Here is a 922,746-nt window from a genome sequence, read left to right on the forward strand (position 1 = left end):
CACATTACTGCTTATGGTAGCTGTTGTTGCTATAGTTGGTAACTTGGTGAGTACTGCGGGTCCGTCGCCATTTACAAAACCCTGGTACGTAAAGGTAAGCGGCGGGTTTGGCGAACCGTATGGCCGGGTTTTATTATCAGCAATAATCCACAGGTCAGGTGCGATCTGTACCTCTATCGGTTCGGATATGGCTGAAGGGCAACCTTCTTTACTATAAGCTATTACCGTATAAACACCGGCATTACCGGTCCTGAAATCTTTAATGTTGGAGTTGGTTATAGGTTTACCGTTTAGGTACCATTGGTAAAATGCGGCACCGCTGGTAGTGGCGTGCAAAGTTATCGAATCGCCTTTTTTTATAATTACACTGGCAATGGGCCCGCCATATTTGTGCACAGTAAAACCTGCCGCTGTAAAAAACAGCAGCAGGTTAACAAGCAATATCAAATAGCGTTGCTTCATCAGGTGTCAGTGTATACTACACAGTAATTACGGACCAGTGATAATAACAGGTTTGGTTGGTACAGGTACAACAGTAATGCTTGTAGTTGTAGTTGAGAAGCAATTGCTGTTTAACGTGTATGCCACAGTTACGCCGAATGTTAGGGTAGCCGCTGTTGATTCGTTTACGGTATATGTGCTTGATGTTGCACCCGGAATATCGGTACCGTTGCGGGTCCACTGGTAGGTGTAGGTATAACCCGAACCATTAACCGGTGTTGCACTTAATGTAGCACTGGTTTGGCCGCTGGCGCAAACGTTTGAACTGCTTGCATTAATAGCTGCGGTTATTGGCGGCAATACAAAGATGTTAAACGGATCGGACGAAGCGGAGGTACAACCCGTAGAGTTGATCTGCACCAATTGATAGGTGTAGTAACCGGCACCGCTTGGTGTTTCGGTATAGGTGGCGCTAGGGCCGTCTTGCACCAGCTGCATCGTACCATCGGGTTTCTTTTTATACCATTGGTAGGTATAGCCTGCTGTTGGAGTTGTTTTTAGCTGGATCTGGCCGGCGTTACAAATAACCTGTTGTACTGCGGCGGCGCTGGCAGGCGGCGCGGTTACGGCATCAGTTGGGCCGCTGAAAGGCGTTTGCGCGAAGGCCGAACTGATGATAATAGTTAAAAGCAGGGCGAGGGTTGCTTTTAAGATCGTAAATTTGTTTTTCATAGCGTGTTAATTTTTGTTGTTTTTTAATTTGTGATTATCGGTTTAGCCGGATTGGGATATAAATTAGCTGTAATGTTTTTGCGGCAAACGGGTGCGAAGGAGATATCATCCAAAGCGAAATCGTTGCCGGTTGCTGCTGTATTTTGATTGACGATACCAATATTGGCGGTGGTATTGCTGCCCGAATTCCACCGTACGGTAAAGTTTTGCCAGTTACCCAGGGTTGAACTCAGCGTAATGTTACCCAGTTGGGTGCCATTGATAGAAAAGTTAAGTATCCCCGGGCTTTGCGAGGTTACCGAAGCACCCCATACCGAAAACACATAAGTAGTATTGGCTTGTACGGTAATAGCTTCGGACCATACCGTAACGTTGGCCGTTGGTGCACCGTTAACCACCATCATACGGCCGTTACCGTTATTCAGGGTATGATCGTTAAAAGTGGCAAAGCTTCCGTGTTCGCTGTGCGGGTCTTTTAACACAGCATAGGTGGCTTCGGCTACCAGGCTTGAGGTATTTTTGGTATAGCTGCTGGTAAAGCCAGCATAATGGTTTCCTGCTGTTTCAAAATCTCCGTTTACAACCGCATCCTCATCGTATCTTACGGTTTCCCACCAATAAGTGCCCGAGGTAGTTACGGTAATTGAGGTACCCGTAGAGCCATTACTCCAGAGATAGTTGGAATAAGTAGGGGTAGGATCTACTGATAACGTCATGCTCGAGGTGCATTGCGATATGGTTGCATCAGTTAAGCTACAGGCCGTAACCGGTGCTGGTTGTGCTAAGGGGCTTACATTGATATGCGTGTTGCTACTATATGACGGCCTTAAAGTGAGGTGATGGAAAATAAAAAGTACAGGGATTGCGAAGGTAAGCGCGAAGGCAAAACAGAGATGAATAAGACGCCTAAAGTAAAAATTTACCATGCTCAAACTGTATCGTAATACTGTAGGGTTTTTTACGGATACATGGCCGGCAAGGTTTTACATTTTGGAAAGTTTTAGAATTGTTTTTGCAAATTATTCTTATCCAAGTTAAATAATGCGTTTGCGTTTTAAATAATATGGTTTTAACAGCGTTATAAAGTTGATACCCTATGAAATAGAAAAAATTATATTATATTTTAACAGGGCGGGAGTAATTTTATAGAGGGTAATATGATTATAATGCTATTGTTGATTGACGCATTTTTGTATGCAATATAATGTGAGATTATTCTATTTTTGCAGTCCCCAAAAACGGAGAGGTGTCTGAGTGGTCGAAAGAGCACGCCTGGAAAGTGTGTATACGCCAAAAGTGTATCGAGGGTTCGAATCCCTCTCTCTCCGCCTTGTGATACAATAGCCTGCTAAAGCATTGATTTTTAGCAGGCTGTTTCTTTTAGAGTCATCTCTCTCATTAATAATTTTAATCACAATGATTATAATTGACTGAAAATGAGTTGTTTTTGATGTTTTCTTGTTCTGATTCTCTCATATAGCTTCCCTTTATCCCCAACAAAAAAGTTCAAATATATTTGCGCAACCAAAAAGTTGCATATATATTTGCAACCATCGAGTTGCGCAATTGATAATCCAAAATGAAACAAGCGTTTACTTTTTACAGATGCGTACCTCGTCGTATTTCAATTTGAACAACAATTAACTAATAAAAACAAAATGAGAAAGATCAGAATTTTCGAACATATCTCGCTGGATGGTGTGATCGAGCACGACAAAAACTATGCGTACGGCGGATGGACAGCACCTTACCGCACCCCTGCGGGAATGGCGATGCTTCTTGAAGCATACGGTAAAGGCTTTGACCTGCTGCTTGGCCGCAAAACCTACGATGAGTTTTTAGGTTACTGGCCAAATGCCGGAGATTTTCCGATGGCCAATGCTATAAACGCCGCAACAAAATACATAGTTACCCATAGGCCTGAGAGCCTTGAATGGGGGCCGGTAAAGGACTTGGGCGGGGATGTTATAGCAGAACTACGAAAGCTCAGGTTGACAGATGGCCCTGACCTGGTACTTTCCGGAAGTATGTCGCTAACGTCGGTGCTGCTCAACGCGGGCTTGATAGATGAGGTTATCCTCATCGTGTATCCTGTATTACTGGGCCGTGGCAAACGCCTTTTATCGGAAAGCTTTGATGCGCGCGAACTCGAATTCGTCAGCACATTAACCACACCAACAGGTGTACTCATCAACACTTATAAGCACCTTGGAGAGCTGAAAAAATGATCTCTCTGCAAATGAGATGCTGAAAAACAGCATCTCATTTTTTTGCCCTAAGTGGATTATTGAACTCGTATACTGATTTTTAACAGAAGATAGCAGAACGCCAAAATTGCTATTAGATTTTTGCAGTATACGCACCAAATACACGTAGAGTTAAGAGATTAGCTCCAGCTTAGGTTTTACCCATCCAACAAACCTTGATATGGAATCATCTGATTCGGGTGCCCGTCCTGCAGCCATTTGAAAAGAATGCTGCATACCAGGAAAAATATCAATACTCACATCGACGCCTGCTTTCCTGGCGCGCTCCGCTAACCTAAGGCTGTCATCTAAAAGTATTTCATCACCACCGACGTGCATATAAACAGGAGGTAGACCTGTAAGGTCGGCATAGAGCGGGTTTGCGAAGGGATCCTTCGGATTCCCATTTTCCCCAAGGAACATCCCTGCCATTCCTTTTACCCAATCCTGATTAAGAAGAAGATCATTCAGATGATTGGATTTCATGGACGCTCCTGTTGCCTCCATATCAAACCAAGCGGAAAAAGGCATAATCGCAGCAGGCAGAGGCAGACCTTTTTCACGTGCAAGCAATGCAGTGGTTATTGAAAGCCCCCCACCTGCCGAATCTCCGATAAGGGCAATATGATTTGCCTGTATTCCCTGGGCAAGCAGCCATTGATAGGCGGCTAAGGCATCGTTTACCTGCGCCGGATGCACATGCTCAGGGGAACGCCTGTAATGCAAAATTAACGCCCTGCAGCCAATGCTCTTAGCAAAATGACCGTAAAGCTTTCTGTGTGTATACATCGAGCCGCTGAAAAATCCGCCGCCGTGAAAACACAGGATCACGCGATCTTCTGTACATCCTTTCGGAACCGCCCACATTGCAGGTACGCCACCGGCATCGGTTTCAATGTAGTCTACCCCACCCGGCTCAGCGGTAAGGCTCGCCCAGTTTTCACCAAAATCACGAGCCTCATCCATAGATTGATGTTTAGTGGATTCGGCAACCATCTTAAGCCACCAGTTGCCTACCTCTTCCACTTGTTTGCTTGGTCTGTCAAGCACTTGTTGATCATTTTTAGTTGTCATAATTGTTGCTTTTTATTTTTTATTTGATAGTTTGTTTTTAGAGACTGACACAAAGGTGTGCCGCTAATAATAAAAATAGAACTATCATTTATGCCTTCTTAAGGGGGTATTTATGACATGGAAAAGCATTAATTTTGAATAATATACTTCGTAAAACACCATGAAAAAAATATCATTGTTAATTCACGAAAATGTTTATTCTTCGTCTGTTGCCGGGGTGATAGATTTACTCGCAGGTGCAAACTGGTGCCTTGAACAATTGGGAAAACCACCTGCTTTTAAGCTGGAACTGGTGAGTGAAAAAGTAAAAAACATACAATTAAACGTTCATGCCCAGTTTATATGTTATGCTACTTTGGAGGAAGTAACCCAAACTGACCTTGTCATTATTCCGGGCTTTGATGGTAATCATATGGCTATACTTAAAAAAAACACGGCCATTATTAAATGGATAAAGGACATGAAAGACTCTGGGGCAGAAATTGCCAGTTTATGTGTTGGTGCGTTTTTTTTGGCGGAAGCAGGTTTGCTAAATGATAAGATGGCTACATCTCATTGGGCAGCAACGGATGAAATGCAGTTGCGATACCCTTTAATTAAGGTCAGATCAGATAAGGTTATCACTGATCAGGATGGAATTTATACCAGCGGGGGCGCTTTTTCATCGATAAAACTGGTGCTGTACCTCATTGAAAAATTTTGCGGAAGAGAAACTGCGATTTGGATCAGTAAGCGATTTTCTATTGATATGGATCATATCAGCCAAGCTCACTATGCTGTATTTACCGGGCAACATCAGCATAATGACAATGAAATTCTGAAGGCACAAAATTATATTGAACAGAATTATTCCACTATCACATCTACTGATGAAGTGGCAGCATTAGTAAACATGGGGAAAAGAAACTTTATCCGGCGCTTTAAAGCAGCAACCAATAATACCCCAATAGAATATATCCAGCGCGTAAAGATTGAAGCGGCAAAAAAAACCTTGGAAGATAAGAACTGGCAATTGAATGAAGTGATGAATATAACAGGTTACAAGGATATAAAAACGTTTAGAACGATTTTTAAAAGAGTGACCGGCCTTTCGCCTCATGATTACAGGAAAAAATATTCGAGAGATATTAATGTTTAAAAATAGATTATGGACCAATTTATAAAAATACTATTGTGCTTAGCACATCCAAAAAAGTAAAAAACGGTATCAGGCGTTCGATTGGAATCCCTCTCTCCGCAACCGTACACGCAAAAATCATAAAAAGCCACTAAAACCGTCTTTTAGTGGCTTTTCTTGTGTATGTTGATCCTGTTTCTGTCAGGACTACTAACTTTCGGTTCACTTCGTATATTGCTTTAACAACCATTATGGGATGATGTTAACATGAGTATAAATGCGCTTATTGGATGTCGCTATTTGCTACCTTAAATTCCCGGGTTATTTTTGTAATTTCACAAAACGTATTGATAAGCTACCTATAGATACTAACTGGGTTTTGAATACTATAGCCCGTAGGCAATTTTGATAACCAAGCATAATGGATACACACGCCGACAAAACGCAGGAAAATAAAAGCCGCGCTGCTGCTCATAGTTTATCTAAACTGCAAAGCACCGGTGAATCCGCGTTTGAGCCTGAGGTTAACCAGCCCGAAACCACCGCACAACTAAAACTACACCAGGAGATAAATAACAGCGCCAGGGTAAAACAGTTGAAAGCATACCAGGCCATGGCCGATCGGTATTTATCTAAACCGGTGCAGCGAAATATAAAACCGGAAGAAGAAACTATGCAGGGTAAGTTTGCTGTAGCGCCGACCGGTAAGCTTAAAGAAAGCTCTGGTGATATCGGCATTAATCGTCCGCAAGTGGCATACCAGCCGGCAACATCGGGGCAACCCATCCAAAGGGTTTTGAAAACCGGAAAATATACGGTTACTAAAGATAGTACGATGAGGAGTGAGGATCATGCCGAAGTTATAAAACTGAAAGAGGGCGATGAAGTGAACGTTGATGGAAGCAAAACGAAAGGCAGTTTATTTACAACAGGACTTTATTTCGGGAAAAAGGAGCATTCGTGGAGTACCCTTGATCTTTACACTGAAGGATGGGTAGTGGATGAGGCATTGAGATTTGTACCTGCACCTGTTGTGGTTAAGGCGGCGCCAAAACGAGAGGCACCGGCACCTAAAGCAAAGGCCACTGTTGTGCCAGACCAACCGGTGGTGATTAGCAGCGGCCCTAAAAAGTCCGCCGAGCAGGCGCCGGCTAAAAAAACTACTGTCAGCGCTCCGGTATCTGCCACACCTGTGGTTATTGTGGCGCCACCGGTAGTGCCAAAATCATATGAACAGCAAGTTACCGAATGGCTGGCGACGCTGAACCCGTTAAATGTGGACAATATCAAAACGGTAAAGGACTATTTTATTGCTAACAAAGCTACGCTGAAAGGTACACCGCTACAGCTGATTAATAATTTTTTGCGGGTACACGGGCTCAACACGGCTGGTACCGCTACCAATTTTATAGCCGGTATTGAAGATCAGTTTCAAGGCCAGGATGTTACTGATAAAATGTTGATATTCAGTAAAATGATGGTGGCTGTTAATGCCTCTATGCGTGCGTTGGGTTATCCTGAAATGACGATCAAAGAATCTTCGGCTGTATCCGGGGGAGCTGTATTTGCTTACCAGACCTGGGAAATGCTGGTAAACCCGGCATCTGTGGGGATGCGCACCAGTGTAATAACTCTGCTGTATCATGAGTCGCGCCACTCGGAGCAGTGGTTTAAAATGATCATAGGGCAACTGAAGAAAGGAAAAAAGAAAACACAAATTGTTTCGGAAATGGGTGTTCCCGGAAACATTGTTGATCAAGCCGTTTTAAAAGCAGACCTGATCGCTCCCCAGGAGATCGCGGCCGCTAATGTTTACCATCAAAGCGTATATGGCACGGGCGCTGCTAAAAGAAACGAAACGTTAAACAGCGGAAAGATCCACGATAAATCAACGAAGGAGCATAGGGATTACAGGAACCTGCCGGAGGAAGTAGATGCCTATGATACCCAGGAAAGAGTAGGTGACGCAGTTACCGAAAGAATAAAAGAACTGATCGACTTAATAGCCATTTCGGATGAAGAAGGTATTCTTTATCCGCTGATGCAAAAACTCGAGTTTCTGTGTAAAATGGATGGGAAGATCGGAAAGCTAAAACCTGTAGCTGAAACTAAGATCGCAAAATTGGGCCCGGTTAAAATGGCCAACCTTAAATCGTATGTCAGGGCCCTCTTAACAAGACTCGCAGCCTGATCAGCAAAAAAGCCGCATTTAAATACGTTTTTCAACAGCTCAAAAAAGCGCTGGATATGCGATAATCACCTTTCGCTCCGCCCGAAAAATTGTCGGCAACCTTTTCAGGATAAGCCGAGTATATCGTGATACAACTTTATCGCATTTTTTATGAAAGTACCTTTTTTAAGCCTGCTTTTATTGGCGGTTGTTTATGGTTTTGGTGCCAATGCACAGGACCTGAAAATACCACAGCCCAGCACACTGCAAAAAATAGAACAGGACTTTGGCCTCGGCACCATTTCAATTACTTACTCAAGGCCAAATGCATTGGGCCGTAAAGTGTTTGATGGTATGGAGCCTTACGGGATAGTTTGGCGCACCGGTGCAAACTTTGCCACGGTACTTAAATTAACCGACACGGTTACCATGGCGGGCCACCAGGTATTACCCGGCGAGTATGGTTTTTTCACCATCCCCGGTAAGGATGAATGGACCGTTATCCTCAATAAAACAGCCAAACAATGGGGCGCTTATAGCTACGATGCCAAACAGGATGTAATGCGCTTTACCGTTAAACCCAAAAAACTGGATAAGCCTGTTGAAACCTTTACTATACAATTTAGCAATACATTGCCAGAGCACGCCGAATTGCATTTGCTTTGGGAGTATACCGATGTATCCATCCCGCTGGTTACCGATGTTGACGCGCGTGTGATGGGTAATATCGCGAAAGCAATGCAGGGCGTAAAAAAGCCGTATTACTTTGCCGCCATTTACTATCATAACCACAACAAAGATATGGATGTGGCCTTAGGCTGGATAAACGAAGCCGACAAAGCCAGTAAGGATGCTTACAATATAAAATACTGGAAAGCCCGTATCCAGTTAAAAAAAGGTGATAAAGCCGGGGCCATTGCCACTGCCAACGACGGTTTAAAACTGGCCGAAAAAGAGGCAAACCCCGAATATATCCGCCTGAATAAAGAAGTACTTGCCGAAGCTGACAAAAAATAAAACCAACACAACGACCCTACCTATCTATCAAAAACATGCGTATTATTTTTTTATCAGCAATTGTATTGTTGTGCGTTAGCTGCCCGTCGTGCAGCAAGCACAGCGATACCGCACCGGCAAGTCAGGATCCGTGGGTAACTCCTGCATTGCAAATAACATCGTTTGCACCGGCAGGAGGGCCCAACGGTACTACAGTGGTGATCATAGGTACAGGTTTTAGTGCCAATATTGCCGAAAATGAAGTGCTTTTTAACGGCATACCCGCCAATATTGTATCTGCTACAGCTACCGGCCTTACTGTTAAGGTACCCGCGGGTGCAGGCACAGGCAAAATAGAGGTAAGGCGCAACACAACTACCATTAGCTCGACCAATGATTTTGGTTTTGTATACACCGTTAGCACCCTTGCGGGGAATGGTACCCCCGGCGCTGCCAATGGCCCTGGCGCAACAGCACAATTTAAACAAGCCTGGGGCGTAGCGGCAGATGGTGCGGGTAATGTGTACGTAGCCGACAGCGATAATAACCTGATTCGCAAAATTACACCCGGTGGCATGGTAAGTACCCTTGCCGGGGATGGCACTATGGGAGCGAGAAACGGCGACGGTGCACATGCACAATTTAATTATCCGCACGGCCTTGTGGTTGATGCCGCCGGTAATGTATTTGTAGCTGATGCCGGGAATAACCTGATCCGCAAGGTTACCCCTGCTGGTATAGTGAGCACCGTTGCCGGGGATGGCAACGCAGGCCTTGTTAACAAAACAGGTGCCGAGGCGGAGTTTAACTTTCCGGCTGATATTACACTGGATATAAACGGTAATTTGTATATAGGCGACACGAATAACGCCTGTATACGTAAAGTAACCCAGGCCGGCGAGGTGATCACCTTTGCTGTTGGCTTTAGGGCACCAGAGGGTATTACTATAGATGCCGCGGGGAATTTATTTGTAGCCGATGCGGGTGGCTTTGTGATCCGTAAGGTAAGCCAGGCCGGCGTGGTGAGTATAGTGGCCGGCAGTACTACCGAAGTAGGATATGTTGACGGGCCGGGTACGGTTGCCCGTTTTCATAACCCTGAGGGCATAGCGATAGACAAAAAAGGCAATTTATATGTTGGCGATCTGAATGCCGCGATACGCCGGATAACACCCGATGGTGTGGTAAGTACCATTGCCGGGAACGGGCAGACCGGCTTTGTGGATGCGGCAGGGCCCGATGCGCGCTTCCGCGAACCAAGCGGTATAGCTACAGATGCTTTTGGAACTATTTATGTGTGCGATGTTTCAAATTTACGGATCCGCAAGTTGCAATAAATTTTAATACCGGGTATCTGGAAGAGAGATACGCGCTGCCCCAAAGAAAATAGCTCCCCTGCTTTTACTTTAAAAACCAGTATGATATGTCAACCACAACAATGGGCAACGTTATAGCCATGCCTGAGCAGCCGGCTGTAGTTAAGGGGAAGCGCCTTGAATCGATAGATGTTTTACGCGGCACCGTAATGATCATTATGGCCATTGACCATGTACGCGATTATTTTCATGCTGATGCGTTTTTGTACAGTCCAACCGATCTTTCGCGTACAACAACAACTTTATTTTTAACCCGGTTTATTACGCACTATTGCGCCCCGGTTTTTATTTTCCTGGCGGGAGTATCCGCTTATTTATATGGTATTAAACGCAGTAAAAGAGAATTAAGCCTTTTCCTTTTTTCGCGCGGGGTATGGCTGATACTCGCGGAGCTTTTTGTGGTAACCCTGCTGCAAACGTTTAATCCGCATTATCCTTTTTTTAATTTACAGGTAATATGGGCCACGGGTATCTGCATGGTGGTGCTATCGGTAATGATCTACCTTGATCAGCGCCTTATCCTGGCCTTATCCCTGTTACTTATTGCAGGCCATAACCTGCTTGATGCAGTACATGTACCGGGCACTGGCGTGCCATCCTTTGCCTGGTCGGTATTGCATGAACCCGGCGATTTTCGTTTTGGTGAGTTTTTATTCAGCGTTAAATACCCGGTATTGCCGTGGATAGGCGTTATGGCATTAGGCTATTGTTTAGGTAGCCTGTATGCCCCGGTTTATGATGCCGAACGGCGGAAAAACATGCTGCTTTTTTTAGGCGTGATCGCTATTATATTGTTTATGCTGCTGCGCCTCAGTAATGTTTATGGCGATGCCGCGCACTGGGCGATGCAAAAAACTTTGCCGCTTGGTTTGCTGTCTTTTTTAAATGTAACCAAATACCCGCCATCGTTTTTGTATATATTGATCACGCTGGGGCCGGCGTTGATATTTCTTTCTGTTGCCGAAAAGCCTTTGAACCTGATCACCGCACGGATAGCGATTTTTGGAAGGGTGCCCCTGTTTTATTACCTGCTTCACTTTTTTTTGATCCACCTGATGGCTATTGTAGGGGCCGGGTTTTTAGGTTACGCCTGGCAGGATATGATCTTATCAGTGCGGATAAATGCCAGTGCGGCGCTAAAAGGCTATGGCTTTACCCTCGCAACAGTATACCTGGTATGGGCAATACTGCTGATTATACTTTATCCTTTATGTAAATGGTTTGACAGCTATAAACGGGCCAACCTTGCCAAACACCGGTGGTTAAGTTATTTATGATGATGAAGCTTTTCTACTCATCTTACAATATCAAATCATTTTTTTAAAGCGATTTCCCTGAGTAAACTTACCGCGGTTTAAAATGCCTGGCAAATTAGTTAAGTTTGTTTTTTACACTTCGCATCATGAAACATTTAAAACACGCTTTAATTGTAGTAGCTGTATTCGCGGTAAGCAAAAGCTACGCACAGCAGGCTCCGGTAACGGCCGCAACCACCATGGATATTAATGGTAAGCTTTGGACAAGCCTGTGGCAGCAAAAGGCTGCTGAGTACCGGGCGCTATGTTTCCAGGCGTATAATATTGCACATTTACGTGCTGCACAGGCCGTTTTAAAACATACAAAAAAGCCAAAAGCTATTGTTACCGATGTTGACGAAACGCTGCTGGATAATAGTCCGAATGCAGTTTCGCAGGCATTGCAGGGTAAAGGGTACGAGAAACAGGCCTGGCTAAACTGGACCAGCAAAGCCGCTGCCGATACCGTGCCCGGCGCGCCATCATTTTTAAAATACGCTGCTAAAAAAGGCATTACAGTTTACTACATTACCAACCGCAGTGAAGCAGAGCGTGCAAGCACCTTAAAAAACCTGCAAAAATATGGTTTCCCTAATGCCGATGATGCACATTTACTGTTAAAAACCACAAGCTCATCAAGCAAGGAAGACCGCCGTAAACAGGTTTTAAAAACGCACGAAATAGTTATGCTTTTGGGCGACAACTTAGGCGATTTTTCGGCTTTGTTTGATGATAAAACGGTTGATGAGCGCCTGCAAAACACCAATACCGAAGTGAATAAATTTGGCAACAAGTTTATTGTATTACCCAATGCCAACTATGGCGACTGGGAAAATAGCCTGTATAATTACAGCCACAGCCTTACCCCAGAGCAAAAGGAAGCGATATTGCGGAAGGCTTTGAAGGGGGAGTGATCTTTTGATTTCGGATTTTCGATTTCGGATGTGATTTCGAATTTCGAATTTTCAATTTCGGATGTTCGATTTCGGATTTGGTTAATGCAAACTGCAGGCAGATCTGAAGCTGGAAAGGCTGATCTTTTTAAAGTCATAATTTGTAATTGCTTAGCGCGATGTGGATTTAACGTTGCAACTTAGTATAAACAAAAACCAAGTTATGGAAGATCAAACCGCCTTATTTGTAAAAATGGCCCTGGATGCCTGGAACGTGCAAAACAAACGCTTTAACGACCTGGTAAATAAGCTAAGCGATGAGCAACTGTTAGCCGAAACCGCAGCCGGGCGCAACACCGGCATTTACCTGTTAGGGCATTTAATTGCCGTAAATGATGCTTTACTGCCTACGCTGGGATTTGGCCAAAGGTTCTATCCGGAGTTTGAAGCGGTGTTTTTAAGAAATCCCGACAAATCGGGTTTACCCAAACCAGGCATTGCCGAACTTAAAGCTGCTTCGGCTAAAATAGATGCCGAACTGAATGCGCATATTGCCAAAATGCAACCGGCGGATTGGTTTGCCAAACATACCGCAGTATCGGCCGAGGATTTTGCCAAAGAACCCCACCGAAATAAGCTGAACGTACTGCTTAACAGAACTACCCACATGGGTTATCACCTGGGGCAGATGGCCTATCTGGCAGCCCACACTGCGTCGTAAATGGGGAGTAAGGATACGATCTTAATATCGAATAATGAATATTGAATTACGAAATTTACTTCATTATTTAGTGTTCGACATTCGTTGTTCGGTATTACTATTCTTAACTTAACAGCGTTACCCTATTTACCCCCTGCTTATTAAATATGAAAAAAGGTATCCTTGTTATCGCCCTTGTTATATCATTTTACAATTTATCGGCCCACCCGTTTAAGGCGGCCGATACATTAAGCACCCAAACGGAGATCATTAAGCGGGGTAAACTTACGCTGACGTTTATCAATACGGCATCGTGGTTTAGCCCGGTAACCAAACAACGCCTGATCGATGCTTTTTTTAAAGTGTACCCCGAAGAAATGAAGGAGTATAACAAAAAATCGCTGCGCGAGGTGACCTTTATGATCGATACCAGTTATAAAGGCGTAGCTGCAACCGGCCATGGCGTGGTGCACTTTAACCCCGAATGGTTTGTAAAGCACCCCGAAGATATTGATGTGGTTACCCACGAGGTGATGCATATTGTACAAAACTATGGCAATAATGACGGTCCGGGGTGGCTTACCGAAGGCATTGCCGATTATGCCCGCAACCAGTTTGGCATCAATAACGCGCAGGCGGGGTGGAGCTTACCTGCCTTTAAGGCTACTCAAAACTATAACAATGCTTACCGGGTAACGGCCCGTTTTTTAGTATGGCTCGAAAACAACAAAAAAAAGGGAATAGTTAAAAAGCTGGATAAAATTATGCGTGAGGGCACCTACACCACCAAGGTATGGACCCGGCTTACCGGCAGCACGGTTGATGCGCTTTGGCTTCAATACAGTAAAAACCCGGTGATATAAACTAACCCAATTTGTTTGCAATTAAGTATATTTGATCGATGAACAAGTTATTAATCAGTTATTTGCCGCTGTTGTTGGCGTTGCTTTTGATCAGTATTTGCGCAAAGGCCCAGTTAACTGTGCACGATGATTTTGAAGGACGGGAGCTAAGCAAGCTGTGGGACACCAGCCGGTTTGAAAAAGGTGCCGTTGTTATACAATCGCAAATTGTAAGGAACGGACACGGCGCCGCTAAAATAACCGTACGGACGGGTCAAAAGTATGAGGCGGGTAACGACTCGAGTAAAGTGTCTGAACGTTCGGAACTATTGGAAGCACGTAAACTGGTAGGTCGCGAAAACAACACTTATGAATATGCTTTCAGTATGTTTATCCCCACCGATTTTCCGATAGTACCTACCCGGCTGGTTATTGCACAGTGGAAACAAAAATGCGATAAAGAGGAGCAATGTGGCGACGACTCGCCGGTACTGGCTTTACGGTATACCAAAGGTGTTTTACAGATCACGATACAAATTGGCCCTGAGCGCACGGTAATGTATCAAACCAGCGGCGATATTCGCGGTAAATGGATAGACTTTAAATTTCAAACCAACTTTACCCGGGGCAATACAGGCTTTGTAAAAGCATGGATAAATGAACAACAGGTTTTAAACTATGCAGGCCGGACCAGCTATGGCGAAGAACGGGGTTATAATCCTAACAGCTACTTTTATTTTAAAATGGGGCTTTACCGCGACACTATGACCGAACCGATGACCATTTATATTGACGATTACAGCAAAAAGCAGTTGTAAATACTACTTAGTCTTTCCGTGGGGGATAACGAATAACGTAACCGCGAACACGGTACACAACAAAACCAGCAGCACAAACAGCACTTTCACAGCGGGTAAAAGCGGTGGCCAGCTTGAAAACAACAGACCGATCAATGCGACAATTAAGGCTATAGCCGATAACGCTATAATAACTCCGAGCACAGTAAAAAAGATTCTCATAAAGCGGTTATACTGCTACTACGAAAACCGTTATCAGAACGCGGGGTACTACAGAAAATTTTTAAACAAAACAGGCCCGGTAAAAACCAGGCCCGTCCCCGGAAAAATCACAATTAAAGAGCTTGCAACATTTGGCTTACCGATGCCCTTTTGGTATAATCCGGGTCAAACTGTGCAAATACAATTTTACCGGACTTGTTGATAATAAACGTTGCCGGAACAGGTAGCACATGGTCGGTATTGCCATTGCCTTTTTCCAGGTCGATGCCATAGGTTTTTAATTTGCCATATAGCTGGTCATCAACTTTATAGTTCACGTCGTAAGCTTGCATAATTTTATAGCCCTCATCGTGCACCAGCGAAAAAGATGCATGAGTTTTCTCTTTTGTTTTGCTGATATTCTCGGCAGTTTCGGGAGTTACGCCAACAACATAAGCGCCTTTGCCGGTCAATAACTGCAACGAATCCTGCAGATGCTGCATTTGTTTATTGCAATAAGGGCACCACTGGCCGCGATAAAAAAACAACACTACTGCTTTATGCGATTTAAGAATAGTTTTCAAATCGATGGTTTTGCCCGAATTATCTTTAGCAGCAAATAATGGTGCGTCGGCGCCTTTTTTCAATCCGCTTTGCGCGAAGATACCTGCCGAAAAAAAGATAGCAAGCATTAATAATAAGTACTTTTTGGTGTTCATGATTTTGGTATTTAGTTTAACATATACCCGGTTAGTCGGCATACAGGCGGTAACCTTACAACACCCAGCCAGGCGCAGCTGTAAATATTTCGCAGATAGGGGTTTAATTTTCAAAAAATCTTTTTTACTTTGATCAACTATATAACTGACCTTATGCTAATCAACAAACCGCGCGCCCTGTTTTGTGGCGCACTATTGCTTTTATGTACGGCTCAAATCGCGGCAAACGCGCAACAACCCAAAGCCGACGATCCGTTGTTAAAGATCTATCGCGCTACAGCGACTAAGATAAACGACCTGGTACATACCAAACTTGCCGTGAGTTTTGACTACAAAAAACGCTACATGTATGGCAAGGAGTGGGTAACCTTAAAGCCCCATGCTTACGCTACCGACTCGCTGCGGCTTGATGCCAAAGGGATGGATATCCATAACATCTCGATAGTAAAAGCCGGAAAGAACTACCCGCTAAAGTTTAGTTATGACAGCCTTAGCCTGGCTATTACCCTCGATAAAAAATACGCCCCTAACGAAAGCTATACCATCTACATCGACTATACCTCGAAACCAGATGAACTGAAGGTGCAGGGCAGCGCTGCCATAAATGATGCCAAAGGCTTGTACTTTATTAACCCCGACGGTACCGATAAAGCCAAACCGATCCAGATATGGACGCAGGGCGAAACCGAAAGTTCGTCGGCATGGTTCCCTACTATCGATAAGCCTAACCAAAAGACCACCGAAGAAATAGCGATGACGGTACCATCAAAGTATGTTACGCTATCAAACGGTAAGCTGGTATCGCAAAAACCAAATGGCAATGGCACCCGTACCGATACCTGGAAGATGGACCTGCCGCACTCGCCATACCTGTTTATGATGGCTGTTGGCGATTTTAGGATCTACAAGGATAAATGGCACAACAAAGAGGTAAGTTATTACCTGGAGCCTAAATATGCGCCTTATGCCAAAGATATTTTTGGCTTTACGCCGGAAGTAATGGAGTTTTACTCGAAAATATTAGGCGTTGAATACCCCTGGAACAAATACGCACAAATTGTAGTGCGCGATTATGTAAGCGGTGCCATGGAAAACACCACGGCTACCCTGCACGGCGTGCAGGTACAAGCTACCCGCCACGAGCTGGTTGACGGCAAGCCCGAAAGCGAAACTGATATTGTGCACGAGCTTTTTCACCAATGGTTTGGTGATTATGTAACTACCGAAAGCTGGAGCAACACTACCGTAAACGAATCGTTTGCTGATTTGAGCGAAACCCTGTGGGCCGAATACAAGCATGGTAAAGATGCCGGCGACGAAACCAATTACCAGGCCATGCAGAAATACCTGCGCCCGCCGGCCAACAAAACAAAGAACCTGGTACGTTTTTACTATCACGACAAGGAGGATGTGTTTGATGCTGTTACCTACGAAAAAGGCGGCCGTATTTTAAACATGCTGCGCAACTACCTGGGTAATGAGGTGTTTTACAAAGGTTTGCACATTTACCTTACACAAAATGCTTTTGGCAACGGCGAAGCCCAGCAACTGCGTTTGGCCCTTGAGCAGGCCAGCGGACAAGACCTGAACTGGTACTTTAACCAGTGGTATTACGGTCCGGGGCATCCGGAGTTAAAGATAGATTACAAATGGGATGATGCGAGCCATACGCAAACGGTATATGTGCAGCAAACCCAGCAGGCCAATCCGTTTATTTTGCCTGTAGCTGTTGATATTTACGCGGGGGGCAAAAAAACGCGCCACCACGTTTGGCTGCGCAACCGGGCCGACACGCTTACCTTTACCGCATCCACCAAACCCGACCTGGTTAATGTGGATGGCGACAAGATCTTGCTTTGCCAAAAAACCGATAGCAAAATACTGGACGAATACGTGTTCCAGTATTTTAACGCGCCGCTGTACCTTGATCGTTTTGAGGCCATTACTGTAGCCGCAGCTAAACAGGATAACGATGGTGCGCAAAGGGTGATGCTGGCGGCGCTGAAGGATAAATATTTTAACCTGCGCATTAAGGCTATCAATGCCATTAACCTGAGCAATGCTGATGTACGGAGCGCGGCGGTGCCTGTATTAACAGAGATCATAAAAAGCGACCCGAAAACATTGGTAAGGGCCGCCGCTATCAATGCATTGGTTAAATTGAATGATGCTAATAACGTGCCACTGTTTAAAGAGGCCGTTAATAGCCCATCGTACGCGGTACAAGGTGCTGCCTTGAACGGGATAGCTGCCTTTGAACCCCAAAACGCTCTCAAAATAGCCAAAAACCTGGAAGCCGATAACGGTGGTGCTTTAACAACTGCTATTACCAAACTATACATGACCAATGGCGGCGAGGCTGAGTTTCCGTTTATTGACAATTCGTTTAAAACCGCGGGCGTTCAGCAAAAATTTAACATGATACCCGATTATGTTAAACTGCTGGGTAAAATGAATAACACCAAAGTGGTAACCGATGGCGTTACCGACCTGAAAGGCATGGCCATTCGCTATAAGGCCTTTGGCGTTGGTCCGTATATTACCGGTATGTTAGAAAACCTGCGCACACAGAAAGAAGAACAGGTCAAAAATGCAACGGGAGCGCAGCAACAGCAATTGCAACAACTGATACAATATATTAATACTTGTATTGATGAGATAGGGAAGAAATGATTTCGGAATTCGGATTAACTTCGTTGAGCGCTTCGCAGTTTTCGATTTCGGATTTGGTTGAATAGTTTATGATTTTTTGATTTTCCTTTTTACCGGTCCCGGGGTTTTAAAACCCGGGGCCGGTTTTTTTTGGAATGGAGATATGCAGATGTGCGCAAGATCTTAAAGCGTCATTGCGAGGTACGAAACAATCCCCGACTTACAGAGCCGTCTCAAAGGTCGTGGACTAACAATATAGGCCAAAACGACTATGGTCTATCGTCCACAAAAACAAGAAAATAATGAATTTAAAACCGAATAAATTATTAGAAATCCGCGGACATCGCCGCACTTGATTGTGAGGGTCGGCGTATATTTTAGTAGTTCTCGGATTTTTAAGTATAGTCGATTCGAATTATCTTTATGATATTAATGTTTAAAGATATAAGTTATGAAAAAACTCATTCCTTTTCTCTGCGCGGCGCTGCTAATGGTATCAGGCACTAATTTAGCTTTCGGACAATCGGTAACAGGGTTTAAAAATATGATTCACGTAACCTTCGGGAAGGTCAGCTTTGATCTTTATTGTAAAATCGGGTCGTGGGGCTTTGGCCAGCAATTTTACGCGGCAAATTTTTACAATCAAACCTTCTACAAGGTACACGTCAAAGGCGAGTATGTAGCTACATTGATTTGCGGCAATGAATCAGTGTCGAAATTAGATTTCACCTGCGATAAGTACGCATCGGTCATCACAGTAGCCGAGACCGACCAAAACTATCCCTATTCCTTCCCACATCGTTACGGAACAGATTTTAGCGGCCTTATTGGCACTGCCGATGAAGAACAATGTGCCGGCAATAGCATCACTGCGAAAATAGGGTCAGATGGAAAAACAATGAAAACAAAAGATAGGATTACTGCCTTACAAATACGAAAACTGACACTTTTCGCCATACAGAGCGATGGATCGGAAGTACCAATAACAACCGAAGGTGTTATGATAAGCGAGCCCGTAAAAAGCAACGCCGCAAGCATACCAAAACCACAGCCTGAAGTTGGAAGTAAATCGCAAAACGCCCAGGCAACGAAGAGTGTTGCTGCTCCGTCGACATCAGGGTCCGGAATAAGTCCCGGTAATACCACACAAGTTGCTACACAACAGCAAGCTTACCAACAGCAGGCAAATAACGCCTTAAATGCAGCCGGCCAGTCGGGTGATGCCATACAACAGTCGCTCAATATGAATAACGCCAGGCTTTATGCGGGTGCAGCCGGAAACACAACGCAGGTGCAACAGATACAACAAATGCAGCAGCAGCAACAACAGGCAAACACCGAGGCGCTGGCTACCGAAACTGGCAACGCGATAGTAGCAATGGCAAATTTGTTTGGAAAAAAATCAAACAGTAGCCATGTGGAGGACCGCTTGACAACCTTAAGTAATTCCTCAAACTCCGATGATCTGGTTTCGGCCGGAACAGAATATAGCTTAAAAAATAAATACACAAAAGCCAATGAGTTTTTTGAAAGGGCCGCTAATATGGGTAATGTAGAAGGTATGCGCAAAATGGCACAGGCTTACGAGTTTGGCGACGGCGTTAAAAAAAGCGACTCGATCTCGAATACCTGGCTGGTAAAAGCATTTGAAACAGCCTACAAACGCGGAATGAAGGAGAAAATCGAAACCATAAATAACCTGGGACGAGATTTGGCTACTCACTCATCACTTATTTTAACCAAACACCATAAAAAACGCGACGATCCATTTACTGATCTGGATTTAAAGTTATCCCTAATGTCTCTGTCTTGTTCCGATGCACTCGATAAATCATATTCGGCTAATTATTTAAACCTGACAGCAAACGAAATAGAAGACTTAAACTTTTCAAGGCTAACTGTGGCAGAACTGCTTACCTGTTTTTCTGAGAAAAATATCACAGAGCTGTTTAAAATCAAGGTTGATTCGGGAGCAACACAGACCGGATTTTTGAAATTGGCTTTAAAGTGGTACAATAAAATAAAAGATTCTGCCGATGGGTATATTGCAACAGGAAAAGAAAAGGATAGCTATAATCGGTACTATTATAAATTGAATGTTGATTTCAGCAAAAAAGGCATCGAAACAGTGACACAGAAATTAAAGGAACTTGGCGTGGCAGAGGTTTCGAATTAGCGCTACCATGGCCTGTCAAAATGTACGGTATAAGATAGGTAATACCCCCGTGCTGGCGCACGCGTGCCGCGTGTGCAATGGCGTACCGATACTTGTACCTAAACGGTTCAAACCACCCGCTCCATAAACTCTATCCTGTTAAAAAACGGATCAATAACGGTGACAGAGATCGTTTCCTTGTCCCAATCGAGTTGCTCCAGGCCAGGTTTCATGTAGGTGTAGTTCTTTTCGAGCAGGGCTTTATGGTAGGTTGCCAGGTCCTCAAAATCGGCGATCAGTATTTTGGCGCCGGGGGCGCTATCTCCGTGATGTTCGGAAAGGTCGATAACTACCCCGCGCAGACTTAACCGCACATAAAAAGGTACACCGGGCGGCGCGTGTTCAAACTCAATTTTAAAGCCGAGCCAGTTCACATAAAATTCTATCAGTTTTTTCCGGTCGAACGCGCGAAGGACGGGGATTATTTTTGTCATGATGCGTGAGTTGTTTTGACCAAGTTGGCAATTTGGCAGCGGAAAATATTTAACAAAAGTTAAAAAAGTAAAGTCTTCGGCAATGATCACTGCCTTTTCCTGATCCTGCTCAACGATACCTGTGTTATGCCCAAATAGGTAGCGATATATTGTAAAGGCACGCGGCGAATGATCTCGGGCTTATTGCGCAGGAGGTTTTCGTACCGATGGCGCGGACTATCCTTGAGATACGAAAAGAAGTGTTGCATAAACTCGGCCTGCTTGTCGGCAGCGCGCTCAATCATCCAATCGTATAGGGCCAAATCCTGTTTAAGTAGTAACATGTCGTTACGGTCGAGCCAGCGCAGTACTACGGGTTCCATCGTCTCAATAGCGTAGGGACTGGGCGTATTTTTGCGAAAACTATCGGGGGATGATACCACATCGCCTTCGAAAAAGAATTGGAAACTGATCTCTTTACCATCGTGGTTAAACCACTGGCGTATGCTACCGTGCTCAATCACAAATATGCGGCGACTGATATCTCCTTCATTTAACAGCACCGTGCGTGCAGGAGCTTCCATTTGCTTCCATAAATGGCGGTACTTTAGCCAGGCCTGTTTTACCTGAGGCTCTAAGTTGGTGGCATCGGACATTTAACAAAGCTAAAAAAAGATCACAATTTGTGCTTCACTCTCCCGGCGGTGGCCCGTTTACAAGGGACCAACATAGTTGCAAACTCCGACTAACTCGGACCTATGCGTCTTGAACTGTATTCTTCTTCCGCTCATAGCCGCGGAGGCCTAGTTACTTTTCCTTGATGAAAAGTAACCAAAAATCAAGACAGAACGATCCTTCCACCCGCTCTGCCGGTTTTTAGCTTTCCCATTCCGCTGCGCTTCACTCAGAAAAGCTAAACCGGCATTCACCCCTGCGCTGGCCCGGCGTTCTGTCTGCCCGGCGCGCCATTAAATAATATTGATGTAATGCAACGAGAGCTGGGTTTTTACTGGCGCAAGTTTAAGGGTGGTAGTCTTAAAACTGTGAGATAACTTTACCGTATTTCTCAATAAAAATCCTTATTGAGCAGTTTTTCCAGTTCGGCGAAGCTGATGTTCATTTTTACGCGGCCGTGGCGGGCGTAGGATATTTCGCCGGTCTCTTCGGAGATGATCAGGGCCGTAGCATCATTAGCTTCGGATACGCCGATACCTGCACGGTGGCGCAAACCAAATTGCGGTGGCAGGTCGGTATTATCGGTCAAAGGCAAAATACAGCTTGCCGATTTGATCTTGTTTTCGGCAATTACCACGGCGCCGTCATGCAGCGGACTGTTCTTCTGAAAAATGCTTTCCAACAGGCGTTTGGATATTTTGGCATCCAAAACCTCGCAGCTGTTCTGGTAAAATTGCTCATCGTAATATTTGGCAAAAACTATGAGCGCGCCGGTACGGCTTTGTTTCATGCTTTTGCAGGCATCAATAATGGGTTTTATACGCACAAGGTTGTTGCGCTCGGCATCGGTTTTACCAAAAAAATAGCGCCACCAGGCTTTGTTTCGCTGCAGCGACGCGTTTTTACCTACCAGCAGCAAAAAACGCCGTATCTCTTGCTGAAAGACGACAATGAGGGCCAGGATACCCACATTCATAAAGTTTTCGAGGATGCGGGTGAGCAGGGGCATTTCGAGTGCGCGAACCACGAAGTACAGTACGCAGATAAGCGCGAGGCCAATGAAAATATTGGCGGCAATGGTGCCCCGGATCAAATTGTATAACTGATAGATGATAATGGCGACGATAACGATATCTACCACATCGAAGAAACGGAATTTGAACAGGTGCAGATCTATCAACAGCATTGTTACGAAGTTAGGTATTTGATTTCGGATTCCGGATGTTCGATTTCGGATTTTTGGCTGTTGACTGTTTAGGAGGGGCTTCGCCGTTTCGAATAGCTGATCTGTTATTTTTTGGTAGCCAGGGTTTGTTTTTGGGGAAAGATAAGCGAGGCGGCGATACTGATAGCGAGGATAAGCAGGATGACGATCAGCGAACGGGTAGTGGTCAAACCGATAGCTTCGGCATAATGCCCGGCCAGCATTTTAGCGCCGATGAAGGCAAGCAGTGCCGCAAGGCCGATTTTGAGGTAGTGAAATTTATCGATGATGTTAACCAGCAAAAAGAACATGGAACGCAGCCCCAGTATGGCAAATATATTGGAGAAGAAAACGATGTACGGATCTTTGGTGACCGAGAACACCGCCGGGATAGAATCGACAGCGAAAACGAGGTCGGTAAACTCGATGATGAGCAGTACTAAAAACAGCGGCGTGATCATCTTTTTGGCATTGATGTTTACAAAAAACAGGTCGCCCTCAAATTTGGGGTGCACCGCGAAGAACCGGGACGCCAGTTTGACTATGGGGTGCTTTTCGGTATCAATGTCTTCGTGCTTGTTGCGGTTTACAAACATGCGGATGCCGGTAAAAACCAAAAACGCGCCAAAAAGGTATAGCACCCATTCGGCACGGGCAATGGCCGCCGCGCCTATGAACACGAAGATGAATCGCATGATAACCGCGCCGGCAATGCCCCAAAACAGTACTTTGTGGTAATGTTTTTGGTCGACCTTAAATGCAGTAAAAATGAGCACGATCACAAAGATATTATCTACCGAAAGGGCATACTCCACCACGTATCCGGTAATAAACTCGAGCGACAGGTTGCGGCGGTATAGGTCGAGGCTGCCCGGAAAGTCGGCAGGGTTGAGTGTAAGGTTATGGAAGTTGTGGGCGTTTGCAGCCTGCAGGTCGGCAAAGGTTTTGATGCCGTGCAGTTGATCTCCAAAGGCCAGTATCAGGCCATAAAAGCCAAGCGCCAGGGCTATCCACACGGCGCTCATGATCAGGGCGTGTTTGGTGGTTACCGGCTTATCGGGTTTTGAAAACAGGCCGAGGTCGATAGCCAGCATGGCTACAATGAAGATCAGAAAACCGATGATGAATATTGTTTCGCCCGCCATGTTTACTTGTTCCTTTCGGTTGTGTAACGTACCAGTTGCTCTAACGACCGGCGCGATTCACTATCGGGAAAAGTATTCAAAATTTCGAAGGCTTCGTCCTGGTAAAGTTTCATCTGGCTTTCGGCATATTGCAGCCCGCCGGTGTTATTTACAAAGCTAATGATCTCGGCAATTTTATCAGGTTCTTCGTTGTGATTTTTTACCAGGTTAACAATCCGCCGTTTTTCGGCCGATGTGGTATGGTTGAGGGCGTAAATCAATGGCAGGGTGATCTTTTTTTCTTTGATATCGATACCCAGGGGTTTACCCACGTCATCAGTACCAAAGTCGAACATGTCGTCTTTGATCTGGAAAGCGATGCCTATCTTTTCGCCGAAAAGGCGCATTTTTTCAACAGTAGCATCGTCAGCACCTGATGATGCCGCCCCGCAGGCACAGCAAGAGGCGATAAGCGAAGCCGTTTTTTGCCTGATGACATCGTAGTAAACAGGCTCGTCAATATCCATGCGGCGCACCTTTTCTATCTGCAGCAGTTCGCCTTCGCTCATCTGGCGCACCGCTTCGGATACGATTTTGAGCAGGCTGAAATCGCCGTTTTCGATAGAAAGCAGCAGGCCCTTGGAAAGCAAAAAATCGCCAACCAACACGGCTATTTTGTTTTTCCATAAGGCGTTGATAGAGAAAAAGCCACGGCGCTGGTACGAATTGTCTACCACGTCATCATGCACCAGGGTGGCCGTATGCAAAAGTTCAACCAAAGCCGCGCCACGGTGGGTGGCCTCGTTGATGCCGCCGCATACGCTGGCCGACAGAAACACGAACATGGGCCTGATCTGCTTGCCCTTACGCTTTACAATGTAATGGGTAATGCGGTCGAGCAGCGGCACCTTGCTTTGCATTGAGGACTTAAATTTTTCCTCAAACATATCAATTTCGGCGGCTATAGGTTTTTTTATTTCGTCGATGCCCGGCATTAAAACAATTTATACTTTATGGCCCTTAACGGGGATTATACAGGCGCAAACATAAGTTAAAAAAATAAGAGTAATGGCATTTGCTTTTGCGGATAATAGCTTTTATCAAACCGTGTACAGCTCGCTCCTGAACCGTTTGGCCAGTAAACCTGTTGCCAGGCTCAGGTCAATATCAGCTACGATCACACCGGTTTGGCCGTAAGGCTGATATGCTAAACAAGTGCCATCGGGCGCTATGATCGAGCTTGCTGATTCGGGATACCGGGAACCATAATTGGAGCTTGCAAAATAGATGGTGTTTTCCATGGCGCGCATCATCATGGCCTTTTCGTAATAGGGGTTGTTTTTGTTACCCCATTCGGTTAGCTGTACGCCGGCGGTATTGCTGCCTGTAAAATGCGGGTGAAACACCATAGCAGCACCGTTACGCGCCGCCCACCGCACCGATTCGGGATACCTGAAACCCTCGTGGCAAATGGTGATGCCGAATTTGAGGCCTTCCACCTCAAACATTTGGCGTTCTGTTCCTGCCGTCCACATGGTATCTTCGGTAGGGTCCAGCTGGTTTTTGGTTTGATGCCCCAGTATTTGGCCGGTGGCGGATATCACAAAAGCTACGTTAAGTACATTGTCGCCGTCGTACCAATCCATCGGTACAATAACAGCGATATTGTTTTGAGCAGCTATGGTACAAACGCGGCTCAATGCCGACTGTAGTTTTTCAGGAGTACGATCTGCGGTAGCATAACCCATCCCCGGGTAACCGGGCAAATACGATTCGGGGAAGCAAATGATCCTGGCTTCCTTTTCGGCGGCTTGTTTCACCAGCTTTTCAAGCCAGTACAAACCATCATTGATGGAGGCCGGGAATGGCGGCGAAGCGATGGCTATTTTCATGATAGGCTAAAATAACTAAAAAATAAACTCGGTGCAGTATGCGAAAAACAAAAAGAGGGTTCGGTTTCTATTCAAAATATCTTAATTTTAGATACCACAAGCATGCGTAACACAACTGTTCAAAACATCTTTGTAAAATACAGGCAAACCATTATTTACGGTATTGCAATGGCCGTATTGCTTTTTTTGCTGAAACTAATGGAGTACCGGTTCATCATTGTTGATTACGCGCTCGAAACTTATATCAGTGCTATTGCTATATTTTTTACCGCATTGGGTATCTGGCTGGCGGTAAAACTCACCAAGCCAAAAGTACAAACCCTGGTGGTAGAAAAGCCGGTTTATGTAAACACCACCGATTTTTCCATCAACCAGCACGAGCTGGACCGGCTTAACCTAAGCCGCCGCGAGTTGGAAGTATTGCAGTTGATGGCTGAGGGACTGAGTAACCAGGAAATTTCGGAGCGGTTATTTGTATCGTTAAATACCATCAAAACGCATTCGCAAAAATTATTCGAAAAAATGGAGGTAAAGCGCCGCACACAGGCAGTAGAAATGGCGAAAAGGTTATGCCTTATACCATAGTGTTTAGTCGGGACTACCCTCATACTTTAGGGTTAAATAATACCTGTTTATTCAAAATCACCCGAAAGTATGACCGGAAAACAGTTTGTACCAGGCAACTTTGTATTATCAAATCATCAAACTAAATGTCATGAAAAAAATCGTACTTGTTTTCGGATCAATATCAGCCTTAATTCTGATCTTATGGATAGCAATACTTGCCACGCTTTGCTATAAGAACCATAATTTTGAAGGTAACATGTGGATGGGCTACGGCTCCATGCTCGTGGCTTTCTCGTTCATCTTTGTCGGGATAAAAAATTATCGGGATAATTACAGCAATGGTTTTGTAACTTTCGGCAAAGCTTTCCAGATCGGCCTGTATATCGCGCTTATAGCCTCAACCGGGTATGTGCTGGCCTGGCTGGTTGATTTTTACGCTTTTATGCCCGATTTTATGGATAAATATGTAGCCCACCAACTCGCGTATGCTAAAAGCCACGGCGCCACCGCTGCTGAGATCGCTGCCAAAAAAGAGCAAATGGCCGGCTATGCCAATTTATATAAAACCCCCATCGGTGTGATCGCGTTAACTTATTTGGAAGTTTTACCCGTAGGTTTGATCATCGCACTGATAGCCGCATTGATACTAAAACGCAAACCACAACAAATAATGACTGCGTGAAGAGTAAAAACAATTGAAATTAGAAACTTAATTATATTGACTAACATGAAAAAAGTAACTGGTATAGGCGGCATTTTTTTTAAATGCGACGATCCTAAAAAAATGAATGAGTGGTATGCCAAAAATCTTGGCCTGCCGGTTGCGCAATATGGTACTATGTTTACCTGGCGCGACTCGGACAACCCGGAAAAGGAGGGTAGCACGGTGTGGAGCCCGTTTGCCAAAGACACCAAATATTTCGAGCCCTCACAAAAGGATTTTATGATCAATTACCGGGTTGAAAATATCGAAGAACTTGTGGAGCAGTTAAAAAACGATGGTGTTACCATTATCGGCGAAATAAAAGCCTACGAATACGGCAAGTTCGCCCATATCATCGATCCGGAAGGTAACAAAATTGAATTGTGGGAGGAATAATGTACACTGATATTCAGTAAATTAACAGGTGTTTCATCCGTATAACTACCGGGCGAAACACCTGTTTTATATCAACTTTAAACCTGCTTTTATGAAAGCCAACCTTACTGTGATCTGTTTTGCGCTCCTGTTATCAGCTTGCAGCCATCGCGAAACAAACCCCACCGTTATATCGCTTACCTATACGGGGAACGATATTCAGAAACAGTTTGATACTTTATACAATTACCAGCAGGTTAAGCCGGGGGTATACAGCGGCCTCATTGAGCAGGCGTTGGCCGGATGTCATCGCGATACAACAAGCACAGATACTATTGTTCAGGACGTATTTTCGAGTATGTACCTTAACAAAAAAGCCGGAGTGTACGATTGTATTACCAATACTACGTTCAGGTTTCATGATGGAACGATCACCGCAGCCGGGGTATTTAATTTAACCCCTGGCGATACCATTGCGCCCAATCACAATTTTCCTATTATTGGTGGCAGCGCCGCTTACCGCGATATTTATGGCACTTACACCCGCCAATACAAAAATGGCGTGTATCATGTGGAGTTGAAGTATTATAAGCTTAAGTGAGGTATGTGTTTATTCTGATATCGCAATTTGCGACATCAAAACAGGTAGATTCGAAATCGAAAATTCGAAATATAGTTACTCCGCTTCCGCCTCCTGCAAATACATCTCCTCAATAGCGTCGGCGTATTTTTTCTCAATCACCTTACGCTTGGCTTTCAGGGTTGGGGTAATCTCGCCCTCATCCATGCTGAACGGGTTGCGCTTTACCTTAAAGTTTTTGATGCGCTCAAACTTGGCCAGCTCGTTCGAGTATTTGCGGATATCCTGGCCTATCCAGTCCACAATCTCCGGGTCGTTGATAAACAGGTCGGGGTGTTCAAAAAATTGATCGTCCAAACCAAAAGTTTCCTGCAGGGTTTCCCTTGCGGGGATCACAATGGCGGTAATGTATTCGCGTTTATCGCCAACCAAAAACATGGCCTCAATTTTCGGGCTTTTCAGGTAAGTGTTTTCAACCGGTGTTGGATATACATTTTTGCCGTATGCGTTAACCAGCATATTTTTCAGGCGGTCGGTTATCTGCAGGTTGCCCTTAAAAAAGCGGCCGATATCGCCGGTATGGAACCAGCCATCGGTATCAATAGCTACCGCGGTTTCCTGCGGTTTGTTCCAGTAACCTTTCATTACGCAATGCCCGCGAACGATGATCTCGCCCTCTTCGGATTGGAAGCCTTCTTTGAACGATTCATAGGTTTGTATGGTATGGATATGACCGGTTTCAACATTTTGTATACCCACCTCAATGCCCGGTATTATCCGGCCAACGGTACCGTAAACCTGGCGGTGGTACTCGGTTACCGACATTACCGGCGATGTTTCGGTTAGCCCGAAACCTTCCAGTATCTTGATACCCAGATCGCCAAAAAACTCACCGATGTTTTTAGGCAGCGCGCCGCCGCCCGATATCATAAACTTTAACCTGCCGCCGGTGCGCTCTTTGATCTTGCTGAACACCAGTTTTTCGGCCAGTTTATATTGCTGTTGCAGGATGATGTTTGGTTTTTTACCTGCCTCGTTCACCAAACGGTATTTGCGGCCAATACGTAGCGCCCATAAAAATATTTTAGCTTTTGCACCGCCGGCGGATGTGCCGTTCTTCATAGCCTTGTCGTGTATGCGCTCAAGCAAACGCGGTACGCAGTTCATTACGGTTGGCCTTACTTCGCCCATGTTTTTAGCTAAAAGGTCAAGGCTTTGCGCGAAGGCGATTTTACAACCCTTAGCCAAACAAACGTGGTAGGTAGCCGTGCGCTCAAACACGTGCGATAGTGGTAAAAACGACAAAAAGGTTTCCTTTTCGTCAATAACCGGTATCTGGTCCAAACAAACGCGTACATTTTCCACCAGATTGGAGTGTGTGAGCATTACACCTTTAGGTGTTCCGGTAGTACCCGATGTATAGATCAGGCATGATAGGTCGCCCGGTATAATAGCCTCGCGTGCGGCATCAATGGCCTGTGCGTATTTCCCCGTAAGGGTAAGGCCTTCGTCAATAACCTGTTTTAAGGCAACAATGCCGGCGTTAAGGTTTACCTTTTCGGTATGTTTTTCAAACTCATCAAAAGCAGGTATAATGCGGATCAGTTCGGCACAGTTGTTGGCTATCTTAACTATTTTTTTTAACAGGAACGGACTACCAACCAAGATGGTTTTCGCACCGCTGTCGTTCAGTATATATTCAATATCAGCTTCGCTCAGGGTAGGGTATATCGAGGTGTTAATAGCGCCTATTTGCTGCAGAGCCTGATCGTAATACACGTAATCAGGGCCGTTTTCAATGATCAGCGCCAGCCTGTCGCCCTTTTTGATGCCGATATTTAAAAACCATGCGGATATCGCGTCAATTTTTGTTAACGCTTCGCGGTAGCTTATCTCAACCCAGGTATCCTTTACCTTATGGATCAAAAAGGTATCGGTATCGGGGTGTATTTTGGCTACTGTATTGCGGATGAGGGTTGGAACGGTTGATTGCAATGTTACCGGGTTCATCAAATTTCGGGGCTTGGTTTAGTTAATTGTAAAACCAAATTTAGTGTATTTGTAACTAATACATAAAAATATGTTTACCCTTTTTTATACCTTTAGTGTATTAAGCGTCACCAATTTGTTTAATCTGCCCTACCGGTTTAACCTGCTGATCAATGTATTTAATGCGCCCAACCAATAAACCTTAACTTTTTACAAAGCAATGCCGCAACGCAACGTCAAATCAGCATACATTAATTTTATACTGATATTTGTTCTTTTTCGTATTGTATTGAACGTTTTTGCCTTGCCGCATTATGGCTTTCAGCGCGACGAAATGCTGCACCTTGCCCTGGGCGATCACCTGGCATGGGGCTTTAAAGAGGTGCCGCCGTTTATTGCCTGGATCGCTGCGGCATCAACCTGGCTGTTCGGCTCATCAGTTGCGGCGGCGCGTATTTTTACCACCCTTTGCGCCGGCTTAATTGTTTTACTTACCGGTTTAACAACCGTTGAGTTTGGCGGACGCCGGTTTGCCATAACCGTAGCCTGCCTTTCCATCACGCTTTCGCCGGCATTTTTAGCTTCCGATTATTTACTGCAACCCGTTGTGTTCGATCAACTTTGGTGGCTGCTTTCGGGGTACCTGCTGGTTAAATACTATAATACCCGGCAGGATAAATACCTGTATTTTTTGGGTGTTGTAATTGGTATGGGCTTGCTCACCAAATACACCATGGCCTTTTATACGCTTGCGCTCATTATCGGTATCGGGTTAACCAAACACCGTAAAATGTTATGGAGCAAAGGCGTTTTGGTGGCCGTTATTATCGCGATACTCATTTTTTTACCCAATATCATCTGGCAGCTAACTCACCATTTACCCCTGGTTACGCACATGCGCAAACTGCGCAGCGGCCAGCTCGATTATATTAAACCGGCCGATTTCTTAATACAGCAAGTGCTGGTTAACGGCTCCGGTTTGTGGGTGTGGCTGGTGGGTATTATTTTCCTGCTGTTCTCGTATAAATTACGCACTTATCGTTTTTTGGCCTGGGCTTATTTGGCTACGCTGGCCTTGTTTTTATTGCTCAATGGTAAAATTTATTACCTGTTTGGTGCGTACCCGGTATTGTTTGCAGCCGGTGGCTTTGGCCTTGAGCGATTGTTGAAAGCCCGCAGCTATATCTGGCGCGCGGTAGTGCTGCTGTTTGTTACGGCACCCAACCTGTTGTTTTTTCCATTATCGCTGCCGGTTGTGCCTATCAAATCGGCACTGCCGCTTTTTGCTTTTATCCGCGATAAAATGGGGGTTGATTTTCCATTTAAATGGGAGGGCGGTAAAATTCATCCTACCACGCAGGATTATGGCGATATGTTCGGTTGGGACGAGCTTACCGAAAAGGTTGCCAAAGCCTATTACAGCCTCACGCCCGAACAGCAAAAACAAACCATTATTTTTGCCAATAACTATGGCGAGGCGGGCGCCATTCATCATTATGGCAAGCTGTATCACTTGCCCGATGTACATAGCCTGAGCAGCAGCTTCGCGCTATGGGAACCTGATAGCCTCGATTGTAAATATTTGATCTATGTGGACGATAAGAACGGCGGCAACACCCAGGGCCTGCTGGATGACAAACGCATAGGTGCAGCCAAAAAAATGGGCGAAATTGATAATCCGCTTGCGCGCGAGATCGGCACGGCCATATTTATCCTAAGCGATTTGAAACCCGGATTAAATGCCGGTTATCGTAAAGAGTTATTACAAACACGTTCAGAGTAAATGCCCACTATCCATCTCGAAACCCTCATCAATGCCGATATCCAAACCTGTTTCGACTTGTCGCGCAGTATCGATCTGCATATGGAGTCGACCAAACATACCCGCGAAACGGCGATAGCCGGACGTACCGGCGGCTTGATCGAATTGGGCGAAACCGTAACCTGGCGGGCCAAACATTTCGGCATCTGGCAAACACTTACTTCAAAGATCACGATAATGCAAAAACCCGTTTTGTTTGTTGACGAAATGCAGCACGGCGCTTTCAAATCATTCAGGCACGAACATCATTTTATCAGCAAGGGCAGTGCAACTTTAATGACCGATATTTTTGTTTTTGAAAGTCCCTTAGGGGTGCTTGGCGCGATAGCCAATAAATTGTTCCTCACAAAATATATGCGCAATTTGCTTATTAGCCGCAATGAAGTGATTAAATTGCACGCCGAATTAATAAAGTAAAGTGTAGTCATGCCGAACTTGCTTCGGCATCTTATCACGCTCGTTAAGATGTCCGGAGGGACTCAGAAACAAGTTCAGGATGACATCAATTTTAAACAATAAACCATGCGCGGATTAAAAACCATTATCTTCCTCATCATTTCCAATACCTTCATGACATTTGCCTGGTACGGGCACCTCAAGTTTAAAGAGTTTAGCTGGGGCAAAAATCTGGGCTTGTTTTCGCTGATCGTTATCAGCTGGGGGCTGGCATTTTTCGAGTATATGTTCCAGGTACCGGCTAACCGTGCAGGTTACGAAGGCGATGGCGGACCGTTTAGTTTGGTGCAACTCAAAACCATACAGGAAGCAGTAACTTTAATTGTATTTATGGTATTTACCACCCTGTTTTTTAAAGACGAAAAACTGGGCTGGAATCACTTGGTTGGCTTCGGATTGATCGTTTTGGCCGTGTTTGTGATCTTTAAAAAGTGGTGAACTAAAAGTTTAGTGTTAAAGAGTGTTAAATAATATTGAGTTAACATTACAACCAGTACTTTTATGGCACTAAATCATTTATCGTTCAACCACACCACGTTCTTTAGGGTAAATAATTAAGGTCAGTTAATAGAAATTGAAAAAGAGAAAGCCGGTTTGACTTTCTCTTTTTTTTGCCCCGGTTTTTGGTTATTGAGTTATTGTGTGTATTGAGTTATTAAGTAATCATCTCAGTAACTAATAACTCAATACACCTAATAACCATCTATTTCTCCAATTCAAATCCCCATTCTTTTCCTTTATCAACTGCCGGTACACCTTTGCTCATCCAAACAGGCATTGGCGCGCCTTTTAAAAAGTGGTCAAAAAATTGCTGTTCGCGTATTTGTATATCCTTACGGTTTTGGCGCTGTACCAGGTTATGTGCCTCGCCGTTGTATTGCAGCAACCAAACTGGTTTGTTTAAACGGCGCATGGCGCTAAACAGCTCAATGCCCTGGTACCATGGTACTGCTCCATCGGCATCGTTACTCATGATCATTAATGGCGTATGCACATTAGGCAGGTGGAACAATGGCGAATTCAAAATGTAGAGTTCAGGTTTTTCCCATAAGGTAGCGCCAATACGGCTTTGTGTATGTTCGTACTGAAACTCGCGGCTCACGCCGCTTTCCCAACGGATACCGCCGTAGGCCGAGGTCATGTTGGCAACCGGTGCTCCTGCCCAGGCGGCAGCATACATATTGTTAACGGTTACTAAATAGGCAACCTGGTAACCGCCCCAGCTTTGGCCCTGTATGCCGATATGAGCCCCATCAACCCAGGGGGTTTTCTTTAATTCTTCAACGCCCGAGTTAATATATTCAACCGCCGATGGGCCGGGATAGCCATTTTCATAGCTGATATCGGGTGCAAACACCAAATATCCGTTACTTACAAAAAACGAAATATTTAGCCTTGATGGTGTAGGCGATGGCGGCAGATAGCCATATAAACCTTCAGACAGTTTTTCATAAAAATAAACGATCATCGGGTATTTTTTAGCCGGGTCAAAGTTCTCGGGTTTGTATAAGATCCCTTTCGAAGTGTGGCCCTTCGGCGTGGTCCAGTTCACCAGTTCGGCAGTGCCCCAGTTGTAGTTGGCCTGCTGCGGGTTGGTAGCGCTCAGCTTCACTTCCTTTTTAAAGTTTGTAGTGGTATACAGATCGGGCGAAAGCTCATAGCTGGCCCTGGTATAAATATAGGCATCAACGTTTTTGGCTTTGCCGATAGCGCTGTATTCATACGGACCCATTACCAATTTTTGCGGCTCTTTATCGGTACCTACTACTTTGGTATAATAACCCCATTGCTTGGTTTCTTCATCCTGTACACGCATCCAAAAAGTTTGCTTTGGCACTACATATCTTTTCTCCGGGTCGGTAGATACATAACGCATAATCAGTTTGTTTTTGCGGCCAATACCATTGGTAAAATTGGTAGCCGCACCGGTAGCCGGGTCAATGCTCCAAATGTCGTAACGATCGTAAACAAACAACTGCTTGTCGCCCTCGGTCCAGGTAACCGATCCGTATTGTGCCGGGTCATCGGGCTGGTCGTTCAGCTCGTCGCCAAATTTTACCGGTATGTTTTTGGTGATGTTGGTTGTGGCTTGTGTAGCGATGTTGTAGGTATACCAGTTCTGCCCCCTGAAATCAAACCAGAAAATGTATTTATCGCCGGGCGAAACGCTGTAATTAGCTCTTGCTTTACTGCTGATGAGCTTACGTTCTCCGGTGTTGATATCAATTAAAAAAGCCTGCTTAACGGTCGGGCCGCCTTCCCACTGGGTTTGCACGCGCGCTCCGGTATCCGAAAGGCCCAGGCCGTAACGTGCGTTTTCAGGCAATACAATATCAGGCATGTTCTGGTCGGCTATCTGGATCATATCGCTGCCTTTTGCCGGGCGGATAACCGCCAGGTAACTGCGGCGCAGATCGCGCTGTAAGGTGTTTAACTGTTGCGGCTGCAGGTAATCGTCCTTATAGTTCCATATATCCAGTTTGGCCACCTCAAAGTCAACAATGGTAGTATCAACAGGTTTAGGTATCGGCGCGGTAGCAAAAAACAGATCGTTGCCATTTTTGCTGAAATATACGCGTCCGTCGCCGCTAACGGCCCATTTTTTGGGCATGGCGCCCATGCTGGCCGCGGCTACTACATTGGCGCTGTCTTTAACAAAATCGTAGTAGTAAAGCTTATAAGGTTTTACCTGTGCCTTTTCGGGATTTTTTTCGGCCGTAAAGGCTGCCTGCTTACCGGCATCATCAAACGTTAAACTGCGGTAAGTACCCTTACCGGTGCTAATGGGTTTTGATTCGTCCTTATCCACATCGTACACATAAACACCCGATGTTACCTCTTTATTTTTTGCGGGCGCAGTAATCACAAATAATACAAATTTGCCGTTTTTGCTGATGGCATAATCCGTTACAAAGTTGTAGGTATGCTGTTTGCCGTCAATTAGGTTTCTAACGGTCATGTCGCCGCCATCTTTATTGGCAGGTGCTGCCGCGCCACCTGTAGCTCCACCTCGCCGGCCAGCTCCACCACCACGCGGTGCAGCTCCTGCCGGAGGCGTTGTTCCGGGTGCAGGCGCCGGTGTTGTTTTTTTAGTGCTATCAACCGGTGCCGGTGACAGGTAAGCGATTACCGATGCCTTTTCGGCAATTTTAAACGACTTTACCGATGGTATTTTAATGACATCATGACTGCCCAGCGTTACCAACCCCAGGGTATCTTTCGGCATATCGTCGGCGCTTTTCTTTTTAATTTTCGCCATACGGATATCCTTATAAAACGGGCGGATCAAAAACACCGCATACTTTGAATCGCTGGTGAGGCGCACGGTATCGGCACGCGGTACCTCCATTTTATTGCTGTTTTTAGCGTCGGTAATTACCAGGTTAGCATCCCAGGCCTGGGGTTTAACCACGTAAACAACCCATTTGCCATCATCGCTGATGTGATCGTTACTTAAACTTTGCCAGGTATCATAAACCGAATGATCAAGTGGCTTTTTAGAGGGTTTTTGTGCAAAGGCAAGTGTTGAACAAAGTACTAAAACCGGGAGGAACAGGGTTTTGCGCATGATGAGGTCAGGATATGGATTTAAAGTACTAAATATGGTAAAATTTGGTTAACCAACTAAATTAGCAATAAAAAAGTTACAATTGAATACGGAATGGTGAATAGTGAGAGGGCGCTTTGGTATTTGACAGCGGAACGATGCAATCAATTATTGCCACATCGCGTTATCTGGATATGGTAAAAGTCCGTATTTAAAACTGTTTGAATACTATTCAGACTTGTACAATTGAGGGATTTTGAGTATATTTATAGTTGGGATTAAGGAACAAAGAGCAAAGAATAAGGATTGGATTTCTTGAAAAAAATCTTACAATATCCCCCCCCTGCGTTAGATTGCAGCGGATACCGGCCCTTCGACGGGCTCAGGGCAGGCCGTGGCTAAGGCCTCCCGATGGGTATCGGGACAGGTTGTGTAGTATGAGCGGAAAGCGCGGCCCGGAGGAAACGCCCGTTTAATAAGGATTGAAGGATTGATGGACTGAATGATTGAATAAACAATTGGAAAATACCCATAAATACCCCCCCCCCCTGTTAAAAAAGTCCATAGTCTGGAAAAAGTGCTCCTGCAGCCTTTCAATTTTCAAACGTTGATACAATACTGAAAACACCCACTTTTACCCACCACCGATTTCTCAGTAAAATTCATCAGATTTGCAAGCAACTAACCGCCATTATGAACCTGGATTTTAACAAGAACGAAGACGTTAATAAACAGCTTGTTTATGAGCTGAAAACCAAACTAAAAAAAGTATTTGCGGGAGGGGGCGAAAAAGCGGCTGCCAAACAAAAAGAAAAAGGCAAAATGCTGGCCCGCGAACGTGTGGCCTACCTCATCGATAAAGATAAACCCTGGCTGGAAATAGGAGCTTTTACTGCCGAAGGCATGTATGCCGAATATGGCGGCTGCCCGTCGGGCGGAGTGGTGTGCGGCATTGGTTATATAAGCGGCAGACAGTGCGTTATTGTAGCTAACGATGCCACGGTTAAAGCCGGCGCATGGTTCCCGATAACGGCTAAAAAAAACCTGCGCGCGCAGGAAATAGCGATGGAAAACCGTTTACCCATCATTTACCTGGTGGATTCGGCCGGTGTGTTTTTGCCTTTACAGGATGAGATCTTCCCGGATAAGGAACACTTTGGCAGGATATTTCGCAACAACGCGCAAATGAGCAGCATGGGCATTATCCAGATCTCGGCCATCATGGGCTCATGCGTGGCTGGCGGTGCTTACCTGCCCATCATGAGTGATGAGGCCATGATCGTCGACGGCACAGGTTCGGTTTTCCTTGCGGGATCGTACCTGGTTAAATCGGCCATTGGCGAAGATGTGGATAACGAAACTTTAGGCGGTGCTACTACGCATTGCGAGATATCGGGCGTTACCGATTATAAAATGGCAAACGATGCCGCGGCGCTGGATGCTATCCGTAATATTATGGATAAGGTTGGCGATTATAACAAGGCGGGTTTCGATCGCGTTAAACCGGCAAAACCCACTTTAAAAGAAGAAGATATTTACGGCATCATGCCCGAAGGCCGCGACAAGCCTTACGACATGAAAGAGGTGATCCTGCGGCTGCTGGATAACTCCGAATTGGAAGAATACAAGGAAGGTTATGGGCAATCCATCATCTGCGGACTGGGCCGGGTAGACGGCTGGGCCGTAGGCATTGTAGCCAACCAGCGTACTGTGATCAAAAATAAAAAAGGCGAGATGCAGTTTGGCGGAGTGATCTATTCCGACTCGGCCGATAAGGCTACCCGCTTTATCATGAACTGTAATCAAAAGAAAATACCGTTGGTTTTCCTCCAGGATGTTACCGGTTTTATGGTAGGCAGCCGCAGCGAACAGGGTGGCATTATAAAAGACGGCGCCAAAATGGTAAATGCTGTTGCCAACAGTGTAGTACCTAAATTTACCATTGTGGTAGGTAACAGCTATGGCGCAGGCAACTATGCCATGTGCGGTAAAGCTTATGATCCGCGGTTGATCTACGCCTGGCCATCGGCTAAGATAGCTGTAATGGGTGGTTCGCAGGCGGCTAAAACCTTGTTGCAAATGCGCACCTCGGGATTGGTAGCTAAAGGCGAAGTGATCACCAAAGAACAGGAAGACGCTTTACTGAAAGAGATAACCGACCGTTACGATAACCAAACCACTCCTTATTATGCCGCCGCGCGCTTATGGGTTGATGGCATTATCGATCCGCTCGAAACCCGCAAAGTGATATCGATGGGTATTGAAGCCGCTAACCACGCGCCGATAGAAAAGCCGTTTAATGTGGGAGTTATTCAAACCTGATCGTCCGGATTATTTTATTGCTAAATCTTACCTTTCAGGATTTTTATTAGTATATTAGACATTAAATTTATTCAGTAGCCTGTCGGTTAGTTCAACATTTTCAATGGGTTATACGTGTAAAAAGTGAGGTAACAGTGATAAGAAAATTAGTGGTTGGAGTTTGGTTGATTATCCTTTTTTCGGGCATAGGGGTATTGTTTTGGTATAACGAGTTAATTTATCATTTGCCCACGCCGGTACCCGAACATTACAAATCCGTCAATAATGGTACTGTTATTAAATTAGGCAGCGAGTTCAATGCTGACCTTGGCAAGCCGGTTTTTTTACATTTTTTCAACCCCGATTGCCCATGCTCGCGCTTCAATATCACTAACTTTAAAGCATTAGTGAGGCAGTTTGGGGGGGAGGTAAATTTTATTGTGGTAGTGATCAATAATAAAAGATATACTGCTGAAGCGATACGCGATAAATTTGATTTAAACATCCCTGTTACTTTTGATGCCTCCCTGGCCCCTGCCTGCGGAGTATATTCTACACCACAAGCTGTATTATTAGATGCCCAACATACACTGTATTACAGGGGCAACTATAACCAGAGCCGTTATTGTACCGACGAAAAAACCAGCTATGCGAAAATAGCGCTTAACGGATTGCTGCATGATCATGCCCGGCTGGTATTTAACTCATTGGCCCTAAGGGCCTATGGCTGCAGCTTGCCCGATTGTAAAAGATAAAAAAGATAAAAAGGAGGGGATGCCTGATGAATGACGAGCCCACTATGTTTAAGATGCAGACAAATATGTTCCAATTAGAAGTGAAAAAGCGGTCGGATGGACTGATGAATTACTTTTTGATCGGCTATTTTGCGTTAGGGCTGATATTAGCTTCGTCTTATGGCACCTGGCTTATCGCAATCGGAGTTGGCGGTCTGAGTCTGGCAGCTTATTATTCGGCCAAAATAGCCCTGCCCGATTCATCTTTATATCAGTACGTTTTAAGTATGATATTGGGTGTTTTTATGGCGCAATATATTTACCAGATGCATGGCTTGTTCGAGATGCATTTTTTTGCTTTTATAGGCAGCGCTATATTGATCACTTACCAAAAATGGGAGTTGCAGGTACCCATGTTGGTTGTTGTTGTGATCCATCATGCTGCTTTTAGCTATTTACAGGATATCGGCATCAGCAACATTTATTTTACCCAGTTAAATTATTTCACGTTCCAAACATTTGTTATCCATATCCTTCTGTCTGCAGTGATATTTTTTATCTGCGGATTATGGTCGTACCAACTCAAAAAATATAACGAATTGCACGTGTTTCAAGCCCTGCAAATGGCCGATCTGCAAAAAGAGGCCCAACTTTCGTTAGAGCGAAAAGAAAATGAAGCAGTGCTTGAAACGGCAAACCAGGAGCTGCGAAAATCCAATCTTGAGTTAGAAAAAGCCCGTATGGAAGCCGACCAGGCCAACCAGGCCAAAAGCATATTCCTGGCAACAATGAGCCACGAAATACGTACGCCTATGAACGGGGTGATCGGTATGGCCGCTTTATTGAATGAAACTAATTTGACAGATGAACAGCGGATGTTTAACGAAACCATTACTACCTGCGGCGAAACGCTGATCAATGTAATCAATGATATCCTGGATTTCTCAAAGATCGAATCGGGTAGCCTTGAGTTGGAAAATGAGGATTTTAACCTGCGGCAATGCATTGAAGATGTATTGGATATTTTTGCTACAAAAGCCGCGCAAACAGGCCTGGAGTTGGTTTACAAGATCGATGAAAATGTGCCCCTTCAGATCGTAGGCGATCAGCTGCGCCTGCGCCAAATACTTATAAACCTGGTGGGTAATGCCATTAAATTTACCGAAGAGGGTGAGATATGTATCTGCGTTAACCTGCATAAACCGGCCGATAGCAAAGAAATGGAGTTGAGGTTTGATGTGCGAGATACTGGCATTGGTATCCCCGAAGATAAACTGCACCGGCTGTTTAAGGCATTTTCGCAGGTGGACTCTTCTACCACCCGTAAATATGGCGGCACAGGCCTGGGTTTAGCTATTTCCGAAAAACTGGTAAGTTTAATGGGTGGACAGATCAGTGTTAAGAGCAAGCCCGATATCGGTTCAACATTTTCATTTACCGTAAACACCAGTCCCGGTACCAAAACATTGGCGCCTTATACCCATTACAATATGGACGATCAGGAAGGTAAACGTATCCTGGTGGTTGATGATAACGCAACCAACCTATCTATATTAAAACGCCAGTTTGATTACTGGAAACTAAAGCCAATATTGGCCGTTTCGGGCGAAGAGGCGTTGAAGATCCTGGCAAACGATCCGGCGATAGACCTTGTGCTTACCGATATGCAAATGCCCGGTATGGATGGTATCATGTTGGCCAAACGTATCCGTGAACAATACACTAACATTCCCATTATTCTGCTAAGCTCTATCGGCGATGACCTCAAAAACGAGTCGAAAGGGTTGTTTGCTTCTATCATGACCAAGCCCATCAAACAACACCTGTTAAGTAAGCATATCCTCAGCGCTTTGCAGCAGCAACCTGCCGTTCCGCAGGAGCAGGCGTCCAGGAAAAAGCTATCTGCCGATTTTGCCCTCAAATACCCGTACGATATGCTGGTGGCCGAAGATAACCAGATGAACCAGCACGTAATAGCACACATTTTATATAAACTGGGCTATCAGCCCGATCTGGTAAAGAACGGGCAGGAAGCTATTGAGGCAGCCAACAAAAAAGATTACGGACTTATTTTAATGGATATGCAAATGCCCGTTATGGATGGAATGGAGGCAACCCGCATCATTCGCAGCACGGTAGTAAAACAGCCGGTCATTATCGCGCTTACCGCCAATACCATGCCTGGTGATGAAGAGGAATGTTTAGCCGCCGGAATGAACGACTATATTGCTAAGCCCATCAAAATTGAAGACCTGACGAGTAAGTTTGAAAAGTGGTTTTTAACTAAAGTTTGAACGACAGGCAACAATACATCTTCCATCTTACACCTTCCATCAAAATCAGCTCGCTACCGAAAACGCCACCTTAAACGGTTTCACATCTACCGTTTCCCAAACGCCGGCGGTGATGTAAATTTCGCGTTGCTTCCAGGCGTCCAGTTCTTCTTCGGTTTCAAACTGCAGTACCATTACCGATCCTATCATTTTGCCTTCATCATCTAAAATAGCGCCACCCATTATATAATTTCCGTTATCGCGCAGTTCTTTTGCACCGTCCAGATGGTGCTGGCGCACATCCATACGGCGTTTTAAAGCGCCCTCGTCGGTATGGTCGTACCCGGTTATCAAATATTGGTTCATCTTTGTGTTTTTGTAATAAAGGTAAATAAGAGTTTTTTGTTTGCTAATTACGCTGAGCAATTAGTAAGTGTACTTTTTACAATATTAAATTTTTTTAGTCATATTTGGCGTATCAAAATCACCCTGCTGGTGTATCACAATCAGGGTAAATATCAGCGCATACATGAAAGAAGAACTACAGCAACAGTTTCAAAAAAAATATAATAAAGCGGCAACGCATACTTTTTTTTCGCCGGGCAGGGTAAACCTTATTGGCGAACATATTGATTATAATGGCGGCCTGGTAATGCCTTGCGCCATCACATTAGGGTCGTATATGCTTATAGCGCCAAATAACGATAACGTTTTTCGCTTTAAGAGTGTAAATTTTGAAGACGCGCTTGAGATACCCATCCAGCCATCTTACCAAAAAAGCGGCGAGCAATGGTACAACTACCCCCTTGGCGTGATCAATTATTTTTTTGAAGGTGGTAAACAGTTAAAAGGGTTAGATATGTTGTATTATGGCGATATCCCTATTGGTTCGGGCTTATCGTCGTCAGCATCTATCGAGGTGGTAACCGCCTTTGCGTTAAATGAGCTTTTTAACTGTGGTTATACCAAACTGGAACTGGTGCTGATATCAAAACGCGTTGAAAATGATTTTATCGGTGTAAACAGCGGGATTATGGATCAGTTTGCAGTAGCTTTTGGCGAAACCGATAAAGCCCTGGTTTTAAACTGCGATACGCTGGAATACCAGGCCGTGAGCAGCAACCTGGGCGACCATGTTCTGGCCATCATCAATACCAATAAACTGCGTAAACTGGCCGAAAGTAAATATAACGAACGCGTGCACGAATGCCAAACGGCCCTGAAGCAGTTGCAGCAGGAATTGGATATTGCCAACCTGTGCGATATCGATACGGCTACGTTCGACCAGCATAAACACCTGATTACCGACGCCACAGTTTTAAAACGCGCCACACACGTGGTTGCCGAAAACGAACGCGTTAAGCTTGCCGCAAAGGCTTTGGCCGCTAATAATTTGGTTGAATTTGGCCAGCTGATGTACGCCAGTCATGATTCATTGAAAAACCTGTACGAAGTAAGCGGCAAAGAGCTGGATGCTATTGCCGAGTACGGCCTGACAGATAAAAACGTTATAGGCGCCCGGATGACCGGCGCCGGCTTTGGCGGCTGCGGAATTGCTATTGTTAAAAAAGATGCGTTAGGTAGCTTTATTACCGGCTTTACCGAATATTACGACCAAAAGATAGGCTACGCACCATCGGTTTACCCGTCGCTGATAGGTAACGGCGTGCACGAAATTATTGCTTAATTATGCGTAAACTTAAGTTAGACGAGCTTAATCGCGCCACCGTAGATGAGTTTAAGGCACAGCAAAAACTGCCCGTTGCCGTAGTGCTCGATAACGTACGCAGCTTGCATAACGTAGGCTCCATTTTTCGCACATCCGATGCTTTTGCTGTTGAACAGATATGCCTTTGCGGGATAACCGGTTTACCGCCAAACCGCGAGATCGAGAAGACCGCGCTTGGCGCTACCGCTTCTGTTCAATGGAACCATTTTGAAACCACCCTTGCAGCAGTTGAACGTTTGCGCACCGATGGCTATATCATCCTTGCTATTGAACAAGCCGAAAGCAGCACCATGCTAAACCAGTTTGAACCCTTGCCGGGCGATAAATACGCGCTGGTTTTTGGTAACGAGGTTAACGGTGTGGACGATGAGGTAATGACCCGGGTTGACGGCTGTATCGAGATACCACAGTTTGGCACCAAGCATTCTTTTAATATTGTTGTATCGGCAGGTATTGTTTTATGGGATTTTTTTTCGAAATTGAACCTCAGATCATAAATCAAGCATAAGCGCGGCCTGTGCGATTCCCCTCTTGAGAGGGGCGGAGGGGTGTGTTTATGCGCCAATCGCAAATTACAATGAACGCTCTCGCCAAAAAACTCCTCATCAAATCCAACACCACCTGGCTGTTTTACAACGCGCCCGAAGGTTATATCAACTTACTCGATCCACTGCCCGATAACGTAAAAGTTGCTTTTGAGCCTGCCGGCGAAGCAGATGGCGTACACGTCTTTATCAAAAGCATGGCCGATTTAGTTGATGGCATTAAAGCTATTAAAGCTGTGGCTAAAGCCGATACCGTGATCTGGCTAAGTTATCCTAAAAAAAGCTCAGGCGTAAAAACCGATCTTAATCTCGATATGATGAACAACTGGCCCGAAGTAACCGAGGCCGGTCTGGAAACCGTATCGCTGGTCGCTATCGACAGCACCTGGTCGGCATTACGCATCAAACCCATTGGCGAGCGCAAAGCATCAGGTTTAGGCAATGCCGAAGTAAAGCAAAGCGACCACTCGGCCTATATTGATGTTGACAAGAAAACAGTAACCGTGCCGCCTGATGTACAGCAAGCCCTGGAGGCCGAACCTGCCGCATTGGCCACCTACAACAAATTAGCCTACTCGCATCGTAAAGAATATGTGCTGTGGATACTCACCGCCAAGCAACAAAAAACCCGCGACGACCGCATGGTTAAAATGGTGGATATGCTGTTGAATGGCAAGAAAAACCCGGCGGATAAGTAGGAAATAAGAAAAGATTGTCATTTCGAGCGAGCGCAGCGACGAGAAATCTTCTGCTACCTGCGAGTCTACGAGCGTAAAGTAGAAGATTTCTTGCAAATAGGTTTTTCTCAATTCTTGAATCTTGCTTCTTGTCTCTATTCCCCAAACAACTCCAATTGCCCCGGCATCCCATCACTTTTATGCCTGACCGGCAACTCACCAAAGTTGGAAGTAGATACACCAAGCAACCGTATCTTTTGCTCATCCACAAAAGTAGCGGCCATTAATTTTTTGGCTGTAGCCGATATCTTTTCCAGGTCATCAGTAGGAGTGTTGAACGACTGGCTCCGGGTGATCTGTTTAAAATCGCTGTATTTAACTTTTAGCGTTACGGTCCGTGCTTTCAGGTTGTTTTTGGTTAAACGGTTATGCACCACAACGGATAGTTTATCCAGTTCAGGTTCCATTTCCTCGAGCGTGGTCAGATCATACGGAAAGGTATCTTCGGCGCCTACCGATTTGGTTTCCTGGTCAGGTTCTACCGGCCGTTCATCTATCCCACGTACTATCCGGTAAAAAAACCTGCCCGATTTACCAAAGCTTTTCACCAGGTCGTCTTCCGTTAGGTTTTTGAGGTCGAGGCCGGTAAAAAGGCCCATCTTTTTCATCTTTTCGGCGGTAACCTTACCCACACCGTGAAACTTTTCAACCGGCAGGGTTTCCATAAAAGCTTCAATAGCCGATGGCCCGATGAACTTTAACCCGTCGGGCTTATTCATATCCGATGCAATTTTGGCCACAAATTTATTTACCGATACCCCGGCCGAGGCAGTCAGGTTCAGCTCATCCTTAATAGCTTGTTTTATTTCCCGCGCAATGTCTATTGCCGAACCGATACCCAATTTATCATTGGTTACATCCAGGTAAGCTTCATCCAGCGAAAGCGGCTCGATCAGGTCGGTATAGCGGCTAAATATTTCGCGGATGTGGTTAGATACCTCTTTATATGCCGCAAACCGCGGACGAACAAATATGGCATGCGGGCAGAGGCGCAAAGCCGTTTTTGAAGGCATTGCCGATCGTACCCCGAACTTACGCGCCTCATAACTGGCTGTGGCCACTACACCGCCCCGTCCTTCGGGCGAGCCGCCAACCACCAAAGCCTTACCTCGTAATTCGGGGTTATCGCGCTGCTCAACCGACGCGTAAAAGGCATCCATATCAATATGGATGATCTTGCGTAGCTGGCTTTTATTTTCGGTATCCATAACTGGCTACACAAATATAAACTACTTCCGGTAAGCCTTCAACAACTTCTCAATACGTTCATCAGGCACCAAATCGCTAACCTGGATAATTTTAACACGTTTAAAATCCGGGTGCAGGGTATTGATCACGTAGTTATTCGATTCCGGTATCACCGCTGAGGGCACTTTTAAAACACAGGTGGCTTGCGCTTCAAACCATTTATTGCCTATGGCCTGGCAGATGGTATAATCCCTAAAGTCGCGCCAACCCGGTTTTAGTCTTTCGGTTTTGATGGTTTCTATCGTGATGTCATCGGGTACTTCGATCACCACAATTTTAAAATCGCTGTTAAAGCCAACGCCCTGCCGGCGCACCATGTTTTCCAGTAAAGCCAGGGGTATCGATTCGGCCGCGTAGATCACCTTTTTACCTGCCGATGCCCAGCGACCAGCCACACCCGATGCGGTTAATTTAGTGGCGTAGTTGATATGCCCTATCCTGAAGATCAGCATACTTATACCGCGTCGCCGTAGGCCAGTTTGGTAATTTCGTCGGTCACCAGGTCAATCCCACCCGAGGTATTCAGCCAGTCAAATGGGGTTTCTTTGGCATTCCAAAAGGGTTTGCGCAGCCAGTAGTTAAACTCGGCCGTACTGCCAAAAATCTCCTCGCCTTTGTTAAACAGGGCTATTAGCTTCAACAGGTGTTCGCTGTAAGCCGGTTCAAGGCTTTTTTTCTTATCGTGATAATTACTGATGGTACGCGAGCTGATGTTCAACAACCCCGAAAGCTCTTTGTATGGCATATTAATTGCCTGCGCAAAATCAAAAAACAATTGGGTACCCACACCCATACGGGCGCTTTTAACAATGGCGAAGTTATCGCCAATATTAAGCTTGCTCAATTTTTGCCTTAAAGCCGGCGCGTGATGTTGTATTGCTGCGGTTGCCATAAAGTTTCCTTTTTTCAAAACAAAGATATAGGAATTATTTCAATTTTAAAAGAGAAAATATTCCACAATTGTTTTTAAGAAAAGTTTTATTTCATCCCCGCAACCAGCCATTGATAAAACGCCGGGAAAGCGCCGCGCCATTGTGCCTCGTTATGTTTGGCGCCTTTAATTACTGTTGTTGGAGTGTTCTTTAACGATAAGCCACTATTACGCGAGATATCAGCCATTTTAAGCATATCTGTATCCATAGTATCACCTTCCTGGTCGCCGCACACAAAATAAAAACGTTTAGCCTGGGCCGCATGCGCTTTAGCATATTCGTATATCGGTGGGTTTATCCAGAAAGCAGGCGAGAATACCCCCGCGCTACCAAACACCCTGGGGTATTTCAATTCGGCATACATACTGATCAATCCACCCATCGAGCTGCCGGCAACCGCAGTATGGCGGGCGTCGGTAAGGGTACGGTAATGGCTGTCGATATAAGGTTTCAGCGTTTCTACTAAAAAATCTACGTATTTGTCGCCCAATGGTTGGCCATATTTTGAAGCGTACGGGCTGTACTCTACAACCCGCGCATCGCCGCCATGATCAACGCCTACCACAATAAACTGTTGTTGCCCGGCTTTCAGGCTGTCCATAAATTCATCCACACCCCACTCGCCAAAGCCGCTGGTATACCCATCGAACAGGTTTTGCCCGTCGTGCATATAAATAACCGGGTATTTTTGTTTGCCGGTTTGGTAGCCTTTGGGCAGATAGATCCAAACCCGGCGCTGCTTGCCCAATTGTGGCATATCAAACTTCTCGGTAATGATGTGTACGTTAGCGCTGGCGGTATGTGTACGCTGGATAGGAGGGTGCAGGTCCTGCCAGTCGGCAACAGTTAAGTAGACAGTAGTATCATGCACCAGGTGCAAACTGCGGTTACCAAAACCGGCGCCGTTAGGGCCGCATTCAACCTTATCCCAGCTGCCGCGAACCAGTTTATATTCGTAATTACCCGGAGCAAGGTTTTGCTGCAGAGAGTTATTGGTGAACTGCCACGCTGCTTTCGCCGGACTCCAATCATTAAAATTACCCGCCATGTAAATACTTTTAGGCTCAGGCATTTGCACGGGCAGGTTTTTAATTACAAAATTGACTTTTACCTGCGCAAACAGAATATGCGCGCTTAATAAAAAAGCGAAGAATAGCAGCAAACGTTTCATAAAAGTAGGCTTGGTTAGTTACTTACAAATGTACGTAAGTTTTGCGTTAGCGATTGCAGCGGATACCGGCCAAGTGGCTAAGGCCTTGTGTAGTATGAGCGTAAAGCGCGGGCCGCAGGTAACGCCCCAATTATAAAGAAGCTGTCTGCAAATATTATTTACCAATCGATGCAAATTATTCAGCTCTGTGTGCTTTGTGTTTTCTCTTTGTGCTCTCTGTGGTAAAATTAACCACAAAGTTCACAGAGGTATTACACAGAGGCCACAGAGATTAGATTAATTTTTTAATTCAGTTATACTTTTGAGACAGCCTCTTTTACTCTTGCTATATCTTCCCTAACTCTTCCATATCCTCAACACTCAATTCAATATCGGCGGCTTTCATATTCTCTTCCAGGTGAGCCACGTTTGACGTACCCGGTATCAGCAAAATATTTTCGGCATGGTGCAGCAGCCAGCTTAGCGCCAGTTGATGCGTGGTGGCATGGTGTTTTTTAGCAATACCCTCGATCTTTTCCAGCCCTTCTTTATTGCCGCCACCCAGCGGGAACCAAGGGATAAAAGCGATGTTGTTGGCCTTGGCATATTCCAGCTCAGTTTCCCATTTGCGGTTATCAATACTGTACATGTTTTGTATCGATACGATCTTTACAAATTCCTGCGCTTTTTTGATCTCGGCAACGCTTACCTCTGATAGACCGATATGTTTGATCTTGCCTTCCTGTTGCGCCTTCTGTAAAAATTCTAAAGTTTTTTCAAACGGAACATTCGGGTCGACACGGTGCAATTGGTACAGGTCTATCTGCTCGAGCTTTAAGCGTTTAAGGCTGCCCTCCAAAGCTTCCTTTAAATGTTCAGGGCTCGAGTTGATCGGCCACTGGTTGGGGCCCGTGCGTGTTAAACCGCCTTTGGTAGCGATAACCAATCCGGGTTTGTATGGATGCAGTGCTTCGGCTATCAATTCTTCGGATACGTAAGGGCCGTAGCTATCTGCCGTGTCGATAAAATCAACACTCAATTCAACGGCGCGTTTTAAAACTTTAATTGCTTCGTCGTGATCTTTTGGCGGCCCCCAGATACCTTCGCCGGTAATGCGCATAGCGCCGTATCCAAGGCGGTTAACGGTCAAATCGCCACCAATGGTAAACTTTTGATTAATGCTCATAGCTGATGTTTGTTTATTAAAGGTAACAGGCGCGCAGGCTTATTGTTGGTATAAAATGGCTTCGCCCAATATTTTGACCTGCAGATTATGTTTATACAAATTTTGTATATTAATGTGTACAGCCCGGATAATATAACAGTAGCTGTTTACGCTGCTATAACACAATTTTAACACTGGCAGGGCTTTTGCATAACCGTTAGCATAACAACCAAATTAAAATATCATGAAAAAGTATATCAAAATACTCGTTTTGTTTTTAACCGTCATTATTATGGGCAGCAGTGTTACCGATGCCCAAACAACCTATCACCGTAAACACCGTAAATGGAGCAACAGAGCCAAAGGCGCAGCTATTGGCGGCGTAGGCGGCGCAGTTGCCGGCGGCATAATTGGCCATGGCGTAGGCGGGGCGCTTATTGGCGGCGCTATTGGCGCAGGCGGCGGTTATATTATTGGCGATGCCAAGGACCGTAAAAAACAACGTGAGCGTGAAGCATATCGCCGGGCACACCCACTGCATCATCCAAAATCAGTTACTACTACTACAACTGTGCGTACAGCACATTACTAATAGTTAATACGTTTATACCCAAACGGCTCTGTGGCTTGCACAGGGCCGTTTTTTTGCGCTGTGTTTGCATTGCACATATCGCAAATAATTATTTACATTTAGCTGTAACTCAAAAGCATTGGGTACGTCTAAAAGGGAGTATGATATTTTTTAAGCTTTTTCGTGAGAGTATTATTTTTGCCTTAGATGCCCTACGGCAAAATAAGCTGCGCACAATACTATCTTTATTAGGTATCACCATTGGTATTTTTACCATTATCGCGGTGTTTTCGGCAGTTGATACCTTGCGCGATAACCTGCAAAAAAGCGTAAACAAGCTGGGCAGCAACAGCATCTTTATCCAAAAATGGCCCTGGGCCTTTGGCAGTGATTACCCCTGGTGGAAATACATACAACGCCCGATGCCCAAATTGCACGATTATGATGAACTGGGCAAACGCATCCAAACAGCTAAAGGGATATCCTACGAGATCAGTCTGGATAGCCGTACCATTAAATACCTGAGCAATAGCGTTGATAATGCCGAGATAAGCGCTGTATCAGCCGATTATGATAAGACCTGGAACCTCGAGTTTCAGGACGGGCACTATTTTACCGATATCGAATCGCGCACGGGCGCCCCGGTGGCGCTTATTGGTAATGATGTGGCCGAGGGCCTTTTTAATGACCCGTTACAGGCAACCGGCAAGCAGATCAAAGTTTTGGGCCGTAACGTTACCGTGATAGGTGTATTTGCCAAAGAAGGTGAGGATATGCTGGGCATATCGCAGGATAAGGCTATTGTATTGCCTTTAAACTTTGCGCATAATATCATTGACGTACAAAACGAAAAATACAATCCGCAAATAACCGTAAAAGGTAAAGACGGCATAAGCAGCCCCGAAGTGGAAAGCGAACTGGAAGGCCTGATGCGTTCCATACGCCGCCTTCGCCCTAACGAGGATGATAACTTTGCTTTAAATAAATCTACCATATTATCTAACCAGCTGGATACCTTGTTCAGCACCATTAACGTGGCTGGTTTATTTATTGGTATATTCTCCATCCTGGTAGGTGGTTTCGGTATAGCCAATATCATGTTCGTATCGGTAAAAGAGCGCACCAACATCATTGGTATCCAAAAATCGCTGGGGGCCAAAAATTACTTCATTATGCTCCAGTTTTTGATCGAGGCTATCCTGCTTTGCATTATGGGTGGGGCAATAGGTATCGGTATAGTTTATGGAGGTACTTTTGCTGTTAAAGCCCTGATCGATATTCAGATCGTACTTTATCTCAAAAATATTGTTCTGGGCGTAAGCATATCGATAGCTATTGGTATTATAGCAGGTATTGTGCCTGCCTGGTTTGCCTCAAAACTTGATCCTGTTGAAGCGATCAGGACGAATTAATTGGGTTGCCTGTTTCGGGTTGTGTGTTGCGAGTTGAAAGACCATTTTTTCAATAATCAGTACGTAGTTAATCGTGGGTCTTATTTTAAATAAAGCCCACAACAGGCAACGCATAACTCACAACAAAATTACTGTTCCACTTTTACTTTGCCGTAAAACCTGGCCAGTTTTTCAAAAAGCACTTCGGGTACAAAAGGTTTGGTTAAGTAGTCGTCCATACCGTAACGGGCAGCTTTGGCGCTGGTTTCGGGCATGGCATCGGCGCTTAGCGCGATGATCGGTATATCGGGCTGGCTTTGTTTGATCAGGGCCGCAGCTTCAAAACCATCCATTAGCGGCATTTGCAGGTCCATCAGTATCAGGTCGAAATTATGCGCCATGGCCATTTCAACCGCCATCCTGCCATCCGAAGCCTGCTGAACCTTGCAGTTCCAGTTCTTTAAAAACTTGTTGGCTATCAGCAGGTTCATTTTGTTATCATCAACAAGCAAAATGCTCATGCCTTTTATACTTACCTCTTCAGGTCTTTGATGCTCAGTTACAGCAGGCGTGCCTGTTATGGGTTCGGCCGGTTCATCAACCTCTGCCTTTTCAAACATAATGGTAAAACTAAACTCGGTGCCTTCACCAGGCTTGCTGCTCAGGTTAATGGCGCTGCCGTGCAGCTCAACCAAACGTTTGGTAATGGCCAGGCCAAGACCCGTGCCGCCGTAATCGCTGGCGGTTGAACTGTATTCCTGTGTAAACGGATCAAATATCTTATCCAGGTTTTCGGGCGCTATGCCAATACCGGTATCCGCAACGGCGAACCTGATCGATATCCTGTCCTGCTTAATCTGTTGCGATTCAAGGCGCAAGTACACTGTGCCATTGGTGGTAAACTTAACCGCGTTGCTTAACAGGTTATTCAATATCTGTCCAAGACGTAGCTGATCGCCGATGAGGTTTGCCGGTATGTTTTTATCAAAGGCCAGTTCCAGTTTCGAGCCGTTATCTTCGGCTTTGGTAGCAAATGCCTGTAGTATGTTTTGCGCCAGTTTTTGAATGTTAAACTGCTGCTTGTATAGTTCGAGCTTACCGGCTTCAATTTTGTTGTAATCCAAAATATCGTTGATCAGTTCCAATAAGTTATTGCTCGAAAATTGTAGTGTGTGCAGATACTCCAGTTGGCGTGGGGCAGGGTTATCCTGCAGCAGCAGGTTGGTAGTACCAATAACGGCGTTCATCGGCGTGCGTATCTCATGACTCATGATCGACAAAAATTCCGATTTAAACCTCGACGATTTTTCGGCGTTCTCTTTAGCGATGATCAATGCTTCGCGCGCCTTTTTAATATCGGTAATATCCTCGCCAATGCTGGTGGTTTCGGCCATGTTGCCAAATTCATCATGTGTAACCGTATTTTTCCAGTTAATAACACGCTGCTTGCCGTTTTTGCAAATAACAGGGCTGGTATGCTGGGTGTAAAAGCTGTTACTATCCAACCATGCTTTAAATTGCGATTTTAAATTATCGGGCACAAAACTATCTATCCAGTTCATGCCTAATAGCTCGCTCTTGTCATAACCTACAATATCAGCCAGGTGTTTATTGCAAAATATAATGTCGCCTTGTTTGTTTAAAGTAACTGCGGCCAGGTTAATGGTTTCGAGTACGTTTTTGTATTTGTTTTCGGCGCGCTCAAAGTCGATCTCAATTTTACGACGCTCGGTCAGATCCTGTATGGTGCCTATTATTTTACGGATAACGCCATCCTTTTTGAGCGTTTTACCAATAATAATGCTGATGTATTTCAAATTACCCTTGCCGGTGATGATGCGGTACTCTAAAAACAAACGGTTAAGCTTGGTATGATCCTTAAACAGGGAGGATACCATTGCCTTATCATCCGGATGAACAAAGGCCAGCAGCAGTTTAAAATGATTTTCGTTTTTAACTTCCTCTTTTTCCAGGTCGTAAATACGGTATATCTCATCGCTCCATTCCAGGTCGTTAACCTTAACGTCCCATTTCCAGCCGCCCACTTTGGCAATGGCCTGTACTTCCATCAGTTCAGCCTGGCTTGAGCGGATGGTACGGTTGGCCTGCTTGCTTTCGGTAATGTCCTGCACAATGCCAGCAACTTTGATCACCGCACCTTTATCGTCTTTAACAGGATAACCACTTACCACCTTAATATATTTAAGGTGGCCTTTTGGCGTGATCAGCCTATGCTCAAACTCGGTTAAGGGGTTGCTGGCCAGCGATGCGAAGTATTGCTGTGCCTGTGGCCGGTCGTCATCATGTATCAGGCTGATGTAATAGCTCAGTTTGGTTTTATCGGGTGGGATATCCGACACTTCCAGAATAGAGAACAGGTTGTTGGACCAGAAGATATCTTTATAGGTGCTATCTGTCCACCAACTGCCTAATTTGGCAACCACCTGCTCATTATACAGTATCAGTTCGTTCTCTTTTAAAGCGGCGGCAGTTACCTTCAGTTCAGTAATATCGGTAATGGTTACCGTTACCCGGTGGGTAAAGTGCCTTTCCTCATCAAAAACAGGGTTTATTACAGCCCTGTACCATTGCTCGTTACCAAACAGCGAGTAAAATTCGAACGATGCCTGCTGATGTGTTTTTTGTACGTGTTTAAAATAATTGGTTAGTACGGGTATTTGCAGGGTGTTGATATTGGTGCCTATCAGCGTTTCGGGCTGGTTCAATAAAATATCTTCGGTTTGGTACCATTCGCCAACACAGGTTTTACCGGCATCATACTCAAATACCAGGGCAGTATTAGCTGCAGATAAGCCACGCAGGTTTGTTTTAAGCATTTCCAGTTCGGTGCTGGTTGCATTAAGTGTGGCACTACGCTCCTTTACATCATTGTTTATCTTTATACTGCGCAGTATGTACGATCGCCTGAACAGGAACAGCGTGGCTGCAAACCCGGTAAACAAAATGAGGGCTATCCCCATCAGATTTAGCTCTACAATGATCGTGGAAAAAAATAAACCGCAGCCAAAGGCTATAAAGTTAAATAGCGTTAAACCTACAAACTCGTATGACCGCCGGCAAAAAAAGCTGAGCACCATGAGCGACACCAGCGAACCTAAAAAGTATTCGCCTATAAAATTGTTTTCGCCTAAAAGGTAACAGTTGTTGATACCCAAAAACACAAGCAGGGTAACATAAGCCGAGGTATAGTAAATTTTTTTTTGATCGAAGAAGGATATGACTGCCGTAATGAGGCACAACAGGCTGCTGCCAACACGCACCATCGCAGGGTCGTATGATTGCGGGGCGTAATCGAGATACAGAAAATGGAAAGCAAGATTAATAAAACACAAAATGACAAAAAACAGACGATAAAAGTCCTTATCATTACTTGCGTTTGATAGTCTAAATATGCTGAGAGCCATTACTTAATTAGGGTATTACTCGAAATTTTAGTTATAATTGCCGATGATACACCGGAAACTAAATTTTTACAATTCTAAACAATTCTAAACCATAAAAGTACACAGATTTATTTACATTTGCGTATTACAACACAATTTCTATGTCAGAAACAATACAGTTAAAAATTGGTGATAAAACTTACGATCTGCCTGTAATACAAGGTACCGAGGATGAAAAAGCGATAGATATTTCAAAACTGCGCGACCTTACCGGATATGTTACCTTAGACATTGGATACAAAAATACAGGCGCTACCAAAAGTGCTATCACGTTTCTGGACGGCGAAGCTGGAATACTAAAATACCGCGGTTATCCTATTGAGCAACTGGCCGAAAAATCGAGTTTTTTAGAAGTTGCTTATTTACTGATCTATGGCGAACTACCAACTGCTGATGAGTTGAAAACTTTTCAGGCCAAGATCAACAAACATACGCTGGTGCATGAGGACCTGAAAAAGTTTTTCGACGGTTATCCATCGCACTCGCACCCAATGGGGCAGTTAACAGGTTTGATCAGCTCGCTGTCGGCTTTTTACCCTGAATCACTCGCTACTCAAACTCCTGAGATCATTGACGAAACCATCATCAAGCTTTTGGCTAAGATGAGTACCATCGTATCGTGGATCTACAAAAAATCATTGGGTCACCCGGTTATTTATCCGCAAAATAAGTTTGATTACGTAACCAACTACCTGTACATGACCTTTGGCCAGCGTACCGAAGAGGTTACCATTGATCCGGTTGTTGTTGATGCCATGAACGTGTTGCTGATACTGCATGCCGACCATGAGCAAAACTGCTCAACATCAACGGTACGTATCGTAGGCTCGTCCGACTCTAACTTATATTCGTCCATCTCTGCCGGTATTTCGGCACTTTGGGGCCCGCTGCATGGCGGCGCTAACCAGGCTGTTATAGAGATGCTGGAGAAAATTAAAGCCGATGGCGGCGATACTGACAAATGGATCGCGAAAGCGAAAGATAAAAACGATCCGTTCCGTTTGATGGGCTTTGGCCACCGCGTGTACAAAAACTTCGACCCGCGCGCCAAGATCATCAAAAAAGCCTGCGATGATATCCTTGAGAAATTAGGCATCGACGATGAGGTATTGGATATTGCCAAACGTTTAGAAGAAGTAGCCCTGAAAGACCCTTACTTTGTTGAGCGTAAATTGTACCCTAATGTTGATTTTTACTCGGGTATTATTTACCGCGCCTTAGGCTTCCCTACCGAAATGTTTACCGTGCTGTTTGCACTGGGCCGTTTACCAGGATGGATTGCGCAATGGAAAGAGTTAAAAGAAAACAAAGAGCCTATCGGTCGCCCGCGCCAGATCTATACCGGTGCTACCACCCGCGACTATGTAGATATCAAAAAACGATAAATTAGTTATTGGTTATTAGGTTATTGAGTTATTTGAGCTTGGTAAACTAATTAATAATACCAACTAAAAACCAAAAGCCTTTCGACACCGGAAGGCTTTTTGTTTTTGGCACCCTTGCTAACTTCGCAACTCTGCCGTTCCCCGGAGGATTTTAACGAAACATTTTTTCGTTACAGGCAACCTTTTTTATAGTTGTTGCGTGATGGTAGTAACAAACACATACTACTATGAAAAAGAACATTTTAAATTTGCTTTTGCTTATTGTAACAGTAGCAATAGTAATTTACAGCTGCAGCAAATCATCTAACCAACCATCAACAGATACAACTGGCGGCAGTACCGCTACCGGTGCATCGGTAGCTATTCAAAACTTTGCCTTTGTGCCCGATACCATCCGTATCAAAGTTGGCCAAAGCGTTACCTGGAAAAACATGGATACTGCTCCGCATACCGCTACAGCATTAAATGGTGCATTCGGCAGTGCCGACCTATCAACCAACCAAACTTTTCAGTTTATATTTAATACGGCGGGTACTTTTTCGTACCACTGCACGGTGCATCCTATGATGGCTACTGCCTATGTCATTGTAACTAATTAATAGCCGAGCCCTACGCATTTATATTCCGGATAATTTTTGCGAAATTGGCCTGCCCCCTACGGCGGGCTAATTTATTTTATGATAACTTATAATCGCCTCGATCACGTTTACATTTCCGTGCCACCCGGCCGCGAACATGATGCACATCTGTTTTATACCAATGTAATGGGCTTTACACCAACTTACCGACCATCTGTTTTCGATGCATCAAAAGGCTATTGGTACCAGTTGCCTGGGATGGAATTACACATCGGTACCGAAGACGGAACACCGCTATCCAAACAGCATTTTGCCATGGAGGTTGCCGATATCAAAGCTGCAAGGAAACACCTGGTAGCTAATGGTGTGGAGATATGCGAAGAGATAGCCATCCCCGGCCGCGAACGTTTTACGTTTAAGGATCCGTTTGGGAATAGGATTGAGTTGCTGGAGTATAGCCCCCTGCCCCCTAAAGGGGGAGTTAGAGTCTAAAAGTCCAGAGTCAAAAAAAAGACTGAGGACTAAGTACTCCTGGCTTAGAACTGAACCCGCGTTAGCGATTGCAGCGGATACCGGCCCTGTGGCTAAGGCCAAGTGCAGTATAAGCGTAAAGCGCGGGCCGAAGGTAACGCCTAAAATAACCTGTATATTTTTAATAATTATTCCTTCCTGCACTTTATCAATCAATATCCAGTCGCATAACCCTGCCAAACCTTACAAAATCTGTGTAATCTTATCATCAATAAATAAGTACAGTATACTGACTATGCCCTATTGGCTAAACCGCCCATAAAGCATAACTTTGTGGCATAATTTCTCCAAGAAAATGTCACAAGAACAAGAACACGTAACATGTTTAATTATAGGCTCAGGGCCCGCCGGATATACCGCAGCAATATACGCTGCCCGCGCCGATCTGAAGCCCGTTTTATATACCGGGATGCTGGCCGGCGGCCAGTTAACCCAAACTACCGATGTAGATAACTTTCCGGGGTATCCAAACGGAATTATGGGCCCCGAAATGATGGAAGACCTGCGTAAGCAGGCCGAGCGCTTTGGTACCGATATCCGTTTTGGCTATGTGAGCTCGGTTGATTTTTCATCGATGCCGCACAAAGTTGTGATCGACGAAGAGAAAACCATTACTGCCGATACCGTGATCATTTCAACCGGGGCATCGGCCAAATGGCTGGGACTGGAATCAGAAGAAAAATATAATGGCTTTGGTGTTTCGGCATGTGCCGTTTGCGATGGTTTCTTTTTCCGCGGACAGGACGTAGCCATAGTTGGCGCCGGTGATACTGCTGCCGAAGAAGCTACTTACTTAGCCAAGCTTTGCCGCAAGGTGTATATGATCGTTCGCCGCGATGAGTTCCGCGCTTCAAAAGCGATGGTTCACCGCGTGCAGCATACCAAAAATATCGAGATCATTTACAACAGTGAAACACAGGAAATTGTGGGCGATGGCCAGGTAGTTACCGGTGTACGTATTAAAAACAATAAAACACAGCAGGAGCGTTTGCTGGATGTTACCGGCTTTTTTGTAGCTATCGGTCATCACCCTAACACCGATATTTTTAAGGGCCAGATCCATATGGATGAAACCGGGTACATTATTACCCATCCGGATAGCACCCAAACCAACGTAGAAGGTGTTTTTGCCTGCGGCGATGCGCAAGACCGTATTTACCGCCAGGCAGTAACCGCTGCAGGTACAGGCTGTATGGCAGCTTTAGAGGCCGAGCGTTACCTTGCCGCTAAAGAGCATGTGGTTACCGCCGAGTAAAGCAAAATCAGATTGAAAGATAAAAAGCCACCCGGATGGGTGGCTTTTGTGTTTATATTCAATAAACATGTTGTTGATTTAATGAACCAGTTCCGGCGGCAGGCAATTGTTTACCGCCCTTACCAGGTCGGCAACATCAAAAGGTTTTTGCACATATCCATCGGCGTTGCAGGTTTCGGCTATTTCTGCTATCTGGGACGAGGTTGATAAAATAATTACCGGGATGTGCCTGGCCTCATGGATGGCCTTGATCTCTTTACAAACCATATGCCCTTCCTTTTTATTCAGCCACTCATCTAATAAGATCAGGTCGGCGCGCTCTATAAATATCCGCTCTATCGACCTGGGATTTGTGGCTATTACTTCGTAGCCTTCATTTTCAAGAATATAACTTACAACGTCCCTTATGTCGTTGTCATCTTCTGCAATCAGCACTCTTCTTTTCACTAAAATTTGTTTGGAGGTATAAGGCAAATATAGAGAATTAATTGAAACGAAATTTTTTACTTTGTTTTAAATCAGTAAGCCCTTCTCCAACTTTTTTACCCGGCAATAAACACTTTTATTTCAAAATCTGTTAACTTCACAACTTGCTTAACCCAGTATAATGCTAAAACACTTTTTAATTGTCCTCACAGTCTTTGGTTTTTCGGCGGTTTACGCCCAGGATGCTGCTCCAAATCTTCATATTATTCCCGCACCGGTATCGTTAAAAAAAACAGAGGGTACTTTTACGCTTACACAGGAAACCCTTATACAGGCCGATACGCCTTCAAACCGTTCGGTTGGTGTATTTACATCGGCCTTGTTAGGTAGCTGGGGGCTGCGCAAACAAGTTACTCAAACCAATAACACGGTTACGGGTAATGTTATCAGGTTTACTTCGGCTGGTGCCGATGCATTGCCTGCCGAAGGCTACCACATCAGCATTACACCACAACAAATTACCGTAAGCGGTAAAGGCGCGGGTTTGTTTTATGGTGTACAAACCCTCATCCAACTGCTGCCATCGCCTAAAGGCAACATGGCAAAAATACCTTGCGTGGAGATTGACGATTATCCCCGCTTTGGTTACCGGGGTTTGCATCTGGATGTATCACGTCATTTTTTCGGTGTGGATTTTGTTAAAAAATACATCGACCTGATGGCTGAGTACAAGCTCAATACTTTTCACTGGCATTTAACCGACGACCAGGGCTGGCGTATCGAGATCAAAAAATATCCTAAACTTACATCGGTAGGCAGCATGCGCGATCAAACCATGATCGGTAACTACCACGATTTTACTCCACAACAGTTTGATAATACGCCTTATGGCGGATACTATACGCAGGATCAGGTTCGCGAAGTGGTTAAATACGCTGCCGAGCGTTATATCACCATAGTACCCGAAATTGAAATGCCGGGGCACTCGGTAGCAGCCATTGCCGCATACCCTGAGCTGGGCTGCTACCAGGGCAGGCAGGTTAAGGTTGCCGGTACCTGGGGCGGTTTTGATGATATTTATTGCCCTACCGACTACACCTTTAATTTTATGAATGATGTGCTGACCGAGGTGATGGATCTTTTCCCGAGCAAATACATCCACATCGGCGGCGACGAGGTTTCAAAAACTGCGTGGAAAGAATCGGATTTTTGTCAAAAGCTCATTAAAAAATTAAAGCTGAAGGACGAAGAAGGTTTGCAAAGCTATTTTATCCAGCGGATTGAAAAATTTGTGAACAGCAAAGGTCGCAGTATTATTGGCTGGGATGAGATATTACAGGGCGGCCTGGCGCCAAACGCCACCGTGATGAGCTGGCGCGGCGAAGCCGGTGGTATTGCCGCAGCGCAGCAGCACCACAACGTGATCATGTCGCCAAGCAGTGCCGGTTTGTATTTTGACCATGCGCAAGGCAAAACCAGTCAGGAGCCATTGGGTATAGGCGGTAACTCGCCTTTAAAAACAACTTATGCCTACAACCCGGCTTCAACAACGTTAACCGCCGATCAGCAAAAATATATTTTAGGTATACAGGCCAATATGTGGGCAGAGTATATTACTACCGATTACAAGGTAGAATATATGTTGCTGCCACGCTTAATGGCCCTGTCGGAAATTGCATGGACACCCTTAGCTAACAAAAACTATAAAGACTTTAGCGAAACCCGGCTGCCCGTGCACCTGGGCAAAATTGATGCAGCTGGTTTAAACTACCGCGTATCAACCGCTATTGGTGCACCCGATACCATTATGACGGCTAACAAATACACTTTTAGCCTGAAAAGCCCCGTTGCTGATGCGAAGATCTATTATACAATTGACGGCTATACCCCGCGCGAAACCGACCAGGAGTATCGGGAGCCGGTAACGGTGCAGGTGCCCAATAACTCAAGCAGGGTGTTCCAAACTATCGTGATCTCCAATTCGGGTAAACGCAGTGCGGTAACACGCGCCATTATCAACAACAAACCGGCCCTTGCCCCGGTAACTTACAACGGCGCTGCCGAAGGTTTGAAATATCGCCTGTTTAATGGTACTTTCGAGAATACCGACAAAATTGACGGCGGTACAGAGATCGATACCGGCGTTGCTAAAAATTTTAATACCAGTGGCTTCCGTAAAAACGGAGTTCATGATTTTGGTGTAATATATACCGGTTTTATACGTATTGATAATAATGGCAAGTATTCGTTCTCAACTTCGTCGGCCGATGGATCGGTGCTGATGATAGACGATCAGCTGGTGGTGGATAACGATGGCAAACACAGCGCGTTTGAACAGGGTGGCGATGTGCTGCTGCAAAAAGGCTATCACAAGTTTACATTGAAATACTTTTATGCAAGCGCGGGTAACTCATTACATGTTTATATGACCATCCCCGACAGACCAAAAGGCGAAATGCCACCCGATATTCTATTTAATTGAGTATATTTAAACCGATGGTAAAGAAGATCGACCCCTATCTGTTTTACGTAACTGTTCTGGCCTGCTGCATGGGCCTGGTAAGCGCATGTAAACAACCCGCGCCGCAACAGCCGGAAATACCGCCTCTGGCCGGCAGCAGCCCAGCTAAAGCTGTATTGCCACAACCTTTCAGATATCATAAACTGATAGAAAGCTCACCGGGTAAGTATTTTGATGTATATGCCTGGGGCAGGGGTAAAGATTCATCCGGGGCGTATCTTATCTTACATTCCGACTCTGCCGGCAGCCATTACACCACCACTTATGGCGACCTGGAAGGATCAGTAATTGATGTTTACAATACCGATATGAATATGGACGGTAACCCGGAGATACTCATCGAATCGAAGGCAAAGGATACCACCAGCCACATTAACATTTATGCCTATGAGTTTAGAGGTGGTAAGGGCCAGAAGATCGACTTCCCGAAACTAAGCTCCAATACCAAAAAGGTTTACCGTGGCGGCGATGTTTTTTCGATAAAAGAAGGTAACCTGGTGCGCCAGTTTCCGGTTTATGATGGTAATGGCGCCGATGCCAAACCAACCGGTAAAACCAAAATACTGCAATACGGTATCAGCGATAATACTTTTACGGTGAAGGATATCAGTGCGGTGGATAGTACCCAAACAACTGCAACCAAACCGGTTGAGACCGCAGTTGTAAAAACCAAAACCACCGGTAAACCTGCTAAAGAAAAGCATACCGAAAGCAAAAAGAAGAAAAAGAAAACCGAGGAGCATCACACTAAGAAGAAGAAAAAGCATCATCGGAGTGAGCGGTAGTTAAATTTCGGATGTCGAATTTTCGATTTCGGATTTATTATTCTGATAATTTCTCTCCACGCATCATTGCGAGGAACGAAGACAACCGAGCTCATGGATACCATTGAAAAACAAATCATCAATCTATAATCTCTATGTTATTCAGGTCCGAATGACAACGTCGATTTGCTTATGTAGAGATTGCCACGCTATCGCTCGCAATGACACGCGGAGTAAGTTGCGTCTTAAAACTGCCACTGCCATATGCCCTCAACTCGCAACCCCAAACTCCACTTTCCTATCGGGATTATTAAATGCGTAATTGGCTACCAGGGTTTTAATATAACCATTACCGGGATAGGGTGTTAGCTGGGTTTTAATTAACGCCAGTTCGTTGCCGGTAAAGCTTTCGTTAATATAGCCCATGCCGTAAAACTCGCCGTTCTCGATCAAAATATAACTGTGCTCATCATCGGTGCGGCCCTTATCGCGTATGGCAAAGGTTGATAGGGCAGCTTTTAAATGGTCGGTTGCTTTGGCAACCCGTTTGTTATAACGCAAAACAGTTTCGGTGATCTGGCAGGCGCAGGGTTTGGTTTTGGTACGCGGGCAGGGCTGGTTGTTACGCTGTACAAAACACAACTTAGGGCAAAGGTCAAATTCGGCTATTAAGCCATTAAGCAAATTATAACCCTCGGTTATGCTGTTAAAGGTATACAAAGGCTGCGAGTACTTGGTCCATTTGTCGACAGCCAGGCGGGTGTAACCGCGCTGATCTTCAAACTGATACAGGCCGTAAGTATATTCGTGGTGCTTTTGCGCGCGGTTATATTTTGGCCACAGGCGTTTAATTTCTACGGCTTCTAAAATAAAGGCCAAAAGCTCCGTACCGCAGGTTTGGTGCGTTATGGTATGGATGCTGCGCAAAAACTCCTGTTTCTGCTGGTCGGCGCGGTTATTGGTAAAATGACTTTTTACACGTTTTTTTAAACTTTTAGCTTTGCCAACGTAAATTATCTTACCCTTCTGGTCGTGAAAATAATAAACGCCGGGAGCATCCGGTAAACCGTTAACCTGCAATTGCGGTACATGCGGCGGTAGCGAGTGCTCTTTCGACCTTTGTTTAAGCGACGCGCCGATATGCCCATCCTTGTCGTTTTGCAGCATCAGGCTAAAAAGCCGGGTGGTAGCATCAGCATCGCCCATGGCACGGTGGCGGCTGTTATTTTCTATACCCATTTGGCGGCAAAACTTACCCAGGCTATATGAGGGTAGTCCCGGGAATATTTTACGCCCCAGCCGAACGGTGCATAACTTAGCGCATTGCAGATCAAAACCGGCGATCTGCAAATGGTGACGCATAAACGAGTAATCAAAATTGACATTATGCGCTACAAAGGTTTTGTCCTTCAATAATTCAAATATCTTAGGAGCAACATCGGCAAACAAAGGTGCGTTTTGCACCATCTGGTTATTGATCCCCGTAAGGGCCTGTATGTAAATAGGTATGGGCGCACAGGGGTTGATAAGCGTTTCGAAACGGTTAACAACCTGCTCTCCATCGTGTATCACAATGGCTACTTCGGTAATGCCGTGCGCGCTGGCGTGACCCCCTGTCGTTTCAATATCTACAATGGCATACATTACTCTAATCGCTTACCATACAAATATATAAACAGTTTGCTAATTTTTTTAGTTCTAATTGATTATTGTTTTGTAAACTATTTTAAACTATTAGATAATTTGTAACTATTTTTTTTAAATTTATACCGTCGCAATTTTAATCAACCCTCTAAGATACTGTCCGTTACCGGCAACTATATGAATAACCTTGATAATCAAGCAGCTGAAACAAAATTCAATATGCTTGATATTAAGGAGACCGCTAAGCGGATGCGGCAATTGTGCTATATTGCTATTACCGTAGCATCTATAGTAATGCTCGTGGCGCTTTTTCATCAAAACTATATCAGTTCGGCCGTAACTTTTGGTAAAATATTATCGAGCTTATTGGTGCTGCTTTTATTGCGGCTGGGGTATTACAAATTTGCCAAGTACTTTATACTTTTCCAGATCAATGCTTTCTTAGTATTCATTTCGTTTACGGTTGGGCATAAAGCGGGCGGTTTTCTATACTTTTTTCCGTTGGTGTTTGCATTGCCCATGCTCATCAATAACCACAAAAAGCAATTGCTCGAAATATTGCTGTTCCTGGCCCTTACCGGCATTTGTTGTTATGTAAGCATATTTTGGGGAAAAGAAAGCAGCACGCTCGAGCATATCTCTGATGCCACTTACGATATCCTGTTTCATGTTAACTTCGCTTTGTCGGTTTTGCTTTCGGGAGTGTTTGCTTTTGCAAGCGTGAGGTTTGAGCGGCGATACGTTATGGCCATTGTTGCCGAAAAAGAAAAGGTTGAAGAGGCTATGCAGGCGCGTACCCGCTTTTTATCAACTATGGGGCACGAACTGCGCACCCCATTGAACGGTATTATCGGGGTATCGGGCCTGTTGCAAAAAGATACCATGCTGCCTGAGCAAAAGGAGTACTTTGACGTGCTGAAATACTGCTCCGACCATATGCTTGGCCTCGTGAACGATATACTCGACTTTAATAAAATTGAGGCCGGTAAGTTTGAGCTGCACCCTATTAACATTAACCTTCGCGATTTTCTGATCAATTCGGCATTACCGTTTTATAACCGTTTTGAAGAAAAAGGGATCGATCTGATGGTTGACGTTGATGACAAACTGAACCTGAATGTGATGGCCGATGATATGCGGTTGGTACAGGTGATCAATAACCTGATAGGGAACGCCTTAAAATTTACCGTTAAGGGCAGGGTAGTATTACGCGCTACCTGTTTTGGTAACGATAACGGTAAAGTTACCGTGCAGTTTGAAATTGAGGATACCGGCATTGGTATGCATAAAGAAGATGCTGCTAAAATATTTGCCGGTTTTTGGCAAATCTATCACGAAAGCTCGCGCAAGTATGCCGGTACCGGCTTGGGGCTCACCATTACCCAGCGTTTGTTGAATTTAATGGGCACCGAACTGGAAGTTAACAGTGAATACGGTGTTGGTACCACGTTTTATTTTACCATTACCTTCCCTCAGGTTGAGGCTGTTGCCGATGCCATTGCCGATGATGAGGTAACCGGCGACCTATCCGAATACCGCATTTTGATTGCCGATGATAACCCGATCAATATGCTGATAGCGAAAAAGATACTGCAGGGTTGGAACGTAAACTTAACTACCTGCAAAAACGGACGCGAGGTGCTTAACGCGATGGCGCAGGATCACGCCTATGATATGGTACTGCTTGACCTGGAAATGCCCGAGGTTGACGGTTACACCGCTGCCGCCAAAATTAAAGAATTGTACCCGGGCATACCTATGCTGGCCTTTACAGCCGCCCTGGTTGATAAAGAACTGTTTGACCGATTATTAACTATTGGTTTTTCCGATTGTATATTAAAGCCCTTTCAGCCAAAGGTGTTGTATGATAAAATAATGCAGTTTGTAAAATAATTACTTAATAACTAACGCCCGTTTGTTTTATAGTTAATAAAAGATACCTTTATCGGTACAGGTTATCTTTTTACCCACATGATTTCTAAAACTATCCTGATCACCGGTGCAACATCGGGTATCGGTACACAAACAGCATCGGCATTAGCCAAACAAGGGCACACCCTGTACTTATTGGTTCGCGATACTGTTAAAGGTAAACAGGTTAAAAATGATATCATAGCCGAAACCGGGAATCAGCGTATAGAGATAGTAGAATGCAACCTGGCCGATTTGCACAATGTAAGCAAAGCCGGGGCACAGATCAGGGCAAGTTTGGATGCTATTGATGTGCTGATCAACAACGCAGGCGGCATTTTTCAGGAGCGCGAGTTAAGTAAGGACGGTTTTGAAATGACCTTTGCCAGTAACCACCTGGGCCATTTTTTGTTGACCATGAACCTGATGCCGCTGTTGCAAAAAGGCAAGGCACGTGTTATTAATGTAAGCTCGGATGCGCATAAAACGGCTAAAGTTAATTTTGATGACCTGCAATTTGAAAAAGATTATTCGAGCATGAGGGCCTATGGCAATGCCAAACTGTTTAATATTTACTTTACACGTTCACTTGCCGAGCGCTTTGCCGTTAAAAATGTTACTGCTTACAGTTTGCATCCCGGCGTGGTAAACACCGGCTTCGGCAGCAGGTCTACAGGCTTTGTAAAGTTTTTATTGAGCATTGCCCGGCCGTTTATGATATCGCCCGAAAAAGGTGCTCAAACATCGGTTTACCTGGCTACCGAACCCGGGATCGAACAGCTTTCGGGCCAGTATTTTAAAAATAAAAAGCCTGCCGCACCTTCTAAAGCGGCCAATGATAATGTTGCCCGGCAAAGCCTTTGGTTAAAAAGCGAAGAACTGGTAAAAAATAATTTGTTATAACACGTTTTTTACAAATAGCAGCTATAGCTTTTTGTGATTATTTTTTTACTTTAGCATGATAATCTAATTACGTTCCCTTATGCTACAACACAAAAAGACCCTCATAGTAACATGTTTATCGGCTGCGATCATATTTGTTGCTACTACCGCAATGCGGCAAGCCCCGCAGCAAGAAGAGCAAGGCTTTAAAAACCTGAAAGTATTACCAAAAAACATCACCCACGATGAAATGGAAAAGGTAATGCACGAATGGTCGAGCGCTGTAGGGCAGCGTTGTGGTTTTTGCCACGCCCGCGATGCGCAAACTAACAAAACCGATTTTGCGAGCGATGCCAAACCCGAAAAGTTAATGGCCCGCAAAATGATGCAGATGACCGAAAAGATCAACAAAAAATACTTTAAAGAAGATAAGGACGAAAAGGACAAAGGCGCCATGACCGCTGCTATTGGCTGCTATACCTGCCACAATGGTAAGCCTCATCCGGATGCTGTTGCACCAGCCAGAAATGGCGGCGGCCCAAGGCCGGGAGCACCTGCTGCAGGTGGCAACCCAACGCCTCCGCCAACCGCACCGCCTTCTCAAAAATAATTTGAAGCTACAATATTGTAAAAGCGCACTATTTTCAGTGCGCTTTTTTTGTTTTATCGGGATATTTTGAGTATATTGTAGGGGAGAGTCAAGAGTCAAGAGTCAAGAGTCAAGAGTCAAGAGTCAAGAGTCAAGAGTCAAGAGTATTGCGGTTTAACTACATTAGTTCGTTGATAAGATTTGAAGGAAGAGTCGGAAAATTTCTTACAATTACCCCCCCCCCATGTTTTTAGTGCTGTTGGTGACAACACCAACAACGGCGAGGGAGATTTGAAGGAAGAGTCGGAAAATTTCTTACAATTTCCCCCCTGCTGTTTTAAAGGATTGAATGATTGAGTTTTGAATGATTGAATAGAAATGCGCTTGAAAATACCCATATTTACCTATGTGTTTAAAGTATCAGGTAGTTAGTATCATGTATCAAGACATTGAAAAAACATACCTGATACCTGCGACTTGACACTATTACTCAAAATACCGAAGAATACCTATGTGTTCAAACTTGCACATTCGCATGTTTACCAATTTGCATATTGTCAGTTAATCCTTTTGCAAAAAATCTGTCTAACAAAAATAATACGTGCAGATTTTTGGCATTATTAGTGCTAATTTTTAATTTTTGTAACTAAAACATTTACATTTTTTTGAAAAACTTTTACGTCGCTTTTATTTTATTGTTGTTGTGCAGTGTAAACACGGTTTTTGGTCAGTCGGCCAATAATGGTGTGGTGACCGGGAAACTGATCGATGCCGTTAACGGCGAACAGATCGACTTTGCCGGAGTGGCCATTATCGCAACTGAAAGCGAAAGCATTGTAAAAAACACCACCAGCAACAATGGCGGCGAATTTAAAATGAACAATGTGCCTTATGGCAAATACAATATCCGGATCTCCTATGTGGGGTATGAAAAAATGCTCATTGCTGATATTGAGATCAACGCTTCGCAGCCCGAACATAACTTGGGTGTCATTCGTTTAAAACGATCAGGCAATGACCTTAACGAGGTGAAAATAGTGGAGAAAAAGCCGGTAGTTACTTACACGCCTGATCAGATCAATTACGATGTTACTGCCAGTTTGCAAAGCGAAGGCGCCACCGCTACCGATGTGTTGAAGAACGTACCGATGGTAAACGTAGATATTGATGGTAATGCCACCATTGCCGGCAAACGCAATAGCCGGGTGTTTTTAGATGGCAAGCCATCGGATTATATGACATCAAACATTACCGACCTGCTCAACATCCTGCCATCAGACGCGATAGAAAAGATCGAGGTAATGACCAACCCGCCGGTTAAATACGCTGCCGAAGGTGATGGCATTATCAATATCATCCTGAAAAAGGGCTACAGGGTTGGTTTAAACGGCACACTATCGGCCAATACGGGTACGCTGGGTAACTATAATTTTAACAGTTATATATCTTATCATGGCAAAAAAGTAACCATTAATGGCAGCTATGCTTACGGCGGCGGGCATAGCACGGGCGTAAGTTCGTCGTTAAGTCAGAACTTTTTTTTAGATACTACTTTTTACCATAACGCATACGCTAACCGCGAGGGAAGTAATAACGGGCAAAACCTGCGCGGCAGTATCAATTACGAGATCGACACTACGCAGAATATCAGGTTCACTACAAATTTTAACCTTAACCACTCGCAAGGCGATTCGTACAGCGACACCTATTACCTGGATAGCAGCTACGTAACCAGTAACCTCAACACCCAGGGTAATGACACCCGTAACCGCTCGTTCAATTATGCTTTAGATGCCAGTTATACCTGGAAGATCAACAAGCGCGGCGAGCAGTTAGATGCCAGCGTTACTTATAGCGGAAATACTGCGTCGGGATACCGGCTTTCGGAAGTGAGCTACCTGGATGGGAACAATTTACCCGTTAGCACCCGGTTGCCTGTAAACCAGATCAATCAAACCAATACCGGCAATAATGGCTTTTTAGCTAAGATAGATTACGATAAGCCGCTGGATAGTTTGCATTACACCTTCAACACTGGTTTATCGGCAAACATCCATAACAATGCCAACAACCAGGATGTACAAAATTTTGACCAGGCTACGCAGCAATACCTGCAAAACCTGGGGCTTACCAACTTGTTTAACTACACGCAGGATATCTATTCGGGATATGCCAGCTTCAGTATCAAAACGGATAACAAATGGTCGTTCAGGATAGGCAGCCGCGCCGAGGTTACCGACGTTAACTTTAACTTATCGACCATTGCGCAGCAATACAACATCAGGCCATATCTTAACTTTTTCCCCAATATCTCTATCGGGAAGCAGTTTAAAGAGAAGTACAATATTGGTGTAAGCTACAGCCAGCGTATAGGCAGGCCAAACCAGGGCACACTTAACCCGCAGGTTTATGTAAGCACCGATGGCAAAACCATCAGCTACGGCAACCCGGATCTTAACCCGTCGTTCACCCAGCAATTTGATATCAGCTTTGGCGCTTACGGCGATAACTGGGGTATTTACCCGCGGTTAAGCCTACAAAACACTAACCACATTGTAGAGCGTATCAGCACTGTTGATACCACGGGCATTACCCGCAACAGCTATTACAATTTAGGCTCGAGCAGTTACAACAGCTTTAGCCTGTACGGCAATTACCGCCCGGCGCGCAAAATGCAGTTTACCGGCGGTACTACTATTGGTCGTATCATTTACCAATCGAGCGGCAATACCCGCCTTAATCACAATGGCATCACCTTCCAGGCAAAAGCCGGTGTATCAATGGATATCATAGCCCATTATGCTTTTGAAGGTAATTTTAACTATTACACCAATACATCTGCGCAAAGCAGTAATCATGGCTCGGTAACGTCGAGCTTTGCGGTGCGCAAATCGTTCTACAAAAATAAATACCGCGTGCGCATTATGGCCACCAACCCATTGGGGCAAAGCAGCTATACTACTTACCTTTACGGCGATAACTTTAACCAGCAAAATTTTTCAACCTCGCGTAACCGTAACTTCAGCGCATCAATCAGCTATAATTTTAGCAAGGTTACGCATCCGGTGCCTGGCAAATAGGTCCAGAGTCTTGAGTCGTTAGTTTGGAGTCCATTCCTGACTGTAGCGGGTAGCCCTAACGGGATAAAAGCCAACCCCGTGTTGCATTTCCCGTTCTGTTGATGTTTTATTATCATTTTCACAATAAAATGCACTAATGGTACAAATAATTTAAGATATTGATAAAAACATTTTACCTTAGCCCAATAAACCTGTAATACCCGTCTTCATGAAACGATTTGTACCAATGGCTGTATTTGCCATTTGTTGCGTTGTGCTTTTGTTTAAAACCGGTAATGTGCATGCCCAAAAGCATAATCAGTTAACCGCAAACGAAAAAAAACAAGGATGGAAACTGTTATTTGATGGCAAAACAAGTACCGGCTGGCGCAGCGCCAAAGGCGATGCCTTCCCTGCAAAGGGCTGGGAGATCAAAGATGGCGAACTGACCGTTTTAGCATCCGAAGGCAAAGAATCGCAGAACGGGGGTGATATTGTAACCGAAAAGCAATACAGCGCTTTCGATCTTACTTTCGAATTTAAGCTCACGCCAGGCGCCAACAGTGGCGTTAAATATTTTGTTACCCTTAACGAACAAACCACAGGCTCGGCCATAGGGCTGGAATATCAACTGCTTGATGACGAGTTGCACCCCGATGCCAAACTGGGCCGTGATGGCGACCGTAAACTGGCTTCGTTATATGATCTCATCCCATCAAACAAACCTGTAAGCTGTATTAAACCCATTGGCGAGTGGAACGTGGGCCGCGTAGTGGTTTACCCCAATAACCGGGTGGTACATTACTTAAACGGCGTTAAGGTGTTAGAATATGTGCGTGGCTCCAAACAGTTTCGCGATTGGGTAGCCATCAGCAAATTCAAGGTGTTCCCAAATTTCGGCGAGGCCCAAGAGGGGCATATCCTTTTGCAGGATCATGGTAACCGGGTATCATTTCGCAGCATTAAGATCAAACAATTCAAGAAATCAGCATAAACCATGAACAATTCGCGACGTAAATTTATACAGCAATCGGCATTGGTGGGCGCCGGTTTAATGGCCTCGAAAGTTAGCTGGAGCGCTGCCAGTTACAAACGTATTATTGGCGCTAACGACAGGGTTAGGGTAGGTGTGGTTGGTTTTTCCGACAGGCACCGCAGCTCGCACATGCCCAGCTTTATGAACCATTACAAAGAGTTGAACTTTGAGGTGGTGGCTGTATCCGATATCTGGAACCGCCGCCGCGAACAAGGTGCTGTTGCATGGAAAGAAAAAATGGGTCGCGATGTTACTGCCTGCCGCAATAACGAAGAGATGTACGATAAAAAGCTGGTTGACGCGGTATTTGTAAGCACCGCCGATTTTCAGCATGCGCTGCACGCCATGGAAGCTGTAAAGGCAGGCTGTGATGTGTATTGCGAAAAACCTTTTGCCGAAACGATGGCCGATAACCGTGCCGCGTTTAAGGCTATTAAAGAGAGCGGTAAAATAGTGCAGATAGGCTCGCAGCGCCGTAGTGGTGCCAATTACCAGGCCGCTAACGAGTTTATCCGTTCGGGTAAGTTCGGACCGATAACCATGGTGGAACTTACCTGGAACGTAAACCAGCCCGGCCGCTGGCGCAGGCCCGATGTGGTGCCTTTGCTCAAAGAAAGCGATACCGACTGGAAACGTTTTTTACTGAACCGCCCCGCCGATACTTTCGATCCGCGTAAATATCTTGAATTCCGTTTATTCTGGCCTTATTCATCGGGTTTACCCGGCCAATGGATGAGCCACCAGATCGATACCGTACACTGGTTTAGCGGCCTGCAGCATCCGCGCAGCGTAGTTGCGAACGGCGGTATTTATATGTGGAAGGATGGCCGTAAAAACTGGGATACCATAACAGCTGTGTTTGATTACGGTCCGCAAAATGATCCGTCAAGTGGTTTCCAGGTAACATTTGCATCGCGCATGCATAACGGCGAAGACCATCCTACAGAGATCTATCGTAGCAATGGCGGTATGCTTAACCTGGATACCAACGAGGTATCGCCCAAAGGCGGCTTAACACAAAAAATGGCGGCCGCAATGGGGATGCAAGCTAATTTACTGACTGAAATGAGTTTGCCGAGCACAGAAAAAGTAGTATCGAGCGCTAATACCGGCGGCGATGTTTTAACATCTAACCACGTGCGCAACTGGATGGAATGTGTGCGCAGTCGTAAAACGCCGCATGCACCTGTGGAAGCAGGATACAGCCACTCCATAGCTACCATTATGGCCAATGCCGCGGTACATACCGGCCAAAAAGTAACTTTTGACGAAGCAACACAAGAAGTAATGGCAGGCGGAAAGGTATTTAAATATTAACGCCGCCCAACCAATATAAATGATAACACGTATAACACAAATTATGACAGAATTACAAACACTCGAGAAGAAGATCGCACAATTACCTAATGAATTTAAAACAAAATTAGAAGGCTATGTTGATACCCTGCTCGAAGAAGCATGGGTGCTGAAAGATGAAAACCCACAATTCGGCGATGGTGTTGAGTTAGGGTCGAATGAAATTAACGGACCTTTAGACGAATTTAAAGCCTATAGTTACTGATGAAAAATACCGTTAAAGCCGCATTGTTTTTACCGCTTATCGCGATGGCTGCAACTGCCGTTGCACAAAAGCCCCAAATGGTTAAAGTGGAAAAAGTTGCGGGTAAAAATAAGGTTGATATTACCATCGGCAATAAACTATTCACCAGTTTTTTGTATCCCGATAGTTTGGAGAAACCTGTTTTATACCCGGTACATGCAGCTAACGGTACCATAGTAACGCGCGGGTTCCCGCTCGATCCTAAACCTGGCGACCCTATCGATCATCCTCATCATATCGGTATCTGGTTCAATTTTGAGAACCTTAACGGGCTGGATTTCTGGAATAACTCGTACGCTATAAAAAAAGAAAAAAAGAGCTTATACGGTTGGGTAAAAACCGACCGTATACTACAAACTACCAGCGGTGCAAAAGGGGTACTGGCTTACCACGCTAATTGGACCAATCAAAAAAACGATGTGCTGCTCGAAGAAACTACCCGTTTTGAGTTTAGCGGCGATGCCTATCAACGCATTGTGGATAGGGTAACCACCTTAAAAGCTGTTACCGATTGTGTTTTTAATGATGCCAAAGATGGTTTGCTGGGCCTGCGCCTGGCACACGAGCTGCAAATACCCAGCACCGTTGACCAGAAGTTTACCGATAACAAAGGCAACGTAACCATTGTAAAGGGTGGCGACGATAAAGTGCCCACCGGTAATTACTTAACCAGCGAAGGTAAAACCGGCGATGCCGCCTGGAGTACCCGTGGTAAATGGTGCAAAGTTTTTGGTAAAATGGGTGCCGATTCTATCAGTATCACTATTATAGATAACCCGCAAAACCCTAATTATCCAACCTTTTGGCATGCCCGTGGTTACGGTTTGTTTGCAGCTAACCCCTTGGGCGAAAAGCAATTCACCAATGGTCAAAGTGCTAAAAACTTAACCCTTAAACCAGGCGAATCGGTTACCTTTCGCTACCGCATTATGGTTACCAATGGTACACAAACACCAGGTGTCAGGCAGCTAAATGTTATGGCCGATGCTTACGCGGTGAAGAAGTAGGCAGAACGTAAAATTGCGATAATCATATGCTATGCAAATACTATTGTATGCGCATGTTTTTTACCCTTTAAATTAACTTATAATTTAACTCTGTCGGGTAAGTTTATTGTCATACCTTTACTGCTCACTCATGGAAGAAAGAAAATATTTAACAACCTGGAAAAGGTACATCCCGGTTATCCGCCTGCATTTAAAAAGGAGTTTTAACGAAGAACAAAGCTTTAAACTCAATATCACCGATTTCGAATCGGCCGGCGACCGCGGTAAATCAGGTTATACATTTAGCTTAACCATGGAGAATGGCAAGGTGACCAATAATATCAGTGGTTCGGCAGTAGCACGCGATCTGTACGAGGCCCTTAAAACCGACGATGCTACTAATGCTCTTTTACAAAATAAAAACATCAAAATAAGCGTAGGTAAATCATTTGTGCTGAGTATTAAAACCACGCACATCTCTTCTTACAAAACCGTAGCCGAAGAACCTGCTATATAATTAACGATACGTAAACGTTATTAAAGCCGCAAGCCCACACGCTTATGGCTTTACTTGTTTAAACGTTGTTAGCTTATGCTGAAGAAACGACCTGCTATTGCCTGGTATACATAAATAAATAGCAAGATAGTTATGGGCGAAGCTATAATTAGGAAAGATAGACTGATAAGCTTGTTTTGCAATATTAAAGCCCTTGTCAAAAACCACATCACAGTTATCGATAGTGTTAGCACCATCGATAAGATAATAGCAAATATTATTGCGCCAAAATTTTCATCGTAATCCAGTTGATGTGCTAACCATACATAATACCAGATAGCCAAAGCTCCTGCTAATAATGCAATGCGGTAAATAGTATTGGCCAATGCCGTATTCATTGTAACTACAACGAATAATAAAACAAAGTATAGCTTCCCGGCGCTTCAGTAATGATCAGGATATCTTCGCGCGCTATGTGGTTTTCGTTAATAAAATTGGTGATTCCCCTCAGCGGATGAAATCCGTTGAACACTTCCGATTTTAGTGTTTTCATAGTGTTGATTTTATAGGTGCCAGTTTGGCTCCTTAGATATTGATCTAATTATCAAACTTGATATCACAAATTGTGACATCAAGTTTTTGGCTATATGTTCTTAAAGCAACTGCTGCTTGCCACTGCAGCTGCTGCTTATATTTTTCTATTCCTAACCCAATTACTTTCCTCACCTGCAACTGCTGCTGCAACTGCCACTTTACCTCCCTCGCTCAAAAGCTTAGTCATCACCAGCGCCGCTATCTCCGCCTCATCGGCGTTTTGGGTATTCAATACTTCCGGAGTAAAATACTTTTTCACAAAATGCGTATCAAACTTGCCCGATGTAAAAGCCTCGTGTTGCAGCACAAATTTACCAAAGCCAAGCGTTGTAGTAATGCCGGTTATCTGGTATTCGTCAATAGCCCGTATCATCCGGTCAATAGCTTCGGTGCGGTCGGCACCGTAAGTGATTAGCTTAGCTATCATAGGGTCGTAATATATCGGTATTTCCATACCTTGCTCAAAGCCGTCATCAACCCTTACACCCGGGCCCTTTGGCGTGGTGTAAGTTTGTAAAGTGCCTATATCAGGTAAAAAATCGTTGGCCGGATCTTCTGCATATACGCGCAATTCAATAGCGTGCCCACTTATCTCCAGGTCTTCCTGCTTAAAGCTGATGGCCTCACCCCGTGCAACATTGATCTGCTCTTTCACCAGGTCTATCCCGGTAATCATTTCGGTAACCGGATGTTCCACCTGTAAGCGGGTGTTCATTTCCAAAAAGTAAAAGTTCAGATCGCTATCCATAATAAACTCCACCGTACCTGCGCCGGTATAGTTTACCGATCGGCCAACATCAACGGCGCATTTGCCCATTTGCCGGCGTATTTCGGGAGTAAGTACAGATGATGGCGCCTCTTCAATTACTTTTTGGTGGCGGCGCTGTACAGAGCATTCGCGCTCAAACAGGTGTACAATGTTGCCATGCGTATCACCTAATATCTGTATCTCAATATGCCGTGGCGATGATACGTAACGCTCAATAAACACCGATCCATCGCCAAACGCCGAGGTAGCCTCGCTTACGGCCAAAGCCATTTGTTCTTCAAAATCTTCAACACGCTCAACAATACGCATGCCTTTACCGCCGCCACCGGCTGCTGCTTTGATCAGTATCGGGAAACCTACTTCGCTTGCGCGGATCTTAGCTACGGCAACATCTGTTATCGCTTCTTCGGTGCCGGGCACCATAGGTATGTTATATTTTAATGCTGCGGCTTTCGCCGATAGTTTGTTGCCCATAACCTCCATCGCTTCGGGCGACGGGCCAACCAGGATCAAACCTGCTTCGCGCACCTGGCGTGCAAAGCCGGCATTCTCCGAAAGAAAACCATAGCCCGGATGAATAGCCTCGGCACCAGTTTCACGGCAGGCAGCAATAATTTTATCGGCCACCAGGTACGATTGGTTTGATGGCGCAGCTCCAATATAAACTGCCTCATCGGCATAGCGTACGTGTAAAGCCTGCCGGTCGGCCTCACTGTAAACGGCAACAGTTTTTATACCCATTTCGCGTGCCGAACGCATTATTCTTAAAGCTATTTCGCCGCGGTTGGCTACTAATAATTTTTTCATGCTAAGCAAAGTTAAAAGTTTAACCCGAATTGCCTAAAGCGTTCAAAACCGATCAGAAAGGGTTTATTTTTTTAATCGTTTTGTATAGCAATCAATACACGGCAATTAATTGTAATGATTTAGCCACGCAAATTATGAAGTAAAATAACTATTTGGCATAACCTTTGGCATACGCAGTGTATGAAAAGCATTACACACTACTTTTTTAGCCTTTACATATCTGTTATTACACTTTTAGTAATATTTTCACCGGCGCCGGCCTATAGCCAGATCGATTTTTTTTATGGCAAAAACACCCATGGCTTACGCATTGGCGGTGGTGTAGGTGCAACATGGTTGGCTACCCATTATAATACTAATCCTGCACAGCTAACTTATGTAGGTAACCTTGATTACAATTTTAACCCATATTTTTCTATTGGTATAGAAGGGCAGTATGGTACATTAAAGGGGGTCGATACTCATGAACCGCCTCATTTATATTATACCAGCAGTACCAATAAATTTGCTTCTGTTAATATAAACATTAAGGCCGGAGTTGGCTTAATCGATGATTTTTATCCTAATAACGCCTTTCAGGATGCGGTAAAACGGATTTATATTGGCGTTGGTTATGGCACAATGAAAAATAAGATTGCTCTTACTACCGAACCTACTTTAGAGGCATACGCCTATGGAACACCACAACCATACGCTTATGTGCCCACGGTTCCTTTTAATTTAGGTACCTATATTGATCTGCCAAATGTGTTTGGATACGACAGGCTGGAGATCAATCCTAATTATCAGCTTACTTATATACCTTCTATGTATTCTGATGGTTTTATATCAAACCAGTACAGCCACTTAAAGGGTTTTTATAATATGGTGTCACTTAGTTTAAAATATAAATTTTAATTTACAGTTTATTAAGGGGTTGTGTGTAATTATTACAGCTTTTTTTTAGTTTTGGGTTAAACTATTGCTATGCTTCCCCTTTCTCACAATTCCCGCCTTAGCGTAATGCGTAAAATTGCGTCGCGCATTTCTAAACTCAAAGCTTTTAATTATGCTACCCGGCAGGTACTAACTTCTATAATTTTAATACTTATCGGCATATCAGGCACTAAGTCTGCTTATTGTCAGATCGATAATTCATATGGTAAAAATTCCTCTGGTCTGCGTATTGGTGCAGGCGGTGGCATTACCCAGCTTGCAACACATTACAATGAAAATACGCTGATAGGCTGCTTCATCGGCACGCTCGATTATGAGTTTAATCCTTATTTTTCGGCCGGTATTGAGGGCCAGATAGGCACGCTGCAAGGGATCGATAACAATATACCAGGACACCTGTATTTTCACAGCAGTACTAACGATTTCAAATCCATTAATTTTAACCTCAAGTTCGGACTTGGATTAATAAACGATTTTTCTCCCGAAAACAAGTTTCAGGACGCCATTAAACGTTTGTACATAGGTATAGGCGGCGGTGTTATGAAAAGCAATATCGCTTTCTCACGAGACACAAGCATTACAAATTCCTATTATGATGTTAAGCCTTATGGCTACGTGCCCATAATACCACTTAATATCGGAACGTTTATTGATATAAATAATATATTCGGGTATGATAGGGTGGAGATCAATCCCAATTATCAGCTTACTTATATAGCATCGCCATATCCCGATGGGTTTAAGTCAAGTGCCGATAGTCAGTTGAAAGGCTTTTACAGCTTGCTGTCGATTACCATAAAACTTAAGTTTTAATTTACCATTTGCTAACAGTATGTACTGTAATTATATACAGGCATTTGTTTAAATTTGTGTTTAAAGTGTTTTTATGCTGCAATCCTCCTTTCAGTATTTTGATGATATTGCCACATGCGAAATTGCCCCCGGCTTTTTTTCAAAACTTATCCATACCTCAAATAATACCATCAATTTTATTACCGTTAAAGCAGGTTGTTCGGTACCTCTGCATCAGCATATCCACAGGCAAAGTTCATTTGTAATCGAAGGACAGTTTGAGATGACTGTTAATGGCGAAACACAGGTATTAACCCCATCATCGTTTGTAATTATTGAACCGAATGCCGTGCACGGAGGCACAGCGGTAACCGATTGTAAACTGATCGATATTTTTGATCCTGTGAGGGAAGACTACAAAAAGCTGACCGACGCTAAATAACCCCATGAACAGATTAGCCTGCCTTACACTTTTTATTTTTTTTGCCAGTCAATTATTCGCTCAGGATGGTGTTAAATTTCCTGCAAATCCATATCCCAAAAGCTATACTGCACAACTTAATGTAGTTTATACCAAGGTATTTAATTACGAGTGTAAAATGGATCTTTACCTGGCTCCAAAAACAGGTAAACCATCGCCGGTGGTTATTGTCATACACGGCGGCGGCTGGACCAGCGGCACCAAAGAATCGCAATACGGTTTCGGGTTGTTTTATAAGCTTGGTTATTCGGTTGCCAATGTTGAGTACCGTATGCTGCCCATTGCACCTGCTCCCGCAGCTATTGAAGATGTACGCTGCGCACTGATCTACCTGGTATCAAATGCGCACGAGTTAAATATCGATGTCAATAAGATCGTTATCATTGGCTCCTCGGCAGGCGCACATTTAGGCCTAATGGCTGGGTTTTTAGGCAACAACACCATTTTTGATGATGACTGCCCACACCAGCATCAAGTAAAGGTTGCCGCCATTATTGACCAATACGGACCTACCGACCTGGTAAGTATGGCTACGATGTTTAACGGTTACAATGCCGTTACCAACTGGCTTGGCCCACATAAAGGCGACATCAACTTTATCAAATTTATATCTCCTGTTACTTTTATTAATAAGTATTGCCCGCCGGTATTGATATTACATGGCACTGCCGATCCATTAGTACCTTATCAACAATCTGTAGATCTGAATAATAAGTTGCAGGCCGTTGGGGTGAAAACTCGTTTTATTACCGTGCAGGGCGGCGGGCATGGCGGCTTTCCGGATGCAAAAAACAGGGAGTTTAACGTTATAGTTGAAAACTTTTTAGTGGAGCTTGGTATTTACGACGCGCAACATTCTTATTAAACTAAAAACCGGGCAAACACAATTCTGATGTAGGTTGTTATACTTTTTATAAACCGCACCATCATGAAGTACGCATTTATTTTAGGAAGCAACGCCTATATTGCCAGTCAGGGGGTTATTACTTTTTTTGAGGACACCCGCGAAAAGGAATTTTTGCGGATCAACTCCACTTTTCAATCCGTAAAATCGGGCAACACCGAGCTATCCGTCGATCTGCATATCAAAAACGCCGAGGGCTATAATATAGACCTGCTTGCCAATAAAGCCCTCAATGTTTCGCGTATCGACGAATCGCCCGAAAGGCTCAGGATACTCAACTCAGATGGTACTACCATGATCGATGTACACCAATTAGAAAAACATGATTACATGGCCCTCTCGCACCATATCAGCGCCGAGTTAGAACGTTACGAGCATATTGTTGTTATCCGAGTGTTTGGCCATTTTATGGTGGGTAATCATCGCATTAGCATTGATAACGAAAAGCTGCATATTGATAACGAAAGCTTCGCCGAATCAGTTTTAATAGGCCAGGGTGGTGTGCAGTTTCGTACCGATGGTGTGCTGCTGTAATATTAGATACTCCCTTCGAACTACGTTTACACTTCAATCATTTCTACGATGCATCGGGCTTGTTTTTCGTTAAAGTCGCTAATGCAATTCAGCTGTGCTATAGTACATTATAAATAAAATTGTGCGCTCTCGGATATAACGAATGGAAGGTCTCCTCATCGCCCTTTCAATCTATTCAACCACCTGTCAAACAATAATTTCTATTGTTATATTTGATAAGCCATTACCTTATCCAATCAAAATCTGATGAAAAACCTCCTTATCGCGCTGCTGCTTGCACCATTATTTACACTTGCGCAAACTGCTGCTGAAAAATATCCGGTCGATTCCGCTTCTGTTGAGCATAAAGGCGTACCCAAAGGCGAGATACTTAAATTCACTTTCCAAAACTCCAAAATATTTCCCGGTACCTGGCGCGAGTACTTTGTTTACGTACCTGCACAATACGATCCGTCAAGGCCCGCCTGTGTATTTGTTGATCAGGATGGTATCCAATTTAAGTCGCCAACTGTATTCGATAACCTGATTAATAGCAAAGAAATGCCTATCACTATCGGTATATACATCACACCCGGGCGCGTACTTGCTAAAGATACCACCGCTTTAGATCGCTATAACCGCAGCCTCGAGTTTGATGGGCTGGGCGATGCTTATGCCCGCTTTGTGCTCGATGAGTTACTGCCAGATGTGGAGAAACACAAAACTACCAACGGCAGGGCTATTGTGTTATCGCACAACAGTAATGATCGTATGATCGGCGGAACAAGCAGTGGCGCTGTATGCGCCTTTACGGCCGCCTGGGAACGACCGGATGCCTTTAGTCGGGTAATGAGTGGTATTGGCACTTATGTAAGCTTGCGTGGCGCTGATCGGTATCCGGGACTGATCCGCAAGTACGAGCCAAAACCTATCCGCATCTTTTTGCAGGATGGCTCACACGATTTAAATATTTATGGTGGTGATTGGTTTTACGCTAACCAAATGATGGAACGTGCGTTAACCTTTGCGGGATATGAAGTAAATCATGCCTGGGGCGAAGGTGCTCATAGCGGTGCCCAAAGCACAGCCCTGTTTGCAGATGCCATGCGCTGGCTTTGGAAAGATTACCCTGAGCCGGTTAAAGCAGGCAAAAGTAAAAATGCAATGTTGAATGATATTTTGATTGATGGTGAAGGGTGGAAATTACTCAACCCGGATACAAAAGATAAAGATGTTTTTTTATCAGATATTACGTCCGACAAAAACGGCCTGATCCGGTTTGGTGACCACCATAACAGAGTTCTGTTTTCTTTGACGCATCATGATGGGGGAGAGGAGTTTGTGTATGGATATCCAGCCCCCTTAACAACCATACATACTATTGCAGAAGCTAAAAAATTACACATTCATAACCCCGCTTTTAAACCGCGGATCGCTTCCGCAAATAAAACATGGGATTTAAGTGATTATGCAAATAACGGAAAGGAATTGAAACAACACCTTTTTCAAGGCAATGATATAATTGGAGATGATACCCATAAGATAACTTTTTATTTGTCTGGTGCTAACGGAACAACAGATGCCGGTAAAGTTTTTTTAGTTAAAAAGGATTATAGGAAAATAATTATCGATAAAGGCCTCAACAATCCTTTCGGTTTGACCTTTACACCCGATCATTCCCAACTCTATGTAACCGAATCAAATACCCACTGGGTGTGGATCTATAATGTAAATACCGATGGCACTTTAAGCAATAAACAGCGTTACGGCTGGTTGCACTCGCCCGATACTACCGATAATGCACAACCGCGTGGCATTAAAGTGGATCGTGATGGCCGCGTATATGTTGCAACTGCCCTTGGTGTTCAGGTGTTAGATCAGGTTGGCCGCGTTAATGCGATACTGCCTTTGCCTCCAGGTTCGGGCCCGGCTACCGACTTATGTTTCGGCGGCAAAGATTTCAACGAATTATATGTAATTACCCGCAATAAGATCTATCGGCGTAAGCTTAAAGTACACGGTATGAACGATTTTGACGCACCTGTAAAACCCGCCAAACCGCACCTGTAAATTTACGCTTCTATAACCGATATAAAATTACCCGCAGGATCTTTAAACCAGGCAATCACTGGTCCGCCGCTACGAAATATGCCTTTTTCATCAGTTTGCATTTGCCCGGTATACTGCTCAAACTTTACGCCTTTAGCGGTTAACTCGTCAACAGTTTTTTCAATATCGCTTACCTTAAAATTGAGAATGGTAAAAGTTGCTGGCTCGTGGTTGGGCTTAGGATAAATAAATACATGCGTATCAGGGCCAATGCCAAGGTCCAAACCCTCTTTTTGCTCGGTAATTTTAAGCCCGAGTATGTCGCTGTAAAAGGATTTTGCTTTGTGCAGGTCGTTAACCGAAAAGCTGCTAAAGGCTTGGTTATAGTTAAACATAATGCTGCGTTTTATTCAATAAGAACTGCCGCACCTTTTTTGTTTTACAAAGCTGAAAAAAATGGAAGAATTAGCTAAGCAGTTTTTCTATTTTGGTAAGCAGTTCGCGCATTTCAAAGGGTTTGGCAATAAAATTATCAGCTTTGGCCTCGGCTGCAGCTTTGGCCACGTTTAAACTGGCCGATATCAGTATTACAGGGATCTGTGCTGTTTGGGGGTTGTTTTTTAATGCTTTGCAAATTTCTATTCCGCTTAAACCCGGCATCCAAATATCTAATAAAAACAGATCAGGCAAAGTATCGGCGTTTTCAAGCACGTTATCACCATCTGATGTGGTTATCACATCATAACCTTTAAAGCTTAACATAGCCTCAATGGCGTCCAGTATACCCGGATCGTCATCGGCAATTAAAATTTTTTTGCCCATTTATTGCAAACAAAAATATAACAACAATAATATAATTTTTAATTGTAACATTAATGTCACCATTCCGCATAATTGATATCCTGACAAACAAAGCTATCTTTGCACCTGTATAATAGGCTATTGATATACCAATATTATTCAGTTATGTTTATTAACTATTTAGAAAATAAAATACTTATTGATTAAGTATAGGTGATGTAATGAATAAAACTGAAGAGCAAAGGGTAAAAGCGGTAACACGTTTTCTTAACTTAAAGATTAGCCGCGAGAACGAATTGCAGGGGATAGTGGAAATGGCGGCCGAAATTTGCCAAACCCCGGTTGCGATGATCACTTTTACTGATAGTAAAACCCAGTTTGTTAAATATAAAGTTGGTGTTAATACCGACATTATAAAGAAATCTGATACCTTTTGTGACGAAATTCTTCAAATGGGCAAACCACTCGTTATACCCGATCTGCAAAAAAGTGAGTTTGCCAATAATCCTTATGTAAGTATTGAAAACGGTGTGCGGTTTTATGCGGGTGCGCCAATTACCACTTTTGATGATTTAACCGTTGGCACTCTATGTGTTTTAGATGTTGAGCCTAAAACATTAACCGAAAAACAGGTTGAAATGCTTAACTTGCTTTCGCACCAGATCATCACCATCATGGAGTTCGATCTCAGTATAGAAGTACTGAAAGCGCAATACCGGCAGGTTAAGGAATCGGAAAATAAATTACGTTCGTTTTTTGATAGTTCGGTATCGTGTCATTTTTTGCTTGACCGCGAGATGCGCATAACTGCTTTTAATAAAACTGCGGCAAGGTTTGTAAAAACGGCGCTTAACATCAAGCTTAAAGCCGGTATTTTAATGAGCGACCACGTTGAAAACGTAAGCCGTTTTAGCCGTACTTTTAACAAGGCATTGTCGGGCAAAGTTGTTAAAGCCGAAATTGAGGTGCATTATAAAGACGGGCCTGTTTGGTGGGGGATTGTTTGTGAGCCTGCCTTTGATAGCGATGGTGAGATCATAGGTGTGTCTTACAATGCTACTGATATTACAGAAGCGAAAAACAATCAAAAAAAGATATCCGATCAAAACGAGTTATTACGCAATATTGCCTTTGTGCAATCGCACGAGTTGCGTAAGCCGGTGGCAAGTATATTGGGCTTAATGTATTTGATAAAACTAAATAACTACAATGCCGATCAGGAGGATTTTAATATGCTGGAAAACGCTACCGCTGAACTTGATGAAAAGATAACCTCAATTGTAAACCAAGTTGAAATAAGTTAGGCAGCTTGATCCTCAAATATTTCTTTAAAGGCCTTTACGCATTCCTTGCGAATGTTTTCCGGCAATTCAGAATACTTCCAAAATATAAAACTGAACGTATTGCCGTACTGCTCACTAAAAATGTGATACATGAGCGAGTCGTGTTTATTTTGGTCATACATGGCCGGCCGTTTTTTAAACCAGTCGATGTGCATTAGTTCAATTTGCCGAAGCCTTACAGTAAATTGCTCCTTTAGTGTAGGGCTGGTGTTTCTTGTTATCAAAAGTCTGCTTTCCATAACTTTCTCTATAAGGGTGTTTCACAATTATATACTTTAGATGTGTTTAGCATGTTAAAGCATAATGAATAAATTAATTAGGACTGATTTATACGGCGCTATATTATACAAGGTTTGTATTATTTGTAAAAAACAAACGAATATTTTGCGATATTTACAATATTGATATTTAGTTTCATTTTAGTAAAGTATCTTAATATAAAACCTAAAAATTTTGTTGTTATGACTAAACGCGAAGTCTCCCTGATAGGCATTACCATATTGATAATGTGTATCCCTATGGCTATCATAGCTCATCGCGGTCAAAAGCCTGAGTTACCTTCAACCGCTTTCGATCGTGCTGCAATTGCCATGATAAAAACCAAAGTTGGCGAAAAACGACAGTTTTGCGATGCGCCAACCAAAACGCTCGAACAGTTGGAGATACATGAGAGCACCCTTAATCCAGGCGAAATGGCCCATCCTCCGCACCAGCACCCTGAAGAAGAATTGACAGTTGTAAGGCAGGGTACAGTAGAGGTTTTAGTAAATGGTGAAACAAAACGCGTTGGGCCGGGCTCGGTAATTTTTCAGGCGGCCAATACTTTGCACAGCATTAAAAATGTAGGTACTGATATTGCAATTTACCATGCAATTAAATGGCGTACAGATAAAACAGCTGCGATTGCTAAATAAGGTGCATAAGTAAATTGTAAACTTATGCACCTGAAATCGGCAGGGGCGATAATTATAGCTATTTTTGTGGCCTATGTTTACAGGTATAATAGAAACTTTAGGTACGGTAACCAACCTACAACACGACGGCGGTAATCTGCATATTACAGTATTGTCATCAATTGCTCATGAGCTAAAGATCGATCAGTCGGTTGCGCATAATGGGGTTTGTTTAACTGTTATCGCTGTAGCAGATGATTTGCACACTGTAACAGCCATTACCGAAACCTTAAATAAAACTAATTTGAGTGATTTACAGGTTGGCCATTTGGTAAACCTGGAACGCTGCATGCAAATGAACGCGCGGCTTGACGGACATATTGTACAAGGCCACGTAGACCAAACGGCTATTTGTACAGCATTTAACACGCTCGATGGTAGTTGGGAATATACTTTTGAGTATGATGCCGCAGCGGGTAATGTAACAGTAGAAAAGGGCTCGATATGTGTTAACGGTATTAGTTTAACCGTAGTAAACTCAGGGCCAGATTACTTTTCGGTTGCTATAATCCCTTACACATTTGAGCATACTAATTTGCAAGCGGTAGTAAAGGGATCAACCGTAAACCTTGAGTTTGACATTATAGGCAAATATGTAGCGCGTTTAATGCAGCGTTAAGATAATTTCAAACAGTTAATTTTCTCGGGAAGGTAAAGATCAATAATCGCTGTAAAGTATTTTGGTTACTTTACCGTTCTCGCCCATATCATATTCGAGGTATTGATCAGTAGTCGCATCGTCGCTTTTTACATCTAAAAATGCCGCGTTATCCTGTATTTTTAAATGAGGAAGATCACTGGTAGTATTGCCAATACTGGTGGTGTAACGATTGCCTGCCAGACCAACTTTAAACTTATGCGAAGTGATTTCGAAGTTGGTTAATTTGTTGTGTACAAAATAAAACTTAGCGCCATTATAATTTAATACAGTGCCTTGTTTATAGCTTGCCTGCGATGAGTATGGAGCTATCTGTTTAGGCTGGCCCAATGCACTGATCACTGCGGTTTGAGTCGCGCCGATTTTTACTGCGGTTTTACTTGCCGGAAGCTTGATCTCTACATCGGCCACATTAATAGACTCTTTAGCGCCAAAGTAACTTTTAGCACCAATAAAAACTACAGCCAAAACAATTATTACAGCAAGCGCCCATATCCCTAATTTTTTTGTAATGTGTTTTTTCATAATCGTAGTTTTTAAGCTTTAATCTGTAAAGCATTAGTAATTAAACACTAATTTACGTATAAGGTTTAAAAAAAGTATCCATCTAACGGATTTGTGACCTAAAACAGACTTGTTGGTCGGTGGTTTTGGTTAACATGACAATTAAATGAAAAGTTAATTTCGGGTGCTATATGGTCACATCGTTAATTATCTCATAGAGCTTTCGTCAAGATTATTGATACTTTTATTGCGAATTGAACTTTACAGAAACTTCTTTACTCCCAGCCAACCTAAAACAGCCAACACCATTAAACCAACGCTCCAATAAATCCAGCTACTTAAACCTTTGGCGGTTATTTGTTTGGTTTTATTTTGAGTTTGTATGTTGTTTTTTTGAGTAGTACTATCCCTTAGCGTACTTAAGGTTGTTGAGCCTTCCTGCTGTTGTAAGAGGTGGTCTGTTGCTTGCGACGAAGATGAAATACCTTTAATGACTATATTACGCGCTTTACCTATGTAATTGCCATTCGTGATTTGAATAATCCCCGTATCGGGGACTATTTCAATTTGTACACTATCATGTTGAAAGTTTTGACTGATTATATGCGTGGTGCTTTTGCCGGTATCAAGGTGTAGAGCGCTTCCTTGCAATACTTCAGTTTTTACTGATCTATCGGTGGTGTTTGTTTTATCAATACTTACTTGCCTTGTTTTGCAGGCAACAAGGCATAGTATTGATATTGTTAAAATGTATTTTTTCATGAAAGTTTTGTTAATTAAATGTTATTGCTCTTTTATTTGAGTAACCCGAGGAAGATAGTCAGCATGGTGTAATTCAATATTGTCCAAACGATGATCAAGCTGCCTAATTTGTATTTTAAGTACTTCTATCTGCGTACTGAGCAATTGATTGTCGTTTTTTAGACTGAAGTAGCTTGTCATAATCCCCGCTGTGGCAGTGATTGAAAATGCGACCAGCAGATACAATACTTTTAAGGTTATTCCGCGTATTTCGCGGCATTTTGTTGTTGCAGATACAAATACTTTTGTATTCTGAAAAAGGCTTTTTGATAACAGTTGCCACAACCTTTTTGTATAGTTTGGTTAAATAACTGCAGGTAAACCTGGTTTAACAGCGCAATAGCTTCGGGTTGTTTTTGGGCTATTTGCGATGAGAGGGAAAGCAAGAGCCCGGCCCCCTCTAAGCTGCCCCCGGAAGGGGAGACTTGTTTGTTGTTTGCAGAGTGGGTTACTGTTGTCATGTTAATTTTATTGGTTATACTGAGAGTGTAACGAAACGGGCTTGAACTAATATTCCATTTGCCGCTTGTGGTTCCCGTCCTGATGGGACACGATATGATTTTTATGGGGATATGCCCTGTTCCACAAACAGGAGGGGAAAACCTATAGCGGCGGAGCCTCTCTAAATCTCACCCGGAAAAGGAGACTTATTCTCCATCCGGTGGAGTGAAGCTTATGGTGTTATTAATGCAAGCAGTGCGGCTTTTGTGCTGGCGTAATCGGTATCGAAAAACGTTGCCGGCATGTGTGGCTCTTTAAAGTTGGCAGGTGATGTTAAGTTTACTACGTAAGCGCCTTCGGAGTTGGCATCGTTAGGATCGGCGGTTACTGTGGTTAACTCCAGTCCCAGGTCTGTACCGAAGATCTCGAAAGCAGAATCGCCAGATTTGTGGATGTTTTCGATAACGGCTACTACGCGATTAGTGCCTAATTTTTCTACTTCGGCTTTTACTGCTGAGCCTTTGGCGAAGATGACAAAATCGACAGCGTGATCAAAACGCGCACTGTAATCCTTTTTAACAAAGGTTGATTTTGGTTTTACCGATGTGTTGTAACCTTCGTAACGGAAACCTTTGGTGCCGGTTGCCAGGGTAATATCGGTTATAATTTGTGGGTTGGTAACATCCCTAACGTAGGCGGTAATGTCGCTTCGGTTAAAGAGGTATACTACTGCTTCAACGCCGCCTATAACAGGGTTGGTGCAATCGTAAAGCATGTTTTGGATTAATTTTCCGCAAATGGCCATAGTTTTTATTTATTGAATGATTGATGGAGTGATTGATTGAATTTAGTTGCAGTGGCAGCAGCAGGATGTTTTATTTGATTAGACAGTATTACTGCTACCGCCACTAAACACTGCTGTTTTTTTTAGTACGCTACCATGGTGAGGTAGTCTTCGGCTATTTTGGCATCGAGGTTGAAGCCGTAATCGACACAATATTTTTTCGATTTTTTATCGTAAAACGGTTCGAGCTCGCTCAGATTGCTGGTTTCTTCGGTGCCAATTTGCAGGTTGCCTTTGGTGGTAAAGATGATGCGGTGCGGCTGGTTCCATTTGGTGCCGTTGCTTTCGTAAGCTTTAATATGGCGATCTAAAAACTGGAATGGTATTACATCGATACCGTCAATTTTAAAAGTATCGATACCGCTTTCGGTACGCTCGTAAGCCAACTCGATATTGCTTATTGCCTTGCGTTCGCGGGCGTATTGATCAACAACTGATTGTGTGGCGATGATCACTTTATCCTTTGCTCCGCGCAAGCGCAGATCGGCACCATAGATCATGTTTTCGAAGATGTTGGTTACCAGGTTGTTTGTGGTGTCGGCAGTGGTAAAGGCTTGTGTTGCAAAGCTTGAGCCTGCATTGTTAGGTATAGCTACTTTTTGAGCAGGCGCTGTTATGGATATCTGTTTTGCCTGTGTCCAAAAACCGTTAAGAACGTTAAAGTAACCCGGGTCGACGCTGTTAGAGAGGTAACCGCCGTTTGTGGCAATATCGGCAGCAGTATCGCCTAACCATGCAAAGCGCAGAGCGGTTTCGTAAGCGGCTAATGAGAAGCGTTCTTCAAGAAATAGGGCAAAATCGGTGTTGGTGAGGTCGGGTTTTTGAACACCGTTTTTTAATCCCCATACAAAAAATGTTTGTAACAGATCGGTAAAGCATTCTTCAATACGATCGCCGATGTATTTGGGATCCCAGAATTTTTCGACGGAGGGTACCGTTGCGGATGTGGCTGTGAAATCGCAGCTGGTTTGCGCTTTACCGGTTAAACCAAACTGACCTAAGAATATCATTTGCTGTTTGGCTTTGATGCCGTTTACAACAGTGTGAAACTGATCGATAGTAGGGTTTTGAAAAACTGCCTGGTAGAACGCATCGCGCAAACTCATTACTTCTTTACCGTTGAAGCTAACGGTTGATAAATTGATGTTTGATGGCATGTGGTTGTTATTGAGTTATTGGGTTAATTAGTTATTGATTTCGGATTTCGGAATTTCGATTTCGGATTTGTTTTTCCGGGATTATCGCAATAACGAGATGTGGTAAAGGAGGTTGTCTTTTAAGCTTTAGGCTTTCGCCTTTTTAGCTTTGAGTTCCTGGCGGCGGGCCTCCATTTTGTCGGCGAGTTCGGGAACTGAATTGCGGTTGGTGCCTGATGCGCGGTTAAATTTGTTTTCGCGTTTATCCGGGCGGTAGCTTGATCTGGCTAACTGTAATGCTTTTGATGCGCTGTTCATTACTGTTTCGCTTTCGGCGAGTGCGTTTTCTAGTTCCAGTTTTTCGGCTTGTAATAGGGCCAGTTTTTTGCGTAATGATGCCAATACTGCTTTGCCCGATGGATCGTCGTTTGTGGTGGTAGTATCGCTTGGCTGGGTGATATCGGTAGCCTGGCCGCTGGCTACGGTAATGGTTGTACCGTCTTCAAATTCGTAATCGCCGTCGGGGGCGGGGATGGTCATGGCTTCGTCGCTGAAAACGGGAGTTCCTTCGGCCAGGCCGCCCTCAAAGTACAGGTCGCCTGCATCCCCGGCAAGGGTTTTATTGGCTGCCTGGGGTTCGGAGGCATCGTTAGTAAAATCTTTCACCAGGTTTTTAAGTCCGGAGATGAGCTGATTGAAGCGTGTTTTTTTTGTTTTGTCCATATGTTTATTGTTTTGTTGTGTGGCTTGGTAGGGGTTGTGCAAATGGTTGCGGTACATGGCCATAGCTTTGGCAGTATCGATAATACCGGTGGCGAATTTGAGATCGAGTGCGAGTTGGGGGCTCATTAGCTTTTCGGCATTCATATAGCTTTGGAGTAGTTGTGTGCTGGCGCCGGTATGTTGTTTGTAAAAGTTGAGCAGGCGGGCTTGTTCGTCCTGCAATTCATTAGCATATTGCAAAAAGTAAGCTGCATCACCTTCGCCGTTACCCCAGGGGTTGTGTATTAAAAAGCGGCTGTTTTCGGTGAGTTGGCGGCGGGTGCCGGCTAAAAATATAACCGTGGCGATGGAGCAGCACAACCCCTCAACAACGGTGGTTATGGGTTTTCGGGTGGCGACTAAAAAATCGTGGATGGCGAAGCCTTCGAAAACGGAACCACCGTTGGAGTGGATGTGTACTACGATGTCGTCGCAGGTGCTGTTAGAGGTGTACGCATCCTTTACTGAGGTTAAGGACACAGCGCCTGACTTACCCGGGTTGGGTGCCTGCAGGTTGACAATATCGCCGTAGATGTATATGTGACAGGTGTTGGGCATGTTGTTAGTTATTGGGTTAGTATGTTGTTTGATTTCGGATTTCGGATTTTCGATTTCGGATTTAGTTTTTGTCCGAATTTAATTATTACTTCTATTGCTATTGTGATACAAATGTACGTGGTTGGTTTGGTAAAGTTGTCTCACAGTTTTAAGACTAATGTTTTGATGTAATATGGATGAGGTATGATGGAAGATGTCTATTTTTCTTTCCTGATTGCCTCGTTTTGGTTAGTTTTATTGTTTATTACTTTTATTGCTATTGTGATACAAATGTAAGCTGCCTGACTGAAAAAGTTGTCTCACAGTTTTAAGATTCGTCCTGCTGCATTTCTTTGATGATTTTTACAGAACGCCAAACCGTGGCCCTCGAGACCTGGAAGGCTATCTCGGCCTCTTGTACCAGGGTAGCTACATTTTTGCCGGTTGTTTTAACGCGGGCATCGATGTACATATATATTTCGAGGTACATTAATACTTTTGAGGACATGAGACCATTGCGCACCATGTGATTAAGTGTGCCGTTGTTTTTAAGCTGGATGAGCAGATCGAACATAGCGATTAATAGATATGTGTTGTTTTACTGGTGTTAATTGGCTTTCGACCGCTAAGCTGTGCCGGATGGCAGTTTCGTTTTTTGTGGATCGGCTATCTTATGCCTTTCCTGAGAGATCCTGAAACAAATTCAGGAGGCTATTTTGTTTATTACTTATATCACAAATGTAATAAAAAGGAATGATTTATACAAGGTTTTTTTTGAAAAAGATCAAGGAATAATGAGCAAAGAATAAAGACAAGAATCGTTGATCCTTACTCTTTGTTCGTTACTCACAAAAGGTTCTATTTTAAGCCTGCAATGCAATTGGCGTAGGCCTGGAACTGGGTGGCAGTATCGTCGTTTACTTCGACATCGATACTGGCGATCTGGAAGACGGCGATCTTTTTGGTTTTAAAGTATTCGAGTTTTTCGGGCGATACGGTTAGCGTGGTTTGGTAGTTATAACCGGTTACAGAGTTTTCGAATTTGTACTCGATCTTTTGGCCAAAAAAACGGAGCGATTTGCCGTCGGTAAATTTAACGTACAGGCCGGCTTCGTCGGAGAAGGCCATTTCGTGCGTATTGAAATTGATGGTGATGGTTTGCCCGGCAGATGTTACCACGCTTTTGATGATCATTTTATCGAAAGGGCTTTCGTAGGTATGTTTACCGGCGGTGGCATCCGTATCGCGGCTTATTTGCTTGCAGTAATCGGGCTGCTGGTCATCGGCAACCTGGGCCTTAGCCAGAGTTGCCAGGCAGAATAGTAAAGCAGCAAGCAGGTAACCTTTCTTCATGTATCAGCAATCAAATTAATTGGGCTTAAAGATAATTATTTTGGTGAAATAATTGTAAAGGGTATCATAGTTACGCAACAGGATACCCATGAGGCACTCCTGCTGTCAACTATGTTGATACTTGATAAAACAGGAGCGAACAAACATAGCGGTTGAGCGGGCATTGATGATGTACTCGCCATTGCTTGGCTTACACTACTTTTTTATATCATCAATACATTTTACGTAAGCCATAAATTTGGTGGCATATTCATCGCTTATGGCTAACTCAAGCGTGCCTACCTTAATGCTTTTAATTTTCTTTGTCTCAAATAGTTTATATTCATCTTCAGTTTTTATTTGATCCACTGCACCAAAACGATATCCGCGGTCAATATCAAAATAAGAACAGTCAATGTCTGCGCTTTCGTCTTTCCAAATTGTACCGTCTGTGAAGATGACATATAATCCGGATGACTCATAGTTGGCAGTTTTATTAAAAACAAGGAACGATAGAAGAGTTGATTTATGAGCATTATCCCGGCCTATATTTGCACCGACAGCTATTGGATCGAGTATAGGGCTAAAATATCCTATAAAACTCATGGTTTTATCATCAGTAATTTTTATGTCTTTGCAATAATTAACCTGAGCTTTGGCAAATGTTAATGAGCTAAGTATTAAAGATGTTATAATTAATATTTTTTTCATAGGAGCGATTTTTTGATAAAAGTAAAAAACATTCTAATAAAAACAATATAAAAATACTAAAATAATTAGTTTTAAAAATTGCTCATATTTTGCAGCATAGCCTTGTTTTGTAAAGATGCTTGCACATCCTCGACCACCAAGATCTGCCTTGGCATGTTAGCTGCGATGGTTTTGACCATATCGTTAGTGGCACGAGCGGTCGCCAGATCATTTGAGCCATCGTTTAGCGTATTGCTGCCGTTAAATAATCCGCCTAAGGCATAACCATTACCGTTTACTGTTGCCACCATCGGCCATATTAATAGCCGATAAAATAAGGGCAAACATTGCGGATAAGCCGGCATCGATGATAGACTCGTCGCTGCTTAGCATACACTACTTTTTTATATCATGTATACATTTTACATAAGCCATAAATTTGGTAGCAAATTCATCGCTTATGGCTAACTCAAGCGTACCTACCTTAATGCTTTTAATCTTTTTTGTTTCAAAAAGTTTGTATTCATCTTCAGTTTTTATGCCATCCACTGCACCAAAACGATATCCCCGATCAATATCAAAATAGGAACAATGTATATCTGCACCTTCATCTTTCCAAATAGTGCCATCCGCGAAGATTACATACAATCCAGCTGACTCGTAATTGGCAGTTTTATTAAAAACAAGAAATGATAAAAGAGTTGATTTATGAGAATCATCCCGACCTAAGCGAGCACCGATAGCTATTGGATCGAATAATGGACTGCGATATGCTACATAACTCATAGTTTTATCGTCGGTAATTGCTATATCTTTGCAATAATCGATTTGTGCTTTGGCGAAATCCCAAAAAACAAGTATTAAAAAGGTTGTAAATAATATTTTTTTCATAGGAGCGAATTTTTGATAAAAATATAAAACATTTTTAAATTGCAATACAAAATACTAAAATAATTAGTTAAAAATTACTCATGTTTTGCAGCATTGCTTTGTTTTGTAAACTGGCTTGCACATCTTCAACAACTAAAATTTGCCGTGGCATATTTGCCGTGATGGTTTTAACCATATCGTTGGTGGCGCGGGCAGTAGCCAGATCATTTGAACCATCGTTTAATGTATTGCTGCCGTTAAATAATCCGCCTAAGGCGTAACCATTACCGTTTACTGTTGCCACCATCGGCCATATTAATAGCCGATAAAATAGGGTCAAACATAGCGGTTGAGCGGGCATTGATGATGTACTCGCCATTGCTTAGTTTGACATTAATACTATCGCTGGTGCCTGTACCAGGCCCGGTTAAATAAGCGCCATAACCATCGGATAAATACATACCGCCGCGGGTAAAACCCGGCGGGTTGGTGCTGTTAATAGTTGTTGCCTGTTTTACGACGTTGGCTATAATACCGAAACCTCTGCGTCAACCCATAGCTACTTCAAATCAACTATGCAGTTTACCCATGCTATAAATTTAGTAGCAAAAGCATCATCTACCGGTATCTCTGTGTTACTAATACGTACTTTAATTATTTTTTTGTTTTAAACAATTCAAGCTGCTCCTCATGTAACAGTTTTGACGCTCCAAAACGATAACCAATGTCTGTATTCATATAGCTACAGTCAATATGTGCACCATCCTCTTTCCAAAGTGTCCCGTCTGCGAAAGTTACATATAATCCATAAGCTTCATAATCTGCTGAGTGATTATAGCATACGAAATGTAAGGAAATTGGGCCAAAATGTCCTTCGTCATCCACTCTGTTTTTGCCTATAGTCAAAAATGTACCAGGACTCTCATATGATGTCATGCTCAATTCTTTATCGACTCTTTTTGTAATGTCTTTGCAGTAATCGGTTTGCGCATTGGCAAAGCCTATGGAGCCAAGTATTAAAAAAAGTATAATTAGTATTTTTTTCATTGCAGAAATTTTTAGATAAAAATATAAAATTATTTGAATATGCAATAAGGTTTACTAAAAAAATTAGCTTTTTTAAAAATTACTCATATTTTGTAGCATTGCTTTGTTTTGCAAGGACGCCTGTACATCTTCAACCACCAAGATCTGCCTTGGCATGTTAGCTGCGATGGTTTTAACCATATCGTTAGTGGCGCGGGTTACTGCAAAATCATTTGAGCCGTCGTTTAATGTATTGCTGCCGTTAAACAATCCACCTAAAGCGTAACCGTTGCCTTGTGTCGTGGTGCCAAAGGCCCGACCTCCGCCTGCCATATTTATAGCAGAAAGGATAGGGGCAAACATTTCGGTAGAACGTGCATTGATAATGGATTCGCCGTTGCTTAGTTTGGCGTTAATGCTATCGCTGGTGCCTGTGCCAGGCCCGGTTAAATAAGCGCCATAACCATCTGATAAATACATACCCCCGCGGGCAAAACCCGGCGGGTTGGTGCCATTAATTGAGGCTACCTGCTTAGCCCCGTTTGCAATGGTGCTGGCAACATCTATAGCGCCGAGCACGATATCTTTAACGACCAAAATAGTGCCGAGCGGGAAACTTAATTTTGAGTCTTCGGCGATCTGATTCTTTGTAGCCGATATACTTGCCGATACTTGTTTTTCGGTATTGATAGCAATCTCGGCGGTAGCTATGGCTTTTTGTGCTGCAAAGGCGGCTTTGCTGACCTGCGTATTTTTTGCAAACAAGCCTGATAACTTTGAAAAGTGCTGCTGGTAATGCTGTGCTTTTTGATCGATCAGTTTTAACTCGCCCTGAAATGTTTTTTTTGTAACTTTCAGATATGCTTCATTTAACTGTTGTTTATCGGCAAGATATTGCTCGTCGATCTTATTTTTTAATTTTGCATCGGTCCCGGCGTTAGCTATATCAATATTGTGCTTGTCATTTAAGTACTTAAGTTGTGCCTGCAGTTTTAATTTGTCGTTTTTTTCATTTTTTGCAATATCGGCCAGGTTGCATTCTACTATCTCTATACCATGATTCCCGGTTTCATCGCTGGTATCTTTACTGGTTACGGCAGGGTCGACAGCTATTACAATGCGTTTCAGTTCTACGGGCAAAGTACCATCGGGCAGACGGCGCAGGCGCGTGGCGTTAATGAGGTCGTCTGTCCACAAGGCGCATTCGCTGTCATCGGCAAACTCGCCATCAAGAAAGCGCTTTCGTTTGCGCAACGGTAACGAGTTTAGTGTTTCGAGGTATTCGGCGTTAATGTTCTTTTTATTGTGGATAGGGTTCATTTGCAGGTATGCATAGCGCGATTCGACAAGGGTGGTATTGGTTTCGGGCTCGTTATTGTTATAAAACACCTGGTACATCCAATGCTTTTTGCTGGGCGGGTTGGCATCAACAAAAAGCCGGGGTCTGGCCCTGCCTATCTTTTGCGCCAAACGGGTTTTAAGGATGGTGTAGGCTTCGTACGAGATCTGGCTGGCTTCGTTTAAAAATACGGTTAAGAACTCCATACCTAATATTTTTTCAGTGCGATCCTTATCATCCAGGCCGGCGAGCCAGATCTGTGAGCCGTTTTCGAGTTCGAGGTAATAATCGGTATTGCGCCAGGTTACTTTAACACCGGGATAAGCCAGTTTAAGCACTTTTTTTAATGTATCGAGCCAGATCGAGTTTTTGGCGTGGTTAAACCTAAAGCGGGCAATGAGGTGGCGCGAGCCATCGTATTTAATAGCCATAGCCAGTTGCTGGTACACAATAATGAACGATTTGCCCGACCGGCTGCCGCCAACCAATAAAAACTCGCGAGCCGTTTTTTTAAATATTTTTAGCGCCCGGTTTTGAATACCAGTTTTTCGGAAGGATGATCCCTTTTTCTTTTTGGAAGCGTTACTGGTTATTGAATCATCAGCTGCCGATTTTTTTGGCTCTTTTTTCTTTTGGGTTTTTTGGGTAGATTTTGCTTTGGTGGTTGGCATGGTGGGAGTGGTTGGAGCTTTGGAATGTTTTGAAGTTGAAATGTTGCCAGGCGGGATGGGTTGCCACGGTGAACGTATTGGACTATAGCCTGTGAGCCTTTACTTTTCAATAAACTCACAAAATGGCTAAGCCGGAATTTACTCAATGCTTATCGCAGTGATAGGTGCCAGGCAGCATAACGATAACCTGACTTGTTTAGGTAATAAAGATCAACTGTTGATAAAAGCAAGGCGTATTATTGTATGATCCTGAACTTTTGTTTTCTCTTGATATATTATTACATCAATTACAAATGTAAAGATACTAAACATTTTTAAACTTGCAAAAAATATGTTGATTAAGCTGATCATCCCGGTGTGTTTAATTTATTGTAAATTAAATAGTATAGCTTCGGCGAAAATTTAATCCAATGTATAATCAAACAATAATCGCCAATAATCAGGTAATAATTAAAAAGCAATGGCAAAGACCCGAGTTGGTTTTTATTGATGGTGCCGATATCCAACTTCGGCCGAAAGCAGGTAAGGCGGCTAAAGAAATGTATACACCAACACATGCACTTTCTTACCATTCGTAAGCATACAAAATTACCGGTTGCGTTTAATCCTTAAAAATATACGCAGCAACCTTACTACAATATTTTTAAACACCTAAATTTTTGATTACGGCAGCTACGGCGGCATAACAATTATTTAGCTTTTGGCTTGCAGCTTATTTACGTTAACCCAAACCTTTGGCGAGCGTTTGTTAAGGTAAGCAAACTGTATGGTAAATTTTTTACCGTATTGCCGTATCAGCTGGGTACGGTTTGATCTTAGCCAATCGCAGTAAAATGTTTGCGACTCGCCGGTTTGGATGAGCTTGTCGGTATCGGCAGGTTCTTCACTTTCGTCAAACAATGCCTTTGGGGTTTTTAGTTTTCCGTTGATATACAGCTTTACAAATTTTGACCCTTTGTAAGCGCCCGGATCGGGTACGTCAACATCGCTGTTGTTGGTAATTTTAAGCGTAAACTTTACAACTTCGGCATAAGTGGTTTTGTTATCCTTAAAATCAACAACTGCCTTATCCAGGTTGGCTGATGCCTCGAGTACAATGGAATCTTTATAGGTAAGCGGCTTTTTATGCGTTGCAGCTTTTTTATGCGTATGCGATTTGCTTTGCGCGTGACTATAATTAACTGTGGTTAGGATGCATAAACCAAGGGTTAATAAACTATAGCAAAAGTGTTTAAGGGTTTTCATGGGCGGAATATTTACAATATAAATGCTAAAATATACTTTATGTTTTAATTATTGTATGTGACTTTAGTTTTGCGCGAGGGTTTATTTTTGAAGGGTAATTGTACAGGTGCAAACTTAACAGAAAGCCGGCAAGATTTAGTTTCTGAACGTTCTAATCAAATTAGTATATTTAACTGATGAAGTACCTTACTATCCGTTGTATACCATTACTTGCTTTTGCATTACTGTTGATATTATCATCCTGCCAAAGCAAAGGAACTGTAGAAACCTTTACGCCCGTTACTGATGCCGAAATTTACGATGTAGTTAACGCGCTGGTAAAGCAGGAGAGATTGGATACCATTAATTTTAACAAGCAATGGCCTTTGAGAGTAATAGACACACTGGGCAAAGTAAAAGTATATTTCACGAAGCCGGGAAAGAAAAATGAAATAGTATTACCACCTCCGAGAGGTGATGTGAGTTACACCCAACTGATCTCTATGCCCGATTTTTTTATGAGTCGCGATTCATCATTTTTGGTTTATCAAAATCAGAACAATGGCTCAATCGTATTGAAAAAGAGTAAATTTAACCAGATAAAAATAATCACGAGGAAAGAATATGACAGGGAAATAGAGAAAGACAGGATTTACTCTTTATTAACTCTATCAGTGCCGATTTTCTCGCATGATCATATGAAGGCCTATATGCAGATGGGGTTTCATTGCGGAGGTTTATGCGGTTATGGGAAAGATTATTATCTAATTAAAATCAAAAGCAAATGGGTTGTGAAATATAAACGTAACACATGGATAAGTTAGTGGTTTTTCGTTCCTGCAATACCAACGGCCTATCCCGCCTTGTAATCGCCGTAAACGCTATCATGAGCAATGTTGGGTTCGAGCTTAAAGGCAAGTACCCCTACCACTATAAACATAGCGTGTATAAGCGGCTGCATCAGATCGATAATATTAAAGCCCAAAAAATAACTGATGTTGTAAAACAGCCAAAATATAACCGGCGCAAAAGCCAGGAACGAACCGGTTACACCCAAAATAAATTTTTTACCGCTAAAAAACTGCGGACTGGCATTTACATAACGCGTGATGAGGTAAAAACAGAACCAAATGGGTAGGGTGAGAGCCAGGCTTATCAGCATGTCGGCTTGCAGTGATTGCCAAACATCACGATAACGGGCATTAAGCAACACGGTATCAACAATAATAATAACGCCTGGTGATAATATAGCGCTTGTTAAACAAACTTTTACGGAGTATGATAAGTTATTGGCCGCCATTTTATTTGATGTTTAAAATTAAAACGGCACACTGTTTGTTTAACCAAATAGTTGTAGCAGCGTATAGCAATACGCTGTTATTGGTATGATAATTAGGGGCGATCATATTAAATTAATTGGTACAAGGTAATAGTATTTTTTTAAATTAAAAATACCCCTAATAAGTATTAGTTACACCGCCTAAAATTGTGTAATTTAGGTGCTTTTGATAACCCAATATTTAACTGTTTATGGTGCGTGCCTTTCGTATCGGTGTTTTAAATTTTTTACGTGAGCATAATGCTACCACTGCTGTTATTGATATTAAGACCCCGTTTTTAAACGAACTTGATACTACTGATAAACGTAAGGCCTTTAAGCAGGCTTTGGATACCTTAGCGAACGAAAAGCTAATCGTGGTGAACGGTTCGTATGATTTTTTGAACTGGAAGCTGATAAACGGCCTGTACCCAATTGATGATAAAATAATTGAAGCTAAAATTACGCCCCAGGGACTGACTTACGAACAGCCTGACGTGGTGGCCGATGATGTTGCCGACCCCGAACCGCCGCTTGATTTACCACTACCACCCGCGGTAAAGGCCATAAGTACTTTGTTTACCGGTACAAAAAAAATAAACGAGCACCGGCTAAAAGTAAAAATGAAAAAAATGGGTGCCAAAGCCAGTCACCTCAATTTTGAAGAACCGGTTATTGACGAGCCTGTGCACCGCACCAAACACGTACCCGTGGTGGTTAATCCATTTATTGATGATACGTTGAATGCCAATTCCCCTGATGATGATACAGGCGACACAGATACCTTTAGCCGCACATTATTACAAGATAAAACAGCCGCAAATAATCAAAAAAACAACACGATCAATAAAGTGTTAAAATGGGTGCTTATTATTGTAAGCATTATATTGGTGGTTTTAATAGCCATGATATTTAAAGCAAACAGTTAAGCAATGGCAGCCATACCACCGCATGTTGAAATGATAGCCGGGCAACTACTGCCGCAGTTTATCCCTAAAGATGAAACCGAAACATCCCTGAGCTTTCAGTTCACTATTGCACCCAGCAGTACTTACCGGGTTAACTATGTTAAAAAGCAAGTTAAGGGCAACGCTGTTTGGGAATTAACAGGGTATGAGGAGATAAGCCCCCAACCCCCTAAAGGGGAGTAATGATTAAAAGGATCTAAAAGCCTGAATGATAAAATATGAATAAGTTTTTACTTTCGGACTTCCGACCTTCGGACTTTAAATACCAACTCATGTCAAGGCCTTTCATTTTACTGCTTTGCATTTGCTTTGTCGCCTGTACGGGTAACGGGCGTGGGCCGCTTGTAAAGCCATCAAAAAGCATAACCGATAGCGTTGATAAAGCCTTTGCACCGGTAGATACTGTGCGCAATCAAACCGGGCCGTCGCCGGCGCAGATACTGAAAGATTGTTTAAGTAACTATAAAACCGTTACCACGGTTGACACTACCCTGCTTACCGATAGCGGCGCCCTGCACATCCATGTAAGGCATTACTGCGCCTACGATGCAGGCATTATGCTGCCCGAAAAGTATAGCAAACTCATCGGCCTTAAAGCGTTTGCTACCAACAATTTTATTACCGATATTTTGCTGAGCCGCAACTTAAAACCTATTTATGCAGGCCGGGTTACCCGCGATGATTTTTTGCCTTTGCTGGGAGATGAATTGAAAAATTATGGGTCGCTGTTGTTTATAGACAGGCGGATACAAAGATCACGATCGGGCAGGGGCTTTGTGATCAATTATAGTATAGGTATACCGCTTACCGACGTTGGCCAACAGGTTACTATGGCCATTGAGGCGGATGGTACCAAACAAGCATTTGTAAATTATGGCTTTAAAGCCGAAAAAGCCTATCCGGATACCGCTAACGCCGGCGCAAAGAAAAAGGAGATAGCTAAAAGATAATTCTAAGGTCCTGAGTTGTGTTTGTTACGCTTAAATCAAAATGGCTGTTGTATATTTAACCTGTAATGAAGGCTAAACCCTATTTGCAGCAAATAGTACTTAAACGCGAAATGGTTCCGTCGTTTAAACAGTATCCTTTTAATGTGCCTGCGATAAAAAACCTGCATTCGTTGCCGTTTCATGCCGATGTTACGTTTATAATTGGAGAGAACGGAGCGGGGAAATCAACCTTGCTTGAAGCTATAGCACTAAACCTTGGCTTTGGTATTGAAGGAGGTACAAAAAACGTTCAGTTTAAAACACACGATAACGCCTCGCCGCTTTTTAAATATTTAACCGGTGTAAAAAGCTTTAGCAAACCTACTGATTATTACTTTTTACGTGCCGAAAGTTTTTATAATGTAGCCACGTATATGGAAGAGCTAGGCTATACCGACGATGATGATAAATTTCTGCATCAGTATTCGCATGGCGAGGCCTTTATGAGTACTTTAACCGGCAAGTTAAAAGGGAAAGGGCTTTACCTGCTGGATGAGCCCGAGGCGGCATTATCGCCAAACAGACAAATGGCGGCCCTTGCTGTTATTAATAAACTGGTAAAGGCTGAATCGCAGTTTATTATTGCTACACATTCGCCCATTTTATTAGCATACCCTAATGCGCTTATTTACCAGCTTGATGACACCGGCATCCACAAAGTAAACTACGAGGATACCGAGCATTTTAAAGTTACGCAATACTTTTTAAACAATTATAAACGAATGACAGGTTTGCTTTTTAGCGATGAAGGCATTTGACGGATCAATAAAGTGCTATGCTTGTTTTTCGTTTTCCCAAAACGTAGCCAGGTAATATTTTAGCTGGTAGGCGGTGTCTTTTTCAGGATGAGGTATAAAAAAACAATTGTTGTTTTGATGCTCAACTGTTACGTTAACAGCCTTTTGCAGTGCTGCGGTAAAATCGTCAAATACAGGCATAATTATGGGTCGGCGTTGCTTGTTTAATGGTGGCATGGCGCTAAAGGCAACATATATACTTCCATTGGCCATTATCCGTATTTTGGGTTCGCCATTGGAGTCAAAGCCTTTTAGACTTAAAATTTGCATAATAGTGGTAGCCCCACCGGTAGGGTACTGAGGCTTATTAGCCAAAGCGGCGGTAGTATTGTAAAGTAAATTGTGCGGGTAGCTGTCATCGGGTTCCATTTGTTGTAACCTTTGATAAAATAACCATAATGCCAGTGCTGTACAACATATTGATAGTATACTGTACGATGTGTTTGTGGCATGGTGCGAAAAAATGCCTGTGTTAGTTATAATAGTAATTAATGCTATTAAGCCAAGCAAAACATAACCTATCTGTTTTTTAGAATTATGTGCCACGCTCATGCCAAAAACAATAGCAAATACAGGGCTTAAAAAGCCGCTGATGCAGGCGCTTAAAAAATCGGTTAAGCCTTTTGGCCAATCCCAGGTGGGGCTAACCAACTGCCAAATATAACCTAAAAGATGTAGGGCAAGGGTTGGTACTAAATAACCAAAAGCAAAAAGAAGAAGTAAAATTCTCCTTCGAAAAAATGAGCGCAGGATTGTAGTTGGGTTCATGTTGACAGATGATTTAGGTGTGACTAAAATATAAATAAATATGAGCATAGCATATTTAGGTAGTTTGTGTGGCCCGATGGTTGTTTAAGTTCAAACCCAATACGATATATCAAAACTACCTCCGACAAAATAATTTACTTTTTAGCCAAGCCATGTCATCGTATCTTTCAGTAATATTATCGAAATTAGCTTTCGCGATGGCCCTGCCTTTGCCCTAACCAATTATTTATTTACTGCGTTACCCCTTTTTGAGTTATGAAAAAATTAACCCTGCTTGCCGCCATTATGTTGCTTATTAAAACAACCTGGGCGCAAACGCCCGAAACCGAGGCACACCGCCAGCAGCGTATGCAATGGTGGAACGAGGCCCGTTTTGGCATGTTTATCCACTGGGGTATTTACTCGGTACCGGCCGGTACTTATGATGGTAAGCAAATACCTGGTATTGGCGAATGGATAATGAACAAGGGTAAAATACCTATGGTTGTATATCAGAAATATGCCGCGCAGTTTAACCCAACAAAGTTTGATGCCGAAACTATAGTGCAACTGGCCAAGGCTGCCGGCATGCGGTATATTGTGATAACCAGCAAGCACCATGATGGCTTTGCCATGTTTAAAAGCGATGCCAGCAATTTTAATATTGTTGATGCCACTCCGTTTAAACGGGATGTGATTGCCGAAATGGCTGCGGCGTGTAAAAAGTATGGTGTAAAGTTCGGGCTGTATTATTCACAGGATCAGGATTGGAACCACCCCGGCGGCGGGGCTTACGGTGGATATTGGGATAAGACGCAAGAGGGAAGCTTTGATAAATACATTGATCATATAGCCGTACCGCAAATGAAAGAGATCCTCACCAAATACGGCCCTATATCGGTTTTATGGTTTGATACCCCGGCGCAAATGAATCACGATAATGCCGCCAAAATATATGATCTGCTTAAGCTGCAACCCAATATTATTTATAATAACCGTTTAGGCGGCGGCTTTAGCGGCGATCTGGAAACGCCCGAGCAATATATCCCGGCAACGGGGCTGCCCGGTAAAAACTGGGAAAGCTGCATGACCATGAACGATACCTGGGGATATAAAAGCTATGATCATAACTGGAAAAGTACCCGCACGCTGATTCAAAACCTGGTTGATATTGCCAGCAAGGGCGGTAACTACCTGCTAAACGTTGGCCCCACCAGCGAGGGTTTAATACCCGATGCTTCGATTGAGCGGTTGCAGCAAATTGGCCATTGGATGGATGTTAACGGCGAAAGTATACACGGCACTACTAACGGTCCGTTTAGTTATTTAAGCTGGGGCCGCAGCACGCGTAAAAAACAAACGCTTTACCTGCATGTGTTTAACTGGCCAAAAAACGGCGTGCTAAATGTTCCGTTTAAAAACCAAATTACCAAAGCTACTTTACTTGCAGGCGGTAAACCGGTTAAATATAAAACTACCGATGCCGGCCTGACTTTAACACTACCAACTGTAGCTCCGGATAGTATCGCCAGCGTTATAGCCCTTACCTTTGTGGGCGAGCCTGCAGTGCCTGTTATACCAACCATTGGTAAAACGGCAAGCGCATCAAGCGAACTTAATGCAGATGACCTACCGGCCAAAGCTGTTGATGGACTTGCCGAGACCGCCTGGCATGCTGCTGCTGCCGATACTACTGCCTGGTTGCAGATAGATCTGGGGAAAGCTCATAAAATTAGCGCTGCTGCTTTGCAGGAAGATAAAATGACTGTTAAAGATTTTAAACTCGAATATCAGGATGGGGGCCAGTGGAAAACAGTTTTAACCGGCAGCAAAATAGGAAAGGGAATACTCAAACCTTTCGCGCCGGTAACCGCAAGGGTGTTTAGGCTAAACATTGATAAAGCTGCACCGGGTATTGGTATTAGAGAAATAACATTGTTTACTGAAGAGTTTTAGCAATGTGTAAATGATATATAACAGAATTTAAAACTTCTATCGCTACCCAATATTTCTGCCATTGCTCAGAGCAGTAGCTTTAATGTTTATTTTGCCTTTACGCGGACCCATATTTCGTCTTGGGATGTCAAGTTTTCGCCTTTATATTTTGCATCCATATAATCCTATATGCTGTTGATATGTTAATCAGCATGTTAAGGCTTTCTGTATCTGATTTTAACTTAAAGAAAAAAATAACGTAACACCAGGAAACTGTTTTGCGACAAACCTCGTATACATTAATACACCTGTCGCATTAAATGATTAACATTTTAACGTTTCCCTATGTCTGATTATATCGTTTTTTTCGCTATTATGGCCCTGCTGGGTATTTTTTATGTAATGTATTATAAAAAGTATGTTTTTGCACCTAAAATGCAAAGGCTAAGCTTAGCTAACGAGTTTAGGTACGCGCGCAATTTGAATGCCGAACTGATCAGCCTTTTATGGCTCAATGCCCCGATGCTCGAAAATACCGGACTGGTTTTTAACGGAGCAACATTTGAAGATACTTTGGATGCCCTGCAAAATCTGCGCGATAATGTTTACACCACTGCTACTTTTAAACAGATAGTAGGTAAGCAAAAAACAAAACACCATGATATAGAACAACTGCAGGCTGATATTGCCGGCCAGATTAAAATGCAGCAACAGGTTAAGGATGGCTTTAATAAACTGATCGCCAGAAATAACCGCTTTGCCGCATAATAGCTATCATAAAAAAGTTTTTAAAAAGCCCCTTTTGCAGGGGCTTTTTTTATGCAGGTGCAAATAGTAAATAACGCGTTTAAATAGGTTTTAAAGGTGTTTTTAACCTGAAAATAAAAATAATTCAACAAAGTAAACTTTTTTTCAAACGCAATCGTATACAGTTCATATTTAACAGATTGAGTAACCTATAACCTTTTCCCATGTCTGCTAACCTGCTTTATTTTATTGCTATGCTGCTACTCAGCGCCGGCTATGTGTACAATCATTTTGTGCTTGTTCCTAAAATAAAATCGTTAAACAATGCGCATCATTTCAGGCAGGCCCGTAACCTCAATACCGAACTGATAAACCTGCTGAGCCATTATGGCCAGGACCTACAGGATTGCCTGTTTGATGGCGACAATTATGAAACTACGATGGCTAATCTGCAAATATTGCAAAGCAACGTTTACACTACCGATACCTTTAAACAATTGGTTGGCAGGCAAAAAGTAAAACGCAGACATATTGAAGCCATAAAGGCCAGTATAGACCAGCAGATAAGCATGCAACTGAAAATTAAGGTTAGCTTTAATGTTGCCATGAGTCGTTATAAAAAATCAATAGCCGCTTAACGCGGATTGAGAGCAACCTCACATCTACCCCCACCCTATATCTACCTATGGCCCCTTAACGGGGCTTTTTTGTTTACCGGCGGAGGCCTGACCCGCATGCGGATTGGTGTTAATTATGGCAACCGAAGGGAATGCCCAAAACTTATATGATCAGCATCTTTTGTTGGTGAGCAGACTCGCCGTAAGCCGCTAAAACTTTAGTTCTAACAAAAAAGGTATTTTTCGCACATCGAAATGGCAATGAATCAGGATATTAAGAAGATGTTTGCTATCCGGGAAAGGGTTAGTATTATTGTTTAGAGTTGTATTGATTAATTGGTGGGTTAAATAATCAACTTAAATTAAACATGAGGGCTGTAATTAAACTTTTGGTAAACACAGGGGTGATTTAAGTTACAAAACGTTTGATGTTTTGGGTATTGCCCTTATATTGCGCGGCATTTTTACCTAACATCAATGAAAAAGAATACTGAACCTACACCGCAAACGGATAGTAACGCCTTGCCCAAAAAAGCATGGAAAAGCCCCGAACTGGTAGTGATCAACCAAAGTGAGATCAATTTAGACGCCGATACCTGGCCAGGCAGCGGTCAGGAGAACCAGTCGCCAGAGTTTTATAAACGGATTAAAAAATCACTACGTGTTAAGAACGCGGAATGAGCCCAAAAGCGACATCAAGTTTGCAAGTATCCAAGTATGAGTAATCCGGCACAAACCTTACTCACTAACGGTTGTTATATATTTGTATAAAAATGAAATATCATGTCAGCATTTAACGATCTGTTACAATCGGGCAAACCTGTACTGGTTGATTTTAGCGCCGAGTGGTGCGGCCCCTGCCAGGCTATGCCGCCAATATTAAAACAGGTTAAAGAAATGCTTGGCGATGGTATTACTATCCTTAAGGTTGATATTGACAAAAACCCCGCTACCGCCAATGCCTACAATGTGCAAAGCGTACCTACGCTGATTTTGTTTAAAGACGGTAAAACTAAATGGCGCCAAAGTGGGGTGATGCAGGCATCTGCTTTAAAAAAGGTGATAGAGCAGCATGGGTAGCTTTTTAAGTCAAAAGTCAAAACATAAGTTGTTATATCCGTGTACCGATGCAAGCAGCCATTGTTAGACGAGTATCAGGGTATTTGAGTAGTTGGTGATAACACCAACTAAGGCTTGCAACATTAACCACATCGGGAAATTTGGTTTTCTTTTAGACTTATCAGCTCGAAGGAGTTTAAATAAAAATTAAAATTATTTTTAAATAATTAAGTGTTGAACCATTTAATTGTTGTATCATGCGGTGCAAAAAAAAATACCCTATGCAAAGCAATATTACAACAAACAATAACAATGGCCAGCCAATAAAAAAACTATGGGCCACGCCCGTGCTAACTTTGATAGGCTCAAATACGGTTAACGGCGGACCGCAGTCCGGCTTACACGAAAAATCTATTACCGCCAGCAGTCCAACAGTTAATGGCTTTGGCTTGAAGGGCCCATTTGGTACTGGTACTCTTCCCGCTGCACATACCAAGCATCATTACTATTCGTGATGGTTTTTAGGTGGTTGAAGGATTGGGTTGTTGGCGATAACATCAATAACGACAGGAGAAACATATTGCGGTAATGGGTGTTATCTGTATAAAACAACAACCGTATGAAAACCTTAACAGCCCCCGGCGACCCGCACACCATCCGTGCCATTATGGTACCCTATACCGAAGAGTTTCACGACCATGAAGTTGTACTGATCACATCGACCGACAGCGACCGCACGGCCGAAAAAAGGATTTTCCGAGTGGTAGACGGAGGGGACGGCAAATGGGAACTGCAGTTTGAGTAAACCGTGCCTGTAAGGGTGCGCTTAGGTAATTTATTGATCCGACTTTTTAAGCGCCCCCCTACCGGCAGGGTTGGGCGGGGCTTGTTGTTTGTTAATTATATTTTGTAATTTGCGTAGCATTTATACGCTACCAACAACGACATGGATAATCCTAATAAGCTCCCCCTGGAATATCTATACAATTGCCCCAAGTGTGGTGTTCCGTTCCATGCCCGTATACATCGTAATGTTTTAATTAAACACTTTTTTCCTAAATGGCCCATCCGTAGGTTTTTTTGTGGCAAATGCCTGCGTAAATATTATGTGCGGGTTGATGCCAGTCACCTAAGCAAGTAAGGTTTTTAACCTTTACTTAAAGTATGCCGTGTTTTTATTGGGGGTGTACAGCCGGCACGCCAATTTATTTGTTTTTTTAATGGTTGTTTTTAGGGCAACGATAATTTTGTTATTATTGTGTAACACCAAACTCAAAAACACTTGACAGAAAAGGTATACAGGCCCCGTGCATCAGCATATTATTGCCCGCGTTGTAACATCAAGTTTCATGCGGTAATACATCGCAGTTGGTACGTAAAGCTGTTTTTTCCTAACAGGCCTATACGCCGTTTTTTTTGCGGCCAATGTTTGCAAAAATATTATGTGAGGGTGAATATCCCATCAAATGAAGAGTACGATGATGAGAGCGCCCCGGCTAATACTACCAAATTGCAAAAAAGCGAGTAGCCTTTTTGGTGATCATTGCGTGATCGGTTTTCAATCTTTCCGCTAATAGCAAGATATTACATTTGTTACATATGTGATAATAGATACCGGAAACAAGTTGCTGTTGTTGCGGCATCACTTTACCAATACTACCGGCATTGATGTTAGTGCGGCATCCGGATCGTTACAACGTATCGTAACCTGAATTAACAGGAAATTAAATATTTCAAAGAACGTAGTGTGATTTGATCAATTTGTTAAGTTGATTGGATGAATGGTTGTTAATTATTCACCTGTATTGCTCAATGATCAATCGTTGAAAATTACAAATAGAAGCCACCTTTGGTACAGTTGGCGGTATAATGCTCGCCGCGCGGGTCGATCATCCGCGTAAGCTTATCTTGCCGGGTAAGTTTGTTTAAGCCACGTTTAATTTTTACCAGTAAAATATTTTGGCCCTTTATGGCATTTACAATGGCTTGTATGCGCCTGGCGGTTAACCACTCGCCCTGGTGGTTTTTGCAGATCATTAATATCAGTTCGTTGGTTTCCATATGTTTTGTTTTAGTTGCGTGTTGCGTGTTGTGAGTTGAAAAGTTGGTTTAAGTTTACAGGTTTAAAGTTTGCGATTGTTTAACGCACAACTGGCAACCCGTAACTGGCAACTCAAAAACTCCTTCACCACATCCGGGTAATTTTCATCCAAAAAGGTATCAATATCGTGCGTGCAGTTGGTAAAGGGTTGTACGCTGCCAGTTGCGTCATCGTACCTAAAGGCCTCCCAATAATTGAGGCGATTGGCTATAATAAAATCAATTAGCTGTGTGCGGGTAGCGGTGGTATCGTGCCATTGGGGGTTATTATTTTTTAAAGTAAAATCCAAACACCACGATACTTCGTAACTGTCATCGGTATTAACAATAATATCATCGATATACACTGCTTTTTTATCGGCAAAAAGGTAAACTAACAAATTATCGATAGTTTTAATTTCTGCTTCCATTGTTTTTTATTAAATTAAAAGTTGTATTATTGTTGTGCTAATTAAAATTTTAAGGGATTGGAATTTTAATGGGCCCTGGTACCTTTAGGTATCGGGGCCTTGTTTTATAACCCTTTCAATTGCCAGTATTGCCATCCCCATTAACCCGTATCAAAATACCCGTTGTGCTTGTAATTGTGCATGGTTGCTTTCGTTTTGTATAGTTTTACTTTACTAAAAATGGATATGTATACAGTTTTTCAACTATTTAAATTGCATAATTGAAAAGTATTTTGTTGCTTTGATTATTAGTACAAAACAAAGGTAAATCAATACTTTCATATTTGAAAGTAAAAATGAAAAAATATTTTCAATTTTGAATTATGCATCAAGGCGAACACACTCGTAATTTGTTAAAAGGTAGCGGCATACCTATGGGCGATATTGCCGATAAACTGGGTTTAACACGGCAGGGCCTTAATTATCACTTACGCAAAAGTAAGTTGGATGCTAACTTTAAAACCTTACTTTCAGAAAAACTACCGGATATTTTCAGTAATGAAAAAAAAGCGACGGTTTCTATCTCCAAACAAAGCAATGCCTATGGCGTGGGTGATATACAGCATAACGAAACTGACAGCCCCTTTGTTGACCTGGGTAACGGGCAGTTTATTATGATAGTGCCGCTGGTGCAGGATTACGCTTATGCGGGATACCTGGCCGGTTACCAGGATGAGGAATATATTGACGAACTGCCCAAACATAGTTTTGTGGTTAATAAGCAGCATAAGGGCAAGTATATGGCCTTCCAGGTTATTGGAGACAGCATGAGCAATGGCACCGAAGAAAGCATTACCGAGGGCAGTACGGTTACCGGCCGCGAAATACAGCGGCACCTGTGGAGCAGCAGGTTCCATATCCATCGTTTTAAAGATTACGTGATTGTGCACAAAGAGGGCATCCTGATCAAACGCATTATTAAACACGATGTAGAAGAAGGGGTGATCACCTGCCAATCGCTAAATCCCGACAAGGATGCCTACCCTGATTTTGAACTGAACCTTGACGACTGCAGCCAGATTTTCAATATTGTAAATGTAACGCAGATACGTTGAGGTTTAAAGTCAAAATTCAAAAACGAGCATTAGGGCAACGATGAAAGCTATTAGCTATGGTGATACCACTAGCAACTACCGCAGTTATTACGAATAATAAAAGTTTTTGGTATGGTGAGCAAGATGGCCGCCATAGCTGGGTACAGCCGGGTTTGTAAACGTAACGAGCGAGAAACGTGTTCCGGTAGGTTGTGATCTGATAACCTGGCCTTCGTGAACGCCGGGCTGTGCGGCGCCTGTAATGTTGTTTTGCGAAATGAGGGTAAGTTGAGGTTGCGCCCAGGTTTTTTTTGCAACGGTGGTGGTAACTTTTAACATTCGGGTGTTTTTTAGGGGTATATAAATGTATCTTGTTTGATCAAAAAGATGCCCTGCTTATCAGCGGGAGCATATTTGTGTGCGGAGCTATTTAATGCAGTTGTTCTACAGCGGCATCATCGCGTTCATGCTTGTTGAGTTTAATACAGTCCTGCCCGTCGAGCAAAAAAAACGGTAGCATCAGGGTAGAGATGAGGGTGTATTTAGCTAAACGTATCATAACAAAATGTTTTTAAGGTTTTTGCCATTGGTTTGTTTAGCTATAGTTTTGCCCGTTTTAGTGTGCAGGACAATGAACATGAAAAGTAAACCGTTTGTTTTTGGGTTCATTCCAGTATTAATTAATTAGGTGTCGCAAGGTAATAGATATGTTACGAAATTGCAATTATGTTGGTTGATTATCAATAAATTAACCTTTTGTGCTTGTTGTGGCCTGTTTTAGTTAAGTTTTATGCGCAGCAGCATAGCGGTATTTCTTGAGTGGCAAATTAATTGTTTGTAACACAAAAAAAAGCAAAACTGAGTTGTTGCGACAGTTTTCGGGCAAACAAAAAAACTGTAAATAGTATTGAGTGATGTAAACCCTGGCGCGATGCAATAAAAAACCCCCTTTGCCGGTTATGCAAAAGGGGCAGGGGGGTAAAAAATCAATAGTTGTTTAATATTAATGAGATGAGCGTTTAGCATCAAGCAAAAACAGGGGGAGCATTACTATCAGCAACAGGCAATAAGCGGCAAAGCGTAAAATACCGATCCTGGGTGTTTTTTTGGCAACTGCTGCTACAGGTTGTTGTACGCTTACCTGATGTTCGTGCCAAAGCGTAACGGGTTTCCTTAGTGTATCGGCCGGTAAGGCAACTGCAATAGCGCCACTGTTAGGGTAGATTGTTTTAGCAGGATAGCCTTTGATCTGGCTGGCTGCAATGGTAATAACTTTTGGGCTTTTCCAGTTTTTTTTGCGGGCAGCCGGGGTATGGTTAATTTGGTTTGGATTTGTCATGTGATGAGGTGTTGTAATTTGAATGATGTTTACTCTGTTTAGGCCGCAGCAAGGTTTACCTGACTTATGGCTCTGCTAAAATTGGCTTTAACCTGGTGCTGCATTTTAATATGTTCAAAAATGTCAGCCTGTAAATCATCAATTACATAGCGGTTGGCTTTTTTCTCCTGGCTAACCAGAATCTTAAAGGTATCATCGGTGTAAACTTTATCGTGCCAGGCCTGTAGTTGGTCGGCAACGACATTATAAGTTAAACCATCAAAAATATTACCTGCATTTTGCAGTTGTAACTCGTACTTGCGAAAAAGGTGGATGAGTTCGGTATTTAAATTACGGGCATACCTAAATTCGTTGGCAAGTTCAACTTTTTTTACTTTAGGCATAAAAACAAACTCGTTGTAAAACATCACATACAGTATAACTGCAAATGTGGCAATAGCTAACAGGATGAGATAATCGGGCATAACTTTGGGTTAAAATAGTTTAATTGTTTAGGTTTAATTAGTTGCTTTTTGTTAAATATGCCGCTGTATACGGCACGGTTTTACAGAGAGTTACGTTTGGTAACTATACCCTTTTTACGCTAAAGGCAATACGTGAGGTGCTTTTTAAGCGATTTTTTGCCAGATATTACGTTTAAGTAATTTAGTGTAAGTTTGAATTAATAAATACAAAAAATTAACATTAGTTAATTAATTTAAAGTGGGGAAATATTTACAAAAAATATTTAAAAAATTATTAATTTTATAATAAATAAGTGAAAATAATGCGATCAAGTACTAAAATATTAATGTTTTGTATCATTAGCGTAGCTTTCATCAGTTGCGACAGGGTAACTAAAAACCTGGCTAAAACGCATTTGATGAACCGCCCCGAAATAAGTTACCTGCACAACACCATTAAACTGGAGTATGCCGAAAATACCGGGGCGGCGCTTAACCTGGGCGATAGCCTTCCCAAAGCAGCCAGCTTTTGGTTATTAAGCATAATACCGCTTGCTATGATGGCAGCCCTGGTTGCATATACCCTTAAAAACCTGGATAAACTAAATATCCTTAAAATGATTGCGCTTGCGCTGATATTTGCCGGTGGAATGGGCAATGTGATAGACCGGTTATTTTTTGACCGCCACGTTACCGATTTTATGAACGTGGGTATTATGAACCTGCGCACGGGTATTTTTAACGTAGCCGATATGGCCGTTACCGCAGGGGCCATTTGTTTGCTGATAGCTGCGTGGGATAAGAAACCGGAGATGGTTAACGGTGATGCGACAAGTGGTGAATAAATGAAAACAACACTATGAGGCCGCTTTGTTTTTTTACAGCGCTGATGTTAGGCGCTATATCTGCCTTGCATGCGCAAGCTGATAAAGGTTATCAATTAGTGCATGTTTGAAAAGGGCCTTTGACTTACGAAGCCGCTGATGACACATTGCCAATAGGATTACCGTTTTTGGTAAGCACTACGCGCGAGGTGCCTGCCTGGTTTGAAAAATAGCCGTAAGAGGCATTGGCAGTATATTTACCGGTGCTTTCGTGGACGTTAGGCTTTGACTTGGGCGTTAAAATATCGTTCCTGGAAATGATAAAAAGCCTGGGATCGGCCCAGGTTTTCTTTATGGGCGTGTTGGGGAGAGTTTCTTCGGTGAACATTAATTAAGGGGAACTTAAAGTGCTGTCAAATTTAACGTTTTACAACGACTGAAACAAGTCTGCAGTAAACGGATAAAGAGCCGGGTATTGACCTGTTGTTGTACGATTACCGGATATAGCGGCACACCAATTACCACTATCAGCAAAACTAATTCTCATCAAAATGTAAAATGGCTAAATTATATGTTATAACATATAATTTAGCTTTATATTTGTATAGTAATTGCAGCCGGCCAAAAACAATAAGAGGCCCGGGTGTATTATAAAACAAAGATCAAACTATAAAACGTAAAAATTAAAATTATGAAAAAAGTATTAGTATTAGCAACTATAGCCGTATCGGCTTTATTGTTTGCATTTAAACCGGCAGCAACCTGGACGATCGACAAAAATCACTCAAAACTGGCATTTACCATAACTCACATGGGAATTAATGATGTTGAAGGTTCGTTTAAAATAACCGATGCTACCATTAACACCCCGGCCGACGATTTTAGCAATGCTACGGTTGATTTTACTGCCGATGCAGCTACCCTGAACACCGATAATGATGCCCGCGACAAACACGTAAAAAGCGAGGCTTTTTTAGATGTTGCCAAATACCAAACTATTACCTTTAAAAGCACCAGCTTTAAAAAGGCAGCAGGTAACAACTACACTGTAACCGGTAACTTAACTTTACACGGTGTTACCAAACCGGTTACTTTAAACGCTGTTGTACGTACCGGTGTTGGTATGAACAAAAAACCGGTTGCAGGTTTTAAAATTACCGGCACTATTAACCGTAAAGATTTTGGTGTAGGTGCAGGCTTTGGCAGTGCCATGTTAAGCGACGAAGTTGCTGTTACAGCTAACGCCGAGTTTGGCCAAAACTAATTTGAGGCGAAGCTTAAAGGTTAAGGGCGAAAGGCTCCAACCTGATGAATACAAAACCCTTGCTGATAGATATCGGCAAGGGTTTTTTGTTTTTGAGCGTTACGCTGATGTTGGTTACACCGAAAGCAGTAGTTGAAAACTTAAACTGATGCCAGAGACAGATAGCCTGGCAAGCACCAATGTAATTTTAAGCCAATATTGGCCTTGCAACCGATGCATGCAATTTTACGATAATACAGAAGATCTACGTATCAGTTATGATAGTACTGCTGACGATTTGTGACCGACCGGGGCACCCATAGAGGTGACAAGCGTAATGCCATGAGAAAATGGATTAACAAAAAATTGGGTACCATTTGAACCGAAAGCATAGTGCCCCGTATGTTCGTTTACGCTTGGGATGTGTTTTGCGTTAACATTGTTAGCGGATATTAAAACGAGCTCGGGGTGGGTCCAGGTTTTTTTTGCCTGAGTCGGGTTTGATTGATTGTGCATAGGGTTCAGGGGTTAAATTCAACACCGTAAAATACACAACAGTTTTACAATAACCAAATTACAATAAAATATTGTGGAAAATCAGCAAGATTAAAATTTTTGAGCAATACGAAAAATCCTTACCGATACCTATCGGCAAGGATTTTATTTTTGAGTTTAAGTAACACTGATAACCTTTTAATGGCGCCTTAATTATTAATGTTTAACCCGCTTTAGCCAGGTTATAATTTGCTTACGCTGATTGGCGTTGATAACCACATGGCTAAACGCGCAGCCAAGCGATGCAGCGTGCCAGTGCTCAACCCCTGCGTGGATAAAGATGACCTCGCCATGCCCAAGCGACTGCATGGGTTTGCCCTTTTCCTGGTAATAGCCGGTGGCATCCATCGCGATAAGCATTTGCTCGCAAGGGTGCGCATGCCAGCTTGGGTTGGTGCCCTGCTCGGCAAATACGTTAACATTTACCTTACGGGATGCCCGGTTTGGCGGCGACAGGGTTTTAAGCCAGGTTAAGCCGGCAAGGTTACCGGGTGTAGGAAAGATGATGTTTAAATCCGGATCTTTTGTTTTTTGCATAAATCGTGCTGTTCCTTTTTTTTGATTTACACAAAGTTACAGTGGCAACAAGGCGAAGCGGTAATGATTATCAAACAAAAGAGTAAGAAAATCAAACAGTTTTTACACGATGCGATTTAGGCGGTGTACCCGTTAGCTTTTTAAAGTAGTTGTTAAAGTAGGTAGGGTATTCAAAACCCAGGGCGTAGGCAATCTGAGCCGTGCTCCAGTCGGTATGCTGCAGCAGGGCCTTTGCCTCGCTGATGATCCGATCGGCAATGTGTACCGTGGTTGGCTTGCCGGTAACTTCGCGCACGGAGCGGTTGAGGTGGTTTACATGTACGGATAGGTTTTGGGCAAAATCCTGAGCGGTGCGCAAACGCAGGGGGCGGTCGGTGTTCTCTATCGGGAATTGTCTTTCGAGCAGCTCGAGAAACAGGGTTGTGGTGCGCGACGACGCATTTTTGTGTTTAAAGTAATTATCGGCTGGCTGCAGCTTCATGGCCTCGTGGATGATGAGGCTGATGTAGTTGCGGATGAGTTCGTTTTTGTAAATATAATCGGTGCCTTGCTCTTCGAGCATTTTTTGAAAGATGCCGGTAACAAACAGTGTCTGCTCATCCGTTAACGGGAAAATGGGGTTACCACCTATTTTAAACAGGGGCGATTCGTGCAGGCTTTGGGTACGCTCGGCGGCGGATAAAAAATCTTCGGTAAACAAGCAGGCGTAGCCGGTATGCCTTTCGGACAATAGCTCAACCGAATACGGCACATGCGGGTTTGAGAAAAATAACGACGGCCCGCTTACCTCAATGCTACGGTCGGCATAGGTAATAATATACCTGGCGTTAATAAGGCTCACCTTGTAAAAATCGCGGCGATTGTAATTGGGCGCGCCGTTGGCTGGGGTATCCATCTGGTAAACTTTAAAACCTTTTAACTTCAGGTCCGATGGTCCGGGATCAAAAGTAGGAGTTTCCGCATTGTTCATGTCGCAAAATTAAGAAAATCAAATAATATAAAAGAAGGGTAGCTGAAAGCTTAGACCAAGGCGGGAGATCGTTCGCTGTAGACAGCCATGGAACAGAAGATTTTTCGTCGCTACGCTCACTCGAAATGATAAGTAGTAATATGTATCGGATTAAAAAACTGTCATCTCGAACGGTAGTGAGAGATCGTCTGCTGTAGACAGGCATGGAGCAGAAGATCTCTCGTCGCTGTGCTCGCTCGAGATGACAGTTTGGTTAACGGTTTGCGTTAAGCTACAATATCGATGATGCGGCCTTTAACTTGCCCGTTGGTATTATCGCCCTCAATAAAAGCATATGCTTGCAGGTGATAACATTTGCAAGGTGGGTTATAAATGGCTAAAAGTTATATGACGCGACGTGCAGCTTATGAAACTTGTTTGCCGTGCTCAGTGCCAAAAGTAGGGGTAACATAGGTCTCCTTATGTCCAATAGCATGTCCGCCTTGAACCCGATAAGCGCTGATTACGGTCAATTCGGGGTATGTCCATTGCTTCTTATCGGGATGGTGGTGCTTCCCGATATTTGGCTGGTTGCTGTGGTTTGTTTCCATTAGTGAAAGGTTAATCATAGGAGCATTCAAGTTTTGGTATGTAATTATTTGATATACACCCTAAGAAAGACAGATTAAACTGTTAAAGATAGTATATAAAAACTCTCAGAGAAAAATAAATATTTTTTATCGTGATATTTTTAATCATTATCATATGGTTTAATTTTTTTAACTATTTGTATTGTTTGATTTTTTGTTCGCCTATTGTTGTTATCACCAACAACAATAAAATATAAGCTTGCAGATGATAACACCTGCAAAGTGCGAAGCTGGGTTGGTAAAGGTTTGGGTGTCAATTATAAATCAGGTAAGTGACACCCATTGTTGGTGTTATCACCGCAAGGGGCGGAGTGAGAAATCTTCTGCTGTAAACAAGCTTGAAGCAGAAGATTTCTCGCTATCGTTCGAAATGACAATTATTATAAAAATATTTACACCACAATATTGATGATCCTACCTTTTACAACGATGACCTTTTTGGGGGTTTTACCGTCGAGGTATTTTTGAACGTCGGCGTTGGCCAGTACCAGGTCTTCAACTTCTTTACCTTCGATGGCCAGCGAAATATTCAGATTCATGCGAGTTTTGCCGTTGATGGATACCGGGTAGGCAAACTCGTTCTCGACCAGGTACTCGGGGTTAAATTTAGGGTATGGCGCGTACGATAGCGTACCGGCCTGGTTACCCAGCATTACCCAAAGCTCCTCGCAAATGTGCGGCGCGTATGGCGACAGGATGATGACCATATCCTGCAGGATAGCGCGCTTGTTGCATTTCAGGTCGGTGAGCTCGTTAACGGCGATCATGAAACTGGATACTGAGGTGTTGAACGAAAAACGGTCGATATCTTCTTCAACCTTGCGGATGATCTTGTGCAACGATTTCAGTTCGGCTTTGGTAGGCGCTTCTTCGGAGATCTTAATTTCCCAGGCATCGTTGTGGAACAGGCGCCAAAACTTGCGCAGAAACTTGAATACGCCTTCGATGCCGTTGGTGTTCCATGGTTTGCTTTGCTCCAGCGGGCCCAAAAACATTTCGTACATGCGCAGGGTATCGGCACCGTAACGTTCGATGATGTCATCCGGATTAACTACGTTGTACTTGGATTTCGACATCTTTTCGACTTCGACGCCGCAGATGTATTTGCCGTTCTCCAGTATAAATTCCGCATTAGCGAAATCATCGCGCCATTTTTTGAATTTGTTGAGATCAAGCGTGTCGTTCTCCACAATATTCACATCAACATGTATGGCCGTTGTATTGTACTGGCCCTTTAAGCCGTGACTTACGAAGGTGTTAGTCGGGCGGCCTTCGGCATCGTTCAAACGATACACAAAGTTACTGCGGCCCTGTATCATACCCTGGTTGATGAGCTTTTTAAAAGGCTCTTCCTCAACCACCAGGCCGATATCTTTTAAAAACTTGTTCCAAAAGCGGCTGTACAACAGGTGGCCGGTAGCATGCTCGCTGCCGCCGATGTACAGGTCGACATCCTTCCAGTATTTGATCGCTTCGGCAGATGCAAATTCTTTATCGTTATTGGCATCCATGTAGCGGTACCAGTACCAGCTCGATCCGGCCCAGCCGGGCATGGTAGAGAGTTCGTACTCAAAGGATCCTTCGGATGATTGATATTTCCAGTCCTCAGCCCTTCCTAGTGGTGGCTCGCCGCTCTCGGTTGGAAGGTATTTATCTACTTCGGGTAGTATCAGCGGTAATTCGCTTTCTTCGATCAGGTGCGGAAGGCCATCTTTAAAATAAACCGGAACGGGTTCGCCCCAGTAACGCTGGCGGCCGAAGATGGCATCGCGCATGCGGTAGTTGATCTTGGCGTAGCCCATGCCCATTTTTTCGAGTTCGGCAATGGTTTTCAATGTGGCCTCTTTATAGCCCATACCGTTGATGAAACCGGAGTTGATGTATTTACCTTCCTTGGTAGGGTCGGCCTCGGTCTCGATATTTTGGATATCGATGATCGGGATGATCGGTAAGTTAAAGTGTTTAGCAAACAAGTAATCGCGCTGATCGCCGGAAGGCACGCCCATTACCGCGCCGGTGCCATAGCCCGCCAATACGTAATCGGCAATCCAGATCGGTACGCGCTCGCCATTAACCGGGTTGATAACATAGCTGCCGGTAAATGCGCCGCTCACGGTTTTGGTATCGGCCATACGGTCGAGCTCGCTTTTCTTTTTGGTTTGTGTGATATAGGCGTCGATATCGCCTTTTTGTTCAGGTGTGGTTAATGCGGTCACCAGTTCGTGCTCAGGTGCTATCACCAAAACGGTAACGCCAAAGATGGTATCAACCCTTGTAGTAAATACTTCAATATACGTTATGGCTTTCGACTCAGGACTCAAGACTTGAGACTCCAGACTAAATTTCACCATCGCGCCAACGCTTTTGCCTATCCAGTTGCGTTGCATTTCACGGAGCGGGTCGGGCCAGTCGATATGGTCCAGGCCCTGCAATAAACGCTCGGCATAGGCGGTGATGCGCATGCTCCATTGCATCATTTTTTTCTGTTCAACCGGGTAGCCGCCGCGCTCGCTAAAGCCGTCCTTCACCTCGTCGTTAGCCAACACGGTACCTAAGGCCGGGCACCAGTTTACGGTACTTTCGCGCAGGTAGGTGAGGCGGTATTTTAACAGTTCGGTTTGTTGGGCTTCGAAGCTCAGGGCTTTCCATTCGGCAGCGGTAAAGGTGGCGGTATCATCATCGCACACGGCGCTGATGCCTGCCGAACCATTGCTTTCGAAGTGTTTTACCAGTTCGTCGATGCTTTGGGCTTTATCGGTAGTTTTATTGTACCAGCTGTTAAACAGCTGCATAAATATCCACTGGGTCCACTTGTAATAGCCGGGTTCGCTGGTGCGCACCTCGCGACCCCAATCGTACGAAAAGCCGATCTGATCCAACTGACGGCGGTAAGTGGCAATGTTATCTTCGGTAGTGATGGCCGGGTGCTGCCCGGTTTGTATGGCGTACTGCTCGGCCGGTAAGCCAAACGAATCGTACCCCATAGGGTGCAATACGTTAAAGCCTTTAAGGCGTTTGTAGCGCGAAAATATGTCGGACGCGATATAGCCCAGCGGGTGGCCAACGTGCAAACCTGCGCCGGATGGGTATGGAAACATATCCAGCACATAGTATTTGGGTTTTGAGGAGTGGTTGTCGGCTTTAAAAGTTTGATTGGCGGCCCAAAATGCCTGCCACTTTTTCTCTATATCTTTAAATTGATAATCCATTTTCGCTGTTTGGGGTATTGAACTGCGAAAATAATAAAGTTTGGCGGATTTGGTTGCACGTTGTGTGTTGCGCGTTACGAGTTAAAAGAAATCACATTTTCAACTCACAACACATAACGCGCAACACACAACTACTTATCTGCCGAATGTACAGGCTGCTCCTCATTCTCGTGCTTTTTGGCGATATCACCGCCGTGCGGTTCTTTGGCGTGGTATTGTTTATCCTGCTTTTTTACAATGCTTTTATGGCCCTCGTCTTTAGGGCGGTGGGTTGGTGTATCGGCGGGCGATGGTTTATTGGGGTTGTTTGCTGGTTTCATGTTTTCAGTTGAGGGTTGTGAGTTGTGTGTTGCCGGTTGAGAAAATCTTTTTTTAAACAATAGTTAAATTACTGACGGTGAAATCCATTTGGCCAAGCATGGCTTCGGTCTGGCGGCGGCAAAGGTCGTGAAACCTGTTGCAGCAGCAGGTGATCTGTAACTCGTTGCCTAAAACATCGACAACGGGATGGATATCGTGCAGGGGGCAAAGCATGGCTTCGATATTGGGTTTAATGGATTCGGCTAACTTCATATTCGTACTGGTATCTTGCAGAGAATAACAGGTTAAAAAAAGAATGGTTTTGGTTAATTTAAATTAACTGATGGTTATAATAAGAGTCAAGAATCAAGAGTCAGGAATCAAGATGCATGGGTAAACCGTTACGGTATTACCAACGACCGAATGACCGGTGAACTAATGAACAATTGGTTAATTTTTGTTAAATATGGCATCAACCTTTTAACATCACGGTATTAAAACAGAATATTATTTACCTTTACCGTAAGGTTTTTTTATTTTCGCCCAATCTATATAGTAACAATGGAAGAATTTGAGCCAAGTATATCCGCAAAAAAAACTAAAAGCATTTACATATCAACCGTTTTTGGTATTGCTATGGTGCTGCTGATGGTGGGTTTGCTGGGGCTTATTCTGGTACATGCCAACCGCCTGTCGAACTATGTTAAAGAGAACATTGTGCTTAACATTATTGTTGACGACGGCGCCCGCGAACCTGATGTTTTGCAGTTGCAAAAACAACTGCAAACTAACCCGGCGATAAAAAATGCGCAGTACGTACCCAAAGAAATTGCAGCCCGTAACCTGCAAAAAGATCTTGGCGAAGACTTTGTAAGCTTTTTAGGTTATAATCCGCTACCCGAATCGATAGATGTGTACCTGAACGCCGATTACGCCAATAACACGGCTATTGATAAGTTTAAAGCGCAATTGCTTAAAAACCCGGTGGTTAAAGAGGTTAAGTACCAGGCATCGCTGGTGGATATGATGAACCAAAAGCTGGCCTCGATCAGCTTAATAATACTGGCCTTTACGGCGATATTTTTGGTAGTATCGGTAGCCCTGATCAACAATACTATACGGCTGGCTATATACTCGCAACGGTTTTTGATCAAATCCATGCAGCTGGTTGGCGCTACCAAGGGCTTTATACGCAAACCGTTTTTATTATACGGTATCTGGCACGGCCTACTGGGTGGGCTTATAGCGATAATACTACTCATAGGCATGCTTTACCTGGCTACCATACAAATACCCGACCTGGTTATCCTGCAAAACTATGCCGAGTTTGGCATGGTGTTTTTGGTGGTGATAGGCATCGGTATATTTATATCGGGCTTTAGCACCTACCTTGCGGTAAGCAAGTTTTTACGTTTAAAAATTTACGATCTATACAGATAATAATGGCATCACAAGCATCAAAACCCGTAATAACACAGCCTGTTAAAGGCACTCAGTCTCAGGCCCGGTCAGCGAAAGCAAAAGTAAGCGGCACTAACCATACCCCGCATTTTGTTTTTGAAAAAGGTAACTACCGCGTGTTTTTTATCGCGATGGCCTTAGTGCTGATCGGTTTTATCACCATGACGGGAACAACCGATATTTATGATACCCGCAAAATTGTAATAGCGCCGCTATTGGTACTATCGGGTTTTGTGGTAGGCTTTTTTGCGATATTTAAAAAACCAGCCAACAAAGCTTAACGCATGAACATTCTGCATGTAATTATACTCGCAATAATTGAGGGTATAACCGAGTTTTTACCGGTATCATCAACGGGGCACATGGTTATTGCCAGTTCGTTTATGGGTATTGGTAAAGACGAGTTTGTAAAGCTGTTTGAGGTGGCTATACAGTTAGGGGCGATCCTGTCTGTAGTGGTATTATACTATAAACGCTTTTTCAAAACCATCGATTTTTATTACAAACTGGTTGTGGGTGTTATCCCGGCAGTTATTGTTGGGGTGTTGCTTAAAAAGAAGATAGACCTGTTGTTGGAAAGTCCGCTGGTGGTGGCCTGCTCATTACTGATAGGCGGTATTATATTATTGTTTGTTGACAAATGGTTTAACAACCCCAATGCCAAGGTTAAACAAGAAGAAGAGATTAGCTACGCCACAGCTTTAAAAGTGGGCCTATGTCAGTGCCTGGCAGTGATACCTGGCGTATCGCGCTCGGCAGCTACTATTGTTGGTGGGATGAGTCAGAAGTTAACCCGCACCGCGGCGGCAGAGTTCTCGTTCTTTTTAGCGGTGCCTACTATGTTTGGCGCTACCGTAAAGGAGATATGGGATTACCACAAACACGTATCGGCAACCTTTACCGGCGAACAGATCAAATTTTTAGCCGTAGGTAACGTGATAGCCTTTGTGGTAGCCATGTTAGCCATTAAAAGCTTTATTACTTTTTTAGAGAAAAAAGGTTTCAGGCTGTTTGGCTGGTACCGTATTGTGGTGGGTGTTGTACTGCTTGCTTTGTATGCGGTAGGGCAGATCTCTTGATTTCGGATTTCGGAATTTCGATTTCGGATTTGGTTAGATTTTATTATTTATGATATATTTAAGCTGCCTGATGGGCGGCTTTTTTTGTGGGGGACTATCATTAACTTCGGATTGTTGACATAGCAAATGAACGGTTGGTTGGTCATAACACCAACAAAGTGCGGAGTGCGGTGCGAAAAATTAAAATAAATGATACTACGTAGAAAAGAAGCAATCATACTATCGTCTTTTTATAAATTTTTAAATCTTTCTCCGGAAGAAAGGGCTGCGAAAATTGAAAATGCTTTAGCGGAGAAGTCGTTAGAAACGGGAGACGTAGCACCAGAGGTTTCGAATTATTACGCAAGGAAATATATCGAGTATGAATTTAGTTTTTATTTAAATAGCTACCTGCAAACGTTTTTATCTAACCAGCTTGGGATAGTTGTCGAAGTAAAAGGTAAAGGCCCGAAGCTGCTCCCATGTGTATGTTGTGGCTATAAAACGTTAATGGGAACTGGGTGGGAAATATGTGATGTCTGTTTTTGGGAGGATGATGGGGTTACTGAATTGCATAAAATTAGTGGTGCGAATCATATTTCCTTATTCGAGGCAACCGAGAACTTTAAAAAATTGGGTGTTGTGGAAGACGGATGCCAGGAATTTGTCGATCCCGATAGAATGTCCCAATATGGAAAGTGAAGCGGAAATCTTAAGCAAGCAGGATGCTTGCGATATCATAGGTCGAAGTTATAAACTTCGACCAGTGTGATAAGAAACTTCGACGAGTATGAACGTCGCCACTACGAAGCCGCCTGGTTTAACGTACCGGTAAAAGTATTATTACCGTTTGAAACATATGTTTTGCCGCCATGCTGGAACTGATTCCCGCTGCTTTCCTTAACGCTGAGGAAAGTTTTGCTATTGACATCATGGAGGCTTATCAAAATAATTTGGGGTATTTTCCAGTCTTTTTTAGCACATGGAAGCGTAAGGTGTGTACTCTGTTGTTCGATCATGTAGATGGGGGGGAGATAAATTAGTGTGTATTGCAAATGTAGCTTATTATCGGGGCTGTTCAAAAAAGAAATTGGAAATCAGCGGGTTGTATTCCGGCAGCGTTTACGTTAATAGCACTAACCCCACAATATGCAATTCAAATTTTAAGTACGATATTTGCGCTTTATTATTAGCGCCCAGAAAACAAATTGACATCCAACCCAAGCAAATTCCGCGACTTTAACTTTGCCGAAGGCGAACTATTGCTTATCAACAAACCACTCCGTTGGACGAGTTTCGACGTGGTAGGCAAAATACGCAACTCGCTCAAACCGCTTAAACTAAAAGTTGGGCACGCGGGTACTTTAGATCCTTTGGCAACCGGCTTGCTGTTGATCTGTACAGGCAAGCTCACCAAACAGATAGACACCTTCCAGGCAACCGAAAAAGAATATACCGGTACCATGGTGCTTGGTGCAACCACGCCCAGCTATGACATGGAAACCGAAGTTGACCAAACCTTTGATATCAGCAACATTACCGAAGAACAACTGTTAGCTAACTGCGCGCAGTTTATTGGCGATATACAGCAATACCCGCCGGCGCACTCGGCAGTAAAAATAAACGGTGAGCGCCTGTACGAAAAGGCCCGCCGCGGCGAAGAGGTTGAACAGCGCGCACGTTTTGTAAGCATTAGCGAGTTTGAACTGACACGGATAGCCCTGCCCGAAATTGATTTTAGGGTGGTATGCAGCAAAGGCACCTACATCCGCAGCCTGGTACACGATTTTGGCCGGGCGCTTGGTAATGGCGCTTACCTAAGCAAACTTTGCCGCACCCGTAGTGGTGAGTTTAAACTGGAGGATGCTTACGAGGTAATGGAGCTGGTAAATTATATCAGGGAGCAAAGGGCAACGGCGGAAAGAATAGACACGTAAGAAGAAACCAAAAGGAGTGTCATCCTGAGCTTGTCGAAGGATGGCGGGCGAGGGCCCTCGCACCATGGTTCGACTGCTGAGCCTGACGACGCATCACCATGACACCCCTGTTTTGAGTTAGATATTAATGAAGATATACCATAACATTAACGAATTTACGCCCGTGGCCAATGCCGTGGTAACCATTGGCACCTTTGATGGTGTGCATATGGGGCACCGCAAGATCATATCAAAAATAACCGAGCTGGCAAAGGCATCGGGTGGCGAGAGTGTGATACTCACCTTCTTTCCGCACCCGCGCATGATATTGAATCCGGAAGATCAGGATCTTAAACTCATTACTACCATCGCCGAAAAGGCCCAATTGCTGGAAGACCTGGGGGTTGATCATTTGATCGTTACGCCGTTCTCGCGCGATTTCTCCAACCTGTCGGCGCTCGAATATATTCACGATGTTTTAGTGGCGCGCATCGGGGTTAAAAAAATAGTGATCGGGTACGATCACCGCTTTGGCAAGGACCGTAAGGGCGGACTTGACGATCTGCAGCGCCTGAGCAAAGAATTTGATTACCAAGTGCTCGAAATACCAGAGCAGGATATTAACGATGTGGCCGTAAGCTCAACCAAAATACGCACAGCTTTACTGAATGACCAGGTTGACCTGGCCAACCAGTTTTTGGGTTATCCGTTTTTTATCACCGGCAGGGTTATTCGCGGCGATCAGTTAGGGCGGCAATTGGGTTACCCAACTGCCAATATACAAGTAGCCGAAAGCTATAAACTGATACCTGCCGACGGGATTTTTGCCGTAACGCTTGATGTGCAAGGTCAAACGTATAAAGGCATGGCGTACATTGGCCATCGCCCTACTATTAACGGTATGACGCGTAATATCGAGGTGAATATTTTTGATTTTGCCAGGGATATTTACGATGAGCAAATTCGCATGAACTTTCATCATTTTGTACGCAGTGATATCCGATTTAATGGTTTGGATGCCCTGATAGCGCAACTGGCTGTAGACAGGGAAAATGTGGTGAAGTTGTTAGAATAGATATTGCAGGGAAAATACCTGTAATGTGCGGTTGATAAGGTTGTTGAAAAAAGTAAATTCGTTATTTTTGCCTCGACCCTTAATCTTAAGCAATGATCTCATTAACACCAAACACATCTTTAGCCGAAAAAAAAGCCTGGCAAAACGGCCCGGAGCTTGTACATATTAGCCATAATAGCATCAGTACCCCGGCTAAAAGTCATCCGCATGTACATGAAAGTACCGGAACTACGTTTATAAAAACCGGCGTACCTTTTATTAGCAATCAAGCGAGTTACTCTTTTCAGGGTACCATATTACAGGCCATTTCGTAGTAAAAGTATTGGTCTGATTTTTAAACCGGGGTATTGTTGGTGACAACACCAACAATGGGCTGGGAAGATAAAAAGCAGAGGCCTGGTACGATTCCCCTCTTGAGGGGCGGAGGGGTGTGTCCTTTTATAACGCAAAATAACACATTCCCGCCACCACACTACCTTACGCACCCCTTCTCAAGAAGGGAGTTTTGATGGCAAACCTAATCTTCAGAACACCTGTGGTGAGGACACCGGCAATGTGCCGGCCGGTATCCGCTGCAATCGCTAACGAGGGTAAAAACTATATACGCCGCTAAAACGTTAACATCCTGGCTGTTTTATTCGGCCGATAGGGTTATATTTACCGGGCCAGCACATACCATTTTGGAAAAACTCGACCTCGACAGATCAGAAAGTGAATTGTTAACCCACGCCATAGCGCATTGGGAAAAGGAGGAACTGATTGATGGCGTTGTTGCCGATAAGCTGCGCAACTCGTACCAGGTAAAAGGGTTCGACTGGATGCGGCTGGCCAAGTACTCGTTCTGGATAGCGCTCATTTGCGGGGCCATCGCCTTTGGCTGGCTCATTGTGGATGATTCGGTGATCAACTATATCAAAAAGCTGTACGATACGCCAAACATCGTCATCAGCATCTTATCGGGTATTACCGCCGCCGGTTTGTTTTACTGGAGCAGGCGGCTCAAACATGTATCGCCCGAAAAGGTGTTTAGCAACGAGGCCGTGGTTTTTATGGCCATCCTGCTCACGGCCAACTGCATTGCCTATTTGGGCAAAACGTTCGATAACGGTTCGGGGCACTTTTCGCTGTTATTTTTACTCTCGGTATTTGTGTACGGCATTTTAGCCTGGAACATGAACTCGCGCATGATATGGCTGTTTGCGCTCATCTCGTTAGGCAGCTGGTTTGGCAGCGAAACCGGTTATCAAACACATTGGGGTTATTATTTTTTAGGCATGAACTATCCGCTGCGGTTTGTGCTGTTTGGCTTTGTGCTGGTTGCGGCCTGCGCGGCGTTAAGGCATCGCAAATGGTTTGGCCTGTTTGGCGAGTTAACCTACGTGGTGGGCCTGCTGTACCTGTTTATATCGTTGTGGATACTTTCGTTATTTGGCAACTATGGGTCGCTTAACCAATGGTGGCTGGTAAAACAGATCACCTTGTTTTATTGGGGTATTATTACGGCGATAGTATATGCAGGCTTTTTAGTGTTTGGCTTAAAACGTAGTGATGTAGTAGCGCGCGAGTTTGGCATTACCTTTTTAATTATATTAATTTACACCAAGTACTTCGAGTACTTTTGGGATAACACCAACAAATCGTTGTTCTTTGCTATTCTGGCAGTTTCGTTCTGGATCATCGGCCGTAAGGCTGAAAAAATATGGAATGTGAAAGCAGTTAAGGGGAAGAGGTAGTTGTGGGATGTGGGATATCGCCTTCTTAACCTTATCAGTTCGCTTTAGAGCCATAAAGGACGAATAAAATCTATACCTTTGCGCCCGATGATCCTCCTCACCATATTTCTGGGCCTTGCCGTAAATTTTATTGGTTATGTGCCGCCCGGAAACGTTAACCTTAGCCTGGTACAAATCACTATAAACCGGGGCATTAAGCAGGCTTTGCAGTTTATCATCGCCTTTAGCTGTGTCGAACTGGTGTTTACCTATATGATTATCCATGCCGCCGAATGGCTGTCGCATCAATTGCAATTGGAAGTTATTATTGATTGGGTAATGGTTGTGCTTTTTGGCGTATTGGGCGCCATCACCTGGGTAAACCGCAGTAAGCCACCAAAGGCTAAGGTGTCAAAATACCATAGTGTAAAGCATGGTATTATTATGGGTATCATTAACCCTATGCAAATACCTTTCTGGATGATAAGCGGAACTTATTTGATTACCCATCATTGGATAGTTACCGGTACCTGGCCATTGATAGCCTTTAGCTTAGGATCGGCGGCGGGCGCATTTTTATGCCTGTTTATTTATGCAAAATCGGCAACGTATATACAAAACCGGTTTGAGTTAAGCACCAAACTAATTAATACCTGCATCGCGATATTGTTTTTTTTATTCGCCGCGTATCACATTATTAAGCAAGTTTATTTGCTTAACGCGAAGCATTAACCGGCACCGCGATACAAAATTTACTACCAACACCTTCTTTGCTTTCGGCCCAGATACGGCCGTTATTCAGCTCGATAAAATCCTTACAGATCTTTAAGCCTATGCCGGTGCCCTTCTCGTTAGCGGTACCCAGTGTAGTATGACTGGTGAACGAGAATATCTTCTCCATATCGGCCTCTTTTATCCCGATACCGGTATCAGTTACACAAATTACCGTGCAATCGTTTTCAATACTGCTGGCAACATTTATACTGCCTTTCGGGTTTGTAAATTTAACTGCGTTAGAGATCAGGTTGCGCAACACGATCTGTATCATTTCCCTGTCGGCGTCTATCACCGTTTCGGGTAAAACATTATTAGTTACATCAAGCTGTTTTTGCTGTATGCTACTGTTTAACGCTGCTATACTTTCGTTAGCAAGCTGGTACAGGTTAAAAGGCTCACGGTTAAGGTGAAAACCCTGCAGCTGCTCTTTTGACCAGATCAATAAATTATCCAGCAGTTCGAGCGTGTTGCCAATACTGCTTTTTACTGCCGGGGTAAGCTCGGCCATCTCTTTCATGGTCAGCTCGCCATCGTCCAACAAATTAAGTAAACCAATTACCTGTGTGATCGGGCTGCGCAAATCATGCGATATAACCGAAAATAGTTTATCTTTAACCAGGTTATTGGCTTCTAAAACACGGTTTTGTTCATTAATGATGTTGCTTTTAGCTTTTACCTCGTCGTATATATATTTTAAATAGATAGCGCCGCCGCAAATGATGATGATGCCCATGATCAAAATGATCTGGATAATGCGCTGCTGATTGATCACAGCCTGGTTCTTTTCATCTTCTACGCGCAGGCGCTGGTTTTCATCAAGCCGTCTTTGCGAGTCGTATCTGATCTGATATAAAGCTACCACCCTGTTTTTATCAACGCTGATGATACTGTCGTTTAGCTTACTATACTGGTAATAATTATTAAAGGCCGACCGGTAATCACCTTTTGCCGAATCGAGCAAATAAAAATCGTAATAGTTGGATTGTATTTGCTCAACGTTGCCAATTTTATTGGCTATAGTAGCGCTTTGCTGTAAAGCCTGCCGGGCCCTGGCATAATTTTTTTGCTGATAATAAATTTTACCTAACAGGCCGTAAACATTCGCCAGGGTACGGGGTTTAAAATTATCACTGTTTTTTTTCATGGCCAAAACCATGTTGCAATACATCAACGCCTTATCGTAATGCTTTTCTTTCAACTCAACCGACGATAGATTGGCATAAGCCGAAGCCTCATCACCATCCAATTTGTTAGCTATGGATAATTTAAGTGATTGATTGTAATAGTCGCGCGCCTCTTTAAGCTTACCTACAGCCTCGTAACTGTTGCCTATATTGCCAAGTATTACCGCCATAACGCGCTGCTCTCGGCGGCCGTTTAGTTTCTGGATGGCTTGTAAAAAGTAAGCAAGCTCCTGCTTGTGATCTTTAATAATGCCGTAATAGTAGCCAATATTATTTAACACTTTGGCGGCGTTAACCCTGTCGTTAAGTGATATGAAAATGGTTAACGACTTATCGAAATAGTTAAGTGCCTGCGGATTGGCATTGGCAGCCAGGTAACCCAAGCCCAGGTTTTTATAAGCAACTGCCTCGCCTTGTTTGTATTTAAGCTGGTTTGATAAAACTAATGCCTGGTTACCGTAAACCTTCAGATCGTCTAAATTGGTAGTATAGTAATTGTAAGCCAGCGCATTTAATGCAATAACGCGGGTGGTATCAGCCTGCGGATGTTTATCAAGCATTTTTTTCAGGCTGTCAATTTCACGCTGCTGGGCACAAACGTTACTGCAGGGCAAAAAGCCCAGCAATAAGCACAATATACCAACAAAGTAAACTTTGTTATTTAACAGCATTATCCGGATGAGTTGATTGATAAATATAACTTAATTTTTGACTTAAAGCTTGTATACGCCGGTAGTATAAATTAGTTGCATAAATAGTGTAACCAACGTACTATAAGGCAATTTTTTTTGCTGTTAATTAACAGCCTGGCTTGTAGCTCCTTGTATCGAAGCTAAAGTTTTGTTATCGTCGTTTTGTTTAAACAAACGCACGATACGTACAAACCGGCGCTGGTAACGTTCGTCCATAGCGCTAATGGTAACGCCATGTTCTTTACCCGATGAGGAGTGGATAAATTTCACCCCTTCATCATCGTTACTCATTACAATACCGATGTGGCCAATTTTACGGCTCCTGGTTTGTGTACCGGTAAACAAAATAACATCACCCGGTTTGGCTTCGGCAAGGGGTAGCTTTTCGCCAATGTTAATATATTCATAAGATGAGCGGGGGACCTCAATTTTAAAACTCCTGAAAACATAACCCACAAAGCCCGAGCAATCAAAGCCATAACCCGGGTTTGATGCTGCGAAATGATAAGGTGTACCGATAAACTTTTGCGCATAACCCAGCAATTGATCGGGCCTCACATCAGTGCCGATCGAATCTGCAATGGCGCGGTCGGCCTGGGTGTATTCAACTTTGGGATGTACAAAAACCTCATGATGTTTTTTATGACGTACAGTTTTGTGCCGCAGCCTGGCCGACATTGCGTTAAAACTTAAACTAATCAGAAGGAGAAAAAATAAGTAGTTCTTCATTAATTAAGGGCAAGATATTACATATATAGGCTATCGCAAAGCTTGTTAGGTGTCAAAATTTCAACAAAATTGACCAGTTATTAACACGTTTCGATAGTTATAGCCCTTGTACGTAATATTTTGATTATGGTTTTAATAAAAATCCTGCCGTAAAATGCATGCTTTTATTTTGTATGTGCTTAGAACAGTAAAAGTTAAATAATTCTTTAAAAGAAATAAAATATCATTTAAATTATTATAATATCAATTTACAGTTAGGGTGTTTATGGATGTTTAATATTTGAAACAATTGGGAAATAAGTGGCTTTTTGAGAAATTGCGGGTATAAGGCCTTTAAAATGTGATTTTTACAATTATCATAAAAAAACACAGAAAAACGGAGCCTGGCATTTTTTATTATCGGTCTGTTTAAAAATACCGTGTTTTCACTGTATTTTTAAACAATTTATCACTGTATTTTTGGTGAAGATATTTTTGTTAAACGAGTAACCCCCAAAATTGAATTTTATGAAAAATTTTTTACTATTGATTTTGTGTGCATTGCCCATACTGAGCTGGGCAGGCACGGAGTCTGACTCCACAAAAAAAGCGAGTGCCTTAACAACCGGCGGCTCCAAAACAGTTACGAGCGCTTTTAGCCATCACTTATCGATGCAGCTTGAGGCTGGTACACAAGGTGTAGGTGCCGATTTGCGTTACGGCGCCTTTAAACAATTGTCATTCAGGTTGGGCGCAAGCTTTATACCGGTTACTGCCAACAACGCACTGAGCCTTCCGGGTTTCCAATCAACAAACTCCATCAATGTTGATTTTTACAATGTACATTTCCTGGCCGATATTGTTCCGTTTAAAGGGGCACGTGGTTTACGCGTAGTTGCTGGTGGTGCTTATTTGTACAAAGCCAATGGCGGGTTAAACGTTATCCCTACAGGCAGCTACAATTATAACAATGTAACCGTTACCGGCACCGATATTGGTAACCTGAACATGAATGTGAGCTGGAAAGGCATTGCTCCTTACCTGGGCCTGGGTTTGTTTCGCAGTTTCCCCAGCCATGTGTTTAACTTTAATTTAGACCTGGGCACTTACTACCTGGCCCAGCCCCAAACCCATATTATAGGTACCGGCCTGCTATCTGAAAATTACCAGCTTGAGCCGCAGTTTAATGAAAATTTAAAGGGATACCGCTGGTTACCCGTATTACAACTCAACTTTAACTTTAGACTAAAATAAACCACCTGAGCACAATTTTTAAATCACGATCATGAAAAAAATATTTAATAAAAATAAGGTATCAACACCTGTAGTTACGTTTATTGCTTTACTGGCAATGATAAGCGTAGTAATGTACGCCTGTAAAAAACCTACTGATGGCATTAACATCCTGGTTGCCTCACAATCGTTATCGCCGGCACCTACTATGCTGTCATTTGTAAATGCCGATTCGACATCGGTAAACCAACCCGGCGATTTTACTGCTACCATTAGCGGCCCTGGTGCAAGCCTGGTACAAATGGTATCGGGTGGTACAACTTTCCAGGTATCGCACGGTATTTTATCGTTATCGCTTGTAAAAGGCACCGTACCATCATTAACCAGCCCGGTAATATTTACCGTAACCGCCCAGGCACCTGGCTTTGCACCTTTTATCCAAAACGTGATCATCACCCAGGACGCGCCTTCACTTTACATAGTTAAAGGACTTGATTATACTTCATCAGCTGCAGGCACAACCCTGTTAAAAAGCAGTAATGGATTAAGTAATGGTACTTTAACATCAGCATTAGCGCTTACAACTACCAAAAGCGCAAGCGTTACCGAAAATGCAACCATTTCATTCGCCGCAGGTACACAAATGCAGGATGCTAATAAAGCAGCTTTAAATGGCGGTACCTTAACCTCAAATATTGTACAATTAGGTGTTGGTAACAATGCCTTAACTAACGATTTCCCGGGTGGCCTTTACGCTGCCGACGCTTTGGACCAAAACGGAGCTGCTATAAGCGGCGGTGTTAACTTTGTACCCGTGGGCTTGCTTTCAATTAACATGAATGCCGATAACAGCCCGGTTAAAAACTTTTCGAAACCGGTAAACATCAGCATGGAGCTAAGCAGCAACATCAATAACTTTGCTACCGGCGCCGCTTTAAAAGTTGGCGATGTAATACCTTACTGGAGCCAGAACGATATAACCGGCCAGTGGAAATACGAAGGTAATGCTACCGTAGCTTTAGATGGAAGCAACAAACTATCGGTTGTAATGCCGATAACTCACCTTTCAAACTGGATGGCCGGCTGGTTCTGGAGTGCTACCTCAACAGCAGGCGCTACCTATACCGCTTGCGGCAGCAACCTTATTGTTAACCTTGCCACTGCCGATGCTAATTTTAAAGGCGGTAATTATACTGTTTATTTGATGTCGGCTTACGGTAATATTGTGGCGGTAAAATCCGGCGGCGATCTGCGCAACGGCTCAAGCGTTACCTTTAAAAACCTGCCGAACATTGCCCAGGCAAAAGTTGCCGTATATTACAAAGGTAAATCGGCTGCTGTGAGTACTTTGTTCAGCACCTGCTCAACAGGTTCGTTAAATATTACCGTACCTACTACAGCTACTGCTTTCATCGATCCGATAAATGCGTCGATTGATATTACAGGTTTATGTAACGGTAAACAGGTATCGGTTCTGCCATCGGCACCGTTCCAGTTGTATCAGCAAATTGCAGGTTCGCAGGCGTTTCAGCCAATAGGTGTTGTAAACATTGTAAATGGTAAAGCAAGCACACAGCTTGATAACAATGTTACCTATTACCTGGCAACTTATTACAATAAAACATATTACCAAACCGGTAACTTTACCATAACCAAAGCGGCCATTACCATACCACCGTTAACAGGTTTTAACGTTGTTACCAACTATGATGCCGCCAGCAATACCTTAAAGTTTACAGGCACCATACCAGTACCTTGTAACTAATGTTTAGTTTAATGTGAGTAAAGCGCCCTGGTTTTCCGGGGCGCTTTTTTTATGAATTATTATTGATGTCATCCCGAACGGCAGTGAGGGATCTTCTGCTCTATGCTCGTAAACTCCGCAGGTAGCATAAGGTTTCTCTCTCGTCCCTACGCGTTGCCACCCCTGCTCTATCGAAATGACACTATGATTTAAGAACAAAACCCATAACCCGCAACTGAGAACTCACAACCGGCAACTCAGTCTAATCCAGCATCAGCGAATCGTTATCATCAGTTAAGCTTAAACGCACTACATCACTGCCGGCAATACCATCAACCGAACCACGGATGTGTGCAGCGTTGAGCAATACCTTATCCAGTTGTTTTTCGCGTGCCTTCCATAAACGCTCCATGGTTTCGCGCTCTTTCAGTATCGATTGCCGCATATCCATATACCCTTCGCGTATGGCCTTCCATTGTTCGGCAAACTCGGTCCCGGTCAAATAATCATATAGCAAATGCATTTTATCGCCCTTGTTCTCCTGCGATCGGGTAGCGTTGTATAAACGCATCACGCCATCGCGTAAAACACAGGCTACAGCCTTTGCCTCATCAAACGAACATATCCACACCCCGTCTTTTTCGCCAAAGCAATCCATGCCTTTAGGGTAGCATTGCGTTACAATTACGGCCACATCAACGCCCATACTGCGCATGTCCTTCTTTAATTTTTCTATCCAGTCGCCGCCAAAGTCTTTAGTGCGTTTACTTTCGTAGATGATCTTGCCGCACTCTTGTCCAAACTGGTTACGTACCACCTGTACGCAATCTGCCCCGCGCACGCCCTTGCCCACTTCGGTTATCACATCAAACGGAAAACTGTTGCGCAGCAGGTCTTCCAGTATCAGCTCCTGCACCTCGCCTTGTAATTGCATACTGCCTTGCTCGGCCTTACGTTTCATCTCATCGGCCAGTTTTTTCTGATCGTCGAGCTGTTTGGTGAGCTCCATGATCTTCATCTGGTGCTCGGTTTCCTTCACCTGGTTTTTGTCATGCTCTTGTTTGCGTATCTGTTCGCTCAGCTCATTGCGCTGCTCCTGTAACTTGCGCTGCAGTTGCAGTTCCATTTCCTCTTCGCGATTTTTTAATAACTGCTCTTTTTGCAAAAACTCCAGTTCTTTTTGCCGCGATGCCTTTAGTTTTTCTTCGGCATCCTTATTACTGGTTTCCAGCATAGCCAGCTTATTCTCAAAATCGGATGCTATGGTTTTGCGCAGATTTTCTTCCAGCGTAAGCTGTAAGGTTTTACGTTCTTCGGCCAGGCGCTGCTCAAACTGCAGCTGTTGTATCTGCTCTTTTTTGCTAAACTCATCCAGCTTGCGCGTGTACTCTTCTTCCTTTTGTTTGGTAAAACTGAGCATTTTTTCGCGAAGCTCTTTTTTATATTCCTCGGTCATAGCCTCCTCTAAAGGGAAAACCGTACCGCATCCCGGACACTTAACTTCTGTTGCCATTATCTGTGATTATTTTGGGTCAATAAATATAGCCCTTATCGGCGATTATCGTTAATGATGTGGATAAGAATATCCTGCCTGCCGTTGTTGGTGTTGTCACCAACAACCCGTTAATTGCCAGTATAATGTGTTAATAACCCAAACTCATCAATATCCGCTTCATAAAATTTAGCAGATGAGTATTTGTATTGTTCCGGCAATTCTGCCAATTTCCATTTATCCTGCAATGGATTTTTATGAATATAATCCAATTTTTGAGTTAAGACAGCAGGTGTCCATAAATTAACACTTAATGAATTCCTTTCCCAAAATTGGTATTCTCTATCAGAAGCATTTACCTTAAAATATTTTAAACGTGCATCGTCTGTGTCTATCAATCTGAATTTTATCTTTTGAGCAGTGTACTTCAAAAACCTCAACTGGATATTTTCGCGTTTATATCCATCTTGTATTTGCCATATCAAATGAAGATGGTTAGGCATGATCACAAAAGCGTATATAACAATACTTCCTTCATTTTTCAAGAATAAAAGGCTATCAATAAGGATGTCTTTAAAACTATCCTCAACCAGCAGGTTTTGCCAGTTTAAAATAGTTGCAGTAAAGAATTGCGGATAATAATCGAAATTGATAGCTGACATTACGTTAAAAATACGAAATATAGTGTAAAGTAGTTGTTGGTGACAACACCAACAACGGCGGGGGCGATTATCGTTAATGATGTGGATAAGAATATTGTGATCAATTTGTGGTTGCAATATGCTATGGCCATGTTTGAGGCGTTCGCTGCGGGCCGGGTATCCCTGGTTGCCTTCATGTATCCGCTGCTATTGCTAACGCAATCTGCGGGTTGTCTGCATGGCAAAGTTCACTACCTTTGCGCCGATTATGGATCAATCCTCACCAAAACTCATATCGCTGTTACCTGCCGCTACCGAAATTATTTGCGCATTGGGTTTGCAGCAAAACTTAATAGGCCGCTCGCACGAGTGCGATTATCCTGAAGAGATCAAAGCACTCCCGGTTTGCTGCGAAGCATCTTTTGGCAACGAGCTAAGCAGCATCGACATCGACCGTAAGGTAAAAGAAATTTTAACCGACGCCTTATCGGTTTATACGGTGAATAAAGAAGTGATCAAACAACTGAACCCGGATGTAGTGATCACGCAGGCACAATGCGACGTGTGTGCCGTTAGCCTGAAAGATGTGGAAGAAGCATTGGAAAATTTGCTGGATAAGGATGCCAGTATCATCAGCCTGCAGCCCGAAACACTGGATGATATTTTTAAAGATATCCGCCTGGTGGCCGATCAGTTGGGGGTAAGCAAAGCGGGCGATGAATTACTGGAAAACCTGAATGAGCGTGTCGACCTGATCCGCCACAAGCTGAAATACATTACCGATAAACCAGGTGTTGCATGCATTGAGTGGCTGGAGCCGATGATGGTATCGGGCAACTGGATACCCGAAATGGTTGATATAGCCGGCGGCAGATCCATCTTAGCCGAAAATGGCAAACACTCGCCATACGTAAACTGGGAGGCCATACAAGCTGCTGATCCGGATATTATTATAGTAATGCCATGTGGCTTTGCCATTGAGCGCACATTGAAAGAAATGAATGTTTTGCTGGCCCAGCCCGGCTTCGCCGATCTGAAAGCTGTAAAAAATAACCGCCTGTACATTGCCGATGGCAACCATTATTTTAACCGCAGCGGTCCGAGGATAGTTGATTCACTCGAGATACTGGCCGAAATTATTAACCCGAAGCAGTTTATTTTTGGCTACGAGGGTAGCGGGTGGATGAAGTTTGGGATGTAGATAACAGATCCCATAAGCCCTTCGCGGGATAGGTTTCTGTATATCGGGTATAGGCTGTGCACGCTTTATTCTATGCTATTGTTCCGTTTCTGAAACCTCACATTCACGCCGCCAAAAAAATTGCGCAGGGCAGCCGGGTTATAATAGCGGCCGCCTGCCGCGTTAAGGTCGTTGCCCAAACTATAATGTTGGTTCAATAAATTATCAACACCTGCAAAAAACTCCACTTGCATTTTTGCGCCAAACCTGTACATCCATTCCGCTTTAGCGGTAATTAAATTATAATTGCCTGCGTAAACCGTATTGGCATCGTTAAGAGGCAACTTTGCTGTAAAATTATGCTGAACGAACAAATATATATTTTCGGGCAGTGGCATATATACACTGGTAACCGCTACCTGTGCAGGTACGCCGGTCAGATCGTTACCATCGTAATTATTGCTGGCATCGTGGTACTCGCGGAACTTAAATTTGCTGTACGTAAAGCTCTCTTTTAATTGCAAGCCACGGATCAGGCCATGCATTTTTTGCTTTAGCAGCCAATACGAAGCGTAAAGCTCCAACCCCGGCTGGTTGGCGCCACCAGCATTAACGTAGTACGATGTACCATCAGGATGCTGGCGCATTACAATGGCATTGTTAGATCGGTAATAAAATGCCGACAGGTCGATCTCCAGATCCGGATGGGAACCATTATAACGCAACCCGGTTTCATAGTTCCAGCCATCCTGTGCCTGCAAGGTCGGGTTGATGATATGGTCGGTTGCGCGTACCTCGCCGTTGGTTGGCGTTGAGTATCCCCGGCTTACCGATGCCCGCCATACCAGGCTGTGTAATGTGATGTACGAAACCGCAAGCCTCGGCATCAGTTGCGCGGTAAAGGACCTGTCCATATAGGCTGTTTGCGCCAGCGGATACAAGTTCTGGAACTGGTATTGATAATTATTCAGGCTTAACGAAGCCTCCATTTCCCAATGGCCGTTGTCGGTCGCCTTAAAACGCGTAAAAATAAAATGCTGGTTGGTGCGGATGTTATCCTGGGTTTGGATGGTGTCTTGAGTGCCAAGGTGGTTACCCCAATTGCCAATGGCAGAGTTTGTTTGCTGCCATTCCAGGCCCAGGTCGGCTTTCCAGGCGATCGTCCGCAAACTCTGGCCCGATAGTTCAAAATAAGTACGCAAACCATAAGTAGCCTCGTTGCGGTGCTCATATGTGGTGAACGACGGATTGGTAAAATCAACATTGCTGCCATATAGGGCAAACACGTTGCGCCATTTGTCGCTAATACGCAGTTCGTTCATCACCCCGCCATAAAACATTTTGTTGGTGATGGCCGCTTTCAGATCCTGCGCACTGGCAATGGTGGGCGTGGCCAATCGTGCCGACCGCGGGTTTGCCTCTTGCTGCGGGAGTGTCAGGCCGCCGGGTGTTTGATAGTACAGGTCGCTGTAAAAGCCCAATACTTTAAGCTGATCGCCGAAGGCGTATTTCCAACGGTCGGCAACCTGTACGTATTGGCGGTTCATGGCGCTGTTGGCGCGGTAACCATCATAGCTTTGGTAAGCCTGATCAACATTCAGTTGGTTCTTACCCTGGGTATTTTGTATGGCTGCGTTCTCATGTATCAACCCATACGAGCCACCGTTCAGACCGGCGCTTACAAAATTATCGCGATCGCTTGTGTTAACCGGGCTCAACAATACCACACCGCCCGAGTTAGCGCCAAACAAGCTGCCATCGGGCCCTTTTAAAACCTGTATGGATTTTATACTGTTCACGTCGACCGAATTGAGATAGGTATTCCCTCCGGCATCGGTAAGCGGCATATCGTCGAAATAGATCTTTACATCGCGTATACCAAAAGGCGATCGCAGCAAACTGCCGCGGATAGACAGGCGGTAGCTCCCGGGCGAACGTTCTTCCATACGCACGCCGGGTATGGTATTCATTGCCGTAACCAGCGAGTTGTCGGGCCAAAGCCTAAACAGCCGCTGATGTATGACTTTTACAGATGCAGGTGAACTGAGCAACGATCTTCCGGATACATTACCGATTATGGCAACCTCGTTTAGTTTTTTGGAAGTATCGGTACGCAGGGTATCCTGTGCGTAAATAAAGGTGCATGCAAATAGCGACACAATAAATAGGGGCAGATAAAGTTTAGGCATAGACGATTATGCCATAAAGATAAAGCTTTTTGTTTTTGGCGTTATATTGCATCATAAATGTTGCTTAGCGTTGCATCTGTTTGCCATAATTTTTCGTTTTTTGTAAATGGGGAACAAATAATGTTAGCTTTGAAAAGCTGAAAAGAACTATTGTAAACGTATTTAATGAAGTTTTACCCGCTGTTAATTGTATTGATGGGTGTATTTTATACACAAGCCAGTGCACAACTATGCAGCGGCAGTTTGGGTGATCCGGTTATTAATAAAACCTTTGGGTCGGGTACGGCTGCTATCGGGCCGAGCCTTAACGATACCACCAGTTATACCTACATTGCAGACCCTTGCCCTAACGACGGTTTTTATACTTTAGCGCATAGTGTTGGCAGTTGCTTTAACGAGGCCTGGCATCACCTGAGCCAAGACCATACCGGCGATCCTAACGGATATATGATGATCGTTAACGCTTCACCGGCGCCCGGTGTGTTTTTTACTTACCCTATACATGGCCTCTGCAACAGCACCACCTACGAGTTTAGTGCCTGGATAGTCAACCTGATCAAGCCCGACCAATGTAACGGCAATCCTAAATTGCCCAATATCGCCTTTACCATTGAAACCACCGCGGGTGTGCAATTAGCCAGCTATAGCACCGGCAACATACCTACCACTACCAGCCCGCAATGGAACCAGTACAGCCTTGATTTTAGAACACCCGCCGGGGTAACCGATATTGTGTTAAAAATGAGCAATGCCAATACCATACCGGGCACCTGCGGTAATGATCTGGCTATTGATGATATTGTTTTCAGGCCATGCGGTCCGATCGTGAATGCTAATTTTTCGTCGAACGGGAGTAGTGTACCTTCGCAGCTTTGTTTGGGTTATACCGGCAGTTTTAATATAGGCGCCACGGTTGATGCCAGTACCTATACAAACCCGGCCTACCAATGGCAGGTTAACACGGGCAGCGGCTGGACGGATATACCCGGCGCAACGCAAACCCAATACACCGTTAGTTATGTAAACGCGCAATTAGGCACTTATCAGTATCGCCTTTTGGTAGCCGAGGCGATAAATATCAATACACCTACCTGCCGGGTAAACTCGAACGTTTTAACGGTGACGGTTAACCCTATACCCACAGCAACGGCCAGCGCAGCAAACAGTAAGGTATGCTATGCTGATACCATTAAACTGATGAGCAGCGGTGGTGCTACTTACCAATGGACCGGGCCAAACAGTTATACCAGCAATGCGCAAAACCCCGTTATTGCCAACGTTACCCAAGCCATGGCGGGTACTTATACGGTTAAGGCTATTGCGGCTTCGGGGTGTTTTGGCACGGCACAGGTTACAGTAGGTGTTTACCCGAAATTTATAGTAAGCGCCGGTAAAGATACCACCATTTGCAATGGGCAAAGTGTTACCTTACACGCTACGGGCGGGTTGAGCTATAGCTGGTCGCCGGGGAAAACTTTATCCGATAGTACATCGGCAAACCCGGTAGCTTCGCCAACCGATACCACTATGTATGTGGTAACGGGTACATCGGCCAATGGCTGTACCAGTAAAGGCATGGTAACCATTGGTGTTCCCAAAGCACCAACGGCCAATGCGGGGGTAGATAAATATGTGTTTTTAGGTCAAACGGTACAACTTAACGGTACAGCTACCGGCAGTAATTTAAAATACAGGTGGACACCCGCCACCGCGCTAAACAATGCCACTATCCTTACCCCAATAGCCAAACCTACCGACGATATTACTTATACGCTTACCGTTAGCGATTCGTGCAATACCGTTAGCGATGATGTTTTTGTAAAGGTGTATAAGCAGGTAGTTATACCCAATGCGTTTTCGCCTAATGGCGATGGTATTAACGATACCTGGAACATTGACGCGTTGAGGGCTTTCCCGCAATGTGTGATCACGGTTTACAACCGCGACGGGCAAATGCTTTACCACGATGTAGGCTATACCCGGGCCTGGGATGGTAAATACCGCAACACTCCACTGCCGTTAGGTACGTATTATTACATTATCGAGCTGAAAAGCCAGCTGCCTGATATGTCGGGCTCGGTAACCATCATCAGGTAATACAGTTGTCCTATTTTTAATTGTTACAAATTGTAATTTGATTAACTACATGGCGTAAAGCTGCCTATCTTTAACTATGCACCACGAACATCATTTGAAAAGCTCGGATACGATACGCGATATTGTGATTGGTATGAGCGACGGCCTTACTGTGCCCTTCGCATTGGCGGCTGGCCTGAGCGGGGCGGTAAACTCATCAACCATTGTAGTAACGGCCGGTATTGCCGAAATTGTAGCGGGTTCCATTGCCATGGGACTGGGCGGTTTTTTAGCCGGTAAAACCGATGCAGACCATTACAACTCGGAGCTGCGTCGCGAGTATGAAGAAGTGGAACGGGTGCCCGAACAGGAAAAGCTTGAAGTTAAGGAAGTGTTTGCCGATTTTGGCTTATCCGAACAATTGCAAAACCAGATAGCCGATGAAATGGCTAAGGATAAAGACAAATGGGTTGATTTTATGATGCGCTATGAATTAGGCCTGGAAAAACCCGAAGCAAACCGCGCTACGCGGAGCGCCATTACCATCGGTCTGTCGTACATAGTAGGGGGGATCATTCCGTTGTCACCGTATTTTTTTATCAGCAATTCGCTTATGGCGCTCTATTATTCTATAGGTATCACGCTGATCTGCCTGTTTGTGTTTGGGTACTTTAAAAGCAAGGTAACCGGTCAGCCGCCTGTATCGGGCGCTTTAAAGGTAGTTGTTATTGGCGCGTTGGCCGCCGCCGCCGCATTCTTAGTAGCGAGGATGGTGACGGGGAAAGGGTAGAATCAAGAATCAAGATACAAGATACAAGACGGTGATAGTGGTATTAGTTGTAGTAGCACTGGTAGTAAAAAAGTGTCGTTCTGGTTTTTGCTCCCATCATCCAGCGTTAGTGATAGTAGCGGATACCGGCCCTTCGACAGGCTCAGGGCAGGCCGTGGCTAATGCCTGTGCAGTATGAGCGGATAGCACGGGCCGCAGGCAACGCCCTAAACATAATCATCAGTATTGATCATCCTATGATACAAGCTCTCCAACTAAAGGATTGGCCGCCCTAAGCTTGTAAAGCCAAATACCGGCAATAATAGCTACACCGTATGGGATTATTAAAAGAGGTTTAAATAACCCTTCCATATAACGCAACACAACAAATGGAATAATAGTAAGTATACAGGCTACTACTGATAAGAAAATCTTTCTCTTGATATTACTCATTTGCATTTTAGTGATCTTGGATACTATTAACACAAAAGCGATAAAGCTGGGTACAGAGAAACCGAAGCTAAGAACCAAAGAAACCGTTGCGCCTATTGTAAAGTCTTCAACAGAATACCGAAAACCATCCATAATAGGTTCGGCAAAAAGTGAGCCTGTCAACACAGATGTAAGCCAAACCTTTAAAACGTAAGCCGGTGCATTGCTTTTCATTAATGTTTGCCTTTCAATTTTTGCTAAAACCTGATAAACTTATCCATCTGCTCATTAGTGAACTGGATGGTATCGGCGTTGCTGAGGTTTCCGGCGGCATCAAGTTCGGCTTTAATATTGGTGATGTGGATCTTTAAAGGCATTACATGTAAGTGGATATAGTTGCAGATGCCGGTAAAATGATCGATGCCACGTATATTTCCATATTTACCCGATGATATGCCAACTAATGCGGCCTTTTTATCGTAAAAGCTGTCGGGAAAAGTGCAGGCATCGATAAAAACTTTGAGTACACCCGGGAAACTGCCATTGTATTCGGGTATCACGAAGATGAATTTATCGGTTGCGCTTACACGCTGCTGTATTTTTTGCTCAAAAGCCTCAGAGCGTTTACCGTACAGGTCGGTAGCGATCAGGGTATCGGGCAGCTCGGTAAGCGATAGTACATCGGCTGCAAGGCCTTTGGCTACTAACGTTTTTTGATAATATTTAGCTACTTTTAGGGTGGTACTATTGGGCCTGTTAGTAGCTGCTATAATGGTAACCATCTGTGTATAATGTTTGTAAGTTGGCTTAAGCTGTGGATTACCGAATTAGATAATTTTGTATCTTTAGCCCGGTTTAAAAATGCGAAATTAGGACTTTTAATTTCTAATTTAACGATGCTAATTTACAACCACTTTCCGGTTAAAAAATTAATTAGATATAATGAGTAAAATTATTGCTTTAGCCAATCAAAAGGGCGGCGTGGGTAAAACCACCTCTTCTATAAACCTTGCAGCCAGTTTAGCTGTGTTAGAGTTTAAAACCTTGTTGGTTGATGCTGATCCGCAGGCTAACTCCACATCGGGTATAGGTTTTGATCCGCGTACGATAAAAAACAGCATTTACGAATGTATTATTAATGATATCGACCCGCGCGATGCCGTTCAGAAAACGGATACGCCCAACCTGTTTTTACTGCCGGCCCATATTGACCTGGTAGGCGCCGAAATTGAAATGATCAACCTGGAGAACCGCGAATACAAAATGCAGGCGGTTTTAAATAAGATAAAAGACGATTACGATTTTATCATTATCGATTGCTCGCCATCGCTGGGTTTGATCACTATTAACGCCTTATCGGCTGCCGATAGCGTAATTATACCTGTACAATGCGAATATTTTGCATTGGAAGGTTTGGGTAAATTATTAAATACCATTAAAATTGTACAAAACAGGCTAAATACCAAACTGGAGATAGAGGGTATTTTGCTAACCATGTACGATGTGCGTTTACGCCTGTCGAACCAGGTGGTTGAGGAAGTTAAAAATCATTTCGAATCGTTAGTGTTTGAAACAATTATACAGCGCAATACACGTTTAAGTGAGGCACCAAGCTTTGGCGTATCGGTAATTATGCACGATGCTAATTGTAAAGGCGCCATCAACTACCTTAACCTTGCCCGCGAAATTATCCGTAACAACGGGCTGGAGGCAAAAGAAGAAATTAACGTAACTACCGCAACTGTATAAATAAATGAGCGCAGAAAAGAGAAATGTTTTAGGAAGAGGTTTAAGCGCCCTGTTAAATGATGATTCGGTAAACACAGTTTCAGCCAGTACTAAAGTAAACACGAGAGATATTTCGAGCAAACCAGAGGTTAACGATTTGAACCTGAGCTCGATAAGTGAAATTAAACTGGCCGAAATTGAAGTAAACCCTTTTCAGCCCCGTACCGAGTTTGATGAGCATGCCCTAATGGAGCTTGCCGACTCGATAAAGCTACAGGGACTGATACAGCCCATTACCGTACGTAAAGTTAACGCACACGCTTATCAGCTGATATCGGGCGAGCGCAGGTTACGTGCATCAAAAATTGCGGGCCTTACACAAATACCGGCTTATGTACGCCAGGCTAACGACCAGCAAATGCTGGAAATGGCCCTGATAGAGAACATACAGCGCGAAAACCTGAATGCTATTGAGGTGGCGCTAAGTTTTCAGCGGATGATAGACGAGGTGGGCCTGAAGCAGGAGGAACTGGGTGATCGCGTAAGCAAAAGCCGCCCTACGGTTACCAACTACCTGCGGTTGCTAAAATTGCCACCCGATATACAGGCATCACTGCGCGACGGGCAGATCACCATGGGGCATGCCAAAGCTATTATTACCATTAACGATCCGGTAGCGCAACTGTATTTGCATAAACTGATCATTCAGCAGGGTTTATCGGTGCGTAAGGTTGAAGATATGGCGCGCGATCTGCAACGCGGTACGCCTAAAAAAGAAGGTAAAAAACCTGAGGACCTGAGCTTTCAGGTTAAAAAGATACAAGACGACCTGGCTTCTAAATTTGGCACCATGGTAAAGATAAAAATGAGCAATGGCGGCAAAGGCGCTATTGAAATACCGTTTTTATCGGCCGATGATATGGGCCGTATTTTGGAAATGCTGGATTGGTAAAAACATGAAGAGGTATTTGCTCATCATTGTTTTATTGTTTGCAGGCCTAACCCTTAAAGCGCAAACACCCGATACTGTTGAGCATCGCAATAAAAAAGACAGCGCTAATATAAAGCACGCCCCAGCTACCTTAAAGCCTTTTAAACCCGAGGTTATCCGTTATAAAAAAGAGCCTGTTTACCATCCCGATAGTACCCATAGCCCGCACAAAGCAGCTATGTTATCATTGTACATTCCGGGTGCGGGGCAAATTTATAACCGCCACGGCCTGTGGTGGCGCTTACCTGCTTTGTATACCGGTTTAGGCTTACTTGCGCATGCCATTGTTGTTAATAACGAGCAATACCATATCTTTTTAAAAGAGGCGCAATGGCGCGAACAGGGCAGGCCGTTAGATTCGAACGGGCAAAATACGCTGGAGCCTTATCCCCAATATAATTTTGCATCAGATGCGGCAATTGTTGGCGCCAAAGACGGTTACCGTCGTAACCGCGACCTGAGTATTTTTAGCTTTGTAGCCGTATGGGGCATCAACATTGTGGATGCTTATGTAGAGGCTAAGTTTATACACTCGTACACCATGGACGATAATTTGAGCTTTAAAATTTCGCCAGGCATTATTAATCAACCTGTTTACGCATCAAATTTTAATAGTACTTTTATCCCGACGTTAAAAATTACACTTTTATTTAAATGAAACCATTATAAAGCTGCCAATCAAAAAAACAATTGAATACAGCTTATAATAGCTTCATCGCCATTAAAAAAACGAATAATATACTGATGAAAATAGCATTATTGGGTTACGGTAAAATGGGCAAGATCATCGAAAAGATTGCCACCGACCGCGGACATGAGATTATCCTGAAAATTGACGAACATACGTTGGACCAGTTTACCGTTGAAAATCTGAAGAAGGCCGATGCCGCTATTGATTTTACTACGCCCGACTCGGTTTTGGGTAATATACAACAATGCTTTGAGGCGCAAACACCCATTGTAGTAGGCACCACAGGTTGGTACGGCCAGCTGCAGCAGGTAAAAAACGATTGTGAAAAATACAACAGCGCCCTGCTGTATGCGTCAAATTTTAGCGTGGGCGTTAATATATTTTTCCATGTTAACCAGGTTTTAGCTAAGCTGATGAATAAATATCCGTACTACGAAGTGCAGGTTGAAGAGATACATCATCAGCAAAAGCTCGACTCGCCAAGCGGAACAGCCATGACCATTGCCGAAGGTATTATTGAAAACCTTGACGCTAAAAGCGAATGGGTAAACGTATTAGAGCAAGGCGGCGAAGACAAAGCCATTAACCAGGTAAAAAATAACCAGGTGCTTATAGAGTCGTTACGGATTGACAGCGTGCCCGGCACACATACCGTAATTTACGATAGTGAGGTAGATAGCATTGAATTTAAACATACCGCGCATAACCGCTCGGGCTTTGCCTTAGGCGCTGTTTTGGCCGCCGAATGGATAGACGGTAAAAAAGGATTTTATACCGCCAAGGATATGTTTAATTTTGATTTGAAATAATTTTAAATACTTAAAAATTTAATAGTGAATATAGCAGCATTTGTAATTGCCTTTATTATAATATTCGTATTACCCTACATTGGCCTATGGAAATTATTTGAAAAGGCAGGTAAGCCGGGATGGATGGGAATAATTCCATTTGTGAATTATTATGTGATGATCGAACTGAGTGGTCGGCCAAAATGGTGGATATTACTATGCTTTGTTCCCGTTGTCAACTTCTTTATCATCATAGGTGTCAGAATTGATTTTGTTAAATCGTACGGCAAAATTAAATTCAGCAGTATTGCAGCGGCGGTTTGTTTGCCGTTTTACGTATTGCCTAAATGGGGTTTTGATCCTAAAGTTGTTTATTTAGGTCCAAGCCGAAGCGCTGAGTTTAAAGAGAAATATAAATCACAGCTTAAAAAAACGTCAACACAGGAGTGGACGGAAGCGATCATATTCGCGGTTGTTGCAGCAACCTTGATCCGTACTTTTTTTATCGAGGCGTACACCATCCCAACACCATCAATGGAGCGCTCGCTTTTGGTTGGCGACTTTTTGTTTGTAAGCAAGGTTAATTACGGCCCGCGCACACCGATGACGCCTATCGCTTTCCCGTTTGCGCACCATACCATGCCTTTATTAAACACCAAAGCCTATTGGGATGGCTGGGAACTGCCTTATTACCGTTTGCCGGGATTAAGTGAAGTTAAAAAAGGCGATGTAGTTGTATTTAACTATCCGATGGATGCCGATACCCCGCTTTTACGTCCGGTTGATAAACGCGAAAATTACATTAAACGCTGCCAGGGCGAACCAGGTGATACCTTGAGCGTAGTTAACGCGCAGGTATATGTTAATGGTAAAGCTATGCCTAACCCTCCGGGTGAGCAGATTGACTATACTTTGCAAACCACAACACAGCTTAATCCAAAGATATACGAGGATTTGGAGATCACGACCAATTATGATCCGAATTCGAGTGTGCCGACGATGACCAAAGAGGCCGCGGCCACGCTGAAAGGTTATTCGGTAGTGAAATCGCTGGTGCCTAACATCCACCCGAAAGACCAGGCCGAAGGGGTTTACCCGGTTAACTCACAATATAAGATATACAGTTTAAACGGTAAAACGCCAAACTTTAAATGGAACGTTGATAATTACGGTCCGATACTGATCCCGAAAAAGGGCTGGACCGTAAAACTGGATAGCCTGAACTTCCCGGTATATGGCCGTGCTATCGAGATTTACGAAGGTAACAAGTTGCAGGTAGTTAACGGCCAGATCATGATCAATGGTGTAAAAACCGACCAGTATACCTTTAAAATGAATTATTACTGGATGATGGGCGATAACCGCCATGACTCGGCCGACTCACGCTACTGGGGCTTTGTACCCGAGGACCATATTGTAGGGAAAGCGTTATTTATCTGGATGAGCTGGGACGACGAAGCCGGAATTTTAGGTAAGATACGCTGGAGCAGGTTGTTTAGAGGGATACATTAATGATGTAAGATGTGAGAGGGACGATGGAAGATGTGTAAGGCATTTTCCATCGTCCCTCATTTATTTACTATAACTATTAGTTGGATTTTTGTAAATTAGCATAATGAATTATGCTGCATTTATAGAAATCGATCCGGCAAAACGTTTTGGAAAACCATGTATCATCGGTACACGGATATCTGTGTATGATGTTTTAAGCTGGCTTGCCGAAGGGATGTCTATCGAGGATATTATCGCTGATTTTCCTGAATTAAATAGCGAGCAGATAAAAGCTTGTCTTGCATACGCTGCCGACAAGGAGCATAAGCTTAGAGTGGTGTCATGAGCTTACTGCTCGATCAAAATATTTCTTTCCCGGTTTGTAGTCTCCTTTCAGAGGAATTTAAGAACACTAAACATGTTAAACAACTTGGTTTAGTTGATGCTTCAGATTTGCAAATCTGGCAATACGCAAAAGCCAATAAATTTACAGTAGTTACCTTTGATAGTGACTTTATTGATTTTGCTATCATGAAGGGTTTCCCGCCTAAAATTATTTGGCTAAGATTTGGCAATGCTTCAAATTTAAAAATAGTAAATAAGTTACTCTCTAATAAAGCGATGATAAAAGAATTTATTGCAAATCCTGAAATTGCTTTTTTGGAGATAGATTAACTCAATTTCTCTATCCCAAATCTCTCAGCCAACATATTCAAATCGGTAACTACCGCGTCAACCAATGGGATACCGTTAACGGTACGATAGGCTTCTGCTTCCACCTCGGGTTCGCCGGGGATGATGACAGGCTGATCGGGGTTTATCGCTTTCGCGGATTTGAATCGCTCTATCCAATTATCCATGTGGCTTTTGAAATCTTCAACTGGTCTGAATCCATCAACACGCATCGCACCTAAAAAATGACCGATACCTTTACCTACCGGATCATCGGGCGGGTCTAAAAACGATACAAAAGGCGGCACCCATGGCCCGTAATTGGCCCCCGACAGCACCGCTGATAAGATATCAACCGTGGCGCTTAACCCAAAACCTTTATGGCTGCCATGTTCACGGTCGCTGCCCAGGGGCAGCAATGAGCCCCCTTTTTTTAAGGCGTGAGGGTCGGTAGTATAATTGCCTTGCCCATCCTGTACCCACCCTTCGGGAACGGGCTTGCCTGCACGCTGGGCTATTTCTAACTTGCCATTAGCTGCTGCTGATGTTGCTATATCCACTACTACGGGCGGGTATTTACCTGCCGGGAAAGCATAGCACATAGGATTGGTACCCAACATGCGCTCCTTACTAAATGTGGGTGCTACCAGCGGGCTTGCATTGGTCATGGCAAAACCGATCATATCTTTTTCTGCCGCCATTAATGCATGATAGCCCGAAATACCAAAGTGATTGGAATTGCGTACCGATACCCATCCGGAACCATATTTTTCTGCCATCTCAATCGCTACCTGCATGGCGAAGGGCGCTACCACCAGCCCCAGGCCGGCATCGCCATCAACAGTGGCGGTGGTGGGCGTTTGGTGTACAATGGTGATATTGGGTTTGGTATTGATACGGCCCTTTTCCCAAAGCAGCACGTATCCGCTTAAACGGGCCACTCCATGCGAATCAATGCCCCGCATATCCGAGCGTATCAAAACATCAGCGGCAAGCGCAGCATGCTGTTGGCTACAGCCCATGGATAAAAATATATTTTGCGTAAAGGCGCGTAAATCAGCTTCCGAAATGATCATGTGGCAAAGGTAGTTGTTTTGATGGAAGATGGGTAAATGAGATGTAAGATGGGTAAATGAGATGTACGATGGGAGACGTATGATGGAAGATGTGGGTTTGATGTTTAATGTTATCTTTAGGAATCAATATTTATACATGAAAGCAATTAAAAACAGTTGGGTTAGAGCTTTAATAAGCTTTTTTATTGGTGGCGTAGCACATGAGTTGGTGTTCATTTCAAGCGGTGATCCCAACCGGCCACGCACGGGTAGCGATGATTTTCAACCGTTTTTGTATGCGATAGTTGTTTTTGCAATACTAACCTGGCTCAACAACAAGGTTAGCAAAAGAGATAAATATAAAGTTCATTAAGGCGTGGTTGTATTATCGCCAGCGGCAAAACGTAGAATGGAATAGCGTCACCACTCAAAAAATAACAGATAAATAACGATTACGTAAGCAGGTAATTTGATAATATTTTGTAAATCGCAGTATAAACCAATACTTAAAATTATGGCTACCAACATCACCGTCGAAGCAACTGTTAATGCGCCTATTGGCCGCGTTTGGGAATACTGGAACGAACCTGAGCATATCAAAAACTGGGCGTTTGCGTCGGACGATTGGCATTGCCCGGCATCCGAAAATGATTTGCGTAAGGGTGGCCGCTATAGTTCGACTATGGCCGCTAAAGACGGTAGTTTTAGCTTTGATTTTTGGGGCATTTATGATGATATAGAAGTTGAAGAATATATCGCAAGTACCTTGGGTGATGGCCGAAAGGTTACTGTGAAATTTACATCGGAAGATGGTAAAAGCACCCGTATTGTTCAAACCTTCGAAGCCGAGGAGACCAACCCGATAGAAATGCAGCAAGGCGGATGGCAGGCTATTTTGAATAATTTTAAGAAGTATACGGAGGGTGGCGCGTAAGCGTGCTGTATTACTAGATTGTCATTGCGAGGAAGAGCGCGCTGAAAGCAGCGATGACGTGGCAATCGCACGGAGGAAGGCGAACTTGCAGAGCCGTTCTGTATAGCAAGAGATTGCCACGCTATCGCTCGCAATGACATGGTGAAGAATGGCATCTAACTACAACTCATCCAACTGTTTCAATAATTCTAAACCTTGAGGCCACTCACCGAAACCGGCGGCAACATTAATGTGCCCGGCATCGCCGATGTTGACCAGTTCGCTGCCCCAGCTTTTGGCAAATAGGATGGCACGGTCGAAGCTGACGTAGTAATCATTCTGGCTGGCTACCGTAATACTTGGGAAAGGTAACTTGTTTAACGGCATCGGGCTAAAGCCGGTAGCTCCGGAAGGGTAAGTATCGGCTTCGGTATCGCTTGGGCCCACTAATAAAGCTCCTTTTATTTTGATGTTGAATTTTTGCGCCCAGTAGGCGATGGTGGCGCATGCCGAGCTATGCCCAACCAAAATCACATCGGCAGGATTATAGTTTTTAAGGAAATTGTCGAGGGTTTCTACCCATTCGGCGCAAACGGGTTCGTCCCAGTTTTGCTGTTGTACGCGGGTAAAGTTGTATTGCTTTTCCCAAAGGCTTTGCCAGTGCTGCGGGCCGGAATTTCCCAGTCCGGGGATGATGAGGATGGTTGAGGTGAAGGTCATGGGAGTAAAAATAAGGTTTTTGGAGAGAGTCCGAAAGTCGGGAAGTCCAAAAGAAATGTTGGAAAGTTATCGACTTCGCCCGATAGCGCCGAAAGATCAAAAAATTAAATATTAAATTAATGATATCCGGTAATAAACTGGATAATATATTATATCACTAGGGTAAAATACTACATAGCAGGCAGTTATATAGCAGTTAGCTTTGATATATAAACCAAATTTTAGATCTATCTATCATGAAAACAAAAAAACTATTTATGCCATTGGCATTGATCTTTTGTGCGCTTTTATTTTCCATTGGACAGGCAAAAGCACAAACCCGCCCGGTGTGGGTATACCTTGAAACGAACAGCAGTACCTCGACCATGTGGTATATTACCTATCACAACAACGATACGGGCCTTGAATATAATTTTAACACTGGTGGTTCGACAGATGCTTCTATGGATGTTGGTTCGGTTCCGTTGGGCAACTATACGATAAGTGTAACCCATGGAGGTTACGCAAATGTTTATATTGATTTTCAATACGGAGGAAATTCAGCGTCGGGCATCTACGAGGACGGCCCTATCTATTTATACGGCAACCAGTATACTTTCCTTACCACTGTAGATGTGGTAGCTGAAGATACTGAAACAGATATATTTATAGCGAATAACTAAGTTGCCTGAACAAACGGAAGGAGGACGACTTATCTTCTTTCCGTTTGAATATGACCTGCCAGAGCCGGCCTATTCTGTCAACACAGTAAACTTAAAGTCCAAAGGTTCGAATCTTTCGATGAGGTCGTCGATGAGTTGCTGGCCGTATTTTACGTAGAACGGGCCGATGTTTTCGGTACGTTCCTGGAGGCTGCCTTTGGGGAAAAGGGATTGTTTAACGCGGTCGATCTGTACTAAGGTAGTTTCGTGATTGCGCTTTTCGGCTTTGAGCATTTTGCGCTCCAGGTTTTCGATGGCGTGTTTCAGGCGTGCGCGGATAGCCTCGGTTGATGGGGCAAGTGTGTTATCGATGTGCGCGGCATGTGCTTTAACCTTTTCGAAGATGGCCAGCATTTCGAGCCACTCGGCGTTGAGGGTTAAATCCTGCTCGGTATGTTGTTTTACCCAGGCTGTTTTTAAAGCATCGGCACTTTTGAACAGGTCGGCAATCGAAAAACCCATTTTTTTGAACTGCGCGGCGGCTTCTTTGTGGACGATCAAACCTGAATTACGTAATAACAGGATCGGGAAATCTATTTTATAATGATCAAAATTAGATTTTAGCTCGAGCCAGTAAACAATCTCGGCGCCACCGCCAATGTAAGCTAAATTAGGTAGGATCACTTCCTGGTAAAGGGGGCGCATCACTACGTTGGGGCTAAACCTTTCAGGATGCTGTTGGATCTCGGTGCGGAGTTCGGCTTCGGTAAAGCGGATATCGGAACCTAAAACTTCGTAAACGTTATTTTCGAAAACGATGCGTTCGCGTAAGCCATCTAACAGATAAAAGAAGTTGATCTCGCGAGGGTTGACCTGGATATGTACGCCTAATTTTTGTAAAGCGGCGTTGCTATCGGATATGTATTTAAAGCTGTTTTGCTGGATGATATCCTGTTCGATAATAGGAGCGAACTGTTGTTTTAAACGGGCATCGTCGGCATCTACTATCACTAAACCGTACTGACCAAATAAAGCATTAACGAGGTAACGCATGGCATCCGCTAACTTATCAAATTTGGTGTAGGCAGTTTCGACTATTTCGGCCAATCGTGGCGCGTTACCTTCCAAACCTAAAACGCCTTTGTATTGGTTTAAGGCCTGGCGGATAGTTTTGGTGGATAACCTGCCAGTAGCGCCCGCGGCTTCCATTGGCCATTCGATCTTTTTACCTGCGACGCTGGTGTGGTTGATCTCGGCAAAGTCGTGATCCTCGGATGCCATCCAGTAAACGGGTACAAAGTTTTTATCGGGGAAACGCTCTTTCAACTGTCGCGAAAGCTTAATGGCAGTTGCTATCTTAAAAATAAAATATAACGGGCCGGTAAAGATATTGAGCTGGTGACCGGTGGTGATGGTGTAAGTATTATCCGTGCGAAGCGCTTCAATATTTTGAGTAAGCGCAACTGACAACTCACTACCGACAATTGATAACCGATTATATTGTTCTGTTAAAACCTCAGCTAAAACCTTACGGTCGGCAGTAACTTTTTTGGTTTTGAGCAATTCGGCAAAGCCTTCGAAAGAGGGGCGATGACCATAAAATGGTGCCAGTGCAGGATCGTTATCCAGGTAGTCGGTTATGGTTTTAGAGAAAAAACCGGTGTCGGCGTAGTTGATACAGTGGGCATCCATTGCTCAAATGTAAAATCATTAAAGTAATTACACTGTATGTGTAAATTATTTTACAATTTGTCCATAAAGGTCAAAGTCTTCGGCGGTATCGATCTTTACGTTTACAAAAGTACCCACGGTAGCGTAATGCTTGCTGGCGTCAATTAAAACCTCGTTATCCACCTCGGGCGAATCAAATTCGGTACGGCCAACAAAGTATGCGCCTTCTTTTTTATCGATCAGAACTTTATAGGTCTGGCCGATACGTTCCTGGTTTTTATCGAAAGAGATACCCTGTTGCACTTCCATGATCGCGTCGGAGCGTTCCTGTTTTACTTCTTCAGGCACATCGTCAACCAGATCGTAAGCATGGGTTTTTTCTTCGTGCGAGTAGGTGAAGCATCCCAGGCGGTCGAAACGGGTATCTTCAACCCATTGCAGCATTTCTTCAAAATCCTGTTCGGTTTCGCCGGGGTAGCCAGTTATTAGCGTGGTTCGCAAAGCCATGTTTGGCACTTTATCGCGGATGGCGTTTACCAGATCGATAGTTTTTTGTTTGGTAGTACCGCGGCGCATGGATTTAAGCATGTTGTCGGTAATGTGCTGCAAAGGCATATCCAGATAGTTGCAAATATTGCTGCGCTCGTTCATCACATCCAGGATCTCCATCGGGAAGCCGGAAGGGTAGGCGTATTGCAGGCGGATCCACTCGATACCGTCAACATCACTCAGGCGGCGCATTAGCTCGTCGAGGTTACGTTTGCCGTACAGGTCGAGGCCGTAGTAGGTTAAATCCTGTGCAATCAGGATCAACTCCTTAGTGCCGTTTTTGGCTAATGATCTGGCGTTGTTTACCAACTGATCCATCGGTGTGCTTAGGTGCTTGCCACGCATTAACGGGATGGCGCAAAACGAGCAGGGGCGGTTACAGCCTTCGGCAATTTTAAAGTAAGCGAAGTGCGATGGGGTAGTGAGTAAACGCTCACCTATCAATTCATGCTTGTAATCGGCGCCAACACTGTGTAGCAGGTTTTGCAGATCGTTGGTGCCAAAGTAATTATCAACGTTGGTAATTTCGGCTTCGAGCTCAGGTTTATAACGTTCGGAAAGGCAACCGGTAACGATCACCTTGCCTACTTTGCCCTGCTCTTTCAACTCGCTGTATTGTAAGATGGTGTCAATTGATTCCTGTTTGGCGTTATCGATAAAGCCGCAGGTGTTGATCACGATAATATCATCATTGCGTACATCGCCGCTTTCGTGCACCACATCGAACTGGTTGCCTTTGAGTTGGCCCATTAATACTTCGGAGTCGTAGATGTTTTTGGAGCAGCCGAGGGTTACTACGTTTACGCGTGGTTTTACGGTTGGTATGGGCTTTATGGTGTTTTTTGTACGCATGATAATCAAATTCTCCACGCGTCATTGCGAGGAACGAAGCAATCCCAAATTAGCAGGTCGGATATGCAAAGCGGCTCTGTAAGTCGGGGATTGCTTCGCTACCGCTCGCAATGACGCTTTGTTTATGATATTATATATGCGGGTTAGCCCTCGCTCCGTCCTTCGACAAGCTCAGGATGACAGGCCCGCGCGCTTTGTTATTATTGTTTGAAAAGGCTATCTACAAACGCCTTCCTGTCAAACAATTGCAGATCGTTAACGCCTTCGCCAACGCCTATATATTTTACGGGTATTTTAAACTGATCGGATATGCCGATGACCACGCCGCCTTTGGCTGTGCCGTCTAATTTTGTTAAGGCTAAGGCGTTAACATCGGTAGCCTGGGTAAACTGTTTGCATTGCTCGATGGCGTTTTGGCCGGTTGAGGCATCCAGCACCAGCAGGATCTCGTGCGGTGCATCGGGTACTACCTTTTGCATTACGTTTTTGATCTTGGTGAGCTCGTTCATCAGGTTTACCTTGTTATGCAAACGGCCGGCGGTATCGATTATCGCTACATCGTCGCCATTGGCTACTGCCGATTTCAGGGTATCGAAAGCAACTGAAGCCGGATCGCTGCCCATAGGTTGCGCTACTACGCGCACACCAACACGCTCGCCCCAAAGTTTGATCTGGTCTACCGCCGCGGCGCGAAAAGTATCGGCAGCGCCTAGAACAACGCTGTTGCCCGCTGCCTTAAGTTTAGCTGCAAGTTTACCAATGGTGGTAGTTTTGCCTACGCCGTTAACGCCGACCACCATAATAACATAGGGTTTGTGGCTGCCGTATTCAAAACTGCTGAAATCGTTACTGTTGTTTTCGGCCAGGAGTTGCTGTATTTCGTCGCGGAGCAGGTTGTTCAGCTCGGATGTGCCTACGTATTTATCGCGGGCAACGCGGGCCTGTATACGGTCGATTATTTTGAGGGTGGTGGCTACGCCCACATCGGAGGTAACGAGGATCTCTTCAACCTCATCCAAAACATCATCATCAACGGTTGATTTACCGGCAACCGCTTTGGTGATCTTTGAAAAAAAGTTCTCCTTGGTTTTTTCTAAACCGGTATCAAGCGCTTCCTGCTCTTGCGGGGTGCTTTCCTTCTTTTTAAAAAAATCGAATAATCCCATCGTAGAAAATACTGTTAACAAAAAAAGCCCTCCCGGTTATAGCGGAACGGCTTTAATATTTTTGTGTAAATAAATTACTGAGCTTTTGTACCAGCAGCAATTGCATCTTTAACGCCGTCGTTATGTACAATTACTTCTTTGAAAGAGTAAGCACCTGTTTTTGGCGATTTAGCCATGGTGATCACTTTCGAGAACTCTTTACCTTTACCTGTATTCAGGGTTGCAACTACTTTCTTAGCCATGTTGTTGTATTGTTATAGTTAGTTTAACAACTAATTATTTAATCTCTTTGTGAACGGTTACTTTACGTAATACCGGGTTGAATTTTTTCAACTCTAACCTTTCGGTTGTATTTTTCTTGTTCTTGGTAGTGATGTAACGAGACATACCTGGCTGACCGCTGGTTTTATGCTCGGTGCACTCTAATATTACCTGAACTCTGTTGCCTTTTTTTGCCATTTCCTTGTTGGTTATTGGGTTATTGAGTTATTAGGTTATTGAGTTATTAAATAACTAACTAACCAATAACTTAGTAACTATCTATTAAATGTATCCTTGTTTAACAAATTTATTAATACAAGCAGTTATACCGTTCTTGCTGATAGTTTTAATAGCAGCAGCGGAAACTTTTAAAGTGATCCATTTATCTTCTTCTGGTATATAAAACTTTTTAGTTTGCAGGTTAGGATGAAACCTGCGTTTTGTTTTAACGTTTGAGTTAGAAACGTTGAAGCCGTTCATCGAGCTTTTTCCTGTTAGATCACAAATTCTTGACATGACGAATCAAATTTTAATGTTGTCCCTCTCGTAAAAAGGGACTGCAAATATCAGGATATTAAGTTAATAATCCAATAGTGCCTTTAAAATTTTTTAAATTTCTTTTTTGGAGTTAATAATAGGTGATTTTGCGGGTGGTGGTGACGATGCCAGTTGTTATGCCTTTTGCGTTTTTACGTGTTTCTGTGCGTTTGGTCCAGTTGCCATGGGTGTCGAAGACTTTATAAACAAACATCACTTTTTCTTCAAGTTTGTCGGTGATTGAATAGTCATCTATTTCAGTCTGAAATCTTTGAGCATTATACTTATATATTTCTTTTAATCCCGGAAGGTATTGATCGTGATGAAACAGAATTTGTTTAACGTAATGCTGTTTAACATCGTAGGTATACGCTGCGGAATCGTTTCGAAACGGACAAGATACTCTTACACCACCGATATCGTCGCCATAATTATCGAACTGTCCTATTACAATACTATCAGCATTATAACTCCGCAATTTCCGGATTGTATGATATTTATCTCCCCGTGCAACCAGTGAAAGCCAATCATATTTACTAAAGTACTTTGAATAGATACAGCTGAAGTTTGTAAAGTAAATGTCCACCAAACTATTAATGATGTTCCCGGCCTGATCATAATTAATGGTATCTATCAGTGAATTGTATTTTATTACAGTTTTTTTGCCTGATATTTTAAACTGCCTGACCGTTATCACTTGTTTAAAATTGCCATAGATAGCTTCACTCGCTCCGTATAATGAACCTGCCTTTTTGTTGCCGGCGTTTGTTATGACAGAGTAGTTGCCGGGTACAATTACTTGTGAAAAGGCTTTATAACCCAATAACAATATTAATAGAGGTAATAAAAAAAGCTTTCTTTTCATGTTGGTTTACGGGTGCAGGTTAAAGCCTGGTTGCTAAAGCTACAAAAATTTAATATACGTGTTTAGTAGGAAATTACTAATTTAACGGCCTCTAACCATATTACTACCACAATGAATCTTAAAGTATCATCTTTTGACGAGTATAAGCAAGTTTATAAACAAAGCGTTGAGCAGCCCGAGCAATTTTGGGATGGCATAGCCGATAACTTTCAATGGCGCAAAAAATGGGATAAAACCCTGGAATGGAATTTTAAAGAGCCTAATGTGAGATGGTTTGAGGGTGGTAAATTGAACATCACCGAAAACTGCCTCGACCGCCATTTAGAAACACTGGGCGATACTCCGGCTATTATATGGGAACCAAACGACCCTACCGAAGATCACCGGGTATTAACCTACCGCCAGCTGTACGACAAGGTTTGCCAGTTTGCCAACGTGCTTAAAAATAACGGCGTTAAAAAAGGCGACCGTATTTGTATTTATATGCCTATGGTACCCGAGCTGGCCATCGCTATTTTGGCCTGCGCCCGTATTGGCGCTATCCATTCGGTGGTGTTTGGTGGTTTTTCTGCACAATCTATTGCTGATAGGATACAGGACGCCACCTGCTCGCTGGTAATTACCTGCGATGGCGGTTTCCGCGGGGCGAAAGATATTCCGTTAAAAAACGTGATAGACGATGCTTTGGTTACCTGCCCATCAGTAAAAAAAGTAATTGTATTAACCCGTACCCGCACACCGGTTGCCATGCTAAAGGGCCGCGATGTTTGGTGGGAAGACGAGATCAAAAAAGTAGAAACACAGCGTAACACCACCTGCGAGGCCGAAGAAATGGATGCCGAGGACATGCTGTTCATACTCTACACATCCGGCTCGACCGGTAAACCGAAAGGGGTGGTGCATACCTGCGGCGGCTATATGGTTTATGCGGGTTATACCTTTGCCAATACGTTTCAGTATGAGCCGGGCGAAGTTTACTTCTGTACGGCTGATATCGGCTGGATAACCGGCCACTCGTATATTGTATATGGGCCATTATCGCAAGGGGCAACAAGCTTGATGTTTGAGGGTATCCCCACTTATCCCGACGCCGGCCGTTTTTGGGATATTGTAGATAAGTATAAAGTTAACATATTATATACCGCGCCAACGGCTATCCGCTCGTTAATGAGCTTTGGCGATAGCTTTGTTGAAGGTAAGGACCTGAGCTCGCTTAAAAAGCTGGGCACCGTGGGCGAGCCGATAAACGAAGAAGCCTGGCACTGGTACGACGAAAAGGTAGGCAAAGGTAAATGCCCGATAGTGGATACCTGGTGGCAAACCGAAAACGGCGGACATATGATTACCCCGATTGCCGGCATTACGCCAACCAAGCCTGGTTATGCTATGCTGCCCTTACCGGGGATACAACCTGTATTGGTTGACGAGAAAGGCGACATTATAGAAGGTAACGGCGTAAGCGGTAACCTGTGTATCCGGTTCCCGTGGCCGGGGATGATCCGTACTACTTATGGTGACCATGAGCGTTGCCGCCAGGCCTATTTTGCTACCTACCCGGATATGTATTTTACCGGCGATGGTTGCTTACGCGATGAGGATGGTTATTACCGCATTACCGGCCGCGTTGATGATGTGCTGAACGTATCGGGTCACCGTATTGGTACGGCCGAGGTTGAGAACGCGATCAACATGCACAGCAGCGTGGTCGAATCGGCAGTGGTGGGGTACCCACATGATATTAAAGGGCAGGGTGTTTACGCCTTTGTGGTTAGCCCTAATATGCATGGAGATGTTGATCTGACCCGCAAGGATATCATCATGACTGTATCGCGCATCATAGGCGCTATAGCCAAACCCGATAAGATCCAGTTTGTAAGCGGATTGCCTAAAACACGGTCGGGAAAAATTATGCGTCGTATCTTGCGTAAGATAGCCGAGGGCGAGACTTCGAATTTGGGTGATACGTCGACTTTGCTTGATCCGGGTGTGGTGGAGGAGATTAAGGCGGGGGCTTTGTAGTTCGTTGTGAGTTGCGGGTTGTGAGTTGTCGGTTGTTCTCATCGGGAGATAATCGCAATTCCATATTAAGCGCTCGTTTCAAACAGTAAAAAGGCTATCTTTATTTCTATACACTAATCCAATGATCAAAAGAACGGCCCATCTTTTACTGTTATTCCTGGTTTTACAAAGCTGCACGCATGCCCAAACTTTAAATAAGGCTAAGCTGGATAGCTTTTTTGTCGCACTGAATGCACATAACCAAAACATGGGCAGTATCGCCATCTCGGTTAACGGCGTGTTGGTTTATCAAAACGCCGTTGGTTACAGCCAGGTTAATGCAAGTTTAAAAACACCGGCAACCATTAAAACCAAGTACCGGATAGGCTCTATCAGTAAAATGTTTACTGCGGTTATGATCTTCCAGCTGATTGATGAAGGTAAGCTTAACTTCGATACGCCTTTGGCTACTTATTTTCCGCAAATAGCTAACGCCGGAAAGATCACGATCAGGGAAATGCTTGATCACCGTAGCGGCCTTCACAATTTTACGAGTGATTCGTTGTATGCTACTTACATGGGCAGCCCAAAATCGGAAGCGGAAATGCTCGTTATTATTGCAAAACAGAAACCGGATTTTCAACCGGATACAAAGGCAGAGTACAGCAATACCAATTTTGTGCTGCTAGGTTATATTATCGAAAAGTTAACAGGTAAAACTTATGCCGAAGAATTAAAATTGCGCATCACCTCAAAAATAGGTTTGTCCGATACCTATTACGGTGCTAAAATCAATCCGGCTAAAAACGAGGCATACTCTTATAACTACGCAAATCAATGGATACCCGCAACTGAAACGGATATGAGTATCCCTGGCGGTGCCGGCGCTGTTGTATCTACCCCGACTGACCTGGTTAAATTTATAGACGCGCTTTTTACCGGGAAACTCGTTAGCGCGGCCAGTTTAGAGCTAATGAAAACGATGCGGGATAACTATGGCATGGCGATGTTTGTGGCGCCGTTTGGCGATAAAAGGGGTTATGGACATACCGGAGGCATCGACGGATTTTCGAGTACGCTAAGTTATTTTCCTGAAGATAAGTTAGCGATAGCTTATACTTCCAACGGGGTGCGATACACGACTAATGATGTGGCTATAGCTGCGTTAAGCATTTATTTTAACCGGCCGTTCACCATGCCTGTGTTTGATGAATCTAAAACGATTACGTTAAATACTGCTGAGCTTGATCAATATCTTGGTAAATATTCGAGTACCCAAATCCCGCTAAAGTTTGCTATAACTAAAAAAGACAACACGTTGTTTGCGGGAGTTACCGGCCAGAGCACGGTTCCACTGGAAGCTAAAGGCGGCGATAAATTTGTTTATGCTATGGCCGGCGCTACTTTTCAATTTGAGCCGGCTAAAAAGACTTTCAATTTTGCCCAGGGAGGAAAAACCTACTTATTTACTAAAATTGATTAATAGGAAGCCACTATAATCCTTTTTGCAAACCAAATTGGAAATTAGATGTTATTACTATACATCTAAAACAAATACTATGGACTTACAGATCAAAGGGAAGTGGAATGAGTTGAAAGGAAAGGTTAAACAGGCCTATGGTGATTTAACCGAAGATGATTTGACCCACGAGGAAGGTAAAGACGACGAATTATTGGGGAAGCTACAGCAAAAGACCGGCAAAGGCCGCGATGAGCTGGTAAAATGGCTTAACAGCTTATAATATTGTTTTTGATTGTTAAAGGAAAAGAGGTGCCGGTTATAGGCGCCTCTTTTTTTATGCAAATATTTTCGACAGGTCGAACACCAATCCTGGCAACAGCAGCGAGTTTAACTGTTGGGTTTTGGCTGCCTTTTGTTTGAGGGTAAATACGCCATTCTCTAAAGCATGTACTTCGGCGTTTTCCTGGATCGGGTCTACAATAATGTACTCCTTAACGCCGTATTTTTCGTAAATATCCTTTTTCTGGCGCAGATCGTAATAGGCGTTGGATGGTGATAGGATCTCGATGATCAGATCGGGGGCGCCTTCGATGCGCTCTTTAATCAATTCTGCACGCCTGTTTTCTACTATGTATAGGATATCGGGCTGGTAAACGTTTCCATCATCCAGCCACACATCAGTTGGGGCATAAAACCATTCGCCCTTTAAATAAGCGGCCGAAAAGAAAGCAATAATATTGCTTATTCGCACAAAAATGCGTTGATGTAAAATACTTGGTGATGGCGACATGACAAGATCGTTATGAATTAACTGAAAAGGCGCACCTTCTTCCAGTAAGGAATAATCCCGATCTGTATATCTCTTTTTCTTTTCAGCGGTAAGCATAATTCAAATATAACGAAATTTTAAATGGGATAACGTATTGAAGCAGAGTTTTGTTGTTGCTTTTTTGCCTGTTATTTGGTATATTTATAGCAAAGCGCAAGGCCCAAAACAATAATTGAATGATTGATTTTTGAATGATTGAATAAAAAGATACGCCTGAAATTTTCTTACAATTTCCCCCCTCCGGGCAATGATTGAATGATTGATTTTTTGAATGATCGGATAAAAAGAAGGCTGGATATTTCTTACAATTTCCCCCTGGTGAAAGAATCAAGAGACAAGAGGCAGGAATCAAGACAAAAAACAATTGAAAATACCGACAAATACCCCCCTGTCAATGGCCGGTTAAGCAAGAATCAAACGTTAAAACATTTCAAACCTACAACATTCCAACAAGCGTCAGTGGCACGTCGATTTTAACATCATTTAACAATAGCACGTTTAATATTTGCCTATATTGAGCTTGTTAAATGGAATTGTAACTATTATATGTTATAATAGTCAAAACGGCACAGTTTTAATGCAACCATTTGGACTAAATATCCATCTATAATAAAAACCTTATCTTGAAAAAAGTATACCCGGCAACCTGTTTGAAATATAGCCTTGTTATTATAGGGCTTTTATTAAACTTTAAAACATTTGCGCAAAGCGTAACTATTAGCGGCGGCATAACCGATGATAAAGGGGCTGCCGTACCTTTTGCCAGCGTGTACATCCGTAATACTACTAAGGGCACATCGGCCAATGGTGAAGGCAAATACACTTTGCAGGTTGCACCCGGTACTTACGAGGTTTTGTTTAAAGCTATAGGTTATAGGCAGGAAAGCCGCAGGGTTGATGTTAAAGCCGACCAAGTACTTAACGTGGTATTGCATACCGAAGCATACCAGTTAAAAGCGGTAAATATTGGCGGCGAAGACCCGGCTTATGACATTATCCGCAAGGCCATAAAAAAGCGCGACTATTATTTAAAACAGGTTAACGCCTATAGCTGCGAGGTTTATATTAAGGGCATGCAAAAGCTGCTGGCCGCGCCTAAAAAGTTTATGGGGCGTGATTTCCAGTCGGCAGCCAAAGAAATGGGTTTGGACAGTAACCGCACGGGCATTATTTATTTGTCAGAGTCGCAGTCGAAATATACGTTTGAGCGGCCCGATAAGGTGCACGAAGAAATGATCTCGTCGAAAGTATCGGGCAGCAACCGGGCGTTCAGTTTTAACCGGGCGTCGGATATGAAGGTGAACTTTTACCAGAGTATTCAAAACTGGGATGGTTTGAGTAACCGGCCGTTCATATCGCCAATAGCGAATAACGCCATGCTTTATTACCGTTACGTGCTGGTGGGTACTACGGTTGAAAATGGCGAAACCATTAATAAAATAAAGGTTATCCCTCGCCGCGATTACGACTCGGCTTTTAGCGGCTACATTTATATTATTGAGGATAGCTGGCGTATTTACAGTTTGGATTTGTTTGTAACCAAAAAGGCAAACCTCAATTTTGTGGATACGCTAAAAATAAACCAGCAGTTTTTACCTATCGGGAAGGATGTATGGATGCCATCGTCCATCAGGTTTGATTTTGTGGGTGGTGTGTTCGGCTTTAAGTTTGGCGGGTACTTTATATCGATATACAAAGACTATGATATTGCACCCGTGGTTGATAAAAAGCTGTTTAACGAAGTGCTGCGTATTACCAAAGGCGTAAATAAAAAGGACTCTGCTTATTGGGCAAACGAGCGCCCGATACCTTTAACCACCGAGGAAATTACAGACTATAAAAAGAAAGAGGTTTTGGCCGCCAAGCGCGAATCGAAACCATACCTCGACTCGCTGGATAAAAAAAATAATCGCTTTAAACCTTTTAGCTTTTTGATCACTGATGGTTATAACTACCGCAACCGTTATAAAAAGACCTATTTTCATTTAAGCTCGGTATTGGGCGCCCTTAACTTTAATACTGTTGAGGGTTTTGTCTTAGATTATGATGCCACCTATGCCAAACAGATAGACAGCCTGAATAACAAATACCTGTTTCTGCGCGGTAAAGTGCGTTATGGGTTTGCCAGCCAAAAAGTACATGGCAGTGTAAACGGTAATATCCCAATAGACCAATTTAACTTAGGTTTTAATGTGGGCAGCGATGTGCTGGATATGAATAACCTTATTCCGTTCGGCAAAAGCGACAATATGGAGTACAGCTTGTTTTCGCGCTGGAACTATGAGAAATTTTACGATAAGCAATTTGCCCAGGTATCGCTTTCGCATAGGATAGTGGGTGGCTGGCTGGCGAGTATAGGCGCCGAAGCATCTAACAGGCAATGGCTCGATAACAGGTCCAACTACTCGTTTTACAACAAGGGCGACAGACAGTATACCTCGAATAATCCGTTTGAGCCATTTAGTAATGCGCCTTTGTTTGCCAATAGCAGAGCCTTTAAATTGCAGCTCAACACCAGTTACGATTTTAGCAATACTTACGAAACACACCCAACAGGCCGCTATTATTACCCTTCGAAATATCCGCGTATCGGTGTAAGCTATGTAAAGGGCATAAAGGGCTTGTTTGGCTCGGATGTGGATTATGACCTGCTGGCAATGAACATCACCAAGGCCGATATATCAATGGGGCTGTATGGTAATACCTCGTTTTATATCGGTGCAGGTAAGTTTTTAAATACCAACAGCCTGTACTATACCGATTATAAGCAATTTAACGGTACCAGTATTCAGCAATATGAGCCCGGATTGAATAAGCTTTTACTGTTGGATCCATATAAATACAGCACCAGCGATGAGTATTTTGAAGGGCACCTGGAGCACAACTTTTCGGGCTTTATCCTCAATAAGATACCGCTGATACGCAAAGCTAAATTGCAGGAAATAGTTGATTTTAATTACCTGGCCACACCGGCGCTAAAATCTTATAGCGAGCTGGGCGTGGGTGTTGAGTGGTTCGGCTTTCGGGCTATGTACGCCTGGTCGTGGGATAATACCGCCCACCAAACGCAGGGCTTTAGGTTTGGGATAAATATAGGTGGTGGTAATGGACAACGGAGGAGGTAGTTAGCCTAAGGCCATTAGTTAAGAGATTTTAATACCGAACACCGAATGTTCAATTTCGAATAACGAAGTCAAATTGATATTGGACGTTCGAAATTCATTATTCAATATTGATCCGTTTTAATTTAATGGATGGCGGATATAAAAAAGCCGTCTGTCATGAGCTAACAGACGGCCATTTAATCCACTTCCCCTAATTATGCTACATCGCGCATAGCTTTAATTTCGTCGTGTGCAGCCCTTAGGCGCATTTTTTGGCGGGTAATTGTTTCGCGCAAAAACGATGGCAGTTCATCATCGTTCAATGCTTCTTTGTAAGCTTTTTGAGCGGCGTCTTCGCCAAACTCGCAGTTCTCTAAAATGGCTTTACGGTCGTGTCCGCTAAATACGGCCTTAACATCCATCCAGGCGCGGTAAATTTTGCCGCTGGTGGTGCTGTCGGTGTCCATATCATCGCCCAGGGCTTGTATTTCGGTACCAAGCTCCATTTTACATTGATGGCTGTCGGTAATAAACCTGCTGAAGACTTCCCTCAGGTCGGAGTTTTCATCCGTCACCTCTTTTATCGCCCGCTCGTATCCCGCGATACGGTCGTTGTTGATCCGGACCAGATCGTTTAGAATATCAACTGTTGCTTCCTTGGTTTCCATAGTAGTTATTTTTGTTTATACTATGAACAACCGAAGGATAAATATAATGTTTTGATTAATTTAATTTCTTTTAAGTTAGTTATTGTTTATTGAGTTATTAGGTTATTGAGTGTACTGAGTTATTGAAGATGAATATTGCCCATTCCTAATAACTCAATAACCTAATATACTTAATAACTCAATAACCAACAACTACCCAAGCAAATCCTTAATAAACTCCGGCTTTTTACGGTGTTGGGTGGCCTGCTCAAAGGCATAAGCCATTTTGATGAGTTCGCCTTCGCTGTATGCTTTACCTGTGAAAGAAAAACCTATGGGTAAATGGTGTACGGCGCCCATAGGTACTGTAATATGCGGGTAACCCGCCATAGCGGCAGGCGAGGAGAACGAGAAACCGGTATCGTAATCGCCGTTGGCCAGATCGATAGTACAGGCCAGGCCGTTGGTGGTGCCGCAAATGGCATCAAGGTTGTTTGCCTTCATGATGTCATCGATAGCCTTGCGGGTGCCGTCACGGCTGATCTTTAAAGCATCCAGGTACTCTTTACTATCCAGGCCTCCTTTGGTTAGGGCAAGCTCCAAAGTTTCCTGCTTAAAATAAGGCATGGTTTTGTCGGCATTCTGCTTGTTGAATTCTACAACATCCTTTATGTTCTTTATATTATTGGTGGAAGTTGCGAGGTATTTGTTCAGGCCATCCTTAAATTCGTAAACCAGCACAGTAAATTCGGCTTTGCCGGCGTCTTTCAGTTTGTCGAGCAGATCAACCTCAACAACGGTTGCGCCCTGGGCCTTTATAACGTCTATGGCTTGTTTTAGCAGGGCCACCACATCTTCGTTAGCACCTTTAAGGAACGATTTTTCCAAACCGATGCGTTTACCTTTCAAGCCGTTAATACTCAAAAAGGTAGTATAATCAATACCCGGTTTGCTATTGGCTGTAGCCGGATCATCGGCGTCAATGCCTGTTAAAGCACTTAATAAGGTAGCGGCATCGGCAACGGTGCGGGCCATTGGCCCGGCGGTATCCTGAGTTTTGGAAATGGGAATGATACCCGAACGGCTAAGCAAACCAACAGTCGGTTTAATACCCACCAATCCGCTTACGGATGACGGTGATACGATAGAGCCATCGGTTTCGGTGCCGATACCTACCGCGCACAGGTTAGCAGCTATGCCCGAGCCGGTGCCCGAACTTGAACCGCTGGGGTTACGATCTAACAAATAAGGCATTTTGGTTTGCGCCCCGCGGCTGCTCCAGGCGCTGGTTGAGCGGCTCGAACGGAAGTTTGCCCATTCGCTTAAGTTGGTTTTCCCTAAGATAACCGCACCTGCCGCGCGCAGTTGTTTGATGATAAAAGCATCTTGTTTGGCATGGTTACCTTTAAGCGCAAGCGCGCCGGCGGTGGTCATCATCTTGTCGCCGGTGTTGATATTATCTTTAACCAAAACAGGTATGCCGTGCATTGGCCCGCGCAGTTTCCCCTGTTTACGTTCACGGTCCAGCTTATCGGCAATAGCCAAAGCATCAGGGTTTACTTCGATAACGGCATTGAGTTTTGGGCCGTTTTGGTCAATAGCGTGTATGCGTTTTAAATAACGTTCGGCAATGGATCGGGCGGTGTATTCGCCGCTTTTCATTTTATCCTGCAAAATGGCAATAGTAACTTCGTCGAGTTCAAAATCGCCATTGGCAGCAGTATCAGATGAGTTATTCTCCTGTTTGGCAGGAAGTGGCGCGGTATTGCAAGAGGCGGCTAAAACCGAGGTTAATGTTAAGCCCGCCAGCGAGCCTGCTTTGATAAAGTTTCTTCTGAGCATAAAATGGTTATTGGGTATACTACAACGGGTAACAAGTTTTAAATATAACCATTGCCATAAACTATAACAACAGGTACGGTATGATCTTATTTTATAGCCTATTGCCTGTCATGGTCTGCTTTTTTATTTGCTTCAGTTTCTTCTTCCATTCTCTTCGCTGCATCCAGCTCTTCGTTGATGGTAATAGCTTCTTCAACCGAGTGGCTTTGGGTGTTTGATGGCGCTTGTTGGGTTAGCTCCACCAGTTTGCGGTAATGCTCGTAAAGGGTATTCAGTTCGGTTTCGCTCAGATCCTGTATGTTCAACAGCCGGTTACTTGCCGAATTGTTGGCAGCTATCAGTTCATTTAGCTTGAGCTGAACGGCTATCGATTCTTTATTTTGCGATCGCTGGATCAAAAACACCATTAAAAAGGTAATGATGGATGTGCCGGTGTTAACGATAAGCAGCCAGGTATTGGAGTAACCGAATACCGGCCCCGTAACCAGCCATATAATGATTAAAGCCATGGCAATACCAAACATGGCGCTGGTTGCGCTAAAGTTAATAATGGCCGTGCTCATGCGCTCAAAAAGCGAGCTTTTATCTTTCTGATCTTCATTAGGGTTCATAAATCTTTGGGTTTGATGTTGTGTTAGCTAATACCCTGCCACAATTGGTAGTTAAATGTAACCATTATCATGCGATATATCCGCACAGCGTCAAAATGTAATTACATAAAAGGTTTGTACTGCCAAATTACGGTTATTTGCAGCCGATATGACTACCGCTACACACATCAGCCATCCAAAACTAACCGGGATAACCCTTTGGGTAATGACCATTGCCACCGGTTTGGTAGTAGCCAATTTATACTACAATCAGCCTTTACTGGGGCAGATATCGGCTACGTTTCACATTAGCGAAGACAAGGCCCAACTGGTATCGATGCTGACGCAGATGGGCTACGCAACCGGTATGCTGCTCATTGTGCCTATGGCCGATATGAAAAAGCGCAAAAAGCTGATGATGGTTGATTTTATCTTCATCGTATTGGCTTTGCTGCTGGCCGCATTTTCGCCAACTATCAGCATACTCATGATAGCCAGCTTTTTGATCGGGGCATCATCCACCATACCGCAAATGCTGGTACCCATGACGGCACATCTGGCCGAGCCGCATGAGCGCGGTAAGAAGGTAGGGGTGGTAATGAGCGGCCTGCTCATCGGTATTTTGCTTTCGCGAACGGTGAGTGGTTTTATAGGTTTCCATTTTGGCTGGCGGGGCATGTTTTTGATAGCTGGCGGGTTAATGCTGGTGATATGGGCGCTGCTTTTTTTTATGCTGCCCGAAATTGAGCCGCAATATAAAGGGAACTACAGTACACTGATGCGATCGTTAGTTACTCTTATTAAAGAAGAGCCTAAGCTGCGCTTAGCAGCCATTCGCGGGGCTTTGTGTTTTGCGTGCTTTGGCGCGTTTTGGACAACCCTTACCTTTTTACTCAAGCAGCCGCAGTTTAACGGCAGCAGCCAGATGGCAGGCATGTTTGGTCTGGTAGGTGTTTTTGGCGCATTAGGCGCGTCGGCTATGGGGCGCATCAGCGATAAAATGAACCCGCACCATGTTATTACGCTGGCGGTATCGCTGGTGGTGTTGTCGTTTATCATCTTCGGCTTGTCGAGCCATAGCTTGATCGGTTTAATTATCGGTGTTATTTTGCTGGATATGGGCGTACAGTCAACCCATATCAGCAACCAGATCATGATCTTTGGTTTGCGGCCCGAAGCACGTAACCGACTGAATACGGTATATATGGTATCGTACTTTTTAGGGGGTGCTTTTGGTACTTATATAGCCAGTTTGTTATGGAACGATTACCAATGGACAGGCGTTTGTGTAATGGGGATATCGTTTTCGGTGCTGGCCCTGCTCATCCATTTGCTTAGCCACAGTATTGCGCACGATAAGAACGTTGGGTTGACTACTCCCGCCGACAATGTGTAGTTTTTTACGCACTGTTTTTTGGACAGCCCAATCGCAGCTAATTTATTTAATGGCTCAAAAAAACGCTTTAAACCCTTTGTACGTAAATGAGTCAAAAAAAATAAATATGCTTTCGCGATGATTGGCATTTAATTGGCAAGAGTATCTGCGAAAGGATACAAAATGGAGACTGTTAAAAAAAGCGTACCCGTTAATGATGGAGACCAGAAATGGGAAAACCCGGCTAACCCCGAGGCACCATCAGACGAAAGAGAGAAAGAGCAAATTGAGCGTCAGTTTGAAGAGGCGAAAAGAAGGAACGAAAACCTGACTGATAGCGAAGAAATAGAGAAACAAAAACACTGATCAATAGATAACCTTAAAACACACTAACCATGACTATTATTAAATCAACCCCGATAACCGAAATGATAGATCGTTTTGATAACGAATTGAAAACACTTTTAATGAACGACCTGAAAGCGGTTAAAGCTGCTAAAAGTAAAATATTAAACAGCATCCAACGGACTGCCAAACTATCGATAGTCTGACCATCATATATTCTACATCTACCTATTATTCTACATCTACCTATGAAAAACAAGCTCCGGCCTAAAAACCGGGGCTTATTTTTTTGTGATGTATTTTACAATTAAAGCAGCGGCTTTTGCCGATGCCCCGGGCTGGCCCATCCTAACATCAAGCTCATCGTAATTTTTAAGCATGGTATTGCGATAAGTAGTATCGTGCAGCAGCATATCCAATTCGGTTTTTACGTTGGTCTCGTTATAATCGCCCTGTATCAGTTCTTTAACCACAAGGCGGTCCATAATTAAATTGACCAGCGATATAAAGCCTATTTTGATCAATACCCGCGCTATGCCGATGGTTATGGGATTGCCTTTGTAAACCACTACCTGCGGTACGTTAAATAAAGCACTCTCTAAGGTGGCTGTGCCCGATGCAACAATGGCTGCCCGTGCGTTGCTCAATAAATTATAAGTATTGCTAAACATTACCGGCAATGGGGGGCCATCGGTAAAAAACTGGTTGTAAAAGGCAATATTGAAAGAGGGCGCGCCCGCGATTACAAACTGATAAGCCGGAAATTGTTTGGCAATGGCTACCATCAGCGGCAGCAGATAATTAATTTCCTGTTTACGGCTGCCGGGTAGTAAGGCTACAATAGGTTTATTGGGCAATAAGCTATTGGCAACAAAGTTAGGGTCGGGTGTAAACGCGGCTACGGCATCTAAAAGTGGGTTACCTACGTAATCCACATCCATATCCCACTTTTTATAAAAATCAACCTCGAATGGCAGAATACAGAACATGTGATCAACCACGCGCTTTATTTTCAATACGCGTTTTTGGTTCCAGGCCCATACTTTGGGCGATATGTAATAGCAAACTTTAATGCCTTGTTTCTTAGCAAACTCAGCTATCTTAAGGTTAAATCCCGGGAAATCGATCAGGATGAGTACGTCAGGTTTGTAGTCTGCGATATCCTGCTTACAGGCTTTCATGTTGTTGAGTATGGTTGGCAAATTGGCCACCACTTCAACAAAGCCCATAAAAGCCATATCGGCATAATGCTTTACCAGCCTGCCGCCTTCGGCCTGCATCAAATCGCCACCAAAATAGCGGAAATCGGCTTGCTCATCCAGCTCTTTCAGCGCCTTCATCAGGTTGGCGCCATGCAGGTCGCCCGAAGCTTCGCCTGCTACCAGGTAGTACCGCATAGTTTATGGTTTTGTGTATTGCTCATCGCGAAACAAAAATGTAAAATATTTTACCAGTGGTCGCTATCAGGCAATCATTTTTTATGGTTGCATAACAGCGTGGCCTGTTGTACATTGCGCAAACCAAATTTACAAACGTGTATTTGGTGTAATGATTTGTATTTTAATTGATTCTCTTGCTAAAGAAATAACAATTCGGTTACATGCTCAACCAATTAAACCTTTGGCAGTCTAATTGATTATAATTGAAACAGGCAAACTAACCAACCCTTAAAATGAAAAAGATCACATTAATTATACTCGCAGTAGCACTTGGTACTACGGTATTCGCACAAAAAATAGTTCCTAAACTAAAAGTGAACAGCATTATTAATTACATATACAGCAGCGATGGGCAAAGCCTGCCAATGGTGTTAACTTTTACCAGCATCGGCAATCCCACTAAAATGGACTGGAGTATAGATGGTTACGGATCAGGATCGTACGAAATGTCGGCCAAGGCATTAGAGAGCGGTAAAGGCATGGATTTTAAAGCGCCCGAACCTGATGTGCTAACCAAGCTACCCGATTATAAAACCATCGCCTGTATATCTAAAGCGGCTTTTACTAACCTGGTAAAAAATCAGGGTTTTGAATATAACGACATTAAATATGCCGCAGTACCGGCAGATACTGCCAATATTAAACTCAACAACCAGCCGCTTGATGTGATACATGCCGTTGCCACCAATGGTAAAGGCGAGATTTGGGTGTTGAATAATCCCGATTTTCCGTTGATATGCCGTACCAAAAACAACGCCGACGGTACCGATCTTAACCTGGTGAGTATTCAGTAAGTTGCTGATTTATTAACATTTAGGTTGTTTTTCAACAGTATCGAAAGACAATCTTTTGTTAATTTAGCCTTAACACCCCGAACCTACTTTCGGGGCATGAAAAAGATTTACGGATTTACCTTGTTTTTGCTGACCTGCCAGGCAGTATCGGCACAAAAATTTGTTCCGCAAATTAAAACCGGAACCGAGATGGGCTACACTATCTCGATGAAAGATCAGGCCGTTGCGTTTTCGCTTACGCTGAGCACTACAACCGACTCACTGAAAATGAAATGGCGGGTTGAGGATTATGGTTCGGGTAATTATCTGATGAGCAATAAAAGCCTGCAAAGCGGCACAGGCATGCACCTCGAATCGCCTGAGCCTAATTCGAGCGTTGAACTTTCAGATAGCGAAACCCTGGCGTTTATTTCTAAAAATGCTTTTAAGGATATTACCCAAAAACGCGAAATGGAATTTGGCGATGTGAAATATGTACTGAGTAAAGATCAGTTATCAGACATCAAAATCAACAATAAACAACTGGATGTTGTACATGCCCAGGCGGTAAACGGCAAAACCGAGCTTTGGATATTGAACAACCCCGATTTTCCGTTGATCTGCAAAACAAAAAACGGCACAGCCGGTGTAGACCTCGAACTGGATTATATTAAATAAGCAATAGCAAAAACCGGTAGCTGCAGATTTTTTACAGTGCCACTTGTATTTATAGAATTATAATTACATTTAGCATATGAAGAAATTTGTACTACTGGTTATTGCTTTTATTGTTACTCACATTGCCATCGCGCAAAACACAACTCCCAAAATTGGTGTGGGTAGTATATTTAATTATAATGTGTTGCTTACTGCAACCGGGCAACAAGTGCAGTTTGCCCTCAATATTATTTCGTTAAACGATCCAATGAAAATGAAGTGGACCTTGCCGGGGATCGGTACAGGTAGCTTTATTATTCCGGCAAAAGCTTTAGAAAGTGGAACGAAGATGCGTTTGGAAGAACCCGCTCCGGATGCAGATACCAAATTCAGCGATAACGAAACCATTATGTTTATATCGAAAGCCGCGTTTAGCGATATGGTAAAAACACAGGAGTTTACCATGAATAAGGTGAAATTTAGCGTTAAGCCGGCTGCTACCCCTTTCCAGCTAAGTGGTAAGGATGTGGATACCTTTCATGCCGTATCGGCCAATGGCAAGGTAGAGATATGGGTAATTAACAACCCCGATTTCCCGGTGATCTGTAAGTTTACCGGTAACCCCGGCGGAATTGATTTTACACTGAATAACGTTAAAGAGTAATTTTATGGCAGCCCCCAAAAGTAAAGCAAGCGTAGCCGTTACCGTTTTATGGTGCGGGTTATTGGTAGGTACATTAGATATTTTGGCAGCATTTGCCAATGCTTATGTTTCGTTTGATGTGGGGCCGACTAGGGTGCTAAAGTATATCGCTTCGGCCTTGTTTGGGGCTGCTGCCATTACCGGCGGCACCGATATGGTGATCATAGGCTTGCTGATGCATTATTGTATTGCCTACTTTTTTACAGCGCTGTACTTCTTTTTGTACCCTCGTTTAGGCGGCATTACCCAAAACAATATTTTATTAGGAGTAATGTACGGTTTGTTTATCTGGTTGCTAATGAACCTTATTGTGGTGCCGTTTACCAAAATACCGCACAGCCATATGCATATCCCTCAAACGGTTATCAATATCCTGATTTTAATAGTCATGATAGGCGTGCCGCTTTCTATCATTACCAATAATTTTTACACCAGTAAAACTAAACGTTAAAGGTCCAGCTGTTTAAAACCGGTATGGCGTGATGCGCGGTAAGGTCGAACTGTACAGGCACTACCGACGCATAGTTATGTTCCAGCGCCCAGATGTCGGTATCTTCACCTTTGTCGTTGTTTTCTAACACGCCGGTAAGCCAGTAGTAATGGCGTTTGTAAGGGTCGAGCCGCTCATCAAACTCTTCGGCCCATTTGGCATTGGCCTGGCGGCATATTTTAACACCTTTAATATCCTTTGTGTTAGGGAAGTTTACATTTAACAACGTACCTGCAGGTAAGCCGTTTTGCAGTACTTGCATGGCAATGGCTTTAACAAATTTTAAGCAATGGCTAAAATCGGCGTTAAGCCCATAATCATCAAGCGAAAAACCGATGGACGGAATACTTTCGATAGCACCCTCAACCGCTGCCGACATAGTACCCGAGTACAACACATTGATCGCATTATTTAAACCATGATTAATGCCCGATACGCAGAGATCCGGCTTTTTGCCTTTAAATATTTTAGTAACCGCCAGCTTTACACAATCAACCGGTGTGCCGCTGCAGCGATACATTTCTATACCCTCGTAAATATCAACCCTATCTAACCGTAATGGCTTACCAATGGTAATCGCATGCCCCATACCCGATTGCGGACTATCAGGCGCTACAACCACTACATGGCCAATATCCATCATGGTATCCATTAATGCTTTTATGCCCGGAGCAGTAATGCCGTCGTCGTTTACAACAAGTATGGTAGGTTTGTTTTTCATAGCGCCGCTAAATTACCAAATTTTGTAACGATAATGATTTTGCTTAGTCTTATTAAACGATTTTGTGTCTTAAAATTAGCTTTAGTATGATGCATCTTTTAAAAATCCTGTAAAGTTTCGGTTTTTGAAATGTTAAATTTTTGTTAAAATTTTTGTTAAAATCATACCAAAGTGGTAGACTATTTATTAAATTGTTTTGTTTGTGACAGTTTTATTACAAATAAAATTTGCAAGGTATAAATATTCGTGTTACTTTTACACTATCAAATCAACAGTAATGTTGATGATTAAAAAGTCTTCTCATAATTTAGGTTTATAATTGGTTAGTAAAAGCCTCCTGCCCATCAGGAGGCTTTGCTGTTTTATAGCCAATTGTAAAGCATATAAGGTATTTGTTAAACAATAATTTGTACGGAAAAACTTTTTTGTTACTTTTGCCACCCGCAACGGGGGATTAGCTCAGCTGGCTAGAGCGCTTGCATGGCATGCAAGAGGTCATCGGTTCGACTCCGATATTCTCCACTTGAAAATCAAGGCTTTACGAACGTACGTAAGGCCTTTTTTTATGATGGGACTACCCTCTTGCACTTTTTCTTGCATCCTATTGAACTTTATTGAATGTTTGGGCGCTTAAATCTTGGTGTCATTGTTCTCATCCACTACACTTTCGACGCGCAAATTCGGCGTATTTATTGAGCCCTATTAAACTTTTTTGAAAAAAAACTGCTGTCCGAGTCGGATTATATCGGAGTATTTGAATCCCGATAAACGCATAGAATTCGAACCGGTGCTTTTGCGCCAGTACCTCCGGGTAAAAGGCGCCTTTCCAATGGCGGTACTGGAAGGCCCGAACAGCCGATCTGCCAGTTCATGCGTCCGCCCCGTTATCCGTATCCGCTTCTTCCGGATGAGCTTTCATGTATTCCCGCGCCTTTTTCAGGCCGGTGGCGATCGCGATCCCTTCTTCGCCGCTTTCCTGAATGATCTCGTTGGCGATCTCCACGGCCTTGGCCCTTAACCTGGGCGGCTGGTTTTTATAAGATGGCGGGTAATCTCCGTTGTACCAGGGCATCATTCCTCCTTTTTCAAGCTAACAAATAGGGGCTTAATTTGATTGCGCTACTGAAAAATTGACAAGGCCACTGAAATTTTTTCAGCCGGGAACTGCAAATTTTTCCGTCGCAAGATGTTGGCACAGCGCTTGTTGGGCTTTCGTTAGTTTAATTAAATAATTGTTCAACTTTTAAAAGAGAAGGCTATGACCTTAGTTAAATTCAATAACAACCGTAACAACACATTAATGCCAGGCTTTAATGATGTTTTCGATTCGATCTTTAACGACACTTTTTTCAGCGACCGCATGATCACCCGCGTTCCCGCGGTGAACATCAGCGAAAGCGAGAACAACTATCATGTGGAGCTGGCGGCCCCGGGGCTAAAGAAAGAAGACTTTAAACTGAACCTGGAACGCAATCAGCTGACCATTTCGGTGGAACAAAGCGCTGACCACGAAGACAACCAAAAGAACTACAGCAAACGTGAATACAGCTATAGTTCCTTTGTGCGCTCTTTTACCCTGCCTGACAGCGCCGACCATGCCCAAATTGAAGCTGCGTACAGCGACGGTATCCTCCGCATTGATATCGCTAAACGCGAAGAAGCTAAAGCGGTGCACCGCCAGATCGAGATCAAATAAGTGTCATAATAGTTTTTTAACCAGAAGGGCTCCTGCATTGCAGGGGCTCTTTGAATTTGAGGGCGATGGAAACGCAATTTTATATCTTATTGAGTTTGAAGACCCCGCGGGGTTTTGTGGATTACGGGCAGTATGCCTTCGGCGATGACCGGGATGCGGCTTACGGGCTTTTCGCGCAGTTGAAAGGAAGTGCGGATATCAAAGCAAGTTGCCTGCTGCACATCGACCTGATGGAAACGGTGAACGAACTGCCGGTGAAAATCAAAACGATATGCTGCACGCTGGAGGAGCTGGGCGAAAATTGCAAGCTGATTGCGCGGGAGGTCTTTCGCTTAAAAAATCTGGAGGAGATGCCATGAAGGAAAAGATCGGTTTTTATGGATCGCTGCTGTTTTCGCTGCTTTTCGGTTTGCTATTGATCGACGCGACCCTCTACCTGGCGGGGAAACAACATACGGTGCCTGCCAGCCACAAAGAAATAGTACTGGGCGGCTTTTTATTGTGGTTCGTTTCGCTTGTTCTGGGGCGTGATCGTGATGACGATTGGGCGGGTCAGCTGTGAAAAATCGGCCTTGCAATCAGACGCGGCGTAATACGCGAAAGGTCAGGTTGATGCGGGGTTGCATCGGCTGCTTTGATTTGGGTACGCGGTGCTGCCATTTCTCCTGGAAACCGCCTTTCATCAGCAGGTAAGAACCATTTTCCAGTTCGACCGCATATTTGACCGAATGCTCATCCCGCATGCGGAACTCAAAGCTGCGGGCCTGCCCGAAGCTGACAGAAGCAACGATCCAGTTCTTGCCTGGCACGCCGTCGTTATCGGTATGCCAGCTCACCGAATCATTGCCGTCGCGATAATAGTTGAGCAGCACGCTGTCGAACTTCGTGCCGGAAAACGGTTCGATCCGGTCTTTGATTATCAGCAGGTCTGCTGTCCAGGGCAAGGGTCTCATGCCCTTACCGCTTAACGAATAATCCACTTTCGGGTCTCCGTACCAGGCCGTCAGGCGTGGCGTGAGTACTTCCTTGCCATAAAGCAATTGGGATGTTTGCTGCCATGGTACCTCCCTGATCAAATGCGCCATGAGCTGGCTGCTTTCTTCGGTGGAAAATACACCTGGCCGATAATCCACCAGGTTTTCCGGCATACCGCTGTTCGGAAACAGATCGTTAAGTAAGGTACTTTGCGTCATGACTTTAAGCAGATAACGAACGGGAAGCTAACTTTGTTCTTAAGCAAACAAGCGGGGCCTTGCCCTGTTGTTTCTGTATGAAAACAGCGCTTGAACTATTGCCGCCGCAGCAGACCGGCGGGCAGACGGATTTTACTTGCGAACAGCAGTATGATACGCTGGGAGCGGCCCACCAGGCCTTCCATATAGCGGCCGGTCGGATGCTTTCGGTCAATAACTGGCATGATTATGCCGGTGCAGGCTCAGCGAAATTTACGCTGTGCAATAACCAGGGCGATGAACTGGAGGTTATGGCTGAGGAAGGGTTCTTTATCAGTATCGATCTGCCTGGCCCCGGACCCGATGCAGGTAGCGGCGTGGAATGGGTACTGGTGGAACGGCTGGCGTCCGAAGGGGGCGCTCACACGGCCGAAGAATACGTGTTGATGACCGTCAGACCTTGCGCCGATCCCAGAAGGGTTACATCGGAGATCGCGCATTTTTACGACGAGATATCTACCAGTACCTTCATCGTCCGAAGGGACGGCCGGACCGTGAGTGCCGGGGTGCACGGCCGCAACGAAATACCTAACAACGGGTCTGTCGACCTGCATGATAAGATACGCAATACTGCTATCGCGCTGGCGGCACGGATAGGGTTATCGGGCGGGCAATGGCAGCAGTTGGTGAACGGCTTGATCGAATACCAGGAATCGAAAGCAGGGGAAACCGGTTCATAATCACTGCAACAACCGGCAGGGCCGAACCTGAGCTTTCGATAACCGCATTCCGATACCTGACGCGGCAGCCTCATCAATTGTTAAAAAATGTTAAAGCTATTTGAAATTTTTTGGCTGTTTTTTTTCTTTGAACCATCAATTTTTAATCATTAAACCCATTATTCTGAAAGCATTTTTTGAAAGCTATCATTACCGATTTTAGTTATTAGATTATGTTATCCACCATTACCATTACCCGCCCGAGCGCATTGCGCAATTTTACATGTCTCCTTTTATTACTTACATCTGCTTTTGCTCTACAAGCACAGCAGCTTGCCGTCAAATCCAGCTTCACCGCCAAGCTGATGAACATTCAAGCTGCCACGAATGAAACTTTCCGTTACAGTACCACGCTGCATAACGGATCGGCCAGTTCGCACATCTATGAATTAAAAGCAGAGATACCTTTTGGCTGGACGATCGCCTACAAGGTGGACGGTAGCCAGGTCACCTCCATCAATATGGATGCCGGTAAAACACAGGATATCTCCGTTGAGATCAATGCAGCAGTTACAGCAACGCCAAGAAAATATCTTATTCCGGTTAAAGCCGTATCCGGCATAGACACCTTATTGCTGAACCTGGAGGCTGTGGTCAAGGGCTCGTATAGCATGGTGCTGACTACACCCACCGGAAGATTGAGCGACGATGTAACGTCAGGAAGTCAAAAAGAACTCCAGTTAACTGTCAGGAACACCGGGACATTACTGTTGAATGATTTGCAGGTTACCGCACAACTGCCCTCTGGTTGGGAATCGAGTTTTGAACCGGCCAGCGTTAAGCAATTAGAAGCCGGTAAATCGGTCGAGGTAAAGGCAACGGTAAAGGTTCCGGACAAAACGATTGCCGGTGACTACGGCGCCACCTTTACCGCGACGAACAGCAGCGCCAATTCGCAAATCGCTTTCCGGCTGCTGGTGAAAACTTCTCTGCTTTCCGGCTGGGTCGGGGTGTTGGTGATCCTGCTGGCCGTCGGCATCGTTTATTATCTCATTCGTAAATATGGCAGAAGATAAAATATCCATTCCGGTTTTTACAAATGAAAGATCCTATTATACAATTAAAGGGTTTAAGCAAGTATTACGGCACTGTCAAAGCAGTTGATGACCTGAATCTTGATATCCATAAAGGCGAGATCTTCGGCTTATTAGGGCCCAACGGTGCAGGCAAAACCACCACCATATTAATGATGCTGGGCCTTACCGACCCAACTGCCGGTACAGCCTTTGTTTGCGGGCATAACGCCACCAACAGCCCCATTGAGGTTAAGAAAAAAGTAGGCTATATGCCCGACAGCGTTGGTTTTTATGCCAACATGACCGCGCTTGAAAACCTGGTCTATATTGGCCGGTTGAACGGCATACCCGAAAATGAGGTTCAAAAACGGGCGGCCGGGGTGCTCGAAATTGTAGGCCTTACAGCAGATCAGCATAAAAAGGCATCAACCTTCTCCCGTGGTATGAAACAGCGGCTGGGCCTGGCCGACGTATTGATCAAAAATCCGGACGTCATTATCCTCGATGAGCCGACGTTGGGCATTGATCCTATTGGCGTAAAGGATTTTTTAGCATTGATCAAACAGCTGAGCAAACAACAAGGACTTACCGTTTTGCTTTCTTCCCATCATTTACATCACGTGCAGCAGGTGTGCGACAGGGTCGGGATCTTTGTCGGCGGCAAATTATTGGCACAGGGGGATATCGGGGGGCTGTCGGGCCAGTTATTCGGCACCCACAGCCATATCACTTCCATTAAAGTTGCACGGCCCGTCCGGCAGCCCTGGCCGCTGGAGGCTGAACTCCCGAGCCGGGAAGTCATCAGCGAGATCAGCATCCATGAAAACGAAATCGAATTTACAAGCAAACTTGACATCACCGCTTCGCTTGTCCGTTTCCTCGTTGAAAAGAGTTACGACGTGATCAGCGTTAACCAAAAAAATTATGGACTGGACGATATCTATCAAAAATATTTTGAATCCTATGAAAAGCCGGTCTCCTGAGCGCGGACCTTTCAGGGTCATGATTCACAAGGAAATAGCCGATCATATCCGTAGCTGGCGTTTCGGCATTCTCATTACGCTCATCGTGCTTACTTTCATCGCATCGATGTATGTTTCATTGGCAAACATCAAATCCGCGATCGCCAATACGAAAGATCCGGATCACCTGTTCTTATACCTGAAGCTCTTAACGACAACCGATAACTCGGTACCCCCATTTCATGTCTTCCTGAGTTTTTTGACGCCATTGCTGGGTATTAGTTTGGGTTTTGATGCGGTCAATTCAGAGCAAAACAATGGCACGTTGACCCGCCTGATGGCGCAGCCGATCTACCGCGATAATTTGCTGCTGGCAAAATTCATCAGCGCCCTCATCATCGTCAGCGGGTTGTTTTTTGCCCTTGCGTTACTGATGATCGGCGGCGGGTTGTGCCTGACCGGCGTACGCATGGAGCCCGTAGAACTGCTTCGGATCTTCGGTTTTATCCTGATCACTATAGCTTATGTGGCTTTCTGGCTCAGCCTGTCGATCATGCTTTCCATCGTGTTTAGGCAGGCAGCTACTTCGGCACTCACCGCCATTGGTTCCTGGCTGTTCTTTACGATATTTTATCCGATCGTGATCAACCTTGTGGTCAAATCCTTCCTGCCTGATCCTGCTTACCTCACCCAGGCACAGGTGATCGGTTATAACGATGTGATCCTGAATTTGCTGCGCGTAGCACCTAATCAGCTTTATTCCGACGCCGTGACCACACTGTTAATGCCCTCTGTGCGCAGCCTCGGCCCGGTTACCATGGAACAGATGGCAGGCGCAATACCTGCTCCGCTTCCTTTTAAAGAAAGCGTCATGATCGTGTGGCCACAGGTCAGCGGATTAATTGCTGCAACGGTAAGCTGTTTTGCCCTGGCCTATTTCTTTTTTATGCGCCGGGAAATACGCAGTTGACGCTATTTGTTCAGGTACTTACGCACAGACGCGGCCGATTTGCCCATTGCGGCTAACCAGGTACGGGCAGAAGATCGCTGCTTACCGGGATGAAAAAGGCATTATTCATGCACTACTGTCTTTCCCGGTAGTTATTGCATATCTAATTTAGTTGCTTATGAAACTAATGATAATTATATTTAATTCTCTTAAGCGCTCCCATGGACACCAGTATTTTTTTATGTCACCTCCGGTCTTATGTAGAGGTTCCGGATAAAGACTTTCCGGAATTTCTGAAGTTGCTCGTTCCGCTCTGGTTGGGCAAGGGTGAACATTTTTATCGCGGCGGAGAAGTGCCGCGTTACAGTCCATTTATACTGAAAGGCTGCCTGCGGCAATACACGCTTGATGAGTCCGGCCGGGAACAGATCATTTTGTTTAATGAAGAAGGTAACTGGGCCGGGCAAATTGGTAGCATGCGAAGCAGAACTCCCACTAACGTATATCTTCATGCCCTTGAGCCCTGCGAAATACTCGGTATTACTATCGAAAATGTAGACCGGGGCATGGCGCAATTTCCGTGGTATCAGCGTTATTTTTTGAAAAAGTACCCAACTGACCATGCCTTGCTACTGGAAGCCGCCAACCGGTTGAAGACTGAATCGCCGGAAGTGCTTTATCGCGAACTCATGGAAACGCGACCTTCTCTGCTGTTGCGTGTGCCACAACATTACATAGCCAACTACCTGGGGGTACGTACCGAAACGCTAAGCCGTATCAAAAATAAGCTGGTGCGGAGCTGATTTGTTGATCGAAGTCAACATTCGCGAAAAAAAAGCAGCGTAGCTTTATGCAATGGAAAATATCAGAACCGTACAGCAATTATCAGACCGGCTCAGCCGTGCCCGTTATTATATGGGTGGTTATTGGATCTTTTTGGCCACGGCAGCCGATACCGGCGGGCAATTCAGCCTGATCGAAGCTAACCTGCGCCAGGGAATGGAACCACCAGTCCATACACACACTTACGAGGACGAATCCTTTCAGCTGCTCGAAGGGGAGATGTCCTTTACCGCCGGCGGTAACACGTATCATCTCAGCGCGGGAGAATTTCTACATATTCCAAAAGGGATTTCCCACTCCTTCCGGGTATTAAGCCCTACTGTTAAGGTGCTGATCCACCTGGTGCCAGCGGGGTTAGAAACCATGTTTATGGAATTGAGCAAGCCTGCTGACCAGCTTGATTTTCCGCCGGCACCTACAGGGCCGCCACCTGCTGAATGGCTGGAACACCTGGGCATTCTGCAACAACGGTTTGGGATCACAAATGTGGATAACACGCACATCAAAGGGTAGCCATGTACTTACGTTGATTACTTCCTCCGCCGTCGCCTGATCAGGAGACCGGCGGAGGGAAGGAGTTGCTTTTTTCGCGTTTAACTATTAAACCAAAATAGCAATGCGCGCTATTTTATTATTTGCCTTTTAGCCCGGTTCATGAGATGGCTTATCCTAAAGCGTCCAAAATCGCATTATCAGTTTTATTGCCTTTCCTCTTTGAATGATCGGCTGACTGTTTGCCTGCGCTTATCAATTTACCACCTGTTTATAGCTTGTTAAATCGCATTTAAATAACAAAACAATAGTTTTCGAATTTTGGGTTTAAACTTAAAGTAATGATTAGCCCCTCTACATTGGTAGATTTGTCCCCTTCTTTTCCGATGGTCAGCATTTAACTTTGTTTTGTTCAAAATCGAATAAAGGCTTTTAATGCGCTGTCATTAAAAGAATTGAATCAGTTCGACGACAAACCAATAAACCAACACCTCAATAAATTATAAATTATGAAGTTAATGCTTAGATCTGCATTACTATCCCTATTGGTATGTTATACAATAGGGACAGTTGCTGCCCCACCAGGCAAAATCCCCAACAATGTAAAGAAGCGATCTCACCGTGTCGCGGATACAGAATACAAGGGAACGGTTTTAGACGATCAGAATAAACCACTCGCCGATGCCTCCATCCGGGTAACTGGGACAAAGCTGGAGACGAGATCCGATAAATCGGGGAATTTCGAGATAACGGCCAACAGCGGAGATACGATCGCTGTCAGCTTACCCGGTTATAAAAGTTTGAAATACGTACTGGGAGCCGAAACTGTATTCGCGGTTGCTCTGGAAACGGACAATATGAATATGCCTTTGGCCAGATCTTCTGTGGTACAGCAGATTTATGAAACCGTACCACAAGATCTCGCGCTGTCTTCAAATGGTGCTGTATATAATAGCGATCTGATCAAATCGCCGGTTACAAGTTTTAGAAATGCGCTAACCGGAAGACTGGCGGGTTTGTATACCCTGCAGACTTCAGGCTTGCCCGGGGCGGACGGTGCTACCCTAACTTTAAGGGGCCAGAGCCCGATCATTATCATTGATGGGGTAGTTGCCAACATTACAGCGTTTGATCTGGAAGAAATTGAATCGGTAACGGTTTTGAAAGACGCGCTCGCTACCGCGATGCTTGGCGTAAGAGGTTCTCATGGCGCTATTGTAGTGACCACAAAAAAGGGAGGGATTAAAAAGCAACAGATCTCTTTTACCGCGCAAACAGCCGTTCAACAACCATTAACCTGGTCCAAACCTTTAAACGCGTATGACTATGCTACTTTGCGCAATGAAGCCATGCGTAATGACGGGATTCCTACCGGTTCGGGCCTGTATTACTCACAAGCGGCCCTGGATGCTTATAAGAACCATACGGATCCGATCAATTATCCTGATGTTGATTACAGGAACGCCATTACAAAAAATAGCTCGCTGTTCAACCGTTATACGTTCAGCGCGAGTGGTGGAAACCGCTCTGCCAGGTATTTTGTTTCAATGGAAAATGTCAACCAATCCGGATTTTTCAATACGGTTGACAGCAATAAATATAATACCAATAATAATTTCACCAGTTACGTAATTCGCTCAAATGTTGATCTGAATATTACTAAAAAATTAACCGGCGGTTTGTACCTGTTGGGCCGGATCCAAAACTCTAACGAGCCTGGCGCTACAACAGGTACCATCATCTCCAATTTGTTAAATACGCCTGCCAACGCATACCCTTTGTTAAATACCAATAATTCTTTCGCAGGGTCACAACTCTACCAAAACAATTTGCTTGCCCAAACCATAGGTTCCGGCTACAGGCAGCGATATTTCAGGGATATTATTGTCAATTTATACCTAAAGCAGGATCTGGGCGACTTGCTACAGGGCTTATGGATGAAGGGCAGGGCGGCTTTCAACTCTACGCTTGCCGAGGATATCGTGAGAAGTAAAAGTTTTGCGGTTTTTCAGCAAAGCGGTACAACCTATAGCCAGTTCGGTACAAATGGCACTCAGAGCAATTCAAACTCAATTGCTTACCAGGGTAAAATGGATTATGAGGAATTTTCGCTGGGCTATGACCGCACGTTCGGCAAAAATAGCCTCAATATGCAGTTGCTGGTAAACAGGGATAATTCATCAGACGCGAATGACGCCCAGGCTTTGCCTTATACTATTTTTGGCACTTCCGGTCGCTTTGCCTATAATTATGATGGGAAATATGTTGCAGAAGCAACATTTGGTTTAAACGGCTCAAACCGGTATCCGCCCGACGGGAATTACAAAATGGGTTTCTTCCCGGCAGTGGGTTTGGGATGGAACATGGAAAAAGAAGACTTCCTGAAGCCGGTTAGCGCCATTAATAAGTTGAAATTATATGCTTCTTATGGTTTAAACGGGTGGGATAGCCCGGGTTATTTTATTTATTACCCCCGCTTTTTTGACGGCCCGGCCCAATATTTTGGCACAGGTGCCGGTTCTGTTACAACCATTACCGAGGGTACATTGGCAAATGGCAATATCACCTTTGAGAAAGCTGCCAAGTTAAATATCGGTTTGTCTGGTATGGCGCTAAAAAACAGGCTTTCATTTACTGTTGAATACTTTAACAATAAATATTATGATCTGACCATGCAACGCGGATCAAACAGCACTACCTTAGGTAACGATTACCCGAACGAAAATATAGGTCAGAACAGATATTTCGGATGGGAGGGGCAGGTAGCATGGCAGCAAAATATCAATAACGTTCAGTTTTTCGTTTCTGTTAACGCCTCTACCGTAGGTAGTAAAGTGCTTTTTGCTGATGAACCATCTCAGCCATACCCCTGGATGTATCATACCGGCCAGCCTGTAGGTCAGGCGTACGGTTATGTGGCACAGGGTTTATTTCAAAGCCAGGCCGAAATCAACAGCAGTGCCACTATAGTAGGCTATAAGCCGCAACCCGGCGACATTAAGTACCAGGATTTGAATGGTGATGGTGTGATCAACCAAAATGACGTAACAGCTATCGGTTCAACCAAACCATTGTTTTTTTATGGTGTGAACCTGGGCTTCAGTTGGAAAGGATTTGATGTGAGCGTATTGTTCCAGGGCGTTCAAAACCGGAACGTTTACCTGAGCGGCAACAGTTACTGGGCCTTCCAGAATAACGGTACCGGACAGGCTTATCAGCAAAACCTCAACAGGTGGACCCCTCAGACAGCGGCTACCGCCACCTACCCTCGCTTAAGTTACGGATCAAACTCTAACAATGACGCGTCATCATCTTACTGGGCAAGAAGCGGAGACTACTTCAGGTTAAAAAATGCCGAGATCGGTTACTCTTTGCCTGCTTCATGGATAGGTAAACTTCGCTTATCTACCGTGAGGTTATTTGCCAACGGGTATAATTTAGCAACAAGCAGTTCATCGGAGTTAGATGGCTTATCGCCAGAGTCTTACGCCGGAGGGTATCCGGTTCTCCGCCTATATAATTTCGGTATCAACATTAAATTTTAGGACCTCACCAATATGAAAAAGAAATTTTACTCAATTTTTGCCATCGGATCAGTGTTGCTATCCCTGGTGTGGAGTTCCTGCACCAAATATGAAGAACAGCCTAAAGACTGGTTCACAAAAGACCTGACATTTGATAATCTCGACCAAAATGGTATTGTGGCGGGTTATAACCTGAACAATATTTATACCTATATACCTGATGGTTTTGCCCGCATTAATGGAGAATTTTTAGATGCAGCGACTGATAATGGTGTTCCATCTACTTATAACAAATCGGTGGAGTACTTTACACGTGGTACCGTAACCGCGCTAAATAACCCCGAAGAAAATCCCGGAAACGGTTATCCGCTTACCTTTTGGGGCGATTGTTATTATGGTATCCGGAGGGTTAACATATTTCTGGCCAATATAAACGCTGTGCCGGTTACTGCCCAAACCAAGCAATACTGGATTACCGAAGCTCGTTTCCTGCGTGCTTACTTTTATTGGGAATTGCTTAAACGCTACGGAGGTGTACCGATTTTGGGAGATACGATTTACGGCCTGGAGGATAACATCCAATTACCAAGAAATACATTCGCGCAAACGGTTGACTATATCATTAGCGAATGTAACGCCATCAAACCAAATATGCGCCCCGATCCGGTATCTACTTCTGATTTTGGCCGGGCATCAAAGGGAGCCGCGGTGGCTTTAAAATGCCGCGTGCTTTTGTACGCTGCGAGCCCGTTGTTTAACGGTGGCGGATTTGAATCTGATCCGACCAGGAAGGCATTGACCGGCTATCCGACTGCTGACCCCACCCGCTGGCAAGCCGTTGTGGATGCCTACACCGAGTTTCAGGCTTTAGGTTATTATGGTTTGGTGGCTACCGGTACGCCTACCGCATTTACATCCGTGTTTACCACCAAAATGTCCAATGAAATTATATTTTCTAAGCAAAGTACCAACAATAACACCCTCGAAAACAACCAATCTCCGGTAGGGTATATTGTGTCGAATACTAAAAGTCAGGGTCTCACCAGTCCTACCCAAAACCTGGTGGATGCTTTTCCAATGTTGAACGGTTTAGGGATCAATGATGCCGGTTCGGGATATAGCAGCGCTTCGCCCTATACCAACCGCGACCCTCGTTTGGCTGCAACTGTATTTTATAATGGCCAAACCTGGTTAAGCCGGTCGGTTCAAACCTTTGAAGGTGGCCTGGATAAACCAAACAACACCACGATATCCACAGTTCAAACCCGCACCGGGTACTATCTGCGTAAATTTCTGGGCAATTTTAGCGCCAGCACCACATTTTCTGCGCAAAGCCATAACTATCCTATTTTTCGTTACGCGGAGATCATTTTGAATTACGCAGAGGCATTAAACGAGCTCGGCCAAACTGAAAATGCCGTTCAGCAGGTTATCCTGATCAGGAAAAGAGCCGGTATTACTGCCGGTACCAATAACAGGTATGGTATTCCGGTGGGGATATCTGCCGCAAACATGAGGGCTCTGATCATGAATGAAAGAAGGATCGAGTTCGCGTTTGAAGAGCATCGTTTTTGGGATATCAGGAGATGGAAAACCGCACCACAAGTGATGACGCAAAATTTAACGGGACTAAGTATTTCGGCTGGTGCAACGCCTGCTTATACACCGATAGCTGTGACAACCGGGGTATGGACCGACCGCATGTATCATATGCCGATCCCTTATGATGAGATCACCAAGAACCCGAAACTGCTACAAAATGAGGGTTGGTAAAATATTGATTTGGAAAATTTATAATCCCTATTTAAAAAAATAAGTAATGAAAAAGATCTTTTATCTGGTACTGATCATCCTATCCCTGTCAAATATAAGGCTGATGGCGCAGACCACACAGGTTACCGGGACGGTTTCCGATACCACCGGTGCCACGCTTCCCGGTGCGGTTATCACCGAAAAAGGCACAACCAACGCTACCGCTGCAAATGCCTCCGGCAGGTTTACCCTCAACTTAAAAGGAACCCAAAGAGTCCTGATTTTCTCGATGGTTGGTTATAAATCGCAGGAAATTAACCTGGGCAACAGGCTGACCATTGCAGTAAGACTGAAAGAAACAACTCAAAACCTTTCGGAAGTTGTGGTGGTAGGTTATGGTAAACAAAAGAAAATCACGAATACCGGGGCAATCAGTTCTGTTTCGGGCGAAGAATTGCGCGCTAACCCAACAGCAGCCATACAGAATACGATGGCTGGTAAAGTGCCGGGCTTCTTTTCTCAGCAAACATCCGGGCGCCCCGGTGCTGATGGCGCCACTTTTTATATCCGTGGCGTGAGTTCGTATAATAGCGGCAGTACCTCGCCAACAATTTATGTAGATGATATTGAATATACTTTGGATCAGTTTTCAAGACTGGATGCCAATGAGATCGAAACCGTTTCGGTATTAAAGGATGCAGCAGCAACAGCGGTATTCGGGGTGAGGGGCGCAAACGGCGTTATTGTTGTAACCACCCGAAGGGGTAAAATAGGTGCGCCGCAAATTACCTTCCGCGGTGAAACCAGTCTGCAGCAGCCTACTGTGTTCCCTACCTTTTTAAATTCTTACGATGCCGCAACATTGTATAACCAGGGTAGAAAAAATGACGGGCAGTCCCCCCAGTTTACCGACGCTGATCTTGCAGCTTACAGGGATCATACCGATCCTTATGGCCACCCGGATGTGGATTGGAAAAGTGTGCTGTTCAAAAAATTCGCAACTCAGTACCGGGGTAACTTTGATGTGTCTGGCGGTACCGAAAGTGTGAAATATTTCGTGTCGGCTGGTTATTTACACCAGGGCGGTATGGTTAATGATTTTGGCAGTAAGGTAGGGGTGAATAACAATTACTTTAGCGATCGTTATAATTACCGTTCAAATCTGGACATGAAAGTGACCAGGACGACCGACCTCAGGATCGATCTTTCGGGTAACATCAGTACCATTAATGTACCACAGGTAGGCAGCGCTAACGGCTGGAACGATGTTTTAGCAGACTATGGCAGCATTTGGTCGCTGGCGCCGTGGGCATACCCTATATATAATCCAGACGGTACATTAGGATATAGTCAATGGGCCCGTAGCCCGGGTACTGGTGGTACTGTTTATGATGTAAATAATATTGTGGGGAGATTAACCTACCTTGGTTATACCAGAACTTTTGAAAACAATATGAACCTGGCTGCAACGGCCAATCAAAAACTGGATTTTATTACGAATGGCCTTTCAATAAAGGGAACTTTATCTTATGCCTCTCAATATAATAACCCAACACTGACCATGTCCGGAGGTGATTTTCCATCTTATATTTATGATCCGGTGGCAAACACTTATTCGCCGCGCAGCGCTAACATATTCCGGGTGCGCAGGCTGATCAGGGGTTCGGGCAATGGCAGCACGATCAGGATACTGACCACCCAGGCAGCATTAAATTACGATCGTAGTTTTGGATACCACCACATTACCGCATTGGCATTGTTCCTGCAACAATCAGACACCAGGAACAGCGGGGATGCTACTTATAATTTTATTCCAAGCATTTTCAAAAGTTATGTCGGCAGAATGGCCTACAATTACCGCGAAAAGTATCTAATAGAGTTTAACGGCGCCATCAATGGTTCTGATCGTTTTTCTGCAGATCACAGGTATGGCTTTTTTCCCGCTGTTTCTGCAGGATGGAATATTAGTGAGGAGGGTTTCTTTAAAAATCACGTTAACGTGATGAGTCGCTTAAAATTAAGAGGCTCATATGGCCTTGTGGGTAACGATAAATTGGGAAGTTTTACTTACTACTACCAGCAAACTTATGGTTCTGCATCTAATCAGGTATTTTTTGGCAACCCAAGTGCAAATAATGCAAACGGTATTTACGAAGGTACTTTAGGTAACCTGCAGGTGAGTTGGGAAAAAGAACGAAAACTCGATCTGGGTATAGAAATGGGATTTTTTAAAGACAAGCTATCTGCTACCGTTGATTATTTTGACAATAACAGGTTTGATATCCTGACCGACAGGAGTGGAAAAACAGATACCCGTTTTGGTTCGGTATCCCTGGTGTTCGGGCAAACCTTACCACCGGTTAACCTGGGCAAGGTAAATAACAGAGGGCTTGAATTTGAGCTGAGCTACAATGGAAGGTTAGGTAAAGATTTTAGCTTTAATGTAAGAGGTACCTACTCTGTCGCTAAAAACAAGATTGTTTTTGCTGACGAGCCTTCATACCAATATGATTACCAGGCCTACACCGGGCATGCCATTAATACGCAACGGGTATATACCTGGATCGGGTTTTACAAGGATGCTGCGGATATTGCTGCCAGCGCTAAACCGGCTGGGTTAACCGTTCGCCCGGGAGATCTGAAATACGCGGACCTTAACGGTGATGGTATCATTGATGGATTTGATGCCAAGGTACAGGGCGATCCAAATGTTCCTAATACAACAGGCGGCTTGAACCTTAACCTCCGGTATAAAAATTTCAATATCGGGGTGTTTTTCCAGGGATCAAGAGGGTTTAACGTGCGTGGCCTTGCCGAAGCAATTCAGCCGTTCGGTGCAAACTTTCAGCCCATTCATCAGCAAGCCTGGACTCCGGCTATCGGAGATAACGCGAAATTTCCGCTGTTGTCATTCATCCCCGGTATCAGCGATTCAAGGGCTTACCCATCAACTTTCTGGCTTATTCCGGGAGATTATATCCGCCTGAAAACAGCGGAGATAGGATATTCATTGCCTAAGGCCTGGATGTCGAAATTAAAGATGAAGGATATAAAAATTTATGCAAACGGATATAACCTGTTTACCTGGACCAAATTAAACTCACTTTACCAGCTTGATCCCGAAATTAACCAGGGGTCAACAGGGTCGAGCGGTACCGACAGGACTAATTATCCTCCGCAACGCATGTTTAACTTTGGTGTAAGCGCAACATTTTAATAACAGATCAATTAACAAGTACTCAGGTATTTAAAAACTAAATAAAATGAAGAAGTTATTACTAATCTTAGGTATTTCCGCGATCTTCGCGTCTTGCTCCAAGACCAGTTCTCTTGATAATAAAACCTCGGCATTAGATGAAACCGCAGTATTTACCGATAGTTTGCGCACCATACAATTCCTGAACGGGATATACGCAGAAGGCACTTACGGAAATACAGATTATGCAGGTATAGGTTTTGCATTTAATAAAAGAAGATGGGAAACGCATGGCAACTGGGAAACCTCTGTCGACGATGCGGAATATTCATTAAGCTCTGCAACGCGCCCCTCGGTAATGTTATACCAGGGTACCTTCTCTGCCGCTAACTATGGTGCAAGTCCAAAGGCAACTGATATTTGGGCAACGCCATATAAAAACATCCGTCGTTGCAATTTGCTGTTGCAGGATATCGATAAGTCGCCGTTATCAGCCGGGACAAAAAACCGGATGAGAGGTGAGGCGAGATGTCTGCGGGCCTGGTATTACCTGCAACTGCTTATCGTTTATGGGGGAGTTCCGAATATAGGCGATAAAGTATATGGAATAGACGATTTTATAAATCTGCCAAGGCAGGATTTCGCGGAGTTCGTGAACTATCTGTCTTCAGAACTTGACGCAGCAGCAGCTTTACTGCCTGCACCCGGTGCGCCCTATCCGCAAGGATACCAGGATCTTGACTTCCTGAGGGTAACCAAGGGAACAGCGATGGGCCTCAAATCACGCTTATTGTTGTATGCAGCAAGCCCTTTATTTAATGGAGGAGCCCTTGCCACGGCAACTGCACAGCAAAAAGCGATAGTCAGCTATCCAACTTACAATGTATCGCATTGGCAAGCTGCTGCAGACGCTGCCCTGGCTGTTATCAATAGTAATTATTATTCCTTAAACGTTGACAACTCAAAACCAGGACTTGGATTCTATAATTTATTTCTGTCGAGAGCCAATAACGAATATATTTTCGCGGTATCAAGACCGGTTAACAAGGATTTTGAATCTTACTATTTGCCGGGAACCAGAGGTGGATCAAACTACTCAAGGCCAACTCAAAATATGGCTGACGCTTTCCCGATGCGTAATGGGAAAGCTATTACAGATCCAGCCTCAGGGTACGTGGCGAGCAATCCATATGTTAACCGCGATCCAAGGTTTAATTACACCATCATGTTTAACGGTAGTAAATATCAAAGCAACGCGAACATCCAGGATTTCGTTTGGACCTTTACCGGCACGGGTTCTGTAGGCGATGCTTTTTCATCTGGCGGTAATACCGGATATTTTTGCCGGAAAATGTGCGACAGCACGGTTACTAACAGCGTTGGCTCCAGCCCGGCACGAAGCTGGCCTTTGATGCGTTATGCAGAGATCCTGTTAAATTATGCCGAAGCGATAAACGAAGTTGGACAAACTGCCCAGGCTTATCCAAGTTTAAGGCTCATCAGGGACAGGGCCGGTATTTTACCTGGTTCGGATAATAACTACGGCATGAAAGCAAACATGTCGCAAGACGAAATGCGCGCCTTTATACAAAACGAACGTCATATCGAGCTGGCGTATGAAGATCAACGCTGGCACGATATCAGGAGATGGAAGATCGCGATGACCCTTTACAACGGTGGCCCTAACGGTTTCAATAAGGTAATGCACCCTATTCGCAACGGCTCGGCCGGATCGTTGACTACCGGTGTAGGCTTGTCCTTTACTTATCAGATCGAGGATAATATACGTCAGCACGTGTTCAGGCCGGAGATGTATCTTTTGCCGATCATGGATGACGAGATCAGAAAAATGCCTGCCATGATTCAAAACCCGGGTTGGTAAATGCCTTGCGCATTTGACAGTTTTTAACCGATCAATAATTCTCTACCTATGTAATAATCATTAAGCTGGTCCGCAATTCGCGGACCGGCTTTTTTTGTATCGGATCATATCTATCCAATGTGCTATTATAATGGATGATCGATGCCCCCTTAGTTTATTTTTTGACGTTTTCGGGAGTGTTCTGGAAATTAACGCGGTGCTTCTTAATAAATTCGGACGGATTAAGCCCGAATTGTTTATGAAAATTCTCCCGGAAATATTTGACATCACTAAAGCCTACCCTAAATGCGGCCTCGTTTACATTACAGTTGGTCTCGATCAGCAGTTCTGCTGATTTGCGCAACCTCACAAAGCGGATAAATCCATTAATGGATTGCCCGGTTATGTTTTTGATCTTTTTATAAAGATTTGAATAACTCATACCCATTTTATCCGCGATCGTGTTTACATCCAATACAGGGTCAAGCAGCGAATTCTCAATGATCTCTATGCATCGATATAAAAACTGTTTATTTTCTTCAGAGATATTCTGGCTGTTGTTTTTGCGGGTAACTTCGTTAAAAAAGTAGTGCTGCAATTCTTTTTTATTCCTGATGATGCCTTTCACTCTGGCCACCAGCAGATCCTTATCAAATGGTTTACTCAGGAAATCTACCGCCCCTTCTTCAATACCTTGCAATCTCATTTTCGGCGCTTGCTCTCCGGTTAGCAGAATGATCGGGATGTGGCTCAGTTGAGAATTCTGTTTAACTATCCGGCAGAGTTCCAAACCCGAAAGGTTTGGCATATTGATATCACTGATCACTACATCCGGCAGCACCTTGCTGATCAGCTCCAGGCCAACCTGGCCGTTTTCGCCTTCATATATCGTATAATCTTTTTCAAATATCTTGCGTATATATTTCCTGAGTTCCTGGTCATCATCGATGATCAGAATAGACTGAGAAGCAGAGATCATCAGCTCAATATTATTTGCTACCGGTTCAGCAGCGGCAGCCTCAGGCGCGTCGGCATCGATCAGTTCTTCAACATAAGTATTTTTACCGGGTAACGATTCTACCATTGGGTAATGGGAGAGATGAGCCTTACCTTTTGGGATACACAGGACGAACGTGGTACCCTCCCCCGAAGTACTTTGAAAGGTGATAGAGCCTTTATGTAGTTCGATAAAGTTTTTAACAAGGTAAAGCCCGATACCAAAGCCTGTTTTTAACGAGCTTGCATCTTTTACCTGGTAAAACTTATCAAATAACTTTTCTCCAACATCAGCCGAAATACCAATGCCCGAGTCGGCGATCTCGAAAAATACGGATCGCTCATCCTGCTTCACCGTTACGGCAATATTGCCATTTTGCGGTGTGAATTTGATCGCGTTTGAGATCAAATTAAATAAGGCTATCTCTATCTTTTCACAGTCGGCGTATATTTCAATGCTGGCATCGGCAGCTTCAAAAGTATAATTGATCTGTTTGATTTTGGCCTGGTGTGTGAAGCAATTATAGATTTCCTTACAAACCTCAGTAAAATTGAGAACGCTGATCTTAATATCGGCATTTTCACTTTCTGATTTACGGAACATTAATAACTGATCAACCAGACCGAGTAAACGGCTGGCATTGCGATAAACAATATTAAGTTCTTCGTTCGCCACGTTATGCAACCTAAGCAGGTCCTTGATCGGGTTAATGATCAGGGTTAAAGGCGTCCGGAATTCGTGAGATATGTTTGTAAAAAAGGAGAGCTTACGTTCATTGGCTTCTTTTTCCTGTTCAACCTTTAAGTTAGCTATGGTCACCTCATATTTTAATCGTGTTTGCCTGATCCGGTAAAGCCATATCCAATAAATGATCGTACTAAAAGAGAGCACATAGAAAACATAGGCCCACCATGATCGGTACCATGGCGGTAAAACCGTGATCCGAAGCTCGTAAGGCTGGCTCCAGATGCCTTGTGTGTCGGTTGATTTGACCTTAAGCACATAATGTCCCTCATTCAACCGGCTAAAATATGCGGTTTTAAGTTTGCCAACAAAGTTCCACCCATGATCCCAATTTTCAAGATAATAAGCATAATCTATCTTTTCGGGGAATGAATATTCCAGGGCTGTATAACTGATCGCAAGCGAAGCCTGGTCATAAGGTATTTCTATTTCTTTAAGGGTATTTAAAGGCTTACGGCCTGAATAATCTTCATTATCTGCTACGGATACATTGTTTATTTTGAAATCCGTTAATAGTAGCGCCGGTACATGGATGTAGGCGGCAATTTTTGCAGGATCAAAAATGCTGAAGCCTTTAATACCACCGAATAGCATTTCACCTGAGTTTAAGCGTAGAGCGGCTCCATAAATAAACTGGTTACTTTGCAACCCGTCTGACGCGAAGTAATTTATGAATTTACCATTAGTAGTATTGAAATTTGTGAGCCCATGGTACGTGCTGCACCAAAGGTTATTCTTTTCGTCTACCAAAATATTGAGAACGGTATTGCTTGGCAACCCGTTGGTGGTTGTATACCGCTTATATTGGCCGCTTTGAGGGTCGAATTTTAGCAAACCCCCACCTTCTGTACCTACCCATAAGCTTCCGGAACGGTCTTCAGTAATTGCCCGAACCGCCTGCCCGATAAAAAAATACTTGTGCTTTCTTTGGTTGGGATCCAATAAAATGAGGCGCCTGTAATCTCCACCCCACATCCTGCCCGACTTGTCCACATATAGCGCATGGATGTCGCTAAGCTCAGGGTCCATTACTTCAAAACGATCGTTTGCCTGGTTATAACGATATAGGGTACCGCCCCAGGTGCTTCCGGCCCAAAGGTTGTGTGCCTTATCCTCGTATAATGTCCAGAAATTCTTTTCTTCAACATTGGATCCCGGTTTGAAGCAGGTATAATGCTTAAACGTTCCCGACTTTTTATCTAAGGCATCGATCCCTCCGTTGAATGTAGCTATCCAGATCTTACTCTGGTGATCTTTAACGATACTCACCACAAAATTGCTGCTTACTGTACCCGGGCCGTTATGAGTGTAAGTAGAAAACGTGCCTGTCTTGCGGTTCCAATAAGAAAGGCCGCCGCCATCAAATCCAACCCAAACGTTATGGAGGTCATCTTCGCAAAAAGAACGCACGAAGTTATTGGGAATACTATAGCGGTTAGCAGCATCATGCGTGTAATTGACAAACGGAACCGGCCTGCTTTCTATGATGTTGATGCCGCCGCGCAGTGTGCCAACCCAAATGCGTTTCTCCTTATCTTCAAATACTGCGGCAACGGCACCGCTTTGTAGTGAGTTTTGGGATTCGCCTGGAACAAGATACCGGATCTTGTGGGTTGCCCGGTTCCAGATATTGATACCTGCGCCATTTGTGCCTATCCAGATATCGCCGCCGCTAGCCTGCGATATGCTGGATATATTGGTTGCCAGTAAGTGATGCTGTTCATCATCAAATCTTGTCAAATGATTGTTTATAAAGGTATAAACTCCATTGTTTGTACCTATCCAAATTGTTCCTTGCCGGTCCACAGTTATGCAGTTTGCCGATAGAAGTTCATGATTGATCAACGAAATGCTTCGGCTACCGGCGTCATATATCCCCAATCCTTTACCATTGATAAAGGTCAAAACATGCCCGGAGCCATCAAGTGCCATTGTTTGAGCAGGATAGTGCGGTTTTGATCCTCTTAGCGTAATCATAGTACCTACCGTATCTAACCCCTGAAATCTCAACAGGCCATTTGATCCGGTTCCAACATATACGTTACCTTCACGATCTGTGATAACCTGGTTGATGATAAAATCGATCTTGAGTGGTTTTTTTCCATCTTCTGTAAAATAGAGCGCGTGGAATTTTGAATCCGTAAAATCCAGATACATCAACCCTTTCTCTGTACCGACAAACATCCGGTTACCGGTAATAGCCATTGATTTAATGTGGTTATTGATCAGGGAGTGAGGGTCGTTCCATTCGTTGTGGAAGGTTTTGAAATCGTAGCCGTCATACCGGTTAAGGCCATCATAAGTGCCGAACCAGATATATCCGAACTGATCTTGCAACACACTGGTAACAGAATTATTGGAAAGACCTGATTCAATACCCAGGTACCTTACAGGAAGCTCCTGAGCCATACCTGCTTCAGAAAGAGCTGATAAACAAAATACCGTCAGTAAAAAGCCGGCAACACTACGAAAAAATAATTTCAAGGGGTAGTTTTTTAGAATAATCGGTAACCAAATTTACCTTATTTTAACGGCATAACGAAGCAGCATTTTAATGTTTATATGCTCCCAGGTCAATTTTTTGCCGGATGACCTGGCGCAACCTATTTAAACATCAGGCAACAAAAACCCCACAAAGATTGGTCCTTATAAAAATATCACATCTGATAATATGTTTGGCTTATGTAAGTGTGAGAATAATTGTTAATATGCTTGAAATAAAGTGCATTTTGAAACATGTAAAATATTTATTGTGTATTTTTTATTAAAAATATCCCCTTTAATTGGTGGATTTGTCCCTCACTTGCCTTCGGCCATTGTTGTTTCTTTGACCTGCCAATATGTAACCAGGGGTAGCAATTTATTAACCATCAATTCCTATTATTATGAAAAATCAAAATTTAGCTTTGCTCATTTTACTTGCAGCGATCTCTTTTTCATCCTGTAGTAAAGTAGACAACAAATCACAAACAGCCGTCAAAAATGAACCATCGACAGATGCCTCAACTCCGAAACTAAGTGTTTCAGCAGTATCATGGGTAAATGTTATTCCGGCGAGTTCATTTAGTTCCTTCAGCACCTATTGGAACAACCTATATCCATGGGGATCTGATCACAATGGCAGCGCCCGAATGAGAGCTGAGAACATTTCTACATCGGCAGGCGTGCTTACATTAACCAGTTACGCAAGTGGGAGTGTAGGGAACAGTAATAAAGACCCTTTTCTTGCCATCCATTATTATTCGGGTACTGTTTATGCCAAAACAATTGCAACAGTTAGTACAGCCTGGCCTAAATGGCATTTCAAAGGGGAGTTTCAAAATGAATCGCAAAGAGGAACATGGCCGGCGTTTTGGGCCACAGGCTCAACAAGTTGGCCGCCTGAAAGTGATTTTATGGAATTTAAAGGCAGCAGCGTTTGTTATACTAATACCTACAAAAATGCGAGCGGAGGATGGTCCAGCGTAGGTACAACGATTAGCAGCCCAGGCAGTTGGCATACTTATTCATGTTATATGACCAAAACGAATGCAACCGACGTGACCATCGAATATTGGATAGACGGGGTATTAAAGAGCACTCAAACAGGCGCTAATTTTGTTGATAAGCCGATGTATATCATTATAGATTATCAAATGGAAGGTTCATCAGGCTCGCCCGGCCCTACCGGTACTACTTACATGAGAGCCCGGAATGTTATTGTTGAAAAAAGTGCCACATTATAATACTTGATCATTAATGCTCCCCTGTTACATTTGGTTTTTATTTTTCAATTTTTTGAAACGGAACATTGTTTTTTGGCCACGGATCGCTCCGGCTGATTTTAACTTATGGCTGGGTGAATATTTGAATAAGCTATAACTGGAGCTAAATTTAACCTCGCTACTATCCGAAGAAGGATCGTTTGCTTTTAGCGTGTCTATACCATTAAGAAGGCGCCCCACTTCATAATGCATCATGATCAATAAAACCAGATAAAATATATATTTAAATTTCATAAGTTTTAAATTAAATATCAACTGACGATACATTATTTAACCGGTTAATAAGTTTACCCATTTTACTTCCTTTCTCCATCCGGGAGAGCAATAGCTCCGTCAGTTGGCGATGCAACGGTATGCCCTGGTCGATTTATAAACGTTTCGCCGTAATAGCAGTCAGTATAAAGAAGCGGATATGCTGCATTATCTCGTCTTACTATGCGTGTTACTATTATCAATTGCCAGCGTTAATATTGTAGTTGGTTGTTTTTTGACTGAGTAATTGGCCCGGCCTCCCTGCGAATTATTATTACTGGCAACCGACCGATTAACCGATTTTCGCCGGGCTTGTTTACCGATATTGCTACAGCCGCCCCTGTATTGCACCCCTAAATCATATACGTTACTTACAGCCAGGATCAGCAGAATCGTTATTACTTTTTCTCCGCCCCGTAAAAGTTTACGTGTTTTCATTTCGGATATTTTATATTAACTCAAAGTAAAAGTTATTTCGGCTAATTGTAGATAGTAAGGTGCTGCATAGTGGTTTCATTTTTAAAAATGAAACCTTGTACACCCCGTTGCTTATTTAACTTTTTATTTTTATGTGGGATTGCTGAAAACATAGGCAAGAGTTACAAAAAGCATTCTTTTTGTGATAAGGGAGGTGATTTTGCTGTAATGCCAATTGTTAAGTTAAGAGTAGGCTAATGGTTTATCAGCCTACTCCTAACTTAATATCTCTGTTATCAAAAGTGATAACCGTTATTTAGTTATCAATAACCTTAACTACCTTTCCTTCCTCGTCAAGCGTTATGGTTTTCTTAATATTTTCATTGCCAATGTTAACGGCTACTATTTGATAGTAACTCTTTTTCTTATCATAATCAACCGTTTTATAATAGGTTTTAGAGATCAACCTGTATGCCTTATACTGATCGCCGGCAAGCTTTTGCAGCGATGCTTTAGTACCGGCAGGTAAAGTGGCCCCATATTGTTCAAACTTTGATTTGAGTAAAGTTCCATCGGCCGCGAACAAAGCATAATATTTAAAATTTTTGTTTTTAAAACTTAAAGTGTAGCGTTCAAAGCTATGGTTAGGGCTTGTCTCATCCTCCTTCGTTATATCCCATCCATTTTTTTGCGCTTCTGAAACTTTGTAAGCGTGAATAGCCTGCGCGTTTGGAAACTTCTTTTTTAAAGAATCGATAATTTGTTTAGGGGTGGCTTCAAGAGAGATTTCTTTTGATGCCTTGATCACTACGTCTTGCCCATGCAGACTTATTGCAAATAGTGAGGTTAATGCGAGTAGCAGGAATTGTTTCATAATCGTGTGAATTATTTAATTGAATGATATTTAGTTTAGTATTAATTTACAATGGTTTACAGATCAAATTTAACTACCTCAAATACAACCCGGTTATAATTTGCCTACGGATAAGGTTGCATTTTAGCATGTGAAACAACGTTAATAATTGGTTAACTGCAGTGATCAGCAACACAGCGTAGCCAAGCCTTCTTAATTACTTGTAGGGTAATGGCTTCGCATACCTGTTTTCATAACTCAATCAATTATGGCGCGCTGAAAACAAATCCTACCGAAATAGGAAACTGGCTTAAATGATCGATATGGAACGAGCTATTGGTATTGGTAGCATAGTTATAAGCCAGGTTTATAAACAAACTGATATTAGGCTTAATTTTGCCTACTGCGCCCATTTCTGGCCGCATCACAAACCCCCAGTTGTACACATTAATGTTATAAATATTAAAATAGGCATCCTGCTCACTGTATTGCGCGCCCACCCCTATGCCTATATACGTTTTTACCAGCTCGTTACCGGGGAAATAATAGTGAACGTTGGCTGTGATAGGAACGTTGTATATCTGCCTGATCATATCACTGGTTACAGATCCTGTATTATCGGTCCTAAGATAGGTTTGCTTAATAAAGTACTGCTCGAAAGAATTAAAGCGCATAGCAGCACCAACAGAAATATTTGGTGTTATCATACGGCGATAATCCAATAGTAAACCGGCCCAACTGATTTTTGTAAGGTAATTGCTGTTTGATGGTATGGCAACTTCGTACCCAACAAAAAATTGATCCCTTGGCAGGAGGGTGCTATGGGTTTGCGCATGTAAATGCTGACAAAATCCTACCAATACTATTCCTATAAATGCTAATTTTTTCATGACATTTTGATTTTCAGATAAATAAAAAGGTTAATTAGCCTTAACATATTGAGATTGTTCAAAACCCTGATTAATGGCGTTGATGCCTCTGCTCACATTGGTAGAGGTATCGTATCCTAAAGCTCCAAAAGCCGTAATGTTCCATACCGTTATGTACTGGCCATTGGTTTTAGCATTTTTTAAATCATAGGTATCCAAAATAATGGTGCCGGTATCGTAAGCATACACCGTTGTCCATGGGTAATAATATGGATAATAACCGCCCCAATAAAAAGGGTTCCAACCCGGGTAACCGCCATACCAACCCGGATAAGCCTCAATGTTTAAAACCTTTACCACGCCTAATCTTAAACCCAGGTCTGGTTTTGACTTCCGGGCAACGAAAGTATAGCCCCGGGCATTCATGTTGGTTTTAACTGCGGAAACTAATTGCTGCGCGGCAGCGCCAACCAATATGGTATCGGCACCAGTACCGCCCAGGTTAATAACGGTATCTGCTATAAAATAGGTTTTATAAGTATTAAATGCAGTTCCTCTGGCATAGTTGGTAGACACTACAAACTGGGAGGACAGATCGCTGTAATTTGGAATTTTTCTGCATGAAGCAAATGCCGCCGCGATCAAAATTGTTAGAAGGATGTGTTTTTTCATGTTGACAAATTTTTAATGAATATTAAAGTTGTTGCTTTTCATAACTATAGGTTAGTTAATGTTTCTACCTGAACCAACTGCTCCCAAATACAACATAATAGGCCCATTCCTCAGGCCCGCGGGCTACATCAACTCCCATGCGTAGCTTAAATTTTCTTGCGATGAGATACCTGAAACCGCTACCGTAACTATATACCAGCGGTTTTTCGAACATGTTGTTCCAGTTATCATAGGCAGCACCGGTACCTCCAAAAAAAACTGCGCTCCAGCGTTTATAAAAGTCCCAGCGTGTTTCTATTTCTGATAGAAGAGTAGCATTACCCTGGTAACGCATAGCAGGTACGCCTCTCAGATTAATATAGGGTAATCCATAGAAAGGTGGGCTGCCAAGCGATTGTTTCCCCTCAATACGCAAGCCGCCGATAAATTTGGGGCTCAACGGCACATAACCAATACCCGAGTAATTGATACGCCAGGAGTTAAAATCACTTCCGAGTATAGTGTTTGACCAGAAAAAGTTGGTTTCGACACGTATCCCCTTATCCGGAGTGAAAATGTTATCACGGCTATCGTATTTAATAATGCCACCTGCCTGGCTAATAAGGCTATTTTTTTCTTTATCGGCAACAAAAGCAGGCAATGACTGCCCCCTTGCAGCTACTGTGATACTTGTAAAAAGATATTGCCCGCCAGCGCTCCATTTGGCGTTCCTGAACATCTTTAACGCCTGTAAATAAATAGGAGTCATCTTAAAGTTAAAATTGAACTGCTGATCGTCGGCATCTTTTTGCAATGTTCTATAAAAACTCAGGTTAAGATCGCCATAAGCAGCAGCTACTTGATAAGTGATGCGCGGCTTAACAAACGTACCCGATCTGAAAAGCCCTACAAGCCAGCTTTTGTTTCCGGTATACATGGCTAGGCCCCCGGTAATATCCGGGTTTATCCGGGTTATCCTTACTTTACCTTTAACGGTATCAATGAGAGATGCCCGTTTTTTCAAAAAAATCGACGCAACGGCGCCGCCGATACCGCCTAAAGACGGCTCGGTTATAATAGTGGGTACTAAAACAAAGCCATTGGAATAGATCATATAATCGCTCAAATCAACGGCATGATCAAGCGAGTCTTTTAAGGATACGTTACGTTTAGGTTTATTTTGTGCATCGGCTGTACTACCCAATAAGCCAAAACCTATGCAGAATAATATGACCGGTAGATGGTATAAACGCTTCATGGTTATAATCAAAACCTGTAATTGGCTGATAACAATATTATTGAGCCGCCATCCGTTTCAGCTTTGAACCGCCTTTTGTGGATCAATTGAAATTGCACCCGATGAGCATACTCCGGTAAGATGATGTTCTTCATGGTGATAACTTTTAGTTGTTATTTTAATTCATTGACTTTTACTACCTACAGCTATTGGGATACCAACACCCAGCTGGAAGTACTGATTTTTGGCGCTAAACGGAACCTGATCATTGTAAACATTAACTAAACCCAGCGAGAAGCGAAAGTTTATCCGTACCCCTTTACCCTTAAAAAAAGCGTATTGAAAATCGGCGGCAGCATCTATATCAAACCAGTTTATGTAATCCTTTAAATCATAAACTACAGTTTGATGGCCACCATCAGAAAGATCAGTTGTGTAAATATCTTTTGCCTCTGACCGGACAGAAAACTGTGGCCCCAGGGCGAAGCTTAGTTCGGGCATTACATTATACCTGATAAGCGGACTGATCTCGATATAAGCCAGCCTTCTACGCAGGCTGGCATCAGCGGCGTTTGGCACATTGGGTTGGATTTGATACCCCAGTGGCACTGATGCGGCCCCCCTTGCAGATTTAAAAATAAAGTAATTGCTCAATGTCCATTGCTGGGATAGCCTTACATTAGTATAAGCACCAAGAGCGAGCCCGGTCAACGGAGCCGCACCTGGCGTATTGGTAAGGTTTGAAGCATCTAAACCGACATGTACGCCCAACGAAATATTATCATTTTGTATTTTTTTTCCGAATAGAATGGCTAATATAGCCTGTCCCTTAACAGGAGTGCTGCAGGCCAGCAACAGTATAGGGAGCATATATTTTATTGGTTTGAACATTGTACATATTGTTAGAGTATACAAAGTACGCTGATAGTCAGCCATAAACCTGCCGATCACTACGCTCAAATTGTTGCATATCAAAAGATGAACCGTGTTTTAAATACGAAATGATTATTTTTTGCAGGAAAAGTTGACGGAGTAGAAGTCGCTAATGCTTTATGATGCTTGGACCGGTATGGCCGTTGCTGACCGTATCAGCCCGACTTCGAAGCTCATTTGTAATGAAGAAGATCTGGGTATAACAACAAGGTTTGCTAATTTTTTGAATTTGGCTCCGCGTTTTTTACGCAACGAAAGCCGATATGGTTGGATGCGGAACGATAGTCATCCTTGCCACGGGTGCCTACCATATATCGCGTACAATACTGATCGGTACACAAAAAGGAACCTCCCCGCTGCACCTTCTTTTTAATACCAGGCTCATCAGGATCGTAAGAGTCAGGTGGACCTAAAGGATTAACTGTTACTTTATTATTAGAAAGTGTTTGGTAATAATCGGGCCGGTACCAGTCGCTGCACCACTCCCAGGCATTGCCGGCTATATCATATAAACCATAACCATTGGGCGGAAATTGTTTTATGGGTGCAATACCTGCATAACCATCCGCACCGCTATCATGATCAGGGAATGAGCCCTCAAAAATATTGGCCATCCATTTACCATGAGGTTTAAACTCATTGCCCCAGGCATACAGTTTACCTGCAATGCCGCCACGCGCTGCAAATTCCCATTCCGCTTCAGTTGGTAAACGTTTATGGGCCCATTTGGCATAAGCGGCCGCATCTTCCCAGGATACCTGTACCACGGGGTAATTATCCTTGCCGGTGATGTTGCTTTGGGGCCCTGCAGGATGGCGCCAATCGGCACCTTTAACGTATGACCACCATTGGAAATAATTATTCAGTGCGACCCGTTTGGCGGGTGGCGTAAATACCAGGGACCCCGCTACCAGGTTTTCTTCGGCTGCGGTTGGAAACTCTTCGCGGGTAGGTTTCTGTTCTGCAACGGTTATATAACCGGTTGCCTTTACAAACGCGGCAAATTGTTTATTGGTAACTTCGGTAGCGTCCATATAAAATGCCGGTACTGTAACACGGTGAACGGGCCTGGCATCATTCATCGCTTCATGTCCACCCCCGTTCATTCCAACAGGATTCACCCCGCCCATGCTAAACTCGCCCCCGTTAATATATACCATACCGGTTGGCGCTGTTTGGTTATCGGTTGATTTATTAAAAATAGTTTCGCGAAACTCGCGTCCACCACCGTTCATAAATGTAGCACTGTCTGAACGGGGAATATCTGTTGGCCTGCATACTGCGGCGCTTCTGTACGGAAAATTGGATTTAACAACACCCTCAGTATTTTTTACTGCTGAAAATACTTTAGGATGCGGCGCCATCCCGGTTTTTTTTGCATGGTCGGTACACGATTGTAACAGCAACACAAAAGCCGCAACAAGTACTATACTTCCAGTATATTTTATCATTGATTTGTTCATCGGGCTATGAGATCAAATATAGGCTGAATATTTTACTAACGGTTATTTGTAACGGTTATGGTAGTGAAAAGATCGTTTTCCAATCGTTTTTCATGCTTACAACATGCCACTTATTAGCTGCGGCCGCACTTAAAGACGCATTGTTTTTTTCCTGGTAATCAAATTCGCGTATCCGATCGTCATGGTTAACGAGCAGTTGAAAATTAGCGTATTTACTGGTTTGAGAAAATTTAAGCATCTGGATATCGCCGCCGCTTTTTTCGTTACCGCATGCAAATACGGGTATTTTACCAATATGCCATTGTATGTTAACCGGTTTCCCGGCTTTATCGCAAATCGATGCCGCTTTATTCTCCCTCATAATATGTCGCGTTGTTTCGTCAAAGGTATATTGCAATTTGGTGCCTATTACTTGCTCGGCAGGTATGCCATAGTATTTTTCGGATATAGTTCGTATAAATTCTATGGTTCCGCCCGAACAAATAAATGTTTTGAAACCGTTTCTGCGCAAATAGCGTAACAACTCGAGCTGAGGTAAATAGGTTGCGCACTGCACAGGATATATTCGTTTTTGGATAACATAATGAGCGGTATCAAAGTATGCTTTTACCGAATTTTCAAACACTTCCTCGGATGTTCCTGATAATGACCTGAGAATAGCCGCAGCTAAAACAGATTCGTCTACCGTAGCAAGGTATGCCTTATCTTTTTTGATAATGGCTTTATAAGGCTGTTGTTTGGCAAGTTCGGGATTTTTCCTGATCATTTGCTTAAATGCCAGTTTAGCATATTCAAGCTCGATGGTCGGTACTTCGGCCCATAATGTCCCATCGTTATCAAATGTGGCGATACGGTCTTCGGGTGGGATATATTCTTTGGCAGACTCATTTGTTACATTTTGTACATAAGTTATAATTGCGCTTTTTAGCGACCCCTTGTTCCATGATGGTAACGGATCTGTACCCGTGTCTGCTTTTGCAAAAAGGCGGTTGCGGTTTACAAACAACAAAATAACAATCGCGATAAGCAAAGTGCTTATCGCGATAAAAATGTGCCTGCTTTGCCTGTATGCTTTCATACCGGATTTGATTTAGAGCTTTTTTCAGAAATATGAGAAAAAATGCTCTTCATGGATGATGACAAATAAATCAACCATTCTTGCAATTGATCGCAAGAATGGTTGATAGCATAGGATTTTAATTGTTTATTATTGGGTATTAGCTTTGTTAATTTCATGGGATTGTTTTTAATAGTGATGTATTACTTTATATGTTTTTTAATTTGCCGACTTACTTAAATTTTGCAATTAAATTCGCGGCATAGTTTAAAATATTATTGTGCTGGGGCAGCTATCACAGTTTTAATTTCCTTTTGCGTACGGATATTCTGCAGCATTTCTTCCATAATGGTACCAGGAGAAAAACTTGGCGGTGTAGACCGTGGTGGGAATTCTTTAAAGGTCATCACAAACTGTGTTACAACATCTATCGATCCGTAAACTGATCCGACATGATTGATTATCCAATCCCAATAAGTATTGGAAGTAATATCAGCTCTTTCGTAAGGATCCTGGTAAAGGTTATATATCTTTTGCATACGCAGTTTAGTAAAAGGTTCGGCCCAAACTCCCATTGTTCCTTGCAAGCGCTGTTCGGCAAATACATATTTATAATCGCCCTGGCGCATGCCTACCAGTAAACCGTCATCGTCCGCATAAAAGAACTCATTTCGCGCGCTTTTTGATCTGCCTTCCAAAAATGCTAACTGGTCATAACCATCTAAATGAACTTTGTAATTTTTGCCATTAGCAGTATAACCTTTTAATAATTTACCTTTAATATTAGGTTCGCCTGCTATATCGCAAAGAGTAGGTACCCAATCGTTGTGGCTCATTATTTCATCGCTCATTGTGCCTGCTTTAACATGTCCCGGCCAGCGTATAATGCAGGGTACCCTGAAAGCGCCTTCCCAATTGGTGTTTTTTTCAGAACGGAAAGGCGTCATTGCGCCGTCGGGCCAGGTATTCATGTGGGGGCCATTATCGGATGTGTATACCACAATGGTATTATCGGTAATGCCCATATCATCCAACGCTTTTAATATCAATCCCACAGTTTCGTCATGTTCAATCATCCCATCAATGTATTCACTGTCGCCATGGGTATATCTGCCCCTATGTTCGGCCCTTACGTGGGTGCGCAGGTGCATACGTGTTGAGTTAAACCAGGTAAAAAATGGTTTACCGGCAGCATTTTGGCGTTTCATAAAATCAATTGCCGCGGCAGATGTTTCATCATCAATGGTTTCCATCCTTTTTTTGGTTAATGGTCCGGTATCCTCTATTTTTTGTTTGCCGATTTTACCAAAGCGCTGGTCTGGTATACTTGGATCATCAACATTGGTGGCGGTGCATTTTAATACGCCGCGCGGCCCATACTTGGCGAGATAGGCAGGGTCTTTCGGATAATCGGGCAATTCGGGCTCTTCCTCTGCATTCAGATGGTACAGATTGCCAAAAAACTCGTCGAACCCATTAACAGTAGGCAGGCTTTCATTACGATCGCCAACGTGGTTTTTACCAAACTGCCCGGTGGCGTATCCCAGGTTTTTAAGTAAGCCGCCAACAGAAGGATCTAACTGGCTCATTCCCATAGGCGCTCCCGGGTAGCCTACCTTACTCAAGCCTGTACGGATAATATGCTGCCCGGTAAGAAATGCCGAGCGCCCGGCGGTACAGCTTTGTTCGCCATAATAATCAAGCATCATCATGCCTTCTTTTGCCAACTTGTCAAGGTTAGGCGTTTTGTAACCCATAAGGCCATTACTATAAGCACTGATATTGGAAATACCGATATCATCGCCAAAGATGACCAGGATGTTTGGTTTTTTTTGAGCCATAGCATAATCTGCTATAGTTAATGCCATTAAACCCGTTAAGGCCAGCCGGCGTATGATCAAATTTAAAGTTGACATATTTTTTGATTTAAATAATTAAGAAAGATGTTAACCGATACACTATGCAAAGTAAGGGTATGCCAGGGCGAATTATTTTAAACCGGACCCGCTAACCAGTTGCAGTTTTAAAAATGGAACGTTGTTGGGCTTTTACTGCAATGCAGGCCGTAATTGCGTTTAATTATCTGAATGCTATAGTCAGGGAGGATATTGCTAACCGGTACAATTTAGATAATACGGCGGGAGATATGGTATTTGCCGGCGGAGGTACCGGCATGTTTGCAGGTTTCAACTTAAAATATGCACCGCATTAAAGAACATGGAATTATTTGCTTTTAACCGATCTGGTTAATTTTGGCCTCGCTATACCAACTACCTCCAGGTCTCCTGCAAAGAGTTAAGCATTAAGCAGCCCGATCTGCATATTCACTTATTTAAAACATAACGATATGTTACCAACAAAAATGAAAGCTGCCGTTCTTAAAACATTAGGCGGCCCTTTAACTATTGAAGAAATGCCGGTAAAACGGCCGGGCGAAAATCAGATACTGGTTAAAGTGATCAGTTGCGGCGTTTGCCATACCGACCTGCATGCCTGTAGTGGCGACTGGCCCGTAAAACCAAAGGTACCACTTATTCCGGGTCACGAAGCGATTGGTTATGTGGCTGCCTTGGGGAAGGGAGTGGATAATGTAAAGGAGGGAGACATTGTTGGAGTACCCTGGCTATATAGTGCCTGCGGCGGCTGCGAGTTTTGTATTACGGGGTGGGAAACCTTATGCGAACGGCAGCAAAATGGAGGCTACAGTGTAGATGGGGGATATGCCGAGTATGTAGTTGCTGATGCCCGGTACGTGGCCCATTTTCCTGCTGGTATTAAATTTCAGGAAATGGCACCTATTATATGTGCCGGAGTTACCGTTTATAAAGGATTAAAAGAAACAGAAGCCAAACCCGGCGAGTGGGTTGCCATTTCCGGAATTGGCGGGCTGGGGCACCTGGCCGTGCAATATGCAAAAGCAATGGGGCTCAATGTTGCGGCTATCGATTTATCCAATGATAAGTTGGCCCTGGCCAAAAGTATGGGTGCCGATATTGTTATTAATGCCCTTGAGCAAGACCCCGGCACGTACCTGAAACAAAAAACAGGTGGGATGCATGGGGTTTTAGTTACCGCTACCTCTCCGGTTGCCTTTAAACAGGGCATTTCAATGCTACGGCGTAAGGGTACCTTGTCGTTAACCGGCTTGCCGCCCGGAAATTTCGATCTGTCTATTTTCGATACCGTACTTAACAGGTACTCTATCCGGGGCTCTATTGTAGGTACCCGAAAAGATATGCAGGAAGCTATAGGGTTTGCACTTGATGGTAAGGTAAAGGCGATCGTACATTCGGCCCAGCTCGAAAACATCAATACTGTGTTTGATAGGATGAAAGAAGGTGAAATTACAGGGCGCATAGTACTTCAAATAGCACATTCTTAACTCTTTTGTTACCTGCTGGGTTTCAGATTTTAATCTGCTACGTCAAAAGTCCCTAATTAATTTGTGCACACAAAAAGAAACCTAAACTTTGTACTGTGCAGGCCTGACAGGGCGGGCGGCACACTTTTTCATAGGTAGTTTAGCCAGGTCTAACAGGGGCCTGGCTTTTTTTATTAAAGGCGGGTAAACATCAGCAAAGCAGCAAGCATAGTTGTAATACTTAACGATAGAAAAATTAAAAAAATATTTTAAGGATCAACTCTGTTTTTTTTGCCTATATTTAATCTATTCGTTACCAGTTAATACCAATACCTGAATAAAACGCAAACTATTAAATCATTTACAGCAGTTGCGTGTTATAAATTATAATACAATTAAATAGGTTCTTCACTAAATTGATTTCAATCATGAGCCAGCTAAGTGAAATAAAATGTCCTGTTTGCGGAAAATGGAGCAACCGGACCGGTAAAAAAGATGAACGATGCCCGCATTGCAATGCGCAGTTTGATCCTGAACACGTTCAATATGCAGAAGAGCAGAGAACCCGCACAGAACAGACCAAAAAGAATGCTTACCTGGTGATCAAAGACACCGACGACACCATTGTACAAATGGGAAAGCAATTTTTAAACTGGTTGGGCTGGGGCACATTTTACGGTATATCCGTGATCTATATTTTTGTTGCTTTCATGATCCTTATATTCGGCGTAGTTGCGCTGGTTTAAACCCTGCAAGCATTTTACTTGCGGGTTTTTATTGAGCGGGATATTTATAGTATCGACCGGATCAAACCGCCTTCAACCCTCATGTTGAGTTATTTTTTGTTTTCTTAATTACACAACTATTAAAAGCAGTATTGTTCAATATGACGCTAACTGTGGTAGATGAACTTTTTGATAATACTTTGAAATACAAAGTACTTTTATTATGTTTGCAAGGTTATTAAATTATTCAATCATGACAAATTCAAATTATTCCATCAAACGCGAGCTGTTACCTTCAGCTTTTGTACGCCCGGCCCTGATTGGCGCAGGTACCGGCCTGGTATTGATTGCTCTTTTTTTGCTGGGCGCCGGCAAATCAAACCCCGAATGGAACCCATATTGGCGATTCAGGCCTTTGATTATAGTGCCTTTTGCAGGTGCCATGGGCGCATGTGCTTTTCACCTGGCGCGCAATTTGTTTACACAACCAGCCTGGGTTAAAGCATTGGCCACTTGTTTTGGCACGCTGGCGTTTCTGACTGCGCTATGGCTGGGAAGTGTGATTGGTTTGGTAGGTACCTATTGGCATTGAAAATATGCCAACAAGGGTACCCGCTAACTTTTGGCGAGCTTAGGCGCAGCCTTCATCCAGCTCACCACAGCTCTTATTTCGCCATAGCTGTAATCCTCACCTAAAATTTCTTTAAGCGGCGATAGTTTATCACCGCCATATTTTTCAATCACATCCTGTACGGCGGGTATTTTTTCGAAGCTTATAAAAGCTGTTACATCTATATCACCCCGCTCTATAAATGAGCATAAATGCCCCTCAATAGTAGTGGCTGCTAAATTGCGGATAGCCGCTATTTCGGCAATGGTTTTACCCGATTGATACAGGCTGAAACTTTCCTGTTGCGTAGTGCTCTGTTTTGCGGTACGGTTGCTGTTTTGCTTCCTTTCGCGTTTAGGTTTCTTAGCTGCTATTTTTGACGACAAACCCCTTTGGGCACTGTAGCTTTTTACAGGCTCTAAAAACTCGCGGCCGTAACGGGCCAGCTTGATATCGCCAAAGCCTGAGATTAGCCGTAGTTCGTCAAGGTTTTGAGGTAGATAGGTCGCAATCTCCATTAAGGTACTATCTGCCAATATCACGTAGGCCGGTACATTTTCGTTCCCGGCAATATTGCGCCTAACGTTTTTAAGCTCGTTTAGCAGATCATGCTCAAATGGCAATTCAACATGGTCAGTTCTTTCTTCGGTAGTTTGCGATGCAATAAACTCCACCTTTTGTAGACCTTTTAACACCGCCTCGCTTTTATCCGTTAATTGCAGCAGTGGGTATTCGCCGCCAGATATCTGCAAGTAACCCGTGCTGATCAGCTCGCGCAGGTAACGCTGCCAATCCACCTTACTAATATCGGCACCTATGCCATATGTTTTAAGTTGCTTATGTTCTTCGCGGATCTTTTCGCTTTTTGATCCTCTTAAAAACTCTACCACGTAACCTGCGCCAAATCTTTCTTTCAATCTGGCTACAGCCGATAATGCCTTTTGTGCGATCAGTGTACCATCAAAGCGTATTACCTCGGTGAGGCATACATCGCACGAGCCGCAGTTTTCTGGCGCCTCCTCATCAAAATAATTGAGCAAAAACTGCCGCCTGCAGGTTTGCAGCTCGCTGTAGCGCACCATATCATCCAGCTTTTTCAGCATAATCCGGCTCTGCTCGGGGTTATTCTCCACCCGTGCAAACTCCTTCAGCTTTTGTGCGTCGCCTGGCGAATAATAAAGCATGGCCTCTGAGGGAAGCCCATCGCGCCCCGCGCGCCCGGTTTCCTGGTAATAGCCCTCCACATTTTTAGGCAGATCCATATGCACCACATACCGCACGTTCGATTTATTGATGCCCATGCCAAAAGCGATGGTGGCTACAATGATCTTTACATCATCGCGCAAAAATGCTTCCTGGTTACGCGCCTTGGTGGCATTATCCAAACCGGCATGGTATGCTTCGGCCTGGAATCCTTCTTCCCTCAGGTTCTCCGCCAGCGCCTCTGTTGATTTGCGCGACAGGCAGTAAATGATGCCCGATTCGTCTTTCCGCTTATCCAAAAAGGCCAATAACTGGTTAAAACTATTACGTTTAGGTGCAACGTTATAAACAATATTTTCACGGTTGAATGAGGATATAAATACAGCAGGATCTGTAAGATCAAGCTTCTCCAAAATATCTTTCTGCGTTAGCTTATCGGCCGTAGCAGTTAAAGCGATAACCGGCACTTTAGGAAAGTGATGCTTTAAACCGGCCAGCATCAGGTACTCGGGTCTGAAATCGTGCCCCCAATGCGATATGCAATGCGCCTCATCTATCGCGATCTGTACTACATTCAGCGGTTTTAAAAAATCCAGCAGCTTATTTTCCGAGCCGAACAAACGTTCGGGCGCCAGGTAAAGCAGCTTGATCTCGTTATTCCGCAACCTGTTTACCAGTAACCGCTGCTCTTCGGGGCTTTGCGCCGAATTTAAAAATGCAGCCGGGATGCCGTTAACGTTCAGACTGTCAACCTGGTCCTTCATCAGCGCAATAAGCGGCGATATCACAATGGTCAACCCATTAAGCAATACAGCAGGTAACTGGTAACATAACGATTTACCACCACCCGTAGGCATCAGCGCCAGCACATCCTTACCGTTTAAAATATGCTGTACAATAGCCTCCTGCCGGTGCCTGAATGCACTGTATCCAAAATATTTTTGCAGGGCCTGGTTGGATGTCATAAGCTTTAAAACAAAGCTAATAATTTTAGCATTATTGCTTCAACATTTTTTATTTTTTTTTGAAAGCAAACGCCGGTGATGTTTGGAGGCTTGTATGGATATATCGTTATAAGGACGACACAACCGTCAAAAGCTGAGCTCGTATCTCTTCAATGGCTGTGATGAGTTGATGGTGTGTTGCAATTACTTGCGATATTGCTGCTTTGGCTTCCCTAATTAACTGATCGTTATTTGCCGATAAGGCAAACGCCAATTGTTTTTCAAGTTCGCCTTTGGCAATATCTATTATATAAACATAATTGAACAGCCTATCGAGCTCTGCGGCCATAGCCTGCGCAGCAGGAAACTGCGCACCGAGTAACAAAGTGAGCCGGTAAAATTCGTCATTAGCCAAAGTGTGTGCGCATCCCAACCGGTATCTCCGCGTCGGCCTGTCACAAAGTCCATAGCGTTTAACAATGTTTGCGCTCCCGAAGGAAGGAACCTGGATAACCCGCTCGTGCTTTAAGCCGCAATGAACCGTGTGGTAGCGTTCTAATTTTGACTTTATTTCTGATAATACATCCGGCGTTAGCATGATCTGTCGTTGTTACCCCTTTGCGAATTAAGATAACGGTCCTATTCTTCGTCTTCGCCCTTGGCATGAATATGGCCAAATTCATTGACATCAGAGTCTTCTTTACAAAATTCGCAGCGTTCGCGGCTGATCATAATTTCGTAATCTTCCGGATTCAGTTTGCGTTTTTTTATTGTTTGCGACATGCCTTTTTCAAAATGCTTCTCGTTGGTCGTCGATTTTCCACTTTCATTCCAATCGTATTCTTTTTTGTTAGTAAGCGTTTTTGAGAGGTAACGCATGGGCACCGTCGTTAATTTCGTGCCAAACAACCTATCGTCGGTTTTCGTTCTTTCAACGCCCTCTTTTCTGGCGTACCCAAATGTCGACTGATCATATCCGTTGAATTTTGAAACAGATTCGAATAAATTAGTTAACCCCCCGGGGGTAAGGCCCTCACCCTGGCTTTTTTCTTTTAGGGTGTTGCGTATGTGTTTAAAAACTTTAAACTGAGTCTCATGCTTTGGGTGATACTTTTCTTTTTTTAATCCTTCCCATTTCTCTTTATCATCTTCTTCAAAATCACTAAATACGCTGATATTATCATCTTCGTCGCTTTCATCGCTGAGTTCGGTTCCCATGATAGTCTTTACCGACTCGGTGACCTCATTTGTTTTTAGCCAATCGCTGATGGTGCCATAGGATTTCGTTTTTGCGGCGAGTTTGCCAAACGTTTCTGCTAAAGATGAATAATTTTTTTCGAGATACCCTTTTATTTGTGAGATATATTCCTCTGTTAATTTGTTACCGTAGTGTGTAAAATAGCCCTGAAGAACAGGCTGCGACGATAAGGCTGCCGGCTTTTGTAAAAAAGGCACTGCAGGCAACGACTTACCAGATGTGCCCTGATGATGAATCGTCCGATTGGCTTGAGCACTTTGCTGTTGTCGTTCGTATAGCATCACAAACAAAAATTTATGCTAACTTAACCTAATTGAGTTACATTTACAATGCTTTATGCTATTGCTATCCAAAGTTTTTACCTCCTTTTACACAGAAAACTAATTATTTCATAACATGCCGGTATCATTATCCTGTTGGATGTATTATCCCGAATGGCTGGTCTGAAACGAACATCGGCGCTGGTATAAGGGTTTTCTTTTAACATGAGCGTTTAAGGAATATCGAATAATGAATTTTGAATGTCGAATTACGGAATCCACTTCATTATTTACCGTTCGACATCCGGTGCCCGAAAACATAGGTATTTATCGGTATTTTTTTCAAACTTTTTCACCATATCTTTCTCAAATCACTCCAAATGTACTTTTTAAGTAATTCATACCCATCAAATACATCGGTATCACATAGGTATTCATCGGTGTACCGATGGCGTTAAGTTAAGGACTATCGCACGCTAAGGTGAAAAGACGCAAAGTTTTTAAAGCTTATTTTTAGCGCCTTACGCGCCTTTGCGAGAAATTAAAAACTTTCTTTGGCATCCGATTAGCGAGAATAAAAAGACCAATCACCCAATAACTCAATCATTAAAAATGGGGGGGTAATTGTAAGAAATTTCCGCACCATTTTGCCTTCCCTTTTTCAGCTTCGCGCTGAAAAATAACCATACAATATACGATTTTCTGAATAGAAATACAAGTACAAAAGAGCCGCAGATTCCAAAATCTGCGGCTTTTCAATCATCAAAATATTTTACAATATCGATCGTATCAAACCACCCTCAACCCTGATGGATGCTCCGTTAGTAGCCGAGGCCAGCGGACTTACATAATACGTTACCGTATTGGCTACCTCGGTAACGGTAGCAAAGCGCTGCAAAAGCGATGTTGGCCGTAGGTTTTTGAAAAAGTCGGTTTCCACTTGCGCGGTCGATGTATTGCCCGATTTGGCAATATCTTCAATAAACCCTTCCACTCCGCGCGATTTGGTCGGTCCCGGCAATATCGAATTTACGGTAACACCCGTACCCTTGGTCAGCTCGGCCAGGCCGCGACTAACGGCCAGCTGCGCAGTTTTGGTCATGCCGTAATGGATCATCTCATCAGGGATAAACACCGCCGATTCGCTCGAGATAAAAATGATGCGTCCCCAGTTCTTCTTCAACATTTTGGGCAGCACATGGCGCGAAAGCCGGATGCCGCTCATCACATTCACATCAAAAAACCTAAACCAGTCTTCATCGGGGATATCCGTAAATTGCTTCGGCTCGAATATGCCCGCGTTATTGATCAGGATATCCACCTCAGGTAGTTTACCGATCAGTTCGTACACCTCTTCGGGCTTCGAAAAATCAGCCGCGATGCCCGTTACTTTGGCCTCGCTGTTTACCTGCTTTAATCCGGCAATCGCCTGGTCAATACTCGCCTGCGTGCGGCCGTTAATAATAACCGAGGCCCCTTCGCGCACTAAACTTTCGGCAATAGCATACCCTATACCGGCTGTTGAGCCGCTGATAAAAGCGGTTTTATTGTTAAGTTCCAGATTCATAGCTGTTCAATTTTTTTCAAGATTAAAGCAAAAAGCCCGGAATACCATGCCGCAGGTTTAAAGTTGACAATGAGGGTACATTTTGGAGGTTATTAACAGGGAATTGATGAGTATTTAATACTTTCTGCGGGCTGTCATGGTGAGCTTGTCGAACCATGGTGCGGCGGGCCATTCCGCATATCCCAATAATTTATAACAATAAGCTAAATTTGAGTGTTGGTATCTTACAGCGATGAAAATAATGTATCCTATACCCGCGGCAAGGCTTTCGTCTTACGTACGGGCTATTCTGGTTATTGAGAACGAACAGCTACAAAGCCCGTTCGTATTGCCGCTGTTTGCTAATGGTACACCTACGCTTTTATTTACAACGGCAGCAGGGCGTATGGGAGGGAATGAGCATTATTTAACGCTTTTCGGGCAAACGGTACTACCTCAGCAATTGTTGATCGCTGATAATTTTAAACTCATTGCCTACTTTCTGCAACCATACGCTTTGAGTACCTTGTTCAATATTTCGGCTCTTGAGTTAACCGATAAGCCAATAGCATTGAATATGCTAACAGGGCGATCGGAACTACAGGAGCAATTGCTGAACGCTGCTGCTACTAATCAGTTGTTGCAATTGATAGATGATTATCTGTATAGCAAAATTACTGCGATCAGGCGTGAGGATAAGCGCTTGATCTATGCAAGCGAGAGAATTTCCTCCACATCAGATAAACATATTTTGACCACAGTGCAGCATGAACTGCACATGACAGAAAGAACATTTCAACGCCTGTTTGAACAGCATATTGGCGTTTCGCCTAACCAGTTTCGCAGAATCTGGCAGTTTAACCAGGCATTTGGGCAGATCAATAATGGCAATTTCCGGGATCTCTCGGCAGTTGCATATCATCATGGCTATGCGGATCAAAGTCATTTTATCCGGACCTTTAAAAAGTTTACTCAATTAACGCCATCTGCTTACCTGCGCTCCCGCCCTGACCTCTGATCTTTTTGTCGGTTCTGTTCTATTTTGATACCCGTATGATCGGCATTTTTGCTTAAAATTAATAGCATGAGAAAATTGATCATAACAGAATGGCTGTCATTAGATGGTATATTCGATGCCAGTTCCATGGATAAATGGTGGTTGCCATTTGATAGCCCAAGCCGTCAAAAATACATTCAAAACACAATTAACAATTGTGAAATAATGTTATACGGCCGCAACACCTACCAAATGCTTTATCCCTACTGGTCCTCCTTTGATCATAATGAACAAGGAGTTGCAGACCAATTGAACAATTGCAAAAAATATGTCGTATCCTCCGGGTTGAGAACAGCGGCCTGGAAAAACACCACGATCATCAATAAAGGGTTTACCGAAGCCGTCAAAAACATAAAAACTGAAGAAGGTGGTTATATCCTGGTACAAGGCAGCGGTTCATTGGTAAAACCTTTGCTGGAAGCAGGTCTGGTTGATGAGCTGAGGTTGCTCATTAACCCGGCTATCATCGGTGAGGGCGAACGGCTTTTCCCGGAAGGAATAGCTTCAGGCATCGAGCTAACCAATGTACAACAATTTGAAAAAAGTGTAGTGCTTTTAACTTACCGCCCCAAGTGAAGTGATATCCGAAAGTGTATGGCCTATCAGTTTGGTTTTGGATCTGGTAAATAAGACAAGTAATCAGGTAAAATCACCCTCTCACCGACGATCCCCTCACCAACAACTCATGCCGCAAAATCAAACTATGCGTCAATTGCAAATTATCGTTATTGGTTAAATGGCCTATCAGTATCTTGGCGGCAACTTCGCCCATTTCATAACCTTTGTAGTTAACGGTGGTGAGGTTGGGCTCCACAATGCTTGCTGCCGGGTCGTTGTTAAATCCGGCAAAAGCCACCTGCTCCGGTATCTTGATACCCGCGTTTTTGAGCACCAGCATACAGTTAATGGCGCATACATCGTTAGCTGCAAAAACAGCATCGGGCATGTGCTCCATTTTTAGTATCTGCTCACCGGCTTCATACCCGGCTTGGGCGCTCAGGTCGTTAATAATCAGCAGGTCATCATAAACCGGCAGGTTACTGTCTTCCAGCGCTTTTTTATAGCCATTGTAACGTTCGGCATATACGTTGCGCAGGCCGGGGGCGCCAATATGGGCAATGCGGGTGCAACCCTGGTCAATCAGGTGGCGGGTAATATCGTAAGCAGCCTTAAAGTTATCGATATGGATATTGGGGCAAACCTGGTGCTCGTAAATCCGGTCGAAAAATATAACGGGAATATTGCGGCTGATAAAGTTTTCGAGGTGATCAATATTATCGGTATCATAAGCCAGCGATATCAGCAAACCATCAACCCGGTTGTTATACATGGTTTTGGTATTGCTTATCTCTTTCTTCATCGTCTCTAACGATTGGCTGATGATCAGGTTGTAATTGGCTTCGTTGGCCACTTTTTCCATCCCAGCTATCACGTCAGACATAAAGCTACTGTTTAGCCGCGGTACCACAACGCCAATGGTATTGCTGCGTTTGGTGCGCAGGTTGCTGGCAAAAGCATTTGAGCTATAACCCATGGTGCGGGCGGCTTCAACTATCTTTTTTTTAGTTTTGGCATTTACACCGGGCATATCGTTCAAACTCCGGCTAACGGTAGCCGCCGATAGATTAAGCTTTGCAGCTATATCGTAAATGGTGATCTCTTTTGCAGGCTTGTGCATACCAAATATTAAAGGCGGGTATCAAAATCGATTACAAATATCGTTCATTAATCTCATATTAAATGTAAACTTATTTTACTAAATAAGCAATTTAGCACAATGTTTTTTTTGTAACCGATTGCAATTATTTAAAATTTGTACTTAATTTCACAGGCAATAAAAAGGCTCATCTAAAAGTACTTTCTTTTTTTTAGTTTTTTTGTATTTGTAACCAAATAGTAACATTGCAACCAATAATGAGGCCCGTCAAACTACTCAGCCGTTTTTTTACTGTGCTGATGCTTAGCATCGGTACCGCGGCCCATGCGCAAAACACGCGCACCATCACCGTTGATGCCAAACAGGTTAATGGCGCATTTAACCGCAGCTACAATTTTTGCGTTGGGGCAGGCAGGGCCAACGAGGGGTTGCGCGCCGACTGGCAGCGGCAGCTGCGCATGGCTAAAGCCGAACTGGGTTTCAGGTATATCCGTTTCCATGGGTTGTTAACCGATGATATGGGCGTTTACCGCGAAGATAAGAACGGTAACCCCGGCTATAACTTTCAGTATATTGATGAGCTGTTTGATTTTTTGCTGAGCATCGATATGAAGCCCTTTGTCGAACTGGGTTTTATGCCCAACGCGCTTGCAAGCGGCAATAAAACCATTTTCTGGTGGAAGGGTAATATCACACCGCCAAAAGATTACCAAAAGTGGGATGCGCTGATCACCAAATTAGTGCAGCATTTTACTGAACGTTACGGCGAGTCCGAAGTTAAAAGCTGGTATTTTGAAGTGTGGAACGAACCCAACCTGAAGGGCTTTTTTTTTAGCGGCAACCAGCAGGATTATTTTAAACTTTACCGCGAAACAGCCAACACTATTAAAGCGGTATCGAAAAGCTACCGCGTTGGCGGCCCTGCAACTGCCGGCAACGCCTGGGTCCCCGAAATGATCAGCTTTTGTACTGACAACAAAGTACCGATCGATTTCATCAGCACCCATACCTACGGCGTTAAGGAGGGCTTTTTGGATCAAACCGGCGAGGTTGGCGTAATTGTCAGTCAGGATAAAAATGCCGTTTCCGGCGATATGATCCGCGTAAAGCAGCAGATCAAAAACTCGGCCATGCCCAACCTCGAGCTGCATTATACCGAGTGGAGTTCATCATACACACCCACCGATCCTATACACGACAGTTACCACGAAGCGGCTTATATTTTAGATAAGATCAAAAAAGCATCCGGATATGTAAACTCCCTCTCGTACTGGACGTTTACCGATATTTTTGAAGAGAATGGCCCGCGGTTTACGCCTTTTCACGGCGGGTTTGGGTTGCTCAATTACCAGGATATCAAAAAGCCGTCGTACTATGCTTTTAAATACCTCAACCAGTTAGGCAATATTGCGCTAAAAAGCAACGATTCAAGCGCGATAGCCTGTAAAGATGCCCGTGGTAACATACAGCTTTTGCTGTGGAACTTTCGCATCACGCACCCCGGCGACTCGGTTAACGACCAGGTATTTTACAAACGTGATCTGCCCGCCCAAAAACTGCCGGATGTAAAGATCAGCATTAAAAATATGGCGCCAGGCACTTATAAAATGTATCTGCATAAAACCGGTTACCATGCTAACGATGCCTATTCCACATATTTTGCTATGGGTTCGCCGCTGCAGTTAAGCAAACAGCAGGTGTCCCAAATTAAACAGGCCAATAATGATAAACCGGAGCTGATCACCGTTAAGGTTACAGCAAACGGTATTTTTGAAAAACAATTACCCATGCGCCAAAACGACGTGTATTTGGTGGAGTTGAAGAAGGAATAAAACGAATTAAAAAATTCCCCTCTTGAGAGGGGGCGCGTTGGGCAGTGCGGCTGCAGGGGTGTGTTTATGCGATTTTTTCGATAGTAAATAACAAACGAAAATAAAAGAATAAAAAAACTGTCATCTCTCCTTGGGTCGAAATGACAACAAAACAAAGATTATAACATAACAACATGATACCCAATTTAGAACAAACATTCCGCTGGTTTGGCCCTAATGATCCGGTTACTTTGGCCGCCATTACGCAAACCGGCGCTACCGGTATAGTTACCGCTTTGCACCATATTCCTTGTGGGGATGTATGGACGATGGACGAGATCAATGAACGTAAAAGCGTGATCGAAAAAGCAGGCCTCACATGGTCGGTAGTTGAAAGCGTCAACATCCACGAAAGTATTAAAACCGCCGCGCCCGAGCGCGATCAGTACATTGCCAACTACATTGCCACGCTAAAAAATCTGGCGCAGGCCGGCATTAAAACAGTATGCTATAACTTTATGCCCGTGCTTGATTGGACACGCACCAACCTTGATTTTCGCCTGCCCAACAATGCTTCGGCCTTGCGTTACCATGCCCCGGCCGTAGCTGCCTTCGACCTGTATATCTTACAACGTCCCGAAGCTTTTAACGAGTTTACAGTTGAGCAGCAGCAAGCCGCTAAAGCTTATCTGGATAGCATCAGCGAAAGCGAAAAAACCTATCTAACCAACACTATTATGGCCGGCCTGCCCGGCACCGACGAGGTATTTACCATTGCCGAGTTTAAAGAACATTTAAAAAAATATGCCCAAACCGATGCCAAAGCCTTAAAAGCTAACCTGGCGTACTTTTTAAAAGGCATTATCCCAACTGCCGAAGAGCTGGGTATTAAAATGTGCATCCACCCCGACGATCCGCCGTTCCCGATACTGGGCCTGCCACGCGTGGTTTGTAACGAAGAAGATCTGCTGGATGTGGTTAACTCGTGCCCTTCGCCATCAAACGGTATTACTTTTTGCACCGGCTCGTTGGGGGCTAATCCTAAAAACGATTTGCCGGCTATGGTGAGCCGGTTAGGGCAGCATATTCATTTTTTACATCTGCGCAACGTACAGCGCGAACCCGATGGCAGTTTTTACGAAGCCGATCATCTAAGCGGCAGCACCGATATGTACGCCGTAATGAAAGCTGTGGTAATTGAGCAAAAACGCCGCGCCTATGTTGGCATACAAGAGCCGGCTATACCCATGCGCCCCGATCACGGCCATAAAATACTCGATGATGTAAATTACAATACCTACCCGGGTTACTCGGTTATCGGCAGGCTAAAGGGCCTGGCCGAACTGCGCGGACTGGAGCTGGGTATTAAAAGGACATTGTTTGAGTAATAATTAAAACTCCCGAAAATGTCATTGCGAGCGATAGCGCGGCAATCGCACGGAGGCAAGTGTTCGCCCTGCTAAGCCGCTCTGTAAAGCAAGCGATTGCTTCGTCCCTCGCAATGACATATTTTATAGAATCTTTAATACGTATACAACCTCACATGCTGTATACTATACTCGTTAACCGGTATGCGCACATGCCTGCCCTGGTGGTCCTGGTCGCCGTTCATGCGCCTTTGTGGTACCCATTGCCCGTTTATAAAAGAGCCTTCGTCTACGCTTAGCAAACCGGCTTCGCCTTTGGCAGCAGGTTTAAACGTAATTACGGCCCCGGTTCCGGCAATATAGTATTCGCCCGGCGCAACGCAGATTACCATAACACCGGTTTGCGGCCAGGTTTCGTTTTTTGAGCCCGGCGACCAACCCAACTTGTATTCGTGACTTACGGATAGCTCATAATTGCCTAAAGTCGCGTTTTGAACGGGGTTGTCCTTATCCAGCAAAAAGCCTCTGGTCTGGCCTTTCGGCTGATAGTTGACGATCAAAGGCGTAACCTGGTTAATGATCGCGTAAGCTTTGCCAATAGGTTCGTTCTCAGGTTTGGTTGTTGATTCGATAGAGAACGGCGAGAACGACAGGCAATTATATTCGCCAAAAGCAAAAAAGGCTTTCGCATCCACACCGGCCTCAAAACGAATTTCGGGTATCAGCAGCGGGTTGGCATTGCGGGTATACAGATCGCACCAATGCTTAAAATCAGGATTGTAAAAATCAGGTGCTAATACATCGATAACCGGTGCGCCGGCTTTCCATACATCGGTTACCTGCGGCAACGGCCCGGCGCTTGGGTATTCGCCGGGCTTTTTACCGGGAGCGTTGAGGGCGGCGTTAAGGTACATGGGCAAATTATAAACCCTTTTACCGGCAAGCGCAATCTCGTTAACATAACACGAAAAATACCAGGCCATAAAAAGTTCGTCGGTAGCCAGGCTTTTGCCGAAAATGTCTTCCCAATTACCGGCGGTTTTATAACCGTTACTGGCCCAGATATCTTTGGTTTCAGGCAGCAAAATGTTTTTATGCAGGCTAAGGTAATTGAGTAGTTGGGCGGGTACAGGTTGTGCAAATGCAGCGTTGGCACCTGCATCATAATCACGGGCATCGGGCAGCATGCCTATCTCGTTTTCCACCTGGATCATGATCACCGTACGCTGCTTACTATCAAAAGCCTTAACATGCTGCATCAGCTTAACAAATGCCCGCTTATCTGCTTCGAGATTATTTTTGCTGAAAGGCGTTAGTATCTCATGTTTAATGCCTTTTTGGTCCTCAATCCGCGGAAACCTTGCTGCATCCGTTTTAACCCAGGCAGGCGCATAGCACGACATGCTGTTTTTCCAGCTCCCAAACCAAAGCAATACCAGTTTGATGTTGTTCTTCCGGGCATCGGTGATCAGGCCATCAAGTACGGTAAAATCAAATTTGCCTTCTATGGGTTCCATCAGTTCCCAGTAAACCGGCGCATAAATGGTGTTGATGTTCATTTTTTTCAGCTTCGGCCAGATGGGTTTCATATAAGCCATGCTCGATGCGCTTGAATTACCCAGTTCGCCGCCTAAAACGAGATAAGGTTTGTTATCAACTAAAAGTTGAATAGAGTTGCCGTTCTTTACCAGTTGCGGTATATTACTACCAGTTTGCTGTGCCGCAAGGTTTAACACAATTAAGAAGATCAGCCCGCAGGCTAAAACAAGTTTTTTCATTTGGCAGAAAAATGTTACTGGTATTAGGTATTGCTAAGATAAGCTTTGATCGGGAAATGTTATTGAACAAAACACCAAAGCCGGCCAAACGGCCGGCCTTGATGATCCCCTAACACTAACTAAACTTTTTTAATATACTATTGGCCTTTTAACGAAAGCAGTACACTGTAATAGGCTGGTTTTTTGGCATAGCCTGCATTAAACAATAATGGAAAATCGGGTGCCGAAGCCGAATTTAACCAGCTATCCGTATCGGCCACGCCCCAAATGGTAATGCCATACTGCTGCGCCTTAGGCACGTTTTTTTGGTACGAGTCTATCACATATTTGTACAGCGTAGCCTGCGATGTTAATGCGGTTGAACTGGCAGTAAAACCTGCGGCTTTACCCGAGTTAAGGGCAATGTCGAGCTCGCTTATCCTTACTTTTAAACCGGTGGCAGCCAATTTGATAAATGCATTGTCAATACCTGTGGTGGTAGTATTGAGGTTAATGTGCATTTGCGTGCCTATACCATCTATCTTAGCACCCTTACCCTGCAGTTCTTTTACATAAGCGATCAGCGAATCGAGCTTGGTGTTACTATATTCAAGATTATAATCGTTTATAAACAATAAGGCATTCGGGTCGGCAGCTTTGGCGTATTGAAATGCCTTCAAGCCAAAGTTTCGGCCAAGATAATCGGCCCAGAAAAAGAAACCGTTACCTGCCGGTGTGTTGGCGCTGGTGCGCAGGTTACCGCCATTATCACTAATGGCTTCATTTACAACATCCCATGCTTTGATCTTTCCGGCGTAATGCGTTACAATACCGGTTATTTCGCGCTTCAGGGCGGTATCTACATTAGCCGCTATCTGGGCTGCAGGTAGTGTGGTGGTAGTGTTGGCAACCACGGTAATATTATCAATGTTGTAGGTACCCGCGGTTGTAAAGTTAAGCCTTACCTGCGGGGCTGTTTCGGCCGAGTTTAACGTAATGGTCCATGAGTATTTTGTCCAGGTGGCTGTGGTTGTAAAGGTATTATCACCATCATACTGTGTACCCTGCATCACTGCTTTAACCGCGCCTGCGCCCTTAATGTACATGCTCACGGTGTATGATGAACCGCCGGTTCCGGTAAAAGCATCATTTACAGCCTGTATGCTATAGCTGTTTGGTCCGGGGGTAGTAACTACTACTTTAAGCGATTGTGCACCATCCTGCGCAGTAGTGTTATCAACCGAAAACGTTGCCGCGGCGCCACCTGTGCTGCTTACCTGGGTAAACCAGTTGGTGCTTATACCGCTTTCAAAACTGCCGTTACTGATCAGGTTGGTAGTAGAGGCGGTTGTGCCCGATTTAAGTGTATTGAGGTAGTTGGTGTTTTGCTGCGAGTACCAGCATAGCGTATGCCCATACACCTGTAAACCGGAATTGGTACACAGGTTGTAAAAGTTATCGGCAGTGGTAAAATTTAGCGAACCATCGTTTTGTACTACCGATGCATTTTTTAACTCATTGCCAAAGGTTACCCACCCAGCCTCTCTTTTAATGGTATTTAAATAGCTTGAGTTTGTTGAAGCCAGGTTGTAAGTGGCCGCTATACCGATATTTAAGGTAGTTGAGCCTTTAAGCGTGCCCGTTGTATCGGTTGTAACGGGAGTTCCGCCGTTATTGTTATTGCCATCTCCGCCTGAGCTACCCGGGTCGCTTTTTTTGCAAGCTGCCAGTAGCGATATAGCTGCGAATGCCGTTATACCGATCTTTTTTACAATGTTTCTCATAAATGTTGTTTTTTAATAGTAGACTTTGGTACCCGGTTCAAGTTGGTGATGTGGTATTAGTTATCAGGTAAACAAAACAAGAGGCTTTATGGCCTCTTGTTTTGAATGTAAATTATCTTGGTATTTTCATTAATAACCGTTGTTTTGCGGATATGCAGGTCCGGATAACACAGCGTTGATCAGCCCTTGCGGTATAGGCCAGCGCGTGTGATATGGCTGGATATTAGGTCCGCCGGTTACGTTATACATTTGGTTGCGCCTAACCAGTTGCTGCGTGCGTACCAGGTCATACCAGCGGCGCGGATCGCCATAAAACTCGCGCGAATACTCTTCCAGTATCAGGTCCATCCCACACAGGGTGCCGGTACTTGTAGTATTGTTAGGTATGGCCAATTGAGCCAGTTGGGCACCTGTTAAAGCCATAGCGGTAGCATTAGCAGCGTTAACGGCAGTCATATTTGCCGTGGTTACGTGAGGTGCACTGGCAGCAACAGATGCTGCATCGGCAACTGTACGGTATGCTGCCCTCTGGCGGATAACGTTTAGCGATGTTGCCGCGGCCGCGGTATTACCCAGCATATAATTGGCTTCGGCATTCATCAGGTAAACTTCCGAAAAGCGCATCAAAGTGATCGGACGGCTTGAAAAATCAAGAATACCTGTACGTTTAGGGTCGTCAAACTTTTTAACAGTAGGGAAAATAGTGCTGTTAAATTGTTTTGGGGTAACTATCAATCCTTTAAAGGCATCGCGGCGTGCCAGGGTAACATCAGCGCTTGGCATCAATATAGCGGTATCACCGTCTATAGGTGTAATATATCCGTTTTGACCCGGCGAAGCGCCACCACCCGGCTGACCAGATGAAGTACAGATGAGTTTACCTTTTGGCGTAACACGGTCACTTTGCAGTCCGGCAGTTACATTAGGGTTGGTACATATCCAATAAGTTTGGAAGGTAGCATCATAGCGGGTATCATGTAATTGATCGGCAAATGCTACATCCATAGTGTACGGTTTATTAGGCGCTAAACGAATGTATGGGCGGCCGTTAAATACATCGCGTACCATACCTGCGCTGCCTCCCATTTTTTGTGGTACTGCATCAATACCGGCAACATTATCCACACCCGGGCCCACATAGTTAAAACGGGCCAAAACATACAGCAGGTTGATACCATAACCGCCTGATGATTGCTGGGTATAGTTAGAATACAATGGATCTGTTATACCGTAATCAATAGCGAACATGTTTTCTTTACCATAATCGTTGGCTGGTTTGTGTACATCAAAATAATCCTGCCAAAGGTCAAGCCCATAGGTGGCCTTATTAGCAATGAGCGCTGCGGTTAGATCGGCAGCTTTTTGAAAATCGGTTGGTTGTTTAGCTTCGGTATAGCCCCTGGTGAGGTATGCTTTTGCCAGGTACGCATTGGCAGTAGCGGCTGTAGCGCTTTTGCCTATGCCGGCAGCCGAAAACGGATTTGAAGCGGTAATGGTATTAGGTAATCCCGCTGCGGCATCTGTAAAATCCTGGATAATGGCATTGTAAATATCACTCAATTGTGCAGGGGCATCAGCTGAAACTGCCTGGGTGTTAAAGGTAAGATGCAGCGGGATGCCACTTTTTTGAGTAGCAGTTAAGCCTCCGTAGGTTTGCACCAGCCAGAAGTATAAAAAGCCCCTTAAAAACTTGGCCTGGGCCACATACTGGGTACGCGCGTTATTATCGGTAATTGCCGATGCGTATTGTAAAACGCCATTAAGGGTATTAATGTCAACAAATAAGCCGGTAATATCCGGGCCGTTTGATGACGTGATATTTTTGAATGAATTATAATAAACCGGGTTAGTACCGGCGCTGCCACCTGGTATATTCTCGTCGGTACCATCGAAAAAATAAACAATACCTTCGCCCGAAAAAGCTCCCCTTAGGTCTTGATACACGCCGGTAACCCCAGCTTGCACACCACCGGCTGTACTAAAGTAATCAGGATACAGACCAGCGCGCGGCTGCTCTACCAGTTGCTTTTTACAGCCCGTGGCTGCTGTTAATACCGCTGCCACAGCGATAATAAAATTGTTTTTAGTTAATATTTTCATATCTCTGTATGTCTTAAATTAAAACTTTGCATTAATGCCTATAATAAAGTCGCGTGTTATTTCGCCGGCGCTAATACCTGCTCCGCGGAAAAATATACCGCCATTGCCTGAATTTGCACCTGCAATATTACCGGTTGCTGAAGGGTCGGCAGGGTTAGTAACTGCTTGCCCATTGGTGTTATAGCTGTAAGTTGATTCTGCATCTGGCACCGAGAAACTTTGGTTACGGATAGGAGCATAGATAAATAATGGATTGGTTACGTTTGCATATATCCGCAATCCGCTCATACCCACCTTTTTCAATAGATTTACAGGGAAGTTATAGCCAAGGTTGATACTTTTTACCCGGATAAACGAACCATCATAATATTGCAGTGTTGAATAATACGGCACCGGAGCATATGAGTTAGGCTCAGGGAAAGCATTGGTTGCATTGTTTGGCGTCCAATAGTCGATCACCGGCTGGTTATGGCGGCCCTGGTTAAGGTACTGCCAGCCATTGTTGGCCGAGTTAGACGACGATACATAAGGAGCAATGGTAGTAAAGCCCATGCGGCCCTGGATTACAAAGCTCAGGTCGATATTTTTATAGCTCACACGGTTTGTCATACCAAACGTGTAGTTAGGATTAAAATGACCAATGATCTGATTGTCATTAAAGTCGATCTTCCCGTCGTTATTAAGATCCTGAACTTTGATTGAGCCCGGCTTTTGACCGTATACTGCTGCCTGTGCAGCTTCGCTGGTTTGCCAGATGCCTAATTTTTTCACATCGTAAATAACGTTAAGCGGCTGGCCCACAAATTCGCCCAGGCTGGGCGCAGCAGTTGCGCCATTAGGCAAGGCAACGACCTTTTCGCGGCTGAAAGCGATATTAAAATCGGTTGACCAGTTAATGCCATGAGCGTTTTGTATATTGATGCTGCTCAGGCTAATTTCAAGGCCTTTATCTACAGAGGTTCCAAGGTTGGTAACCGGCGGGTTACGGGCGCCGGTTGTTAGCGGTAAAATGTTTTGTAAAATAATACCCGAAGTGGTGGTTTTGTAAACCTCTACCGAACCGGTAAGGCGGCCCTTTAATACAGCAAAATCTAAGGCCAGGTTATACTCTGCTGATCGTTGCCAGGTTAGACTTGGGTTAACCAGGTTGGTAACTATCACACCTTGTGCATCACCTGCAGATGAGCTGCCAAATTGATATTTAACAGCAGTTAGCTGGCCTAAAGTGGCATACGGTTGTACAGTAGTAATGGTTGAGGTTTCACCATAGCCGCCGCGTAGTTTCAGGTTATCAATAAAGTTAAATTTCTTCATAAAACTTTCATTACTGATCACCCAGCCTAAGCCGATCGACGGATAGGTGGTAGTTTGGTTCCCTTGTGCCAGTGCCGAGTTGGAATCCGAACGGATGGTTGCTGTAATATCGTACTTGCTGTTATAAGCATAGTTTAAACGGCCTACCCATGATAGAATGCTTTGTTCGCTGTAAAATCCGCCAACATTGCTGATGCTTTGAGCCAGACCCAGGTTGGAGTTTTTATTAGCATCTGAGGGTATACCGGTACCGCTGATATTTGAATTTTCGGTATGCGCCAACTCATTGGTAAAACCGGCTACAAGGTTTACGCTATGCTTTCCTGCAAACACATTATCGTAGGTTAACAAATGTTCCTGGTTTATACGGTACGAGTAATTGTTTACTGTACTGGCGCTGGTTTTAGCAATAGTTGTCAAATCGGCGTTGTTGATACCATTATACGTGCCTTGCAGCGATTGCGCATAGTTGTAGTTTACCGTGTAACGATATTTTAAGTGTTTTACAGGAGCTACCTCGCCATACAATATGTCGTTGGTAACAAAGCCGCGTGTATAGTTATAATACTGGTTTGGCATGCTACCCGGAAGCAACGGATTCACAAAAGTAGCATCCAACTGATCTGACTGCGGTAGCGGATTGATGGTTCCGTCGGCATTGTAAGGATAAGTTAAAGGGCTTATATACTCTGCCTGTTGCAGTTGGCCCGCTCCCCCGCTATTGATCATGCGCAAACTGGTTACGGTAACTAAACCAAACTTGATATAATCATTTATTTTATGATCTAATGAGGCATTTAATGATATACGCCTTACATAATTATCATTGCGCTCAACAGTATTGTTGGTACGATAACCCACACCTATGTTAAATTGTGTTTTTTCGGTACCGCCGGTAACTCTCAGGTTTTGGTCCCAGGTAAAGGCGTTGCGTAATAATAATGATGGATAATCAGAGCTTACTCCTTCAGCAAGTGCCTTTTTTTCAATCGTAGTTAAAGCATAATTATTAACTGTTTGGCCGTTTTGCAATAGGGCCCCCTGGGTAGCATCGGTTATCAACTGTGCAAACTCGGTGCCGTTAAGTAGTTTTACAGGCGTTACCGGCTTGTTGATGGCCAAATAGCTATCATATGAGGTTTGCGTTTGCCCAACGCGGCCACGGTTAGTGGTTATTAATAATACACCACCCGAACCGCGTGAACCATAGATGGCAGTTGCCGAAGCACCTTTTAATATGTCAACGCTTTTAATGTCGTTAGGGTCGATGTTTTCGATCGAGTTGTAGTAAGGTTGTCCGTCTAAAATGATCAGCGGACCGTCAACTCCAGGGCTGCCGCCTATGTTACGGCTACCACGAATGGTAATTATCGGGCCGTTGGGGCTGTTTACCACATCAAGACCGGCTACCCGGCCTTTAAGCTGCTCAAAAACGTTTGATGCAGGTATCTCTTGCAGTACTTTTGCATCAACCGTTGCTACGGTACCGGTAACATCCTGTCTTTTTAATGTACCGTAACCTACCACAACTACTTCGTTAAGGCTGTTTGCTCCATTCGCCATTACGATCTTTAAATTATTGCTTTTTGAAGTAATGGCTATTTCCTGCGTGGTGTAACCAATAAAGGATACCACCAGCGCTGTTGCATTTGCCGGCACTTTAATAGAAAAGTGGCCATTGATATCGGTAGCAACACCACCGGTAGTTGCCCCTTTTACTTTAACATTGGCGCCTATTATGGGGTCGCCTTGCTGATCTGATACAGTACCTCCAATCGTCGACTGGGCGTATGTGCTCAGCGAAAGCAAACTGCTACACATGAAAACGAGCAGCACTTGCCAGCATTTTAAAAGTTTAATTTTTCTCATAATCGATTCATTTAATGTTTGATAGTGGGTTCTTTAGTTGGTTGATTTGTTTTACCGTAACTGCGCTGCAATTACTAACTGAAAGAACTATTGAGTGTAAGCCCTTCAATAGTTAAGGATAGGAACCTGGTAGATTTTTTGAATAGAAGTTTCTCCATACAACACAGTTGATTTTAATAATGGTTAATTAATTGGTTTAATAAAAAACTTCCTGGCCGTGTATCGGGTTTCTGTCAGCAAATTCTCTTAGCGCAGATTGGCTTAACTAACTCCGGTGGTGAACAAGAAGGTGTAATTGGTTATAACTTGGAATAAAAGTAGAAACAAATTTTTAAAAATAACAATCGATTGCAAAAATATTTTTAATTGGTGGATAAAATGTAATTTTGACGTTTTTAAAATGTCACAATTTGTAATGTTTTTGTTAAATTTTGATTTGAATAATTGTTAAAATATCAATAAATTAATAAAAAATGTGATATTTTGATGATTATTGGCTTTTTGCATTTTTCGCTCAAAATATTGATACCGATTAAATTTTATGATCAATTTCAGATGTTTTTATAGTGTGAATCGTACACAAATGCCCGACTATTGTTTCAACTTGCCGACATTTTCTACCTGATAATCGTATAAATTCAATTTTATTTGTAATCGATTGCTTAAATTATTTATACTTGTATTGTGATAGAGCGGATAGCTGCAACTGTTCGTTTGTCGATAAACCAATTTGCCTTTAGTTAATTTATTGATCCTTGATATTGCAAGATACAGGCACTAAAGTATCTTGATATCGATGTAACCTGAAACAAGAACGACGATGAAAAAAGCAACCTGCGTACTGTTAAGTGTTTTGTGTTTTTCCACTACGTTGCTGGCCCAGCAAAAGCCGGCGGTAGCCGGTAAGGGCTTAAAAGATTATTATAAAAATTACTTCCCGATAGGAGTAGCGGTGTCGGTGCGGGCATTAACACAGTACCAGCCTTTAATACTCGGACAGTTTAACAGCCTTACTCCCGAAAACGCCATGAAAATGGGGCCCATCCATCCGCAGGAAAACAGGTACAATTGGCGCGATGCCGACTCGATCGTAAACTTTGCACAGGCACATGGCCTGCGTGTACGCGGGCATAACCTATGCTGGCACGAGCAAACCCCAAATTGGTTGTTTAAAGATTCGCTTGACGGCCGGGTAACCAAAGCTGTTTTATTAAAGCGTTTACACGATCATATCAATACGGTGGTTAATCGCTATAAAGGGAAAATTTACGCGTGGGATGTGGTTAACGAGGCCATCGATGATGACAGTACCAAATTTTTACGAAACTCGCTATGGTACCAGATATGCGGCGATGAATTTATCATCAAAGCTTTTGAATACGCCCACGAGGCCGACCCCAAAGCGCAACTGTTTTATAACGATTACAATACTGAGCGCCCGGAAAAGCGCGAACGTGTTTACAAGCTTTTAAAAATGCTGGTTGACAGGGGAGTGCCCATTACCGGTGTGGGGATACAGGCCCACTGGTCGATATACGAGCCATCTGCAAATGATCTGCGCACTACCATCAAGCAATTTTCATCGTTAGGGTTAAAGGTGCAGGTTACCGAACTGGATGTGTCGATCTATCCCTGGGAGAAAAATCCGCGCCAGCTTAAAGATAATGAGTCGGACAAGTTTACACCCGAACTGGAACAAAAACAGCTGGAAAAATACACCGAGGTATTTAAAATATTACGCGAGTATAAAAAGGTAATTACCGGCGTAACTTTCTGGAATGTCTCAGACAAATATACCTGGCTTGATGAGTACCCCGTTAAGGGCCGTAAAAACTACCCGTTATTGTTCGACCAGAACCAGCAGCCTAAAAAAGCCTACTGGAGTGTTGTGGATTTTAAATAAAAGATAAAGCCCGAGATATGAAAACATCCCTTGTTCGTGTTTTATTGATGGCCCTGGTTTTAGGTTGCTGCCAAACGGTTTATGCCACCGGCGAGCCAAAATACGTATCTGCACAAAGCAGTGCAGGTAGTTTTGCCCTGGCGGTAAATGGTAAACCGATACCACTGTATAGCAGTATTGATGATTATCCGGGAGTTATCCGTGCGATCAGGGATCTGCAAATGGATATCAACTCGGTTACAGGCAATAAACCGCTTTTCGATAATTCATCACCTAAAGGGCAATGTGTTTTAATTGGCACTATAGGTAAAAGCACACTGATAGATGGCCTGATCAAAAATCATAAACTCAATGTTGCCGGTATTGCCGGAAAATGGGAAACCTTTATATTGCAAACTGTGCAAAATCCCCTGCCGGGCGTACGCAGTGCACTGGTTATAGCAGGCAGCGATAAACGTGGAACGATATTCGGTATTTATGATCTTTCTGAACAGATAGGGGTATCGCCGTGGTATTGGTGGGCCGATGTGCCGGTTAAAAAACAAGCAAATTTATACGTGCTGCCGGGCAGGCACAGCCAGGGTACGCCCGCGGTAAAATACCGGGGCATCTTTATAAACGACGAAGCGCCGGCCTTTTCCGGATGGACGAAAGAGAAGTTTGGCGGGGTTAACCACCTGGCTTACGAAAAGGTGTTCGAGCTGATCCTTCGCCTTAAAGGCAACTACCTGTGGCCCGCCATGTGGGGCAACGCTTTTAATGATGATGATAAAACCGATCCCGCTATAGCGGATGAATATGGCGTGGTAATGGGCACTTCGCACCACGAACCGATGGACAGGGCGCAACAGGAATGGAAACGTTACGGTACCGGTGCCTGGGATTATGAAAAAAACGCTGATGTGCTGAAAGCCTTCTGGAAAAAAGGTATTGAAAACATGGGCACTAAAGAAACTCTGGTAACCATAGGCATGCGCGGCGACGGCGATATGGCCATGACCGAAGGCAGTAATGTGGCGTTGCTGGAAAAAATCGTTAAGGATCAGCGGCAGATCATTGTTGATGTGACCGGCAAGGCACCCGAAAAAACACCGCAAATGTGGGCCTTGTATAAAGAGGTGCAAGATTATTACGACAAAGGCATGCGCGTGCCCGATGATATAACGCTTTTATTATGCGATGACAATTGGGGCAACATCCGTAAACTGCCTAAACTGAATGAGCCGAAACGCACAGGTGGTTACGGTATTTATTATCACTTTGATTATGTAGGCGGCCCGCGCAATTACAAATGGCTAAACACTAACCCCATTTCAAAAACATGGGAGCAGATGCACCTGGCTCATCAGTATGGTGCCAACCAGGTTTGGATAGTAAACGTGGGCGATTTAAAGCCGATGGAGTTCCCGATATCGTTCTTTTTGGATTATGCCTGGAACCCTGACAAGATCCCGGCAAACGGCCTGAAAAAATATACCGAACAATGGGCCGCACAGCAGTTTGGCCCAGCGTATGCTGCACAAATTGCCAATATATTATCAAAATACACCAAATATAACGGCCGACGCAAGCCGGAGCTTTTAAACGAAAATACATACAGCCTCACCAACTACCGCGAGTTTGAAACCATTACTACCGATTACAATAACCTGGCAACAGAAGCCGAACAACTTTGGGAAAAAATCCCTGCACAATATAAAGATGCTTATTTTGAACTGGTTCTGCATCCCGTTAAGGCCTGCGCCAATTTAAACGAGTTGTATTATACGGTAGCAAAAAACAAGTTTTATGCACAGCAGGGCCGCGCTGCAACCAATGGGCTGGCCGAGAAGGCCAAGGCGCTGTTTGATAAAGATGCCGAAATATCGGCTTATTATAACCACACGCTGGCTAATGGTAAATGGAACCACATGATGGATCAGACGCATATTAGCTATACCTACTGGCAACAACCTCCGTTTGATAAACTGCCCGAGGTTAAACAAATTGAGCTACCTGCCGCAGCTGATATGGGCGTGTATGCCGAGGGCGCCGATGCGCCGGCCAGCAATGCCACTTTGCCGGAGTTTTATTCGGTAAATAGATCCAGTTACTATATTGATGTATTTAACAAAGGGAGACAACCTTTTACCTATACCGTGCAAGCCGAACCGTTTATCAATATTACCAATGTGGCAGGCAAAGTTGATCAGCAAAAGCGCCTGATGGTAAGCATTAACTGGGTAAAAGTACCGGCAGGGCATCACGAGTACCCTATCAAAATTACCGGATCAGGTAAAGAGATTACGGTAACAGCTGTGGTGAATAAAGAAACCCCGGCAGGTAAAGGTTTTATCGAAACAAACGGCTATGTAAGTATGGAAGCCGTGCATTACACCAAGGCGGTTAACGGTAATGGCATTAAATGGAGCATCCTGTCCGATCATGGCCGTACTTTATCAGCCATTACTACCTTCCCGGTAACGGTACCTGTGCAAACGTTAAATGATGCCACGCCACATTTAGAATACCAGGTAAACCTGAGTAAGGCTGGCGACTTTAAACTGATTACCTATGTTTCGCCTTCGCTGGATTATAATAATGTTGGCGGATTAAAATATGCCGTTTCGATAGATGGTGAAGCTCCGCAAATTATCAATTTACAAGCCGATAATTCAGAAAGGCAGTGGGGTAAAAATGTAAGCAATAATGCCAATATTTTAACATCAACTCATACAATTAGTAAGCCTGGTGTACATATCATCAAATACTGGATGATCAACCCTGGTGTAGTATTACAAAAGCTGGTGCTTGATTGCGGCGGTTTAAAACCGAGCTATTTAGGTCCGCCGGAAAGTGCGAGACAATTATAAATATAGCGATGGGTCTCAAACCCATCGCTATTCGTGTGTTTTTCCTTGTTCTGGCGCAAGCGTCCGCTTGTGCCACTTGTATCTAGTCATTAAAACATTGAAACGTTGCCACAAGCGGACGCTTGCGCCAAAAAAGAAGAATGTTATCTATTTCCCCTGTTCCGCCCTGATATTCTTCGCCACATCAACCATCGGCGCTATCCAGATCTCTTTTTCGTGAGCTTTGAGGTATTGCAGTAATTTGGTATGCGCGGTACGATCTTCATTGATACTATGGCCGCCGCCAACACCGTGGAACAGGAACACGCAAAGCGTATGTGTTTCCTGCGCCTTTTTAACCAGGTTGATCAGGTAATCAGCTGGTTGGTTCTGTATCATGAAGCTGTCGATATTATCCAGGTCCACCTGGGCCGCGGTTTGCAGTGCGCCGGTAACACCGCGGGCTCCCACAAAATCTTTGCGTAAAGCGGTATAAAAGTCAACGCCGCCAATTTTCAGGTCGCCGCAAGGGTAGGCAAAGGTGCGTTCGGTTTTGCCATCAATGGCTTTTAATAAAACGTTATTGGCGCGGATCTCATCAATGGCGCGGCCAATGGTATATTTGCTCAGGTCATGATCGGGTGATACCCAGCTGCGCCCCGGTTGGCTGCCATCACAAGGGTGAAACAGGGCATGGTTACCTAACTCGTGACCTTCTTTTGCCGCCTTGCGCCATTGCTCGAGCCGGTTATTCACCACCGGTGATGAACCGATGATATAAAAAGTGCCTTTGAGTTTTACCGAATCGAGCGCGGGTACAACATTATCCAGGTCGATATCCACGGCATCATCATAAGTTAGCACAACAGCACATTGCTTATTGTTCCAAACTTTTAAGCCTTGTTGCGGCGTTGCCGATATATTGGTCAATACAAAAAATGCGGCTAATAAGCCGATGCCCATATTTTTCATGAAAATATAATTTAGGTGTTGCTAAGATATCTATTTACCGTCGGTTCTGAACGGCGATGCCGGCAGATCTTCTTTGTTGTACAGGTTGGCGCCTTCGGGATTATCCGCCCAGGCGTAACGCACATACATCGGGTTCGGCACGTCGGGATTAGATACAATAACCTTGTCACCATCGATCACGGCCTTTGCCCAAACAAACTTTTTATCTGCACCCGCAATGGCAAACTGGTTAAGCTCACCACCGCCTTTGGTTATCAACCCACCGCCCACACTGGTAAAGTTAATGGTGATATGGTCGCCTTCCACCTTTGCCGATTGATAAATCGGCCCGGATGCTACCACATTTTTATCGCCATAAACCATGTTTTCTGCAGCCACAGCCAGGCGATCGCCCACAGCTTTCTTGTTTAAAGGGTGTATATCGTTCCATTCACCCGCATCAATGGCAACCGCCATGGCGGTATTGGACACTGATAATGAATTGAGTTGTGCCTCGCGCAGTTCGGCCCATTGGCTTTCTGATGGCAGGTATTGTACCTCCATAAAATTAGGCAGCTGTACATATAAAAATGGCAAGGTACCTTCGTTCCATTTGGTGCGCCAGTCGGCTATTAACGCCGGCAGCAACTGGTTATATTCGGCAGCCTTATTGGTGTTAGCCTCGCCCTGGTACCAAACAAAACCTTTTACGGTATAATTAATAGCGGGCGCTACCATGGTATTGTATAAACCGGTTGGCTCGTTTTGCGCAGAAAAACCGCCGCCAAACGGAATATCGCGTAAGCTGTAAGCTTGCCCAACTTTGTATTGCCAATCGCCGCGCAGATCAATGGTTTGCCCGCCGGCGGTAAGGTTATAAGGTTTGTCAGGCACAAAGCCGCCCTTGCCAATGGTATTGGTTATGCGTACCACAATAATGTTTTTGCCCGGTTTTAACAGGTTTGCAGGTAGCTCATATCGCCGGGGTGGGTATTGGTAGGTTATACCGCCTGCCAATACACCGTTCACATAAACCTGGTCGGCATCAACAATACGGCCCATCATCAGTTTAGCTGGTTTGCCGGTCATACTTGCCGGGATATCGATCTCTTTACGGAACCACACCACACCATTTAAACCACGTATCCCCTGGTCGGCCCAATAGCCGGGCAGCCAAAACGGGTGCCATCCCTCGGGAACATAACTCACATCAAACCATTTTTTATCGCCTGTAAGGCCCTTATCTAATTGTTTAACAGGTTTAGGCGCCGGGCGCATAGGTTTCATCAGTTTATTAAGATAGGCTGTATCCTGAAACTGTGTTAAACGGCTGGCGTACTGTGGAATTTGTTTAAGGCCATCGGCGCTTATCCATGCCTGTATGGGTGTGCCGCCAACGCTTGAGTTGATAATGCCGATAGGCACATGATATTTAATATAAAGCTGTTTGGCAAAAAAATAGCTTGCCGCACCAAATTCGAGTACGTCTTTGGGGTTGGCTTCTATCCATTTGCCGGGTGGCAGGTCGGAATGAACTTTACTGACATCAGATGCCGTTGGAACGAAAAAATTGCGGATCTGCGGATAATTAGCCGAAACGATCTCATCCGGATAACCTTCTTTAACGCGTTCCATATTGATCACCATGTTCGACTGGCCGGCGCAAAACCAAACATCGCCAATCAAAATATTATGCAGCGTAATGTGGTTGCTTGCGCTGATGGACATAGCATACGGGCCACCCGCTTTCATGGCCGGTAAGGCAATGAGCCATTTACCGTCGGCGTCTGCCTGCGTTTTATAGGTTTTGTTAGCGAAGGCGATGCTCAGCTTTTCGGCAGGAGCCGCCCAACCCCAGATATTTATCTTACTATCACGCTGCAGTACCATATTATCGCTTACCAGGTAAGGCAAGCGTACTTGTGCCCGTACACAAAATAACGAAATAGCTAACAAAAATACCGATAAACCAAACCGCTTCATCATACCTGGTTAACTTGCTTTAAACGGATCGATCAGCGCAATTGTACCATCGGCATTATGCTTTAACTCGGTTACTTTAATGTTGCGCAGGTGGGTTTTGCCCGACAGTTCGGTATCGTGGTAAAAAATGTACCACTTGCCTTTAAATTCCACAATAGAGTGGTGAGTTGTCCAGCCCTGTACGGGTTTCATAAATATACCCTGGTACACAAACGGGCCAAAAGGCTTGTCGCCTATGGCGTATTCCAGGTAATGGGTATCGCCGGTGGAGTACGAAAAATAGTATTTGCCGTTGTATTTGTGCATCCACGAGCCCTCGAAAAAGCGGCGGTTGTGATCTTTGGTTAACAGTTGTTTGCCTTGCTTATCCAGTATGATCACATCTTTAACCTTACCATCAAAGTGCATCATATCCTTGCTCATTTTAACAACCTTACAGCTTAAGGCAGGCTCGTTAGCATGCCCCAGGTCTGTTTTTGAGCCGTTAGCATCATACTTGCCGGTTGCCCAGCGCTGCAGTTGTCCGCCCCAAATGCCGCCAAAATACATGTATGATGAACCATCGCTATCGGTAAACACAGCCGGGTCAATACTAAAGCTTCCTGGTATAGGTTGTGGCTGTGCCTTGAACGGCCCTGCCGGATTTTTGGAAGTAGCTACGCCGATATGGAACACATCGTTTTTGTCCTTTACGGGAAAGTATAAAAAGTAGGTACCGTTTTTATAGGCTGCATCGGGCGCCCAAAGCTGGCGGCCCGCCCATGGGATATCTTTAATATCGATAGCCACGCCATGATCTGTTACCTTGCCGCCGATTTTATCCATCGACAGGATGTGGTAATCGCGCATGGCAAAATGATCGCCATTATCGTTTTCGGCTATACCGGCATCAATATCATGTGATGGGTAGATGTAGATCTTCCCGTTAAAAACATGTGCCGACGGATCGGCTGTATAGATAGTTGAAATTAAGGGTTCGGTTAAATACTTTGGCTTGTGAGTTTGTGCCGAGGCCTGGTAAAAAGCGGCTGTGCCGGCTATTAAGGCGAACGTTAGTTTGATACTCTTGTACATAATTGAACAGATGTTTTATGGTTAACGATGCAGATACGATACACTTCGGTGTGAAATAGCATTATGTAACCGATTTCATAAAAATAATTGGTTAATGCAATATTAGGTAATTTTATTTGAATAAAGGAAATCCAAATAAAAATGGTTTTAATTGAATTTACTCTGTTTACCTGCATAATACCTGTTTAAAATAAGAGTTTTTGAATGCTTAGGCAGTAATGAAACCGATTTCATTTAAATACAGATATAGGGACCTGGCATGCACAATTCTGCTGTGAAATTTAATTAACCTAAATGATAATATATTTTTTATTATTAATAAAACGGTAACAATATTAATAGAATGCTAAGAGACTGTGAAAATATATACACTTTTATAAATGTTTAGGTAAATTGAGGCGTTAAATCTTAACTAATGGCTGATACAGAGTATAAAGAACCAGCATCCTGGGCCGGAAGTATTATATCTGGTATGGTTATCCTGTTAGTTATCGTAACCATACTTTTAAATGATGGCTGCCGCGATAAAATACACCGTATTTATAATTTTATACCCCCACAAAAAGCTAAAATAACTTTAACACTGCAAAGCGGGCCGGGAAATTTTTTGCCAAACCAGGCCCTGGTTTTTGATGGAAAGGATTCGTTAACTACAGATAACGAAGGCGAAGTAATTATTGACGACCTGCCCATGGGTAAACACAGGTATACTGTTATGTATGGCGACTCGTTGCACAGTTACACCCTGAACCTGAAAAAGGATTCGCTGATAACCGTTACGTTGCGCATGCAGGGCAATGATATTGTAAACGGCGAAGCCAGTGGTTCGCACGCGGGTACTGTAAAACAATCGGCAAAGGGTACGGTGTTAATGTATGGGTCACAGTGGTTTACTGTAGGTAAGTCGGTGCAGTTTGGTGCAATCTGCGTTAAGCTTGTTAAACTTGATAATGCCACCAACAGCGTATATGTTGATATATGCCATACCGTTGCAAACTTTGCCTGCCAAACCGGTATTACCGGGAATGAACAGCTTAGCCGCGATAACTGGATAAGGTTTACCGATGGTGGTTATGATTACCGATTGGTACTTAACAAGATAGACAACACCCCCGGAGATACAAAGGACCTGGCCGCGTTTGTAAGCTTAACCCAAACAGTACGATAGTTAACGGATCAAGGACTGGTCAAAGTCCTGCCCGTTTACACGGATACGGTACATGGTCCAGTTATCAGATTCATATACCTTTTCTAACAACAGGCTGTTGCGTGTTTCCATGGTAAGCTTATATTTAAAGTTAAGCTGGGTATAACCGCCAACGCTGTTTTGATCGCCGGCCAGCAATACGTAGCTTACATAGGTTGATGGATTTTCGATAGCGCTCAGGTAAGCATCCTGGTAGGGCAGGGTGATGTTTTTGATGCTTTTTACAAAAGCCAGTATAGGGTAAGCGTTAACATCATCAATTAAAATAGACGATTTTTTTGGCAGGTGATTGATGAAATCTGCCATCTGTTTGTATTCATCAAAAGAGGTTGGCTCTTCCTCTGTTTTTTTCTGAAAGGTGGCGACAAAGCTGCTTTCCGATTGGATCATGGAGTCGCGCAGGTAAATGTAACCGGTAACTACCTGTACCAATACCAATAACACGATAATTACCTTGTATATTTTACGGCGGGCAATTACCTGGCTTTTAAACACCAATGCCAGGTAAGCAATGATGATAAAGATCAAATAATACTGTACAGGCAAAAAAGCTGAATTGTCATCGTGGATCTTTAAAAACTCCACCAATGCAAAAGGGATCATTAATGTTAAAACGTGCTGGGTATTCGATCTGAAAAAATAAGCGCCCAGTAGTATCAGCGGGCAATAGATGAGTACACGCACCGATGTTAAAAAGCTAACTTCGGGTATGGCATAGTTTGCTACAGCGGGCGAAACCGTTTTTTCAAACTTATCGATCAGTACGGTCCATGTTGCGTAAGGGCTCTCGCTAAAATAATTAAAATCGTTAGCGTGGGCCTGGTTCAGCAGCTTGTAGCACAAAGTTGCTATTAAAGGTAAAATGAAAATAATAACATATAGTGCAAACGTTTTGTTAGCCAGTTTACGCCTTAGTGATGGGTTGTTAAAACTTAAAAACAGCCTGAAAATAGATTGCTTTTCGGCAAGATTAAGGCTTTGTATGGAAATGGATATAATTAGCGGGATGAAGAAGAGCGTCATCCAGATAAATTTATAATCGCAAAACAGCAGGATCACCAATAAAATACTTGCAATAGAAATATGGAAGGTAGTATTGGATATGTAAAACCTGAAGATATTGTAAAAAAACAAAAAGAAGAAGATGAGGATGGCATAAATACCCTTACCCGAGCAGCCTATATAAATAAAGCCCGGATGGAAGATAAAGAGCATCAGTAAAATAAGGATCAAAAAATTATCCTTAGTTGTTTTGATAACTCCCAAACTGATGATAAAGAATAAAAAAGCCGTACCTAAAGCCGAGGCTATAATGGGCGCTATCAAATAATTAAGCTGTGCAAAGGGCAGTACACCGTAAAACGGTATCATGGGCGATGTAAGGCCGATGGTTTTTAAACGAAGCCCGGTACCTTCAAAAACTATACGGGCCTTTTCGATATAAAATAACGACTCGTGATTGTAGTAGCCCAGGTGCTGTAAGTTAATACCCAATACAAGGTAAAAAACCGCAAGGGTAATGCTGGCAAAAAATAAATAGAGTACCCTGCGTTTCATTAATTACTGCTTGTTAATTTTATAGTAGTGCCTGCCATACCGATATTATACTTTAGGCTGGGTAACCGATCCGGTTGTTTTGCTCAGGCCGTGGTTGGTTTTTTCCCAGTAAAAAGGTTTAACAATAAGTTGGTAAAGCCCTTTGTATGCCGATATTGAATGCATTAACCAATAAATGGGGTTAGCCATCGAAAATAAGATAAGCTCATAAAAACGGCGTTTAAACACGGCCATCATATTTACATAAATCATCAACACGTTACCTATCAGTAAGTTAAATATGGAGATGAATAGCACCCAATCAGGAAACAAGGATCTTATCCAGCTAAAATCGAGCACCACATAGGCCAAAAATATACCAAGTAAAAGCGGGTATATTAAAAAGGTTACCGGGGTAGCGCCAATAAAAAAGTTAAAACCTAAAAATCCGCGTAAGCCAATACGTTTGTACAGCTTTACAGGGTTGCGCATGTGGATGAGGTAGGTTTGCATATAGCCCTTTATCCAGCGGGAGCGTTGACGGATCCAGTTAAAAGGTTCGTTATTGGCTTCCTCGTATGTTGTTGAGTTGACTATGGATACTTTATAGCCCTTTGAGTACGCCCGCAGGCCAAGGTCGGCATCTTCGGTTACGTTAAACGGATCCCAGGCGCCTAATTCTATCAGTTTATCCAGTTTAAAATGGTTACTGGTGCCACCAAGCGGGATGGGGATATCCAGCGTATCCAAACCTGGCAGCATATAATCAAACCAATACGAATATTCGAGGGTAAACATACGGGTAAGAAAGTTCTCGTTGCGGTTAAAGTAGTTTAAGGCACACTGTATACAGATATAGTTTTCGGGCAGTTTTTCAAACAAGGTAATTACCTTTTTCAGTTGGTCGGTGTCGGGGATATCTTCGGCATCGTAAATAGTAAGGTATTTACCGCGCGAAAAATACAGACCATAGTTACACGCCTTTGGTTTTGTTTTAGGCATGTGGAAAGGCACAACCACCACATCAAATATCGCAGGGAAGTTAAGATCTTTAACGGCGTTGAGGGTTTTACTGTCGTCTTCTTCTATCAGCAGTTTAATATCCAGTTTTTCGCGTGGGTAATCAATACTCTGCAGGTTCCATATCAGTTTTTTGATCAGTTTATCCTCTTTGTAAACCGGTAGTTGTATGGTGTAAATGGGCAGGTCATCGTCAACAACGGCGCGCACCTCATCGCGGGTAACTGCCTGGTGCAGCTCAAAGCGCGAGCCCATTAAAGCTAAAAACAGTTTAAATAAAATACTGACCAGAAAAAACGAACTGACCAAAATGTTGATAGCTATTGATGTTTGCGTAAAACTGAAGAAAAGCGCAACAACCATCAGTGCTATAGAAGCGAATATGAATATGAGTTGCCCGGTTGAAAAGGTGATAAGGGCCGAATTGGCCGGGTCGCTTTTCATCAGCTCAAACACGGCATCTTTTACATAACTTTCGCCCAGTAGTTTGTGGCTCAGCCAAACAATATCCAAGTCGGACGCCAGTATGATGTGCGGCTCAAGGCCGTAAGTTTCGTAAATAAAGTTAATAAACTCCTGGTCGGTGGGGTCGGCCATCAGGGTTACCACTTTGTTGTTTTCTATGCGGAGCGGCAGTGCAAAAAAGTTGGTTATAAATTTAAGATCAAGCTTTTCGAGCACGCTATCTTCAACCGCCTCGTTACGCACGTCGGCATTAAATACATAACCTGCGTTACTTAGCGAAGCCTCGTAGTTTTTGCGGGAGATATATCCAAATGTTAAGGCGATCTTGATGAATGATAAGCCCGTACGCCTTGAAAAATCGTTGATCTTAACAAGGTCGGTATGGGTAATAAACTGGTCCCTGATCAAAAGATCATGAACAGGGACAGTATCACTCTCGGATGTATATAACGCCATTTTTAACAGGATAAGATGTGCTTAATTAAGCACGTTATCAATACAAAATTCAATAAATGTACCGGTACCGGTTATTCATTAAATGAATCCTGTGATTTTTGAACCCTCGACCGCACATACAGGAACGATACCAGAATGAGCACCAGTATCACCAGTAAGATGTACAGGTTATACGCTTCCCAGAATTTAGCGAACGAGCCTTTTGAATCGGTATACTCCAGGTTATCACTGTCTTTACTGATGTTGAACAAAAACTTGTTCGAAGCATCGGAGATACAGATGTTACTTGAAAGAGTAGATAGCTGGTCGGTAATGGACTTAGCTGCCGATAAAAAGGCCTGATCTAAATTTTTACCTGTGCCCGTTATAATTAAAGTACCGTTGTTGCCCCGCCCGTAAAATATCTGTGCCAAACCGTTAGATACCGTATCATTCAGTTCGTAAACCACCTTGTTGTTTTCGTTATTATAGAGCCTGAATTTGCGGTTAAATTTGATGGGCGCATCCGGGAACTCACTCATAATAGGATCATCTTTTGCCAGCAAAGCGATGATGTTATTTTTCTTCAATATAGACTTGTCTATCGGGTTTGAGTAAGTAAAATCAGGAAAGTTATCGGCGTGCAGGTTGTTATTTAACTCGTAAATAATTTCGCCGATGGTAGCTGCGGCATATTTTGCAGTGCTGCGGGTTAATACAATGGTTGTTTTGCCGGTGTTAAAAGCCTCGGGATATTGGTAAAAGCTTAGATTGTTGGCTATAAAAGGTATTTTAGTTTGTAAATACGACTGACTTACGTTGATCTCGCCAAAGTAGTTGATAAAGCTGTTCTCGCAATTACCACTGCCCGGGTAAAACCTGAATTCGGTTTCGAGCGTGTTAAATTTTTGCAGCTCGTAACGGTTAATAATCGCGGTTGTGTTTAGCTTACCCGATGGGTCGAGCTTCTCGGTACTGATCAATACGCCGTTAAGGTAAATATTGAAAAACCCGCGGTCGCTTAAGTTAAGGTTACTGTAATTACCTACTATTTTAACCTCGATCTCTTTAGGCGTAAAGCTAAAATCGCTGTTTTTAAATTGGTAGCTTGTTTTTAACGAGCCTATACCCTCCATTAAAGTAGTTAGGCCGCCCATATCTTTCAACGTTAAACGCGATTTACTTTCGTCGATAGTTTTTACGTTGGTGTTTTCGGCCTTGTTGATCACCAAAAAGTCGCCAAAGCTCGATTTGATCACGTTGCTGTTGGCCAGCGTGGTAATAGTGTTGTTAAAACCATCCTCATCATAACCCGATATAAACAAAGTTTCGGTAGGCATCATTGATAAGGCTGTTGATTTAACAAACGACACACCATAACGGCCAACAACATCATGATAAATCGTATCCATTTTTTGGATAACTGCTTTATGCAGGTATACTAAACCCTGCCCTTGTTCTGGCTTAACTTTAATAACGGACTTTTGCGCATCGGTTAATTTTGACCAGTTGCCTACTACAATATAGTTGGTTAAACTATCGGGCATTTTGCTGGCCTCGTAAACAGCGATGTTTTTTGATTGGGCGCGTTTTAAACGTGCGTAAGCCCAGCCTACCGCTTTCAGATCGGTAAGCGAGGGGTTGCTTGGATATACGATAGCCGTTTTGGTATCGAAACAGTTTGAAATGTTTACGTTGTTAAAAAAGTTGCTGTTTGATTTGATGAACGAAAAATACGAACTGGCTTTAACTTTGATCCACATGCCCGGGTTATCAATATCCTTACACTTATCATCAGATACGCTGAGCAATGTACGGATGCCCAATTTAACATAGCGCTTATCTTCGGTTAAATAATCCTTATTTAACATAATGGTAAACCTCAGTATCGAATCGGCACCTATACGGGTGCTGTAAACCGGTTTATCATTCATCATAATATTGATGTACGAACGGTTTTTAAGTAACACCTGCGATGGCTCGATAAATAAAATTAATTTGCTGCCGTTTATCTCTACTGTTGGATCGATGCGCACAAAATAAGATGCGGAGCTGCTTACACCACCAATTACCTCGTCGTTATGGCCCAATGATCTGAGCGAAACTATGCTTTGCGCCGAAGATATTTTGCCCACCAACAGCAGGAATACAAACAGAGTTAAAATTCTATTCATTTTTATTAAATTATATATAGGTTATTAGCTTATTACGTTAAATTCTACTCTAAAATAGTTTCCGTTATCATCGCTGCGATACTGCAGATCGCCGCCCATTTCAACTGTCATTAGTTTAGCTATTGAGAGGCCTAAACCAAGGCGGCTTTCAAACGTGTTTGATGCATCATTGAGGGTTTTTAGTTTATTGAACATGTTATCCAACTCATCCATCCCGATAGGCATACCCTTGTCAATAATTTCGAACACAAATTTTTGATGCTGCAGGGTAGTGGCTATCCTGATCTTGTTATTGGTTTGCGAAAACTTAATGGCGTTTGATAATAGATTTTGAAACACCTGGCCGGTAAATACCTTGTCTAAACGTACGTTAAGCGGCAGTTTCAGGATATTATCGATCAGTTGAATATTCTTCATTTGGGCGGTTTCAACCAGGCCCTTTACTACGTGGTGTACTTCGGTGTTGATATCAAATATCTCCAGGTTGTATTTGATCTCCGGCGATTCGATCTCTTTAACATCCATCAGTTTACCCAGCATATACTGCATCTTATCGGCCGACTGGCCAATAAAATCAATAAACTCACGCTGATCGGAGCTTAGGCGGTAATCTTCTTCTTTGAGCATATTGTTGCTCATAATAATGGAGCCGATCAGATTTTTCAAATCATGGCCGGCTATATTGATAAAGCTATTCTTTTGCTCATCCATACGGCGCAGGCGCTCGTACTGCTCGTCGATAATGTTATTTTTTTGGATAATATCGCGGTATTGCTCTTTAAGCTGGTTGTTTGATTTTTCGATAACTATTTGCGATTTTACCTCGCGCTCCAACACCTTATATCTTGCATTTGGTATTAAGCACGATATAACCGAAATAATAACAAAGAACTGCCCGCCGTTAGTTACAAAAATATCGAGGCTGTAATCATTAAGCGATTTGAAAAATATACCTAACAGGATGAGTGATAACAACGACTGGATAACCGAGTTGATGGGCTCCCAAAATACCTGTACGTTAAAAAACAGTACTATTGCAGCGTAGCTTAAAAAATAAAGGTTTAATTGCGCTACGTTAACCAGGGTACATAAAATTGATGCTATTAACGATAATAAGATAAACGCGATATGCAACAGTATACGGTAATTGTAATTACCACGTTGAAATAAGTTGTATAACATGTATATTACCATGATAACAATTATCCTGGCAATAAAAAACTGGATCCAGTAATTGGGAAGGTATATAAAATCGAGGATGCTGAAGAGCGGGAAAACAAAGATGATGGTCCAGATAATGTTATTGGTTAAATACCATGCTTTTTTGGCCGTTTCTTTGGATAGCTCTTCTTTATCAAGTTGAACAAACATCGGATGTTGTTATTGTTTAGTATAAGTGTGGATAATAAAAGTAATACTGCCTAAATTTATAAAATTAATGGATAATCGCTTAAAACGTTATAAATATAATTGTGTCACCCTCGCGCTGTTGTTGTTTGTTTCGATATTATGTACATCAATGCGTGTAATTGCAAAAACTAAACCAATATTTCGTGATAGTAATGATTGGTTATTTAAGCGGGCGGCAAGCCTCAATAATGGCATCAATATTTCGTGGCTCGAACAAACCTGGAGCCGTAATATTTTAAGCGATACCAGCATACAGCAAAGCGATTTTGTATTGTTAAAAAAATTAGGGTTCAGAACCATCAGGCTGCCTGTAGCCTTTACTTATTTTGATGATAAAAAGATTGAGCTGGCACAGGTTTTTAACCGTATTGATAAAGTACTTACGCTATGCAAACAATATGGCTTTTGTCTGATCATAGACTACCACAGTGGTAACCTTAAAAATGATAACTACCTAACAGAGACACCTAAAATAATAGATCTGTGGCAAAAGGTTGCACTACACTATATAAACCAAAGTGCCGATAAGTTGTTTTTTGATATTTATAACGAGCCTGTAGTTGCCGACCAAATATGGAAGGATGCCGCATACAATATTGTAACCGGCATACGCAAGGTTGATAAAAAACGCACATTGCTGGTAGGTGCATCAAACTACAATAGTATTTACGAATTGAGCCGTTTTGAAAGACTTGCCGACGATAACATCATCTACGCTTTTCATTTTTACGAACCGTTCTTTTTTACGCACCAGGGCGCCGACTGGATAGGCAATGAAAGTGCGACCACCGGGGTAGCTTTTCCATATAATGAGGAAAATTTTCCAAAGCTAAATCCCAAAGCAAAAAATACCTGGGGCGAAACCAAATACTACGAATACCGTAACGACGGCAACGAGCAATCGCTAATGGATAAGTTAACTAAATATGTTAAACCGTGGAGTGATAAGTATCATGTGCCTGTAGTTTGCAGCGAGTTTGGCGCGTATAATAAGTATGCCAATTTAGATAGCCGCTGTCGTTATATCAAAGCCATGCGCAAAACACTAAAAACCTTAAATATGCCCGGTATAATGTGGGACTATAACGACAGCTTTTCTATTTTTAACGGGCGGCCATCAATACAAAATTTACCCGATTGCATGCGCGACGCTATTGGGTATCGTAATTAAAATCAGTCTAAATAGTGTTATTCGGTTTTAATATTTAACTTTGCCTGATAACACCTGAAATATGAACTTTTTTGTAGAGCAGCGCCGGGAAGTAATGCAACATATCGAGAAATACATGCTCGAAAAAATGTTCGACTTTTTGAAACCTGTTGATGAAATATGGCAACCGTCAGACTTCTTACCCGATTCGACCAAAGACACTTTTTTTTCGGATATTAAAGAGCTTCAGCAAAATGCAGAAGGTATATCTTACGACCTGTTAGCCGTGCTAATTGGTGATACCATTACCGAAGAAGCGTTGCCTACCTATGAATCATGGCTGACCATGGTTGACGGTGTTACCAAAGGCGAAGAAGGCGGCTGGATGAAATGGACACGCCACTGGACAGCCGAAGAAAACCGCCACGGCGACCTGCTTAACAAATACCTGTACCTTACCGGCCGCGTTGATATGCGCGCGATGGAGGTATCAACCCAATACTTAATTGCCGATGGTTTTGACATTGGTACCGGCAGCGATCCTTACCGTAACTTTATTTATACCTCGTTTCAGGAGTTAGCTACCAATATCAGCCACCGCCGTGTAGCCAGTTTGGCTAAAAAGGATGGTGATACGTTATTATCAAAAATGTGCGGTGTTATTGCCGCCGACGAAATGCGCCATGCACGTGCCTACAAACATTTTATCTCGAAAATATTTGAAGTTGATGCCAGCGAGGCCATGATAGCCTTTGAAGATATGATGCGCAAAAAGATTGTAATGCCTGCGCACTTTTTACGCGAGGTTGGTTTAAAGATCGGCCAAACCTTTGGCCACTTTACCGATGCTGCTCAACGCCTTGGTGTTTACACCGCGGTTGATTATGTTGACATTTTGAAAGACCTGATCGAAGAATGGCACGTTGAAAGCGTTGGCGACCTGAACGAAGCAGGCGAAAAGGCCCGCGATTATATCGTTAAATTACCCGAGCGCCTTTTACGGATTGCCGACCGGATGAAAAACCCCGGATTGGAATATAAGTTTAGCTGGATAAAAGCTTAAAAATATCAAAGCCTGATGCGAGAGTATCAGGCTTTTTTGTTGGCGCTATTTGATATTGCTTAAAAGTTGTTTAAACAGATCGATATCCAGATCCATACCCATTTTCTTTCGGGATATTATAATTACCGTAAAAGCTTCTGTTCAGTATGTTGTAAGCGGTGGTGGCATCGGCACTATCGTAAAATATTTCTTTCCATTCCTGCCGGGTATCATCCGGTAGTTGCATTTGTATGCCATTAACTGCTATGGTAATTGGCAAAGCAATAGGCTGCAGGTCGGTTTCGCTGTCCTTTTGATGCGCAGTGAGATACATGATCGTAAAGCGTAAACTGCCACAAATGCGCTGGTTAATTTGCGCCACCGTTTCGGGCGAGGTTGGTTTTATACGCCACTGGTTATTTTTAAGAGCAAAATAATCAGCAGGGCCGCCGCTTTTATAATCGTGATTAATGGCAAGTGTTATTTTTTTGATCAAAGTGTCGGGTTTTTTAGCAGCACGGGCTTTTAACGATTTTGCATAGTCTTTTTTTAAATAATCAATGATCTTTCCCTCCAGTACCAGTTGTTCGTCTTCAAGCTTTAGTACCTTTAAGTTACAGGTGTCTGCGTCGGTGGTCAATGTTAAAACGCGCGAATGTTCGTTAAAGCCCCATTTGCCATAAAAAAAATGCTGATGTATGCCCAGCGAAGTAAAGGTTTGATCGGGGTTTAAATTTAAAACACTGCTTCCGGTAAACGAGAATAAAAAACTGTTGCTCCGTACTTTAGGGAACTGTAACAGCGAGTCGCCGGCGTTTACCGCTTCGAGCGATCGGCTTGTCATCCAATTGTTCGCCATTGCTGTTTTAGTGGGGCGTTGGTTACAGGCAGCCAGCAACAATCCTGTTATAAGCAACAGGTGAAATTTTTTTTGCATCATAAGGTTTGGTGGCTTAAAGCTAAAAAAATTACCCGAACCGTTTTAAATATTTAAAGTTGATCAACTCGCCGTAAGGCAAGGGGCAAGGCGCGTTCAAACTAAACCACGGCGACGTATATTGAAGCACCTGTATATTTTGAGCAGGCATAAAACTTTGCGCCAGCATAAATACTTTTTGATGCGCGGCATTTTCGGCAACGTCCATCACCACAAAACAATGCCCCGGCGACCCACCATGAATAAACACATCGCCAGCTTTCAGGTCACCGGCATCGGTTACCTTTTTCAGCTCTTTATCCAGCGAAAGCGTTCCCGCGTAAGCGAACACTAAATTCATGTAGTTTAAAAAGGTTGGATAACTGTAATCCTTTTTTGCCTTTAATACCCATTTATCGTTATGGTACCGGTAGCCGTTTGCGTAATGCACATAATCACAATAAAAGCCACTCACAAAGTGAAAGCCGATGACGTTGTACTTCTTTTGCTGATATAAATACTCGCCGCGCAGGCGCATCACAGCATCGGCACATTGCTGCAGGTCCTGGCGGCCAACACTCATATCAACCACGGCTGCAGTGTAGGCATCGGTATTGGCTATGGCACCGTTGTAGGTTAAAGTATGCGTACCTGCGGGCTTTAGCGGCAGGTTTTGCAGATAATCGCCAAAGCTATTTGCCTCACTGATTTGCCGGGTATAGCCAGTTGGCACACTAAACCGTTTTACCACATTATCGGCCGGCGGACTTATTAAAACCAACAAAGCGATCATCAAAATGCTTTTCATAACTGTTGTTTTTAGTTGATCAGTTCGGGGCGGTACTCAAAATGCATGGTATCAAAATGGTACCATTTGCCCCCCCATATAAACCCGTGTTTTTCAAAAATGTCTACTATCAGTTGCGGTATCCGGTTGCGGTATTTTACATGCACATCCTCATTGGTGCACCTGCATACCCACTCCCAATATTCCGAGTAATCGGTATTGAGGTCGATGGTCATACCGAAACTGTGCATGCTATGGCGAGTTGTGCCTTTAATGTTTCGCCAGTTAAAGGTGCCGCCAATATTTATTAGATATTTTTTTAATTCGGGATGTTCATCCAATTCATTCGATACCTCGGTCAGTTTTTTATCTACGCCGTTTACAGTGGTTACCCTTATTTTTTTGCCAACCAGTTTTGGACACCAGGTAATATAAGTAATGTTTTTACGTACCGCCGACTCGCTGCTGCCATACATTTTTAAAAAGAAAGCCTCATTTCTTACCCTGCCCGGATCGAACAGATAAGCCGGTGCCGATTTAAGTGTGCCAACCGTGTACTGCTGACTAAACATATCCTTCAGATCAGGCGCATCCAGCAACTGTTTGGGTGTTTTATTTTTAATACCGTCATCCCACACCATCGTGGTTTTGTCTTTAAGTATAATGTGGTTATCGGCAAAGCCGGCAATAAAACCAGGGTAAGCTTTAATCAGTTTTTTTGCCGCCGTGGGTATGGTATCGGTTGTTTGTGCCTTTGCGGCGATGATGGTAAAGAGTGAAAGCAGGAACAGGAGATATTTTCGGATTGGTTTCATTTCAGATTAAAACTACAGAAAATTAGTCAGCCATTAGTTTTTTGTCTCAAATCTCAAATCTAATCATGTGCCGGCCCGGGCAAAACCCACGGTATCACGATACAACTGCGGCGACACATCAGCATTGTTTTTAAAAAAACGGCTAAAGTAATGTTCATCATCATAGCCTAATTCGTAAGCGATCTCCTTAACCGATTTATTACTCAGGTATAACTCGCGTTTGGCTTCAATGATAATGCGTTCGGATATCAGGTAGGTAAGGGTTTTGTTGAAATGCGCTTTGGTGATCTTTGCGAGCGCTTTAGGTGTAATATTCAATAATTCGGCATAATCGCTGGCCGAGTGATGGGTTTTATAATGCTGCTCGATGTAATTTTTGAGGTTTTGAAGTACAAAAGGCTCTTTAGCCGTAACAGATTGCAGCGCATCGGTTTGTTGTTGGGTTTTTAGCCGCGAAGCGGTGATGAGGAAGATTTTAAGATACGATACCAGGATCTCGTATTGCGCTAAGTCCGCATTTTGCACCTCAGCTTTTATTTGATCTATCAGCAGTTCAAACGTAGTGGTGGCTTGCCGGTCAACCGCCACAAAAGGTGGCCTGTAAATATTATTAAACAGCACGCCATTACAGGCAACTTCCTGCTGGTGTTTATGGATGCAGAAAAAATCGGGATGAAAGTTGATCACAATACCCTGTACCGGTTCATCGGCGTTTAGCATAAATGGCTGATATGGTGCAAAACTGAACAGGGTATCTGCCGTAAAATCGTATTCCGAAAAATCGGCCTTAACCTTACCGCTGCCCTGCTGTATCCATATTATCGAATAATAATTGAGCCGCTGTAAATGATCAAAATGGCTGTTATCCTGAAAGGTAAACAATTTAAAAGCCAGGTTGCCATTTTGCGGGTTAACAAGCGTAAAAGTGTTTTGCCCGGTCATGTTATTTCAATTCTCTTTCGTGCTCCTCAATGGCCAGGTCGTTAATGCTGGCAAAGCGCTTTGCCATTAAGCCATTAGCATCAAACTCCCAGTTCTCGTTGCCATAGGCACGCCACCACTGGCCATTTTCGTCCTGGTACTCGTACTTAAACATTACGGCCATCCTGTTTTCACGAAAGCCCCACAGCTCTTTTTTAAGTTTGTAATGTTTTTCCTTTTGCCACTTTTCAGTTAAAAATGCTACGATCTCATCCCTGCCATTTATAAATTGCGTACGATTGCGCCATTGGCTGTCAATGGTGTATGTTTTCGAAACTCTTACCGGGTCCTTGCTGTTCCAGGCATCTTCGGCCATTTGCACTTTTTGCAGGGCAGTTTCCATATTAAAAGGCGGCAGGGGCGGGCGTTGTTCGTGATTATCCATTTTGTTGCTAAGTTGAAGTTATGAAATTAAGCCAGCTCTTTTTGCGCGCTGGCTTATGTATTTAAATTATAGAGATGGAGCCAATGGAAAATCTACAGGTATTTGGGTTAAATTATGTAAATAGTTCATGGCGGTTTTATCGCTCACCTGCAAAATTAAATCAACCAGGTTTTCTTTGGTGTATCCTTGTGTAAAAAATGCGTCAACGTTTTCGGCGCTTGCATTACCGCGATTTTTGGTAATATCAGCTGCTAAAGCTACCAGTGTGTTTAGTTTGGCATCGGTGCTTTTGCCTTTGCGGATATCCAACACCTGCTCATCGGTAAAGCCATTCATTTTGCCAATAACTGTGTGTGCACTTTGGCAGTAAACGCAACCGTTTACCTGGCTCACTATTAAGTTTACGGCTTCTTTCTCTTTGTTTGTCAGGCTGGTTTTTGCATTTTGGTAAGCCAGGTATTTACCCAAACCGTTTGCCGAATACGCAATGGCTGCATATAAATTGGGCACAAAACCCAATGCCTTTTGCAGGTTATCAAAAATTGTCTGGTTGGCTGGTGCTACTTCGTCACGGGTTGGAACTGCGAATGTTGTCATGTGTTTAAATTGTATTGAAAAATCGGTTGTCGATATTGACGATACAAAAGTGCGCCGGATTTATACGCTGTAAAATGGACGATGACCGCCTCTTGATGGATAATTTTCTTCGCCATTCAATTTTATGATAAATAATTATTAGATGTTGTAACGTTTTATTTTTTTGGCCGTCTATAGCTATACTGGGATAATGTTAATTTAAACTAATTATTTAGTTAAATTATGTTAACACGCATTAATACTCCAGGCATTATGATTAGTATTGTTTAATAAATAACCGTTCGTAAAAACAACACCTGCCCTGTTGCTTCATGAAAAAAATCCTACTCCTGTTATTAGTCACCTTTGCTGGCCTGGCATGCTATAGTCAAGCGCCCAAAACAAAAAATGTTACCGGCACAGTTGTCGATTCTGTTAAAAATCAGGCCATTGGTTTCGCAACCGTTACTCTGATTGATGCCAAAACCAATGCCCAGCTAAAAAGTACACTCACTAAAGACGACGGTACTTTTACATTGGTTACGCCCGCCGCAGGTTCATATAAACTGGCGGCAGTTTTTGTTGGCTATCGTAATAAAATAGTGACTATAGGCGATGGCACCGATGTGGGTAAGATCCAGTTATCATCATCGTCAAAGCAATTAAACGAAGTTTCAATAAATGAAGCCAAACCAATTATTAAACAGGAGGTTGACCGGATTGCCTACAATGTGCAGGCCGACCCTGAAAATAAGGTGATGACCGTTTTGGATATGCTGCGTAAGGTGCCTATGGTATCGGTTGATGCAACGGATAATATCAAGCTTAAAGGCAGCGGCGATTATAAGATATTGATCAATGGAAAAGAATCGACACTGATCGCTAAAAACCCATCAGATGTGTTTAAGGCGATGCCTGCCAGCAATATCGAAAAAATAGAAGTGATAACCACGCCGCCCGCTAAGTACGATGCCGAAGGTTTGGCAGGTATCATCAACATCATTACCAAAAAGAATGCAGATAACGGCTACAACGGTAATGTAAGCGTGCGTTACAATAATGTTTGGGGGCCGGGAGCAAACCTTAACTTTACGATCAAACAAAATAAAATAGGCTTTGGCGGATATGTAGGCTACAATAAACAGAATACCACCACCACCACATCGGGCAATACAAACGATATATTGACGCCGGTGCTTAACCAATCTCAAGATCAAGTCCGCACCCGCAGCGGCGATAACCTGTATGGCAGCGGTGAGTTAAGTTATGAAATTGATACCCTGAATTTGTTAACTGCATCGTTTAGTCATTACCAGGGTACCAATAATAACGCCAGCGATCTGCTCTCAACCGAATACGACGGCAGTAACGCACTTATCCAATCATACCATTTAGGGAGCTACAATACAGCCCTGTATAGTGGTTACGATTTTGGTCTGAATTATCAGTTGGGCTTTAAGCGCAATAAAAATCAGTTGCTTACGCTATCGTACAAATACAGTCCGTCATCAAACACACAAAACAACGATGCTGCGTATAGTCAGGTTAACAGTCCCGGCATTGGCTTATACAATTTCAAGCAACACGATAAATCAGGTTCGCGCGATCAAACCATCCAACTCGATTATGTGCAGCCTTTTAAAGTCTGGAGTATTGAGGCCGGCGCCAAAGCCATATTGCGCAACAGCTACAGCGATTTTGAAAACCTGCAGCAAACAACTCCGGGTAGTGAATATGTAATAGATACCAAACAAACCAACAACCTCGATTACCAACAGGATGTGTACGGCATATATAATTCGTACCAGGCCAAGCTAACCAATTGGGTATTTAAAGGCGGCTTGCGCATTGAACGCACTACTATAGATGCCAACTTTGTATCGGCAGCAGGCAGCACGTTGGATAAGAGTTACAACAACCTGGTGCCATCGATATCTATGCAGCGCACACTCACCAAAACCAGTAGCCTGACCTTTGGCTTTACCCAGCGTATCAACAGGCCGGGCATATGGCAGTTGAACCCTTATATTGATAGATCGAACCCGAAATTTGTTAACACGGGCAACCCCGATCTGCAACCGGTAAGCAACCATACAATCGAATTAAGCTACAGCAATTTTGCGCATGGTAACATTACCATTGCAACCAACTACGCTTTTGCCAATAACACCATCCAAAACGTAACTAACTTTAACCCTAAAGATTCGGTTACCACCTCAACATACCAAAATGTGGGTACCAATAAGCGGTTGGGTTTTGATTTGAATGGTAATTACCCCATTACTAAAAATTTAAATATCAATATCAACGCCGAACTGGTGCACGTATGGCTTTCAGGCTTTTACGGTGGTCAATTTTATGATGCCCGTGGTAATCAGGGACACGTATTTACCTACACCAGTTATAAATTTGGCGATACCTTTAACATGGGTATGAACATTGGTTACGATAGCCGTTACGTAATGTTACAGGGTGTTGATAATGATTGGTTTGGTTATTCGATAAGCGCTACCAAAGATATCTTTAAAAAGAAGGCCACTATATCGATGTACGTGAACAACCCTTTCGAAAAATATAAGCACCTCGATTATTTTAGCACCGGGCCAAATTTTGTACAAAGCAATTACAACAACATCCTGTCGCGGGCCATATCAGTGAGCTTTCAGTACAAATTCGGTAAGCTAAACAGCCAGCTTAAAAAGAACCAGCGCGGTATTAATAATGATGATGTGAGCAGCGGCGGGCATTGATGAGGTGTAGTATTGATGAGAGCAACGACCAGCCATGGCGCAAGTCTTGAGAGTTGAATTGAGCGTTGGGAGACTTGTGACTATATCGAGCACAAGTCAGCACCCCACAAGCCATCGCACAAGACTTGCGCTATGAGAGGTATCAAGCAGTTAGTATCAAGTATCAGGACTTTCGCTATTCCGAATCTAAATGTTTGCTGCTCGAAGTCTCCTGACTTCGAACCAATATGTATGTAGTCTTGAGACTACACGCATAATCATCCGAAGTCGGGAGACTTCGGATAGCGTGACATTGATATTTTAGTATAAAGACTGCCAATACATTTAACATCGTAAATAATAGCATCAGTAAAAATCTTTATATTTATTGATAATAAACTACTGTTAAATTAGCCTGGTAAATGAAAAGACTATTATCCGTTATCCTGTTGTTCATTAGTGTTGTAAGTGTTAAGGGGCAATCATTAACCCGAAGCGCCGAATGGCCTAAATTGATAACCGCTTTAGAGAATGAGGACTGGTCAACGGCTAATCAATTATCCCTTACTTGTTTAAAAAGGATATCGCCTGATATGACAGACAGTGGTGAAGCCGGGATGCTTCGGTACATGTTTATCATATCGGAAGCGGGCCTGATGAATGACGGGAAAAGAACAAAGGACCAGGCCTATAAAGAGGTTAAAGGTTTTCAGGGGCACTTTATTCTTCTGGCGGGGCATCCCACAACTTTGAAGTTTGCATCCAATAGCATTATGCCGCACAATGATAAGACCGATTCTTTATTCGTGAACTGTACCAATAACGCCGGCACCAATATTTTTAGTTTTGAATACATTATACCAAAAGAAAAATGGGATATTGACGATTTTAAAGCCAATATTGGTAAAATATATCGTGCAGGCGGAATTTTAAAATCAATAAGCGCTGAGGGAAATATGCTCCCCAGATTCAGGATCATTGTTAGTGAGGCTGAGTTAAGGCAAGAACAACATTAGCAGATAGTTGATGATATCCAAACATTTGTTTGGCGTATTCTGACTTCGGCTGGTGTGAAAGCGTAATAAACGAATCGTTCACCATTCGTGACATTACATATTCCTCCTATACTGCCCGCCAACCTCATAAAGCGCATGCGAGATCTGCCCCAGCGAGCAGTACTTACAAACTTCCATCAGTTGCTCAAAAATGTTTTGCCCGGCCACGGCGGCATGTTGTAGCTGTTTCAATAGCTCCGCAGAATGTTCTTCATTGCGTTGCTGGAAGGCTGCCAGGGCGCTTATCTGGTATTGCTTTTCGTCTTCGGTTGCCCGGATAACTTCGGCAGGGATAATGGTTGGCGATCCGTTTTTGTTGAGGAACGTATTAACGCCCACTATCGGGTATTCGCCGGTATGTTTCAGCGTTTCGTAATAGAGCGATTCCTCCTGTATCTTGCCGCGCTGATACATGGTTTCCATCGCGCCAAGCACGCCGCCGCGTTCGTTAATGCGTTTAAACTCGGTTAATACCGCATTTTCAACCAGTTCGGTTAGTTCTTCTATGATGAACGAGCCCTGTATCGGGTTCTCGTTTTTGGCCAGGCCCAGCTCGCGGTTAATGATCAGTTGTATAGCCATTGCCCTCCGTACCGATTCTTCAGTAGGGGTGGTGATAGCCTCGTCATAAGCGTTGGTGTGCAGGGAGTTGCAATTATCGTATATCGCGTAAAGCGCCTGTAGGGTGGTACGGATATCGTTAAAGTCGATCTCCTGAGCGTGTAGCGAGCGGCCGCTTGTTTGGATATGATATTTTAGCTTTTGCGACCGATCATTACCGTTGTATTTGTTTTTGATGGCCTTGGCCCAAATGCGACGCGCCACGCGGCCGATAACCGAATATTCCGGGTCGATACCGTTACTGAAAAAGAACGACAGGTTTGGCGCAAAATCATCGATATGCATGCCGCGGCTCAGGTAATATTCCACGTAAGTGAACCCGTTCGATAGGGTAAAGGCCAATTGCGTGATCGGGTTGGCGCCGGCTTCGGCAATATGATAGCCCGAAATGGATACCGAATAAAAATTACGCACCTTTTCGCTAATGAAATATTGCTGGATGTCGCCCATCATGCGTAAGGCAAACTCGGTTGAAAAGATACAGGTATTTTGCGCCTGGTCCTCTTTTAATATATCGGCCTGCACGGTACCACGCACAGTTGATATAGCTTGTGCTCTGATCTTTTGATAGATATCGGCAGGTAAAACCTGGTCGCCGGTAAGGCCCAAAAGTAATAAGCCCAAACCATTGTTCCCTTCAGGTAAACCGTCGGAGTAATAGGTTGGCCTGGCCAGTTTCCGGTCATCATAAAGCTCTTTAAACTTAGCTTCAACCAAATGCTCCAACTTTTGCTCGCGGATATATTTTTCACATTGCTGATCGATGGCCGCGTTCATAAAAAAGCCAAGCAGCATAGGGGCAGGGCCGTTAATGGTCATGGATACAGAGGTGGCCGCATGGCAAAGATCGAAACCTGAGTACAGCTTTTTGGCATCGTCTAAAGTAGCAATGCTTACGCCCGAGTTACCGATCTTACCATAAATATCCGGCCGGATATGCGGGTCTTCGCCATACAGCGTTACCGAATCAAATGCAGTTGAAAGTCTGTGAGCAGGCTGGCCAAGCGATACATAATGGAAACGCTTGTTGGTACGCTCAGGGCCGCCCTCGCCGGCAAACATGCGGGTAGGGTCTTCACCTTCGCGCTTCAGCGGGAACACACCTGCCGCGTACGGAAACTCCCCCGGCACATTTTCGGTAAGCAGCCAGCGCAAAATATCGCCCCATGCCTCGTATTTAGGCAGGCTTATCTTAGGTACTTTAAGCTGCGACAGCGAGGTGTAATACAATTCCTGTTTGATCTCTTTATCGCGCACTTTAAAAATAAAATGCTCGGCTTTATATTTATCGATTGTTTCCGGCCACTCGCGCAACAGGCGGCGGCATTCACCATCAAGGCTCTCTTCGAGATGCTTATAAACATCTTGCAAGCCTTCTACAAGCGAGTTACCCGCTTGAGAGGGGTTAGGGGTGTGTTCCGCAAGCGCCTCCATAGCTCCTTTAACCTGGAACATTTGCTGGGCAATTTTACACTGTTGGTTAACCCAATCGTTATAAGCCTGGCTGCTTTCGGCAATTTCGGCTAAGTAACGGGTACGTTCGGGGGGGATAATGTAAGATTTTTCTCCATTACTAACCGCCATTTCCTTCTTGGTCTGAAAATCAACACCGGTTTTTGCCTTGATGGTTTTAATGAGCGCCACAAACAGCGCGTTCATCCCCGGATCGTTAAACTGCGAAGCCATGGTGCCGAATACGGGCAGGTCTTCGTCCTTAGCATCAAATATTTTATGATTACGCCGATATTGTTTCTTCACATCGCGCAATGCATCCAAAGCACCGCGCTTATCAAATTTGTTGAGCACTACGATATCAGCAAAATCAAGCATGTCAATCTTTTCCAATTGCGTGGCAGCGCCAAACTCCGGTGTCATCACGTAAAGTGACAAATCGCAATAATCGGTGATCATCGTGTCTGATTGCCCGATACCTGATGTTTCCACAATGATCAGATCGTAACCGGCAGCTTTACAAATGTCGATAGACTCCTGCACGTATTTGGATAGGGCTAAATTGGCCTGCCTTGTTGCCAGCGAACGCATATACACCCGCGGGTTGTTAATAGAGTTCATGCGGATCCGGTCGCCCAGTAAAGCGCCGCCCGTTTTACGTTTGGATGGGTCGACAGAAATAATGGCCAGTGTTTTATCCGTTTCCATCAGGTAACGACGCACCAGCTCATCCACCAGCGATGATTTACCTGCACCGCCCGTACCCGTAATACCCAAAACCGGAATGTGTTGATTATCGACACTTTTAAGCTCAGTTAAAAAACCGGCATTATCCGGGTAATTTTCAACCACACTTATAGCGGTAGCAATGGCTTTATTATCCTTTGCGGGAAGTCTTTTCAATTCGCCGTTCAGGTGCGAGGTAATGGGCTTGTCGCATTGCTGCAGCATATCGTTGATCATGCCTTGCAAACCCATTTGCCGGCCGTCATCGGGCGAGTAAATGCGCGCTATGCCGTAATCCATCAGCTCTTTAATCTCTGTGGGCAGGATAACGCCACCACCACCACCAAATATTTTGATATGGCCGGCGCCGCGCTCTTTCAACAGATCGTACATATACTTAAAGTACTCCAAATGCCCGCCCTGGTAGGATGTTAAGGCGATGCCTTGCACATCCTCTTGTATAGCACAGTTCACTACTTCGTCAACCGATCGGTTATGCCCCAGGTGGATCACCTCGGCACCGCTGGCCTGTAAAATGCGGCGCATAATGTTAATAGTAGCATCGTGCCCATCAAATAACGAGGTTGCGGTTACAAAGCGAATTTTATTTTGTGGAATATATATGGTGGCAGTATCCATGGTGGTACTTGGTTAGTGATACAAAATTAACCAAAATACCGGGCTTATTAAAGCCGGGGTGTAAAAACTGAAAACGATCAGGAGAAAGGTTTTTATTACTGCCTTATTCCCGATCGTTTTCCTGGTTCAGCATCGCTGCTGTAAAGTATTAACTTTTAAAATGTGAAAGTGTTTTAGGTTTTTGAAAAAAAAAACGCTTACCTGTGGCTCCGGTTGTCATTGTTTTGGTTACTACGAGATGCCTTGCCACCTTTGCTGGCCATCTCCTTTTGTTTCTTCTCGTCCATAGTTGCAAAATTTCCCTTTGAACTGTTGCCCGATTGGCCGGTTGAATTTTTTGTAGTTGCCATGACTTTTTTAATTTAATGGTTAACAATTAATTTGTTATTTTAATTTTAACGAAAATTATGCCAGCAAAGATTTGTAACAATAGCTGAAGATTTAATAATTTTTATTGAATTGATAATGTGTTTATTGCGTAATTTATCAATACTGAAATAACATTTTGGTATGTTAGTTTTTGTGAACAGTGTTTGAAAAAAATTACACTATAGTTAAATTAGGATTGTGCAGCTGCTTTTTGCTACGAGCAAAAAGGCGAACGGCATCCGCAAATCATTTTGTATCTTTGTGGCAATGCAAAATGAATCGATAGCTGTTGCCGAAGGCTTTAAAAGTTACAATAACTATGGCGCGTGGCTGCGTAAAAAATACAATGGCCAGCGGGTATTTAAAGTAATTGTTGATGGCGGCTTTACCTGCCCTAACCGCGATGGCAGCAAAGGCTTTGGCGGCTGTACCTATTGTAATGTCGATTCGTTTACGCCTACGGTATCGCGCGAAAACCCATCTATCCGCGAACAGGTGATCAAAGGCATGGAGCGCGCCCGCACGGGCAACAAAGCCGATAAATTCATCATTTACTTTCAGCCCAATACAAATACCTACGCCCCGACGCATTATTTAAAAATGATGTACGACGAGGCTTTGAGCATCGAACCCGAAAATATTGTCGGCCTTTCGGTAGGTACCCGGCCCGATTGTATCGACGCCGAAAAGATAGCCCTGCTGGAAAGTTATACCGACAGGTTTGATGTTGACCTGGAAATGGGGATGGAGTCTATTTATGATGATACCCTGGGTCAGATCAACCGCGGCTGCACCCACGGCGAACTGATCAATGCATTAGAACTGGTTAAAAACTCCAAACTCGATATCTGCGTACACACCATTTTCGGCTTCCCCTGGGAAACTAAGGAAATGATGCTGGCTTACGCCGACGAGATCAACCGCTTCCCGCAGATCAAATTTGTCAAATTTCATCACCTGCACATTGTGGAAGGTTCAATAATGGGCGTAAAATACAAACGCGAACCCTTCAAGCTTTTTAGTCTGCCCGAGTATGCCGATTTTTTATGCGAGCTGTTGCCTATGGTTCGCGAAGACATCGTGATCCAGCGCTTGTTCGGTCTGTCTGACCGCGACCTGCTCATTGCCCCGAACTGGCAGCTCAAAAAATCAGAGATCCAGCATTTTATTGACGAAACCATTCGTCAGCGCGGTATAGTGCAAGGTTCGGCGTTGTAACAGCCCCTCCACGCCCTCCCCGGTAGCCAGGATTTTAAAAGCAAGTCTCCCCAACCGCGGGAGATTTAGAGGGGGCCGTGGCTTGGTATCACCTTTGCAATTACAGAATTAATTAATTAATCATCGCACCCCGAAAATTAGAGGTTTTGTCACAAAAAACACAGCCGAATTACATACCAGCGCTAACCGGCGTAAGGGCATTAGCTGCCTACCTGGTATTTATATCACATTTTTATTATGTGTTTGGGGAAAGTATTCCTCAAAGTGTGCAACGTTTTTTCCGCGAATTCCACATCGGGGTAACCATATTTTTTGTTTTATCGGGTTTTTTAATCGCTTTCAGGTATTTTGATAATTTTTCTTTGGATAAAGACTGGTTTAAACAATACCTTAAAAACAGGGTAGCGCGCATTTACCCCATGTACCTTTTTCTTACTATCTGCGCCTTTGTGGTGGCATATTTTACTCACGATAACGAAGTTACAGGCGGTTCGGAACACCCGATAGGCATTCTGTTAATGAATATCACGTTTGTGCGTGGCTTTTTTAACGATTACAAGTTTAGCGGTATAGCCCAGGGCTGGTCGCTCACGGTTGAAGAGTGTTTTTACTTTTCGGCACCGCTAATGTTTTTTGCAGCCAAAAAGTGGGGTAAGTTTTATTTACAACCCATTTTGATTACCGGCTTTGGCGCTATTTTGGTATTGATCTTCCGGAATATCAACTGGTATGGCTTTTTCGGGAACTTCACATTTATGATGCTGAATACCTTTTTGGGCCGCTGCTTCGAGTTTTTTGCCGGTATTATGCTGGCCTTGTTTATCAAGAAAAATGGCTTTGGCAGAAGTAATAGTATCCCGTTTACTTACATCGGTTTTTTTCTGGTGTTCTTTTGCATCTGGATCATGTCGGTATTGCCGGTATTGCCCGGCGATTCATTCGGGCAGCAAAACCCGTTCGGTATCATTACCAATAACTACCTGCTTGCCATAGCCATCACGCTGTTTTTTTATGGCTTACTTACCGAGGGCAGCGGGCTAAAAAAAATATTGGCTAACAGGTTTGTTGAACTGCTTGGTAAAAGCTCGTACATTTTTTACCTGATACACCTGGGTTTTACCTATAACCTGTTACACGCAGGCGTTAACCAATTGAACGAGTGGGTTTTTAGCGTGTACGATAAGTTCGGACTCGAGTGGCATTCGCCGTTTGAGTACGACCAGCTGAACCTGGTATTTGTTTTTGTGTTGCTTAACGCCATATCGATACTGTTATTTAAAACTATTGAGGAACCCTTAAATCATTACATACGCAGGTCCGATTTTCTGATCAAAAGTAAATCAAGGCCGGCAGAGATCATTAATTAATAAAACACTATGGGAGTAGCTATAAAAAGTTTGAGCCATTTTATACCCGAAACACGGTTAACCAACGATGAATTAGGAGCCAGGTTAGGTATTGAAAGTATGTGGATAGCTGAAAAGACCGGCATTATGGAAAGACGTATTTTTCATGACGGGGCTACTTCGGATATGATCGTCAACGCGGCGCATGTTTGTCTCGAAAAGGCAGGCTTGCAACCAACTGATGTGGAGTGCATAATTGTGGCCACCATGACGGCCGACTTTTTATGCCCGTCAACCGCGGCGGTGGTTCATCACAAACTAAAAACAACCAATGCCTGGGGTTTTGATGCTATGGCGGCATGCAGCGGCTTTTTATACGGCTTGCAGATAGCCCAGGCGGTTTTAAATTCGCGCCAGCATAAAAACGTTTTGTTGTGTGCAGCCGATAAAATGACCAGTATTATCGATCCGCTTGATAAAAAAACATCGCTCATTTTTGGCGATGGTGCGGGTGTGGTTCTGTTGGAGTATGTTGATGACGAGCATAACGAAATTATAGATACCATTTGCAAACTGAACAGTACAGATCTGATGAGCGTAAGCGCGCTCGACGGCGGCAGCAAAAACCCGATCACCCCCGAAACTTTAACAAACTGCGATCAGTTTATGAAATTTACTTCGCGTGGCATATTCAGCGGTGGGGTAGCTTTATTTAAAGAAGTGATATTAGAGGTGCTGGAAAAAAATAACATGACGTTTGATGATATCGACTATATCGTGCCGCACCAGGCTAATAAACGCATGCTCGAAAAACTGGCCGAAGAGTTAGGCTTGCCCATCAGCAAGTTTATCATCAATATCGAATATATAGGTAATACCAATTCGGGTTCGGTTCCAATCGCATTATCCGAGGCGTTTTTAGACGAGCGCATTAAACCGGGCATGAAGGTGGTAGTGGCAGGCGTTGGCGCAGGCTTTACCTACGGCGCATCAATACTTTCAATTAAACACACCAAATAATATGTATTTACTAACCGGAGCATCAAAAGGCATTGGCCACTACATATTAGAAAAACTGGTTGCCACAACCAACGAAAAGATCATCGCGCTGTACAACAGTACCCTGCCCGATTTTAAACACCCAAATGTTGAGTGGTGCAAAGTAGATCTGTCGAACTTCAGCGAGATCGAAACGCTTATCAACAGCAAGGCTGATGAATTGATCGACTTAAAATTTATCAACTGCGCCGGCATTAACCATAATGCCATGACGCATAAATTCCCCGAAGAGCAATGGCTTAATCTGATGCAGGTTAACCTCACCTCAACCTTTTTTATCTGCAAGCTTTTGCTGCCTTTTATGCGCCAGCAAGAGTATGGTAAAATCGTATTCATTTCGTCAATTGTGGCGCAAACCGGTGTGGTGGGTTCATCAGCATACGCGGCAAGCAAAGCGGGTTTGTGGGGGTTAATGAAAACCATTGTACAGGAAAACGCCAGCAAACGCATTACCTGTAATACCTTGAATTTAGGGTACTTCAATATCGGCATCATCCGCGAAGTGCCTGAGAAAATGCTCGAAGAAATTAAAAACCGTATCCCCAACAAAACACTGGGTAACCCGGAAGATATATTTAAAACCGTACAACTGCTCATGGATGTTGATTACATCAACGGCAGTTGTATTGATATTAATGGTGGATTGTATTTGAACTAAAAATTGCTATGTCTGAAAAAGTAAAGCCCAAGTTTTTCCCTGCCTTAACCGGTGTGCGTGCATTTGCAGCAATCCTGGTTTTTACCACCCATGCGGGTTATATCATGACGGCAAGCCTCGGGCCGGGCGTGCAACGTTATTTTAACGAACTGAGCATCGGCCTGCCCATGTTTTTTGTATTGACCGGGTTTTTAATTACCCTGCGCTATTACGATAATTTTGAATATACCTGGGCATGGACAAAAAAATACATGATCAGCCGCGCAGCAAGGCTTTACCCCATGTACTTTTTATTTACCGCGGCGGCATTTATTTACTATTACTTTAGTCGGAACCAAACCCTTATCGGCGACCCGAATCACCCCTGGTTCACCATTTTTTTAAACCTTACATTTTTACGCGGTTTTTTTGACGATCTGAAATTTACCGGGGTAGGCCAGGGCTGGTCGATAACCGTTGATGTGGTATTTTACCTCATCACACCATTTGTATTTTACCTTATTAAAAAGAAAGGCATCTTCTTTTTACAATTGGCCTTTTTTATACCGTTTGGCTACCTGCTGGTGTTTCTTTTCCGCGGTTACGGGCATGATCTGTATGGCTTTTTTAACAAGTTTACTTTTATGCTGTACTATACCTTCTTCGGTCGTTGTATCGAGATTTGGATAGGTATTGTACTGGCGTTAAACTATAACAAAATCAAAGTTAAAGCAGGCAGTAAAAAACTAACTTATATCGGTTTTATACTCATGTTTGTGTGTGTATATTTCTTCACGCTGATCCCGCTTGCGCCCGATCAAAAATTCGGCATCACCACCTATAGCGGGATGATACTGGATACCATCTTACTTTCGCCGGCTATCGGTATCTTCTTTTTAGGCCTCATACGCGAAGAAACACGGATACAGAAAGTTTTGTCAACCAAATTTGTGCAACTGTTAAGTAACAGCTCATTTTTATTTTACCTCATCCACCTGGGCTTTATCAATAACTTTTTACACGAGGGCATTAACTGGTTGAACGATTGGGTTTTTGCCTTTTATGATAAACATGGTTTGGACTGGCATTCACCTTTCGAGTACGATCAGGTTAATATATTTTATGTGTTTGCAGGTCTTTATGGTATTTCCATATTGCTCTATAAGTTTATGGAAGAGCCGCTTAATAAAAGGATCCGTAATTACCTGTTTTTAAAATTGAACAGACCGTTGCCAACCGTTAACAAACCGGTATTGGCCGTAGTGGAGCAGGATTAGTGCTGTATTTGATATGGACGAGAAAATGAATGTTAAAAAATTAACCCTGATATTAACGCCATTGCTGGTTATGCTGTGTGCAATTGTTTTTGCACAAAAGCCCAAACCTAAACCCAGTACGCCCCCTGTTGCCAACGATAAAGAAGAGATCGTTATAACAGAGCATGCCTTCAATAAAAATTCGATCTTTCAATTAAACGATACCATTAAATATCGTATCGATCTTAAAAGCACCTACGGCAATGTGCAGGATGGCCATATATCATATGCTATTACTGATCTTAACAACCGTTTGATCACCCAAAAGTCGTTCCCGGTAAACATTCCGGCAAATGGTTCAAAACAGGTACACCTTGATATGCCGGCGCAAAAAGCAGGCTTTTACAAGGTCAATTTTATGCTCAACGTTACCGATGACGACGATACCGTACGGCGCGTTTTTGGTGTAGATACAGCCAAAGTGACCTCGCCCTTTAAAACACCCGACGATTTTTGGCCGTTTTGGGATAATGCTAAAAAAGAGCTGGCCAAAGTACCTCCCCAATACAGGGTAACCTATATGCCCAAATTATCAAAAGATAATGACGAGATCTACCTGGTTGAGATGCAATCGCTGGGTAACATCACCATCAGGGCCTGGATGACGCTGCCGAAAGATCGTAAACCTGGACAAAAATTTGCCGTGGCCATTGCTTATCCCGGTTATGGTGGCGAGATGCATCCGTTTTACAATACTTCGGGTATGATACACATTGGCCTCAATATACGGGGTTTAGGCAATAGCCGCGATGTGATACACCCCACCCGCGATGACTATATCAATGTGGGTATTGCAGATAAGGATACTTATATTTTTAAGGGCGTGATGATGGATTGTGTGCGTTTGAACGACTTTTTAGTGACACGGCCCGAGGTTGACACTAAAGCCATTTTTGCTACCGGCGGCAGTCTTGGCGGGTACCTCTCTATGGCAACTGCCAGTCTTGACGATCGTATCGCACTATGTTCGGGCGATAATCCTGGTTATCCCGATATACGGGCTATGGGATATGATGTATTCCCCATTAATACCATGAAATACTATGCCGATAAAAATCATTTTGATGTCGAGCGATCACTTAAAACCTGGGATTATTATAATTTAAAATCGTTTGTTACCCGTTTAAAATGTCCGGTTGTAATGGGTATAGGCTTGCTCGATAACTTCATATCGCCGGCAGCCGAAATGCATGTTTATAACAACATCCCCGCTACCGAAAAAAAGTTGTTCATATTTCCAAACCTGGCACACGAGGTTGGCCCCGAGCAAGGTTTGTTTGTAGGTAAATGGGTTTACGATAAGCTGCACATTTACGAAAAATGGCTTGCTTATAACAAGCCGGCCGCCAACGCCGCGCCTGCAGCACCCGTTGTTGATCCCAATGCCGAAGTGATCGACCTGGTAGAGCATCCACTCAATAAAGGTGCTGTTTTTAGCAGCAATGCGCCTATATCATACACCGTTGATCTGAAAAGTAATTTTAAAACTACGCAAACCGGAAAGATATCTTACATGGTTACTACGTCGCAAGGTAAACTTGTTGCACAACATTCGGTACCTGTAAGCTTGCTGCCTAAAGGCAATAAAACGGTGTCTTTCGAAATCCCGGCGCAAAGCAGCGGTTTTTATAACATTAATTTTGCCATCAACACTTCAAAATATGATGATACGCTTAGGCGGGCATTTGGTGTTGATACCAATAAAATAATTTCGACAAGGCCAAAACCGGCTGATTTTGATGCCTTTTGGGACAATGCCAAAGCAGAGCTGGCTAAAGTAGCCCCCGATTTTAAAGTGACCGAAAAGCCCGACCTGGAGCATAACGATAAAGTTTACCTGATAGAGATGCGATCGCTGGATAACCAGATCATCAGGGGGTATATGAGCCTTCCAAAAGATCTGGATCCCAAACAAAAACTACCTGTAAGTTTAGCATTACCGGGCTATGGCGCGCAGGCGCAGCCTCCGGTGGGTACAGCCGCAATGGCTCTGATCAGCTTAAGCGTGCGTGGCCAGCCTTTAAGCGATGATGTGCTTAAACCCGACCGTGAAGATTATATCATCACCGGCATTGAAGATAAGAATAAGTATATTTTAAAAGGCGTATTAATGGATTGCGAACGCCTGGTTGATTTTGTGTTTAGCCGTCCCGAATTAGATCATACCGCTATTTATGCTTCGGGAGCAAGCATGGGCGGTTACCTGGCATTGGCGTTATCGGGTATTGATAAACGCATAACCATCGTATCAGCAAACAACCCGGTATTTTCTGATTTTCGCACGCTGGCTGGCGTAAGTACCAGTTTCCCGATGGCCGAGATAAAGAAGTACGCTGACGATAAGGCCGTACCTTTAGATAAGTTATTGAACACCCTCGATTATTTCGACCTGCAGAACTTTGCGCCAAACATCACTGCGAAAACTGTGGTAGGTATCGGCATGCTCGATAACCTGGCCCCGCCAACCAATTCGGTAACCATGTTCAACAACATGCCGGGTAACAAAAAACTATTCATTTTCCCCAACCTCGCGCATGATATCGGCCCTGAGATTGGAGCGTACGTTGGTAAGTGGGTTTACGATAAGCTCGATATTTACAACAAGTGGCTGGCGTATAATAAACAACGCGAGATCGATAAAGTGAAAGAGGAAGCATCAGGCAGCGAATCGGTTGTAATTATAGATAAGCCGGCAAACAAAGAAGCTGTTTTTAAAAGTAACAGCACTATCGAGTACAATGTTGATCTTAAAAACAACTTCTTTAAAAAGCAGTCGGGTGTAATTAGCTGCCTGGTATACACATCCGAAGATAAATTTATCCGGAAGGATTCGATATCGGTAAATATTGATGCACGTACCACCAAGCGCGTACACTTTGAGGTACCACCTCAAAAAACAGGGTTTTATAAAATCAATTTCGCCATTAATGTGAGCGATTATGACGATACTCTGAAACGGGTGTTTGGCGTAAACATTGAAGATATCCGTTCGGGTTACCCCAAACCAGCAGATTTTGACCAGTTTTGGGCCAATACCAAAAAGGAGCTGGCCGCTATACCGCCTAACTTTAAAATGACCGAAAAACCCGAACTGGAAACCGGTCAGGAGCAGATCTATCTTATCGAAATGCAGTCGCTGGGTAACATCACCGTAAGGGCATGGTTAACGCTTCCGCGCGATAGAAAACCGAAAGAAAAATTCCCGTTGTATATTAGTTTACCCGGGTACGGTAATGCTATGGTACCTTCACACGCAGTATCAACTTTTGCCTTTATTTCGCTCAACGTGCGTGGGCAGGGTAACAGCCGCGATGTGATACACCCCGATCGTGAAGATTATATCTCGTACGATCTGCAGGACATCAATAAGTATATCTATCGCGGTTCTATAATGGATGGTGTACGCCTGCTCGATTTTGTGTATGCGCATAAGGAATTGTTTGATACCGAGTCGATATTTGTTACGGGCGGCAGCCAGGGCGGCTACTTAACGCTTGCCCTGGCCAGTATTGATCAGCGTGTGTCGATATGTGAGGCCGAAAACCCGGGATATATTGATCTTAAGATGCCTTATTATAACAGTAAGTGGCCCATTACGGTATTTAAAGACTACGCCGAAAAAAAATCAGTAAAGTTTGAAACCCTGATGGATAATTTTGAATACTTTAACCTTAAAAACTTTGTACCTAATATTAAATGTAAAGTGGTTGTGGGCATAGGCTTGCTTGATCCGCTGGTACCCCCAACCAATGAGTTAATTATGTACAACAGTATAAAAGCGTGGAAAAAGCTGTTTATTTATCCTAATTTAACTCACGAAGTTGATCCGGAACTCGGCGCTTACAAAGCCAAATGGATGGCGGATAACTTAGGCTTATAAACCTTACTGCAACTTAATTGTATTTATTGACATGATAGCCCGTTTGTTTAAACTGATACCCAAAACGCCAAAATCAATAAGCTTGTTTTTAGTAATGATATTGCTTTTTAACAACACGGGTGTACGGGCGGGTGGTAATCCGGTAGGCAAAAAAAGGTTATTCATTATCGTGTCAACGTCCTATTACTTTGCCAATACTTTTTGGGATGAGAACGGCCAGCAGCAGCAGTACCCTGATAATGGCAAGTACACTACGTTATCATTATCCGTCAATGCCGAATACGGCTTTTCGCGACGAATAGCCCTGGTAGCATCACTGCCATTTTCGGCAAATTATTTTAAAAGTTCGGTAAACTCAACAACAACATCGTCGCTGGGCGATGCTTCTGTAGGTATGTCATATTACCTGGCCAACATAGCTTACCGTACATACTTTTCGGTGCAGGGCAACTTTGTTTTCCCGGTGTACCAAAACACCGCTACCGTTATACATGGCTATGGCGATGTAGGTGCCAATGCACAGTTCCTCGTTTCGGGCGATTTTAAGCTGGGCGAAAAGTCGATAGCGTTTGGCGGCACCGTGGGCGCCAGCCAGTTTTTTGGCGAGTTAGCGCCGCTGCAGCTTACACTTGGTGGTAACCTGGGTATGGCGGTATCTAAAAAAAACCAGCTGTCCATTGCCGCCACGGCAGCCGCGTCTTTCAGTCCCGAAAAGGCGTTCGACCCTACCAGCCCCGCACCGGCCAAAGACTATAGATACACTCAAATAACTTTAAATTTCTCGCATAATATTTCGCGCAACAAAAGCTTGTTTTTTAGCGGTACCCGTTTCCTTGTCGGAAAAAACACAGGTATCGGCAACACAATAACCGCCGGTTTTACGTATAAGTTTTAATAAAACCCTATTATTGCGTAAAGCATGAGATTCTCCAAAAAGTTAATTGCATTATTCGTTTTAGCATTGGGTAGTTACTGTGCCCGGGGCCAATACATACTGCCCGAAAACTTTAACAGTTTAAAAGCTGCCGATACTGTAAAACAGAGTAAGGATACTGAGGATGAAGGCGAGATACTGATCAGGGTGAGGCCCGGTTCGGCAAACGGTATTTTTAAAACTGCCGATGATGTGAGTTATAGCCTGAAGGTTGATAACCACTACAAAATTGCCCAGGATGGTAAGCTAACCTGTTTTGTTACCACCGATATGGGGCAAAAGGTTTTTGAAAACACACAGAACATACACCTCGGCAAAAAGAGCAGCGATAGCTTTAGATTTAAGATAGATTGTAAAGACTACGGTTTTTACAAAGTGAGCTTTATATTCCATCTGTCATCATACGATGATACTGTGAAGCGCGTATTTGGGGTGAACACGGCTAAAATAATGCCGACTTTACATAAACCTGCCGATTTTGATGCCTTTTGGAAACGCACCCGGGATTCGCTGGCGCGCATAGCCCCGCAGTATAATATTATTGAAGAACGGGCTCTTAGCGTAAACAACAAGCGGGTATACCTGGTCGAGATGCATTCGTGGGGCAATAAGGTAGTGCGCGGCTGGTTAACTATCCCAATCACCAAAAGCAAAAAGCGTTTACCGGTTAAATACCGTTTGCCGGGATATATTGTGGCACTGGAACCCAGTTTAGATGATGACGACTTTGTAGAATTTAACTTTAATGTACGCGGCAGCGGTAACAGCAAAAGTGCTATTGATACACATGGCGAATATAACCTGTACCATATTGAAAACCGCGATGAATACGTGTACCGCGGCGTGTATATGGATTGCGTACGCGGGCTCGACTTTTTATGCTCGCATGCTGCTTTGGGTATTGATACCGGCAAAATTATGGTTGATGGTTCGAGCCAGGGCGGGGGTTTGGCCATTGCTTTGGCAGCGATGGATAAGCGGGTTAAACTCGCCACTGTACAAGTGCCTTTGTATGCCGATTTTAGAAATGCGTATGAGATAACGGCCCTCAACCCAAAATCGCAAACGCCGGTTGGGATGATCGTAAATTATGTACGGACACACCCTAAGTTTAGTAAAGAAAAATTGTTTGATGTTTGGGATTATTACGACCCGCTTAATTTTGCTCCCAATGCTAAATGCCCTGTATTGATGGCGATAGGTTTGCTTGACGAATTTTGCCCCCCGCGTTGCAGTGTGGCCATGTACAACAGGCTAACCAATAAGCGTAACGAATGGTGGTCGAGCCCCGAAAAGACACACGAGGTGGATGAATTATACTATACCGAACAGTTTTTATGGTTCCAGGATCTGTTAAGGTTGGATTGATCGTTGGTTACTTAGCCCGGAATACACCAAATAATTTATTGATCTGTTCTTCGCGGTAAGCAAAGGTGTTTTTTAATTGCTTTTCAACAAATATAGCATTAGCCATACGGCCGATGATCCCGTAAGGAATACCATAAGTTAAAATATCTGTCATATGTACGCCGCCCTTTATTTCCTTAAAGTGATGTTGATGATGCCATAGCGCATACGGCCCGGACAGCTGTTCATCAACAAAGTATTCATGTTCTTTAATATGTGTTATCTCGGTTACCCAGTTCATTCTGATACCTAATACAGGCGATATTTTATAGGAGATGAGCATACCCGTATACATTTTGGTGTCGGGAGCATAGTCGGACGTGATCGTCAGTTTCAGATCCGGCGGAGTGATCTTAATAAGGTTGAGAGGCGATGAAAAAAAATCCCAGGCCTCGGCTAACGGGATAGGCAGATCGGATTCAAATTTAAAGTGGTAGGTCTTCATTAGTCGGGAACATCCAAAAGCCTATAATGTTTTATTTAACCTGTCTTTTAACAAATTAAGCAAGCCATCAAATTCTTTTGGATCATAACCGACAGATTGAAACAGGATATTTCCCTTTTCATCAAGCAATAAGGTACGCGGGATATACTGCGTAGCAAACAAGCTGAATATTTTACGGCCTTCATCGGGCAGCATTAAAAAGGTGTAGTTGTTAGTTTGCTTAAAGGTAAGCACCTTATCCCAACCTTCTTCACGACCAAATACAAACAGCGCGAATTTGGCATTGTCTTTATATTTTTCCCATATATCTTTTTGCACACGGGGAAGTTCTTCGCGGCAAGGCGGGCACCAGGTAGCAAAAAAATTGATCAGTACAATTTTACCACGATAGTCGGCTATGTTTACGGTTTTACCTTTGTCGGTTTCAAAACTAAAGGAGGGGCAGGCACCGCCAACTTTGGTTAGGGTAGTAGCGTCGGGTACCTGTGCCCTGGTTAAAACCGGGGCGAAAATAATAAGCAGCAGGTAAGTAAATTTTTTCATAGCGCTTTTTTCGGCAAGATAGAAAATAGTCGCTACAAAAATTTACTACTGTACCATTTTATTGGCGCAATACGAACTGGCAAAAGCCTCAGGCTTAGCCTTAAACACAAAGCCCATGCTTAAAATGTAACCCATAGCCTCGTGCAGGGCCTGGTTTGATTTAAACATCGGGTTGGTGTTAATGTCGGCATGTACCTCCAGGTCAACATCGTACAGGTCGAGCAGATCGCATAGTTTGTAAGCAATGTCGATAGACTTTTGCACTTCGCTTAGCATACGTTCTTTAATGCTCATTTTTTGCGAAGTACGCTCCTGGTGGATAAACATAAATCCGCCGCGTTGCTCACGTAAAAAAACAATTACTGTTGCAAAATCTGTTACGCTGCCTTTTACCTGCGAATCGGTACCGATACAAACTTTGAGCTTATTACCCAGATTTGCTTCGCGCTCGATGGCTTTTTCAACTTCTTCGATAATGGGCGACTGAATGATCTCGCCGCTGAATTTTCTCCAGGTCATAATTTTTCATGTGGTTTAAATAGACGACCATGTATAAGTTTTTACTAATTTAAGCTATCCCTATCGAGATTAACGTAAACACAGTATCATTTATTTGTTAACATCTGCTTATATATCAACATATTATAATTTAAAAGTTTAACTGTTGGTTTTAAATTAAAGGATAGTTTGCAATAAATGTTTGTCTGGGTGTATACAGGCAACTAAACAAATTCGTTTATTAAACATTATAAATTTATTTTTGGGCCATTACACATGAAATTTAAAACCGGGAAATATTTATTGCTTTTTTGTTTGGCCGGGCTTTTTTTAAGCGCATGCAAAAACAACAACGATGCACCCGGTATAACCGCCACAACCAGTATCAGTGTGGTAAACCTGGTAGTTAACTCAGGTTCAATTAACTACTATGCCAACGGTACCCGGCAAAATAATTATAAACTGGGCTATAGTTTAGCCTCGGGCTATTTAACAGTAACTTCGGGCGATCAAATTACATCCCTTAAAGATACGCTGTATAATACCATTTATTCGGCCGACCAAAACCTGACCGACAGTATCCGTTATACGTTGCTTGCAGCCGGGCAAAGTAAGCAGGCAGTTAGCGGTATTTTACTAAGCGATACAGCCAGATCAGTTAGCGGCAAAGTAAAGGCCCGTTTTATTAACGCATCGGCAAATGCACCCGCGGTCGACGTTTATTTTAATAATGTTGCCATTACCAATATTGCTTATAAGGGTATATCCAAATTTGCCCTGGTTGATACCGGTACCGTGGTTTTAAAAATTAACCAGGCAGGTACCAATACGCTTATCACTTCGCAAACGTTTAAGTTGAGCGGTGGCGGGGTTTATACCTTTTATGGATATGGCTTATACAATGGCACAGGTGTAAACGCCTTTGCTGTCGGCGAAATTATTAACCATTAGTACAGCCAATTCTTTATAGATTTGCATCGTTAAAATGATCAATAAAAAAGCAAATAATTTAGTTGTAAACAGTTTACTGGTTATTGTGGTATCGATACTTGGGTTATCGATGTTACCGTCATGCAATAAAAATGGTGCAGTGGCCCCAACGGCATCAACAACAAAATTATGCATCGCCGATGCCAGTCCCGATTTGCTGCCTATGCAGGTATACATTGGTGGTTTGCAATTGGGCAACAAATTTTTTAATTATCCTACGGTAACCAACTATTACTCGGTTTACAGCGGCGAGCAGGTAATGCAGGTGCGTAACCATAAACTGGTAACCGTTTTTTATGTAGATAGTACCTTAAAGGATAACCGGAGCTATACTTTATTTGTAACCGGCCTGGCTACAGCTACCACACACGCTGATACGATAACCTACATCTTAACCACCGATTACTCTACAGTACCCACATTAGGCTATGGTAAGATCCGCTTTGTAAATGCATCGCCACGTACGGCAGGTTTGGACGTGTATGCCAACGGAACCCAGGCTTTCAGTAACATCACCTACAAACAGGTATCATCCTATATCCAGGTACCAGCCGGGGTTTATGCCTTTAAAATAAATGCTACGGCAACACCAACAAATACGTTAACTACGCTGAGTAATGTTACCGTGCAGGACGGCCGCCTTTATACCGTATTTACCCGTGGCCTGGTAGGCCGCACCGATAGCGCCGCGTTTACCGCAGCTGTTATATCCAATCAATAATTTTGCGCGTTTATTTGCCCTATTTTTATATTTTTGCGCAAACTAAAAGCGCGCGTCTTGGAATTTATTAAACACCTGATTGATTTTATACTGCATATTGATAAACACCTGTCGGATATTATCAATCAATACCAGGGTGAAACCTATTTTATCTTATTCGCCATTATTTTTGCGGAAACAGGTTTTGTGATCACTCCATTTTTGCCCGGCGACTCACTTTTGTTTGCTGCCGGAGCTTTAATAGCCGGAGGTAATACCGGGTTGGATATTTATTTGATGGCTATCATCCTCATCATTGCCGCCTTCGCAGGAAATACCGTAAACTACTTTTTGGGTAACTATTTAGGTGTTAAAGTATTTAAACCCCAAAACAAGATACTTAAGCTTGATTATTACCTGGAAACACAGGCCTTTTTTACTAAACATGGCGGCAAGGCAGTTATTTTCAGCAGGTTTATACCTATTATCCGTACCATAGCGCCTTTTGTTGCCGGTGTGGGTAAAATGCCTTTTTTGCGTTACAGCCTGTATAACATTATAGGCGGCGCATCATGGATATTGATCTTTTTGTTTGCAGGTAAGTTTTTCGGCGACCTACCATTCTTTAAAAACCACTTCTCGTTGGTATCATTAGCCATTATACTGATATCGGTAATACCGGCAGTTTATGCAGCTGTTAAAAGCCGGTCGGTAAAAAAGGCGGCTTAATACCCAAACATTCGCCTCGACTTTTTTCCGCGGTAAGCATACCATACCGAATAAGCCGGGCCCAATAAAAAGAATACAAAGCCCGCGTTACCAGCCTTGCCTGTGGGTAATATCAGTGCTGCTATTATTGATAACACACCTATCACTCCGGCTATCAGGTTTGCGTAGGCAAACGAATTGGTCTCAAACAATTCGGATGGGGTTAAGTGTAGCTCAAGCGCTTGGCTTTTGGCATTGCGGTACATCAGGAAAAACAAAAAATAAATAATACTCAGGCCGGCCGCGTAAATGATCATCAATGGACCTACCTGTTCTGTGGTTATTTTGGCTACGCGTTCGCCGTGTTCAACAAAGTAATCATCGGTGCTGATGAGCGAGGTTAAAAATTTGAGCGGGTATACATAGATCAGGGATACAAAAAGCAATATTGCGTTAAGCAAAATGGTGTAATTATCGGCCAGCCCATACCTGCGGAAAAATTTGTTTTGCATGTTCCATACATTAAACAAAAACGCAAAACAGATAGCAAAGCTTACCACGCCCATCATCATATCCAGCAGATCGGTAAAGGTTTTGGGTACCTCAACAGATACAATGATCAGTGTAAGCGCAAAAGCAAACACACCATCGCTAAACGTTTCGAGCCGGGTAGGTTCGTGGCTGCGCCATTTGATGCGCTCCTTGGGTTTTTTGTTGATAATTGTTCTTAACATAAGCGTTACTTTGTTAAAGCTACTAATTTTCCGGTTTTATAAGTATGCGGCTTATTCCATGCAGCCGTTTTTCGTAACTGCCGCCATTGTGTTAAAGGGATAATTGCCGAATAAGAAAACCCCATATCATTGGCCATTACATCCCAATAATAAACTTTTAAAGTATGAGGATCAACGCAAAACCGGCATACCGTTCTAAACATGCTTCCGCCGTAGCCCATTTTTATTTCGTAATACTTAAAGTCGCCGTGCGGCTCATTGTCTATCATTAACGCATGCTTACTTTCAGGGTCTTTCCCGGACGAGGCTAAAAAAACTTTTACCTCCGGTACCTGTTGAACCTTTGCAATCACTGTCGCGGCTATTCGTTCGTTGGATTTTTGCGTGTTTTTGAGTTGCGCGCTACTTTTTAAGCAAAGCACGCACAGGGCTACCAATATAATAAAACAGGGTTTCATTTTTCGGATCTATTTGTACTTAAAGCTAATGCTTTACCCGCTTTGTACGAGGCTTCTTCCTGTATTAATTTTTGTTTCTGTTCGGGCGTTAAGGGTATGGCTATCAATTTATCCAGGTTGGGCTGACCGGCATCAACCCATGCGGTAAACCAATAGTTGCCGATCTCGGAAATGGAGAGACGCATTTGACGCTCCACCATACCGTGTAACAATTTTTGATAGGCAGCGGCATATTCAATCGTATAATCTTTAACCTTGCGGTTGCCGCGCTTAAATTGCCCGTACTTTTTATCATCAGTAAAAGTGGCATTAAGCTGCCGCTCGAATACCAGTACCGAGTCGACACACTTAAAAGTACGCCGGCACATTTTCCAGGCTTCTTTTAACGGGCTTGGGATATACAGCGCCGGCGCAGCACGGTAATGGTACCCATCACTGAAAAGCTCGACCACACGGGTTTCCCAAAGAGCATGGATCCCGTCCTGGTGAGTCAATTGTCCGTTATAGTTCTCAGTCATGTGCAAAGGCACGTTGGCATCGGCAATGTAATGCCCCAGGTTGGCCGATGTGCGTAAAATGTCCATGGTGTCCCTGCGCTTAAAAGCATCCACCAGTTTATAATAATAATGCTGGATGGTCCAGGGTACGGTGCCGTACTTATTGAGCGAGTCGGCGCTGTACTGGCGCTCGGCCTCGGCCCAGCGCTCGGGTATCTTTTCGAAGGGCTTTTTGCCATAATGGTCGGCATCCAAAAAATGTTTGGGCCCTTCGGTCGAGTCGACATAGCGTTTTTTATCAGGGTCTACGGCATGTTCGGTAATAAAATCGATATTGGTCCTATAAAAATTACTCATGCCCTTAGGAAGCGTAAAAACAGCAATGCGGTTAATGCGCCGGTGGCCAAAGAATCCCCAGGAGCAACACAACGTAACAGCAAAGACGCTTAAAAGTAAAAGGACAAGCTTTTGCTTCATGTTGTAAGAATGTAGTTAAGTTTTTTTTGTCTTTTTAGGTATCACCACTCCAGGCCGTTTTTTAATCGGCAAACTCGATTTAACGATCGTTTTACCTTCGCTCAACACGGCATTGGGTTTTAACTTAGCCATCGAGTTGGCATAAGCATCAACCACCAGGCGGGTGGCATAGGCTACCGGGAAACTACCTTTATCGGTTACCCGGATATAGCGGTATTGTTTGCCATTGCCTAACAACATCTTTTCCGGATCGGCAATTTGCGAGCCCCAGTAAAAGCCAAAGTGTACATCCTTATTACCGTAAACGGCTACCGAACAAAAAAGATCGCCCTGCTTTTCAGTTGGCGACCAGCCAAAGGCCAGCGCATTATAATTATCGTAGATCAGTTCGTTACATTGCGGGTACGCATCCCAAACAAAATTGCGCAGCCATAAAGCCAGCTCCTGTATCCCCGGCGTAAAAGAGGAAAGGAAGTTAAGCAGGTCGGTGGTGTCTGATTTGGACATGGAGGCGAAATTTCTATCTTAGTTATTAAAGATAAACTTTCTCTATAAAATGATAGAATTAAATTTTAACGAATACCGGATACAATGCATTAACGAACCTGCTTACAAAGTAGGGTCAATGGACAACACTTTTCAATATCGGCATATTTACGAAGAAGGCTCGGAACATATCCCAACAATGCATGGAGTGAAAATTTATAAAAATGAGCAGTTAATAAACAGCATCATTGTTGCGGCTGTTGGCGGCAGCACAGCAGTGCACGAAACTGGGATGCTTATTGACAACAATAATTTGTTGTTATGCTGTGCAAATTATGTTTTTTGTTTGGCTTTGCCTGCACTCTCCCTTATTTGGAAGGTACAAGCTGACATTGCGACTTGTTTTGAAATATTTGCTATACCCGATGGCTACATTATACATGGAGAGTTAGAAATTACACGACTTGATAAAAACGGTAATATAGTTTGGCAGACAGGCGGGAACGATATTTTTGTTTCTCCCGATGGCAAGAATGGGTTTACAGTTTCAGAGGACCAGATCATAGCTACTGATTGGAATAACAAAATCTACAGAATGGACTGGAACGGCAAAGAAATAATTAATGAAGACTAATAATTAAAACGTTACCGATCAGACAACTTCAGCCTTACTTACTATTAACTCGCTATGATACTGGCTGAGCGCCCCACCACCAAGGCGGGTACTCTTAGTTGGTCCGGATTTGAAATCCGAACTTTATATTTACAAAACTTGTTTGATTCAGTAAGTTTCCAAAATAGACTCTAAGCCACGCCTTTACCTACGATGCAACAAAATTGTAGTTTTGTGTTCCGACAGCAACAGGATTCCCCGCTGTATAAAATTTGTACGATCCGCCTCCCGTCTTCACTATATTCGCAAAATCGCCTTCCAAATGCCCAACTTGTGTTTTCGCATTGATATCAGCAATATCAATGATCATCAGTTGAGGTACTCCCCATTCTTTTCTAACGGTCGCGGTATATATTTCCATTATTGTTTTTTGATAAAGATAAACTAATTCAACCCGATTCCTACCCAAAAACAAAAAAGCCCGGCTTTTGCCAGGCTTTAAATATTTATCTTTTCGAGTTTCCCCCTTTAGGGGGTTAGGGGGCTTACTTTGCAAACGCTACCGAGCGGGTTTCCCTGATCACAGTAACTTTGATCTGGCCCGGGTAGGTCATTTCTGTTTGGATACGGTTCGAGATATCGGCAGCCAGTATTTCTGATTGCGCGTCGGTTATCTTTTCGCTTTCAACCACCACACGCAGTTCGCGGCCGGCTTGTATCGCGAAGGTTTTTTCAACACCCGGGTATGACAAAGCTAACTCTTCCAGTTCTTTCAAACGTTTGATATAGCTTTCAACCACCTCGCGGCGTGCACCCGGCCTTGCACCCGATATGGCATCGCAAGCCTGGATGATAGGCGATATCATCGAGGTCATCTCCACCTCATCGTGGTGGGCGCCTATCGCGTTGCAAACCTCAGGGTTCTCTTTATATTTTTCGGCTAACTGCATACCCAAAATAGCGTGTGGCAATTCCGGGTTATCATCAGGTACTTTACCAATATCGTGCAGTAAGCCCGCACGTTTAGCCAGTTTTACGTTTAAGCCTAATTCTGCAGCCATGGTTGCGCAAAAGTTGGCAACCTCGCGGCTGTGCTGTAACAGGTTTTGCCCGTACGATGAGCGGTAGCGCATACGACCCACCATCCTGATCAGCTCAGGGTGTAAACCGTGGATACCTAAGTCGATCACGGTACGTTCGCCTATTTCAACAATTTCTTCTTCTATCTGCTTTTTGGTTTTGGCAACCACCTCTTCAATACGTGCCGGGTGGATACGACCATCGGTTACCAAACGGTGCATGGCCAAACGGGCAATTTCACGGCGTACCGGGTCAAATCCCGAAAGGATAATAGCCTCAGGTGTATCATCTACAATGATCTCGATACCGGTAGCAGCTTCCAGCGCGCGGATGTTACGCCCTTCACGACCGATGATCCTGCCTTTAACCTCGTCGTTATCAATATTGAAGATTGAAACCGTATTCTCAATAGCGCTTTCGGTAGCGGTACGTTGTATGGTTTGGATAACCACTTTTTTGGCTTCCTTAACAGCGGTTAGCTTAGCCTCGTCTACAATATCCTTGATCTGCATCATGGCTTTGGTACGGGCCTCTTCGCGCAGGTTGTCTACCAGCTGATTTTTGGCATCCTCGGCCGATAAGCCTGCAATACTTTCCAGTTGCTCAATATGCTGATTCTTTAAAATCTCTACTTCATCTTGCTTTTTAACTGCAAGTTCGGTTTGTTTTTCCAGGTTTTTGCGCAAATTATCCAGCTCCTGGTCTTTGCGGTTGGCATTCTCCAGCTTTTGGTTGAGTGATTGTTCTTTTTGTTTCAGGCTGTTTTCGCGCTGGTTCATGGCATTGTTTTTACCATTGATATCCTGCTCGTGCTCGGCCTTCATTTGTAAAAACTTCTCTTTTGCCTCTAATAACCTGTTCTTTTTTAGTAATTCAGCTTCGTTTTCAGCCTCTTTCAATATCTTTTTAACCTTAGCCTGGGCAGCAACCTCCTGGTCCTTAAAAAGCTTCCTCAGAAAAAAACGGCCAATGGGTACGCCTGTTACAACGCCTACCAGCAGCCCGATAATTAAGTATAATATATTGTTCATGATTATAATTGGTGTAAATAAAAAAACCGCAACTAAATTTTAAGCCTCATGTATTATTAAACTTCGATAAAACGACTGAAGGCTGGGTCTTCGTCAGATTTTTATTATTAAATGACGTACACCACCTCACCTTCATCAATATTGAAGTGTTAAGTTTATAAATAGTGAAACTTAAAAATTTAACTGCGGTTAAATCTTAATTTGCTCGTTATGTGTAAAGAACGTTACTGCTTCGAAAAAAAGTCGGTTAACAAATGATCAAGCTGATACACCTTCTCCGCAACCTGTGTATCATCGGCACCAACGCGTTTTTCGGCCTTTAAAGCCGATGTAGCGAAGTGCAGCACACACATGGATAACAGATCCTGTTTATCTTTAACCGCGTAATTTTCCTGGTATTCTTTTACCCGGTCGTTGATCAATTTAGCCGCTCTACGTATTATTTCTTCCTCTTCCATGTTTACCTTTAAAGGGTAAACTCTGTCAGCAATATTTATTTTTATGGAGATTTCTCCCATTGAGCTATTTCACTTTTCCGTATTACTTTTTAAGTAACACAATACATTTATCTATTTCCCGCACAAATTCGTTAATTTTTTGCTTGATGTCAAGGGTTTTTTCATTTGTTTCAGAAAACGACTTGGCAAGCTTCACTACACGAAGCTTTTCATCAAACTCTTTATTTTTTTCTTTGCTTATGTTCAGGGCCACTTTTAGCGATTCGTTTTCCAGTTTTAGCAAATCGTTTTCTTCCTGCAAGGCCCCGCAAAGTTCTATTAATCTTTCTGTTTTTTCTACAACTATTTCTAATTGTTCAGCTAATACAGCCATTGTTTGTTAGTAGTTATTGATGTTGTGTTATTAAGTTACTGAGTTATTGGCTATTGATTTTGTACTTCACTCAATATTAAATTAATATCCCCGTAACTTAAACAATTACAAACATAGTAACTAAATAACAATTAACTTAATAACCCGTTAACTTATTTATTTGGCCGCGTTCTCAGTCCTGATCCTCGAAGCTATTTTGATTCCGGACTCAAAAAACTCCCAACCCAAGACTTATTTCCGGATTTCTGCTCCTGCTTCCTTACCAAAGTTAAAGATCAGTTTCTGCATAATGCTGTCAATGGCTTTATCGGTCAGGGTTTTTTCTTCATCCTGTATCACAAAGCTTAAAGCATAGCTTTTTTTGCCGGCCGGCAGTTTATCGCCAACGTACACGTCGAATACATTTACGTCTTTCAATAGCTTGCGCTCGGTTTTCTGGGCTATTTGCTTTAACTGCTGGAAGGTTACATTCTGATCGATCAGCATGCTCAGATCACGGTTTACAGCAGGGAACTTCGATACTTCCTGGTAAACGATCTTGTTTTTACGCACCAGGTTCAGCAGCACGTCAAAGTTAAAGTCGGCATAAAATACTTCTTTGTCTACGTCGGCCTTTTTCAAAGGTGCTTTCGCAACAGCGCCAAAGCTCACCAATACTTTGCCGTTTTTGGTGTATTGCAGGCCGTAGGCCAGGTTGTTATGGGCAGCGTCATCAACAGTATAATCCTTTACACTCAATCTGGAAAGCAAGGTATCAACAACAGCTTTTAAATTGTAAAAAGTAACGGCCTTGCTCTTCTGGTTCCAGTTGGCTGCACTGTCAGCCCCTGTTAAAAATACCGAGAAACGCTGGTTCTCCGCATACTTATCCTCGCGCACGTTGTATACCTTGCCAAACTCATACAGTTTAAGGTCGGCAGCCTTGCGGTTTTGGTTATAGGCAATAGCCTCCAGGCCCGAGTAAAGCAAAGTTTGGCGCATAATGTCCAGGTCGTTGCTCAGTGGGTTCAATATCTTCACCGCTTCGTCAATGTTCTCGGCATAAGCCGCTTTGGTGAGCGAGTTGGCCAGCATTTCGTTAAAGCCATTAGCGGTCAGCAGATCAGATATCGTGTTTTGCACGGTATCCTTATCCGGCCTGCCCGAAGTATTGAGCGATGCACGGATCTGCGTTGGTATCTCAATGTTATTGTAACCGTAAATGCGCAGTATCTCCTCTATCACGTCCACATCGCGGGTAACATCAACACGGTAGGGTGCTACTTTTAGCGATAAACCCTCTTTAGTTTCGTTTACCACCTCAATATCCAGCGCAGTTACAATGTTTTTAATGGTATCGTTACCGATGGCTTTGCCGATCAGCCTGTCCACATTTTTATAAGCCAGCTCCACCTCGAATGGCGCAACAGGGGCAGGGTACAGGTCTGCAATACCTGAGGACACTTGTCCACCGGCTACTTCCTGTATCAACAGGGCCGCAAACTTTAAGGCAAATACCGGCATATCCGGGTCGGTGCCGCGCTCAAACCTGAACGACGCATCGGTTTTTAACCCATGCCTTTTTGAGGTTTTTCGTACCGATACCGGGTTAAAGTAAGCACTCTCTAAAAATATAGCCCTGGTGCTCTCGCTTACGCCCGAATCAGCGCCGCCAAATACACCGGCAATACACATTGGCTCGCTGGCGTTGCATATCATCAGGTCGTCGGCAAACAGGGTACGGTCAATTCCATCAAGGGTTTTAAATACCGTTCCGGCCAAACCGGTTTTAACAATCACTTTGTTGCCTTTTATAGCGGCGGCATCAAAAGCATGCAACGGCTGGCCCAAACCATGCAATACATAGTTGGTTACGTCAACCACGTTGTTGATGGCGCGTATGCCGATAACGGCCAGTTTTTCCTTGAGCCATTTCGGCGAATCTTTTACTTCGATACCCGAAATGGTGAGGCCCGCATAGCGCGGAGCAGCGGCAGCATCTTCAACCACAACTTCAATGTTCAGGTCCTGGTTATCAATCTTAAAAGCGCTCACATCAGGTTTGGTAACCGGCAGTTTTAAAAATGCTGCAATGTCGCGTGCCGTACCCAGGTGCGATGCCGCATCGGCACGGTTGGGGGTTAAGCCAATTTCGTATAAATAATCGTCGGTAAGGTTAAAGTAATCTTTGGCTAAAGTACCTACAACGGCACCGGCATCAAGCACCATAATACCATCATGATCGGTACCCAGGCCAATCTCATCATTGGCGCAAATCATCCCTGCCGATTCCTCGCCGCGTATTTTTGATTTGTTGATCTTAAAAGGCTCGCCCGCGGTTGGATATACGGTTGTACCCACAGTGGCCACAACCACCTTCTGGCCAGCGGCCACATTTGGTGCACCGCAAACAATCCGCAGATCCTCGCCCGTGCCCACGTCAACTTTGGTAACGCTTAAGCGGTCGGCGTTAGGGTGCTGGTGGTGCTCTTTAATATAGCCTATTACCAAACCTTCCAATCCGCCGGGTATAGCCTGAACTTTTTCAAGGCTTTCCACCTCAAGGCCAATGCCGGTAAGGATTACGGATATTTCTTCGGGAGTTTTGTCGGTATTAATAAATTGCTTTAACCAGTTATACGAGATCTTCATTGCGTGCAAAAAAATGAATGGCAAAGATACGATTTAAGCAGAAAGCTTAAAGGCGAAAGGTAAAAGGTTTTTTCGATGTGCAGATGTGCAGATGAATAAATGTGCAAATTATTTCACCGATTAGAATCATTTGCATATCCGCACATTTTCGCATTTGCACATTATTCTGGCGTGCCCCTATCGGGTTGGGCTATGCGCTCATACTACACAGGCCTTAGTCACAGGCCGGTATCCGCTTCTATCCCTCACGCAAGCTGTATTACACAAATAATAAATCCGAAATCGAAAATCCGAAATCCGAATCAAATCATCCCCTCATCGCCAAAGCTAAAGTAGCCGTCGTCGGTTACAATAATATGGTCAAAAACTTTGATTTCGAGGATGCGTCCGGCTTCGCATAAGCGCCTGGTTAAAGTTATATCCTGCTCACTGGGTTTTAAACCGCCCGAAGGATGATTATGTGCCAAAATGATACTGGCCGAATGGTTTTCTAAGGCTATCTGGAAAACGATCTTCGGATCGACAATGGTAGCAGCCAAACCGCCTTTGCTGATGAGGTGCGTACCGGTAACTTTGTTGGATTGCGCCATGGTAATGATCCAAAACTCTTCGTGGTTCAAATCGGCAAAAAGGCGGTACAGTATTTTATAGGCATCGCGGCTGCAGGTGATGCTTTCAACTGCCTTGGTTTCGGTATCATCTCGGCGGCGACCCAATTCCAACGCTGCAATAATCGATATGGCTTTGGCTTCACCGATGCCTTTAAATTTCGAAAGTTCGTTAACGCCTGCTTTGCCTAAGGTGTTCAGGTCATTTTTGTAATGGTGCAATATCCGTTTGCTCAGCTCAACTGCCGACTCATCCCTGCTGCCGCTACCGATCAGGATGGCAATCAGTTCGGCATCGGTTAAATTACGCCTGCCTTGCCCCAGCAGTTTTTCGCGAGGGCGGTCTTCTTCGGCCCAGGCTTTAATACTGATCTTGCTTTCGTAAGGTTCCATTGGTTTAAAGCTAAGATAAATGTGTGAATATGGCAATGTGCAGATAACTTTTTAAAGCGTCATTGCGAGCGATAGCGTGGCAATCCCCGACTTACAGAGCCGCTCAGCACGGCCGACCTTCAAGTTTGGGATTGCTTCGTACCTCGCAATGACGCGTGGAGAAATTGCTCCAAAACAAAAAAGCGTCCCGATTTTCATCAGGACGCTTTTTACAAAACCTTTTAACAGATTTTGTTATATTATGCTAAGCCGTTAACAAATTTAGTCAGCTTTGACTTATTGTTTGACGCTTTGTTTTTGTGGATCACGTTCTTTTTGGCTAAACGATCAAGCATCGAAATTACTTTCGACAATAACGGAGTTGCTTCCGATTTCGAAGTAGTGTTTCTTAATCTTTTGATAGCGTTACGGGTTGTTTTTGCCTGGTAACGGTTACGTAAACGCTTCGCAGCGTTACTTCTGATTCTTTTAATGGATGATTTATGATTTGCCATTGCTTATAGCTTCTTTTTTCGTTCTGTTTTAAGGACTGCAAATATACGCACTTGTTTTTAATTTGCAAATACTCAATAAAAAATAATTCAGTTATGTTTTAACTGCGATTTTTATGACGGCAAAAGTACAACAATTATGATGATGTAAGCCCTTGAAGAAACTCCGGGGGAATATTTTTACCGGAAACATGCCGTTTAATCAGCAACAGTTTTTAGTTTTACATTTCGATACCATAAATTATGGCAGCAAAAACTAAACCGTCTGATACCACTGCAACTGCAAAGCGCCCAGTTGATGTTTATTTTGATAAATATGCCGAAAGCCATCAAAACGAAACCAACGAGTTGATCCATTGGATATGTGTACCCATCATTGTGTTTAGTTTACTGGGTCTGGTATGGGCCATTCCGTTTCCGCATTTAAACTTTATGGGGCAGTATAACGGCTATTTTAACTGGGCCTCGTTCCTCATCGCGTTTGCTATATACTATTATTATAAGCTGTCGCCCGTATTATCTTACTTTATGCTGCTGGTTGTTTTTGCCTTTACCTATATGATCATTGTTTTGGAGCAGTGGCACAAAACCGGCGGGCCGGCCCTATGGCTATCGTGCCTGGTATTGTTTGTACTGGCCTGGGTAGGGCAGCTCATCGGCCATAAAATTGAAGGTAAAAAACCATCGTTTTTTGATGATATCAAATTTTTACTCATCGGCCCCATATGGCTGCTGCATTTTATATTGATCAGGTTAAAGATCAGGTATTGATAGGGTAAGAGATTACGCCCATAAACCAGCCATTTACATTACAACTTTTTAACCTTTAAGCATTCAAACAAACTCATCCGGGTATTTTGCTTTAATTAACTAATTTTCTATATATCAAGAACTTAACCTGTTTATGTTAAGACAATGTAAACAGTGAGTTGAAATTACATTAAAATATCGCCACTTATTTCCAAGAAAAATAATCTACTGTTAACATAGACTTAATGTGTTGAGGCAACCTTTGTGATAAAATCAAATCATACATGAAAAAGCTTTACGCATTACTATTAACCGGCCTCATCCTCGCTATAGCCGGTGTAGCAAACGCACAGATCACAAGCGCCACCATCAGTGGTAAAATTGTCGATCAAAAAGGTGCGGCAATGCCTGGTGTATCTGTATATGTAACCAACAACAGTACAGGCACCCATTATGGCGCGCAATCAAACACCGATGGCCGTTACTCTATTCCCAACGTAAATCCGGGTGGCCCTTACAGCATTACGGCCAGCTTTATCGGTTTCAAAAAAGAAGAAAGAACCGATATTACCATTACTTTAGGTAACGCTACTTACAACTTTAAAATGACGGACGCAGCTACCGAATTAAAAGCAGTTACCGTAGTAGGTGGTGCTACTAAAAACGGTACCAGCACTAACGTTAACCAGGCTCAAATACGCCGTATGCCTGCTATTAACCGCAGCTTAACCGATATTACCCGTATCACACCGCAAAGTGCCAATAACTCGTTTCAGGGTACCAACTTCCGTTACAACAACTTAACGTTAGACGGTGCTATCAATAACGACGCGATCGGTTTCAGCCCATCATTAGGTGGTCAAACCAACCAAAGCGGTTCGGTAGGCAGCAGTACACGCACCAGCCCGGTATCATTAGATGCGATCCAAGATGTACAGGTTTTTGTTGCTCCTTACGATATCAAAATTGGTAACGTATTAGGTGGTTCAATTAACGCAGTAACCCGCAGCGGTACTAACACTGTTACCGGTTCGGTATACGGTTACGGTCGTGGTGCAGGTTTGGTAGGCCCAAACAATGTGCCGGCTAACGTAGGTGGCGATGGCAGCAGCGAACCAGGCGAATTTCACGATTATAACGCAGGTTTCCGCGTAGGTTTCCCGTTAATTAAAGATAAATTGTTCTTCTTCACCAACGAAGAGATCTCACGCCGCCAGGATCCGGTGATCAGCGGTGCAGGTACTGCAGGCTCGGCAGCTATCCTTTCTGTGCAAGATGCCCAGGATATTACCGCTGCATTTAAATCTTACACAGGTGGTATTGACCCGGGTACTTTTGGTAACACAACTATTTTCTCAAATTCGAACAAGTTTTTTAACCGTTTGGACTGGAACATTAACGATAAAAACCAGTTAACCTTACGTAATAACACCATCACTTCAACCGCTACTAACTTAGAGCGCGATGGTGCTAACTTCCGCTTCAGCGGTATAGATTATACTTCGCACAACAACTCAACGTCGTTTGTTGCCGAGTTAAAATCACAATTGTCAAACAGCTTCCATAACAGTTTATTGTTAGGTTATTCAAACGTTCACGATTATCGCGATCCTAACTCTAACCCTGCATTACCACAGATCGAAATTACCGGCCGTACAGCGGGTACTACCATCTTTTTAGGTACCGACCGCGAGGCTGCAATTTTTGATATGCACCAAAAGGTAATGGAGTTTACCGATAACTTAACTTTTAGTAAAGGCAACCACAACTTTACTGTTGGTACGCATAACGAGTTTTACGATATTACCTACAACTTTGTAAACGCCTGGAACGGCCGTGTGGCTTTCTCAAACATTGACAATTTTACAGGTACATTCAGAACAACAGGTACTCCTGCTGCATTCTCACCATCACGTGTACGTACAAATTATTACTACTCGGATTATTCGGCTAACACCCGCGATAACATTTTGGCCAACCCATCGGCTAAATTTAATGTTAACCTGTTAAGCCTTTATGGCCAGGATGAAATACAAGCTACAGATAATTTGAAAATTACTGCAGGTATCCGTTTGGATTACGCCGGTGTGCCAACAAAACAGCCACTAAGTACAAAAACTACAGGTGCTGCTGTTGATTCTTATTATGGTTCAACCTTTACCTATACCAAGCCAAAAGACATCACCAATACTTACTTAGATAATGTACAGATCAACCCGCGCGTATCATTTAACTATGATTTAAACGGTGACCAAAGCGTTATTATCCGCGGTGGTACAGGTACATTTACCGGCCGTGTACCATTTGCATGGTTTGGTTACGCGTTTTATAACAACGGTAACACCTTTGGTGCTTACGATAAAAATAACATCGTAGCCGGCACAGGTACTGCCATTACTCCGGGTACAAACCCAATACAAGCTTTCCCTAACGGTGGTTTAGGTTTTGTTAATACACAGGTTCCGGCTGTTAACACTACTGTAACCGGCTCAACCCAGGTTGACTTGATTGACAATAACTTTAAAATGCCGCAAGTTTGGAGAACCAACTTAGCTTTCGATTTTAAAACACAAGATCTGTGGAAATTTACCTTAGAAGGTATTTATACCGATGTGATCCGCGATTTAAAATTCCAACAGGTAAATACACAGGATAACGTAACTTATTATCCTTATGATGTTAACCACGTACAGCCAATATTTATAAACGCTAAACCGTCGGCTAACTTTACCAACGCTTACGAATTATCAAACACCGACCAGGGACACCGTTACAGCATTACCGCACAGGTTGCTAAAACAGTAGGTGGCTTTGATGGTAGTGTGGCTTATACCTACGGCGAATCGAAAGACGTAACCAACGGTATCCGTAACTCAATGGAATCGAACTGGCAGTTAAACCAGGCCGGTAACCCAAATAACCCGCAAGCGGCTTATTCAAACTTTGATGTTCGTCACCGCATCGTATCAACTTTAAACTATCATGTTGGCTGGGGCGCTACTAAAAGCATGGTATCAAACTTTACTTTCTTCCTGAGCGCGCAATCGGGTAACCCATACACTTATGGTTTCTATAACAGCCAGATCAATGGTACAGGCCAGCAAGTTAACGTTGCTTACATTCCAAATACAGGCGAAACGATCAAATTGTTCAGCTTAACTCCAACTGCACCAACTGCAACTGAGGCAGCACAGGCAGCAGCGTTTGATCAGTATATCGATAGCAACCCGTACTTAAGCTCACGCCGTGGCCAGTTCACCGAGCGTAACGCTGCCCGTACACCCTGGAATACCCAACTTGATTTCCGTTTCACCCACGAGTTCAACTTCGGTACCAAACACAAACAAAGCATTACCTTTACTTACGATATTATTAACCTGACTAACCTGTTAAGCAAAGACTGGGGACACTACTACTTCTCGTCTAACACGTTTAACTCAACAGCCAGCGTAGGTTTAAAGGCAGCTGCAAAACCAACTTTTGTTAGCGGTGGTACAACAGCAACCTACCCAACTTATACCTGGGCAGATCCGGGAGTACCTTACCAGGTTGACCTGTTTGCTTCACGTTACCAAATGCAGTTTGGCATACGCTATAGCTTCTAATAAGTCCGAAAGTCAGTAAGACGGAAAGTCCGAAAGCTGAGAGCATATGCTCCCGCCTTCGGACTTTCTTGTATATAAAGCTTTTTGGCGTTGCTATCTTTCGGTCTTTTCGGACTTACCGACTTCCGGACTACAAATTCTTCCCCAGCTTCTCCAGCATCTCATGCGGTACTTTTTCCAGGTCGAGCACCAGGAAACCGTCAAGGCAATCGGCAAACTTAGGGTCAATATTGAAGCAGATAATTTTGGCGTTAAGCGCGATGTACTGACGCAATAGTACCGGCACTTTAAGAGTGCGGGTTTCTACCTCGTCTATCAGCTTGTCGATGGTTTTAAAGCTATCCTCGCCCTCTAAAAGCAGGTCGGTATCAATACTCGAAAAATCAACTTTGAACCGCTTATGCGGCTTAACATACTGCGCCATATCATGATCGAAGTGATTGCGGTAGATATAATCCACAATAAGCGATTTGGAGAATTTTGAAAAGCTGTTGCTGATACTTACCGGCCCGATCAAATAGCGGTAACGTGGGTTATCGATCAGATATTTTAAAATGCCCTTCCATAACAAAAATAGGGGCAGGGGCTTTTGCTGGTATTCTTTACGGATAAACGAACGGCCAAGCTCAAGGCTTTGCTTTAGCACAGGGGTAAACTGCCCTTTAATTTTGAATAGCTCGGCAGTGTAAAAACCTTTTTTGCCCAGGCTGTAAAATATTTCGTCGCCAAGCCCGATGCGGTAGGCACCCACGATCAGTTTGGCTTCGTTATCCCATATAAAAAGCTGGTTGTAGTAAATATCATATTCGTCCAGATCAATGCTTTTGTTGCTCCCCTCGCCAACCTCACGAAAGGTGATCTCGCGCAGGCGCCCAATTTCGCGGATAACATTGGGTATGGCCGATGTGGGTGTGATAAAAACCTCGTATTGCTTTTCAACCCAAACGCTATGCTCATCGCGCAAAGCGTTAACCTCTTTTTCTAAAATAGCCGCACTGGTTTCTTCAATAATGGGTTGAGGGCGTTTTTTTATTTTAAAGATGCTGCGCCTTTTAAACAAACGCTTGTCTTCTTCCAGTCCGGCACCCAGGGCGTATGTTTTGGCCCTTAAAAAATTAAGCAGCTTGGTAGTGTTTCCATTGTATGGGATATCGGCCACCTGGATGGGCTTACCTATACGTAGTTTAATAGTATGCCCCTGTTTGTTGAATAATTCCGACGGCAGTTTGGCGGTGCGTAAACTTGGGTGTATCATGCTTAGCAAATTGAAAAGTACACCATTATTGCCATGGAAGTAGATGGGTACAACCGGCAAACCTGCCCTGGCAATTATTTTGCCCACCACCGGGTGCCACTTTTTATCAGTTACCTGCTGTGTTTCAAAATGAAAAGTAGATACCTCGCCGGCAGGAAAAATACCTATCGGGGTACCTTGCTGTAATAACTCGAGTGTGTTTTTTATGCCGCTGATGCTGGATGAATGCTCAATATTTTCGAAGGGATTAACTGCTATAAAGTAATCGCTCAGGTTAGGTATCTTTTTAAGCAAAAAGTTGGCCATCAGTTTGGCATCGGGCCTTATCATACAAAGCAGTTTAAGCATCACCATGCCTTCAATACCGCCGTAAGGATGGTTGGCTATGGCAATGAAACCGCCCTCGGCAGGGATGTTCTTTAGCTCACGCTCATCAAAGTCGATAGATACGCCACAGCCTTCTAAAATAGCATCCACAAACTCGGGGCCCTGCTTGGGTTGTGCGGATGCGAATAGCTCGTTAACCTGGTTAATTTTCATTACCTCCATTAACAACGCCGCAAGGCCTGGTAATCGTAACTTATCTAATTTGGTGGCTTTGGCAAATTCGGATCGGGTTATTATCTTCATTGGGGATAAAAAATGTAAAGCTTGCAGATGTAAGCTGTAAAAATATTCATTATTTAGCTAAACAGATAGTGTTTGAATGAAACAGTCACTCAGAAGTTACTTTGAGATAACAAAAAAAGAATGGAACGGCATGGTAGTGATGCTCATTGTCATCGCGGCTATTATTGCCGCGCCTTATATCTGGCATTACTTTCACCGTGAGCCGGCGATGGACCTGAAAGAGTTTAACAAAATAGCCGCTCAATTAAAAGATGCCAATGGTAACCCGGCCGAAGAATATGCCGCCGATGATACCCGGAACCCACATCCTACACTTTTTAACTTTAACCCCAATAAACTGCCTGCCGAACAATGGGCCAAATTGGGTTTAAGTGCAAAACAGATCGGTATACTTAAAAACTACGAAGCCAAAGGTGGAAAGTTTTATACCAAAACCGACCTGCAAAAAATATACTCCATTACACCCGAAGATTATAAACGGCTGGAGGGTTACATTACCTTGCCGGCGCAGTTTGCCAGTACAAAAACAGATGAGGTTGTAGAGATCAACGCCGCCGATTCTACACGTTTAACCCAGGTTAAGGGCATAGGGCCATCGTTTGCGTCGCGAATTATAAAATACCGCAGCCAGCTTGGCGGGTTTATTAAAAAGGAGCAACTGATGGAGATCTATGGTATTGATACGGCAAAGTACCAGGAGATAACCCCTCATATCATCGTAAACGCAGCCCGGATCAAAAAGATCCACATCAATACCGTAACGGTTGACGAGCTGCGGCCCTTCCCTTATTTAAACTTTAAGCAAATGAATGCGATGGTGCAATATCGCGCCCAACATGGCGATTATCATTCGATGGAAGATTTGCGCCAGGTAGCCATACTTGATGCCGAAATTTTGCGTAAAATTGCGCCCTATTTAACCTTCAAATGATAGAACAACAAGTAAAAGCAGCAGTTCGCGACATTCCTGACTTTCCCAAACCGGGTATTATATTTAAGGATGTTACCCCGATATTGAAAGATCACCGGCTTTGCCAGGGTATTGTGGATGCTTTTGCCGAAAAACTTCAGGGTATAAAGATCGACGCTGTAGCCGGTGTTGAGAGCCGCGGCTTTTTGTTCGGACTAATGCTGGCCATGCGTTTGGGTGTTCCGTTTATCCCGGTACGTAAAGCAGGTAAACTGCCCCATACCGTTAAGCAAAAGGTGTACGAACTTGAATACGGCACCGCTACCATTGAGTTGCACACCGATGCCTTTGAACCCGGCGCGCATATCCTTATCCACGATGACTTGTTAGCGACAGGCGGCACGGTTACCGCGACCAGCCAACTGATACAAGAAATGGGCGGCCATGTTGCCGGTTTTAGCTTTGTGATAGGTTTAGGCTTTTTAAATGGAGAAGAAAAGATCCGCCCGATATCGGACACGATCATTACGCTGGCAAAGTATTAAAATAGATTAATGCATTTTCTAACCCCGGCCGTCTGCGTTAGGGATTGCAGCGGATACCGGCCTGTGGCTAATGCCTGTGCAATATGAGCGAAAAGCCCGACCCGCCGGGAAACGCCCAAATACTAAACATGTTTTATACGATCGATAACATGTTATGACGAAACCTCGCCGTCAACCTAAAAATAAGAAAATATTTTTCATCTTATTAAGCTCGTCATTTCTTAATCTGTTTCAACTAAACTCATAATCTATACCAAAAACCGTTTTATCCTATCATATTTAAGGTTTTTGAACCCGATGCGTCCATTTTTATTTATTATGTTTGCATAATAAATAGCAAATTTTAATGATGAGTTTCCCTGTCGATGTATCCGCCGGATACGATTTTTCAATAAGCGACAACCAGCAGATGGTTGCCCAAATGGTTAAGGATTTTGCTGAAAAAAATATTCGCCCCCACGTAATGGAGTGGGACGAAGAACAGATCTTCCCGATAGAGTTATTCAAAAAATTAGGAGAGTTAGGTTTGATGGGCGTGCTTGTACCCGAAGAATACGGAGGTTCAGGCTTTGGCTATTTCGAATATGTAACTACTATAGTAGAAATTGCAAAAGTATGCGGTTCGATAGGTTTATCGGTAGCGGCGCATAACTCGTTATGCACCGGTCATATTCTGGCTTTTGCCAACGAAGAACAGAAACACCGCTGGCTACCTAAACTGGCTACCGCCGAATGGATAGGAGCCTGGGGGTTAACCGAAGCCAATACCGGATCTGACGCTATGGGAATGAACACCACTGCAGTATTAGATGGCGACCATTATATTGTTAACGGCTCAAAAAACTGGATAACCCACGGTAAATCGAGCAATATTGCCGTGGTGATGGTGCGCACAGGCGAAAAAGGCGATTCAAACGGCATATCGGCATTGGTGATTGAGAAAGGCACGCCAGGCTTTACCCATGGTAAAAAAGAAAACAAGTTAGGCATGCGTGCCTCCGAAACTACCGAACTGATATTTGACAACTGCCGGGTGCCTAAAACTAATTTGCTTGGCGCGGAAGGGGGCGGCTTTAAACAGGCCATGAAAGTATTGGATGGCGGGCGTATATCAATTGCCGCGTTATCATTAGGTATTGCCAAAGGTGCGTTCGAGGCGGCGGTAAAATACGCCAAAGAGCGTCATCAGTTTGGCCAGCCTATTGCAAACTTCCAGGGCATCTCGTTTAAAATAGCCGATATGGCAACCGAAATTGAAGCTGCCGAACTGCTGGTTATGCAGGCGGCTGATCTGAAAAATCGCGGTCAAAACGTAACCAAACAATCGGCAATGGCTAAATACTTCGCATCCGAAGTTGCTGTAAGGGTAGCAACGGACGCCGTACAGATCTTCGGCGGTTACGGCTATACCAAAGATTTCCCGGTTGAAAAGTACTACCGCGATGCCAAACTGTGCACCATCGGCGAAGGGACTTCGGAAATACAGAAGATTGTGATTGGGAGGGAAGTGCTAAGGTAAAACGGATATATTGCGTTAGGGATAGCAGCGGATACCGGCCCGTGGCTAATGCGCGTGCAGTATGAGCGAATAGCCCGGCCCGCAGGGAACGCCATGCATAACGCTATATTAGCGTTATGAAACGTGGAATTGGTTTTATTATTTTTATTGTACTATTCGGAGGCTTTTTAATTTTAGCACGAAGAGGGAAATACTCAGAGTTTCACAGCGATAAGATTGACGGTACCATCGATACAATTTACCGGTATCGTGATTATGTAATGTTTACTGTAAACAAAAAAGAGTATCGTATAATTCCCCAAAGCATCAATTCAACGGTGTGGTTTGATCATAGGGCGTATCGCGGCGATACCTTAAGAAAAGCAGCAGATCATGATACTTTAACGTTACTTCACTCGGGCGAGCAGTATTTATATACTGTACAAAAATGGTAAGTTGTTCTTCTGCCTTTAATTTTTAATATATTATTCCTTTATACCTTTTTGATTTTCAAAACATTTACTTACCTTTGCCGTCCCTGAAAGGAGGTATTTGTAGGAATTATGATCATTATCAACGTAAAAGACGGCGAATCATTAGACAAAGCGTTAAAACGCTTTAAAAAGAAATTTGAAAAGACAGGTGTTTTAAGAGAACTTCGTAGCCGTCAGGCATTCGAAAAAAAATCAGTTGCCCGCAGGACTGAGATTAAACATGCTATCTACAAACAAAACATGAACATCGAAGGAAACTAATTTCTGTTTTTAACAAAAATTAATTTTTTCCTAACGTCATATTAAAACTATTTGTACATTCATATTCTGGATGAGCAAATAGTTTTTATGGTTTTAGAGCGTTTTATACGGTATTTGCAGTTTGAAAAAAGGTTCTCGCCTCATACAGTTACTGCATACCAAAACGATCTGAAACAATTTTTTAGCCACACCGCCACATCCGGGCAAAAGAGCCTTCCGGCCAACGAGCTTAAGCTTAAAACAGATCTTCTTCTCGAAAACATCGATTCAGTTACCTACAACGATATCCGCGAATGGATAGTTGAATTAATGAACGGCGGACAAACCGCAAAATCCATTAACCGTAAAATAGCCTCGCTGCGCACTTTTTTTAAATTTTTAATGCGCGAAGGTACGTTAACCAGTAACCCGGCATCAAAAATACAGGCGCCCAAAATACCCAAACGCCTGCCGGTAATAGTTGAAGAAGATAAAATAGTTAAGCTTTTGCAAAGCGAAGATACTTTTGACGAAACCTTTACCGGCGTGCGCGATAAACTCATCATAGAGATGTTGTTTGGTACCGGCATCCGGCTGGCCGAACTGGTAGGCCTGAAAGAAACAGATGTTGACCTGCATGCTAACACTATTAAGGTTTTAGGCAAACGCAACAAGCAGCGTATAGTACCAATTAATAACGAATTGAAACTTTTACTGGCTAAGTATCAGCAGTTAAAGAAAAGTGAAAATTTTCATAACAATTCGTTAATATTAATCGTTACCAATAAGGGTGCCGATGGTTATCCTAAAATGATTTATCTTATAGTGCAAAAGTATCTATCATACATATCAACCCAGGATAAAAAAAGCCCGCACGTGTTAAGGCACACCTTTGCAACAAGCCTGCTCAATAACGGGGCCGATCTAAATTCGATCAAAGAACTTTTGGGCCACGCCAACCTCAGCGCGACCCAGATTTATACACATAATTCAGTTGAGCGATTAAAGTCTATTTACAAACTGGCCCATCCAAAGGCCTAAAAAAAGGAGAGAACATGAAAATCAGAGTGCAGTCCATCCACTTCACAGCCGACAAAAAGTTGTTAAACTTTATCCAGAAAAAAGCCGATAAACTCGATGTTTTTTTTGATCAGATCATCAGCGGTGAGGTTTATTTGAAGCTCGAAAATGTTGAAGATGAGACCAATAAGATAACGGAGATTAAGCTGTTAGTGCCCGGTACACAACTATTTGCCAAACAGCAGTGTAAAACCTTCGAAGAAGCTACCGATCTGGCCATCGAATCGCTCATTAAGCAGATAGGTAAGCATAAGCAGAAGAAGGATAGCGCCCTGCAAAGCGCTAATCGTAACGTTTTGGTGACCTTACTTGACGAATAAAACCTTTTAAACACATAAAATTTCAAAGATTTCGGCGGGCAAAATACCCGCCGATTTTTTTTTGAAAAAATATTTTGTTCAGGCATTATATTTTGTAGATTTGCAATCCCTTTTGGAGAGGTACTCAACAGCACCCCGGCATAAACCAAAAAGGAATTGTTCTTATAAAATAATTTGCCTCCTTAGCTCAGCTGGTAGAGCGACTGACTTGTAATCAGTAGGTCATTGGTTCGATCCCGATAGGAGGCTCTCTTAATTTCGATATCGAATGTTCAATTTCAAATTTTGATCTGATCTAAAAAGTCAAATCCGAAATCGAAAATTCGAAACCCGAAATCAGGAAATGGGGGGATACCAGAGCGGTCAAATGGGACGGACTGTAAATCCGTTGCTTCGGCTACGAAGGTTCGAATCCTTCTCCCCCCACATAACAATGATTGAAGGTCTTAATGATTGAATGATAGATTTATTATTTAATTAGCAAGCCAAAGGGATTGAGTTATTAAAAGGTAGTTTGCTTAGCATTCAATCCTTCAATAATTCAATCCTTCAATCATTAAACAAGCGGAAGTAGCTCAGTTGGTAGAGCGATAGCCTTCCAAGCTATAGGTCGCGAGTTCGAACCTCGTCTTCCGCTCATTTGTATGTCGGATTTCGAATTTTCGATTTCGGACTTAAAAGATTAAGAAATCGGTTAGTGAATTTTGAAAATTCGAAATTGAAAATCCGAAATCCGAAATCAAAACATAAGCCGACGTAGCTCAGGGGTAGAGCACTTCCTTGGTAAGGAAGAGGTCATGGGTTCAAATCCCATTGTTGGCTCACTTATATAATTAGTATATAGTAACATTTAAAATAAAAATTAACCAACAAACATTTATAGATCATGGCAAAAGAAAAGTTTGACCGCAGTAAGCCGCACTTAAACATCGGTACTATCGGTCACGTTGACCACGGTAAAACAACCCTTACCGCAGCTATCACTAAAGTATTAGCTGATGCAGGTTTATCAGAAGCTCGTTCATTCGATTCAATCGACTCGGCTCCTGAAGAAAAAGAACGTGGTATTACCATTAACACTGCTCACGTTGAATATTCAACAGCTAACCGTCACTATGCTCACGTTGACTGTCCAGGTCACGCTGACTATGTGAAAAACATGGTTACTGGTGCTGCCCAAATGGACGGTGCAATCATCGTAGTTGCTGCAACAGATGGTCCGATGCCACAAACCCGTGAACACATCCTTTTGGCACGTCAGGTAGGCGTACCGGCACTGGTTGTTTTCATGAACAAGGTTGACATGGTTGATGATCCGGAATTGTTGGAATTAGTTGAAATGGAGATCCGCGAATTATTATCATTCTACGAATATCCAGGTGATGATATCCCGGTAATCCAGGGTTCAGCCTTAGGTGGCCTTAACGGCGATGCTAAATGGGTTGGCAAGATCATGGAGCTGATGGATGCTGTAGATAGCTACATCCCAATCCCTCCACGTTTAACTGAGCTTCCATTCCTGATGCCAGTTGAAGACGTATTCTCGATCACTGGTCGTGGTACTGTAGCAACCGGTCGTATCGAGCGTGGTGTAATCAACTCTGGCGAGCAGGTAGATATATTAGGTATGGGTGCTGAGAACTTAAAATCAACCGTAACAGGTGTTGAGATGTTCCGCAAGATCCTTGACCGTGGCGAAGCTGGTGATAACGTAGGTTTATTGTTACGTGGTATTGAAAAAACTGATATCCGTCGTGGTATGGTTATTTGCAAACCAGGTTCAGTAACTCCGCACACCGATTTCAAAGCCGAAGTTTACGTATTGTCAAAAGCAGAAGGTGGCCGTCACACTCCATTCTTCAACAAATACCGTCCGCAATTCTATTTCCGTACAACCGACGTAACTGGCGAGATCTCGTTAGCCGAAGGTGTAGAAATGGTTATGCCTGGTGATAACGTAACAATTACAGTAAAATTGATCAACGCGATCGCAATGGAAAAAGGTTTACGTTTCGCTATCCGCGAAGGTGGCCGTACCGTTGGCGCGGGTCAGGTAACTGAAATTTTAAAATAAACCACTTGCCCTTTTAGGGTAACAAGGAACGGTTAATTTTTAGTGTAAAAGTACCGGGATTTATCCTGGTACTTTTGCTCTAATATGTAAATAATAAAATTGCCCTTAAAGGCGATTAACAAAAACGGGAATAGTTCAACGGTAGAATAGAGGTCTCCAAAACCTTTGATCAGGGTTCGAATCCTTGTTCCCGTGCTACAAAGAGATTAAATAAAAATGGCTAAAGTAACCGAGTATATTAAAGAATCATACGACGAGTTGACCGATAAAGTAACCTGGCCAACCTGGAGCGAATTACAAAGCAGTGCGATACTGGTTTTAGTTGCTTCAATTATTATAGCGTTGATCATTTTGCTAATGGATACTGCTTTTGGGCAAGGCTTGCATTTCTTTTATAGTTCATTGAATAAATAGCGTAATATTTTAATGCAGATGACAGATCAATTGAAATGGTACGTGGTGAGAGCCATTAGCGGTAAAGAAAAAAAAGTTAAACAATATATAGATGCCGAAATTAATCGTTTAGGCATTTCACATCTGGTGCCACAGGTATTAATACCGATGGAAAAATATTACCAGATGCGCGACGGAAAAAAGATAGCTAAAGAGCGTAACTATTTTCCGGGTTATGTATTGATGGAAGCCGCGCTTGACGGTGAGTTAGAACACATTATTAAGAATATTAATAGTGTGATTGGCTTTTTAGGCGATAAGGCAGGCAATGCCATCCCTTTGCGCCAGGCCGAAGTTAACCGTATTTTAGGTAAGGTTGACGAAATGACCGCGCAAGGCGAAACCATGAACGTACCATATTACATTGGCGAAAACGTTAAAGTAATGGATGGTCCATTCAACGGCTTTAGCGGCGTTATTGAAGAAGTTAACGAAGAGAAAAAGAAACTGAAAGTAATGGTAAAGATATTCGGCCGCCGTACGCCGCTCGAATTGAATTACATGCAGGTAGAGAAAGAATAGTTCTATTTCGGATATCGAATTTTCGATGTCGGATTTAGAAAATTGTAAATATAGATTTCAGAATAGGATAGGAGTAAAATCCGAAATTGAACATCCGAAATCCGAAATCAAAAAACCTTAAATGTTACATAGCTTCCACTACTAACATTGAGTATTAAATAAAGTAAATTAAAATGGCAAAAGAAGTAGGTGCGTTAGTAAAACTACAGGTTAAAGGCGGCGCTGCAAATCCATCTCCACCAATAGGCCCGGCATTGGGTGCTAAAGGTGTTAACATCATGGAATTTTGCAAGCAGTTTAATGCCCGTACCCAAGACAAGCCAGGTAAAGTGTTGCCGGTAGTTATTACCGTTTACGTCGACAAATCTTTTGATTTTATCATCAAAACTCCACCGGTTGCTATCCAGTTATTGGAAGCTACAGGTTTAAAGAGTGGATCGGCAGAGCCTAACCGTAAAAAAGTATCAAGCGTAAGCTGGGATCAGGTTGAGACGATTGCTAAAGATAAAATGACAGACTTGAACGCGTTCACAGTAGAATCAGCCATGAAAATGGTTGCAGGCACAGCACGCAGTATGGGAATTACCGTTTCTGGTACAGCGCCCTGGAGTAATTAATTAATTAAAATCAGTTAAAGACAGTGGCAAGATTAACAAAAAATCAAAAAACGGCACTCTCCAAGGTTGAGGTTAATAAAGCGTATTCTTTACAGGATGCATCATCGTTGGTAAAAGATATTACTACTACCAAGTTTGATTCATCTGTTGATATAGATGTTCGTTTAGGTGTTGATCCGCGTAAAGCCAATCAAATGGTGCGTGGTATTGCAACCTTACCTCACGGAACCGGCAAAACTGTACGTGTATTGGTGCTTTGTACTCCCGAAAAGGAACAAGAGGCAAAAGATGCAGGTGCAGATTATGTAGGTTTGGACGATTATATTGCCAAGATTGAAGGCGGATGGACTGATGTTGATATTATCATCACTATGCCAAGCGTTATGGCTAAAGTAGGTAGATTAGGCCGTGTGCTTGGTCCGCGTAACTTAATGCCTAACCCTAAATCGGGTACAGTAACTACAGATGTAGGCAAAGCTGTAACCGAGGTAAAAGGTGGTAAGATCGATTTCAAGGTTGACAAAACCGGTATCATCCATGCATCAATAGGAAAAGTATCTTTCCCTGCTGAAAAAATTTATGAAAATGCTTTGGAAGTACTCCAGATCATTTCAAAACTAAAACCATCAGCAGCAAAAGGAACATATTTTAAGAGCATTCATATCTCTTCAACTATGTCTCCCGGAATCGAAGTTGAAACTAAAACAGTAGCGGGGATCTAATCATGAATAAAGAAGAAAAACACGACGTTGTTCTTGCCCTTGCTGAACAAATGAAAGAGTACGGTAATTTTTATATTACTGATACTTCAAACTTAACAGTTGCAAAAATTAACGATATCCGTCGTAAATGTTTTGAAAGCGACATCAAGATCCAGGTAACAAAAAATACACTGATCAGAAAGGCCATGGAGGCTGTTGAAGGTGATTTTACCGAGATCTATGGCGTTTTAAAAGGCTCGTCATCTATCATGTTTTCTAAATCAGGTACTGCTCCGGCTAAACTGATCAAACAATTAAGAAAACAAGGTGATAAACCGGTTTTAAAAGCTGCTTACATTGATACCGCTGTATTCATCGGCGATAATCAGTTAGACGCTTTGGTAAACCTGAAGTCGAAAGAACAATTGATCGGCGAGATCGTTGGCTTATTGCAATCGCCTGCTAAAAACGTTATTTCAGCTCTTAAATCGGGTGGTAGCACTATAGCTGGCTTAGTTAAAACTTTACAAGAAAGAGGTTAATTGGTCGCCTTGAATAATGACCAGCATTAAAAACAAAAAGCATTAAAAATTAAAAATTTATAATAATGGCAGATTTAAAAGCGTTTGCTGAACAGTTGGTAAACTTGACAGTAAAAGAAGTAAACGAACTAGCTCAGATTTTAAAAGATGAGTATGGCATTGAGCCGGCAGCAGCAGCAGTTGCAGTAGCAGCAGCCCCTGCAGGTGGTGGTGATGCACCAGCAGCAGAAGCAGCTCAAACTGCATTTGACGTTATCCTGAAAGAAGCAGGTGGTCAGAAATTAGCAGTTGTTAAATTAGTAAAAGATCTAACAGGCTTAGGCTTGAAAGAAGCTAAAGACTTAGTTGACGGTGCACCTAAAGAAGTAAAAACTGGTGTTTCTAAAGAAGAAGCTGAAAGCTTGAAAAAACAATTAGAAGAAGCAGGAGCTGTTGTTGAAGTTAAATAATTTAGCTCAACAAATAGTTTAAAATCAAAGACTCCGACCATATTTTGGTCGGGGTCTATTGTCGTTTATATTGTATACATCGGCGGTAAATGAGATTTGAGTACCGCGATTTGATGTAAAAGTGTTGAAAGGTAGCTGATTAGCGTCCTGGTTCACACCCCAATACTCATATCTCCCATCTCTAAATAAGGTTAAAAATAAAATTAAAATTATAATACCTTGGCAAACGAAATAAATCAAAGAGTAAACTTTGCAACCAGCAGGAAAGTATTGGAATATCCTGATTTTCTGGATGTACAGTTACAATCATTCCAGGAATTTTTTCAATTACAAACTACTTCAGATAACCGTCATAAAGAAGGTTTATTTAAAGTGTTTGCCGAAAACTTCCCTATTTCAGATTCGCGGAACATTTTTGTTTTAGAGTTTCTGGATTATTTTATTGATCCGCCACGTTATGATATACAGGAATGTATAGAGCGCGGATTAACCCACAGTGTGCCTTTAAAGGCCAAACTGCGCTTATCATGTAATGATGAGGAGCACGAAGATTTTGAAACAATAGTTCAAGATGTTTATCTGGGTACCATCCCATATATGACACCTAAAGGAACTTTTGTGATCAACGGTGCCGAGCGCGTAATTGTATCACAATTACACCGTTCACCAGGTGTGTTCTTCGGCCAAAGCCGCCACACCAACGGTACCAAATTATACTCGGCCCGTGTTATACCTTTCAAAGGTTCGTGGATCGAGTTTGCTACTGACGTTAATAACGTGATGTACGCATACATTGACCGTAAGAAAAAATTCCCGGTTACAACCCTGTTACGTGCTATTGGTTACGATTCGGATAAAGACATCCTCGAATTGTTTGAACTGGCCGACGAAGTAAAAGTTAGCAAATCGGGCTTAAAGAAATTTATTGGCCGTAAGCTTGCTGCAAGGGTGCTTAAAAAATGGGTTGAAGATTTTGTGGACGAAGATACCGGCGAGGTAGTTTCGATCGACAGGAACGAGATCATTTTAGAGCGCGAAACCGTATTGGAAGACGATCATATAGATATGATAATCGACGCAGGTGTTAAAACCATCATCCTCAACAAGGAAGATGCGGCAACAAGCGGCGATTATACCATTATATATAATACCCTACAAAAAGATACTTCAAACTCTGAGAAAGAAGCGGTTGAGCATATCTACCGTCAATTACGTAACGCCGAACCACCTGATGAAGAAACAGCCCGTGGTATCATCGATCGTTTATTCTTCTCTGATAAAAGATATGACCTGGGCGATGTGGGCCGTTACCGCATCAACCGTAAATTAAAATTAACTACGCCTAATGAGGTTAAGGTTTTAACTAAAGACGATATCATCGCCATTGTTAAGTACCTGATCAAACTGATCAACTCAAAGGCCGAGGTTGATGATATCGATCACTTGTCAAACCGCCGTGTACGTACCGTTGGCGAACAATTGTACGCACAGTTTGGTGTAGGTTTGGCACGTATGGCACGTACCATCCGCGAGCGTATGAACATCCGCGACAACGAGGTATTTACGCCAACTGATCTGATCAACGCACGTACACTATCATCTGTGATCAACTCGTTCTTCGGAACTAATCAGTTATCACAGTTTATGGACCAAACCAATCCACTGGCAGAGATCACGCACAAGCGTCGTCTGTCAGCCCTTGGGCCCGGTGGTCTGTCGCGCGAGCGTGCAGGTTTCGAGGTTCGTGACGTTCACTACACCCACTACGGTAGGTTGTGTACCATTGAAACTCCCGAAGGACCGAATATTGGTTTGATCTCGTCATTATGTATCCACGCCAAGATCAATAACCTTGGTTTTATCGAAACACCATACAAACGTGTTGCCGATGGTGTTGTACAAATGCAGGAGCCGGTTGTTTACTTATCTGCCGAAGATGAAGACGGTAAAACAATTGGTCAGGCCAACGCTATTTATGATGATAACGGTAATTTCGCTACCCCACGTGTAAAAGCACGTTTCGAGGGCGACTTCCCGATCATCGAGCCTAGCAGGCTTGACTATATGGACATCGCGCCAAACCAGATCACCTCGATCGCAGCATCGTTAATTCCGTTCCTGGAACACGATGATGCTAACCGTGCGCTGATGGGATCTAACATGCAACGCCAGGCCGTACCATTGTTACGTCCGGAAGCGCCAATTGTGGGTACAGGTTTAGAAGGCCGTGTAGCAAAAGACTCTCGTACACTGATCAACGCCGAAGGCGATGGTGTGGTCGAGTATGTTGATGCTACCGAGATCCGTATTAAATACGATCGTAACGAAGATGACCGTTTGGTGTCTTTCGAAGGCGACACAAAATCATACCGACTGATCAAGTTCAAGAAAACCAACCAAAGCACTACCATCAACCTGAAGCCGATCGTTAAGAAAGGCCAACGCGTTGAAAAAGGACAGGTACTTTGCGAAGGTTATGCAACTCAGGACGGTGAATTGGCCTTGGGTCGTAACATGAAGGTTGCCTTCATGCCTTGGCAAGGTTTCAACTTTGAGGATGCGATCGTAATATCTGAGCGTGTTGTATCGCAGGATATCTTTACTTCTATCCACGTTGAAGAGTTTGAACTGGAAGTTAGGGATACCAAGCGCGGTGAAGAGGAATTGACACCAGATATCCCGAATGTATCGGAAGAGGCTACAAAAGACCTTGACGAGAATGGTATCATCCGCGTAGGCGCCGAAGTTAAGGAAGGCGATATTTTGATCGGTAAGATCACTCCGAAAGGAGAGTCTGATCCATCACCGGAAGAAAAACTGTTACGTGCCATATTTGGTGATAAAGCAGGCGATGTTAAGGATGCATCATTAAAAACTCCGCCGTCTATCGCGGGTGTGGTTATTGATACCAAACTTTTCTCGCGTGCTAAAAAGACATCAAAAGCAGAAGAAAAAGCTGCAATTGATAAGCTTGACACCAAACACGAAAAAGCTGTTAAAGATCTTAAAAATCTATTGGTTGAAAAACTATTTGAGATCGTTAACGGTAAAACATCGCAAGGTGTATACAATGTTTACAAAGAGCTGTTGGTAGCTAAGGGTGTTAAATTTACCCAAAAAATATTGGTCGAACTTGAGTTTGCCAACATCAACCCAACAAAATGGACAACTGATGATGACAAAAACGAGCAGATCAAATTGTTACTGCACAACTATAACATTAAACTGAACGAAGAATTAGGTGCTTACCGCCGCGATAAATTCGCGATAAGTGTAGGTGATGAGCTTCCATCGGGTATTGTACAAATGGCTAAGGTTTATATCGCTAAAAAGCGTAAGCTTAAAGTTGGTGATAAAATGGCCGGTCGCCACGGTAACAAAGGTATTGTTGCCCGTATTGTACGTGATGAGGACATGCCTTTCCTTGAAGACGGAACACCTGTTGATATCGTATTGAACCCGCTGGGTGTACCTTCGCGTATGAACCTTGGCCAGATATACGAAACCGTATTAGGCTGGGCAGGTAAAGAGCTGGGCGTTAAATTTGCTACTCCGATTTTTGATGGTGCAAGCCATGATGAAGTGGAAGAGTGGGTTAAAAAGGCCGGTATCCCAGAATCGGGCAGAACTTATTTATACAATGGCTTAACCGGCGACCGTTTTGACCAGCAAACTACAGTAGGTATTATTTACATGCTGAAACTGGGTCACATGGTTGACGATAAGATGCACGCACGTTCAATCGGGCCATACTCATTAATTACACAACAGCCATTGGGTGGTAAAGCCCAGTTCGGTGGTCAGCGTTTTGGTGAGATGGAGGTTTGGGCACTGGAAGCATTTGGTGCTGCAAACATCCTGCAAGAGATCCTGACTGTTAAGTCGGATGATGTTGTGGGCCGTGCTAAAACTTACGAGGCTATTGTAAAAGGAGAAAACCTGCCAACACCTTCAGTTCCTGAATCATTCAACGTATTGGTTCACGAGTTAAGAGGTTTAGGTTTGGATATCACATTAGAATAAAGTTGCGGGTTATGGGTTGTGAGTTGTCAGTTTAAAACTGGTAACCCGCAACCCGTAACTGACAACTCTAACACAAAAAGAGCTATGTCTTACAAAAAGGATAATAAAATCAAAAGTAATTTCACCACCATTACCATCAGTCTGGCCTCTCCGGAGTCTATACTGGAGCGTTCAAGTGGCGAAGTTTTAAAACCAGAAACCATTAACTACCGGACCTACAAGCCCGAGCGTGATGGCTTATTCTGTGAGCGTATTTTTGGCCCGGTTAAAGATTATGAGTGCCATTGCGGTAAATACAAACGTATCCGTTATAAAGGTATTGTTTGCGACCGTTGCGGTGTTGAAGTAACCGAAAAGAAAGTTCGCCGTGAGCGTATGGGCCATATCAACCTGGTGGTGCCTGTTGCGCATATCTGGTATTTCCGTTCGTTGCCAAATAAAATTGGTTACTTATTGGGCTTACCAACTAAAAAACTTGACCTGATCATTTATTACGAGCGTTATGTAGTAATCCAATCGGGTATTAAAGAAGCAGACGGTATCAACAAAATGGACTTCCTTACCGAGGAAGAATATTTGGATATCTTGGATACTTTACCAAAAGAGAACCAGTACCTTGACGACAAAGATCCTCAGAAATTTGTTGCCAAAATGGGTGCCGAGGCTTTGGAAGAATTGTTAAAACGCCTTGATCTGGATCAGTTATCGTACGATCTGCGTCACCAGGCTGCTAACGAAACTTCGCAACAACGTAAAAACGAAGCTTTAAAACGTTTACAGGTTGTTGAAGCTTTCCGCGATGCTAAAACACGTATCGAGAATAACCCTGAGTGGATGATCGTTAAGATCGTTCCGGTTATCCCGCCCGAATTGCGTCCGTTAGTACCATTGGAAGGTGGCCGTTTCGCTACTTCGGATTTGAACGATCTATACCGTCGTGTAATTATCCGTAACAACCGTTTAAAACGTTTGATCGAGATCAAAGCACCGGAAGTAATTTTACGTAACGAAAAACGTATGTTACAGGAAGCGGTTGACTCGTTATTTGATAATTCACGTAAAGTTAACGCGGTAAAAACCGAAGGTAACCGTGCGTTAAAATCATTATCCGATATATTAAAAGGTAAACAAGGTCGTTTCCGTCAAAACTTACTGGGTAAACGTGTGGATTATTCGGCACGTTCGGTAATTGTTGTAGGGCCAAGCCTTAAACTGCACGAGTGCGGTTTACCAAAAGATATGGCTGCCGAGCTATTCAAACCATTTATCATCCGTAAGATGATTGAGCGTGGTGTTGTAAAAACAGTAAAATCAGCTAAAAAGATCGTTGACCGTAAAGACCCGTTAGTTTGGGATATTTTGGAAAACGTATTAAAGGGACACCCTGTGTTACTAAACCGTGCGCCTACGTTGCACAGGTTGGGTATCCAGTCGTTCCAGCCTAAACTGATCGAGGGTAAAGCTATCCAGTTGCATCCTTTAACCTGTACGGCTTTCAATGCGGATTTTGACGGTGACCAGATGGCCGTGCACGTACCACTTGGTAACGCGGCAATTTTGGAAGCCCAGATCCTGATGCTTGCATCGCACAACATTTTAAACCCGGCTAATGGTACGCCAATTACCGTTCCTTCGCAGGATATGGTTTTGGGCTTATACTACATCACTAAAGGTCGTAAAACCGACGATAGCCGTGTAGTAATAGGCCAGGGCTTAAACTTCTACTCACCGGAAGAAGTGATCATCGCTTATAACGAGAAAAAAGTTGATCTGCATGCCTTTATCAAAGTTAAAGTAAACGTTAAAGAGCGCGATGGCAGCATCGTCAATAAATTAACCGATACTACTGTTGGCCGCGTATTGTTTAATCAGCACGTGCCCGAAGAAGTAGGTTATATCAATGAGCTGTTAACTAAAAAATCGCTTCGCGATATCATTGGTAACGTTGTAAAAGTTACCGGTATGGCACGTGCAGCACAGTTTTTGGATGATATTAAAGAATTAGGTTTCCAAATGGCATTCCGTGGTGGTTTGTCGTTCAACCTTAAAGATTTGAACATTCCGGCTGAAAAAGTAACCTTGATCGAACAAGCTTCGAAAGAAGTTGAAGACGTAATGAACAACTATAACATGGGTTTCATTACCAACAACGAGCGTTACAACCAGATCATCGACGTTTGGACACGTATCAACAACCGCTTAACCGCGAATGTGATGGATATCCTGTCGAACGATAACCAGGGTTTCAACTCGGTATACATGATGTTGGATTCAGGTGCACGTGGTTCTAAAGAGCAGATCCGTCAGTTAGCCGGTATGCGTGGTTTGATGGCTAAACCACAAAAATCAGGTTCAGGTGGCGAGATCATCGAAAACCCGATCTTATCAAACTTTAAAGAAGGTCTGTCGGTATTAGAGTACTTTATCTCAACCCACGGTGCCCGTAAAGGTTTGGCGGATACGGCGTTAAAAACAGCCGATGCTGGTTACTTAACCCGTCGTTTACATGATGTTGCCCAGGATATGATCGTTGGCGACGTTGATTGCGGTACACTGCGCGGTATTTATACAACAGCATTAAAAGACAACGAAGACATTGTTGAACCATTATACGACAGGATTTTGGGCCGTACCTCACTGCATGATGTGTACGATCCGATGACCAACGAATTATTGGTTACTGCAGGTCAGGATATTGAAGAAGAAATAGCCCGTAAAATACAAAACTCACCTTTGGAAGGTATCGAGATCCGTTCGGTATTAACCTGCGAAAGCAAACGTGGTGTTTGTGCATTGTGTTACGGCCGTAACCTTGCAAGCGGTAAACGCGTGCAAATGGGTGAGGCAGTTGGTGTAATTGCAGCACAGTCAATCGGTGAGCCGGGTACACAGTTAACGTTACGTACATTCCACGTGGGTGGTACTGCATCGAACATCGCGGCCGAATCACAGATCAACGCCAAGTTTGATGGTATTATCGAGTTTGAAAACGTACGTACCGTTTCATATAAAGCCGAAGAAGGTGACGTTGATGTAGTTTTGGGTCGTTCAGGCGAGTTCAGGATCATCGAGGCTGGTACCAACAAAATTATTGTAAGTAACAACATTCCTTACGGTTCATACCTGTACGTAAAAGATGGCAGCAAGATCACCAAAGGCGATCGTATCTGCTCATGGGATCCGTACAACGCGGTAATTATTTCAGAATTTGCCGGTAAAGCACAGTTTGAAGCTATACAAGAAGGTATTACCTTCCGTGAAGAGTCTGACGAGCAAACCGGTCACCGCGAAAAGGTGATCATTGATACCCGCGATAAAACTAAAAACCCTGTTATCCAGATCACTGAAAAAGGTAACATAGTTAAAGGATACAACATCCCGGTTGGTGCGCACATTGCAGTTGATGAGGGCGACAAAATTCAAACAGGCCAGGTTATCGCAAAAATACCTCGTTCAACAGGTAAAACCCGCGATATCACCGGTGGTTTACCACGTGTAACCGAGTTGTTTGAAGCACGTAACCCATCAAACCCTGCCGTTGTAACCGAAATTGACGGTGTGGTAACTTTAGGTGGTGTAAAACGTGGTAACCGCGAGATCACCATTGAGTCGAAAGACGGTCAGGTTAAAAAATACCTGGTTCCATTGTCAAAACACATCCTTGTACAGGATAACGACTTTGTGAAAGCTGGTATGCCATTGTCTGACGGTTCGATATCACCAGCTGATATCCTGGCTATCAAAGGCCCTGCAGCAGTACAAGAGTACCTGGTTAATGGTATACAGGAAGTTTACCGTTTACAAGGTGTGAAGATCAACGATAAACACTTCGAAGTTATCGTTCACCAAATGATGCAGAAAGTAACTATCGAAGACGCCGGTGATACCCGTTTCTTAGAAAAAGAAGCAGTTGACGGTTGGGACTTTATGCTGGAGAACGACGAGATATTTGATAAAAAGGTAATTGTTGATCCGGGAGATTCAAATACGCTGAAAGCAGGTCAGATTGTTTCGTTACGTAAATTAAGGGATGAAAATTCAGTATTAAAACGTAAAGACATGAAACTGGCTGAGGTTAGAGATGCCATTCCGGCAACTTCGAGCCCAATGCTTCAAGGTATTACCAGGGCATCATTAGGTACCAAATCGTTCATCTCGGCGGCTTCCTTCCAGGAAACTACCAAGGTACTTAACGAAGCTGCCATTGCAGGTAAAAAGGACAAGATGTTAGGTTTGAAAGAGAACGTAATTGTTGGCCACTTAATTCCATCGGGTACAGGTTTACGCATGTACGAAAATATACGCGTAGGCTCGAAAGAGGAATTTGACCGCCTGATGGCTTCGAAAACTGAAGAAGTAGAAGCATAATTTACCACAGGTAAATAAACTTTTAAAAGTCCTCTCTTTATAGAGAGGACTTTTTTATTTTTATACCATTATGACAGAAGAAAACGACAACCAGATAAATATTGAATTGGCAGAAGAGGTAGCCGAAGGTATATACTCCAACCTGGCCATCATAACACATTCAAACTCAGAATTTGTAGTTGATTTTATCCGTATTATGCCCGGCGTACCCAAGGCCCGTGTAAAATCGAGGATCATTTTAACTCCTGAACATGCTAAACGATTACTTAATGCATTAAACGATAACGTTGAAAAATTTGAAGCTGCCAACGGACGCATTAAAATTCAGGATGAGCCTATTGGTTTTCCGATGAATTTTGGGGGTACTGTTGGGCAAGCTTAATAATTATTCTCGCAGTAAATTAAATTGCGCTATATTTATTAAAATCGCAATTTAACTCAAAAAAAAGTATGATTAATATTAATTATCGAGCCTTATTTTAAAATATTTGAAGTTTTTGTTTGAGGGCATTAGATATAATTCGTATATTGCGTCAAATCCCTGATTAGCTGTAAAACGTTGTTTTGACCGGTATTTAAAACTTAAGACTACTTCATGTTTAAACTCTCCTCAAAAAATATATTAATCAGTTCTTTTTTTGCATTAATTGTAATTGGTTTATGCTCCTGCGGCTCTACCAAAGAGCTTAAATATTTTCAGGATATTCCCGATTCGACAAAGCTCGCGTCTATTAAACTTGCAAATTTTACGGTGCCGGTTATACGCCCGGATCAGGTTCTCTCGATCAATGTTTATACAATTGATTTAGCTTCTACCCAAACTATTAATACGGTTAATACTACTGCTGTAGCATCACAAACAGCGGTACTCGGTTTTGATGCAAGCGGCTACCTTGTTGACGCAGCGGGCTATGTTGAGTTACCCGAATTGGGTAAAATAAAGGTATCGGATCTAACTATTGAGCAGGCACAGGCAGCGGTTAAACAAAGAGCATCTAAATATTTTAATGATCCAATTGTTATAATCAAAAATAAAAGCTTTAAAGTGACCTTTGTTGGTGAGTTTGTAAAGCCGGGAGCTTATATTATACCAAGCGAAAAATTTACTTTGGTTGATGCCATAGGGCTGTGTGGAGGATTAACCGATTACGGCCAAAGAGATGATGTATTGCTTTTTCGACAAAATGACAGTACAAAAACCTTAAGTACAATAAGGTTGAATTTAAAAAGTAGTGCGGTGTTAAAATCTCCATATTACTATCTGCAAAACAACGATGTTTTATTAGCCAACCCAAGCAGATCAAAAGGTATTACTACTGATCAAACCTTTAACAGGTATTTAGCCTTATACAGCTTGATGGGATCCATATTAACCACAATTATACTTTTATTTAAATTGTAAAATTAATGACCGATATTAACACCAACGTATCTGAGCAGAACACAACCGTTGATGGTGGATTGGACATTAAAGCCATTTTATCAAAAATATTAACGTATTGGTATCTGTTTGTTCTAAGTATCCTGATATGTTTTTCTCTTTCGGTAGTTAACGCCAGTCTTACCCCGCCGGTATGGAATATTACAGGTAAAATATTAGTACAGGATGATAATCCAACTACTAATTCGGGGGGGAATAGTGTCCGTGATCAGTTACTTAATGCCGGTATTCCCAAAAATAATATTGATGATCAGTTAGAGATCTTAACCTCGCGCAACCTCATTAGTCAGTTAGTTTCAGAAACGCAATTAAATGTACGCACGTTTTTAATATTGCATTTTAAAGCTATTGAAATTTATCAGGAATTTCCCATTAAAATTTCGATCAATTACATTACCTCACCTGTTGTTGAGCAATCATACATTATAAATGTTTTAAATAATAATGAGTTCACCCTTGAAAATAAAAAAGGTGGCCCATTGGTAAAAGGCCGGTTTGGCGATAGCATACGTTTAAAACAGTATACTCTTGTGCTTCGAAGCAAAATTAGTGGTGCCGGCCTGGTTGGCCAATATGGTTTTAGTATCCAATCCGAAGATAACGCCATGACCGATTTTTTAGCGAACTTCTATGCTTCCACGCCCGATAAAACATCATCAGCTATCCTTCTTACTTATAACTATACCAATCCTAATAAAGGGGAGGCGGTGATAGAACAGTTGATGAAGGATTACCTGACAGCTAACCTTGAAAATAAAAAGAGAATTGCAGACAGTACCATTAAGTTTATTGATAGCAGGCTGGCATTGGTATCCGGCCAGTTAGCCGAGATACAAAAAGAATTTCAAAAATTTAAGCAGGATAATCATTTAATGGATGTGGGTACAAAAACCCAGATGCTAATGCAAAACCAGGTTAAATATAACGATGAGTTAAATTCGCAGGGTACACAATTAGCGATAGTTAACGAAATGCAGAAATATCTGTATAAACCCGGTAACAGTGTGCCAACCAACGTGAGTGTAAATGTTGGGGGGTTAAATACAGCTATTGATAGTTACAATGCCCTGGTATTGGAAAGACAAAGGCAAAAGCTTGTTTTAACTGATGAGAACCCACAAATCAAAAGCCTTGACAGGCAACTTGTAGACCAGCGTAATCTTTTATTAAAAGGATTTGAAAATTATAAACACAACTTGCTTGTAGAATATAATGAGAAAAAGAAGCAGGCTCAAATTATACAGGGAGATATAAGTAAAGTTCCGGAGATACAGCGGATTTATGATGATTTTATCCATAAACAAGCAATACATCAGGATTTGTATCAATACTTATTGCAAAGAAAAGAAGAGTCGTCTATAGCCAAAACTTCCACCTTTTCAAATACGCGTATCATCGAACACGCCAAAAGCGACCCTGATCCGTTTAAACCAAAAAAATCAGTTATTTACCTTATAGGTTTGGTTTTCGGTATTATCATCCCAACAATTTATATCGGTTTAAAAGAGTTTCTGAATACCAAGATCATGAGCAAGTATGATATTGAGCGGAAAACAAGCATACCTATTGTTGGTGAAATTGGCCATAAAACATCAGAAGAGGCTTTGATGGTAACTAAAGAATCGCGCTCAAACATATCAGAACAGTTTAGAAGTTTACGAACAAACCTGCAGTATCTTGTAAACCCCGGAAAGCCAAATGTCTTACTGTTCACGTCAAGCATGAGCGGCGAAGGAAAAACATTTTTATCCTTAAACCTGGGTAGCGCATTGGCTCTGGGCGGAAAAAGAGTGGTTTTTCTTGAACTCGATCTTCGCAAGCCAAAGTTTTCGATAAACCTGGGTTTAGATAACCAAAACGGTTTTACCAATTATGTGATATCAGATCAAATGGATTATCACAGCATATTAAAGCCCACCTGGTTTAATGAAAACTGCTTCCTGATATCATCGGGCCCGGTACCGCCTAACCCGGCTGAGCTGCTTATGAATGTTAAGCTCGAAAAATTGATAGATCAGTTAAAACGCGATTTCGATTATATTGTTATTGATACGGCTCCGGTGGGTATAGTTACCGATGCCTTGCTCGTTGAAAAATTTGCTGATATAACCTTTTACGTAGTTAGAGAGGAATATACGCACAAACCACAACTAGACCTCATTAACGAATTGAGAGAGTCAAACAAAGTAAAAAACCCCTATATCATTGTTAATGATATAAAATATCAAAAAGGTAACTCAATTTACGGCTATGGTTACGGCTACGGTTATGGCTATGGTTACGGCTATGGTTATGGAAGTGAGGAAGAGAGCAAGGGGCTATTTAAAAATATATTTGGAAAAAAATAAACGCCGATTTGTTTAAGTATAACATCAAAAAGTAGAATCTATAAAAAATAATGAAAAAAGCATTAGTAACAGGTGTAACGGGCCAGGATGGTGCCTATCTTACAGAGCTATTATTAGCAAAAGGATATGAAGTACACGGTATAAAACGCAGAAGCTCACTGTTAAACACCGATAGAATAGATCATTTGTATCAGGATCCGCATGAAACCAACGTGAAATTCAAACTTCATTATGGTGACCTGTCAGATTCTACCAACCTGATCAGGATCATACAACAAGTGCAGCCCGATGAGATCTATAATCTTGGTGCGATGTCGCACGTAAAGGTAAGCTTCGATACACCCGAATATACTGCCAATGCCGATGGTATAGGCACATTGCGCATATTAGAAGCCATCAGAATATTAGGCTTGGAAAAGAAGACCAAAATATACCAGGCTTCAACATCAGAATTGTATGGTTTGGTGCAGGCTGTTCCTCAGTCTGAAACCACGCCGTTCTATCCACGGTCGCCATACGCAGTTGCTAAAATGTATGCTTACTGGATAACCGTTAACTATCGCGAAGCATATGGCATTTACGCATGTAACGGTATTTTATTTAACCACGAAAGCCCATTACGTGGTGAAACATTTGTAACCCGTAAGATAACCCGTGCTGTAGCAAAAATTTCGGCAGGGTTACAGGACTGTTTGTTTTTAGGTAACCTGGATGCACAACGCGATTGGGGACATGCCAAAGATTACGTGGAGGCCATGTACCTGATATTGCAGCAAGATACTCCTGAAGATTATGTTATAGCAACAGGAGTAACCACCCGCGTAAGAGAATTTGTGCGTATGGCATTTAAAGAAGTAGGCATCGAGGTTGAATTTAAAGGAACCGGCGTTGATGAAAAAGCCTATGTTGTATCGTGCTCAAATCCGGAGTTTCAGTTAGAAAAAGGTAAACTGGTAGTAGCGGTTGATCCTAAATACTTCCGCCCAACAGAGGTTGACCTATTGATAGGTGACCCAACCAAATCAAAAACCAAATTAGGCTGGACACCTAAATATGACCTGGCTATGCTGGTTAACGAAATGGTTGCTGCCGATGTTGATCACTTCCGTAAAGAAAGATTATTGAAAGAATCTGGCTATGTGATTAAAAACCAGTTTGAATAATCTGGTTTTATCGATCTCTGGTAGTACTATAAAATAAAAAAATAAGCAATAAGAAATGGATGATGTAACCCAATCATGGGATCTGGAGATAAAGCCAAAAAGTAGCCTGCTCAGTATTAATTTAAAGGAGCTGTGGCATTATCGTGATTTGATGTGGCTGTTTGTACGTCGTGATTTTGTTGCGCAGTATAAACAAACCATATTGGGGCCGCTGTGGCATATTATCCAGCCCATATTTACCACGCTAATGTTTTTGTTGATTTTTGGGAAAATTGCAAAAATTTCGACCGATAACATTAAGCCAGAGATGCTGTTTTATATGTCAGGCATAACCATCTGGACCTATTTTGCAACGTGTTTAACCAACACCTCAAACACTTTTGTAGCCAATGCATCCATATTTGGCAAGGTGTATTTCCCAAGGCTTGTTCTACCACTGTCAGTAGTGTTATCTAACATTGTGAAGTTCGGGATACAGTTTTTGCTGCTTTTGGTATTGATGCTGTATTTTGCCATATTTAAGAATTATCCTATTGCATTTTCAATCAATTGGCTGTACATACCGTTGCTGATAATGCTTATGGCGGGTATTGGCTTAGGTTTAGGTATCATTATCTCTTCATTTACTACCAAATACCGCGACTTTGCAGTGCTGCTCACTTTTGCTGTACAGCTGGGTATGTACGTAACCCCGATCGCCTATCCTTTATCTTATTTGAATGACAAATCATACAGATGGTTGATAACGATCAATCCGTTAACACCCGTAGTAGAAGCATTCAGATACTCATTGTTTGGTAAAGGTACGGTTGATGCAGGGCAGATGATATACAGCGTCATTTTTATGATCGTTGTGTTGATCATAGGGGCAGTTTATTTCAATAAAGTCGAAAAAACATTTATGGATACTGTTTAATTGTCCCATTCGGGAGTAATTAAGACAGTAACTTGCTATAATTTGAAATTTAAACGTAATGGGTAACAGTGTAATTAGTGTTGAAAATCTTTCAAAGCAATATCGCCTGGGTGAAATTGGCACCGGTTCTATGGTGAACGATTTGAACCGCTGGTGGCATACAGTACGCGGGAAAGAGGACCCATATCTTAAAATTGGCGAAACTAACGACCGAACCACGGCCGGCGACAGCCAATATGTTTGGTCGCTTAAGGATATCAATTTTGAAATATCACAAGGCGATGCTGTGGGTATTATTGGCCGTAACGGCGCCGGTAAAAGCACTTTGCTTAAAATATTAAGTAGGGTAACCCAACCTACAACAGGCGGCGTAAAAGTTAAAGGGCGGATAGCCAGTTTATTGGAAGTTGGCACCGGCTTTCACCCCGATTTAAGCGGTCGAGAAAACATATTTCTTAATGGTGCCATTTTGGGCATGAGGAAAGAAGAGATCAAACGAAAGTTTGATGAGATTGTTGATTTTGCCGGCGTTGAAAGATATATCGATACCCCTGTAAAAAGATATTCATCGGGGATGTACGTGAGGCTGGCGTTCGCGGTAGCCGCTCACCTGGAGTCGGAAATTTTAATAGTTGACGAAGTATTAGCTGTAGGCGACGCCGAGTTTCAGAAAAAATGCCTTGGCAAAATGAGCGATGTAAGTAAAGGCGAAGGCCGTACCGTATTGTTTGTAAGCCACAGCATGGCCTCTATAAAAGCACTTTGTAACAGGGCGATTTTGCTTGATAAAGGAACCATTAAACACGATGGCGATATTGCGAGAGCAATCGACCTGTATCTTGATAACGATAATACTCCTGATTTAACCGAGATAGAATTTCCGCGTGAAGACCTGGAGGTGTATGTAAGCAAAATATATTTAAACAACGAAAAGGGTGCATTATTAAACTCGTTTAGTAATGAAGATAAAATATTTGTACATGTAGAAGTTGAGGTACAGCAGTTTATAGAACAGGTTGAGTTTAGCGTTTGTTTAACAAACTCAAACCACGTCAATGTTATTTTTTCAAGCTTATCCGACAGTACCAACAAAGTACCGGTTTCTTTAAATCCCGGAAAGTATAACCTTAAAATGGAGGTTAAAGATAATTTATTGGTGCCGGGTGCATATAGTTTAAGCCTGTACACACACTTTAGAAATATAAAATCGATAAAAGCATACGAGCAGGTATTGAAATTTCATATTTCAGAAGTTGGATCATTACTGGCCCCATATGGTAAGGATGCATCAAACGTGGCCTGTGTAATTGGTGGAGGCAGCTGGTCAATACAACCTGTATAATCACTTATGTTAAACAACCCCAAAATATCAGTAATAATGCCCTGTTACAACGGGGAAAAGAATATTGAAGAAGCTATTGGCAGTTTTTTGGAACAGGTTTATGATAACAAGGAATTAATAATTGTTGATGGGAAATCAACCGATCGATCGCATGATATTATTAAGAGCTACCTATCAAAATATGACAATATAAAATGGGTAAAAGAGAATGATATCAATGTTACCGACGCTTTAAATATCGGTATCAAAGCATCTGATGCTGATTTTATCGGGTTTTTAATGACAGACGATCATTACATATATCCTAATTTTTTTGTTGACTGTGCGCAGTTGGCAAGATATGTTGATTTTGATGTTTTATATTCAAAAACCTATTACTATTTAACAGCAAATGGCCAGCGATGGATACATTACTGGAAGCCGGAGCAAAAGCTGGACCGTACTGAAATGTTTGTAGAAGGGTCGTCGGTAGCTATTATTGATAGTACGATAATACGAAGATCGGTTTTTGATGAGCATAAGCTCGACCCGGAATATAACCTGTGTTCGGATTATGAGTTTTTTTTAAGGATTGCCGATGGAAAGACTTTGTTTTTATACCTGGACCAGTTTACCACCTGTTGCTTGTATGAGGGCGATAATTTAAGCGCACGTAACAAAGCGATACAGTTGCAGATGTTTGCCAAAGTAGGGATAAGGGTTTTAGTTGATAACTTATCGGAAGCCGACTACTTGCTTTATTACAATATGTTACAGCCCGAGTATAAGTTTACTCAGACCGAACTAAAAAGAGCCGAAGAGATATTGGCCTTGCTGCTAAATGCCAATAATGCAACGGCGTTCTATAATGTTCAGTTTTTTGCGGCGTACGTTAAAGACATCTGGAAAAAAATAAATACGAGGAGTAAAGGCAACGGCATAAAAACAGCCTACCAGATTTGCTCTTCGCCGGTATATAATAATGGAGCAAAAACAAACACATTGCTTTTACTTGGAAAATTAATGATGCGTAAATTAATTCATAAAATCAGTAACTAATGAACAGACCTGTAAAAAACTCTTATGAAGCTCTCTTCTTTGATTCATTAAGAATAAGACTGGCAGAAGAAAAAATTGTTGAAATTTATCCGTCGGATAAAATTCAAAGCCCGGTTCACCTTTCAATTGGTCAGGAAGCGCTTGCGGTGGGTATATGTAATAATTTACTTGTATCCGATATGGTATATACATCGTACCGTTGCCACGCTTATTATTTAGCTAAAGGCGGCGACCTGAATGAGATGTTTGCCGAACTGTATGGTAAAGCCACAGGTTGCGGCAAAGGTAAAGCCGGCTCAATGCACCTTGCTTCAAAAAAGGTGAACTTTATGGGCTCGTCTGCAGTGGTAGCCAGTACCATTTCAAATGCGGTTGGTTCGGCTTTAGCCAGCAAAATACTCAATAAAAAGCAGGTGTCGGTAGCGGTGTTTGGCGATGGCGCGTCAGAAGAAGGTTCGTACCACGAATCGTTAAATTTTGCAGCCGTGTTTAAACTGCCGGTTATTTTTGTTTGCGAAAATAACGGGCTGGCTATCCACTCCAAACTCGGTCAGCGTCATAGTTTTGATGTTCACGAGCATGCTAAAGGTTACGGCATAAAATCAATTTATATTGAAGAAGGTTACGACTTTGTTAAGATAAACGAGGTGATGAAAGAAATTGTAAACGAGGTTCGTGAGCAAAGCATCCCTTATGTGGTTGAGATAAAAACCTACCGTTATAAAGAGCATGTGGGTATAGGTGATGACCATCATGTGCCTTACCGCTCAAAAGATGAATTTGAGCAGTGGAAGCAAAAGGATCCACTAATACAGGATGCCGGACTGATAGCACAGTTTACCGAGGAAATTGACAATGAAATAAAAGCAGCGGTGAAATTTGCCGAAGAGAGCCCGGTTCCTGCTGATGAAGAATTATTAACGGATATTTATTAATCAAAGATGGTTGCAATGAAACATAACGAAAAAGTTATTAAATATAAAGACGCTTTACTGACGTCGATGGATGATGCCTTAACACGTTTTCCGGGTGTAGTTATCATGGGGCAGGGGGTTGACGACCATAAAGGAACCTTTGGCAGTACTACCAACCTTGCCGAAAAACATGGAGCTCACAGGGTGTTTGATATTCCACTGTCTGAAGAAGGTAACACCGGTATTGGTATTGGAGCAGCTTTAAATGGCCTTTACCCAATACAAACGCATATCCGTAATGATTTTAGCTTGCTGGCCATGAGCCAGATAGTGAATACAGCTGCCAAATATAAATACATGTACGGCGGCCACTTTAACGTACCCATGATGATCCGCATGATCATTGGGCGCAGCTGGGGCCAGGGTGCACAGCACTCGCAAAGCTTACAATCATTGTTTGCGCATATACCAGGTTTGGTTGTATTGATGCCAAGCAGCGCTGATGCTGTGCTGGAATCGTACAACTACGCGGTAGAACACTATAAAGGTCCGGTTATTTCAATTGAGCACAGGTTGCTGTACGATTATAGTTTTAAATCCACCTATGGTGATAGCAATGCACCGGCACACGATCCGTTTTCATCAAGATTGGTACGCAAAGGTGATGATATAACCATTGTAGCAACATCAATAATGGTAATTGAAGCGCAACGCGTAGCAGATTACCTGGCAAAAGAGCTCGATATCCATTGCGAAATTATCGACCTGCACTCTATCTCACATCCTGATAAAGAAATGATATTGAATAGCGTGAAAAAGACCGGTAACTTAATTATAGCCGATACAAGCTGGCAGGCCTATGGTGTTTGCGCCGAAGTATCGAGAATTGTTTGTGAGCATGATCCGGCGATGTTAAAAGGCCCTATAGTGAGCTTAGGGATGCAGCCATCGCCATGCCCTACCACTAAAAAACTGGAAGACCTGTTTTATCCTGATGATTATACATTTACCAAAAAGATAGTAGAAATGGTGAAAGGCAAAGATCACGGTTTAGCGGTAGCCAAAACATCTTTGAATGAGACTTATAAATCGTTTAAAGGGCCATTTTAACAAATTATAATGACAGTAAGCGTTAAAAATATCATACAAGAGGATGCAAAGTTAATTTGTAATAAAATTGATTTTAACGCTCTTCATGGTAAAACGATATTGATATCAGGAGCTTCGGGCTTGCTTGGGGTATATTTTATTACCTGCTTAAAGCTGCTGAACGAAAGCGGACTGGATATCAAAACCATAGCCGTTTTCAGATCGGAACTGCCGGATTATCTGTTGCAGGGCGAATTTCCAAATCTGCAGATATTTAAAGGCGATATAACCGACTATGAGTTTTGCAAAAGTTTGCCCAATGCCGATTTTATTGTGCATGCAGCCGGCTACGGACAGCCCATCAAATTTATGGATGAGCCCGAAAAAACCATCAAGCTGAATACGTTTTCAACGTTTTTACTTTTTGATAAACTGAACAAGGGTGGCCACTTTTTATTTGTAAGCAGCAGCGAGGTATACAGCGGTTTAACGACGCAGGTATACACCGAGGAACAAATAGGCACCACCAATACATCGCACCCAAGAGCTTGCTACATTGAAGGGAAAAGAGGTGGTGAGGCTATATGTTATGCTTACAGCAGTAAGGGTGTAAATGCACATTCGGTAAGGCTGGCGCATACTTACGGACCGGGTACAAAGAAAGGTGACAAGCGGGTTATCCTGTCATTTATTGAAAAAGCATTACAGGGTAAAATTGAGATGCTTGATGCAGGCGAAGCTTTGCGAACTTATTGCTATATTGCTGATGCTGTTGAGATTATGTGGAATATACTGCTTAAAGGCACACAAAGCGTGTATAACCTTGGCGGTAATTCACAAACATCAATTGCGGGTCTGGCGCAAAGTATCGGTAAAATAATGGGCGTTCCGGTTATTGTTCCTGAAAGCACGCAAGGCGTATCGGGCGCTCCAACCGATGTCCAGCTTGATATGACCCGCGTAAGGACTGAGTTTGGTAAGACGGATTATGTTCAGTTGGATGAAGGATTACAAAGAACCATCAACTGGTATTTAAATATAAATGCATGATGCAGAAAGAAGATAAAATATATGTTGCGGGCCACAAGGGCCTTGTAGGATCGGCTATATACAGAAGGTTGCAGCAAGAAGGCTATACTAACCTGGTAGTAAAAACATCGAAAGAGCTGGATTTGAGAAACCAGGCGTCGGTAGATGAGTTTTTTGCTACAGAAAAACCTGAGTATGTGTTTTTCGCAGCAGGTACCGTTGGCGGTATTATGGCCAACAAAACTTACCCGGGCGATTTTATTTTTAATAACGTGATCATGATCTTCAACACGTTAGAAGCCGCACGTAAAAACAACGTTAAAAAGTTTTTGTACCTGGGCAGCAGCTGTATCTATCCTAAAAACGCGGCACAGCCAATTAAGGAAGATTACCTGCTTACCGATACGCTTGAGGAAACAAACAAGCCCTACGCCCTGGCTAAAATAGCCGGAGTTGAGCTGTGCTTATCATACAACAAGCAATACGGAACCAACAATATCTGCCTGATGCCAACCAATATGTTTGGTATTAATGATAATTACGACTCGCAAAACTCGCACCTGGTGGCAGCGCTCATCAGGAAGTTTTATGAGGCAAAAGCAAATCAAGTGCCCCACGTAATGTTATGGGGAACAGGTACACCTAAACGCGAGGTGCTTTCAGCAGATCAGTTGGCCGATGCCTGCTTGTATTTTATGCAGAATTACTCGGGTAATGATATCATCAATATCGGCAGCGGCGAGGACATCACTATTAAAGACCTGGCGCAAAAGATCAAACAGATCTCGGGTTACGAAGGAGAGCTGCAATTTGATATTACCAAACCCGATGGCACAATGAAAAAACAACTGGATGTATCGCGCGCATCCGAGTTGGGCTGGACCAGCAAAGACACTTTAGATGAAGACCTGGAGAAAGCATACCATGATTTTTCAGACAACTATATTCAATACACTAAACAATAAAATAAAGCACTATGTGGAAATTACAGGAGAATATACTCGAAGACGTTGATAAGCAATACCTGGTTAACTTTATCAACACGACTGAACGCTTTACACAGTTTGAAAAAGTAAAGCAGTTTGAAGCTGCATGGTCGGCATGGCAGCAAATTGGCTATTCAACCTATGTAAACTCGGGTAGTTCGGCCGATTTGATCATGATGGATGCTGTAAAAGAATATTACAAGCTGGAAGACGGTGCTGAAGTATTAGTGCCAGCCGTTACCTGGACAACCAACATCACATCGGTTATCCAAACCAAACTTACACCAGTATTTGTTGATGTTAACCTGAGCGATTTTTCTTTTGATTGTGATAAGCTGGAAGCCGCTATTACGCCAAAAACCAAGATCATCCTGATCACTCATCTGATTGGCTTGCCGGCCAATATGGATAAGATAAAAGAGATTGCGGATAAGCACAACCTGCTGATACTGGAGGATTGCTGCGAATCGCATGGTGCTACTTATAACGGTAAAAAAGTCGGCAATTTTGGCGTGGCCAGTACATTCAGCTTTTACTGGGGACACCATTTAACTACAGTTGAAGGCGGTACGATCTGTACTGATAATGATGAACTGAATGATCTCTTCATCCTGAAAAGATCGCACGGTTTGGCCAGGGAACTGCACCCGTCAAAGCACCAAAAATATAAGGATATGTATCCTGATATTGATTTTAACTTTTTGTTTGTAACGCACGGTTACAACTTCAGAAATACCGAACTGCATGCTGTATTGGGTATTGAGCAGTTGAAACATCTGGATAAATACATCTCTATCCGTAATGCCAACCACAAAAGATACCTTGATATTATCTCCCCGATAAGCGACCTGTTGTATGTCGTAGATAATCCGGGTATTTCATCGTTCTGCCTGCCGTTCATCTTTAAAAATAAAAAAGATAAAGACCTGTTTAAAAAAGTGCTGATCGAGAACGAGATCGAAAGCCGCCCTATTATCAGCGGTAACCTGCTGGTACAGCCATGCTTTAAACAATATGGCAACTATGCCGATTTTACAAATGCACAAATAGTTCAGGAAAACGGTATTTACATAGGCAACAACCAGTTTGTTAATAACGAAAGGCTTAATAAGCTAAGTGAAATTTTAAAGGACACGTTTGCTAATGAATATACCGTCTGAGTTATATCAGTCGATATTAAAATCCATACCGATTTTGTGTGTGGATGCATTGATAGTAAATGGAGGAAAATGCCTGCTGCTATTACGTGATAACGAGCCCGCTAAAGGTACTTACTGGTTTCCGGGCGGGCGCGTACATAAAAATGAATTGATCAAAGACGCGGTTTTACGCAAAGTAAAAGAAGAAACTAATCTGACCTGCGTGTTTGAAAAGATCATATCAGTTGAAGAAACCATGTTTGAACAAGAAGGTGGCATGGCCACGGATGTACATACCGTAAATGTATGTTGCTTGTTACATGCTGTTAATATTGATGAATTAGAGGTGGACAAATTACACGCAGGTTTTAAATGGGTTAACGCTTTGGATGAATCCTATCATCCGGGAATTAATAACCCGCTGTCACTGTTGGGCTATGTTTAGGTGATTTAGTTTATGAGCGAAATAAAGATATCGGTAATACTGCCAAATTATAACAGTGAAAAGTACCTGCAGCAATGCATCGATAGCTTTGTTGAACAAAAATACGATAATAAGGAGCTGATAATAGTTGATGCCAAATCAACTGATTCATCGCACCGGATCATCCAGGACTTCGCTGATAAATACCCCAATGTTATCTGGGTAAAAGAACCGGACACCTGCGTAACAGACGGGTTTAATATCGGATTAAAATATGTTTCGGGCGATTTTATCGGTTTTATGTCGTCAGATTCGATTTATTATACCGACGATATTTTTGCATCAATAAACTCAAGCTACAAAAAGATAAAGTTTGATTGTGTTTATTTTAACGCGTACAGCTATTATACACAGGATGACAGGAAAAGTATCACTTTACGCAACTGTAACTACGAGTTTACCCGCGATACTTTTTTAAAACAGATGTGTTTTGTACCGTTTGAAAACATCCTGTTTCACAAGGATATTTTTAGCAAGTACAAATTAGACCCTAGTTATAACCTGGCGTCGGATATCGAGTTTTATTTGAGGATATTGGAGAACAGGTTATTGGGTTTCTTTATTGATAAAGTTTCGACTGTGAACATTTATGACGGGGAAAACCTGAGCATGGCGTTCCCGCAGAAACAGTGGGACCAGTGGTTAATGGTTGATATCAAACCGTTGTTTGAATCGGAAATTATACCTGAAAGCGAGTTTCAGATACATAAACAACTGATACAGGGAACGTTTACGGTTAGTAAGCAATATGTTAAAGATATTGAAGCCTGGCTGCTTAAACTTATTGAAGCGAACCAGCGCGCCGGGTTTTATAACGATGGCGTTTTTAAAGATAAGTACGCACCTTATTGGTATGATCTGTTGCTGAAAAGCAGGCGGTATGGATTATGGACGTATTTTAAATTTACCAGGTCGCCGCTATCAAAAAAGGTTTTACAGTTACCTGTTAAAAAGAAGGTAAAGCTTTTATACCAATGTACTATCGGTTTTTTTAAAGGCAACTGATATGGTGTCGATAATTATGCCGGCATTTAATGCCGAACGATTTATTGAGGAAACGATATTATCCGTACAGAACCAAACATACACGGATTGGGAACTGATCATTGTTGATGATGGTTCAACAGACCAAACTGCCGCGATAGTGAAAAGCATGCAGGCAGATAAACGGATAAAATACGTCTATCAGCAAAATAAAAAGCAGGCCGCGGCACGAAATAATGCATTAAGCAATGCAACGGGTAATTGGATAGCATTTTTAGATGCAGATGATGTGTGGCCAGCTTTAAAACTGGAGAAACAATTGAAGTATGCCGAAGAGATCAATGCTGATGTTTTTTATACCGGCGGAGAGATTGTAGATGAGCAGGGAAGGTTTATTTCGGGTTACAATACGGTTTATGGACGATGCCCGGCTATTGAAATGTATAAGCTATTGTTCGAAGGAAACCCTATCCCCATCCTGTCAGTGATGTTTAAAAGGGAGTGGTTTGAGAAGGTAGGTTTGCAGGACGAAGATACACGGATGACGGGTTGTGAGGATTGGGACTATTGGGTGAGGTTAGCTAAAGCCGGAGCCGATTTTTACGGAATAGACGAGAATTTATTTAGCTACAGAAGGTATGAAAACAATACCTCGAGTAATTATGTGAAAATGACCATGGCGCAGGCATGTGTATATATAAAGAATTTTGATCAGGCCATTTTTAATGCGGATGATAAAAAACGGATATTTAATTACCGCTTACCGTCGCTAATAGTAACCCTGATCAAGGCCAACCGATTGCAGGATGCTAAATATATTTTGGATAAAACCAAGTTGATACTGCCATCGGTTATTAATTATGTTGACGAACTGCTCATAAATTTATTGGGAACAAGATCGGCACGAATAGTAAATAAATTAAATAGCTATCGACTATAACTGTACCAGGCTTAGTTTAAAATGAAAAAGAAACTGGTTTTATACTTACTTAAAAAGCTCCCGCTTTTTGTATACTACTATCAACGCAAGAAGATGGAGGAGGTAAGATCACAGCCCAATGTTTCCATACATGATAGCTTTTTCCTCGGAGATCATAGTGAAATTAAGATAGGCGGCAGTTGTAAAGAATTAACCATTGCAGAAGGTGTTTCGGTACTTAAATTTTGCAATTTTTTGATTTACCCCGCCGGGCGTCTGCAGATCGGGGCCAATGTTTTTTTTAATAATTACTGCTCTGTTAGCTGTTTAGGCAATATTGAAATTGGTGAAAACACCATGTTTGGTGAAGGGGTTAAGATCTACGATCATAACCACGCTCACCATTATGACAACGGGACGCTTAAAGTTGAAAAATCGGAATTTAAAACCGGCTCCGTAAAAATTGGAAAGGATTGCTGGATAGGCAGCAATGTAACCATTTTGAACAATGTTGAAATTGGCGATAACGTAATTGTGGGCGCACATTGTTTGATCTATAAATCGATCCCGGCAAATTCGATCGTAAAGCATGCCGAGAATTTGATCATTACAGAAAAGCCATAAGATGTATACTGATGTTTAACGTTTTTAGATAAAGATGCCCTCGAAAAATAAAATATTATTTATATCGCATGATGCTTACAGAACCGGGGCTCCCATTGTTCTGATCCATCATTTGGCGGCATTAAAAAAAACGTATCCCGAGGTCGATTTTGATATTTTATTAAAGTACGATGGCGAAATGGCGAAAGATTTCAGGGCTATTGCACCAACTTTTGTTTTCCCGTATCCATCAATAACTGATAAGATCAGGAAGAAATTGTTTAAATACAACTACAGGAAAGACAAAGCCAAACAGGTAATAGGCGAACAATATGGCATTATATACGGCAACACGGTTGTAAGTGCCGACTTGCTGGCACTGGCAAAGCAGAATAATGCGAACGTGATTACTGTTTGTCATGTGCACGAGCTGGATATTTCTATCAAACAGTTTTTTGGTAAGGATAACTTTTTAGCTGCCATACCATTTATAGATCATTTTATAGCGGCATCGTATGCCGTAAAGGATATTTTAACCGGGATTTACCAGATACCCGGAGATAAGATCCATATCCATCATGAGCATATCCCGGTACCGAAAGATCCGGCGAAATATCTACAGGATAATCAAAAATTCAGCACTGTAATAAATAATAAAGGCCTTAAAATATGCGGTTCGGGCACGCAGGATTGGCGAAAAGGTATCGACCTGTTTATTCAGGCTGCTTTTAATTTAAACCAATCGAACCCAGAGGCTGATTTTCATTTCTATTGGATAGGCGGGAAGGCCGGCAGTGTAGAATACGAAAAGGCAAAATACGATATGGAGAAAAGCGGAGTGGGGCACAGGATCACTTTGATCGACAGCACTCCTGATCCGTTATCGTACATGATGTTGTGCGACTTGTTCTTACTGTCATCGCGCGAAGACCCCTTTCCCTTGGTTTGCCTTGAAGCGGCTGCATTGGGTAAACCCATTATTTGTTTTAAAGGATCAGGCGGAATGGTTGAATTTGTTGATGATACCAATGGCTGGGTGATCAACTACCTTGATTTTTTGCAGTTGAACAGTGTTTTAAAACCATTGGTTGAAAAACCGGAGGCACTGCAAATTGTAAAAGACAAAGGGCTTGCGTCAAAGCAAAAAGCGGCGGAGTATGATATTGAGAAAGGTGTAAAAAAATTAAAAACGTATCTGGATACGTTGGTGAAATAATAAAAATAGAAATGAGGATCGCTTTTACCATTTGCTCAAATAACTACCTGGCTTTAGCCAAAACATTGGCCGATTCTTACCATATCCATAATCCGGGAGCTCAATTTGTGATATGCCTGGTAGATAAAAAGAGCGATGATGTAGACTATAGCCAGATTAAAGATACCGAGGTTGTAGCCATTGAGGATGTAAATATACCCGGTTTTGGCGACCTGGCCGATAAATATGATATTGTAGAACTGAATACTGCAGTTAAGCCATTTTTTATTGAATACCTGTTTAAAAGGGATGTCGCAGCAAGTAAAGTAGTTTATCTTGATCCGGATATCTATGTTTTGGGATCATTTAGCGAGGTGGATAAAGAACTTGGGGAGCACACCCTAATGGTTACACCACATATCACCCAACCATATCCATTGGATGATAAAGTACTTCCCGAAAGGACCTATTTAAATTACGGTATTTATAACCTGGGCTTTATAGCCGTAAACCGTTGTGCCGAAGCCGACAAGTTTTTAGTGTGGTGGCAGGAGCGTTTGCGCAGGTTTTGTTATATTGATTTTGCCGATGCCTGCTTTACCGACCAGCTATGGGTGAATTTTGCTCCCATATTTTTTAAAGATGTGAAAGTGAGCCTTCACCAGGGCATTAACGCTGCCTATTGGAACCTGGAAGACAGGCAGGTAAGCGGTGGTGAGCAAAAGGTGGTGAATGGTACTTATCCGCTTGTGTTTGTACACATTAGTGGTTTTAACCCGTATAATCCGGCCCAGATCAGTGTTGTACAAACCCGTATTGATATTACCCAGCGGCCGGATATCGCACCGATCTATGCAGAATATGCGCAAAAGGTGCTGGATAATAACTACGAGGGTTTTAAAAAGATACCTTGTGTTTATGTGTCACGTCACCGTGAATTTAAAGCCAGGCAAGCCAGGCAACAGGTTAACAGCAGCAGGAAAAATAAACTGCTGTATCTGGCCTATAAAATAACACCCGGCGTGGTATTCAAAACATTTAAAGCAATAAACAGAGAGTTAAAACATTATAAAGACCTGTAATTTAAGGGTGTTATACTGAGTGACAATAAATTTGAAACATCGAGATCAATGAAAAAAATATTAGTAACCGGCTCTTCGGGTTTAGTAGGATCGGAAGTATGTATGCACTTTGCTAAGGACTACGAGATTCACGGATTAGATAATAACCAGCGTGCCGTATTCTTTGGTCCACAGGGCGATACCCGCTGGAATCAGCAACGCTTAAGTTCGGTGATTGAAAACTTTCATCATCATGAACTGGATATCCGCGACAGGCAGGGCGTGTTGGACCTGATCAAAACCATCAAACCCGATGTAATTGTGCATACCGCTGCACAGCCAAGTCATGATAGGGCGGCAGCTATCCCGTTTGATGATTTTGATACCAATGCTGTAGGTACTTTAAACTTACTGGAAGCTACCCGTCAGTTTGTGCCTCAAACGCCTTTTATCCACATGAGCACCAATAAGGTGTACGGTGATGCACCAAACAAGATCAAATTGAAGGAGCTGGAAACACGCTGGGACTATGATGACGCAACTTACGAACATGGTATAGCAGAAACATTTACCATTGACCAATCGAAACACTCGTTGTTTGGCGCGTCAAAAGTGGCAAGCGATGTGATGGTGCAGGAGTATGGCCGTTACTTTAATATGTACACCTGCTGCCTGCGTGGCGGCTGCTTAACCGGGCCAAACCATAGCGGCGTTGAGTTGCACGGCTTTTTAAGCTACCTGGTTAAATGTAACCTGGAAGGTAAAAAATACTCGGTATTTGGTTACAAAGGTAAACAGGTGCGCGATAATATCCACTCGCATGATATAGCGATGTTTATGGAAGAGTTTATTAAAGCCCCGCGCGTTGGCGAGGTTTATAACCTGGGCGGTGGTAAGGATAATACCTGTTCAATTTTAGAAGCCTTCGCCATTACCGAAAAATTCAGCGGTAAAAAACAGGTTTATGAGTATGTAGATAAAAATCGCGAAGGCGACCATATTTGCTATTACAGCGACCTGCGTAAAATGAAAGAACATTACCCGCAATGGGATATTACTATCAGTTTGGAAGAAACCATCAGGCAAATTGTTGAGGCCTGGAAAACAAGAATGGCATAACCATGAAAATATTGATAACCGGTGCTGCCGGATTTGTGGGCTACCAAATGGCGAAATACTTTAAGGAGTATTACACCGATGCCACCATATTGGGTATTGATAACCTATCGCGCCGGGGTAGCGAGTATAACGTACCCCTGCTTAAAGAACTGGGCTGCACGTTTTTTCATGGTGATATTCGCAACAAGGAAGATGTTGACGATTTGCCGAAAGTTGACTGGGTAATTGACTGCGCCGCTAACCCATCGGTACTGGCCGGTTTAGAGGGTGGCAGCTTTGGACTGATCAACAATAACCTGATCGGTACCATATATCTGCTCGAGAAATGTAAAAGAGATAACGCAGGCTTTATTATGCTGAGCACCAGTAGGGTGTACAGCATTGATGAGTTGAACAGAATACCGCTTGCCGAAAAAGAAGATTGCTTTGCGATAGAGCAAAATGCCCAATACCCGCGAGGCTTTTCTGAGTGGGGAGTTGCTGAGAGTTTCAGTACATCGGCGCCTATATCATTATATGGTTCTACAAAACTGGCGTCGGAAGTATTGGCGTTGGAATACCATTATACTTTTGGTTTCCCGGTTTGGATCGATCGCTGCGGGGTAATTGCCGGTCCGGGTCAGTTTGGTAAGATAGACCAGGGCATATTTTCGTTCTGGATATACCAGTATTTGCTGGGTAAGCCATTATCGTACATCGGTTTTGGCGGCAAGGGTAAACAGGCCCGCGACTTTTTCCATCCGCGCGACTTGTTTAGCATGATACAAATGCAAATTGCCGAGCCCGATAAAAAAGTAAGCAGGCTGATGAACCTGGGCGGAGGAGTTGAGAATACCTATAGCCTTGCACAACTTGATGCGTTTTGCAAACAGCAATTTGGCAATGATAAAGTGATCAACAGCATTACCGAGAACAGAAGCTTTGATATCCCGCTTTACGTTACCGATTACTCACTGGCTAAAAAGGAGTGGGGATGGCAGCCTAAAATGACCGCTGAAGGCATACTTAATGAGATTACGGAGTACGCCCGCAAAAACATCGACCTAATCAAAAAACTTTAACATCAAATAGTTTCCCCACTAAATGAATACAGAAAAACTGAAAATAGCTTATATAACCGGCGATTGCGCTACACTGGGTACCTACTTTAGGTGGCACAATATAGCAATGGGCCTGGTTAATATGGGACATACTGTTACAGTTTTTTGTGTGGATAATAACAACGTACCCGTAGCACGACAGGAAAACCGGGATGGGGTAATTTATAAAATCGCAGAAAGCTCAAAAGGAAAATCACTTTTTGGTACGATAAACCACCCGGTTACTTCGCTTAAGCGGATATTTACTGATTTTGAAGAATGTGATATTGTGCATGTTTTTCAACCCTTCCTATCGGTTTACCTGCCTTGGAAATTCAATTTCAGAAAGAAAGCCCGTATCAGTTTTTTTGATTGGGATGATCTTTGGGTTGATGCCGAGCGTGATAAGGAAAAAAAGAATTTTAAATCGGCATGGGATTATAAGCTGAAGGGGTATTTTGAACGTAAGATACCATCGGTAAGCGAACACATGACGGTTTGCAGCAAATTGCTTAAAACACTGGCTATTGAGCGGGGTGCAAAACAGGTTGATGTTATTCCCAATGGTTTTTGGGAGTACGATGTGCCTGAAAAAAGTGCGGCGAGAGAAAAATTAGGCTTGCAAAAAGATGCGGTTTATGTGGGCTTTATGGGGCGTACAGGATTTGAACTGCACTGGGCCTTTAAAGCTTTTGAAACTTGTTTAAAACAGGGAATGAATATCAGGTTTGCCTTGTGCGGCCCGACTATTGACATTATGGATGGGCTGACAGAAGAAGTGCGGAGCCATCTGGATTACCTGGGGAGCCTTAGCCCGGCTGATACCCGTTACTTTGCTGCGGCCATTGACCTTGGCCTGCTGCCGCTGATGAAAACCGAATTTAACGAAAGCCGTTTCCCGATAAAATTTGCTGAATACCTGGCCGCCAATTTACCGGTGCTATGCTCGGAAGTTGGTGAGGTAAACGAATACGGAAAGAAATACCCTTGGGTAATTAAAGCAGGCATCAGCGAAAGCGACTGGATAAAACATTTTATAGAAACCGTGCAGCTGTTGATTGATGGTAAGCTGGTGCCGGTTAACCGTGATGTGGTGCTGAACGACCTTTCGTGGGAAGGGATCTCAAAACAAGTTGAAAAGGTATACCTGGAGGCTGCGAAGAAATGAGGATAGGCAAGATCAAATACCAGGGTGGCATCACCAAAAAGCTTTGCCAAAGGCGGGCCGAGGCGAATAAGAAAGCGTTCAGGCAAGAGCTTGCTACCATCGATATTTCGGGAATGGTTAGCCCTGGCAAGGTTAATTTCGAGATCATCAGTTTTTCGGGAGCGGGGAGTTTTGAGGACCAGGTATTATCTATCTTTTCGTTTTTGGTTTATGCGGGTACACCGGTAAAATGGCTGATCTATTCGGATAAATCGTACACCGACGAGCACAAGCAACTCTTTAAAACCCAATTTCCGTTCGTTACGGTGGTTGACTGGGATGTACCCGACCTGATCAGGGAAAAGCAGGTGCTGAGCGATTATTTGAAAGAATGCCATTTGGCTAAAAAGTTAAATGTGATCGTTGGTCATCCGTATACCAAACAAACCATCTATCTCGATTCGGATATTATTTTTTATAAAAACTTTGGCTATTACATTAATAGCGGCTTGCTGAATAAAGGGTTGTGGTATGCGCCAGATACGATGTGGGGTACTTACCCAGACATTTATTTTAAGGATAAGGTTACTTCGATTTATCCTTTAAATTCAGGATTGCTGGTGCTGGATCAATCATTTAATAAAGCTGATATATTTGAGTATCTGGAAAATTTAAAAGGTAAGTATCACTATTTTTCGGAACAGTCGTCGTTTGAATATGCGTTCAGAAAGCAGAACGCCAATGTGCTTGATCCGCGACAGTTTATTATAGATACCGCCGATCAGTTTGATTTTGCAACGAAATATTATCCGGATGAAATGGCTATGCGGCATTATACCGGGCCCGTAAGGCATAAAATATGGCAAAACGGGTGGAAATGGCATTTACAGGCTAAGCAATAAAAAGAGAAGCATGTCGATCAGAAAAAAGATATTATCGAACGAGTTTACAGTGCCTGATTACCTCAGTGTATCACACTTTCCGTCGCTTGACGGGATACGGGCGATATCGGTATTTATTGTACTGCTGGCGCATGGTAATGCCGAGTTTAATGTGGGCATTATTAACGCGCTGCTTGCCGGCGGTGTACTGGGCGTTTATATCTTTTTTGTAATCAGCGGCTTTTTGATCACTACACTGCTTTTAAAAGAGAAGGTAAAAACAGGCACTATATCGCTGCGTAATTTTTACATCAGGCGGGGGTTAAGGATATTGCCGGTGGCCTATCTGTATCTGATCGCCTTGTTCATCTTACACGTATTTATGGGGCTGAAAGTGGCGCCGATAGAATATGTAGGATGTTTACTCTTCCTGGTTAACCTGGGGTATTTCCATACGGGGGTATATACGGGGCACTTTTGGTCGCTATCGGTTGAGGAGCAGTTTTATATTGTTTTCCCTTCCATCCTGAAAAGAAACTACCGGGTTTATATTAACTTTTTGCTGATACTGCTGGTGCTGATACTGGTGGTAAAATCGGTTGATGTAAGTAAATTACATGCATCGCACCACTTGATTACCGGGTTCAGTATTTTTAAAGAACTGATCTATCGGTTAGATGGTATCATCATTGGTTCGCTGTTGGCCATCAGTATGTTTAAGGGGATCTTCCCGATGAACTTTGTGTACAGGTACAAAATTTTGCTGCACATCACCCTGATCCCGATCATATTAATTTTGTTTAACGACCTGCTGTTTTATTCGCCGTTTAACTCGGTAATATCGGCGGTTTTGATAGCTATACTTTTAGCCAGCAACTTAAAAACATCGGGCGATTACCTGTTCAAGTTTTTAAACCTGCGTATTTTAAAACGGATAGGGATCTTATCGTACAGTACATATATCTGGCAGCAGTTGATCTTGTTCAGGTTCAATAACGTTTTTAATAACAGTCAATATAAATACTGGGGGCTGGTGGTGTGTTTGTTTATCTTATCGGCGGTGGTGTATTCGTCGTATGAGTTTTTTGAGAAACGCTTTTTGAGTTTGAAAGAGCGATTTACCAAAATAAAAAGTAGCAGTAATTAGGGCAGTGCAATAGTAATGATATGAAACTTGAAAAAATTGTTTCGCTGGCGAATAAGAACAGCGAAGTACGTTTCCTGGCTATGGTAAGATCGTTACGCGCTACCGGTTGTAATTTGCCGGTGTGGGTAATACCTTATGATAATAACCGGTTTGACCTGCCCGAAAATTGTATCTGGTGGGAGATGCCCGAAGTAATATCATACCTCGACGCTGCAGGGAGCCATAAAATGATGCGTAAATATCAATGTTTGCTTACCACCAACTATCAGTATGTGGATTCGGATATTGTTTTTCTGCGCGATCCCGAAAAAGTATTACAAAATGTTAGTGGCTTTATTACCTCGTGCGGGCACTGGCTGCACCCCGAACATACTTATGTTGCCTATACTTTGGAGCTTTACAAAGCCAAAAGTACCTTGTGGGAGAAAAATGTTTTTAATGCCGGGCAGTATGCCTGCGATGTACAGCTATTCGATTTTGCCGGGTTAAAGGCGGTAATAGAAAGCGACCCGCAGATCAAAGAGATCTGTTTAAATTCGAGAACTTACGACCAGGTAGCTTTGAATTTGCTGATTTTTTTATCGGGAATTGATGTGAATAACCTGACGCTGCAGCCCTACCGGATGGAATCGACCTGGGCGGGGAGCTATACCGATGCTGATTATACGCGTTACTGGCAGGATGAAGATAAAAAGCCGTATATTATTCACTGGGCGGGATGTAACATGGAAATTTCAAGGCCAATAGATGAGTTATTTCTTAACCGTTTAACCGATAGCGAAAAGCAAGTGTTGGAGGCTCAGTTAAAGGATAAGAACAAAACCAGCGTACACAGCATACGCAGAAGCCTGTCAAAATTAAAGAGGATAATAAAACCCTGAAGCGTAAAAACAGATTGATAAAATGAGTAAAAGTAAACCAAACGTTTTTTTAATATGCACCGGTGTGGGCCACATTAACCGGGGGTATGAAACGTTTACCATCGAGTGCTTTGATGAGTTGAAATCATCGCCCGATTTTGATCTGTTTTTACTGAAAGGGGCCGGAAAATCGGCTCGTCATGAATTAACAATACCCTGCATCAGACGCAACACCAAAGCAGCCCTGTTTTTATCAAAAATTACTGGCCACGAAAAATACTGGGTAGAACAATTTACCTTTTTGATAGGCATGCTGCCAAGTTTGATCAGGCGTAAGCCAAGTGTAATTTATTACAGCGATTTTGTATTAGGTACCTTTTTGTTCCACTTGCGTAGATTTTTAAAGTTTAAGTATAAGTTGTTATTCTCCAACGGTTCGCCTAACGGGCCACCGTATAAAACAGAAGATCATGTGCAGCAGTTATTGGCTATTTATGAAAAAGAAGGGATAGATGGTGGAACGCCGCCCGAAAAGCAGACGTTGTTACCTTACGGCTTTAAGATAGATATTGATGATCGCCGTAAGGCCATTAAGGAAAAGGATGCGTTGAAAAAAACGCTTGGGCTTGACCCGGATAAAAAGATCGTACTTTCTGTAGGAGCCATAAACAAGTACCATAAACGGATGGATTATGTTGTTAATGAGGTTGCCAAACTGCCCGATGACTATTTTTTGGTGATACTTGGCCAGTACGAACAGCAAACCGAAGAAATTAAAAATCTTGCTGCTAACAAGCTGCCCGGCAGGCACATTATTGCAAACGTATCGCCTGCAGAGGTGAAAAAGTATTACGTGGTATCCGACTATTTTGTGCTCGGCTCATTAGTAGAGGGCTTTGGCAGGGTTATTATTGAAGCTTTGAGCTACGGCATGCCCTGCGTGGTCAATAACTACGTAAATGCTGTTGAAGTTTTGGGCGAATACGGCGATTATGTGGATATGAAAACCGAGGGCGCTTTATCGGCGGCATTGCTGGTCCACCAGGACAAATTTAGTAAAGAACAGCGTATTGAGGCGAGTTACAATATCTACTCGTGGGATAAGCTGAAGGAAGGATATTCGGATATGATTAAAAAATTGATCTGGTAAAGGCTTATGTTAATTTCAATCATCGTACCCACGTGTAACCGCAACGACTTATTAGTTGAGTGCCTTGACAGGCTTGCGCCCGAAAAGCAGCAGGCAGGTGTGGAGTATGAATTGATAGTTACCGATGACAGTAAGGATAACAGGGCAAAAAGCCTGATCGAAAAAGAGTATACCTGGGCTCGGTGGGTTGAAGGGCCTAAGAGCGGGCCGGCTGCCAACAGGAACAATGGCGCTAAAATGGCTAAAGGCCAATGGTTGCTTTTTATTGATGACGATTGCCTGCCCGACGCCGATGTTTTAAAAGAGTACTACAAAGCGATACAGCAAAACCCTGATGTTTTAGTGTTTGAAGGCTGTATTACCGTTGACAGGCCGCAAGAAAGTTTTATTGAAGAATCGCCGGTAAATGAAACCGGTGGATTTTTATGGGCTTGTAATTTTTTAATTGACGCAAAGCTGTTTTTAAGCGATCTGAAAGGTTTTGATGAAGATTTTCCGTACGCTGCGATGGAAGATGTTGACCTGGATTATCGGTTGAAGAAAAAACAGATCAAAGTACTTTTCGTAAAAAGCGCTTTTGTGATACACCCGTGGCGTATGCAGCAAAAGGTGGTATCCATAACTATGAAACGGTTTAAATCGCTTTTATACTATTTGGAGAAACACCCTGAAATGTCGAAAAAACTAAGTACGAGGTACTTTTTGCACATGGTTTATAATGCTACTGTAGCGCTGTTTAAAGATGCCTGGCGGTACAGATTCAGAGGGTTTTGGGGTAGGGTAGTATTTATCTGGCTGCATTTTTATTTTGCCATCTACTTTATATTTAACAAGTATACTATCCCGGCCGAACAACAATAATTTGAACAATGAAGGATAACATTATCGTACATGTTTCGGAAGTCAATGTATCATCGCAAAGTGGGATGGGCAGGATCGAGTATCATTGGAAACTGGCGCTCGAAAAAGCCGGTTATACCTTTGTACATATCGGCCCTACCGAAATTGGGAAAGTAAAACACCCGGCATTAATTCCGCGCAAAGCGTATCAGTACTATAAAAGTCTTAATATAAAGCCCAAAGCTTTTATTGTTCACGAGCCTGCGTCGGGCTATTTTGTTAACCGAGGCATCCCCTGTTTTATTGAAAGTCATGGCATTGAACGTCGTTATTTTGAGGCTCAGGTAGATGGTTCAGTACCATCGCCGCTGGCGGATAAGATAAGTTTAAAAACCAGGATATTATACCCTTTATGGCGATTGCGCGGCGGCGAAAAGGGTTTGAGAAATGCAACCGGATTATTGCTGAGCAATACAGATGATAAGGAATATGTGAAAAAGCATTATGGCCGCAAAGATGCCGATATTATGGTGTTTAAAAATGGCATTAATGCTGTAAACGACATGCCGGTAGCTCCAAACGCTCAATTTACGATACTGTTTAACGCCACCTGGCAATTGCGTAAAGGGATAAGAACACTGGTGCAGGCAGCTGAAATACTACATCAACAGGGCTTAAACATCAATTACCTGTTGATCGGTACCGGGGCCGAAGAAAACGATGTGATGAATGCCTGGCCTGAACAGTTGCGGCCAAACGTAAAATCGATAAGCCGGTTTGCGCCCGAGGATGAGCCGAAGTTTTTGGCATCGGCATCGCTTTTTGTGCTGCCCAGTTATTTTGAAGGCCAGCCGCTGAGTTTGTTACAGGCAATGGGCGCAGGTAAATGCTGCATTACCACTAACAACTGTGGGCAAAAGGATGTTATTGACAATGGTAAAACGGGGCTGCTTTTTGAAGCCGGCGACTATAATGCGTTTGCATCGCTTATCAGCAAATGCTATCACGATAAAGAACTGATAAATACAATAGGCGTTAACGCAAAGGAATATATGAAGAATTTGACCTGGGATAAGGTATCGCAACAGGTTGCCGATTATGTTTTGGCTGGTATCAAGTAAATAAAAGGTTTAACCGATATTAATGAATAAATCAACCTCGTTATATTTGGATCTTCTACGGGTTATTGCCGCGTTCGGGGTATTGCTGGTTCATGCTAATTTGCAATGGATATCAAACAGCCTGTTTTTACGGCCCGAGCTTGGCCATAGGCTGGTAATGGTGTTTTTTGTCCTTTCGGGATTTCTTATCGCATTTACCGTTGATAAAAAAAATAAGGGTCCGCAAATATATCTGGTTGACCGATTTTCGCGCTTGTATTCGGTAGTGCTGCCGGCGTTGTTGTTTACTTTCCTGATAGATTTTATAGGGAAAAAGATCCACCCTGATTTTTATCTGGATAAGATCAACGCTGATCACCAGTTTATGCGGTTTTTTGTCAATTTTGCTTACCTGCAACAGGTTTGGACCTTGTGCACCAAACCATCAACTAATACGCCGTTCTGGTCAATATCATATGAGTTTTGGTACTATATGATGTTTTGGGTTTTGTGCTATCTTAAAGGATTTAAAAGGTATTTGGGTATTGCTATAGTAGCCCTGATCGTTGGCTTGAAAATATTATTATTGCTGCCTGTATGGTTTTTGGGTGTTTTAGCTTACAGGCTTTCTGGCAAGGCAATCATCAGCGCCAGGCAAGCCCGGGTTGTATTTGTACTTACCCTGCTGGCGGGTATCAGTTTAACGTTTTTTAAAGATATTAACTTTCTTGAAGATAGGTTCCCGTACGGAAAAGCACCATTATATTTCTCATCGCAATTTTTATTCGACTGGGGATACGGAACTGTTATAGCGCTCAATATCTGGAGTTTCAGTGCATCAGCATTTATGACTGAAATTTCGCCGATGCTGGAGAAACCGATCAAATACCTGTCGTCGATAACTTTTACGCTTTACCTTTTCCACCTACCGATATTGGGTTTTGTGGCTGCTACAGTGCCTTACGACAGAAGCAGCTATCTGCAAATTATACCCATATTAATAGGAATTGTATTTGTGGTTAGTTTATTCGCGATAATAACCGAAAAGCAACGGTGGCGCTTTAAGCAATTAATAGAGAAGATCTTTAACGTGTTTGCACATTAATATCCCAAACAGATGCAACAAAAATTAAAGGTTTTGCTTTTTTCACATTATTTCTACCCGTCGCTTGGGGGGATCGAATCGGTATCGTTAACACTTGCCCAAAGCTTTACCAAATACGGTATCGATTGTAAGATGGTGACCAAAACGGTTGAAAATGCGGGCGATTTTGATTTTGAAGTTATCCGGGCGCCGGGGCTAAAACAGCAGATCAATTTAGTAAAGTGGGCGGATATTGTTTTTTTTAACGGAGCCAGCTTAGCATTACAACCCTGGACGATCTTACTGCGAAAACCTTTTATCTGGGTACATCAAAGTTATATCGTATCATGTATTGATGGGTTAGGATGGGTAGAAGGGGTAAAGGCGCCTCTAACCCCCTGGGCATCGGTGAAATATCATACCAAATTAAAGGGCCCGGTTTGGGGCATAAAAGAAGGTATTAAGCTTTGGCTTAAAAGAATGGTTGCCCTGCATTTTGTTAACCAGAATGTGGCCATAACCGAATGGGTGAGCAAGATACAACCCCTGCCCGGACAAGTTGTGATCTATAATCCCTTCCCGATAGGTCAGTTTGCCGGGCATAACGGCAGTGATACCGAATACGACCTTGTTTTTTTAGGGCGGATTGTTAGCGAAAAAGGAGTTTCGACCCTGTTAAAAGGCTTTGCACGTGTTGTAGCGACTAAACCCGGATGTAGGCTTTTGATCATCGGCGATGGCAACTGGCGGAAAAAAATGGAAGCTTTGGCTGCTGAACTGAAGATTGCGAGGCAGGTTGATTTTGTGGGAAAGAAGTCGGGCAAGGAACTGGTAGATTGGGTTGCGAAGGGCAGGATAGCTGTAATACCATCCGAATGGTATGAACCCATGGGCGGTGTTGTACTTGAACTAATGGCGGCAGGCAAAAACCTCATCGTATCAGAGTATGGCGGCTTAGCCGAATGCGCAGGTGATGCGGCTATTACCTTCCCTAACGGGGACGACGAAGCTTTGGCAGGTTGTGTGCTTAAGCTTTTAGATGATGAAGCGTTAAGCGCCGATCAGTTACAAAAGGCTGCAGCACGGATCAAACTTTTTGATCCGGAGATCTTTGTTTTACAATATATAGCACTCTTAAATAAAATAGTTAAAAGGGAAAATTAGGATGAGGGTACTGTTTATATGTAATTCGCTTGAAGAGGGCAGGGACGGGGTTGGAGATCAAACTACCAGGCTGGCAATTGAATGTGCTGCCAGGGGGATCGAGCCCATACTGGTTGGCTTTAGCGATCGCAATACATCCGAAATAAAACTGCAAACTATACAGTATAACATACCGGTTTATCAATTCCCGGCAGCACTGCCTTTAGCAGAGCGGGCGGACAGAGTTAAGACTATTATGGAGACCCACCCTGTTATTGATTGGGTGAGCATCCAGTTTGTGAGCTACGGATTAGATAAAAAAGGCATAGTGCGTGCCGTGATACCTGTATTTAAAAAGCTGTTTAACGGCTATAAGATACATGTGATGTTCCATGAGCTTTGGGTTGCCGAAGAAAAGCAGGCTAAACTAAAGATGAAATTACTGGGGCGTTTGCAAAAGGTATTTATCGTTTCATTTTTAAAGGAATTGCAGCCTAAAATTATTCATACCAGTATACCGTTGTACAAAAAAATGCTGGAGCGGGCGGGTTTCAAAACCTCAATACTGCCACTTTTTAGCAATATTGTTCGTGCCGAAAGTAAGATAGAAGACTTTAAGGATAAGGTACCAGCCGAAATATATGTCCACAAAAGCGACTACATTATTTGCTGCATTTTTGGAAGTATTTATTACGATAGCTGGGATATGGACAGCTTGCTTAAAAAGCTGGAAGATGAGCATACCCGGTTGGGAAAGAAAATTTTAATCAGCTCTATCGGCAAAATCGGGAACAGCAAAGATTTTTGGGAAAGTTTGCCCGCAAAGTATCCAAAACTGGAGTTTTTAACCTTTGGGATGCAGGATGAAAACTTTATTTCTTATTGGCTCACTCATTTTGTAGATTTGGGCATAGTTACTACTCCTGCCATTATTACCGGGAAAAGTTCCTCGTTAATGGCTTACATTGACCACGGTATACCGGTTTATTGTAATACAAACGAGTTGTCGTTTAATTTTAAAATAACCGATGAACTGATAGATAAAAGGCTTATCCAGGTGGATGAAAACTTTGAATTCAGGCTTGTACCGCGCGTTCCGCCAAAATCATTAATTAAAGAAACAACCGAAATTTTTGTTAAAGCCTTAAACGAACATCAATGAACATAGCGTTTACACTTTGCTCAATTAATTATCTGGCGCAGGCCAAAACACTTTTGGACAGTATTAAAAAAACTAACCCTACATGGCATTTTGTATTCGGTTTGGTTGATAAAAATGTCAATAATGTAGACCTGTCGTACATGGATTGCGAGATCATTGCCGTTGAAGACGTGCCTATTGATGGCTTTGAAAACATGGTAACGGAGTACTCGATAGTTGAGTTTGTTACGGCTGTTAAGCCGTTTTACTTTACGCACCTGTTCAATAAATATCCCCAGGCAGATAAAATAGCTTACTTTGATCCCGATATCGTAGTGTTTGAGCCACTAACCAGCCTTGAGGAGAAGCTTGATCAATATGATATTGTGCTTACCCCACATTTTACACAACCCATTACCGATAAATTTTTGCCTACCGAAAAGCACGTGTTTAATACCGGTGTATTTAACCTGGGCTTTTTAGCGGTAAAGCGATCGCAAAATACAATGGCGATGTTAAAATGGTGGGAAAACAAGCTGCGCACCGAATGCATACTTGATTTAACCCGCGGTTATTTTGTTGACCAGTTGTGGATGGGCCTGGTGCCCGCATACTTCGATAAGGTACTGATAGATAAATACCCGGGTTATAATATGGCTCACTGGAACCTGCACGAGCGCCGTTTAACCGAGACAGGGGATGGGCATTACCTGGCCAACGGCGAACCTTTGGTTTTTTTCCATTTCAGCCATTTTCACCCGGGGCGTGCCAATGAGATTGCGGCTTACCATACCCGTTTTTCTTTTGACAGCCGGCCCGATATTAAAACGCTGTTTAAAAACTACACCGAGAGCCTGATCAGCAACAAATATTTCGAATACAAAAAGGTACCATGTTATTATATGCGTAACGAGGGGCGGAAGAAATTTAAGAAATCGGTAAATGGATTTTTACGCCAGGTTGTGCCATTAAGAATAAAAATGATGGTGAGTGAACTAAGAAAAAAGTGATCATACAATACAAGACATTACTATAACATAACTTGCATGAAGGTATTGATCTCGCATCCTACAGGTAATTCTTTTTTCAGAGCCGCGGCAGTGGGTTTGGCCGAAGCAGGTATGCTTGCTGGTTTTGGTACAACGGTTGCCACCTTTCCGGGAAATGTTTTTGACAAATTAAGTGGTATTGGTCCGTTTTCCGAATTTAAAAGACGACAATACAATGCCATACTTGAGCCTTATGCCAATACCTGGCCCGCGTATGAACTGGGTAGAATGGCATCGGCGAAAGCCGGATTGAAAAGCTTTACCCGGCACGAAACCGGCATATTTAGTGTTGACGGTGTTTATCAAAATTTGGATAAACATATTGCCAATAGTTTAAAGCGTAAACAAAAGCAAGGAGCCGGTGCTGTTTATGCGTATGAGGATGGCGCGCTATTTTCGTTTCGCGAGGCTAAGCGTCTTGGAATGCAATGTATATATGATCTACCCATTGGGTACTGGCGCAGTGCACGGCGCCTGCTTGAGCTGGAATTGGAGCGCTGGCCGGATTGGGCAGCAACGTTAACCAATTTTAAAGATTCGGAGGCAAAGCTGGCCAATAAAGATGAAGAACTGCGCCTGGCAGACGCAATATTTGTTGCCAGCAGTTTTACTGCCAGTACTTTAAAGGATTTTAAAGGTAACCTGGCGCCTATCGAGGTAATTCCGTATGGGTTTCCACCCGTAGGTGCTGAGCGTGTATACGCAAAGCAAAGCAAAAATATACCGTTAAAACTTTTGTTTGTTGGCGGCTTATCACAGCGTAAGGGTATTGCCAACCTGTTTGCTGCTGTTGAAGCTATTGGCAATAAAGTTGAGCTTACAGTTGTTGGTCATAAAGCTAGTGATAATTGCCCGGCGTTAGATGCCGCTTTGGCAAAACACAGGTGGATACCGAGTTTACCACACCAGGAAGTACTTAAACTGATGCGGGAGAATGACGTGCTTGTTTTTCCATCGTTGTTTGAAGGATTTGGATTGGTTATTACAGAAGCGATGTCGCAGGGCACACCGGTTATTACAACTGATAGAACCGCCGGACCGGACCTGATTAAAGATGGAGAGACTGGCTGGTTGATCGAAGCCGGCTCGACAGAAGCATTACAAAGTGCTATTGAACAGCTATTGCAAAAGCCCGAAACAATAGAAACTGTTGGCAGAGCAGCAATGGAAACGGCCCGTTTACGACCGTGGGAGGTATACAGTAAAGAGTTTGTGAAGGCTATTAATAAACAGCCGGACAGGTGAACGGATTTTGAAACCCGTTTTACTTTAACTAAGTTTACGACTAAAAAATACGCTTGCATATGATGATATTTGTACAGGATTAGATGATATGGATCACGATTTGAATTTGGAACAACAGACATTACAACTAACTCGCCCGGTTAAGCAAACCAGGCAGGCTAATATTGTTGATCCAAATCGGGGAATGAGACGTGGGATATGGCTTTATTTTTTCCTGCTTATTTTTGAGGGGGCGTTGCGTAAGTGGTTTTTGCCCGGTTTATCAACGCCATTGCTCGTTATACGCGATCCAATAGCTCTTTACGTAGTTTTATCAGCCTGGAACCGGGCGCTGCTTCCAAGTAATATTTATTTATTTGGGATGGCATCGATAGGAATACTGGGCACTTTTACCGCGTTGGCAGTAGGGCATGGTAATCTGCCTGTAGCGATTTACGGCGCTCGTATGTTTTTGATACATTTTCCGATGGTATTTGTAATGGGGCGTATCTTTAACCGCGAAGATGTTGTGAAACTGGGTAGAATAACTTTATGGATATCACTACCAATGATCGTACTTATCGGGCTTCAGTTTTACAGTCCTCAATCAGCATGGGTTAACCGTGGTTTGGGTGATGATGCCGCCGGTGCAGGTTTTGCCGGCGCACTTGGCTATTTTAGGCCACCCGGAACTTTCTCTTTTACAACCGGTAATACGCTGTTTTTTAGTTTTGTAGCGGCTTATGTTATCTATTTTTTGTTTAACGCTAAAAGTATTAACCGCCTTTTACTGATCGGTGCGAGTGTGGCAGTGATAGCTTCTATACCACTTTCCATCAGCCGTAGCTTAACGTTTCAGGTGGTGTTATCATTAATATTTGCGTTTTTGGCTATATTGCGTAAGCCCAAAAACCTGGGCAAGGCTATTGTTGGCGCCGCGTTAGTTAGTATTGTATTGTTTGCACTAAGTAGCTCAAGTTTATTTAAAACGGCATCAAATGTGCTTACCACCCGCTTTACAAATGCAGAATCATCAGAAGGAGGATTAAAGGGTACTTTGGGCGATCGTTATTTAGGTGGTGTGATTTATAGTTTGTCAACAGCATCGGAGCAACCTTTTTTTGGTTATGGCTTAGGGATGGGTACAAAAGTTGGATCGCAATTGCTATCAGGAAACAGAAAAGTATGGCTGATAGCGGAAGCCGAATGGGGGCGATTGATAGGTGAAATGGGCGCTTTAATGGGCTTGTCGGTTATTGCACTGCGTTTAAGTTTAAGTATAAAACTTGGAGTTTTGAGTTATTTAAGAATGGCCAAGGGAGATATGTTACCATGGATGTTGTTGAGCTTTGGCTTTGTATTAGTGGCGCAAGGAAGTTGGGCACAACCTACCACCCTCGGCTTTTGTACATTAATAGGGGGATTGATGCTGGCATCTTTAAACAATCAAAAAAGTAATGCCCAACCAATAGTTAAGAATAAAGCACCTAAGTGGCAGGCCCCGGTACTTAGATAAAAATAATAATAATACGCCACCGAATGCTTTTAGTTTTTTTAACCCATCCCGATTTTTTGGAGTCGCAAAGTATGCCGCGTTTCGCTTCTATGTTAAGCGAAGGTATGCGCAACCGTGGCCACCAAGTTGAACTATTAACCGCTAAACCCGTATTTTACAAGCTACCTTTACCTAAAGCTTTAAGAAAGTGGATGGGATATATCGATCAGTATATCATCTTTCCGGTGAAGTTTAAAAGCAAGATAAAGCGTGCGGCACCCGATACACTTTATGTATTTACCGATCATGCATTGGGGCCGTGGATGCCATTTGTTGTTAATAAAAATCACGTGGTACACTGCCATGATTTTTTAGCGCAGCAATCGGCATTAAGACATTTTCCGCAAAACAAAACCGGCTGGACAGGCAGGAAATATCAGGCATTTATCAGACGGGGATATACCCGAGCAAAAAACTTTATATCTGTTTCAAAGAAAACACAGACCGACCTGCACGAATTTTTAGGTTATGTTCCGCAGGTATCAGAGGTGGTTTATAACGGCTTAAACCAATTATTTGCTGTAAAGGATAGTATCGAATGCAGAAAAACGTTGCACCATTACACCGATATAGACCTGTCAAAAGGCTATATTTTGCATGTGGGCGGTAATCAATGGTACAAAAATCGTTGGGGTGTTATTAAGATATACGATGCATGGCGCGCCCAAAGTAAAATAAATTTGCCTTTGCTGATGATAGGCCAATTACCATCTCCATCAATTTTAGCAGCATGGGACTCATCAAACTATAAAAGCGATATTCATCTGCTGAGCGGTATACAGGACGATTTGATCCGCACGGCTTATTCGGGCGCTACGGTTATGTTGTTTCCATCAATTGCAGAAGGTTTTGGCTGGCCCATAGTTGAGGCTATGGCATCAGGCTGCCCTGTTATTACCAGCGATGCCGCGCCGATGACTGAGGTAGCCGGGCAGGCCGGATGCCTGATACCCGTTATGCCATGCGACAAAAACAGCCTGAATGCCTGGGCCGCGAGCGCAGCATTGGTTTTGGAGAGTGTTATTAATCTGCCTGCAGAAAAGAGGAAGGAGCTTGTTGACAGTGGATTGATCAATGCGAAAAGATTTGATAAAAATACAGCCCTAACCCATATTGAAAATATATATTTGAGGATCATTGAAAATTTTACCGTAAAAAGGTAAAATATTGTAAATTTAAATTTTAGCTTTAATCAACTGTTACAAGCCCCCCTACGCTTGATCGGACATTATATTTTTTTATTTTTTAGATTCGGAAAGAAATGACCGGTATTAATTTAAGGTTTGGATGTTTGGGAATGGTTTTCGTAAGTGCGGTTTATCGTTTTTGTAACTAATCGTAAAGATGAAGATCCTTTTTATAGTTCCGTATTATAAACCGGCATATGCCTATGGCGGACCGATTGTGGTTATCTCCATGCTGGCAGAGCGTCTTGTTTTGCTTGGGCATGATGTTACGGTTTATACCACGGCAAGTAATGTAAAATCGGAGCTTAAAGTTGCCAAGAATCAGGAAGTAATAGTTGACGGGGTAAAGGTTTACTATTTTAGTAAGCTTACAGGCGATAATACCTATATTTCGTTTACGCTGTGGCGTTACTTAAACCAAACAGCTACAGATTACGATGTTATCCATATACACACCTGGTGGAATTTTTTAGTTTTAGGCGCCGCATTAATTTGTAGAAACAAAGGTATAAAACCAATTATATCGCCGCATGGTATGCTGAGCGACTATATATTGTATAACAGAAATGTTTTAGCAAAAAAATGGGTACATAAACTTATAGGGAAAAATCTACTAAAAAACAGTTGGCTCCACGTTTCAACCGGGATGGAGTGGGACGAATCAAAGAGAATAATTGAAGAATGGGATGGGGAGATAATTCCCAACCTGGTTAAGCTTCCGGGTAAAAAATATCCCCGGGAAAACAATCCAGTATTTACAATTGGTTTCTTATCGCGCATTGATCCAAAAAAAGGTTTGGATATACTGATCAAAGCTTTAAGCAAGGTAGACTTTGATTATAAACTTTTAATTGCAGGATCGGGCGAGGCGCATTATATCGATACGTTAAAAGCTATTACTCATAAAAACGGTAACAGTAAAAAAGTTGAATGGGTGGGCTGGAAAGGTGGTGACGGAAAGTTTGAATATTTGTCGCAAATTGACCTGATGGCACTTACCTCACATAGTGAGAACTTCGCGATTGTGGTAATCGAATCATTAGCGGTTGGCACACCTGTATTTATAAGCGATCAGGTTGGCCTGTTTAAATTTGTGAACGAGAAGGATTACGGTTGGGTTACACATAACAAAGTTGAAGAGGTGACCAGCAAACTGAATGAACTATATAAGGAAAAAGGAAAATTTACGCGCATTAATAACGAATGCCCTGCTCAAATTGCTCATCAATATGAAGAATCACATTTGGTAGAGCAATATCTTCAATTATATAACCTGTCCCTTAAAAAATAACAGTATTTTCGCGATACGTGCCTTATAGAGTTGGTGCGGTAAGATATTCATGAAAACTGATCTGTCGAAATTTACCACAGGCGATTACAATGCCGGCCCCAAATGGAAGGTTTTAACATGGTTTTTTATCAATTACTATATTTTTGATAGCTCTTTCCCATGGCCATACCGCTTTAAATCTTTTTTACTGCGTTTGTTTGGCGCTAAAGTAGGTAAAGGCGTGGTTTTTAAAACCAAGATAAGGATCAAGAATCCGTGGCGGCTGACCATTGGCGATGATTGCTGGATAGGTGAATCTGTTTGGATAGATAACCTGGAAGATGTGACGATCGGGAGTAACGTTTGCCTGTCTCAAGGGGCAATGCTGCTCACGGGTAACCATGATTACACCCGGGTTGATTTTCCGTACAGGTTGGGTAAGATACACCTGGAAGAAGGTGTATGGATAGGTGCAAAATCGGTTGTATGCCCGGGTATAACCTGTAAAGCTTACTCGATATTGACGGTAAATTCGGTGGCAAACAAACAGCTTAACGAAGCGGGTATTTATGCGGGTAACCCCGCCGTGTACATTCGCGAGCGCAAATTTAACGGTGATTGAAAAGCGGCCCGATGTGTTTTCGTATCCGGTAAAGCGATGACCCGCATTAACATTAAATTTTAATGAAAAAACGAATACTATTAATCAGTCATAATTTTTCGCCTGAGCCTACCGGAATAGGTAAATACAATGGCGACATGTTTGACTGGCTGCTACGACATGGTTATGATTGTACGGTTGTTACCACTTACCCATACTATCCGTACTGGAAAGTGCAGCCACCTTATAAAAACAGGTGGTATAAAAAAGAGGTACATACGGATGCCGGTAGCGGGGGAAAATTAACGGTATATCGTTGCCCGGCATACGTGCCCGCAAACCCAACGGGCAAAAAGCGCATGATACAGGATTTTTCGTACTGGACATCGATGTTTTGGGTGGTGCAAAAACTGCTGATATTTAAAGAGAAGCATGACTATATTATCACCGTTGCACCGCCGTTTCACCTGGGTTACCTGGCCTGGTATTATAAAAAACTTAAAGGCGGCAAATTGATCTACCATATACAGGATCTGCAAATTGAAGCTGCGCAGGAGTTGAATATTTTATCGAATGAAAAGCTGTTTAACTTGCTGTATTCGGCAGAACGAAAGATATTGAAGGAGAGCGATTTTGTGAGCAGTATTTCAGACGGGATGATCAAACGGATTGCGGCTAAGGCCGGACGCGATGTGCTGTTTTTTCCGAACTGGACGGATACCTCATCTTTCTTCCCGATAGGGAACAGGAACGATCTGAAAACAAAATGGGGTTTTAAAGTAGATGAGTTTGTTTGCCTGTACTCGGGTAGCATTGGCGAGAAACAGGGGCTTGAAAATATAGTTTACTGTGCCGACTTGCTGAAGGATGATAGCCGGATACAATTTGTGATTTGCGGAACCGGACCGTATAAGTATAAACTGGAAGAATTGGTTGCTGAAAAGCAATTGCAGAATGTTAAATTTTTGCCTTTGCAGGATAGAGAGGTATTTAATGAGTTTTTAAATATGGCAGATGTGCACCTGGTGATCCAGAAAGGGAATGCGGGCGACCTGGTAATGCCATCTAAACTAACCACTATATTATCTGTTGGGGGAGCATCGGTTGTTACTGCAACACCCGAAACATCGCTATACGAAGTGGTGGAGAAATACAATGTTGGCTTTATTGTGAAACCGGATGATTACCAGGCTTTGGCTGATACGATATTAACCCTATCGAAAAATGATATTGCGCAGCAGCGTGAAAACTCGAGAAGTTATGCACTTGAGTTTTTGGATATTGATAACGTGATGCGGGTATTTTTAGAAAACATTAGTAAGTAGATTATTTATATAGGATATTTGGGATATGAGTAAAGTGTTAGTTTTTGGAGCGTCGGGGCAGTTGGGCCAGTGCCTTGGATACGTAGCGAATAAAAAAGGAATTACGGATATTATATTTCCACCCGAAGAGCAAGCGAATATTTTAAGCATAGCGTTACTCACCAGCCTGTTTAAGCAATATCAACCCGCTTACTGCATTAATTGCGCTGCTTACACTGCGGTTGATAAAGCGGAGGATGATGTTGATATGGCCCGCAAAATAAACAGGGACGGCGCCGAAAATATTGCAAAACTTTGCAAGGAGTTTAATACCACGATGATCCATGTATCGACGGATTTTGTGTTTGAAGGCAATACCCCATACCCATTACTGGAAGATGATATAGCACAGCCGATTAATATTTACGGGCTAACCAAGCTTGAAGGCGAGCAGGCAATATCGGCTATATTGAAAGAAACTTATATTTTAAGAACAAGCTGGTTATATTCGGAATACGGGAATAATTTTGTTAAAACCATGATGCGCCTGGGAACCGAAAAAGACGAACTGAAAATTATTGCGGACCAGGTAGGTACACCAACTTATGCTATAGACCTGGCTGATTGTATTTTAAATATCATTACCAACGATAAGCACCTGTATGGCGTATACCACTTTAGCAATGAGGGCGTAACATCATGGTATGATTTTGCGATGGCGATTTTTGACATTGCTAAAATTGATGTGAAGGTTTACCCGGTACGCACATCGGAATATGTGACGAAAGCCGTGAGACCAACATTCTCGGTGATGGACAAATCAAAAATAAAAAAGGATCTGGGTATAGAGATCCCTTACTGGCGCGCCAGCTTAGAAAAATGTATCGCAGTACTGCTTAGAGCAAACTGATCATTATTGCTTTGGATTACTTGCGTTATCAAGGCATTGCTGCAGGATATCGGCAAATTTTTGATAATTAGGCGATAAGAACATGGTAGTGTGCGAACCTTTTACCTTATGCATATTCACAGTTTTGGCATATTGCTGCCAGCCAAGGTAAATAGGGTCATCCATGTAATAATAAATGTTTTTTGTTGCCCTGAACAGTTCGATGGTTTCTTCGTTGATGTTTAGTTTGTAATTTTGCACCGTGGCCGAAAAATATACTTTACTTAGATCATTTGAGTAAAAATCGACATCATTATCTTTACGTAACTTACCTATTTTATTCTTTTTTAACCATTTAGGCATCTTTCTGTTAATCTGGATCATCTTTTCGTTCCAGGTATCCGGATCTCTGATCAAGTCGAAAACGTTGTGCCCGATGCGTAAAAATAATTTACTGAGCTTTTTAAAGCTAAAAATATTGTTAATGGTATTTGTTTCGGTGGTGTGCGCATAAGCGTCAAACATGGCCAGCATTACCACTTCTTTACCCATATTGCGCAGTTGTTTCACAATTTCGCAGGCAATTACACCACCGAGCGAATAACCCGCAAATGCATAAGGGCCGGTAGGGTTCTGCTCAAGTATCTCGGTAATATAACGGGCGGCAATGTCTTCTACGTTAGTTAACGGCTCTTCAAAACCATCAACACCAATTCCCTGTAAAGCAAAAACGGGCTGATCGGGGTGCAGGCTTTCGGCAAGATCCTTAAAAATAAAAACAGTGAGGCCCCAGCCGTGGACGATGTAAAGGGGTATTTTGCTGCCACCTGGTTTTAAACGCACCAGGCATTTAGAGCCTGTTGGTTCGCGGCTGGTGTTTTGTATAATAGCGGCTAACTGCCCGATGGTTGGGTATTCAAACAACGAGGATAAAGGCATATCCTGACCGGTTGTTTTTTCGAGCGTGATCATGATACGGATAGCGATCAATGAGTTGCCACCCAGTTCGAAAAAGTTATCGTTAATACCTATCCGCTCAATGCCTAAAAGCTCTTGCCAGATGTTTACCAGTGTTTTTTCAATATCTGTGCCGGCGGCTTTGTAATTAACCGGCTGATTGCGCAAATTGCTGTTGCGCTGCATTAAAAACTGCCGGTCTATCTTGCCGTTATTGGTAAGCGGTAACTGCGTAACGATAGTTAAGTTAGCCGGTATCATGTACGCAGGCAAGCGCTCGAGCATTACCTGGTAAATATCGCGTTGTATTAAGGTGCAGATAGTAGCCAGCAAGGGTATATTGGTGAAGGCTGACCTCCCGGCGTTACCGGCATTGTACAAAGGCGTAATAAAAGCATCGGCAGGCTGGAGCTGTAATAATAAATTGAGCTTAAGCGGATCGGTATTTAGCAGGTACTTACAATTATATCCTTGTGCCTGTGCATGCCTGATGAGGCCGGCAGCCTGCTGATAAATTGTGTTATCGCCTGCAATGAAGGCCGACAGATCGCCGGTAGTGTAAATGGCCGTATCATCAAGCCCTTTTTGCAGCAGGCTTTCTTTGGCAAGGCGCGGATTGGGTACATCACTTAAAGCAATTACGGCCTGTTTGTTTTGTATGGCCTGCTCAATTGCTGCATCATTACCGGGTTGCCACTGTTGCCAGGCAGGTGCAAATACAGGCTTATCAATACCAACATAAATAATAACCGTATACCTATAGGCAATTAATTCGTTAATGTACTGCCCCTGTTTCCATTGGATATCGACATGTGTTATCTGCGGGAAAAGCGACCGCAAATGGTAAAAATATTCGGGCGATACACATAACTCTTCTTCTTTCAACATCTCCTGATCGACGAGATATTCAAATTCTTTAATATCAACGTCGGCCGGCAGCCTGGATAGCGTTAAATAGGTTTTAAAAAGACCCAATAACTGCAGGTTCCTCACGTCGCTAACAATGATCTTACCACAACCATTAAGCAACGAGATACTTTTTGCCAGTACCTCGGTAAGATAATCTTCGCCGGGGAAGTATTGGATAACCGAGTTAATGAGGATGGTATCTATCTTTTCCGCAGGTGCCAGCTCAATTTCGTGAGCAGGGCAAACCAATAAGCTGGTTTCGGGATATTGCTCCTTTTTTTTATTTATTTGATGCTTAAGCGCATTGATACCCGATGCCGAAAGATCGGTACCGATATATTTTTTGATATGGGGCGCTAACTGGTAAAATATCAAACCTGTACCGCAGCCTATTTCTAATAAGTCTTGTGGCTTTTCGGCTAAAACTACATTGATAATATCGTTGAGCCACTCGTGCATTTCTTCAACAGGGATAGTTTTAATGGTAAAACTATCCGTCCATACGTTGGTATCGAAACTGATCCCGTCGTTATCGGTTTTTAATTGCGATCCGGATTGTTCGTACTCGGTATCGTAAACTTTTTCCCAACTATCAACCTGTTGTTTATATAATTCTTTTTCTTTCAGTTTGACCTTATCCAGTGCCGGTATAGCATAGCCAACCAGGTTTTTGTTGCCGTCTTCATCTTCTTTGGTGAGGATAACGGTTTCGCTTACAAGGCCGCTTTGCTGGATAACGTTTTCAATTTCGCCCAGCTCGATACGGAAACCGCTGATCTTGACCTGGTGATCAATACGGCCAAAACATTGGATATCGTTATTGAGCAGTATTTTACCCAAATCGCCGGTTTTGTACAGGCGTATGGTTTCGGCACCGTTACTGAAAGTGATAAACTTATCTGCCGTTAGTTCGGGGCGATTTAAATAGCCACGGGCAAGCCCTTTGCCGCCGATGCAGATCTCGCCCTGCTCGCCAATTAAAACCTGCTGATTGTTTTCGTTGAGTATATAAATAACGGTTTCGTCGATAGGCTTACCGATGGTTATCACACTATCAGATGCGGATATCTGTTTTAATGTTGACCAGATGGTGGTTTCGGTAGGGCCATACATGTTCCACAACGAATCGCATTTGGCTACCAGTTTTTGGGCCAATGCTAATGGTAATGCCTCGCCGCCGCATAATACTTTTAACGGCAGTTTTTCATCCCAGCCCGATTCGAGCATCATGCGCCAGGTGTTTGGCGTGGCCTGCATTATGCTTACCTGATGTGTTTGGATAAGCTTTAAAAGCAGTCGCGAATCTTTAGCAGTCGCGGCATCGGTAATGATAAGCTTTGCCCCGGTTATTAAGGGTAGAAACAGTTCGAGCGCAGCTATATCAAACGATATGGTGGTTACCGATAATAAGACATCGGTACTTGCAATGCCGGGTTGTTTTTGTACGCTTAACAATAAGTTAGCGAGGCTTTGATGTTCGATAGGAACGCCTTTGGGTCTGCCTGTTGAGCCTGATGTATATAATATGTAGGCTAATTGATCACCTGTTATGTTTACATTAGGTTCATCGGCGGGCTGACTGGCCAGAAGCGGCCAGATATCATCAGTAAACAGTTGTGTAGCTTCGGTATTGAACTGGCCGGTATATTTTTTTGAGGTGATCAAAAACCGGGCTCCGGAATCACTGAGCATATACTCAATCCTGTCTTTAGGATATTCAGGATCGAGCGGTATATAAGCCGCGCCGGCCTTTAAAACGGCCAGCAGCGTGATAACCATTTGCGGTGTACGATCTAAAGCTATGGCAATACGGTCTTCGGGCTTAACTTTTTTGGTTAATAAAAAAGCGGCCAGTTGGTTAACCGTTACATTGATATCCCGATAGGTATATTCGGTATCGTCAAAGCTTAAAGCAATGTTCGACGGAAATTGATCAACTGTATGGGTAAACAATGCCGGAAATGTTTGTTTATCCGCATCAACAATGATATTGTCAGATGTTAAATAAGTTCTGTCCATGCAAGCAGATTATTTACTTGTTAAGTAAACTAATTATTGAACTTATATATTGTACACGATTAGTATGCATTGATCTTCTTTTTTTAGGATTTAATTCATAGTTACAATTGCATTGGTAATAATGTTTGTGCGTTGTGTTTTTTAACTAAAACTAATTAAAATACACTATACAGCACAATAAACTAAATCAAATTCTCAATATGCATTGGCTAATGCATATTTTTTGAAGATTATTGAAATTAAGGTTTACAGATTGCGGCAGCTTAATCAGGGAAATTAAGCTAAACGAACTGAGTACTGAAAGAGCAAAAGGTACACCGGAAAATTTAATTTTAGGCACCAGTGTCCTGGTATTTGAAACGTTTTTTTCCTTTGGATGAAAAGGACTGAACCACGATAAGCGCGTGTTTTTTACCACAGCATAATAAGCCTGTTTTTTGGATTCTACCTGCACACGGTTTTTCATAAAAAAAACATTGGCAACAGCAGAAAACAAAAAAACAATCAGAATAAAGATCGTTTTTATTCTTGTAACAATATCAATATTCAAATTAATCAAACGGGGTATAAGTAAACTTTGGAGGCAAAAACATTTGGATCATCGTTACGTACAATCATCTTCAGTATCCGGAGAATGAGCGTACGCAGTATGAGTAACCGTTAGCGTTTACCTTTAAACACTTGCAAAGTAGTGAATTTTATTTTTTGAAGACACATTTTTTTGCAAAATTTATGTGATACTGCACTATTTAATTTTTTAATGAAAGAATTTTTTAGGCAGTGGATAATTTGTAATTATAAATTTGAATAACAGGTTATTATTATTTCAATTTATGAAACAATTACACGTTAAAAATGCGGGTGTTAGTTTTCATCATCAAAAAAATCATTTTTCAGATCATCAATTTCGCGGCGGTCTTTTTTTGTGGGGCGGCCGGCGCCACGATCACGGATAAGCATAGGTGCCCGGAACATGCTTTTAAATGCCTGGGTTTGCTCGACAGGGGTAATGTCCTCATAAAAATTAACAGCAGTTTTCGCATCAACACGGTTTTCGAGTAAGCCTGTTACTTTTAAAACACGTTTCTCTATCCCTTTGGATACCTGGTAGGTTTCGCCAATACGAACCTCGTGCGATGGTTTGATGTTATTGCCTTCGAGTTTAACCCGGCCCGCTTTGCAGGCATCGGCAGCAATAGTGCGTGTTTTAAATACCCTTATTGCCCACAGGTATTTATCAATCCGTAATTTTTCTTTTTCGGCCATGGTAAGGTGCAAAACTAACAAAAAGCGATATGCTATGAAACGGGTTGGCATTTTAATAGCCTGATGTATTGAATTTGACTATCCGAATGTTGGGTTTTTATTATCTTCGCCTCTTAAATTATTGAAGGATACCTATCCGGAGATAAATCACTTTTTTGACTAAATATTTACTGATGCAAGACCTGAAAAAACTAATTGAAGATGCCTGGGTTGACAGGAATCTGATCACTTTTAAAGAATACACCAACGCCATTGAAACCGTTATTGAGCGCCTGGATAAAGGCGAAATACGTGTAGCCGAACGCATTGGCACCCGCTGGCATGTTAACGACTGGGTAAAGAAAGCCGTTATTTTATATTTCCCGACCCGCGAAATGGAAGAAATTAAAACGGGTCCGTTTGTGTTTCATGATAAAATGAAGCTAAAAACCAATTACAAACAATTAGGTGTACGTGTGGTACCTCACGGTATTGCCCGTTATGGTGCATTTTTGGCTAAAGGCGTGATCATGATGCCATCATACGTAAATATTGGCGCTTATGTTGATGAGGGTACCATGGTTGATACCTGGGCAACTGTTGGCAGCTGTGCGCAGATTGGCAAACACGTGCATTTGAGCGGCGGCGTGGGTATTGGCGGTGTGTTAGAGCCTGTACAGGGCGCACCGGTTATCATCGAGGATAACTGCTTTATCGGCTCACGTGCTATCGTTGTTGAAGGCGTTCACCTGGAAGAAGAAGTGGTGCTGGGTGCTAACGTGGTGTTAACCTCATCTACCAAGATCATTGATGTTACGGGCGATAAGCCGGTTGAATATAAAAGCTTTGTGCCGGCACGCTCTGTAGTTATACCCGGATCATACACTAAAAAGTTCCCTGCGGGCGAGTACCAGGTGCCATGTGCTTTGATCATCGGTAAACGTAAAGAATCAACAGATAAAAAAACATCGCTTAACGACGCCCTGCGCGAAAATAACGTAGCGGTATAATTAAACCTATACGATTGTACGTATAAAGACGAATTACACAAATTTGCCTGTATGTACAATCTTAACAATACCGAATTACACGGATTTTTTAAATGCTTAATTAATGGCTATTTAATAAAATTCGTGTAATTTGTGTTTTAAATAAAACCACCTTATCAACATGAAAAAACACATCTGCTTTGTACTGGTTAGCTTACTTTTTGTAGTTAGCCTGAGCGCTTTCGGGCAAAAAATTTCGGCGTTGGATCAATCGGCAGACGAAGTTTGTGCCGGTTTACAGGGTTTTGATCCCGCAAAGGCAAGTGCTGAAGAGGTGCAAAAAGCCTTTGAAACTTTAATTGTTAAGTCATTTTCGGCCCACATGAACGACCTGATGAAGGAAATGAATATGACTGAAATTAACGCGGACAACGGCCGTAAAATAGGCGAGGAAATAGGTAAAAAACTGTTGGTGCGCTGCCCTAAGTTTATTACGCTGGCAACTAAGTTTGATAGTAAGGACTCGGGTGATACCGATGTTAGCACCACAACCGGTACGCTGACCAAGGTTAACGATACCGGCGATTTTGCCCAATTTATATTAAAGGATGCCGACGGCCGCGAAACCAACTACTATTGGCTGCGGTATTTTAAGGGTTCGGAAAATTTTGAAAAGGGCGGTGCTGCCAATGTTGGTAAGAAAGTAAAGATACAATGGGCCGAAATTGAGTTTTATGTGCCCAAAGCAAAGGGCTATTATAAATTAAAGGAAGTTAAAGCGGTAGATTTTCTTTAAAAAAAAATAATGATGGGGAATGGTGTGAACAACCGGTTTTATACCAGGATGCAGCAGTTAGGCTATGATGAGCATGGCATTAGCCGCATTATAACCCGGTATGCCGAGCCTCACCGGTTTTACCATACCTTTACCCATATTGAAGAGTTGCTCAACCAGCTTGAAGCAAAACAGTTTTATGATAACGATGTGCTTTTTTTGGCAGCAGTTTATCACGATATTGTTTACGACCCTACACGTAACGATAATGAACAATTATCGGCAGATGAATTTGAAAAGGATGCTGCGATATACCTGAAGCCTATTGACAATGGTATTATTGACGAGGTAAAACAGGTTATTTTAGATACGCAAACACATAGCCCGGCTACTGAGCTTTCGGCAGTTTTTTGTGAGATGGATATGAGCGTGCTGAAGCGCCCGTTTGCCGGATTGATAGCTTACGAAGAGCAGGTGTTTAAAGAGTTTCAGTTTTATGATTATAAAGCTTACAAAGCAGGCCGGCTGGATTTTTTAACCAAAGTACAAAGTGAGCTGGGTATTGACCTGCAAAACCTGATAGCGTATGTGCAAACCCGTGAGCCTAAAATAGCCGTTTACCCGGGAAGTTTTAACCCCTTCCACAAAGGACATTTGAACATACTGGAGAAAGCCGAAAAGATATTCGACAAGGTAATTATAGCACGGGGCGTAAATCCCGAAAAGGAAAACAATACGCAAGATGCCCTGCCCGGAGTGCTGCGATACAGGCAACAAACGGAATATAAAAGCTTGCTCACCGATTTTGTGGCCGGTTTGGGTTACCCGGTAACCATTATCAGAGGGCTGCGCAACAGTACCGACCTGCAATATGAGCTGAATCAATACCGTTATTTACAGGACCTGACCAACGATGGCATCAACATTGTATCGATATTTTGCGACAGGGAGTTCGAGCATATTTCGAGCACGGCCATCCGCCAGCTAAAAAAGTTTGATAAAGAAGGTGATTACCTTGTTAACTAATGACGATGCGTATAGGATATGAAGCGAAACGAGCATTTTTGAACACTACCGGGCTGGGTAATTACAGCCGGGAGCTGATCAGGATGATGGCCGCTAATTATCCGGAAAACGAATATTACCTGTATACGCCCAAAATTAAGCCCAATAAACAGTTCGAGTTTTTATCGCAGATCAAACAGGTGGAAACCAAAACACCCAAAAGTGACTACTTTACTTCGCTTTGGCGGAGCAGGGGGGTAGTTTTTGATCTGAAGCACGACCATATTAACCTGTATCATGGTTTGAGTCATGAGCTGCCGATAGGTATCAGCGACAGCGGTATTAAATCGGTCGTGACGATACACGATCTGATATTTAAACGCTTTCCGCAGTATTTTGGCCTGGTGAGCAGGCAGATCTACGCGGCCAAGATCAAATACGCCTGCAAACATGCCGACCGCATCATCGCGGTAAGCGAAAAAACCAAGGCCGATCTGGTGCAGCTGATGAACGTGCACCCCGAAATGATAGAGGTGCTGTACCAGGGCTGCGACGACAGCTTCCGCGTAAAGCAAAGCGAAACCCACTTAGCCGAAGTAAAAGCGAAATACAACCTGCCCGAAAAATACATTTTGAATGTTGGCACCATTGAGCCGCGTAAAAACCTGATGCTGCTGGCAAAGGCTTTGTTGTATTTGCCAAAAGATACCCGGCTTGTGGTAGTTGGCAAACAAGGCAAGTATTTTGAGCTGGTAAAAAAATACATAACGGAACACAGGTTAACCGAACAGGTTTTGTTTATTGATAACGCGGTGTTTGCCGATCTGCCGGCTATTTACCAGGGGGCGCAGCTGTTTGTGTACCCATCGCGGTACGAGGGGTTTGGCATACCGGTTTTGGAGGCGTTGGTGAGCGGTGTGCCGGTAATTGCCGCCAAAGGCTCGTGCCTGGAAGAAGCGGGTGGGCCCGATAGCCTGTATTGCGACCCGGATGATGAAACCGACCTGACCGAAAAGATAAGGCAGGTTTTGGACAGCCCGGAACTAAGGCAGAAGATGATAGCCGCGGGATTGCTATATTCGCGTAAATTTGACGAAAAAAAGCTGGCCGCACAGTTAATGGATCTATATAATAAAGTATTACATGCTTAAAGACGAAGTAGCCAAAGCGCTGAAGGTGCTGCAGGATGGCGGGATAATTTTGTACCCAACCGATACCATTTGGGGTATTGGCTGCGATGCAGGCAACGAAGAGGCCGTGAAAAAGATATACACATTGAAGCAGCGCGAAGAATCAAAAAGCATGATTGTTTTGCTGGCTAACGATAACCAGCTGCAAAGCTATGTAAGCGAGGTGCCCGAAATAGCCTACAACCTGATAGAATACGCCGAAAACCCTTTAACACTGGTAATGCCCGGCGCTAAAAATATGGCTAAAAACCTGATAGCGGCCGATGGCAGCGTTGGCCTGCGGGTTACGCGCCACGAGTTTTGCCAGCAACTGATACAGCGCCTGCGCAGGCCTTTGGTATCCACATCGGCCAATATCAGCGGGCAGCAGTCGCCTAAAAACTTTAACGGGGTAAGCACCGATATTATTGATGGCGTTGACTATGTGGTTGACCTGGAGCAACATGACCTGACCGAAAAGCGCCCCTCCACCATTATGCGGCTGGAGCCGGATGGCCGGTTTGAGTTTATTCGCAAGTAATAATCCATATTCCGTTTTTAACGCAAAGGCATAATGTTTAACTTTGCCGCTCAACAAAAACCTGGGGTAATACCGCCGGGTATTTACCCATGATACAACATCTGCAGCATCCTGTATTTAAAATGATATCGGCCACAGCCGAAATGCAGGGCGTTGATGCTTATGCCATAGGTGGTTTTGTGCGCGATCTGTACCTTAACCGGCCAAGCAAGGATATTGATATTGTGGTGTTGGGTAATGGTATCGCTTTCGCGGAAGCTGTTGCCGCCAAACTGAAGGTGCCAGTATCGGTATTTAAGAACTTTGGTACGGCCATGTTGAAGTACCAGGACCTGGAGATCGAGTTTGTGGGCGCCAGGAAGGAATCGTACAGGCTCGATTCGCGTAAGCCTATTGTGGAGAATGGTACCCTGGAAGACGACCAGAAACGCCGCGACCTGACCATTAACGCCCTGGCTATAGCCTTGCACCCATCGCAATACGGTGAACTGATAGATCCCTTTGGCGGGATACAGGATATTGCCGATAAGCTGATCCGCACACCGCTTAATCCCGAGGAGACCTTTTCGGATGATCCGCTGCGCATGATGCGCGCCATCAGGTTTGCAGCGCAGCTCGATTTTAAAATTGACGAGCCTACCCTTGCGGGGATCAAAGCCACTGCCGAAAGGATCAAAATTGTATCGCAGGAACGCATAACCGACGAACTGAACAAGATCATTTTATCGCCAAAGCCAAGCATAGGTTTTAAGCATTTATTTGATACCAGTTTGCTCAAGATCATCTTCCCGCAGATGCAAACACTGTACGGGGTAGAGGTGATCAACGGCAAAGGTCACAAGGATAACTTTTACCACACTTTACAGGTTTTAGATAACCTGAGCGAAAACACCGATGACCTTTGGTTGCGCTGGGCGGCCATATTACACGATATTGCCAAGCCTGCTACCAAGCGTTTTGAACCCGACCATGGCTGGACGTTCCACGGCCATGAGGACAGAGGTGCCCGCATGGTGCCCAGGATATTTGCGCAGCTCAAACTGCCGCTTAACGAGAAGATGAAGTTTGTGCAAAAGCTGGTACAGCTGCACCTGCGCCCGATCGTGCTTTCGCAGGAAATTATAACGGATTCGGCGGTGAGGCGTTTACTGTTTGAAGCCGGTGATGATATTGAGGCGCTGATGCTGTTGTGTAAAGCAGACATCACCACCAAAAACGAGTACAAGATCAAAAAATACCGCAACAATTTTGAACTGGTACAACAAAAGCTGAAACAGGTGGAAGAGCGCGACCGTATACGTAACTGGCAGCCACCGGTTACAGGTTTGGACATTATGGAGCTTTTTGGCATCCCTGAAGGACGTGAAGTAGGTATTATTAAAAAACAAATACGCGAAGCCATACTTGATGGCCATATTTTAAACGAGCGCGAAGCGGCAATTGCATATACAATTGCCAAAGGCGAAGAAATTGGCTTAAAAGTTGTGGCGAACAGAAAATCAGATTAATATATTATTTTTGACTAAAAATTTACTATAAGTAATGGCAGTTTACAGGTTTAAGGTTTCTTTTGAAGATTATGATGATGTTACACGCGAGGTTGATATCAAATCAACCCACACGTTTGAAGATCTGCACAGGGCAATCCATTTGTCTACAGGTTACAAACCGGAATATTCATCATCATTTTACATCAGTAACGACCAATGGATAAAAGGTGAAGAAATTGCCTATATGCCCAGTCAGCGTAAAATTGACCGTGGCGTTGCGCTGATGGAGAAATCCAAGCTGAGCAGCTTTATCGACGATCCGCATCAAAAATTTTACTATACCTTTAATTTCGACCGTCCGTTTGATTTTCATATCGAGCTGATCAAAATATTGGATGATGCGCCGGGAGTTACCTATCCGCATGTGGCCAAAAGCACCGGCGAAGCACCAAAGCAATTTGGCAATGTATTTACCCCTGCGGCAACATCGGGTGCCGTTGAAAGCGACGATTTTGACTTTTTAAATGAAATGGAGATCGTGCCCGAAGATGCCGCCGAGTTTGAAGGCGTGCTGGATACCGATGAGGACAGCGATACCACCAAAGGCCACGACGATAACGAAAGCGAAGACGACGAGGAAGACGAGTTTGGCGATGAGTTTGCCGATAACGATCACTACGACGAGGGCAGCGATAAGGACGATTATTGAGTAGTTAATGGTTCATAGGTCATGGTTCATGGCCATCATTCACAAACTGTAATTGATATTTGCAGGATTTACTAAGTCTTTTTAGCTATGAACTATGAACCATTAACCATAAACCCAAAAACACTCATCGTTGTTGCCGGGCCAACTGCTGTTGGTAAAACCGCTTTGGCTATTGAGCTGGCTAAGCATTATGGCACGGATATCGTTTCGGCCGATTCAAGGCAATTTTACCGCGAAATGAGCATCGGCACAGCCAAACCTACCCGGCAAGAGCTAGCGCAGGCCAAACACTGGTTCGTTAATTCGCACACCGTTACCGAAGATTACAACGTTGGCGATTTTGAGCAGCAGGGCCTCGAAGCCTTAGCTCAGATATTTGCCGCCCATGATAAAGCCATATTGGCCGGCGGCTCGGGTTTGTACATCAAGGCCATTTGCGAAGGCTTTGACGATCTGCCCTCAACCAACAAATTTATCAGGGCCGAGCTCAATACCACGCTGGAAGAACAGGGACTGGCCTTTTTGCAGCAAGAGCTTAAAACTGCCGATCCGGTATATTACGCCCAGGTTGATATCAACAACCCGCACCGGGTGATCCGTGCGCTCGAGGTGATCCGCGAAACCGGGCAGCCGTTCTCATCCTTTCGTACCGCTACTGCACGGCCGCGCAACTTCAACATCGTTAAAATAGCCCTTAACCTGCCGCGCGAGGTGTTATATGATCGCATTAACCAGCGTGTTGACCTGATGATGGAACAAGGCCTGCTTGACGAGGTAACCTCACTTTTACCCTTCCGGGGATACAACGCACTCAATACCGTTGGTTACACCGAGCTGTTCGACTACCTGGATGGCGAAACCGATCTGGCTACAGCCATAGCCCTCATTAAACAAAACACCCGCCGTTTTGCCAAAAGGCAGGTCACCTGGTTCAGGCGCGATGCCGGTATGGCCTGGTTTGAGCCGGGGCAAATGGGGGAGATCATTAGCCATATTGAAGCCTTATCCTAAAGATGGCGCTGTGTACTTTGTGATCTTCTCTTTGTGCCCTCTGTGGTAAAATTAACCACAAAGTTCACAGAGAGCTTACACAGGGGCAACAGAGATTTTCTAAGCAAATTTTGAGAATTGGGGTGAGGTGAAAACTATTCTATCTTTGCCTAAATGAAAACACCCGCTCAACAAATATTGGATAACAAACTATTCACGCTGCAGCAGCTATCCGCCAAAAGGCAGCAATGGAAATCCGAGGGCCGCAAGGTGGTTTTTACCAATGGCGTGTTCGATCTGCTGCATATCGGCCATTTATCGTACCTGGCCGCGGCTGCCGATCTGGGCGATAAGCTCATCATCGGCCTAAACTCTGATGCCTCAACCAAAAGGTTAAAAGGGCCAACCCGTCCCGTTAATGCCGAACACAGCCGCTCAGTAATGCTGGCCGCTATCTTTTTTATCGATGCCGTGGTACTGTTTGAAGAGGATACCCCCATTGTACCCATCACCACCTTATTGCCCGATATTTTGGTTAAGGGCGGCGATTATACCATCGATCAGATCGTGGGTGCGCCCGAAGTACTGGCCGCCGGGGGCGAGGTTAAGGTGATCGATTTTGTAGATGGCTATTCATCAACAGGCATCATTAACCGCATCAGGGATGCCAAATAACAACCGTTAAAACTTAGCGGCCATTTTTTGCGTTATATCAACCAATATGATAAAAAACTACTTATTAGCCCTGTTCCTGTTCGCGCTGCTGGGTACGGCATGTGCGCAAAGCAATAAAAACAGTCTCGAGCTTTCGGCCTTTACCGGCTTAAGTATCTTTAGCGCCGAAGGCAATACCTTAGGCGGCAAACCTTACGGGCTCGAAGGCGTTTACCATATCAATATGGCCGATAACAAGGCCGATTGGGTGCGGATGCTCAATATCCGCGATGTAAGCATCGCCCTGTCATACCGTAATATGGGGCAGGTGTATCTCACCAAAAAAACAAACACCACCGGTTTTTTAGGCGATTATATCGGTGCGGTTAGCCGCCTTGATATTGTGCTGGCAAAAGCCGGCCGTACCGAATTTTTACTGGTGCCCGGCTTTGGTTTCGGCTATGCCACCCAAACTTATTATACCGATGCCCGCAATGTATTGGTGGGCAGCCATATCAACTTTACCGCCCAAATAGGGGCCAAAGTGCTTACGCCGATAGGCAGTTCAACCAGGCTGGTTGGCGGATTGGATCTGTACCATTACTCCAACGCAGCCTTTAAAAATCCTAACGATGGTATCAACTCCGTTAACTTTTCTTTAGGTATCGATCACGATATCAGTGCCCAGGCGCCGCCTACGGCTCAAAAGCAGTTTAAGCATTACGCCAAACACTCGTTCGAGATAGGGGTGGGCATAGGCAGGCGCGGCCTGGTGCAAACCGGCGGCGGACTGGATCCGGCTGGTTACCCCGAAAATGTCGCTTATCAAAGAACGGCTACTTCCGATCTGTATCAATCGGGCCTGTATGTAGGCTATAACTATCGCCTTAACCCTGTTTTAAGCCTCCGCGCCGGTATCGATGCCGATTACTATTACCGCACCCTCGATAGCGTGAGCAATATTCACCACTTTTACGCCACCTACCAGGAGCTGGGCAGCTCGTTCGATAAGATCCGCGTTGGCGCAAGCATTGGCGCCGAACTGTGGCTGGGCAAACTGTCGCTGCCCGTTAATTTTGGCCATTATATTCACTATCATTATTTTGTGCCTACCAACCAAAAAGGCTACGAACCACCCGATTTTTACTGGAGCTTTGGCGCCCGCTACTACCTTACACCATGGGTAGCCCTCGAAGCCAAACAATACCTCCACCGCACCCAGGCCGATTTCGCCAACTTCGGACTCGTCTTCCGCCTCCGAAAGGCCACGGTAGATAATTGATGGAAGATGGATGAGGTAAGATGGAAGATGGAAAAGGTAAGATGGAAGATGTGCAGATAAAAAACCAGTCATGCTGAACTTGTTTCAGCACCCCATCATACAGAACGGATATACAGGGCCTCGCCACGCGTCATTGCGAGGTACAGCCTGTGCCGAACTTGTTTCGGTAAAGCAATCTCTATACTATACAGAGCGGCAATACAATACTTTTCCATTCAATAAATCAATCATTCAATAAATCAATCATTATAAAAAGGGCGTTGCCTCCGGCCCGGGCTTTACGCTCATACTGCACAACCTGTCCCGATACCCCATCGGGAGGCCTTAGCCACGGCCTGCCCCGAGCCCGCCGCAGGAGCCTGCCCTGAGCTCGTCGAAGGGCCGGTATCCGCTGCAATCCCTAACGCAAACCCGTCAACAAACCTGTCTTCCACATTCAATCCATCAATCATTCTATCATTCAATAATTGAGGAGGGGGGGAAATTGTAAGAATATTTTCAAGCTTTTCATCACTCCCCGTTCCCCACCCCACACTCTCGACTTCCGACTCCAGACTTTCCCGCTGCCGCCCCGGACTAATATTCATATCCTCCAAAGCCATTAAAGTTTTCAGATCGATCCCCTCCAGCTCAAAATCCTCCACCGGGTAATCCATCGGCAAATTGTTAATACTCCTATCCACAACTGCTACTGCCGCAGCCACTTCTTCTTTTCCGCCCGCCGCCTTTGTTGGTGTCCTCACCAACAAACCGTCTTCTTCCTCCTCAAACCCACCTGCCACTGCAACTGCCGCTGCCACTTCGTCTTGACTCTTGATTCTTGGCTCTTGATTCTTCTTCACCCCCAAAGTCCCGTAAAAATCCAAATGACGTGCTATCTTATCCAGCGCACTCATTTTATTATGCAGCTTAATGCGGCTCTGCATCCCCACGCGGTAACCCTCGCCATCCTGCACTTCGGTAATATCATAAAAACTAATAGCCGCCTTTTCGTCAACGGTTAGCTCATTCATCCGTTTCAAACAAGCATATTCATCGTAGTAATTACCCATATTGCTAAAAGCAATTTTTGAAAGTTCCCGCAGTATCATATCATGCGTGATCTCCAGCCGCTGGCTCCGGCGGTTCATGGCTTGCTTTAAATAATACTGAATTTTAGGCACATGCAGCAAAGCGCCTTTTCGGCTCGTGTTCTCACTATAGCCGCTGTTCACGGCAGCTTTAAAAGCATTAAAATGGGTCAAATACTCATCGCAAAAGCGCTGCTGCTGATGCGTTAACCGGTAATGGTCCGGTATCGTCTCTGTTGTGTTCATTGGTTGGTTTATTTAAGTTTAAATTATTACTTATGTAATGTAAAATCTTAAATATACGCAATTAAATCAAATAAGTCAAGTTTTATTTATTACAAAACTGTAAAATTTGTCATTTTGACTCAAAGAGAGATCTTTCTGCTATATGCCAGTCTATAGCAGAACCATTCTAACCAGAATCCATTTTGACCGGATGGTTGCAAGCATTCTGTTTGTTTTCTCCGCACGTCACTGTGTGACGATCTTGGTCATCCCGATGGCTACGGAGCCCGATAAAGAAGTTCTACTCAACATACAGAATAAAATAACGCTTTTTAATTTCGTTTTCTACCAGTATGTATATTAATATATTAAATAATAATTGTTATATTGCGGTTGCTGAAATTATATCGATGAAAAAATACTACACAACTAAATTACAGACCAGCTTAAGTATTACATTGCCCTTATTCTTTTTGCTTTTAATATGTGGTTGTAAAAAGGATGCTTACCGCGAAGTTTCAACAAATGAGCAGGTTCAACTGGCAAAAGCCTGGTATCAGGGCGCTTACCCCACAAGCACGGGGACTAACGTTGTTGTAAGTGCAGGTCAAACCACTGCACTTTACCGGCTGATAAAACCCGGCTGGGACTATGCCAAAACGTATACCCGCCTCAGTAGCGATGTTATTGAAATGCCCATCGACTCTTCGCAACGGATTGATGTTGGCGATATACCCGGACAAGAACCTCATTATAATACCAACAGTTTGAGCCGCAGCTCATTTTTGATTTTAAACCATGGCGGCACTTATAGCGCCTTTATTATGACGGTAATTGCCGACCCCGGCTATATTAAAAACGATTACAGTAAACTTGCACGTAATACCTATCAAAAAAGGGACGCCGATTTTAGCGGCACCTTATTATACAGCACGCCAACGGGCAAGCTCATAAAAGGCTGGCAATATAAAAGCGGCAAAATTGTACATACACTAAGCACCGGTACAGCTATATCTAACAGGCTTAACGTACAAGGCATCGGTGGCGGTTTAAAGACCGAGGCATTTGTTTGTACAGACTGGTATGCCGATTATTATGTTAATGATGCATACATACTTTCAGTGTTTTTGGGTACTACATGTGCCGATGATGGCAGCGGTACCCCTGCCGACCATAACCCCGACGGTGGTAGCGGTGGTGGTGGCTCAGGCTTCCCGCCGCCCGACGGCGGTGGCGGCGGTAGCAACAGCGCCTCAATACCATTGCAGATTAGGGAAGACAGTCTGAAAGCACATTTCCCTTGTGCAACTAAGTTAATTATTGATAGCTTGTTGAAGATACCGGGATATGCAAACTTAGTCGCTGGATTTAACACTCCTGTCAAACCAAACTTGACGTTTAGGGATTCAATAATGGACTGGAATAAACACGGATCAAATGGCACTGACTCAACTTTATATGGACTAACTGGACGTGATACGGCTAAAAATGCAGCAGCAAGTTCTGTAATTACACTAAATACAAGGATGCTTCAAAATTCTTCTCAACTTTTAATAACAAGTGTTGTAATACATGAAACAATACATGCAGTTATAAATTATAACATAGTTTATGCCGGATACAACTTAGGTTATGGCGATTCATGGATGAGTGATTTGAATAGTTGGTATTTAATTAAAGGCTTACCAAATAACTTTGCAGATCATTACGCCATGATGGATTATTATTTTAACAGCGCAATAGCAATATTAGCAAAATGGGACAATAATAAACATACTGCAAAGGAATACGAAATGGCAATGTTGACGGGATTAAACAATCCGGGAGTTAATACTGGTTCCGATCCAAATTATGCAACCGAAGTTCAATTGTTGCAAACCGAATATGATAGTTTGAAAGCAAAGTATAATATCAGCGAGTCGGATTTGACTAGTTTTCTAAATGCACAAAACAATACAAGTGCAGCAACTAAACTACCTGCTTCCGGTTGTAATTAGATGATTAAAAATAATATAAATTTAATATGATAAAAAATCCAATCAAAATCATTTTACTGATAGCAGCTCTATATTTAAACACAGGGAATGTTATTGCCCAGCGTAAATCAACTTATGATACGCTATATTATTTTTTTGACCTGAGCCGTATTCCAGTTAAGGATCGCATGATCACAGTTGATTCTGAAATGATGGGAAAGTTTTATACGATTAATTGCCCTTGCTTAAAATTAAATCGCAAGCCAGTATTTCGATGTGATACAACGAGAAGAACGGCCATAAGCTACGCCAGTTACAAAAAGTTCCGTTTCGTGAGTTTGCCACAACTTATTGATATAGTTAAAAAGAACGATTTTAATGAACTTATGAAAAGATATGTTATCTATTTTATTCAACCTTCAAAAAAAGGGTTCACTAAAAACGAAGCGTTTTTACAAGAAGAAAATACGAGAACAACTATTGATTACATAACAATGCCTGCCGATACATCAAAAAAAAGAAAACCCCAATGAAAAAAATATTATGCGTTGTCGGCTTTTTTATGCTCTGTTCAATTACCGCATATTCACAAAAAAAAGATACAATATATTATTTATTCGACACGGTTCATACTGCACCTAACGACAGAATGATACGGATTGTCAGAGAGACTTTGGGGAAAAACACTTATGTAAATTACAGCATACAATGTGCGTGCTTAGCATATGGCAATATGCCGTTATTCTCATCTAATAGTAACAAGGCGACCAATATTAATAAAGCGACATTCAAAACGTTAAAATTTATCCAAATTACACATTTAATTGAATTGGTAAAGACGCATGACAATGCAACTTTTAATGATAATTATGATGTGTTTTTTATTGAACCGGCAGCACAAAACTATGTAGTGAGGCGCGTTCTATATATGCCCGGAAGGGAACCATTACAAGGCGATTACGGTACATCCCGCCCGAAAAAGCCTTAAGGGGGAAAATATTATTTTCGTGGTTTTATGATTCGCCGATATCGAAAGTGTCCCGCTTGTGGTATTTAAGTAAGTCCCCCCGCTGTCCGAAATTTAGATAATGCAAGTGATGGTACTCAGGCTCAAAAGGACAGCTTAAATGCATTTTATAATAGGGCGAAGGTCAGGTATGGTATTGCGGATACAACGATAGACAAGTTTTGGAAGTCACAGTTAAATTCAGCTAATAAATTACCAACAACGGGATGTAATTAAAATAAGAATGAAAAAATTACTATTACTATTGATGTTTTCTTTGATGATATCGTTAAAAGCGTATTCCCAAAAAATAGATTCTGTATATTATTTGTTAGATACAAGCAAAATTCCTAAAAATGCAAATATGTGGGATATTGGCATTGAACACCCATTTAAGTATTTTACAATACTTTGCCCTTGTATGCAGTATGGTCAAAATCCAACATTTCTTTACAAAGAAGATGATCCAGGACAAACTATTACTGCAAACCAACTTAAATTAATAAAGCAAATCAATCTCGTAAATCTAATACAGACCGCTAAATCATTTACAGATAAAGGCTTTTCAATTAAAAAAAATATTTTTTTAATTGAAGCCAATGGGCGAAAATATACAATGCATAGGGTTGGAATAGTGCCACCTCAAAAACCGAGACGATCAGATGGGGACTACGAAATTATACCGGATTATAAACCCCAAAAAAAACCTTGAAAACAACAATAGCTATATTGGTTTTTGTTATGGGCATAGCGTTTAGCAAAACCTATGCGCAATCAAAGGCCAAATACGATACCCTGTATTACTTTTTAGATATCGCGCACACACCAGTTAAAGATAGAATGATCACAACTGATTTTGAACAGACAAGAAAATACTATACTATCAATTGTCCATGTTTAAAATCTGGTGAAATGCCAACATTTCGATGTGATACAACACGGAGAATAAATATCAGTGGTGAAATATATAAAAAGACAAATTTCATTAGCCTCCCGGCATTAATTAGTCTATCTAAAAAATACACTTTTGATGAACTTGTAAACAAATACGTTATATATTTTGTCGAAGCATTTAAAAATGGATATGTAAAAACCGAAGTCTTTTTGCAAGAATATAGAAAGGACACTATTATTGACTTCGATACGATAAAAGCAGATACACTTAAAAAAACAAAAAAGCATTGAAAATGTAATTGCTTTAACCTCCAAAATCTTTAAACCTCCGCTGTCCGAAGTTTATAACTTCGGACCACAATGCATGTAGTCTCCTGACTACATTACCTCACTTTTGCAACCCCCAACTGGCGCAAGTATGTCGGGTAAGGCAAGCGCGCAAAGGCTACTTGTGCCTTAAACCGCCAAGCTTTCTTCAATCCTACCACCCAATATCTCAAGCAACATACCTTTGGCAATACCACTCTCGTATTTAAAACTCGCAGTTACCACCACACTGCCGAATATGAACATGCCAAAAGGGATCAGGGCAGGTGTTGCCAAATTGAGGTGAATAAGGCAGATGATAAAAATAGGGATGCCGAATAGCCCTGTCGCACCAAGCCAAAGGCATATAAATATCATCACAAACAGGTGCAAACGCATTTTTACATGTACCCGGCTGCCATTGGTACAGGCTTCGGTCGTACCCTTAATGAGCGGCAAAAACGGATTATAGTAATTGATATTACGTGTAAACTCAAAAGTGCCGTTTACAACATAGCCCGAAAAAGGAGTGTTGTACGATTGCGAAAACGCGTTGTTAAAACTAAAACCCCACACGGCCTGCACATTCTGCCCCCAACGCTCCTGCACTTCGTCAGGCTTAAGTGTGGTAACATTCAGCCCCAGCCGCTCCTGTACCTCGTCGGGCTTAAGCGTGGTAACGATGTAAAAATTCTCGTAAGGCAAATACTTCATGATGCTTAGGTTGGCTATAAATATAAAAAAAGCCGCAAACAAAGTTCACGGCTCAAAAAATCTTGAATTTATGTTCCCCCTTTAGGGGGTTAGGGGGCTTCACCAGGCTTGGTTTGCCGGTCAGGGCGTAAATAACTTCCATTGCCCTTCCGTGATCACCTCAACATTACCGTTAACCACTTTAATAGCCGTCTGATCATCTATCGCGTACACCGGTACGCTCAGCTTTTTGGCCCATCGCTCAGCATTGGCCATCGAAGCTTCCCGGTGTTCTTTATGCTCCAGGTGCGGTATCAAAGCAAAATCCACCAGCCCTGCCCCGTGCGCCGTTTGGAAGGTACACTTTAGATCACCCCAAACCACCTCCTCGGTTGTGAGTGCGTTACGGGTGCCGCCTTGCGTGCCCGAATACGTTTCGCCAAACAACTTGCTTACGGCCATGCTTCCCGCGCTCACGCCCACATACACCAGCTTGCTGGGCAATGTTGGCATCAGTTCCGTCAGTCCCGATGTTTGCATCCAGTACGCTAAATACAAAGGGTCGCCGCCCCAAACCAGTAGCGCATCCGTTTCCCGGATAGCCGGCTGCCAGATCTCTTTATCGATGCTGGCAAGTGCGGTAAGTTCCAGTAACCCTACCGACTTCCACCCCAATTGCGCAAATGGCGACCCCAGCTTCCCCTGGATGGCCTGCCAGGCATAATTGGGCCCCCCGCGAAAGGGATAGATACCCGTGGGCACAAAAAGCGCATTCGCCTCTTCGATGGGTTTGTCCAACAGGTAAACCAGTGCATTGCGGATGCTGGCATTGCTAATGCCGCCCGAAGTAAGTAGAAGTTTCATAGTTCCAAATATCAGCAATAACTTGCTGACTGTTAGGGTGCAAATGCGACATATCCAAGGGCCAAACACGTCACCGCGATCAATGAGCCGCCAAAAATCTGCAGTTTTAGCTACACCTCCGCTGTCCGAAGTTTCCAGATTACCCTCCGTTAAAAAAGCGGAGGCATCGCGCGATTCCCTCCCTTGGGAGGGTGGAGGGAGGGGTTTATCGAATATGCACACCCGCAAAATAACCCCTTCCCGCCACTTCACAGACATCCGCACCCTTCCCCAAGGAAGGAGTTTTGATGAAAATCTAATCTTTCGAACACTTGAAATTGAACGTCCGAAATAATAGAAACGTTAAAACTTTCAAACCCTCCAACAAACAAAAAAAGCCGCAAACAAGTTCACGGCTTAAAAAATCTTGAATTGATGTTCCCCCTTTAGGGGGTTAGGGGGCTAATACTCCGTTTTCGTTTCCGATGTTTCCCAAAGCTTAAAAGCGCCCTGGGCCTCATCGCGCAGTAATTGCGTGTGTGGTATTTTGCGGTCCTTCATTTCGCAGGCAATTTCATCGTAAATAAACTGGTCGTCAAAGCCAATTTTGGCCGCGTCGGTTTTATCGTTGGCGTAGTAAATGGTATCAATGCGTGCCCAGTAAATAGCGCTCAGGCACATCGGGCAGGGCTCGCAGCTGGTGTAAATAACGCAGCCTTCCAGGTTAAAAGTTTCCAGCTCCTGGCAGGCTATCCGTATGGCCGATACTTCGGCGTGCGCGGTAGGGTCGTTGGTAGGCACAACGCGGTTGCCACTGCGCGCAATGATCATCCCGTCCTTCACAACAACAGCACCAAACGGGCCGCCTTGTCCTTGCTTCACATTATATTCAGATAGCTCTATCGCTATCCGCATAAACTTCTCGTGGTTATCCATTTGTTATAATTTGAACCTCTAAAATAAAAAACCTTCCCGGTTTAATCAGGAAGGTTTCAAAATTAATATTTAAAACTCTTGGTCGAGCTTATTTTTTCTCTTTAGCGTAAGCGTCGTTCAGGCGTTTAATTACGTCGGCAGTAACGTCTAAGCTTGGGTCGCCGTACAATACGGTTGGGTTAGCTTTGCTAAAGGTAAGCACCAGTTTGTAGCCTTTTTCTTTAGCATAAGCTTTAGTAAAATCGGCAATTTTATCATACAGCTTGTTGCCTTCGCCAGCCTGGTCGTTCTGAAATTGTGCGGTAGCGTTTTCTTTATAAGCCTGCAGCTCCTGGTTTTTGCGTTGCAAACGTTGCTCGGTAGCGGCACGCTGGTCGGCGCTTAAAGTGCCGGCAGTTTTTTGATAGTCGATATACTCCCGCTGAAAAGCCTCGCCTTTGCTTTGCAGGTCAGCCTGTGCAGTTTTACCTTTAGCTTCCAAACGGCTGCGCATATCTTTAGCGTAATCGTATTTGCTTAGCAAGGTGTCCTGGTTAACATATACTACTTCGGCTTTCTCTGGTGTAGCTACAGCCGGAGCGCTTGCTTTGGTGTCGGTTTTAGGTTGGTTGTTACATGCGGTAACAGTAGCTGCAATGGCCACTGCCACAGCTAATTTGGTAAAATTTGAAACTAATTTGGTCATCTTGAAAACTGAAAATTTTGACAAAGATAAACTTTCGCACCAAGTATCCTAATGTTTTGAATTTTAGATTTGCGTATTGCGATATGCGATATGCATATTGCGATTTCAGGTTTTGAAATCTGAACTAACTAACTACTTTTATTATCTCAATACGCAATACGCATATCGCAATACCCACTATGCACAACTCACTATTTTATCCACAATGGCCTTAATGTCACCCTTTTTTCGTAAATTTGGAGGTTGTTGAATTTATACAAATTATGAGCGAAGAAATCGAAGATAATAACGAAGAACAAGTAAATAATAACGAAGAAACGGTTGACAGATCCAATTATAATGCGGATAACATACAGGTTTTAGAAGGTTTAGAGGCGGTGCGCAAGCGTCCGTCGATGTACATCGGCGATACCGGCTCAAAAGGTTTACACCACCTGGTTTATGAGGTGGTAGATAACTCCATCGATGAGGCTTTAGCCGGCCATTGCGATACCATCAATGTTATCATTCACAAAGGTAACTCCATCACCGTTATCGATAACGGCCGCGGTATCCCTACAGGCATCAACAAAAAAGAAAATAAATCGGCCCTCGAAATTGTAATGACCGTGCTGCACGCCGGCGGCAAGTTCGATAAAGATACCTATAAAGTATCGGGTGGTTTGCACGGTGTGGGTGTAAGTTGCGTTAACGCGCTGTCAACCCACATGAAAACCCTGGTTTACCGCGAAGGCAAGATCTTTACCCAGGAGTACGAAAAAGGTAAGCCTTTGTTCGATGTGAAAGAGATCGGCGTATCGGATCATACCGGTACTACCCAAACCTTTCAGCCCGATCCGGAAATTTTCCAGCTTACCACTGAGTACAAATACGAAACACTGGCCGGCCGCTTACGCGAACTGGCTTACCTTAATAAAGGCATCAAACTGACCTTATCCGACGAGCGTATGCCGGAAGAAGACGGCAGCTTCTTAACCGAAACTTTTTATTCGGAAGGCGGCCTGCGCGAGTTTGTAACCTACCTTGATGGTACCCGTACGGCCATCATCCCCGAGCCAATTTACCTGGATGGTATCAAAAACGGTATCCCGGTTGAGCTGGCTTTTCAGTACAACGATACCTACAGCGAAAACGTACACAGCTACGTAAACAACATTAATACCATTGAGGGCGGTACACACGTAGCCGGTTTCCGTCGTGGTTTAACCCGTACTTTAAAAGCTTACGCCGATAAAGAAGGCTTGCTTAAAAACAACAAAGTTGAAATTACCGGCGATGACTTCCGCGAAGGCTTAACCGCTATTATATCGGTAAAAGTGCAGGAGCCGCAGTTTGAGGGTCAAACCAAAAGCAAGCTGGGCAACAACGAGGTAATGGGTGCCGTTGATATGGCCGTTGGCGAAATTTTAGGTAACTTTTTAGAAGAAAACCCTAAAGAAGCCAAGCTGATTGTAGGCAAAGTAATTATTGCCGCACAGGCACGTGCAGCGGCGCGCAAGGCCCGCGAAATGGTGCAGCGTAAAAACGTAATGGGCGGTTCGGGCTTACCCGGCAAACTGGCCGATTGCGCCAACAGTGATCCTGCAGTTTGCGAACTGTACCTGGTCGAAGGTGACTCTGCGGGTGGTACCGCCAAACAAGGCCGTAACCGCGATTACCAGGCTATTTTACCCTTACGTGGTAAGATCCTCAACGTGGAGAAAGCCATGGAGCACAAAATTTACGAAAACGAAGAGATCAAGAATATGTTTACCGCTCTGGGCGTAAGCATCGGCACAGTTGATGACGCCAAAGCTTTAAACCTCGATAAACTGCGTTACCACAAGATCATCATCATGACGGATGCCGACGTCGACGGATCGCACATTACCACGCTGATCCTCACTTTCTTCTTCCGTTATATGAAAGAGCTGGTTGAAAGCGGTTACGTATACATTGCCGCCCCGCCGCTGTACCTGGTTAAAAAAGGCAAAGAGCAGGAATATTGCTGGACAGAAGACCAGCGCGACCTTGCCGTACAACGCCTTAAAGGTGCCGGTAAAGAAGATAGCGTACACATACAGCGTTACAAAGGTTTAGGTGAGATGAACGACCACCAGTTGTGGGATACCACCATGAACCCCGAAACCCGTACCCTGCGCCGCGTAACTATTGAAAACGCCGCCGAGTGTGATCATACATTCAGCATGCTAATGGGTGATGAAGTAGCTCCCCGCCGCGATTTCATCGAGAAAAACGCCCGTTACGCGCGTATCGACGTATAAGGCTTGTGAGATATTTAGACAGACAAAACCCTGCATTTGCGGGGTTTTGTTGTTTACGAAGATGCCAATATCATCCCGAATGGCCTGTGGATGGAGTAGGGGCCGCGTTAGGGATAGGAGTGGAAAGCCCGGAATGAGCTTCTATCAGCGAATGAGGACTTGTAACGGATAGCCCGGGCTGTAGGCAACGCCCAAAGCCAATTGACAACATAACACTACCACTGGCCCGGCATTAACCAATAACGCAATAACCAATTTTGTACGTCGTGTTATTGTTTGTAGTTTTATGTACATACCTTATTATAATTATAATGAACAAAATCATTTATGCTTATATAGCATGGCTGCTGCTCATCATGTTGTGTGCTTGTAATTCGGCCAATAAAACCCAGCAGCCCGTAAAAGAATTTGAAGGAGTAATAACCTATAAAACAAAATTTACTTCATGGAAAGACAGTGATAATGCCGCTGCCAGCACCGATACCTTACGGGTGTACTATTCGCATGGTAATTTGGCCAAAATAAATTCCGCCAATAATCCTTCGACATTAAAGAAAGAGATATTTCTGTTTAGTGAACGTAAATATTATGGTACAAGGTTTGGTACTGATACTTTGTATTGGGCAAATGCTGCACCAGCTGCCGATATGCAATTATCAAAGATGGACGTTGCAAAAAGTGAAAAAACGATACTTGGGCATCAGTGCGAAGATGTTTACCTTAATATTAAGACCCGGCATGATAGCCTGACCTACCTTACTGAAAATACCTATACCTTCTCCAGGAATTATCTTCAAATAGACAAAAACCATCTTAACTGGTATAAAGTTGGGTTTTTCGATAAGTTCATCAATGAATCCGGGTGCTTTTATTTGGGATTTAAATACGTTTTACATTATAAAACCAGCGACAAAATATTGTACACCAAACAGTATGAAGCAATAGAGGTAAAAGAGCAAAAGGTTGACCCCGGTATCTTTAACCCCGATCGCTCATTACCGCTCAAAGAAATTAAACTCTGAATTTGGTGGTTTTCAGATCCGGGCATTAACCAATAACCCAATAACTAATAACCATTAACCCAATAACCAATAACCATTAATCCAATAACCAATTTTGTACGTCGCGTTATTGTTTGTAGCTTTATGCAGATACCTTATTATAATGAACAAAATTATTTATGCCTGTATAGCATGGCTGCTGGTCATCGCGTTTTCGGCTTGCAATTCGGCCAATAAAACCCAGGTTCCTGTAAAAGAATTTGAAGGTGTGATCACTTTTAAAACCACGTATTCAACCTGGCGCGATAGCGGAAAGACACCTTACAGCGATACGCTCAGAGTTTATTATTCGCATGGCAATATCTTAAGGATACATTCGGGCGACAGTTCCGTTGCGCCCAAAAAAGAAATATACCAGGTAAACGACGACCGTTTTTATAGTATCCAACCCCATGTTGATACTTTATACTGGTATGATATAACAAAAAATCCGGATATGGAGCTTGCCGAACTCAAGGTTACACCATACCCCCAGGCAGTGCTCGGGCGTAAATGCGATCAGGTGTCGGTATTGATAAAATATACCGGGGCATCCCGGCCTTATTATGTGGAGCACGATTACATTTTTTCGAAAGGATATTTACCTGTTGATAAAAAAAACCTGAGCAACTTTAAATACGGCTATTTTAACCAGGCTATTGATTCCTCAGGATCATATTGCCTTAAATATCAATACAAAATGTACTTACCAAACGACAGCAAAATACTGATGAACATACAGTATGAGGCCATCAATGTTAAGGAAGAAAAACTCAACCCCAATATATTTACACTCAACAATTTCCCGCGCAAGCAAATGTAGTGTCAGTTAGTTTGATTAAATGTCCAGCGACGGCACTTTACCCAATAGTCGCGTTAGGGATAGGAGCGGATACCGGCCCGTGGCTAAGGCCTTGTGTAGTATGAGCGCATAGCCCGGCCCGCAGGGAACGCCCCCAAAACAACTGTCATACCTCACCGTTTATACTTTCGCCTAAAGATCATCACTAAGCTTGACACTTAACTTAAAGATCTGTTCGTACTTTATCCATCAGCGAAATCATAAAAATCAGGTAAAATCTGCGGTTCTGATTTTTTACCCTAACCAATAACAAAATAACCAATAACTATTTCATAATAAAAGGCGTTTTACTACATTAGGGCAATAATCAATAACCATCTAAATTACAACCACACATGAAAATAACAGTAATTGGTGCCGGTGCTGTTGGTGCAACCTGTGCCGATAACATTGCCCGCCGCGAATTAGCCGAAGAATTGATCTTGTTAGACATCCGCGAAGGTTTTGCCGAAGGCAAGGCTATCGACATGATGCAAACTGCCTCGTACCTGGGCTTTGATACCAAAGTTACCGGTGTTACCAACGATTATGCCGCTACAGCGGATAGCGAAGTGGTCATCATTACCTCGGGCCTGCCCCGCAAACCCGGCATGACCCGCGAAGAACTCATCGGCACCAATGCCGGTATTGTTAAAAGTGTAACCGAAAATATTGTAAAATACTCGCCCAACACCATCATCATCGTGGTATCAAACCCGATGGATACCATGAATTACCTGACATTCAAAACGTCGGGACTTGCCAAAAACAAGATCATCGGTATGGGCGGCGCGCTCGATTCGGCCCGCTTTAAATATTACCTTAGCCAGGAGCTGGGCTGCTCACCTGCCGACCTCAATGCCGTAGTGATAGGCGGTCACGGCGATACCACCATGATCCCGCTCATCAAACACGCCACCTGGAACAGTATCCCGGTAACGCAACTGCTGAGCCAGGAGCAGCAGGAAAAAATTGTTGCAGCAACTATGGTTGGCGGTGCTACTTTAACTAAACTGATCGGTACCTCGGCATGGTATGCGCCGGGTGCAGGTACTGCTGCCATGGTCGAAAGCATTGTGCGCGACGAAAAGAAACTCATCTCATGCGGTGTAGCCCTGGATGGCGAGTACGGCCAGAAAGATATTTCGCTGGTAGTACCTGTAGTGTTGGGTAAATCGGGTTGGGAAAAGATCGTCGACTTTAAACTAAGCGATGCCGAACAGGCCGAGTTTAACAAAAGCGCCGATGCGGTTAGGAATATGAACCAGGTGTTGAAGGATAGTAATTTTATATAGGTAGTTGCTGGATAACAACAACAACGCCGATTAAAGAGTAGTCCTGTCTAAGATGAAAATACACAATAAATCAAGCTTACTTGTTGGCATTGTGCTAATGGTAATACCAAATTGGTTTCCAGAATATCAAAGCGTTTATAAGGATCTCATGCAGTTAATGGGCTTTGTTTTAATCGTAAGTGCCTTTATTAAATTTAAAAAATCAAAAGATAAGTCACGCAACACCAGCAACGTGAGTTATTGAGTTACTGGGTTATTGCAGGGGGCTGCGTTAGCGATAGCAGTGAAAAGCCCGGAGCCGCTTCTATCAGCGGCGAGGACTTGTAACGGATAGCGCGGGCCGCAGGCAACGCCCAAATCAATAACCAACTTAAAAGCAACAACCACATTTTTAAAGATCTTGACGATTACCATCCCACTACAAATTATAAACTTAGAAGACGACGGCTTCCACCCACTGGTGGAAGTTGTTGTTTTTGGCAAACCCTTTTTGGTAGTATTAGATACCGGTGCCTCAAAAACCGCGTTCGACAAAACCATGCTGCAGCAAACCAATGATGCGGCTGTTTTTATGGAAACCGATAAGCTGTCAACCGGTTTGGGCACCAGCAGTATGGCCTCATTTACGCTCCGCCTGCACGATCTGCATGTCGGTCCGCTCCACATCCCCGATTTTGAAGTGGCTGTGCTCGATCTTTCTACCATTAACCTGGCCTATACACAGCTCAACAAACCTTTGGTGCTGGGCGTTTTGGGCGGCGATATTTTGGTGAAGTATCGCGCCGTAATTGATTACGGAAATGGCTCGCTCACGCTAAACACCTAAACAGGTTAACTTAATATATTATTTGTTATTTAATAAGAAGTTGGTATATTAAACTTCTTAAAAACAGATAGATATGCCACATTCGTATGATAATCTTTTTAACAGGAGCATCTCATTTGATCAGCCCAGCAACGGCACATTTTGGACGGTGCCCGCCGGCGTTACCCTGATAGCTGTTGATCTGTGGGCCGGCGGCGGTGGTGGTGGCCCTTTGGGCGGTGGCCAGGGTGGCGGATACTTACACGGTACCATTAAAGTAAATCCCGGCACTGTACTTACCATTGCCATAGGCGCAGGGGGCATGGGCGGTACAAGCACTACCGGTAATTTTGCGGCGCCCGGGGGTAATACTGTTCTGCTAAACCTTACCGCCATTGGCGGCGCACCTAACGGAACCAACAATGCAGGTGGTTTTACTATTGGCAACGGCCTGGGCGCGGGCTGGGGGCTAACCGGCCAGTTCGGTAAACCAATGGACGATCTGTCGTACTTGTATGTAACCCCAACGCTCAATAACACTACCTATAAATGCGGCCAGGGCGGTAACGGTGCCAACTCACAGGATACCAGGGGAACCGGCGCATTCTCCATTATACAAACCAATACGGCAACTGCTATTTACTCAAGCAAACCTTTGTACAGATGGGGCGCCCTTAACGGCATCTCGCCCGGTGGCGGTGGGGGCGGCGGCCACGACTGGCAGGATGGCTTAAACCCTATACAGCATGTACCAGGGGCAGCCGGTGGTAACGGTAAGGCTATTATTTACTATAACCAAACCTAAGTTAAAATTAAACCACTGTTGTAAACTTCTGTTCGTAAAATTTGATATAGCTTACCGCATAAGTCACCAGGCAAAGCAGCAAAATACCCGATACCCACATCGGACATTCGTGGGTATGCCCGTCAATAAGCGGCCCAATTACATAAAAATAACCAAATAGAACGTAAAAAAAAACTACAGGAGACATACTGAATGAACCTACGGTACTGGATTTTATCGAAGTCTTATCAAAAGCACCTTTGATCCCCTTCCGGTAGATAAGGTAACCTAAAGGCACGCACGCCGAAATAAGGCAGGCAGCAATTAATACCATATTCAATTGTATAGAGTAAGGCACAAAATAACCTGCTGATAAAATGAGTATGGTTAAGATCAAAAACGGAATGCGGTTTTGTTTTAAAACTACCCATAGCTCATCCCATAACCCGTCGCTGTAGCGCATAAATCCGCGGAGAGCTATGCGGTGCAAACCCTTGTCGCCCTCAAAATCCCGGTCGATAACCTCATGTAATAAGATGATGATATGCCGGTCATCACCCTGCTCACGCCGCGCCTCAATTAGCGACAAAATATGGTCATACAGTTCGTTAAATACCTCACCGTATAACTTCCGGTATCTTTTTAGCCGGATATTAACTGCCTCTGTTTCTTGTTCTGTAAGTTTCATTTAACTGTGGTTAAGGTTTAACGATCATCAGGTCAGCTGCATTCTGAACTCTTGCCGGTACAGCTTAAAAAACGACAGCACATATACCATATAAAGTACAAAAATACACATGGCTAACGGGGCATTTATTGGTAAATGTTTAAGGCTCATGTTCAGTACGTTAAACATACTGTTGGCCAAAATAGCGGCTATAAAAATATAATTGTCTTTAAGCGATTGCTTTTGATAATTATCCGTGTGCCATTCGCGGTATCTTTTCGCGGCTTTTTTATAAAATAAAAACATTATGGGTGTAATGGCGCTAAACATCGTAAATATCAATAGTGCTTCGCGGCCATGGGGGGTACGCGCTATAAAATAGGCAGCAACGGTAACGGCAATGGTCAATACAGCCATCGGGAAATTAAAAAACTCCCTCATATTTTGTCCGTGCTTTTTGCGCATGGCACGGTTCACCAGCTTTACACGGTCTTCTTCCATTCGTTTCAATGCCTCGTAGCCGCCAAATTCGTTTTTGATGATCTGTTTGGCCATCAATGTTGGGTCTGCCGGCTGCCCATCGTAAGCCTCTATCCCGGTCAGGACATGGTCGTACAGTTCATCATAAGTCTCCCGGTATTTCACGGCATAGTTAAGTTCCCGTTGCAGGTCGGCCAGTTGTTCTTCGTTCAGTTTCATAATATGGCCGGTTTTTTTAATTCCTGATAATAGATTGAAAAAAAGGCAGCTGCGTTTAGTACACAAAACATAAAAGTAGCTGTGTATATTATCGGTGCCGATCCTGGTGGAAACGGTACTACTTTAAATCCCAAAAATGTAACCAATCCACCTGTAATAAATGTAAAAGCCATAATTCTTACGATCAGTGTAAAAATATGGTCAGCCATCGCATTAATTCCATCATCCCTGATAGATGCTTTGCTTTTTATGCCACGGTAGTTTTGCCAGCCCATTATAAAGTTCCCGGCGGTCAGGGTCAGCATCGGCAGCATGACCGCACTAACAATAGCGAATAATATAGGTAGTATCAGTAAATGATGGGCCGCATTGTAATATACAAACACTGCTAAAGGCAGGGTGACCAATATCCCCGGCCATTTAATTGCCCGCACAAAAAAGTTTAGCCGCCTGCTGCTGATGCTCCGCTTAAACGCCCGTTCGCGAAAGCTTTCCAGTTTTTCTAAACCAGGGTGGCCGCCAAAATCCTCTTCTAATATTTCGCTGTAAGCTTTTTGCAGGTCGGGCAATGTTGTCCGTGCTTCAAGTGCGGTTAGTATATGGTCGTAAACTTCGCTATAAGTTTCCCGGTATTTAACCTCGTTGTTTACCAGTACGCTTATACTTGCCATTTGTTCTTCGTTCAGTTTCATTTGCTGGTGAGTATTTTAAATTGGGTATGGTAAACCTTGGTTACTGCAATAGTATACACATTACAACAAACAAAAGAAGCCGTTATAATTACCGGAAACGATAGCGAAAGATCATTTATCAACCTATAATGATACACAACAAAAATTACATAGCTGCCCGCGATAAGAATTAAGCTATAAATAGCGAACATAGATATCGACAGGATATAAAAAGTGCGTTGCTTAATACTTCTTTTTGCAGCGGGCCCCTTTTCTTTCAACTTAAATACATTGGCCAGCATTGCCCCAACAGGGCCAAATATCAATCCTGAAATTAACGGCAAGGCGTATTCCTGATATTGCAGTATATAAGCGATATAAAATACAATTAAGGCTACCGCCACGGTACCAGGCAATAAGGGCCATTTAAAAAACGAGCTGAACGCTACCCATTTGGCCCGGTTTACCTGTGCCGAAAATGCGTGGTTATAACTTTCCTCTACATGCAATAAACCTTTCGGGCCGCCAAAGTCCTGCCTGATGATACGGTTATAAGTTGCTTCGATATCGGTTACGGCCTGATGATTTTCAAAAGCCGTGAGCACATGGTCATAAACTTCAATATAAGTTTCGCTAAACTTCACGTCATTGTTCACCAACTGTTGTACAAGTTTTAATTGCTCTTGGTTCAGTTTCATGATATGGCCGGTTTTAAATTCAACAATGCCTGTAACTGACTGATAAATGCCTCTGCTTCGTTTACCTTGCTGGTTACCTCATGGCCGCCCTCTTCGGTTAACCGGTAGTATTTGCGGGCGCGCCCGTCAACAATTTCTGATGTTGTTTCCAGTAAACCTTCGGCTTCCAGTTTATGCAGGGCAGGGTATAAGGCGCCTTCGGTCAGTTTGATCTCGCCGGCCGTTATCTCTTTCACCTTTTGGGTGATCTCATAACCGTACATCTGCTCATTATCCTCCAAAAGCTTCAGGATGATAGTTTGGATAGTGCCTTTCAGCATCGGGTTTGTGCTCATGCCGGTAAAGGTATAATAAATTTATATACATAACAAAATTATGTATATAAAATATTAAACCATTACAATTCACCACAATCTAAACCAATAACCAATAACCAATAACCAATAACCAATAACCAATAACCAATAACCAATAACTAAAAAGGATACCCTATCGCCAGGTTAAACACCAAATTCTGGCTGCGCCAGTTACCGTCAAAAGGGTTAACCTCGTTAATTACCCAACGCTGGCCCTCGGGCAGCCACGGTTTCCGGATCGGGAAACCCAGGTCGGTACGTAAAACCAGCACGGTCAGGTCAAAACGTAATCCCAGGCCCGCGTCGGCAGCTACCTGGCTTAAAAATTTTTTGCCGAACGCCCCCCCGTCCAAACCCGCATGCGAGCGCAGGTTCCAAACGTTACCCGCATCGGCAAACACCGCGCCATATACAATGCTAAACAGTTTGGGCCGGTATTCAAGGTTCATTTCCAGTTTAATATCGCCCGATTCATCAGGCAAAAAACCGCTCGCGCCGGTTATGGTCTGGTCGGGGTAGTAGCTACCCGGCCCAACAGATCGTGCCCTGAAACCACGCAGGCTGTTTGAACCGCCAATAAAAAACTGCTGGCTATAGGGCATAATGGTGGAGTTACCGTAAGTAAAACCGGCCCCCGCAAAAAAACGTGCGGCAAACTGGTCGGTTTTGTTTATCTTATGGTAAAACCGGTATTCGCTTTCCAGCTTTACATATTGGTTGTAAGGCGTGTTAAATATGGTTTTAACCTTCCCCGCAAGGGTATCCGCACCGCTTAATATACCCAGCAGGTTGGCCGATAAACTTACCTTGCCGTTAAAATAGTAAGTGTTCTGCTTGTAATTGAGTATGGTATTGGTTCGGGTGTAGCTGTAAGTTGGCCCAAAGGTTAGCTGATCATCGATCACATGCTTTAACGATGGGTTTTGAGTATGCTTGATACTATCCAGGTATAACTGCGATACATCGCGCGCGTTTACATAAGAGATGCTCATCAATTCCAGGTCGTGTTGTATCTGGTCGGTTTGCTTCCACTGGTATCCAAACTGCGTACGGAACGAGTTGAGAAAATATAACTGCGTCCTGTTGGTCACATCATAAGCAAACTGTAGTGTACTGTGCGGTAAAAAATCGCTGTTTGAGTTTACGCGCATAGGCGTAATAAACCTTGGCCATGATAAACTGGTTTGAAACCCCACCTGGTAAACATTAAAGCCACTGTTCTGGCCCGATACCTGTACATCGGTGCTCCCTAAAACGGATACGGTGAGCAGTTCGGCGCCTTTAAAAACGTTGCGGTTGCGCCAGGTTACAGAAGCCTGTGTGCCATTGTAGTTAGCCGAAGTGGTACGCGCCAAAATTTCAAACCGGAGTGATTTTTTACGGTAAGGCGTTAAATAATAAAAGGCATTCAGCTTTGGCGATCCCGGGTCGTTTACCTCTTCAAACCTGTTTTTTACAAACTTATACGGGCCCAGGTCAATAAAACGGCTCAGGGCCTGGTTATGGTCGCTGTGGTTATACGGTTCACCCGGATGGAACGATATCACGTTTCTGAAAACGTAAGGGTGTATGGTGTTCGCGGGGTCTATAACATAATAATCATCATACACCTTTGCCGAGTCCAGCTTAACAGCCGTATCACGCAGCGAATATTTTGGATAGATGTAAGTGTTCTTGATGGTGTAAATATCCCAGGCCTTATCATTCGTTTCCTGCTTAATGGTCACATATTCGTTCACCATATTTTTGCCGGCATTAATGCTGTCAACCTGTACCAGAATATTATCGGGGGCAAAAAAATAAAAGCCTTCTTCCTTTAGGCGGGCATCAATGCGCAAGCGTTCGTTTTTAATGTTGGCCAGGTTATATTTATCCCCAACCTTTAATAACGATTGCCTGGCCGTTCCGGCAACAGCCGTATCCAAACTACCCGTATCGGTTGGGAAGTGCACGCTGTTAATTTTATAAGCCGGGCCGGTTTGTATATTGTAAATAGCCTTGGCAGTGCGGTTTTTCTTTACCAGGCTGTCGCTGTTAACCTGTGCCAAAAAATAACTTTCGTTTTGCAGCTGGCTTTGTAAAATAGTAGCGTTCTTATCAATATCAACCGAGCTCCACAGCACCGGCGGCTCGCCGCGTTTATTAATAAAGCGCGATAAAAAATTCTTTTTACCCTTGCTAATGTTATACAAATACAGTTTAACCCTCAGCCCCAAAATAGTAGCATTGGGTTTGGGCCGGGTAAGGTCGGCAAGCTCGGTGGTCAGGGCTTTACGTTCGCTTTTGGTGGTGTTTTTATCACTTTTAATTTTTACTTCTGCACCGGTATACAATTTCTCGTTGGCAGGTAAGTACTTGGTATTACTGCAGGCGCTTATAAATAAAGCCAGGGTAAAAAGATATAATAAACGCTTAATCATAGGTTAGTTTGCTGTAGTAGTTGCAGGTGTTTTTGATGTTGTTTGTTTATCCTTCAGGGCTTTGTCTTTGTCTTTATTGGCCTTATCCTCTTCCTTTTGCTTTTTCAGCATTTCTTTTTCTTTTTTGGTTTTGCCGCTAAATATCTGGCTAAACCGGTTGTAATCAACTGTGAGCGAAAAGCCCACGCCGGTTTCAACAACCTGTCCCTGTACCACTATAAACTGGTCCTTTCGGTAGGCACGTATCTGGTAACGGCCGTCCTGGGTCAGTTTATATCCAACCGAAACGTCGCCTGCTATGTTATTAGCCTGCTCGCCTGCTTGTTGCCCTTCCAGGTTAAAATTATTGCCCACGCTAACCGTAAGCCGGTCGTTCAAAAACCGTTTCGATAGGCCCACGTTCAGGTCCGTGCGGTTGGTTGCCGTACCGCTCGAATAATCCGTGCCCGATTGCAGTGCAAAGTTCACATCAACCCCTTGTATTAGATTTCCCGCCAGGTTGTTCAACTGGTCCGATAGCAGCGAACTTACGCTGTTGCGGAGAGCACCATTAAAACCATCGCCGCCCCCCTGGCTCTGAAAAGGGTTTTGGCCAATAAAATGGTTAAGCAATAACACCGCAAATACCTGCTTGTTCATTTCGTTGGGATCCAGCCGCAACTGGTCAAGCTTACTATTAACCGTGTTCACCACCTCGCTGCTTACGTTGTAGGTGCTGTCGGGTAACACAATGTCAAAACCTATGGTAGGTTTCATTAATTGATCGGTAAGATGCAGGTCCACGTTAAAGGGCAGCTTTTCCTTATACATGGTTTGCTCGGTTTCGCCCGATAGCTGGTTGCTCACCAGGTCTATTGGTGCCACTTTCGCTACATAAATAGCTGTTATGTTTAGCGTAGCACTGGTCGGGTCGCCCTGCCAGGTTACCGTGCTGCCGGGTTTCAGCAAAAACCGGCGGTTAAATGTAGCGTACGACAGGTCGTACGATCCCTGGTTCACCGTATAGGTTCCGGTCAGGTTGGTTTTGCCGCTGGGGTCAATACCGCCATTCAGTTGCGCATCGCCTTTCAGGTGTATAACATCCCCGTTGCGTTCGTCAACTATGATAATAAACTCGGCGTTTTTATCAATGACGATATTAGCCGATACATCCATCCCTTTAAAGCTCGATTTACGCAATGAGTCCAGTTGCCCTTTCATCAGCGAGTCTACCCTGGGCGATTTCTTATTCACAAACTCCACCACGCCCTGCCGGTCTTCAACACTCGGGTCGGTTTGCGGCAGTACAATCGTTAAGCGCGTTTTGTCGTTTATTTTTAGCGTGGCATCAACAATAGGTTCGTTCATATCGCCGCGTATCTGTATCTGGCTGTCCAGGTATATCTGCCCGTAATACAGTTTATTTTCGGCAGGTATGGCGTTAAACACCCTGAAATTTTTGGTGTTCACATCCAGCCCGAATTTAAAGTCCGAATAATTTTTCGTGTAAACGGTTCCGGTAACAACAGCCTTGTTCCCCGCCGAGTCGATCAGCGTAAAATGGTTGAACATAATGCCGTCATCGTTAAAGGTGATCTTCTCATTGGTCGCTTTATAATACGAGTTGATCTTCGCGATATTGAACGCCGCTTTATTGAAAGTGATATCCCCGCGGATGACCGGCGCACTGGCTGTACCGGTTACCTTTAACTGGCCGGTTACCGCGCCGCTTGCCTGCCTCATGTTACCAAAGGTAAAGCCCTCTATGCTTTTCAAATTCAGGTTAACAATGTTCAGGTTCATATCAAAACTGCTCTTATCGGTATAATAAAAACCATCCAGGTTTACCTGGTTGCCCTTACCGGTAATGGCCACATTGGCAGCAAGCGCACCAGGCTGCTGGTTGTTTACTTTAATAGCCACATTGCCAAGGGTATCGCCTTTAAAGTTAAAATCGGTTATATTAATGTTGGATGTAAATTCGGCTGTTTTATCCAGGTTTTTAACCTGCGCGTTACCGTTAATGGTACCGCCAACCAATAAACCTTTTTGCTGTGCCAGCTGGGTCAGGGTTTCTATCTTAAAGTTTTTAAAATCAATATTGAGCGGGCCGTTTGCCTCAGGCGGCGATGTATTGATGCTTAACGATTGCCCCGCATTGCTGATGGTAAAGTCCCGGGCCAAAATACCTGCCCCGCCAAACTGCAGCGAATTATTTGCGCTAACTGCCCACGGCATGTAATTGAGCAGCAGTCCCGTTGGCAAAAAACTAAATTGATAGGCATCATTTAAAGCCGTAAATGTGCCCGCCATGCGGTAACGTTCTTTTTTATTGATATCGCGCACCAGTAAGGTTATGCCCAGTTTATTGTTTTGCGCGCTTCCGCTGATGCTGGTATTCAGCAGGTCTATTTGCGATGCCTTGATCTCATCGGTGGTAACACTGTAATTTAAGGCATTGTTGTTGGTATTGATGGCTAATTTAGTATTGCTGATGATGTTGGTACCGTAAACCACTTTAGGCATATTACCATTTACCACCAGCTTACCCTGCTCGCTGTCAAAGCTGCCGTTCAGGGTAATCGGCTCAAGCTGTTTCAGGTCGGGCATAAATTGCTTTAACAGCGGCGTTTTGGTTACCGATGCTGTAAACGTAAACCGTTCCGGGCTGTATTTTACTGTTGCAGGCTTGCCTATTGCAAAGTACTTGTTTATTTCGGCCTGTAGCGCTGTGCCAATTTCGGTCAATTTGTATTTACCGGCCAGGCGCGCCTTTATCATCTGCGATTTTAACCTCAGCGTACTGCTGTCGCTGTTTGCCGTTGCTATCACGTTAATGCTGTCCATTTGTATCCGCTGCGTACCGTTAACCACCAGTATATCGGTCAGGTCTATGCTGCCGTTCAGGTAATCCGGGTCGGCGGTCGGCAAATGCGCCACCAGCTTGCCGTGAAACCGCATCGGTGTTTTCGAAAAGTTCAGCTTTTGCAGGTCAACGCTATCCAGGTTCAGCGTGGCATCAATTGATGGGTATTTTTTGCTCATGTTAGCCCTGGCGTCAAGCGCGAAGTTGATATTCGGGTCCTTCATCCGTGCCTTGGCGTCGATGGCTCCGCCACGGGCAGTTCCGCTCATCACTAAATTCTGATAGGTGTAGCCCTTAATGTTAGCTTTCACAATATCGCCGCTAAAGGTAATATTAGCTGTTTTTGGGTCAATACCCGATCCTTTTACCTTAGCATTCATTGTTACCAAACCCACGTTTTGCTGTTGCCCGGCCAGTTTGCCCACATTCAGGTTATTGGCTTTAATATCGGCGGTATAGCTCATGGCTTTCATACCTTTCCTCATATCTACCGACGCAATTACATCAACCGCACCATCGCTCGATCGTAAATTCAGGTTGGTGCTAAAGGCTTTCATGCCGCCTTTAAACGTTCCGCGCACATTCAGGGTAGCAGGCAAGCTAATGTTTGCTGGTATCGTACCCGCCGGAACTAACTTCACGATATCAGCTTTACTGGTATTAAAATCATTGATCTTAATATCAAAGTAAGCCTTGTTCATATCCGGCAAACCCCGCACTATACCCGATGCTTTGATATGCGTACTGCCCAGCCCGGTTACATCCAGGTTTGGTATCGATAGATTATTGAGCTTGCCTATCACCCGGCTGTTGATTTTAAACACCGCATTCGGCGAGCTTTTAAAAGGCTCCATCGAAGCCATCGTCGGCATGATCAGCAAAATGTCTTTTAAACCTATCCGGCTGTTCACCACGTTGGCATTGATATGGACAGCGCCCATATCATTACTCAAACTCGCAATAGAAGGGTAGCTCACCTGTACCCCGTTTTGGATAACGGTTTGTGGTGTTTCCAGGTAAAGGTCATTCAGGTACGATTGCTTTTCGCCATACATAAAAACGGTATGAAACTTCTTCACGTTCAACCCGCTTTTCTCACTAAAATTAAAGCTGTTAATGGTTCCTTTAATATCTTTAGCATCATAAGTAAAATTACCTGCATCCATATTCAGATTATGGATATCCATGTGCATATAATCGAGGCCTTTGCCCGCCGGCTTTACGGCTTCGTTATCAAACTTTACATCGTTATGGATAAAGCTCACTTTATTGAGTGCCAATATCCATGGTTTGCCGGTTTGCGGCGCGGCGACCATCGTATCCAGTTTACGGATGGCTTTCGCAACAACTTTTTGTACAGTTTGCGGTTTGGTTAAGGATAAAATAGTTTTGGTATCATCAAGTTGAATGCTGTTGATCTTTACACTTTGATTTTTAAAATCAAGCTGGTTAACATCCACCAATAGTTTACCCAGGGTAACATTGGTCTTCATTTCCTTGCCCGTATAATCCACATGGATCTTCGACAGGTCGATCACGCCTAATTTCAGATCAAGCGGTATCTGCTTAACCGCCGTATCGGGTTTAGTGCTTTCCAGCGTACCCGATGGCGTTTGGATAATGCGCGCGTTAAATCCCGATAAGGTAATTTTTGGTATGGTAAACTTCATTTTATCCATATCAAAATCCTTAATGCGGGTATCAAAGTGGCCGAGGATAAATTTCACATCGTTGCCGCTCTGGTCATCCTTATACAGGATGTTGATCTTATCGAGGGCTATTTTATCCACCGAAAACTTCATGCTCGATGTGGTATCGGTTGGCTGCGGCTCTTTTTTCTGGTCGCCTGCAAAGGCTTTGGTAATATAATCGAAGTTGAATACCCCTTGCTTGGTGCGTTTAATGTTCGAAGTAATATTCTGCAGGTCAATCTCGTTGATCTCTACCCTGTGATGTAACAACTTAAACATCGAAATATCAACCTTCAGCTTATCGCCCGCTAAAAGGGTATCACCTTTCTGGTCGGCAAAATAAACGCCTTCCAGTACCACCAGTTTGGGGAACTCAACACTTAACTTGTTGATCTGTACTTTGGTATGGATCTTATTCTGTAAAAAAACTACAACCTTGTTCTTTGCAAAATTTTGCACAGCCGGAACCTGTATTAAAACCAGGATAAGCACTACCAGGAATATCACACTCCCTACTATCCATAACAAGGTTTTTAAAGCGACGCGTCCAAATTTTTCCAATTTCGATAAATTTTTACCCTATAATTATTATTGTCTGTTTACAGATATATAATGCTTTAAGCGGTGTTTTGTTTGATGAAGATGCTTTTCTACACACTGAAACACAAAAAAGATCCGACAACGTTGTCCGTTTGCCTGGGTTTTGTTTAAATTAGCGTCATGCAGTTCAAATCGTACACAAACCAATGGCTGTTCACATGGTAAACCAATTAAAAGACGGTGCTGCCTGCAAGGTTATCGGCGGCACGCATAAAGGTAAATCGGGTATTGTTAAAGATATTCATACCAGTAAAACCGGCCATGTAACCATCACAGTGGTGCAGGCCAACGGCGACAGGTTTAAAACCCTGGGCCGAAACGTATCGGTAGAAAACTAACGGTATAATATTTGTGGCCCGCTTTAACTTATTAACCAGCTCAAAATTTATAAACTTTAATTAACCATCATGCGCGCACAGATCACTCCATTCCTGCTGTTCAAAGATGAAGCCGAAGCAGCGGCCAACTTTTATGTATCGGTATTTGGCGGTAAGCTGCTCAACATCGATCCGTACCCCGAAGGCACCCCAATACCTGCCGGAGCGGTAATGACTGCCACTTTCGAGATATTTGGCATGACCATGACCGCGTTGAACTGGGGCCAGCCGGCCGAATTTAAAGAAACCATTTCCTTCGCTATTCAACCCGAAACACAGGAAGAAACCGATCATTATTGGAATGCGCTTATCGCGGATGGCGGCTCAGAAGGCCCCTGCGGCTGGCTGAAAGATAAGTTCGGTGTTTCATGGCAGGTAGCGCCCGAAGTTTTGATGCGCATGATGAGCGACCCCGATCCCAAAAAATCCTCGGCAGTAATGCAGGCCATGATGAAAATGAAAAAGATCATTATTAAGGATATCGAGGAAGCTTATCATAAAGCATAAACTCATTCAGCATTTCCCGCAGAGGCGCAAAGATGCTAAGAATTTTAAGTTTTTTGTAGATAAAATCGATCACACAATAGGTAATAACTTAATAACCCAATAACCATTCACAAATCACAGAGTTATCTGTTATTCGAAGTCTCCTGACTTCGAATTGTTATTCCTGTAGTCTCTGACTACAGGTTTGTAGTTATAAACTACAAACATAATTATCCGAAGTCGGGAGACTTCGGATAGCAATAGTACATTCGCACATCTGCATATTTTCACATTCATACACACCAACCGAGTTATCAACAACGTTAAAGCTTAAGCTGATTTTTGGTTAAGTTTGTACTCATCATTTTTACCGTTTTTTTGCTGCCATGCCCGATTTTTCGCACTTACATGTTCACACCCAGTTTTCATTGCTCGACGGTGCCGCCGATATATCCAAACTGTATAAAAAGGCTGCTGCCGATGGCATGAAGGCAATGGCCATTACCGATCATGGTAACATGTTCGGTGTGTTCAAATTTGTGGCCGAAGCAGGCAAACACGGTGTAAAACCCATTGTAGGCTGTGAGTTTTACGTAGTTGATGATCGCCATAAAAAACAATTCACTAAAGAGAAAAAGGATGTGCGCCGCCACCAGCTCTTCCTGGCAAAAAATGCCGAAGGCTATAAAAACCTCATCAAACTGTGTTCGCTCGGCTACATGGAGGGCCTGTACAGCAAATGGCCGCGTATTGATAAAGAACTGATCCTGCAATACCATAAAGGATTGATCGCTACCACCTGCTGTATTGGTGCATCCGTGCCGCAAACCATCTTAAAAGGTACCGAAGAAGAAGCTGAGGCCGAATTTAAATGGTGGCTCGACATTTTTGGCGAAGACTATTACATTGAGCTGCAGCGCCACGAAATACCCGAACAGGAGATCATTAACAATAAGCTCACCCAATACGCCAAAAAGTTTAACGTGAAAATGATCTGCTCAAACGATTCGCACTACGTGGATCAGCAGGACAGCAACGCGCACGATATTTTGCTTTGCGTAAACACCGGCGATATGCAAAGCACGCCCATCGCTACCGATGAGGAAGGCGGCAAAGGTTACCGTTTCGGTTTCCCTAACGATCAGTTTTTCTTTAAAACCCAGGCCGAAATGGGCAAACTGTTTCACGATCTGCCCGAAACGCTCGATAATACCAACGAGATCGTCGATAAGGTAGATGTATTGAAGCTGAAGCGTGATATCATGCTGCCCAATTTCCCCATTCCGCCCGAGTTCCAGATCCACAGCGGGGCCGAAAGTGATGTGCTTAACCAGTGGGAATACCTCAAACATTTAACCTATACCGGCGCCAAAGAGCGCTATAAAGATATTGATGCCAAAACCGAAGAGCGGATAGAGTTTGAGCTCTTTACCATTCGCACCATGGGTTTTGCAGGTTACTTTTTAATTGTTGCCGATTTTATCAGGCACGGCCGCGATATCGGCGTGTTCATCGGCCCCGGCCGTGGTTCGGCAGCGGGTTCGGTGGTGGCCTATTGTACAGGTATCACCAATATCGACCCGATGAAGTACAACCTGCTTTTCGAAAGGTTTTTAAATCCCGATCGTAAATCAATGCCCGATATCGATACCGATTTTGACGACGAGGGCCGCCAAAAGGTGATCGATTACGTGGTGGATAAATATGGCAAAAACCAGGTAGCACAAATTATTACCTACGGTTCGATGGCTGCCCGCACCAGTATCCAGGATGTGGGCCGGGTACTGGATATGCCCTTATCCGAAGTTAACGCGCTCAAAAAACTGGTGCCCGATACTTTGGGGATTACCTTACGGGATGCCATTGAGCAGGTACCCGAACTCAAAGAAATTATCAAAGCCAACGATCTTCGTGGCGATGTTTTGCGCGCCGCCGAAAAGCTCGAAGGCTCGGTACGTAACACAGGCGTACACGCCGCCGGTGTAATTATTGCCCCCGGCGATCTAACTACCATTGTACCCGTTGCCGTAGCAAAAGACTCCGACCTGCTCGTTACCCAGTACGATGGCCGGGTGATCGAAGATGCAGGTGTTATCAAGATGGACTTCTTGGGATTAAAAACCCTCACCATCATTAAAGGCGCCCTGAAGATGATCAAGCAGAATCATGGCGTTGAGATAGATATTGATTACATCGCGCTCGACGATCAAAAAACCTATGAGCTTTACCAGCGCGGCGATACCAACGGTACCTTCCAGTTTGAAAGCGATGGGATGCAAATGTACCTGCGTGATCTTAAACCAGATAAGTTTGAGGATTTGATCGCCATGAACGCCCTTTACCGCCCGGGCCCGATCGAGTACATCCCCAACTTTATCAAACGTAAGCACGGCCTCGAGCCCATCACTTACGATCTGGACGATATGGAAGAATACCTGGGCGAAACCTACGGTATTACCGTTTACCAGGAGCAGGTGATGCTTTTATCACAAAAACTGGCAGGCTTTAGTAAAGGCGATGCCGACGTTTTGCGTAAGGCCATGGGTAAAAAGCAGATCGAGGTGCTCAACAAAATGGAGGCCCAGTTTATGGAAGGCGCTGCAGCAAAGGGCCATGCCAAAGATAAACTCACCAAGATCTGGACCGACTGGAAAGCATTCGCCCAATACGCATTCAATAAATCGCACTCCACCTGCTATGCACTGGTGGCCTATCAAACGGCCTTCCTTAAGGCGCATTACCCGGCCGAGTATATGGCCGCGGTATTGAATAACCAGAACAGTATCGATAAGATCTCTTTCTTTATGGAAGAGTGCCGCCGCATGGGCACCCTGGTTTTAGGTCCCGATGTGAACGAGTCATCGGTATTGTTTACCGCTACCGGCGATGGCAACATTCGGTTTGGCCTTTCGGGGATCAAAGGTGTGGGCGAAAAAGCCGTAGAAAGTATCATCGAAGAACGTGAGGCTAACGGTCCTTTCAAATCTGTTTACGATTTTGCCCAGCGCTCAAACACCCGTGCGGTAAACCGTAAATCGTACGAAAACCTGGTATACAGCGGAGCCTTTGATAGTTTTAATTTAAAACGCGCCCAGTTTTTTGCTAAAACCGAAAATGGTATTTTAAGCGGTATCGAACGGCTCATCAAATACTCCAACGATTATCAGAATACGCAAAGCACTTCGCAATCGTCATTGTTCGGCGGTTCGGTAGCTTCGTACATACCCGAGCCAACTATGCCCGATTCGGAAGAGTTTCCGCTGATCGAAAAGCTCAAATACGAAAAGGAAGTGATCGGTATCTACCTCACCGGCCACCCGCTGGATAACTACAAGGTTGAACTCGAAAAATTCTGTAAACATACCGTTGCCGATCTCAAGCTCATCCAAAAGATGAAGAACAAAGAAGGCGGCGAAGAAACCGAAATGGCCTTTAACCAGCTGCGCAAATCAGCATCCGAATTAAGCATCGGCGGCTTAATGGCTTCCGTTCAGCATAAAACCACCAAAACAGGTAAGCCCTTCGGCACCTTTGTTTTGGAAGATTACTTTGACAGTTACGAGTTTGCCCTTTTCGGGGATGACTATATCAAGTTCCGTAACCTGCTGTTTGATGGTAACTTTCTACATCTCAAGGGCAATATAGAAGAAAAGTTTCGCCAGGTAGGTAACTGGGATATGCGGATAACCGCCATGAGCCTGCTATCCGAAATGCGTGATAAATTCACCAAGTCGTTAACAGTGATACTGAACCTTAACGACCTTAATACCGACCTGCTCAACAACCTGCAGCAGGCAGTAAACGTAAACAACGAAAAATACCCGGTAAAAAATTGTACCCTGCGTTTCAAGGTCCGCGACCGTGACGAATCGATCCTGGTGGATATGCCATCCAAATCCTTCAAAGTAAACCCCAGCGACGATCTGATGGAAGAGATCAAAATGCTCACCAAAGAGCAACCAGTGCTGGCGTAGAAATGATTTCGAATTTCGAATGTTTAATTTCGAATTTATTCCACCGTGTCATTGCGAGGAAGAGCGCGTTGAAAACAGCGATGACGTGGCAATCTCATGCTATACAGAGCGGTTATGCAAGTCCGTAATTGCTTCACCATCATTCGCAAACAATTCAAAGATGGAGGCAAATTCGAAATTGAACATTCGAAATCCGAAATAAAAAAATCTGAATCCTCCAGTTACTCACACACCAACTAATTATTCACACCTTGCTTCGGCCAATCAAAAACCCTTTATATTTATCACGCTAAAACAATAAACGGTTTGCCCGGTCTATATAATGTCACTTTGTCATAAACTATTTGCGGCAAGCAATTTGATTAGTATATATTTGTTCACTTAAAATTTAAAACAAGGAATATCATGGCATTAGAAATCACCGATGCAAACTTTGAAGAGTTAGTATTAAAATCAGATAAACCAGTATTGATCGACTTTTGGGCTGAGTGGTGTGGCCCTTGTCGTATGGTTGGCCCGGTAGTAGAAGAAATAGCAAAAGAATATGCCGACACTGCCGTTGTAGGTAAAGTAAATGTAGATAATAACCCGGCTATATCAGTTAAATATGGTATCCGTAACATCCCGGCTTTATTATACTTTAAAAATGGCGAAATTGTCGACAAACAGATCGGCGCCGTTCCAAAATCGGTTTTAGCCGGTAAGTTGGATAAGCAATTGGCATAAAAAGCAAAGCGTTTGGCGCATAGCGCAAGGCGATAAATAAAATAATTAAAGCGTTTCGGTATAACCGGAGCGCTTTTTTATTTCCCCCAACCCCGCGTTAGCGATCGCAGCGGATACCGGCCCTGTGGCTAAGGCCGGTGCAGTATGAGCGTAGAGCGCGGCCCGCAGGGAAACGCCCAAAAAAATCTATTAGATATATCAAAGCGTTTCGGCAGCAACCGGAGCGCTTTTTTGTTGGAAACATGCGTTATTTTTTGTATATTTAAGGTTGAGCGAGCAATAGTTATGTGAATAAAAATCGATTTTATACAAATTGAAAAATACCGACAAATACCCACCACTCCATCTCCGCGCGTCATTGCGAGGGACGAAGCAATCCCCGACTTACAGAGCTGCTTTGCTTGTTTGAGATTGCTGCATCTTTCTATAATCAAATTTTGAAAAACCTAATTGAAAATACCCACAAATACCCCCCTGTTAATCCGCAAAAACTCCTAAATTCGTTTTATGCCGCAACTCACCACCAACCGCGAAATCCAGCAATTAGGCAACCTCGAGCTTTTGGCCCGCCAGGTTGTTGAAGGCTTTATTACCGGCCTGCACCAAAGCCCCTTCCACGGTTTTTCGGTCGAGTTTGCCGAGCACCGGCTGTACAACAATGGCGAATCGGTAAAAAATATCGATTGGAAACTGCTGGCCCGTACCGATAAAATGTTTGTCAAACAGTTTGAAGAAGAAACCAACCTGCGCAGTTACCTGCTTTTAGATACTTCATCCTCCATGAACTACCCGGAAAAAGGGATGAGCAAACTGCAGTTTTCGGTATATGCCATTGCGTCATTAATGTACCTGTTTAAGCGCCAGCGCGACGCGTTTGGTTTGGGCCTGTTTTCGGATAAGGTGGACTGGCTAAGCCGCGCCCGCTCAACCTCAACACATTTATACTACTTGTTTGCCGAGCTGGAGCGGATGTACGAACATCCCAAAGCCAACAGCCAAACCGATATTGCCGGTGTGCTGCATCACATTGCCGAAGATATCCACCAGCGCTCTATGATCATTTTATTTAGCGATATGCTGGAGAATGGCATGGACGAGCAAAAAAGCGATGCCCTGTTTGCCGCGCTGCAACACCTCAAGCATAATAAGCACGAGATCGTGATCTTTAACGTCACCGATCATAAAAAAGAATTGAAGTTTGATTTCGATAACCGCCCGTACCACTTTGTCGACCTCGAAAGCGGCGAAGAACTGCGTGTGCACCCCAACGAGATCAAGGCAAGTTACCTCAGTTCACTCCATACCTGGCGCAACCAGTTACAGCTCAAATGTGCCCAATACCACATTGATCTGATCGATGCCAACATTCACAACGGTTTCGACCAGGTGCTCAAAGCCTACCTGGTTAAACGGAATAAGATGATGTAGACCAACAAGAGCGGTGAGGTGGCCTGTCATGGTGAGCTTGTCGAACCACGACGCGCCGGCCACTCCTTCCTTCATTTATTTCAACTTTTCACAATCAATTCACCTCACTTTTTGTTACTAAACAAATTGTAACTGCAGATACAGCATATGAGATTATCCATCGAGCGCAAAACAGTAAAAGTATACCCTGATTCAAAACGGGTTATCGCCCGCTTTTTTTATAATGGCGAGATCCGCGCCAAAGAAGTATTAGGCAAAGTAATGGGCTTAAATGAAGATCAGGTTTTCGATATCATTTCGCCTATTTTGCAGGAATACTCCAAGCGGCACCGTAATATTACCCGCCTGCTGCAGCGCCATTGTGCAAAGCTCAACGTGCTTTTTAAGGAGCTCAACATTAACGAAGAAGAGCTGAGCACTTATCGCAAGCTGCTTATCGGCTCGTACTTTACACACGAATATTCTATCGAGTCGGCGGCGTTCTTTAACCCGTCCATCATCGAAGATCCCGATCAAAGCGACCTTGAAGAAGGCGAAAAACGAATGATTATCAGCTTCAGGGCTGTAGGCGAGGGGCACATCTCGTCCATTGCGTTCCGGCGCGCGCTCATCGATAAAAACAACAATATCGAGGTAATAGGCGCAGGTAACTATATTGACGAGGCCGAGATCATCCGTAATGCCACGTACAATAAAAAGCTGTTTTTCGAAAAGGCTGCCATTACCCAGATCAATATCTCGGCGTTAAAAGAAATTGAGGGCCAGCTTGAGGAAACCTTCGAATATTCGCACTTACGCCGCATCATCCTCGAGTCGCAAAAGCTCGAGATGAATGACATGAAGAAGCTCGAGTACGATAAAATGCTCTGGCTTGCCGATTCTTATTACGAGATCGTCTTTTCACTGGATACCGATATTTCCGACAGGGTGATCTTCCCGATCTCTGAGTTCGAACGTAAAGGTATTGAGGATGCCCGCTTTGTAAAATTTGTAGATGATGATGGCACTTACGCCTATTACGCCACCTATACCGCTTACGACGGTGCCATGATTATGCCCAAACTGCTCCACACCACCGATTTTTACGATTTTAAAGTAATGCCGCTGTACGGCGCAGGCGCACAAAATAAAAACCTGGCGCTCTTTCCGCGTAAGATCAACGGTAAATATGTGATGATGTCGCGTATCGATGGCTGGAACAATTACATCATGTATTCCGATAAGATCAACATCTGGGAAAAACCCATCCGTTTGCAGGAACCCAAATTTCCGTGGGAGTTTGTACAGATCGGTAATTGCGGCTCGCCTATCGAAACCGAACACGGCTGGCTGATGATCACCCACGGTGTTGGCCCTATGCGCCGCTATGTAATCGGGGTGAGCCTACTGCAATTGGATGATCCGTCGGTCATCATCGGCCGCCTGAACGAGCCTTTGCTGATACCCAATAAAGATGAGCGCGAAGGCTATGTACCTAACGTGGTTTACTCCTGCGGGGCTATCATCCACAACAATAAACTCATTGTGCCCTATGGCCTGTCCGACTATTCATCCTCATTCGCCGTAGTCGATCTGAATGATCTGCTCAATAAGCTGAAGAACGAAATATAGATGAGTTAAAAAAAATGTTATTTCGGGCGAGCGCAGCGACGAGAACCCCAAATAGCGCAAGTCTTGTGTGAGTGGTTGAGTGGGGGTGACTTGTGATTTGTGAAGACAAGGGCCCCAAATAGCGCAAGTCTTGTGTGAGTGGTTGAGTGGGGATGACTTGTGATTTGTGAGCCCAATAGCGAAAGTCTTGTGTGAATGGTTGAGTGTGGGATGACTTGTAATCTGTGAAGACAAGTACCTTTCAGGCTTCCTGATTTTTAATGATATCGGCAATAATGTCCAGTATACCCTCGTTTTTAACGATCCACATGCCCAGGCGTTCTTCGGTAATACCGGTTTTTAATTGATAGCTAAAGCTTGGCGAGCCATTATCAAAAAGGGTTTCCATAAACTTAAAATTGATATTTTCTATGCCTGATAACTCCCTGGCCACTTCAACAATGTGCGTAGATACTACAAAATAACTGTTTTTGATCTGTGCAAAAGAGCGGATGATAGACAGCGAGGCATCATGAGCATCCTTTACATTGGTCCCCCGAAACAGTTCGTCAAATATCACAAACAACTTAGGCAGCGCAGCTATTTTTTGTGCCACATGCTTAACGCGAAGTACCTCGTTATAAAAATGGCTGTTGCCCTGGCTTAAATTATCGGGCAGGTTTATGGTTGTGATCAGTCCGTTAAAAACAGGGGTTTGCATACGCGTCGCCGGTACCGGGAAACCAAGCTGCGACAGGTAAATGCAAATGCCAATGCTTTTTAAATAACTTGATTTACCGGCCATATTAGTGCCTGTTATAAAGCAAATATTCTGGCCGGGGTTAAACGCGGCACGGTTGGATACAGGGTTTTTGATCAGCGGATGAAACATACCATCAATAATCAGGCTATCGTCATTGTCGCTTATCACAGGCAATGCAAAACCTAAACTCAAACCGGTGGTTGCTATACTCAGATAAACATCAAACTGGTAAACAATGTCTAATAACCGTTTAAGCTTGTCAAAACCTTTGTACCTGAACAAATGATCAGCTTGCGCGATAGCTACGGCCCCCGGTTTTTTAGGGTCTATATTGTTCAGAAATACAAAATCATTGTCGGTTAAAACCTCATCAATTTGCCTGTGAAAATTTTGCAATAAGGCAGGTAAGGTTTCAATAGGATAGGCTGCGGTAAAACCGCGAAGCATAACCAATAGCTCCAACGCGTACTTTATGCCGCTTTCAATAATATAATAATCGCTGTCGCCTTTAAGGCGATAACGCAGCCATTTTTCAACCGCCCGTATTTTTGATACCGACGTAGGCTTATTTTTTTGCTGAAGATAGAATTCAATAAAATCGCACGGCCCTTTTTCTATTTTAAGGTCGATAGTGTTTAGCTGCAGGTATTTGATCGCGGCAACGCGTTCTTTGAGTTGTTCTTTATCGGTTAAAGGGTTATCAAAAATCTCTTTGAGCTTGTACCCACCGCCATAGGTAATGGTTTTGTTAAAAAGGGCGAATATGCAATCGTCATTTTGCCCGCTTCTAAAAATGGCCAGATCATTATGCGTTTGCTCATCACACTCAAATTTCATTAGGGCATATGGATTTATTCAAATGAAGATAGAAATAAATAAAAAACTTGCCCCGCAACATCTTCAAAAAATTTGACTTTTTCAGTTTGCCCGATTATTTTAGCCCCGAATTTTATCACTAAATGGAAACAAACAGAAAAACCTGGAGCAGACCTGATCTTATCTTAATTGATACCTCAAGCATTCAACATAAATCGCAACATGCAGTTCGTGAGGGTACGGGGCATTATTCATCTGGAACGGGCCCGAATTTTAAAAATTTCATGAATAAGATAGGCACCGCAGGAATTACTATTACATTCAATGGTGTGCCGGTGCATGCCAAGAGCGATGCGGTATCCTAATAGGATACTTTACTAGTTATTTTTTCAACTATAACCCTTTACTATTCAAAGCCACCGATTTCGGGTTATGATGTATGTCTTTCGGCTGCACTCATTAACTTTTGAAATGTATATTCGATTGATTTTGAAGCAGATACAGAAAGTTTAAAATTTGTTTTTGCCGCTTATCCGTTTTATATTAGAGTCAACCTTTTATCACTACCAATGGAAACAACCAAAAAAACCTGGAATAGCCCCGTCCTTTTCTTAATCAGTAACGGAAACGTTGAGCAAAAATCACAGCTCTCTGTTCGCGAGGCTACAGGGCATTATCTAACAGTTCCAAATTTTAAGGCTTTTGTAAATCCGTCAAACGTCGGGTTTGATATTACAGTCAAGGGTGTTCCGTTTTATTCTAAAGATGCCGCTATATCTTAACAGGGCTGAGAAACGATCTTTGCTATTCGAAGTCCTTGCTATTCGAAGTCTCCTGACTTCGGATCATTATGACTGTAGTTTTCAACTACAATCGAAGCTAAACGATTTTCTGATACAATTCCCAATAGTCATTCACCATCTTCTGTTTGCTAAATTTACCTTTTGCCCATTCACGGCAATCCGCACGTTTAACCGAGTCTAACTCAGCTACTGCATTAACAGCCTCGTCAACGGTAACAACCAAAAAGCCGGTTTGCTTATCGCTGATCAGCTCCGGCATCGAGCCTTTGTTAAACGCAATAACAGGTGTACCGCAAAGCATGGCTTCGGCAACGCTCATCCCGAAAGGCTCGTTAAAACTGATGGGGTGCAGCAGGGCAAGGGCCTTACCTAAAAGTTCGTTCCGTTTTTCGGGCCCGGCTTCGCCAATGAACTGGATTTGCTCGTTCAGTCGCGGTTCAACCTTTTCCTTAAAGTAATGCTCGTCCTGCCTTATACCCGCTATAATCAGGCGTTTTTTACTTTTGATGGCAATTTCAACCGCTTCGGCAGTACCCTTGTCGGGATGGATGCGGCCAAAATACAGCAGGTAATCATCGGGTGTTTCGTTAAATTCAAAATGGCTAATATCCAAACCGTTATATACCGTAGCTAAATAGTCAAGCTCAGGACTGCGGTCGGCATTACTGATGGATACATAGTGCGAGGTATCGTTGTACTTTTTATAAACCGGTACTATCTTTTGCGATGAAAAACCATGTATGGTCGTGATCATCGGCGTGTTGATCAGCCGCGAATAGGTGAGGGGTAAAAAATCAAAGTTGTTATGGATAATATCAAACTCACCGGCCCGCTCCATCAGGTTACTAATGTGCAGGCATTCCAAAACCTTGGCATCCTGGCTGCGGTCCTCCTCGTAGCCGGTTTTACAGATGGACTGTAGCGTACCCGCTGTGATCGAGTCCCCCGTCGCAAAAAGCGTTACATCCTCACCTAAAGCAACCATGCCCTCGGCAATGTTCGATGCTATTTGCTCCCACGGCCCGTAATGCCGCGGCGGGGTGCGCCAGGCTACCGGCGATAACACAGCGATCTTCATGCTAACACAGTTCTATAGTATAACCGTATTTGTGATATTCGTATTCCAGCTCAAAAGCTTTTAATACTGTAAGGTGCGATATCAGGTACGCCAATGTACTTTCGGCCCCCTGGTTACGGTTAATACCGGTAGGCAGCAAGCCATCGCAGCAGCCCTTGGTTTCATGGTCGTAAAGTGGTGCACGCAGCGTGTTTTCGCCCAAAAACCACATATAGCACAAAAACATTTTTTCTACATATTCGGGCTCGTGCCATATCTGGTACGCCTGAAAGTTCATCAGCACCATCGCCATGGTTTCAATAGCCTGCTGATCATACAACGGTACTTCGCCACCGCGCTGATACCAGCCCTCATTCCCTATAGGGATCAGGTAACCCTTGGATAGTGTAGTTTTATCCAAAAACTCCATCGATTCTAATGCGATCTCTTTAGCCCTTTCATCACCCGTCAGTTCGCACGAATGCATTAACGCCAAAGGCAAAATGGCATTGTCATAGGTCATTTTTTCTTCAAACCAAAACCAATCGTCGCCGCGGTTCTTTTCGTAGGCGTCAACCAACGGTTTGGTCAGGTCGGTTAATTCGCGCAGCATGCCTTCATCCTGCGGAAAGACTTTCAGATAAAGTGCGATGCCGATTAGGGTATTAGCTATCCCACGCAAATGGTGCAGGTTTTTAAATTGTTGAGTGGCTTTATGAAAGATCTCGACCGCGAACTCCCGGTACGAATTGTTGACCGCGCAATTGATCAGGTACCCTAACGACCAGATCGTACGGCCAAATGAATCCTCCGATCCCACTTCGTCCAGGTACTGCCGGCTAAAGCTTAAAAAGTTACGGAAATTACCGTCTTCCGTCTGCATATAATGGATATAGCTCAGGTAGATGGGCAACAACCCCAGTGCCTCCTGGCTTTTGTTACGCTGGTAAGCCATTAGCGCCATGATCAGCGCCCGGGCATTATCATCCAGGCAGTAGCCTTCTTTTAAATTAGGGATGCCGTATTTGGCATGCTGTACAATACCTGTATCATCAGTAAGCCGTAAAACATGCGATAAACTAAACTTAGGCATTATTTCAGGGTCAACGATACTGCTTTTTAGTATTTTATCCCTAAAATCATGCTGGTTGCAGGCATCCTGTGCGGCCTTAATGTATTCGGCGCCGGTTTTTGGCCAGCGCAGGTGCAGGCCGTATTGGTACGCGTTCGCCCGCATTTCAGCAAGTGTATCATTGTTACTTAACAGCTCGTTAACATGTTGCGCCAATTGCTCATCATTTTTAAAATCAAATAAGCGCCCGCGGTTTTCGGCCAGCAACTCGGTAGCGTGCCAGTAAGGCGTAGATACAATTGCTGCACCCGCGCCCACCGCGTACGATAACGTTCCGCTGGTTATTTGCGCTTCGTTAAGGTATGGAGTTACATAAATTTCGGCAGCGGTTAGGTAGTCAAACAACTCCTCCTCGCTCACAAATTTATTGATAAAGGTAAGATGATTACTAACGCCCAGTTGTGCCGCAAGCCGTTTTAAACCATCGCGATACTCCTCGCCGTTGTTTTTGATCACGCCCGGATGTGTGTTACCTAAAACCACGTACATCACATCGGGGTGTTGCTCCACAATTTTAGGCAGCGCCCTGATCATGGTTTCCAATCCCTTGTTCCGGCTGATCAACCCAAAGGTAAATAATACCCTGTTGTTTCTAAATACAGGCAGCTTTTTGATGGGGTTATCTTCCTGCGCTTCAAGGTCGGGTACACCATGCTCTATGATCTGAACTTTGTCGGCCGGTATATCATAAATTTCAGTTAAAAAATCCAGCGCCCGCTGACTCATTACAATTACTTTTGACGATTGTTCCGCTATTTCGCGGATGATGATCTTTTGTACAAAGCTGGGGTCTTTAAGTACGGTGTGGAGTATGGATATCAGGGGCTTTTGTAAACGGTTAATGAGCGGTAAAATATAGATCCCGCTTTCGCCGCCGAAAATACCAAACTCGTGCTCTAAAATGCAAACGTCGATATTACTGGTATTGATATAATTTGCAGCCCTGATATAGTCTTTTTGATGATCCTGACGTACCACAAACTTCACTTCTTCGGGGTATTTATATTCATTAATATCTTCCGAATCATTCAATGCCACCACAAAGCCGCTTTGTAACGGCGATTTTCTTTCCGGGTAGTTGGCATTAACGGCATTCACCAGGTTTTGATTAAACGTGGCTATTCCGCATTCGCGTGGAGGATAAGTTGATATATAGGCAATACGCATTTTATGATCTGTTTTTTTAAGTTAGTGTATCGACATAACACTAAAACAGGCCTTTTTGTTTATTATAGGCTATAAAATGGGGCGTTTTTATGCCATAGTAATGTATTATTTCAATTACATTACATTAAGCAGGGGTTAAAAGTGTTGATTTTAAGCCGTATAGTAAGTCAGGGCTTCGGTAATAATTTCGCAGGCGCGTGTAATCTCCTGTTCGGTAATTACCAGCGGCGGGGCAATGCGCATGGAGTTGCTGCAATGTAAAAACCAGTCGACTATAATGCCGTTTTCAATACAACGGTCTATCACCTTTTTATTCAGGTCAAAGCTTTCCAGTTCGGCGGCAAGCAGCAATCCTTTCCCGCGTATTTCGCGGATAGCCGGGTGTACAAGTAACTTCCTAAATAAAGCTTCCCTGGCGGCAACCTGTTCAATAAGCTGTTCTTCCAACAAAGTTTCCAAAGCTGCCAAACCCGCTGCGCAGCATACGGGGTGACCGCCAAAAGTGGTAATATGGCCCAGTATCGGGTTTTCGCTTAACGCGGACATGATCTGATTTGATGATACAAACGCACCGATAGGCATGCCGCCGCCCAACGCTTTGGCCAGCAATAAAATATCGGGTACTATGCCAAAATGCTCAAATGCGAACAGCTTGCCCGTACGGCCAAAGGCAACCTGTATCTCATCCAGTATCAACAAGGTGCCTGTTTCGGTACAGTGTTTTCGTAAAGCTTGCAGATAAGTTGCATCAGGTACGCGTACACCTGCTTCGCCTTGTAAGGTCTCTATAATTACACAAGCGGTTTGTGTGGTTATCTGTTCAAAACACGCCGGGTCGTTAAAATCAATAAACTTTACACCGGGCAATAAAGGGCGGTAGGCTTGTTTATATTCCTCGTTACCCATTACGCTTAAAGCACCCTGCGTGCTGCCATGATACGAGTTTTTGCAGGCAATGATTTCGCTGCGACCCGTATAACGCTTGGCTAATTTTAAAGCGCCCTCAACAGCTTCGGCTCCCGAGTTTACAAAATAAGTGGCCTGTAATTGCTGTGGCAGTACCGAAGCCAGTTTTTCGGCAAACTTAACCTGCGGAGCCTGCACATATTCACCGTAAACCATCAGGTGCATATATTTTTCGGCTTGTTGTTTCACCGCATCAACAATGCGCGGGTGCGAGTGCCCCAGGTTGCTTACGCCAATACCCGATATCAGGTCGAGATATGGTTTGCCATCCCGATCATAAAGATATACCCCTTTTGCGCTTTCAAACTCAAGCAAAAGCGGGAAGCGGGTGGTTTGTGCGTTATGATTTAAAAATAGCTGGCGTAAGTTTAACATGCTGCAAAAATAACAAAGGCTTCCGGTTATTACCGAAAGCCTTTGTTATTAAAAAACAGATCAATCAATTGTTAGCTTCTTCTTTCCTGTCACGGTATTGCTTAAGCATTTCATCACGAAATTGCTCCTCGCTTTTGTAGATCATGTTTACCTTATCGGGAGGCAATATTTTTAAAAACTCGGTGTTGTAATGCGATCTGATGTCTAATATCTTACGGTCAATAGCAAATTTATCCGTACTGTTTGCCGATGGATTCAGGTTATTCAAACGGCGTTCGGCTTGTGCAGCAAATAATTCGTCCTGATACTGGTTAAAAACAGGCCAAAATTTTTCGTTTTGGGCGGGTGTAAGGTCCAGCTGGCGGGTAATATAAGCCGACCGGGCCATTTTTGTCCGTGCAAGCCTGTCTACAATTTTTTCGATTTTTGGATGTCCCGCAGTTTTATCCTTGTTAGGCGGTTTTCTTTGCACCGGGCGATCCTGTTTCAGGTGTCCGTCACCAAACAAGGGCTTTGCCTGGTTAACACCTGCAACCATCGTTAATATCATCAATATACTTAAAAAGTATCTCATTTCTTAATTAATCGCCTGTTCTGCATTAATTACTGCCTGCAAATCATCGTTGTCAGTATCACTGCCTGTTACAATGGTAGTAACATCTGTATTTAATTCCAAATAAGCCTCAATTTCATCGCTCGACATTTTTGCTACTGCTTTATGCAGATAGGTGTGCTGGTGCGATGCATTGGCGTTGGTTGTATTAAACTCGCTCAAAAACAGAGCAGCACCCGCTATCATCGCAAAACAAGCTGCCGAAGCGTATTTGATGGCATGTTTGCTCCACATGCTCACAATTGTTGCCGGCTGTTTTTTAACAGCAGCTTTTTCGGGCTGCGCTAAAGTGGTTTGCGCTAAAATTTTACTTTCTAAGGCTTCAAAATAACCTGCAGGCACAGCAAAACCTTCCTCGGCATTTTGCGCAATGGCTATGCGGCTTTGTATATTTTGCTCAAGCTCGTTAAAATAGCCTTCGGGTACTGTAAAGCTTTGTTCGCTGTTTATAAATTCGTCAATAGCAATGCGGTTTTGTATGTTTTGCTCCAGCTCGTTAAAGTAATCAGTTGGTACGGTAAAGCCTTTTTCGTTGCTCAAAACTTCATCAATGGCAATACGGCTTTGTATGTTTTGCTCCAACTCACTAAAATAACCTTCCGGAACGGTAAAACCTTTTTCGTTATTTAAAACCTCATCAATAGCAATACGGCTTTGAATATGCTGTTCCAGCTCATTAAAATAATTTTCAGGAACCGTAAAACCTTGCTTTGTATCAAGTTCATCCAGACGAATTTGGCCCATAACCTGCCCCTCCATTTCATCGAAATAGTTAACCGGAACAGCAAACGGGTTAGCCGGGTTAACCAGCTTCAACGCCTGATATTCGTTTATCCACTCCATATTTTCCTTTTCGTCTTTCATTATCTATTTATAGATACATTTTTTAAGCAAAGGTTTAATTGACAATTAATCTTCTGACAATAAATAGGCTTCTATTTTTTTAACCGCCAGGTGAAACGACGATTTTAACGCTCCAACGCTGGTTCCCAACACTTCCGACATCTCCTCATATTTCATTTCGTCGTAGTATTTCATGTTAAAAACCAGTTTTTGTTTCTCTGGTAAGGTAAGCAAAGCTTTTTGCAATTTCATCTGCGCCTTGTCGCCGTCAAAATAGCTCGAATCCGTTAACGATTCCGACAACTCGTGCGATACATCATCAAGCGGGATGTTGTTTTTTAACTTTTTACGATTAAGAAACGTAATGCACTCGTTGGTGGCAATACGGTACATCCAGGTATAAAGTTGCGCATCGCTGCGAAAGCCTGGCAAACTTTTCCATATTTTCACAAATACATCCTGCGCCAAATCATCGGCATCATCATGATCTATCACCATGCGCCGTATGTGCCAGTATATTTTTTGCTGATATTTTTTCAGCAGCAGGTTAAATGCCTGGTTCCGTGTTTTTTCGTCCTGGAACATCTGCAGCAATTCTGCATCATCAACCTGGTTAGACATGTATAAGCATTAATGAGTTATTGATAATGGGTAAATTTAGCTATTTTAAAACACAAATATGTAAATGTTGTTTTTTTGTGGTGTTAAAACGGGTAGGATTGTAATTTGGTGTGTTGAATGTACAGGAAAATGAAAAATGTTGGCGTGTAAGATAATTTGGGCGTTGCCTTCGGCCCGCGCTTTCCGCTCATACGCCTTCGGGCCTTAACCGCGGGCCGGTATCCGCTGCAATCGCTAACGCAAAAAACTTCAGGATATAATCAGAAACTAAATACAACTTTACAATTCAATCATTCAATCATTCAGTCATTCAATCATTAAACTATGTGGTGGATCTACGCTTTACTTTCAGCTTTCTTCGCGGCTCTTGTTGCCATATTTGCCAAAATAGGTATCAAAGGTGTCGATTCCGACCTGGCGACTGCCATTCGTACCGTCGTCATTATTGTGCTCGCCTGGTCTATCGTTTTTTTTAAAGGCAGTGCTCACACTATCTCATCGCTTACCAAACAAAACTGGACATTCCTCGTCTTGTCGGGCCTGGCTACCGGCTTATCGTGGCTGTTTTATTTCCGTGCACTGCAATTGGGCAAGGTAGAGCAGGTAGCACCGATCGATAAGCTAAGCGTTGCCCTGGCCATATTACTGGCCGCCGTTTTTTTAGGCGAACAAATAACTCTAAAATCGGCTATAGGCGCACTGCTTATTATTGGCGGCACGTTTGTTTTGATATTGAAGTAGTTGTTTAGTTATTGGATTATTGAGTTAATAAGTTATTAAGTTGAAGCGTTTAACCAATAACACAGTAACTCAATAACCTAATAACAATATCATCCAAGCAAATCCAAAACCTGCTGCGTAGCATTCTGGTTATCAACTTTGGTGATAATGTTTTTAATAATGCCCTGTGCATTGATCAAAAAAGTGGTGCGTGCAGTGCCCATATACGTTTTGCCGTACATGCTTTTTTCAACCCAAACGCCGTATTCTTCCACAATCTTTTTGTCGTTATCGGCAATCAGGGTAAAAGGCAGGTTAAATTTCTTTTCAAACTTTTTGTGCGATTTTTCATCATCGGTGCTTACGCCGATCACTTCAAAACCCTGGCCCACTAGGCTTTGGTAATTATCCCTGAAACTGCAGGCCTCTAAAGTACAGCCCGGTGTATCATCCTTAGGGTAAAAGTACAGGATAACGTTTTTGCCTTTAAAGCTTGATAAGGTTACATCGTTACCATTCTGGTCTTTCGCAGTAAAATCGGGGGCTATATCGCCTTCTTTTAATATTGCCATACTATCTGTAAAAATTAGCAGTAAATTGTGATAAATTATTCTTGTTATCGGCAACACTTAAATTAAAAATATGTTTGCCGAGCGCAATACTTTCGTCAAAGGTATAGATCAGTACCTTAGTTTTATAATCGTACTCTAACAATACCCACTTACCATCTATATTGCCGGTATAACTCTTTATCCCCGAAAGGTTATCACTTATCCTGATAGAGAAAGTTTTGGCACCGGCAAGGCTGCTGCCATCGTGTATATTAACCGGGCCAATGTGCGGGCCAACAGTATCCAGCTTAATATAAAAATCGCCAAAACTGCGGGCGTTGGCCTTAATATAGCCATCAACATATTCGCCGCCTTCGCATGTGCCGGCAGTGCTTACTATCACCGCCTTATTTACATAGTTACCTATAATGCTATCGGGTTTAATGTAAAGCTCATAAGTGTCATGTATTGGTGTAAAACGATTATGGATATGGTATGTTGCCGAGTAAGCCCCAGGGCGATGCGATAACATACCATAATCAAAATACAGGTCATCGTACAGGTTTCCTTGCGGGATGACGATTTTCACCCGGTCGCTGGTAAATACATTTTGCTGATCGTATTTAAACAACGTGCCCGCAGGTTTAGGTACCGGCGGAGTTTGTGGTTTAAAACGCACCGAAAATTGAAGCGTTGCCGCATTTCCCGCCACATCCTTAACCACATATTCCACATGGTGTATGGCATCATCATCAAAATTGATCAGGCCGCGGTTTACCGACTGTGGGTACACCGATATTTTATTACCCGGCAAAATAAAGCTCTTCTGTATTTCGCGGCCGGTAGTTAAAAAAGCCGGAAAATCAATGTGCGCGTTAATGGCGTGCGTCTGATCGAACGCGAAACGCTCTACCGCAAACGTATATACCGGTTTATCGTCTACATACAGTTGGATAGAGTAGGCCCCGTTATGGTTTGCCGACGTGCTGTTCACATCGTACGTCGTAATGCCGAAACCTGTCTCACCGCTCAGGGTAATAACGCCGGGATGCACCAGGTGATATTTGCCATTAGCGCCTGCAACCTGGTAAAACTCTTTCTGTGTTTTTTCGCTAAAGGGCAGCCCGTTTACGTGGTAAACATACATAGATGTTAAGGTTGGCGGTACCTTATCGCGAATGGTTAAACCAAACAATTGCGGATTGATAGTTTCCTGGGTAACGGCATCCCGCAGCTCAAAGTGCACATGTGGCCCCGCCGATGCACCCGCGTTGCCCGACCATGCTATAACCTGCCCTTTATAAACCTGCATCTGTAACGGCGATAGCTGGATATCAGCCTCCCAGGTTTGGTTTTGGTACTGGTAGTCGTGCACAATTTTAGCCAGCTCAGGTATCAGCCTTTGCAGGTGCCCATAAACCGATACAAAGCCATTAGGGTGGGTAATATACACCGCCCGGCCAAAGCCGCCAAACTGAATGCGGATGCGCGATACATAACCATCGTAAACTGCATGTACAGGGTAGCCTGTTATTTGGTTGGTTTTAAAATCCAGCCCCGAGTGGAAGTGATTGGAGCGCAACTCACCAAAACAACCTGCGGTAGTAGGCGGCAGGTCTAAAGGGTATCGAAAAACGTCTTTAGGGTACTGCCCCGTTTGTGCTATGCTTTGCGCGATGCTGTTAACAGATAGAAATAAGATGAACAAGCATCCCGGTAGTTTACGAAACATAGATTATTTGATATAAAAGTCGAGCATTTTTTCGTTCTCCAGGTAGCCTTCCAAATGGTCGCCTATGCTAACCTTGCTTACGCCCGGCGGCGTGCCAGTAAATATCAGGTCGCCCTTTTTTAGAGTAATATATCCTGATACAAAGGCAATGATCTTCTCGAAAGAAAAAAGGAGGTCTTTAGTGCTGCCAACCTGGCGTGGCTGCCCGTTAATATCTAATTTAAAGTTTAGGTTGTACAGATCGGCAAATTGTGCCTTGGGTACAAAATTGCTAATGGGGGCCGAGTTATCAAAAGCTTTGGCCAGTTCCCAGGGCAGTCCTTTTTCTTTATGGCGCGCCTGGATATCTCGTGCGGTAAAATCAACACCCAAGCCAATTTCGTCAAAATAGCCGGCGGCAAATTTCTCGCTGATATTTTTACCCTCCTTGCTCACTTTCAGCACGATCTCTATTTCGTGATGCACATCCTGCGAAAAATCGGGATGGTAAAACGGCTTATTATCTTTTAAAATGGCGGTATCGGGTTTCATAAATATTACCGGTACCGATGGTACGGGGTTATTCAGCTCTTTGGCATGTTCGGCATAATTACGGCCTATGGCTATGATCTTCATTTAAATAAAAGAGGTTTTAGTTTGAGCCAAAGCTAAAAAAATAAAAGCCCTGCTCTTAATCAAGAACAGGGCTTTGTATAAAAAGTTTATTACAATATCGAAATCTTCTTAATAACCGATTCGCCGCCGGCCACCAGGCGCAAAAAATAAAAGCCGCTGCTCAGCCTGTTGTTGAGGTTAAAAGTAAACTTTTGCTCACCCGGGTCAACCCTTTGCGAAAACAGCGTGATAACCTCGTTCCCTAAAATATCCATTATTTTAATGGTTACGCTGCTGTTTTTGTTGACGCTATAGCGCAGGTTAATCTGGTCGGTAATAGGGTTGGGGTAAACCTGCACATTGCTCACTAACCTATCGGTTTCGGTGCGCGAAAAAAATGGTTTGGTGCTGTAAATGGTTACAGTTGACCTTAAGGGCGGTAAAGCCACTTTAATCCCGTTTTTTAGATAGGATTTATCGTTCTTATTGGTAAAAACTTTTGCTAATCTTGTGGTGTCAGTAGTGGCGGGCTTTTTGCCATCCGCATAAGCATAATTAATGATGACCGCCATAGCGATCAGCATAAAAAATGAAAATATCGGTTGGTAAAATTTCCTCATACTTAAGTTTACAAAAGTAGCTATAAAAGTTGTTCCAAATTAAAATACTATAATATTCAATTAAATTTTAACATTATTTAACAATGCCTTGCTGATACAAAAATTAAGCCCTTTTTTTGTATCGGTTTATGATTTAGGTATATATACGTAAAATGTCTCCAAAGGTTAGTAATTAGTCATCATTCTTTTCTTTTTATAAATGTCATCAAATAACAATCATTTCACCAAATTATCGGCGGCAGGCTTCCTCATCAGCTTAGGCATTATATACGGCGATATCGGTACATCGCCACTATATGTTTTTACAGCCATCATAGGTAAAGATACGATTAATGCCGATCTTGTTTTAGGTGGGATTTCCTGCATCTTCTGGACACTTACGCTACAAACAACCCTCAAGTATGTTTTAATTACACTCCGGGCCGATAACAAGGGCGAGGGTGGCATATTTGCTTTATTCTCTCTGGTGCGTCGCAGGGCCAAATGGTTGCTTATCCCGGCCATTGTGGGCGGTTGCGCTTTACTGGCCGATGGTATCATAACACCGCCTATCACGGTTTCTTCGGCTATCGAAGGTTTGGATATTTTGTATCCGCATTTGCCTACGGTGTATATTGTGGTGCTCATACTAACCGGCTTGTTCCTCATACAACGCTTTGGCACTGCCCTGGTTGGTAAGGGCTTTGGCCCCATTATGCTGGTATGGTTTACCATGATGGGTGTTTTAGGCATGGCCTATATTATACAAATGCCAACAATTTTTAAGGCATTGAACCCTTACTACGCCATCCACTTATTGTTAAATGATCCTAATTTCTTTGTGGTGCTGGGTGCCGTATTCCTGTGTACCACGGGCGCCGAGGCCTTATATTCCGACCTTGGGCATTGCGGAAAGTCAAACATCCGCGTAAGCTGGATCTATGTTAAAACCACTTTGGTGCTTAATTACCTGGGCCAGGGTGTATGGCTGCTGCAGCATGCCGGGCAATCGCTTGTACATACCGAAGCAGGCCACCACGTTACCATTAATCCGTTTTACCACATTATGCCCGATTGGTTTTTAATTTACGGTATCGGCATTGCAACTGTGGCCGCGGTAATTGCCAGTCAGGCCTTAATTTCGGGCTCGTTTACGCTTATCGCCGAAGCAGTACGCTTAAACTTATGGCCAAAGCTAAAAATTGTATACCCAACTGATGAGCGCGGGCAGTTATATGTACCCAGCGTAAACTGGTTGCTTTGGGCGGGCTGTTTAGGCGTTGTTGCGCTGTTTAAACATTCCGAAAATATGGAAGCGGCTTATGGTTTGAGTATCACCATCGCCATGCTGATGACCACTATCCTGGTATCTCGGTTCCTCAAGGCCAAAAATTTCCCGATGTACCTTATTTATATATTCCTCGCTATTTATATCTCCATCGAAACTACCTTCCTGGCAAGTAATATGTTTAAATTTTTGCATGGCGGCTGGTTTACGGTAAGCATAGGCACCGTATTATTCTCGGTAATGTGGGCCTGGCACACGGCTCGTAAAATACGCAACCGCTATGTTAAATTTATCGAGGTGAGCGATTATTTCCCCATCATCAAGGAGTTGAGCGAAGATGAGACCGTACCCAAATATGCATCCCAGTTAGTTTATCTAACCAGTGCTAATTTCGACTCGGAAATTGAATCGAAGATCATTTATTCTATCCTGCAAAAGCAACCTAAACGTGCCGATGTTTATTGGCTGGTGCACGTTAACGTAATGGACGAACCCCACTTGCGTGAATATGATGTGAAAGTGCTGATACCCAATAAACTGATCCGTATTGATTTCCGCCTGGGCTTCCGGGTAGATCAGGGGGTTAATATCCTGTTCCGTAAGGTGGTTGAGGATTTGGTTAAAAATGGCGAAGTAGATATCACCAGCCAATACAAATCGCTTAACAAGCACCGTATCGTGGGCGATTTCAGGTTTATTGTGCTGGAGAAGATCCTGTCGCGTTCGCACAACCTGTCGCTTTACGAAAAATTTATGATGAACTATTACTTCCTGCTTAAAAAGGCCAGCCTTTCAGAAGAGCGGAGTTTTGGTTTGGATCTGAGTTTTGTAACCGTTGAAAAAGTACCGTTAATGCTTTCGGACCCTAACAGCGTTGAGCTGAAAAGGATCAAACATTAACAAAATATCTTTCTAAGCGTCATTGCAAGCAGTAGCGAAGCAATGACGCTTTTTTTATTCTTCTACAACTCCTTCACAAACGTAAAGGTCATCATGCCATCCTGGTAACCGGGCGTCAGCATGGTTTTTTTACCTGTTTTGTTATCGGTATGTGTCAGCGCGTTGCGGATGTATGGATAGACCAGGTAAGATAACTTAGTCGACATGATGCCAAAACCAGCGCCTGCTACCACATCGCTCAGCCAGTGGTCGTGGTTATACAATCTAAAAACGCCTGTGGCAGTAGCAATGGTGTAACCCAATATGCCATAAACTTTTGATTTACCCGAAAACTCCTGCGCCATAAATTCGGCGCCTAAAAAGGCGGTCGACGTATGCCCCGATGGAAAAGAAAGGTAATCTGCCCCATTGGGGCGGAGCCTGTGTGTGGCATGTTTGGTAATGGAGGTACTGATGGCTAAAATGCCGCCCGACAGACCCAGTAACGCGGTACGATCGATAAAGGTATTTTTACCCGATACGCCAACCAGGTTTAAACCATACGTGAGTATTATCGGCGCAAACTGGAAATAGTTTTCGGCCTTGCTGCTAAAATCAGGGTCCAGTTGCTTTATCTTGTTATTGGTGGAGTAATCCAGCTGCCGGATCGGCACAACAAAAAACGACAACGCGCCATAGGTGATTAACGCTGTTGGTACTACCAGCGAAAGCGCGGTGCTGTGTAAATGTTTAACGGTATCGGGTGCAGTAAACAGGTCTTTCTTCACGCTGTCTACCACCTGGGCGTTGGCATTAAGCGCAACAAGGCATAATAGGGTAGTTAATAATTTTTTCACAGTAGCATAATATAGATGTAACATGTACAACTTAAATGCCAATTCTGGATATTTTCTGTAGCAGAAAGCTTTATTTGTATTTGATCTTGTAAATCAAAATAGTAACCGCAAACAAAAAGGTAATGGCGTTGGCCGTTGCCACGGGATATTGCCCGCTCAGCAGGCCATAGATCAGCCACAGCAAGGTGCCTATAGTAAAGCAGGTATACATCAGTAACGATATACCCGAGGTGTCTTTAGTACGGATGGTTTTAACAGCCTGTGGCAAAAAGGATATGGTGGTGCCAAAGGCGGCCATATACCCAATAGTTTGGATATAATTCATCGGCGTAAATATACGCTTTACCGGGCTATTGAACCGTTTTCTTTTGCAAGTTTACTTCTCTTTATACCGTAACTAAAGTAGATCACCAGGCCTATCACCAGCCAAATAATAAACCGCAGCCAGTTAGTGGTACCTAATTCTGTCATCAGGTAAAAGCACGACATTAAACCCAAAACCGGGATAAGCGAAAAATTTTTGCGATAACCCACAATGGCGATAACCAGTACCAGCAAGGCGAAAACAAAGTAAGGTATCTTTTCCATAAACACATGCGTTGTGGTATGTGTAGGGTCGCCATCGGTATAGTTAAAAAAGAAATTATTGAAAAAATGAGGGAGTTGCCATTGTGTAATACCTACAGCTACGATCAACAGAGCAGGTATAATAAACTTTCCGTTGATATAAGGCAGGGTAAATTTGCCGTTGCCTTTCTCTGCTTTTGGTAAGATCAAAATACCGCCGCAAACCAGCACAAATGCAAACAAAGTACCTATGCTGCATAAGGCTGTAGCTATCTCCGAATCTAAAAACAAAGCGGGTACACCCACAACCAGGCCGGTGATGATAGTGGCGAACGATGGCGTATGAAATTTGGGGTGTAAGCGCGAAAAACGTGGCGGTAATAAACCGTCGCGGCTCATGCTCATCCATATCCGTGGCTGTCCTATCTGGAATACCAATAACACCGATGTGGTTGCCACAATGGCGCTCAATGCAATAATACCGCCAAGAAAATTCAAACCGCGTTCGTTAAAGGCGTTGGCTAAAAAGTCGGCTGTATTGAGCTTGCTGTAATTAACCATACCTGTTAACACCAAAGCTATCAGGATGTACAGCACTGTACAGATAATAAGCGAATAGAACATACCCCGTGGAAGATCGCGCTGTGGGTTTTTACATTCTTCGGCCGTGGTGGATATCGCATCAAAACCGATATAGGCAAAAAATACCGCCGAAACCCCCTTCATTACCCCGCTGAATTTGTTGGGTAAAAATGGTACCCAGTTAGCGGGGTTTACATAGTAAAAACCTATGGCAATTACCGCTACTACTACCAATAGCTTAAAGGCTACCATCAGGTTACTTGCTTTGCGCGATTCGCTGATACCGATGTACACCAGGTAAGTTATAAACCCAGTAATAGCCAATGCAGGTATATTCAAAATAACCGGTAACGATCCAATATGCGGTGCATTAAGCCAAAGCTGATGCGCATCTGCAAAATCGGCAGCGCCCTTTAAATCGTGTTTGGCTATAAGGTCAAGATATTGGGTATTGCCCTTTTTTACCTCAAAAAAGCTGTTGCTCAAAAATCCCGGGATCTTTAGCCCGATATTATGTAAAAAGCTCGTAAGGTTGCCCGACCATGAGATAGCTACCGTAATATTGCCTACAGCATATTCCATTACCAGGTCCCAGCCAATTATCCAGGCAATGATCTCGCCAAAAGCGGCGTACGAGTAAGTATAGGCACTGCCCGACATCGGTATCCGCGATGCAAACTCGGCATAACAAAGCGCTGCAAATCCGCAGGCCACTGCACAAATAATAAACAGGAAGATAACACCGGGGCCGCCGTCAAAACAAGCCTGACCTACCGTGCTAAAAATACCGGCACCTATAACCGCCGCTATGCCAAGCGCTGTAAGGTCGCGCACGGTTAGTACCTTATTCAATGATATTCCGTGACCGTCATCGAGGCCGGACTTTGAATCGGCGACTATTTTTTCAATTGATTTTTTGCGGAAAATGTTTGTTGGCATGGGGTCAGGTTAAAGCTAAAACCAAACATAACTATTTTTTTGTTATTGATTACTAAGCTTTACTAATTAACTTGCGCCCATGAAATCCAGCATTTATACGGTAATCAATCAAATCAGAACGTTTTTTATCCCATATCTGTTTATTTTACTGCCTTGTTTGATCATCAAACTGCTGTTTAGCAAATCGCAGATATATTTTACGGTAAATGGCTGGCACTTTGCTTTGGGCGATCAGTTTTTTACCTGGTACACCCATATGGGCGATGGCCTTACCTGTGTTGCCATTACCCTGATATTGTTGTGCTTTAATTATCGCTGGGGTTTTTTAATGGGTACAAGCTATGCCATTACATCCATACTGGCGCAGGGGATTAAATTTATATTCAACGCGCCGCGGCCCATTATTTATTTTAAGGACGAAGTTAGCCGCATGTACCTGGTTAAAGGTGTTGAGATGCTCGAAACGCATAGTTTTCCATCGGGGCATAGCATATCGGCTTTTTCGATGGGGGTAATATTAACCTACATAACGCCCAAAAAAAGCTGGGGACTGCTCTTTCTGGGCGTTGCATTTTTAGTGGCGTACTCGCGCGTTTACCTGAGCGAGCACTTTTTTGAAGATGTTACCGTAGGCTCGGCAGTAGGCGTGTTCATAACCATTTTTTGGTTAACCTGGATAGAAGGTAAAGCCTTTATCCACACCAAAAAATGGAACAATGGGTTATTACGAAAACAACCGGCTTAAGTAGCCAGGTTTGGCTTGCGCCTGATAAACACTACTGCTCCAACAATGATAAACAACGCACCAGCAATAATAACCACGGTTGCCACCGGGAATCGTTGAGGTACGGTTATGTATTGATTGGCGGTTGTTAACTCAGGCGATACACGTATGGATCCCAAAAAGGCTTTCATTTCGCCGATAGCCAGGTCCTTCCTAAAATCGCTGTAAAGGTATTCAAAAGTATAAGTTACGGTTTTAGTGTACACCAGCGTAAAATGGCGTACCTCCAGTCCGCCGCCGGTATCAACCTGCAAAACAAAATCGCGGGCGGTCAACTTACCAACAGTGGTATCATGGTCGTTTACAATAGTACCCTGGCTTAAACTCTGCTGTACTTTTTTAACATACTCTTTAAATACATTATCAAGGCCCTTAGGATTTTTTACACTTTGCTGCGATACCGGGTTAATGGTACGGATAGCCAGCATTGAACCATATCTGCCGTTACCCGAATAAATATCCTGACCGCCTGCTTTGCTTTTTGCAAACTCTTGAGGCATCGAAACTGATACCATGCTGTCCATCTTCACCGGACTTAGATAATAATTTTTTTGTGCATTTGCCTGCGCTGCAAACAAAAATATGCTGAAATACAAAATTAGCTTCTTCATAAATTTCCTTTTTTGTGTCGGCTGAAACACCCATGTACATTTTAATTTTTTTAATGCTTGTGAGGTTGTACATGGTTGCCTCACCGGTGCAAAAACTCCAAAAACCGAACCAAAAGAGGCCTGAACTTAAATTGGGAAGGTAACAAATGGGATATAATAACAGTGTTTGACAGGATGTGTTAGGTTGTAAGTTGCTTAATATAAGAGCGATACGCTCAGGGTGGTGCAAGTGGTGCAGCTATGTAAAATTTTTGTGCGCTAACTGCCAAAACCGCCAAACATGCTCGACATAATAATGACTAAAACCAGTACAGTGATGGCTACATACAGGTAATCTTTTTCTAAAAAAAAGCCAACTGCCGAAAATAATACCCGCATAATGGGGGTGGCTATCAGTAGCAAAATGCCCAATTGTATAATGGCCCGGCCCTTTATGGTAAATACCCCTTGTATAATGGCTGCGACGTTTCGGGTAAAATCGGGCTGTTGCTTAAAAGTCGAGTAGTCGCTGATATCATGCCCGTGCCGGTATAAATAAATTACCCCGCCGATAGTTACCACCATCATAGAAAGCAGTACGCCCCAACGTAGCAGCGAACCGATGGACAACCGGATGTCTTTATCTTTAAAAGATCTGTTTTCAGTTTTCATATCCCTCCCGTTAATCCTTTATAGATCATCTGTGTGGCCAGTATCGTTACTATCACTGCAAAGAAATACCTTAACCGGTTTGATTGTGCGTGTACCAGTATTTTTGATCCGGTAAACGCACCCAGTAATACACCTATTACAACCGGCATGGCCAATCCGGGCTCAATATAACCCCGCTGCAGGTACACAACCGCGCTTGCAGCAGCGGTAACACCTATCATAAAATTACTTGTAGTGGTTGATACCTTAAAAGGGATGCGCATAATGCCGTCCATGGCTACTACCTTTAGCGCACCCGAGCCAATGCCCAGCAAGCCCGACATTATGCCGGCAAATATCATCATGATAAAGCCGCCGGCTACATTTTGTACGCCATAGGTTATTTCGGTATCGCCGTCGGGGTAGCTGCTGTTAAGTTTGAGTTTTTTTGCGAGGGAGCTTTGCGGGTTTTCAACGTGCTCGCCTTTTTTACGTAGCGACATGATGGCCGAAAAGATAAGCACCATGCCGAACAGGATGGCGATATATTTTACCGGTAAATATTTGGCAATTACCGCGCCGGTTATGGCCCCGCTGGTAGTGGCTATCTCTAAAAACATGCCCAGGCGCATATTGGTAATGCCTTCGCGCACGTAAGCTACAGCCGAACCTGATGAGGTGGCAATAACAGATACCAGCGCTGCACCAATGGCGTAATGGATATCAACATGAAGCAAAATAGTTAGTAGCGGGATAATAACCACGGCACCGCCTAAACCCGTTAACGAACCTACAAGGCCCGCCGCGTAAGCACCTATCAGAATTATAACAGTTAACAAGAGGACAGACATGCAAATGCAGGTTTGAAGCGGCTAAAGTAGCAATAAAATTTAAGCGGTAAATATTGGCTTTCACTATTTAATAATTGTAGCATAATTGCTACGTGCATTTTTGTTGTTTGATTTATTATATTTATCGGCTGATGACCGAACATTTATGATCAAGAAACTTTGCTGTATAGCCGGCCTGTGCCTGGCGGCGACCCTCTCGCAGGCTCAAACCAAACTTCCTTCGAATATCTTTTTAAAAAAACTTCCCAACGGCCTGGATGTGCTTGTAGTTGAGGATAATAGCGTGCCGTTGGCCACTATTGTGATCACGTGTAAAAATGGCGCGTATACCGAGTCGCCCCAGTTTAATGGCTTGAGCCACTTGTACGAGCATATGTTTTTTAAGGCCAATAAGGACTACGCCAGCCAAACCGATTTTATGAACCGCGTGAGCGAACTGGGCATGGATTTTAACGGCGCTACCACGGTTGAAAATGTGCGCTACTATTTTACCCTGCCTAAAAAGAACCTGAAACAGGGCCTGAAATTCATGAATTCGGCTATCCGTTTCCCGAGCTTTAATGCCGAAGAGATGGCGCGCGAAAACGTGGTTGTAGACGGTGAGTTTCAGCAGGATGAGTCGAGCCCGTTCTATGCGCTGGATAACGCGATGGATCACCACATGTGGGGCGATCTGTACAGCCGCAAAAATACTATCGGCGATCATAATGTTATCCGCTCGGCAACTCCGGCCATGATGGATTCCATCAAAAACAAATATTATTATCCTAATAATTCGATGTTAACCGTTGCCGGGGATGTTGATCACGAAGATGTGTTCAGGCAGGTGGAAGCTATTTACGGTACCTGGCAGCCATCCGAGTTCGATCCGTTTAAAAAGTGGCCCATTCCCGAATTTAAGCCGCTCAAAAAATCCGATTATTTTATCGTAGAATCAAACCTGGCGCAGGTTCCGGTTATCGAAATAGAGTGGCAGGGTCCCGATACGCGCAGCGATATCCCGGCAACCTATGCTGCCGACGTATTTTCGTACATTCTTAACCAAAACTCATCAACGTTAAATAAGGCCCTGATGCAGTCGGGCCTGGCTTTGCAGGTTAATATCGGCTACCTCACTTTAGAGCATGTTGGTCCCATTAATTTAACGGTGGTACCTAATCCTGCCAAAGTAAAAGAATGCCTTGCCGAGGTGAAACGGCAAATAGCTCTGTTTGACAGCCCCGATTACGTAACCGACGAGCAAGTTGAAACTGCCAAGCGTAAACTTGAGATCCGCCAGTCGTTTGAACAGGAAGTAACATCCGATTTTGTTGAGGTGCTTTCGTTCTGGTGGGCATCGGCATCTCTTGATTACTTTACTACTTACGTGGATAACCTGAAAAAGGTAAACAAAGCCGATCTGCGTGCCTACGTTGATAAATATATTAAAAACAAACCATACTGTGCCGGTTTGCTGGTTAACCCGCAAATGAATGCCGAATTAAAGCCACAGCAGTTTTTTACCGAAAAATAATTACATCGCACCAAAATGAAACGATTGATATTAACAGCAACCTTGTTATTTACAGGTAGTATAACATTGCTGGCGCAACAACACACCACATCGTTTGATGTGGAAGGAATTAAAGTTATTTTTAAACCTACTGTTAAAGATGTGATTAGTGTGCGCATGTACTTTAGGGGTGGCGTTAGCAATTACACTGCTGAACAGGCTGGTATAGAGCAACTGGCCATAGGTGGCACTACCGAGTGTGGCACTAAAAAATACGAGGCCAATCAGTTTAAGGATTATGCCGATCAATACGGCATTGAGATAGGGGGTAGCGCCGATTATGATTTCAGCGATATCAATATGATCTGTGTTTCGAAGTATTTTAACCAGGGCTGGGATCTGTTTACCGAAGCGGTAATGAACCCGGTTTTTAAGGAGAGCGAAATTCAGCTATTAAAAAATAAAATTTTAGCAGGCATCAAACAACAGGATACTGACCCCGATACGCGTATATCGAGGTTGGTTATGCAAAATGTTTTTAAGGGAACGATGTATGCTACCGATCCAAAAGGTACCGAAGCCACCATTTCAGCTTTACCAACAGACGCCATTAAGAACTTTTACCAGCAAATATTCAACAAAAACCGCATGTTTATTGTGGTTGCGGGTAAAATATCCAAAGATGAACTGATCGCTAAAATAAAGGCATCGTTCGCTACTATCCCCTCAAGGCCATACCAGCCTGCTGTTTATCAGGCACCTGAAATAAATGATAATAAACTGCTTGCCGAGGATAAAGCCCTGGCAACCAATTATGTTAATGCGATAATGAATGCGCCGTCTATGTCGAGTCCGGATTATACGGCATTTCATATGGGTATCTCAGGATTAAGTGGTACGTTGTTTAGCGAGATCCGTACCAAACGTAACCTCTCTTATTCGCCTGGTGCTTATGCTGTTAATATGCAAATGCCGTATGCTATTATGTATGTAACCACATCGTTTCCTAAAGACGCTATTAATGTAATGATAGAGCAGCTAAACCGTATTAAAAGCGTGGGTGTTACCTCATCGGGATTAAAGGAGCTAAAAAGCAGCTACATTACCTCGAGCTATGTTAAACAGCAGGAATCGAATGCGATTACCGGAAACCTTGGCCAGGCCGAAATTATGGGCAATTGGGATTTGTTTGAAACAGCAGCCGACAGGGTGGAAGATGTTACTGCCGAACAAATACAGAAAGCCTTGAATAAATATATTGCAGGCGTGCGCTGGTGTTATTTAGGCGATATTAAACTGGCCAACGAAGCTGCAGAAGCATTTAAAATACCGGTTAAGTAATTAAAGGAATAAAAGTATCCGGCAATAAAAAAGCCCTGTGGTATACCGCAGGGCTTTTTTTATGATATTAAATTATTATCGTTTTATTGTGCAGTAAACTTGGTGCCATCGTACACAAACCCACGTACTTCGGTTCCGGATGGGTTGAATGCTTTGTAGGTAACATCAACTTCCTGGTTAACCTTAGGTGCAATGGTTGCAACTTTGGTAAGCAATATTGCAGCTATTGATGCATTAAGATCAGCATCAGGCCACAAGTTATGGTCATAATCGCCGAATTGTGCCACGCTTGTTTTTGCCGCGGCTGTGCCTGGTGCCGAGGCTGCACCGGCTGCAGTATAGTCGGCACTTACAAAAGTGTAAAACAATGCATTGTTAACAACCCAGGTACCATTGGTTTTTATAAAGTTAATTACGTAACGGCTTGACCAGTTGGTGCCGTCAAACAGCATCGGTACACATCCCACCGTAGTGGTGTTATATCTGTAGCTAACCCATTTAATATCACCTGCTTTTGCGGTTAACGTAACCGAAGCATCGGCTTTTAAAAAGTTTGCCAAATAAGTAGGTATGTTTGCCAGGTCGGCTGTGCCGAATGTATTAGCTAAACTACGGTTTACGCTGGCATATTGTGTGCTTGTAACACCATATGTTTTTATCCATGTACCGTTCAAATACATATAAACATCGGTAGTTAGCGTGCCGGTTGACGCGGTATAACCCGATTCAAAATAATTATAGGTTAATGCCACTAATTGAAATGGAACAGGTGAAGGGTATTTGTAAGCTAAAAAAGCCTGTGCATTAGCTGTTGTAAAATCGGTAAAAGTACTTCCGGCAAAAGCATAATCGGCAGTTGTAACGGTATAAGCTACGTGCGATAAAGTTACATCAGGTGCAAATACAGCATTTGAAGGTACTACATAGCTTACAGTTGCTTTTGATCCATCGTTATACTGGCTGTAACTACTGTTTAAAGTGCTGGTAATACCGGTAGTAGCCAATGCTAAAGTTGTATAGGATGTTTTAAGTGTAAGAGCAAGTACCGGCGCGCCGCCAACTTTGCCATTTGCATTCAGTGCTGCGTTATCGACATCCTTATAAGCCTGACTCAATGGGTCGCAGGATGCAAATGCAATTGCGACGAATGATAGAAGAAATAATATTTTTTTCATAAAACTATGTTTTAGAATTGATTAAAATTTGATTTTCAATGAAGTTGAAAATGTCCTGCCGTAACCATAGTAACCAAGTACATTTTGTGCCATTCCGGTTGGCGCAGATGTAGCGCTACCATCAAACGCATCAGATAAATAAGTAGTATTAAGCAAGTTGGTAACATTACCTGATAATGTACTGTTTAATCCTGCTATTTTAAAGCGGAAAGACGCGTTTACGTTAAACAGGTTATAGTTTGGAACTTTCCAGATAGTTGCACCAGGTGTTTGTAATGTTTGGAACGCAAAGTTTGAGGTATAGTTACCATTATAAAAATAGTCGCCACCTATCCTTAGGTCAGGTAAAACATCAACGTCAGCACCAATATGAGTTTGGGTTTGCGGGGCATCACCTACTTTTATGCCATTGAGGTATACTTTGCCGTAGGTGCTAATAACATTTTGCTGATCGTCTGTTACAGTTGCCGGACCGGCATCTTGGGTATAATACCAGTGGCCAATTGAAAGTGAACCGTTAATGGTTACTATACGGGTTGGTTTGTATTTTAATTCTAATTCTCCACCTTCGTGCATTTCATTTACACCCGAAAGGTTAACGCTGTAAACTACACCATTAGTAATAGGCAGGCTTTTTACGAACGACCTATCCATGTAATTTGACCTGTAGAAATTTAAATTAGCGCTAAAACCTGACGATTTAAATCCGTAACCTAATTCGTAGCTAAATAGCCTTTCCACAACGGCGGTTTTGTTAATGTCGTTTTTAAAAGATTCAAATATGTTGTCAAAATATGGTGGTTTAGTAATGTAACCAACATTTGCAAACACATTCATTTGCTCGTTAATATTGTAGTTTGCACCACCTTTAGCCTGGTAAGTAAAGTATTTTACCCAAGGGCTGTGTTGTGCAGGATCAGCATCTAAATAAGTGAAATAATCATTACGTTGCTGACCAGATTCGGTGCCAGATAAGGTAATAAAGGCGTTAACATCATTTTTAGTATATTCTGCCTGAGCATAAGCACCGGCAGATAATACCTTGTCAATGTTGTAGAACGAAACTTTATCGCCTGTTACTGCATGAGTGTTTGGCGCATTTTTATTACTTGATGCATCTAACACATACGCAGCGCCCAAAAGGTTGTACACTTTTGTATAGTGTGTGCCCGAGTAATCCCTGAAATCAACACCAGTAGATAGATTAATATCTTTAGTAAGTTGTGTATTAAAAGTACTGCGTAAACCGATCCATTTGTGATCGTTTTCTGACGCTTTAATATAATTGGTAGCAGCCCCGTCTAAACTGTTCGCGTTTGCTTTTACTATAGCAGTTAAATCATAAGGCGAATAATCATACTGCCCGTTAGTATTACCATTTACGTGGGTAACACCTGTTAAGCTTGACATACCCACACCCGCACCCGTACCATAAGTTGCGTATAATACAGTTGACAATGATGATTTGCCATTGATTTGCCAGCTGTGGTTTAACGATGCCACCGGTTTGCTGAAATAGTTTTTATAAGGGTTATATGGCTCACCATTTAAAATGCCGGCATCAGCGTTATACCTTAGCCCTTGCGGAGCATGTTCCATAACTGATAAGGAAGTGTTAAACCTGGTATCGTGTTCTTGAGATGAACCCATGATGCTAAAAGATAACGACTGGGTTTTTGACAATACTTTTGAAAGATTAAAAAAGTAATTGTAAGCTAAAAAGTTGGTTTGGTCTACATGGTAATTACCTTCTACCTTACTACCCGAAAACGTGGTTGCCCAACCTTTATCAGATAAACCGGTAGACACTAAAACACCTATTTTGCTGTAGCCATCACTACCAATACCTGCAAACACGTAACCGCCTTTTACGGCATCGGTGTTACGTGTGGTAATGTTGATGGTACCACCAAAAGAGGGCACGATAATTTTTGCCGCACCTAAACCGCGTTGAACCTGGAAAGAAGTGGTTACATCGCCAAGACCGGTAAAATCAGACCAGTAAGTATTACCGTTTTCCATATCATTAACCGGTATACCGTTAATGGTCATGGCTACGTTACCATTTTTTGATGTGCTCGAAAAACCTCTGATGCTTACCCGGCTTTCGCCAAAGCCTTGTGTATTAGAAGCCATAACACCCGGCACTACCTGTAATAACAAAGGCAGATCCTGTGTGCCTAATTTTTCTTCAATAACCTGGCTGTTTAATGTTGTAACGGCTATTGGTGTTTTCCTGTCAACGGCAACGTCGCTGGTTACAGTAACTTCGCTCATGGTTGAAGTATTTGCCACCAGGCCAATTACGCCCAGGTCTTTTTTGTCGCCGATAACGACTTCCTGTGTAATATAACCGATGTACGATATAACCAGGGTTGATGTACCCTCGGCCGGAACGTTGATCTTAAAAGTACCGTTTAAAGCTACCGAAGTTGCTTTAGAAGTGCCTTTAAGTAAAATTGAGGCGCCAATGAGAGCCTCTTTGGTTTGAGAGTCAAGCACCTTGCCGGTAACTTTAACCTCAGTACCCTGTGCAAATGCCTGGCATAGGGTAATTAGTAGAATGAATAGGATAAGTAAATGCTTCCTCATGCTTGCTTTTTTTAGTAGTTCTCTTTTTTTTAAAATAGTTATGGAATAAAGTACCTGCAAATATACTAACTGGCAATATAAGCAATATTAATTTAATGTTAACAATATCTGTACTGTAAAATAAATTAGCGATAAAGCAAAAAACCCAGCTTGCGGCCGGGTTTTTTGCTTTGTAATATTTTGGTTAGTTAAACATGTAACGGATGCCTAACTGAGCTTGCCAACGTGAGAACTGGCTCGAATCGTATTTAAACGAATTGGTTAAAGGGATTTGGTTGTTTACATCAGCATATGGGAAGGTATATTTTGCCCTGCCTGTTGCTGCATCTATACCTGTGTAGGTTAAGATGGTAACACCGCCGTTAGATACCGAGTTGGTTGGGATCTGAGCAACACCCCAGTTTTTATCGAGGAAGTTACCTAAGTTAATAATATTGAACTCAACACGTAAAGTGTGTTTGTTTTTACCCGAGTTGATGAAAAAATCCTGGCTGATGTTCAGGTTATACATCTGGTAGTATGGTAAAATTACACCGTTACGCTCAGCAAACTGACCTCTGTGTGCGCTCAGATAAGCATCCTGGCTGATGAATTTATCTAATTGGGTCCACATTTGCGCAGGTGTACGTGGGTCGCCGGTTGCAGGTACCAAAAGGATATCGCTTTGTGCTTTAGGGATATACATCAGGTCGTTGCTGGTAGAGCCGTCGCCGTTAGGGTCGCCGCTGGTTAAATATGATACTGCACCATTGTTAGCGCTTTCCATTGTTAAGCCAAACGAGGTTGACGTATTTTTAATGAACTGGTGACGGTAAGCTAACGATGCGATGATACGGCTTGGCTGTACGAAAGTACTGTTCGAAGCAATATCAGCGTTAGGATCGCCTGCTACATAACGGGTGCTCCAGATGTTGGCTGCAGTCGAACCACCATCGTTAACATCTTTACTTTGGCTGTAAGTATAAGCTACGTTAGCGTATAAGCCGTTAGTGAAGTTTTTTTGTAACTGAGCGGTAATGAAGTAAGAGTAACCAAGGCTGCTGTTGGTCATGTAGTACAAACCGGTAATGTTAGGGTTTGCAGCGGTGCTTACAGCAGAAGCAGGAGTAGTGTTGCTGCTGTTGTAACGGATCTGTCCTTCTACGCCAGGCAGGGTTACAAAACCGTCAGATATTACAAGATTTTTGTGGTATATCGAGTTGATATCTTTGGTATAAGCGGCTTCGATAGTACCGATGAAACCGCCAGGTAATTTTTGATCGATAGCTAAGTTGGTTCTCCAGATCTTAGGTAATTTCAGGTTTGGATCGGTGATATCCAACTCGTACGAGGTGTTGGCAGCGCCTGCACCAGGAGCCGGACGGTTTGCATCAACGTTAGAGTTAAAGATCAGCTGAGCATTTTGAGCAGGAGTGTTCGAAGCTACACCTCTGTTGATAATGTAAGAACCGAATAATACACCGTTGTTTGATGCCTGGTTAGAGATCCATACAAATGGAACTGCACCGCTGAACAAACCTGTACCACCACGCAATTGTGTGGTCTGATCACCTTTAACATCCCAGTTGAAACCGAAACGAGGAGATAATGATACCTTGTTGGCTGGAAGTTTCGAAGGATCAACATGTGTACCACCCTGGAAAGTTAATGGTGGAACGTTATTATTAGCCTGTAATTGAGTAGGGAATACGTTGTAATCGGCACGTAAACCGTAAGTCAGTTTCAGGTTTTCGGTAGCCTGATATTTATCCTGAGCATATAAGCTAAAGCTAGAACCTGATATTTTAGCGTAAGGGAACGATCCGTCAGGCAATGCCGAATATCGGAACGAGTACCTTGCAGCTGCCTGATTTGTTTCAAAATCAGAGAACGAGTTGAACGAGTAAACACCGTTGTACTGAGTAGCAAAACCGTTGGTGTAGCTCTGGATCTGATCGTTTGTACCAATGGTGATCTCGTGTTTACCTGCGTAGATGGTAAAATCATCAGAGAACTGCCAGATGTTTGTGCTTAATAAATTACCTGCTGTAAATTGCTCATAACCAAACGATGTAGCAGTAGCCGTAGCAGCTACATAACCCGGCTGACCTAAACCGGCAGTACCGTTACCAATATCAACCATTGGCAAGGTGCTGCTCAATGATGAACGGAAGTCGCGCAGAGCAGAATAACCTACTGTAGCCCTGTTAGACATGGTATTGCTCACCTTGGTGTTTAATTCCAGGATACCGATGTTAAAGTTGTTGTTGATGCGGTAACCATTACCGAAGAAAGGCAAGCCGGTTGAACCTGCAACACGCGAAGGATACAATGAAGTTGATGTGCTTGTAGGCTGATCTTTATACGATTTTAAGTAGAAGTACTTAGCGCTTAAAGTATTGTTTTTGTTTAAGTTCCAATCCAGTTTAGCTGTTAACTTATCACTGTAAGTTTGAAAGTTATAGTTTTGGTATGGTCCCGGATCGTAGTTGTAATTAGATTTTAAGTATTCAGTCAAGAGATCAAGATCGCTTGCTTTAACCTGCGACACGTTTGAACCGCTGTTTGAGCCGGTTGATGCCACAAAGCTGTTAGCCGGTTGGCTGATACGTTCTTGCTCGCCCGAAACGAATAAGAATAATTTGTTAGGGATGATAGCGCCACCAATCGAAACACCTGTTTGACGGTAAGTGAAAGGTACTACAGTTACACCGGTTGTACCAGCCTGATAGCCGGTTAAGCTAACGCTGCGGATATAATCATAAATAGTAGCTTTTAACTGGTTGGTACCCGATTTTACTACGGTGTTAACACCGGCACCAGTAAAGTTACCCTGACGAACGTCGTAAGGTGCAATATCAACCTGTATCTGATCGATCGCATCTAACGAGATTGGCTGCGAAGATGTTTGACCACCTAAAGTACCTGATAAACCGAAAGAGTTGTTGAATAATGCACCGTCCACAGTGATGTTGTTGTACAGGTTGCTGCGGCCACCAAAGTTTAAACCGTTAGCCGACGGGGTCAGTTTAGTGAAATCCTGTAACGAACGGTTCAATGTAGGCAATGCTTCAATTTGTGCACGGGTAACCGTTTCACGCGCACCTGTACGCGATGAATTGATAACCTTACCACCTGTACCGGCAATAACAACCTCAGTTAATGTTTTTGAATTGTCTACCAGTTTTACGTTTAACGGTAAATCCTGACCGATTGAAAGCGTGATGTTATCTTCCACATAGTCTTTAAAACCAATAAACGAAACTTTAACTGTGTAGGGGCCACCTACACGTAAATTGGGTAAATTGAAACGTCCGTCGGCGCGGGTAGCGGCCGAATAAACCGTTCCTGTTGGGATATGGGTGACCATAATTGTTGCTCCCGGCAACGTACCACCCTTACCATCGGTAACAACACCATGTACTGATGCTGTGGTTACACCCTGGGCAAATATATTGCCCGTGAATGCTGCGCCGATGATGAAAATACATAATAGTAAAAACTTTCTCATACTGCTTGTTAATTAAATTTTGAAGTCAATTTTTTGTTACAAAGATAACTATCAGTAATACAGTCATTGTTAAGTTAATGTTAACAATTTGAGGTTTTTTATCAACATTTGTAAAAAATAATAAGCCTGTCTTGAGTTTCTTTAAAAAAAAGGACGCTAATCAGCAATTATTGTAAATTAAACAGTTAACGGTTTCGTAATATGAAATGGATGCGGGGCTTTTAAACAGCTTGGTCTGGTCAATGGTTAGCACCTAAATCGGGTACAATATTGCAGTTGGGTTTTATGAGATTTGTGTGTTTTCCATATGCATGTTTTTATTTAGCTTTGGCGATAAATCGTAAAAGGATATCAGAATATGAACTATGATCTAATTGTTATAGGCAGCGGCCCCGGTGGATATGTTGCTGCAATACGCGCATCGCAACTGGGCCTAAAAACTGCCATCGTTGAAAAAGAATCATTAGGCGGTATATGTTTAAACTGGGGTTGTATCCCAACCAAGGCCCTATTAAAAAGTGCCCAGGTTTTTGAATATGTTAACCACGCTGCCGATTACGGTATCAAAGTAGCCGCAGGCGAAGTTGATTTTGAGTCGGTTATCAAAAGGAGCCGCGGCGTTGCTGATGGCATGAGCAAAGGCGTTCAGTTTTTGATGAAGAAGAACAAGATAGACGTGCTGATGGGCTTTGGTAAACTAAAAGGTAAAGGCACCGTTGAAGTTAAAGGCACCGACGGCGTACCTAAAGAATACACTGCCAAACATATTATATTAGCAACAGGCGGCCGCTCGCGCGAGTTACCTAACCTTAAGCAAGACAATAAAAAGGTTATCGGCTACCGCCAGGCCATGGTATTACCTAAGGCACCGGGCTCAATGGTAGTTGTAGGTTCGGGTGCAATCGGTATCGAGTTTGCTTACTTTTACAACTCTATCGGTACTAACGTTACTGTGGTTGAGTTTTTAGATAACATTGTTCCGCTTGAAGACGAGGATGTATCAAAACAACTGGCACGTACCTTAAAAAAACAAGGCATCAATATCATGACCAGCTCAACCGTTGAATCTGTTGATACATCGGGCGATGGCTGCAAGGTAAACATCAAAACAGCAACCGGCGATATCCAGTTAGAGTGTGATGTAGTATTATCTGCAGTTGGTATTTCAACCAACCTTGAGGGCATAGGCCTTGAAGAAGCCGGTGTAAAAACCGATAAAGGCAAAGTACTGGTTGACGATTTTTACAAAACCAATGTTGAAGGTGTATACGCCATTGGCGATATTGTAAAAGGCCAGGCCCTGGCACACGTAGCATCAGCTGAAGGCATTATTTGTGTGGAGAAGATAGCTGGTCACAACCCAGAGCCATTAAACTATAACAACATACCGGGCTGTACCTACTGCTCGCCCGAAATTGCTTCGGTTGGTTATACCGAAAAAGCGGCCAAAGAAGCCGGCTACGAAGTAAAGATCGGCAAGTTTCCGTTCTCGGCATCGGGTAAGGCAAGTGCTGCCGGTGCTAAAGACGGTTTTGTTAAAGTGATCTTCGATGCCAAATACGGTGAGTTTTTAGGTGCGCACATGATAGGCATGAACGTTACCGAAATGATTGCCGAAGTAGTTACCGCCCGTAAACTGGAAGCAACCGGACACGAGATCATCAAATCGGTACACCCGCACCCAACCATGAGCGAAGCTTTGATGGAAGCTGCCGCCGATGCATACGGCGAGTGTATACACTTGTAAGAATATGTAAAATGTGAGATGGAAGATGGAAGATGTGAAAGCATCATATCTGTCTTCCATTTTGCTTTTTATAATAAAACATCTTCCATTTTACCTCACACATCTTCCATCATATGAAACTCTACACGATAGACACCGGCTTTTTTAAACTCGATGGCGGCGCTATGTTTGGCGTAGTGCCTAAAACACTATGGAACAAAACCAACCCCGCCGACGAAAACAACTTGTGTACCTGGGCCATGCGTTGTTTGTTAGTTGAGGATGAGGGCCGGTTGATATTGATAGATAATGGTATCGGCGATAAGCAGGACGCTAAGTTTATGGGACATTATTACCTTCACGGTGATGATACGCTGGATAATTCGCTGGCAAAACTTGGTTACCACCGCGATGATATTACCGATATGTTCCTCACCCACCTGCACTTCGACCATTGCGGCGGTTCCATTATCCGCGAAGGCGAAAATCTGGTTCCTGCTTTTAAAAATGCCACTTATTGGAGTAATGAAGAGCATTGGAACTGGGCGGTATATCCTAATGATCGTGAGAAAGCATCCTTTTTAAAAGAGAATATCCTACCCATACAACAGAGCGGCCGGTTAAAGTTTGTTGAAAGCCAGGACGGTGTCCAATTTAGCAAAAACATGCGTATACGCTTTGCTTATGGCCATACCGATGCCATGATGTTACCGCAGATCTATTATAAGGATAAAACCCTGGTTTACATGGCCGATCTGCTGCCTTCGGTTGGGCACATCCCGTTACCGTATGTTATGGCTTATGATATGTTCCCGCTTAAAACCCTCACCGAAAAAAAAGCCTTCCTCACAGAGGCTGCCGAAAAGGAATACATCTTGTACCTGGAACACGATCCCGTTAACGAATGCTGCACGTTACAGCAAACCGAAAAAGGCATCCGCTTAAAGGATACCTTCAGGCTTAACGAAGTATAACCACTAAACGTTTTTAGGGTAATCGTAATACTCGATGGTGCCAGTGCTTCCGCTGATCAGTTGCCATGATACGCCATCAAAATGGATAACCACCACTGCACAAGTAGGCATGTCATACATTTTACCCGTCAGGTAATAAACCAGGTCGCTTATACCGGGGTTGTGCCCAAACAGGGCTATAAAATCGTACTCATCAGGCAAACTGCTCACTACCGAAAGCAGGGTAGAGCTGCTTGCTTCATAAATAGCCGTATGGTATTCGGGCTCGGCAAGCTTAAATGTTTCGGCAAATATCCTGGCAGTTGCTTTTGCTCTTTCGGCGGGGCTGCTCACTATAAATTGCGGAACAATACCCTTTTGCTGCAGGCGTTGTGCCATTTCGGGAGCCGTTTCTTCGCCGCGGGGATTTAACGGGCGCTCAAAGTCGGTTAAATCAGGGATATCCCAGCCAGACTTGGCATGGCGCACCAGCATTAGTTTCTTCATAGGTCATATTAACAAGGCATTAAGATAATAGTTTTTTCAGAAAAGGAAGCCTAACCCAATAGAAAATACCCTGTTTTTTGTCGACATCACTGTTGTGTTGGTTGGGTCGGTGGTAGCAATGTTGTTAAGGCCCAGTGCGTAATTGGTATTAAAGGTTAAATGATTATTGAGCTCAAACCCGCTTGTTAAATTAACGCCGGTATCAAGTCGCTTATAATCCTGCGAGCTGCCAAACGACAGGTTTTCGCCGTTCGAGTTATTGCTGTTTTCAAACAATACATTACCGCTTAGCCCTATTGATAAATAAGGGCCGGTACCCACATACAACTTACCCATGCCCGGCAGATTGAATTTATAAAGCAGGTTTAACGGGATATCAATATAGGTTAATTTATAGGTGGCAGTTTGCGCGTTTTCATAGGTGATAACGCCTTTACCCGTAATACCCAGGCCCGATTGCAGGTAAAAACTGTTTTTTAAAGGCTTTTCAACTACCACCGATAGGTTATAGGTAGTTACCGAATTGGTAGAGATAATATCCGGATTATCAATAGCCTGCGATGCAAAACTTAAGCCCGCACGGATACCGAATTGTAAATTCTGACCAAATGAAACATGGCACACAAGTATCATTAAGATCACTAACAAGGGGGGCTTCTTCATCCGGCACGTATTTAAAAAAATCAGAATGCTATTTTACACATTATTTGCAAACCCAACAACAATAGCCTCGGGTATTTCGTGCATACATTTAAAATGTCCAAGCGGGCATTTTTCCAGCCCGAATTTTGAACATGGCCTGCACGGCAAGTCAATACCCACAACTAATGCGTTTTTTACCTTGTAAGGCTGTACGCCTAATAACTCGGGCACGGTGCCACCCCAAATTGAGGCTATCGGCACGTTAAACGCTTCTGCAATATGTGTAAGGCCGGTATCAAAGCCAATTACGTTTTTGGCCCGCGATACCAGGAATACCGATTCATCTAACGTAGTACTACCGCAGGTGTTATAAACTTTTGTGCCGGTACCGTTAACTATCTCATCGCCATTGGCTTTAACATCATTGCCGCCTAATAAAACAACCGGCCCGCTAATTTGCTTGCAAATGCTGATTATTTTTTCGTTAGGCATACGTTTGGTAAAGTGGGTTGCCCCGATAACAAATGCCGTATAACCATTTTGATGCGATGGCGGTAAGAGCCTGGATAGCTGGTGATCGGCCTTGATAAAGTAATCGATAGGTTTGTCATCATTTTTTACCCCCAAAAAGCTCACGGTTTGCATATAACGCTCAACCAAATGCGTTGGTGCAACCAGGTTTTTTAAATGGAGCTTTAACGACAGCCATTTACGTATCGTTTGTTTTTTATAGGTTGATGCAGGTACCCCCGTACGTAGTTTGATAATGGTGGTACGCAGGTTATTGTGCAGATCGATAATATGATCAAACTTTTCGGCTTTGATATCTGCTATGGTCTCATTCAACGTCGGTTTTAGCAGGTGGACCTTATCTACGTAAGGATTGCCATTATAGATATATTGAAAGGCAGGTTTGGTTAAAAAGTGGATCTCGGCTCCCGGCAACTGCTGTTTTAAGCAGCGCACAACCGGGGTGGTATAAATAATATCACCCATCGAGCTAAACCGTATCACCAATATTTTAAGACCGTTTTCCAAATCGTTATTGCTTTTTCCTTGCGGCGAAGATGTTTTTGATCTCCTCAACCGACCGTGCATTGAGGCATTGAGCGGCAGTTAACCCACCTTTACGGCCAATTAACGTGCCATAATACATATCATGATAACCTTCGTTACGGTGCGCATCGGGGTTGATAGATAATATTACACCCTTATCCAAAGCATATTGGTGCCAGCGCCAATCCAGGTCGAGCCTCAGCGGGTTGGCGTTGATCTCTATCACCACACCGTTGGCCGCGCAGGCATCTATTACCTTTTTATAATTAATATCATATCCCTTGCGGCTCAATAGCAATCTGCCGGTTGGGTGCCCCAATATGGTCGTGTACGGATTCTCGATAGCTTTGATCAAACGTTCGGTAGCTTTTTCTTCGGCCATTTTTAGGTTGCTGTGTACCGATGCCACAATGAAGTCGAACCGTTTCAATATTTCATCCGGGTAATCCAGCGAGCCGTCGTTCAAAATATCCGATTCAATACCCTTAAAAATATGGAATCCGGTTATCTTCTTATTCAGATGCTCAATTTCTTCATGTTGTTGCAGCACACGCTCAATACTCAAACCATTGGCATAAAAGGCACTTTTGCTGTGGTCGCAAATACCCAAATATTCCAATTTTAGTTCATCGCGCAGGTACAGGGCAATATTCTCCAAAGTATTGATACCGTCGCTCCAGTTACTGTGGTTATGCAGCGTACCTTTCAGGTCGGCATATTCTATCAGTTTTGGCAATTGTTTTGCCGCGGCTTTCTTGATGTAGTCGTCACTCTCGCGCAGTTCAGGCTCTACGTATTGCAGGCCTGCTTTTTCGTAAATTTCTTCTTCGCTCATCGCGATGAAACCGCGGTCATTTATCAAATTTAAAACCGGGTCAACATGCTGGTCATGTCCCGTAAGGATAAATAGCTGCATGTAAAATAACGCTACAGGCACTATGCTGATATTTACCAGCAGTCCATTGTCTAATTTCGCTTTAAAAACCAGGTCGTCAAACGCCACGTCTGCAAATATGCCCGAAGTGCGGAGCTTATCCACAATACTATCGCGATTTGCCGCCCCGACAACAAAATCCAAATGATTGATGATCTCACATCTTCTCCTAAACTCGCCGCATAAGGCTATCCGGCTTTCGCCGATAAGGCTGTTCAGTTGTTTCAGCAATTCATTGGCTGTAGCTTCAACCTGGGCATATAAAAACTTGCCGCTGTTAGCCATCCTGAACTCTATCACCTTACGTATCTCTTCCTGGGTCTTCAAACCAAAACCTTTGGCTTCCACCAGGCGGTTTTCGTTACAGGCATAATACAATTCACCGGTATTTTCAATGCCCAGCTCATGCCAAATGATCGCTATCTTTTTAGGCCCGATGCCTTTTATGCCCAGCATCTCCACAATACCCGGCGGAGTAGCATCAAGCATTTCCTGCAATTCAACCATGCTGCCGGTGGTTAACAGCTCCACCAGTTTGCCGGCTATGCTTTTGCCAATGCCGTCAACCTTTTCCAGTTCATCATAAGGCTTATCCGCAATTTTAAACGGCAGTTTATCAACCTTAAAGGCCGCGTTGGCTATCGATTTGATCTTAAAAGGATTAACCTCGTGCAGTTCCATCAACTGGGATAGCAGGCGCAGAGTACGGGCAATTGTTTTATTTTCCATGGAAATTACAAGTGGATAAAAATACAATTAGGATTTCGAATTTCGGATGTTCGATTTCGGATTTGTTTTTTATGAAGTCATGCTGAACTTGTTTCAGCACCCCATCATACGGAGCGGTTGTGCAGGCCTCTCCGCGCGTCATTGCGAGGGACGAAGCAATCCCCGACTTACAGAGACGATAGACAGGGTGGGTATTTGTCGGTATTCAAACAACTTTTGCTTCCGGCTTCACGCCTCAAGTTTCCGGCTTGTAACACATAGGTATTCTTCGGTATTTTTATGGTATTTCTAACAGAAACCCCTCAATTTAGCTCTAAATGCAGATTCTTGTCATTTCATACCGACGTGACACATAGGTATCTCATAGGTATTCATCGGTATATCGATGTCTCATATTTCATCGCTGCAACAAACCAATTACCTAATGATCAATGATCCAATAATTTTCTATTCAATCATTCAAAACTCAATCCTTCAATCATTGCCAGGCAGGGGGGAAATTGTAAGAAAATTTTCAACCTTTTATTCCCGTTTTTCCCTTGCGCTAAGCATACAATATAACGAAAATTGGTCGGATTTGCAAAAAGAGATTAAAATATGATATTTACATTCAATGGCTGATCGCACAAAAAGAAATGAAATAATAAAAGCACTTGCGTGGTTTGGTATATTGATAATACTGGTTTTTTGGTTGGTGCCAACTTATATAGCACCATTGATTTGGCGGGATGATCATGTCAAAAAACAAACCTATTTTTATTCTGCAGGTTTAGCTGGTAAAATAACAGCTGTTGATGCTGGCAGGGGAGTGAAAATACGACTGGATAATCATCAATCATATTTGGAGCCATCGGGCTATTATTGTTTGACCTGCAAAGGCGATTTTACCTTTGAAACCGGCGAGAACATAGGCGACTCATTAATAAAAAAACCAAACTCGGATATCTTCTTATTAAAAAAAGCCAATGGTGATACCCTAACCTTTAAAATAATTAAGCAAAACTAACTTTCCAACTTTAAAACATTGTCACTCCCTCAGCCCGGGAAAGCGTCCACGCTTTCCCGTAAGTTTAGTTAAGCGTCCACGCTTAACCCTGCTATTGGAAAACATAAATCAAAATTCGAAATAGAACATTCGAAATTAAACTGGAGCTTTAATTCACCACCACCTCATAAGGCATCCTTGCCAAAATCCCGCTCATTTTGGTAGCAGCTTTTACCTGCTCGTAATATTTGTAATTGTCGCCCAGTTCGGCTTTAGTAAAGTGGGTGCGTATATCGGCGCTCATGCCACGGGTAATGCTTTTAAACGAGCTTTCCTGTTCGGGGTAGGTAACTATACTGTATTCCTTGATCTTGGCTTTGGTTGCTGCCGATTTAATGGCATCGTTAATATTGCCTAATTTATCAACCAGTCCAATTTTAATGGCCTGTTCGCCCGTCCACACACGGCCCTGGGCTATGGTGTTGATATAGGCCTGGCTTTTACCACGGCCGTTTGCCACAGCTTTGGTAAAATCGTCGTAACCACGGTTGATCATATTTTGCAATATCAGTTTTTCATCCGGCGTTAACGGTCGGCACGCATTACCCAGGTCGGCATATTTGCCGGTTTTTACCCCATCAAAGGTGAGCCCTAATTTATCGTTGAAGAATTTTTGAAAGTTGGGGATAATAGCAAAGATCCCTATCGAGCCGGTAATGGTATTCGGTTCGGCATAGATCGAATCGGCAGCACAGCTAATGTAATAACCACCCGATGCCGCTACATCGCCCATCGAAACAATAATAGGTTTTACCTTTTTGGTGAGCATTACTTCGCGCCATATCACGTCCGACGCCAGCGAACTGCCGCCCGGCGAGTTAACCCGCAGCACCACAGCTTTTACCTTATCATCCAGCCGTACCTGGCGCAGGGTTTTTGATATCTTTTCCGAACCGATGGTATTATCGTCGCCATCGCCGCCGGTAATTTCGCCCGATGCATATACAATGGCTACCCGGCTGTTTGATGTGGTAGTATCCTGAGCCTGGCTCACAGCCTTGGTATAATCGGCAATATCAACCGATTTAACGTTTTGTTTTTTAGTGATGCCTGTGCGCGATTTCAACTCCTCAAGCAGCTCGTCCTTATATCTTAACCCGTCAATTAACCGGTATTTAACCGCGTCTTCGGGGTTGCGCACCAGCATGTTATTGGCAATGTTAAATAAGCTGTCTTTATTGATCTTACGGTTGGCGCTGATGCCTGCCAGGAAATGATCGTACATCGAACCGAGGTATTCAGTAACCTGTTTACGGTTGGCATCGCTCATCTTATTTAAAACAAAAGGCTCGGTGGCGCTTTTGTAAGTTCCTACTTTAATTACCTGCGCTTCAATACCCAGTTTATCCATCGCGCCTTTATAAAACATAATTTGCGAGCTAAAGCCGTGAAACTCAAATATCCCCTTAGGGTTCATGTAGATCTTATCAGCAACTGATGACAGGTAGTAAAACGATTGCGTGTATACCTCACCGTAGGCAACAATAAACTTACCCGACTTTTTAAAATCCAGCAGGGCGTTACGGATCTCTTCGGTAGTGGCCTGGCCGGTAAGCATATAACTTTCGTCTAAAAATATGCCTTTGATATGGTCGTCGGTCTTCGCTTTTTTAATATTGGCCAAAATGTCGTTCAATCCTATCGATTTATCTTCATCAAACCCCAAAAAGCCAAGGGCGGCCAGCGGGTTTTTAGGTGTACGTTCTTTAATGCTCCCGGTAAGGGCAATACGCATTACCGAGTTTGAGGCTACGTCAACGGTTTTGTCGCCGCTTACGCCAACTGCGATCCCGATAACGATAACGAAAAGCAGGATAGTAAGGATAATAATGCCGACAATGGTGGCAAAAACAAATTTGAAGAATTGTTTCATTTAATATTTAAAAACTTTAACTATGCAAAACTACTAAAAGCATACACATAACCTTAAGAGAGCCGTGCATAATATTTGTTACAACAATGATTGATGTTTTTTTACTTTTAGGAAGTAACCTTGGGCACAGGCAGTTATTTTTACAACAGGCCGAAGAGGCTATAGGCAGCCAGGTAGGAACTGTGGTTAAACGCTCTTCGGTTTACGAAACACAATCGTGGGGTAAAACCGATCTTCCCGACTATTTAAACCAGGTATTGCTGGTTAAAACTATTTTAAAACCGCGCGAAGTATTACAGCGTATATTGGCTATTGAGCAAACAATGGGCCGCGAGCGTACCGAGAAGTGGGGATCGCGTACCATTGATATCGATATTTTGTTTTACGGTAATGAGATAGTAAATGAGCCCGACCTGGTGATACCGCATCCGCATTTGCACCAGCGTAAGTTTGTTTTGGAGCCTCTGGCCGAGATCGCGCCACAGTACATACACCCCGTATTAAATAAAACTATTTTAATATTAAATGGTTTTACCGATACTTTGATTGTTAAAAAGTTATAATTTTACATATTTAATCAATAGTTATGTCCGGATTGGAACTATCAGATCAATACTTTGACCTTTCTTTTCTGCTCGAAATAGCCGATGGCAGTAATGAATTTATTGTCGAATCGATAGATATGTTTTTGGTGCAAACGCCCGAATTAATGTGGGCCATTTATAATGCCATCCGTGCCGAAGATCGCACAGCGCTTGCACAATCGGCACACAAACTAAAACCTAATCTTGGTTTTTTCGGAATGCTTACCGCCCAGGCCATGATGCAGGAAATTGAAGGTATGACCAAAGCAGGCGACGACCTTGCCGCGATTGAGGCAAAATACGTTGCTGTAAGAGGCATTGTGGCCCCCACACTTGAGAAACTAAAATTAATTAAAGAGGCAAAAGCTGCCGAACTTTAAGCTTCTACCAACTCAAAGCTATAGCTTTCCATAATGAGGTTAGCCAGCAGGTTTTTGCACGCCTGCTCAACTTTGGCGTGGGCAGCTTCTTTGTCTGCAGCTTCTATTTCAAGCGAAATATGTTTACCGATACGTACGTTCTGGATTTCGGAAAGGCCTAAATTTTTCATACTGCCGGTAACTGCTTTACCTTGTGGGTCAAGTATTTCTTTTTTGGGCATTACATCAATTTCTGCTTGGAATTTCATCATTATTTGGCGATTCTGAATTGGATTACGGATAGGGTGATATACATAAATAAGATAACCGGAACGGCTACAAATTTAAAAATTACAATGGATATTGCCGATACAGTAAGCAATAAATACCGGTAAATATTGTTGTGTACATCGGCATTTTTAAACTTAAGCGACATCAGCGGGATTTCGGCAACCAGCAGCGCGCACATAATTAAAACAAAACAAGCTAAGCCGTATGGGTTTAATATAAATGTGGAGAAAGCGGTATGCTGTTGCAGTATCAACGGTAACGATGCGATGAGGATGGCGTTTGCCGGAGTAGGCAAGCCGATAAAAATTTCACTCTGGCGTTCGTCAATATTAAACTTGGCCAGCCTTAACGCCGAAAATACCGGGATCAAAAAGGCGATATAATTTAAATACTCGCTGATATGCTCAATTTGAGGTGCCTGTAAAAACAGCTCGTAAATAATTACCGAAGGCAAAACACCAAAGCTAACCATATCGGCCAGCGAATCGAGATCTTTACCGATGCCCGAAAATGATTGGAGCAACCGCGAGGCAAATCCATCAAAAAAATCAAAAACAGCGGCTAAAAATAAGGCGTAGGCAGCGTAAAGCAGGTTACCCTGGAAGGCGAAAACTATACCCAGGCATCCGCTGAATAAGTTTGCGCAAGTAATTGCATTGGGGACATGTTTTATTACGCGTTGCCTCATTTCACTGCAAATATAAGGAAGCTTATTAACTATGAAACGAAAATATTACAGAAACACGTACTTTGTGTTGCTGCAATATTTTCGTTTCGTTAATTTTTTTACGAATTCATGGATATCAGGAACTCTTCGTTGGTTTTTGTACCACGCATTTGCGCCTGTAAAAACTCCATCGATTCCTGCGAATTCATATCGGCAAGGTGGTTACGTAAAATCCAGATGCGTTGCAAGGTTTCGCGGTCAAGCAACAGATCGTCGCGGCGGGTACTTGATGCCGTCAGATCGATAGCCGGGAAGATTCGTTTGTTTGATAGTTTCCTGTCCAACTGCAGCTCCATGTTACCGGTACCTTTAAACTCTTCAAAAATAACCTCGTCCATTTTCGAGCCGGTTTCGGTCAATGCTGTAGCGATGATGGTTAACGAACCGCCATCTTCAATTTTACGGGCCGCACCGAAGAAACGTTTTGGCTTGTGTAATGCGTTGGCATCAACACCACCCGATAATATTTTGCCCGATGCCGGTGCCACAGTATTGTAGGCACGTGCCAAACGGGTTATCGAGTCGAGCAATATCACCACATCATGGCCGCACTCAACCATACGTTTTGCTTTTTCTAAAACGATGTTGGCAATTTTTACGTGGCGCTCGGCAGGTTCGTCAAATGTTGACGATACTACTTCGGCGCGTACGCTGCGGGCCATATCGGTTACCTCTTCGGGGCGTTCATCGATCAATAAAATGATTAGGTAAACCTCCGGATGGTTACGGGCTATGGCGTTGGCCACATCCTTTAACAACATGGTTTTACCTGTTTTTGGCTGGGCCACAATTAAACCACGCTGACCTTTACCGATAGGCGAGAACAGGTCCATAATGCGGGTTGAGTAATTACCCGAATCGGTAAACAGGTTCAATCTTTCCGACGGGAAAAGCGGCGTTAAGTGGTCAAACGGTACACGGTCGCGCACTTCGGCAGGTATACGGCCGTTAATGGCCTCAACACGTACCAACGGGAAATATTTTTCACCTTCTTTTGGAGGGCGTATGCTGCCGCGTACAGTATCGCCGGTTTTTAAACCAAACAGTTTGATCTGCGATTGCGATACATAAATATCATCCGGCGAAGTTAAATAGTTATAATCCGATGAGCGTAAAAAGCCGTAACCGTCGGGCATAATTTCCAGTACCCCTTCGTTAACAATTACATTGTCAAAGTCAAGGTTAATAGCCGGTTCCTGGTTTTTTTGCTGGTTGTTATTATTGTTATTACGGCGCTCAAATTTTTGAGGGCGCGCTTCCGGGGCTGCTGCCTCGGGCGGGTTACCTGCCTGCACAGGCTCTTCGCTTGGTACATAAGCTTCAGCAGCCGCAGGTACGTTGCTTTCAGTTTCCTGCGATGGCTGCGCGTCGTCATCGTCGGCGTAGCTGTTAAACAGGTTAGTGTCATCAACATGCACTTCGGTGCGTTGCTGCTCTATTTTTGATTTTAGCGTACGCACTCTTTTACGCGGCTTATCGCCGGCGTCTTCAGTTGTAGCTGCAGTCACCGGATTATGTTCGGTATAATCGTTTGTAACGGTTTGTTGTTGTAAGCGGGCAGCTTCAATTAAGCTTTGCTGCTCGGATATTTTGGCGATAAGGTCGGGCTTTCTTAAGCTGTCGGCATCAGGAACGCCGAAACTTTTAGCTAATGAACGCAGTTCAGAAACGAGCTTATCGTTTAATTCAGTTGTGTTAGACATGTGATTGAATAATATTTCAAAAGGATATTTTTGAGTAGAAACCTTGCAAACCTTATGTTTGTATTAAAAAATCTGCAACTATTAGTAAATGATGGAAATTTTAAAACTGATTCTTTGGTGCAAGAAATTCAGGAAAACGGTACAATTTTAAATAATAATTTCAATACTTCAAATTTTTTTGAAAATATATGACCAAATCGTGTCAATTACCCCTAAATTTCATTCTTTTGTACTGCAAATAATACAAACTTCATGCCGAACCGTCAGCAGTTGATCAGTCAGATCAAACAAAAAAAATCTTTTCTATGTGTAGGGCTCGATACCGATATCCAAAAGATACCCCAGTTTCTTTTAGATACCCACGACCCGGTGTTTGAATTTAACCGGCGCATTATTGATGCGACCCGTGATCTCTGCGTAAGCTATAAGCCAAATTCGGCCTTTTACGAAAGTATGGGAGTAAAAGGACTGCAAAGCCTGATCAAAACCTGGGAGTATTTACCCAAAGAATGCCTTAATATTATTGATGCCAAGCGCGGCGATATTGGTAATACATCAGATATGTATGCCAAAACATTTTTTGATGTTACAGCGTCGGGTATGAGCTTTGATGCCATAACTGTTGCGCCCTATATGGGCAACGATAGTGTTACATCGTATTTAAAGTACGATGATAAATGGATCATCCTGCTGGCGTTAACATCCAACTCGGGCGCTTATGATTTTCAGTTCCTCAATACCGGCGAAGGTTATTTATACGAAGAGGTTGTTAAAAAGGCAGTTACCTGGACCGGTGATGACCGCCTGATGTTTGTTGTTGGCGCAACCAAAGGCATAGGTTTTTTAGATATCCGCAAACACGCACCCGATCATTTTTTACTGGTACCCGGAGTAGGTGCACAGGGAGGCAGCCTGGCCGAAGTTTGCCAATACGGCATGAACAAGGATTGCGGACTGATCGTTAACGCTTCGCGCTCCATTATCTATGCCTCAAACGGCGAGGATTTTGCCGAAGCCGCCCGGGCCGAAGCCCTGAAAATTCAGCAGGAGATGGAAGTGGAGCTGGAAAAAGCAGGAATAATTTAATGTAAAATGGATGATGTAAGATGGAAAATGTGTTGCTGATATTTTAGTTTTTACATCTTCCATCGTACCTTTCACATCTTACATAAAAATCATGATTTTTAACGAGGACTTCCTCCAGTACGTTTGGAAATTCAGGCTGTTTGACAAGGCCGGGTTACAAACTACTTTGGGCGAAGCCGTTGAGATCGTTTCTCCCGGTTTGCAAAACATTGATGCCGGTCCGGATTTTCAACATGCTAAAATCAAGATAGGTGATACCCTTTGGGCCGGCAATGTCGAAGTGCATTTATCCTCATCCGAATGGAAGCGGCACGGCCACACTGCCGATCCGGCTTATGATAATGTGATCCTGCATATTGTTTACCACGATGACGAGCCGGTTTACCGTAAGGATGGAACCCCGATCCCCACTATCATTTTAAACGATCGGATCCCCGGCGAACTGTTTCAAAAATACCACAACCTCATTAACGGCGACAGGCAGATCATCCCCTGCGAAGCCACCATTGGCAAAATTGATAACCTGCTGGTGCGCAACTGGCTAACCCGCGTGCTCATCGAGCGCCTGCAAAACCGTTCCAATCAGCTGGCGCAAGCCATAGCAACCAACAAAGGCGATTGGGAAGAAACCTTTTACCAGTACCTTGCCGCCAACTTTGGTTTTAAAACCAATGCCGTACCTTTCGAACTGCTCGCTAAATCGCTGCCGCAAACTATCCTGGCAAAGCACAAAAATAACCCGCAGCAAATTGAGGCATTGATCTTCGGCCAGGCCGGGTTTTTAACTGATGATCTGCAGGATGCCTACCCGGTAGCCCTGCGTACCGAATACCATTTCCTGCAAAAGAAATACGGCCTTAAGCCCATAGAAAAGCATTTGTGGAAGTTTTCAAAACTGCGCCCCTTAAATTTTCCAACCATCAGGCTGGCACAGTTTGCAGCACTGGTTTACCAGTCAAACCACCTGTTTTCAAAAGTTTTGGATATTAAAAATTACGATGATTACGGCAAGCTGTTTACCGATATTAAAGTGAACATCTACTGGGATGAACATTACCAGTTTGATAAGCCATCAAAGCCCATCGCAAAAAACTTAGGCAAATCATCGGTAGATGTTTTGTTATTAAATACAATAGTGCTATATTTATTCTCTTATGGTAATCAGCACCAGCAGGAACGGTTTATTAACCGTGCATTGCACCTGCTCGAGTTTTTACCTGTTGAGCAAAACAGCATTATTGCCGATTTTGTTACCATGGGCGTAAAGGTAAGTACGGCGTACGAATCGCAGGCCTTGCTGGAGCTTAAAAACTCGTACTGCAATTATAAAAAATGCCTGCAGTGCGGTATTGGGAATAAGATATTAAAACCCCCTGTGTGATGTTGCAGCGTATATTAACCTTTTTCGAAAAATACTCTTTTGGTGTTTGTACCTATCTGGGCGAACGGTTCAATATCTCCATCTCCAAAATACGCCTGTTTTTTATTTATTCTTCTTTTTTAGCTGTCGGCTTTCCGCTGATATTTTATTTTTTTGCAGGTATCGTGCTTGATATCCGCAACTATGTAAAACGTATCCATACCCGCGTATCCGATCGGTAGCCGGTTATCTGTGTTTCTTTATTTGTAAAATAATTGCTCTGTAAATGAGTTAGTTAGGCGTGTTTTTATTGTCCCGGGCAACCGTTGCCTGATCCTCCCCGTTTTGTGTGTGATAAAGGTCCTGATGAACACCGTCCCCTGGCTGATGGACCGCCGAAAGGTAAATCTCTATTAACTACCATACACCCTGTTAAAGTTACCTGCTGCTTGTTAGCGATATGGCTATGTCGTGAGCTGATTGCGGGAATACTGAACGAACCTTTAAGTCAGTTTTCTGGACTTTTAGGCAAAGCCGTTTGAGCAGGCAGGTTATATTTTTGCATCCCTTAATTTATTTACACTAAACCAAATGAAACTAAACACAACAAGCACAAATAAAAAGAATGAACAGATTATCACATTATTTAGCCTATGTATCGCGCTATTGCTGGGTTTATCGGCTTGCCGCAAATATCATGATTGCGGCTCCGATATGGGCAGTACAGCAGCACCAGCAACCGGCAACTGGACAAAAATCGCATCGCTCCCATCAAACCAGGAGTTTACGGTACTCGAAACATCCGGCAATAGCATTTATGCCGCCACTGGCGCAGGTGTAGTTTACAGCAGTACCGATATGGGTTTAACCTGGTCGGCTTCGGCGGTTGTAAAACAAGGCACTGTTATTTCGGCCTTAGGTATACTTAATAATACCATTTACGTTGGCACACAATTCGATGGTATTTTTGCCAGCGCCAACAACGGCCAATCGTGGGTAAAACAATCGTCCCTTGGGCAGATCACCTCATTTACCCTCTACAACAATAATTTATACGCGTCTTCGGCGCAAGCCACTTCCCCGGCCGACGGTGTTTGGTTTTTAAACCAGCAGCCCGGCACCTGGACACCGATCATCAGTAACGGCTTACCTTCAAACTACGATTTTGAAGTGATCAAAACCATCGCAGTTAATCAAAGCCTGGTATCTATACGCGGTTCAAATGGCTTTCTATATACTATTAGTGGCACTACGGGGCAATGGACCGCTACCAGTTATTTTAACCCGCATCGCCTTGCTACCATGCGCGATATCACCTACGCACAGGGTACCATGCTGGTTACACCCGGCACTATGCTGTATGGCAGCAATGATTTGGGTGCAAGCTGGGCAGCCGATACCTTGGGTTTGCAAAAAGAGCCGGGCACGATCAATTCAACCAGTGTCCGGATACTGTATACAGCCAATAATAAATTTTACGTGGTGAGCAATATACTTACCGGCGGTGGTATCAATGTGCAGCAACGCGATGCAAGCGCGCCGGTTGGTACAAGTTGGGCCACTAATAGTGATATTTTGCCTGCTCCGGCTTTTGCCTATGCTATCCGCTTATTAAACGGTACGCTTTTTTTGGCAACAGACAATGGTTTGTATTTCAAGAAAATTTAAGCTAAAAAACATCATCAATCTAACCCTATGAATAATAAAACTACATTTAAATTAAGCACCTGGTTACTGGCCCTGGCTTTATGTTACGGCTTGTCATCCTGTCATAAACCGGCAAAACCCGATTTGCCCGTACCTTCAACCTCACCCGTATTACAGCCCGCAAGCTCACAATGGGTGCAGATGAATACGCTTCCTCCCGATAGCATCACCGCGCTCGAAATATTCAACAACGTGATCTATGCAGCATCTTCAACATCTGGTAAAATTTACGAAAGTGGCGATGGCGGTGCAAGCTGGTCGGCAACAGCCTCAATTGGTACGGGTATCCATATCTCATCAATTACCGTATTTAACGGTAAAATATATGTGGGTACTTCTGGCGATATGTTTTTAAGTACCGATAATGGTAAAACATGGGTTGACGAAGGCGGGCTTACTTCCATAGTAACCTCTTTTACGGTATGGAACAATAATTTATACTGCTCTTCTTTTGATAACCGGGGCAAAGGCGTTTTAAAATTAAACCCCACCAATAACCAATGGGAAGTGTTTTTAAACGGGCTAACCAGTACACCCGGTATAAATGATGTGCGGGCGTCAAAGGTTATGGTGGCAAATAACTATCTGGTAGCGGCCACCAGCGATGTTTTTGGCGTTTTTGATCCTGCACAGCAAATGTGGCATCAAAAAGATTATGTAGATATTACCAAAACCAAATATAAAAATGTACGCTTCCCCAATTATGTGGTTGATATGGTTTATAACCAGGGCAGCATTTTAACACAGATCTATATTGGTAATAACAATCAGCAAAGCATTTTACGTACCGACGATGGAGGGATAACCCTGTACCCGGATACGGTAGGTATGAAAGCCGATACCGATGACGACAAATACCTGATCCGTGGATTGCTGGTAACCGAGCGCAAAGTTTATTCGGTAATTAACCAGGAAAAGGGTACGGTTGGCGTTTGGATACAAAGCCGCGATAACGCGGCTGTTGCAAACACAACATGGGCCAGCGGCGAGGAGTTTTTGCCGGGTTTGCGCTCTCATGCTTTGCGTTCGTTGACAAACACCTTGTTTTTGGCGACAGACAACGGCATATATTATAAAAAAACACCCTAAACTTGCCACGTATTTCTTATTGTAAATCAGATGAATAATTTATCAAAAACCTCTTCTGTATCTATAACCAGGATCGTAGCATCCGTTTTGATGATTTTTATGATGGCAGGCTTAACAGCTTGTAAAAAAACTGCGCTGACAGCTAACACAGCAGCTGCTGCCCCCAATCCATTGCCGGTTGTTTCAGGCTGGACCAGGTTAAATGTGCCCAATGATACAGTAACCTTATTGGAACAATTTAACAACGTGATATACGCTGCTTCAAACAGCAATAAACTATACACCAGTACCGACGAAGGCGCCACCTGGTCAACCATAGCCGTCGGATCACCCGATGTAACTATTTCTGCTATCCAGGTTTTTAACAACCAGGTATATGTAGGTACCCATAACAACGGCATCTTCAGCAGCAATGATGGCTGTAAAACATGGGTCAACTATGTTAACGGCTTCCAGGACTATAACATTTATGGATATCTGGTTGGTTATGATATTTCATCGTTTGCTGTACGCAACAATACTTTATATGTTTCAACAAGCGGTAATGGCGTGCGTGTTTTAAACCAGCAGGCAGGCGCATGGTCGGCATTTAACAATAACCTGCCGCAAAGTTATACTTCGTACGAGGTTTTTAAAATTGCAAACACCAATACTACCCTGGTAGCTGCTGCCGGTGTTAACGGGACATTTTATTACTATGATCCTACCGTGGGCCAGTGGGTTGAAACCTTGCTGCCACATTGGGGGACTTATATTGATAAAATGATAGTTGATAACGGCGTTTTATATGCTACCACAACCGAGAGGAAGATTATCCGCAGTGATAACAACGGCGTTACCTGGAACTACGATACTACCGACCTGCAGGCGGTACAGGTATTAAATTATAAAGAACTGTATAACGGAACCACCAAACATTATGTTTTAACAGTTTCATTTGGCGGCAACCAGAACGGTACGGTTATACAGCAGCGCGATAAAAATGTGGCCACAGGTACCTCGTGGGCAGCTAGCCAGCAATTTTTAGAAGGCATCCATGCACATGCCATTTTAGAATCCGGAGGTAAGCTTTTTCTAGGCACAAACGAAGGCTTGTATTATAAAAACAAGTAATTAAATGCCTGTACCACTTGCGGGTGAAATCTGATATCAGCATGGATAACTCTGTTAAAAATATTTTTTTGGGGATGGTACTTGTACTGCTGGCGTGCTTTGCCAATGCACAGCAATACTATGTTAACCCTAAGCTTGGTGCTGATGCCAACCCAGGCACGCAGGAAGCGCCTTTAAAAACCATTAACGAGGCGGCACGCAGGGCAAACCTGAATAAGGACAAGATCGCTGCAGAAATTATTTTGACGGAGGGTATCCATTTATTGACAGAAACAGCCTTGTTTAACAACAACAAATACACCCCGGTACAACGCCTTACCATACGTGCAGAAGTGATGCCTGACGACAAAGACTGGTCGCCACAAAAAATGCCCGTGGTGGTTACTATTGTGCCGCTTGCCCGGGGTTTTGGTGGTGACGAGGCGCGTGGCATACAAACCGAGGTTAATCACGTTACTATTGCAGGTATACGGTTCACCGGCAGTCCAGATTATTCCTACAAAAGCGAAAAGGAATTAAACCGATCATACCCCATATGGAGAGATGGTAAAAGCCTTACCGATTTATTGGTAACCCAATGCCTGTTTGCAGGTAATGCCGATGTTATGCCCCTGCATGTTGGTGTTATAGCCAATGGCCACGGCCTTGTGCTTGATCATTGCGTATTTTTTAACTGCAAAAACCCGGTTGTTTTTTGGAAAACTGATACCCACACCAGTAACGGTAACAGTATGCGCTATTGCCTGGTTTACGGATGTTATTTTAGTGGCGTGTGGACAACAACCAATACCAACGGCCTTGATTTTGATTTCCATCATAATATTATTGCCAACTGCAAAACAGCCTGGGTTCGCGAACAAGGCGATACCACTCATTTTAAGGCTCACGATTGTATTTTTACCGGTAACGGAACCCTTGCAGGCTTTGGCGCAGGGCCCGCGGCGGGAGGCAACACCTCATCTGTTGATTTTCTGACGATGACCAATGTGCGCACTACAGGCAAAATTGAGATCGAAACGGATCAAAGCAAACGCAACTACCTGCAATTGGTAGCCGGTTCTTTTGGGAGCGACCTGAAAGCAGGGTTGTTTAAAAATTAACCGATGAACATTGACAGATCAGAATTTATAACCCTTACCGGTATGCTATTAGGCAGCGTATTATTGGCCAAACCTGCGGATATATTACTTGCCGAAACTAATCACTTTAAAGCTATAGCCTTTGATGGTTTGGCCATTTTTGACCCTCGGCCGGTTTTTAAACTGGCTCAGGAGTTATTCCCCGAACACGGTGCTGAGTTGGTCAGTCAGTGGAAAACCAGGCAGTTTGAATACACCTGGCTGCGTAACCAAATGGGCAACTATGCCGATTTTTTTACAGTTACCCGCGATGCCCTGGCGTTCGCAGCAAAAGCGCTTAAGCTGGAGCTTGACGAAGCAAAAAAACAGCAATTAATGCAGGCGTTTTTAAATTTACATGCATGGCCCGATGTTGCCGGTGCGCTTAAAACACTAAAACAGGCAGGCATCAAACTGACGCTGTTATCAAACTTTACGGACGAAATGATGCAAAAAGGAATTGAAAACAGCGGGCTCACCGGCGTTTTTGATCACGCCTTAAGCACCGACAAGGTGAAAAAATTTAAGCCCGATCCATCAGCTTACCAAATGGCGATAGATGCTTTTAAATTGCCTAAGCAGGATATTTTATTTGTGTCATTTGCGGGATGGGATACAGCGGGCGGCAAACAGTTTGGCTACAAAACATTCTGGCTCAACCGCCAGGGTATGCCCGCCGAACAATTAGACGCTTACGCCGACGTAGAAGGTAAGGAGATGAAAGACTTGCTTGCGTATTGTAACCTGAAATAAGGTTTTTAACGCCAACCTGTGTTAGCGATCAAAACTAAAGACAAGGGAAGATTGACAGCCGAAATTTTTATTTCAACAATAACCCTGATGTTAGCAGGCGGGCTTATCTATCATGCGTATATCAACAAGATGTGATAAACAACTCATAAAAACACAATTTTAAAAAGGAGAGATATTAAAAACCTCTCCTTTTTGTTATCAACACTTTTTAAAATACCTTAAATAATTCATTTTATCCTATTAACTTTATCTTTGTGCTTTAATGCTATCTAATACAGAATGCCGGTAAAAGGAAATCAGTTTAAATCAAACAGTTTTAAGGACGATAATAAGCCCAATACCTCTTCAAAAACCGAAAAGGCCCCACGGCAAAAAGTGGAAAGGCTTCCGTCTTTTGATTTAAAGGATGGCCGTTTGATTAAGGTTGTTGGAGCATTTTTCCTGTTGATCTCTATTTACTTCCTGGTGGCGTTCACATCGTACCTGCTTACCTGGCAGGAGGATCAGAGCTATGTATCAAAGGCCAACGGCGGCTGGCACAATCTGTTTAAAACCCAGCAGGAGTTAATTAATAACGGGGTTAAAAATCCGGTAGTGGTTAATACGGCCGGCAAGCTGGGCGCCTTACTATCCAACCAGTTTATTTACGAGTGGTTTGGCGTGGCCTCGTTTATTTTTGTGGTGGTGTTTTTTATCATCGGCTACCGTTTACTGTTTAAAGTACGGTTGTTCCCGGTGGGTAAAACACTGGCTTATGCGGTATTCGGCATTATCTTTTTTTCGGTAGCTATCGGCTTTTTCCATGGCCTGGTTAGCGAATACCCGCATTACCTTGAAGGTGAGTTTGGTTACTGGAGCGATCGCCTGCTGGAGGCCCAGATAGGCGGGGCGGGTACCGCGGGGCTCATTATATTTGCTGCCCTTACCTTCCTCATCATTGTTTACAATATCGATTTTAAACTGCCCGAACGCAAAAAGAAAGAACCTGAGCTTGCTGCTGATGCCTTAATAACCAATACCGTTTTCGACCCGTTTGAAGGCAGGTTTACCGAGGGTGCCGAAGAGGCTGAACCTATTGAGCGACCACGGATGCAGCAAAACATCGAGGTAACTAAACCACGCGAACAGGAGTTTACTTACACCCAACCCGGATCGGAGTCCGAAATTGATGAACCGCTGCCGGTAAATACCTTCCATAAACCGGTGGTTTTAACACCATCGCCAAGTTTGGATACCGATATCCCTTTAACCGTCGACGAAGAACGACCACAGCCCGAACTGAGCATAGAAAAAGAAGACCAGGTAACCAGTCAGGACCTGGTGGAGCAATTCGGCGCTTTTGACCCGAGGCTTGATTTATCTTCTTACAAATTCCCCCCCTTGGACTTGCTGGAAAATTACGGCTCGAACAAGATCTCGGTGAACTCGGAAGAACTGGAAGCCAATAAGAACAAAATTGTTGAAACGCTTAACCATTACAACATCGAGATCGATAAGATCAAGGCGACCATCGGGCCAACCGTAACCCTGTACGAAATTATACCGGCGCCGGGCGTGCGCATCTCCAAGATCAAAAACCTCGAAGATGATATCGCGTTAAGCTTAGCGGCCCTGGGTATTCGTATCATCGCACCGATGCCGGGCAAGGGTACTATCGGTATCGAAGTGCCAAACCAAAACCCCGAAATGGTGTCGATGCGCTCGGTTTTAGAGAGCGATAAGTTCAAAAATACCACGATGGATCTGCCGGTGGCTTTAGGTAAAACCATCAGTAACGAGGTTTTTATTGCCGATCTGGCCAAAATGCCTCACTTGTTAATGGCCGGTGCAACCGGTCAGGGTAAATCGGTAGGTATTAACGCATTGCTGGTATCGCTGCTTTACAAAAAGCATCCTGCCGAATTGAAATTCGTGCTGGTAGATCCTAAAAAGGTGGAACTTACACTGTTCCGTAAAATTGAGCGCCACTTTTTAGCCAAGCTACCCGACGAGGCCGACGCCATTATTACCGATACCAAAAAGGTGATCAATACGTTAAATTCGTTATGTATTGAGATGGATGCGCGTTATGATCTGTTAAAAGATGCGCAGGTACGTAACCTTAAAGAGTATAACACCAAGTTTGTTAATCGCAAGCTGCTGCCTACCGAGGGCCACCGCTACCTGCCTTTTATAGTGCTGATCGTGGATGAGTTTGCCGATTTGATGATGACCGCCGGTAAGGAAGTGGAAACACCCATCGCCCGTTTGGCCCAACTGGCACGTGCTATAGGTATCCACCTCATCATCGCTACGCAGCGCCCGTCGGTTAATATTATTACGGGTACCATTAAGGCTAACTTCCCGGCACGTATCGCGTTCAGGGTGCAGTCAAAAATCGACTCGCGCACCATCCTTGATTCTGGCGGTGCCGATCAGTTGATCGGTCGCGGTGATATGCTTTTATCAACCGGGAACGATCTGATCCGCTTGCAGTGCGCCTTTGTGGACACGCCCGAAGTGGATAAGATATCCGATTTCATTGGCGGGCAGCGCGGGTATGCAGAAGCTTATGCCTTGCCTGAATATGTGGGCGAAGGTGAAAGCTCATCGCCAAAAGAATTTGACGCCGATAACCGCGACCCGATGTTTGAAGAGGCTGCGCGATTGATCGTGATGCACCAGCAGGGTTCAACCTCATTAATCCAGCGCAAGCTAAAATTAGGTTACAACCGCGCGGGCCGCATTATCGACCAATTGGAAGCTGCCGGAATTGTTGGCCCGTTTGAGGGTAGTAAGGCCCGCGAAGTGCTGTTTCAGGATGACAGTCACTTTAACCAGTTTTTAGAAGAATTACAAAATCAGAAATAGCAAATTGGAGCAATTTTTGAGTGATAGATGAGAATAACAGATAAATGAAGAAGATAGCGATATATGTTTTAGTGGCAGCGAGTACAATTGCACAAAGTTATGCCCAAAAAGATAGCCAGGCTAAGGCTATCTTATCCGAAGTGAGTAAAAAATACAAAACTTACGATGTAGTAAAAACCAACTTTATGTATACTTTAGAGAGCCCGCAGGCCAATCTGAAGGAAACACAAACCGGCACGCTCATCGCAAAATCAAAAGCTAATAAATTTAAAGTAACGCTGTATACCAAAGGCAAAACACCGGTTGTTGCCCAGGAACTGATCAGCAATGGTAAAGAGCAATGGACCTACCTGAAAAAGGATAACGAAGTACAGGTAAACGACGTAACCAGCAACGAGGACGCTTTAAACCCGGCGCACATTTTTACCATTTACGAAAAAGGCTTTAATTACATTTACACCGGCGAGGTAAGGCAAGGCGGCGTTACTTACGAAACGATAGACATGACGCCTACCGATGCTAAAAAAAACTTTTTTAAGGTGCGCCTGATGATAGACAAAGCCAAAAAGCAAATTTACAGCGCCTTAATTTTTGATAAAAACGGCAATAAGTACACTTACACCATGCAAACCTTTACGCCAAATGTAAATGTGCCCGATGCTGTTTTTGCTTTCGATGTGAAAGCGCATCCGGGTGTTGAGGTAGTTGACCTTCGGTAATGGAAGATGGGAGAGGTACGATGGAAGATGTGAAAAAAGCCAGGGCCAGGTGCGCTTCCCCTCTTGAGAGGGGTGGAGGGGTGTGTTATTCGTTAAACAATTAAATACATCTTCCATTTTCCATGTCACATCTTACCTTCACACAACATACCCTCGAAAAACTCGAAAATCTGCTCAAAGCCGCAGGTTACCGAATTCGGTATGAAAAGGGTAACTTTAAAACCGGCGCCTGTGTATTGCAAAACAGCCGTATTGTGGTGGTCAATAAGTTCTCCAATTTAGAAAGTAAGATCCATTCGGTTATCGAGCTTTTGCTGGAGCTGGAAATTGACCATAAATTGCTCGATGAAAAACAAATAGCTTTTTTACACCAGATAACCCAAACCAAACTGCAACTGTGACCGTCACACTATTAGGTACCGGAACATCGCAAGGCGTACCCGTTATAGCCTGCGAATGCGAAGTATGTACTTCGACAGACCCAAAGGACAAGCGCCTGCGGTCGTCGGTAATGATAGAAATTGATGGTAAGGTGTTCGTGATCGATTCGGGTCCCGATTTCAGGTACCAGATGCTGCGCGAAAAGGTTAAGCGTTTAGATGCGCTGATCTTTACCCACCAGCACAAGGACCACACCGCCGGTATGGACGATATCCGCGCTTTTAACTTCAGGCAGCAATCGGCCATTGATGTTTATGCCACCGAACGCGTACAGGAAGCGTTAAAGCGCGAGTTTATGTACATTTTCGAGGAGTTTAAATACCCCGGTATCCCGCAGGTAAACCTCAATACCATAACCAACGCAATTTTTGAGGTGCAGGGCGTGCCCATTATCCCGATAGAAGTATTGCATTATAAACTACCGGTACTGGGCTTCCGCATCGGCGATTTTACCTATATCACCGATGCCAAAACTATTGCCGAAGAAGAGCGCGCTAAAATAAAAGACTCCAAAGTTTTAGTGATCAATGCGCTGCAGCGCGATAAACATATTTCGCACTTTACCTTAGACGAGGCCATTGCCTTTGCGCAGGAAATGGGGGCTGGGCAAACCTATTTTACGCACATCAGTCACCGCCTCGGCAAGCATGCCGATGTTTCGCTTGAGCTGCCGCCCAATATCCATCTGGCTTATGATGGGTTGAAATTCGAGTTGTAGACCTACATTTACCCTTGTTAAAAGATGTTAAACTCCCCACATTAACATTATTTAAAACTTATTTACTGTAACTTGCCTACCGGTACCGGCGTCTATACCTAAACATTTATCTTATTGTATTGATGTTACGCAGGTTTTATATGTTGTTGTTATTATTGGCTATTTATAGCCAGGCAGCTGCATTTAAACCCGGTGGGCCGGGTAAGATCATCTTTCCGGGAGCGTATTGGACAGATCCCCAACCTTCAGGCGAATTTACCACCCTGGTCATCCCTATTAAAAGAGTCTCAAACCTCATCATCCTCGAAGCCAAAGTGGATACTATGGAAGGTAACTTTGTGCTTGATACCGGCGCACCGTACCTGGTGCTTAATCAAACTTACTTTCGCAATTACCCGCATTACAGCGATCAGGATGCAGGCGGTGTTAATGGCGATGCCGGTACCGCCTTCCGTACCAACGTGCGTAATCTGGATATTGCCGAATTGCATTACGACAGGCTCCAGGCCGATGTAACCAACCTTTCGGCCATCGAGAATAGCCGTAATATTAAAATACTGGGCTTATTGGGCACAAAACTATTTTCTAAATTCGCCATCACTGTCGATCTGTTTCAAAACCAGTTGTACATCCATAAGCTGGATAAAAGCGGTGAAATACCCGCAGCTGAGCAGCTATTTCACGACCCGATATTGAAAATGCCATTTTATTATGCCAATAACGCTATTTTGTTTAAGGCTTCGGTAAACGATAACAGCATGTGGTTTTCGTTTGATACCGGTGCCGAAACCAATTTGATCGATTATCATCAGGCTAAAAAGCTGATGCCTACGTTACAGATCATCAACCGGTCGAAATTAACAGGTATTGGTGGCAGTACTTTTGAGGTAATTTACGCAAAGTTTGATAAATTGGTGATTGGCGAACGGGTGTTTACCAATAACAAGGTAATTATTACCAGTTTGGAACAAATGGGCAAAGCCTATGGCAAGGATATTGACGGAATGTTAGGCTGCGACTTTTTTGGCAGGGCGGTTTTTACTATCAATTTTGTGAAAAAAGAGTTCATAATGTATACCAATAAAAACGAATAATTGATGTTAAAAAGGGCTACCATAGGATTATTGATGCTGGTGTTTTACACAGCCTGGCCTGCCTTTGCCCAAATTAAAAACAACGCGTTTACGATCAGCGATGATCAGATGGTATTGTACCTGGATCTGAAACTAAAAAAAGCCCAGATAGATAGCCTGCTGCGCATTGCCGATATTAAAAACGCTACTGCCGATGCCCTTTTGCGGGGTAATATTGATGCCCTGCAAAAAGATGGATGGACCGTTAGCCGAATGGAGAACAACCGCCTGATGCTATTGAAACCCCTGAACGAACTGGCCAATAATGCACAGATGAAACCCTTCCTGATCACATCAAACATGGTGATGCACGATAAGCAGCCCGGGTATCCTGATGATGATGTGAAATTTGGCATCAATAGTTTTATCAGGCAAAACGTGCACGAACTGCCATCGGGTGTTACCCGCTTCTTCCTTCCGGCTAACCTGAAAGCTAAACGGGTTTTGCTTTCAGGCAACTTTAACAGCTGGAGCACATCAAAAGGGGTGATGATCAAAACCGATAGCGGCTGGATATACGATATTAAACTCAATTCGGGCGAATACCTGTATAAGTTCGTGGTTAACGGCCGCTGGATAAGCGACGCCGGTAACCTGCTGAAAGAAGATGATGGCTTTGACGATCATAACTCAGTGTACTTTAAATACAATTATACCTTCCGGCTTAAAGCCTTCCCTAAGGCTGCACGAATTATGCTGGCCGGCAGCTTTAACAACTGGAACCCGAACCAAATTGTGATGATGCCGCATGGCGGTGTATGGGAGCGGTCCATGTACCTGCACGAGGGCAGCCATGCTTACCGGTTTTTGGTTGATGGTAAATGGACCAAAGACCCATTAAACCCAACCACCCAAACCGATGCTGCCGGAAATATCAACTCGGTATTGAATATCGGCGAGCCGGTGGTGTTCAGGCTGAATGGCTTTGCCAATGCCAAAAATGTAGTGGTGTCGGGCAGCTTTAACAAATGGCGCACTAACGAATTGCACTTGTCGCGCTCGGGTAATCAATGGGTGTTGCCTTATGCATTACCTGCCGGTAACTACGGCTACAAGTTTATTGTTGATGGCCGCTGGATGACCGATCCGGGTAACGATAACTATATAGAACAAGATGGTGAAACAAACTCGTTTTTAGCAGTTAAGCCTAACCATACCTTTACCTTAAAAGGATATAACAACGCACATGCAGTTCGTCTTTCGGGAACGTTTAATGATTGGAACGAACCGGGCTGGGGAATGGCACATCGCGGCGATCAGTGGGTGATCAGCGTTTGCCTTAAACCCGGCAAAGCGCTCTATAAATACCTGGTAGATGGTAACTGGATCATTGATCCCGGTAATAAGCTTTGGGAACAAAATCAATTTAATACCGGTAATTCGGTGTTGTGGGTGGAGAGGTAGATTAGTCCCGGAGTCTTGAGTCAATAGTCCGGAGTCATAAAGTTGGAATATCACAATTGCTAACTCCGGAGGAGTAACCTGTTTATAGAATAGCCGACAAAATCTTTGAGCTCCGGCGGAGCTTCCTATCGTCAATCCAGGAAATATTTAGTGGATAAAAGACTCGAGAATATAGACTCAAGACTGAAAAATGTGCCCAGGAGCAGATTCGAACTGCCACACCCTTACGAGTGCCACCCCCTCAAGATGGTGCGTCTACCAATTTCGCCACCTGGGCTTTAAATTAGATTTGAGACGTTAGATTTGAGATATGAGACAATTATTATCTTAATACTCAGATCTCCATACTCAGATCCAAAAAAAGAATTTGAGAGGTTAGATATGAGATGTGAGAAAATTATCTCAAATCTCATATCTCAATACTCATATCTAAAAACAATGTGCCCGAAGAGAGACTCGAACTCTCAAGAGACAATTCTCAACGGCTTCTGAGACCGCAACGTTTACCAATTTCGCCATCCGGGCAGGCAATGGGCTGCAAATATAACAGGATTATTTAAACCCTTCAAATAAATATAAAATTGATAATGTTTGATATTCCATCGCCAAAAGGTTACTTTAGTTTACCAATTAATTGATTTTATTATGATAAAGAAAGCAAGTATCTTAATGCTGTTCCTGGTAGCATCGTTAAGTGTTTTAGCGCAAAATAATGGCGATGCCATCGTAGGCAAATGGTTAAACCCATCTGGTGAAGACCAGATATGGATCTATAAGGTAGGGAATAAGTACTTTGGCAAACTGGGTTGGATAAAGGTACCCGACGAAAACGGGCATCCCAAAATGGATAAAAATAACCCCGATCCGGCACTTCGTACAAGGCCGGATCTAAACCTGGAGTTACTGAAAGACTTTACCTTTAATGGTAAAACTTATGAGGACGGTACGATTTATGATCCCAAAAGCGGTAAAACTTACAGCTGCAAAATGACGCTGGTTGACAACACTTTAAAAATAAGAGGATACATCGGCATATCGCTATTCGGCCGTACCGAGGTATGGACAAAAGTTAAATGAAACAAATCTATATAACTAAGATCGGTGTCGCAGCACTGATGTTTTTAACCTTCTTAAACAGTGTATCCGCTCAAAAGATCACGGTTACACAACAACCCGGCAGGGGCGCCAGTTTACGCGGTCTTTGTGTGGTTAGCGATAAAATTGCCTGGGTAAGCGGCAGTAAGGGCACCGTAGCCCTTACTAAAGATGCCGGGAAAACATGGCAGTGGCAGCAGGTTAAAGGGTTCGAACAATCTGATTTTAGGGATATACAGGCTTTTTCTGATAAAGAAGCAGTGATCATGAGTTCGGGTACGCCCGCGCTTATTTTAAAAACGCTCGACGGCGGCGCAAACTGGCAGATAAAATACCATAACCGCGATACTTCGGTGTTTTTTGATGCGATGGATTTTAACGGCAAATACGGCAGCGTTATGGGCGACCCGATAAACGGCCGTTTTGTGATATTTGAAACTGAAGATCGCGGCAAAACCTGGAAGCAAAGAGATGTGGCCAAATCGCCTGCGGGCAGGGAGGGTGAAGCGAGTTTTGCTGCCAGCGGCACTTGCTTCAGTATTTATGATAACGGTTTAATGAAAACCGATGGATTATTGATCGTTTCGGGCGGCAGCGCCGCAAACCTCATCTATTCGCTCATTAATGGTAAAAAATGGCAATACACCCCGCTTCCCATCGCGCATGGTACCAACAGTTCGGGCGCTTTTTCATTTACATCAGATAGTAAGCATTGGGTAGTTGTTGGCGGCGATTACCAGCACGATCAACGCACCGATTCGACTGTGTGCTACTCAAACAATGCGGGTAAAACCTGGGCGTTGGCCAAAATATCACCGGGTTTTCAATCGTGTGTGCAATATATTTCGGGTAAGGTCTATATCTCAACCGGTACCTCGGGTACCAACATCAGTAAAGATGCAGGCGTAACCTGGGCCAAGATAGATAACACCAGCTTTAACGTTTGCGGGCATCATGGTAAGTTTATTGTATTTGCCGGCAACGGTGGCAAAATAGGCCTTTACAGCGAAGTTAAAACAAAGTAAACTGCAGCCTGGCAGCGTCAAGCTCTGAGGGCTGCCCCGTACCGGTAACATGGTAAACTGCCGTTTCTTCGTATCGCGATGCTACTACTATCGTGGTTCCATCGGCGTAAGCATCAAATAATTGCTGCACCAAAGCCGGGTCGTTATTATCTTTTGACAAGTGTGCTAACAGCAAATGGCTCATATAAGCAGGCTTGTGTCCGGTAAATATATCCAGCGCCTGTTTGTTTGATAAATGCCCTTTGCTTCCGCGGATGCGTGCCTTTAAATGATAAGGATAACGACCATTATTCAGCATGTCATCATCATAATTAGCTTCTAAAAACGCGGCATGGCATTGCCCGAAATGAAATATCACATGCTCGCAGGCTTCGCCGATATCGGTAAATACCCCAACCTTAATATCTCCGCAGGTAACCATAAAGCTATGTGGCTCAATAGCGTCGTGGTTTTTAGGAAAACCGGTAATGTACAGATCGCCGATGCATATCTGCTGATATCCTGAAAAAGGTATCACCTGGTTATCATCTAAATGCAAGCCTCCATTTTGCAGGGTATGCAGGGTAATATAAACCGGCAGTTTGTACTTTTTAGCCAGTACCTCAACACCGCGTATATGGTCCGAGTGCTCGTGCGAAATAAAAATAGCCTTTACCTTTTGCATCGTAAGGCCAAGTCTGGCCATCCGTTTTTCGGTTTCGCGGCAGGAAATACCGGCATCAACCAGCACGGCTTCGCGCTCATTGCCAATGTAATAGCAATTACCGTTGCTGCCCGAATTGAGTGATGCGATGAATAACGACATTTAACTACAAAGTAACCTGATTTTTAACAAAAAATTGTTCTAAAATTTACATCTTGCACTACTAATTATCAACAATGGATACCCCGATCAATCTGCCTGTTTTAAACGATACCGAACTGCGTGTTTTAGGCGCTTTAATGGAAAAAAGCAAAACCACGCCCGATTATTACCCCATGACCTTAAATGGGCTTACCACGGCCTGCAATCAAAAAACATCGCGCCGCCCGGTGGTTGATTATGATGAAGAAACTGTAGTGCTCGCTTTGGATAGTTTAAAAAAGCGCGGATTGATCTCAACGGCAACCGGAGGTTCCAGCCGCGCTACCAAATACAAGCACAACTTTGCCATCGTATTCCCGGTATTGCCCGCCGAGGTGGCCTTAATTTGTTTGTTGATACTGCGTGGCCCGCAAACTCCCGGCGAACTAAATACCAATTCGGGCAGGTTGTGGGAGTTTGAATCGTTGGAAGAAGTGCAGCAGGTTTTAGAGCGCATTTCATCGGACGAAATGCCATTTGTACAACAATTGCCACGCCGCGCAGGGCAAAAAGAAGTACGTTACATGCATTTGCTGGGCGGTACTTTTGATTTTACCGAAGACGACCAGCCCGAAGAACCCGCCCGCCGTTCGGTAGGTGAACTGGAAGGCCGTTTATCTAAAGTTGAAACCGAACTGGCCGAATTGAAAGAAGCCTTCGAAAAACTGATGAAAGAGCTGATGGGGTAGGGTGTTCTGTTTTTGCAATAGTTTGAATTTTGCAAATAATAGATTGATTGCTACAAACACACGCCTGGTTTTCTGCACCATCTTTGTATCACAAAAATAAAGCAAAATGGAAAAGAAAAATAAAATAGCACTGGTAACCGGCGGCAGCCGCGGATTAGGCAAAGACATGGCCCTGCGCCTTGCCGAAAAAGGGATCGACGTTATCCTGACCTATAATAGCAATATTGAAGCAGCACAACAGGTAGTGGCACAAATTGAGCAAACCGGGCAAAAGGCTGCAACGCTTCAGCTTAACGCCGGCGATATCAAAAGCTTTGATGCATTTACCGGTCAGTTGAATAACATTTTAGCCGATCACTTCGGTACCGGTCACATCGACTTTTTGATCAATAATGCAGGTACCGGAGCTTATAAATTAATTGAAGAAGTAACGGAAGAGATTTTTGACGAATTGCTTAATATCCACTTTAAAGGTGTTTACTTTTTAACTCAAAAAATGCTTCCGCTGATGAACGATGGTGGCGGCGTGGTTAATATTTCCAGCGGGCTTGCACGTGTTTCTATGCCAAGGTCATCGGCTTACGCATCCATGAAAGGCGCTATCGAGGTATTTACCCGTTATATTGCTGCCGAATATGGTGCACGCGGCATCAGGGCCAATACCGTTGCTCCGGGTGCTATCATGACGGATTTTGGTGGTGGTCATTTACGCTCAAGCGAAGAAACGCAAAAACGTGTAAGTTCCATCACAGCACTGGGCAGACCAGGCGTAGCCGAAGATATCGGCGGCGTGGTTGCATTTTTATGTACCGAAGATGCCCGCTGGGTTAATGGTCAGCGTATCGAAGCTTCGGGTGGCATGTTATTGTAATTAACATCCTATTAATTTTGAAGATTGTTTAGCCGCCACGACTCCCTTCTTGAGAAGGGGTGCGGCTGGAAGAGGAGGTGGGGGGGATGTGTTTTTACGGTTTAAGAAACACATTCCTAAAACACCCGCTTTTGCTTTACGCAGATAACTTACCTAACTTTGAATTTTACAAACAGCAATGCCCACTCCAACCACACTCGAAGAATTTTACCAGGACAGCGGTGCGCAGCTTCCGCAGGGTATCGCCAAAGAGATTGGGCACTTTAACGTTTTTGAAACCGAAAAGCTGTTTGCTAAAAAGGCAGAAGAGCGCACTATGGTATATAACCGGCGGGCTTATTATAAAATAAGCTGGATTAGGGGGAGAAGCAGGGCGGAGTATGCTGATAAAGTGATCGATATCGAGCAAAATGCGCTGATATTCGGCACGCCCAAAATACCGTACAACTGGGTGGCTCTTGATAATAACCAAACCGGTATGTTTTGCATTTTTACACCCGATTTCCTGGCCTCAGGTAAATCGGGTATTGCTTTGGATGAGTTGCCGATATTCCAGCCGGGGCAGATCCCGGTTTTTGAACTTTCAGAGCAGGAGATCAGCGAGATGGAGTACATCTTTAAAAAGATGCACCGCGAACTTGCAGCCGATTATAAATACAAGTATGACCTACTGCGCAACCTGGTAATGGAGTTGATCCATTACGGGCAAAAACTACAGCCCATGTCGGCCCTGAGTACCACACAAAATGCTTCGCAACGCATTTCCACATTATTTATCGAGTTGCTCGAACGGCAGTTCCCGCTCGATTCAGCTCACCAAAGGCTAACCTTACGCGCCCCCAACGATTATGCCGACCGTCTTGCCGTGCACGTAAACCACCTTAACAAGGTACTAAAAGAGGTAACTGGTAGCACCACAACCGAGATCATTAGCAAAAGGGTGATACAGGAAGCCAAATTATTGCTCAGACAAACCAAATGGACCATCGCCGAAATTGCCTACACCCTGGGCTTTGATGATGTGGCCCATTTTTCAAACTACTTTAAAAAGCAAACCACCACCACGCCGCTGGCTTTCCGCACATAACTGAGATAACCAATTAGTTGAGTTCGAAATATTAACAAAAGCGTTGGCGTGTGCGATTCCCTCCCAACGGGAGGGTGTAGGGAGGGGTTCTATTAAATATGCAAGTCGACAAAATGACCCCTTCCCGCCACCGCAAGGTCATCCGCACCCTTCCCCAAGGAAGGAGTCTTGACTGGCGCAAACCAAATTTTTAGGAACCAATACCACTTAAGCCTTAGCCAATCCGGTTGAATATTGTTGCTGGTTTTATGCCTTAATTGCAGCAAATAAATTAATGCATGAAAGTTTTTCGGATCATATTATTGCAAAGCGTATTGAGTTTACTCATCATCAGCGCCCACGCACAAACTTTAAAAGACGCTATTCAACCCGCTATCAAAAGCGCGGGCTTTAAAATGGAAGGCTATATTTTGTGGTGCCCGTCGGTTATCAAAGTTGGCAATACCTACCATCTATTTGCTTCGCGCTGGCCCGAGCAATATGGCCTGGGTGGCTGGACAACCTACTCTGAAATTGTACGCGCTACATCAAATAACCTGTACGGGCCATATACTTTCCAGGAAGTGGTGATCCAAAAGCGTCCCGGGCAATGGGATAAAGAGCGGGCGCATAACCCTAAAATTGTAAAGGCCGGCAATAAATATGTGCTGTACTACATTTCAACCGCCAACAAAACAGGTTATGCCTGGGCCGATAATATTACCGGGCCATGGAACCGCATAGATGCCGAAGTCATGCCATTTTCAAACCCGGCGCCGCTGGTAAAAAGCGATGGCAGTATTTATGTTTTCGGGCGTAAATCTATTAATAACATCCGCGTGGCGCAGGCCTATACCGCATCTGCATTTGATGGTAAGTACACTTTGCTTGGCGGCGGCAACAATTTATTACCCGATAGCTGCCAGCTTGAAGACCCTACGATCTGGTGGGCGCAAAACCAATACAATGTTTTGCTGAGCGATTTTGCCGGCAAGCTTACCGGTGTAGGCAAAAACGGCGGACAGTATTACTCGGCTGATGGCATTCACTACAAGGCGGTATCTAAAGAATCGGTTTATACCAAAACGGTTACTTATAATGATGGTACCACTCAAACCTTTAAAAGGCGCGAACGCCCGTTTGTGTACCCCAATGAAAAAGGCGAGATCACGGCGTTTTTCTCAGCTTGTTTAACCGAGCAGGGCCAATCATGGATAGTGGTGAACCCGGTGAAAAACTATGTGGCGCCAAAATTCAAATAACCTCACAAAAAAGTTTTAAATAATTTAATTTACTAATATTTTTAGCATATTTTTGTTATCCCCAAATGTGCTGATATGGAAAACGCAAAACAATATAATTTCGAAGAGGAGATTTCATTACAGTCAAGATCACCCGAGTTGGCAATAATTGCAGAAGCATTAGCGCTTTTGCATGAGGTTAAGCGTTACCGGGGGGTATTTTACAAACAAAAAGTGGCCAGTCTGGAAGCGAAAGCTAAAAAGCTTAATATTTGTTAAATAAATCCCATCCGGATTTCTATGCAGGGCAACCGCCGGAACTTACCCCGACTTATGTATTCGTTACTTCGGATGATGCCTCTTATATTACCGGGCAGGTTTCCATGTTAACGGCGGCGAAGTGTTTAACGGTTAAAGCGTAAAAAACATGGCTACTGCCGCCGCACCCATCGCGATAAAAGTAAACCACAGCAAGCCGTTTGATAGTGCTTTGCTCCTGTATTCGCCCATAATGGTTTGGTTGCGGGCTATGCGGGCTATTAAAAATAACAAGGGCACTGCGGCTACGCCGTTCAATACGGCTGCATAAACCAATGCCTTTACCGGATCAATGCCTACAAAGTTGATGATCAGGCCAATTAAAGTGGAAATGGTAATGATCCCGTAAAAACCATGTGCCTTTTGCAGTTTAAGATTTAAACCCGATTCCCAGTTAAAAGCCTCAGAAACGGCATAAGCCGCCGATCCCGAAAGTACGGGCACCGCCAATAAGCCTAAACCGATGATCCCGATAGAAAAAATAAGCTTGGCTAAAAAACCAGCGTGCGGGAACGAATGTACCAAAGGCTCCAATGCTTTGGCGGCATCGGCGGCAGTTTTTACATCGGTTACCCCGCTGCCATGTAACACCGTGGCCGCAACCAATAATATGCACCAGGTTGTAATTTCGGATATGATCATCCCGGCGTTATTATCGATCCGCATCCGGCGAATAGCTCTCCATGATATTTGAGGTTTACCGTTTACGATGGCAACACGGTGATCTTTTTGTTCTTCTACCTCCTGCGAGGCTTCCCAAAAAAACATATAGGGCGAAATGGTGGTACCTAATACCCCGGTTATAATAAACAAAAAAGCAAAATTAAACTCAAAGTGCGGTACAACCGTGGCTTTTAAAACAGTGCCCCAGGGCTGATGCACAATAAAAACGGTGATAGGGTAGGCCAGCAAGGCAAGGGCAAGCCATTTTAATATTTTTGAATAGACCTTATAATTGGTAAAGATCTCCAACACCAAAATAGTAACTGTAAAAAACAAGGTTAAAATGATCAGCGAAAGCGGAACCAGTAGCTGGGCCGCTGCTGCCATCGCACCAATATCCGCACCAATGTTAATGGTATTGGCAATTACCACCAAACTAACCACGGCATACAAAACAGGTTTGCTGTAATGCTCCTTAACCACTGCCGCAATGCCCTTGCCGGTTACCAAACCTATGCGCGCGCAGGCTTCCTGTACAGCCGCCATAAAGGGCAGCATATACAGGGCCGTCCATAGCTGGCCGTAGCCAAATTGCGCCCCGGTTTGCGAGTAGGTGGCTATGCCTGATGGATCATCGTCGGCAGCACCGGTAGTTAGGCCCGGGCCGAGCAGGCTCAAAAACTTCCAGAATTTTTTCTTAGGCGGTTGTTTCATCGTTCTGTAAAGTTAAATTAAAACTTTGCATCAGAAACATGATCGCCGTCATCTCTTAACCAAATATGCTTTGTGCTTTTTTAGTGGTTTTTTCAAGGTCGATACCCTTGCCTAAAACCTCTTTAAACAAATCGCCGGTTTCTTTTAACCGCGCTACCGAATTAAAAATGGTAAAGTCCTTCATGGTCAGTCCCGGTTTTACCTCATCCCATGCCAATGGCATTGATACCGTAGCACCCACCTTTGGCCGCAGCGAATAGGGCCCGGCAATGGTAGCCCCCGGCCGGTTCTGTAAAAAGTCGAGGTACATTTTACCCCCCCGTTTGGCTATCATACGTTCAAGGCTGGTATAGTCGGGTATTTGTTTGTGCACCAGGTTAACAACAAGCCGCGCAAACATTTGCGATTGGTCGTAATCATATTTCGCGGCAAGCGGGATATAAATATGCATGCCGGTTGAGCCGGATGTTTTGGGGTACGATGGCACATCGATCGCGTCTAAAACTTTTTTTACTTCTAACGCGGCCGAGATCACCTGGTCGAATGTGTTTTTATCCGGGTCCAGGTCTATCACGCAAAAATCGGGGTTATCCGGCGATTGTATCCGGCTGAACCAGGGGTTCATTTCAATACATCCTAACGATGCCATCCATAATAAAGTAGCCTCGTCATTACCCACCAGATATTCCTTATGCTCGCCCTCGCCGTTGGTATAAGGAAAAGTCTTCACCCAATCGGGCGATTTGCCTTTCACATCCTTTTGGTAAAAGCTTGGTCCGTGTATGCCGTTCGGGAAACGGTTCAGCGATTGCGGCCTGTCTTTCAGATAAGGCAAAATATATTCGGCAACCTGGTAATAGTAGTTAAACATGTCGCGCTTGGTTACCTTATCTTCGGGCCAGTAGATCTTGCTTAAATGGGTGAATTTGAGATCGTGCCCGCATATTTTCTTCACCTGCGTTTCTTCGGTAGGGTTAAGCAAGGTTTTTTTGCCCGTATTTTTAGGTGCCGATATCAGTTGGTGCTTTTCTTCTTTTTCCACGTCCTTAATAATTTCGTCCGTATTTGCCTCGCTTTCGCGGATCACATCCTTAGCCTTTTTATCATCGCGCATGCCTTGGAACGATGGATGTCGGAACACGCCGTCGCTGGTTATTTCGGCATACGTTATTTCGCCTACTAATTGTGGTTTTAACCAGGTGGCTTTAGCCTTTGGCGGATTAGGCCGGAAGCGTGATGGTTTGTTGACGTCAACTGCTCCTTCAAACGGACTTTTATCCGTGATCAACGGCTTAAACTGCGCCATCATTTCCTGCTGCATCTTATCGTTAAAGCCTGTACCAACCTTGCCTGAATATTGTAGCACGCCATTTTCATAAACACCCAATAGCAGCGAGCTGAATTGTTTCGCCGTGCCTTCGTTTTTAGTGAAGCCACCTATCACCACTTCCTGCCGTTTATGTGCCTTAATCTTAAGCCATTCCTTTGAGCGCAGGTCGGGCGAGTAAGTACTGCCGGCTTTTTTGGCAATGATCCCTTCCAGCCCGATACGTTCGGCAGCAGCGAAAAATTCGGTACCACTGGCGTCAAATACCTGGCTCAGGCGTATCATGTCATCGCCGGTTGGCAAAACCTGTTTTAAAACCGCCCTGCGTTCTTTAAACGGCAGGTCCATCAGGTTTTTACCATCATACCAAAGCAAGTCGAACACGTAATAAACCAGCTCGCCATCGGCTTCGCTGCGCCAGTTTTGCAGGTTACCGAAGTTGGATTGCCCTTTGTCGTTCAATACCACGATCTCGCCATCCAAAACAGCATCAATCTTCCACTTGGTCAGTGCATTATAAAGCGGATAATACTTGTCATTAAAAGGTTTGTTGTTGCGCGATTGCAGTTCCACTTCGCCTTTGTTGATGTAGGCTATAGAGCGGTATCCATCCCATTTTACTTCGTACACCCAATCCGGATCGTCAAAAGGCTCATCAACCAATGTGGCCAGCATGGGTTTGATATTTTTTGGCATAGCCGATTTACGGGCTTTTTTTAAAGCATCACCTAAATCCTCATCGTGTACGGGCTCTACCTCTTGGGCTATCTGCTCTTCAACAGCAGGCTCATGCTTTTTTTTTCGTCAGGGCGTTTGGTTTTCCCATATATATTATCGCTCGTTTTCTCAACCTCGGCAATGGTTTTTCCCGATATGACCGAATCTTCCTTTTTTGTAATATCAGTAGTAGCTGCAAATTTGTCGTTGTGCTTGATCAGTAACCAGCCATTCTCGCCCATGCCGTGGGTTTTTACCAAAGCATATTCGCCTTTTAACTTTTTACCGTGCATCACAATTTTTAGCGAGCCATCCTTGAGTTGCTTAAGCAGATGTTTTTCTTGTGCTTTTTTGCCCTCGATCTTCTCAATAGGTTCATAGGTACCTTCGTCCCACACGATAACAGTACCGCCGCCATATTGCCCTTGCGGGATGATACCCTCAAAGGTACGGTAGCTGTACGGATGATCTTCCACCATCATAGCCAGCCGTTTGGTCTTTGGGTCGGTCGAGGGGCCTTTAGGTACGGCCCAGCTTTTCAGTACACCTTCCATCTCGAGCCTGAAATCATAATGCAGGCGCGATGCATCGTGTTTTTGTATTACAAAACGCAAAGCGTCCTTATCTGTGCTTGCACCCGATTTTGGTTCGGATGTCTTGGTAAAATCCCTTTTCTCAACATATTTAGCCAGGCCCATATTTGCAGGTGTTATTTAACAACTCAACAATGTAAGCCTGAGAAAGGTTTTAAGGCTTTTTTAAGCAATTTTTTGAGGTGATATACTGTGTTCGATGAATTTTAACATCATAATCTGCATTTTGATCTTGTTAAATCTGCAAAAAGTGCAAAAAAGTTTATAAAAAATTGCATTTTATTTTTCTTATGCGTACATTTAAAAAAGCGTTTTACTTTTTTTTGAAGAAACAACGCATTTTACCGGCTAGCAGAGGCTGCAGTTGACGGCCTGCGCAGGTAAAAACTTTGCGATTAAGAATGGTGTGTTTAGTGATGAGCAAAGACAAATAAATAGGATCCCTTTAATTTTCTAAAATAGTATTTGTTATGCATCCCGAAATTGAAGTAGCTATAAAACAAGCATTTGAAGGTTACTTAGAACCCAACGACCTGGCTAAGACCAACGCCGAAAAACTGATAAGCCATATTAGCAATAAAGGCTTATACGAGGCCAAAATGTTAAACACTACCTGGACGGGTGGTTTTAGCATTTTTTTAACACAAAAAGACTGGCAGTTTCACATGCAGGCCAATAACGAGGGCCGCATTGTTTATATCTTATTTAAAGGGCAAAAACAACTGGATTGCGGTAGCCTGTGCTACGATGAATACATGCCGATACTGATCTATTATTTAAACGCCATCAAACTGGCTGCATAATTTTAGTAATACTTAATTTATGCCATACAAACCGGCTAAATTAGCTGTAAGGCAATAATGATTATTACAGGTCAATTATCATTTAAAAGGCCACAAAACCCAACATGGATAACGACAATACAGGTAAAATACGCCGGGCTTTTGAAAATAAAGACTGGCAGGAGATAAAGGTTAATGACTCGTGGCACATCTTTAAGATCATGGCCGAGTTTGTGGATGGCTTTGAAAAACTGGCTAAAATAGGCCCTTGTGTATCCATATTCGGTTCGGCGCGTACTAAACAGGATCATAAATATTACCTGCTGTCAGAGCGGATAGCCAGGTTGTTAAGCGAAAACGGCTATGGTGTGATATCAGGCGGAGGGCCGGGTATTATGGAAGCTGCCAATAAAGGTGCTTTTGAGGCGGGCGGAAAATCGGTAGGCCTGAACATCGAATTGCCGTTCGAACTGTTTGAAAACAAATACATCGATCGCGACAAGCTACTGGAGTTTAAATACTTTTTTGTGCGTAAGGTAATGTTTATGAAATACGCGCAGGGCTTTATTATCTTACCTGGTGGTTTTGGTACGCTTGATGAACTTTTTGAGGCCATTACCCTGATACAAACCGGCAAGATAGCCCGTTTTCCGATAGTGCTGGTAGGTATCGAGTATTGGTCGGGGTTGTTTGAATGGGTAAAGGCAAGCATGTTACGAGCTGCCAATATTAAAGAAGAAGATCTTGATCTGTTCGTGATGGTGGACACTGCCGAAGATGCCGTTGACCAGATCTTTAAATTTTATGAAAAATATGTTATCAAGCCTAATTTTTAACAGGCTTTTATATCTACCGGACCTATGAATGAAGAGAAAGAAATAAAGAAAGGTACTACTGCACATAAACATGTGCACGAAGTACATAGCCCGGTAAAATCTGGTTTAAAAACAAAAGAAGCTATTGTTGATAATTGGCTGCCGCGCTATACCGGCAGGCCGTTAACCGATTTTACAGGATATATTATCCTTACCAACTTTTCTAAATACCTGCAAATGTTTTCGGAGTGGCATGATAATGCCCCGATAATCGGCATCGATAAACCTATGCAAAGCGTTACCGCCGATGGCATTACCATCATCAACTTTGGAATGGGCAGCGCACTTGCGGCCACGATGATGGATCTGCTGACCGCCATACACCCTAAAGCTGTGATATTTTTAGGCAAATGCGGCGGTTTGAAAAAGAAGAACAATGTTGGCGATTTGATATTGCCCATTGCTGCCATTCGTGGCGAAGGCGCATCAAATGATTACATGCCTCCTGAAGTGCCGGCTCTGCCATCGTTTGCACTGCAAAAAGCAATCTCTACCACCATCCGCGAGCATAACCGCGATTACTGGACAGGCACCTGTTATACCACCAACCGCCGGGTTTGGGAACACGATAAAGTTTTTAAAAAGTATTTAAAAACACTGCGTGCCATGGCGATAGATATGGAAACAGCTACTATTTTTACTACCGGCTTTGCTAACGAAATACCAACCGGGGCACTGCTCCTGGTATCCGATCAACCCATGATACCGGAAGGTGTAAAAACCGCCGAAAGCGACTCGGCCGTTACCGAGAATTATGTGGAAACGCACTTACGCGTAGGTATCGACTCGCTAAAGCAATTGATCAATAACGGATTAACAGTTAAGCACCTGAAGTTTTAGCCTCCGGCCCCTAAAGAGGGAGCTTTTGATTTGCTACCGATTGGTGCCTTTATTCCCCCTTTAGGGGGTTAGGGGACTCAACCTAAACTCATCCCCGTCAAACAAACCAAGGTCGCTTAGTTTAAGGTGCGGGATAACCAGCAAGGCCATAAAAGATAAGGTCATGAATGGTGCCGAAAGGCTTGAGCCCAAACTTTTCGCCATGGCATCAATAGCGGTATAGGCGTTGGCGATTTCATAGCCGTCGCGATTGCTCATCAGGCCGGCTACAGGTAAGCTCAATACCATTTCTGTTTTTGAGCTAACACAACTAACACCGCCCTGTTCTTTAATGACGAGATTTACGGCCTTACAAATACTTTCATCATCCACACCAACAACAACGATATTATGGCTATCGTGCGCTACGGATGAAGCAATGGCACCCTGGGTAAAACCAAAATTTTTGATAAAACCTTTGGCGATCGGCGCATCCCGGTAACGGTTAATGACGGCTATTTTCAGGATGTCGTTTTCCAGGTCGCTTTTTAGCTCGCCGTTTTGCGGCTGCATTTTCACCATCAGTTTATTGGTGATCAATTGCCCGTCTATGGCTTCAATCACCGGCATTAACCGGTTGAAGTCGGGTGCAACATTGAAAACAAAATCGGCTGGATTTTTTTCACTACAGGTAAAGTTATTAATGGTTTTTGATGGTGAGGTTTTTATATTGGATACGCCATTTTCGGCAACCAACTGACCATCAATATAAGTTTGCGATACCTCGAATTTTTTAAGATCGTTAACTAAAATAAAATCTGCCGGATCGCCAACTTTTAGTAAGCCAATATCCAATTTATAATGTTCAACCGGGTTTACACAGGCTACCTGCAATATTTTAAAAACATCGATACCATAATTCACGGCGCGTGCACACAGATCATTAATATGTCCCGCCGCCAAACTATCGGGATGTTTATCATCGCTGCAAAACATCATGTTATCCGAGTGTTCATGCAATAAACCAACAAGGGCATCAAAGTTCTTAGCAGCGCTACCTTCGCGGATCAAAATCTTCATGCCGTAGCTAAGCTTATCTAAAGCTTCTTCGGCGGTAAAGCATTCGTGGTCGGTGCTGATGCCTGCTGCGATATATCTTCCTGCTGCTTCACCACGCAAGCCCGGAGCATGCCCGTCCACAGGTTTATTGACTTTTTTTGCAGATGCGATCTTAGCCAGAACTTCCGGATCGTTGTTAAGTACACCCGGAAAATTCATCATCTCGGTCAGGTATTTGATCTCGTCGCGCTGTAAAAGCTGGTCCACGTCATCCGCGTTAAGCGTAGCGCCCGCGGTTTCAAAAGCAGTAGCCGGCACACAGCTTGGCGCACCAAAATTAAATTTGAACGGTACGGTCTTGCCGTTTTCGATCATAAACTCCACACCTGCCATTCCGCATACATTGGCAATTTCGTGCGGGTCGTTAACCGTGCCCACTGTGCCGTGTACTACCGCTAAACGGGCAAACTCGGCAGGTACAAGCATTGAGCTTTCCACGTGTACATGTGCATCGATAAAACCCGGCAAAATATATGACAGCGATGAATCATCAACATCAACTTTTTCAATAGCAGTTATCCTGCCATCGGCAAAGCTTACCCTTGCTGGATAAATGCTTTTGTTTTTAATATCGACTAAACGGGCGGTTATATTTTGCATATTTTTTTATTTCTTGTCATTTCGAGCGAGCGCAGCGACGAGAAATCTTCTGCGACATACGTGCGAACTTTGCAGGTAGCCGAGTGGTGTTAAGCAGAAGATTTCTCCTCACGCCGGTGCTCAAGCCGGTCTCCTTCTTCGTCGAAATGACAAGTGGGATTAGTTTTTTTTCCTTCTTCCTTCCAATATCCTGTAAAACGACCGGCTGCGGATCTCATCCAAAGTCAATCCTGTAGCTAATGCTTCCTCCTCGGTAATGGCGCCGCAGTTCATGGCTTTTAAAAAGAAGTTCAGCAAGCCCTGGCCTGTGGCCGCATCATCAAAAATATCCCCGGTAAGGGTAGATATGGCCGCGCGTTCAACAAAAGTTTTTAAACGGAAAACCGCATCCTCATAACTGCTCAAAAAGAAGTTATAGGTAGCCGCATAACGCATCGGCAGGTGAGCCGGGTTTAAGTCCCAGCCTTGGTACATGCCATTGATCAGCGAATGTGTAGTATGCCCATAACCCACGCGCCAGGCATGATGTACCGACTCCCGGTTCTCTTTCAATTGGTCAAAAGTTAAATTATCGCCGCGGTGCGGGCCGATAGGGATCACATTCGTAGCGCCATCCGATAGGAAAATACCCGTCCCGCCAAGCGCAACCTTGGTCATGTGGTGGGCAAAATCGCAAACCGAATGCGCCATGGTTTGGTATTTTGCCGTGATCCCCGCTGAGGCAGTATAATCATAGGTGCCGAAATGCGCTGCAATGCAACGGCCCTCGCTGGCTTTGATGATACGGAATAGTGGGTTACGCCCTTCATCGTCCATCACGATCTGGGTAGCCTCCACCATGGTTTCCATTTTAAGATAACCAGGGGCAAGGTTATGTTTCTTCTCGATGATCTCGAACAAACGCACCATGGTAATCACCTGTTCGGGTATGGTTACTTTCGGCAACATCACCACAAAATTGTCGGGCAGTTTGCCTCCGGTTTCTTCGAATAATGTGGTCAGGAATATATCTAAAGTGCGTACACCGCGTGTTTTCAGGTCTTCGGTAAAAGGTTTGATACGGATACCGATGAAAGGGGAGATGGTCTTGTTTTTCATCCCGACGGCCAGTTCTTTGGCCGCATTTACAGCTGTTGCATCTTCCTCATCATCCGGACGGTTACCAAAGCCGTCCTCAAAATCTATCCGGAAATCTTCGATAGCCTCGGTCTGCAATTTCTTTACGATCTTGTTATAAACCGAGTAAGCCAGCCATGCGTTTTCTTCTTTGCGCTCAGCTTCGCTCATGGCGTCGAGCTTTTTGGTGAGCTTTTCAATGTCTTTTTCCAGATGCGGCAAATGCTCATAGCCATCCAGTTTTAAAACTTTGGCCAGGGTCACAAAGTCGGGTGCGTAGGTTTGCAGGTTGCGCAACGCTACTTCGCCCATTTTTACGGTAGTGTCACTCTTAAATAAGTTGGCGCCGCCATAAACAGTATGCACCGGCTGACGGTCGGGCTTATCGCCCGGGTATTTTTTCTGGAACTCGAGGTTGGCGGTTTTAAGCGTATCGAGTAATTGATCCTTATCGGCTTCTTGAATGCTAAATTTCATATTGGTAATAAATTGGTAGCTCATCACGAGCCGCGGTATGTTGAATACCCAAACGGGTTTAATAATAATGGCACATGGTAATGCTGCCCATCACCGGCAATATTAAAAACGATCTCCACAAAAGGATAAAATGCGGGCACTCCAAGGGCGCTGAAATAAGCCCCGGTATCAAAATACATCTTATAATTACCGGCAGGCAATACATCCTCTTTGTGCAACAGATCGGTTATGCGGCCATCGGCATTGGTTTGGTTTGAAGCCAGTTTTTGCCAGTCCTCACCATCTTGTTTAAACAAGGTAATGGTAACACCCTGCGCCGGTTTGCCCAGCGTGGTATCCAAAATATGTGTCGTGATCTGGCTCATGCGAATAATTTATTTAAGCGGATGGCGGTTATTTTGGCCTGCTCTTCGGCGGCAATCCTTATTTCCTTATCGGGATCGTTGGGCAAGCGCGCATTGAGCAAAGCCAGCATTTCTTTGGCAGATTTGCCCGTTGCGCACACGATGAAAATGAAGCCAAATTTGTTAAAATAATCATCGTTGCCTTTAGCCAAAGCGTCGATTACGTCATCGCTGGCCTGGTTTACTCCCGATTGTTCACCGGATGCCCATGCCGCTGTCGATGCGAATTTCTCCTTTAACGAACTTTTGTCCCCGATTTTCGGATGATGCGTAAACGCTTCCAGCCAATCAGGTTCGGCGCATTGCAGCCATTGTTCATCGGCATCCTGTAACAGATCAACCAGGTCTTCGGCCGGCAAAACGGCCAGCATTTTGTTAACCCAGGTGGTCGACCCACAGCACTTGAATAAGGTATCGCGCTTTTCGGCCTCGCTTAAATGGTCAAATTCGACAATCGTCATATTGTAGTCGGGAAACGGTTTACGTTTTTATAATAAATATACACGGCAGGCTCTTTACCCATAGCCGTAAACCATTGCTGGCAATAAGGCGCCATCCATATCGAATCGCCTTTTTTAATAGGATACCACTCATGGTCGAGCATGTAAATGCCCTGGCCTTGCAGGTACAACAGGCCGTGTTCCATAATATGGGTTTCCACCATCGGCAGGTTACCGCCGGTTTGATAAGTGAAGATATTGACCGCCATATCAAAGTTCAAGTCGGCTGGTAATAATACTTGTATACGCAAAGCTTCATCATCCATATAGATCGGCCCTTCGTGATTAGCCTGATCATCAAATATTACACCAGGCGTTTTGTAGCCTTCCAAATGCTCGTACACCTTGTGGAAAGTGAGTATCTGCGTGGCTTCGGCAACATCGGTGAAATGATAATCAGTTTCAATAGGCACATATACAAACTGACCCTTGGCGAGCTTTTGGGTTTTACCACCAGCTGCTGCCGTAGCACTGCCCTCAACCACATAAAAAAATATTTGCGAGGCTTTGGTTGTGCCTTTTAACTCGCAGCCTTTTTGCGCCGTGATGAGCGTTTGGCAAAGGTTTGCGCCCATTTGCTCATTAATAATAACGTTCACGGTACAATTTGTCCAGCCGGGTACATTGCTGTTGATGTAGCCATCGGGTGCTATTACCGCGTGGTTACGTTTCACTACCGACCGTGTTAATGCTGATATTTCCATTGTAATATGTCTTATTCGTATTTCTTAATTAGTTCTTTTATAAATTCTTCCGATACCTGTATAGCCGCCGCTACATCTGCAAGTTCGGCATTTTCGAGCGGGTTATGGCTAATGCCTTTAAAACATCGTACAAAAAGCATGGTGGCCGGAGCAACTTGTGATATGGGTACCGCGTCGTGCCCCGCACCGCTCACCAGCTCAACCAGCTCTATATTCGAATTGCTGATCGCTTGTTTCAGCAGGCCATTTAATCCGGCGTCACAGGTAACCGGTTTGGTTTCCTGTATCAAATTCCAGTTTAGTTCAATTTTCCGTTTGCCGGATAGTTTGGTGCAAACGTCTTTGATCTGCTGATACGCCAAAGTCAGGTAACGTTCATCGGGGCTGCGCAGATCCAAACTACAAACTACCTTGCCGGGGATCACGTTACTTGCCGAATCTGTAAGGTCGAGTTTACCGACCGTGGCGACCAACCTCTCTTTATTTTCGATGCCGAAGTTTTCAACCGCCAATACAAATTCGGCAGCGCAGGCTAAAGCATCGTTACGCATATCCATCGGCACCGTCCCGGCATGGCCGGCAACCCCGGTAAAAGTTATCTCCACACGTTTTTGTCCCGCAATAGCGGTAACCACGGCAACTGGTATTTTATTTTCGTACAGCACCGGGCCTTGCTCAATATGCACTTCGAAATAACCGAGCCATTCATTAGCAGGGATAGCATCCTTGGCTAATGACTCAACATTACCACCAAAACCCTGAACAACTTGTTTTAAGGTATTGCCAGTTTTATCTGTTCTATCCAGAAAGCTTTGATCAAACGAACCTGCCACAACTTTACTACCTAAATAAGTAGTATGGAAACGCACGCCTTCCTCATCACTAAAAGCGATCAGTTCGATATTAAAGGGCAGTTCGGTTTGGTCATTCATGAATTGCTTGATCACATTCAAGCCTAATATCACTCCTAATGGTCCGTCGAATTTGCCGGCGTTAACTACCGTATCAATATGCGATGCAATAACAAACGTTTTGGCGTTCACATTTTTGCTCAATAGCTTGCCGCGAACGTTGCCTATGTTATCGGTATAAACCTGTAAACCGGCCTGCTGCATCCAACCCAAAATCAACGCACTTCCCTGCAAAAATCCGGGCGTGCCGAAAGTTCGGGTAATATCGCCCTCATGCTCACTAACCGCAGCTAACTCGTTTATTCTTGCGAATACTCTTTCGGCGCGTTGCGTGTAGTTACTCATAATTAAATATCGGTTTTCCGAGGTTTGGTTGTGTAAATATACCATTATCAAACGCTTTAACACCGCCGATATAGGTTTGCTCAACCACGCCATAAAGCTCATGGTACAGGTATGGTGTAACCTTGTACTTATGTTGTATCATATCTTTGGTAAGGGTAAACGTTCTATCAGGGTTCCATATCACCAGGTCGGCATCATAACCTGCAGCTATTTTGCCCTTACTGTTTTGTTTGCCTATAAGTTTTGCCGGATTTTCGCTTAGCCATTTTGCTATTTGTTCAATTGTAAAGCCCCGCTTCGTGGCGGCTGTCCATAACACAGGTAATGCAAATTGCAACGATGCAATGCCGCCCCAGGCCTTTTTAAAGTCGCCGGTTTGCATTTGTTTCAACTCAGGCGGGGCGGGAGAGTGGTCGGTAGCGACAAAGTCAATAATCCCATTCTTCAGCGCCTCCCAAAGCTGGTCGTTGTTTTGCTTTTCGCGGATGGGCGGCGCACATTTAAACTGTGTTTGCCCATCCTGAATATCCTCGGCATTAAAAAACAAGTAATGCTGGCCGGTTTCAACCGTTAAGGGCAAGCCTTTCTGTTTTGCTTTTGCAATGGCTGCTATGCTGTTTGCCGATGATAAGTGGACAATATGTACCCGGCAGTTATATTCTTCACACAGGCCAATCATCAAATTGATCGCATCATCTTCCCAATACTTTGGACGTGATGCCAGGTAGTCTTTATAAGAATGTGCGTCCCATTTCCCAGGTTTAAAATCATCAGTCAATTCACAATGTACCAGCAAAGGCAAATGGTATTTGGCTATAATGGGCATTGCCTTGCGCAGATCAGCCTCGGTAGCATTCGGAAAATCGTCTATCCCCGAATGGGTTAAAAATGCTTTAAAGCCCAATACACCTTTTTTTATCAATGGCTCAATTTCATTCGTATTGCCCGGAACTATGCCACCCCAGAAACCTACATTGGTATGTAATTGACCTTTAGCTGCGGCAAGCTTTTCTTCAAAAGCAGCTACGCTGGTGGTAACGGGTGCTGAATTTAATGGCATGTCCACCAAAGTGGTCAAACCGCCGGCGATAGCGGCGCGGGTAGCGGTATTAAAACCTTCCCAATCGGTGCGGCCCGGTTCGTTGATGTGCACATGCGGATCAATTACACCTGCCATTACCGTGCTATCGCCAACATCGTTAATTTCTGCATCCACCACTGCATCATAAGGTAAGATGTTTTTGATCAAACCATTTTCAATTAAAATGATGCCTTTTACCGCCCCTTCCGGGGTAATGATATTTGTAGATTTTATAGCTATTTGGCTCATTTCTGAAAAATATGTTAATTTTTGTATCTTTAACTGCAAAAATGGTTGAATTTTACTAATTTGGAGAATCTTTAGTCATAATCAAAACAAAAAATAATGAATATCAAACTTGGTAAAAACGCTTACGGTAAAAATGCGGTCAACCTGTCGAAGATCATCAGGCATAGCGATTATCACGAATTCAGGCAAATATCTGTAAATGTGTCGCTTCAGGGTGATTTTGAAACCGCGCACACCCTGGGCGATAACTCAAAGATACTGGCTACCGATACGCAAAAAAATACCGTTTATATTTTAGCCCAAGAGCATTTTACAGGCAGTATCGAGGAGTTTGCTATTTACCTTGTCGATTTTTTTATTGCTAATAATCCACAGGTATCTGTCGCGACGGTCGATATTGAGGAACACCTGTATACGCAAATGAAGTTTGGCAGCAAGGTGCATCCACACGCTTACATCAGCAGCGGTAACGAAAAGCATACCACCACCGTTGTGAAAAATCTTAACGGCACGAAAGTCAGATCAGGCATTAAAGACCTGCTGATCTTAAAGACCACCGATTCTGCCTTTACCGGTTATATTAAAGAAGCCTATACCGTGTTAAAGGAAACTAACGACCGGATACTGGCAACCAACTGTGAAACCGAATGGGAGTATAACGATGCCAATGTTGACTACACCGCGAGTTTTAAAGATATCCGCGAAACGCTGCTGGAAACCTTCGCTTTTCATAAAAGCCTGTCGGTACAGCAAACTTTGTATGCCATGGGTGAGGCCGTGTTAAAGGCTTACGACAAGGTTAAAGAAATTAGCCTGATTATGCCGAACAAGCACCATATCCCGTTCAACCTCGAGCCATTCGGTATGGAGAACAAGAACGAGATCTTTATGGCTACCGATGAACCTTACGGGTATATTACCGGTACTGTGGTACGGGGATAGTTAACAAACCACGTTACTTTGTTTAACCCTTTTTAACCTGATAAACGCCACAATTTCTAAAGCCAGCCCTATTCCAACTATAAAGCCAAGTACAAAATCGGGCAGGGTTATATAATGTTTTATTAATTGCGGTAAGGTTGTCATCAATAAACCGATAGCGATCAATAGCCTCTCGGTGAGTGGGAATTTTGTGTTCTTCATCTTAAAATTGTTTTGATATTTTTTCCAGTCGCTCGAGCATCTCGTTTAGTTTGCGTGCGTTCTTTTTAAATACGCGCGGCCGCACTATAAACCACATTGCAGCCAGGTATACAACCGTGGCGCTGTAAATGATAATGGTTAAGGTAGTATTACGATGAACGAACTCGTACCAGTAAAGTAACAAGCCTATCGAAGTGATGCTCATGGCTACCACCTGCGTTTTTTTGTAAAAGTAGATCTGGTTTTGGCGTGTACGCTCTATAAATTGTACAAACTCGCTGTTATTGCAATCTTTCAAATCGTAAAACCTTCTAGCCGATCGTACATTGGTTACTACCAATATCACGCAGGATGCTACCATCAGTATATCACCAATATAGGTGGTCGGCATGGTAAAACCATCGAAAAACATGCCCCAGATCATAATGACGGAACAGGCCAATGCCACGATGATAATAATGATCTTACGGCGGATCTTTTGGTTGCGAAATTTTTTAACCATGCGCAGCATCTCCTCAGGTTGCGGCAGCGAATCGGTTTTAGCCGATAGCCATAATGCTTTCAAATCATTTAAATTGTCCATTCGATTTAAATTTAATAGCCAATTTTTCTTTAATACGATGTATTTTAACCCGGGTGTTGCCGGGTGTTAAGCCAACGATCTCGGCAATCTCTGCCTGTGGCAGATCTTCCAGCACCAGCGAAATAATGATCCGTTCGGTTTCTTCCAGCTCATTAATGCATTGGTATAAAAACGCCAGTTTTTCTTCCTGCGTTTCTTCGTGCAGCGCGGGCAGGTTAAGTGGCAGTTCGGTAGTAACTATTCGTTTTGATTTTTCGAGCGCACGTAAGCAATTGTTGGTTGCTATGCGAAATATCCACGTACTAATGTGCGATTGGTTACGGAAAGTGGCCAGGTTTTTCCATACCGAAATAAAGGTTTCCTGGGTAATATCCTTGGCCTGGTCGGGATCATTAAAATAACCCATACACACCCGGTATATCTGGGGCGAATGCTTTGAATATATTTCTTCAAAGTCGGTCATTCTTAAAAATCGACATGCAGTGTTAAAACCCGGTTAGTATCCATTTTACGCAATTTGGTAATTTATGCCGGGTTAGATACACAGCTTGGGTAAATGTTACAGCTGTTTATATCCACCTAAAATACCAAACCGTAATAGCAGGTTTGAAACTGATGGTATGAACGGGGCTTTTTATTATCGCCCCGGTTTTCTACGTGTCATTAATGTGGGGTTAAGATGCTGATGCGGCTTATAATTTTCAGATTGGATGCGTTGGTATAATCATACTGATAAATGCCGTTGCTGCCGGTAATGATCAGTGATTTAGGCCCGGCAATAACATCCTGACTATTAACACCGGTAAGAAATGATAATTGATTTTTGCCAACGTTTAAAGGATCGCTGTTGTTAAAGGCTTTTAATCCACTGGCGCCTTCACAAACAAACAGCCTGGTATCGGCAACAGCCAAACCATGCGGATTGATCATCGGGAATGATGAAACCAGGACAGGATGGGCAGCATCTTCAATATTGACAACATCCAGTTCATTTGCGCCGACGTGACAAGTGTGTCCCGTGCTCAGGGTTACGTAAGCATATTTTCCCTGTACTACTACCGGGTCGCAACTGGTGAAATGCGTATAGGTTGATAATTTTACCGGTGCCGATGGTACCGAAGCATCAAATATTTGCATACCCGTGCTGCCGCCTAAAAAGAGCTTGTTTTGATACGGGAAAATAGTTTGGATACTGGAACCAATACTAATACTATTTACATACCCTGGGTTAGCAGGTTGAGAAACATCAAACAGCTTTAAATTATTTTGATTGATTGTATATAAATAGCTGTTCATCAGTGTAAAACGTGCGGTAGAACCGCCTGTGCCATAACTCTGACTTTGTGACGCGCTGCTGCCCGAAGCTGAATAAACGCCCGATGTAAGATATAAGGGGTAGTCAGTAACTACAGTGTCTTTATAACCTATGATAGTGCCTTTTGCTTTATCATAATAATAGGCGTCAAAAGTATCGTTAAGCTGCTTTACCTTGGTAATATGCGCTGGGTTTGTTATATCAAAAGCCAGTAAGTCTACATAATTGTCGGCATATAAAATGTTGTTGTTGATGGCAATATCTGCATTACCCGGAATATTGATAAAGTTTATAAAATGCGGGAAAACAGGATTGGTGTTATCAACCACGTGAATGCCTTTGTTTACTTCGGTAATAAACAGATAATTACCATAAACATAAATTTTACCGGGTGCCGATATCGATCTGCCTGTTTGGGACACACTTACCGAATTACGTGCGTTAGTTATTGAAATAGGATAAGATATGGTCATGTGAAATGTTCGTGAGGTTGATGTATCGTGTTTACACGCGGCAAGAATTAGCAATGGTAGCGCCAATATCAGTGTAATTAGCCTCGGAGTTGTAGCGTTTGTTTTCATCGTAATTTGGTTTGATATAAGCCATTACGATAGGTGATTGGTAAACGCTACAAGATGAGCGGAATTATTTTGGCCCGAAAGGCTTACCACCCCAAAAACACCATTCCACAACCGCATACCAATATCACCAGGCCGCCAATGGCATGCACGTAACGCTCGATTTTTGCGGTTTTAAAAAAGGCAATGCCATACAGGCCCAATATCACCATCAAAACCATCGTAGCTACGGTGGCGATGATATAAACGATGATCATGGCCGTAATACCCACCCACGAATGTTGTGCTGCCGGGTAGGAGAGCAAAGGGATCATCGGCTCGCTTGGCCCCATTGCGAAGATAAAGAACATTATCCAGGGTGTTACCGGGTAACGATCCTTAGGTGCAATAGTTTCCCCGTGCCGGTGCTCAAATACATACATCGAACCATCATCGTTGATATCAAAGTGTTTGTGTGGCCGGTTCAGTTTCGCCTGGTACAACCCCCATAGTGTATATCCTAATCCAAACAGCAACAAGGCCCAGGCGGCAAATCCACCACGGATACCCTCGAACCAGCTGAGTTTGGATAAAGAAAAGCCAACCGCGATACCGATCAATCCCAACAAAACTGAGCTACCCACATGCCCTATTCCGCAAACCACCGTCCATAAAATGGTGCGTGGCCGCGACCAGCCCTTTGATCGAGACAAAGCCACGAAAGGCAAATAATGATCGGGCCCGCTAAAGGTATGTACGCAGCTAATGGTGACGGCTGTGAAAAGCAGGAGTATTAATTCGCTATGCATAAACTACGGTGTTTTGCGTGTTGATGATGACGGCGATCGTTTTCAGGCAGCTATGCAGTTGCTCTGCCTTTTGCCCCAGGATACGGATAATCAAACCATTTTTGGGAGCTTCGGTAATGCCATAAGTGATATGAGTTTGTTCGATCAGAAACACATGGATACTTTCTTTCAATTGTTTGACATCGGCTTTCCCATCCAGGTAAATTAAACTGGCCTGGTGGGTATAACCCTCCAACTGTCCCATCGCGTTTACGTCGATCTGTTTGGGGATCATTAACAGGTTTTCCTTAATAATGAGCTTTCCGTTCAAAAATATTTCTGTCAGATTGTGGTATCTGGTGAACAGGAATACTTCGCCGTTAAGCTTGCGGCCGCAGGTTAAAACCTCACCCCAGATGAGCCTGCAGTTATCTGAAACGTAAATCTTATTCTTCGCTGTGAAGTCAGAGTTCTCATGTGGTACAGACGGATGCGAGAGGTATTGAAATGAAGAACCTTTAGACATCTGCACTTCCACCTGCTGCAAAGCGCTGCCCTGCATATTAAAAATACGCTGGTACGACTGCGTTTGCAGATCGAGCGCACAGTCTTCATCCAGGTCTATTTTTATACGATATTCATCGCCATCCAGTATTCCAGGCGACGAGCTCATAAGCATCAACTGTAATGTTTTATCGCGTTTATCCTCGCGCACATCGGCAATTTTAAACGGCGGCGTTGCATACACTTTTTTAAGGTGCGTGCAGCCATCGCGCAGTTTAGTTTCAATGTGCAGTTCGGCTATCATCGTATCAGTTGGGGTTCGGTAGTCCCGGTCATCAAACCGTATTTTTCAATCCAGCCTATTACAGCGTCCAGGCCGTGTAAACTCATCAGATTAGTAAACACAAATGGTGCACCTTTGCGCATCAGTTTGGCATCGCGCTCCATTACCGCAAGGTCGGCATGTACGTAGGGGGCAAGGTCGATCTTATTGATCACCAGCAGATCGCTACGGGTAATGCCAGGCCCGCCCTTACGGGGAATCTTATCGCCTTCGGCAACGTCGATCACAAAAATGGTGAGATCGGCCAAATCTGGACTAAAAGTTGCCGATAAATTATCACCGCCGCTTTCAATAAAAATGATCTGTACATCGGGTATACGTGCGGCCATTTCGTCCACAGCTTCGAGGTTCATGCTGGCATCCTCGCGGATAGCGGTATGCGGGCAGCCACCGGTCTCCACACCGATAATCCGTTCGGGTGGCAGTAGGCTGTTTTGCGTAAGAAAATCCGCATCCTCCTTAGTATAAATGTCATTGGTGATCACGCCGATACTGTATTGACCGGCCATATGTCGCGATAAGCGCTCAATTAACGCCGTTTTACCCGACCCCACCGGCCCGGCGATACCTATTTTGATGTAGTTTCTTTCTGTCATTTAATCTAATTATTTAACATGATAATCGCTTTCAGCTTTCGCCTTTTAGCTTTCACCTCCCTTACGACATATACAACCTCGAATACAAGTCCTCATGCTGCATGCAGCGGATGTCAAAACCAGTACAGCAAAGTCCGATCAATTCCTTGTCGGGATTTAGCGACCGTTCCGCCAGTTCCCCAATCAAAGGCTTTATCGCGAAAAGCAGCCTTTGCCCGTCTTGCTGGCCTAAGGGAATCAGCTTTACGCTATTAGTGATCATACCCATTGCCGCGTTATAATAAAAGCCGGTCAAAGCCGCCTTTTTTTCAATGTTTTGGATAGCCGCGATGATGCCGAAAGCGATACAATAATGCCCGTACGTTTCTTTGTTGTCGACAGCTTGTCTATACATATTAAGTAGGTTGTCATCGCAGTACTCCTGGAATATTTTCAGCAAACGTGTGCCCAATTTCTGGCTCGCCTGGCGCATTTCGCGCGGAAGCTTAACCGCGTTACATTCGGCGTCCAAAGCTAAGATCTGATCAATTTTGCCAGTGAGGGCCGCATCATAACTTAGCGACATTAAAGCAGCATCGGTATATTGCAGGTTTTGGGTAAGCATTTCGGTAACAAAGGCTTTTGCCGATATGGCATCGTTAACTACACCATGCTGCACATAAGTTTCCAACCCCGCAGAGTGCGAAAATCCGCCTATGGGCAGGGTAGGATCAGATAGCTGCAACAGGTTTAATAATGCGGTACTCATTGCGGGTTGGTTAATTTCATGATCTTTGAGAACAGGCTCTCGCTGCTACCACTATGCTCATGTGCCGAAACGCTGGTTTTTAATGGGTTGAGCAGTTTGCGCGTCTCCTGTTTTACTTCATAGCCCGAAGCGCTCAGCAACCTGAACAAAGGCGCATCAAACACCACCAGCACATCTTCGTTATCGTAGAATAAGGGCAGATGCTTATTACCGATCTCGTAACAAATCGAAGCCATCTCAAACATATTCTTCGGGCGGATAACGATCACCTCACAGGGCAGAATATCAACAGCGATAATGGTGTTATCATCCATAAACAAAATATCGCCTTGTGTTAAATTTTGGCCGCCGCCTAAAAATTTGATAGCTACTTCAATACCGGCTTGGCTGCGCTTATGCATTATGCGCTTTTGGGTCTCGAACCATTCGAGCAAGAGGTAATCGGTTTTACGATTGCCAATGTCAGTTGTTGCAATATTGCCCTTTTTTTCTTGTATAAACATATCAGAACAAAAAATAGCGTTGTGCCAACGGCACTACCGAAACAGGTTCGCAGGTAATATGTACGCAATCAACTTTAACCTCGTAATTTTCAGGGTTAACATCAATCTGTGGCGTAGCGTCGTTATGGATCAAATCTTTTTTACCGATGTTTCGGCAGTTTTTTACCGGTAATATCATCTTCTCCAAACCATATTGCTGCACCACGTTTTTATCCAGCGAAAGTTGCGACACAAAAGTAGCGCAGGTTTTAAACAGGGCTTTGCCATAAGCGCCAAACATATGACGGTAAATTACCGGCTGCGGCGTTGGTATAGAAGCGTTCGGGTCGCCCATGCGCGCGGCGATGATTATGCCGCCCTTAATGATCATTTCGGGCTTGGCGCCAAACAAAGCCGGTTTCCACAAAACCAGGTCGGCCAGCTTGCCGCTTTCCAGCGAACCTACATACTCCGAAATACCGTGACTGATTGCAGGGTTGATGGTGTATTTAGCCACATAGCGCTTTACGCGATAATTGTCATTTTCCTTATCCTCGGGCAAAAAGCCGCGCTGCTTCTTCATTTTATCAGCTGTTTGCCAGGTACGGGTGATCACTTCGGCAACGCGGCCCATGGCCTGCGAATCGGAGCTCATCATGCTGAACACACCCATATCATGCAAAATATCTTCGGCAGCTATTGTCTCGGGCCTGATGCGCGAGTCGGCGAACGCCACATCCTCGGGCACCGATTTATCCAAATGGTGGCAAACCATCAGCATATCCAGGTGCTCATCGATAGTATTTTTGGTGTACGGACGGGTAGGATTGGTCGACGATGGCAGGATGTTAGGATACATAGCCGCCTTAATAATATCCGGCGCATGCCCGCCGCCGGCGCCCTCGGTATGAAAGGTGTGGATGGTACGGCCCGCAATAGCTTTAATAGTATCTTCCAGAAAGCCCGCTTCGTTTAAAGTATCTGTATGGATGGCGACCTGCACATCGTGTTTATCCGCAATTTTCAGCGATGCATCGATAACGGCAGGGGTAGAACCCCAGTCTTCATGTATTTTTAAACCCAACGCACCGGCTTCAATTTGTTCTTCCAAAGGCGCTTCTTCCGCACAGTTGCCTTTACCAAAAAAGCCCAGGTTCATGGGGAAAGCTTCGGCCGATTGCAGCATTTTTTCTATGTTCCAGGCGCCGGGGGTAACGGTGGTAGCATTAGTGCCATCGGCCGGACCGGTACCGCCGCCGATCATCGTAGTAATTCCGCTGAAAAGCGCATGGTCTATCTGTTGCGGGCAGATAAAGTGAATATGTGTATCGATTCCTCCCGCGGTTGCTATTAAACCTGCACCGCCGTGCACCTCCGTAGAAGCGCCGATGATCATATTGGGTGTAACGCCGTCCATGGTATCCGGGTTCCCTGCCTTACCAATGCCGACGATCTTGCCATCTTTTATCCCAATATCGCCTTTCACGATACCCCAATGATCGATGATCATGACGCTGGTGATCACAAAATCGAGCACGTTATCTGCCCGTACTTTTGTTGCCGATTGCGCCATACCATCTCGAATGGTTTTGCCGCCACCAAATTTGCCTTCGTCGCCGTAAACGGTAAAATCTTTTTCTATCTCAATGATTAGGTCGGTATCGCCTAAGCGAACCTTATCGCCGGTGGTCGGGCCAAACATGTTGGCATATTTTATGCGGCTGATATTTAAGCTCATGCTTTTTTATTTTTAAAACCCAGTTGTGATGCTTTGTTTAATGCTTTTGCTTTGGCTTCTGAAGAAAGCGTTTCGCCGTTCACCAGGTTATTAAAGCCGTGTATGTTGCGGCTTCCGCCGAAAGTGGTTAAGGTTACATCCTTTTCTTCACCCGGCTCAAATCTTACAGCCGTTCCGGCAGCAATGTTCAACCGCATACCAAAGGCCTGCTCCCGGTCGAATTCGAGTTGTTTATTCACTTCGAAAAAGTGATAGTGCGAACCTACCTGCACGGGCCTGTCGCCGGTGTTGACAACGGTGAGGTTTACGGTTGCCCGGCCCACGTTGCATTTAATAGGTTCGGTTTTGAGGATGTATTCGCCTGGTATCATGGTGGTTGTGGTTAGTCTAAAAACTGGAATGAGTATTTTTCTTCGTATTCTATTGCAAACTTGCGTAACATGGCATCATATTCTTGCCTAAAAGTTTTCTTTTGGTGATGTATTTCCTGGTTTATCACATATTGAATCACATTATCAATGTGCGATTGAGAATAAGAGAAAACGCCATATCCTTCCTGCCAACTAAATTTACCTCTAACCCATTTTTTGTTATTAATAAATTCATTGCTTTCGACTTTGATCTCTTTCACAAAATCGGATATAGAAATAACAGGTTTAAAGCCGACAAACAGATGCAAATGATCGGGCATGCAATTAATGGCAAGCATTTTAGCGTTTCGATTAGTAACCAGGCCTGTTATATATTGATGCAACTCTTCTTTATGCTCTTTGGCAATTAGATTTTCGCGGTATTTAACAGCGAATACGAATTGGAGATAGATTTGAGAAAATGTATTTGGCATGGTTATTATATTTTGTTGATAGGAGGCACCTACGGAGCCAAACCATTTTTATTTTAATATCCTATAAACAGGATACTCCTACGGAGTTGGCCTGACATTTCGCTCTTTTTAATTATATTATCAAATTCTCTTTGCTCCATAGGAGCATCCTGTTTATAGAAATCAAGCCGGAGATATTTGGCTCTGTAGGTGCCTCCTATAGTCATGATGCTATTCGCTTTCATCTTATCGGATCATGCACGGTAACCAATTTCGTTCCGTCCGGAAAGGTAGCCTCGATCTGTATCTCGTGGATCATTTCGGCAATGCCCTCCATCACATCGTTGCGGGTTAAAATGGTGGCGCCGTACTGCATTAGTTCGGCTACCGACTTCCCATCGCGTGCCGCTTCCTGCAGGTGACTGCTGATCAACGCTATCGCTTCGGGATAATTCAATTTTAATCCGCGTGCCCTGCGCTTCTCAGCCAGTTCGCCGGCCAAAAACAACAATAACTTTTCCGATTCTCGTGGTGTTAAATGCATCTTCTAAATAAAATCTCAATATAATAAAAAACAACGAAAATTGCCTACAGAGCGGCGTTTTTTACCTTGATGATCTGCGCGGCGATACTCACCGCGATCTCTTCGGGTGTCTGGCTTTTGATCTGGATGCCGATAGGCGAGTGGATCTTTTTTAGCCGTTGTTGATCGATACCCTCAGCCGTATAATCGGTAAACATTTTTTTGATCTTCTTTTTGCTGCCTAATACGCCTAAGTATTTAAGATCCTTGTCCATAAGCGCCCGCAAGGCGACGTCATCTGTCCGGTACCCCCAGGTCATTAAAACAACGTAATTATTGTCCCCCGACTCGATCAATTCCCCCAATTCGTTATAATCACCTACCAAAGTTTTTTCGTTGGCGTATTCGTTTTGTTGCAACGTATTCAGCTCGGGGCGGTTCTCGTAAACGTGCACGTAAAAGCCTAAACTGTTCATCATCCGCGAAAGTGCCAAAGCGCAATGCCCGCCACCGATGATAAACAAGTGGTTGACGTAACCGGTAATCTCCTGGTATAGCCAGTCGGCCTGGCTGGACATGTTAAACAGGTCGTGTCTGCCGTCAATCTCATTATCAAACTGTAAGCCTTTCGGCGATAGCGTAAGTAAGCCATTCTTATTTTGCTGCAAGCTATCTATCACGTGGTCGATATCAAAAGCATCTTCAGGCTTAACCTGGTACAATAAAATGGTTTGCTCGCCTGAGCAGATCATGCCGCTTTGATTTTTAGCCGCGGTTTTATCATGTATTTGCTGTTTTACTGCAAGCACAGGTTCGTTTTGGATGAGCTTTTCTTTGGCCATCTCCACAAACTTATGCTCCATAATGCCGCCGCCGATAGAGCCTTCCATTTTGCCATCACGGTCCACGGCCATCATAAAGCCCCGGCGGCCCGGGCTGCTGCCCTTGCTTTCCAATACGTACAGCAACATCACGGGTATGCTGTGCTGTAAACTATCGGCTATTAACTTCCAGGCTGCTTGTTGTTTCATCGTTTTTTTCCTGGTCGGGTGGTAAGGGCTTGCTGTATAGCGCCATCAAAGTTTTTTCGGGCGTCATGGGCGCTTCAAACGGCATATGTGCTGATGGGTTGAACGCCTTAATAGCATCGCGTAAAGCAAAATAAGTACCTATACCATACATCAATGGCGGTTCGCCAACAGCTTTTGATCGGAAGATAGCCAGGTTATCTTTATCCGTATCCAAAAAATCGATATCCAAAACTTTGGGTACCGAGTAAATATCAGGAACTTTATAAGTTGATAAGGCGTTCGATTTCAACCTGCCTTCTTTATCATAGATCAATTCTTCCATGGTCATCCAGCCGATGCCCTGCACAATACCGCCCTCAATTTGCCCGCGGTCGATCAACGGGTTCATGCTGTGTCCAAAATCGTGAACCACTTTAACGGCGTCTATCTCATATGTCCCTCGCAGGCAATCGACAGTTACCTGTGTAATAGCCGTGCCGTAAACGTGATAGGCAAAAGGATGCCCTTTTTCTTTCAATTTATCATAATGGATCTCGGGCGTAGCATAATGTGCGTGCTCGGATAAACTCACCCGTTTCAAAAATGCCGACATCACCAGTTTTTTCCAATCCATGCCACTGGGTTCACCGTTCACTAATACTTGCTCATCTTTTAAAGTTATACTGGCTTCGTCAACGTGCATTTCTTCGGCTGCGTTGTTGATCAGGCGTTCGGCAATGGCTTTGCAGGCCATGTAGGTTGCCTTGCCGTTCAGATCGGCTGTTGCGCTTGCTGCGGATGGCGAAGAATTAGCGATGCGGCTGGTGCTGGTACTTTGCAGTTTCACCAACTCCGGCCTGATGCCGAATACATAGGCCGCCACTTGCAGCATTTTGGTATTAACACCCTGCCCCATTTCGATAGCGCCGGTGCTTACGCTCACGCTGCCATCGGTATATACATGTACCAAAGCACGACCCTGGTTCATCATGGTATTGGTGAACGAGATACCGAAGCATATCGGCATAAAGGCGATGCCCTTTTTGTATAGCTTATTGGTTTTGTTAAACCAGTTGGTCTCTTTAATAACACTCTCGATGTTGTAAATATCCATCGCCTTATCCCAGCAATGGGCGGCCTCGCTTACGGCTAACTGACCGTAGGGGAACTCGTCGCCGGTTTTATTAAGATTTGTTTTTTGGATAACCGACGGGTTGACGCCTAACTCGTGCGCGGCTTTGGCTATTGCCGATTCGATAACAAACATGCCCTGTGGCCCACCAAAACCACGGAAAGCCGTGTTAGGCGGCAAATGCGTGCGGCAACTGTATGCCACGGCTTTTACATTAGGGATAAAATAGCTGTTGGTACAATGGAACAAAGTGCGCTCGAGCACCGCCGGCGAAAGATCGGCGGCAGCACCGGCATTCTGGTAAAACTCAACCTCGTAAGCCAGTATCTTGTAATTTTTATCTAAACCTATTTTAAAGTCCGACGAATAGGGGTGGCGTTTACCGGTCATCCGCATATCTTCCATCCGGTCGAGCGAATATTTAACCGGCTTTTTTAGCGTATGTGCAGCCAAGGCGCATAAAGCTGCCCAGGCATTTGCCTGATCTTCTTTCCCGCCAAAACCACCACCCAAACGAATCACATCAACTTCCAGCTGATGCATTTGCACACCAATTACTTTGCATGATGCCTGTTGCGTAGCACGCGGACTTTGGGTAGACGAATATACTTTTATCGCATTATTCTCCTGTGGGATGGCATAGGCGCCCTGTGTTTCAATATACAAATGTTCCTGCCCGTTAGTATCGGCAACACCTTCAAAAATATATTCGCATTGCTGCCACGTAGCCTGGGTATCGCCTAATACATGTGTGCGCGGCGGTACAATCAGTTGTCCCAGTTTATGTGCTTCGCGCGGATCAGTAATCACCGGCAACGGCTCAATTTCTATTTTTATCTTTTTAACGGCATGGCGCGCGGCTTCATCGGTTTCGGCAACCACAAATGCCACGGGCATTCCGCAAAAGTCCACGTGATGCTCGGCCAGTAAAGGTTCATCGGGTATAATGCCTCCGATCTGGTTCTCGCCCGTAATATCGTGATACGTAAAAATGCGTACCACGCCTTCAACTTTTTCGGCTTCACTAAGGTCGATGTCTTTAATAATGCCGTGCGCCACCGGCGAGCCAAAGGCACAGCCAAACAAAGTACCCTGTATCAATGGAATATCGTCCAGGTAAACAGATTCGCCGCGCGTATGGGTTTTTGCATCTATGTTCTTCATACCACACTAATTAATTGTTCAACCTGCAGGTTGGGGAACAGCTTAATAAAATGCGCCTTGATCAATTGCGATAGCAACAGGCGTTTATATGCTTCGGTACCACGCGCATCACTAATGGGCGATATTTCGGTTTGTGCAATATGCGCAGCTTTAATAACCAGCTTTTCGCTGATTACCTTCCCTTTTAAAAACTCGGATGTGAGCTTTAAATAAGCAGGTGTTGGCCCAACACCGCCGGCGGATATCGACGCTTCGGAAATAATGCCGTCAACCACGATCAAACTAATGGCGGTATTTACGCTGGCTATATCCAGATGGGTGCGCTTGCTTACTTTCTCAAAATTGAACAGGGTGTTACTGTCCGGTAAACGGAAATGGAACTTGCTGATATATTCGTGCGGCAACTTATCCAGTTGCTTGTAGCCTTTGTAAAATTGCCTTAACGGGATATTGCGTGTTGTTTTGCCATCTGTCAACTCAATTGTCGCGTTAAGCGCTAAAAAGAAAATGGAGAAATCGCCGATAGGTGAGGCGTTCACAAAGTTCCCCGCAAAGGTGGCAATATTGCGGATAGGTGTTGATGATACCAGTTTGGCAAATCTTTCAACTTCAGGGAAATGCTCTTTAATGACAGGCGAATTAGCAAATTCTGTAACGGTAGCTGCGCCGCCAATGGTGCAAACATGATCTTGCCGGGTAATACCTTTTAGTTCGGGCCTGGTGATTACAAAATCAATATCGGCGTATACCATAGCCTCGTGCTGCTGCACATACAGGTCGGTACCGCCGCCAACAAAACGTTTCGGAGTATCTGCTTCTGCTTTGCCATTGGGCTGGGTAGCCAGTAGTTTAAGTTTCGCTTCAATATCGTTAAAGTATCCTGGCAGTATTCCCCTTTCGGTGACGAAAGCCGTAGCGGCATCCGGTTTTTTATTCTCCAGTATACCGGTCAGCTTTTCCAAAGCCCGTTCGATAGACTTATATCCCGTACAGCGGCAAATATTGCCGTCGACCGATGCGACGGCATTTTTATAGGTAGGTTCTTTATCGCTTAAGCAAAAACCGGCCATGCTTACAATAAAACCCGGCGTACAAAAACCGCATTGCGTGCCATTCTCATCGCACATCATTTGCTGGATAGGGTTGAGGCCCTCCATGTTCAGTCCCTCAATGGTTACAATATGTTTGTTGTTGATGTTACCCAAAGGCGTAAGGCAGGAGGTAGCCGAATGGTATTTAACCTGACCATCTTTTAACTCGCCGATGAGCACGGTACAGGCACCGCAATCGCCCTCACGGCAGCCGATCTTGGTGCCTTTGAGGTTCTGCTGATAACGCACAAAGTCGAGCAGCAACATGCCGGGGGGCATGCTGGTACTAACGGGCTTGTTATTTAAAATAAAGCTGATCAAACGTATAGTATATAAACCTATTTAAATTTAGTGATAATTACAGATAAGCAAAACATATTGCCTAAATCAAATTTAAAAAATTTAAGTGAATATATTATAAAATTTGCAGTTTTTATCCTGTATTTTGTATTTTTTGCAGAATATCAACTCCCCATTGCATATAATACCATATTTACGCCAAATTTGGTATTGTCTTCAGCTAAAAATCGCTTATTGCGAAAATCATAGTCCCATTCGCAGCCGTAATCTTTGTTACTGTACAATACTGCAATGCGGCCGTTAATCATAATGGCTTTCAGATAATCATGCACCAGGTCGTCGCCCCAGCCGTTTAGCTCGAACGAAGTTGTTGGCGGTCCTTTCTCGAAGGTGAAGAATGAGCGGTATATTTCGTGATTGTTGGGTATCTTCCGTAAAGCGTCGGGGCCAAAAAGCGAGGCCATTTGCGCTTCGAACGATTTGGCAAACAAGCCGTCAATGTCATGGTTGCAGTCATCGGCGAAAACAAAGCCGCCGTTCTGTACGTACTTTTTAAAGTTAGCACGTTCCTGCGCATCGAACTGCACCAGTTTGTGCCCGCTGATATAGCTGAATGGTGACAAAAAAACGTCGTTACCTCCAAGTTGTACAACCTTTTCTTTAGGATCGATGGGGATAGTGGTATACTCCAACAGCGAGTTGAGGATATTGGTCGGCATCCGCTGGTCGGTGTCCCAATCGCCCGAATGATAGCTAAAGCGTGTGAACGTAAATTTTGAGCTGAATGCCATTGTGAGTATAAACAGTAAAATTAGTACAAAATTTTAAGCGAAACTCACTTTTTTGCATCCACTTTGTAAATATTTGGATACTTTAATTAAAATATTAATAAATTATTGCCTGTTAACTTAAAGAGGGATATATTGTGTTTCGATTTTTAAACAATACAAAATTTAATAAAACAGGGTTTTGGAATTAACAGAAAACAACATTAAAGCGCTGCTTGCAAAACTGCCACAGTTAAAAGCCGAGGTACAAAAAGTAATTGTTGGTCAGGATGCTATTTTAGACGAGTTATTGGTTGCCTTTTTGGCTGGTGGGCACTGCCTGCTGGAAGGTGTGCCTGGTTTGGCTAAAACGCTTATTGTAAAAACTATGTCGCAGGCTTTACATTTAAGTTTCAGGCGCATACAGTTTACCCCCGATTTGATGCCGACGGATATTGTGGGTACCGAAATTTTAGAGGAAGACCATACGACCGGCAAACGCTTTTTTAAATTTAACAAAGGGCCGCTGTTTGCCAATATTGTACTGGCTGATGAGATAAACCGTACGCCGCCAAAAACCCAGGCAGCGTTGCTGGAGGCGATGCAAGAGTTTGAGGTAACTTATGGCGGGCAAACTTACCCTTTAGATAAACCGTTTTTTATCCTGGCCACCCAAAATCCTATTGAACAGGCGGGTACTTATCCGTTACCCGAAGCACAGCTTGATCGTTTTTTGCTGCTGATCAAAATTGGATACCCAACCGAACAGGAAGAATTTGAGGTGCTGAACCGCACCACCGGATCGCGCAAAGCGGATGTAAACGCTGTATTGACCGCCGAGGAGATACAACAGGCACAGGCGCTGGTAAGGCAGGTTACCATTAGCGAAGATCTGGTTAGGTACGTAAGCCAGCTGATACGTGCCACACGACCAGATACCACGACCGTACCTTTTGTAAAAGAGTGGGTGCGCTGGGGCTCAGGCCCGCGCGCGGGGCAGGCGCTGATATTGACTGCCAAGGCCCGTGCTTTACTTAAAGGCCGTTACGCTGTTGTAATGGATGACTTGCATGCTATGGCTTACCCGGTTTTACGCCACCGTATACTGATGAACTTTAAAGCCGAAGCCGAGGATATTTCATCAGATAAGGTAACTGAAGAATTGATCAAAGCAATTGTACGCCCTGAAGGTAAATTGTAATATAGTATTGAGATATGCGTATTGCGTATTGAGATAAGAAATAAATCCGAAATCGAAATTCCGACATCCGAAATCAAAAAATGCTTGATCCGAAAGTATTAATGACCATTAAAGATTTGCCCTTACTGGCAAAAACCGTTGTCGACGGATTTTTAAATGGCTTTAATAAAAGTACCATCAAGGGCCCCGGGCTGGAGTTTAGCCAGTACCGGAGTTACCAGCCGGGCGACGATTTGCGCTGGTTGGACTGGCGGATGTATGCACGGTCGGACAGGTATTATATCCGCGAATCGGAGGTGGAAACAAGCATCTCTGTAAGGATATTAGTAGATGCCAGCGCATCAATGAACCACCACGATGGCGTTTTGAAAAAGATAGATTACGCGCGCTTTATGGCGGCATCGTTGGCTTACCTGGCTAACTTGCAAGGCGATGCCATGGGTTTGTATGTTTTACAGGATGGTGCGCTCAATACACTTGCATCAAAGCCCGGCCCGCAGCATTTAAACCGTTTGTATTACCAGTTAGAAAAAATACAACCGGCCGGACAGTTTACGCAACCTGCACATTATAAAGAGTTGTTTTTAGGCGCGGCTAAAAAAGAACTGCTGATCTTTATTACCGATATGTACCAGTCAGAAGATGAGATCACCAAGCTGATGGATTCGCTGGCGGCGCTAAGGCACGAGATCATCGTGTTCCATTTAATGGGGCAAAACGAGCTCGACTTTGATTTTAAAGGGTATTCATCTTTGCAAGACCTGGAAACGGGCGAAACCATACAGGTAAACACGCAGACAAAAAATGAATACCAGGCCCGGTTGGATGCACATTTAACTAACCTGCGTATGCAGCTGTTAGGCAAAAACATTGTTTACCGCATGGTAAGCACCGCTCAGCCATTGGACCAGGCACTAAGGGATTTTTTAGTGCAACGGAATAAGGGAGTTTAGTCCGGAGCCGTGAGTCTTTATTCCTGAGTAAAAAATATACCAATAACATAGTAACTTAATAACCCAATAATAACTGACCGTTCGCTAATGTTAAACCTGTTAAACCCCATATGGTTGTCTGCAATTGCCGCGTTAAGCATAGCGGTAATTATCCATTTATGGAACGTCAGGCCGGGTAAGGTATTAAAAGTGGGCAGCATTGCTTTAATGGATGCTGCATCGCGCAACAGCAGCCGTAGCTTTAAATTGCTGGATATTGTTTTGTTGCTGGTGCGCTGCCTGTTGTTATGCCTGCTGGCTGTGTTACTCGCCGGGCCCTCATGGATCAGGCCTGCAAAAAATACACGGGCGAAAGGATGGATATTGATCCCCGCGATGGAGGCGCATGAAATCTTTCGTCATTTTAATCCTGTGTTGAATGCGCTGCTCAAACAAGGGTACGAACCCCATTGGTTTGCAGGCAAATTTGACAAGATCGACACCGTGTTATTAGCTGCTTATAAAAATACGGCTGCGCCGCCCCCGAGAATTTACATCCGGGAAAACGAAGTTGTTAACTATTGGCCACTGCTTAAAGAGTTAAATCAAGTAGCGCCCGACTCATTGCCGGTTTATTTATTTACTTCGAACAGGCTTGAACATTTTGCCGGTAAAAGGCCCGATGTTAACCTTAACCTGCACTGGCAAACCTATACTCCCGGTGATTCTATAAATAACTGGATAGAAAAAGCGGCATTGACCTCGCAAGGCGATCGTATTAAAATAACAGCGGGCAATAGTGGCCCAACAGGAACGACGTTCATTTATAATGCTGTTCAATCAACAGAGCAGCGTAACTCTGTTTACCAGGTCAATTTTAACAACGGGCAACCGGCAGTTAATTTCAAAAATGATCCATCTGCGAAAGCTATTGCAGTTGATACGGCTGCTTTGCGTATTGCTATATATAGCGATAAAAACAGTGGCGATGCCCGGTATTTAGAAGCCGCGCTTAATTCCATTAAGCAATTTACTGACCGTAAAATGGAGATCAGGTTAAGTGATCATGACAAGTCAATTCCGGGTACACCCGATTGGATATTTTGGTTAAGCGAACGGAAAATACCCGAGGCTTACATCACAGGCAAATCGAACGTATTTGAATATGAAACCGGGAAAGCTGAGAACATACGATCAGAAATTAATTTCCCCGGCGAAGTAAAAGTACCCTTATATAAACACATTGCAGGGGCGCCCAATACGATTACACCGCTTTGGCGGGATGGTTTTGGCAGTGTTGTGCTGGGTGAGGAGGAAGGGACCCGAACCTCTGTGTATCATTTTTATAGCCGACTGAACCCCGGCTGGAACGATCTGGTGTGGAGCGATAAGTTCCCGAAGGTTATGCTTGATCTGATCATGAACCAATCGGTGGAATCTTTTTCAAAATCAGTGAAATTCACCAACGACAGGCGTATTATAGCCGATGCACAGTTGTTACCCGATATGACCGGTTCAGACGAACATCACATCCAGACTAAGCCAAACGATGTTACTGACTTAAGTAAGGCCGTATGGCTGGTACTGGCATTAATTTTTCTGATCGAGCGCTGGCTCGCCCATAAAACTAAACCCGTTGAAAATTATGGCTGAGCAAAACGGGATACAGGTTTTACAACGCTGGCAACGACAGTGGGTGAGCTACCAATTGATAGCCGATGTGTTGATCGCGGCCGCCTGCGATATGGTAGCAGCCAGTGTACTGCATTATCTGTTTTTATTAACGTGGGCATGGGCTGCACCGGTATTTGTAGTGGTGCTTGGCCTGCTTTTATTGCTGCACCGCCCATGGCAAATTACCGCGGCTGATGTATCGCGGTATTTAAACAGGATCTACCCTGAACTGGAGGAAAGCTGTGAACTGGTAATTGCGCCCCAAACCTCGCTTAATGTGCTGCAAAACCTGCAATTGGGTAAGGTTGAAAGAATATTATATCATCTGCCGCAACCGCCACAATTTACCCGGCGTGTAAAAATGGCCGGCCTGGTATTTTTAGTGGGCCTGGTATTAAGTTTTGCTTTCGCTAAGATCAAGTGGCCCGCGCATTTGGCTGCAGGTAGTTCAGGAGCGTCGGCAACAGCAGAAAAACATTTGCTGCCAGAGAAGCTATTACCTGCTATTGAAGCGTTCACGGTGAAAATTGAGCCACCTGCTTATACCAGTAAACCACCAAGAGAACAAAGCAGGTTTGGGCTGGAAGCGGAAGAAGGCGCTACGGTGGTTTGGCTGATCAATACCAATACCGAAGTTAAAACGGTTGAGCTTTTATTTAACGAGAAGCAAAAACTGGTTCTGCACCCGGTAAACGGCGATAAAACCAAATGGAGCGCAGGTAAGCAAATTGATGCAAGCGGATTTTATCAGGTAAATATTGAGGGCATATTATCTGATTACTATAATATAGAGATCATTAAAGACGCACCACCGGTAATCACTATTAAAACGCCAAAGCAGTACACTTATATCGATGCTGGCGAATCGCCAAAAGTGCCCTTAAGCGTTGCGGTTAGTGATGATTACGGGGTTGCCGATGCCTTTATTTATGCTACCATTGCCAAAGGCAGCGGCGAAGCGGTAAAGTTTAAGGAACAAAAAATGCTTTTTAACACTTCGTTTGCGGGGCATAACCGGCAATATCCATTAGGCACGCTGCTTAACCTGCCAAAACTTGGTATGGAACCCGGCGACGAGTTGTATTTTTATATACAGGCGCAGGATAACCATAGTCAGCAAACGCGTACTGATGTTTACATAGTTTCGATACAGGATACTGCTCAGTTGCTCAGCATGAACGGCATGACCATGGGTGTGAGTCTGATTCCGGAATATTTTCGAAGCGAACGGCAAATTATTATGGATTCGGAGAAGCTGTTGAAGGATAAGGACAGCATTAGTGTGCAGGCATTTAAGGATCGGAGTAATAATATTGGCATCGATCAAAAGCTGCTTCGCCTGCGCTACGGTAAGTTTTTAGGCGAGGAAGAGGAAAGCAGCGAAGGAGCGGGTGCCGGTAAAAGTCCGCTGGATAACCCAGAGGATTTTAGCAATGCGCAAAAGATACTGGACACCTACACCGATAAGCACGATAATGCGGAAGATGCCAGTTTCCTGGAAAAGAGTGTAAAGGAACAATTAAAAGCTACCCTGAACGAAATGTGGCGCGCCGAACTACAGCTGCGCACATTTAACCCGCAGGCGGCTATTCCGTTTGAGTATAAGGCATTGCGCCTGCTGAAAGATCTGCAGCAAAAATCGAGGGCGTATGTGCCTAAAACTGCCTATAAACCACCACCGCTAAAACTGATTGAAAAACGTTTAAGCGGCGACCTGTCGAAAATAGGCCAGCCGTTGATCCACGAAGATGTAAAGGCCGACGCCGATGCTTTTGAAACGTTGAAGAAAGCCGCGGCAATTTTGGAGCAGGTAAAACAAAGCCGTAAAGTGCAGGCAACTGATGTGCATACTTTGCAGCAGGCCGGTCAGCAAATCAGTGCTAAAGCCACCGTTCAGCCGGGTTCGTACTTGCCTGCGGTAAGTGCTATGCATCATATACTGTCTGCACAAGTAAATGTTAACCAGGCAGATATCGCTATTGTGCAGCAGGCTATCCAAAAAATATTACCCATTGCGGTTAAACTACCGCAACCTGCACAAACCGGCGCCGATATGGGGCTTGGGCAGGACTATTTTAAAAACCTAAACCGCAACAACAAATAATGGCCTGGAACACGATCGTAATTGTTGTTTGTTTAGTGCTCGCGGTTTTGGCTGTGTGGCAGGAGCTCAGGCGTGAAAACCGCCTTCGGTTGGCGTGGCGAATCCTTGCCGTTGTTGTAGCGATAGCGTCTTTGGCTTGTATTGCTTTACCAATTAGTTATTCGGCTAAAACCAGCATCGGGGAGAAGGGGGCGCTTTTATTAACGCCCGGTTTTACTGCGGATAGTTTATCAAAATATCCCCGTACTCAACTCTTTACAACCGATAATGCGATCAAAAAAGCTAATCCGGGGTTAAACATTACTTTGGTTAGTGATCTGAACGATTTTGCAAAGAAAAGATACCCCGTTGCTGCCCTCGATATATTAGGCTATGGTTTGGATGAGGGCGAGTTGGACAAACTGCAAGGATTTCCGGTTCGGTATGGAAGGGTTGCTGTTCCTTCGGGGGTAGTTGCAATAAACTGGGATAAGCATCTCAAAGCCGGGGAACGGTTAACTCTGCAGGGCGAGTTTGGTAATACATCGGATGAAAAAATACGGCTGGTATTAAGAGGATCAAACACAGGTTTGGATTCTGTAGAAATCCCCGCAAGGGATACAAAAACTTTTACCCTGGGTTGCACGCCTAAAAGCATTGGCCGTACCAGTTATGATCTGCTGGCTGTTGCCGGAAAGGACACTATTGAAAAAGAAACTATACCGTTTGAAACAGAACCTGCAAAACCGCTTAAAGTATTGATGCTGGCATCGGCTCCCGATTTTGAAAACAGGTTTTTAAAGGACTGGCTATCAAAAAATGGTTATGGGTTAACCATTCGTACTAATATCAGCAAAGCAAAATTTAGTCGCGAATATTTCAATATGCCGCAAACGCCGGTCGAAAACATTACCGGAGAACTGCTTTCCAAGTTTGATGTGGTGATCGGCGACCTGTCGGCTTTTAAAACGCTGAGTGCCGCAGAGACAGGTGTGCTAAAAGAGCAGCTATCGGCTAAAGGATTAGGCGTTATTGTAAAGGCAGATAGCTCCAAAGGAAATTCGTTTTTATCAGGCGCGTTCCCGGCTGAGCGGTTAAATATTTTAGATCAGCGCAATGTGCCTTTATTTATCAACGGCAAAGGTGCACCTTCGGCTAAACTAAGCCTGGATGCAGTGGCCATACAAAACCAGGGCAATACACAACCATTGGTAAACGATGGGCAAAACCATATACTTACCAGCAGCAGTATTTATGGCAGCGGAAAAATTGTATATACGCTGCTAAGCAATACCTATACCTGGGCCCTGGCGGGAAGCAACAGTGATTATACATCATTGTGGTCGGCATTGATCGGCAAAGCAGCACGAAAAACGCCTGTCACTCAAATGTGGAGCGTATGGCCCGGGTTTCCAAAAGTAAATGCGCCCGTACATGTTGGTTTGGAGGGCCCGGTTAACCTTCCTGTCAAAGTATCTGTTCAAAACAGTTTACTGGCTTTTGCGCAAAATGCCGGTGTTCCATTTAAATGGGATGCAACGTACTGGCCAAAAGCCGGAGGCTGGCAGCAGATATCACAAAATAATGTACCCGCATATTGGTGGTACGTTTATCAATCAGGTGACTGGAGCTCCTTATTGGCCAGACAAAAAATGAAAGCGACGGAAAAATATGTCGCGAAAAGCAGCGTAAACCCTACACCATCAATAATAACTGAGAGCGAGGTAAAAGTACCCGTATCCAAACTTTATTTTTACCTGCTGTTGTTGCTGGCTTGTGTTTATTTATGGATTGAGCGAAAGTTATAGGCTATAACCGAATTAAATCGAAATAAAAGAAGCAAAAAGCGCTTTTTTAACAAATTTGTTACTGATGTTATTTCTATAAATTATTAAATTGAGCTTTTAAAAAAATACAAACGTTAACTGGAGGAAAAAACTTGAAAAGAAGAGATTTTATTTACTTATCCGGGATAGGAGCCGGAGCGTTGATGCTGCCGGGTTTACCTTCGTTTGGTAAGTCCATCGATCAGTCGGAAGCGCTGAACTACGTCGATGTAAAGTTCAAAAAAGAACTGGCCGATGCCGCGCTGAACAGCGCCAAAGCCAAGGGTGCGAGTTACGCCGATGTGCGCATTGGCCGTTACTTTAACCAGGCTATTATTACCCGCGAAAACCGCGTGCAAAACGTAGGCAGCGGCGAATCGTACGGTGTGGGCATCAGGGTTATAGCCAATGGCTGCTGGGGTTTTGCCGCTACTAACGATATGACCAAAGACGGCATGGCGCGTACCGCTGCAAAAGCCGTTGCCGTTGCCAAGGCTAATGCCAAAATAGGCGGTAAACCTGTTGAGCTTGCCCCGCAAAAAGGCTATGGCGAAGTAAGCTGGAAAACACCTATCGAAAAAAATGCCTTCGAAGTTCCTATTAAAGAAAAGGTTGACCTGTTGCTCAATGCCAACAGCATCGCTATGGCATCGGGCGCAAGCTTTGTAAGCTCGAACCTGTTTGCCATTAACGAACAAAAATATTTTGCCTCAACCGATGGCTCGTACATCGATCAGGATATACACCGTATTTATCCGTCGTTCAATATCAGCAAGGTTGACCGTGCCGCAGGCAGTTTTGAATCTATCCGCAGTTCAAGTTCGCCGAAAGGTTTGGGGTACGAATATTTAACCCCGTCGGACGCTGAAAAGGTTACGGGTATAGTTACCCGCTACAAAAACCGTTACGATATACTGGAAGACATTAAACAAATGTCGCGCGTAGCTAACGAGAAAGTTGCCGCCAAGAGTGTTCAACCAGGCAAGTACGATCTGGTGCTCGATCCATCGCACCTGTGGCTCACTATCCACGAATCTGTTGGCCACCCTACCGAACTTGACCGTGTGCTGGGTTACGAAGCTAACTTTGCGGGTACCAGCTTTTTAACTTTGGATAAATGGAAATCTAAAAACTTCAAATTTGGCAGCGAACATGTGAATATTGTTGGCGATAAGCTGCAATACGGCTCATTGGGTGCTGTTGGTTATGATGACGAAGGTGTGAAATGCGGTAAGTGGGATATTATTAAAGATGGTGTACTGGTTAATTACCAGGCCATCCGCGACCAGGCGCATATCATCGGTTTAGACCATTCGCAAGGCTGCTGCTATGCCGAAAGCTGGAGCGACGTACAGTTTCAGCGCATGCCAAACGTATCGTTACAACCGGGAAAAACCCCGCTCTCTGTTGACGATATGATCAAAAACGTGGAGAAAGGCGTTTACATTATTGGCGACGGCTCGTTCTCTATCGATCAGCAGCGTTATAACTTCCAGTTTGGCGGCCAGATGTTTTACGAAATTAAAGAAGGCAAAATTGTAGGCATGCTGAACGATGTGGCTTACCAGGCCAATACGCAGGAGTTCTGGAACTCGTGCGCGGCAGTTTGCGATGAAAAAGATTACCGTTTGGGCGGATCATTTAACGATGGTAAAGGTCAGCCTTCGCAATCGAGCGCAGTATCGCACGGTGCCTCAACCGCGTTGTTTAAGGGAGTTAATGTCATTAATACTAAAAGAAAATTAGGATAACACGATGCCTATATTAAGTAAAGAAGAAGCACAGGCTTTATTAAAGAAAGTGCTTAGTTATTCAAAAGCCGAAGAGTGCGAGGCCAGTTTGTTTGGCAGCGACGGGGGCAATATACGTTATGCTTTAAATGCGGTTTCAACCGCCGGCGATATCAGTACAACGGGTTTATCGGTTACATCGGCCTATGGTAAAAAAAGCGCCAGCGCCAATATCGATGAGTTTGACGACGCAGCTTTAGAGCGTGTTGTTCGCCGCTCGGAAGAACTTGCCCAGCTCGCCCCCGAAAACCCGGAGCGCGAGGAAATGCCCGGCCCTGCAACTTTTAAAGAAGCCGTAACCTATAATCCAAAAACTGCCGCCATGACGCCCGATACCCGTGCCGACCTGGTAGCCAAAAGTTTAGACGTTACCAAAAAGGCCGGATTAAATGCCGCAGGCTTTTTAGAGAACAGTACCACCTTTAGCGCCGTAATGAACACCAAAGGCTTTTTTGCCTATAACAAAGGTACTAATGTGATATTTTCGGTAACTACCCGTAATGAAGCAGGTACTGCATCTGGCTATGCGGCACGCGGTTTTACTGATGTGAGCAAACTGGATACCGAATCGGCAACACGCATAGCGGCTATGAAAGCCAATGCATCGTTAGGCGCCAAAGCCATTGAGCCAGGTAAATATACTGTGATACTGGAGCCTGTAGCGGCTACCTACATGATGGAAAACATGTTTCGTTTTGACGCGCGCAGCGCGGAAGAAGGACGCAGCTTTTTGAGTAAAAAGGGTGGAGGCACCCGTTTGGGCGAGCAGTTAATGGATGAAAAGGTAACGATCTATTCCGATCCGTTTGATCCTGATCTGCCGTCGGCAACCTGGGGCCGCGATGGTTTACCGCGCGAAAAAGTGGTATGGATTGATAAAGGCAAGGTAAACACCTTAAGCTATTCAAAATACTGGGCCAAAAAGAAAGGCGTTGCACCGCAGCCTGGGCCAGGTAATATTATTATGATGGGCGGCAACAGCACTCTTGAAGAAATGATCAAAAGCACCGAAAAAGGTATCCTGGTATCGCGCTTGTGGTACATCCGTATGGTTGACCCGCAAGTACTGATGCTGACCGGCTTAACCCGCGACGGTACTTTTTATATCGAGAACGGCGAGATCAAGTTCCCGCTTAAAAACTTCAGGTTTAATGAGAGCCCGGTTATTATGCTGAACAACCTGGAAGCTTTGGGTAAACCCGAACGCAGTATCAGTGTGGAATCGTATCAAAGCTATATGATACCACCGATGAAGATCAGGGACTTTACGTTTTCGTCGTTATCGGATGCGGTGTAGTTATTGATTGATTTTTGGATGATCGAGTGATTGAATGTTGCTTGATCGAATAATTTAAAGCCATCCGGAAAACGGGTGGCTTTTTTGGTTTGGATTTGTGGGTGCAATTACCAACAATGGCGGAGTGGCGTTCTGCAAGGCAAAAATGCTCTTGCATCTATGCCTAAAAATATGTATATTTAAGGTTAACGAAAGCTTAAAGCGCGAGGACTAAAGCTAAAAAGTGGTTAAAATTTCTTACAATTTCCCCCCTGCTTTTTACAATTTGTCATCGCGAGCGATAGCGTGGCAATCCCTGAGAAAGGTCGGCGACATGTCCTTTGGGATTATTCACTTGTGTTTGTTTTCTTATCGGTATGAATGAACTCGCTAACGCTCGGTTGTCCGCGTCGTCGCTGCTTTCAGCGCGCTCCTCCTCGCAATGACAGGATGAAAAGGCACGGTGCTAAATGATTGCAAATTTGGTAATTGGACACTAATATGAGTGTTGAAAATACCGACAATTTCCCCCCTGTTTCGATTTTTCATTGCGAAGTTGGTAATCATTTCAAACCAGGTTTAAAACAATTGACTTCCGGACAATATACTTGCGGTTATACGCATCCCCCTAAAAGGGGGGAATATTATTTTTTCTTTAAATATTTATATACAATATGTTAGGTGTATATGTAAATCGCTATATTTAGAAAACAAAAAATTTTATCACCTTGAAAAGAAGAAATTTCCTTTACCTCGCCGGCATGGGTGTGGGTGCGTCCATGCTGTCGCAAGTACCGGTCTTCGGATCGCCAATTGATGTACAAGAGGCCTTGTCGCCTGTTGATGTCGCCTTGAAAAAGCGCATGGCTGATGTGGCTATGAATGCGGCCCGGGCTAAAGGGGCTACCTATACCGATGTGCGTATAGGGCGTTACCTTAACCAGTTTGTGATAACGCGCGAAGACAAGGTGCAAAACGTTGCCAATACCCAATCATACGGTATGGGTATACGTGTTATAGCCAATGGCTGCTGGGGCTTTTCGGCAACTGATAAACTGGATAACGATAGTATAGCTAAAGCAGCGGCACTGGCGGTAGCCATAGCCAGAGAGAACGCCCGCATACAAAGCGAGCCGGTACAGCTGGCACCGCAAAAAGGCTACGGCGAAGTAAGCTGGAAAACGCCTATCGAGAAAAATGGTTTCGAAGTGCCTATCAAAGAAAAAACAGATCTGTTGTTGGCTGCAAATGCTGCCGCCATGAAAAACGGAGCAAACTATGTTAGCTCGAACCTATTCCTGGTTAACGAGCAGAAATACTTTGCATCGACAGACGGCTCCTATATTGACCAGGATATCCATCGCATCTGGCCAACCTTCACCATCACCAAAGTGGATGCTAAAACAGGCAAGTTTGCAAACCGCAATTCATTAAGCGCGCCACGGGGTATGGGATATGAGTATTTAATTCCCCGCGAAAGTGATAAAATAAAAGGCGGCCCAACCACACTTTACCGTGATCGCTTTGATATGCTGGAAGATGCAGCGGTAGGAGCGTTACAGGTAGCCGAAAAAATGGCGGCGAAATCGGTTGAAGCTGGTAAATACGATCTGGTGCTCGACCCAAGTCACTTATGGTTAACCATACATGAATCGGTGGGCCACCCAACCGAGCTTGACCGGGTGCTGGGTTATGAGGCTAACTACGCCGGTACCAGTTTCCTGACTTTAGATAAATGGAAGAGCGGCAACTTTAACTTTGGAAGCAAACAGGTAAACATTGTTGCCGATAAATTACAACCGGGCTCGTTAGGCGCGGTTGGTTATGACGATGAAGGCGTAGGCACCAAGCAATGGGATATTATTAAAGATGGCGTTTTGGTAAACTACCAAACCATTCGCGACCAGGCACATATTATTGGATTAAAAGAATCGCAGGGCTGTTGCTATGCCGATAACTGGAGCGATGTACAGTTTCAGCGTATGCCGAACATTTCATTGCAACCGGGTAAAGAGGCGCTTAAGGTAGCCGATATGATCAAAAATGTAGAAAAAGGTATTTACATTATTGGCGACAGCTCATTCTCTATTGATCAGCAGCGTTATAATTTCCAGTTTAGCGGGCAGTTGTACTATGAGATCAAAGATGGTAAAATAGCCGGTATGCTGAATGATGTGGCTTACCAGGCCAATACGCAGGAGTTCTGGAACTCGTGTGTGGCTGTAGCCGATAAGAGCGATTACCGTTTAGGCGGGTCGTTCTTTGATGGCAAGGGCCAGCCGGGGCAGGTAAGCGCCGTATCGCACGGATCATCAACAGCGCATTTTAAAGGAGTTAACGTAATTAACACAGCAAGAAAAATCTAAACCATGGCAATATATACTGAAGATGAAGCACGCGCTTTAATGAAAAAAGCGCTTAGCTTTTCAAAAGCCGACGAATGCGAAATTAATCTTAGCGGATCAGATTCGGGTAATATACGTTACGCCCGCAACTCGGTATCAACCAGTGGCAATATAAGCCAGGTGAATATGACGATCTCATCGGCATTTGGTAAAAAGTTAGGGATCACTACCCTAAACGAGTTTGACGATGTATCATTACAAAAAGCTATAACCCTTGCCGAAGAGCTGGCGCACCTGGCGCCCGAAAACCCGGAATATATGCCATTTTTAGGTCCGCAAAATTACGGCCCAGCATCGCGCACCTTCGAGCAAACCACAGCCGATATGACACCTAAACAGCGCACCGACCTGGTAGCGCAAAGTTTACAGGTGGCTAAAGACAATAAGCTTACCGCAGCCGGCTTTTTGCAAAACAGTTCGGGTTTTAGCAGTATCATGAATTCGCACGGGTTATTTGCGTACACTAAATACAGCGATATCAATTTTTCGGCAACCCTGAAAACCGAAGACGGCAAGGGGTCGGGTTATTCAACCCGCGACTTTGAAGCTTTGAAAGATATGGATACGCTGACCTTTACCAAAATAGCAGCACAAAAAGCTACCGGCTCGGCCGGGGCAAAAGCGCTCGAACCGGGTAAATATACCGTGATATTAGAACCCGCAGCAGGTATTGTATTGTTAGAGAACCTGTACGGAAGCCTTGACCAGCGCAGCGCCGACGAGGGCCGCAGCTTTTTAAGTAAAAAAGACGGCGGCAATAAACTGGGCGAGAAAATTGTGGATGAGCGTGTAACTATTTATTCGGATCCATTACACCCGGCCTTACCCACCTTTAACTGGAGCGGCGACGGTCGCCCGCAAACCAGGCGTACCTGGATAGATAAAGGGGTGGTAAAAACCTTGTTCAATTCGCGGTACTGGGCGGCTAAAACGGGTAAAGAGTCAATACCATATCCCGGAGGTATTATTATGGAAGGTGGTACCCAAACACTGGCCGAACTAATTAAAGGCACCGAAAAAGGCATACTGGTTACCCGTTTATGGTATATCCGCGAGGTTGACCCGCAAACGCTGTTATACACGGGCTTAACCCGCGATGGTACTTTTTATATCGAGAACGGGCAGATCAAGTTCCCGGTTAAAAATTTCAGGTTTAACGAAAGCCCGGTGATCATGTTGAATAATCTCGACGCTTTGGGTATTCCCGAGCGTACAGTGAGTGCCGAAAGTAACTCGAGCGCGCTGATACCGCCTATGCGGATAAGAGATTTTACCTTTTCGTCACTTTCAGACGCGGTATAATTTATCAGTTAAATATAAAAAAGAAAGACCCCGACAATTCGGGGCCTTTTTTCTTTATGAAGCTTGTGCCAGTGAACTTCGATAACCCGGCTGGGGTTTAAGTTTACGGTGTACGGTCAACTTATCATGTACGCTGAACTTGTCTTTGAGTTTTTTAAATATCTCAAAACTAAAAGCATCCTGCATGGGCATATGGTGCTTCTCAATAGTTAATGGGTGCAACTGCAGCATACTTTCCGGAACCTTCAAATTCATATGGTTAATGTGGGTAAGGCCGGTGGTCATGTCCGTATCGTAAATAACAAAGGTGTCAATCATCTGGCCATCCTCGTTGGTGTAAACCACAGTGTCATTTTCATTAAATTTTTTCATAGTTGTGAGGTAAATACAACGAATAAACAAGATAGATCGGCCAATTGTTTGTCTGAAACGAAATATTTTTTCAGATTTTAACTAAAACTTACTGATAAAGCGGCAAAGTAAACTTAAAGGTGCTGCCTATTCCCGATTCGCTTTCCACCCATATTTTACCGTCGTGGCGCTTAACTATTTCGGCGCTTAGATACAAGCCAATACCAAACCCCGATATGTTTTCGGTATCTTTAGTTTCAACACGATAGTAACGTTCAAACAAGCGTTCAATATCCTTGGGTTTGATACCCATCCCGTCGTCCTTTACGCTTACTTCAACTACGTCTGCCGTTGCTTCGCATTTTACATCAATACTTTTACCGCGCGGCGAGTATTTTACGGCATTGCTTAACAGGTTTGATATCACATGGCCTATCTTATCCCGGTCGGCATTTACCATCACCGGTTGATTAGCGTGTTGCAGGTTAATGGTATGGCTTGATGTAACAAGCAACGTTTCACTAATAATTTCATCAACCAGTTCGCAAAGGTCAAATGGTTGTTTGTTGAGGTAGATCTTACTCGATTCCAGCCGCGACAGGTTTAAAAAGCCATTGATCATGGTCGCCATTTTGTTGATCTGGATCTCGATTTTATTAAGCGAATTGGCCGCAAATGCATCGTTATCCTTCTTAGCCTTCAGGTTTAGCATTTGCGCGTAAGCTTTGAGCGATGTCAACGGCGTTTTTAACTCATGGCTCACCATGCCGATAAAATCGTTCTTACGTTGCTCGTCCGCCTTTACTTCGGTAATATCGAGTATGGTTCCGTTGATGTTGATTGGATTACCGGCTTCGTCGTACTCAGCCTTTCCGGTCGAACGTAGCCAGCGTGGCTTACCGTTATCCATCGGGTTGATCATATACTCTGTTTCAAAGCTGCTACCTTGTGATATCGCTTCTTGTATCGCGTTTTTTAGCAGGTCGCGGTAATCGGGGGTTATCAGTTGCATCGCTTCGGTAAGCGTCAGGTTAATGTTAGAAGGTATTTCATGTATAGCGCGTGTCCGTTCCGAAATCGTTAGTGCATCGGTTGCAAGGTCTGCGCTCCAGGTACCAAGGTTTGCCGTGGCTATAGCTTGTTTTAGTGTGTTTTCGCTGGCCCTGATCTTTTTGTTCAGGTCCTCCAGTTCGTTTTGCCATCGCAATTGTTCTTCGTTGGCAGCACGCAGTTCTTCATTTATCGCCAACAGTTCTTCGTTGCTTGCAGCCAGTTCCTCGGTTAATTGCTGTTCGCGTTTCTGGCTCAAGGCGCGTTCTGTTACATCCACGGCCACAGCCAATATACTATCTATTTCGCCGTCAATATTTCGTAAAGCGGTATAAGAATAATCGCGGTATGAGGTAGTTAAAACACCATCAATAATATATTCAACCCGGGCCTCACTGCTGCTATGCATCATGCCGGTTGTAAAAACATGATCCAGTATTTTAGGGAACTCCTGGCGTTTTAGTTCCGGAAAAATTTCAATTATTGGTTTGCCGATTACCATATCATCGCGGTGCCACATAGCCAACAACGTCTTGTTTGCCATTTCGACAACCATATTCTTCCCCGAAAGGATGCATATGCCCAAGGGTATATTATTGATAACCGACGCCAGCTTGTCGCGTTGTTGTTCGGTACGATAGGTTGAGGCAAATAGCTGATTAGTGCGTAGTATTACCCTGTCTTCCAGCTTTTCGTTTAGTTCGCGTAAGTTACTTTCCGATTGTTTTAACTCTTCAACGGTACTGGTTAGTTCTTCGTTAGCTGCCGAAAGCTCTTCATTGGTTGCCTCCAGCTCTTCGGCCAGGTTTTGCTCACGTAGTAAGCCATCATCTATTTTACGGCGGGTTAGTATTTTATCGGTAATATTATGGGTAGTGATCAGTAAATATTCGGCCCGGTCATCAACAGTTCCAACCGGTATGATCTCCAGCTCCCACCAGCTTGTTTCCATTGATCTTTGATCAGCCGAAAGGATATCATACTGAAAAGGCGGTAAATTAACAACCTGCCTGGTGTGTATAGCATTGGTTAACGTATTACGTAATAAAACACCGCTATCGCCATTTGCATATTGCGGGTCGTAAGCTTCCCATAACGATTTACCCTTAACATCCCGTTGCTGGGTATAAGTAGCGGCTTTAAAGGCATCGTTATAAGTTAAAATAGTAAAATCGGGGGCATTGGTTTTTAAAACGATGCGAGGTACATCGGTGTTAAAAAGGGCCTGGAAAAGCGGATCGTTTAAAAGGTCCATTAGTGCCAATTTGCTGGTTATTTGCTTTTTAACGTTCCGAACAACTGGAAATTAAAAATTGTTCGGCTTAAATTAAAAATTTTGATAAAATATGTGTGTACCTTGGGTTACCTGACATGAAAAGAAGCCAATTTTTACAAAATACCGGTTTGCTCACCACCGGGTTGTTTTTAAGCAAAGGCGTTTTTGCCGGTATGGCCGATGTTTACACCAGTAACAGGCCGCCGGTAAACAAACGTAATTTCCGGAGTGACGCAGTTGAAGATGCCATCATCAAATTCAAAACCGGGGTACAAGACAAACAATTAGGCTGGCTGTTCGAAAACTGCTTCCCCAATACTTTGGATACCACCGTTTTTTACCAGTTGAGTAACAACCGCCCCGATACTTACGTGATCACCGGCGATATTGATGCCATGTGGCTGCGCGATAGCAGTGCGCAGGTTTGGCCATATCTGCAGTTTATAAAACACGACGACAAACTACAGCAATTGATAGCGGGGGTTATTAACCACCAAACGGCTTGCATTTTAAAGGACCCTTATGCCAATGCCTTTTACAGGGATGATACCAGGGTAAGCGAGTGGCAAAGCGATCGTACCGAGATGAAGCCCGGTATTCACGAACGCAAGTACGAGATCGATTCGCTGTGCTACCCCATTAGGTTAGCCTATCATTACTGGCAGATGACCGGTGATATCAAACCCTTTGATACACAGTGGAAACAGGCCATTCAAAGTGTTTTACATGTTTTTAAAGAACAGCAGCGCAAAACCAACCGTGGCTCGTATCATTTTCAGCGCAAAACTACCGCCGCTACCGATACCCTGCCCATGGGCGGCTACGGCTTCCCGGTAAAACCGGTTGGGTTGATCTGCTCCATGTTTCGTCCCAGCGATGATGCCACTATTTACCCGTTCCTTGTCCCGTCAAACTTTTTCGCGGTGGTAAGCCTGCGGCAAGCTGCCGAAATGGTCAATACCCTGCATCGCGATACTGAATTGGCAACACAACTCAATAGCCTTGCCGGCGAAGTGGAGGCCGCTTTGAAAAAGTACGCCATAGTTAACCATCCCGTTTACGGAAAAATATACGCCTACGAAGTGGATGGCTTTGGCAATGCCAACCTGATGGACGATGCCAATATCCCCGGCTTGCTGGCCTTGCCCTATTTAAGCGCAGTTAGTACGGGCGACCCGATTTATCAAAATACCCGCCGTTATGTACTGTCGGATAGTAATCCCTACTTCAGCAAAGGCAAATTTGCCGAAGGGATCAGCGGGCCGCATGTGGGTATGCCCGATATGGCCTGGCCGTTGAGCATCATCAGCCGCGGGTTAACCGCCACCGGCGACGCAGAGATCAAATACTGCATTGACACCCTGAAGAAAACCCACGCGGGTACCGGCTTTATGCACGAGGCTTTTAACGTGAACGATCCGGCCAAATATACCCGCAAATGGTTTGCCTGGGCCAATACCATCTTCGGCGAATTTTTATGGAAAGTTTACCAGGAAAAACCACATTTGTTAGATGTGTAGTATGACCATTTACCAGAAATATAGAACAAAAGCACTGGCCCGCGCGCTTCCCCTCTTGAGAGAGCTTGCCCCGAATTTATTTCGGGGGGTGGAGGGGTGTGTACTCTTACTCTTGCTGATCATATCTGTAACTTATGGCCAAAACACTCCACCCAGGCCTTATGGCGCCACTCCAACAACAGCACAGCTCAATTGGCACCAGATGGAAATGTACTGCCTCATCCATTTTGGTGTGGATACCTATACCGACAAGGAGTGGGGCTATGGCGACGAAGATCCCGCCATATTTAACCCAACTGGTTTCAATGCCATGCAGATAGTAGGTGCAGCCAAAGCCGGGGGCTTTAAAGGTGTGGTGATCGTAGCCAAACATCATGATGGGTTTTGCCTTTGGCCCACCAAAACTACCGGGCATAACATCAGCAAAAGTCCGTATAAAAATGGCAAGGGCGATATTGTGCGCGAATACCGAGAAGCCTGCAATAAGCTGGGCATGCAAATGGGTGTTTACTGCTCACCCTGGGATAGGAACAATGCCGCTTACGGCACTCCCGCATATGTGCAAACCTATCGGGATCAGATCAAAGAACTGTACAGCAACTACGGACCGTTATTTGTCTCCTGGCACGATGGCGCAAATGGCGGCGATGGCTATTATGGCGGCAAACGCGAGATACGGAAGATAGGCCGCACTACCTATTATGGTTGGGATACCACCTGGGCCATTGTACGCAAGCTGCAGCCCAATGCCGTTATTTTTGGCGATGTCGGCCCGGATGTGCGCTGGGTAGGTAATGAGGCCGGCGAAGCCGGGCAAACCTGCTGGGCAACCTACCTGCCCAAAGCGCCCGACGAAGGTAAGCGGCCCGCCAACGGCTATGTGCTGGATAAACTGGGCATTGAGGGCACGCACGGCGCACCAAACTGGATGCCTGCCGAATGCGATGTACCGCTGCGCCCCGGATGGTTTTACCACGCCAGTCAGGATGCCCAGGTAAAAACACCACAACAATTGCTGGATATTTACTACAAAAGCGTAGGCCGTGGCGCTGGCCTCGACCTGGGCCTTGCGCCCGATCAACGCGGAATGCTCAACGATCATGATGTGGCATCGCTAAGGGCATTCGGGGATATTTTACGAAAAACTTTTGCCCTTAACCTGGCCAAAGGCGCTAAACTAAAGGCAAGTAATATTCGCGGAAAAAATGCTGTAAAATATGGCCCCGCGCATTTGCTGGATAACAACCGCTATAGCTATTGGGCTACCGATGATAAGGTAACCACTGCACAGTTAACATTCACCTTAGCCAAACCACAAACTTTCAATGTCATCCGCTTACGCGAGAATATTAAGCTTGGCCAGCGTATCACAGCTTTCGCTGTGGATGCTTTTGCGGATGGTAAATGGACCGAAATAGCTGCTGCCACAACCATCGGCGCTAACCGCCTGATCCGCCTGCCGCAAAACGTTACTGCGGCTAAAGTACGGTTACGCATAACCGCGTCCGATGCCTGCATCGTCCTGAGCGATTTCGGGCTTTTTGAACAACCGGATTAAAATTGCCATTTTTATAACGTACCATGACGAATACGTCATAAACAGGTGGGTATTTGTCGGTATTTTTACTAATATTTCCGGTGCGTATTATCAAATTAGCAATAAACAAACTAATAGGTAACCAAACTCGCGTTAGGGATAGAAGCGGATACCGGCCCTGTGGCTAAGGCCCGTGCAGTATGAGCGTATAGCCCGGCCGCAGGCAACGCCCAAATTATTCTGTATACTACAGCACTAATCATTAACAATTCGCTCTCATTAATAAAGTTTCCGCTAATCTTTTATATTACAACCACAGTTAGCTTTCCAATTGCCATTTTAATAATGCACCCTGACGAATACGTTATAAATAGGTGGGTATTTGTCGGTGTTTTTACTATTATTTGCCGGCATCATTATCAAATTCGTAATGCCAATTAATACGGAACAACCTTACAATATAAGCAAAAAAGCCCGTATTCACAACAAAAACTACCGTTTTTGCAAACACCAGGTGGTCATACAGCGCAGGTTTTGCACGTTGGTGGTTTTAATCGGCTCGTGCAAATAACCGTTTAGTTCGGCGGTATACCGCAGCAAGGTTTCCTGGTTCACTAAAAAGCGTTCCGAGCCATCGGGTAATAAATACTTGCCCTTACCCAAAGGCTGCACCAGGGTTTCAATACCAATGTCCGATGCCAGCCTGGCAAAAAAATACCCGCCTGGTTTCAATACCCGCCACATCTCTTTCAGCATCGCTTCAAACTGTTGCTTATCGCTTGCAAAATGTAGCACAGCACTGCAGATCACCAGGTCAAACTCCGCATCGCCAAAAGGCATGGCTTCGGCAGCAGCCATAGTAAAATTACCTTGCGGAATATGTGGAGCAAGCTTTTGCGCCAGTTGCTGTACATTAGCAACGGCGTTTGGGTTGGGATCGATACCGTAAACATCAAAGCCGTTTTGCAAAAAATAGATGAGGTTGCGCCCGCCGCCGCAACCGGCATCGAGCAGCTTTTTACAATGGTTGTAAGTGCCTTTAAATAACTGGTCGAACAGGTAGATATCAATATTGCCGTAAAGCTGTTGCAGAGAGTTTGCCATAAAATATAATTGTCTAAATTTAGCAATTCATCCAGATAAACATGAGCGCCATTACACCTTTCCACGTTGCTGTACCGGTTTATGATATTGACGAGGCCCGCCGGTTTTACCGCGAAGTATTAGGTTGCGGCGAGGGGAGAAGCGATACCCATTGGACGGACTTTAACCTCTACGGCCACCAGTTCGTTATCCACCTTAAACCCCGCCCGGCAGTAACCGACCAAACCCATCACAACCCGGTCGACGGTCACGACGTACCCGTACCGCACTACGGCGTAGTATTGCCCTGGGAAAAATGGGAGCAGTTGCGCGATCGCCTGCAAAGCCTCAATATCAAATTCGTTATCGAGCCTTACATCCGCTTCGCAGGTCAACCCGGCGAACAGGCTACCATGTTTTTCCTCGATCCATCAGGCAACGCGCTGGAGTTTAAGGCTTTTAAAGATATCGGGCAATTGTTTGCGGTGTAAAGCGGGTATCTTACTTTGATTGGGTATCGTCGCAAATTGCCTGAATTTTGTCGCAAAAGCCCCCTGTTTAAAAAACTCAACGGTGTTAATTTTATTCAATCATAAACCAACAACCACTATGAGTAATATCAACAGTAGCATTGCCGGACTCGAGTTAGCACAGATCGGCTGGGTAGTTCCGGACATTAACGCCGCCGTGAAATTTCTTGCCGGCACACTCGGTATTGCCGGCTTTCCGCCGGTGGCACATGTCCGGGCACAGGATTTGGCCATGACTTATTACGGCAAGGTTGTGCCGGGCGAATGGCTCACCACCCAGGCCTATAACGGTGGTACTTTTATTGAGCTCGTTCAACCACTTTCGGGTCAAAGCATGTTTCACGACTACCTTATGCGGTACCCGGCAGGTGGTACGCAGCACATGGCGTTCCGTTTACCAGTTAGCGATTTTGAACGAATTACCGGCGATTTACGCGACCAGGGTTATGCACTCATCAGCGAAGTTGACCATCCAATTGCGCGAATGGCTTTCTTTGATACCTACCAAACGCTGGGTGTTGCCACCGAGATTATGGGCATTACACCCGAAGGATGGATCGCTATTGAACAGATGCAGAAAGCAAAGTAAGTACCGCTGCCGCTACTTGCCATAAACAGTTAAAAAACCACTTACTTCTGCCGTCCATTCGGTTGGGTATATTTTTAAATAATCCTCATGCCCGGCTAACGCGAATAATTTAAGCTGCCTGAGCCCTTGCAGATTTTTATAAATAGTATCGGTTTCTTCGCGCGATACCTTATCATCTTTTTCACCCCACATTAACAACACCGGGCACTTAATGCTTTTGGCGTATTGTTCAGGATTATGATCAAAAGCGTTAAAGTTATTTTGTATACCTCCCCAAAACACTAATAAATTAGCCATCGGAAAACCCGGTACATGCATCAACTTAAACCGCGCCTGTACCGTTTTAAGCATAGTGCCAAACGGGCATTCAAGTATCGCACAGCTTATCTTTGGCTGATCGTCGTTTATACATTTCATAATTGCCGCCGCGCCCATCGAAGTGCCAAAAAGAATGATGTTCTTTTCACCCTTTTCGCTAACATAGTCAATAGCGGTTTTTACTTCTTTGGCCTCAAAAAAGCCAATAGTGGTTTGGTTACCTTCCGATCCGCCCGACCCCATAAAATCGACCAGCAGTGTATTGTAACCTATGCTATAAAACACATCGGCTTCTCTCAGTGAAGCTGATTTTTCTCCGCCGTAACCATGAAACAAGATCACCGTTCCTATGGCTTCAGGGTTTTTGATATACCAGCATTCAATATTTTTGTTGCTCTTTAAAATTATAGTTTGATAAGACTTACCGGGTTTTAATTTGTTTACCGGTCGTGGGTTATTTATTCCAAAGAAAAGTGTTTTGATCTTATTGCCTACGGAAAGATGAGCGGCATCCTTAGTTTTTGCTTTCGCTGACGTATCAAAATGAGTAAACCGGTAAGCATGGAAACAAGCTATTATATTTGCAACAACTAACAATGCCAGAGCCACCCATAATATTCGCCTTATAAGTAGCTTGTTTTTCGATCTTACCATTGATCAATAATAACCGTTTTATTTCAAATAATTGAATTATAACTGCATCTCTTTGTTCCCGCAGGGTCTCCTGAAAGGGACCCTGCGAATACGAACTGTATCCTTGTAACTTCCCCGTTACGACATCGTTGCCGGAAATATATTTTACCCCCGCCGGGTAATTGTTGATAGTCCGTTTATTTTAATTGCTTTTTGTTCCCGCAGGGTCTCCTGAAAGGGACCCTGTGAATACGAACTGTATCCTTGTAACTTCCTCGTTACGACATCGTTGCCGGAAATATATTTTACCCTCGCCGGGTAATTGTTGATACTCCGTTTATTTTAATTGCTTAATTTTAATTCAGCATTCAACCAATTGTATTCTATCAACATTCCCGTATGGCTAAAACCGATACCCGGCGCAATTTTTTAAAAAATGTGGGCTGCGGCGTACTCGCTGCTCCGCTGCTTACCTCGCTCAGCAGTTTTACCTCGATAACTGATGACGCTGCTACAACGGCTCAACCAGCTGCAGCACAACCTAAAATTATATTAAACGTGCGCGATATGGGCGCCACGGGCAATGGTACAACTAAAGATACCACGGCCATCCAGCAATGTATCGATCGTTGCAGCATTTTAGGTGGGGGCGAAGTGGTTTTCCCCAAAGGTAATTACCTTACCGGCGCTATCCAGCTACGCAATAACGTTACGCTTAACCTCACCGATGAGGCCATCATCACCGGCACACCCGACTTTGCCGATTACCCCGTAACCCAGGTGCGTTGGGAAGGTAAATGGATACAAGGTTACTCGGCACTGATTTATGCGCTTGGCGCGAAAAATATCGGTATTAAAGGCAAAGGCAAAATAATGGGCAACCATGCCTTGTCGGGCAGGCCAAGTGCCGATAAGCCCCTGCGTCATCCAGCGCTCATCGAGCCTATCGATTGCAGCAATATCAGCTTCGATGGTTTCAGTACCGATTATCACTCCATGTGGTCCATCCACTTAACGTTTTGCGATACCGTGTCGATCAAAAACCTCACCATCCGCAGCACGGGCGGTAACGGCGATGGTATCGATGTCGATTCCTGCAAACACGTGCTGATCGATAATTGTGATATCTCTACCGGCGACGATTGTATCTCGCTCAAATCGGGTCGCGGTATGGAGGGTTATACCCTGCTGCGCACTACCGAAGATGTAACTATCACCAACTGCACCTTTGCCGATAGTATTTTTGCCTGCATCGGTATCGGCAGCGAAACATCGGGCGGCATCCGTAACGTACGTATCGAAAACTGCAAATTTACGGCAGCTAAAACCTTTGCCTTATACATTAAAAGCAATGTGGGCCGCGGCGCCTTTATCGAAAACATCACAGCCAATAACCTCGATGTTTCCAGCACCGGCGGCGGTTTCCTTCGGTTCAACATTACCGGTAGCGGTCTGCAGGATCAGGTACCCGTTCCGGGGGATGAAGGCATTCCCACTACCAAAAACTTTAAGTTCAGCAATATCAGGGTCGATAACGTACCCGTACTGGTTGACGGTACCGGCATCCATCCGCGTAAGCCCCTGGATGGTTTTGTGCTCACCGATATCACCGGCACCTGCGGTAAAGGTATCAGCATCGCCAATATCAAAAAAGCGGTTATTAAAAATATTAAGGTTACGGGTTTTGCAGGTGCATTGCTCAACATAGATAATGTTACCGGCAGCGGGCTTGAAGGGGCAACTGTGTTAACCCCGCAACAATATAAAGACCCTATTCCGAAACCAGCAACCCCATATCAATTAAAATGATCATGAAAAGCATCAAAACCATCATTGCAGCATCGCTTGTTTTCGCCTCTTTTCAAACCTTTGCACAGGTTGCCAAACCGCCTGCAACCATGGTGGCGGGTATACCCGTTAATTACGACGAAGCCAAAGTAGGCACCTACACCTTGCCCGATGTGCTGACCCTTAAAAACGGTAAACCAGTTACAGATAAGCAAACCTGGCTCAGCAAGCGCCGCCCCGAAGTGGTGAACCTGTTTGAAGAATACCAGTTTGGTAAGATGCCCGCAAAACCCGCCGATCTGCACTTTAATGTATTTGATAAAGGTACCCCGGTATTAAACGGCGCTGCCATCCGCAAGCAGGTAACCGTGTATTTTACCAAAGATACCGGCGATCATAAAATGGATATCTTGGTGTATCTTCCTGCTAAAGCTACCGGCCCGGTTCCGCTGTTGCTGATGATCTCTTTCTCGCCCAATTCAAGCATGTCGCCCAATGATCCGGGTGTGCGGCAGGGGATGATGTGGGACCGTACCGGCAAGCACGTGCCCGCACCAAAAACTGGTTTAGGTAAAATCGACTTCGAGAAATTTACCTCGAACGGCATCGCCGTAGCCACCATTTATTATGGCGATATCGAACCCGATTATAAATTAGGCTATCAACATGGTATTCGTGGTTACTACTTAAAACCTGGTCAAAAATACCCCGCCGATAACGAATGGGGAGCCATATCTGCCTGGGCATGGGGTTTAAGCCGCGCTATGGATTATTTTGAAACCGATAAACAGGTGGATGCCAAACGCATCGCCCTGCAGGGCACTTCGCGCTTAGGTAAAACCGTATTGTGGACCGCCGCACATGATACCCGCTTTAAAATGGTGATCCCGAGCTGCTCGGGCGAAGGTGGCGCTGCCATCAGCCGCCGCAATTATGGCGAAACCATCAAGCATTTGAGCGATACCTCGCGATACTTTTATCAGTTAGCCGCCAATTGGCATAAATACGCTGATGATCCTAACCAGTCGCCGGTTGATGCGCATATGCTGGTAAGTTTAATTGCCCCGCGCTATGTGCTGTTGCAAACCGGCGATACCGATTACTGGTCGGACCCGAAAGGCGAATTTTTAGCTGCCCAGGGTGCCGAACCTGTTTACAAACTGTTTGCCGAAAATGGTCCCGGTAATGTAGCATGGCCGCAAGGCGGCGACGAATCATTAGCCTATAACCCGCTTGGTTATTACATGCATAAAGGCGGCCACGGTACCATACCAACGGATTGGGATGTGTTTTTAAACTACATTAAAAAATACCTGTAAAGCGCATAGTTGATAGGTTTTAACTGTCTGTATATCATTGGGTAATGTGGTTTGGAAAATTGAAATGTTATGTATATTTGATAACAATTTATTAACCGACCAATTATAACCTGATTAATTATGGAATGGTATCAATACCTCGCGGGCTTTTTTGCGGGCGCTTTTCTGGCTAACGCCGTGCCTCATTTTGTACACGGCATCTCGGGCAACAAATTTCCAACGCCTTTTGCCAAACCTCCCGGTAAGGGCCTCTCAACAGCAACAACCAATGTGTTATGGGCGCTGCTCAATATCATTATTGCCTGCTCGCTCTTTAGGATAAGTAAATTTCACCACGCTAATCGTTTGGAACTTGTTATCATTTTTGCCGGTTTTGTTCTGGTTAGTGTAATGTTAAGCAGCCGCTTTCAGCATAAACACAAAGAATAAACTAACACTATTTACCGGCCCTTAACCGGGCTGATAAACTGCTGTAAAACCAGTGCGTGGTTATGCTGCTCATCATGTGCGGCATACAGTAAGGTAACCACCGGGTTTTGGGCAAGTAGTTGTTTTAAGGTGCTAACAGCAGGGTTTTGTTTTAATTCTAAGATATATCTGGCGGTAAATTCCTGCCAGTTGGATGTGTCCTGGTGGAACCATTTGCGCAGCCCAGTTGATGGTGCGATATCTTTCATCCAGTCGTCAAGTTGTACAGCTTCTTTTTTTAGACCGCGTGGCCATAAACGGTCAACCAGTATGCGTTTGCCATCGGTCTCCTCAACCGGCTCGTATATTCGTTTTACCTGGACTTTGCCCATATTAGTCTAAGTTACGAATGATGAAAATACAAATTACATAAAAATACGGTTTTTAAACACATACCGCATTAGCGATTGCAGCGGATACCGGCCCTGTGGCTAAGGCCCGTGTAGTATGAGCGTAAAGCGCGGGCCGCAGGCAATGCCCAAACTTTTATCTTCATCAATTTGTATAACTCGCAAAATCCCTATATTGTGTTTTTTAAAGATAACATAGTAATATCAACTTTACATGAAGATCAATGCCCAACGATTGGCCCATCATTTTGAACAGATGAGCCTGATCGGTAAAATAGGCGAAACAGGCACCTGCCGCCCCGCCCACAGCCCCGAAGAGAAACAGGCCTTTGAACTGGCCGCAAGCTGGATGCATAATGCCGGCATGCAAACCCATATAGATAATTTTGGTAACCTTATCGGCACCCTTCAGGGCAGCAAGCCGGGGTTGCCCGTATTAATGATGGGGTCGCACCTTGATTCGCAACCTTACGGCGGGCGCTTTGATGGCGTGGCCGGTGTGCTTTGCGCTATCGAAGCGGTAACCACCCTTACCGAAAACGGCATTAAGCCCGAACGCAGTATCCAGGTCATCAGTTTTGCCGATGAAGAGGGCTGGCGATTTAAAAAGGGCCTGTTTGGCTCACGCGGTATATTAGGCAAGCTGGAAGACGGCGAACTGCAGCGCACCGACGCCAACGGCATAACCCGCGAAAAAGCCCTGCTCGATCTTGGCTGCGATATCAGCAAATTCAAAGAATCAGAATACGCAGCCGGTAGCATATTTGCCTTTTTGGAACTGCATATTGAACAAGGGCCAATTTTAGACAGGGCACATAAACCTATCGGTATAGTTACCGGTATTTCGGGTCCGCTATGGTTAACTGTAAAACTCAAAGGTATGGCCGGCCATACCGGTTCGGTACCTATGCACATGCGCCAGGATGCGCTGTTAGGCGCCGCCGAAGTGATTGTGGGCCTCAATAAAATAGTGACCCAAATTCCGGGTGCGCCTACTGTAGGCACGGTTGCAACCATCGATGTCTTCCCTGCATCGCGCAACATTATTGCCGAAGAAGTGTCCTTTACGCTCGATCTGCGCGACATCGATCTTGACCGCCGTAACCGTTATGAGCAGCAGGTTCGCCAACTGATCGCCGCATCTGCCAAAGCCCACCAGCTCACTTACGAGATTTCCGAAGATACCAACAGCGAACCGCGGTATTGCGCCGGCTGGATCACAGCCATTATCGGCGAAGAGTGTAAAGCTTTAGGTTTGGACGCTCCCGAACTGATGAGCGGCCCTTTTCATGATGCGCTGGCATTATCCTACGCCTGCGATTACGGCATGATCTTCATCCGCTGTAAAGACGGCATCAGCCATAACCCGCTCGAATACTCCAGCAACGAAGACCTGGCCCTGGGCACCGAAATTTTGTACGGTACGATACTCAAAGTACTACAGAAATAGGTTGCGTTAGCGATTGCAGCGGATACCGGCCCTGTGGCTAAAGCCCGTGCAGTATGAGCGGAAAGCGCGGCCCGGAGGGAAACGCCCAAATCTTAACTATACTTAAATATAAACAAAGAAGGTGAAATATAACTATCTCACCTTCTTTGTTTTAATGAAAATATCCCGCACTAATTCTTATGTATATCCAACTCGCTGATCAGGTTGTTACCGTGGCCAAGCACGTCTATACACCATAAAACATAGCGCACATCAACGCATATTGTACGTTTGTAATTCTTATCAAAGGCAATATCGCCGCTCATGGCTTCCCAGTTACCATCAAAAGCCAGGCCTATCAATTCGCCCTTGCCGTTAATTACCGGCGAACCGGAGTTACCGCCCGTAATATCGTTATTGGTGATAAAGCAAACCGGTACCGTGCCGTTTTCGCCGTACTGGCCAAAGTTTTTGGCTTTGTAAGCATCCAGTAACGATTGCGGCAGATCAAACTCATCATCTTTGGGTTTATACTTTTTAACAACCTCGTTAAGGTTGGTGGTTATCGGTGCTTTTTTGCCATCCTTTATATAATTCTGTACGTTACCGTAGCTGATGCGCATGGTTGAGTTGGCATCCGGGTACATTAGTTTACCGGCATTTTTTTCAAGCAGCGCTTTCAGGTACAAATGGTCAAGATCAGCCTTTGCAGTCTCAAAATCGGTGATCTTAGTGCCAAATACCTTGCGCGCATAAGCCTGTGGGCTAACATTTTGGGCATATATAAACGCCGGATCAGCACTTAAAACATCCATACTTGGGTTGGCTAAAAACGCTCTCACATCCTCAGGCTTTAACAGTTTACTATTTGCCCAAAGATAATCGGCATATTTGGTAAACGATTCTAACGGGGTAGCGCTTTTGTATTTTTCAACTATATCCGTAATAAATTGCGGGTGCTGAGCCACAGGTACATCCGCATAAAACGACGCCAGTATCCGCGCGAAGATCTTTTTGTCGGCTATTTCGTTGTAATTATCGGCATAAGTATCAACCACCTTGTTGATCTGCCCTTTGACATCGGCCGTAGCTTCAGCATTGTCTTTATAGGTTTGTAAAGCCCTCACACCACCGTTTAGGTTAAGATGTAAGATCACAAACCCCGGTGCCAGTAACCCCTCGTTGATATAGGTACGGTGGATGGCATAAGGCTCATAATCGGCATACAGTTTTTTGTACGAGTCCATTAACCCGGCATACTCAGGCTTGCCTGCTGCCCATTTGGTAAAGTCAGCCTCTTCGGCTTGCTTTTGCTCGTAAATTTTCAGGTGTTTAAGCTGGTCGGTTTGCCCGATGTAGTATTTCCAGTAGTTGGCTATCTCAGCATATTTTGAGGATAGCTTTAAGCGGATGTCAACACTTTTATTCATCTCTTCTTTCCATGCCTTTAGGCGGATATCACGCAGTTTCACAATCACCGGACTGGTTTCTTCGGTAGCCAGTTTAACCCCGTTCGAAGTTAAAAAGCGGTCGGTACGACCAGGGTAACCATAAACCATCGCAAAATCGCCGTTTTTAACACCTTTTATAGAGATCGGTAAAAACTTTTTAGGTGTAAGCGGAACATTGCTTGCAGTATAGTCGGCCGGCTGCCCATCTTTATCACCATAAATGCGGAAGATCGAGAAATCGCCCGTATGGCGCGGCCACTCCCAGTTATCTGTATCACCGCCAAATTTACCTATCGATTGCGGCGGGGCGCCAACCAAACGGATATCGGTATACTTTTCATAAATAAACATAAAGTATTGGTTGCCCTTAAAAAAGGTACTTACCGCGCCGTGAAACTTAGTACCCTCGGTAGCTTTGTTGATCAGCTCTTTGCCTACCTGCTGTAGCTTGGTACCGCGGTCGGCATCGCTTGCGCCGTTAAGAGCCGCCGTTACCTGCGGGGTAACATCTTCGATCCTCACCAAAAAGTCGACAAACAAACCGGGTATAGGCTTTTCTTCCGCGTAGCTTTTGGCGTAAAAGCCATTGTCTAAAATGTCATTTTGCGGGGTCGAGTTCGCAGCTATCGATTCGTAACCGCAGTGGTGATTGGTAAACAGCAAACCATGGTTCGATACTACTTCGGCAGTACAAAAGCCGCCGCCCATCGATACAATAGCGTCTTTAATGCTGGCTTTGTTAATGTTGTACAGGTCTTCGGCAGTAAGCTTAAAGCCCTGCTTCTTCATTTGATCATAGTTTTTACCGATCAGCATCGGTATCCACATCCCTTCGTCAGCTTTTACCAGGTTACCGGTAAGCAGTAAAATAAAGGTCATGGAAAAAATTAAGCGGATATGCTTTCCCATATAAATAGTTAATTAAAAGTTAATGGCGGCTAAAATAGCAGTAATTTTTAATTTAATTATATGGATACGGTTTATATCCATATAATATTTGGAAATGAAGTAGTTGTATGATGTTTTGATAATGAATTAGTGATTTTGACATATTTATGAAGCTTAACCGTTCTTTAAAAATTCGAAAAAACGTGTGTTACAGTTATGTCGGTATTTGCCGGTAACTCACAATACTAAGCAGTATAAAAAAATATTTTTTATAATTTTATTATATTAAATAAATTACTTATCATTGCAGCATGAATACAATAAAAATACAAAGCCAATTTCCGCAACTGATTTATCAGAGGTGATAGCTATGTATTGAAAAAAATATAAAACGCTTTGAAGCCTCTTAGATAAACTAAGGGGCTTTTTTGTTTTAGGGCAATATATCAATTGGTTCAGATTACCTGCTTTGGGAGCAGGAGGTTCCCGGTTCGAGTCCGGGTTGCCCTACTTTATTTTATTGGAAATATAGCTCAATGGTCAGAGCAGCACCCTTATACGGTGTCGGTTAAAGGTTCAAGTCCTTTTATTTCCACTTTATTGGAGAATTAGCAAACATGGTGTATGCGGCGGATTGAAAATCCGACGATCCAGGATCGTTACCTGGATTCTCCACTTTTATTTTCCTGTGGTGCAACGGTAGCACGTCTGATTTTGGTTCAGAAGATCGTGGTTCGAACCCATGCTGGAAAACTATTGTTTAAATATTATTATATGTATTAAAGTAATTTATAGTTGTTATTATGAATATTGATGGTGTGTTATACATTGAAGATTTTATAGTTGATGCTGATCGGGCTTTTGATTATTTAAAGCTTAGTGTTAATTGGGACGAACGAATGACAGTCAGAAAAACAGCGAGCTATGGAACAGCTTATAACTATTCACAGATCAGCTATCCCGACCAGCCAATGCCGCCGTTATTAGATCAACTTTGTACTGAAGTATGCAAGCGGATAGGGTTTAGGCCTAATAACTGTCTGATCAATTATTACCCGGATGGCAGTTCAAAAATGGGCTTCCATTCCGATCAGACTGATATCCTGAATCACAATACCGGTGTTATCATCATTTCATTGGGTGCAACGCGCACATTAAGGTTCAGAAATATCGGTGATAAGACGGATGTCAGAGATTTTGATCTTTTATCCGGCTCTCTGTTTTACATGTCTCAGGATGTGCAACACCACTGGGAGCACGCTATACCAAAGTCAGATACCCGCAAAGCACGTATCAGCCTGACTTTACGCAGCATAAAGTGAACCCTTATGCTGCTATTTTTTCCTGAACAGCTTCATCTTCAAACCAAATTCAAAAGCACCCGAGCTGTAGCTGCTGATAGGGCCCGTTTCAAGGTTGTAGTTAACACTCAGGCCAAAGGCTTTCTCTTCCCAGACAAAACCCATCCCTACATTTTGGTTGCTGTGGTAAATGCCCTGCAGGCTTAAACCGGTACTGGCCATACTGAAGTTAACACCCGCGTCAAAAATATTATCATAACCTTTTACGCCTCTAAACATTACTTTTGGCTCAATTGCAAGGCTGTTGCCGGGTATTTGTATCTTATAGCTTGCAGCCGTCATAAAGGTAGTACGGTCAACATTGATGCGGTCGTCGTTATTACCAAAAACGGTTGCTTTCAGGTTCGGCACCACGCCTTCAATGGTTAGATTGTTGCTGGTGTACGATGCACCGAAATCGCCATCCACATAAGCTTTCAATTGGTTATAATCTGCTATCTGTACATCCCCTTGATCGCCGTTAACACTGCTGGTGCTGATAAAAGGATCATTGATACCTAATGATAAACCAAAGTTGAGTTTTTGATTATTACCGCCAATCGGCAAATGATAAGCATAGGTTGCCATCACACGGGTTTGCTGGATCAGTCCGGCTTTATCATTACTGATATTCAATCCCAAACCAACTTTATCAGTCGCGTGGTAATCGGCGGTAAGCGTTTGAGTTTTAGGTGTACCCGGAAACGAGCTCCATTGCTGGCGGTAACCCAGGTTAACGTTCAACCCCTGTTCCAAACCGGCCATTGATGGGTCGGCCAGGTAACGGTTTTGATAGTAGCCTTGCTGAAAAGGATTTAACTGGGCCTTGCTTTGCTGTACCGATAAAGTCACCGCCGCTAAGGTGAATAACCCCGTTACCGTATTTTTAATGTTGATGATCATTGTATATTCTTTAGGGGGATGATTACCGGTTTCTTAATATGGTGATATAACCTTTAATAACAGGCGCCGAAGTGCCCAGGTCGACAGTATAATAGTATGTGCCCTCGTTTAACGGTGCGCCGTTGAGTGTCGCGTTCCATTCGTTGGCGTAACCATGTTTGCTGTACACCACGCGCCCGCCACGGTCATAAACATTCACAAAATTATTGGGAAACAGCTGGATATCTTTAATTACCCAGGTATCGTTCTTGCCATCGCCATTCGGCGTTAATATGTTGGTTGCCGTTACTGCCGACGAAGGCAGGCCCTTATAAACCGTTACCGTGTAGGTGTTCTGTGTTACGCCGTCCTGCGCAGTCACTACAATAGTGATCGGCGTATTGCCCGTGTTTACCGGCATGGTTGCCGAAGCCTTGCCGCTGGTAACACCCACGCCGTTTACGGTGATGGTGGCATTATTATCGTGTGCGGTTGGCGTAAGGTTCAGATAGTATATAGCGTTGTCTACCGAATCGATATAGCTGGTTATCGCCGAACTGAATTTTGGCGATATATCACCCGCATTCAGTTTAATGTTCGATAATGTAGCATCGCTTGATGGTACAACCGTTAATGTCCCTGCTGTATAAGTAATGTTGTAATTGTTTGATGCCGCCCCGCTTACGCTGATGGGGTAACTGCCCGGTGCCGATGAAGCATTTGCGGTGGCGCTTAATACGGGAGCAGTGGTCAGGCTGGCAGCATTATCCGTACCCACAAAGCCGGTATAAGTGGCTGTTAAGGCCGGTATCGCTGCGCCATAGGCCACGCTTTTATTGTCTGCTGTAATGGTAAGGGCGGCTTTGCTCACCGTTAAGGTACCGGCAACGTAAGCAAAAGTATAGTTCGTGCTTGTGCCGCCGCTCGCCGTTACCGGGTAAGTCCCAACCGGCGAACTGGTTGTAGCGGTAGTGCCCACAGTCGGCTGGGTAGTCAGGCTGGCGGCATTATCCGTACCCACAAAACCCGAGTAGCTTACCAGGAGTGCCGGGTTTGCCGCGCCATACACTTTGGCCGGGCTGTTGGCAGTAACCGTTAAGGTGGCAGTGGTTACAGTTAAAGTTCCGGCTACATAAGTAAACGTATAGTTTGCCGATACTGCCCCGCTGGCCGTAGTAGGATAGGTGCCAATAGCCGATGTAGCGGTGGCAGTGGTTGTTACTGTTGGCTGTGTAGTTAAACTGGCTGCATTATCTGCACCCACAAAACCACTGTAAGTTGGTGTTAAGCTTGGAAGCGCTGCGCCATAAGCTTTGCTGGCGTTGCTTGCAGTAATGGTTAAAGCTGCAGGCGTTACAGTTAAGGTACCTGCCGCATAGCTAAAGGTATAGTTGGCAGCCACACCGCCTGCGGGAGTAATGGCGTAAGTATTTACCGGTGAAGCCGCGGTTGCTGTGGTGGTACCGGTTGGTTGTGTAGTTAAGCTGGTTGCATTATCAGCGCCTACAAAACCACTGTAGTTTACCGTAAAAGCTGGATTGGCTGCGCCATAAACTTTGGTAGCATTAGCCGCTGTTACAGTCAAAGTTTTTTTGCCGACGGCACTTACCGGGATTGCTACAGTAACATTGTTTGCGCCGGTACTGCTCAATACCACGTTACCCGAGTAGTTGTTCACCACATCTGTCGCGGCAAGCCTGATATAAACCGGGGTTGCGGCAATTGTGCCTGCTGCGCCCACCGTTACCGATGCCCCGAAACCTGTAGTTGCATTCGCACTTACCTCAAAACCTGCAGGCGGGGTTACCAGTATCCCGGCGGTCATGTCAGCCCCCGAAACATTAAATGTTCCTGTTGTTGATGCTGTCCCGTAGGTTGTGCTTAACGCGGATAATGCCCCGGTTGTACCAATGGTAGGTATAGGCGTTGCGGTTACGGTAATATTACCGGCCGTATAGGTAATGTTGTAATTGCCTGCCGTAAACGTGCCACCTGTTGCCGCCGATGGCACTACCGACCCGTTGTAAGTTCCGGCTGCATCGGCTGCTGCTGCGCCCGTGCCATAGGTAATGGTTACACTACCCACACTTTCACCATTTTGCAATGCTGTCGAAGTAAACGCACCCGAACCTGTACCGCCGGTTAAGGCAGATCCATAAGACTTGGTAACGTTATTGGCGGTAATGGTCAGGCTGGCTTTATTAACCGTTAAAGCTTGTTGCTGTGCTGTTGCGGCATTATATAAAGTGCTGCCGGCCTGATTAGCGGTAATGGTTACCGGTCCCGCCTTTACAATGTGCACTTTGTTGGCAATTATGGTAGCCACGGTCGGGTCGCTGCTGGTATAGGTTATCCCGATGGTCGTGTTATCGCTGGTGGCGCCCGGATCAAAATCGGCAGCGCCGTAGGTTTTGGCAGCCGTTGCCGCAAAAGTGATGGTCTGATTAAGTTTGAGTGTGGTCACATTCAGGGTTGCAAATGCTGTCTGTACGTTAGGCGTACCTGCCGCATCCTGCGAAACCACGTAAATATTGTAGGCCGTTGCCGGCGATAGTCCCGAAATGGTTTTGGTAGCATCGGTATTGGCGGCCGTTACCGCGAACGATCCGGAAGTCGCAACTGTGTTGTTGTTACCATCTTTACCCGCTACTATCTGTGCAACTGTGGTTGGTGCCGTGCCGGTTGCCGGTATCAGCACGTAATAGGTGGTTCCGGTTTCGTTCAGGTTGCTCACCACATCTATTGAGGTGGTTGTAATGTTGTTTGTTTTGGGATAATTGGTGGCGTTTACCGGTGGTGTTACATCAGCGGCAGCGCTACCTGTACCCGTTAAATTAACGGTTTGTGTAGTCGCATTGGTCGAAGTAATACTCACACTTCCCGGACTGGCCGTTGTGACAGTCGGTGCAAAGTTTACATATACCAGCGGATTTGGAGTTGCCTTGATCTCGGCAGGTGTAAAACTGATCGAAGTGCTGAAGTTGGTACCATCTTTCGATACTGCATACGGTGCCGATGTGCTTACGGCAGCGTTAGCACTCAATATCCCCGTTAAGGAAAAATTCTGTGCTGTTGAAATAGTGCCGGTGGTTTGATTTGTACCAAAATCCAGCGAAGTTACCGATGGCGTTACAAAGGCCGCTTCTATTGCTGATGATGAATTTTGGGGATTGATGTTGCTTACCTGCAAAAAGTCATTCGCGTTATCGTCCGTGTCGTAACCATTGCCGCTCTGGTAATCGGCACCCGTAGAGATCATGGAGGTCGCGGTCGAACCGGCATTGGCCTTTCTTTCAATGGATTTTGCACCTGTAGTGGCCGGTCCGGAGCCGGTACCTTCATAAACAACATCTACACCGGTACCGAAGCCTAAAAAATCGACTACGTTAGGGTAAGTATCCGGGTTGTTTGTCGGCGGAGCCGGTATATTAATAGCTGTAGTACTGGCCACCAACGCAATTTTGCCTGCGCTTGCGGCCACCTGTATAGTGCTGACGGCGTCGGGTGTTGGCAACGGATTTGTGGAAATAGGTGTTGATGAGCTGGCCAGTTGCACCAGGAAATACCCGTGTGCTTTGATTATCGAATTAGCCGGGAATGCCGTAACATTAAAAGTTCCGGCACTGGTACCACTTTTATATTGGATGGACCAGGTCGACATATTAACATCACTGCTCGTGGGGTTATAAAGTTCTACGAAAGGAGCGTTGAATGGAGCGCCGGTACCCGTAAGATTTGCCCAATATTCGCTGATAACCACGTGTTGTGCCATCAATGGAGTCGAGGCGGTTAAAAAAAAGATCAGGCTGAAAAAATAACGTAATTGTTTTTTCATATATTAAGATAGGGGGGATAATGGTTAATACTGGTTATGGTGTCAATTAATTTGGTTTAATATCAATAAGTGACACCCATATCAATTCGAATGGTTATTGAAAAGGCATTACTTAGTTCTATTCGGTTAATCGCTTAGCGGGACCGTGATCTCGATATTTTGGTTAACCAGCTAATTGGTTAACCAAATATGCAAGCTTTTATTTTGATTTCCAAATATTTGTATGAAAATATTTTCAACCGGGATGATAGGCTTTTTAACCGGCTTTGAAGAGGTGGCCACTTGTGTGGGATAGATTGAAAAAAGGATATAACCCACAGTTATATCCTTTTTTATTTACTGCTTTTGCAGATTTAAGAGAAGGCCAGGCCTCCGTTAATATCGATATTGGTACCGGTAACAAAGCTCGATTCATCGCTTACCAAATAGGCTACCAGGTCGGCAACCTCTTTTGCCTGGCCTTCGCGGCGCAGGGGGGTAGCATTGGCTACATTTGTCCTTACTTCCGGTTTTGAAAACGTATCGTGAAAAGCAGTAGCGATCATTCCCGGGGCTACCGCGTTTACACGGATCCCTTTAGGACCCTGCTCTTTAGCCAGCGCACGGGTATAGGTCATCAAAGCACCTTTGGCCGCAGCATAAGCCGATGCACCCGGACCGCCGCCGTCGCGCCCGGCCAGCGATGAAAAATTGATGATCGAAGCGCCTGCTTTCATAAACGGCAGCGCCGCCTTCGATGCCAGGAACACTGTTTTTACATTCAGGTCAAATATCAGGTCCCAAAACTCTTCTTCCATTTCCAGGGTGCCTTTACGCGCAACCAGCCCACCGGCCACGTTGATCAGCATGTGTATCTCTTCGCCAAAAGCTTCCTGCCCTTTGGCTATTAAATTGCTCACATCTTCGGCCTTGGTCATATCGCCGTACACGGCTATCGCTTTACCGCCATTAGCCGTGATCTGGTTGATGGTCTCTTTGGCATCCTCTTCTTTATTGAAATAATTAACCACCACACTCGCACCCTCGCAGGCTAACTTGATCGATACAGCTCTTCCAATATCACGGGCACCGCCGGTTACTATGGCTACTTTGTTTTTTAAACGCATTTTTATTTAACTTTTAGTTTTTTTGATTTGATTAATACGACCGATAACCAGGCCAGCGGTACAAGCACCGCGCCCAGTATAAAAAATGAATGATATCCTGTTTTAGTAATTAGCGGTACAGCCCAGGTTGTACACAGTGTACCTACCACAGCGGCTGTGCCGCCCATACCCGCTACTGTGCCCACATTTTTACCATTAAAATAATCGGCAGGCAGGGTTTGCAGGTTATTGATGAGGAACTGGAAACCGAACAGCGTTACGCTGATGAGTGCCATCGCCAGTCCCGGGTTAGCTTTTAATTGCGACAGGCAGATCACCAAACCGATCAATGCGATCAGCATCAAGGCACACCCAATTGTAACGGCGTTTTTACGCGACTTAGCTGCATCCTTCCCCCGTTTGATATACACCGATGAATAGTAACCGCCCAGTAAACTGCCGCAGGCGGCAATCAGGTATGGCAGCCAGGTAAACCCACCGATCTGTTTAATATCAAACATAAATTGCTCCTTTAAAAAGGTAGGCAACCAGGTAACGAACAACCACCAAACCGGGTCGATAAAAAACCTGCCGAGGATAATGCCCCAGGTATCATTAAACTTTAATAACTCTTTCCAGGTGTATACTTTTTCAGGGACCGCAGCATTGGTGCTTTTAACCGACGATAAAATATGCTCCTGTTCTTCTTTGGTTATCCAGGGGTGTTTATCAGGAGTGTTTTTGTTGATCAGCAGCCAGGGTAAAAGCCATACCAAACCCAGTACGGCCACGCAAACAAATGTTAGTTTCCATCCAAATGCCATAAAAAGCAGGGCAATAATAGGCGCCGCTATTACCGATCCCAATGATGCTCCTGCACCAAATATCCCTTGTGCTATTGCCCTTTCCTTCGCCGGGAACCACTCGGCATTGCTTTTGGTAGCACCCGGCCAGTTGCCGGCTTCGCCAAAACCCAGCATAAACCTGAAAATGTTAAACGAGAATAACCCCCGTGCCAGCGAGTGCAGTGCGATTGAAACGCTCCACAGCGCAATGGAAAATGCCATCCCCAAACGGGTGCCTATGCTGTCCATCAACTTACCGGTAAAGGTTTGTCCAAGGGCGTAGGCTATCATAAAAAAGGTCGTGATCAGCGCGAGCGCATTTTTACTGTCCGCATCGGTAATGCCAAACTCTTTATAAATGTAGGGCCACATAATGTTAATGGCGCTACGATCAATATAATTAATAATGGTGGCTATCCCGATAAGGGTAATAATATACCAGCGCAGGCCCTTGATCTTCATATACCCACTTCCTTTAAAAATTTCAAGATCCCTTTGTTCACTTCATCGTTCTGCTCTTTGGTCCATTTACCGTGGCCGCCACCCTCAACGGTCATAAATTCGGTTTTAACACCCATTTCCAAAAACTTTTTGTGCAGGTCAACCGATTGCTGGTACGGCACCGTTGTATCGGCATTGCCATGCGCAATAAAGGTCGGCGGACTGTTTTTATTGACGTAAAATATGGGCGATACCGATTTGGCAAATTCGGCCGTGTTATTACCGCCAAGCCAGTTAGCTACCGATTTACTTTTGATCACGCCGTTACCCCAGTCCCACACATCGGCAATACCATATTTATCAATAATGGCCACAACTTTGACATTGTCAACGCCGGGGCAATTGGTATCAAAGCGATGATCGTTAGCCAGTAAACCGCCCATTAAAGCCAGGTGAGCACCAGCCGAACCACCCATGATCACAATTTTATTCGGATCGATATTCAGCGTTTTGGCGTTTTTAATTAAGTAAATGAGCATACAACGGGTATCCTCAACACAACCCGGTGCTTTGGCTTGTTGCATCAGGCGATACTCCATATTGGCAACCGCATAACCCAGCTTAAAAAAGATATTAAACCCGCCCTGGTCGTCTTTCGAGCCATGGTTCCATCCGCCGCCGTGTATATTGATAATTACCGGGGTGGGCTTGCCGGTGTTGGGCGGCAGGTACAGATCTGCTTTTCCATCCCATCCGTTGGCCTGGGTATAAACCACATCCAACTGTTTGGTAAAACCTGCCGGTATGGCAACTTCTTTTTTAACCTTGGCGGTATCCTGCGCTTGTGCAGCAAGCAAACCTGTAGTAAGTAATAAAGCAATGATCGTTAACTTCATATCCCGATGCTTTTTAGAAATGCAAAAATGTGTTCGTTTATCTCGTTGTTCTTTTCTCGTGTAAAGCCGCCGTGCTTGCCGCCTTCAACGGTCATCATTTCGGTTTTAACACCTGCTTTCTGTAACTGGTGATACAGGTCAACCGACTGCTGGTAAGGCACATGGTCATCCGCATCGCCATGCACAATAAGGGTAGGAGGGCTGCTGGCCGTAACATAAGTAGTTGGCGAGACCGATGCCGTAAAAGCTTTATCTTTTGAATGTACATCTAACCAATTGGTTGCCGACCGGCTGTGCAAAACGCCATAGGCCCAATCCCACACATCGGCAATGCCATATTTATCAATAATGGCGGCTACTTTAATATTGTCAACGCCCGGGCAGTTGGTATCAAACCTGTGGTCGTTGGCTAATAAACCACCCATCAATGCCAGGTGCCCCCCGGCCGATGAACCCATGATCACGATCTTTTTGGTATCGATGTTCAGTGCCGCTGCATTTTTGATCAGGTAGATCAGCGCGCAGCGGGTATCTTCAATAGCGGCAGGGGCCTTGGCCACCTGCACCATACGGTAATCAATATTGGCTATAGCAAAGCCGGCCTTAAAAAAAGGACCAAAACCACCAATGCCATCCTTCGAACCCTTTGCCCAGGCCCCACCATGTATCACGATCATCACCGGGGTTGGGCTACCTTGGTTTGGCGGGGTGTAGATATCCATTTTAACATCCACACCGCTGGCATGAGTATACACCACATCCAATTGTTTGGCAAAGCCTTTGGGTACGGTAACAGGCTTTTTAGCCTGTACCGTATCGCCGGCTTCCTGCGCGTGCGCGGTCATCGCGGCAAACGCTAAAACAACAAACAAAAACTTCTTCATATCAAATAAAATCTTCACGCAGCGGACTGAATACATCGATCAATAAACCATCTTCCAAACAAACGCAGCCATGTAAAACTTCGGGCGGTACGTAATAGCCGTCGCCTTTTTTAATAATGCGGGTCTCATCACCAATGTGCATTTCAAAAACGCCGCTCTCCACATAAGTTACCTGCGAGTGCGGGTGCTTGTGGATAGTCCCCACGCCGCCTTTTTCAAACTTTGCCTTTACCAGCATAATTTTGTCGTCGTAGCCATATATCTGCCGCTGTATCTTTTCGGCAGGTTTTTCCCACTCGATCTCGTTCTCTATCTGGAATAAATCGCTTTGCGCCATGTTATTTTGTTTTAGTGATCTGGATAAAATTGGTTTTGCTGTTGTAGTCGAGTTTCGCGGTATAACTCACACCTTTAACTGTAAAGCTAAAGGCGGTGCCCGCAGCATCATTACCGATGATCTTTACATCGCTGATATTACTTTTTGCGCCCGATGTGGTTTCTGATGTCGGGTCGGTTTTGCCGTGCGTTTCGGTAATGCTGATAAATGCCTGGCTTCCGTTTTTATGCTGTTCCAAAATAAAACCTCGCTCGTTGCGCAGGTTCATATTCGGGTCGCCTGCGCCCAGGGTTACCAGTTTTACCTTCATAGGCGATGTGCCGGTAAAATGCGTGGTATAAAAAATATTGTTGTTCAGCATGGTAATGTAACCGGTCGGCTCGGCCAGCTCATTATTGCTGTTAAGCCAGATATGCTGAAAACCATTGTCTTTGCCCATCGCTTTCAGATCGTCTGTTACAGCGCTGAATTTAAACGAGGCATCGGTGATCACGCCCTGGTACCAAAACGGTAAACTGTATTGATGATCGGCTTCCGAGTTCACCTGGAAAACATCGATCAATAAAGCTTTCTTTAATTCTTCCGGTTTAAATAAAATACTGCTGCGTAATAAGCCCACGCCAGGGTAAGCGCTGTCTTCCCGGCCGCTCACCACCTGTATATTACCTTTATCCTCAAAATACACCAGCGAGGCATGTGCCGCTTCAGATTTTTCTAAGTTGGCTTTGTATTGCGATGCCTGGTCGACGGTAACTGTATTATGAGCAATAGTTTGCTTAGCCCAGGTTTTATTTTCAGGCAGGTAATCACCGCCGGATTTCGATTCGATATTGATGAAACGTGCTGATCCGTAATCCGAGAATACTTCGGTATTGTTATCGTAATACAGCAGGTTCAGCCTGTCGAAATGCCCGTGGCCCATACCTTGTGCCGCAGCTTTTAACAATACGCATTGCTGCGATGTATTGCTGCCAAACCGCAAAATACCCAATCCGCCTTCGTTGCCTTTAGCACCATCGCTTAAAAATAGGGTTTTGTAGCCAAACGGTTTGGTAAGGCCCTGGTCTATCGCTTTTGATACTTTTAAGCCAGCATCCGATATCACTACGTGTCCTTGCTTTTTGGCAATGTCCAGTAGATCTGGTTCAGGCAGGATATCTGCATAAGCCACATCCACACCGTAAACCAGTTCTTCCGACGAAAAGTCTTTATCCTTCATCGCATCATTCACCGGGAAAAAATATCCTGTTGTATAAGTAGTTTGCAGCGCGGCATGTATGGCCTTCGCCAGGATGTTATTGCGAAATTTAAAAATGTTGAGCTGTGGCTGATTTTGCTGTATCGCTTTCGCGAAAGCAACAAAAGGCATAATGGCGTAACGCTGATAGTAAGGGCCTTCGGTATAATAACCATCTGGCGAAAACAGCTCATCCAGTTGTTTTAAAAAGCCGGTCTTACCATCCTTAGCCGATCCTTTCAACGCCATTTCTACATAATCAGGTTGATGGATCACATAACCCGTCATCCCCACAGCTGCCAAACACCAGGTACCATGGTTATGGATCAGGTCGAAAGTTTCTTTACACTCGGTAGTAAAATATTTTACTATCGGGATAAACAGGTGCTGCTCAATGGTAGCCCTGTCCTTTGCAGGGATAGCATTATAGGCCATATCATAACCCTGTATCACAGTTACCTGCCATACAAAATCGTTCAGGCACTGCCAGAATATCTTGCCCGGTATCTGGTTGCTTTTCCTTTTGGGATGTTGCGGCCATTGCTCGTATTGCGCGGCATATTGCAGCAGCATGGTTTTAATGTAAGCGGCATACTTAGGGTCGCCGCTTATCTGGTAGGCAACGCCACAGGCCAAAATATTTTGCGAATTGTTTTTGTGCTGCTCGTGCGTGTAACCACCCGCGCCGTCCTTAGGTAGGGGCACATCCATCTTTTCGGCCAGCGCCTTATCAGCTTTGGCCTTTACCTCAAGGTACGATTTTTTAAGCAGCGGACTGCTTGCACAGCCGCTTCTCACAGCGGCGATATTGCCTGCCGTAAGCATCAGGTTGGGATGGGTTTGGGCAAAGCTACTGCCGGGTATCGCCAAAAGGCATACCGATATCAATCGATAAAATGGTTTCATAATCCTAAAACGTCGCCGTTATTTATTTACAATTTGATTGGCAGCAAACGCCGTACGCGCCACCTGTAAAACCTCGTCTAAATGCGCGGCCATCGCATTTTCAGCGGCATCAACATCTCTTTCCTGTATTGCTTTAAAAATTTCGCGGTGTTCTTTAACTGCTATTTTGCTTCTGTCCTTACCGCAAATATTATTGTCTATAATGTTTTTGATCAGATCAGGCACCAGCACGATCATCATCGATTCGATCACCGAGTTTTTTGTAGCACCTGCTATCTTGATATGGAAAAGCATATCCTCTTCAACCGCGTTCAGGTTTTGCTCTATCTTCAATTCATAGTCTTCTAAAGCGGCCTTCAGTTCAATTACATCTTGCTCGGTGCGTCTTTCTGCTGCCAGGCGTACGGCATCCAGTTCAACATAATAGCGGGCCTCTATCAGCGCGCTAAAATCATCCTTGTTAAACTTAATGATATCGCTGATCAGGTTATCCAATACCTTAATGCTCAGGCCAGATACATAAGTACCACTTTGCGGCGATGTTCTGAGCAGGCCATAAAACTCTAGCTTCAGGATCGCTTCGCGCACATAGCTGCGGCCTACGCCTAATTTCTCAGCCAGTTGTCTTTCAGCCGGCAGGCGATCGCCGGGCTTTAATTGCCCCGAGGTGATCAGTTGCTTTAACTGGAGGATGATCTTATCTACAGACGATTCAACCTGTATAGCCTGTATATTTCTGATGATGTTCTGCATATTGTAATTTGGTCAACCAATTTGGTTTACCAAAAGTATAATTAATTTTTTATAAATAACTACTCTTTTTTATTTAATTATTATGTGATAATTGCCTAATTATCAGTGTTAATTACTTACCATCCCGGATTTTGCGCACTAAATGGTATGCCCGGGTTCAGTGTCAGCTCCGATATCGGTATTGGAAACAGCGTATCCCTTGCCGATACATTTTTATACGGGGTGGTCGCGCTTGTGCGCCCGGTATAACCGTAGGTTGATGATGCCGAAGCACTTGGCGCCTGTACCGGTATCACCGTTACTAAATTTGCTACTGTGCTCAGGAAAGTGTGCCAGCGAAACAAGTCGAGCTTGCGATGCCCCTCGCCGCCAAGCTCGCGCGAACGTTCATCCATGATCGTCTGCCTGAACACCGCCTTGCTCGAATATTGCGAGGCCACCAGGTCGGCATCGCTTAAATTGCTGATGGTTGCTGTAAGCACGCCGCCGGTACCCCCGCCGCCTGTTACGGTAATGGTTGGCACCGATGTGTAAGATGCGCCGCCATCGGTAATGGTTATCGCAGTTATTTTACCGCTTGCCACGGTTGCTGTAGCTGTAGCGTTGCGGGTAGCGCCACCGCCGCTGATGGTGATGGTTGGTGCGGTGGTGTAACCTGCACCTGCTGTTGTAATAGCAATGTTGTTAACCACCCGGCCGTTTAAAACGTTACCGTAAGCACGTTCCCTAACCAGGTTTACATAACCCTGGTTGGTAGCTGTGGGGCCGTTTATCTCGTTATCGGCTTCAGCCAGCATTAACAAAACATCGGCGTACCGCAGCAGTGGCCAGTTTGTAGGGCCAAAGTTTTTAACGGTTATCACATCCGGTTTTTGGTATTCGCGGCGCCATTTGGATAGCGGCCTGCCCCAGTTTGCTGTTGTTGGCGTAGCGATCTTACCATTGGCGGCATCGTTACCCGAGTAATAAAACGGACTCATCGTCCAGTCGCGCCTTAGGTCGCCTTTGCCAAACAGGTTGTAATAAGTGCCCAGCGTAATATACTGTGCCTGCATAAACCCATAATCCGAATTGGTATTATTGATACCGGTGGTTGAGCCAAAACGCTCGTAGTTGCGGTATATCCCGGCATCATCGCGGTAAAACTCAATTTCCCAGATACATTCTTTAATATCTTCAATATCCTGGCTTTCGTTAATAAATATCTGTTTGTAATCAGGGTTTAAACTGTGGATGCCACTATTCACAACTTTTAACGCCCAGTTTTCTGCCTGCTGATAATAGGTCGCATCGTTTAATCTGCCGGCGGCATGTAAACAAACCCGTGCTAAAACTCCCTCAACACCGGTTTTTGATATCCGGCCGTTATTGTTCCACACGGTCGAGGTATTGACCAAACCTTCGGCAGTGGTCATGTCTTTGATGATCTGCTCATAAACCTGTTTTTTGGGTACGCGGGGATAGTTGATATCAGTTACCCCGGTTGTAGAGTGCAGCTTTAAAGGCACATCGCCCCAATAACCTGTCAGTATAAAAAAGTAGTAGGCACGTAAAAATAAAGTCTCGCCCTTGATCTCATCTTTAGTTGCCTGCGGCGCTGCCGAAGTGGGTAAATGTTCCAATATCAGGTTGGCCCGTTCAATACCGGTATACAGGTCGTTCCAGCAACTGATAAAATTTGCATACGATGAACTTGTATTATAAACCGAAGCTGCCACACCACTCGAGCTACGCAGGTAATACTCATCATTGGATGCGTTTGCTTCAAGCGATAAAAAGCGCGAGTAAGTAGCTTCATCGCTGTTGCCCAGTTCAGCATATACGGCTGCCAGTGCCGAATTCAGCTGGTCGGTAGTGTTATAATAGGTTTGCGGCGCAACAGAATCCTGCGGCAGCTGCGTCAGAAATTTTTTGCATGATGTCATCCCGCTCAGCGCGGCGATCATCAGGAATATGCCAATCTTATTTTTCATTTCAATATCTTTTAATTTGTCAGCTATCTGTGTTTGATAACCTTAAAAATTTACATCTAAACCTAAAGTAACCACTCTTGCCCTTGGGTATGCCGAGTAATCCAAACCTGGTGTCAGGGCCGATGGGAACGAATTAACTTCAGGATCCAGGCCGGTGTATTTGGTCCAGGTATACAGGTTTTGTGCCGATGCATAGATCCGCAATCCTTTGATCCCTGCTTTCTGCATTACTGCGGGTTTAAAGCGGTAACCCAAATTCACTGTTTTCAAGCGCAGATACGAGCCATCTTCAATAACACGCGATGGATAGAAACTTGGTGCGCTTGGCCCTGCATTGGCACGTGCAAGCGTATTGCTCGGATTGGTGGGCGTCCACCTGTCGGCATAGCTTGCAAACTGGTTAACACCTACGGGGTTTGATACCCCACCACCGCCTTCCAGCGGTATCCGGTTAAGGTTGGCCACCTGGTTACCGTAACTAAACTGGAAGAAGATATTCAGATCGAAACCTTTATAGCTAAAGTTATTTGAAAAACCACCAATAAACTGCGGATTAGGATTGCCAATGGTGGTCAGGTCATTTACATCCACCACGCCGTCGCCGTTAATATCCTTAAATTTCCACGCTCCCGGAGTTTTTAGTCCGGTTGTCGTATTATAAGTTGGTATGCCCGGATTGAGCACGTACACACCCGGTGATGTTTGGGTATAATCGCTGTTCTGGTAAACGCCATCCGAAACTAAGCCATAAAACATGGCTACCGGCTGGCCAACCTGCGCTATAAAACCCGGACTTTCGGCAATGGTATTATTGCCCCATTTCTGGATGGTCAACAAATACGGTTGCCCCGACGTTAAAGATAAAACCTTAGTACGGTTAAACGAGATGTTGAATGTACTGGTGTAGTTGAAATCTTTGGTAGACACATTGGTGGTGGTCAGCGTAAACTCCAAACCGCGGTTTTGCGTAGCACCGATGTTTTCGTAAGCGGTGGTATAACCTGTTACGCCTGGCAGCGAGGCGTTAAGCAGCAGGTTGGTAGTTTTTTTGTTATACACATCAGTAGTTAAAATAATGCGCTGGTTAAAAAAAGCAAGGTCTAAACCGATATCTGTTTCGGCAGTGTTTTCCCATTTCAGGTTAGGGTTGGCCAGGTTTATCGGGTAAGCACCGCTGATGTAGGTATTGCCCGGGGTATAAGCACCGCCGGCGCCGCCCTGCCCCAATAACGAGTAAGGCGCGGTATCGCTAACCCGATTGTTACCGGTTATACCATAGCTTGCACGCAGTTTAGCATCCGAAACTACTTTATTGTATTTTAAAAACTTTTCCTCGCTGATATGCCATGCTAACGATCCCGACGGGAAATATCCCCAAACATTATCATTCAAAAATTTAGAAGAACCGTCGGCCCTTAAACTTACCGTAGCCAGGTATTTTGAGTTATAACTGTAGTTGATGCGCCCTAAAACAGAGGCCAGCGTATTAACCGATTTTGAGCTGGTAATAGAGTAGGGTGTACCCTGATCTAACCCGTTTACACCCAAAGTTTCGTTAGGCACCAGTATAGCACCGCCACCACTTGTCGATTGAGTGTTTTGTCCAACAGTAAAGCCGGCCAGAATATTTACGGCATGTTTGTTGGCAAATACTTTATTAAAAGTTAGCGTATTTTCATTCACCAGGTTAGTCTTGTTGGTATAGGTTACCGAGCCATTCGGTCCGCCCTGACCCAGCGGGCTGTTCGGGCTGCCTAATCTTGAGTTCGAGGTATTAAACTGATCATACTCCACACTACTGGTATTAATGCCGCCGGTAACTTTTAATTTTAAGTTGGGGGTAAAGCTATACTCTAAAAAAGCGTTGGCGGTAAACAGGTTTGAGTAGCGCACACGTATCTCATTCTGTAAGGTTAATACAGGGTTCCATTGGTAATTGGTTGACGACACCACATCCTGGTCCTGTGCGTTCATTAGCAAGGCATTCAGGTCTTCGCCCGGTGAGGCAAGCGGCCTGTAGCGCCAGGTATTGATCAGTAATGGATCAGAAGTAGAGTACTCCCCGCCGATCTGTTTACCATTGGTGATCAGGTAACTGTAATTGGTATTGATACCGGCGCGTAGTTTGGTATTCAGTTGCTGATCTAAAGTGATCCTGCCTTGATACCTTTTAAAGCCAGATTGAATGATGGTACCATCCTGACCAAAATATTGCCCGCTAATGGTATACTTGGTATCCTTATTACCGCCCCTTATAGCCAGCGAATGGCTTTGCATCCCCGCTTTGCGGAAGATCTGTTTCTGCCAGTCGATAGAGGGTACTTCGCGGTAACTTTCAAGGCTGTGCGTACCTGTTGGGTTGGTAACCGGATTATAAATATCATACAATTGATCATTGAACAGCGAATCGACCTCCACCTGGTATTTTACATAGTTATATGGGTCCATCACCCTGGCGGTCTTAATATTAGCCTGTATGCCGTAATAAGCATTATAGGTAATTTGCGGCGGCCCGCTTTTTCCTTTTTTAGTGGTGATGATAATTACACCGTTCGCACCACGTGCACCATATATTGCTGTCGACGAAGCATCTTTCAAAACCTCTATCGATTCGATATCAGCCGGGTTAATGGCATTGTTATTATAGTTTTCTATCGGGAAGCCGTCTATAACATATAGCGGCGAGTTATCCTGGGTAACCGAGTTTCCGCCGCGGATAACAATGGTTGGTGCGGCTCCCGGCTGCCCGTCGGGCGAGGTAACCTGCACACCGGCAACACGGCCTGCCAACGCATCATCAAATGATTTTACCGGGGCTTTGTTCAGATCGTCAATGTCAACCGTGCCTACCGACCCGGTCAAATCGCGGCGACGCACCTGCCCGTAACCCAAAATCACAACCTCGTTCAGGTTTTTGGGTTCTTCAAGCAGGGTTATATTAATGCTTTTTCTGTCTCCAACAATCTCTTCTATCGGGGTAAAACCTATATAGCTAAAAATAAGCACAGCCTGCTTATCTTTAACAGCTATACTGTATTTACCATCAATATTGGTGGCAGTACCTGCGCCACCGCCTTTTATCCGCACGCTTACGCCGATAAGTGATTCACCATGCGAATCTTTTACTGTCCCGGTAACGGTATTATTTTGAGCAAACGATGATAAGGAGCATATCAGCATCAATATCACGCATGCAATTGCCGTTAAATAGCGATATACATCAATGCTATCCCACTTCAAGTGCGACTCGCCAGTTAAAATACATGATCTTTTTTGGGTTAAAAAAAAGAGGGTACTTAGTTTAAGTAAAGGTTTTTTCTTCATATGGGGGTTAATTGGTATTGGTTTACCAATAATTGGTTGACCAAAATTACCAATTAAAACTTCATTTCCAAATTTCCCCGAAAATTAATCTCAAATTAATTTTTTGCATATATAAAATAAAGTATCCATATTTGGTCAACCAATCTGGTCAACCAATTAATAATTACAAATATAATATTTGCACACCGCACCATGAAGAAATTATGCTGTATTCTATTTTTAGCTTTTGCAGTTTTTGCAGCCAAAGCCCAGGACATCGAAAGCTCAGATACTGCCAAAACCCCCGTTAAGGTAAAGATCCCCGCAAACTACACCACAAAAATGGATGTTGTTTACAGTAAAGTAGATGGTTGGGATGGCCGCATGGATCTGTACCAGCCTTCCACAGACAAAGGTTTGTCGCCGGTGATGATCAATATCCATGGTGGCGGTTGGAACAAAGGCCGCAAAGAAGACCAGTCGGGTTTCAGTGCATTTTTCAAAAAAGGTTATGTTGTAGCCAATGTGGAGTACCGCCTGGTGCAAACCGCCCCGGCACCGGCTGCTGTACTGGATATCCGCTGTGCGCTCATCTATATTATTGATCACGCCCGCGAACTGAATGTGGATGTCAACAAGATCGTTATTATGGGTAGCTCGGCAGGTGCACACCTGGCCTTAATGGGCGGTTTGCTGGCTAACGATCATCATTTCGATACCAACTGCCAAACAACAAAAACAATAAAGGTAGCCGCCATCATTAGCCAGTCGGGTATTACCGATGTTTGGGATTGGGCACATGGGCCGCACCGCACCAGTAAATCGGCAACCATGTGGCTGGATAAACGTGCTAACGATCAGCCTTTCGCACAATCAGTATCGCCGCTTACCTATGTTAAAAAAGATAGCCCGCCAACCTTTGTGGTGCATGGCGATGCCGACCCGATAGTGCCTTATGAGCAAGGGGTTGAGCTCTACCAAAAATTGCAGCAAATGGGTGTTAAAAGCCAGTTTATTACGGTGCCCGGCGGGGGCCACGGTAAATTTCCTGCCGAAAAGAAAACTGAAATAGTGAACGCTTACATGGCCTTTTTAAAAGAACTGGGACTACACCAATAAACCAAATCCCGATCATACCATCTATTACAGAAATTAAATTACATGAGATACCTCTTTTTACCACTCATCTGCCTGCTTGCCTTATCCAAAGTTGAGGCACATCATACATACTATAACCCTTTTCCGGCTGCAGCCGATAGCATCCTGCCGTCTAAAATATTGAATCTCACCAACTGGAAGATCACCCTGCCCATCAGCACCAGGCCCGATGGCGTTGCCGATGATATTAAGCAACCCCAACTGAGCATTTACAGCAATAAAGAGTATTTCTTTTCCAATAAAAAGGGTGATGGGGTATGCTTTAAGGCGCATGTAGATGGCGCCACTACCAAAGGCTCCAACTTCCCGCGATCAGAACTGCGCGAAATGATCAATAATGGTAAAACTAATGCCGACTGGTCATCATCATCGGGTACCCATACTTTGTTTATCGAGCAGGCAGTTACCCATCTGCCCGATGTTCGCGATCAGATCGTGATCGGCCAGATCCACAATGCTGATGAGTATATCATTTTTTTCCGGTTAGAACATAAGCGCTTGCTCGTATCAGTAAATCATGGTGGTACATTTACCCTGGATGATAATTACAGATTAGGCACCCGCTTCAACGCTAAATTTGTGGTTAGTAACAACCAAACCCAATGCTATTACAACGGCGATCTCAAATATACGTATCAAGGCAGCTACAGCGGCGCTTACTTTAAAGCGGGCGCTTATGTGCAGTCATCCTGCAAAGGCAAAAAAACCACAGCAGGCGAATTATGCAATGCTTACGGTGAAGTCGAGATCTATAACGTTTGGGTAAAACACGAATAAAGCTTAACTGGCCCTTTATATCTTAAGCCTCTTTGATTAATTTAAAGAGGCTTTTTTTGTGTTCATACCGTATTGACTTGATATTTTAGCTGCCCAATGGACGCAAATGTGCGGGTTGACATTTGCGCCCCTATAAATGCACAATGGTTTAATATTAGTCGCCTACATTTACAAACAGATGCCGGGTCCTTGTGCCTGCATCGCCGGAATGAGAACCGGTTTGACCAATTAAAAACGACATTTAAATATTTTATGAGATCGAGCAATATTCAGATCAATGGGTTTTTAGCCATTTGTATTACCGCTTTGAGCATTCAAACCGGCTATGCGCAAACCAAACCGGCAGCAACGCTCGATAATAAGATCGATGGCATCATTAAAAAAATGACGCTTAAAGAAAAGATAGCCATGCTGCATGGTAATTCTCTTTTTTCATCAGAAGGAGTGAAGCGCCTGGGTATTCCCGAACTGACCTATGACGACGGGCCTTTAGGCGTGCGCGAAGATGTTGGCCGTTTTACCTGGGCTCCGCTTAATCTTAAAACCGATTCGGCAACCTTTTTTCCAAACGGTTCGGCCGTAGCCGCAACCTGGAATACCGCACTGACCTATCGTTTTGGCGTAGCAATGGGGCAGGAGGCCCTGGCCCGCAAAAAAAATATCATACTGGCGCCGGCCTTTAATATTTGCCGCACACCGCTTTGCGGCCGTACTTACGAGTATTACTCCGAAGATCCGTTTTTAAATGCGCAGTTAGCCGTATCATCTGTTAAAGGTATCCAAAGCCAAAATGTGGCTGCCTGTGTAAAGCATTTTGCGGTTAACAACCAGGAAAGCTGGCGCGACAGCATCAATGCAGTAGTAAGCGAACGTGCTTTGCGCGAAATTTACCTGCCTGCATTTAAGGCTTCTATTGAGCAGGGACATGCCTACACCATCATGTCAGCCTATAACCTGATCAACGGGGCGCACTGTTCTGAAAACGAAATTCTTTTAAACAAAATACTCAAAGGCGAATGGGGTTTTAAGGGTTTGGTAATGTCCGACTGGGGCGGTACGCACAGCACCGTTAACGCAGCAAAAAATGGCCTCGATCTGGAAATGGGTTCAAGCGGGCCGTTTGAAAAGTGGTACTTTGCCGATCCGTTGTTTGAAGCGGTAAAAGAAGGCAAGGTGAGCGAAAAACTGATCGACGAAAAAGTACACCGCATATTATGGGTAATTTATCATACCTCGCTGGTACCACACCCAATGTCCGGAAGCCTCAATACCCCGGCACATAGCAAAGCCGTATATGATATCGCTGCCGAATCCATTGTATTGCTCAAAAATCAAAAACATTTATTGCCGCTTAATACCCAGGGTGTAAAAAGCATAGCTGTTATCGGCGACAATGCCACCCACACCTTTGCAACCGGTGGTTTTGGTGCCGGGGTAAAAGCCAAATATGAGGTTACCGCTTTACAGGGATTGAAAAACCGGTTAGGTAATCATATTGATATTCGATTTGCGCAAGGCTATAAGGGCAACTATAAAGTGAACTATAATGCACAGCAAAAAGAGAACGCCAATAAGCCCAATCCCGAACTGATCAGCCAGGCAGCCGAACTGGCAAAAAAGAGCGATGTAGCTATTTTGGTTATTGGCTCAAACCGCGATTACGAAAGCGAAGCGCACGACAGGCCGAACTTAACCTTGCCTTTCGGCGAGCAGCAATTGGTTGATGCGGTTACCGCAGCTAACCCCAATACCATTATTGTAGTAATTGCCGGTGCGCCTTATGATCTTAACGAGATCAAAAAGAATAACCATACCATCATCTGGTCATGGTTTAACGGTTCGGAGGGTGGTAACGCTTTGGCGGATGTGATCACCGGCAAGGTAAACCCATCGGGTAAATTACCGTTTACTTTCCCGGCTAAACTTGACGATTCGCCTGCGCATGCGCTGCACACTTTCCCGGGCGAAAAGCTAACGGCAAATTATAAAGAAGGTATTTTGGTAGGATACAGATGGTTCGATACCAAAAAAATAGAACCACTGTACTGCTTTGGTTACGGCTTATCGTACACCAGTTTTAAATACACCGCAGTTAAAACGGATAAAAAGGCCTACAAAAAAAGCGACAAAATTACCGCATCGCTGCAGCTAAGCAATACCGGCAAATACGCCGGCAAGGAGATAGTGCAGCTTTATGTAAGCAAAATAAACCCTAAAGTTGAGATGGCCGAAAAAGAGCTGAAAGCCTTTCAAAAAATTGCTGTTAACGCCGGCAAAGCTGCACAGGTAGCTTTAAACTTTAAGGCATCCGATCTGGCTTATTTTGATGAAAATAGCAAAAAATGGATAGTTGAACCGGGGCAATATAAAATTTCGGTAGGTTCGTCATCACGCGATATCAGGCAGTCAACAGTCATCAATATCGATTAATGTTGCAGATATCCTTGTGAGTGATTGCTTACCGGCCCGCCAAAATGTATATTTGTTAGGCTCTCTAAAACTACTTAGCACAACCAATTATTATGCGGTATAAATTGTTTATCGCTCTTTTTTTGTCGCTTATTACAAGTGTCAGCTTAAAAGCGCAGCATGATCAGTTTCAGTTTTCTCGGTTAGATATCAATAACGGTCTGTCGCACAACTGGGTAACCTGCATCATGAAGGACAGCAAGGGCTTTATGTGGTTCGGTACCCTTTCGGGATTAAATAAATACGACGGTTATAAATTTAAAGTATTTAAGCACTCCGTAAGCGATACCACCAGCCTCAACGATGACTTTATTGTAAGCGTATCCGAAGGCCCCGACAATAAAATGTGGGTAAAAACCCCCGAAGGATTTAATATTTACGATCCGGTAAAAGAAATTTTTATCCGCAATACGGGCAATTATTTAAAATCATTCAATATCCCCGATGCCAATATCACTGCAGTAAAAAAAGACAGAAACGGCAATTTCTGGTTCATTCACGCTGTATATGGAGTTTATAAGTACGACAGTAAAACTAAAACAACAACACATATTGCACATATACCGGGTAACCCTAACAGCGTTAGCTCCAACTCCGTGTGCGATGTATCGTTGGATAGCAAAGGCAATATATGGCTTATTTATTATAGGGGAGCGCTGGAGTGTTTAAATCCCGAAACTAACACCGTGATTTATCATTCGGACGCGATCAGCAATAACTATACATTCTCCAATTTACCATTCAAACTATTTATTGATAACAAAGATGATTTTTGGGCTTATGTGCCTACTTACTCATCGGGTGTGTTTTACCTGAGCGCAGATAAAAAGGTATTCAGGCACATTGGTAAAGGTGAGGGACCTGATAAGCTGCGCGCCAACATTATTTCGGGTATCATACAGGACGACAAGGGCCGCATCTGGATAGCTACCGATCATGGCGGCATCAGTATTTTAGATAAGAACAGCTTTCAATTCAACGTTTTGATGAACAAAGAAGATGATAATAAAAGCCTGAGTCAAAATAGCATTATATCCATGTACAAGGATAATACCGGCATCGTATGGATAGGCACCTACAAAAAGGGCATTAGTTATTATCACGAAAATATTATCAAGTTCCCGCTTTATACCCATTACCTGTCCGACCCCCAAAGCTTACCTTTTAACGATATCAATAAATTTATCGAAGACAAATACGGTAACCTCTGGTTAGGTACCAACGGTGGCGGATTAATATATTTTGACCGGAAAACCGGCGCTTTTAAAAGTTACCTGCACGATAAGAATAATCCCAATAGCTTATCTAACAACGTAATCATAACGATGTGTCTCGATCACGATCAAAAATTATGGATCGGAACCTATTTTGGCGGGCTAGATTGTTTTGACGGAAAAAACTTTATACATTATAAACATAACGATGCTGTGCCGGGCAGCATATCCGAAGATCGGGTATGGTCCATACTTGAAGACTCATCTCATAATTTATGGGTAGGTACATTGGCAGGCGGGTTAAATTTATTTAATCCGCAAACGCAAACATTTACCCATTACAGGAATGACCAACCTAACTCTATTCATTCAAATTATATATCGGGCCTTTGCGAAGACAGGCAGAAAAACCTGTGGGTAGTTACCTATTACGGCATAGATGTGCTGCTCAAGAAAACCAATACCTTTATTAATTACATTCACAGCGATAGCAACCCCAATACGCTGATCAATAACAACAGCAACAGTGTTTTTCAAGACAGCCGCGGATTGATGTGGATAAGCACACGCGTAGGCATAAGCATATTTAACCCGGCAACACAAAAATTTACAAACATTATTAAGGAAGATGGTTTGCCTGATAATACCCTGTTAGATTTCCAGGAGGATGACGCGCACAATATGTGGGTAAGTACACTCAATGGTTTATCTAACATTATCGTTTCGGGGCCTAACGACGCGTTGAAATTCAAGTTTGTAAATTATAACGAAACAGATGGCCTGCAGGGGCGCGAGTTTACCATCAATGCATCGTGCAAAACCCGTAATGGCGAACTGGTATTTGGCGGCGGCAATGGTTTTAACATCTTTAAACCATCAGCGATACATGTCAATACTACCACCCCCGACCTGGCGTTCACCGATTTCCAGGTTTTTAATAAGAGCCTTAGGGTTGGCGATAAAATAAACGGGCATGTTATCTTGACCCAATCCATCACCTCATCAAAAGAGGTAACCTTAAAATACGATGAAAATGTTTTCAGCATTGAATTTGCTTCGTTAAACTATTTCAATCCCGATAAGGTAAAGCTTCAGTACAAAATGGAAGGGTTTAATAACCGATGGATAGAAACAGATAAAACGGTTCAAAGCGCTACTTATACCAACCTTGATGCCGGGGATTATTATTTTAAAGTGCGCGCTGTTGGCGATAATGCACCTGCCCACGAACTTACCCTAACGGTACACATATTGCCGCCATTTTGGAAAACGCCTTTTGCCTATTTGCTTTACGCGATGGCCGTTGTTGGAATTTTACTGCTCATCAGGAAGCGCGGTATCCAAAAGATACGCACACAATTTGAGCTGGAAAAAGAGCGCGAAGAGGCAAAACGCATGCACGAACTCGACCTGATGAAGATCAAGTTCTTTACTAATGTTAGCCACGAGTTCCGCACACCATTGTCACTCATTATGGCACCTATTGATAAGGTGTTGAAACAGATCAGGGAAACCGAAATAAAAACCCAGTTGGAGTTTGCTAACCGTAATGCCCGGCGTTTGTTAAACCTGGTTAATCAGTTGCTCGATTTCAGAAAAATGGAGTTTCAGGAACTGAAGTTGCATGTTAAACAGGGCGAGATCATCTCATTCATCAAGGATATCGCTGACTCGTTTATTGATATTGGCGAAAAAAAGAACATCAGCTTTGTTTTTGATTCGGAGATCGAGGTGCTGAATTGCGAATTCGACCAGGATAAGATTGAACGTATTTTATTCAACCTGCTTTCAAACGCGTTTAAATTTACGCCTAATGGTGGGCACGTCAGTTTACTTGTAGATGCTGTTGAGTCGGCAAACCCGCTCGAATGTAACCTGCAGATCAAAGTGATCGATACCGGTATAGGTGTCCCGGACGAAAAGAAAGAAAAGATATTTGAGCCGTTTTTCCAGAATGATATCCCCGGTTCAATGGTTAACCAGGGCAGTGGGATAGGGCTATCTATCACCAAAGAGTTTGTGCGTTTGTATAACGGCACCATTACCGTAGATAGCGAAATGAACGAGGGCAGCTGTTTTACCGTAACCCTTCCATTAAAGGTGGTACCGTTTGCCATACAGCCCAGGGCAGCTCTGGCACCAAACAGGGCAATTCCGGTTCCGCCGGAAAACAAACATGTTGAAGAGAATAACGGCGTAAGCAAAAAACCAACAATACTCATCGTTGAGGATAATTACGATTTTCGTTTTTACATCAAGGACAATTTAAAACACGCTTTTAATATCATCGAGGCTGTTGATGGCCGTGAGGGCTGGCAAAAAACCCTGGCCCTGCATCCAAACCTGGTGGTAAGTGATATCAGTATGCCCGAAATGGATGGCATAGAACTATGTATGAAGATCAAGCACGACGCGCGCACCACCCACATCCCCGTGATCTTGTTAACAGCGCTCATTGGTGAAGATCAGCAGTTGAAAGGTCTCGAAACCGGCGCAACTGATTATTTAACCAAGCCTTTCAATTTTGAGATCCTGCTGTCCAAGATCAAAAATATTTTGGCGCAACAGGAAAATATGCGCAAAACCTATCAAAAGCAGGTTGAGGTTAAACCTACCGAAGAACTGATCGATTCGCCGGAAGAAGCATTTCTGCAAAAGTTATTGCGTTTGATAGAAGAGAATATCAACAATCCTAACTTCTCTGTTGAGGAACTGAGCAGCGAGATGTTTGTGAGCAGGTATACTTTATACAAAAAGATATTGGCTTTGACCGGCAAAACGCCAAATGAGTTTATCCGGCATATCCGCTTAAAGCGAGCCGCCCAATTGTTAGAGCACGGATATTTAACCATCTCGCAAATATGCCATAAGGTTGGTTTTAAAAGCCAGAAATATTTTGTAAAGGCTTTCAAAGCCGAATATAATGTGTCGCCCTCAAACTACATAGAGGCTAAGGCTCATACCGAAGTATAGGGTACTAATGTCAACATACAGCATTGATTTCCCCCTAATGCTGTTTATACCAGATATAATATAGGGCTCTGATGTGCTTATTTTATATTTATTTTTAATATTTACGATCCTGGTTTGTTAATTAATTAATTGATAATGAGGTTTTTAATATGGGTTGACATTTGTGTCCCTATTAATCCACATTTGTATACATATACCATTGTACTTTTATTTCAGTAAAACAATTCGTCCATCCATTTGCAGTAACTATTGTAAGGAGAGTTGTAACCAATAACCAATTATACTGGTCAGTTAAAACCTGATCAGAGAGAGCCGATAACAATTAATATGCGATGACCCGGAGTTTTTCTAAGTCAGCACAATCGCTCATGCCATGCTATTTAAAAATTTGTTCAAGCTAAGTATACCAATATCTAACCGCGAAAATATTATGCAACCGATTGTTTAACTATACTAAAAAATGAAGATAACTATTAACAAACCATCTACTTACAACATTAATTAACCAACCATTATGAGAAAAATTTTACAAAAAGCATTATTGGCCGCACTACTTGTTATAAGTTATTGCGCCGTATATGCCCAGGATGGGCCTGGAGTTACCATTAAAGGTACAGCCGTGGACGAGAAGGGAGTTACGCTGCCCGGCGTAACGGTTACCGTTAAAGATACTAAAGCTGTTACAAGTACCGATATTAACGGTGCTTATACCATTAATGTACCTGCAAATGGCAAAGTATTGCGGTTTACTTTTATAGGCATGGCCCCTGTTGAAGTAACAATAGGGAATAAAACCGTTATCAATGTAACACTAAAATTAGCCAGCACTACATTAAGCAATGTTGAAGTGGTTGGCATTGGCTATGGTACGCAAAAAAGAGGCGATGTAAACGGAGCCATTTCTTCGGTTTCCGCCAAGGACATACAGAATATCCCACAGTCAAGCATAGATCAGTTGCTGCAGGGAAAAGCCGCAGGCGTAACGGTTACGCAAAATTCCGGCGAACCGGGCAGCGCAACCTCTGTCCATATACGCGGTATCAGTAACTTCGGGCAAAGCGAACCTTTGTACGTTATAGACGGCGTAGAGATAGGCGGCAATGCTGCCAACGGCTATAGCGGTGGCGCTCAGTTAAACAGCCCAGGGTCATCCAATATGGAAACTTCGGTAAGCCCATTGGCAATGATTAATCCAAACGACATCGAATCGATCGACGTATTAAAAGACGCTTCGGCCAGCGCCATCTATGGTAGCAGAGGTGCTTATGGTGTGGTAATAGTTACCACCAAGCGCGGTAAAAGCGGCAATGCCAAAGTAACTTATGATGGGTATGTGGGCTTGCAGCAACAAGGCAAATTTTTAGCTGTAGATAACCTGCAGCAATATGCCGCTTTGCAAAACAGGCTGGCTGTTGCTTTTGGTATCCAACCCCGGGGCGAATTTGCAAACCCCAGTGTGTTAGGCCCCGGTACTAATTGGCAGAAAGCGATCTTTCGTACCGCCGCCGAACAAAGCCATAACCTGGCTATATCAGGCGGGACCGATAAATCAGATTATTACCTCTCGGCAGGTTACTTTAAGCAGGATGGCACTATTTTAGGTTATAATTTCGATCGTTATACTTTACGCGCCGTCATTAATTCACAGGCAAAAGACTGGCTAAAGATGGGTACATCTATAGGCGCCACCCGAAGCGATCAGCAAGTTGGCTTGGGCAGCAATACCGGTATTGTTTACAATGCCCTGTTAGCTGCGCCCGATGCCCCGGTGTATAACGCCGATGGCTCATTTGCCGGTCCTGCAGTAGTTAACGGTACCATTCAAGGTGGCCCAAATCCGGTTCAACAAGCACTAAATATCAGTAACAATACAACCCGGAGCGAGATAAATGGAAATGTATACGCTGATATCAAATTTTTCAAGGACCTCAGCCTGCACTCTGAGCTTGGAGGTGATTTTAATTGGGCTAATGGTCAAACCTTTAATCCAACTTATTCTTATGGTGCTACAGGTAGCGCTCCCGCTTTTGGAAATGCCACTGCCGTATTGAACCGGGCAATTACCAACAGCGTTTATTGGAGCTGGAAAGAATACTTTAACTATTCGCATACCTGGGGCAAAAGTAATTTGAACGCTTTAGCAGGCCGCGAAGTTTGGCAATCAAACTACAATTACCTCCCTCTTTCGGGCGTAGGTTTTGCTGCCGGCAACAATGTACAGAGCATCGCGGTGGCAAACGCCGTTGGGGCAACTGTTAATGAAGGTGCAGGCAGCTCGGTAATGGAATCGTACCTCGGCCGGTTGATCTATACTTATAACAACAAATACAGTATTACAGCTAATATACGTAGTGATAAAAGCTCAAATTTTGCACCGGGCCACCAGGTTGGCTATTTCCCCGGAGCAGCAATATCATGGCGGTTATCGGAAGAATCATTTATGGCCGCAGTAAAAAAAGTGGCCGATAATATCAAGATCAGAGCCAGTTACGGTACAACCGGTAACTCGGGCGTTCCGCAGTACGCCTATGGTTCAGCGCTTAAACCGGCAGCTACAGCTTTTGGCACAGGGTTTATCATAGCTAATGTGGCCAATCCAAATTTAAAATGGCAAACATCTATTCAAAAAGATCTGGGTATTGATTTTAGTTTGTTTAATGGCCGTGTTGATGCGACTGCCGATTATTATGACAAAACAAACAAAGACTTTTTGTTCCGGCAGCCTTTACCTTATTTTCTTTTAGGGGGGCCTAACGAGTACGGCGATAATCCTGCAGGTATTTCGCCGCCTTATATCAATGCAGGTAATATTGAAAATAAGGGTTTCGAATTCACCATCAATACCCACAACATTATCAGCAATGATTTTAAATGGAACACAACAATAACATTTACACATTATTCAAATACTGTAACCTCGTTAAACGGTGCACCGCCTATTAGTCAAACCGTTAATACATCTTATGTTAGCTTACCGGTAACCCGAACAATTGTTGGCGAGCCTATTGGCGAATTTTACGGATATAAGGTGCAGGGGGTAGTTAAAACACAGGCGCAGTTAGCATACCTGGCTACCCACCCTCAAAACGTTACCGGTACTTCGCCCCAGGTAGTTAGTAATCAGCAGGGCAATACCATATGGCTGGGAGATCTGCAATATGTTGATACCAATAACGATGGCAAGGTTGACGTGAACGACCAGGTAGCGCTTGGCAACCCTAACCCTACATTTACTTATAGTTTTACAAATAATTTCACTTATAAGGATTTCGACCTATCTATATTCTTTTATGGCTCTTACGGAGGCAAAGTATTGAATGTGCTGGAATATCAGACCGCCGGTTTATCGGGATTATACCAGAACCAGTTAGCATCTACAGCAGATTTCTGGACACCAAGCAACCCCGATTCAAATGTACCGGCCCCGCGTGGCGGTTTGGGCAATCCCAACCTGGTCATGTCTGATAGGTTTTTAGAAACCGCTTCTTTTTTACGGTTACAAAATGTTACCCTTGGCTATCACCTGCCTGGCAAATGGGCCAAACATATTGCCATGACCAATTTAAAAATATACGCAAGCGGGCAAAATTTGTTTCTGATTACCAAGTATCCCGGCCTAGACCCTGAAGTAGGATCATTTAACCAAAACCCTACTTTAATGAACCTGGATCTGGGAAGATATCCTTCACCGCGTGTTTTCACATTGGGAATTAACGCACAGTTTTAATTTTTTAAAGAGATTAACATGAAAAGACATATAAAATATATTACAGGCGTGGCGGCGATGGCAAGTATGCTGTTAGCAGATTGTAAAAAAGAGTTTTTCAACCGTCCGCCGGAAGCGGGTATTACGGTTGGTAATTATTATCAAACAACATCGCAGGTACAGGCCAGTACCAATGGCTTATACGGCGCTCCATGGTTTGGCTGGAATAATAAAGTGGGATGGGCAATTACCGAATTGTCAGGCGGTAATGCATTTACCTATTCGTCTGACGTTAGCGCGTTCAACGACTGGTCGGCGCCAAATGGCAACCCCGAAATTCTTGCCGCATGGGATTCGCCGTTCACAGTTATAGCACAGTGCAATGGTTTGCTTAACAATATGCCGTCATCAATACCCGGTGTGCCCCAGGCCACTGTCAATAACGCTTTAGGAGAAGCCCATTTAATGCGCGGAGTGGCTTATTTTTACCTGGTACGGGTTTTTGGAAATGTACCGATAGTTGAAAACCCGCTTGATGATATTGCTAATTTTCAAACAGTACCAACTAACCCTATATCTGATGTATACACATTGATAGTTAGGGATCTGCAGTTTGCCGAAGCCAATTGTTCGGTAGGTACCGCAGGTACCGGGCATGGCGACAGCGGTTCAGCATCAGCAATGCTGGCAAAGGTTTACCTGTACATGCAGGATTATGTGAACGCCCAAAAAGAGGCTGAAAAAGTGATCAATAGCGGCGAGTTTTCATTATTGCCGGTTTATGAGAACCTGTTTCAAACCGCTAATAATAACAATAAGGAAAGCATACTTGCTATGCAATGGATCCATAACGGAGGTTATGATTATGGCAACTCCATACAGGCATCATGGGCCTATAACAGCACTATTACTGGTACAGGCGATGGTTACTCTGAAATTGGGCCAACCATCGACCTGCAAAATGCTTTTAAAGCCGAAGGTGGCGATACAATTAGAAGACATGCTACAATTATGATCCCCAACAGCTTTTATGCCGACCTCAATGTAGCAGCAGGAGGGTATAGATTCCCTGCAAACGGCAGCGCACAAAATGAAAATGCAGCGGCAAAAAAATATGTTATAGGTACACCTGCCGATAACGGCGGCAAAAGCGCTGCCCAGGCCGGAGGGAACAATACCTATATAATCCGTTATTCGGATGTTTTGCTGATCGAAGCTGAAGCCATCCTGGGACAATCGTCTCATACAACACCTGGCACCGGTATACCACTTGCCGCATCAACAACAGATGCAAAAGCTTTAACCTATTTTAATATGGTTAGGACGCGTGTTGGCGTACCGGCTGTTGCTTCGTTCACTTATCAGCAACTGATGCTCGAAAGACGCCTTGAATTTGCCCTTGAGATGGATTATTGGTTTGACCTTTGCCGGCTCGATGGATTTCAACCTGCCGGGTCGGCAACTTTCCCTACGCATCACCCTGTTGCTATTTCGGTCATCAGTCAACAGGAAAGAGGTACGTACAGCGCCGCGGCCAATGCAAATCCGGCACCGGTAATTTACTCTAAAAAATTGACACCGGTAGATGCCAACTTCTTTTTCCCTGTGCCGGTATCAGAATCAACCTCCGATCCAAACCTGGTAGCAGCTCCTGTTCATTATGTATTTAAACCGTAATAACCATGAAAAAATTAAATATAATGTCGAAAAATCTATATTGGATACTATCTGCTTTAATAGCATTAAGTTTTGCTTCCTGCAAAAAAGATAGCCCAAACCTTATCGGTGGTACCGGCGCGCCAACTATTGATGGTGTGCATACCGTATATAAATCAGTAGTCGATTCATCGAGAATAACAACCACGATCATTTATAATTCAAGCGGTGTGCCTACTACAACAACGAACCCCAATTATAACCCGCAAGTAGTAGCATTTGATTCACTTGTAACTTCCGGCAGGGGAGGCAGTCAATACCGCATAACAGGTACTAACCTGGGCAGCACTACAAACGTATACTTTAATGGTGTTGCGGCTTATTTTAACCCGGCCGTGTTAGCAGATAACAGTATCATAGTTACACTGCCAACAACCGCGCCATTTAATCCCGGTCAGGCTGCAACGCTTACCGTAGTAACTTTACATGGCAGCGTTGACTACAAATTTACAGTAGTGCAACCTCCGCCTCAAATAGTATCGTTTACTCCTGTAGCAGCTTCGGTAGGTGATACCATTTACATTAACGGTACTGTTTTTGACAATGCCACATCGGTTAAATTCGGCACTGTAGCCGCCAAAATTGTGGGAAATACCAGCACCCAACTCAAGGTGCTCTTACCTGCAGGAGTAGTACAGGCCTTTATTACAGTGACCACAGCAGGTGGTTCAACTACGTCAGCTAATTCGTTCGGTTATAAATATATCATTTTTGATGATGCCCGTGCAACAGGCTGGGGTGGTAATGGTGGTGGCTATAGCGGCTATACCAGTACTATTGATTTTAACAACTCCTCGCCGGTGGAGCGTGGTTCTAAATCTATCGCAGTAACGTTCCAGGGTTCATACGGCGCGTTGCAGATCGGATATGGTGGTTCGGCTGCGCCGAATGTTACCACATTAGGCTTAAAATCTATTAAGTTTTTTGTGTACGGGGGCAATGGCATAAAAACAGGCGATAAACTGCAGGTTGTAATTAACGGCAACTACAATGGTACGACCGTTGTAATGACTGCCGGCGCCTGGGTAAGCTGTACAGTTCCGTTAAGTTCGTTAATGGCTAGTGTAACAGGTACCATAAACGAAGTGGTATTGCAATCGCAGGGAAGCGCGGTACCAAGTACCATTTATGTTGATGACCTTGGGTTTATTTAGTAGTTAATCTATAATTGGTTGAGGATGCCATACTTGTGCAAGCCGTTGTGGTTTGTATAAGGTGGCATCCTTTTTTAACAGCTTGATCTGTTGGCTATGCCAGCAATTAAAATTTATGAATAAAATAACCATGGGATTTTTGTTTGTGCTTGGTTTTGTAGCGATACAAGCCTGTAAAAAAACCGGAAATTCGCCGGCGCTAACCGATACGGTCGTCACCAACAGCCCGGTTATCACAGCGCCCAATATCCCGGTCGCGGCTAAAACCCAGGGCTTTTTTTTAGACGACTGGCAACCTAAAACATTTGCTATCCCAACAACTACCATAGGTGTCACAGCGCCATCCGGAAGTGTTTCGGCTACAGTAATTGTTGATGTAAGCCAGGTTTTGACCAAAGTGTCAAAATATTTATACGGTAATAATACTAACCCATACATGGGCCAGTACGTTACTGAGCCTGTTTTAATGAGTAGTCTGACCAGGTTATCACCCAATATTTTGCGATTTCCCGGAGGTAGTTTATCAGATGTGTATTTCTGGAACTCGGCTACACAAAAACCTGCCGATGCGCCCGATTCGCTGTATGACAGCAACGGAAACCTCTCGAAGAACCAATACTGGTTTGGCCAGGATAATTCAAGCTGGACCTTCTCGCTCGATAACTATTATAAGGTTTTACAACAAACCAACAGCACCGGCAGTATTTGTGTAAATTACGCTTACGCGCGATATGGAACCAGCGCTCATCCCGACCAAGTTGCTGCGCATTTAGCTGCCGATTGGGTAAGGTATGATAAGGGCCGTACCAAATTCTGGGAGATCGGCAACGAAAATTATGGTAACTGGGAAGCTGGGTATAAGATAGACACTAAAAAAAATAAAGACGGGCAGGCACAGGTCATCTCCGGTGACCAGTACGGTCGACATTTTAAAGTTTTTGCCGATTCGATGCGTAAGGCTGCTGCCGATGTTGGCGCGACGATCAAAATTGGCGGCATGCTATACGAAACCGCTTCATCATACGATGCCGTGCAAAGCGGCTGGGATGCCGGGTTTTTGGCACAGGGGGGTAGCACTGCCGATTATTTTATCGTACACAATTATTACACGCCATACCAGGAAAATTCGACGGTTGATGTGGTATTGAATACGGCCATTACCAGTTCAAAATCGGTAATGGATTATATGAATACTATCAATGCAGCTACAAAACCAATAGCCTTGACCGAATGGAATATCAATGCCGAGGGCTCGATGCAAAAGGTATCGAACATAGCAGGCGTGCATGCGGTAATGGTACTTGGCGAGTTACTGAAAAACAAATATGGCATGGCAAGCCGCTGGGATCTGGCCAATGGCTGGAGCGGTGGTAATGATCACGGTTTATTTAATATCGGCGATGAGCCCGGTGCATCCAAATGGAATGCACGGCCTGCTTTTTATTACCTGTATTATTTCCAAAAGTTTTTTGGCGACCAGATGATAGCCTCATCAGTACAGGGCAGTGCTGATATTTTGAGTTATGCCTCGTCATTTACGTCGGGCCAGGCCGGTGTGGTGCTGATCAATAAAAGCACAACCGACCATATAGTGAGCGTTAGTATTAAAAACTATGCACCAGGCAGCAATTACTATTACTATACCCTAACCGGCGGCAGCGACGGCGCTTTTTCACGGAAAGTTTTAGTAAATGGCAATGGCCCGGCAGGCGTATCGGGCGGGCCGGTCAACTATGATACCTTGCCGGCAAATGCGGGTTCAGTACAAAATGGCATTACGGTTGATGTACCGCCCCGCAGCGTAGTTTTTTTAGTTGCCGATAAAAAATAAGCTTTTACTTACTATCTTGAACAATAATGAATAAGTATTTTGTTTTAGCTGTTGCGGTTTGCTGCGTTTTAACAAGCCGGGCCGCTATTAAGTTACCCGCTTTGGTTGGTGATCATATGGTATTGCAGCGCGATAAACCCATCAAGGTTTGGGGTTATGCAAAGCCCGCGGAAGCTATTACGATAAACTTTGCCGGGAAAACCTACACAACTACCACAAGCAGCAATGGAAAGTGGTTGGTTAAAATGCAGGCTATAAAAGCAGGAGGCCCATACCAAATGGTTTTAACGGGCGAAAACACTATTACCCTGAATGATATCCTGATTGGGGATGTATGGATCTGTTCCGGGCAATCGAACATGGAATTTAATCTCACTCAGGCTAACAATGCGGATCAGGAAGTTAAAAACGCCAACTACCCGTTGATCAGGTTGTTCAGCGTAAATAAAAGTATCGATCTCACTCCCCGCGAAGATACCTGGGGTAACTGGTCGGTATGCACCAGTAATTCGGCTCAGTACTTCCCGGCTATTGGTTACTTTTTTGCACGTGATGTCCAGCGCGATATCAAGATTCCCATCGGCCTGATCAATGCCAGTTGGGGCGGTACCGTAATTGAAAGCTGGATAAGCAAAGAAGGATTGATTGATGAACCCACTTTTGGAACAAAAGCACAGCAGGTTGCCGCGTTCGATACCGCAGCCTATAACAAAGAGCACCGCAAAGCTCATGCGGATTGGGTAACAAATTTCAACAGCCAGGATAAAGGTTTGGCTGACGGGCAATACGTTTGGGCAAAAGAAACAAATGTGTCCGACTGGAAAAATATCAATTTACCAACGATATGGGATTTTACCGGCCTGCCCGACCTTTGGGAAATGAGCGGCGTGGTATGGTTCAAAAAAACCGTTGTGTTAACCCCGGCCGATATACAAGCCAGCAATCAGCTCAGCCTGGGTTTTGTAATGAACGCCGATGAAGCTTTTGTTAACGGCACCGAAGTTGGCCGTACAGGTGATAAATGGGGTTATAAACGTCTGTATACCGTTCCGGCAAGTTTGCTCAGAGAAGGCGAAAATATCATTACCATCCGGGTTGAAAATTATGGCGGCGACGGTGGTTTTGCCGATAATGCCAAATATTTTTATCTAAAAACAGCAGCCAATACCCTAAGCCTTGCCGGCGAATGGAAATATAAGATCGGGTTTAACCTAACCAAATTTGACCGTCCCGAGAAGGAAATCAGCCCCAACACCTTGCCGACTTTAATGTACAACACCATGATCAGTCCGCTCACTAACCTGAGCATTAAAGGTGTGTTATGGTATCAGGGCGAGGCAAACTGGTTTAGGGCATATCAATACCGCGAGCTTTTCCCGATGATGATAGCAGACTGGCGCACAAAGTTTAACCAGGGCGATTTCCCGTTCCTGTATGTACAATTGGCCGGGTATCATCGCAAACAAAAACAACCCGAAACATCAAGCTATTGGGCCGAGGTGCGCGAAGCCCAGGATAAAACTTTAAAGGTTAAAAATACGGGTATGGTAACAGCCTTCGATGTTGGCGATTCATCAAATGTGCACCCCAAAAACAAACAGGAAGTTGCCCGCAGATTGGTATTGCTGGCCGAGAAAAATGTTTATGGCTTACCGGTTAAAGCCGATGCTCCGAGATATAGATCGTTCGAAATAAAGGACAACGCCATTATTGTTAAACTGTCAAACCCGGCGGGCGGACTAACTGCCGCAAAAAATGTAGGCGGTTTTGCAATTGCAGGCGAGGATCATAAATTTTATTGGGCCGATGCCGAGATATTAAATGACACACAGATCAAAGTATCGTCGTTACTGGTGCCGCACCCGGTAGCAGTACGCTATGCCTGGGAAGATGGCCCGGCCGATGCCAACGTGTACAACAGCATCCATTTGCCCTTGTTCCCTTTCAGAACCGATACCTGGAAAGGCCTCACGGATGATAATAAATAAATACCCATGCAAATAAAAACAGGATTGTTTTTGCTGGTTAACATGCTTTTTGCCTTTGCCGCTTCCGCGCAGATCTATAACCCCTGCGATAAAGATGCGACTACAGAAACAAAATGGCTGTACGCCAGTATGCAAAGATTGATCGGCGCGGGCGTTATTTTCGGCCATCATGATGACCTGGCTTATGGTGTAGGTTGGCGCGGCGATGCCGGGCGATCGGATGTTAAAAGCGTTACCGGTGCTTATCCGGCTTTGTATGGCTGGGACCTTTCGGGGATGGAATTGGGTCACGACAAAGATATTAACGGTATCCCGTTTGAGCAGCAACTAAAATACATTGAAGACGTATACAATCGTGGTGGCATCAATACTTTTTGCTGGCATTTAAACAATCCGGTAAACGGCAAAACTGCATGGGATACTACAAAAAACTCGGTTAGCCAACTCGTGCCTGGCGGGGCACATCACCAGGATTGGGTTGACCGGCTGGATAAAATAGCAGAGTACCTGAAGAGCCTGAAAGGAAAAGACGGCGAACCAGTACCCATCTTGTTTAGGCCCTTTCATGAACTGACCGGCAGTTGGTTTTGGTGGGGCAAAGATGAAAGCAAGCCCGAAGATTTTAAAAACCTTTGGCGATTTACCGTTGCCTACCTGCGCGATAAAAAGAAATTACATAACTTACTGATAGTGTACTCTGTAGGCGATAATTTTAGAAATGCCGATGATTTTATGGAAAGATACCCGGGCGATGAATTTGTTGATGTGGTGGGTTTTGACACCTATTGTACTAACAATGTCGATCAGTTTAAATCTGTTTTAAATCAGCAATTGGCCGTTACCCAGGATATCGCCACAAGGCACCATAAACTGGCCGCCATTGCCGAAACCGGATATCAAGGTATCCCCAAAAGCGATTGGTGGACAAATGACCTGATGGCAACCGTATCAAAATACCCCATATCGTATATGATGTTATGGCGGAACAGCAATCCTAATCATTATTATGTGCCTTACCCTGGTCAGGGGAGTGTGGTCGATTTTCAAAAAATGTTTAACAGTTATCAAACCCTGTTTCAAAACCGGATAACGCCGCTTCGCATTTATGGCAATAAATAAAAAAAAACCTATATGAATACACTGTACCGTTCAATATTTTCGCTCTGCCTGTGCCTGGGCATACTCGATAGTAATGCACAGGTTAAACAGGTTAAGTTAACCAATTTCGATCTGCAGTCGTCTGCATTGGTAGGTAATTCGGGCGAGCAATTGTCTTCGTTGCAATACCGTTCATCGCAGCATTGGTATGCGGTTAAGGTACCATCTACGATATTAACCGGTTTGGTTGCCAACAAGGTTTACCCCGACCCTTACCAGGCGCTCAACAATATGCTCATTCCCGATGCATCGGATGAGTTTAACAAACAATATAACCTGGAAAAATACAGCCATTTACCTGGTAACCCTAACCCCTGGAAAAAGCCTTACTGGTACCGTACAAAGTTTGCCGTGCCTGTAGGCGATAGGGGCAAGATATTCCAGCTGATATTTAAAGGCATAAACTACCGGGCCGCGGTGTGGGTTAACGGTCATCAGATTGCCGATTCGACCCAGATGGCAGGCATGTTTGCCGAATATAGTCTTGATGTAACCAATTATATTAAAGCCGGCAATGAAAATGTATTGGCAGTAAAAATATGTCCGTTGGATTATCCGGGTTTGCCCGATACGGAACAGCTCAAAGCATTGGGCCCGTTCTTTTTAAACGGGGGGCCTACCGGCGACATCGGTAAAAACGTAACTATGTTGTGCTCGGTTGGCTGGGATTGGATGCCGCCCGTGCGCGACCGTAATATGGGGATTTGGCAGCCGGTATTTTTACGTACCACGGGCGCGGTTACCATCGGCTATCCGCAATTAAAAACAGATTTGCCCAACCTGCCAAATACTAACGTAGCTAAGCTGTCATTAAACCTGACGATGACTAACCACGCAGGAGCAGTACAAAATGGAAAACTCAAGGTAAGCATTGTACCCGAAAACTTTACAGGAGCAGGGCTCATCAATTTCGAAAAGAGTGTGAGCGTGGGTGCCGCATCATCAACAACAGTTAACCTCGATGCCAGGAACATCAAACAGTTAACTATCAATAACCCGCATTTATGGTGGCCAAATAATTACGGCAAGGCCAATTTATACCGCATCAGGCTTCAATATGTTAATGCTTCAGGTATAGCCGATGATACTTCGTTTGTGTTCGGTATCCGTACCACAACTACAAGTGCGGTAACTACGGCTAACGGTTTTGTTCGCCGCGATTTTTTTGTGAACGGCAAAAAAGTGCATTTGGTTGGCGGCGCCTGGGTGCCCGATATGATGGTAAACCGCGATTCAACCCGGTTTGACCGCGAACTGCATTTATGCCGTAATGCCAATGTTAACCTGGTGCGGATATGGGGCGGCGGCGTAACACCGCCGGATGCCTTTTTTAATTCGGCCGATAAGTATGGCCTGATGGTATGGTCGGACTTTTGGGTTACCGGCGATACCCAGGGCGAATTTAAAGGTTCGCCCGATTGGCCGCTGGAAAGCAGTGTATTTGTTCGTAATGTGAAAAGCACTATCTATCGTATCCGTAACCACCCAAGCTTATTGGTTTGGACGGGTGGTAACGAAGGCCACGCCCGTAAAGAACTGTACGATGCGATGAGGGATAATATTATCGAGTTGGATGGTACGCGCCCGTTTATTCCAAGTTCATCAGGCTACGCCAAATTACCCGAAGGCTGGAAAGGCTCCTGGCCGGATGATAAACCATCGGGCGTGTACAGCGGCGGCCCGTACGAATGGCACGACCCGCATGATTATTATAAACTGGCCGATGCAGCAAAAGATTGGGTATTTAAAGATGAAACGGGTTTACCATCACAGCCGCCCTATACTACAATGGCACGTATTATAAACGACCAGGTATGGGATAAAAGCCTGCCATACCCACTAAACAATACCTGGGGCTATCATGATGCAGCTACCGGCGCGGGCCGGTACGATAAGTATTATAACCAAATGGCAAGGCGCTACGGCAAACCCGAAAGCGAAGAGGATTTTGCCAATAAAATGCAGCTGCTTAACGCGATAGGCTACCAGGGTATTTTTGAAGCAGCTAATCACAAACTCAATGAAACCGGGGGCGTAATGCTTTGGAAATTGAACGCAGCCTTCCCGAGTGTAATATGGCAGGTGTACGATTGGTACCTGCAACCAAACGCCGGTTATTACTTTATGCAAAACGCCTGTGAGCAGATACATGCCCAGCTTAATTTAAATGATAGTACGGTGGCGGTTGTTAATCGCACCCATAACCCAACGGGAGCCCTTACGTTTAGTACGCAGGTATTTGATCTGCATGCTAAGCAGCTTTATAAACAAACTGTAAAGGCATCACTAAACGATGCCGGTGTTAAAGAGCTAACCAACTTATCGTCGGTTTTGAAAAATGCCCCGGGCGTTAGTTTTGTGATCCTGAATATAAAAGATGCTGCCGGGAAACAGGTATCGCACAACGCATACTGGCTGGCGCCCGATACCGATTATACCGCGCTAAAAAACATGCCGAAAGCCCAATTGAAACTGACTGTTATTAACAGTAAAATAGTTGGCAACGATGAAAAATACGATGTACATATTGTTAATACATCAAACCAGGTAGCGTTTTTTGTGAGGCCGCAACTGATAAGCAATAATGATGAGGTGATGCCATCGTACTGGTCGGCAAATTATTTTACGCTCGCCCCTCATGAAAGTATCAGCGTAAGTGTAAGTGCACCGCTAAGCAAATTAAATAAAAACGCGCATTTTGTGTTAAGCGGATGGAACGCGGCAGCGCAAAAAATTTCGTTAATGTATTGATGCCATGAAAAAACTGCCAGTTATATTTTTCCTTTTCCTTTCGTTTACATCATTCGCTCAGAAATTTGAGGGCCTGGCGCTAACACCGCCCATGGGCTGGAATAGCTGGAACACTTTTCAAACCAATATTAACGAAAAACTGGTGCGCGACATTGCCGATGTGATGGTAGCATCGGGCATGAAGGACGTGGGTTATACCTATATCGTGTTGGATGATGGCTGGATGGCCAAAGAGCGGGATGCCGGCGGTAACCTGGTAGCCGACCCGGTAAAATTTCCCTCGGGGATGAAAGCTCTTGCTGATTATATCCATGCCAAAGGCTTAAAGTTTGGTTTGTATAATTGTGCGGGTACACAAACCTGCGCCGGTTATCCCGGCACACGGGGCTATGAGTATCAGGACGCAAGGTTATACGCTTCATTTGATATTGATTATTTGAAATTTGACTGGTGCTATACCGACGGCATCAATGCCAAAGAGGCTTACAAAACCATGAGTAAGGCTTTGAAAACCGCCGGCAGGCCAATTATTTTTAGCCTGTGCGAATGGGGTGGCAATAAACCATGGTTATGGGCCAAAGATGTTGGCCATTTATGGCGCACCACCGACGACATTTATGCCGGCTGGGCAGGGATAAAAAGTAATGGCACCTGGTCGGCAAACAGCGTTACCCGGATCATTGAATCGCAGGATAGCTTGCGTAAATACGCCGGTCCGGGGCATTGGAACGACCCCGATATGTTAGAGGTAGGAAACGGGATGAAGGTAAACGAAGACCGGGCGCACTTTGCCATGTGGTGTATGCTGGCTGCACCCTTAATTGCCGGTAACGATTTGCGCAACATGTCACCGCAAACGCATGATATTTTAACCAATAAAGAAGTGATCGCGGTTAACCAGGATGCATTAGGTATCCAGGCCTATAAATATGCTACTGCCGACAGTGTAGAAACTTGGATAAAACCTTTAAAGAATAACGAAATAGCAATTTGCTTTTTAAACCGATCGGCAAACACTCAAAAAATAACCTGCAATTGGAAAGAACATCCCGTAAAGGACGACCTGTCGAAAACCTTTATCGATTTCACCAAAACAGAATACAACATCAGGGATATAGAGGCTGGGAAAGCAATGGGCAAAACCAACCAAACTTTTGAAGCTACAGTATCCGCGCACGATGTGATAATGATAAGGCTAAGAAAATTATAAGAAGCTTAATTACAGACGCGGTTTTAAATTAGCGGTAAATTGATTAAATTTGATCAACTGTATATTCCTGATCTGACCTTTTAATTTGCTGTTTTGTCTTTTGCACGAATACTTGTACTTCCTGTTTTACTTGGTATGCTCTTTTTTTGTGTAAAAAAGGGCTACGCGTACGATCAGCCATTAAAATATCTGGGTATTGAACAAGGTTTATCAAACAATGCGGTAACCACTATTTATAAAGATCATTATGGTTTTATGTGGATCGGCACTTATGATGGTTTGAACCGATATGATGGCAGTACCGTTAAAACATTCAGAAATATCTATGGCGACAATCAGTCATTAAACGATAATCACGTTAACCGGATAGCAGGCTTAGGCAATAAAATATTTGTAGGCACCCTAAAGGGGCTTGTGTATTACAATTATAACGATTCGCATTTTTACCCACTCTTATACTCTGCCAAAAACGGCCCGCAAAATATCACCAATAATGTTACCGGGCTGCAAACTGATTCACGCAGCAATATTTATATCGGTACGGATTACGCCGGTTTTTTTACTTATCACGAGGGCGATGAAAAATGTAAACAAATAACCTTTGGCAACTTAAAAACCAAATACAGTGTGCAGGCAGTTACCTGCGATGCGCAAAAACAGGTATGGGTATTTGTTCGCGATGCCGGGCTTTGCCTTTTGGACGAAAAACATAATAAATTACAGCTGATCAATGCTGAACTCAAATCGGCAAACTGCCTGTTAACAGATGCGTATGCTCATATCTGGGTCGGCACTGATAACGGTTTATTCATCTATGATCTTCGCACCCACCATATGGTTCGTCTTCCGGATAGTTATGGCAGGTTAACCAGCGATAATATCATGGATATCAGGTTCGCAAAAAACAGCGAACTTTGGGTAGGTACCAATGGCGGCGGGATAAATGTTATTGATACAGCCAATCATAAAACCACCCACATGGTAAGCAGTAACGAAAACAGCGCATCATTACGCAGTAACGCTATCAGCATGATATACGAGGATAACGAGGCCCGGGTATGGATAGCAACCTTACGTGGCGGGGTGAATATTTTAGATAACAGGCGCAACCAGTTTAAACTCATCACCCACGATCCATTTAATAAAAACAGTGTTGTTAATAACTTTATCATTTCTTTTTGCGAGGATGAACTGCATAATCTGTGGATTGGTACCGATGGCGGCGGCTTAAGTTACTGGAACAGGAAAGCCAATGTTTATACCAACTATGTACATACCGCAGATAAAGGATCGGTAAGCAGTAACTTTGTGGTCAGCATGATTAAAGATCATAAAAACCTGATCTGGGTAGCTACATTTAGCGGAGGGATCGACCGCTTTGATAAATCATCGGGTAAGTTTATACATTACAGCTGTTATAACCCTAACACCAAAACCGAAGATAAAAGCTTATGGAAGCTTTATCTTGATTCGCACAATAATTTGTGGGCGGGGGTAACCCGCGGTGGGGCATTATACTGGTATAATCGCAAAGCCGATAAATTTGAGATTTTTGATGATCAGCTAACCAATATACACGCTATTTTTGAGGATGATAACGGTACACTTTGGCTTGGCGACTATTCGCAGCTGATTAAAGTTGACGTTAGCCGGAAAAATCACCAGTATATCTCTATTAAAAATGCCGTACGTTCAATTACCGAAGACGGTAACCGTAACCTTTGGATAGGTACCGAAGGAGGCGGTTTACTAAAATATAATATTCCCGAAAATAAATTAACCCGTTTTACACAGGCCGATGGTTTGCCAAGCAATTCGCTGTTGAATGTTTTGGTTGATAACAGCGGAAACCTGTGGGGCAGTACTTACAACGGGCTCACCGAATATAATATCACCACCAAAAAGTTCAAAAACTTTTACGCCTCGGATGGCTTGCAGAGTAATCAGTTTAATTTTAATGCGGCGCTGAAACTAAGCACCGGCGAACTGGCCTTTGGCGGCATTGATGGCTTTAATTTGTTTTATCCCGATAGTATAAAATTACCCGTACGCGAGCCCGAGCTTCGGCTTACCGGGCTGCATATCGATAATAAAGCCATCGATGGTAATACAAGTTACACCGGCAGGCAGGCCGTTGTCGACCTCAAAACAATCACTATCCCGTATAACGAGGCCACTATTGCTATTGATTACACCACGCTCGAATATTCATTTCCCGATAAAATAAACTATGCCTATTACCTCGAATCCTGGGATCATGGCTGGAATTATGTCGGGCAGTTAAAAACAGCTTATTACACCCGCTTAAACGAGGGTACGTATACGCTCAGGATAAAGGCTACCAATACGGCAGGTGCATGGAATAATCATCAGTTGGTTTTGCATATTATTGTTTTACCACCCTGGTATCGTACCTGGCTGGCTTATTTATGTTATATTCTGGTTATTGGGTTTATTGTTTACCGGCTGTGGCGATACCAAACCAAACAAACCAAACTGAAGTACGAGATTGAGATCACCAATCTGAAAGCTGAACGCGATAAAGAATTGAACGAAAAGAAACTGTCGTTTTTTACCAATATCTCGCACGAGTTCCGTACGCCTTTAACTTTGATCATCAACCCCATTAAAGATCTGCTGCACAATAGTTCAGGCGGCGATAAAAATGATCTGAATACTATCTATCGCAATGCAAGGCGTTTGTTGGGTTTGGTGGATCATTTACTGTTATTCAGAAAAGCCGAGAGTGAAAGTGACAGCCTAAAGGTAGTGAGGTTGAATTTTACCATACTTTGCCAGGATGTTTACCAATGCTTTGTACATCAGGCCAAAGCCAAAAATATAACTTATAATTTTAATCATGGTGCTGACGATGTTGAATTGTATGCCGACCGTGAAAAGATCGAGATCGTGCTGTTTAACCTGATATCCAATGCCATTAAATTTACACCGGATAACGGTAAGATAGAAGTTAATTTAAAACAGAACGATGACCTGGTCTTATTGGAGGTATCAGACAACGGGCGGGGTATTGATGCCGGTATTGGCGAAAAGCTGTTTGATAAATACTACCAGATCAAAGATAAAAACTCATTAAAAACAGGCTTCGGTATTGGTTTATATCTTGTAAAAACATTTATAGCACAACATCATGGCTCCATCAACTATCACAATAATCCAACAGGTGGTACAAGCTTTACCCTGCAGTTAAAAACAGGTAAATTGCACTTTAGCAGCGCTGATATTTTAGATGATGCAGTTGTTGATCAAAGCCATCACCAGTTGCTCGATCCGGAGATGGAAGAAGAAGGCCAAACACAACCAGAAGAAGAATCAGTAAATCAACTGGAGTTATTGATCTCCGACAGGCAGTCTGTGCTGATCATCGACGATAATGAACAGCTGCGCGATTATGTAGCAAAGATCTTTAAACGCGATTATAAAATTTACGAAGCCGTAAACGGCGAGCAGGGGCTTGAGTACATTAAAAAGTTTTTACCCGATATCATCATCAGCGATATCAAAATGGACGACCTTGACGGGATCGAACTGTGTAAGATCATCAAGCAGGATTCATTGCTGAGTCATATCCCGGTTATATTGATGACAGGCGACTCGACTCCCGAATTGCAGTTAAAAGGTATAGAAGTAGGCGCGGTTGACTTTATCAGCAAACCATTTGAAAAAGATCTGCTGATTGCCCGGGTAAATGGTATCTTGCGAAGTAAAACCGAACTGCAGAATTATTTTTATAACGAGGTTACGTTAAAAAGCAGTGCCCGCCGGATATCCGAAGAACATAAAGACTTTTTGTACAAATGCGTCGCAATCATTGAAAGTAATATCATCGATAATGATTTTGATGTTCAGGCTATAGCCGATGAGATGGGGATGAGCTATTCCAGCTTGTTTAAAAAGATCAAACTGATAACCGGGCAATCTGTCAATAACTTTATCCGGTTTATCCGCATCCGTAAAGCTGCCGAACTACTGATTAATACCAATTGCAACGTAAACGAGGCTGCCATGAATGTGGGGGTAAACGACATTAAATACTTTCGCGAACATTTTGTGAAAGTATTTGGTATGAAGCCTTCCGAGTTTTTAAAGAAGCATCGTACCGCCTTTCATAAAAATTACCGCGTTGAAGAAGCGATGAAATTTCCGCACCATGTCGATTAGCATATTTACCTGCCTACGTAAATAATTTGCTACAATACCCATAAGTGCTGTTTTGTTGAAAATGCCCCCTTTAAAATATCAAAATAACCCCCACCCGATATTGCTATTTAACTTTACTTCGCAATACCAATTGAGCCGGAATACTTGCTTACCATTTAATTCAATATTTGAATACCTATATTGATGCAGGATTTTTCTGAATTAACGAGGTAATTTATTGCGATATGTTTAAAACAAAATATGTGATCAAAATTGCGTTTAGTATGCTTCTGGCTTTAACCAGCTTGTTAGCTAACGCACAAATACAAGATCAGGCTAATGATCGTAAAACATGGCTTGCTTATATGGATAAAATTGCCCGGCCGGTTATGAGCAATATTGCTAATAATACGCTCAAGGCCAATATGCCGGTTGCCCTGTCCGAGAGGATCGACAACAAAGATAGCCGGGCCAAAGTGGCATACCTGGAGGCTTTTGGCCGTACTTTAAGCGGTCTGGCACCATGGCTTGAGGGTGAGGGCGGCGATGGCGATGAAGTTAAATTACGTACACAATATCGTGAGTGGGCATTAAAAGGTATTGTCAATTCCGTAAATCCCGAAGCTAAAGATTTTCTGCAATGGAACGGCGGTCAGCCGCTGGTTGACGCCTCTTTTGTTGCGCTGGGGCTTATCCGGTCGCCGTGGTTATGGTCGCACCTTGATGCCAAAGTTCAGCAGCAGGTTATCAACCAATTTAGAATTACCCGCAACACAGTGCCGGTTTACAGTAACTGGCTGCTTTTTAGCGGTATGATAGAAGCTTTTTTTTGCAAATATGATATAGACTATGATGCCGTAAGAGTAGATTTTGCGGTAAAGGAGTTCACCAAACATTGGTATGTGGGCGATGGTTTGTTTTCCGACGGAATGGAGTTTCATTACGATTATTACAACAGTATTGTGATACATCCCAACCTCAATACCATTATTGAGGTGATAAATGCCAAAAAAAATATTTATGGCAGAGAAAAGGCTAATCTGAATGCTATCAGCAAACGCTATGCACAAATACAGGAACGGCAGATCAATACCGATGGCAGCTATCCGGTAACGGGCCGTTCTATAGTTTACCGTGGTGGTGTATTTCATCATTTAGCATATATGGCTTATAAAGCGCAATTGCCCGAATCATTAAAACCGGCACAGGTGCGCTGTGCATTAACTGCCGTGATCAAAAAAACACTCGGATCGCCAACTACCTTTAACGATAAAGGCTGGCTTAATATCGGCTTGTACGGTAACCAACCTAACCTTGCAGATGTCTACATCACCACAGGGAGTTTATACATGTGCATGGATGTTTTTTTACCGCTGGGCTTACCCGCAACCGATGAATTTTGGAGTGCCCCGCCATTACCATGGACATCGGTAAAAATATGGACGGGACAGGATGCAGAACCTGACCATGCGATGGACTCCAATAAATTTTAATTGACGTATATGATGCGATTTTGCAAACTTTTAATAGTGTTAATAAGCTTTTCTGGTAGCGTGGCCATTGCACAAACGCCTTCAAAAAGTTTTACTCCCGGCGCCATTTGGCCCGATAATAATGGCGTACACATTAATGCCCACGGCGGGGGGATGTTACACAGCAAGGGTACTTATTACTGGTTTGGCGAACATAAAATTGAGGGCGGTGCAGGTAATCGTGCCATGGTAGGTGTGCATTGCTACTCTTCGAAAGACCTGTACAACTGGAAAGATGAAGGCATAGCTTTAGCTGTTAAGGATTCGGCCAGCGATATTGCCAAGGGTTGTATATTGGAACGCCCCAAAGTGGTTTACAATAAAAAAACTAAAAAATACGTGATGTGGTTTCACCTGGAATTACGTGGCCAGGGCTATAAGGCCGCCCGGGCCGGCGTTGCCACAAGCGATAAGGTTACGGGCCCATATACTTTTATAAAAAGCTACCGGCCCAATGCTGGTTTTATGCCGGTTTACCCGGAAGGGACTGCTGAAACCGATAAAGTAAATTGTGATCATCCCAACGGAAAGAGTGAAGGCTTTTTTTGCCGTGATGTACCCGGCGGGCAAATGGCGCGTGATATGAACGTTTTTGTGGATGACGATGGTAAAGCCTATCATATCTTTTCAGCCGAAGAGAACTTTACCCTTGATATAGCCGAACTGAATGACGATTATACCGGTCATACCGGTAAGTTTGCGCGGGTATATGCTGGTCACCAAACCGAAGCGCCGGCCATATTTAAACGCAATGGCACCTATTATCTGGTAGGTTCAGGCACTACAGGCTGGGCGCCAAATCCGGCGCGGTGGTTTTCGGCCAAATCGATTTGGGGTCCGTGGACTTACCATGGTAACCCTTGTGTGGGCAAAGGTGCCGAAATTACTTTTGGCGGTCAAAGTACATATGTGTTGCCCGTAGCAGGTAAAAAGGATGCATTTATTTTTATGGCCGATAAGTGGACGCCTAAAAATGCTATAGATGGCCGCTACCTGTGGTTGCCTGTTACTTTTAAAGGCGATGATATTGAGATAGATTGGTTAGATAACTGGAATCTGGATGTATTTAAAAAATAAGATGAGAAAACTGATACTAATAATCGGGAGTGTACTGATCTGCCTTGCAGTACACGCGCAGGATAGCCTGATCACCAATATTAATGCACGTAAATCACTATCGCTTAACGGAAGCTGGCAATACATTGTAGACCCCTACGAAACCGGTTTTTACGATTACCGTTACAAGGAACTGAACGAAAAAAATGGCGATGCGTACTGGAACACCGATATCCCAAAAGATAAAACAGAGAAAAAAGAACACGGGTATATCGATAAATACACGTTGCAGGTTCCGGGCGACTGGAACCATCAAAAACCTGAATTTGTTTATTACGAAGGGACCGTCTGGTATAAAAAATCATTTGATTTTAATCCTGCGGAGGCAGGTAAAAAATACTACCTCTACTTTGGCGCAGTTAACTACCGTGCCGATGTTTACCTTAACGGGAAGAAATTAGGCTTCCACATCGGTGGTTTTACACCGTTTAATTTTGAGGTTCCTGCGTCCCTGTTAAAGGAAAAAGGAAACTTTTTAGTAGTAAAGGTTGATAACAAACGTTACGCCGATGAGGTACCTACTTTAAATACCGACTGGTGGAACTATGGCGGTATTACCCGCGATGTAAAGCTGGTTGAGGTTCCGCAAACCTTCATCCGCGATTACGTTATCCAGCTAAAAAAACCGGAACCCGGTAAAGGTCCGGCAACTAATCCTGCGGTAAGCGGCTGGGTAAAACTCAGCAATGCCAAAACTGGTGAAAATATCACCATCAGCATCCCCGAACTGAGATTTAAAAAACAGATCGTGGCAAGCGGCAGTATTACGCCAATTGAGTTTAACCTGCCCAAACTACAGCTATGGTCGCCCGAAAGCCCTAAATTGTATAATGTGATCATTGCCACAGCCACCGATAAGGTAGAAGACAAGATCGGTTTTCGCACTGTTGAAGCTTTTGGTAAACAGGTGTTGCTCAATGGCAAACCCATTTTTATGCGGGGTATCTGTATTCATGGCGAAATTCCGCAAGAGGTACGGCGAGCATATAGTAAACAAGATGCAGAGCAGTTATTACGGCAGGCGCGGGGGCTAAACTGCAATATGGTTAGGCTGGCGCATTATCCGCACGATGAAAGCATGACCCGTCTGGCCGACTCGTTGGGCATACTGGTATGGTCGGAAATACCGGTTTACTGGACGATCAATTTTGGTAATGCCGATGTGCTCAACAAGGCCAAAGCCCAATTGAATGAAATGATCACCCGCGATCATAATCGCGCAAGCATCATTATCTGGTCGGTTGGTAACGAAACACCCGTCAGTGCAACACGCACCAATTTTATGCATAGCCTGATCACCGCCGCCAGGCAACTTGATAATACCCGCATGATATCGGCTGCGCTGGAAGTAAATTATGGCTCGCTTAAAAATCTGAACGTTGTTGATGACCCGCTGGGCGAATTTGTTGACCTGGTTGCTTTTAACGAGTATTTAGGCTGGTACGGTGGTTTGCCCGATAAATGCCGTACTACAAACTGGAGTACACCGTACAATAAACCACTGTTTATTAGCGAAACAGGTGCAGAAGGCAAAACCGGTTTCCATGCCGACTCGCTAACCCGCTTTAGCGAAGAGTTTCAGGAATGGTATTTTAAAGAGCAAACAGCCATGCTTAAACGCATGCCCGATAATTTTGTAGGCATATCGCCATGGGTACTTGCCGATTTCCGGTCGCCTAAACGCAACAATCCTATGTACCAGGAAGGGTGGAACCGGAAAGGTTTGTATGACGATAAGGGAAATAAAAAGAAGGCATTCTATATTATGAAGGCCTGGTACGATCAGATAGAAAAAACCAAATCTTATAAATAATACGCATACATAATGAAACTAAAATGGTATTTATTGCCGGTAATATTAATGGTGGTCATTAATATGAGCTGCGCACAAAAAGCTGAACACACTTTTGCATTAGGCGATACTGATTTTTTGCTGGATGGCAAACCTTTCCAAATGATATCCGGCGAAATGCATTATCCGCGTGTGCCGCGCGAAGCATGGCGAGCCCGTATGAAAATGGCCAAAGCCATGGGTTTAAATACTATTGGTACCTACGTTTTTTGGAACCTGCACGAGCCACAAAAAGGGAAGTTTGATTTTGCCGGAAATAATGATGTTGCCGAGTTTGTTAAAATAGCCCAGCAGGAAGGGTTGTGGGTTATCCTACGCCCAAGCCCTTATGTATGTGCCGAGTGGGAATTTGGCGGTTACCCATATTGGCTTCAAAATGAAAAGGGCCTGGTGGTGCGCAGCAAAGAGGCCCAGTATTTAAAGGAATACGAAACCTACATTATGCAGATAGGTAAACAACTGGCTCCGCTACAGATAAATCACGGCGGTAATATTTTGATGGTGCAGATCGAGAATGAGTACGGTTCTTACGGCAATGATAAAGAGTACCTTAAAATAAACCAGGATCTATTTAAAAAAGCCGGTTTTGATGGTTTGTTATACACCTGCGATCCGGTTGGCGATGCAAAAAAAGGATATTTGCCAGGCTTGCTACCCGGTATTAACGGTACCGACAATACTGCCAAAGTAAAAGCATTAGTGAATAGTTTGCACGATGGTAAAGGGCCATATTATATTGCCGAATGGTACCCGGCCTGGTTTGATTGGTGGGGCACAAGGCATCACACCGTGCCTGCCGAAAACTATGTTAACCGCTTAGACTCGGTACTTAAAGCAGGCATATCCATTAACATGTATATGTTTCATGGTGGTACTACACGCGCATTTATGAATGGTGCAAACTACAAGGGTAACACTCCATACGAACCCCAGATCAGCAGCTATGATTACGATGCTCCTTTGGATGAGGCTGGAAATGCGACTGATAAATTTATGAAATTCAGAGCTGTTATAGCCAAGCATCTGCCAAAAGGCACAACGCTACCGGAAGTGCCGGCGGCTAAACCTTCCATCGCTATTCCGGATATTCACCTCGATCAATCAGTATCATTGTTAAATACTTTACCTGCTCCGCAAAATAATATTACACCGCTCACTTTCGAAGATATGAACCAGGATTATGGTTTTGTATTGTATCGCACTAAAATGCAGGGGGGTAAAAATGGTATTTTGAAATTAAAAGAGCTACGCGACTATGCTGTAGTGATGATCAATGGCAAGATCATCGGCACGCTTGATCGTCGTATAAAACTGGATAGTATGCAGGTTGATCTCCCTGCCGGGGAAGTTACTTTGGATATTTTGGTAGAAAATATGGGCCGGATAAACTTTGGCAAATACCTGCTGCAAAATAAAAAAGGCATAACCGAAAGCGTTTGGTTTGATCATGCGGAAATTAAAAACTGGGCGATGTATGGTCTGCCATTTGCCGATACAAAAGGCATTAAATTCAGTGCCGCATCATCAAACACTACACCTGTGATCAAAAAAGGGTCGTTTACTATAAGCAAACCAACTGATACCTATTTTGATATGAGCGCCTGGGGAAAAGGCGTGATATGGGTAAATGGCCATAACCTGGGTAAATACTGGAGCATCGGTCCGCAGCAAACTGTTTACTTACCGGCAGAATGGTTAAAGCCAGGCAAGAACGAGGTAGTGGTGCTGGAGCTGTTAAAACCACAACAAACAAAATTAAATACCATCGCAAATCCAATATTGGATAAGCTTCCATAGTTTATTTACATCTGCTTAAGAATATAGGTCGCCCCGAAACAGGCGGCCTTTTTTGTTTTAATACGCGGCAACTAACCTTTATTAAAAAATGCATTTAATAAGTGTTATATAAACACGAAATATTTTACATCGCTGGTGCAAAGGGGGTATTTTACAATTTATACCCCCTAATTATACCAATTTACCCCTAACGCGCCCGCGTATAAAGGCTTTTATTTGTATCACCAATTGTTACAAAACCTTAAATCCTAAATTGAATGATGAGTAAAAACTACCCAATTTTTTGCTGCACTGTATTGTGTAAAACCGATGGTTATTCTGTTTCATCACATAAACCATTTGTATGAGAACATTAATACTTTTTGATCAATACTCCTCCTTTATTACCGGCAGTATAATGACTGATAATGTCGGGATCAAATGGTCGGGCTAACGGCACATAACTACCATAAACCAATTATTAACTGATATAAAAAATTAAAATTATGAAAGTAAAGTATACTTATTTAAATTATTGCCTGCGCTGTTTGCTGTTGTTGGCGTTTATTGGCTTTAGCCAGTTAACCTACGCGCAAACCCAGGTTAACGTTAGGGGTGTTGTTAAAGATGAAGCCGGGAACACCCTGCCTGGCGCAAGTGTAAAAATTGCAGGCTCGGGTCAGGGTACGGTTACCGATGCCAATGGAGTATTTAAAATAACCGCAAATAGCGGGGCTACATTAACCATATCATTTATTGGCTTTAACACAGTTACCGTAAAAGTTGACAAAAATAACCCCGATATTATAGTTACCCTTATTGATAATGGCAAACAATTAAACGAAGTTATAGTAGTAGGTTACGGCACACAGAAAAAATCGGATGTTACAGGTTCGGTTACATCGGTACCTAAAGCCCGTTTGGAAGAACTACCGGTTACCAATGTGATGCAGGCGCTTGAGGGAGCTGTGGCAGGTGTTAACGTTACCACAACGTCGTCAATACCGGGTAAAGACCCTACTGCTTCAACAACTATACGTGGCCGAAATTCTATCTCGGCTACATCTGCTCCATACGTTGTGGTTGATGGTATCCCGCTAACCAAGAGCGGTGGTTCATTAAATGATATTAATCCTAATGATATCGCGTCGATGGAGATATTAAAAGATGCTTCGGCAACGGCCATTTATGGTGTGAATGGCTCAAACGGTGTTATCCTGATCACAACCAAACGCGGAACCAGTGGCAAACCAGTAATTAAATATAACGGTTATGTAGGCTACGAAAACCTTTCTCACCTGCTTACTCCGCGTGACCCGGCATCATTTACTCAAAAATATCTGGATTATCTATCTCAAAACAACCAGAAACAGCAGTTTCCTGAACCGGTTTATAATAATGGCGAAAGGGCTAACTATGCCGCAGGTCATATTACCGATTGGGTGAATGAAGCTACTCAGCAAGGTATTATGCAAGATCATAATGTTAATGTTTCCGGTGGATCTGAAAGTACTAAATATTTTATATCCGGCGATTATTTGAGCCAAAAAGGCGTTGTTAAAGGATATCAATATAAAAGAGTGAGTATACGCTCTAACCTGGATGTTAACGTAACCGACTATCTAACTGTTGGTGCTTCTTTGTTTTTTGCCAATAATAACTACGATGGGGGGCGCGCAAATCTTCTTCTGGCCACTGCCCTAAGCCCTTACGGCAGCGAGTACAATCCGGATGGTACTTATATGATCTATCCGCAGCTGTCTGAGCAGCTCTATACCAACTCAATGCTTGGCCTCACTACCGATCAGGTTAATCGCAGCGTTAACATTAGCGGCAATGGTTATGCCGACGTAAAGTTTGGTGGTGCCGTTAAAGGTTTAAAATACCGGCTAAATGCGGGTTATAACTTTTTGCCAACGCGTGTAGATAGTTATAGCGGCCGTTTAGCTAATACACCATTAGGTTCGGCCAGCGCAGCCAGTTCAGAAACTCAAAGTTATACTATTGAAAACCTGTTGTTTTACGATCGCGATTTTGGTAAAAGCCACTTAAATGTTACCGCATTGTACAGCGCGCAAAGCCGCCGGTATAACGCATCAACCACTTCGGGTTCGGGCTATATTAATGACCAATTGTCTTTCAATAACGTAGGTGCCGGAAATACCCTGGGCGGTTATTCTTACTCAGATCGGTATGCCGCTAATTCGCAAATGGGACGTATCAATTACTCGTATGACAGTCGTTACCTGTTAACATTAACAGCCCGCCGGGATGGATCATCGGTGTTTGGCGCCAATACTACCAAATATGGCTGGTTCCCGGTAGCAGCTGTTGGTTGGAATATTTCGAATGAATCGTTTTTAAAGGATTCGAAAATTATTGACAACTTAAAACTAAGATTGTCTTACGGTAAAACAGGTAACGAAGCATTGCCGGTTTATCGTACCATCACAACTGATGCGACAATACGTTTCCCATTCAGTGGTGTGAGCCAGATAGGCGTACAGGCCTCTAACCTGGGTAATGCTAACCTGCACTGGGAAAGTACGGTAACTACTAACCTTGGTGTCGATTTCTCTTTCCTGAAAAGCCGCATTTCAGGTAGCATCGATGTTTACAGCTCAAAAACTTCAGATCTGTTACTTAACCGGGGCTTGCCAACTATAACAGGTTATACTAATGTGTTCGATAATATTGGTAAAGCCGCCAATAAAGGTTTGGAAATATCCTTAAACACCCGCAATATTGATATGAAAGGCTTTCGTTGGGAAACAAGTTTTGTTTTTGCCACTAACCAAAATAAAATTGTCGACCTATATGGTGATGGCAAAGATGATTTAGGAAACAGGTGGTTTATAGGCCAGCCTATCAGCGTAATTTATGATTACAAAATGACAGGGGTTTGGCAAACCGGCGAGGATCCATCAAAACAAGATCCTGGTTCTAAACCAGGCGATCTGAAATTTGCCGATACTGATGGCGATGGTAAAATAACAGCTAACGATAAGGTTATACAGGGCCAAACTTCGCCTAAATGGACAGGCGGCATGACCAACACTTTTCATTACAAACAACTTGCTTTAAGTATATTTATCCAAACCGCACAAGGCATACTGAAAAACGACGCCGATTATAATTATGCCGATGAAGCCGGCCGCCGTAATACTCCGGCAGAAATTGGCTACTGGACACCTACCAACGGGAGCAACTCATTTCAGTCGTTAGCTTATACCAACACCCGCGGATATGGATATCCGCATGATGGAAGCTATACCAGGATAAAAGATATTACATTAAGTTACACGTTTGCGCCTAAATTGTTGGATAAGATACACTTATCCGGATTGATGATTTACGCCAGTGGGCGCAACCTCCATACTTTTACCAATTGGATAGGCTGGGATCCGGAGGATGATTATTTAACACGGGGAGTAACTAATTCTACTGCGAGCTGGGTTGATAATTACCCGCAAACCCGTACCATCGTTTTCGGCCTTAATGTTTCTTTAAAATAATTTAAACTAACAACAATGAAAAAATATTATATTTTGGTTGCCGCATGCATTTTAGCATTTGCAATCCCATCCTGTAAAAAGAGTTATCTGGATGAAACGCCATACTCATCATATACGCCATTAACCTTAACCGATTCGCTGGGTTTTGAAGCATCTGCAGTGGGGCTTTATAATCTTGAAACCGGTATATTAACCTATGCCGACCGCCAGGGTTGGCCGAGCGTTTGGCAAATAGGCACCGATGTTGCTAATGCGACAGCCCAGCAGGAAGGTATAGAAGTGCCGTATTATAACTATGCCACATTAACCAATACCGACGCCGCGGCAGCATACATTTGGAGAAAGTATTATGCCATGATCAATAACGCCAATATTATTATCAGTTCGGCCGAAAATCCATCCACAACTAAAATTACAATAATTGGTAAAAGGCAGGTTGAAGCCGAAGCAAAGTTTTTCAGGGCATATGCTTATCACAACCTAACTATACTGTTTGGTAAAGTGCCTTTGGTAACTTCGCCTGTAACAACGTTTAAAATCGATTTTGTTCGTTCGCCACAAGCAGATATTGATGCACTTATTGTAGGCGACCTTACTTATGCCAGCACTTATTTATCTGATCTGAATGGTACCGGTAATAAGGTTAATGTGCAGGGTAAACCGGTTGGCCGTGCCAATAAATATATGGCCATGCAACTATTAGCCGAAACTTATCTGCGCATGGGCAAAAACGATTTAGCTGAGCAGCAGGCCCAGGCAGTTATCAGCAGCGGTAAATTTAGTTTGGTTAGTGCACGTTATGGTGTGCGGGCAGGCGGCGCAGGCGATTATTACTCTGATATGTTTGTTTACGGTAATCAGCGCCGTTCGCAGGGAAGTCCGGAAGCGCTATGGGTATTAGAGCAAGAAAATCCGGCAACGGTGGTTGGCGGCAACGTGGATAACGCGCAGCAACGCCGTGTTTGGGGAGCAGCATATTATCAGGTGCCGGGTATGGCCATTTGCGATTCTTTAGGCGGACGTGGTATTGCGAGGTTAAGGTTAAGTAATTGGGTGTTGTATGGCCTGTATCCAACCGGAGATATGCGTAATTCACAATACAGCATTAAGAGACGTTATTATTATAACGACCCGGCATCACCTGCGCTATACGGCAAACCTGTGCCGTTTACAGGTACCGATACCTTGTTCCGCATTTGCCCAAGCATTACTAAATGGGGGCAGTTTGATCCGAATGATTCGTTTGGTTACGCGATGATCAAAGATTTTATTATGATGCGTTTGGGTGAAACTTATTTATTGCTTGCCGAAGCGCAATTTAAGCAAGGTAAAACTAATGAAGCTGCCGCATCTATCAATGTACTAAGAACACGTGCTAAAGCGCCGCAGGTAACCGGAGCGCAAATGACACTTGATTTTATATTGGACGAGCGCGCCCGCGAATTGATAGGCGAAGAAAACAGGCGCCAAACATTAATGCGTACCGGCACATTGGTTGACCGCGCTACCCGTTTAAACTCAAACGATGCAGTACATCCTACAACAGGTTTAACAGCAAAAAACCTGTTACTGCCAATTCCATTATCAGAAATTCAATTAAATAAAGATGCTGTTCTGGATCAAAATCCGGGATATTAATGTATTATTGATAATATAAAATTTGTATAAAACCCGGGTGCAAATACCCGGGTTTTATATTATCAACAGATTGTATGCAATATCAAAAGTTAAGTTTTATTATATTTTGGTGCTTCTCATTAACAGCATTGGGTTCGATCAAACCACCCGCTGATACTGGCAAGGTTTACAAACTGGTATGGGCAGATGAGTTTAATACGAATGGCCCTCCTGATACCCGTAACTGGAAGTTTGAAAACGGCTTTGTGCGTAACCACGAATTGCAATGGTACCAATCGGCCAATGCCTGGTGTAAAGACGGTAGGTTAATTATCGAAGTTCGCAAAGCACACGTGCCTAACCCGGGTTATGACTCTGCAAGCACCAACTGGAAAAATAAGCGCCCCTTTATTGAATACACCTCAGCAAGTATCAATACCTCCGGTTTACATGCCTGGAAATATGGCCGCTTTGTAATGCGCGCCAAAATAGATACCAATATGGGCCTGTGGCCCGCATTCTGGATGCTGGGTGTATCGGGCAAATGGCCTGCAAACGGCGAGATCGATATCATGGAGTATTACCGGGGAAAGATACTGGCCAACATTGCCTGCGGTACAGCCACACCCTATAAAGCTCAATGGTTTAGCAAAACCAAAGCAGTTAAATTATTTACCGATCCAAATTGGTCAAACCAATTTCACATATGGCGCATGGATTGGGATGAAAAAGGAATAAGCCTGTATGTTGACGATGAGTTAATGAACCACGCTGATCTTAGCCAATTGGTTAACAAAGATGGATCGGGTATTAACCCGTTTAACCAACCGCAATACATGCTGCTTAACCTGGCCCTTGGCGGAGATAACGGCGGAGATCCCTCGGCAACCGCCTTTCCAAAACGATTTGAAATTGATTATGTAAGGGTATATCAATAAGGAGCACTCTGCCGGTGGTTAAATGTATCCGCGGCAAGCGTGTATTACCATGCTAATTAAAACCTAAAACCTATTGAATAATAAGTAAGATAGCCTTCGGTGCCCCTGCCCACTACGCCTTGTAATATAAAAGAGTGGTAAGGAGTAAGGTAAATACCCCCGCCGTAAGCTTCGTGTACGACATTTGACGATTCGCCATTCAACCAAACACGGCCCACATCATTGTACAATACCAGGCCCAGGGTTGACGGAAACAGGTACGCGTTAAAATCGCATACTTTCATTCGCAGTTCAAGGTTGTTATACAGCATACTGTTGCCTATAAACCTGCTGGTGTGGTACCCCTGCAGGCTTGGGCCGCCCAGGTTCATCATCTGGAAAAACTCGCCCCCGCCAATAAATGTACCGGCGCCGGTACGATCGGCTATAACGATGGCCGAATCCTTTACAGGGATAAAAAAACTAAAAGTAGACAATATGGCGCCATTGGTTTTGTTATTGACGTTCAAGGCTGTTAGGCCGGTGATGTTGGTACGCCACATCACACCCTTTGATGTAAATTTTGCGTTATTGCGGGTGTCTAAAATTACCCCACCCACAAGGCCGGTGTAGTATTTGGTCGAAAATAGGTTCAATTCCGGATGCGTGTCGTTGTATTCCGCAAAAAAATGCGTGGTGTTATTTGATTCCCAACTGCTGTAGTATTGCCCTACAACGCCTGCGCTAACCTGCCATTTGCCATACTGATGTGCCAGGCGCACATCGGCATTGGTAAAATCATATCGGTTACGGTAATAATCGAAAGTTTTCTCGCCCGAATTAACAAATTCGCCTACATTACCCATGCCGAAGAAGTTGTTTACATTTTTGGGGCCACGCTCCAGAATATTTACCTGCAGATCGTTATTGCCGATTACTTTTTTAAAGTCGCCTTTATAAGTAACAATAAACGATTGTTTAGTAAGCGTATAGCTCACTTTTAACTCTTGTTTGCTAACATAAGGTACTTCTTTAAACCCGTGTTTTTCGGCATGCATGCCGCCAACCAACATTACACCATCTTCCGGACTGTAACCTAAACTAATGAGTGGTGAAAAACGATCCGATTGATGCACCGGCCTGTCAAAACTGTTGATGGTTGAATCTTTGGATGTGCGGATATGAGCCAGTGACGAAGATGGCAGGTTGTTCTTTTGATCGGAGCGATCATAAACAAACAGCTTGCCGCGGTTATCCAGTTTACTGTCAATATGATAAGTGTCTTCATCATTTCCGCCTATCATCCGCACTTTAATAGGTGAGGGCTCATTGCCGCCAATATCAAAAGTGTTTTTGCCATCTAAACCATATAAACGGATCTCTTTAGTTATTTCCGGATCAAATGTGCGCTGATAAATAACCTTGCCAACGGTGTCTTTTTTAACCTTGTTGATGGTGACGTTTATTTTACCGCTGTCAAGTTCGGCAATGGTAAATTTTTCGTTTTTATCAGATGCCGGTATATCAACAGTTTTGGCCAGAAAACTATAATATTTAAAAGCGTCCTGTTTAATATTGTTTCGCCGCTGTATTAGGGTTTTGGTTATTCGTTGGCCTGTCAATGCGTAGGCCTTGGCAGGTATCAGTTTAACCGCTTGTGTAAGCAATCCGTCGGTAAGTTTACTTTGCACATAGGCAATTTCTTTTTCCCAATCTTCCCAGCTTAACTGGTTTAAAAAATACAAGTCGAATGAGATGTTATTGGCGTTCCAGCCGGATATGTTTTTGATATGATCCTTATAGGGAGGGAGTTTGGGTACAAAAACCGAGATTGCAGACGGTAAAACACCGTCGGTAGTATAAAAAACTTTATCCCTGTCGCGTGGGATAGGCTCATACAGATCTTTAGTGGTGTCACTTTCTTTTTCCCATCGCCACTGCCCTTCGTGCCGGTCCCAGTCACCTATGATCATATCAAGCACGCGGGCGCGTAAAAGCAAGTGCTGATCGGCTTTATTATCGTTATCTTTCTCCAATTTATCCTGCAACTTTTCAGTCTTTATAGCTTTCGATCCATCGAGCGGGCTATGCTCCTCAAACAAATAAACCTGGTTGCCAAACTCTTTACGGTATTTTCCCAGGTTGGGGCCATCGGGTAAATAAACGATAGACGGATGCGAATGGGGTATATCGAGCGCATCCTCTAAAGGTGCAACGCATAGAGCCGAAAACGGATGAGACGTGGATACCTCATCCTGCAAAAAAGAGGTCACTATAGTGTGGTTATAATATTTGGGCAGTTCCCTCGAGGTGGTTTTGTTTACCGATCTTAATACCCATTCCTGCCCGGTTGAGTCAACCAGCTGCAATGAACTTGTTTGGTTACCGCCACCGGTACCGGTGATTTTTAAACCACCCTTTTCTGTTTCGAGATGAAACACTTTCATCTTTACCGGCAACGCCCATACGTTACGGTAATTTTTACCTAAAAGTGTTTTATGGAAGCCGCTCACATCATTATATTGAGGATGGACCGCCACTGTTACACTATCGTTCGGGCTGTGGTTTTGGGAGTACGAACAGTAGGCAAAAGTTGTTAAAAAACAGAGTATAAATATTTGTTTATAAGTCATATAGGTAGCATAATAGCCGGGTTTGCCCCGGTGTATTAGTCTAACATATAAGTATAGAATTTGTTCGTATCTTGTTTCGTTCAGATTAAATTTTGTAGTTTACACTAACACGCAGTGCCTTTAATCCGGTAACGCCTTGCAACTCTTCTAACTGTACCATGTGGAGGTCGTTCTTTAACTTTTTTTCTTTTTGCAGCTCTTTAATATAACTGATGTAATCCTGAGCCTCGGCATCGTTAAAATAAACCAGGGAAATTTGGCCGGGTTGAGTTAGCCGTTGTTTGGTTTCCTTGATACGTACTTTGTCGATCCGTTTTTTGATCACCTCGTACCTGATGTTATAGTACCCCTCCACATCAAAACGACGTTCATCATTACGGAAGCAAATATTGATCTGGCTCGAGTGGACAAAAATAAGCGAGGCTACCTCTAGCGGCACAGGCATTTTTGATTGCAGGGTATTCGCTAACAGAGCAACATCAAGCATCGATTTGATCTGCCAGTTGCGAAATTGCTTTAAATGGCCAGGGGTAAACTCAACGGCAGGTGCTATAGCCTGGCCGGTATAAATATCATATTCAACCCCATCCGACCGGAATTTTTCGAAATAACAAGGGTATATTTTTTGAAGCCTTGTTTGTGCCTGTTCAAAATAGTGATTTAGCGCACTGTTTATTTGTTTTATCGACACTTCGAGCGCGCGCCTATGGGCGTAGCCATCGCCCTTTTGTTCATTTATCGTTTTAGCAAATTCATTTAATACAGGCTCTGTGGCCGGATATTTTTGCCTGTATTGCGATAAATACGGATGCACAACCCCATGCAGGGTATTACTGAACATGATTTCGTCGTTGGACTTTTTAACCACGTTGAACAATTTAAGCCAGCCTTTTACTGCTGTAGCCATTTTGTTAGACAAGCGTTTGGGGAGGTGCTTTTTTAACTCTGCAACCGTGTTGTGTAATGCGGTAATGATGGTGCTGATATCATTATCCAATGCCTGGTTGTGTTTAATGGTAGAGTCGCGGATATCTATCGAACCAAAAAGAGGGTACACGTTATCGAACGAAACAATTTCGATATCAGGCTCTTCGGTACCTGCGCTTTTTTCTATCAGGTAATGCCATGCAGCCTCTGTAAACTTCCACTCCACAGGTTTTTGCAGCGTGGTAAAGTTTGTTTTAATAACCTCGTTAAGATTTAAATTAAATTGCTCGGCACTATCTTGCAGTAACTGGGCCAGCAAGGGTATTGCGCCCTGCAGTTTTGAAAGCAATTTTTCGTAAAAAACAACTCTTTGCTCCGAATAGATCTCCAATATGCCAGTAAGCTTACGGTTGTAATACACCGGCAGCATGGCGTATGATTTGATGCCGCTTTGTTTAATTACTTTTAAAAAGGCAAATTGCTCTATCTTTTTTTCGGATAAGGTGCTGAAAAACATAGCACCCGGTTTTTCGAGATAATTATTGAATGAACTGTATGTTTCTTCGGTTGCTTCAAATTGTTTTGCAGTTTTAACCAGGATGCTATTACTGCATTCCTGAGTGTCGAATATCAGCGATCCGTTTACCCGTAGCAAAGGCAGCAACCCAAACTTGATCGAGTTATTACCGGTAAGGGTTTGTAACGAACTGATCACATCAGCATAAAGATCGGTTTGTCCATTGGTATTAACCAGGGCATTCCTGATGTTCTCAACCGATCTATCGGCAGTTACGTCATCAATAGTGATCACCGCAAATCCTTCCAGATTGAACATGCTTAAAGGTATAATATCCTGCAGGATATCCATCTCTACGCCATCGTACAAAAATGGCTCTATCATTTCGGGGTTGATGTCAGGCAGGTCGCTCTTTGCTGTCACATCGATAAAATTGGTATCGGTATGGATGCGGTAATACTTGCATACACCGGTGTCGGGGTCGGCATGTGAGTAAATAATATCATTACTGATATCCGATGGGAAATTGTACAGCTTTTGCAAAATCAACCGGTAAATAAAATCAACCTGCTGATCTTGAAACAGAGGTAAGCCGTCATTATCTGCCTTATTTTTATTATTTGCTTTATGGTTGGTTAAAAAATTGAAAAAGGCATCGGTACTGTAAATGATCTGTGATGGAACAGGTGAGCTGAGCGCCCAAAACAATTTGCTCTCGTCTTCAACGGCAGGCGACAATATGGTGTACACCAACTCCAAAACATCGGTGTATTTTTCAGCTTCCTTTACGGTTAATGTATCAGTTTCCAGATGCGGATAAAACTTGAATTTATTGAGCACAAACCTGTAAAATTCACCTTTTATGGTTTGTTCGGCATCAACCCGTTTTTTGAGATATTTGACAAATGGCTTGAACGAGAAAGCTGTTTGTACAAGTTCCTTCTTTCCTAAATGCTCTTTAATATCAAGTATGGTTGTTTGCATTGTGATCCTTCAAATAGTAATACAAACGAGTGGTTAAAATGTTAAGGTAAAATTGATATAAGGATACCAGCCTTCAACCGAATAACCTGTCTTGACTTGTAACAGTGCCATGTCCGACGGTGAAAAATAAACACCGGCTCCAAAACCATTGTGCCAAACCGCGTTAGATTGCTCCGACCTGTCCCAAACACGGCCAATATCATAAGCTGCGGTAACACCATATTGACCGGGTAATATATACGAGAACAGATTGTTAAACTTCCAGCGCCCCTCCAGGTTATTGTAAAGCATCTGTTCGCCGGCAAATCGGTTTTGTTTATAGCCGATCAGGTTGTTTTCGCCGCCTAAAAACATTGACTGATAAAAAGTGGTTTGGCCCAGGGTAATACCCGCACCGGCTTTTTCGGTGATCACGAAGTTTGAATGGGTATCAACACTTTTATAAAGCGTGGCCTCGGTTAACCATTGTAAAAAAGTTTTTGCCGAACTACCGATCCCTGCGTAAGCCTGCACCCGCGAGTTGACATATGCTCCCCAGGATGTGAGTATCTTACGATCGCGCTTATCATCAATATAAGTTACCATGAAACCTATGTGCAGCTTGTTTTGGGTGTAACTCAGGCTATCATAACTGTTAACCAGTTCGGGGTGATTAATAAGGTTAGGCGAGGCATCATTTAAATAATGATAGTATTGGACCGAGGGCCCTAATCGTACACTTTGTGTTGCCGCTATGTTTTGCCAGCGCAGGCTTGCATCAGCAGTAAAAAAATTAAACTTGGCGCGATAAAAATTAACATAATCGCCGGTTTTATTGTAATCGCTTACGTTACCCCGGCCAAAGAAATTGATGTTATTGGGAAAATAGCCTTTAAACTGTAACTCGGCATCCGCTTTATTTGGCCCACTGTTGATATCGGCAATAAAATTAATACGTGTCGACTCGTAGCCAAAGGCATGGCCAACTGTAAGCTGTTGTGTGCTTGATGGATTTTTGCGAAAGCCCTGGCGCAGGTATTTGATACCGCCTTCAATAAAATACCCCTGGTCAACATCGTATCCGGTAGAAAAGAGCGGTATAGCGGTAGTATAATGAGTAGTTGGTAAATAAGCTACGTTTGCCGAATCGTTTGATAGCTTTTTGTCTACAACAACTTTGCTGTTGCCGGTAAACACCGCCGTATTTACCTTCTCGTAAATATCTAACTTTTTGGTATTGTTCTCGATATTGTACGTGCGGTGCCCATCGCCACCAACTATGCGTATTTTTATTGGCGATGAGGTGTTGTTTACCACAATACTATCCTGTCCTTTGGCAACAAACAGGCGTACTTCTTTAGTAAAAGCAGGATCGAATACCTTAAAGTAAACCGTACTTTTTGATCTGGTAACCGGTAGTTTATTGACACGTACTATCAGGTTGTTTTTCAATGTGTCTTTTAAAATAAACAGCTCGCTTTTGTCGGTAGCTTTAATGTCGATCGTTTTATTTAAAAAACGATAATAAATGTCAGAGGCCTCCATCAGGTGATCACGCCGGTATTTCATTTCTTTTAACAGCTTATCATGGCTGATGCGATAAATGGCCAGTGGCAAGCGGCGTAACGACTGTTCCAAAACATCATCGGTAAGGGCAGCGGCAAAGTCGTGGGTTACCTGCATCCATTTTTCATAACTTATCTGGCTTAAAAAGCGGGTGTTTAAATTATGACCATTAAAAAAGAAATCAACAATTGATTTTGGAGGAGCGTTATATCCCTTGAGATAGCGGGCAACAAACTGGCGTGAGGCTATTTTAGGAATAAAACCCTGGTTGATATAAAAAGCCACCGTGCGATCATGCGGTACGGCCGAGAAATACCTGTTTGCGCCTTTTTGTACACCCAGCCAGCGTAACTGATCTTGCTGCTGATCCCAATCGCCTAAAAACCAATCAAGCAATCGCGTTCTGAAAAACTCGATACTATCCAGCCGGTTCGAACTGCTTTTATCCAGTTCTTTGATCATGTTACCTGTGTTGATCGAACTGTCGCCTGGTTCGCGTTCTTCGAGCAGGCATAAAGTGCCGGCAAATTCTTTTTCGTAATACCCTAAACGTTTATCGGCAGCTACATAACCTATTATGGGTGAGGTGTGCGCTACTTTTACAGCCTGTGCAATAACCGGTGCTATTAATGCGCCGTAAGGGTGCTGCGCCGACATGGCATCGCTTAACCACGACTTGGCAAATGTTTGGCTTATTGCCTGTGGTAATAAGATGAGCGGATATTTTTCAATACTGCTGAGCACATATTTTTTATCAGATGCGTCCTTTAAAACCAAAGCGTGTTTTTGATGCGCGCCGCCATAAGCTACCGGTGTTAAGCCACCTTTATACGAACTCATTTTTATTACCGGTATTATTGCCGGGGCAGCCCATTCTTTACGGTAATTTTCACCAAACATCAAACGATGCGCCTTATCGGCTTTATCAAAATCCGGTTTGGCCGCAACAGTGATGCTATCACCTTTGATGATATCGTAACTTTTTTCGACAGGTATTTTTATTTTAACATACGGTTTGGTGTAAGTAAACACCGGGCTTAAAGTACTATCGGCCACGTTGGCGTAGTAAGTAAATTTAACGCTTTTATCGTCCATCTGGTCGACGGTTACATAGCCACCGATGCTTTGCGCGAAGAGGGAATTCTTCCCTTTTTTAACTACAGCCCGCTTAGCGCCCGAACCGCTGACCACCTGGGTGAAATCGCCATCTTTGATAAACTGCAGGCCATGTTCATGGCCGGATACATGGATCACATTTGGGTCGCCGGCAAAAGCTTCATTGACCATTTGTATCATGATGCGGTATAAAGGATGGCCATTATCTTCCGGGACATCAAAAGTACCCCGCAAAAGCGGGTAAAGTGCACCAATTACAGGCAAGGGTATGTACAGGTTTTCTTTTACGGATGTTAAGGGGAAAATGTAATCGTTTAAAATATAGCTGCCGCCATGGTGGCCATATGATTCAAACGGGTGATGATCGGCCAGTAAAATTACCTTATTACGGTTTTTGTATAACAGCTCCCTGAAACGCGATGCAATTTCCTCGTTGGTTTTGCAGTCACAATCAGCAATGGGGTTATCCTTATTGTAAAGATAAAGCCACCATTCTGAGTCGAAAGCAATGATGACCATATCATCGGAGATATTGATCTCTGTAGGATCCGGGCATCCGTTAGCCGGTGTCGCTTTTAATAAAGAGTCCTTTTGCTCGGCCAGGAACTCCGACTGCCTTTTAATTTTTGCCAGGCCAAGCGGCCCCATTCGGTCCCAATCATGATTGCCCGGTACAAAATAAACAGGTGCGCCGGCTTTGCGCATAGGCCTGAACTGTGTGCGCAGTATATTTTTTGTCTGCTCTTCTTCGGGGCTGCCGGGCAAACCCATCCCCGTAGGGTAAATATTATCGCCCAGATAAACCACCGTAGTTTTGCCCTTAATAATTTTTGATGCAGCATTATCGAGCACAAAACTTTGCTGGCTGTCCATCTCGCCGGCATCGCCAATCAAAATAACCCGACTGCGGATGATGTTTTGGGCGTTTAAAAACAGCGGAATAGTTAAAAGTATAAGTAATAAAGCCCTTCTCATTAATTTCCGGCTGTTTTTTGGTAAGGGAATTTTAACACATTGGCATGTGACGCGGTTCCACCTTCGTTAGCGATATACAGATTGTTTTGATTGTCAAACGTGATGCCTTCGGGTTGAGTAAAGAGGTTGGGATCTAATGTATATACTTCCCGTATTTTCCATTTAGCATCAGCCACAACGATCATTTTATTGACCGACGAAAGTATCCACCAGTCGCCGGTTACCGGGTTACGGCTTAGACCCGACGGATGAAACCGTACTTTATCCTGCCCCGACAGATCTTCAATATGTTTTACATTCACGCTAAAATCGCCCGATCTTTTGATCGCACCGCCGGTTGCAATATCGAAAATAAAACCACTGTTTGTTTTACTCGTTTTGTCTACACTGCAATGTTTACATAAAACGTATACTTGTTGTGCCTTTTCATCGGCATACAAACCTTCATATTCGCCATCGGGCAATATGTTTTCCCATTTTTGCACATTGTTTGCCCGCGGTTTACCCAATTCGGCTAAAGGCAAGGTAAACAGCACGCCCTTGCTTTGCAGCATTACCACCTGTTGCCCGCACACGGCCATATCTTCAAAATCGCCTTTGGGCCTAAATGCAGTATACTTTGCAGTTTTATCGCCAAGGTGCATATAATATACACGGCCATGTTCGTCTTCTTCGGCGTATAGCATGCCGGCATCTCCCTGTTTAAAAGCAATACCCGAAATTTCGTGCAATGTATCCGGCATAACATATTTAACCGGCTTTGCCAGGTTGTAACCGGCGGGACTTTTATAAACAGGCTTTTGGGCACAGCCAACAAATGTAGAGCTTGCTGTTATCAGTAGGGTATAGATGATGTACTTTTTCATGGTGTTTGATGGGATTGTTTGCTCAATAGTTTGTAAACCTGCAATTGTGATTGCCAGGTTTTTACCGATGCCTTTACAGGGATGTTATTCAAGTCAGAGTTGATAGTTACGGCCTGCATGGTGTCTTTTAACTGAATATTAACAATATCGATCAGTTGCTGTTTGATCTGTTGGTTATAAACGGGGTAACAAACCTCTATGCGGTGATATATATTCCTGTTCATCCAATCGGCCGAGCCAGCGTAAACCTCCGGATTGTTGTTGTTATTAAAAATAAATATACGGCCGTGCTCGAGATAGCGGTCAACAATGCGGGTAACGGTAATGTTTTGGCTCATGTTATCAACACCGGGTATCAAACAGCAAATACTGCGCGCTATGATGTTGATCTTAACTCCCGCGTTTGAAGCTTCATACAATTTAGAGATCAATACCTGCTCTTCGATATTATTGAGCTTAATGGTGATGTTAGCCGGTAAACCTTGTTCGGCAAATTCAATTTCGCGGTCTATCAGTTCAATAAACCGCTCCTGTAGGTTAAATTTTGATACCAGCAAATATTTGAAATCGATGGACCCGTGCTTTTCGGGTTTTACACGTTTGGCTAAAAAAATGAAAAGTAGTTCCACCTCGCGCAGCAGGTCGCCATTGGCAGTCATCAAAATGTGATCGGTATATACTTTGGCGGTACCTTCGTTAAAATTGCCTGTACCCAGTAAACCAAAATATTTAAGCCGCTTACCTTGCCGGCGTTTTACCAACGCAACTTTAGCATGTACCTTTAGCGCGGTAACGCTGTAAATAATTTGCGCGCCAGCACTTTTAAGTTTTTTTGCCCATTTTAAGTTGTTGGCTTCATCAAAACGGGCCTTTAGCTCAACCAGCACATTTACTTTTTTGCCGTTTTTAGCTGCGCTTATCAAGGCGTTAACAATGCGCGAATCGCTGGCAACGCGGTACAGGCTTACATAAATTTCTTCGACATTAACATCCACTGCTGCTTCGTTAAAAAAGCGAAGAATGGTATCATAACTATCGTAGGGCGTATGCACTATGATATCACTCTCAGTTAGTTTATCAAAAACAGAGGTGTTATGATGAAGAGTGTTATTGCTAACAGGTGCCCATTCCTCAAAGGCCAGCTCTGCATTTTTAGCAGGGAAATTAAAAAGGTCTTTCAGGTTATGATAAGCTCCGCCGGGCATGTGGTTAGCATTGTGCAGGTTAAATTTATCGATCAAGGTTTCTAATGCCCGCAAAGGCATCCCGGGCGAATACAAAAAGCGTGTGGCTAAACCAAATTCCCTTTTTTCTATCTGCTTTTCTATCTGGTCGGCCATATCACCATCATATTCATCCTTCAGATCGATCTCTGCATCGCGGGTTATTTTAAATGAATAACAGTTTTTGATAACACAATTTTTAAAAAGCGCAGGCAAGTGAAACCTGATGATATCATCAATAAAGATCAGTTGTAGCTTTTTATGATGATGGATAGTGAAAAAACGTGGTAACTTGTCGGATGGGATATTTAAAACAACCTGCTCTTCATTGCCATCTGCATTTTTTAAAACAACGAGCAAATAGAGCCTGTTATTTTTAGGGTAAAAGTCGTTTTCGGCAATATACACCGGTCGTAAAAAAGCCATTACCTGGCTGTAAAACCAATTTGATGATAATTTTAATACCTCGTTATCAATGGGAGTATCATACCAAAAAGCAATGTTGTTTTTTTGCAGTTGTGGAATGATTTTTTCTTTAAGGATCTTACCAAATTTTTGCTGCTGTTGCTCAATTAAGCTGATAGCCTGCGTAGCTGAAGACCGAATGTTAATTTGCTTTTTGCCTTTCTTTATAATTTTATCAACCGCATATAGCACGGGCATCCGTACCCGGTAGAACTCATCAAGATTAGATGAAAAAATGGATAAGAATTTGATCTGCTCCAACACGGGTACGGCCGGGTTATCTGCCTGATCCAATATCAGCTCGTTAAATTTTAGCCAGCTTAAATCGCGGTCAAAAAAAACAGGTGAAAATGCGGGCGCGTTCATATTAAATAATAGTAGCTGAAATAACGAACGCGATCACTGAAATGATCAACCCATACATAAATACATTGTACGACATGCGCAGCAAATGGTATTTACGACCTAATACCACACCTTGCGAGTACAGGTCTTTTACCATACTGCCGTATAAAAAGTTATTATCGTTCATCATATCATTCATGCCGGCTTGGTAATTGTCAAAAGGCATTTTAAAAAAATTGCCAAAAAACATCAAGTTAACTTTTCGACTTTTTATTTCTTCGACAGTAAAGGTGCCCTGAGTAACATTGGGCCGGGTAGCCAGTATGGCAAAAACAATGGTTACCAGGTTTACACCTAAAAGCACTATGGCGGGTATTAACTGGTGCTGATGCTCATCTATTTTACGTAACAACAAACTTAAAAGCAGTGATATGATGATGGAGTTTACCGATATCATGATGTGGGCCTTGCTATCGGCCATGTTACTGAGGCGCTGTTGATTACTGGCTGTTATACGCAGCATGGTTTCTACGCCCTTACTCCGTTTTTTATCTTTTTTAACTTTGATATCCGTAAGCACGTTTGCAACACTTATTTCAGCGTCCTGTGTAATATCTGTACCCTGTGCTTGTTCTTCTTTTTCTTTCAACCCGGCTTTTTGCTGTTTATTGATCAGTTTTTCAAGATTAGCCTGCTGGGTATCATTAAGTAACAAGCGGCAATAATCAGTATGGTACTGGTGGGTTTGCAATAATTCAATATTTTTTTGACGCCAGTCCGCCTTATCTATTTTAGTATTGTGCAGAGCTTCAATTTCCTGGCGCAATAATTTACTTTTTTCGTTAAAGCTGTCAGTACCTAAATGAAACAGGTCGGCATCGCATAAAATATTCTCTAAAAGGCCGTGGGGAGTTTGAGGCATTTTAGTGGCCTCAATGCAGGCAATTATTTTGGTAAGAATGGAGTCCTTAATTTTGTGATGAGACAAAAACTCAGAAACGATCTCTATGCTTTTATTTTCATGATCATACAGGTCAACCCCATAGCCTGTATCGTGGAACCAGGCTGCGGCACAAACCGCAAAAAAATCTTCATCGTTTAGCTGGTAATGATTGGCTATTTGTATCACGGACGAAACAACCCCTTCCGTATGTGCGGTGTTGTGATAAGTTAAACGTTCGTCGGCATGTGTTTTGAAAAAGGATAACACATATTCGCGGGCCTGTTCTAAAGTTTTTTCGTAATTCACTTATATAGGTAGTTAATGTTCTTTGTATATACACCCGTTTGTTTAAAATGTTTAGCATGTAGTAAATGAGTTTAAAAAAGCGGTTACTATTTGATTAATTATAGGTTAAAACAATTGTAAAAAAGGCTTGTTGTTTTACTAAAATCAATTCGCATGAAAAATCCATTTGTAAAACAAAATAACGGTGCGGTGGCCATTTCCATTGCGCTTGGCTCGGTAGCTGCCGGAGCGGCAGCTTATTTATTTTTGACAGAGAGGGGTACAGGTATCCGCGGACAACTGGCTGAGCAGTTTGGCAGGTTAAGCAACCTGTTTTCGAAAAGCGAACCGGCAGATGAACATCCTGCCACATATTTAGAGAAACCTCATAAAACACCCAAAACCGATAGGAATGAGCTTTTACATCACAAGGCTATCCAGGAACAGCCGAATATTACCAATTAAGTAGCCTCAGCCAAATTAAATTTTGAAGGTAAAAATGCGCTTTAGTGGTTTTGCCTTTATCAACGATCATTTTGTTGCCCTAACTTAGGTTGTTAGGGCAACAGTGTTGAATGTTTTGCCTTGTACATCCCGCACTACAGCCCTGTATGATTTCTTTGCGTTTCGGATGTCACTTTAAAAAGTGACCGGGCTCACCAATATATCGTCAATTTACTATCAAATTTACATTCATAATGTATGAGTGATGAAAAGAAAAACAAGGTCAGCATTACCTTCAACAGGATAAGCTGATATCGCAAAGTGTATTCTGTTTGATTTTAATTCTATCGTTCAACAGTCATGTTGTAGCATAAAGCGCTATTTGTATTACGTTACACTAAATCCCGAACATCAACAGGTTTCATAGATACAAGTAGTGTGAATGTTTTGTAGTAAGTAACAAGAGTTGAGTTTACTTTAAATCAAATTAAAAATGAAAACAATTTTAGTTCCCACAGATTTTTCTGAAGCTTCGGAAAATGCTGCACGCTACGCAATAAAGCTGGCTAAAAGTATTAAGGCCCATGTTAAATTATGCAATGCTTTTAAGGTGCCCGGTGAAACACCAATAGCTGCACAGGTAGTGTGGCCGTTAGAAAACTATGATGACATGAAGAAAGATGTTATGGACGAACTTGCGATTGTGGCAAAACGTTTAGAGGCAGAAAACATATCCGAACCTGAACAATTTCAACCACATATTGATTACACTTGTGAAGCTGGCAATGCGGTAGATGTGATTAGAAACATTGTTGACGATCAAAATATCAACATGATCGTAATGGGAATGTCGGGTGCCGGTTTTATAAACAGGTTGTTTTTAGGCAGCACCAGCCGTACCATCATTGATAAAATAGGTTGCCCCGTTTTACTGGTGCCCCTTAAAACCAGTTTTAAACCTATCAACAAAATAGGGTTCGCTACTGACCTGGATACAGACGATATTAATGTGATCCACTCGCTTGCTGGTTTGGCCCGACATATCAACGCCGAGTTATTGATTGCGCATATCACTGATGATGAATTTTTAAGCGAAGGCCACCAGCATAAAATTGATGAATTTTTAACCGAGGTAACCTGTAAAGCCAATTACAATAAAATATACTATCGCAACGTCAATAGCAACGACGTGGAACAGGGGCTGGACTCTCTTGTAGAAAACGGACAAATAGATATGCTGGTAATGGTGCACCATCGGCATCATTTTTTTAACAGGATACTCACTGGTAGTTATACAAAAAAAATGTTGGGCCATATCCCCATGCCATTACTGGTTTATTTGAATAACGAGGAGCTATCTGCACTACCGGTATTTTAATCGGCCAGCAGCGGCGAAAGTTAAAGCTTCCGTCTCTGTCAACCCTGTTTTTTCAAAAAAATGCCTGTTGTCACTTTTTTGAAAAATCCATCTCATTTTTTTGAAAGCCCTGGCAACGCAATTTTGGTATCAATTAAATACTAAAAAATGACGGCCGACACCCTTACAAAAACCACGTGCTACCATTGCGGAAACGACTGTAATGAAGGACATTTTCAAGCTGACGGGCATGTGTTTTGTTGTGCGGGATGTCAGGGGGTGTACCAGGTTCTTTCGCAAAGCAACCTCTGTAATTATTACCGCTATAACGATCATCCCGGCGAAACACGCATCCAGGTAAGCAAACGATTTGAATACCTGGATGAGCCAGCAATAGTTAACCAGTTAATTGATTACCATGATGAAAAGATCAGCATGGTAACCTTGTACATACCTTATATCCATTGCAGTTCGTGTATCTGGCTGTTAGAGCAGCTTAATAAAATTGAGCCGGCAATTTATTATACCCGTGTCGACTTCCTGAAAAAGCAAATCAATATCCGCTATGATAACCGTTCCATTTCTCTAAGACGGGTTGTTGAAATTTTGGTTGACATAGGGTATGAGCCACTTATCAGCCTGCAGGACGTAGTTAAAAAACAGGTAACCGGCACCAATAATAATCTCATCAAAAAAATAGCTGTCGCGGGTTTTTGCTTTGGTAACGTAATGTTGTTGAGCTTTCCCGAGTATTTTGGCCTTTCGGGATATGAACAGACTTTTAGGCAGTTCTTTGGCTGGTTAAATATCCTTTTCTCATTGCCGGTTTTGTTGTATAGCGGCAGCGGTTATTTTGTGTCGGCCTGGCAAAACCTGCGCGCAAAAGTTTTAAATATCGATTTTCCGCTGGCGCTTGGCATTGCTGTTTTGTTTTTGCGCACTTTTTTTGAGATAGTTACGCACACGGGCGCCGGTTTTGCCGACACCCTTTGCGGCCTGGTGTTCTTTTTATTGGTGGGTAAATTTGTCCAGCAAAAAACCTATTACCATATTTCCTTCGAGCGCGATTACCGATCGTTTTTTCCGGTAGCAGTACAAGTGATTGTTGATGATAAAGAAAAGCCGGTGCCATTATCCGATCTTAAAATTGGCCATCGTATACTTATCCGAAATGGCGAGATCATACCTGCCGATGCGATATTGTTAAATGGCGAAGCGCGTATCGATTTTAGTTTCGTAACAGGCGAATCAGTTGCGGTAAGCAAAGTATTAGGCGAAGTAGTTTATGCCGGTGGCCGGCAAATGGGCGGCGCTATTGAATTGGAAGTAATTAAGCCGGTATCGCAAAGCTATCTTACACAACTTTGGAATAATGAGGCATTTAAACGTAGCCAGGATGGCCGGGTAAAAACATTTAACCAAAGGGTAAGTAAATACTTTACCCTCGTGTTGCTCGCTATTGCATTTGGAGCGCTTATTGCCTGGCTACCATCGGATATTCATCGTGGGTTTAATGCATTTACGGCGGTATTAATAGTTGCATGTCCGTGTGCGTTGGCATTGAGTACGCCTTTTACCATGTCGGCAGCTTTAAGTATTTTTGATAAAAACCGTTTTTACTTAAAAAATACAGCTATTGTTGAGCAACTCGCAGCAATAGATACCATTGTGTTTGATAAAACGGGTACCATCACTACCGGCGGCAACAGCATCATAACCCAGCATGCTGATCTTACCGGCGACCAAACGCAGTTAATTTTTAGCGTTTGCAATAACTCCAATCACCCGCTTAGTCGCCGTATTTGCCACCTGTTGCACGGGGCCGCGTTGTTAAAGATCGCTGCTTATCACGAAGAACCCGGTAAAGGTATCAGTGCTGTTGTAAACGGGCACCAGGTTAAAATAGGCAATGCGGTATTTGTTGGCAAACAACCCGATCTGCAAGGCTCAACACAGGTGCATATGCGTATAGATGGCGCATACCATGGGTACTTTTTATTTGGACAAAAATTCCGCGCGGGCTTAAACGAGGTTTTTAACCTTGCCGGAGAATATAAATTATACCTGTTATCCGGCGATCAGGATTATGATCGCGCAGCGCTGTTGCCGTATTTTAAAAACGATGGCTATATGCACTTTAACAAATCGCCACAGCAAAAACTCGATTTTATAAAAAGCCTGCAATTGGCCGGTAAAAAAGTGATGATGATGGGCGATGGCTTAAACGACTCCGGCGCGTTAAAACAAAGTGAGCTCGGCATAGCCATTACCGATAACGTTAACAACTTTTCCCCCGGTAGCGATGCCATTTTGGATAGCAAGTCATTAAAACTGCTACCGCAATTCTTAAAGTTTTCAAAAGATACAGTGAAGGTGATCCATGTTTCTTTTCTGATCTCCTTAGCATACAACTTATTTGGGCTAAGCTACGCCGTAACGGGCAAACTGTCGCCTTTAATTGCAGCTATACTGATGCCTGCAAGCACCGCTACAATTATTGGATTTACCAGCATTGCCACTCACCTGGCCGCTAAAAACCGAAATTTATCATGAGTATTATTTTTTTTCTCATAGGCTGTAGCGTATTGCTCGCGCTTGTTTTTTTAGGCGCATTTTTTTGGGCGCAAAGCAGCGGTCAAAATCAGGATCTGTACACGCCATCGGTAAGAATATTGCTCGACGACGAGATTGTTGAACCGGAAAATGATCCGGATCACATTATTTCATAATTGTCATCATGCCCTCCCCGCGGCCACCTAAATAATTTTACGCATTCATCAAAAGCTATAATTCATCAAATTTATGCAGCTCGAAAAGTTTTACTACGACAACAAAATTGTGCGAAATTTTGGTATCGCGACAGTCATCTGGGGTATCATCGGCATGACGGTGGGCCTCATCGTCGCCATCCAATTGTACTCGCCCGGTGCAAACATGGGTAATCAGTACACTACCTTTGGGCGTATACGTCCGCTACATACCAACGCGGTAATTTTTGCCTTTGTGGGTAACGCTATTTTTATGGGCGTTTATTATTCGCTACAGCGTTTATTAAAGGCACGTATGTATAGCGATGTTTTAAGCAAGATCCATTTCTGGGGATGGCAGCTCATCATTGTTTCGGCGGTAATTACTCTGCCCCTTGGCTTAACCACGTCGCATGAATATGCTGAGCTGGAATGGCCCATTGATATTGCTATTACCATTATTTGGGTAGTATTCGGTATCAATATGTTTGGTACAATAATTAAACGTCGTGAACGGCATTTGTATGTAGCTATCTGGTTTTACATTGCCACGTTTGTTACCATAGCGGTGTTACATATCGTAAATTCATTCGAACTGCCGGTATCCGCCTTTAAAAGCTATATGGTTTATGCCGGTGTGCAGGATGCCCTGGTACAATGGTGGTACGGGCATAACGCGGTTGCATTCTTTTTAACCACGCCTTATTTGGGTATGATGTACTACTTTTTGCCTAAAATGGCTAATCGCCCCATCTATTCATATAAATTAAGTATCCTGCACTTCTGGGCGCTGATATTCATTTACATCTGGGCCGGTCCGCATCACTTATTATACACCACCTTGCCGGGATGGGCTCAATCGTTAGGTGTTGCTTTTTCGATCATGCTGCTCGCCCCAAGCTGGGGAGGAATGATCAATGGTTTGCTCACACTGCGCGGGGCCTGGGATAAAGTGCGCGACGATGTAGTTTTAAAGTTTATGGTGGTTGGTTTAACTGCTTACGGTATGGCCACATTTGAAGGGCCAATGCTTTCGCTAAAGCAGATCAACGCTGTTGGGCATTTTACAGACTGGATAATTGCGCACGTGCATGTTGGCGCACTGGGCTGGAACGGATTTTTAACCTTCGCTATTTTATACTGGTTAATACCCCGCATCTACAAAACAGAGCTTTACTCTAAAAAGATGGCCGCATTTCATTTTTGGATAGGTACTTTGGGTATTTTGTTTTATGCGATACCGATGTATTGGGCCGGTTTTACGCAGGGATTAATGCTTAAAGAGTTTACGCCTGAAGGCATGCTCAAATATCCGAGCTTTTTAGAAACTACGATGCGCATCATTCCTATGCACGTAGTACGTTCGGTAGGGGGCAGCATGTACCTGTTTGGCGTTATTGTAATGGCATATAACCTTTGCCAGACAGCTTTGCAGGGTAAGCTGGTTGCTAACGAAGCTGCGGAAGCAATGCCACTGGCACCGCTTGTTGTGGAAAAAGAAAAAGCACACTGGCACCGCGTATTGGAGCGCAAACCCATCCAGCTTATGATACTTTCGTTACTGGTTATACTGGTAGGCACCTTTATAGAGTTAATGCCAACACTAACCATTTCTGCAAATATCCCAACTATAGCCAGTGTTAAGCCATACACACCGCTCGAACTACAGGGCCGTGATATTTACATCCGCGAAGGCTGCTCAAATTGTCATTCACAAACTGTGAGGCCATTCCGCTCAGAAACGGAACGTTACGGCGAATATAGTAAGGCTGGCGAGTTTGTATACGACCATCCGTTTTTATGGGGCTCCAAACGAACCGGACCCGATTTGCAGCGAGAAGGCGGAAAATATGGCAACTCCTGGCACTTTAACCACCTGATGGACCCGCGGCTGATGTCGCCGGGCAGTATTATGCCTAATTACGACTGGCTGATCACACAGACGCTGGATACCAGCCTTACCGGGGCAAAAATTAACGCCATGCGTAAGTTAGGTGTACCATACCCGATCGGTTACGATCAGATAGCCAACCGCGACCTGGCTAACCAGGCTCAGCAGATCAGTGATGATTTGGCTAAAGATCATATCAAGGTGCAGAGTAAAAAAGAGATCATCGCTATCATCGCTTATATCCAACGCCTCGGTACCGATGTTAAAGCAAATAAAACAACCGAAAATCTTAAAAAATAGGACCATGTTTAAGCAGTTTACAGAACATATTTCGGGTAACCAGGTATACCTGTTATCCTCACTGGGCATATTCCTGGTATTCTTTATTGTGGTAGCCATATTACTTATCAAGTTAAAAAAACACCACGCCGAGTACATGAGCGATATACCGTTGAACGACGGCATTTCAGAACCCCATAATACTATACGATCATGAAATCACGACGTTTAATAATATTTACCGTGATGGTTTTAGCCGCTCAGCCGGTTTTAGCTAAAAGTGATAGCCTGTTATCGGGCGAAACGATGAACTATATAGGTTTTGGAGCCATTGTGTTTACGCTTATCTTATTTGTTATTGTGATGCTGGTGCTGTTACGCACATTTAAGGTAATGACCAGGATAGTGCTTGGACCCGAGGCATATCAAAAGATCTTAGCTGATGAAGCCGCTCTTAAGGTGACCAATAAGAAACCGAAAGTTAACAGAATTGAAAAGATACTGTCGCTCAAACCGCTGTCAGAAGAACATACACTGGTTATGGAGCATGAGTACGATGGGATACAGGAACTGGATAATCCAACGCCGGCCTGGTTCATGACGCTGTTTTACGGTACCATCGCCTTCGCGGTTTGTTATTTATTGATCTACCACGTATTCGGCATAGGGCAACTTCAGTACGATGAATACAGAACCGAATTGGCTGTGGCCGCAAAAGACAGGGCCGTTTACTTGTCAAAGGCTGCAAATATGGTTGATGAAAATACCGTTAAGCTTTCGAAAGATCCTGCGGTTATTTCATCAGGGCAGGCGATATTTAAACAAACCTGCTCGCCATGTCATGGCGACCACGCCGAGGGTAAAGTTGGCCCTAATCTTACAGACGATTTTTGGCTACATGGCAATAAGATAAACGACGTATTTAAAACCATTAAATACGGTGTGACTACCAAAGGCATGCCAACCTGGGAGAAACAGCTTACTCCAAAACAAATAGCAGATGTAGCTAACTATGTAAAATCGTTACATGGCACAAATCCACCAAACCCTAAAGAACCACAGGGGGTAAAGGAGACGGATGATAATACAACCGCCGTAGGGAAAACATTGGCGTTGATTAAAAAATAATGGGATTAATTGAGATGTGATGTTGACAGGTAAGAACGACCAGCTAAGTGCTGCAGATAACGGTAGCCGTAAATGGATGTATCCCGCCATCCGTAAAGGTAAGTTCTATCGTTATCGTAGCTGGTTGAGCTACGCATACCTTATTCTGTTTTTTGCCGGACCATTTATACGGATAGGCGGGCATCCGTTTTTTTTGCTCAATGTATTAGATCGCAGGTTTGTGATATTGGGCCAGGTTTTTTGGCCCCAGGATTTCTTTCTTTTCGTTTTGGCCATGCTTGCCGGTATAGTTTGTGTGGTGTTGTTCACCATCGCTTTCGGCAGGTTGTTTTGTGGCTGGATATGCCCGCAAACTATTTTTATGGAAATGGTTTTTCGCAAAATTGAAATATGGATAGAAGGTGATGAGAGAAAGCGAAAAAAACTTGACGATGGGCCGGCTACCCGCGAAAAGATATTCAAAAAAACGCTCAAGCATTTTGTGTTCATGCTCCTCTCATTCTTGATAGCCAATACTTTTTTGGCTTACGTTATTGGCAGCGATGAGTTACTCAAGATCGTCACCGAGCCGGTTAACAGGCATTGGGTTGGTTTTGCAAGTATTTGGGTATTTACATTTGTTTTTTATTTGGTATACAGCCAGGCACGCGAATTAGTGTGTACTGTTATTTGCCCTTATGGGCGGCTACAAGGTGTTTTTACCGATAGCCACACACTTAACATTGCCTACAACTATGAGCGTGGCGAACCGCGCGGCAAGCTATCCCGTAAGAACGAAACCGTAAAAGGCGATTGTGTTGATTGCGGTTTATGCGTTGATGTATGCCCAACAGGGATAGATATCCGGAATGGAAACCAAATGGAGTGCGTTAATTGTACCGCTTGTATTGATGCCTGTGATTATGTAATGGCTAAGATCAACAAGCCGCTGAATCTTATAGACTTTTATTCTGAAGAGATGATCTCGCAGAAAAAGAAACCGGCTTTTACAGCTCGTATGGCTGGTTACAGCAGTATTATTGTGATCTTATTAGGAGTGCTAACCTATTTTGTTTTGCAACGTGGTGATGTTGATGTAACCATAATGCGTTCGGCGGGCATGCTTTACCAGGATCAGCCGGGGGGCTATATCAGTAATATATACAATGCCGACCTGATTAATAAAACAGATAAGCCGCAGGATATCAGGCTGGTTGCCGATGATCCGTCGATCAAGATCAAATACATACAGACTTCGGGGATACTGGCAGGTGAAGGATCGGCAAAAGCCATATTTTTTGTGATGGTACCGGGGGCTAAGATACATGCCGCTAAAACGGACATCAAAATAAAAGTGATGCAGCAGCAAAAGGTGTTGAGCATCATTAATACCACATTTATTGGACCTGTAAACGAATAAAATTATGGATTGGGGTAAACGAATTGTTATTTTATTAATTGCTTTTGTGGCCTTTATAAGCGCTATGAGCGTAGTTATGTTTAGGCAGCCGGATGAAGCTGATAATCAATACTATGAAAAGGGACTCGCCTTTGATAGTGATTATGCCAAAGAAAAGCAGGTTATAACCGATCACGCGCAACCGCGGATATCATTAACTGATCAAAAGCTGGCTATTCAATTTATTAAGCCGTTAAAAGGAACTCTTCATTTGATGCGACCGGCCGATGAAAAATTAGACAGAACCTTTAATTTGGTTGGCGACGTAAATAACCAGGTAAGTATCCCGTTAGAAGGTGTAGCCGCCGGGCGATGGAAACTAACGATGAACTGGGAAAGCAACGGCAAAAAATATCTTTATACCCAGGAGGTGGATGTACCATGAACACCAATCAGCTTGCCTTTTATATCGGCCTGTTTGGCAGTGTACATTGTATAGGCATGTGCGGACCTTTAGCGTTCGCTATCCCCGTAAACACTCATAATTATTGGCTGTTGATATGGGATAAGCTGATCTATAACTTAGGACGAGTAATGAGTTACTCTGCACTTGGGCTGGTTACCGGGCTCATCGGCCGACAGTTTTGGTTATCTGGTTTACAACAATGGGTAAGCATTTTAAGCGGCGTATTTATTTTGTTCGCAGCAACTTCACGATTGGTCAAACATCCGCTAATCAATGGTAAGTTTGTCAACAATCTTCTTTTACCATTTAACAACGCCTTGGCCCGGGCGTTAAAAAATCGATCGGGGCATTTTGTGGCTGGGATACTTAATGGTTTTTTGCCCTGTGGTTTTGTTTACCTGGCTCTTATAGGTTCAGTTAATACCAACTCGGTTTTTGCAGGTGTGCAGTATATGTTTTGGTTTGGAACAGGCACCGTGCCGTTAATGCTTATTGCAGCAGTTGGTACCGGTTTTTTTAATACAGAGCTGCGCAGGCGGCTCAATTATATAGTACCTTATTTTATGATGTGCCTGGGCGTTTGGTTTGTGTTTAGAGGGTTAAATTTAGACATATCGTACTTAAGCCCTGCTTTAACAACGGGTAATCCGGTTTGCCGCTGAGTTTTAAAAGTGCTTTTTATCACTTTTTCACCTGACGAAGGTCATGTTTCCATAGCCGTATCACCGCCATATTTGTAGTATAAATCATCAAATACAATGGCAACTTTAAGATACACTGACGCCGCATGGAGCAATACACAAGACAGCTCAATAAAACAATCATTTAATTTGTGGACATGGTACACAGCATTTGCCGATGGGCAAGCCGCCAACCGTACGCTTTGGTTCTTTATCTCGCTAATGGTGCAGGGTGTGGTACTATTACCTATCCCGGCTGTGCTAATTTATTATTACAATGCCCCAATTACAGTTCTATTTATAACCATGGTTTGCTTTTTTACCAGCTTTATTGCCAATATGGGCGGAGCCGGTATACGCACAACCTTACTTTGCTTTGCAGTGAGTATCATGTTACATGTAGGCATGATAGCAGCTGTATTATTTTAATCCCATTCCCCTAAAGTAGAAGCGGTTAACAGCCGCTTTTTTTATTGTTTAAGATTTTAGTGAAATATTTATATGATCCATAATTTCCACATCCCGGTATTGGGCCTGGCCTATTCAATTGATACACCTTTAAAAGTTGCCAGGTATGGCATATCATCAGTAGTTTCGATAGTTGATGATGAGCTTACCGAACGTATGCGTAAATACCATTGCGAACAAAATGATTTAGAGTACGAACCGATTTTTAAAAATGAGCCTAACAGCAGGAGCAAAAGGATCACAGCTTATTTAAACTTACTGGATAGTTTGGTTAAATCGCAGTTTAGCAGACTACAGCAAATGCCCTTTAATGAGGGTTTGGATATTGACCGTTACTTTGAATTGTTACCGGCAACGTCCCTTTTAAAGCAAGGTTACGAATTAATGACGGAGTATCCGAAGGATAAGCAGATATTCCAAAATATTTTACGGGAACAGATGCAATGCGGAGCCATAGATGTAAATATCATGGCAAAAGTAGACAAGATGAATTACACCGCCAATGGGGATTATGAAGGCGACGAAAATACCGATGCATTGGCAGCGCTGCGTGGTTTTGCCGAAAGTAACCTCAATTCTTCAGTTGTGTTATCGGCCGGGATGAACCCGCGGTTGTACAGCTACCTGGAGACGTTTGCCGATTTTTTTCCGGACAAGGATGGAGCTCTAAAAAAGAAAATAATTTTAAAAGTAAGCGATCATCGTTCGGCATTTATACAGGCTAAGTTTTTGGCAAAAAAAGGCTTGTGGGTATCTGAATTCAGGGTAGAGTCGGGACTTAATTGTGGTGGCCACGCTTTTGCTACCGATGGCTTATTGTTAGGACCAATATTGGAAGAATTTAAAGTAAAGCGGCAGGAAATGCGCGCCGAGCTTTTTGATATATACAACAAAGCAATTGTTGAAAAAGGTTTAAAAATTGTGATTGCCCCAGTACAGCGGATAAGTGTGCAGGGAGGGATCGGTACTGCCAGTGAAAATGGATTTTTGTTAGATCATTACCATTTAAACGGTACCGGTTGGGGCAGCACATTTTTATTGGTACCCGAGACCACTAATGTTGATGAGCAAACCTTACAAAAACTAATTGGCGCCGGTCAGGATGATTATTACATCAGTTCCTCATCGCCCCTGGGCATATTATTTAACAACTTTCGTAAAAGCTCCGGCGAAGAGCAACGCTTGCAGCGCATTGAAAAGGGACGGCCTGGCAGCCCATGTGTAAAAAAGTATTTGTGTACCGATACGGAATTTACAGAGTTACCTATCTGTACCGCATCGCGCGAATATCAGCATCTTAAAATAAAGCAGCTACAGGAGTATTTGTTACCTGCGGAAGAGTATAAAGAACGGTATGAAGATATTGTGGCAAAGGAATGTCTTTGTGAAGGGTTGTGTGCATCGGCCTATATCAAAAACGATATGTTAAAACCCCGCGAAAGTAAAGCGGTTACCATTTGCCCGGGACCTAACCTGGCGTATTTTTCGAGGATATACACCTTGGACGAAATGGTAAAGCACATCTACGGGCAAACCAATCTATTAGCCGAAGCGCAGCGCCCTCACATGTTTATTAACGAACTTAACCTGTATATCGATTACCTGAAAAAAGACATTGTGGGGTATCTGAAAACCCTAAATGAAAAGAAGGGTAAATACCTGGTTAAGTTTAAAGACCAGTTGCAGCAAGGTATTGAATATTATAAACAACTTATTCCGCAAATCGGCAATCAAACCCAGGTTTGTATTGAGCAAATAATGCACGATCTGTACCAATCGGAAAAGGAGCTGGACGCCTTAACAATTACCCAAATAACATAATTGATAAATGTTTAGAATAGAAGAAGGGTAGATATGAAAAACATATCTACCCTTTTAGTTAACCAGCCATACTAAATAGTTGCGTAGCCGGTTTATCTGCCCATAGCCTGGCATCAAGCGCCATACAAACGTTGCGTAAAAATCGTTTACCCAACGGGGTTACCTGTAGATGATAAGAGTTGAGTTCAACCAGGCCGTCATCGGCTAAAACCTGCATGCGTTCAAGTCCGTTAACCAATACCTCGCTGGGATGGCTGCGGCTATTCCATGAAGTTTCGCCTTTACACATAATATTTAAAATATGCCTGCGAATAACCAGATCGTCGTCGCTTAACAAATGACCTTTAAATACAGGTAACATATCGCTATTGACCATGTTTACATATTCTTCGACACTTTTTACATTTTGTGCAAAAGCATACCAGGCATCGCTGATGGATGATACGCCAATACCGATCATTAATTGAGTATATTGGTGGGTATAACCCATAAAGTTACGGTGTAATTTGCCGTTTTTTTCGGCAAAGTATAATGTGTCGGTTTGCAGGGCAAAATGGTCCATACCTATTTCGTCATATCCCATTGCTTTAAACATACCGCGACCGCACTCATAAAGCAATTTTTTAGCCTCCGGGTCCGGCAGGTCTTTTTCGGTAAACCGGCGCTGCCCTGGCTTTATCCAGGGTACGTGCGCATAACTGTAAAACGCGATGCGATCGGGCATCAGGCTTTCAACCAGCCCCAAAGTAGTTTGCAAGCCGGTTACGGTTTGCCTGGGTAAGCCGTATATCAGGTCGAAATTTATAGATGTATAACCCATTGCCCTGGCATCCAGCGTAACTGCCTGTACCTGCTCAAAACTTTGTATACGGTTAATGATCAATTGTACAACCGGGTCAAAATCCTGAATGCCGAGGCTTAACCTACGAAAACCAAGGTCGTACAGTACCTGTAAATGCTGATGCGTGGTATTAGCCGGGTGTGCCTCAAAACTAAACTCTGCATTGTGATGCAGATCTACATGCTCTAAAATACCGGTAATCAGCATTTTGAGATGCTGCGGACTAAAAAAGGTAGGCGTGCCGCCACCTAAATGTATTTCGCGGACAACTGGTTTTTCGCCAAAGATATCCAGGTACATGGCCCATTCCTTTAATAGCCCTTTGATATATGGCTCTTCTACGCTGTGGTTTTTTGTGATCCGGGTATTGCAGCCGCAATAAGTACACAGGCTTTCGCAAAAAGGCAGATGAATGTATAAGCTAATGCCATCCTGTTGATTGGATTCGCGGAAAGAAAACCTGACGGTTTGTTTCCATTTTTCATGATCAAAAGTATTTAAATCCCAATACGGAACCGTTGGATAACTGGTATAGCGGGGCGCAGGTACGTTATATTTTTCGACCAGGTTATTACCTAACTGCATGATGTTGTGTATTATTTAGTGGGAGGAAATGTATTGATCTCAGCCTCATTACATTTATTGCTACAGATACATGCATCGCCAACGCACTTTTTACTTTGCCATAGATCGAGGGTTTTTATCGTCTGATCAGCGGTATCATAGGGGGACGTAGCAGGCACATTGGCAAGCATTATGCCATTTGCTGCAGCGGCCAATCTATCAATGTGCCCCATTTCGAGTGAACGCGTAGCTATATATTTTACACCCAGACCTGCTAATTTATTGATAACCTTTGCCGACACATCGTCATTAATGGAAACCACAACAGCATTTTTGCCCTGGGCATAAGATGCTGTTTCAATGGTTAGGGGGTTGGATATTAAAGTTATGTCGTGCTTTTTTTGGTTAGCTTTCGCCAGAAATTCTTTTTCGAAAGATTTTATATTGTACACTACGACTTTCATTTATATGGGTATTGATTAAACAAAGGTACCCCTATATCATCAGCCACGTCCTGACGATGGTCAGCCAAAAAAGTGAGTTTAGTCAGTTTTTCATTTTAACCAGTTTATTTAGGTTTAAAATATGTATCGATGCCCCTTTTTTCTCTATCAAGCCTTCGTCTTTAAAATCAGTCAACGTCCGGCTTACCGTTTCGGTAGCCATACCGGCCATAGTTGCCAGTTCTTCGCGCGATATTTTAAATTGCAGTTCGCTATCACCGGTTTGTTTGTTTAATCTCACCAATACCTGGGCCAGGCGTTTGCGTACCGAATTGTAGGCCAACTCCAAGAGCTGCTCTTCTTTTTCTTTGATGTTATTTGATAGTATTTTTAGAAATTGCTGACCGATATCAGGGAAACGGTCCAGCAGTGATAACACCATTTCGCGCGGCAGCATACAAATAGCCGCGTCTTCCATCGCTTCGGCGGTTTCATTAAAGGCTTCGTTAAGCAATACGGCGTTCATACCAACATAGTCGTCCTGTTTAAACAAGCCGGTCATCAGCTCTCTGCCATCTTCGGCTATTTTTAAGGTTTTTACGCAACCTTCCAATATCAGATAAATGCCTTGTGGCGTATCGCCTTCGTAATACACAACCTGTTTTTTCTTCACCTGCCTTATTTTGCGGCCCGCTATGATCGATTTTAACTCGGCGCCGCCATTGCGGGATACGGCAGCGAGGTTTTCGAGGCTTTGCAGCGATTTGCTGAAATATGCTTTTTGCTTTTCGTTTTTGCTTAGCCTGGTTTCAATAGCGTTCAGCAGTTCAATATCATCAAAAGGCTTGGTTAAATAGTCATCGGCGCCCATCTCCATCCCTTTTCTAAAGTCGACCCGTTCAGCTTTGGCTGTTAAAAAAACAAAGGGAATGGTCGCAGTTTCGGGATTCTTGCTTAACATGAATAACACACCATAACCATCGAGTTCGGGCATCATAATATCGCATAAAATCACATCCGGCTTAATTTGCATAGCCATATCAACACCTGCTTTGCCATTGTCGGCCTGGGCTACCTTGTACCCGGCCAATTCTAATATTTCGGCTGTGCTTTCACGGATATCGTTATTGTCTTCAATGATTAGTACGCTTTTGCTCATGATGATTAAAATGAAAGTGTGAATGATGTACCCTGGTTTACCTCGCTGTTAAATTTGATATTGCCGTTCATCAGGCCAACGTATCGCGCTACAATGTTTAAGCCCAGGCCGGTGCCAGGAATATTGCCGATATTATGTGCCCTGAAAAACGGTTCGAATAAATGAGTCTGATCAGTATCCGGAATGCCTATGCCGTTATCTTTAATTACAACGGTTAATTTTTTGCCTGTTATCTCGGTGTTAAATTCAATAAAAGTATTTTCGCCAGAGTATTTGATGGCATTGCCGATCAGGTTGATAATGCAGTTTTTAAGCAAAGCCGGATCTAAACTGATCATGCTTTGTGTGCCGGTATGCTGGTAAATAATGTTCTGGTTTTGCTTGGCCACCAGTTGCATTTCTTCGGTTATCTCTTCCGAAAACTTTACGATGTCAAATTCGGTAAATACGGGTTCTGTTTTCCCGGCTTCCAGTCTTTCGAGCGATAAAAAATCGTTAAGTATACCGGTTAAGTTGCTCACAGCCATTTTTATTTTGGCGATGTGTTTAGTGATATTAGGACTATTGAACTCCATGGCATATTTTTCTATCAATACTGCCGATAATTGTATGGAGCTTAGTGGCGTTCTAAACTCGTGCGATGCCATGGAAACGAACCTGCTTTTTAGCTGGCCTAACTCTTTTTCTTTTTCTAACGACAGGCTAACTTCTTCTTTGGCCAACATTAAGGCTTGTACCGAGTCTTTAAGCGAAATAGTACGTTGCTCAACCAGCTCTTCCAGGTGGATGGCATATTCTTTTAAGCGGGTCTCAGCTTCTTTTTCACGGCTGATATCATGTATAAAACCGGTATAAATTTTGCGACCCGAAAATTGTACCTCGTTTACTCCAAGACGAAACGGGAAAGTTGTGCCGTCTTTTCTTAGCCCGATCACATCGCGGCCAATGCCAATAATATGAGGTTCGCCGGTGCGTTGATACCGGTTGATATAACTGTCGTGCTTGTCCCTATCGGGCGGAGGCATTAAAGTTGAAATGTTTTTGCCAATAACTTCTGCCGGCTGGTATTGAAACAAACCGCATGCCGCCGGATTGATCGATTCGATGATACCCCGATCGCTGATAGTAATGATCCCATCAATAGCGTTTTCGATAATTGCTTTTAGTAAGGCTGCGTTTTCCATTTACGGTATAAGTGACTTTCGTCACAAATATCAACAATAACCAACATGGAGCGAAATGACAAAAAACAATATAAAAAGTGACGAATATCACTTTTAAAAACTACACCTGACCGAAAAAAAAAGGCCCTGCAATATTGCAGGGCCCCAACTCAAAGCAAACATCAATATTTAGAAGCTTATTGCGGCTTCAAACATGAACCCTTTAAACTGCCCTCCATTTAATATATTGGTTGGATCGTAGTTTTTATACTCCTGGTTTACATATTCCGCTTTCATCATAATGTTTTTGGTCATGAACCAACCTGCCGAACCCACATTGCGGTTAACAGTGACATCGGTGCTGTTGCCAACAATTGTTGCAGTTACTGTATTGTAACGGTAGGCCACCCAAAAATTTTCTGTTTTTTCAGGGAACCTGTAGATCACATCTGCGGCATATTGTTTAACACCACGGTTTGATGTTTCGGTAATGGTTCTGCCTTTGGCAGTTTCGGCAGTACCAAAAAATTCGAGTCCTTTAAATTTCACAAACACGTTACCCATAAAAGCATGGTTCTCTTCACCAAAGCCAGGGTTAAACCTTCCTGAAAACGCGTTGTAATCAACAGCGTTACTTAATACCGTCCCGGCAGCTGTAACAGGGTTTGACATTACATTGTAGTAGTGTGATCCGGTACGGTCGCCGCCGAACAAAGTACAACTGTTAGCACTGTTTACAGTATAGAATGAGCCAGTTACTCTTAATCTCAAATCGCTGTTAAGTTGTTTGTCGATACCTAATTTGCCCAAAAATGCTGGCGGATATTTATTCACTGCCTGAGTTTCGGCATCAATTTTAGTAGGTGCAATGGTTGTTTCGTTTAACTCGCCGTTGGTAATAGCGCCCATTGCAAACAAGCCTGTTTTTTGACATTTGTAGTACACGTGCATACCGGTTTCGGTGGCAAACTCGTCCATAATATAGTTCTCTACAAACGGATTGTAAATGGTATTGCCCCCGTCTGATCTTCTGTAATGCTGATCGCCATAGTCAACATCATACTGCCCGATCACAAAAGTCACATTCTTCATTACGTTATCAAAAAACTGGCTATGCAGGAAGGGTAGTTTATCAATTTGCAAATAGCCCCCTTTTACCCAGGTTTCTTCGTGGTGCCTTGCAGAAAGGTATGATGTTAGGTTTAAACGGATTCCATCGGCTAATTGAACATCAATGTTTAAATTAGCCATAGGCAGGTTAAATCCATCTATTAAAGGGGTAAGGCTGTTTACATTACCGGTTGCTGTACCCACAGTTTTTGTTACCGGTGTTGCTGTATTTGACGCCCTTAACGATTGGAAGTTCATGGCAAAACCGCCACCCACTTTTACTTTTAAGCCTGTAAATTTTACCGAATCAGTTTTTGAAGTTTCGAATACATTGATACCCCTTTTATCATTTGGACGGTAAAACTGCATGTATCCGTCTTGTGCTTTTAATACCACAGGGATCATATTTAGCCCAACTACGATAAGAGAGCTAAGCAGAGTAAAAAATTTAGTTTTCATGATTGTTAGTTTATTTGTGAAGCAATTTGTTGTTGTTTTTTGAAGTTGAGATTGTACTGAATGGTCAGATCATCCTTAACCTTCATGGCGCCAAGCATAAATGATGGCGGGTCGATCTTAAAGTCGGTTAGTTTTAACTTTTGAGAACCGGTACAGGTAATAGAATTATCGGACTTTACTTCGCCATTAACCTGCAGGCTGATCGCTTTACTTACCCCGGCGATAGTTAATGTGCCGGCGGCATTGATGGTAAATTTGTCTTTTGCGGTGGTAGCGATAGTCGCCCCGGTAAGTTTAAAAGTGATCTGTGGATACGTATCTGCCTTAATGGTTTTGTAGGTACGATCGTCCATTGATGAATGCTCGCTTTTTAAACTTTTTGAATTGACCGTAAAACTGAATGACCTGAGCGCTTTTGGAACTTCGCCTGGTGCTGTTGTAAAATCCGCCTCGCAGACTGGGTTTTGCGCTGTCATTGTCCAATCGTGTACATTTGATGACCCCAATATTTTAACTATGTTATCGGCAGAGGGGCTTAATTTATACTGCGATTGTGCACTGGCCGCGTTAACCGAAAAGGCACCAATAAAAAAAATAACAGCAAGTGTTTTTAGATTAGGGTACCTGCGTTTAAAGTTGTTTTGATTTTTCATATCATTTAGTGTTTGATGTTAGCTTACGCTGATCTTCCTGATCAACACCCAAAAGTACCAGCTAATAGTGGGGCGGAGAATGACCTGGAACAGGCTTTTAAATGATGAGTATCATTTTGTTTGTTATTATAAATTATTGATTATCAAATTAATTCGTATAGTAATTATGAAAAAGACAATAGGAGTTAAGGCTCAAAAAACTGATGTGTTTTGAAGTAATGATTGATCGCAAAAAAGGCAGATCAGGGATTGAGGCGTGCGAATGCGATGCCGGCAATAATTGCCTGAACCAAACCGTAAATAAACCAGCTGGCCACGGTTAAAAAAGTAATATCGAGTGAGCTGAATGTGATCCACATAACCGGCAGCAACGCTACCATGGCATACACCAGGCCAAACTCCAATCCACGCCATAAAAAGGAGCCATGGAACAAGGTTTTAAATCTTTCCCAAAACCAGGACAGCGCTAAACTGATGATGAAAGCGTGCAGGTAAAAAATCACGTCGCGGCTACCGTCTGACTTAAAAAGCGGGTTATTATATTCAACAAACATTTGCGGGAAAAAGCGAACGGTTACATATAAACCGCCATAGCTTAACACAAACAAAATAACGCCTGCTATCAATCCTGTTTTAATTATCTTTTTCATGGTGATTATTTGAGGCATGCATCCATTTGGTGCAATACGTTTTTTCTGAAAATAAGCAGTTGCTTTTTTAACCGTTTTAAACTTTTGTCTATATCCGATATTTCAAATTGTATCCTGTCGCTCTCGGCCGCCAAAACATCGGTGCTTTTGATAACCGATCCGTTGATTGTTGAATTAAGATGATCATGATACGAAGTAAAATCGCGGGTAATATTAGCCTTTAGAATGTTAAGTTGTGATAACTGCCCGCAAAGGCGTTGCAGAAGGTACATGGTTGCTTGTGGCGATGCCAGATCACAGTGGTCTTCGATCAGGGTTTTAATGATCATACTTTCAACGGCTAAAAAATTTAACCGCGATTGCTGTTCGCAGGCCAGTTGATGTAATCCAGTTAGTGAAGGTGTAGGTTGTTGGGTCATGTTGATCATTGGTTAGTTTAAAATTTTTATCCGTAAGTTAAAGGCAATATTCAATGTGTTCTTTGTTTTGATCATCCCCCCCAGGTGACTTGGCGGAATGATATTAAAATCGGAAAAACAGACATCCTGGGTACCAAGCAAGGTGAGGTTGTTTGCATTATCAAAAACAGTTTTGTAGTTAACCTCGATGCGTTTGGTAACACCTGCAAGTTCAATGTTTACTATACCTGTCACCGCGTTTGCCTCATCGGTTATAGTGGGATATTTACTTAAACTAACAAAGCTTATTTTCAACTCCGGATAATCCTTTTGTCTCAGTATCTTTCTTAACTCGGCTGTCATTAAGTGGTTGTGGCAATCAAAATCGAGTATGTCTAAATTTAGTCCTCCTTTTAAACATACTACACCGTTATTGTCCTTACAAAAAATCAGTGTATCGGGTCGGCTGTAATGCGGTACTACACAACTAAACTTGTTGATGTTGGTGCTGCCGTTTACTGCTAACGAGCAGTCCTTATTTAAAACCCACCGCGCCAGGTATGGCTTTTTTGATTGCGAGTTAAATCCCGACAAGGCAGGTAAAGGCAAAAGCAACAATAACCAAAGTATCGTTTTCATTAACGGGTAGCTTAATATGAAATTGATTTAAACAGGGTCATCTTCCGGTTGCCGAAAAGCAATAGGCATCAAGTTGGTTGTTGCTGATATCGGCAACATCTTCGCTAAATGAGTGTGGTAATATCAATACAGGTATCAACGTGCTGTCGGCCAGTTGTTTGCTGATGCTGGTATGAAACAGGCCCTTGAAAAAATCGTACCGTTTATGTACCAGGGTTAAAATATCGGCATCAATGTAGCCGATCATCTCAACAAGCCCTTCGTGTACCTTGTCTCTTTTTACGGTGTGAAAACTTACACGCGGATATTCTGCGGTGGCACGCTCAGAACGGAACATCCGTTCGGCCAGCTCATGTTGCGATGGGCTTTGGGATATTGCTGTAATATGTTTAACCGAAATTTCGGCATCAAACCATTTAGCTATGCCGGCTAAATAACGTATTACTTTGCCGTTGCTAAAAGTTAAGTCGGTAGCGTAGGCGATAGATCTGATCCTGGCAAAGCGGTGTACGTCCGGCAATATCAAAACAGGGCAATTTAAACTATCAATAATGGAATGCGTATGGTTGCTCAATAGCAGGCGGCTTAATAAGTTTGACCGATGGCTGCCCATGATCACTAGGTGAATTTGGTGTTCGCTGATGATCTTACCTGCCACATCGGCTAACGGGCCAAACTCTGATATATGTTTGATGACCGGCTTAAAAGAGCTTTCGATATTGTCAACTACTTTCTGCAGCCTGCCTGTAAGTTCACGCAGATCATTGTCGTATTCTTTTTTCAAAACTATTTGTTGGGGCACGGGCCAGCTTAAGCCATTACCATCGGTAAAAGCTATCGGCGTTTCAATAGCAGCGCAAAGCAATATGTTGGCATGGATACCTGCGGCCAGTTGTGTAGCGTAAGTGGCTGCATGATCTGCCCTGATACTGAAATCTGTTAATACGAGAATAGTTTTCATGATCGTTTGTTTTAAGTGCTATAAAAGTCGCTTAATACAGTGGGGTGTTATATGACGCTCGTCAGGTTTAAAGGTGATATGGCGCAGACCTGCCCGGTATTATTTAACAACTCCACACATTGGTTAGCTATCTCCAATTCTTCGTTAGTGGGTATAACCAATACTTTAGCGCGAGCTGTTGCTGATGTAATATCCCTGAGGCCGCCGCTTTTTGCAGTGTTTTTTGCAGGATCGAGGCTGATGCCCAAAAAGTCCATATCGGTGCAAACCAGTTCGCGGGTTCGCGCATCGTTTTCGCCAACACCGGCGGTAAATACAATGGCATCTAATCCGTTTAGTGCAGCAGCGTACGAACCTATATATTTTTTGATGCGATAGGCATACATCTCATAAGCTAATTTCGCTGTTTCGTCGCCGTCATCCATTAGGCGGGCAACATCGCGCATATCGCTGTAACCCGTCAATCCCAACATACCGCTTTGCTTATTGAGCAGGGTGTTTATTTGTTCGGTAGTGTAGCCCAGGTGCGATGACAGGTACATTACTACCGAAGCATCTATCGCGCCGCAGCGGGTCCCCATGATCAATCCATCGAGCGGGGTTAAGCCCATGCTGGTATCAATGCACTTACCTGCATTAACAGCTGCAATACTACAGCCGTTGCCTAAGTGTATAGTAATTATTTTGGCGTTAGGTTTATTTAAATAAACCGCCGCCTGATAGGCCACGTATTTATGACTGGTGCCGTGAAAGCCGTAAACCCGCAGTCCGTAATCGTTATAAAAAGAATTGGGAATGGCGTACCTGAAAGCCTTTTCGGGCATGGTTTGATGAAACGCCGTATCAAATACCGCTATTTGCACCGCGTTTGTAAAAACCTTTTCGGCTACCTCAATACCTTGATAATGGCCGGGGTTATGCAAAGGCGCCAACGCAAACAACCGTTTGATCTCCTGCTTTACAAAATCGGTAATAATGGTAGGCTGCGACAGGTTTTTGCCGCCCTGCACTACCCGGTGGCCAACCACGTGTACTTCGTTTATGTTTTTAATAACACCCACAAATTTATCGGTGATGAGCGCCGTTATTTTTTTCAGGCCGGCTTCATGATCGGGGAGGGCAACAGTTTGTGTGCTGGTATATTCCAAATGTGGCTGCAATACCTTGTGAATGATATTGGCGTTTGCTGTTCCTATGCGCTCTATCAGCCCGCTGCAAACCGGCTGGGTTGACGGCATTTTAAACAATTGATATTTTATAGAGCTGCTGCCACTATTGATGATTAATATATTCATGCCAATTGCGGTTCTGGTTGGTAAACATCCTGGCTTTGTATGGCCGTAACAATTACGGTGTTGAACACATCGTCTACGGTGCAGCCGCGGCTCAGATCGTTAACCGGTTTATTTAAACCTTGCAGTATTGGGCCAATAGCAAGTGCGCCGGTTTCGCGTTGTACGGCTTTGTAAGTATTATTGCCGGTGTTAAGATCAGGAAAGATCAAAACGGTTGCCTTGCCGGCTACCGCCGAACCTGGCATTTTTTGTTGACCAACGGCCGGATCGACCGCTGCATCGTATTGAATAGGGCCCTCAACATTAAGATCCGGGCGTAATTGTTTAACCAGTTTTGTAGCTGATCTTACTTTATCAACATCTTCACCAATACCCGATGTACCTGAAGAATAGGACAGCATGGCAATCCGTGGTTCGATGCCAAAACGTTTCGCGGTATCGGCGGAAGAAATGGCTATTTCGGCCAGTTGTTGCGCGGTTGGATTGGGATTAACGGCACAATCGCCAAAAACACAAACCCTATCGGCAAGGCACATCAAAAACACTGATGAAACGGTAGAGATACCCGGCCTGGTTTTAACAAACTGCAGTGCCGGTTTTATGGTGTGTTGCGTGGTATGTTCGGCTCCCGAAACCATGCCGTCGGCAGCGCCTTTGTATACCATCATGGTGCCGAAGTACGATACATCCGTCATCAGATCGGTTGCGGCTTCCAGGCTCAGGCCTTTGTCTTTACGTAAATTGTAGAGCGTTTTGGTATAATCATCAAAAAATGGTGAAGAGGCCGGATCGATGATATTAATATTTTTAAGATTTAAATTGAGACCAAGGCGACTGATGGTACCCAGAACCTCGGTGGGTTTTCCGAGCAGGGTAATGGCAACTAATTTTTGAGCGATCAGCTTTTCTGCCGCTTTAAGTACCCGCTCGTCATTACCTTCGGGTAAAACAATATGCTTTGTTTTTTGAGCGGCCCATTTAACCAATTGGTATTGAAACATATGCGGCGGCATCGACTTAGAACGATAGTTTACTATCCGATCATTTAAATTTAAAACATCAATATGCTGGTTAAATAAGGAGATAGCGAATGCTATTTTTTGTTTATTACCGGCGTTAATGCGTGGTTTAATTGCTGCTATGGCATTGATCGTTTCGAAGGTCCCGGTTTCGACAGAAAGGATAGGTACAACGTTGTGCGAGCCGCTTATCAGTCGTATAACCTGTGCATCCGGTTGGATGCCGGCAGTTAATACAATACCGGCAACTTTTGGAAAGCTGTTTGACTGGTTTGCCTGCAGCGCGCCAATGATGATATCACCGCGATCGCCCGGTGTAACGATCAGTACATTATTTTTAATATAACTCAAAAAGCTGGGTAATTGCATGGCTCCGGTTACATAGTTATCAACCCGGTTGGTTAACTGTCTGTTGCCAAAAAGCAATTTGCCCTGCAGCGTGTCGCAAATGTCTTTAATAACCGGATTTTTTAGTGCTTTTTCGCACGGAATTACGGCTATCAAAACATTATCTGGTATGGATTGACGTAGCAAAGCATCTACTTCTGCCTGTGCAGATGCATCCACCTTGTTGGCTACAACGCCTAATACAGGTACATTTTTATCGCTAAAGCTTCGAAGAAAATTGAGTGCCTCATGCACAATTTGCAGCGGGTTTTTGCTTTCGCCCGATATAACCAGTAATGCCGGTGCGCACAGATTTTTTGCGATCAGGATATTCATATCCAACTCGAACGCGGTACCTTCGCCAATAAAGTCACTGCCTTCTATTACCGTAAAATCACTCTGACCCTCGATGTTTTTAAATTTGGCGATAAGCGCGTCTATCATTTCGCCCTCGCTGCCTTTTTCGTGGTACTGCATGGCCTGGTGCCGGGTAAAAGCGCAAACATCACTGTACTGAAGGCCGAGATGAAACTGATGCAGTACAGTTTGAATGTGGGTATCCGCCATTTCGGCCAGGCCAGTTGCAATAACCGGTTTAAAGTAGCCCACTACTTTAGCAGCGTTGGCTATCAGCATATTGATTACGCCTAAGGTGACGACTGATTTGCCACTGTAAGGCTCGGATGACGCGATAAAAATACTTTTTGACATAACCGGTTAACTATAGCGTGATTAGGCGTTTTTTTTATGATGCTCTTTGGTCAGTTGTAAAATGGCATGCTTTACCGCCACTATTTCGCTGGCAAACTGGTTTAACTCACTTTCTATCTGGGCGTAAGTTTCTATCAGGTTGATATTTAAGGGTTGTTTTGCTTCGGTGATGAACGGCTCAAGCCTGTGCAGGTAATTTTGAATACGAAATTCAAAATCTTTGTGCTTGGTTTGGATAGCGGCTATCCGCTCAAGCTCGCCCATGTTATCGTTGGCATTTAAAGTTTCCTCAAAACGTTTCTTCAGGAAATTGAATTCGCTTTCAAAAAACGTCAAATCTGATATCCATTGTTTACTCACCAGGTAAAGTTCCTGCAACTCGGTATTGAGTTGATTGTCTTCAATTGTCGTTGTCATGCCTTTGATTTTATTTGATGTTGTTTTATGAATTTTTGCTTAACACAAAGTTGACCGACGCCGAAGCGGAATAAAATGACCGACATCAGTTAGAAAGATGATGACTATCAGTAAAATGCGCCGCGTAAGATCACTTTCATTTAACGGGAAGGCTACTACTTTTGAATCGAAAACAAATCATTAACCGAAAAACCGAATCAACATGAAACACAACATCAATAGCCTGATAGGCTACAAAATTGCCGCCATCGATGGCGAACTGGGCAGGATCGTCGACTTTTACTTCGACGATAAAAAATGGAACGTCCGCTACCTGGTGGTAGAAACCGGCCGCTGGCTTTTAGGGCGTAAAGTTTTGATCGCGGCACGCGAGATAACTGATTGCGACCATAAACATCAATGCTTTAACGTAAATATGACCGTGGACCAGATTAGGCATAGCCCGGATATTGATACCAAGCTGCCGGTTACCCGCCAAATGGAAGAGGTACTGCACCGCCATCATTCGTGGGGTTTTTATTGGGACAACCTTATTTTTGTGCACGAACGTGCAGCTGATGCAGTGAAGGTAACACCAATAACCGAAGAACTGTATGCGGTGGATAATACGATATACGATGTGCATTTACAGAGCGCCATCGGGGTAAGCGGATATGGAATACATGCGCTTGGCGGCCACATAGGCCACCTGAATGATTATGTAATTGACGATGAAATATGGAGAATTACCGGTATTGTTATCGATACGCACAACATTATTGGCGGAAAAAAGGTTGTAGTTAGCGTTAACCATGTTGACGCCCTGCAATGGAAAAACTTTGAGGTATTTTTAGATATTAGCGTAGCTGAGGTTGAAAACAGCCCAGCATATGCTGAGCTTGAGGTTTGTTTATAAACCGCACAGCTTTTTGCCCGATTGAACGTTGACAGTGGAAGTACTGATATTTTTTTAAGTATCGATACTTCCACTTTTTATATCTCTGGCATATCAGAATTTCAACGATCAAGTAATTGCTATTATTTACTTAACTACAACTGTTTTAGTTTGTGTGGTATGCGCGCTGAAATATCCAAGCGACGTAGGGGTGATGTTATTTGGCGGATCTGCGGGTGAAACCCCACCTCCTGGACCATTGAAACCCTGCTGCATCAAGGTATACCAATAAGTATACACCGGTTTATCGATACATTGCATTTCGACCTTAACGGTATCACCCGAAAGTATTCCGAAATTAGAATCATCATCGTCGCGCACTCTTAGATCTAGCCTGACGTAGCGGCCATCGTTAAAATCATCATTAAAGGCATATATGGTTTTAACCTGTACATTATTGATCCAGATCACAAAACGGTACTGGTTTGTCACGCCTGCAGGGTCCTGGTAGTGAACGGTGAGCACCTTGTGTTCGGCTTTTATCGCACCATCTTTATAAGTAAGCGAATCCAGCGTTACCTGGGCAGGCATTACCGAAGTTGCCTTGTAGGTTGTTGTTCCCGAAACAACATTCATGGTATAAGTGTTCCCTGCCGTGCCTGTTAAGGTATTGTTGGTATAAGTTCCGGCAGGGCCCTCTGTAAAAATAAAGCTACGCCCGGTTTGATCGGTTACATTTACCGTGGCCCCGCTTACAGGCGGATAGGTATTGGTGGTTGAAAAGGAAACGTTACGGCTCAGTTTAATGGTCTGCGGGCCGGGTGCATTGGTAACCTTAGCCTCAATAACCATTCGCCCGGTATCATTACCGAGGTCTAATTGAATCACCTTGGTACATGAAGCTAAAAACGGCAGGATAATGAGGAAGGCTATATGTTTTTTGAATGTTTTCATGATGTTAGAATTTAAAGTTCCAGGTAACTGAAGGGATCGGTGTGGCGAAGATGCTGGTTTGTGCAGCCTCGGTGGTGTTTGGCACGGTCTTACTGTCGCGGAAAGTAATAGTGTAAGGATCGTCGTGCCCATAAATATTATAAACACTGAAGTTCCAGCTGGAGTGGTATTTTTTATGTTCCTTACCTTCCAGCGTAGCGCCCAGATCCACGCGGTTATTGTTTGGTTTGCGATAGCCATTCCGTTCTGAATAAGAGAAAGTAGTTGCGCCGCCAATGTCATATTTACCTGTAGGGTAGGTAACCGCACTACCGGTTTGATAAATAAATGAACCCGAAAATGACCAGCGTTTATTAAGCTGATAGATACCTACAACAGACAGGTCGTGTGTCCGATCCTGCCTTGCGGGATAATAAGAACCATGATTTATCGCGGGGAACTTGTTTTCGGCACGTGAAAACGTATAACCGATCCAGCCGTTGATGCGCCCGTATTTCTTTTTAAGGAACAATTCGATACCGTATGTGCGGCCTGATCCAAAAGTTAATTGAGATTCTACGTTTGAATTAACGATGAGTTGCGCACCGTCCTTATAATCGATCTGGTTTTGCAGCCACTTATAATAAACCTCTGCCGATAACTCAAACAGGTTGTCCTTAAAGTTTCGATACCAGCCGGCAGCTACCTGATCGGCAATTTCGGGCTTGATATTGTTACTGCTCATCACATACAGATCAGTAGGCGAACTGGTTGTAGAGTTGGTTAATAAGTGGATGTTTTGCGTATTGCGGTTATACGACAACTTAACCGAGCTAACATCATTGAGCTGGTAACCGGCGGACAATCGTGGCTCCAGGTTAAAATAGTTTCTAACGCTTGCCCCTGATGCATAGGTTATCGAACTTACGGTGTTTCCTGCTGCATCGTAAGTGTTAAAAGTACCCGGGCCAATCAAAGAGAACCAGCTTGCCCTTACACCGTACAGCACACTTAGTTTATCAGTCACTTTCCAGTCATCGCTAACATAGGCCGCGTTTTCATACCCGTAGCGCTTTTCTACACTTCGCGAATTAAAGCTGGAACTGGCATCGGTGGTAATATCACCTGGAGAAATAGAGTGGTGCAATACGTTAATGCCGAACTTGAAATGGTGTTCGTTACTTACAGTATACTGCAGGTCTTCTTTCAGGTTAAAGTCGGTAATGCTTGAGGTGGCCTTAAAGCTGCTTGCACTCTGAAAACTTTCGATCACGTAATTATAGTTGCTGAATACCAGCGAAGTGTTGGAGAATAGTTTATTACTAAAAATATGATTGAACCTTACTGTACCGGTAGAGTTACCCCAATTGGTGCCGAACAGATCTTTTAGCCCGAGAATGTCTTTACCGAAATAGCCGGAAAGATAGAGCACGTTCTTTTCGTCAAAATGATAATTGGCTTTGGCGTTGAGATCATAAAAATAGAGCGAGCTGCCCCTTAGGGTAGAATCCTTTGAGGCTTTTAAAAACAGGTCGATATAAGTACGCCTGGCGCTTACCATAAATGAGCCTTTGTCTTTAACGATCGGCCCTTCTACTTTCAAACGGGAAGAAATGAGCCCCAAACCACCCTGAACGGTAAAATCCTTATTGTTGCCATCGTTCATTTTGATATCCAGTACTGATGACAGACGCCCGCCATATTCTGAAGGCATGCCTCCTTTATAAATATCCACACCCTTAATCGCATCAGAATTAAAGGTTGAGAAAAAGCCGAACAGGTGCGATGCGTTGTAAACTGTAGCTTCATCCAGTAAGATCAGGTTTTGATCAGAAGCGCCGCCGCGCACATAAAAGCCCGAGTTTCCTTCGCCTCCCGATTTAACACCGGGCATCAGGGTTATAGTTTTTAAAATATCCTTTTCGCCCAGTACAACCGGCACCTGGTTAATTTGAGCCATATTGAGTTTCTCAACACCCATTTGTGGCGAAGCGATCTGCTCGTTATTAGGGCGGTTGCCACCGATCACCACTTCCTGCAGATTACTCTTAGAGTTTAAAGTAATATTAATAGTTTGCGATTTATGCAGACTTAACGGCATAGCCGCTGCTTCATATCCGATATAGGTAAACAGCAATGTGTATTGACCATCGGGCGCAGACAGGGAGTAGAAACCATAGTTATTGGTAATGGTGCCCGTGTTGGGGAGTTCCTTGATGCGGATGGAAGCGCCAAGCAGGGTTTCGCCTGTGGCGGCGTCTTTGACCGTGCCGCTAATGATCTGCTTTTTTTGGGCGTAGGCAGTAATTGTAAACAGTGATAAAACAAAAAAGATCAATATTTTGGGCATACGTTAAATTTTGTGCAAAGGTACTGTTATTGTTAATGATGCCGATGGGGTATTGATAAAGTATTTTTTTACGAACGTTGAAAGTTCAACCGCGATCCTTTTTACTAAAAGGCTTCGCCGATCCTGAAATAGATACCGTAATCTTCTTTGCCAACGGCACCGTCTATACCCACATTAAATTTATTTTTGTTGAACGGGTTGTAACGGAAACCGCCCCCGGCGCCGGGATATATTTTCCAGTTAAAGCTTTCGGTGGCCGAACCATAAATAGTGGCCAGACCGGCAAACCCTACCAATCCCATTTTTTTGCCAAAGGTATATCGATACTCACCCTGTATGTCCATTAAGCCATCCCCGCGGTACTTACCGTCCGAATATCCCCTGATATCTGTTCCGCCCAGTGTAGCCTGCTGCTCGAACGGTATGGTACCTAAACCAAATTTTCCAAAAACACGTGCCGCGATAACGTCCTTGTTATCGCGAACAGGGAAATATTTATTCAGCTCAAGGGCGATCCTGTTTGCCACAACAGTATTACCTGCCCACCCGGGATAAGTTGTCCAGCTCAATTTAAATTCATCGCCGGTAGTGGGGTAATAAACTGCGTTGCGGGTATCGCGTAGCAGCTCGAGCGCCAAGCCGTTGGTATGTGTTACGCTTGAAGTCGCTATGTTATTTTGGTATACCGTATTGTAATAGGCGTAGGTATAAGCTACGCCGCCATAAAACCCTTTTATAATTTTATGTTGCGCGCCAACGCTGATGATGGTGGTTTTGGTGCCGTAATCATAAAAATCGGGCTGATCCACATCGCTGACGAAAAATTGCGAATTATAATTCCCCGTAAGGGCAAACAGTTTAAGGCGCCATCTATCTTCGGCCACGTACCACCTGTTAAAAACAGCCACAAAATATGAATTGTTGGTAGTATAAATACCCATTAGGCCGGATAACGACTCATGCGATACCGTATCCTTTTTGTTTAGCTTGTACATCATCATGGGGATTGCCCCAAACATAAATTGCATGTTACGGTTGTAGCCCAAATACGGCATTACGCGCAATTCAACATTCTTTTCTTTTGGTTTTTGTATGGTGGTACTATCTGTCCGGGTTTGGCAAAATGCAGGCAGACAGCTAAACGCAAAAAGAAATATTAACGGCGCTTGCTTCATCTTATCATGTTTGATAATGCATTTTAAATTGCGCCACGCTGTATTTTGCATTTGCATGATGATCTTTCGCGATCTGGTACATTCAAAGATACAAGCGGTACCAGGGCACGGAGCGATTTAGTACCGGCGATAAGTTGCACCTCATAATTTGCAACCAGTTAAAAGCGGGGGAATAGTTTTTTGAGAAAAGCTGGTTTTTTAACTAAACCGTTTTAAAACAAAAAGAGCCTCTTTTGCAAGAAGATCCTTCGCCAAAATCAGTAACGTCGTTGGGGACGTTTTGTGATCCCGCTGGGGGGGATTTGCGGTATTCTTTAATTACTTATCAGTGCCCGGTTATCAAATTCGCAATTATTTTTAAATTACCATTTTCATAATGAGCACTGACGTAAACGTCATAAACAGGTGGGTATTTGTCGGTATTTTTAATTACTTTTCGGTGTTTCATTATCAAATTTGTAATTGTTTTAGCCTTGCGCTTGCCGCAATATACGAAATTTTTGGCGCATAAAAAAGCCCGGTATTGAATACTGAACATTACACACGCGGCACGCGTGCGCCAGCGGAGGCGGCACTAATAATTGAATGCTACAAAGCCATATTTACGCTTGCTCAAATTAAATCAAGTTGCATTTGTAAAAGTGCAACTGTTTGGTGGGTTCAAAATAGCGCATTCGGCAATCCAATGCTTTTATTTTGCACAGTATATTCTGCTTTTACTTTTGAATGCATTTAAATCAAACAGCATATGTCGATCTTCAAAAATTTTGATAAGCGTCACGTCGCCTTAGTGGTTTTACTAACCTCAGCTATAGCTTTTAGTGCTATGGCTCAAAAAAAACCTAATATTCTGGTCATCATGGGTGATGATATCGGACAATCAAATGTAAGCGCCTACAGTCGTGGCCTTATGGGGTTTATGACGCCCAATATCGACCGTATTGGCGCTGAAGGCGGTGTTTTTGTACAATACTACGGCCAGCAAAGTTGTACTGCAGGCAGGGCTGCATTTATAACCGGGCAATGCCCGTTCCGCACGGGTTTAACCAAAGTGGGGCTACCTGGTTCTCCGGTCGGGCTGCAAAAGGAAGACCCTACCATAGCCGAATTTTTAAAGCCATTAGGCTATATGTGCGGGCAGTTTGGAAAGAACCACCTGGGCGATCAGGATAAATACCTGCCTACAGCGCACGGGTTCGATGAGTTTTTTGGTAACCTGTACCACTTAAACGCCGAAGAAGAGCCGGAAAACCCAGACTATCCAAAAGGTGCCGATTTTAAAAAGAGCTTTGGCCCGCGCGGCGTGATCCATTCAACTGCCGACGGCAAAATAGAAGATACCGGTCCGCTAACCAAAAAACGGATGGAAACGGTTGATGATGAATTTTTAGCAGCGTCAGAAAAATTCATGGGCAGTTCAATAAAAGCCGGTAAGCCGTTTTTTATCTGGTTCAATAGCACCCGTATGCACGTTTTCACACACCTTAAACCAGCTTCGGCGGGCAGAACGGGCTTAGGTTTACAGGCCGATGGCATGACCGAACACGATGAAATGGTGGGCGAATTGCTGAAATTCTTAAAAGACAATGGAGTTGAAGATAATACCATCGTAATTTATACTACTGATAATGGCGCTATGAAGAACCAATGGCCCGACGGCGGTTCTTCACCCTTTGCAGGCGAAAAAGACATGCAAACAGAAGGCGCTTTTAGGGTTCCGGCACTCATCCGCTGGCCCGGTGTAATTAAACCCGGCACCAATTTCACCGGTTTGTTTTCTGCCGAGGACTGGCTCCCTACCTTAGTAGCTGCTGCTGGTGGCGATCAAAACCTGACCGCAAGTGTAGCCAAAGGCGCCCAGGAAGGGAGTAAAAATTTTAAAGTGCATTTGGATGGCTACAACCAGGTTTCTTACCTCAGTGGAAGATCTAGTACAGCACGTCATGAGTTTGTTTATTTTGATGACGACGGTAACCTGGTAGCCTACCGCGATGACCGGTTTAAATATGTATTTGCACGGCAGGATGCTCATGGTATGGAAATATGGCGTTTCCCGATGACAAAGTTGAGAGCTCCAATGCTTATCGATCTGCTTAGCGATCCATACGAGTACGCGCCTGCAAATGCAGCAGCCTGGGAGGACTGGTTCGTAAAACGCGCTTTTACGATATTACCAGCCGTAGAAAAAGTAGCCACCTATTTAAACACCTACCGGCAATTTCCACCACGGCAGGCACCTGCAACATTCTCTATCGATGAGGTAATTAAAAAATTACCAAAACCACAAATTGAGAATTAACCCTAAAGGTAATTCTCTCAACGGTAGTCATGTATCAGTCGGATTCGGTACAATTTGGTACCCGCTTTTGTGGTATCAGAGATTTCGCACAGATAAGTATTCTTGTAATCTATACATTAATAAAAAAGGATGCCGAGGTTAAAAAATTGATACAGATTGCAATGGCACCAAACAAAGAGGTTTTGTAAAATTGCTTAACGAACTATACCGTAACTACCAAATAGATGGCTTAGACTAGCTTTACTGTGATACCTTCTCGAACCAGGTGGCGTTGCTGTTGCCTTTTACTGCCGCCAGATCATCGCCGGCTAGACCACGTAAAAAGCTTTTGTAGTTGGCTAAATAGTTAGGAGATGAAGCGCTTGCGCAGTATGTGCCAAAAACATTGCTGTTATATGGCTTGGCCATGGTGGTTACTCCACTAACGCAAGGGTATATCTTATTCCAGTTCAAAGTGGCAAAGGTGCGTGCATCGTTAAAAACCGAGCAGCCTACGCCTTGGGCGGCAATAAACATCCGGTTGCTTTCGGCAATTGAGTAACTTTCGTAAGTGTTGTTTAATGTTTTGTATGCCGTTCCCTTAGCAGTAAACGCCAGCCGCGCTGAAGCCAACTGAGTTGTTGCTGTAGCAGCCAGTGCATTGGCCGTTATTTTTTGTTGATCGTAACCCGGTTTTACTTTCGCAATTTCTGCCGCTTGCATTTTAGCCAAGTTAACGGTCAATTGCCAATTTTGATCTTTAAGTACTTTGTTTTCGGTGTTTAAGCTCAGCACATTTGCGTTGTAACTGGTGGTATAGCTTTTTATTGTACCGCTGGTTACCCCAATTTCGGCTATTAACCTTTTTACATCCGTGGCAAGGCTAATGCGCGCTGTATCCTTTAAACCTAGCTTTACAAGCTTGGAATTGGCATCGGCCAAATCTTGCTTTAATCCATTGAGTTTTTGGCTCAATGGCTCTAAGTATTCCTTTGCAGCGATGTCTAAGTTTTTTAGTTTTTCAATATTTATTGTGATTTTGCCCTCAGCCGCTTTTTGCTTTTCGGCAACCTGGGTTTTTACCAGTTCTTTAATCTCTTCAGATTTTTTAGCAAAAGCGGCGTCAATGGCCACCACACGGGCTTTACCAATAGTTATTTTATCATCGGCAATTAAAATGGCCGACGCATAGTTCATTAAATCGTCTATCCACGTATCGTGTTTGGCTTTAACTTCCGCCTCCACACTTTTGGCATAAGTTTGACTATGGGTGGTAATTTCTGTGCAAAGGGTTTGGTTTTGAGTTTTAAGCGCGTCAATTTCTTTTTGTTTGGCAACAACACTTTTGTCTCCACCCTGTGTCAGTGTTTGAATTTGCACTTTTTTATAGGCTAGTAAGTCCCTGTACTTTGCGCGCGTGGTTTCCAATTCGGTAGTGGTAGCGGGTACAGCATAGCCTTTTACCTCGCCTAAATGCTTTTCGAAGTTAACGCCACGCTTTTCAAACGATGATTTATACTCACCACATTGGCTGCATTTGGCACCTATCTTCATATCGCCAATCAGGGCATCCCGCTCCTTAATCAGGGCGGCATACTCGTCATTTAAAGCCTGTATTTTCTTTTGCCAGGCAGCTTGCAGCTCTACCAGTTCATCGGCATAAAGTTTAAGCGTGGCGTTGTTGGCTGTGATCCGTTTCGCGGCAGATTCAACAGCTACCACGCTGCCTATGCCCGCAGTTGTTTGCGAACGAGCAGCCGTTGCAAACAAGAAAACAAAACACACGAATGCAAATACAGGTTTATTCATAGTGGCTGAAGCTTAATAAAGTGATACCGGTTTTAATTTGCAAAAGGATCATCCTCGGCTTTGCAAAGGGTTTTTAAATACTCCAGCGCTTTTTTTAGTTTACCAAAGTTTGTGGGATCTGATTGCAAAAAGGGTACATTTATTGAGCTAAGGCTTTCTTCCGTAGGGCTTTGCCAGTAATACGCGCCATGATTGCGTACCCGTCGGGTATAACTTGCAGTTTTGCCCACCAGTTTTAAAACCACATTGCTCACGGGGCTTGTAGTCCGCACCTCGTCGCCTTCAGCTACGATATTTACAATATGGGCAGGGTTAAACACCACTGTCCGGTAATCATCCTGCCATTGGCTATCGCCAATTCTTTTATATGTTAATGTGATATACCCTTCTTTCGAGGCTTTTGAAAAAGACGCGTCGATTATAGTAAGACTCATATTTGTAAATTGTATAGCGTGATCTGTGGCTTCGACAACTTTTTTGTTGATGTAGCTAATGGTTTCATCTTTGGTGAGTGCCGCGTTTTGGGCTGACGCACCCATAGTTACCACTGATAGGAGACAGATAAGTAAATGTTTTTTCATGAATAGAATAAATTGCGATCGTTAAATAACTTGGTAATAGGGTTATTACAAAGCTATTCAAAAATTTTAACAAAAAATAGTGGTAACTAACACCCTAACACTTATTGTTGATCTAACGTCACCAGTATTAATTCGGTGACCTAATTTCGGAAGAAAATATAGGTCACCGAATAGGTCACCGATTACTTTGAATTACATTGAACTAACTTGTATTGAAATTTTTGAGAAAAGTGGAGGAATGGATTTGCAAAAAGTTGGTTTCTAACTCAAAAACCGCGTTTAAACAAAAAAGAGCCTCTTTTTCAAGAGGCTCTTACTTCAAAACGTTCGACCTGTTGGGTGGTCTTTGTGATCCCGCTGGGATTCGAACCCAGGACCCCAACATTAAAAGTGTTATGCTCTACCAGCTGAGCTACGGAATCGTTTAACCGTTTCTGATTAAAGTGGTGCAAATATAGGGTTATTGGCTATTGGGTGCAAGCTATTTTTAAATATATTTTAAAATAGTGTTTAAGGTATTATAAACCAATAAATTGCATTTATAACAAGTGTTTTGAGATACCTGTTTAGATGGGACCGGGTACTTATACAAGTACTTTTTTGTTAGGAAATGGAAATTATTTGACCTTTTTTGATCTGAAATGCCCCGATGTACGTATGTGACAGCAATACTGTATGGTAAAACGCGATGGTAATTGTCACAAAAAAATAAATGTTGGTGATATCGCTTCTTAAAGCTGAATATCGCGTAATTTGTGAAACTATAATGAAGCAACGAGTGGTTGGTAAGGCATTATTTATTTGGTAAAACCCACGCATGATCAGGTTAATATTTCTGACACTTTTGTTACTGGCATCGCTGCTAACCGTATTTGAGGCACCGCAATATCATTTGTGGATACTCTCTGTTTTAGTTACCGAGTTTGCCTGGATATTTATCACCGCTACTTTACTGATCCTGACATTTGACTATGGCAGCGAGAAGTACCATCACCTGGCAACGGTTATAGGTATTGCTGCCTTGCTGTTGTATTGCACACCCATAGTACGGGGTTTTAGCGCTGCCACTAAAGTAAATGCCGGTTTTGAAGCAGCGTTCGGTAAGGGCAGCGCCGCATTAAGGGGACAAACCAGGCAGGCTCCGTTTAGCTTTTTCAGGATGATAACCGGTATCACCGTAAGGCAAATGGTGCCGGATGTATATACTTACGACCAGCAAAATAGGCTTACATTGGATTATTACCCATCGCAGGCTGCGGGAAACAGGGGTTGTGTAGTGGTGATCCATGGTGGCTCGTGGAGTAGCGGCAACAGCGCCCAGTTGCCTGAGCTAAACAGTTACCTGGCTAAAGCCGGGTACAATGTGGCAGCCATTAATTACCGGCTCGCGCCTAAATACCAATATCCGGCGCCTATTGAGGATGTGCATTCGGCCATCAATTATCTGCGCAAGCATGCCGATAGTTTACATATTGATACCAATCAATTTGTTTTGCTGGGCCGCTCGGCAGGAGGGCAGATCGCTTTGTTAGCCGCCTATACGCTGCACGAACCCGGTGTAAAAGGAGTGATCGGTTATTACGCCCCGGCAGATATGGTTTGGGGTTATTCGGTGCCATCGAACCCCTGGGTGATGGATTCGCGCAAGGTAATGGAAAATTACCTCGGCGGAAGCTACAGCGCCGTGCCCGACAATTATGCGGCAAGTTCGCCGATACTGCATGTAGACAAAACATCGGTACCAACCTTGCTGATACACGGTGAGAATGATGTGCTGGTAGCTTACGAACATAGTCGCAGGCTGAATATTAAACTACAGGAAAACGGAGTAAAGCATTATTTACTCACCCTTCCGTGGGCAGTACATGGCTGCGATTATACACTGAACGGCCCGAGCGGGCAGCTTGCAACCTATACTATTGAACGCTTTTTAAACCAGGTTACTCGTTGATAGACAAAGGAGTTGATAATGGTACAGGCCCGGCACTTTAAGCTTCAATTATTTGACAGGCCGAGGACGGATGATAAAGTTTGTTAGCTTTAAATTTATTGCTAAATTGGTATGATTTAAAGAGCAATGCCGTATGGAGAAAATAGTGCAAATATTTGATGAGGCAGAAATAAAACTTTTAAAAGAAGCTTTAAAACGTACTTATAAAGAACGTTTTGAAATGGCTACCCGATTGTATAAAATACAACAAACAATGAATAAAGCGTCGGTAGTGCACAAACCATTTATCAATAAATAATTCGTGGATATTTTTGACGAAGAAATACTCAAATTCTGGAAGGCACTTAAAGACCATGATGTACAATATATAATGGTTGGTGGATATGCTATTAACCTGCATGGCTACCAGCGTTTTACGGGTGATCTGGATATCTGGCTTAAAGATACTTTACCTAACAGGCAGCAATTACGCAAAGCTTTTGTAAGTTGTGGCATGGGCGACTATCCGATGATAGAGCACATGCAATTTGTACCTGGCTGGACAGATTTTCATCTAAATAACAGCCTTGTGCTGGATATATTAACTGAAATGAAAGGGCTTGAAAAATATTCTTTTGATGAATGTTTGCAAATGGCCTCGATAGCAGATATTGAAGGCGTAAGCATCCCTTTTTTACATATTAACCAGTTAATTGAAAATAAGCAAGTAGTTAATCGCCCTAAAGATCAAATTGACGTACTGGCATTGCAGCAAATACGTCAATTAAGAGGTGATCTTTAATCCTTTTTCTTTTCGCCCAGCGAAAACCAGTTGCCCGAATCATCTTTAAATAAAGCTTCGAAACCATAAAACTCTTTGGTAGGGGCCTTGGTGAACACCACACCTTTGGCTTTAAGTTCTTCGTAGGTGGCCAGCAAGTCGTTGCATTCAAAAACACCGAAACCAAAAGTACCTTTGGCCACCAGGTCGCGCATGGTTTGAGCGGCTTCTTTTTTAAACATCATGCCTTCGGCAATTGCCATGAGGCTTATTTCCAGGTCGGGCTGCCCGGGTGGAGTAACGGTTAGCCAGCGTGCACCGGGGCCCATAGCGGCATCGGTATGAACCTTAAAGCCAAGTTTGTTAACATAAAAATCAAAGGCGCTGTCCTGGTCGAGAACAAAGACGCTGACATGGTTTAATTTTGTGATCATGATCTTGATATTGTTTGATCAAAAATGCAACGAATTATTAAACCTGGCTTATCGAAAATTGCGGTTCTTCGGTCCAGCCGTTTTGTTGGGCGAAGCAGTTGGGGACAAATTTTAACGGGACTTTTTTTATTTCTGACTGGCGGCGCAATTCGTTTTGCTGATACACCGAGGGCGGCTGGCCGACAAGGCGTTTAAATAAGGAGGAGAACGAACTGACGCTATCGAAACCAACGGTGTAACAAGCCTGGTTTGCGGGTATGCCCTGGCTTAATAGTAAACAGGCCCGTTCAACGCGTACCTGCATTAAATACTGATGCGGCGTTTTGCCGTAGGTTTGTTTAAAAAGCCTGATGAAATGGAACCTGGAAAAATAGGCTTCACCGGCAATATTGCTAAGATCGATCTGTAGGTGATAGTTGGCATCAATAAACAGTTTGGCCTGCACAATGCGCCGGTACAGGTAGATCTTTGGAAATTGTTGCTGAATATCCATTGGTTAGTTACTATTGTAAATATCGAGTATTTTTGCTATATTTAAGTTAATAACTAAAGGTATGGATACTGCAAAGTAAGTAAGGCTAACCTAAAATACCCATCTTTTTAAGACAAGGTAGGGCATCAATCAATATATTTTCCCTTTTTATCCAGATCAACAATAAAACGGGTGAGTTCTTTAACATAACTGTCAAGATCGGTCACTGATAATTTGATGTAGTCTACGATGTTTTTCAGATCGCCAGGGGAGTTGATAGATTGATCGATGATACTGGAAAGCCCCAGGATATTGGCGATAGGTTGCCTCACTTTGTGTGAAGTAATGAACATGATCTCCTCTAAACCATGGGTGTAAGTCTTTAAGTATTGTTCGGCTTTTTTAAGCTCCCAGATGGCTATGGTTAATTCGGTGGCTCTTTTGGCTTTCTCTTCGTTCTGGAATTTGAGTTCGTGGTTGGCAATGACAAGATCAACGGCCCGATTTTCTTTTTCCTGGTTCTGCAAAGCCAGTTCATGATTAGCGACCACTAATTCGGCCGCCCGGTTTTCTTTCTCCTGATTTTGAAAAGCCAGTTCACGATTGGCGATAACCAGTTCGGCCGCCCGGTTTTCTTTTTCCTGATTTTGAAAAGCCAATTCACGATTAGCGATAACCAGTTCGGCCCGTTTCTCTTTCTCCTGGTTCTGGAAGGCTAATTCGATATTAGCGGCAAGTAGTTCAGCGGCACGGGTTTCTTTTTCCTGATTTTGGAATGCGAGCTGCCTGTTCAAAATGATTAAATGATGCGGATGTTTTCTTACAGTCATGGTATGCATTGATCAAGTAGAATTAAAAATGGGTTTCAGCTCACAACAAGTTTAAACTGTAAGTCGTATATATTTGGAACAACAGCTTTGGGTAACTGTTTGCCAAAAACAATATTATTTATAAATGTAAATAATTGATTAATAGGGGGTGTTTACAGATTGATTAGGTTTTATATAGCGATGCGAAATATGTTATATCTGAAAAGTAATTAATGTTGAAGAAATTAACTTATTAATTATTAATTCAATTGGGGATGAGCCAATTGACGTGATGCTGATAAACTCATTATCTCAAATTGTCAATAATAATCCTAGTTCATCGCCGTTATCTAATCAACTCCCACCAAAGGTACTGGCAGACTATCCCTGAGGTTGATTAAAACTGGTTGATGATGAAAAAATGTTTATTCTGGATAGTGAGCTTGGGCTTGTTGGGCACATTAGATGCATGTAAAAAGAACAATAGTGATGTAAGCCCGGTTACGGCTGCGCAAACGGTTACGGCTACTCCAATAGCTACGCTGGGTTTATACGAATATGCATCAGGAACCAATAAGCGGATATTTTTGCCTATTACAAAGGTAGGCAGCCAGTCGGTAACCTATTACAGCATATTTGATACCGGTTCAACCGGGATGACGATTGATGCCAACGGTATTTTACCGGCTTCCATGATCACCAGTTCGGGCATCACCGTTACCGGCGATTCGGTAGTGGTAAATGGCATTACAGTAACTAGTAAAACATCGGTAATGAGCTATGGCGACCAAACCAGTTTAACCAAAGAGTACGGCAACCTGGCTTATGCAACTGTTACCCTTGGCGATCAAACAGGTAATATCACCACCAAAAGAATACCATTCTTTTTATACTGGAAGATACAGAATGTCACTACAGGAGTAGTTGCTGCGGCGCACTCGGCTGATGTATTTGGCGTAGGGCCGGGTACCAGCTACGCGTTTACCGCGATTGCCAGTCCGTTGAGTTATTTTACTACTGCAAGCGGACAAACCAGCGGGTTTAAACTGGCTACTTTAGGTACAGCCGGGTTTACCGGCACGGGTACCTATGTTGGCGGTTTGCTTACTATCGGCTTACTTAATTCCGATCTGTCGTCCTCTTCGGGGTTTATTATGCACCCGCTTACTAACAGTAACCCGGGCGGTTATTCAGCTAACATACCGGCAACTATAACCTATGGTTCGCAAAGCACATCAGCACAGGTATTGTTTGATACCGGTACGCCATCGATTACCATAATCGAGGATAATAAGGCTACCGGTATTGGCCCTTTACCTGTTAATACCAAAGTTACGGTTACTACCAATAAAGGATTTGTTTACAGTTATACCACCACCAGCACCGCTAACCTGACGTCGATAGAAAACCCTAACGTTACCGGTGATTACCGTACGATATTTAGCCTTGATTTTTTTGTAACCAACGAGTATTTACTGGATTACAGCAATCACCAGATAGGGCTTAAAAATAATTAGCGGCTCAGGCATTTGCCATCCTGATCAAAGATGACGGTTTTGCCGGCGCTGGTTTTAATGCGGTATGTTATTTTGCCAACAGCACTTACATTTTTTTGCGCACCGGTAACTGACGATTGATAGTGATTTTTAACATAATCGGTAATTTGTGCAGGTAAAAATTTAACCGGAGTAGGTGTAGTTACACCTACAAAAGCACCAAATTGGGTAAATGCAGCGGTGCTCGGGCCATCGGCTTTTGAAACCCATTTAGCCTCGTAATTGCCATTGTTTTTATCCCATTTAGGGTTTTTAGCATCCGGGTACCTGCGGGTTAGTTCTGATCTAACACTAAGGGGTACTGATGAAACCGGTGTTTGGGCTTGTGCGATAAGGCCTGAAATTGCCAATAAGCTAATAAAAAATAAACGTACTTTCATGATTTGATCGTTAAAACGGAGAGCCAATTTTAATGAAAAAATATGATGATTGAAATATGACCGATCATGGTATTTTATTCAATAACCGAGTATACAAAGCCTGGTGTCTGCCCGTCATGATAGGTAAATTCTAAAACGGCCGCATGCACAGGCATTTCGGGTTTTACCTTGAGGGGGATGTTTAACGAGCATTCTTCGTGGCCAAGTTTTTCATCACCATAAACAGTAATATCAGTAGTGTACATCAGCCTGCCGTTTTCAGTTGGTTGATAGTTAACTGTTTTGGTGTCGAAGATCCAATGCGATTGCCCGGCAGATCGGTTTATTATCTTTTGGTAACCAGCCCGGTTAAAGCTATAAAGGCCGGTTAAATGAGTAAGCGCGCCGGGACTTTTTATGGCAAGGCCAACGCTGATTTCCTGCGGAATATAAGTAACCGTATCCGGCAGCTGTGAAGCCATGTTGAGCATAATGTTAATCTGCGGTTCTTTTATCAATGCCCGGTTCATGGTTTCACTAAGTACGATATCAACCTCGTCGTGGGGGGCTTTCCAGGTAATGGCATCGCATAGTTCAATGCTTTTTATATATTCCTCAAGGTGGAGTGTTTTGAGCAGGTTGGTTAACGTATCATAACTTTCGGGGTTTATTTCGAGTAGGGTAAACTGCAATTGCGATGCCTTAAACTGCATAATAACCGGTAGGGCCAGCGTAGCGAAGGGGCCGGTACCTGCATAAACTACATGTACGGGCCTGGTATCATTTTGCTGTAGTTTATCGGCAACAGCCTTATATAAACCACGGCAAAAGCGTTGCGTCCTGAGTATTTCATTAACACAAAATGCGGCCCACAGAGGGCCAATAGCTTTGCCATGATCAGTATAAATATTTGCTCTTACACTGGTTCCATCTAAGCTTAGCCCGGTCAGGCTAAAAAGTAACTCCGAATAATTTTTGATGGCCGGGGCAAGCCTTTCGTGAAAATCGCCCGGTGCAAGTATGTCGTTGCTATACGAGACTAATTTTTCAATTAGGGTGTCTAAGTGGGCAGTTACGGGGGCGGCGGTGATGTGGTTCATGGTATTTAATTTGCCTGATATTGAGTTACTCCGCTTCAACAACGTGAACCTTTTTGTTTGGTTTTACCGGTTTTACTTCGCGGAAGCGGCTAAAGAACAATACGGCCAGCAGGCATAAAGCAAAGCCACAGATACCGTTTAGACGTAAGCCATAGTCATTACCGGGATCTTTACCATAAACAGTGAGGAAGATGAACAAGGCGCCGCCGATAGTTTGGCCGAGCTTTACGAACAGGTATTTTACGGCAAAAAACATCCCTTCGTGGTTTTCGCCTGTTTTTTCGGCATCTTGTTGGGCAATCTCGGCTAATATTGCATTAGGTAAAATACCTAATGATGCTAACGGAAATGCAGCGCAGATAACCAGTGTAGATATTTGCTGATGTGCAGTGAACGGCAGTTTGCCTAAAAAATAAATGGTTACAAATATAAGCGCCAGTATGCCAAACGAAATCATTACCAAAGGCTTTTTGCCAAACCTGGCGGTAATAATATTGATCAGTGGGTAAAACATAACCGATACAACAACCATGATGCCTACAAACAAACCACCTTCTGATTGCGGCAGTCCGAGTAATACTGTTACAAAATATAGCAATCCGCTGGTAATGATACTGAGCGCCATATAGTACGAAAAATCGGAGATCAGGTAATATTTGAAATTGCGGTTACCGAAAGTTTTGCTGATGGCTTCAAATAACGGCAAATGTGATGGTTTGCTGCTGGAGTATCTTTTTTCATCGATAGCAAAAACAGGGATCATCATCACCATGCCGGCAAAAATGCATAGTCCCCAAATGGTAAACTGTAAAGCAGTGTTGCGGCTCGTTACATGAAAATAATGCTGTATCAGGTCGGCAAAATTGTTAACCAGCGCCGAAAATATCATACCCAGTACAAAGCCTATTTGCTGAAACGATGATAGTTTTACCTTTTCTTTCCCGGTTTCTGTCATCTCGGGCAATAACGCGTTATAAGGTATAATATAGGCAGTTGCCATCATAAAAAAGCCTATTAGTGTAAACATAAGCCAATAAGCATTATGTACACTTTCAGACATGGTGAGCGGGTAGAAGGTTAAGCTGCAAAATATTACCGCAGGCAGCACAACCCATTTCATAATAGGCAGGCGCCGGCCTTTGGGGTTTGTGCTTTTATCACTTAACGAAGCTATGAACGGGTCGAAAATAGCATCAACAAACCTGCCTGATGCCATAATAATGCTCATAATGTTAAACAAGCCAAATACCATGAGCTGAGGCATGAGCGGGATAAGGTGCGAGTTTGACGGAGGCAGGTAAAAATACGGCAGCATCACGATGATGATATTCCACATCGTGCTCCATCCCATCATACCGGCTGCGTAGGCGAGTTGTTTAGTAAAAGGCAGTTTGGCTACGGGCATGGTGCAATATGCATTTATTAAAAATATACCGGTAACGTTATGTTAATTTTGACCGCTACTTTACATCAAATTACGAAAAAAGATGGCAGTATGTGTACCATGAAAGTAACTTTTTTATACACATCCGCATTTTATCTGTTCACATTTTATAACGTACCGTGTTATCTGAAAGTAAATTATTGCATTTAAACACTCCATGATGTGGTGACATATGAAAAAAAGTTAATCATTTGATTAACTTTGCCGCGTCAACTTTTAATCATGATCACCATTGATAAGGCATCAGTTATTGATGTGCCCGAATTAGCTGTTTTAATAAACAAAGCCTACAAAGGAGTGCCCGGTAAAAGCTGGACGGCCGAATCGCATTTGCTGGAAGGGGCACGAATTAACGAAGCCACACTGACCGGGTTTATTGGTGATAAAGATACCGTGATACTAAAATGCATGCAAAACAACGAAATTATAGGCAGCGTTTATTTGAAGCACGATGACAAGGGTATTTATATGGGTATGTTAAGTGTTGACCCCGACAAACAAAATACCGGCACCGGAAAACTGTTGTTAAAGCACATAGAATGGTATGCCCGTGAGCAAAATCGCGACCGGCTGCATCTCACCGTAATATCGGCAAGACATGAGCTGGTGGAGTGGTACAAGCGGCATGGTTTTAAACCAACGGGTGCAGTGCAGCCCTTTCCGGTTGGCGCCGGTGTAGGTATACAAAAACAACCACTTGAGCTGCTTGTTATGGAGAAACTTATTTAATGATAACCCTGCACTATCAAACAACACGTGCCTGTTTTTTGTACTGTAACCAGCAATAGTGAGCAGAATTATATAAAATGACTAACAAAACCCAAACCGAACTCAAAACACAACATAAATCAGGTTTTGCTTTAACGCGATGGTTGACCAGCGTGTTTATTGATTTTTATAACGTTTTTAAGTTTGTTGGCCGTTTTTTTAAAGAGGTTTTTTTTCCCCCGTACGAGTTTAAAGAGGTAATAAGGCAGTGCTATGAGGTGGGTGTCCGGTCGTTAACCATTATATCGGTAACCGGTTTTATAGTCGGGCTCATTTTTACCAAGCAATCCAGGCCATCACTTTCTGAATTTGGCGCCACATCATGGCTGCCATCGTTAATTTCGATAGCTATTATGCGTGCGCTGGCGCCCTTAATTACGGCCATCATAGCCGCAGGTAAAGTGGGCTCGAGCATTGGTGCCGAACTGGGCTCTATGCGGGTAACCGAACAGATAGACGCCATGGAAGTATCGGGCACAAAGCCCTTTAAATACCTGGTAACCACCAGGGTATTGGCTACAACTGTTACTGTACCCATCCTGGCTATGTATGCAGGCTTTGTAGCTTTAATTGGCGGCTATGTAAACGTTGCCCAAAACGAGGGTACCAGTTATACCACCTTTATGCAGCAGGTATTTGAGCCGCTGTCGTTTGTGGATTTTACGTCGTCGCTGGTTAAATCAATAGTTTTTGGTTTTACTATCGGGATGGTTGGCTGTTACCAGGGATATAATTCGAGCAAAGGTACCGAAGGCGTAGGTAAGGCGGCTAATATGGCTGTGGTTACCGCCATGTTTTTAGTTTTTATTGAAGAAGTAATTATTGTGCAGATATTTGGTTGGTTTAGATAACAGGTTTATGATACACAAGGCTAAAGCAAATATCGACTACAACGATCCGGTGATCACCATTAAAGGATTAAAAAAATCATTTGACGGTAACCCGGTGCTTAAAGGTGCCGATATAGAATTATACAAGGGCGAAAACCTGGTTGTGCTTGGCCGTTCGGGTACGGGTAAATCAGTGCTCATCAAGATCATATCCGGCCTGATCAAACCGGATGCCGGTACGGTAATGCTGCTGGGCGAAGAAATGGATCATGTTAATGAAAAGCAATTACAATCATTACGCACACGTATAGGTTTCTCGTTTCAAAACAGCGCCTTGTATGATAGCATGACGGTGCGTAAAAACCTGGAGTTTCCGCTGGTGCGGAATAAAAAGAAATTAACCCGCGGCGAAATAAATGAAGCCGTTGAAACAGTGTTAGAGGCGGTTGGATTGGAGCAGGCCATTAACCAGATGCCATCCGAACTATCGGGCGGGCAGCGTAAACGTATCGGTATTGCACGTACATTGATCCTTAATCCGGAGATCATGCTATATGATGAACCTACGGCAGGACTTGATCCGATAACCTGTACCGAGATCAACAAGTTGATTAATGAGGTACAGCAACGATATAAAACATCATCCATCATTATTACACACGATTTAACCTGTGCTAAAGAAACAGGCGACCGTATGGCTATACTGCTTGACGGCAAATTTGAACGCCAGGGTAGTTTTGATGATATTTTTAATACCCATGATGAACGGGTAAAACCATTTTTCGATTATAATTTTATTAAATAAGATATGGAAAAAGAAGAAACCAAACGAGCGGCAGTAGTGGGGATATTTATTGTTCTTGGCTTGCTCGTTTTTGCACTGGCTATATTTACGTTGGGGGGGCAGAAAAAAACATTTGCAAAAAATATACATGTTAGCGCCATATTTGATGACGTTGCCGGTTTAAAAAAAGGGAATGCTGTTTGGTTTTCGGGGGTAAACGTAGGTACAATCAGCAGTATTAAATTTACCGGCACATCGCAGGTTGATGTGGAAATGAATGTTGACCAAAATGTGCAGCAATACATTCATCGCAATGCTACGGTAAAGCTAAGCTCGGATGGGTTGATCGGTAACAAGATCATTGTAATTGATGGCGGCAGCCCGCAGGCACCAATGGTTGAAGATGGCGCGGTATTGCAGGCCGAAAAATTACTATCTACCGATGATATTATGAAAACCCTGCAGCAAAACAACCAGAACCTTCTGGCTATTACCTCCGATTTTAAAAAGATAAGCAGCAATATAGCGCAAGGTAAAGGTTTGGTAGGCGCTTTGATGACCGATTCGGCACTGGCACTAAAATTCAGAGGCATTGTTGTGAATCTTAATAATACTACAGCAAGCACGGCGCACATGGCCACCGAACTTAATCGTTTTAGTGATAAGTTAAATACCAAAGGCGGCCTTACTGATAAAATGCTCACCGATACTGCCGTATTTGCACAGCTTAAGGCATCGGTAGATCAATTAAAGCAAACCACCAAAAATGCCAGTGAATTAACCGAAAATTTAAATCGCGCAAGCAATAAGTTAAACACAACCGATAACGTGATAGGTGTTTTACTGAATGATCCTAAACAGGCCGAACAAGCTAAAAACACCTTGGACTATCTAAATCAAAGCGTTATTAAACTCAACGACGACCTGGAAGCTGCACAGCACAACTTTTTACTGAAAGGTTTTTTTAAAGACAGGGACAAAGCAAAGAAAAAAGCCCAGGAGTCCGCTGCAGTGAAGCCATAGTGCGCTTAGCGAGCCATCATAATCCTGTTCTATTTGCTTCCGCTGATGGTTATCTGATCGGTTTGCAGGCCAATTTTACCATTCATATCTCCGCCTTCTAAAACTAAGGTGTAGGTTGTTGGCTTATCGGCAGCATAAAACATAACCTTAGCTCGTCCGCTTTTATCGGTCACAATGTTTTGGTTCCAGTAAATGGTTGAGCGCAGATCATTAAAGTTGCGGTTCTGGTTTTTAACAGTGTATTTAGGGCTGTAAAATTCTTTTGGAAGAGTAAGTGTTCTGGGTTTATAAACGTATACACCGTTGGCCCGCCTCATAAAGGCGCCATTGCCCGATCGGGTAGTAATTTCGAGATAGGCTACGGTTGAGCCTCGTGGCCCGGCCGGATTAAGCGCTAAGATCTCATCGTTAGTTAAGTTTTGGGTATTGTAATTGGCAATATTAGCTGCGCTGTACAAAACCTCAATGCCTAACAGGTCTTCGGCTGTTAAATAATCAAGTGTTTGCTTAATGTATTCATAGTGCTCGTTAGGAACATGAGGGCCGCCGATATCGTTACTCGGTTGGTAAAAGCGGTCAAGGTCTAAACCATCAATAACAAACCGAACCCTTTTATCTTTAATAAAAAAGCCCATATCTGTTGATCGCGGCGAATATCCGGTATGGAAACCTTTTACTTTTTCTGCTATCACATCATACAACGATGCCTTGCCTGCATTTTCCATATCGGCAGTGGTTAAAGTTTGGTCGGCAGTACCGGCGCCATTCAGGTTTTGTGAGCCTTTAATAGCTGCCTGATCCTTAATATTTACGGTATTAAGTAAACGACCGGTTCCCCCGTTCTCTATTTTGTCTAGCTCGTACCTGTAAGCATTGTTTGTTTTTACGTAGTTAAGCAAAGTACTGTCGGTATTTACATACCAGGGCTTAACAGGTGCGCCATAAAGGGTGGTTAATGGCGTAAGCTCAACCTCGTTAACAGTAATGCCGCCCTGAATGGTACGGCCCCTTTTGGTGTGGGCAGTTAATACATACTTAGTGCTGTCAACAATCAATGGCAGCCTGTTAAAAGTAAATACCCCATCGGCATTGGTAGTAGTATCTCTGAGCGTTTTGTATTTGCCGGTGCCAAACAATATTACCGATGTATTGGAAATTGGCTTGTTGAACAAATTGGTTACACGGCCTTTAATTTCAAATTTCGGTTCAGGTTCGAACGCAGGTTTGGCTGCGCCTGTAATTATGGTGTTCCAATTATAACCTATCCATCCCTGAGTTAACAGCAAAACATCCAATGCCTTTGCACTTTCTGTACTTTTTGCAAAGTAATAAGCAGGGTCTTCTATATAACCCTTCAAATCGGCCGAGAGCAACATACCAGTTAATATATTGGCGTTGTTGTCAGCGTCCTTTTTTACCTGGGCATTATCGGTTACCGCTATCGAAAAACTGCCCATAACAGGTTTTCCGGCAGCATCCGTTACCTTAATACGTACGGGTATACTGTCGCGCGGGGTGAAAGATTTTTGGGTTGTAAGGTCAATTTTTAAATTGTCGTTATGGTTTATAAACACCAGTCGCTCATTTATAGGCTGCCCGGCCTGGTTCAATAAAGTTAAATGCGCTATCCCTGTCGGGAAATCGGCTTTGGGGATATGTGCATTGATCGAATTGTTTTTAAAATCGAGCGAAGCGGCATAACAAACCACACCGCGCGATTCGGCAATAAAGTGATATGTTTTGTCAGAGCCCACCATGTCCCCTGACGCGAAAAAAGAAATATCCACTGTATCACGGGCAGGGTTATTTTTTACCCGCATAACCGTACCCGATTGTTTGATGACAGGCAGGTTTACCGTTTTGGTATCACCGTTGGCCAAAGTTATTTTAGCTGTATAAACTTCGCCGGGTTGTGGCACCAGGTTAAAAACACCCATGCCTTTATGTGACGATTCGAACGTTGCCGCGGTTTCGCCTTCTTTATTGAGTATTTCGCCTTTAACGTTAACGCCATGGCCATCTTCGCCAATGGCTTTAAAGCCTACCATGGTGGGCAGTGAGGCTACCAGTTGGCCGCCTTCGGGCATAAACTGAATGTCGATATCTTGTGCACGATCAACCTTAACGGGTACTACAGCCGTTTTTTTGCTGTTTTTTTTGTCAGTAGCTACCATGGTTAAATTTTTAACCGGGGTTGCAGGCAATACAAAATTAGTTTCAAATATACCATCGTCGCCGGTTTGCAGGTTGTTGCGGAATAATACCTTTTTACCGCTGAGCAACTTTACATCAAAGGTTCGGCCATCAATAGCTTCCCTATTTACACTGGTAAATTTTACGCTTGCAGTAACACTGTTTTTGATATCTTCGGATAGTTTGGCATCGGTGCTGACTATCCACGGACTGTTATCGGCATTAGCCAGGTAAAAGCTTTTATAAAAAAAGCTTTCTTCTCCAAAATTGCGCATCCATTGGGTGTAGGCGCGTAAAGTGTAAGCGCCTTCGTAAAATACTTTATCATCCAGGGTTATATTGCCCCAGGTAAGCCCTATGGCCGATGCAAAAACGTATCGTTTTACCACCTTGTTACTGTCGTTCACCATATCAATATACACGCGGCTGCTTAGCGGCGAGTAGGATAAGCTTTGGTTTAGAATATACCCTTTAAACCAAATGGTATCACCTACCGAGTAATAAGGCTTATCAAATTGCAGATACAATTTTTCGCCAGGCATTTTAGCGTTGTAATCGTCTATTTTGCTGATGAGGGTTTTTACCGAGTTTGCTGCTGAAGGCTGGGCCTGGGCAAATAAAGCCTGACTGAAAACTATTAGTGTAAACAAAACGAAAGACGCTTTTACACTGAACGATTTGAATGAACAAAACATATAAACAGGTGTTATAAATACAGGGTTATAATTATAGACTAAAAATAGGTTTATTAGTTTAATAATTAACCGCTATGTAATGATAAAATGACTTGAATGTCTGTATTTTGTTCCACGATCGAAGACTATCCCAGCTCAATATGGTTAAACGAAAAAATATTAAGTATAATGGAGGATTTTGAAGATATAGATAAAGTAACCAGGCACCAACTTATTAAATTGATAAAGGGCGGTAATGCGCATGCTACCTTAAATGATGCACTGCATAACCTGCCGGCAAAATTACGGGGTATAATACCCAATGGACTGCCGTATAGTATCTGGATGCTGGTTGATCATATCCGTATTGCGCAGTGGGATATTTTGAAGTTTAGCACCAACCCCCAGCATCAATCGCCAAAATGGCCCGATGAATACTGGCCTAAAAATGCTATACCCAAAGATGATGACGAATGGGACGAGGCGGTTGAGCAAATAAAGAGCGACCGGGCGAAGTTTATTGAGTTGTTTGAAGATGAAGAGGTAAACTTATTTGAACCGTTTCAAAACGAAAAAAACATAAACCTGCTGCGCGAGGCATTGCTGATAGCCGACCATAACAGTTATCACACCGGCCAGATCATTTTGATACGCAGGTTATTGGGCAACTGGCACAGTTAACTATTTAACCGCATTAACAAAGCTAACGACTGCCGTTATAAACTCGGGCTTTAAAGGCAAATCGGGTTTATTATAGGTCTCCAGGTTTTGTTCCCTGTCGGGCGGGCCGTCCTTTAAAATATGGCTCATGCCGTCAATTATTTTCAGGGTAGCTTCTGATTTTGCTTTTTTTAATTTTTCGGCCTGTGCCACGTCTACCTGCATATCGGTGGTGCCTTGTACAATCAGGATAGGCAGCTTAAGTCGTTTAATTACCTTTTGCGGTTCAAATACCATCCAGCTCATCATGTATTTTTGAATGCCTGGGCGCATAATGGAGTATAATGCCGGGTCAACCCGATCGGTGGTTTTTCCTTTGCGCAGGCTATCTACAATTCGTTTAAACTCAGTTTGTACCGATGGCGGAGCCGATCTTTTTAATTGCTCGGTTAGTATCAAATCAGCAGCATCGGCAGGCCCGGCAGCAGAGATAAACCCATTGAAAGTTACCTGTGTTGAAGCGATCATCAGCATACCGGCTAACGAGCCTTCGCTATGGCCCAATACGATCAGTTTTGAAAAACGGCTGTCTTCTTTCAGGGTAGATGCAAACTCGTTGGCATCATCAACCATATCGGTAAATTTGGTATCAATTTCTTTAGCTGTTGTTTTACTTTGGCCCACGCCGCGTTTATCGTACCTTAAACTGGCTATACCGGCCTTACCTAATGCAGCGGCTATCAATTTATAAGTGTTTGGATGCGGGCCGAAGTTTGAGTTGCCATCCCTGTCGGTAGGGCCGGAACCGGGTATAATTAATACTACGGGTATTTTGCCGGATGCATTTTTAGGCATAGTCAATGTGCCTGATAAAGTTCCACCCAGGGTACTGAGTGTAATAGGCGATTCGGTTAACGATGGATCGTTTATCGGAGTTTGCGATGCTGCATCTGCCTGGGTTTTAACTTCGGTTAGTTTGGCTTCGGCAACTTTATCGCCCTTGTACTCCTTAAAATACAAACCATCAACCTGGTTTAAACCGTTTAACGATAAATTGATCATTAAAGTGGCCTTTTCGTAATCGGCCTTGTACATACCTGCTGTACTAAAATAGCCGGTAAAAGTAGTAACTTTTAAGTCGCCTATTTGGGCGTGCATTTGGGTAACTATATCCTTGAGTTTTTCGATAGGCAAGCCAGTCTTCATCTCAGCTGAAAACATGCTGAATACACTATCAGGCTGATTAGTATTGTAATATTTTTTAAACCGGCCAATGGCAGTTTTATAATTTGGCTGCTCTGTTTGCGCCATCGCCGCACAGGCAACAAATAATAACGCCCAAAAAACAAGTGCTCTTCTCATATACCTCGCTAAACTTTTATTAAGCTTTTGCGAAAGTACTAAATGTTATGGTTTTTGACTTATTGGGCCCATATCAATTTAGCAATTAAACCTGGACGTGTTTTTTAACTCAAACAATAAAATTGAAAACTATGAAGAAGATAATTGTAATGTTATTAATGATAACAGGGTTTGCAGTTTGTGCCAGCGCACAGGATACCGCTAAAGTGAAACGCACACCGCAGGAACGTGCCGAAAAAATGGGGAAGATGATGCAAAAAAGGTTGAACCTTACGGCAGACCAGTCGACGCAGATTAACGCTGTTTTAGTGGATAGAGCCACTAAAGAAGATGCAATGAAAGGCCAGAAAGGAACTAAAGACGAAAAGATGAAAGTAATGGCCGACGCTGATGCAAAGATAGATGCAATACTAACCCCCGATCAGCGCAAGTTATATGCGGAGTTAAAAGAAAATGTTAAAAAAAGAGGGATGGGTAAAAGGAGCGAGGTAGCGCCGCCTACTACCACACCACCTCCGGCTCAGTAATTAAAAGTTAAAAACTAAATTGTCATTTCGAGCGATAGCGAGAAATCTTCTGCTTCATGACCGGTCTGCAGCAGAAGATCTCTCGCTCGTCCCTCGCTCAAGATGACAATAATTTTAATTGGGTTATTTACCCGATCTTCTCCATTTCTCCTTTAACAAAAGCAGCCAGCTCTTTTACATAGGCTGCGCTAAAGTCAAACTTGATACCTGCCGTTTCGTAAATTTGGTTAATGGTTTTGGTGTAACCCAGTTTTAAAGCATCCAAATATTGTTGCAAGCCCTTTTCGGGATTTTCCTTATAGTTCTTCCAAACTGCAATGGCGCCTAATTGTGCCATCCCGTACTCAATGTAATAAAAGGGCACCTCAAATATGTGCAGTTGTTTTTGCCACAGGTTTTGCTTGGCGTCTTCGAGGCCGCTCCAGTCAACCATACCTGCTCCAAATCGGTTGTATATTTGCTCCCAGGCTTCGTAGCGCTGTTCGTTGGTATGATTGGGGTTGGTGTATATCCAATGCTGGTACTGATCGATAACGGCTACCCACGGCAAGGTTTTTAACACATCAAACAGCTGATCTTTTTTGGCACGTTTCAGTTCTTCTTCATCCTTAAAATAAACATCCCAGTTATCCATCGATATCAGTTCCATCGACATGGAAGCCAGTTCGGCTACTTCCGACGGGCAATGTTTAAAATCGTTCAGCTCCAGGTCGGCAGTTAAAAAGGTGTGGATAGCATGGCCGCCCTCGTGCACCATCGTGGTTAGATCGCGGAAAATGCCTGCAGAGTTCATAAAAATAAACGGCGCGCCCGTTTCTGATAGCGGATAGTTGTAACCGCCCGGAGCTTTGCCTTTACGGCTCTCCACATCAAACAGGCCGTTATCTTTCATGATCTCCAGGCGTTCGCCTAGGTAACGGCTGATGTTGCTGAAGCATTGGATTGATTTTTCGATCAGTTCGGTGCCGTTTTTAAACGGATGTAGTGCCGGTTTACCCGATATATCTACTTCGGTATCCCACGGTTTTAAAGCATCCAAACCTAAGGCAGCCTTACGCTTTTCGGCTTGCTCATGCAAAATGGGTACGATCTCTTTTTCTATTGCTTCGTGAAAATTATAGCAATCCTGCGGGGTATAATCAAACCTGCCCAGGGCTTTAAACATGTAATCGCGATAATTTTCAAAACCCGCGTTTAGGCCCAGTTGGTGGCGCAATCCACGTAAGTGATTAAACAGGTCGTTCAGGGTGTCCTTGTCCTGTAAGCGCCGCACAGTGATCTTTTCCCAAACCTGCTGGCGTTTATCGCGATCGAGGTTCTTTAAAAATACCGAAGCCTGCTCAAGGGTGTACTCTTTTTCATCGATCATTACCGACATTGAACCGGTTATCGACTGGTACTTTTGCTGTTCAACCTGTATCTCGGTTTGGATAGGGATATTCTCTTCGCGAAAAAGCTCTAAAGCATTTTTAACACCGCGCAGATAGATAAAGAATTTTTCACCATCCAGTTGGGCAGCGTACTCGCTGGCTACAAATTTTTCGTTCAGCTTATTGTTATAGGGCGCAATTTTAGGTTCAATTTCGGTAGCAAAATACTGAAATTTTTGCAGCAGCTCTTCGCTGGCGGTATCACACGTCATACGGATGTATCGCCATGCAAAATCTTCTTCCAGGGCAGCTTCCAGTTCACTGCGGTCCTGCAGCCATTTTTCAAGTTCGGATACCGAATTTACCGGTCGTTCAAGCAGTTCGGTGTAAAAGGGCTCAAGGGCCTCCCAGGTAATATCAAGTTCGGCAGGTATATATTTACGTTCTTTTTTGTGGATCATGGTTCAAATATGTATGTGTGCAAATGTGCGAATGTGCAGATGATAATCAAAGCCGAATAAAATAAATTACAGAATAATCAGAAAAAGGCTGCTTTACATAATTGATGCAAAATATTTAAGCACTTCATCAGGCATAGGTACATGGCCCTTGCCGGGGACTATGGTTTCACTAATGTTTTTATAACCGTGATCAATTGCCAGTTTTTTGGCGGTGTTCCATTGACCGTAGATCATCTGGCCCAGCGCGGAATTACGATCAGTTTGCCCTATAAACTCCATAACAGGCAAATTAACGCGTGACGGGTGATTTGAGAAGGGATCGGTTTCCATACATCTGCCGCGGTAATTACCGTCTACCGGAGCTGCCGCTCTGAGTTGCTCGGGGTGCAAAAAGGTCATGGCCCAAACCAGGTGCGCTCCAGCTTCAAAACCGGTTATAAAGTACTTGCTTTCGCCGTTGTAAGTTTTCTGTACATCTTTTATTACTTGCGTAAGCCCTTCTTCATCAAAAGTACAAACACCGTTTTTATCTATATCATCCCAAACATTGCTTGTATAAGGATAAATTTTAGGGTCGCGTTGCCCCTGATTTCCGTTGGATACAATGATGGGCGCCACGATGATAAAATTCATTTTTTTGTTGGCATCGGCAAAGCGTTGGGCGTTTAGTTTAAATTCTTTTTCGGCAGCTTCAATTACTACCACAATAGGCCATTTTTTGGTTGGGGTCCAGCCATCGGGCAGCGAAATATAATATTGCATGGCGTGGTTGTTAGCTTTTTTAAGCTCAAGCGGGGCCATTTTATGAGGTGCCGCTACCATTTTGATGGCGGTTATCAATAAGAAGAAAAATAGTGAATGAAACTTCATTTTTGACTGTTTATTATAAAATTACAAATAGGTTTCAACTTTAAAAATCCCGGCTAAACAAAAATTACTGACTATTGTTAAGTACAACATTTACCACTATGAAAAGATATTTGCCCATACTTGGTTTGCTATTGATATTTAGTAAGCCCGATTTTGCACAGATCACGCCCGATACGTCGTTCTACTTAAAAAACGATAAAAATATTTACGGCGTTGTTATTACTAAAAACAGCAAAGTAATTTATCAGCATTTTTTTAACGGTAAAACCGAGCATACGCTGATGAATGATCAATCGCTTACCAAAAGCATTATTTCCATCCTGATCGGGATAGCTATCGATAAGCATTACATTACTTCGTTAGATGAAAATATAGGTAGGTATTTTCCGCAGCTGGCTAAGGATAAAGATCAGCGTAAACAAAATATTACCATCAGGCAGATCATGAACCAGGCATCGGGCCTGTACCATGAAAACCTTAACGACCTTAAAGATTACCTGGGCAAAAAAGATCCATCTGGCTATGTGTTAAAACAAAGTTTAATAAGCGAACCCGGCTCGACCTTTTACTATAGCAACGCGGCAAGTCACTTGCTCTCGGTTATCCTGACCAAAGCTACTGGGATGCAAACGTTCGATTTTGCCAAAAAATACCTGCTCGACCCGATGCAGATAACCGATGTAAACTGGGCCAAAATGAATGATGGCTTTTACGACGGGAGCGGTTTGCTGAGCATACGTATGCATACCCAGGATATGGCTAAGATTGGCGGGTTGTTACTCAATAACGGCTTTTACGGTAATAAACGACTGGTACCTTCAAACTGGATAAAAACGTTGAATCATCCTGATAATACGTATGATACCCAGTGGGGGTTTAAAGATTCGAAATACGCGCTGTGTTGGTACCACTTTAATTACAAAGGGGCCAATATAACTTATGCCCTGGGCTGGGGCGGCCAGTTTTTAGTGGTGATACCTAAATACAAAGCAGTTATAGCAGCGAATGCCAGCATTGCCGATGAAGATGCAATTATGGAATCGGCAAGGTTTACTGATAAGATCTTCCCGGTGCTGTATGATTATATCCGAAAGCAGAAGTAGTTTACCGTACCAGCCTGTCGAGCATAAAAAACACCGCGAAAATTACGCTGGCTATACCATTGGTGGTCATAAAAGCAAAATTAACACGGCTCAGATCGTTAGGTTTTACTAACAGGTGCTGGTAAACAAGCATACTGCAAAAGAAAGCTATGCCTAAATAATAAGGCCATCCCACCACAGTGAAAAATACAGGCAGTGCGATAAAGATTGCCGATAACACATGTAAAAAGGTAGAGAGGCGCAGCGCATTAACCTTGCCTAACCATGCCGGTATAGAGTGCAGGTTTTCGTTACGATCAAAATCTTCGTCTTGTAAAGCATAGATAATATCAAAACCACTAACCCAGCACAATACTGAAAGTGAGAAAAATATGGGCAGCAAAGCAAAATGCCCTGTTACCACCAAATAGGCGCCAATAGGGGCGAGAGATAAACCCAGCCCTAACACTAAATGGCAAAGCGCTGTAAAGCGCTTGGTCGCGCTATAACCTAAAACCACCAGCAAAGCCACCGGCGACAGGTAAAAACAGATAGGGTTGATGAAAAAAGTAGTGCCAACAAACAATGCACAGTTAACCAGTGTAAATATTAAGGCAGCACGGGCGGTTAACCTGCCGGCAGGGATATCGCGCACTTTGGTACGTGGATTTTTAGCATCAATATCGCGATCAAGATAACGGTTAAAGGCCATTGCCGAGTTACGGGCAAATACCATGCACATGACCATGAATAGTAATTTTTGCCATTCGAAACGGTAGTTTGTAGTGGTTACTGCCAAAAAGAAGCCAATAAAGGCAAACGGCATGGCAAATATGGTATGCGTGAAGGTTACTAAGGAGAGGTATTTTTTCATATAGAATGCGTAATGAGTATTGCGATATGCGTATTGCGAATTGTTCTACATTTTCGCTTCAAACATAGCTTTTGCTGCATTATAATCAAACTGTGTATTGATATCGCCAATAAAATTCAACACGTCATCTTTTCCATCCTGTAATTCAGCCGATGTGATGAACATGGTGGGGGTATCTAAAAAGGTAGCAAGCAAAGCTTTCTTAAACGCGGCAACGCTCTGGTCGGTTTTGGTGCGCGATTGTTTATCGGCCTTGGTGAATATGATGGCAAAGGGCAGGCCCTTTTCGCCGAGCCAGTTGCAAAATTCCAGGTCGATCTTTTGTGGCTCCAGTCGGCTGTCTATCAGCACCATTACGCATTGCAGGCTTTCGCGTTTATCCAGGTAGGTGCGGATAAATTTGTTCCAGTCTTCTTTTTTACTTTTTGATATTTTGGCATAGCCATAGCCTGGCAGATCGACCAGGTACCAGGTATCGTTGATCAAAAAATGATTGATCAGTTGGGTTTTGCCTGGTGTTTGTGATGTTTTTGCCAGCCCCTTTTTGCCTGTAAGCATATTAATGAGCGACGACTTACCCACGTTTGACCGGCCGATAAAAGCATACTCGGGCTTTAATGGCGGCGGTAGTTTTGATACCTGGGTATTACTGCAAATAAATTCGGCAGTTTTAATATTCATCCCGCAAAGGTAGGCATAAGTTTAAACATCGGCTAACCCCGGATTTTGTCCACCCGGAGCATATTACAAGATACGGATAGGCTGGACTGGATTATTGAACTTTTTCTCGTCGCTTTTAGCAGTCGATTTCATGAACCGGTATTGAAATGTCAGTAAAAAATATCGTTTGATGATCTGCGATTGCGTATCAGTAATATTGTTCTCAGAAATATAACGGCTTGTGCCAATTGCCTGGTTTAAAATATCGTAGCATGATAGTTTAAGTTCGCCATGATCTTTTTTCAGGAATGATCGCGCTACGCTGATGCTTAATAAATTGGAACTTTTTTGGAAGCCGGGTGCAACCTGCGGATTGTAAGTATACGTGTAATTGCCTTCCCAGTTGATGTGCTGCGGCCAGTATACATTGAAATGCGTATCGGCGCTATGAGTTACATTGCTTACAGGGTTTAGTGCAACACCGCTGTAGGTAGAGTGACTAAAATTTAACCGGTAAACCGGGTTGATCTCAACAATATCTTTCCAGCTGATGCTCAAATTTGGGCTGAAATTGCCGTAGTATGAATCCTGATAGCCATTAACATGGTTCAACTCAAAAAAATTATGGTTTTTTGAGAGCGATAAGTTAACACCTGTACTCAACGTGATACCGTATTGTTTTTTAAATCGTTTGTTGAAATAGGTTTGCCCCATAATATTGTAGCGCCCGTTCATATTAATAGGGGTACTTGTTTCAACGCCAAGCGCATCAAGTGTGCGCTCCCTGAAGATGCCGTCGTGGTCAATTGACAGATTCGCCGTTAAGCTTATACTTGTTTGCCTTTGCGGGTTATATCCAAAATAGAATATATTGTAATTATCTGATCGGGTTGGCAGCAAGCCGGGGTTCCCGGTAACAGAATACAGCGGACTAAAAACTACCGAGTAAGGTACCATATCGCCAATGTTAGGCAGGGTAAAGCGCCTGGAGTAGCCCAATGTGGCTTGTTTGTAACGTAACTGCGCATTGGGCAGCAAGGCAAAGTAATTTTGGTTAATATCGGCAAAGCCCCTGTCAAACTGGTTGTTTACAGCTAAATATTGCGCATTAACACCGCCCGTTAATGATAAGCTTTGGCTGATATTGTAGGTTATACCTGTGTTGGTATTATTTGTCCATAGGTTGCGGGTAAGGTTACCACTTAATATTTGTAAAAAAGTATCGTAGTCGCCCGTGGCGGGGTCGCGGTCATAGGTGGCTGTATTGTTTACCTGATGGTTGTAACTTTCGGCTTCAGAAATATTTAAAGTTACCTTTTTGCTTACCGGGTACCTGTAACCAACGGTAACGCCGGTGCCGGTGGCGCGGTTTTCGGTATTGGCGCGCCTGCTTAGCAGGTACGAGGGGAAAGTTGGTACATATGATGTTAGCCCGTTATCACTATAAGCAATACCACCGCCTGGCGTTACACGCAACTCGCTGCTGATATTGAGCGACTCGCCCGACTTTTTTAACTGGCGATTGTATGATAACGATTGGTTAAACTGGGTATCGTGGGTATCGCTGTTACCTTTAAGAAAGTTTTGGTTTATCTGTGGCTCATAATTACTAAAGCTCTTGCCAATAGTATTACTGCCCGCACTGTTGGTGGTAAAACTAAAACCTGGATTGTAAGTAATTTCGGTAGCATCGTTGGGTTTCCAGCGCACTGTAGAACTTAGGTTATGCCTTTCGGAATTGCCAACCCTGGTATTTATGGTATTGTTAACCAGGTCGGTGTCGTGCAAAAACTGTTGTTTGTTGGTTGCACTGTTATAATTGTTGCTGCTGTTGGTGTAGTAATATGATAGATTGATCTTTAATTTTTTACCATAGTCGGTATTAATATTAACGCCGGCCGAAGTAGTTTTTTGTATACCGTTGCTTACACCCTGTCCGCTAAAAGTAGGGCTGCCAAAACCGGCTGCACCACCCCGGTTTGTACCACCTAATTCGCGCAGATCATTATAAGAGAAGCCGGTGTTGTTTAGATTATTAGATTGGCCGATAACGCTTACCTGCAGCGTATCTCTAAACATGTTAATGAGGCCGCCGGTATTATAGCGCTGCTCGGTACCTGCACCAGCATATGCCTTACCAAATATGGCTTTGCGAAAAGGCTTTTTAAACTTTAGGTTGATGATCTTTTTAACGTCGCTTTGTGGTATCAGGTGGTCAGGGTCATCTTCCCGGTCGTCATATATCTGTACTTTGTCAATCAAATCTGCGTCGAGGTTTTTAGTAGCTATGCGTGGGTCGTTGCTAAAAAACTCGTGCCCATCAACCTTAATTTTGCTGATGGGTTTGCCATTTACGGTAACCATCCCCTGGTGGTCCACTTCCACACCAGGCAATTTTTTAAGCAGGTCTTCAACTACAGCGTTGGGGCGTGTTTTAAAAGCTTCGGCATTAAATTCAATCGTATCTTTACGGATCACTATCGGCGGGCGCTCGGCTTTTATTTCTACCTCGTTCAATTGTTTGTGGCTCAGCTTCAGTTCGCCAAGGTCAACTTCCTGCGCTTTGGCCAACGTTAAAAAACGCCTGCAGGGTTGGTAACCAACAAAGGTGATCAAAACCTTTAACGGTACGCCCGCGGGCAAGTTATGTAGCAAAAATATGCCTTTTTTATCGGTAACCATATATGATACCAGCGAATTGGTAGTATCCTTTAAGTTTAATACTGCTACAGTAGCAAACTCGATAGGTGCGTTACTTAATGTATCGGTTATTTTGCCTTTTACCGAAGCGCGGTTTTGGCTGTAGCCGCATAATGTGGCAAATAATAATATAATCGTAAACGATAGCTTAAATAGCTTTGCGGAGGTTATTTTTGTTTTGATAAGGCAGTATTTATTGTGATGGCTAAAACTATATAATTAGTTTGATACGACTGTTATTATTTAACAATTATTATATATCATTAACAAACATTAACATTCGATAATTTTACAAGTGGCCAACAATATTGCGAGCCGCTATTCGTAAATTTGATGTTTAAACATGTAATTAAATGGAAGATTATAAAATACCAGCAGCAACCCGCATAGGGCACGTGCATTTAAAGGTGAGCGATCTGCAGCGCTCGCTCGATTTTTATTGCGGATTGCTGGGTTTCGACCTGGTAATGAAATACGGAGCCGAAGCCGCGTTTATCTCGGCAGGTGGCTACCATCACCATATCGGGCTAAATACCTGGCATAGCAAAGGTTCGGGCCCGGCACCGGTAAGTTACCCGGGTTTATACCATACTGCTATACTATATCCCGAAAGGAAAGAACTGGCTAAAATATTGCAGCGGCTGATAGATAAACGTTACCCTTTAACAGGAATGTCCGACCATGGTGTATCTGAAGCTATCTATCTGAACGACCCTGACGAAAATGGTGTTGAGCTTTATTGGGACAAACCACGTGAACTTTGGCCAACAAATGAAGATGGAAGCCTCACCATGTTTACCCGCCATTTGGATGTGGAAAGTTTGATGAGAGAGTTAAGTATGTAAGATGGATGATGTAAGATGGAATATGGGTGTATTTGATGAAGATGGAGAAATGTTGATACTCTTTTCTATTTTACTTTTCACATCTTTCCATTTCCCTTACATCTTCCATTTTACCTTTCACATCTTCCGGCAACAAACCTTATCTTTGCCTCTTACCATATGAGCAAAACAGTAACACCTTACCAAAACGAGCAGGCTACCAAAAAACAACAGGTGGCCGATATGTTCAACAATATATCCAAAACCTACGATTTTTTGAACCATTTTATGTCGTTGGGTATCGATATCATCTGGCGTAAAATGGCGATCAACGAGTTGAAAGCTAACAAGCCCAAACTGATATTGGATGTAGCTACCGGTACCGGCGATTTTGCTTTTGAAGCATTAAAGATATTACAGCCCGATAAAATTATCGGCGTGGATATATCGCGCGGTATGCTGGATATTGCTGAGCAAAAAATAGCCAAACGTGGTTTGGGCGACAGGTTTGAGGTGCGGATGGGCGATTCGGAAAAACTTTTGTTTGATGCCGGCGAGTTTGATGCGGTAACCGTTGCTTACGGCGTGCGTAATTTTGAGCATCTTGAAAAAGGCCTGGCCGATATTTACCGTGTGCTAAAACCGGGAGGTAAGGCTGTAGTGCTCGAGTTTTCAAAACCAAAGGTTTTCCCGGTAAAGCAGTTGTATAACTTTTATTTCAATTATATTACACCGGGCATCGGTAAGATATTTTCGAAAGATTCGAGGGCTTATTCCTATCTTCCCGAATCGGTAGCTGCTTTTCCGGATGGTGAAAAATTTACCTCGTTAATGGACAAAGTGGGCTTTAGCAATACCAAACAGCGCCCTCTGGCGTTTGGTATCTGTTCGATATACACGGGCATTAAATGATCAAAAGGCTTTACTTTATTTTATTGATCTTTATTTTTTGCGGCAGTAAACTGCTGGCACAAGCACCGCCTGCCTGGGGTGGCGGTGCCGATGTGGACGACGTCAGCTTTGGTTTCCACTTTGATTATATTAGCAGCAGTTATAAAATTTTAAAGCAGGCCGACTGGCGCAAGCCTTACTATAATAGCGAAACCGGTAAATATTTAACCGACTCGTTAAACAGTATTACCTCTGCCGGCACACCGGGTTTTGCCGTTGGCTTTATAATGCGATACCGCATTACCGATCATCTGGAAGTGCGCACCACACCATCGTTAGTTTTTGCCGACCGAACCATTACCTACAAATATGCCACGCCATCGCAAAACATTGATAAAAGTGTACATGCAAGCCAGGTTGAGGTGCCGTTGCTGCTTAAACTTAAATCGGATAGGATAGGCAATTTCAGGGCATACCTGTTAGGCGGCGTAAAATACTCTTACGGGCTCAGTACCGATAAAACAAACGAAGACCCGAATTTGTCGCCGTTAGAGAAGCAGGTGATCAATAACCGGGGTTATGCATCGTATGAAGCAGGTATCGGCTGCGATATCTATTTTGAGTACTTCAAATTTTCGCCCGAGGTCAAAATTTCAAACTCATTTGGCAGTGTGCTTACTCCGGGTACCGACCCGTATTCGCAGCCTTTGCAAAAGCTGCTGTTACGCAGCCTGGTATTCACAATCTACTTTGAATAGACAAATCAGTTAAGCAAAAAACTTAACTTCGTACCGTATTATTACTCACTATGTCTAAAATTGCTTTAATTACAGGTGCTACAGCCGGTATCGGCGAGGCTTGCGCACATACCTTTGCCCGCGAAAAATATAACCTGGTGCTAACCGGCCGCCGTGCCGACAGGCTCGAAACGCTATCGAAAAAACTAACTGAACAATATGGTGTTGAAGTTATCGCGCTGGTATTTGATGTGCGTGAGCGCGATATAGTGATAGCCAAACTGGAAGAATTGCCTTCACAATGGAAAAAGGTAGACGTATTGATCAACAATGCCGGTTTAAGCCAGGGGCTCGATCCCATACAAAATGGTAAATACAGCGATTGGGAAACCATGATAGATACCAATGTTAAAGGCCTGCTGTATGTGAGCAAGGTGGTAAGCAACTGGATGATAGAAAATAAAAGCGGCCATATCATCAATATGGGTTCCATTGCCGGTAAAGAAATTTACGCCAACGGTAACGTGTATTGTGCCAGTAAAGCGGCTGTAGATTTTTTAAATAAAGGGATGCGTGTGGACCTATTGCCTTACGGGATCCGCGTTACTGCTATACACCCCGGCGCCGTTGAAACCGAGTTTGCCCAGATACGTTTTCACGGCGATAAAGAACGGGCGAAAAAGGTTTACGAGGGCATAATACCCTTAGTTGCCGAAGATGTTGCCGAAACGATATGGTTCGTAGCATCGCGCCCGGCACACGTAAACATTAACGAAATAATTATGGTACCAACCGCACAGGCTAACGCCACAACGTTTTTTAGAACTTAATATATGGCTTTTGAAGATATCGTAAAACATTTGACCGTTGAATATTTAAAAATTTCGGATAAGGAGGTTTTAGAAATTGAATTGATAAATGCTGTGGGTTATTCTGGTGGCATTTTAACTAAAGTAGTTGCTTTAATAGAATCAAATAATTTAGAGGCCCTTACAGATGACGAATTAAACGATTCTGATAACCCGGATACTTTATCGGTTTACCAGGTAACCTTGTTAAACAACAAGCATATGGTGTTAATATTCGAACCATATGAATCATATACTCATGCACGAATATTGAAAATAGTAGAGATTAAACAACCTAAAGATCAATTAACTCAATAACAAATAAAATTATGTCACTCATAGCAACTATAGATCAGGATATTAAACAAGCCATGCTTGGGAAACAGGAGGCCCGTTTACGCTCGTTACGGGCAGTGAAAGCTGCGCTTTTGGTAGCTAAAACCGAAAAAGGTGCAAGCGATGTGCTTACCGAAGAAGCAGAGATAAAAGTGGTGCAAAAATTAGTAAAGCAACGTAAAGAGTCGGCAGAGATTTACCAGGCACAAAACCGCCCCGATCTGCAGCAGATAGAAGAAGAAGAGCTGAGTATAATTGAAACTTATTTACCAAAACAATTAAGCCGCGAAGATATAGAGGCGGCCATTAAGCAGGTGATAACGGCCGTTGGCGCAACATCAGTAAAGGATATGAGCAAGGTTATGGGAGCGGCTAATAAAGAGCTTGCAGGTAAGGCCGACGGTAAAACAATTTCGGAAGTGGTAAAGCAATTATTAGGTTAAATAATTGTTTTTATTGTTGTAACTCCGCGCCAATAAGCTATTTTTATGGCGGGTAATTTAATTTTAGGCTTGATTTATATTTCAGGATAAAATTTTAATTATATAAAACATTTACAAATTATATGGATTTCGTGTTAAAAGATGAGCATGGTTTTGTTTACATAGAAAAAGGCGAAGGCGAAGTTCTGTTGTTATTGCATGGCCTGATGGGCGCGCTAAGTAACTGGGAACAAGTTATCGAGCAATTTAGTAAAGAATACCGGGTCATCATTCCAATGCTGCCAATTTACGATCTGCCTTTATTAACTACCGGCGTTAAAAGCCTGTCGAAGTACGTGCATAAGTTTATTACCCACATGAAACTTACCAATATAACATTGTTAGGTAATTCGTTGGGGGGCCATGTGGCATTGATCTATTGTTTGGCACATCCGGGTGTGGCGAAAGCATTGGTGTTAACCGGCAGTTCGGGCCTGTACGAAAATGCTTTTGGCGGATCATTTCCACGCCGTGAGAATTATGAGTTTGTAAAAGAGAAAGTTGAGTATACCTTTTACGATCCGGCAACGGCGACAAAAGACCTGGTTGACGAGGTGTTTGCTACCGTGAACGATCGTCACCGTGTTATCCGTATATTAGCTATGGCAAAATCGGCCATCAGGCATAACATGTCTAAAGATGTTCATAAAATAACCATACCTACGTTATTGGTATGGGGTAAAAACGATAAAATTACACCGCCGGAGGTAGCCGAAGAGTTTAACAAGTTGTTACCCGACTCTGAACTGCACTGGATAGATAAATGCGGGCACGCACCAATGATGGAGCGCCCCGAAGAATTTAATGAAATATTGGCCGGCTTTTTGAAGAAGATCAAAGCATAAAAAATGTTAGCAATTGAACTCATATCCAATGCAATGCCCCCTGTTCGTACATCCGATACGATACAGAAGGTTGCTGACCGTATGGCCGAGTTTAAGGTGCGCCATTTACCTTTGGTAAACGAAGAGCAGTTTTTGGGTCTCATAGCCGAGGACGATCTTTTTGAACTGGATTATCAGCAGCAGGTTGGGTCGGTGACGCTATCTCTGGTTAATCCTTACGTGCTCGAAAATCAGCATATTTATGATGTTATCCGCCTGTTTTACGAGCAGCAGCTAACCGTAGTGCCTGTGCTTGATCTGAAAAACAACTACCTTGGCCTTATCTCGATCAATAGCATGAACGAGTACTTTGCCAAACTCACATCAGTTGCAGAGCCAGGCGGTATTATTGTACTGGAGATCAGTAACCGTAACAATTCGCTTGCGCAGATAGCCCAGATCGTAGAATCTGATAATGCGCAGATCTTAAGTTCGTACATCCGTTCATTTGCTGATTCTACCCGGTTGGAAGTGACCTTAAAATTAAATAAACAGGATATATCGGGCATTATAGCCGCATTTCAGCGTTACAATTATACTGTGCAGGCAACCTTTAACTTTACCCCGGTTGATGATGATTCGAGGGATCGGTACGATTCGTTGATGAATTACCTTAATTTATAACCCACCGCATGAAGATCGCTATTTACGGCAGGCAGTTTAACGACTCGGTTTTACCTTACGTACAGCAGGTTTTTACCTATCTGGAGCAGCATAAGGTAGAAATTTATGTTTACTGCGATCTGAACGATCACTTGTCGGGCAAGATAATTCTGCCCGAAGGGCATCAAATATTTAAAAAAGGCGAATCGCTAAAGGGCCTTATTGATGTGTTTTTAACCCTTGGCGGGGATGGTACCTTGCTGGATACCCTGGCTTTGATCCGCGACTCGGGCATCCCGGTTATCGGTATCAACTTTGGCCGGTTGGGCTTTTTGGCCAGTATCAACAAAAGCGATATTGCCGCAGCCATACATGCCGTAGTGAACAGGATGTTTACTTTGGACAGCCGCGTGTTGCTCACTATCGAGTCTGAACATCAATATTTTGATAGTGAGAACTTCGCACTTAACGATATTACTTTCCATAAGCGCGACGACTCGGCCATGATCATTATTCATGCCTTTTTGAACGATGAGTTTTTAAACTCGTACTGGGGCGATGGGATCATTATATCCACACCAACGGGCTCAACCGCTTATTCGTTAAGCTGCGGAGGGCCGATCATACTGCCGCGATCGGGTAATATTGTGGTAACACCTGTATCGCCGCATAACTTAAATGTGCGGCCCATCGTATTATCAGATGATAGCGTGCTGAGTTTTGAAGTGGAATTTCGCAGCGCAAACTATCTTGTTTCGTGCGATTCGCGTACGGTGGTGATCGATAAACCGATCAAATTTAACGTGCGCAAGGCAGCTTTTCAGCTTAACCTTGTCCGCCTCGATAATGAAAGTTATTTATCCACGTTAAGAAACAAGTTAATGTGGGGAATTGACGCCCGCAATTATTAATTGTTTTTAATGCGCAAACTAAAGCCGGTTATAGTTTTATTAGTGTTGTTGGTATCCTTTAGCGGGAAATTGTACGCGCAAGCGTGGGAAGTTGGCGGCACGGTAGGAGAGTCGGGGTATATGGGCGATTTTAACCAAAGCAACCCATTTAAACTTACCGATGTGAGCGGCGGCTTTTTTTTAAAGCGTAATTTTAACGATTACCTGTCGCTTAAGCTACAATATATGTACGGCACCATCCGCGGCGATGATAGTACCTCAACCAATCAGCAGTTTTTTAACCGTAATTTAAGTTTTAGCAGCTCGCTAAGCGAAATAAGCCTGATAGGCGAGTTTAACTTTATGAGCTATATACCCGAGGTTGGCACCAATAAATTCACACCGTTTATTTTTGCAGGTATTGCCAATGTTGGGTTTAATCCAATGGCAAGCTATAAAGGTACCGACTATGAATTGGCGCCACTAACCACCGAAGGTCAGGCAAAGGCCTACAATACCCGTGCATGGTCAGTACCATACGGTGCAGGCATAAAGTTTAATTTTACAGGTAAATGGAATTTTATTGTCGACCTGGGGTACCGCTATACCAATACCGGCTACCTGGATGATGTTTACGGCGCTTACGCCGATAAAACCAAATTACCCAGCGTTGTATCGCAGGCATTGTCGGATCGGTCGGCAGAGCGCAGCGGCACTAATATAGGCTCGGCCGGTACCCAACGGGGCAATTACTCGCACGATACGTATCTGTTTTTAGGCTTTACCATATCGTACACCTTTGTAACACAAAACTGTTATAGGTTTTAAAAAGGTCCGCCGGTTTTGTCAAGCCAGGTTTTAGCTGTATACAACACGAAAATGCAGATCAGGATAGCTACGGGAGCAGCTATGCGGTGCATTACTTACAGGTATTATTTTTTTGCCGGTAGTACATTGTTTGCCAGTATAATTACCCGTTTTACCTGTGCATTTTTCTTTTTAAGCATATAATAAAAATATACAAAGTTAGTTTTACCTTTGTCCCCTGAAATTTTGAGAAAAATTCAATTTTAAACCTATAAACAGGGTTCATTAAATTGAACAGATGCTATTGATTAATTACAAAAATGACGAATAACAAGCTTTATAATATTCCAAGTGATGCCAAACAGCGGGGCTATAATTTGCTAAATCATTTTTGCAGTGTTAACAATTACGCTTTAGCAGGTATTTAAAAGGATGGGATTCAGAGAACAGATAGATACCGCCAGGTTACCGAAACATGTGGCAATAATAATGGATGGTAATGGCCGCTGGGCCAAAGGCAAGGGTAAACTACGCGTGTTTGGGCACCATAACGGTGTTTTATCAGTACGCGATGTGGTAGAGGGCGCAGGCGAATTAGGCGTTAAATACTTAACACTGTATACCTTTTCGGCCGAGAACTGGAACCGCCCAAAATACGAAGTGACCGCCATAATGGAGCTGCTGATCTCGACTATCAATAAAGAGATCAAAAAACTGATGGAAAATAATGTACGCCTTAATACCATTGGCGACATTGAAATGCTCCCCAAAAAATGCCACGACGAATTACAGAGCGCCATGCAAACAACATCGGGCAATACGGGCCTGGTATTAACATTGGCTTTGAGCTATAGCTCAAGGCGCGAAATTGTACAGGCAGCACAAGCCATTGCGGCAAAGGTTGAGAAAGGTGAGATCAAAGCTGCACAGGTTGATGAAGAAATGTTTGCAAAACACCTGCATACGTCAGATATGCCCGATCCTGAACTGCTCATCCGCACAAGCGGCGAATACCGCATAAGTAACTATTTACTTTGGCAAATTGCTTATGCCGAATTATATTTTACCGATAAGCTGTGGCCGGATTTCCGGAGGGAAGACCTGTACGAAGCCATATTGGATTACCAAAAACGCGAACGTCGTTTTGGGCTAACCAGCGAGCAGATTAACTAATATTTTTACGTTTAACACTTTTTAACAACTGTATAAATTATTTTAGCCACCAAAATATTCGGATGAATAAATACTTTTTTGCAATTCTTTTTTCTGTGGTATGCTCAGGTGCCTGGGCCCAGGTATCAAACCAGGCCAGACCATCGCTTACCAAACAAATTACAACAGATAGTTTAAGCTACCTAACCCCGAAAGATTATATTATTGGCGGCGTAACAGTTAGTGGTACAAAATACCTTGAAAAAGATGTGTTGGTCACTATTTCAAAGTTAAATAAAGGTGATAAAATAACCCTTCCGGGCGATGCATCGGCTAATGTGATCAAAGCATTATGGGAGCAGGGGCTTTTTGATGATGTTCAGTTAAATATTACCAGGATGAACCTGGATACGGTATATTTTGATATTGCCATAGTTGAGCGCCCCCGTTTATCAAGATTGCATTTAACCGGTATCCGTAAAGGAGAAATTGAAGATCTGCAAAAAAAGCTGAACGATAAAGCCGGTAAAATTGTAAACGAGAATTTGCTGAATACCGTTACCAACATCATCAAAAAGGAATTTAACGAAAAAGGCTTTTTAAATACTACCGTAACTATTACCCAGCGTAAAGACCCGGCCGATGCCAACAGCGTTATTTTAGATGTTGCTATTGACAAAAAGCAAAAAGTTAAAATTAACAGCGTAACATTTGAGGGCAATAGCGCATTTAGCCAGAGTACTCTGAGGGGCTATATGGGCAAAACCAAAGAGAGAAAATGGTATAATATCTTCGGTTCAAAGAAATTTATGCGCGATAAGTACGAAGAAGATAAGCAGGATTTTGTAGCCAAACTGCAAAGCAAGGGCTATCGCGATGCCGAGATATTGAGCGACTCTGTTTGGAGGAACGATGATAAAACGGTTAACGTAAAAATTAAAATGTATGAAGGCCCTAAATACTACTTCGGTAAAATTACTTTTTCGGGTAATACCAAATACCCAACTGCAGGCTTAAATAGTATTTTACGTATTAAAAAAGGCGACGTATTTAGTGAAGAGAATTTAACCAAACGCTTAAGCGGCCCTACCGCCGGTGGCGATGATATTTCAACCCTGTACTTAAACGATGGCTACCTCACCTACCAGGCCGATCCGGTGCAGACACACGTATACAATGATACCGTTGATATTGAGATCAGAATGTACGAAGGGCCGCAGTATACCATTAATCGTGTATCGGTAAAGGGTAATGATGTAACCAACGATAAGGTGATCATCCGCGAACTGCAAACCTTACCGGGTCAAAAATTCTCTAAAGAAGCTATTGTACGCAGTCAGCGCGATATTACCCAGTTAGGTAATTTTGACGAGCAAAAAACCGAACCAAAACCAACCAACATCAACCCGGTTGACGGGACAGTTGATATTGTATATAACGTGGTTGAAAAACCATCAGATCAGATCGAACTTTCGGGTGGTTTTGGCGGTGGCCAGTTAGTGGGTACCCTGGGTTTAACGTTCAATAACTTTTCGTTACGTAACCTGTTCAACCTGAGCGCTTATAAGCCATTACCCAAAGGCGACGGGCAAAAACTAAGCCTGCGCGGACAATCAAACGGCCAGGATTATCAAAACTATTCGTTTACGTTCTCTGAGCCATGGTTGGGTGGTAAAAAACCGGTTTATTTCGCGTTAACAGCCTATACCCAGTTAAGCTCAAACATTTCGGCATACTCATCATCCGATCCAAACTACTACCACCTGCGTATTAACGGTGTGGGTGTAACTTTAGGTCAGCGTTTACGTTTTCCGGATAACCTGTTCCAGTTAAACTATTCGTTAAATCTCGATCACTACGACTTGTTTAACTATCCGGGTTACCTGTTTAAAAACGGTACGTCATACAACTTAAAATTAACCCAGGAACTGAGCCGCAACTCAACCGATGCGCCTATCTATCCAACATCGGGTTCAAACTTTAAATTTACCATACAGGTAACGCCGCCATATTCGTCATTTAATAATGTTAATTACCTGATAGCCACCCCACAACAACGTTACCAGTTTGTTGAGTACCACAAATGGAAATTTGAGGGCCAGTGGTTTCAACGGATATACGGCAAACTGGTGTTAAAGGGCCAGACACAATTTGGCTTTATGGGCTACTATAATAAAGAAGTTGGCCAGGCACCGTTTGAGCGCTTTAAATTGGGTGGTGATGGTATGCAGAGCTACCAGTTTTTACAAGGCAGCGAAATCATCGGCTTACGCGGATATCAAAACTTCTCGGTTGTGCCGGTTGGTTCAAACTACAATCAGAATAATAACCCGGGTAGCCCTATATTCACCAAATACATGCTTGAGCTAAGACACCCGGTTATTGCCAGCGAGTCGGCAACTATATTTTTGCTCACCTTTGTTGAAGGCGGTAACGTGTGGAACAACTTTAGCGAGTTTTCTCCGTTTAATGTTCGTAGGTCTGCTGGTGTTGGAGCTCGTATATTTCTTCCTATATTTGGCTTGCTTGGTTTAGATTATGGTTATGGATTTGATGCCATCCCTGGTGCCCCTGGTGCCAATAAGGGGCAGTTCCACTTCTCGATCTCACAAAGCTTAAACGGCGGATTTAATTGATCGTAAACAAATGAAAAAGATATTTTTAACCCTCAGTGTAGTTGTATTCATGTCGCTTGGCGCGTTTGCCCAGCGCTTTGCATATGTTGATTCGGAATATATTTTAAAACACGTGCCCGATTACATTTCGGCACAAAAAGAATTGAATGCGTTATCCGGACAATGGCAAAAAGAGATCGATGCCCGTTTTCAGGAAATTGACCACTTGTACAAAGCTTACCAGGCCGACCAGGTGCTGATGACCGCAGATATGAAGAAACGCCGCGAAGCCGAAATTGTAGACAAGGAAAAAGCCGCCAAGGATTTTCAAAAATCGAAATTTGGCCCCGATGGCGAACTGGCACAACGCAGCGGCACCCTGGTAAAACCAATACAGGACAGGATCGCTAAAGCTGTTCAGGCTGTAGCCGAAGCAGAGGATCTGGATATGATATTTGATAAAAATAGTGAAGTTATTATGTTGTATGCCAACCCGCATTATGATAAAAGCTCAGATGTAATTGTTAAACTCGGATTAAAGCCAGGAGTATTGGCCAAGTAAAATAAATTAGTTAAAATCGCACCACAATAGAAATCAGAAAAATAAAATGAAAAAATTATTCAAAGTTGTATTAATTGCCGTTTGCGTTGTGTTTGCTGGCACATTAGCCAAAGCACAAACCAAAACCGGTTATATTAATTTTAATGCCGTAATTGACCAGATGCCGGATACCAAAGTAATTTCTACCCAGCTTCAAACATATCAACAAACCTTTATTACTCAGCTGCAAAGCATGCAAACCGAGTACCAAACCAAAGGTGCCGATTACGAATCAAAACGTGCTACCATGACCGATGCTGTACGTACACAAAAAGAAGCTGAATTAACCGATCTGCAAAAACGTATTCAAGACTATCAAACAACCGCACAGGGCAAAGTTGAAGCCGAAAAAGACAGGTTAGGTAAACCATTGCTGGATAAAGTTAAACTGGCGATAACTACAGTAGCTAAAGAAAAAGGTTACGGTTATGTGATCGACTCGTCGCAAGGCATCTTCATCGTTTCGCCGGAAGCTGATGATTTAATGCCTGCTGTAAAAATTAAATTAGGTTTAAAATAATAAACCACTAACACCCTACTTAAGCGAAGTTCAATTTTTATTGAGTTTCGCTTTCTTTTTTAAAGTGTATCAAATAGTAAAAAAAATAAAATAGTAAAGATGAAAAAATTACTTGGAGTAGTATTAGTAGCAACCTGCCTTTTGTTTACGGCAAACCTGGCAAAGGCGCAGCAAAAGATTGGCTACGTAAATTTTAATGCTGTTATTGACGTAATGCCTGATAAAGCGGTTATTGCCAAAAACATGCAGGATTACCAAAAAACATTTGCCGACCAGTACCAATTAATGCAAACCGAACTGCAAACAAAAGGAGCTGATTACGAAAAAAACAAAGCCACCTGGAACGACGCTATCCGCACGCAAAAAGAGGCTGAGATAACCGATATCCAAAACAGGATGCAGACGTTTAGCCAAAAAGCGCAGCAATCTATGGAAGCGCATCAGAATGAGTTGGCTAAACCTTTGTTTGATAAAGTAAAGCTTGCTGTGCAGACTGTAGCGAAAGAGAAAGGTTATACTTATGTATTCGATTCATCGCAGCAAATTATGGTTGTTTACCCTGATGGTGACGACCTGACCGCTGCCGTGAAATTGAAATTAGGCGCAAAATAATATTCACTCAAAATTTTTTATAAGCGAAGTTCAATTTTTTATTGAGCTTCGCTTTGTTATTTTTACAGCATGGCAGCAAAGCAACCTATTGGCGTATTTGACTCCGGTTACGGTGGCCTTACCGTGTTTAAATCGATAGCCAAACTGCTGCCTGAGTACGATTACATTTACCTGGGAGATAATGTGCGGGCGCCGTATGGTAATCGCTCTTTTAAAACCATCCATCAGTATACCTGGGAATGCGTGCAGTTACTTTTTGAGATGGGTTGTCCGCTGGTAGTTTTAGCCTGTAACACCGCATCGGCGAAAGCCCTACGCACCATCCAGCAGCAGGATCTTAAAAATGTGGACCCTGCCAAACGGGTATTGGGCGTTATACGGCCAACGGCCGAAGTGATCGGTAATTATACCCAAACCAAACAAATAGGAGTGTTGGGTACCAAGGGTACGGTACAATCAGATTCGTACGGTATTGAGATCGGGCATTTTTTTCCGGAGGTAAAAGTTTACCAGCAGGCCTGCGCACTTTGGGTGCCACTGATAGAGAACGGCGAACACGATAAACCCGGTGCCGATTATTTTGTGAAACAATATCTGGATCAGGTTATGGCACAATCTGCCGATATTGATACGATATTGCTGGCCTGTACACATTACCCGCTTTTGCAGGATAAAATTGAAGCTTACCTGCCCGATCACATCAAAGTAGTGGCACAGGGCGACATTGTAGCGCAAAGTTTACAGCGCTATCTGCAGCGCCATCCCGAAATGGAAGATAGGCTGAGTAAAAACGGAACCCACCAGTTTTTTACCACTACTGACGATACGCTGGATTTTGATCAGAATGCGACTATGTTTTTCTCCGAAAAGGTAAAATCGGCGTATATACCGGTTAAGTAGATCAGTGTATTGCTGTTTAGTCTACTAATCTTATCTATAAAAATCGAGCTATTTTCCTTGTAAATAACTAAGTTTGCAGCCAAAGCAAATTTGATTGAATTTTTACCTTACATATATCGCTGTAGCAATAGGACTTTTTGGCTTCGCGGCCCTGTTTGCGTTGTTTGGCGTATATGCCGAGCGTAAGGTTTCGGCCTTTATTCAAGACAGGCTTGGCCCCACCGAAGTTGGTAAATTCGGCACTTTGCAAACCTTTGCCGATATCCTGAAAATGCTGCAAAAGGAACTGATCGTTCCATCGGCAGCTGATAAGATCTTATTCAGCCTGGCGCCGGTGATTATTTTCGTATCGGTTTATATGGGTTTTGCCGCGCTACCCTGGGCACCGGGATTAGTGCCCGCAAATCTTAATATCGGCCTATTCTATATCTTCGCCATTATATCTGTCGAGACCCTGGGTATCCTAATGGCCGGTTGGGGATCGAACAATAAATACTCGCTACTGGGCGCTATGCGTTCGATAGCGCAAATTATCTCGTACGAAATTCCGGCAGGCTTTGCTATTATCTCAGTGGTAATGATCACGCAAACTTTAAACCTGCAGGATATCTCAACACAGCAAGGCATCTTATCCGGCGAAAGCACAAATTTTTTAGGTTTTATTGATGTGACGCACATTGGCGGACTACTGGCCTGGAATATTTTCCGTGCGCCACATTTAATTATCGCTTTTGTGATCTATTTTATCGCATCGCTGGCAGAGGCTAACCGTGCCCCGTTTGATATTCCGGAGGCAGAGTCGGAGCTGGTAGCCGGTTTCCATACCGAATATACCGGTCTGCGTTTTGCCTTTGTTTTTCTGGCCGAGTATTCCATGATGTTTTTGGTATCGATGCTTGGCGCGATATTGTTTTTAGGGGCCTGGAACACACCGCTGCCTAATATCGCTTCGGTACACCTGGCTGATTATACCACCGGCACAGCCTGGGGTATTGTGTGGATAGCATTGAAATCGCTTTTATTGGTGGGCGTGCAGATGTGGATCAGGTGGACATTGCCGCGTTTTCGCATTGATCAGTTAATGAACTTATGCTGGAAGGTTTTAACGCCCCTGGCTTTTTTATGCATGTTGATATCGGGCGTATGGCGCCTGTGGTTAATGTAAGATGGCAAAAAGCGGATCAATAGGTTTAAAAACGATATTCGGGGGTATGTACCTTACGTTGAAGCACTTGTTTGCCTCAAAAAAACGCAGGGTGATGGATTCGGTAAAATCGGATAATTACTTTGCCGAACAGGCGAAGGGAACGAATACCATTCAATATCCATCGCAGCAATTGCCCGTGCCCGAGGTTGGCCGGTACCAGCTTTTTGTGGAAATGGACGATTGTATTGTGTGCGACCTGTGCGCCAAGATATGCCCGGTTGACTGTATAGATATCGAAGCCATTAAATCAACGGAGGCGATCGGCCAGACATCAGACGGTACGACCAAAAGATTATACGCGGCCAAATTTGATATTGATATGGCCAAGTGCATGTACTGCGGTTTGTGTACAGTGGTTTGCCCTACCGAGTGTATTACCATGACCAATCAATACGATGTAAGCGTGCCGGAGCTTGATCTGCTCACCTACAAATTTTCGGATATGGACCCGGCTTTGGCCGAAGAGAAACGCCGTTTATTTGATGAGCAACAGGCACAAAAACAAGCGGCTAAATTGGCCGCCATGAAAAAGAAGGAAGAGGGGGAATGAACATAAACCAGGTTTTATTTTACGTAATGGGTTTTACCGCGCTGGCATCGGCGTTGGTGGTGGCTGCAAGTAAAAACCTGGTACGCTGTGTTTTTATGTTTTTTGTAACGCTTTTTGCCCTGGCGGGATTATATGTTTTTGCCCTGGCCGATTTTGTTGCTGTAACGCAGATCGTTATTTACGTGGGGGGAGTATTGGTATTGATGTTGTTTGCGTTTATGCTATCCAACAAAGAAACGCTGAATAATTTACAGGAGCGCGGCAGTAAGTTTATCACCATCAACAACTTTGCCGCCTTTTTAGCTGCGGGGTTGTTTTTGGTGGTTTTGGTAAATGCCATCATCAAATCGCAGCCGGATAAATTGAATTGGATACTGGAATCGGCCCAAACCGCTACATCGCGTACAGATAACCTGGGTAATATTGGGGTAAACCTGATGACGCGTTACCTGCTGCCATTCGAGATCATATCCATTGTACTGATGATGGCCTTGATAGGAGCGGTGCACTTATCCCGTAAGGAGGAACATAAGCTATGAGTATGTTAACCAGCTTTTTGCTGATCAGCGCGGGTTTGTTTTGCATCGGGCTGTTTATAGTGTTATCCAAACGGAACGCGATACAGATATTGATCGGTATTGAACTGATGATCAACGCTGCGATATTAAACCTGGTAGCTTTTGGTAAATATGATAACCTGGCTAACAGCGGGCAAATCTTTGCCTTGTTTGCCATTGTGCTGGCAGCGGCGGCGGTAGCGGTTGCACTGGCGATCATATTAAATGTTTACCGGCAGTACAAAACTATTGATCCGGCTAAAGTTGAAAGGCTAAAGGATTGACAATCTTAATATAACAAATTTGGAAAGCACTTTATCACAACCGGATATCATTACCATTATACTTGCCATTGCGGCAGTTGTGGCTCCGTTTGCGGCATTTTTGCTTAACTTTTTACTGGTGCCAAAACAAAGCAAACTATCAGGTTGGATATCGGGTATTGCTATATTTAAAAGCCTGGTGCTGGCGGCTATTGTTTTTGGCAGAGTGTGGAACGCGCCCGAATTGCACGTGCAACATCTATGGTTTATTATCGGCAATACGCAGATCGAGATCGGTATCTGGCTCAATAATTTATCGGTTTTGATGCTGTTGCTGGTATCGGCTATAGCCTTGCCGGTGCACATTTACTCCGTTGCCTATATGAAGGGCGATGAGCGTTATACCCGCTACTTTACCTATTTAAGCTTTTTCTGTTTTGCCATGCTGGCTTTAGTGGTGATGGATAATCTGCTGCTGCTTTACGCTTTTTGGGAACTGGTGGGTTTTGCATCGTACCTGCTTATCGGTTTTTGGTTTACCCGCGAAAAGGCTGTGCAGGCCAACAAAAAGGCTTTTATTATGAACCGCATTGGCGATGTGGCCCTGCTTACCGGCATTATGCTGGTATATACGCATTACCACACTTTTAATATCGTTACTTTATTCGGTGGAAAGCTAACTGCAACTGCTGCTGCCACTAATTCAATATGGGTAACTGTCGCTGGATTATGCTTTTTAATGGGTGCTATTGCCAAATCGGCACAGTTTCCGTTGCATACCTGGTTGCCCGATGCGATGGAGGGGCCGACCTCGGTTTCCGCATTGATCCACGCTGCCACCATGGTTGCCGCCGGTATATTTTTATTGGGCCGCGTTTACCCCATGTTTAACACCGAAGTGTTAACCGTTATTGCCGTAATTGGCTGCTTTACCGCTTTTATGGCGGCCACCATCGCGCTAACGCAAAATGACCTGAAGCGCATCCTGGCCTACTCTACTATATCACAGTTAGGGTATATGATGATGGCCATGGGCATCGGCGCTTATTCGTCGGGCCTGTTCCATTTGGCTACGCATGCCTTTTTTAAATGTCTGCTGTTTTTGGCTGCCGGGGTTATCATTCACGAAATGCAGCATTTAAAACACAAGCACCGTTTACATATCGATACCCAGGATATCAACAATATGGGCGGCCTGCGTAAAGTGATGCCGGTAACGTTTATCACCTGCGTGGTCGCATCTTTGGCGCTCATCGGGTTTCCGCTAACATCTGGCTTTTTATCAAAGGACGGTATTTTGATACAGGGTTTTGCCTGGGCGCAGGGTAAGGGCGGCGCTTATACAATCATCCCGGTAACGGCGGTATTAACCAGTTTGCTTACTGCATTTTACATTGCCCGGCTCATATTCAAAGTGTTTTTTGGCGAACATATTTTAAAGACCATTGAGCCGGATGCCGAACCCCAGGCGCACGAAAGCAGCTGGCTTTTGTTTTTACCGATGATATTGCTTGCGCTTTGCTCGCTATTCCCGATATTCTCACTCAACCCATTCAATTACCAGGACTCGTGGTTGTTTAAAGGTTTCGGTATTGGTACAGGTAGCGAAGCCGGCGAATTGATCCCGGTAACGGTAACCTTATTGAGTATCGGCGTTATTTTTGTTGCTTACGCGATGTATGTGAAACAGAGCCTGCAATGGCTTAAACTAAAAGGTTTCCTGTTCAGCCTGTCGTATAACCAATGGTACGTTGATAGTTTTTATAACGGTGTAGTGGTAAAAGCTGTGGTAGGGTTAAGTAGCGCGATCAGGTGGTTTGATACTTATGTTATTGATGGTATAGTGAAATTGGTTGCCGGTACCGGCGTGGTGCTGAGCCGCGTTTCAGCCTGGTTCGATCAGTATATTATTGATGGTTTTTTACATTTGCTTACTTACGTGGTAAAACAAACGGGCAATTTTATCCGGGGTTTTCAAACCGGGCGCGTGCAGGGATACCTGTTCACTATGCTCATTATTGTTTTGGCGCTGTATATTTTAAAGACGTTTATTTAAAAATGAATATATTATCGTTACTCATTTTTTCGCCTTTGCTGTTTGGCTTGCTCATTGTTGTGCTGCCCGATAGCTTGCGGAATCTTTTCAGGTATATCACCTTATTTGCCACGCTTTTGCAAGTGGTGTTAAGCGTGTGGATGTATATTCATTTTAAAACAGGCGCGGCTTTCGCCGGATTTAACCACGAAGCGCAATACCAGTTTGTAGAAAAGGCGCATTGGATCAGTCTGAACCTGGGCGATATGGGTAAAATGCAGATCGATTATTTTGTGGGTGTGGATGGCATTTCTATCCTGATGATGGTGATGTCGTCTATCGTGATGTTTGTTGCGGCCCTGTCATCATGGGAGATCAACAAAAATCATAAAGGTTATTTTGCCTTGTTCCTGCTGCTGGATATGGCGGTAACGGGCGTATTTTGCTCGCTCGATTTCTTCCTGTTCTATATTTTTTACGAGTTGATGCTATTACCGCTGTATTTCCTGATCGGGATTTGGGGGGGCGTACGGCGCGAATATGCGGCCATCAAATTCTTCCTGTTTACGTTATTTGGTTCGGTATTTATGCTGCTGGTGATGCTGGGTTTGTACTTCTCGGTAAAAGATCCGGCCACGGGTTACCATACTTTCAATATCATCCAAATGATGAACCCCGCCAATTACGATAAGGACTCGATCTTTAATATCCTGGCCAACCATACGCTGTTTGGTTTCCCGGCGCGCACGGTTGGTTTTGTGGTGCTGTTCATCGCTTTTGCTATCAAAGTACCAGTTGTACCGCTGCATACCTGGCTGCCAGATGCCCACGTAGAGGCGCCAACACCGGTATCTATCATCCTGGCAGGTGTGCTGTTAAAAATAGGAGGGTACGGCATTATCCGGATCTGTTTGGGGATATTCCCGGAGGTGGCTACCTCAGGCGCATTTTGGTTGGGACTTTTAGGTGTGATCTCCATTTTATATGGCGCATTAAATGCCCTGGCACAGCGCGATCTTAAAAAGCTCATCGCTTATTCGTCGGTATCGCATATGGGGTTTGTGCTGCTGGGTATTGCCTCGCAAACTGCTGAGGGGATAAGCGGTGCGGTGCTGCAGATGGTTAGTCACGGCTTTTTATCATCGATGTTGTTCTTTTTGGTTGGCGTTATTTACAACCGGGTGCATAACCGCGATGTGTACAGCTTCCGCGGATTGGGTACTTTGCTGCCTAAATATACCGTGTTTGTAATGATCGCCTTTTTTGCATCGCTGGGTTTGCCGGGTTTCTCGGCCTTTATAGGCGAAGCCTTTAGCTTACTGGGCGCTTTCAACTCGCATGTGTTTAATGGCTTGCTGCCTACCTGGATGGCTGTTTGCGGCTCCATTGGTATATTGTTAAGCGCAGGTTATTTTTTATGGACACTGCAGCGGATGTTTTTTGGCGAGGTCCATTTAAAGGGCGGCAATATCTGGAAACTGGCTTTAACCGATCTGGGCAATCGCGAGATGATCGCTTTGGTTCCGCTGGCCTTATTGGCTCTGGCTTTAGGCGTAATGCCTTCGCTGGCTTTTGATAAGATCAATGATTCGGTACTGGCGCTGATACAATTTATACATCACTAACAATTAAACCGTCACTGTTCAACCATTAATGAACGATCTGATACCATATATACCTGCGCGGCTCAAAGATATTACGGATAGCCTGCACTACTTTGTGCCCGAGCTATGCCTGAGTATTTTGTTTTTGCTGGTTTTTATTACCGACCTGGTAGCCCGTAAAAGCAATGCGCTGATTTGCCGTGTTGCAGCTATGGCGGGTATTATTTGGGTATCATTCGAGACTTACCGTCAACTGGTTACTTTAAGCGCGCCGCATTTGTTTTTTAACGGGGCCTTGCTGCTGCACCATGTATCCATTTTGTTTAAGCTGATCATTGATGTGATCGCCTTGCTGATCTTACTTTATATCCCCTGGGATAAGGCGTTGCGTTCGCACTATAAAGGCCTGGCCGATCTGTATTCTATCGTCATAGCCTCGGTATTGGGTTTGCATTTAATGACGATGGCCGCAAACCTGCTGAGCATTTATATTGCCGTCGAGATGGTTTCCATTGCGTCGTATCTCATGGCCGCATACCGGTCGGACACGGCGGTTAGTACCGAAGCCGGGATGAAATACGTGTTGTTTGGGGCAACCTCATCAGCAATTATGCTTTACGGTATTTCGTTGCTGTATGGCTTTGCCGGTACCATGGATATTTTTACCAATAGTTTTATCACCAACCTGATGCTTACCAACCCGGTTAGCGTATCGCTGGCTATTGTGTTGGTGATGGTAGGTATCGGCTTCAAACTGTCCTTTGTGCCTATGCATTTTTGGGTGCCCGATGTTTACCAGGGCGCAGCGACACCCATAACGGCTTATCTTTCAACCTTACCCAAAATAGCCGGTTTTGCCTTGCTGATCAATTTTTTAAGACCGTTTGTGCTCAATAGCTTTTGGTCGGCTTTTGATTTTAGGTTGCTATTGTCGGTAGTGGGTATCATTACCATGATCGTGGGTAACCTGGCGGCCATCTGGCAAAACAATATTAAAAGACTGCTGGCCTATTCAAGTATTGGCCACACAGGTTTCGCGTTAATGGCCATCGCAACTTTTTCGGGCCAGGGCATATCCTCGTTAATATTTTACCTGGCAGTTTACGCAGTAGCAAACTTAGCTGCGCTGATGTTGGGTACCTATTATGTTAATAAGATCGGCGCGGCGACTTTAGATAGCTTTAAAGGTGTTGGCCTGCGCTATCCGTTACCATCCGTTTGTTTTGTGATCATTTTAATTTCTTTAGCGGGATTACCCATCACCGCGGGCTTTAATGGTAAAGTGCTGGTGTTTTCGGCGGTGTATAATATGTATCAGCAAAATCACGATTACCTGCTTTTAGCTTTAATGATTACAGGCGCCGCAACTACGGTTATTGCACTTTTCTATTATATCAAGATACCGCTGTATCTGTTTTTAAAGAAAAACGATCACCATGCCGATGATCTGATCGTTAATCACAGGTATTTACTGATGATGATTTGTTTCTTAACTTTTTTGCTGCTTTTCATCGGTATTTTTCCGCAATTTTTGAGTGGGATATTGAATTAGAATGATTTATGTAATATAAATCAGATAAAGTACATCGAAAACGTAGAATTTTTATAATTTTGGATATCTATTTAAGATATTTTTGAAAATTATACATGAAACGTTACTTCCCTTTTGCCATTTTGGCATTTCTTGTTATTCTAACTTTCATTTTTCCATCTATACAGGTCGTCAACTCAAACTCAAAGATTGATGCTGCCGATACTGCCTGGATGCTAAGCGCCACTGGATTGGTATTGATCATGACCCCGGGCCTTGCCTTTTTTTACGGTGGCATGGTGAATAAAAAAAATGTGATCTCGACCATGTTCCAGAGCTTTATTTGTATGGCGATCATTACCGTTATCTGGATAACTTTTGGTTTTAGTTTAGCCTTTGGCGATTCGGTAGGCGGTATTATCGGCGACCCGCGTACATTTTTTATGATGAAGGGCATGCTGGGAAACCAGGTTTGGAAACTAGCACCAACCATACCGCTGCTGTTATTTGCCATGTACCAGTTAAAGTTTGCCATCATCACCCCAGCGCTTATCACCGGCGCATTTGCCGAACGTATCCGCTTTAACTCGTACGTGGTATTTATCTGTTTATTCTTCGTATTTATATATGCTCCGCTGGCGCATAGTACCTGGCACCCGGATGGTGTGTTATTTAAATTAGGTGTGCTTGATTTTGCCGGTGGTACCGTGGTACACATGTCGGCCGGATGGGCGGCGCTGGCGTCGGCACTTTATTTAAAACGCCGCAACGAACCCAATCACTCGCCTGCCCGCATTACCTATGTGATGATCGGTACCGGTTTGCTTTGGTTTGGATGGTTTGGTTTTAATGCAGGCTCGGCTATGGGCGCTAATGCATTAGCCGTTACCGCGCTGGCAACCAGTACAACGGCATCGGCGGCAGCCGCGGTTTGCTGGATCAATGTGGATCTGCTTCGTGGTAAAAAGCCAAGTGCTATGGGCGCCTGTATAGGCGCGGTTGTTGGTTTGGTGGCTATTACGCCGGCGGCGGGTTTTGTATCTATTCCGCACTCGCTGGCTATCGGCGTTATTTCATCATTAGTAAGCAATATGGTGGTTGAATGGCGTACCCGTACTACGATCGATGATACGCTGGACGTTTTTCCGTGCCACGGTGTAGGCGGTATGGTGGGTATGGTGCTTACCGGAGTATTTGCTCATAAAAATATCAACGCCGGCAATACCACAGGTAACGGTTTGTTTTTTGGCGAATGGCATTTGTTTTTGACCCAACTGGAAGCCCTGGTAGGCGTTTCTATTTTCGCATTTTTCGGTTCGTTACTGCTGCTTAAAATTACCGATATGATCACCCCGCTGCGTGTTTCGGCCGAAGAGGAAGCGATTGGTTTGGATATTAGTCAGCATGGGGAAAAGCTGTAAGTAATTAACACGAGCGGAAGCTTGTGCAAGGAAGATAAAATTTATGGTGAAGATTTAGATGATTGTTGTTACATTGTTAATAAATTGTGCTAATAAAATGCAACATGAAATTACCAACCATACATGGTTATATAGACAGGCGGATACTGATAAACTTTGTAGCCGATCCGGAAGTTATAGAAAAAATTATTCCCGAGCCTTTTCGTCCGCAACTGTATAAAGGCAAGGCAATTGTAGGTATATGCCTTATCAGATTAAAAAATATTAAACCAAAAGGGCTTCCTGACTTTATTGGTATATCTTCTGAAAATGGGGCTCATCGTATTGCGGTAGAATGGGATGAGCAAGGACAAACAAAACAAGGCGTATTTATTCCCCGCCGGGATACCTCGCTAAAAATTAACACTTTAGTTGGGGGGCGGATATTTCCGGGAAAGCATTACCTGGCGAAATTTAATGTTCGGGAATCAAATGGCAGTTATCATATAGATTTCAAAAGCTCCGATAATACCAGTATTTCAATTGATGCAAATGAGGCGGAGCATTTTAATCCCAATTCTATTTTTGGAAACCTGGATAACGCCTCCGGATTTTTTGAAAAAGGATCGGTTGGTTATTCTCCAAATGGTAATAAATATGAAGGTTTAAAATTACAGGCTTATCAATGGTTAGTAAAACCGTTGAATGTAATTAATGTAGCATCAAGCTTTTTTGAAAACGAAGCCATTTTTCCGAAAGGTTCAATACAATTCGATAACGCATTATTGATGACCAAGATCGAGCATGAATGGCATGGCATTGAAGATAAGCCGGTTGCTTTGATGTCACATATAGCTTAACTGATTTTACTTCAGTTTCTTTTGTCAACAGGAGGATGGTCGACGAATTATTGAATATCTCCACCGCATTAGCGATAGGAGCGGATACCGGCCGTGTGGCTAATGCCCGTGCAGTATAAGCGGATAGCGTGGGCCGCAGGCAATGCCCAAATTGCCAATAACTGAATGATCGGGTTATTGAATGATTGATTAAAAGTAGTAAGTGATATCAAAGTCTAATCAATCAAATTTCGCCTGTTTAGCTGCAAATTTTTTACTATAAATCCCTCTTTCTGCAGATTTGTTAGTGTGGTAAAAACTGTCAAGGCAGGCTCATTTTAGCGTTTTCTAGTTCAAATTACCTTTACAATTTGATAATAAAGTTCTAACTTTGCGTGCTTAATACCCAATATGAGCGAATCGATAAAACACGAATGCGGCATCGCATTTATTCGTCTTTTAAAGCCCCTGTCTTACTACCAAAAAAAATACGGCACTGCACTTTACGGCCTCAATAAACTGTACCTGCTGATGGAGAAACAGCATAACCGGGGCCAGGATGGAGCCGGGGTAGCCACCATTAAGCTCGATATTGAGCCGGGTAAGCGCTACATTAGCAGGCACCGATCGATGGCATCAAACGCTGTAGCGGATATTTTTGAATACATACAGAAGAAGTTTGCCGACATACAAAAAGAACAGCCCGAAAAAATGGCTGATGCAGAATGGCTCAAAAACAACGTTAGTTTTACCGGCGAAGTTTTATTGGGCCATTTGCGTTATGGTACCCATGGTAAAAACAGCGTAGAGAACTGCCACCCGTTTTTACGCCAGAATAACTGGATGACACGTAACCTGGTTATTGCCGGTAACTTTAACATGACCAACGTTGATGAGCTGTTACAACAGCTTTATGATCTTGGTCAGCACCCTAAAGAAAAAGCAGATACGGTAACGGTGCTGGAAAAGATCGGTCACTTTTTAGATAGCGAGGTACAAGGTTTGTTTGACCAGTACAAACGCGAAGGTTTGGATGATAATGCGGAGATAAGCCGGCTGATCGCTAAAGACCTGGATGTTGCCAAGATCTTAAAAAAATCGGCCAAGAACTGGGATGGTGGTTATACCATATCGGGCATATTAGGGCATGGCGACGCATTTGTGATGCGCGACCCGGCAGGTATTCGCCCGGCGTTTTATTATATTAACGATGAGGTAGTAGTTGCCGCATCGGAAAGGCCCGCGATACAAACCGCCTTTAACGTACCGATAGAAGATATCAAAGAGGTACAACCGGGCCATGCATTGGTTGTTAAAAAGAACGGTAAAATAACCGAGGAGCGTTTTGGCGATCCTGCCGAAAAGAAAGCCTGTTCGTTTGAACGCATTTACTTTTCGCGCGGAAGCGATGCGGCTATATACCGCGAGCGTAAGCAACTGGGCCGTTTACTTTGCCCGCAGATATTGGATGCCGTGGATAGCGATATGGAGAATACTGTATTCTCGTACATCCCCAATACTGCCGAAATAGCTTACTACGGTTTGGTGGAAGGGATGCATAAGCACATTAAGCAATGCCAGAAAGAGATATTGCTGAACCGTGCCGATAAGATTACCGATAAGGAGCTGACCAAGGTGCTCAATATGGCACCCCGTATTGAAAAGATAGCCATTAAGGACGTTAAGCTGCGTACCTTTATTACCCAGGACGCTGATCGCAGCGAAATGGTGGCGCACGTTTACGATACCACTTATGGTGTTATTAAAGGCGGTGCGGATACGTTGGTTGCTTTAGATGATTCGATAGTACGTGGTACAACCTTAAAGCAAAGTATCCTTAAAATATTAGACAGGCTTGGGCCCAAAAAGATAGTGGTGGTATCATCGGCACCGCAGATCCGTTACCCGGATTGCTATGGTATTGATATGAGCCGCATGGGCGAGTTTGTTGCCTTTGAGGCGGCGATCAGCCTGTTGAAAGACAGCGGCCGTTACCAGGTGATCGTAGATGTTTACGAAAAATGTAAGAACAGTTCGAAACTGCCGAAAGAGGACGTGGAGAACTACGTAAAAGAAATATACGCTCCGTTTACCGATCAGGAAATATCTGACCGTATAGCGCAGATCATCACCCCTAAAGGCATCAAAGCTAAGATACAGGTGATCTATCAAACCCTGGACAATTTGCATATTGCCTGCCCCGACCATACCGGCGACTGGTATTTTTCGGGCAATTACCCTACGCCAGGCGGCAATAAGGTAGTTAACCGCGCCTTTGTTAACTGGATGGAAGGGAAGAACCAGCGGGCTTATATGTGATTTGGTTACCAGATAAAGGATTTAAAGAGCAAGGACTTTTGAGAATAAAGATTTAAGGAGCAAAGAGCAAAGATTTTATAACGTCTTTGTTCCTTGCTCTTTTTTCTTTCATCTAATTGCTTGGATTTTACCCGGATTTTTGTTATCTTGTAAGGTTAGCGCGAGGCTATAATCAATGCAATTATCGCAAATTGATACACATCGGTATACCGAATTTATACCGATGTAATACCTATGTGTTTGATGGGTATAAAAAAATAGAAAATGCTGCTGTGTCTCTTAAATGAGGGTTTTGGTTAAAATAACCTGAAAAATACCGATAAATACCTATGTGTTGAACTGGAAGTGCAAAGTTTAGTACCAGGTAAAAAGTAATCGGGAAAATACTGACTTAACAGACAATGTGAGCAAAGCACATGATGTATATTATAAAAGAAAATACAGTTGCTGCCGAACCCGCTGCTGCGCCAAGCGATGCCCGGTAAACGATAGCTTTTTGTAACGCAAGCAGATTGATTACTGATATCAAAAGGCCACCCGCAAATTCAATTAGCAAAGTATATTCAATAACATTTAGTTCGGAGTTAACCTGTATCGAATATACGACCAGTAACGCGTTCAATAACAATGTAGCTGTTGCAAACCACCACCATTTTGAGTTTTGGATGTTCATTGCTACTTGGCAGCAAAAATAAGATGGGTGAACAGCCTGTCGACTAATATTAGCGCGGCAATGATGAGCGCGATACCGGCTACCTGGTTTAACCGGTGTATTGATTTTTCGGATATCCTGTCGCGCAATTTGTTGGCGTAAAAAGCTTTGGTAGTATCCATCGAGAACTGTACGGCCAGTATAGTGATAAACATAGTGGCTATTTTTAACTGCCTGTTGTGCACATCTTCGGGATAATAGGTACTGGCTGCACCTATTACCGTTACCCAGTGAAAAAGCAGGGTAGGGTTAAAAATGCACATTAAAAAACCTTTCAGAAAAAAGCCGGCCCTGTTACTTTTTACAGGTGTTGTGGTATAACTTATTTCGGCTTTTTTAAAGATGTAGTAAATACCTATGATAAACAAAATGGAACTGCCTACCATACCCACAATTTTGGTATCAACCTTAAAGCTGATGAGTTGTGAGCCGAACAGGATGGCGCCGATGAACACCATATCGCTGGTTACCACGCCCAGGGCCATAGCTACGCCGGCATGAAAACCTTTTTCAATACTGGTTTTAATTAAGGCGAAAAAAACGGGCCCGGTTAGTACAGTTAGTACTAATCCAAACCCAATGCCTGTTATAATGGCTTCTATCATTAATTATGGCCTTGCGTTTTCAAACAATGCGAATATGCAACTTTATATTAAATACTAAGAAATTTTAAAACGAACGATTTGAAAATATAAAGTTAGATAATTATAAAATTTAAACTATGTTTATAGCGTAGAAAGTACACTAACCAACACCAATACAACATTCATGGAACAAAAAAACGCTAAAAATTACGGCTCGGCGCTGTATACTTTAATTACCGTATTCTTTTTTTGGGGGTTTGTTGCTGCAAGTAACGATATCCTGATACCGGTATTTAAAGAAAAATTAAACCTGGAGCAATGGCAATCGCAAATGATATCGTTCGCGTTTTACGTTGCTTATACTGTAGGGTCTATTATTTATTATGTAGTATCAAAAGTTAGCGGCGGCGATATACTTAACCGGATGGGTTATCGTAATGGTATTGCGTTAGGCCTGGTAATATCGGCAATAGGTACTTTGTTATTTTACCCTGCTGCCGAAACTTCGTCGTTCTTTTTAGTAATAACAGGTTTGTTTATTGTTGGTTTAGGTTTTTCGTTACAACAAACTGCAGCCAACCCATTGGCTATTATATTGGGCGACCCTAAAACAGGTTCGCAAAGGTTAAGCCTGGCAGGTGGTGTAAATAATGTGGGCACAACTATTGGCCCCGTATTGGTTAGTTTAGCCATCTTTGGTCAGATAGTGGCCGGCCAAACCAATGTGGCCAGTATCAGCGCGGTAAAAACGCCTTATCTGATTTTAGGTGCGGTATTTATTTTATTCGCGTTCATCTTTAAATTTTCATCTATCCCAAACAAAATAGATCTTGAACCGGAGGTTGTTGGTTCACCAACCGATGTGTCGAATGTTGAATCGCATTCAGAAAAATCGGCATTGGGTTATACACAGCTGGTTTTGGGGATGATCGGTATATTTGTTTATGTGGGCGTTGAAGTATCGACGGCAAGTAACCTGCCCGAATACATGCGTCAGAAATTGCACACCGCTACAGGCGATATCGCACCATTTATATCATTGTATTGGGCAAGTTTAATGGTAGGCCGCTGGGCAAACTCGGTAGGTGCGTTTAATGTATCGGCAACAGCAAAAAAAGTATTGAGTGTGATAGTTCCATACCTGGCATTTTTGCTTTTCCTGGGTGTTAACAAAATATTTAACCGCGATGTAACGCCATTTTATGTATATGCTGCAGTAATAGTGGTGATGATCGTTTCGGCACTGGCCAGTAAAGGTAATCCCGCAAGGCAGTTGTTGATATTTTCGGTAATGGGGATCACAGCTTTAGTTATTGGCATGCTTACAACCGGCATGGTAAGTGTATTTGCATTTATCAGCGTAGGCTTATTTTGTTCAACTCTTTGGCCCTGCATCTATACTTTGGCTATAGCCGGATTAGGCAAACATACTAACGAGGGGTCGAGCTTTTTGATCATGATGATCATGGGTGGCGGTTTTATCAGCTTGTTACAAGGTTATCTCGCGGCAGATAAATTCCTCGGTATCCAATGGAGTTACCTGGTAGGTGTGGCCTGTTTTGCATACCTGGCATTTTATGCTATCAAAGCTAAATTGGTACTCAAACAACAAGGCATCGATTTTGATGCTGTTGAAGTTAAAGGTAGCCATTAATATACATTATGACTAAACCCGGTTTTAACGATATTTTTATGAACCTCGCGCTCGACCTGGCCAAACGCTCACACTGCGTTAAGGCCCAGGTTGGTGCTGTTTTGGCTAAAGATACCCGCATTATTTCGATAGGGTATAACGGTCCTCCTGCAGGTACGCATAATTGCGATGAAGAATGGCCGGGTACGGGCTGCGCCCGCGATGCTAAAGGCAGCTGCTCGCTGGCTTTACACGCTGAAGAAAACGCCATATTATACGCAGTGAAGAACGGCACCAAACTGGAAGGCGCAACTTTGTATACTACCTTATCGCCATGTTTGCCTTGCGCAAGGTTGATCTTCTCGGCGGGTATAACCAAAGTTTATTTCCAAAAATCGTATGCGGCATATAAAGGCCTGCCTTTTGACGAAGGGGTGGAGTTTTTGAGGCGCTTTGGAGTTACGGTTGATAAGATGGAGGAAGTTAAAAGTTAAAAGTAAAAAGTCAAAAAAGCGGTTTTCATGCCGAACCTGTTGAAGGATCACTTGAAACTATTGCTTGCTCATGCTCCGCTTTTCTGTTTTTTTTGATTTTTGACTTTTTACTTTTGACTTTTTTTCGCTATCTTTTTCGCGTATTCCACTCAAGCACAAGGATATGCCCAACGAGCAAGCTCCACACCTTAAAAAGGTATTAAAGCCGATACATTTATGGGCCATTGCGGTTAGCCTGGTTATATCGGGCGAATACGTAGGGTGGAATTTGGGTTGGGGCGTATCGGGTACAATAGGCTTCCTTATTGCTACCGTTATCATCACCGCCATGTATGTTACTTTTGTATTTAGTTATACTGAGCTAACTACTTCTATACCACATGCCGGCGGCGCGTTTGCTTATGCTTACCGCGCCATTGGACCCATTGGCGGTTTAATTGCGGGGTATGCTACGCTGATCGATTTTCTTTTTGCTACACCGGTTATCGCTTCGGGCTTAGGTAGTTACCTGCATTTTTTGTACCCCGCTGTGCCGGTAGTACCCTGCGCAATTGGCTTTTATCTCATTTTTATGGGATTGAACATTTCGGGCGTAAAAGAGTCGGCAGTGTTTTCGATCGTGGTAGCTATGCTGGCAATAGCCGAATTGCTGATGTTTATGGGCGTAATAGCGCCATCGTTTAAAATGCAAACCTTTTTAACCGACCCGATGCCCTTTGGCTGGGGAGGCGTGTTTGCAGCATTACCCTTTGCCATTTGGTTCTACCTGGCTATCGAGGGTATTGCCATGGTTGCCGAAGAGGTTAAAGAGCCTAAAAAAGATATCCCGAAAGGTTATATATCAGGTATTGTCACCCTGGTTTTTTTAGCTTTTGGTGTGATGATATTAACCGGAGGGATCACCAACTGGCATAATTTAAGTAAGATTGATTACCCGCTACCCGAGGCTATCAGTATTGTGCTGGGTAAAACAAACGGACTGACCAAAATATTTGCAAGTATTGGTTTATTTGGTTTAATAGCTTCGTTTCATGGCACCATACTGGCTTATTCGCGCCAGGTTTTCGCTATGGCGCGAAGCGGTTACCTGCCCGCATTCCTGTCAACGGTCAATAAAAAGTTCAATACCCCGCATTGGGCCATATTAATTGGCGGCGTTATTGGATGTACAGCTATCCTTACCGGTACTACTGATCAGATATTGATCTTTTCGGTATTAGGAGCCGTTTTAATGTATATGATGAGTATGCTAAGCTTATTTGTTTTGCGTATTAAAGAGCCTAAACTGGAGCGGCCCTTTAGCTCGCCGTTTTACCCGGTATTTCCGGCTATAGCCTTAATTATATCTTGCGTAAGCATATTTGCAATTATTTGGTTTAACCCAATGTTAAGCCTGGTATTTTTTGCAGGGATGGCCGTAACTGTCTTACTCTTTATGGTATTAGGTAAGCATAAAGATGGTGTACCCGAGGACTTGTTGTTAATTGCACCGGTTACGCCGGCATCATAAACTATGGCATACCAGCATACTATACGTGGTAAGGTTTACAGGTTTGATAGTTTACGTATTCTGCTCGGTAAAGCCTCGCCATATCGATCAGGTGATGCTTTGGCAGGACTGAATGCCGATAATTACGAAGAGCGAATTGCAGCGCAGATGACACTGGCCGATGTGCCGCTTAAAAGCTTTTTAAACGAAGCTATTATACCTTATGAGAGTGATGAGATAACCCGGCTCATTATCGACAGTCATGATATGGCAGCGTTTAATGTGGTGAGTCATTTAACGGTTGGAGGCTTGCGCGATTGGCTGTTATCCGACGATGTGGATGGTTTTGTACTGCAAAAGCTGGCCCCGGGTTTTACGCCCGAAATGGTGGCCGCCGTATCCAAACTGATGGGCAACCAGGATTTGATCGCTGTTGCCAAAAAATGCGAGGTGATAACCCGGTTTCGTAATACCATTGGCTTAAAAGGGCGTTTTTCAACTCGTTTGCAACCCAATCACCCAACCGATGATGTGAAAGGTATCGCGGCAAGCATGATAGACGGTTTGTTGTATGGCAGCGGCGACGCGGTGATTGGTATAAACCCGGCTACTGATAGTCCGGCTGCGGTTGCCGCTTTACTTAATTTGATTGATTATTTGCGGCAGCAGTTTGATATCCCAACGCAAAGTTGCGTGTTGTGTCATATTACTACTACCATCCAACTCATCAACCAAAATGCGCCGGTCGATCTGGCCTTTCAATCCATCGGGGGCACCCAGGCAACAAACACCAGCTTTGGCGTTAACCTGGCCTTGCTGGATGAAGCTTATCAGGCCACGCTTTCGTTGAACCGGGGTACGGTGGGTAATCATGTAATGTACTTTGAAACAGGGCAGGGCAGCAGCCTTTCGGCAAATGCACATCATGGTGTTGACCAGCAAACCTGCGAAGCGCGCGCTTATGCCGTTGCCCGCCGGTTTAAGCCGCTGTTGGTGAATACGGTAGTGGGCTTTATTGGCCCGGAGTATCTGTACGATGGCAAACAGATTATCCGTGCGGCTTTAGAAGATCATTGCTGCGGCAAACTGCTGGGTTTGCCCATGGGTGTTGATGTTTGTTACACCAACCACGCCGAGGCCGACCAGGACGATATGGATAGCCTGCTTACCCTGCTGGGTGTGGCAGGGTGTAATTTTATTATGGGCATACCAGGTTCTGATGATATTATGTTGAACTACCAGTCGACCTCGTTTCACGATGCGTTATACCTGCGCAAGGTATTGGGATTAAGGCCCGCGCCCGAGTTTGAACAATGGCTGATTAAACAGGGCATATACAATACCGATGGGCAGTTAAACCACCATCACGATCCGGCAAAACTGTTAAAAGGCATGAATTTATGAGTAACGAACCTAATAATACGATAATTACAGCGGACGCCTGGGCAGGGCTTAAAAGCTTTACCGCTGCCCGTATTGCCATTGGCCGCACAGGTAACGCTATTCCGCTACAGCAAATGCTTGAGTTTAAGCTGGCCCATGCCCATGCCCGCGATGCCGTATATTCAAAATTGGATGTTGATGCTTTGCGCGATGATCTGCAGCAGTTTAACCTGCCTGTTCATTATTTGCATAGCCGGGCCGCCCATCGCGAAAAGTATTTAACACGGCCCGACTATGGCCGCAGACTGGATGACGCATCGATACAACAACTACAAAACCAGCCACCGGTTACTATTGCTGTTATTATTACCGATGGCTTATCGGCAACAGCCATAAACCAGTACGCGGCCGGCTTGCTGCAGTTCCTGGTACCCAAACTCACGGCAGCAAACATGGTTGCGCTAAATATCAGTATAGTTGAGCAGGGCCGGGTGGCTATAGCCGATGAAATAGGGCAGGCCTTTACGGCGATGTTATCCGTAATATTGATAGGCGAACGGCCGGGGTTAACTGCTCCGGATAGTATGAGCGCTTATTTAACGTACAAACCACGGGTTGGCTTAACCGACGAATCGCGCAATTGCATATCTAATATTCGTCCCGATGGTTTAAACCTTTTGGCTGCAGCTGATAAGCTTTTCTATTTAATTGCCGAATCGCTGAAAAGGAAACTTAGCGGAGTGGAATTAAAGGACAATTACGGGCTGTTGAATGAATAGCCTACAAGTAAAGTTGATGCCAGCTGCCCAATCCCTGAAAAGAAATTAGACGATGGAATTAATCACAACTATGCTTTTTTAAGCACTAAATTCTAATATTATCTTAAGTTTGTATATAATTTAGTACAGATTTTAAGTAAAAAACTAATAAATAATGCCATGTCACAGCAAGACATCAGGCATTATTTAAACAACGTATGTGCTACTTAACTTGTACTTAACCTTATTATTAGCCCCTTAAAGCTTTTAACGGATGTTATTTAGTTACCGGATAATGGAGAAATATAATTACATGGCATTACTATTGCCGCACTTAACATAACGTTTTCCCTTTTGGGTAAGCCAACCACAAACAACAACAATGATGAAACTCAACTTAAAAACTACAACTATGCTGCTGTCGGGATTAATGCTCGGCAGTACAGTGTTAGCTCAAACGGCCGACACTACTTTAACAAAAAACTATGTGCAGCCATTTTCGCCGGGCAGTGCTTTTAAAACCTGGTCATTTGGCATACACGCCGGGATGATAACCCCTTATACCTTTATAGGCGGCAAGCAGGATTTTAAAGGGCGCGAAACCCAATTAGGTTATGGCGCCTATATCAAAAAACAAATATTGCCTTCGTTTGGATTAGAGGCGGAATATTTTGGAGGGCAGATAGCCGGTAACGGAGCGCCAACTACCGCTTCGCCTCAGCCTTACGCAAGCTATAGCACCCAATTGAACTGGACTGCAGCCTTAGCTGCCAATATTACTCTGGCCAATATTAACTGGCGCCATAATCAGGGAGCTATACAGCCTTACCTTACTTTAGGCGGTGGTTTCATGTCGTTTACGCCTAAAGTATACAGCGGCACAGGTAGCAGATTGCCATTGGCAACAACCGTAACCGATTTCCAGGAGTTTTTTATCCCTGTGGGCGTAGGTTTAAAGTTCAATATTGCTAAGAGCGTTAACCTTGACCTGGGATACCAGATGAATTTTGTTAACTCGGATTTTGTTGATGGTTATGCATTTGCATACAATAACGATAAGTTTGCTTACGCTCATGCAGGTTTAGAATTTGCGTTTGGAGGCAAGTCAAAACCGCAATTGGCAACGCATAACCCCGTATCGTCGATGCGTTATGAATACATGACCAAGGCACAAGCCTTACAAAGTGAACTGGATGCTCAAAAAGCAGAGAACGACCGTTTACGTGCCGACTTAACTAAAACCAACAATAATTTAGCTACTACCAACGCTAACCTGGCCAAATTAACTCAGGATAGTGACGGCGACGGCGTTCCGGATGCGTTCGACAAATGCCCTAATACTCCTGCCGGTACTAAAGTTGATGGTTCGGGTTGTCCGCTGGAAGTTGTTAAACCTGTTGAAAAAGTTTACATAACCGAAGCCGACCGTAAAGTTGTTAAAGATGCTATTGCCAACCTTGAATTTGATTTAGGTAAAGCAACCATCCGCGCGCATTCATTTCCAAGCTTAGACAGGGTTGCCCGTTTACTGGTTGATAAAAACTTTAGCCTGAAACTGGCCGGCCATACAGATAATACAGGTTCGTCTGACTTAAACATGAGGTTATCAAAAGACCGCGCCGAATCGATCAAAAACTATTTGGTAAGCAAAGGCGCCAATCCATCGCGTATTGAGGCGACAGGTTATGGCGAAACACAACCTATAGCTACCAATAAAACCGCTGCCGGTCGTCAGAAAAACCGCAGGGTTGAGTTTACGTTATATTAAGATATGAAGAAGTACTATTGATTTCCTGAGAAGCCATCCACTGCAGAGTGGATGGCTTTTTTTGTTAACGGAGAATTAGTTATATTGCACACTAAACCTCACATAATGAATGATATAGTAAGTTTTAACTCTGCAGGTGTACCCAGGTTAAATACCTTTATACCACAGGCTACTATAGCCGCTGGTTTAATTTATGTTTCGGGAACGGCAGGTACCGTGCGTGAAACCGGGAAACTCATCAGCGATAGTTTTGAGGAGCAGGCACGACAGGCGCTCAGGAATATTAAGACCATACTTGAAGAAGCAGGCAGTGGTATTGATAAAGTTGTTAAAACTACGGTGTGGATGGTTGCAGATGCCGATCCTACATTTGCTGCTATCAATAAAGTTTATGCGGAATTTTTTCCGGTTAATCCACCCGCACGCAGTGCGCCGCAGGTTAATCCCTTTCCGGGTGGTATATTAGTGTCGGTAGAGTGTATTGCACTGGCATAAAAATGCCCGGCATATTTATACCGGGCATCAAAATAGGGTAATGTGTTTAGTATTTGCCGGGTACATACGGCCATAACCTGCTAAACCAGCTGTTTTGAAACTGCGCCTGCGATGGGTTATTAGCTATAATGTTTTGGTAAAACTGTTTGCGTAATGCTATAAATGCATTGTACAGTGTTTGCGGATCGGCTGCATTTATGGCGGCCAGTGTTTGCGGCCCGATGATGCGATCGACCGGTACACCTGCTGCCTGCTGTAAAAACTGCGCGCCACGGCCGGTGCCCATATTTACCGAAGTATCAAACACCTGGTTGGCGATCTGCTGATCGTTAATAGAACCGGTGCTGTTAACATTCCAGTAATTTGCTACATAAAATGATTCCACTTCGGTTTGCAACTGAGCGTTTGCGCCCAAGGCAGCGTTGATGTTTGCTGGTTTGGTAGCTAAAATGCTGTCAACTATAGGCCAGCCGCTCCAATTGGGGTTATAATTACGGGCAACACCGCGGTAGGTTTGGCCGCCGCTATCGGCAGGATTGTTGGCGTAACCGCCCTCGGCACCCATGGTTAAGTTAAAGGATATTGAAAAATCTGCCATAAAAGGGATGGATTGTATAGGTTAAATAATAACCGAAAATAATAAATATATGCAATAAAAAAGCCCGCAGCGTATTTCTGCGGGCCTATATTTATAGCTTAATTGTTTATGCTGTAACAGGGCCCAATGGCAATACCACACGGCCGTAAAGTTCATTCAACACCTGTGCAATACCTGTATAAATAGCCAGTAAGCCGCAAAGTATGCCTTCGTAGCCGGCAAAATGGCCCAGACCTTCGCAACCAGCATGTTCGGCTGCCAGTAAAAAGAAAAGGATAGTTAGCGTACCAAAAACCAATTGCAGTGCCCGGCTTAATTTTAATGTGCCAAAAAACAGCAACAAGGTAAAAACACCCCACATGCCTAAATATGCTGCCATAGAGGCATCAGTAGGAGCGGGCATCCAGCCAAATTTAGGTATCAATATCAACGCTACCAGGGTGAGCCAAAAAAAGCCATAGCTGGTAAAAGCCGTCAATCCGAAGGTGTTGTTCTTTTTAGCCTCAATAATGCCCGCAATTACCTGTGCAAGGCCGCCATAAAAAATACCCATAGCTAATATCATGGGGCTCATTTCAATTAAACCTGCATTTTTAAAGTTGAGTAAAACGGTAGTCATGCCAAAGGCCAGCAAGCCAAGGGGAGCCGGGTTAGCGGTGTTCTCTTTTAAAGAGATGATAGATGTTTCTGCCATAATTTTTAGGTTTGATAAATTGGTTTATAATTACGATGGTGTAATATGAACAATTAAAAGTAAATGTTTTTTAAAACAATACCAATATAAAAACATTACAGCAGTAACAATTTTACAGGATGCAAAAATTAGTTTTGATACGCCACGGCGAAAGTATCTATAATAAAGAAAACCGCTTTACCGGCTGGACAGATGTTGACCTGAGCGATACCGGTTACCTGCAGGCCAAACATGCCGGCGAAGTACTAAGCAAACACGGCTATAATTTTGATATCGGCTTTACCTCGGTTTTAAAGCGTGCCATTAAAACCCTGCATATTGTATTGGAAGAGCTTGATCATTTGTGGATACCGGTACAAAAATCATGGCGGATGAATGAACGGTTTTACGGCGCTTTGCAGGGTTTGAACAAGGAAGAAACCATAGCTAAATACGGTTTTGAGCAGGTGCAACGATGGCGCCGCGACCCGAATGAGCTGCCACCCGCCATTACCAAAGACGATGATCGTTATCCGGGACATGACTTGCGGTACAGCCACCTAACCGAACGCGAATTACCCCTGACCGAAAATTTAAGCGAAACAATGGATAGGGTACTACCGTTTTGGCAGGAAAGCATTGTACCCGAGATGCGCAAAAATCAAAAAGTGATCATCTCCGGGCACGGCAACAGTTTACGTGCACTGGTTAAATACATTGATAATTTGAGCGACGAAGAGGTGACCGGCCTTGAAATACCCACAGGCGTACCCCTGGTATACGAACTGGATGACGAACTTACACGGATAAAACACTATTACCTGGAATAAACCGGCATGCTGATATAAACCAAGTTGGGTTTTAGTTGTTGGGATATTGAACAGTAAAGAAAGATGCGCTATGAAAGATTACGTTGTTCATCAAAAAATAACCTTGAATGCAAAGCCCGAGGTAGTATGGGATGCATTGACCAACCCGGACAAAACAGAGAAATACTTTTTTAACTGCCGCGTACTATCTGATTGGAAGGCAGGCGGTCCGATCATCTTTAAGGGCAAAATGTTTTGGGTTATCCCGATAGAAATGAAAGGCGAAATTGTTAAAATTACGCCTAACAAACTACTTAAATATACCCTAAAAAACGGAAAAGGTAAAGATGCGACAACATCAACCGTGACCGACGAGCTGACCTATGCCGATGGTAAAACCACACTCTCCATTACCGATGATGTAGGTAGCGGCGAAGGAGCTGATAAACGTTATCACAGATCAGTTAAAGGCTGGCACAAAATATTGACAGGCCTAAAGCACTTCATTGCTGACCAACCTGCTTAAAGCTTCGGCTTAAGAAAGCTCGATCCAAACCGGGCAATGGTCGCTACTCTTTTCCCAGCCGCGTACATTACGATCAACACCGGCTGCGGTAAGGCGGCTATCCAGGTGCGGGCTTAACAAAAAATGATCTATTCGTAACCCGGCATTCCGCTCGTACGCATTTCTAAAATAATCAAAAAAAGTATAGATAACTTCGGTTGGGTATAGTTTGCGGATGGCATCCGTCCATCCCTGGGCTATTAAATTATGAAAAGCCGCGCGTGTTTCGGGCCTGAATAAAGCATCATTAACCCAGCGCTCGGGTTTATAAACATCTATCTCTGTTGGCATCACGTTGTAATCGCCACACAAAACAACAGGCAAATCGCGTGCAAGCAAACCGGCCGCATGTTGGGTAAAACGTTCAAACCAGCGCAATTTATAATCAAATTTAGGTCCGGGGGCAGGGTTGCCGTTTGGCAGATATAAACAACCAACAACCACGCCGTTAATCAATGCTTCGATGTAGCGGCTATGCAGATCTTCCGGATCGCCCGGCAGGCCACGCTTTAGCTCCTGTATTTCGGTACGGGCCAGTATGGCTACGCCGTTCCAGCTTTTTTGTCCATGCCAAATGGCATTGTATCCTGCATCTTTGATGGCCTGTTCCGGAAAGTTTTCCTGTGGGGCCTTTAATTCCTGCAGGCAAACTACATCGGGCTGCGTTTCGCTTAACCAGCGGAGCAATACAGGCAGGCGGCCGTTTACGCCGTTAACGTTATAAGTGGCTATTTTCATTAAAAGCTAAGTTAGCGAAAGTATGTTTATTTATCGTCATGAGCATTTGGTATAATAAAAATCTGCAAGGGTTGTTTACACAATTTATGCTGAATATGGTTTAGAAAGATTGTTTACCCGTTAAAAGAAGACCTGCCTAAACAAATTAATGCAGATTTGTGAATTTAAATTTTGGCAATTTCAAAAAAAATGCCTATATTATAGACATGGGTAAATCATTAGAAACATTTAGTAAAAAGGATAGGGAAAAGAAAAAGGCGAATAAGCAAAGAGAAAAGAAGGAAAAGGCGGAAGAACGCAAAGCAAATTCGGACAAAGGCAAGAGCCTGGAAGACATGATGGCTTATACCGACGAGTACGGTAATATTACGGATACACCACCAGATCCGGCCAAACGCCGTAAGGTAGCGGCCGAAGATATCCAGATTGCTGTACCCAAACAGGCGGAGCCTTCACCCGAGGACCTGGTGCGGAGTGGCGTGGTTACTTTTTTTAACGAGTCGAAAGGGTTTGGCTTTATTAAGGATATGCAAAGCCAGGAAAGCATTTTTGTGCATGTTAACGGGTTGCAGGAAGCCATACAGGAAAATGATAAAGTTACTTTTGAGATTGAGCAGGGGCTAAAAGGTCCGGGTGCGGTTAAGGTTAAAAAATTGGCTAAATAATAATTTTAATCATTGATCATTGGGTCATTGGTTTTGTATAAAAAAGAAGTGGAAGAAACATGGAAAAATTTCTTACAATTTCCCCCCTTAGACAATGATTGAATGATTGATTTTTGAATGATTGAAATAAAAAGGAGATCGAAAATTTCTTACAATTCCCCCCCTGGGACAATGATTGATTTTTGAGTGATCGAAATAAAAGGAGAGATCGAAAAATTTCTTACAATTTCCCCCCTGGCAGATAGGGGATCTTAATGTAAGAATGCTCTGCATAGGATAGAGTGTCTTTCATTTTCAATCCACCGTTAGATCATCTTTTTTAGCTCCGTATTGAAACTGGTTATGCATATCGGCCTTTACTGCCGGAGAATGTGCAAGGTTAATGGATCTTGAGCGGTCGCCATCAATGCTGAAAAGCACGGGCGGTGTTTTTGGGGCATTCAAATAGTCAAAATCAATGTTCGTGCTGTTTTCGATATGGATAAGCTTTTTATCTTTCTCGCACACTAAGGAGATGTTCTTGAGTTTGATATTGCTTGCTTCAACTATTTCCATGCCGGCATCAGCGGTTATCCGTGCGCCTGTGATATGGATATCCTGAATGCTCATTTCGGGCAGGCCACGCAGTAATATTCCGCGGGCGGCACCATCGCAAACAATATTTTCGATATAAAATTTTCTAAACCGGGGCGTACCATCGCCTACGGGCGGCATTTCGATGGTGCCCTTGCCTTGTGCCAGATTTGGAGCTTTGGTGAAATAGTACATATCAAAAGTGACGGCGTCGCCAACAATGTTTCGCATCCTGATGTTACGAATGAATATATTTTCAACTATCCCGCCTCTGCCACGTACGGTTTTAAACCGAAGACCGCTGGCGGTACCGATAAAAGTGCAATCTGAAACAAAGATATCATGCGCCCCGCCCGACATTTCGCTGCCGATAACAAAACCGCCGTGTGCTTTATAAACCACATTATTGCGGATGACCATATACATGGATGCTTTGCCGCGTTTCCTGCCTTCCTCATCTTTACCCGATTTGATACAAATACCATCGTCGCCACAATCCAGGGTGCAATTTTCCACTCTAACGTAAGCGCACGATTCGATATCCATCCCATCGCCGTTTTGTGCATTCTCTTCGTTCCGTACCTTAACCCCGTCAAAGGTTAGCTGTTCGCACAGCAAGGTGTGGAGGCACCAGGCAGGCGAGTTTTGAAAGGTTACATTTTGCAGCAGCACGCGCTTACAATTGGTCAGCACCAATAAATTTGGTCTGAAAAAGTCTTTAACCGGCATATAATCAGCTAAGGGTTTTCCCGGCAAAGGTGTTGCTCCCTTTAATGCTTTAACACCTTTGGCATAACTTTCAGATGGGTACCACGTTTTGCCATCATCGCTCAATACCCCGGTTTTAATGATGTCCTGCCATTCTTTCTCGGTCACACGATCTTTACCCATAGCACGCCAAACTTCGCCATGCCCATCAATTATGCCTTCGCCGGTGATCGCTATATTCTCCAGGTCTGTCCCTGTGATCGGCGACTCGTTACGCACGGCCCGGCGACCTTCAAAATTGCCTTCTACTAAGTGATATTGGCTTTTATCATCAGTAAACTGTAGCAGGGCCGATTTACTGACATACAGGTTTACATTGCTTTTCAATACGATCGGTCCGGTTTGCCAAACTCCCGCAGGAATAAGTACTACCCCCCCGCCTTTTTTATTGCAGGCACTGATCGCATTGTTGATGTTTACGGTATTCAGGATACTTCCATCGCCTTTAGCACCATAATCTGCAATATTAAAAGTATCGGTTCTAAATACCGGAGTCTCCACAGATGGTAGGTGGGCCCATGAATAAGTTGGATTTTGGGCATTTGATACACCAGAAAAGAGTGTAAAGCTCAGTATTGCAGACAGTAATAAACCGGTTTTCATTTAAATTTGATTGGATGTGGGTTATAAAACAAGGGAATTATGGAGCAAACATACCTGCTTGCCTGATAGTGAGGGTTTAAATTTTGTGTTTTTTAGTCCATTATTTGATATAACTATTGGCAGATATTGTCCTGACAATGCTTCGATAAAAATTTCAACCGATTGCACAGGCAAAAAGCTTTTTTATTATCTTTATTTTTCATCTTTGGATCACGATTTGACCATATCGTAAAAAGCCCGGCGGCTGTTGGTCATATCAATTTTAAACCAGCTATCAATAAGCTCTTTTTTGCACAGTTGTGAAGCGACTATGAATAGAATTCTGCATATCATACTATTTATTCTGCTAAGCGGCTTACTATCAAATTCGGGCAAGGCCCAAACACAAATGCCGGCTAAAATTGAGCATTATTCTACCGAAGATGGCTTATCGCATGACGTAATTACCACCATGTTTAAGGATAGCGATGGTTATATGTGGTTTGGCACCTGGTATGGATTAAACCGGTTTGATGGTAATCATTTTAGTTCTTTCAGATCGATCGCCAATGATTCTTCGCAAATAGGTAATAATCGTATAGATCGTATCGACGAAGACAATACCGGCCACCTTTGGGTTAAAGCTTACGACGGACAGATCTACCGCTTCACCAAAAAGGATGAACGGTTCCGCTCGCTTAGTATCATCATTGGCTTACATCAAAAAGTGGCTTTCGACCGTGTATTGTTTGCCCGGAATGATGAAATGTGGGTAAACGTATCCAACAACGGGGTTATTTATGTGCCACAAATCCGTAAAGCTCCAACCACATATGTTTGGTTTCGGGCTAATGCCGATATTAAACACCGGTTGCCAGCCGATAAGATCAACTTTTTTTTCAGGGCGTCTGACGGCGACATTTGGCTGGGGACAGCAAAAGGGCTTGTCCGTTTTACCCGTACTTTTAACGGCGGGTACGAACTTGCGCCCACACATCTAACCGGCCCGGCAATGTCTTTCATAGCGGCGGGTGAAACCAACGACCGGTTGTTTTTTATAACAAAAGAAGGCGTTTTGTGGACATATCAAAAGGCGCAGAAACAATTCGCTAGTATACAACTGAGTAAAAGTGCATTAAACAGTTTGCTCATCAGCAGCGATAAAAGCAAGTTATATGTAACCACTGCGACAGGTGAGCTGATAACCCTGCATTTAAAAGATCAGTCGATCGAAAGATTTAATTCCCCTGACAGATCGCCCTTATACAACATGTTTGAAGACCGGCACGGTAATATTTGGATTGAGCCGGATAACAAAGGAGTTTTTAAGGTTGATAACCGGGGGGCGTTTAAGACTTACTTTCAGGCAAACGACGCTAAAAATATCAACGCTGGCAACCACTTTAAAGTTTTAGAGGATAGAAATGGTGTAATATGGTGTGTGCTACGCGATGGTGGCTTTGGGTACTATGATGAGACAACGGATGCTTTCCGGTATTTTCATAACGAGCCGGGGGCGAAGGATCATGCTTTTTCAAACCTGGTTACTGTTGCGTTTTACGACCCTTCGGGGGTAATGTGGCTGCATACCGATGAGCATGGCCTGGAAAAGATAATTTTTCAACCGCGCGATTTTGAGAACCATTTGGTTAACACATCAGCAATCTTTCAATCAGATAACGAGATCAGAAGTCTTTGCGTCGACCGTTTGAACCGGGTATGGATATGCGCCAAGGCGGGACAGATCTACTGGTTACAGCGGGGAGCGTTAACAGCGGCCCGGTTTAGTAACCTTAACGGGAAGAAATTGGGCGCGGTATACGTGATCAAAGAAGACCGAAACGGCAACATTTGGATGGGCACAAAAGCCAATGGCATTTTTGAAGCGATACCCGACGATGCTGTACATAGTTCTTACCATTTGATCAATTTTACGCATGACGACCAAAATCCTAATTCGATTAGCAGCAATCAGATCTATGCGATAAAAGAGGATAGTAAAGGCAGGATATGGATAGGTTCGTTCGATCACGGACTTGATCTGCTCGCAATAAACAAGCAAGCTACCAATTTTTTGCATATTGACCATGAGCATTACAACTATCCCCAGGGTTTGGAAAAGATCAGGATCATTGAAACGGACAGGCACGGACGTTTATGGATCGGAACGACAGAAGGATTGGTGATCCTCAGCGAGGCAAATAACAACTTCACCTTCAGGCAATACCACAAACAGCCCGGCGTAAAGCAAAGTCTTGGCAATAATGATATTCAGTTCATCATGGCGGATCACCTGGGTCGTATGTGGCTCGCCACTTCAGGAGGTGGGCTTGACCTGGCAACCAGCGATTCGCAGACCGGTAATATCAGTTTCTCAAATTACACTACCAAAGAAGGCCTTGCTAATGATTATGTTTTAAGTTGTGCAGAAGATAACGCTCATCAGCTTTGGATAGCCACCAAAGGCAGTCTTTCGCGACTCGACCTGCAGACAAGACACATCAAAAACTTTACATCCTATGAGGGGCTTCCCGTTGCGGGATTTTCAGAAAGTACATGCCAAAATACACGTGATGGCAAACTGGTATTCGGCACAATTAAAGGATACCTCATTTTTGATCCCAATACCATAAAGCCTCATGCCATACGTGCCAACCTGGTTTTAACAAATCTCCGGGTAAATAACGAGCAAATTTCCATCACCGACAGTTCCCGTATCCTGAACGAGAGTATTAATTATACACCGGGCATCACACTCCATCACAACCAAAATGTACTCAGTGTAGATTATTCATTATTGGATTACCGGTTTGATAGTCACCTGCCTTTTATGTACCGTTTGGTTGGGTTTGATAATTATTGGCATGATAATGCCAACCAGTTGCGGGCAACCTATACCAACATACCGGCCGGACATTATACTTTAGAAATTAAATGTGTAGACCCCGACAGGTACAGCAACGTTCCTTACAAAAGCCTGGCAATCACCGTACTACCGGCACCGTGGCTATCATGGTGGGCCTACCTCATCTATGCGGCCATTATTATTACAGTAGCGGTTATACTTTGGCGCAATAGCCTTACAGCGCTTAAATTACGGCATGAAATAGCTGTTGAACACCAGCTTACCGAATTGAAACTTAACTTTTTCACAAATATTTCGCACGAGTTGCGTACCCCGCTGATGCTCATTCTGAACCCTATCGATGAGTTGATCAAAAAGCACACTAACCCACAGCAGGAACGCCAGTATCTGGATATTATTGAACGAAACGCTAACCGCATGGTGAGATTTGTGAATCAATTACTCGATTTCAGGAAGATCCAAAGTGGAAAAGGTAAACTTACATTATCGCGGTTTGATCTGATCGTTTTCATTAAAGATATCAGCATTCACTTTGAAAACATTCGTCGCGAGAAGCAGATCGACCTGGTTATCGAAAGCACTGAACAAAGTATTTTTGTTTGCCTTGATCATGATAAGATCGAAACCATTATTTATAATTTATTAAGCAATGCATTCAAATTCACGTCCGATGGGAAAAAGATCACCGTTAATATTGATCGTGATGAAGAGGAAGAACAAATAATCATCGAATTGGTTGATCAGGGCTTAGGGGTACCTGAGGCCGAACTTGATAATATCTTTGAGCTATATCATTCTGATGAGCGAACAGTTGTAAAAAATAGTAAGGGAACCGGCATTGGGCTGGCTTTGTCGAAAGAGCTTGTTGAGCTGCATCAGGGTTCAATTATAGCTAAAAACGTGCCGGGCGGTGGCTTATCGGTTAAAATGGTGATGCCCTTTTTTGATTGTGAACACATCGACGATGCATTGCGGGATCATCAGCCCCATATTAATGAGCAGTATGGTTATGTACAGCCGGTTGATACAGGTGATCAACCACAAAATGCAGAATTGCCGCTATTGGTATTGGTTGAGGACAATACGGACATGCGTGAGTTTTTGCGGATACAGCTCAGCGAGCTTTACCGTGTACAGGTTGCGGCTGATGGGGAGGAGGGCCTGGCGCTGGTTAGATCGGTACTGCCGGATATTGTGCTGAGCGATGTGATGATGCCTAAATTAGATGGCATCGGGCTTATTGATCAATTGAAGAATGATGATACTACCAGCCATATACCCGTGGTGTTGATGTCGGCCCGCAACGCTGTAGAACACCAGGTTGAAGGATTGCGGTACGGCGCGGATTACTACCTCTGCAAACCCTTTAAAAACGAATTATTGTTAGCTGCCATCAGCAACATTCTTGAACAGCGAAAAAAGATCTTTGAAAAGATAAGCGCAGGAAAGAAGGTGATCAGCTTAGCGCCGGGTGATATTGTTGTAACCTCAAAGGATGAGCAGTTTTTGAAAAATGTGGTTACCATCATTGAAGAGAACATGGCTGATCCCGATTTCGATATCGATAAAGTGTCTTCGCTGGTAAATATGGGGCGGGCTAATTTTTATAAGAAGTTTAAAAGTCTTACCCAGATCGCGCCGGTTGAGTTTGTGCGCGATATCCGGTTACAAAGGGCCAGGCAATACTTTGATGCCGGCAGCGGAAACGTGGCCGAAATTGCCTACATCGTCGGCTTTAGCAGTCCGAAATACTTCAGTACGTGTTTCAGAGCGAAATTCAACATCGCACCTTCTGATTATATCAAAACTTTCCGGGCGCATATTGAAGAAAAGCCGGGCCAGTCTTAATTTTTGCAATACTAAACAGTTTCTTGCTGTCTGTTTTTTGCTCCGTTCTGCATTATAGTTCTGTCTAAAACTAATGTTCTGCTTTTTTTTTGACTCCTGTAAAAGTAGAATTGTTTATGCGCCGCCAAAAAGCGTTCAAAAAAGTTCAAAAATCCCCCATTTTACGAAAACTCGAACCTTTTATAGCAGAATTTTAACCTGTTTGGGATATCCGTTGCCCAATTTTGGAGCTGTTATGATTGTTATGAGATTGTTCATAACGCCAACGCCAATTTGTATGATGCCTGTTGTGCCAAACCACCTACAGCATCAATAAACCATTTATAACAACCAATAACCGGGTAACAAGAAAGGAGGACCATTATGCTATAATCCGTTTTAGATCATTTCTAACCGGGATACCCGTGTTTAATTAAAACCAATATTAAAACTAAACCCCCAAATATGAACCAGAAACTTTTACGCTTTTTTTATGCCGACTATTTAAGCCACGGAAGATTTTTCCGCCGTAGTATTATGGCTGGTATTGCGCCGATGCTTTTCATGCTCGCGCTGCCGTTTCAACCGGCTAAAGCAGATAACCTTGTATTGAGGTCAGAAAAATATTTTCATACCAACACCATAATTCCAGACATACTGGTATCGGGTGTGGTGAAAGACAAAGCCGGCGACCCGATTCCCGGTGCAACTATTAAAATTAAAGATGGCGGTGGTGCTGTCACAACAGATCTCAAGGGGCGGTTTATGATCCGTGTACCTTCTGCTGATGCCGTACTTGTGTTTTCGTTCATCGGCTATGATCCGCAGGAAATAAAAGTAGGCACTCAAACCACCATCAACGTAACCCTATTAGAGGTAAGCAAAAAACTGAATGAGGTAGTTGTAGTAAACGTAGGATACGGAACTGTATCTAAAGAACGGGCTACCATAGCAGTCTCATCCATAACCGAAAAGGATATCGCGGATTTCCCGGTTTCATCAGTCGCCGAAGCCCTTGCGGGTAAATTGGCCGGTGTATCTGTAAATACAACCGAAGGTGCCCCCGGTGCGGCTATTAACGTAACCGTTCGTGGTGGTACATCCATCACCCAGGATAACTCGCCGTTATTTATTGTCGACGGTTTCCCGCTGGATAATGCGCTCACTGTCCTTTCGCCAAATGAGATACAGAGCATCGACGTTTTGAAGGATGTGGCCTCAACGTCCATTTATGGTTCGCGTGGTGCGAATGGTGTATTCATCATCACTACCAAAAGCGGCCGCAAAGGGCGTACAGTAGTTTCTTTTGATGCCTATGCAGGTGTGCGTAAGATCACCAACTACCTGGATATGCTGCATCCGTATGATTATGTGCAGCAGCAATACAGCCAGAACCTGATGCACTATAATGGTTATTTATTAACCGACTCAGCAATTTTAAATGGTTTTACCCGGACTTACGGCAACTCTGCTGATTTTGACATTTATAAAAGTGTTCCATACGTAAACTGGCAGCAACGTGTGTTTGGCCGTAATGCTTTTTCGAATACGCAAAACCTGAGTATTAACGGAGGTAATGAGACAAGTTTGTATAGCGTTATTCTGAACCGTTATTCGGAAGATGGTATTATGCTGGCTTCCGGGTTAGATCGTACCTTCGGCTCCTTCCGTTTTGAGAACCAGGTAAGCAAATTTTTAAGGGTTGGCGTCAACGCACGTTATAGCAACCAATTAGTGGTTGGCTCGGGAACATCGTCAAAGGGTAGTAATGGCTCCATCCTGGGATCATCCAGGTTTACTCCGTACGATGCGGTTTCAACCCTGTCGCAAGGTGACCCCAACGCTAACTTCGATACGGTTATTGAGTTGAGCGACCCTACCACGTTTGCAACGAGGGACATGAACCGGACCTCATCCAACAATTTTATCGGGAGCGGCTTTTTGAGTTTGAATATTCTTCCCGGTCTTAGTTTTCGCTCTAACATCGGTTACAATATCACCCAAAACGATGGCAAAAGCTTTACAGGGGTAACGCAATACAAGGTAACCAGCTATTCAAACCTGTTGTTATATACCGGCTATCCATATGTCAATCTAAATAAAACCAACTCAACTACTTTTAACAACAGTAACGTTTTAACCTTTTCAAAACAATTAAAAGGCAATAATCATATCGATATCACTTTGGGCGAGGAGCTTAATAAGATCGATAACGACAGTTTTACTCAAAACATCCAATATTTCCCGCCGTCAGTAACCTGGGAAAGTGCTTTTGCCAATGTGCAGCAGGCTAACCCGCCGCCGGGCAGTATTCAAAATCCATCGTACACCAACGTAGGCGGCGAAAGGCTGTTCTCCTATTTCGGTCGGGTAATGTATTCGTACAAAAGCAAATACAACCTAACCCTATCTGCACGCCGGGATGGTTCGTCTAAATTCTCCGAACAAAACCGCTGGTCAACTTTCCCATCTGCCCAGTTTGCCTGGAGAATGTCGGATGAGAATTTTTATCAAAAATTAAACTGGTCGTGGTTAAACGCAGTGAAATTTCGGGTAAGCTATGGCACTGCAGGTAACAATCGCGTTAATGGCGATAGGCTTTACTCTACCACTTTCTTAACCAGCCCGTCGGCAGGCGGTTATTCAGTTTCGGATAATTCGCAGGCTGCCGGTTACTATTCAGATCACCTGGCTAATCCTAACCTGAAATGGGAAACAACAGTTTCGCGGAATATTGGTGTGGATATGGATTTCTTTAACTCGAGGCTCACTGCATCAGTTGATGTTTATTCAAACGTAACCAATAACCTGTTGCTGCAAACCAATATACCACAGCAAACCGGCTATCTCACACAATATCAAAACATCGGCTCAACACGTAACCAGGGTTTGGAGATACAGTTATCGGGCGATGTAGTTAGGGCTAAGAATTTTACCTACACGGCTTCGTTCAATATGTCGTTCAATCGCAACATTGTACTATCCCTTAACCAGGGCGGATCATCGACTTATGGTTACGCTGTATCATCGGGATGGGGCGCATCTGAGGAGGATTACTATGTACAGGTTGGACAACCTGTTGGCCTTTTCTATGGTTATGTGTATGATGGTTTCTACAAGATGGATGATTTTGACCGCGCCGCCTATGAGGCCAATACCGTTCCGGCTAAGCCAGTATGGGTATTGAAGCCTGGAGTGGCTAATGCCACGGCCAAATTTGGCGGTACCAATATTTTCCCCGGAAAATTCAAGATCAAGGATCTGGATGGCGACGGCATTATTACCTCTGCAGATAAAACCATCATTGGCCATTACCAGCCTTTGTTTATTGGCGGTTTTAACAGCCAGTTACACTATAAGGCGTTTGATATGAGTGTCTTTATGAATTTCTCGTATGGTAATCAAACTTACAATGCAACCAAAATGGCTTTAAGTCAGCAACCAAATTCGGTAAATGGCAACAACTATCCTGCAGCTTTTGCCGGTGCGTTTAAATATTTCGATCCAAACGGAAACTGGATATCCAATTGGGATCAACTGGCGGCAACCAACGCTAATGCCACCATTTTTGCCCCGCGTACCGGTACAACTTTGGCCACCAGTTACGGTGTTGAAGACGGCTCATACCTGCGTATAACCAACGTTACTTTAGGTTATACCATGCCGGCTAAGTTGATATCGAGGATCGGCTTTATATCTAAACTGCGTGTATACGCTACGGTAAATAACCTTTACACCTTTACCAAGTATACCGGTTTTGATCCGGAGGTTAGTACCAGGGGGACTGCCTTAACTCCGGGTGTAGATTATTCGGCTTATCCGCGCAGCCGCTATATACTTGCAGGCGTTAACGTTTCATTTTAAGATCACGAAAAACAATGAAAAACCTAAAAATAGTTTATACACTGGTAGCGCTGGCTTGCCTTGCTACTTTTGCTTCGTGTAAGAAGCTCCTGGATTTCCAGTCGCCTTCTGCACTCAATATCGATCAAACTTTTGCCACTACCGACAATACCAATAACGAGATATTAGGCATTTACAACAAAGTTGCCGGCCGTAGTTCGTTTGGCGATAACCTGGCATTTGTTACGCCTGCAGGAACGGACGAAGGTTCTGCACAGGGTGTTGCAAACTTTGACCCAACCCAGAATTACGCCATATCAAACTATGGCGAAAGTTCGCTTACGGGCAGCCTTTTCGATACGTTTACCCAGCTTTATGCAGGTATTGAGCGTGCCAATATCGCTTGCAAATACATCCCGCAATCACCGGCATATGGTGGTAGTTCGGCTTCCGACAGGGCATTGATGCATCGCTATTATGGCGAAGCATTGGCCTTAAGAGCTTTGTGCTATTACGAGTTGATCATCAACTGGGGAGATGTACCCGGGATATTTGTTCCATCGGCGGATCTTCCGTCGCAATTTGTGTCGAACACAAACCGCGACAGTACTTACGACCATATTTTGAGTGACCTGCAGATAGCAGAGGGCTATGTAGGCTGGCGCTCTGAAATACCTGATTATGTAGATTTTCGACTGACCAAAGGTGCCATCAAGGCTTTACGCGCACGTATCGCACTTTCAGCCGGTGGGTATTCGTTGCATACCAATGCGATGGTACGCCGTTCGGATTACCAGAAATATTATAAGATCGCTTTTGATGAATGCAATGATGTGATCCAGTCGGGGCAGCATGGGCTAAACCCGGTTTTTGAAAATATCTTTAAAACCCTGCATACCTCGCCAACCCGATATGACGATGCGCACGAGCTGATGTTTGAAGTAGCGATGTGGGGCGGTTTTAACGATAGCGATCTGGCCCGTACCTACGGAACGTATTTTAATGTAAGTACCACCTGGGGTAAAGCCGGCGGCGGGCCAAACCCAATGCCTACCTATTTCTACGCTTTTCAAAACGGTACCGATTCAAGGCGGGATGTAACTATATCTACCTATGTAGTGGGAACCAACGAGGTTAAAAGCCTTGCCGTGTTAACCAACTTTAATTTCGCCAAGTTCCGTAAATCGTGGACGCAGTTTACAGCAGCATCAACCAGCCTCACCTTCGGCGTAAACTGGCCCGTGGTGCGTTACGCCGATGTTTTACTGATGTATGCAGAGTCGGCCAATGAGTTGGGTTTAAGTGGCGTAATTACGCCTATGCAGGCTTTACAACAGGTACAAAAACGCGCCTATGGTACTAATCCGCTGCCAGTTACGCCAACCGATAAAGATGGCTTTTTTAACGCTATCGTAAACGAAAGATTGCTGGAATTTGGAGGCGAAGGACTGCGCAAGTACGACCTGATCCGCTGGAACCTGCTTGCATCAAAATTGGCAGATACTAAAGCAAAACTGCAGTTTTTGACAGTGAATGCGCCTACGGCAGGCAACCCATATACTTACGTACCCGATGTTATTTATTATCTGCAGGTGCCTTTCCAAAATCTCACCTGCACCGGCGAAGAAACATCAATGCCCTATTACGGAGGTACCAACAATGTTGCTTTTTATACCGCAAACACCGCGGTTCCGAGCGGATATAAGAACGCGAACTGGCGGAAACAAATTGGAACCTGGACGAATGGCGTGCTGACTTCGAACTTTATACTCGATGCCAATGTGGGTTACGTATGCAAATTTAAAGCAAACCAGAGCGAATTACTGCCCTACCCGCAAAAAGTGATCATTGAAAACCGGGGAGCGGTGGTGCAAAATTATGGCTATTCAAACTAAACCGACCAATCATGAAATTAAATAAAGAATATATAAAGTTATTGACGCTGGCGATCATATCGCTTATAGTGAGCGCCTGTGTCAAATCGCACACGGGGGAAATTGATAACCCGTCGACAAACCGGCCATTTCTGCCTACTTCATTTTCTGTAAAAACCGCAAAGGATTCGGCTACATTCAGCTGGTCTGCCCCTGTTTTATCGGCCGGAAAAAGATACACTTATACGGTAGATGTCTCTCAGGATACTACTTTCAGCTCCATCGATTTCACAAAGACGGTAGATACCTTGGGCTTTGTAGTGTTGGAACCTACACTGGCCGTTGGCAAAAAGTATTATGCGCGGATGCGGGTTAACCCGTTCATAGGTTCGGATCCATCCCGGTATTATTACCTGGCCAGGCCATTTACCATCAACGGGCTTAATTATCTGCGGGTTATCCGCGATTTTGAACTTACTCCAACTACCGCCCTGATCCACTGGTATGTTAATGCTAATACAACCAATTTGAGCACTGTGGTATTAAGTGTTAACGGCAGCGTGGTATCAACGGTCAATATTTCGGCAGCTGAGGTTGCAGCCGGGGCCAAAACGCTTACCAATCTCACCCCGAACACTAAATACACCCTGCAGCTTTTTGCGGGTGCTAAAAGCCGCGGTATCATGAATTTTCAAACGCCTAATACGGTAACCTACACCACCACTTTATCTGCAGGGGGTGATTTGGCTGGCGCGATCAACGCGGCAGCCGACGGCGCAGTAATTGGCCTTAACCCGGGTACCTATAACCTTGCCAGCATATTGACCATGACTGGTAAAAGCATTACCATCCGTTCAACATCCAATAATCCGGCAGATACCAAGATCATTGTGCGCCAGTTTGAAGTGGCAGGCAATAATGCCGGGGTGACTTTTGCAGGGGTTGAGATCAATGGAAATTATAGCGGCACCAGTTTAGGGAATTATTTTATTGTGTTGAGAGGAGCGGCGGCAAACGGCGACCCGGCCAATTTTACCGATGTAAAGATCGATAATTGCATCATTCATGATTTTATCCGGTGCGTGGTGCTTGGTAATAATGCCACAACCGTAAATACGCAAACTATTAACTCGATCTCGATCAATAACAGTATTATCTACAACCTGGATAAAGCCGGCACAAGCACTTATTATACCATGAGTTTGGAAAAGTTGTTGTTTAATAACTTTAACATCACCAAATCGACCTTTTATAGTGTAGGGGCCGGTATGTTTAATGTGAGCACCACCCTTGCGGCAACTACCGTTTTGCCAACCATTACCATTGATTATTGCACTTTCAACAATTATGGCGGCAGCGGTAAATACCTGTTTATTGATGCGAACAATAACAAGATCAGTTATACGCAGAAGAACTCTATCCTGGCAAATTCGCCTCAGACTGGTACTATTAACGGTACCGCTTTCAGGTGCACCGGCGCGGGTAGTACTTTGGATTTTCTGAGTAATGACTACTTTAACCTCAACTCGACAGCAGGGGCTACTACACCACTCAATTTAACTGGTTTAAACCAGGTTAATTTCTTCACCGTTAACCTGGGATGGACCGCAGCGACGACAAACTTTAGCCTGGCTGCTGTACCGTCAACCAATCCGATCATGACGGCAAGCACAAACGGAAGCAGCATCGGCGACCCCCGGTGGGCATATTGATCTTCAAGGTCAATCTCTCACTGATTTAAATTCATGAAAAAGCCGCTTAGATGTTTGATCTAAGCGGCTTTTTATTTCTCCTGAAAGAAGAAAACAAGTAATACGATCTTTTTACTTTCCGATCAGGTCAATAGTGTTTTGGTTTTTATTGGCGAAGATCAGTTTATCGATGTTCATCAGGTTATCAGAGCTTGTACCCGAGAATCGTAAAATGATATCGTGCACACCTTTTATCTTTTTAATGGAAGCCGATACGGTTTGCCAGTTATTGAAACCTTCTGTATTGGGTACAGTGCAGGTACCGAGCAGCTCACCGGCAACGTTATCCAGTACAATTTCAATACCCGAACCCGCCTGAATGCTCGACAAACGCACGAGTAGCTGATCAGCGCCCGCATCGCCAAAATCGATATTAGAGAATTGAATATAGTCGAAGTTGTTGCAGGAAGTTACGAACGAGTTACCATGCTGTTTAACGATGGTGATCCCGGCTGATTTATCTGCAGATTCGGCCTCAATAACCTGGTAGGCATTTCGCTTTTTATTGTCCTTTGATGTTGTCCTCGCTGCTGTTTCGGGAGGAGATGGCAAAGCAGGGTAGGTACTGCCCGGATCACCGGTAACTGTTATCCTAAGTCCCTGAGCATCGATGATGTTGTTCCATTGTACGGTTAACTCTTTGGCATAGCCGTTTCCAGTGCGGTTAAATGCATATGTTTTGCCATTAATGGATAAGTTTACATTCTTACCGAAATCGTCCTTTAAATGCAGAGTTGAAACTTCAATTTTTTGATCGGCTTTCAAAGTGATCACTTTATTCTGATCCAGCACGCCGGATGTTTTGCAACTGATAGTAAGATAACCTTCAGGAGATACGATCAGCATGTCTTTCAACTCGTGGTTCAATTCAGCAAGCACGATCGGCTCCACCCAAAGTTCTTTGGTGCGAAGATCACGATGATATCCGGCCAGATCGTAATAATTGCGCCATATAGCAGGCAGGCTGATGTATTGTTTATCGCTGCTGGTATTGGTTGCTACCCATTTCGGCGATTTAACTTCGGGGAGTACGTTGAGCGCGTGGTCAAATACTTTATCGCGGTTATCATATTGCCTGTTATAGGCGTCTTTCTGTAATTTTTCCCATACAGGTACCCTGTTGGTATTGAGCAGCAAACCACCGTAATGTGTTAACAGGTAAGGTGTCCATTCATCGTAAGTACCTTTTTCATAGCCCAGGCCCCAGTAATAAGGGTGGTAATATTTATCGAGCTTACTCAATAGGTCATCGGTGTTTTTTGCAGGCCATATCTCGCCTAATTTGAGGTTAAATGCAAGCCATTGCCCGGCGAAGATCGACTCGCAGTGTTTGCCCATAACGTAGCTGTCGTGTTTTAAATAACGATCTGCAAATGATTTTATCACCTGATCGTAGGCATCCTGATATCGTCTAACCATTGCGCCATCTTTTTGCTCACTGGCAAGTATCCCCATTACCTTATATGCTACAGCCGATAAATTGGCGTTGAATGGGTTTGGGTCGCCGCCGGCATCGTATGAGTTTTCCGAATCATCAAAAGTATAGGGGTAAGCTTTACTACCATACAAATTAACCTGATCGAGTATGCGCTGCCCGGCCTTTTTCAGGTACGGCCACATAAACCGGATTTGTTCTTTATCGCCGGTTATTTGGTACACCTCGAATGTGGAAACGATAAATGCGCAATTCAGGTCGACCCATTTTTGGATGTCCCGGTAATCGGTATGTTCCGTATCATCCCAATCCACCAGCATAGAGCGTCTTTCCTTTTCGATATGTGCACCCATTTTGTTGAAATCATGATGTATCTGCCCGTTTTTCATTTGTGTGCGTGCCCAGTATCTTAATTCCTGCCAGGCAAAAAACGGCAGAAACTCCGCTACGATCTGCCGGGCGTGCCACATCTGGTCCATGGTGCCGAAGCAGGTCCACTGCCCTTCAGCAAAACCCACCCGGCCATCTTTTTTGTACATGGAATTAGTGGAAAGGTTGGCTAAGGTATTGAGGGTTTGATTTTTGAGCCAGGCCGGCAGATTGGAAGCGCGAAACCGTGTAACGAGGCTTGTTGCATTCTCTTTAAACCGGTCGAAGTTCTTCAAACCCATTCTCGCTACAGCAGCGGCATTGTCGGCCAGGTTGAAATAGTAAGCCAAAGCCGGATCGGCGGTTTCATACCACGAAACAACGAAGCGTACCGTTGTCGTTTCCCCCGGCTGCAGGTTTACTATAATGGCTACTTTGCCGCCTTCGCCCTGAACATTGTTATTGCATTTTCCGGTTGAAAGAAAAGCAGATTCGTCCAGGCTACCGGTCGTCACTATAACCGTTTTATTACTACTTGATGCCATCACACTTCTGCTGAAGCAGGATATTCCTTGTCCGGCTTCTGTTTGAAAGGTTTCGCCCGGCGCGGCCCATTGCAAGGCTACGGCTGCCTTTACGGGAGTATTGTCCGTGTTTTTTAACGTAAACTCGTAAAATGCATAAGGAAGGCTCATGCTTTTATAGTCATTCTTATCAAGGGGTGAGAACCCCGTCATGCTAACTTCCACATCATTGGTACTGCCGAAGTTTACCATGTGCAATGGCCATATTGCATCATCATCAGGCCTGCCGTCTTTTTGCCGGGCTACCATAATTGCCTGCGTTTTTACTTTCGAACCCCGCTGAGCAAAAAACTCAAAGTGCGCGCCGGCAACCGGCTTAAAATCATACGCATCCGCAGGCGGGCGCGACATGATGGTGAATGTACCGTTATTGGTATTAAATTTTAATGCCCCGGCGCCAAAACCGCCGAGCGGTGTACCTGTGGTTCCGTTGACGGGATCGTTTGTTTGGCCAAAAGCGACGGGTGTAGTAACCAGGCAAGCCATAAGCAGGACAAGTTTCCGGAGCTTGTTTTTTAAATAAAACTTTGATGTATGCATGTAAAAGAATTATGCGTTTTGAGCAGAACGCGCTCAGAAAGCAGATGGTTAATGAAAGTCGAAATTATCCAAAGGCGGATAGACGGTGGTTTAAAATTTACTATAAATGGTTAGCATTTTAAACCATTTTGAATAAAATGCGACATTTTTAGCCTAACCGGGGCGATGAGCGTTAAACGCGATGTATAGGGTTTAATCAATACAGGTTGTGCAAGATTTGCACAACCTGTAGAATCAGCCGTTGTTAACCGTAATTACCGACTGGATTATTGCGTTGAAACCAAATTCAACTGCCAATAGTAATTTGAGGCGTTATTGAAGTTGTATTGCTGCACGGGAGTTCCGTTACTGGTATTGGAATCTTTCACCTCCATAGCTTTGCCACTGTTACGGTTGATGATCTTGAAATAGCCGCTACCGGTATAAACAATTTGCCATTGCTGGTTAGTTGCCCCGCTGTAAGTGAGCTGATCGATAGATGCCAGGTTAGCCGTAGACGCACCCTGAACTTCGATCGCTTTACTGCTGTTCATAGCCATGATCTCATAATAGCCTCCACCAACATCAATTATCTTAAATTGTTGATTGCTGGTGCCCGTATAACCCCATTGCTGGATCAATGCGCCATCGGCAGTAGAAAGAGCGGTTACATCTAAACCTTTGCTGCTGTTTTTGTTGATGATCGAATAAACACTGCCCGAAGTTATGGTGCCTGCCGGTGGTGTAACCGGGTCGTTAATAACCACTGTTGGGTCCCAGTTATCGGTAACCGGCGTACTTGAGTAGGTTGTTTTCAATACATTAAGGTAAGAGGTATAGTTTGATGCCTGGCTGCTTGTAAGCAGATGATCCCACGAAACACGGCCGGAGGTATTGGCGCCGGTACCGGTGTTTCCGTATTCGGCATACCGGGCGGTTGCATCATTGGCAGTGTTTCCCCAATCACTCCATCCTCCAGCAGAGATTATTGAAGACAGCGAACTGTTTAAAAACGCCGTCGCCGCGTAACCTCCCCAGGTTCTTCCCATATCAGTGGTAACACCAGATGCTCCTGTTACGGTACAATGGTTAAATACCAAACCATAGGTTACGTAACTGGCTGTATTAGCGGCGGTTAGTGCCGAACCACCGTAGCTATAGATGCTGCAGCCATCAAAAAACGCCGTTGCCGATCCAAAAATAAAGTCGGTTGTACCTTCTATATAACAGTTTTTCAGGTATATCCGGCAATTAGCAGCATACCAGGTATCCTGCCGTCCCAGAAATTTACAATTATAAAAAACAGACTTATCAGCAGTGATGTTCACAGCCAGAGCCTGACCAACCGGGCCGGAGGAGTTTTCGAAGGTAATATTGGTAGCGTAAAAACCTTGCCCATTGATAAAAGAACTGGAAGAACCGCCGGTACCATAACCTGTTCCGGTTGCCGGATTGATCTTACTCGAATAGTTGTCGTAGGTTAGTTTAACACCATTTGCGCTCTGTCCAACCAGGCTTACATTGATCTTGTTAGCAGCAACGGTTACCACTTCCTTGTAAGTGCCGTTTTTAATGTAAATAATGGTGCGTGCGCTGCTGTTGGCAGGTACGGCGTTGAGAGCTGCCTGTACAGTGGTATAATTACCGGTACCGTCGGCAGCTACCACATAATTGGGTGCGCTATCCAGGCCCAGGGTAAAACCCGGAGAACTATGCACCACAGCAACACTATCGATAACAGGCGTGCCCACGTCCGCCTTTTTACAAGCAAAAGCGTTAATGGCCACCAGGAATGCTGCAAATATTTTTAATGTTTTCATTGATCGTTTTGTTAATTTATTGCTGATTATGCAGCAATTTTTTGTTAGATAATGAACAACTTATTGAGGCGCTCCTGTCGTCAGGTTAATGCCCGTGATCGTGGAGCTATAAACGCTTATAAAGGCATTCCCGCTTGACACCGTTATCCTTGACCCGTTAATAAACGACACTGCGGATGCATAGCTTGCGGTGAAGCCCTTGGTAGCCGTGATCTTAACATTATCGAATACAACATCCGACATTGGTTTTTCGGGTACAGCGATCAGATTACCTGCTGTTGTTGCACCGGTTGCTGTAATGTTTTTCAACGTAATATGTTTCCACACCGGAGTGGTAGACGTTATAGCCTGTGCCGGGTCAGAGCCTACAGGATTAGGGATCGTATTATCAGGATAATACTCGATCATTGTAATTGGAGTTTTAACATTCGTCATGGTCAGATTTGAATACGTCAGGTATTGCACTGTTCCGCTTCTGGTGCGGTTGGATTTCAGGTGAACCCCATTGTCGGTACCATTAAATGTGCAGTTATCAACGGTAACATGATCAATACTTGCGGCGTAGCTGCCTATAGAAAGCCCATGGCCGGTGCCAAATGTACAACCGGTTATGGTTACATACTGGCTGTTGTTATCCATCGCGATATTGTCGTCGCCGCAACTGATGTGACAGTTGGTGATGTTAATATTGGGCGACCAGGTATCGATGCCATCTGTATTAGGCGAGGTTGATGGTGAATTGATGGTAACACCCGTAATTGTGGTACTGTTGCTGTTTTTACCCACACCAATATGTGTATTCGGTGCGTTTTGAATGGTTATACCAGATATCTCGACCGTGTTGGCGCTTTGAAAGCCGATGACAGCCGGACGTGCGATGGCTGCGCCGCTGGCCTTGCTTGTGTTATAAGCGCTCCACCAGGCCGATCCCTGTCCCTCGATAGTGCCGGAACCGAGCACCTCAACATTCGTCAGTCCATCAAGTTTGATAAAGGGCGCCAGGTCGGCTGTACCTCCAGAGCCGGGATAGGTACCGTAGGCAAGCATCTTTAAAGTAGCTCCTGCTGATATTTGAAGCGCTACATTATTTTTGAGTGCGATAGGGCCGCATAAAAATGTTCCGGCAGGAACCACCACGGTTCCACCTCCGGCGGTGGAAGCAGCGTTGATCGCATTTTGAACAGCGGTTGTGTTATTTGACGAACCGGTTGAAGCGCCGTAGCTGGTGATATTGAATGTGCCTGCAGGAATAGTAGGTGTAGACACTGATAATATATGAAGGGTGGGGTTACCGATGGCGGGAGTCTGCTGTTGCTGAGCCTGATCGGTTACAGTACTCTCTTTTTTACTACAACCTGCGAATAATAAGGCTGTCGCAGCCAGCATGTAAAATGATTTTTTCATAATTGTTGGTTTTTAAAGATTTGAATTGGTTACATAGCGGTACTGGCAATCGGGCGTGGCAAACCGGATAGATCCTTTGCCGGCGATCGAAAGCCGCATCATAAATTTTTAGATGGATGGTGCCCGGTTGTGTCAGGCAGGTCCGCGCCGGAGGGTACCAGCAGATTTGCTCATTGGTTTCATGTCTTTCATTTTTAGGTGTAAATTTTGGTTTTAGAATCGGCTGATTCAGTGAAGCTAAATTATCCCGCGGCAATGAGACGGCGGTTCAAAAAATGCTTTAAAAGGTCTAAAAAATAGGACGTTAGGAATGGGCCGTAATGATTTGTTATTAATGCCGGGTACAATAAAATAAAGATGAGTGAATAGGGATATTGTTGTTTAAGCCAAAATTTTGGAACAAAAAAGTCATTTTTTGAACCCCTGCCCAATGGCGCATGGTTAAGTTTGTACCGAAACTTTGAGAACATCACTCATGGACCTGGTTACAACATTCCCATCTTCAATATTACCTGTTGACCTAAATTTGTGCTACTTTTTTGCGCAATTAGCGCAGCATCCTTTGATGAGGCGCATACTCATTGCTCCATCCTTAAGTATTGAAGATTTTAACGGGTATAGCCATGAGCAAACCGGTCCGAATGCATACTGCATCATTGGATTTCCGTTGTCCGCCTCCGACTTTTTCCATACCATTTCCATTTTAAAAACCCGTTTTGGAAGTGTAGTGGAAATGATGACTTTTGATACGGCATACTTTGATCAATCGACCCATTATTTCAACACGGACGCTCCGGGCCGGGTTAGCGGTTTTTGTCTGCATAAAAAGGAGCGTCACGCTATCAGGATCAAACGGGTAAAAAGGGCCAGGCTACTTGGGCGGCAGGTAGATTGCAGTATCCAAAAATGCCCACTTTACGGATGTAAGATCATTCTTTCGTTTTGATCGATTACAAGATGAGTGTCCGATATTTGCCCGAAATAAAATAATAAAGCCTGTAAACTACTGATTTACAGGCTTTATTATGAAATTAGAGTGGTCGCATCAGGGCTCGAACCTGAAACCTACTACTTAGAAGGCAGTTGCTCTATCCAGTTGAGCTATGCAACCATCGCAAATCGCTTTGCGGGTGCAAATATGCACAAAATGCACAAAATTAAAAAATGCTTATTCAATTTAATAATTGTATACAACTAACACGCAGCAAGTATTTGTTACTTTAAATACTTTATCCTGAAGTTTTTATACTCAATTTTCATTGGCGGGCCAACGTGTACCTGTACGCCTATTAAACCGCTCATTTTACGGTTCGCCAGGTCGTTATCGGTAACCTCGCTCATTAATGTGCCGTTGATATAGTGTTTCATGTTATTGCCTTTTACCACCAGGTCGATCTCGTTCCAGTCATCGTATTTAATAGCCTTCAGCAAGGTTTCCTTACTGGCGAGGCTATCGTTAATAACGGGCTTTTGCCCGGTTTGTATTGTTGTGCGTTGTCCGCGATAAGCTAAAAACTGCCGGCCGCGTTCTTCGTAATTTTGCCCGCTGTATTTGGGATAGCCCAGGTTATATTTGTCTTTACCATCCAGGTCGAACTGGTAACCTTTTAAGGCGTATGGCAGAGTATCAACCCGTGTGCTGCGGTAGTTAATGCCACTGTTCCCTTTCGGGGATATACGGTATTCGCATTTTAATTCAAAATCAGCAGGCTGACCGCCTTTCCATATCAAAAAGGTGTTTACTTTGATGATCGTGGCCGGCGTTATCTCGCCGATGATCTCGCCGTTTTCGGCACGCCAATATTTAGGGTCGCCTTCCCAGCCGTTGAGCGTTTTGCCATCAAACATGGGTACAAAGCCTTTTTCCTGTTGCCGGAATATGGTAAATGCCAGTGTCGGTATAGCTGCTAATGCCAGCAGGATGATGTTTTTTAATTTCATGAGGTTGATAATTGTTATGCTAATTTGCTGATCATCTGCTTATAATCAAAACAGAAGGCGCAAGTGTGGTAAATTTTTTATCTTGCGATCAATAAACCGAGAAAGACCTTTTATCCCCATGAAAGAAAATTTACGACCCAAAACCTGGATACGACCCCAGATGTTTGTTATCGACCGGGCAAACATATTATCCGGGCAGCATAATCAATTTCACGAAAGTACAATACACTCCATTGGCAACCATACAAGCAATGGCAATACCACCTGGTATTTTAAAACGCAGGCAAACAACAACCACACGTTAAATGGTGCCATTTCGCCTTCGGCTTATTTTTCGTAAATATTGCTTGTTTTTTGTAACTGCTTAACCGCCTTTGTGCATCAGCTTATCATTAAAGCCAATCAACAGCTTAAATAATTCGGGATATTTGGTTAACGGGAGCGTTGCACTGATATCGTACACATCGTGATAAGCTTTGATGCCGCCCATGGTATACATAAAAAACGCCGGCACACCTTTTTCGGTAAAAAAATAGTGATCGCTGTTAGCTGCCTTGCCCCGCGGATAGATCTTCACCAGGTAATGGTATTGATCGTTAACCTGGTTTAGCAAAGCAAATTCGTTTTTATAGATGGCACTGTTTACTACGGTTGCGCCTTCATCACCCGTACCTTCCAGATCGAGGTTGAACAGAAAACGGATATTTGATAATTTGATGAGCGGGTTTTCGGTAAAGTATTTAGAACCTAATAAACCAGCTTCTTCGCCCGAAAACAGGATGAAAGCTATAGAATACGGTTGCGGATGTTCGCCATAATACTTAGCCAGGGTAAGCAGCAGTGTTACACCGCTGGCATTGTCATTAGCGCCCGGGAAATAGGTTTCGCTGCCCATGCCGCCCAAATGATCATAATGGGCAGTGATCACGATCATTGAATCGGGTTTGGTGGTTCCTTTTACAATGCCGCAAATGTTGGCAGTTTTAAAATCAGGTATCAGTTTGTTTTCAATGTTAACAGCAATTGTTCGCGGTGTTTCTGTAAGGTTTTTTTTATCGATCTCGATTCCGGTATAGTCTTCCGTTTTTTGCGCAACGTCCCAGGTTAGCTTCTTTTCGAGGGTTACCATAATGCGATGTTCGCGATCAACAAAATGTATGCTGTCCTGTTGTTCAAGTGTGCCACTGGCCTTACCACCACGGCTATCAGCAGTGATGATATAATCATAACCTGGCCTAAGTTTTTTGCCATTAATGCTAACCTCCATCTTCGCCGGAAAAGTATTGACCGGAAAACTGAAAGGCTGTTCGAAGTGTCGGCCATCCATTGGCTGTAAACCATAGCTTTTAAATTGTGCGGTTAAAAAGCGGGCCGCTTTGCCAACGCCGTCATTAGTATAACCGCGACCCCAAAAGTAAGGCGAGGTTAAGGTGTCAATCATTTTTCGCGCGAAAGCGATATCCTGCGCAAGCGAAATATTGACAATAAATGTAAGTAGTAATGTTAGTTTGGCTTTCATTGAATGATACTGCTATACAATGATATCGATTTTTTTTGTGATGCTGTACCGGGATATGGGCGCATAAAAAATGCCTCCAACGCGAACGTCGGAGGCATGGATATTAATCGGGTCAGTTAATTAATCTGTTCCTGGGGGTCTGTCATTCCTGGCTGGCTGGCATCAGAACTAAAACCTGATTAAGTTTTAAGGGATTGGAAAAACTTTTTATACATGAACACTATAGATTAACCCGATATAACCGTAAAATTGATTAATATACCATTGCGGCAGGGGCATTACCTTTTTTTGAAAAAAGTGCCCAGCCTTAATGCGCTCAGTACAAAAGGTGTGGTTTAGTGCTGATATTTAACAGCAAATATTGAATAATTAAAATTGTAATGCATTAGCCAGGGAAATGGCTGTAAATAGCACAACTTTTAATGATCCTTATTGTTTTATAAAGATAGAAATATTTTGATATCTCCCAAAAAATATTTTTATGGAGCGACCGATTTCCTGCTACAGTTTATATAATGCTACACCGACTGCCGGCAATTATGAAGGGAAGCTGATCATCTCATCTTTTGCCGAATCTTTGGCCATCTCCATAATTACCGTATCCAACCGGTTAAGTTCAATATCTATATAATTCATGATATCTTTATCGGTGGGGTCGTTTTCAAGTATGGTTATCAAGCCTTTTAGATTGGCTAACGGGCTTCTGAGAATGTGCGATTGCTTCCAAATCATTTCGCGTATAAATTTTATCTGTGTTTTTATTCGCTCGTAGGCAGACTGTAAGCTTTCTTCGGCTTCTTTTCTTTCGGTAATATCCGTTATTGCCAATACAAGGCCATGTATTTCATTTTCTTTATCCGCTATCGGGAACATCCTTACATAGTACCATATATTTATGCCATCGGGCTGGGTATACATTACTTCGTAGCTAATGGTATCCCCTTTAAACACCTTATTGATATAGTCGAAAAATTGTAAGCGTCTGCTTTCGGGTAAATGATCGAAAATTTTTGCCCCGTTTTCGGGATCGAAATTGAATTCGTTTCTTGCAAACGTTAACGCCTTTTTGTTGTACTCCAGCACATTCAAATCGCGATCCAGCAACGCATACGCGGTATCATTAGTATTTAAAATTGTTTGCAGGTTGGCTTCGGTTTTTTTTAGTGATTCTTCGGCTACTTTTCGTTCTGTTATATCGATCATTGAGCCTATGAAGGTTGGCTCATCTTCAAAAAAAGTGCGGCTGCCGTAAAACTCTACCCAGTTGGATGTTTCGTCTTTTTTTAGCCCCATTGTTTCGTAGTGTACGCTTTCAACAATTTCTTCCTTCCGTAAACGCACATTTTCTTTAACGATATCCCGATATTCGGGATGGATTATTTTTTCGGGTGGGTAGGTACCCAGCAACTCGTCGGGGGTATAGCCAAAAATCTCGGCAAATCTTTGATTTACATAAATAAACTCCGCATTTTGTACAATATATATCCCCACCATTGATTTATCGGCAAGTGTGCGGAATTTCAGTTCGGCAGTTCTTAATTCGGTTTCCAACGCTTTCCGGGCGGTAATATCGCGGGCTATTACAATCACCCGCTCATCTTCAAATTTTTTACCGTTAATTTCAACATTAATAGCCACCCCATTTTTATGAATGATCTTTCTTTCGCCGGTTACCGATTCGCCGGGCTTTGCCGATTTATAGACAAGGGGATTAGATTCCAACAATTCGTCATTTACCAGGTCTGCAATATTCATGGTTAACAATTCATCGCGGGTATAACCAACCATTTGGCACATGCTCTGGTTTACATTGATAAAATCGCCTTTATAATTGAGCACATATATGGCATCGGATGCCTGTTCAAATAACGAACTATACCGTTCCTCGCTTTCTTTAATTGCCTGGTTGTTTTTAAGGATGTTGTTTATTAATTTTTTGATGCTTTTGGTAAGATAAAACGAAAGGGAAAGTGCGATAGCTAAAGAAATTAGAATGATGAGGACGAATCTCTTTGCTGTGGTACGATATATCCCGTTATTGGTTGCCAATATTTGCTTACCAACACTTACCTGGAGGTTCATTAACTGGGTGAGTTTTAAAAAAAACGGATCTTGAGAAACAGTGGGGGCTTTTTGAGTGAATGCGTTAAGCGCAACAACGTCCTCTTTATCGAATATGGCCCTAAGGTTTTTATACGTTTTGTCGGCTTGTTTTTTTGCATCGTCGGTTTGTTTAACCAGCGATGCCTCTTCTGGTGTGAGGTAAGTAAGCTTATAGTTATTCCAATTTGTGCTTATGGCAGCCTCGGCCTTGTCAATAAGTTCTTTTGCCTGGTTAAACGAAATTTCGTGGTCTTTAACTTTTTGGGCCAGTGGGGCCACCTCTACGGCATATTCAAACCGCAAGGCAGATAATTGTTGAATGGGTAATACACGGTCGGCATAAAGTGAATGTGTGTTGGTATCCATTTTCTTCAGGTCGTTGATACCATATAATCCCATCCCGATCAAGCCTGCAGCTGTGATCAGTATCAACATGTATAGCTTCACCGAAGCATCAACCTTGCTCAACATTGTTCGTTATTAATAAGGTGCAGTTTATCACCTGCAAATATCGCAACCATGAGGTGATATATAAATGTATTTAATTTTATTTTAATAAGGTATTTTTATCCAAGAAAAATTGAAATACAATGCTTTAGATGCATTGGTAAATAGATGACGGGTTGTTTTAAAATAAAAAACACGTTAGCTATTGAGAACGCCCCAACACCTAACGTGCCTGAATATACAAATCAATTAAAATTACTTTTTAGGTACCTGGGCAAGCAACCATTTGCTTAAATCGTCGGCAGCCTTATCGTTATCATAACCGGCTGGCAAATGGCCGTTGGTATATTCGTTGTACAACCATGGATCGCCAACGGCAAATACGGTGCCTTTGCCATATTTAACGGTTGCCATTAATACCACGCCATCTTTATTGGTGTATGCGGCTTTGGCTTTACCGGTTAGGGTAATAGAGCTCATATCTTTGAGATAGATCTTTTTGGCGGTTTTAAATATTGGGTCGCCATCGGGTACCATTAAAGTACCGGCAACAATATTGCTGCCAATTACATGGTTTTGCAGGTCATCATTAAAATGCAAACCAAAAGCAGCTGCAAGTACGTTGGCACTTGGCAGGTTTACGTTGGCGCTATCGTTAGCTAATATCACTAACACACCTCCGGCTTTTACCCATTCGGCAACTGCTTTGGCGTCTTTGGGTTCAATATAATTAGGATTTGGTGTTTCCTTTTTATTATCAGGGTCAACAACAATATAAATATCGCTGCCTTTTAAAGTTTCGGCCGTAGGAGCCGCTTCAAGGCTCTTTAGTTTACCACCGTATTTAATAAAATCATCGCCCCAGTTTGAGTAACCGTTCAGGTCTTTTTCGTCCCATATGTAATGGAAACGTTCGGTTGTATAATTGCCGGCTTTGTCTTTTTTAAATTCGTGATTAAAATAGCAATCGAGCGTAACAACCTGCGCTTTAACAGCAGGCATAAGGGTGCTAACAAAAAATGCGGAAAGTAAGGCAATTCTTATTTTTTTCATAGAGGTGTGTTGTTTGATCGTTAATTAATAATTGGTGTATAAAGATAAATTTTAAATCGAAAGTATTAAAATAGAGATGCGAAATCTACGGTTTTAGCCAATATAATGTAATATTTTGCACATACAACACACACAGCTAATGCAGGCTTAAAAAACTTTTTATATTTGCGGCTGTTCCATTACAGAGCATTTGTCTTATCAACAACCTAATCAAAAAAATCAGCACTGGTGCCCGATAGCATTGTAATTATACCCACTTATAACGAGAAAGAGAATATTGAACGACTGTTGAATAAGGTATTCTCGCTTGAACACGATTTTCATGTGCTAATTATTGATGATGGCTCGCCGGATGGTACCGCCAATATTGTAAAAACTATGCAGCGTGATTATCCTGAACGTCTTTTTATTGAAGAGCGTGCAGGTAAGCAAGGTTTAGGTACAGCTTACATCCACGGCTTTAAATGGGCCATAGCTCACCAGTACGATTTTGTGTATGAGATGGATGCCGATTTTTCGCACAACCCTGACGACCTGATCCGCCTGCGCCAGGCTTGTGTTGACGGCGCCGACGTTGCTATTGGATCGCGCTATGTAAAAGGTGTTAACGTGGTTAACTGGCCCATGAGCCGGGTGCTGATGAGCTACTTCGCGTCGGTTTATGTGCGTTTTATTACCGGTATTGATATACAGGATGCTACGGCGGGTTTTAAATGTTATCGCCGTAAGGTGCTGGAAACCGTGAGCCTCGATAAAATTCAGTTTGTGGGCTATGCCTTCCAGATCGAGATGAAATACACCGCTATTAAGCACGGTTTTAACGTGGTTGAAGTGCCGATCATTTTTACCGACCGCACCGTGGGCACCTCTAAAATGTCGGGTGGTATATTTAAAGAAGCTTTCTTCGGCGTGATCAGGATGCGGATCAACGCGATATTCAGGAAGTATCCGGAAGGGTGATTTTTTGATTTCGGATTTATCTTGATTTCGGATTTCGAAAGTTCAATTTCGAATTTAGTTTTTGATTTCGGATTTATTTTGATTTCGATTTTGAATTTCAATTTTGTTTTTCTCCTTTTCTTTAAAGCTTTTCGCTTTCTGCTTCCGGCTTTTCGCTTAATTTACTAATTTCGTTGGTAATGAATCAAAATCTTGATCCTAACCTGGATAATCTTTCACCGGCTGAACGTGACATTGAAAAAGTGCTTCGCCCGCAGGCGTTTGAAGATTTTACCGGTCAGCATAAAATATTAGCCAACTTAAAAGTATTTGTGCAGGCGGCCAAACAGCGGGGCGAATCGCTCGACCATGTGCTGCTGCACGGCCCGCCGGGATTAGGTAAAACCACGCTTTCGCATATCATCGCCAACGAAATGGGTTCGGGTATTAAAATAACCTCGGGCCCTGTTTTGGATAAACCCGGCGACCTGGCCGGGCTGCTCACCAATTTGGAGAGCGGCGATATTTTGTTTATTGATGAAATACACAGGCTTAGTCCGCTGGTGGAAGAATACCTGTACAGCGCCATGGAGGATTTTAAAATAGACATTATGCTGGAGAGCGGCCCTAACGCCCGTTCGGTGCAGATCTCGTTAAATCCGTTTACGCTGGTTGGGGCCACTACACGCTCCGGACTGTTAACTGCGCCGCTGCGTGCCCGTTTCGGCATTAATGCCCGTTTAGAATATTATGATGCCAAGCTGCTCACTACCATTGTGCTACGTTCAGCATCGATACTCAAAACACCTATTCGCGATGAGGCCGCTTATGAAATTGCCCGCCGCAGTCGTGGTACCCCGCGTATTGCCAATGCTTTGCTGCGCCGCACGCGCGATTTTGCCCAGGTTAAAGGTACCGGGCAGATTGATACCGAAATAGCCCGTTTTGCCCTGAGCGCCCTCAATGTGGATGAACACGGGCTTGACGAGATGGACAATAAAATATTGCTTACCATTATTGATAAATTTAAAGGCGGCCCGGTTGGTTTAAAAACCATTGCCACTGCCGTGGGCGAAGATGAAGGCACCATCGAAGAGGTTTACGAACCGTTTTTGATACAGGAAGGCTTTTTGATGCGGACATCGCGCGGGAGGGAAGCTACGGATAATGCTTATAAGCATTTAGGTAGGTTGAAGCTGGGGAGTGGGCCGACGTTGTTTTGATTGAACCTATCTCAACATGATTATATACCGACAAGATGTTTTAAAAAGAACCGCGATAGCTGGCTTGTTTGGACTTGTCGTTTTGGTATTTCTTTATTTCAGAGCTAATTATGTTTATTCAAACTATAGCTTTAATGGAAGAGTTGATAGTGTTTTCTTTAGTGATAAACGTGCTCCGGTTGTTCTGATCGATAAAAAGAAGTATGTGTTAGAAGCTGCCGACTGGAATATCCAGGACAGTTGTTTAATCCACAAAGGCGATTCGATGATCAAAAATAAAGGTTCTTTGGTAATAAAATTAGTTAGGCTGAACGGCTATATTATTATAAAAGGGCGCGATTTACACCGATGATGTGGGCGTTTCCCTATGGGCCGCGCTCTACGCTCATACTACACGGGCCTTAGCCACTGGGCCGGTATCCGCTGCGATCAATAACGCATTCTGAAAAAAATCAGTACATTTAGCAGTAATCGTATTAACTGGCCTATTCACTACCTCCTTATGAAAAAACTCTGCTGCGTTTTTGCTTTTGCCTTTGCGTGCAACTTTGCGCGCGCCCAAATGGTTACTCATATTACCGATCCGGTTGAATATATTAATCCGCTGATGGGTACGCAATCAAAGATCGACCTGTCAAACGGCAATACTTATCCGGCTGTAGCCGTACCCTGGGGTATGAACTTTTGGACACCCCAAACCGGTAAAATGGGCGATGGCTGGCAATATACCTATGATGCCGATAAGATTCGCGGCTTTAAGCAAACGCACCAGCCCTCGCCGTGGATGAATGATTACGGGCAGTTTGCCATTATGCCGGTTACCCATCATTTAAAGGTTAGCCAGTACGCACGGGTGAGCTGGTTTTCGCATAAAGCGGAAGTATCCAAACCTTATTATTACAGCGTTTACCTAGCCGATGCCGATGTAACTACCGAGATTACGCCAACGGAGCGTGCGGCGCAGTTCAGGTTTACGTTCCCGAAAACGGATAGCTCGTTCGTGGTGATCGACGCGCTGGATAGGGGATCGTATGTGAAGGTCATCCCCAAAGAAAACAAGATCATTGGCTACAGCAGCAGGTATGCCCGTGGTCCGCTTAAAAACTTTAAAAACTATTTTGTTATATACGTTGATAAGCCTTTTACAATGGCTTACACTACCCGGGATACAACTGTTGTTAGAGATTCGCTGGAAATGAGCACCAAACATGCCGGGGCGGTTATCGGGTTTAAAACTACTAAAGGAGAGAAGGTAACTTTAAGGGTAGCTTCGTCGTTCATCAGTATTGAGCAGGCCGAGCTAAATTTAAAGCGCGAGTTGGGTAATGATAGTTTTGATATCACCAAACAAAAGGCCAAAGCGGTTTGGAACAAAACTTTAAGCCGCATTCAACCGGAAGGTGGGAGCGTAGACCAGATGCGTACGTTTTACAGCTGCCTGTACCGGATGTTGTTCTTCCCCAATAAGCTGTATGAGATTGATGCCAATAACAAAATTGTGCACTGGAGCCCTTATAACGGACAGGTATTGCCGGGCTATATGTTTGCCGGAACTGGTTTTTGGGATACCTTCAGGGCGCTGTACCCATTTTTGAATTTGATGTATCCATCCATTAATAAAGAAATGCAGGAGGGGTTGATTAACGATTACAAAGAAAGCGGCTGGCTGCCCGAGTGGAGCAGCCCCGGTTTGGCTAATGTAATGGTGGGTAATAATTCGGCATCGGTAGTGGCCGAGGCTTATTTAAAAGGTTTACGCGGGTACGATATCAATACCCTATGGGAGGCTTTGAAGCATGGTGCCAATAACGCGGGGCCGATAAGAGCTGTTGGCCGGTTTGGTGTTAAACAATATAACGAACTGGGATACGTACCTGCCGATTTTACCATTAATGACAAACATGATACCGTGCTCACTTATCCTGAAAGCGCCGCCCGCACCCTGGAATATGCTTATGATGATTTTGCCATTTACCAGTTGGGTAAAGCATTGGGTAAGCCTAAAGACGAGATAGAGATCTACGCTAAACACAGCCAGAACTACCGCAACCTATTTGATAAGCAAACCGGCATGATGCGTGGTAAATACAGTACCGGTAAATTCCAAACACCCTTTAACCCGTTTAAATGGGGCGACTCGTTTACCGAAGGCAATAGCTGGCACTATACCTGGGGCGTTTTTCACGATATTAATGGTTTGATCGATTTGATGGGTGGCAAAAGGCAGTTTGTTGCCAGGCTTGATTCGGTATTTACTTTGCCGCCGGTATTTGACAATAGTTATTATGGTGAGACCATACACGAGATCCGCGAAATGCAGGTAGCCCATATGGGCCAGTATGCGCATGGTAACCAGCCGATACAACACATGATCTATTTATACAATTACGCCGGCGAACCCTGGAAAACCCAATACTGGGCACGCGAAACCATGAACCGGATGTATAAAGCCACGCCAGATGGCTATTGCGGCGACGAGGATAACGGGCAAACATCTGCCTGGTATGTATTTTCGGCCATGGGTTTTTACCCGGTTTGCCCTGCGAGCGACCAGTATGTTTTGGGCACGCCTTTGTTTAAAAGGGTGACCTTGAAGCTGGAGAGCGGCAAAACCGTGATCATTAACGCGCCGGCAAATAGTGCCGATAATAAATACGTATCAAGCATGACCTATAACGGTAAGGCTTACGACTTTAACTGGATAAGCCATAAATTATTGATGAAAAACGGGGCCATTATAAATTTTAATATGTCAAAGTCACCCAATTTACAGCGGGGCATTAAAGATGCTGCTTTTCCGTACTCGTTTTCGCGGGGGTATTAAACTGGTTTTTAGCTGTCTAAAAAAGGCTATTGCATTATTTGCAGTAGCCTTTTTTATTTTATCCCCATTTGTTAATAAGTTTATAATATTTTATTTATTTTATTTTAATTTATTTTTTAAACTATTAATTAAAGAAAAATAATTATTACACTACTATTTGATTTACAGTAGAATAGGTTGTAACTGTGGCATTAAAAGGTGTGTTTTGCCACATTTTATACTTTTTATATTAATAAAAATATTGCAACATTGCAACCCCTTAATTAGTTAAAGACCATTGAGTAAATTTTTTAAATGTTAATGTTAATTTAAATTATGAAAAAACTACTACTGCTATCTTCTTTGCTTTTTTTGTCAACTATGTTTTGCTATGCGCAGGTGGATCTGGATCCGAGCACCTTTGTTTCGTTTACGGTTCGGAATAAAACCGACAATTCAAAGTTTACTGTAATTAAGCCCTCATCGTTCACCAGTATAAAATACATTCAGTCAAATTCACAGATCAAGATCAATTTTGATAAGGCTTCGATCAAAAAAATAAAAGACTCAGTGAAAATAAAGCTGATGGCAACCCTGATAGACAAAAAAGGGAATGAAAAGCCGGTAAATGTTTTTGGTTTTGTTGATGTTTTAAAGAACCAGGTGCCACGTTCGGATCCATCATCGCCCGAAATGTACACCTATACTTACACCCAAAAGTATGTTGACGGGGCTGAGCTGCAAAATACTGAGGTCGATATTTCGTCGGAAAGTTTGGAACCTGGCGACAGGCTGAAGATCACGGTGGATAACATTAAAGGTAATTCGGCATTTGTGATGGTTTTCCAGATTGATGATTTTGGCTGGACAGGCGGACCAAGCTCTGGTTTTGCATGGCTAAAAACTCCCGGAACCGGCGATAACGGCATTAACTTTCAGCCTGCGCCGTGGTTAGGTTATTCGTTTTATTTAAAACCAAGCCAGGGGGCGAGCGTGTTGCAACAAATTTTTGTACCATCGTTTGGTCCGGAAGGAAGTTTTGTAGAGGTGAATAACCACATCTATGTTGGCCTGGGCGGGCAGGTAAGTATTTTTGCCAACACGGTTAAGGTTAGCTATGGCAGATTGCTGAGCTATGAAAACCAAACCTCATATTTTACCATTGGGTTAAACTTTGTTAATTCAATACAAACCATCAGCCATTTGTTTAGCAACAGATAACGGCGGTCAATTAAATACAATATTGAGAAAAGCTATCCCAAAAGGATGGCTTTTTTGTTTAACGACATTTGCAAAAGGTATAAAAAACAAAAGAGAGCATTTTGCAATGCTCTCTTCCCCCTAATTAATTTAAACTATTGATTAACCCAAAAAAAGAACGTACTGGATGCGACATGGGTAATTGCGCATTATCTGTTTAACGAGAGATATTGGATAAGGTTTAACCTGTTGTTAAAAATATTCGAGAAACATACGTATTCGTCAGGATTTATTTCATAAAGGGATTAAAGTTCCTAGTACCGATCTCCATTCCGGCTGCACGGCATACTGTTTTATCGCCATATCTGAAGTTAATTTTATCTAAAGCCCGGTATAGCTGAATTTTTTGTTCGTTATCCTCAAATAAATTAATCTGATAATTGCCCTGGCAAAGCTGGCTTAAGCGTACACCAATAAGGCGTACCGGGCGGTGCCTGTTCCATGCTCTTTTAAGTAGGTTTTTGATGCCCGGTATCAGAATATGATCGGCAGAAGTGAGGGCGATTTTTTCCTGGATGGTGTGGGTTTCAAAATTGGCATAACGGATCTTAATAGCCAGGCAGGACGAAAGCATATTTTCTTTGCGAAGTTTAAAGGCCAGTTCCTCTGTCATCGATACCAAAACCGACTCTAATGTTTTATGGTCGGCAACGTCATTACCGAAAGTGTTTTCGGTAGAGATGGATTTACGATCAGAGTGGGGCACGATATCACCATAATCGATACCGTTGGCTTTTTCCCAGATAGCGCGGCCGGCCTGCCCGAAGACCGTTTGCAAAAAGCGGATGTCGGCGCGCTGCAGGTCGGCAATTTTTTCGATGCCATATTGATACAGCTTCTGACAGGTTTTTTCGCCCAGCATGGGAATCTTACCGATGGGCAGGGGCGCCATAAATTCTTTTTCGCGGCCATGCTCTACAAACAATTGCCCGTTGGGTTTAGCCTGGTTGGTAGCCATTTTTGATACCGTTTTATTTGATGACATGCCGAATGAAATGGGCAGCTCCGTTTCGCGGATGATCTTTTGACGAAGATCGGTAGCGAACTGGTAGCAGTTGTGAAAGCGGTCCATCCCCGTAAGGTCGATATAAAACTCGTCCACCGAGGTTTTTTGGAACAGGGGTACCGTATCCGCGATGATTTTGGTTACCTGTGCCGAGGCTTCGGAATAGTGGCCGTAAGTACCACGTACAATGGTGGCATGCGGGCATAAACGCATGGCGGTACGCATAGGCATAGCCGAGTGGATACCGTACTGACGCGCTTCGTAACTGCAGGAGGCTACCACGCCGCGATCGGCAGAGCCGCCTATTAATACCGGCTTGCCAATAAGCGACGGATCGAACTTGCGTTCGACAGATACGAAAAATGAATCGAGATCGATATGGACGATATATCGCTTATGTACCATTAAGCAAAGTTAAATAATTATTTAAAAATGCTAAAAATATTAGTAATTTAGTTTTTGTAAAATTGATTTATGGACATACTGGAAAGCACCTATTGTGATTATATGATGATGATATCGCCACCGGCCGAGATCAGAGAAACCGTACGGAAGCTTAAGCTGTCGTCGGCAAAAGTAATTGGCGAATATCGCGGTAAGCATAGTATAGCGCATATTACCGTTACCGGGCAGGGGCGGCAAATGCCGGTGATGATGAAAGAAAAGCTGGAATATTATCAAAAGAAATTGCTGCGGGTTAAGGCGAATTATATCGCCGTAAAAGGTTTTTATTATTTTTTGCACGGTGCATCGTCGGCAACAATTTATGCGCGGCTGGTTTTAAGCGAGGAGTTAACGGCGTGGTTTGCCTCGATCAGAAATGTATTTGGCGACAGGCAGCAATTTGTACCGCATATTACCATTGTTAAAGATATGCCGATGGCTGATTTTAAAAAGCTCTGGCCCTATTTTGAGCACAGGGAATTTAGCGCTCACTTTTTGGCCGACAGGTTAACCGTGTTATCGCGGCCAACCTTTGGCAGCAGTAATAATCATTGGACGATATTTAAGGACCTGTATTTTAAAAAGTAAAAAACACTGAATAAATTGCAGTAATTTTGTATGAAACATAGCTTGATTTTCAATAACTTGCGCGCTGTTATTAATGTGTACGGAATGGCCGTATGAGTGAACAGGAACTGCAAAATATCATTCGGGGCTGTGTAAAAGAGGACAGGGCAAGCCAAAAAATGTTATATAAAACATTGTATGGTTTTGCTATGGGCATTTGCCTGCGTTATGCCGGTAACCGCTACGAGGCGGCCGAAATACTAAACACCGGTTTTTTTAAAGCACTGACCAATATTAAAAAGTACGATGACTCGAGGCCCTTTAAGGCCTGGCTTGGACGTATTATGACCAATACCGCTATTGATTATTACCGTACCAATTTAAAGGTTGCCTATACCGAAGATATTGAAACGGCAGAAGATGTATCGGTTGGTGATACGATAAGTGCCAAACTGAATTACGACGATTTGCTTGCGCTGGTGCAAAAACTACCGCAGGCTTACCGCACGGTGTTTAACTTGTATGCTATTGACGGGTATACTCATGATGAAATAGGGGAAATATTGGGGATAAACCCGGGTACCTCAAAATCAAACCTGCATAAGGCACGGCAAAAGTTACAGCAAATGATATTGGGAAAGCAGAATGGCGATACTGATAAGCCGGATGCACCTGTGGCTGTACATAAAATGATCATAACAGACAGTTATATAAAAGATATTTTAAGAAGATGAACCAGGATGATGAATTGAACGAAATGTTCAGAGAAGGGTTAACAGAGCCCGGCCATCATGCAGAATACCGTGAAGCCGATTGGGACGCGCTTGAAAAAATGCTCGACGAACGGAAGAAAAAACGCGGCATTATAGGGCTGTTGCCTTATATAGGTAGCGTGGCAGCTGTTTTGCTGGTGGTTTTTGCCTGGTTGTTTTTTAAGCCTTCGGCTACTGAAATAGTTAAGACACCTGTAGCTGTAAATAAAAATACACCTGTTGATGGAACGAACGCCGCGGCGGTAAAACAACCCGTTCCGGATAAACCGGAGGTGGCAGCAGAATCCGTAGCTCAACCGGGCATGCCAGATAAAAATAATGATGCCCGTATAGCGCAAGCTAAACCCGCACAGAAAAATGCCGCGGTTAACAGGAGTTATATCGCATCAAACCAGTATCGCCGTAAAGGTAATACTAACAACAGCAACCGTATAGCAAATACGCATATCCGGCCAGAACAGCCTGCTACAGAAGCCGTGATAGCTGTTGTAAAACCAGGGAAGAGTACTGCCGAAGCCGAAACAGCGGCTAATAACCCTGAAAAAACCAATGCGGCGACAGCATTTAGCCCGAATACATTTGTTATTGATAAACCTCAAACGGTTAAACCTGAAACAACTGCCGATACTGCCGGGATTGTTAAACAGAAGGCTGAAATAGCCAAAGCAACAAAACCAGAGGTGAAAAAGACAGCAGCAGCGCCTGTGCGCCTGGCGTTAACGGTTATGGCCGCAACAAATATGAATGGCGTGGGCTCGTTTACACAAACACAGGCAGGTGCAAATGTGGGGCTGCTGTTTTCGGTAGGGAAGGGCAAGTTTACATTGAGCACCGGCGCGGTGTACGCCAAAGTGCCATACGGTACCGAGTTTAGTAATTACCATACCGGGTATTATTTTACAACCAGGCCCGAATATGTTAATGCCGATTGCCGGGTACTGGATATCCCGGTTTACCTGCATTACCAGGTGTACGGTAACGTTAAAAACAAGTTGAGCGCGGGAGTGGGACTATCATCTTACCTGATGCTGAAAGAAAATTATACTTACACTTATGCCAACCCGGCTACGATTGGCCCGGAAGGCTACTCGGTTTCAAACCGCAATAAGCATTATTTTGGTGTGTTCGATGTGGGGGTACTATACCAACGCAGGCTGAACCCGAAATTTAGCCTTGACCTGCAGCCTTATTTGCAACTGCCGATGACGGATATTGGCTACGGCAAGGTTAAACTGCAATCGGCAGGGATAGCAGTGGGCTTTAGCTGGAATATTAAATAGTTGTATAGTAAACTGTTATGAAGCCGGTATTGACAAAATGTTATTTTTAATGGATAGAACGCAAATTTTTCTATCTTTGTGGCGGGGTAAGTCTTTTACGACCAGCTCCTCTTGAACTCCCCCAGGGTGGGAACGCAGCAAGGGTAGAGGGTTGTAGCGGTGCGATAAAAGGTGCTTACCCTTTTTTTTGTGCCCTTTTTTTTGCGATGCGCCTGTCGCAAATTTCAAAATCACTGATACTTTGTTTTTAAAATGCGATGCAATCGCTAAGCCAGGTAAAGTACTCGTTGCAAACAAGCGCAATAAGATTGCTTATAGTTTGAGCGTCTGTCGTTCTTAAAAAGCCCTCCTGGTTGTCTTAAAATAGTTTGGTAGATTTGGGCGTTGCCTTCGGCCCAGGCTATCCGCTCATACTGCGCAGGCCTTAGCCACAAGGCCGGTATCCGCTTCTATCCTTAACGCGGAATATTCTTACATTCAATTGTCACAGTTTTAAATCGAATAAGCTGCACTATCTATAAATTGTTACTTTTAAGCCATGCTTGATATATTGATCATAGGTGCCGGCCCCATCGGTTTGGCTTGCGGACTGGCGGCGCAAAAGGCCGGTTTGTCATTTGTAATTGTAGATAAAGGTTGCCTGGTAAACTCGTTGTATAATTACCCGTCGACAATGACGTTTTTCAGTACCTCCGAAAAATTGGAGATAGGCGGTATCCCATTTGTATCGAACAATGTAAAACCAACACGTGCTGAGGCGTTGGAGTATTATCGGCGGGTGGCTTTTTCAAATCATTTACCGATAAACCTGTTTGAAGAGGTGCAGCATATTGATGGTGAAAAGGGCGCGTATAACATCACGACAAGCAAAACGACCTATACTGCCAAAAACGTAATTATAGCTACCGGGTTTTATGATATCGCTGTAAAGCTCAATGTACCGGGCGAAGACCTGCCGAAGGTTAAGCATTATTATAAAGACCCGCATTATTATGCGATGCAAAAGGTTCTGGTGGTTGGGGCAAGCAATTCGGCGGTGGATGTGGCGCTGGAAACTTACCGTAAGGGAGCCGAGGTAACAATGGTTGTGCGCGCAGACGAAATAAGCAGCCGCGTAAAGTATTGGGTGCGGCCCGATATTATTAACCGGATTAAAGAGGGGAGCATTACCGCCTATTTTAACTCGTCGCTTACAGCGGTGCGGGAGCATGAAGTTGTTTTGCAAACACCGGAGGGCAGCATAACTATTCCCAATGATTTTGTTTTGGCCATGACGGGATACAAGCCCAATTTTGATTTTTTAAAGAAGATCGGCATACAGCTTTCGACAGATGAAAAGCTGCTGCCGCAATACAACGCCGAAACCATGGAAACGAGCAATTTGCCCGGTGTATACCTGGCGGGCGTGGTTTGCGGCGGTATGGATACGCATTTGTGGTTTATTGAAAACTCGCGTGTTCATGCCGAAATGATCATTGGGGATATGGTGAAAAAACGCTGATCATGCTTTGAGATGCGGGTTTAAATTCGTATCTTACAAGTGGGGAAGTTATTGAGTTATTGGGTTATTGAGTTATTGAGTTATTGTTCTTTAGTTACTGAAAAAATATTGTACCCACCACGCACCCACCCTGTACCCACCCGGTAGAGAATGGAAAACGCCCAAATAACACAATGAGGGCATATTGGTACTGAAAAGATAAAAAAATACCGACAAATACCCCCCTTGTTTGAAATGACTTAATGATTGCCTAAGTTGCGTATATTTCCCTAATTTTACTTTGATGCCCCAAAACCGACGAATATTTGTAAAGCAGCTTACCGCTTTGGCGGGTGCCTATAGTGCCAGCAGTTTATTTAACCTTGCCCACGCAGCCGATTTTGAGCAGGCAGCCAAACATGTGGCCCATTTAACCGACGCACAAATTGCAGCCGACGAGGATTATTGGGCAACGATACAACAAGCCTATACGGTTAGCTCAAATATCATCATTCTGAATAACGGCGGTGTATCGCCTGCGCCGTTGGTGGTGCAGCAGGCGCTATCGCGGTATAACGACCTGGCCAACGAGGGGCCATCATACTTTATGAACCGGGTGCTTGATCAGGGCCGCGAACCGCTTCGCGAGAAGCTGGCCTTACTGGCCGGCGCCCAGCCCGATGAAATTGCCATTAACCGGAACACTACCGAAGCACTGAACACAGTGATATACGGGCTTGACCTGAAAGCCGGTGACGAAGTGATAGGCACCAGGCAGGATTACCCCAACATGATACAAGCCTACCGCCAGCGTGCCCTGCGCGATGGGATAGTTTATAAGCAGATCAGCTTTGATTTCCCGATAGAGAACGACGAGCAGATAGTAAAAGGCTTTGAAGATGCTATTACACCCAAAACCAAACTGATCCATGTAACGCACATTATCAATTGGGTTGGGCAGATATTGCCTGTTCAAAAGATATGCAGCATGGCACATAGCCGGGGCATTGAGGTTATGGTGGATGGCGCACATTCCTTCGGGCTGCTTGATTTTAAGATACCCGAGCTGGGCTGCGACTACTTTGGCACCAGTTTGCACAAATTCTTATCGGCCCCTGTGGGCACCGGTATGCTGTGGATAAAAAAGGAAAAGATAGGCAAGATATGGCCGCTGCTGTGTAATGATAAGCCGCATAGCGATGATATCCGCAAGTTTGAAACCCTGGGCACCCGGAGCATCCCGATAGAGCAGGCTATAGGCGAGGCCGTTAATTTCCATAACGCTATTGGCAGCAAACGGAAGGAAGAGCGGATACATTACCTGAAGCATTATTGGGCAAGCAGGGCGGCGCAGATACCTAAGGTTAAGATACACACCTCGCTTAAACCCCAATACTCATGCGCTATTTGCGGTGTTACTGTTGACGGCATGACGCCTGCGGAACTGGACAGCGCTTTGTTTACCGGATACAAAATACATACCGTTGCCATTGTTTGGGAAAACATTAGCTGTGTGCGCGTAACCCCGCATGTTTATACCAAAATAGCCGATATGGATAAACTGGTTAAAGCATTGACCGAAATAGCAGCCGGCGTTAAATAACCACCCGGTTTTGTAAAAAAATGTTAAATAAATAGCATCATTACTAAGCTAAGGCGTTAAATGGCTATATTGTGGCCCCTTAGCATTTAATACCCCACTAATGAATTTACGGAAATTTTTATTTGCCTTTACTGCATTAATAGCATTTGTTTATCAATCGGCCAACGCGCAAACCAAACCCGATACCGTTAATTTAACCACCATCCTGGAAAAAACCATTAAGCATGGTAATGAATACCCTATTGAAAAGGTTTACCTGCATATGGATAAACCGTATTATTCGGTAGGCGATACCATTTGGTTTAAAGCATATGGCACCATTGAAAAACATGTATTGACCGGCTTGAGCCGGATAGTATATGTGGATGTGATAACCAGCCGCGATTCGCTGGTTACTACCGTAAAATTACCACTCATAAACGGTATTGCCTGGGGCAGTATACCGCTGCCGCAAGGGACGTATAAACAAGGTAGTTACCATTTGGTAGCCTATACCAACTGGATGCGAAATTTTGACCCGGCGTACTTTTTTAACAAAGTAATTAGTGTTGGTAATGTGATCGATAAGGAACTGGTGACCAGCGTATCGCTGGCAAGTACGACAAAAAACAACCTGTCGAAAGTTACGGCACGGGTAGTTTACCGCGACCAGAAGGGGTTAGCTTACGCCAATAAAAAGGTAAACTGGCACGTTGAGCCCGAAGATGATAAGGAAATAAAGGGCACAGTTGTAACAGATGCCAGCGGCGTGGCCAATATTACCATCAATACTGCGAAAATATCGGCTGTAAGCCAGGTGCCGCTGATCACCAATATTGATCTGGGGAACCGTAAAGTGCTGGGCGCTTCGTTTTCGCTAAAGCAGATAGACAAGGAAAAAGATGTGCAGTTTTTTCCGGAGGGGGGCGAGATGATAAGCGGCCTGCGTATGATAATGGCGTTTAAAGCAATTAAACCAGATGGTTTGGGTATTGATGCCAGCGGCGTTATTATGGATAGTGATGGCAAACAGGTAACCGAATTTAAATCGCAAAACCTTGGGATGGGCAAATTTGTGATGGTGCCCGAAAGCGGTAAGGCATATACTGCTAATGTAACCTTTGCCGATGGCAGCCATGGTACCTATGATCTGCCGAGAGTGGCCACATCGGGTATTAACCTGGCTGCAAGCACTGTAGATGCCGAAAACATGCTGCTGAAAATATCATGTAACGATGTGTTTTTTCAGAAGAACCAGGGCAAAGAGTTTTATATCATCGCGCAAAGCGGCGGTATTATTTACTACGCAGCTAAAAGTACGCTTACCAGCCAGTTGTACACGGCATCGGTTGCTAAAAGCAAATTTCCTACAGGTATAGTACAGGTCACACTTTTTGCATCTAATGGTAACCCTGTGAGCGAGCGTATTGTATTTATCCGTAATAACGATCTGTTAAACCTGTCGGTAACATCGCCAAACAAAACCTTCGCCGCAAGACAAAAAGTGCAATTGAGCGTAACGAGTAAAAACAAAACTACACCTGTACAGGCAAGCCTGTCGATGGCGGTTATTGATGAGACCAAGGTGCCGCTTGATGAGAACGCCGAAACCACGATATTGACCAGCTTACTGCTAACATCAGATCTGAGAGGTTATATCGAAAAGCCTAATTACTACTTTAACCATGTTGATGATAAAACCACAGCAGACCTGGATATATTGATGCTGACCCAGGGCTATCGCCGGTTTTCGTACCGGGATATTATTGCCGATAAGCGCCCGCCTGTGTATTTTTTACCTGAGCAGCATGGTATAGAAATATCGGGGACGTTGCGAAACAATACCGGGCTGCCCATTAGAAAAGGGAACGTGAGGCTGCAGGTGCCTGACAACAATTTCAATACGCAAACCATTACCGACCCGGTGGGTAAATTTAAGTTTTCAAACCTGTCGATATCCGACTCGACCAGTGTAACCTTAAATGCCCGCGATAACCTGAACAGTAACAGTTTGATGATGACGCTTGACCAGCAGCCACTACAGGGTGTAACACCAAACTATAATGCGCCCGATGAAGTGATGAATATTGACAGCGTGATGCATCCATACCTGCAAAACCGCTTAAGAGAGTATAACAATACGCATACGCTAAAAGAAGTATTGATCAAAGACGCGCCGATAGTTAAAAAGCCAAGCCACTCGGATTACCCGTCGCTGATGGGCCTTGCTATGGACCCTGATCATTTTGTAAAAGGTGAGCAACTTCAGGGTTGTAACTTTTTGTCAAACTGCCTGCAAACCCTGTTGGTTGGTTTTACTTATGATAACAACAATTTTTATATAACCCGCGATTACAATGCGGGTAATAAAACCACTCCGGCAGCCATTTTTTATAATGGGATGAACGTTGATTTTAACTTTTTAAACGGAATTAATGCTAACGAGATCGAATCGATAGAAACATTTATGAAAGATGACCTGAGCGGCATTAACCGGATGTATAATACCAATGGCGTAATTGTAATTAACGGCAAAAAGCGCCCGGAAGGTAAAAAGATCAGTAAAGAACAACTGAAAGAGATGTTTCCGCCCAAATACCTGTTAACGTTTACACCAATGGGCTACAGTAAAACACGCGAGTTTTATTCGCCCAAATACACCGGGCCAATAACCATTAACTCACGGGCCGACCTGCGGACCACCATTTACTGGAACCCGCGCTTGTTAACCGACAAAACAACCGGGGGGACTTCGGTAGAGTTTTTTAATGCCGATGGCAGGGGCAGCTATCGCGTTGTTGTTGAGGGGATTGATGGCGACGGCAATATTGGCCGCTTTGTGTACAAGTATAAAGTACAATAATAAAAAAAGCACGCTCCGGTAGCGGACGCGTGCTTTTGAGGTTTACTTTTCGGTTATCAAAATTTAAAACCAAGGCCAACTTGCCAGGCCTGGTTATTGTATTGCGGATTACTATTTGCCGAATAAGCCGAGTTGCTTTGCAGATCGATAGTATACCGGCCGCGTAACTCAACATTGCGGTTTAAATTGATGCTTACACCAAATACCCCGTCTATCAGGCTTTTATTATAACCCTGGCTATCCTGGGTGTATTGCTGCTGTACCGTTTGGCTAAAGCCGTTGGTATAAACGTTTTGTGTAGATGTTAAAAAGGCTACCTGCGGGCCAACTACAAAACTAAAATTAGGCACTACGTGAATTTTAAGCAGCAAAGGCAGATCGATAAAATTGTTGCGCTGGCTAAACTGCCCATAGGGGGTAAAGGCGGTATAACCTTTTTCTGAGTACAACAATTCGGCTTCGAAACCTAAAGGATAAACGATAGGTACCTCAAGGCTTACACCCAGGTTTAACCCGAGACGCGTGTCGGTATGAAAGCCGGCGTCGTTAGGGTTGATGATGTTGGCAATATTAGCGCCGGCAACAATACCAAACCTTGGTTTATAAAAATCACTGTTGGTTTGTTTAGGTTGCTGGTGTGGTTGCTGAGGGTAGCGGCGCGGTGGCGGATAACGGCGCGGCGGCGGATAATTCTGGGCTTTTACCGATACAGAGCCTGCCAGTAATACCAGCACGCCTATACTTAGAAAGAGAATTTTTTTCATGGTGTTTAATTTATATTAATAGTAATGATATAGATTAAACCTTAGCCAAAAGGTTTATTCAAAAAACAGGGAATTACATTGATTTAACATTTATTAACAAACTAACGAATGATCCTTAAAATTTGTTGTTTTAGCTATCCGGATTGTTACCATTTGCACCGGTAGGTAATTTAAACTTTTCGTAATTTTTTTAGTTAAATCAATAAACACATATCTTATGAAAACGATTTTGAGATCAATTACCCTGGCAGCATTTTTTGCTACCATAGCATTTACAAGCAACGCACAAGTAAGGGTTTATGTACGCACCAGGCCGGTTGAGCCGGTAGTAGTAAGAACTGCACCTCCGGACAGGCAATCAGTATGGATAGGCGGCGAATGGGCATGGCGCGGCGGCCGTTATGAATATGTAAGACCACATTACGAACACATACACAGAGGCCATGTATGGGTAGGCGGGCATTGGCAAAATGTACGCGGTGGCTCAACATGGGTACCCGGCCACTGGAGATAAGTAATCTGTTATTTGAAAAGTTGTATAGCGCCGGAGTATATCTATTGTACCCGGCGCTTTTTATTGTAAAATGGTATCCGGAAAGGTTAATTTAAATGTACTGCCCTGGTTTAGTACTGAAGTAACGTCTATCCGGATATCGTGAAAATCGGCAATGGATTTTACGATTGGCAGACCGAGGCCAAAGCTTTCCTGCTGTAATGATTGTTTGAATTTTTTAAAGCGGTTAAAAATAAGCGGTAATTGTTCTTCGGCTATACCAATGCCTGTATCGGTAATGTCTATTACAAAAACGCCATCGTTTAAATAGCCTTTTATAGCAATGGTGCCCGATTCTTTGTTGTACTTGATGGCGTTGTTAATGAGATTAAAAAATAGGTTGAACATCAAAAACTTGTTGATGTTTGTAAGCTCGATGCCCGGAGGAATAGTAATATTGAGTGTAATGTTTTTTTCCTGCAGGCGAATGGATATTTCATCGTAAACTTCCTGTAAAAGATCGGCAGCCTTAATACTATCGTCTTTTATAAACTGCTCGTTTTCGATCTGCGATATGAGGAGCAGCGTTTTGGTGATGCTTTTTAAACGGTTCAATATGCGTTGCATCTCAAGCAAACGCACTTTTACATCATCTATCACATCATCACGATCAAACATGTTCTCGATCTTTGACTGCAATATCGAGATCGGTGTCATCAATTCGTGCGAGGCATTGGATATAAACTCGCGTTCTTTTTGAAAAGTACTTTCAATTGTTCTGATCATTTGGTGGATACTTTCGTCGAGATACTGAAAATCGGACGTAGTGGTACGCACCTTTTTATAGATACCAAAATTGGGAAACTTGTGCCCGATGAGTTTGGTTTTGATGATCTTATCGAGCGGTCTGAGCACATAATTGGAATAGATCAGGTCGGAAACGATTGTAAGAAAGATCATGCCTAACAAAACCTGTAAGGCAATGCTTTGCAGCGGGCTGCTGGTATCGCTGATGGTGCTTACACTGCGGCCAATTTCGAGCAGATATTTCTTTTTGTTAACGGTAAAGTTGCGGCTTAATATGCGGTACTCCAGCGTATCTTTATCATCGGTAAAAACGCGCCGGTCGTTTTTGATGGTATCGAGCCACTCACGCAAAGTGTCGACATCTAAACTGATAAAATCTTCATGCAGGGGCAGATAACTGCCATAGCTTTCGCCGTTTTGTATATAGTTAGATATACCGCGGTCTTTTACGATCTGTAAAAACTTGTCCCGCTGCTTGCGCAGGCGGTTATCGGTATAGGTTTTATTGATGTTTTCGATCAGTTTGGGCAGCAGTAAAACAAACAATATCACAATAACCAGCTTTGAGCTGGTATTAAATAGCGTGAGTTTGTTTTGCAGTTTCAAACCGGGTTATATCTTTATTTTATAGCCCAAACCACGCACAGTTTCCAGCCAATCGGGCTGTGCATAAACACTTAATTTTTTGCGGATGTTTTTAATATGCACGTCAATATAGTTCGAGTCGTAATCATCATTTACCACGCTGCCCCAAATATGCTCGCTTAACTGCGGCCGCGTTAACGTGCGGTTTTTATGCAAAATGAGATAGGCTATCAGGTCGAACTCCTTTTTGGTGATGGTGCTTACCACCATACCATCGTGCGTAATGCTCCGGTCGTTAAGGTCGATCACAAAGTCGCCCAAGGTTAAGGTGGTGTGTTGTAAGCCAAACTTGCGGCGCGTAATGGCTTGCATCCGGCTTTGCAGCTCAAGCATCGAAAAAGGTTTAGGCAGGTAATCATCGGCACCCAGATCAAGCCCTTTAATGCGGTCGTAAACTTCGGCACGTGCCGTTAATATGATACAGGCAGCTTCGGGGTTATTCTTTTTGGCCTCCTTAAGCAGGTCCAGGCCTTCATAATCGGGCAAACCCAGGTCGATCAAAATAAAATCGTACAGGTTTACGCCAATTTTTTGCGAGGCCGATTTACCATCGTAGCATATCTCGCACAGGTAATTGCCGTTGGTTAAAAATATTTCCAGCTCGCGGGCCAATGCTTTTTCGTCTTCTACAATTAAAACATTCATAGGTATCTTAATAAAAAACGTAATAGAAGGTTAAATTAAAAAACGATTCGTGGTTGTTGATCAAGGCACCTTGCACGTTTACCGGTATAGCGTATTTGTAGGCAGCTTCTAAGGTATAATGCGGCCGGTTGTATGCTATTGGTAATTTAAAACTGTAATTAAGCAGGTTAAACTGGCTGTTTTTACTTGCTACATCGGGCGGCGGATAAGGGTCGTAATGCATGCCGGGGCCATGACCCGGCGGATTATTGAAAAAATCGTGGTTTTGTGAAAAGTCCTGCACAAAATTTTGCGTGCCGAATATCATGGTAAATGCAGGCTCAAAGGTTAAATAATCCTTATCATCAAAAACGCTCCAGTTACTTTCAAAATACTTTGAGTTACTGATGGTAACAAAAAAATCGCTTGATTTACCGAACAAATAATCAAGGGTAGCGCTTGTTTTTACATATTTCCAGTCGTACGAGTTTTTAAAGTTAATATCGTTGCTTGCTGATGATTTGATGATCTGCGATTTATCGTTGATAAAGAACCGGGTATAGCTGATATCTCCTCTAAATGCCTTCGAAAAGCGGTAGTGGTAACCAGCTCCCAGGTCAAACTCATCAATAGTAGGTACCGAGGCCAATACCTTCCATAACGAGCCGTATACAAATAACCCGGGTTTAGAGTTGTAAATAACATCGCCCGACAAAAACGGGTACCTGTATTGACTGGTACGGCCAAAAAAGCTGATATCAGTACCATAATTTACCCCGGCAGAAACCGATTGTTTTTTAACGATGGTACCCGTATCGGGTGCAATATTTGCCAACAGCGTATTGGCCGTGCCATACGCGAGCAAAAAAATCAAAGCCATCAAATATTTCATATCATATCAACTTTATAAAATCTCTTTAATCATTGTTCCTCCTTGGTATTTCGGGCGGTCTTTCTAATCCTTCGGGCCGGCGCTGGCGTTTGGCTTTTTTATTTAAGGCAGCGGTATCAACCGGGGCAACAACTTTTTCTGGTTTCGACTGGTGTTTGGGTCTGGCTACTTCTTTGATCTTTTTTGATCCCAGCACATCCATACGGTTTTGTGGTACGGATTTAACACGTAAAGTATCTGTAATTGGCGGCCCGAGGGATACAGATGGGCCAGATTTAACAACAGGCAGATGAACGATCTGAAAATATTTGCCAACGTGACCGGTACCAGCTAATGACAGGCGTGCCGTAAACAACAGTAAGATCAATATGTACACGAGCCGCTTTGTCATGGAGTGGGGTAGAACAATCAAAAATTATTCAAACTGATATTAATTAAATTAGCATGCCCGTTATTAGCATGCTAATTTAATTAAAAATGATATAATGATACTGTATTTATAATTTAACGCTTACAAAATACACTTGTTACCTGTAGCTTAGGTTTTTTGAAGTGTAAATTTTTTTTCGATGATTAGTAATTACACAAGCTATTTGGTTTAAACGATTAATTAAATTAAGCCCAACCCGCACACCCATTACCATAACCGGTGTGCCCATGGCGGCAGCAAGTTCGGCGCTGGGGCTTAAAATGCTCACGCTTTTAATGCTGCTTACTGCTAAACCTGTTTTGGTATTGAAGTACCCATTGTTGCCCGAAGTTATTACCGCCATATTGCTGATGTTTAAATTGGCAATTGGCCCGGTGCTTTGTGCGGGCGCCGCCGCAGATACCGTCCAGGGCGAGCCATCGGGTTGATTACCCCAGGTTATTAAGTTACCGGCAACATTAATTACGCCGCTGCTTACGCCCTGCATTTGCAAAAAGTACTTAACGCGGTCGGCAATATAACCTTTGCTGATACTGCTAAAGTCAATTTTCATTCCTTTTTCTTTCAAAAAAACGGATGTTTGAGCAGGCTGAAGGATGATATCGCGATAATTGACATTGAGCGAACCACGGGTGATATCAAACGAACCATGCGTAAGTTCAGCTATTTTCCACGACCTGTCGATCAGGTTATACAATTCCTGATCAACCTTAACAGGTTCAATACCGGCATAACTGTTAATGCGGCTGGTTTGGCTTAACTGGTTATCGGTCAGCAATTTTTCAATGCGGATAATCTCAGTAAAGGCATCATCAATACGCTGCACTGCCCATATCTCATCATCAGCAACAACGCTTATCTCAAAATTGATGTCCATCAGGCGCCTGATGCGCCTGTGGACATTTGTTAATATAGAATTTGGGAGTTGAGTTAGCAGCATAGTTGTAGTATAATTATTTACGAAAGTAGACCGGCATAATGAAAATCAAATGAAACATCAGGCAACAAAAAACCCGGCGCCTCTGGCATAGGCAACCGGGTTAAGTAATAATTTAACCTCACATTAAATTACCTTAGAACTGTAGTTTTTACAAAATTACCGCCGGCATCAAATTGAATAACCAACCGGGTATTGTTAGCATTGATGAAAACAAAATAACCTTTAACTACCTTATTTACCGTTTCGGCAAATGCTTTATCAAACACATACCCAGGAAAAGTAGCAGTTAAATAGGCAGTAGCTGCGGCAGGTAATGCGCTTTGCGCGACAGAAGCATGGCGCCCGGCATGCAGATAGATCTGTACGCGTTTAATAAACGTTCCGCCCGAAGTAAAAGCAGTGGCAAATAAGCCATTATCGGCGCTGATGACGATATAAGTAGCATCAAAATTAACAACTGCGTGCAGCAATGTATCGGCAGGATAGCTGGTAGCAAAGTACGATTTGATAGCCGCCGGTAACGCACCTACGGCTAAGGTATCTTTATGTCCGCCATCACGGTCGCCAAAGCAGCCGCCATCATGCCAACCCTTACCTTTCAGATCATGGCCTTCGCGCTGCTCTAAAACCGCTACAAAAACACCGCTTGCATTAAACCTTAAACCAACCGGTTTACCATTGTAGGTAATTATCACTACATAACCATTGGCCGTACCGCTTGCCGTGGTAATTTTAAATGCTTTTTGAAAAGTATAACCTGCGTAATTTGCAGTTAAATATTTGCCTATGGTATCGGGTAAGCTTGTAAAGGATGTAAGCGAGTCCTTTTTTGCACCCGGCGGATAGCAATTGACCACAAAAATTCCGCTGGTTACAATAGGTGTGGTTACCACCCCTGATGGCGTAGTGATGGTAAGCGTAGTATTGGCAGACGAAGATACCTGTATTGCCGCTGCTGCAGTAATTGTTGCGTCAGCATCGGCGGTAGGGTTATTTGTAAATCCTGATTTTTGGCAGGAGTATAAACCTGTTAAAGAGATAAGGCCAATAAGCAGTAAAAAATTAAATTTTGTCAGCTTTTTCATTTGTTTAAGTTTTTTAGGTTAAAACAATCAGGTTAAAAAGGGTGGCCGCCCATTATTATAATGTAAACGTATTGCAGTTAAATGAAATCAACATGAAGAAGGATTTTTTTCGATTTTTTTTGATGACCCATGTATTGAAGGTGGCGATGTATGCTTACAGCCATTAAAAAATTATATTTTAGCACATAATATATGCCTGAAACCAAAACCGAACAGTTCGACTGGATAAACAACCTGCGGATAATTGCTCTTTTCGCGGTTATTGTGCTGCACACTACTTCGCCGGTGCTCGAAACCTATAACAAAGGCCCGCTGGATACCTGGCTGGTTGGCGATCTTTATAATTCGCTGGTACGTTTTGCCGTGCCGGTTTTTGTAATGATAACCGGCGCCCTGATGCTGCACCGTGAGTACGAGCTGGGCGATTTTTTAAAGCGGCGGTTGAGCCGGATAGTAGCACCGTTTTTATTTTGGAGCGGCGTATATATAGCCTATATGTATTATAACGAAGATATTGATTACCCCGGCGATTGGTGGCTTTGTTTTAAACAGGTAATGCACTTTTTACGCGATGGCGCGTCGTACCATTTGTGGTATGTGTACATGTTGATAGGTTTATACCTGATTATGCCGGTTATCAGCAAGTTTGTGCGTAGCGCATCGCCAAAAGAGATCAGGTATTTTTTAGTTGTATGGTTGTTGGTAATGATGATAGAACAGCCCTATCTCAATAAATATAAACCAGGGCTTGATCTGCGTTATTTTGAAGGTTTTATAGGTTACCTGGTGCTGGGGCATTACCTGGCATTTACAGAGTTTAAAATACCCCGGCTCAAAGCATGGATGTATGCTTTGTTTTTTGTTAGCTTAACGCTGATAGTAGCCGGAACATATCTTTTATATCACCATTACAATGGGATAAGTACGATCATGTACGAGCCCATCAGCCCATCTATTATGCTTATTTCGGCAAGCATATTTATGATCGGTAAACTATCCAAACCAAAAATACCGCAATGGGTAGTTAAGGTACGCGATCTTACAGGTACCTATTCATTCGGGATCTATCTAAGCCATGCCCTGATACTGCAATTGTTAGATCAGCAGGGATTGAACTACAAACTATTCGCACCCATGCTGAGTATACCGGTAACGGCATTAACCTGTTTAATACTGTCGACGTTGCTGGTATACGTGGTCAATAAAATTCCTTTCGGGAAGTATGTATCGGGTTGATCAATAATTATATTTCGCCCCTAACTCAAAACACCCCAAATCGGGTGCTGCACCTTTAAACGGAAACCCAATGTCAGCGCCTTTGTCAATAAACCTGCTGCCGGGTTTTAATTTCATAAAATCAACATCGGGTAAACTGCCGTCGGCTTTGCGTGGGCCGGTCAGTAATGCTTCGTTTAAACTTACAAAGTCGGCATCAGTGGCATCAAGATTTAGATCAAAATAGTTATTGGCAACATCACTTTTGGCTTTGTCCAGGTTTTGCAGTTCGCTGCGGCCTTTATAACCCAGGTTGTTGCGCATTTTTTGATTGTAACCCGGTACATCAACGTTCGGGTCATCAAGCAAACGGTTCAGCATATTAAAGTTGATGCTGTTTTTGTAGGCCGTATTATTATACCAATTATCGCCATTAATATGGTGATTGGCATAAAAACCACTGGCTTTATTGCCCACTGCCAAACAGAATTGAACGGTATGGCGCGGCACCGGGTTTGGTATTTCGTTAGCGGGTCTGCGGGCAAAACCACCAGCCTTAAAACCGTTACCATCGCCTAAACTTTTAAAATCGGTACCCAAACCGTTATACATTGCCCAGCAATGGTCAAAAGTTACCGATTCGGCCGAGTTGATCACATCGTAACCATCATCGCTGTTAAACCACGCGCGGCAGCCTTTAAATACATTATTAACTGCACCCGGCCGCGGATGGCAGCCAAAGCCATCGGTATTGCCGCCGCGGCCGGTTTCTGAATAATAATCCCAATTACGGTAAGCGTCGCAGTTGAGCACCAGGTTGTTTGAGCCGTTGAGCAGGTAAAAGCCAATGGCCATGCCATCGTGCATGCTCAGTAACTCGTAAATATTGTTGCTACCCTGGTTCTCAAAGCATTCGGACTGGGTATGCGTTTTAATGGTTACCTGTGTGCCAATTACCTCAATGCCTTTTAAATGTATCCACGACCCTGAAACGTAAAACACGGTAACACGCAAACCATCTGGCTTAATAGCCGAAAGATCAAAAACCGGCTTTTCATTGGGATAGGCCCAGTATTTAATGGGTTTACCTTCGGCGCCGCTTTTATCCAGGTAAGTTACGTAGGCCCACTGGCGTTCTTTTTTGGAAATTTGTTCGGGCTGCATGTGGTAGGTGCCGCCGCGCAGGTAAACAATATCGCCGGGGCTGGCCACACTTTGCGCTTTTTGAACAGTAGCGAAGGGCTTATCGATAGTTCCGTTATTGGCATCGCTGCCGTTAGGTGCTACATAATACGTTGCGGCAAAGGTTAACGATAATTGCAGCAGAAAAGTAAGTAAGAGCGTAAATTTTTTGATCATTTTTTTAGGGCCTTAGGTTGGGCTTAATTAATTGGTTGTAAGACATAAATGTCGGTACAATGGTTTAACCGGGCATCCTGCCGTATCCTGTATCATTTTTATTGCAATTGGTTTTTAAATTAATCGCCTATCTTTAGGGCATAAAAAAAATACATGGCAACTAAACTCACTATAAATAACAACGGTTCGGTAAAAATTGAAGGCGATTTTGAAATTGTAGATATGCAAGGCGATAACTATGGCTTACAGGGCCGTACAGTGGTTTCTATCTGCCGCTGCGGATTATCAGCTAACAAGCCTTTTTGCGACGGATCGCATAAGGGCCACTTTGAGCATAACGCTGTTGCCTTCGATCTGCCGCCACGTAAGGTATAAACAGTATTTATGGATATCCTTAACGAGCAGACCATCGCTTTAAAAAATGTAATTGAGGCCCAGCAGGCGGTGATCAGTTCGTGGGAAGCCGTATTTGGTTCGGTTGAGGATACCATATTAACCCTGGTAAAGCAAAATTTAGAGTTAAAGGTAAGATTGCTGCAAGAAAAAGACCCTACCATTAAAGTACCTGAAGATATTTACCAGGGGATGGATATGTTAAAAGAAAGGTATCACCAGGGAAATATTTCGGCGCTGGAATATTTTGAGGGGTTGGATGCTATTCTTACGGCGATAGCTTAGGACAGAGAAGGGAGAAAGGGATCAGGCAGAGTGTTTAAAATTGCCTGCTACAACTTTGCCAAAATTGTCTTTATTGTTGTTGTTATTCCATTTTTCAACATTAATAAAGCTATCCACAACTAAATTTTTACACTCATCAGTAAGGCACCTAACAGTCCACACCTTTTTATTCTGTTCAATAACAGGTCTTTTGCCGCAAATTTTGCAGTCTTCACAAAAGAAGTTTTTTTGAATTTCGTAACTCATTTCAAACCTGATTAAAGCACCTCATTATCAATAACTTTTCAGTTAAAAACTATTGAGGTAACAAAATTAATTAAATATTAAACAATTACAATCGGTGTTTTCACGGTTAATGTAATCCGTTATTTAACCCAGCTATTTTAAATTTGCAACTACATAGCCTACCATTTCTTTAATATACGTATCCCAGGCAGATAGTATTCCGGGTTTGGGTATAAATTCAGTGAGTGAAAAACCTTCAAAAACTGAAAAGTACTCAGCCGGATAAGGCACAACAGGAATGCCTTCTTTTTTAAAAATGTATAAAGCGCGGCGCATATGGTAAGCGCCTGTTACTAAAAGGAATGGCGGGTTTAAATGTTTTACTTGTAAAATTTTTTTTGAAAATGCCGCGTTTTCAAAGGTGTTGCGTGAGTTATGTTCCACCAATATAGCACTGTCGGGAATATTGAATTTTAATAATTCTTTGTGTACCCAATCAGCTTCACGAAAACCATCGGGCCTTAAACTGGCGTTACCGCTGCTGATCAAAACGTGCGATACCGTGCCCGTAGTTTGTAATTGAGCCGCCTCAACAAAGCGGTCGCACGATTCGTTAAAGAAGCCGTTGCCATGAGGATCTTCGGACGCAAAACCACCCAATAAAATGGCACAGCTGTATTTACCGCTAAGGTTAGTTGCCGGTGGGTAGTTCCAAAATCTGGCAAACCGGCGCAATAAAAACGGATTGGAAAAAAGCAGGAACACGATAGCCGAAGCGACGAACAGGCGTTTTTTTAATTTTGGCCTTTTGCTTATCAGACCAATAATCACTAAGGCGCATACCCAAAAAAACGGGGAGATGAGAAAAAGCAGAATTTTTGAAAATATAAAATACATACCAACAGTTTAAAACTTAAAAATAGGGGTTTAAAGTTTGCCCTGTTACGTTGTGCGTTAAAATATTGTTTCGTGTTTTTTTAGATGAGGTTTTTTCCAGGTAACCAGCAGCCATACAACCGGTGCGCTTAACAAGGCCAGTACCGCTACGAGTGCCGGTTGCCAGGCTTTATCTGTCGAGCTGAATATGCCTGTTATAGCTATGCCATACACGCTTACCGGAAATAAGATCATCAGGCAAATGCCCGGGGTATTTAATTTTACCTTGAACGGCCTGTTGATATCCGGGAATTTTATACGGAGCTTAATAAGTGCGGCATATTCTAAAAACAAGCCTGCGCCATAAATGGTCACATCAATAATAATAAGCTCTTTAAACCCTAAAAGGATCATGATGCTTACCACCGCCGAGCAGACAAGTATAGATACATAAGGTGTTTGAAACTTGATATGCAGTTTGTTGATGCTGCTGTGTAATAGCTGATCATTAGCCATGGCTTTGGGCAGGCGCGATACCGAGAGCAGATTTGCCGCGTATAAACCCAGCGCGCTTGCCATACCACCCAGTGCTATTAAAGTACCCAGCCATTTACCGCCAACTAACGCCGCCAGTGCAGGGTAACCTTCCTCGGTTAATTGTTTAGGATTGATATGCGACTGCTGCGAAACCAGTACCACGCAAAAGTAAACCACAATAACCAATACAAACGCTATGGCAATAGAAACCAGGTATGCACGTACCGGCTTTTCAACCTCGTCGGCATAAGTGGTTACGCTATCCCAGCCAAAACAGTTCCACATTATGGTGTATAGGCCAAAGCTTAACGACGGAAACTTAATGCCGTTTAACGATGGCGGAGGGGTTTGCAAACCGCCTGTATGGTGGTAAAATGCCAGGCCGAACATGATCAAAAACGGTGTTAGCACCATTGCACTTAAGGCAACGGTAAATTTACCTACCGGCAGTATACCCCAAATGTTCAATATAGCCGATATCCAGATAATGGACAGGCAAACTGCGATCTTAACATACAGCAGGTGCTCAAGTTGAGGGAAGAAGAACCCGGCATATTCGACAAACAAAACCGGGTATATGGCCAGGTCGACAAAGGTGTAGAGCCAGGTCCACCAGCCTTCGCAAAAACCCCAAAACGGGCCTAAGGCGCGTTTTACCCATTGGTAGTAGCCGCCGTTTACGGGCATCATGCTGTTCAATTCGAGTACAGTAAGGATGGCCGGTACATCCCATAATAATGGCGTTACTACAACAAGCAACAGCGCCGCGTGCTGGCCTACGCTGTCTAATAACGGTTCCAAACCATACGGCCCGCCCGATACGGTGAAGAATATAAGGGCGACAAGCTGTATGATGCGGATCTTTTTCAAACTTGCGGATAGTTACAGGCCAAAAATTTCAGGATACATTATCGAGGCCTTTAAAATAAAGCAAACTGAGTCTGTAGTCCAGATCTCGCCATTTTTTACCATCTGCAGTACCTGTGGTGCAGGCATCGTGATCAGTTCTATCACTTCCGATGGATCGGGTTTTTGTACGGAGTTAAACTCGGCATTAAACAGTAAATAACCATAGGTTACCTGTTTTAGCTTGGTGGGGTTAATGGCTATTTTGCCCAGGGAGATTAATTGAGCGGCTGTAGTTTTGATCCCGGTTTCTTCTTCCATTTCGGCTATAGCCGAATCGATGAGGCCTTTGCCCGGTTGCTGCATGCCGCCAGGTAGTTCGAGCAGTATATCGCCAAGGCCGTGTTTGTATTGTTTAACCAGCACAACTTCGTGCTGTGGGGTTAATGCCAGCACCTGTACCACATCGCCTAAAGGCGCAAAATAATAGTCGTTTAAAATTTGTCCGTCGGGTAGTTTTACCGTTTCGCGCGTAAGTGGGAACCATGGACTTGGAGAGAGGTCTTCCTGCTCCAAAACCGTCCACCTTTGTATGTTTTGTATGGCCATTGCATCAAATATAATTGTTTTTAAACGGCCAGCCATTCGGTATCAAGGTTATTTTGCAGCATGGCGGCAAAAGTAGTGCCCGGCAAAATGTCCAGATAGGGGTAAATCACTTTAGTAAGATACAGGCCCTGTGGATATGCAGGAACGATGGACTGTGGTTTATCCGGATGAATAAGATATTCATGAAACTCATCTACACTTAAATTACCTATGCCTATTTTGAGCAGGCGGCCAACTATTGTTCTGACCATTTTACCCAGAAAGCGATTGGCCGAAACGTTAAAGCGTATTTTACCCGACAGGTCGTCGGTAAACAGTGTTGCTGAGTAAATGTTGCAGATGGTATGCTCGTTACGGTCGGGACTTTTACAAAAAGCTTTGTAATCGGTATACTGCGTAAGTAAAGCTATTGCAGCTTTGATGTGATCAAAATTCAAGTCTTTTACAGGATAGTAAGAACTGAAATTATTGAGGAAAGGATCTTTACGGGTATGAATAAAATAGTCGTACGTACGGCTAATGGCATCAAAACGCGCATGAGGCAAACCTTCCATCGCAATGATGTCAAACACCGCAATATCATCGGGTAGTACTTTGTTTAGCCGGAAAAGCAGATCAAACGACCAGGGCTTATCCACATCCATGTGAAAGAAAAACTGGGCCGCATGCACCTGTGCATCCGTTCGGCCGCAGCCAACAATAGCAACCGGTGTTTTTAATATTTTGCTGATGGCCTGCTCTAAAATACCCTGTACGTTTAAAACACCCGGGTGCTTTTGCCAGCCGCCATAAGCGCGACCATGATAGCCTATATGTAAAAAATATCTCAATTAATGGTTTGTATCAGCCCATAAAATTAACACAAAACCTTATACTTGTTACAATGCGCAGGTAATATAGTGTACTATAAATTACCTATATTTCGCTCACTTATCAGCATAGATGACTAAAAATTAAGATCAATGAACAGAGAGTTTACCGTATCAGCCGGATACAAAATATTTTATGCCTTTTTGGCCCTTTTAATGGTGGGTGGTGCTGTGTTTTTTATCGCAAAAGGCGATCAGGGCAATGCCGCTATCTGGGTACTGCCATTGTTTTTACTAATAGCCGCTATGGGGATTTTGCTTCCCCAATTAAAGAAAAGTGTTATTGTTACCGATACCACCATTACCAATGTTGATCTTTTTAAGACAACCGAACTGGCTATAGCCGATATTAAAGGTGTGCGCATTGGCCCGAAAGGGAAGACCATTTATATTGAGTCGGCTTCGGGTGCAAAAAAAATATCCATAACCAATTATCGTGATCTTGCCGGTGGCACTGAGTTAAGAACCTGGCTGGAGACCAATTTTGCCGACCTTAACGACGTGGATTACAAAGATGAACTGGCGCATATATTGAGTGATAACCGCCTGGGCGTTAGTACCGAAGAACGGCAGGCACAACTGGACAGGGCAAAATATATATCATGGGCCTATAACGGTATAGGGGTGGTATTGTTCCTGTTATCGGTATTTTACCGGGAAAAAGAAGCACTGATAGAACCGGTTTTGCTGATATTCCCCATCCTGAGTGTTTTTGTTGTGCTGGTGAGCAACGGTCTGATCAAAATATTCGATAACAAAAAAAGCCCTTATCCACACATATTTTTTGGCTTAATACCGCCTATGTTAGCGCAGCTCATCAATATTGGCGGCAACCATGTTTTAAGTTTTAATAACTTTTGGATACCATTTGTGTTGCTGAGTTTGTTGATAGTTGGCGTTTTTTATTATGTGGACCGGGCAAATAACCATTCGCCGGTACGTGGCCAGATCATTATCATGATCTTTCTTGGAGGCATGTATGGTTTGGGCAGCGTGCACCAGCTTAACCGCATTTATGATAAATCGCCCGAGCAGGTATACCAGGCTACAGTAACAGACGAATATGTGAGGCACGGTAAAAGCACCAGCTATAATTTAAGATTAAGTGCGTGGGGGCCACAAACCAAAACCGAAACGGTATCGGTTTCGCATGCCATGTACGATCAAACACCTATTGGTGCAACGGTTACACTGCATTTGCATAAAGGTTTTTTTAATATACCGTGGTATACCGTTACACCATAAGCTATGTACCCGGAATTACTGGAGCATATCAAACGGTTTGTGCCCTTAACGGCAGATGAAGAGCAGTTGCTTTGTGCTAAGATCGAACATAAAACGCTAAAGAAAAAAGAGTATCTGTTACAGGCCGGTAAATTGTGCCGAGGTAGTTATTTTGTAGTAAAGGGTTGCCTGCGTTTGTATTTTGTTAATGATAAGCTGAATGAGCAGATCATCCAGTTTGCGATCGAGAACTGGTGGATGGCCGATTATGACAGCTTGCTTAATAAACAACCATCGCATTGCTATATCCAGGCGGTTGAACCTTGCGAACTGCTGTACCTAGCAGAAAAAGATCAGGCTGAACTTTTTGAACAGATCCCCAAGCTGCAAACTTATTTCCGGATCATCATACAAAAGGCTTACGTAGCCTCGCAGCGACGCATCGGGTTTATATTTAACCAAACTGACGAGGAACGTTACCGGCATTTTGCCAAATTGTTTCCGGGTTTTATACAGCGCGTGCCGCAATACATGCTGGCATCGTACCTTGGCTTTACACCGCAATTTTTAAGTCGCATCAGGGCTAAAAAAATCAAGTAATTTCTTAACCGCGGTTCATTTTTTCGGAGGTACTTAATGCTCAACTTTGTTTTAACAAAACAATAAAACAATGAGCAATCGTATTAAAATTAACCAGGCCGAACCTGAAGCATACAAGGCCTTGCTGGCGTTCGACCACTATGTAGAAACATCATCGTTAAACCCAAAACACAACGATCTGATCAAAATAAGGGCATCGCAAATTAATGGTTGCGCTTATTGTATTGATATGCATACCCGCGATGCCCGCAAAGCAGGCGAAACCGAGCAGCGTATTTATGCTTTGAGCGTTTGGCGCGACACCCCGTTTTTTGACGAACAGGAGCGGGCTATATTGGCGCTGACTGAAGAGGTTACCCTGATAGCCGGGCATGTATCAAACGAAACCTATAACACCGCGGCCGCACTGTTTGATAAAGTATATTTAAGCCAGATCATCATGGCTATCATTAATATCAACTCATGGAATCGTATTGGTATTACCCTGGCAATGGAACCGCCACATGCAAAATAAATTAAACGATATGCTGCTGTGTTTGTTAACGTATAAATAATGATGATGACAACACAATCAGATCAGGATAGCATCGCGAAAAGCATGGTGCTATCCTTTATAGCAGCACTTAATAAAGAGGATTTTGAGGCTGCGCGCAAATTTATGGCTCCCGATATGAAGTTTGAAGGTGTGATGGGCTCGCGTGATAGCGCTGACGCCTATATAGCCGATATGCAGCGCATGAAGTTTAAATACGATATCAGGAAAATATTTGCCGACGGTGGCGATGTGTGCCTGTTTTACGATATTAATATGGGTGCGGCTACCCTGTTTTGCAGTGGATGGTATAAGGTTGCTGAGCAAAAAATCACCTGGTTTAAGGTTGTTTTTGACCCACGGCCTTTATTGGAAAAGCAGGATAAAAACTAAGCCCCCTGTAAAGGGATCAAAAAACTTGCTGTAAATTTGATATACCCTTTTGCTAAAAAAGCATAAGGTTTTTGATCATTTTTTGATGATCATTGAGAACCGATATTGCCTAAGTGTGCGTAAGCTACTCCTGATATTATTTATTTCTTTTATTAGCCTGAAAGCGGGGGCAGTTACCATTACCTCGTTCGCACCCATCATCGGTTCAGCAGGAACGCTGGTGACCATAAAGGGCTCGGGCCTCAATAATCCTACTTCATTTAAAATTGGTGGTGTAACTGCTATCGTGATATCCAATACTGGCAGTACCCTGGTTGGCATGGTTATGCCCGGGGCCACAACGGGTGCAGTATCGGTTACAACGGCAACGGGTACTGCAAATGGGGCAATTAATTTTACGGTAACGTCAACAACCTATGTGCCTTACCAGCAAGTGGGTAGTAAAATGGTAGCCGGCGATTATAAAGGCACCTCGTACCAGGGTTCGGCTGTGGCGGTAAGTGCCGATGGCAATACGGCCGTTGTTGGCGGCGATGTGGATGATAACTATATGGGTGCTGCGTGGATATATACCCGTAATGGCAATACCTGGATACAGCAGGGGCCCAAGCTGGTTGGCACCGGGTATACAGGCAGGGTTGGGCAGCAAGGCGCCTCGGTTGCCATAAGCGCCGATGGTAATACCGTAATGGTAGGCGCACCGCACGACGCGGTTAACATAGGCGCAGCATGGGTATTTACACGTACAGGCACCACCTGGACACAGCAGGGTAATAAACTTGTTGGAACCGGGCATGGGCCAATTTGCGGGCAAGGTACCTCGGTAGCGTTAAGCGCCGATGGCAACACCGCCATGATAGGCGGACCGCTGGAAGGCGGTGATATTGGTGCGATATGGGTATTTACCCGTAATGCCAATACCTGGGCACAACAAGGCAATAAATTAACAGTTAGCGACAATATAGGCCTAACCGACCTGGGGCGCTCAGTGGCTTTAAGCGCTGATGGTAATACCGCTATTGCAGGCGGTTATTATGATAATAACTACATTGGTGCAGCATGGTTATTTACCCGTAGTGGCAATACCTGGGTACAGCAGGGTAATAAACTGGTGGGTACCTTTGCGGGGATCAACCCTTATCAGGTGCAGGGTACCGCGGTGGCTTTAAGTGCCGATGGCCATACAGCTATTGTTGGGGGTACATCAAACAGTACGTACTTTGGCGGGGCGTGGATATACACGCGTACCGGTAATACCTGGACGCAACAGGGACAACAACTTAGCCAACAATTTCAGGGGGCGTGGGAAGGTATATCTGTAAGCTTAAGCGCCGATGGCAATACCGCGTTAATTGGCGGGCACGTTTTAAATAACTATGAAGGCGCGGCGTGGATATATACCCGCAGCAATGGCAACTGGGCCCTGCAGCAGCAAATAAACGCTACCGATACCATTGGTGCTGCCGAGCAGGGCATATCGGTATCATTAAGCGCCAATGGCACAACGGCGTTAATAGGCGGCAGCGGCGACTTTAATTTAACAGGCGCGGCGTGGGCATTTACAGGCCCGGTGTTAACGCCTGTTGCTACAACCCTGGCAGCTACTTTGGTGGGCGCAAACAGCGCTGTATTAAATGGCACGGTTGATGACGGAGGTAGCGTAACCGCGGTAACCATTGAGTACAGCGTTAATGCAGACTTGTCGGGTTCGATCATCGCACCTTTAACTACAGGCTCCAGCCCGATGGCGCCCGGTACGGGCACTGTTCCGTTTAGCAGTACACTAAACGGATTAAACCAGGCGACAACTTATTATTTCAGAATAAACGGCGCGAGCAACTATGGTACCGATAATGGCGCTATTTTTAGTTTTACCACCCTGCTGCCGCAGGCCATCAATTTCCCCCCGGTAGCAACGGTAACCTATGGCTGCGCCGATATTATGGCGGGGGCAACAAGTACTAATAGTGGTATCCCCATCAGTTATTCAAGCAGTAATACCTCGATAGCCACAACGGGTGCCAGTGGCAATATCCACATTACCGGCGCGGGTACGGTAACGGTAACAGTGTCGCAGGCGGGCGATCAGATCTACAGTCCGGCAGCATCTGTAAGCCGCACTTTTACTGTATTGCCTGCAGCGCTGACCATCAAAGCGGATGATCAGACCCGGGTTTATGGGGTGGCTGATCCGATCTTTACTTTTACTTATACCGGCCTGGTTAACGGCGATAGCGCCGGTAATTTAGCCGCTCTGCCTATCGCAACTTCGGCCGCTGTTATAACTTCGCATCCCGGCAATTACACCTTATCGATATCAGGTGCGGTAAGCCCTAACTATACTATAACTTATGTACCGGCCACGCTAACCATAACCAAAGCACCACAGATCATCAGTTTTGACCCTATCCCGGTGCAACGGATAGGGAGCCATCGCACCACGGTAAATATTACCGTAAACTCGGGCTTGCCTTTGGTTATCAGTTCGTCATCGCCGTTGGTAGCCACAATAAGCGGGTCTGTTGTAACTTTTAACGGGACAGGACATACCACGATAACCGCCAGTCAGGCCGGCGATATTGACTATCTGCCCGCAAGCAGCAGCCAACTATTAGAGATCGTACCGCCACCTGTTATGCCCACAGCTTTTACGCCCAATGGCGATGGTATTAACGATAGCTGGAACATCAAATACATAGAAGGGTATGCTGATTGCACCGTGAACATTTATAACCGTAACGGGCAATTGGTGTATTCGGCCATTGGTTACGCTGTGCCGTGGGATGGTCGTTACCATAACAACCTGTTGCCTGCCGGAACATATTATTATCTGATAGACCTGAAAGGGAATAGCGGTACCATGAGCGGTGCGGTTACCCTGATCAGGTGAGTTGTAAAAAGCGGAACTCCGGCACTTATAAAAGCCTATATTTTGAGAATTAAATTGTTATAATGTGCTCAAAAATGCGTATATTTAAGGGTAGCGCGAGGCTGTTTGGTTATTGGTTATTGGTTATTGGTTATTGGTTATTGGTTATTGAGTTATTAAGTTACTGGTTATTGAGTTATTGATTATTGAGTTATTAAGTAAATTGGCTGGGTTGTAAAGTATGAAACGAGCGAAAAATTTCTTACAATTTCCCCCCTTTGGAACAGATGCAAGAATCAAGAGTCAGGAATCAAGACTAAAACAATTGTGAAATATTCTTACAATTTCCCCCCTTGTGAGAATGATTGAATAATTGATTTTTGAATGATTGAATGAAAAGATAGTCGAAAAATTTCTTACAATTTCCCCCCTGAATCGCAACTGGTATAAATGAAAAGGCCACCCGGTAAGGATAGCCTTTTTGTTTGATCGTTTGTGCTCCCGACGAGATTCGAACTCATATCGATGGTACCGGAAACCATAATTCTATCCATTGAACTACGGAAGCAAACTCCAAAACCCGAAGGGGCTTAAGAAATACAAATATATCATTTCCTCCCTTAGGGGGCAAGGGGGTTACACGTTAAATCTGAAATGCATAATGTCGCCATCGGCAACTATATATGTTTTACCTTCAACGCTTAGTTTGCCATTTTCTTTACACGCTGCTTCCGAACCAAATTTTACAAAATCGTCGTATTTAATTACTTCGGCACGGATAAAGCCTTTTTCAAAATCGGTATGGATAACACCTGCGGCCTGGGGCGCGGTAAAGCCCTGAGTAATTGTCCAGGCACGTACTTCCTGCACACCGGCGGTAAAATAGGTAGCCAGGTTTAACAGGCGGTAGGCAGCCTTGATCAGCTGGGTTACTCCTGATTCTTTCAGGCCCAGGTCGTCCAGAAACATCTGACGCTCATCGTAAGAGTCTAACTGCGCGATCTCTGATTCTATTTGTGCCGAAATTACCAGTACCTGCGCGTTCTCTTCTTTTACGGCTGCTTTTACCTGTTCAACGTAGGCGTTACCGGTATTTACCGATCTTTCGTCCACATTACAAACGTACATTACAGGTTTAGCGGTCAGCAGCCAGATATCGGCAATATGTTCTTTATCTTCTTCGGCAACGGGTGCGGTACGTGCTGATTTACCTGATAAGAGATGATTTTTATAAACGGTTAATACGTCGAAAGCTTTTTTCTGATCCTTATCACCGATCTGCGCGCCTTTGGCAACTTTGGCTATTTTTTTCTCGATCGAGTCGAGATCTTTTAGCTGTAATTCGGTGTCAATGATCTCCTTATCGCGGATAGGGTCGACCGAACCATCAACGTGTATCACGTTATCATCATCAAAGCAACGTAAAACGTGTATAATAGCATTGGTGGCACGTATATTGGCTAAAAACTGGTTACCCAGGCCCTCGCCTTTGCTGGCGCCTTTTACCAGGCCGGCGATGTCGACAATTTCGATAACGTTAGGCACAATGCGCTGCGGATTTACCAGTTCGGCAAGTTTGGTCAGCCTTTCATCCGGAACGGTAATAACCCCCACATTTGGCTCGATGGTGCAAAACGGAAAATTAGCCGCCTGTGCCCTGGCATTTGATAAGCAATTAAAAAGTGTTGATTTACCCACATTCGGCAAACCTACTATACCACATTGTAAACCCATTGTTTAGTTATTTTGTTAGTGAGTTATCAGGTTATTAAGCGATTTTGAATGAGGCTTTAACTCAATAACAAATAACTTAATAACCCAATAACCAATTTGGGCGCAAAGATAAAATAAAAAAGCACCCCGGACTATGGAGGCTAACGAAGTTTTTATTTTTGTGATAGCCAGTTGATCATTGCAGGATACGGATTTACAAGCGCCTGCGGATTATGGTCGCCGTAATTGGTCATGCCATACCAATCTAATAATGGAACGCCCATATACCGGCCCAGTTCAAAATTAGCAGCTATTGATTTGCCTGCACCGCGGTAACCATGCTCGTGAAACACAATATGCGGATCGATGTTGAGATACCGGCAAGCCGCGTAAGACCATGCTATGGCAGCCAGTTCGCTACCATCGTCAAATTGCGCGGTATCATCTTCACCCAATGTTTTTCTTTGTTCGGCGGGTGTTACTGCAATGTGCCCGGCCTCGTGCAGCAGATCGCCGGGGTAAAGCAATTTCTCAGCATCAACAATTAAGGTACCTGTTCTGATGGTTGTACCGGGCAAAAAGGTTTGCCCGGTAATAGGTTCGCAACTAACGTTTATGCCGGTTAGTTTTATAAAATTGATAATTGCTTCGGTTAAATTTTCGGTGGTCATTTAATCCAAATATAGCAAAGTTGTTAATTATTAACCTGCATTAGGCGGGGCTGAATCAGCCGGTGGCGGTGTATTGGCAGGTGGTGCTACAACAGGTGCTGCAGGTTGAGCAGGCGGCGCGGCAGGTATAACCGGTGCAGGCGGGACAACAGAGGTAGCAGGGTTAGCCGGTGGAACAACTGGGTTGACCGGCGGAACAACAGGGGCAACCGGCGCTTGCGGAACAACGGGAGCAACCTGAGGCTGCGGAGCAACAGGATTAGCAGGCTGAGCTACCGGTGCGGCAGTGGCGGATGTATTGTTTTCCTGTGTTTTTAATGCCAGGTAAGTTACATTGCTTATGCCGGTCAAAGCTAAAAGAGTTTGGTCCAATTCGGGCAGGGCACAGCCTGTTTTAGCCATGTACACCTTATTAAGGTAAATAATCATGGCAATACCTGTCCAAATTACGTTTTGGAAGCGGGGTATGCTGATACCTTGTGCATCCGAAAGTATATCAACAAAAAAGCCTGCCGATGGCGTGTCCTGATGTCTTACGGCGTGGTTATGAATGTCGTTTTTATCGATCAATGCACCACTGGCAGTTACGGCTGCGCCAATGCCCATTAATATCAGTGCAGTTTGATTGATATCGGGTGGATTAGGGCAGTTACTTCCCCTGCCAAGGGTTAAATAAATATAGCTGCAGGATATAATAACTGTCCAAAGAGCTAATTGCACGCGCGATAGGCTAAAAGGCGCAGTATTACGGCGAAAACGTGTTTTACCCTGCAGTTTTGCTTGTTCAACTTTAGCATCAATTATATGGCAGTCAACATCATCGCGCAGCAGATTTGAATATATTGCCAGAATAAAAAATAAGGCAATAATTATCAATATCATTACTAAAGCCAATGTTTTGTGCATATCCACATTACCGTGCAGGCCGCTACAGCCGGTAAATAAAACAGCCAGTACAATTGTACAGGTGAGTAAAACAGGTTTCATAATTGAGGGATTAGGTTTATAAGGTAATATTATAAAATAATTTACAATATATAACCTTTTTCTTAAAAATAAATCCGCTGCCGTAACCCGGTAATGGTTATGTTAGAAGCGGTTATCGCCGGATAAGTTCAGCCCTTTTTTCTTCAACCTGATGATACAGTCCAAATGCTTCGTTTAAAAACTCAGGAACAGTTATTTCCCTTGTTTCCGAAAATACCTGTTCGGGATGTTTAGAATGATAATTGGTGCGCTCCTTCATTTTTTGCTTTGTAGTATCATTGATATGAATATTAGTAAACGAAGCCATTTTTTCCATGATGGTGATAATGCCCTCGTTGTAATTTACCAATAATGTGAGTTGGTCATTTGATACGATCTCAAGATAGGCGCTAAAATAACTTGCCAATACCCTGGCTAAATAGTCATCTAAACTTAAAGTATCACAGTCCGAAAATCCAAATACCTCAGGCTCTATCAAGCCCGGTACGACCTGTATACCCCGTTGTTTAACGTGCGATTTAAAAACTTCATTGGGTGTGCGGTACAATAAAATAAAAGGTGTTTCGGGATACATTGCCCGTAACTGTTGATGGAAATGAACATGCCAGCTATCGGTTTTTATAAACAGGCGTTTTTCGATACCGGTTCTTTTTTGCCCGTAAAATTGCATAGCTGCCCGCAAAAGCCTGCTTGTGTATGCTTCATCAATTTGTGGTACTTTATAACGCAGGCGTAGTATATCATCAAATATAGGGACCTCGGATAACGCTATATTTTCGTCGCTAAGCCCCAGGAGTTGCGAAAGCAGGGTTGAGCCGCAGCGCGAAACATGAAATACAAACGCTGTAGGTGCTATATACTCAATTTGATCAGCCCATTCTTCAAGCATCTGCAGGCTGCTAACCGAGTTTCGGGATACCCGCCTATAATTTATGCTTTTAATTTTGCCAATGGTTTCATCAAAAAAAGGCTCGGTATATCGCTGGTTGCAGCTATTTATCCAATGGCATTCGGCCTGCCCGTCGGTAATCGTTATTTTATAAGGTATCCAGCCATGCAAGTAATTATTCTCCATCTGTTGCTATCAATAGTTTTGCTTCAAGTTCGCTGGCCATGCGGAGCGACGTTTCGGTTTGCATCTGCCTTAGCGCTTTGATCATTTGCAGTGTTTGCACTTTATCGATCTCCTCTTTAAAAGTTGTTTTTTCCGATCGTTCAAAAACACTTTTCAGCCAGTCGTTAACATCGCAATCAATAACCAGGTGTATACGGTCGATACTACCGTAATTGTTTACCCGATGCGGCATATTGGCGTTAATATACCAGCTTTCGCCTGTTTGCATGGTTACACGGATATCATTCACATAAAACTCAACCATACTATTGGTTTGCACCGGAAAATGAAGCCTCGCTTCGCCTTTTTCAAATGCAAGCTCACGATCGCGGTGTTGTTTTATAATTGCGCCGGCTTTTAAATTGAGTAGCCTGGCTGATTTTACCGGGCATTGTAATGCATTTATCAGTTGTTTTACCGATGGCATTTTTTGCATATAAACGGTGTCCTCAAAGCCGTCTTCACCGCCTATCAGTTCGGGGATAATATTATTCTTACCACCGGGCGATCTTAATGGCAGTACCTTCCAGTCGCCTTCATAATCGCGGGTGTTAAAATGTGGCTGCCAATCATCGTCTAAAAAACTTTGTACATCCGTAAAATCCGGAACTTCGATAGGTAACCTGGCAAATCCAATTATTTCATCCATCGTTTTTATGTTTCAATCAGCGTTAAAAATAGTATATTATACTTGGTATAAGTAATAAAATTGCAAAATGTAATATATAAATTAGCCTCAAAATCACATTAACCCAAAACACAATTACTATATGAATGATCAAAATATTGCTGCGCAGAAAATAGTTCTGGCTTCTCCGGAAGAGGTAGGAAAACTGCAGATCATGCAACTAAAAAGGTATTGGAGCAAATCATTGCTTAAGAGAAACGGGGCATTAAAGTCGGACGAATATATTGATGAAGGACATACGGATAAAACATTACTGTATGCACTTGGCTTAGGGTTAGAGCAAACCATTAAATATATTTTTAACGTAGCTCCTTCTTTTGATGAATTTGAAAATTGGGTGGTTGAAACAGCGGGCCATCCTAAACCGGAGATAGTTGAACGCTTTAACCGTACTTTTAGTAAAGATGAAAATATAAGGCAAGGCGATATTCCGCAGGTGTTAAGTGACGATGATCTGGCCTTTTTTGAGCAAAACGGTTATCTAATTATCAAAAATGCTGTACCTAAAGAAGATTGTGAGAAAACTATCGACACTATTTGCAGGTATATTGAAGTAGACAGAAACGACCCCTCGACCTGGTATAATGGTAACGAGGCCCGCCAGGGTATTATGGTGCAGTTGTTCCAGGATCCGATAATGGAAAAAAATCGCAGCTCGGTTAAAATACGCCAGGTTTATGAGCAGCTTTGGCAGCGCACCGATCTTTGGGTATCGGCTGATAGGGTAGGTTTTAATCCTCCGGAAACTAAAACCTGGAAATTTCCAGGCCCGCATATGCATTGGGATGTGAGCCTGCAACTACCTATACCGTTTGGTTTGCAAGGGATACTTTATTTGGCCGATACAGCAGCCAACCAGGGTGCTTTTAGCTTGGTGCCGGGCTTTCAGCATAAAATAGAAGAGTGGTTGAACAATTTGCCCGAAGGTGTTGATCCGCGGAATGAAGATATTGATGCCCTGGGAGTGATCCCGATAGCGGCTGAACAGGGTGATTTTATTGTTTGGCTCAAATCATTGCCGCATGGCAGCAGCCCAAACACATCAACCAAACCACGGTATGTACAGTATATCAACTATAATCCCGCAAGGCTCAATATTGCCAAAGTTTGGAAGTAAATATAAAGGGCTGTTCTGACAATTGAATGGCCTTTTTTAATGATGTTGATTGCCGGTATTTAAGCTAATTGAAAAAAAATGTAAATTTTATGTAACCATTTTTTTTTACGGAAGTTTCCAATCATATAAAACAACTAACTGTTTGAATACGCTGACTGATAACGCAATTATGCTCCGGGTAAAAGCCGGCGACCTTGACCGCATGGGCTTGCTTTTTGAGCGGTACAACCGTCAGCTTTACGGTTTCCTGTTTCACATGACGTATGACAGGGAGGCAAGCGAAGATATGGCGCAGCATGTTTTTTATAAGATGCTCAAGTACCGTTACACCTTTACCGGTGATGGAGAATTTGTTGCGTGGATGTACCAGATAGCCAGGAATACCATAAAGGATATGGCTAAGAAAAATAAGAACAAGGTGCAGCAATACAGTGTGGAGGATGTGGCCGACAGGATAGGAGGCGGTACCTTGGCCGATGAATATCTTGAAAAAAAACAGGCTAAAGCCGAATTGCACAGGGCCATAGCAAGGTTAAGCGACGATCACAGGGAGATATTGACCATGAGCCGTTTCCAGGAAATGAAATACCAGGAAATAGGTGCGGTACTTAATATAAGCGAAGGCGCAGTTAAGGTTAGGGTGCACAGGGCGATGCAGGAGCTAAAGGATATTTACAAAAAAATTGAACAATAACAGAGAGATGAAAGATTGCGGGCAATACCAGGATAAGTTTACCGAATTGGTAAATAACCAGCTGTCGGAGGCTGATAAGCTAAGTGTGGAAACACACCTGGCAGGCTGCGCCGATTGCAGGCAGGAGCTTGCCGATATGTGGAAGCTTTGGGATATGATGGGTGAGATTGAAGCGCCGGAGCCATCGGCTCATTTAAAGGTGAAGTTTAATGCCATGCTCGAAACCTATAAAGAATCGCAGCTGGAGCAAAACGGGTTGTGGGGCAGGTTGAAAGAACAGTTTGAGCGCCTGTGGCAAATGCAGCCTCAATTGCCTTTGGCATACAGCGCGGTAGTGCTAATGGTATGCCTGGGTATAGGATACTGGTTTATAGCGCCGGCTAAAACGGCCAGTCAGGATAAACAACTGGCAGCATTAACAAGCCAGGTACACGAATTAAAACAAACCATGATGCTGGCGCTGCTTGAAAATCCATCGGCGTCTGAACGGATAAGAGGCGTAAGTTATACCAGCGATATTAAACATGCCGATAAGGAAGTGATAGATGCTTTGCTGGCAACATTGAACAACGACCCTAACGTAAATGTGCGTTTGAGCACGCTGGAAGCATTGACTCATCTGGCCAATCATCCCGAGGTGAGGCAGGGGTTAATTAAATCAATAGAAGAACAAGATTCGCCGTTAATGCAATCGGCTATAGCCGATGTGATGCTTAAACTACAGGAAAAGCGATCGGTAAAATCATTTAAGGATCTGCTCAAGCAAAAAAATCTCGATAATGGCGTGAGGGATAAGATCAAACAAACAATAACGCAACTCATTTAAAACCAAAGATTATGAAAAAATTATTACTTCCCATTTTTTTGGGACTGGGGCTGTGCCTTGTCCAAATTAAAGCTAAGGCACAACACGAAGCGAAGGAGCATGTGAGTAAGCAATTTACTTTAAGCAAAGGCGTAGTGGTTGTTTATAATGTGTTTGGCTCTATCAATGTTGAAGGCTATTCGGGCGATAAGGTGATCATGGAGATTGACCAAACTATTTCGGCCAAAGATGAGGCTACGCTTGCAGAAGGCAAAAGAGATTTTAAACTGGTATTTGACCAGAAGGCGGATACGGTAATGGCTTATATTGCAGCCCCGTATGATTCCAGGCCACACACGCATTATGGGGATTGGGACGATCACAGGCATATTGAATACCAATACAAACTGAATTTTACCATCAAAGTGCCTTTTAACATGAATTTAAGAATATCAACAGTGAACAATGGCAATATTGGGGTTAAAGATGTATACGGTTCACTGCACATTAATAATGTAAATGGGGGCATTGAAATAGAGAATGCCAAAGGCGCAACTTATGCGCACACTGTAAACGGACCGGTTACGGTTAATTATTTGAGCGTACCTAATGACGATTCTTCTTACTACACTATAAACGGAAAAATTCAGGCCACTTACCCGGCATCTTTAGCCGCCGATATGGAATTTAAAAGCATGAATGGCCAGTTTTATACCGATTTTGAAAATGTTGAGGTTTTACCCGGCAAGGTTACAAAAACAGAAGCCAAGGGTAAGGCAGGCACAACATACAAACTGAACAAAAACTCGGATTTCAGAATTGGTGCGGGCGGCAAACTATTTAAATTTGAAACACTCAACGGAAATATTTATATTAAAAAACAACAATAAGATGAAAGCGATAAGAATGATAAAATTTGCAGCCATATTGATCACAGCTATGCTGTTTAACACGCAGCTATGGGCGCAAAGCGATAAGTCGGAACAATTGGTAGTTCCGTTAAGCGATCCGGGCAAACCTTATAAACTGAATGTGGATCTGATACAGGGATCGATAACCGTGATAGGTTATGAAGGTAGAGACATCGTAATTGAAACCAAAGGCGATGAGCGCCACAAAACCAACCGCGAAGGCAACGGCATGAAGCGCCTGGATACAGGTAACTCCGCTGATATTCGTGCCGAAGAAAAAAATAATAAGGTTACCGTAGGTGCCGATATTCCGCACCGCGTAAGCCTGGTGATCAAAGTGCCTCAAAACGGCGCGACATTAAATTTAACTACCATTAACAATGGTGATATAGTAGTGAATAATGTAAGCGGTGTAATGGAAATAAGCAATACTAACGGCGGTGTTAAAATGAGCGGCATATCAGGGTCGGTTGTGGCTAATACCATTAATGGCGGGGTTAGCGTGGGTTTTAAAAGTATCGACCCGAAAGCAGCCATGGCGTTCACCAGCCTTAACGGCAGTATAGATATTACCTTTCCGGCAAGTTTAAAAGCTAATGTTAAGCTTAAAACAGACCGCGGCAATATTTACACCGATTTTGATGTAGTTAACGATTCGCGCAAACCCGATGTTACCCGTACTGCCAAGGATGGTATGTACAGCCTGAAAATTGACGACTGGGTTTACGGCAAGATTGATGGTGGCGGCCCCGAAATGCTGATGAAAACCATGAACGGAAGTATATATATCCGTAAGGCTAAGTAAACAACATACTTTCGGTATACAGCAAAACCTGCACATCCGTTATGAAAACTTTGATCGTGGTTTTATTGACCATAGGGCTATGCTTTGTCTTAAAATTAGCTTATGCACAAACCGGCGACGGTAAAATTGAGGGTAAAGTGATCGATGCAGGTAAAAAGCCAGCCGACGGTGCAACAGTTAATTTGTTAAATGCCCAAAGCCTTGTGGTTATTAAAACCATACTCACTAACCCTGATGGTACCTTTAAATTTGGGGATCTGCAAAATGGCAGTTACCAGGTTACGGTATCATCAATGGGTTATCAAAACTATAAAAGCGATTCGCTTGTAATTGGTAAGCAGGTAACTGTTACTTTGCCTGCCATCACGCTTATCGCGACAAGCAAGCAGCTAAAACAAGTTGATATAGCTGCTCAAAAAGCATTTGTTGAGCAAAAGATAGACCGTACGGTGGTTAACGTTAACGCGCTTATCAGCAATACCGGCTCAAACGCGCTTGAGGCTTTAGAAAAAACACCCGGGGTATTGGTTGACGACAATGGTAACATCAGCTTTAAAGGCAAAGCTGGCGTAATGGTGCTGATTGATGACAAGCCCACCTATTTATCCGGGCAGGACCTGGCAAATTATCTTAAATCAATACCGGCATCACAACTGGATGTTATTGAACTGATGGCTAACCCGCCGGCCAAATATGATGCATCGGGCAACGCGGGTGTTATCAACATAAAAATTAAAAAATCAAAAGCCAAAGGGTTTAATGGTAATATAGCTGCCAGCGTAGGCAGGGCGGCTTACTGGCGTACCTTAGAGAGTATAAACCTTAATTATCACGTCAATAAAATAAACCTGTTTACCAATATCGGCTATGGCATCCAAAATGGTTACCGCCGGTTGGATGTGAGTCGTACATACTTTGATGCCGCAGGTAACCGCACTTCGGCTTATAATGAAACAGCTTTTTTTAATCCCAAAAACCATAACGGCAATATTAAGCTGGGGCTTGACTATTATGCCTCGCCTAAAACCACATTTGGGGTTGTGCTTACGGGGGCGTTAACCACCGGCAATAACTATAACCCGGTTAATAGCTTTTTGAGCAATGCCGCAGGTAATGTCGATTCAAATATCGTTTCTGTTAACAATACACAAAGCAAGTTTCGTAATGCCGGTATAAATCTTAATTATCTGCATCAGTTTGACCGTAAAGATCAGTCGTTGTCTTTTGATTTTGATCATCTCAATTACAACTCACATAGAGATCAGTCATTTATTAGCGATAGCTACAACAATACGGGTAACTTAGAAGGTACGCAATACATTACCGATAACCTGCCCACCGATATTAATATTTATGCAGCCAAAACCGACTATATTCAGCCTGTTGGTACAAAGGGAAGGTTTGAAACCGGATTAAAAACCAGTTATGTAAATACCGATAATGCTGCTAACTACTTTAATGTCGTTAAAAACATCAGCACAATAAACAACAACACCACTAACCGCTTTTTGTATAAAGAGAATATCAATGCCGCATATGTAAGTTTTAATACCGAATTTAAACGCATTGCCATGCAGACAGGTTTACGTACCGAAAACACTAATATAAACGGCCATCAGCTGGGTAATGCACAAAGTCCCGATTCATCATTTACGCAGCATTACACCAGTGTGTTTCCTACGGCGTATGTATTGTACAAACTGGATACGGCAGGCAGCAACTCATTAAAACTGAGTTACGGCAGGCGTATTGACAGACCCTATTACCAGGATCTGAACCCTTTTGTAACCATTTTAGATAAATATAGCACATGGGAGGGTAACCCGTTTTTAAAACCGCAGTTTATTGACGCATACCAGTTTACCTACAGTTTTAAAAGCGTGTTCTCGTTCACGGTGGATTATAATGTGACCAAAGATTACCAGATTGAATACGACGGGCAAAAAGGAGACATATTTTACGCCACCACAATTAATTTGGGCCGCAAAGCACATTGGGGCTTTGAAGGCAACCTCTCTTTTAACCCGTTTAAATGGTGGAATTTTAATTTATATACTGAGCTTGACTGTACTTCTTTTGAAGGGCAACTTACCGCCCACACAAATATTGATTTAAACGATACGCATTGGTACTTTAGCAATAACAATCAATTCAGTTTCTCAAATGGCTGGAGCGCCGAGATAAGTTCGTTTTATGTTTCGCCTGCGCGCGATGGACAGTTTACACCTCATTCGCGCGAGCAAACCAATATCGGCATCCAAAAAAAGATATTAAACAATAAAGCATCTGTCAAATTAACCGCAAGGGATATTTTCAGGACTAATTTTTCCGGAGGAAACATTACCAATATTCCTAATGTAGTGGCTACCTACCATAACGATAATGCTAACCGCTCTGTGACACTTGGCTTTACCTACAATTTCGGTTCATCTAAAGACAATCCTAAAAAGCGGGATACCAACAGCGCTACCGATGAAGCCAAGAGAGTGGGTAATTAATACAAGGCTATTTTACCTTTTTTGCAAGCCTGTTTTTGCGTGCCTGTGTTATGGCAACACCGAGGTGATATAATGCAAGATATAGCTTAGGGCTAAAGCTTGCCAGTGCATATTTAAAGTTGAATGACGGTGTAAGTCCACGATTAAAATCGCGCCTTAACCCTTCAACTATTTCTTTATAAGGCTGATCGGCGGTGCCAAAACACAAACGCCATATGTATACACCTTCGGCATAGCCGTACACTGCATCTGCTGCCGATTCGCCCCAGCGTTCTATCAAAACATCTTTAAAGTTGTAATCAACCAGTTTGTGCGACGAGATCCGGGTGTCGGGGTGCAAATTGATCATCACCAACGGTTGGGGGATAGACTTTACTTTCAGATCCTTTTCAATAACCTTGCGGCAAAGGTCATAATCGTCCATACGGCTTTGGTTTTCATCAAAATACAGATCGTTTTCCTCAAATATTTTCCGGTTTATCGCTATTGATGAGCACGACATCATCATCAATTTGTCGGTATGGAGCTTTTTATTGTAATGAAAATACCTGTACATTTTAAACGGATACGGATATATCTTTGAATAACCGGCGCAGTACAGCAAAGCCAGTTGCGGATGGGCCTGCATTTCACGCACGCGAATGCTCAGGCTTTCGGCCAACAGCTCATCATCATCATCTAAAAAGAAAATTAACCCGCCTTTTGTAGCGGCCATCCCATCATTACGTGCACCCGATGCAAATTTTTTAGCGCTGTGGATGTATATCCATTTGATGCCTGGGTACTTTTCTGCAAAATTGGCAACGGTTTGTTTTACCTGGATACTGATCTGGCTATCGGTATTATTATCAACAACACACACCTCAAAGTTGCTAAAGTCCTGTGCCACAACCGATCTTAGTGCCCGTTCGAGTAAATGCGGGCGGTTTTTGGTTGGAATAATGACCGATAAATTAACATCCTTAGTTTCATCCATATAACGAACGGAGCAGTATGGTTTAGCAATTGCGAATATAGCATCTTGATGGATGCATATCCAATTTGTTTAAAAATGGCACGATGATAAACAATTGGTTACATTTTACAGTAAATATTACTGCTCATTACAGTATGGTAACTATTAATTAATTTGTATTATTGCAATCAAAACCCCAAATTATTAAAACTATTATTACCCCTACAATTAAAGGTTATTTGCATCACGTCAAACAAATGTGTATAAATAAACAATTCCTCATATCCCTGTTTTTTCTTGTTTTTTTTGATCTGTCTGTTTCGGAGGCACAAAGAAAAGTACTATCCAACCAGGCAGGTAATACAGAAATATTCCAGAATATAAGTAGCGTAGACCAGATGTCGGACGCTGATATAGAAAAATTAAAGCAGCAGATGCAAGCCAATGGTATTTCTATTGAGCAGGCACAACAGGCAGCTTTGGCAAAAGGCATGTCTCCGGCCGAATGGTCCAAATTACAAGCAAGGCTTTCAAGTCCATCTGCCACAACACAAAACAAAACAAGCGGCGAACCAACATCAATATCGGGCCCGGTAAGACAAGTTGAAAAGAGCGATTATCAGGTTTATCAAAAAGGGCCCTCATCAAATGTTTTTGGATCTTCTTTTTTTGATTCGCCGTCGTTATCATTTGAACCTAATTTACGTGTGGCAACGCCTGTAAATTATATTTTAGGTCCGGATGATGAATTGTTGATCAATGTTTCCGGTTACCAGGAAACAAATATAAAAACCGCGGTACAACCCGAAGGGGCGATATTTATTCCGCAGGTTGGCTCAATAATTGTAAATGGGCTTACTATTGAAGAGGCAACCGCCCGCATTCGCGATAAAATGTCGCAAACCGCATATCCGTCAATTAAAAGCGGCTTATCGAAATTAATTATTTCGCTGAGTAAGATCAGGAGCATACATATAACTGTTGTTGGAGCTGCCAAGCCGGGCAACTATGTTACCTCTTCGCTTTCAACGGTTTTCAATTCCTTATATCAAAGCGGTGGCCCCGGCGACATCAATACTTACCGGGATATTGAACTGATCAGGAATAACAAAGTTTACCAAAAGATAGATATCTACCAGTTTTTAACTAAAGGAGATCAAAAAGGTAATGTGCCGTTGAAGGAAAACGACGTGATCAATTTTCCGGTATACAAAAAACGGGTTACCATATCCGGCCAGGTAAAGCGCCCTGGTGTTTTTGAGTTAAAGGATGGCGAATCATTTGAAAACCTGTTGTTTTTTGCTGGTGGATATACCGATAGAGCATATAAAGCTACCATAAAGGTTAAACAAAACACTGATATCGAGCGCAAGATTAAAGATATCTCCAAGCTTGAAATAGCAGCCTACCTGCCCGAAAATGGTGATGAATTTCAGGTGGATGCTATATTGGACCGTTTTGAAAATGCGGTAAGTATTAAGGGCGCTGTTTATCGTCCGGGCCAGTTTGAACTAACCCCGGGGATAACCATTAAATCGCTAATTCAAAAAGCCGGTGGCCTGCAGGAAAATGCTTTTACAGACAGAGCTGTTTTAACCCGTACCCATATCGACGGTACCAAAGAGAATATCACATTTAACGTGAGCAGTTTAATGAACAGCAATTCATCTGATATCCCACTCATTAAAAATGATGAAATAATAATTGCAACCGTTAATGAGTTTAAAAGTAATTACAGCATTAGTATTGCCGGTGAAGTTAGAAAGCCAGGTGCTTATCCCTACAAAGAAAATCTTTCACTGAAGGATATGTTTTTTTTAGCCGGAGGCTTTACTGATGCAGCATCATCATACCATGTTGAAATTAGCCGACGCATTGTTGGCGAACGGTCAACAAATATCGATTCGATAGCCAAAGTATTTGATATGAATATTGAAAAAGGCCTCGGAATAGAGAATAACAAATTTATTTTAATGCCTTACGATGCGATAACGGTAAGGAAGAACCCTGCATATACCGAACAAAAAAGAGTGACCATTGAAGGAGAAGTAAATTTTCCGGGCTCATATACAATTGAGAGCAAAAATGAGCATATCAGCGATTTGTTAAAACGCGCAGGTGGGCTAACACCGCTGGCTTATGCAAAAGGTACATTTTTGATCAGAAATAATACACAAGGCGGCCCGCAGCAACAGGAAGTTGCAAAAACCGTGCAAACCAGTATTAAAGATACCAGTACCAAAGTTATTGAAGACATTACAAGAACCAATCTTAGGATACCGGTAAACCTCGAAGAAGTATTAAAAAGGCCTGGATCTATTGAAGATTATGTGCTGGAGAATGGTGATGAGATACAGGTGTTAAAAACCGACCCCCTGGTAAAGTTAAGCGGCGAGGTACTTTCGTCAACAAAAACGGGTTTTATAGCAGGGAAAAACATAGATTATTATCTATCGCAGGCCGGCGGCACTACGGATAATGCCCGCAGATCAAAAATATATGTACTGCATGCTAACGGAACTATTGGCAGAACCAACAACGGTATTTTTGGCCTGTTCAGGTCTTATCCTTCTGTTGATGCCGGTTCCGAAATAATCGTTCCGCGTAAAACAGATAAAAAGGGATTGGATGCCCAGCAAACAATTAGCCTTACTTCGGCAATAGTATCTTTGGTATCGTTGATCCTGGTTACCATATCTGTCTTAAAAAACTAAAATGGCAGAAGAGCAAAAAAAAGATATCATTAAGTTTTTGCAGAGCATGGCTGTGCAGGCTTTTTGGCATTTGGTAAACAGGTGGTACCTGTTGCTATTTGCCGTATTGCTGGGAGCAGGATACGGGTATTATAAAATACGTAATGTAAAGCCGATGTACACTGCCAGTTATACGTTTGTTTTATCAACAGACCAGGCCGGGCGTGGTAATGCACTTGCGGGCCTGGCCTCACAACTTGGCTTTGATGGATTAACCAGCAGTCCCGACAATATTTTTTCGGGTGATAATATTATTGAACTTTTTAAATCGCGAAAACTGATAGGCTCGGCATTACTGTCTGAAGTTGATACAGCTACCCATGAAACCTTATTGAATTATATTTTACGCAAACAGTTTGCAAACATGTATAAAAAACTGGGCCCGCTTAATAACAAGCCGGCAACATATGATAAAATGCGTACCAGCTTATACAGAATGGCTATATCGCGTGTGGGTAGCTCGTTTGTAGTGTTTAAAAAAGATAAGAAACTTATTTTTTATGTTATCAGCGCTACCAATACCGATCCGGATGTTGCTTATTATGTGGCAAAAAATGTACTCAATGAAACATCACGATACTTTATCGATACCAGGACCAAAGTTTCGGCAAGTGGTGTGCAATTGCTGCAACACGAAGCTGATAGCCTTGGCGATGTACTGAATCGTACATTTAGCTCAACCGCTGTGATGAACGACCATACGTATAACTTAAATCCATCTCTAACAGTCCAGCGGTCAGGATCAATATTTAACCAGGCTAAAGCTAATGCCTTTGCAGGGGCATATACTGAGGTGATGCGTAACCTTGAAGTAGCCAAAATTACTTTGCAAAAGGAAACACCTTTGTACCGAATTATAGATGAACCCGAATTGCCACTATCGCCAACTGCAACAAATAAACGTAAGTATATAATTTACGCATCGGCCATTGTAGCTGTTTTAATGGGCATTATACTTATTTCGATACGTTTTTATAAAGACATTGTACTATACTTTAAATGACAAATACACCCGATAGCTTTTTAACAGCTAATATTGCTATAATTGGATTAGGATACGTTGGCCTACCCCTGGCTGTCGAATTCGGAAAGAAATATAGTGTTGTAGGATTTGATATTAATATAAACCGTATCAAAGAACTATCCGAAGGTAAAGATCATACTCTTGAAACACACGGAGATGTACTAAAAAAGGTAACACGAGGCAAAGAAGGAGGCACGGGTGTTTATTTTACTGGCAATAAGGAAGCATTGAATGATTGTAATGTATTTATTGTTACCGTACCCACCCCGGTAGATCAATACAATAATCCAGACCTTACGCCTCTTATTAAAGCTACCGAAACAGTTGCAAAAGCACTAAAAAAAGGCGGGGTTGTAATTTACGAATCAACGGTATACCCGGGCTGTACAGAAGAAGCTTGTATACCTATACTTGAAAAGCATACCGGCCTGATCTTTAATACCGATTTCTATTGCGGCTACTCGCCCGAAAGGATAAATCCCGGCGATAAAAACAGAACCTTGCCTAACATTAAAAAGGTAACGTCGGGCTCTACGCCCCAGTCGGCACAATTTATTAATAATTTATATTCATCAATCATACCGGCCGGCACATATCTGGCGCCATCAATAAAAGTGGCCGAAGCGGCTAAAGTTATTGAAAACGCACAGCGCGACATTAACATAGCTTTTGTAAATGAGTTATCTAAGATATTCACTTTGTTGGGTATCGATACCAATCAGGTATTAGAAGCTGCATCAACAAAGTGGAATTTTTTATCGTTCAAACCAGGCCTGGTAGGTGGGCATTGCATCGGCGTTGACCCGTACTATCTGGCCCAAAAGGCAACATCAGTGGGTTATTATCCCGAAATTATTCTATCCGGCAGGCGTATAAACGACAGTATGGGGGCTTATATAGCCGATACTGTTGTAAAGCTGATGATCAAAAAGGAGATCAGTATATGGGGTGCTGATATTTTAGTTTTAGGTATCACCTTTAAAGAAAATTGCCCGGATGTAAGGAATACTAAGGTTGTGGATATTATCCACGAGCTTGAATCGTATAAGGCAAACATAACAGTTTACGATCCGTGGGCAAGTTGCAGCCAGGTACAACACGAATACGGTTTAACCTGTGTGGATAGTCTGCCTGCCGATAAAACCTATAATGCTATAATTCTGGCGGTAAGCCACCAGGCTTTTATCGGGCTTGATTATCAAAGTATGCTTAAACAGCCGGGAGTACTTTATGATGTAAAAGGAGTACTGGATATATCATTAGTTGATGGCCGGCTATAATGAAATTAATTTCACGTTTTTAAACCATTATCAATGTATTTATTATGAAACCAGCGAAATTGATAGCCTTAAAGATTAATATAGTCATAGCAATTACCCCTATACATTAATGTACGAAAAAAAATATCATACGGCAGAGCTAAGCAAATTTAGCTTCCTGATAACGGGCGGAGCAGGCTTTATTGGCTCAAACCTGGTTGAATACCTGCTTAAAAACAATGCAGGCAAAGTGCGTGTACTTGATAATTTAACAGGTGGTTTTTATGATAATATTAAAGATTTTATTGCTAACCCGGCATTTGAATTTATAGAGGGCGATATCAGGAACTACGAAACTTGCAAAAAAGCCGTAGAGGGAATGGACTATGTAAGCCATCAGGCGGCATTGGGTTCGGTGCCGAGATCGATAGCCGACCCGATAACCACAAATGAGGTAAACATAATTGGCTTTTTAAATATACTTTGGGCGGTAAAAGAAGCGGGCAGCGTAAAAAGATTAATTTATGCAGCATCATCGTCCACATATGGCGATAACACCGATAGTATAAAAGTTGAAAGCCAGATAGGTCAGCCACTTTCGCCTTACGCAATAACTAAATATGTTAACGAACTTTATGCCAACGTTTTTGCCAAAACCTATGGCATTGAAACCATCGGTTTACGCTACTTTAACGTGTTTGGACCAAAGCAAAGTCCACAAGGAGCCTATGCGGCCGTAGTGCCATTGTTTATAGATGCTTTAAAAAATGACCGTCCGGCATTTATAAATGGCGACGGGGAGCAAACAAGAGATTTTACTTTTGTTGAAAACGTGGTACAGGCAAACATTAAAGCATTTTTTGTTGACGATGCAAGTGCCATAAATGAGGTTTACAATGTGGCTTGTGGCGAAACAACATCTCTTAACCAATTGCTGAAAAAAATAAATGATATTATAGGCAAAAACATGTTGGGCACATATAGGGCACCCCGGCAGGGTGATATAAAAAACAGCCGGGCCGATATATCAAAAGCTGCCCGGTTATTGAATTATGAACCATTCATTAAAATTGATGAAGGGTTAAAAATAACGATAGGTTAATTAGCATAACTTATAACGATGTTGCAAAAAATAAACAATGCATAATCCCTATAAAATTGTAATTGAACCCGGCCGTACAGAAAAAAATTACTGGAACGACTTGTGGCGTTATCGTGAGTTGTTTTATATACTAAGCTGGCGCGATATTAAAGTTAAATACAAGCAAACTGTTATAGGCGTTTTGTGGAGTGTGTTAAGGCCACTGTTGGCAATGATAATATTTACAGTGGTTTTTAGGTATTTTGCCAAACTAAATGCAGATATAAAAAATGTACCGTACGCCTTATTTGTATTTGCCGGTATGCTGCCATGGCAGTTTTTTGCATCTGCGCTAAGCGAATGCAGTAACAGCCTTATTGCCAATGTTAATTTAATAACCAAAGTATATTTCCCGCGCCTGATAGTTCCGGCCAGTGCGGTAATAGCAAGCTTTGTTGATTTTTTGATCAGCCTTGTACTGCTTTTTGTACTTTTTATATATTTTAGCTTTGTACCACCCTGGCAAATTGTAATATTGCCGCTGTTTCTTTTACTTTCATTTTTAACTTCGTTTGGTATTGGCCTGTATTTAACGGCCCTGAATGTTAAATACAGGGATTTTAGATACATTATACCATTTATTGTACAGTTTGGTATGTATGTTTCGCCCGTAGCGTACAGCAGTAGCATTGTGCCGGCCAAATGGCGCATTCTATTTGATCTAAACCCCATGGTAGGTGTTATTGATGGCTTCAGGTGGTGCATATTAGGCGGTGATTTAAATACCGATAAACAACTCAGTATCAGCATATCTATTATTATCAGCTTTTTAATGTTAATTTTTGCTGTTAGATATTTTAGGAAAACAGAAAAAACATTTGCTGATATTATTTAACCCAATATATGAGTGAACGCATAATTAGTGTTGAAAACCTGGGTAAATGCTACCAGATAAGCCATGAACGCGAGCGTGGTTATACCGCTTTACGCGATGTGATTGCCAATAAGTTTAAAAATATAGCTTCTAAAAACAGATCAGCCAATACCACTGAAGATTTTTGGGCACTAAAGGATGTTTCATTTGACATTAACACCGGCGATGCGGTAGGTGTTATTGGCCGTAATGGGGCAGGTAAAAGTACATTACTTAAGTTGCTAAGCCGGATAACCGAACCAAGTACCGGCCGCATTACATTAAACGGCAGGGTTGCAAGCTTATTAGAAGTTGGCACAGGTTTCCATCCTGAGTTAACGGGGCGCGAAAACATTTATCTGAATGGCTCTATATTGGGTATGAAACACAAAGAGATCAAACAGAAGTTTGACGAAATAGTTGACTTTAGCGGTGTTGAACAATTTTTAGATACTCCGGTAAAACGGTACAGCAGTGGTATGTATGTAAAGTTGGCCTTTGCTGTGGCTGCCCACCTGGAACCCGAAATATTGGTTGTTGACGAAGTTCTGGCTGTGGGCGATGCTGAGTTTCAGAAAAAATGCCTTGGCAAGATGAATGACGTTACACATAGCGGCCGAACCGTTTTGTTTGTTAGTCATAATATACAGGCCATTACAGCTTTATGTACTAAAGGTATATTTTTGAGCAAGGGCCTAACCGAAGGCCTTCGCCCGATAGATGAATGTGTAAACGCCTATTTGAATAATATAGTTAATAACGACGGCGTGGAGGTTTTTGATGCTATAAACGATATAGCCTTTATAAAGCAAGGCAGATTAATAGATAATCAATCCCAAATAAAAACCTCATTTTTTATTTACGAAGATATTAATGTAGAGATACATTGGAGCAATGTTCAGGGGATACCTATTCACCCCAATATCGAACTGCATAATGTGTTAGGCCACACTTTGTTTTGGAGTATCGATGCCAATATTGATTGGGACGGTAAGAAAAAATCGGTGCAGGGTGAATATGTGAGCAGGGTAACAATACCCGCCTATCTTTTAAAAGAGGGGAGTTATTTTCTTTATCTTGCATTATACACCCCTCATCCCGAAGCGATGATAGATTTAAAGATCAATGTATTAAATTTTGTAGTAGTTGACCCGCGTAACGAATTGTCGCTGGCCCGCGGATCATATGCAGGCACCTTCGAAAAATTCACTTTCGCGCCGGTACTGGAGTGGAATAATGAAAAGGTAAAGTAGGGCAGGATGGGCATGTCTAAAAAAATTTCATTTATTGTAAGGAATGATCCCGAATTATTAAACGATAAGATATTTAGTTCGGCAGAGCTTTACGGGATGAAGAGCGATAATTACTGCTTTATTGCTATAAAAGATCGTTTGAACCAGTTGGGGCATGAGATACATACCCAGGATATACTGCCCCCACAGGATGCTGATATTATTTTGTGTCTTGACCAGGTGGGGTTGTTTAAAAGCATAAATGTACTAAACAAACCATCGTACCTGATTATCAGCGAGCCTGCCGTTTATTGCCCTGATAACTGGCTGGTAGAAAATCACGTTTATTTTGAAAAAATATTTACCTATAACCGCGATCTGATAACCTCCGACAAGTATGTGCGCTATACACTGGCGTTTGACTTTGATCCCGCAAAAGTATTTAGCGAAATAAGTTTGGAAAGATTTCATAACCGAAAGCTGCTTTGCCTTATTGCCGGGTCAATACAAGTTACCCGGTCTGAACCAAAGATCAAATCATTGTTGTATGAGCGATATCTGGCTGCTGATTATTTTTCAAAATATCATTGTACAGAGTTTGATGTATATGGCAGAAACCTGATTGATAAAAAATTTGAATGCTTTAAAGGTGCCCGCTATTTAAAAATGCTGAAACTTAACCCTTTGGTTAAACTGATTGCTCAATATAAAGCGCGCAATATTAAAAAGAGTTTTAAAGGTGCTGTGCCGGCCCTTGGAAAATTAGAGTATCAAAATCAGTATAATTTTTCATTATGTTATGATAATTCCGAAATCAACGGTTTTGTATCAGAGCGTATTATTGATTGCTTCTTGTCAAAATCGCTGCCTGTTTATTTAGGCCCGGCAGATATTACTGATTATGTGCCGGATGATTGTTTTATAGACAGGCGTAAATTTAAAAACAATAGGCAACTTTATAGTTATATCAAAAACATGCCTTTTGAAGAATACTCTGCTTATTTAAAAGCCATAAATAATTTTCTTAACAGCAGCAGGATTGATATTTTTAAAACCGACCATTACGCCAATACAATTACCTTAAATATGAACTTAGATGAATAAAGAGATTGGTATAGTTAACACCTACATAGCGCCTGATGCTTCCGCGTGGGTTAATAAAGTTCTTGATTCGACATTTATCAGTGAAGGGAAATTAGTAAAAGAGTTTGAAAATAAGCTGGCAGACTATCTGGGCATTATCAACCCGGTGGCCTTAAACTCGGGCACCTCGGCTTTGCACCTGGCTTTAGATGTAGCCGGAGTTGGCGAAGGCGATGAGGTTATTTTACCGGCACAAACTTTTGTAGCAACAGGGTTGGTTATTTTACAGCAAAAAGCGGTACCGGTATTTGCTGATATAGATTATGACACCGGTAATATATCCGTAGCTGATATCAAAGCTAAAATTACTGCTAAAACTAAAGCTATTATGCCGGTTCATTGGGCTGGTTATCCGTGCGACATGGATGCAATTATGCAGTTAGCGCGCCAACATGGCCTTATCGTAATAGAAGACGCAGCACATGCTTTAGGTGCGTTATACAACAATAAACCCATAGGCAGTATAGGCGATTACACCTGTTTTTCGTTCCAGGCCATTAAACATGTAACCACCGGCGATGGTGGGGCGCTGAGCACCATTCATCAGGATAAATACCATAGCGCTTACCGCAAACGATGGTTTGGTATTGACAGGGCAGGAGCTGCAACAACCGAACTTGGTGAACGTAGTTATAGCATAGAACAGATAGGTTATAAATATCATTTAAACGATTATGGTGCTGCATTGGGACTGGCTAATCTTGTTGGCTTTAAAGAACGTTTAAACCACCGCAAACAACTGGCCTCAATTTACACCAGCAATTTAGATAAAGTAGCAGGGGTTACATTGCTTGAAACTGCTCAAAATAAAGAAAGCGCGCACTGGCTTTACGGAATACATGTTGACAACCGGTTAGGTTTTATCAGGAAGTTAAAAGAAAAAGGAATTACAGCTTCGGTAATTCACCAACGGATTGACAGGAATGAAATATTTGGATCATTAAAAGATCTGCCTGTTCAAAAACGGTTTGACGAAACACAGATACATATACCAATACATGATGCCGTAAGCTTAGAAGACGCAGAATATATTGTAGAAACAATTAAAAGTGGATGGTGAAAAAAGACCAGTATTTTTATTCGTTAGATAGTCTTAGGGGTATCTCTGCTATTGCCATTCTATTGTTTCACTTTAATTTGTTGTTTTTTAAAGCGTTATGGATAGGCGTGCCTGTTTTTTTTGCATTATCGGGCTTTTTAATCACCCGTATATTGGTAACAAACAAAATAGGCCAAAATTATTTTAAGCCGTTTTATTACAAACGTGCACTACGCATATTCCCTATTTACTATATCCTGTTTTTTGTTAGTTTACTATGGGGGTGCCTTATTCATGTCAGTGCTTCGCAGTGGTGGATATACCTGTTTTATCTTCAAAACTTTAGTATCTCGTTAAATATGCGGCCAATATTTGGAAACGGGTTAATGCAGCATACCTGGTCGTTATCAGTCGAAGAACTTTTTTATCTGATCTGGCCACTTTTCATCAGACTGGCAAACACAGCCCGTGTTTTATTTACCGCTATAGTTCTATATTTTGTAATTATTGCTGGCAAAATAGTGCTCATCAGTTTATATCCTACAGCATCGTCAGAAAACATGTTGCTGCTATCTTTTTTTGGAAATTTAGACAGTTTGATGGGGGGGGTTATCATCGGTATATTAAGCATTGAGCATGAAGCCGCCATGATAACTGCCGCTAAAAAGTATTTCGGCTATGCATTAGCCATATTGGGTACGGTTATTATTTTAAATTATTTCAGCACTGGGGCCAATACTATGATTCTGGAAGTTGTTTTAGGCTGTGCTGTTAGTTTGTTTTCGCCGTTATGTATTATATATTTTGCTTATATTCCACTAAGTAAAGTAGTCCGGCAGATTTTTGACAATCAGTTTTTAAGATTTACCGGCAAGATTAGCTACGGTATTTATCTTTATCATTATGCAGTTTATTTGCTTGCCGATGCCTTGGTCTATCATTTTAAATTAACTTTAAACATTTATTTTATAGTATTAATAAAATTAGCCGTAACATTTGCCATTGCCATAATTTCATGGAATTTAATTGAAAGTAAATTGCTCAAGTTAAAAAACCGCTTTAATTACAACGTATGACAAAAATTCTTCTTTTAGGCGCAACCGGCTTTGCGGGAAGCAATGTTGCACGTATATTAACCAAGGCCGGAATTGAATATACCGGATCGTCAAAAACAAACGGGACCGACCTAAGAGATATTGCACAGGTTGAGGCGCTGCTAAGTAACGTAAAACCAACTATCATTATCAATTGCGCTGCACATGTTGGCAGTTTAAATTATGTAACAGAAAAAGCCGCCAATGTTATGCTGGATAATTCGCGCATGATATTGAATATGTACCAGGCTATTGCTCAAATTTGCCCACGTGCTGTAATAGTTAACCCTATAGCAAATTGTGCTTATCCGGCAAAAGCCGATACTTTTATTGAAGATAACTGGTGGGATGGGCATTTGCATCGGTCGGTATTATCATACGGTTCAACACGCAGGCTGATGTGGTCGGTTGGCGAAAGCTTTTCAATGCAGTATGGTTTACGGAGTATTTACTTGCTGGTACCTAATATGTATGGCCCGTTTGACTCTACCGATCCGAATAAGGCGCATGCGCTTAATGCCCTGATCTCGAAGTTTGTTAAGGCCGATCGATCGGGTCAGCAGGAAATTGAAATTTGGGGATCAGGTGTAGCTATCAGGGAATGGTTATATGCCGAAGATTTTGCCTCTATCGTACTATCGATAATTAAACAGCCTAATACCATTGGCTTAGCTGAGCCTGTAAACCTGGCTCAAAATTTTGGTTTGAGTGTAAGGGAACTGGTTTATATCATCAATAGTCATTTTGAAAATAAATTTTCGATAAAATGGAACCATAATATGCCCGATGGGGCTCCCAAAAAAGTTATGGATGATACCCGTTTTAAAAAGGTATTTAGAGACTTTTACTTTACACCGTTTGATGAAGGTGTAAAAAACACCATTAATTACTATCAATCTATCTATCCGTACTGATATGGGGGCCGAACTGAACTCTGAGCAATATGATCACAGCCTTTTAAAAAGTTGCGGTGAGGATGTTTTTATAAGCGCCAAAGTTGAGATTAGGCGGCCTGGAATGGTAACTGTTGGCAGCCATGTAGCCATAGACAGCGGGGTTTATATTACTACCCAAGCCGAAATAGGTGATTATGTGCATCTGTCGCCATATATAACCGTTATTGGTGGCGCTAATAGTAAATTGATTGTGGAAGATTTTGTTACAATAGCAGCAGGGAGCCGAATCATAGCCGGAAGCGATAAGTTTTTAGGCGATGGATTTACCAGTGTTACCGCTCCGGAAGAATACCGCGATACGGTGACCTTTTCGACCATAACAATTAAACGCTTTGCCGGTATTGGCACTAACGCAGTTATTATGCCGGGTGTTACCATTGCCGAAGGATCGGTAATAGGTGCCTGCTCATTAGTTACAAAAGATACAGAGCCATGGACCATCTATACAGGCATCCCTGCACGGCCCGTAAAATTTCGCAATAAAGAAAAAATGATAAAATACGCAAAAGAACTTGGGTATCTCTAACAGCATGAATAAATCAATAGCACTATCGTACGTATTTACCACCTATAATAAGTTAAGCTACCTGCAGGTAACTTTACCCGTGTTGATAGCCGCCAGGAAAGATGATGAGGAAATTGTTGTAATTGATGGCGGAAGTAAAGACGGTACAAAAGAATACCTGGCCGCTTTATATCAGGAACAAAAAATACAGCAGTACATTTCAGAACCGGATAAGGGCGAATCGCACGGCATTAATAAAGGCATGTTGCTGGCTAATGGCAGTTTAATTAAGATATTAACGGATGATGACGCGTATCATTTCGGGGCTATTGGCAAGTGTAAGGAATTTATGCTTCAACATCCTGAAATTGATGTGTTGGGTTTTGATGGTTATGGTTATGGGATATCCAACGAGGTGCCTTGTTTTGAAAAACGTGATAGCGTGTCAAAATACCGCGAATGGAAGGAGAAAGGCACACCATTTATATTCTGCGGATTGAGTTTACTGATCAGGAAAAGCGCTATACCGTTGATAGGTTTATTTAGCACTAATGTTAAAATTATAGATTTTGAATACACTATCCGCATAACTGCCGGTAAAGGTAAACTTGCCTGGTACAGCGGTGGGTATTATGTAAACATAGCTAACGAGGATAGTAACTCAATACGTTTTTGGAAACTGTGTAACATTGAAACAGAACGAGCTAATTATATGTACCAGGGTATATTGCCGCTGGTGCAGTTTAAGCATATTGATGCGGTTAAAGAATTGGTACGGCCATTAAAAAGATTGATTACGCGGCCGGTAAAAGTGGCTAATACCCTTGCTTATGATACCGCCTTTAAAAATGCACTTGATAAACTGCATAACGGAGTATACGGAGAATTTTATTATTAGCCATGCAAACAGAAGTACCTTTTTTTAGCGTAATTATACCAACCTACAACCGGGGGCATTTAATTGAGGGAGTTATTAACTCTGCACTGGAGCAGCTTTATCAAAATTTTGAAGTTATTGTTGTTGATGATGGCAGTACTGATAATACCGAACAGGTTATAAAAGGAAAATATCAGCATTTGCCACAGATAAGGTATATTAAACAAAGAAATGCAGAGCGCGGCGCGGCAAGAAACACAGGTTTAAAAAATGCAAAAGGAAAATACGTCAACTATTTCGATTCGGATGATGTAATGTATAATAACCACCTGAGCGAGGCTTATAAATTTATCCAGGAAAATAACTATCCCGAAATATTTCTGTTAAACTATGTAATACAGGATGAAAACACCAATAGAACGGTAACGGGGGTGAAAACCAATGAAAAAGCGATAAATCGATTTTTAATTAAAGGTAACTTGTTGAGCTGCAATGGGGTGGTTATCAGAAATGATATCGCCTTAAACAATATGTTTAATGAAGACAGGGCGCTATCAGCAATGGAAGACTGGGAGTTATGGCTACGCATGGCATGTAAATACCCCATATTATTTGCTGATACGGTTACATCAGTTATTGTAAATCATGATGACAGGAGCGTTGTATCGGCCAATGCCAACGCGTTAGAAAAGAGAGCCGATAAACTTATCAAATGTGTACTTGATAACGAGGAGATAGTAAACTATTATAAAGCCGATATGAACAAATTTATTTCAAGCTGTTATACTTATGTTGCGCTACACATTGCATTAACACATAAAAACAGGTTTAAAGCGATGATATATACCGTAAAAGGCATAGCTAAAAATCCGTTATTTGTATTTGAACGCAGGTTTTTAGCTATAATAAAGCATTTGATAATTAACTAATTGAAAATAATACCGCACTATGGCCACATCAGCTCAATTTTTTAAAAAGTGCTTAATAAGTGGCGCAGAAGATCTATACAACTTACCGGGCTACGAAAAGTATTTTTTGGTAAAAAGCAAGTCATCCGGTTTTGTATTTTGTTCTAAAATAGCTTCACCGCAGGAACTTACCGATCATTACCAAGGTTATGACAGGGAACATTATTTATCATCAATCACCATTAAACGGTTTAATGAACTGTTAGATACATTTGAGCCTTATAAAAAAACGAACAGGATATTAGATGTAGGCTGCGGCTCGGGTTTTTTAATGGAACAGGCAAAAAAAAGAGGTTGGGAAGTTTACGGAACCGAGTATACCCCGGATGCCATAGAAATATGCGAAAGCAAGGGCATCAACATGAAGCAAGGTAAACTTGACCCCACATGGTTTGAGCCCGAAAGTTTTGATGTAATTACATCTATAGAGGTTTTGGAGCATATTAATAACCCGGTGGAAGAAGTTACCAATATCAATTACTTTTTACGGAAAGGTGGCCTTTTGTATTTTACTACTCCTAATTTTAATGCCGTTGAACGGTTTTTATTAAAAGCAGAGTACGATGTGATCCAATATCCTGAGCATTTATGTTATTATACACCTGCAACCATTAATTACCTTTTAAAAAATAACAATTTCAAGAAAAAGAAACTGTTAACTACAGGCTTTAGCTTTACCAGAATGAAAACCAGCACCGGACAATCAACTGAAAAAGTCATTTCTGAATCATCGTCAGATGAAGTGATCAGAGGTAAAATAGAAAAAAATATTTTTTTGCGTGCGGGCAAACTGGTTATCAATAACCTACTTAGTTTTTTTGGAGTAGGTAACTCTATAAAAGGGTGGTATATAAAAGCATAACTTATAGTCGCTTAAAAAGTATTACATGCGCCCCATACTCGTGCTTACTTATTGGAGTTTTAACGATGGCTTAATACAATCGGCCGTATTACCGTATGCCCGGATGATAGCCCGTATCTCGCGGTCGAAAGTTTATATTATGTGCCTTGAAAAGGCCAATATTGCTGTATCAAAGCAACAGCAACAGCAGATAAATTATGGGTTTAGAAAAGAAAATATAGAAATAATCTTTTTTACTTATCATCCTTTTGGTGTTAAACAGGCCCTATTGTGGGTGAGGTATCTGTGTAAGTTGCTGTATCTTATTATAAAACAACGGGTTAAATATATCCATGCCATTTGTACACCGGCAGGAGCAATAGGTTACCTGCTTGCAATTTTAACAGGCAGAAAATTAATTATTGATAGCTATGAGCCACATGCCGAGGCGATGGTAGAAAACGGCGGTTGGAGTAAAACCTCAGTTGCGTTTAAAATTTTGTTCTACCTGGAAAAAAAGCAGACTAAAAAAGCCGTGTTTTTGATCGCTGCCGCATCAAAAATGGAGAACTATGCACAACATGCTTATAAGGTTGATAATATTGCCCCAAAAATGTTTTTAAGACCGATGTGCGTAGATAGACAATTATTTGATCTATCTGAAAAACATCCGCAACTTACCCAACAATTAAACTTTAGCGGGAAGGTAATTTGCGTGTATGCGGGAAAAATAGGGGGCATTTACCTGGATGATGAAGTATTTGATTTTTTTAAACAGTGCCATATCTATTGGGGCGATAAGTTTAACATCCTGATGCTTGGTAATACTCCGGTTACAACTATTGAGCAGCAGCTAAACCGGGTACAATTGCCGCACACCATATTAACGCAGTTATTTGTGCCGCACAATGAGGTGCCCAAATATCTTTCGATAGCAAGCTTTGCCTTTACGCCTGTAAAGCCGGTACCTACTAAGCGCTATTGTAATCCTATTAAAGATGGTGAGTACTGGGCTATGGGGCTTCCGGTTGTTATTACGGCCAACATATCCGATGATTCTGACATAATTGAGGCTAATAATGCAGGGGCTGTTTTGAAAGAACTAACAACTATTGAATACATACAGGCTGTAAAAAAGATAGATGTTTTATTGCAAGGTGACAATGACGAATTGAAAGGACGTATAAAGGCATTAGCTGATAAATACCGTACTTTTGACATTGCGGAAACTGTTTATAAAAAAATTTACAGCAAGGCCGATATTTGATATCGCGCCAATGTTTTTAAAATTTAATTCTTGAAAAAAACTATTCTTTTTATCGTTCCATACCCGCAAAATACGGCGCCAAGCCAGCGGCTAAAATTTGAGCAATATTACGCCGGTTTTGAACAACATGGTTACCAGGTAACAACTGCCTCTTTTATTAATGAGCGTTTTTGGGAGATTGTTTATAAAAAGGGTTTTTATTTAAAAAAAGCGATTTTTACAATAGGGAGTTATTTGCGTCGTTATCAATTGCTAAGTACAGCAGGTAATTATGATGTGGTGTATGTTCACCTTTGGGGAACACCTTTTGGATTACCCATTTATGAATGGCTGCTGCGCAGATGTTCGAAAAAACTAATCTATGATATTGATGATCTTATTTACCAGGGGAGTTCGAGCCCGGTTAATAAGCTTGTAAAATACATCAAATCGAGCTCTAAGGTTGATTTTTTAATGAAACGTGCTGATCACGTATTGGTAAGCACTGATAAGCTTTTAGATTATACAAGCCAATTTACATCAAACGTAAGTTTGGTGCCGGCTACAATTGATGTTAAAAAGTATAATTTAACCAAAAATGGTGCTCCGGATAAAGTTGTTATTGGCTGGAGCGGCAGCCATACCACCAGTAAGTATTTGCATTTATTAGATGATGTACTGAAAAAACTATCGGCACGCCCTGATGTAAGAATAATGGTGATGGGGGATAAAACGTTTGCTATTAATAACCTTGACATTGAATTAGTAAACTGGACTGCCGAAAACGAAATACAAAATTTGAATCAGTTTGATATTGGTTTACATCCTGTGCCTGATGAGGAATGGGTATATGGTAAAAGCGGAGGGAAACTGGTACAGTATATGGCTACAGGCATCCCCATCGTTGCTTCGGCTATCGGGCCTAATTTTAAAGCTATAGAAGATGGCTATAACGGTTTTTTGGTAAGTTCAGATGATGAATGGTTAAATAAACTACTACTGTTGATAACCGATCACTCCCTGCGAAAGCAAATGGGGGCAAATGCAAAAACCTTTGCAGTTGAGCGTTACTCGGTTGAGGCTAACATAGACAAATATTTAGCTATTTTCAATTGAAGCAGCCTCAATAGTTTTATTTTCTTTCCTGTCGAAGATCATCACCGCCAAAAACACCATAAAAAATGGCACACAAGGTATTTTATATCGCGATAAAGTGCCAAAATTATAGCTTGATACCCCAACAAGAAAAGCAAAGATCAAAGTAAAGATCAGGCACATAATTAAGGTAGGGTCGTGATAAATTTTCTTAATAGATTCTAAAAACTTCCTTTTTAAGATGAGGTATAATGTTAAAAATAGCACAAATGCCGACTCAAGCGCACTAAGAAGCTGTATAGGGCTGTGCGCTTCCCATAAATAAGGCCTGAAAAGCGCAACATTGATTGCCGGTACAGTCATTTTTAAAATGCCTTGTACAGAAGGATCGAAATCACCAAGATCATATGCTGATCCTTCAGAAGCAAGCGATACCATAAGCAGGTAATCCTTTTGTTTTTTAACCGTTTCCAAAACCTTATCCACACTAAAATCTGATAAATAGGTTAGTGCCTTGGCAGAGGCCTTATAGGTTATAAACGAAAATAAGATCACAATAAAATAAAAAATTATCTTTTTTTCGGGATGCTCAGCTACTACTTTTTTGTAGTTTAAAATAGCTTTTAAAATTAACGCGGGTAGTAAAACCAGTATATAAGCTTTGATAAGGAAAAGTAAGATAATGGATATTACCGAAAGTATTACAGCTGATATTTTAAAAACCCGTTGTTCAAACAGCACATGCATCGAATAAACCAAACAGCCAATCGCAAACATGCAAAAGCTATCTTTAAACAATCCCGATCCCCATACTACAGGGCCGGGCATAAACAAAACAGCAATGGCTATATATTTAGTTATATTTTTGTACTGAGTTGCAAACGTTATAAACATCAGCCACATGCCTATAAATGATATTGAAGCTATAATGGTGTTGATAACCAGGTATTTAGTAAAGCAAAATAAACCAATAAAGGCACCAAGACATGATGTTGTATAAGCCGGTACATCATCATACCAAAACATTTCGCTCATGGTAGTTGCGTCATAATAGATGTTTTCGTTTGCGGAATGCGTTATTAACCTAAACCAGGTACCGGGTGATTGTGTTAAGGTATCGTTAATTAAGCTTGTATGGTAGTAATAATTAAAGGTATCGCCGTCGCCGTAATAATAGAAGTATAGTAACCCGATAAATAACGCACCTGCAATTTTTGCCGTTAAACCCGGTATAAAATATGCCCGCCAGGGGTGATTTACCGGATAGTATTTATCGCGATAATAGTAGGCCGTTTTGTATATGATCAGTAAATAAAATGGCAGTAAAATATAATCGGTAACTGTTATTTTAGCCATAAAGTATCACCATGTATTTGAATGCTTATCAACAGCTGTAAAATAACAAAATTTAATTCACTATAATTATACTCTCAATTAAGCTTAACTAAAATATATAACACAGTGTGTGGAATTAACGGACTTTTGTATAGAAAAGTCACCCCTGATATTATCCCGAAATTGCAATTGATGAATACCCTCATTGTTCATCGCGGTCCTGATGACGATGGTGTGTATTGCGATGAAAGAGTGGCTATGGGTATGCGCAGATTGTCGGTTATCGACCTTTCGAACGGTAACCAGCCTATGCAAAATAGATCAGGAAACATTGTTATTGTATTTAACGGCGAAATTTACAACTATCAGGATCTGAAAAATGAATTGCTGCAACAAGGTGTTTTATTTGAGACAGAATCAGATACCGAAGTTATTCTGAAACTTTACGAAGCATACGGGGAAGCCATGCTGAGTAAGCTGAACGGAATGTTTGCCTTTTCAATTCACGACAAGAGGAATAATCAATTATTTATAGCGCGCGACAGGTTTGGTGAAAAGCCGCTTTACTACCATCATACCGAGCAGGAGTTTATATGGGCGTCGGAATTAAAAAGTATAATAGCTGTACATCCGGAGTTAAAGGTCATATCGCGTAAAGCGCTAACCCTTTATCTTTCGCTAACCTATATCCCTGCACCGCACACCATTTATCAGGATGTTTTTAAGCTTTTACCGGGCCATTATATAAAGATAGACACGACAACGCTGCAAAAAAAAATACACGAGTATTGGGACCTTAACCCGGCCACAAAAGCAGATAGCGGTATAAGCTATGGTGACGCTCAAAAACAAATACGCGGCCTGCTTTTTGAATCGGTTGAAAAAAGAATGATAGCCGATGTACCCTTAGGCGTTTTTTTAAGCGGCGGAGTTGATTCGACCATTATTGCTGCTATAATGGCCAAAACAACCGATCAAAAAGTGAAAACATTTTCGGTTGGGTATGAAAACAAACGTTACGACGAATCAGCCAGGGCCAGGCAGGTAGCCAATCATATCGGGGCCGAGCATCATGAGTACATACTTGATTATAACGACCTGTTTGACGTGGTAGATAATATTGTGCTTAACTATGACGAACCGTACGCCGATTCGTCGTGTTTGCCTACTTATTTTATCTCATCAAAAACGGTACAGCAGGTAACCGTGGCCCTTACCGGGGATGGCGGCGACGAAGTATTTGGTGGTTACAATAAATATATGTTACCGCATTATCGTAAAAAAGTGGGGAAATATGTACCGGGTTTTTTAAGGCCGGTGCTGAAGAGTGGTTTGGCCAGTAATATTTTAGGCCGCGGCGACTCGAAATCAGTACTTTCTAAAGTAAAAAAAGTAGCCGACCTGCTAAATGAAGATACTGTTGCCGGACATTTTAACCTGATGGCATTAGGCTTCAGGCAGCATGAGTTGGATAAGTTGCTACGATCTGTAACTGATCGATATACCGACCTGCTTACACCGTATATTACTAAAATTGCCCCCGCTGGTGATGAACTGAAACAGTTACGGTATATTGATAAACAAATATCATTGGAGGGGGATATGCTGGTAAAGGTTGACAGGGCAAGTATGCTTTGCTCATTGGAATGCCGGTCGCCATTTTTAGATCACCGGATAATGGAATATACCTACCATTTGCCTGACGAGTATTTGATTAAAAACGGTGATAAAAAACGAATATTAAAGGATACTTTTGCCGATATGCTGCCGGATGGTTTTTTTAATGCGCCTAAATCGGGTTTTGAAATACCGGTTGGCGATTGGTTAAGAGGTCCGTTAAAAGCTGATATGCTTGAAACCTTGTCGGATACGATTTTACAACAAACAGGGCTTTTTAATATCGGATACATCAAAAAACTAATAGCCGATCATCTTACTGCCAGGGCTAATAATGCCAGGCAGCTATGGACACTTTACTGTTTCCAAAAGTGGTACAATAAAAATATTAACTAAACTATGCCCAAAATTTTACGTGTACTTAACCGGCTTAATGTTGGCGGGCCCACTTATAATGTTGCTTATTTATCAAGATATCTGCCCGAGGAGTACGAAACAAAAGTGCTGGCAGGACATAAAGAACCTGATGAAGGAAGCTCGGAATATATGTTGAAAGATCTGGGTGTATCCTATGAATATGTTCCAGGGATGTATCGCAGCATTAGTTTGTTCAAAGATTTTAAAGCATACAGGTTTATTAAAAGCATTGTTAAGCAGTACAAACCCGATCTGGTGCACACACACGCTGCCAAGGCAGGGGTATTAGGCAGGTTAGCCGCTTATTATAGCAGTAAAAGGCCCAAAGCTATCATACATACCTATCATGGCAATGTTTTCGATGGTTATTTTTCTCCGCTCAAAACCAAGTTTTTTTTAGCAATTGAACGCTATTTGTGCAGCCTTAGCACGGCCATAGTAGCTATCAGCGAAGCGCAAAAAAGTGATCTGGTAAACAAATATCGTATAGTTGAAGCCGAAAAGGTACACGTGATACGTTTGGGTTTTGATTTGAGCCGGTTTACCGAAGATGCAACTGAAAAACGAAATGGCTTTAGAAGTTTTTACAATTTGGCTGATGATGAAATAGCCATTAGTATTACTGGCAGGCTGGCGCCAATTAAAAACCATTCGTTACTAATAAAAGCCATAAGCATAATTAAGCAGGAAAACCCCGAACTCAAATTTAAACTGTTTGTAGTAGGCGATGGTGAGCTAATGGAGCCTATCATAACAGAAACGAAACAGGCAGGCTTAACTTTTTGCAGGTATGGCGAGCATAATTATGAGGCTGACATTGTTTTTACATCATGGCGCAAAGATATAGACATTATTAATGCCGGCTCGGACATTATTGCCTTAACATCGCTTAATGAAGGTACGCCGGTAAGTATAATTGAGGGTATGGCATCGCAAAAGGTGGTGATCTGTACTAATGTTGGCGGTGTTAAAGATGTTGTTGCCGATGGTGTAAGCGGTTTTTTGTGTGATCTTGATGCCAAAATGTACGCGGAAAAATTAAAAGAACTGATTGTTAATAAGGATATTAGAGAGTTAATGGCGCTTAACGGGAGAGAATTTGCTTTGAAAAATTACTCATATGAACGTCTGTTATCAGAAACTGAAGAATTATATAGATATTTATTGGAATAAATATTAACTTAACGTCCCCGTAAAACACCTAATTTCGACATAGATTTAACTCAAATGATAAAGATTTTAATTACCGGAGGTGCTGGAAATGTTGGTGGCGCACTTGCCTGCCATTTGGTACAAAACAAACAGTATCACGTTGTTGTAGCCGATAACCTGATCACCGGCACAATGAAGAACCTACCGCAAGGATACAGCAATTTTACTTTTATTAAGTGTGATGTAAATAATTATAATGATCTGTCGGCAATTATGCTGGCTTTTAAGTTTGAGTACGTTTTTCATTATGCGGCGTTGGTTGGTGTAAAACGCACATTAAATAACCCAATATCGGTACTGCAGGATATCGAAGGTATCAAGCATATTCTCAGTCTATCAAAAAATACCGGTGTAAAAAGGATATTCTATTCATCATCATCAGAGGTATATGGCGAGCCGGTTGAGTTTCCACAAAATGAACACACCACACCGCTAAATTCGAGGTTGCCTTATGCGATAGTAAAAAATGTTGGCGAAGCATTTTTTAAATCATTCCATAAAGAATACGGGATAGACTTTACCATATTCAGATTTTTTAATACCTACGGCCCAAAGCAAAGTACCGATTTTGTGGTATCGAAATTTATCAGCGCCGCTTTAAAAAACCAGGATATCACCATTTATGGTAATGGGCTGCAAACACGTACCTTTTGCTATATAGATGATAATATTGAAGCAACAACCCGGATATTTGAAGAGGAGCTTTATTTAAATGAGGTGGTTAATATCGGGAACGCAGACGAAGTTAGCGTGTTGCAGCTTGCTCAAACGGTAATTAAGCTTACCGAATCTTCCTCGCATATTTTGCATCTCGACCCATTAGAAGAAGGCGATATGACGCGTCGCCAGCCCGATAATTCAAAAATGCTTAAAATATTGAACCGCAACCTGTTAACCATTGAAGAAGGTATAAACAAGATACTCGAGCTTAAATACACCTTATTGAACAAATAATACACATTAAATGTCTTCATTTTTATTTAAGACGATCTTAACCGGTGTTATTTCGCTGATATCCTGTTTGGCGTTCATGCCATTGGTTATTAAGCTGGCTAATCATAAAGGATGGGTTGTTTATCCGCGTAATGACCGGTGGCATACCAAGCCTACAGCGTTAATGGGGGGGATAGGTATTTTTATCTCGTTCAGTATTGCTGTTTTATTGACCGGGACCATTTCGAACTTTGTTACCTGGACAGTTTATGCTGCCGCTTTGATTATGTTTGTTATCGGTTTAATTGATGACATTAAAGAAGTTAAGCCGGTTATTAAATTGCTGGCGCAAATTGCCTGCTCGTTTTTACTCATCTATCACGGCTATACTTTTGGTGGCGACTTGCTAAGCTGGGCTGGTATTCCGTTAACCTTTATCTGGGTTATCGGTATAACCAATGCCATTAATCTGCTGGACAATATGGATGGCCTTGCCGGCGGCATTTCGGCTATTATCGCAATTATATGTGGCATTTTAGGTATTCTAAACAACTCATATACCCTTGCGGGCATGGCCTTTGCCATTGCCGGGGCCACCATCGGTTTTTTATTTTACAATTTTAAGCCGGCACGCATATTTATGGGCGACTCGGGCAGTTTGTTCCTGGGGTTTTCGTTATCGTTTTTAAGTATAGGAGTTCAAAGTAAATTAGGGTCGTCATCGGCGGTACTGGTACTTTTGGTACCTATCAGTTTAATGGCTATACCTATAATGGATACTACGTTGGTTACCACTAAACGTTTGTTAGCCGGACGACGAATAGACCAGGGTGGGAGAGATCATACGTCTCACCGTTTGGTTGCATTGGGGTTAACCGAAAAAAAGGCTGTATTAACATTATACCTCATCAGCGGGATATGGGGAGGCTTGTGTTTGCTGATGTATAAGTTCCAAATCAACAATCTGTTTTTATGTATCTTACTTTTAGCTATTTTTTCGGTGGCGTTTTCGGTATTGCTATCCAAAGTAAAGGTATATAATGAGTCGGAAGAAAAGCTGTCGTATCTCAAATTACGTGGACAAAAAACTGATAATAAGTTTACCCTGCGCTTTTTCCTGTTACATAAAAAGCTCATTATAGGCTTATTTACTGATATTTTAATTATCTACAGTTCGTTTTTGATCGCAACTAAAGCTATCCATGTTAACCTGGTTAACGACTATATTGTATTGGCAACGTTTATCTGCGTTAAAATATCATTGCTATACGTGAGCAACCTTTATTATCGCATTTGGCGCTATATGGAAGTGTTAGAAGTTGCGGGCTATTTTATATTCATCAGTATAGCCACATTAATATTGGTAGGCATCCTGTTTATTAAGGGTAAAACAGGCGTGTATACACCCTACTTCTTCATGTTCGACTTTCTGCTCACATTTACAGGGATAGTATTTTCGAGATTGTTTTACCGCTGGCTTAGCGAGGCGATCAGCAGGAGCCGGAACTCTAAGAAAAAAGTAATGATCTACGGCGCCGGCGATAGCGGGTATTTACTGATCAAAGAGATATTACAAAATCATCGTCATGAAATGAGGCCCGTGGGCTGGATAGACGACGATGAGTCAAAACACAATATGTATTTGTACGGTTACAAAATATATGGCGGAAAAGAGCAGCTGGCCACTATCTGTAACAAAATCAAGCCCGATCTGGTTTTGATATCAACAGACGCCATTGACCAGGAGCGGGAAGATCTGATAACAGAGATGCTGGCTATTCAGAATATCGGAACGGGAAGGTTTAGCTTATCCATACACTATAATTAAAAAGGGCACTCATATTATTGAGGGCCCTTTTTAATACCCGCCATTATTGGCCAAAAGCTCTGGGTGGTTTTATTTGATAATCGTAAGGTGGTTCGGCACCAAGCAAATTCTTTACAAAGTAATCCCAACGGCGGCGCATCATGTATGATGAGTAAGGGCCGTAACCATGCGCGCTGTTAGGAAAAATAACCAGATCGAAACTTTTACCGGCTTTTTCAAGCGCTTCAACTACCAGCAAAGTGTTTTGCGGCGGAACATTGTTATCCATTAACCCATGGGCCAGCATCAGCTTTCCTTTCAGGTTTTTAGCCAGGTTTTGATTTGCCTGGGCATCGTAATCAGAGTTGGCCGTTAAGCCGTTATAACGCTCGCCCCAGTTATCCTCGTAATTGCGGTTATCGTGGTTGCCCGATTCGGATATACCTACTTTAAAGAAATCGGGATAGCGGAACATGGCGCCTGCCGTAGCAAAGCCGCCACCTGAGTGACCCCAGATACCTACACGATTAATGTCAATGTAAGGGTAACGTTCGGCTAACTGTTTAATGCCGGTTACCTGGTCGCCCAGGGTGTTATCGGCCATGTTGCCATAACTCATATCGTGGAAGCTTTTTGAGCGCAGCGGGTTGCTGGTGCCCTCAATAGCAACTACGATAAAACCTAATTCGGCAAGGGCCTGGTTATCGCGGGTTACCGCCGAGAACGACCATGCCGTAGGGCTGGTGCCGATACTGCCGCCCTGCGGGCCGGGATAGATATAATCGATAATTGGATATTTTTTTGACGGGTCTAATTTGGTAGGAGTCCACATCATACCATAGATGTCTGTTTTACCGTCGTGCGCTTTAACCGAGAATGGGGTAACAGGTTTCCAGCCGCTGGCCAGTAGTTTTGATATATCTGTTTTATCCAGTTCTATTACCTGTTTGCCCTGCAGGTTACGCAATACAGTTACCGGCGGCACATCGGGTTTTGAATAAGTATCGGTAATATAATTGCCTGCCGGCGAAATTGTAGCGATATGGTTACCGGCTCCCGGCGTCAATACGGTAAAACCTTTCCCATCAAAACCAATTTTACATAGCTGGCTAAAATAAGGGTTTTCGGCCTGTAAGCCACCAGCCGTAAAGTATATCACCCGGTTCTTCTCGTCAACCTTCTCAACTCCGGTTACCACAAAATCGCCTTTAGTAACCTGGTTTTTTAACTGCCCGGTTGTGGAATCATACAGGTATAAGTGCCCCCAGTTGTCGCGTTCAGAAAACCAAAGTATCTCGTTCGATCTGCTCAGATAGCGCCAGTTGATGCTGTTCCAGCCCGATTCAAATTGGGTTTTTACAGTTTCCTGGAAAAGCTCGTGTACGGCACCTGTCGCTGCATCGGCCACACGCACCTTTTCTTCTTTATGGTCGCGGTTGGTTGAGGCAAAAACCAGTTTGGTAGCGTCGTCGCTCCAGTAAACATCGGCCCACCCGGCTCCGCCTTTAATATCGTCGCTCAGGGTAGAGCGATGCGGATCGGGTGCAACCTGTACATTGATCACTTTAGGGTTATCTACATCAATAATAACCCGGCGCAGCATGGCTACCTCTTTGTCGCCGGGTAAGGGGTTTTTCCATTGGGTTAACACTGGCGCACCCACCTTGGTGCTTACCAGGTACATGTCGCTTACATTACGCTCATCCTGCTGAAAGGTGGCTATCTTTTTAGAATCGGGCGACCATACCAATATCGCCCTGTCGCTCCCTGCCCAGCCGGCATTATCGGTAGCGTACCCGTTATTTTTAACACCATCGGTTGTTAGCTGGGTTGTTGCATTAGTTTTAACATCGCGTACCCAAAGGTTATAATCTTTTATAAAAGCGGCTTTTTTGCCATCGGGCGATAATACGTCGTTGCTTCCTCTGCCGCCGCCGGCACCGCGGCGGCCTCTAAAGCCGGCAGTTATGGCGGTAACCATGTGCGACGTATCCGGACTTACCTGGCTGCTTTTGGTATCAAATTTATATTGCTTGCCATCAACCTGGAAGATAACACCTTTATAGTCGGGCGAAAAACTAATCGTTTGAAAAGGCAGATCAGAAGCCTGGTAGGTTTTGCCTGTAGCCGATGATAAGGCGGTCGCCAATTTTTGATGGTCGAAAGCTATGCTTGTAGTGCCTTTGGCAGGATTGAACAACATAAACTGATTGCCGGTGGTGCGGTACCAGAAATGATCGTCGGGAAGCCAGTTAGGCGTAATGCCATTGTGCTGGATGAGTGCCGGATTAGTGCTCAAAAAACTTTCGGCATGTTCATAGTCTTTGGCTGTTATAACCATGCCTTGTTGTGCATGGGCAGCAACCGAGATTCCGAAAGTTGCTAACGCGAGGAAATATTTATTCATTTAAGTGTGAATAAGTTGTTATTGGGTCAGTTAATTAAAGCACCAAGATAGAAAAAAATAGCATTACCATATTTTGTTGTTGTGTAACGAATTAATGATATTCAACATGCGCGCGTGTTTGGTTATTATCGTACTAAAAAACAATAGGATGTGAACAAACTACCGTGAAAACACCTATTGTTTTGGCCCGGATGTTTTTGCATCTTTATCATAAACCTAATCCCTAAAAATTATGAATATTTCTGCACTTGATGAAAATGGCAATCCTGTCGACTGGTGGTTTATGTACAAGGTTCCGCAATTGAATGCCGGAGCAGGCTCAGATAACGCTACTGGTTATGAATATATTTATTACGACTCGGCTATTGATGCAAATACCGATCCGCGCAAGCGCAACCCGGTTAAATCACCAAACCTGATCAGTGGGGGCAAGGGCGCATTAAACCTTACGCTCGACCAGGTGTTTGTCAATTTTAAAGATCCGGCACCATCAACCGGGTGGGTCTTATACAATGATGAGATGCCATCGAGCCTTAACAAAAAAGACGATGCGCATAAAGGGCATACCAAAGGTGTATTAGCTTTTGATACGGCATCGGGTACGGCGTATTGGTTGTTGCACTCGTGGCCTAAATTTGCTGAACCAGGTGCTAAAACTGATCCGACACCCAAATATGGCCAAACATACCTGTGTATTACGCTGGACATTGCTACCGCTAAAAGTATTGCCACACAAATGGTAAGCCACCAGGAGCCACAAATTTACTACGCCAATACTGCAGATCTGCCCAAAACCGATCCGCTATATTTGTTAACCCAGCCTTTGACAAACCCGCCGCAAGCAGACAGCGATGTTATTGATGTAAAATCTAAAGCAGGTATGCCGTTTAAGGTTATAGCTAAAAACCGGGAGTGGAACAAGGATTTTTGGAACGGCCTGGTTGGCCCTGCCTTGAACGACGATATGGACGATGAGACCTGGATCAGGGGCCCTATCCCGCCGATTGCCGATACAGATGGTATCCATAAAACATTCGATATCAAATACATCAATATGGGTGCACTTGGCGCGCACTGGGCCTGGCCCGAAACCCATGATCATGCCAAATGGGGTATTACCCTGCACCAGCCATGGATATGTGTTGGCGATATTAACCGCATGATATCGCAACGCAAAAGGGGCGGAGGCACAATAGCGTTTCAAAATCAAATTTTATGGGGGGCATTGTCAAAAGCGGGTTTACTGTTAGCTCCTCCGGGCCATACCCGCACCCAGGCACATACCTTGATCAAACAAACACATGTGCACGACTCGGAAGCACCGCCAAAAGCACAAGACGAGTAGTTAAAAACGCTGCCTGTCGGCGGCGTTTTTAGTTAAGATACTTTTTTGACCTGTTATTTATCAATATGGCAACAAAAAAACAGAACAGGGGGGTAATTGTCGGTATTTTTTAGATACTTAAAGCCGTACTGTTATGATATTGGCAATAGTAAAAGCCTCGCGCTTTGTTTAAATATACGGATTTTTGACGAGAAAAAATAGAATTAAGAAAGTAAACCCGAAATTTTATATGGACACACAAGAACAGATCAAAGAATATTTGGACAGCCAGCCCGGACCCAAACGCGCTGACATGCAGGTGTTGCACCAGCGGATACTTCAGGTACTGCCAGCTGGCAAATTATGGTTTTTGGATGGTAAAAACAGCGAGGGTAAAATTGTTTCTAATCCTAATATAGGATACGGAGCTTATATGATAAAATATGCTGACGGAACAACCAGGGAGTTTTATCAGACAGGTTTGAGTGCAAACACAACCGGCATATCTGTTTACATTCTTGGTTTGGAAGATAAGACATACTTAGCCAATAATTATGGCAAAAGACTTGGCAAGGCAAGTGTAACAGGGTATTGCATTAAGTTTAAAACGCTGAAAGATATAAACATTGATATACTTGAAGACGCGATACGATATGGGGTTGAGGCTACAAATGAAAAAGGTTAGCCGGGGTACACCCGTACCTGGACGCATATCCTGATCAAACAAACGCATGTGCATGATTTGGCAGCACCATGATAATCCGCTTAATTACAAAAAGAATGTCCTGCAAGGTAAAAAAGATACAAATTAGTTAAGAACGTTCTATTTTGCAATTGATGTACAGGTTAATATTGCCTGTATGAAAATAATACGTTTTTTGATCAGCATAGCTATTTATGCACTGATAACTCCAGCCTTTGCACAAACTACACAAACTTATCCTAAAGTATCCGGTTATGCCGGTGTCCTGCATCCCATCGTCACTTTCAGCAGCGCGGGTACCGAAACCAATTTCGATCATTATTATACGGTAGGTTTCCCGGTAGGCATCAATATTTGGAAAAGTGCGGCGATCGGTTTTTCTGCCGAGTTTGTACCCACCATACGTGCCGAAAGTGGTACCAGTAAAATGAACAATTTTACCTTTCACCCGGGTGTACTGGTTGCGTTAGGTAGTGGCTGGACATTCGCCGGTCGTGCAGCTTTTGAAACATCGGGGCGCTATGGTTTAACGCCGGTGCTTAACAAGATCGTCATTAAGGGTAAAGCCAGCAGCATGTTCGCGGCTGTGCCATTACCGTTGCGCTTTGGCAATGATAAGCCCACTTCTTTCGGCATAGGCTTTCAATTTGGCATTGCTTTTTGATCTCAACCACCCATTCTACCCGTCTTTACTTCGCCGTTGCGCTGGTAATTGGCCATAATAACGCCGGTGTTTGTAATATGGCTCTCTGCTAATTTAAATGCTGCCGGCAGGGAGTTATCGTTAAATATCCTTTTTCCCTTACCTAAAACTACGGGGTGAATATTGAACCAGAACTCATCAACCAAATCGTGCTCCAATAGCAATTGAACAAGCTCACTGCTGCCCCAAACTTTAATGTCGCCGCCCTCAGAGTTTTTGAGCTTTTTAATGTCGTCCACATTGGTAATAAACGTACAGTTACTCCAGTCTGACTGTGTTCGTGTTGCCGACAGGCAGTATTTGGTAACTTCCATAATTCCCGGCCAGATCTCAGTATGTTTGGGCCAATAAGTTTCCCAGATCTCAAATGTGTGCCTGCCCAGTAAAAGATCGGCAGGAGCCAGTATTTTTTGAAATACTTTGCCTGCACTCTCGTCGTCAAAAGGTGCTGTCCAGCCGCCGTATTTAAAGCCGTTTGATGGATCTTCCTCCGGACCGCCCGGTGCCTGCACTATGCCATCTAATGTGATAAATTCTAAAACAATTATTTTTCTCATGATGATTAGCTTTTGCGTTATAACCCGTTGATGATTGGTTTTGTTCTGATACAAATTTCAATAACAATAAACTAATATGAGCGGTGTGGATGCGGCAAATGCAAGGGTTAAATGCGACAGGTTGAGACTACCGTTATAAACGATTAATCAGCTATGAGTGAGTAAACACAGGCAATAAAACAGTAAATTTGCTTTTGTGCCTGGCTTATACAGAGCTATCAAACAAATACTCCGAAATGGGAAAGCAGCGATGAGCAATGACCTGGAATACAAAATTATTAAGCCCGATAAACAACTTTCGGATTTTGTAGATAGCTTTTGGTTTTTGCGTAACCAATCCGATACCGATATGGATACTACAGGGCTGCCCGATGGCCTTATTGACCTGTTGCTTTTCAAGTCGGCCACGGGGCCTTTTCATATCGCACAGCTTGGCGGCCTCACACAACATGAACAGGCCAAAATTTCGGCTAACAGCCTGATATTCTGCATTAGTTTTAAGTTGCTTGCCGTAGAGTATATTTTTGGAGAAACTATTTCTGACATAGTAAACAGCGGCAGGTTGCTGCCCAATGGCTTTTGGGGATTTACGGAAAACGATCTGCTTGATTTTGACTGTTTTGTTGAAAAGGCTACAGAAAAGATCAAATCGCTTTTGCCCAAAGAAATAGATGAACATAAACGAAAGTTATTTGAAATAATTTATGCAACTAACGGGGCAATTACAGTAAAGGAGTTGTCCGAAAAAATATTTTGGAGCAGCAGGCAAATCAATCGCTATTTCAATCAGCAATTCGGTATCTCGCTCAAAGCTTATTGCAATATTCTTCGCTTCCGCGCTTCGCTGGAACATATTGCAAAGGGGCAGCTTTTTCCGGAAGAGAACTTTTTTGACCAAAACCACTTTATCAAACAAGTAAAAAAGTTTTCGGGCGTTGTACCAAAAGAGTTATCAAAAAACAAAAACGACCGATTTATACTATTATCGGCCATTAAACGGAGATAACTTTGCATTGTAATTAAAACAATGCAGAATTATGTTGTTAGGAAATAAACAAATCGCGATTGTAGGCGGTGGCCCGGCGGGATTGGCTTTGGCAAAGCTTTTACAGCTTAAAGGTGCCGATGTGAAAGTATATGAACGGGATGCGGATAGGGATGTGCGCGTGCAGGGTTCAACACTTGATCTGCACGAAGGCACAGGATTGGAAGCGCTGAAACGTGCCGGTTTACTGGAAGAATTTTATAAACACCATCGCCCCGTAGCAAGTAAGATGCGGCTTGTAGATGGAATGCTCAATATTGCATTTGATGACCACGACTTTGCAGTGATCATGGCCGAAGGTCGCCCCGAAATAGACCGTGCCCCTTTGCGGGATATTTTATTGAACTCGTTGAGATCCAATACAGTGATATGGGATAGCCATTTCGTCTCAATGGAAAAAGATAAAAAAGGCTGGCGTTTGCATTTTAAAAATGGGTTGGATGCGTATGCCGACCTGGTAATTGCGGCTGACGGGGCCAATTCAAAAGTGCGGCCTTATTTGAGTGATATTAAACCGGTTTATTCAGGCGTCACGTTGATTGAAGGCAATATTTACGATGCTGAGAAGCACACCCCGAAACTTTTTTCGTTTGCAAAAGGGGGAAAAGTAATGGCGTTTGATAATGAGCAATTTGTTGGTTATGGCACAAAAGGTGATGGTTCAATTATGTTTGTGGTAAATTTTAAAACACCAGAAAACTGGCTGGCACAAAGCGGTATTGATTTTAATAATAAAGAAGAAGTACTTGGATGGTTTAAAAAGGAATTTGCAGGCTGGAGCGATGAATGGTATGAATTTTTTACAAATGATGCCGTTACTTTTATCCCCCGCCCGCAATATTATTATCCATTTGATCAAAGCTGGAAAACGGATGAAACGCTGACCATGATCGGCGATGCCGCTCACCGGATGCCACCCTATGCAGGCGAAGGGGCCAATGTAGCATTACAAGATGCATTTGAATTGGCCGAATGTTTAACAGGCGATCAATTTGCCGATATCAGAACAGCGATCGCTCATTTTGAAAAGGACATGATTGTAAGAGGTGCGGATGCCACAAAAGATACCCTGGAAAATTCTGAAAGGATGTTTTCAAAAACAGGTTTAGCACAAATGACGGCATTTTTCGACCATGTGACGGATAAGCAATAAACGGCGTTAGTTTGATAATGGGTAAAACCGGGTATATTAAACTAAATTAATCAAACAAAAAGGATGATCAGTATAAACCCGGAATAATCAAATGATCATAATGCACGCTAAAATTATTTGTTATTTTTAGTGCAAAAAACTTATGCGAACTATAGACGATGTAAAAAAAATGCTGCAGGGCCAATGGTATTGGGTTGATAATCTGGGGCACTCCAACGCCAGTAAAACATTTTTTGTTAAAGGCGATCAAATAATAAATGTTGTTGGCTTTGGTAATGTAACAAGCGCATCGTTGTCGGTAGGCCCTGCCGGTGATGATGATTTTTATTGGCCAATTCAGGTGCCCGAGTTTGGGTGGCATCAAGTAATGAAAATCGATGATTTTGGAATGACCGTTGTTCTCGCTTTTTTTGATAACAAAGTGATCAATTTTACCCATACCCCTCCGGATAAGCCGGCCAAACCAAAACCTCCGGCCCGTATTTACAAATAATCAATCAAAAAACACCTTTTTGATCATCTTATCAAAAAGAATATAACAACCAAAATGCCCTGGCTATTGCCGGGGCATTTTGGATTATTGACTGAATAGCGGAGAGGGAGAGACTCCAATCGAACACCTACGCTATTTTTGACTTTCCTGAGACTTTATAAATTGGGATCAAATTCTACAATCCACTCAATACCATATTTGTCTCTGAACATTCCGGCGTAGGTACCCCAGGGACTGTCGCCAATAGCTCCTTCAACAGCACCGCCTGCTGATAGTCCGTTAAAAACTTTGTCTGCTTCTTCACGGCTTTCGGTAACAGCGTATATTTTAGACCGGTTCTCGTTTTCATCTACCCGGCCCATAAATCCCGGAACGTCATTAGCTACCAGGATATTGTTTTTGCCAATAGGTAAGCCTATGTACATAATTTTGTTTGCATCATCTTCTGCGATCTGGAATTCATCGCTCGCAAGATCTTTGAAACGGACGATCTTTGTAAACTCGCCGCCAAAAACTGATTTGTAAAAAGTAAATGCTTCTTCGGCATTGCCGTTGAAATTGATCCACGGATTAATTGCTCTCATGATTTTTATTTTTAAGTTTCTTCTTGTTATTGCTGTGATAAAGTGGCTAACAGGTTTTCCAGGTTTGCTAATGTCATGGTAAACCCGATCTTGAAGCCCTCCAATAATTTTTCCATCCGCTCAAACGATTCATTAAAAATGGTGATGCTCACTTTTGTTCTGCCATTTTCTTCGCTGAAAGTGTGATCCCATTCAGAACCCGGCAATTCGCGGTTTTCGTCTTTGTCGGAAAACGCATTGTACATTTTAAAATTGGTTTTCGGGGTAATGGAGGTATATTCCTGAACCGCCCAACCCTCCTGTCCGTCGGGGGTGATCATCGCATAAAATCTTCGCCCTCCAACTCTGAAATCCATATACTTGGTTTTGGCGCGCATAGGTGCAGGTGCGCTCCATTGGTCCAGCAATTCTGCTTTGGTAAAAGCATCCCATACTAAAGATTGCCCAGCATTAAATTCCCTGGTGATGTAAACCGTTTTGGCTGTTTTGTCAACATTAAAATCAAATAGCAAATCGTTGTTCATTTTTCCTGTTCTTTAATTGTTGTTAATAATTGGTCAAGTTGATTAAATTGAGTTTCCCAGCTTTGCCTGAATTGGGCTAACCAATGGTCAAATTCCTGCATTTTTTTTGCGTTAAAGTGATAATAGATCTCCCTGCCGCTATGTTCAGGTTTTATTAATTCGCATTCGTGCAATACTTTAATATGTTTTGATACGGCCTGGCGGGTCATATCAAATTTTTCGGCCATGGCATTTGGTGTTAATGCCTGGATAGCGATCAACGTTAAAATAGCCCTGCGTGTTGGGTCGGATATGGCCTGAAATATATCTTGTTTCATTTTCATCATTTAATTAAGCAACCTTGAGGTTGCAAATATATATGCAACTTTTTAGTTGCGCAAATTTATTTGGGCATTTTTTTATTGAGGATAATGACGGGAAGTTTAGTGGGTTGTGGTATTGGTTACAAAAAGAAATAGCCTGCTAAAAATCAGTGTTTTAGCAGGCTATGGTGCCATGTGGCTGAGGGAAAGGTGTATACGCCCGATTTGGGTTGACGATAAATACGAGGTGCTTCTTCGTTATGCCAGTTGTGCTTTTAAACTCAGGTCCATGCTCACCGCACGATTTGTGATGGCGCCCAACGATACATAATCGACACCCGTACGTGCATAAGATATGATGTTATCGAGATTGATGCCGCCCGATGCTTCGGTCTCGTACCTGCCGCCTATCATTTCAATAGCCTCTTCCAGTAGTTCCGGCGAGTAGTTATCGAGCATGATGCGGTACACGTTGCCTGTTTCCAGCACACGGCGAACATCATCCAGGTTGCGGGTTTCCACTTCTATTTTCAGGTCGAGATTGTTGGCCACCAGGTACTCGTTGGTTTTCTGTATGGCCAGCTCAATACCGCCGCAAAAATCAATATGATTGTCCTTCAGCATGATCATATCGTACAGTCCCATACGGAGGTTGTAACCGCCGCCTATGCGCACCGCCTCCTTCTCGTATTCGCGGAATAGTGGGGTTGTTTTGCGGGTATCGAGTATTTTGGTTTTGTAGCCTTTTATTTTATCAGCGTACCTGTTGGTAAGGGTGGCAATGCCGCTCATGCGCTGCATGCAATTCAGCACCAGGCGTTCAACCTTGAGTATGGTGTGCACACTGGCTTCAACGGTAAATGCGGTTTCGCCGTTTTTCACCGCGTCGCCATCCTTTTTATAGAGGGTAAATTTTGCGCCTTCTTCCAGGTAATGGAAAATTTCCTGTGCCACCTGCATACCGGCCAGTATGCCGTCTTCCTTTATTTTGAGTACTGCTTTGCCTTTTGTACCGGCCGGGATGGAAGCCAGCGTAGAGTAATCGCCGCTGCCTACATCTTCCAGCAATGCTGCGGCAATAAATTCCTGTGTTGTCATGCGCTTTATTTTTTTGGAGGCAAAAGTAGGTAAATACTGACTTAATGAAAATAATTATCTAATTGCAAAGACTTAAATAAATCAGAGATCAAGCCAATAAATTATGTCAAGATCATGAGATTTTTCGAACCGTTTTTTATCTAAGAAATACAGCACTAAAGCACATATAAACAGGCGTTTACCTAAAACAAAAAAGGAGATGTTCAAAACTGAACATCTCCTTAAGTGGTGAACGGGTTCTATTAGAACATCTTGAAGGTATTTTAGCCACTATTAAAGATATTATTGGGAATTGATGGGTGTTAAAAAACTATCGCCCTCATCTTTTTCTTCCATATTTCAAATATTCAAAGGAACTCTCTACAAGCCAATCATAAGTTCTAATCTCAAATCCTTGATTTCGCAAATCCTCATTAAGAATTCTTAAACTGTCAACATCCTCCGGTGTTAAGCTGCTCCTTCTCCCTACAATAATAAAATTTGTACCTCTATGGCCTTTTTGAGCCCACTCGTACAGGTGGTTATATCGCCCCTCTGTCCCTTGTTTTTCCTCGACTGGTACCTTGCCTTTTGTGATTTTTTTTACTCTTGAAATTTGCGCCTTGATTTCTGGCTGAAGACCTCCATCAGGATTGAAAATTTTGGCTGAGGGTTGAAAAAAACAAACGAAACAAAAAATATGCAAAGTCCAACTATTGTGATCTTCTCTTGCAATAATTTCGTTGTCATTTAGCTGAAAATCGCCCCTAAGATCTCTAACGACCTCACCCAATATTCTTCGTTCGACAATCTCTCGATTTGAAATAAGAAAATCTCGGATTTTACTCAACGCCGGTTTTCTCAAGAGTAATCTCAAAAAAAGCTGAGGCGCATCTATAAATTTTTCATTTAATAACCAATGTGCACGGTATAAAATAGTGTCAATCAACATTGCTGACAATTGCTCCAACCCATCTGAAGTATTTGCAGCAAGTCTACCCGCCAAAATGGGTGAAAATCTAAAAACTTCTTCTTTCGTCACCCCATGCCAGACAGGGAGAATTTTATGCTGTCCATTGACCTCTAATGCTAAGAGCGCATCGAATTCATTTTTTGTCCACTCTTTTTGAAAAAAATTCTGACTTAAAATTATTATACCGAAAACCGAATTAAATAATCCTTCATCTATTTTTGATCGAATACTGTCACCTATTGCAATTTCACTTTTGTCAATCCATACACGTAGACCTGCATTCTCAAGCATTTTAGCCAATGGTTTTGCGATATCATCTTTTTCTTCGCTTGCATGACTGATAAAAACATCCCAGGTTTTCAATAGGTTAGTGAAAGGCAATGACTCAGGCTGACTTTTTGATAATTTAATCACTGGTTTAATGAGATGAGATATTTGCGTAATTTCAATAGGAAGACGTTGAATGTTGTTGCCCTCGATATATAGGAATTTCAAACTTTGGAGCAATGCTATGCTACTTGGAATCTCTTGCAAACGATTGTTTTTTAACTCCAGATGTTCTAAAGCTGTCAACTGAAACACGCTATCAGGTAATTTAGTTAATTGATTGTCGTCTAATTTAAGTTCTTTCAACAACGGCAAATCGAAAAAACAATTTGGAAGAGAGTCCAATTGGTTACCTTCAAAATTAAAAGACCAAACATTTTTTAATCCTCCAATCTCATAAGGGACAGTGCTTAATACATTATTATCGATTCGAAGTGTTTTTAAACACGTTAAGTTATTGATTCGGGGCGATATACTAGGTATTTTATTGCTTCCCAACTCAAGATGTTGCAGATTTAGCAACTGACAAATGCCAATAGGAAATTGACTTAAGTTATTATGTTCTAAATCGAGTATTTCAAGATGTTTTAATTCCTCAATTCCAGGTGGTAATTTGGAAATTTCGTTCCAGCCAAGATCTAAGCATCGCAATTCTTTTAGTAAAAACAATTCCTTAGGTATGCTTTTCAAATGGCATGAATGGAGCTTAAGGATTTTTAGTTTTGTAAGTTTGCTTATTTCAGGAATTATTTCAGAAATATTATTGTAGGAAAGATCAAGCTCCTCTATATCTTTTATTTTATCAAAGTCAATGTTATTTACCTGTTTTCCTGATGTCCGAAAATATTTTTCCTCAGTAATTCCGTATTGATATGACCAAACTCCCAACATCTGTAGTTATTAATTGTGATAAATGATTTAATAGGCAAATAAAATTAGTTAAAGTATTTGGGTATTTGCGATAATTCGATTGGAGTAACTTTTTAAAAAGTAAACTTTTAAAGTGGTTCGACTTAAAAAAAAATCTTTACATTGTTTGATACTTTAATTCCTGCATTTGGCTTACTTGCCCGCGCTACGATCAATCAGCAACACTCTATTTTAAATAGGGTGTTCAAACAGGGTCTTACATTTAAAATGACATATTTAGAACACCTGGCTGAATCCATACTTCGGTCATAACTACCAGATTATCAAACAAAAAAAGGTTGCTCGAAACCGAGCAACCTTTGACTGATTTTTTATCAATCTCATTTAGCGGAGAGAGAGGGATTCAAACCCCCGGTACCTTGCGGTACACCTGATTTCGAATCAGGCACATTCGATCACTCTGACATCTCTCCGTTTTTCGGCCCTTGAGCCGAAAGCGGGTGCAAATATATAATTTTCGAACACATCTGTAAAACAAAGTTTGCATTTACCCTGATTGATTATTCAGACGCTTTCGGCTTCTTTAACCGCTACACCCAGCGTTGCTGTAGCTACGCTTAAAATTGTAGTGATGATCTGAGTGGCGGCAGCCTGTTGGGTAATATAAGTTTGCTGCTGCGCGGTTACTGCATTTTCATACGATCGCCCCAAAGCACTTAAAACTGCCGCTTCCAGTGCCACTTCAGCCGGATCGGGAGAATTTTTACCTGGGTCTGTAGCGTCAGGAGATGCCGGCGTGGGCGAATTAGCGGCTTTGCTTGTCGCATTTTGAACAGCGGCAACAGCCTTCTGGGCAGTGTCTTCAAGTTTCTGCTGGCCCTTGTCTGTATCAGGGTTGCCAACAGCTATTGCTTCTTTACAAAGTAAAATAAGTTCGCGAAACGCAGTAACGGTCATTTCAATAGCGCCATCAAGCTGGCCCTGGAAAACTGCATTTTCCATCGCGAGTGTTTGCGTAAATGCCTCGCCTGTTGCTGAAATTTCTTCCGGAAAAAGATTTGCTGAATCTGCCATGGTGATAATAATTAAGTTTTTTAATAGGATTGGATTATAGGCGTAATTATCAACTAATATAATCCTTTATTATCATAAGCAAGATGCAAAGCGGCATAATAAAAAACATTAATAATTACATCGTATTTAGTTAACACTATCTGTTATATTTGAAAACCGATTAAAAACATGTTCAATAAATTTTTTACCCTCGCCGTTTTGTTTTCTGCCCTGGTTATCACCGGTTTCGCGCAAACTCCCGACCCGAATTTTCAGCTGTATATCCTCATCGGCCAGTCGAATATGGCGGGCCGCGGCCCCATTACTGATGAGTTAAAAAACGAAAGTAACGACCGGGTTTTGATGCTCACCAAAGACCTGAAATGGGTAGTTGCAAAGCACCCGCTTCATTTTGATAAGCCTAAGGTTGCAGGCGTTGGTCCGGGTTTGGCATTTGGTATCCAAATAGCCGAAGCTTACCCGGGTGCTAAAATAGGTTTGATCCCCTGCGCCGTTGGCGGTACACCGATCGAGCATTGGCTGCCGGGCGCTTATGATCAATCGACAGATACCCATCCCTGGAATGATGCCGTTATCCGGATAACCGAAGCCATGAAATATGGTGTTATTAAAGGCGTGGTTTGGCACCAGGGCGAGTCGAACAGTAGTCCCGAAAGGGCGAAGCTGTATTTAGACCAGCTTACCGAACTGATCAACCGGGTGCGGACTTTAACAGGCAACGCAAACCTGCCGTTTGTGGTGGGCGAACTTGGCCGGTACAGGGCGGTTTACGCCAATATCAATACCGAACTGGCTAAGCTGCCGGTAAAAGTTCCGTTCACGGCAGTGGCAACTTCGGAAGGGCTGGTACACAAAGGCGATACCACACATTTTGTTGGCTCCTCGGCCGAAGAGCTGGGTAAAAGGTTTGCCGTGCAAATGCTTAAGATACAAAAGCTGCAACAAGGGCTTAGCAAACATTAAGCTTTTAGCAAACATTAAGCTTGTTGCTAAAAGTATAGTGTTTATTTAACACTATCTACTATATTTGGGAGCCAATTATAAATCAATATCTATGATGCGCCTCTCCAAATTTACCGTTTTCGGTTTTCTTTTATTGCTGATATTTGCCAACTCATTATCAGCGCAAAACAGGATCAAACAGTCTGTTAACACCAACTGGCAGTTTTACAAAGGCGATATTGCAGGTTATCCCGAAAAGGAAAGCAATGTAAACTGGGAGGGTATCTCCATTCCGCATACCTGGAACAGCAAAGATGTAAACGACGACGAAAAAGGTTATTACCAGGGCATTGGCTGGTATAAAAAAACGCTATACATTCCATCTGCATGGAAAGGCAGACCGGTATCATTATACTTCGAGGGTGCCGATCAGCAGGTTTGGGTATATGTGAACGGTAAGCTTGCAGGCACGCATACCGGTGGTTATACCGCTTTTAATATCCCGGTAAGTAACCTGCTTAAATTTGGTACCAGTGATAATACGGCGAATGAGCTGACGGTTAAGGTAACCAATGCCCATGATGAGAACGTCCCGCCACTGAGCGCCGACTTTACATTTTACGGCGGTATTTACCGCGATGTTTATTTGGTAGCTACCAACCCCTTGCATTTTGATACCGGTAACAATGCGTCGAACGGTGTGTTTATCAGCACTCCGGCAGTTTCAGAAACATCGGCATTAGTAAATGTAAAAGGAAGTATTGATAATCAATCAGCTGCAAAGCGGGATATTAAAGTGCTTACGCAGATATTTGATCGTGATGGCAAGCTTGTTGCATCCGGCGAAAGCCGTGTTAATGCGATCCCCGGGCAGAAAGTAGCTTTCAATCAGCAGATCAAAAATATAACAAAGCCTAATTTATGGTCGCCGGATGAGCCTTATTTGTATCGGGTGGTTTCCACTTTAACGGATGCAAAAACCAAAGAAGTTTTAGACGAAGTAAGCAATCCGCTGGGTTTCCGCTGGTACCGGTTTGATGCCAATAATGGATTTTACCTTAACGGGAAGCCGCTTAAACTGATAGGCGCAAGTCGCCACCAGGATTTTAAAGACCTGGGTAACGCCCTGCCCGATGCTATACACGTGCGCGATATGGAGCTGCTAAAAGCGATGGGCGCTAATTTTGTACGCATAGCGCACTACCCACAGGATCCTGCCATTATAGAAGCCTGCGACCGTATGGGCCTGCTGGCGTCGGAAGAGATCCCCATCGTGAACCAGATAACTGATAACGAAACTTTTGGCACAAACTGCAAAATCATGATGACGGAGATGATCCGCCAGAATTATAACCACCCCAGCATTATTGTATGGGCATATATGAACGAAATTTTGCTGCGCACGCCGTTTAAAGATCCCGAAAGGCAGGGCACTTATCTTAAAAACCTGGCCGCATTGGCGCAGCAAATTGAAAACCTGGCCCGGGCCGAAGATTCGAGCCGGTATACCATGCTACCCTGCCACGGTAACTACAACGCTTATGCTAAGGCAGGTTTACTGTCGATACCCAAAATTGTGGGCTGGAATTTGTACAACGGCTGGTACTCACCTAACCTGAACGGTTTTGCCGACTTTTTAGATAAGTTCCACAAAGACATGCCGGATAAACCTTTTATCATATCTGAGTATGGGGCCGATGCCGATCCGCGTATCCACAGCAACAACCCCGAAAGGTTTGATAAATCGATGGAGTACGTTAACCTGTATCACCAGGTGTATTTAAAAGCAATTACGGCAAGGCCGTTTGTTGCCGGTGCCGCAATATGGAACCTGGCCGATTTTAATTCGGAACAGCGCGAAGAGTCAATGCCACATATCAACAATAAAGGTATTTTAACTGTCGACAGGCAGGTAAAGGATAGCTACCTGTTTTACCAGGCCAATTTATTGAAAGCTCCTTTTGTTAGGATAGGGTCGCGCGGGTGGACATTACGCAGCGGTATTGCTAACGATAAGCAACATTGCATTGAGGCAGTGGAAGTGTACACCAATCAGCCTGAAATTAAGCTGGTGCTGAACGGTGAGAACATTGCCACACAAAAGGCGGTTGACCGGGTATGCAAATTTAATGTACCCTTTGTAAATGGCGTTAATAAGCTGGAAGCTATCGCCACAAGCAACGGCCAGAGCGATGAAGCGGAAATAACTTTTGTGATGGTTGATAACAATTTAAAAAGTACTTCGCTGCCTTTTAATGAACTGAACATCAGCGTAGGCGACAGGCGGATCTATGTGAATGAAGAGGATCACCAGGTTTGGCTGCCTGAGCAGGAGTATAAACCCGGCAGCTGGGGTTATGTGGGCGGGCATGTATACGCACTAAAAGGGGGCGGCAGGCAGTCATTTGGTACGGATAAAAATATTACCGGCACCGGCGACGACCCGGTTTATCAAACCCAGCGTGTAGGTTTGGAAGGTTTTAATTTTGATGTGGCCGATGGCGAGTACGAAGTTACCCTGCATTTTGCCGAACTGGAAACGCCGGTTAAGCAGGCAGGGCTGGCCTATAACCTTGGCGCCAGTGCCGAAGGGACAACATTTACCAGCAGGAGCTTTGATGTGCTGATCAATGATAAAGAGGTGCTGCACGATGTGAATAATGCTGCCGACCTGAAGCCTTTGGCGGCTTATGCTACTAAACTTAGGGTTTCGGTAAAAAACGGGCAGGGTATACATGTTGGCTTTAAAAGCAATAAAGGCGAAACCATTTTAAACGGCATCCAGGTAAAGCGCGTTTTTTAACGGGCCAAAGTATATTGTATTGTTACCAAAATAGTTTGGATAAATGTGCCCGATAAATTTAATTTTACCATCGGTTTAACACATTTGTATGAACAAACGCCATTCACGTAAATACCTGTATGCCATTGCGCTTGTGGCTATGCTGCCTTTAATGGCCTTTATGTTTCAGCAGCGCCCCATTAAAGTTTACCTGATCGGTGATTCGACCATGTGTAATTACCCCACCAAGCAGTTGCCCTTAACGGGATGGGGAATGCCTTTTGCCAATTATTTAGACTCGGGTGTAGTGGTGGATAACCGCGCCAAAGGCGGCCGGAGCACACGGACCTTTATATCGGAAAACAGGTGGCAGCCTATTGCTGATAGTTTAAAGGCAGGCGATTATGTACTGATGCAGTTTGGCCACAACGATGAGGGCCCCGCAGATAAATATCCCGACAGGTATACTTCGGTACCTGATTATAAGATTAACCTTGCGAGGTTTATTACCGAAACCCGCGCCAAAAACGCCATCCCGATATTGATCACACCGGTAAGCCGGTTGAGTTTTGATGACCTGGGGAATGCTAAAGAAACCCATGCTACCTATAGCAAAGCGGTGTTTGAAGTTGGCGACCAATACCATGTACCCGTGATCGATCTGGATACCCGCAGCCGGATGATGTACCAACAATTAGGGTTGGAGCGCTCGAAGCTGATATTTATGAAGGTGGATACCGGCGAAAACCCGAACTACCCGTTCGGGCATAATGATAATACGCATTTTAACGAGCTGGGCGCACGTAAAATAGCACAACTGGTGCTCAGCGAGTTGCAAAAACAGCACATCGCCCTTGCCGATCATATTGTAAAGGGTACTAATAATGCCAATGTTAATCCACAGGTAAAATGAAAAAACTCATAGTGATCACTCTTTTATTGATCGGCTTTAGCCAGGCATTTGCGGCCAAACGCATTACCGTAGCACAGGATGGCAGCGGTGATTTTAAAACCGTGCAGGAAGCGGTTAATGCCGTGCCCGATCTGAATAAAAATATCACCGAGATATTTGTAAAAAAAGGCATCTATAAAGAACGCATTGTAGTGCCGATAGCCAAGATAAACATTACCCTTACCGGCGAAGATGCCAAAGGCACGGTGTTGACTTACGATAATTATGCAGGCAGGCTGGATACCGCGGGTAAACCTTTAGGCACCTCGCGCTCGGCAAGCTTTTATGTGTATGCCAATGGGTTTACGGCCAAAAATATCACTTTCGAAAATTCGGCTGGCCCGGTAGGGCAGGCGCTGGCCATTTATGTGGCGGGGGATAAGGCTGCGTTTTTTGGATGCCGTTTCTTAGGTTTTCAGGATACCATTTATACCAATGGCCGCGGTACACGGGAGTATTATCAAGACTGCTATATTGAAGGCACTACCGATTTTATATTCGGCGCGGCTACGGCCTTATTTGCCAATTGCGAGATCTTTTGCAAAAAGGGCGGGATGTATTTATCTGCCGCCTCAACTTTAGATACCACTAAATACGGCTATGTGTTTCTGCACTGCCATATCAACGGTAATGCACCCGATCACAGCTTTTCGTTAGGCAGGCCATGGCGTCCGTATGCCAAAGTGGTTTACCTGTACTGCGACTTAGGTAAAGTAGTAAGCGACGAGGGCTGGAGCAACTGGCACGGAACCGAGAGCGATAAAACCGCTTACTATGCCGAGTACAAAAATACCGGGCCGGGATATCAGCCCGAAAAACGTATTGCATGGTCGCACCAGTTAACTGCCGACGAAGCTAAGCTATATACCCCCGGCCAGATACTGAACGGCTGGGAACCTAAACCATAAAAACGTATGAAGAAATTACTGATGATTTGCCTTATCGCGATAAGCATACAGGTAAACGCCCAAACCAAAACCATTACAGTAGCCCAGGATGGCAGCGGGAACTATAAAACCGTACAGGCTGCTTTGGATGCAGTGCCTAATGGTAACAAAAAAACATTGGTTATTTATATCAAAAATGGCCTTTACAGGGAAAAACTTCACCTGGATTCGGCTAAGGCTTTTGTGGAGCTGGTTGGCGAATCGCGTTTCAATACGATATTGACCTACGACGATCATCCCGGCAAGGTGTCGGCAAAAGGCGACAGTATTAACACCCGCTCATCATACAGCTTTTTAATTGCCGCAAATAATTTTAGGGCCAGGAACATCACCTTCCGTAACGATGCCGGTTTTACGGCAGGACAGGCCGTAGCGGTTGAGTGCCGCGGCGATAAAGCCATATTTACCGATTGCCGTTTTATTGGCAACCAGGATATTTTGTTTTTAAACAGCGAACACAGCAGGCAATACTATAAAAACTGCTATATAGAAGGTACTACCGATTTTATTTTCGGGGCGGCAACTGCCTGGTTTGAGGGCTGCCATATCCACAGCAAAAAGAACTCGCATATTACCGCGGCATCCACACCGCAAAATCACCCCTATGGCTTTGTGTTTTACGATTGCACCCTCACCGGGGATAGTACACTGCATGCCGTATCGTTAGGCAGGCCGTGGCGGCCATACAGCTGGGTTACCTATATCCACTGCTATATGGGGCAGCAAATTAAAGTCGAAGGTTTTTCAAACTGGAACAAAACCGAAAGCTACAAAACCGCCCGCTATTCGGAGTATCAAAGCTACGGGCCGGGCGCATCGCCGGCAGGCAGGGTAACATGGGCAAAGCAGCTAACCGACGCGGAAGCTGAAAAGATCACACTAAAGAATGTACTTGGAGACTGGGAACCGGTTGAGAAATAAACCGAAGTTTTAAAAGTGAGATATCGGTTATGCCGTTAAAAATGCGTATATTGTAAGTTGAGCTTGAAGCGCGAAGCAGAAAGCTGAATTGTTTCGAAAATTTCTTACAATTCCCCCCTGCTGTTAATGATTGAAGGATCGAGTTTTGAATGATTGAATGGAAAAAATTCTTTTAAATTTCTTACAATTTCCCCCCTGTTTTAGACTATGGGATTGAATAGAGCAATGTGAAATATCCATAAATACCCATGTTCTTTCTCCGCACGTCATTGCTGTAAGGATTGAAGCAATCCCAAGTAGGGCTCACGTCAAGACTTTTTCATTTTTCTCTTGCGAAACCGAACGGTTACGCATATATTTGAAACCGAACGGTTACATAATCAAATACCATGCGCAGAGATGTTTTTCAGGCTATAGCCGACCCGACCCGACGCCAGATCATCAACATGCTGGCTACCCAAAGTTTAAACCTTAATGCTGTGGCCGATAATTTTGATGTAAGCCGTCCGGCCATATCCAAACACATCAAAATATTAACCGAATGCGGCCTGATTACCATTAAACAACAGGGCCGCGAAAGGTATTGCCAGGCTAATTTAAAATCGCTAAACCAGGTAGCACATTGGGTGGAACAGTACCGCGTATTCTGGACAGGCAAACTGGACGCTTTGGGCGATTTTTTGGAAAAAGATAACGAACCACTAAAAACTAATAGATTATGAAAAACGAACCTTTTGTAATTGAACGCACTTACAATGCACCTGTTGAAAAGGTGTGGGAGGCCATTACCAACCGCGATCAGATGGAGCAATGGTACTTTAAACTAAAAGAGTTTAAACCCGAAGTAGGTTTTGTGTTTGAGTTTGAAGGCGGTCCGCCCGAAAAGATCTACCTGCACCGCTGCGAGATAACCGAGGTTATCCCTAATAAAAAGTTAACGCATAGCTGGCAGTATGTGGGCTACCCGGGTAATTCATTTGTAACCTGGGAGCTGACTGCGCAAGGCGACAAAACAACCTTAAAACTAACCCACGCCGGTTTAGAAACTTTCGACCAAACTAATGGCGACTTTGCCGGTACAAACTTTGCCATGGGCTGGACCGAGCTTGTGGGCAGCCTGCTCAAAGGTTTTGTGGAGAAGGGGTAACACGTAGCATAAAGCCGGGGGCATAAAGCTGGAAGAGCTTTAACTTCATGCTTCCGGCTTCCGGCTCAAAAGCTAATCCTCGCATGTTTTTGTTTATCAACGCCATTAAAACCAAAACTTATTATAATTTTGATGGGTTTAACAACACATGGCAACACTTAGTCCTTCGCGCCAAAAGGCATTAATGCGTAAGTATGCACGCAATGTCAAGTTTTTGATGATGCTTTTGAGCGTTGCGCTTATTGTAATAGCCTTACCCAAGCAGGCAAAATTTAGGTACGAATTTGAAAAAGGCAAAATATGGAACGAAAAGGACCTGGTATCGCCTTATATTTTCGCTATCCTTAAAACCGATGCCGAACTGGATGCCGATAAGCAGGCTGCTATAAAAAGTGTTACCCCGCTGTACCAGTTTGACGAAAATGTGGCCAAACAAAATCTGGAGGGTTATAAAACCGACTTTGAGATCAAATGGCGCCGCACCGGGTTTAAAGAGGACCTGAAAATCAAATACTTTGAAGTTGGCGATAACCTGCTAAAACAGGTTTATGACAGGGGGGTATTGGCGCTCAACAAAAAGTACCAAAAAGAATCGCACGATTACCATATTAACATTTTACATAATAACGTATCTACAGAGAGCAATACATCGGCGTATTATACCCGTGAAGCGGCGCTGACTTATATTGATGAGGCCATATCCCAATACAAAAACCTGGACAAGGGGTTTTTGATGAGCGTGATTGAAGACAGGCTGCAGTATAACATTACCTTCGATGATAAACTGACTACCCGGCTCGAAAACGAAGCCATTGACGGCCTGTCGCAAACGCGTGGCATGGTTGAAAAGGGTGAGCTGATAGTAGCCCAGGGCTCGGTAATTAACCAGGAAACTTACCAAAAGCTGGCTTCGTTTAAAAAAGCCTTTGAAGACAACGTTAAAATAACCGGCGACCCCCGTTTGGTTTTAATGGGGCAGATATTGCTGGTATCGATCGTTATTACGCTGTTAATGGTGTTTTTGTACCTTTTTCGTAAAGATATTTATTATAACAACAGGCTTATCAGTTTGATATTGCTGGTAGTTACTGCTATGCTGGCAACGCTCGCCTTCGCCATTCGCGAACAGCTGCCCAACCTGTATTACATCCCGTATTGCATTGTACCTATTATTATCCGTATCCTGTTTGATACCCGTCTTGCACTCAACATACACCTGTTGGTAGTGTTGGTTGCGGGCTTTTTTGTACCTAACAGTTTTGAGTTTGCTTATATCGAGATAACCGCGGGTATGGTTGCCATTTACAGCATGAAGAACCTCATTCGCCGCGAACAGTTTTTGATTTCGGCGTTGATCATCCTTGGCAATTACCTGGTAGCTTTTATGGGTATTTCACTTATCCGCGAAGGCAGCTTTCAAAGTATCGACTGGGCCGACTTTTTGCCTTTTGCCGTAAGCGTACTGCTTACCCTGCTCGCCCAACCGGTGATCTATATTTTTGAACGCATATTCGGCTTAACATCCGATATCAGTTTAGTGGAGCTAACCAACACCAACGCGCCATTGCTGCGTAAACTGGCGTTTACAGCTCCGGGAACATTCCAGCACTCGCTGCAGGTTGCCAATCTGGCCGAAAGCGCTATTTACGCTATTGGAGGCAACGCCTTGCTGGTACGGGCCGGTGCGCTTTATCACGATATCGGTAAAATGGAAAACCCGCAGTTTTTTATCGAGAACCAAAGCGCAGGCTTTAACCCGCATGATAAGCTGCCTTATCAGGAAAGCGCGCAGATCATCATCCGCCACGTAAGCAAGGGCGTTGAGATGGCCCGTCGTGCTAACGTACCCGAAATTGTGGTCGATTTTATCCGTACGCATCACGGCAATACCCGTGTAGATTATTTTTACCAGTCGTACCTTAAAAACTTCCCCGAAAAGCTGGTGGACGAGAATACGTTTCGCTACCCCGGGCCCATACCATTCTCGCGCGAGACCGGCGTATTGATGCTTGCCGACTCGGTTGAAGCCGCGTCGCGCTCGTTGCACGAGCCAAATGCTACCGCTATCGATGCGCTGGTTGATCGCATCATTGAATATAAACTCGATCAGGAACAGCTGAAAGACAGCGATATAACGCTTAAAGATCTGGAAACGATCAAGATGATCTTCAAAAAAATGCTCATGAGTATTTACCATGTGCGGATAGATTATCAAAATCCTTAATTTTTTTTTTGATGGGATAGGCTAATTGCTATATTTGCAATCCCAAAACGGGGATATGTACACGGTACATAGATATTGGTGAGGTGCCTGAGAGGCCGAAAGGATCAGTTTGCTAAACTGACGTACGGGAAACTGTACCGAGGGTTCGAATCCCTCCCTCACCGCTGATATCAATATCAAAACAAAGCAAAAGCCCGCACATCTAACGACAGCGGGCTTTTTTGTTTTGATCAAAGCACTATTTTACTTACCCAATACCACTAAATTGGTGAGTTGAGATGCTTCCAAAATTCGGGCCTGATGTTATGGCTATTCATTTGAAGGGTTTTATTTATTCCACCGATCTTAAAAACCGGGCGGGCACCGTGTCGGTAAGCCAAACCTTATTTTCGGACAGGTAGAACACATATCCATTTTTATGCATTTCGCCCGCAAGAACCTTAAAAACTGCTGGTTTGCCATGCCTGCTGCCTACTTGCTTAGCCGTTTCAATATCCCTGCTTAAATGTACATGCTGGCGGTTCCGCTTTTCAAGTCCACTTTGCTGAATGCTTGCTATTGATCTTTCGCCGGTGCCATGATAAAGTACTTCCGGCGGCATTTGCGCCTGGTAGCCCAATTCAACATCAACCGAATGTCCCTGGCTGGCACGGATCTTCTGCCTGGTCTCATCAAAAGCAAAACGCTTTTTACTGTTGGTCTCAACCACGTGATCCAACAGCTCCATATCTAAAATGTGGCCGTGCGCGTTAGCTTGTTTTAACAACTCATCAACATTTACCCAGCCTTGTCCGTCCAGTTCAATACCAATAAGTTGCGGCTGATGCCGGAGTATCAGACTTAAAAACTTGCTGATACTTGTTATATCTTTTTCTTTCATCGTTTCGTTCAAAGTTAAAGGCATAGCAGGTGGCGTTATACTGTCTCTGCTGTAATTCTCCAGCGTTTTAGCTAACTGCGCTTTGAGCTGCTTTACCAGCACTCTTGGGCCAAGTACCCGCATCTTAGCGCCAAAGCCCAACAGCTCACGCTCCAATTCAAAATTCATGATCACCCGGATGCTGAATATCTTCCCCGTTGCGTCCTCGCTTAACAGCTTTTGGGTATGGTGCAAAGGTTTGGTGACCACGTAAGGCGCATTAGCAGCATCTATCCAGAAAACCACTTCTACATCGCGCTGGCCGGGAGTTTTGGTCACCCCGATGCAGTCATTATAATAGGTTGCCAGGTCTAATGTTCTGTTCTCGCGGTAAGGTTCGTCATGCTCTTCTACCGCCTGTATCCTGTCTAAAGCGAGGTTCATGATATGCGAATTCCGTTTATGTGGCACCCCCAATACGAACCAACGATTGCGGTATTCTTTCAACAGGTATCCGCTAAAGCAAAAGGTACTGGCTTCCCTGGCTTTGAACGACTGGTAAGTGATGCAGATCGTCCGCTTCGCTACAATAGCCTTACGGATCACTTCTATCCATTCCAAGCCTTTCAGGTTATCGTTCTTCTCAAAATCGATCACCGGCGTGCTTTGTGTCCTCTGACTGTAGATCTTGTCTTCCAGTTTGCTCACCATTTCATTCAGATCGGTAAAATGGTTAAAGCCTTTAAACTGCTTCAGCAAACCGGATACTTCGCTCAGCACCTGCATATCCTGCTGGTTGATCGGACTATTGGTAATGCTGTAATTCTTATCGCTATAGGTATAATACTTCTTATCAACCACCACAATGGGCGCTTCGTACCCCAGCTTATTGCTGCGCATCATCTCCATATCTGCCTGTACGGTACGACGGCTTACGCCGGTATCAATGCCCTGGTATTCGTATATAGCATCGCTGCAGGCTTCGATCAGGTCGTCGAGCGTCCATTTCCGGCGTCGGTTCTGCAGGCATTGGTCAATAGTGCGGTAGCGGATAAGGGCGTTGCGGTTAACAGGCATTTTTTGATTTCGGATTTCGGATTTTCAATTTCGGATTTATTTTGACCTGCAAGTTGTTTACTTAAGGATCTAAGCCTTGCAAACAAAATTCGAAATTGAACATTCGAAAATAAAAATTATTTTTCACTGCGCAAATACGCTGCACACTTGATGTTTCTCTTTGTACTGTCGAAAGGCTGAACGCGTTCACGAACGCCCCCTCTCCCGATCCGGGGAGAGGGGTTTTGGCCCGGAGACTTTTAATTGTTAAACTTGAATACCACAAATAGTAATGGAAAAGGAAAAAATAGGCAACAACGAGTTAAAGGCACTGGGCATTAACGATGTAGAAGTATTGGTGAACTTTAGCCGCGTGGCTAATGGTTTGCTTAAACACGGCGTAATGGATAAAGCCAACATATTAGCCAACCTCGAGGCCCTCATCGACGACCCGATGCCTTACGCCTTTAAAAAAGGCGGTAAGTTCAAAAACCTGGCCGAAGATGTGATCGCCCTGCGTAAAGAAGGTAAATTCGTTAAACAACAACGCAGCACTTTTAAGCTGAAAGAAGAAATAGCCGACTTCCCCGTTTGGGGACTGGAGCATATTGAGGTAGGCGCATTGACACAAATGCGTACCGCCGTACAATTGCCCATTGCCGTTGCCGGGGCTTTAATGCCCGATGCGCACCAGGGTTACGGCTTGCCGATAGGCGGCGTGCTGGCTACCACGGCCAATACCATTATCCCCTTTGCGGTGGGTGTTGATATTGCCTGCCGTATGTGTTTAAGCATCTTCGACCTGCCTGCCGAGGCCATTGATACCGAGACCGACAAACTAAAGAACATGCTCGTTGATCATACCTACTTTGGTATGGGTTGCACTACCAAGAGCCATTTTGATAGTTCACTGTTTGATAGCAAGGCCTGGGGCGAGACCAAGGTGATCCGTTCGTTGAAAGATAAAGCCTACGCACAGTTGGGTACAAGCGGTACCGGTAACCACTTTGTGGAATGGGGCGAGCTCGTCCTTTCCGAAGGCGCTTTGGATGGCATTCCGGCAGGTAAGTATTTGGCATTGCTTTCGCACTCCGGCTCGCGTGGTTTCGGTGGTACGGTGGCCGACCATTACAGCAAAATCGCCATGACCAAAACCAAGCTCCCTGCCGAAGCCAAACACCTGGCCTGGCTGGATCTGGATAAAGACGAAGGGCAGGAATACTGGATTGCCATGAACCTGGCCGGCGAATATGCATCGGCCAACCACCACGAGATCCACAACAAAATTGCCCGTGCCCTTGGTGTTAAACCCATCAGCAGGATAGAGAACCACCACAACTTTGCCTGGAAAGAGCAGCTGGCCGATGGTACCGAAGTAATGGTACACCGTAAAGGCGCTACCCCGGCGGGCGAAGGTGTGTTAGGCATCATCCCCGGCTCGATGAGTACGCCCGGTTTCCTGGTACGCGGTAAAGGCGACGCGGCCAGCATTAACAGCGCCAGCCACGGTGCAGGCCGTGCCATGAGCCGCAGTGCGGCTTTTAAAACGTTGGATAAAGCCGCCATTGCCGCCAACCTTGTCGATAAACGTATCACTCTGATGGGTAGCGATGTTGACGAGGCGCCTATGGCCTACAAGGATATCCACACCGTAATGGCCGCGCAAAGCGACCTGGTAGAGGTGTTGGCTAAGTTTGAGCCGCGTATTGTGAGGATGGCGGATGCGAGGGAGAAGCCGGAGGACTGAGTTGATTTCGGATTTCGGATGTTCGATTTTGAATTTGGAAAGCTTGAAATCTTGTAAAGAACAGTAGAATTGAATTAATATAATTAGAGCGAAGACGATATGATATTTCAAGACATCTTTAACGAAAAAAGCGACGTTTTACACCCTGTTTTTGGTTACCTTTTACATTTATGCGAAAAAAATCAGACCGATATTGGTGATTTATTTTTAGTCAGAGAAAATGGTTTTTACGACCCAGATGTTAATATGAATAACGATTCCTCGGTAAAATTTTCTCCTTATATCTTAGGGCACGGTATGGAAGGTAATTCTGAACTTAACAACCATGAATTTATGGGGAAATACATAAATATGAATTTAACTCATCAATTATCTAAGAACTATTTGGATAGCGTAAAGTACGATGCGAACAGGCTTTTACAAATTCATCAGTTAGAGAGTGATGAAACATACAGTATTCAACATGAGATGCTGATTTATCTGAAGATTTGGGAGTCCGATGCATTTATCAAAAGACTTTATCAATTAGCCAGAATTGCAAATGGCGAGGCCTATGATTGGCATTTTAAAATAAAAGAAAAGCCAAATGACAAAAATGCGACAGGTAACCGTAGTGAAATTATCTCCAAATTAATTAGAGATCGTTTCGAAGCAACGTTGCCGGAGTTATATAATGCAATAAACATTGCCTATAATTCGCAAATAAGAAACGCCATTGCCCATTCGCAATATGTGCCTGTTGGTCGTAGCATACAGTTAAACAACTATAGAAAGAATGATAAATACAATTCTTTACCCAGCATTTCCTATGATCGTTGGATAGATATGTTTCACGAAACCATCACTATATATTGTTGGTACGTGCATGTTCTAAATGATTTGGGTGAGCACTATCATAATATCGCCAAAATGAACAATAATCGTTTTAGAATTAGAATTAATCGCAAAGACCCGATTGAAAGGGTCCAATATTGCCTAATGGCTTATGACCCTGATCGTCGGATTTGGAGTTGGGATTCCGCGGAATAGTTTGATTGTCCTAAAGCCATAAGTGAGGACACTTGCGGTAGCGGAGGGGGAATAAAGGATTATTAAAGGTAAATTTAGAAACTAACCAAGAATAAAAATGGCAATAAAAATACCAGAAAGTTATGATTATAGAATCTTAGAATTTGATCCCCTTGAAATGTCAGTCAGGGACGATTTTAATGTAGATATTGAAAATTGGGCTAAGTTCCGCCATACAATTACGGCATCTGTGAACTCAAATTCCTTGGTTAGCCGTTCACCCATAAACACCAACGTTAAAAGTTCATATGTAGAGTTAAGTAAGACACACTATGAGGTTGTGACAATGCTTGGCGCAGTAAAAATGAGTCTTATTGCGTTAGAAGAATATGCGGGTAAAAATGACCTTATTTTTAAAAAATCTTTCAAAGAATTTTACATGCATGCGGGCTCAGTTTTAGACAACCTTTCACGGCTGATATATATAGTCAACATGCCTAATAGTGCTAATGAGGTTGACCGATACGGAAGGTTTAAAAGACATTCTATTGGATACGGACAATTATCGAAGCTGTACTTAGCAAATAAAGCAAACCTAAAAGGATATGGTAATATAAGCCGTCATCGTGTGATGCATGAGATAAAAAACGTTAGAAATAACTTTACACATAGTTGGTCACCTGTCATGTTTATAGATTCAACCACAGGAAATTATTTGTGGCCAATTGCTATGAGAAAAAAAGAACAATATTATTTATGGCCTCATGACAATGAGGAAATTCGTCGAATTAAAAGAGAATATCGAAAGAAGCTACCAGTAATAGACCTGGTAAAAAACGATTGGTTAGAACTTGAGCAATTTCAAAACATGGTCTTTAAAAGATTATATATGGACATTAAAAAATTTGAAAGGAATTATAACTTAAAAATCACCTAAATATATTTTAAGCGTATTTATGCCCCTCGCTCCCGCAAATGTTCTCACTTGTGAAAATAGGACAAGCGAATTATGCTTAACCCCTTTGCTCCCGCAAGCGTTCCCGCTGTGGTTACTTATACAAAATCCGCAAGGTTATTTATATTCACAAAATATTTACCAACCTTTCCACAATTAATGAAAAAGCTGTTTACATTGATCACCCTATTTATACTGGCGCAAAACGCAAGCGCGCAAAAGAATGAGTTGCGCCAGATCGCTGATAGCATTAACGCAGAGGGTGAAATGCTTTATCGGTCCGAATGGGCATCGGGGCACGGTACGCAGATCTTCGCCTTCGGCGCGAAGAAGCTGCTATCTGATGGATACTTTTCTTATGAGACCAAAAAAGGAATGACCACTATCTTTTTTTCTAAAAATGAAGACCCGGTAGTATTAGCCACAGTTAAGTTCGATCATGGGTTAGACTCGTCCAAATACAGTATCGACACTACAACAAGAAAATTTACCGAAAACGAAAAGGAGTTCTATACCATCCGGTCAAAAACGGCACAGTCGGTTTTAAACGATACGCTTTTTAGATTTTATCAAAATACCAGTCTAAATCTTGTTCCTATTATAAAAGATGGGGCAAAAAGAGTATATGTAATTACTGCGCAAACCACGCCAAATGAAGTATTATTAGGAAATGATTACCTGATCAGTTTCGACAATGACAATAATATCATTAAAAAAACAAAGCTTCATAACAATCTCATCCCGCTGGGCACTGGTGGTACAGATCCGATAAAAGCATCCTCACACCAACATTTAGGTCAAACAAGTCCTTTTATAACCGCGACAGATATTTGTGCATTCAAATTATGGAAGTCAAGGACCACCTGGGTGATCAGTTTCGTTGTTTCAGCCGGGTATGTATCTGCATACCACTTTCGCGATGAATTTTTAGAAATTCTAACCCAAGCCGAATTTGAAAAAATAATGAAAAACAAATAGCGTTAAGTTATTGATGCCTTCTAAATCTGCCTAAAATATTTAAGCTTCCAGTTTAATTAACCGCAAGCCAAACTTGTATAAAACCAAGCAGGCGCCTTGCGTTTCTCCCGAAAAATCCTTATATTGTACGTTAGCCCAAAGCGCGATGCTGAAAAGCGAAGAGTAAAAAGGATGTGAAAATTTCTTATAATTTCCCCCCTTTGTTTTAATGATCGAAGGAATGAATTATTGAATGATCGATCAAATGAGTCCGACATCGGTATACCGATGAATACCTATGTGATACCGATGTGTTTTTATCGGTACTAAATTGTTAAAAAGCCTGCTGGAGTAAAATTAAAAGGGTTTAGTTAGGAAACACGTGAAAAATACCGAAGAATACCTATGTGTCCGACCGGTTTGCGTAAGGGATAGCAGTGGATACCGGCCCGTGGCTAAGGCCTGCAGGCGTATGAACGGATAGCCCGGCCCGGAGGGTACGCCCAAAAAAATCAATGCCAGTCGAACCCGCAAAACCGGCATTGTTTAGCTTGCGGTGTCCGGGCTAATTTGCCGCATTGGGGGCAATTGTTAAAAAACACTTTTTCGGGGGTTTCTGTTAAGATGCGTTTGGCGCAGTTGAGCACAAACTGGTTATACCCTTCGGATAAAAGGTCCAATACTTCTGGTGTGTTAACCAAACGGCCCATCCTGTAATATTTCTCGAGCCGTTCTTTGTCATCTGCAAACTTCAGGCTTGTCATATGTTGCGTTAAAGCCCGTTTCTCGTTCGGTGTTAACAGACCTGAATAATAATTTATGATATGGTTGGCTTTTTCGGCCGTGATATCTTCCATTTCATAAATATCTAAAAATATTTCAAAATAATTTCACCTGCGCAAATACACTGCGCAGTGCCTCTGTTTCTTTGTATCAACAATAAAAAAAAGGAGGTTCGCCATGAAATTCAACCTGTTAAGCAAATTACGTAACCAGACCGTTAACTACGCGGGCGCTAAAGCTTTTACGCTTTCTCCCGAAATGGAGCTGTACACCGCCGTGGTTACCTGGAGCTTGAACGACTCTTTTTACGAAAAAGACGAAGCGCGGTTAACGCGTCTGCGCAAACTGATCTGTGAGTGCAAACCTGAGTTTGTTGGTAAGCTGGCTGTTTATGCCCGCACCAAAATGTATATGCGTTCGGTACCGCTGGTGCTGGTTACCGAATTGGCTGCGCTGCACTCGGGCGACGATCTGGTCGCCCGGGTTACAGATGGGGTTTTGGGCCGCGCCGATGAGATAACCGAGCTGTTGGCTTGCTACCAAATGCTCAACCAACGTACCGGCACTAAAAAGCTGAACCGTTTATCAAAGCAGATGCAAAAAGGTTTAAGCACGGCGTTCAACCGTTTCGACGAGTACCAGTTTGGTAAATACAACCGCGATGGCGCCATCAAACTGCGCGATGCGTTGTTTTTGGTTCACCCACGGGCAAAGGACGATGCACAGCAAGATGTGTTCAACAAAATAGCGTCCGGCACTTTGCAAACGCCATACACCTGGGAAACCGAGCTGTCGGCATTAGGTCAGCTAAATTTCGACAGTGAAGAGGCTAAGGCTTTAGCCTTCCGCGCCAAGTGGGAAGAGTTGATAGATAGCGGCAAGCTGGGCTACATGGCCCTGCTCCGTAACCTGCGCAACATACAGGAAGCTGGCGTAAGCTATGCGCACTTTGAAAAAGTATGTGCCCGTTTAGCCGATGCGAATGAAGTTGCCCGGGCAAAGCAGTTCCCGTTCCGTTACCTGGCCGCTTACCGCGAGTTGATCAACCCGGTAACCAAAATGCCTGAGAAAGGCTTGTTGGATAAGCTTACCGCTTTGATGAAGGGCAAGAACGAGGGTTACACCGGCGAGTTGCTGGATGCTTTGGAAAAAGCCGTACAGGCCAGCGCGGCCAACATCAAAGGCTTTGGTTACGAAACCCGTGTGCTGTTAGCCTGCGACGTTTCGGGATCGATGCAGATGTCGGTATCCGCCAAGAGCAAGATCCAGCTGTATGACGTAGGTTTGATGCTGGCCATGCTGCTGCAAAGCCGTTGTAAAAACGTAGAGGTGGGCATGTTTGGCGATAGCTGGAAAACCATAGCGGTGCCACGCAGCAACATCTTAGGTAACGTACAGGAGTTTTATCGCCGCGAGGGCGAGGTGGGTTATGCCACCAATGGCTACCTGGTTATCAAGGATATCTTACAGCGTAAGGTACAAATGGACAAGGTATTTCTATTTACCGACGCCCAGTTATGGAACAGTTCATCAACCACAGGCGATCACATACAGCCTTTATGGTTGCGCTACAAGGCAGAGGTATCGCCAGGCGCAAAGCTCTACCTGTTCGACCTGAAAGGTTACGGACAAGCGCCGTTGCAAGTATTGCGCAACGATGTTTACCTGGTAGCCGGCTGGAGCGATAAAGTTTTTGAGGTGTTAGCTGCCTTAGAGAACGGAGGCTCGGCGTTAGATGCTATCAATAACATAGAAATAGCCCCCTAACCCCCTGAAGGGGAACGAAGGGGCTATAAAAAGATGCTCAACTCCCTCTTTAGGGGGCTGGGGGGCTTAAGGATGCCGTAGAAACGGGTTACTTCGCCACCATTCAAGGGGGAGGTCAGTATGGTTAAAACCAAACTGTGGGTTCGAGTCCCAAGGCAGCCCCCGACCCGCGTTCGCCCATTGCTCCTTATAAAATAAAAAAGAAGGTGCCGTAGATAAGTCTTACTTCGACCAGGGAACCGTAGGCGGGTTATATGTTACGCGCGGGATGAATGGCTTATTGCTTTTCGCCCTTCTTTTTAAAGAAATTGAAAATAAAAAGGTGTCGTAAACAAGTGTTACTTCGATGCTAACGTCCAGGTCGCGGGTTCGAGTCCCGTCCACTGATCCAGGTCGGTGGTAGCTCAGTTGGTTAGAGCAGGAGCACCGCAAGGTGCATTTCACTTGTTGCCTGTTACCCTTTTTTAAGGAATTAAAATATTAAGGTGCCGTAAATATGCGCTACTTCGTGTCGCCGGTTCGATCCCGGCCTTTGTAGCAATATGTTGTAGCTCAGTTGGTAGAGCAGTGCAAGCGCATATTGACTATCGCCCTTAAGATATAAAAGAAGATGCCGTATTACTATTTAAAAATAGTTCGATTGTTTTACGGTATGCCAAACGCTCCATTATTAATTAGCCTTGCGACCGCAAGTCTTGAACTTTTTCTTGAGGATTTGCGTAAATTGGCGTTTTTCGGGCTGTCTGCAAAATGAGTTATTACTAGCAAAAATGTTAGTATATTAGTACTTCGTAAAAACGTTCCCTGGTAAGTTTGCGAGTATTTTAGGGTGTTCTGTTAACATCATTTAAGGCAAGTTTATTTTTCTAAGCTCTTTGTAAATGAAAAATACTACTGAACGGGCTCAAAAATCATCTGCTATTGCTATTGCTAATCAGAGTAAGGGAGGCAATGGAATTAGCATGCCTGCAGTCCCGGTATTGCAGCATAAATCAGAGAGCGAATCATCCGAACCAGTAGAAGCCGTTTCTGTATTATATAGCCCAAAAGAGCATACCACCGCAACACCTTTTCAACCTTCGCCGGTTAGCGTAACTGATACGAGATCCTCTCAATCTGCTTACCCAGTACAGCGAAAAACCAATGAAACAGGAATGCCGGATACTTTGAAGAACGGTGTAGAAACCCTTTCAGGATTTAGTATGGACGATGTAAAAGTTCATTATAATTCTCCGTTACCAGCACAAATGAAAGCATTAGCTTTTGCACAAGGATCAAATATTCATATCGGGCCCGGGCAGGAGCGGCACTTGCCACATGAGGCATGGCATGTTGCACAGCAAAAACAGGGACGAGTACAACCAACTATGCAAATGAAGGCGGGTATAATGGTAAATGATGACACCAGTCTGGAGCAAGAGGCAGATAGTATGGGTGTAAAAGCCATCCAAATGAAGACATCCGCTGAAAGCAGTGTAAAATCATTACAACAGCGATCAATACCTGCAGATTCTCCTATTCAGCGTTTGGTAGGGTTTGAAATCGAAACAAGGTCGGTTTTAACGCCCGGTGAAGGCGAAACAGCTTTACAAAAAGATAAAGTACTACTTACCGGAACGGGCTGGACATTAACTGTTGAAGTTTCAGCTTTGGGTAAGGTAGTTGAATTTAAAGTACGTGCAATTGATGATCAATCAGATCCGGCAACACTAAAGGCTAGTCTTGACAGCCTAACCGCGTTCGCGGAAATATTAGGTGCAAATGCATCCACACCAGTAACTATCGAAAAATTAGCCACTGATAGCGGAGCCACAATTGCAGATAATAAATTTAAAAAAACAACAGTTACCCCTGAGGGTGCAACTATTATTGGGCAGCCGCAAATGACAGCCGGCATAGGGCTCGACAAAATATTTAGCCTGCTGGAGGATATGAGCAAGGAGGGAAGTCAGTTAATGCGCGGGCCAGACAAGGTAGCCGAGACCAAGAATTATCGTGATAAAATGTCAAACACCCTTACTACATTTGATCTTTTTGCTGATTTTGAAAAATTTTCAAAAACATATAAAGGTTTTATTGCTCTTTTATCCAACTATATTCACGGGACTACAACCGCTGGCAGATTATCTTATTTTAAAGGTGCGGTGCCCGGGCTGAGTAGAGCGGACCTTGGGTTATTCATGAAAATCCCGGAGATAGCAAAACAAAAAGGACAGATATTAAAGGACGTTCTTTTTTATGCTGATGTAAAGGGCGGAGATAAAATGATTCCGGGTGGTACATATAATGACAGGAAAGAAGAGGTTGACGTGGAGCTTACGATTGAACAATGGGTTAACAGCATTATAACCGGAGTTGACTGTATACCCTGGAGTTTACAGGTAAACCAGGAAAGTAAAGCATTTGATATGGAACCCGTTGGCGCACCTGACAAGGACGATGTGAAAGCAAAAGGGGTACCAATAGAAATCCGGTCGTTACAAAGCAATATCCCGCACGAACTTTGGACCGGTTACCTGCTGCATCTTTTTAAATATGTCCAGGTGCTAAATAGTAACAACCCAGCCGCTTACAAACAGTACAAAAAGTAATGATAACGTAGATTTCCTCATTAATAGAACAATTCTAAATTCACCATAAAAACGGTACCGTTAGCGCCAACTACAGTTGGATACGACAGGTAACCTACCGGCGAATGTTTCTCGAACATCACTTCGGGGTTTACCCTGAAAAGCCGTGTTTTAAAAACATACCAGTTAAGGCCGGCAGTTATCTCCGAAGGTTTCCCGTATTGCCCGTTCAGGTATGATCCGGTACCATAAATTTGCAGGCTTTTGTTCACTACCATCATTGAAGCCTGGGTGGTAAAGCCGCTATCAAAAAGATCATGAACAGCGATCGTCCCTGTATACTTGAACCCCGAGATCCATCGCATAAAATATTCTGCATCTAACGAAAAGCCTTTGATCTTGATACCTCCATTGAATGAGGCCATCTGGTAATGCGCCGACTGGATCTGTGAGTTGGGGCCAAAGGCATTTACATTGAAAATACCTGTACCATCAGATAATCGTATCTGCGAATTTTCGGGCGCTTCGGTACCTGGCTGCGATTGACGCGTTTCGTTACTTGTAGTGAATGATCCTCCAAAGATTCCGGATAGCTTATCATGGTTCTCAAGGTCGCCGTAAAGTCCCAGTTTGCCATAATCGTGGCTCGTCCACCATAGGGCCGTGCTCCAGGTATTCACGCCATTATCCAACTGCCCGGCATCAACACCCAGTTGGCTCAGGTTGTTGCCCAACATGGTTTTGTAATGCAGGCCTTCAACAATATCGCCCTGCATCCATACGCCGGTGGTGAATGATCCTCTAAAAAACTCCTCGGTCATGGGCCTGGCATCCTGGCGGAGCCAGAACGGCCACTGGCCATATAACGAGCGGCTGGTAGGTAACGGGCCGATACCCGCGCCAAAGTCGAAATGCTTATTGATCTGGTACTGCAAATTACCACCGATAACAACCTGCGCCCCCTGGCCCTGGCTTGTATTGGAGGTCCACACGTAAACAAAATACCTGAACGCGGGATCCGCCAGCCAACCCTTAAAATAAAGCGTTACTTTTTGCAATTGCATATCGTTACGCTTACTTATATTATAAGTACGGCCAAAATAGTCGGTATAATTGTCATCCAGTCCCTTCTGGTTCAAATAGCGAAAAGTTACGTAGGGTGAAAAGGAAAGTGTGGCATCTTTACTGTTGATGATCAAAAAACCTGCACCTGGTGTATGTGCCTTCCCTGACTGGTGTACTACCGTACTATCGTCGGGCGGGTTAGCCGCGATCTGCGCCAGTGCCCGGCTACTGAAGAGAACAATGAGCAGTGAAAAAGAAAGGCAGAAAGTGGGTTTCATATTACTGAGTTTATTACATAGGCAGGCCGGTCGCTTAATAGAAAACTTCCAAATTGATCATGTAAATGGGCCCTTTAGCACCTATTACTGTAGGATAAGAAAGGTAACCTACAGGCACCCTGTCCTCGATCATCACTTCGGGGTTGATCCTGAAGGTGCGCGAATGGAACGGAAGATAATTAAGCCCGAAGTTTTTTTCTAAAGGTTTGCCGTATTGCCCGTTGATGTATGACCATGTTGTATAGAATTGCAGAGTTTTGTTAATGAGCATTGCCGACCCTTGAAGAGTGAACCCATTATCATAAAGATTTGAAACAGGGATAACACCATTAACCTGCATTTTGGACACCCATCGCATAAAAAGTTCGCCATCAAGCGAAAAACCTTTGTATTTTACACCACCGTAGATCGACCACATTTGATATTGGGCCGATAACACCTGTGTGCCAGGCGCCAAAGAATTGATACCGAAAAGGGATGTACCATCAGATAACCTGATCTGGCTGTTTTCCGGAGCGTCGGAACCTGGCTGTGATTGTGCTGTTTCACCGCTCGTTGTATACGAACTTCCGAACATTGATGCTAAATGAGTATGCTTTTCAAAATCGCCATAGGGTGCCAAAGCTCCGTAGTCTTCGCTCAACCACCATAATGCCGTGCTCCAGGTGTTAAGTCCATTATTCAATTGTCCCGCATCAACGCCTAACGCGCTCAGGTTATTAGCCAACATCGATTTGTAGTTCAACCCGCCGGCTATGTTGCCCTGTATAAATACACCTTGAGAGAACGAACCCCTGAAGTACTCATCGGCCATTGGCCTTGCATCCTGGCGCAGCCAGAAGGGGAATTGGCCAAACAACGAACGAACCGTAGGCAGGGGACTTACACCCGCTCCCAGGCTGATATGCTTATTGAACATATACTGCATGTTGCCGGCAATAACAACCTGTGCGCCCTGACCCTGGGTTGCATTTGCGCTCCAGAAGAATACAGTATATCTGAATTTCGGATCTAATAAAAAGCCCCTCAGAGACACGTTCACTTTTTGAAATTGGATCTCCTGGCGTTTTTTAAGGTTAAAGGTGCGTCCGAAAGCATCGGTATAAGTGTCTTCGATCGCCGTTTGATTTAAATAACGCTGGGTGGCAAGAATATTAAGGCTAAGTGATGCGATCTTGGTCTTCACAAGCTGAAAACCAGAGCCGGGAGGGTGGACCGCTTCTACACCTGTTACTGTTAAAGTATCATCCGGCATGTTCGAGTTAACTTGTGCAAATACCGTGCTGCAGCTTATGATCAGTATTGATGCAAAAAATGGTAGCGTTTTTAGTTTCATGATAAAGTTTTCAATGATGGTCTGATACTATTTCTTCGGATATCTTATTGCATAATATTTGCAGCTTCCCAGGCACGTACTTTTTTGCGAGCAGCATCAAAAAGCCTTATATAGTTTTGTTTTCTTATTTTTTCGCTTGTTGTTGGGCTAAGCGACTTCCAAAGCGGGGCATACATGTTATAAACACCCATATAAAAGTTTTGATCGGGCGGTGCCACCACATCTGTACCGAATAAAAAGCGATCGGGATATTTATTCATCAGCTCGGTACAGGCCGCAACGGTTTGCGGACTGGCCACAATATATTTAGCTACTTCATCCCACGATATATCAAAATATACATGCGAAAAGGCCGGGTCATCTAAGATATCTTTTACGATGTCGATGTGCCTTGGCGATCTTCCACCATTCTCCGCGGTCGAAGATTCTCCATACCCAACGGGATGCACCACCCGGCCTAGGCCGATATGTGCCCAGATGATGGTGGTTTCGGGATGTCGTTTTAACAGGGCCTTCATTTGAGTAAGATAAACAGGCTCGGTATTGGGTTTTGCCATAGGGATATCCATATCATTATGGATAACTACCACCAAACCAACCTTTCCTGCAAAGGTCAGTACACTGTCTACTGCGGGGTTGGTCAAACTTGCTACTTCGCCCGCTACTTTTGATGAAACGAACTCCTTATGGATCGAGAACTCACCAATCCCGGTAAAAACACCCGGAAAAGTGCGCAGCACCCGTTCAATATGCCTCGCTGCATACATATCAGCCGGGTTGAAGCCGGTGATCATCGGATCCAGGCGATCTTGCTGGGCCTTTGTGAGCGACCTATACTGCATGGCGATATAAGCATCCGTAAAGGAGTAATAGTATAAAGGAGCATCCGACTGGAGGTAATAGGTAGGCCCGTTGGTAGCGCCCGTATTTTGGAACGACCATTGTTGCTGCAACGGTATCCCGAATAAAGTGGACCGGCCGGCTTTGTTACCCATTATTTGCACGAACCTTTTCGCGGTGATGCCTTCCTGTATATAATTGGTGAGATGGAAATGGCTGTCGTTAAATAAATATTGCTGATCGTTTGAAGAGCTGCTTTGCCCAACAGAGATACCTGTTTGGGCAAGCAGCATGATCAATATTAATTGGCTGTATAAGATCAGTCGTATGCTCTTCATTTTTGTGAGTATTGCAACTCTCATCACGAACGTTAATAAAACTATTACTGATAGCATCAGTGACTTTAAAAATGATGTCGTTTTCATTTTGATTAATTTACGCGTATAGAACTTTATGTTATCAACGACCGAAATCAAAAGCGATACCACCGGTAAAGCTAAACTGCCATATTGTGGCGTATGTACTGTAGCCATACGGATATCCCGGATAGTAATAAGTGGTTCCTCCCTGAGTTAAGGCACTCATCAGCTGGGCTCCTAATTTAAATGACACTGACTTGCCTGATTTTATTTTTACTCCTGTCTTCACATCCCAGGCAAATCCGGCACTCGAGCTGCCGGAGTTTACACTTACAAAAGCCACACCTCCGCCTGCACCGAAATACGGGATCACTTTTGGATTAACTTTGAAATACTGGTTCCCATTTAATATGAGATATGAAATAACACCACTATTGTTGTCGGGGTTTACCGCGATCTCGCCCGTTCCTGAATAATTATAAACCGGAAAGTGGGTAGATTGATATTGATAAAGTAATTCTACCGCCTGACCATTGGGGCCAATTCCTTCTGCCGATACTCCCCACATAAAACCATCACGGATCAACGCGTAAGCATTACCAAAATTCAACTTATCCTGAAAGGTGTATCCGCCATACGGAGTAAGAGAAATAGTTTGCGCTTTAGATTGGCTGTTAACAGCAAAAAGGAAGGTCAATATTATAATACTAAATTTTTTCATGGTTAAATAAATTGGTAAAAGTGATTAATGATTTATGTATGTATATGCATTTAGGTTGCCCTTAAAAAGAAATAAGGCCGAAATACCTCACAAAATGATTGATAAACTTTGAACTTACGATGGAAATAAAAACGTATTTCGTTCCATATTGAAATATGCACCAGGTAGGGGTGAGCGAGGATAATTTGGCTTATTAAGTATAAAAAACCAAGTCAATACCACTCCGCTTAAGCTTTTAATTATAGCTTCGCTCCGGACGACGGCGTATGCCTGGGCGCTGCTTTTTTATCGTTGAGATGTGCCTTCTCCCATGCCCGTAATTTTATCCGCCCGGTGTCAAATATCCTTTGGTAATTACCTTTTGTAAGCTTTTGTTTAACCTCTGGTGTTAATTGCGCAAATAGCGGTTTGTACAGGCAATAGATCTTGAGGTATTTTTTCTGATCAGAAGGCGCTACTTCGTCGGTACCTAAAAGAAACCGGTCGGGATATTTGTTGATCAGGTTTGCAGTAGCTTTAGGCACGCCAAAATTTTCGGTTGTGTCCTTAAGTGTATCAGCATCAAGGGGAGTTTGCCCCAGCTGAGCAAACTCCCCCCAAATGACATAACACAAACAGTACTAAAAGAATAGTAATCTTTGTTTTTTTTAAGCAGGTGCATAATAATAGTATTATACATTGGTAGATTAGATTAAAATGAACATCTGCTTAATTATTTAGGCTGTACCAGGTAAGGATTAACGCCGAGTTTTTCAACCACATACCTTATCACCTTTTGGGCTTTTACACTATTGCCTGCATCGTCTAAAGGCGGCGAAACAACAGCGATGCCGAATTTACCGGGACAAACAGCAAGCAAACCTCCGCCTACACCACTTTTAGCGGGAAGGCCGGAGTTGAAGAGCCAGATGCCCGAATCGTCATATAAACCTGCTGTGGCCATTACCGCTAACGTGTAGGCCACGGTTTTAGTAGAAACAACTTTCTTTTTTGTAACAGGGTTTACACCTCCGTTTGCAAGTGTGCCAGCCATTATGGCTAAATCTTTTGCATTTACATTTAGCGCACACTGTTTGGTATAAATATCGGTGGCTTGCACGGGGTCAAAATACATTCTGCCGTAAGCCAAAAGCAAATGAGCAATTGCCTGGTTTCGCAAATTATCGCCTGCCTCACTTACATAAACAGGGTAGTTTAAAGTAAGCGTGCGGCCCGCAAACTGGCTCTCAATATCCTGTACACTTTTCCATTTGGCTGCAGAATCTGTACCGGCTATCAAACTTGTTGATGCAATAGCACCGGGATTTACCAGGGGATTGATCTCCTTTCCTCTATGCTCTTCAACTGCGACGATCGAGTTGAAGCGCAACCCGGTTGCATCTACTCCAATTTTATCCTCAACAGCCTGTGGGCCTTGCTCTTCCAGCACTCTTGCCATAGTGAACACTTTAGACACACTCTGAATAGAGACCATTGAACTGATATCACCTTTTGTATATACCTGCCCGTCGGCTGTAACTAATGCAATTCCGAATATGTTTGGATCAACGTTGGCCAGTTCTTTAATGTAGTCGGCATTTTTGCCCTCTTTAAGGTTCTTAAATTTATCGTATGCCTCATTGAGCGCCGTTTGAATATCGGCTTTTGACTGGGCACGCAATATGGTTACGTTGAACATACTGATGATGGTAATTACCAAAACGATCATCGTTTTTGTGATACGAAATAAGCCTTTCATGATTTTTGATTTTAAAAAGTGTTTAGACAATCTTAATTTTTACCGGTATAAAAAATCTGTGAGAAATTATACTTGACAGCGAATTGTAATTTTATATCATGTGCAGTAAAGTCGTTAAAAGCTGTGCGCTCGCCATATTGCAGTTCTCCGCCGAACATGAAGTTTTTGACCGATGAACAAAGAACATTGACGCTGGCGTATTGCCCAAACTTATAAGCGCTTGCAGAGGCAAATTCAGTATTATTGATAGTTGTGCTTGAATACCCAATGGCGGTGCTCAGTTTGGGCGACCAGTTGTGTTCAAAATAAGCTACGATCCCGGTAACCGGTAAGGCCTTGCCGGTAATTGGCGTAAAAGTGTTTCCTGTCTTAACAATTCCAACATCTACCGGCGCGTCATTCATATAGTTTTCTACACCTTCGCCATAAATTATAGAACCACGGAATACATTGTTTTTGTCTTTATCAAAGTTGAGTACCGTACTCAGGTGCAGGCCCCAGCCCACGGTGCTTCCGCTAAGATCATAACCGCCTTTGGTATGTATATCCTGCCATTTTAATGATCTTAGCATACCCGCTAATTGCACGTGGCCCCATTTGCCGGTCCGCATATAGTGTGCAGAAAAATCGGGTAAATGGTTCACTCCTCTAACACTATCCAACTCTGTGCGGCCTGAAAAACTACCTCCATCAGCACTGGCACCTGGTCTTTCAAGAGCAATAAATACCTCATCCTCGCCTTTTAGCGGGGCATATCGGATTTGTACATTACGAAAGAAGACCATCCCGGTTGGCCCCCAGTATTCAAGTGTGTTAGGAAAGACATCTCCATCCATAAACGGAGTGTTTGTTTGACCTACCAGGAATTTACCAAGTTCGCCGTAAACGTGACGCACGCGCATACCGGTTTCACCTAATTGAGTGCCTAAGCCAAACAAATCAATTTCAAACTGGGTCTTTAATTCGCCCAGTGGGGTTTGTGTCCACCCCCGAACACCTAACCGGCTTTGGCGGATTCCGAAAAAAACGGTTCCATCCGGTGCAAACTGGTTGCGATATGTAGGCAGTTTTGTAACGCGTAACGCATCAAACCAATCCGGATCTATCTGTTTAAAGTTATACCCCATGTCGGTCATCGCAAATCCATAAACCTCGAGTGACTTCACCTTTGAATCCTCCTGTGCCAGGACATTCAAAGTCGCGCTCAACAACGCAGCAATTAACAGTAGTTTTAATTTCATTGTAAAAGTGATTAATGTTAAAATTTTATGTGTCCGTAAATGCTCTTCAATAACTACGGGGGAGCCGATTTAAAAATATTTTTGGTTGTGCGATTGAGTGTTTGGGGACTCAGGGTGGCAAATTACTTTCGCATACCATTTTTCAAAATAAAACCTTAAAACAGAACGGGGTTGATATACAATACGTCAGGGCAACGTTTCTTTATTATAACTTTCAATTATAACTTTCAGGTAATTTCAGGCCCGAAAACTTATGCTTTTATAGGTAGTTACAATTTGATTTTGTATTAGAAAAAAGAATTCGCTTAAACTTACATTTCAAATTGAGCGACAAAATTTGATTTAGCAATTAAAAACATGCGCGTATCTGGTTGCAAAATAAAATATGAATCAATATGAAACCGGCGGTACCAGATTAAGCACAAACGTGCATTTTATATATTACTGTTGCTTTTCAGGCCCTTTTCCGATCAGATCCATAAACTGATCCAGTTTTGGAGTAATGATAATTTCAGTTCGCCGGTTCTTTGTTTTCCCTTCATTAGTGCTATTGTCGGCAATCGGATTGTATTCGCCGCGCCCTCCGGCAGTCAAACGTTTGGGGTCAACCTGGTAATTATTTTGCAGGGCCTGTACAACCGAAGATGCACGTAAGGCGCTCAGATCCCAGTTGTTGCGAATGTTCTTTTGTGAAATGGGTACATTATCTGTATTGCCCTCAATCAGCACATCATAGGTGTTGTAATCGCTAATGATTTTGGCAATCTTACTTAACGTTTCCGAGGCATGTTCAGAAATGCCATAGGTGCCTGATTTATAAAGCATGTTATCGGATAAGGAAATATAAACCACGCCTTTCAGCACTTTCACGTCTACGTCCTTCATTTCCGATTGACTTAAAGAGCGCGTTAAATTATTTGTTAGCACGGTGTTGAGCGAGTCGCTTTTATTTTTTGCATTTATAAGCTGCTGTATATATTTATTTGAGGAAGAAATTTCGTCAACCAGCTTGGCAATATTTGCATTTCCCTGGTTACTTGTGGCCAGGCACTTTACAAGTGAAGCTTGTAAAAGCGCCATATTGGCTCTCTCGGCTGTGATCTGATCTTCCAGGCTTGCTACTTTGTTAGTTGCGATAGCCAGGTTTTGACCGCAGAGGTCGTATTTACTGCGCAACGCACGTGCACTACTGTCCAGCTTATTGTAGTTGGTTTGCAACTCCTGATATTTCTTTTTAGAAACACAGCTTTGGAATGATGACGCGATAACAATCAATATCGCGATTGACATTAAAGGTTTCATAAGGTTAATTTTTGTTATGAGTTTAAAAACAATTACTTAGCAGCAAAAGCGGCCGCAATACAAAGTTGCGTTTTTTTTAAAGCGGTATCCCCCGCGGCCCGGCAACACCGGAATCGGTTATTCAAAATCACGAAAATATTGACGAGTGTTAATTTGATTGTTCATATTAAATATCTACGTATGAGGCTGTTGCAATTTGTTATTCAATTTAATTTGCAACAACTCAACTTGTTCCATTTTATATGATGAAACAAGCCTTAAAATTTTGTATCACTAAAATGCTCTACCTTGCCTACTGCTATTAAGGCTTAGATTAAAAAGTGCCGGTGATATGCTCCGATCAAGTTGCAAAGCACTCCCCCTACATAATTGCAACGGTTAAACACTACCCATAGTAACCGGGAAAAAAATAGCGACAACCACCTGTTTGGCAGAAAAAAGGCCTCTGAGATTCATTCGAAATTTCTGAGGAAGGTAATATTAGGAATAGGGATATCAATTAAACAAAGTGTTCAAGTATCATTAATATAAATCTTTTATGAAAAAGCCAATCTTTTTAATGATGGCAGTCGCAATAGGATTTGCGTCGTGCCTTAAATCTCCAAATCTGGATGAGCTGTCTACCAATTTTGTGGTAGCGACTAATTTTGATAAGACAGCGAGTTTTAATAGCTACAAAACTTATTATGTATCGGATACCATCGTGAATTTGGGCGGGAGCGGAGCTGATACAATTTTATTTAATTCTGATGCGGCCCAGCTCGTTAACGCGGTTAAAACCAATATGAATGCGAGAGGGTACACCTTTTTGAAAAAAACAAGAGTGAATCACCCGGATCTTGGCATAACTATCGGAGTGGTTAAAGTGACCACCACTGTGTTTTATCCCGGTTGGTGGAATGGTTATTACGGCTGGTGGAACCCTTGGTACTGGGGCGGGTATTATCCTTATTATTATCCGTTTGCAACCTATTACAGTTATGATACAGGCAGCGTAATTGTAGATACCTATGATTTAAAGAATGCAAGTGCTAATCACAAGTATACAGCCGTATGGAATTGCGTATCCTTTGGCGTAGTAGGTTCATCATCAGCCAGCAACACTACAAGAGGCGTTAATGGTATAAACCAGGGTTATAAGCAGTCGCCTTATTTTAAAGCTAACTAATAAGTATTTTTTAATTAATTAATATCAATTATCATGAAGAAATTAGCATACATCATCATCCTATTAACAGGGTTTTGTAAATACGCGCAGGGCCAGTTTCCGGTCAAAACTAACTTGTTTTTTGTTGGATATCAGGTAGCTATACCTACCAACAACAATTATCTTACCTCAACCAGCTGGTCGGGATTTAATTTTGATTACCGTTACATGATCAAGCCCAATATTTCAGTTGGCATTGGCAACAGTTTCAATTCTTTTAGCCAGTATTTCCCACAACAAACCTATGAAAAGTCTGATGGCTCAGGTTCAGTAACCAGTGATATGGTAAGGCATATATACACCGCGCCTATAACCGCATCGATACATTATTACCTGGCAGGCAAAATGATAAAACCATATGTAGGTATAGGTATGGGCGCTGAATATAGCGAGCAGGACGCCTACTTCAATATTTATACGGTGTACTCCAAAAACTGGGGCTTCGTAGTAAAGCCCGAAGCAGGGGCTTTTGCAATGTTTAGCTCGAACGTGGGTGGGTTTATCAGTGTAGCCTATAATTATTCTACCAACAGCGAAAGTGATTTTCATATTGATCACCTATCTCACATACCCATTACAGTAGGCTTTTTGTTTACAGCCCGATAACCAAAAAGTTATAAATTATGAAAATGTATTGTCAATGGTAGTTTTTTATTGTAAAAATAAATTCAAGTATTTAAATCCAATATCATGAAAAAATTAGGATATCTCAATTTAGTGTTCATGGCGATATTGTTCAGTGTCGCATGTTCTACATCCACTTCAATTATGAGTTCGTATAAGGCACCTGGCATAGGCCACGTATCATACAAAAAAATATTTGTATCGGCACTTACCGATAATGCGGCTGTACGCCAAACAGTTGAAAATGAGCTGGCGCGTTATATGAGTACAAAAGGGATCGTTACCGTTAAAAGTTCAGATGCTTTTCCGCCCAATTTTCATTCAACGGGAGAAGACAAAGATAAGGACGTTGTACTTTCAAAAATTCGTTCATCTAATTGCGATGGCATATTTACAATTGCAATGGTGAATAAGGAAACCGAGACCAGGTACGTTCCGGGTTCCGGACCGGTAGGGCCTTATTATGGATCGTTTGGTGCTTACTATGGTTACGGATATGGCAGCTTTTACTCGGCCGGATACTATACCGAAGACAAGGTATATTACATGCAAACAAATATTTTTGATGCAAAAACCGAAAGCCTCGTATGGTCAGCCAAATCCCAAACATATAATCCCAGCTCATTAGAAGACTTTTTGAAGGGGTATGAAACAGCTATTACAGAACAGATTGTTAAGGATGGGCTGGTAGCGCCTCCTCCGGCAGCAAAATAAACTGCAAACCTCATTAATTGTAAAGTACCTGGGATGAAATATCACCAATATAAAACGGTAAACAACCCAGGTATTTTACAAAAAAAACTCACAGACGCTTTGCCCAATTAAGTAACAATATATTATTTAGCGGTATCCTTAGGTTCGCTTATAACCGATCTTAAATGAACCTCTTCCTGGGGGAATGGGATCACTATCTTATTTTTCCGGAATTGAGCGTCAATCCCGGCTATTATATCACTTTTCACCAGTGTCCATTCTTCAATATTTCGTACCCAAAAATATATCTGCACGGCAATAGCGCCGCTGCCCAGCTCTTTTAGAACAGTAAGGGGAGCCGGTGCCTCCAGTATTCTTTTCTCGGCAACGATCAACTTATCAATTATTTTTTTTGTTTTAACAAGGTCGGTACCATATGCTACACCAAATGAAATCCCAACGCGCCTGATCCGGTTATCGAGGGTCCAGTTTACAAGGTGTTGGTTTAACAGATCACCATTGGGAATTATAACATCAGCTCCGTCCCAGGTGGATATGATGCTGCTGCGAAAACCAATTGATTTCATAATGCCTCCTTTATCTCCCAGTTCTATAATGTCTCCTACGTTTACAGGCCGCTCGAATGAAATGATCAAACCGCTTACCAGGTTGTTTATTAAAGTTTGCAAACCAAATCCTATACCAACACCTAATGCGCTTAAAATTATAGTGATCCGGTCGGTAGGTATTCCTGCCGCCGCGAAAGCGATAAATAAACCAATTGAGATAATTGCAATACGAATCAGTAAAAGCCAGCTGGTAAGGCTGCCGCCTGTTTTGTTGCTGCCAACGGGCACATCATATTTATCGGAAGCAAAGAATGAAACGATTTTGGATATCAGTGAAGATAAGATGATGATGAAAAAAAACACCAGGATGCTGTATATGCTGAAAGAATAATTGCCAACTGTTTTTTGGGCGATTAAGAAGTTTCTTATCGTAATGAATACTGACCTGAATATGTAAAAATTTCGTCCGAGCAGATAGCCCCATCCTGCAAACATCAACACATAAAAGAAAAAGGGCGATCTTCTGCCCACACGATTAAAATTAACGTAAAACGACCGCTTCTCAGGCACCTTATATATATTAAATGCCCATGAAAGGGCCTGATCGGTTAGCTTAACCACCCATAAAAACAAAATAGCTATAACCACATTAAAAAAACCACCCCCAAGTAGTGTTTTCGACAGGTTATAACGCCCGCATATATTGTAAACAACTGATGCGAGCTCGATAACAACAAATGCCCCCACGAAATAAAGGATCCGGTTATCTTTTAATTCTTCTTTTTTCCCTTTTAACAAAACAAAACTGCCGAATACAGCTCCTGCCGAAGCTAATACCAGCATGATCCATCTTTCAGGTCGCGAAGCCTGCAAGATCAGATTATCTAGGCATACCAGCAGAAAAAGAACGGTCATGATGATATATGCGCGCATCCAAAATTTTGCTATATAATTGAGGAAAATACCAAACAGGGATAGCGATGAGATGGTCCACAATATGGCGCTAAAAATGAAAGGCGGCCTGGGAAAAATAAATTGAAATACAGTAGAAATGATAAGTATAGCCGATAACGTGGGGTAGCGAAAAACTAACTGACTGGTGAGATCATCAGTTAAAAGCCCGCCGGCTATCATTTGCCGTTTTAACGACCGCAGAAAAATTGCAGAAGCTATGAAAAGAAGTAACAGCATGCCAATTTCGACCCTGTTATTATGGGCGTAAAAATAGATGAGCAGGTTTAGCTTAACTAACGAAAACCGAACTATTTCTGTAAAGGGTCTGTAGTTTTGGGGAACACCGCCCAAATTTGGAAGCTCTCTGTCATAAATTTTGTCGACTAAGTTTTGTTGAAAAGCATCAAGTTCTTCTATGCGGGAAGAAAGTCGGGTTGTAGTAAAGTTTATACCTGTTTGTATTGCCTTGATCCTGAACAATGTGCTTTTTAAAGCTGCGATAGTTGGATTGATGTCCATGGAGGCTACTTCCAGTTTTTGTAAATATTGAGCTAACAGAACGGTGTCTGATGGATACTCATACAAAATACTGGTGCTGCCAAGAGAGTCTAACCGATTACGGAAATTTACAAGATTTTTGTAGTACTTGTCTACTATGTGCTTGGTAGCAAGTGTTTTATCTAATACCTCGTGAAACAGGATGGAAGAAGTTGCCAGGTTTCTGTTTGTCTGCACGGTTCCTTTATTGGTAAAAATTCCGTCGCCAATAATCTCGTACAAACTGGCAACCTGATTGATATTAGTAATAATACTTGTGGTATCTATGCCGATTTTAAGATAGCTCCGGGCTTGCTGAGCTGTCCTTAGGATATCGTCTATCAGCCCATCCTGTTTTGTAGCGATAATATCTTCCTTAAATCTTGCCAGGCTTTGCTTACTTTTGTTTGTTGCAATTTTCTTTATCGATTTTACTATAGTACTTTTTAAGGAATCGGACCTCAGTAAAGAATTTGTATCGGACATTTTCAGAAAGCCGCTGTCCGGATGCTGCGCTGCCACAACAAGAGTTGATAATATCAGGAAAAGAAATATTACCGCTTTTTTCATCAATATCGGAGTGTTACATGTCTATCAAATAACACAAGATAAGATCATTAGAAATGGAAAAAGCCTTTACCTGCCGGTTATGTGGATGCAGTTTAAAATGTGAAACGAACCTGATTTTTTTGGCTTATTTGGCATAATTGCGTTTTAGCCAACTTTCCGGTAACGGGATAATGCAGATATTCATCGACTTATTATCATCAGACAGCATGGCCGATTCGATCTCTATCCGCGTACCATCCGGGCTAAAGGTAGGATGGGGATGATCGGCGGCGGTGGGTTTATGCCCGGTCGAGATCATCAGCATTTCGCGGGTATGGCGATCTATCAAATAGATGCTTCTCGAAAAATCATCTCCTACGGCCCAGCGCCCGTCGGCCGAACCGTTAACGTGCCATAAGCCGCTGCCGCTTGGTGTTTGCCCTATGATCTCCATTTCGCGGGTACGCAGGTTAACTATGCCTAAGCCAGTTGGTTTTTCGCGGGTGCCTGAGTTACCCCAGCCGTCTTCCTGCCCGGGATTAACCGGATTGGCTACATCTTTAAACTCAGTGCCGGTGGTGGCAACAGTATGTTGTATGCCTACCTTACGATGACCCATCAGGGCTATGGCAACTTCATCTTTAGTGATCACGGCTTCGTGGGTTACCCATTCGTAAGGCGCTTCGGGGTATAGCGGGCGCAGGCCCGTGCCATCGCCCATAACCGTCCAGGTGCGCTGCGGCGATTTACCGCCAGTTTCCCAGCAAAAAATAATTTCGCCGGGTACCCAGGGATTAACCTGGATATGCCCAATCTGGAAAGGAACCGACGTAATGTATTTGATCTCGCCGGTATGGATGTTCATACTGATCAATCCTGCCGGCCCGGCACCCATATTGCGCGGCCCGAAGGCTGGCTCGATCCTGGCATCGGCGGTCAGGTGTTTGGCGGCTTCAACTTTACCTACGCGGCCGTACACCACCTGCTCGTCGGCGTCTAAAGCCATGTCGCTGCCGGGGTTCATTTCGGCCGGAATGGTGCCACACAAACGCTGGTAGTTATCTGCCGGTTTCATTTTACCGGCTTTACTATCGGCAAATACTTTGCCCAGGTCAACATCCCAGATTTGCAGGGCAGTGGCTGTGCGCCTGCCCGGGGTGCCCGATGCATTACCATCACCACGCTCGCCTGCATAGCGCTGAAAGTACAGGTGCATTGATTTGCGCGCCAGGCACAACATACCGGTATAACCGCCCTCAGTTATCTGCACAATGTCGCCTGTTTTTTCGTTAACGGCCATAGCCTCGCCCTTTACCCGGTTTGAGCGAAATACCAGCCACTGCCCGTCCGACGTCCATTGCGGGTGGGTTTGGTATATTTTTGAATCGCCGGCCGGTTTGCTGGTTAAAAAGGTAAGCATAGTGCCGGTTACAGGGTCTTTAACTATCTTTTTTTCGGATGGGAAGCGGGTGCCGATCTGGGCAAATGCGCCTGTAAGGATAAAGCAAAAGACGAGGTTAAGTACAAATTTGTTTTTCATAACAAGGTTATAAAGTTTCAATATCAAATACTGAACATTGCAGATATTAATATCGGTAAAACTGGTTTATAAGCGCTGGCTAACGCATTACCAATATCAGGCTAATGAACTGATTATGCATCCTGTACTGTTATGAGGCAGAGCGTGCTATTTGCCTTCGGCTTTATGCTGCCATATGCTAATATTGCATAATAAAAAGCTAAATTGAACTGCCAAAAACAAACCAATTTATTTGATAATTGCCTGTGTCCGCAAAAGCGTAAACTAATTCATTATCAGCTATGAAACTACTATCCTTAACATTAACCAAATGCCTTTTATGTTGTGCCTTTACCCTTGCGGGGACGATGGCCTATGCACAAAAAAGTGAGTGGGTTTACGCCGGCGCCGACGGCAAACTGGTATACAAAGCTTTACCCGCAGGCGATAAGATTATGGATTTTTCGAGCGCGGGGTACATGGGCGGCGGGGTTTCTATACCGGATGTAGCGGTAAAAGTAACCTTGAACCCTGTTGACGGCGATAATGCTGAAGCCATACAAAGCGCTATCGACCAGGCTGGTAAAATGCCTTTGGTTAATGGTTTCCGCGGAGCGGTGTTGTTAAGCGCCGGTAAGTTCGATTGCTCAAAAACTATCAATATCAACGTAAGCGGAGTAGTACTGCGCGGATCAGGTTCGGGTGAAAAAGGTACGGTTATTAATATGACAGGCGATCCGCATGTATGTGTTGCCGTACGTGTACGCCCTGTTGTAAACCCTGCCGGCCCAAAAACAACCCTGGCCGATGCCTATGTGCCATCGGCAGCCAAAACGTTTAACGTTGCAGGTGCGGATGGTTTTGCTGCAGGCGACGTTATCCAGATCATCCGCAAGGTAACGCCCCAATGGCTTGCCTTTATGGGAATGGATAACCTGGTGCGCGATGGTAAAAAAGAAACCTGGGTAAATGGCGATATCATCACGGATCGGGTTATCGAAAAAGTATCGGGCAACAGCATCACAGTTACCGTGCCGCTCAGCGATTCGTACGACGCAAAATATACCGGATCTGTAGCCGTGCAAAAAGTAAACATCGTTGACGAGCAATCGAAGATAGGTATCGAAAACTTTCGTATTGTATCAGTGCCACAATCTGTAACCATAACCCAGGGCCATAACAGCGGCATTAATATGGGCGGTATAGTCGACGGGTGGATCCGCAATATGGAGCTGTTTAATACTGTTAACAGCGTAAGTATTACAGGCAAACGTATCACTGTGGATAATTTAAGCATTATACACGATGTAGCAACCCTTGGTTCGGCAAAACCGGCGGATCTGAACGGCAGCGGCAGTCAGGTGCTGTTTAATAAATGTACCATAGCGGGCGATAATGTATTTTACCTGGCAACCGGTCCGAAGGTTTCGGGGCCGGTAGTGCTGCTTAACTGCGTATTTAAAGGCGGCGGCTGGATACAGCCGCACCAGCGCTGGGCAACAGGCTTGCTGGTTGATAATTGCCAGGTTCCCGGCGGTGGTATAGAGTTTATGAACCGTGGCGAAATGGGCTCGGGCCATGGCTGGGCCATAGGCTGGGCCGTAGCGTGGAACTGTACCGCCAAAAACTTTTTAAACCAAATGCCTCCGGGTTCGCAAAACTGGCTCATCGGTTGCAAGGGTGATGTTGAGCATAAAGCGATGCCTTTTGAAAAAACAAACCCCATATTACCCGATGGGATCATAGATTCGCAAAATAAACCGGTTGCGCCGCAAAGCTTATACCTTACACAATTAAAGGAAAGATTGGGAGCACAGGCGTTAAAGAATATCGGGTATTAGATTTATGTTATGATTGAGATATATTGTTGATTATTATTGATATTATCAATTGTGTTTTTGTATTTTAGAATAGCAATCGCTGTGAATATAAAAATCAGTTTTTAATGTTTTTATAAATCAAAATCAATCCCAATCATGGCAACTTACACGATCAATTTTGTGAACAATTCCACTTCACCAGGTAATTTTTGCGTATTTCAGAAAAAACCCGACAGTCCTAATCCTGACGTTTTTTCGCTCGCATGGCTTGCACGGCATGCAGACCCGAATTCGAAGGTTCCAATTTCCTGGAACACCGATTATTATTTTTTCTGGGCCAAAACCGGCGCGCTGAAACCAGGCCTGATCTTTAATGCCGGAGAAGCATTAAAGACCAGCATGACAGAAAGTAATGCGGTTACAGTTACCAAAGACGATGGAAATTACAAATTTAGAGAACAAAAAAACTGGCATCAGCAAGGTATGCTGAGCATCACGTCCGACAATACTACTGCAATTAACCAGGCCAGCGTAGGTATAGGCATGTCGGGTTCGGGTACGTTTGCCGTGCAGGCGCAGCCCAACATGACTTTCTTATTTTCGCCAAAATCGGAGTATTGGATAACATTCGGCAACATTAATCAGGGCCAGGTACTAAACCAGTCCGAAATAGATAACGAAGTACAGATCGTTTTTCCGCATGGTATATTTTCGATGAATGCTACGCTCAATAAAGATAATACCTGGACCATAACTCAGGGACTGGATTAACCCGGACTGAATAAGGCTGTTACTCCATAAAATAAGGCCGTAGAACCTGCGCCCAGCGGTCGTAACCTTTACTGTTCAAATGCAGCATATCACTTAAAAAAAGCGATGGGTCAGAGTGCTCATCGCTTACCAGCAAACAATCGGTAACATTAACATAGTGCAGTTCTTTATGTTGCTCAACATAAGCCTTGAGCAAGGTATTGGTTTGCTTAACCACCGGACTGAACTTAGCACGGCTGGGACTGTATTTTACCGACATCAGATAAATGACGGTTTTAGGCGACCGGGCCTTAACCAGTTCGGTTAGTTTTTTGTAATTCGCCATTAATTGCTCCGCCGTTGCACCAAAGGCAATGTCGTTTTCGCCAACGTATACAAACAGTTTAGCCGGCTCGTACGGAAATACCACGTAAGGCATGTAGTAATCAACAAACTGGGCCAGTGTAGAGCCGCCAATACCCCGGCGTATCAATTTTGGATTAGGGAAACGCGTTTCAAAATCATCCCATTTACGTACCGACGAACTGCCGATAAACACATAGCCATCTTTAGGCGGCATATTAAGACTATCCTTAATGTGAAAAGCTTTAAGCTCACTTGCAAAGGGAACTGGTTTTTGCTGCGCGTGCACCGGGTTGTTTAACGCGATGAACAAAAATAACAGGGGGGGGAATTGTAAGAAATATTTCAATGTTTTAGGGCTTATCGGGTGATAAATTGAATTGGTTAAAGAGTTAAATATAGCCATAAAATACCGGATAGGCAAATTTGCATGGCCTAAAAATGATTGGTAAATGTGCTTTTTACACTTAAATATATTCAGTTTAATGTAAACTAAGTTGGGCATATTGCAAACCAATTTCCTATTTTTAGCGCCGCTTATACCCTTTATAAAAAAATGAATATTGCTCAAGATAAAACACAGGCTACCGGTTTTAATATGGTGCAAACCATGCGCTGGTATGGCCCCAATGATCCCGTAAGTTTAGCCGATATCCGCCAGGCTGGTTGCAGCGGCGTAGTAACTGCATTGCACCACATACCCAACGGCGTGGTTTGGAGCGTTGAAGAAATAAAAAAACGCCAGGCCCTGGTTGAAGCCGCCGGCTTAAACTGGGATGTGGTTGAAAGCGTACCGGTACACGAGGCTATTAAAACACAAACAGCGGGTTTTGAGCAATACATCGAAAATTATAAGCAAAGCATTATTAACCTGGCGCATTGCGGGGTAAACGTAGTTACCTACAATTTTATGCCCGTGCTTGACTGGACACGTACCGACCTGGCTTACGAAGTTGAGGATGGCTCTAAAGCCCTTCGTTTTGAAAAAGCTGCCTTTATCGCTTTTGATGTATTTATTTTGAAGCGTAAAGATGCCGAAGCCGATTATACTGCCGAAGAGCTGGAACGTGCCAAAGCACGTTTTGCAGGCATGAACGATGAAGATAAAAAACTACTTGAGCGTAACATTATTGCCGGTTTGCCGGGAAGCGAAGAGAGTTTTACCGTTGAGCAGTTTCAGCTTGCGCTGGATGCTTATAAAGGAATTGATGCGGCTAAGTTGCGCAGCAACCTCATTTACTTTTTACAGCAGGTTATCCCCGTTGCCGATGAGCATGGTGTTAAAATGGTGATCCACCCGGACGATCCGCCGTATGCCATTTTAGGTTTACCACGCGTAGTGAGCACTGCCGGCGATATTGAAGCTTTGGCTGCAGCTGTACCATCGTTAAATAACGGCTTGTGCTTTTGTACAGGCTCGTTCGGGGTTAGGCCCGATAACAACCTGCCGGCCATGGTAAAGCAATTTGGCGAGCGTATTAACTTTATCCATTTGCGTAGTACCCGCCGTAACCAGTTTGGCGATTTTTACGAAGATAACCACCTGGAAGGCGACGTAGATATGTACAGTGTTGTTAAAGAACTGCTGCATGTAATGCAGGAGCGTAAAATTAGCATTGCTATGCGCCCCGATCATGGTCACCAGATGCTGGATGACCTGAAAAAGAAAACCAACCCGGGCTATTCGGGTATTGGCAGGCTACGCGGTTTGGCAGAGCTGCGTGGGTTGGAACTGGGGATTGCCAGATCATTAAATTATTAAGAAAAGAAACCATGGCTGAACGTATTGCCGAATCGGAACTGATCATTAATGGTCGTGGTGCCGCGTATCACTTAGATCTTCGCCCGGATGAACTGGCTTTGGATGTAATTACCGTTGGCGACCCTGAGCGGGTAGGCGAGGTGAGTAAGCATTTTGACAGCATTGAGGTAAAACGCCATCACCGCGAGTTTGTAACGCATACAGGGTACATTGGTAAAAAGCGGTTTTCGGTGGTATCAACAGGTATTGGTACCGATAATATCGACATCGTTTTTAACGAGCTGGATGCTTTGATCAATATTGATTTTGCCAGTCGGATCATCAATCCGCAGCTTAAACAATTAAATATCGTACGTATAGGCACTTCAGGTTCGTTGCAAAGAGAAGTGCCTGTTGACAGCTTTTTAGTTTCGACCCATGGTTTGGGTATTGATAACCTGTTAAACTTTTATCAAACCAATCCAAGTAAGGAAGAAAAAGAACTGCTCGAAGCGTTTATTACCCAAACCGGTTTGAGCGCCAAAGTTGCCGGTCCGTATATTACGGCTTGCAGCGATAGTTTGGCAAAGCATTTTCAGGATGGGTTTCATCACGGTATCACGGTAACCTGCCCGGGCTTTTACGGCCCGCAGGGCAGGGTATTGCGTTTGCCATTGAGTAATCCCAACTTTATTGATAGCCTTACCCACTTTAAACATAACAACCATCGCATCAGTAATTTTGAAATGGAAACCGCAGGTATTTATGGTTTAGGCACATTGTTGGGTCACAAAGTACTAAGCCTGAACGCTATTATGGCTAACCGTATTACGGGAGAATTTTCGAAAGATGGTGCCAGGACCATGGAAAGCCTGATCATAAAGACATTGGAGATATTGACGGTGAACAATATCGGATAATGAACTTTTAATCCCGAATATCGAAGTTTTTACTTCATTATTCGACATTCAGCATTGGACGTTAGCTCTTAACCTTTTGAATTATTTCAGCGCCGTTATAAACTAACTTCTGATCTTCTGCAACAACCCCGCAAACAGTTACGTCGGATGCCAGTATCTCGCAAAGGTGTCGTTTAACATTGCCTTCCATAACAATCCGTGTTTGGAGCTTGCCCTGGATATGCAGCAAATCGCGCGGTTGGGTATCCACGGTCTTTCTGGCCAGGTCTCCCGATATCACAATATTATGCCATTCCGAATGCGACTGTGTGATATTACCACTTTTAAACTCCTCAGTAGTTTTAAAGCTAAAGCAGAGTACCCGTTCGCCTTTAATTAGCTGCCAGTTGGGTTTACCCTCAATTACCCCTAAAAGGAAAACCTTGTTAATGGCGTTGCTAAATAACATATAATTGCTGATTTGCAGCCCGGTCGATTAATTTCTGTATGCGGCCGGTTACATCATGCAGGTCGAAAGGTTTAGGGATGAAATCATCGCAGCCGTAATATCCCAATAATTTGAGCAGTTTAGGATAAGCCGAAACGATGATTACCGTTATGCGCGATGTTTGATCATTCGTTTTGATGTGATGACAGATCTCGCCGCCGTTTATACCATTAAACCGGCAATCAACTATCATCACATCAGGGTTATATTGATAAATCTCGGGGAAAATATTGTTCGTTTGCTCCATGCATTTAGGTCGAACCCGTCGTAGGTCAGCACCTCTTTAATCACGTCAAGAACCCTTCATCGTCTTCAAGCAACAACACTTTTTTCACATTTTTTAGAGGTCAGATATAAGACTTAACTATTGCTTAGATAGTTTTTTTATGACAATGAAAGCGGTGTGATACAAATATGCGGTAAATATTTTTAACAATCCGGGTATATATACCCGCAAAAAGGCTGCGTTAAATACGCGATTTTAACAAAAAGTTAAATGTTGTAAAATAAAAATGAAAGATTAACAGAGGCTTAACGGATCAAACCGTGCTGAATGGCATAACGAATAAGTGTGATGGTATTGCGCGTTTCAGTTTTATTGATCATGCTCTGGCGATGCCCTTCCACGGTACGTTTGCTGGTAAATAGCTTATCGGCTATTTCCTGGTTGGTAAAGCCCTCAGCGATAAGAGCGAGTATTTCCAACTCCCGTTTGGTAAATTCCACGTCCGGTGTATCTTCTGATGGATCGGGCATTTGGGCAAGCCTTTCCATAAAACGCAGGCCAAGTTCCGAACAGATATAGCGGCCATCGCGATGGATATGGTTAATGGCGAATATCAGTTCATCCGAGTTCACACTTTTGAGCAGATAACCGGTAACGCCTTTCTGAAAAGCTTTTACTACATATTTTTTATCATCTATCATAGTCAGGATGACCACTTTCGCTTTCGACTGTGTTTGCTGTAGTTTTTCGGCAAGCGCCAGGCCGCCCAAAACAGGCATATTCATATCGGCCAGGATGATATCCGGTTGTGTGCCTTGTACTATCATATCCAATACCTCGGCACCGTTGGTTGCTGCACCAATGATCTCAAAGTTTTCGGACCGCTCCAGCAAATTCCGGATACCATCTCGCACGATGGCATGATCCTCTGCCAAAATAATTTTGATCATTGCTAAATCCTCCTTTTTATTTATATATGATTTGCGGGTTGAGGTATTTTCATTCAAAAATAATTCAGCTTTTGCTGTTAACAGGTATGTCGATGTTGATTATTGTGCCGTCGCCAGGTTTCGAAACAATATTAAGCACACCATTCAACAGGCTTACCTGGTTGCGGATAGCTTTCAAGCCGATCCCATCGCCTTTTTGCTTTTCCTGATCAAAACCATCACCGCTATCCTGTACCAAAACGATCACGCGCGACCTTTTCTTTTCAATGGTCACAGTGGCATCTTTGGCATGCGAATGCTTTACAATGTTCATAATCAGTTCCTGCACAATACGGTAGATGGCTACTTCGATGTATTTGTCCAATTGCAGGGCGGAATCCTTAAACCTGAATTTTAGTTTAATGCCATTGGTAAACTGGCGGCAAATATCCGCGATGGCGGTTTTTAGCCCAAAATCCTCCAGTATTGATGGCATCAGCTCGTGCGAAATGCGCCGGGTTTCGTTAATGGCATTGCTCAATAACTTATCGGCATTTTTTAGGGCCTCTGCTTTGCCATCTTCCAGGTCTGCCCGGCCTATCTGGTCGAGACTAAGTTTTACACTGTAGAGTATCTGCCCCAGGCTATTGTGCAGATTTTCGGCGATGCGTTTGCGCTCCTCTTCCTGCGTATTCAATATGGTGCGGAAGATCTCCTGCTGCTGCCGTTCTTCCGATTCGCGTTGTTGGGATATCAATTGCCGGATATCGTCTGTACGGTCTTTAACCTGCTGCTCGAGTGTGTTGTTAAAGCTGCGTAGTTTTTCCTCGCTTTCGCGGAGGGCCTCTTCCGTTTGTTTAAGGTCGTGGATATCGGTAGCGGCGCCATACATTTTAACCACCTTGCCGTTCTCATCCTTTACCGGCGACGCCTTTACTACAAACCAGCGATATTCGCCGTCGTGTCTCCTTATACGGTGCTCTTGTTGTAGCGGCTTGCCTTGTTTAACCGCTTCGGCGTAGCGCCTGGCCGAGCCTTCCCTGTCGTCGGGATGAATGGCATCTACCCATCCCCAGCCAATAGCCTCTTCGAAACGTTGCCCGGTATATTCCAGCCAGCGCTGGTTATACCAATTGGTCGAACCATCCGGTTCGCTGTCCCAAAGCAGATCGGGTACCAGGTTAGCAATGGAGTGAAGGCGGCTTTCCGAATCCCTTAGTGCTACCTCGGCTCTTGCCCTTTCCACAGCTGCCCACGTTCGCTCAGCGGTTTCCTCCGCGAGTCGGCTATCCATTGGCGTCCGCTCGTGCGGTGTAGCGCCGTGCACGCCAAAGTTGGCTTGTTCGGTCTTAGCCAGGGAAACCTTGTTCGGTTTATTATCAGGTGGATCGGATTCGCTATGATTTAGAGGGTCAGACATTGCCAAAGTAATAGTAATGGTTATAATATCTTATCCTAAGTTACAGTAAAACAGCTACTTAATTTATTAGGTAGGCAGGCTGTTTGATTATCAAACATTTGATAGCGCAAATTGTGACCAAGTATTTAACCAGCCCGAAAATTAATCATAGCAAACGGATAGTGGATAATTCCGTATTAAAACGGGTATTTATTGCACCCGCATATACGTACTTCACGCGAAATATTCGCAGTAATTCACGTAAATCACTCTATAGATGAACGATTGACAGCGATGCAAGGCAGGGCCGTACCTATAAAATAAGGTATGGAAAACGGGCAGGATCAGCGTTCCAGCAATCCCAAATTAGGCTGCGCGTATTTATATACCTTAAAGTAGATGGTGGTTTTGGTTTGGTAGATGCCTTCTATCTCAGATATTTTATTGATAAACTCTTCTAAATGGTCGTTATCACGGCACATTACGTCAATTTCCAAATCGTAATCGCCTGATGTACCTGCCAGGAAACTAACCTCGGGCATGGCTGCTATTTGCTTGGCCACGTTCTCTTTCAATAAAGCCGGGCGGATGTATACGGCAATGTGCGCGTAAGAGTGAAAACCAACCTTGGCCGGATCGATACGACCTATAATGCTTACAATACCGTCATTAAGCAAACGGTTAAAGCGTGTGCGGATAGTGCCTATAGAAACATTTAAATTATCAGCTATAATGGTGAACGAGGTTCGCCCATCACTTTGCAGATAGCTTAGGATGGCAAAATCCGTTTCGTCTAAAATTGCATTTGATTTTACTGTAACTTTATTTTTTTCCATATCAATGGTTTAACGGATCGGTTTGAGGTAGATTGGTGGTAACTATTCTTTATTTTGCATCTATCAAATATGCAAATTTTGCAGATTGTTGTATAGATTTATAAAAATTATGTAGTAAATATCAATTTTATTGTTAAGTTTGACTTACATAAGCCTCCGCATAACATCAAATTAAGTTTACAAGGGCTAAATATAATTAATGCGGTTACAAAATCAATAGTTTAAATGAAATACACAAAAGTTCAAAATTTTATAAACGGACAATTTGTTGACGCTCAGGGCGCCGGTCATCTGGATGTGGTATCACCTGTTGACGGTAGAGCATTGTCGCAAGTGCCATTGTCGGGGCAGTCGGATCTGGATAAAGCGGTAACGGCAGCTAAAGCTGCTTTTAAAGAATGGTCGCAAACGCCGATCAAGGTGCGTGTGCAGGTTTTCTTCAAATATAAATACCTGTTGGAGCAAAATCTGGAAGAACTGGCCAGGTTGGTTGAAGAGGAAAATGGCAAAACCTATAGTGAAGCTGTTGCCGAAGTTGAAAAATCGATAGAGCTTACAGAGTTTGCCTGTTCGCTGCCACAGCTCATCACCGGCGAATTATTGGAAGTGAGTAAAGGCATTGAATGCCGTACCGAATATGTGCCACTGGGCGTTGTAGCATCGATAGTTCCTTTCAACTTTCCGAGCATGGTGCCAAATTGGACGATCCCTAACGCCATTGCCTTGGGTAACTGTATGATATTAAAACCATCGGAAAAAGTGCCTTTAAGTGTTGGGCGCTTAGCGGAGTTGCTGAAAGAAGCTGGTTTACCCGATGGGGTGTTAAATATCGTTCACGGCGATAGCAAAATGGTGGAAGCCATTTGCGATCACCCGGGTATTGAGGCAGTATCGTTTGTAGGGTCGACCAAGGTGGCTAAAATAGTTTATAAACGTGCCACAAGTAATTTGAAACGCTGTCTGGCTTTAGGCGGTGCTAAAAACCACCTGCTGGTATTGCCGGATGCCATCCCCGGAATGACGGCCCAGAATATTACTGCTTCCATGAGCGGTTGCGCCGGTCAGCGTTGTATGGCCGCTTCGGCGATGGTAGGTGTTGGTAAGGTTGATCATATTATCGATCAACTGGTTGCAGAGGCTAAAAAAATTATTCCCGGTGATAACCTGGGCGCCGTGATCAGCAAAGAATCGATGGACCGTATAAACAGTTACATTACCAGCGCCGAGAAACAGGGCGCCAAAATATTGTTGGATGGCCGTAATGCTAAAGTGAAAGGTAAAGAGGACGGTTATTATGTTGGCCCTACCGTGATTGATCATGTAACGCCGGATATGGACGTGGCTAAGGAAGAGATCTTCGGCCCGGTGATCAGTATTATGCGTACCAATACTTTGGATGAAGCATTGGCTATCGAGAATGCCAATCCCTACGGTAACGCGGCATCAGTATTTACGCAAAACGGTGGCGCTGCCAGGTATGTGATCAATCATGCCAGTGCAGGTATGGTGGGTGTTAACGTAGGTGTACCTGTCCCGCGCGAGCCGTTCTCATTCGGTGGCTGGAACGAAAGCCGTTTTGGCGTGGGCGATATCACCGGCAAAAGTTCGATCGAATTTTGGACCAAGCTGAAAAAATCGACCACCAAGTGGAACCCGGAAGCAGGTGTGAACTGGATGAGTTAACGCCGGAGGCGGTGAGTGGTGAATAGTGAGTGGTGAGTGGTTGACCGAAAAGAATGCGTTAGGGATAGCAGCGGATACCGGCCCTGTGGCTAAGGCCCGCGCAGTATGAGCGGATAGCCCGGCCGCAGGCAACGCCCAAAATGAATAAGAACAAACGGCCTCTGTGTTCTTTGTGCCTTCTTGGTGCTCTTTGTGGTTAACAAGTAACCACAAAGTTTACAAAGAGAAAACCACGGAAGTAAACACAGAAGAATAAATGAAACTATAAAATTGAGTGATATGTCACTAACAGAAACATTGACCGAAACAGAGCAGATCGTCCAGGATAATATGGATTATACGCTGTTTTCGTGGAGCAAACAAAAAGGCATTAACCCGATAGCCATTAAACATGCCGAGGGTATTTACCTGTACGACTATGAGGGTAACCGGTATATGGACTTTTCGTCGGGTTTAATGAACGTGAACATTGGCCATGGTAACCCGCGTGTAGGGCAGGCTGTACTGGAGCAAATGCAGCAGGTAAGCTATGTTACACCAAGCTGCGTTACCAAAGCGCGTGGCGAACTGGGGAAAAAACTGGCCGAGATCACACCCGGTAACCTTACCAAAACCTTGTTTACCGTTTGCGGTGCCACGGCTATCGAGAATGCCATTAAACTGGCGCGCTTATATACCGGCAGGCATAAAGTTATTGCCCGTTACCGGGCCTACCACGGTGCTACGTATGGCGCTATGACAGCTGGCGGCGATCCGCGTAAAATAGCTTCAGATTCGCAGCAGGCGCCGAATTTCATACATGTGGAGGACCCATATTGCTACCGCTGCCCATGGGGGAAAGAAATACAAACCTGTAACCGCGAATGCGTGAGCCATATTGAGCGGGTGATAGAGTTTGAAGGCGCACATACCATAGCCGCTATTTTGATGGAAGGCGAAAGCGGTACATCGGGCTGTATTAAATATCCGCCCGATTATTTGAAAAAATTACGTGCCTTGTGTGATAAACACGGCATTTTACTGATCGCCGACGAGGTGATGAGTGGCTTTGGCCGCACGGGTAAATGGTTTGGTGTGGATAACCATGGCGGTATCGTTCCGGATATGATCGCCACGGCAAAAGGCATTACAGCGGGCTACTTGCCATTGGGTGCATTGATCGTAACGGATAAAATTGCCGCTACATTTGATGATAAGCCGATGATGCTGGGCCTTACCTATTCGGCTCACCCGGTAGCCTGCGCCGCAGGTGTGGAAACGCTGAAGATCTACGAAGATGAAAACCTGATTGAAAACGCGGCCAATATGGGCGCCTACCTGGAAGAGCGTGTTGAAGAAATGAAAAAAACACACCCAAGTATTGGTGATTTTAGGAATACGGGTTTGCTGGGTTGTATTGAGCTGGTTAAAAATCGCAATACCAAAGAACCCATGGCGCCATACAACGCCAAGCCCGATGAAATGGCCATTATGAACAAGGTTGCCGCTAAAATTAAAGACATGGGTATGTATGCCTTTGTACGCTGGAACTATGTGTTTATAGCGCCGCCGCTTACCATTACCAAACAGCAAATGGACGAAGGTTTGGTAATTATAGCTGAGGCTTTAAAAATTGCTGATGAATACGTATATTGAGGCTTAATTTAACCGGAGATGCACAACGCCCCTGAAATAGCCAATGATGTTATAGACTCGGAACTGCACAGCGAAGACCTTGCTGCCATACCGATGAACAAGCGTACCTGGGGCACCTGGAACTACGCTGCATTGTGGATAAGCATGAGCCTGTGCATACCTACATATATGCTGGCCAGCTCGCTTATCGAAGGCGGGATGAACTGGTGGCAAGCTATCCTGACCATTTTAGTGGGTAACACCATTGTGCTGATACCGATGATATTGAATGGCAGGGCGGGGGCTAAGTATGGCATTCCTTTCCCGGTGTTCGCCAGGGCAAGCTTTGGCGTGCGGGGGGCCAATATCCCGGCGATGCTGCGTGCAGTAATAGCTTGCGGATGGTTTGGCATACAAACCTGGATAGGAGGTTTTGCGGTATACCAAATGATGAAGTTGTGGATCCCGTCGATAGCTACGCTTCCGCAGATATTCCCCACGTCGTGGGGATTGCAAACGGGGCCTGCCATTACGTTCTTTCTGTTCTGGTTACTCAACATGTATGTGGTGTACCTGGGGGTAGAAAGCATCAAAAAGCTACTGGTATTTAAAGCGTTCTTTTTACCGATAGCTGCATTGGCTTTATTGTTTTGGGCGATAAGCGCCGGTCATGGTTTAGGGCCGATACTGTCACAACCGGCTAAATTTACTTCATCGGGTGCTTTTTGGGCTTACTTTTTCCCGGCTTTGACGGGGATGGTGGGTTTCTGGGCGACGTTATCATTGAATATCCCTGATTTTACACGTTATGCCAAAAGCCAGCGTGCGCAAACTATGGGGCAGGCGATAGGCTTACCTACTTCAATGACGCTATTTTCGTTTATTGGCGTAGTGGTTACTTCGGCAACATTTATTATTTACGGTAAGACCATTTGGGACCCGGTAGTATTGGCGGGTAAGTTTGATAGTAAACTATTGGTGAGTATAGCCATGATCGCAGTAGCTTTATCTACTCTGGCGACTAATATTGCGGCCAATATTGTTAGTCCGGCTAATGATTTTGCCAACCTGGCGCCTAAGAAGATCAGTTTTACCACAGGCGGATATATCACCGGCATTATTGGTTTGCTGATATTCCCCTGGAAATTGATAGCCGACCCATCGGGTTATATTTTTACCTGGCTGGTAGGCTATTCGGGCTTGCTGGGGCCGATTGGCGGTATTATGATAGCCGATTACTATTTTATCCGCAAACAACAACTGAACGTTAACGAACTATATAGTTACCGCGGGCGTTATACTTTTAGCGGCGGTTTTAATACCTATGCCATCATTGCGCTGATAGTGGGTATTTTACCCAATATCCCTGGATTTTTAACGGCTATAGGTGCGATTGATAAAACAGCGGTTTGGCCCTGGGTAGATAATTTGTACAATTATGCCTGGTTTGTGGGTTTCTTTATTTCGGGCGGGTTGTATTTGGTGTTTATGCGAAGAGAAAACCAGGAATCGAGCGTTGGAAGCCTTGAGGCTGTGTGAGGGGCTTGCGTTAGGGATAGCAACGGATACCGGCCCTGTGGCTAATGCCTGTGCAGTATGAGCGGATAGCCCGGCCATAGGCAACGCCCAAAATGAAAAATGAAAAAACGACCTCTGTGTCCTCTGTGCCTCCTTAGTGCTCTTTGTGGTTAAAAATCAACCACAGAGTACGCAGAGCAAACGCAGAGAAGTCACAGAGATAGAGGATTAAAAAGAGAAAAAATAACAGACATTACAACAAAATTTAAAATGTCGATACTGATAAAAAATGGCAGGGTAGTTACCGTTGCAGAAGATACCATAGCGGATATTTATATTGAGGATGAAAAGGTGGTTGCCGTTGGTAAAAACCTCGATTATAAAGCCGACGAGGTGATCGATGCTAAAGATATGCTGGTTTTCCCGGGTGGGATAGATCCGCATGTGCACTTGTCGATGCCCTTTATGGGGACGTTTTCGAGCGATACGTACGAGACCGGTACCCGGGCAGCTTTGTTCGGTGGTACCACTACCGTGATCGACTTTGTGCTGCAAACACAGGGGAAGTCGCTAAAACATGCTTTGACCGACTGGCAGTCGCGTGCTACGGGTACAGCAGTTGGCGATTACAGTTTCCACATGGCCGTGACCGATTTTAACGAGCACACCAAAACCGAGATCAGGCAGATGGTGGAGGAGGAAGGCATAACCTCGTTCAAAACCTTTATGGCCTATAAAGGCGCACTGATGATCGACGACCGGCAGATGATCGGCCTGATGCGGGAGGTGAAAAAACAAGGCGGCATGGTTACCGCGCATGCTACCAATGGCGATGTGATCGACTTTTTGGTAGCTAAGCATAAAGCAGAAGGAAAGACCGCGCCGCTGTATCATTACCTGTCGCAGCCCGAAGTTACCGAAGCTGAGGCATCGGGCAGGTTTGCGCATTTGGCTAAATACACCGGCTGCCCAGCATACATTGTACATCTCACCTGCGAGGGTGCGTTGAACGCCGTGCGCGATATGGGTAAGCAGAATTACCAGGTATTTGCAGAAACCTGTATCCAATATCTGATACTGGATGCATCGTTATACGAAAAGGATTTCGAAGGTGCTAAATGGGTGATGAGCCCGCCGTTGCGCGAAAAGAAAGATCAGGAAGCTTTATGGGCGGGCATTAACCAGGGTTTGCTGCAAATTGTCGCTACCGATCATTGCCCTTTTATGTGGGAGCAAAAGCTGATGGGCAAGGATGATTTTAGCAAGATACCTAACGGGCACCCGGCTATCGAGAACCGGTTTGAACTGCTATACTCGGAAGGTGTTGGCAAGGGTAAGATCAGCCTGAACAAATTTGTGGAAGTGAGCAGTACCAACGCGGCTAAGCTTTTTGGGATGTTCCCTAGGAAAGGAACCATTGCCGTAGGCAGCGATGCTGATATTGTGATATTCGACCCGAATGCTAAACATAAACTGTCTGCCGAGACACACCATATGAATGTGGATTACAGTGGTTACGAAGGTTGGGAAGTGCAGGGCAAGGTAAAGACCGTTTTATTACGTGGTAAAGTTGCCATTGATAATAATGAGTGCAAGGTGGAGAAAGGCAACGGGCAGTTTATTAAGCGGAAGAAGGTGGGGAATCATTTTTAAAAGAAAATAAAAAGTATAGGGTAGTGCGATTCCCCTCTTGAGAGGGGTGTAGGGGGGTGTTCTTCGCGCGTAGAAACACACCCCGCCAATTCACTACCCAACGCACCCCCTCTCAAGAGGGGAATAAAAACAAAAGTTAACTGACCTTATTATAATTATAGAAAAAACATTTACATGCCAAGGATCATTAAATCAGGACTGATACAGATGAGTCTGCCGAAAACGGAAGGCGAGGGCACTATACCCGAAATTGTGGATGCTATGGTGCAGAAGCACATCCCGTATATTGAGGAAGCCGGAAGGCAGGGTGTGCAGATACTGTGCCTGCAGGAAATATTCAATACGCCGTACTTTTGCCCGGGGCAGGATCCTAAATGGTATGCTTCGGCCGAAACAGTTCCTGGCCCAACCACCGACCTGATGGCTACCTACGCCAGGAAGTATAACATGGTGATCATTGTGCCGATTTATGAAAAAGAACAGGCAGGTGTGCTGTATAATACCGCCGCAGTGATTGATGCAGATGGTACTTATTTAGGAAAATACCGCAAAAACCATATCCCACAGACCAATGGTTTTTGGGAGAAATTCTTTTTTAAACCCGGTAACTTAGGTTATCCGATTTTTCAGACTAAATATGCCAAAGTGGGCGTTTATATTTGTTATGACAGGCACTTCCCTGATGGAGCACGTTGTTTAGGACTGAATGGAGCTGAGATCGTGTATAACCCATCGGCAACGGTAAAAGGTTTATCGCAATACCTGTGGCAGCTGGAGCAGCCCGCACATGCTGTAGCCAATGGTTACTTTATGGGCTGTATTAACCGTGTAGGTACCGAGAAGCCCTGGAACCTGGGCAAGTTTTACGGTACATCATACCATGTTAACCCGCGCGGGCAGATCATCGGGCAAGCATCAGAAGATAATGATGAGTTGCTCGTAAATGAATTTGATTTGGATATGATTGACGAAGTGCGCAGCACCTGGCAGTTCTACCGCGACCGCAGGCCGGAGACTTACGGGGCGATAACGGAATTGTAGCCTCCCGACCCCCTAAAGGGGGAGGAATAGAATCAAGAAGAAAGAACAAAAAACAAAGGCAAGAAAATTAATACGGAAATTCGAAATCGAAAATCCGAAATCCGAAATAAAAAAATGTCTATAACTAACTACCGGCTTACCACAGAACAGTATGAAGAGAACTTCTCTGACATACATCCGCCGTTTGAAAACCTGACGGCTGCTTTGGTAGAAGCCAATCGTTGTATATTTTGCTACGATGCGCCTTGTATGAAATCGTGCCCAACGAGCATCAACGTACCGAAGTTTATCAAGCAGATAGCTACCGAGAATATCAAAGGCTCGGCGCATACCATATTTTCATCGAATATTATGGGCGGAGGCTGCTCGAAGGTTTGCCCGGTTGAAAAGCTGTGCGAAGGCGCTTGCGTGTATAACCTGATGGAGGAAGAACCTATCCAGATAGCCCGTTTGCAACGTTTCTCGACTGAGCGCGCTATACAGCAAAAATGGCCTTTGTTTACCCGGAAACCATCCAACGGCAAAAGGGTAGCTGTTGTAGGTGCTGGTCCGGCAGGATTATCCTGTGCGCATGTATTGTCGCGTGAGGGTGTGGATGTGACCATTTACGAAAAGGAAGCTAAAGGCGGCGGTTTGATGACTTATGGTATTGCCGCTTATAAGGTAACACCCGAGTTTTGTGAGGATGAGGTGCAATACATTCTATCGCTGGGTGGCATCGAGATCAAATACAACCAGGAGTTGGGTAAAGATGTTACGCTTGCCGAATTACAACAGCAGTACGATGCGGTTTACTTAAGCATAGGTGTAGGATTGGCTCGCCAACTGGCTATTCCCGGCGAAGAATTGGAAGGTGTTGAAGACGCGATCAGCTTTATTTATGATATCCGCAGCAAAGGGTACGACCAGGTAAAAGTGGGCGATAAAGTTGCTGTAATAGGTATGGGCATGACCGCCATCGACGCGGCTACCCAGGCCAAACGTTTAGGCGCTAAGGAGGTAACCATGCTTTACCGCCGTACACAGGCCGAGATGCCTTGCACGCAGGTTGAATTGGATATTGCCATGCTTGACGGCTGTAAAATTGTTTGGCTGGCAACACCAAAAGAAGTTTTAGGTGCCGATGGGAAAGTAACACAACTAATTTGCAGTACCACCGTTTTAGGCGAACCTGATGCCAGCGGTCGCCGCTCGCCGGTAGATACGGGTGAGACCATTACTCTGGATGTGGATATGGTGATCAAAGCCGCGGGCCAGATGCCATTTGAAAAACTGGTGGCAGATATAAACCTTGCCAATCAATACGGAAAGATAACCACGGACGAACGCGGTGTGACCAGCATTGCCGGTGTTTTTGCCGGTGGCGATTGCGTTAATGGTGGTAAAGAAGTGGTAGACGCTGTGCAAGCCGGTAAGGATGGCGCGGCGGGGATATTAAAGTATTTAATGATGTAAGATGGATGATGTAAAATGGAAGATGTGTTGATTTAGGTCCCATCTTCCATCTTACCTTTCCATCTTACATAAAATAGAACATAAAACAGATCTACGGATGGCCGACATATCATCAGACTTTTTAGGCATTAAATCGCCGAATCCGTTTTGGCTGGCGAGTGCGCCGCCAACGGATAAAAAATTAAATGTGCTGCGCGCTTTTGAGGCAGGCTGGGGTGGCGTGGTATGGAAAACCCTGGGCAGCCAGGTAAAAAACGTCTCATCGCGCTATTCGGCGGTGGATTATCATGGTAGCAGGGTAATGGGCTTTAATAATATTGAGCTCATTTCCGATCGACCGCTGGATATCAATCTGAAAGAGATCCGCGAGGTATTAAAAGAATTTCCAGACAGGGCGATGGTGGTATCGCTCATGGCGGATAACGATAAAGAAAGCTGGCATGAGCTGATCAAAAAGGTTGAAGATACTGGTGCGCACGGCCTTGAGCTTAACTTTGGCTGCCCGCACGGCATGACGGAGCGCGGAATGGGCGCGGCAGTAGGTCAGGACCCGGAAATTGCCCGCATGGTGGTAGAGTGGGTAATGGAGGTAGCTACCATCCCGGTTATTACCAAATTGACACCCAATGTGCATTCGGTAGTGCCAACTGGTTTGGCCTCGGTGCTGGGTGGCACGGATGCGCTTTCGCTGATCAATACCATACAATCAGTTACCGGTATCGATCTGGATACTTTTGTACCTAACCCTAATGTTGCGGGTAAGTCGGCATTTGGAGGCTATTGCGGGCCTGCTGTAAAGCCTATTGCATTAAAATTTTTAACTACCATAGCCCAAAACGAAATTACACGTAAGGTGCCTATATCGGGTATTGGCGGCATTAGTACCTGGAAAGACGCTGTTGAGTTTATGCTATTGGGTGCATCCAACGTACAGGTATGTACCGCCGCCATGAAACATGGTTTCCGCATTGTGGAAGATATGATAGAGGGCCTGAACTATTGGATGGACGATAAGGGCTTTAAAAAATTGGATGACTTTATCGGTAAATCGGTGCATACCATGAGCAACTGGGAAGATCTGGATATCAACTACCACATTGTGGCCAACATTAACCAGGATAAATGCGTGCATTGCGGTTTGTGTTACATTGCTTGTGAAGATACTTCGCACCAGTCGATAGCTTTGGATTATGGCAAGCCTTACAACAAGTACACTATTAAGGAAGAAGAATGCGTTGGCTGTAACCTGTGTAAACTGGTTTGCCCGGTTGAAGATTGTATTACCATGGTTGAACAACGCAAGGCACCCGAATATATGAACTGGAAAGATTTTCAGCGTTTGGGTATGCCGTTAAATGATCATTAGCGCCTCCGCCCCCCAAAGGGGGAACTTGCAAACTTTATTAAGTCTCCCCTTTAGGGGAGATTTAGTGGGGTTTCATCTTCTGCACTACCGCCAAGGCCTGCTGAGAGTGTTCAACTCCATGGATCATGCTGGTATAGGTAAAAGCGATCTTGCCATGCAGATCGACAACAAAAGTTTCGCGGCCGGACATGAAAAAGGAATTTTTAACTCCAAACTGTTTTAACACTTTATCGTGCGGATCGCTTAACAAAACAAAGGGTAGCTTTTCCTTATCGGCGAAGTGTTTATGGCTGGCTACCGTACCGCCGTTAATGCCAATCACTATTGCGCCGGCTTTGGTAAAATCATCAAAACTATCGCGAAAAGCGCAGGCCTCTTTGGTACAAACCATGCTTTCATCTTTTGGGTAAAAATAAATTACAAGGGCATGCTTACCTATATGGTCGGCAATTTTAAATTCTTTGCCGTTCTGATCGGTTAATGTAAACGCCGGTACCTCATCGCCAATGGCAAGCGGTTTTTTGCTTTGGGCATATATCCCGAAAGGTAAAAGTAATGCGAACAGGATAACAGAAAGAAATTGTTTCATAATGTAGATTTATACTAAGTACGAAGGCGAGTTGTATAACGATTGATTATTATTAATTATTGCCGATTATGGTGTATCTTGGTTTTAATTACAAATAGCCATCATATTCACAGTTTACTATGTTAAATAAGGTAATTATCGTGCTGTTATTAATAATTCTCATCTTTCAGCTTGGCTGTAAATCAGGAAGGGAAACTAAAGAAAAAATAGATAAAAATGAGTTTGAAGGCGTGATCACTTATCATGAGGTAAATAAAGCAACAGACGGTATTCTTAAAATAGATGATACTGTGCAGATGTTCTACTCTCACGGAAATTTCGTTAAAATACATTCGATAAAATTTCCCGAACCTCATATCGTTAAAGATTACTATTTAGAAAAGCATGCTTTGCGATTAATGCTTTTTAGTAACTCGGATTCACTACAGCAAATTAATTTAAGCTTCCCTGTTCAAAGACTTGACTGCTTTAAAGTGACAAAGGCGGACGAGCAAATATTTTCAAAAAAATGTGAAAATATTGAACTCAACATAAGTTATCACGAAAAAGATTCGACAACGTACACTGACTCTCAAATTACTTTTTCGAGAGGTTATTTAAAAGTAGATAAAAACCACTTTAAGAACTGGAACCTTGGTTTTTATAATAAAGTTATTGATGAATGCGGCTGCTTATACCTAAAATTTAAAGCAGTACATTTTGACAGTTCACATAAAAATATTTTATGGTGGGAAACATTGGACGTAATATCTGTAAAAGAAGAATCGGTAGACCCAAAAGTGTTTGAAATAGATACTACTAAGGTCAGATACGCTAAATAAGTTCTGATTTAACTATTTAACTTCCTTCAGTACCCACTTACCGCTATAGTGTTTACTTTTGTCGAGCGGTACACGGCCGCCAAAATCCTGTACCCAGTAGTATTTGTATTCGGCTATACCAATCTCCCTGAAATCGGGATTCATCAGGTTTTTGCAATGCCCAACGCTTTTAAACCAGCCGGTAATTACTTCGGTGATGCTGCGCTGGCCGGCAGCAATGTTTTCGCCAATGGTATAGGTTTGAAAGCCGGTGTAATTGTATCCAACAGCAAAAAGCCTGTCCTGTAAAGTGCGTCCATCCACACTGGTATGGGCAAAATAGGCGTGTTTAGCCATATCTTTGGCATGTTCTTCTGCAGCAGAGGTTAAAATATCATTCCAGCTAATGGGCGATACCGGGCGCATATAACTTGTACCGCAATTGCAGCCTTTGGCGCGTATGGTGTTAATAGCTGTTAAAAATTGATCGCGAAAGTCCTTATCGCTTACGTGGAGCGACTTTTGCGCTATCACAGGTGATAGCAGCAAAGAGAAAAAAGATAATAATATCAGATTCTTCATACCCGTTTCCAGGTTATTAGAACGTTGCGATCGCCGCTTTGTTTTATCGGATGCTTTCGGCAAACCTGTCGACCGAGTGCTTAAACCAGGCGGAGCGCTTCAGTATATATTCGAACAGATTGATGCCGACGATGGCGCAAATGATACCGGCTAATACATCAATTACATAATGATGGCTCAGGTACACCGCCGAAAACCAGATCCCGATAGTAACGATAGCGAAGAATATGCTGATGTAGCCTACTTTGTTTTTAAGGGCATAGTACAAAACCACCATTGGGTAAGCCGAATGGAGCGAAGGCATTGCCGCGAAAACGTTTGAGCCTTTGGCATAAATGGATTTGAAAATACTGACATTGAAATACTGATCGAACTTTGCCAAACCCGCGGTATTGCCGGGCGTATGGGCAATAAAAGTAAACCCATGCTCGTATATATACCATGGCGGTGCGGCAGGAAAGGTATAATAAACAATAAAGCCTAAAAAGTTAACCAGTACAAATGTTAGCCAAAACAAGATGAGTTGCCTGCGATGTTTGATGAATAAAAAGAGTGCGAACAGCATAGGCACGGGTATCCAGCAGAGGTAAAAGCAGCCGGCCATAATGTCGAGAAAAGTAGTGCCGTTATAGCGCCAGTACTCGTTGGGAGTTAATACTTTGTTATTGATGTTGATGCCGAAAAGGTTTTTCTCGAAGTTATAGATATCGCCGATGTGAACTGTGGCGTAATTATAATTCGGAAAGGCTTTCATGTAATCATAAATGATCCAGTAGATAATAAACACCGAAAAGCCCACGATAAACTTACGTGAGATACCCGAAATGTAATAGCAGCCGTTAAATATCCCGACAAGCACCAACTGATCAATTTTGTAGCCCACCAGGAAATACGAAATAAGCAGGTATGCCAGCGAAATTGCCGATGTGATCAGAACAGTTTTACCGGAAGTAGTGGCTCCCTTTTGCAAAGAGGAGTCGCTCATTTTATTTATCGGTAAAACGAGAACGGAATATATTATCCCACAAGCTTGAGCTTACACCATAACCACGGGTTGGATCCTGATAGTGGTGCAGCATGTGATGCTTTTTAATTTTTTGCCAGATGCCCGATTTAAAGTTGAAATGATGGATGGCGTAATGCGTCATATCATACACCAAATAACCCGCAATAAACGCCGGGAAGAATGCATACACATAGGTATCAGGCAGCAGCCAGTTGAACAAAAAGAAAAAGCCTGTAGCCAATGGTATACTTGCCGATGGGGGTAAAACCAAGCGTTTCAGGTCGTTAGGGTAATCGTGGTGAACACCGTGGAATATGAAGTGCAGGCGCAGCGCCCATTTTTGTTTAGGCACAAAATGAAAAACAAAGCGGTGTAAAATGTATTCAACAAAGGTCCATACGAACAGGCCGCCTGCCAGCAGCAGTACAAATTTACCGGCGCTGATCTGTGCTACAAAAATAGCTTTGTAAAGCATGTAAATAATTACCGGTACATAAATAATAAGCGGTACAAAAAAGTAAACCTTTGACAATGCCTCTAACAAGTCGCTTTTAAACATCCTTACAGACTCGGGAGAGTTTGATACATAATTTTTTTTCATAATACATTCATGGTTTAAAACGCTCCACTACTTCTTTACCTGTTTCGGGATCTGTGCCCTTGATCTCGGCATATATCACATTCGGTATCCAAAACGTACCGCCTTCAATTTTAAGAAATATCCGGTTAAGTACGACCTGTTTTTTTGCAATAGTGGCATACACATGGTACTTATTATCAGTAGCCGAGCGCATTAATAAAAGCGGATATTTTTTATAGGATACAAAACGCACATCAAATTTATTATTGCCCAGTGGTTTTGTAACTATTCCGTAGGCAAATTTACGTTGAATTAAGTTAAGTTCCTCTATTTGGCCGCGCTCATTATATTTTATCCAATAGGGATGTATCGGATTTTCGGTATCTAACTGGCCGGCAGCATTTTGGTTAAGATCGTAAATAATGGTATTGCTGTTTGGATCGCGTTGTACATAAAACAGCCTTGCAACCGTTGGCGTAGGGAAAATGGTTGCCTGCTTTACTTTTTTTCCGGCTGCGGTATCGATTTTAATCGGGGTGGTAATATGCCGTTCAGTAACATTTACACGCGGATCATGGTACAATAAAGTAAAGTTAAACAGTATGGATAATAGTATATTCATAATAGTATCAGCAATTAGCAATTATTGAACTTTTGATGCTTTCTCCTTTGCTTCCAAAGTTTTTTTAGCATCGTATAGTCTTTTAAAAGCAGTAATGTTGGCTAATATGGCCAACACCACTATCGGTAAGGTGAAAATTGTAATGGTTTCAAAAACATGGAAAGGTATACCGGGGATGTATAACTTGTAATCGCCTATATAATGTTGTGCTACGCCGCAAATAATAGCAAATAAACCAATGGTTACCACGCGTTCGGGACGCTGCATTAAACCGCCTTTACACTCAATACCTAAGCCTTCGGCACGGGCACGCACGTAACTTACCATCATAGAACCGATCAATGCTACAAAAGCAAAAAACGAACTTAAGAAATAATGGTGCGCCACCAGGTACCAGCAAATGCCCAAAAACATGATCAGCTCGCTGTAACGGTCTAAAACAGAATCGTACAGTGCACCAAAGGTGGAGCTCATTTTACCCAGGCGGGCTACCTGCCCATCGAGCATATCAAACAAACCGGCAAATAACACTAATGCACCTGCCCAGCCCACATAACGCAAATCGCCGCGGTTACCTTCCTCGGCACCTAAAATAAATATATACGCAACGCCCATATTAAGCAATAATCCAATAGTGGTTACCATGTTGGGTGTAAGTCCCATTTTAACCAACAGCTTAACCAGGGGATCTATAACTTTATAGATACCCAGTTGCAGGCTGGTACGCACAGATGGTTGGGTTACGCTATCCATTTTGTTAATGTTTCAGGCTGCAAAGTTAATTAAAAATCAAATGTGGCCCGTGTTCTTACACCAAAACGTATTGTATTTGGATTGTCAAGATAATTGAATCGTTCAACCAGGTCGACACGGAAAAATTTAAAAATATTACCTATGCCGATACTACCCTCGGTATAAGGCACCCCATTAAGGGCATAAGTTAAAGGTGTATTATCGGCATCTTTTGGAAATTCCAGCAATTCGGGGTGCAGAGCCGGGTTGTTTTCGCTACGGACACCACCGTACAAAGCTTTGAACGATATGTACTCGCGCAATTTTAAACGCTTAAATAATGGTACCTTATTTAGAATAAACCCGTTGAAGCACTGGTCAATATGGAAACCGATATAATGATCGCTTACAAACTCTAAAAAGTTCATTAAGTTGTACGAGTCTAACTGGTAAGAGTAGGTTTGGTTAGCCCGGTGTATGGTTAACAAAGGGAACGGCACTTGCCCAAAGGTATATCCGCCTTCAACAGTCAGGTCGGCGTAACCTAACTGAGATAAATAAAAACGTTTGTCAACCCGGCCATGTAAACGCTGATAATTGTATTGGCCACCAAACAAGTCTTTCACGCCGGCAGTATAATCCACATTCCAGATGGGGTATTTACTTGGGATGGTTATACGGTATATTTTACCTTGTAAAAATTGTTCGTGAGCAGCATAACGCAGGTGTACTGATAATTCGGATGTGGTGAGATCGGGAACAATGTTCGGCGTGTTGTTAATATTGTTAATAAATTCAAGAGAACCCGCAGGCGCCTGTTTCCAGTATTTATAACCAAGGGTGTACGAAAAGTGATTTTCAAATTCGTTTACATAATCAACGCGGTAATAATCGTTATACAGGTATTTATCGTTCACACCTCGTTTAAATGATAACAAAAAGTTATCTTCCTGTACAAATTGCAGCTCGGCACCCGGTATCTTGGTATCTTTTTGTACGCTTACCCTTACGTAATTTTGCGGGAAACGATAAATGGTTTTGTTGTTGATGGAGTAGGTGGCGCTGCCAAAATACTTCCATTTATGATCGCCAAAGCCGTAAGCCGCGTAAGTTTCAAAATAATAACGTTTACTTAGTTCGGGCGTGGTTCTTCCGCCAAAGCGCAATCTAAAACCTTCTACCGGATTAAAGCTGTAAAATGCATTGGCCGGGCCAATCTCAAAGGGGCCGAACGATTTATAGCCGGCTAATAAAAGGGAGGCTATATCCATTGTCCGCCTGAACGATGGCATACTTTTCAGGCTGTCGATGTTTTTATAAACCTTTGATTCGGCTTTTGTTAAGGTATCGGTACTACGTGCCTGTACCCAAAAATCTTCTGATCTTTTGTCGAAACCTTCGGGTGGTAAAGCATCTGTTTTATGATAGATGGTATCGGGCCGTGGTTTGTTAATAATATAATCGCGATAAGACAGCGTTCTTTCACCAAACAGGCCGGTTTTGCCATTTTTAGTGACACCAAAATCGGCCATCATGTCTGTTTTCTTTAAAATATATTTTCCATCGGCATTTTTCTCAAACTCCTGGTTAACATACATATCTTGCACCCAGTTGAGATTGATGTTTTTATTAATGGATAGCTTGGCTTTCTGTACCGCATAATTGGTATCCAGGGTGATGTATATCTCGCCCTCGAACAGCATGTCGGTGGTATTACGCGGCGTAAAACTTAGCTCAATCAGTTTTTTGTCGCCATCGGTAACGGTATCGGTAATAAAAAATTTATAAAATGTGGGTGCTTCATCGCAAATAGGGCTCAAAAACTGGTTGGTCATCAAAAAGATGTTGTTGGAATAAATATCTACTTCCGCGTACATCCTGTTGAGGTAGGTACTTAAGCCTTCATCATCAATAAAACTGCCAAAGTTCACTTTCTTCTCGCCCAAAATTACCGTCTTTTTGGCCCTAGGATCATTGCGGTAATAGTTTTGTGTTAATTTTTCATCCAGGTAAACAGGCAGCAGTGATTTGCCGGGCATAGTTGAGCTGTCCCTGTTATCTAACAGAAATTTATATTTACGAAAGATCCTTTTATTGCTGATATTGCTCGATAGGTTGCTGAAAGAGAACTGTAGTTTTTCGTATTGCTGGTATTCGGCGTAGTTGTAGCTCTGCAAACGGTTTTGGTTTTTATGGGCGATAACCTTCCGGATCAGTTCGACCGCCGGATTATCCTTATTGTGGTATCTTTGTTTTTTAGCCGAGCTGATGCTAACCTCGCTCAGGGTTTTACCTTCCTGCTGCAGCCTGAAATTTACAGTTTGCTCTGTACCGGCTGTAATGTTGCGGATAACAATTTTATAACCAATAAACGATATTTTAAGCTGCGTATAAGGTTTAATGGTGCGTAATGTGTATTTACCGTTGGCGTCGGTTAAAGTACCGGTTGTGCTGCCGTTAAAAGCAACGCTTACAAAAGGCAGCGGCTGGTTGTTATGGGCATCGGTTACTACGCCTCTAACAACTGTAGTTTGCGGCGTTTGTGCACGCGCAGCAATGCTTATAAAAATAAAAAAAGAGAGTATAAAGTGCTTCATTTATATGTGCTACAGCATTTAGACTTATCATAACAGCGATTGTTAAGTCGTCATTAAAATAAAAACGTTGCGAAGTTAATCAATTGATTAAATGCAAATGTTATTAAAAAGTCAAATATTGGGTGTTTTGTTAAGCAGACTATTAACGGAAGTACGGAGGGATAATTGTAATGCGGATAAGCTATTGATGAAATGTCAACTATAAATACCAAAGGCAGCCTACAAACTATAGGCTGCCTTTTTAATAACCTGTTTTTACTGGTATTTACATCGACTCAACCAGATCTTGGTAGTAGTCCAGACCCAGGTGGGTGATCAGATCTTCGCCCATCATGTGCCTTAAGGTATTTTGCAGTTTAATGAGCTGTTTAAAAATATCGTGCTCAGGTTTTAAACCCGGAGCTGTTTGAGGTGATTTTAAGTAGAACGATAACCATTCCTGAATGCCACTCATGCCGGCACGTTTAGCCAGGTCCATAAACAAGGCAAGGTCTAAAGCAACCGGTGCTGCTAAAATAGAGTCGCGGCATAAAAAGTTGATCTTGATCTGCATCTGGTAACCTAACCAGCCAAAAATGTCAATGTTGTCCCAGCTTTCTTTGTTATCGCCATGTGGCGGATAATAGTTGATACGTACTTTGTGGTACAGGTCGCCGTAAAGCTCGGGGTTGATTTCGGGTTGAAAAATTTCTTCCAGCACACTCAGTTTCGATACTTCTTTAGTTTTAAAGTTATCCGGATCATCCAATACCAGGCCATCACGGTTACCTAAAATATTGGTAGAGAACCAGCCTTTTACGCCCAAAGCACGTGCAGTTAATCCGGGTGCTAAAATGGTTTTCATTAAAGTTTGGCCGGTTTTAAAATCTTTACCTGCTATCGGTGTTTCGGTTAATTTTGATAACTCGATCAATGCCGGGATATCAACCGTTAGGTTAGGAGCGCCGTTGGTGAACGGTACACCTAATTTTAAGGCTGCATAAGCATAAATCATGCTTGGCGCGATACGGTCGTCGCTATCTTTTAAAGCCTGTTCAAAAGCGGCAAGGGTTTGGTGAACTTCTGACTCCTCGAAATAGATCTCGGTTGATCCGCACCAGATCACCACGATACGGTCGCAACCGTTTTTTTCTTTAAAGTCGGTAATGTCCTTCATTACCTGCTCGGCCAGGTCCATCTTGGTAGTAAACTCCTTAATGTGCGTACCAGTCAGGTTTTTAACATAGTTGTGGTCAAAGGCCGCTTTCATTGGCTTGATAGCTTCTAACGGGGCCTTTACCGAATGCAATAAGCCTGCTTCTAAAACTTTAGCATTTGATGCTGCCTCGAATACGTTGTCTTCGTAAACATCCCAGCCGCCAAAAACAATATCGTTTAAATTAGCCAGTGGAACAAAATCTTTAATTTTAGGATAACGGTTTTCGGTACGTTTACCTAAACGGATGCTGCTCATTTGTGTTAATGAGCCTATTGGTTGCGAAATGCCAAGTTTTACGGCTTCAACACCGGCAATAAGCGTAGTTGCTACTGCGCCCAAACCCGGGATCAGAATACCTAATTTACCTTCGGCTGGTTTTATGTTATTCTTCATAAGATGTAAATAGAACTTAATAAAATATAAAAGTGCAAATTAAAGTAAATGGTTTAACTTGTACCATTGTAAAGATTCTGTTAATCCCCGCTCAAGGTCATATTCAGGTAAATAAAGCAGATCACGGGTAACATTATCGATACTACAGATCCAGTTAGCCGCAGTAAGCTCATTTAACTTCTCAATATTCAATGCCGGTGTCTTTGGGCTGTTGGCATAAATTCGTTCCATTATGCCTGCCAGGGTTTTAATTACGGCAACCGGTAAGTGAATTTTAAGTGTCTTTTTGTTCAATATCTTTTTTGTCAGATCGGCCAACGCATAACGATCATAAGCTTTACCATCGCTTACGTTGTATGTTTTTTGTGCCAAATCGCTAAATAAAGCCTTTACGGTGACGTTGGCTAAATCTTTAACATATACAAAGCTTAATTGTTGCGCGGCTTTGCCAATATATGGCTCAAAACCTTTACTGAATGTTTTGAGTATGATAAAAATGCCTTCGTCGCGCGGGCCGTATACTGCGGTGGGGCGTAAAATGAGCAGCGGGAGTGAGGTTAACTGAGCAAGTTTTTGTTCGGCTAATAGTTTGCTTTTGCCATAAGCTGTTACGGGTACAGGTACAGTATTTTCGTCAATAAGGCCTTCCACTGTTGGTAAAGGGCCCAGCGCCGCAAGGCTGCTTAAAAAAACAAACTTTTTTAACGGGATATTAGCCTGTGATGCCGCCAGTGCAAGATTATAGGTATAATCGGCATTGATGGTATTGTACTCCCGTTCTGTTTTGGCGGCAGTTATACCTGCAGCATGAATGATATAGGCGTACTGCTTTTCTTCCAATTCGGCTTTTAAAGCTTCAACGCTGGTATAATCAGGATAGGTGTATTGAATATCGAACTCTTTGAGATGATCGGTTTTGCTGGTTTTACGTACCGCCGCAAATACATCGAGGTTGTTTTTGAGTGCTTCGGCAATTAAATGATAGCCAACAAACCCACTCGCGCCGCTTATTAAAACCCGCTCCCTCATATCTGTTTTTCGTAGATGCGATATTTTTTATACGGATCGCCTTTGATAGCGATGATAGCCTCGTTGATGAGGGTATTATTATCCAGCGTCCATCCGGCTTCGGCGTGGGTTAGGCCTTTACGTTTGTACTCTTTAATGATGGTACCGTAAAGGCAGGCTTCGATACCCATTTTGCGATAGCCATCCACAACACCTAAAGCGTATATGCGCAAACTTTTGATCTTCTTTTTGTTCAGCAGCAGCTTAAATATTCCGGTAGGGAATAAGCGGCCGCGTTTAATAGTATGGAAAATCTCGTTGTAATTAGGCAGCGCCAAACCAAAGGCCACTATTTTGCCATCCTGCTCAGCAACCAGTGCAAAATCGGGGTCGAGTATCAGTTTCAGGTCTTTAGCCAGGTAATCAAACTCAGCATCGGTTAAAGGCACAAAGCCGGTGTTTTTATCCCAGGCAGAGTTATATACTGTGCGGAGTTTTTCAACCTCCGATTTGAAGTTTTTAAGATCAACCTTGCGGATGATGATATTGTTGCGCTTTAATCTTTCCTGCAAAGCGTTAAGCAATCGTACCGATTTGTCATCGTAACCATCGCCATCCCAGTGCCAGGCTATCAGGTCGACCTGTTTGGAGTAACCCGCTTTTTCAACTAACTGTTCGTAGTAAGGCGCGTTATAGGTCATCATTAAAAACGGAGGGCTGTCAAAACCTTCAATCAGCAACCCGCAGGCTTCATTGGTTGAAAAGTTGGTTGGCCCTATCAGTTTCTGATCGATGCCTTTTGCTTTTAGCCAATCGGTTACCGTTTTAAAAAGCATGTCGGCTACTTCCTGATCATTAATGCAATCAAAAAAACCCCAGAAACCATCATTACGATGATTGAACTGGTTGTGTGCGTTATTTAAAATTGCGGCAATACGGCCAACTATTTTGTCGCCATCGTAAGCTAAAAAACCTTGCAGTGTATTGTGCTGATGAAATGGGTGAGTAGTGAGCAGATCGCGCTGGGCGATAAACAGTTCGGGAACGTAATTCGGGTCGTTTTTATACAGATCGTGCGGAAAATCAATAAAAGCTGCAAGATCTTTTTTAGACTGTACCGGAACTACTTTCTTCATAAAACTTAGGTAAAAACAAACGCGTTTTAACTATAAAAGGAAATTTATAATTAAAACGCGCGGAGTGGTTTTATATTTTTTCTTTGATGCTGGTTACACCTACCTGTTTAAAGGCTTTTGATATTTTATCAACAGCTTCTTCAATCTGGCTGAAAGTGTGTGTAGCCATCAGCGAGAAGCGTAGTAAAGACATATCTGAAGGAACGGCAGGCGATACAACCGGGTTTACAAACACACCGTCTTGTTGTAAAATATTGGTGGCCATAAATGTTTTGTCGTTATCGCGAACGTAAATAGGTAATATCGGGCTTTCGGTTACACCGATATCAAAACCTTCTTCAAGCAGTAAGCGTGTAGCGTAGTGCGTATTTTTCCAAAGGTTTTCAATGTGATGCGGCTCACTTTCAATAATATCTAAAGCGGCAATAACGCTGGCTACCGAGGCCGGGGTCATGCTGGCGCTAAAGATCAGCGAGCGTGCCTTGTGTTTAATGTACTCGATAGTTTCTTTATCGGCAGCGATAAAACCACCTAATGATGCGAATGATTTACTGAAGGTGCCCATAATGAGATCCACATCATCATTCATACCAAAATGCGAAGCAGTACCCGCACCTTTGTGACCGATAACACCTAAACTGTGCGCATCGTCAACCATAATATTAGCGCCAAATTCGTTGGCTAATTCGGCAACTTCAGGCAATTTAACAATATCGCCTTCCATGCTGAAAATGCCGTCGACAGCGATCAGTTTCACCGCGTCTTCAGGAAGATTACGCAATTTTGAGCGCAGATCGTCCATATCATTGTGCGCATATTTGATCACTCTTGAAAACGATAACCGGCTGCCGTCAATAATTGAGGCGTGGTCATATTCGTCTAAGATCAAATAATCGTTGCGGCCTGTAATGCATGACAGTACACCCAGGTTTACCTGGAAACCTGTACTGAAAATAACACTGGCTTCTTTACCTACATAGCGGGCAAGGCGCTCCTCCAACTCAACATGGATATCCAATGTTCCGTTCAAAAACCTTGATCCGGCGCAGCCTGTACCATATTTGTCGATAGCTTTTTTAGATGCTTCTTTAATTCTTGGATGGTTGGTTAAACCCAAATACGAGTTTGAACCAAACATTAATACGCGGTTGTTGTTGATGATTACTTCAGTATCCTGAGCGGACTCAATTGGCCTGAAGTAAGGATAGATACCTTTCTCTTTGATGGAGTTTGCGTCTTGAAATTGCGCAATCTTCTCATGTAGTTTTTTACCCATGTATGTTAACCCTACTTAAAATTTTTGTAAAAATACCACGAAAATCCTAATATACGTCTAATCTGTTTATATTTTTTTAACAATACTGTGTATATGTACTTAAATTCCGTCTGGCAAATTAATCAATTTTATTTGTCAAAAATCAAATGATTCTTCTTTTTTTACTTTAATATAACGATATCCGCTCTGGTTATGATAAAATAATCTTTTTGTAAAATTATTGTGATATGCTTTAATATCAATGCATTTCCATGACGTATTTGTCGTTATTTCCGGAAACCGCAAAACAAATCAAATTTAATAAATTTAATTTGCGATGAAAGTTAATTCGACTATGAAAAGATGCCTATTCCTGCTTTTTGTTACAATATGTTGTTCCATTTTTTTACCTGTTGGTTTATTGGCACAAATTAAAACCGACAGCCTGCCCACTACAGTTTCGTTACCACAATGTATAGGTTTTGCTTTAAAAAATCAACCCGCCACCAGGCAGGCCATGATTGATGAAGAGATTAACGAAAAAAACATCGGGATAGCACTTGCCGACTGGCTGCCGCAAATTAATGCCACCGCCACCGGGCAGCACTATTTCCAGTTGCCGCAGCAACCCTTTAACGGAACTTTTGTTACCAGCGGAGTGCCTAACTCATCAACGCTATCGTTAACAGGTAACCAGGTTATATATAACAATACTGTGGCCCTTGCCGCGCGTACTTCTAAATTTAGCAGGCAGTATTATAAACAAAATACCCAGGGTACCCAGATCAATGTGGTAGCCGATGTAAGCAAAGCATTTTATGATGTGCTGCTGTCGCAGCGGCAACTGGCTATTATTAATGAAGATATTTTACGCTTACAGCGAAGCTTAAAAGATGCTTATGCACAATACCAGGCCGGTGTAGTTGACAAAATAGACTATAAACAGGCTACGATAGCATTAAATAACGAGCTGGCCAGTAAAAAGCAGGCTGAAGAGGCTATTAAAAGTAAAATAGCCTTTTTAAAACAATTAATGGGTTTAGCGCCTCAAAAATCTATTGAGCTGGCATACGATTCTACCCAATTGGAACGTGAAACGGCGATTGACACTTTGCAGTTACTGGATGTAAATAACCGTATTGAGTATAAGCAGCTGCAAACCCAAAAAGCACTGGATAATTTAAATGTTGATTATTACCGGTGGAACTTTTTACCATCGCTTTCGGCGTTTGGCAGTTATAACATGGCATATTTTAATCAAAATCTGCCCGACCTGTACAGCCGTTCATTTCCAAATTCGCTTGTAGGGTTAAATGTGGCTATACCCATATTTACGGGTACCAAACGCCTGAAAAATGTAAGCAAAGCCCGTTTACAGATTGATCGTATCGACCTGGATATTGTAAATACCCGTAACCTGATCAACACCGAATACACCCAGGCATTAGCGGGGTATAAGAGCAGCTATAATGATTACAGGGTGTTGCGCGAAAACGTGGCGCTGGCCAAAGATGTTTATAATGTGGTGTACCTGCAGTATCGCGAAGGCATTAAACCCTACCTGAATGTGATCAATGCCGAAAGTGATCTGCGCACATCCGAACTTAATTATTACAATGCGTTATTTAACGTCCTTTCAACAAAAATAGATCTGCAAAAAGCACTCGGAACCTTATCAGTACAATATTAATACATACACAACAATGAACAGACGATACATTTTTATACCTGGTACGGCAATACTTTTAATGTTTGCAGCAGCCTGTAAACAAGAAGTGAAAACCACTGCCGCCCCGCTTCCGCCAACCCCTGTTAACCTGGCCACCGCGCAAAAAGTAAGCGCTGTGTTTTACGATCAGTATCCGGGCACGGTAGTGGCTTTAAACAGTGTACAACTACGTGCACAGGTAAATGGTTTTATAACAGGTATATTTTTTAAGGAAGGTGATGTGGTTACAAAGGGGCAAGCATTATACGAGATAGACCGCCGTAAATACCAGGCCGCTTATATGCAGGCTAAAGCTAACCAGGCTAATGCCGAGGCCGGTTTAGTACGCGCGCAAAAGGATGCCGACCGCTATAACCAGCTTTTAAAGCAGGATGCCGTAGCCAGGCAATTGGTTGATAATGCAAATGCTACGCTGGCATCAAGCCAAAGCCAGGTTGAAGCTGCTAAAGCAGCAGTATATTCGGCCAAAACCGACCTGGATTATTCGATCATCAAAGCACCGTTTACGGGCCGTATCGGCATATCGCAGGTTAAGTTGGGAGCCCAGGTAACACCAGGTACCACCGTACTGAATACGGTATCGAGCGAAGACCCGATAGCAGTTGATTTTGTTGTGGATGAAAACAGCGTTTCGAGGTTTGAGCAAATGAAAAGCAAAGGCGCCGTTAATGCCGATTCGGCTTTCAGGGTGAAATTATCCAATAACACGATCTATCCGCAGCCCGGAAAAATTTTAGTAGTTGACAGGGGAGTGGACAACCAATCGGGAACTATTAAAGTGAGGATACAATTTCCGAACCCCCAAAAACAACTGGTTGACGGAATGAGCTGCACTTTACAGGCGCTGAATAACCAATCGGGCCAGCAGGTGATCATCCCGTACAAGGCTGTTGTGGAGCAGATGGGTGAGTATTTTGTATTTGTGACCCGGGATAGCACCATGAAATCACCTAAAGACACTACTAAAATGATACCTGATACCGTTGCTAAACAATACAAGGTAAAAATAGGGCAGCAGATCAATACCAATATAGTTATCCTTTCGGGAATAAAAGAAGGAGATCAGGTGGTTACCGATGGGTTGCAACGCTTACGCGATGGCGGACGCATACAGGTAGGTATGCCTAAAAAACCGGCACAAAAATAATTTAGAAGACGCTACACCATGATATCAGAAGTTTTTATAAAGAGGCCCGTAACCGCTATTGTTATATCATTAGTGATCGTAATTGTTGGTACATTGGCTATTACTACGCTGCCTATAGGTCAATATCCCGAAATTACGCCGCCTACGGTACAAATTACCGGGAACTATACCGGCGCGGATGCGCAAACGGTAGAGCAAACCGTAGCTACGCCAATAGAAGTGCAGGTTAATGGTACCCCGGGCATGACCTACCTGACCAGTAACAGCACCAGCAGCGGCGCCATGAGCATGACGGTTAATTTTGAAGTTGGTACCGATATTAACATTGCTACGCTGGATGTGCAGAACCGGGTAAGTATAGCCACGCCAACGCTGCCCCAGGAAGTGCAGCGTTTGGGCATGACGGTAAAAAAACGTAATCCCAGTATATTAATGCTGGTAGCAATGTATGCGCCCAGTGGTACGCACAGTGTGCAATATATAGATAATTATACCAACGTATTTGTTAAAGACGCGCTTTTGCGCGCCAAAGGAGTAGGAGACGTGGTAACCCGTGCGGATGACTTTAGCTTGCGGGTGTGGCTCAAGCCGGATAAGCTTTCGCAGTTGGGCATAACCGCAGCCGAGGTAACCCAGGCGATAACCGAACAAAACGCACAAATAGCAGCGGGTACGGTAGGTGCGCCGCCGCAAAGCAATTCGCAGGTGTTTGAATACTCGGTGTTTGTAAAGGGACGTTTAGCTAACCCGGCAGAGTTTGAGAAGGTAATTGTGAAAACAAACCCAACCACGGGAGCAGTTACTTATTTGAAAGATGTTGCACGGATAGAACTGGGCAAATTTAACTATGCCAACAACTCGTATGTTGATGGCAAACATGCCTCGTACCTGCTGGTTTACCAGGCGCCGGGCAGCAACGCGATCACTACTGCCGAAAATGTGTATGCCACGATGGAGGATCTTAAGCTAAAATTCCCGAAGGATGTAGCTTATGTGATTCCGTTCGAATCGGTAACCGTTGTAAAAGTTTCGGTGCATGAGGTGGTGGTTACCTTATTGATAGCCCTTGCATTGGTGATCGTGGTGGTGTTCCTGTTCCTGCAAAGCTGGCGCGCAACATTGATCCCGGTGCTGGCCATCCCGGTTTCCATCATCGGTACTTTCATTTTCTTTTTCCCGCTGGGGTTCACCATCAATACCTTAACCCTGTTCGGTTTCGTACTGGCCATCGGTATTGTGGTTGACGACGCCATTGTTGTGGTTGAGGCGGTGCAGCACTATATTGATGAAAAGGGTATGGATCCCAAAGAGGCAACCATCCATGCCATGCGCGATATCACCGCCCCGGTAATTGCCATTGCGCTGATATTGGCAGCGGTATTTGTGCCGGTAGGTTTTATTCCGGGAATCGTTGGTCGTTTATATCAGCAATTCGCCATCACTATCGCCATATCGGTTATCATATCGGCTTTTGTGGCGCTTTCGTTAACGCCGGCTTTATGTACGCTGATATTAAGGCCGATGAAACTGGATAAATCATCCAAAGGCCTTAATCATTTTTTCTTTGTGTTTAACGGATGGTTCGGCAGGGTTACCAGTCGTTATCAAAAAGGCGTAGGCAGAGGTATCAAACACTCCAGGGTTGTGATCATTATTTTGCTGGGAATATTTATCGGCGCGTTTATGCTATTCAGGGGCAAACCATCGGGTTTTATCCCTACGGAGGATGATGGCCGTATCTATATCACCTTTGATATCCCGGAGGCATCATCAACCACACAAACCGTTGATGTGCTGAACAGAATGATGCATGTTTTGGACAGTGTGCCAGCCATTGGCCATTATGCTGCTTTGGGTGGTTTAAATGTGGTTTCATTTGCTTCTAAGTCAAACAGTGGTACGATATTTTGCCAGCTTAAACCCTGGGACGACCGTTCAAAGGACGGGGATAAGCTTTTGGGCAACAACGGCCTGCTTGCTACACTGCAAAAAAAGCTCTCTGGCAAATTTAAAGAGGCTAATGTGGTTGTAATTGCACCACCGGCCATACCGGGTTTAGGTACCACCGCCGGTTTTGCCTTTAACTTAGAGCAGCGCGAAGCAGGCTCGGATATCAAGACCTTCTCAAACGTAGTGCAAAACTTTGTAGGTGAAATAAATAAACGGCCGGAAATTGCCAAGGCGTTTACGTTTTTTACCGCGAAGACACCAGGCTATAACCTGGAGATAGACCGGGAGAAATGTAAAAAATTAGGTGTTAGTATATCCGATGTGGGTAACGCGTTGCAAACTTATATGGGTAGTTTGTATGTTAACGATTTTACCATTTACGGTCGTAATTTCAGGGTAATGGAGCAGGCCGATACCGGGTATCGTAACAAAATTGAAAACCTGAACCAGTTTTTTGTGCGCAACAAAAGCGGTGTAATGATACCGGTAAGCTCGTTAACAAGTTATAAGGTAATTGAGAGCGCTCCGCTGATATCGCACTTTAACCTGTTTCGTTCTACCGAAATTGACGGTAACCCTAAACCGGGATACAGCAGTGGTGATGCCTTAAACGCTTTGAAAGATGTGGCGGCTAAAACCCTGCCGCAAGGCTATGGATATGAGTTTTCGGGCTTGAGCCGCGAGGAAATACTGTCAGGATCGAAAACGGTGTACATTTTTGCCTTGTCGATCATGTTTGTGTTTTTGTTTTTGGCGGCGTTGTACGAGAGTTGGTCGGTACCGTTTTCGGTGTTACTGGCTGTGCCGCTTGGTGCGTTTGGCGCGATATTGACCCTTACTCTTGTGCCGAGCTTAACCAATAACGTTTACGCGCAGATCGGTTTGATCACGCTGATAGGTTTGGCAGCTAAGAATGCCATCCTGATCGTGGAGTTTGCCAAAGAGCGTGTTGACCGCGGTGTGGAAGTGATAGAAGCAACGCTGACCGCAGTGCATTTAAGGCTGCGACCGATCATCATGACATCGATGGCGTTTATATTGGGTGTATTGCCGCTGGTATTTGCTTCGGGGGCGGGTGCACAGGCACGGCAAACTATTGGGTTTACCGTATTGGGCGGTATGCTTTCGGCAACTTTACTGGCGATATTTATAGTGCCGGTGTTGTTTGTGCTGATCACCAAACTGGCTTACGGTAAAAAGAAGCTGGACGAACTGCATGCTAATTATGTACCTGACCCGAATGAAGACGACCATGTATAGGTTTTGATACCAGGATATTAAAGGAGCTTAAATTTAAGCTCCTTTTTTGTTGCGGAGATTATTTAACTTGCATCACCAATTATAAACTGCTATGAAACATCTGAAACAATTAGGGTTTGTTTTACTGATCTGTTTGACCCATATATCCGCGAAAGCGCAATCGAAACACGATAAAATATTGGGCGCCGATATATCATGGCTGCCGCAATTTGAAGCGCAGGGTAAAAAGTTTTATGGCGACGACAGCGTTGCCACGGATGCCATTGCGATACTGAAGGCGCATGGGTTTAATTATATCCGTTTACGCATTTTTAATAACCCGAGGGCCGATAGCGGTTATTCGAAAAAGGGCTATTGTGATCTGGCTGAAACCATGAGAATGGCTAAACGGATCAAGGCAGCCGGTATGGGCTTTTTGCTGGATTTTCATTACAGTGATAACTGGGCCGATCCCGGTAAGCAGCATATGCCATCGGCGTGGAAGAACACCGGTTACCCCGACCTGCAGGATAGTGTGCGCGAGTTTACCAAAAAGGTACTGGCTGCTTTAAAATCGCAAGGCACATTGCCGGATATGGTGCAGGTGGGCAACGAGATCAACCACGGAATGATGTGGCCCATTGCCAATATTAAGCACCTGGATACTTTGGCGGGTTTGCTTAAGGCCGGCGTTGCGGGCGTAAAAGCAGTGGATAAGAAAGCGAAAATTATGCTGCATATTGCCTGCGGCGGGCAGAATAAGGAATCGCGGTATTTTTTGGATAACATGATAGCGCGCGATGTGAAGTTTGATATCATTGGCGAATCATACTACCCGGAGTGGCACGGCACAATTGAAGACCTGAAAAATAACCTGACCGACCTGGCAACGCGTTATAAACAGGACATTATTGTGGTTGAATACACCAAAAAGAAAGATGAGGTGAACGATATAGCGTTTAACCTGCCTGATAAAAAAGGGATAGGTACTTTTATATGGGAGCCGTTAAATTACCAGGAAGCAGTGTTTGACCGGAGCGGCCATCAGAACGAGTATATGAAAGTTTACCCTAAGATCGCCGCCAAATACAACATCAAATAGAATACTGAATGAAAAAACTGCTTTGTTTATTACTGACTGCAATACCATTTGTTAAAACATCGGCACAAACGCATCCAGGTAAGCTTTTTAACAGCGACTGGGAGTTTGTAAAAGATATAGATACCACAACGTCCAAAGCGGTGCTATCATCAAAAACTGATAAAACCATTAAGTGGGAGCAAGTTACGCTTCCACATACCCCGCAAATTGAGCCGGTGATCAAAGTAAACGAGCAATGGCAGGGGACCTGTTACTATCGTAAATATTTCACTTTACCCGTTGCTGATAAACACAAGTATGTGGCGATACAGTTTGATGGTGCGATGAATGACGCGGATGTGTATTTGAACGGCCAGCGTGTATCTAAACATATTGGTGGTTATTTACCGTTTACTGTTGACGCTGCGAATTACTTAAAGCCCGGAGAAAATTGCGTACTCGTTAAACTCATTAACGTTGATAATCCACACATCCCGCCAGGTAAGCCTATAAAAGACCTTGACTTTAATTTTTATGGCGGCATTTATCGTAATGTGTGGTTAATTGAAAAGAACCCGCTTCATCTAACTAATGCGGTCACCGTTAACCATGAAGCCACCGGCGGAGTTATGGTACATTATGAGGATGTTAATGCAGTGTCTGCTAAGGTTTTCGTAAAAAGCGAAGTGAATAGCACATGGCAGTCTAACTCATGGGTGCATGTGAAAATTATTATCAGTGATAAGGAAGGTAAAAATATCGCAGAAAGCAGTTCGGCCTCAAAAAGAGTTGCTGATGGCAATTTTCCAAATTTTGAGCAAATCTTGACAGTTAAATCGCCAAAATTATGGTCTCCAACACACCCTTATCTGTATAACCTTACAGTGCAGGTTATTCAGAACAATAAAGTAGTTGACGAACAAAAGCAAAAGATCGGCATCAAAACCTTCAAATTTGAACCGGGCGCGTTTTATCTGAATGGTGAGAAACTCAATATTGTGGGCACCAATCGCCATCAGGAATATCCTTATATCGGTTATGCTTTGAGCGATAATGCCCAATACCGTGATGCCTGGAAAATTAAAGATGCCGGTTTCAACTTTGTGCGCTGCTCGCATTACCCGCCATCGCCGGCGTTTTTAGATGCCTGTGATGAGTTGGGTATTATGGTGATGGATGCTATCCCCGGCTGGCAGTTTTTTGGAGATGAGGTTTTCCAGAAGAATAGTTATCAGAATATCCGTGATATGATCCATCGTGATCGTAATCATGCTTCGATCATCCTTTGGGAAGCTTCGCTCAATGAATCGGGTATGAGTAAAGCCTATATGACCGAAGCTAATCGTATAGTGCATGCCGAACTGCCTTTTAAGGATGTGTACTCGATAGGTTGGATAGATTATGCGTACGACCTGTCGAGTCCCGCAAGGCAACATGCCAAGGCTCCTGATTACTGGAAAAAATATAATAAGCCTAAACCACTGCTGTTAGCCGAATACGGCGACTGGGAATATTATGCCCAAAACGCGGGCTTTAATCAAAAAGCTTATGAAGGGTTGAAAAAGGAAGAACGCAACTCACGGCAACTGCGCACTGATGGCGAAGCGCGGATGCTGCAGCAAGCGTATAACTTCCAGGAATCGCATAACGATAACCTGAATGGCCCGGCGGTAGGTGATGCCAATTGGCTGATGTTTGATTATAAGCGTGGGTATGCGAGCGATATCGAATCGTCGGGTGTGATGGATATTTACCGGTTGCCTAAATTCTCGTTCTATTTTTACCAAAGCCAGTACGGACCAAAACCGGATGATCAAGGTTTCGGTAAGCCGATGGTTTTTATCGCCAATTACTGGAACGACCCGGCAACCAAAAGTGTGAAAGTTTATAGCAATTGCGATGAGGTTGAATTGCTGTTGAACGGTAAGCGTATCGGCAACCAACATCCCGATAAGGATGCATACAGTAATAACCTGCCGCACCCTCCATTTACTTTTGTTATTGACAAGTTTGAGGCTGGTAAACTGGAAGCAGTTGGGTATGTAAAGGGTGTGAAAGCAGCGGATGCAGTAAGGCAAACGCCGGGCAAAGCGGAGGCTGTGAAGTTGAGTTTGGATGAAGATGCAGGCGGAAGAAGCTTTGGATCTGCAGATGTGATATTAGTGCATGCTGCGGTTGTAGACGCCAACGGTACAATAGTTCCTGATGCTACGAATGAGGTGGAGGTTACAGGAACAGATAATGTTATTGTTATTGGTCCGGATAAGATAAAATGTGAGGCTGGAATTGCTACTTTTTTAATAAAAAAGAGAAGTGAAACCCATTCATTTGGGTTAAGCATTTCTTCAGGTAAATTGAAGTCAGACGGAATTTTGAGAAGTGAAATCCATTGAATCACTCTTGCGCTCGTTATAGCGAGCTCCATCATAGCGCAAGTCTTGTGTGAAAGCAAGTGGGGTTGGTGACTTGTGCTTACGTGCTTTGATCACAAGTCAGCCACATCACAACCGGGCTCGCAAGACTTGCGCTATTTTGGGGGAAAGTAATGCAACATATCACTCTTGCGCTCGCTTATAAACGAGCGCGAGATCAATTATTTATTGAAACAGTGCCGCGCTTGCAGGCGTTACTTTACCTATCCGGGGATCTTTGTGTGCAACCAGTTCGCAAAGTTGTATCGCGGCGCTTTCAAAATCTTCGTGTTTATCGTTGAGCAATAGCCAGGTTGTATCAAAGCCTTCTTCCAGTTCAAAATGGGTTATTGCCGCGATCTCTGTTTTCAAACTGTCGTGATGTTGGCGTTGGGTTGAAATCCAGATGCCGTTGTGCTGCGGGTTTTTGTTGGTTTGTCTGAAGATGAGCACGATCTTTTTATCGAAATAGACATAGAACATGCCGATCGCCGGTTTTACAATGATATTGGCCGGCAGATAGTCCAGCAGAAAATCAAAAGGCATGGGTTTCTTTGTCATACGTTTGCCTTGCTAAAATAGCAAAAATCGGTATGTTTTGCGATGGGTTATAATGTGTGCGCTATGAAAATATTCATCGCGAAAAGCTACCAGAAATGCCGGAAAATGCTTATATTTATAGTTAGGACGACACGAATGATCTCGAATAAAAACGAATTACACGAATTGAAAATGCTGTTGTGGGTATGCCCACCACATACCCACCTTATACCCACCTGGCTGGTGGGTATGGAAAATTTAAAATGTGCTTATTAGCTTCAAAAACGACGAAAGTGTTAAATAAGGCATTAAAATACCCACTTTTACCCACCCTGTTCGAGATGCAAGAATCAAAAGCCAAGACAAGTTAAAAATGATCATATGTTAGTAGCAAGTAGTAAGACAAAAAGATAATTACTTGATACCTGATACTTGCGACTTGATACCAACAATGATAGTTCAGGATGGCAAAACGCCCGGATAGTTTTATCATTGTTTTATAAACCTGATTTCAGATGTATTTACCATTTCCCAGATCCGCCTTAATGGCTTTATGCCTTGTGTTTTTTACGATCGCTATCAAAGCGCAAACAGAAGAACATACTGTTGTTTTAGGCAAGGATATCAGCTATATCGAGGGGCAGCACTTTCAGCAGGGGAGTAACAAAAACCCGCAGGGAGTGGAACTTGACCTGAATAATTATTACCTGCGCATGGGCGGTAAGCCTGTTTTGCCGGTGATGGGCGAGATCCATTATTCGCGCTACCCGCGTGCCGAATGGGAAGAAGCGATTTTGCAGATGAAAGCGGCGGGAATTAACGTGATCGCTTTTTACGATTTCTGGATCCATCACGAGCAGGAGGAAGGTAAATTTAGGTTTGATGATAACCTGGATGTACGGTATTTTATTCAGTTATGCGCCAAACATGGCTTAAAGGCAGTGGCTCGTATTGGCCCCTGGGCGCATGGCGAAGCACGTAACGGCGGCATGCCCGACTGGTTTGTAAAAAAGAAAATGAAAAGCGGCTTTGACCGGGTAACCAAAAACGGCAGCGTTGAACCCGAGGTTGGCGACTGGTACAAAGCTTTGGCCGAACAATTTAAAGGTTTGTATTATAAAGACGGCGGCCCGCTGATTGGGATACAGGTTGATAATGAGATGCGCAGTAACGGACCCAACAGCGATGGTTATAAGTATTTGGCTGCCCTTAAAAAAATGGCTGTGGCCGATGGGATGGATGTGCCGCTGTATGTGGTTACCGGGTGGCCCGGTCCGCAGGTGCCCGAGGATGATGTAATGCCTTTGTGGGGCGGCTACCCGGATGCACCGTGGACGCAGAACACCAAAGACCTGCCGCCGAATAATATTTACCTGTTTACATCCGACAGGAAGGATAAAAACATTGGTAACGATGTGCTGACCTACCAGGCAGGCGCGGCTAAAACACCGGTTTATCGCCACCCGTTTTTAACGGTTGAACTGGGTGGCGGTATGCAGATCACCTATCACCGCAGGCCAACTTTACAGGCAGGCGATCTGCTGGCTTTGGATTATACCCGGTTGGGCGTAGGTGCTAATATGTTAGGCTATTATGTATTCCACGGTACGCAGCACCCGCTAAGCTGGAACAAGGAATACCCGACACAAGAGTCGAAATCGACAATCTATCCGTACCCGAATGATTACCCGATGATCAGTTACGATTTTGAGGCGCCGATAAGTGAGTGGGGATATATCCGCGATTATTACCACGATTTTAAATTACTGCACCAGTTTGTTGATACCTACGGCAGCAACCTGGCACCGATGGCGGCTCAGATCCCGGCAGATAACCCCGAAAAGGCGGATGACCTGAAAGCTTTGCGTTACTCGGTACGCAGCCGGGGTGGAGCGGGATATGTGTTCTTTAACAACTATGTACGCCATTTTGATATGGCCGATCATAAAGGCGTGGTGTTTACCATCAAAACAGAAAAAGAAACCATCCGCATCCCCGAAAAGGGAACGCTGAACATCAACAACAAAGTTTATGGGGTAATGCCTTTTAATTACAACATGGATGGAGTATTACTTAAATACGCAACTGCACACCCAACGGTTATTTTGAATAATAATAAAACCAAAGTGTATTGCTATTATGCGATGGATGGTGTAGCACCGCAGTTTAAGTTTGAGAACAGAAACATCGCACACATGAAAGTGGCATCGGGCGAGATGATCAGAAGCGGAGAGGATGTACTTGTTGATGGCATGGTGCCGGGTAAAAACTCAAGCATCAGTATCACTACTAAAACCGGTGAGAACATACAGGTGCTTTTGTTGAAACGCGATGAGGCCCGATACTCGTACGTGCTTAACATCAAAGGTGTGCAAACACTGCTGCTTACGCCAAATATGGCATTTTATGATGAGGAGAAAGATGAACTAACCATCCGATCAACAGATAAGGCCGCTTTTAGCTTTGATGCCTTACCGGCAATCCGCATTAAAAACAAAGCCGTTACCGAAGCTGGTGTTGAAGGTTTGTTTAACAAGTATTCGGTGAGTTTGCCGGTTTGGAAGCCGGTGGAAATTTCCTTTAAGCAAATATCTGCCGATACCAGCTTTGAGCGGTATACACAAAGTTTGATGGGTAAAACACCAGCCGGCCCTGCTTATGGTATCAGGTACGATGCTAAACTGCCTTACAAAAGCTACGCTATCAATATGCCACAGGCTTTGCCGAAAAATGTGCACGACGTTTTAGCGGAGTTTGATTATAAGGGCAATACTGCAGGATTGTACGCCAATGGCCTCATCATTGCCGATGATTATTATACCGGCAACGCCATGCCTTATAGTTTAAAACGCCGTGCCGACCTGTTGGGTAAGCAAAAGTTTATTTTGCAGATAGCACCGCTGATGGAAAACCGGCAGATCCATTTTGAACCGGGTACCGACCTGGATTTCTCTAACACTACTCATGCCGGGTTAAATGGTATTCGTGTAAAACCGCAATACGAGGTAGTGTTTTGACGAGCTCATGAAATGCCGTACAAATGCCGTAGGCGTTGCAGGTTAAATACTATTTTGGACGGTTATTTTTGTGTTATCAAAATATTTTAAACAATGAAACAGCCAGCATTAGGACAAAAAATTACAGAATTGCGTAACGCTAAAGGCATCACACAAAAAGAACTTGCCGAGCAATGCAAAGTAGATATCCGCAGCATACAACGTATTGAAGCCGGCGAGGTAGTGCCGCGTATGTACACCCTCAACCTGCTATCGGAAGTATTGGATTGCGACTTTAAAAATATAACTACGGAAGCACAATGCAGTAACGATGATCTCCCGGTAAAAACTCTGAAGTTTACTGCTTTGGCGGGTTTAGTTTATTCGGTGAACGGTATAGCCGTTGTTGGCGAACTGATCTGCCACTCATTTGGTTCCGCTGCCAAGCTATTCGTGTTTACTGTTCATAGCCTGAGCGCTATGGGTTTCTATTACGGGTTTTATCTTTTAGGGAAACAAAGCAAAAATCAAACGCTCGCTATATCAGCCATGTTGAGTATGATCCTGCTGCCGCTTACTAATTTATTTTATTTAGTTGACGCTGCAACTGTTGGCCCGGTATACATTGCGTTATGCATTAATTGCGTCGTTTTTGGTGTAGGTGTGTTCAACCAACGTTCAAACGGCAATTTCAGGTTGCTATATAGTATTGCCGGTATAACCGGGATCGTACAAAGCTTGCTGTTTTTAAGCTTTAACTTTAGCGTTCAAAGTACGGGTTTGATCATTTCGATACCCTGTGATGTGCTGCTGACTTACATTTTATACCTGGAGTATCAAAACAGAAAACAGCAAACCACTTTTACCAACGGAGCAGTTTTGGCTTAATGCCCGAACGGCGGTAAACCCATCAACTGCCAATACACAGGCAAATCGGCCCGTTTTTGTGCGGGAGCATGAAAATTGGTACAGTAAAACGTTACCAAATGCAACTCAGGGCGACCGTTACGTGTTATCACAATATCGGGCACACGTTTTACCTTGTCGAAAAATGGAGTAACGTCCTCATGAATGCTGTTGGTATCATTTTGGGTTACAATTACGGCATCTCTACCCTTTAAAGTTCCGGGGTCGACCAGGAAAGCCAGGTTACGCGGGTCGTAGCTAAAACAAACAATAGGTTGCTTACCTTTTAACACCCAGTCGACCTTGCCGGTAAGCCACCAGCGGGTACAACCGGCAAATATTTTAGGGTTACCCAGCCAGCCTTCCTGCTCAAAACGGGTTTTGATATCGTTATAATCAGTACCCTCAATGGTCGGATCATCGATACCTAAATGGGTTTTGTTGACAATGTATTTAGGCCCGTACCATTGCCAAAAACCGGTTATCATATGGGTGCTTAAAAAGGTAATGGTAATAATGGTAAAATAGGCCGAAAATTTGAGCCAACGGCGCGTACCTTTTACTCTTGCCGTATTTTTAAGATTTTTATCAATGGCGTATCCCAGTGGTATAAACAACATCAGGTAGCCCGGAGCCTGCCAGTGAAAATGATACTGCAAATCGGCCCAGAGGGTAATAACGGTAAAAAACACGATGGGCAAAACAGCCGTCCAGAATATAAAGCTGTAAACCTGCGAGGTGGCTTTGTTTTTGAATGATACCCAAAGCTGGCGGATGAGCGGAACCCAGATCCAGGGTAATATCCAGCAGGCCTGGCCAATAAAGCTGCGAAGCAGCCAGTCGGGATGTAATACAAAATGACCATCGCTGCCCGCGCGCGAACCCTGGAAAACAAAAGATACCCAGTTGTTCTGAGCGTTCCACCAGATGATGGGTGAGGCAAAGAGCAGCGTGATCAACACAGCCAGATAAGGCCCCGGATGTTTTAGCCAATGCCTCTGGTTTTTATTGGTGGCTATAAATAACAGTATGCCAACAAACAGAAACAACACATGGTATTTACTCAGGGTTGCGAGGCCCATGCAAACGCCTACATATGCCCACAATAAAGTGGTTTTACGTTTGGTGTATAACTGATGCTTTTCGGGCAGCATGAGCTGTACCATAAAGTAGATAGCAGCAAGCCAAAAGAACATCAAAGGGGCATCGGGCTGAAACCAGGCCGCTACCGGGATGGTAAACACCGCGCTCAGGTTCATCATCAATACGGCCCAGAAGCCGGCCCGGGCAGTAAACAGCTTCTTTGTGATCAGAAACAAGAGCCAGCTTGTGCCTGCAAACAGGGCTACCGCCGGTAAACGAAGGCCCAGGTTAGTTAAACCAAATATTTTTGTGGTTACCCAGCTTAGCCAGAAAAACAAAGGAGGCTGATCAAAATAGCTTAAGCTTAAATGCAGGACCCCACGAAAGTAATATGACTCGCCGATACCTAATCCTGTAAAGGCAGCGATAAAAAGGCGCACTAAAAAAGTAGCCGCAATTAATATAATGGTTAAGCGCGCAGAATTATCTTCGGTAAATGGTTTTGTGTAAATGGGGGGACATTTAACTTTAACGCTTTTCTCTTTTGCTTCAGGGTAATCGATCATGAAGGTAGTATTAGTGATAAGATATAGAAATCACAAAATGACCAAATTGCTTTTAAAAAAGTCTCATAAAAAAGCAATTTTTATAAATGTTAACTTAATATTACAAAAGTATTATTGGCCTGTTAGGCTATTTAAAGACTATTTAAGTACGAAAATGTTACAACGCCTGGTTTTATGATCGATATAAAAACGGATTTCTTCCACATCGATTAATGTGCAAGGGCTGTTTTTAAAATTATCAGGATATAGTTGGGTTTGGAGCCAAATAAAGAGTAGCTATCCGAACAAAATTCGGAATAAATAAAAAAATAAAAATTAGCTATTGACAAATTAATTATTTGATGTACATTTACGGCGCAATACAAAAATAATGAAGTTTACAAACGCATACTGGTTCGGTTATTACTTTTACTTTACAAGTACAAGCCGGGACTAATATGTCATAACATGATATAAGAAAAAGCAAAAAGTCCCGGCCAAACAGCCGGGACTTTTTGCTTTAATACCAATATGGAAAAGCAAAAACCAAGAGTTGCTATACAGGGCATACGGGCTTCATTTCACGAAGAGGCGGCTTTTAAGTTTTTTGGCGACGATATCGAAACTGTTGAGTGTAAATCGTTCAAACAAACTTTCGAGAAACTGCAAAACAAAGAAGCCGATTATGTGATCATGGCTATCGAAAACAGCATTGCAGGAAGCATATTGCCAAACTACTCTTTGCTGATGGATTACAGCTTTCCGGTAGTGGGCGAGGTTTACTTGCCTATTCAGCTGCATTTGCTTGCTTACCCCGGTGTTAAGTTTGAAGATGTAAAAATAGTGATATCGCATCCGATAGCTTTGCGCCAATGTTTGGATTTTTTTGAGGATTACCCGCATATTCAACTGGTGGAGGGTAATGATACTGCAGCTTGCGCCAAACGGGTACGTGATGAAAAGCTAACCGACACCGTAGCGGTGGCCAACACACTTGCCGCAAAATTGTATGAACTGGATGTATTGGAGCGTCGTATCGAATCGAACAAGACAAACTATACCCGTTTTCTGATCCTCACCGATCACAGCAACGCGCCTAAGATCAAAGCCAACAAAGCATCCCTTTGTTTCCAGGTGAGTAACGAAGTTGGATCGCTGGCCAAAGTATTGAATATTTTAGCTGTAGAAGGTGTGAACATGAGCAAGATACAATCGATGCCGGTATTAGGTAAACGTAACGAATATAATTTTTATGTAGATGCCGAATGGGAGCATCAGCAGCAGTACGATGCCGCTATTAAGCAGATACTTAAATACACACATAATTTTAACATACTGGGCGAATATTTAAAGAATGATACGGTGTGAGTCGGGAAGTCCGAAAGTCCGTAAGACGGAAAGAAATAATAACAAATTAGTAAAACAGCAATAACAATATCAAACATTAACCTTTAAAACTTCCGGACTTTCGGTCTTGCCGACTTTCGGACTAACAACAAAAACGATGAAACTCAATTTTAACATACAGCCGCTTTCTTCATGGATGAAAGTTGGAAAAGAGCCCTTACTGATAGCCGGCCCCTGCAGCGCCGAAACAGAAGAGCAATTGGTTGCTACAGCGCATTTGCTGGCAGCTACCGGCCGTGTATCGGCTTTACGTGCAGGTATCTGGAAACCACGTACCCGTCCCGGAGAGTTTGAAGGCATTGGCAGCATTGGTTTGGAGTGGTTAAAACGCGCCAAAGCCGAAACCGGTTTACCTGTAGCTGTAGAAGTTGCTACCGCTAAACACGTTGAAGAAGCTTTAAAAGCCGGTGTTGATATTTTATGGGTGGGCGCCCGTTCAACAGCTAACCCTTTTACTGTGCAGGAAATTGCCGACGCCTTAAAAGGCCATGATGTGCCGGTTATTGTTAAAAATCCGGTTAACCCCGACCTGTCGTTATGGATTGGTGCTTTAGAGCGTATCAACAACGCAGGCATTACTAAACTTGCAGCAATACACCGTGGTTTCTCATCACATGAAAAATCGGCTTTCCGTAACGAACCGATGTGGGATCTGGCCATCAACTTAAAAACACATGCACCCGAGTTGCCTATTATTTGCGACCCAAGCCACATTTGCGGTAACCGCGAGTTGATCCCATACATCGCACAAAAAGCGCTCGATCTGGATATGCAAGGTTTGATCATCGAATCACATATCGACCCATCAGTAGCCTGGACAGACGCTAAACAACAGCTAACGCCATCAGCGCTGAATGATATTATGGAGCGTTTGGAAGTTAGAAAAGCCAGCGCCGGAACACCGGATGTAAAAGATAAACTGGCAGAACTGCGTGGTCAGATCGACAAGATCGACGATCTGCTGATCCAAAAAGTTGCCGAAAGGATGCAGATCGTAGAGAAGATCGGTAATTACAAAAAAGACAATGGTATCACCATTTTGCAGGTTAACCGTTGGGAAGAAATATTGAACAAACGCGTAACTTATGGCTCGGCGCTAAAACTGAGCAAAGAGTTTACAGAGAAGTTCCTTGAACTGATCCACAGCGAATCTATCCGCAAGCAAACCGAGATTATGAATAAAGATGGTGTTGCCGGTTCACAACAGGAACATTTAACACACGCTTAATTGGTTTTGATGCAAGCTAACATCACTATATCAAAACCTGTTAAAACCTTAACGGGTACCATACAACTCACAGGCTCAAAAAGCGAGTGCAACCGTGCACTCATTATAGAAGCTTTGAGCAAGGGTAAAGTGAAGGTGGACAATATGTCGGATGCGGCGGATGCGGTGACTTTGAAAGGCGTTCTAAATCAAAATTCAAAAGTCAAAATTCAAAAATTGGCTTTGGCTGATAATTCCGAAATCGAAAATTCGAAATCCGAAATCAACATTGGTCCCGCCGGTACTGCCATGCGTTTTTTAACCGCGTATCTGCCTTTGCAAAATCAGGAGTTTACCTTGACGGGAACCAAGCGCATGCAGCAGCGCCCGATAGGTATTTTGGTTGATGCCATGCGAAAACTGGGCGCTGATATCGGGTATGAATTGAATGAAGGCTACCCGCCGCTAAACATTAAACCCGGTTTTGAGCAAAAAACAGATCGCATCAGTATCAAAGGCGATGTGAGCAGCCAGTACATTACTGCTTTGTTGCTGATCGCCTCAAGTTTGCCGCAAGGTTTAACTTTGGAGATAGAAGGTGAGTTAACTTCTAAGCCATATGTAGAAATGACTTTAGCTATGCTGCAGCAAACCGGTATTCAATATACCTGGGAAGGCAACAGCATCCACATAGCCAACCAGCCGTTTGCCGAAACTACTTTGGTGGTTGAACCCGATTGGAGCGCGGCATCATACTGGTACGCCATTGCAGCGTTATGCGATGAAGCGGAATTGTTTCTGCCGGCTTTAAAACCATACAGTTTGCAGGGCGATAGCGTGATCACAGAAATTATGGCGAACTTTGGCATCACCTCGCAGTTTAAAAATGGCGGCGTGTACCTGCAAAAAGAAGTAAAGCCTATTTTGCGCAAGATTTTTGACATGAAGGAGTGCCCCGACCTGGCACAGACCGTTATTGTGGTTTGTGCTGCTTTAGGTCACGATGCTACCTTTACAGGACTGGAAACCTTAAAGATCAAGGAAACTGACCGTATTGCCGCTTTACAAAACGAACTGGCAAAAATAGGGGTGAAGCTGATTGAAAAAGGGCAGGTGTATAAGCTGGACTGCAGCGGTAAACACATCCCCCAAAAGGTAACTATCCATACTTACGAAGATCACCGTATGGCCATGGCCTTTGCGCCGCTGGCATTGATGGTTCCGCAGGTAGAGGTTGAAGACCCGATGGTGGTCGAAAAATCGTACCCGGCGTTTTGGAAGGATTTGGAGAAGGCAGGGTTTGTAATCAATAGTATTGCGTAATGAGTATTGCGATCGAAGCAAAAAGTTATTGCATAATGAGTATTGCTTAGTGCGATAAAATTCAATTTTAAATGAGTAATTTTCTATAATCAAAATCGCAATACCCGATACGCAAATCTCAATACTAACATCATGCATAACATCAAGGAACTTAAGATATGGAATAAAGCGATTGATCTTGCAGTTAAAATATATAAAGTTTCGGTTGCGTTTCCATCGGATGAGCGGTTTGGGTTGATCTCGCAAACGAGACGTTCTGCCGTTTCAATCCCTTCTAACATTTCAGAAGGTGCTGGTCGAAATACCAGTGGTGAGTTCAAACAGTTTTTAGGCATAGCCAATGGATCATCGTATGAACTTCAAACGCAAACGGTAATTGCGAACAAATTAGGGTTTAATGATACCGTGATATGTGATGAAGTATTGGATAGTATTGATGAACTGCAAAAGATGAATTATAACCTTCAAAAAACATTAAATAAATAAAATTATGCGTTGAGTGTCGCAATACGCAATACGCAAATCTCAATACTAATAAAATGGCAGGCAACTCATTCGGGCAATTATTCAGAATAACCACCTTTGGCGAATCGCATGGCGAGGCTATAGGGGTGGTTATTGACGGTTGCCCGGCACAATTGGATATTGATCTGGATTACATCCAGGGCGAACTGGATAAACGCAAACCCGGTCAGAGCAAAATAACAACCCAGCGCAAAGAGAGCGATACCGTTAAGATCTTATCGGGTGTGTTCGAAGGTAAAACTACGGGAACGCCGATCGCGATGATCATTCCGAATGAAGATCAGCGTTCTAAGGATTACAGCCACAATACCGATGTTTTCCGTCCGTCGCATGCTGATTATACCTACCAGGCTAAATATGGCATCCGCGATCATCGTGGCGGCGGCCGTTCATCGGCCCGCGAGACAGCTGCGCGGGTAGCAGCGGGTGCAATCGCAAAGCTGTTATTGAAAACACAGGGAATCGAAATACTGGCGCATGTAAGCAGTGTAGGCAAAATCGATGCGCCTAATATTGAGTATACCACAGCCGAAGAGTTTTTGGCTATCCGCGAAAGCAATATTGTACGTTGTGCTGATCCGGCTACAGCCGAAGAAATGATCGAATTTATCGATTCGGTGCGTAAGGATGGCGATACTGTTGGTGGTAAGGTAAGCTGCCATATCCAAAATTGCCCGGTTGGTTTAGGCGAGCCGGTTTTTGATAAACTACATGCCGAATTAGGTAAAGCCATGCTAAGTATTAACGCTGTACACGGCTTCGAGTTTGGTTCGGGCTTTAGCGGCAGCGAAATGCGCGGATCAGAGCATAACGATATTTTTGTAAAGAGCCATTTAGGCAGTATCAAAACCATCACCAATTTTTCGGGTGGGATACAGGGCGGTATCAGCAATGGTATGCCGATAGAGTTTAAAGTTGCCTTTAAACCTGTTGCCACCATTATGCACAATCAGCAAACAGTAAATGCCGCTGGCGAAGCCGCCGAAATAAGCGGCAAGGGCCGCCACGATCCATGTGTGGTACCACGTGCCGTGCCTATTGTTGAAGCTATGGCTGCTTTGGTTTTGGCGGATCATTGGTTGAGGAATAGAAACTCTTTTATTGAGGTAAAAGGATAAAGGTAAAAGGCCAAAGGTTATATATTTACTCTTAAAATACTTTAATAAACCAACGTGCTGCCAAAGCCTTTAACCTTTTTTCCTTTCAGCTTTAGCCTCCAATAAAAATGAATTTCTACACACGCAAATGGGTTAAACCCGAAGACCTGAACGCCCACGGCACCCTGTTCGGCGGTAGCTTGTTAAGCTGGATCGACGAAGAAGCGGCCATATACTCCATTATACAATTAGGCACTAATGGCTGTGTAACCAAATACATGTCCGAAATTAATTTTATCAACTCGGCCAAGCAGGGCGATATTATAGAGTTGGGTATTAAGGCCGTGCATTTCGGACGTACCTCTATCTCACTTACCTGCGAGGTGCGTAACAAGATCAGTAAGAAAACTATTCTCACTATCGATAAAATTGTATTTGTAAGTGTGGATGCCGATGGTGTGCCTGTACCCCATGGCAAAACCGAGATCACTTATACTGATGAACGGTTGAGGGAGGATTGATCATATTAGGGATTTAAATCCTATCTTCATGGGCGAAAATTACGTCAATGAAGATATCAAGATCCCCCATTATTTTACTGCTGATAACGACTCTGTTTAGCGTCGGACACGCCCAGCCCAAACCATACAAAGCCACCGCTACCCAAATGTCCGCGCTAAAAAAGCAAGCCGATGAAATGGCTGCAGCCATGATGAAGCAGGATTACCAAAAAATGGCTTATTACACCGTTCCGCAAGTTGTGACTATGGCGGGTGGGAAAGAAAAAATGACCGAAAAGATTAAACAAACCATGATGGAGATGCAAAGTCATGGCGTGATATTTAAATCAGTTTCGGTGGGCAATATTAACGATATCTACAAGTCAAAAGGCGACTTATTTAGCATTGTGCCGGATATTATCCAGCTTTCGGCAAACGGTACGATAATTACTAAAGGGAACTATCTGCTGGCCATATCGCACAATAATGGTTTACGCTGGTATTTTATAGATACAACACCATTTAGCAAAGGTCAAAATGTAAAGACCTTGTTCCCAACCTTTCCTGATGGATTAGTAATACCGCAAACGGGTAACGCACCGGGGATGTAATTTGGGGAGTAAAGATAAAGGAGCAAAGAGCAAGCAAATTGGTGTCACCGACTCATTCCCTTGGTTTACCGATATTCCATGTTGCTTCGCCCGATAGCTATTGATATATGCATCGGGATATATTTACCTTTGATGTAACAAAACCCGCTGCAAGGCGTCAAAATGTCAAACAAAACAATCGTGCTAAACGGTATCATTCTAAGCAGGCAAACACTTCATAGTTTGCCAATGTTAATACGCAACTTTCGTATCTTTATATCATGATCAATCAGATGAAAAAAGTATTTATTATAGCTGCTGTAGCAGTAATATTAGGCAGTTGTTCGCAACCGCCACAACAAAACAATGTAACCATACAAAGCAACACCACTGCAGGCTTTGATGTGAACAAGCTGGCTAACCTGGTAAAAACCAGTACTGACCCGCAGGTGCTTGAAAAAGCAATCAACGATCCGGCCAACGGAATTAATAACCTTGATCTGGATAAAGACGGTAACATTGATTACCTGAAAGTGAACGAACCCGGGCAAAACCAGCTGGATGTTATTGATGATATAAGTAAAGATCAATCGGTAACTGTTGCTTCCATCAAAGTAAACCCAACCGATAATAATAGCGCCGACCTGAGCGTACAAGGTAACCCGCAATATGTTGGCGATAACTATTATTACCACTCGCACTTTACCCTTGGCGACTTTTTGCTGATGAGCTACCTGATGCGCCCGCACCCTTATTATGTACCGATGTATCACTACGGGTATTACCCGCACTATTACAGCCGTACCCGTGTAAGCACTACTTATCGCACCAGTACGCCAACATCGGCTAACCGTAGCTATAGCAGGTCGTTAAACAGTTCGGGCTCGCAACGTTCGTTTGGTACACGCAGCAATTCATCAAGCGTTCGCAGCGGTGGTTTTGGCAGTCGCTCATCGCGTAGTTCGGGTTTTGGCAGCAGTTCATCACGCCGTAGTTTTGGCGGCGGCCGTTCGGGCTTTGGTCACAGAAGGTAATTTGAGGTATAAATTGCAAACAAGATATCATGTACATTACAGAAGAAAATAAAAAAACATACAGGGCCATTATTTTATTGAACGAACTGATCAATGGCGATCATCAGTTTAAGATAACCCCGCAAGGCAACGACCCGATCTTAAGGCCCTTATTTATTGAGCTGGAAGATAAAGGATACGTACAGGTTTCGGGCGTAAACTACCAGGTAACCGCCAAGGGCCAGCAGGCTTTTGATAATTTTATGCAGCGTTACACCGAATATTTAAAGGTGTACGATGTATTCTCATTCGTCGACCTGGAGAAAGGCGAATTTGCCTTTGCGCGTTTTTATGATTTTAGTACCGACGAAGCCTGGGATATATTTAAAAATAACGACCGTTTTGACGATCTGCGCATTGCCGTAGCAATGTTTAAAAAGATCGATCCGGCCGAGATCGTGTTTATGTCGTTTGTGAACGAAAACAGGTTTGATACCAGTTCGCAAGACTGGCAGATAGACCTGATGTCGGGCGATATCTGGAAAGAGATAGAAGATATTGTGGCAACTGCCATTAAACCCGAAGAGGTAGGCGAGGACGCGATGGTGGATATGATCAACCAGGGATCTGAACTAATGATCAAACTGCTCGAGCAGGAAGCCCAAAATCGCAATGGCAACGATGATGGTGGTGATACCGTAGTATATGAAACAGTAGAGTACTACGAGCCCTATTACGATCCGTACTATGTTTCACCAATTTGGCTGATGCCATTGTTCCTTTGGTAAAAAATGATGTACTTTGTATCAGTCACCCGGTTGCGCTTACGGTCATGGATCTACCTGCCGGCATTTATACGCAGTAACGAGGCTTCGGTAAAGCAATTGCTCATCACACCAGGCTTTGTGACAGGGAAGGAACTGATAGATAAAAATTTAACTTTTTGGACGATAACCGTTTGGAACGGCGACGCTGATATGAAAACTTTTCGCAACTCAATACCACATCGTAAGGCTATGCAAAAGCTGCCACTTTTGTGCAACGAGGCTGCGTATATGCATTGGTCAGCCGAGGATGCTATTGTACCTGCCTGGGATGATGTCTGCCAAAAGCTGATTGCCGACGGTAAACTGAGCAAGGTGCGATATCCATCGGTCAACCAGCTCAATAAAACATATCCGGCTATAAAATGGTCAAAGCTGCAACGTTCGTTTGCTCCTTTACCACTTTCGTAAAACCTATTTATTAATTGATATTCAATGGCGATAGGTTTAGTACCTGTCGCCTTTTTTGTTTCATCTGAGTTGTAAGGTTGGCCTTTTGGCCGATTTAACTCGTTTAATATAACAACCTATGCTTATCCAACTTTACAAAAATGCCTACAGTGGTCTTTCGAGAAACAGCTGGTACTTGTGCCTGGTAATGCTCATTAACCGGAGCGGTACTATGGTTATCCCGTTCATGACTATTTATTGCACACAAAAGCTGCATTTCAGTATAACCCAGGCCGGCTTGATCATGGCGTTTTTTGGAGCAGGATCGGTTGCTGGTGGCTTTATGGGCGGTAAAATAACCGATAAGTATGGTTTTTATGATGTACAGGTAACTGCACTGGTTAGCGGCGGGTTATTATTTATGCTTTTGGGTATGCAAACTACCTTTTGGTCGGTAGCTGCGTTATCGTTTATATTAAGCATGTGTAATGATGCCTTCAGGCCGGCAAACTCAACTGCAATTGCACACTATAGTTTGCCCGAAAACAAAACACGTTCGTTTTCCTTAAATAGGCTGGCTGTTAATTTGGGTTGGGCGTTTGGCGGCGCTATTGGTGGCTTTTTGGCATCCTTTAACTATCATTTGTTGTTTTGGGTTGATGGCAGTACCAACATATTGGCGGGTGTAATGTTGTTAGTACTAATGCCCCGGTCAAACTTTACCAAGCCGCAAAAAATGAATGCCGAAGTTAAGGCACGGGTTTCATCGGCCTATAAGGACAAGGTTTACCTGGTTTTTATCCTGTTGCAGTTTGTTTTTGCGATGTGCTTTTTCCAGATATTTACCATGGAGCCGGTTTTCTATAAAGAGCAATGGCATTTGAGCGAACGTTTTATCGGCGGTTTAATGGCATTTAGCGGTACCATGATTACCGTGTTAGAAATGGTATTGATCAATAATCTGGAAGGGAAGCGACACAACCTGCAGTTTACTGCAATTGGTGTGCTCATAGTTGGCTCAAGCTTTATATTACTGAATATCCTGCCTGCACTTGCCTTTACAGCGATCTTATCAATGGCTATTATTACCATTGGCGAAATGATGAGCATGCCCTTTATGAGTTCGTTTTTTATAGGTCGAACTAACGATCAGAATCGTGGCCAGTACGCAGGTTTATTTACCATGTCATGGTCGGCAGCGCAAATTGCTGCACCTTTAATTGGGAGCAAGGTTATTGCGCATGTTAACTACCAGGCACTGTGGTGGCTGATGGGAATATTGTGTGGAATAGCATCACTGGGTTTTATCCTGCTGTACAGGTTTGCATCGCGAAAAGAACAGGCGATCATGGCCCAGGCTGTGTAATTATTCTGGATTTATCCATGATAAATACCTCTCAATTTTGAAGGTATAGAAGGTATTATGCACTTTTTTATAGGTCTACAGCAATCCCCAACCCCCATACTACGTTAAATGTGGAGAATGAGTTGCCTTGCTTTTGTATCAAAAGTATTACCTTTGCTCAATTTGCCAATTTTGGAAATAGCCGATCACCTTAATTATGTTGCTCTATGATGATTAATTTAACATCAATTTTTTATTAATTATAGACGCGTATTGTGATAATTGGCAAGGTATTTTATAAGTTTATAAACTAATTGAGAAAACCAAAAGCGTAGAAATGGGAAGGAAGATATTATTTACTACTGGTTCGATGAATCAAACGATTCAAATGCACCAGATAGCCAGAGAGTTATCTGAGTATGATTGTTGGTTTAGCCATTTATTTACCGATTCGCCTATCATTAATACTGCCTTAAAGCATACCACCATCATCAACGGCAGCGCACTGGGCAATAATTTTAAAGAAAAATCCGAATGTTACCTGCGCAGCCATAACCTGCAGATAGATTACCGCGCCGAGAAGAACGATTATGACCTGGTTGTTTTCTGTTCGGACCTGATCATCCCGAAAAGGATGACCGCTACCAAAACCCTTTGGATACAGGAAGGGATGGTAGATAAATTTAATATTAAAAGCGCTGTTGTAAAGGCATTGGGCCTGCCACTTTGGTTAAGCTGCGATACCTCATTAAATGGGTCATCAAATATTTGTGATGTTTACTGCAGCGCATCTCCGGGTTATAAAAACTTTTTTGCCGAATCGGGTACCGATGATGAGAAGATCATCGTAACCGGTATGCCTAATTATGATAACCTGGAACAATTTATCAATAACGATTTTCCGTATCATAACTATGTAATGGTTGCCACTACCGATGTGCGCGAAACCTACCGCTTTGAAAACCGCCCTGCATTTATAAAACGCGCAGTTAAGATAGCCAACGGCAGGAAAATGTTGTTTAAATTACATCCAAACGAAAAGTTTGAACGCGCTAAAAGAGAAATAGAAAAATACGCCCCTAAAGGCACATTGATATTCCAGGCGGGTAATACCAACGAGATGATCGCTAACTGCGACGAGTTGATCACCCAGTATTCAACAGTAGTTTATACCGGTATAGCTTTGGGTAAAAAGGTACACTCGTATTTCGACCTGGAGCAATTACATAAACTAACCCCTATACAAAACGGTGGTACTTCATCACGCAATATTGCCAATATCTGCCGCAGCTTTATTGAGTTTAAGGGAAACAAAGAAGACTTTGTAAAAAGTTTTAAATACAGGCCTGTATTATTTAAATATGCCGAAGCCAAGCGTGTTTTAGATGCGGTTTCTGCCTAAGTAAAATCCATGGGTCAAACTCCTCAAAAAATAGTTATCGTAGTACAGGCGCGTATGTCGTCAACCCGTTTGCCGGGTAAAATATTAAAGCCAATTTTAGGTAAAAGCCTGCTAAGCCGGATGATCGAACGTTTGCAGATGATACGCCATGAGGCGACCATCGTGATCGCTACATCAGATGCGGAACAGGATGATGTTATCGAAACCGAAGCCACTGCGATTGGTGTTCCATGCTTTCGCGGAAGTTTAAACAACTGCCTCGACAGGCACTATCAGGCCGGTAAAAAATACGATGCCGATGTAGTGATCAAGATACCATCGGATTGCCCGCTGATAGATCCGCGAATTATCGACCTGGTTTTGGATTACTATTTTGATCATGAAGGCGAGTACGATTTCGTGAATAACCTGCATCCGGCAACCTGGCCCGATGGTAACGATGTAGAGATCATGACTATGGCCTGTATTGAAAAGGCCTGGAAAGAAGCCAGTCGCCCGCTCGAATTAGAACACACCACACCTTATATTTGGGAAAATCCCGATAAATTCAGAATAGCGAATATTGCCTGGCCGGCGGGATTGGATTATTCTATGTCGCACCGGTTCACTATTGATTATTTGGAGGATTACCAGTTCATCAATAAAGTGTATGAAGAGCTGTATCCACAGAAGGCTGATTTTTCATGCGATGATATTCTGAAACTATTGGATGAACAACCCGAAATATACCAGATCAACGCCAGGTATGCAGGAGTAAACTGGTACCGCAATCATTTGGGCGAGTTAAAAACTGTCAGCGAAAAGCAAACAAGAACATTAACTAATGGGCAAGTTTAACAGGTTTGCTATATTTGTAAGCAAAACAAAGCATCATCGCGAGGATGGCGCTAATAGAATAAAAATCATGCATAAATAAGGGCATGAGCATTGGGTTCCCCTCTTTGAGAGGGGCAGGGTGTTATACCACGTACAAGCACACCTCTGCCAGCACACTTAGTAAATTGAACATCTATATATGAATGAATTAGAAAATATAGCTTTTAAAGTTCGTCAACACATTATCCGCATGTCAACAGATGGGGGGTGTTTTGTTGGCGCATCTTTATCAGCAACCGATCTGATCGTATACCTGTACACAAGTTTTTTAAACATCAATAAAGATAACCTCAACGATCCTGACCGTGATTATTTGCTCCTTTCAAAAGGGCATGATGTACCTGCGCTTTACGGCACCTTTGCCGAAATAGGCTTGATGGACGTTGAACGTTTAAAAAATCACCTCTCGGTTAACGATAACATTTACTGGCACCCAAACACCAAAATTCCTGGAATTGAGTTTCACTCGGGCTCATTAGGTCATTTGCCTTCGGTTGCCTTAGGCGTTGCGCTGGATATTAAAATGCGTGGCGGCAAAAACAAAGTGGTTTGTATTTTGGGCGATGGCGAGCTAAACGAAGGCACCTGCTGGGAAGCCGTTTTGGTAGCTAATGCTTACAAACTGGATAACCTGATCTTTGTGGTTGACCGTAACCAGTTCCAGGCTAATATGGCTACTGAAGACCTGATCCCGTTGGAGCCATTGCACGATAAATTTACGGCTTTTGGTGCGGCCGTTAAACGTATTGACGGACATAGCTTTGATGCCTTGCGAGATGCGTTTTCAGCATACCCTTTCCAGGAAGGTAAGCTCAATGTGGTGATTGCCGATACCGTTCGCGGTAAGGGTTTGCCAAGTATCTCCGCCCGAGCCGACCGCTGGTTCTGTAATTTTACCCACGAAGAGGTAGAGTCGCTTTTAAAAGAATTAGGCGGCGACCAGACAACCGAATTAACATCAGAAACTTTAGTAGTTAGATAATATGTCGTACGAAGAATTATTGACCGAATTAGCTGTTAACGACGAGCGTTATATTGTAATGACAGCCGAGAACCGTGCTTTGATACGCAACCTGCCTGCTAAATTAGGTAAGCGTTTTGTTGATACCGGTATAACCGAACAAACGATGGTTGGCGCAGCAGCAGGTTTAGCTTTACGCGGACGGATCCCGGTTTTACATGCTTTAGCATCGTTTTTAAGTATGCGTGCCTTTGAGTTTGTGCGTACCGATGCCGGTATCCCGAATCTGCCTGTTAAACTAAGTGCGTTCATCCCCGGCTTTTTGTCGGATGGTAACGGCGCTACCCACCAGGCGATTGAAGATGTGTCTATTATGCGCGGTATACCCAACGTTACTGTTTTCGCTGCGGCGGATGAGCAGGATTTGGTAGGTATGATAGAAACCATCTGGAACTCGCCAAACCCGGCTTACCTGCGTATCAATACCCGCAAAACAGATTATCAGCATACCCCATTTGAAATAGGCAAAGCCGAAGTGATCAGCGAAGGCGCGGACGTAACTATCCTGACCTATGGCCTGCTGTTTGAGCAGGCATTGATCGCCATACAAATATTGAAAGATCAGGGCCTGAGCGTAGGTTTATTAAACATGCGCAGCCTTAAACCGGTTGATGAGCAAGCTATACTGAAAGTTGCAGGCTCATCGAAACTGTTGGTGACTTTAGAAGATCACTTTAACACCGGCGGTTTATACAGTATTGTTGCTGAAACTTTGCTAAAACACAACACGATGGCTAAAGTTATGCCTTACGGCCTGGATAAATGGTTTAAACCGGCGTTGTTGCCCGAGGTTTTAGCTTACGAAGGCTTTACCGGTAAGCAGATAGCCGAAAAAATATTAGGCTATACAACCAACGCTATTCAGCCAACAATCGCAACACCAGAGTTTGCAGAGTAACAAACACAACTAAACCTGCTCTAAACAAAGAGACAGGTTTTTTACTTTTTAATTTTGACTTTTAACTTAAAAAAATGCCAAATACAGTAAAATTCAATGCTGATTACCCGGTGATCACCAAATCTGACGAGTTATACGAACGCGCGCTAAAAACACAGTCGCCGGTTACCCAAACTTTAGCCAAAGGCCCAGGCCAGTGGACAAAAGGCGTAGCGCCAAAATACATCCAAAAAGGAAAAGGCTCGCACGTGTGGGATGTTGACGGCAACGAGTATATTGATTATAACGCGGCTATCGGCCCAATCTCTTTAGGTTATGCTTACCCAAAAGTAGACGAGGCGATTAAAAAGCAACTGGACGAAGGCATTACCTTCTCGCTGATGAGCCCGTTAGAGGTTGAATTTAGCGAATTGATCCAGGAAGTTATCCCGAACGCAGAACGTGTAAAAATATCAAAAACAGGCGCCGATGTATGTTCGGCGGCTATCCGCGTGGCCCGTGCCTTTACCGGTCGCGAAACCGTATTTTGCTGCGGTTACCACGGCTGGCACGATTGGTACATTGGTGTTACCAGCCGCAATGCCGGTATCCCCGAGGCCATCCAGAACATGACCTACACTTTCGATTATAACAATATCGAATCGATAAAAGCAGCATTGGATGAAACCGTTGCCGCCTTGATATTAGAGCCATTTATTTTTGAAGCACCAAAACCAGGCTTTTTAAAAGAGCTTGCACAGGTTTGTAAAGACAATGGCACGCTGTTGATATTTGATGAGATGTGGACAGGTTTCCGTATCGCTATCGGTGGTGCACAGGAGTATTTTGATGTGAAACCTGATCTGGCCGTTTACTCAAAAGCTTGTGCCAACGGTATGCCTATTGCTATTTTAACCGGCCGCGCCGATGTAATGGACCTGTTTAACAGTGAAGTATTCAGCTATACTACTTTCGGTGGCGAAACTTTATCACTGGTCGCATCAATCGCAACCATCAATGAGTTACGCGACAAAAACGTACCAAAATATTTAGACGAAAAAGGTGCTTTATTGAAAGACGGTTATAACCAGATAGCTGCTGAATTTGGTGTTGACCAATACACCAAATGTGTTGGTTACAACTGCCGCAGTATGGTAACCTTTACTCCCGAAGCCGGCAACGGTTTGGAAGTAAAAGCATTTGTACAGCAGGAAATGATCAAACGCGGTGTGCTTTGGGCCGGTTTCCACAACATGTGCTACAGCCACAGCGACGAAGATATTGCTTATACATTATCTGCTTACCGCGATGTAATGCCTTTGTTAAAAGAAGCCATCGAAAGCAAAGACGTAAAATCGTACCTCAAAGGCGAAGTATTGGAAGCCGTTTTCCGTAAGGTGAGCGATTATAACATCAAACCTAAAAAAGCAACTGTATAAGCCCGTGGATATTTTCTCATTAAAAAATAAAACGGCTATAGTTACAGGTGCTTTGGGCCTGATAGGTAAAAAACATTGCGAGGCATTAGCCAGCGCAGGTGCCAACGTAGTCGTTGCAGATGTCAACGCGGCTAAGTCGGAAGAGTTTGCAGCCGGTTTAGGCGGTAACCATTTAGGTTTAGGTGTTGATGTAACGAGCGAAGCATCCCTCAAAGCAGCGAAAGATGTAATCTTAGCCAAATACGGCAGCATAGATATCCTGGTAAACAATGCCGCCATCAACGATATGTTTGAGAATCCGGCAATGGCCAAAGATCTTTCGGCATTTGAAAATTATCCTTTAGATGCCTTTCAAAAATCATTGGATGTTAATGTTACCGGTGTGTTTTTATGCTCGCAGGTATTTGGAACTGTAATGGCTAACCAGGGCAGCGGCAGCATTATCAATGTGGCCTCAACCTATGGTATGGTTGGTCCCGATCAAAGCATTTACCGCAATGAGTGTGGCGAGCAAACTTTTTACAAATCTGCAGCTTACCCGGTTACCAAAGGCGCTATCATTAACTTTACCCGCTTTTTAGCTGCGTATTGGGGCGAAAAAGGAGTGAGGGTAAATACGCTATCACCAGGCGGAGTTGAAAACAGCCAAAATGAATTTTTTGTCCAAAATTATTCAGCTAAGACATTGTTAGGCCGTATGGCAAAATCCGACGATTATCAGGGCGCTGTGGTATTTTTAGCAAGTGAGGCTTCGGCTTACATGACCGGTGCAAATTTAGTGGTAGACGGAGGCTGGACAGCAATATAATGACAGATGAACAAAGGGTAATAGCCCGAAATATAAAATTGCTCCTAACCGACTGCGACGGCGTTTTAACCGACGGCGGAGTTTATTACGGTGAGAATGGCGAGGTGCTCAAAAAATTTAACATCCGCGATGGGATGGGAGTAGAGCGCCTGCGTAACCTGGCGGGTATTGAAACCGGTATCATCACCGGCGAAATGTCGCCATCGGTAGCTAAACGGGCCGAAAAACTGAAGATAACCCAACTGCATTTGGGGTCGAAAGACAAACCTTATGTGCTGCGTAAAATAATAACAGAAACAGGTATACAGCCGGAAGAAATAGCCTATATCGGCGACGATTGTAACGATTTGGAAATTATGGCATTAGTGGGCTTTACAGCCTGCCCGGCCGATGCAATGGGCTTTGTTAAAGAGAAAGTTAACTATATTTGCCAGTCGAAAGGCGGCGAAGGATGTTTCAGAGAATTTGCCGAATTGTTAATTTCGGTGAAATAATTAAATTAAAAAGAGAAAAAAATGTCTCAGATTATCAAATTAAATACCGGGCGTACAATTGGCAGCGGTGAACCATGTTACATTATTGCGGAAATAGGCATTAACCATAATGGTTCGCTTGAGATCGCTAAAAAGCTGATAGACGAAGCAGTTGCCGCTAAGGTAGACGCCGTAAAATTTCAGAAACGTACCCCCGAAATTTGCGTACCAAAAGATCAGTGGGAAATTATGCGCGATACCCCCTGGGGCCGCATGAGCTATATTGACTACAAACGCAAAACCGAGTTTGGCACTGTTGAATATGCTGCGATTGATGCTTACTGTAAAGAAAACGGTATTGATTGGTTTGTTTCTGTTTGGGATGTTGATTCGGTTGATTTTATGGAGCAATTTGATACCCCGGTTTATAAACTGGCATCAGCATCGTTAACCGATTTTCCGTTGATCGAAAAAATATTACATACCGGCCGCCCGTTGATGTTGTCATCAGGTATGTCGACCATGCAGGAAATAGAAGATGCCATGAAACTGGTATACGATTTCGATCCTAATTATCCTGTATTGATGGCTCACTCTACCTCGGCATACCCATGCAAACCGGAGGAGCTGAACCTGAAAATGATCCCAACCTTAGCTGCTCAATATCCGGAAGCACCGATAGGTTACTCTGGCCATGAAACAGGCCTGGCAACTACAGTTGCTGCTGCAGCAATAGGTGCAACGTTTGTTGAGCGTCACTTTACTTTAGACCGCGCTATGTGGGGGTCTGACCATGCTGCGTCGGTTGAACCAGGAGGCTTCCA

805 protein-coding genes, 17 tRNA genes and 1 other RNA gene (2 of these 823 cut by a window edge) are annotated in these 922,746 nt (G+C 43.5%); 487 read left to right on the forward strand and 336 right to left on the reverse strand.

The window, feature by feature from the left end; all coding sequences use genetic code 11:
• The 3 genes in view from ACFGVR_RS09925 to ACFGVR_RS09935 are tightly spaced (at most 27 nt apart) and all read right to left on the reverse strand, a layout consistent with a single transcriptional unit that may run on beyond the window.
• A protein-coding gene (locus ACFGVR_RS09925) for an MBG domain-containing protein (protein WP_448702659.1) crosses the window boundary here: on the reverse strand, window positions 1-462 show its 5' end (the start). It extends 984 nt beyond the left edge of the window; the window shows 462 of its 1,446 coding nt (coding positions 1-462); it begins with the start codon at window positions 460-462; the stop codon falls past the left edge of the window.
• A 27-nt stretch (window positions 463-489) separates the two neighbouring features.
• Entirely contained in the window at window positions 490-1,173 is a 684-nt protein-coding gene (locus ACFGVR_RS09930; protein WP_448702660.1) for an Ig-like domain-containing protein, read from the reverse strand.
• 23 nt (window positions 1,174-1,196) lie between these two features.
• A complete protein-coding gene (locus ACFGVR_RS09935; RefSeq protein WP_448702661.1) occupies window positions 1,197-1,889 on the reverse strand; it encodes a hypothetical protein in 693 nt (230 codons plus the stop codon).
• A 524-nt stretch (window positions 1,890-2,413) separates the two neighbouring features.
• Between ACFGVR_RS09935 and ACFGVR_RS09940 the strand changes: the two genes are divergently transcribed.
• Together ACFGVR_RS09940 and ACFGVR_RS09945 are read left to right on the forward strand one after the other, a co-directional pair.
• Window positions 2,414-2,501 (forward strand) — tRNA-Ser (locus ACFGVR_RS09940).
• 330 nt (window positions 2,502-2,831) lie between these two features.
• Window positions 2,832-3,401, forward strand: coding sequence for a dihydrofolate reductase family protein (locus tag ACFGVR_RS09945; protein WP_448702662.1), 570 nt, complete (start codon window positions 2,832-2,834; stop codon window positions 3,399-3,401).
• Between the two features lie 150 nt (window positions 3,402-3,551).
• On the opposite strand, the gene ACFGVR_RS09950 is transcribed toward ACFGVR_RS09945, so the two are convergent.
• Window positions 3,552-4,493 carry an alpha/beta hydrolase gene (locus ACFGVR_RS09950; RefSeq protein WP_448702663.1) on the reverse strand — a complete coding sequence of 314 codons (942 nt, stop codon included), beginning with the start codon at window positions 4,491-4,493 and terminating at the stop codon, window positions 3,552-3,554.
• 160 nt (window positions 4,494-4,653) lie between these two features.
• Here ACFGVR_RS09950 and ACFGVR_RS09955 point away from each other — a divergent pair, with 160 nt between their 5' ends.
• From ACFGVR_RS09955 to ACFGVR_RS09995, 9 genes are all read left to right on the forward strand, one after another.
• The gene (locus ACFGVR_RS09955) at window positions 4,654-5,631 is read left to right on the forward strand and encodes a GlxA family transcriptional regulator (protein WP_448702664.1); all 978 of its coding nucleotides are present in this window, start codon (window positions 4,654-4,656) and stop codon (window positions 5,629-5,631) included.
• Window positions 5,632-6,031: 400 nt separating this feature from the next.
• A complete protein-coding gene (locus ACFGVR_RS09960; RefSeq protein ID WP_448702665.1) occupies window positions 6,032-7,801 on the forward strand; it encodes a hypothetical protein in 1,770 nt (589 codons plus the stop codon).
• Window positions 7,802-7,951: 150 nt separating this feature from the next.
• Complete coding sequence (locus ACFGVR_RS09965; protein ID WP_448702666.1) at window positions 7,952-8,797, forward strand: DUF2911 domain-containing protein; 846 nt, start codon at window positions 7,952-7,954, stop codon at window positions 8,795-8,797.
• A gap of 35 nt (window positions 8,798-8,832) precedes the next feature.
• Window positions 8,833-10,113 carry an IPT/TIG domain-containing protein gene (locus tag ACFGVR_RS09970; RefSeq protein ID WP_448702667.1) on the forward strand — a complete coding sequence of 427 codons (1,281 nt, stop codon included), beginning with the start codon at window positions 8,833-8,835 and terminating at the stop codon, window positions 10,111-10,113.
• Between the two features lie 86 nt (window positions 10,114-10,199).
• Window positions 10,200-11,429: a DUF1624 domain-containing protein gene (locus ACFGVR_RS09975; protein ID WP_448702668.1), complete on the forward strand. Its 1,230-nt coding sequence runs from the start codon at window positions 10,200-10,202 to the stop codon at window positions 11,427-11,429.
• A 125-nt stretch (window positions 11,430-11,554) separates the two neighbouring features.
• On the forward strand, window positions 11,555-12,361 hold the full coding sequence (locus ACFGVR_RS09980; protein WP_448702669.1) for a 5'-nucleotidase, lipoprotein e(P4) family: 807 nt from the start codon (window positions 11,555-11,557) through the stop codon (window positions 12,359-12,361).
• Between the two features lie 202 nt (window positions 12,362-12,563).
• Window positions 12,564-13,061 (forward strand): DinB family protein, encoded by a 498-nt coding sequence (locus ACFGVR_RS09985; RefSeq protein WP_448702670.1) that lies wholly within the window; start codon window positions 12,564-12,566, stop codon window positions 13,059-13,061.
• Between the two features lie 146 nt (window positions 13,062-13,207).
• Window positions 13,208-13,903, forward strand: a complete 696-nt coding sequence (locus ACFGVR_RS09990) for a basic secretory protein-like protein (RefSeq protein WP_448702671.1) — start codon at window positions 13,208-13,210, stop codon at window positions 13,901-13,903.
• Between the two features lie 38 nt (window positions 13,904-13,941).
• Window positions 13,942-14,700 (forward strand): polysaccharide lyase, encoded by a 759-nt coding sequence (locus tag ACFGVR_RS09995; RefSeq protein WP_448702672.1) that lies wholly within the window; start codon window positions 13,942-13,944, stop codon window positions 14,698-14,700.
• A 314-nt stretch (window positions 14,701-15,014) separates the two neighbouring features.
• Here the strand turns inward: ACFGVR_RS09995 and ACFGVR_RS10000 are convergent, their stop codons facing one another.
• Complete coding sequence (locus ACFGVR_RS10000) at window positions 15,015-15,599, reverse strand: peroxiredoxin-like family protein (protein WP_448702673.1); 585 nt, start codon at window positions 15,597-15,599, stop codon at window positions 15,015-15,017.
• Window positions 15,600-15,752: 153 nt separating this feature from the next.
• Here ACFGVR_RS10000 and ACFGVR_RS10005 point away from each other — a divergent pair, with 153 nt between their 5' ends.
• The gene (locus ACFGVR_RS10005; RefSeq protein ID WP_448702674.1) at window positions 15,753-18,272 is read left to right on the forward strand and encodes a M1 family aminopeptidase; all 2,520 of its coding nucleotides are present in this window, start codon (window positions 15,753-15,755) and stop codon (window positions 18,270-18,272) included.
• A gap of 430 nt (window positions 18,273-18,702) precedes the next feature.
• Window positions 18,703-20,427 (forward strand): hypothetical protein, encoded by a 1,725-nt coding sequence (locus tag ACFGVR_RS10010; RefSeq protein WP_448702675.1) that lies wholly within the window; start codon window positions 18,703-18,705, stop codon window positions 20,425-20,427.
• Window positions 20,428-20,534: 107 nt separating this feature from the next.
• On the opposite strand, the gene ACFGVR_RS10015 is transcribed toward ACFGVR_RS10010, so the two are convergent.
• The 6 genes from ACFGVR_RS10015 to ACFGVR_RS10040 all read right to left on the reverse strand — a co-directional run bounded on the left by ACFGVR_RS10015 (window position 20,535) and on the right by ACFGVR_RS10040 (window position 25,774).
• On the reverse strand, window positions 20,535-20,900 hold the full coding sequence (locus ACFGVR_RS10015) for a glyoxalase superfamily protein (protein ID WP_448702676.1): 366 nt from the start codon (window positions 20,898-20,900) through the stop codon (window positions 20,535-20,537).
• Window positions 20,901-20,986: 86 nt separating this feature from the next.
• Window positions 20,987-21,535, reverse strand: coding sequence for a Crp/Fnr family transcriptional regulator (locus ACFGVR_RS10020; protein WP_448702677.1), 549 nt, complete (start codon window positions 21,533-21,535; stop codon window positions 20,987-20,989).
• A 410-nt stretch (window positions 21,536-21,945) separates the two neighbouring features.
• Window positions 21,946-22,740, reverse strand: coding sequence for a diadenylate cyclase CdaA (cdaA, locus tag ACFGVR_RS10025; RefSeq protein ID WP_448702678.1), 795 nt, complete (start codon window positions 22,738-22,740; stop codon window positions 21,946-21,948).
• A gap of 104 nt (window positions 22,741-22,844) precedes the next feature.
• Entirely contained in the window at window positions 22,845-23,903 is a 1,059-nt protein-coding gene (locus tag ACFGVR_RS10030) for a TerC/Alx family metal homeostasis membrane protein (RefSeq protein WP_448702679.1), read from the reverse strand.
• A 2-nt stretch (window positions 23,904-23,905) separates the two neighbouring features.
• Window positions 23,906-24,877 (reverse strand): polyprenyl synthetase family protein, encoded by a 972-nt coding sequence (locus ACFGVR_RS10035; protein WP_448702680.1) that lies wholly within the window; start codon window positions 24,875-24,877, stop codon window positions 23,906-23,908.
• 105 nt (window positions 24,878-24,982) lie between these two features.
• Complete coding sequence (locus tag ACFGVR_RS10040; RefSeq protein ID WP_448702681.1) at window positions 24,983-25,774, reverse strand: carbon-nitrogen hydrolase family protein; 792 nt, start codon at window positions 25,772-25,774, stop codon at window positions 24,983-24,985.
• Between the two features lie 102 nt (window positions 25,775-25,876).
• On the opposite strand from ACFGVR_RS10040, the gene ACFGVR_RS10045 reads away from it, so the two are divergent.
• From ACFGVR_RS10045 to ACFGVR_RS10060, 4 genes are all read left to right on the forward strand, one after another.
• Window positions 25,877-26,359, forward strand: a complete 483-nt coding sequence (locus ACFGVR_RS10045) for a response regulator transcription factor (protein ID WP_448702682.1) — start codon at window positions 25,877-25,879, stop codon at window positions 26,357-26,359.
• A gap of 130 nt (window positions 26,360-26,489) precedes the next feature.
• Window positions 26,490-27,023, forward strand: coding sequence for a DUF4199 domain-containing protein (locus tag ACFGVR_RS10050; protein ID WP_448702683.1), 534 nt, complete (start codon window positions 26,490-26,492; stop codon window positions 27,021-27,023).
• Between the two features lie 45 nt (window positions 27,024-27,068).
• Window positions 27,069-27,440, forward strand: a complete 372-nt coding sequence (locus ACFGVR_RS10055; RefSeq protein ID WP_448702684.1) for a VOC family protein — start codon at window positions 27,069-27,071, stop codon at window positions 27,438-27,440.
• Between the two features lie 91 nt (window positions 27,441-27,531).
• A complete protein-coding gene (locus ACFGVR_RS10060) occupies window positions 27,532-28,020 on the forward strand; it encodes a hypothetical protein (RefSeq protein ID WP_448702685.1) in 489 nt (162 codons plus the stop codon).
• 75 nt (window positions 28,021-28,095) lie between these two features.
• Here ACFGVR_RS10060 and ACFGVR_RS10065 read toward each other — a convergent pair whose 3' ends face one another.
• Window positions 28,096-30,009 carry an AMP-dependent synthetase/ligase gene (locus ACFGVR_RS10065; protein ID WP_448702686.1) on the reverse strand — a complete coding sequence of 638 codons (1,914 nt, stop codon included), beginning with the start codon at window positions 30,007-30,009 and terminating at the stop codon, window positions 28,096-28,098.
• A 199-nt stretch (window positions 30,010-30,208) separates the two neighbouring features.
• On the opposite strand from ACFGVR_RS10065, the gene ACFGVR_RS10070 reads away from it, so the two are divergent.
• From ACFGVR_RS10070 to ACFGVR_RS10080, 3 genes are all read left to right on the forward strand, one after another.
• Complete coding sequence (locus ACFGVR_RS10070) at window positions 30,209-31,771, forward strand: ArnT family glycosyltransferase (protein WP_448702687.1); 1,563 nt, start codon at window positions 30,209-30,211, stop codon at window positions 31,769-31,771.
• Window positions 31,772-32,227, forward strand: a complete 456-nt coding sequence (locus tag ACFGVR_RS10075) for an SRPBCC family protein (protein WP_448702688.1) — start codon at window positions 31,772-31,774, stop codon at window positions 32,225-32,227.
• A 105-nt stretch (window positions 32,228-32,332) separates the two neighbouring features.
• Complete coding sequence (locus ACFGVR_RS10080) at window positions 32,333-32,704, forward strand: DMT family protein (protein ID WP_448702689.1); 372 nt, start codon at window positions 32,333-32,335, stop codon at window positions 32,702-32,704.
• 265 nt (window positions 32,705-32,969) lie between these two features.
• Here ACFGVR_RS10080 and ACFGVR_RS10085 read toward each other — a convergent pair whose 3' ends face one another.
• Complete coding sequence (locus ACFGVR_RS10085) at window positions 32,970-35,834, reverse strand: S9 family peptidase (protein ID WP_448702690.1); 2,865 nt, start codon at window positions 35,832-35,834, stop codon at window positions 32,970-32,972.
• Window positions 35,835-36,506: 672 nt separating this feature from the next.
• Here ACFGVR_RS10085 and ACFGVR_RS10090 point away from each other — a divergent pair.
• From ACFGVR_RS10090 to ACFGVR_RS10100, 3 genes are all read left to right on the forward strand, one after another.
• Window positions 36,507-38,135, forward strand: coding sequence for an acyl-CoA carboxylase subunit beta (locus tag ACFGVR_RS10090; protein WP_448702691.1), 1,629 nt, complete (start codon window positions 36,507-36,509; stop codon window positions 38,133-38,135).
• Window positions 38,136-38,269: 134 nt separating this feature from the next.
• A complete protein-coding gene (locus tag ACFGVR_RS10095) occupies window positions 38,270-38,869 on the forward strand; it encodes a TlpA family protein disulfide reductase (protein WP_448702692.1) in 600 nt (199 codons plus the stop codon).
• A 65-nt stretch (window positions 38,870-38,934) separates the two neighbouring features.
• On the forward strand, window positions 38,935-41,142 hold the full coding sequence (locus ACFGVR_RS10100; protein WP_448702693.1) for a response regulator: 2,208 nt from the start codon (window positions 38,935-38,937) through the stop codon (window positions 41,140-41,142).
• A 45-nt stretch (window positions 41,143-41,187) separates the two neighbouring features.
• Here ACFGVR_RS10100 and ACFGVR_RS10105 read toward each other — a convergent pair whose 3' ends face one another.
• Window positions 41,188-41,487 (reverse strand): YciI family protein, encoded by a 300-nt coding sequence (locus tag ACFGVR_RS10105; RefSeq protein ID WP_448702694.1) that lies wholly within the window; start codon window positions 41,485-41,487, stop codon window positions 41,188-41,190.
• 163 nt (window positions 41,488-41,650) lie between these two features.
• Here ACFGVR_RS10105 and ACFGVR_RS10110 point away from each other — a divergent pair, with 163 nt between their 5' ends.
• The 3 genes from ACFGVR_RS10110 to ACFGVR_RS10120 all read left to right on the forward strand — a co-directional run bounded on the left by ACFGVR_RS10110 (window position 41,651) and on the right by ACFGVR_RS10120 (window position 44,093).
• Window positions 41,651-42,808: a galactokinase gene (locus ACFGVR_RS10110; RefSeq protein WP_448702695.1), complete on the forward strand. Its 1,158-nt coding sequence runs from the start codon at window positions 41,651-41,653 to the stop codon at window positions 42,806-42,808.
• Between the two features lie 2 nt (window positions 42,809-42,810).
• Window positions 42,811-43,347 (forward strand): RNA methyltransferase, encoded by a 537-nt coding sequence (locus ACFGVR_RS10115; protein ID WP_448702696.1) that lies wholly within the window; start codon window positions 42,811-42,813, stop codon window positions 43,345-43,347.
• An 80-nt stretch (window positions 43,348-43,427) separates the two neighbouring features.
• Window positions 43,428-44,093 carry a YdeI/OmpD-associated family protein gene (locus tag ACFGVR_RS10120; RefSeq protein ID WP_448702697.1) on the forward strand — a complete coding sequence of 222 codons (666 nt, stop codon included), beginning with the start codon at window positions 43,428-43,430 and terminating at the stop codon, window positions 44,091-44,093.
• A gap of 134 nt (window positions 44,094-44,227) precedes the next feature.
• Here the strand turns inward: ACFGVR_RS10120 and dinB (ACFGVR_RS10125) are convergent, their stop codons facing one another.
• From dinB (ACFGVR_RS10125) to ACFGVR_RS10145, 5 genes are all read right to left on the reverse strand, one after another.
• Window positions 44,228-45,340 (reverse strand): DNA polymerase IV, encoded by a 1,113-nt coding sequence (gene dinB, locus ACFGVR_RS10125; protein WP_448702698.1) that lies wholly within the window; start codon window positions 45,338-45,340, stop codon window positions 44,228-44,230.
• A gap of 21 nt (window positions 45,341-45,361) precedes the next feature.
• Window positions 45,362-45,832 (reverse strand): RES family NAD+ phosphorylase, encoded by a 471-nt coding sequence (locus ACFGVR_RS10130; protein WP_448702699.1) that lies wholly within the window; start codon window positions 45,830-45,832, stop codon window positions 45,362-45,364.
• 2 nt (window positions 45,833-45,834) lie between these two features.
• Window positions 45,835-46,272: an antitoxin Xre-like helix-turn-helix domain-containing protein gene (locus ACFGVR_RS10135; protein ID WP_448702700.1), complete on the reverse strand. Its 438-nt coding sequence runs from the start codon at window positions 46,270-46,272 to the stop codon at window positions 45,835-45,837.
• Between the two features lie 86 nt (window positions 46,273-46,358).
• Window positions 46,359-47,483 (reverse strand): alpha/beta hydrolase-fold protein, encoded by a 1,125-nt coding sequence (locus ACFGVR_RS10140; protein WP_448702701.1) that lies wholly within the window; start codon window positions 47,481-47,483, stop codon window positions 46,359-46,361.
• Window positions 47,484-47,808: 325 nt separating this feature from the next.
• A complete protein-coding gene (locus ACFGVR_RS10145; protein ID WP_448702702.1) occupies window positions 47,809-48,648 on the reverse strand; it encodes an aldo/keto reductase in 840 nt (279 codons plus the stop codon).
• Window positions 48,649-48,871: 223 nt separating this feature from the next.
• Here ACFGVR_RS10145 and ACFGVR_RS10150 point away from each other — a divergent pair, with 223 nt between their 5' ends.
• The gene (locus ACFGVR_RS10150; RefSeq protein ID WP_448702703.1) at window positions 48,872-49,219 is read left to right on the forward strand and encodes a hypothetical protein; all 348 of its coding nucleotides are present in this window, start codon (window positions 48,872-48,874) and stop codon (window positions 49,217-49,219) included.
• Window positions 49,220-49,359: 140 nt separating this feature from the next.
• Window positions 49,360-50,610, forward strand: coding sequence for an ABC transporter permease (locus ACFGVR_RS10155; protein ID WP_448702704.1), 1,251 nt, complete (start codon window positions 49,360-49,362; stop codon window positions 50,608-50,610).
• A 128-nt stretch (window positions 50,611-50,738) separates the two neighbouring features.
• Here ACFGVR_RS10155 and ACFGVR_RS10160 read toward each other — a convergent pair whose 3' ends face one another.
• Window positions 50,739-54,014, reverse strand: a complete 3,276-nt coding sequence (locus tag ACFGVR_RS10160; RefSeq protein WP_448702705.1) for a PAS domain S-box protein — start codon at window positions 54,012-54,014, stop codon at window positions 50,739-50,741.
• Window positions 54,015-54,154: 140 nt separating this feature from the next.
• On the opposite strand from ACFGVR_RS10160, the gene ACFGVR_RS10165 reads away from it, so the two are divergent.
• The 4 genes from ACFGVR_RS10165 to trxB all read left to right on the forward strand — a co-directional run bounded on the left by ACFGVR_RS10165 (window position 54,155) and on the right by trxB (window position 57,802).
• A complete protein-coding gene (locus ACFGVR_RS10165) occupies window positions 54,155-55,438 on the forward strand; it encodes a citrate synthase (protein ID WP_448702706.1) in 1,284 nt (427 codons plus the stop codon).
• Window positions 55,439-55,665: 227 nt separating this feature from the next.
• Window positions 55,666-56,037, forward strand: a complete 372-nt coding sequence (locus ACFGVR_RS10170; RefSeq protein ID WP_448702707.1) for a cupredoxin domain-containing protein — start codon at window positions 55,666-55,668, stop codon at window positions 56,035-56,037.
• A gap of 78 nt (window positions 56,038-56,115) precedes the next feature.
• Window positions 56,116-56,508 (forward strand): VOC family protein, encoded by a 393-nt coding sequence (locus ACFGVR_RS10175; RefSeq protein WP_448702708.1) that lies wholly within the window; start codon window positions 56,116-56,118, stop codon window positions 56,506-56,508.
• A gap of 334 nt (window positions 56,509-56,842) precedes the next feature.
• Window positions 56,843-57,802: a thioredoxin-disulfide reductase gene (gene trxB, locus ACFGVR_RS10180; protein ID WP_448702709.1), complete on the forward strand. Its 960-nt coding sequence runs from the start codon at window positions 56,843-56,845 to the stop codon at window positions 57,800-57,802.
• A gap of 78 nt (window positions 57,803-57,880) precedes the next feature.
• Here trxB and ACFGVR_RS10185 read toward each other — a convergent pair whose 3' ends face one another.
• Entirely contained in the window at window positions 57,881-58,249 is a 369-nt protein-coding gene (locus ACFGVR_RS10185; RefSeq protein WP_448702710.1) for a response regulator transcription factor, read from the reverse strand.
• A gap of 160 nt (window positions 58,250-58,409) precedes the next feature.
• Here ACFGVR_RS10185 and ACFGVR_RS10190 point away from each other — a divergent pair, with 160 nt between their 5' ends.
• Together ACFGVR_RS10190 and ACFGVR_RS10195 are read left to right on the forward strand one after the other, a co-directional pair.
• A complete protein-coding gene (locus tag ACFGVR_RS10190; protein WP_448702711.1) occupies window positions 58,410-60,710 on the forward strand; it encodes a family 20 glycosylhydrolase in 2,301 nt (766 codons plus the stop codon).
• 14 nt (window positions 60,711-60,724) lie between these two features.
• On the forward strand, window positions 60,725-61,534 hold the full coding sequence (locus ACFGVR_RS10195) for a hypothetical protein (RefSeq protein ID WP_448702712.1): 810 nt from the start codon (window positions 60,725-60,727) through the stop codon (window positions 61,532-61,534).
• A gap of 249 nt (window positions 61,535-61,783) precedes the next feature.
• Here ACFGVR_RS10195 and ACFGVR_RS10200 read toward each other — a convergent pair whose 3' ends face one another.
• Window positions 61,784-63,157, reverse strand: coding sequence for an exonuclease domain-containing protein (locus ACFGVR_RS10200; protein ID WP_448702713.1), 1,374 nt, complete (start codon window positions 63,155-63,157; stop codon window positions 61,784-61,786).
• Between the two features lie 219 nt (window positions 63,158-63,376).
• Here ACFGVR_RS10200 and ACFGVR_RS10205 point away from each other — a divergent pair, with 219 nt between their 5' ends.
• The 9 genes from ACFGVR_RS10205 (at window position 63,377) to ACFGVR_RS10245 (ending at window position 73,737) form a co-directional block, all read left to right on the forward strand.
• Entirely contained in the window at window positions 63,377-65,050 is a 1,674-nt protein-coding gene (locus ACFGVR_RS10205; protein WP_448702714.1) for an ATP-binding response regulator, read from the forward strand.
• Between the two features lie 78 nt (window positions 65,051-65,128).
• The gene (locus ACFGVR_RS10210) at window positions 65,129-65,971 is read left to right on the forward strand and encodes an SDR family oxidoreductase (protein WP_448702715.1); all 843 of its coding nucleotides are present in this window, start codon (window positions 65,129-65,131) and stop codon (window positions 65,969-65,971) included.
• Window positions 65,972-66,050: 79 nt separating this feature from the next.
• The gene (locus tag ACFGVR_RS10215; protein WP_448702716.1) at window positions 66,051-66,560 is read left to right on the forward strand and encodes a c-type cytochrome; all 510 of its coding nucleotides are present in this window, start codon (window positions 66,051-66,053) and stop codon (window positions 66,558-66,560) included.
• Between the two features lie 644 nt (window positions 66,561-67,204).
• A complete protein-coding gene (locus ACFGVR_RS10220; RefSeq protein ID WP_448702717.1) occupies window positions 67,205-69,619 on the forward strand; it encodes a TonB-dependent receptor domain-containing protein in 2,415 nt (804 codons plus the stop codon).
• Window positions 69,620-69,827: 208 nt separating this feature from the next.
• Entirely contained in the window at window positions 69,828-70,592 is a 765-nt protein-coding gene (locus tag ACFGVR_RS10225; protein ID WP_448702718.1) for a 3-keto-disaccharide hydrolase, read from the forward strand.
• 3 nt (window positions 70,593-70,595) lie between these two features.
• Entirely contained in the window at window positions 70,596-71,951 is a 1,356-nt protein-coding gene (locus ACFGVR_RS10230) for a Gfo/Idh/MocA family protein (RefSeq protein WP_448702719.1), read from the forward strand.
• A 43-nt stretch (window positions 71,952-71,994) separates the two neighbouring features.
• Complete coding sequence (locus tag ACFGVR_RS10235) at window positions 71,995-72,195, forward strand: hypothetical protein (RefSeq protein WP_448702720.1); 201 nt, start codon at window positions 71,995-71,997, stop codon at window positions 72,193-72,195.
• Complete coding sequence (locus tag ACFGVR_RS10240; protein ID WP_448702721.1) at window positions 72,195-73,241, forward strand: DUF6807 domain-containing protein; 1,047 nt, start codon at window positions 72,195-72,197, stop codon at window positions 73,239-73,241. The genes ACFGVR_RS10235 and ACFGVR_RS10240 overlap by 1 nt, the downstream gene beginning before the upstream one ends.
• Window positions 73,242-73,371: 130 nt before the next feature.
• A complete protein-coding gene (locus tag ACFGVR_RS10245) occupies window positions 73,372-73,737 on the forward strand; it encodes a hypothetical protein (protein ID WP_448702722.1) in 366 nt (121 codons plus the stop codon).
• A 68-nt stretch (window positions 73,738-73,805) separates the two neighbouring features.
• On the opposite strand, the gene ACFGVR_RS10250 is transcribed toward ACFGVR_RS10245, so the two are convergent.
• From ACFGVR_RS10250 to accC, 3 genes are all read right to left on the reverse strand, one after another.
• Window positions 73,806-74,114 carry a hypothetical protein gene (locus tag ACFGVR_RS10250; RefSeq protein ID WP_448702723.1) on the reverse strand — a complete coding sequence of 103 codons (309 nt, stop codon included), beginning with the start codon at window positions 74,112-74,114 and terminating at the stop codon, window positions 73,806-73,808.
• Between the two features lie 5 nt (window positions 74,115-74,119).
• Window positions 74,120-74,269: a hypothetical protein gene (locus ACFGVR_RS10255; protein WP_448702724.1), complete on the reverse strand. Its 150-nt coding sequence runs from the start codon at window positions 74,267-74,269 to the stop codon at window positions 74,120-74,122.
• Window positions 74,270-74,404: 135 nt separating this feature from the next.
• The gene (gene accC / locus ACFGVR_RS10260; protein ID WP_448702725.1) at window positions 74,405-75,886 is read right to left on the reverse strand and encodes an acetyl-CoA carboxylase biotin carboxylase subunit; all 1,482 of its coding nucleotides are present in this window, start codon (window positions 75,884-75,886) and stop codon (window positions 74,405-74,407) included.
• A gap of 180 nt (window positions 75,887-76,066) precedes the next feature.
• Between accC and ACFGVR_RS10265 the strand changes: the two genes are divergently transcribed.
• The 6 genes from ACFGVR_RS10265 to ACFGVR_RS10290 all read left to right on the forward strand — a co-directional run bounded on the left by ACFGVR_RS10265 (window position 76,067) and on the right by ACFGVR_RS10290 (window position 81,582).
• On the forward strand, window positions 76,067-76,783 hold the full coding sequence (locus ACFGVR_RS10265; protein ID WP_448702726.1) for an outer membrane beta-barrel protein: 717 nt from the start codon (window positions 76,067-76,069) through the stop codon (window positions 76,781-76,783).
• Between the two features lie 105 nt (window positions 76,784-76,888).
• Window positions 76,889-77,635: a hypothetical protein gene (locus ACFGVR_RS10270; protein WP_448702727.1), complete on the forward strand. Its 747-nt coding sequence runs from the start codon at window positions 76,889-76,891 to the stop codon at window positions 77,633-77,635.
• Window positions 77,636-77,708: 73 nt separating this feature from the next.
• Window positions 77,709-78,056 (forward strand): cupin domain-containing protein, encoded by a 348-nt coding sequence (locus ACFGVR_RS10275; RefSeq protein ID WP_448702728.1) that lies wholly within the window; start codon window positions 77,709-77,711, stop codon window positions 78,054-78,056.
• Window positions 78,057-78,060: 4 nt separating this feature from the next.
• Window positions 78,061-78,960, forward strand: coding sequence for an alpha/beta hydrolase fold domain-containing protein (locus ACFGVR_RS10280; protein ID WP_448702729.1), 900 nt, complete (start codon window positions 78,061-78,063; stop codon window positions 78,958-78,960).
• Window positions 78,961-79,023: 63 nt separating this feature from the next.
• Window positions 79,024-79,533: a hypothetical protein gene (locus ACFGVR_RS10285; protein WP_448702730.1), complete on the forward strand. Its 510-nt coding sequence runs from the start codon at window positions 79,024-79,026 to the stop codon at window positions 79,531-79,533.
• A 246-nt stretch (window positions 79,534-79,779) separates the two neighbouring features.
• The gene (locus tag ACFGVR_RS10290) at window positions 79,780-81,582 is read left to right on the forward strand and encodes an SMP-30/gluconolactonase/LRE family protein (RefSeq protein ID WP_448702731.1); all 1,803 of its coding nucleotides are present in this window, start codon (window positions 79,780-79,782) and stop codon (window positions 81,580-81,582) included.
• A gap of 2 nt (window positions 81,583-81,584) precedes the next feature.
• Here ACFGVR_RS10290 and ACFGVR_RS10295 read toward each other — a convergent pair whose 3' ends face one another.
• Together ACFGVR_RS10295 and ACFGVR_RS10300 are read right to left on the reverse strand one after the other, a co-directional pair.
• Window positions 81,585-81,956: a VOC family protein gene (locus ACFGVR_RS10295; protein ID WP_448702732.1), complete on the reverse strand. Its 372-nt coding sequence runs from the start codon at window positions 81,954-81,956 to the stop codon at window positions 81,585-81,587.
• A gap of 70 nt (window positions 81,957-82,026) precedes the next feature.
• Complete coding sequence (locus tag ACFGVR_RS10300) at window positions 82,027-82,383, reverse strand: response regulator (protein ID WP_448702733.1); 357 nt, start codon at window positions 82,381-82,383, stop codon at window positions 82,027-82,029.
• Between the two features lie 200 nt (window positions 82,384-82,583).
• Between ACFGVR_RS10300 and ACFGVR_RS10305 the strand changes: the two genes are divergently transcribed.
• Window positions 82,584-83,666, forward strand: coding sequence for a GAF domain-containing protein (locus ACFGVR_RS10305; protein WP_448702734.1), 1,083 nt, complete (start codon window positions 82,584-82,586; stop codon window positions 83,664-83,666).
• Here ACFGVR_RS10305 and ACFGVR_RS10310 read toward each other — a convergent pair.
• Window positions 83,663-83,944, reverse strand: a complete 282-nt coding sequence (locus ACFGVR_RS10310; RefSeq protein WP_448702735.1) for a hypothetical protein — start codon at window positions 83,942-83,944, stop codon at window positions 83,663-83,665. The two genes, ACFGVR_RS10305 and ACFGVR_RS10310, sit on opposite strands and share 4 nt — an antisense overlap.
• Before the next feature lie 222 nt (window positions 83,945-84,166).
• Here ACFGVR_RS10310 and ACFGVR_RS10315 point away from each other — a divergent pair, with 222 nt between their 5' ends.
• The gene (locus ACFGVR_RS10315; protein ID WP_448702736.1) at window positions 84,167-84,619 is read left to right on the forward strand and encodes a cupin domain-containing protein; all 453 of its coding nucleotides are present in this window, start codon (window positions 84,167-84,169) and stop codon (window positions 84,617-84,619) included.
• Window positions 84,620-84,692: 73 nt separating this feature from the next.
• Complete coding sequence (locus ACFGVR_RS10320; protein WP_448702737.1) at window positions 84,693-85,277, forward strand: riboflavin synthase; 585 nt, start codon at window positions 84,693-84,695, stop codon at window positions 85,275-85,277.
• 39 nt (window positions 85,278-85,316) lie between these two features.
• Here ACFGVR_RS10320 and ACFGVR_RS10325 read toward each other — a convergent pair whose 3' ends face one another.
• The 15 genes from ACFGVR_RS10325 to ACFGVR_RS10395 form a co-directional block, all read right to left on the reverse strand.
• Window positions 85,317-85,841, reverse strand: coding sequence for a hypothetical protein (locus ACFGVR_RS10325; protein ID WP_448702738.1), 525 nt, complete (start codon window positions 85,839-85,841; stop codon window positions 85,317-85,319).
• Window positions 85,842-86,081: 240 nt separating this feature from the next.
• Window positions 86,082-86,582, reverse strand: coding sequence for a hypothetical protein (locus ACFGVR_RS10330; RefSeq protein WP_448702739.1), 501 nt, complete (start codon window positions 86,580-86,582; stop codon window positions 86,082-86,084).
• Window positions 86,583-86,818: 236 nt separating this feature from the next.
• On the reverse strand, window positions 86,819-87,082 hold the full coding sequence (locus tag ACFGVR_RS10335) for a hypothetical protein (RefSeq protein WP_448702740.1): 264 nt from the start codon (window positions 87,080-87,082) through the stop codon (window positions 86,819-86,821).
• A gap of 212 nt (window positions 87,083-87,294) precedes the next feature.
• Window positions 87,295-87,837, reverse strand: coding sequence for a hypothetical protein (locus ACFGVR_RS10340; RefSeq protein ID WP_448702741.1), 543 nt, complete (start codon window positions 87,835-87,837; stop codon window positions 87,295-87,297).
• Between the two features lie 152 nt (window positions 87,838-87,989).
• A complete protein-coding gene (locus ACFGVR_RS10345; protein WP_448702742.1) occupies window positions 87,990-89,063 on the reverse strand; it encodes a hypothetical protein in 1,074 nt (357 codons plus the stop codon).
• A 126-nt stretch (window positions 89,064-89,189) separates the two neighbouring features.
• On the reverse strand, window positions 89,190-90,362 hold the full coding sequence (locus ACFGVR_RS10350; RefSeq protein ID WP_448702743.1) for a Clp protease ClpP: 1,173 nt from the start codon (window positions 90,360-90,362) through the stop codon (window positions 89,190-89,192).
• 307 nt (window positions 90,363-90,669) lie between these two features.
• Window positions 90,670-90,915, reverse strand: coding sequence for a hypothetical protein (locus ACFGVR_RS10355; protein WP_448702744.1), 246 nt, complete (start codon window positions 90,913-90,915; stop codon window positions 90,670-90,672).
• 284 nt (window positions 90,916-91,199) lie between these two features.
• On the reverse strand, window positions 91,200-91,694 hold the full coding sequence (locus ACFGVR_RS10360) for a hypothetical protein (protein ID WP_448702745.1): 495 nt from the start codon (window positions 91,692-91,694) through the stop codon (window positions 91,200-91,202).
• Window positions 91,695-91,889: 195 nt separating this feature from the next.
• Window positions 91,890-92,384, reverse strand: coding sequence for a hypothetical protein (locus ACFGVR_RS10365; protein ID WP_448702746.1), 495 nt, complete (start codon window positions 92,382-92,384; stop codon window positions 91,890-91,892).
• Window positions 92,385-92,455: 71 nt separating this feature from the next.
• Window positions 92,456-92,674 (reverse strand): hypothetical protein, encoded by a 219-nt coding sequence (locus ACFGVR_RS10370; protein ID WP_448702747.1) that lies wholly within the window; start codon window positions 92,672-92,674, stop codon window positions 92,456-92,458.
• 85 nt (window positions 92,675-92,759) lie between these two features.
• The gene (locus ACFGVR_RS10375) at window positions 92,760-93,254 is read right to left on the reverse strand and encodes a hypothetical protein (RefSeq protein ID WP_448702748.1); all 495 of its coding nucleotides are present in this window, start codon (window positions 93,252-93,254) and stop codon (window positions 92,760-92,762) included.
• A gap of 67 nt (window positions 93,255-93,321) precedes the next feature.
• Window positions 93,322-93,540 (reverse strand): hypothetical protein, encoded by a 219-nt coding sequence (locus ACFGVR_RS10380; protein ID WP_448702749.1) that lies wholly within the window; start codon window positions 93,538-93,540, stop codon window positions 93,322-93,324.
• Window positions 93,518-93,694, reverse strand: a complete 177-nt coding sequence (locus tag ACFGVR_RS10385; protein ID WP_448702750.1) for a hypothetical protein — start codon at window positions 93,692-93,694, stop codon at window positions 93,518-93,520. The genes ACFGVR_RS10380 and ACFGVR_RS10385 overlap by 23 nt, the downstream gene beginning before the upstream one ends.
• Window positions 93,695-93,887: 193 nt before the next feature.
• Window positions 93,888-94,280 carry a hypothetical protein gene (locus ACFGVR_RS10390; protein ID WP_448702751.1) on the reverse strand — a complete coding sequence of 131 codons (393 nt, stop codon included), beginning with the start codon at window positions 94,278-94,280 and terminating at the stop codon, window positions 93,888-93,890.
• Between the two features lie 72 nt (window positions 94,281-94,352).
• A complete protein-coding gene (locus ACFGVR_RS10395; protein WP_448702752.1) occupies window positions 94,353-96,269 on the reverse strand; it encodes a phage terminase large subunit in 1,917 nt (638 codons plus the stop codon).
• Window positions 96,270-96,679: 410 nt separating this feature from the next.
• Here ACFGVR_RS10395 and ACFGVR_RS10400 point away from each other — a divergent pair, with 410 nt between their 5' ends.
• The gene (locus tag ACFGVR_RS10400) at window positions 96,680-96,847 is read left to right on the forward strand and encodes a hypothetical protein (protein WP_448702753.1); all 168 of its coding nucleotides are present in this window, start codon (window positions 96,680-96,682) and stop codon (window positions 96,845-96,847) included.
• A 115-nt stretch (window positions 96,848-96,962) separates the two neighbouring features.
• On the opposite strand, the gene ACFGVR_RS10405 is transcribed toward ACFGVR_RS10400, so the two are convergent.
• On the reverse strand, window positions 96,963-97,514 hold the full coding sequence (locus ACFGVR_RS10405; protein ID WP_448702754.1) for a hypothetical protein: 552 nt from the start codon (window positions 97,512-97,514) through the stop codon (window positions 96,963-96,965).
• Between the two features lie 176 nt (window positions 97,515-97,690).
• Here ACFGVR_RS10405 and ACFGVR_RS10410 point away from each other — a divergent pair, with 176 nt between their 5' ends.
• The gene (locus ACFGVR_RS10410; RefSeq protein ID WP_448702755.1) at window positions 97,691-98,317 is read left to right on the forward strand and encodes a hypothetical protein; all 627 of its coding nucleotides are present in this window, start codon (window positions 97,691-97,693) and stop codon (window positions 98,315-98,317) included.
• Between the two features lie 29 nt (window positions 98,318-98,346).
• Here the strand turns inward: ACFGVR_RS10410 and ACFGVR_RS10415 are convergent, their stop codons facing one another.
• Window positions 98,347-98,793 (reverse strand): hypothetical protein, encoded by a 447-nt coding sequence (locus tag ACFGVR_RS10415; protein WP_448702756.1) that lies wholly within the window; start codon window positions 98,791-98,793, stop codon window positions 98,347-98,349.
• Between the two features lie 230 nt (window positions 98,794-99,023).
• Here ACFGVR_RS10415 and ACFGVR_RS10420 point away from each other — a divergent pair, with 230 nt between their 5' ends.
• From ACFGVR_RS10420 to ACFGVR_RS10435, 4 genes are all read left to right on the forward strand, one after another.
• Window positions 99,024-99,740, forward strand: a complete 717-nt coding sequence (locus tag ACFGVR_RS10420) for a hypothetical protein (protein WP_448702757.1) — start codon at window positions 99,024-99,026, stop codon at window positions 99,738-99,740.
• Between the two features lie 3 nt (window positions 99,741-99,743).
• Entirely contained in the window at window positions 99,744-99,962 is a 219-nt protein-coding gene (locus tag ACFGVR_RS10425) for a hypothetical protein (protein WP_448702758.1), read from the forward strand.
• Window positions 99,963-100,051: 89 nt separating this feature from the next.
• Window positions 100,052-100,729 carry a hypothetical protein gene (locus tag ACFGVR_RS10430; protein ID WP_448702759.1) on the forward strand — a complete coding sequence of 226 codons (678 nt, stop codon included), beginning with the start codon at window positions 100,052-100,054 and terminating at the stop codon, window positions 100,727-100,729.
• A gap of 65 nt (window positions 100,730-100,794) precedes the next feature.
• Window positions 100,795-101,526 (forward strand): AAA family ATPase, encoded by a 732-nt coding sequence (locus ACFGVR_RS10435; protein ID WP_448702760.1) that lies wholly within the window; start codon window positions 100,795-100,797, stop codon window positions 101,524-101,526.
• Window positions 101,527-101,541: 15 nt separating this feature from the next.
• Here ACFGVR_RS10435 and ACFGVR_RS10440 read toward each other — a convergent pair whose 3' ends face one another.
• Window positions 101,542-102,333, reverse strand: a complete 792-nt coding sequence (locus ACFGVR_RS10440) for a hypothetical protein (RefSeq protein ID WP_448702761.1) — start codon at window positions 102,331-102,333, stop codon at window positions 101,542-101,544.
• A 255-nt stretch (window positions 102,334-102,588) separates the two neighbouring features.
• Between ACFGVR_RS10440 and ACFGVR_RS10445 the strand changes: the two genes are divergently transcribed.
• From ACFGVR_RS10445 to ACFGVR_RS10475, 7 genes are all read left to right on the forward strand, one after another.
• On the forward strand, window positions 102,589-104,268 hold the full coding sequence (locus ACFGVR_RS10445; RefSeq protein ID WP_448702762.1) for an alpha-L-fucosidase: 1,680 nt from the start codon (window positions 102,589-102,591) through the stop codon (window positions 104,266-104,268).
• 324 nt (window positions 104,269-104,592) lie between these two features.
• Window positions 104,593-105,015: a hypothetical protein gene (locus ACFGVR_RS10450; RefSeq protein WP_448702763.1), complete on the forward strand. Its 423-nt coding sequence runs from the start codon at window positions 104,593-104,595 to the stop codon at window positions 105,013-105,015.
• 203 nt (window positions 105,016-105,218) lie between these two features.
• Window positions 105,219-105,632 (forward strand): hypothetical protein, encoded by a 414-nt coding sequence (locus tag ACFGVR_RS10455; protein ID WP_448702764.1) that lies wholly within the window; start codon window positions 105,219-105,221, stop codon window positions 105,630-105,632.
• A 456-nt stretch (window positions 105,633-106,088) separates the two neighbouring features.
• Complete coding sequence (locus tag ACFGVR_RS10460; protein ID WP_448702765.1) at window positions 106,089-106,292, forward strand: hypothetical protein; 204 nt, start codon at window positions 106,089-106,091, stop codon at window positions 106,290-106,292.
• A 102-nt stretch (window positions 106,293-106,394) separates the two neighbouring features.
• On the forward strand, window positions 106,395-106,691 hold the full coding sequence (trxA, locus tag ACFGVR_RS10465) for a thioredoxin (protein WP_448702766.1): 297 nt from the start codon (window positions 106,395-106,397) through the stop codon (window positions 106,689-106,691).
• Between the two features lie 260 nt (window positions 106,692-106,951).
• A complete protein-coding gene (locus ACFGVR_RS10470) occupies window positions 106,952-107,185 on the forward strand; it encodes a hypothetical protein (RefSeq protein WP_448702767.1) in 234 nt (77 codons plus the stop codon).
• A 104-nt stretch (window positions 107,186-107,289) separates the two neighbouring features.
• A complete protein-coding gene (locus ACFGVR_RS10475; RefSeq protein WP_448702768.1) occupies window positions 107,290-107,475 on the forward strand; it encodes a hypothetical protein in 186 nt (61 codons plus the stop codon).
• A 1,025-nt stretch (window positions 107,476-108,500) separates the two neighbouring features.
• On the opposite strand, the gene ACFGVR_RS10480 is transcribed toward ACFGVR_RS10475, so the two are convergent.
• Window positions 108,501-108,731 carry a hypothetical protein gene (locus tag ACFGVR_RS10480; protein WP_448702769.1) on the reverse strand — a complete coding sequence of 77 codons (231 nt, stop codon included), beginning with the start codon at window positions 108,729-108,731 and terminating at the stop codon, window positions 108,501-108,503.
• A gap of 62 nt (window positions 108,732-108,793) precedes the next feature.
• Window positions 108,794-109,180 carry a hypothetical protein gene (locus tag ACFGVR_RS10485; RefSeq protein ID WP_448702770.1) on the reverse strand — a complete coding sequence of 129 codons (387 nt, stop codon included), beginning with the start codon at window positions 109,178-109,180 and terminating at the stop codon, window positions 108,794-108,796.
• A 362-nt stretch (window positions 109,181-109,542) separates the two neighbouring features.
• Here ACFGVR_RS10485 and ACFGVR_RS10490 point away from each other — a divergent pair, with 362 nt between their 5' ends.
• Complete coding sequence (locus ACFGVR_RS10490) at window positions 109,543-110,274, forward strand: S24 family peptidase (protein ID WP_448702771.1); 732 nt, start codon at window positions 109,543-109,545, stop codon at window positions 110,272-110,274.
• A gap of 87 nt (window positions 110,275-110,361) precedes the next feature.
• Here ACFGVR_RS10490 and ACFGVR_RS10495 read toward each other — a convergent pair whose 3' ends face one another.
• The 4 genes from ACFGVR_RS10495 to ACFGVR_RS10510 form a co-directional block, all read right to left on the reverse strand.
• Window positions 110,362-110,592, reverse strand: coding sequence for a hypothetical protein (locus tag ACFGVR_RS10495; protein ID WP_448702772.1), 231 nt, complete (start codon window positions 110,590-110,592; stop codon window positions 110,362-110,364).
• Window positions 110,593-110,683: 91 nt separating this feature from the next.
• Window positions 110,684-110,812 (reverse strand): hypothetical protein, encoded by a 129-nt coding sequence (locus tag ACFGVR_RS10500; RefSeq protein WP_448702773.1) that lies wholly within the window; start codon window positions 110,810-110,812, stop codon window positions 110,684-110,686.
• Between the two features lie 444 nt (window positions 110,813-111,256).
• Window positions 111,257-111,592, reverse strand: a complete 336-nt coding sequence (locus ACFGVR_RS10505) for a hypothetical protein (RefSeq protein ID WP_448702774.1) — start codon at window positions 111,590-111,592, stop codon at window positions 111,257-111,259.
• A gap of 38 nt (window positions 111,593-111,630) precedes the next feature.
• Complete coding sequence (locus tag ACFGVR_RS10510) at window positions 111,631-112,056, reverse strand: hypothetical protein (protein WP_448702775.1); 426 nt, start codon at window positions 112,054-112,056, stop codon at window positions 111,631-111,633.
• Between the two features lie 302 nt (window positions 112,057-112,358).
• Between ACFGVR_RS10510 and lspA the strand changes: the two genes are divergently transcribed.
• Window positions 112,359-112,880, forward strand: coding sequence for a signal peptidase II (gene lspA / locus ACFGVR_RS10515; RefSeq protein WP_448702776.1), 522 nt, complete (start codon window positions 112,359-112,361; stop codon window positions 112,878-112,880).
• Window positions 112,881-113,004: 124 nt separating this feature from the next.
• Here the strand turns inward: lspA and ACFGVR_RS10520 are convergent, their stop codons facing one another.
• Window positions 113,005-113,247 (reverse strand): hypothetical protein, encoded by a 243-nt coding sequence (locus tag ACFGVR_RS10520; protein ID WP_448702777.1) that lies wholly within the window; start codon window positions 113,245-113,247, stop codon window positions 113,005-113,007.
• A 303-nt stretch (window positions 113,248-113,550) separates the two neighbouring features.
• On the opposite strand from ACFGVR_RS10520, the gene ACFGVR_RS10525 reads away from it, so the two are divergent.
• Complete coding sequence (locus ACFGVR_RS10525) at window positions 113,551-114,123, forward strand: YceI family protein (RefSeq protein ID WP_448702778.1); 573 nt, start codon at window positions 113,551-113,553, stop codon at window positions 114,121-114,123.
• Between the two features lie 690 nt (window positions 114,124-114,813).
• Here ACFGVR_RS10525 and ACFGVR_RS10530 read toward each other — a convergent pair.
• The 6 genes from ACFGVR_RS10530 to ACFGVR_RS10555 form a co-directional block, all read right to left on the reverse strand.
• On the reverse strand, window positions 114,814-115,194 hold the full coding sequence (locus tag ACFGVR_RS10530) for a hypothetical protein (RefSeq protein WP_448702779.1): 381 nt from the start codon (window positions 115,192-115,194) through the stop codon (window positions 114,814-114,816).
• A gap of 91 nt (window positions 115,195-115,285) precedes the next feature.
• Window positions 115,286-116,164 carry a helix-turn-helix domain-containing protein gene (locus ACFGVR_RS10535; RefSeq protein ID WP_448702780.1) on the reverse strand — a complete coding sequence of 293 codons (879 nt, stop codon included), beginning with the start codon at window positions 116,162-116,164 and terminating at the stop codon, window positions 115,286-115,288.
• Window positions 116,165-116,568: 404 nt separating this feature from the next.
• Window positions 116,569-116,754, reverse strand: a complete 186-nt coding sequence (locus ACFGVR_RS10540; protein WP_448702781.1) for a hypothetical protein — start codon at window positions 116,752-116,754, stop codon at window positions 116,569-116,571.
• A gap of 431 nt (window positions 116,755-117,185) precedes the next feature.
• Complete coding sequence (gene leuS / locus ACFGVR_RS10545; RefSeq protein ID WP_448702782.1) at window positions 117,186-120,002, reverse strand: leucine--tRNA ligase; 2,817 nt, start codon at window positions 120,000-120,002, stop codon at window positions 117,186-117,188.
• A 131-nt stretch (window positions 120,003-120,133) separates the two neighbouring features.
• Entirely contained in the window at window positions 120,134-120,322 is a 189-nt protein-coding gene (locus ACFGVR_RS10550) for a hypothetical protein (RefSeq protein WP_448702783.1), read from the reverse strand.
• A 52-nt stretch (window positions 120,323-120,374) separates the two neighbouring features.
• Window positions 120,375-120,575 (reverse strand): hypothetical protein, encoded by a 201-nt coding sequence (locus ACFGVR_RS10555; protein ID WP_448702784.1) that lies wholly within the window; start codon window positions 120,573-120,575, stop codon window positions 120,375-120,377.
• Between the two features lie 288 nt (window positions 120,576-120,863).
• Here ACFGVR_RS10555 and ACFGVR_RS10560 point away from each other — a divergent pair, with 288 nt between their 5' ends.
• The 4 genes from ACFGVR_RS10560 (at window position 120,864) to ACFGVR_RS10575 (ending at window position 123,523) form a co-directional block, all read left to right on the forward strand.
• Window positions 120,864-121,742 carry a cell division protein FtsX gene (locus ACFGVR_RS10560; protein ID WP_448702785.1) on the forward strand — a complete coding sequence of 293 codons (879 nt, stop codon included), beginning with the start codon at window positions 120,864-120,866 and terminating at the stop codon, window positions 121,740-121,742.
• Window positions 121,743-121,744: 2 nt separating this feature from the next.
• Entirely contained in the window at window positions 121,745-122,044 is a 300-nt protein-coding gene (locus ACFGVR_RS10565; protein ID WP_448702786.1) for a DUF3098 domain-containing protein, read from the forward strand.
• A gap of 3 nt (window positions 122,045-122,047) precedes the next feature.
• Window positions 122,048-122,842, forward strand: coding sequence for an undecaprenyl-diphosphate phosphatase (locus tag ACFGVR_RS10570; RefSeq protein ID WP_448702787.1), 795 nt, complete (start codon window positions 122,048-122,050; stop codon window positions 122,840-122,842).
• Between the two features lie 189 nt (window positions 122,843-123,031).
• Complete coding sequence (locus ACFGVR_RS10575; protein WP_448702788.1) at window positions 123,032-123,523, forward strand: CPCC family cysteine-rich protein; 492 nt, start codon at window positions 123,032-123,034, stop codon at window positions 123,521-123,523.
• Window positions 123,524-123,624: 101 nt separating this feature from the next.
• Here ACFGVR_RS10575 and ACFGVR_RS10580 read toward each other — a convergent pair whose 3' ends face one another.
• Window positions 123,625-123,840, reverse strand: coding sequence for a hypothetical protein (locus ACFGVR_RS10580; RefSeq protein WP_448702789.1), 216 nt, complete (start codon window positions 123,838-123,840; stop codon window positions 123,625-123,627).
• Window positions 123,841-124,029: 189 nt separating this feature from the next.
• Here ACFGVR_RS10580 and truB point away from each other — a divergent pair, with 189 nt between their 5' ends.
• The 5 genes from truB to ACFGVR_RS10605 all read left to right on the forward strand — a co-directional run bounded on the left by truB (window position 124,030) and on the right by ACFGVR_RS10605 (window position 128,256).
• Window positions 124,030-124,758, forward strand: a complete 729-nt coding sequence (gene truB / locus ACFGVR_RS10585; protein WP_448702790.1) for a tRNA pseudouridine(55) synthase TruB — start codon at window positions 124,030-124,032, stop codon at window positions 124,756-124,758.
• A 127-nt stretch (window positions 124,759-124,885) separates the two neighbouring features.
• Window positions 124,886-125,812: a bifunctional riboflavin kinase/FAD synthetase gene (locus tag ACFGVR_RS10590; protein WP_448702791.1), complete on the forward strand. Its 927-nt coding sequence runs from the start codon at window positions 124,886-124,888 to the stop codon at window positions 125,810-125,812.
• Between the two features lie 92 nt (window positions 125,813-125,904).
• Window positions 125,905-126,126: a hypothetical protein gene (locus tag ACFGVR_RS10595; RefSeq protein WP_448702792.1), complete on the forward strand. Its 222-nt coding sequence runs from the start codon at window positions 125,905-125,907 to the stop codon at window positions 126,124-126,126.
• Between the two features lie 366 nt (window positions 126,127-126,492).
• Complete coding sequence (locus tag ACFGVR_RS10600; RefSeq protein ID WP_448702793.1) at window positions 126,493-127,545, forward strand: DUF2157 domain-containing protein; 1,053 nt, start codon at window positions 126,493-126,495, stop codon at window positions 127,543-127,545.
• A gap of 87 nt (window positions 127,546-127,632) precedes the next feature.
• Window positions 127,633-128,256, forward strand: a complete 624-nt coding sequence (locus tag ACFGVR_RS10605) for a LysE family transporter (RefSeq protein WP_448702794.1) — start codon at window positions 127,633-127,635, stop codon at window positions 128,254-128,256.
• Here the strand turns inward: ACFGVR_RS10605 and ACFGVR_RS10610 are convergent.
• The gene (locus tag ACFGVR_RS10610) at window positions 128,240-130,156 is read right to left on the reverse strand and encodes a tetratricopeptide repeat-containing sensor histidine kinase (RefSeq protein ID WP_448702795.1); all 1,917 of its coding nucleotides are present in this window, start codon (window positions 130,154-130,156) and stop codon (window positions 128,240-128,242) included. The two genes, ACFGVR_RS10605 and ACFGVR_RS10610, sit on opposite strands and share 17 nt — an antisense overlap.
• Before the next feature lie 123 nt (window positions 130,157-130,279).
• The gene (locus tag ACFGVR_RS10615) at window positions 130,280-130,855 is read right to left on the reverse strand and encodes a C40 family peptidase (RefSeq protein ID WP_448702796.1); all 576 of its coding nucleotides are present in this window, start codon (window positions 130,853-130,855) and stop codon (window positions 130,280-130,282) included.
• Between the two features lie 558 nt (window positions 130,856-131,413).
• Between ACFGVR_RS10615 and ACFGVR_RS10620 the strand changes: the two genes are divergently transcribed.
• Window positions 131,414-132,139, forward strand: coding sequence for a hypothetical protein (locus ACFGVR_RS10620; RefSeq protein WP_448702797.1), 726 nt, complete (start codon window positions 131,414-131,416; stop codon window positions 132,137-132,139).
• A gap of 31 nt (window positions 132,140-132,170) precedes the next feature.
• A complete protein-coding gene (locus tag ACFGVR_RS10625) occupies window positions 132,171-133,883 on the forward strand; it encodes a hypothetical protein (RefSeq protein WP_448702798.1) in 1,713 nt (570 codons plus the stop codon).
• 241 nt (window positions 133,884-134,124) lie between these two features.
• Here ACFGVR_RS10625 and ACFGVR_RS10630 read toward each other — a convergent pair whose 3' ends face one another.
• Together ACFGVR_RS10630 and ACFGVR_RS10635 are read right to left on the reverse strand one after the other, a co-directional pair.
• The gene (locus ACFGVR_RS10630; RefSeq protein WP_448702799.1) at window positions 134,125-135,375 is read right to left on the reverse strand and encodes a DUF2130 domain-containing protein; all 1,251 of its coding nucleotides are present in this window, start codon (window positions 135,373-135,375) and stop codon (window positions 134,125-134,127) included.
• 110 nt (window positions 135,376-135,485) lie between these two features.
• Window positions 135,486-136,016, reverse strand: coding sequence for a transposase (locus tag ACFGVR_RS10635; protein WP_448702800.1), 531 nt, complete (start codon window positions 136,014-136,016; stop codon window positions 135,486-135,488).
• A gap of 217 nt (window positions 136,017-136,233) precedes the next feature.
• Here ACFGVR_RS10635 and ACFGVR_RS10640 point away from each other — a divergent pair, with 217 nt between their 5' ends.
• Window positions 136,234-137,196: a cobalamin-binding protein gene (locus ACFGVR_RS10640; protein ID WP_448702801.1), complete on the forward strand. Its 963-nt coding sequence runs from the start codon at window positions 136,234-136,236 to the stop codon at window positions 137,194-137,196.
• Window positions 137,197-137,261: 65 nt separating this feature from the next.
• On the opposite strand, the gene ACFGVR_RS10645 is transcribed toward ACFGVR_RS10640, so the two are convergent.
• Window positions 137,262-139,364, reverse strand: a complete 2,103-nt coding sequence (locus ACFGVR_RS10645; protein WP_448702802.1) for a TonB-dependent receptor — start codon at window positions 139,362-139,364, stop codon at window positions 137,262-137,264.
• A 165-nt stretch (window positions 139,365-139,529) separates the two neighbouring features.
• Here ACFGVR_RS10645 and ACFGVR_RS10650 point away from each other — a divergent pair, with 165 nt between their 5' ends.
• Window positions 139,530-141,461 carry a T9SS type B sorting domain-containing protein gene (locus ACFGVR_RS10650; protein ID WP_448702803.1) on the forward strand — a complete coding sequence of 644 codons (1,932 nt, stop codon included), beginning with the start codon at window positions 139,530-139,532 and terminating at the stop codon, window positions 141,459-141,461.
• Window positions 141,462-141,537: 76 nt separating this feature from the next.
• Window positions 141,538-142,230, forward strand: coding sequence for a VIT1/CCC1 transporter family protein (locus ACFGVR_RS10655; protein WP_448702804.1), 693 nt, complete (start codon window positions 141,538-141,540; stop codon window positions 142,228-142,230).
• A 234-nt stretch (window positions 142,231-142,464) separates the two neighbouring features.
• Here the strand turns inward: ACFGVR_RS10655 and ACFGVR_RS10660 are convergent, their stop codons facing one another.
• Window positions 142,465-142,875 carry a hypothetical protein gene (locus ACFGVR_RS10660; protein ID WP_448702805.1) on the reverse strand — a complete coding sequence of 137 codons (411 nt, stop codon included), beginning with the start codon at window positions 142,873-142,875 and terminating at the stop codon, window positions 142,465-142,467.
• A 23-nt stretch (window positions 142,876-142,898) separates the two neighbouring features.
• A complete protein-coding gene (locus tag ACFGVR_RS10665; protein ID WP_448702806.1) occupies window positions 142,899-143,423 on the reverse strand; it encodes an NADPH-dependent FMN reductase in 525 nt (174 codons plus the stop codon).
• A 160-nt stretch (window positions 143,424-143,583) separates the two neighbouring features.
• On the opposite strand from ACFGVR_RS10665, the gene ACFGVR_RS10670 reads away from it, so the two are divergent.
• The 7 genes from ACFGVR_RS10670 (at window position 143,584) to ACFGVR_RS10700 (ending at window position 149,005) form a co-directional block, all read left to right on the forward strand.
• Window positions 143,584-144,390, forward strand: a complete 807-nt coding sequence (locus ACFGVR_RS10670) for a ParA family protein (RefSeq protein WP_448702807.1) — start codon at window positions 143,584-143,586, stop codon at window positions 144,388-144,390.
• Window positions 144,391-144,394: 4 nt separating this feature from the next.
• Window positions 144,395-145,321, forward strand: a complete 927-nt coding sequence (locus tag ACFGVR_RS10675) for a ParB/RepB/Spo0J family partition protein (RefSeq protein WP_448702808.1) — start codon at window positions 144,395-144,397, stop codon at window positions 145,319-145,321.
• A 4-nt stretch (window positions 145,322-145,325) separates the two neighbouring features.
• On the forward strand, window positions 145,326-146,018 hold the full coding sequence (locus tag ACFGVR_RS10680) for a DUF5683 domain-containing protein (protein WP_448702809.1): 693 nt from the start codon (window positions 145,326-145,328) through the stop codon (window positions 146,016-146,018).
• An 86-nt stretch (window positions 146,019-146,104) separates the two neighbouring features.
• Window positions 146,105-146,860: a 4-hydroxy-tetrahydrodipicolinate reductase gene (gene dapB / locus ACFGVR_RS10685; protein ID WP_448702810.1), complete on the forward strand. Its 756-nt coding sequence runs from the start codon at window positions 146,105-146,107 to the stop codon at window positions 146,858-146,860.
• Between the two features lie 24 nt (window positions 146,861-146,884).
• Window positions 146,885-148,351, forward strand: coding sequence for a signal peptidase I (lepB, locus tag ACFGVR_RS10690; RefSeq protein ID WP_448702811.1), 1,467 nt, complete (start codon window positions 146,885-146,887; stop codon window positions 148,349-148,351).
• A 103-nt stretch (window positions 148,352-148,454) separates the two neighbouring features.
• A complete protein-coding gene (locus ACFGVR_RS10695) occupies window positions 148,455-148,676 on the forward strand; it encodes a DUF433 domain-containing protein (protein ID WP_448702812.1) in 222 nt (73 codons plus the stop codon).
• Window positions 148,673-149,005, forward strand: coding sequence for a DUF5615 family PIN-like protein (locus tag ACFGVR_RS10700; protein WP_448702813.1), 333 nt, complete (start codon window positions 148,673-148,675; stop codon window positions 149,003-149,005). The genes ACFGVR_RS10695 and ACFGVR_RS10700 overlap by 4 nt, the downstream gene beginning before the upstream one ends.
• On the opposite strand, the gene ACFGVR_RS10705 is transcribed toward ACFGVR_RS10700, so the two are convergent.
• Window positions 149,002-150,078, reverse strand: coding sequence for an Ldh family oxidoreductase (locus ACFGVR_RS10705; RefSeq protein ID WP_448702814.1), 1,077 nt, complete (start codon window positions 150,076-150,078; stop codon window positions 149,002-149,004). The two genes, ACFGVR_RS10700 and ACFGVR_RS10705, sit on opposite strands and share 4 nt — an antisense overlap.
• A gap of 136 nt (window positions 150,079-150,214) precedes the next feature.
• Here ACFGVR_RS10705 and ACFGVR_RS10710 point away from each other — a divergent pair, with 136 nt between their 5' ends.
• Together ACFGVR_RS10710 and ACFGVR_RS10715 are read left to right on the forward strand one after the other, a co-directional pair.
• Window positions 150,215-150,430, forward strand: coding sequence for a hypothetical protein (locus tag ACFGVR_RS10710; RefSeq protein ID WP_448702815.1), 216 nt, complete (start codon window positions 150,215-150,217; stop codon window positions 150,428-150,430).
• Between the two features lie 141 nt (window positions 150,431-150,571).
• Window positions 150,572-150,991, forward strand: a complete 420-nt coding sequence (locus ACFGVR_RS10715; protein WP_448702816.1) for an SRPBCC family protein — start codon at window positions 150,572-150,574, stop codon at window positions 150,989-150,991.
• A gap of 159 nt (window positions 150,992-151,150) precedes the next feature.
• On the opposite strand, the gene ACFGVR_RS10720 is transcribed toward ACFGVR_RS10715, so the two are convergent.
• Window positions 151,151-151,690 carry an RBBP9/YdeN family alpha/beta hydrolase gene (locus ACFGVR_RS10720; protein ID WP_448702817.1) on the reverse strand — a complete coding sequence of 180 codons (540 nt, stop codon included), beginning with the start codon at window positions 151,688-151,690 and terminating at the stop codon, window positions 151,151-151,153.
• A gap of 236 nt (window positions 151,691-151,926) precedes the next feature.
• On the opposite strand from ACFGVR_RS10720, the gene ACFGVR_RS10725 reads away from it, so the two are divergent.
• Window positions 151,927-152,352, forward strand: coding sequence for a hypothetical protein (locus ACFGVR_RS10725; protein ID WP_448702818.1), 426 nt, complete (start codon window positions 151,927-151,929; stop codon window positions 152,350-152,352).
• Between the two features lie 69 nt (window positions 152,353-152,421).
• On the opposite strand, the gene bshC is transcribed toward ACFGVR_RS10725, so the two are convergent.
• The 7 genes from bshC to ACFGVR_RS10760 all read right to left on the reverse strand — a co-directional run bounded on the left by bshC (window position 152,422) and on the right by ACFGVR_RS10760 (window position 158,232).
• A complete protein-coding gene (bshC, locus tag ACFGVR_RS10730) occupies window positions 152,422-154,023 on the reverse strand; it encodes a bacillithiol biosynthesis cysteine-adding enzyme BshC (RefSeq protein WP_448702819.1) in 1,602 nt (533 codons plus the stop codon).
• 45 nt (window positions 154,024-154,068) lie between these two features.
• Window positions 154,069-155,403 (reverse strand): 30S ribosomal protein S12 methylthiotransferase RimO, encoded by a 1,335-nt coding sequence (gene rimO, locus ACFGVR_RS10735; protein ID WP_448702820.1) that lies wholly within the window; start codon window positions 155,401-155,403, stop codon window positions 154,069-154,071.
• Between the two features lie 200 nt (window positions 155,404-155,603).
• The gene (gene ftsY / locus ACFGVR_RS10740; RefSeq protein ID WP_448702821.1) at window positions 155,604-156,569 is read right to left on the reverse strand and encodes a signal recognition particle-docking protein FtsY; all 966 of its coding nucleotides are present in this window, start codon (window positions 156,567-156,569) and stop codon (window positions 155,604-155,606) included.
• 74 nt (window positions 156,570-156,643) lie between these two features.
• Complete coding sequence (locus ACFGVR_RS10745) at window positions 156,644-156,811, reverse strand: DUF4295 domain-containing protein (protein WP_448702822.1); 168 nt, start codon at window positions 156,809-156,811, stop codon at window positions 156,644-156,646.
• Window positions 156,812-156,845: 34 nt separating this feature from the next.
• Complete coding sequence (gene rpmG, locus ACFGVR_RS10750; protein ID WP_448702823.1) at window positions 156,846-157,028, reverse strand: 50S ribosomal protein L33; 183 nt, start codon at window positions 157,026-157,028, stop codon at window positions 156,846-156,848.
• Window positions 157,029-157,112: 84 nt separating this feature from the next.
• Window positions 157,113-157,346: a 50S ribosomal protein L28 gene (rpmB, locus tag ACFGVR_RS10755; protein ID WP_448702824.1), complete on the reverse strand. Its 234-nt coding sequence runs from the start codon at window positions 157,344-157,346 to the stop codon at window positions 157,113-157,115.
• A gap of 112 nt (window positions 157,347-157,458) precedes the next feature.
• Window positions 157,459-158,232 (reverse strand): hypothetical protein, encoded by a 774-nt coding sequence (locus ACFGVR_RS10760; RefSeq protein ID WP_448702825.1) that lies wholly within the window; start codon window positions 158,230-158,232, stop codon window positions 157,459-157,461.
• 111 nt (window positions 158,233-158,343) lie between these two features.
• On the opposite strand from ACFGVR_RS10760, the gene acs reads away from it, so the two are divergent.
• The 3 genes from acs to ACFGVR_RS10775 all read left to right on the forward strand — a co-directional run bounded on the left by acs (window position 158,344) and on the right by ACFGVR_RS10775 (window position 161,972).
• A complete protein-coding gene (gene acs / locus ACFGVR_RS10765; RefSeq protein ID WP_448702826.1) occupies window positions 158,344-160,251 on the forward strand; it encodes an acetate--CoA ligase in 1,908 nt (635 codons plus the stop codon).
• 121 nt (window positions 160,252-160,372) lie between these two features.
• Window positions 160,373-161,713 carry a serine hydrolase domain-containing protein gene (locus tag ACFGVR_RS10770; RefSeq protein ID WP_448702827.1) on the forward strand — a complete coding sequence of 447 codons (1,341 nt, stop codon included), beginning with the start codon at window positions 160,373-160,375 and terminating at the stop codon, window positions 161,711-161,713.
• A 76-nt stretch (window positions 161,714-161,789) separates the two neighbouring features.
• A complete protein-coding gene (locus ACFGVR_RS10775) occupies window positions 161,790-161,972 on the forward strand; it encodes a CsbD family protein (RefSeq protein ID WP_448702828.1) in 183 nt (60 codons plus the stop codon).
• A 54-nt stretch (window positions 161,973-162,026) separates the two neighbouring features.
• On the opposite strand, the gene ACFGVR_RS10780 is transcribed toward ACFGVR_RS10775, so the two are convergent.
• Entirely contained in the window at window positions 162,027-162,578 is a 552-nt protein-coding gene (locus tag ACFGVR_RS10780) for a Uma2 family endonuclease (RefSeq protein ID WP_448702829.1), read from the reverse strand.
• A 566-nt stretch (window positions 162,579-163,144) separates the two neighbouring features.
• Here ACFGVR_RS10780 and ACFGVR_RS10785 point away from each other — a divergent pair.
• Window positions 163,145-165,646 carry a DUF5686 and carboxypeptidase regulatory-like domain-containing protein gene (locus ACFGVR_RS10785; RefSeq protein ID WP_448702830.1) on the forward strand — a complete coding sequence of 834 codons (2,502 nt, stop codon included), beginning with the start codon at window positions 163,145-163,147 and terminating at the stop codon, window positions 165,644-165,646.
• Window positions 165,647-165,840: 194 nt separating this feature from the next.
• On the opposite strand, the gene ACFGVR_RS10790 is transcribed toward ACFGVR_RS10785, so the two are convergent.
• The 3 genes from ACFGVR_RS10790 to ACFGVR_RS10800 all read right to left on the reverse strand — a co-directional run bounded on the left by ACFGVR_RS10790 (window position 165,841) and on the right by ACFGVR_RS10800 (window position 168,725).
• On the reverse strand, window positions 165,841-166,293 hold the full coding sequence (locus ACFGVR_RS10790) for a PA2169 family four-helix-bundle protein (protein WP_448702831.1): 453 nt from the start codon (window positions 166,291-166,293) through the stop codon (window positions 165,841-165,843).
• Window positions 166,294-166,485: 192 nt separating this feature from the next.
• Window positions 166,486-168,114 carry an amidase gene (locus ACFGVR_RS10795; RefSeq protein WP_448702832.1) on the reverse strand — a complete coding sequence of 543 codons (1,629 nt, stop codon included), beginning with the start codon at window positions 168,112-168,114 and terminating at the stop codon, window positions 166,486-166,488.
• Window positions 168,115-168,212: 98 nt separating this feature from the next.
• The gene (locus ACFGVR_RS10800) at window positions 168,213-168,725 is read right to left on the reverse strand and encodes a low affinity iron permease family protein (RefSeq protein ID WP_448702833.1); all 513 of its coding nucleotides are present in this window, start codon (window positions 168,723-168,725) and stop codon (window positions 168,213-168,215) included.
• A gap of 148 nt (window positions 168,726-168,873) precedes the next feature.
• Between ACFGVR_RS10800 and ACFGVR_RS10805 the strand changes: the two genes are divergently transcribed.
• The 3 genes from ACFGVR_RS10805 to ACFGVR_RS10815 all read left to right on the forward strand — a co-directional run bounded on the left by ACFGVR_RS10805 (window position 168,874) and on the right by ACFGVR_RS10815 (window position 170,630).
• The gene (locus ACFGVR_RS10805; RefSeq protein WP_448702834.1) at window positions 168,874-170,100 is read left to right on the forward strand and encodes an MFS transporter; all 1,227 of its coding nucleotides are present in this window, start codon (window positions 168,874-168,876) and stop codon (window positions 170,098-170,100) included.
• Window positions 170,101-170,262: 162 nt separating this feature from the next.
• Window positions 170,263-170,445, forward strand: a complete 183-nt coding sequence (locus ACFGVR_RS10810; protein WP_448702835.1) for a hypothetical protein — start codon at window positions 170,263-170,265, stop codon at window positions 170,443-170,445.
• 29 nt (window positions 170,446-170,474) lie between these two features.
• Complete coding sequence (locus ACFGVR_RS10815; protein ID WP_448702836.1) at window positions 170,475-170,630, forward strand: hypothetical protein; 156 nt, start codon at window positions 170,475-170,477, stop codon at window positions 170,628-170,630.
• A gap of 75 nt (window positions 170,631-170,705) precedes the next feature.
• On the opposite strand, the gene lpxB is transcribed toward ACFGVR_RS10815, so the two are convergent.
• Entirely contained in the window at window positions 170,706-171,821 is a 1,116-nt protein-coding gene (gene lpxB, locus ACFGVR_RS10820) for a lipid-A-disaccharide synthase (protein ID WP_448702837.1), read from the reverse strand.
• A gap of 275 nt (window positions 171,822-172,096) precedes the next feature.
• Here lpxB and ACFGVR_RS10825 point away from each other — a divergent pair, with 275 nt between their 5' ends.
• From ACFGVR_RS10825 to ACFGVR_RS10840, 4 genes are all read left to right on the forward strand, one after another.
• The gene (locus tag ACFGVR_RS10825; RefSeq protein ID WP_448702838.1) at window positions 172,097-172,657 is read left to right on the forward strand and encodes a hypothetical protein; all 561 of its coding nucleotides are present in this window, start codon (window positions 172,097-172,099) and stop codon (window positions 172,655-172,657) included.
• A 96-nt stretch (window positions 172,658-172,753) separates the two neighbouring features.
• Window positions 172,754-173,314 (forward strand): hypothetical protein, encoded by a 561-nt coding sequence (locus ACFGVR_RS10830; RefSeq protein ID WP_448702839.1) that lies wholly within the window; start codon window positions 172,754-172,756, stop codon window positions 173,312-173,314.
• 76 nt (window positions 173,315-173,390) lie between these two features.
• On the forward strand, window positions 173,391-173,957 hold the full coding sequence (locus ACFGVR_RS10835; RefSeq protein ID WP_448702840.1) for a hypothetical protein: 567 nt from the start codon (window positions 173,391-173,393) through the stop codon (window positions 173,955-173,957).
• Between the two features lie 4 nt (window positions 173,958-173,961).
• Entirely contained in the window at window positions 173,962-174,447 is a 486-nt protein-coding gene (locus ACFGVR_RS10840) for a hypothetical protein (RefSeq protein ID WP_448702841.1), read from the forward strand.
• On the opposite strand, the gene surE is transcribed toward ACFGVR_RS10840, so the two are convergent.
• A complete protein-coding gene (gene surE / locus ACFGVR_RS10845) occupies window positions 174,437-175,207 on the reverse strand; it encodes a 5'/3'-nucleotidase SurE (protein WP_448702842.1) in 771 nt (256 codons plus the stop codon). The two genes, ACFGVR_RS10840 and surE, sit on opposite strands and share 11 nt — an antisense overlap.
• 448 nt (window positions 175,208-175,655) lie before the next feature.
• Here surE and ACFGVR_RS10850 point away from each other — a divergent pair.
• Window positions 175,656-175,729 (forward strand) — tRNA-Ala (locus ACFGVR_RS10850).
• Window positions 175,730-176,075: 346 nt separating this feature from the next.
• Here ACFGVR_RS10850 and ACFGVR_RS10855 read toward each other — a convergent pair.
• Window positions 176,076-176,282 carry a hypothetical protein gene (locus ACFGVR_RS10855; protein ID WP_448702843.1) on the reverse strand — a complete coding sequence of 69 codons (207 nt, stop codon included), beginning with the start codon at window positions 176,280-176,282 and terminating at the stop codon, window positions 176,076-176,078.
• A gap of 183 nt (window positions 176,283-176,465) precedes the next feature.
• Between ACFGVR_RS10855 and ACFGVR_RS10860 the strand changes: the two genes are divergently transcribed.
• The 3 genes from ACFGVR_RS10860 (at window position 176,466) to ACFGVR_RS10870 (ending at window position 177,465) form a co-directional block, all read left to right on the forward strand.
• On the forward strand, window positions 176,466-176,903 hold the full coding sequence (locus ACFGVR_RS10860) for an Hsp20/alpha crystallin family protein (RefSeq protein WP_448702844.1): 438 nt from the start codon (window positions 176,466-176,468) through the stop codon (window positions 176,901-176,903).
• 65 nt (window positions 176,904-176,968) lie between these two features.
• Window positions 176,969-177,262 carry a hypothetical protein gene (locus tag ACFGVR_RS10865; RefSeq protein ID WP_448702845.1) on the forward strand — a complete coding sequence of 98 codons (294 nt, stop codon included), beginning with the start codon at window positions 176,969-176,971 and terminating at the stop codon, window positions 177,260-177,262.
• Entirely contained in the window at window positions 177,259-177,465 is a 207-nt protein-coding gene (locus ACFGVR_RS10870; protein WP_448702846.1) for a hypothetical protein, read from the forward strand. Before ACFGVR_RS10865 ends, ACFGVR_RS10870 begins: the two co-directional genes overlap by 4 nt.
• A 16-nt stretch (window positions 177,466-177,481) precedes the next feature.
• On the opposite strand, the gene ACFGVR_RS10875 is transcribed toward ACFGVR_RS10870, so the two are convergent.
• Entirely contained in the window at window positions 177,482-178,096 is a 615-nt protein-coding gene (locus ACFGVR_RS10875) for an alpha-ketoglutarate-dependent dioxygenase AlkB family protein (RefSeq protein WP_448702847.1), read from the reverse strand.
• A gap of 77 nt (window positions 178,097-178,173) precedes the next feature.
• On the opposite strand from ACFGVR_RS10875, the gene ACFGVR_RS10880 reads away from it, so the two are divergent.
• From ACFGVR_RS10880 to ACFGVR_RS10925, 10 genes are all read left to right on the forward strand, one after another.
• Complete coding sequence (locus ACFGVR_RS10880; protein ID WP_448702848.1) at window positions 178,174-178,815, forward strand: hypothetical protein; 642 nt, start codon at window positions 178,174-178,176, stop codon at window positions 178,813-178,815.
• A gap of 212 nt (window positions 178,816-179,027) precedes the next feature.
• Window positions 179,028-179,870 (forward strand): COG1470 family protein, encoded by an 843-nt coding sequence (locus ACFGVR_RS10885; protein WP_448702849.1) that lies wholly within the window; start codon window positions 179,028-179,030, stop codon window positions 179,868-179,870.
• Window positions 179,871-179,893: 23 nt separating this feature from the next.
• A complete protein-coding gene (locus tag ACFGVR_RS10890; RefSeq protein ID WP_448702850.1) occupies window positions 179,894-180,853 on the forward strand; it encodes an ABC transporter ATP-binding protein in 960 nt (319 codons plus the stop codon).
• Window positions 180,795-181,802: an ABC transporter permease gene (locus ACFGVR_RS10895; RefSeq protein WP_448702851.1), complete on the forward strand. Its 1,008-nt coding sequence runs from the start codon at window positions 180,795-180,797 to the stop codon at window positions 181,800-181,802. The genes ACFGVR_RS10890 and ACFGVR_RS10895 overlap by 59 nt, the downstream gene beginning before the upstream one ends.
• 200 nt (window positions 181,803-182,002) lie before the next feature.
• A complete protein-coding gene (locus ACFGVR_RS10900; protein ID WP_448702852.1) occupies window positions 182,003-182,584 on the forward strand; it encodes a Crp/Fnr family transcriptional regulator in 582 nt (193 codons plus the stop codon).
• A 52-nt stretch (window positions 182,585-182,636) separates the two neighbouring features.
• A complete protein-coding gene (locus tag ACFGVR_RS10905) occupies window positions 182,637-183,137 on the forward strand; it encodes a cupin domain-containing protein (protein WP_448702853.1) in 501 nt (166 codons plus the stop codon).
• Window positions 183,138-183,625: 488 nt separating this feature from the next.
• Window positions 183,626-186,661 carry a SusC/RagA family TonB-linked outer membrane protein gene (locus ACFGVR_RS10910; protein WP_448702854.1) on the forward strand — a complete coding sequence of 1,012 codons (3,036 nt, stop codon included), beginning with the start codon at window positions 183,626-183,628 and terminating at the stop codon, window positions 186,659-186,661.
• 12 nt (window positions 186,662-186,673) lie between these two features.
• Window positions 186,674-188,413: a RagB/SusD family nutrient uptake outer membrane protein gene (locus ACFGVR_RS10915; RefSeq protein ID WP_448702855.1), complete on the forward strand. Its 1,740-nt coding sequence runs from the start codon at window positions 186,674-186,676 to the stop codon at window positions 188,411-188,413.
• A 46-nt stretch (window positions 188,414-188,459) separates the two neighbouring features.
• Entirely contained in the window at window positions 188,460-191,609 is a 3,150-nt protein-coding gene (locus tag ACFGVR_RS10920) for a SusC/RagA family TonB-linked outer membrane protein (RefSeq protein WP_448702856.1), read from the forward strand.
• A gap of 46 nt (window positions 191,610-191,655) precedes the next feature.
• On the forward strand, window positions 191,656-193,470 hold the full coding sequence (locus ACFGVR_RS10925) for a RagB/SusD family nutrient uptake outer membrane protein (protein ID WP_448702857.1): 1,815 nt from the start codon (window positions 191,656-191,658) through the stop codon (window positions 193,468-193,470).
• A gap of 154 nt (window positions 193,471-193,624) precedes the next feature.
• Here ACFGVR_RS10925 and ACFGVR_RS10930 read toward each other — a convergent pair whose 3' ends face one another.
• Window positions 193,625-197,674 (reverse strand): hybrid sensor histidine kinase/response regulator transcription factor, encoded by a 4,050-nt coding sequence (locus ACFGVR_RS10930; RefSeq protein WP_448702858.1) that lies wholly within the window; start codon window positions 197,672-197,674, stop codon window positions 193,625-193,627.
• Window positions 197,675-198,075: 401 nt separating this feature from the next.
• Here ACFGVR_RS10930 and ACFGVR_RS10935 point away from each other — a divergent pair, with 401 nt between their 5' ends.
• Window positions 198,076-198,915, forward strand: coding sequence for a glycoside hydrolase (locus tag ACFGVR_RS10935; protein ID WP_448702859.1), 840 nt, complete (start codon window positions 198,076-198,078; stop codon window positions 198,913-198,915).
• Between the two features lie 24 nt (window positions 198,916-198,939).
• Here ACFGVR_RS10935 and ACFGVR_RS10940 read toward each other — a convergent pair whose 3' ends face one another.
• The 9 genes from ACFGVR_RS10940 to ACFGVR_RS10980 form a co-directional block, all read right to left on the reverse strand.
• Window positions 198,940-199,188, reverse strand: a complete 249-nt coding sequence (locus ACFGVR_RS10940; protein WP_448702860.1) for a hypothetical protein — start codon at window positions 199,186-199,188, stop codon at window positions 198,940-198,942.
• Between the two features lie 751 nt (window positions 199,189-199,939).
• On the reverse strand, window positions 199,940-200,497 hold the full coding sequence (locus tag ACFGVR_RS10945) for a hypothetical protein (protein WP_448702861.1): 558 nt from the start codon (window positions 200,495-200,497) through the stop codon (window positions 199,940-199,942).
• Window positions 200,498-200,742: 245 nt separating this feature from the next.
• On the reverse strand, window positions 200,743-201,366 hold the full coding sequence (locus tag ACFGVR_RS10950; RefSeq protein WP_448702862.1) for a hypothetical protein: 624 nt from the start codon (window positions 201,364-201,366) through the stop codon (window positions 200,743-200,745).
• A 30-nt stretch (window positions 201,367-201,396) separates the two neighbouring features.
• Window positions 201,397-202,017, reverse strand: a complete 621-nt coding sequence (locus ACFGVR_RS10955; RefSeq protein WP_448702863.1) for a DUF4136 domain-containing protein — start codon at window positions 202,015-202,017, stop codon at window positions 201,397-201,399.
• Between the two features lie 64 nt (window positions 202,018-202,081).
• Complete coding sequence (locus tag ACFGVR_RS10960; RefSeq protein WP_448702864.1) at window positions 202,082-203,254, reverse strand: BamA/TamA family outer membrane protein; 1,173 nt, start codon at window positions 203,252-203,254, stop codon at window positions 202,082-202,084.
• 162 nt (window positions 203,255-203,416) lie between these two features.
• On the reverse strand, window positions 203,417-204,103 hold the full coding sequence (locus ACFGVR_RS10965; protein WP_448702865.1) for an outer membrane beta-barrel protein: 687 nt from the start codon (window positions 204,101-204,103) through the stop codon (window positions 203,417-203,419).
• Between the two features lie 278 nt (window positions 204,104-204,381).
• Window positions 204,382-205,617, reverse strand: coding sequence for a formylglycine-generating enzyme family protein (locus tag ACFGVR_RS10970; protein WP_448702866.1), 1,236 nt, complete (start codon window positions 205,615-205,617; stop codon window positions 204,382-204,384).
• A 67-nt stretch (window positions 205,618-205,684) separates the two neighbouring features.
• A complete protein-coding gene (locus ACFGVR_RS10975) occupies window positions 205,685-206,707 on the reverse strand; it encodes an HAD family hydrolase (protein WP_448702867.1) in 1,023 nt (340 codons plus the stop codon).
• Between the two features lie 254 nt (window positions 206,708-206,961).
• Window positions 206,962-208,602: an arylsulfatase gene (locus ACFGVR_RS10980; protein WP_448702868.1), complete on the reverse strand. Its 1,641-nt coding sequence runs from the start codon at window positions 208,600-208,602 to the stop codon at window positions 206,962-206,964.
• 113 nt (window positions 208,603-208,715) lie between these two features.
• On the opposite strand from ACFGVR_RS10980, the gene ACFGVR_RS10985 reads away from it, so the two are divergent.
• The 4 genes from ACFGVR_RS10985 to ACFGVR_RS11000 all read left to right on the forward strand — a co-directional run bounded on the left by ACFGVR_RS10985 (window position 208,716) and on the right by ACFGVR_RS11000 (window position 211,364).
• Window positions 208,716-208,898 (forward strand): hypothetical protein, encoded by a 183-nt coding sequence (locus ACFGVR_RS10985; RefSeq protein WP_448702869.1) that lies wholly within the window; start codon window positions 208,716-208,718, stop codon window positions 208,896-208,898.
• Between the two features lie 135 nt (window positions 208,899-209,033).
• A complete protein-coding gene (gene adhP / locus ACFGVR_RS10990; protein ID WP_448702870.1) occupies window positions 209,034-210,068 on the forward strand; it encodes an alcohol dehydrogenase AdhP in 1,035 nt (344 codons plus the stop codon).
• A gap of 407 nt (window positions 210,069-210,475) precedes the next feature.
• A complete protein-coding gene (locus ACFGVR_RS10995; protein WP_448702871.1) occupies window positions 210,476-210,793 on the forward strand; it encodes a hypothetical protein in 318 nt (105 codons plus the stop codon).
• Between the two features lie 232 nt (window positions 210,794-211,025).
• Window positions 211,026-211,364 carry a hypothetical protein gene (locus ACFGVR_RS11000; protein WP_448702872.1) on the forward strand — a complete coding sequence of 113 codons (339 nt, stop codon included), beginning with the start codon at window positions 211,026-211,028 and terminating at the stop codon, window positions 211,362-211,364.
• 23 nt (window positions 211,365-211,387) lie between these two features.
• On the opposite strand, the gene recQ is transcribed toward ACFGVR_RS11000, so the two are convergent.
• The 4 genes from recQ to ACFGVR_RS11020 form a co-directional block, all read right to left on the reverse strand.
• A complete protein-coding gene (gene recQ / locus ACFGVR_RS11005) occupies window positions 211,388-213,550 on the reverse strand; it encodes a DNA helicase RecQ (RefSeq protein ID WP_448702873.1) in 2,163 nt (720 codons plus the stop codon).
• Window positions 213,551-213,656: 106 nt separating this feature from the next.
• Window positions 213,657-214,127 (reverse strand): hypothetical protein, encoded by a 471-nt coding sequence (locus ACFGVR_RS11010; RefSeq protein ID WP_448702874.1) that lies wholly within the window; start codon window positions 214,125-214,127, stop codon window positions 213,657-213,659.
• A gap of 41 nt (window positions 214,128-214,168) precedes the next feature.
• Window positions 214,169-215,068 carry a hypothetical protein gene (locus tag ACFGVR_RS11015; RefSeq protein WP_448702875.1) on the reverse strand — a complete coding sequence of 300 codons (900 nt, stop codon included), beginning with the start codon at window positions 215,066-215,068 and terminating at the stop codon, window positions 214,169-214,171.
• A gap of 751 nt (window positions 215,069-215,819) precedes the next feature.
• Window positions 215,820-216,614: an SDR family NAD(P)-dependent oxidoreductase gene (locus tag ACFGVR_RS11020; RefSeq protein ID WP_448702876.1), complete on the reverse strand. Its 795-nt coding sequence runs from the start codon at window positions 216,612-216,614 to the stop codon at window positions 215,820-215,822.
• A 241-nt stretch (window positions 216,615-216,855) separates the two neighbouring features.
• Here ACFGVR_RS11020 and ACFGVR_RS11025 point away from each other — a divergent pair, with 241 nt between their 5' ends.
• A complete protein-coding gene (locus tag ACFGVR_RS11025) occupies window positions 216,856-217,611 on the forward strand; it encodes a helix-turn-helix domain-containing protein (RefSeq protein WP_448702877.1) in 756 nt (251 codons plus the stop codon).
• 66 nt (window positions 217,612-217,677) lie between these two features.
• Window positions 217,678-218,226 carry a dihydrofolate reductase family protein gene (locus ACFGVR_RS11030; RefSeq protein WP_448702878.1) on the forward strand — a complete coding sequence of 183 codons (549 nt, stop codon included), beginning with the start codon at window positions 217,678-217,680 and terminating at the stop codon, window positions 218,224-218,226.
• 73 nt (window positions 218,227-218,299) lie between these two features.
• Here the strand turns inward: ACFGVR_RS11030 and ACFGVR_RS11035 are convergent, their stop codons facing one another.
• Complete coding sequence (locus ACFGVR_RS11035) at window positions 218,300-219,328, reverse strand: LacI family DNA-binding transcriptional regulator (protein WP_448702879.1); 1,029 nt, start codon at window positions 219,326-219,328, stop codon at window positions 218,300-218,302.
• Between the two features lie 236 nt (window positions 219,329-219,564).
• Between ACFGVR_RS11035 and ACFGVR_RS11040 the strand changes: the two genes are divergently transcribed.
• Together ACFGVR_RS11040 and uxuA (ACFGVR_RS11045) are read left to right on the forward strand one after the other, a co-directional pair.
• On the forward strand, window positions 219,565-221,139 hold the full coding sequence (locus tag ACFGVR_RS11040) for a GH39 family glycosyl hydrolase (RefSeq protein WP_448702880.1): 1,575 nt from the start codon (window positions 219,565-219,567) through the stop codon (window positions 221,137-221,139).
• A gap of 173 nt (window positions 221,140-221,312) precedes the next feature.
• Complete coding sequence (gene uxuA / locus ACFGVR_RS11045; protein ID WP_448702881.1) at window positions 221,313-222,506, forward strand: mannonate dehydratase; 1,194 nt, start codon at window positions 221,313-221,315, stop codon at window positions 222,504-222,506.
• A gap of 134 nt (window positions 222,507-222,640) precedes the next feature.
• Here the strand turns inward: uxuA (ACFGVR_RS11045) and ACFGVR_RS11050 are convergent, their stop codons facing one another.
• The 4 genes from ACFGVR_RS11050 to ACFGVR_RS11065 form a co-directional block, all read right to left on the reverse strand.
• Window positions 222,641-224,263 (reverse strand): GH35 family beta-galactosidase, encoded by a 1,623-nt coding sequence (locus ACFGVR_RS11050; RefSeq protein ID WP_448702882.1) that lies wholly within the window; start codon window positions 224,261-224,263, stop codon window positions 222,641-222,643.
• Window positions 224,264-224,400: 137 nt separating this feature from the next.
• Window positions 224,401-226,026, reverse strand: a complete 1,626-nt coding sequence (locus ACFGVR_RS11055; RefSeq protein ID WP_448702883.1) for an endo-1,4-beta-xylanase — start codon at window positions 226,024-226,026, stop codon at window positions 224,401-224,403.
• Between the two features lie 129 nt (window positions 226,027-226,155).
• On the reverse strand, window positions 226,156-228,126 hold the full coding sequence (locus ACFGVR_RS11060; RefSeq protein WP_448702884.1) for a RagB/SusD family nutrient uptake outer membrane protein: 1,971 nt from the start codon (window positions 228,124-228,126) through the stop codon (window positions 226,156-226,158).
• A gap of 18 nt (window positions 228,127-228,144) precedes the next feature.
• Window positions 228,145-231,309: a SusC/RagA family TonB-linked outer membrane protein gene (locus ACFGVR_RS11065; RefSeq protein WP_448702885.1), complete on the reverse strand. Its 3,165-nt coding sequence runs from the start codon at window positions 231,307-231,309 to the stop codon at window positions 228,145-228,147.
• An 820-nt stretch (window positions 231,310-232,129) separates the two neighbouring features.
• Here ACFGVR_RS11065 and ACFGVR_RS11070 point away from each other — a divergent pair.
• Together ACFGVR_RS11070 and ACFGVR_RS11075 are read left to right on the forward strand one after the other, a co-directional pair.
• Entirely contained in the window at window positions 232,130-233,212 is a 1,083-nt protein-coding gene (locus ACFGVR_RS11070; RefSeq protein WP_448702886.1) for an endo-1,4-beta-xylanase, read from the forward strand.
• Between the two features lie 17 nt (window positions 233,213-233,229).
• Window positions 233,230-236,064, forward strand: a complete 2,835-nt coding sequence (locus tag ACFGVR_RS11075) for a glycosyl hydrolase 115 family protein (RefSeq protein WP_448702887.1) — start codon at window positions 233,230-233,232, stop codon at window positions 236,062-236,064.
• Between the two features lie 147 nt (window positions 236,065-236,211).
• On the opposite strand, the gene ACFGVR_RS11080 is transcribed toward ACFGVR_RS11075, so the two are convergent.
• From ACFGVR_RS11080 to ACFGVR_RS11090, 3 genes are read right to left on the reverse strand one after another with little or no spacing between them, the layout of a single operon-like run.
• Window positions 236,212-237,015 (reverse strand): polysaccharide deacetylase family protein, encoded by an 804-nt coding sequence (locus tag ACFGVR_RS11080; protein WP_448702888.1) that lies wholly within the window; start codon window positions 237,013-237,015, stop codon window positions 236,212-236,214.
• Between the two features lie 30 nt (window positions 237,016-237,045).
• Window positions 237,046-238,980 (reverse strand): sialate O-acetylesterase, encoded by a 1,935-nt coding sequence (locus tag ACFGVR_RS11085; RefSeq protein WP_448702889.1) that lies wholly within the window; start codon window positions 238,978-238,980, stop codon window positions 237,046-237,048.
• A 6-nt stretch (window positions 238,981-238,986) separates the two neighbouring features.
• Window positions 238,987-240,051 carry a glycoside hydrolase family 43 protein gene (locus tag ACFGVR_RS11090; RefSeq protein WP_448702890.1) on the reverse strand — a complete coding sequence of 355 codons (1,065 nt, stop codon included), beginning with the start codon at window positions 240,049-240,051 and terminating at the stop codon, window positions 238,987-238,989.
• A 415-nt stretch (window positions 240,052-240,466) separates the two neighbouring features.
• Here ACFGVR_RS11090 and ACFGVR_RS11095 point away from each other — a divergent pair, with 415 nt between their 5' ends.
• Window positions 240,467-241,219, forward strand: a complete 753-nt coding sequence (locus tag ACFGVR_RS11095; protein WP_448702891.1) for a hypothetical protein — start codon at window positions 240,467-240,469, stop codon at window positions 241,217-241,219.
• Here the strand turns inward: ACFGVR_RS11095 and ACFGVR_RS11100 are convergent, their stop codons facing one another.
• The 4 genes from ACFGVR_RS11100 to ACFGVR_RS11115 form a co-directional block, all read right to left on the reverse strand.
• The gene (locus ACFGVR_RS11100; protein ID WP_448702892.1) at window positions 241,220-242,815 is read right to left on the reverse strand and encodes a hypothetical protein; all 1,596 of its coding nucleotides are present in this window, start codon (window positions 242,813-242,815) and stop codon (window positions 241,220-241,222) included. It lies immediately after the preceding gene.
• Window positions 242,816-242,860: 45 nt separating this feature from the next.
• On the reverse strand, window positions 242,861-244,735 hold the full coding sequence (locus ACFGVR_RS11105) for a glycosyltransferase family 2 protein (RefSeq protein ID WP_448702893.1): 1,875 nt from the start codon (window positions 244,733-244,735) through the stop codon (window positions 242,861-242,863).
• 71 nt (window positions 244,736-244,806) lie between these two features.
• The gene (locus tag ACFGVR_RS11110) at window positions 244,807-246,888 is read right to left on the reverse strand and encodes a cellulose biosynthesis cyclic di-GMP-binding regulatory protein BcsB (protein WP_448702894.1); all 2,082 of its coding nucleotides are present in this window, start codon (window positions 246,886-246,888) and stop codon (window positions 244,807-244,809) included.
• A gap of 24 nt (window positions 246,889-246,912) precedes the next feature.
• Entirely contained in the window at window positions 246,913-248,259 is a 1,347-nt protein-coding gene (locus ACFGVR_RS11115; protein WP_448702895.1) for a sensor histidine kinase, read from the reverse strand.
• 148 nt (window positions 248,260-248,407) lie between these two features.
• Between ACFGVR_RS11115 and ACFGVR_RS11120 the strand changes: the two genes are divergently transcribed.
• Window positions 248,408-249,469: a glycoside hydrolase family 5 protein gene (locus ACFGVR_RS11120; protein ID WP_448702896.1), complete on the forward strand. Its 1,062-nt coding sequence runs from the start codon at window positions 248,408-248,410 to the stop codon at window positions 249,467-249,469.
• A 61-nt stretch (window positions 249,470-249,530) separates the two neighbouring features.
• A complete protein-coding gene (locus ACFGVR_RS11125; protein ID WP_448702897.1) occupies window positions 249,531-250,511 on the forward strand; it encodes an acyl-ACP desaturase in 981 nt (326 codons plus the stop codon).
• Between the two features lie 70 nt (window positions 250,512-250,581).
• Here the strand turns inward: ACFGVR_RS11125 and ACFGVR_RS11130 are convergent, their stop codons facing one another.
• The 6 genes from ACFGVR_RS11130 to ACFGVR_RS11155 form a co-directional block, all read right to left on the reverse strand.
• Window positions 250,582-251,430, reverse strand: coding sequence for a hypothetical protein (locus ACFGVR_RS11130; protein ID WP_448702898.1), 849 nt, complete (start codon window positions 251,428-251,430; stop codon window positions 250,582-250,584).
• Between the two features lie 28 nt (window positions 251,431-251,458).
• A complete protein-coding gene (locus ACFGVR_RS11135) occupies window positions 251,459-252,214 on the reverse strand; it encodes a DUF4846 domain-containing protein (protein ID WP_448702899.1) in 756 nt (251 codons plus the stop codon).
• An 11-nt stretch (window positions 252,215-252,225) separates the two neighbouring features.
• Window positions 252,226-253,008 (reverse strand): M15 family metallopeptidase, encoded by a 783-nt coding sequence (locus tag ACFGVR_RS11140; RefSeq protein WP_448702900.1) that lies wholly within the window; start codon window positions 253,006-253,008, stop codon window positions 252,226-252,228.
• A 63-nt stretch (window positions 253,009-253,071) separates the two neighbouring features.
• Window positions 253,072-253,950 carry a helix-turn-helix domain-containing protein gene (locus tag ACFGVR_RS11145; RefSeq protein ID WP_448702901.1) on the reverse strand — a complete coding sequence of 293 codons (879 nt, stop codon included), beginning with the start codon at window positions 253,948-253,950 and terminating at the stop codon, window positions 253,072-253,074.
• A 1-nt stretch (window position 253,951) separates the two neighbouring features.
• On the reverse strand, window positions 253,952-254,374 hold the full coding sequence (locus tag ACFGVR_RS11150; RefSeq protein ID WP_448702902.1) for a DUF1348 family protein: 423 nt from the start codon (window positions 254,372-254,374) through the stop codon (window positions 253,952-253,954).
• Window positions 254,375-254,440: 66 nt separating this feature from the next.
• Window positions 254,441-254,971: a carboxymuconolactone decarboxylase family protein gene (locus ACFGVR_RS11155; protein ID WP_448702903.1), complete on the reverse strand. Its 531-nt coding sequence runs from the start codon at window positions 254,969-254,971 to the stop codon at window positions 254,441-254,443.
• 311 nt (window positions 254,972-255,282) lie between these two features.
• Between ACFGVR_RS11155 and ACFGVR_RS11160 the strand changes: the two genes are divergently transcribed.
• Window positions 255,283-257,700, forward strand: a complete 2,418-nt coding sequence (locus ACFGVR_RS11160) for a TonB-dependent receptor domain-containing protein (RefSeq protein ID WP_448702904.1) — start codon at window positions 255,283-255,285, stop codon at window positions 257,698-257,700.
• A 401-nt stretch (window positions 257,701-258,101) separates the two neighbouring features.
• Window positions 258,102-258,695 (forward strand): hypothetical protein, encoded by a 594-nt coding sequence (locus tag ACFGVR_RS11165; RefSeq protein WP_448702905.1) that lies wholly within the window; start codon window positions 258,102-258,104, stop codon window positions 258,693-258,695.
• 93 nt (window positions 258,696-258,788) lie between these two features.
• On the opposite strand, the gene ACFGVR_RS11170 is transcribed toward ACFGVR_RS11165, so the two are convergent.
• Both ACFGVR_RS11170 and ACFGVR_RS11175 read right to left on the reverse strand, forming a co-directional pair.
• Window positions 258,789-262,172, reverse strand: a complete 3,384-nt coding sequence (locus tag ACFGVR_RS11170; protein WP_448702906.1) for a methylmalonyl-CoA mutase family protein — start codon at window positions 262,170-262,172, stop codon at window positions 258,789-258,791.
• Window positions 262,173-262,369: 197 nt separating this feature from the next.
• A complete protein-coding gene (locus ACFGVR_RS11175) occupies window positions 262,370-262,522 on the reverse strand; it encodes a KGG domain-containing protein (protein ID WP_448702907.1) in 153 nt (50 codons plus the stop codon).
• A gap of 286 nt (window positions 262,523-262,808) precedes the next feature.
• Here ACFGVR_RS11175 and ACFGVR_RS11180 point away from each other — a divergent pair, with 286 nt between their 5' ends.
• From ACFGVR_RS11180 to ACFGVR_RS11215, 8 genes are all read left to right on the forward strand, one after another.
• Window positions 262,809-263,759, forward strand: coding sequence for a TIGR01212 family radical SAM protein (locus tag ACFGVR_RS11180; protein WP_448702908.1), 951 nt, complete (start codon window positions 262,809-262,811; stop codon window positions 263,757-263,759).
• Window positions 263,760-263,905: 146 nt separating this feature from the next.
• Window positions 263,906-265,126: an acyltransferase family protein gene (locus tag ACFGVR_RS11185; RefSeq protein ID WP_448702909.1), complete on the forward strand. Its 1,221-nt coding sequence runs from the start codon at window positions 263,906-263,908 to the stop codon at window positions 265,124-265,126.
• Between the two features lie 9 nt (window positions 265,127-265,135).
• Window positions 265,136-266,125 carry a 3-oxoacyl-ACP synthase III family protein gene (locus ACFGVR_RS11190; protein WP_448702910.1) on the forward strand — a complete coding sequence of 330 codons (990 nt, stop codon included), beginning with the start codon at window positions 265,136-265,138 and terminating at the stop codon, window positions 266,123-266,125.
• Window position 266,126: 1 nt separating this feature from the next.
• Complete coding sequence (locus tag ACFGVR_RS11195; protein ID WP_448702911.1) at window positions 266,127-266,822, forward strand: SDR family NAD(P)-dependent oxidoreductase; 696 nt, start codon at window positions 266,127-266,129, stop codon at window positions 266,820-266,822.
• Window positions 266,823-266,830: 8 nt separating this feature from the next.
• Window positions 266,831-268,078 (forward strand): acyltransferase family protein, encoded by a 1,248-nt coding sequence (locus ACFGVR_RS11200; protein WP_448702912.1) that lies wholly within the window; start codon window positions 266,831-266,833, stop codon window positions 268,076-268,078.
• A gap of 13 nt (window positions 268,079-268,091) precedes the next feature.
• Complete coding sequence (locus tag ACFGVR_RS11205) at window positions 268,092-271,997, forward strand: acetylxylan esterase (RefSeq protein ID WP_448702913.1); 3,906 nt, start codon at window positions 268,092-268,094, stop codon at window positions 271,995-271,997.
• 31 nt (window positions 271,998-272,028) lie between these two features.
• Window positions 272,029-272,892 carry a hypothetical protein gene (locus tag ACFGVR_RS11210; RefSeq protein ID WP_448702914.1) on the forward strand — a complete coding sequence of 288 codons (864 nt, stop codon included), beginning with the start codon at window positions 272,029-272,031 and terminating at the stop codon, window positions 272,890-272,892.
• 24 nt (window positions 272,893-272,916) lie between these two features.
• Window positions 272,917-274,299 (forward strand): acetylxylan esterase, encoded by a 1,383-nt coding sequence (locus ACFGVR_RS11215; RefSeq protein ID WP_448702915.1) that lies wholly within the window; start codon window positions 272,917-272,919, stop codon window positions 274,297-274,299.
• A 7-nt stretch (window positions 274,300-274,306) separates the two neighbouring features.
• On the opposite strand, the gene ACFGVR_RS11220 is transcribed toward ACFGVR_RS11215, so the two are convergent.
• The 3 genes from ACFGVR_RS11220 to ACFGVR_RS11230 are packed head-to-tail and all read right to left on the reverse strand — an operon-like array spanning window position 274,307 to window position 275,845.
• Entirely contained in the window at window positions 274,307-274,783 is a 477-nt protein-coding gene (locus ACFGVR_RS11220; RefSeq protein WP_448702916.1) for an SRPBCC family protein, read from the reverse strand.
• A gap of 21 nt (window positions 274,784-274,804) precedes the next feature.
• Window positions 274,805-275,326, reverse strand: coding sequence for a TlpA family protein disulfide reductase (locus ACFGVR_RS11225; protein WP_448702917.1), 522 nt, complete (start codon window positions 275,324-275,326; stop codon window positions 274,805-274,807).
• A gap of 45 nt (window positions 275,327-275,371) precedes the next feature.
• Window positions 275,372-275,845 carry a ribonuclease H-like YkuK family protein gene (locus tag ACFGVR_RS11230; RefSeq protein ID WP_448702918.1) on the reverse strand — a complete coding sequence of 158 codons (474 nt, stop codon included), beginning with the start codon at window positions 275,843-275,845 and terminating at the stop codon, window positions 275,372-275,374.
• A 255-nt stretch (window positions 275,846-276,100) separates the two neighbouring features.
• Here ACFGVR_RS11230 and ACFGVR_RS11235 point away from each other — a divergent pair, with 255 nt between their 5' ends.
• From ACFGVR_RS11235 to ACFGVR_RS11245, 3 genes are read left to right on the forward strand one after another with little or no spacing between them, the layout of a single operon-like run.
• Entirely contained in the window at window positions 276,101-276,775 is a 675-nt protein-coding gene (locus tag ACFGVR_RS11235; protein ID WP_448702919.1) for a DUF4397 domain-containing protein, read from the forward strand.
• Window positions 276,776-276,809: 34 nt separating this feature from the next.
• Complete coding sequence (locus tag ACFGVR_RS11240; protein WP_448702920.1) at window positions 276,810-277,535, forward strand: DUF4397 domain-containing protein; 726 nt, start codon at window positions 276,810-276,812, stop codon at window positions 277,533-277,535.
• A 57-nt stretch (window positions 277,536-277,592) separates the two neighbouring features.
• Window positions 277,593-278,243 carry a DedA family protein gene (locus ACFGVR_RS11245; protein ID WP_448702921.1) on the forward strand — a complete coding sequence of 217 codons (651 nt, stop codon included), beginning with the start codon at window positions 277,593-277,595 and terminating at the stop codon, window positions 278,241-278,243.
• On the opposite strand, the gene ACFGVR_RS11250 is transcribed toward ACFGVR_RS11245, so the two are convergent.
• The 4 genes from ACFGVR_RS11250 to ACFGVR_RS11265 form a co-directional block, all read right to left on the reverse strand.
• A complete protein-coding gene (locus ACFGVR_RS11250; protein WP_448702922.1) occupies window positions 278,240-278,956 on the reverse strand; it encodes a TMEM175 family protein in 717 nt (238 codons plus the stop codon). The two genes, ACFGVR_RS11245 and ACFGVR_RS11250, sit on opposite strands and share 4 nt — an antisense overlap.
• A 5-nt stretch (window positions 278,957-278,961) precedes the next feature.
• Window positions 278,962-279,414 (reverse strand): hypothetical protein, encoded by a 453-nt coding sequence (locus ACFGVR_RS11255; RefSeq protein WP_448702923.1) that lies wholly within the window; start codon window positions 279,412-279,414, stop codon window positions 278,962-278,964.
• A complete protein-coding gene (locus tag ACFGVR_RS11260; RefSeq protein WP_448702924.1) occupies window positions 279,411-280,268 on the reverse strand; it encodes a zinc dependent phospholipase C family protein in 858 nt (285 codons plus the stop codon). The genes ACFGVR_RS11255 and ACFGVR_RS11260 overlap by 4 nt, the downstream gene beginning before the upstream one ends.
• A gap of 135 nt (window positions 280,269-280,403) precedes the next feature.
• Window positions 280,404-280,895 (reverse strand): hypothetical protein, encoded by a 492-nt coding sequence (locus tag ACFGVR_RS11265; protein ID WP_448702925.1) that lies wholly within the window; start codon window positions 280,893-280,895, stop codon window positions 280,404-280,406.
• A 49-nt stretch (window positions 280,896-280,944) separates the two neighbouring features.
• On the opposite strand from ACFGVR_RS11265, the gene ACFGVR_RS11270 reads away from it, so the two are divergent.
• Complete coding sequence (locus tag ACFGVR_RS11270) at window positions 280,945-281,508, forward strand: hypothetical protein (protein WP_448702926.1); 564 nt, start codon at window positions 280,945-280,947, stop codon at window positions 281,506-281,508.
• Between the two features lie 187 nt (window positions 281,509-281,695).
• On the opposite strand, the gene ACFGVR_RS11275 is transcribed toward ACFGVR_RS11270, so the two are convergent.
• The 7 genes from ACFGVR_RS11275 to rpsT form a co-directional block, all read right to left on the reverse strand.
• The gene (locus tag ACFGVR_RS11275; RefSeq protein WP_448702927.1) at window positions 281,696-281,908 is read right to left on the reverse strand and encodes a hypothetical protein; all 213 of its coding nucleotides are present in this window, start codon (window positions 281,906-281,908) and stop codon (window positions 281,696-281,698) included.
• A 124-nt stretch (window positions 281,909-282,032) separates the two neighbouring features.
• On the reverse strand, window positions 282,033-283,598 hold the full coding sequence (gene rny / locus ACFGVR_RS11280) for a ribonuclease Y (RefSeq protein ID WP_448702928.1): 1,566 nt from the start codon (window positions 283,596-283,598) through the stop codon (window positions 282,033-282,035).
• A gap of 224 nt (window positions 283,599-283,822) precedes the next feature.
• The gene (locus ACFGVR_RS11285; protein ID WP_448702929.1) at window positions 283,823-284,116 is read right to left on the reverse strand and encodes a cell division protein ZapA; all 294 of its coding nucleotides are present in this window, start codon (window positions 284,114-284,116) and stop codon (window positions 283,823-283,825) included.
• 22 nt (window positions 284,117-284,138) lie between these two features.
• Window positions 284,139-284,429, reverse strand: coding sequence for a hypothetical protein (locus tag ACFGVR_RS11290; protein WP_448702930.1), 291 nt, complete (start codon window positions 284,427-284,429; stop codon window positions 284,139-284,141).
• 231 nt (window positions 284,430-284,660) lie between these two features.
• A complete protein-coding gene (gene pheT / locus ACFGVR_RS11295; protein WP_448702931.1) occupies window positions 284,661-287,060 on the reverse strand; it encodes a phenylalanine--tRNA ligase subunit beta in 2,400 nt (799 codons plus the stop codon).
• 302 nt (window positions 287,061-287,362) lie between these two features.
• Window positions 287,363-288,061 carry a RadC family protein gene (radC, locus tag ACFGVR_RS11300; RefSeq protein ID WP_448702932.1) on the reverse strand — a complete coding sequence of 233 codons (699 nt, stop codon included), beginning with the start codon at window positions 288,059-288,061 and terminating at the stop codon, window positions 287,363-287,365.
• Between the two features lie 239 nt (window positions 288,062-288,300).
• A complete protein-coding gene (rpsT, locus tag ACFGVR_RS11305) occupies window positions 288,301-288,555 on the reverse strand; it encodes a 30S ribosomal protein S20 (protein ID WP_448702933.1) in 255 nt (84 codons plus the stop codon).
• A 240-nt stretch (window positions 288,556-288,795) separates the two neighbouring features.
• Between rpsT and ACFGVR_RS11310 the strand changes: the two genes are divergently transcribed.
• A complete protein-coding gene (locus ACFGVR_RS11310) occupies window positions 288,796-289,323 on the forward strand; it encodes an Mpo1 family 2-hydroxy fatty acid dioxygenase (RefSeq protein ID WP_448702934.1) in 528 nt (175 codons plus the stop codon).
• A gap of 263 nt (window positions 289,324-289,586) precedes the next feature.
• Window positions 289,587-292,907 carry a carboxypeptidase regulatory-like domain-containing protein gene (locus tag ACFGVR_RS11315; RefSeq protein ID WP_448702935.1) on the forward strand — a complete coding sequence of 1,107 codons (3,321 nt, stop codon included), beginning with the start codon at window positions 289,587-289,589 and terminating at the stop codon, window positions 292,905-292,907.
• A gap of 130 nt (window positions 292,908-293,037) precedes the next feature.
• Here ACFGVR_RS11315 and ACFGVR_RS11320 read toward each other — a convergent pair whose 3' ends face one another.
• A complete protein-coding gene (locus ACFGVR_RS11320) occupies window positions 293,038-294,792 on the reverse strand; it encodes a GNAT family N-acyltransferase (RefSeq protein WP_448702936.1) in 1,755 nt (584 codons plus the stop codon).
• 76 nt (window positions 294,793-294,868) lie between these two features.
• Here ACFGVR_RS11320 and ACFGVR_RS11325 point away from each other — a divergent pair, with 76 nt between their 5' ends.
• The 59 genes from ACFGVR_RS11325 to rfbD all read left to right on the forward strand — a co-directional run bounded on the left by ACFGVR_RS11325 (window position 294,869) and on the right by rfbD (window position 354,070).
• Window positions 294,869-295,723: a helix-hairpin-helix domain-containing protein gene (locus tag ACFGVR_RS11325; protein WP_448702937.1), complete on the forward strand. Its 855-nt coding sequence runs from the start codon at window positions 294,869-294,871 to the stop codon at window positions 295,721-295,723.
• Window positions 295,720-296,247, forward strand: coding sequence for an adenine phosphoribosyltransferase (locus ACFGVR_RS11330; protein WP_448702938.1), 528 nt, complete (start codon window positions 295,720-295,722; stop codon window positions 296,245-296,247). The genes ACFGVR_RS11325 and ACFGVR_RS11330 overlap by 4 nt, the downstream gene beginning before the upstream one ends.
• A 346-nt stretch (window positions 296,248-296,593) precedes the next feature.
• Complete coding sequence (locus tag ACFGVR_RS11335) at window positions 296,594-297,766, forward strand: acyl-CoA dehydrogenase (protein ID WP_448702939.1); 1,173 nt, start codon at window positions 296,594-296,596, stop codon at window positions 297,764-297,766.
• Between the two features lie 116 nt (window positions 297,767-297,882).
• Window positions 297,883-298,200 (forward strand): hypothetical protein, encoded by a 318-nt coding sequence (locus tag ACFGVR_RS11340; protein ID WP_448702940.1) that lies wholly within the window; start codon window positions 297,883-297,885, stop codon window positions 298,198-298,200.
• A gap of 108 nt (window positions 298,201-298,308) precedes the next feature.
• On the forward strand, window positions 298,309-298,500 hold the full coding sequence (rpsU, locus tag ACFGVR_RS11345; protein WP_448702941.1) for a 30S ribosomal protein S21: 192 nt from the start codon (window positions 298,309-298,311) through the stop codon (window positions 298,498-298,500).
• 51 nt (window positions 298,501-298,551) lie between these two features.
• Window positions 298,552-299,520, forward strand: a complete 969-nt coding sequence (locus ACFGVR_RS11350; protein ID WP_448702942.1) for a tyrosine-type recombinase/integrase — start codon at window positions 298,552-298,554, stop codon at window positions 299,518-299,520.
• 14 nt (window positions 299,521-299,534) lie between these two features.
• Window positions 299,535-299,879, forward strand: coding sequence for a ribosome hibernation-promoting factor, HPF/YfiA family (gene hpf / locus ACFGVR_RS11355; RefSeq protein WP_448702943.1), 345 nt, complete (start codon window positions 299,535-299,537; stop codon window positions 299,877-299,879).
• 176 nt (window positions 299,880-300,055) lie between these two features.
• Window positions 300,056-300,128, forward strand: a tRNA-Thr gene (locus ACFGVR_RS11360).
• Between the two features lie 96 nt (window positions 300,129-300,224).
• Window positions 300,225-300,305: transfer RNA gene (locus ACFGVR_RS11365), tRNA-Tyr, on the forward strand.
• 138 nt (window positions 300,306-300,443) lie between these two features.
• Window positions 300,444-300,516: transfer RNA gene (locus ACFGVR_RS11370), tRNA-Gly, on the forward strand.
• A 113-nt stretch (window positions 300,517-300,629) separates the two neighbouring features.
• A tRNA-Thr gene (locus tag ACFGVR_RS11375) sits at window positions 300,630-300,701 on the forward strand.
• 64 nt (window positions 300,702-300,765) lie between these two features.
• Window positions 300,766-301,953, forward strand: coding sequence for an elongation factor Tu (gene tuf / locus ACFGVR_RS11380; RefSeq protein WP_448702944.1), 1,188 nt, complete (start codon window positions 300,766-300,768; stop codon window positions 301,951-301,953).
• A gap of 124 nt (window positions 301,954-302,077) precedes the next feature.
• Window positions 302,078-302,148 (forward strand) — tRNA-Trp (locus ACFGVR_RS11385).
• Window positions 302,149-302,169: 21 nt separating this feature from the next.
• Window positions 302,170-302,367 (forward strand): preprotein translocase subunit SecE, encoded by a 198-nt coding sequence (gene secE, locus ACFGVR_RS11390; RefSeq protein WP_448702945.1) that lies wholly within the window; start codon window positions 302,170-302,172, stop codon window positions 302,365-302,367.
• An 18-nt stretch (window positions 302,368-302,385) separates the two neighbouring features.
• Window positions 302,386-302,928: a transcription termination/antitermination protein NusG gene (gene nusG / locus ACFGVR_RS11395; RefSeq protein ID WP_448702946.1), complete on the forward strand. Its 543-nt coding sequence runs from the start codon at window positions 302,386-302,388 to the stop codon at window positions 302,926-302,928.
• A 173-nt stretch (window positions 302,929-303,101) separates the two neighbouring features.
• Window positions 303,102-303,545 (forward strand): 50S ribosomal protein L11, encoded by a 444-nt coding sequence (gene rplK, locus ACFGVR_RS11400; RefSeq protein ID WP_448702947.1) that lies wholly within the window; start codon window positions 303,102-303,104, stop codon window positions 303,543-303,545.
• Between the two features lie 23 nt (window positions 303,546-303,568).
• Complete coding sequence (gene rplA, locus ACFGVR_RS11405) at window positions 303,569-304,267, forward strand: 50S ribosomal protein L1 (RefSeq protein WP_448702948.1); 699 nt, start codon at window positions 303,569-303,571, stop codon at window positions 304,265-304,267.
• A gap of 2 nt (window positions 304,268-304,269) precedes the next feature.
• On the forward strand, window positions 304,270-304,788 hold the full coding sequence (gene rplJ, locus ACFGVR_RS11410) for a 50S ribosomal protein L10 (protein ID WP_448702949.1): 519 nt from the start codon (window positions 304,270-304,272) through the stop codon (window positions 304,786-304,788).
• Between the two features lie 65 nt (window positions 304,789-304,853).
• Complete coding sequence (gene rplL, locus ACFGVR_RS11415; RefSeq protein WP_448702950.1) at window positions 304,854-305,237, forward strand: 50S ribosomal protein L7/L12; 384 nt, start codon at window positions 304,854-304,856, stop codon at window positions 305,235-305,237.
• A gap of 219 nt (window positions 305,238-305,456) precedes the next feature.
• Window positions 305,457-309,260, forward strand: a complete 3,804-nt coding sequence (gene rpoB / locus ACFGVR_RS11420) for a DNA-directed RNA polymerase subunit beta (RefSeq protein WP_448702951.1) — start codon at window positions 305,457-305,459, stop codon at window positions 309,258-309,260.
• An 84-nt stretch (window positions 309,261-309,344) separates the two neighbouring features.
• Entirely contained in the window at window positions 309,345-313,628 is a 4,284-nt protein-coding gene (rpoC, locus tag ACFGVR_RS11425) for a DNA-directed RNA polymerase subunit beta' (RefSeq protein ID WP_448702952.1), read from the forward strand.
• A 70-nt stretch (window positions 313,629-313,698) separates the two neighbouring features.
• The gene (locus ACFGVR_RS11430; protein ID WP_448702953.1) at window positions 313,699-314,010 is read left to right on the forward strand and encodes a DUF3467 domain-containing protein; all 312 of its coding nucleotides are present in this window, start codon (window positions 313,699-313,701) and stop codon (window positions 314,008-314,010) included.
• A 213-nt stretch (window positions 314,011-314,223) separates the two neighbouring features.
• Window positions 314,224-315,030, forward strand: a complete 807-nt coding sequence (locus tag ACFGVR_RS11435) for a polysaccharide biosynthesis/export family protein (protein ID WP_448702954.1) — start codon at window positions 314,224-314,226, stop codon at window positions 315,028-315,030.
• 5 nt (window positions 315,031-315,035) lie between these two features.
• Window positions 315,036-317,417 carry a GumC family protein gene (locus tag ACFGVR_RS11440; RefSeq protein ID WP_448702955.1) on the forward strand — a complete coding sequence of 794 codons (2,382 nt, stop codon included), beginning with the start codon at window positions 315,036-315,038 and terminating at the stop codon, window positions 317,415-317,417.
• Window positions 317,418-317,467: 50 nt separating this feature from the next.
• Window positions 317,468-318,580 (forward strand): GDP-mannose 4,6-dehydratase, encoded by a 1,113-nt coding sequence (gene gmd / locus ACFGVR_RS11445; RefSeq protein ID WP_448702956.1) that lies wholly within the window; start codon window positions 317,468-317,470, stop codon window positions 318,578-318,580.
• A gap of 55 nt (window positions 318,581-318,635) precedes the next feature.
• Entirely contained in the window at window positions 318,636-319,496 is an 861-nt protein-coding gene (locus ACFGVR_RS11450) for an ABC transporter permease (RefSeq protein WP_448702957.1), read from the forward strand.
• Between the two features lie 58 nt (window positions 319,497-319,554).
• Window positions 319,555-320,838: an ABC transporter ATP-binding protein gene (locus ACFGVR_RS11455; protein ID WP_448702958.1), complete on the forward strand. Its 1,284-nt coding sequence runs from the start codon at window positions 319,555-319,557 to the stop codon at window positions 320,836-320,838.
• Between the two features lie 36 nt (window positions 320,839-320,874).
• Window positions 320,875-321,876: a glycosyltransferase gene (locus ACFGVR_RS11460; RefSeq protein WP_448702959.1), complete on the forward strand. Its 1,002-nt coding sequence runs from the start codon at window positions 320,875-320,877 to the stop codon at window positions 321,874-321,876.
• A complete protein-coding gene (locus tag ACFGVR_RS11465) occupies window positions 321,876-322,811 on the forward strand; it encodes a thiamine pyrophosphate-dependent dehydrogenase E1 component subunit alpha (protein WP_448702960.1) in 936 nt (311 codons plus the stop codon). Before ACFGVR_RS11460 ends, ACFGVR_RS11465 begins: the two co-directional genes overlap by 1 nt.
• A 15-nt stretch (window positions 322,812-322,826) precedes the next feature.
• Entirely contained in the window at window positions 322,827-323,900 is a 1,074-nt protein-coding gene (locus tag ACFGVR_RS11470) for an alpha-ketoacid dehydrogenase subunit beta (RefSeq protein WP_448702961.1), read from the forward strand.
• 9 nt (window positions 323,901-323,909) lie between these two features.
• A complete protein-coding gene (locus ACFGVR_RS11475; RefSeq protein ID WP_448702962.1) occupies window positions 323,910-324,929 on the forward strand; it encodes an NAD-dependent epimerase/dehydratase family protein in 1,020 nt (339 codons plus the stop codon).
• On the forward strand, window positions 324,926-325,873 hold the full coding sequence (locus tag ACFGVR_RS11480) for a GDP-L-fucose synthase family protein (protein ID WP_448702963.1): 948 nt from the start codon (window positions 324,926-324,928) through the stop codon (window positions 325,871-325,873). The genes ACFGVR_RS11475 and ACFGVR_RS11480 overlap by 4 nt, the downstream gene beginning before the upstream one ends.
• 11 nt (window positions 325,874-325,884) lie before the next feature.
• Complete coding sequence (locus tag ACFGVR_RS11485; RefSeq protein WP_448702964.1) at window positions 325,885-327,054, forward strand: DegT/DnrJ/EryC1/StrS family aminotransferase; 1,170 nt, start codon at window positions 325,885-325,887, stop codon at window positions 327,052-327,054.
• A complete protein-coding gene (locus tag ACFGVR_RS11490) occupies window positions 327,038-327,478 on the forward strand; it encodes an NUDIX domain-containing protein (RefSeq protein ID WP_448702965.1) in 441 nt (146 codons plus the stop codon). The genes ACFGVR_RS11485 and ACFGVR_RS11490 overlap by 17 nt, the downstream gene beginning before the upstream one ends.
• Before the next feature lie 12 nt (window positions 327,479-327,490).
• Entirely contained in the window at window positions 327,491-328,522 is a 1,032-nt protein-coding gene (locus ACFGVR_RS11495) for a glycosyltransferase (protein ID WP_448702966.1), read from the forward strand.
• A gap of 1 nt (window position 328,523) precedes the next feature.
• Window positions 328,524-329,441, forward strand: a complete 918-nt coding sequence (locus ACFGVR_RS11500) for a glycosyltransferase family 2 protein (RefSeq protein ID WP_448702967.1) — start codon at window positions 328,524-328,526, stop codon at window positions 329,439-329,441.
• Between the two features lie 21 nt (window positions 329,442-329,462).
• Window positions 329,463-330,044: an acyltransferase gene (locus ACFGVR_RS11505; RefSeq protein ID WP_448702968.1), complete on the forward strand. Its 582-nt coding sequence runs from the start codon at window positions 329,463-329,465 to the stop codon at window positions 330,042-330,044.
• Window positions 330,045-330,078: 34 nt separating this feature from the next.
• The gene (locus ACFGVR_RS11510) at window positions 330,079-331,239 is read left to right on the forward strand and encodes a glycosyltransferase family 4 protein (RefSeq protein WP_448702969.1); all 1,161 of its coding nucleotides are present in this window, start codon (window positions 330,079-330,081) and stop codon (window positions 331,237-331,239) included.
• Window positions 331,240-331,250: 11 nt separating this feature from the next.
• The gene (locus tag ACFGVR_RS11515; RefSeq protein ID WP_448702970.1) at window positions 331,251-332,300 is read left to right on the forward strand and encodes a hypothetical protein; all 1,050 of its coding nucleotides are present in this window, start codon (window positions 331,251-331,253) and stop codon (window positions 332,298-332,300) included.
• A 48-nt stretch (window positions 332,301-332,348) separates the two neighbouring features.
• The gene (locus ACFGVR_RS11520; protein WP_448702971.1) at window positions 332,349-333,398 is read left to right on the forward strand and encodes an NAD-dependent epimerase/dehydratase family protein; all 1,050 of its coding nucleotides are present in this window, start codon (window positions 332,349-332,351) and stop codon (window positions 333,396-333,398) included.
• A 2-nt stretch (window positions 333,399-333,400) separates the two neighbouring features.
• Complete coding sequence (locus ACFGVR_RS11525) at window positions 333,401-334,459, forward strand: NAD-dependent epimerase/dehydratase family protein (RefSeq protein WP_448702972.1); 1,059 nt, start codon at window positions 333,401-333,403, stop codon at window positions 334,457-334,459.
• A gap of 22 nt (window positions 334,460-334,481) precedes the next feature.
• A complete protein-coding gene (locus ACFGVR_RS11530) occupies window positions 334,482-335,645 on the forward strand; it encodes a glycosyltransferase (RefSeq protein WP_448702973.1) in 1,164 nt (387 codons plus the stop codon).
• On the forward strand, window positions 335,642-336,526 hold the full coding sequence (locus ACFGVR_RS11535; protein WP_448702974.1) for a hypothetical protein: 885 nt from the start codon (window positions 335,642-335,644) through the stop codon (window positions 336,524-336,526). Before ACFGVR_RS11530 ends, ACFGVR_RS11535 begins: the two co-directional genes overlap by 4 nt.
• Before the next feature lie 10 nt (window positions 336,527-336,536).
• A complete protein-coding gene (locus ACFGVR_RS11540) occupies window positions 336,537-337,652 on the forward strand; it encodes an acyltransferase family protein (RefSeq protein WP_448702975.1) in 1,116 nt (371 codons plus the stop codon).
• A 20-nt stretch (window positions 337,653-337,672) separates the two neighbouring features.
• Window positions 337,673-338,533: a hypothetical protein gene (locus ACFGVR_RS11545; protein ID WP_448702976.1), complete on the forward strand. Its 861-nt coding sequence runs from the start codon at window positions 337,673-337,675 to the stop codon at window positions 338,531-338,533.
• A 22-nt stretch (window positions 338,534-338,555) separates the two neighbouring features.
• Window positions 338,556-339,662, forward strand: coding sequence for a glycosyltransferase family 4 protein (locus ACFGVR_RS11550; RefSeq protein ID WP_448702977.1), 1,107 nt, complete (start codon window positions 338,556-338,558; stop codon window positions 339,660-339,662).
• Between the two features lie 6 nt (window positions 339,663-339,668).
• A complete protein-coding gene (locus ACFGVR_RS11555) occupies window positions 339,669-340,523 on the forward strand; it encodes a glycosyltransferase family 2 protein (RefSeq protein WP_448702978.1) in 855 nt (284 codons plus the stop codon).
• Window positions 340,524-340,531: 8 nt separating this feature from the next.
• The gene (locus ACFGVR_RS11560) at window positions 340,532-341,623 is read left to right on the forward strand and encodes a glycosyltransferase family 4 protein (protein WP_448702979.1); all 1,092 of its coding nucleotides are present in this window, start codon (window positions 340,532-340,534) and stop codon (window positions 341,621-341,623) included.
• Between the two features lie 22 nt (window positions 341,624-341,645).
• A complete protein-coding gene (locus ACFGVR_RS11565) occupies window positions 341,646-342,707 on the forward strand; it encodes an acyltransferase family protein (protein ID WP_448702980.1) in 1,062 nt (353 codons plus the stop codon).
• Between the two features lie 12 nt (window positions 342,708-342,719).
• Window positions 342,720-343,850, forward strand: coding sequence for a glycosyltransferase family 4 protein (locus tag ACFGVR_RS11570; protein WP_448702981.1), 1,131 nt, complete (start codon window positions 342,720-342,722; stop codon window positions 343,848-343,850).
• Between the two features lies 1 nt (window position 343,851).
• Window positions 343,852-344,991: a hypothetical protein gene (locus ACFGVR_RS11575; protein ID WP_448702982.1), complete on the forward strand. Its 1,140-nt coding sequence runs from the start codon at window positions 343,852-343,854 to the stop codon at window positions 344,989-344,991.
• Window positions 344,988-345,980 carry a glycosyltransferase gene (locus tag ACFGVR_RS11580; RefSeq protein WP_448702983.1) on the forward strand — a complete coding sequence of 331 codons (993 nt, stop codon included), beginning with the start codon at window positions 344,988-344,990 and terminating at the stop codon, window positions 345,978-345,980. Before ACFGVR_RS11575 ends, ACFGVR_RS11580 begins: the two co-directional genes overlap by 4 nt.
• Window positions 345,981-346,016: 36 nt before the next feature.
• Entirely contained in the window at window positions 346,017-347,264 is a 1,248-nt protein-coding gene (locus tag ACFGVR_RS11585) for a glycosyltransferase family 4 protein (protein WP_448702984.1), read from the forward strand.
• Between the two features lie 361 nt (window positions 347,265-347,625).
• Complete coding sequence (locus ACFGVR_RS11590; RefSeq protein ID WP_448702985.1) at window positions 347,626-348,759, forward strand: hypothetical protein; 1,134 nt, start codon at window positions 347,626-347,628, stop codon at window positions 348,757-348,759.
• A gap of 23 nt (window positions 348,760-348,782) precedes the next feature.
• Entirely contained in the window at window positions 348,783-349,961 is a 1,179-nt protein-coding gene (locus tag ACFGVR_RS11595; protein ID WP_448702986.1) for a glycosyltransferase family 4 protein, read from the forward strand.
• A gap of 181 nt (window positions 349,962-350,142) precedes the next feature.
• The gene (locus ACFGVR_RS11600; RefSeq protein WP_448702987.1) at window positions 350,143-351,276 is read left to right on the forward strand and encodes an XrtY-associated glycosyltransferase XYAG1; all 1,134 of its coding nucleotides are present in this window, start codon (window positions 350,143-350,145) and stop codon (window positions 351,274-351,276) included.
• A gap of 49 nt (window positions 351,277-351,325) precedes the next feature.
• Window positions 351,326-351,877 carry a WcaF family extracellular polysaccharide biosynthesis acetyltransferase gene (locus tag ACFGVR_RS11605; protein WP_448702988.1) on the forward strand — a complete coding sequence of 184 codons (552 nt, stop codon included), beginning with the start codon at window positions 351,326-351,328 and terminating at the stop codon, window positions 351,875-351,877.
• Between the two features lie 62 nt (window positions 351,878-351,939).
• Window positions 351,940-353,181 carry a WcaI family glycosyltransferase gene (locus ACFGVR_RS11610; RefSeq protein WP_448702989.1) on the forward strand — a complete coding sequence of 414 codons (1,242 nt, stop codon included), beginning with the start codon at window positions 351,940-351,942 and terminating at the stop codon, window positions 353,179-353,181.
• A 25-nt stretch (window positions 353,182-353,206) separates the two neighbouring features.
• On the forward strand, window positions 353,207-354,070 hold the full coding sequence (gene rfbD / locus ACFGVR_RS11615) for a dTDP-4-dehydrorhamnose reductase (RefSeq protein WP_448702990.1): 864 nt from the start codon (window positions 353,207-353,209) through the stop codon (window positions 354,068-354,070).
• Between the two features lie 3 nt (window positions 354,071-354,073).
• On the opposite strand, the gene ACFGVR_RS11620 is transcribed toward rfbD, so the two are convergent.
• Together ACFGVR_RS11620 and ACFGVR_RS11625 are read right to left on the reverse strand one after the other, a co-directional pair.
• Window positions 354,074-357,934, reverse strand: a complete 3,861-nt coding sequence (locus ACFGVR_RS11620; RefSeq protein ID WP_448702991.1) for an amino acid adenylation domain-containing protein — start codon at window positions 357,932-357,934, stop codon at window positions 354,074-354,076.
• Window positions 357,935-358,798: 864 nt separating this feature from the next.
• Entirely contained in the window at window positions 358,799-359,200 is a 402-nt protein-coding gene (locus tag ACFGVR_RS11625) for an RNA-binding S4 domain-containing protein (protein ID WP_448702992.1), read from the reverse strand.
• Window positions 359,201-359,373: 173 nt separating this feature from the next.
• Here ACFGVR_RS11625 and ACFGVR_RS11630 point away from each other — a divergent pair, with 173 nt between their 5' ends.
• The 10 genes from ACFGVR_RS11630 to ACFGVR_RS11675 all read left to right on the forward strand — a co-directional run bounded on the left by ACFGVR_RS11630 (window position 359,374) and on the right by ACFGVR_RS11675 (window position 368,783).
• A complete protein-coding gene (locus ACFGVR_RS11630; protein WP_448702993.1) occupies window positions 359,374-360,189 on the forward strand; it encodes a 2,3,4,5-tetrahydropyridine-2,6-dicarboxylate N-succinyltransferase in 816 nt (271 codons plus the stop codon).
• A 160-nt stretch (window positions 360,190-360,349) separates the two neighbouring features.
• On the forward strand, window positions 360,350-360,964 hold the full coding sequence (locus tag ACFGVR_RS11635) for a hypothetical protein (protein ID WP_448702994.1): 615 nt from the start codon (window positions 360,350-360,352) through the stop codon (window positions 360,962-360,964).
• A gap of 9 nt (window positions 360,965-360,973) precedes the next feature.
• Complete coding sequence (locus ACFGVR_RS11640; RefSeq protein WP_448702995.1) at window positions 360,974-361,969, forward strand: adenylyltransferase/cytidyltransferase family protein; 996 nt, start codon at window positions 360,974-360,976, stop codon at window positions 361,967-361,969.
• A 5-nt stretch (window positions 361,970-361,974) separates the two neighbouring features.
• Window positions 361,975-363,099 (forward strand): glycosyltransferase family 4 protein, encoded by a 1,125-nt coding sequence (locus ACFGVR_RS11645; RefSeq protein WP_448702996.1) that lies wholly within the window; start codon window positions 361,975-361,977, stop codon window positions 363,097-363,099.
• Window positions 363,092-363,658 carry an L-threonylcarbamoyladenylate synthase gene (locus ACFGVR_RS11650; protein ID WP_448702997.1) on the forward strand — a complete coding sequence of 189 codons (567 nt, stop codon included), beginning with the start codon at window positions 363,092-363,094 and terminating at the stop codon, window positions 363,656-363,658. The genes ACFGVR_RS11645 and ACFGVR_RS11650 overlap by 8 nt, the downstream gene beginning before the upstream one ends.
• An 89-nt stretch (window positions 363,659-363,747) precedes the next feature.
• Entirely contained in the window at window positions 363,748-365,166 is a 1,419-nt protein-coding gene (locus ACFGVR_RS11655; RefSeq protein WP_448702998.1) for a CCA tRNA nucleotidyltransferase, read from the forward strand.
• A gap of 34 nt (window positions 365,167-365,200) precedes the next feature.
• Complete coding sequence (locus ACFGVR_RS11660) at window positions 365,201-365,857, forward strand: IS1096 element passenger TnpR family protein (RefSeq protein ID WP_448702999.1); 657 nt, start codon at window positions 365,201-365,203, stop codon at window positions 365,855-365,857.
• An 87-nt stretch (window positions 365,858-365,944) separates the two neighbouring features.
• The gene (gene miaA / locus ACFGVR_RS11665) at window positions 365,945-366,868 is read left to right on the forward strand and encodes a tRNA (adenosine(37)-N6)-dimethylallyltransferase MiaA (protein ID WP_448703000.1); all 924 of its coding nucleotides are present in this window, start codon (window positions 365,945-365,947) and stop codon (window positions 366,866-366,868) included.
• 153 nt (window positions 366,869-367,021) lie between these two features.
• A complete protein-coding gene (gene rfaE2 / locus ACFGVR_RS11670) occupies window positions 367,022-367,522 on the forward strand; it encodes a D-glycero-beta-D-manno-heptose 1-phosphate adenylyltransferase (protein WP_448703001.1) in 501 nt (166 codons plus the stop codon).
• Between the two features lie 46 nt (window positions 367,523-367,568).
• A complete protein-coding gene (locus ACFGVR_RS11675) occupies window positions 367,569-368,783 on the forward strand; it encodes an acyloxyacyl hydrolase (RefSeq protein WP_448703002.1) in 1,215 nt (404 codons plus the stop codon).
• 284 nt (window positions 368,784-369,067) lie between these two features.
• Here the strand turns inward: ACFGVR_RS11675 and ACFGVR_RS11680 are convergent, their stop codons facing one another.
• The gene (locus ACFGVR_RS11680; RefSeq protein WP_448703003.1) at window positions 369,068-370,099 is read right to left on the reverse strand and encodes a terminase small subunit; all 1,032 of its coding nucleotides are present in this window, start codon (window positions 370,097-370,099) and stop codon (window positions 369,068-369,070) included.
• Window positions 370,100-370,488: 389 nt separating this feature from the next.
• On the opposite strand from ACFGVR_RS11680, the gene ACFGVR_RS11685 reads away from it, so the two are divergent.
• From ACFGVR_RS11685 to ACFGVR_RS11705, 5 genes are all read left to right on the forward strand, one after another.
• A complete protein-coding gene (locus ACFGVR_RS11685; protein WP_448703004.1) occupies window positions 370,489-372,075 on the forward strand; it encodes a hypothetical protein in 1,587 nt (528 codons plus the stop codon).
• Between the two features lie 26 nt (window positions 372,076-372,101).
• Window positions 372,102-372,587: a hypothetical protein gene (locus tag ACFGVR_RS11690; protein WP_448703005.1), complete on the forward strand. Its 486-nt coding sequence runs from the start codon at window positions 372,102-372,104 to the stop codon at window positions 372,585-372,587.
• Window positions 372,584-373,042 carry a hypothetical protein gene (locus tag ACFGVR_RS11695; protein ID WP_448703006.1) on the forward strand — a complete coding sequence of 153 codons (459 nt, stop codon included), beginning with the start codon at window positions 372,584-372,586 and terminating at the stop codon, window positions 373,040-373,042. The genes ACFGVR_RS11690 and ACFGVR_RS11695 overlap by 4 nt, the downstream gene beginning before the upstream one ends.
• Window positions 373,043-373,304: 262 nt before the next feature.
• Window positions 373,305-373,772 (forward strand): hypothetical protein, encoded by a 468-nt coding sequence (locus ACFGVR_RS11700; RefSeq protein ID WP_448703007.1) that lies wholly within the window; start codon window positions 373,305-373,307, stop codon window positions 373,770-373,772.
• The gene (locus ACFGVR_RS11705) at window positions 373,769-374,245 is read left to right on the forward strand and encodes a hypothetical protein (protein WP_448703008.1); all 477 of its coding nucleotides are present in this window, start codon (window positions 373,769-373,771) and stop codon (window positions 374,243-374,245) included. The genes ACFGVR_RS11700 and ACFGVR_RS11705 overlap by 4 nt, the downstream gene beginning before the upstream one ends.
• A 165-nt stretch (window positions 374,246-374,410) precedes the next feature.
• Here the strand turns inward: ACFGVR_RS11705 and ACFGVR_RS11710 are convergent, their stop codons facing one another.
• The 4 genes from ACFGVR_RS11710 to ACFGVR_RS11725 form a co-directional block, all read right to left on the reverse strand.
• On the reverse strand, window positions 374,411-374,974 hold the full coding sequence (locus tag ACFGVR_RS11710; RefSeq protein WP_448703009.1) for a hypothetical protein: 564 nt from the start codon (window positions 374,972-374,974) through the stop codon (window positions 374,411-374,413).
• A 120-nt stretch (window positions 374,975-375,094) separates the two neighbouring features.
• A complete protein-coding gene (locus tag ACFGVR_RS11715; protein ID WP_448703010.1) occupies window positions 375,095-375,817 on the reverse strand; it encodes a Type 1 glutamine amidotransferase-like domain-containing protein in 723 nt (240 codons plus the stop codon).
• A 441-nt stretch (window positions 375,818-376,258) separates the two neighbouring features.
• Window positions 376,259-376,732: a nucleoside deaminase gene (locus tag ACFGVR_RS11720; protein ID WP_448703011.1), complete on the reverse strand. Its 474-nt coding sequence runs from the start codon at window positions 376,730-376,732 to the stop codon at window positions 376,259-376,261.
• 88 nt (window positions 376,733-376,820) lie between these two features.
• Window positions 376,821-377,417, reverse strand: a complete 597-nt coding sequence (locus tag ACFGVR_RS11725) for an OmpH family outer membrane protein (RefSeq protein ID WP_448703012.1) — start codon at window positions 377,415-377,417, stop codon at window positions 376,821-376,823.
• Window positions 377,418-377,680: 263 nt separating this feature from the next.
• Here ACFGVR_RS11725 and gyrB point away from each other — a divergent pair, with 263 nt between their 5' ends.
• From gyrB to ACFGVR_RS11755, 6 genes are all read left to right on the forward strand, one after another.
• Window positions 377,681-379,681, forward strand: a complete 2,001-nt coding sequence (gene gyrB / locus ACFGVR_RS11730; protein WP_448703013.1) for a DNA topoisomerase (ATP-hydrolyzing) subunit B — start codon at window positions 377,681-377,683, stop codon at window positions 379,679-379,681.
• A gap of 311 nt (window positions 379,682-379,992) precedes the next feature.
• Window positions 379,993-380,703, forward strand: coding sequence for a hypothetical protein (locus tag ACFGVR_RS11735; RefSeq protein ID WP_448703014.1), 711 nt, complete (start codon window positions 379,993-379,995; stop codon window positions 380,701-380,703).
• Window positions 380,704-380,845: 142 nt separating this feature from the next.
• Window positions 380,846-381,544 carry a hypothetical protein gene (locus ACFGVR_RS11740; RefSeq protein ID WP_448703015.1) on the forward strand — a complete coding sequence of 233 codons (699 nt, stop codon included), beginning with the start codon at window positions 380,846-380,848 and terminating at the stop codon, window positions 381,542-381,544.
• A 374-nt stretch (window positions 381,545-381,918) separates the two neighbouring features.
• Window positions 381,919-382,857, forward strand: coding sequence for a malate dehydrogenase (gene mdh / locus ACFGVR_RS11745; RefSeq protein ID WP_448703016.1), 939 nt, complete (start codon window positions 381,919-381,921; stop codon window positions 382,855-382,857).
• A gap of 400 nt (window positions 382,858-383,257) precedes the next feature.
• The gene (locus tag ACFGVR_RS11750) at window positions 383,258-383,683 is read left to right on the forward strand and encodes an aspartyl protease family protein (protein WP_448703017.1); all 426 of its coding nucleotides are present in this window, start codon (window positions 383,258-383,260) and stop codon (window positions 383,681-383,683) included.
• A gap of 73 nt (window positions 383,684-383,756) precedes the next feature.
• Window positions 383,757-384,467 (forward strand): glycine-rich domain-containing protein, encoded by a 711-nt coding sequence (locus ACFGVR_RS11755; RefSeq protein ID WP_448703018.1) that lies wholly within the window; start codon window positions 383,757-383,759, stop codon window positions 384,465-384,467.
• A gap of 7 nt (window positions 384,468-384,474) precedes the next feature.
• Here ACFGVR_RS11755 and ACFGVR_RS11760 read toward each other — a convergent pair whose 3' ends face one another.
• The 7 genes from ACFGVR_RS11760 to ACFGVR_RS11790 form a co-directional block, all read right to left on the reverse strand.
• Window positions 384,475-385,134, reverse strand: coding sequence for a hypothetical protein (locus ACFGVR_RS11760; protein WP_448703019.1), 660 nt, complete (start codon window positions 385,132-385,134; stop codon window positions 384,475-384,477).
• Between the two features lie 27 nt (window positions 385,135-385,161).
• The gene (locus tag ACFGVR_RS11765; protein ID WP_448703020.1) at window positions 385,162-385,812 is read right to left on the reverse strand and encodes a hypothetical protein; all 651 of its coding nucleotides are present in this window, start codon (window positions 385,810-385,812) and stop codon (window positions 385,162-385,164) included.
• On the reverse strand, window positions 385,809-386,504 hold the full coding sequence (locus tag ACFGVR_RS11770; RefSeq protein ID WP_448703021.1) for a hypothetical protein: 696 nt from the start codon (window positions 386,502-386,504) through the stop codon (window positions 385,809-385,811). The genes ACFGVR_RS11765 and ACFGVR_RS11770 overlap by 4 nt, the downstream gene beginning before the upstream one ends.
• Window positions 386,501-387,181 (reverse strand): hypothetical protein, encoded by a 681-nt coding sequence (locus ACFGVR_RS11775; protein WP_448703022.1) that lies wholly within the window; start codon window positions 387,179-387,181, stop codon window positions 386,501-386,503. Before ACFGVR_RS11775 ends, ACFGVR_RS11770 begins: the two co-directional genes overlap by 4 nt.
• A complete protein-coding gene (locus ACFGVR_RS11780; protein ID WP_448703023.1) occupies window positions 387,178-387,516 on the reverse strand; it encodes a PadR family transcriptional regulator in 339 nt (112 codons plus the stop codon). The genes ACFGVR_RS11775 and ACFGVR_RS11780 overlap by 4 nt, the downstream gene beginning before the upstream one ends.
• Window positions 387,517-387,656: 140 nt before the next feature.
• Window positions 387,657-389,957, reverse strand: a complete 2,301-nt coding sequence (gene tamL, locus ACFGVR_RS11785) for a translocation and assembly module lipoprotein TamL (protein WP_448703024.1) — start codon at window positions 389,955-389,957, stop codon at window positions 387,657-387,659.
• Window positions 389,958-389,960: 3 nt separating this feature from the next.
• Entirely contained in the window at window positions 389,961-395,054 is a 5,094-nt protein-coding gene (locus ACFGVR_RS11790; RefSeq protein ID WP_448703025.1) for a translocation/assembly module TamB domain-containing protein, read from the reverse strand.
• Between the two features lie 185 nt (window positions 395,055-395,239).
• Between ACFGVR_RS11790 and ACFGVR_RS11795 the strand changes: the two genes are divergently transcribed.
• From ACFGVR_RS11795 to ACFGVR_RS11820, 6 genes are all read left to right on the forward strand, one after another.
• Window positions 395,240-395,431 (forward strand): KOW motif-containing protein, encoded by a 192-nt coding sequence (locus ACFGVR_RS11795; protein ID WP_448697262.1) that lies wholly within the window; start codon window positions 395,240-395,242, stop codon window positions 395,429-395,431.
• Window positions 395,432-395,500: 69 nt separating this feature from the next.
• Entirely contained in the window at window positions 395,501-395,977 is a 477-nt protein-coding gene (locus ACFGVR_RS11800; RefSeq protein ID WP_448697263.1) for a VOC family protein, read from the forward strand.
• Window positions 395,978-396,342: 365 nt separating this feature from the next.
• The gene (gene dnaE / locus ACFGVR_RS11805) at window positions 396,343-399,930 is read left to right on the forward strand and encodes a DNA polymerase III subunit alpha (protein WP_448697265.1); all 3,588 of its coding nucleotides are present in this window, start codon (window positions 396,343-396,345) and stop codon (window positions 399,928-399,930) included.
• A gap of 405 nt (window positions 399,931-400,335) precedes the next feature.
• Complete coding sequence (gene trxA / locus ACFGVR_RS11810; protein WP_448697266.1) at window positions 400,336-400,656, forward strand: thioredoxin; 321 nt, start codon at window positions 400,336-400,338, stop codon at window positions 400,654-400,656.
• Window positions 400,657-401,163: 507 nt separating this feature from the next.
• Window positions 401,164-402,084, forward strand: a complete 921-nt coding sequence (locus ACFGVR_RS11815) for a DUF58 domain-containing protein (RefSeq protein ID WP_448697268.1) — start codon at window positions 401,164-401,166, stop codon at window positions 402,082-402,084.
• A 147-nt stretch (window positions 402,085-402,231) separates the two neighbouring features.
• Entirely contained in the window at window positions 402,232-403,695 is a 1,464-nt protein-coding gene (locus tag ACFGVR_RS11820) for a glycoside hydrolase family 130 protein (protein ID WP_448697270.1), read from the forward strand.
• A gap of 241 nt (window positions 403,696-403,936) precedes the next feature.
• Here ACFGVR_RS11820 and ACFGVR_RS11825 read toward each other — a convergent pair whose 3' ends face one another.
• Window positions 403,937-405,274 carry a MutS-related protein gene (locus tag ACFGVR_RS11825; RefSeq protein WP_448697272.1) on the reverse strand — a complete coding sequence of 446 codons (1,338 nt, stop codon included), beginning with the start codon at window positions 405,272-405,274 and terminating at the stop codon, window positions 403,937-403,939.
• A 122-nt stretch (window positions 405,275-405,396) separates the two neighbouring features.
• Between ACFGVR_RS11825 and ACFGVR_RS11830 the strand changes: the two genes are divergently transcribed.
• Window positions 405,397-405,618 (forward strand): hypothetical protein, encoded by a 222-nt coding sequence (locus ACFGVR_RS11830; RefSeq protein ID WP_448697273.1) that lies wholly within the window; start codon window positions 405,397-405,399, stop codon window positions 405,616-405,618.
• A gap of 204 nt (window positions 405,619-405,822) precedes the next feature.
• The gene (locus tag ACFGVR_RS11835) at window positions 405,823-406,035 is read left to right on the forward strand and encodes a hypothetical protein (protein WP_448697275.1); all 213 of its coding nucleotides are present in this window, start codon (window positions 405,823-405,825) and stop codon (window positions 406,033-406,035) included.
• Window positions 406,036-406,132: 97 nt separating this feature from the next.
• On the opposite strand, the gene ACFGVR_RS11840 is transcribed toward ACFGVR_RS11835, so the two are convergent.
• The 6 genes from ACFGVR_RS11840 to ACFGVR_RS11865 all read right to left on the reverse strand — a co-directional run bounded on the left by ACFGVR_RS11840 (window position 406,133) and on the right by ACFGVR_RS11865 (window position 412,830).
• Entirely contained in the window at window positions 406,133-407,134 is a 1,002-nt protein-coding gene (locus tag ACFGVR_RS11840) for a glycosyltransferase family 4 protein (RefSeq protein WP_448697277.1), read from the reverse strand.
• A gap of 1 nt (window position 407,135) precedes the next feature.
• Entirely contained in the window at window positions 407,136-409,412 is a 2,277-nt protein-coding gene (locus ACFGVR_RS11845; protein ID WP_448697278.1) for a glycosyltransferase, read from the reverse strand.
• 150 nt (window positions 409,413-409,562) lie between these two features.
• The gene (locus tag ACFGVR_RS11850) at window positions 409,563-410,753 is read right to left on the reverse strand and encodes an aspartate aminotransferase family protein (protein ID WP_448697280.1); all 1,191 of its coding nucleotides are present in this window, start codon (window positions 410,751-410,753) and stop codon (window positions 409,563-409,565) included.
• Between the two features lie 64 nt (window positions 410,754-410,817).
• Window positions 410,818-411,327: a hypothetical protein gene (locus ACFGVR_RS11855; RefSeq protein ID WP_448697282.1), complete on the reverse strand. Its 510-nt coding sequence runs from the start codon at window positions 411,325-411,327 to the stop codon at window positions 410,818-410,820.
• A 3-nt stretch (window positions 411,328-411,330) separates the two neighbouring features.
• Window positions 411,331-412,230: a hypothetical protein gene (locus ACFGVR_RS11860; RefSeq protein WP_448697284.1), complete on the reverse strand. Its 900-nt coding sequence runs from the start codon at window positions 412,228-412,230 to the stop codon at window positions 411,331-411,333.
• A gap of 45 nt (window positions 412,231-412,275) precedes the next feature.
• The gene (locus ACFGVR_RS11865) at window positions 412,276-412,830 is read right to left on the reverse strand and encodes an RNA polymerase sigma factor (RefSeq protein ID WP_448697286.1); all 555 of its coding nucleotides are present in this window, start codon (window positions 412,828-412,830) and stop codon (window positions 412,276-412,278) included.
• Window positions 412,831-413,154: 324 nt separating this feature from the next.
• On the opposite strand from ACFGVR_RS11865, the gene ACFGVR_RS11870 reads away from it, so the two are divergent.
• Window positions 413,155-413,571, forward strand: coding sequence for an EamA family transporter (locus ACFGVR_RS11870; protein WP_448697288.1), 417 nt, complete (start codon window positions 413,155-413,157; stop codon window positions 413,569-413,571).
• An 89-nt stretch (window positions 413,572-413,660) separates the two neighbouring features.
• On the opposite strand, the gene bcp is transcribed toward ACFGVR_RS11870, so the two are convergent.
• The 4 genes from bcp to ACFGVR_RS11890 form a co-directional block, all read right to left on the reverse strand.
• Entirely contained in the window at window positions 413,661-414,122 is a 462-nt protein-coding gene (gene bcp, locus ACFGVR_RS11875) for a thioredoxin-dependent thiol peroxidase (protein ID WP_448697289.1), read from the reverse strand.
• A gap of 1 nt (window position 414,123) precedes the next feature.
• Window positions 414,124-415,833 (reverse strand): M23 family metallopeptidase, encoded by a 1,710-nt coding sequence (locus tag ACFGVR_RS11880; protein ID WP_448697291.1) that lies wholly within the window; start codon window positions 415,831-415,833, stop codon window positions 414,124-414,126.
• Window positions 415,834-415,836: 3 nt separating this feature from the next.
• Window positions 415,837-416,448 carry a fumarylacetoacetate hydrolase family protein gene (locus ACFGVR_RS11885; RefSeq protein WP_448697292.1) on the reverse strand — a complete coding sequence of 204 codons (612 nt, stop codon included), beginning with the start codon at window positions 416,446-416,448 and terminating at the stop codon, window positions 415,837-415,839.
• 89 nt (window positions 416,449-416,537) lie between these two features.
• Entirely contained in the window at window positions 416,538-417,047 is a 510-nt protein-coding gene (locus tag ACFGVR_RS11890) for a T9SS type A sorting domain-containing protein (protein ID WP_448697294.1), read from the reverse strand.
• Between the two features lie 199 nt (window positions 417,048-417,246).
• Here ACFGVR_RS11890 and ACFGVR_RS11895 point away from each other — a divergent pair, with 199 nt between their 5' ends.
• Window positions 417,247-419,214, forward strand: a complete 1,968-nt coding sequence (locus tag ACFGVR_RS11895; protein ID WP_448697295.1) for a KUP/HAK/KT family potassium transporter — start codon at window positions 417,247-417,249, stop codon at window positions 419,212-419,214.
• A gap of 62 nt (window positions 419,215-419,276) precedes the next feature.
• Here the strand turns inward: ACFGVR_RS11895 and ACFGVR_RS11900 are convergent, their stop codons facing one another.
• The 3 genes from ACFGVR_RS11900 to ACFGVR_RS11910 all read right to left on the reverse strand — a co-directional run bounded on the left by ACFGVR_RS11900 (window position 419,277) and on the right by ACFGVR_RS11910 (window position 422,138).
• Window positions 419,277-420,050: a phosphatase PAP2 family protein gene (locus ACFGVR_RS11900; protein WP_448697296.1), complete on the reverse strand. Its 774-nt coding sequence runs from the start codon at window positions 420,048-420,050 to the stop codon at window positions 419,277-419,279.
• A gap of 70 nt (window positions 420,051-420,120) precedes the next feature.
• Window positions 420,121-420,375 carry a SemiSWEET transporter gene (locus ACFGVR_RS11905; protein ID WP_448697297.1) on the reverse strand — a complete coding sequence of 85 codons (255 nt, stop codon included), beginning with the start codon at window positions 420,373-420,375 and terminating at the stop codon, window positions 420,121-420,123.
• Between the two features lie 17 nt (window positions 420,376-420,392).
• Complete coding sequence (locus tag ACFGVR_RS11910; RefSeq protein WP_448697299.1) at window positions 420,393-422,138, reverse strand: APC family permease; 1,746 nt, start codon at window positions 422,136-422,138, stop codon at window positions 420,393-420,395.
• A 79-nt stretch (window positions 422,139-422,217) separates the two neighbouring features.
• Here ACFGVR_RS11910 and ACFGVR_RS11915 point away from each other — a divergent pair, with 79 nt between their 5' ends.
• Entirely contained in the window at window positions 422,218-422,883 is a 666-nt protein-coding gene (locus ACFGVR_RS11915) for a phosphatase PAP2 family protein (RefSeq protein ID WP_448697300.1), read from the forward strand.
• Here the strand turns inward: ACFGVR_RS11915 and ACFGVR_RS11920 are convergent.
• From ACFGVR_RS11920 to ACFGVR_RS11930, 3 genes are all read right to left on the reverse strand, one after another.
• Window positions 422,880-423,533 (reverse strand): hypothetical protein, encoded by a 654-nt coding sequence (locus tag ACFGVR_RS11920; RefSeq protein WP_448697302.1) that lies wholly within the window; start codon window positions 423,531-423,533, stop codon window positions 422,880-422,882. The two genes, ACFGVR_RS11915 and ACFGVR_RS11920, sit on opposite strands and share 4 nt — an antisense overlap.
• A 258-nt stretch (window positions 423,534-423,791) precedes the next feature.
• Window positions 423,792-424,184, reverse strand: a complete 393-nt coding sequence (locus ACFGVR_RS11925; protein WP_448697303.1) for a DUF1634 domain-containing protein — start codon at window positions 424,182-424,184, stop codon at window positions 423,792-423,794.
• Complete coding sequence (locus ACFGVR_RS11930) at window positions 424,181-425,014, reverse strand: sulfite exporter TauE/SafE family protein (protein WP_448697305.1); 834 nt, start codon at window positions 425,012-425,014, stop codon at window positions 424,181-424,183. Before ACFGVR_RS11930 ends, ACFGVR_RS11925 begins: the two co-directional genes overlap by 4 nt.
• Before the next feature lie 145 nt (window positions 425,015-425,159).
• Between ACFGVR_RS11930 and ACFGVR_RS11935 the strand changes: the two genes are divergently transcribed.
• Together ACFGVR_RS11935 and ACFGVR_RS11940 are read left to right on the forward strand one after the other, a co-directional pair.
• The gene (locus tag ACFGVR_RS11935) at window positions 425,160-426,527 is read left to right on the forward strand and encodes a M16 family metallopeptidase (protein ID WP_448697307.1); all 1,368 of its coding nucleotides are present in this window, start codon (window positions 425,160-425,162) and stop codon (window positions 426,525-426,527) included.
• A gap of 15 nt (window positions 426,528-426,542) precedes the next feature.
• The gene (locus ACFGVR_RS11940; RefSeq protein ID WP_448697309.1) at window positions 426,543-427,847 is read left to right on the forward strand and encodes a M16 family metallopeptidase; all 1,305 of its coding nucleotides are present in this window, start codon (window positions 426,543-426,545) and stop codon (window positions 427,845-427,847) included.
• A gap of 83 nt (window positions 427,848-427,930) precedes the next feature.
• On the opposite strand, the gene ACFGVR_RS11945 is transcribed toward ACFGVR_RS11940, so the two are convergent.
• The 3 genes from ACFGVR_RS11945 to ACFGVR_RS11955 form a co-directional block, all read right to left on the reverse strand.
• Window positions 427,931-429,022 carry a hypothetical protein gene (locus tag ACFGVR_RS11945; RefSeq protein WP_448697310.1) on the reverse strand — a complete coding sequence of 364 codons (1,092 nt, stop codon included), beginning with the start codon at window positions 429,020-429,022 and terminating at the stop codon, window positions 427,931-427,933.
• Window positions 429,023-429,043: 21 nt separating this feature from the next.
• On the reverse strand, window positions 429,044-431,614 hold the full coding sequence (locus ACFGVR_RS11950; protein WP_448697311.1) for a TonB-dependent receptor: 2,571 nt from the start codon (window positions 431,612-431,614) through the stop codon (window positions 429,044-429,046).
• A 184-nt stretch (window positions 431,615-431,798) separates the two neighbouring features.
• Complete coding sequence (locus ACFGVR_RS11955) at window positions 431,799-435,104, reverse strand: carboxypeptidase regulatory-like domain-containing protein (RefSeq protein ID WP_448697313.1); 3,306 nt, start codon at window positions 435,102-435,104, stop codon at window positions 431,799-431,801.
• 358 nt (window positions 435,105-435,462) lie between these two features.
• Between ACFGVR_RS11955 and lpdA the strand changes: the two genes are divergently transcribed.
• Both lpdA and ACFGVR_RS11965 read left to right on the forward strand, forming a co-directional pair.
• Window positions 435,463-436,851, forward strand: coding sequence for a dihydrolipoyl dehydrogenase (lpdA, locus tag ACFGVR_RS11960; protein ID WP_448697314.1), 1,389 nt, complete (start codon window positions 435,463-435,465; stop codon window positions 436,849-436,851).
• A 113-nt stretch (window positions 436,852-436,964) separates the two neighbouring features.
• Window positions 436,965-437,804, forward strand: coding sequence for an MBL fold metallo-hydrolase (locus ACFGVR_RS11965; RefSeq protein ID WP_448697316.1), 840 nt, complete (start codon window positions 436,965-436,967; stop codon window positions 437,802-437,804).
• Between the two features lie 3 nt (window positions 437,805-437,807).
• Here ACFGVR_RS11965 and ACFGVR_RS11970 read toward each other — a convergent pair whose 3' ends face one another.
• Genes ACFGVR_RS11970 through ACFGVR_RS11985 form a run of 4 tightly spaced genes read right to left on the reverse strand, consistent with a single transcriptional unit; the run spans window position 437,808 to window position 441,651 of the window.
• On the reverse strand, window positions 437,808-438,290 hold the full coding sequence (locus ACFGVR_RS11970; RefSeq protein WP_448697318.1) for a SixA phosphatase family protein: 483 nt from the start codon (window positions 438,288-438,290) through the stop codon (window positions 437,808-437,810).
• Window positions 438,291-438,326: 36 nt separating this feature from the next.
• Complete coding sequence (locus ACFGVR_RS11975; protein WP_448697320.1) at window positions 438,327-438,953, reverse strand: porin family protein; 627 nt, start codon at window positions 438,951-438,953, stop codon at window positions 438,327-438,329.
• Window positions 438,954-438,986: 33 nt separating this feature from the next.
• Complete coding sequence (locus ACFGVR_RS11980) at window positions 438,987-439,970, reverse strand: glycosyltransferase family 9 protein (protein WP_448697322.1); 984 nt, start codon at window positions 439,968-439,970, stop codon at window positions 438,987-438,989.
• Between the two features lie 4 nt (window positions 439,971-439,974).
• The gene (locus ACFGVR_RS11985) at window positions 439,975-441,651 is read right to left on the reverse strand and encodes a helix-hairpin-helix domain-containing protein (protein WP_448697323.1); all 1,677 of its coding nucleotides are present in this window, start codon (window positions 441,649-441,651) and stop codon (window positions 439,975-439,977) included.
• Between the two features lie 613 nt (window positions 441,652-442,264).
• On the opposite strand from ACFGVR_RS11985, the gene ACFGVR_RS11990 reads away from it, so the two are divergent.
• The gene (locus tag ACFGVR_RS11990) at window positions 442,265-442,657 is read left to right on the forward strand and encodes a hypothetical protein (protein WP_448697324.1); all 393 of its coding nucleotides are present in this window, start codon (window positions 442,265-442,267) and stop codon (window positions 442,655-442,657) included.
• 148 nt (window positions 442,658-442,805) lie between these two features.
• Here the strand turns inward: ACFGVR_RS11990 and sppA are convergent, their stop codons facing one another.
• On the reverse strand, window positions 442,806-444,569 hold the full coding sequence (gene sppA / locus ACFGVR_RS11995; protein WP_448697326.1) for a signal peptide peptidase SppA: 1,764 nt from the start codon (window positions 444,567-444,569) through the stop codon (window positions 442,806-442,808).
• A gap of 86 nt (window positions 444,570-444,655) precedes the next feature.
• On the opposite strand from sppA, the gene folK reads away from it, so the two are divergent.
• A complete protein-coding gene (folK, locus tag ACFGVR_RS12000; protein ID WP_448697328.1) occupies window positions 444,656-445,132 on the forward strand; it encodes a 2-amino-4-hydroxy-6-hydroxymethyldihydropteridine diphosphokinase in 477 nt (158 codons plus the stop codon).
• Between the two features lie 23 nt (window positions 445,133-445,155).
• Window positions 445,156-445,533 carry an Hpt domain-containing protein gene (locus tag ACFGVR_RS12005; protein ID WP_448697330.1) on the forward strand — a complete coding sequence of 126 codons (378 nt, stop codon included), beginning with the start codon at window positions 445,156-445,158 and terminating at the stop codon, window positions 445,531-445,533.
• On the opposite strand, the gene purS is transcribed toward ACFGVR_RS12005, so the two are convergent.
• From purS to rho, 3 genes are all read right to left on the reverse strand, one after another.
• Window positions 445,530-445,784, reverse strand: a complete 255-nt coding sequence (gene purS / locus ACFGVR_RS12010) for a phosphoribosylformylglycinamidine synthase subunit PurS (protein WP_448697332.1) — start codon at window positions 445,782-445,784, stop codon at window positions 445,530-445,532. The genes ACFGVR_RS12005 and purS overlap by 4 nt on opposite strands.
• Entirely contained in the window at window positions 445,784-446,491 is a 708-nt protein-coding gene (gene pssA / locus ACFGVR_RS12015) for a CDP-diacylglycerol--serine O-phosphatidyltransferase (protein WP_448697333.1), read from the reverse strand. The genes purS and pssA overlap by 1 nt, the downstream gene beginning before the upstream one ends.
• Before the next feature lie 98 nt (window positions 446,492-446,589).
• Window positions 446,590-448,233: a transcription termination factor Rho gene (gene rho / locus ACFGVR_RS12020; protein ID WP_448697334.1), complete on the reverse strand. Its 1,644-nt coding sequence runs from the start codon at window positions 448,231-448,233 to the stop codon at window positions 446,590-446,592.
• A gap of 252 nt (window positions 448,234-448,485) precedes the next feature.
• Here rho and pyrF point away from each other — a divergent pair, with 252 nt between their 5' ends.
• The 14 genes from pyrF (at window position 448,486) to ACFGVR_RS12090 (ending at window position 463,724) form a co-directional block, all read left to right on the forward strand.
• Window positions 448,486-449,319: an orotidine-5'-phosphate decarboxylase gene (pyrF, locus tag ACFGVR_RS12025; protein WP_448697336.1), complete on the forward strand. Its 834-nt coding sequence runs from the start codon at window positions 448,486-448,488 to the stop codon at window positions 449,317-449,319.
• 91 nt (window positions 449,320-449,410) lie between these two features.
• Complete coding sequence (locus ACFGVR_RS12030) at window positions 449,411-450,700, forward strand: DUF2851 family protein (protein ID WP_448697338.1); 1,290 nt, start codon at window positions 449,411-449,413, stop codon at window positions 450,698-450,700.
• Window positions 450,700-450,921 (forward strand): PspC domain-containing protein, encoded by a 222-nt coding sequence (locus ACFGVR_RS12035; protein WP_448697339.1) that lies wholly within the window; start codon window positions 450,700-450,702, stop codon window positions 450,919-450,921. Before ACFGVR_RS12030 ends, ACFGVR_RS12035 begins: the two co-directional genes overlap by 1 nt.
• A gap of 349 nt (window positions 450,922-451,270) precedes the next feature.
• A complete protein-coding gene (locus ACFGVR_RS12040; protein ID WP_448697340.1) occupies window positions 451,271-452,347 on the forward strand; it encodes a WD40/YVTN/BNR-like repeat-containing protein in 1,077 nt (358 codons plus the stop codon).
• Window positions 452,348-452,374: 27 nt separating this feature from the next.
• On the forward strand, window positions 452,375-453,475 hold the full coding sequence (locus ACFGVR_RS12045) for a WD40/YVTN/BNR-like repeat-containing protein (RefSeq protein WP_448697342.1): 1,101 nt from the start codon (window positions 452,375-452,377) through the stop codon (window positions 453,473-453,475).
• Between the two features lie 30 nt (window positions 453,476-453,505).
• On the forward strand, window positions 453,506-454,588 hold the full coding sequence (locus ACFGVR_RS12050) for a WD40/YVTN/BNR-like repeat-containing protein (protein ID WP_448697344.1): 1,083 nt from the start codon (window positions 453,506-453,508) through the stop codon (window positions 454,586-454,588).
• 23 nt (window positions 454,589-454,611) lie between these two features.
• A complete protein-coding gene (locus tag ACFGVR_RS12055) occupies window positions 454,612-455,688 on the forward strand; it encodes a hypothetical protein (RefSeq protein ID WP_448697346.1) in 1,077 nt (358 codons plus the stop codon).
• A 3-nt stretch (window positions 455,689-455,691) separates the two neighbouring features.
• Window positions 455,692-456,459, forward strand: coding sequence for a haloacid dehalogenase type II (locus ACFGVR_RS12060; RefSeq protein ID WP_448697348.1), 768 nt, complete (start codon window positions 455,692-455,694; stop codon window positions 456,457-456,459).
• A gap of 279 nt (window positions 456,460-456,738) precedes the next feature.
• On the forward strand, window positions 456,739-459,309 hold the full coding sequence (locus tag ACFGVR_RS12065) for a DNA translocase FtsK 4TM domain-containing protein (RefSeq protein ID WP_448697350.1): 2,571 nt from the start codon (window positions 456,739-456,741) through the stop codon (window positions 459,307-459,309).
• Window positions 459,310-459,353: 44 nt separating this feature from the next.
• On the forward strand, window positions 459,354-460,028 hold the full coding sequence (locus ACFGVR_RS12070; protein ID WP_448697351.1) for a LolA family protein: 675 nt from the start codon (window positions 459,354-459,356) through the stop codon (window positions 460,026-460,028).
• Between the two features lie 122 nt (window positions 460,029-460,150).
• Entirely contained in the window at window positions 460,151-460,429 is a 279-nt protein-coding gene (locus tag ACFGVR_RS12075; RefSeq protein ID WP_448697352.1) for a hypothetical protein, read from the forward strand.
• Window positions 460,426-461,187: an MBL fold metallo-hydrolase gene (locus tag ACFGVR_RS12080; RefSeq protein WP_448697354.1), complete on the forward strand. Its 762-nt coding sequence runs from the start codon at window positions 460,426-460,428 to the stop codon at window positions 461,185-461,187. Before ACFGVR_RS12075 ends, ACFGVR_RS12080 begins: the two co-directional genes overlap by 4 nt.
• Before the next feature lie 122 nt (window positions 461,188-461,309).
• The gene (locus ACFGVR_RS12085; RefSeq protein ID WP_448697355.1) at window positions 461,310-462,281 is read left to right on the forward strand and encodes an aspartyl protease family protein; all 972 of its coding nucleotides are present in this window, start codon (window positions 461,310-461,312) and stop codon (window positions 462,279-462,281) included.
• A gap of 3 nt (window positions 462,282-462,284) precedes the next feature.
• Window positions 462,285-463,724, forward strand: coding sequence for a glycogen-binding domain-containing protein (locus tag ACFGVR_RS12090; RefSeq protein WP_448697356.1), 1,440 nt, complete (start codon window positions 462,285-462,287; stop codon window positions 463,722-463,724).
• 193 nt (window positions 463,725-463,917) lie between these two features.
• On the opposite strand, the gene ACFGVR_RS12095 is transcribed toward ACFGVR_RS12090, so the two are convergent.
• Together ACFGVR_RS12095 and ACFGVR_RS12100 are read right to left on the reverse strand one after the other, a co-directional pair.
• Window positions 463,918-464,001, reverse strand: a tRNA-Leu gene (locus tag ACFGVR_RS12095).
• A gap of 164 nt (window positions 464,002-464,165) precedes the next feature.
• A tRNA-Leu gene (locus ACFGVR_RS12100) sits at window positions 464,166-464,249 on the reverse strand.
• A 120-nt stretch (window positions 464,250-464,369) separates the two neighbouring features.
• Between ACFGVR_RS12100 and ACFGVR_RS12105 the strand changes: the two genes are divergently transcribed.
• Together ACFGVR_RS12105 and ACFGVR_RS12110 are read left to right on the forward strand one after the other, a co-directional pair.
• Window positions 464,370-464,801 (forward strand): DUF2147 domain-containing protein, encoded by a 432-nt coding sequence (locus tag ACFGVR_RS12105; RefSeq protein ID WP_448697358.1) that lies wholly within the window; start codon window positions 464,370-464,372, stop codon window positions 464,799-464,801.
• Entirely contained in the window at window positions 464,798-465,844 is a 1,047-nt protein-coding gene (locus ACFGVR_RS12110; RefSeq protein WP_448697359.1) for a YCF48-related protein, read from the forward strand. Before ACFGVR_RS12105 ends, ACFGVR_RS12110 begins: the two co-directional genes overlap by 4 nt.
• Here ACFGVR_RS12110 and ACFGVR_RS12115 read toward each other — a convergent pair.
• Window positions 465,831-466,649 (reverse strand): MBL fold metallo-hydrolase, encoded by an 819-nt coding sequence (locus ACFGVR_RS12115; protein WP_448697360.1) that lies wholly within the window; start codon window positions 466,647-466,649, stop codon window positions 465,831-465,833. The two genes, ACFGVR_RS12110 and ACFGVR_RS12115, sit on opposite strands and share 14 nt — an antisense overlap.
• Before the next feature lie 74 nt (window positions 466,650-466,723).
• Here ACFGVR_RS12115 and ACFGVR_RS12120 point away from each other — a divergent pair, with 74 nt between their 5' ends.
• From ACFGVR_RS12120 to ACFGVR_RS12140, 5 genes are all read left to right on the forward strand, one after another.
• Window positions 466,724-467,377 (forward strand): YceH family protein, encoded by a 654-nt coding sequence (locus ACFGVR_RS12120; protein WP_448697362.1) that lies wholly within the window; start codon window positions 466,724-466,726, stop codon window positions 467,375-467,377.
• 106 nt (window positions 467,378-467,483) lie between these two features.
• Window positions 467,484-468,248: an SDR family NAD(P)-dependent oxidoreductase gene (locus tag ACFGVR_RS12125; RefSeq protein WP_448697364.1), complete on the forward strand. Its 765-nt coding sequence runs from the start codon at window positions 467,484-467,486 to the stop codon at window positions 468,246-468,248.
• A 178-nt stretch (window positions 468,249-468,426) separates the two neighbouring features.
• Window positions 468,427-469,335, forward strand: coding sequence for a helix-turn-helix domain-containing protein (locus tag ACFGVR_RS12130; protein ID WP_448697366.1), 909 nt, complete (start codon window positions 468,427-468,429; stop codon window positions 469,333-469,335).
• A gap of 278 nt (window positions 469,336-469,613) precedes the next feature.
• Complete coding sequence (locus ACFGVR_RS12135) at window positions 469,614-470,576, forward strand: glycoside hydrolase family protein (protein WP_448697368.1); 963 nt, start codon at window positions 469,614-469,616, stop codon at window positions 470,574-470,576.
• A 75-nt stretch (window positions 470,577-470,651) separates the two neighbouring features.
• Window positions 470,652-470,834 (forward strand): hypothetical protein, encoded by a 183-nt coding sequence (locus tag ACFGVR_RS12140; protein ID WP_448697370.1) that lies wholly within the window; start codon window positions 470,652-470,654, stop codon window positions 470,832-470,834.
• Window positions 470,835-470,966: 132 nt separating this feature from the next.
• Here the strand turns inward: ACFGVR_RS12140 and ACFGVR_RS12145 are convergent, their stop codons facing one another.
• From ACFGVR_RS12145 to ACFGVR_RS12155, 3 genes are all read right to left on the reverse strand, one after another.
• Complete coding sequence (locus tag ACFGVR_RS12145) at window positions 470,967-472,250, reverse strand: Nramp family divalent metal transporter (protein WP_448697372.1); 1,284 nt, start codon at window positions 472,248-472,250, stop codon at window positions 470,967-470,969.
• 55 nt (window positions 472,251-472,305) lie between these two features.
• Window positions 472,306-474,273, reverse strand: a complete 1,968-nt coding sequence (gene ligD, locus ACFGVR_RS12150) for a DNA ligase D (RefSeq protein ID WP_448697373.1) — start codon at window positions 474,271-474,273, stop codon at window positions 472,306-472,308.
• Window positions 474,274-474,341: 68 nt separating this feature from the next.
• Window positions 474,342-474,992 carry a DNA polymerase ligase N-terminal domain-containing protein gene (locus ACFGVR_RS12155; protein ID WP_448697375.1) on the reverse strand — a complete coding sequence of 217 codons (651 nt, stop codon included), beginning with the start codon at window positions 474,990-474,992 and terminating at the stop codon, window positions 474,342-474,344.
• A 365-nt stretch (window positions 474,993-475,357) separates the two neighbouring features.
• Between ACFGVR_RS12155 and ACFGVR_RS12160 the strand changes: the two genes are divergently transcribed.
• From ACFGVR_RS12160 to ACFGVR_RS12170, 3 genes are all read left to right on the forward strand, one after another.
• A complete protein-coding gene (locus ACFGVR_RS12160) occupies window positions 475,358-475,690 on the forward strand; it encodes a hypothetical protein (RefSeq protein WP_448697376.1) in 333 nt (110 codons plus the stop codon).
• A gap of 104 nt (window positions 475,691-475,794) precedes the next feature.
• Window positions 475,795-476,505, forward strand: a complete 711-nt coding sequence (locus tag ACFGVR_RS12165) for an LOG family protein (protein WP_448697377.1) — start codon at window positions 475,795-475,797, stop codon at window positions 476,503-476,505.
• A gap of 24 nt (window positions 476,506-476,529) precedes the next feature.
• Window positions 476,530-477,384: an AMP nucleosidase gene (locus ACFGVR_RS12170; protein ID WP_448697378.1), complete on the forward strand. Its 855-nt coding sequence runs from the start codon at window positions 476,530-476,532 to the stop codon at window positions 477,382-477,384.
• A gap of 60 nt (window positions 477,385-477,444) precedes the next feature.
• Here the strand turns inward: ACFGVR_RS12170 and ade are convergent, their stop codons facing one another.
• From ade to allB, 7 genes are all read right to left on the reverse strand, one after another.
• Complete coding sequence (gene ade / locus ACFGVR_RS12175) at window positions 477,445-479,082, reverse strand: adenine deaminase (RefSeq protein ID WP_448697379.1); 1,638 nt, start codon at window positions 479,080-479,082, stop codon at window positions 477,445-477,447.
• 159 nt (window positions 479,083-479,241) lie between these two features.
• Window positions 479,242-480,675: a DUF6986 family protein gene (locus ACFGVR_RS12180; RefSeq protein WP_448697381.1), complete on the reverse strand. Its 1,434-nt coding sequence runs from the start codon at window positions 480,673-480,675 to the stop codon at window positions 479,242-479,244.
• 23 nt (window positions 480,676-480,698) lie between these two features.
• Window positions 480,699-481,040, reverse strand: a complete 342-nt coding sequence (gene uraH / locus ACFGVR_RS12185; protein ID WP_448697382.1) for a hydroxyisourate hydrolase — start codon at window positions 481,038-481,040, stop codon at window positions 480,699-480,701.
• Window positions 481,037-481,540, reverse strand: coding sequence for a 2-oxo-4-hydroxy-4-carboxy-5-ureidoimidazoline decarboxylase (gene uraD, locus ACFGVR_RS12190; protein ID WP_448697384.1), 504 nt, complete (start codon window positions 481,538-481,540; stop codon window positions 481,037-481,039). Before uraD ends, uraH begins: the two co-directional genes overlap by 4 nt.
• Window positions 481,537-482,283, reverse strand: a complete 747-nt coding sequence (gene allE, locus ACFGVR_RS12195; RefSeq protein ID WP_448697386.1) for a (S)-ureidoglycine aminohydrolase — start codon at window positions 482,281-482,283, stop codon at window positions 481,537-481,539. The genes uraD and allE overlap by 4 nt, the downstream gene beginning before the upstream one ends.
• A gap of 11 nt (window positions 482,284-482,294) precedes the next feature.
• On the reverse strand, window positions 482,295-483,539 hold the full coding sequence (locus ACFGVR_RS12200) for an allantoate amidohydrolase (RefSeq protein WP_448697388.1): 1,245 nt from the start codon (window positions 483,537-483,539) through the stop codon (window positions 482,295-482,297).
• Window positions 483,532-484,869: an allantoinase AllB gene (allB, locus tag ACFGVR_RS12205; protein WP_448697389.1), complete on the reverse strand. Its 1,338-nt coding sequence runs from the start codon at window positions 484,867-484,869 to the stop codon at window positions 483,532-483,534. Before allB ends, ACFGVR_RS12200 begins: the two co-directional genes overlap by 8 nt.
• A gap of 96 nt (window positions 484,870-484,965) precedes the next feature.
• On the opposite strand from allB, the gene pucL reads away from it, so the two are divergent.
• Window positions 484,966-485,811 carry a factor-independent urate hydroxylase gene (gene pucL, locus ACFGVR_RS12210; protein ID WP_448697391.1) on the forward strand — a complete coding sequence of 282 codons (846 nt, stop codon included), beginning with the start codon at window positions 484,966-484,968 and terminating at the stop codon, window positions 485,809-485,811.
• Here pucL and ACFGVR_RS12215 read toward each other — a convergent pair whose 3' ends face one another.
• From ACFGVR_RS12215 to ACFGVR_RS12295, 17 genes are all read right to left on the reverse strand, one after another.
• On the reverse strand, window positions 485,812-486,012 hold the full coding sequence (locus ACFGVR_RS12215) for a hypothetical protein (RefSeq protein WP_448697392.1): 201 nt from the start codon (window positions 486,010-486,012) through the stop codon (window positions 485,812-485,814). It abuts the gene before it with no gap.
• A 1-nt stretch (window position 486,013) separates the two neighbouring features.
• On the reverse strand, window positions 486,014-486,595 hold the full coding sequence (locus ACFGVR_RS12220; protein ID WP_448697394.1) for a hypothetical protein: 582 nt from the start codon (window positions 486,593-486,595) through the stop codon (window positions 486,014-486,016).
• Window positions 486,579-487,058, reverse strand: coding sequence for an RNA polymerase sigma factor (locus ACFGVR_RS12225; RefSeq protein WP_448697395.1), 480 nt, complete (start codon window positions 487,056-487,058; stop codon window positions 486,579-486,581). Before ACFGVR_RS12225 ends, ACFGVR_RS12220 begins: the two co-directional genes overlap by 17 nt.
• A gap of 200 nt (window positions 487,059-487,258) precedes the next feature.
• A complete protein-coding gene (locus ACFGVR_RS12230; protein WP_448697397.1) occupies window positions 487,259-488,491 on the reverse strand; it encodes an LVIVD repeat-containing protein in 1,233 nt (410 codons plus the stop codon).
• An 83-nt stretch (window positions 488,492-488,574) separates the two neighbouring features.
• Window positions 488,575-489,276: a hypothetical protein gene (locus ACFGVR_RS12235; protein ID WP_448697399.1), complete on the reverse strand. Its 702-nt coding sequence runs from the start codon at window positions 489,274-489,276 to the stop codon at window positions 488,575-488,577.
• Window positions 489,269-490,063 carry an urease accessory protein UreD gene (locus ACFGVR_RS12240; protein WP_448697401.1) on the reverse strand — a complete coding sequence of 265 codons (795 nt, stop codon included), beginning with the start codon at window positions 490,061-490,063 and terminating at the stop codon, window positions 489,269-489,271. The genes ACFGVR_RS12235 and ACFGVR_RS12240 overlap by 8 nt, the downstream gene beginning before the upstream one ends.
• Window positions 490,060-490,698 carry an urease accessory protein UreG gene (gene ureG, locus ACFGVR_RS12245; protein ID WP_448697402.1) on the reverse strand — a complete coding sequence of 213 codons (639 nt, stop codon included), beginning with the start codon at window positions 490,696-490,698 and terminating at the stop codon, window positions 490,060-490,062. The genes ACFGVR_RS12240 and ureG overlap by 4 nt, the downstream gene beginning before the upstream one ends.
• A 61-nt stretch (window positions 490,699-490,759) precedes the next feature.
• On the reverse strand, window positions 490,760-491,446 hold the full coding sequence (locus tag ACFGVR_RS12250) for an urease accessory protein UreF (protein WP_448697404.1): 687 nt from the start codon (window positions 491,444-491,446) through the stop codon (window positions 490,760-490,762).
• Window positions 491,443-491,949 (reverse strand): urease accessory protein UreE, encoded by a 507-nt coding sequence (ureE, locus tag ACFGVR_RS12255; RefSeq protein ID WP_448697406.1) that lies wholly within the window; start codon window positions 491,947-491,949, stop codon window positions 491,443-491,445. The genes ACFGVR_RS12250 and ureE overlap by 4 nt, the downstream gene beginning before the upstream one ends.
• Window position 491,950: 1 nt before the next feature.
• Window positions 491,951-493,666, reverse strand: a complete 1,716-nt coding sequence (gene ureC, locus ACFGVR_RS12260) for an urease subunit alpha (RefSeq protein ID WP_448697407.1) — start codon at window positions 493,664-493,666, stop codon at window positions 491,951-491,953.
• Window positions 493,663-494,037, reverse strand: coding sequence for an urease subunit beta (locus tag ACFGVR_RS12265; RefSeq protein WP_448697409.1), 375 nt, complete (start codon window positions 494,035-494,037; stop codon window positions 493,663-493,665). Before ACFGVR_RS12265 ends, ureC begins: the two co-directional genes overlap by 4 nt.
• An 11-nt stretch (window positions 494,038-494,048) precedes the next feature.
• Entirely contained in the window at window positions 494,049-494,510 is a 462-nt protein-coding gene (gene tnpA / locus ACFGVR_RS12270) for an IS200/IS605 family transposase (RefSeq protein ID WP_448697411.1), read from the reverse strand.
• 220 nt (window positions 494,511-494,730) lie between these two features.
• Window positions 494,731-495,033, reverse strand: a complete 303-nt coding sequence (gene ureA / locus ACFGVR_RS12275) for an urease subunit gamma (RefSeq protein ID WP_448697413.1) — start codon at window positions 495,031-495,033, stop codon at window positions 494,731-494,733.
• A 44-nt stretch (window positions 495,034-495,077) separates the two neighbouring features.
• On the reverse strand, window positions 495,078-496,043 hold the full coding sequence (locus tag ACFGVR_RS12280) for an XdhC family protein (protein WP_448697415.1): 966 nt from the start codon (window positions 496,041-496,043) through the stop codon (window positions 495,078-495,080).
• Window positions 496,006-498,318, reverse strand: a complete 2,313-nt coding sequence (locus ACFGVR_RS12285) for a xanthine dehydrogenase molybdopterin binding subunit (protein ID WP_448697417.1) — start codon at window positions 498,316-498,318, stop codon at window positions 496,006-496,008. The genes ACFGVR_RS12280 and ACFGVR_RS12285 overlap by 38 nt, the downstream gene beginning before the upstream one ends.
• Window positions 498,315-499,730, reverse strand: coding sequence for an FAD binding domain-containing protein (locus ACFGVR_RS12290; RefSeq protein WP_448697419.1), 1,416 nt, complete (start codon window positions 499,728-499,730; stop codon window positions 498,315-498,317). The genes ACFGVR_RS12285 and ACFGVR_RS12290 overlap by 4 nt, the downstream gene beginning before the upstream one ends.
• A gap of 143 nt (window positions 499,731-499,873) precedes the next feature.
• On the reverse strand, window positions 499,874-500,500 hold the full coding sequence (locus ACFGVR_RS12295) for a DUF4159 domain-containing protein (protein WP_448697421.1): 627 nt from the start codon (window positions 500,498-500,500) through the stop codon (window positions 499,874-499,876).
• A 178-nt stretch (window positions 500,501-500,678) separates the two neighbouring features.
• On the opposite strand from ACFGVR_RS12295, the gene ACFGVR_RS12300 reads away from it, so the two are divergent.
• The 9 genes from ACFGVR_RS12300 (at window position 500,679) to ACFGVR_RS12340 (ending at window position 514,965) form a co-directional block, all read left to right on the forward strand.
• The gene (locus ACFGVR_RS12300) at window positions 500,679-501,677 is read left to right on the forward strand and encodes an AAA family ATPase (protein ID WP_448697422.1); all 999 of its coding nucleotides are present in this window, start codon (window positions 500,679-500,681) and stop codon (window positions 501,675-501,677) included.
• Between the two features lie 80 nt (window positions 501,678-501,757).
• Window positions 501,758-502,630, forward strand: a complete 873-nt coding sequence (locus ACFGVR_RS12305) for a DUF58 domain-containing protein (RefSeq protein ID WP_448697424.1) — start codon at window positions 501,758-501,760, stop codon at window positions 502,628-502,630.
• A gap of 87 nt (window positions 502,631-502,717) precedes the next feature.
• Entirely contained in the window at window positions 502,718-504,262 is a 1,545-nt protein-coding gene (locus tag ACFGVR_RS12310; protein ID WP_448697426.1) for a BatA domain-containing protein, read from the forward strand.
• On the forward strand, window positions 504,255-506,387 hold the full coding sequence (locus ACFGVR_RS12315; RefSeq protein ID WP_448697427.1) for a DUF4175 family protein: 2,133 nt from the start codon (window positions 504,255-504,257) through the stop codon (window positions 506,385-506,387). The genes ACFGVR_RS12310 and ACFGVR_RS12315 overlap by 8 nt, the downstream gene beginning before the upstream one ends.
• Window positions 506,387-508,174, forward strand: a complete 1,788-nt coding sequence (locus tag ACFGVR_RS12320; protein WP_448697429.1) for a hypothetical protein — start codon at window positions 506,387-506,389, stop codon at window positions 508,172-508,174. The genes ACFGVR_RS12315 and ACFGVR_RS12320 overlap by 1 nt, the downstream gene beginning before the upstream one ends.
• A 131-nt stretch (window positions 508,175-508,305) precedes the next feature.
• The gene (locus tag ACFGVR_RS12325; protein WP_448697431.1) at window positions 508,306-509,943 is read left to right on the forward strand and encodes a TldD/PmbA family protein; all 1,638 of its coding nucleotides are present in this window, start codon (window positions 508,306-508,308) and stop codon (window positions 509,941-509,943) included.
• A 4-nt stretch (window positions 509,944-509,947) separates the two neighbouring features.
• Window positions 509,948-511,279, forward strand: coding sequence for a TldD/PmbA family protein (locus tag ACFGVR_RS12330; RefSeq protein ID WP_448697433.1), 1,332 nt, complete (start codon window positions 509,948-509,950; stop codon window positions 511,277-511,279).
• A 707-nt stretch (window positions 511,280-511,986) separates the two neighbouring features.
• Window positions 511,987-513,624, forward strand: a complete 1,638-nt coding sequence (locus tag ACFGVR_RS12335) for a TldD/PmbA family protein (protein ID WP_448697435.1) — start codon at window positions 511,987-511,989, stop codon at window positions 513,622-513,624.
• 3 nt (window positions 513,625-513,627) lie between these two features.
• Window positions 513,628-514,965 carry a TldD/PmbA family protein gene (locus tag ACFGVR_RS12340; RefSeq protein ID WP_448697436.1) on the forward strand — a complete coding sequence of 446 codons (1,338 nt, stop codon included), beginning with the start codon at window positions 513,628-513,630 and terminating at the stop codon, window positions 514,963-514,965.
• A 54-nt stretch (window positions 514,966-515,019) separates the two neighbouring features.
• Here ACFGVR_RS12340 and ACFGVR_RS12345 read toward each other — a convergent pair whose 3' ends face one another.
• On the reverse strand, window positions 515,020-515,337 hold the full coding sequence (locus tag ACFGVR_RS12345; protein WP_448697437.1) for a hypothetical protein: 318 nt from the start codon (window positions 515,335-515,337) through the stop codon (window positions 515,020-515,022).
• Window positions 515,338-515,425: 88 nt separating this feature from the next.
• On the reverse strand, window positions 515,426-517,621 hold the full coding sequence (locus ACFGVR_RS12350; RefSeq protein ID WP_448697439.1) for an ATP-binding protein: 2,196 nt from the start codon (window positions 517,619-517,621) through the stop codon (window positions 515,426-515,428).
• 116 nt (window positions 517,622-517,737) lie between these two features.
• Here ACFGVR_RS12350 and ACFGVR_RS12355 point away from each other — a divergent pair, with 116 nt between their 5' ends.
• Together ACFGVR_RS12355 and ACFGVR_RS12360 are read left to right on the forward strand one after the other, a co-directional pair.
• Window positions 517,738-519,162: a glycoside hydrolase family 125 protein gene (locus tag ACFGVR_RS12355; RefSeq protein WP_448697441.1), complete on the forward strand. Its 1,425-nt coding sequence runs from the start codon at window positions 517,738-517,740 to the stop codon at window positions 519,160-519,162.
• Window positions 519,163-519,274: 112 nt separating this feature from the next.
• The gene (locus ACFGVR_RS12360; RefSeq protein WP_448697443.1) at window positions 519,275-520,720 is read left to right on the forward strand and encodes an alpha-L-fucosidase; all 1,446 of its coding nucleotides are present in this window, start codon (window positions 519,275-519,277) and stop codon (window positions 520,718-520,720) included.
• Window positions 520,721-521,191: 471 nt separating this feature from the next.
• On the opposite strand, the gene ACFGVR_RS12365 is transcribed toward ACFGVR_RS12360, so the two are convergent.
• Window positions 521,192-521,803, reverse strand: a complete 612-nt coding sequence (locus ACFGVR_RS12365) for a class I SAM-dependent methyltransferase (RefSeq protein ID WP_448697444.1) — start codon at window positions 521,801-521,803, stop codon at window positions 521,192-521,194.
• A 41-nt stretch (window positions 521,804-521,844) separates the two neighbouring features.
• Here ACFGVR_RS12365 and ACFGVR_RS12370 point away from each other — a divergent pair, with 41 nt between their 5' ends.
• Both ACFGVR_RS12370 and ACFGVR_RS12375 read left to right on the forward strand, forming a co-directional pair.
• Entirely contained in the window at window positions 521,845-522,273 is a 429-nt protein-coding gene (locus ACFGVR_RS12370; RefSeq protein WP_448697446.1) for a VOC family protein, read from the forward strand.
• A gap of 118 nt (window positions 522,274-522,391) precedes the next feature.
• Complete coding sequence (locus ACFGVR_RS12375) at window positions 522,392-522,901, forward strand: VOC family protein (protein WP_448697448.1); 510 nt, start codon at window positions 522,392-522,394, stop codon at window positions 522,899-522,901.
• Between the two features lie 12 nt (window positions 522,902-522,913).
• Here the strand turns inward: ACFGVR_RS12375 and ACFGVR_RS12380 are convergent, their stop codons facing one another.
• The gene (locus ACFGVR_RS12380; RefSeq protein WP_448697450.1) at window positions 522,914-523,873 is read right to left on the reverse strand and encodes an alpha/beta hydrolase; all 960 of its coding nucleotides are present in this window, start codon (window positions 523,871-523,873) and stop codon (window positions 522,914-522,916) included.
• A 378-nt stretch (window positions 523,874-524,251) separates the two neighbouring features.
• Here ACFGVR_RS12380 and ACFGVR_RS12385 point away from each other — a divergent pair, with 378 nt between their 5' ends.
• The 3 genes from ACFGVR_RS12385 (at window position 524,252) to ACFGVR_RS12395 (ending at window position 527,388) form a co-directional block, all read left to right on the forward strand.
• A complete protein-coding gene (locus ACFGVR_RS12385; protein ID WP_448697452.1) occupies window positions 524,252-525,661 on the forward strand; it encodes a glycoside hydrolase family 28 protein in 1,410 nt (469 codons plus the stop codon).
• Between the two features lie 2 nt (window positions 525,662-525,663).
• Window positions 525,664-526,959: an alpha/beta hydrolase family protein gene (locus ACFGVR_RS12390; protein WP_448697453.1), complete on the forward strand. Its 1,296-nt coding sequence runs from the start codon at window positions 525,664-525,666 to the stop codon at window positions 526,957-526,959.
• A 120-nt stretch (window positions 526,960-527,079) separates the two neighbouring features.
• Window positions 527,080-527,388 (forward strand): hypothetical protein, encoded by a 309-nt coding sequence (locus tag ACFGVR_RS12395; protein ID WP_448697454.1) that lies wholly within the window; start codon window positions 527,080-527,082, stop codon window positions 527,386-527,388.
• Between the two features lie 11 nt (window positions 527,389-527,399).
• Here the strand turns inward: ACFGVR_RS12395 and ACFGVR_RS12400 are convergent, their stop codons facing one another.
• Window positions 527,400-527,759, reverse strand: a complete 360-nt coding sequence (locus tag ACFGVR_RS12400) for a DUF488 domain-containing protein (protein ID WP_448697455.1) — start codon at window positions 527,757-527,759, stop codon at window positions 527,400-527,402.
• 232 nt (window positions 527,760-527,991) lie between these two features.
• Here ACFGVR_RS12400 and ACFGVR_RS12405 point away from each other — a divergent pair, with 232 nt between their 5' ends.
• The gene (locus tag ACFGVR_RS12405) at window positions 527,992-529,227 is read left to right on the forward strand and encodes a M20 family metallo-hydrolase (protein WP_448697457.1); all 1,236 of its coding nucleotides are present in this window, start codon (window positions 527,992-527,994) and stop codon (window positions 529,225-529,227) included.
• Window positions 529,228-529,397: 170 nt separating this feature from the next.
• Here the strand turns inward: ACFGVR_RS12405 and ACFGVR_RS12410 are convergent, their stop codons facing one another.
• Window positions 529,398-531,536, reverse strand: a complete 2,139-nt coding sequence (locus tag ACFGVR_RS12410) for a S46 family peptidase (RefSeq protein ID WP_448697458.1) — start codon at window positions 531,534-531,536, stop codon at window positions 529,398-529,400.
• Between the two features lie 444 nt (window positions 531,537-531,980).
• Between ACFGVR_RS12410 and ACFGVR_RS12415 the strand changes: the two genes are divergently transcribed.
• The 4 genes from ACFGVR_RS12415 to ACFGVR_RS12430 all read left to right on the forward strand — a co-directional run bounded on the left by ACFGVR_RS12415 (window position 531,981) and on the right by ACFGVR_RS12430 (window position 532,867).
• Window positions 531,981-532,055, forward strand: a tRNA-Pro gene (locus tag ACFGVR_RS12415).
• Between the two features lie 12 nt (window positions 532,056-532,067).
• A tRNA-Ile gene (locus ACFGVR_RS12420) sits at window positions 532,068-532,140 on the forward strand.
• A gap of 7 nt (window positions 532,141-532,147) precedes the next feature.
• A tRNA-Phe gene (locus ACFGVR_RS12425) sits at window positions 532,148-532,220 on the forward strand.
• A 128-nt stretch (window positions 532,221-532,348) separates the two neighbouring features.
• Complete coding sequence (locus ACFGVR_RS12430) at window positions 532,349-532,867, forward strand: alpha-ketoglutarate-dependent dioxygenase AlkB family protein (protein WP_448697460.1); 519 nt, start codon at window positions 532,349-532,351, stop codon at window positions 532,865-532,867.
• A 12-nt stretch (window positions 532,868-532,879) separates the two neighbouring features.
• Here ACFGVR_RS12430 and ACFGVR_RS12435 read toward each other — a convergent pair whose 3' ends face one another.
• From ACFGVR_RS12435 to ACFGVR_RS12485, 11 genes are all read right to left on the reverse strand, one after another.
• Complete coding sequence (locus tag ACFGVR_RS12435) at window positions 532,880-533,788, reverse strand: PorP/SprF family type IX secretion system membrane protein (protein ID WP_448697462.1); 909 nt, start codon at window positions 533,786-533,788, stop codon at window positions 532,880-532,882.
• 22 nt (window positions 533,789-533,810) lie between these two features.
• Window positions 533,811-537,602 carry an MBG domain-containing protein gene (locus tag ACFGVR_RS12440; protein WP_448697463.1) on the reverse strand — a complete coding sequence of 1,264 codons (3,792 nt, stop codon included), beginning with the start codon at window positions 537,600-537,602 and terminating at the stop codon, window positions 533,811-533,813.
• Window positions 537,603-537,955: 353 nt separating this feature from the next.
• Entirely contained in the window at window positions 537,956-538,708 is a 753-nt protein-coding gene (locus tag ACFGVR_RS12445) for an SDR family NAD(P)-dependent oxidoreductase (protein WP_448697465.1), read from the reverse strand.
• Window positions 538,709-538,710: 2 nt separating this feature from the next.
• Complete coding sequence (locus ACFGVR_RS12450; protein WP_448697466.1) at window positions 538,711-539,994, reverse strand: MFS transporter; 1,284 nt, start codon at window positions 539,992-539,994, stop codon at window positions 538,711-538,713.
• Window positions 539,991-540,869 carry an alpha/beta hydrolase fold domain-containing protein gene (locus ACFGVR_RS12455; RefSeq protein WP_448697468.1) on the reverse strand — a complete coding sequence of 293 codons (879 nt, stop codon included), beginning with the start codon at window positions 540,867-540,869 and terminating at the stop codon, window positions 539,991-539,993. The genes ACFGVR_RS12450 and ACFGVR_RS12455 overlap by 4 nt, the downstream gene beginning before the upstream one ends.
• A complete protein-coding gene (locus ACFGVR_RS12460) occupies window positions 540,866-541,753 on the reverse strand; it encodes a prolyl oligopeptidase family serine peptidase (RefSeq protein WP_448697469.1) in 888 nt (295 codons plus the stop codon). Before ACFGVR_RS12460 ends, ACFGVR_RS12455 begins: the two co-directional genes overlap by 4 nt.
• 1 nt (window position 541,754) lies before the next feature.
• The gene (locus ACFGVR_RS12465) at window positions 541,755-542,090 is read right to left on the reverse strand and encodes a cupin domain-containing protein (protein WP_448697471.1); all 336 of its coding nucleotides are present in this window, start codon (window positions 542,088-542,090) and stop codon (window positions 541,755-541,757) included.
• A 1-nt stretch (window position 542,091) separates the two neighbouring features.
• On the reverse strand, window positions 542,092-544,233 hold the full coding sequence (locus ACFGVR_RS12470; RefSeq protein WP_448697472.1) for a heparinase II/III domain-containing protein: 2,142 nt from the start codon (window positions 544,231-544,233) through the stop codon (window positions 542,092-542,094).
• Between the two features lie 18 nt (window positions 544,234-544,251).
• On the reverse strand, window positions 544,252-544,986 hold the full coding sequence (locus tag ACFGVR_RS12475; RefSeq protein ID WP_448697474.1) for a FadR/GntR family transcriptional regulator: 735 nt from the start codon (window positions 544,984-544,986) through the stop codon (window positions 544,252-544,254).
• A gap of 116 nt (window positions 544,987-545,102) precedes the next feature.
• Window positions 545,103-546,959 carry a RagB/SusD family nutrient uptake outer membrane protein gene (locus tag ACFGVR_RS12480; protein ID WP_448697476.1) on the reverse strand — a complete coding sequence of 619 codons (1,857 nt, stop codon included), beginning with the start codon at window positions 546,957-546,959 and terminating at the stop codon, window positions 545,103-545,105.
• A 42-nt stretch (window positions 546,960-547,001) separates the two neighbouring features.
• Window positions 547,002-550,283: a SusC/RagA family TonB-linked outer membrane protein gene (locus ACFGVR_RS12485; protein WP_448697478.1), complete on the reverse strand. Its 3,282-nt coding sequence runs from the start codon at window positions 550,281-550,283 to the stop codon at window positions 547,002-547,004.
• A 192-nt stretch (window positions 550,284-550,475) separates the two neighbouring features.
• Here ACFGVR_RS12485 and ACFGVR_RS12490 point away from each other — a divergent pair, with 192 nt between their 5' ends.
• The 20 genes from ACFGVR_RS12490 to ACFGVR_RS12585 all read left to right on the forward strand — a co-directional run bounded on the left by ACFGVR_RS12490 (window position 550,476) and on the right by ACFGVR_RS12585 (window position 590,874).
• Window positions 550,476-551,381 (forward strand): alpha/beta fold hydrolase, encoded by a 906-nt coding sequence (locus ACFGVR_RS12490; protein ID WP_448697479.1) that lies wholly within the window; start codon window positions 550,476-550,478, stop codon window positions 551,379-551,381.
• A 42-nt stretch (window positions 551,382-551,423) separates the two neighbouring features.
• Window positions 551,424-552,197 carry a polysaccharide lyase family 7 protein gene (locus ACFGVR_RS12495; protein ID WP_448697480.1) on the forward strand — a complete coding sequence of 258 codons (774 nt, stop codon included), beginning with the start codon at window positions 551,424-551,426 and terminating at the stop codon, window positions 552,195-552,197.
• Between the two features lie 252 nt (window positions 552,198-552,449).
• The gene (locus tag ACFGVR_RS12500) at window positions 552,450-554,627 is read left to right on the forward strand and encodes a glycoside hydrolase family 3 C-terminal domain-containing protein (RefSeq protein WP_448697482.1); all 2,178 of its coding nucleotides are present in this window, start codon (window positions 552,450-552,452) and stop codon (window positions 554,625-554,627) included.
• Window positions 554,628-554,749: 122 nt separating this feature from the next.
• Complete coding sequence (locus tag ACFGVR_RS12505) at window positions 554,750-558,853, forward strand: two-component regulator propeller domain-containing protein (protein WP_448697484.1); 4,104 nt, start codon at window positions 554,750-554,752, stop codon at window positions 558,851-558,853.
• Window positions 558,854-559,367: 514 nt separating this feature from the next.
• Window positions 559,368-562,580, forward strand: a complete 3,213-nt coding sequence (locus ACFGVR_RS12510) for a SusC/RagA family TonB-linked outer membrane protein (RefSeq protein WP_448697486.1) — start codon at window positions 559,368-559,370, stop codon at window positions 562,578-562,580.
• Between the two features lie 18 nt (window positions 562,581-562,598).
• Window positions 562,599-564,236: a RagB/SusD family nutrient uptake outer membrane protein gene (locus tag ACFGVR_RS12515; protein WP_448697487.1), complete on the forward strand. Its 1,638-nt coding sequence runs from the start codon at window positions 562,599-562,601 to the stop codon at window positions 564,234-564,236.
• A gap of 5 nt (window positions 564,237-564,241) precedes the next feature.
• Entirely contained in the window at window positions 564,242-565,429 is a 1,188-nt protein-coding gene (locus tag ACFGVR_RS12520; protein WP_448697489.1) for an IPT/TIG domain-containing protein, read from the forward strand.
• A 115-nt stretch (window positions 565,430-565,544) separates the two neighbouring features.
• A complete protein-coding gene (locus tag ACFGVR_RS12525; protein WP_448697490.1) occupies window positions 565,545-567,260 on the forward strand; it encodes an alpha-L-arabinofuranosidase in 1,716 nt (571 codons plus the stop codon).
• Window positions 567,261-567,286: 26 nt separating this feature from the next.
• Window positions 567,287-569,248: a sialate O-acetylesterase gene (locus ACFGVR_RS12530; RefSeq protein WP_448697492.1), complete on the forward strand. Its 1,962-nt coding sequence runs from the start codon at window positions 567,287-567,289 to the stop codon at window positions 569,246-569,248.
• 6 nt (window positions 569,249-569,254) lie between these two features.
• The gene (locus tag ACFGVR_RS12535) at window positions 569,255-570,367 is read left to right on the forward strand and encodes a glycoside hydrolase family 26 protein (protein ID WP_448697493.1); all 1,113 of its coding nucleotides are present in this window, start codon (window positions 569,255-569,257) and stop codon (window positions 570,365-570,367) included.
• A gap of 12 nt (window positions 570,368-570,379) precedes the next feature.
• Complete coding sequence (locus ACFGVR_RS12540) at window positions 570,380-573,157, forward strand: glycoside hydrolase family 2 protein (RefSeq protein ID WP_448697495.1); 2,778 nt, start codon at window positions 570,380-570,382, stop codon at window positions 573,155-573,157.
• 4 nt (window positions 573,158-573,161) lie between these two features.
• A complete protein-coding gene (locus ACFGVR_RS12545) occupies window positions 573,162-574,367 on the forward strand; it encodes a glycoside hydrolase family 27 protein (RefSeq protein ID WP_448697497.1) in 1,206 nt (401 codons plus the stop codon).
• Between the two features lie 135 nt (window positions 574,368-574,502).
• On the forward strand, window positions 574,503-578,549 hold the full coding sequence (locus ACFGVR_RS12550; RefSeq protein ID WP_448697499.1) for a hybrid sensor histidine kinase/response regulator transcription factor: 4,047 nt from the start codon (window positions 574,503-574,505) through the stop codon (window positions 578,547-578,549).
• Between the two features lie 224 nt (window positions 578,550-578,773).
• Window positions 578,774-580,021, forward strand: coding sequence for a DUF2264 domain-containing protein (locus ACFGVR_RS12555; protein ID WP_448697501.1), 1,248 nt, complete (start codon window positions 578,774-578,776; stop codon window positions 580,019-580,021).
• A gap of 9 nt (window positions 580,022-580,030) precedes the next feature.
• On the forward strand, window positions 580,031-581,137 hold the full coding sequence (locus ACFGVR_RS12560) for a glycoside hydrolase family 43 protein (RefSeq protein WP_448697503.1): 1,107 nt from the start codon (window positions 580,031-580,033) through the stop codon (window positions 581,135-581,137).
• Between the two features lies 1 nt (window position 581,138).
• Window positions 581,139-582,989, forward strand: a complete 1,851-nt coding sequence (locus ACFGVR_RS12565) for a glycoside hydrolase family 2 protein (RefSeq protein ID WP_448697505.1) — start codon at window positions 581,139-581,141, stop codon at window positions 582,987-582,989.
• Window positions 582,990-583,001: 12 nt separating this feature from the next.
• Window positions 583,002-584,825: a glycoside hydrolase family 35 protein gene (locus ACFGVR_RS12570; protein ID WP_448697507.1), complete on the forward strand. Its 1,824-nt coding sequence runs from the start codon at window positions 583,002-583,004 to the stop codon at window positions 584,823-584,825.
• 485 nt (window positions 584,826-585,310) lie between these two features.
• Window positions 585,311-588,319 carry a SusC/RagA family TonB-linked outer membrane protein gene (locus tag ACFGVR_RS12575; protein WP_448697509.1) on the forward strand — a complete coding sequence of 1,003 codons (3,009 nt, stop codon included), beginning with the start codon at window positions 585,311-585,313 and terminating at the stop codon, window positions 588,317-588,319.
• A 15-nt stretch (window positions 588,320-588,334) separates the two neighbouring features.
• Complete coding sequence (locus ACFGVR_RS12580) at window positions 588,335-589,957, forward strand: RagB/SusD family nutrient uptake outer membrane protein (protein ID WP_448697511.1); 1,623 nt, start codon at window positions 588,335-588,337, stop codon at window positions 589,955-589,957.
• A gap of 74 nt (window positions 589,958-590,031) precedes the next feature.
• Window positions 590,032-590,874, forward strand: a complete 843-nt coding sequence (locus ACFGVR_RS12585) for a glycoside hydrolase family 16 protein (protein WP_448697513.1) — start codon at window positions 590,032-590,034, stop codon at window positions 590,872-590,874.
• Window positions 590,875-590,930: 56 nt separating this feature from the next.
• Here ACFGVR_RS12585 and ACFGVR_RS12590 read toward each other — a convergent pair whose 3' ends face one another.
• From ACFGVR_RS12590 to ACFGVR_RS12615, 6 genes are all read right to left on the reverse strand, one after another.
• Window positions 590,931-593,393: a BamA/TamA family outer membrane protein gene (locus tag ACFGVR_RS12590; protein WP_448697515.1), complete on the reverse strand. Its 2,463-nt coding sequence runs from the start codon at window positions 593,391-593,393 to the stop codon at window positions 590,931-590,933.
• Window positions 593,394-593,571: 178 nt separating this feature from the next.
• A complete protein-coding gene (locus ACFGVR_RS12595) occupies window positions 593,572-595,914 on the reverse strand; it encodes a hypothetical protein (protein ID WP_448697516.1) in 2,343 nt (780 codons plus the stop codon).
• A gap of 33 nt (window positions 595,915-595,947) precedes the next feature.
• Window positions 595,948-599,550 (reverse strand): BamA/TamA family outer membrane protein, encoded by a 3,603-nt coding sequence (locus ACFGVR_RS12600; RefSeq protein ID WP_448697517.1) that lies wholly within the window; start codon window positions 599,548-599,550, stop codon window positions 595,948-595,950.
• Entirely contained in the window at window positions 599,550-600,416 is an 867-nt protein-coding gene (locus tag ACFGVR_RS12605) for an SdiA-regulated domain-containing protein (protein ID WP_448697519.1), read from the reverse strand. The genes ACFGVR_RS12600 and ACFGVR_RS12605 overlap by 1 nt, the downstream gene beginning before the upstream one ends.
• Window positions 600,413-602,470, reverse strand: coding sequence for a polyphosphate kinase 1 (ppk1, locus tag ACFGVR_RS12610; protein WP_448697520.1), 2,058 nt, complete (start codon window positions 602,468-602,470; stop codon window positions 600,413-600,415). The genes ACFGVR_RS12605 and ppk1 overlap by 4 nt, the downstream gene beginning before the upstream one ends.
• A gap of 1 nt (window position 602,471) precedes the next feature.
• Window positions 602,472-603,698, reverse strand: coding sequence for a Pycsar system effector family protein (locus ACFGVR_RS12615; RefSeq protein WP_448697521.1), 1,227 nt, complete (start codon window positions 603,696-603,698; stop codon window positions 602,472-602,474).
• 153 nt (window positions 603,699-603,851) lie between these two features.
• On the opposite strand from ACFGVR_RS12615, the gene ACFGVR_RS12620 reads away from it, so the two are divergent.
• From ACFGVR_RS12620 to ACFGVR_RS12675, 12 genes are all read left to right on the forward strand, one after another.
• Complete coding sequence (locus tag ACFGVR_RS12620) at window positions 603,852-604,142, forward strand: hypothetical protein (RefSeq protein WP_448697523.1); 291 nt, start codon at window positions 603,852-603,854, stop codon at window positions 604,140-604,142.
• 472 nt (window positions 604,143-604,614) lie between these two features.
• Window positions 604,615-605,499, forward strand: a complete 885-nt coding sequence (locus tag ACFGVR_RS12625) for a universal stress protein (RefSeq protein WP_448697525.1) — start codon at window positions 604,615-604,617, stop codon at window positions 605,497-605,499.
• 147 nt (window positions 605,500-605,646) lie between these two features.
• A complete protein-coding gene (locus ACFGVR_RS12630) occupies window positions 605,647-608,031 on the forward strand; it encodes a heavy metal translocating P-type ATPase (RefSeq protein ID WP_448697527.1) in 2,385 nt (794 codons plus the stop codon).
• Complete coding sequence (gene ccoS, locus ACFGVR_RS12635; protein WP_448697528.1) at window positions 608,028-608,207, forward strand: cbb3-type cytochrome oxidase assembly protein CcoS; 180 nt, start codon at window positions 608,028-608,030, stop codon at window positions 608,205-608,207. The genes ACFGVR_RS12630 and ccoS overlap by 4 nt, the downstream gene beginning before the upstream one ends.
• A gap of 73 nt (window positions 608,208-608,280) precedes the next feature.
• Entirely contained in the window at window positions 608,281-610,416 is a 2,136-nt protein-coding gene (ccoN, locus tag ACFGVR_RS12640) for a cytochrome-c oxidase, cbb3-type subunit I (RefSeq protein ID WP_448697530.1), read from the forward strand.
• A 4-nt stretch (window positions 610,417-610,420) separates the two neighbouring features.
• Window positions 610,421-610,612 carry a hypothetical protein gene (locus ACFGVR_RS12645; protein ID WP_448697532.1) on the forward strand — a complete coding sequence of 64 codons (192 nt, stop codon included), beginning with the start codon at window positions 610,421-610,423 and terminating at the stop codon, window positions 610,610-610,612.
• Window positions 610,609-611,523 carry a cbb3-type cytochrome c oxidase N-terminal domain-containing protein gene (locus ACFGVR_RS12650; protein WP_448697533.1) on the forward strand — a complete coding sequence of 305 codons (915 nt, stop codon included), beginning with the start codon at window positions 610,609-610,611 and terminating at the stop codon, window positions 611,521-611,523. The genes ACFGVR_RS12645 and ACFGVR_RS12650 overlap by 4 nt, the downstream gene beginning before the upstream one ends.
• A 19-nt stretch (window positions 611,524-611,542) precedes the next feature.
• A complete protein-coding gene (gene ccoG / locus ACFGVR_RS12655; protein ID WP_448697535.1) occupies window positions 611,543-612,922 on the forward strand; it encodes a cytochrome c oxidase accessory protein CcoG in 1,380 nt (459 codons plus the stop codon).
• Window positions 612,923-612,926: 4 nt separating this feature from the next.
• Window positions 612,927-613,346, forward strand: coding sequence for a FixH family protein (locus ACFGVR_RS12660; RefSeq protein ID WP_448697537.1), 420 nt, complete (start codon window positions 612,927-612,929; stop codon window positions 613,344-613,346).
• Window positions 613,343-614,029, forward strand: a complete 687-nt coding sequence (locus ACFGVR_RS12665) for a sulfite exporter TauE/SafE family protein (protein ID WP_448697539.1) — start codon at window positions 613,343-613,345, stop codon at window positions 614,027-614,029. Before ACFGVR_RS12660 ends, ACFGVR_RS12665 begins: the two co-directional genes overlap by 4 nt.
• Before the next feature lie 96 nt (window positions 614,030-614,125).
• Entirely contained in the window at window positions 614,126-614,476 is a 351-nt protein-coding gene (locus ACFGVR_RS12670; RefSeq protein WP_448697540.1) for a hypothetical protein, read from the forward strand.
• A 72-nt stretch (window positions 614,477-614,548) separates the two neighbouring features.
• Window positions 614,549-616,336 carry a hypothetical protein gene (locus ACFGVR_RS12675; protein ID WP_448697542.1) on the forward strand — a complete coding sequence of 596 codons (1,788 nt, stop codon included), beginning with the start codon at window positions 614,549-614,551 and terminating at the stop codon, window positions 616,334-616,336.
• Window positions 616,337-616,394: 58 nt separating this feature from the next.
• On the opposite strand, the gene hemN is transcribed toward ACFGVR_RS12675, so the two are convergent.
• The 13 genes from hemN to ACFGVR_RS12740 form a co-directional block, all read right to left on the reverse strand.
• Window positions 616,395-617,762, reverse strand: coding sequence for an oxygen-independent coproporphyrinogen III oxidase (gene hemN / locus ACFGVR_RS12680; RefSeq protein WP_448697544.1), 1,368 nt, complete (start codon window positions 617,760-617,762; stop codon window positions 616,395-616,397).
• Between the two features lie 11 nt (window positions 617,763-617,773).
• A complete protein-coding gene (locus tag ACFGVR_RS12685; protein WP_448697545.1) occupies window positions 617,774-618,205 on the reverse strand; it encodes a lactate dehydrogenase in 432 nt (143 codons plus the stop codon).
• 82 nt (window positions 618,206-618,287) lie between these two features.
• Complete coding sequence (locus tag ACFGVR_RS12690) at window positions 618,288-619,343, reverse strand: response regulator (protein ID WP_448697547.1); 1,056 nt, start codon at window positions 619,341-619,343, stop codon at window positions 618,288-618,290.
• 5 nt (window positions 619,344-619,348) lie between these two features.
• Window positions 619,349-620,527 carry a PAS domain-containing sensor histidine kinase gene (locus ACFGVR_RS12695; RefSeq protein ID WP_448697549.1) on the reverse strand — a complete coding sequence of 393 codons (1,179 nt, stop codon included), beginning with the start codon at window positions 620,525-620,527 and terminating at the stop codon, window positions 619,349-619,351.
• Window positions 620,528-620,695: 168 nt separating this feature from the next.
• A complete protein-coding gene (locus ACFGVR_RS12700) occupies window positions 620,696-622,075 on the reverse strand; it encodes a hypothetical protein (RefSeq protein WP_448697551.1) in 1,380 nt (459 codons plus the stop codon).
• Window positions 622,076-622,080: 5 nt separating this feature from the next.
• On the reverse strand, window positions 622,081-622,728 hold the full coding sequence (locus ACFGVR_RS12705) for a YceI family protein (protein ID WP_448697553.1): 648 nt from the start codon (window positions 622,726-622,728) through the stop codon (window positions 622,081-622,083).
• Window positions 622,729-622,970: 242 nt separating this feature from the next.
• Window positions 622,971-623,378, reverse strand: a complete 408-nt coding sequence (locus ACFGVR_RS12710; protein ID WP_448697555.1) for a hypothetical protein — start codon at window positions 623,376-623,378, stop codon at window positions 622,971-622,973.
• Between the two features lie 5 nt (window positions 623,379-623,383).
• Entirely contained in the window at window positions 623,384-623,797 is a 414-nt protein-coding gene (locus ACFGVR_RS12715) for a hypothetical protein (protein ID WP_448697556.1), read from the reverse strand.
• Window positions 623,798-623,809: 12 nt separating this feature from the next.
• Complete coding sequence (locus tag ACFGVR_RS12720) at window positions 623,810-624,415, reverse strand: YceI family protein (protein WP_448697557.1); 606 nt, start codon at window positions 624,413-624,415, stop codon at window positions 623,810-623,812.
• Window positions 624,416-624,452: 37 nt separating this feature from the next.
• Complete coding sequence (locus ACFGVR_RS12725; RefSeq protein WP_448697559.1) at window positions 624,453-625,376, reverse strand: universal stress protein; 924 nt, start codon at window positions 625,374-625,376, stop codon at window positions 624,453-624,455.
• A gap of 47 nt (window positions 625,377-625,423) precedes the next feature.
• On the reverse strand, window positions 625,424-626,671 hold the full coding sequence (locus ACFGVR_RS12730) for an acetate/propionate family kinase (RefSeq protein WP_448697560.1): 1,248 nt from the start codon (window positions 626,669-626,671) through the stop codon (window positions 625,424-625,426).
• Entirely contained in the window at window positions 626,668-628,788 is a 2,121-nt protein-coding gene (pta, locus tag ACFGVR_RS12735; protein ID WP_448697562.1) for a phosphate acetyltransferase, read from the reverse strand. Before pta ends, ACFGVR_RS12730 begins: the two co-directional genes overlap by 4 nt.
• Before the next feature lie 21 nt (window positions 628,789-628,809).
• The gene (locus tag ACFGVR_RS12740) at window positions 628,810-629,205 is read right to left on the reverse strand and encodes a hypothetical protein (RefSeq protein WP_448697563.1); all 396 of its coding nucleotides are present in this window, start codon (window positions 629,203-629,205) and stop codon (window positions 628,810-628,812) included.
• A gap of 202 nt (window positions 629,206-629,407) precedes the next feature.
• Here ACFGVR_RS12740 and ACFGVR_RS12745 point away from each other — a divergent pair, with 202 nt between their 5' ends.
• Window positions 629,408-630,100: a PRC-barrel domain-containing protein gene (locus ACFGVR_RS12745; RefSeq protein WP_448697565.1), complete on the forward strand. Its 693-nt coding sequence runs from the start codon at window positions 629,408-629,410 to the stop codon at window positions 630,098-630,100.
• 126 nt (window positions 630,101-630,226) lie between these two features.
• On the opposite strand, the gene ACFGVR_RS12750 is transcribed toward ACFGVR_RS12745, so the two are convergent.
• The 3 genes from ACFGVR_RS12750 to ACFGVR_RS12760 form a co-directional block, all read right to left on the reverse strand.
• Window positions 630,227-631,033: a DUF4249 domain-containing protein gene (locus tag ACFGVR_RS12750; protein WP_448697567.1), complete on the reverse strand. Its 807-nt coding sequence runs from the start codon at window positions 631,031-631,033 to the stop codon at window positions 630,227-630,229.
• A gap of 4 nt (window positions 631,034-631,037) precedes the next feature.
• Window positions 631,038-633,362, reverse strand: coding sequence for a TonB-dependent receptor (locus tag ACFGVR_RS12755; RefSeq protein ID WP_448697568.1), 2,325 nt, complete (start codon window positions 633,360-633,362; stop codon window positions 631,038-631,040).
• 104 nt (window positions 633,363-633,466) lie between these two features.
• On the reverse strand, window positions 633,467-634,537 hold the full coding sequence (locus tag ACFGVR_RS12760) for a BamA/TamA family outer membrane protein (protein ID WP_448697570.1): 1,071 nt from the start codon (window positions 634,535-634,537) through the stop codon (window positions 633,467-633,469).
• Window positions 634,538-635,285: 748 nt separating this feature from the next.
• On the opposite strand from ACFGVR_RS12760, the gene ACFGVR_RS12765 reads away from it, so the two are divergent.
• Window positions 635,286-636,836: an arylsulfatase gene (locus ACFGVR_RS12765; protein WP_448697572.1), complete on the forward strand. Its 1,551-nt coding sequence runs from the start codon at window positions 635,286-635,288 to the stop codon at window positions 636,834-636,836.
• Window positions 636,837-637,076: 240 nt separating this feature from the next.
• Here ACFGVR_RS12765 and ACFGVR_RS12770 read toward each other — a convergent pair whose 3' ends face one another.
• From ACFGVR_RS12770 to ACFGVR_RS12780, 3 genes are all read right to left on the reverse strand, one after another.
• On the reverse strand, window positions 637,077-638,624 hold the full coding sequence (locus ACFGVR_RS12770) for a hypothetical protein (protein ID WP_448697574.1): 1,548 nt from the start codon (window positions 638,622-638,624) through the stop codon (window positions 637,077-637,079).
• Window positions 638,625-638,656: 32 nt separating this feature from the next.
• Window positions 638,657-639,205, reverse strand: a complete 549-nt coding sequence (locus ACFGVR_RS12775; RefSeq protein WP_448697575.1) for a hypothetical protein — start codon at window positions 639,203-639,205, stop codon at window positions 638,657-638,659.
• Window positions 639,206-639,554: 349 nt separating this feature from the next.
• Window positions 639,555-639,627: transfer RNA gene (locus ACFGVR_RS12780), tRNA-Lys, on the reverse strand.
• Window positions 639,628-640,022: 395 nt separating this feature from the next.
• Here ACFGVR_RS12780 and ACFGVR_RS12785 point away from each other — a divergent pair.
• From ACFGVR_RS12785 to ACFGVR_RS12795, 3 genes are all read left to right on the forward strand, one after another.
• Window positions 640,023-641,156, forward strand: coding sequence for an alpha/beta fold hydrolase (locus tag ACFGVR_RS12785; RefSeq protein ID WP_448697577.1), 1,134 nt, complete (start codon window positions 640,023-640,025; stop codon window positions 641,154-641,156).
• A 133-nt stretch (window positions 641,157-641,289) separates the two neighbouring features.
• A complete protein-coding gene (locus tag ACFGVR_RS12790; protein ID WP_448697579.1) occupies window positions 641,290-641,454 on the forward strand; it encodes a hypothetical protein in 165 nt (54 codons plus the stop codon).
• A gap of 3 nt (window positions 641,455-641,457) precedes the next feature.
• Window positions 641,458-641,937, forward strand: coding sequence for a hypothetical protein (locus tag ACFGVR_RS12795; RefSeq protein WP_448697580.1), 480 nt, complete (start codon window positions 641,458-641,460; stop codon window positions 641,935-641,937).
• Here the strand turns inward: ACFGVR_RS12795 and ACFGVR_RS12800 are convergent.
• The 3 genes from ACFGVR_RS12800 to ACFGVR_RS12810 all read right to left on the reverse strand — a co-directional run bounded on the left by ACFGVR_RS12800 (window position 641,934) and on the right by ACFGVR_RS12810 (window position 643,652).
• The gene (locus ACFGVR_RS12800) at window positions 641,934-642,350 is read right to left on the reverse strand and encodes a VOC family protein (protein WP_448697582.1); all 417 of its coding nucleotides are present in this window, start codon (window positions 642,348-642,350) and stop codon (window positions 641,934-641,936) included. The two genes, ACFGVR_RS12795 and ACFGVR_RS12800, sit on opposite strands and share 4 nt — an antisense overlap.
• Window positions 642,351-642,387: 37 nt before the next feature.
• On the reverse strand, window positions 642,388-642,843 hold the full coding sequence (locus tag ACFGVR_RS12805; protein ID WP_448697583.1) for a helix-turn-helix transcriptional regulator: 456 nt from the start codon (window positions 642,841-642,843) through the stop codon (window positions 642,388-642,390).
• 125 nt (window positions 642,844-642,968) lie between these two features.
• The gene (locus tag ACFGVR_RS12810) at window positions 642,969-643,652 is read right to left on the reverse strand and encodes a diguanylate cyclase (RefSeq protein ID WP_448697584.1); all 684 of its coding nucleotides are present in this window, start codon (window positions 643,650-643,652) and stop codon (window positions 642,969-642,971) included.
• A 389-nt stretch (window positions 643,653-644,041) separates the two neighbouring features.
• On the opposite strand from ACFGVR_RS12810, the gene ACFGVR_RS12815 reads away from it, so the two are divergent.
• Window positions 644,042-645,148: a hypothetical protein gene (locus tag ACFGVR_RS12815; RefSeq protein WP_448697586.1), complete on the forward strand. Its 1,107-nt coding sequence runs from the start codon at window positions 644,042-644,044 to the stop codon at window positions 645,146-645,148.
• Here the strand turns inward: ACFGVR_RS12815 and ACFGVR_RS12820 are convergent.
• From ACFGVR_RS12820 to ACFGVR_RS12830, 3 genes are all read right to left on the reverse strand, one after another.
• Window positions 645,145-645,567, reverse strand: a complete 423-nt coding sequence (locus ACFGVR_RS12820; RefSeq protein WP_448697588.1) for a PepSY-like domain-containing protein — start codon at window positions 645,565-645,567, stop codon at window positions 645,145-645,147. The two genes, ACFGVR_RS12815 and ACFGVR_RS12820, sit on opposite strands and share 4 nt — an antisense overlap.
• A 74-nt stretch (window positions 645,568-645,641) precedes the next feature.
• Window positions 645,642-646,646, reverse strand: a complete 1,005-nt coding sequence (locus tag ACFGVR_RS12825) for a hypothetical protein (RefSeq protein ID WP_448697589.1) — start codon at window positions 646,644-646,646, stop codon at window positions 645,642-645,644.
• 25 nt (window positions 646,647-646,671) lie between these two features.
• Window positions 646,672-648,051 carry an MFS transporter gene (locus tag ACFGVR_RS12830; protein ID WP_448697591.1) on the reverse strand — a complete coding sequence of 460 codons (1,380 nt, stop codon included), beginning with the start codon at window positions 648,049-648,051 and terminating at the stop codon, window positions 646,672-646,674.
• A 261-nt stretch (window positions 648,052-648,312) separates the two neighbouring features.
• Between ACFGVR_RS12830 and ACFGVR_RS12835 the strand changes: the two genes are divergently transcribed.
• The 4 genes from ACFGVR_RS12835 to ACFGVR_RS12850 all read left to right on the forward strand — a co-directional run bounded on the left by ACFGVR_RS12835 (window position 648,313) and on the right by ACFGVR_RS12850 (window position 651,495).
• The gene (locus ACFGVR_RS12835; protein WP_448697593.1) at window positions 648,313-648,819 is read left to right on the forward strand and encodes a GNAT family N-acetyltransferase; all 507 of its coding nucleotides are present in this window, start codon (window positions 648,313-648,315) and stop codon (window positions 648,817-648,819) included.
• 77 nt (window positions 648,820-648,896) lie between these two features.
• Window positions 648,897-649,709 carry an MlaE family ABC transporter permease gene (locus tag ACFGVR_RS12840; RefSeq protein WP_448697595.1) on the forward strand — a complete coding sequence of 271 codons (813 nt, stop codon included), beginning with the start codon at window positions 648,897-648,899 and terminating at the stop codon, window positions 649,707-649,709.
• A gap of 7 nt (window positions 649,710-649,716) precedes the next feature.
• Window positions 649,717-650,493 carry an ABC transporter ATP-binding protein gene (locus tag ACFGVR_RS12845; protein ID WP_448697596.1) on the forward strand — a complete coding sequence of 259 codons (777 nt, stop codon included), beginning with the start codon at window positions 649,717-649,719 and terminating at the stop codon, window positions 650,491-650,493.
• A gap of 3 nt (window positions 650,494-650,496) precedes the next feature.
• A complete protein-coding gene (locus tag ACFGVR_RS12850; RefSeq protein WP_448697598.1) occupies window positions 650,497-651,495 on the forward strand; it encodes an MlaD family protein in 999 nt (332 codons plus the stop codon).
• A 29-nt stretch (window positions 651,496-651,524) separates the two neighbouring features.
• Here ACFGVR_RS12850 and ACFGVR_RS12855 read toward each other — a convergent pair whose 3' ends face one another.
• The gene (locus ACFGVR_RS12855; protein ID WP_448697600.1) at window positions 651,525-654,383 is read right to left on the reverse strand and encodes a carboxypeptidase-like regulatory domain-containing protein; all 2,859 of its coding nucleotides are present in this window, start codon (window positions 654,381-654,383) and stop codon (window positions 651,525-651,527) included.
• 96 nt (window positions 654,384-654,479) lie between these two features.
• On the opposite strand from ACFGVR_RS12855, the gene ACFGVR_RS12860 reads away from it, so the two are divergent.
• Window positions 654,480-655,043, forward strand: coding sequence for a DinB family protein (locus ACFGVR_RS12860; RefSeq protein WP_448697601.1), 564 nt, complete (start codon window positions 654,480-654,482; stop codon window positions 655,041-655,043).
• On the opposite strand, the gene ACFGVR_RS12865 is transcribed toward ACFGVR_RS12860, so the two are convergent.
• Window positions 655,044-656,384, reverse strand: a complete 1,341-nt coding sequence (locus tag ACFGVR_RS12865; RefSeq protein WP_448697603.1) for an alpha/beta fold hydrolase — start codon at window positions 656,382-656,384, stop codon at window positions 655,044-655,046.
• 131 nt (window positions 656,385-656,515) lie between these two features.
• On the opposite strand from ACFGVR_RS12865, the gene ACFGVR_RS12870 reads away from it, so the two are divergent.
• Window positions 656,516-656,911 (forward strand): hypothetical protein, encoded by a 396-nt coding sequence (locus ACFGVR_RS12870; RefSeq protein WP_448697605.1) that lies wholly within the window; start codon window positions 656,516-656,518, stop codon window positions 656,909-656,911.
• Between the two features lie 127 nt (window positions 656,912-657,038).
• Here the strand turns inward: ACFGVR_RS12870 and ACFGVR_RS12875 are convergent, their stop codons facing one another.
• A complete protein-coding gene (locus ACFGVR_RS12875; RefSeq protein WP_448697607.1) occupies window positions 657,039-658,742 on the reverse strand; it encodes a M3 family oligoendopeptidase in 1,704 nt (567 codons plus the stop codon).
• Between the two features lie 93 nt (window positions 658,743-658,835).
• A complete protein-coding gene (locus ACFGVR_RS12880) occupies window positions 658,836-659,612 on the reverse strand; it encodes a hypothetical protein (protein ID WP_448697608.1) in 777 nt (258 codons plus the stop codon).
• Between the two features lie 98 nt (window positions 659,613-659,710).
• Here ACFGVR_RS12880 and ACFGVR_RS12885 point away from each other — a divergent pair, with 98 nt between their 5' ends.
• Window positions 659,711-660,715 carry a serine hydrolase domain-containing protein gene (locus tag ACFGVR_RS12885; RefSeq protein WP_448697609.1) on the forward strand — a complete coding sequence of 335 codons (1,005 nt, stop codon included), beginning with the start codon at window positions 659,711-659,713 and terminating at the stop codon, window positions 660,713-660,715.
• A 1-nt stretch (window position 660,716) separates the two neighbouring features.
• On the opposite strand, the gene ACFGVR_RS12890 is transcribed toward ACFGVR_RS12885, so the two are convergent.
• The 3 genes from ACFGVR_RS12890 to ACFGVR_RS12900 all read right to left on the reverse strand — a co-directional run bounded on the left by ACFGVR_RS12890 (window position 660,717) and on the right by ACFGVR_RS12900 (window position 665,111).
• Window positions 660,717-661,568 (reverse strand): UbiA-like polyprenyltransferase, encoded by an 852-nt coding sequence (locus ACFGVR_RS12890; protein ID WP_448697611.1) that lies wholly within the window; start codon window positions 661,566-661,568, stop codon window positions 660,717-660,719.
• A gap of 45 nt (window positions 661,569-661,613) precedes the next feature.
• Window positions 661,614-662,249, reverse strand: a complete 636-nt coding sequence (gene yihA, locus ACFGVR_RS12895; protein WP_448697613.1) for a ribosome biogenesis GTP-binding protein YihA/YsxC — start codon at window positions 662,247-662,249, stop codon at window positions 661,614-661,616.
• A gap of 63 nt (window positions 662,250-662,312) precedes the next feature.
• Window positions 662,313-665,111 carry an outer membrane beta-barrel protein gene (locus ACFGVR_RS12900; protein ID WP_448703038.1) on the reverse strand — a complete coding sequence of 933 codons (2,799 nt, stop codon included), beginning with the start codon at window positions 665,109-665,111 and terminating at the stop codon, window positions 662,313-662,315.
• A gap of 170 nt (window positions 665,112-665,281) precedes the next feature.
• On the opposite strand from ACFGVR_RS12900, the gene ACFGVR_RS12905 reads away from it, so the two are divergent.
• The 26 genes from ACFGVR_RS12905 to ACFGVR_RS13030 all read left to right on the forward strand — a co-directional run bounded on the left by ACFGVR_RS12905 (window position 665,282) and on the right by ACFGVR_RS13030 (window position 690,935).
• The gene (locus ACFGVR_RS12905; protein WP_448697615.1) at window positions 665,282-665,773 is read left to right on the forward strand and encodes a VOC family protein; all 492 of its coding nucleotides are present in this window, start codon (window positions 665,282-665,284) and stop codon (window positions 665,771-665,773) included.
• Between the two features lie 159 nt (window positions 665,774-665,932).
• A complete protein-coding gene (ubiE, locus tag ACFGVR_RS12910; RefSeq protein ID WP_448697616.1) occupies window positions 665,933-666,664 on the forward strand; it encodes a bifunctional demethylmenaquinone methyltransferase/2-methoxy-6-polyprenyl-1,4-benzoquinol methylase UbiE in 732 nt (243 codons plus the stop codon).
• Entirely contained in the window at window positions 666,661-667,401 is a 741-nt protein-coding gene (porT, locus tag ACFGVR_RS12915) for a type IX secretion/gliding motility protein PorT/SprT (RefSeq protein WP_448697618.1), read from the forward strand. The genes ubiE and porT overlap by 4 nt, the downstream gene beginning before the upstream one ends.
• 50 nt (window positions 667,402-667,451) lie before the next feature.
• Window positions 667,452-668,210 (forward strand): SDR family NAD(P)-dependent oxidoreductase, encoded by a 759-nt coding sequence (locus ACFGVR_RS12920; protein ID WP_448697620.1) that lies wholly within the window; start codon window positions 667,452-667,454, stop codon window positions 668,208-668,210.
• Between the two features lie 3 nt (window positions 668,211-668,213).
• Complete coding sequence (locus ACFGVR_RS12925; RefSeq protein ID WP_448697621.1) at window positions 668,214-668,546, forward strand: hypothetical protein; 333 nt, start codon at window positions 668,214-668,216, stop codon at window positions 668,544-668,546.
• Between the two features lie 11 nt (window positions 668,547-668,557).
• Window positions 668,558-669,007, forward strand: coding sequence for a GatB/YqeY domain-containing protein (locus tag ACFGVR_RS12930; RefSeq protein WP_448697623.1), 450 nt, complete (start codon window positions 668,558-668,560; stop codon window positions 669,005-669,007).
• Window positions 669,008-669,129: 122 nt separating this feature from the next.
• Window positions 669,130-669,891 (forward strand): alpha/beta fold hydrolase, encoded by a 762-nt coding sequence (locus ACFGVR_RS12935; protein WP_448697624.1) that lies wholly within the window; start codon window positions 669,130-669,132, stop codon window positions 669,889-669,891.
• A gap of 3 nt (window positions 669,892-669,894) precedes the next feature.
• Complete coding sequence (locus ACFGVR_RS12940) at window positions 669,895-670,554, forward strand: CBS domain-containing protein (RefSeq protein WP_448697626.1); 660 nt, start codon at window positions 669,895-669,897, stop codon at window positions 670,552-670,554.
• 8 nt (window positions 670,555-670,562) lie between these two features.
• Complete coding sequence (locus tag ACFGVR_RS12945; protein WP_448697628.1) at window positions 670,563-671,444, forward strand: NAD kinase; 882 nt, start codon at window positions 670,563-670,565, stop codon at window positions 671,442-671,444.
• Between the two features lie 9 nt (window positions 671,445-671,453).
• Window positions 671,454-672,251, forward strand: a complete 798-nt coding sequence (gene porG, locus ACFGVR_RS12950) for a type IX secretion system protein PorG (RefSeq protein WP_448697630.1) — start codon at window positions 671,454-671,456, stop codon at window positions 672,249-672,251.
• Between the two features lie 411 nt (window positions 672,252-672,662).
• On the forward strand, window positions 672,663-673,403 hold the full coding sequence (locus ACFGVR_RS12955) for an isoprenyl transferase (RefSeq protein ID WP_448697631.1): 741 nt from the start codon (window positions 672,663-672,665) through the stop codon (window positions 673,401-673,403).
• A 62-nt stretch (window positions 673,404-673,465) separates the two neighbouring features.
• The gene (bamA, locus tag ACFGVR_RS12960) at window positions 673,466-676,018 is read left to right on the forward strand and encodes an outer membrane protein assembly factor BamA (RefSeq protein ID WP_448697633.1); all 2,553 of its coding nucleotides are present in this window, start codon (window positions 673,466-673,468) and stop codon (window positions 676,016-676,018) included.
• 10 nt (window positions 676,019-676,028) lie between these two features.
• Entirely contained in the window at window positions 676,029-676,559 is a 531-nt protein-coding gene (locus tag ACFGVR_RS12965; protein ID WP_448697635.1) for an OmpH family outer membrane protein, read from the forward strand.
• A 46-nt stretch (window positions 676,560-676,605) separates the two neighbouring features.
• On the forward strand, window positions 676,606-677,118 hold the full coding sequence (locus ACFGVR_RS12970; RefSeq protein WP_448697636.1) for an OmpH family outer membrane protein: 513 nt from the start codon (window positions 676,606-676,608) through the stop codon (window positions 677,116-677,118).
• A gap of 99 nt (window positions 677,119-677,217) precedes the next feature.
• Entirely contained in the window at window positions 677,218-677,730 is a 513-nt protein-coding gene (locus ACFGVR_RS12975) for an OmpH family outer membrane protein (RefSeq protein ID WP_448697638.1), read from the forward strand.
• A gap of 69 nt (window positions 677,731-677,799) precedes the next feature.
• Window positions 677,800-678,630, forward strand: coding sequence for a glutamate racemase (murI, locus tag ACFGVR_RS12980; RefSeq protein WP_448697640.1), 831 nt, complete (start codon window positions 677,800-677,802; stop codon window positions 678,628-678,630).
• Window positions 678,631-678,724: 94 nt separating this feature from the next.
• Window positions 678,725-679,795, forward strand: a complete 1,071-nt coding sequence (gene nuoH / locus ACFGVR_RS12985; protein WP_448697641.1) for an NADH-quinone oxidoreductase subunit NuoH — start codon at window positions 678,725-678,727, stop codon at window positions 679,793-679,795.
• A 1-nt stretch (window position 679,796) separates the two neighbouring features.
• Entirely contained in the window at window positions 679,797-680,387 is a 591-nt protein-coding gene (locus tag ACFGVR_RS12990) for a 4Fe-4S binding protein (RefSeq protein WP_448697642.1), read from the forward strand.
• On the forward strand, window positions 680,384-680,926 hold the full coding sequence (locus ACFGVR_RS12995; RefSeq protein ID WP_448697644.1) for an NADH-quinone oxidoreductase subunit J family protein: 543 nt from the start codon (window positions 680,384-680,386) through the stop codon (window positions 680,924-680,926). The genes ACFGVR_RS12990 and ACFGVR_RS12995 overlap by 4 nt, the downstream gene beginning before the upstream one ends.
• Window positions 680,923-681,228, forward strand: a complete 306-nt coding sequence (gene nuoK, locus ACFGVR_RS13000) for an NADH-quinone oxidoreductase subunit NuoK (protein WP_448697646.1) — start codon at window positions 680,923-680,925, stop codon at window positions 681,226-681,228. The genes ACFGVR_RS12995 and nuoK overlap by 4 nt, the downstream gene beginning before the upstream one ends.
• A gap of 19 nt (window positions 681,229-681,247) precedes the next feature.
• Window positions 681,248-683,263 carry an NADH-quinone oxidoreductase subunit L gene (gene nuoL, locus ACFGVR_RS13005; protein ID WP_448697648.1) on the forward strand — a complete coding sequence of 672 codons (2,016 nt, stop codon included), beginning with the start codon at window positions 681,248-681,250 and terminating at the stop codon, window positions 683,261-683,263.
• Window positions 683,264-683,265: 2 nt separating this feature from the next.
• Entirely contained in the window at window positions 683,266-684,867 is a 1,602-nt protein-coding gene (locus ACFGVR_RS13010; protein WP_448697651.1) for a complex I subunit 4 family protein, read from the forward strand.
• 28 nt (window positions 684,868-684,895) lie between these two features.
• Window positions 684,896-686,398, forward strand: a complete 1,503-nt coding sequence (locus ACFGVR_RS13015; protein ID WP_448697653.1) for an NADH-quinone oxidoreductase subunit N — start codon at window positions 684,896-684,898, stop codon at window positions 686,396-686,398.
• Between the two features lie 95 nt (window positions 686,399-686,493).
• Entirely contained in the window at window positions 686,494-687,798 is a 1,305-nt protein-coding gene (locus ACFGVR_RS13020) for an ammonium transporter (RefSeq protein ID WP_448697655.1), read from the forward strand.
• Between the two features lie 104 nt (window positions 687,799-687,902).
• On the forward strand, window positions 687,903-688,637 hold the full coding sequence (locus tag ACFGVR_RS13025) for a DUF2071 domain-containing protein (RefSeq protein ID WP_448697657.1): 735 nt from the start codon (window positions 687,903-687,905) through the stop codon (window positions 688,635-688,637).
• A gap of 390 nt (window positions 688,638-689,027) precedes the next feature.
• Complete coding sequence (locus tag ACFGVR_RS13030) at window positions 689,028-690,935, forward strand: class II glutamine amidotransferase (RefSeq protein ID WP_448697658.1); 1,908 nt, start codon at window positions 689,028-689,030, stop codon at window positions 690,933-690,935.
• Between the two features lie 391 nt (window positions 690,936-691,326).
• Here ACFGVR_RS13030 and ACFGVR_RS13035 read toward each other — a convergent pair whose 3' ends face one another.
• Together ACFGVR_RS13035 and ACFGVR_RS13040 are read right to left on the reverse strand one after the other, a co-directional pair.
• A complete protein-coding gene (locus tag ACFGVR_RS13035; protein WP_448697659.1) occupies window positions 691,327-691,608 on the reverse strand; it encodes a hypothetical protein in 282 nt (93 codons plus the stop codon).
• A gap of 2 nt (window positions 691,609-691,610) precedes the next feature.
• On the reverse strand, window positions 691,611-692,252 hold the full coding sequence (locus ACFGVR_RS13040) for a LysE family translocator (protein ID WP_448697661.1): 642 nt from the start codon (window positions 692,250-692,252) through the stop codon (window positions 691,611-691,613).
• Window positions 692,253-692,415: 163 nt separating this feature from the next.
• Here ACFGVR_RS13040 and ACFGVR_RS13045 point away from each other — a divergent pair, with 163 nt between their 5' ends.
• The 7 genes from ACFGVR_RS13045 to ACFGVR_RS13075 all read left to right on the forward strand — a co-directional run bounded on the left by ACFGVR_RS13045 (window position 692,416) and on the right by ACFGVR_RS13075 (window position 700,251).
• Complete coding sequence (locus ACFGVR_RS13045; RefSeq protein ID WP_448697662.1) at window positions 692,416-693,885, forward strand: MFS transporter; 1,470 nt, start codon at window positions 692,416-692,418, stop codon at window positions 693,883-693,885.
• 8 nt (window positions 693,886-693,893) lie between these two features.
• Window positions 693,894-694,358 (forward strand): deoxycytidylate deaminase, encoded by a 465-nt coding sequence (locus ACFGVR_RS13050; protein ID WP_448697663.1) that lies wholly within the window; start codon window positions 693,894-693,896, stop codon window positions 694,356-694,358.
• 163 nt (window positions 694,359-694,521) lie between these two features.
• Complete coding sequence (eat, locus tag ACFGVR_RS13055; RefSeq protein ID WP_448697665.1) at window positions 694,522-695,868, forward strand: ethanolamine permease; 1,347 nt, start codon at window positions 694,522-694,524, stop codon at window positions 695,866-695,868.
• A gap of 3 nt (window positions 695,869-695,871) precedes the next feature.
• Window positions 695,872-697,251 carry an ethanolamine ammonia-lyase subunit EutB gene (locus tag ACFGVR_RS13060; protein ID WP_448697666.1) on the forward strand — a complete coding sequence of 460 codons (1,380 nt, stop codon included), beginning with the start codon at window positions 695,872-695,874 and terminating at the stop codon, window positions 697,249-697,251.
• Window positions 697,248-698,009, forward strand: a complete 762-nt coding sequence (gene eutC, locus ACFGVR_RS13065) for an ethanolamine ammonia-lyase subunit EutC (RefSeq protein WP_448697668.1) — start codon at window positions 697,248-697,250, stop codon at window positions 698,007-698,009. The genes ACFGVR_RS13060 and eutC overlap by 4 nt, the downstream gene beginning before the upstream one ends.
• A gap of 361 nt (window positions 698,010-698,370) precedes the next feature.
• Window positions 698,371-699,756, forward strand: coding sequence for an OmpA family protein (locus ACFGVR_RS13070; RefSeq protein WP_448697669.1), 1,386 nt, complete (start codon window positions 698,371-698,373; stop codon window positions 699,754-699,756).
• Between the two features lie 105 nt (window positions 699,757-699,861).
• Window positions 699,862-700,251: a RidA family protein gene (locus ACFGVR_RS13075; protein WP_448697671.1), complete on the forward strand. Its 390-nt coding sequence runs from the start codon at window positions 699,862-699,864 to the stop codon at window positions 700,249-700,251.
• Between the two features lie 46 nt (window positions 700,252-700,297).
• Here ACFGVR_RS13075 and ACFGVR_RS13080 read toward each other — a convergent pair whose 3' ends face one another.
• Together ACFGVR_RS13080 and ACFGVR_RS13085 are read right to left on the reverse strand one after the other, a co-directional pair.
• Window positions 700,298-700,849: a glycoside hydrolase family 108 protein gene (locus ACFGVR_RS13080; RefSeq protein WP_448697673.1), complete on the reverse strand. Its 552-nt coding sequence runs from the start codon at window positions 700,847-700,849 to the stop codon at window positions 700,298-700,300.
• A gap of 106 nt (window positions 700,850-700,955) precedes the next feature.
• Window positions 700,956-701,543, reverse strand: a complete 588-nt coding sequence (locus tag ACFGVR_RS13085; RefSeq protein ID WP_448697675.1) for an acetate uptake transporter — start codon at window positions 701,541-701,543, stop codon at window positions 700,956-700,958.
• 119 nt (window positions 701,544-701,662) lie between these two features.
• Between ACFGVR_RS13085 and gpmA the strand changes: the two genes are divergently transcribed.
• Together gpmA and ACFGVR_RS13095 are read left to right on the forward strand one after the other, a co-directional pair.
• On the forward strand, window positions 701,663-702,352 hold the full coding sequence (gpmA, locus tag ACFGVR_RS13090) for a 2,3-diphosphoglycerate-dependent phosphoglycerate mutase (RefSeq protein ID WP_448697677.1): 690 nt from the start codon (window positions 701,663-701,665) through the stop codon (window positions 702,350-702,352).
• A gap of 70 nt (window positions 702,353-702,422) precedes the next feature.
• On the forward strand, window positions 702,423-702,857 hold the full coding sequence (locus ACFGVR_RS13095; RefSeq protein ID WP_448697679.1) for an SRPBCC family protein: 435 nt from the start codon (window positions 702,423-702,425) through the stop codon (window positions 702,855-702,857).
• A 9-nt stretch (window positions 702,858-702,866) separates the two neighbouring features.
• Here the strand turns inward: ACFGVR_RS13095 and xth are convergent, their stop codons facing one another.
• Window positions 702,867-703,634 (reverse strand): exodeoxyribonuclease III, encoded by a 768-nt coding sequence (gene xth, locus ACFGVR_RS13100; RefSeq protein WP_448697681.1) that lies wholly within the window; start codon window positions 703,632-703,634, stop codon window positions 702,867-702,869.
• 206 nt (window positions 703,635-703,840) lie between these two features.
• Here xth and ACFGVR_RS13105 point away from each other — a divergent pair, with 206 nt between their 5' ends.
• Window positions 703,841-704,299 carry a cold-shock protein gene (locus ACFGVR_RS13105; protein WP_448697683.1) on the forward strand — a complete coding sequence of 153 codons (459 nt, stop codon included), beginning with the start codon at window positions 703,841-703,843 and terminating at the stop codon, window positions 704,297-704,299.
• Between the two features lie 294 nt (window positions 704,300-704,593).
• Here the strand turns inward: ACFGVR_RS13105 and ACFGVR_RS13110 are convergent, their stop codons facing one another.
• Window positions 704,594-706,243: a glycoside hydrolase family 28 protein gene (locus ACFGVR_RS13110; RefSeq protein WP_448697685.1), complete on the reverse strand. Its 1,650-nt coding sequence runs from the start codon at window positions 706,241-706,243 to the stop codon at window positions 704,594-704,596.
• A 310-nt stretch (window positions 706,244-706,553) separates the two neighbouring features.
• Here ACFGVR_RS13110 and ACFGVR_RS13115 point away from each other — a divergent pair, with 310 nt between their 5' ends.
• From ACFGVR_RS13115 to ACFGVR_RS13130, 4 genes are all read left to right on the forward strand, one after another.
• Window positions 706,554-710,936, forward strand: coding sequence for a hybrid sensor histidine kinase/response regulator transcription factor (locus tag ACFGVR_RS13115; RefSeq protein WP_448697687.1), 4,383 nt, complete (start codon window positions 706,554-706,556; stop codon window positions 710,934-710,936).
• Window positions 710,937-711,380: 444 nt separating this feature from the next.
• A complete protein-coding gene (locus tag ACFGVR_RS13120; protein WP_448697689.1) occupies window positions 711,381-714,779 on the forward strand; it encodes a SusC/RagA family TonB-linked outer membrane protein in 3,399 nt (1,132 codons plus the stop codon).
• Window positions 714,780-714,793: 14 nt separating this feature from the next.
• Window positions 714,794-716,653, forward strand: coding sequence for a RagB/SusD family nutrient uptake outer membrane protein (locus ACFGVR_RS13125; protein WP_448697691.1), 1,860 nt, complete (start codon window positions 714,794-714,796; stop codon window positions 716,651-716,653).
• Window positions 716,654-716,664: 11 nt separating this feature from the next.
• Entirely contained in the window at window positions 716,665-718,344 is a 1,680-nt protein-coding gene (locus ACFGVR_RS13130; protein WP_448697693.1) for a DUF4957 domain-containing protein, read from the forward strand.
• A 111-nt stretch (window positions 718,345-718,455) separates the two neighbouring features.
• On the opposite strand, the gene ACFGVR_RS13135 is transcribed toward ACFGVR_RS13130, so the two are convergent.
• From ACFGVR_RS13135 to ACFGVR_RS13145, 3 genes are all read right to left on the reverse strand, one after another.
• The gene (locus tag ACFGVR_RS13135) at window positions 718,456-721,311 is read right to left on the reverse strand and encodes a carbohydrate-binding protein (RefSeq protein ID WP_448697694.1); all 2,856 of its coding nucleotides are present in this window, start codon (window positions 721,309-721,311) and stop codon (window positions 718,456-718,458) included.
• A gap of 266 nt (window positions 721,312-721,577) precedes the next feature.
• The gene (locus ACFGVR_RS13140) at window positions 721,578-723,110 is read right to left on the reverse strand and encodes a pectinesterase family protein (protein WP_448697696.1); all 1,533 of its coding nucleotides are present in this window, start codon (window positions 723,108-723,110) and stop codon (window positions 721,578-721,580) included.
• Window positions 723,111-723,170: 60 nt separating this feature from the next.
• Window positions 723,171-724,514: a glycoside hydrolase family 28 protein gene (locus ACFGVR_RS13145; protein WP_448697698.1), complete on the reverse strand. Its 1,344-nt coding sequence runs from the start codon at window positions 724,512-724,514 to the stop codon at window positions 723,171-723,173.
• A gap of 460 nt (window positions 724,515-724,974) precedes the next feature.
• Here ACFGVR_RS13145 and ACFGVR_RS13150 point away from each other — a divergent pair, with 460 nt between their 5' ends.
• Window positions 724,975-725,460 carry a hypothetical protein gene (locus ACFGVR_RS13150; protein ID WP_448697699.1) on the forward strand — a complete coding sequence of 162 codons (486 nt, stop codon included), beginning with the start codon at window positions 724,975-724,977 and terminating at the stop codon, window positions 725,458-725,460.
• A gap of 91 nt (window positions 725,461-725,551) precedes the next feature.
• Here the strand turns inward: ACFGVR_RS13150 and ACFGVR_RS13155 are convergent.
• Window positions 725,552-725,625, reverse strand: a tRNA-Arg gene (locus ACFGVR_RS13155).
• A 104-nt stretch (window positions 725,626-725,729) separates the two neighbouring features.
• Entirely contained in the window at window positions 725,730-726,455 is a 726-nt protein-coding gene (locus ACFGVR_RS13160; protein WP_448697701.1) for a 3-keto-disaccharide hydrolase, read from the reverse strand.
• 118 nt (window positions 726,456-726,573) lie between these two features.
• Between ACFGVR_RS13160 and ACFGVR_RS13165 the strand changes: the two genes are divergently transcribed.
• Window positions 726,574-726,795, forward strand: a complete 222-nt coding sequence (locus ACFGVR_RS13165) for a hypothetical protein (RefSeq protein WP_448697703.1) — start codon at window positions 726,574-726,576, stop codon at window positions 726,793-726,795.
• A gap of 24 nt (window positions 726,796-726,819) precedes the next feature.
• Here ACFGVR_RS13165 and ACFGVR_RS13170 read toward each other — a convergent pair whose 3' ends face one another.
• The 3 genes from ACFGVR_RS13170 to ACFGVR_RS13180 all read right to left on the reverse strand — a co-directional run bounded on the left by ACFGVR_RS13170 (window position 726,820) and on the right by ACFGVR_RS13180 (window position 731,577).
• On the reverse strand, window positions 726,820-727,974 hold the full coding sequence (locus ACFGVR_RS13170) for a M28 family metallopeptidase (protein WP_448697704.1): 1,155 nt from the start codon (window positions 727,972-727,974) through the stop codon (window positions 726,820-726,822).
• A gap of 537 nt (window positions 727,975-728,511) precedes the next feature.
• Window positions 728,512-730,548, reverse strand: a complete 2,037-nt coding sequence (locus ACFGVR_RS13175; RefSeq protein WP_448697705.1) for a PAS domain S-box protein — start codon at window positions 730,546-730,548, stop codon at window positions 728,512-728,514.
• 231 nt (window positions 730,549-730,779) lie between these two features.
• Window positions 730,780-731,577 carry a DUF4350 domain-containing protein gene (locus tag ACFGVR_RS13180; protein ID WP_448697707.1) on the reverse strand — a complete coding sequence of 266 codons (798 nt, stop codon included), beginning with the start codon at window positions 731,575-731,577 and terminating at the stop codon, window positions 730,780-730,782.
• A gap of 228 nt (window positions 731,578-731,805) precedes the next feature.
• Here ACFGVR_RS13180 and ACFGVR_RS13185 point away from each other — a divergent pair, with 228 nt between their 5' ends.
• The 5 genes from ACFGVR_RS13185 (at window position 731,806) to ACFGVR_RS13205 (ending at window position 737,763) form a co-directional block, all read left to right on the forward strand.
• The gene (locus ACFGVR_RS13185; protein ID WP_448697708.1) at window positions 731,806-732,537 is read left to right on the forward strand and encodes a polyprenol monophosphomannose synthase; all 732 of its coding nucleotides are present in this window, start codon (window positions 731,806-731,808) and stop codon (window positions 732,535-732,537) included.
• Window positions 732,538-732,716: 179 nt separating this feature from the next.
• Window positions 732,717-733,739 carry a Holliday junction branch migration DNA helicase RuvB gene (gene ruvB / locus ACFGVR_RS13190; RefSeq protein ID WP_448697710.1) on the forward strand — a complete coding sequence of 341 codons (1,023 nt, stop codon included), beginning with the start codon at window positions 732,717-732,719 and terminating at the stop codon, window positions 733,737-733,739.
• Window positions 733,740-733,755: 16 nt separating this feature from the next.
• Window positions 733,756-734,091 carry a hypothetical protein gene (locus ACFGVR_RS13195; protein ID WP_448697711.1) on the forward strand — a complete coding sequence of 112 codons (336 nt, stop codon included), beginning with the start codon at window positions 733,756-733,758 and terminating at the stop codon, window positions 734,089-734,091.
• 150 nt (window positions 734,092-734,241) lie between these two features.
• On the forward strand, window positions 734,242-736,563 hold the full coding sequence (locus ACFGVR_RS13200) for a GH92 family glycosyl hydrolase (protein ID WP_448697712.1): 2,322 nt from the start codon (window positions 734,242-734,244) through the stop codon (window positions 736,561-736,563).
• Between the two features lie 315 nt (window positions 736,564-736,878).
• Window positions 736,879-737,763 (forward strand): hypothetical protein, encoded by an 885-nt coding sequence (locus tag ACFGVR_RS13205; RefSeq protein WP_448697714.1) that lies wholly within the window; start codon window positions 736,879-736,881, stop codon window positions 737,761-737,763.
• A gap of 268 nt (window positions 737,764-738,031) precedes the next feature.
• Here ACFGVR_RS13205 and dinB (ACFGVR_RS13210) read toward each other — a convergent pair whose 3' ends face one another.
• Entirely contained in the window at window positions 738,032-739,213 is a 1,182-nt protein-coding gene (gene dinB / locus ACFGVR_RS13210) for a DNA polymerase IV (protein WP_448697715.1), read from the reverse strand.
• A 69-nt stretch (window positions 739,214-739,282) separates the two neighbouring features.
• On the opposite strand from dinB (ACFGVR_RS13210), the gene ACFGVR_RS13215 reads away from it, so the two are divergent.
• From ACFGVR_RS13215 to ACFGVR_RS13245, 7 genes are all read left to right on the forward strand, one after another.
• Window positions 739,283-739,840, forward strand: a complete 558-nt coding sequence (locus ACFGVR_RS13215; RefSeq protein ID WP_448697717.1) for a 2'-5' RNA ligase family protein — start codon at window positions 739,283-739,285, stop codon at window positions 739,838-739,840.
• Between the two features lie 92 nt (window positions 739,841-739,932).
• Window positions 739,933-740,553, forward strand: coding sequence for an RNA polymerase sigma factor (locus ACFGVR_RS13220; RefSeq protein WP_448697719.1), 621 nt, complete (start codon window positions 739,933-739,935; stop codon window positions 740,551-740,553).
• Entirely contained in the window at window positions 740,550-741,872 is a 1,323-nt protein-coding gene (locus ACFGVR_RS13225; RefSeq protein WP_448697720.1) for a hypothetical protein, read from the forward strand. Before ACFGVR_RS13220 ends, ACFGVR_RS13225 begins: the two co-directional genes overlap by 4 nt.
• Before the next feature lie 84 nt (window positions 741,873-741,956).
• An RNA gene (ffs, locus tag ACFGVR_RS13230) (signal recognition particle sRNA small type) lies at window positions 741,957-742,055 on the forward strand.
• 355 nt (window positions 742,056-742,410) lie between these two features.
• Window positions 742,411-743,373 carry a YpdA family putative bacillithiol disulfide reductase gene (locus tag ACFGVR_RS13235; RefSeq protein WP_448697722.1) on the forward strand — a complete coding sequence of 321 codons (963 nt, stop codon included), beginning with the start codon at window positions 742,411-742,413 and terminating at the stop codon, window positions 743,371-743,373.
• Between the two features lie 283 nt (window positions 743,374-743,656).
• Window positions 743,657-744,955, forward strand: a complete 1,299-nt coding sequence (locus ACFGVR_RS13240; protein WP_448697724.1) for an aminotransferase class V-fold PLP-dependent enzyme — start codon at window positions 743,657-743,659, stop codon at window positions 744,953-744,955.
• A gap of 100 nt (window positions 744,956-745,055) precedes the next feature.
• Entirely contained in the window at window positions 745,056-747,797 is a 2,742-nt protein-coding gene (locus tag ACFGVR_RS13245) for a carboxypeptidase regulatory-like domain-containing protein (protein ID WP_448697725.1), read from the forward strand.
• 56 nt (window positions 747,798-747,853) lie between these two features.
• Here the strand turns inward: ACFGVR_RS13245 and ACFGVR_RS13250 are convergent, their stop codons facing one another.
• The gene (locus ACFGVR_RS13250) at window positions 747,854-748,561 is read right to left on the reverse strand and encodes a porin family protein (RefSeq protein WP_448697726.1); all 708 of its coding nucleotides are present in this window, start codon (window positions 748,559-748,561) and stop codon (window positions 747,854-747,856) included.
• A gap of 217 nt (window positions 748,562-748,778) precedes the next feature.
• Here ACFGVR_RS13250 and ACFGVR_RS13255 point away from each other — a divergent pair, with 217 nt between their 5' ends.
• Window positions 748,779-749,075, forward strand: coding sequence for a hypothetical protein (locus tag ACFGVR_RS13255; protein WP_448697728.1), 297 nt, complete (start codon window positions 748,779-748,781; stop codon window positions 749,073-749,075).
• 60 nt (window positions 749,076-749,135) lie between these two features.
• Here ACFGVR_RS13255 and ACFGVR_RS13260 read toward each other — a convergent pair whose 3' ends face one another.
• From ACFGVR_RS13260 to ACFGVR_RS13285, 6 genes are all read right to left on the reverse strand, one after another.
• Window positions 749,136-750,467 (reverse strand): sensor histidine kinase, encoded by a 1,332-nt coding sequence (locus tag ACFGVR_RS13260; RefSeq protein WP_448697730.1) that lies wholly within the window; start codon window positions 750,465-750,467, stop codon window positions 749,136-749,138.
• A 6-nt stretch (window positions 750,468-750,473) separates the two neighbouring features.
• Complete coding sequence (locus ACFGVR_RS13265; RefSeq protein WP_448697731.1) at window positions 750,474-751,151, reverse strand: response regulator transcription factor; 678 nt, start codon at window positions 751,149-751,151, stop codon at window positions 750,474-750,476.
• 7 nt (window positions 751,152-751,158) lie between these two features.
• Window positions 751,159-752,010, reverse strand: coding sequence for a hypothetical protein (locus ACFGVR_RS13270; protein WP_448697732.1), 852 nt, complete (start codon window positions 752,008-752,010; stop codon window positions 751,159-751,161).
• A gap of 37 nt (window positions 752,011-752,047) precedes the next feature.
• Window positions 752,048-752,413 (reverse strand): hypothetical protein, encoded by a 366-nt coding sequence (locus tag ACFGVR_RS13275; RefSeq protein WP_448697733.1) that lies wholly within the window; start codon window positions 752,411-752,413, stop codon window positions 752,048-752,050.
• Between the two features lie 136 nt (window positions 752,414-752,549).
• Window positions 752,550-753,329, reverse strand: coding sequence for an FAD:protein FMN transferase (locus tag ACFGVR_RS13280; RefSeq protein ID WP_448697735.1), 780 nt, complete (start codon window positions 753,327-753,329; stop codon window positions 752,550-752,552).
• A 191-nt stretch (window positions 753,330-753,520) separates the two neighbouring features.
• Complete coding sequence (locus ACFGVR_RS13285; RefSeq protein ID WP_448697737.1) at window positions 753,521-754,477, reverse strand: PepSY-like domain-containing protein; 957 nt, start codon at window positions 754,475-754,477, stop codon at window positions 753,521-753,523.
• Window positions 754,478-754,669: 192 nt separating this feature from the next.
• Between ACFGVR_RS13285 and ACFGVR_RS13290 the strand changes: the two genes are divergently transcribed.
• Window positions 754,670-755,713: an acyltransferase gene (locus ACFGVR_RS13290; RefSeq protein ID WP_448697739.1), complete on the forward strand. Its 1,044-nt coding sequence runs from the start codon at window positions 754,670-754,672 to the stop codon at window positions 755,711-755,713.
• Here the strand turns inward: ACFGVR_RS13290 and ACFGVR_RS13295 are convergent, their stop codons facing one another.
• Window positions 755,714-757,051, reverse strand: a complete 1,338-nt coding sequence (locus ACFGVR_RS13295) for a right-handed parallel beta-helix repeat-containing protein (protein WP_448697741.1) — start codon at window positions 757,049-757,051, stop codon at window positions 755,714-755,716.
• A 153-nt stretch (window positions 757,052-757,204) separates the two neighbouring features.
• On the opposite strand from ACFGVR_RS13295, the gene ACFGVR_RS13300 reads away from it, so the two are divergent.
• Together ACFGVR_RS13300 and ACFGVR_RS13305 are read left to right on the forward strand one after the other, a co-directional pair.
• The gene (locus ACFGVR_RS13300) at window positions 757,205-757,426 is read left to right on the forward strand and encodes a CDGSH iron-sulfur domain-containing protein (RefSeq protein WP_448697742.1); all 222 of its coding nucleotides are present in this window, start codon (window positions 757,205-757,207) and stop codon (window positions 757,424-757,426) included.
• Window positions 757,427-757,435: 9 nt separating this feature from the next.
• Window positions 757,436-757,729, forward strand: a complete 294-nt coding sequence (locus ACFGVR_RS13305; protein ID WP_448697744.1) for a hypothetical protein — start codon at window positions 757,436-757,438, stop codon at window positions 757,727-757,729.
• Between the two features lie 21 nt (window positions 757,730-757,750).
• Here ACFGVR_RS13305 and ACFGVR_RS13310 read toward each other — a convergent pair whose 3' ends face one another.
• The 5 genes from ACFGVR_RS13310 to ACFGVR_RS13330 all read right to left on the reverse strand — a co-directional run bounded on the left by ACFGVR_RS13310 (window position 757,751) and on the right by ACFGVR_RS13330 (window position 761,652).
• Complete coding sequence (locus ACFGVR_RS13310) at window positions 757,751-757,975, reverse strand: hypothetical protein (protein WP_448697745.1); 225 nt, start codon at window positions 757,973-757,975, stop codon at window positions 757,751-757,753.
• Window positions 757,976-758,107: 132 nt separating this feature from the next.
• Window positions 758,108-758,851: a YdcF family protein gene (locus tag ACFGVR_RS13315; protein ID WP_448697747.1), complete on the reverse strand. Its 744-nt coding sequence runs from the start codon at window positions 758,849-758,851 to the stop codon at window positions 758,108-758,110.
• Between the two features lie 57 nt (window positions 758,852-758,908).
• Window positions 758,909-760,237 (reverse strand): APC family permease, encoded by a 1,329-nt coding sequence (locus ACFGVR_RS13320; protein ID WP_448697749.1) that lies wholly within the window; start codon window positions 760,235-760,237, stop codon window positions 758,909-758,911.
• Between the two features lie 12 nt (window positions 760,238-760,249).
• Window positions 760,250-760,858, reverse strand: a complete 609-nt coding sequence (locus tag ACFGVR_RS13325) for an NUDIX hydrolase (RefSeq protein WP_448697751.1) — start codon at window positions 760,856-760,858, stop codon at window positions 760,250-760,252.
• A complete protein-coding gene (locus ACFGVR_RS13330; protein ID WP_448697752.1) occupies window positions 760,843-761,652 on the reverse strand; it encodes a tRNA pseudouridine synthase A in 810 nt (269 codons plus the stop codon). The genes ACFGVR_RS13325 and ACFGVR_RS13330 overlap by 16 nt, the downstream gene beginning before the upstream one ends.
• Window positions 761,653-761,784: 132 nt before the next feature.
• Between ACFGVR_RS13330 and ACFGVR_RS13335 the strand changes: the two genes are divergently transcribed.
• From ACFGVR_RS13335 to ACFGVR_RS13355, 5 genes are all read left to right on the forward strand, one after another.
• On the forward strand, window positions 761,785-762,936 hold the full coding sequence (locus ACFGVR_RS13335; RefSeq protein WP_448697754.1) for a hypothetical protein: 1,152 nt from the start codon (window positions 761,785-761,787) through the stop codon (window positions 762,934-762,936).
• 3 nt (window positions 762,937-762,939) lie between these two features.
• Window positions 762,940-763,515 (forward strand): Crp/Fnr family transcriptional regulator, encoded by a 576-nt coding sequence (locus ACFGVR_RS13340; RefSeq protein WP_448697756.1) that lies wholly within the window; start codon window positions 762,940-762,942, stop codon window positions 763,513-763,515.
• Window positions 763,516-763,585: 70 nt separating this feature from the next.
• Window positions 763,586-764,029 carry a carboxymuconolactone decarboxylase family protein gene (locus ACFGVR_RS13345; protein WP_448697757.1) on the forward strand — a complete coding sequence of 148 codons (444 nt, stop codon included), beginning with the start codon at window positions 763,586-763,588 and terminating at the stop codon, window positions 764,027-764,029.
• 39 nt (window positions 764,030-764,068) lie between these two features.
• On the forward strand, window positions 764,069-764,440 hold the full coding sequence (locus tag ACFGVR_RS13350) for a nuclear transport factor 2 family protein (RefSeq protein ID WP_448697759.1): 372 nt from the start codon (window positions 764,069-764,071) through the stop codon (window positions 764,438-764,440).
• 115 nt (window positions 764,441-764,555) lie between these two features.
• Entirely contained in the window at window positions 764,556-767,330 is a 2,775-nt protein-coding gene (locus ACFGVR_RS13355) for a T9SS type B sorting domain-containing protein (protein WP_448697761.1), read from the forward strand.
• Window positions 767,331-767,805: 475 nt separating this feature from the next.
• Here ACFGVR_RS13355 and ACFGVR_RS13360 read toward each other — a convergent pair.
• From ACFGVR_RS13360 to ACFGVR_RS13385, 6 genes are all read right to left on the reverse strand, one after another.
• Window positions 767,806-767,877, reverse strand: a tRNA-Arg gene (locus tag ACFGVR_RS13360).
• 68 nt (window positions 767,878-767,945) lie between these two features.
• The gene (gene ychF / locus ACFGVR_RS13365; protein WP_448697763.1) at window positions 767,946-769,043 is read right to left on the reverse strand and encodes a redox-regulated ATPase YchF; all 1,098 of its coding nucleotides are present in this window, start codon (window positions 769,041-769,043) and stop codon (window positions 767,946-767,948) included.
• Window positions 769,044-769,195: 152 nt separating this feature from the next.
• Window positions 769,196-769,693: a hypothetical protein gene (locus ACFGVR_RS13370; protein ID WP_448697765.1), complete on the reverse strand. Its 498-nt coding sequence runs from the start codon at window positions 769,691-769,693 to the stop codon at window positions 769,196-769,198.
• A gap of 30 nt (window positions 769,694-769,723) precedes the next feature.
• The gene (locus ACFGVR_RS13375) at window positions 769,724-770,680 is read right to left on the reverse strand and encodes a hypothetical protein (RefSeq protein ID WP_448697767.1); all 957 of its coding nucleotides are present in this window, start codon (window positions 770,678-770,680) and stop codon (window positions 769,724-769,726) included.
• 112 nt (window positions 770,681-770,792) lie between these two features.
• On the reverse strand, window positions 770,793-771,755 hold the full coding sequence (locus tag ACFGVR_RS13380) for a hypothetical protein (protein ID WP_448697769.1): 963 nt from the start codon (window positions 771,753-771,755) through the stop codon (window positions 770,793-770,795).
• On the reverse strand, window positions 771,745-772,443 hold the full coding sequence (locus tag ACFGVR_RS13385) for an aspartyl/asparaginyl beta-hydroxylase domain-containing protein (protein ID WP_448697771.1): 699 nt from the start codon (window positions 772,441-772,443) through the stop codon (window positions 771,745-771,747). Before ACFGVR_RS13385 ends, ACFGVR_RS13380 begins: the two co-directional genes overlap by 11 nt.
• 121 nt (window positions 772,444-772,564) lie before the next feature.
• Between ACFGVR_RS13385 and ACFGVR_RS13390 the strand changes: the two genes are divergently transcribed.
• The 6 genes from ACFGVR_RS13390 (at window position 772,565) to ACFGVR_RS13415 (ending at window position 779,312) form a co-directional block, all read left to right on the forward strand.
• Window positions 772,565-773,599 (forward strand): phytanoyl-CoA dioxygenase family protein, encoded by a 1,035-nt coding sequence (locus ACFGVR_RS13390; protein WP_448697772.1) that lies wholly within the window; start codon window positions 772,565-772,567, stop codon window positions 773,597-773,599.
• Window positions 773,600-773,741: 142 nt separating this feature from the next.
• Entirely contained in the window at window positions 773,742-774,293 is a 552-nt protein-coding gene (locus ACFGVR_RS13395; RefSeq protein WP_448697773.1) for an RNA polymerase sigma factor, read from the forward strand.
• Window positions 774,283-775,119, forward strand: coding sequence for a HEAT repeat domain-containing protein (locus ACFGVR_RS13400; protein ID WP_448697774.1), 837 nt, complete (start codon window positions 774,283-774,285; stop codon window positions 775,117-775,119). The genes ACFGVR_RS13395 and ACFGVR_RS13400 overlap by 11 nt, the downstream gene beginning before the upstream one ends.
• Before the next feature lie 11 nt (window positions 775,120-775,130).
• On the forward strand, window positions 775,131-775,988 hold the full coding sequence (locus ACFGVR_RS13405) for a DUF4097 family beta strand repeat-containing protein (RefSeq protein WP_448697776.1): 858 nt from the start codon (window positions 775,131-775,133) through the stop codon (window positions 775,986-775,988).
• Window position 775,989: 1 nt separating this feature from the next.
• Entirely contained in the window at window positions 775,990-776,814 is an 825-nt protein-coding gene (locus ACFGVR_RS13410; protein WP_448697778.1) for a hypothetical protein, read from the forward strand.
• Between the two features lie 41 nt (window positions 776,815-776,855).
• Window positions 776,856-779,312: an outer membrane beta-barrel protein gene (locus ACFGVR_RS13415; protein ID WP_448697779.1), complete on the forward strand. Its 2,457-nt coding sequence runs from the start codon at window positions 776,856-776,858 to the stop codon at window positions 779,310-779,312.
• Window positions 779,313-779,319: 7 nt separating this feature from the next.
• Here ACFGVR_RS13415 and ACFGVR_RS13420 read toward each other — a convergent pair whose 3' ends face one another.
• Window positions 779,320-780,288, reverse strand: coding sequence for a glycosyltransferase family 2 protein (locus ACFGVR_RS13420; RefSeq protein WP_448697781.1), 969 nt, complete (start codon window positions 780,286-780,288; stop codon window positions 779,320-779,322).
• Window positions 780,289-780,524: 236 nt separating this feature from the next.
• On the opposite strand from ACFGVR_RS13420, the gene ACFGVR_RS13425 reads away from it, so the two are divergent.
• From ACFGVR_RS13425 to ACFGVR_RS13500, 16 genes are all read left to right on the forward strand, one after another.
• Window positions 780,525-782,981 carry an SLBB domain-containing protein gene (locus ACFGVR_RS13425; RefSeq protein WP_448697783.1) on the forward strand — a complete coding sequence of 819 codons (2,457 nt, stop codon included), beginning with the start codon at window positions 780,525-780,527 and terminating at the stop codon, window positions 782,979-782,981.
• 1 nt (window position 782,982) lies between these two features.
• Window positions 782,983-784,023, forward strand: a complete 1,041-nt coding sequence (locus ACFGVR_RS13430) for a hypothetical protein (protein ID WP_448697784.1) — start codon at window positions 782,983-782,985, stop codon at window positions 784,021-784,023.
• Window positions 784,020-785,324: a nucleotide sugar dehydrogenase gene (locus ACFGVR_RS13435; protein WP_448697786.1), complete on the forward strand. Its 1,305-nt coding sequence runs from the start codon at window positions 784,020-784,022 to the stop codon at window positions 785,322-785,324. The genes ACFGVR_RS13430 and ACFGVR_RS13435 overlap by 4 nt, the downstream gene beginning before the upstream one ends.
• 109 nt (window positions 785,325-785,433) lie before the next feature.
• Window positions 785,434-786,405, forward strand: coding sequence for an SDR family oxidoreductase (locus ACFGVR_RS13440; RefSeq protein ID WP_448697787.1), 972 nt, complete (start codon window positions 785,434-785,436; stop codon window positions 786,403-786,405).
• A gap of 37 nt (window positions 786,406-786,442) precedes the next feature.
• Window positions 786,443-787,279 (forward strand): ABC transporter permease, encoded by an 837-nt coding sequence (locus ACFGVR_RS13445; RefSeq protein WP_448697789.1) that lies wholly within the window; start codon window positions 786,443-786,445, stop codon window positions 787,277-787,279.
• Window positions 787,280-787,287: 8 nt separating this feature from the next.
• Window positions 787,288-788,550 carry an ABC transporter ATP-binding protein gene (locus ACFGVR_RS13450; protein ID WP_448697791.1) on the forward strand — a complete coding sequence of 421 codons (1,263 nt, stop codon included), beginning with the start codon at window positions 787,288-787,290 and terminating at the stop codon, window positions 788,548-788,550.
• A 12-nt stretch (window positions 788,551-788,562) separates the two neighbouring features.
• Window positions 788,563-789,633, forward strand: coding sequence for a glycosyltransferase family 10 domain-containing protein (locus tag ACFGVR_RS13455; RefSeq protein WP_448697793.1), 1,071 nt, complete (start codon window positions 788,563-788,565; stop codon window positions 789,631-789,633).
• Window positions 789,626-790,732 (forward strand): DegT/DnrJ/EryC1/StrS family aminotransferase, encoded by a 1,107-nt coding sequence (locus ACFGVR_RS13460; RefSeq protein WP_448697795.1) that lies wholly within the window; start codon window positions 789,626-789,628, stop codon window positions 790,730-790,732. Before ACFGVR_RS13455 ends, ACFGVR_RS13460 begins: the two co-directional genes overlap by 8 nt.
• Window positions 790,726-791,787, forward strand: coding sequence for an acyltransferase family protein (locus tag ACFGVR_RS13465; protein ID WP_448697797.1), 1,062 nt, complete (start codon window positions 790,726-790,728; stop codon window positions 791,785-791,787). The genes ACFGVR_RS13460 and ACFGVR_RS13465 overlap by 7 nt, the downstream gene beginning before the upstream one ends.
• Window positions 791,784-792,719, forward strand: a complete 936-nt coding sequence (locus ACFGVR_RS13470) for an NAD-dependent epimerase/dehydratase family protein (RefSeq protein WP_448697798.1) — start codon at window positions 791,784-791,786, stop codon at window positions 792,717-792,719. The genes ACFGVR_RS13465 and ACFGVR_RS13470 overlap by 4 nt, the downstream gene beginning before the upstream one ends.
• Window position 792,720: 1 nt before the next feature.
• Entirely contained in the window at window positions 792,721-793,287 is a 567-nt protein-coding gene (locus ACFGVR_RS13475; protein ID WP_448697799.1) for an acyltransferase, read from the forward strand.
• 4 nt (window positions 793,288-793,291) lie between these two features.
• A complete protein-coding gene (locus tag ACFGVR_RS13480; RefSeq protein ID WP_448697801.1) occupies window positions 793,292-794,164 on the forward strand; it encodes a glycosyltransferase in 873 nt (290 codons plus the stop codon).
• Between the two features lie 2 nt (window positions 794,165-794,166).
• Window positions 794,167-795,072 (forward strand): glycosyltransferase family 2 protein, encoded by a 906-nt coding sequence (locus tag ACFGVR_RS13485; protein WP_448697802.1) that lies wholly within the window; start codon window positions 794,167-794,169, stop codon window positions 795,070-795,072.
• A gap of 19 nt (window positions 795,073-795,091) precedes the next feature.
• A complete protein-coding gene (locus tag ACFGVR_RS13490) occupies window positions 795,092-795,973 on the forward strand; it encodes a class I SAM-dependent methyltransferase (RefSeq protein WP_448697803.1) in 882 nt (293 codons plus the stop codon).
• 25 nt (window positions 795,974-795,998) lie between these two features.
• Window positions 795,999-797,219 (forward strand): hypothetical protein, encoded by a 1,221-nt coding sequence (locus ACFGVR_RS13495; RefSeq protein WP_448697805.1) that lies wholly within the window; start codon window positions 795,999-796,001, stop codon window positions 797,217-797,219.
• A 30-nt stretch (window positions 797,220-797,249) separates the two neighbouring features.
• On the forward strand, window positions 797,250-798,314 hold the full coding sequence (locus tag ACFGVR_RS13500; protein WP_448697807.1) for a glycosyltransferase: 1,065 nt from the start codon (window positions 797,250-797,252) through the stop codon (window positions 798,312-798,314).
• Here ACFGVR_RS13500 and ACFGVR_RS13505 read toward each other — a convergent pair.
• Entirely contained in the window at window positions 798,297-799,649 is a 1,353-nt protein-coding gene (locus tag ACFGVR_RS13505) for a hypothetical protein (protein ID WP_448697809.1), read from the reverse strand. The genes ACFGVR_RS13500 and ACFGVR_RS13505 overlap by 18 nt on opposite strands.
• Before the next feature lie 105 nt (window positions 799,650-799,754).
• Between ACFGVR_RS13505 and asnB the strand changes: the two genes are divergently transcribed.
• Genes asnB through ACFGVR_RS13525 form a run of 4 tightly spaced genes read left to right on the forward strand, consistent with a single transcriptional unit; the run spans window position 799,755 to window position 805,635 of the window.
• Window positions 799,755-801,641, forward strand: a complete 1,887-nt coding sequence (asnB, locus tag ACFGVR_RS13510; RefSeq protein WP_448697810.1) for an asparagine synthase (glutamine-hydrolyzing) — start codon at window positions 799,755-799,757, stop codon at window positions 801,639-801,641.
• A 3-nt stretch (window positions 801,642-801,644) separates the two neighbouring features.
• Window positions 801,645-802,835 (forward strand): glycosyltransferase, encoded by a 1,191-nt coding sequence (locus tag ACFGVR_RS13515; protein ID WP_448697812.1) that lies wholly within the window; start codon window positions 801,645-801,647, stop codon window positions 802,833-802,835.
• Between the two features lie 54 nt (window positions 802,836-802,889).
• Window positions 802,890-803,828 (forward strand): NAD-dependent epimerase/dehydratase family protein, encoded by a 939-nt coding sequence (locus ACFGVR_RS13520; RefSeq protein ID WP_448697814.1) that lies wholly within the window; start codon window positions 802,890-802,892, stop codon window positions 803,826-803,828.
• Window positions 803,829-803,838: 10 nt separating this feature from the next.
• On the forward strand, window positions 803,839-805,635 hold the full coding sequence (locus ACFGVR_RS13525; RefSeq protein WP_448697815.1) for a hypothetical protein: 1,797 nt from the start codon (window positions 803,839-803,841) through the stop codon (window positions 805,633-805,635).
• Between the two features lie 43 nt (window positions 805,636-805,678).
• Here the strand turns inward: ACFGVR_RS13525 and ACFGVR_RS13530 are convergent, their stop codons facing one another.
• Entirely contained in the window at window positions 805,679-808,021 is a 2,343-nt protein-coding gene (locus ACFGVR_RS13530) for a DPP IV N-terminal domain-containing protein (RefSeq protein ID WP_448697817.1), read from the reverse strand.
• 232 nt (window positions 808,022-808,253) lie between these two features.
• On the opposite strand from ACFGVR_RS13530, the gene ACFGVR_RS13535 reads away from it, so the two are divergent.
• From ACFGVR_RS13535 to ACFGVR_RS13545, 3 genes are all read left to right on the forward strand, one after another.
• Window positions 808,254-809,366 carry a deoxyribonuclease II family protein gene (locus tag ACFGVR_RS13535; protein ID WP_448697818.1) on the forward strand — a complete coding sequence of 371 codons (1,113 nt, stop codon included), beginning with the start codon at window positions 808,254-808,256 and terminating at the stop codon, window positions 809,364-809,366.
• Window positions 809,367-809,595: 229 nt separating this feature from the next.
• Window positions 809,596-810,030, forward strand: coding sequence for a DUF1801 domain-containing protein (locus tag ACFGVR_RS13540; protein ID WP_448697820.1), 435 nt, complete (start codon window positions 809,596-809,598; stop codon window positions 810,028-810,030).
• A gap of 175 nt (window positions 810,031-810,205) precedes the next feature.
• Window positions 810,206-810,712: a hypothetical protein gene (locus ACFGVR_RS13545; RefSeq protein WP_448697822.1), complete on the forward strand. Its 507-nt coding sequence runs from the start codon at window positions 810,206-810,208 to the stop codon at window positions 810,710-810,712.
• Window positions 810,713-810,714: 2 nt separating this feature from the next.
• Here ACFGVR_RS13545 and ACFGVR_RS13550 read toward each other — a convergent pair whose 3' ends face one another.
• Complete coding sequence (locus tag ACFGVR_RS13550; RefSeq protein WP_448697824.1) at window positions 810,715-811,308, reverse strand: dihydrofolate reductase family protein; 594 nt, start codon at window positions 811,306-811,308, stop codon at window positions 810,715-810,717.
• A gap of 250 nt (window positions 811,309-811,558) precedes the next feature.
• Between ACFGVR_RS13550 and ACFGVR_RS13555 the strand changes: the two genes are divergently transcribed.
• From ACFGVR_RS13555 to ACFGVR_RS13565, 3 genes are all read left to right on the forward strand, one after another.
• Window positions 811,559-812,314: a DUF6597 domain-containing transcriptional factor gene (locus tag ACFGVR_RS13555; protein ID WP_448697826.1), complete on the forward strand. Its 756-nt coding sequence runs from the start codon at window positions 811,559-811,561 to the stop codon at window positions 812,312-812,314.
• 31 nt (window positions 812,315-812,345) lie between these two features.
• Window positions 812,346-813,506 carry an FAD-dependent oxidoreductase gene (locus tag ACFGVR_RS13560; protein WP_448697827.1) on the forward strand — a complete coding sequence of 387 codons (1,161 nt, stop codon included), beginning with the start codon at window positions 812,346-812,348 and terminating at the stop codon, window positions 813,504-813,506.
• 142 nt (window positions 813,507-813,648) lie between these two features.
• Window positions 813,649-813,999 (forward strand): hypothetical protein, encoded by a 351-nt coding sequence (locus tag ACFGVR_RS13565; protein ID WP_448697829.1) that lies wholly within the window; start codon window positions 813,649-813,651, stop codon window positions 813,997-813,999.
• Between the two features lie 155 nt (window positions 814,000-814,154).
• On the opposite strand, the gene ACFGVR_RS13570 is transcribed toward ACFGVR_RS13565, so the two are convergent.
• From ACFGVR_RS13570 to ACFGVR_RS13600, 7 genes are all read right to left on the reverse strand, one after another.
• Window positions 814,155-814,583: a VOC family protein gene (locus ACFGVR_RS13570; protein WP_448697831.1), complete on the reverse strand. Its 429-nt coding sequence runs from the start codon at window positions 814,581-814,583 to the stop codon at window positions 814,155-814,157.
• Window positions 814,584-814,609: 26 nt separating this feature from the next.
• Window positions 814,610-815,107: an SRPBCC family protein gene (locus tag ACFGVR_RS13575; protein WP_448697833.1), complete on the reverse strand. Its 498-nt coding sequence runs from the start codon at window positions 815,105-815,107 to the stop codon at window positions 814,610-814,612.
• A complete protein-coding gene (locus ACFGVR_RS13580) occupies window positions 815,104-815,424 on the reverse strand; it encodes an ArsR/SmtB family transcription factor (RefSeq protein WP_448697834.1) in 321 nt (106 codons plus the stop codon). The genes ACFGVR_RS13575 and ACFGVR_RS13580 overlap by 4 nt, the downstream gene beginning before the upstream one ends.
• 243 nt (window positions 815,425-815,667) lie before the next feature.
• Complete coding sequence (nadC, locus tag ACFGVR_RS13585; RefSeq protein ID WP_448697835.1) at window positions 815,668-816,507, reverse strand: carboxylating nicotinate-nucleotide diphosphorylase; 840 nt, start codon at window positions 816,505-816,507, stop codon at window positions 815,668-815,670.
• A gap of 319 nt (window positions 816,508-816,826) precedes the next feature.
• The gene (locus tag ACFGVR_RS13590) at window positions 816,827-818,677 is read right to left on the reverse strand and encodes a leucine-rich repeat domain-containing protein (protein WP_448697836.1); all 1,851 of its coding nucleotides are present in this window, start codon (window positions 818,675-818,677) and stop codon (window positions 816,827-816,829) included.
• Window positions 818,678-819,044: 367 nt separating this feature from the next.
• A tRNA-Ser gene (locus tag ACFGVR_RS13595) sits at window positions 819,045-819,129 on the reverse strand.
• A gap of 91 nt (window positions 819,130-819,220) precedes the next feature.
• Window positions 819,221-819,730 carry a RebB family R body protein gene (locus tag ACFGVR_RS13600; RefSeq protein WP_448697837.1) on the reverse strand — a complete coding sequence of 170 codons (510 nt, stop codon included), beginning with the start codon at window positions 819,728-819,730 and terminating at the stop codon, window positions 819,221-819,223.
• 168 nt (window positions 819,731-819,898) lie between these two features.
• Between ACFGVR_RS13600 and ACFGVR_RS13605 the strand changes: the two genes are divergently transcribed.
• From ACFGVR_RS13605 to ACFGVR_RS13645, 9 genes are all read left to right on the forward strand, one after another.
• Window positions 819,899-820,693, forward strand: coding sequence for a sialate O-acetylesterase (locus ACFGVR_RS13605; RefSeq protein WP_448697838.1), 795 nt, complete (start codon window positions 819,899-819,901; stop codon window positions 820,691-820,693).
• A 91-nt stretch (window positions 820,694-820,784) separates the two neighbouring features.
• The gene (locus tag ACFGVR_RS13610) at window positions 820,785-823,475 is read left to right on the forward strand and encodes a glycoside hydrolase family 2 TIM barrel-domain containing protein (protein WP_448697839.1); all 2,691 of its coding nucleotides are present in this window, start codon (window positions 820,785-820,787) and stop codon (window positions 823,473-823,475) included.
• Window positions 823,476-823,563: 88 nt separating this feature from the next.
• A complete protein-coding gene (locus ACFGVR_RS13615; protein WP_448697840.1) occupies window positions 823,564-824,367 on the forward strand; it encodes a rhamnogalacturonan acetylesterase in 804 nt (267 codons plus the stop codon).
• Window positions 824,364-825,314 (forward strand): pectinesterase family protein, encoded by a 951-nt coding sequence (locus ACFGVR_RS13620; RefSeq protein WP_448697841.1) that lies wholly within the window; start codon window positions 824,364-824,366, stop codon window positions 825,312-825,314. Before ACFGVR_RS13615 ends, ACFGVR_RS13620 begins: the two co-directional genes overlap by 4 nt.
• Window positions 825,315-825,320: 6 nt before the next feature.
• Window positions 825,321-826,274, forward strand: coding sequence for a pectinesterase family protein (locus tag ACFGVR_RS13625; RefSeq protein WP_448697842.1), 954 nt, complete (start codon window positions 825,321-825,323; stop codon window positions 826,272-826,274).
• A gap of 389 nt (window positions 826,275-826,663) precedes the next feature.
• Complete coding sequence (locus tag ACFGVR_RS13630) at window positions 826,664-826,996, forward strand: ArsR/SmtB family transcription factor (protein ID WP_448697843.1); 333 nt, start codon at window positions 826,664-826,666, stop codon at window positions 826,994-826,996.
• Window positions 826,993-827,421, forward strand: a complete 429-nt coding sequence (locus tag ACFGVR_RS13635) for an SRPBCC family protein (protein ID WP_448697844.1) — start codon at window positions 826,993-826,995, stop codon at window positions 827,419-827,421. Before ACFGVR_RS13630 ends, ACFGVR_RS13635 begins: the two co-directional genes overlap by 4 nt.
• 148 nt (window positions 827,422-827,569) lie before the next feature.
• Complete coding sequence (locus ACFGVR_RS13640) at window positions 827,570-829,645, forward strand: HD family phosphohydrolase (RefSeq protein WP_448697845.1); 2,076 nt, start codon at window positions 827,570-827,572, stop codon at window positions 829,643-829,645.
• Window positions 829,646-829,722: 77 nt separating this feature from the next.
• Window positions 829,723-829,809 (forward strand) — tRNA-Ser (locus tag ACFGVR_RS13645).
• Window positions 829,810-829,976: 167 nt separating this feature from the next.
• Here the strand turns inward: ACFGVR_RS13645 and ACFGVR_RS13650 are convergent.
• Window positions 829,977-831,581 (reverse strand): RNA 2'-phosphotransferase, encoded by a 1,605-nt coding sequence (locus tag ACFGVR_RS13650; RefSeq protein WP_448697847.1) that lies wholly within the window; start codon window positions 831,579-831,581, stop codon window positions 829,977-829,979.
• 271 nt (window positions 831,582-831,852) lie between these two features.
• Here ACFGVR_RS13650 and ACFGVR_RS13655 point away from each other — a divergent pair, with 271 nt between their 5' ends.
• The 4 genes from ACFGVR_RS13655 to ACFGVR_RS13670 all read left to right on the forward strand — a co-directional run bounded on the left by ACFGVR_RS13655 (window position 831,853) and on the right by ACFGVR_RS13670 (window position 836,248).
• Entirely contained in the window at window positions 831,853-833,307 is a 1,455-nt protein-coding gene (locus tag ACFGVR_RS13655) for an RtcB family protein (RefSeq protein WP_448697848.1), read from the forward strand.
• A 99-nt stretch (window positions 833,308-833,406) separates the two neighbouring features.
• Window positions 833,407-834,336: a hypothetical protein gene (locus ACFGVR_RS13660; protein ID WP_448697849.1), complete on the forward strand. Its 930-nt coding sequence runs from the start codon at window positions 833,407-833,409 to the stop codon at window positions 834,334-834,336.
• Window positions 834,337-834,433: 97 nt separating this feature from the next.
• The gene (locus tag ACFGVR_RS13665; protein ID WP_448697850.1) at window positions 834,434-835,252 is read left to right on the forward strand and encodes a hypothetical protein; all 819 of its coding nucleotides are present in this window, start codon (window positions 834,434-834,436) and stop codon (window positions 835,250-835,252) included.
• 177 nt (window positions 835,253-835,429) lie between these two features.
• Complete coding sequence (locus tag ACFGVR_RS13670; RefSeq protein WP_448697852.1) at window positions 835,430-836,248, forward strand: hypothetical protein; 819 nt, start codon at window positions 835,430-835,432, stop codon at window positions 836,246-836,248.
• Window positions 836,249-836,739: 491 nt separating this feature from the next.
• Here the strand turns inward: ACFGVR_RS13670 and ACFGVR_RS13675 are convergent, their stop codons facing one another.
• Entirely contained in the window at window positions 836,740-837,084 is a 345-nt protein-coding gene (locus tag ACFGVR_RS13675; protein ID WP_448697853.1) for a hypothetical protein, read from the reverse strand.
• Between the two features lie 103 nt (window positions 837,085-837,187).
• On the opposite strand from ACFGVR_RS13675, the gene ACFGVR_RS13680 reads away from it, so the two are divergent.
• Complete coding sequence (locus ACFGVR_RS13680) at window positions 837,188-838,777, forward strand: TROVE domain-containing protein (protein ID WP_448697854.1); 1,590 nt, start codon at window positions 837,188-837,190, stop codon at window positions 838,775-838,777.
• Between the two features lie 881 nt (window positions 838,778-839,658).
• Window positions 839,659-841,368 carry an eCIS core domain-containing protein gene (locus ACFGVR_RS13685; RefSeq protein WP_448697855.1) on the forward strand — a complete coding sequence of 570 codons (1,710 nt, stop codon included), beginning with the start codon at window positions 839,659-839,661 and terminating at the stop codon, window positions 841,366-841,368.
• 20 nt (window positions 841,369-841,388) lie between these two features.
• Here the strand turns inward: ACFGVR_RS13685 and ACFGVR_RS13690 are convergent, their stop codons facing one another.
• The 8 genes from ACFGVR_RS13690 to ACFGVR_RS13725 form a co-directional block, all read right to left on the reverse strand.
• Window positions 841,389-842,690 carry a hypothetical protein gene (locus tag ACFGVR_RS13690; protein ID WP_448697856.1) on the reverse strand — a complete coding sequence of 434 codons (1,302 nt, stop codon included), beginning with the start codon at window positions 842,688-842,690 and terminating at the stop codon, window positions 841,389-841,391.
• A gap of 34 nt (window positions 842,691-842,724) precedes the next feature.
• Window positions 842,725-844,026, reverse strand: a complete 1,302-nt coding sequence (locus tag ACFGVR_RS13695) for a hypothetical protein (RefSeq protein ID WP_448697857.1) — start codon at window positions 844,024-844,026, stop codon at window positions 842,725-842,727.
• Between the two features lie 44 nt (window positions 844,027-844,070).
• Window positions 844,071-845,204, reverse strand: coding sequence for an amidohydrolase family protein (locus ACFGVR_RS13700; RefSeq protein ID WP_448697858.1), 1,134 nt, complete (start codon window positions 845,202-845,204; stop codon window positions 844,071-844,073).
• A gap of 121 nt (window positions 845,205-845,325) precedes the next feature.
• On the reverse strand, window positions 845,326-845,946 hold the full coding sequence (locus ACFGVR_RS13705) for a hypothetical protein (RefSeq protein ID WP_448697859.1): 621 nt from the start codon (window positions 845,944-845,946) through the stop codon (window positions 845,326-845,328).
• A gap of 239 nt (window positions 845,947-846,185) precedes the next feature.
• Window positions 846,186-846,560 (reverse strand): hypothetical protein, encoded by a 375-nt coding sequence (locus ACFGVR_RS13710; protein WP_448697860.1) that lies wholly within the window; start codon window positions 846,558-846,560, stop codon window positions 846,186-846,188.
• Window positions 846,561-846,658: 98 nt separating this feature from the next.
• Complete coding sequence (gene glsA, locus ACFGVR_RS13715; RefSeq protein ID WP_448697861.1) at window positions 846,659-847,684, reverse strand: glutaminase A; 1,026 nt, start codon at window positions 847,682-847,684, stop codon at window positions 846,659-846,661.
• A 32-nt stretch (window positions 847,685-847,716) separates the two neighbouring features.
• Window positions 847,717-848,925, reverse strand: coding sequence for a DcaP family trimeric outer membrane transporter (locus ACFGVR_RS13720; protein ID WP_448697862.1), 1,209 nt, complete (start codon window positions 848,923-848,925; stop codon window positions 847,717-847,719).
• Window positions 848,926-849,366: 441 nt separating this feature from the next.
• Window positions 849,367-850,227, reverse strand: coding sequence for an OmpA/MotB family protein (locus ACFGVR_RS13725; protein ID WP_448697863.1), 861 nt, complete (start codon window positions 850,225-850,227; stop codon window positions 849,367-849,369).
• Between the two features lie 538 nt (window positions 850,228-850,765).
• On the opposite strand from ACFGVR_RS13725, the gene ACFGVR_RS13730 reads away from it, so the two are divergent.
• The 3 genes from ACFGVR_RS13730 (at window position 850,766) to ACFGVR_RS13740 (ending at window position 852,772) form a co-directional block, all read left to right on the forward strand.
• A complete protein-coding gene (locus ACFGVR_RS13730; RefSeq protein ID WP_448697864.1) occupies window positions 850,766-851,395 on the forward strand; it encodes a DUF4136 domain-containing protein in 630 nt (209 codons plus the stop codon).
• Window positions 851,396-851,428: 33 nt separating this feature from the next.
• Window positions 851,429-852,040, forward strand: coding sequence for an outer membrane beta-barrel protein (locus ACFGVR_RS13735; protein ID WP_448697865.1), 612 nt, complete (start codon window positions 851,429-851,431; stop codon window positions 852,038-852,040).
• Between the two features lie 84 nt (window positions 852,041-852,124).
• Window positions 852,125-852,772, forward strand: coding sequence for a hypothetical protein (locus ACFGVR_RS13740; RefSeq protein ID WP_448697866.1), 648 nt, complete (start codon window positions 852,125-852,127; stop codon window positions 852,770-852,772).
• A 122-nt stretch (window positions 852,773-852,894) separates the two neighbouring features.
• Here ACFGVR_RS13740 and ACFGVR_RS13745 read toward each other — a convergent pair whose 3' ends face one another.
• Complete coding sequence (locus ACFGVR_RS13745) at window positions 852,895-855,381, reverse strand: mechanosensitive ion channel family protein (RefSeq protein ID WP_448697867.1); 2,487 nt, start codon at window positions 855,379-855,381, stop codon at window positions 852,895-852,897.
• A 124-nt stretch (window positions 855,382-855,505) separates the two neighbouring features.
• Window positions 855,506-856,900 carry a hypothetical protein gene (locus tag ACFGVR_RS13750; protein ID WP_448697868.1) on the reverse strand — a complete coding sequence of 465 codons (1,395 nt, stop codon included), beginning with the start codon at window positions 856,898-856,900 and terminating at the stop codon, window positions 855,506-855,508.
• Window positions 856,901-857,181: 281 nt separating this feature from the next.
• Between ACFGVR_RS13750 and ACFGVR_RS13755 the strand changes: the two genes are divergently transcribed.
• The gene (locus ACFGVR_RS13755) at window positions 857,182-858,720 is read left to right on the forward strand and encodes a hypothetical protein (protein ID WP_448697869.1); all 1,539 of its coding nucleotides are present in this window, start codon (window positions 857,182-857,184) and stop codon (window positions 858,718-858,720) included.
• 135 nt (window positions 858,721-858,855) lie between these two features.
• On the forward strand, window positions 858,856-859,470 hold the full coding sequence (locus ACFGVR_RS13760) for a hypothetical protein (RefSeq protein ID WP_448697870.1): 615 nt from the start codon (window positions 858,856-858,858) through the stop codon (window positions 859,468-859,470).
• Between the two features lie 19 nt (window positions 859,471-859,489).
• Here the strand turns inward: ACFGVR_RS13760 and ACFGVR_RS13765 are convergent, their stop codons facing one another.
• Window positions 859,490-860,218 carry a GDSL-type esterase/lipase family protein gene (locus ACFGVR_RS13765; RefSeq protein ID WP_448697871.1) on the reverse strand — a complete coding sequence of 243 codons (729 nt, stop codon included), beginning with the start codon at window positions 860,216-860,218 and terminating at the stop codon, window positions 859,490-859,492.
• A gap of 150 nt (window positions 860,219-860,368) precedes the next feature.
• Between ACFGVR_RS13765 and uxuA (ACFGVR_RS13770) the strand changes: the two genes are divergently transcribed.
• A complete protein-coding gene (gene uxuA, locus ACFGVR_RS13770; RefSeq protein ID WP_448697872.1) occupies window positions 860,369-861,574 on the forward strand; it encodes a mannonate dehydratase in 1,206 nt (401 codons plus the stop codon).
• A gap of 11 nt (window positions 861,575-861,585) precedes the next feature.
• Window positions 861,586-862,473 (forward strand): nucleoside phosphorylase, encoded by an 888-nt coding sequence (locus ACFGVR_RS13775; protein WP_448697873.1) that lies wholly within the window; start codon window positions 861,586-861,588, stop codon window positions 862,471-862,473.
• A gap of 61 nt (window positions 862,474-862,534) precedes the next feature.
• On the opposite strand, the gene ACFGVR_RS13780 is transcribed toward ACFGVR_RS13775, so the two are convergent.
• From ACFGVR_RS13780 to ACFGVR_RS13800, 5 genes are all read right to left on the reverse strand, one after another.
• A complete protein-coding gene (locus ACFGVR_RS13780; RefSeq protein ID WP_448697874.1) occupies window positions 862,535-862,921 on the reverse strand; it encodes a single-stranded DNA-binding protein in 387 nt (128 codons plus the stop codon).
• Window positions 862,911-863,207 (reverse strand): response regulator, encoded by a 297-nt coding sequence (locus ACFGVR_RS13785; protein WP_448697875.1) that lies wholly within the window; start codon window positions 863,205-863,207, stop codon window positions 862,911-862,913. Before ACFGVR_RS13785 ends, ACFGVR_RS13780 begins: the two co-directional genes overlap by 11 nt.
• Window positions 863,208-863,491: 284 nt before the next feature.
• Window positions 863,492-864,136 (reverse strand): response regulator, encoded by a 645-nt coding sequence (locus ACFGVR_RS13790; protein WP_448697877.1) that lies wholly within the window; start codon window positions 864,134-864,136, stop codon window positions 863,492-863,494.
• A 64-nt stretch (window positions 864,137-864,200) separates the two neighbouring features.
• Window positions 864,201-865,535, reverse strand: a complete 1,335-nt coding sequence (locus ACFGVR_RS13795) for a PAS domain-containing sensor histidine kinase (RefSeq protein ID WP_448697878.1) — start codon at window positions 865,533-865,535, stop codon at window positions 864,201-864,203.
• A 323-nt stretch (window positions 865,536-865,858) separates the two neighbouring features.
• A complete protein-coding gene (locus tag ACFGVR_RS13800) occupies window positions 865,859-866,350 on the reverse strand; it encodes an Lrp/AsnC family transcriptional regulator (RefSeq protein WP_448697879.1) in 492 nt (163 codons plus the stop codon).
• Window positions 866,351-866,575: 225 nt separating this feature from the next.
• On the opposite strand from ACFGVR_RS13800, the gene ACFGVR_RS13805 reads away from it, so the two are divergent.
• The 7 genes from ACFGVR_RS13805 (at window position 866,576) to preA (ending at window position 876,680) form a co-directional block, all read left to right on the forward strand.
• Window positions 866,576-868,033 (forward strand): CoA-acylating methylmalonate-semialdehyde dehydrogenase, encoded by a 1,458-nt coding sequence (locus tag ACFGVR_RS13805; protein ID WP_448697880.1) that lies wholly within the window; start codon window positions 866,576-866,578, stop codon window positions 868,031-868,033.
• Window positions 868,034-868,312: 279 nt separating this feature from the next.
• Window positions 868,313-869,668 (forward strand): aminotransferase class III-fold pyridoxal phosphate-dependent enzyme, encoded by a 1,356-nt coding sequence (locus tag ACFGVR_RS13810; RefSeq protein WP_448697881.1) that lies wholly within the window; start codon window positions 868,313-868,315, stop codon window positions 869,666-869,668.
• 18 nt (window positions 869,669-869,686) lie between these two features.
• Window positions 869,687-871,186: an NCS1 family nucleobase:cation symporter-1 gene (locus ACFGVR_RS13815; protein ID WP_448697882.1), complete on the forward strand. Its 1,500-nt coding sequence runs from the start codon at window positions 869,687-869,689 to the stop codon at window positions 871,184-871,186.
• Window positions 871,187-871,435: 249 nt separating this feature from the next.
• On the forward strand, window positions 871,436-872,818 hold the full coding sequence (gene hydA, locus ACFGVR_RS13820; protein ID WP_448697883.1) for a dihydropyrimidinase: 1,383 nt from the start codon (window positions 871,436-871,438) through the stop codon (window positions 872,816-872,818).
• A 174-nt stretch (window positions 872,819-872,992) separates the two neighbouring features.
• Window positions 872,993-873,859, forward strand: coding sequence for a nitrilase-related carbon-nitrogen hydrolase (locus ACFGVR_RS13825; RefSeq protein WP_448697884.1), 867 nt, complete (start codon window positions 872,993-872,995; stop codon window positions 873,857-873,859).
• A gap of 114 nt (window positions 873,860-873,973) precedes the next feature.
• On the forward strand, window positions 873,974-875,314 hold the full coding sequence (locus ACFGVR_RS13830) for an NAD(P)-dependent oxidoreductase (RefSeq protein ID WP_448697885.1): 1,341 nt from the start codon (window positions 873,974-873,976) through the stop codon (window positions 875,312-875,314).
• Window positions 875,315-875,411: 97 nt separating this feature from the next.
• A complete protein-coding gene (preA, locus tag ACFGVR_RS13835) occupies window positions 875,412-876,680 on the forward strand; it encodes an NAD-dependent dihydropyrimidine dehydrogenase subunit PreA (RefSeq protein ID WP_448697886.1) in 1,269 nt (422 codons plus the stop codon).
• A 61-nt stretch (window positions 876,681-876,741) separates the two neighbouring features.
• Here the strand turns inward: preA and ACFGVR_RS13840 are convergent, their stop codons facing one another.
• Window positions 876,742-877,269, reverse strand: a complete 528-nt coding sequence (locus ACFGVR_RS13840; protein WP_448697887.1) for a peroxiredoxin — start codon at window positions 877,267-877,269, stop codon at window positions 876,742-876,744.
• A 119-nt stretch (window positions 877,270-877,388) separates the two neighbouring features.
• On the opposite strand from ACFGVR_RS13840, the gene ACFGVR_RS13845 reads away from it, so the two are divergent.
• Complete coding sequence (locus ACFGVR_RS13845; protein ID WP_448697888.1) at window positions 877,389-878,090, forward strand: hypothetical protein; 702 nt, start codon at window positions 877,389-877,391, stop codon at window positions 878,088-878,090.
• A gap of 12 nt (window positions 878,091-878,102) precedes the next feature.
• Here the strand turns inward: ACFGVR_RS13845 and ACFGVR_RS13850 are convergent, their stop codons facing one another.
• The 10 genes from ACFGVR_RS13850 to spt all read right to left on the reverse strand — a co-directional run bounded on the left by ACFGVR_RS13850 (window position 878,103) and on the right by spt (window position 889,199).
• Window positions 878,103-878,651, reverse strand: a complete 549-nt coding sequence (locus ACFGVR_RS13850) for a CAP domain-containing protein (RefSeq protein ID WP_448697889.1) — start codon at window positions 878,649-878,651, stop codon at window positions 878,103-878,105.
• Window positions 878,652-878,694: 43 nt separating this feature from the next.
• Complete coding sequence (locus ACFGVR_RS13855) at window positions 878,695-879,636, reverse strand: phosphatase PAP2 family protein (protein ID WP_448697891.1); 942 nt, start codon at window positions 879,634-879,636, stop codon at window positions 878,695-878,697.
• 1 nt (window position 879,637) lies between these two features.
• Window positions 879,638-880,258, reverse strand: a complete 621-nt coding sequence (locus ACFGVR_RS13860; protein ID WP_448697892.1) for a sterol desaturase family protein — start codon at window positions 880,256-880,258, stop codon at window positions 879,638-879,640.
• A gap of 7 nt (window positions 880,259-880,265) precedes the next feature.
• Window positions 880,266-880,859 (reverse strand): DUF4833 domain-containing protein, encoded by a 594-nt coding sequence (locus ACFGVR_RS13865; protein ID WP_448697893.1) that lies wholly within the window; start codon window positions 880,857-880,859, stop codon window positions 880,266-880,268.
• Between the two features lie 21 nt (window positions 880,860-880,880).
• On the reverse strand, window positions 880,881-881,612 hold the full coding sequence (locus tag ACFGVR_RS13870) for a CDP-alcohol phosphatidyltransferase family protein (protein WP_448697894.1): 732 nt from the start codon (window positions 881,610-881,612) through the stop codon (window positions 880,881-880,883).
• 29 nt (window positions 881,613-881,641) lie between these two features.
• A complete protein-coding gene (locus tag ACFGVR_RS13875; protein WP_448697896.1) occupies window positions 881,642-884,188 on the reverse strand; it encodes a DUF5686 family protein in 2,547 nt (848 codons plus the stop codon).
• Between the two features lie 265 nt (window positions 884,189-884,453).
• Entirely contained in the window at window positions 884,454-885,779 is a 1,326-nt protein-coding gene (locus ACFGVR_RS13880; protein ID WP_448697897.1) for an inositol-3-phosphate synthase, read from the reverse strand.
• 39 nt (window positions 885,780-885,818) lie between these two features.
• Window positions 885,819-886,808: an NAD-dependent epimerase/dehydratase family protein gene (locus ACFGVR_RS13885; protein ID WP_448697898.1), complete on the reverse strand. Its 990-nt coding sequence runs from the start codon at window positions 886,806-886,808 to the stop codon at window positions 885,819-885,821.
• Window positions 886,805-887,923: a GNAT family N-acetyltransferase gene (locus tag ACFGVR_RS13890; RefSeq protein WP_448697899.1), complete on the reverse strand. Its 1,119-nt coding sequence runs from the start codon at window positions 887,921-887,923 to the stop codon at window positions 886,805-886,807. The genes ACFGVR_RS13885 and ACFGVR_RS13890 overlap by 4 nt, the downstream gene beginning before the upstream one ends.
• Before the next feature lie 70 nt (window positions 887,924-887,993).
• Window positions 887,994-889,199: a serine palmitoyltransferase gene (gene spt, locus ACFGVR_RS13895; RefSeq protein ID WP_448697900.1), complete on the reverse strand. Its 1,206-nt coding sequence runs from the start codon at window positions 889,197-889,199 to the stop codon at window positions 887,994-887,996.
• A 400-nt stretch (window positions 889,200-889,599) separates the two neighbouring features.
• Here spt and ACFGVR_RS13900 point away from each other — a divergent pair, with 400 nt between their 5' ends.
• From ACFGVR_RS13900 to ACFGVR_RS13920, 5 genes are all read left to right on the forward strand, one after another.
• The gene (locus ACFGVR_RS13900; protein WP_448697901.1) at window positions 889,600-890,868 is read left to right on the forward strand and encodes a TolC family protein; all 1,269 of its coding nucleotides are present in this window, start codon (window positions 889,600-889,602) and stop codon (window positions 890,866-890,868) included.
• Window positions 890,869-890,881: 13 nt separating this feature from the next.
• Complete coding sequence (locus tag ACFGVR_RS13905) at window positions 890,882-892,054, forward strand: efflux RND transporter periplasmic adaptor subunit (protein ID WP_448697902.1); 1,173 nt, start codon at window positions 890,882-890,884, stop codon at window positions 892,052-892,054.
• Window positions 892,055-892,072: 18 nt separating this feature from the next.
• On the forward strand, window positions 892,073-895,264 hold the full coding sequence (locus ACFGVR_RS13910) for an efflux RND transporter permease subunit (RefSeq protein ID WP_448697903.1): 3,192 nt from the start codon (window positions 892,073-892,075) through the stop codon (window positions 895,262-895,264).
• A gap of 91 nt (window positions 895,265-895,355) precedes the next feature.
• Window positions 895,356-896,345 (forward strand): glycoside hydrolase family 53 protein, encoded by a 990-nt coding sequence (locus tag ACFGVR_RS13915; protein WP_448697904.1) that lies wholly within the window; start codon window positions 895,356-895,358, stop codon window positions 896,343-896,345.
• Between the two features lie 8 nt (window positions 896,346-896,353).
• Entirely contained in the window at window positions 896,354-898,717 is a 2,364-nt protein-coding gene (locus tag ACFGVR_RS13920; RefSeq protein ID WP_448697905.1) for a glycoside hydrolase family 2 TIM barrel-domain containing protein, read from the forward strand.
• 204 nt (window positions 898,718-898,921) lie between these two features.
• On the opposite strand, the gene ACFGVR_RS13925 is transcribed toward ACFGVR_RS13920, so the two are convergent.
• Window positions 898,922-899,296 (reverse strand): hypothetical protein, encoded by a 375-nt coding sequence (locus ACFGVR_RS13925; protein ID WP_448697906.1) that lies wholly within the window; start codon window positions 899,294-899,296, stop codon window positions 898,922-898,924.
• A 494-nt stretch (window positions 899,297-899,790) separates the two neighbouring features.
• Between ACFGVR_RS13925 and ACFGVR_RS13930 the strand changes: the two genes are divergently transcribed.
• Together ACFGVR_RS13930 and ACFGVR_RS13935 are read left to right on the forward strand one after the other, a co-directional pair.
• The gene (locus ACFGVR_RS13930) at window positions 899,791-902,292 is read left to right on the forward strand and encodes a beta-galactosidase (protein WP_448697907.1); all 2,502 of its coding nucleotides are present in this window, start codon (window positions 899,791-899,793) and stop codon (window positions 902,290-902,292) included.
• Between the two features lie 93 nt (window positions 902,293-902,385).
• Window positions 902,386-903,159: a helix-turn-helix domain-containing protein gene (locus ACFGVR_RS13935; RefSeq protein ID WP_448697908.1), complete on the forward strand. Its 774-nt coding sequence runs from the start codon at window positions 902,386-902,388 to the stop codon at window positions 903,157-903,159.
• On the opposite strand, the gene ACFGVR_RS13940 is transcribed toward ACFGVR_RS13935, so the two are convergent.
• Entirely contained in the window at window positions 903,156-904,826 is a 1,671-nt protein-coding gene (locus ACFGVR_RS13940) for an ArnT family glycosyltransferase (protein WP_448697909.1), read from the reverse strand. The two genes, ACFGVR_RS13935 and ACFGVR_RS13940, sit on opposite strands and share 4 nt — an antisense overlap.
• 510 nt (window positions 904,827-905,336) lie before the next feature.
• On the opposite strand from ACFGVR_RS13940, the gene ACFGVR_RS13945 reads away from it, so the two are divergent.
• The 19 genes from ACFGVR_RS13945 to ACFGVR_RS14035 form a co-directional block, all read left to right on the forward strand.
• Complete coding sequence (locus ACFGVR_RS13945; protein WP_448697910.1) at window positions 905,337-906,173, forward strand: prephenate dehydratase; 837 nt, start codon at window positions 905,337-905,339, stop codon at window positions 906,171-906,173.
• A gap of 136 nt (window positions 906,174-906,309) precedes the next feature.
• Window positions 906,310-907,440, forward strand: a complete 1,131-nt coding sequence (locus tag ACFGVR_RS13950) for a chorismate mutase (protein ID WP_448697911.1) — start codon at window positions 906,310-906,312, stop codon at window positions 907,438-907,440.
• Between the two features lie 9 nt (window positions 907,441-907,449).
• Entirely contained in the window at window positions 907,450-908,742 is a 1,293-nt protein-coding gene (gene aroA, locus ACFGVR_RS13955; RefSeq protein ID WP_448697912.1) for a 3-phosphoshikimate 1-carboxyvinyltransferase, read from the forward strand.
• A 132-nt stretch (window positions 908,743-908,874) separates the two neighbouring features.
• Window positions 908,875-909,228, forward strand: a complete 354-nt coding sequence (locus tag ACFGVR_RS13960; RefSeq protein ID WP_448697913.1) for a four helix bundle protein — start codon at window positions 908,875-908,877, stop codon at window positions 909,226-909,228.
• A 53-nt stretch (window positions 909,229-909,281) separates the two neighbouring features.
• A complete protein-coding gene (aroC, locus tag ACFGVR_RS13965; RefSeq protein WP_448697914.1) occupies window positions 909,282-910,385 on the forward strand; it encodes a chorismate synthase in 1,104 nt (367 codons plus the stop codon).
• Between the two features lie 107 nt (window positions 910,386-910,492).
• Window positions 910,493-910,885, forward strand: coding sequence for an acyl-CoA thioesterase (locus ACFGVR_RS13970; RefSeq protein WP_448697915.1), 393 nt, complete (start codon window positions 910,493-910,495; stop codon window positions 910,883-910,885).
• A gap of 47 nt (window positions 910,886-910,932) precedes the next feature.
• Window positions 910,933-911,475, forward strand: a complete 543-nt coding sequence (locus tag ACFGVR_RS13975; RefSeq protein WP_448697916.1) for a hypothetical protein — start codon at window positions 910,933-910,935, stop codon at window positions 911,473-911,475.
• Between the two features lie 272 nt (window positions 911,476-911,747).
• The gene (locus ACFGVR_RS13980) at window positions 911,748-912,488 is read left to right on the forward strand and encodes a hypothetical protein (protein ID WP_448697917.1); all 741 of its coding nucleotides are present in this window, start codon (window positions 911,748-911,750) and stop codon (window positions 912,486-912,488) included.
• 29 nt (window positions 912,489-912,517) lie between these two features.
• Window positions 912,518-913,255: a hypothetical protein gene (locus ACFGVR_RS13985; RefSeq protein ID WP_448697918.1), complete on the forward strand. Its 738-nt coding sequence runs from the start codon at window positions 912,518-912,520 to the stop codon at window positions 913,253-913,255.
• A gap of 3 nt (window positions 913,256-913,258) precedes the next feature.
• Window positions 913,259-913,702 (forward strand): hypothetical protein, encoded by a 444-nt coding sequence (locus tag ACFGVR_RS13990; protein ID WP_448697919.1) that lies wholly within the window; start codon window positions 913,259-913,261, stop codon window positions 913,700-913,702.
• 118 nt (window positions 913,703-913,820) lie between these two features.
• Window positions 913,821-915,047, forward strand: coding sequence for an MDR family MFS transporter (locus ACFGVR_RS13995; protein ID WP_448697920.1), 1,227 nt, complete (start codon window positions 913,821-913,823; stop codon window positions 915,045-915,047).
• Window positions 915,048-915,396: 349 nt separating this feature from the next.
• Complete coding sequence (locus ACFGVR_RS14000) at window positions 915,397-916,428, forward strand: hypothetical protein (protein WP_448697921.1); 1,032 nt, start codon at window positions 915,397-915,399, stop codon at window positions 916,426-916,428.
• A gap of 9 nt (window positions 916,429-916,437) precedes the next feature.
• Entirely contained in the window at window positions 916,438-917,265 is an 828-nt protein-coding gene (locus ACFGVR_RS14005; protein WP_448697922.1) for a cytidylyltransferase domain-containing protein, read from the forward strand.
• A gap of 178 nt (window positions 917,266-917,443) precedes the next feature.
• Window positions 917,444-918,286, forward strand: coding sequence for a transketolase (locus ACFGVR_RS14010; protein WP_448697923.1), 843 nt, complete (start codon window positions 917,444-917,446; stop codon window positions 918,284-918,286).
• 1 nt (window position 918,287) lies between these two features.
• A complete protein-coding gene (locus ACFGVR_RS14015; RefSeq protein ID WP_448697924.1) occupies window positions 918,288-919,223 on the forward strand; it encodes a transketolase family protein in 936 nt (311 codons plus the stop codon).
• Between the two features lie 74 nt (window positions 919,224-919,297).
• Complete coding sequence (locus ACFGVR_RS14020; protein WP_448697925.1) at window positions 919,298-920,641, forward strand: aminotransferase class III-fold pyridoxal phosphate-dependent enzyme; 1,344 nt, start codon at window positions 919,298-919,300, stop codon at window positions 920,639-920,641.
• A 4-nt stretch (window positions 920,642-920,645) separates the two neighbouring features.
• Entirely contained in the window at window positions 920,646-921,449 is an 804-nt protein-coding gene (locus tag ACFGVR_RS14025; RefSeq protein WP_448697927.1) for an SDR family oxidoreductase, read from the forward strand.
• 38 nt (window positions 921,450-921,487) lie between these two features.
• The gene (locus ACFGVR_RS14030; RefSeq protein WP_448697928.1) at window positions 921,488-921,943 is read left to right on the forward strand and encodes a KdsC family phosphatase; all 456 of its coding nucleotides are present in this window, start codon (window positions 921,488-921,490) and stop codon (window positions 921,941-921,943) included.
• Between the two features lie 21 nt (window positions 921,944-921,964).
• Window positions 921,965-922,746, forward strand: the 5' portion of a protein-coding gene (locus ACFGVR_RS14035; RefSeq protein WP_448697929.1) for an N-acetylneuraminate synthase family protein. The gene runs 133 nt beyond the window's last position; the window shows 782 of its 915 coding nt (coding positions 1-782); it begins with the start codon at window positions 921,965-921,967; its stop codon lies off the right edge, out of view.

It is taken from the genome of Mucilaginibacter aureus (assembly GCF_053514885.1).

What these genes read in the sequence shown, in the direction of transcription:
- ACFGVR_RS09930 (WP_448702660.1), bottom strand. Translation starts at nt 1,173, where the DNA reads ATGAAAAACAAATTTACGATCTTAAAAGCAACCCTCGCCCTGCTTTTA.
- ACFGVR_RS09935 (WP_448702661.1), bottom strand. Translation starts at nt 1,889, where the DNA reads ATGACGTTATCAGTAGATCCTACCCCTACTTATTCCAACTATCTCTGG.
- ACFGVR_RS09945 (WP_448702662.1), top strand. Translation starts at nt 2,832, where the DNA reads ATGAGAAAGATCAGAATTTTCGAACATATCTCGCTGGATGGTGTGATC.
- ACFGVR_RS09950 (WP_448702663.1), bottom strand. Translation starts at nt 4,493, where the DNA reads ATGACAACTAAAAATGATCAACAAGTGCTTGACAGACCAAGCAAACAA.
- ACFGVR_RS09955 (WP_448702664.1), top strand. Translation starts at nt 4,654, where the DNA reads ATGAAAAAAATATCATTGTTAATTCACGAAAATGTTTATTCTTCGTCT.
- ACFGVR_RS09960 (WP_448702665.1), top strand. Translation starts at nt 6,032, where the DNA reads ATGGATACACACGCCGACAAAACGCAGGAAAATAAAAGCCGCGCTGCT.
- ACFGVR_RS09965 (WP_448702666.1), top strand. Translation starts at nt 7,952, where the DNA reads ATGAAAGTACCTTTTTTAAGCCTGCTTTTATTGGCGGTTGTTTATGGT.
- ACFGVR_RS09970 (WP_448702667.1), top strand. Translation starts at nt 8,833, where the DNA reads ATGCGTATTATTTTTTTATCAGCAATTGTATTGTTGTGCGTTAGCTGC.
- ACFGVR_RS09975 (WP_448702668.1), top strand. Translation starts at nt 10,200, where the DNA reads ATGTCAACCACAACAATGGGCAACGTTATAGCCATGCCTGAGCAGCCG.
- ACFGVR_RS09980 (WP_448702669.1), top strand. Translation starts at nt 11,555, where the DNA reads ATGAAACATTTAAAACACGCTTTAATTGTAGTAGCTGTATTCGCGGTA.
- ACFGVR_RS09985 (WP_448702670.1), top strand. Translation starts at nt 12,564, where the DNA reads ATGGAAGATCAAACCGCCTTATTTGTAAAAATGGCCCTGGATGCCTGG.
- ACFGVR_RS09990 (WP_448702671.1), top strand. Translation starts at nt 13,208, where the DNA reads ATGAAAAAAGGTATCCTTGTTATCGCCCTTGTTATATCATTTTACAAT.
- ACFGVR_RS09995 (WP_448702672.1), top strand. Translation starts at nt 13,942, where the DNA reads ATGAACAAGTTATTAATCAGTTATTTGCCGCTGTTGTTGGCGTTGCTT.
- ACFGVR_RS10000 (WP_448702673.1), bottom strand. Translation starts at nt 15,599, where the DNA reads ATGAACACCAAAAAGTACTTATTATTAATGCTTGCTATCTTTTTTTCG.
- ACFGVR_RS10005 (WP_448702674.1), top strand. Translation starts at nt 15,753, where the DNA reads ATGCTAATCAACAAACCGCGCGCCCTGTTTTGTGGCGCACTATTGCTT.
- ACFGVR_RS10010 (WP_448702675.1), top strand. Translation starts at nt 18,703, where the DNA reads ATGAAAAAACTCATTCCTTTTCTCTGCGCGGCGCTGCTAATGGTATCA.
- ACFGVR_RS10015 (WP_448702676.1), bottom strand. Translation starts at nt 20,900, where the DNA reads ATGACAAAAATAATCCCCGTCCTTCGCGCGTTCGACCGGAAAAAACTG.
- ACFGVR_RS10020 (WP_448702677.1), bottom strand. Translation starts at nt 21,535, where the DNA reads ATGTCCGATGCCACCAACTTAGAGCCTCAGGTAAAACAGGCCTGGCTA.
- cdaA (WP_448702678.1), bottom strand. Translation starts at nt 22,740, where the DNA reads ATGCTGTTGATAGATCTGCACCTGTTCAAATTCCGTTTCTTCGATGTG.
- ACFGVR_RS10030 (WP_448702679.1), bottom strand. Translation starts at nt 23,903, where the DNA reads ATGGCGGGCGAAACAATATTCATCATCGGTTTTCTGATCTTCATTGTA.
- ACFGVR_RS10035 (WP_448702680.1), bottom strand. Translation starts at nt 24,877, where the DNA reads ATGCCGGGCATCGACGAAATAAAAAAACCTATAGCCGCCGAAATTGAT.
- ACFGVR_RS10040 (WP_448702681.1), bottom strand. Translation starts at nt 25,774, where the DNA reads ATGAAAATAGCCATCGCTTCGCCGCCATTCCCGGCCTCCATCAATGAT.
- ACFGVR_RS10045 (WP_448702682.1), top strand. Translation starts at nt 25,877, where the DNA reads ATGCGTAACACAACTGTTCAAAACATCTTTGTAAAATACAGGCAAACC.
- ACFGVR_RS10050 (WP_448702683.1), top strand. Translation starts at nt 26,490, where the DNA reads ATGAAAAAAATCGTACTTGTTTTCGGATCAATATCAGCCTTAATTCTG.
- ACFGVR_RS10055 (WP_448702684.1), top strand. Translation starts at nt 27,069, where the DNA reads ATGAAAAAAGTAACTGGTATAGGCGGCATTTTTTTTAAATGCGACGAT.
- ACFGVR_RS10060 (WP_448702685.1), top strand. Translation starts at nt 27,532, where the DNA reads ATGAAAGCCAACCTTACTGTGATCTGTTTTGCGCTCCTGTTATCAGCT.
- ACFGVR_RS10065 (WP_448702686.1), bottom strand. Translation starts at nt 30,009, where the DNA reads ATGAACCCGGTAACATTGCAATCAACCGTTCCAACCCTCATCCGCAAT.
- ACFGVR_RS10070 (WP_448702687.1), top strand. Translation starts at nt 30,209, where the DNA reads ATGCCGCAACGCAACGTCAAATCAGCATACATTAATTTTATACTGATA.
- ACFGVR_RS10075 (WP_448702688.1), top strand. Translation starts at nt 31,772, where the DNA reads ATGCCCACTATCCATCTCGAAACCCTCATCAATGCCGATATCCAAACC.
- ACFGVR_RS10080 (WP_448702689.1), top strand. Translation starts at nt 32,333, where the DNA reads ATGCGCGGATTAAAAACCATTATCTTCCTCATCATTTCCAATACCTTC.
- ACFGVR_RS10085 (WP_448702690.1), bottom strand. Translation starts at nt 35,834, where the DNA reads ATGCGCAAAACCCTGTTCCTCCCGGTTTTAGTACTTTGTTCAACACTT.
- ACFGVR_RS10090 (WP_448702691.1), top strand. Translation starts at nt 36,507, where the DNA reads ATGAACCTGGATTTTAACAAGAACGAAGACGTTAATAAACAGCTTGTT.
- ACFGVR_RS10100 (WP_448702693.1), top strand. Translation starts at nt 38,935, where the DNA reads ATGTTCCAATTAGAAGTGAAAAAGCGGTCGGATGGACTGATGAATTAC.
- ACFGVR_RS10105 (WP_448702694.1), bottom strand. Translation starts at nt 41,487, where the DNA reads ATGAACCAATATTTGATAACCGGGTACGACCATACCGACGAGGGCGCT.
- ACFGVR_RS10110 (WP_448702695.1), top strand. Translation starts at nt 41,651, where the DNA reads ATGAAAGAAGAACTACAGCAACAGTTTCAAAAAAAATATAATAAAGCG.
- ACFGVR_RS10115 (WP_448702696.1), top strand. Translation starts at nt 42,811, where the DNA reads ATGCGTAAACTTAAGTTAGACGAGCTTAATCGCGCCACCGTAGATGAG.
- ACFGVR_RS10120 (WP_448702697.1), top strand. Translation starts at nt 43,428, where the DNA reads ATGAACGCTCTCGCCAAAAAACTCCTCATCAAATCCAACACCACCTGG.
- dinB (WP_448702698.1), bottom strand. Translation starts at nt 45,340, where the DNA reads ATGGATACCGAAAATAAAAGCCAGCTACGCAAGATCATCCATATTGAT.
- ACFGVR_RS10130 (WP_448702699.1), bottom strand. Translation starts at nt 45,832, where the DNA reads ATGCTGATCTTCAGGATAGGGCATATCAACTACGCCACTAAATTAACC.
- ACFGVR_RS10135 (WP_448702700.1), bottom strand. Translation starts at nt 46,272, where the DNA reads ATGGCAACCGCAGCAATACAACATCACGCGCCGGCTTTAAGGCAAAAA.
- ACFGVR_RS10140 (WP_448702701.1), bottom strand. Translation starts at nt 47,483, where the DNA reads ATGAAACGTTTGCTGCTATTCTTCGCTTTTTTATTAAGCGCGCATATT.
- ACFGVR_RS10145 (WP_448702702.1), bottom strand. Translation starts at nt 48,648, where the DNA reads ATGAGCATTAATCAAAAGTTTACCATTGGTGGCGATTTGACCGTTAAC.
- ACFGVR_RS10150 (WP_448702703.1), top strand. Translation starts at nt 48,872, where the DNA reads ATGAAAAAGTATATCAAAATACTCGTTTTGTTTTTAACCGTCATTATT.
- ACFGVR_RS10155 (WP_448702704.1), top strand. Translation starts at nt 49,360, where the DNA reads ATGATATTTTTTAAGCTTTTTCGTGAGAGTATTATTTTTGCCTTAGAT.
- ACFGVR_RS10160 (WP_448702705.1), bottom strand. Translation starts at nt 54,014, where the DNA reads ATGGCTCTCAGCATATTTAGACTATCAAACGCAAGTAATGATAAGGAC.
- ACFGVR_RS10165 (WP_448702706.1), top strand. Translation starts at nt 54,155, where the DNA reads ATGTCAGAAACAATACAGTTAAAAATTGGTGATAAAACTTACGATCTG.
- ACFGVR_RS10170 (WP_448702707.1), top strand. Translation starts at nt 55,666, where the DNA reads ATGAAAAAGAACATTTTAAATTTGCTTTTGCTTATTGTAACAGTAGCA.
- ACFGVR_RS10175 (WP_448702708.1), top strand. Translation starts at nt 56,116, where the DNA reads ATGATAACTTATAATCGCCTCGATCACGTTTACATTTCCGTGCCACCC.
- trxB (WP_448702709.1), top strand. Translation starts at nt 56,843, where the DNA reads ATGTCACAAGAACAAGAACACGTAACATGTTTAATTATAGGCTCAGGG.
- ACFGVR_RS10190 (WP_448702711.1), top strand. Translation starts at nt 58,410, where the DNA reads ATGCTAAAACACTTTTTAATTGTCCTCACAGTCTTTGGTTTTTCGGCG.
- ACFGVR_RS10195 (WP_448702712.1), top strand. Translation starts at nt 60,725, where the DNA reads ATGGTAAAGAAGATCGACCCCTATCTGTTTTACGTAACTGTTCTGGCC.
- ACFGVR_RS10200 (WP_448702713.1), bottom strand. Translation starts at nt 63,157, where the DNA reads ATGTATGCCATTGTAGATATTGAAACGACAGGGGGTCACGCCAGCGCG.
- ACFGVR_RS10205 (WP_448702714.1), top strand. Translation starts at nt 63,377, where the DNA reads ATGCTTGATATTAAGGAGACCGCTAAGCGGATGCGGCAATTGTGCTAT.
- ACFGVR_RS10210 (WP_448702715.1), top strand. Translation starts at nt 65,129, where the DNA reads ATGATTTCTAAAACTATCCTGATCACCGGTGCAACATCGGGTATCGGT.
- ACFGVR_RS10215 (WP_448702716.1), top strand. Translation starts at nt 66,051, where the DNA reads ATGCTACAACACAAAAAGACCCTCATAGTAACATGTTTATCGGCTGCG.
- ACFGVR_RS10225 (WP_448702718.1), top strand. Translation starts at nt 69,828, where the DNA reads ATGAAACGATTTGTACCAATGGCTGTATTTGCCATTTGTTGCGTTGTG.
- ACFGVR_RS10230 (WP_448702719.1), top strand. Translation starts at nt 70,596, where the DNA reads ATGAACAATTCGCGACGTAAATTTATACAGCAATCGGCATTGGTGGGC.
- ACFGVR_RS10235 (WP_448702720.1), top strand. Translation starts at nt 71,995, where the DNA reads ATGACAGAATTACAAACACTCGAGAAGAAGATCGCACAATTACCTAAT.
- ACFGVR_RS10240 (WP_448702721.1), top strand. Translation starts at nt 72,195, where the DNA reads ATGAAAAATACCGTTAAAGCCGCATTGTTTTTACCGCTTATCGCGATG.
- ACFGVR_RS10245 (WP_448702722.1), top strand. Translation starts at nt 73,372, where the DNA reads ATGGAAGAAAGAAAATATTTAACAACCTGGAAAAGGTACATCCCGGTT.
- ACFGVR_RS10250 (WP_448702723.1), bottom strand. Translation starts at nt 74,114, where the DNA reads ATGAATACGGCATTGGCCAATACTATTTACCGCATTGCATTATTAGCA.
- ACFGVR_RS10255 (WP_448702724.1), bottom strand. Translation starts at nt 74,269, where the DNA reads ATGAAAACACTAAAATCGGAAGTGTTCAACGGATTTCATCCGCTGAGG.
- accC (WP_448702725.1), bottom strand. Translation starts at nt 75,886, where the DNA reads ATGAAAAAATTATTAGTAGCCAACCGCGGCGAAATAGCTTTAAGAATA.
- ACFGVR_RS10265 (WP_448702726.1), top strand. Translation starts at nt 76,067, where the DNA reads ATGAAAAGCATTACACACTACTTTTTTAGCCTTTACATATCTGTTATT.
- ACFGVR_RS10270 (WP_448702727.1), top strand. Translation starts at nt 76,889, where the DNA reads ATGCGTAAAATTGCGTCGCGCATTTCTAAACTCAAAGCTTTTAATTAT.
- ACFGVR_RS10275 (WP_448702728.1), top strand. Translation starts at nt 77,709, where the DNA reads ATGCTGCAATCCTCCTTTCAGTATTTTGATGATATTGCCACATGCGAA.
- ACFGVR_RS10280 (WP_448702729.1), top strand. Translation starts at nt 78,061, where the DNA reads ATGAACAGATTAGCCTGCCTTACACTTTTTATTTTTTTTGCCAGTCAA.
- ACFGVR_RS10285 (WP_448702730.1), top strand. Translation starts at nt 79,024, where the DNA reads ATGAAGTACGCATTTATTTTAGGAAGCAACGCCTATATTGCCAGTCAG.
- ACFGVR_RS10290 (WP_448702731.1), top strand. Translation starts at nt 79,780, where the DNA reads ATGAAAAACCTCCTTATCGCGCTGCTGCTTGCACCATTATTTACACTT.
- ACFGVR_RS10295 (WP_448702732.1), bottom strand. Translation starts at nt 81,956, where the DNA reads ATGTTTAACTATAACCAAGCCTTTAGCAGCTTTTCGGTTAACGACCTG.
- ACFGVR_RS10300 (WP_448702733.1), bottom strand. Translation starts at nt 82,383, where the DNA reads ATGGGCAAAAAAATTTTAATTGCCGATGACGATCCGGGTATACTGGAC.
- ACFGVR_RS10305 (WP_448702734.1), top strand. Translation starts at nt 82,584, where the DNA reads ATGAATAAAACTGAAGAGCAAAGGGTAAAAGCGGTAACACGTTTTCTT.
- ACFGVR_RS10310 (WP_448702735.1), bottom strand. Translation starts at nt 83,944, where the DNA reads ATGGAAAGCAGACTTTTGATAACAAGAAACACCAGCCCTACACTAAAG.
- ACFGVR_RS10315 (WP_448702736.1), top strand. Translation starts at nt 84,167, where the DNA reads ATGACTAAACGCGAAGTCTCCCTGATAGGCATTACCATATTGATAATG.
- ACFGVR_RS10320 (WP_448702737.1), top strand. Translation starts at nt 84,693, where the DNA reads ATGTTTACAGGTATAATAGAAACTTTAGGTACGGTAACCAACCTACAA.
- ACFGVR_RS10325 (WP_448702738.1), bottom strand. Translation starts at nt 85,841, where the DNA reads ATGAAAAAACACATTACAAAAAAATTAGGGATATGGGCGCTTGCTGTA.
- ACFGVR_RS10330 (WP_448702739.1), bottom strand. Translation starts at nt 86,582, where the DNA reads ATGAAAAAATACATTTTAACAATATCAATACTATGCCTTGTTGCCTGC.
- ACFGVR_RS10335 (WP_448702740.1), bottom strand. Translation starts at nt 87,082, where the DNA reads ATGACAACAGTAACCCACTCTGCAAACAACAAACAAGTCTCCCCTTCC.
- ACFGVR_RS10340 (WP_448702741.1), bottom strand. Translation starts at nt 87,837, where the DNA reads ATGCTTTACGATTGCACCAACCCTGTTATAGGCGGCGTTGAAGCAGTA.
- ACFGVR_RS10345 (WP_448702742.1), bottom strand. Translation starts at nt 89,063, where the DNA reads ATGCCATCAAACATCAATTTATCAACCGTTAGCTTCAACGGTAAAGAA.
- ACFGVR_RS10350 (WP_448702743.1), bottom strand. Translation starts at nt 90,362, where the DNA reads ATGCCCAACACCTGTCACATATACATCTACGGCGATATTGTCAACCTG.
- ACFGVR_RS10355 (WP_448702744.1), bottom strand. Translation starts at nt 90,915, where the DNA reads ATGTTCGATCTGCTCATCCAGCTTAAAAACAACGGCACACTTAATCAC.
- ACFGVR_RS10360 (WP_448702745.1), bottom strand. Translation starts at nt 91,694, where the DNA reads ATGAAGAAAGGTTACCTGCTTGCTGCTTTACTATTCTGCCTGGCAACT.
- ACFGVR_RS10365 (WP_448702746.1), bottom strand. Translation starts at nt 92,384, where the DNA reads ATGAAAAAAATATTAATTATAACATCTTTAATACTTAGCTCATTAACA.
- ACFGVR_RS10370 (WP_448702747.1), bottom strand. Translation starts at nt 92,674, where the DNA reads ATGGTGGCAACAGTAAACGGTAATGGTTATGCCTTAGGCGGATTATTT.
- ACFGVR_RS10375 (WP_448702748.1), bottom strand. Translation starts at nt 93,254, where the DNA reads ATGAAAAAAATATTATTTACAACCTTTTTAATACTTGTTTTTTGGGAT.
- ACFGVR_RS10380 (WP_448702749.1), bottom strand. Translation starts at nt 93,540, where the DNA reads ATGGTGGCAACAGTAAACGGTAATGGTTACGCCTTAGGCGGATTATTT.
- ACFGVR_RS10385 (WP_448702750.1), bottom strand. Translation starts at nt 93,694, where the DNA reads ATGTATTTATCCGATGGTTATGGCGCTTATTTAACCGGGCCTGGTACA.
- ACFGVR_RS10390 (WP_448702751.1), bottom strand. Translation starts at nt 94,280, where the DNA reads ATGAAAAAAATACTAATTATACTTTTTTTAATACTTGGCTCCATAGGC.
- ACFGVR_RS10395 (WP_448702752.1), bottom strand. Translation starts at nt 96,269, where the DNA reads ATGCCAACCACCAAAGCAAAATCTACCCAAAAAACCCAAAAGAAAAAA.
- ACFGVR_RS10400 (WP_448702753.1), top strand. Translation starts at nt 96,680, where the DNA reads ATGTATAATCAAACAATAATCGCCAATAATCAGGTAATAATTAAAAAG.
- ACFGVR_RS10405 (WP_448702754.1), bottom strand. Translation starts at nt 97,514, where the DNA reads ATGAAAACCCTTAAACACTTTTGCTATAGTTTATTAACCCTTGGTTTA.
- ACFGVR_RS10410 (WP_448702755.1), top strand. Translation starts at nt 97,691, where the DNA reads ATGAAGTACCTTACTATCCGTTGTATACCATTACTTGCTTTTGCATTA.
- ACFGVR_RS10415 (WP_448702756.1), bottom strand. Translation starts at nt 98,793, where the DNA reads ATGGCGGCCAATAACTTATCATACTCCGTAAAAGTTTGTTTAACAAGC.
- ACFGVR_RS10420 (WP_448702757.1), top strand. Translation starts at nt 99,024, where the DNA reads ATGGTGCGTGCCTTTCGTATCGGTGTTTTAAATTTTTTACGTGAGCAT.
- ACFGVR_RS10425 (WP_448702758.1), top strand. Translation starts at nt 99,744, where the DNA reads ATGGCAGCCATACCACCGCATGTTGAAATGATAGCCGGGCAACTACTG.
- ACFGVR_RS10430 (WP_448702759.1), top strand. Translation starts at nt 100,052, where the DNA reads ATGTCAAGGCCTTTCATTTTACTGCTTTGCATTTGCTTTGTCGCCTGT.
- ACFGVR_RS10435 (WP_448702760.1), top strand. Translation starts at nt 100,795, where the DNA reads ATGAAGGCTAAACCCTATTTGCAGCAAATAGTACTTAAACGCGAAATG.
- ACFGVR_RS10440 (WP_448702761.1), bottom strand. Translation starts at nt 102,333, where the DNA reads ATGAACCCAACTACAATCCTGCGCTCATTTTTTCGAAGGAGAATTTTA.
- ACFGVR_RS10445 (WP_448702762.1), top strand. Translation starts at nt 102,589, where the DNA reads ATGAAAAAATTAACCCTGCTTGCCGCCATTATGTTGCTTATTAAAACA.
- ACFGVR_RS10450 (WP_448702763.1), top strand. Translation starts at nt 104,593, where the DNA reads ATGTCTGATTATATCGTTTTTTTCGCTATTATGGCCCTGCTGGGTATT.
- ACFGVR_RS10455 (WP_448702764.1), top strand. Translation starts at nt 105,219, where the DNA reads ATGTCTGCTAACCTGCTTTATTTTATTGCTATGCTGCTACTCAGCGCC.
- ACFGVR_RS10460 (WP_448702765.1), top strand. Translation starts at nt 106,089, where the DNA reads ATGAAAAAGAATACTGAACCTACACCGCAAACGGATAGTAACGCCTTG.
- trxA (WP_448702766.1), top strand. Translation starts at nt 106,395, where the DNA reads ATGTCAGCATTTAACGATCTGTTACAATCGGGCAAACCTGTACTGGTT.
- ACFGVR_RS10470 (WP_448702767.1), top strand. Translation starts at nt 106,952, where the DNA reads ATGCAAAGCAATATTACAACAAACAATAACAATGGCCAGCCAATAAAA.
- ACFGVR_RS10475 (WP_448702768.1), top strand. Translation starts at nt 107,290, where the DNA reads ATGAAAACCTTAACAGCCCCCGGCGACCCGCACACCATCCGTGCCATT.
- ACFGVR_RS10480 (WP_448702769.1), bottom strand. Translation starts at nt 108,731, where the DNA reads ATGGAAACCAACGAACTGATATTAATGATCTGCAAAAACCACCAGGGC.
- ACFGVR_RS10485 (WP_448702770.1), bottom strand. Translation starts at nt 109,180, where the DNA reads ATGGAAGCAGAAATTAAAACTATCGATAATTTGTTAGTTTACCTTTTT.
- ACFGVR_RS10490 (WP_448702771.1), top strand. Translation starts at nt 109,543, where the DNA reads ATGCATCAAGGCGAACACACTCGTAATTTGTTAAAAGGTAGCGGCATA.
- ACFGVR_RS10495 (WP_448702772.1), bottom strand. Translation starts at nt 110,592, where the DNA reads ATGTTAAAAGTTACCACCACCGTTGCAAAAAAAACCTGGGCGCAACCT.
- ACFGVR_RS10500 (WP_448702773.1), bottom strand. Translation starts at nt 110,812, where the DNA reads ATGATACGTTTAGCTAAATACACCCTCATCTCTACCCTGATGCTACCG.
- ACFGVR_RS10505 (WP_448702774.1), bottom strand. Translation starts at nt 111,592, where the DNA reads ATGACAAATCCAAACCAAATTAACCATACCCCGGCTGCCCGCAAAAAA.
- ACFGVR_RS10510 (WP_448702775.1), bottom strand. Translation starts at nt 112,056, where the DNA reads ATGCCCGATTATCTCATCCTGTTAGCTATTGCCACATTTGCAGTTATA.
- lspA (WP_448702776.1), top strand. Translation starts at nt 112,359, where the DNA reads ATGCGATCAAGTACTAAAATATTAATGTTTTGTATCATTAGCGTAGCT.
- ACFGVR_RS10520 (WP_448702777.1), bottom strand. Translation starts at nt 113,247, where the DNA reads ATGTTCACCGAAGAAACTCTCCCCAACACGCCCATAAAGAAAACCTGG.
- ACFGVR_RS10525 (WP_448702778.1), top strand. Translation starts at nt 113,551, where the DNA reads ATGAAAAAAGTATTAGTATTAGCAACTATAGCCGTATCGGCTTTATTG.
- ACFGVR_RS10530 (WP_448702779.1), bottom strand. Translation starts at nt 115,194, where the DNA reads ATGCAAAAAACAAAAGATCCGGATTTAAACATCATCTTTCCTACACCC.
- ACFGVR_RS10535 (WP_448702780.1), bottom strand. Translation starts at nt 116,164, where the DNA reads ATGAACAATGCGGAAACTCCTACTTTTGATCCCGGACCATCGGACCTG.
- ACFGVR_RS10540 (WP_448702781.1), bottom strand. Translation starts at nt 116,754, where the DNA reads ATGGAAACAAACCACAGCAACCAGCCAAATATCGGGAAGCACCACCAT.
- leuS (WP_448702782.1), bottom strand. Translation starts at nt 120,002, where the DNA reads ATGGATTATCAATTTAAAGATATAGAGAAAAAGTGGCAGGCATTTTGG.
- ACFGVR_RS10550 (WP_448702783.1), bottom strand. Translation starts at nt 120,322, where the DNA reads ATGAAACCAGCAAACAACCCCAATAAACCATCGCCCGCCGATACACCA.
- ACFGVR_RS10555 (WP_448702784.1), bottom strand. Translation starts at nt 120,575, where the DNA reads ATGAAGTTAGCCGAATCCATTAAACCCAATATCGAAGCCATGCTTTGC.
- ACFGVR_RS10560 (WP_448702785.1), top strand. Translation starts at nt 120,864, where the DNA reads ATGGAAGAATTTGAGCCAAGTATATCCGCAAAAAAAACTAAAAGCATT.
- ACFGVR_RS10565 (WP_448702786.1), top strand. Translation starts at nt 121,745, where the DNA reads ATGGCATCACAAGCATCAAAACCCGTAATAACACAGCCTGTTAAAGGC.
- ACFGVR_RS10570 (WP_448702787.1), top strand. Translation starts at nt 122,048, where the DNA reads ATGAACATTCTGCATGTAATTATACTCGCAATAATTGAGGGTATAACC.
- ACFGVR_RS10575 (WP_448702788.1), top strand. Translation starts at nt 123,032, where the DNA reads ATGATACTACGTAGAAAAGAAGCAATCATACTATCGTCTTTTTATAAA.
- ACFGVR_RS10580 (WP_448702789.1), bottom strand. Translation starts at nt 123,840, where the DNA reads ATGATCGAACAACAGAGTACACACCTTACGCTTCCATGTGCTAAAAAA.
- ACFGVR_RS10590 (WP_448702791.1), top strand. Translation starts at nt 124,886, where the DNA reads ATGAAGATATACCATAACATTAACGAATTTACGCCCGTGGCCAATGCC.
- ACFGVR_RS10595 (WP_448702792.1), top strand. Translation starts at nt 125,905, where the DNA reads ATGATCTCATTAACACCAAACACATCTTTAGCCGAAAAAAAAGCCTGG.
- ACFGVR_RS10605 (WP_448702794.1), top strand. Translation starts at nt 127,633, where the DNA reads ATGATCCTCCTCACCATATTTCTGGGCCTTGCCGTAAATTTTATTGGT.
- ACFGVR_RS10610 (WP_448702795.1), bottom strand. Translation starts at nt 130,156, where the DNA reads ATGCTGTTAAATAACAAAGTTTACTTTGTTGGTATATTGTGCTTATTG.
- ACFGVR_RS10615 (WP_448702796.1), bottom strand. Translation starts at nt 130,855, where the DNA reads ATGTCGGCCAGGCTGCGGCACAAAACTGTACGTCATAAAAAACATCAT.
- ACFGVR_RS10620 (WP_448702797.1), top strand. Translation starts at nt 131,414, where the DNA reads ATGAAAAATTTTTTACTATTGATTTTGTGTGCATTGCCCATACTGAGC.
- ACFGVR_RS10625 (WP_448702798.1), top strand. Translation starts at nt 132,171, where the DNA reads ATGAAAAAAATATTTAATAAAAATAAGGTATCAACACCTGTAGTTACG.
- ACFGVR_RS10630 (WP_448702799.1), bottom strand. Translation starts at nt 135,375, where the DNA reads ATGGCAACAGAAGTTAAGTGTCCGGGATGCGGTACGGTTTTCCCTTTA.
- ACFGVR_RS10635 (WP_448702800.1), bottom strand. Translation starts at nt 136,016, where the DNA reads ATGTCAGCTATCAATTTCGATTATTATCCGCAATTCTTTACTGCAACT.
- ACFGVR_RS10640 (WP_448702801.1), top strand. Translation starts at nt 136,234, where the DNA reads ATGGCAAAGTTCACTACCTTTGCGCCGATTATGGATCAATCCTCACCA.
- ACFGVR_RS10645 (WP_448702802.1), bottom strand. Translation starts at nt 139,364, where the DNA reads ATGCCTAAACTTTATCTGCCCCTATTTATTGTGTCGCTATTTGCATGC.
- ACFGVR_RS10650 (WP_448702803.1), top strand. Translation starts at nt 139,530, where the DNA reads ATGAAGTTTTACCCGCTGTTAATTGTATTGATGGGTGTATTTTATACA.
- ACFGVR_RS10655 (WP_448702804.1), top strand. Translation starts at nt 141,538, where the DNA reads ATGCACCACGAACATCATTTGAAAAGCTCGGATACGATACGCGATATT.
- ACFGVR_RS10660 (WP_448702805.1), bottom strand. Translation starts at nt 142,875, where the DNA reads ATGAAAAGCAATGCACCGGCTTACGTTTTAAAGGTTTGGCTTACATCT.
- ACFGVR_RS10665 (WP_448702806.1), bottom strand. Translation starts at nt 143,423, where the DNA reads ATGGTTACCATTATAGCAGCTACTAACAGGCCCAATAGTACCACCCTA.
- ACFGVR_RS10670 (WP_448702807.1), top strand. Translation starts at nt 143,584, where the DNA reads ATGAGTAAAATTATTGCTTTAGCCAATCAAAAGGGCGGCGTGGGTAAA.
- ACFGVR_RS10675 (WP_448702808.1), top strand. Translation starts at nt 144,395, where the DNA reads ATGAGCGCAGAAAAGAGAAATGTTTTAGGAAGAGGTTTAAGCGCCCTG.
- ACFGVR_RS10680 (WP_448702809.1), top strand. Translation starts at nt 145,326, where the DNA reads ATGAAGAGGTATTTGCTCATCATTGTTTTATTGTTTGCAGGCCTAACC.
- dapB (WP_448702810.1), top strand. Translation starts at nt 146,105, where the DNA reads ATGAAAATAGCATTATTGGGTTACGGTAAAATGGGCAAGATCATCGAA.
- ACFGVR_RS10695 (WP_448702812.1), top strand. Translation starts at nt 148,455, where the DNA reads ATGAATTATGCTGCATTTATAGAAATCGATCCGGCAAAACGTTTTGGA.
- ACFGVR_RS10700 (WP_448702813.1), top strand. Translation starts at nt 148,673, where the DNA reads ATGAGCTTACTGCTCGATCAAAATATTTCTTTCCCGGTTTGTAGTCTC.
- ACFGVR_RS10705 (WP_448702814.1), bottom strand. Translation starts at nt 150,078, where the DNA reads ATGATCATTTCGGAAGCTGATTTACGCGCCTTTACGCAAAATATATTT.
- ACFGVR_RS10710 (WP_448702815.1), top strand. Translation starts at nt 150,215, where the DNA reads ATGAAAGCAATTAAAAACAGTTGGGTTAGAGCTTTAATAAGCTTTTTT.
- ACFGVR_RS10715 (WP_448702816.1), top strand. Translation starts at nt 150,572, where the DNA reads ATGGCTACCAACATCACCGTCGAAGCAACTGTTAATGCGCCTATTGGC.
- ACFGVR_RS10720 (WP_448702817.1), bottom strand. Translation starts at nt 151,690, where the DNA reads ATGACCTTCACCTCAACCATCCTCATCATCCCCGGACTGGGAAATTCC.
- ACFGVR_RS10725 (WP_448702818.1), top strand. Translation starts at nt 151,927, where the DNA reads ATGAAAACAAAAAAACTATTTATGCCATTGGCATTGATCTTTTGTGCG.
- bshC (WP_448702819.1), bottom strand. Translation starts at nt 154,023, where the DNA reads ATGGATGCCCACTGTATCAACTACGCCGACACCGGTTTTTTCTCTAAA.
- rimO (WP_448702820.1), bottom strand. Translation starts at nt 155,403, where the DNA reads ATGCGTACAAAAAACACCATAAAGCCCATACCAACCGTAAAACCACGC.
- ftsY (WP_448702821.1), bottom strand. Translation starts at nt 156,569, where the DNA reads ATGGGATTATTCGATTTTTTTAAAAAGAAGGAAAGCACCCCGCAAGAG.
- ACFGVR_RS10745 (WP_448702822.1), bottom strand. Translation starts at nt 156,811, where the DNA reads ATGGCTAAGAAAGTAGTTGCAACCCTGAATACAGGTAAAGGTAAAGAG.
- rpmG (WP_448702823.1), bottom strand. Translation starts at nt 157,028, where the DNA reads ATGGCAAAAAAAGGCAACAGAGTTCAGGTAATATTAGAGTGCACCGAG.
- rpmB (WP_448702824.1), bottom strand. Translation starts at nt 157,346, where the DNA reads ATGTCAAGAATTTGTGATCTAACAGGAAAAAGCTCGATGAACGGCTTC.
- ACFGVR_RS10760 (WP_448702825.1), bottom strand. Translation starts at nt 158,232, where the DNA reads ATGAAAAGAAAGCTTTTTTTATTACCTCTATTAATATTGTTATTGGGT.
- acs (WP_448702826.1), top strand. Translation starts at nt 158,344, where the DNA reads ATGAATCTTAAAGTATCATCTTTTGACGAGTATAAGCAAGTTTATAAA.
- ACFGVR_RS10770 (WP_448702827.1), top strand. Translation starts at nt 160,373, where the DNA reads ATGATCAAAAGAACGGCCCATCTTTTACTGTTATTCCTGGTTTTACAA.
- ACFGVR_RS10775 (WP_448702828.1), top strand. Translation starts at nt 161,790, where the DNA reads ATGGACTTACAGATCAAAGGGAAGTGGAATGAGTTGAAAGGAAAGGTT.
- ACFGVR_RS10780 (WP_448702829.1), bottom strand. Translation starts at nt 162,578, where the DNA reads ATGCTTACCGCTGAAAAGAAAAAGAGATATACAGATCGGGATTATTCC.
- ACFGVR_RS10790 (WP_448702831.1), bottom strand. Translation starts at nt 166,293, where the DNA reads ATGGAAACCAAGGAAGCAACAGTTGATATTCTAAACGATCTGGTCCGG.
- ACFGVR_RS10795 (WP_448702832.1), bottom strand. Translation starts at nt 168,114, where the DNA reads ATGCTCAGAAGAAACTTTATCAAAGCAGGCTCGCTGGCGGGCTTAACA.
- ACFGVR_RS10800 (WP_448702833.1), bottom strand. Translation starts at nt 168,725, where the DNA reads ATGAACCCTAATGAAGATCAGAAAGATAAAAGCTCGCTTTTTGAGCGC.
- ACFGVR_RS10805 (WP_448702834.1), top strand. Translation starts at nt 168,874, where the DNA reads ATGACTACCGCTACACACATCAGCCATCCAAAACTAACCGGGATAACC.
- ACFGVR_RS10810 (WP_448702835.1), top strand. Translation starts at nt 170,263, where the DNA reads ATGGAGACTGTTAAAAAAAGCGTACCCGTTAATGATGGAGACCAGAAA.
- ACFGVR_RS10815 (WP_448702836.1), top strand. Translation starts at nt 170,475, where the DNA reads ATGACTATTATTAAATCAACCCCGATAACCGAAATGATAGATCGTTTT.
- lpxB (WP_448702837.1), bottom strand. Translation starts at nt 171,821, where the DNA reads ATGCGGTACTACCTGGTAGCAGGCGAAGCTTCGGGCGACCTGCATGGC.
- ACFGVR_RS10825 (WP_448702838.1), top strand. Translation starts at nt 172,097, where the DNA reads ATGAAAAAGATCACATTAATTATACTCGCAGTAGCACTTGGTACTACG.
- ACFGVR_RS10830 (WP_448702839.1), top strand. Translation starts at nt 172,754, where the DNA reads ATGAAAAAGATTTACGGATTTACCTTGTTTTTGCTGACCTGCCAGGCA.
- ACFGVR_RS10835 (WP_448702840.1), top strand. Translation starts at nt 173,391, where the DNA reads ATGAAGAAATTTGTACTACTGGTTATTGCTTTTATTGTTACTCACATT.
- ACFGVR_RS10840 (WP_448702841.1), top strand. Translation starts at nt 173,962, where the DNA reads ATGGCAGCCCCCAAAAGTAAAGCAAGCGTAGCCGTTACCGTTTTATGG.
- surE (WP_448702842.1), bottom strand. Translation starts at nt 175,207, where the DNA reads ATGAAAAACAAACCTACCATACTTGTTGTAAACGACGACGGCATTACT.
- ACFGVR_RS10855 (WP_448702843.1), bottom strand. Translation starts at nt 176,282, where the DNA reads ATGATGCCCTGGTACAACGGAGATTACCCGCCATCTTATAAAAACCAG.
- ACFGVR_RS10860 (WP_448702844.1), top strand. Translation starts at nt 176,466, where the DNA reads ATGACCTTAGTTAAATTCAATAACAACCGTAACAACACATTAATGCCA.
- ACFGVR_RS10865 (WP_448702845.1), top strand. Translation starts at nt 176,969, where the DNA reads ATGGAAACGCAATTTTATATCTTATTGAGTTTGAAGACCCCGCGGGGT.
- ACFGVR_RS10870 (WP_448702846.1), top strand. Translation starts at nt 177,259, where the DNA reads ATGAAGGAAAAGATCGGTTTTTATGGATCGCTGCTGTTTTCGCTGCTT.
- ACFGVR_RS10875 (WP_448702847.1), bottom strand. Translation starts at nt 178,096, where the DNA reads ATGACGCAAAGTACCTTACTTAACGATCTGTTTCCGAACAGCGGTATG.
- ACFGVR_RS10880 (WP_448702848.1), top strand. Translation starts at nt 178,174, where the DNA reads ATGAAAACAGCGCTTGAACTATTGCCGCCGCAGCAGACCGGCGGGCAG.
- ACFGVR_RS10885 (WP_448702849.1), top strand. Translation starts at nt 179,028, where the DNA reads ATGTTATCCACCATTACCATTACCCGCCCGAGCGCATTGCGCAATTTT.
- ACFGVR_RS10890 (WP_448702850.1), top strand. Translation starts at nt 179,894, where the DNA reads ATGAAAGATCCTATTATACAATTAAAGGGTTTAAGCAAGTATTACGGC.
- ACFGVR_RS10895 (WP_448702851.1), top strand. Translation starts at nt 180,795, where the DNA reads ATGGACTGGACGATATCTATCAAAAATATTTTGAATCCTATGAAAAGC.
- ACFGVR_RS10900 (WP_448702852.1), top strand. Translation starts at nt 182,003, where the DNA reads ATGGACACCAGTATTTTTTTATGTCACCTCCGGTCTTATGTAGAGGTT.
- ACFGVR_RS10905 (WP_448702853.1), top strand. Translation starts at nt 182,637, where the DNA reads ATGGAAAATATCAGAACCGTACAGCAATTATCAGACCGGCTCAGCCGT.
- ACFGVR_RS10910 (WP_448702854.1), top strand. Translation starts at nt 183,626, where the DNA reads ATGAAGTTAATGCTTAGATCTGCATTACTATCCCTATTGGTATGTTAT.
- ACFGVR_RS10915 (WP_448702855.1), top strand. Translation starts at nt 186,674, where the DNA reads ATGAAAAAGAAATTTTACTCAATTTTTGCCATCGGATCAGTGTTGCTA.
- ACFGVR_RS10920 (WP_448702856.1), top strand. Translation starts at nt 188,460, where the DNA reads ATGAAAAAGATCTTTTATCTGGTACTGATCATCCTATCCCTGTCAAAT.
- ACFGVR_RS10925 (WP_448702857.1), top strand. Translation starts at nt 191,656, where the DNA reads ATGAAGAAGTTATTACTAATCTTAGGTATTTCCGCGATCTTCGCGTCT.
- ACFGVR_RS10935 (WP_448702859.1), top strand. Translation starts at nt 198,076, where the DNA reads ATGAAAAATCAAAATTTAGCTTTGCTCATTTTACTTGCAGCGATCTCT.
- ACFGVR_RS10940 (WP_448702860.1), bottom strand. Translation starts at nt 199,188, where the DNA reads ATGAAATTTAAATATATATTTTATCTGGTTTTATTGATCATGATGCAT.
- ACFGVR_RS10945 (WP_448702861.1), bottom strand. Translation starts at nt 200,497, where the DNA reads ATGAAACAATTCCTGCTACTCGCATTAACCTCACTATTTGCAATAAGT.
- ACFGVR_RS10950 (WP_448702862.1), bottom strand. Translation starts at nt 201,366, where the DNA reads ATGAAAAAATTAGCATTTATAGGAATAGTATTGGTAGGATTTTGTCAG.
- ACFGVR_RS10955 (WP_448702863.1), bottom strand. Translation starts at nt 202,017, where the DNA reads ATGAAAAAACACATCCTTCTAACAATTTTGATCGCGGCGGCATTTGCT.
- ACFGVR_RS10960 (WP_448702864.1), bottom strand. Translation starts at nt 203,254, where the DNA reads ATGAAGCGTTTATACCATCTACCGGTCATATTATTCTGCATAGGTTTT.
- ACFGVR_RS10965 (WP_448702865.1), bottom strand. Translation starts at nt 204,103, where the DNA reads ATGCTCCCTATACTGTTGCTGGCCTGCAGCACTCCTGTTAAGGGACAG.
- ACFGVR_RS10970 (WP_448702866.1), bottom strand. Translation starts at nt 205,617, where the DNA reads ATGATAAAATATACTGGAAGTATAGTACTTGTTGCGGCTTTTGTGTTG.
- ACFGVR_RS10975 (WP_448702867.1), bottom strand. Translation starts at nt 206,707, where the DNA reads ATGAAAGCATACAGGCAAAGCAGGCACATTTTTATCGCGATAAGCACT.
- ACFGVR_RS10980 (WP_448702868.1), bottom strand. Translation starts at nt 208,602, where the DNA reads ATGTCAACTTTAAATTTGATCATACGCCGGCTGGCCTTAACGGGTTTA.
- ACFGVR_RS10985 (WP_448702869.1), top strand. Translation starts at nt 208,716, where the DNA reads ATGGAACGTTGTTGGGCTTTTACTGCAATGCAGGCCGTAATTGCGTTT.
- adhP (WP_448702870.1), top strand. Translation starts at nt 209,034, where the DNA reads ATGTTACCAACAAAAATGAAAGCTGCCGTTCTTAAAACATTAGGCGGC.
- ACFGVR_RS10995 (WP_448702871.1), top strand. Translation starts at nt 210,476, where the DNA reads ATGAGCCAGCTAAGTGAAATAAAATGTCCTGTTTGCGGAAAATGGAGC.
- ACFGVR_RS11000 (WP_448702872.1), top strand. Translation starts at nt 211,026, where the DNA reads ATGACAAATTCAAATTATTCCATCAAACGCGAGCTGTTACCTTCAGCT.
- recQ (WP_448702873.1), bottom strand. Translation starts at nt 213,550, where the DNA reads ATGACATCCAACCAGGCCCTGCAAAAATATTTTGGATACAGTGCATTC.
- ACFGVR_RS11010 (WP_448702874.1), bottom strand. Translation starts at nt 214,127, where the DNA reads ATGCTAACGCCGGATGTATTATCAGAAATAAAGTCAAAATTAGAACGC.
- ACFGVR_RS11015 (WP_448702875.1), bottom strand. Translation starts at nt 215,068, where the DNA reads ATGCTATACGAACGACAACAGCAAAGTGCTCAAGCCAATCGGACGATT.
- ACFGVR_RS11020 (WP_448702876.1), bottom strand. Translation starts at nt 216,614, where the DNA reads ATGAATCTGGAACTTAACAATAAAACCGCTTTTATCAGCGGCTCAACA.
- ACFGVR_RS11025 (WP_448702877.1), top strand. Translation starts at nt 216,856, where the DNA reads ATGTATCCTATACCCGCGGCAAGGCTTTCGTCTTACGTACGGGCTATT.
- ACFGVR_RS11030 (WP_448702878.1), top strand. Translation starts at nt 217,678, where the DNA reads ATGAGAAAATTGATCATAACAGAATGGCTGTCATTAGATGGTATATTC.
- ACFGVR_RS11035 (WP_448702879.1), bottom strand. Translation starts at nt 219,328, where the DNA reads ATGCACAAGCCTGCAAAAGAGATCACCATTTACGATATAGCTGCAAAG.
- ACFGVR_RS11040 (WP_448702880.1), top strand. Translation starts at nt 219,565, where the DNA reads ATGAGGCCCGTCAAACTACTCAGCCGTTTTTTTACTGTGCTGATGCTT.
- uxuA (WP_448702881.1), top strand. Translation starts at nt 221,313, where the DNA reads ATGATACCCAATTTAGAACAAACATTCCGCTGGTTTGGCCCTAATGAT.
- ACFGVR_RS11050 (WP_448702882.1), bottom strand. Translation starts at nt 224,263, where the DNA reads ATGAAAAAACTTGTTTTAGCCTGCGGGCTGATCTTCTTAATTGTGTTA.
- ACFGVR_RS11055 (WP_448702883.1), bottom strand. Translation starts at nt 226,026, where the DNA reads ATGAGAAACATTGTAAAAAAGATCGGTATAACGGCATTCGCAGCTATA.
- ACFGVR_RS11060 (WP_448702884.1), bottom strand. Translation starts at nt 228,126, where the DNA reads ATGAAAATATTAACTAAAAACAATTTTATTATCGCTGTGGCAGCGGTA.
- ACFGVR_RS11065 (WP_448702885.1), bottom strand. Translation starts at nt 231,309, where the DNA reads ATGAGAAAAATTAAACTTTTAAAATGCTGGCAAGTGCTGCTCGTTTTC.
- ACFGVR_RS11070 (WP_448702886.1), top strand. Translation starts at nt 232,130, where the DNA reads ATGAAAAAAGCAACCTGCGTACTGTTAAGTGTTTTGTGTTTTTCCACT.
- ACFGVR_RS11075 (WP_448702887.1), top strand. Translation starts at nt 233,230, where the DNA reads ATGAAAACATCCCTTGTTCGTGTTTTATTGATGGCCCTGGTTTTAGGT.
- ACFGVR_RS11080 (WP_448702888.1), bottom strand. Translation starts at nt 237,015, where the DNA reads ATGAAAAATATGGGCATCGGCTTATTAGCCGCATTTTTTGTATTGACC.
- ACFGVR_RS11085 (WP_448702889.1), bottom strand. Translation starts at nt 238,980, where the DNA reads ATGATGAAGCGGTTTGGTTTATCGGTATTTTTGTTAGCTATTTCGTTA.
- ACFGVR_RS11090 (WP_448702890.1), bottom strand. Translation starts at nt 240,051, where the DNA reads ATGTACAAGAGTATCAAACTAACGTTCGCCTTAATAGCCGGCACAGCC.
- ACFGVR_RS11095 (WP_448702891.1), top strand. Translation starts at nt 240,467, where the DNA reads ATGGCTGATACAGAGTATAAAGAACCAGCATCCTGGGCCGGAAGTATT.
- ACFGVR_RS11100 (WP_448702892.1), bottom strand. Translation starts at nt 242,815, where the DNA reads ATGAAACGCAGGGTACTCTATTTATTTTTTGCCAGCATTACCCTTGCG.
- ACFGVR_RS11105 (WP_448702893.1), bottom strand. Translation starts at nt 244,735, where the DNA reads ATGGCGTTATATACATCCGAGAGTGATACTGTCCCTGTTCATGATCTT.
- ACFGVR_RS11110 (WP_448702894.1), bottom strand. Translation starts at nt 246,888, where the DNA reads ATGAATAGAATTTTAACTCTGTTTGTATTCCTGCTGTTGGTGGGCAAA.
- ACFGVR_RS11115 (WP_448702895.1), bottom strand. Translation starts at nt 248,259, where the DNA reads ATGTTTGTTCAACTTGATAAAGAAGAGCTATCCAAAGAAACGGCCAAA.
- ACFGVR_RS11120 (WP_448702896.1), top strand. Translation starts at nt 248,408, where the DNA reads ATGCGTGTAATTGCAAAAACTAAACCAATATTTCGTGATAGTAATGAT.
- ACFGVR_RS11125 (WP_448702897.1), top strand. Translation starts at nt 249,531, where the DNA reads ATGAACTTTTTTGTAGAGCAGCGCCGGGAAGTAATGCAACATATCGAG.
- ACFGVR_RS11130 (WP_448702898.1), bottom strand. Translation starts at nt 251,430, where the DNA reads ATGATGCAAAAAAAATTTCACCTGTTGCTTATAACAGGATTGTTGCTG.
- ACFGVR_RS11135 (WP_448702899.1), bottom strand. Translation starts at nt 252,214, where the DNA reads ATGAAAAGCATTTTGATGATCGCTTTGTTGGTTTTAATAAGTCCGCCG.
- ACFGVR_RS11140 (WP_448702900.1), bottom strand. Translation starts at nt 253,008, where the DNA reads ATGAAACCAATCCGAAAATATCTCCTGTTCCTGCTTTCACTCTTTACC.
- ACFGVR_RS11145 (WP_448702901.1), bottom strand. Translation starts at nt 253,950, where the DNA reads ATGACCGGGCAAAACACTTTTACGCTTGTTAACCCGCAAAATGGCAAC.
- ACFGVR_RS11150 (WP_448702902.1), bottom strand. Translation starts at nt 254,374, where the DNA reads ATGGATAATCACGAACAACGCCCGCCCCTGCCGCCTTTTAATATGGAA.
- ACFGVR_RS11155 (WP_448702903.1), bottom strand. Translation starts at nt 254,971, where the DNA reads ATGACAACATTCGCAGTTCCAACCCGTGACGAAGTAGCACCAGCCAAC.
- ACFGVR_RS11160 (WP_448702904.1), top strand. Translation starts at nt 255,283, where the DNA reads ATGAAAAAAATCCTACTCCTGTTATTAGTCACCTTTGCTGGCCTGGCA.
- ACFGVR_RS11165 (WP_448702905.1), top strand. Translation starts at nt 258,102, where the DNA reads ATGAAAAGACTATTATCCGTTATCCTGTTGTTCATTAGTGTTGTAAGT.
- ACFGVR_RS11170 (WP_448702906.1), bottom strand. Translation starts at nt 262,172, where the DNA reads ATGGATACTGCCACCATATATATTCCACAAAATAAAATTCGCTTTGTA.
- ACFGVR_RS11175 (WP_448702907.1), bottom strand. Translation starts at nt 262,522, where the DNA reads ATGGCAACTACAAAAAATTCAACCGGCCAATCGGGCAACAGTTCAAAG.
- ACFGVR_RS11180 (WP_448702908.1), top strand. Translation starts at nt 262,809, where the DNA reads ATGCAAAATGAATCGATAGCTGTTGCCGAAGGCTTTAAAAGTTACAAT.
- ACFGVR_RS11190 (WP_448702910.1), top strand. Translation starts at nt 265,136, where the DNA reads ATGGGAGTAGCTATAAAAAGTTTGAGCCATTTTATACCCGAAACACGG.
- ACFGVR_RS11195 (WP_448702911.1), top strand. Translation starts at nt 266,127, where the DNA reads ATGTATTTACTAACCGGAGCATCAAAAGGCATTGGCCACTACATATTA.
- ACFGVR_RS11200 (WP_448702912.1), top strand. Translation starts at nt 266,831, where the DNA reads ATGTCTGAAAAAGTAAAGCCCAAGTTTTTCCCTGCCTTAACCGGTGTG.
- ACFGVR_RS11205 (WP_448702913.1), top strand. Translation starts at nt 268,092, where the DNA reads ATGGACGAGAAAATGAATGTTAAAAAATTAACCCTGATATTAACGCCA.
- ACFGVR_RS11210 (WP_448702914.1), top strand. Translation starts at nt 272,029, where the DNA reads ATGATAGCCCGTTTGTTTAAACTGATACCCAAAACGCCAAAATCAATA.
- ACFGVR_RS11215 (WP_448702915.1), top strand. Translation starts at nt 272,917, where the DNA reads ATGAGATTCTCCAAAAAGTTAATTGCATTATTCGTTTTAGCATTGGGT.
- ACFGVR_RS11220 (WP_448702916.1), bottom strand. Translation starts at nt 274,783, where the DNA reads ATGAAGACCTACCACTTTAAATTTGAATCCGATCTGCCTATCCCGTTA.
- ACFGVR_RS11225 (WP_448702917.1), bottom strand. Translation starts at nt 275,326, where the DNA reads ATGAAAAAATTTACTTACCTGCTGCTTATTATTTTCGCCCCGGTTTTA.
- ACFGVR_RS11230 (WP_448702918.1), bottom strand. Translation starts at nt 275,845, where the DNA reads ATGACCTGGAGAAAATTCAGCGGCGAGATCATTCAGTCGCCCATTATC.
- ACFGVR_RS11235 (WP_448702919.1), top strand. Translation starts at nt 276,101, where the DNA reads ATGAAATTTAAAACCGGGAAATATTTATTGCTTTTTTGTTTGGCCGGG.
- ACFGVR_RS11240 (WP_448702920.1), top strand. Translation starts at nt 276,810, where the DNA reads ATGATCAATAAAAAAGCAAATAATTTAGTTGTAAACAGTTTACTGGTT.
- ACFGVR_RS11250 (WP_448702922.1), bottom strand. Translation starts at nt 278,956, where the DNA reads ATGTTAAGAACAATTATCAACAAAAAACCCAAGGAGCGCATCAAATGG.
- ACFGVR_RS11255 (WP_448702923.1), bottom strand. Translation starts at nt 279,414, where the DNA reads ATGAAACCCTGTTTTATTATATTGGTAGCCCTGTGCGTGCTTTGCTTA.
- ACFGVR_RS11260 (WP_448702924.1), bottom strand. Translation starts at nt 280,268, where the DNA reads ATGAGTAATTTTTATAGGACCAATATCGATTTTATTACCGAACATGCC.
- ACFGVR_RS11265 (WP_448702925.1), bottom strand. Translation starts at nt 280,895, where the DNA reads ATGTCCAAATCAGACACCACCGACCTGCTTAACTTCCTTTCCTCTTTT.
- ACFGVR_RS11270 (WP_448702926.1), top strand. Translation starts at nt 280,945, where the DNA reads ATGATAGAATTAAATTTTAACGAATACCGGATACAATGCATTAACGAA.
- ACFGVR_RS11275 (WP_448702927.1), bottom strand. Translation starts at nt 281,908, where the DNA reads ATGGAAATATATACCGCGACCGTTAGAAAAGAATGGGGAGTACCTCAA.
- rny (WP_448702928.1), bottom strand. Translation starts at nt 283,598, where the DNA reads ATGAACAATATATTATACTTAATTATCGGGCTGCTGGTAGGCGTTGTA.
- ACFGVR_RS11285 (WP_448702929.1), bottom strand. Translation starts at nt 284,116, where the DNA reads ATGGGAGAAATCTCCATAAAAATAAATATTGCTGACAGAGTTTACCCT.
- ACFGVR_RS11290 (WP_448702930.1), bottom strand. Translation starts at nt 284,429, where the DNA reads ATGGCTGTATTAGCTGAACAATTAGAAATAGTTGTAGAAAAAACAGAA.
- pheT (WP_448702931.1), bottom strand. Translation starts at nt 287,060, where the DNA reads ATGAAGATCTCGTATAACTGGTTAAAGCAATTTATTAATACCGACAAA.
- radC (WP_448702932.1), bottom strand. Translation starts at nt 288,061, where the DNA reads ATGGAACCTTACGAAAGCAAGATCAGTATTAAAGCCTGGGCCGAAGAA.
- rpsT (WP_448702933.1), bottom strand. Translation starts at nt 288,555, where the DNA reads ATGGCAAATCATAAATCATCCATTAAAAGAATCAGAAGTAACGCTGCG.
- ACFGVR_RS11310 (WP_448702934.1), top strand. Translation starts at nt 288,796, where the DNA reads ATGGCAGCAAAAACTAAACCGTCTGATACCACTGCAACTGCAAAGCGC.
- ACFGVR_RS11315 (WP_448702935.1), top strand. Translation starts at nt 289,587, where the DNA reads ATGAAAAAGCTTTACGCATTACTATTAACCGGCCTCATCCTCGCTATA.
- ACFGVR_RS11320 (WP_448702936.1), bottom strand. Translation starts at nt 294,792, where the DNA reads ATGAAGATAATAACCCGATCCGAATTTGCCAAAGCCACCAAATTAGAT.
- ACFGVR_RS11325 (WP_448702937.1), top strand. Translation starts at nt 294,869, where the DNA reads ATGAAACAGTCACTCAGAAGTTACTTTGAGATAACAAAAAAAGAATGG.
- ACFGVR_RS11330 (WP_448702938.1), top strand. Translation starts at nt 295,720, where the DNA reads ATGATAGAACAACAAGTAAAAGCAGCAGTTCGCGACATTCCTGACTTT.
- ACFGVR_RS11335 (WP_448702939.1), top strand. Translation starts at nt 296,594, where the DNA reads ATGATGAGTTTCCCTGTCGATGTATCCGCCGGATACGATTTTTCAATA.
- ACFGVR_RS11340 (WP_448702940.1), top strand. Translation starts at nt 297,883, where the DNA reads ATGAAACGTGGAATTGGTTTTATTATTTTTATTGTACTATTCGGAGGC.
- rpsU (WP_448702941.1), top strand. Translation starts at nt 298,309, where the DNA reads ATGATCATTATCAACGTAAAAGACGGCGAATCATTAGACAAAGCGTTA.
- hpf (WP_448702943.1), top strand. Translation starts at nt 299,535, where the DNA reads ATGAAAATCAGAGTGCAGTCCATCCACTTCACAGCCGACAAAAAGTTG.
- tuf (WP_448702944.1), top strand. Translation starts at nt 300,766, where the DNA reads ATGGCAAAAGAAAAGTTTGACCGCAGTAAGCCGCACTTAAACATCGGT.
- secE (WP_448702945.1), top strand. Translation starts at nt 302,170, where the DNA reads ATGGCTAAAGTAACCGAGTATATTAAAGAATCATACGACGAGTTGACC.
- nusG (WP_448702946.1), top strand. Translation starts at nt 302,386, where the DNA reads ATGACAGATCAATTGAAATGGTACGTGGTGAGAGCCATTAGCGGTAAA.
- rplK (WP_448702947.1), top strand. Translation starts at nt 303,102, where the DNA reads ATGGCAAAAGAAGTAGGTGCGTTAGTAAAACTACAGGTTAAAGGCGGC.
- rplJ (WP_448702949.1), top strand. Translation starts at nt 304,270, where the DNA reads ATGAATAAAGAAGAAAAACACGACGTTGTTCTTGCCCTTGCTGAACAA.
- rplL (WP_448702950.1), top strand. Translation starts at nt 304,854, where the DNA reads ATGGCAGATTTAAAAGCGTTTGCTGAACAGTTGGTAAACTTGACAGTA.
- rpoC (WP_448702952.1), top strand. Translation starts at nt 309,345, where the DNA reads ATGTCTTACAAAAAGGATAATAAAATCAAAAGTAATTTCACCACCATT.
- ACFGVR_RS11430 (WP_448702953.1), top strand. Translation starts at nt 313,699, where the DNA reads ATGACAGAAGAAAACGACAACCAGATAAATATTGAATTGGCAGAAGAG.
- ACFGVR_RS11435 (WP_448702954.1), top strand. Translation starts at nt 314,224, where the DNA reads ATGTTTAAACTCTCCTCAAAAAATATATTAATCAGTTCTTTTTTTGCA.
- ACFGVR_RS11440 (WP_448702955.1), top strand. Translation starts at nt 315,036, where the DNA reads ATGACCGATATTAACACCAACGTATCTGAGCAGAACACAACCGTTGAT.
- gmd (WP_448702956.1), top strand. Translation starts at nt 317,468, where the DNA reads ATGAAAAAAGCATTAGTAACAGGTGTAACGGGCCAGGATGGTGCCTAT.
- ACFGVR_RS11450 (WP_448702957.1), top strand. Translation starts at nt 318,636, where the DNA reads ATGGATGATGTAACCCAATCATGGGATCTGGAGATAAAGCCAAAAAGT.
- ACFGVR_RS11455 (WP_448702958.1), top strand. Translation starts at nt 319,555, where the DNA reads ATGGGTAACAGTGTAATTAGTGTTGAAAATCTTTCAAAGCAATATCGC.
- ACFGVR_RS11460 (WP_448702959.1), top strand. Translation starts at nt 320,875, where the DNA reads ATGCCCTGTTACAACGGGGAAAAGAATATTGAAGAAGCTATTGGCAGT.
- ACFGVR_RS11465 (WP_448702960.1), top strand. Translation starts at nt 321,876, where the DNA reads ATGAACAGACCTGTAAAAAACTCTTATGAAGCTCTCTTCTTTGATTCA.
- ACFGVR_RS11470 (WP_448702961.1), top strand. Translation starts at nt 322,827, where the DNA reads ATGAAACATAACGAAAAAGTTATTAAATATAAAGACGCTTTACTGACG.
- ACFGVR_RS11475 (WP_448702962.1), top strand. Translation starts at nt 323,910, where the DNA reads ATGACAGTAAGCGTTAAAAATATCATACAAGAGGATGCAAAGTTAATT.
- ACFGVR_RS11480 (WP_448702963.1), top strand. Translation starts at nt 324,926, where the DNA reads ATGATGCAGAAAGAAGATAAAATATATGTTGCGGGCCACAAGGGCCTT.
- ACFGVR_RS11485 (WP_448702964.1), top strand. Translation starts at nt 325,885, where the DNA reads ATGTGGAAATTACAGGAGAATATACTCGAAGACGTTGATAAGCAATAC.
- ACFGVR_RS11490 (WP_448702965.1), top strand. Translation starts at nt 327,038, where the DNA reads ATGAATATACCGTCTGAGTTATATCAGTCGATATTAAAATCCATACCG.
- ACFGVR_RS11495 (WP_448702966.1), top strand. Translation starts at nt 327,491, where the DNA reads ATGAGCGAAATAAAGATATCGGTAATACTGCCAAATTATAACAGTGAA.
- ACFGVR_RS11500 (WP_448702967.1), top strand. Translation starts at nt 328,524, where the DNA reads ATGGTGTCGATAATTATGCCGGCATTTAATGCCGAACGATTTATTGAG.
- ACFGVR_RS11505 (WP_448702968.1), top strand. Translation starts at nt 329,463, where the DNA reads ATGAAAAAGAAACTGGTTTTATACTTACTTAAAAAGCTCCCGCTTTTT.
- ACFGVR_RS11510 (WP_448702969.1), top strand. Translation starts at nt 330,079, where the DNA reads ATGCCCTCGAAAAATAAAATATTATTTATATCGCATGATGCTTACAGA.
- ACFGVR_RS11515 (WP_448702970.1), top strand. Translation starts at nt 331,251, where the DNA reads ATGAGGATCGCTTTTACCATTTGCTCAAATAACTACCTGGCTTTAGCC.
- ACFGVR_RS11520 (WP_448702971.1), top strand. Translation starts at nt 332,349, where the DNA reads ATGAAAAAAATATTAGTAACCGGCTCTTCGGGTTTAGTAGGATCGGAA.
- ACFGVR_RS11525 (WP_448702972.1), top strand. Translation starts at nt 333,401, where the DNA reads ATGAAAATATTGATAACCGGTGCTGCCGGATTTGTGGGCTACCAAATG.
- ACFGVR_RS11530 (WP_448702973.1), top strand. Translation starts at nt 334,482, where the DNA reads ATGAATACAGAAAAACTGAAAATAGCTTATATAACCGGCGATTGCGCT.
- ACFGVR_RS11535 (WP_448702974.1), top strand. Translation starts at nt 335,642, where the DNA reads ATGAGGATAGGCAAGATCAAATACCAGGGTGGCATCACCAAAAAGCTT.
- ACFGVR_RS11540 (WP_448702975.1), top strand. Translation starts at nt 336,537, where the DNA reads ATGTCGATCAGAAAAAAGATATTATCGAACGAGTTTACAGTGCCTGAT.
- ACFGVR_RS11545 (WP_448702976.1), top strand. Translation starts at nt 337,673, where the DNA reads ATGAAACTTGAAAAAATTGTTTCGCTGGCGAATAAGAACAGCGAAGTA.
- ACFGVR_RS11550 (WP_448702977.1), top strand. Translation starts at nt 338,556, where the DNA reads ATGAGTAAAAGTAAACCAAACGTTTTTTTAATATGCACCGGTGTGGGC.
- ACFGVR_RS11555 (WP_448702978.1), top strand. Translation starts at nt 339,669, where the DNA reads ATGTTAATTTCAATCATCGTACCCACGTGTAACCGCAACGACTTATTA.
- ACFGVR_RS11560 (WP_448702979.1), top strand. Translation starts at nt 340,532, where the DNA reads ATGAAGGATAACATTATCGTACATGTTTCGGAAGTCAATGTATCATCG.
- ACFGVR_RS11565 (WP_448702980.1), top strand. Translation starts at nt 341,646, where the DNA reads ATGAATAAATCAACCTCGTTATATTTGGATCTTCTACGGGTTATTGCC.
- ACFGVR_RS11570 (WP_448702981.1), top strand. Translation starts at nt 342,720, where the DNA reads ATGCAACAAAAATTAAAGGTTTTGCTTTTTTCACATTATTTCTACCCG.
- ACFGVR_RS11575 (WP_448702982.1), top strand. Translation starts at nt 343,852, where the DNA reads ATGAGGGTACTGTTTATATGTAATTCGCTTGAAGAGGGCAGGGACGGG.
- ACFGVR_RS11580 (WP_448702983.1), top strand. Translation starts at nt 344,988, where the DNA reads ATGAACATAGCGTTTACACTTTGCTCAATTAATTATCTGGCGCAGGCC.
- ACFGVR_RS11585 (WP_448702984.1), top strand. Translation starts at nt 346,017, where the DNA reads ATGAAGGTATTGATCTCGCATCCTACAGGTAATTCTTTTTTCAGAGCC.
- ACFGVR_RS11590 (WP_448702985.1), top strand. Translation starts at nt 347,626, where the DNA reads ATGGCATCGATAGGAATACTGGGCACTTTTACCGCGTTGGCAGTAGGG.
- ACFGVR_RS11595 (WP_448702986.1), top strand. Translation starts at nt 348,783, where the DNA reads ATGCTTTTAGTTTTTTTAACCCATCCCGATTTTTTGGAGTCGCAAAGT.
- ACFGVR_RS11600 (WP_448702987.1), top strand. Translation starts at nt 350,143, where the DNA reads ATGAAGATCCTTTTTATAGTTCCGTATTATAAACCGGCATATGCCTAT.
- ACFGVR_RS11605 (WP_448702988.1), top strand. Translation starts at nt 351,326, where the DNA reads ATGAAAACTGATCTGTCGAAATTTACCACAGGCGATTACAATGCCGGC.
- ACFGVR_RS11610 (WP_448702989.1), top strand. Translation starts at nt 351,940, where the DNA reads ATGAAAAAACGAATACTATTAATCAGTCATAATTTTTCGCCTGAGCCT.
- rfbD (WP_448702990.1), top strand. Translation starts at nt 353,207, where the DNA reads ATGAGTAAAGTGTTAGTTTTTGGAGCGTCGGGGCAGTTGGGCCAGTGC.
- ACFGVR_RS11620 (WP_448702991.1), bottom strand. Translation starts at nt 357,934, where the DNA reads ATGGACAGAACTTATTTAACATCTGACAATATCATTGTTGATGCGGAT.
- ACFGVR_RS11625 (WP_448702992.1), bottom strand. Translation starts at nt 359,200, where the DNA reads ATGGCCGAAAAAGAAAAATTACGGATTGATAAATACCTGTGGGCAATA.
- ACFGVR_RS11630 (WP_448702993.1), top strand. Translation starts at nt 359,374, where the DNA reads ATGCAAGACCTGAAAAAACTAATTGAAGATGCCTGGGTTGACAGGAAT.
- ACFGVR_RS11635 (WP_448702994.1), top strand. Translation starts at nt 360,350, where the DNA reads ATGAAAAAACACATCTGCTTTGTACTGGTTAGCTTACTTTTTGTAGTT.
- ACFGVR_RS11640 (WP_448702995.1), top strand. Translation starts at nt 360,974, where the DNA reads ATGATGGGGAATGGTGTGAACAACCGGTTTTATACCAGGATGCAGCAG.
- ACFGVR_RS11645 (WP_448702996.1), top strand. Translation starts at nt 361,975, where the DNA reads ATGCGTATAGGATATGAAGCGAAACGAGCATTTTTGAACACTACCGGG.
- ACFGVR_RS11650 (WP_448702997.1), top strand. Translation starts at nt 363,092, where the DNA reads ATGCTTAAAGACGAAGTAGCCAAAGCGCTGAAGGTGCTGCAGGATGGC.
- ACFGVR_RS11655 (WP_448702998.1), top strand. Translation starts at nt 363,748, where the DNA reads ATGATACAACATCTGCAGCATCCTGTATTTAAAATGATATCGGCCACA.
- ACFGVR_RS11660 (WP_448702999.1), top strand. Translation starts at nt 365,201, where the DNA reads ATGGCAGTTTACAGGTTTAAGGTTTCTTTTGAAGATTATGATGATGTT.
- miaA (WP_448703000.1), top strand. Translation starts at nt 365,945, where the DNA reads ATGAACTATGAACCATTAACCATAAACCCAAAAACACTCATCGTTGTT.
- rfaE2 (WP_448703001.1), top strand. Translation starts at nt 367,022, where the DNA reads ATGAAAACACCCGCTCAACAAATATTGGATAACAAACTATTCACGCTG.
- ACFGVR_RS11675 (WP_448703002.1), top strand. Translation starts at nt 367,569, where the DNA reads ATGATAAAAAACTACTTATTAGCCCTGTTCCTGTTCGCGCTGCTGGGT.
- ACFGVR_RS11680 (WP_448703003.1), bottom strand. Translation starts at nt 370,099, where the DNA reads ATGAACACAACAGAGACGATACCGGACCATTACCGGTTAACGCATCAG.
- ACFGVR_RS11685 (WP_448703004.1), top strand. Translation starts at nt 370,489, where the DNA reads ATGAAAAAATACTACACAACTAAATTACAGACCAGCTTAAGTATTACA.
- ACFGVR_RS11690 (WP_448703005.1), top strand. Translation starts at nt 372,102, where the DNA reads ATGATAAAAAATCCAATCAAAATCATTTTACTGATAGCAGCTCTATAT.
- ACFGVR_RS11695 (WP_448703006.1), top strand. Translation starts at nt 372,584, where the DNA reads ATGAAAAAAATATTATGCGTTGTCGGCTTTTTTATGCTCTGTTCAATT.
- ACFGVR_RS11700 (WP_448703007.1), top strand. Translation starts at nt 373,305, where the DNA reads ATGAAAAAATTACTATTACTATTGATGTTTTCTTTGATGATATCGTTA.
- ACFGVR_RS11710 (WP_448703009.1), bottom strand. Translation starts at nt 374,974, where the DNA reads ATGAAGTATTTGCCTTACGAGAATTTTTACATCGTTACCACGCTTAAG.
- ACFGVR_RS11715 (WP_448703010.1), bottom strand. Translation starts at nt 375,817, where the DNA reads ATGAAACTTCTACTTACTTCGGGCGGCATTAGCAATGCCAGCATCCGC.
- ACFGVR_RS11720 (WP_448703011.1), bottom strand. Translation starts at nt 376,732, where the DNA reads ATGGATAACCACGAGAAGTTTATGCGGATAGCGATAGAGCTATCTGAA.
- ACFGVR_RS11725 (WP_448703012.1), bottom strand. Translation starts at nt 377,417, where the DNA reads ATGACCAAATTAGTTTCAAATTTTACCAAATTAGCTGTGGCAGTGGCC.
- gyrB (WP_448703013.1), top strand. Translation starts at nt 377,681, where the DNA reads ATGAGCGAAGAAATCGAAGATAATAACGAAGAACAAGTAAATAATAAC.
- ACFGVR_RS11735 (WP_448703014.1), top strand. Translation starts at nt 379,993, where the DNA reads ATGAACAAAATCATTTATGCTTATATAGCATGGCTGCTGCTCATCATG.
- ACFGVR_RS11740 (WP_448703015.1), top strand. Translation starts at nt 380,846, where the DNA reads ATGAACAAAATTATTTATGCCTGTATAGCATGGCTGCTGGTCATCGCG.
- mdh (WP_448703016.1), top strand. Translation starts at nt 381,919, where the DNA reads ATGAAAATAACAGTAATTGGTGCCGGTGCTGTTGGTGCAACCTGTGCC.
- ACFGVR_RS11755 (WP_448703018.1), top strand. Translation starts at nt 383,757, where the DNA reads ATGCCACATTCGTATGATAATCTTTTTAACAGGAGCATCTCATTTGAT.
- ACFGVR_RS11760 (WP_448703019.1), bottom strand. Translation starts at nt 385,134, where the DNA reads ATGAAACTTACAGAACAAGAAACAGAGGCAGTTAATATCCGGCTAAAA.
- ACFGVR_RS11765 (WP_448703020.1), bottom strand. Translation starts at nt 385,812, where the DNA reads ATGAAACTGAACGAAGAACAACTGGCCGACCTGCAACGGGAACTTAAC.
- ACFGVR_RS11770 (WP_448703021.1), bottom strand. Translation starts at nt 386,504, where the DNA reads ATGAAACTGAACGAAGAACAAATGGCAAGTATAAGCGTACTGGTAAAC.
- ACFGVR_RS11775 (WP_448703022.1), bottom strand. Translation starts at nt 387,181, where the DNA reads ATGAAACTGAACCAAGAGCAATTAAAACTTGTACAACAGTTGGTGAAC.
- ACFGVR_RS11780 (WP_448703023.1), bottom strand. Translation starts at nt 387,516, where the DNA reads ATGAGCACAAACCCGATGCTGAAAGGCACTATCCAAACTATCATCCTG.
- tamL (WP_448703024.1), bottom strand. Translation starts at nt 389,957, where the DNA reads ATGATTAAGCGTTTATTATATCTTTTTACCCTGGCTTTATTTATAAGC.
- ACFGVR_RS11795 (WP_448697262.1), top strand. Translation starts at nt 395,240, where the DNA reads ATGGCTGTTCACATGGTAAACCAATTAAAAGACGGTGCTGCCTGCAAG.
- ACFGVR_RS11800 (WP_448697263.1), top strand. Translation starts at nt 395,501, where the DNA reads ATGCGCGCACAGATCACTCCATTCCTGCTGTTCAAAGATGAAGCCGAA.
- dnaE (WP_448697265.1), top strand. Translation starts at nt 396,343, where the DNA reads ATGCCCGATTTTTCGCACTTACATGTTCACACCCAGTTTTCATTGCTC.
- trxA (WP_448697266.1), top strand. Translation starts at nt 400,336, where the DNA reads ATGGCATTAGAAATCACCGATGCAAACTTTGAAGAGTTAGTATTAAAA.
- ACFGVR_RS11815 (WP_448697268.1), top strand. Translation starts at nt 401,164, where the DNA reads ATGCCGCAACTCACCACCAACCGCGAAATCCAGCAATTAGGCAACCTC.
- ACFGVR_RS11820 (WP_448697270.1), top strand. Translation starts at nt 402,232, where the DNA reads ATGAGATTATCCATCGAGCGCAAAACAGTAAAAGTATACCCTGATTCA.
- ACFGVR_RS11825 (WP_448697272.1), bottom strand. Translation starts at nt 405,274, where the DNA reads ATGAAATTTGAGTGTGATGAGCAAACGCATAATGATCTGGCCATTTTT.
- ACFGVR_RS11830 (WP_448697273.1), top strand. Translation starts at nt 405,397, where the DNA reads ATGGAAACAAACAGAAAAACCTGGAGCAGACCTGATCTTATCTTAATT.
- ACFGVR_RS11835 (WP_448697275.1), top strand. Translation starts at nt 405,823, where the DNA reads ATGGAAACAACCAAAAAAACCTGGAATAGCCCCGTCCTTTTCTTAATC.
- ACFGVR_RS11840 (WP_448697277.1), bottom strand. Translation starts at nt 407,134, where the DNA reads ATGAAGATCGCTGTGTTATCGCCGGTAGCCTGGCGCACCCCGCCGCGG.
- ACFGVR_RS11845 (WP_448697278.1), bottom strand. Translation starts at nt 409,412, where the DNA reads ATGCGTATTGCCTATATATCAACTTATCCTCCACGCGAATGCGGAATA.
- ACFGVR_RS11850 (WP_448697280.1), bottom strand. Translation starts at nt 410,753, where the DNA reads ATGTTAAACTTACGCCAGCTATTTTTAAATCATAACGCACAAACCACC.
- ACFGVR_RS11855 (WP_448697282.1), bottom strand. Translation starts at nt 411,327, where the DNA reads ATGAGATACTTTTTAAGTATATTGATGATATTAACGATGGTTGCAGGT.
- ACFGVR_RS11860 (WP_448697284.1), bottom strand. Translation starts at nt 412,230, where the DNA reads ATGAAAGACGAAAAGGAAAATATGGAGTGGATAAACGAATATCAGGCG.
- ACFGVR_RS11865 (WP_448697286.1), bottom strand. Translation starts at nt 412,830, where the DNA reads ATGTCTAACCAGGTTGATGATGCAGAATTGCTGCAGATGTTCCAGGAC.
- ACFGVR_RS11870 (WP_448697288.1), top strand. Translation starts at nt 413,155, where the DNA reads ATGTGGTGGATCTACGCTTTACTTTCAGCTTTCTTCGCGGCTCTTGTT.
- bcp (WP_448697289.1), bottom strand. Translation starts at nt 414,122, where the DNA reads ATGGCAATATTAAAAGAAGGCGATATAGCCCCCGATTTTACTGCGAAA.
- ACFGVR_RS11880 (WP_448697291.1), bottom strand. Translation starts at nt 415,833, where the DNA reads ATGTTTCGTAAACTACCGGGATGCTTGTTCATCTTATTTCTATCTGTT.
- ACFGVR_RS11885 (WP_448697292.1), bottom strand. Translation starts at nt 416,448, where the DNA reads ATGAAGATCATAGCCATAGGCCGTAATTATGCCGAACATGCCAAAGAG.
- ACFGVR_RS11890 (WP_448697294.1), bottom strand. Translation starts at nt 417,047, where the DNA reads ATGAGGAAATTTTACCAACCGATATTTTCATTTTTTATGCTGATCGCT.
- ACFGVR_RS11895 (WP_448697295.1), top strand. Translation starts at nt 417,247, where the DNA reads ATGTCATCAAATAACAATCATTTCACCAAATTATCGGCGGCAGGCTTC.
- ACFGVR_RS11905 (WP_448697297.1), bottom strand. Translation starts at nt 420,375, where the DNA reads ATGAATTATATCCAAACTATTGGGTATATGGCCGCCTTTGGCACCACC.
- ACFGVR_RS11910 (WP_448697299.1), bottom strand. Translation starts at nt 422,138, where the DNA reads ATGCCAACAAACATTTTCCGCAAAAAATCAATTGAAAAAATAGTCGCC.
- ACFGVR_RS11915 (WP_448697300.1), top strand. Translation starts at nt 422,218, where the DNA reads ATGAAATCCAGCATTTATACGGTAATCAATCAAATCAGAACGTTTTTT.
- ACFGVR_RS11920 (WP_448697302.1), bottom strand. Translation starts at nt 423,533, where the DNA reads ATGAAGAAGCTAATTTTGTATTTCAGCATATTTTTGTTTGCAGCGCAG.
- ACFGVR_RS11925 (WP_448697303.1), bottom strand. Translation starts at nt 424,184, where the DNA reads ATGAAAACTGAAAACAGATCTTTTAAAGATAAAGACATCCGGTTGTCC.
- ACFGVR_RS11930 (WP_448697305.1), bottom strand. Translation starts at nt 425,014, where the DNA reads ATGTCTGTCCTCTTGTTAACTGTTATAATTCTGATAGGTGCTTACGCG.
- ACFGVR_RS11935 (WP_448697307.1), top strand. Translation starts at nt 425,160, where the DNA reads ATGATCAAGAAACTTTGCTGTATAGCCGGCCTGTGCCTGGCGGCGACC.
- ACFGVR_RS11940 (WP_448697309.1), top strand. Translation starts at nt 426,543, where the DNA reads ATGAAACGATTGATATTAACAGCAACCTTGTTATTTACAGGTAGTATA.
- ACFGVR_RS11945 (WP_448697310.1), bottom strand. Translation starts at nt 429,022, where the DNA reads ATGAAAAAAATATTATTTCTTCTATCATTCGTCGCAATTGCATTTGCA.
- ACFGVR_RS11950 (WP_448697311.1), bottom strand. Translation starts at nt 431,614, where the DNA reads ATGAGGAAGCATTTACTTATCCTATTCATTCTACTAATTACCCTATGC.
- ACFGVR_RS11955 (WP_448697313.1), bottom strand. Translation starts at nt 435,104, where the DNA reads ATGAGAAAGTTTTTACTATTATGTATTTTCATCATCGGCGCAGCATTC.
- lpdA (WP_448697314.1), top strand. Translation starts at nt 435,463, where the DNA reads ATGAACTATGATCTAATTGTTATAGGCAGCGGCCCCGGTGGATATGTT.
- ACFGVR_RS11965 (WP_448697316.1), top strand. Translation starts at nt 436,965, where the DNA reads ATGAAACTCTACACGATAGACACCGGCTTTTTTAAACTCGATGGCGGC.
- ACFGVR_RS11970 (WP_448697318.1), bottom strand. Translation starts at nt 438,290, where the DNA reads ATGAAGAAACTAATGCTGGTGCGCCATGCCAAGTCTGGCTGGGATATC.
- ACFGVR_RS11975 (WP_448697320.1), bottom strand. Translation starts at nt 438,953, where the DNA reads ATGAAGAAGCCCCCCTTGTTAGTGATCTTAATGATACTTGTGTGCCAT.
- ACFGVR_RS11985 (WP_448697323.1), bottom strand. Translation starts at nt 441,651, where the DNA reads ATGGAAAATAAAACAATTGCCCGTACTCTGCGCCTGCTATCCCAGTTG.
- ACFGVR_RS11990 (WP_448697324.1), top strand. Translation starts at nt 442,265, where the DNA reads ATGGCTGATCGCACAAAAAGAAATGAAATAATAAAAGCACTTGCGTGG.
- sppA (WP_448697326.1), bottom strand. Translation starts at nt 444,569, where the DNA reads ATGAAACAATTCTTCAAATTTGTTTTTGCCACCATTGTCGGCATTATT.
- folK (WP_448697328.1), top strand. Translation starts at nt 444,656, where the DNA reads ATGATTGATGTTTTTTTACTTTTAGGAAGTAACCTTGGGCACAGGCAG.
- ACFGVR_RS12005 (WP_448697330.1), top strand. Translation starts at nt 445,156, where the DNA reads ATGTCCGGATTGGAACTATCAGATCAATACTTTGACCTTTCTTTTCTG.
- purS (WP_448697332.1), bottom strand. Translation starts at nt 445,784, where the DNA reads ATGATGAAATTCCAAGCAGAAATTGATGTAATGCCCAAAAAAGAAATA.
- pssA (WP_448697333.1), bottom strand. Translation starts at nt 446,491, where the DNA reads ATGAGGCAACGCGTAATAAAACATGTCCCCAATGCAATTACTTGCGCA.
- rho (WP_448697334.1), bottom strand. Translation starts at nt 448,233, where the DNA reads ATGTCTAACACAACTGAATTAAACGATAAGCTCGTTTCTGAACTGCGT.
- pyrF (WP_448697336.1), top strand. Translation starts at nt 448,486, where the DNA reads ATGCCGAACCGTCAGCAGTTGATCAGTCAGATCAAACAAAAAAAATCT.
- ACFGVR_RS12030 (WP_448697338.1), top strand. Translation starts at nt 449,411, where the DNA reads ATGATTTTTAACGAGGACTTCCTCCAGTACGTTTGGAAATTCAGGCTG.
- ACFGVR_RS12035 (WP_448697339.1), top strand. Translation starts at nt 450,700, where the DNA reads ATGTTGCAGCGTATATTAACCTTTTTCGAAAAATACTCTTTTGGTGTT.
- ACFGVR_RS12040 (WP_448697340.1), top strand. Translation starts at nt 451,271, where the DNA reads ATGAAACTAAACACAACAAGCACAAATAAAAAGAATGAACAGATTATC.
- ACFGVR_RS12045 (WP_448697342.1), top strand. Translation starts at nt 452,375, where the DNA reads ATGAATAATAAAACTACATTTAAATTAAGCACCTGGTTACTGGCCCTG.
- ACFGVR_RS12050 (WP_448697344.1), top strand. Translation starts at nt 453,506, where the DNA reads ATGAATAATTTATCAAAAACCTCTTCTGTATCTATAACCAGGATCGTA.
- ACFGVR_RS12060 (WP_448697348.1), top strand. Translation starts at nt 455,692, where the DNA reads ATGAACATTGACAGATCAGAATTTATAACCCTTACCGGTATGCTATTA.
- ACFGVR_RS12065 (WP_448697350.1), top strand. Translation starts at nt 456,739, where the DNA reads ATGCCGGTAAAAGGAAATCAGTTTAAATCAAACAGTTTTAAGGACGAT.
- ACFGVR_RS12070 (WP_448697351.1), top strand. Translation starts at nt 459,354, where the DNA reads ATGAAGAAGATAGCGATATATGTTTTAGTGGCAGCGAGTACAATTGCA.
- ACFGVR_RS12075 (WP_448697352.1), top strand. Translation starts at nt 460,151, where the DNA reads ATGTCACATCTTACCTTCACACAACATACCCTCGAAAAACTCGAAAAT.
- ACFGVR_RS12085 (WP_448697355.1), top strand. Translation starts at nt 461,310, where the DNA reads ATGTTACGCAGGTTTTATATGTTGTTGTTATTATTGGCTATTTATAGC.
- ACFGVR_RS12090 (WP_448697356.1), top strand. Translation starts at nt 462,285, where the DNA reads ATGTTAAAAAGGGCTACCATAGGATTATTGATGCTGGTGTTTTACACA.
- ACFGVR_RS12105 (WP_448697358.1), top strand. Translation starts at nt 464,370, where the DNA reads ATGATAAAGAAAGCAAGTATCTTAATGCTGTTCCTGGTAGCATCGTTA.
- ACFGVR_RS12110 (WP_448697359.1), top strand. Translation starts at nt 464,798, where the DNA reads ATGAAACAAATCTATATAACTAAGATCGGTGTCGCAGCACTGATGTTT.
- ACFGVR_RS12115 (WP_448697360.1), bottom strand. Translation starts at nt 466,649, where the DNA reads ATGTCGTTATTCATCGCATCACTCAATTCGGGCAGCAACGGTAATTGC.
- ACFGVR_RS12120 (WP_448697362.1), top strand. Translation starts at nt 466,724, where the DNA reads ATGGATACCCCGATCAATCTGCCTGTTTTAAACGATACCGAACTGCGT.
- ACFGVR_RS12125 (WP_448697364.1), top strand. Translation starts at nt 467,484, where the DNA reads ATGGAAAAGAAAAATAAAATAGCACTGGTAACCGGCGGCAGCCGCGGA.
- ACFGVR_RS12130 (WP_448697366.1), top strand. Translation starts at nt 468,427, where the DNA reads ATGCCCACTCCAACCACACTCGAAGAATTTTACCAGGACAGCGGTGCG.
- ACFGVR_RS12135 (WP_448697368.1), top strand. Translation starts at nt 469,614, where the DNA reads ATGAAAGTTTTTCGGATCATATTATTGCAAAGCGTATTGAGTTTACTC.
- ACFGVR_RS12140 (WP_448697370.1), top strand. Translation starts at nt 470,652, where the DNA reads ATGGAAAACGCAAAACAATATAATTTCGAAGAGGAGATTTCATTACAG.
- ACFGVR_RS12145 (WP_448697372.1), bottom strand. Translation starts at nt 472,250, where the DNA reads ATGAAACAACCGCCTAAGAAAAAATTCTGGAAGTTTTTGAGCCTGCTC.
- ligD (WP_448697373.1), bottom strand. Translation starts at nt 474,273, where the DNA reads ATGCCAAAAAATATCAAACCCATGCTGGCCACATTGGTTGATGAGCCT.
- ACFGVR_RS12155 (WP_448697375.1), bottom strand. Translation starts at nt 474,992, where the DNA reads ATGGGCCTGGCTAAATATGTTGAGAAAAGGGATTTTACCAAGACATCC.
- ACFGVR_RS12160 (WP_448697376.1), top strand. Translation starts at nt 475,358, where the DNA reads ATGCATCCCGAAATTGAAGTAGCTATAAAACAAGCATTTGAAGGTTAC.
- ACFGVR_RS12165 (WP_448697377.1), top strand. Translation starts at nt 475,795, where the DNA reads ATGGATAACGACAATACAGGTAAAATACGCCGGGCTTTTGAAAATAAA.
- ACFGVR_RS12170 (WP_448697378.1), top strand. Translation starts at nt 476,530, where the DNA reads ATGAATGAAGAGAAAGAAATAAAGAAAGGTACTACTGCACATAAACAT.
- ade (WP_448697379.1), bottom strand. Translation starts at nt 479,082, where the DNA reads ATGCAAAATATAACCGCCCGTTTAGTCGATATTAAAAACAAAAGCATT.
- ACFGVR_RS12180 (WP_448697381.1), bottom strand. Translation starts at nt 480,675, where the DNA reads ATGAAATTTAGCATTCAAGAAGCCGATAAGGATCAATTACTCGATACG.
- uraH (WP_448697382.1), bottom strand. Translation starts at nt 481,040, where the DNA reads ATGAGCCAGATCACGACACATATTTTGGATACCACGCTGGGCAAACCG.
- uraD (WP_448697384.1), bottom strand. Translation starts at nt 481,540, where the DNA reads ATGACGATTGTCGAATTTGACCATTTAAGCGAGGCCGAAAAGCGCGAT.
- allE (WP_448697386.1), bottom strand. Translation starts at nt 482,283, where the DNA reads ATGGAAATATCAGCATTAACACGGTCGGTAGTGAAACGTAACCACGCG.
- ACFGVR_RS12200 (WP_448697388.1), bottom strand. Translation starts at nt 483,539, where the DNA reads ATGAGTAACTACACGCAACGCGCCGAAAGAGTATTCGCAAGAATAAAC.
- allB (WP_448697389.1), bottom strand. Translation starts at nt 484,869, where the DNA reads ATGAGCCAAATAGCTATAAAATCTACAAATATCATTACCCCGGAAGGG.
- pucL (WP_448697391.1), top strand. Translation starts at nt 484,966, where the DNA reads ATGAATATCAAACTTGGTAAAAACGCTTACGGTAAAAATGCGGTCAAC.
- ACFGVR_RS12215 (WP_448697392.1), bottom strand. Translation starts at nt 486,012, where the DNA reads ATGAAGAACACAAAATTCCCACTCACCGAGAGGCTATTGATCGCTATC.
- ACFGVR_RS12220 (WP_448697394.1), bottom strand. Translation starts at nt 486,595, where the DNA reads ATGGACAATTTAAATGATTTGAAAGCATTATGGCTATCGGCTAAAACC.
- ACFGVR_RS12225 (WP_448697395.1), bottom strand. Translation starts at nt 487,058, where the DNA reads ATGACCGACTTTGAAGAAATATATTCAAAGCATTCGCCCCAGATATAC.
- ACFGVR_RS12230 (WP_448697397.1), bottom strand. Translation starts at nt 488,491, where the DNA reads ATGAAAACAAACGCTACAACTCCGAGGCTAATTACACTGATATTGGCG.
- ACFGVR_RS12235 (WP_448697399.1), bottom strand. Translation starts at nt 489,276, where the DNA reads ATGCATAGCGAATTAATACTCCTGCTTTTCACAGCCGTCACCATTAGC.
- ACFGVR_RS12240 (WP_448697401.1), bottom strand. Translation starts at nt 490,063, where the DNA reads ATGATAGCCGAACTGCACATTGAAACTAAACTGCGCGATGGCTGCACG.
- ureG (WP_448697402.1), bottom strand. Translation starts at nt 490,698, where the DNA reads ATGACAGAAAGAAACTACATCAAAATAGGTATCGCCGGGCCGGTGGGG.
- ACFGVR_RS12250 (WP_448697404.1), bottom strand. Translation starts at nt 491,446, where the DNA reads ATGAGTACCGCATTATTAAACCTGTTGCAGCTATCTGATCCTACCCTG.
- ureE (WP_448697406.1), bottom strand. Translation starts at nt 491,949, where the DNA reads ATGTTTATACAAGAAAAAAAGGGCAATATTGCAACAACTGACATTGGC.
- ureC (WP_448697407.1), bottom strand. Translation starts at nt 493,666, where the DNA reads ATGAGCTTAAATATCAGCCGCATAAAATATGCCAACATGTTTGGCCCG.
- ACFGVR_RS12265 (WP_448697409.1), bottom strand. Translation starts at nt 494,037, where the DNA reads ATGATACCAGGCGAATACATCCTCAAAACCGAACCTATTAAATGCAAC.
- tnpA (WP_448697411.1), bottom strand. Translation starts at nt 494,510, where the DNA reads ATGCCAAATACATTTTCTCAAATCTATCTCCAATTCGTATTCGCTGTT.
- ureA (WP_448697413.1), bottom strand. Translation starts at nt 495,033, where the DNA reads ATGCATTTAACACCACGAGAATCGGAAAAGTTATTGTTGTTTTTGGCC.
- ACFGVR_RS12280 (WP_448697415.1), bottom strand. Translation starts at nt 496,043, where the DNA reads ATGAAACAACAAGCAGCCTGGAAGTTAATAGCCGATAGTTTACAGCAC.
- ACFGVR_RS12285 (WP_448697417.1), bottom strand. Translation starts at nt 498,318, where the DNA reads ATGAAGAACATAGATGCAAAAACCCATACGCGCGGCGAATCTGTTTAC.
- ACFGVR_RS12295 (WP_448697421.1), bottom strand. Translation starts at nt 500,500, where the DNA reads ATGGCATTCAGCTCAAAATTTACGTTCACACGCTTTAGCTATCATTCG.
- ACFGVR_RS12305 (WP_448697424.1), top strand. Translation starts at nt 501,758, where the DNA reads ATGCTTGATCCGAAAGTATTAATGACCATTAAAGATTTGCCCTTACTG.
- ACFGVR_RS12310 (WP_448697426.1), top strand. Translation starts at nt 502,718, where the DNA reads ATGTTAAACCTGTTAAACCCCATATGGTTGTCTGCAATTGCCGCGTTA.
- ACFGVR_RS12315 (WP_448697427.1), top strand. Translation starts at nt 504,255, where the DNA reads ATGGCTGAGCAAAACGGGATACAGGTTTTACAACGCTGGCAACGACAG.
- ACFGVR_RS12320 (WP_448697429.1), top strand. Translation starts at nt 506,387, where the DNA reads ATGGCCTGGAACACGATCGTAATTGTTGTTTGTTTAGTGCTCGCGGTT.
- ACFGVR_RS12330 (WP_448697433.1), top strand. Translation starts at nt 509,948, where the DNA reads ATGCCTATATTAAGTAAAGAAGAAGCACAGGCTTTATTAAAGAAAGTG.
- ACFGVR_RS12340 (WP_448697436.1), top strand. Translation starts at nt 513,628, where the DNA reads ATGGCAATATATACTGAAGATGAAGCACGCGCTTTAATGAAAAAAGCG.
- ACFGVR_RS12345 (WP_448697437.1), bottom strand. Translation starts at nt 515,337, where the DNA reads ATGAAAAAATTTAATGAAAATGACACTGTGGTTTACACCAACGAGGAT.
- ACFGVR_RS12350 (WP_448697439.1), bottom strand. Translation starts at nt 517,621, where the DNA reads ATGGACCTTTTAAACGATCCGCTTTTCCAGGCCCTTTTTAACACCGAT.
- ACFGVR_RS12355 (WP_448697441.1), top strand. Translation starts at nt 517,738, where the DNA reads ATGAAAAGAAGCCAATTTTTACAAAATACCGGTTTGCTCACCACCGGG.
- ACFGVR_RS12365 (WP_448697444.1), bottom strand. Translation starts at nt 521,803, where the DNA reads ATGGCAAACTCTCTGCAACAGCTTTACGGCAATATTGATATCTACCTG.
- ACFGVR_RS12370 (WP_448697446.1), top strand. Translation starts at nt 521,845, where the DNA reads ATGAGCGCCATTACACCTTTCCACGTTGCTGTACCGGTTTATGATATT.
- ACFGVR_RS12375 (WP_448697448.1), top strand. Translation starts at nt 522,392, where the DNA reads ATGAGTAATATCAACAGTAGCATTGCCGGACTCGAGTTAGCACAGATC.
- ACFGVR_RS12380 (WP_448697450.1), bottom strand. Translation starts at nt 523,873, where the DNA reads ATGGTAAGATCGAAAAACAAGCTACTTATAAGGCGAATATTATGGGTG.
- ACFGVR_RS12385 (WP_448697452.1), top strand. Translation starts at nt 524,252, where the DNA reads ATGGCTAAAACCGATACCCGGCGCAATTTTTTAAAAAATGTGGGCTGC.
- ACFGVR_RS12390 (WP_448697453.1), top strand. Translation starts at nt 525,664, where the DNA reads ATGAAAAGCATCAAAACCATCATTGCAGCATCGCTTGTTTTCGCCTCT.
- ACFGVR_RS12395 (WP_448697454.1), top strand. Translation starts at nt 527,080, where the DNA reads ATGGAATGGTATCAATACCTCGCGGGCTTTTTTGCGGGCGCTTTTCTG.
- ACFGVR_RS12400 (WP_448697455.1), bottom strand. Translation starts at nt 527,759, where the DNA reads ATGGGCAAAGTCCAGGTAAAACGAATATACGAGCCGGTTGAGGAGACC.
- ACFGVR_RS12405 (WP_448697457.1), top strand. Translation starts at nt 527,992, where the DNA reads ATGAAGATCAATGCCCAACGATTGGCCCATCATTTTGAACAGATGAGC.
- ACFGVR_RS12410 (WP_448697458.1), bottom strand. Translation starts at nt 531,536, where the DNA reads ATGACCTTTATTTTACTGCTTACCGGTAACCTGGTAAAAGCTGACGAA.
- ACFGVR_RS12430 (WP_448697460.1), top strand. Translation starts at nt 532,349, where the DNA reads ATGAATATTGATGGTGTGTTATACATTGAAGATTTTATAGTTGATGCT.
- ACFGVR_RS12435 (WP_448697462.1), bottom strand. Translation starts at nt 533,788, where the DNA reads ATGATCATCAACATTAAAAATACGGTAACGGGGTTATTCACCTTAGCG.
- ACFGVR_RS12440 (WP_448697463.1), bottom strand. Translation starts at nt 537,602, where the DNA reads ATGAAAAAACAATTACGTTATTTTTTCAGCCTGATCTTTTTTTTAACC.
- ACFGVR_RS12445 (WP_448697465.1), bottom strand. Translation starts at nt 538,708, where the DNA reads ATGCGTTTAAAAAACAAAGTAGCCATAGTAACCGGCGGTGCCCGTGAT.
- ACFGVR_RS12450 (WP_448697466.1), bottom strand. Translation starts at nt 539,994, where the DNA reads ATGAAGATCAAGGGCCTGCGCTGGTATATTATTACCCTTATCGGGATA.
- ACFGVR_RS12455 (WP_448697468.1), bottom strand. Translation starts at nt 540,869, where the DNA reads ATGAAGTTAACGATCATTGCTTTATTACTTACTACAGGTTTGCTTGCT.
- ACFGVR_RS12460 (WP_448697469.1), bottom strand. Translation starts at nt 541,753, where the DNA reads ATGAAGAAGTTTTTGTTTGTTGTTTTAGCGTTTGCCGCGATGACCGCG.
- ACFGVR_RS12465 (WP_448697471.1), bottom strand. Translation starts at nt 542,090, where the DNA reads ATGGCGCAAAGCGATTTATTCCAGATAGAGAACGAGATCGAGTGGGAA.
- ACFGVR_RS12470 (WP_448697472.1), bottom strand. Translation starts at nt 544,233, where the DNA reads ATGAAACCATTTTATCGATTGATATCGGTATGCCTTTTGGCGATACCC.
- ACFGVR_RS12475 (WP_448697474.1), bottom strand. Translation starts at nt 544,986, where the DNA reads ATGCAGAACATCATCAGAAATATACAGGCTATACAGGTTGAATCGTCT.
- ACFGVR_RS12480 (WP_448697476.1), bottom strand. Translation starts at nt 546,959, where the DNA reads ATGAAAAATAAGATTGGCATATTCCTGATGATCGCCGCGCTGAGCGGG.
- ACFGVR_RS12485 (WP_448697478.1), bottom strand. Translation starts at nt 550,283, where the DNA reads ATGAAGAAAAAACCTTTACTTAAACTAAGTACCCTCTTTTTTTTAACC.
- ACFGVR_RS12490 (WP_448697479.1), top strand. Translation starts at nt 550,476, where the DNA reads ATGAAGAAATTATGCTGTATTCTATTTTTAGCTTTTGCAGTTTTTGCA.
- ACFGVR_RS12495 (WP_448697480.1), top strand. Translation starts at nt 551,424, where the DNA reads ATGAGATACCTCTTTTTACCACTCATCTGCCTGCTTGCCTTATCCAAA.
- ACFGVR_RS12500 (WP_448697482.1), top strand. Translation starts at nt 552,450, where the DNA reads ATGAGATCGAGCAATATTCAGATCAATGGGTTTTTAGCCATTTGTATT.
- ACFGVR_RS12510 (WP_448697486.1), top strand. Translation starts at nt 559,368, where the DNA reads ATGAGAAAAATTTTACAAAAAGCATTATTGGCCGCACTACTTGTTATA.
- ACFGVR_RS12515 (WP_448697487.1), top strand. Translation starts at nt 562,599, where the DNA reads ATGAAAAGACATATAAAATATATTACAGGCGTGGCGGCGATGGCAAGT.
- ACFGVR_RS12520 (WP_448697489.1), top strand. Translation starts at nt 564,242, where the DNA reads ATGAAAAAATTAAATATAATGTCGAAAAATCTATATTGGATACTATCT.
- ACFGVR_RS12525 (WP_448697490.1), top strand. Translation starts at nt 565,545, where the DNA reads ATGAATAAAATAACCATGGGATTTTTGTTTGTGCTTGGTTTTGTAGCG.
- ACFGVR_RS12530 (WP_448697492.1), top strand. Translation starts at nt 567,287, where the DNA reads ATGAATAAGTATTTTGTTTTAGCTGTTGCGGTTTGCTGCGTTTTAACA.
- ACFGVR_RS12535 (WP_448697493.1), top strand. Translation starts at nt 569,255, where the DNA reads ATGCAAATAAAAACAGGATTGTTTTTGCTGGTTAACATGCTTTTTGCC.
- ACFGVR_RS12540 (WP_448697495.1), top strand. Translation starts at nt 570,380, where the DNA reads ATGAATACACTGTACCGTTCAATATTTTCGCTCTGCCTGTGCCTGGGC.
- ACFGVR_RS12545 (WP_448697497.1), top strand. Translation starts at nt 573,162, where the DNA reads ATGAAAAAACTGCCAGTTATATTTTTCCTTTTCCTTTCGTTTACATCA.
- ACFGVR_RS12550 (WP_448697499.1), top strand. Translation starts at nt 574,503, where the DNA reads ATGCTCTTTTTTTGTGTAAAAAAGGGCTACGCGTACGATCAGCCATTA.
- ACFGVR_RS12555 (WP_448697501.1), top strand. Translation starts at nt 578,774, where the DNA reads ATGTTTAAAACAAAATATGTGATCAAAATTGCGTTTAGTATGCTTCTG.
- ACFGVR_RS12560 (WP_448697503.1), top strand. Translation starts at nt 580,031, where the DNA reads ATGATGCGATTTTGCAAACTTTTAATAGTGTTAATAAGCTTTTCTGGT.
- ACFGVR_RS12565 (WP_448697505.1), top strand. Translation starts at nt 581,139, where the DNA reads ATGAGAAAACTGATACTAATAATCGGGAGTGTACTGATCTGCCTTGCA.
- ACFGVR_RS12570 (WP_448697507.1), top strand. Translation starts at nt 583,002, where the DNA reads ATGAAACTAAAATGGTATTTATTGCCGGTAATATTAATGGTGGTCATT.
- ACFGVR_RS12575 (WP_448697509.1), top strand. Translation starts at nt 585,311, where the DNA reads ATGAAAGTAAAGTATACTTATTTAAATTATTGCCTGCGCTGTTTGCTG.
- ACFGVR_RS12580 (WP_448697511.1), top strand. Translation starts at nt 588,335, where the DNA reads ATGAAAAAATATTATATTTTGGTTGCCGCATGCATTTTAGCATTTGCA.
- ACFGVR_RS12585 (WP_448697513.1), top strand. Translation starts at nt 590,032, where the DNA reads ATGCAATATCAAAAGTTAAGTTTTATTATATTTTGGTGCTTCTCATTA.
- ACFGVR_RS12595 (WP_448697516.1), bottom strand. Translation starts at nt 595,914, where the DNA reads ATGCAAACAACCATACTTGATATTAAAGAGCATTTAGGAAAGAAGGAA.
- ACFGVR_RS12600 (WP_448697517.1), bottom strand. Translation starts at nt 599,550, where the DNA reads ATGAGAAGGGCTTTATTACTTATACTTTTAACTATTCCGCTGTTTTTA.
- ACFGVR_RS12605 (WP_448697519.1), bottom strand. Translation starts at nt 600,416, where the DNA reads ATGAAAAAGTACATCATCTATACCCTACTGATAACAGCAAGCTCTACA.
- ppk1 (WP_448697520.1), bottom strand. Translation starts at nt 602,470, where the DNA reads ATGAACGCGCCCGCATTTTCACCTGTTTTTTTTGACCGCGATTTAAGC.
- ACFGVR_RS12620 (WP_448697523.1), top strand. Translation starts at nt 603,852, where the DNA reads ATGAAAAATCCATTTGTAAAACAAAATAACGGTGCGGTGGCCATTTCC.
- ACFGVR_RS12625 (WP_448697525.1), top strand. Translation starts at nt 604,615, where the DNA reads ATGAAAACAATTTTAGTTCCCACAGATTTTTCTGAAGCTTCGGAAAAT.
- ACFGVR_RS12630 (WP_448697527.1), top strand. Translation starts at nt 605,647, where the DNA reads ATGACGGCCGACACCCTTACAAAAACCACGTGCTACCATTGCGGAAAC.
- ccoS (WP_448697528.1), top strand. Translation starts at nt 608,028, where the DNA reads ATGAGTATTATTTTTTTTCTCATAGGCTGTAGCGTATTGCTCGCGCTT.
- ccoN (WP_448697530.1), top strand. Translation starts at nt 608,281, where the DNA reads ATGCAGCTCGAAAAGTTTTACTACGACAACAAAATTGTGCGAAATTTT.
- ACFGVR_RS12645 (WP_448697532.1), top strand. Translation starts at nt 610,421, where the DNA reads ATGTTTAAGCAGTTTACAGAACATATTTCGGGTAACCAGGTATACCTG.
- ACFGVR_RS12650 (WP_448697533.1), top strand. Translation starts at nt 610,609, where the DNA reads ATGAAATCACGACGTTTAATAATATTTACCGTGATGGTTTTAGCCGCT.
- ccoG (WP_448697535.1), top strand. Translation starts at nt 611,543, where the DNA reads ATGTTGACAGGTAAGAACGACCAGCTAAGTGCTGCAGATAACGGTAGC.
- ACFGVR_RS12660 (WP_448697537.1), top strand. Translation starts at nt 612,927, where the DNA reads ATGGATTGGGGTAAACGAATTGTTATTTTATTAATTGCTTTTGTGGCC.
- ACFGVR_RS12665 (WP_448697539.1), top strand. Translation starts at nt 613,343, where the DNA reads ATGAACACCAATCAGCTTGCCTTTTATATCGGCCTGTTTGGCAGTGTA.
- ACFGVR_RS12670 (WP_448697540.1), top strand. Translation starts at nt 614,126, where the DNA reads ATGGCAACTTTAAGATACACTGACGCCGCATGGAGCAATACACAAGAC.
- ACFGVR_RS12675 (WP_448697542.1), top strand. Translation starts at nt 614,549, where the DNA reads ATGATCCATAATTTCCACATCCCGGTATTGGGCCTGGCCTATTCAATT.
- hemN (WP_448697544.1), bottom strand. Translation starts at nt 617,762, where the DNA reads ATGCAGTTAGGTAATAACCTGGTCGAAAAATATAACGTACCTGCGCCC.
- ACFGVR_RS12685 (WP_448697545.1), bottom strand. Translation starts at nt 618,205, where the DNA reads ATGAAAGTCGTAGTGTACAATATAAAATCTTTCGAAAAAGAATTTCTG.
- ACFGVR_RS12690 (WP_448697547.1), bottom strand. Translation starts at nt 619,343, where the DNA reads ATGAGCAAAAGCGTACTAATCATTGAAGACAATAACGATATCCGTGAA.
- ACFGVR_RS12695 (WP_448697549.1), bottom strand. Translation starts at nt 620,527, where the DNA reads ATGGAAAACGCAGCCTTACTAAAAGCAATTATCGAAAACGCTATTGAT.
- ACFGVR_RS12700 (WP_448697551.1), bottom strand. Translation starts at nt 622,075, where the DNA reads ATGAAAACTAAATTTTTTACTCTGCTTAGCTCTCTTATCGTAGTTGGG.
- ACFGVR_RS12705 (WP_448697553.1), bottom strand. Translation starts at nt 622,728, where the DNA reads ATGAAAAATCAAAACAACTTTAAACGCAGGTACCCTAATCTAAAAACA.
- ACFGVR_RS12710 (WP_448697555.1), bottom strand. Translation starts at nt 623,378, where the DNA reads ATGAAAAAGATAATTAAAACAGGATTGATAGCAGGCGTTATTTTGTTT.
- ACFGVR_RS12715 (WP_448697556.1), bottom strand. Translation starts at nt 623,797, where the DNA reads ATGACCCAACAACCTACACCTTCACTAACTGGATTACATCAACTGGCC.
- ACFGVR_RS12720 (WP_448697557.1), bottom strand. Translation starts at nt 624,415, where the DNA reads ATGAAAACGATACTTTGGTTATTGTTGCTTTTGCCTTTACCTGCCTTG.
- ACFGVR_RS12725 (WP_448697559.1), bottom strand. Translation starts at nt 625,376, where the DNA reads ATGAAAACTATTCTCGTATTAACAGATTTCAGTATCAGGGCAGATCAT.
- ACFGVR_RS12730 (WP_448697560.1), bottom strand. Translation starts at nt 626,671, where the DNA reads ATGAATATATTAATCATCAATAGTGGCAGCAGCTCTATAAAATATCAA.
- pta (WP_448697562.1), bottom strand. Translation starts at nt 628,788, where the DNA reads ATGTCAAAAAGTATTTTTATCGCGTCATCCGAGCCTTACAGTGGCAAA.
- ACFGVR_RS12740 (WP_448697563.1), bottom strand. Translation starts at nt 629,205, where the DNA reads ATGACAACGACAATTGAAGACAATCAACTCAATACCGAGTTGCAGGAA.
- ACFGVR_RS12745 (WP_448697565.1), top strand. Translation starts at nt 629,408, where the DNA reads ATGAAACACAACATCAATAGCCTGATAGGCTACAAAATTGCCGCCATC.
- ACFGVR_RS12750 (WP_448697567.1), bottom strand. Translation starts at nt 631,033, where the DNA reads ATGAAAACATTCAAAAAACATATAGCCTTCCTCATTATCCTGCCGTTT.
- ACFGVR_RS12755 (WP_448697568.1), bottom strand. Translation starts at nt 633,362, where the DNA reads ATGCCCAAAATATTGATCTTTTTTGTTTTATCACTGTTTACAATTACT.
- ACFGVR_RS12760 (WP_448697570.1), bottom strand. Translation starts at nt 634,537, where the DNA reads ATGAAGCAAGCGCCGTTAATATTTCTTTTTGCGTTTAGCTGTCTGCCT.
- ACFGVR_RS12765 (WP_448697572.1), top strand. Translation starts at nt 635,286, where the DNA reads ATGTCGATCTTCAAAAATTTTGATAAGCGTCACGTCGCCTTAGTGGTT.
- ACFGVR_RS12770 (WP_448697574.1), bottom strand. Translation starts at nt 638,624, where the DNA reads ATGAATAAACCTGTATTTGCATTCGTGTGTTTTGTTTTCTTGTTTGCA.
- ACFGVR_RS12775 (WP_448697575.1), bottom strand. Translation starts at nt 639,205, where the DNA reads ATGAAAAAACATTTACTTATCTGTCTCCTATCAGTGGTAACTATGGGT.
- ACFGVR_RS12785 (WP_448697577.1), top strand. Translation starts at nt 640,023, where the DNA reads ATGATCAGGTTAATATTTCTGACACTTTTGTTACTGGCATCGCTGCTA.
- ACFGVR_RS12790 (WP_448697579.1), top strand. Translation starts at nt 641,290, where the DNA reads ATGGAGAAAATAGTGCAAATATTTGATGAGGCAGAAATAAAACTTTTA.
- ACFGVR_RS12800 (WP_448697582.1), bottom strand. Translation starts at nt 642,350, where the DNA reads ATGATCACAAAATTAAACCATGTCAGCGTCTTTGTTCTCGACCAGGAC.
- ACFGVR_RS12805 (WP_448697583.1), bottom strand. Translation starts at nt 642,843, where the DNA reads ATGGATATTCAGCAACAATTTCCAAAGATCTACCTGTACCGGCGCATT.
- ACFGVR_RS12810 (WP_448697584.1), bottom strand. Translation starts at nt 643,652, where the DNA reads ATGACTGTAAGAAAACATCCGCATCATTTAATCATTTTGAACAGGCAG.
- ACFGVR_RS12815 (WP_448697586.1), top strand. Translation starts at nt 644,042, where the DNA reads ATGATGAAAAAATGTTTATTCTGGATAGTGAGCTTGGGCTTGTTGGGC.
- ACFGVR_RS12820 (WP_448697588.1), bottom strand. Translation starts at nt 645,567, where the DNA reads ATGAAAGTACGTTTATTTTTTATTAGCTTATTGGCAATTTCAGGCCTT.
- ACFGVR_RS12825 (WP_448697589.1), bottom strand. Translation starts at nt 646,646, where the DNA reads ATGAACCACATCACCGCCGCCCCCGTAACTGCCCACTTAGACACCCTA.
- ACFGVR_RS12830 (WP_448697591.1), bottom strand. Translation starts at nt 648,051, where the DNA reads ATGCCCGTAGCCAAACTGCCTTTTACTAAACAACTCGCCTACGCAGCC.
- ACFGVR_RS12835 (WP_448697593.1), top strand. Translation starts at nt 648,313, where the DNA reads ATGATCACCATTGATAAGGCATCAGTTATTGATGTGCCCGAATTAGCT.
- ACFGVR_RS12840 (WP_448697595.1), top strand. Translation starts at nt 648,897, where the DNA reads ATGACTAACAAAACCCAAACCGAACTCAAAACACAACATAAATCAGGT.
- ACFGVR_RS12845 (WP_448697596.1), top strand. Translation starts at nt 649,717, where the DNA reads ATGATACACAAGGCTAAAGCAAATATCGACTACAACGATCCGGTGATC.
- ACFGVR_RS12850 (WP_448697598.1), top strand. Translation starts at nt 650,497, where the DNA reads ATGGAAAAAGAAGAAACCAAACGAGCGGCAGTAGTGGGGATATTTATT.
- ACFGVR_RS12855 (WP_448697600.1), bottom strand. Translation starts at nt 654,383, where the DNA reads ATGTTTTGTTCATTCAAATCGTTCAGTGTAAAAGCGTCTTTCGTTTTG.
- ACFGVR_RS12860 (WP_448697601.1), top strand. Translation starts at nt 654,480, where the DNA reads ATGTCTGTATTTTGTTCCACGATCGAAGACTATCCCAGCTCAATATGG.
- ACFGVR_RS12865 (WP_448697603.1), bottom strand. Translation starts at nt 656,384, where the DNA reads ATGAGAAGAGCACTTGTTTTTTGGGCGTTATTATTTGTTGCCTGTGCG.
- ACFGVR_RS12870 (WP_448697605.1), top strand. Translation starts at nt 656,516, where the DNA reads ATGAAGAAGATAATTGTAATGTTATTAATGATAACAGGGTTTGCAGTT.
- ACFGVR_RS12875 (WP_448697607.1), bottom strand. Translation starts at nt 658,742, where the DNA reads ATGATCCACAAAAAAGAACGTAAATATATACCTGCCGAACTTGATATT.
- ACFGVR_RS12880 (WP_448697608.1), bottom strand. Translation starts at nt 659,612, where the DNA reads ATGAAGTTTCATTCACTATTTTTCTTCTTATTGATAACCGCCATCAAA.
- ACFGVR_RS12885 (WP_448697609.1), top strand. Translation starts at nt 659,711, where the DNA reads ATGAAAAGATATTTGCCCATACTTGGTTTGCTATTGATATTTAGTAAG.
- ACFGVR_RS12890 (WP_448697611.1), bottom strand. Translation starts at nt 661,568, where the DNA reads ATGAAAAAATACCTCTCCTTAGTAACCTTCACGCATACCATATTTGCC.
- yihA (WP_448697613.1), bottom strand. Translation starts at nt 662,249, where the DNA reads ATGAATATTAAAACTGCCGAATTTATTTGCAGTAATACCCAGGTATCA.
- ACFGVR_RS12905 (WP_448697615.1), top strand. Translation starts at nt 665,282, where the DNA reads ATGGAAGATTATAAAATACCAGCAGCAACCCGCATAGGGCACGTGCAT.
- ubiE (WP_448697616.1), top strand. Translation starts at nt 665,933, where the DNA reads ATGAGCAAAACAGTAACACCTTACCAAAACGAGCAGGCTACCAAAAAA.
- porT (WP_448697618.1), top strand. Translation starts at nt 666,661, where the DNA reads ATGATCAAAAGGCTTTACTTTATTTTATTGATCTTTATTTTTTGCGGC.
- ACFGVR_RS12920 (WP_448697620.1), top strand. Translation starts at nt 667,452, where the DNA reads ATGTCTAAAATTGCTTTAATTACAGGTGCTACAGCCGGTATCGGCGAG.
- ACFGVR_RS12925 (WP_448697621.1), top strand. Translation starts at nt 668,214, where the DNA reads ATGGCTTTTGAAGATATCGTAAAACATTTGACCGTTGAATATTTAAAA.
- ACFGVR_RS12930 (WP_448697623.1), top strand. Translation starts at nt 668,558, where the DNA reads ATGTCACTCATAGCAACTATAGATCAGGATATTAAACAAGCCATGCTT.
- ACFGVR_RS12935 (WP_448697624.1), top strand. Translation starts at nt 669,130, where the DNA reads ATGGATTTCGTGTTAAAAGATGAGCATGGTTTTGTTTACATAGAAAAA.
- ACFGVR_RS12940 (WP_448697626.1), top strand. Translation starts at nt 669,895, where the DNA reads ATGTTAGCAATTGAACTCATATCCAATGCAATGCCCCCTGTTCGTACA.
- ACFGVR_RS12945 (WP_448697628.1), top strand. Translation starts at nt 670,563, where the DNA reads ATGAAGATCGCTATTTACGGCAGGCAGTTTAACGACTCGGTTTTACCT.
- porG (WP_448697630.1), top strand. Translation starts at nt 671,454, where the DNA reads ATGCGCAAACTAAAGCCGGTTATAGTTTTATTAGTGTTGTTGGTATCC.
- ACFGVR_RS12955 (WP_448697631.1), top strand. Translation starts at nt 672,663, where the DNA reads ATGGGATTCAGAGAACAGATAGATACCGCCAGGTTACCGAAACATGTG.
- bamA (WP_448697633.1), top strand. Translation starts at nt 673,466, where the DNA reads ATGAATAAATACTTTTTTGCAATTCTTTTTTCTGTGGTATGCTCAGGT.
- ACFGVR_RS12965 (WP_448697635.1), top strand. Translation starts at nt 676,029, where the DNA reads ATGAAAAAGATATTTTTAACCCTCAGTGTAGTTGTATTCATGTCGCTT.
- ACFGVR_RS12970 (WP_448697636.1), top strand. Translation starts at nt 676,606, where the DNA reads ATGAAAAAATTATTCAAAGTTGTATTAATTGCCGTTTGCGTTGTGTTT.
- ACFGVR_RS12975 (WP_448697638.1), top strand. Translation starts at nt 677,218, where the DNA reads ATGAAAAAATTACTTGGAGTAGTATTAGTAGCAACCTGCCTTTTGTTT.
- murI (WP_448697640.1), top strand. Translation starts at nt 677,800, where the DNA reads ATGGCAGCAAAGCAACCTATTGGCGTATTTGACTCCGGTTACGGTGGC.
- ACFGVR_RS12990 (WP_448697642.1), top strand. Translation starts at nt 679,797, where the DNA reads ATGGCAAAAAGCGGATCAATAGGTTTAAAAACGATATTCGGGGGTATG.
- ACFGVR_RS12995 (WP_448697644.1), top strand. Translation starts at nt 680,384, where the DNA reads ATGAACATAAACCAGGTTTTATTTTACGTAATGGGTTTTACCGCGCTG.
- nuoK (WP_448697646.1), top strand. Translation starts at nt 680,923, where the DNA reads ATGAGTATGTTAACCAGCTTTTTGCTGATCAGCGCGGGTTTGTTTTGC.
- ACFGVR_RS13010 (WP_448697651.1), top strand. Translation starts at nt 683,266, where the DNA reads ATGAATATATTATCGTTACTCATTTTTTCGCCTTTGCTGTTTGGCTTG.
- ACFGVR_RS13015 (WP_448697653.1), top strand. Translation starts at nt 684,896, where the DNA reads ATGAACGATCTGATACCATATATACCTGCGCGGCTCAAAGATATTACG.
- ACFGVR_RS13020 (WP_448697655.1), top strand. Translation starts at nt 686,494, where the DNA reads ATGAAACGTTACTTCCCTTTTGCCATTTTGGCATTTCTTGTTATTCTA.
- ACFGVR_RS13025 (WP_448697657.1), top strand. Translation starts at nt 687,903, where the DNA reads ATGAAATTACCAACCATACATGGTTATATAGACAGGCGGATACTGATA.
- ACFGVR_RS13030 (WP_448697658.1), top strand. Translation starts at nt 689,028, where the DNA reads ATGAGCGAATCGATAAAACACGAATGCGGCATCGCATTTATTCGTCTT.
- ACFGVR_RS13035 (WP_448697659.1), bottom strand. Translation starts at nt 691,608, where the DNA reads ATGAACATCCAAAACTCAAAATGGTGGTGGTTTGCAACAGCTACATTG.
- ACFGVR_RS13040 (WP_448697661.1), bottom strand. Translation starts at nt 692,252, where the DNA reads ATGATAGAAGCCATTATAACAGGCATTGGGTTTGGATTAGTACTAACT.
- ACFGVR_RS13045 (WP_448697662.1), top strand. Translation starts at nt 692,416, where the DNA reads ATGGAACAAAAAAACGCTAAAAATTACGGCTCGGCGCTGTATACTTTA.
- ACFGVR_RS13050 (WP_448697663.1), top strand. Translation starts at nt 693,894, where the DNA reads ATGACTAAACCCGGTTTTAACGATATTTTTATGAACCTCGCGCTCGAC.
- eat (WP_448697665.1), top strand. Translation starts at nt 694,522, where the DNA reads ATGCCCAACGAGCAAGCTCCACACCTTAAAAAGGTATTAAAGCCGATA.
- ACFGVR_RS13060 (WP_448697666.1), top strand. Translation starts at nt 695,872, where the DNA reads ATGGCATACCAGCATACTATACGTGGTAAGGTTTACAGGTTTGATAGT.
- eutC (WP_448697668.1), top strand. Translation starts at nt 697,248, where the DNA reads ATGAGTAACGAACCTAATAATACGATAATTACAGCGGACGCCTGGGCA.
- ACFGVR_RS13070 (WP_448697669.1), top strand. Translation starts at nt 698,371, where the DNA reads ATGATGAAACTCAACTTAAAAACTACAACTATGCTGCTGTCGGGATTA.
- ACFGVR_RS13075 (WP_448697671.1), top strand. Translation starts at nt 699,862, where the DNA reads ATGAATGATATAGTAAGTTTTAACTCTGCAGGTGTACCCAGGTTAAAT.
- ACFGVR_RS13080 (WP_448697673.1), bottom strand. Translation starts at nt 700,849, where the DNA reads ATGGCAGATTTTTCAATATCCTTTAACTTAACCATGGGTGCCGAGGGC.
- ACFGVR_RS13085 (WP_448697675.1), bottom strand. Translation starts at nt 701,543, where the DNA reads ATGGCAGAAACATCTATCATCTCTTTAAAAGAGAACACCGCTAACCCG.
- gpmA (WP_448697677.1), top strand. Translation starts at nt 701,663, where the DNA reads ATGCAAAAATTAGTTTTGATACGCCACGGCGAAAGTATCTATAATAAA.
- ACFGVR_RS13095 (WP_448697679.1), top strand. Translation starts at nt 702,423, where the DNA reads ATGAAAGATTACGTTGTTCATCAAAAAATAACCTTGAATGCAAAGCCC.
- xth (WP_448697681.1), bottom strand. Translation starts at nt 703,634, where the DNA reads ATGAAAATAGCCACTTATAACGTTAACGGCGTAAACGGCCGCCTGCCT.
- ACFGVR_RS13105 (WP_448697683.1), top strand. Translation starts at nt 703,841, where the DNA reads ATGGGTAAATCATTAGAAACATTTAGTAAAAAGGATAGGGAAAAGAAA.
- ACFGVR_RS13110 (WP_448697685.1), bottom strand. Translation starts at nt 706,243, where the DNA reads ATGAAAACCGGTTTATTACTGTCTGCAATACTGAGCTTTACACTCTTT.
- ACFGVR_RS13115 (WP_448697687.1), top strand. Translation starts at nt 706,554, where the DNA reads ATGAATAGAATTCTGCATATCATACTATTTATTCTGCTAAGCGGCTTA.
- ACFGVR_RS13120 (WP_448697689.1), top strand. Translation starts at nt 711,381, where the DNA reads ATGAACCAGAAACTTTTACGCTTTTTTTATGCCGACTATTTAAGCCAC.
- ACFGVR_RS13125 (WP_448697691.1), top strand. Translation starts at nt 714,794, where the DNA reads ATGAAAAACCTAAAAATAGTTTATACACTGGTAGCGCTGGCTTGCCTT.
- ACFGVR_RS13130 (WP_448697693.1), top strand. Translation starts at nt 716,665, where the DNA reads ATGAAATTAAATAAAGAATATATAAAGTTATTGACGCTGGCGATCATA.
- ACFGVR_RS13135 (WP_448697694.1), bottom strand. Translation starts at nt 721,311, where the DNA reads ATGCATACATCAAAGTTTTATTTAAAAAACAAGCTCCGGAAACTTGTC.
- ACFGVR_RS13140 (WP_448697696.1), bottom strand. Translation starts at nt 723,110, where the DNA reads ATGAAAACATTAAAAATATTTGCAGCATTCCTGGTGGCCATTAACGCT.
- ACFGVR_RS13145 (WP_448697698.1), bottom strand. Translation starts at nt 724,514, where the DNA reads ATGAAAAAATCATTTTACATGCTGGCTGCGACAGCCTTATTATTCGCA.
- ACFGVR_RS13160 (WP_448697701.1), bottom strand. Translation starts at nt 726,455, where the DNA reads ATGAAATTAAAAAACATCATCCTGCTGGCATTAGCAGCTATACCGACA.
- ACFGVR_RS13165 (WP_448697703.1), top strand. Translation starts at nt 726,574, where the DNA reads ATGAAAGAAAATTTACGACCCAAAACCTGGATACGACCCCAGATGTTT.
- ACFGVR_RS13170 (WP_448697704.1), bottom strand. Translation starts at nt 727,974, where the DNA reads ATGAAAGCCAAACTAACATTACTACTTACATTTATTGTCAATATTTCG.
- ACFGVR_RS13175 (WP_448697705.1), bottom strand. Translation starts at nt 730,548, where the DNA reads ATGTTGAGCAAGGTTGATGCTTCGGTGAAGCTATACATGTTGATACTG.
- ACFGVR_RS13180 (WP_448697707.1), bottom strand. Translation starts at nt 731,577, where the DNA reads ATGAAAAAAATAAGAATTGCCTTACTTTCCGCATTTTTTGTTAGCACC.
- ruvB (WP_448697710.1), top strand. Translation starts at nt 732,717, where the DNA reads ATGAATCAAAATCTTGATCCTAACCTGGATAATCTTTCACCGGCTGAA.
- ACFGVR_RS13195 (WP_448697711.1), top strand. Translation starts at nt 733,756, where the DNA reads ATGATTATATACCGACAAGATGTTTTAAAAAGAACCGCGATAGCTGGC.
- ACFGVR_RS13200 (WP_448697712.1), top strand. Translation starts at nt 734,242, where the DNA reads ATGAAAAAACTCTGCTGCGTTTTTGCTTTTGCCTTTGCGTGCAACTTT.
- ACFGVR_RS13205 (WP_448697714.1), top strand. Translation starts at nt 736,879, where the DNA reads ATGAAAAAACTACTACTGCTATCTTCTTTGCTTTTTTTGTCAACTATG.
- dinB (WP_448697715.1), bottom strand. Translation starts at nt 739,213, where the DNA reads ATGGTACATAAGCGATATATCGTCCATATCGATCTCGATTCATTTTTC.
- ACFGVR_RS13215 (WP_448697717.1), top strand. Translation starts at nt 739,283, where the DNA reads ATGGACATACTGGAAAGCACCTATTGTGATTATATGATGATGATATCG.
- ACFGVR_RS13220 (WP_448697719.1), top strand. Translation starts at nt 739,933, where the DNA reads ATGAGTGAACAGGAACTGCAAAATATCATTCGGGGCTGTGTAAAAGAG.
- ACFGVR_RS13225 (WP_448697720.1), top strand. Translation starts at nt 740,550, where the DNA reads ATGAACCAGGATGATGAATTGAACGAAATGTTCAGAGAAGGGTTAACA.
- ACFGVR_RS13235 (WP_448697722.1), top strand. Translation starts at nt 742,411, where the DNA reads ATGCTTGATATATTGATCATAGGTGCCGGCCCCATCGGTTTGGCTTGC.
- ACFGVR_RS13240 (WP_448697724.1), top strand. Translation starts at nt 743,657, where the DNA reads ATGCCCCAAAACCGACGAATATTTGTAAAGCAGCTTACCGCTTTGGCG.
- ACFGVR_RS13245 (WP_448697725.1), top strand. Translation starts at nt 745,056, where the DNA reads ATGAATTTACGGAAATTTTTATTTGCCTTTACTGCATTAATAGCATTT.
- ACFGVR_RS13250 (WP_448697726.1), bottom strand. Translation starts at nt 748,561, where the DNA reads ATGAAAAAAATTCTCTTTCTAAGTATAGGCGTGCTGGTATTACTGGCA.
- ACFGVR_RS13255 (WP_448697728.1), top strand. Translation starts at nt 748,779, where the DNA reads ATGAAAACGATTTTGAGATCAATTACCCTGGCAGCATTTTTTGCTACC.
- ACFGVR_RS13265 (WP_448697731.1), bottom strand. Translation starts at nt 751,151, where the DNA reads ATGAATGTTTTAATTGTAGAAGACGAAAAAGCATTGGCCCGCGAGCTG.
- ACFGVR_RS13270 (WP_448697732.1), bottom strand. Translation starts at nt 752,010, where the DNA reads ATGGCTTTGATTTTTTTGCTCGCGTATGGCACGGCCAATACGCTGTTG.
- ACFGVR_RS13275 (WP_448697733.1), bottom strand. Translation starts at nt 752,413, where the DNA reads ATGACAAAGCGGCTCGTGTACATATTGATCTTACTGTTGTTTACGGCA.
- ACFGVR_RS13280 (WP_448697735.1), bottom strand. Translation starts at nt 753,329, where the DNA reads ATGGACATCAATTTTGAGATAAGCGTTGTTGCTGATGATGAGATATGG.
- ACFGVR_RS13285 (WP_448697737.1), bottom strand. Translation starts at nt 754,477, where the DNA reads ATGAAAAAGCTGACAAAATTTAATTTTTTACTGCTTATTGGCCTTATC.
- ACFGVR_RS13290 (WP_448697739.1), top strand. Translation starts at nt 754,670, where the DNA reads ATGCCTGAAACCAAAACCGAACAGTTCGACTGGATAAACAACCTGCGG.
- ACFGVR_RS13295 (WP_448697741.1), bottom strand. Translation starts at nt 757,051, where the DNA reads ATGATCAAAAAATTTACGCTCTTACTTACTTTTCTGCTGCAATTATCG.
- ACFGVR_RS13300 (WP_448697742.1), top strand. Translation starts at nt 757,205, where the DNA reads ATGGCAACTAAACTCACTATAAATAACAACGGTTCGGTAAAAATTGAA.
- ACFGVR_RS13305 (WP_448697744.1), top strand. Translation starts at nt 757,436, where the DNA reads ATGGATATCCTTAACGAGCAGACCATCGCTTTAAAAAATGTAATTGAG.
- ACFGVR_RS13310 (WP_448697745.1), bottom strand. Translation starts at nt 757,975, where the DNA reads ATGAGTTACGAAATTCAAAAAAACTTCTTTTGTGAAGACTGCAAAATT.
- ACFGVR_RS13315 (WP_448697747.1), bottom strand. Translation starts at nt 758,851, where the DNA reads ATGTATTTTATATTTTCAAAAATTCTGCTTTTTCTCATCTCCCCGTTT.
- ACFGVR_RS13325 (WP_448697751.1), bottom strand. Translation starts at nt 760,858, where the DNA reads ATGGCTGGCCGTTTAAAAACAATTATATTTGATGCAATGGCCATACAA.
- ACFGVR_RS13335 (WP_448697754.1), top strand. Translation starts at nt 761,785, where the DNA reads ATGAACAGAGAGTTTACCGTATCAGCCGGATACAAAATATTTTATGCC.
- ACFGVR_RS13340 (WP_448697756.1), top strand. Translation starts at nt 762,940, where the DNA reads ATGTACCCGGAATTACTGGAGCATATCAAACGGTTTGTGCCCTTAACG.
- ACFGVR_RS13345 (WP_448697757.1), top strand. Translation starts at nt 763,586, where the DNA reads ATGAGCAATCGTATTAAAATTAACCAGGCCGAACCTGAAGCATACAAG.
- ACFGVR_RS13350 (WP_448697759.1), top strand. Translation starts at nt 764,069, where the DNA reads ATGATGATGACAACACAATCAGATCAGGATAGCATCGCGAAAAGCATG.
- ychF (WP_448697763.1), bottom strand. Translation starts at nt 769,043, where the DNA reads ATGGGTTTACAATGTGGTATAGTAGGTTTGCCGAATGTGGGTAAATCA.
- ACFGVR_RS13370 (WP_448697765.1), bottom strand. Translation starts at nt 769,693, where the DNA reads ATGACCACCGAAAATTTAACCGAAGCAATTATCAATTTTATAAAACTA.
- ACFGVR_RS13375 (WP_448697767.1), bottom strand. Translation starts at nt 770,680, where the DNA reads ATGAAACCTGTTTTACTCACCTGTACAATTGTACTGGCTGTTTTATTT.
- ACFGVR_RS13380 (WP_448697769.1), bottom strand. Translation starts at nt 771,755, where the DNA reads ATGGAGAATAATTACTTGCATGGCTGGATACCTTATAAAATAACGATT.
- ACFGVR_RS13385 (WP_448697771.1), bottom strand. Translation starts at nt 772,443, where the DNA reads ATGGATGAAATAATTGGATTTGCCAGGTTACCTATCGAAGTTCCGGAT.
- ACFGVR_RS13390 (WP_448697772.1), top strand. Translation starts at nt 772,565, where the DNA reads ATGAATGATCAAAATATTGCTGCGCAGAAAATAGTTCTGGCTTCTCCG.
- ACFGVR_RS13405 (WP_448697776.1), top strand. Translation starts at nt 775,131, where the DNA reads ATGAAAAAATTATTACTTCCCATTTTTTTGGGACTGGGGCTGTGCCTT.
- ACFGVR_RS13410 (WP_448697778.1), top strand. Translation starts at nt 775,990, where the DNA reads ATGAAAGCGATAAGAATGATAAAATTTGCAGCCATATTGATCACAGCT.
- ACFGVR_RS13415 (WP_448697779.1), top strand. Translation starts at nt 776,856, where the DNA reads ATGAAAACTTTGATCGTGGTTTTATTGACCATAGGGCTATGCTTTGTC.
- ACFGVR_RS13420 (WP_448697781.1), bottom strand. Translation starts at nt 780,288, where the DNA reads ATGGATGAAACTAAGGATGTTAATTTATCGGTCATTATTCCAACCAAA.
- ACFGVR_RS13425 (WP_448697783.1), top strand. Translation starts at nt 780,525, where the DNA reads ATGTGTATAAATAAACAATTCCTCATATCCCTGTTTTTTCTTGTTTTT.
- ACFGVR_RS13430 (WP_448697784.1), top strand. Translation starts at nt 782,983, where the DNA reads ATGGCAGAAGAGCAAAAAAAAGATATCATTAAGTTTTTGCAGAGCATG.
- ACFGVR_RS13435 (WP_448697786.1), top strand. Translation starts at nt 784,020, where the DNA reads ATGACAAATACACCCGATAGCTTTTTAACAGCTAATATTGCTATAATT.
- ACFGVR_RS13440 (WP_448697787.1), top strand. Translation starts at nt 785,434, where the DNA reads ATGTACGAAAAAAAATATCATACGGCAGAGCTAAGCAAATTTAGCTTC.
- ACFGVR_RS13445 (WP_448697789.1), top strand. Translation starts at nt 786,443, where the DNA reads ATGCATAATCCCTATAAAATTGTAATTGAACCCGGCCGTACAGAAAAA.
- ACFGVR_RS13450 (WP_448697791.1), top strand. Translation starts at nt 787,288, where the DNA reads ATGAGTGAACGCATAATTAGTGTTGAAAACCTGGGTAAATGCTACCAG.
- ACFGVR_RS13455 (WP_448697793.1), top strand. Translation starts at nt 788,563, where the DNA reads ATGTCTAAAAAAATTTCATTTATTGTAAGGAATGATCCCGAATTATTA.
- ACFGVR_RS13460 (WP_448697795.1), top strand. Translation starts at nt 789,626, where the DNA reads ATGAATAAAGAGATTGGTATAGTTAACACCTACATAGCGCCTGATGCT.
- ACFGVR_RS13465 (WP_448697797.1), top strand. Translation starts at nt 790,726, where the DNA reads ATGGTGAAAAAAGACCAGTATTTTTATTCGTTAGATAGTCTTAGGGGT.
- ACFGVR_RS13470 (WP_448697798.1), top strand. Translation starts at nt 791,784, where the DNA reads ATGACAAAAATTCTTCTTTTAGGCGCAACCGGCTTTGCGGGAAGCAAT.
- ACFGVR_RS13475 (WP_448697799.1), top strand. Translation starts at nt 792,721, where the DNA reads ATGGGGGCCGAACTGAACTCTGAGCAATATGATCACAGCCTTTTAAAA.
- ACFGVR_RS13480 (WP_448697801.1), top strand. Translation starts at nt 793,292, where the DNA reads ATGAATAAATCAATAGCACTATCGTACGTATTTACCACCTATAATAAG.
- ACFGVR_RS13485 (WP_448697802.1), top strand. Translation starts at nt 794,167, where the DNA reads ATGCAAACAGAAGTACCTTTTTTTAGCGTAATTATACCAACCTACAAC.
- ACFGVR_RS13490 (WP_448697803.1), top strand. Translation starts at nt 795,092, where the DNA reads ATGGCCACATCAGCTCAATTTTTTAAAAAGTGCTTAATAAGTGGCGCA.
- ACFGVR_RS13495 (WP_448697805.1), top strand. Translation starts at nt 795,999, where the DNA reads ATGCGCCCCATACTCGTGCTTACTTATTGGAGTTTTAACGATGGCTTA.
- ACFGVR_RS13505 (WP_448697809.1), bottom strand. Translation starts at nt 799,649, where the DNA reads ATGGCTAAAATAACAGTTACCGATTATATTTTACTGCCATTTTATTTA.
- ACFGVR_RS13515 (WP_448697812.1), top strand. Translation starts at nt 801,645, where the DNA reads ATGCCCAAAATTTTACGTGTACTTAACCGGCTTAATGTTGGCGGGCCC.
- ACFGVR_RS13520 (WP_448697814.1), top strand. Translation starts at nt 802,890, where the DNA reads ATGATAAAGATTTTAATTACCGGAGGTGCTGGAAATGTTGGTGGCGCA.
- ACFGVR_RS13525 (WP_448697815.1), top strand. Translation starts at nt 803,839, where the DNA reads ATGTCTTCATTTTTATTTAAGACGATCTTAACCGGTGTTATTTCGCTG.
- ACFGVR_RS13530 (WP_448697817.1), bottom strand. Translation starts at nt 808,021, where the DNA reads ATGAATAAATATTTCCTCGCGTTAGCAACTTTCGGAATCTCGGTTGCT.
- ACFGVR_RS13535 (WP_448697818.1), top strand. Translation starts at nt 808,254, where the DNA reads ATGAATATTTCTGCACTTGATGAAAATGGCAATCCTGTCGACTGGTGG.
- ACFGVR_RS13540 (WP_448697820.1), top strand. Translation starts at nt 809,596, where the DNA reads ATGGACACACAAGAACAGATCAAAGAATATTTGGACAGCCAGCCCGGA.
- ACFGVR_RS13545 (WP_448697822.1), top strand. Translation starts at nt 810,206, where the DNA reads ATGAAAATAATACGTTTTTTGATCAGCATAGCTATTTATGCACTGATA.
- ACFGVR_RS13550 (WP_448697824.1), bottom strand. Translation starts at nt 811,308, where the DNA reads ATGAGAAAAATAATTGTTTTAGAATTTATCACATTAGATGGCATAGTG.
- ACFGVR_RS13555 (WP_448697826.1), top strand. Translation starts at nt 811,559, where the DNA reads ATGAGCAATGACCTGGAATACAAAATTATTAAGCCCGATAAACAACTT.
- ACFGVR_RS13560 (WP_448697827.1), top strand. Translation starts at nt 812,346, where the DNA reads ATGTTGTTAGGAAATAAACAAATCGCGATTGTAGGCGGTGGCCCGGCG.
- ACFGVR_RS13565 (WP_448697829.1), top strand. Translation starts at nt 813,649, where the DNA reads ATGCGAACTATAGACGATGTAAAAAAAATGCTGCAGGGCCAATGGTAT.
- ACFGVR_RS13570 (WP_448697831.1), bottom strand. Translation starts at nt 814,583, where the DNA reads ATGAGAGCAATTAATCCGTGGATCAATTTCAACGGCAATGCCGAAGAA.
- ACFGVR_RS13575 (WP_448697833.1), bottom strand. Translation starts at nt 815,107, where the DNA reads ATGAACAACGATTTGCTATTTGATTTTAATGTTGACAAAACAGCCAAA.
- ACFGVR_RS13580 (WP_448697834.1), bottom strand. Translation starts at nt 815,424, where the DNA reads ATGAAACAAGATATATTTCAGGCCATATCCGACCCAACACGCAGGGCT.
- nadC (WP_448697835.1), bottom strand. Translation starts at nt 816,507, where the DNA reads ATGACAACACAGGAATTTATTGCCGCAGCATTGCTGGAAGATGTAGGC.
- ACFGVR_RS13590 (WP_448697836.1), bottom strand. Translation starts at nt 818,677, where the DNA reads ATGTTGGGAGTTTGGTCATATCAATACGGAATTACTGAGGAAAAATAT.
- ACFGVR_RS13600 (WP_448697837.1), bottom strand. Translation starts at nt 819,730, where the DNA reads ATGGCAGATTCAGCAAATCTTTTTCCGGAAGAAATTTCAGCAACAGGC.
- ACFGVR_RS13605 (WP_448697838.1), top strand. Translation starts at nt 819,899, where the DNA reads ATGTTCAATAAATTTTTTACCCTCGCCGTTTTGTTTTCTGCCCTGGTT.
- ACFGVR_RS13610 (WP_448697839.1), top strand. Translation starts at nt 820,785, where the DNA reads ATGATGCGCCTCTCCAAATTTACCGTTTTCGGTTTTCTTTTATTGCTG.
- ACFGVR_RS13615 (WP_448697840.1), top strand. Translation starts at nt 823,564, where the DNA reads ATGAACAAACGCCATTCACGTAAATACCTGTATGCCATTGCGCTTGTG.
- ACFGVR_RS13620 (WP_448697841.1), top strand. Translation starts at nt 824,364, where the DNA reads ATGAAAAAACTCATAGTGATCACTCTTTTATTGATCGGCTTTAGCCAG.
- ACFGVR_RS13625 (WP_448697842.1), top strand. Translation starts at nt 825,321, where the DNA reads ATGAAGAAATTACTGATGATTTGCCTTATCGCGATAAGCATACAGGTA.
- ACFGVR_RS13630 (WP_448697843.1), top strand. Translation starts at nt 826,664, where the DNA reads ATGCGCAGAGATGTTTTTCAGGCTATAGCCGACCCGACCCGACGCCAG.
- ACFGVR_RS13635 (WP_448697844.1), top strand. Translation starts at nt 826,993, where the DNA reads ATGAAAAACGAACCTTTTGTAATTGAACGCACTTACAATGCACCTGTT.
- ACFGVR_RS13640 (WP_448697845.1), top strand. Translation starts at nt 827,570, where the DNA reads ATGGCAACACTTAGTCCTTCGCGCCAAAAGGCATTAATGCGTAAGTAT.
- ACFGVR_RS13650 (WP_448697847.1), bottom strand. Translation starts at nt 831,581, where the DNA reads ATGCCTGTTAACCGCAACGCCCTTATCCGCTACCGCACTATTGACCAA.
- ACFGVR_RS13655 (WP_448697848.1), top strand. Translation starts at nt 831,853, where the DNA reads ATGGAAAAGGAAAAAATAGGCAACAACGAGTTAAAGGCACTGGGCATT.
- ACFGVR_RS13660 (WP_448697849.1), top strand. Translation starts at nt 833,407, where the DNA reads ATGATATTTCAAGACATCTTTAACGAAAAAAGCGACGTTTTACACCCT.
- ACFGVR_RS13665 (WP_448697850.1), top strand. Translation starts at nt 834,434, where the DNA reads ATGGCAATAAAAATACCAGAAAGTTATGATTATAGAATCTTAGAATTT.
- ACFGVR_RS13670 (WP_448697852.1), top strand. Translation starts at nt 835,430, where the DNA reads ATGAAAAAGCTGTTTACATTGATCACCCTATTTATACTGGCGCAAAAC.
- ACFGVR_RS13675 (WP_448697853.1), bottom strand. Translation starts at nt 837,084, where the DNA reads ATGGAAGATATCACGGCCGAAAAAGCCAACCATATCATAAATTATTAT.
- ACFGVR_RS13680 (WP_448697854.1), top strand. Translation starts at nt 837,188, where the DNA reads ATGAAATTCAACCTGTTAAGCAAATTACGTAACCAGACCGTTAACTAC.
- ACFGVR_RS13685 (WP_448697855.1), top strand. Translation starts at nt 839,659, where the DNA reads ATGAAAAATACTACTGAACGGGCTCAAAAATCATCTGCTATTGCTATT.
- ACFGVR_RS13690 (WP_448697856.1), bottom strand. Translation starts at nt 842,690, where the DNA reads ATGAAACCCACTTTCTGCCTTTCTTTTTCACTGCTCATTGTTCTCTTC.
- ACFGVR_RS13695 (WP_448697857.1), bottom strand. Translation starts at nt 844,026, where the DNA reads ATGAAACTAAAAACGCTACCATTTTTTGCATCAATACTGATCATAAGC.
- ACFGVR_RS13700 (WP_448697858.1), bottom strand. Translation starts at nt 845,204, where the DNA reads ATGAAGAGCATACGACTGATCTTATACAGCCAATTAATATTGATCATG.
- ACFGVR_RS13705 (WP_448697859.1), bottom strand. Translation starts at nt 845,946, where the DNA reads ATGAAAAAATTTAGTATTATAATATTGACCTTCCTTTTTGCTGTTAAC.
- glsA (WP_448697861.1), bottom strand. Translation starts at nt 847,684, where the DNA reads ATGAAAGGCTTATTTCGTATCACAAAAACGATGATCGTTTTGGTAATT.
- ACFGVR_RS13720 (WP_448697862.1), bottom strand. Translation starts at nt 848,925, where the DNA reads ATGAAATTAAAACTACTGTTAATTGCTGCGTTGTTGAGCGCGACTTTG.
- ACFGVR_RS13725 (WP_448697863.1), bottom strand. Translation starts at nt 850,227, where the DNA reads ATGAAACCTTTAATGTCAATCGCGATATTGATTGTTATCGCGTCATCA.
- ACFGVR_RS13730 (WP_448697864.1), top strand. Translation starts at nt 850,766, where the DNA reads ATGAAAAAGCCAATCTTTTTAATGATGGCAGTCGCAATAGGATTTGCG.
- ACFGVR_RS13735 (WP_448697865.1), top strand. Translation starts at nt 851,429, where the DNA reads ATGAAGAAATTAGCATACATCATCATCCTATTAACAGGGTTTTGTAAA.
- ACFGVR_RS13740 (WP_448697866.1), top strand. Translation starts at nt 852,125, where the DNA reads ATGAAAAAATTAGGATATCTCAATTTAGTGTTCATGGCGATATTGTTC.
- ACFGVR_RS13745 (WP_448697867.1), bottom strand. Translation starts at nt 855,381, where the DNA reads ATGAAAAAAGCGGTAATATTTCTTTTCCTGATATTATCAACTCTTGTT.
- ACFGVR_RS13750 (WP_448697868.1), bottom strand. Translation starts at nt 856,900, where the DNA reads ATGAAAAACAAATTTGTACTTAACCTCGTCTTTTGCTTTATCCTTACA.
- ACFGVR_RS13755 (WP_448697869.1), top strand. Translation starts at nt 857,182, where the DNA reads ATGAAACTACTATCCTTAACATTAACCAAATGCCTTTTATGTTGTGCC.
- ACFGVR_RS13760 (WP_448697870.1), top strand. Translation starts at nt 858,856, where the DNA reads ATGGCAACTTACACGATCAATTTTGTGAACAATTCCACTTCACCAGGT.
- ACFGVR_RS13765 (WP_448697871.1), bottom strand. Translation starts at nt 860,218, where the DNA reads ATGGCTATATTTAACTCTTTAACCAATTCAATTTATCACCCGATAAGC.
- uxuA (WP_448697872.1), top strand. Translation starts at nt 860,369, where the DNA reads ATGAATATTGCTCAAGATAAAACACAGGCTACCGGTTTTAATATGGTG.
- ACFGVR_RS13775 (WP_448697873.1), top strand. Translation starts at nt 861,586, where the DNA reads ATGGCTGAACGTATTGCCGAATCGGAACTGATCATTAATGGTCGTGGT.
- ACFGVR_RS13780 (WP_448697874.1), bottom strand. Translation starts at nt 862,921, where the DNA reads ATGTTATTTAGCAACGCCATTAACAAGGTTTTCCTTTTAGGGGTAATT.
- ACFGVR_RS13785 (WP_448697875.1), bottom strand. Translation starts at nt 863,207, where the DNA reads ATGGAGCAAACGAACAATATTTTCCCCGAGATTTATCAATATAACCCT.
- ACFGVR_RS13790 (WP_448697877.1), bottom strand. Translation starts at nt 864,136, where the DNA reads ATGATCAAAATTATTTTGGCAGAGGATCATGCCATCGTGCGAGATGGT.
- ACFGVR_RS13795 (WP_448697878.1), bottom strand. Translation starts at nt 865,535, where the DNA reads ATGTCTGACCCTCTAAATCATAGCGAATCCGATCCACCTGATAATAAA.
- ACFGVR_RS13800 (WP_448697879.1), bottom strand. Translation starts at nt 866,350, where the DNA reads ATGGAAAAAAATAAAGTTACAGTAAAATCAAATGCAATTTTAGACGAA.
- ACFGVR_RS13805 (WP_448697880.1), top strand. Translation starts at nt 866,576, where the DNA reads ATGAAATACACAAAAGTTCAAAATTTTATAAACGGACAATTTGTTGAC.
- ACFGVR_RS13810 (WP_448697881.1), top strand. Translation starts at nt 868,313, where the DNA reads ATGTCACTAACAGAAACATTGACCGAAACAGAGCAGATCGTCCAGGAT.
- ACFGVR_RS13815 (WP_448697882.1), top strand. Translation starts at nt 869,687, where the DNA reads ATGCACAACGCCCCTGAAATAGCCAATGATGTTATAGACTCGGAACTG.
- hydA (WP_448697883.1), top strand. Translation starts at nt 871,436, where the DNA reads ATGTCGATACTGATAAAAAATGGCAGGGTAGTTACCGTTGCAGAAGAT.
- ACFGVR_RS13825 (WP_448697884.1), top strand. Translation starts at nt 872,993, where the DNA reads ATGCCAAGGATCATTAAATCAGGACTGATACAGATGAGTCTGCCGAAA.
- ACFGVR_RS13830 (WP_448697885.1), top strand. Translation starts at nt 873,974, where the DNA reads ATGTCTATAACTAACTACCGGCTTACCACAGAACAGTATGAAGAGAAC.
- preA (WP_448697886.1), top strand. Translation starts at nt 875,412, where the DNA reads ATGGCCGACATATCATCAGACTTTTTAGGCATTAAATCGCCGAATCCG.
- ACFGVR_RS13840 (WP_448697887.1), bottom strand. Translation starts at nt 877,269, where the DNA reads ATGAAACAATTTCTTTCTGTTATCCTGTTCGCATTACTTTTACCTTTC.
- ACFGVR_RS13845 (WP_448697888.1), top strand. Translation starts at nt 877,389, where the DNA reads ATGTTAAATAAGGTAATTATCGTGCTGTTATTAATAATTCTCATCTTT.
- ACFGVR_RS13850 (WP_448697889.1), bottom strand. Translation starts at nt 878,651, where the DNA reads ATGAAGAATCTGATATTATTATCTTTTTTCTCTTTGCTGCTATCACCT.
- ACFGVR_RS13855 (WP_448697891.1), bottom strand. Translation starts at nt 879,636, where the DNA reads ATGAGCGACTCCTCTTTGCAAAAGGGAGCCACTACTTCCGGTAAAACT.
- ACFGVR_RS13860 (WP_448697892.1), bottom strand. Translation starts at nt 880,258, where the DNA reads ATGAAAAAAAATTATGTATCAAACTCTCCCGAGTCTGTAAGGATGTTT.
- ACFGVR_RS13865 (WP_448697893.1), bottom strand. Translation starts at nt 880,859, where the DNA reads ATGAATATACTATTATCCATACTGTTTAACTTTACTTTATTGTACCAT.
- ACFGVR_RS13870 (WP_448697894.1), bottom strand. Translation starts at nt 881,612, where the DNA reads ATGGATAGCGTAACCCAACCATCTGTGCGTACCAGCCTGCAACTGGGT.
- ACFGVR_RS13875 (WP_448697896.1), bottom strand. Translation starts at nt 884,188, where the DNA reads ATGAAGCACTTTATACTCTCTTTTTTTATTTTTATAAGCATTGCTGCG.
- ACFGVR_RS13880 (WP_448697897.1), bottom strand. Translation starts at nt 885,779, where the DNA reads ATGAAGAATAACATAAAACCAGCCGAAGGTAAATTAGGTATTCTGATC.
- ACFGVR_RS13885 (WP_448697898.1), bottom strand. Translation starts at nt 886,808, where the DNA reads ATGAGGGAGCGGGTTTTAATAAGCGGCGCGAGTGGGTTTGTTGGCTAT.
- ACFGVR_RS13890 (WP_448697899.1), bottom strand. Translation starts at nt 887,923, where the DNA reads ATGAAGAAAGTAGTTCCGGTACAGTCTAAAAAAGATCTTGCAGCTTTT.
- spt (WP_448697900.1), bottom strand. Translation starts at nt 889,199, where the DNA reads ATGGGTAAAAAACTACATGAGAAGATTGCGCAATTTCAAGACGCAAAC.
- ACFGVR_RS13905 (WP_448697902.1), top strand. Translation starts at nt 890,882, where the DNA reads ATGAACAGACGATACATTTTTATACCTGGTACGGCAATACTTTTAATG.
- ACFGVR_RS13910 (WP_448697903.1), top strand. Translation starts at nt 892,073, where the DNA reads ATGATATCAGAAGTTTTTATAAAGAGGCCCGTAACCGCTATTGTTATA.
- ACFGVR_RS13915 (WP_448697904.1), top strand. Translation starts at nt 895,356, where the DNA reads ATGAAACATCTGAAACAATTAGGGTTTGTTTTACTGATCTGTTTGACC.
- ACFGVR_RS13920 (WP_448697905.1), top strand. Translation starts at nt 896,354, where the DNA reads ATGAAAAAACTGCTTTGTTTATTACTGACTGCAATACCATTTGTTAAA.
- ACFGVR_RS13925 (WP_448697906.1), bottom strand. Translation starts at nt 899,296, where the DNA reads ATGACAAAGAAACCCATGCCTTTTGATTTTCTGCTGGACTATCTGCCG.
- ACFGVR_RS13930 (WP_448697907.1), top strand. Translation starts at nt 899,791, where the DNA reads ATGTATTTACCATTTCCCAGATCCGCCTTAATGGCTTTATGCCTTGTG.
- ACFGVR_RS13935 (WP_448697908.1), top strand. Translation starts at nt 902,386, where the DNA reads ATGAAACAGCCAGCATTAGGACAAAAAATTACAGAATTGCGTAACGCT.
- ACFGVR_RS13940 (WP_448697909.1), bottom strand. Translation starts at nt 904,826, where the DNA reads ATGATCGATTACCCTGAAGCAAAAGAGAAAAGCGTTAAAGTTAAATGT.
- ACFGVR_RS13945 (WP_448697910.1), top strand. Translation starts at nt 905,337, where the DNA reads ATGGAAAAGCAAAAACCAAGAGTTGCTATACAGGGCATACGGGCTTCA.
- ACFGVR_RS13950 (WP_448697911.1), top strand. Translation starts at nt 906,310, where the DNA reads ATGAAACTCAATTTTAACATACAGCCGCTTTCTTCATGGATGAAAGTT.
- aroA (WP_448697912.1), top strand. Translation starts at nt 907,450, where the DNA reads ATGCAAGCTAACATCACTATATCAAAACCTGTTAAAACCTTAACGGGT.
- ACFGVR_RS13960 (WP_448697913.1), top strand. Translation starts at nt 908,875, where the DNA reads ATGCATAACATCAAGGAACTTAAGATATGGAATAAAGCGATTGATCTT.
- aroC (WP_448697914.1), top strand. Translation starts at nt 909,282, where the DNA reads ATGGCAGGCAACTCATTCGGGCAATTATTCAGAATAACCACCTTTGGC.
- ACFGVR_RS13970 (WP_448697915.1), top strand. Translation starts at nt 910,493, where the DNA reads ATGAATTTCTACACACGCAAATGGGTTAAACCCGAAGACCTGAACGCC.
- ACFGVR_RS13975 (WP_448697916.1), top strand. Translation starts at nt 910,933, where the DNA reads ATGAAGATATCAAGATCCCCCATTATTTTACTGCTGATAACGACTCTG.
- ACFGVR_RS13980 (WP_448697917.1), top strand. Translation starts at nt 911,748, where the DNA reads ATGAAAAAAGTATTTATTATAGCTGCTGTAGCAGTAATATTAGGCAGT.
- ACFGVR_RS13985 (WP_448697918.1), top strand. Translation starts at nt 912,518, where the DNA reads ATGTACATTACAGAAGAAAATAAAAAAACATACAGGGCCATTATTTTA.
- ACFGVR_RS13990 (WP_448697919.1), top strand. Translation starts at nt 913,259, where the DNA reads ATGATGTACTTTGTATCAGTCACCCGGTTGCGCTTACGGTCATGGATC.
- ACFGVR_RS13995 (WP_448697920.1), top strand. Translation starts at nt 913,821, where the DNA reads ATGCTTATCCAACTTTACAAAAATGCCTACAGTGGTCTTTCGAGAAAC.
- ACFGVR_RS14000 (WP_448697921.1), top strand. Translation starts at nt 915,397, where the DNA reads ATGAATCAAACGATTCAAATGCACCAGATAGCCAGAGAGTTATCTGAG.
- ACFGVR_RS14005 (WP_448697922.1), top strand. Translation starts at nt 916,438, where the DNA reads ATGGGTCAAACTCCTCAAAAAATAGTTATCGTAGTACAGGCGCGTATG.
- ACFGVR_RS14010 (WP_448697923.1), top strand. Translation starts at nt 917,444, where the DNA reads ATGAATGAATTAGAAAATATAGCTTTTAAAGTTCGTCAACACATTATC.
- ACFGVR_RS14015 (WP_448697924.1), top strand. Translation starts at nt 918,288, where the DNA reads ATGTCGTACGAAGAATTATTGACCGAATTAGCTGTTAACGACGAGCGT.
- ACFGVR_RS14020 (WP_448697925.1), top strand. Translation starts at nt 919,298, where the DNA reads ATGCCAAATACAGTAAAATTCAATGCTGATTACCCGGTGATCACCAAA.